Here is an 893,588-nt window from a genome sequence, read left to right on the forward strand (position 1 = left end):
CGCGGGCGAGGGTCAGCCGGCCGACCTCCTCGTCGGCGGAGGCGGCGCGGGACTTGAGCACGTTGACCTGACCGTGCAGCCGGGCCAGGCCCTCGCGGCGGTCGGCGGACGCGCGCTGGAGCGCCGCGATCCTGCGGTCCTCCTCGGCGGCGGCGTCCTCGGCGGTACGACGTGCGCTCACCGCCTCCTCGAGCGCCGTGCGGTGCGCCTCGACCTCGGCGGCGATCCGGCGCTCCTGCTCGCGGGCCTGCTCGGCCTCGGCCTCGAGCGCCTCGGGGTCGCGGCCGGTGCGCTCCTCGACCTCCGCGGTGCCGGCGGCGTTGCGGATCCGCTCCGCGGCCAGCGACTGGGTGCCGCGCAGCCGCTCCCGCAGCCCGGAGAGCGCGAACCACGTCTCCTGCGCCTGCGCGAGCGCGGGCAGGTCCTCGCGCAGCGCGGCCTCGAGCGCCGCCTCGTTGTCGCGCAGGGTGGCGATCTCGCCCTCGACCTGCTCGCGGCGGGCGACCAGGATCGACTCGTCGGCCATCTCCTGCTGGAGCGCGGTGCGCGCGACGACCAGGTCGTCGGCGAGCAGTCGGGCCCGCGCGTCGCGCACGTCGGCCTGCACGGTCGCGGCCCGGCGGGCCACCTCCGCCTGCCGGCCCAGCGGCTTGAGCTGGCGTCGGATCTCGACGAGCAGGTCGTTGAGGCGGGTCAGGTTGCCCTCGGTGGAGTCGAGCTTGCGGAGCGCCTTCTCCTTGCGCTTGCGGTGCTTGAGGACGCCGGCGGCCTCCTCGATGAAGCCGCGGCGGTCCTCGGGGGTGGCGTGCAGGATCGTGTCGAGCTGGCCCTGGCCGACGATGACGTGCATCTCGCGGCCGATGCCCGAGTCGCTCAGCAGCTCCTGGACGTCGAGCAGGCGGCACGGGTTGCCGTTGATGGCGTACTCCGACCCGCCGCTGCGGAACATCGTGCGGCTGATCGTGACCTCGGAGTACTCGATCGGCAGCGCCCCGTCGGAGTTGTCGATCGTCAGCACCACCTCGGCGCGGCCGAGCGGCGGCCGGCCCGACGTACCGGCGAAGATGACGTCCTCCATCTTGCCGCCGCGCAGCGACTTGGCGCCCTGCTCGCCCATGACCCAGGCGAGGGCGTCGACGACGTTGGACTTGCCGGAGCCGTTGGGACCCACGATGCACGTGATCCCCGGCTCGAGCTGGAGCGTCGTCGCTGACGCGAAGGACTTGAATCCCTTGAGGGTCAGGCTCTTCAGGTACAACGTGAGGCTCCCAGCATCAGTGCGGTCGTCGGACTGAGGACGAGGTCAGCATCTTCGCAGCAAGCCTTGGGGGAAGCTCAGCGGGCCACACGATACCGGGCCACTCCCCCGATCCGTGGAATCAGCGGTACTTGTCCGACACGGCGGCCGGACCGGCGACCAGCACCCGGATCCCGAACTCGAGGTCGTCGCCGTCGCCGGTCGGCAGGGTCAGGCGGGGGCGGGCGCGTCCGCCTCGTCGGCATGGGCGATGTGGACGAGCTGGCGCCAGATGAGCACGACGAAGAGCGCCGAGCCGACGAACGCGAACCAGAACGGCGCGGTCACGCCCCACTCCCGGGCGATCAGGCCGCCGACGCCGGAGCCGACGACCAGGCCGCCGAAGACGCCGACCAGGTTGACGCTGCCGACCCGGCCCTGCAGCTCGGCGGGGACGGCGCGCTGCCGGATCGTCAGCGAGGTGGTGCCCCAGATGAAGGCGTGCGCACCGAACACGAAGAAGATCGCGAACGCGACCCACTTCGAGGTCGTCAGCGCGAGCGAGAGCATCGTGCAGGTCTCGAAGACCAGGCCGACGCGCATGAGGTTCCCCAGGCTGACGCGCCGGGTCAGCCAGCCGTAGCCGAGCGTGCCGCAGATCCCGCCCACCGCGGAGATCGTGGTGAGCAGGCCGAAGCCGATCGGGCCGAGCCCCAGCCGCTGCGTCGCGTAGAGCACGAGCACCGACCACGCGGCGCCGAAGGTGATGTTGAAGACGAAGATCGTCAGCACCAGGGTGCGTACGGCGGCGTGGTGCAGCACCCACCGGAACGCCTCGGCCACATCGTGGCTGATCGTGGTGACGGTCCCCGACTCACGACCGTGCGGCGGCAGCGCGACCCGCAGGACCAGCACCGCACCGAGCGCGACGACGCTCGCCTGGGCCGCGAACGGCACCGCGTGGCCCGCGGCGAAGAGCGCCGCCCCGATCGGCGGGCCGGCGAGCTGGTTGACCGTGATGAAGCCGGTGGTCAGCCGCGCGTTCGCGATCGCGAGGTCGTCACGCGCAACCAGCATCGGCATCAGCGTCGCGGTCGTGTTGTCCGCGAAGACCTCGGCCGTGCCGAGCAGGAACATCGCCACGAGCACGAGCGTGATCGAGGCGAGGTCGGTGGCGATCGCCATCGTCAGCAGCACGAGGACGAGCGCGCGCAGCAGGTCGACGGTGACGATGATCAGCCGGCGGTCGAGGCGGTCGGCGAGCGCTCCGGCGTACAGCCCGAAGACCAGCGGCGGCAGCCACTGGAGCAGCGCCGCGAGCGCCACCAGGCCCGGGTCGTGGGTCAGCGACGCGACCAGCAGCGGCCCGGCGGCCGCCGCGATGCCGTCGCCGAGGTTGGACACCCACGACGACGCGATCAGCCACCGGAACCCGTGGCCGAGGCGCGCCGGCGCGACGATCTCGACCAGGCTGCTCACAAGGGAGCGAGGCTAGTCGCTCGAGGGCACGACGTGCGAACCGATTGACGCCCGGGTCAGGCGGGCTGCATCTCCTGCTCCTGCATCGAGACGGCCTCGATGTCGAGCAGGCGTGCGGCCTCGGCGGCCAGCTTGTCGTTCTCCTCGGTGAGGCGCAGGACCAGCGCCTCCAGCTCGCCCACGCGCGCGCGCAACCGAGCATTGTCGGTCACGAGTCGGGCGGGGGTCCGCAGGTCGCTGTTCATGTATCCGATCAGCGCCTTGGCCATAGAAGAGCCTTCCAGGGTGTGGCGGGGGTCCGCGGTGGCGGGCCGTCTTCAAGAGTCCCACCGCAGCGCCCGCGGGTCAATCCGGTGACGGCACCGTTCCTGCCGGCGGTGCCGTACGGCGCCGCCGCGGCGCCGGCTGGCAGACCGGGCAGAAGTAGGACGAGCGGTTCATGAACGCCACCCGGCGGATCGGGGTGCCGCACCGCTCGCACGGCTCGCCCTCGCGCCCGTAGGCGTGCAGGGAGCGGTCGAAGTAGCCGGACTCGCCGTTGACGTTGACGTAGAGCGCGTCGAACGACGTGCCGCCCTGGCCGAGCGCGGCCACCATGACGTCGCGGGCGTGGCCGAGCAGCGTGCGCACCTGTGCGGCGGTGAGCCGGTCCCCCGGTCGCTCGCCGTGGACCCGGGCGCGCCAGAGCGCCTCGTCGGCGTAGATGTTGCCGACCCCGGAGACCAGGGCCTGGTCCAGCAGCTGCCGCTTGACCCCCGAGCTGCGCTTGCGGACCTTGCGGACGAACGCGTCCTCGTCGAACTCGGGGTCGAGCGGGTCGCGGGCGATGTGCGCGATCTCGGGCGGCAGGTCGGCGCCACCCTCGGAGACCGAGAGTCCGCCGAACATCCGCTGGTCGACGAAGCGCATCTCGCGGCCCTCCGCGGCCCCGTCGAGGGTGAACCGGACCCGGAGGTGCCGCTCGTCGGGGGCGTCCGGCGGCTGCACGAGCACCTGCCCGCTCATGCCGAGGTGGCCGAGCAGCGCGTCGCCGTTGTCGAGCGGGAGCCAGAGGTACTTGCCCCGGCGGCGGGCCGCCTCGATCCGGCGGCCGGTGAGCGCGGCGGCGAACCCGGCCGGGCCGCGCAGGTCGCGCCGCACGGGACGCGGGTGGAGGACGTCGACGCGGGTGATCGTCGCGCCGACGACGTGCCGCTCGATGCCGGCACGGACGACCTCGACCTCCGGCAGCTCGGGCACGAGCGTCGGTCAGTCCCGGCGCGCGGCGTCGACCGCGGCCTCGACCGCGGCGCCGACCGCGACGTCGACGACGCCGAGCTCCGCGGCGATCTCGCCGTACGCCGTCTCGGCGGAGGCCTGCTCGGCCTCCTTCTTCGACCGGCCCACGCCGTTGCCGTAGAGCTTGTCGCCGACGCGCACCTGGGCGGTGAAGGTCTTCATGTGGTCGGGGCCCTCGTCCGCGATGACGTACTCGGGGACGCCGAGGCCGTGCTCGGCGGAGAGCTCCTGGAGGGAGGTCTTCCAGTCCAGCCCCGCGCCGAGCGCGGAGGCGGCGTCGATCACCGGGTCGAAGAGCCGGTGGACGACGGGGTCGGAGGCCGCGAAGCCGCCGCTGAGGTGCACGGCGCCGATGACGGCCTCGACGGTGTCGGAGAGGATCGAGGCCTTCTCGCGACCACCGGTGCTCTCCTCGCCGCGGCCGAGCTTGACGTGCTCGCCGACGCCGATGGCGCGGCCGACTTCGGCCAGCGCGCGGGCGTTGACGACCGCGGCACGCAGCTTGGCCAGCCGGCCCTCGGAGAGGGTCGGGTGGGCGCGGTAGAGCGTCTCGGTCACCACCACGCCGAGGACGGAGTCACCGAGGAACTCCAGCCGCTCGTTCGTGGGGAGGCCACCGTTCTCGTAGGCGAAGGAACGGTGCGTGAGCGCGCGCTCGAGCAGCTCGGGGTCCAGGTCGGGGTCCCCGAGCGCTGCTCGCAGCGCCGCGTAGTTGGTCAGCGGACCGGACCGGTCAGAGGACCTGACGACGGTCGGCGCGCGCGCCGTACTGACCGCACTCGCCGCACGCACGGTGCGGGAGGTGCTTGGCACCGCAGGCGGGGTTCGCGCAGGTCACCAGCTGGGGCGCCACGGCCTTCCAGGCCGAGCGACGGTGACGCGTGTTGCTGCGCGACATCTTCCGCTTCGGGACAGCCACTGTTATCTCCTCTACCAGGACCGGGGGATCCGGTCAGTCTCGGTCTTGCTCGTCGTGCTGGAGGGCCGTCAGCCCCGCCCATCGCGGGTCGATCGGCGCATCGTGCGCGTGGTCCGGGTCGTCCTTGAGCCGCGCCCCGCAGTCGGGGCACATCCCGGGACAGTCGTCCTCGCACAGCGGCTGGAACGGTAGTGCGAGCACCACCGCGTCCCGCAGCAGGGGCTCGAGGTCGACCAGGTCTCCCTTGAGCGTGCTGACCTCGTCGTCCTCCTCGGAGGGGTGGCGCTGGTCCTCGTAGACGAACAGCTCCTGGAGGTCGACCACCGACTCGTCGGAGATCTCGTCCAGGCACCGTGCGCACTCACCGACGAGCTCGACCGCAGCCGTGCCCGTCACCAGCACCCCCTCCATGACCGCTTCCAGCCGCAGGTCGAGCTCGACCTGCGAACCTTCCGGGACACGGAGGACTTCGATGCCCAGATCTGCCGGTGCTGGAACCGTCAGCGTCACCTGGTGCTGGGACCCCGGGCGGCGGCCGAGCTCGCGGGTGTCGAGCACGAGCGGCGCTCTCGGGTCCAGGCTGCTCAGGTTTCTACTTCCAGTTCCAGGCACAAACAGATCGACGTGAATCGTACCGGTCCGTCCCGGACACGGGCAAAAGCGGACTACCGCCGACCGGCGACCCGCTCGACCAGCCGGCCGTGGACGGTGTCCGGCACGAGCGCGGAGACGTCGCCGCCGAGGCTCGCGACCTCCTTGACCAGGCTCGACGAGACGTAGCCCCACGACGCGTGCGTGGTGAGGAACACGGTCTCCACGCCGGTCAGGTGGCTGTTCATCTGCGCCATCGGCAGCTCGTACTCGTAGTCGTTGCCGCCCCGCAGGCCCTTGACGATGGCCTGGGCGCCGATCTCGCGGCAGAAGTCCACGATGAGGCCCGTGAAGCCGCTCACGGTGACGTTGGGCAGGTCCGCGCACACCTCGCGCAGCATCTCCAGCCGCTCGTCGGGATCGAACAGCCGCGACTTCGAGGGGTTCGTGCCGGTCGCGACGACCAGCTCGTCGAAGATCGCGGCGGCCCGCCGGATGATGTCGAGGTGACCGTTGGTCACCGGGTCGAACGATCCGGGGCACACGGCGCGGGTCATGGCGTGGAAGATACCGCCTCGGCGTACCAGAGCGTGGTCTCGCCGTAGCGCTTGGCGCGGACGTCGGTGAACCCGTCGGGCCAGGTGGGCTCGGGGCTGCGCGCGGAGCGCTCGACGACCACGAGCGCGCCCGGCACCAGCCAGCCGTGGCCGGCCAGGGCGGCCAGGTCGTCGGCGAGGTCGTCCTCCCCCAGCGGGTAGGGCGGGTCGAGGAACGCGACGTCGTACGGCGCGCTCGGCGACTTGCGCAGCGTCGCGGCGACGCTCGCGGCGATGGCGTTGGCCTTCGGGAAGCCGATGGCGCGGGCGTTGTCGGCGATCAGCGCCGCGGTGCGCCGGTCGGACTCGACGAGCGTGACGACACCGGCGCCGCGGGACCAGGCCTCGAGGCCGACCGCGCCCGACCCGGCGTACAGGTCGAGGAAGCGGAGCCCGTGCAGCGAGCCGCACCACGACTCGACCGCCGAGAAGAGCGCCTCGCGCACCCGGTCGCTCGTGGGCCGCGTGGCCGCGCCCCGCGGGGTCGCGAGCCGTCGCCCGCCGGCCGCGCCGCCGATGATCCGCGTCATGACTTGTCCATGTACTCGGACCGGACGGACGCCTCGAGGTCGGCGACCTCGCGGGCCAGTTGCGGGGCGTCGCGGAGGTCGGCGTCGGCGTCCAGCAGCTCGCCGGCGGCCCGCCGGGCCTCCACGATCGTCTTCTCGTCGCGCAGCACGCGCAGATTGTGCAGCCCGGAGCGGTATCCCGACTGCGATTTGCCGAGAACGTCGCCCTCACGCCGCTGCTCGAGGTCGACGCGGCTGAGCTCGAAGCCGTCGGTGGTGGCCTGGACGGCGTCGAGCCGGTCGCGGGCGGGCGAGCCGGCCTCCGCCCGGGAGACCAGCAGGCAGAGGCCGGGGTGGCCGCCCCGGCCGACCCGGCCGCGGAGCTGGTGGAGCTGGGAGACGCCGAACCGGTCGGCGTCGAGCAGCACCATCGCGGTCGCGTTGGCGACGTCGACGCCGACCTCGATGACGGTCGTCGACACGAGCACGTCGATGTCACCGGCGGCGAACGCCCGCATCACCCGGTCCTTCTCGTCGGGCGGCAGCTTGCCGTGCAGGCGCTCGACCCGGAGCCCCGCGAGCGGCCCCTCGGCCAGCAGGGCCGCGACCTCCTCCACCGCCGAGAGCCCGCCGGCCGGCTGTCCGGGGGCGACCGTGTTGCCGTCCTCGTCGAGGTCGAGCTGGTCGGACTCCCCCTGCTCCTGCTCGTCGCCGGTGATCCGCGGGCACACGACGTAGGCCTGGTGGCCCTTCTCGACCTCCTCGCGCACCCGCTCCCAGACCCGGCCGAGCCAGCCGGGGTGCTCGGCCAGCGGCACGACGTTGGTCTGGATCGGCGCGCGGCCGGCCGGGAGCTCGGTGAGCGTCGAGGTCTCGAGGTCGCCGAAGACCGTCATCGCGACCGTCCGCGGGATCGGGGTCGCGGTCATCACCAGCACGTGCGGCGGGCTGCCGGCCTTGTCGGTGAGCGCCGCGCGCTGCTCGACGCCGAAGCGGTGCTGCTCGTCGACGACGACCAGCCCGAGGTCGGCGAAGATCACCTTCTCCTCGAGCAGCGCGTGGGTGCCGACGACGATCCCGGCCTCGCCGGTCGCCAGCCGCGACATCGGCTCGGTGCGCTGCGCCTTGGTCATCGAGCCGGTGAGCAGCTCGACGTTGGTGGCGTCGGCCGCGCCGCCGAGCATCCCGCCGGCGGCGAGGTCGCCGAGCATCGCGGTGATCGAGCGGTGGTGCTGCTGGGCGAGCACCTCGGTCGGCGCCAGCAGCGCCGCCTGGCCGCCCGAGTCGACGACGCGCAGCATCGCCCGGAGCGCCACCAGCGTCTTGCCGGAGCCGACCTCGCCCTGGAGCAGGCGGTTCATCGGATGCGGCTGGGCCAGGTCGGTCTCGACCTGCGCGCCGATCTCGCGCTGCCCGCCGGTGAGCTCGAAGGGCAGCCGCGCGTCGAACGCCTCGAGGAGCCCACCGCCGCCCGTGCGCGCCTGGGCACCGAGCGCGTGCACCGCACGGCGACGTCGCGCGAGCACGAGCTGGGTGACCAGGGCCTCCTCGAAGCGGAACCGCCGCTGCGCCCTGCTGATCTCGGAGTGGTCGTCGGGCGCGTGGATCCACTCCAGCGCCTGACGGGCGTCGAGCAGGTCGTACTCCTCGCACACCGCGGCAGGGATGAGGTCCGGCACCTCGTCGACCACGGTCAGCGCGAACGCGATCGCCTTCTGGATGTCCCACGAGTCGACGCCCTTGGTGAGCGGGTAGATCGGGTAGTAGGCGCGCAGCTTCTCCAGCGAGAGCTCGGCGAGGTCCTCGCCGCCGCTGCCGAAGAGCACCATCTGGGGGTTGGTGAGCTGCCAGTCGCCGCGGAAGCTGCCGACCTTGCCGAGGAAGATCCCCTGGCGGCCCTCGGCGAGCCGGTTGAGGTTCCACTCGGCGATCCGGTCGGACTGGGCGAAGAACGACATCCGCAGCACCGCGCCGTCGGCGTGCACCACGGTGTCGACGCGGTACGCCGGGCGGCCGGTGCGGCGGTCGGTGTAGGTGTTCTTCCTCGGCTTCCCGAGTCGGCCGGAGAACGTCAGCATCTCGCCGTCCTGCAGCTGGCCCAGCCGGGTGAGCTCGCCGGTCTTGATGTAGCGCCGCGGGAAGTGGTGCAGCAGGTCGCCGACCGTGCGCAGGCCGAGCCGCTCGACGATGCCGTCGCGCTTCTTCTTCTGGTCGCCGAGCACCGTGGCGACCGGGGAGTCGAGCGTGATCATCGAACGGCCTTCACTCAGCGGACATCAACAGCGGGTAGCGGGGCTGTCCTCCGTCGTACACCACGACGTCGACGGCGGGATGCTGGTCCTCGACGTATGCCGCGCATCGGGTAGCGAGGGAGCCGTCGGCGTCCTCCTCGCCCGCGACGATCGTGACCAGCTCGCCGCCACCGGCCAGCAGCCGGTCCAGCACCTCGGTGGCGACGGTGTAGAGGTCCTTCCCCACGACCGCGAAGTCGCCGGCGATCACGCCGAGCGCGTCGCCCGGCTCGCACGGGCCGGCCATCGTCATCGCCTGCCTGGCGGCCACGGTGACGGCGCCCTGGCGGGCGTGCCGCGCGGTGGCGGTCATCTCCAGCACGTCCTGGTCGAAGTTGCGGCCCGGCTCGTGGACGGCGACCGCCGCGAGTCCGGTGACCTGGGCGTGGGTCGGGATGACCGCGACCCGGATCGCGCCGGCGAGGTCGGCCTCCGCGGTGCGGGCAGCGATCTCGGCGGCTCGGACGGTGTCGGCGTCGTTGGGCAGCACGACGACCTCGGCGGCCCCGCACCCGACGATCGCCTCGTGGAGCTCGCCGGCCGACGCGCGCCGGCCCGGCCCGCCGAGCACGACGACGGCCTCCGCCTCCTCGAAGAGCGCGGCGAGGCCCGGACCCGCGGCCACCGCGACGACCCGACGGCCGGTGCGGCTCGGCGCCATCCGCGGCCCGGCCTCGGCGACCTGCTCCGCGAAGTGGGTGACGCGGACGCGGTGCGGCCGCCCCGCCTCGATGCCCGCCTCGATCGCGGCGCCGACGTCGTCCACGTGGACGTGGACGTTCCAGATGCCGTCGCCGCCGACGACCACGAGCGAGTCGCCGAGGGTGCCCAGCGCCGCACGCAGCGTGCCGATCGCGTCGTCCTCGGCGTCGAGCAGGTACATCACCTCGTACGCCGGCCCGTCGGGCGTCAGGTCGCCGGCCAGGTCGGGTTGCGGCACCGGGATGTGGCGCGAGCCGATCGGGCTGGTGACCGGCACCGGACGACGCCCGGTCAGCACGGTCTCCGCGGCGTCGAGGATCACGCTGACGCCGCGCCCGCCGGCGTCGATGACGCCGGCCTGGGCGAGGGCGGGCAGCTGCTCGGGGGTGTGGGCGAGCGCCTCCCGGGCGCCGGCCGCCGCCGCGACGAACACGTCCCGGGCGCGCGTGGTGCTCGGGTCGAGCGCCTCCGCCGCCTCGGCCGCGGCCCGGATCACGGTGAGCATGGTGCCCTCGACCGGCGTACCGACCGCGGCGTAGCTGGCATCGGCCGCGCACCGCACCGCCTGCGTCATCACCTGGGCGTTGCGCTCGTCGGGGCTCGCCTCGGCGACCCGGCGGGCGATCGCACCGAGCATCTCGCTGAGGATGACCCCGGAGTTGCCGCGGGCGCCGAGCAGCGCGCCGCGGGCGAACGCCCCGAGCGCGACCCCGACGTCGGCGTCCGGATCGGCTTCCGCGACCGCGCGGATCGCGTCGCGCCCGGCGGTCACCGTGAGGTACATGTTCGTGCCGGTGTCGCCGTCGGGCACCGGGTAGACGTTGAGCGCGTCGATCTCCTCGCGGGCCGCGGCGAGCGCGTCGGTGGCCAGGTCCACGAACCGCAGCACGACCTCGAGCGTGATGACGCCGCTGCGCGGAGTTTCCATCGCCGTCCTCGCTGTGCAGACTTCTCGGGGAGACTTCTCGGTGAGACCTGTCGTCGTGCGCCGGCGGTCCGCCGGGAGATGAGTGCCACAGGCTAGTGGCAGTCATCCGGATTTTCGCCTCGGCCGGGTGGTCCGATACTCTTGTGCGGTTGCCCGTCCGCGGGCCCTCGTTCTCAAGACCATCGATTCGTTCAGGAGTACCTCGTGGCTGCCGTCTGCGACATCTGCGCCAAGAAGCCGGGCTTCGGCAACAACCGGCCGTGGTCGCGCAAGATCACGAAGCGTCGCTTCGACCCCAACATCCAGCGCGTCCGTGCCAAGGTCAACGGCACCCCCAAGCGCCTCAACGTCTGCACCGGCTGCCTCAAGGCCGGCAAGGTCACCCGCTGACCTGACGCCTCGACAAGGCCCCGACCCTCGTGGTCGGGGCCTTTTCGCTTGTCCTGGGCCGGGCAGGACGCGACGAGTCGCGCTAGAAGTGCGTCCAGCCGGTGGGGCCCTCGTACTCAGCGCCGTCGACGGTGACGCCGGAGCCCTGGCCGACGGCACCGATGACCGACCAGCCCTCCGGCACGTCCGACACCGAGGCGTAGGTCGCGAGCAGCGCGTGGTCGTCTCCCCCGCCGAGGATGAACGAGATCGGCTCCGCGCCGAGCGCGGCACCGACCGCGTGCAGGGGCTCGGGCACGTCGAAGGCCGAGGTGTGCACGTCGACGGCGACCCCGGACGCCGCGGCGATGTGGCCGAGGTCGGCGAGCAGTCCGTCGGAGACGTCGATCATCGAGGTGGCACCCGCCTCGGCGGCGACCCGCCCGGCGTCGTACGGCGGCTCCGGGCGCCGGTAGGCCTCGACGAGTGCGCGGGGAGACCGGAAGCCGCGGCCGAGGACGGCGAGGCCTCCGGCGGCCCAGCCCTGCCTGCCGTGGAGCGCCAGGACGTCGCCCGGCCGGGCGCCCGAGCGCAGCACCGGTGCCTGCGTGCAGGCGCCGAGCACCGTCACCGCGATGACGATCTCGCTGGCGCGGGTGAGGTCGCCACCGACGACGCTCGCGCCGACGAGCGAGCACTCCTCCGCGAAGCCGCGGGCGAAGTCGAGCGCCCACTGCACCGGCAGGTCGGCGGGCGCCGCGAGACCCACGGTCAGCGAGTGCGCCCGGCCGCCCATCGCGTTGATGTCGGAGAGGTTCTGGGCGGCCGCGCGGTGCCCGACGTCCTCGGCGCTCGCCCAGTCGCGCCGGAAGTGGCGTCCCTCGACGACCAGGTCCGTCGAGACCACGACGTGGCCGTTGCGCACCCGCAGCACCGCCGCGTCGTCCCCGGGACCGACCAGCACCTGCTCGCCCTGGGGGAACAGGTCCACGAAGGCGGCGATCAGGCCGAACTCGCCCGCGTCGGCCAGCGTCGCGTCAGGTGGGTAGCCCATGGGGCCCATCCCACCAGATGACGGCACTGGTACCGCACGGTAGGTTGACCGACGACACACCGCCCGCTGCACAACCCGCTCAAACCAGGGAGAGCTCGATGGTCGTCCAGGCGTACATCCTGATCCAGACCGATGTCGGCAAGGCCGCCGAGGTGGCCAACGCGATCGCCCAGGTCAAGGGCGTCACCCTGGCCGAGGACGTCACCGGCCCCTACGACGTGATCGTCCGAGCCGAGGCCCGCAACGTCGACGAGCTCGGCAAGCTGGTGGTCTCCAAGGTCCAGAGCCTCGACGGCATCACCCGCACGCTGACCTGCCCGGTCGTCCACATCTGAGCGTGCACCCGGCGCACCGACGCCCCTGGACCCTCGTGGCCGGGGGCGTCGTCGTCTGTGCGCTCCTCAGCGCCTGCGGTCCGCCGACGATCGAGACCGGCGACCTGACGGACGCCGAGGACCGGGCCTGCCGCGACCTCGTGGCCGCGCTGCCCGCCTCTCTCGCCGGGCAGGACTCCGTCGAGGTCGAGGGCGACACCGAGCACGGCGCGGCCTGGGGCGACCCGCCGATCGTGCTCACCTGCGGCGTGGACGCGCTGGACATCAGCGACGCCCCTCCGTGCACGGTCGTCGACGGAGTCGGCTGGGTGGTCCCCGACGAGGGCGGGGACGAGACGGTGTTCACCGCGGACGGCTACCGCCCGCGGGTCCAGGTCGTCGTGCCGGACGACTACGCACCGGAGGCCGAGGCGCTGGTCGCGCTCGCGCCCCTGGTCGAGCGCTACACCGAGGTCGAGGACCGGTGCCTCTAGGGCGTCCTCGTCCTAGCGCAGCCCGATGTCGCGGGCGAGCGCGAGCCTGATCAGCCGGTCCACCAGCGCAGCGTAGTCGACCCCCGACGCCGCCCACATCCGTGGGTACATCGAGGTCGGCGTGAAGCCGGGCATCGTGTTGATCTCGTTGACCACGACCCGGCCGTCGGGCAGAACGAAGAAGTCGACGCGGGCCAGGCCCTCGCCGCCGACGGCCTCGAACGCCTGCACGGACATCTCCCGGATCTGCCCGGCGACCTCGTCCGGCAGGTCGGCCGGCACGTCGAGCTCGGTGTGCTCCTCGGGGAGGTACTTGGCCGCGAAGTCGTAGAACTCGTGCTCGCCGGAGATCCGGATCTCCGCCGGCACGCTGGTCTCGGGGGTGCCGTCGAGCGCCTGGAGCACGCCGCACTCGACCTCGCGAGCGCCTCCGGCGTACGCCTCGAGGAGGACCTTGGGGTCGTAGCGGAGCGCCTCGTCCATGGCGGCGTCGAGCTCGGACTCGTCGTGCACCTTCGAGATGCCGATGCTCGAGCCGCCCCGGGCGGGCTTCGCGAAGAGCGGGTAGCCGAGCGACGCGGCGCGCTCCCGCGCGGCCACCTGGTCGTGCTCCCACTGGCGGGCGGTGACGGTCACGGACGGCAGGACCGGCAGGCCGGCCGCGGCGAGCACGACCTTCATGTAGGACTTGTCCATGCTGACCGCCGAGGCCAGCACCCCGGCGCCGACGTAGCGCACGCCGGCCATCTCGAGCATGCCCTGGATGGTGCCGTCCTCGCCCCACGGGCCGTGGAGCACCGGGAACACGACGTCCACGTCGCCGAGGGTGCGCGGGGGCTCCGCGGGCTCGGTGACGACCAGGCCCGTCGACGCCGCCTCGGGGGCGAGCGTCACGCTCGCGCGGCTGCCGTCGACCTCGGGGAGCCCGTCGGGGCCCTGGATCCGCAGGCGGTCGGGGTCGCCGGACTCGAGGACCCAACGACCGTCGGTGGCGATGCCGATCGGCACGACGTCGTAGGCCGCCGAGTCGATCGCGGCCAGGACGCTGCCGGCCGTGACGCACGAGATCGCGTGCTCGCTCGACCGGCCTCCGAAGACGACGGCGACGCGGGGCTTGCGCCCAGGACTGGCGGGATCGTTGGACTCGTTCATCGCGACCGACCCTATCGGGCCTAACCTCTGGGGCATGAAGCCCGCCACCGTCGCCGTCACCGCCGGACGCCCGCCCCACGAGCCGGACCGGCCGCTCAGCGAGCCGATCACGATGGCGTCGACGTACGTCGCGACGGGCGGCCTCGAGTACGGCCGCTACGGCAACCCGACGTGGGCGGCGTTCGAGGCGGCGCTCGGCGCGCTGGAGGGCGGCCGGGCGCTGGCCTTCTCCTCCGGCATGGCGGCCGTGACGACGGTGCTCGACCTGGTCGGGCACGACGCGCTCGTCGTCGCGCCGGCGCACTCCTACACCGGCACCCTGCTCCAGCTCGCCGACCTCGAGAGCCGGGGCCGGCTGCGCACCAAGCTCGTCGACATCACCGACACCGAGGCGGTCGTCGCCGCGTGCGAGGACGCCGCGCTGGTGTGGTTCGAGTCGCCCACCAACCCGGCGCTCGAGCTCGCCGACATCCAGCGCATCGCCGAGGCGGCCCACGCTGCGGGCGCCTACGTCGTCGTCGACAACACCTTCGCCACTCCCCTGCGCCAGCAGCCGATCGCGCTCGGCGCCGACCTGGTCGTGCACTCGGCGACGAAGTACCTCGCGGGCCACAGCGACGTGCTGATGGGCGCGGTCGTGGCGGCCGACGACCAGCTCTACGCGGTGCTCAAGGGCCGGCGGGACCTGCTCGGCGCGACCCCGGGCACGTTCGAGGCCTGGCTGGCCCTGCGCGGGATCCGTACGCTGCACGTGCGACTCGACCGTGCGGAGGCCAACGCCCGCGTGCTGGTCGAGCGCCTGACCGGGCACCCCGCGCTCGAGGAGGTCCGCTACCCCGGCTTCGGCGGCATCATCTCCGCGGTGCTCGCCGGCGGCGAGGAGCCCGCCGACCGGCTGGTCCGGTCGACGTCGCTGTGGGTGCACGCGACGTCGCTGGGCGGCGTCGAGTCGACCTTCGAGCGACGCCGGCGCTGGAAGGCCGAGCCCGCGACCATCCCCGACGGGCTGGTGCGGTTGTCCGTCGGCATCGAGGACGTCGAGGACCTCTGGGCCGACCTCGAGCAGGCGCTCGCGGCCCTCTAGTCCGTCTCGGCCTTGGTGTCGCGGGCGATGAAGGCGTCCATCATCTCGGTGGCGGTCATCCGGCCGTCGACCACGGCGTCGACGTGGTGCGCGATCGGGGCGTCGACGCCGGTGCGCTGGGCCAGCGCGAGCAGCGACGAGCAGGACTTCGCGCCCTCGGCGACCTGCCGGGTCGAGGCGTAGATGTCCGCCGTGGTCATGCCCTGCCCGAGCTTCTCGCCGAACGTGCGGTTGCGCGACAGGGGCGAGGAGCAGGTCGCGACCAGGTCGCCGAGCCCGGCCAGGCCCATGAGCGTCAGCGGGTTGGCGCCCAGCGCCATCGCGAGGCGAGCGGTCTCGGCGAGGCCACGGGTGATGACCGACGCGGTGGTGTTGTCGCCGAAGCCGAGCCCGACGGCCATGCCCACCGAGAGCGCGACGACGTTCTTGTAGGCGCCGCCCAGCTCGCAGCCGAGCACGTCCACGCTCGTGTAGGGCCGGAACGCCGGCGAGTGCACCCGGGCCTGCAGCATCTTGGCGACGTCCTCGTCGGCGCAGGCGACCACGGAGGCGGCCGGCTCGCGGCGCGCGATCTCCTTGGCCAGGTTGGGGCCGCTGATGACGGCGATGCGCTCGGGACCCGCGTCGGTGATCTCGGCGATCACCTGGCTCATCCGCTCCAGGGTGCCGAGCTCGACGCCCTTCATCAGCGAGACGAACACCGCGCCGGGCTCGACGTACGGCGCCCACTCGGTGAGGTTGGCGCGCAGCGACTGCGACGGCGTGGCGAGCACGACGACGTCGGCGCCGTGCATCGCCTTCTCGACGTCATGGGTCGCCTGGACGGCCGGGGGCAGCTCGATGCCGGGGAGGTACTCGGAGTTCTCGCGCTGCGCGTTGACCGTCTGCGCGACCTCCTCGCGGCGGGCCCAGAGCGTCACGTCGTTGCCGGCGTCGGCGAGCACGATCGAGAACGCGGTGCCCCAGGACCCGGCGCCGAAGACGGCGACCTTGCTCATTCGGCGCCCTCCTGCGGCGTCTTGTTGGGGTTGCCCATCTGGCGCACGCCCGCCTTCTTCATGTCGAAGCGCTCGGCGGGCGCCACCTCGCCCCGGACCTCCTCGACCAGGCCGGTGATCACCGCCATGATCCGGTCGGTCGCCTCCTGGATGACCGCCAGGGTGCGCGGCTCCTTGGCCGCGATGTCGCTGAGGTCGATCGGCTCGCCGACCTTCATCCGGATCAGCTTGCGGGGAAAGAGGTCGGGCTTCTTCGCGTACGGCGCGAGCAGCTGCTGCGCGCCCCATTGGCCGACCGGGATCACCGGACAGCCGGTCTCGAGCGCGATGCGCGCCGCGCCGGACTTGCCGGTCATCGGCCAGCCGTCGGGGTCGCGGGTGATGGTGCCCTCGGGATAGACCACGACGCACTTCCCGTCGTGGACCGCCTGCACGGCGGCGTCGAACGCGCCGGCGGCGTTCTTGCTCATCCGCTCGACCGGGATCTGCCCGGCGGCCCGGAAGAAGGCGCCCAGCGCCTTGTTCTTGAACAGGCCGGACTTCGCGAGGTAGTGCGGCAGCCGGCCGTGGTCGTAGACCAGGTGGGCCGCCGTGAGCGGGTCGACGTGCGAGACGTGGTTGAGCACGATGATGCAGCCGCCGGTCGCCGGGATGTTCTGGCCGTCGATCCACTCGTGCTTCGTGGTCGACACCAGGGCCGCCCTCACGATGGGCTCGGCGAACACCCACGCCCAGCTGCGCTTCTCCTGCATCTTGCGAACGACCACCTGCGCAGGCTACTCGGTCCCGGACCTGACAAGATCGTCGCGATGTCCGTGTCCTCCGTCCTTCGCCAGTACGCCGTCCTGGTGCCCGTCAAGCCGCCGGCAGTCGGCAAGTCCCGGCTCGCCGGGCTCGACGCCCCGGCGCGCCGTGCGCTCGCCGAGGCGTTCGCGCAGGACACCGTGCTCGCCTGCCTGCGCGCCGAGCGGGTCGCCCAGGTGCTGGTCGTCACCGATGACGCCCGCTTCTCGCAGGTGCTCTCCTCCCTCGGCTGTGCGGCGATCCCCGACGGCGTCGCCGGCGACCTCAACGGCACCCTGCGGCAGGCAGCCGCGGAGGCGCACCGTCGCTGGCCGGACCTCGCCCCGGTGGCACTCTGCGCTGACCTGCCGGCGCTCCGGCCCGCCGACCTGGACCTGGTGCTCTCGGGTCTCCCCTCGGACCGCCCGAGCTTCGTCCCGGACGCGATCGGCATCGGCACGACGCTGTACGCCGCCCCGGCTGCCGCGTTCGACCCGCACTTCGGGCCCGGCTCGCGCGCCGCCCACATCGCGGCCGGCGCGCACGAGGTCAGCGACGCACCCGCGTCGGTGCGCCGCGACGTCGACGACCAGGACGACCTGGCCGACGCGAAGGACCTCGGGCTCGGTGCGAGCACCTCCGTCGCTGTGATCGCCACCGAGGGAGCATGACGAACGGGCCGCCACCCCGAGGGTGACGGCCCGTTCGACGGGTAGCGACGGCGAGCGTCAGGCCTTCTTGGCCGTCTTCTTCGCCGGAGCCTTCTTGGCGGGCGCCTTCTTGGCGGCCGTCTTCTTCGCCGGAGCCGCCTTCTTGGCGGTCACGGCCTTCTTGGCGGGGGCCTTCTTGGCGGGCGCCGTCTTCTTGGCGGGGGCCTTCTTGGCCGCCGCCTTCTTGGCCGGAGCCGCCTTCTTGGCCGGAGCCGTCTTCTTCGCCGGAGCCGCCTTCTTCGCGGCGGGCGCCTTCTTGGCGGGAGCGGCCTTCTTGGCCGGAGCCGTCTTCTTCGCCGGGGCCGCCTTCTTGGCGGCAGCAGCAGCCTTCTTCGCCGGACCCGCAGCTGCCTTCTTCGCGGCTGCCGGTGCGGACAGCGTCAGCTTCGGGAGCTTCTTGGCGCCCGAGACGACGTTCTTGAGGTCCGCGCCGGCGGTGAACTTCGGCACGGCGGTCTTCTTGGCCTTGATCCGCGCACCCGTCTGCGGGTTGCGCACCCACCGAGCCTCGCGGACCCGCTTCTCGAACGAGCCGAAGCCGGTGATCGCGACCTTCTCGCCCTTGGCGACCTCTCGCGTGATCGTGTCCAGAACGGCCTCGAGGGCGTGCGAAGCAGCCTTCTTGTTCCCCTCGAAACGAGTGGAGAGCGCCTCGACAAACTCTGACTTGTTCACTGTCTTCCCTTCCAATGAACGACTGTGGTCGAGCCCGTGCTCGACTTTCTTCAACGCACGCTAGGTAAACCGGGCGTTACTCACAATCACCCCACGGCGTTTCGCGGCGTGTTTTTGGCATCGTCGAATTGCGAGATCGGCTCAGCAGTGGGGATATCCGGCCCTTTGACGCGCCATTTCGCACTCCCCGACGAGCGTGCCCGAAATGCAACGATGCCGAGATTTCCCAACCAGGACAGGGAAATCTCGGCATCGGAGGCCGGTGGCGATCAGCTCGCCGGCAGCGTCGCCGCCTTCCAGGACGGCCGGTTCGCCTCGTAGGCGGCGATGTCGGCCTCGTGACCCAGGGTGATGCCGATGTCGTCCAGCCCCTCGAGCAGCCGCCAGCGCGTGTAGTCGTCGATGTCGAAGGAGTCCTCGATCGCATCCGGGCCATCGCCGGCGCGCACGGTGCGCGACTCGAGGTCGACGGTCACGGTCGCGCCCGGGTTCTCGTCGAGGTGGTCCCAGAGTCGCTGGACGACCTTCTCGTCGACCGTGCCGGCCAGCAGACCGGCCTTGCCGGAGTTGCCCCGGAAGATGTCGCCGAAGCGCGGCGACAGCACGGCCTTGAAGCCGTAGTTCTGCAGCGCCCACACCGCGTGCTCGCGCGACGACCCGGTGCCGAAGTTCGGGCCGGCGACCAGGACCGAGCCCTCGGCGTACACCGGGTTGTTGAGGACGAACGACGGGTCGTTGCGCCACGCGGCGAACAGGCCGTCCTCGAACCCGGTGCGCGTGACGCGCTTGAGGTACTCGGCCGGGATGATCTGGTCGGTGTCGACGTCGCTGCGGCGCAGCGGGACCCCGACACCGGTGTGCGTCGTGAACTTCTCCATGTCAGTTGCTCCCCACGGTCTGGAGGTCGGCGGGCGACGAGAGGGTGCCGCGGATCGCGGTCGCCGCGGCGACCGGCACCGAGACCAGGTGCGTGCGACCGCCCTTGCCCTGGCGGCCCTCGAAGTTGCGGTTGGACGTGGACGCGCTGCGCTCGCCCGGCGCGAGGGTGTCGGGGTTCATGCCCAGGCACATCGAGCAGCCCGCACCGCGCCACTCCGCCCCGGCCTCCTTGAAGACCAGGTCCAGGCCCTCGGCCTCGGCCTCGAGCCGGACCCGCGCCGAACCGGGCACGACGAGCATCCGGGTGCCGTCGGCGACCTTGTGGCCCTTGATGACGGCCGCGGCCTCGCGCAGGTCCTCGAGACGACCGTTGGTGCAGGAGCCGACGAAGACCGTGTCGACCCGGACCTCGCGCAGCGGCGTACCGGCCTCGAGGTCCATGTAGCGCAGCGCGTTCTCGGCGGCGACCTTGTCGGACGCGTCCTCGAAGTCCTCGGGAGACGGCACGGTGCCGCCCAGCGGCGCGCCCTGGCCGGGGTTGGTGCCCCACGTGACCCACGGCGTGATGTCGGCGGCGTCGACGACGACCTCCTTGTCGAAGACGGCGTCGTCGTCGGTGACCAGCGTCCGCCAGTGCGCGAGGGCCGCGTCCCACTCGGCGCCCTTCGGGGCCTCGGGCTTGTCCGCGAGGTAGGCGAAGGTGACCTCGTCCGGCGCGATCATGCCGGCCTTGGCACCCCACTCGATGCTCATGTTGCACACGGTCATCCGGGCCTCCATCGAGAGCTCGCGGATCGCCTGTCCGCGGTACTCGACGATGAAGCCCTGCCCACCGCCCGTGCCTTCCTGGGTGATCAGGTAGAGGATCAGGTCCTTGGCGGTGACGCCCTCGGGCAGCGAGCCGTTGACGGTGACGGCCATCGTCTTCGGCCGCGCCTGCGGCAGCGTCTGCGTGGCGAGGACGTGCTCGACCTCGGAGGTGCCGATGCCATGGGCGATCGCGCCGAACGCGCCGTGCGTCGACGTGTGGGAGTCGCCGCAGACGATCGTCATGCCCGGCTGCGTCAGACCGAGCTGCGGGCCGACGACGTGCACGATGCCCTGCTCGATGTCGCCGAGCGGGTGCAGCCGGACGCCGAACTCCTCGCAGTTCCTGCGCAGGGTCTCGACCTGCGTGCGCGAGACCGGGTCGGCGATCGGCTTGTCCCAGTCGAGGGTCGGGACGTTGTGGTCCTCGGTCGCGAGGGTCAGGTCGGGGCGCCGTACCTGGCGGCCGGCGAGGCGAAGGCCGTCGAAGGCCTGCGGCGAGGTCACCTCGTGGATGAGGTGGAGGTCGATGAAGAGGAGGTCCGGCTCCCCCTCGACCGAGCGCACGACGTGCTCGTCCCACACCTTCTCTGACAGGGTCTTGCCCATCGGACTACCTCTCCCTCACGCCTTCGCGAACTTCCTGCGATCTCACAAACCGTACCACTTGCATCCCAGGTTGTGAGACGGCAGTATTGCCATATGGACAACTCCAGCGGTGTCGGCGTTCTCGACAAGGCCGCTCTCGTGCTCACTGCCCTCGAGTCCGGTCCGGCCACCCTGGCCGGCCTGGTCGCGGGCACCGGACTGGCCCGACCGACCGCGCACCGGCTCGCGGTGGCGCTCGAGCACCACCGCCTGGTCGCACGAGACATGCAGGGTCGCTTCGTCCTCGGCCCGCGACTCGCGGAGCTGTCCGCCGCGGCCGGCGAGGACCGGCTGCTCGCCACTGCTGGCCCGGTCCTCGCGCGCCTGCGCGACATCACCGGCGAGTCCGCCCAGCTCTGGCGGCGCCAGGGCGACCACCGCGTCTGCGTGGCCGCCGCCGAGCGGCCGAGCGGGCTGCGCGACACGATCCCGGTCGGCTCCCAGCTCACCATGCGCGCCGGCTCCGCCGCCCAGGTGCTGCTGGCGTGGGAGGACCCGGAGCGGATGCACCGCGGCCTCCAGAACTCGGCCTTCTCGGCGGCCGCGCTGTCCGGCGTACGCCGCCGCGGCTGGGCACAGTCGGTCGGCGAGCGCGAGCAGGGCGTCGCCTCGGTGTCCGCCCCGGTCCGCTCCCCCGGCGGCAAGATCATCGCCGCCGTCTCCGTCTCCGGCCCGCTGGAGCGCCTCTCCCGTCAGCCCGGCCGCATGCACGCACCCGCCGTCCTCGCCGCCGCCGAGCGGCTCAGCGAGTCGCTGCGGAGGGCTGCGGCGGAGTAGCCCTTCGTCCGCCGGCGGCGGCGGCATACCCACAGACGAAGTGGTGGCTCCGAGGGCCCGGGAACGACCAGAACGTCTGTGGCTATCCCGATGATTCGGTCCGGACATCGTGTCGCGTACCCACAGACGAAGTGGTGGCTCCGAGGGCCTGGGACCGACCAGAACGTCTGTGGCTATCCCGGTGAGCGGTCCGGACACCTCGTCGCATACCCACAGACGAAGTGGTGATTCCGAACCCGCGGGAACGACCACAACGTCTGTGGCTATCCCGGTGAGCGATACCCACAGACGACGTGGTGGTCCCGAACCCCCGGGAACGACCGGAACGTCTGTGGGTATGCCGCCGGGTGGGGCAGCAGGCAGGGTCAGCCGATCCGGCCACACGCGAGCGCGGCCAGCATCAGGCACGAGATCGACTCGCTGTCGTGGATCTCGCCGGTGCGCACGAGCTCCATCACCTGCGGCCAGGGGGCGCTCAGCACCTCCGTGATGCCCTCCTCGTCCGGGCTGCCGCCACCTTGGTCTGCGAGGCCCCGGGCGAGGAACACCTCGGCGCGGGCGTCGGCCACGCCGTTGAGCGCGTAGACGTGCCCGAGGCGGGTCCACGTGCTCGCCGTGCGGCCGGTCTCCTCGCGGAGCTCGCGCTGCGCCGCCACGAGGAGGTCCTGCCCGTCCGAGCCGCCGGCCGGGACCTCGAGCGACATCCGGCCGATCGTGTAGCGGAAGAGCCGCACCAGCAGCACCTCGCCCGCGTCGGTCACCGGGACGACGAACACCGCGGGATGGCGCACCTCGGTCACGCCGTAGAGGCCGACGCTGCCGTCGGGGCGGGTGACGTCGTCCTCGCGCACCCGGATCCACGGGTTCTCGTAGACGGTGCGGGACCCGTGGGTCTGCCAGTCCCCCATCAGAAGAGGGCGTCCTGCTCCAGCTCGAGGAGCAGCTGCTTGCGCTCGAGGCCCCCGGCGTAGCCGGTGAGCGTGCCGTTGGCGCCGATGATCCGGTGACAGGGGATCACGATCGGGATCGGGTTGCGCCCGTTGGCGAGGCCGACGGCGCGGGACGCCGCGTTGGTGTGGCCGAGCCGGTGCGCGATCTCGCCGTACGACGCGGTCTCGCCCCAGCCGACCAGGAGGAGCTGGTCCCACACGCGGCGCTGGAAGTCGCTGCCCTCGGGCGCGAGGGGGAGGTCGAACTCCTTGAGGTCGCGGGCGAAGTACGCCGTCAGCTGACGCACGCACTCGACGAGCACCGGGTGGTCGTCCGCGCGGTCGCCGCGCACCCGACCGTCGTGGTCACGGAACGGCGAGAACTCGATCGCGGTGATCGCCCCGCTGTGCTCGACGATGCGCAGCTCGCCGACCGGCGAGTCCATCAGGGTCCACATGTCACTGCTCCTTCGGGTGCGTGTCGAGGGTAAGGCTCTGCCAGAGGTGCAGCTGGGCGTAGGAGCGCCACGGGCGCCACTCCTCGGCCAGCTGCGCGGCCGTGCCCGGGTCCCGGTCGAGACCGGCGAGCGCGTCGCGGATGCCGATGTCGGTCGGCAGGAACACGTCGGGGTGCCCCAGTGCCCGCAGCGCGATGTAGTCGGCGGTCCACGGGCCGATGCCGGGGATCGCCAGCAGCGCCCGGCGTACGTCGTCGCGGTCCGGGCCGCGGTCGAGCGCGATCGTGCCGTCGGCGAGCGCCGCGCACAGCGCGATCAGCGCGCGACCGCGGGATCGCGGCATCGGCAGGTCGATGGGGTCCAGCGCGGCGATCGTGGCCGCGTCCGGGAAGAGGTGGGTGAGGCCGTCGGCCGGGTGCGCCAGCGGTCGGCCGTGCGCGGCCACCAGCCGGGCCGCGACCGTGCGGGCACCCGCGACGCTGACCTGCTGGCCCAGCACCGCCCGCACCGCGATCTCGTGGCCGTCGACGTGGCCGGGCACGCGCAGCCCGGGCCGGGCGCGCACGAGCGGGCCGATCAGCGGGTCGCCCGCGAACGCATCGGCGACCGCCACCGGGTCGCAGTCGGCGTCCAGGAGCCGGCGGACCCGTTCGGTCGCCGCGCTCACGTCGCGCAGGTCCTCGAGCACGAACGTCGCGGTCGCGAACGCGGTGTGGTTGGGCTCCGTCTCGTCCGGCACCTCGAGCCGCACCGTGCCGGACCCGTGGGGCAGCGCCAGGGTCCGCGCGTACCAGCCGTCGCCGGCCGCCTCCACGCCCGGGATCGCCCGCAGCGCGAGGAACGCCAGCAGCTCGCGCCCGGCGTACGGCGTGCGCACGGCGAGGCGCATGGTGACGGTGCCGGTGGCGGGTCGCCCGCCCCGGCGGCCGCGCAGGTCGGTCGGCGAGGACGCGTAGACCTCGCGGATCGTGTCGTTGAACTGGCGCACGCTGGAGAAGCCCGCGGCGAACGCGATGTCGGCATAGGTCAGGTCGGTGGTCTCGATCAGCACGCGGGCGGTCTGCGCGCGGCGCGCGCGGGCCAGGGCGAGCGGACCGGCGCCGAGCTCGGCGGTGAGGATGCGGCCGAGGTGGCGCGACGTGTAGCCGACCCGGGCGGCCAGGCCGTCCACCCCCTCGCGGTCCACGACGCCGTCGGCGATCAGCCGCATCGCCCGACCGGCCGCGGTGGCGGCGACGTCCCAGTCGGGGCTGCCGGGCGTCGCGTCGGGGAGGCACCGCTTGCACGCGCGGTAGCCCGCGGCCTGCGCGGAGGCGGCGCTCGGGTGGAACGTGACGTTCTGGAAGGCGGGCGTGCGGGCCGGGCAGGACGGGCGGCAGTAGATGCCGGTGGTGCGGACGGCGGTGTAGAAGACTCCGTCGAAGCGCCGGTCGCGCGACTTCACGGCGCGGTAGCAGGACTCGGGGTCGAGCCGCGTCTCCAGCGGGATCGTCGTGGCCATGACCCCATCCTGCCTGCCGCCGCCGACCTGATCCGGCGGAAATCGGACACGGTCGTGAGCGAGGGCCGACCCCGCCGTCGCGCGGGACCGATAGGCTCCGCGGGATCGGGTGGATCTCGGGTGCGGGAGGGAGGATCCACGTGGGTGGAGCGAGCCGTCGTCACCGGCGCAGGGTGCTGCGCGTCATCGTGGTGGCCGAGCTCGTCATCGCCCTGCTCACCGGCGCCGGCGTGGTCTTCGCCTACAACCGCATCGACCGGCAGATCGACGCCGGCGCGCCGATCCCCCGCACGCCGGCGATGCAGCAGAAGGCCGAGGCGGCGGCGAAGCTGCCGACCGGCGGCTTCAACCTCCTCGTCATCGGCACCGACACGCGCGACTGCGACGGCTGCGACATCGACCGCCAGGGCGGCCTCGGCGGATCGGACCTCACGATGCTGCTGCACGTGGCCGACGGCCGCCGCTCGGCGTACGGGATCTCGATCCCGCGCGACACCCTGGTCGACCGGCCCGAGTGCGTGGACGAGGACGGCGTCACGCACCCGGCTGAGGCCGACGTCATGTGGAACGAGGCCTTCGCGGTCGCCGGCGCGGCGTGCACCGCGGCCCAGGTGCAGTCCCTCACCAGGATCCCGGTCGACCACTACATCGTGGTCGACTTCGGCGGCTTCAAGGACATGGTCGACGCCGTCGACGGCGTCGAGGTCTGCATCCCGGCGGACATCGACGACGCCGAGCACAACATCCACCTCGACGCCGGCACCCGCAAGCTCTACGGCAACGACGCACTCGCCTACGTCCGTCAGCGCACCTCGACGCCGAACGCCGACATCGGCCGCATGCGGCGCCAGCAGGCGTTCGCCGCGTCGATGCTGACCAAGGCGACCTCCGCCCGGATGCTCACCCGGCCCGACAAGCTGCTGTCCTTCGCGACCGCCCTCGCCGGCTCGATCCAGACCGACCCCGAGCTCGCGAGCGTCGCCGCGCTCGTCGACCTCGGCGGCTCGCTGCGGCAGACCGACCTCGAGAAGATCCGCTTCGTGACCGCACCGGTCTCGGACTTCCCGATCGGCGACCCCAACTGGGGCCGGCTGCAGCTGCTCCCCCAGGCCGAGCAGCTGTGGCAGAAGGTCATCGACGACGAGCCGCTCGGCGCGCTCGGCCGTGGCGCGATCAGCGGGCGCAAGCCAGCCGGGGCCCGCGAGGACGCCGCTGCCAACGGACTCTGCCCGTGACCGCGCGCTCCCAGCTCGATCGGCGCGCGGCGACCCCGCGGCGCGGCTGGTGAAGGTCGACGAGGCGCCCCCCATCGTCTTGTGGGATCCACCGAACGGATCGTGGCAGCGCGCCATGACAATGGCGGGATGACCACGACGATCCTGCGCGGTGGCCGCGTCATCGACCCTGCTGCCGGGACGGAGGTCGTCGCCGACGTCGTCGTGCGCGACGGTCGGGTCGCGGCGATCTCCGCCGTCCCGCTGCTCGAGGACGGCGCCACCGTCGTCGATGTCACCGGCCTCGTGGTCGGCCCGGGGTTCGTCGACCTGCACAGCCACGTGCACTCGATCGCCGGGCAACGGCTGCAGGCCTTCGACGGCGTCACCACCAACCTCGACCTCGAGGCCGGCCTGATGCCGATCGAGCGGGCCTACGCCGAGGCCGCGGCCGCCGGCCGCGTGCTCAACTACGGCTTCTCCGCGTCCTGGGCCGACGCGCGCGGCCAGGTGCTGTCCGGCGTCACGCCGACGGCCCGCTTCGACTCCTCGACCAACCTGCTCGGCGACCCGGAGTGGCAGCGCACGTCGACGCCCGCCGAGCTCGCGGCCTGGCTGGACCTGCTGGAGCGCGAGCTCGCCGGCGGGGCGCTCGGCATCGGGATCCTGATGGGCTACGCGCCGCGCTCGGACCCGAAGGAGTACGTCGAGGTCGCCCGCCTCGCCGCCGCCGCGGGCGCGCCGACGTTCACGCACGTGCGCGAGCTGGTCGAGGCCGACCCGACGACACCGATCGACGGCTCGGGCGAGGTGGCGCTCGCCGCCAAGGAGACCGGCGCCGCGATGCACCACTGCCACGTCAACAGCACGTCGCGCCGCCACGTCGACCGGGTGCTCGGCACCCTCGACGAGGCGCGCGCGGCCGGCTCGCGGGTCAGCGTCGAGGTCTACCCCTACGGCATGGGCAGCACGAGCATCGGCGCGTTCTTCCTGGCGCCCGAGCGTCTGGACGCGTGGGGCCTCACGGCCTCCAGCATCGTCATGCTCGGCAGCGGCGAGCGGATCGCCGACGTACGCCGGCTCGCGGAGCTCCGCGAGCAGGACCCCGGCGCGACGTGCGTGGTGGAGTTCCTCGACGAGCGGCAGGAGTCCGACCGGGAGATCCTGCGCCGGGCGCTCGCCTACCCCGACGCGATCGTCGCCAGTGATGCGATGCCCCTGGAGTGGCCGGACCGGCGCCACGACACCCGCGAGTGGCCGCTGCCGCCCGGCGCGTCCACCCACCCGAGGACGTCGGGCACGTTCGCGCGCAGCCTGCGCCTGATGGTGCTCGAGCACGGGCTCTGGAGCTGGGCCGAGGCGTTCCGGCGCTGCTCCTACCTGCCCGCCCGCGTGCTCGACGAGGTCGCGCCGGCCATGCGCGCCAAGGGGCTGCTGGCACCGGGCGCCGACGCCGACCTAGTCGTCATCGACCCAGCCACCCTCACCGACCACGCCACTGTCCACGACCCCACCCGCCCCTCGGGCGGCGTGCGACACCTCATGGTCGGCGGCACCTTCGTCATCCGCGACGGCGCCCTCGACCTCGACGCCTACCCGGGACGGGCCGTCCGCGGCGAGGTGCGCTGATCCCGCGGGGAACGCAGAAGGCCCGGAGCGAGAGCTCCGGGCCTTCTGTCTGGTACCCCGTACGGGATTCGAACCCGTGCTTCCGGCGTGAGAGGCCAGCGTCCTGGGCCGCTAGACGAACGGGGCATGTTTCAGTTGTTGACCAACCGGCGAAAGCCTAGCGTTTGCTGGGTTCTCGCACCAAATCGCCGCTCGTGAGCGGCGATCTCGCTGGGATACTAGGACTCGAACCTAGACTAACTGGACCAGAACCAGTCGTGCTGCCAATTACACCATATCCCACTGTTCTACCAGTGTTTCGGCCCCGCTGGACGAGCCAGCAGGACCGAGAAAGAACCTTACACGCGACCGTTCGAGGCGAGCAAAACGCCACCCCCGAAAGGGGTCTGCGTGGTGGAACGCACACCCAGCCGGCGAGCCGCCCACACCACCAGGCCGAGGTAGACGAGCGACTGGGTGAGCGTCACCGGGATCGACCACCAGCTGCCACCGGTGGGGTTCAGCGTGGAGGCCATGTCGCCGAACGCGATGGCGAGCCCGAAGGCCAGCCAGTTGTTGAGCACGTGCATCGCGATGCCCGCCTCCAGGCCGCCGGTGAGCACGACCGCGAGGCCGGCGACGACCCCGAACGCGAAGCGGTCGAGGAACACCGGCGCACTCTGGCCGCCGTGCGCGAGCGCGAAGAGCAGCGCCGGCACCAGGACGGCGATCCACGCCTTGCCGAACGCGCCCCCGAACGCCTGGGTGAGGTAGCCCCGGAAGGCGTACTCCTCCCCCGCCGCCTGCAACGGCGTGAGGAACGCCACGACGAGCAGGAAGTCGCGCATGGTCGTCGTGTACTCGTTGACCCCGCCACCGATCTCAGTGCCCTCGACGGTCTGCGGCACCATGGCCGACACCAGGAGCGTGGCGACCAGCGCGACCAGCGACAGCCCGAGGCAGGCGACCAGCCAGCCCCACCGGATCCGGGGACGCACCGAGGCGAGCCAGCCGGGCCGCAGGCCGTGCAGGTAGCGGTTGATCAGCCACGCCACCGGGATCGCCCCGGCGATCGCGAGGTTGAGGTAGGCGAGCGACACCGGCGTCGGGTCGTCGAGGTCGAGCAACCGCTGCGACGACTCGACCACGTCACGCCCGGTGACCGCGAAGCCGATCGCGAAGCCGAGCTGTACCAGCAGCGGCACCACGACGATGAACGCCGTGGCCAGCAGGACGACGCCCAGGAAGGGACGCCACCAGCCAGGGCGCCCGCCGCGGTGGATCCGGTGGTACGGCAGCCCGGCGTGGTCCTCCACGGTCAGCCGAGCGCGCTCTGGAGACGGGCCAGCGAGCGGTCGCGTCCGAGCAGCTCCATGGACTCGAAGAGCGGCGGCGAGACCCGGCGCCCGCTGATCGCCACCCGCACGGGCCCGAACGCGTTGCGCGGCTTGAGCCCCATCGCCTCGACGAGCTCGGCCTGCAGCGCCTCCTGGATCGCGGCGCTCGACCACTCGTCGAGGCCGGAGAGCCTCTCGAGCGCGCGACGTACGACGGCCCGCCCGTCGTCGTCGAGAAACTTCTCGGCGTCGGCGGGGTCGACGACGAAGTCGTCCTCGCTGACGAAGAGGAAGCCGAGCATGTCGACCGACTCGGTGAGCTTGTTGATCCGCTCGGCCACCAGCGGCATCGCCAGCTCGAGGAGCCGCGCGTCGGCGTCGGTGACCGGGTCGGAGACGACGCCCGCGGACTTCAGGTAGGGCAGGACCCGGTCGGTCATCTCGTCGAGCGAGAGCAGCCGCATGTGCGAGGCGTTGATCGCCTCCGCCTTCTTGATGTCGAAGCGCGCCGGGTTGGGGTTCACGTCGGCGATGTCGAACGCGGCGACCATCTCCTCCATCGAGAAGACGTCGCGGTCGGCCGCGATCGCCCAGCCCAGCAGGGCCAGGTAGTTGAGCAGGCCCTCGGGGAGGAAGCCCTGCTCGCGGTAGGCCAGCGCGTGCGCCTCGGGATCGCGCTTCGACAGCTTCTTGTTGCCCTCGCCCATGACGTAGGGCAGGTGCCCGAACTCGGGCGTCTGCTTGGCGATGCCGAGCTCGACGAGCGCGTCGTAGAGCGCGAGCTGGCGCGGGGTGCTCGACAGCAGGTCCTCGCCCCGCAGCACGTGGGTGATCTCCATGTAGGCGTCGTCGACGGGGTTGACCAGCGTGTAGAGCGGGTCCCCGTTGGCCCGGCACAGCGCGTAGTCGGGCACGAACCGGGTCTCGAACGTGACCTCGCCGCGCACCAGGTCGTGCCAGGTGATCGAGCCGTCGGGCATCCGGAAGCGCACGACGGGCTTGCGGCCCTCGGCCTCGAACGCCGCACGCTGCTCGGCGGAGAGCTCGCGGCAGAAGCCGTCGTACCCCATCACCTTGGAGCCGGAGTCCTTGCGGCGGGCGTCGACCTCCTCGTTGGTGCAGAAGCAGTCGTAGGTGTACGACGAGGCCGCGAGCCGCTCCAGCGCGTCGCGGTAGAGGTCGCCGCGCTCGCTCTGGAAGTAGGGCGCGTGCGGCCCGCCGACCTCGGGGCCCTCGTCCCAGTCGAGGCCGAGCCACCGCATCAGGTCGATGATGGCGTCGTAGGACTCCTGGGTGCTGCGCTCCCTGTCGGTGTCCTCGATGCGGAAGACGAACGTGCCGCCGTGGTGGCGGGCGAACGCCCAGTTGAAGAGCGCCGTGCGCACCAGGCCGACGTGCGGGGAGCCGGTCGGCGAAGGAGCCATGCGGACGCGGACGGTCATCGAGATGCCACCTTGTTCGTGAGGGTGCCGAGGCCGGCGATGGAGATCTCCACCTCGTCGCCGACCTCCATGGGACCGACACCCTCGGGGGTGCCGGTGAGGATGACGTCGCCGGGGAGCAGCGTCATGACGCTGGAGACGTGCGCGATCAGCGTCGGGATGTCGAAGATCAGGTCGCTGGTCGAGCCGTCCTGCTTGAGGTCGCCGTTGAGGTGCGTCTGCACCCGGCGGCCCTCGGCGAAGTCGTGGGGGTCGAGGTCGGTCTCGATCCAGGGGCCGAGCGGGCAGAACGAGTCGAAGCCCTTGGCGCGGGTGAACTGCACGTCGCTCTTCTGCAGGTCGCGCGCGGTCACGTCGTTGGCGATCGTGTAGCCGTGGATGACGTCGGTCGCCTGCTCCGGCGGCACGTCGCGGCAGATCCGGCCGATGACGACGGCGAGCTCGCCCTCGAAGTGGAGGTTCTGGGTCTGCGGCGGGTAGTAGATCGGGTCGCCAGGGCCGACGACGCTGGTGTTGGGCTTGAGGAACATCAACGGCTCGGTCGGCACGTCGTTGCCCATCTCGGCGGCGTGCGCGGCGTAGTTGCGGCCGATCCCGACCACCTTGCTGCGCGGCAGCACCGGCGCCAGCAGGCGCACGTCCTCGAGCCGGTGCTCCTGGTCGAGCAGCTTGACTCCGACGTAGAGCGGGTCGCCGGCCAGGGCGACGACGACGCTGTCGGGGTCGGGCTGGCCGAACTCGTCGAGCTCGCCCGTGACCACGCCGTACATGGGGTCCTCGCCGGTGGTGAATCTCGCGATGCGCACCCGCCGAGCCTATCCACCTACGCTTGACGCCCGTGGAGGAGATGGAGCGCGCTGCGTGGGAGGCGTGTGCTGACGCACACGCGGCCCGCATCGACGCCTACGTCGAGCCGCACCTCGCCCGGCGCGGGGCGCGGGTCAAGCACCCGGTGCACGACTTCCTCTTCACCTACTACTCGCAGCGGCCCGCCCAGCTGCGGCGCTGGCACCCCGGGTACGGCGTCCGGCTGGCCGACGCGCCGGCGTACGACGGGCTGAAGGGGTACGCCGACGGCGCGGTGACGACGACGTACGTCGCGTCGCAGCGGCCGCTGCTCGTCGCGCTGCTGCGGCTGCTGCGCGCGACCGCCTCGCGCCCGGCGAACTTCGGCTGCTTCGGCATGCACGAGTGGGCGATGGTCTACCGCCTGTCCGAGGAGGAGACCCGGCACGCGGACTGGCCGCTGCGGCTGGGGGCCGCGGGGACGGACGCGGTCGTCGAGTCGCACCGGATCGCGTGCTCCCACTTCGACGCGTTCCGCTTCTTCACCCCGGCCGCGGCGCCGCTCAACACGCTCGCGCCGTCGTCGTCCGACCGACCCGAGTTCGAGCAGCCGGGCTGCCTCCACGCCGGCATGGACCTCTACAAGCACGCCTTCCGGCTGACGCCGTTGATCTGCTCGGACCTGGTCGCCGACTGCTTCGAGCTCGCCCGCGACATCCGCGTGCTGGACATGCGCGCCGCGCCGTACGACCTGGCCTCGCTGGGATTCGACCCCATCGCGGTGGAGACCGCCGCCGGCAAGGCGGAGTACGCCGAGGCGCAGCGCGGCTTCGCCGAGCGCGGCGCCCCGCTGCGGGCCGCGCTGATCGGCGAGTGCGAGCGGCTGCTGGCGGTGGCCACGCCGCAGCCGGCTGCCGTCGCGGGACCTTCGCCTCTGCTGGCCGGCTCCGAGACGACCTAGCGTTGAGGACGTGGGGAGACCCGATCCGATGTGCCCGGTCCGTCTCGGTGACGCCTGCTCGCTGTGCGCGCCCGGCGCGAGCGGCCCCGAGAGCTGCCCCCTCGTCGCCGAGGTGATGCGCGACCCCGGGCTGCGCGAGCAGCTCGCGGAGATGCGGCGGGAGTCGCTCGCGGTGCGCTGACCCTCGATAATCCGGTGCATGACCTCCCGGCTCACCGAGATCAACGTCGACTGCGCCGACCCGGCTCGCCTGGCGAGCTTCTGGTGCGCGGTGCTCGGCTACGTCGTGCTGGACGCGACCGACGACCTCGTGGAGATCGGCCCGGCCGGCCGAGTGGACGCCGAGCTGCTGGACGGGGTGCGCCGCGGCCCGGTCGCGCCGTCGCTGTTCTTCGCCAGGGTGCCCGAGGGCAAGACCGTCAAGAACCGGCTGCACCTCGACCTCTCCCCGATCGACGGGACGCAGGCCGAGGAGGTCGCCCGCCTCGAGGCCCTCGGTGCGCGGCACGCCGACGTGGGCCAGGGTGACGTCAGCTGGGTCGTGATGGCGGACCCGGAGGGCAACGAGTTCTGCGTGCTGCGCAGCCTGGCGCCGGGCGAGTTCGCGCTAGCGTGACGCCCATGCGCCTGCTCGCGGCCCTGCTCGGGCTGGTCCTGGTCGGCACGCTGGCTCCGGCCGCGCACGCCGACCCGCGGTGGCACTTCTACACCGCCGACCGCACCCGCTACGAGTCGCCGTGGTTCGGCGGCGCGCACCGGATCATGATCCCGTTCGGCTGCACGAGCGCGCCCTACTACTCCCCCGACCCCCGGTGCCGCGGGGGCAACGGCTTCCACCACGGGCTCGATGTCGCGATGCCGTGCGGCACCCGGCTCTACGCCGCGCAGCCCTTCCGGGTCGTCTCCAGCGACAGCCTCGGGTCGGCGTACGGCGAGCACCCGCTGCTGCTGCGCAACGCCAGGCAGGGCTGGGACCTGGTGATCGGGCACACCCGCCGCGTCTACGTGCGTGAGGGCCAGTGGGTCCGGAGAGGCACCGTCTTCGCACGCGCCAGCGACAGCGGCGCCCCCGACGGCTGTCACCTGCACTTCGAGAAGCGGGCGGTCGGCGGTGGACTGTCCACCGCCACCTGGCCCCGCCCGCTGCTCGACCTCAGCCCGCGGCCTTCCTGACCAGCTCCTCGACCCGCGCGACGTCGCCGTCGGTCAGGGTGGTGATCGCGTACTCCGTCGGCCACATGGTGCCGTCGTCGAGCCGGGCACCGTCGTTGAAGCCGAGGTTGGAGTAGCGGTTGCCGAACTTGGCGGCCGGCTTGAAGAAGATGATCGCCTTGCCGTTGCGGCCGTAGGCCGGCATGCCGTACCAGGTCTTGGGGTCGAGGTCGGGCGCGACGGCGGTGACGATCGCGTGGATGCGCTCGGCGATCACCCGGTCGGCGTCCTCCATCTCCGCGATCTTGTCGAGCACGTTCTGGAGGTCGTCGGCCTTCTTGGCACCCTTCTTGCCCTCGGCCTTGAGCTCGGCGGCGCGCTCCTTCATGGCTGCGCGCTCGGCGTCGGTGAATCCGTTGGTGGTCTTCGTCGTGGTCATGCCACCACGCTAGGAAGCGACCGGGTCAGTGCGCTTCTCGATTCCTGACCAGTGCGCGGATCCCGTCGAGGACGATCGCCAGGCCGACGTGGAAGTCGGACTCGGCGCGCGGGGCGTCGTCGATGGCCCCCGCCGAGCCGGCCTGCAGGTGGGTCTGCTCGTCGACCGCGTGACCGAACACGTAGTGGAGGAGCGTGCGCGTGGCGGTCGGCACCAGGCCCGCGTCGAGATCTCCGTCGGCGAGCGCCGATGCGAGCTCGTCGTACGGCGTGGCGGCGCCGAGCCCGAAGGAGCGCACGGTCGCGACCAGCTCGGCGCCGTCGCGGTAGGCCAGCATCGCGTCGCGGAGCTCGGCGCCGATGGCGACCACGCGATCGTCCCAGGCCGCCGGCCGCGGGTCCCGGTGACCGCGACGCAGCACCTCGTCGGCCACGGCGGCGAGCAGCGCCTGCTTGTTGGGGAAGTGGTGGTAGAGCGCGCTGGGCTGCACGCCGAGCTCGGTGGCGAGCCGTCGCATCGTGAGGTCCGCCAGCCCGTAGCGGTCGAGCACGTCGAGCGCCCGCTCGACGACGTCGGCGCGATGGTTGCGCACGTCACACCCTCCCTACCGTCCGGTCACCGTTGACCCCTGCGGATCGGAACCCTAACCTGAACGCCGTTCAGTTCACCACCGCGAAGGACGACCCATGACCATGGCCGAGACGACTCCGACGACGACGGCGCGGCCGCGGCGCTCCGTCACCACCGACCTGGCGCTGATCGCCGGCTTCGCGGCGCTGATCTCGGCCTGCGCCTACATCGGCGCCATCCCCACCGGCGGCTCCGGCGTGCCGATCACGCTCCAGACGTTCGGCGTGATGCTCGCCGGGTGCGTGCTCGGGCCGGTCCGCGGCTTCCTCGCGGTCGGCCTCTACCTCCTGCTCGGCGCGATCGGGCTGCCGGTCTTCGCCGAGCACTCCTCCGGACTGGCCGTCTTCAACGGCCCCAGCGCGGGCTACCTGATCGCCTTCCCCTTCGCCGCCGCCCTGGCCGGATTCCTGGTCAAGTACGTCGCCGGCGAGAACCGCACCCGCGCCATCTGGGTCTTCTTCTGCTCGCTGGCCGGCAGCGTCCTCGTGATCCACCCGCTCGGGATCATCGGCATGAAGCTCTACTTCGACGTCACCTGGCACGAGGCCTTCACCTACGACACGCCCTTCTGGATCGGCGACATCCTCAAGACCACGTTGGTCGCGCTGGTCGCCGCCGAGGTCCACCGCGCGTTCCCGCAGCTCCTCGCGCGTCGCTGAGGTGCCGACGATCTCCTTCGAGGCCGCCGGGGTCAGCGTCGCTGCCCCCGGCGGTCCGCGCGTCGTGCTCGAGCCGACGACCGTGGAGCTGACCGAGCGGCGGATCGGCGTCATCGGCGCGAACGGCTCCGGCAAGTCGACGCTGGCCCGGCTCGTCAACGGGCTCGTCGAGGCGACCTCGGGGCGGGTCCTGGTCGACGGTGTCGACGTGGGCCGCCAGGGCGGCGCCGTACGACGCCGGGTCGGCTTCGTGTTCACCGACCCGGCGGCCCAGCTGGTGATGCCGACCTGCGTCGAGGACGTCGAGCTGTCGCTGCGCCGGCACGAGAAGAGCGCGGCACGGCGGCACGAGAAGGCGCTGGCCGTGCTGCAGCGCTACGGCCTCGGCGACCACGCCGACGTCAGCGTGCACGCTCTCTCGGGGGGCCAGAAGCAGCTGCTCGCGCTGGCCGGCGTGCTGGCGGTCGAGCCGGCCATCGTGGTCGCCGACGAGCCGACCACCCTGCTCGACCTCGCCAACACCCGCCGGGTCGCGGACCTGCTCTTCGGGCTCGAGCAGCAGCTGGTGCTGGTGACCCACGACCTCGACCTGGCCCGCCGCTGCGACCGCGTGCTGGTCGTCGAGGACGCCGCGGTGCGCTTCGACGGGCCGGCCGACGCCGCCGTCGAGCACTACCTCGCCACGGTGGCCGGCTGATGAGCAGCACCGGCCTCGTCGGGGTCTACCAGCCCGGCGACAGCCTGCTGCACCGGGCGCCGGTCGGCCTCAAGCTCGCCGGCCTGATGGCCTTCAGCCTCTCGATCGTCATGGTGCGCAGCATGCCGGCGTCGTGGGCCTTCCTCGCCGTGGCGCTGGTGCTCGGCCTGGTCGGCCGGATCCACCTGATCACCCTGGTGCGCGCGGCGCGGACGGTGCTGTTCTTCGCGGCGTTCGTCGGCGCGCTCCAGTGGCTGTGGTACGGGCGGGACAAGGCGATCGAGACGTTCGTCGACCTGGTCGCCCTGTCGCTCGCCGCGGTCGTCGTCTCGGCCACGACGCCGGTCAACGCGATGCTCGACGCGTTCATCCGCTGGATCACCCCGCTGCGCCGGGTGGGGGTGGACCCGGAGCGCGTCGCCCTGGCGTTCGGGCTCGCGATCCAGGCGCTCCCGGGCACCGTCGCGCTGGCCACCGAGACCCGCGACGCCGCCCGCGCTCGCGGCGTACGGCACCCGCGGGCGTTCCTCACGCCGTTCGTGATCCGGGTCGTCGCGCGCGCCCACGAGACCGGTGACGCGCTGCACGCGCGCGGCATCGGCGATGACTAGTCCGCTCGGAGGATCGACAGGCCCCCTCCACGGGCGGATGATCACCAGGTTGGAGACTCCGACGACGACCGAGGAGGGGCCGATGATCTGGGTGGCGTTGGGCGTGCTCGCGGTGGTCCTCGGCCTCTGCGCATGGGCGGACCGGTCCCGCAGGCGACGCGGTCTGATCGGTGGGATCAACCCGCGTGGTGCTCCGGCGATGGACACCGAGGCGTGGACCGCCAACGGCGGGATCGGGGCCGGCGACGGCGGCGGCGGGACCTGAGCGCCCGTCAGGCCGGATGCTCGGCCAGCCACGCGTCAGCGCGCCGCTTCGAGGCCTGGGCGAGCCAGGCGTCCTGCACCACCTCGGTGAGCTCGGACAGGCTGAGCTCGCCGACGCGGCTGCCGCGCAGGAGCACCGAGGGATGGCCGTCGAAGTGCGGGGTGGTGAAGAACGGCGTGCGCTCGTCCTGCAGCAGCGCCTCCTTCTCCTCCGGGGCGCACCAGAGCACGATCACGTCGTCGTAGCGCTCCCCCGTCTCCGGGTCGAACGCGTCGGGTCGCGGGGTGCGGAAGAAGACGAACGACTTGCCCCCGACCTGGTAGACCGGGTTCTGCGCACGCTGGCCGTGGACGACCGTCACGTGCGGCATCGCCAGGGCGAGCTCGTGGACGTCCTCCAGGCGGGCGGGCCGATCGGTCATCCGGAGTAGGGCACCTCGGCCTGCCAGTCCGCCTCGTCCTGGTGGGCCGCGGCCCAGATCGCGTCCGCGACCCGGTCGGGGGTGAACGGGCCCTGCTTGTCGAGCGTCCCGCGCACGGTCACCGAGACCGCACGGATCCCGTCGGGCGCCAGGGTCGCGTCCAGGCTGCGCACCAGGTTGCGGACGCCGGCCTTCTGCACGCCGAGCGACGCCGCGCGGTGCCACGGCTTGTCCGCGGCCATGCTGCCGGTGACCGTGACCCGCCCGCCTGCGGACAGGTACGGTCGCGCGGCCTGGACGGCGGTCAGAAGCGCGCCGACACCGAGGGCGACGTCCTCGAGGAGCTCCGCGACCGGGAGCTCGAGCGGGTCCTTCTCGCGGAACGCGCTGGGGTTGAAGTGCAGGACGTCGATCCGCCCGGTGTGGTCGCCGAAGCGCTGGATCGCCGCGGTCGCGGCCTCGACGTCGGTGACGTCGGTGACGGCGTGGCCGACATCGACGCCGAGCGCCTCGACCTGACCGGCGAGCTCGGTCAGCTGCGCCTCGTCGACGCCGAGCAGCGCCACGTCGTACCCCTCGCGCGCGAAGCGGCGTGCGACCGAGCCGCTCACGCCGGGTCCGGCGCCCACGACCGCGATGACCGGGCGACTCATGTCCTCACCCTAGCCAGTGGTCACCAGACCTCGCCCTCGCGCCAGTCGCAGACGATCGGGCCGTCGAAGTCGACCGGTCGCCTGGTCTGCACGTAGATGCTGTCCTCGTCGGGGGTCGGTCGGACGCCGTCCGGGCTCAGCACGCTGGCGGGGCCGCGCCACAGGATCCAGCCGCGGGACGAGTAGAGGGAGCGCCCGACGTCGGAGGCGCACAGGCCCATCACCTCGTAGCCGGGCGCCAGCGTCTCCAGCGCGGCCATGACGGTGTGGGCGTAGCCGCGACCGCGGTGGCCGGGATGGGTGGCCACCGACTCGATCCAGCCGCACCGCAGCCAGCGGCCGCCGATGCACAGCCGGCGCAGCACGACGGCACCGTGGGCGACGAGGACGTTGTCGTGGCGCACGAGCGCGTGCGTGCCGCCCAGCGCGTGCTGGAAGGTCGCGTCGTCGTAGTCGTCGAACGCCAGGCCGCAGAGGTCGCGCACGTCGGCGAGCCCGTGCGGGCCGAGGTGCGCGGTGTGGACGAGCGAGATCACCACCCGGGCGGTCTCCGGTCCTGCCAGGGCGAGGCCTCCTCGACCTGGGCGGCGAGAGCGAGCAGCAGCTCCTCCTCGGCCGGCCGGCCGGCCAGCATGACGCCGACCGGAAGGCCGTCGTCGGTCCAGTGCACCGGCAGCGAGACGGCCGGCATGCCGGTGACGTTCCACGCAGAGGTCCACGGCGTGAAGGCCTTCTGTGCCTCGAAGTCGCGCTCCGGGTGGTCGTCGTCCCGCATCGCCCCGACGGGCAGCGGCGGGGTGGCGAGCGTGGGGGTCAGCACGACGTCGTACGGCGCGAGCGCCGTCAGCGCGCCGGCCGCGAAGCGCCGCATCGCGCCGATCGCGAGGCCGAACTCAGGCCCGCTGACCGCGCGACCGCGCTCGGAGAGCCAGCGGGTCAGCGGGCGGAGCAGGTGCTCCCGGTCCGGCGGGACGGCCGACAGCGCGGTGAGCACCGCCCAGCAGGTCTCGAAGACCGGCACCGCCTCCGCCGGCAACGGCACCGCGACGTCCTCGACCTCGTGGCCGAGCGACTCCAGCAGGCGCGACGCGTCCTCCCAGGCCTGCACGCACGCGGGGTCGACGACGGTGTCGGTGATCACGGGTGCGATGAAGCGAGCGACCCGGAGCCGCCCCGGGTCGCGGTCGCAGGCCGACAGGAACGTCGCGGAGGGAGGTGGGGCCCAGGCAGGGTCTCCCACCCGGCGACCGGCGAGGACATCGAGCATCGCCGCCGCGTCCCGCACGGTCCGGGCGATCGGCCCAGCCGTCCCCAGACCCACCGGGTCGCCGTACATGGGGTGGCCGCTGATCCGCCCGCGGGTGGGCTTGAGGCCGACCAGCCCGCAGCAGGACGCGGGGATCCGGATCGAGCCACCGCCGTCGGACCCCTGCGCGAGCGGGACGAGCCCGGCCGAGACCGCTGCGGCCGCGCCGCCGGAGGACCCGCCGGCCGTGCGGGTCCGGTCCCACGGGGTCACCGCGGGCGGCGCGACGTCCGGCTCGGTGTAGCAGGGCGACCCGAACTCCGGCGTGTTCGTCTTGCCCAGGCTGACCAGGCCGGCGGCCTCCAGCGACAGCGTCACGTTGTCGGAGAGGTCGGGCACGAAGTCGGCGAAGGCCGCCGAGCCGAACGTGGTGCGCACCCCCGCCGTCAGGTTGAGGTCCTTGATCGCGGTCGGCACGCCCCACAGCGGCGACGGACCGGGGCCACCGGAGTCCAGGGCCGCCGCGCGCTCGCGGGCGAGGTCGGGCGTGAGCGTGACGAACGCGCCGACCGAGTCGAGTCGGTCGGCGCGTTCGAGGTAGTGCTCGGTGAGCTCGAGCGGCGAGACCTGGCGACGGCGCACCAGGTCGCCCTGCTCGAGAGCGGTCAGGTCATGGAGCTCGGCCACGACCCGACCGTAGTCCCCTCGGTGGGACCGGGACGGGACGGGCTCAGGCGGCGGGCGCGCTGGTGTCGTGCTCGGCGAGCAGGCGCACCGCGCCGCTGAGCCGGGCGAGGACGTCCGGGTCGGTGAGCACGTCGACCTCGAGGGCCGACTGCGAGACGGTCACGTCCTCGACGACGACGGCGCCGGCGATCCGGGCCGAGCGCGCGGCGTCCGCGTGCGCCCACTTGCCGCCGTACGGCGTGGGGGTGGCGCCGACGACGCCGAAGGGCTTCCCGACCATGGCGCCGGCGCCGTACGGCCGGGAGAGCCAGTCGATGGCGTTGTTGAGCACGGCCGGCATGGTGCCGTTGTACTCGGGCGTGACCGCGAGCACGCGGTCGGCCGCGGCGACCCGCTCGCGCAGCGCGACGGCGGAGGCCGGCACGCTGGCGGGGTTGTCGACGTCCTCGTTGTAGAAGGGGATCTGGTCGAGGCCCTCGACGATGTCGACGCGCACGCCGGCGGGCGCGAGGGAGGCGAGCCGCTCGGCGAGCCGGCGGTTGAGGGAGTCGGCGCGCAGGCTGCCGACCAGGACGGCGATGGTGGTGTCGGTCATGTGGACGAAACGGACTGCGGTCCGCTTTCTATTCCGAGGCGCCCCGTGGCGCGGGTCACTAGGGTGGCGCCGATGCCCGAGCCGATCGCCCTGCCCCTGGTCGGCGCTCCCCCGCCCGAGCGCCGCGATGCCGCGCGCAACCGCGAGCTCCTCCTCGACGCGGCCACGGCGTTGATCGAGCGCAGCGGCCCGCGAGGCGTGACGATGGACGCCGTCGCCCAGGCAGCGGGCGTCGGCAAGGGCACGGTCTTCCGTCGCTTCGAGTCCCGCGAGGGCCTGATGGCCGCCGTGCTCAACCACTCCGAGGCCGAGTGGCAGCTGCAGGTGATGTCCGGGCCTCCGCCGCTCGGGCCCGGCGCCGACCCGTGGGACCGGCTTCTGGCCTTCGGCCGCACCCGGCTGGAGACCACGCTCCTGCACGCCGAGCTGATCCGCGAGGCCGGCCGCACCGGCGCGCGGGCGGCCGGCGCCTACTCCTTCACCGTGACCCACGTCCGCTACCTGCTCACCGAGCTCGGCGTCCGGGGCGACCTGCCGATCCTGGCGACCGCCCTGCTCGCCCCGCTCGAGCTGCCGATCCTCGACCAGCAGGTCAACCTCGACGGGTTCCCCGTCGACCGGGTCCACGAGGGCTGGGTCGACCTGGCGCGGCGGATCGTGGGCCGCTAGGCCGCCTGCGACGATCCGGACGACCCAGCACCCCAGGCGACCACGACGGTGACCGGCTGCCCGGAGAAGTCGCCGGCGTAGTAGCCGTTGTGAGGGTGGGCGCGGCCGGTGTACGTCCCCGTCTCCTCCTCGATCACGAACGATCCGCCCATTGCTCCCACCTCCTCTGCCGGCCTGCTCGTCTGCTCGTCGGTCCTGGAGATGGAGACCGCCGGACCGTGGCGGAATCATCGGTCCGGGCGCAGGATCGGCACCATGTCCGAACTCCCACCAGCACCTCGGGTCCTCCAGATGCGGCTCGTCGTGCACACCGACGACTACGAGACCGCGCTCGCGTTCTACCGCGACGCGCTCGGTGCGCGCGAGGAGCTCACCGTGCACGGTGACGACGGCGCGAAGGTCACCATCCTCGACGTCGGGCGCGCCACGCTCGAGCTCTCCAATAGCGCGCAGGTCGACCTGATCGACCGGGTGGAGGTGGGCCGACCCGTGAGTCCTCGGCTCCGGGTCGCGTTCGAGGTCGCCGATGCGGCGACCGTGACCGACGAGCTCGTCGGGGCGGGCGCCGAGCTCATCGCGCCGCCGACCCGCACGCCCTGGGACTCCCTCAACTCCCGGCTGGGCGCGCCCGCGGGCCTGCAGCTGACGATCTTCGAGGAGCTGCGGTAGCGCTCAGCCCTCGTGCCGGCGCAGGCCGAAGGTGACCCCGTCGACGAGCGCGCCCCACGACGCCTCGATCACGTTGGCGCCGACGCCCACCGTGATCCACGAGGACTCCCCGTCGCTGGTCTCGATGAGCACCCGCGTGGTGGCGTCGGTGCCGTGGCCCTGGTCGAGGATGCGGACCTTGTAGTCGATCAGCTCGAGCTTCGCGACCTCGGGGTAGGCCTGCTCGATCGCCTGCCGCAGGGCGTGGTCGAGCGCGTTGACCGGGCCGTTGCCCTCACCGGTCTGCACGTAGCGCACACCGTCGGCGGTCAGCTTCACGGTGGCCTCGGACACGGCGTCGTCGCCGGGCCTGCTGTCGGTGATGACCCGCCAGGACTCGACGTCGAAGTACGTCGGCCGCTGCCCCTCGACCTCCTCGATCAGCAGAAGCTCGAAGGACGCGTCCGCGGCCTCGAAGGTGTAGCCCCGGCTCTCCAGCTCCTTGACCCGGTCGGTGATCCGGGTGACGAGCTCCCGGTCACCCGAGAGGTCGAACCCGAGCTCGCGACCCTTGAGCTCGATGGACGCGCGGCCGGCCATGTCGGAGACCAGCAGCCGCATGTCGTTGCCGACGCCGGCGGGGTCCATGTGCTGGTAGAGGTCGGGATCGACCTTGATCGCGCTCGCGTGCAGGCCGGCCTTGTGGGTGAACGCCGAGGCGCCGACGTAGGGCTGCCGCGAGGCCGGCGGGAAGTTCGTGACCTCTGCGACCGCGTGCGCGATCCGGGTGGCCTCACCGAGGAGGCCCTGCGGGAGCACCTGCTTGTCCAGCTTGAGCTCGAGGTTGGCGACGACCGCGACGAGGTCGGCGTTGCCGGTGCGCTCGCCGTACCCGTTGATCGTGCCCTGCACGTGGGTGGCACCGGCGTCGACGGCGGCCAGGGTGTTGGCGACCGCGCAGCCGGTGTCGTTGTGGCAGTGGATGCCGACCCGCACCTGGGCTGTCTCCCGCACGTCGTGGACGACCTCGGCGACCCAGCCGGGCAGCATCCCGCCGTTGGTGTCGCAGAGGGCGATCACCTCGGCCCCGGCGTCGTACGCCGTGCGCAGCACCTCGAGCGCGTAGTCGCGGTTGGCGCGGTAGCCGTCGAAGAAGTGCTCGGCGTCGAGGAAGACCGTCTGCCCCTCCTCACGCAGGTGGGTGACGGTGTCGCGCACCATCGCGAGGTTCTCCTCGAGGGTGGTGCGCAGCGCGAGCTCGACGTGCCGGTCGTGCGACTTCGCGACCAGCGTGACCACCGACGCGCCGCTGTCGCGCAGCGCGGCGACCAGCGGGTCGTCGGCGGCCTTCACCCCCGCCCGGCGGGTGGCGCCGAACGCCGCGAGCCTGGCGTTGCGCAGCGACAGCTCCTGCGTCGCGCGGCGGAAGAACTCGGTGTCCTTGGGGTTGGCGCCCGGCCAGCCGCCCTCGATGTAGCCGACGCCCAGGTCGTCGAGCTGCCGCGCGATCGACAGCTTGTCGGCGACGGAGAGGTTGAGACCCTCCTGCTGCGCGCCGTCGCGCAGTGTCGTGTCGTAGACGTGGAAGGCGCCGTGGAGGTCCATCGGTTCTCTCTCGTACGGGGGTGGGGGCTGGTCGAACAACAAAAAAACCTCTCGGGAACGAGAGGTCGGCGCGTCGGGCGGGGCTCGACGCGCTAGCGAATGATGATCTCCGAGGAGATGCGGCTCTGCATGGTGCTCATCTTGGCACGCGCAGCAGGGACGCCGCGAGCGTCTTGCTCAGCGGACGGTCGTCGTCGGGCGTCCAGGTCGCGCCGGTGACGTCGGCCCGCAGGGCGAGCGCGATGCCGGCGGCCATCAGGACGATCAGCGCGACCAGCCAGCGGCGTGGGTCGGCGGCGAGGGGGGTGACCGCCCAGCCGACGGGCCCCCGCACCCGGGAGCCGTCCGGGCCCCACCACAGCGCGCCGGCCAGCACCACGCCGCAGACGAAGAGGGCGAGCTCGACGCCGGTCGCGATCGCGTAGCAGACCAGGGCCGCCGCCGCGGCGAAGCCGGCCGCCCACAGCCCGAGCAGCACGGCGCCCGGGATGGACTGGATCAGGTGCCACGGGGAGGCGAGCAGCAGCTGCACGCCGTCGTACCAGCGACCGCCGCGGCACTGGCGGCGCCGGTCGTGCGCGGACGCCGCGAGCGAGGCGCTGCGCAGCAGCCAGGAGCCGACCAGCAGCACGGCCAGCGACAGCCACGGGAACGCGGCGCAGCCGAGGCCCGCGACCAGAGCCAGCAGCACCAGCAGGGCGCCGCGGCGCAGCCGCTCGGCGCCGGAGACCTTCGGCTCCGCCCAGGGCTGGTCCACGGTCACGCCCTCGGGCGGCAGGGCCAGCGTGTACGGCTCGGGGTGGTCGTGGCCGGGCCAGACGTCGGTCTCGTCGTCGGCGCCGGCCTGGGCGGCGAGCGCCAGGGGCACGGTGTAGGGATCGTGCTCCTCGTGGACCGGCGGCGGGACGACGACCGAGCCGCGGCGCGTCGTCGTCGGCCGCAGCCAGGCGAGGATCTGGTCGAGCGTCGGCCGGTGCCTCGGCTCCGGGTCGAGCGCCGCGGCGACGACACCGTGCAGCTCCTCGGGCAGCCCGTCGAGGTCGAACTGGCCGCGCCGGACCCGGTCCATGATCGCCATGGCGGGGCCGCGGCCGAACGGCGGGTGGCCGAGCCCGGCGTACGCGACCGTGGACGCCCACGAGTGCACGTCGGAGGCCGCCGTCGCGTCCTCGCCGTAGAGGATCTCCGGCGCGAGGTAGCCAGGCGTGCCGAGCAGCCAGCCCGTGTGGGTGAGCTTCGGGTCGTCGGCGACCCGCGCCAGCCCGAAGTCGATGAGGATCGGGGTGCGGCCCTCCATGAGCACGTTGGAGGGCTTCACGTCGCGGTGCAGCACGCCGACCGCGTGCACCGAGGCGATGCCCTCGGCGAGGCAGGCGGCGAGCCAGTAGAGGTCGTCCCCGGTGACCGGCCCCTCCTCGCGCACCAGGTCGTGCAGCGAGAGACCGGGGACGTAGCGGGTGGCGACGTAGGGGACGTCCGCCCACGGGTCGGCGTCGACGATCTCGGCGACCCACTGGCTGCGGATCCGGCTCAGCGAGCCGACCTCGCGCTCCAGGCGCTGGCGGGCCTCCTGGTCGCCGACGATGTGCGGTCGCAGCATCTTCAGCGCCACCCGCTGGCCGGCGTCCCCGCGGCGCGCGAGGTGCACGACCCCCATGCCGCCCTCACCGAGCTTGGCCAGCAGGGTGTAGCCGCCGACCGTCGGCTGCTCAGCCGGCGTGGAGGGGGACGTCGTCACGCGCCGAGGTTACCTGCGCGGAGCGGCTCTCCCGGCGACCCCCGCCGTACCGACGACTTCCCGCCGCGGACCGGAGGCCGGGTCAGGCCCAGGGGTCCTCACGGCGCCACACCGTGGGGAGGTGCACGCTGACACCCGAGGCCGCGGCCAGCTCGTCGAGGATCCGCATGCTGACGTCCAGGTCGTCTCCGAGGTAGGGCAGCGCTCGCAGCGGCCGGTCGAGCGGGCGGAAGAAGTCGTCCCAGTGGGTCAGCACGACCGTGCGCGCGCCGACGGCCTCGACGGTCTCGGCCCAGTACCTGCGGATGTAGTCCTCGCTCTGCACGCCGAGCTGGCCGACGCCGAGGTAGGCGACGTCCGCTCGGCGTCCCGCCAGCGCGCCCTCGACGTACCCGGCGCTGCCCTGGAGCAGCGCGCTGCGCCCGCTGGCGTGCGAGAGCAGGATCGACCAGGCCTCGCCGCACTTGTAGGCGCCGGCCCTCACCGGCGGCACGACCGGCTCGGTGATCACGCCGGGGAAGCGGTCCGGCGGGCAGTGGTGCGACTCGACCAGCGTCAGCGTGAACGCCCCGAGCTGCTGCGGCTCCCCCGGCGTCACCACCCGGACCCGGTCGGCCGGCAGCCCGTGCCCGCGGCCGACGTACGCCGTGGACTCGCCCCCCACGAGCACCGCGCCGGTCCGGTCCGCCACGACGGCCGAGTCCATCGCGTGGTCGTAGTGCGTGTGCACCGGGAGCACCGCCGCGAGCCGGTCGACGCCGGCCCGCGCGAGCGCGGCGTCGATGCGGCCCTGGTCGGGCGCGATCCTGCCGAGCACGACCTTGGCGAGCGACGGGCGGGAGAAGAACCCGTCCGTCATCAGCGCCGTCTCGCCGTCGTCGATCAGCAGGCTGGCGACGCCGAGGAACGTCACGCCCCACGGGCCGGTGGCCGCGGGCACGTCGAAGCGGTCGGCGTACCGCGTGATGTCGGGACGGCCCGGCTTGAGGCGCACCGCGTCAGACGATCTGGTGCATCCAGCCGAAGGTGTCCTCGGCGCGGCCGTACTGGATGTCGACGAGCGCCTGGCGGACCCGCGTCGTGAAGTCGGTGCTCGCGGGCGCCGGGACCGTGCCCTCGCGCGACCGGAGCTCGCCGACGGGGGTGACCACGGCGGCGGTGCCGCACGCGAAGATCTCGGTGATGCGACCGCTGGTGACGCCCTCGCGCCACTCGTCGATGGAGAACTTCCGCTCCTCGACCTGGTGCCCCAGCTTGCCGGCCAGCTCGATGATGCTCGACCGGGTGATGCCCTCGAGGATCGTGCCGGTCTCGGGGGTGACGATGTGCCCGTCGTCGAAGACGTAGTACATGTTCATGCCGCCGAGCTCCTCGACGTATCTGCCCTCCTGGCCGTCGAGGAAGACGACCTGGTCGCAGCCGTGGCCGATGGCCTCCTGCTGGGCGACGAGGGACGAGGCGTAGTTGCCGCCGGTCTTGGCCGCGCCCATGCCGCCGCGGCCGGCCCGGGTGTACTCCTCCGTCAGCCACAGGGTGACCGGCTTGAGGCCGCCCTTGAAGTAGGCACCCGCCGGGCTGGCGATCACCATGAACGTGACGTGCTGGGAGGGCCGCACCCCGAGGAACTTCTCGGAGGCGAACATGAACGGCCGCAGGTAGAGGCTCTTCTCCCCCGCCGGGTCCGGCACCCAGCGCTTGTCGACCGCGACGAGCGCGTCGACGGCCTGGATGAAGTCGTCGACCTCCAGCACCGGGAGCGCGAGCCGGTGGCTCGAGCGCACCATGCGCTGGGCGTTCTCCTCGGGCCGGAAGGACCAGATCGACCCGTCGTCGTGGCGGTAGGCCTTCATGCCCTCGAACGTCTCCTGCGCGTAGTGCAGGACGGCGGTCGCCGGGTCGAGCGTGAGCGGGCCGTAGGGCTCGATGCGGGCACCGTGCCAGCCGGAGTCCGGGGTCCACTCGACCGTGAACATGTGGTCGGTGAAGTGCAGGCCGAAGCCGGGGTTCGCGAGGATCTCGGCGAGGCGCTCGTCGGAGACCGCGGCGCTCGACGGGGTGATGCTGATCTCCATGGGGGACAACTTAGTAGGCCTTCCAGGTAAATGAGGATGGCCGGGCACACGAAGGTGTGCCCGGCCGTCGGTGGGGTTCGACGAGGGGCGGTCAGCCGGCTACTCGGGCGGCGATCGCGTCGCCGACCTCGGAGGTACGCCGTCCGCCCGTCGGACTGCTGCCCGCGGGGCGCTCGGCGATGTCGGCGATCGCCGCGGACTCGATCGCGGCGGCGGCGTCGGCGTACCCGAGGTGGTCGAGCAGCAGTGCCGCGGACAGGATCGCGGCGGTGGGGTCGGCCTTCTGCTGCCCGGCGATGTCCGGCGCGGAGCCGTGCACGGGCTCGAACATGGAGGGGGCCGTCCGGTCGGGGTTGACGTTGCCGGAGGCCGCCAGGCCGATGCCGCCGGTGATCGCGGCGGCGAGGTCGGTGATGATGTCGCCGAAGAGGTTGTCGGTGACGATCACGTCGAAGCGCGCGGGGTCGGTCGTCATGAAGATCGTCGCCGCGTCGATGTGCATGTAGTCGGTGGTCACGTCGGGGTGCTCCGCGGCGACGGACTGGAAGATCCGCCACCAGACCGAGCCCGCGTGCACGAGCACGTTGGTCTTGTGGACCAGCGTCAGCTTCTTGCGCGGGCGGCGCTGGGCGCGGGCGAAGGCGTCGCGGACGACCCGCTCGACGCCGAAGGCGGTGTTGACCGAGACCTCGGTGGCCACCTCGTGCGGCGTACCGACGCGCAGTGAGCCGCCGTTGCCGGTGTAGGGACCCTCGGTGCCCTCGCGGACCACGACGAAGTCGACCTCGCCCGGGTCGGCGAGCGGGCCGGGCACGCCGGGGAAGATCCGGGACGGGCGCAGGTTGACGTAGTGGTCGAGCTCGAAGCGCAGCCGGAGGAGCAGGCCGCGCTCGAGGATGCCCGGGGGCAGGTTCGGGTCGTTGGGCTTGCCGCCGACCGCACCGAGCAGGATCGCGTCGTGCTGGCGGATCTCGTCGAGCACGGAGTCCGGCAGCACCTCGCCGGTCGCGAGGTAGCGCTCGGCGCCGAGGTCGTAGCGGGTCTGCTCGAACTTCACTCCCGCCGGCGACGCGACCTCGAGGACCTTGACGGCCTCGGCGGTCACCTCCTGGCCGATGCCGTCGCCGGGGATGACGGCGAGCTTGATCGTGCCGTGGGACGTGGTCGCGTGCGGGTCGGTGCTCATGCGTCGGAGGCTAGTTGTCGTCGGGGCGCTGGCCGCCGTTGTCCCGCAGGTCGAGAGATGCCTGCAGCGCCGCGCTGACGTTCTCGTGGCTGCGGGGATTCTCCGGGTGGTGCTGAGCGGGACCCCAGTCGGGGTACATGTCGTACATCGCGGTGCTCTCTCTCGTGTCTTCGTTCTCGGATGAGGTGCCGGTCGGCTCCGGTACACCTGGAACGAAGATGATCCGCTCGAGAGAGCGATCGGCCTGCGGGTCACACAGGCTGAGGGAGAACCATCAGGGAGCGGGTCGCGCCGTGCTGCTGGGCGCTCGGTCGCCGCGGAGACATCTTCGATCCAGATGTGCCCGAACCAAATCGGGGGGAGAGACCGTCAACGCCGAACACCGCGGCGAGGTGGCCTCTCTAAGAAGCCCCGCCGCGGCAGTCAATAAGTACGTAGACGCTCCGCATGGTGTCGCTACCGTACGGTAGCGACGTCGCCCCGGACACCGGTTTTCCCGGACTGTTCGCGATGTGAGACAGCCGTCCCGCAATGAAAGACTCGAGGAATGAGTGCTCCCCCGGAACTTCCCGAGATCGTCAGCCGCGCGTTCGAGGTCTCCCGCAAGGCCGGGTACGTGTCGTTCTGCCGCAACGAGACCGGGCGGCTGCTGGCCGCGCTCGCCGCGACCCGCACCGGGACGATGGCCGAGTTCGGCACCGGCTGCGGGGTCGGCACGGCGTGGCTGCGGTCCGGCGTGCGCGGCGACGCGACGATCCTGACCGCGGAGCTGGACGCCAAGCTCGCCGACGCGGCGGCCGAGATCTTCGAGGACGACCCGCAGGTCGAGGTGCGCTCGGCGGACTGGTCGACGCTGCTCGACCAAGGCCCGTTCTCGTTGCTCTTCCTCGACTCCGGTGAGCCCACCGAGGTCGGCGTCGACCAGGTCGCCGACCTGGTCGAGCCGGGCGGCCTGGTCGTGCTCGACGACTTCGCGCCGTGCGAGATGTGGCCGCCGGTCACCTACGGCAGGGTCGACACCCTGCGCGAGCAGTGGCTCACCGACGAGCGGTTCACCGCCGTCGAGGTCATGGTCGCCCCCGACGCCTCGGTCGTCATCGCCACCAAGCGGTGAGGTCCGGCCCGCTCGACCGGCCGGACGCGCGGAAGTCGATCTAGGCTGCGCGGGTGACTCCCGAGGAGGTCGGCCGGTACGCCGAGTCGCTGCCGGGCGTGAAGCGCAAGGGCACCGAGTCGCGTCCGGCGTGGTACGTCCGCGACCGGCTGGTGGTCCGTCTCGACGACCCGCGGACGCTGGTCATCCGGGTGCCGCTGAACAAGCGGGAGGCGCTGCTCGAGCGGCACCCGGAGAGCTTTGGCGTGCCGCCGCGGATGGAGGCGCACCACAAGGTCGAGGCCTACCTCGACCACGCCCGCCGGGCCGCGGTCCGGGAGGCGATCGACCTCGCGTGGGAGATGCAGCGGCGCGACCCTCCGGGAGGATGAGCGCGGTCCTCAGGTCGCGCGGTCCGGCACCTGCGACCGAGGTGCGCCGGCGCGTCCCGCGCCTACGTTCCTGAGGTGCTGTCGATCCCCAGGACCCTCCCGCTGCTGCTCGCCGCCGTCGTCACCGCCGGCTGCGGCACCGTCACCCAGCAGGGGTCGAGCGACCCCGCGCGGCTGTCGGCCGGGCTGGTCGCCCCGAAGAACGTGCCCGGTGACCCGACCGACCACCAGCAGGCGACGATCCGGAAGCTCGACTCAGCGCTGCTCGACGCCCTCACGGCCGCGACGGCCGACGCGCGCGCCGACGGCGTGACGCTGGTCGTCAACAGCGGCTGGCGCAGCCGGGCCCACCAGCAGCGGCTCTTCGACGAGGCCGTGCGGACCTACGGCAGCGAGGAGGAGGCGCGCCGCTACGTCTCCACCCCCGAGGCGTCCGCGCACGTCACCGGCGACGCGCTCGACATCGGCCCGACCGAGGCCGCCGAGTGGCTGAGCCGCCACGGCGCGGCGTACGGCCTGTGCCAGGTGTTCGCGAACGAGGTCTGGCACTACGAGCTGGCCACCACCCCCGGCGGCGCGTGCCCCGCGATGCTGCCGGACAGCAGCTATCGCGGCTAGGCGTCGATCAGCTCGCCGGCTGCATCCGCTTGAGCAGCTCGGCCGCGTTGCGCAGCGACACGATGTCACCGATCAGCCGGTGCAGGTCGTTGTCGCACTCGCGCAGCTCCGGCTCCTCCGCGCCGCCGACGGCGCGCAGCCGGTGCTGGAGCGCCGCTGCGTGCGCAAGGGCCGCAGCAGCGGTCTGGTCCAAGAGTTCAGTGACGTCCACGGCGCTCCCCCCGACGGTCCGGCCGTCCGACGCGCTTGCTGCGACGTCGGCGGATCCAACGTAGACGCCCGGGGTCGAGGTCGGATCACCCTTTCGGACCATCTGTGCAGACCCCCATCGGGCTATGGCCAGGGGCTGGGTCAGCCCTCGGCGAGCCCGTTCTCCTCACCGCGGCCGGCCTCGGCGGCCAGCCCGTCGCCCTCCGCCTCCGCGTCGAGCCGCTCCTCCATCTCCGCGATCTCGCGGCGCTCGGGGTCGGCGTCCTGGTCGCGGTCGGGCTGCTGCTCGTCGTCCGTCTGGCTCATGGCGAGGGGGTACCCACCTGGAGCCGCGCGTCACTCAGATGTCGGTGGGCATCACGTTGGTGCCCGAGCGCATCCGCTCGCGGTAGGAGCCGGTCGGGAACTCCCGGTCGACCAGCTTCTCCATGAAGCCCCTCAGGGTGCGGGTTCCGTACGCCGGCGCGACGTGGTCGACGACCGACCAGTACTTCGCGGCCTCGAGGTAGAACACGACCGGCTTGAGCTGCTTCGTGAGCTTGCTGAGCCGCGTGAGCCGGGCGATCTTCTTGTCCCAGCTGGCCATCGTGACGACCTCCCAGCTCGGCTGCTTGTCGTTGAGCTCGAACATGAGCTCACCGGCGCCCTTGAGCGTGACGGTGTTGTCGGCGGTCCAGGGGCCGCCGACCGGGAGGACCCGGCCGATCGCGTCGTCGTCGAGGACCTGGTTGACGATGAACTCCGCGAGGTCCTCGCGCGCGATCGGGTTGACGACGTTCCACTCGCCGTGGTCGTAGATCCGGTAGGCGAGCCCGTTCTTGACGTCGCCGAACGCGACCGAGAGGTAGGGGAAGTACGCGGTCGGCCGGATGATCGTCCACGGCACGAAGCCGTGGTGCTGGCCGATGAGCTCGCCCTCGACCTGCATCTTGTAGACCTGCGGGATCAGCTCGGGACGGTAGACCCCGTAGTCGCTGATGTGGATGAACTGCTTGACGTCGTGGGCGACCGCCGCCTTGATGCCGTGGACGACGGCCTCGTGGTCGACCTGGCGGCAGTCCTCGGCGTCGTTGGGCTTGCGGCCGCTGAGGAGCGAGATCACGACGGCGGTGGGAGCGGCGACGACCGCGGCGGTCACGTCGGCGGCCCGGGTCGCGTCGCCGACGATCACCTCGGCGTCGGCGTACTCCGGCTCGTTCTTGATCTCTGCGCTGCGGGAGAGCACCGCCGGCCGGTAGCCGCGGCGGGCGAGCTCGGGCACGAGGGCCCGGCCGATGTAGCCGGTGCCGCCGAGCACGAGCACCCGCTCGCCGTTGCCGGTGCCCGTCGGGCCGGTGACGTAGGTCGTCGACTCGGTGCTCAGGATCCGGTCGAGCAGCTCGTGGCTGTGCTTCTGCGCCGCGGTGGCGTCGAGATTCGTGATCGTGCTGTAAGCCATGTGTAGATCATATACACGCTCACCGGTCGAGGGGCACGATCCAGGACGGCAGCCAGAGCTGGGTCAGCGGGCCGATGGCGAGCGCGTAGAGGACGGTGCCGAGGCCGAGCGTGCCGCCGAGCAGCAGGCCGAGGACGACGACCGCGACCTCGAGGCCGGTGCGCACCAGGCGCAGCGAGAGGCCGGTGCGCCGGGCGAGCCCGGTCATCAGGCCGTCGCGCGGGCCGCGGCCGAGCTGGGCGCCGATGTACATCGCGGTCGCGAGCCCGCACAGCGCGATGCCGCCGAGCATCATCGAGGCCCGCAGCCACAGCGCGTCCGGGTCGCCGAGGAGGGCGAGCGTCGCGTCGGCGGAGAAGCCGACGACCAGGGCGTTGGAGATCGTGCCGAGGCCGGGCTTCTCGCGCAGCGGGATCCAGAGGAGCAGCACGACGAAGCTCATGACCACGACCGCCTGCCCGATCGTGACCGGCAGGTGCCGGGTCAGCCCGGAGTGCAGGACGTCCCAGGGCGCCAGGCCGAGGTCGGCCCGGATCATCAGCGCGAGCGAGACGCCGTACGCCACGAGCCCGACGTAGAGCTGCGGGAGGCGGCGACCGAGCCGGCCGGCGCGCAGCTGGGCGATCGGGCCGAGGTCGCTGAGGCCGACCCGCGGGACGGCGGCGGTGGTGCTCATGGGGAGAGTCTGGCCGCCGATTGGCCTTCTCATAAATAGCCAATCGTGCCAAAGTGGCCTGCATGACCCGCACCATCAGTGCCGGCCGGGTGGCCACCCTGGTCGACGGCTTCGACCGCTCCCCGGCCTATGCCGGCCTCGCCGACGCGCTCACGCTGCTGATCGGCGACGGCCGCATCGGCGTGGGGGTGCGGCTGCCGAGCGAGCGCGAGCTCACCGACGCGCTCGCGGTCTCGCGGACCACGGTCACGCGGGCCTACGCCGCGCTGCGGGAGGCCGGGTACGCCGAGGCTCGTCAGGGCGCCGGCACGTTCACGCGGGTGCCGGGTGGTCGCTCGCGCGCCCACGACCGGGCGCTGCTCCCCCGCCCCGGCGACTCCGACGCCATCGACCTCAACTGCGCCGCGCCCTCCGCCCCGCCGGGCATCGCCCGCGCGTACGCCGACGCCGCGGGCGACCTGCCGGCGTACCTCGGCGGGCACGGCTACTTCCCCGCCGGCCTGCCGGAGCTGCAGGCGGCGATCGCCGCGTCGTACGACGCGCGCGGCCTGCCGACGTCGCCCGAGCAGGTCATGGTCACCCCCGGTGCGCTGACCGGGGCGGCCATCGTGGCGCAGGCCTTCACCGCGCCCGGCGACCGGGTGCTGGTCGAGTCGCCGACCTACCCCAACGCGACCGACGCGCTCCGGCACGCCGGCGCCCGGCTGGTGCCCTCGGTCGTCGACCCCGACGGGTGGGACCTCGACGCGGTCGGGGCCACGCTGCGACAGACCGCGCCCAAGCTGGCCTACCTGATCCCCGACTTCCAGAACCCCACCGGCCACCTGATGACCGACACGCAGCGCGAGCAGTACGCCGCGCACCTGCGCCGCACGCACACGGTCCCGATCGTCGACGAGGCCCACCAGGCGCTGGCCCTCGAGGGGCAGTCGATGCCGCGCCCCTTCGCCGCCTTCGCTCCGGACACCATCACGATCGGGTCGTCCAGCAAGGCGTTCTGGGGCGGGCTGCGCCTCGGCTGGATCCGCGCGCCACGGGCGCAGATGGAGCGGCTGACCCAGGCCCGGGTCTCCCTCGACCTCGGCGCGCCGGTCTTCGAGCAGCTGGTCCTCGCCCGCCTCCTCGGCGAGGCCGAGCCGATCCTCGCCGCCAACCGGGTGCGGCTGCGCGAGCAGCGCGACGCGCTCGCGGGCGCCGTGCGCGACCTCCTGCCGGAGTGGACCTTCCACCTGCCCACCGGAGGCCTCGCGCTGTGGTGCCGCCTGCCCGGCACGCTCGGCACCGCCGTCGTGGCCGAGGCCGAGCACCGCGGCGTGATCATCGCCCCCGGACCCGTGTTCGCCGCCGAGGGCGGTCTCGACTCCTTCGTCCGCATCCCCTGGACCCGCCCGGCCGACGAGCTCACGGAGGCGGTGCGACGGGTCGCCGCCGCGTGGTCCGTCGTCCGCGAGCGGCCGCCTGCGCCCGGCCGGGCCAGCCGGGTGATGGTGGCCTGACGCCCGGGCACCACCCGCCGAGCGGGTGAATGTCCGCTCCGGTGGGTACGTGAGACCAGGGGACGAGGGAGGGGCCGTGATGCCCGTTCGGAATGCTCCGCTGCCCGAAGCCGGCGCCGAGAGGCTGGTCCAGCACTGGAGCTGGCGACCTGACTGGACCCGGGAGCGCCGGAGCTGGTGGTGGTACGCCACGTTCGAGAGCGACCCCGAGGTCCAGGGCCTCGCGTCCGAGGCGCGCAGCGCCATCCGGGCCGACGCTCCCGTCGACGAGGTGCCCGCTCGGTGGCTGCACCTGACGCTCTCCGAGGTCGGCTACGCGGACACCGTCCCGCGACGGCTCGCGTACGAGTGCGCTCGGCGTGCCCACCATCGACTCGTCGACGTCCCGCCGATCGACCTCCAGGTCGGTCCCGTCGCCACGATGCCCGGCGCCGTCGTCCTCCCGGTCTCCGGCGCCGGTCTCGCCGACGTGCACGACGGCCTCGTCGCCGCGGTCCGGGAGACGCTGCCCGAGCAGCCCGAGGGGCGGCCGTTCGACCCGCACGTCAGCGTCGCGTACGTCGCCCGCGACTGCCGTCCGGGCGACGTCCTGGACGACGCGGGCTCGGACCGGTGCGCGCCGGGCCGGTCGCGCCTGACTCGGGTCAGCCTGGTCGAGGTGACCCGCGACCACGGTCACTACCGGTGGACCCCGCGATGCCAGGTGTCGCTGCGCGCGCCCTCGCGGCGGCACCTGCGCGCGGTGGCTGCGGGATGATGGCACCCGATCAGCTGGGGCCAGCGCTCGAGATCGACGCCCGCCTCACCGACATCGAGCGCGGCTTGGACCTGCTGCTCAACCTGACCCCGGTCAACGCGGCCGAGGCATGGGTGGACTTCGAGCGCAGCGACTTCGCGACCCCTCCGACGCTCCGGCTCCGGCCGCTGGAGTTCGAGCCGGACCTCGTGCGACGCGACCTCTACGACCTGGCGATCGAGGACGTGGCGGACCCGACGCTCCACACCCTCTTCAAGGCCAAGCGGGACGAGATAGCACGACAGATCACCGCCATGCAGGATCGCGACACCTCGCGGTTCGTGCACGGGTCGCTGCAGCTCTACGGAGGCGTCACCGAGCCGCTCGCCGCCGCTGCTCGTGAGCTGCTCGAGGTCATCCCGGTGCAGGCGCCCGCCACCTCGACCGTCACGGCCGGGGCGTTCGCGGAGGCCGCTCGTGAGGAGCTCGACCGCTACCGCGCGGTCTACCCGGACTTCGCGGCGGGCATCGAGGTGCGCGGCGACGTCTCGGAGCTGATGGTGTCCTTCGGCCGGCTGCTGATCCCCGAGTCCGCTGCGTTCCGGCTCGACCGCGTCGAGCCGTTGCTCCACCACGAGATCGGCACCCACGTCGTGACCTACCAGAACGGCGCGAAGCAGCCGCTGACGCTGCTGACGATCGGTCTGCCCGGCTACGACGAGACCCAGGAGGGCCTGGCGGTGCTCGCGGAGTACCTGACCGGCGGGCTCGATCCGCGGCGCCTCCGCGTGCTCGCCGCGAGAGTCGTCGCCATCGGCCAGATGCTCGACGGCGCCGGGTTCCTGGCGATCTTCGAGTCGCTGCGCACAGAGCACCAGATGCCGGCGCGGACCGCGTGGTCCATCGCCATCCGGGTGGTCGTCGCGGGCGGGTCGGTCAAGGACGCGATCTACCTCCGCGGGATCACGCACCTTCTCGACGCGCTCGCGGCGGGCGGCAGCCTCGACGCCCTCTTCGTCGGCAAGCTCGCGCTGGAGCACCTCCCGCTGGTGCAGGACCTGCTCGACCGGGAGGTGCTCAGACCACCGTGGGTGCGGCCCCGCTGGCTCGACGTACCCGGCGCCCAGGAGCGCCTCGACAAGCTGCGCGCGGGAGCGTCGGTCACGGACCTCTACGAAGGTGGTGCGTCGTGAGGATCGCGTTCCTCGTCAACGACGTCGACACCGAGGTCGACGAGTACACGACGACGCGGCTCGCGAGGGCGGCGGCCCAGGGCGGGCACGAGGTCTGGTACGTCGGGGTCGGCGACGTCGAGCTCGGGGAGAGCGACGGCCAGCTCCTGGCCCGCGCCCGGGCGGCGGAGCTCGGGCCGGACGACACGCTCGCGACCCTCATGGACCGCGTGAAGGGACGGGAGCCCCAACGCGTCGTCCTGGACGAGCTCGACGCCCTGTTCCTGCGCAACGAGTCGATCGACGACCTGCACGAGCGCCCCTGGGCGAGCCCCCTCGGCGTGGTCTTCGGCCAGATGCTCCAGGCGCGCGGGGTCACGGTCGTCAACGACCCGAGGTCCCTCCTGCGCGCCACCAGCAAGCTCTACCTCGAGGAGTTCCCCGGGCAGATCCGGCCCCGGTCATTGGTCACGCGCGACGCCGACGAGATCGAACGGTTCGTCGGCACGGTCGGCCCCTCCGTCGTCAAGCCGCTCTACGGCGCCAAGGGCCGCAACGTGTTCATGGTCCAGCACGACGGGGAGGCCAACCTCGCGCAGATCACCGAGGCGGTGCTGCAGGACGGGTACGCGATCGTCCAGGAGTTCGTCGAGGGCGGCGAGGACGGCGACGCCCGGATCTTCGTCCTCGACGGCGAGATCCTGGAGTGTGACGGCAAGCTCGCCGCCTTCCGTCGCGTCCCCGCCGGCAACGACGTACGGGCCAACATCAGCAAGGGCGGCCGCTCGGTCCCCCTCGAGGTCGGCGAGGTGGAGCGAGGGATCGTGGCGGCGATGCGCCCGAAGCTCCTGGCGGACGGCATGTTCTTCGTCGGCATCGACGTCATCGGCGACACGGTCGTGGAGATCAACGCGGAGAGCCCTGGCGGGATGCAGAGCATCGAGCGGCTCTACGACGTCGACGCCTGCCCGACGATCATCGATGCCGTCGAGCGTCGCACTCGGATGTCGACCGAGACCCCGCAGGCCACGCCGGTCGGGTGATGAGGCGTGAGCTCAGCGGACGGCGAAGCCCACCGAGGCCTGCGCGCCGTAGAAGTGGTTCGCCGCGGCGACCAGTCCGTCGCCGACGACCTTCTTCTTGCCCGCGGGGCCGGTGTAGGTGACCTGCTTCTTGGAGAAGTAGGCGTTGAGGTTGAACTCGCCGGCGATGCCGAGGCCGCACGCCTCGCCGTTGGTGACGACGTGGTAGGTCTCGTCGGCCGTCGGCCGCAGCGTCGCGTCGACCGCGACGGGCTCGCAGTCCCGGCCCGTCGGAAGCGTGCCGTCGAGCACCGTCGCCGTGAGCTCGAGCGTGCTGCCCAGCTCGCCGGACGTCGGACCCGAGATCGACATCGACCCCGCCGTCAGCGTCGGGGTCGCGTCGAACAGGCTCTTGTCAATGTTCGTCACGCCGTGTGCGTTCGCCGGCAGGGCGAGCACGGTGAGGGCGGCGACGAGGGTGCCGGTCAGACCTGCGGCGGTGGTGCGGATGTTCATGTCTGCTCCTGTGGCTGGTAGGTGGCCACAGCGTCGCCCGGCGGACTTGGGATCCGCTTGGACCTGACTTGAACGGCTGATCGGGACGTGGCTTCCGCGCTCACGTCGGTCCCACGCTCAGCGGTTGGCCTCGGCCCGACGCAGCAGGAGCGCCCGCTCGCTCTGGTTCCGGCTCCGCTCGGCCGCCTCGGTGAACGCCTCGCTCGCCTGCTCGTGCAGCCCGGCACGCTCCAGCAGGTCACCGCGGACGCTCGGGATGAGCGGCGAGTCACCGAGCGCGTCCGGGGAGATCGCGGACAGCACGGCGAGCCCCGCGTCCGGGCCGAACGCGCGGCCGTGGGCGACGGCCCGGTTGACCTCGACCACCGGACCGGGGGCGGCCCGGGCGAGGACGTCGTACAGCGCGGCGATGCGGCGCCAGTCGGTGTCCTCGGCACGCGCCGCGCGGGCGTGCTGGGCGGCGATCGAGGCCTGGAGGAAGTACTTGCCGACCGGCTGGCCGGCCGCCGCCAGTTGCTCGGCCTGCTGCAGCGCCGCCAGGCCACGGCGCAGGAGGAGCTGGTCCCAGCGCGTCCGGTCCTGCGCCTCCAGCAGGACCGGTACGCCGTGCTCGTCGAGCCGGGCGGGCATCCGCGACCCCTGGATCTCCAGCAGCGCCTGGAGTCCGAGCACCTCGGTCTCGTCGGGCGCGAGGACAGCGAGCATGCGCGCCAGCCGCATCGCCTCCTCGGCGAGGTCAGGACGCATCCAGTCCTCGCCCGCGGTGGCCGTGTAGCCCTCGTTGAAGATCAGGTAGATGACGGCCATGACGTCGTCGAGGCGGTCGGTCCGCTCCGGCCCCGTGGGCAGCTCGAACTCGGCGTGCGCCTCGGCGAGCGTCCGCTTCGCCCGCGAGATGCGCTGGGCCATCGTCGGCTCGGTCGCCAGGAAGCCGCGCGCGATCTCCGCGGTGCTGAGCCCGCCGACCAGGCGCAGCGTCAGCGCGGCCCGGGACTCGGGCGTCAGCGACGGGTGGCAGGAGAGGAAGATGAGTCGCAGGACGTCGTCCTCGATGTGGTCGACCTGGGCGTCGAGGTCCGGCATCTCCGCCTCCCCTCCCCCACCGGCGTGGTCGAGCTCCGCGACCTTGCGCCGCAGGGTGTCGGCGCGCCGGAAGTGGTCCACGGCGCGGCGCTTCGCGATGGTCATCAACCAGGCGGCCGGGTTGTCCGGCACGCCGGCGTCGGGCCACTGCTCGAGCGCGGCGACGAGCGCGTCCTGCGCGAGGTCCTCGGCGAGCTCGACGTCCCGGGTCATCCGGGTGAGGGCGCCGACGAGGCGGGCCGACTCGGCCCGCCACGCGGCGATGATGGCCCCGTTGGGGTCATCCGTCCTGGTCTCCGCCGGCACGACGCCAGCGTAGGGCCGGGCTCAGGCGCCCGGCGCCTCCGGGCCGGTCGAGATCTGGCGCAGGGTCGAGATCACGGTGACCTCGGGCCAGTACTTCGCGTGCAGCTCGGCGAACTCCCGCTGGTCGGCCACGGCCTCCTCGAGCGAGGGGTACTCCATGATCGCCCAGCCGCCGACGACCTCCTTGGCCTCGGCGTACGGCCCGTCGACGCGGCTGACCTCGCCCTCGCGAACGACGAAGTTCACGGCGTCCTCGGTGCCGTAGAGCCCGCCGCCGTCGAGGAAGACGCCCTTGGCGGCCTGCTCGCCGATGTAGGCGTCCATCGCGTCGAAGAGCTCCTGCGGGGGCGTGCCGACGCCCTCTTCCATCCTGACGAATCCCATGAAACGCGGCATCTCGATCACTCCTGGTTGGTTGCTGGGGAGGTGCTTCTCGCACGTACGTCGAACGACCGGCTCCTGCCTCGACATCGACTCGACAGTTTTCTCCGTCCCACCGCTCCCGGCGATGTATATATCCTCTATCTTCATGCCCGTGCCGTCCTCCAGGAGTCCCCGATGAGCGCCGTCCTCACCAAGGGCAGGAAGTTCGCCCTGGTCCTGCCCTCGACCAACACCTCGGTCGAGCGCGAGTTCCACCACCTGCGCCCGCAGGACTGCTCCTGGCACACCGGCCGGATCATGATCAAGGCCCCGGCGCTCGACTCCGCCAACGCCTTCCAGGCCTTCCGCGAGTGCCTCAACGACGCGCTGCCCAGCGCGCTCGAGGTCGTGATGACCTGTCAGCCCGACTACATCGTGATGGGCATGTCGGCGGAGACGTTCTGGGGCGGCGTGCAGGGCAACGCGGCGTTCGAGCAGGGTGTCCGCGAGATGACGGGCCTCGACGTGACGACCGGCGCGACCGCGGCCGGCGAGGCGCTCAAGGCGTTCGGCGCCCGGCGCATCGGCGTCGTCACGCCGTACCAGCCAGTCGGCGACGAGCAGGTGGTCGCCTACTTCACGGAGCTCGGGTACGACGTGGCCGCGATCCACGGCCTGTGCTCGGCGTCGGCGACCTCGATCGCCGACGAGACCCCCGAGACCCTGCGCGAGGCCTTCCTCGCCGTCGACGGACCGGACGTCGACGCACTCATCCAGTGCGGCACCAACCTCGAGTGCGTCGCGGTGGCGGCCGAGCTCGAGAAGGAGCTGGGCAAGCCGGTCATCGCGATCAACCTCGCGACCATGTGGCACGCCTTCCGCACCAACGGCATCGACGACAAGATCCCCGGCTACGGCTCACTGATGGAGATCCACTGATGTTCAACCACGTCGGCCACCTCACCCTCACGACGGGCACCAGCGACGGGCAGGTCGAGGCGATCCTGACCGCTCTGCTCGGCCTCCCGGGGCAGATCGACGGCCTGACCGAGGCCCAGGTCGTGCGCGACGCCGGCCTCACCGACGGCAACGCGACGCTGCGCTTCCACATGCGCTTCGAGTCCGAGGACGCCTGGCGCGCCTACGGCCAGCACCCGGCCCACGTCGCGGTGGTCAAGGAGCTCATCGTCCCGGCACTCGGGTCGAAGGCGTTCGTGCAGTACGACGACGCAGCGGTCCGCGCCTCCTCTGCCTGACCGCCCCGGTGCCGCCGGCCGAGCGCCCTGACTGCCGGCGCCCGGCGGTACGGTGCCAGCGTGCCCGAGACGACCGACCTCAACTTCGCGCTCATCCATGACTACATGCTGGAGCTCGGCGAGTTCTCGACGCCCGCGATCGTGGCCCGGCGCATCGGCTTCTCCCGCGTGACGGTCAAGAAGGCGTTCGTCCTCGGGGTCGAGCGCGGCTGGTACGTCACCCGCGACAGCGACAAGCACGTCGTCCCGCACACCGACCGCCCGGCCACCGAGTACAAAGCCGTCCCGCGCGGGACCTAAGGCCCGTGACGCCCGCCGGACTGCGCAGTAGCGTGAAGACGGAGGCCTCATGACAATCGAGCACGCGACCGCCCACCGGACCGACGCCTGGGAAGGCTTCCTGGGCGGGCCGTGGCAGAACGACATCGACGTGGCGGACTTCGTCCGCCGCAACCGCACGGCGTACGACGGCGACGCCTCCTTCCTGTCCGGGCCGACCGAGCGCACGACCGCGGTGTGGAGCGCCGTCAGCTCGCTCTTCCCCGAGGAGCGGGCGCGCGGCATCTACGACGTCGACCCCGCCACCCCGGCGGGCATCACGGCGTTCGCGCCCGGCTACATCGACCAGGACAAGGAGCTGATCGTCGGTCTCCAGACCGACGCCCCGCTCAAGCGCGCGATCATGCCCAACGGCGGTCTGCGGATGGTCGAGTCCGGGCTGGCGGCGTACGGCTACGAGGTCGACCCGGTGGTCCGCGAGATCTTCACGAAGCACCGCCGCACCCACAACGCCGGTGTCTTCGACGCCTACACCGACCAGATGCGGGCCGCTCGCAAGGCGGGCATCATCACCGGCCTGCCCGACGCCTACGGCCGCGGCCGGATCATCGGCGACTACCGCCGCGTGGCGCTCTACGGCGTCGACCGGCTGATCGCGGACAAGAAGCGGGACCGCGCGGCGCTCGACCTGGTGCCCTCGTCCGACGACGTGATCCGCGACCGCGAGGAGCTCGCCGAGCAGCTCCGCGCGCTGGGCGAGCTCAAGGAGATGGCGCAGTCCTACGGCTACGACCTCTCCGGGCCGGCGACCACGGCCCGCGAGGCCGTCCAGTGGCTCTACTTCGCCTACCTCGCGGCGACCAAGGAGCAGAACGGCGCCGCGATGTCGCTGGGGCGCACCTCGTCCTTCCTCGACGTCTACATCGACCGCGACCTGGCCGCCGGCACCCTCGACGAGTCCGCCGCCCAGGAGCTCGTCGACGACTTCGTGATCAAGCTGCGCATCGTGCGCTTCCTGCGCACGCCGGAGTACGACGCGCTCTTCTCAGGCGACCCGACCTGGGTCACCGAGTCGATCGGCGGCATGAGCGCCGACGGCGCCACGCTGGTCACCAAGAACAGCTTCCGCTTCCTCCAGACGCTCTACAACCTCGGCCCGGCGCCCGAGCCCAACCTCACGGTGCTCTGGTCGCCGGCCCTGCCCGAGGGCTTCAAGCGGTTCGCCGCCCAGGTCTCGCTCGACACCAGCGCGATCCAGTACGAGTCCGACGACCTGCTCCGCGGCAGCCTCGACGACGACACCGCGATCGCGTGCTGCGTCTCCGGGATGCGGGTCGGCAAGGACATGCAGTTCTTCGGCGCGCGGGTCAACCTGGCCAAGGCGCTGCTCTATGCGATCAACGGCGGACGCGACGAGATCAGCGGGGCGCAGGTCGCCCCGGCCACGGAGCCGATCACGGCCGACGTGCTCGACCACGACACCGTGGTGGCGGCGTACGAGCGCACCCTCGACTGGCTCGCCGCCCTCTACGTCGACACTCTCAACGTCATCCACTACATGCACGACAAGTACTCCTACGAGCGGCTCGAGATGGCGCTGCACGACTACCCCGTGCACCGCTTCATGGCGTGCGGCATCGCCGGCCTCTCGGTCGCGGCCGACAGCCTGTCGGCCATCAAGAACGCGACCGTGCGGGTGCAGCGCGACGAGACCGGCCTCGCCGTGGGGTACGACGTGGACGGCGAGTTCCCGACGTACGGCAACAACGACGACCGTGCCGACGACATCGCGGTCTGGCTGGTGGAGAGCTTCATGGAGCGGATCCGCCGCCAGCCGACCTACCGCAACGCCGAGCACAGCCAGTCGGTGCTGACGATCACCTCCAACGTCGTCTACGGCAAGCACACCGGCTCGACGCCCGACGGGCGCAAGGCCGGCGAGCCGTTCGCGCCGGGCGCGAACCCGATGAACGGCCGCGACCACCGCGGAGTCATCGCCTCGGCGCTGTCGGTGGCGAAGCTGCCCTACGACGCGGCGCGCGACGGCATCTCGCTGACCTCGACCATCACCCCGTCGGGGCTGGGCCGCCAGCGCGACGAGCAGATCGCCAACCTGGTCGGCGTGCTCGACGGCTACTTCGACGCGGGCGGCTTCCACATCAACGTCAACGTGCTGGACCGCGCGACGCTCGAGGACGCGATGGAGCACCCGGAGAGCTATCCGCAGCTGACCGTGCGGGTCTCCGGCTACGCGGTCAACTTCGTGAAGCTCACCCCCGAGCAGCAGCGCGACGTGATCTCCCGGACCTTCCACAAGTCGATGTAGGGTGCGGCGCCGATGACCGACGGCCTCGAGGCCTCCGTCCACTCCTGGGACCTCTCCACGGGCGTGGACGGGCCCGGGACCCGCTTCGTGCTGTTCCTCTCCGGCTGCCCGCTGCGCTGCCTCTACTGCCAGAACCCCGACACCTGGCACATGCGTGATGGCACCCGGCGCCGGCTGGAGGCGATCATGGAGGACGTCGCGCTCTACCGCCGCTTCCTCCAGGTCGCGCACGGAGGCGTGACGGCCAGCGGCGGCGAGCCGCTGCTGCAGTCGGAGTTCGTCACCGAGTTCTTCCGCGCCTGCCAGGAGTGGGACCTCAACACCGCGCTCGACACCTCCGGCAACCTCGGCATCCGGGCGCAGGAGGACCTGCTGTCGGTCACGGACCTGGTGCTGCTCGACATCAAGTCCTTCGACGCGCGCACCTACCGGAACCTCACCGGCAAGGACGTCGCCCCGACGCTCGCGTTCGCCGAGCGGCTCGCGTCGGTGGGTCAGCGGATGTGGATCCGCTTCGTGCTGGTCCCGGGCGTCACCGACGACCCGGGCAACGTCGCGGCCATCGCCCGGTTCGCGGCGGGTCTCGGACCGGCGGTCGAGCGGGTCGAGATCCTGCCGTTCCACCGGCTGGGCCAGCACAAGTACGACGCGCTCAGGATGCCCTTCCCGCTGGCCGACACCGAGCCTCCCGACGAAGAGCTGATCGAGCGCACCCGGAGCCTCTTCGCGGAGCAGCGCCTCCCGGTGCTGGTCGCCTGAGCCGTCGCACCTGACCTCTCGGTCGTGGATGCGGCGGATCGACGACCCGGGGGTCAGGTGCGTGGCGGCAACGCGGCGGCGAGTGCCAGCAGCCGGGCGCGCTCGTCGTCGGTGAGAGGTACGCCGAGCGCCGTCAGCCACTCGTCGAGCTCGCCGTCGCGCAGCGGGCGGTGCTCCGGGGTCTCCCCCGGCGTCCGGATCGTCAGCGTCTCGTGGGTGACGGTGACGTGCTGACCGTCGAGATGCTTGGCGACGGTCAGGCTGAAGGTGAAGTGCGACGCGGGGTGGGTGCTCGTGTAGTGGTGGCCCATCACGACGTCGACCGGCTTCACGGGCAGCTCGTCGGTGGTGTGCGCGACCTCCCAGCCCGACTCCCTCAGGCGACCCAGCACCCAGCCCTCGGCGTGCCGGGCGATGCGGTAGCGCCAGCCCGGCAGGTAGTCGTCCTCGGCGCCGTCGGCCAACGGGATCGGCCGCAGCAGGCTCATCCCGAACCCGGGGTCGCACAGCAGCCGCTGCCCGTCCAGCACGACCTCGACCACCATGTGGGTGCGGCCCTGCTGCTGACCGGTGGCGGGGTCGCCGACCCGGCCGAGGTGGCGGCGCACGTCGTACCCGAGGCGCTCGAGGGCCGCGGCGAAGACCGTGCTGTGCTCGAAGCAGTAGCCACCTCGCCCGCGGCCGACGAACTTGTCCTGCACGGCGTCGAGCGAGACGCCCGGGTGCTGGCCGAGCAGCACGTCGATGTTGTCGAACGTGAAGGCCTGCACGTGCGCCTCGTGCAGCTCGTCGAGCGCCGACCGGCCGGCCTCGCGCGCCGGCACGCCGATGCGTGCCAGGTAGCCCGCGAGGTCCAGCCGGTCGGTCTGCCAGTCCGTGGTCGACATGCGACCAGTCAGACCAGGTTGACGGCGCGCGCCGACGCGGCCGACATCGCCGCCTGGATGTCGTCGAGCGTCTCGGCGGGGATCGCGGTGTCGACGGAGAGGGCGACGAGCGCCTGGCCGCCCCGGGTCTGGCGGGAGACCTGCATGCCGGCGATGTTGACGCCGACCTCGCCGAGGATGCCGCCGACGGTGCCGACCATGCCGGGCCGGTCCTCGTAGGTGAAGAACGCGAGGTGCTCGGTGGGCTCGATGTCGACGTCGAACTCGTTGACCTCGACCAGCCGCTCGCGTTGCGCGATGCCGACCAGCGTGCCGCTCACGGAGACCTGCGAGCCGTCGGCGAGGGTGCCGCGGATCGTGATCAGGTTGCGGTGGTCGGGACTGTCGGGGTCGACCACGAGCCGCACCGCCATGCCGCGCTCGGCGGCGAAGAGCGGGGCGTTCACGTAGGAGACCTGCTGCTCGACGATGTCGGAGAAGATGCCCTTGAGGGCAGCGAGCTCCAGCACCTTGACGTCGTAGTCGGTGATCTCGCCGCGCACCTCGACGTCGACCTGCTGGGCGACCTCGCCGGCGAGGCCGGTGAAGACGCGACCGAGCTTCTCGGCGAGGGGGATGCCGGGGCGCACCTCCTCGGCGATCACCCCGCCCTGCACGTTGACCGCGTCGGGCACGAGCTCGCCGGAGAGGGCGAGGCGCACGGACTTCGCGACCGCGACGCCGGCCTTCTCCTGGGCCTCGTCGGTGGAGGCACCGAGGTGCGGGGTGGCGACGACGTTCTCGAGCTCGAAGAGCGGGCTCTCGGTGCAGGGCTCCTGCGCGAACACGTCGAGGCCGGCCGCCGCGACGCGGCCCTCCTTGAGGGCGGAGTAGAGGGCGCCCTCGTCGACGATCCCGCCGCGCGCGGCGTTGACGAGCACCAGCGACGGCTTCACCTTGTGCAGCTGCTCGGCACCGATGAGTCCGACGGTCTCGGCGGTCTTGGGCAGGTGCACCGACATGAAGTCCGCCTCGGCGAGCAGGGTGTCGAGGTCGACCAGCCGCACCCCCATCTGCGCGGCCCGGCCGGGCTGGACGTAGGGGTCGAAGGCGACGACCTTCATGCCGAAGGCGCTGAGCCGCTGGGCGACCAGCACGCCGATCCGGCCGAGGCCGACGATGCCGACGGTCTTCTCGTAGAGCTCCACGCCGGTGTAGCGCGACCGCTTCCACTCGCCGTTCTTGAGCGCGGCGTGGGCCGGCGAGACGTGGCGGGCCGCGGCGAGCATGAGCGCGACGGCGAGCTCGGCGGCGGAGACGATGTTGGAGGTCGGCGCGTTGACGACCATGACCCCGGCCTGGGTCGCGGCGCGCACGTCGACGTTGTCGAGACCGACGCCGGCCCTGGCGACGACCTTGAGCCGGCTGGCGGCGTCCAGCGCCTCGGCGTCCACCTTGGTGGCCGAGCGGACCAGCAGGGCGTCGGCGTCGACGATCGCGGCGAGCAGCGCCTCGCGATCGGCGCCGTCGCAGTGCCGGATCTCGAAGTCCGGGCCCAGCGCCTCGACAGTGGCGGGGCTCAGCTCTTCGGCGATGAGTACGACGGGCATGGTCACAGCGGCTGTCCTCGAGGGCCTCGACGGGTGCGGACGGCACGACACTGTGCTCGCTCGCGACTGTACCCGACCCTCGCCCGTAATCGACTGGCGTCCGCCACACGGCGTTGTCTACCCTCGTCGGGTCGCATCCCCGTCCGCAGGCAGGTTCTCTTGGAGCTCTGAGGTGTCCCTCGACCACCACCTCACTTCTGGAGCTCCCGCATGCCCGCAACCACCTCTGTCATCTCCGCGTCCGGCCTCGGCTTCGCCTGGCCCGACGGCTCCGAGGTCCTGAGCGATCTCGACCTCCTCGTCTCCCCCGGCCGCTCCGGACTCGTCGGCGTCAACGGCGCCGGCAAGTCCACGCTGCTCCGGCTGATCGCCGGTGCGCTCACGCCGACCGCGGGGCACCTCTCGGTCGCCGGCGAGGTCGGCTACCTGCCCCAGGACCTGGCGCTCGACGTCCGTGAGCCGGTCGAGGAGTTCCTCGGCGTCGGCGCCGTACGCCGCGCGATCCGGGCCGTCGAGTCCGGCGACGTCGACCCCGCGCACTTCGAGGTCATCGGCGACGACTGGGACGTCGAGGAGCGCGCCGTCGCCGAGCTCGGCAGGCTGGGACTCCCGGCCGACGTGCTCGACCGGCGGCTCGGCGAGGTCTCCGGCGGCGAGGCCACCCAGCTCGGGCTGGCCCGGCTCCTGCTCCGTCGCCCGGGCGTGCTGCTGCTCGACGAGCCCACCAACAACCTCGACGCCGACGCCCGCGAGCGTCTCTACGACGTCGTCGACGGGTGGAGCCGCTCGATGCTGGTCGTGAGCCACGACCGCGAGCTGCTCGAGCGGATGGACCGGATCGGCGACCTGCGCGCCGGCGGCGTGCGCTGGTACGGCGGCGGCTACTCGTCGTACGCCGCGCAGGTCCACGCCGAGCAGGCGGCGGCGGAGCAGGCGGTGACGGCGGCTCGCTCGGACCTGCGCCGCCAGCGCAACGACCGGGTGGAGGCCGAGCGGGTGCTCGCCCAGCGCCGGCGGACCGCCCAGAAGGCCGCTGCGACCAAGGGCCTGCCGAAGATCGTCATCGGCGCCAAGAAGCGCGCGGCCGAGGAGTCCGCGGCGAAGTACCGCCGCGTGCACGACGACCGGCTCGAGCAGGCGCGCGGGCGGCTCGACGAGGCCGAGTCGCGGCTGCGCGAGGACCGCGAGATCCGGGTCGACCTGCCCGGCACCGAGGTGCCGCGCGGTCGCGTGGTGCTGGAGGGTGAGATCCCCATCAGCGGCCCCGACCGCATCGGCGTCGTGGGACCCAACGGCTCCGGCAAGACCACGCTGCTGCACGCGCTGGTCGAGCAGGCGCGGGTGCCGGTGGCCCTGCTCCCGCAGCGGCTCGACCTCCTCGACGACGAGGACACGGTCTACGGCAACGTCGCTCGCCGCGCGCCGGGCGCGGACCCCAACACCGTGCGCGCTCGGCTGGCCCGCTTCCTCTTCCGCGGGGGATCGGCCGACAAGCGGGTCGGCGACCTGTCCGGCGGCGAGCGCTTCCGCGCCACGCTCGCCGCGCTGCTGCTGGCCGACCCTCCCCCGCAGCTGCTGCTGCTCGACGAGCCCACCAACAACCTCGACTTCGCGTCGTACGATGCGCTCGTGTCGGCGCTGGCGTCGTACCGCGGAGCCCTCGTCGTGGTCAGCCACGACCCCGCGTTCCTCGAGGACGTCGGCGTGGAGCGGGTCGTCGACCTGGGAGGGTGACCATGGCCGCAGGTGTCCGGCGCTGGGCGCCGTTCGCGCTGGTGCTCGTCGGGCCGGCCGCGGCGCTGCTCGTCACGCTCCTCCACCCGGGCCCGTCGGGGCACTGGAGCGGCCACCTCGCGGCCGCAGGTGGGTCGGTGGGCGTCGCCGTGGCCCTCGTGGTCGGGCTGTGCGTGGTCCGACCGCGGCTGCCGGCGGCCGCCCTCGCCTCGCTGGTGGTCGTGGGCGCCGGCCTGGCCCTGGAGGCCGTGGGCAACATCCGGGCCGCCAGGTCGCTGTGGGAGACGACCTACGACGACGCGGAGGCCGGGACCTACGGCCCGCTCTACGACGGCTACGAGTGGGGCCACACGGTCGCCGAGCGGGGCGACACGGTGGTCATCCTCGGGTCCCTGGCCTTCGCGGTGGCCCTCGGGCTGCACCGCCGGGTCGGCGTCCGGGTCGCCGTCGCCGGCGGCGTGCTCGCGTTCTGGCCACCGTGGGTCTACCCGGCGCTCGGGCCGGTGCTGCTGCTGGCTTGGGTGCACGCCCGGGCCCGCACCCACGACCGCGCCGCCGCACCTGACCCGCCGGTCGTCGTGCCGACCGAATGACGACCGACAGGTCAGGTGCGAGCGACCGGGTGAGGGCTCAGGCCTCGAACAGCGCCTGACCGACGTACTCCCCCGCGGCCGCGCCGGGCGGGGCGGCGAAGAGCGCCGAGCCCGTGACCTTGAGGTACTCCATGAGCGCGTCGGACTTGGCCATCGCGTTCTGGATCGGGATGAAGTGGGTGTCGGGGTCGCGCACGAACGCGATGAAGAACAGACCCGCGTCGAGCCCGCCGAGCGGGTTGGACCCGTCGACGAAGTTGTAGCCGCGGCGCAGCATGCGGGCGCCCTGGTGGAAGTCGGGGTGCACCACGCGCACGTGGGCGTCGACCGGGATCACCGGGCCCTCGCTGCCGGGCATCTCGAAGTCGGGCTCGCTGTGCTCCTGGCCGCCGGAGAGCGGCGCGCCGGATGCCTTGGTGCGCCCGACGAAGCCCTCCTGGTCGCCCAGCGGCTGGCGGTCCCAGGTCTCGATGTGCATGTTGATCCGCCGGGTCACGAGGTAGCTGCCCCCCGCGAGCCAGGCAGCCTTCGCGTCGTCCTCGGCGCCGACCCACACGTGCTTCTCGACCGCGGCGGGCTCCTCGGCCTTGACGTTGGCGGTGCCGTCCTTGAAGCCGAAGAGGTTGCGGGGCGTGGACTGCGACGTCGAGGTCGTCGACGTGCGGCCGAAGCCGAGCTGCGACCAGCGCACCGCGACCGTGCCGAAGCCGATCCGCGCCAGGTTGCGGATCGCGTGCACGGCGACCTGCGGGTCGTCCGCGCACGCCTGCACGCACAGGTCGCCGTAGGAGCGCTCGGGGTCCAGCATGTCGGCCGGGAAGTGCGGCAGCGTGCGGAGCGCGGCCGGCTGCCGGTCGGCGATGCCGAACCGGTCGCGGCCCTGCTCGTCGCGGAAGAGCGACGGCCCGAAGCCGAACGTGATCGTCAGCCCGCTGGCCGGCAGGCCGATCGCCTCGCCGGTGTCGTCGGGCGGCAGGTTCGACGCGCCCTCGGTCGGCCCGCCCTCGCCGGCGGGCAGGCCGCGGGTCATCCGGTCGGCCGCCTCGGTCCACGCCTGCAGCAGCGCGATCAGCTGCGCCCGCGAGCCGGTGGTGACGTCGAACGCCGCGAAGTGCAGGCGGTCCTGGGCGGGCGTGGTGATGCCGGCCTGGTGCTCGCCGCGGAACGAGAACGCGTCGGTACGGCGGGCCGGCGCGTCGCCCTCGGACGCGGTGGCCCGCCCGGCGACGAACGCACCGGCGGCGAGGCCGGCCGCCGCCGCCGTACCTCCCACGAGGCCGCGCCGGGACAGCCCACGCTTCTGGGTGGGCTGCTCGGGGGTCGGCGTCTCGGTCAGGACAGCACCGCCGCGGTGAGTCGGGACAGCGGCTCGGACAGCGCGTTGACGGCGTTCGACAGCGCCTGGATCTCGTCCTGCGACAGGTCGTCGTAGAACACGAACCCGGTGTCGGTCTTCTGCTCGTCGAGCAGCGCCTGCAGGGCCGCGAACCGCTCGGTCAGCGTCGCCGCCAGCTCGGGGTCCTTGGCCTCGACGATCGGCTGCACGCCCTCGTAGGCGACGCGGGCGCCGTCGACGTTGGCCTGGAAGTCCCACAGGTCGGTGTGCGACCAGATCTCCTCCTCACCGGTGACCTTGCCGGTGGCGACCTCCTCGAGGAGGCCGCGGGAGCCGTTGGCGATCTGGTCGACGGTGTAGGTGAGCTCCTGGACGCGGCCGTCGAGCGTCTCGGTGTTGGCCATCAGGTCGTCGGCGTACTCCGCGCGCTCGGCGGGCGTGAGCGCCTGGTAGCCGGTCGCCGGCGGCCAGAGGTCCTTCTCGATCCGGTGCCAGCCGGTCCACTCCTGGCCCTCCTCGAGGTCCGCCTCCCGGGCGTCCATCATCGGGTCCAGGTCGCCGAAGGACTCGGCGACGGTCTCGATCCGCTCCCAGTGCACCCGGGCCTCGGGGTAGAGCGCGCGGGCGGCGTCGTCGTCGCCGTCCTTGTAGAGCTGCACGAACTCCTCGGTCTTCGCGACCAGCTGGTCGGACTGGTCCTGCACGTAGGCCTGGTAGTTGGCGAGCGCCTGGTCGACGACCCCCTGGTCGTCGGCGGAGGCGCTGGGCGCGTCGTCGGACTCGCTCACGGTGAAGTCGGCGCGGATGCCGTCGCCCTTCATGCCGGGCTTGCAGGCGGTGACGTAGCTGCCGGCCGGCGCGTTGACGACGAGCTCGCGGGAGAGCTGGGGGCCGATGTTCTCGACCTCGCCGACGATCCGCAGGCCGTCCTCGCCGAGCAGGTAGAACTCGGTGACCTGGGAGCCGTCGTTCTTCACGTCGAAGGTCAGCGTGCCCGCCGGCGCCTCGACCGCCGAGAGCTCGCAGCCGTCGTCGGTCGAGGTGACCGACACCGCGCGGGTGTCACCGGTGTCCTCCCCGTCGGCACGGGTGTTCTCCGTGCACGCGGCGAGGAGCGGGGCGGCCACCAGGAGGGCGGCGGCGACGGTCTTGCGCATCAGGATCCTTCAGCTCACGGGGGTGGGGTGGGTCGCGGGCGCCGGTGCCGGCTTGCTGCGGCGGCGCGCGGAGAGGAGGAAGAGCGTCATCACGGGCACGACGTACAGCACCCAGACGACGGCCTCGAGCACCGTGGTCTGCGGGGAGAAGTTGAAGATGCCCTTGAGCAGGGTGGCGTACCAGCTGGTCGGGTCGACGGTGCCGGAGACGTCCCAGGCGAGGTTGTGGAGGCCCGGGAGGATGCCCGCCTCCTGCAGGTCGTGGACGCCGTAGGACAGGACGCCTCCGGCGACGAGGATCAGGAACGCGCCGGTCCAGGTGAAGAACTTGGCGAGGTTGATCCGGATCGCGCCGCGGTAGAGCAGCCACCCCAGCACGACCGCCGTCGCGATGCCGAGCGCGGCGCCGACGAGCGGCTGCCACGTGCCGGTGTCGTCGCGGACCGCCTCGGTGGCCGACCACAGGAACAGCGCGGTCTCCAGACCCTCCCGGCCGACGGCCAGGATCGCGACGAGGACGAGGGCGAACCACGGCCCGTCGGCGGCGTCGTCGATCCGGCCGCGCAGCTCGCCGCTCAGCGAGCGCGCCGCTCGGGCCATCCAGAAGATCATCCAGGTGACCAGGCCGACGGCGACGATCGACAGGATGCCGCCGATCGCCTCCTGCGCCTCGAAGGTGAGGCTGCGGGGGCCGTAGAAGAGGGCGAACCCGAACCCGAGGGAGACCGCGACCGCGATGCCCACCCCGACCCAGATCCGCGGCAGCAGGTCGCTGCGCTCGGTCTTGACCAGGTAGGCGACCAGGATGCTCACCACGAGGGCAGCCTCGAGGCCCTCGCGCAGCCCGATCAGGTAGTTCGCCAGCACGAACCGGGATGCTACGCCCCGACGGTTAGGTTTGCCTAACCAACGTCGCGGGACTCACAGGGTCAGATCGGGCAGCCGTCGGGACCGCACGCTCCCGCCTCCGACGCGGCGTCGCCACCGATCGTCTGGAGCACCGGGTGGGACTCCGTCCAGGCCTGCTGGAGCGCCTGGGCGAAGAGCTCCTTCGGCTGGGCGCCGGAGATGCCGTACTTCTCGTCGACCACGAAGAAGGGCACACCCGTCGCGCCGTACGCGCGGGCCTGGTCGATGTCGCGGGCCACCGCGTCGGCGTACTCGTCGCTCCCGAGCACCGCGCGGACGCGGGCCTCGTCGAGCCCGGCCGCGACGGCCGCCTCGGTGAGCACGTCGTGGTCGCCGACGTTGCGCGCCTGCTCGAAGTACGCCGAGAGCAGCGCCTCCTTCAGGTCCCGCTGGAGCGCCGGACCGCCGGTCTCGAGGGCGAGGTGCAGGAGGCGGTGGGCGTCGACGGTGTTGGTGTGCACGGTCTCGAAGAGCTTGAAGTCGAGCCCCTCGACCGCGGCCAGGTCGACCAGCTGCTGCTGCATCTGGCGCATCTCGGCCTCGCTGCGGCCGTACTTCCTGGCGATCACGCCGGTCGACAGCTCGTGGCCATGGACGGGTGCGCTCGGGTCCAGCTCGAAGGAGCGGTAGACGACCTCGACCTCGTCACGGTGCGGGAACTCGGCGAGCGCCGACTCCAGACGACGCTTCCCGACGAAGCACCACGGGCAGACGACGTCGCTCCAGATCTCGATCTTCACGGGGGCGCAACGCGCCCGAGGAGGCGATTGTTCCGACCCTCTCGACGCTACGTTTATATCGTATATAGTCACACGAAATCGGCTCGTGGGGAGGTTGCAGTGGGGATCGGGCACGGCGGCGCGCCGCTGAACATCGCCGGCGGCATCCGGGAGTTCGCGGTCGCGACCCCTCGGGCCACGGCGGTCATCGACGGCGACCGGACCCTGACCTTCGGCGCGCTCGGCGAGCGCTCCAGCCGGCTCGGCGCGCGGCTCCTCGAGCGCGGCCTGCGCACCGGAGAGCGGGTCGGGGTGCTCCTCGGCAACCGCCTGGAGTACCCCGAGATCGCGGCCGGCATCGCCAAGGCCGGGCTCGTCATGGTGCCGCTCAACCCGAGGCTGACGCCGGCCGAGAGCCGCTACATCCTCGAGCACTCCGGCGCCCGCGCGCTGGTGCTCGACGACGCGCTCGCCGCGGTGGCGGGCGACGTCGACGACCTCCGGCTCGTCGTCCTGTCGATCGGCGGCTCCCAGCTCGGTCCGGAGTACGAGGCCGAGCTGGCTCGGACCACGTCGCGGGACCCCGGGGTGCACGTCGCCGAGCAGGACCCCTTCTGCATCGCGTACACCTCCGGCACGACCGGGCGCCCCAAGGGCGTCGTCATCTCCCACCGCAGCCGCGCGCTCACCTTCTACCTCAGCGCGCTCGAGTGGGGCCTCGGCCCAGGGCGTACGTCGGCCGCCGTCGCGCCGATGTACCACGGCGCCGGGTTCGCGTTCGGCTACGCGCCGGTCTTCTGCGGCGGCACCGTCACGATGCTGCGGCACTGGGACCCGGAGGAGTTCCTCGCGCTGATGGCCCGCGACCGGGTGCAGTCGACGTTCCTGGTGCCGACGCACGCCCAGATGCTCCGCGGCCTCGGCGAGGGCGCGGTCGCCGGGCACGACCTGTCCGCGCTCGACACCCTGTACTTCAACGCCTCCGCGCTCCCCTGGCCGCTCAAGCAGTGGGTGATGCAGGAGTTCCCGGGCCGCGGCATCCACGAGCTCTACGGCTCGACCGAGGCCGGGATCATCACCAACCTGCGGCCGGTCGACCAGCTGACCAAGCCCGGCTCGGTCGGCCACGCCTGGTTCATGACCGAGCTGCGCGTCGTGGACGACGAGGGCAACCCCGTGGGTCCCGGCGAGCCGGGCGAGCTCTTCAGTCGCTCGCCCTTCCTCATGAACGGCTACCACGACAACTCCGAGGCTACGGCCGCCTGCACCACCGAGGACGGCTTCCTGTCCTGCGGCGACGTCGTGGTCCGCGACGACGACGGCTACGTGCACATCGTCGACCGCAAGAAGGACCTGATCATCTCCGGCGGCGTCAACGTCTACCCGCGCGAGATCGAGGACGTCCTGGCCACGCACGGCGCGGTCACCGAGTCCGCCGTCGTCGGCCTCCCACACGAGACGTGGGGCGAGGAGGTCGCGGCGTACGTCGTGCTCCGGGGCGGCGCCACCGCCTCCGTCGAGGAGCTCGAGACGCACTGCCGGACCGCTCTGGCCGGCTTCAAGGTGCCCCGCCGGTGGACGGTCGTCGACACCCTCCCCCGCAACGCCGCCGGCAAGGTCCTCAAGCGCGAGCTGCGCGACCGGGCCGTCACCACCCACCGATAGATCCGAGAGGAAACCCTGTGCGACCCCATGTGGAGCTGATCCAGGAAGACGACTACGTCTGGCACGGCGCCGAGCTGCCGGGCGGCGAGGGCCGGGCCAGCGAGCGCCGGCTCTCCGTCGACGAGGAGGACGGCTCCTCGTCGCTGCGCGTCGACTTCCACACCGACTGGGGCCGCGGCCCGGGCATCCACCACGCCGACACCGAGTACTACGTGCTCGAGGGCGAGATCGACTACGGCGGTCGCAGGATCGGCAAGGGTGGCTACGTCTACGCGCCGAAGGGCGTCCCGGCCGACTACCTCAAGGTCGCCGAGGGCACCAAGATGCTCCACTACCGCGAGTACGGCGACGCCGGCTTCGACGCCGTCGAGTCCGTGGCCGCGGCGAAGCGCTGGTCGGACGCCCGCGAAGAGATCGTCGTGATCGACTCCGAGGCGATGACGTGGGACGCGGTGCCGAACCCCGGCCCGATGCCCGGCCTGTTCATCAAGTACCTGCACGTCGACCCGGTCACCGGCTTCTACACCCGGCTCGTGCACGCCCAAGAGGGCTGGTCGGACCACCGCCTCGCGCACCACCCGTGCTACGAGGAGGCCTACACGACCCAGGGCCACATGGAGTACAACTTCGGCACCCTGGACCTGGGCACCTACTTCTTCCGCCCCGCGCGGGTGAAGCACGGCCATTTCACCACCATGGAGGGCGGCGCGACCTGGCTGCTGCGCTCCGACGGCGAGCTGAAGAACTGGTACACCCAGCGCGAGTGGGTCCGATGGGGCGGCGACGGCGTCAACTACACGCCCGACGGCCTCGACGAGGAGCCGCACGAGCCGGCCCGCTGGTCGTCGTCCACCCACGACCTCGCCACCCCGTGGCGGTCGGAGGAGGACATGAGGCAGATGAACGCCGCCTGGCAGTTCCAGATCGACCAGGGACAGCACAACTCCCCGGTCAAGCACCAGGGCCAGGGCGCGGACCCGTCGATCATCGCGATCATGAAGGCGATGGACGCCGCCAACCTGCAGGGCGGCCACGGTGACGGCCACTCGCACGACCACGACCACGACCACGGCCACGACCATGCGCACCACTCCCCCGAGCTGGACTGGGGCTGGTCGGGTCGCGACGTCGAGCACCGCGACGAGCGCACCGGCCCGCACGCCCACAACTGGGGCACCCGCGTCGACTGGAAGGACGGCGACCCGATCCCCGCCCCGATCATCTCGTCGCTGCCCGTCCGCAGCCGCTCGCGCGGCCGCTGGGACGGCGACGGCATGTGATGGAGGCGGTCCACGGGTTCAACGGGCACAGCCTCGCGGTCTTCCTGCACATCGTCCTGTTCGCCTACTGGCTGGGCGGGGACGTGGGGGTCTACTACGCGAGCCGCTACATCCTGAGGTCCGACCTCGGTCCGGAGGCACGGGCGGTGTCGACGAAGATCATGCACGGCGTGGACATCGCGCCTCGAGTCTCGCTGGTGCTGTTCCTTCCCAGCGGGATCACGCTGATGGCCGCCGGTCCGCTCGGCGACGCGTTCTTCGTCAAGGGCTGGCTGCTGGTCCTGGTCTGGGTGTGCGGCCTCGCCTGGCTGGCGGTGTCGCTGATCGACTACCGCGGCGGAGACACGCCGATCGCGGGGTTCTCGCAGAAGGCGGACCTGCTGGTGCGGTACGCGCTGTCCATCGGGCTGGTGGCGGTGGCGATCTACACGATGGTCGCGACCGATCCGTTCGGCGTCGACACCAACCCGAAGTGGCTGGGCGCCAAGGTCGCGGCGTACGGGCTGTGCATCTTCTGCGGGGTGATGATCCGCCGGCAGCTGGTGCCCTTCGGCCCGGCGTTCGGCAAGCTGGTGACCGCGGGGTCGACGCCCGAGGTCGAGAAGGCGATCCTCGGATCGATCCGGCGCTGCGAGCCCTGGGTCTACGGGATCTGGACCCTGGTGCTGGTCGCCGCGCTGCTGGGTGTGGTGAAGCCGGGCTCGACGGCGTTCTGACCGTCGTCCGGCGCTGCGGCGGGGAGGGTGACGGTGAACGCCGTCCCCTCGCCCAGCCGCGAGCGGACGTCGACGCGCCCGCCGTGCCGCTCGGCCACCGACGCCACGATCGCGAGCCCGAGGCCGGTGCCCGGCTCGCGGAGCGCGTCGGGGTTGCTGGTGCGGAAGAACGCCTGGAAGAGGCCGCGCTGGTCCACCTCGGAGATGCCGAGCCCGTCGTCCTCCACGAGCAGCGCCACGGTGTTGCCCCGTCGGGCGGCCTCGATCGAGATGCGGCCGCCGGGCAGCGTGTACTTCACGGCGTTGCTCACCAGGTTGCCGAGCAGCCGGTCGAGCTCGGTCGGGTCGCCGAGCACGACGATGTCGTCGCGCAGGTCGACGTCGAGCGTCAGGCCCTGGCCGCGGGCGGCCGACTCGACGAGCGCGACGACGTCGCGGACGACGGAGCGCAGGTCCACGGGCACCCGCTCGAGCGGGTGCTGCGGGTTGCTGACGCGGGCCAGCAGCAGCAGGTCGTCGACCACCCGAGCCATCCGGGTCGTCCCCCGCGTCATGGCCGCGTGGTAGCGGTCGGCGGTCGGTGAGAGGTCCAGGGTGCCGAGCATCTCGAGGTTGCCGGCGATCACGGTGAGCGGCGTACGCAGCTCGTGCGAGAGCGTCGCGATCAGCTGGCTGCGGTAGTCGTCGACCTGCTGCAGCTCGCGCACGAGCTTGCGCTCGCTCTCCAGGGCGCGGGCCGTCATCAGCGCAGCCCCGAGGTCGTGGCCGATCTCCAGGGCGGCGGTGCACTCGACCGCCGACCAGGGCGGGTCCCCCGCGAAGCGGGAGAGCGCCAGGAAGCCCACGCACTCGCTCCCCGCGCCGAGCGGCACCGCCAGCGCGTGCGTCACCTCGAGCGCGGCCAGCTCCCGATGCACCTCGTCAGGCAGCTCCGGCGACTCGCCGACGGTCAGGACGAGCGCACGCTGCTCGTTCCACAAGGTCGGCGCGAGGTCGTGCGCGAGGTCGACGAGCGAGCCGGAGAGCTCGAGCCGGTCGCCGCCGCCGGTGCGGGCGTAGCCGACTCCCGACTGGCCCAGCAGCTGGATCCAGGAGCCCCCGGCTCCGAAACCCTCAACGAGCGGCTGCCGCGTGTGCCGCAGCACCGCCGCCAGCGAGGCGTGGGCCGGCATCGAGGCGCTGCGGACCAGGCGTCGCGCGGCCTCGGCATGGGCGACCTGCTGCACCAGCGCCTCGCGCTCGTACGTCGTCAGGAGGGCGCGCTCGGCCTGCGCGGCGTACCGCTCCAGCAGGCGGCGCTGCCGGGTGTCCGGTCGCCGGCCGTCGGACGGGCGGTCGACCGAGAGGATGCCGACGACGGCGCCGTCGTCGTTGGTGAGCACGGCCAGGAGGCCGTCGGCCGGCCGCCACGCGTCGGCGTGGTCGGTCGGCACCTGCTCGACCTCGACCCAGCGCCCCTCGAGCCCGGCGATCGCCTCGGCCGTGACGAACCGCAGCCGCTCGCCCCAGGCCTCGGCCCGGCTGAGGATGGGCTCGATCACGGAGACCGGGTCGCTCTCCTCGACGTACTCGCGATGCTCCTCCGGACCGGTGTAGGCCAGCGTGACGAGCCGGTCGCCGATGACGACCGACAGCGCGGCCACCTCGAACCCGACCATCTCCGCCACCGACTCCACCATCAGCTGCAGCACGGCGCGCGCCGAGGAGTCCGACCAGGCCTGCTGGTCGGACGTGCTGGCTCCGTCTGGCACCACGGTCCGCAACCTATGTCATCGGGATTGGGATGCCGGACATATCGGCACCCCGTCGCGTGGGCTGAGGTGCGCGTGGAGAGACCTCGAGCTCGGGCTATGGCGGTGGCCTGTGGTTGGCCGCCTGCAGGCAGCAAAGCGGGCAGGGGCAGCTTCCACCGGCGGACGTCGAGCGGAGTTCTCGATCCACCAGGTGAATCAGAATCTCCGCCGGAACATCCGCGCGCCCGACCGCAGGTCGGCGTCCTCCCGACAGGCGCCGAACAAATGGCGCCCGGGAGGACGGCGACACTCACCCAGCAGAGCGACCCAGCCGCGCGCCCAGCAACCGGCCGAGGGTGAGGGCGGGCGTGAGCAGCATGCCGGAGCAGAAGCTGTTGCCGCAGGTGGCGCCGGCGCCGATGACCTCGCCGACGGCGTACAGGCCGGGGATGGTCGAGCCGGACACCGAGCGGACGGCGCAGGTGGCGTCGATGTCGAGGCCCTGGAAGGTGACGAGCGTGATCGCGTGGTTGCGGATCGCGTAGAAGGGTGGTGTGGCGATCGGCGAGGGCAGGTGGCGGCGGCCGTGCTCCGGGTCGGTCTGGGCGGAGACGAACGCGTTGTAGCGGGAGACGGTCGACACGAGACCGGGCGTGGAGATGCCGGCGAGGGCGGCGAGCTCGGCCAGGGTCGGGGCGGCGTGCACACCCGGGCGGGCGTTGGCCATCGCGCGGACCTCGTCGGGCTCGCGACCGACGACCATCGCGGCCGGGCCGACGGCGGCAGCGAGTGCGGCGTCGTCGAAGACGGTCCAGAACGTCTGGTCGGGGATGCCGACGAGCGCGCGCTCCTTGGCGTCGATGGAGGGCTCGTCCTCGGCGACCCAGCGGCGGCCGTCGCGGTCGACGTAGATCTCGACCGGTGGGCGCTCGGAGGTGAGGACCTGCCGGTCGGCCCAGTTCGCCCGCATCGGCGACGCCGGATCGGGGAGCCCTCCGAACGACGGGAGGTGGGTGCCGGCGCCCTGCAGCGCGGCGCCGACCGACTGGCCGAGCAGCAGCCCGTCACCCGTGGAGGTGCGGGCTGCGGCGGAGACCAGCGGGGCACCCTCGAGCTCGGCGAAGAGCTCGGGCTCCGCGCCGTACCCGCCCGTCGCGAGTACGACGGACGGCGCGCGGAGCTCGACCTCGGCCCCGTCGCGATAGACCTCGACCCCGACGACGACGCCCCCGTCGAGCACCAGGCCGGTGACCGGCGTCCGGGTCCACACCTCGACCGACGAGTCGTCCAGCGCCGACTCCAGGACCGCGAGGATCGAGGCGCCCTCGTCGGTGCCGTAGTAGGTGCGCGCGGTGCGGTAGGGCTCGTGGCCGTGCACGATGCGGGGCGTCTCGGCCGCGAACGCGAAGCCGCGCGCGGCCAGCCACTCGATCGTGTCCGGCGCGTGGGCGGCGACGAGCGCGATCAGGTCGTCGCGGGCAGTGCCGCGGCTGATCCGCCGGATGTCGTCGAGGTGGGCCTCGGGCGAGTCCTCGATCCCCCGCTCACGCTGCCGCGTCGTGCCGCCCGCGGCGAGGTGGCCGCCGCTCAGGTGCAGGGTGCCGCCGATCCGGTCGTCCTTCTCCACGACCAGCACCCGGGCGCCGAGCGAGGCGGCCTCCAGCGCGACGCTGAGGCCGGCCGGGCCGGCACCGACGACGAGGACGTCGTACTCCCACGACAGCACCTCTAGATCATATATGATCGCTGGCGATGTCCTCCTCCACCGCGAACCACGGCCCCCTCTCCGGCCTCCGGGTCGTCGATGCCTCGACGATCCTCGCCGGACCGCTGGCCTGCCAGATCCTCGGCGACTTCGGCGCCGAGGTGATCAAGGTCGAGCACCCGAAGGCCGGCGACGGGATGCGGGGCCACGGCCCGTCCGTCGACGGCACGCCGATCTGGTGGTCGGAGATCAGCCGCAACAAGCGCACGGTCGCGCTCAGCCTCTCCAGCCCGGAGGGCGCCGAGGTCCTCCGGCGCCTGGTCGCCACCGCCGACGTGCTGGTGGAGAACTTCCGCCCCGGCACCCTGGAGCGCTGGGGCCTCTCCCCCGAGCACCTCCTCGAGCTCAACCCGCGCCTGGTGGTCGCGCGCATCACCGGGTTCGGCCAGACCGGCCCGTACGCCGCGCGCGCGGGCTTCGGCACGCTCGCCGAGGCGATGAGCGGCTTCGCGCACCTCACCGGGCAGGCCGACGGCCCGCCGACGCTGCCGGCGTTCGGCCTCGCCGACTCCATCGCCGGCATCGCCGCGAGCTCGGCGATCTCGATGGCGCTCTACGAGCGTGAGCGCAGCGGCACGGGCCAGGTCATCGACCTCAGCCTGCTCGAGCCGATCATGGCCGCGGTCGGCCCCGGCCCGTCCGTCTACGGCCTCACCGGCCAGGTCGGCCAGCGGCACGGCAACCGCTCCACCAACAACAGCCCGCGCAACGCCTACGAGACCGAGGACGGCCACTGGGTCGCGATCTCGACCAGCGCCCAGGCGATCGCCGAGCGGGTGCTGACCCTGGTGGGGCACCCCGAGGTGATCGACGAGCCGTGGTTCGCGTCCGGGCACACCCGGGCACAGCACGCCGACCAGCTCGACGGGTACGTCGGCGACTGGATCGGCGAGCGCACCCGCGCCGAGGTGGTCGCGGCGTTCACCGAGGCCGGCGCCGCCGTCGCCCCCGTCTACAGCGCGCAGGACCTCGTCGAGGACGAGCACGTCCGGGCGACGCAGATGCTCACGCCGGTCGACGACCCGGCGCTCGGCGAGGTGCTGCAGCACAACGTGATGTGGCGGATGTCCGAGACCCCGGGCGGGATCCGCTTCCCCGGCCGCGCGATCGGCGCCGACACCGACGCGGTGCTCACGGAGCTCGGCCTCTCCCCCGACGACATCAGCAAGCTCCGCGAGGAGGAAGTGATCCGATGACCACCCAGGCCCTCCTCGACGCCGTCGCCGGCGGCGTCCGCGTCGTCGACCTCGGCCGCCGCCTGACGGTCGGGATGCCGCAGTCGCCCAACCACCCGGCGTACTGGCACGCCCACCCGCGCCGCCACGGCGACATGGTGCGCGCCGACGGCGGCTCGGCGGCCAACGACATGATCTCGATGGGCACCCACGTCGGCACCCACATCGACGCGCTCTCCCACGTCTCCCAGGACGGCCGGATGCACGACGGGCTCGGCATGGTCGAGCTCGGCGTCCACACGATCGAGCCCATGGTCCGGCGCGGCGTGCTGCTCGACGTGCCCGAGACGCTGGGGGTCGAGCGGCTCGAGGCCGGCCAGGAGGTCACCGTCGCCGACCTCGAGGCGACCCTGGAGAAGCAGAGCATCGCGATCGGCGCCGGCGACGTCGTGCTCGTCCGCTCGGGCTGGGGCCAGCACTTCGACGCCGGCGACGGGGACACCTTCCGCGGCCTGAGCACCGGCGTGCCCGGTGTCGGCGAGGCCGGCGCGACCTGGCTCGCGGCCCGGAGCGTGCACGCCGTCGGCGCCGACACCATCGCGTTCGAGCGGCTCGCCCCGGGCGCCGGCCACGGCCTGCTGCCCGCCCACCGGGTGCTGCTCGTGGAGCACGGCATCTACATCGTGGAGACGATGGCGCTGGAGGAGCTGGCCGCCGCCGGGATCCACGAGTTCGTCTTCGTGCTCTCGCCGCTGCCGCTCTTCGGCGCCACCGGCTCCCCCGTCCGCCCGCTCGCCGTGGTGGGCAGATGAGCACGCTCGCCGAGCAGCTCGGCGACTTCGCGACCGAGAGCGCGAAGAACGGCGTCCCCGACGACGTCGCCGCGTCGGTCCAGCAGCGGGTCCTCGACGTCCTCGGCCTGTGCGTCGCGGCCCACCGGCTGCCGACCAGCGCCGCCGCGGTCGCGCACGTGCTCGACCAGGGCGGTCACCAGCAGGCGACCGCCGTCGGCCTGACGACGAAGGTGACCGCCGCCCAGGCGGCCTTCGCCAACGGCGTGCTCGCCCACTCCCTCGACTACGACGACACCCACCTGCCGTCGGTGCTGCACCCGAGCGCCAGCGTCGTGCCGGCCGCGCTCGCCGCGGCCGAGCACGTCGGCGCCACCGGCGAGCAGGTCGTGCGCGCCATCGCGGTCGGGCTGGAGGTCGCCGTACGCCTCGGCATGGCGGGGTACGACGAGCAGCTCGGCAACTCGGTCTTCTTCGAGCACGGCCAGCACGCCACGTCGATCACCGGCGCGATGGGCTCCGCGGTCGCCGCGTCGCTGCTCTACGGCAGCGACCCCGTCCACGCGCTCGGCCTGACGGCCTCGATGGCGTCGGGCGTCATCGAGGCCAACCGCACCGGCGGCACCGTCAAGCGCCTGCACTGCGGCCTCGCGGCGCAGGCCGGCGTGACCGCCGCCCAGCTCGTGGGCCGCGGCTTCACCGGCCCGCCGACCGTGCTCGAGGGCCGCTTCGGCTTCTTCGAGGCGTGGCTGCACGGCCAGTTCTTCCCGACGGCCGTCACCGACGGCCTCGGCACCGCGTGGTCGGTACCCGGCATCTTCTTCAAGCCCTACCCGGCCAACCACTTCACCCACACCACGGTCGATGCCGGACGCGCCTTCCGCGAGCGCGGCGTCACGCCGGAGCAGGTCGCGTCGGTCGTCGTCGGCGTGGCCGGCGCGACCGCGCGCACGATCGGCGAGCCGATCGAGGTGAAGCGGGCGCCCGAGACCGGCTACCAGGCCCAGTTCTCGGGACCGTTCGCCTTCGCCGCCGGGCTGCTCGGCGGTGGCGGCCTCGGCACCGGCCTGGACGACTACACCGACGCGCTCGCCCAGGACGCGGGCCGTCGAGCCCTGATGGCGAAGGTCGCCGTCGTCGCCGATGCCGAGTGCGACGCGATCTATCCCTTCCAGTTCCCGGCGGTGGTCACCCTCACCACGACCGCGGGAGACGTGCTCGTCGAGAAGGTGCTGACCAACCGCGGCGGGCCCGCCCGGCCACTGAGCGACGACGAGCTCACCACCAAGTTCCGCGACAACGTCGCCGGCCGGCTCGACGACGCCGCCGCGGACGCCGTACGGCGGGCCGCTGCCGACCTGCGCCACGCCGCCGACGTCACCACCCTGCTGTCCCCGTTGAGCAAGGAGTTCCGCGCATGAGCGACCTCGACCTGATCATCACCAACGTCTCGGTCGTCGTGCCGGGAGAGGCAGAGCCGCAACCCCTGGACATCGGCGTGAAGGCCGGCCGCATCGCGCGGCTCGAGGCCGACCTCGACCCGGCCGTCGCCGAGCAGGTCGTCGACGCCGGCGGCAAGGTGGCGTTCCCGGGCGTCGTCGACGCCCACCAGCACTGGGGCATCTACAACCCGCTGTCCGAGGACGCGGTCAGCGAGAGCCGCGCGTCCGCCCAGGGCGGCGTGACGACGGCGCTGACCTACATGCGCACCGGGCAGTACTACCTCAACAAGGGCGGACCGTACGCCGAGTTCTTCCCCGAGGTGCTCGAGCTGACCGACGGCCGCGCGCACGTCGACTACGCCTTCCACCTCGCGCCGATGAGCCAGGGGCACATCGCGGAGATCCCGGACCTCGTCGCCGAGCACGGCGTCACGTCGTTCAAGATCTTCATGTTCTACGGCGGCCACGGCCTGCACGGCCGCAGCACCGACCAGAGCTCCTTCCTGATGACCCCCGAGGGCGAGCGCTACGACTACGCGCACTTCGAGTTCGTGATGCGCGGCGTCCAGGAGGCGCGCCAGAAGTTCCCGGAGATCGCCGACCAGATCTCGCTGTCGCTCCACTGCGAGACCGCCGAGATCATGACGGCGTACACGAAGCTCGTCGAGGAGGACGGCACGCTGACCGGGCTGCCGGCCTACTCCGCCTCGCGGCCCCCGCACTCCGAGGGCCTCGCCGTCACCATCGCGGCGTACCTCGCGCACGAGACCGAGCTGCCGACGATCAACCTGCTGCACCTCACCTCGCGCAAGGCCGTCGAGGCGGCGCTGCTGATGGCGGACGCGTTCCCGCACATCGACTTCCGGCGCGAGGTCACCGTCGGGCACCTGCTCGCCGACTGCGACACCGCGCACGGCGTCGGCGGCAAGGTGAACCCGCCGCTGCGGCCGCGCGAGGACGTCGAGGCGCTGTGGTCCTACCTCATCGACGGCAAGATCGACTGGGTCGTCTCCGACCACGCCTGCTGCAAGGAGGAGCTGAAGTTCGGCGAGCCCCAGGACGACGTGTTCCTGGCCAAGTCCGGCTTCGGCGGCGCGGAGTACCTCCTCGCCGGCATGGTCTCCGAGGGCTCGCGCCGCGGCGTCCCGCTGGGCCGGATCGCCGAGCTCACCGCGACCAACCCCGCGCGCCGCTACGGCCTCGGCGCCTCGAAGGGCTCGCTCGAGCTCGGCAAGGACGCCGACATCGCGCTCGTCGACACCACCGTCACCTGGACCGTGCGCGCCGAGGACTCCGAGTCGACCCAGGAGTACACGCCCTTCGAGGGCGCCGAGCTCACCGCGAAGGTCACGGACACGTTCGTCCGCGGCCACCGGGTGATGACCGACGGCGTGGTCGGCGGCGAGCCCGTCGGCCGCTACCTGCGCCGCCCGACTGCCTGACCGCCGTCAGCCAGTCCCCCGTGCGACGCGTCGCCGGTCGGCCCACTGCACACCGGCCGGCGGCGCGTCATCCAGCCTCGTCGTTCACCGTCGAGTGACGCGGTTTGGCCCTCAGAACCCCATCCTGGGGGCCAATCCACGTCACTCGACGGTCTCGACGACGAGGTGCACGATCTGGTGCGGCGAGGTCACCACGGCCGCGCAGGTCGCCCCGAACGGCGCCAGGTCGACCTCGACCGGCTCCGCGGCCGACGCGCCCGGATGGGCGAGGGCGCGACGGCGTACGGCGTCCAGGTCGGTCGTCGTGACCACGACGCCGACCAGCCCGCGCCGGTCGAGCCCGCCGCGGCCCAGCAGCGAGCCGCCCGCCGACGCGGGCAGGCCGTAGTCGACGAGGTTGAGGTAGGGCTGGTCGCGGGCCGGACCGACCGTCGACGACCGCACCCGCAGCCGCTCGGCGGAGCCGACCATGGCACTGAAGGACGGGTCGTCGAAGGAGTACTCGTAGACGACGTCCCAGCCGAGGACGTCCGCACAGAAGGCGAGCGACGGCGCCGCGTCGCCGAGGGGCAGCGAGATGCTGCACACCTCGCTCACGATCCGGTCGCGCACCTGCGCGAAGCCGGTGAAGAAGTCGCGTGGCCCGCTGAGCAGCGCGGTCACCGTGCCGTCCGGGCCGGCCAGGTGCGCCTCGCGGAATGAGCCCTCGGCCAGCTCGTAGGCCGCCTCCGACGCCTCGACCTCGTAGCCCAGGCCGCGGGCGTGCGCGACGGCGGCGTCGAGGTCGGGCGCATAGAAGTCGACGACCCGGAGCGCGTCGCGGTCGAGGCGGGTCGCCTCGTCGCGCACGGCATACGCCGGCGGCGGGTCGGTCCGCAGCACCAGGGCGCCGGCCCACACGCCCGGCGTCCGCAGCGCGACGACCTCACCACCGAGCGCCGAGGTGCGCCCGGCCTCGACCATGCCGAACACCGCGGCCAGCCGGGCGACGTGCTCGGCGAGGACCGAGGTCGAGAAGAGTGGTCCGAAGAGACGCGGCACGTATATATCATCGCATCATGACCGTCGTCGGCGCCGCCGTCCCGTCCATCGCGCTCGCCCGGGTCCCGGACGGCGCACCGCGGCCGGAGGACTTCGTACTCGTCGACCTGCCCCGCGAGGAGGTCGCCGACGGCCAGGTGCGGGTGCGCGTGCTCACGCTGTCGCTCGACCCCTACCAGCGCTCGACACTCGGTGGCCGCCACCTCGGGGACGCCCCGGTGGGGCCCGGCGGGCTGGTGCCGGGTCGCGCGGTCGGCGAGGTCGTCGAGTCGCGCTCCCCCGAGGTGGCGGTCGGGTCCACCGTGCTGGCCGAGACCGGCTGGCGGGCCGAGGCGGTGGTGCCGGCCACGGCCGTCGTCCCGGTCGTGGTGCCGCCCGGCGTCCCTCTCTCCGCCGCGCTCGGCGCCCTGGGCATGCCGGGCCTCACGGCGTACGCCGCCCACGAGCGGCACCTGCGGCCGCAGGCCGGCGCGACCGTCGTGGTCGGGGCGGGCACCGGCGGCGTGGGCGCGGTCGCCGGACAGCTGGCCCGGCTCGCCGGCGCTCGCGCGGTCGCCGTCGTCGGGTCCGAGGAGAAGGCGGCGATCGCCACCGATCGGCTCGGGTACGACGAGGCGGTGCTGCGCGGACCCGGCCTCGACGGCGCACTGGCCGAGGCCTGCCCGGACGGCATCGACGGCTACCTGCACCTCGGCGACCAGGCCACGCTCGACGTGGTGATGGAGCGGCTGGCCGTCGGCGCGCGGGTCTCGCTGTGCGGGCTGATGGACCAGTACAACGGCGCCGCCCCGACCCGGCTGCGCGCGGGAGCGGTGATGGCGGCCCGTGCCGAGGTCCACGGGATGGTCGTCCACGACCACCACGACCTGGCACTCGATCACGCGACCCGGGTCGCCGCCCTGCTCGCCTCGGGCGAGCTCGTGACGGTCGAGGACCGGTGCACCGGCCTGGCCGACGCACCTGCGGCGTTCGCCCGGCTGATGAGCGGGACGAACGTCGGCAAGGTGCTCGTCGACCTCTGACCTGGCTCCCCCGGGCTGCGCGCAGCACAGCGCCCCGGCCCTCCTGCCGGAGGACCGGGGCGCTGCTGCGTGATCAGGCGATCAGCAGACCGCGGCCTTGGCGGCCGCGGCGGCCGCGACCGCCGCCTTCGCCGACTTCAGCGCCTTGGCGGACTTGGCCGCCCTCGACTTCGCAGCCTTGAGCGCCTTCTTGGCCTTGGCGATCTTCGCCTTGTTCTTCGACTTCGCGGCCTTCTTGGCGGCAGCGGTGGCCTTCTTGACCGCCGCCTTCGCCTTCTTGTCCGCGGAGGTCGCCTTGGTCAGCGCCGCCGTGGCCGTGGCCAGGTCGGCCGTGGCCGGGGCACACGCCGGGTTGACGATGGTGACGGCCTGGGCGCCCGAGGTCGAGCCCGCGTAGGAGAGCGCATTGGTCGGCACGAAGGTCGCCGTGTAGCTGTGCGCACCGATCGCGACGTTCGCCAGGTCCAGCTTGGCCGCACCGGCGGCGAGCGTGACCTTTCCGAGGGAGGTCGCGCCGTCCTTGAACTCGACGGTGCCGGCCACGGCCGGGGTCACAGCCGCCGCGAGCTTGACCGCGTTGCCGGTCGCCGTCGCCGTCAGCGCCGTGGTGGTCGCCGCCGGGGCGGCCGTCGGCACGCAGTTGATGACGTTGTCAGCGCCCATCGCGGTGATCGTGATCGTCGCACCCGTGATGTCGATGGCGTCGGGAGCGAGGATCGACCCGGACCGCGTACCGGTCAGGGCCGGGAACGTGAACTGGGAGTTGCCGGGCTTCGGGGTCGCGTACGTCTCCGAGCCGGTCAGCGTCACCGGGGTCGAGGCAGCCGCCGCGGGCGCCGCGGCCGGCGTGGCGACGTTCGCCTGGAGGTCCACCTTCAACGTGGAGACGGTGACGAAGGCCGGCATGCCCGGCGCGAAGGTCCTCGCGAGGTTGCCGGCCAGCTTCGAGCCGTGGGCGTTCACGCTGAGCTCGGCGGGGTAGGCGATGCCGAAGTCCTGGAAGACGCAGGTCAGACCCTGGGTGTCGGTCACGGTCTTGGCCGGGATCGCGGTGCAGGTCATGTTCTGCGGGATGGGCGTGGCGGCCGGGTTGGTCTTCACCCACATCGTCACGGCGACCGTGCTGATGCTGAAGCTCCCGAGGTCGGCGGTCGCCGTGCGGGTGCCCGCGACGGTCGGCAGCGTGATCGGCGGGTTGCCGGTCCGCGTCGCCGCGTAGGTCGTGCTCCCGGTGAGGGAGACGGCGTCGCCGTCGACGGTCGCGTTGACGGTGGCGTCGGCGCCGACCACGGTGAGGAACGTCGGCATGCCGGTCGGCGGGATGTCACTGAGGGTCGCCGAGACGGCGGTGCCGTCGACGGTGAGCGCGACCTGGGCGGGGTACTGGATGGTGAAGGTGCTGAACGCACACGCCATCGGCACGGTCACCGTGTTGCTGGTGGGCGCGGCCTGAGCCGGCGCCATGGACGCGGGGGCTACGAGAGCTCCTGCCGCGACAGCGCCGGCGACCAGGCCGGAAAGCTTGCGAAAACGCATGAAGTTCCTCCTCGGACGGCCCCACCCCCAACGGTGTGGCCTGCATCTCATCGCGAGAATATACGATATGTATTCGACCACCAGAGATTTCGCGAAACCCACAGGGACACGTTCAGGTCTCGATCTCGTCATCGGCGGGTCAATGGAGCCGCTCGGCGCTCAGAGGCCGTAGCGGGCGAGCTTGTCCTCCTTGCCGCCCTTCATGAACTTCCTCATCATCCGGCCGGTGGTGAGCCAGGCGATCTCGTCGCCGTTCTTGGTCGAGGCGAGCATCCGGTCGACGAGGTACGGCGCGACGTCGTCCACGTGGTCGCTGAGGATGTTGACCATCTTGCGCTGACTCTGGACCGACTCGGGGCTGGTCGCGGCCTCGCGCAGCCAGCCGTCGGTGATGAGGATGCCCGGGCGGACCTGCCCGACGCGCACCGACGTGCCCTCGACCTCCTTGACCAGCGCCTTGGTGAACATGTCGAGGCCGCGCTTGGTCGAGGAGTAGACGCCCATGCCGGGGCGGACGGAGCCGTCGCTGCCGCCGCCGAGGACGTTGAAGACCTGGCCACCGCCTCCCGCGCTCATGCCGCGCACGGCGACCTGCGCGCCGTTGATCGTGCCGACCATGTTGGTCGACACCATCGTGGCGACCTCGTCGGGCGTCGTCTCGACGATGGTGCGCATCGTGTAGGCGACGCCGGCGTTGTTGATCCAGAGGTCGACCGAGCCGAGCTCGGCGACGCCGAGGTCCCAGAGCGCCTGCACCTCGGCCGCGTCGGAGACGTCGGCCGGTCGGCCGACGACGCGGGCACCGGCGGTCGCCGCGGGCTGGAGCCTCCCGACCGCCTCGTCGACGGCCTCGTGCGTGCGGCCCGAGACGACGACGTGGTGGCCGCGTGACAGCAGCTCGCGCGCGAGCGCGAAGCCGATGCCCTTGGTGCTGCCAGTGACGACTGCGTTGGTCATGCGTGTTCTCCTCGGATCTCAGCGGGCACGGGCGATGACGAGGCGGGCCTGGCGGATGACGGCCTCGTCGACGAAGTGGCCGTCGTCGTCGACGGCGACGCCGGCACCGGCGAACTCCCACCGGCCGATCAACCGCTGGGCGGCCTCGACCTCGTCGGTCGACGGCGTGAAGACCTCGTTGGCGATCGCGACCTGCGCCGGGTGGATGCAGGCGCGGCCGACGAAGCCGAGCCGCGCGAGCTCGACGGTCGAGGCGCGGAAGGCGTCCAGGTCGCGGAAGTTCGTGGACACCGGGGCGATCGGCGGCTTGATGCCGGAGGCGGCGGACGCGAACACGACGTGCGACCGGGAGTAGAGCAGCTCCCGCTCGTCGGGGCCTGCGGTGATGCCGACGTCGGCGCGCAGGTCGGCCTCGCCGATCTGCAGCCGCTGCACGCGCGGGGCGCGCGCCAGCTCGCCGGCCCGCAGCACGGCGCGCGCGCTCTCGAGCAGCGGTACGACGCCCGCGGTCGACCCGAGCGAGGCCAGCAGCCGGTCGAGGTCGAGCAGCTCGTCGACGGTCTCGGTCTTGGCGAGCATGAAGCCGGTCAACGCAGGCGCTCCCGCGACCGCGCGGACGTCGGCCTCACGGAGGGCGCCGGCGTTCACCCGGACCCAGACGCCGACGTTGTCCAGGACCGGCAGGTCGTGCAGCCAGACCCGGGCGATGTCTCGCGCCCGGTCCTTGTCGCGCGGGGCGACGGCGTCCTCGAGGTCGATGATGATCTCGTCGGCACCTCGCTCCAGGATCCGCTCGAGCTTGTCGTCGGCGTCGCCGGGCACGTAGAGCGCCGAGCGCGCCAGGAAGCTCCTCAGGTCAACCGACACGGGTCTCTCCCTTGATCAGCGACTTCGCGACGACCGTGCGAAGGATGTCGTTGGTGCCCTCACCGATGCTCATCAGGATCGAGTCGCGGTAGAGCCGCTCGACCTCGAACTCGGTGGAGTAGCCGTAGCCGCCGTGCACCTTCATCGAGTCGATGGCGGCCTGCAGCGCGACCTCCGAGCAGAAGATCTTGGCCATGCCCGTCGCCCCGTCCGCGCGCCCGTCGCGTACGGCGTCCGCGGCCCAGTAGGCCATCAACCGGGCGGCCTGCACCTGGGTGCCGAGCTCGCCGAGCTTGAGCTGGATCGCCTGGAAGTCCGCGATCGGCCTCCCGAAGGCCTTGCGCTGCTGGGCGTAGGCCAGCGCCTCGTCGTGGGCGCGCTGCGCGATGCCGACCGAGCGGGCCGCGATGTTGACCCGGCCCCACTCCAGCGCCGACAGCACCTGCTGCATGCCGCGGCCCTCGACGCCACCGACCAGCTGCGCGACCGGGACGCGGACGTCGGTCAGCGAGATCTCGCAGGACTCGGTGCCCTTGTAGCCGAGCTTCGGGATGTCCTTGGTGACCTCGTAGCCGGGGGTGTCCGCCTCGATCAGCAGCACGCTCATGCCCTTATGGGCGGGCGACGCCGACGGGTCGGTCTTGACGAGCACCGGCAGCGGGTCGGCGTACCGGGCGTTGGTGATCCACATCTTCGCGCCGTTGACGACGTAGCAGTCCGTGTCGGGGTCGAGCCGGGCCGTGGTGCGGATCCCCTGGAGGTCGGTGCCGGCGTCGGGCTCGGTGAGGCCGATGCCGGTGCGCCGCTCTCCGGTCGCCAGCTCGGGGAGGTAGCGGTCCTTCTGGTCCTGGGTGCCGTGCATCGCGATCAGGCGGCACGCCAGCGAGTGGCTGCCGAGGATGCCGGCGATGCCCATCCAGCCCCGGGCGATCTCCTCGAAGACCAGGGCGAAGGAGACCGGGTCGAGGTCGAGCCCGCCGTACTCCTCGGGGACCGTGATGCCGAAGAGCCCCATGTCCTTCATGCCGTCGACGATCTCGGTCGGGTAGCGGCCGGACTGCTCCCAGTCGCGCGCGACCGGGACGATCTCCTTGTCGACGAACGTGCGCAGCAGCGCCTTGAACTCGCGCTGGTCCTCGTCGAGCTCGAACCTCATGGTGTCTCCTCGTCCGGTCGTGCTGGTGTGAACACGGGCAGCGCGCGACCGTCGGGCAGGTCGACCCAGCCGACGGTCACGGCGTCGCCGATCGCCGGCTCGGCCATCAGCCGGGTCAGCAGGACCGGGCCCTCGGCGAGGCGCACCCGCGCGACGACGTACGGCGTCGCGACGTCGGGCCGCGGCGCGCGGTGGACCACGGTGTAGGTGTCGACGGTGGCGGCGCCGCTGGCCTCCACCAGCGTGAGCGCGTCGGTGCGGCCGCAGCCGGTGCAGACCGCGCGCGGCGGGTGCTGGCGGTGGCCGCAGCCGCACGTCTGCACCGTGAGCCGGTGCTCGCGGGTGGCGTCCCACCACTCGCCGGTCATCTCGTCGGCCGGTGGCACCTCGCCAGGCGTGAACCAGGTCATCGGGCCACCCCCAGCACGACGGTGGCGTGGGTGGAGAGGATGCCGCCGGTGCCGTGCGCGACCGCGACCTCGGCCCCGCGCACCTGCCGCCTGCCGCAGTCACCGCGCAGCTGTCGCACGGCCTCGACGAGCAGCAGCACGCCGTACTGGCCGGGATGGCAGTAGGACAGGCCGCCGCCGGTGGTGTTGAGCGGCAGTGCGCCGCCGGGCCGCGTGCGGCCGTCGGCGATGAGGTCCAGGGCCTCGCCGGGGCCGCAGAACCCGAGCCCCTCGAGCGACAGCGCGGCGGTGATCGTGAACGAGTCGTAGACCTCCACGACGTCGACGTCGGCGGCCGTGATGCCCGCGCGCCGGTAGGCGTCGGCCGCCGAGCCGGCGGCGCCGGGGACGGTCAGGTCGGGGACGGTCGTGAACGACGTGTGGGTGGTGCGCTCGCCGTAGCCGAGCACCTCGACGGGCGTACGACGCAGGTCGCGGGCGCGCTCGAGGGAGGTGAGGACCACCGCTCCCCCGCCGTCGGTGACCAGGCAGCAGTCGGCGACGGTCAGCGGGCTGGAGACCATCGGTGCGCCGACGACGTCGGCGGCCGTGATCCGGCCGGCGTCGTGGCGGAACGCCTCGGGGTTGAGCAGCGCCCACTCGCGGGCCGCGACCGCGACCTCGGCGAGCTGCTCGCGGGTGCCGCCGTAGCGGTGCAGGTAGGCCTGCGCGGCCATGCCGTAGTAGGACGCGGGGTAGAGCGGGTCGTAGGGCTCCTCGAACTGCGCCTCCGGCACCCACGCCTCGAAGACGCCCCCCAGCCGCCGGGTGCGCGCCGAGCGCTGGTTGGACGCGAACGAGATCACGACCACCGACGCCTGCCCGTCGCGGATCGCCTGGGCGGCACGGGCGACGAACATCTCGAAGGCGCTGCCGCCCGCGAACGTCGAGTCCGTCCAGGTGGGCACGATCCCGAAGTGGTCGGCGAGCTGGGTGGCGGAGAAGCGGGAGACGCCGGTCGTCGCGATGCCGTCGACGTCGGCGAGCGTCAGGCCCGCGTCCGAGAGCGCCCGGGTGACCGCCTGGGTCTGGAGACCCAGGGTCGAGAGGCCGGTCGACCCCAGGTCCGACTCGGCCGCCCCCACGATCGCGACACCGGTGCTCACGGGCGGCGCACCTCGGCGGCGGCGGGTGCCACGGCGACCCGGGCCCGCTCGCCCACGACCTCGACACCGCACTCGATCGAGACCAGGTCGCCGTCGGTGCCGACGACGCGACCGGTGCAGCGCACGGTCTCGCCGGCGTGGACGAGGCTCTTGAAGCGGAAGGACAGCGCGGTCAGCTCGGCGCCGGGGCCGGCCCAGTCGAGCACCATCTCGGCGAGCAGCGCGCCGAAGAGCTGGCCGTCGACGACCGGCGCCGGCAGGCCCCGCTCGGCCAGCCAGGCGCTGTCGTAGTGCAGGCGGTGCCAGTCCCAGGTGGCGCCGGCGTAGGCGACCATGTCGGGGAGCTCGATGGTCCGCTCGAGGGAGAGCCCGGTCATCGGGCGACCTCCACGTAGATGAGCGTCTCCTCGTTCTCGACCAGCAGGTCGCCGGCCTGGTTGGTGTAGGTCGCCAGCGACGTCACGACGACCATCCCGGCGCCCGAGCCCGTGGTGCGCTCGGCGACGTCGGTGACCGTCCACGTCGCGGTGACCACGTCGTCGGGCCGCACCGGCTGGTGGAAGCGGTAGGAGTTGCCGCCGCGGACCTCGCGGGTGCCCGGGATGTGGAGGTGCCAGCCGTGGCCGGCGTACCCGTTCTCGTCGCGCGGGAGGCCGGTGAACTGGTTGGTCTCGCACACCAGCGTCGGCGGCGCGACGTCGCCGGCGAGGTGGCGCGGGTCGTCGTCGCCGGTGGCCAGCGCGAAGTAGCGGATCGACGCGCGGCCGAGCGGCTCCGGAGCGGTGTAGGTGCGCGAGCGCCCCACCAGGGCACGCACCTCGTCGGTCAGGAGAGTCACACCAGCACCGCCGTCGGGAAGACCTCGAAGAGGAACTCCGGCCGCAGCAGACCCGCGCACCCGGCCACCGACGCCTTCGCCCGGGGGAAGAGGCCCTCGCGCACCGCGCCGATCGCCGGCCCGTCGCCGCCGGGGCAGATGTACTCGAGGACGTGCGCGAGCCGGTCGGGCGAGGCGCCGACCTCGTCGAGGACGAGCTGGATCGCGGCGTACGTCGCCTCGGCCTGCGCGACCGAGTCGTCGGGGTGGAGCGCCTCCTGGGTCTCCATGTCGAGCGCCGCGAAGCCGCTCATGTAGAGCGTGTCACCGGCGAGCACGCCCGGCATGTAGGTGAGCGTGTCGTAGCGCGACCAGCCGGGGTTGACGTTCTTCAGCGGCAGCCGCGAGGCGGTCACGTCCAGCGCGACCAGCTGCCCGGGCCGGTGCAGCCGCGACATCAGGATGCCGCCGGCGCCGGGGAAGACGCCGTCGCCACCCAGGCGCTCCTTGCGCTCGCGGTGCGTGCGCCGGTAGACGTCGCGGGTCTCGGGGGTGCTGTAGTCGAACGTCGTGACCGCGTTGGCGAGCGAGAGCCCGAGCGCGCCGAGCCGGCGGGCGGCCTCGTCGAGGCACCACGCGTACTGGCCCACGAAGTCGCCCTCGTGCACCACCTCGCCGCTCTCGTCGACCGGGATCACGGTCGGCAGCACGACCGCGCCCTCGCCGACCGGCGGGGCGCCGGTCTCGGCGCGGTACGGCGCGCCGCCGGGCAGCGACTCGACCACGACCGTGGTGACGTCGCCCTCGGCGGTGCGCAGCTCGTCGTAGCGCTCGAGGGCGTCGACGGCGATGTACTCGATCATGCATCTCTCCTGGCGAGGCGGTCGGCGACCGTGATCAGCGAGGGCAGGTCCAGCGCGTCGACCGCCGCCGCGAGCGCGGCCGCGGCGGCGGGGCCGCCGACGTTGCCGGCGAGCTTGGCGTCCAGGGCGGCGCCGGCGCTGCGGTCGACGTGGCCCGCGAGCGTGCGGCCGTCGGCGAGGGTGACGGCGACCCGGCTCGGCGCGTCCGCGGCGACCCGCGGGTCGGGCACCTCGGTCACCCGGACCCGGGCGGCGAGGGCGCGGACGGCGGGGCGGGCGAGCGACTCCGGCGCGTAGGTGTCCGCGGTGACCTCACCGTCGATGAGCAGCGCGGCCAGGCTCCACGGCAGCGAGAACTTCGCGTCGTACGCCGTGCGCGGGTCGGTCTTGTCGGGGGTGCAGACGATCGCGGCGCTGTCGGGGTGCACCTCGACGGCGACCTCGGCGATGGCGGCCGGGTCGACCGGGAGCACCTGGCGCCCCGCGTCGAGCGCGGCGTGCATGAGCTGGCAGGCCGGGTAGGGCTTGAGCGTGATGTGCGTCGTTTCCCAGCGCGCGCCGAGGTCCGCGGTCACGAGCGCCGGGTCGGCCCGGCCGCCGGCGAGGGCGGCGTAGAGGCCGCGCTCCCCCTCGAGCACGCTGGCCGGCCCGTCGGCACCGGCCGCCGCGAGCCGCGCGGCGAGGATGCCGGCGTGGGAGGCGAGGCCGGGGTGGAGCTGCTTGGTCGACGAGCCGGTCGCCAGGAACTCCAGCAGGCCGCCGGCGCTGCTGCCCGCGATGCCGAGCGCGTCGATCGTCGTGACCTCGTCCAGGCCCATGAGCCGGGCCGACACGAGTGCCGACGAGAACACGCCGCACGCCATGGTCGCGTGCACACCCCGGCCGTGGAACGCGTGCGGAGCGGCTCCGGCGATCCGGCAGACCGCCTCGAAGCCGACGACGGCCGCGACGAGCGCCTCGTCGGGCGCCGCCCCGACCTCCTCACCGACCGCCAGCAGCGCCGGGAGCACCACCGCGGTGGCGTGCACGAGGCCGCCGGCGTGGGTGTCGTCGAAGTCGAGAGCGTGCACGAGCGTCCCGGTCGCAAGCGCTGCGGCCGGTGCGCTGATCTTGAGGCCGCGACCGAGTAGCGTCGCCTGCGGCGGACCGCCGAGCCCGGCTGCCACGGACAGCGCGGGCTCGGCGGCGCCCCTCCGGGCCGCCGCCACAGCGGTCCCGAGCCCGTCCAGGACATGTCGCCGGGTTGCGGCGACGACCTCATCGGGCAGGCCGTCGCGGCGCAGGCCGAGAGCCCACGCCGCGAGGTCCGACGCCACGGTCACGGGAGCTCCCCGAAGGCGCCCTGCGCCGACAGGTGCGCGACCGTCGCGTCGTCGTACCCGAGCAGGCCTCCGAGCAGGCGGTCGGCGTCCTCGTGGCGCAGCGGCGCGCGGCGGTACGTCGGCGGCTCGGAGCCCACCCGCACCGGTGAGGCGACCTGGCGCACGGTGCCGTAGCGCGGGTGCTCGGTCTCGACGAGCAGGTTGCGGGCGATCGTGTGCGGCTCGGTCATCGCCTCGGCGACGTCGTTGATCTTCGCCGTCGGCACGGCCGCCGCCCGGAGCGGCTCGACCCACTCGGCCACCGTGCGGGTCGCGAAGATCCCCTCGAGCAGCGGCAGCAGGACGTCCCGGTTGCGGTCGCGGTCGGCGAAGGTCGCGAACCGCGGGTCCGCGGCCCACTCCGGCCGGTCGATGACGGCGGTCAGCCGCTGCCAGAACTTCTCCTTGGCGCAGCCGACGACCAGCCAGCCGTCCTTGGCCTCGAACGCCTGGAAGGGCACCAGCGACGGGTGCGCGGAGTGCCGGGTGCGCACCGGCTGGAAGCCGGCGTTGAGGTGCCAGGCGGCCGGATAGGTCAGCAGGCCCATCGCGGTGTCGTAGAGGCTGACGTCGCAGTCCATGCCCACGCCGTCGCGGCGGGCGGCGTGGATGCCGGCCAGCAACGAGATCGCAGCGACGAACCCGCCGCTGTAGTCGACCATCGACAGGCCCGACTTGGTCGGCGGCCCCTCCGGGTCACCGGTGAGGTCCATCCACCCCGCGAGCGCCTGGAGCACGTAGTCGTAGCCCGGCTCCTTCTGCCGCGGACCGGTCATGCCGAAGCCGGTCAGCGAGCAGCAGACGATCGCCGGGTTGAGGTGCTTGAGGTCGTCGTAGGTGATGCCGATCTTCGCCGGCACGTCGCCGCGCAGGTTGCTGTAGACAGCGTCGCTGACCGTGACCAGGTCCTCGAAGACCGCTCGCCCGGCCGGGGTGGCGAGGTCGAGGGAGAGGCTGGACTTGTTGCGGTTGAAGGTCTCGAAGAACAGCGAGTCCTCGCCCTCGGCGTACGGCGGGACGTAGCGGCCGACGTCGCCGCCGACCCGCGGGTCCTCGATCTTGATCACCTCGGCGCCGAGGTCGGCGAGGTGCACGCTGCCGAACGGCCCGGCGCCGTACTGCTCGACCGCGATGATGCGGACGTCCTCGAGCGGCCTCATCGCGCGCCTCCTGTGAGCTCGGCGATCATCGCGATGACCTCCTTCTGGGCCACCCGGATCTCCGCGGCCGAGAGGCCGTGGGTGGGCGGCGTGAGCTTGATGGTGTCGGCGACGCCGTCGTAGGCCGCGATCCGCTCTGCGACCTGGTCGCGGGTGCCGGAGAGCGTGAGCGCATCGACCATCGCGTCGGAGACGTGGCCGGCCAGCTCGCCCGCCGTGGCCCCGGAGAACGCGTCGATGACCTTCTGCTGGTCGGCGGCGAGCCCGTGGAAGTCGAAGAAGTCCGCGTAGGTGCGGACCGTCGCGTAGAAGCCGACCATGCCGGCGCTGCGACGGCGCGCGAGGGCCGGGTCGGCGTCGACCGAGCAGCACGACGAGGTGACGACCTCCACGTCGGCGCGGGTGCGCCCACCGCGTGCGATCCCGGCCTCGATCTCGGGCAGGATCCGCTCCCGCAGGAATGCGGGCGAGGTCAGCTCGTGCGAGATCCAGCCGTCGGCGATCTCGCCGGCCAGCCGGGTCAGCGCCGGGCCCATCGCGGCCAGGTGGATCGGGATGTCGGTGCGCAGCACCGGGTAGGGGCGCCGGTAGCCGCGGATCCGCATCGGCTCGCGCTCGCCGTCGAGGTCGATCGGCTCGCCGGTGGTGCAGCCGGCCCAGAAGGCGCGGATGTTGCGCACGGTCTCGCGCAGGTGGGTGACCGGCTTGTCCCAGTCGACGTGGTGCCAGTCCACATTGAGCTTCTGGACCCCGCTGCCCAGGCCGAGCACGAACCGGCCGCCGGCGATCTCGTCGAGGTCGAGCGCCTCGAGCGCCGTGACCATCGGGCTGCGCGGGAAGGCCAGGGCGATCGCGGTTCCGACCCGCGCCGTGCTGGTCGCCTGGGCGACCGCCGCGGCGCTGACCGGCGCGCTGCGGTGCAGCTCGGGCACCCAGACGGCGTCGGCGCCGGCGGCCTCGGCCGCGCGGGCGGCGTCGGCGAGCTCGCCGAGCGTCTCGCCCCAGGGACCGTAGGTGAGGCGGAGCATCAGTCCTCCAGCGACAGCGGCCGCTCGCCCTCGGGGAAGATCCCCTCGAGCTGCTCGGCGCCGTGCTTGTAGACGTAGAAGGTGCGCAGGAAGGAGCACACCTCCTTGCCGTCCTGGTTGAGGGTCCGGGTGCGCACGGTGACGATGCCGGCGTGCGGGCGCGAGGACGACTCGCGCTTCTCCAGCACGATCGACTCGCTGTAGAGCGTGTCGCCGGCGAACACCGGGTGGGTCATCTTGATGTCGTCCCAGCCCAGGTTGGCGAACGCGTTCTGGGTCAGGTCGGTGACGCTCTGCCCGACGGCGATCGCCACCGTCAGGGTGGAGACGACCAGGGGCTTCTGGAACTCCGACTTCGCGGCGTACTCCGCGTTGAAGTGCATCTGGTTGGTGTTCATGGTCAGCAGCGAGAACCAGGTGTTGTCCGCCTCGCTGACCGTGCGGCCGAGGGGATGCTGGTAGATGTCGCCGACGGTGAAGTCCTCGAAGAACCGTCCCTGCCAGCCGGGCTGCTTGCTCACGCCGTACCTCTCAGGTCTGCGGACGCCAGCAGCAGCTGGGCGACCGCCTCGGGCCTGGTCAGCGGGGCGTCGTGGCCGCCGTCGATCCAGGCGTAGGGGGTGCCGCGCTCGTCGAGGCGGCCCCGGGTGGTGCCGCACGGGTACGCCGGGGGCGTGTCCGTGCAGAAGGCGTAGGTCGTCGCGGCGTCCGGCTCGCCGGGCGAGGCGGGGTCCAGCGACGGGGCGAGCGGCACCGGGACGAGCCGCTGGTTCATCCAGGCGGCGGTCGCGGCGTCCAGGTCACCGGCGGGCTCGATCTGCCGGGGCGGGATCACGGTCTCGCGCGGCGGGAGCTGCGGCGGGGAGGCGCCGAGGTCGACCGCGCGCTCGCCGGGGTCGGGCACGGCGGCGTCGACGTACACGATCGCCCGGACGGGCCGCCGCAGCGCCACCTCGCGCACGACCACGCCGCCCTGGCTGTGACCGACGAGCACGACGTCGTCCCCGTCGGCGTACGGGAGCACCTCCTCGACCCACCGGTCGAGCGAGGCCGCGTCGCTGGAGAGTGTCGGCGCGTGCACGTCGTGGCCGGCGGCGCGCAGCAGCGGCGCCACCCGGTCCCAGGCCCAGCCGCCGCGGAACGCCCCGTGGACGAGGACGAACGTGCTCACGCGGAGTTCCCGGGCTCGTCGAGGACGACCTCGAGGTACTCGCGCGGGTAGGACTCGTAGGGCTGCAGGTGCTCGTACATCGCGACCAGGTGGTCCTGGTAGTCGGGGTGCTGGGTGCACTCCTCGTAGGACGCGACCGAGTCGAAGTAGCGCAGGTGCGTGAAGTGGGTCCGGTCCTCGACGCCGCGCACGAGCCGGCGGCCGCGGTAGCCCGGGTGGTCGCGGAAGAACCGGCCGAACTCCTCGGACAGCGCGACGTACGCCGCCGCGTGCTCCTCGCCCGGCTTGGTCCATGCCTGGCTCACCACCACGATCACGGCCGACTCCTTCCTGGAATGAATGACAACATAGATCATATATCCGTACCATGCAGGCATGACGAGCAGCACACAGACCAAGACCATCCACGAGTTCCTGGCGGACGCTCCGAACGTCGACCGCATGGAGCTCTGGACCGCACTCTGGGGCATCCTCAGCGAGGCCAAGGACAGGATCACCGCGGAGCTGGACGTGCAGCCGTACCCGTCCGGTGACGGCCTGGACTACTGGACGTCGGAGGACGGCGGCTACGAGGGATCGCTCAACCCCTACGTCGGCGACCCGGACAACGGCGTGGAGTGGCTCGTGCACTCCTGGATCGGCAACCGCAAGAACTCGATCCTCGACATGAACCTGCAGGTCTGGCTCGGTCCGCACATCGACGTGCCGCACCTCGTGCTCGTCTTCGGCACCGTGCCCAACGTCTTCCACTTCTCCGACGTGGTCCCGCGCCGCGACCCGATGGTCGACGTCGACTACCTCAACACCTACTTCGACCCGCAGAACGCGAAGTGGCTCGAGCTGCGCGGCGACGACCGGTTCGTCTGGTCGGTCAGCCACGGCACCTACATGCGCGCCTTCAACTCCCCCATCGCGAACTCCTACATGGCCACCTGCTCGGACGCCGAGGCCGTCGAGGTCTTCGGCGCGGCCGTCCGCGACCGGGTCGACACCTGGCTGCAGTGGGTCCGTGACGCCACGCCGGTCCCGGTCGAGGAGCGTGCCGCTCTCCGCGAGCGCGACCACCTCGTGCGCCGCTACGGCTACACGCTGGACCCGATGAACGAGCTGTCGAAGAGGTTCCTCGGCGCCGAGCGCGTCGACGAGCTCGTCGCGACCCGCGCCGGCCTCGACCAGATCGCCGCCCTGCAGGCCCGGGCATGAAGGTGCTCGTGATCGGTGCCGGCCTGGTCGGCACCGAGGTCGGCACCCGGCTGCGCGGACTCGGCCACGAGGTCGCCGGCACGACGACCACGCCCGGCAAGGTCGAGGCGCTGAGGGAGAGGCTGGACGAGGTGCTGGTGCTGCGCGGCAGCGACCGTGAGGCGGTGGCCGCCGCGATCGCCGGCCGCGACGCCGTCGTCATCGCCGCCGGGCCGTCGGCCCAGAAGGCGATGACGCCCGAGGACCGCGCCGCGTCGTACCGGGAGATCCTCGTCGACACGGCCGAGTCGGTCGTCGCGGCAGGAGGTGCGCCGTACCTCGTCGCGCTGTCGTCGCTGTCGGTCTACGGCGACGCTGCCGACCACCTCGACGAGGTCACCGAGGACTCCCCCGTGACCAGCTCGACGGACCCGAGCCCGACGATGTTCCTGGCGATGGAGCGGGTCTACCTGGACGAGGCGGGCGATCGCTCGTGCGTCTTCCGCTGCGGCGACATCTTCGGCGCCGACGACCCGCCGATCGAGGCCAAGGTGGGCATGGCTCACCAGTACCTCGGTGGCTCGGTGCCGTTCAGCGGCGAGGCGCTCTTCTACCGCCTGGCGGTCGAGGACGCAGCCGACGCGATCGTGCACGCGCTGGAGACCCGGATCACCGGGCTGCACAACCTGACCCACGCCGAGGTGCCGCCGACCAACGCGGCCCTCTTCGACGCGATCTCCGCCGCCGTCGGTCAGCCGGCGCTGACCTACCGCGACGAGATCGCGTCCCCGAAGCGGCCGATCTCGGTCGCGCGGCTCGCCGGCACCGGGTTCGTGGCACAGCGGTCGTACGACGCCGCCACCCTCTCCGCCGCGGGCTGAGCACACGGCGTCCGGCCCCCTCACGCACCCGCGCAGAACGGGACGTGAGGGGGCCGGTCGTCATGCGTGGCGCCCTGCGGACGTCAGGCCTTGGGTCGCACCGCCCCGGGCACGATCAGCAGCAGCGCGGCACCGAGCAGCGACAGCGCGATGGCCCACAGCGCGATCACGGGCAGGGCGTCGCCGCCACCGGTCTGCGGCAGCCCACCACCGCTGGTCCCGGACCCCGAGCCGGAGCCGGAGCCGGAGCCGGTCTCGTCGTCGACCGGCTCGGAGCCGACCTTCATCGCGCCCATCGCGACCGCGTCGGTCTGGCAGTCGGCGTCGATGGCCAGCGCGGCGAAGTTGAACGTGAACCCGGTGACCGACACGTCGACCTCGTCCCCGTCGACCGCGAGCTTGCCCGAGAGCGTCGGGACCTTCACCGGCGCCTTGGCCGCGGCAACCGCGTGGGTCGTGCCCTCGATGGTCGTCTTCTTCGTGGCCACCACCAGGTCGAGCGTCACGTCCATCTGGCCGTCGATCGGCACGGGCGAGATCCCGGGCAGGTCGGACATGGTGGCCGACACGGAGAGGTCGTCCTTGGCCTGGGCGCGGGAGCCCGAGACCGTGACCGTGGCCGGATACTCGAACTTCGTTCCCAGCGGGTTGAGCACGCAGGCGAACTCGACGTCGCCCTCGGCCGGCTCGCCCTTCGACGCGCCGCTCGTGGGGGACTTCGACGGCGACGTCGACGGCGAGGCAGACGCGGCGGCGGTCGGCGTAGCCGTAGCGCTCGCGGTCGTGGTCGGCGGCGGCACCGTCGGCGTCGCGCTCGGCGTCGCCGTCGGCAGCGTGCAGTCGGTGGAGATGCCAGAGACCGTCAGGTTGAGGCTGGTGAACACCGCGGCCAGCGAGGTGAACTCGAAGTCGAGCTTCCCCGTGAGGTCCGGGACCGGGACCGGCTGTTTCGCACCGGAGTTCGAGACCGGACCCGATCCGTTGAGCGTGGTGGTCACGCCCGCGGAGGTCAGCACGATCCTGGACGTGCCCGGGAAGTTCATCATCTTCACCGGCGCGATCCCCGGCATGTCGGAGACCTTCACGGTCACTGTGGCGCCCGCGGGACCGGTCGCCGAGAAGTCGACCTGCGCCCCCGGCCAGTCGAACGCGTTGCTGCTGGATCCGGGGATGGTCGTCACGCACTTGAGGTCGAGCGTGACCGCCGCCGCCGACGCGCTGCCGCTGAACGCAGCGACCGTGCCCAAGACGAGGCCGCAGACCGCCAGCACCGCCGCCAGTGGATGGCGGAGCCCCAGAGACAGACCGAGCTTCCTCATCAGGCGTGCTCCCGGCTGCGGCGACCCGGCACGAGCAGCACCAGGCCGACGCCGGCCGCGAGCAGGGCGCTGGCGCCGAGCAGCAGCACCGGCACCGAGTCACCGGCGCCGGTCTTCGGCAGCGACGTCGTCTCGGCCGACTCAGTCACCGTGCTCGACGGCTCCGCCGTCGCGGTCTCGCTCGGCTCGGCGGCCGCCGACCCGAAGGAGATCATGACCTCGTAGGTGTTGGCGTCGACCGTGGCCTGGTCCGTGGCGTTGGGGAGCGGCGCGGCCGCGATCATGCACTGCACCTTGGTGCAGTCGTGGGCGCCGAACTTCTCCTTCACGACGATCGTGAAGGACGACACGTTGCCCTTCGCATCCGCGTTGCGGAACGTCGCGCCGCCCGCCGTGTTGCAGTCGGCCGGGCCCTCGTAGCCCTCGACGCACTGGCCGATCGCGATGCTGGCCAGGTTGGGCTCGAAGCCCGACCCGGAGATCGTGATCCGCTGGCCGTCCGTCAGGTTGTCGCTCGCACTGACCTGGAGCGTGGGCGCCGCGAAGCTCGGGGGCGCCGTCACGACCACCACGAGCAGCGCGGCGACCGCGGCGAGGCCACGGGACAGCAGGGACACACTTCTCTTCACGTCGATCTCCTCCAGGTTGGTCATCGACTCGTCACGGGCTGGATGCGGGTCACCAGCTGTTCGGGGGCAGGCTCGGCCTCGGGTGTCGCCAGCCGAAGCCCCGAGCGGTGGATGGCGGCCTGGTCGGCGCCGAGGTACGACGTCACGACCGCGGGGTCGGTGCGCACCTCGTCGGGGGTACCGGTGGCGATGACGCGGCCGAGGTTCATCGCGATCATGCGGTCGGACAGCCGGGACAGCAGCGGCAGGTCGTGCTCGATGACGACCATCGTGGTGCCGAGCTCCTCCCGGATCGCGAGCAGCAGGTCACCGAGGGCGTCGCTCTCGCTCTGGGCGATCCCGGCGGACGGCTCGTCGAGCAGCAGCACCCGGGGCTCGAGCGTGAGCAGGCAGGCCAGCTCGACGACCCGCCGGGTGCCGGTCGACAGCTCGCCGACCGCGTGCCGGGCGTAGCGGGTGAGTCGCATGCGTTCGAGCACCTCGTCGGCGGCGTCTGCCTTGTCGCGCTCGGCCGAGCGGACCCCGAGGGCCGAGGTCCACAGCTGGGTGGGCTCCACGCGCTCCTGGGCGACCATGAGCGTCTCGTGCACGGTGAGCGTCGGGAAGAGCGCGGCGTCCTGGAAGGACCGCACCAGGCCCTCCCGGGCCCGCTGCTCGGGCGTGGCCGTGGTGATGTCGATGCCGTCGAAGACGATCCGCCCCCGGTCCGGCTTGGTGAAGCCGGCGACGATCTCGAAGCAGGTCGTCTTGCCGGCGCCGTTGGGGCCGATGACGCCGAGGATCTCGCCACGGCTGACCTCGAAGCCCACGTGGTCGACGGCCACGACACCGCCGAAACGACGCGAGACGCTGTCGACGGTGAGGATCGAGCCCTCCCGACCGGACTCCACGGCGACCCGTGGCACCAGGCCCGCGAGCCGCGGCCTCTCGTGCAGCGGCGACGACGTGTGGCCGGTCTCGTCGAGCACCACCCCGTGCCGCTCCCGCATCGGGTCGATGCCCGCGCGCCGAGCCAGACCGTCGTACAGCAGGTCGCGGCCGCGTGCGACGACGCCGCCGATGCCGTCCGGCAGGAAGATCACCACGAGCAGCCACACCACGGCGAGCGCGGCTTGGCCGACCATGCCCATGCCGGTGAAGGCCGGCAGGCCGACGAGCAGCAGCGCGCCCATCAGTGGACCGAGCGTGACGGTGAGACCGCCGACGACGGTGACCGCGACGACCTCGATGCTCGCGTCGGCAGGGAAGGAGTTGACGGTCAGCTGCGACTGGCCGTGACCGATCACGATGCCGCCGAGGCCCGCGAGCGCGCCGGACACGGCGTACAGCTGGATCATCCGCATCCGGTTGGGGACGGTGAAGGCCCGCGCCGCGTGCTCGTTGTCGCGCAGCGCCTGGATCATCCGGCCGAAGCCGCCGTGCCTCAGGTTGTTGGTCACCCATACGCCGATGCAGAGCATGAGCAGCGCGAAGAGGTAGTAGTCGACGGCGTACTCGACCGGGTAGCCGAACCACGTCGGCTTCGCCGGGGAGATGCCATCGCCGAGGAAGAGCTCCTGGCGCAGCAGCCAGGTCGAGGTCGCGAGCGCGAAGGCCAGCGTGGACACGGCCAGGGCGAGGCCCTTGAGCCTCATCGCCGGGATGCCGACGAGCGCGGAGGCCAGCGCCGCCGAGACCACGCCGCAGAGCAGGCCGAAGAGGAAGCTCTCGGTCGCCTCCGAGACGTGCACGGACGCCGCAGCGGCGATGCCGGCGTAGGCGAACTGCCCCAGCGACAGCTGGCCCGAGACACCGGTCAGGAGGCCGACGCTGAGCCCCACCAGCGTGTAGCCGGCGACCAGGGTGAGCACGGACGCGGTGTCGTTGCTGACGGTGTAGGCCAGGCCGACCGCGACGAGGATGCCGACGGCGACGGAGACGCGCGGCAGCCAGACGATGCTGCGCACCGTGCGGTACGACGCGGGCAGCGGCGGCAGCACGACCCGGCGCCAGCGGCCCTTGTCCTGGCCGGAGCGCCCGAGCTGCGGCTGCCGGAGCAGCGCGACGACGATGATCAGCGCGATCACGACGGTGACCAGGTCGCGGGTGTCGGGGTTGGAGAGCAGCAGCTGCTCGACGACGCCGATCCCAAGCGAGGCCGCGATCGCGATCGGGATCGACGTCATCCGGGCGATGACGGCGCCGGCGAGGCCCTTGAGCAGCAGATCGGGGCCGAGGCCCTCCATGCCGGCGCCGGCGGTCGTCGGGGTCACGAGGATCGCGGAGAACGCCGCGACGCCGCCGGCGATCGCCCAGGCCAGCGTGGCCATCCAGCGCGCAGGGATGCCCTCGAGCCTGGCGGTGTCCGGGTCGTCGGCCGCGGCGCGGATGGCGATGCCCATCCGGTGGTGCCGCAGGAACCAGCCGAGGCCGGCGAGCAGCACCGGCGCGAGCACGAGCATCGCGACGTACGGCGTGCCGATCGGCAGCGACTGGATCTCGAAGGTGGGCAGCAGCGTCGGCTCGGGGTAGGTGAAGCCGCTGACGCCGTCGCTGTTGATGACCATCGACATGACGATGATCAGCTGCGAGAGGCCGAGCGTCGCGATCATGCCGACGAGGCCGGGACGGCCCTCGAGGCGGCGCACGACGACGACCTCGACGAGGCCCGAGAGCAGCGCGGCCACCACGATGGCGACGACGAACGAGCCCCAGTAGGGCAGCCCCCAGTCGGCGACGAGGAGCGCGAGCATCGACGCGCCGAAGGCGCCGATCGAGCCGTGCGCGAAGTTCACGAACCGGCTGGAGCGGTAGACGAGCACCAGTCCGACGGCGAGCAGGCCGTAGGTCAGGCCGGTGAAGAGCCCGATGACCAGCCGGTCGATGCCGAAGTCGAAGCCGCTCATGCCTGCGCCCCCTCGGGGACGGCGTGACCGCCGAGCATCAGGGCGCGGACCCGCTCCGGGTCGGCGGCCAGCTCCGCCGCCGTGTCCTCCGCGATGATCTCGCCCTTCTCCATCATGTAGACGCGGTCGACGAGCGACAGCGCGACGTTGACCGACTGCTCGACGAGCAGCACCGCGCTCCCTCGCTCGTTGAGCCGCCGCACGAGCTCCATCAGTCCGCCGACGACGACCGGAGCGAGACCGAGGGAGAACTCGTCGATCACGAGCAGCTTCGGCTCGGCCACGATCGCCTTGGCCAGTGCGAGCATCTGTCGCTCGCCACCGGAGAGGTTCGAGGCGGGCTGGTCGCGGCGCGCGTGCAGCCGCGGGAAGACAGCGAGGGCGGCCTCGACGGCCTCCTTCGTCCACCTCCGGCTGCCGGAGGTGTAGCCGTGCATCGCGAGGTTCTCGGCCACGGTGAGCGACGGGAACGTCGCCTGGCCGACGACCTGGCACAGGCCCAGGTCCACGCGCTTGCGGGTCGGCATCCGGGTGACGTCGACACCCCCGAGGTGCACGGAGCCGTCGTCGGGGCGCAGCAGGCCGCCGATCACCTTGAGCAGCGTGCTCTTGCCGACGCCGTTGGGGCCGAGCAGGGCGACCTTCTCCCCCTGCTCGACCGTGAGGCCGGCGTCGAACAGCACCTGGACGGGGCCGTACGACGCGCGGATGCCGGCGCAGGACAGCGCCGCCGTGCCGTCACTCGTCATCGAAGGGCACCTCGGGTCCGTCGTAGACGAAGTTCCCGAGCGCCTCGTCGAACTTGAGCACGCGGTAGCCGCCGACGGCCGCGCGGCCGCCCCCGCCGAGGGCGTTGCCGGGGCCGGAGGCACTCTGGAAGTCGCCCCCGTCGCGGTCGACCACCTGCGCCCAGGCGGCCGCATTGAGGTCGCCGTCGATGCCGTCGGCGCCGAGCTTGAGCAGGCGGGCGGCGTCGCAGTAGGGCAGCGCCACGCGGGCCGACTCGCGGGACTCGAACTCGATGCCCGCGTCGGCGTAGATGCCGAGGCACTCGGTCTCGGCGTCGCCGGTCGGGAGATCGAGCTGCGAGTCCGGCACGTCCTGCGGCGGGTGGAAGCCGACACCGACCATCCCGTTCATCGTGTCCGCCGGGATCGTCTCCGGGTTGTTCACGAAGAACGACGGGTTGTCGAAGCTCGAGATCGCGTAGCGCGGCTTGAAGCCGTCCTGCGAGCCGGCGACGGTCGCGAAGACCGACGCCATCCGGGAGCCGCCCAGGAACATCACGCGGTCGATGTCCTTGCTGCGGAAGGTGATCGCGCCCTGCTCGAGTCCCATGAAGAGCGTGCCGGTGTCGGTGGTGTCGACCCACGAGACCTCCGGCTCGACACCGGCCTCGCGCAGGAGCGGCACGGCGAGGTTCTCGATGGTCTCGCGGTTGACCGGCGAGTCCGCGGCGACGACGCCGACGCCCTCCTCGCCCTCGAAGAAGCCCTGCTCGGCGAGCACCGTGACGTAGGAGCGCACGAACGCGCCGTACTCCGGGAAGCTGGCGGTCCAGAGGTAGGGCGACTGCTCCTCGAGGTAGTCGGTGCTCATCGCGTAGAGCGAGGCGTCGAGCACCAGCGTCTGCCGGTCGGTGTAGCAGGGCCGGGCGTTGGTCTGGTACTGCCCGGTCATGACGACCGCGAACGCCTGGTCGTCCTGGGTGATCTGGTTGCACAGCTGCTCCTCGGCAGCCGGTGAGTCGTTCTGCGCGTCGTAGAGGCGGAAGACGGCGTCCATCTGCTTGCCGCCGAGGCCGCCGTTGTCGTTGACCCAGTCCTCGAGGGCCTGGATCTGCGCCTTCTGGTCACCGACCGACGCGGTCTTGAAGCCGGTGAACTTCTTGACCTTGTCGAGGTCCACCGCGACGAAGACGACCTTGACCGTGTCGCCGGTGACGCCCGGACCGGGACCGGCCGCCGCCTGGGTGCCGAGGTCGCTCGCGGCGCCGGTGTTGCCGCCGGGCATCAAGGTGCCGCAGCCGGCGAGCGCGAGGGTGAGGCCCGCACCGACCGCTCCGACGCGCAGCAGCGCCGAGCGGTCCCGAGTCCATCTCCTCTGGCTGTGCACGGCTGCTGTCACTCCTTCGGTTGGCATCTCATAGACAATATACGATATTTCCTGTAGGTCAGGAGGCTCGGGGCGCGTTGTCCTCAGCCCGTTTGGACCACCAGGCCTCGGCGGCCGCCAGGTCGACGACCGCCTCGCCCGCCACGGGCTCGTCCGGAGCCCGGCCGGCGGCCGCGCCCCCGGGAGCGAGCAGCGGGAGCGGGTGCGGGACGACGGGCTTGGGACCGGCCCCGGACCGGTAGCGCCACCAGGCGTCGGCCGCCGAGAGGTCCACGACCGACTCGCCGCCCGGGAGGCCGAGTGCTGCGGCCCGCGCTCGGCGACGCAGGCCGAGCCGGTGCCGGACGCCGACCGCGAGGAGCGTCAACGCCAGCGCGTTGAGCGCGAAGAGCCCCCACGGGAAGGTCGTCCACTCGAGCGCAAACGCCCCGTTCTCGGTCTCGCCGACCTGGCCGACGACGTGGTAGGTCCCGAACGCCGCCATCGGAAGCGTGACCGGCACGGTGACGACGGCCTGCTCCCCCGGGTCCAGGACGCCGACCTCGGCGTCGACCACCTGCGGCTCGACGTCGTCGGAGCGGCCGACGGAGACGCGCACGAGGGGGTTGTCGACCGTCGCGTCCCCGAGGTTCTGCACGATGAAGACGAGGTCGCGCTTCGGCGCGCCGCCGAACAGCTCCGAGAGCGTGGCCTGCCCGTCGAGGCGGGCCTCGGAGACGGCCAGGTCCTCGACCACCTCCGGGTCGGCCGGGACGGGTACGGCGGGCTGGTCGACGGGGAGGTCCGGCGGCAGCGGGATGTCCTCGGGCGGGACGACCGGCGTCACCACGCCGCCCGGCGTCACGCCTCCGGCGCCGTCGTCGGTCGGGACCTCCTCACCGTCGTCGCTCGGGACCTCCTCGCCGTCGCCGTCGACCGGCGTCTCGCCGGCGTCCGGGTCGACCGCCCCGCCGATCGCGCCGGAGACGAGGTAGACGGCGCCGATGTGCGTCGAGGTGCGCGCCTGGTCGACGATCACCGACCTGGTCGCCCGGTCGGCCACCTCGTACGTCGCGGTGAAGGCGCCGGCCGCGTCGACCTGGACGCTCACCTGCGGATCCGCGGTCACCGCGCTCGAGCTGTCCGCGCCGGCGTACCCGCGGATCGTGACCGGTCGGGTCGGGTCCCAGCCGGTACCGGTCAGGGTGACGGACGTGGAGTCGACGCCGAGCTGCTCGGCCGCGACGACGCGCTGCGTGTCGAGCACCGTGAAGTCGGCGGAGGCGCTCGTCGGGGCGTCGCCGACGCGCAGGGTCGTGGTCGTGAGCGGCGCGTCCATCGGCACCGCGAAGCTGCCGCTGCCGCTGCCGTCGGGGGCGGTCGTGAGGCTTCCGACGGTCGTGCACGCGCTCGCAGCGTCGCAGAGCTCGACCGTGGCAGGGGCCGAGGACGCCAGCCCGGCCACCTGCACCGAGACGACGTCCACGGGTCGTGCCGCGTTGCGGACGGCCTGGTCGGCGATCCCGCTGACGGTCAAGGACGCGCCGGCGACGGTCGTCCACGACGCGCTGAGGTCGGTCGGCTCCGGCTCGGTCGCCGGGTTGCTGCCGCTGGGAACGCCGGAGTCCTGGCCGTTGCAGGCCACCCGCAGACCCGGCGCGTCGAAGTAGACGGCGTCCAGCCGGACGCCATGGGTACCCGCGGCGCCGACCGGCACCTGCTGGGTGGGCGCCACGAGGTTCGCGACGGGCTCACCACCGGCGACGGCGAACGGGACCGTGACCGGGCTCGCCAGCGGCGTCCCGTCCACGGAGAGCAGGAGGGACGCCGTGCCGGCGACGTCGACCGGCGCGAGCACCGGCCCCCCCACGATCGTGACCGTGACGGCGCGCGTGCCGCCGACGGCCGTCGCCCCCGCCGTCTCGAGCAGCACCCCGCCCGTCGCTGGGTCGACGGTCCAGGGCTCGAGCGCGGTCGAGAAGTCGTTGGCCGGCTCGGCGTCCAGCGGCGTACCGCTCGGGAGGTAGCTCCAGCACCCGCCGCTCGGCGTCACCGCTGCGGCGGCCGCCGCGGACTGGCCGACCAGGCCGACGCCGTACGCCGCCGCGGACCCCACGAGCAGCAGGGCGAGCGGCCCACGGAGCCGCGTGCTGCGCACCGCCAGCCTCATCGCACCCCTTTCGAACCTCACCCGCCCGACGTTCCGGCGATGATATATTCCCATTGTGCGAAATGGGTGGGGTTCGGCGACACGGCTCACGATCCGGGCGGTGGCCGAGCTGGCCATCACCGCCGGCGTCGTGCTGGCCGTCTTCGTCTTCTACCTGCTCGTGTGGACCAACCACCGCACCGAGGCGGCTCAGGCCGACCTCACCGAGGACTTCCGCGCCGCGCAGGAGACCGGCACGGAGGTCGAGGACCGCTTCGCGCCGCCGGACTCCGGCGAGGGCCTCGGCATCCTGCACATCCCGGAGCTCGGCGAGGACTGGAGCTGGGTCGTCGTCGAGGGGGTCGGCGACGCGGACCTGGCCCGCGGGCCCGGCCACTTCCCCGGCACCGCGATGCCCGGCAGCATCGGGAACTTCGCCGTGGCCGGCCACCGGGCCACCCACGGCGAGCCGTTCGCCCACCTCGACCGGCTCGGGGTCGGCGACGACGTGGTGGTCGAGACGGTGGACGGCTGGCTGACCTACGAGGTGACCTGGGTGCGAATCCTCTCCCCCAGCGCCACCGAGGTCCTCGAGCCGGTCGCCGGCCACCCGGGAGAGAAGGCGACCCAGCGCACGCTCACGCTGGTCACCTGCAACCCCCGATGGAGCTCCACGGAGCGGCTCGTCGTCGGCGCCTCGCTCGTCGAGCGCCGTCCGGCAGACGCCGGCCCGCCGGACGCCATCGCCTGAGCGGACCGGACACGCCACGACTCCCACCGCGACCGGGCGGTCGCGATGGGAGTCCCGGATGGCCGTCGGGCCGTCACGCCACCTCCTTCCACGGGTCGTGCTCGGCGAGGATCCGGTCGACGCGGGCCTGGTCGAGGCGGGCGAGGACGTGCTGGTCCTCGTGGGCGTCGCGGATGCACTTCGCGAGGCTGAAGGCGGAGGTCGTGAGGAAGACGGTGCCGAGGGCGAGGAAGGCCTTGGGCCACGGCTCGGCCGGCAGGTAGTAGATCGCGACGAGGATCGCGAAGAGGGCCAGGCCGAACGCGATGGCGGACTGGGCGTAGAAGGCGGCGGTGTTCTTGGCGTTGGGATTGTCCATGCGACGAGCCTCGCCCGGCGGCCCCCGGCGGCACATCCGCACGGATACTCAGATCCGGCGACTGCCGGTGCCAGACTGCCGCGTGTGAGCCCGTCCCCCGCCGCCGTCGCCGTCGAGGACCGGCTCTTCCGCGCCCTCGCGGTGCTGCGCCTCGTCGTCCTCGCGAACGTCGTCGTGCTGACCGTGGTCCGCTCCGGCGACGTCGAGCGGCCCGCGGCGGCCGCCGCCAGCCTGGCGGTGATGACGCTGTGGACCGGCTTCGCCATCTGGGCGTACGGCGAGGCGCGGCGGCGTACGCCGGCGCTGCTGGTCGCCGACCTGGCCCTGGCCGTGGCGCTGCTGCTCGCCACCCCGTGGGTGATGAGGGGCGATGCCGGGAGCCTGCCCGGGTTCTGGGTGATCGGGGCGCTCGTCGCCTGGGCCATCCACTACCGCTGGGTCGGCGGGCTGGTCGCGGGTGCGCTGCTGGCCGCGGCCGACCTGGCTCGGCAGGACGTCGACCGCTCCGACTACGGCAACGCGTTCCTGCTGGTGATCGGCGGCGCGATCCTCGGCTTCATGTGCCAGTCGCTCCAGGAGATGGCGACCGAGCGCGACCAGGCCGAGCGGGCGGCCGCGGTCGCAGCGGAGCGCGCGCGGCTCGCGCGGGCCGTCCACGACGGGGTGCTCCAGGTGCTGGCCCTCGTCCAGCGGCGGGGCCGCGAGCTGGGCGGCGAGGCCGCCGAGCTCGGACGGCTCGCCGGCGAGCAGGAGGGCGAGCTGCGCCGCCTCATCCGGGCCCAGGACGCGGTCGTCGCCGGCGCCGACGACACCGTCGACCTCGGGGCGGCGCTCGTCCAGCTCGAGAGCCGGCCCGGCGTCACCGTGTCGACCCCGGGGACCCCCGTGGAGCTCTCGGCCGGGACCGCGCGCGAGCTGGTCGCGGCCGCGCAGGCCTGCCTCGACAACGTGCACCGCCACGTCGGCGAGGACGCACCGGCGTGGGTGCTGCTGCAGGCGTTCCCGGACCGCGTCGAGGTCTCGGTGCGCGACGCCGGTCCGGGCATCCCTGCCGGCCGGCTCGACGCCGCGGCCGCCGACGGCCGGCTCGGCGTCGCGGAGTCGATCCGTGGCCGGGTCGCCGACCTCGGCGGCACCGCCGACCTTGTCACCGGCTCGTTCGGCACCGAGTGGGAGCTCGTCGTGCCGCGGCTAGGGTCCGGGGCATGAGCCTGCGCGTGATGGTCGTCGACGACCACCCCCTGTGGCGCGACGCCGTCGAGCGCGACCTCGCCGCGGCCGGGCTGGAGGTGGTGGCGGTGGCGGCCACCGGGCGCGAGGCGCTGGCCCGCTTTCCCGCCGCCCGCCCCGACGTCGTCGTCCTCGACCTCCAGATCCCGGAGCCCGACGGTGTCCAGGTGACCGCGGCGATCGCCCGCCTCGACCCGTCGGCCCGGGTGCTCATCCTGTCCGCGTCCGGCGAGCAGGCAGACGTGCTGGCAGCGGTGACGGCCGGGGCGACCGGCTACCTCGTGAAGTCCGCGTCGCGCGAGGAGCTGCTCGACGCCGTACGCCGCACCGCTGCGGGCGACGCCGTCTTCACCCCTGGCTTGGCCGGGCTGGTGCTCGGCGAGTTCCAGCGCCGGTCCGACGAGCCGGACCCGGGCGAGGCGCAGCTGACCGACCGCGAGACCGAGGTGCTCAAGCTGGTCGCCAAGGGCCTGTCCTACCGCCAGATCGCCGAGCGCCTGGTGCTGTCGCACCGCACCGTGCAGAACCACGTGCAGAACACCCTGCGCAAGCTGCAGATGCACAACCGGGTCGAGCTCACCCGCTACGCCCTCGAGCGCGGGCTGGACGACGACTCCTAGTCCCCCACGGTGATCCGGTCGAAGGGCAGCAGCGGCTCGACGGTCGGGAACACCCAGGCGAGCAGCACCCAGAGGACGACGGCGAGCAGGACGAGCGCCTCGGCCACCTTGAGCCAAACCGGCCCGGGCAGCAGGCGCCACAGAGCGGCGTACACGGAGGCCAGCGTAGGCGGCGGGTCCGTGGGTGGGAGGAGCAGTCCCCCCGCGCCGACAGGTGACGCGGGGGGACTGCCGTCTGGGGGCCGCCCGGCTAGTGCTGACGCCGGTACGGCGTGCGGGCGGTGAGCAGGGTGCCGGAGCCGATCAGAAGCAGGGCGCCGGCTGCGAGGCCGAGGAACGGGAGCAGGTCCCCCGCGCCCGTGTGCGGCAGGCTGCCCGACCCGCTGCCGGAGGCCGAGCCGGATCCGCTGCCGGAGCCGCTCCCGGAGCCGGAGCCGCTCGCGTCGTCGGGCTCGGTGCCGACTCGCATCGTGCCGATCGAGCTCTTCGCCGGCGCGGTGCAGTCCGCACCCACCGACAGGTCGGGGAACTCGAAGCTGAACGACGAGATCTCGATGTCCATCTCGTCCGCGTCGGAGGCCACCTCACCGGTGAGGGCGGGGACGGCTACTGGCGCCTTGACCGCCGCCGTCGCGTGGTCCTCCGCGGACAGGGTCGCCTTGGTGCCGTCGGCGACGATCCCGAGCTCCACCGTCATCTGACCGTCGATCGGCACCGGCGCGATGCCGGGCAGGTCGGACATCGTGGCCGTCAGCGACACCGGGTCGCCTTCGGCCGCCCGGTAGCCGCTGACCTTCACCTTGGCCGCGTAGTCGAACGGGGTCCCGAGACTGAGCGTGCAGTCGAAGTCGACGGAGCCGCTGGCGGCCTTGCCGCCCCCGCTCTCCGCCGACGCGGACGCCGTCGGAGACGGCTTCGTCGAGGTGGAGGCGGACGGCGTCTTCGACGGCGTCGCGGAGGCCGTGGGGCTCGCCGACGCGCTGGCCACCGGCGACGCGCTGGCCGACGACGACGGGCTCGGCGTCACGGGGTCGCCGGCCGCGGTGACCGTCGCGGTCACGTTCGTCGACACCGGGGCCGTGCGGGGGTTGTTGCCGGCGGCGGTGCCGCCGGTCTGCCCGTTGCAGTCGATCTTGATGGAGAACACCGACGCCAGGAAGGTGACGCCGTCGAACACCACGTCGTTCGCGCCGGCGATCGCCGGGAAGGTCGCCGTGACGTTGCCGGCCGGCACGCTCGACGCGCCCGCCACCGTGCCGAAGTCCTTGGTCCCGGTGACCGTCGTGCCGTTGACGTTGAACCGGTAGGTGCCGACCAGCGCCGCCGCCGGTCCGCCGTTCTTGGGTCCCTTGGTCCAGGCGAGCGTGATCGTCACCGTCTCGTTGGGATGCGGGTTGGTCGGGGTCAGCGTCAGCGTGTAGTCGGTCGCACCGTCCGCCCAGGCGGCGAGGCTGCTGGAGATGTTCGACGAGGCCGCGGGCGGCTTCGCCAGCGATCCGTCGTACCAGACCCAGCAGCCGCCGGACGGCGCGACGGCCGACGCAGGCGCAGCGAGGAGCAGCGCGCTCGACCCGCCGACCAGGAGCAACCCGAGCCCGAACGACACGACACCTGCGAGCCGACGGACAGTGGACGCCGTCATCTTCTTCATCGCTTCTCTTTTCCTCGGGAGGCGGAACGGGCGAACCAGGTGGTGGCGGCGTCGAGGTCGACGACCGCGGGAGCGGCTCCCCCGCCGACGGCGATCGCCTCGGGCACCGCCGCGGCGACGCCGCCCGCTCCGCGGCGCGCGAGCCAGCGGTCCGCGGCCGCGAGGTCGACGACGGCATCGGTCCCTGCGGGCGGGAACTCGCCGGCGATGCCGAGCAGGGCCGCCAGGTCGCGGGTCTCCAAGCGCCCCTTGACCCGGCCGAGCATCCGGGACCGGCCGGCGGCCTCCGGGCTGATCAGGAAGCCGCCGACGGCCTCGACGTACACGACGTCGGGCAGGGGGTACGGCGTGGCCTCCCACCGGTGTCGGGCCGACGCCTGGACGCTGCGGCGGCCGGCGGTCCGGCGCCGCCACAGCCCGGCGAGGACGAGCGCAAGCCCGACCACGTTGAGCGCGACCAGTGCCCAGGGATAGGTCGTGTACGTCGCGCTGAGCACCGGGCCGTCGCCGGTGGTGGTCGTGGCCGCCAGGTAGTAGGTGCCGAAGGCGCCGACGGGGAGCTTCGCGTCGACCGACACCTCGGCCGTCTGGAGCGGGTCGATGACGACCTCGGTGGTGGTCAGGCCGGTCGGCTCGACGTCCGGGCTCTTGCCGGCACCGATCAGGAGCGAGGGGTTCTCGGCCGCTTTGTTGCCCCGGTTGAGGAGCGTGACGACCAACTTGCCGTCCTGCGCGGCTCCGAAGAGCGGCGCGATGCCCGGGTCCGGCACGAACTGCACCCCGGAGACGACGACCTCGGCCTCCGGCTGCTCCGGCACCGGCGGGGTGCCGGTCGGGTGACCGGTCACGGTGAACGGCAGGTCGAGTGTCAGCGAGGGGCCGACGTACGACGTGATGCGCACGATGCACGGGCACGGTGCCGGCGGTGTCCCGACGATCATGTCGAGCCTCAGCCGGCCCTGGGCGTCGGCCGCACCCAGCTGCCCCGCGGACTGGTCGCACGCCGTCGACCCACCCACGCCGAGGTCCCCGCACACGACGCCCTGGACCTGGGTCAACGCCGGCCAGCCGACGCTCTCGACGGTGACCCTGCTCCCCGGGAGCCCCGTGCCCGGCGTCACGGAGCCAGTGAGCAGGAGGCTGCCGTCGTCGGCGACCGCGTCTCCCGCATGGAGGCCGAGGGCCGCGACCAGCAGGAGCGCCGCGAACCGGAGCAGCACCCTCACTGCGGCGTGGGAACCGTGATCACCGGTGCCTGCTCGGCCGCACGCATGCGACGTCGCATCACGGTGCGTCGGCGGTGGACGAGGAAGCCGGCCCCGATGAGGAGCAGGAGGCCGAGGCCGATCCCCGACCAGGGGGTCAGCCAGGTCGTGTCACTGTCCTTTGCTGTCGCACCCTCGGGAGAGGTCACCACGACCTCGGTCGTGAGCCGGTCGAACCACCGGATCCCCTCGACCTCGCTGGACAGGCTGACCTGCTGGCCGGGAAGGAGGTCGACGAGCGCGTCACCCTCCACGGTGTCGACCGCGTGGCCCGCACCCGACACGGTCACGGTCGCGGTGGGCGAGAGTCGGACGTTGCCGGTGTTCTCCACCGTGTACGTCACCATGCCCGTGCCGGACCCGGTCCACGGCATCGCGCCGCGGTCGGTCTCGAGATGCACGTCACTGACGGCGAGTCCGGGTGTCGTCGGTCCGGAGACCCGCAGGTAGAGCCGCGCACCGACCGCGCGCTGGATGCCGATGTCGACGCCGCGGGAGTCGTCGGTGCCTTCGATCGCGTTGTTCATCGCGACCAGCGCACCGACGTGGTCTCCGGGCGTGGCGTTCGTCGGCACCGTCAACGTGAACGGCACGTCGGCCTGGGTGCGCCCTGCGAGCTTGATCCGGCTGACCGGCAGGCGGATCCACGAGCCGACGTCGATCTGAGGCTCGTCCGCGCCCTTGAGCGCGAAGAACCCGTCCTGGGCGGTGTTGAAGCCGTCAGCGCCGTAGATGGTGAACGTGATCGGCTTGTTCGTCAGGTTCTGGATCCGCACGCTGTCCTTGAGCTTCGCACCCGGGTCAGCGTCGATGACGAAGTAGCTGCGCGGGGCCGTGCTCGAGGCGGCAGGCGGCGTCGGCGTCACGGCCCAGCTGCCGTTGTCGGTGGCGTGTGCGACCGGCGCGGTCCACAGCGTCAGCGCAGCCACCGCACCAGCGGCGAGCAACGCAGCGAGGAGCGGCCGGACGAGGCGCGACGTGAGGGTCATGCAGAGGTCTCCGAGTCTGGTTGGAGCTGTTGATCGTGACCCGAGACGTCCGGCCGGGCGCTGGGCGCCCGGCCGGACGGGTGGTGCATCCGGTTCAGGAACCGCTCACGAGAGCGTGAGCGTGATGGTCCCGACGTAGCTGCCGGCCTTCTGGTTGGCTCCGACGCTCAGCGACAGGGCGGCGTCGACCAGGGTGTCGCCACCGCTGGCCCCGTCGGCCCCCAGCGCCGTGGTGGCCACGGAGCAGACCGGCAACGCGGTCGTGGAGTTGGTGAAGGCACCGGCCGAGCCCGTCGTCACGGTGTCGTCGTTGTTCGTGGCCGACGGAGCGCAGTTCGGCGTCCACGACAGCTTGTCCGGCGTGATCGTCGCCGGGCCGGTCAGGCCCGAGAACTTGCCGGTCAGCGACCACCCGAGGGCACCGCCGCGGTAGTCCTTGACGGTGACCTGCCGGAGCGCACCGGTGACCGAGTGCGCCGTTCCGTCGAGCGTGAAGCCCGGCATCAGGATGGTGCCGGAGGCCTTCGACGCGGTCAGGTTGCCGGCCGTGATGTCGAGGTTCATGGTCTGCACGAGCGAGCAGCTGCCCGTCGTCGCGGAGCCGACCTTGGCGTTGCACGTGTCACCGGAGAAGGTGAACGGCGCGCTGGCGAAGACCGAGACCACCGGCGAGGCCGAGTGGAGCCGGCTGCCGCCGACGAACGCGGTGGTCGGGTCGACGACCGTGAACGTGCCGTGGATGTGACCGGTGCCGTCAGCGGTGACGTCGATCGTCGCGTCACCCGTGGGGCCCGGCGGGATCGGCGGCGGAGGCTTGTAGCCACCGACCGTGACGGTCTGGTTGGGGTCCCAGTTGTCTCCGTCGAAGGTGACGATGGTGCTTGCGCCGCCACCGCTGATGTTGGTGGTGAAGGTCGGGGCGGCCAGGACCTTGATCGGGGTCAGGCTGACGTCGCCCCCGAGCGTGACCTTGAGCGCGCGGTCGCCGGTCCCCGGGTTGGAGATCACGGTCAGCGAGCCCGAGCCGGTGCCGTCGCCGGCGACGGTGACGGAGCCCGGCGTGGCGTCGCAGGACGAGCCGGCCGTGTTGCAGAGCTCGACCGCCGCCGTGCCACCCGAGGTGAAGTTCGAGACGTTGAAGTTGATCGTGTCGCCCTTGCGCGCATAGCCGTTCACGACCTGGTTGGTGACCGAGCTGATCGTCGCCGTCGGGCCGGTGGCCGTGAACGACGTCGAGATGTTGGTGTCGAGCGGAGTGGTGGCCGGGTTCACGCCGCCACTGGGCGCGACCTTGATGCCCGTGCTCTGACCGTTGCACGCGACCCGGGTGGAGAAGGTCGGGATGTCGTAGTAGACCTTCCTCAGCTTGATCGTCTGGGTGCCGGCACTGGCGATGGCGTACGACCCGGTGATGGTGTCACCCGGGATCGGCGCCGATCCGCCGGCCGAGAACGGCTTGCTGATCGCCGGCAGGTTGGTGCCGTTGACGGAGAAGTAGTAGTACACGACGCCGCTGGCCGGCGGACCACCGTTGGTCGGGCCCTCGTTGAAGGTGAGCGAGAAGTTGCGGGTGCCGCCGACCGCGGCGGACCCGCTCGACGTCAGGACGTAGTCAGCCGGACCGGGGTTCGCCCACGGCGCCAGCGTCGACGACGTCTGGCTCGCCGGGAGGGTGTCCTCGATGTTGGCAGGCGTTGTCGGCGTGTAGACCCAGCAGCCGCCGGTCGGCGTCGTCGCCGACGCTGGCCCGGCTACCGCGACGAGCGCGCCACCGGTCGCGAGGGTGACGATTGCCGCCCCCGCCAAGAAACGATTCTTGAACCTCATCTACCCGTTTTCCCCTTTCGGGTATGGCCAGGTCGCGTGCGGCCGGGCCATGTGTGAGTTCGCAAGACCTGTCCCTGCGGTGCGCCCATCTGGGTGCGCAGTGACGGAAGATTCCGCCCGTAGATGAGATATTGTCAATGATATATTGTAAATTCCCTCAAAATTCGTCGGGTGTCTGGACGAGGTGCCGAATGGGGTTGGGCGCGGTAATTCGTGTGGCGACCCGGGTGGTCGCGGAGATCTTCCTGACCCTTGGCCTGCTCGTCGTGGCGTTTGTCGTCTACCTGCTCATCTGGAGTGACGTGCAGAGCGCCCACGCGCAGAGCCGGCTGCGGGCGACGTTCGAGGCCCAGGTCGAGCAGGCACACCGAGTCCACGCCGTCGGTCCTGGGGTCACCACGGTCGTAGCACCCGCGCCCGACACCGGCTCCGCCGTGGGCGTCATGACCATCCCCCGTCTCGGCGACGACTGGTCCTGGGTGATGGTCGAGGGGGTCGCCGACGCGGACCTCGCCAAGGGTCCGGGGCACTTCCCCGGCACCGCGATGCCCGGCCAGCCCGGCAACTTCGCGGTCGCCGGACACCGGGCCACCCACGGGGAGCCGTTCGCCCACCTCGACGGGCTGCGCAGGGGCGACGAGGTTGTCGTCGAGACCACGACGGACACCTACACCTACGTCGTGGACCGCAGCGAGATCGTCTCCCCCGACCTCGTCTCCGTCCTCGATCCCGTGCCCGGGCAGCCGGACGCCCGCCCGAAGCGCGCCCTGCTGACCCTCGTCACCTGCAACCCGCGCTGGGGCTCGAGCGAGCGGCTGATCGTCACCGGCCATCTCCGCGGCCGCGCGATCCTCGCCGAGGAGGACTGAGGATGTACCGCTTCGTCTGGCGACAGCTGCCCGGCCCCCTGCCGGTCCGGATCCTGCTGAGCCTCGCCCTCGGCGTCGCCGTGCTCGCGGCGCTCTACCTCGTGGTCTTCCCCGCCCTGGAGCCGATCCTCTCCGTCGAGGACATCACGCTCGGCCCGTGACGGCGCCGGGCCGGGGCGGCTCAGTGGTCGCGCAGGAGGCTCCCGTAGCCGTGGAGCCTCTCCTCGATGCCGTTGTCGCGCAGCGCCATCCACCAGGTGGCGGCGTTGATCGCGATGACCGGCTTGCCGAGCCACCGCTCGGCCTCGTCGGCGAGCTCGGTCATGCACAGGTTGGTGCCGCACTGCACGATCGCGTCGACCTCGGGCCCGTCGACCTCGATGATCGCCTCGCGCAGCGTCTGCTCCGACACGTGGGCGATGGAGACCGCCGAGGGGCAGCACAGGCCCTTGACCCTGCCGACCTCGAAGCCGAGCTCGGTGAAGAACCTGCGGACGTTGGCGTCGCCGATCGGGGTGTACGGCGTCACGACGCCGATCCTCCGCGCGCCGAAGAGCTTCAGCGCGCGCTCGCACGCCTCGGCACCGGTGGCCACGTCGAGGCCGCCCGAGAGCTCCTTGATCTGCGCCACGAACTGGCGGTTGCCCTCGACCCCGTCCCAGAACGTCTCGGCGCTCATGCCCATGACCATGTAGTCGGGCTGCATGGTCATGATCCCCTCGACGCAGTCGGCCATCGAGGCGCGGATCTGCTCGAGCAGCGCCTCCATGCCCTCGTCGTCGCCGATCCGGCCGTCGCGGATCAGGATCCGGCCGTAGTGCGAGGTGACGCCCGGGACCCGCATCATGTCGAACTCGGGCTGGACGATCGTGTTGGTGCTCGGGGCGATCACGCCGAACTTGCGGCGGTAGCCGAGACGATCGGTCACCGACGTGCTCCTGCGCTGATCGGGGTGGGGGCGTCGGCCGACGTCACCCGCTTGCGGATCCCGAGGGCGCCGAGCAGGAAGCAGAGCTGGACGAGGGAGTTGGTGGCCTGCTCCAGCCACTGCAGCTCCTCGGACTGGTGCGGTCGTGCGGCGAGCGGCGGCAGCACCAGCGTGCCGACGATGTAGACCGCGTAGAACACGACGCCCGCCGCGAACCCGTGGCGGCGCGACAGCCGGATCCCGAGGACACCGACGAAGACCGCGAAGACGGCGGCGACGATCAGCAGCGGCCAGGTGTCCCCCACCGCGAGCGCGGCGGCACCTCCGGCCACCGGTGCGACGAGGAACGGCCACCACGACGCCTGCCGCCCCCGCCAGACGCCGACCAGCGCGCAGGCGATGCCCGCGAACCCGAAGGCCAGGCACGGGAAGAGCAGGTGCTCGAGGACCGGGTAGTCGCGGCACGGCTCCGCGGCGACCAGGGTCTTCCACAGCGCCTTGCAGAAGCCCCCGAGGGTGACGAGGGCGCCGGCCAGCAGCGCGGGCACGCGGACGGCGGGCAGGGCGCGCCCGGCCGCCTGCCCGAGGACCACGGTCCCGGCGCCGGCCAGCAGCACCGGCACGAAGTCCTCGAGCGCCAGCGCGAGGCCGTACTCGGTGCACGGGTCGACGGCCATCAGGCCGTCGCCTCGGCGAAGATGTCGCGCTTCTTGAAGCCCGCGGTCGCGAACCGGCCGAACGCCTTCGACCTCGTCAGCCATGCCACCCGGGTGCCGGACCTCTGGGCCCCGAGGACCCCGTCGGCGAGGTAGGGGGTCACGGTCTCGACGCGGTCGCCGAGGATGTTGAAGATCTTGCGAGCCTGCTCGAAGGCCTCGGGCTGGCCGTCGTAGTCGTCCACGAGCAGGTCGGTGGCGACGATGCCCGGCGACACGAAGCCGACCTTGACGCTCGTGCCCCTGGTCTCCTTGACCAGGGACTCGGTCAGGTAGGTCACCGCACGCTTCGAGGCGCCGTAGGTCGCCATGCCGGGCTGCACCTGGCCGGTGGAGCCGAAGCCCTCCATGTTCCAGATCCAGCCGCCGGCGGGCTGCTGCTGCATCCCGGCCAGCGCGACCACGCACCCGTTGGTGGCGCCGAAGAGGTTGGTGGCGACCACGTCGGCCACGGTTCCCTCCGCGACCTCGGTCAGGGGACGGCGTGGCGCGGAGATGCCGGCGTTGTTGATCCAGACGTCGACCGCGCCGTACGTCGCGACGGCGTGGTCCCACAGCGCCTGCACGGACTCGCGCCGGGTGACGTCCGCAGGGACGCCGGTCACCCGCCCCGGCGCCGCGGCGCCGAGCTCGGCCGCCGCGTCGCGCACGCTCGTGTCCGACCTGCCGCAGATCACCACCCGGCAGCCGCGGGCGAGCATCTCCCTGGCCAGGCCGAGGCCGATGCCCCGGGTGCCGCCGGTGATGACGACGACCCTGCCGGACGCGGCGCTCACGCGGTCTCCCAGGTCAGCAGGCCGTGCACGAAGTGCGTGGTGGTGTCGCCGCGGAAGAGCTGCCACACGACGGCGAGCTCGCGGGTGTCGGCGTCGATGAGGACCTCGCGGCCCTTGATCTTCTCGACGCCACGGGCGTCGGGCCCGACCAGGTGCTGGCTGGTGAAGAGCGCGCGGCCGTACGACGTCGCGTTGCCGAAGACCTCGGGGCCCTCGTACTGGGTGCGAGCACCGTCGCGGACCCGCTCGAAGCCGTAGCTGCGGTCCAGCGCCCCGGTCCACGTGACCTGCTGGCGGGCCCGGCGCAGCGAGATCGGGTCGTGCTCGATGGTGACCTCGACGGTGCCCAGGTCGCTCTGGTCGGCGGCGTTGACGAAGAGGGTGCCGGTCCAGGCCCCCTTCTCCTTGGTCGGCAGCACCTGCGGCACCGAGCCGCGCCGCGTCTCCAGGTCGATCCAGTCGGTGACGAACTGCTGGGTCGCCGGGTTGGTCTCGCTGTCGAACGTGCGCTTGTAGATGCCGTTGAAGACCGCGCAGACCGCCCAGCCGTCGTGCAGGACCGAGGAGTAGACCTGGGTCTCGCCGTCGGGCAGCACCTGGTTCCAGGTGCGCAGGTCGGCCTGCCAGCCGGGCGAGTAGTAGTGCGCGTCTACGAACAGTCCGTAGGGCTGGCCGGTGCCGTAGAAGTCCGGGCCGCAGTAGACCCGGTTCTCGTCGGAGTCGACGATGCCGAAGTCGAACTGCGCACCGAGCTCGAAGCGGTTGCGGAGCGGGCCGCTGGCCTCCAGGCGGGTGTTCATCCAGTAGCGGGCGACACCGTCCTCGACCACGCTCGCGCGGTCGACCCGCTCGAAGCCGACGTGGTTGCCCTGGGCGTCGAAGAGGCCCGGGCGGCCGTGCCACTCCCCCTCGATGCGCTTCTGCCAGGTGCTGGTCTCCACGCCCTCGTCGACGGCGGTCATGCGTTCTCCCCCGGGATCGAGTTGTCGAGCAGCAGGCCGCGCACGGCCTCCATCTGCTCGATGCCGATGAGCTGCTCCACCTGGGCCCAGACCTTGTCGACGTCGGGGCTGAAGATGTTGGCGCGGTTGCGCTCGTCGCGCGCGGCCAGGTCGGTGTCCGCCACGTCGGCGGCGACCTCGGCCGGCACCCCGCCCTCGACGAGGGCGAACCAGTGCTCCAGGTAGGCCTTGACCGGCTCGTCGATCGAGCGGAACGCCTCCTCGTCGGCGCGGTGCACCAGCATCCAGGGAGACATCATCGCGAACTGGCGCGGGCCGATCGCGGTCTTGGTCAGGCCGGGGCGGCCGGTGACCTCCTCGAACGTCGTGTCCAGCGGCGTGTGCGCCCAGTCCAGGTAGGCCAGGTGGGTGCCGAGGTCGGCACGCGGGATCAGGTCGAGGTGGAAGGCGTAGGTGCCCTGGCCGAAGACCGAGTCCAACGTGAAGTGCGGGACCGGGACGCCGGCCGGTGCGAACGCGAACACCATGTGGCTGTCGAGGCCGATCTGCGGCACCGCGAGGCCGACGTAGACGGCCTTGGCGATCCGGTCGCCGTGGAAGACCCGCGCCTCGCCGACCTCGCCGAACGGGACGGAGGTGAGCTCGAGCAGCGGGCCGCCGTCGGCGCCGGTCACCTCGGTGAGACCCCCGCGCTCGACGATCGTGTCGAGGGTGCCGTGGCACAGGGCTCCGGACAGGCTGGTCATCGCTTGATCTCCTCGATCGTGGAGTCGGACGTGGACAGGGAGTCAGTGCGGGGCACGTCGCCGCGGGCCGTGCGATCGGCGGTCCCGCGCAGCAGCTCCTTGCTGCGGACCTCCTTGAAGTTCCATGCGCTCGCGAGCTCGGGGACCTCCTTGCGGACCGGCGACGGGATCACCCGCTGCTCGACGCGGGCCGGGCCCTCCCCGACGATCGTGTTGCCCTCGACGCTCCAGCCGGCCTCGATGAGCTCCTGGCGGCGACGGCGGTAGAGGACGGCGTTGTAGTCGCTCTTGACGTGGAGCTCGTCGGAGAGGTCGAACGGCAGCAGCTCGGGGCGGACGGTGTCGACGATCGCCTGGTCCTCGTAGAGCACCTTGAAGACGCGACGGCGGGCGTCGCGGTCGGCCCACTTGCCCTTGAAGAACGTGCGCAGCGCGACGAACTTGACCAGCGTGGTCTCCTCGTCGATCGGCACGTTGACGTCGAAGATCTTGAGCTGGCCCATCGGCGTGGTGACGTCGAGCAGGATCATGTTCGGCAGGTACCAGGTCGTGGAGACCGGCACCGGCGGACGCTGCTGGAGGTCCTTGGTCTTGTTGGGGTTGAGCATCCCCCAGATGCCCTTGGAGTTCGGCGGGTTGAGCACCACCGACACCTTGCAGTGCCACGGCGAGGTCTCGATCTCGAACTCCGGCACCTCCGGCTTCTCCTTGTTGCCGAACACACCGCCGTGCACGAACGGCGTGTGCGCGACGTCCACGCCGTTCTCGAGGATCCGCTCGTAGTTGGACTTCCAGAGGAACTCGCCGGTGACGGCGCGGTAGTTCTCGGTGTCGTCGATGTCGGACCAGTCCGGGATCGGCGGGCGCTCCTCCTCCGGGAGGTCGCCCATGTAGACCCAGACGAACATGTACTTCTCCTGCACCGGGTAGGAGTCGATCCGCGCCTTGCGCGGGATGCCCTTGTCCGGGTGCGCGGGGATCTTCTGCACCTCGCCGTTCGGCTTGTACTCCCAGCCGTGGTAGGGGCACACGATGCAGTCGCCCTTGATCTCGCCACTCGACAGCGCCGCGCCACGGTGCACGCAGAGGTCGGACATCGCGACGACCGAGTTGTCGCTGGTCTTGCGGTAGAGCACCAGCTGCTGGCCGAGGATCTTGACCTTCTTGGGCTTCCCCGCGACCACGTCATGACTGAATTCGACGGCGTACCAGAAGTTCTTGAACATGACTGTCTCCTAGCGACGACGGACGTCGGCGATCTCGGTCGGCGGGTGCTCGGCGATCTGCTCGAGCCGGGACTTGGCATCCGGGCGGTCCGTGAGGTGGGCCGTCAGGAAGGTGGCGACGAGGTCCCCGAGCACGGCCCGGAGCCGGTCGGGGTCGGCGTCGCTGGGGGTCTCGAGGAAGCCGCGCGCCGTCGAGGGGTCCTCGGGGTGCGCGGCCAGCAGGTGGCCGGCTCCGGCGAGGTGCACGAGCCACGACTCGGTGGTCTCCGGGAGCGCCTCGCTAAAGGTGCGGGTCACGGGGTCGTGCGCGGGCGAGCTCGGGTCCTCGCCGTAGCGGATGGCGCTGGCGGCGACGACGCCGTCGTCGGTGCCGGCGACCAGCAGGGTCGGGGCGTCGACGGCGGCGGGCAGCAGCGTGCTGGGCGGGTAGCCGAGCATCTGCGAGGCCATCGTGTGCGCGCCGTAGGTGACGATCGCGCGGACCTCCGGGAACCACACCGCCCGGGCCGACTGGAGCACGACCGTGCCGCCCGCCGAGTGCCCGAAGAGCGCGACCTTGTCGAGGTCGAGCAGCCCGGCGAGCTGGCCGGCCTCGTTCAGCGCGGCGACGGCGTCGAGCACCGGTCGCAGCGCCTGGGTCGTCGGCCGCTCGCCGTAGTGCTCGGGCCCGGCCGCGACCACGTCGACGCCCGGCGTCAGGCCGTACTCGCCGGCGAAGAGCTCACCGACCCAGTCGTAGCCGACGACGACGAACCCGGCCTCGACCAGCCGGAAGGCCAGCCAGCGGTAGGCCTCGGAGGCGCAGTTGACCCCGGAGACCAGCACCACGACCGGGTACGGCGCGCCCGCGGGGTCGGCCGCGAGACGACCGCTCATCCGCTCGACGTCGTCGCGTGCCGGCAGCGCCGGGTAGCGGACGGTGACGTGGGCGGTGTCGTAGGGCGCCAGCGCCCCGGGGATGCTGACCGCCGTGCGGAGGCTGCGGACCAGCACGCCCATCAGGCCCACTCGTGCGCGCGCGCGAGCTGGCGGTCGCCACCCCAGAGGGCGCGCACCAGCGTGTCGGTCAGGTCCTTGCCGAAGAACCGGTCGCCCATCTCGTTCGCGGGGTCGCGGTCGGCGATGTTGCGCCGGGTCGCCAGGTCGTCGGCGGCCAGCGCGGCCTGCTCCTCGACCGGCACCCGCTCCGCCTCGTCGACCCAGCGCAGCCAGCGGTCGAGGTGGTCGGTGGCGAGCTTGGTGACCACGTCGGTGGTGCGGCTGTCGGTCGGCGCTGTGTAGGCGTGCGCCATCGGCGACAGGCTCGCCCGGACGAAGCCGCTGCGGCTGACGAACGGGGCGAGGAAGTCGTTGTCCTGCTGGACCTGCTCCCACTCCGCGTTGAGCGGGCCGTAGTAGCGGTCGAAGGAGTCGGTGTCGGTGAGCAGGTTGGAGCGCGGCACGGAGTCGACGAAGATCCAGGCCTGCGGGAACGCGCCCAGCGCCAGGCCGAAGTGCGGCACCTTGACCTGCGGGCCGAGCCAGATCGTCAGGTGGATGTTGGCGAAGCCGAGCTTCGCGTTCTCCATGTAGGAGTGCACCATCCAGTCGATCTCCGGGCCGGCGTAGGCGCGGATCCGGCCCGTGGGGCCGCCGTTCAGCCCTCCGAAGCTCTCGAGCCGCTCGCTGGAGGCGTCCCGGGTGAGCTCGAACCGGTCGGCCACCCTGGCCTTGAGGCCGTCGACCAGCTCCATCCAGGTCCCGAAGATCTCCGAGATGTCCGTCGTCGGGGCCTCGTCGTAGAACTCCTGCACGGACTTCAGGGTCTGGCTCATCGGGCTCCTCGGAGGACTCGAACGGCGGGGTGTGCGATCAGACTATATATGATGTACATAACTTGCCATGGACGGATCTGCCCCCGATTCTGCGGCCTCGCGGCCGAGATTTCGCACAATCCGCAGAAGTCAGACCGAAAGTCCCGGCCGTCAGCCGGGGTACGCCGCCGCGCCCAGGCCCGCTCCCCCGGCCCGGAACGCTCCGGGCGCGTGGACCACGCACGGCTGGGTGTGCTCGAGCACGCCCTCGTCGCCGTACTCGCGGCCCCAGCCGGAGCGCTTGACCCCACCGAACGGCGCGCGCAGCGCCATCCCGGTGCGATTGTGGGTGTTGACGAACGTGAAGCCGGCGTCCAGCCGCGCGGCGACAGAGAACGCCCGCTCCTCGTCGGCCGACCAGACCGAGGCGGCCAGGCCGAGGTCGCCGGCGTTGGCCCGGGCGACCGCGTCGTCGACCGAGTCGTAGGCGAGCACCGGCAGGCTCGGTCCGAACTGCTCCTCGACCACCAGGCGGTCGCCGTCGGCCGCGCCGACGACGAGCGTGGGCCGCAGGTAGTAACCGCGGCCGAGGTCGGTCCCCTCGTCGACGTGGCCGAGCACGAACGCCTCGGCGCCACGTGCGGTCGCGGCGTCGACCAGCCCCTGCACCCGGACCGCGGAGTCGTGGGAGACGACCGGGCCGATCGTGACGCCGTCGCGCAGGGGGTCGCCGAGCCGGAGCACCCGGTCGGCCGCGGCGCGGTAGGCGTCGACGACCTCGTCATGCCGGCTGCGCGGCACCAGCAGCCGCTTGACCGCCATGCAGACCTGGCCGGAGGTCGCGAAGGTCGCCATCACCAGGCGGTCCATCGCGTCGGGCCCGAGGTCGGCGTCGTCGAGCAGGATCGCCGCGTCGTTGCCGCCGAGCTCCATCAGCGAGGGCGTCAGGCTCTGCCCGGCGAGCGCCGCGAGGGCCCGACCGGCCCGCTCGCCGCCGGTGAACGCGACCCGGTCGACGCCGGGGTGCCCGACCAGCGCCGTCGCGGCCCCGGCGTCGCCCTGCACGACCTGCACGAGGTGCTCCCCCACCGCGTCGCCCAGCAGCGCGACGACCCGGGCGATCGCGAACGGCGCCAGCGGCGAGGGCTTGACGACCACGGCGTTGCCGGAGACCAGGGCGGGGCCGAGCTTGAGCGCGGCGAGGATGATCGGGGCGTTCCACGGCGTCACGGCCGCGACGACGCCGTACGGCCGCCGTCGGACGACCAGGCGGCCGGCCTCGTCGTCGACGACCTCGTCGACCAGCAGCTGCTCGGCGCGGTCGGCCGACCAGCGCAGCACGGTGACGGCGAAGCCGAGCTCGCCGCGGCAGTCCGGCAGCACCTTGCCGGTCTCGCGGGCCATCAGCACCGCGAGGTCGTCGATCTCGGCGGCGACCCGGTCCGCGCCGGCGCGCACCGAGGCGCAGCGCTCGGCGAGGTCGGTCGCGGCCCAGGCCCGCTGAGCGGCGCGGGCCAGGACCACGGCGGTGTCGACGCCCGCGGCGTCCGTGGGCGCGACCGAGCCGACCAGCTCGTCGACGCGCGCGGGGTTCTCCCGCTCGATCATCGCTCCGCTCATCGGGGCCGGACACCGACCATGTCGACGACCTTGCCGCCACGCAGGGAGTTGATCATCGAGGTGTTGAGGAGGTGCCGGCGCATCCGCTCGCGGTCGGCGGCCAGCTCGCGCAGCTCGTCGTGGTAGGCCCTGATGGCCGCCGGGTCGTCCTGGCGCAGCTTCTCCCAGTTGTCGTGGGTGATCGTCTTGACGTAGGACAGCGCGACCTGCCGGCGCGCCTCACAGGCCTCGTCGAGCCGCTCGAGCGAGCCCGTGCCTCGGACCAGCTCGAGCAGCGCCGTGGTCTCGACGTACGCGTCGTGCAGCCCGCTGTTCATGCCCATGCCGCCGAGCGGGTTGTTGATGTGCGCGGCATCCCCCATCAGCAACAGCCGACCATTGCGAAAGGTGTCGGCCACCCGCTGGTGGACGCGGTAGAGCGTGGTGTGCAGGACGTCCCAGTCGCGGCCGAGGTCGGCGACGCCCCGCAGCCGCTCCTGCACGCGGGCCGGGTCGCTCTCGACCGCGTCCGGCGTGTCCGGGTCGGTCGGGAAGAGGATCCGCCAGTGCTCGGGGGTGCGCAGCAGCACCAGCCACTCGGTCGGGTCGAACACGTAGTTGACCGCCGAGATGCCCGGCAGGATCGACTCGAGGTCCTCGGTCGTCGAGGCGACCAGGAACCGCTCGGGGTAGGTCATCCCCTCGAAGGTGAACCCGGCGGTCTGCCGCACCTGGGAGTTCGCGCCGTCGGCGCCGAGCACCCAGTCGGCGGTGAACGTGTCGCCGGCCTCCGTCGTCACCGTCGCGCTGGCGCCGTCGGTCTCGGCGCGGACCACGCGCTGGCCGAAGTGGACCGTCACGTTGTCCAGGCCCTCGAGCACCTCGAGGATGATCGGGGTCAGCTTCGACTGCTCGAGCTGGACCCGGAACGGGAAGCGGGTGTCCTCGGAGAGCACGCCGAGGTCGAGGTCGGCGATCGGGCCGGTCCGGCGGTCGCGGTACTGGAACCCGGTCGACACCAGCCCGCGCTCCATCAGCGGCTCGAGGACGCCGAGGTCGTCGAGCATCTCCAGGCTCGGCGGGTGGAACGTCGACGCGCGGGACTCGCCGGCCAGCGAGTCGCCGGCCTCCAGGACCGTCACCCGGACGCCGCCGCGCGCCATCAGCAGCGCGGCGGTCATGCCGACGGGGCCGGCACCTGCAACAAGGACGTGCGTCATCGGGCGTCTCCTGCGGCGTACCGCTGCTCGAGGGTCAACAGGTCGGGCAGCCCGACCAGCGTGGTGAGGTCGTCCCAGCCGAGGCGGTCGACCGAGCCGGCGTCGCCGTCGGCCGCGATCGCGGCGTACACGGCCGCCTGGGCGCGGGCGGCGGCGAGCAGCGCCGAGACCGGGTGGATGACCACCCGGACCCCGAGCTCGCGCAGCGCTGCCTGGTCGAGCGGGGCCTCGTTGCCCGCGGCCTCGGACCGGTTGACGACGAGGGGCGGGCAGCTGCCGGCCGCTCGGGTGACCCCCTCGACCACCAGAGCCAGGTCCGGCAGGCCCGCCCCCTCGACGAACACGGCGTCGGCGCCCGCCTCGGCGAACGCGACGCAGCGCTCCGTCGCCGACGCGACGCCCTCGACGCCCAGGGCGTCGGTGCGTGCGACGACGACGACATCGGTCGCCCCGTCGTGGTGAGCCTCCACGGCCGCGCGCACCCGCGCGGCCGCCTCGGCGACGTCGACGACCTGCTTGCCGGCCAGGTGGCCGCAGCGCTTGGGGGCGACCTGGTCCTCCAGGTGCAGCCCCGCGATCCCGGCCGCGGCGTACGCCCGGGCGGTCGCCCGTGCCTGCAGCGCGTTGCCGTAGCCGGTGTCGGCGTCGGCGAGCAGCGGGAGCCCGTCGAGCGCCGGTACGACGGCCCGCGCGACCCGCGCGATGTCGGCCGCGTGGACGAAGCCGAGGTCGGGCAGACCGAGCTCGACCGCGGACGCGACCGCGCCGGACAGGTGCGCGCCCCGGATCCCGGCCCGCGCCGCGAGACGGGCGCTCACCGCGTCGTACACGCCCGGGAAGTGGACCAGGTCGGGGCCGGCCAGGATCGCTCTGAGCTGCTGAGCCGTCATCGGCCGTGCAGCGCCGTCATGCCCTCGACGCCGACGACGCGGGCGCCGGTGAAGGTGCGGATCGTCTCCACGGTGCCCTCCTCGCCCAGGCCGGAGAGGCCCCAGGCCGGGCGCGGCGTCATCAGGTGCAGGCTCATGATCGTCGAGCCGTTGACCTTCACCTCGCCGGCACGGACCTGGCGGGCCACCGCCATCGCCCGGTCGGTGTCGGTGCCGACGACATAGCCCTCGAGCCCGAACGGCGTGCCGTTGGCGAGCGCCACCGCCTCCGCCTCGGTCTCGTAGGTGTGCACGGTGGCGACCGGCCCGAACATCTCCTCCGTGGCCGCCTCGCCGGGCACGCCGGTGAGCAGTGTCGGAGCCAGGAAGCTGCCGTCGCCGTCCGGGACGGTGGTGCTGGCGTGCGCCGTGCCGCCGGCGGCCTCGCGGGTCGCGATCTCGTCGCGCAGCCGGGCCGCGTGCGCCGAGTGCACGATCGGACCGAGGTCGGTCTCGGGGTCGAGCGGGTCGCCGACGGTGAGCTTGCCCAGCCGGTCGAGCGCCAGCGCGAGCACCTCGTCGGCGATCGCGGCCGGGAGGATCAGCCGACCGAGTGCTCGGCACCACTGGCCGTTGAGGGTGGTCAGCAGGTCCGTCGCGGCCTGGGCGGCGGCCGCCGGATCGGCGTCGGGCATGACGACGAGCGGATTGTTGCCGCCGAGCTCGAGCTGGAGCGCAGTGAAGTCCTCGGCACACGCGGCCGCGACCGCGCGGCCGCCGAGGGCGCCGCCGGTGAACGAGACCGCGCGCACCCTCCGGTCGCGGACCAGCAGGCCACCGACATGGGGGCCGCCCTGCACCAGCTGGAACATGCCGGGATGGACGCCGGCCTCGGCGAGCACCCGGCCGACCACGCGGCCGAGCTCGGAGGTGCCGTACGGCGCGTACTCGCTCGGCTTGAGGATCGTCGGCGCGCCGGCCGCGAGCGCGCTCGCGACCTTGTGGGCGGCCATCGGCGCGGGCGCGTTCCACGGCACCAGGCACACGGCCGGGCCGAGCGGCAGGCGGTGCACCTCGACGGCGTTGCCGGCGTCGGAGGTCTGGTCGTCACGCAGCACGCCGGCGCGCAGCATGCCCGCGGCGAGGTGGAAGGCGCCGGGCACGATCACACCGACGATCGAGGTCTGCCGGACGGGCACGCCGGTCGCGAACGCCTCGAGCCCGGCGATCCGCGGCAGCTCGGCCTCGAGGGCGGTGCCGACGGCGTCGAGGATCTCTGCGCGGCGCTCGACGTCGAGGGTGAGCCACCCACCGTCGTCGTACGCCGCCTGCGCGGTGGTGAGCGCGCGCTCGACGTCGGTGTCGCTGGTCGCGGCGGCCGCGCCCAGCGAGGTGCCGCGGTAGGGGTCCTCCAGGACCAGGTCGAGGCGCTCGGTCGGCGCGCTCCACTCGCCGGCGACGAGCTGGCCCGCCTCGGGAAGCTCGATGTTGGTCACGTCGCTCCGCACTCCCTCGCCTACTTCTTGAAGCTGTCGGTGGTCGTGAGACCCGCCCAGCCCTCGTTCTCCACGATCATCTTCGCCAGGTCGAGCTTCCCGCGCTCGGCGGGGAACGCCTGGACCAGGCCCATCGAGGTGTCGCGGACGGCCCGCCCGATCGGGTTGCCCATCAGCGCACCGGACGTGCCACACATCTTGAGGGACGCGAGCGCCACCTCGTGAGCGTGCTCGCAGATCGCGCCCTTGGCGAGCTTCCAGCTCTGCACGACCTCGTTCTTGGGCAGGATCGGCGGGTCGCTGGCCTCCAGCTCGATCTGGCGGCGCAGCCAGAGGTGCGCCTCGGCCAGATGCTGCTCGCCGTCGCCGATGAGCACCTGGTGCATCGGGCTGGAGGCGATCGGCTTGCCGGTGTCGGCGAACGTCGCGGCCATCGTGCGGCCCATCGCGTAGTCCCAGACGCCCTGGGCGACGCCGGCGTAGATCGACGCGATCGCGATCTGGTTGCCGACCCAGGAGCCGCGCGACATCGACGTGGCCCGGGTGAAGGCGCCGGGGACGGCCAGGGACAGGTCGTCGGGGACGAAGCAGTCCTCGAGGACCAGGCCGTTGTTGTCGGAGGCGCGCATGCCAAGGCCGATCCAGGGCGCACGCGGGCGGGCGCCCTCGGAGTCGCGGGCGACCAGGAAGAGGGTCAGCGCGTCGAGGCCCTCGACGTCCTCGCGGCGGGCGGTGACCAGGTAGTAGTCGGCCGAGCCGGAGAGGCAGCCGAAGGACTTCTCGCCGTTGAGCAGCCAGCCGCCCTCGGTCCGGGTCGCGGTGGTGCGGATCAGCACGTTGGCGTTGGAGGCCTTGACCGCCTCGCTGGCGAAGTTGCCGATGGCCTTGCGCTCGGTGCCCATCAGGTGGAGCACCTTCTCGGCGAAGGCACGGACGACCGGCGCCTCCTCCTCGCCGTACAGCCCGGCGTCCAGCGCCGCCAGCGGCAGCAGGCCGCGCGAGGACGACGAGCAGTGGAAGAAGAAGGCGAGCGCGGTCGAGCCGCACGCCTTGCCGAGCGTGTACGTCGTGGCCGCGAGGTCGCGCAGCCCGCCGCCGAGTCCGCCGTACTCCTCCGGGACGACGAGGCCGAGCAGGCCCGCGTCGCCGAGCAGCTTGATGTGCCCCTCGGGCAGCGCACCGGCCTCGTCGGCCGACTCGGCCGCGGCGGCGATCGCCGGCAGCACGGACTCGACCCGCTCGGCACGCCCGCGCTCGGCGGGCGTGAGGTCCGGGAGGAGGTACTCCGCCGTGAGTTGACCGGTCATCCTGCTGCTCCTACGGGGTTGGTGGGGACGAGTGAGAGACGGAGGGCGTCGGCCGCCAGGCCGACCTGGGCCGCGTCGGCCGGGGTGTCGACGTCGAGCTCCCCGAGCAGCCGCACGAGGTCCTCGGTGGCGACGGCTCCGTCGAGGCCGGCGAGAGTGGTGTTGAAGTGGTGGACACCGCTCTTGAGGGCCGTGAGCGCCTTGACCAGACCGAGCCGGTCGCGGTCACCGAGCCGGGCGCGCAGCGGCACCGGCCGAGCCAGCCCGACGGCGTCCTGCAGCACGGCGCGCACCTGCAGCGGGGTGGCCGCGCCGAGGCTGTCGGACATCCCGATCTCGAGCACGCGCGCGGCGGAGAGCGCCACCACCGCGTTGAGCACGGCGTCGCCGTGCTCGATCGCGAACGCGTTGCGGACGATGACCGAGGCGCGGTCGGCCAGCCCGTCGATGACGGTCAGCACCTGGTCGACCGCGCCGGGCACGCTCGGGTCGACCGGCACCTCGACGACCTCGACACCGAGGCCGAGGGCCCACTCGGCCTGCTCGCGCGTGGCGACCAGCGCGCTCGACCGGTCGGGCAGCGACGCGACCACCGGCGCGCGGTCGTCCCGCGCCAGGTCCAGCACCCGGACGCGGACGCCGCTGGCCGCGAGGCCCTCCGCGACCGAGAGCACACCCTCCTCGGAGTGGCCGCGACCGCGCAACGCGGCCACGACTCCCCCGTCGGCGAGGGTCGCCACGTCGGGCAGCACGTCGGCGAACTGGCCCCAGCCTCGGGAGTGGAAGAGCAGCGGCGCCGTACGCCGCGCCGCGTGTCCGGCGAGGACCTCGCCGACGAAGATCGTGTGGTCGCCGCCCGGGTACTCGTGCACCACGCGGCAGTCGAGCCAGCCCAGGGCGGAGTCGAGCAGCGGCGTACCGGTCTCGGCCGTGGTCCAGGACTCGCCGGCGAACCGATCCTCGACGCCGGGCACCATGCCGGCGAAGACCCGGGCCACCTCGGCCTGGTCCTTGGCGAGCACGTTGACCCCGAAGACCCCGGCCGCCGAGATCAGGCCGTGGGAGTAGAGGCGGCGGTCGAGGCAGACCGAGACGAGCGGGGGGTCCAGGCTGACGCTCGAGAACGAGCTGGCGGTCATCCCGTGCCAGTCGCCGTCCACCAGCGTCGTCACCACGGTGACACCACTGGGCCACTGCGCCATGACGTCGCGAAACGTCGTGGGGTCGACCATGCACACCCTCCTCTCCGGTAGAGAATATACAATATCGGATAAGATCTTCGGGCAAGCCATTCCGCACAAATGGCGGGCGACGTGCCACGATTGGCCGCACGAACGAACCGAGCACGCAACGCCGCCGCTGCGGCTGACGAGGGAGAGAGCCCGCATGGTCCGCACGCGCACCGGAGCGCCCGTCCGCCCGATCGCCCACCTGTCACTGGTGGACCGGGTCACCGACGAGCTGCACCGCGCGATCCTCAACGGCGACATCCGGCCGGGGGCGGCGGTCTCGATCGTGGAGCTGTGCGAGCAGTTCGACGTCAGCCACATCCCGGTGCGCGAGGCGCTGCGCCGCCTGGAGAGCGAAGGGCTGGTCAGCCTGCGCCCCGGCCGCTCGGCGCTGGTCGCCTCGCTCAGCCCCGAGGACCTCTCCGGCATCTATCGGCTGCGCAAGCTGATCGAGGGTGACCTCACGCTGCGCGCGATGCAGAACCTGTCCGAGGAGCGCCTCGAGGCGGCGCAGGTCGCGCTGGACGAGTACGCCGACGTCGAGCGCGAGCCGGCCTCCCTCGCGGCGGCCCACCACGCCTTCCACTCCGCGCTCCTCGACGACGTGACCGGTGGCGCCGATCGCCGGGTGCTCGAGATCCTCTGGCACTCGGCCGACCGCTACCTGCATCTGCTCATGGACAACCTCGACAAGGCCCCCGAGACCACCGAGGCGCGGATCGACGAGCACCGCGCGCTCCTCGACCTCGCCCGGGCCGGCAAGGCTCAGGAGCTGCGCGACGCCTGGGTCGCCCACCTCGAGAGCAGCGAGACCGCGCTCATGGCCGCCCTCGAGCGCAGTCCGGAGAACCAGGCCGCCCAGGCCTGAGGTCCGTCGGCTCGCTGCCCGGCGCGGGGCGGGGCGGGGCGGCGGCGTTTCATCAAGGGATGAAGGCCGAGCCGCGCTTCCCGTGGCGAGCTCGCCGAGGGAAGCGCAGTTTGACCCTCATCCCTTGATGAAACGTCCCCACGCCGAGCCGCAGCTAGACCGACGCGACCGGCGCGACGAGGACCCCGGCGAGGTCCCACGGGCGGCCGTCGACGACGTCGGTGCCCTTGCTGACGAACCGATTGGTGGCGCAGGCCGGGCGGAGGGTGGCGACCTCGACCGGGCCGGTGGCGAGCACCGGGTCGGGGCGGCTGATGATGCCGCGGAACGGGCCGCGGCCCGGCGCCCACAGGGTGAAGTCGGTGGACAGCGGGTAGAGCGCTCCCCCGCCGTACGGCGTGCGCCGGCTGGCGACCGCGACGTTGACCCGGTTCTCGGCCGCGCGCTCGAGCAGCAGCGGGTCGAGGTCGGCCGCGGCCTGCACGGTGAACGGCACGGCGACGACGTCGACGTCCTGGAGCGCGGCGAGGCGGAACGTCTCGGGGTAGAGCGCGTCGTCGCCGACGACGAGCGCGAGCCGACCCCACGGGAGGTCGGCGACCTCGACACCCTTGCCCAGCTCGGTGGACCAGCCGTGACGCGCGCAGGCGTGCAGCTGCGTCTGGCGCAGCAGGACGCCGGCCGCGGAGAGCACGAGGCCGACGTGCTGGGCGCCGTCGGCGACCGAGGTGGCGACCACCGCTGAGGAACCGGCGAGCGCAGCGACGATCGCGTCCGGGTCGAGGCCGGTCAGCTCGGGCAGCACGACGAGCGCGGCGCCGGCGTCCAGCGCCGAGGCGAGCAGCCCGGCCACGTCGTCCCCGTCGGCCGGGCTCACGACCGCGGTCACCAGCTCCTCGGCACCGGCGGGACGCTGCCGCCCTCGCGGCGCCTCGAGGATCGGTCCGTAGAGGTCGGGGCGGCGCGAGGCCATCACGTCGGTGCCGTCGGGGCGGCGCTTGTCGTCGGCGGCCGCGACCTCGATGTCGGCCACGACCACCGCCTCGCCGGTGCGCGGCGCGATCGCGACGACGGTGCCGTCGGGCGCCACGATCTGCGCCTCGCCGGCGCCGTGCAGCATCTCCACGGGTACGCCGACGCGCTCGGCGACCGTGCCGATGCTCCGCTCGGGCACCAGCGGGCCGACCTTGTTGGCGGCGACCACCCAGACGCGGTTCTCCACGGCGCGCACGGGCACGTGCAGCGATGCCTCGTCGAGGGCGAAGGAGTTCAGGCTGTTGAGCAGGACCTGCGCGCCGGCGACGCCGAGCAGCCGCGGCGTCTCGTTGATGACGCCGTCCATGCAGGAGTAGAGGCCGACCCGGCCGAAGGGGACGTCGACGATCGGCGACGGCTCGACGGCGGGGTCGAGGTGGTCGCGCTCGCTGCCCATGAGCACCTGCTTGTCGGTGACCGCGAGGATCCCGCCCGCCGGCGAGAAGAGGATGTTGCTGCCGGTCGTCCGGCCGTCCTCGCGGGCCAGCGTGCAGTTGGCCATCAGGTGGATGCCGTGCTCGCGGGCCTTCGCGGCGAGCGCGGCCACGAACGCGCCGTCGAGGGTCTGCGCCATCCGCCGGGCGTGGTCGCGGTCGTCGTACCAGGAGACGTGGTTGCAGAACTCGGGCAGCACCACGACCTCGGCACCCTCGGCCACCGCCCGGTCGGTCATCCGGAGGCAGGTGGCGAGGTTCTCCTCGACGTCCTCCGTGACCGCGAACTGGACGGCGGCCACACGCACGATCGGCATCCACAACTCCCTATATATGATCTACGCTTCCCGCACAGCCTCGCACACGCGTCACCCGAACGATAGGAGCAGGCCGCATGTCGGAAGCCACCGAACCGGAGATCGCGGAGCAGATCGAGGTGGCGGCCTTCCCCGGCAGGCCCCCTGTCGCCATCGACCTGACGAAGGCCGCGCCGTTCGGCTGGTGGGCGGCGGCCGTCATCGCGCTGGTCGCCTTCATCGACCGCGTCGAGTACAACCTGGTGGCCGGCGCGCTGCCCGCGATCCAGGACCACTTCCACTTCAGCGACACCGTCGCCGGCGCCATCCCGACCGCCTCGGCGATCGCCGGCGTCATCCTGCTGCTCCCGGCGGGCCGGCTCGCCGACCGCGGACGGCGTACGTCGATCGTCGGGCTCGTGGTGCTGGTCTGGGCGCTCTGCTCGGTGCTGAGCGGCGTGGCGACGACGTTCGCGGTCTTCTTCGTCAGCCGGATCCTGCTCGGCGCCGCGGGCCAGCTCTACAACCCGCCGGCCTCCAGCCTGCTCGCCGACTACTACCCCGGCCAGGCGCGCGGCAAGGCCTTCGGCCTCGAGCGGGCGGGCTACTACATGGGCCTCCCGGTCGGCGTCGCGCTCGGCGGCGCGCTGGCGCAGGCGGTCGGCTGGCGGTCGGTGTTCTTCATCGTCGCCGTGCCGGGCCTGCTCGTCGCGCTGCTCGTCTTCACGCTGCGCGAGCCGGTGCGCGGCCTCGGCGACCGCATCGACCGCCTGCGCGGCACCACCGGCGACCTCGGGCACGAGGAGACGACGACGCTCACCGCCTCGATGCTCGGCGAGGCCAAGGAGGTGCTGCGGATCGGCTCCCTGCGGGGCGTGATCATCAGCCTCTCGATGCTCTACCTGGGCCTCGGCGGCCTCTTCTACTGGCTGCCGACCTTCCTCGAGCGCACCGAGGACCTCGAGTACGACGCGGCGGCCGGCCTCGCCGGCGGCGTCGGCGGCATGGGCATCGTCATCGGCATCATCCTCGGCAGCAGGATCGGCGACCGCCACCACGGCACCAGGTCGGCCTGGCGGCTGCGCACCGGCGTCGGCTTCCTCGCGCTCGGCGCGCTGGCCCTCACCGGCTGCGTGCTGCTCCCCGGCCTGCCGATCCGGCTGACGTTGGTCGCCCTGTCCTGCGTCGGGTTCGCCGGCGCGATCCCCAACCTCACCGCCGCGTCCGCCGACGTCGTCCCGGCCCGTCAGCGCGGCCTGGGCTTCGCGGTGCTGCAGTTCATCACCACGCTCGGCGGCGCGGCCGGCCCGCTGATGATCGGCCTGCTGTCGGACGCCGTCGGCTCCCTGCGCATCGCGCTGCTCGCGCTCATCCCGCCGCTGTTCATCGCGATCGTGGTGCTCCAGCGGACGACCAGGCACTACGACGAGGACGCCCGGCGCGCCGTGCTGTAGGGCGAGTCGTCGATCAGCCCCAGTGGTGGACGACCGCCCGGCCGGCGCGGGCGGGGACGACCTCGCCGGCGGGCACGTGCACCCAGTGGCTGTCCGAGGTCCACAGCACGTCGACGTCGACGGGGAACGTCTGCGCGGCGAGCTCGTCGTGCACGGCGACCGTGCCCACGAGGTCGGGGTGCGGGCCGCGCTGCTCGCCCGCGACGAGTGGCGAGAGGTACGCCGTACCCGCGTCGTCCGCCGCGCCGTCGGTCCAGCCGCCACCGGGGCCGGAGAACCACACGACCGCGCGGGTGTCGTCCTGGACCGAGGTCGCGGAGCGAGTCGCCCGCGGTTCGATGACGAGGTAGTCGTCGAGCCCCGCGGTCAGCCCGCTGATGCTCAGCGCGCCGCGGAGGACCACCATCTCCTCGCCGGCCGGCTGGTGGCCGACGGCGTCGCGCTGCCAGCCGGGCGGGAAGGCGACGAGCACCGTGCGGGTCTGCCGCTCGGCGTCGGCGCGCAGCATCACGAGCCGCGCCGGCTCGTCCGAGCCGGCGATGTGGTGCTCGATCCACGTGAGGTCGGCGGCGTCGAGGTCGACGAGGGTCATGAGCTCGCTCCTGTGAGGTGGTCGATGACGGCCTGCTCCGGCAGCACGTCGGCGTACTTGGCGTCGAGGTCGAGGAGGTTCTGGTCGTGGGTCGCGGCCTCGCGGTCGCCGCAGGCCTCGCGCGCCACGATCGGCCGGAAGCCGTGCTGCAGCGCGTCGAGCGCGGTCGCGCGCACGCAGCCGCTGGTCGAGAAGCCGAGCACGACGACGGTGTCGACGCGGTTGGCGTTGAGCGTCGCCGCCAGGCTGGTGCCGAAGAAGCCGGACGCGTACTGCTTGCTCACCACGACCTCGCCCGGCCGCGGGGCCGGCGCGACCGGGAAGGCGGCGTACGGCGAGCCCTCCTCGAACGCGCTCAGCCCCGGCACCTTGACCGCGAACCAGCCGGCGTCGGCGCCACCGGGCGCGAGCCGCACCGTGGTGAAGACGACCGGGTGCCCGCCCGCGCGAGCCGCCTCGACGACCCGCTCGGCGCTGGCCCGGGCTGCCTCGAAGCGGCCGCCCGCGTCGGTGAGCGGGCCGCCCTCCAGGTAGGCCAGGCAGACGTCCACGACGACGACAGCGGGCTTGGAGCCCCAACCGATCCGAGCACCGAAGCCGTCCATCAGATGATGCCCGCCTCGCTCAGCTCGGCGCGGCGCTCGGGCGAGAGACCGAGCAGCTCGCCGTAGACCTGGTCGTTGAACTGGCCCAGGTCGGCGCCGGTCCACCGGATCGAGCCGGGCGTCGCCGAGAGCTTCGGGACGACGTTCTGCATCTTCAGGGTCCCGAAGGTCTGGTCGGGGACCTGGACGATGGAGTCGCGTGCCTTGAAGTGGGGGTCCGCGAGCATGTCCGCGGCCTTGTAGATCCGCCCGGCCGGGACGCCGCCGGCGTCCATCAGGTCCAGGAGCTCTGCGGCGTCGATGGTGGCCGTCCACTCCGAGATCAGCTCGTCGAGGTGGGCCTGGTCCCTGCCGCGGCCGACGTGGGTGGAGTACGCGTGCCCCGGCTCGGACCACTCGGGGTGGCCCATCATCGCGAACAGTCGCGAGGAGACCGAGTCCTGGTTGGCCGCGATCAGGATGAGCTGGTCGTCCCGGGTGGGGTAGACGTTCGACGGCGCCACGTTGGGCAGGATCGCGCCCGTGCGCTCGCGCTGGTAGCCGGCCTGGTCCCACTCGGTCACCAGCGACTCCATCATCGCCAGCACGGACTCGTAGATCGAGGCGTCGACGACCTGGCCCTCGCCGGTGGCGTCGCGGTGGTGCAGCGCCGAGAGCGCCCCCACGGTGGCGTGCATCGCCGCGAGCGAGTCGCCGATCGAGATGCCGGCCCGCGACGGCTGGCGGTCGGGGTCGCCGAGGATGTAGCGCAGGCCGCCCATGGCCTCGCCGATCGAGCCGTAGCCGGCCCGCGCGGCGTAGGGGCCGGTCTGGCCGTAGCCGGTGACGCGGACCAGGATGATGCCGGGGTTGACCTCGCGCAGGCGCTCGTAGGAGAGGTTCCACTTCTCGAAGGTCCCGGCCCGGAAGTTCTCGACGATGACGTCGGACTTCGCGACCAGCTGGAGGAAGAGCTCCTGGCCCTCCTCCTCGCGCAGGTTGAGCGTGACCGTGCGCTTGTTGCGCCCGACCACCGGCCACCACAGCGAGGTGCCGTCGGTCCGCCCCCACTGCCGCATGGGGTCACCGGTGCCGGGCGCCTCGACCTTGATCACGTCGGCGCCTTGGTCGGCCATCAGCGTCGCCGCGAACGGCCCGGCCAGCAGCTGACCCGCCTCGATCACCCGGACTCCGGCCAGCGGCCCCGCACTCGTCATGGACGGGATCGTATATCAGATATATTCGCGTCATGGCGGACATCCAGATCGTCGAGGTCGCCCCTCGCGACGGGCTCCAGAACGAGCGGACGCTGGTCTCCACGGCCGACAAGGCGGCGCTGGTACGCCGCGCGCTCGACGCCGGCATCTCCCGCGTCGAGGTCACCGCGTTCGCCCACCCCGAGCGGGTGCCGCAGATGGCCGACGCGGAGGCGGTGATGGCCGAGGTGCGCGACGACCCGCGGCTGCGCTCGATCGGCCTGGTGCTCAACCGGCGCGGCCTGGACCGGGCCGTCGCGGCCGGCTGTCACGAGGCGACCGTGGTCGTCGTCGTGTCCGACGGGCTGGCGGTGAGGAACCAGGGCGCCGACACCGCCGCCCAGGTCGCCGCCTGGCAGGCGATGGCCGACGACGCGCGGGCAGCCGGGCTCGCGACCACCGTGATCCTGGCCGCCGCGTTCGGCTGCCCCTTCGACGGCGAGGTCTCCATCGACCGGGTGCTGGAGGTCGCCCGCGGCGTCCTCGACGGCGGCCCGGACGAGCTCGCGATCGCGGACACGATCGGCGTCGGCGTACCCGCCCAGGTGCGGTCGATCGTCGCCGGCCTCCGCACGCTGGACGCCGGGATCCCGCTCCGGGCGCACTTCCACAACACCCGCAACACCGGCTACGCCAACGCGCTGGCGGCGGTCGAGTCGGGCGTCACCGTGCTCGACGCATCCGCCGGCGGCATCGGGGGCTGCCCGTTCGCGCCCGGCGCGACCGGCAACATCGCCACCGAGGACCTCGGCTACCTGCTGTCCCGCTCGGGCGTCGAGACCGGCGTCGACCTGGCCTCGATCGCGGCCACCGGCACCTGGATCAGCGACCTGGTCGGCTACCCGCAGGCACCGGCCATGCTCGGCCGCGCGGGCGGGTTCCCGGGCTAGCGCTCGCAGCCGCGGGAGACCTCGGCGCGGCAGCGGTCCGCTCCGGACCCGCCGGCCGCCCGGTCGCGATCGAGGCCGCCGAGCAGGGTGTCGTCCCCGCCGCCGCCGACGAGCACGTCCCGGCCCGACCGGCCCAGCAGCCGGTTGGGGCCGGCGTCGCCGATCACCACGTCGTCGTACATCGAGGCCTTCACATTCTCGACGCCGTGCACGGTGACGCCGACCCGGCCGTAGCGGCCGTGCCCGGTGCGGAGGTCCAGCCGCAGGCCGCGGGTCGCCATCGAGAGACGGATCAGGTCGCCGCGGTCGGCACCGCCGTCGACCACGTCGTGGCAGCGCTGCGGGTCGCAGCGCCGGCCGTTCTGGACGTCGACGTTGAGGTAGTCGCTGCCGGCCCCGCCGAGGAGCCGCATGTCGGACGCGGGGTCGTCCTCGTCTCGGCTCGACCAGATGTTGTCGTTGCCGTCCTCGCCGAGCGCGGTGCCGGCCCCGTCGAGCCGCAGCTCGTCGGCCCCGGGACCGCCGCGCAGCGTGCCGTGCGCCTCGAGGTGGTCGTCGCCGTCCCCGCCGTCGGCCACGTCGGGCGCGGCACTCGCGTCGTACCGGCGCAGGTTGCCCATGAAGACGTCCCGGCCGGACGCACCGAGGAAGGTGTCCGGGCCCGGCGATCCGACGATGGAGCGGGGTCCGCTGAACGTGTCGTGCCCCTCGCCGTCGGCCGTCCCGGTCGGCACCGAGATCGTCACGCCGTCGGTGCCGCCGAAGACCAGGATCGAGTCGACGTCGCCGAGCACCTCGTCGTCACCCGGGCCGGGAACGAGCGTCACCCCGAACATGCTGGTGGCGTCGCGGAGCAGGTCGTCGCCGTCGTCGCCGTACGCGGTCCCGCCGACTCCCTCGATCAAGTCGTCGCCGGGCCCGCCGTGCACGACGGACAGCGCCCCGGCCCCGTAGCAGATGACGTCGTCGCCGCCCCTGCCGTCAACCAGGGCGGTGGCCACGCCCGTCGCGTCGATCACGTCCGGGCCGTCGGTGCCCTCGATCGGCACGTTGTTGGCCGTCACGGTGATCGTGACCGGCCGGCCCTGGCAGGTCTCCGCGGCGTACGACGGAGCGGCGGCGGCCAGGCCACCGGCGAGGAGCAGGAGCGCGGCCGAGCCCGCGGTGAGAAGCCTCATGGCCGACACAGCGTAGGGCGGGCACGCAGCGTTACCGACAATGCGCGATTCGGCGCAGCCTTCTCCTGATGCCAGGGGAAGGCTGCGCCGACGCGGCGTCGATCAGCGGGTGGCGGTGCCCTCGGTGTAGTCCGAGTCGTGGCTCTTCACCCAGGCCATCAGCTTGCGCAGCTCGCGACCGGTCTGCTCGATCGGGTGCGACTCGCCCTTCTTGCGCAGCTCGTTGAACTCCGGCGAGCCGTTGTCCATGTCGTCGATGAAGCGCTTGGCGAAGGAGCCGTTCTTGATGTCGGCGAGGACCGCCTCCATGTTGGCCTTCACGTCGGGGGTGATGACCCGCGGGCCGGAGACGTAGTCGCCGAACTCGGCGGTGTCGGAGACCGACCAGCGCTGCTTGGCGATGCCGCCCTCGTACATGAGGTCGACGATCAGCTTCAGCTCGTGCAGGCACTCGAAGTAGGCGACCTCGGGCTGGTAGCCGGCTTCGGTGAGGACCTCGAAGCCGTACATCACCAGCTGCGAGGCGCCGCCGCACAGGACGGCCTGCTCGCCGAAGAGGTCGGTCTCGGTCTCCTCGGTGAAGGTGGTCTTGATGCCGCCCGCACGCAGGCCGCCGATCGCCTTGGCGTAGGACAGCGCGAGCGGCCAGGCCTCGCCCGACTCGTCCTTCTCGACGGCGACGAGCACCGGGACGCCCCGGCCGTCGACGTACTCACGGCGCACCAGGTGGCCGGGCCCCTTGGGGGCGACCATGAAGACGTCGACGCCCTCGGGCGGGGTGATGAAGCCGAAGCGGATGTTGAAGCCGTGGCCGAAGACCAGGGTGTCGCCCGCGGCGAGCTGCGGCGCGATCTCCTCGGCGTAGAGCTTCCGCTGGTGCTGGTCGGGGGCGAGGATGACGATGACGTCGGCCTCCTCCGCGGCCTCGGCCGGCGTGACGACCCGCAGGCCCTCGGCCTCCGCCTTCGCGCGGCTCTTGGAGCCCGGCTGCAGGCCGACGCGCACGTCGACGCCCGAGTCGCGCAGGGACAGCGCGTGGGCGTGGCCCTGGCTGCCGTAGCCGATGACCGCGACGTTCTTGCCCTGGATCAGGGACAGGTCCGCGTCGTCGTCGTAGAACATCTCAGCCACGTTGGGCTTCTCCTTCTTGGTTGGGCTTGGTTGGTTGGTACGTCGTCAGCCCGCGGCAGGCGGGGCCGGAACGGAGACCGGGCGCAGGCTGCGCTCGGAGATGGAGCGGGAGCCGCGGCCGATCGCGACCATGCCGGACTGCACGAGCTCCCGGATGCCGAAGGGCTCCAGGACCCGCAGCAGGTCGCCGAGCTTGTCGGCGTTGCCGACGGCCTGGATCGTGATCGCGTCGGTGGCGACGTCGACGACCTTGGCCCGGAAGAGCTGGACGGCGTCGAGCACCTGGCCGCGCGTCTCGGCGTCGGCCTTGACCTTGACCAGCAGCAGCTCACGGTTGATCGCCGAGGTGCCGTCGAGCTCGACGATCTTGATGACCTCGATCAGCTTGTTGAGCTGCTTGGTCACCTGCTCGAGGGGGGACTCCTCCACGTTGACGACGATCGTCATCCGGGAGATCTCGGCGTGCTCGGTCGGGCCCACCGCGAGCGACTCGATGTTGTAGCCGCGGCGGCTGAAGAGGCCGGCGATCCGGGCCAGGACGCCGGGCTTGTTCTCGACGAGCACCGACAGCGTGTGCTTGGTGCCGGTCGCGGGCACGATGGCGGTCATGCTCAGAGCTCCACTTCTGCGTCGTCGTCGAACTTCGGCGCCAGGTCGCGCGCGTACTTGATGTCGTCGTTGCTGGTGCCGGCGGCGACCATCGGCCACACCATCGCGTCACGGTGCACCCGGAAGTCCACCACGACCGGGACGTCGTTGATCTCCATCGCCTTGCGGATCGTCGCGTCGACGTCGGCGGGGCTCTCGCAGGACAGGCCCACGCAGCCGTAGGCCTCGGCCAGCTTGACGAAGTCGGGGATCCGCTTGGAGTGCAGGTCGGTGTTGGAGTAGCGCTCGTTGTAGAACAGCGACTGCCACTGCCGCACCATGCCGAGCGACTCGTTGTTGATCACCGCGACCTTGATCGGGATGTCGTTGATCGCGCAGGTGGCGAGCTCCTGGTTGGTCATCTGGAAGCAGCCGTCGCCGTCGATCGCCCACACGGTCGTGTCCGGCCGGCCGACCTTGGCGCCCATCGCGGCGGGCACGGCGTAGCCCATCGTGCCGAGGCCGCCGGAGTTGATCCAGGAGTTCGGCCGCTCGTAGCCCACGAACTGCGCCGCCCACATCTGGTGCTGGCCCACGCCCGCGGCGTACACGGCGTCCGGGCCGGCGATCGCACCGAGCCGCTCGATGACGTACTGGGGTGCGAGGCTGCCGTCGGCCGGGCTGTCGTAGCCCAGCGGGTAGCGCTTCTTGATGCCGGTCAGGAAGGCGACCCACGCCTCGTAGTCACCGGTGTGGCCGGCGTCGCCCTCGGCGCGCAGCGTGGCGACGAGGTCACGGATCACCTCGCGGCAGTCGCCCACGATCGGGACGTCGACGACGCGGTTCTTGCCGATCTCCGCCGGGTCGATGTCGGCGTGGATGACCTTCGCGCCCGGCGCGAACGAGTCGAGGTTGCCGGTCACCCGGTCGTCGAAGCGGGCGCCGAGGCTGATGATCAGGTCGGACTTCTGCAGGCTCGCCACCGCGGCCACCGTGCCGTGCATGCCCGGCATGCCGAGGTGCTGCGGGTGGCTGTCGGGGAACGCGCCGCGCGCCATCAGCGTGGTGACGACCGGCATCCCGGTGAGCTCGGCCAGCTCGCGCAGGTCAGCGGCGGCGCCGGCGCGGATGCAGCCGCCACCGACGTAGAGCACCGGCCGGCGGGCGGCGAGGATGAGCCGCGAGGCCTCGCGGATCTGCTTGGCGTGCGGCCGGGTCACCGGGCGGTAGCCCGGCAGCGCGAGCTCGGAGGGCCAGGCGTAGGTCGTCATCGCCTGCAGCGCCGACTTCGCGACGTCGACGAGCACCGGGCCGGGGCGCCCGGTGGAGGCGATGTGGAACGCCTCGGCGATCGTGCGCGGGATGTCCGCCGGGTCGGTGACCAGGAAGTTGTGCTTGGTGATCGGCATCGTGATGCCGCGGATGTCGGCCTCCTGGAAGGCATCGGTGCCGATCGCGGCCGCGCCGACCTGGCCGGTCACGGCCACGATCGGGACCGAGTCCATGTGCGCGTCGGCCAGGGGGGTCACCAGGTTGGTGGCGCCCGGGCCGGAGGTCGCCATGCAGACGCCCACGCGTCCGGTCGCGGCGGCGTACCCCTGCGCGGCGTGGCCGGCACCCTGCTCGTGGCGCACCAGGATGTGCCGGATCGAGGAGTCCATGAGGGGGTCGTACGCCGGGAGGATGGCGCCGCCGGGGATCCCGAAGATCTCCGTCGTGCCTGCCGCCTCCAGCGACTTGATCAGGCTCTGGGCGCCTGTCACCTGCTCGCTCATCGTTCCTCGTCCTGTCCTGGTTCCCTGTGCCTGGCCAACAAAAAACCCCTCGGCCCGGCGGTGGGCGGCGAGGGGTGACGTGCGCGCGGAGTCGGTGTCGACTCAGCTCACACGTCGCGTGCGTACAAGGAGAAGGTCCATGCGCATGCGACCACGGTAGCGGCACCCGTCGTGCGCCCGCGACCGAGTCTGCCACGCGTCCCAGCATCTGGGACAGCGGTCTCACTCTCCGGCTGGTTCCCGCCCGTCGGCCGTGCAGACGCAGACCTTGTTGCCGTGTGCGTCCGCGAGCACCCAGTAGGCCGGCACCGCCTCCTCGCTCACCAGCGTGCCGCCGGCGGCGACCGCGGCCCGCACCCGCTCCTCGGCGACCTCGCGGGGCACCACGATGTCGAGGTGGAACCGCTGCTGCACCTCGCCCGTCGCACCGGGGGCCTCCTGGAACCACAGCGTGTTGTTGCGCCCGCCGCGGTCCATGATCTCGCTCGGCCACGCCGAGTCGTCGTAGCCGAGCACCGCGGCCCAGAACGGCTTGACCTCGGCGTAGGCCGGCACGTCGAGCGCCAGCTCGAGCGTGGAGACCTCGCGGGGGGCGGCCTCGACGCCGAGCTCGGCGGCGATCTCCGAAATCCGGCGCGCCAGCGCGATGTCGCGGCTGGTCACGCCGTGCACGTCGTGGCTCTGCAGGTCGACGTCGACCTGGGGGTAGGTGAGCACCACGTCGGGGTGGTGGTTGGCCTCCTCGGCCGCCTCGGTGATGCGGGTGACCAGCTCGAGGCCCTTGACGAAGCTGCGCGTCGAGAAGCGCGCATGCAGCTTCATCAGGAAGAACCGCCAGTCGTCGAGGCCCTCGGCCTGCACCTGCGGGTAGCGAAGCACGGTCTTGGAGTCGGTCACGGGAGCACCACCTGTCCGATCGGTCCGGGGTTGAAGGCGACTTCCCAGCGGTAGCCGTCGGGGTCGCCGAAGTAGCCGGTGTAGCCGCCCCACTCGCGCTCGACCGCCTCGCCGACCGGCTCGGCGCCCGCGGCCCGGGCCGTCGCGAGCACCGCGTCGACCTCCGCGCGCGTGGGGACGTTGTGGGCGAGGGTGATCGGGGCCAGGCCGGGCCCGCGCCGCACCTCGCCGACCTCGGCCTCGAAGTGCTCCTGCACCCAGAGGGAGAGCACGAGGTGCTCGCCGGCCTGGATCATCAGCACGTCGCCGGGGACGTCGAGCGACGCCGTCCAGCCGAGGCCGTCGAGGTAGAAACGCCGGGCCGCGTCGAGGTCGCGGACGGCGAGGGTGACGAAGCTGATCCGCTGGTCCACGCCCCCACCTTGGCACACCGCACCGACAGCGCCCAGGCCATGATCAGGGCGCGCGAGGAGGCACTCGGAGGCGAGTGAGCTGGCCGCCGGCCGCGTCGAAGTTGGCCGGGTCGAGCCAGCGCTCGTGCTCGGTCCGCACCGCCGGCCACTCCGCGTCGGTGACCGAGAACCAGTCGGTGTCCCGGTTGCGTCCCTTCGTCACCATGTGGTGGCGGAAGCGCCCCTCGTAGGTGAACCCGAGCCGCTCCGCAGCCCGTCGTGACGGCTCGTTGAGCGAGTCGCACTTCCACTCGAACCGCCGGTAGCCGAGCTCGTCGAAGGCGTGGCGCATCGTCAGGTGGACGGCCTCGGTCGCGGCCCGCGTGCGCTGCAGCGCGCGCGAGTAGAGGACGCCGGCGATCTCCACCTGGCCGTGGGCGGGCTCGATCCGCATGAGGGAGACGATCCCCTGCGCGGTCGACCCCACCGGGACGAGCACGAACGTCTCCACGCCCGGCGCAGCGAGGTGCTCCTCGACGTACGCCTCCATCGCGGGTACGTCGACGGGCGGGTCGGTCGGCCGGTAGGTCCACAGGGGCAGGTCGTCGGGCCCGCACAGCGCGGCGTGCAGGTCGGCGGCGTGCGCCACGGCGAGCGGCTCGAGCACGACGTACCGGCCCGCGAGCCGCACCGGGGACGGCCACGGGCGGGCGCTCCACGCCGGGACGACGTCGCCGACCTGCTGGCCGTGGGCGTTGGTCGCAGGCATGGCCGAAACCCTAGGACCCGGCGGCGGCGGAATCACCGGTGCACCGGTGATCCCGCCACTTCTCGGCCGTTGCAACCCCTGAGAAGTGACAGGAACGCCTGAGTCGTCGGGCCGAGGGGTAGCGTCGTCGGCGTGAGCGAACGCCCCGGCATCGACCCCGCCGCACCCCCGACCGGCACCGGCTGCCAGGAGTGCGAGGCGGCCGGCGGCTGGTGGGTCCACCTGCGCCGGTGCGCGCAGTGCGGCCACGTCGGCTGCTGCGATACCTCCCCGTCCCAGCACGCGACCGCGCACTGGCAGGCGACCGGGCACCCGGTGATCCGGACGTTCGAGCCGGGCGAGGACTGGTTCTGGGACTACACCACCGGGCAGGGCTTCCTCGGCCCGGCGCTCGCCGAGCCGCTCTGCCGGCCCGAGGACCAGACCGTGCCGGGGCCGGCCGATCGGGTGCCGGCCGACTGGCGCGACCACATCCACGACTAGAACGCTGCTCAGAGCTGGGACAGGCCGCCCTCGACCAGCACCCCGCCCGGCTGCTCCTGGTCGTCAGCGGTCGTGATCACCGGGCTCACCGGCGAGCACGCGAGCGTCGTGAGCTCGCAGGCCACGACCTGCTGGGCCCGCAGCACGTTGACGGGGTGTCGAGGGTCGATCCGCTCCGCGACGCCGAAGAACGTGTCCTCGTCGCTCCACCCGGCGAGCACGAAGTGTCGCCACGCGGCGTCGATCGGCCGCTGGTCGCCCGTCGCTGCGTCGTACACGACCGCAGGCGTGGGCCAGGTCCCGACGTCGAAGATCGTGCTCCGGTCCGGTGACAGCCGGCCCGTGCCGTACATCGAGGACTCGGCGAGCGCACGGTTGCGGCCTGTCCCCGCGATGGAGACGCGGTAGCCGTCAGGGAACAACGTCTCGTCCCACCCCTCGTAGACCTCGATGCCGTCGGCGTCCGGACGTGCCGGCTCTGTCGAGCCGTCGTCGAGGTGGATGGTGGTGCCGCCGAAGAAGAGGCGCTCGTCGCTCACCCCGTGCAGGAGCGGCATGATCTCGCCGTACAGGTCGGCCAGGTCGGCGCCGTCGTCCGGCTCCTCGTCGGGGGTGCGGTAGAGCTGCTCCCCCGTGCGCGTGTCGAACGCGGCCACCTGGAGGACGTGGGTGCCGTACTCGTCGGTGGGTCCCCGGGACTGGTCGACGGTCGCGAACACGGACCGGTCCGCGGACACTGCCAGGTTGCTCCAGCCGACGTCCTCGACCTTCTCGGTGTCGCCCTCCGCGCTGGTGAACATCAGCGTCTCGCCGCGCGACCAGTAGACCCCGGTGGCGCCGAGCACGAACTCGTCGACCCGGCGCCCGAGCTCGACCGTGCGCTCCCCCACGTGCAGCGTGCCGTCGTGGAGCCAGCCCGGCGCGGTGACGTCCCATTCGGTCGGCCCCACGGGCAGCGTGAAGGGCTCGTCCCGCGGCGCGCGCTCGGTGGACCCTCCACAACCGGTCACAGCGACGAGCGCGAGCACGCCGACGACGAATGCCCGGGTGCTCACTCGGCCGATGGTCGCACCGGGGTCACGGCGGCCCGAGGGTCGGGTTCGCGTCGCCGGCGGCACGGTCAGGCCAGCGTCTGGGCGATCCGGCGGGTGTCGCCGTCAGCGACCACGCGCGCGAGCGCGCCGTTGACCAGCGGCATGAAGGGCTGGGTGTGGCCGATGTCCATCTGCGCGATCACCGGCACGCCGAGGCCGCCGAGAGCCTCCTCGACCGCCTCGAGCTGGGTGAGGTCCGGCGCATCCGGCGCCGGCGTGCGGCCGACCAGCACCGCGTTGGCGTGATCGAACCAGCCGGACAACCGAAGTCCGTGGAGGATCCGGCACACGTCGTACGCGCCCTGCTCGGCGGCCTCGAGGTAGACGAGCAGACCGTCGTCCGCGTGCGCGCGGCCGAACGCCGGGACGTCGGCGTACGGCGTGCCGGCCAGCGGCGAGAGCACCTCCAGGCAGCCGCCGATGAGGCGACCGGACACGTCGACGTCGCCGCCGCCCAGCACGACCCAGTCGGTGTCGACGTCGAGCGCCATCTCGGTCGTGTCGGGCACCCGGAAGTCGCCCCAGCCGACGCGGGTGCGGCCCGGGCTGCGCTGGACGACCTCCCCGGTCGCGGCGAGGACGTCGGTCCAGTGCAGCAACCCCTCCGGTGGGGCGAGGGGCGTGTCCATGAGGTTCCACCCGTGCAGGGTCGCCCAACCCAGGCGCGTCGTCATCGGCACCAGCAGCGTGGAGATGTCGCTCCAGCCGACCAGCCACGTGGGCTCGGCGGCGGCCAGCCTGTCCCAGTCGAGGACCTCGAGCAGGTCGATCGCCAGCTCACCCCCGAACGGCGGGACCACCGCGGCCACGGTGGGGTCGCAGAGCAGTTCCACGAGCTCCGCCGCGCGTCGGTCGGCAGGGGCCGACCGCACCTGCTCACCGTCGAGGCACTCGCCGACGACCACCTCGAATCCGCGCCGGCGCAGCCACTCGAGCGCGAACTCGAAGCGAGGTCGACCCTGCACGTCGACGCCGCTGGACGGCGCGGTGACGCCGATCCGGTCGCCGGGACGCAGCGGAGCGGGGAAGCGCATGCCTCAGGCTGTCAGCCCGGCCAGGGCCGCGCGAACCATTTCCAGCCCGCGCTCGACCTCGGCGAAGGACGTCGACAGCGGCGACAGCCCGATCCGCAGGCCGCCGGGGTCGCGGTAGTCCGGGATCACGTCGCGCTCCCAGAGCACCGACGTGACCTCGCGCATCAGCGGGTGCTGCAGGGTGACGTGCCCGCCGCGCCGGGCCGGGTCGCGCGGCGAGGCGACCACGACGCCGGCGGGGGCCAGCAGCGAGTCCGCGACCTCGACCGCGTACGACGTGAGCGCGACCGACTTCTCCCGCACGGCCTCGATCCCGGCCTCGTCGATCAGCGCGACCATGTCCTGCAGGGCGAGCATCCCGACGATCGGGGGCGTCCCGGACTGGAAGCGCCGAATGCCCGGCGCCGGCACGTAGGACGGGCCCATCAGGAACGGGTCGACGGAGCCCAGCCAGCCCTGGATCGGCTGGGTGAGCTCGTCGAGGAGCGACGAGGCGACGTAGCAGAAGGCGGGCGCGCCGGGGCCGCCGTTGAGGTACTTGTAGGTGCAGCCGACCGCGAGGTCCACGCCCCACGCGTCCAGCGACGTGGGCACCGAGCCCGCCGAGTGGCACAGGTCCCAGAGGACGAGGGCGCCCGCCTCGTGGGCGATGCGGGTCAGCTCGGGCACGTCGGCCAGCCAGGCCGAGCGGTAGGCGACGTGGGAGAGCACCACCAGCGCGGTCTGCGGCCCGACCACCTCCGCCAGCTGCTCGGCGGTCACACCGGCGGTGACGTCGACGTCGATCCAGCGCAGCGTCAGACCGCACTCGCGGGCGACCCCGTCGGCGACGTAGCGGTCGGTCGGGAAGTTGTCGCGGTCGAGCACGATCTCGCTGCGACCGGGTCGCCCGGCGACGGCCGCGCGCATCAGCTTGTAGAGCAGCACGGTCGTCGAGTCCCCGATCGTCGCCTGCCCCGGCGCGGCGCCGAGCAGCACCCGGCCGAGGTCGTCGCCGATGCGCTGCGGCAGCTCCAGCCAGCGCTCGTCCCACCCGCGGATCAGCCGCCCGCCCCACTCCTCCTCGACGAACCCCGCCAGCCGCGGGCCGGTCGCCCTCAGCGGCCGGCCCAGCGAGTTGCCGTCGAAGTAGACGAGCGAGGTCTCGGCGCCGACGAAGCGGTCGCGGTACGACGCGAGCGGGTCGGTCGCGTCCAGGCGGTGGGTCACGGGCGCGGGGCCGTCATGTCACGCACCGACGCGTAGCGCTCGCGCACCTCCGGCGTGGGGTCCGCGCGCGTCTCGACCGCACCCGTGAGCTCCCACGCGGGCGGCTCGTCGCCGCCGGCGAGCACCCAGGCCGCCTGCCGGGCCGCGCCGCGCGCGACGTACTCCCCCGGCTCCGGCACCGTCACCGGCAGGCCGAGCACCGCGGACGCGATCTCGCGCACCGCCTCGGACCGCGCGGCCCCACCGATCAGGATGATCCGCTCCACCGGAGTGCCGAGCGCACGGACCGCGTCGACGGCGTCGGCGAGGCCGCAGATCATGCCCTCGACGGCCGCGCGGGCGAGGTGTGCCGGGGTGGCGGTCTCGAGCCGGAGCCCGTGGATCGCGCCGGTGGCGTCGGGCCTGTTGGGGGTGCGCTCGCCCTCGAGGTAGGGCACCAGCGCCATCCCGCCGGCGCCCGCCGGGGCGGCGAGCGCGAGCACCGAGAGCTCCGCGTGCGAGACGCCGAGCATCCGGGTGGCGGCGTCGAGCACGCGGGCGGCGTTGAGGGTGGCGACCAGCGGCAGGAAGCGGCCGGTCGCGTCGGCGAACCCGGCGACGGCGCCGCTGACGTCGCCCACCGGGTGGTCGGCCACGGCGCAGGCCACGCCCGAGGTGCCGATCGAGACCACGACGTCGCCCGCGACCGCGCCGAGGCCGAGCGCGGCGCCCGCGTTGTCGCCGGTGCCGGGGCCGAGGACGGCGCCCGCCGGCGTCGTCGGGCCGGCCTCCGACGGGCCGAGGACGCGCGGCAGGACCACGTCGTGGCCGAGGCCGAGCTCGAGCAGGTCGCGCCGGTACTCCCCCGTGGCCGGCGACCAGTAGCCGGTGCCGCTCGCGTCGCCGCGGTCGGTGACCAGGGTGTCGAGCGACGCCGCGCCCGACAGCTTCCACGTCAGCCAGTCGTGCGGCAGGCACACGGCCGCCGTACGCCGCGCGTTGTCGGGCTCGTGGTCGCGCAGCCAGCGCAGCTTGGTGACCGTGAACGACGCGACCGGCACCAGACCGACCGCGTCGACCCACGCCTGCGGGCCCCCGAGCTCGTCGATGAGGTCGAGCGCGGCCTGCGCGGAGCGGGTGTCGTTCCAGAGGAGGGCCGGTCGCACGACCTCGCCGTGCTCGTCGAGGCAGACCATGCCGTGCTGCTGCCCACCGACCGCGATCGCCTCGACGTCGTCGAGGCCGCCCGCCGCCGAGATGGCGGCCTGGAGCGCGTCCCACCAGTGGTCGGGGTGCACCTCGGTGCCCTCCGGGTGGGTCGCCGACCCGCTGCGCACCAGCGCGCCGGTCTCGGCGTCGCAGACCACGACCTTGCAGGACTGGGTGGAGGAATCGACTCCGGCTACGAGACGCACGTGCAGACACTAGTCAGTCTCTGCCAAGGTGTGCGCGTGCGCGCCGCTGCGGGTCTTCCGCTCCCCCTCTCCCATGGTCCCTACGCCGCCGAGGTCGTCACCGTCGGCGCCAACCTGCGCGCGCTGACGCGCGACGGCGTCGACCTGGTGGCGGGCACGCCGGCGGGCGAGATCTGCCAGAGCTTCCGGGGCGCGGTGATGGCGCCGTGGGCCAACCGCGTGGCCGACGGCACCTACGAGTTCGGCGGCCGGCAGCACGAGCTCGCGCTCACCGAGCCCGCCCGTCGCAACGCGCTGCACGGACTCGCGCACTGGGTCGACTGGACCGTCGTCGAGCACACCGCCGACCGGGCGCTGCTGCGCCACGAGCTGGTCGCGCAGCTGGGCTACCCGTGGCCGCTCGACCTCGAGGCCGACTACCGCCTCGGCGACGACGGCCTCACGGTCACGCTGCGCGCGACCAACGTCGGCGCCGAGCCTGCGCCGTACAGCACCGGCCTGCACCCCTACCTCACCGTCGGCCGCCGCCTCGACGACTGCGTTCTGACCCTGCCCGCCGGGACGTGGTGCCCGATGAGCGACCGCGGCCTGCCCTCGGCACCGCAGCCGGTCGAGGGCACGCCGTACGACTTCCGCGAGCCGCGGCCGCTCGGCGACCTGGTGCTCGACCACCCGTTCGGCGGGGTCGCGGACGGCGCCACCGCGACCCTGACCGACCCCGACACCGGCCGCTCGGTCTCGGTGACCGTGCACGGCGGGCTGCCGTGGCTCCACCTGTTCACCAGCGACCCCCTGCCGTGGGGGCAGCGCGAGGCGCTGGCGCTCGAGCCGACGACCGCGCCGCCGGACGCGTTCGGCTCCGGCATCGACCTGGTCGTGCTCGAGCCCGGCGTGCCGCACGAGGTGTCGTTCACGATCCACGGCACCAGCGGCGTCACTGGAAGCTGACGAACCGCACCTTCGGGCGAAGCGCGTGCACGGCGGGCGGCCCCATCCGGCGGACGTCCTCGTCGTAGAAGAGCTTGAAGCCCATCGTGAACTGCCGGGGCCTCGCCACTGCGTGGTAGGTCGCTCGCTTCTGGCCGCGGGTGCCGAAGCCGTCGACGTGCTGGACCATCGCGAGCCCCGGGCGCTCGGCGACCCGGTCGATACCGCGCACCATGTCGGTGCGGAACTGGTGCAGCACGAAGAGCTTCTCCGGCAGGCCGTCCTGCGCGGTGAGCGCCGACAGCCACGCCGAGGTCCGGTTGACCTCGGCGGCGCCGACCTGGCCGATCGTGCGCGCCGGCACCTGCCGCGGGCCCATGCGCCACTCCGGGTCGAGGGCGAGGCCGACCCACGGGTCGCGCAGCGCCCACTCCCACCGGCGCGCCACGTCGAGGAAGTCCGAGCGGCCCGGCTGGAGGTCGAGCAGCAGCAGCGCGCCGTTGCGGTGCGCCGCCCGGATGTAGTGCTCGACCTCCGTGCGCGGGATGTCGTGGCTGTAGTCGCCGTCCGGCCCCGGGCCGCCGTCCGCCACCGTGACGATCAGCTCGTAGACGTGCCCGAGCGGCTGGCCCGGCCGCCGGTACGGCGCGGCCGCGCGGTGCAGCCGGCGGTCCATCGTGTCGGGGTCGCCCTCACCGAGGACGCCCATCGCCGCCGTCTGTGCCGTGCCGTAGTAGGCGACGAGGAAGCGGTTGTCCGCGAAGACCCGGGTGCCGCCGCCGGGCAGCGCGACGGGGGCCGCCGCCGGGCTGGGCTCGGGATCCGGCTCGGCCGTCGGCGACGGACCGTCGGCGGGTGATCGCACCGCCGTCGCCCCGTCCTCGGCCGGCGGCTCCGAGTCGGCGTCGCCGACGCCCCAGGCGACGACGATCAGCCCGACCATCAGCAGGAGGACCAGGAAGAGCGCAGGCCCGCGGTTGTCGGGCTGACCAGGCACGGGCTAGCTGGTGATCGCGCCGTGTGCGGCGGACTGGACGACCTTGGCGTACTTGCCGAGGACGCCGCGGGTGTACTTCGGCGGCAGCGGCTCCCAGCCGACCTTCCGCTTCTCCCACTCCTGCTCGTCGGCGATCTCGACCTCGAGGCTGCGGTTCGCGACGTCGAGCGTGATCTGGTCGCCGTCGCGCAGGAACGCGATCGGGCCGGCGTCGACGGCCTCGGGCGCGATGTGGCCGACGCAGAGGCCGGTCGTACCGCCGGAGAAGCGGCCGTCGGTGATCAGCAGCACGTCCTTGCCCAGGCCCGCGCCCTTGATAGCGCCGGTGATCGCGAGCATCTCGCGCATGCCCGGGCCACCCTTGGGACCTTCGTAGCGGATGACCACGACGTCGCGGGGCTTGATCTCGCCGCGCTCGAGCGCGTCCATCGCCGCACGTTCGCCGTCGAAGACCCGCGCGGTGCCGGTGAAGACCGAGTCGTCGAAGCCGGCGGTCTTCACGACCGCGCCCTCCGGCGCCAGCGAGCCCTGGAGGATCGTGAGGCCACCGGTCTTGTGGATCGGCCGGTCGAGCTTGCGGATCACGTCGTCGTCGAGGCTCGGCGGAGCGAGCTCGGCGAGGTTCTCGGCCATCGTCTTGCCGGTGACCGTGAGGCAGTCGCCGTGCATGAGGCCGGCGTCGAGCAGCGCCTTCATCACGACCGGGATGCCGCCGATCTTGTCGACGTCGTTCATGACGTAGCGGCCGAACGGCTTGAGGTCGCCGAGGTGCGGGACCTTGTCGCCGACCCGGTTGAAGTCGTCGAGGGTGAGGTCGACGTCGGCCTCGCGGGCGATCGCGAGCAGGTGCAGGACGGCGTTGGTGGAGCCGCCCAGGGCCATGACGACGGCGATGGCGTTCTCGAACGCCTCCTTGGTCATGATCTGGCGCGCCGTGATGCCCCGGCGCAGCAAGCCGACCACGGCCTCGCCCGAGCGGTGCGCGAAGCCGTCGCGGCGGCGGTCGACCGCCGGCGGGGCGGCCGAGCCGGGCAGCGACATGCCGATCGCCTCGGCCACCGCGGCCATCGTGTTGGCGGTGTACATGCCGCCGCACGCGCCCTCACCCGGGCAGATCGCCCGCTCGATGCGGTCGACCTCCTCGCGGGTGATCTTGCCGGCCAGGCAGGCGCCGACCGCCTCGAAGGCGTCGATGATCGTGACGTCGTTGCCGTCGACCTGGCCCGGCATGATCGAGCCGGCGTAGAGGAAGACGCTGGAGAGGTCCAGGCGGGCCGCGGCCATCAGCATGCCCGGCAGCGACTTGTCGCAGCCGGCGAGGAGCACCGAGCCGTCCAGTCGCTCGGCCATCATCACGGTCTCGACCGAGTCGGCGATCACCTCGCGGGAGACCAGCGAGAAGTGCATGCCCTCGTGGCCCATCGCGATGCCGTCGGACACCGAGATCGTCCCGAACTCCAGCGGGTAGCCGCCAGCGGCGTGCACGCCGTTCTTGACGGCCTTGGCGAGCCGGTCGAGCGAGAGGTTGCAGGGGGTGATCTCGTTCCAGCTCGACGCGACGCCGATCTGGGGCTTGGCGAAGTCGTCGTCGCCCATGCCCACCGCCCGCAGCATCCCTCGCGCGGCGGCCCGCTCGAGGCCGTCGGTGACGTCGCGGGAGCGAGGCTTGATGTCGGGAGCGGGGCGAGACTCGGTCATGCCCCAAGCCTAGGGCGGCAGGCTCTAGCCTGGTGTCGTGACCGTGATCTGGGCCGACTACGACGCCGTGCTGTTCGACCTGGACGGGGTCGTGACACCGACCGCGATCGTCCACATGCGGGCCTGGTCGGAGATGTTCAACTCCTTCCTGGCCTCCTGGGACGGCGAGGGCGACACCGCGCCCTACACCGACGCCGACTACTACGCCCAGGTCGACGGCAAGCCGCGCTACGACGGCGTGCGCGACTTCCTCACCTCGCGCGGCATCCCGGCTCCCGAGGAGCGCGTCGTGGAGCTCGGCGACCGCAAGAACGACGCGTTCAACGTGGTGCTGGAGCGCGACGGCGTCGAGGCCTACCCCGGATCCGTGCTGCTGCTCGACCACCTGCGGGGTCTCGGCGTGCCGCTGGGCGTGGTCTCGTCGTCCGCCAACGCCCCGGCGGTGCTGCAGGCGGCCGGCCTGCTCGACCGGTTCCAGACGGTCGTCAGCGGCACCGTCGCCACCGAGCTCGGGCTGCCCGGCAAGCCGGCGCCGGACACGTTCGTGCACGGCGCCGAGGTGCTCGGCGCGGCGCCGGCGAAGGCGGTCGTGCTGGAAGATGCGGTGTCCGGCGTACGGGCGGGAGCGGCCGGGCACTTCGGCCTGGTGATCGGTGTGGACCGCGGAGCCGGCGTCGACCGGCTCACGGAGGCGGGCGCCGACGTCGTCGTGGCCGACCTCGCCGAGCTGGTCCCGGCCGAGGGAGCCGGCGCGTGAACCCGCAGCACGTCGGCGCCGACCCGATGGACCGCGGCCGGTTCCCGATCGACCCGTGGGCCCTCGTCGAGACCGGCTACCGCGCCCACGACCTCGGCGTGACCGAGACCCTCTTCGCCGTCGGCAACGGCTATCTCGGCATGCGCGGCACGCCCGAGGAGGGGCGGCCGGCGTACGCGCACGGCACGTTCGTCAACGGCTTCCACGAGACCTGGCCGATCCGGCACGCCGAGGCGGCGTTCGGGTTCGCACGCACCGGGCAGACGATCGTCAACGCGCCCGACACCACGACGCTCAAGCTCTACATCGACGACGAGCCGCTGACGTTCGGCACCGCCGACCTCGAGCACTACGAGCGCCGGCTGGACTTCCGTGACGGCGTCCTGCGCCGCCAGCTCATCTGGCGCACGCCGTCCGGCAAGCAGGTGCGGATCGACTCCACCCGCATGGTGTCGATGACCCAGCGGCACCTGGCGATCTACACCCTGGAGGTCGAGCTGCTCAGCGGCGACGCCCCCGTGGTGGTGTCGTCGCAGATCCTCAACCGGCAGGACGGCATCGACGAGTACCGCATGCCGACCACCGCCGCGGGCGAGCCGGTCGACCCCCGCAAGGCGGCCGCCTTCGGCGGCCGCGTGCTCGAGCCCCGGATGAGCAACGCCACCCGGGAGCGCATGCTCTTGGGTTACCAGTGCGCGCACTCCGGCATGACGATCGCCGTCGCCGCCGACCACTACCTCGAGACGACGGACGCCCACGAGGTCGTCCAGCGGGCGGACGACGACCAGGCCAAGATGGTGTTCCGGGTCGACGCGACCCAAGGCAACCCGGTGCGGCTCACGAAGGTCGTCAGCTACCACACCTCTCGCGGCGTCCCGGTCCGCGAGCTCGCCGACCGCTGCGACCGCACCCTCGACCGGGCCGCCCGGCACGGCCGCGACCACTACCTCGAGGACCAGCGCAGCTGGTACGCCGACTTCTGGGCCGCCGCCGACGTCGAGATCCCGGGCGAGCCTGCCCTCCAGCAGGCCGTGCGCTTCAACCTCTTCAGCCTCGCCCAGGCCAGCGCCCGCACCGACGGTCTCGGCGTCCCCGCCAAGGGCGTCACGGGCTCCGGCTACGAGGGGCACTTCTTCTGGGACACCGAGATCTACGTCATCCCGTTCCTGACCTACACGCAGCCGGCGGTCGCGCGCAACGTGCTGCACTTCCGGTCGGTGATGCTGCCGGCCGCGCGCGAGCGGGCGCGCGAGATGGCGCAGAGCGGCGCGATGTTCCCGTGGCGCACGATCAACGGCGAGGAGGCCTCGGCCTACTACGCCGCCGGCTCGGCCCAGGTGCACATCGACGCCGACATCGCCTACGCGCTGATGAAGTACGTGCTCGCGACCGGCGACCGCGGCTTCCTGGTCCGCGAGGGCATCGACATCCTCGTGGAGACCGCGCGGATGTGGGCCGACCTCGGGTTCTGGCGCACCGGCGGCGACGAGTCCTTCCACATCCACGGCGTCACCGGGCCCGACGAGTACACGACGGTGGTCAACAACAACCTCTTCACCAACGTGATGGCGCGCTACAACCTCGAGGTGGCCGCCGACGCCGTGGAGTGGATGCGCGACGAGCGGCCCGACGAGCACGTCCGCATGTCCACGCGCCTCGGCGTCGACCCGGACGAGGTCACCGAGTGGCGGCGCTGCGCCGAGGGCATGACGATCCCGTACGACGCCGGCCTCGGCATCCATCCGCAGGACGACTTCTTCCTCGACCGCGAGGTGTGGGACCTCTCGAAGACGCCCGAGGAGCTGCGGCCGCTGCTGCTGCACTACCACCCGCTGGTGATCTACCGGTTCCAGGTGCTCAAGCAGGCCGACGTCGTGCTCGCCCTCTTCCTCCAGGGCGACCGGTTCACCCCGGAGGAGAAGCGCGCGGACTTCGAGTACTACGACCCGATCACCACCGGCGACTCGACGCTGTCGGCGGTGGTGCAGTCGGTCGTCGCGGCGGAGGTGGGCTACCACGAGGCCGCGCTCGACTACTTCTACCAAGCGCTCTACGTCGACCTGATGAACCTGCACGGCAACACCGTCGACGGGCTGCACATCGCCTCGACGGGCGGCGTCTGGGGCGCGCTGGTCCAGGGCTTCGGAGGGATGCGCGACCACGGTGGCGCGCTGTCGTTCGACCCTCGATTGCCGGAGTCGTGGGAGGGGCTGCGGTTCCGCCTGTGCTGGCAGGGCTCGCGGGTGCTGGTCGAGATCTCCGAGGACCAGATCGAGCTCACCGTCGAGAGCGGCGAGCGCGACGTACCGCTCCTGGTGCGGGGACGGCCGTACGTCGTCTCGCCCGGCGAGCCGGTCGTCGTGCCGCTGCCCGACCAGGGCACCCGGATCGACGGACTGCTCGGCGACCACCCGGTCATCGGCGGCGTCCGCGCCGACGGCAGCACGATCACCGCGGGCGTGCCGGAGCCGATCCAGCCCCACGAGGACGCCGACCTCGGCGAGATGCCGTCCTACCTCCCCGAGGCGCCGGCGGCCGGCGCCTCGGCCTAGGGCTGGACCGCGGCCTGGAGCCGGGCGAGGCCCTTCTCGAAGTCCTTGCCGACCAGCTTGTCCATGTTCATGAAGCGTCCGACGAAGCCCCAGAAGCCCTTCTGCTCGCCGTCCATGCGCCACTCGACCGTCGTGCCCGCGTCGGTCGGGGTCAGCGTGAACCGGACGTCGTTGGTGGCCGAGAAGGGCTTGAGGAAGGCGAGCCGGACGTCGATGTGCTCCGGCTCCGACGCGGTGATCTCCATGCTCCCCTCGCCGGCCTTGCGATTGCCCTTCCAGGCGTAGCGGGCACCGACCCCTCGGTCGGGGCCGGAGTAGGTGCGCTGCAGATCGGGGTCCAGGTCCTCCCACGGCGACCAGACCCGCCACTGGTGGAAGTCGTTGACCAGCGCGTGCACGGTCGCTGGATCGGCAGGGACGACGGCGGTGCGGACGACGGTGTAGCCGGGCACTCAGATCGCCGCCGCGCGGACGACCATCACGTCCGGCAGGTCGGCGACGACCTGGTGCCAGTTCTCGCCCTCGTCGACAGAGCCCCAGACCGTGCCGTTGCGGCCGCCGAAGTAGAGGCCCGGTCGCTCGTGGGCGTCGGCGCACATCGCGTCGCGCATGACGGCGACGTAGAAGGCGTCCGGCAGACCGTCGCCGAGCTCCTCCCAGCTCTCGCCGGCGTCCCTCGAGCGCCAGACCCGGGCCTTCGCGGCGGGCGGGTAGCGCTTGTCTCCGCCGTTGAGCGGGAAGACGAACACGGTGTCGGGCTCGTTCGGGTGCACCACGATCGGGAAGCCGAAGTCGACCGGCAGGCCCTCGGCGATCGACGTCCAGGTGCCGCCGTGGTCGTCGGAGCGGTAGACGCCGCCGTGGTTCTGCAGGTAGAGGCGCTCCGGGCGCGCGGGGTGCCGGGTCACCTTGTGGACGCACTGCCCGAACTCGGGGTACTGCTGCCCCTCCGGCAGGAACTCCGCCCGGATGCCCTGATTGCGCGGCTCCCAGCTCCGGCCGCCGTCGCTGGTCTGGTAGACGCCGCCGGTGCTGAGCGCGGCCGTCACCGACTGCGGGTCGCTGGGGTGGGGCAGCACGGTGTGGAAGGCCTGACCGCCGAAGCCCGCGTTCCACTGGGGCCGGTGCGGGTGGTCCCACAGGGCCCGCTCCAGCTGGAAGGTCTCGCCGCGGTCGGTCGAGCGGAAGACCGCGCCCGGCTCGGTGCCGGCGTACACGACCCCGTCCTCGCAGCCGGGGACGAGCTGCCAGACCCGCTCCACCTTGGCGTCGGTGTCCTCGGGGAAGCGCACGGCGCCGTTGGGGGTCTCCTGCCAGCTCGCGCCGAGGTCGTCGGAGCGCCAGACCTGGGGGCCGAGCCAGCTCGACGACGCCCCGGCGAGGAGCCGCGGCGTGTCGCCGCGGGTGTCGACGAGGCAGGAGTAGACCTCCTCCATGTCGAAATGGGGTCCGGTGAACTCCCAGTCCACACGGGCCTCGTCGGACGTGCCGAGCCACAGGCCCTTGCGCGTGCCGACCATCAGAAGCGTCCGGTCTGCCATTGCACCCTCCGATCTGCTGAGCCCACTCTGCCGTCTAGATTGACCCGGTGGCCACCAGGAACTCATCGCGCCTGGTGATCTCACCCGTCTGGCTGGTGCTCGCCGGCATCCTCTCCGTGCAGTTCGGCGCCGGCATCGCGAAGTCGCTCTTCGACGAGGTCGCGCCGACGACGATCGTGTGGCTCCGGCTCGCGACCAGCGCGGTGGTGCTGGTGCTCGTCGCGCGGCCAGCCCTGCGTGGCAAGTCGCACTCGGACTGGCTGGTCGCGATCGCGCTCGGCGCGTCGCTCGGGGTCATGAACTGGGCGATCTACCAGTCGTTCCTCCGGATCCCGCTCGGCGTCGCGGTGACGCTGGAGTTCGTCGGTCCGCTCACGCTCGCGGTGGTGGGCTCCCGCCGGGCCCGGGACCTGGTGTGGGTGGCGCTGGCCGGTGCCGGCGTCGCCGTGCTCGGGCTCAGCGGCAGCGACGGCGCGCTGTCGGTCGTCGGGGTGCTGTTCGCGCTGCTCGCGGGCGCCTGCTGGGCGGCGTACATCCTGCTCAGCGCCCAGACCGGGCGCCGCTGGCCGGGGCTCGACGGGCTCGCCGTCGCCTCGGTGGTCGCGATGCTGCTGCTGACGCCGTCCGCGATCGGCACCGGCGGCTCGGACCTGCTCGACCCGCGGATCCTGTTGCTCGGCGCCGCCGTCGGGATGCTGTCGTCGGTGATCCCGTACAGCTGCGAGATGGTCGCCCTGCGCACGATCCGGCCGTCGGTCTTCTCGATCCTGATGAGCCTCGAACCCGCAGCCGCCGCGCTCGCCGGCATCCTCGTCCTCGACGAGTTCCTCACCGCCGAGCAGTGGGTCGCGATGGCCTTCATCATCGTCGCTTCCGTCGGCGCCACCCGCTCCACTCGTCAGGTCGCGCCCGCGCCGGACTGACTCGTCGAGTTGGGCCGCAATGACCCTCGAGTTGGGCCTGCGTCCCGGCTGAGCGCGACTTCGGCCCAACTGAAGCGCGATCTGGGCCCAACCCAACGGTGACCGGGGCCCAACTCGACGGCGCGGCGGAGTTCACGCAACCGTCACACGACGTTGACGACCGCGAAGCGACCGGCCCCTAGCGTGGGGCACACGTTGTCACTCGGGACACTCATGGGGAGCCACCAATGCACCTGCCACGCAACCGCCCGCCGCGCGTGCTCGGCCAGACGGTCGATGCCGTCAGGCGCTGGCCGGTCGAGTCCCAGCAGCGCTCCCGGCGCAACGCCATGATCGCCTCCACCGCCCTCGCACAACGGCGTGCCGAACTCGACGACGTCGAGGAGTTCCTGGCTGATCTCGGCCGGGTCCGGGTACCGGAGGTCGCAGCGCAGGCTGCGCACGGCTGAGTCTGCCGGACGATCGCCTCTCCCTGGTGGTCCGGCAGGCTCAGCCCCGGGTCGGGACCGTTGCGTAGGGTTCGCTCATGCGCCGCCTCGCGACCCTCGCCTGCCTCGCCGCACTGGCGACCGCGGCGCTCACCGCCTGCAGCGACGACGACCCGCAGGACCCGGACCAGCCCACGGTGACGGCGTCGCCTCAGACCGGTACGCCGAGCGCCAGCGAGTCCGCGCCGTCAGCGCCGAGCGAGAGCGCGACCGAGACCGGGCCGGGCGGGCCGCCGAAGGTCGTCGACACGATCGCGACGGGGCTGCAGACGCCATGGGGCATCGCGTTCCTGCCGAACGGCGACGCGGTCGTCACCGAGCGCGACACGACCCGGGTGCTGCTGCTCCAGGGCCCCGACCACCTGCGTCACGAGATCGGCACCATCGACGAGGCCGTCGGGCTCGGCACGCAGGGGGGCGAGGCCGGGCTGCTCGGCGTCGCGGTCTCCCCCGACTACGAGACCGACCACCTCCTCTACTTCTACGCGAGCACCGCGACCGACAACCGGATCCTCCGCGCTCGGTTGGCCGGCGGCACCCTCGGCCCGACCACCGTGATCTTCAAGGGCATCCCGCGCGGCCAGGTCCACGACGGCGGGCGACTGGTCTTCGGACCGGACGGCTTCCTCTACGCCTCGACCGGCGAGACCGGCAACGGCGAGCTCGCCCAGGACAAGAGCACGCCGGCCGGCAAGATCCTGCGGCTCACCCCCGACGGCGACCCCGCGCCGGGCAACCCGTTCGAGGACTCGCCGATCTGGTCCTACGGCCACCGCAACGTGCAGGGCCTGGCGTTCGACGACGACGGCCGGCTCTGGGCATCGGAGTTCGGCGCCAGCACCTACGACGAGCTCAACCTGATCGAGCCGGGCCGCAACTACGGCTGGCCGATCGTCGAAGGGCGTGGCGACCGCAAGGGCCTCACCAACCCGCAGATCGTGTGGGACACCGACTCGGCGTCGCCGTCCGGGCTCGCCTACCTCGATGGGCACCTCTGGCTGGCGTCGCTGCGGGGCGAGCGGCTCTGGCGCATCGACGTCGACGGCGACCGCGCGTCCGCCCCGGCTGACTTCTTCGTCGGCGCCTACGGGCGGATGCGCACCGTCGTGGTCGCACCCGACGGCAACCTGTGGCTGTCGACGAGCAACACCGACGGGCGTGGCACACCGCGGAAGGACGACGACCGCATCCTGGTCATCCGGCCCTGACGACGCCGGTGACAGTCGCTCGGCGGGCCGCCCGCCGCAGCGTGGTCAGCACGGCAGGTCCGAGCACCACGATCGCGACGGCGTTCGTGACGGCCCGGAAGGTGTCCCAGCCGCCCGTCGACGTCAGCAGCGTGTAGACGAGGAACGTCTGCAGGTTCTCCCACACGGGCGCGCCCGCGACGTAGGCCAGCGAGCCCTCGTGACCCGACACGGCGACGCCGGCGAGGAACGGCCAGCCCCAGAGGTTCATCAGCAGGCCGTAGAGGTACGCCGAGGCCGCGCCGTACGCCGCCAGCATCGCGATCTCGCGGCGCCCGGCGACCCGCCGCGGCAGCAGCCCGGCGCCCATGCCGACCCACGCCGCGCACATCATCTGGTACGGCAGCCAGGGCCCGACGCCGGCGGTGAACAGCGCGGAGGTGAAGAGGGACGTGCACCCGAGCACGAACCCGAAGCCGGGCCCGAACACCCGGCCGGCGAGGATCAGCAGGAAGAACGTCAGCTCGATGCCGGCACTGCCCGGCGAGACGCCGCGGAGGATCGCGGTCGCGGCGCTGAGCACGCCGAGCACCGCGAGGACCCGCGAGTCGAGGCCGCCCTCGTTGAGCTCCGCGAGCACGACGGCGATGACGACCGGCAGCAGCACGACGAAGAGGAACGGCGGGTCGACCCGGTCCCCCGCCGGCACCCGCAGCAGCAGTGGCCAGGTGAGCATGGCGAGCCCGGCGAGCGACGCGACCAGGAGGATCGCGCCGGAGCGCGGGGCGATGCGGACGGCCGGTGTGCTCACGACGCGCTCAACGCCTCGACGACCTCGTCGACGCGCAGCCACGGCGGGCCGAGCACCTTGGTGACCTGCGGGGCGAACGCCGGCGACTCCGCGACCACGCGGCGCACCGGTCCCGACGACACGACCTCGCCGTCCGCGAGCACGAGCACGTCGTCGGCGGCCTGCGCGACGAACTCGACGTCGTGGGTGGCGACCAGCACCGAGTGGCCGTCGTCGGCGAGGCCCCGCAGGATCCCGGCGAGGACGCGCTTCGCGGCGTAGTCGAGGCCGCGGGTCGGCTCGTCGAGCAGCAGCACCCGGGGTCGCGCCGCGAGCACCACCGAGAGCGCCAGCGCCAGTCGTTGGCCCTCCGAGAGGTCGCGTGGATGGTGCTCGGGGTCGATGTCGGGGACCAGGCGGTCCAGGATGCGGCGGGACTCGCCGGTGCCGCCGTCGGCGGCGGCGCACTCGTCGGCGACGGTCTCGAGGTAGAGGAGGTCGGCGGCGTTCTGAGGCACCATCCCGACCACGGCCCGCCGCTCGGTGGGGGTGAGCCGCGCCGGGTCCGCTCCCCGGACGTCGACCTGCCCGCCGGCGCGCTTGCCGCTGCCCTGGATCGCCCAGAGCAGCGAGGACTTGCCCGAGCCGTTGCGGCCCATCAACGCCGTGACCCGACCGGTCCCGAGCGTCAGGTCGACCTCGCGGACGGCGACGGTCTGGCCGTGCGCGACGGTCAGGCGGCGTACGGCGACCGCAGGCTCGACCGCGGGCGGCTCCGCTCCGTCGGGGGCGGGAAGCCGGTCGACCAGGCCGCGGGCGCGGCGGCGCGCGTCGCGCACGCTGAGCGGCAACGGGTCCCAGCCGGCCGCCCGGCCGAGCTCGACGATCGGCGGAGCCACCGGCGAGGTGACCAGCAGCTCGCCGGGCTCGCCGACGTGGACGCGGCCCGAGCCGGTGAGCAGGCACATGCGGTCCGCGAACGGGACCACCCGCTCCAGCCGGTGCTCGGCGAGCAGCACCGAGACACCGAGGTCGTGGACGAGGCGGGTGAGCGTGGCCAGCACGTCCTCGGCGGCCGTCGGGTCGAGCGCGGAGGTCGGCTCGTCGAGCACGAGCAGCCGGGGATGCATGGTGAGCACCGAGCCGATCGCGACCCGCTGCTGCTGACCGCCGGAGAGCGTGCGCAGGTCGCGGTGCCGCAGCCCCGCGATGCCGAGCAGGTCCAGCGTCTCCTCGACCCGGCGGCGCATCGTCTCCGGCGGCAGGCCGAGCTGCTCCATGCCGTAGGCGAGCTCCTCCTCGACCGTGTCGGCGACGAACCCGGCCGCGGGGTCCTGGCCGACGTACCCGATCACGTGCGCCCGCTCGCGCGGCGGCGTGCGCACGATGCTCGTGCCGTCGAGGAGCACGTCGCCCTCGAGGCTGCCGCCGCTGAACCGCGGCACCAGCCCGGTCACGACGCCGAGGAGCGTGGACTTGCCGACGCCGGTCGGACCGGACACCAGCACGAGCTCGCCCTCGTCGACGGTCAGGTCGACGCCGTCGAGCACCGTGGCCTCGTCGTAGCGGAACGTGATCCCGCGCAGCTCGATCACGCCGTCACCCCTACCAGTCGCGGGGGCGGCGTGGCCAGCGGTCCGAGCAGCGCGAGCACCGCCAGCAGCAGCGCGGCCCCGCTGACCGGCGGGAAGGCGTCGAGCGCCGGGTAGGCGACCTCGACCTGGTTGCGGCTGATCCACCACCCGGTGGCACCGACCGCGACACCCGAGGCGAGCACGGCGAGCTCGGGCCAGCGCCACGCGTCGGGTCGGTAGCGGCTGCGCTGCACCCGGCGGCCCGCGCTCAGCAGCCCGGCGACCGCGGCGGCGACGCCGATGCCGAGCATCGGCAGGGCCAGCACCCGGGGGGCGGTGCCGTCGAGCACGGCGTACGTGCCGACGCAGATGCCGCACAGGCCGAGCAGCATCAAGGTGCCGGTGACCCGGCGCTGCGCGGTCGTGGCGCCGGACGCCCGGCCGTAGCCGCGGGTGTCCATGCCGGCCGCCAGCGCGAGGGAGCGCTCGAGCGCGTCCTCCAGCACCGGCACGAGGAAGCGGCGCAGCCGGCCCACCCGGCTCGACTCCCCCGCCCGCAGGCTCTGCGCCGCGCGCACCCGGCGGGCGCTGTCGGCGAACTGCGGCAGGACCGTGATCGCGACGACCAGCGCGGTGCCGATCTCGTAGAGCGCCGGTGGCACCGACCGGAGCAGCCGCTTGGGGTTGGCCAGCGAGTTCGCGGCGCCGACGCAGATGACGATCGTCGCCAGCCGCAGCCCGTCGTAGAGCGCGAACAGCAGCGCCTCGGCGTACAAGGGCCCGAGCAGGGTGATGCCCGCGACCCACGACGGCAGCGGCACGGCCGGCAGGTCGAGCAGCACCCGGCCGCCGGTCCAGCCGCCGAAGAGGACCCAGAACACCACGCGCACGGCGATGATGACGCCGCCGAGCCAGAGGTAGAGCCGGAACGACCGGCCCCACGGCTGGTCCGACCGGCGCAGCGACACGACCAGCGCAGCCACGCCGACGAGCATCAGCAGGATGAGCGGGTTGGTGGTGAACGACGCGGCGGTGCACAGGCCCAGCGCCCACACCCACCAGGCGACGGGGTGCAGGTCACGGGGCAGGCGCGCCGCGCCGGTCACGGCGCGCTCGTCGTACGGCGACGCCGGACCACCGCCACCGCGGCGGCGCCGGTGAAGAGCAGCCCGATCAGCATCGGGGCCACCCAGGCCGGCAGCCCCTCGTCGTCGGACGCCGGATCGGCAGCGGCCGGCGTGCTCGGCGTCGACGGGCTCCCGGAGGGGGCCGCGACGGCCGAGGCGCTGTCCACGGGCGAGGACGACGGCGTCTGGGTGGGCTTCGGCTTCGGCTTGGGCTGCTTCTCCGGGGTCGGGCTGGCCGACTCGGTCGGCGGGGCGGTGGGGGTCGCCGACGGTGACGGGCTCGTGGTGGGGCTCTTCGTCGGCGTGGGCTTGGGCTTCGGCGTGGGGGTGGGCTTCGGCGCCGCGTGCGCGACGGCTCGGAACCCGGGCGGCACCGCCCGGGACCCGGTGCTCCAGGAGAAGGCGAGGTAGCCGCCGTCGGGGACGCGCAGTCCGCCCGCGTTGAGCGAGGAGTAGGTCCAGTCGCCGCCGTCCTCGTCGGTCCACCACAGGCTCCAGTACGCGTTGGCGGGCGGCGTGGCGACGCACGGGTCCTGCCCCGGGGTCGGCAGACCGGAGACCCGGCAGACGAAGTCCGGCTGCCGCTGCACGTAGGTCAGCGGGAAGCCGGCATCGCCGAAGAGCTCCGCGGCGTACCGGTCGCCGCCGTCGGGCAGGCAGACGCTCTGCACGCCGCCACCGAGCTGCTTGAAGTCGACGACCACGGTCACGCCCTCGGCCGAGCCGCAGCCCGCGGCCGCGGCCGGCGCGGACGGGACGCCGGCGTACGCCGCCGCGGCCAGGACGGCCGCGGCGACGACGCGAGTGAGGATCCGGCTCAGCACGCCGACTTCGACAGGTACTTCAGGGCAGGCGCGGCCTGGACCGTCGCCATCTGCCACTGGTACGCCGTGCCCTTGTCGATGCCGTGCTCCAGCCCGTCCTTCAGCGCCTTGCGGTTGTAGGCGATCGCGCCGTCGTGGCGCGCGAGCCGGGTGCCGCTGGCATCGGCCTGGACGACCTGGAGCCTCTGCAGCCAGCCGGCCGCCTCGGCGGCCGCGCCGCACAGGCCCGCCTGGCCCAGGGCGGTCGCGGCGAGTCCGGTGGAGTTGGCGTTGGCGCCCTTGGTGGACACGCCGCCACCGAAGCTGCCGTCGGCGCGCTGCTGCGCCTTCAGCCAACGCACGCCGTGCTTGATGGAGGCGCGCACCGTCCGGGTCGGCTTCTCGATCGCCTGCAGGCTGAGCACCGCCATCGCGGTCGCGTCCGGGTCGGCGACGGCGCCCGCGCGGGCACCGCCGTCGCAGCTCTGGTCGGCAGCGGCCGGGTCCGCGAAGTAGAGCCGGAAGTAGCCCTTGGCGCACTGCTGCTGGAGCAGGAAGGACGTCGCCTCGTCGGCCAGCGGCGACTTCGCGTTGCTGAGCGCCTGCGCGGCCAGTGCCTGCCCGATGACGTTGGCGTAGTCGTCGTAGTCGGACTTGTCGGAGATCCGACCTGCGGTCGCGCCCGTCGTGGCGACCCGACCTTCCAGGCGCGAGACGAGGTTCACGCCACCGAAGGCGCGCGGCTTGGCGCCGGTCTCCTGAGCGAGCACGATGGCCTTGGCCACCTGCCCGGCGTACACGTCGGTGCTGCCCTCGGCCCCGGCCGTCCAGTTCTCGACGTTGTGCGCGAGCGCGGTGCGGATCGCCTTCACCGTGCGCGGCTTCGCGCCGATCGCCGTCAGCGCGCGGGCGATGTCGGCGCTGAGGCTGTAGTCGTCGAACTTGTACTGCTTGTTGTAGACGAGGCCCTTGGTCGGCTGGTCGGCCAGCCACCCGGCGGCGTCGCCCTCGGGCGTGGCGGCCGACGCGGTGCCGGCGACGGTGGTGACGGTGAGCAGTCCGGCGCAGAGCACGGCGGACGCGCGGATGAGGCGCTTCATGGTTTCCTTCCCGCTGCGACAGCGGGCAGGCGCCGGGATCGGGATGAGCCCGGTGGCCACCCGCTGTGTTTCCTCGACAGCGTGTGATCAGGACGCGTCGTGACAGGTGCTCCGGCTCGCCACCGCTCCGTCGAGTCGGAACGTGGGCCTACGGTTGCGGGTCAGCGCCGGACTTGGACCGGCTTCCCCCACCACGGGCGTGCAGTTGTGTGTGCCCGGGCAGCATATCCCGCGCCCTCCGACCGCGAGTCGGCGCGTCTTGCTCGCCGTACGACCGCGAGTCGGCGCGTCTTGCTCACCTGGTGGGCAAGACGCGCCGAGTCGAGGGGCTCAGCCGGGCAAGACGCGCCGACTCGCGGCTACTGGAGCTTCTCGAGGATGAGCTCGCGCACCCGGCCGGCGTCGGCCTGGCCGCGCATCTCCTTCATCACCGCACCGATGAGCGCACCGGCGGCAGCCACCTTGCCGTCGCGGATCTTGTCGGCAACGTCGGGGTTGGCGGCGATCGCGTTGTCGACGGCGGTCGAGAGCGCGCCCTCGTCCGACACGATCGCCAGGCCACGGGCGGCGACGACCTCGTCGGGCGTGCCCTCGCCGGCGAACAGGCCGTCGAAGACCTGGCGGGCCAGCTTGTCGTTGAGGCTGCCCTCGTCGACGAGCGCCTGGACGCGCGCCACGTCGGCCGGGGTGACCGGCAGCGCGTCGACGAGCAGGCCCTGCTCGTTGGCGCGACGGGCGAGCTCGCCCAGCCACCACTTGCGCGCGGCCTGAGGTGAGGTGCCGGCGGCGATCGTCTGCTCGATGACGTTGAGGGCGCCGGCGCCGACGGTGTCGCGCATCTCCAGGTCGGAGAAGCCCCACTCGGCCTGCAGGCGGGCCCGGCGGGCGGTGGGGTTCTCGGGCAGCGTGCCGCGCAGCTCCTCGACCCACTCCCGGCTCGGCGCCACCGGCACCAGGTCGGGCTCGGGGAAGTAGCGGTAGTCCTCGGCGTCGGACTTCTCGCGGCCGCTGGTGGTGACGCCGGTGTCCTCGTGCCAGTGCCGGGTCTCCTGGAGGATCTTCTGCCCCGAGCCGAGCACCGCCGCGTGCCGCGACATCTCGTAGCGCACCGCGCGCTCGACCGAGCGCAGCGAGTTGACGTTCTTGGTCTCGGTGCGGGTGCCGAGTACGCCGGAGCCCTTCGGCGAGAGCGACAGGTTGACGTCGGCGCGGATCGAGCCCTGGTCCATGCGCGCGTCGGAGACGTCGAGCGCGACGATGAGGTCCCGCAGCTGTGCGACGTACGCGCGCGCGACCTCGGGCGCCTTCGCGCCGGTGCCCAGGATCGGCTTGGTGACGATCTCGATGAGCGGGATGCCGGCGCGGTTGTAGTCGACCAGCGAGTGGTCGGCGCCGTGGATGCGGCCGGTGGCGCCGCCGACGTGCAGCGACTTGCCGGTGTCCTCCTCCATGTGGGCGCGCTCGATCTCGACCCGGAAGGTCTCGCCGTCCACGTCGACGTCCATGTAGCCGTCGAAGCAGATCGGCTCGTCGTACTGGGACGTCTGGAAGTTCTTCGGCATGTCCGGGTAGAAGTAGTTCTTCCGCGCGAACCGGCACCACTCGGCGATGTCGCAGTTGAGCGCCAGGCCGATCCGGATGGCCGACTCGACGGCCTTGCGGTTGACGACCGGCATCGCGCCCGGCAGGCCCAGGCAGGTCGGGCAGACCTGGGTGTTGGGCGCGGCGCCGAACTCGGTCGGGCAGCCGCAGAACATCTTCGTGAGCGTGTTGAGCTCGACGTGGACCTCCAGGCCCATCGCCGGGTCGTACGACGCGAGCACGTCGTCGAATGCGATCAGGGTGTCGCTCATGCCGACGGTCCTTCCAGGGCGGGGGCCTTGTCGAGCAGCGGGGCGCCCCACTGCTTGAGCAGCGCGGCCTCGAGGGCGGCGCCGACCCGGTAGCAGCGGTCGTCGGCCAGCGCCGGGGCGAGGATCTGCACGCCGGCGGGCAGGCCGTCCTCGTCCGCGAGGCCGCTCGGCACCGAGATGCCGGGCACGCCCGCGAGGTTGGCGGGGATGGTCGCCAGGTCGTTGAGGTACATCGCGATCGGGTCGTCGAGCTTCTCGCCGAGCTTGAACGCCGTGGTGGGCGCGGTCGGCGAGACCAGCACGTCGGCCTTCTCGAACGCCGCCTCGAAGTCGCGCGCGATCAGCGTGCGCACCTTCTGGGCCTGGCCGTAGTAGGCGTCGTAGTAGCCACTCGACAGCGCGTAGGTCCCGAGGATGATGCGCCGCTTGACCTCGTCGCCGAAGCCGGCGTCACGCGTGGCCCGCATGACCTCCTCGGCGCTGGCGCCCTCCTCGGGCCAGACCCGCAGGCCGTAGCGCATCGCGTCGAACTTCGCGAGGTTGCTCGACGCCTCCGCCGGGAGGATCAGGTAGTAGGTCGCCAGCGCGTGCACGAACGACGGGCAGGACACCTCGACGACCTCGGCGCCGGCCGCGACCATCAGGTCGACTGACTCCTGGAAGCGGGTCATCACGCCCGGCTGCCAGCCGTCGCCCGCGAGCTCGGTGATGACGCCGATCCGGACGCCGGTCAGGTCGCCGTCGGCACCCTGCTTGGCGGCGTCGACCAACGGCGGGAGCGGCTGGTCGATGCTCGTGGAGTCCAGCGGGTCGTGGCCGCCGATCACCTCGTGCAGCAGCGCCGAGTCGAGCACGGTCCGGGTGACCGGGCCGACCTGGTCGAGGGAGTTGGCGAGCGCGACCAGGCCGTAGCGCGAGACCCCGCCGTACGTCGGCTTGTGGCCGACCGTGCCGGTGACGGCACCCGGCTGCCGGATCGAGCCGCCGGTGTCGGTGCCGAGCGCGAGCGGCGCCTCGAAGGCGGCCACGGCCGCGGCCGAGCCACCACCGGAGCCGCCGGGGATCCGGTCGAGGTCCCAGGGGTTGTGGGTGGCGCCGTACGCCGAGTGCTCGGTGGAGGAGCCCATCGCGAACTCGTCCATGTTGGTCTTGCCGAGGATCGGCAGCCCGGCCTCGCGGAGCCGGCGGACCACCGTGGCGTCGTACGGCGGCACCCAGCCCTCGAGGATCTTGGAGCCACAGGTGGTCGGCAGGCCGTTGGTGGCGAGCACGTCCTTCACGGCGATGGGGACGCCGTCGAGGACCGACAGCAGCGTGCCGGCGGCGCGGCGCGCGTCGGACTCGGCGGCCTGGGCGAGCGCGCCCTCGGCGTCGACGTGCAGGAAGGCGTGCACCGCGCCGTCGACGGCGGCGATGCGGTCGAGGTGGGCCTGGGTGATCTCGACCGAGGTGGTCTCACCGGCGGCCAGCGCGTCGGCCAGCTCGGCCGCGGTCTTGCGGGTCCAGTCGCTCATGCCTCCTCCCCCAGGATGCGCGGGACCGAGAAGCGCTGCTCCTCGACCTCGGGGGCGCCGGACAGCGCCTGCTCGGGCGTGAGGCCCGGCACCACCACGTCCTCGCGGAAGACGTTGGTGAGCGGCAGCGCGTGCGACGTCGGGGGCACGTCGTCGCCGGCCACGCCGCTGATCGAGGCGACCGACTCGAGGATCACCGACAGCTGGGGCGCGAGGTGGTCGAGCTCGGCATCGGAGAGGTCGATCCGGGCGAGGTTCGCCAGGTGCGCGACCTCGTCTCGGGTGATTTCAGGCATGGTGCTCATCCTAGGAGAGGTCGTCTTCGGTGTTTTCGCCGGTCGTGACCCGGCCGGTCCGGGCATGCGGCATCCTCTGCCGTGACCCGAGGAGGACCATGGCCCACCGCACGCTGCGCGTCGTGCTGATCGCCGGCGCCGTCGTTGTGCTGGTCACGGCCGCGCTGGTCGCCCTCACCGGCATCGGCTACCGCCACGTCTCGGCCGACCAGCGGGCCTACGAGGAGCGCGGCGCGTGGTACGCCGACGGCACGCTGCACGTCGGCCGGCACCAGCTCAGGTTGGACGGGCCGCCGACCAACCTGACCATCGCGTACACGTCGGAGGGCGCCGTGGTCTGGGACAGCGGCGATCACCTGGACGGCGACGTCCAGGACCCGACTCTCACGCTGGTCAGCCCCAGTGGAGAGACCCGCGAGGTGCGGGTGCCGGACCTGACCGAGGTCACCGGGGACGCGCTGGGCACGGACCCGTCGCTGCCCTACGTCGCGTACCTCAGGAGGAGCCGGGGCACGCAGGAGGTCGTGCTCCAGGACCTCCGCGACGGCAGCGAGCTGACCGTGGGCGAGCCGATCCCGAACCCCGGCGGCACGGGTGGGAGCAGCCATCTTGCCCTCTCCCCCGACCTCGTGACCTACCCGCACCCTGACCACTGGGGGGAGCTGCGGTGGCGCACCGGCCAAGTCTTCCCGTGGTCGGACCTCGGGGGCACCTCGCTGCCGTGGAGCACCGGCCGGACCGCGGTCATCGTCATCCCTGACGACGAGCGGGCCTGGAGGGTCGTCGACCGCCTCGACGGCGAGGTCCGGCTGACGGTCCCGATCGACCGGGCCGGCTACAGCACCTACGCCAGCCTGTCACCCGACGACCGTTGGTTCGCCGAGCCTCGCAACGACGGCCTGGTCGTCCACGACGTCGCCACGGGAGAGACGACCACCCTCGATGGGGTCGCCGGCGTCACGACCCTCGGATGGACGCCCGACGGTCACCTGATCCTGCGCGGTCAGGACGGCACGGTCAGGACCTGCGACCCCGAGGCCGGCCGGTGCGAGAGCACCCGGATCCGCACCCGAGGCGAGCTCGTCGCGCCGACCGGTGCCTACAGCGAGGCCTTCTAGCTCAGCCGAGCGCCGCCGGTCCGCCCTCGAGCAGCGACTTGAAGCCGGCCTCGTCGAGGATGCTCAGCCCGAGCTGCTCGGCCTTGTCGGCCTTGGAGCCCGCGTTGTCGCCGACGACGACGTAGTCGGTGTTCTTGGAGACCGACCCGGCCGCCTTGCCGCCGCGGGCCAGGATCGCCTCCTTGGCGGAGTCGCGGCTGAAGTCGACGAGCGACCCGGTCACGACGACCGTGAGCCCCTCGAGCGTGCGCGGCACCGACTCGTCGCGCACGTCCTCCATCGCCACCCCGGCCGCGGTCCACTTCTCGACGATCGCCTCGTGCCACGGCTCCTTGAACCACTCGATGACCGCCTCGGCGATCGTCGGGCCGACGCCCTCGGCCGCGGCGAGCTGCTCCTCGGTCGCGGCCCGGATCGCCGCCATCGAGCCGAACTCGGTCGCCAGCGCCCGCGCCGCGGTCGGGCCGACGTGCCGGATCGACAGGGCGACCAGCACCCGCCACAGCGGCACCTGCTTGGCCCGCGCGAGGTTGTCGAGCAGCCGCTGGCCGTTGGCGCTGAGCTGCGGCCCGTCCTCGCCCTTCTTGGGGGCGCGGGTGAAGAGGGGCGCCGCGAGCACCCGGTCGAGGGTCAGGTCGAAGACGTCGCCCTCGTTGGTGATCGCGCCCGCGTCGAGCAGCGCGGCGGCCGCCTCGTAGCCGAGGCCCTCGATGTCGAAGGCGTTGCGGCTCGCGACGAAGAACACCCGCTCACGCACCTGGCCCGGGCACTTCTCGTGGTTGGGGCAGCGCATGTCCTTGTCGCCCTCCTTCTGCTGCGCCAGCGGCGTCTCGCAGGAGGGGCAGACCGTGGGCGGGACCCACGGCTCCAGGCCCTCGGGCCGGAGCGCGAGCACGGGCCCGAGGATCTCGGGGATCACGTCGCCCGCCTTGCGCAGGATGACGGTGTCGCCGGGGTTGCCCGGCCGGACGTCCTTGCGCTCGACCTCGTGGAAGTTGTGCAGCGTGGCGTTCTCGACCGTCGAGCCCGCGACCCGGGTCGGCTCCATGACGCCGTACGGCGTGACGCGGCCGGTGCGCCCCACGTTGACCCGGATCTCGAGGAGCTTGGCGTTGACCTCCTCCGGCGGGTACTTGAACGCGATGGCCCACCGCGGCGCCCGGCTCGTCGAGCCGAGCCGGCGCTGCAGGGCGACGTCGTCGACCTTCACCACCACGCCGTCGATCTCGTAGGGGACGATCGTGTGCCGGTGCTCGCCGGCGTGCTCGATGTAGGCCTCGACCTCCTTGAGCGTCGCGACGACGCGCACCTGGTCGGAGATCGGCAGCCCCCACGCGCGCAGGGCCTCGTAGGCGTGCGACTGCGCCTGCGGCTCGAAGCCGCGGCGCTCCCCGATCCCGTGGCAGACCATGCCGAGGGCGCGGCTCGCGGTGACCCGGGGATCCTTCTGGCGCAGCGATCCGGCGGCGGAGTTGCGCGGGTTGGCGAACGGCGCCTTGCCGGCCTCGAGCAGCGAGTCGTTGAGCCGCTCGAACGCCTCGACCGGCAGGAACACCTCGCCACGCACCTCGATGAGGTCGGGCACCGGGAACTCCTCGGTCCCGGTGAGCCGGTCGGGCACCGCCTCGATCGTGCGCACGTTGGGCGTGACGTCCTCGCCGGTGGTGCCGTCGCCGCGGGTCAGTGCGCGGACCAGGCGGCCCTGTTCGTAGAGCAGGTTGATCGCCAAGCCGTCGACCTTGAGCTCGCAGAGCAGCGCCGGCTTCTCGACGCCGTCGCGGCCGAGGCGGGCGTACCAGGCCTGGAGCTCCTCGTAGGAGAACGCGTTGTCGAGGCTCTCCATCCGGCGCAGGTGGTCGACGGCGGTGAACTCAGTGGAGACCGCGCCGCCCACCTTCTGGCTCGGCGAGTCCGGTGTCCGCAGCTCCGGGTACTGCTCCTCGAGCGCCTCCAGGCGGCGCAGCCGCCGGTCGAAGTCCGCGTCGTCGAGCGTCGGATCGTCGAGCACGTAGTAGCGGTAGCGCGCGTCCTCGATCTCCTCGGCCAACTGTCGGTGCTCGTCCCTAGCCTCGGTGGGAGCGACGTCGACCTGCGGTTCGGAGGAGGTGCTCATGGCGGCATTCTGCCGCGCCCCACCGACAGCCGGCCGGGCGGCGTCGGGCCGGCCGGGAACAATTCCCGGATTTATCGGTTTGTCAGGAATGAAGCGACCGGCGTACCTTGTTGCCGATGAAACGAAACCGTTTCGTTTCATCCAGGTTAACGACGAGTGAACCCGCCGAAGGACGACCGATGACCCCCAGCAGCGAACGGCCCCGCATCGAGGGCGACCGCGAGCAGGAGATCCTCGTCGCCGCCCTCCAGGTGCTCGCTGACGTCGGCTACGACCGGCTCACGATGGATGCCGTCGCCGCGAAGGCGAAGGCGTCCAAGGCCACGCTCTACCGGCGCTGGACCAACAAGGTGAGCCTCGTCATCGAGGCGCTGCAGCACAGCAAGGCCCCCCACGACGTGCCGGACACCGGCTCGTTGCGCGAGGACCTGCGCCTCGCGTTCTGCGGTGTCGGCGGCCTCGCGGACCCCGAGTCGGTGGCGACGTTCTCCAGCGTGCTCACCGCCATCACCCGCGACGCCGAGTTCGCCGAGGCGTTCCGGCGCGACGTCATCGGCCCCAAGCTCGCGTTCTCCCAGGAGATCTGGCGGCGGGCCCGGGAGCGCGGCGAGCTGCGCGACGACGTCGACCTCAACCTCCTCGAGCCGGCGCTCGCCGGCATCGTCCTGCACCGCGTGTTCCTCATGGGCGAGACGCCCGACGCCGACGTGATCACCCGCGTGATCGACCAGATCATCCTGCCGGCCGCGACGCGCGGGCCGGCCAACCCCCACCACCCCGAATCCCACAAGGAAGCCGAGGCAACCCCATGACCGACGTGACGACCACACCGGCGGGAGCACCACCGGGCCGCAAGCAGCACCTGGGCTGGGCGCTCGTGCTCATCTCGGTGGCACAGCTGATGGTGGTGCTCGACGGCACCATCGTGAACATCGCCCTGCCCTTCATCCAGTCCGACCTCGACATCTCGCAGGACAACCTGCGCTGGGTCGTCACGGGCTACGCACTCGCCTTCGGCAGCCTGCTGCTGCTCGGCGGCCGCCTCGGTGACCTCTACGGCCGCCGCAAGATCTTCATGATCGGCCTGGTCGTCTTCGGCGTCGCCTCGCTGCTCGGCGGCCTCGCCACCAGCGAGGCCACCCTGCTCGCCGCCCGGGCCCTCCAGGGTCTCGGCGCCGCGCTCGCCTCCCCGGCCGCGCTCGCGCTGATCGCGACGACCTTCCCCGCCGGTCCGGCCCGCAACCGCGCCTTCGCCGTGTACGCCGCGATGTCCGGCGTCGGCGCGGCGGTCGGCCTGCTGCTCGGCGGCTGGCTGACCGGCCTCGACAGCGTGTTCGGCCTCGACGTCGAGGGCTGGCGGCTCACCCTGCTGATCAACACCCCGATCGGCATCGTGACCGCGCTGCTCGCGCCGCGCTTCCTCAACGAGTCCGAGTCGCACCCCGGTGAGCTCGACCTGCCCGGCGCGGTCACCGGCACCCTCGGCCTGCTCGGCCTGGTCTACGGCATCAGCCGCGCCGGCACCGACGGCTGGGGCGACACGTGGACCATCGCCAGCCTGGCGGTCGGCCTGCTGCTGCTCGCGACGTTCCTGCTCATCGAGAGCCGCGTCGCGCACCCGCTGCTGCCGACCCGGGTCTTCGCCAACCGCACCCGTGCGGCCAGCTACGTGGCGATGTTCTTCGCCCCGGCCGCGATGTTCGCGATGTTCTTCTACCTCAGCCAGTACATCCAGACCGTCATGGGCTACAGCTCGATCAAGGCGGGCGTCGCGTTCCTGCCGTTCTGCATCGGCCTGGTGGCGGCCGCCGGCATCTCGTCGAACCTCATCAACCGGATCGACCCGCGGATCCTCGCCGGCGTCGGCACCCTGATGGCCGCGGTCGCGCTCTTCGGCTTCTCGCGGATCCCGCACGACACGTCGCTGCCGATCGACAGCGTCTCGGCGGACTACTGGACCGACCTGTTCCCGTTCATCATGCTGATGGCGCTCGGCATGGGCGCGACGTTCGTCCCGCTGACGCTCACCGCGGTGCACCACCTGCGCGCCGAGGACTCCGGCATCGGCTCCGGCGTGCTCAACACCATGCAGCAGGTCGGCGGCGCGCTGGGCCTGTCCCTGCTCGCCACGGTCGCCACGCAGACCATGGACGACCTGGCGGCCAAGCTGGCCAAGGCCGCCGAGCAGGCCGGAGTGGCGGCCTCGGGGCCTATTCCGGACTCGGTCGTCCACCAGGTCTTCGCGGCCGGTGCGAGCGACGCGTTCCTGTTCGGTGCGGGCCTGATGCTGCTCGCCTCGCTGGTCACCTGGGTCTTCCTCAACGTGAAGCACGAGGAGCTGGCCACCGACGGCCCGGAGGGCATGCCCGTCCACGTCGGCTGACCCACACGCGAGTCGGCGCAGCCCGCCCTGGGATCCAGGGCAGACTGCGCCGACTCGGCGATTTCAGGCGGCGAGCGCGTCCTCGATCGCCTTGAGGAACGCCGGGATGTCGTCGGGGCTGCGGCTGGTGATCAGGTTGCCGTCGACGACGACCTCCTCGTCGGTCCAGGTGCCGCCCGCGTTGCGGACGTCGTCGGCGAGGGTCTCGTAGCTGGTGAGGCGCCGGCCGCGGGCCAGGCCCGACGAGACCAGCAGCCACGGGCCGTGGCAGATCACCGCGAGCGGCAGCTTGCGCTCCTGGACCTGGCGCACGAGGTCCTGCGCCTTCTCGTCGATGCGCAGGCGGTCGGCGTTGACCGTGCCGCCCGGCACGACGAGCGCGTCGATCGCGGCGACGTCCACGTCGTCGAGGGTGCCGTCGACCTCCACCTTCTGCGTGGGCTCGGTGTCGCCCTGCACCGCCTGCACCGGCTCGCCGCTGGTCGAGTAGACCTTGACGGTCGCACCCGCCTCACGGAGCCGGTCACGCGGCTCGAGCAGCTCGGGCTCCTCGACGAAGTCGCTGACGATGATGGCCACGGTCTTGCCACTGAGGTCGCTCATGTCGCGCCGGTACCCACCGGCCCCGCGAGGACACTCACCCCGCCAGATGCCCGGCGGCCTTCCCGAGCAGCCGCAGCGCCGTCTGCGCCCAGGCCGGCGTCGCGCCGGCCAGCCCGCACGACGGCGTCACGACCAGCCGCTCCCCCACCTCGGCCGGGTCGAGGCCGAGCATGTCGAGCCAGCGGAGCACCGACTCGGTGACCTGCGCGTCGGTCGGCACGGACGCGGGATCGGTGCCCGGCAGGACGCCCAGCGCGAGCGTCCCACCGGACTCGATCGCCTCGGCGAGGGCGTCGTGGTCCCCGGCGGACAGCGTCGCCAGGTCAGCGGACAGGCCGCGGGCGCCGGCCCGCCGCAGCAGCGCCCAGGGCACCCCGGCTGCGCAGCTGTGCACCCACGGCTCGGCCCCGGACGCCTCGATCGCGGCCAGCACCCACTCGAGCGCCTCCGAGGCCGCGGGCGCGTCGACGTTGCGGTGCCTGCCGAAGCCGGACGCCGTCGGCACTCGAGCGGCCACGACCGCGGGGAGCGCCGGCTCGTCGACCTGGACGATCAGCCGCTCCACCTCCGGCAGTCGGCGGCGTACGTCGGCGACGTGGTCGCGCAGCCCCTCCGCCAGCGCCTGGGCGAGCTCCCGCCGGGCGCCGTGGTCGGCGAGCACCTTGTCGCCGCGGGGCCGCTCGACGGTCGCCGCGAGGGTCCACGGACCGGCGACCTGGATCTTGAACGCGCCTCGGTAGCCCTGCGCCTGCTCCTCGAGCGCGTCGAGGTCCTGGGCGAGCAGGCTCCTCGCGCGCCGGTGGTCGACGCCACTGGAGTCGAAGCCGGTCAGCCGCCAGCCGGCGGGCTGGAGGTCCGCGCCGAGCTCGGCCACGATCGCGAGCGCGCGGCCGGTCATCGTGGCCGTCGCGCCGCGCCCCGGCACCTCCGGCAGGTGCGCCAGCCCCCATCGGTCCGGGGTGAGCTCGCCGAGCACCACCCGCAGCGCCTCGTCGTACGCCGGCTGGTCGTCGCCGGGCATCGACCCGACCCCGGTCGCGAGCGTCACGCGGGCACCCGCGCCGTCGCGCTGATCGTGGCGGAGCCGACGACCCGGGTGCCGTCGTAGATCACCGCGGCCTGGCCGGGCGCGATGCCGTAGGCCGGGTCGAGCAGCTCGATCTCGACCGACTCCCCCGCCACGGTGACGACCGCCCGGTGCTCGTCGCCGTGGGCGCGCAGCTGGACGGTCCCCTCGAGCCGCGAGGGCACGGTGCCGCACCAGCGCGGCTTGATGCCGGTCAGCCGGTCGACCGCCAGGCGCTCGCGCGGGCCGACGGTGACGGTGCCGGACACCGGCTCGATGTCGAGCACGAAGCGCGGCTTGCCGTCATCGGCCGGGACGCCGAGCCGGAGCCCGCGCCGCTGGCCGATCGTGAACGCGTAGGTGCCGCCGTGCGAGCCGACGACGGCGCCGGACTCGTCGACGATCGAGCCACCCTGGTTGGGCGCCCGGTCTCCGAGCTTCTCGCGCAGCCAGCCGGCGTTGTCGCCGTCGGCGACGAAGCAGATGTCGTGGCTGTCGGGCTTGTCGGCGACCAGCAGCCCGCGCTCGGCGGCCTCGGTGCGCACCGCCGACTTGGGTGAGTCACCCAGCGGGAAGAGCGAGTGCCGCAGCTGCTCCTGGTCGAGCACGCCGAGCACGTAGGACTGGTCCTTGCCGTGGTCGACGGCGCGGTGCATCTCCACCAGGCCGTCCGCGCCGGTGCGCAGCTGCGCGTAGTGCCCGGTCGCGACCGCGTCGAAGCCGAGCGCCAGCGCGCGGTCGAGCACCGCGGCGAACTTGATCTTCTCGTTGCAGCGCAGGCAGGGGTTCGGCGTCCGGCCGGCGGCGTACTCGTCCATGAAGTCCTCGACCACGTCCTCGTGGAAGCGGTCGGACAGGTCCCAGACGTAGAACGGGATGCCGATGACGTCGGCGGCCCGGCGGGCGTCGTTGGCGTCCTCGATCGTGCAGCACCCGCGCGCACCGGAGCGGTACGACGCGGGGTTGCGGGAGAGCGCCAGGTGGATGCCCGTGACGTCGTGGCCGGCCTCGACGGCACGGGCCGCGGCGACGGCGGAGTCGACGCCGCCGGACATGGCAGCGACGATCCTCATCGGCGTGCTGCCCTGGCCCGTTCGACGACCGGCCCGATCGCCTCGACCAGTGCGTCGACGTCGGCTCCGGTCGAGGTGTGGCCGAGCGAGAACCGCAGCGAGTGCCGGGCCTGGTCCTCGTCGCAGCCCATCGCGAGCAGCACGTGCGAGGGCTGCGGCACGCCGGCCGAGCAGGCGGAGCCGGTCGAGCACTCGATGCCCCGGGCGTCGAGCAGCATCAGCAGCGAGTCGCCCTCGCAGCCGGGGAAGCCGAGGTGTGCGTTGCCGGGCAACCGCTCGGTGGGGTGCCCGTGCAGGTGGGCGTCGGGCACGACCTCGATCACGCGCCGCACCAGGTCGTCACGCAGCCCGGCGACGCGGGCGGCGTGCTCCGCCTGGTGCTTGACGGCCAGCTCGACCGCGGCCGCGAACCCGGCGATCGCCGGCGTGTCGATGGTGCCGCTGCGGATGTCGCGCTCCTGGCCGCCGCCGTGCACCAGCGCGGTCACGCCGAGCTCGCGGCGTACGACGAGCGCGCCCACGCCGAACGGGCCGCCGACCTTGTGCCCGGTCAGCGTCAGCGAGTCGACGCCGCTGCGCGCGAACGCGACCGGCGTCGCCCCCACGGCCTGCACCGCGTCGGTGTGGACCGGGATGCCGTGCTCGCTGGCGATCGCGACGACCTCGTCGATCGGCTGGATCGTGCCGACCTCGTTGTTGGCCCACATGACCGTGACCAGCGCGACCGAGGCGGGGTCGCGCTCGATCGCCGCGCGCAGCGCATCGACGTCGAGCCGGGCCCGCTCGTCGACCGGCAGCAGCTCGACGGTCGCGCCCTCCGCCTCGGCCAGCCAGTGCAGGGGGTCGAGCACCGCGTGGTGCTCGATCGCGGTGCTGAGGATGCGGGTGCGGCGAGGGTCCTCGGCGCGGCGCGACCAGTAGACGCCCTTCACCGCGAGGTTGTCGGCCTCGGTGCCTCCGGAGGTGAAGACCACCTCGCCGGGGCGGCAGTCCAGGGCCTGCGCGATCGTCTCGCGGGACTCCTCGACGACCCGGCGCGCGTGTCGGCCCGAGGCGTGCAGCGAGCTCGGGTTGCCGACGTCGAGCAGGTGCGCGGTCATCGCCGCCACCGACGCCGGGACCATCGGGGTGGTCGCGGCGTGGTCGAGGTAGACCGTGGGGCGGGCGTCGGGTGCAGTCATCGCACCGACCAGCGTACGGCGCGCAGCGGCGAGCCGGTCATCGCGGGGCCACCTCGGCGACCAGCCCCTCGTGGTCGCTGCCGGGCAGGTCGACGGCGTGCTGGTCGAGCGCGGTCAGCCGGGGGCCGACCAGCACGTGGTCGATCTGGGCCAGCGGGATCCCGGGGATGCGACCCACTCGCATCGCGGGCCACGTCGGCTGCCAGCCCGCGTCCGCCAGCTCGCCCGCGTCCCGGTAGCCGGCGGCGGCCAGCCGACGCATCGGCGCGTGGTCGACCGTCGCGTTGAGGTCGCCGACCACGAGGTCCGGCTCGTGCGCGGCGACGCTCGCCGCCAGGGCGGCATGGTCGGCCCGCCAGACGTCCGGCTCGTTGGGCGCGAAGGCGTGGACGGCCGCGACGACCAGGCCGCCGGTCGTGAACAGCCACCCGTCCTGCAGCATCGGGACCCGCGAGACCTCGGAGATCGGCTCCCGGGAGAACGCCATCGTCGCGGTCCCGTCGCCATCCGGTGCCGGCTCGCCCGCGCGGTGCGGCAGCAGGTCGGCCAGGCCGGCGGCGTCCAGGCCGGCGACGCTCGTCTCGGTGACCTCGTTGACGACCAGCAGGTCGACGTCGCCGTCGCGCACGCCGTCGACCACCGCGGCCGGGTCGGCGTTGCCGAAGTAGAGGTTCGCGGTCATCACCACGGTCGGCTCGGTGCCGGCGGCCGGCGGGGGTGCCGCCCCGGACACCTGCGGCGCGTACCACCAGCCGTGCACCACCAGGCCCGCGATCGCGACGATCGCCACCGGCAACACCGCGGTGCGCCACCGACGCCGGCGGAGCAGCGCCGCGGCGGCGAGCACCAGCGCCCCGCCGTACAGCGGGAGACCGAAGGGCGTCAGGGCCACCAGCGCGATGCCGACGGAGCCCGACGGGTCGGTGAGCCGGGCGGCCGTCAGCGCCCACGCCGGCAGGACGAGGAGGACGACAGCGAGCCAGAAGACGACGGTCCGGGCGCGCACGACCTCAGAGCAGGACCAGGTCGTCGCGGTGCACGACCTCGCGCTCGTAGCCCTTGCCGAGCTCGCGCTCCAGGTCGCCCGACGACCGACCGAGCAGCTGCGGCAGCTCGTCGGCGTCGAAGTTCACCAGGCCGCGGGCCACCGGGGTGCCGTCCGGCCCGGCGAGGTCGACCGGCTCACCTGCGTGGAACGTGCCCTCGACGCCCGTGACACCGGCCGCGAGCAGCGATGCGCGGCGCTCCACGACGGCGCGCACGGCGCCGGCATCGAGCACCAGCGTGCCCTTCGGCTCGGTGGCGTGCGCGAGCCACAGCAGCCGCGTCGGGCGGCGCTTGCCGGTGGGGTGGAAGAGCGTGCCCACCCGCTCACCGGCCAGCGCCGCGGCCGCCCGGTCGGCGGCGGTCAGCACCACCGGGATCCCGGCGCCGGTGGCGATCCGCGCGGCGTCGACCTTGGTCTGCATGCCGCCGGTGCCGAGGCCCGCGACGCCGGTCCTGCCGATGCGCACGTCGGTGAGGTCGTCGACGGAGACGACCTCGGGCAGCAGGGCGCTCCCCGGATGCGAGGGGTTGGCGTCGTAGAGGCCGTCGACGTCGGAGAGCAGCACCAGGAGGTCGGCGTGCACCAGGTGGGCGACCAGGGCGGCGAGCCGGTCGTTGTCGCCGAACCTGATCTCGCTGGTCGCGACGGTGTCGTTCTCGTTGACGATCGGCAGCACGCCGAGCTCGAGCAGCTTGGCGAAGGTCTGGTGGGCGTTGCGGTAGTGCGAGCGCCGGGTGACGTCGTCGGCCGTCAGCAGCACCTGCCCGGCGATGACGCCGTGCCGGGCGAGCTCCTCGGTGTAGCGGTGCACCAGCAGCCCTTGGCCGACCGACGCGGCGGCCTGCTGGGCCGGCAGCGCCTTCGGCCGCTTCTTCAGCCCGAGCGGCGCCAGGCCGGCCGCGATCGCTCCGGAGGAGACCAGCACCACCTCGACGCCCGAGCTGCGGAGCTTCGCGAGCACGTCGACGAGGTCACGGACTCGATCGGGGTCGATCCCGCCGGCGGCCGTGGTCAAGGAGGAGGACCCGACCTTGACGACGATCCGCTTCGCCCCGGTCACCTCGGTGCGCACGCTCACTCCCCCGGGTCGTCTTCTCGCCAGTCGGGGTCGTCCGTGCCGCCGATCTCGTACGACGTGGGCCCGTAGGTCTCGGGCTTGTCCAGCCGGCGGGCCACGTCGGCACGGGTCTCGCCCTCGCCGCGGTCGTCCATCGCCTCGTCGATCGCCCGGCGGCGGCGGGCCGCGGGCCGGGACTCGTCGAAGCGCTGGTCCTCGCCGCGGCGACCGAGCATCTCGGCACCTGCGTCGATGCCGGGCTTGAAGTCGAAGACGACGGCATTGTCGGGGTGTCCGATGAGCACCGCGTCGCCCTCCTGGGCGCCGAGCTGGGCGAGCTTGGTCTCGACCCCGAGCCGGTTGAGGCGGTCGGCGAGGAAGCCCACGGCCTCCTCGTTGCTGAAGTCGGTCTGCCGCACCCAGCGCTCCGGCTTCTCGCCGCGCACCCGCCAGCCCTCGCCGGTGAGCTTCACGGTGAACGAGTCGCTCCCGTCGGCGGACGGCGGGCGCAGCACGATCCGCTTCGCCTCCACGACCGGCTTGGCCTCGCGCGCGGCCTCGACGATCTGGGCCATCGCGAAGGTCAGCTCGCGCAGCCCCTCGCCCGACGCCGCGGAGACCTGGAAGACCCGGAGCCCGCGCTCGCGGAGCTCGTCGACCACGAAGCCGGCGATGTCGCGGCCGTCGGGCACGTCGATCTTGTTGAGCGCCACGAGCCGCGGCCGGTCCTCGAGCCCGCCGTAGCGGCTCAGCTCGCGCTCGATGACGTCGAGGTCGTCGACCGGGTTGCGGCCCGGCTCGATGCTCGCGGTGTCGACGACGTGCACGAGGGCCGCGCAGCGCTCGATGTGCCGCAGGAAGTCGTGGCCGAGGCCCCGGCCCTCGCTGGCCCCCTCGATGAGGCCGGGCACGTCGGCGACGGTGTACGTCGTGTCACCGGCGCTCACCACGCCGAGGTTGGGCACCAGCGTGGTGAACGGGTAGTCGGCGATCTTGGGCCGGGCCCGGGAGATCGCGGCGATCAGGCTGGACTTGCCGGCGCTCGGGAAGCCGACCAGCCCGATGTCGGCGACGACCTTGAGCTCGAGCACGATCTCCAGCTCGTCGCCGGGCTCGCCGAGGAGCGCGAAGCCGGGCGCCTTGCGCTTGGACGAGGCCAGCGCGGCGTTGCCGAGCCCGCCGCGGCCGCCCTGCGCGACGACCAGCTCGGTCCCGGGGCCGACGAGGTCCGCGAGCACGTTGCCCTGCGGGTCGGTCACCAGGGTGCCGTCGGGCACCGGGAGCACGAGGTCCTTGCCGTGCGCGCCGTTGCGGTGGGCACCGGCGCCGTGGCCGCCGTGCTCGGCGCGCCGCTTGGGGCTGTGGTGGTAGTCGAGGAGCGTGGTCACGTCCGGGTCGACCCGGAGGATGACCGAGCCGCCGGGCCCACCGTTGCCGCCGTCAGGCCCGCCGAGCGGCTTGAACTTCTCGCGGTGGACGGAGGCGACGCCGTTGCCGCCGCGGCCGGCGCTGACGTGCAGCGCGACGCGGTCGACGAACGTCGGGAGTGCCATGGGTCCTACTCTCTCGGACTGGTGCCGAAATGACGAAGGGCGTCCCGATCTCGGGACGCCCTTCGAGTGTCTGCGGGGGTGAGCGTCAGGTCACTCGCCCGGGACGATGTTGACGACGCGACGACCACGGCGCGTGCCGAACTGCACCGCACCCGCGACCAGCGCGAACAGGGTGTCGTCGCCGCCGCGGCCGACGCCGCTGCCCGGGTGGAAGTGCGTGCCACGCTGGCGGACGATGATCTCGCCGGCGTTGACGGCCTGGCCGCCGTAGCGCTTGACGCCGAGGCGCTGGGAGTTGGAGTCGCGACCGTTCTTGGTGGACGCGGCGCCCTTCTTGTGTGCCATCTCTTCAGTCCTTCAGGGAGTCGTAGACGCGATCAGACGATCACGCGTTGATCGCGGTGACCTTGACCTGGGTGTACTTCTGACGGTGACCCTGGCGCTTCTTGTAACCGGTCTTGTTCTTGTACTTCTGGATGATGATCTTGGGGCCCTTGGTGGCGCCGAGGACCTCGACGGTCACGTTGGCCTTGCCGAGCTTCTTGGCGTCCGACGTGACGGTCTCACCGTCGACGACGAGCACGACCGGAAGGGTCACCGACTCGCCGACCTCGGTGGTGACCTTGTCGATCTCGATGACGTCGCCCACGGCAACCTTCTGCTGCTTGGCGCCAGCGCGCACGATCGCGTACACCGCGGTCTCCTTCGTCGGTCCTGTTGCTCTTGCTTGCACGTTCGGGGGTCTGGAGCGCCTGCTCACGCGGCGCCGCACAGAGAGGGCGTGCCTACGCACGCCGAAGATCAATACTACGGACCGGGGGGACGCACTGCCAAATCCGTCGCCCCGCGGCCCGCGGCGGGGTCACCGCTTGCGCGAGCCCTTCTTCTTGATCGGGACGTGCTCGACGTGCGGGTGGTCGTCCAGGCCCGGCTCGGAGACGGCCGTGCCCGGCTCCACCGACCCGTCGACCGGGGGCTGGCCGACCGAGCCGACGGCGCCCGGCGGCGGCGTCGCAGCCGGGGACTCCTCGGCGGCCGGCGGCCCGGCGGGACGGGTGGCCCGACGGCCGCGCGTGCGGGTGACGACCTTGGGCGGCTCGGGCGCCGCCGGCGGCTCCTCGACGACCGGCTCCTCGACGACCTGCTCGGCCTCCACGACCTGCTCGGCCTCCACGACCGGCTCCTCGACGACGGGCTCCTCGACGACGGGCTCCGCCGCGACCGGCTCGGCCTCGGGGGCCGCGGCCGGGCGGCTGGCCGAGCGGCGGCTGCGGCTGCGGGTGACCACCTTGGGCGCCTCGGGCGCCTCGGCGACCTCGGCCACGACCTCCGCCGCCTCGGCAGCGGGGGCCTCGACGGGCTCGGCCGGCGATGCGTCGGGTGCCTGCTCCTCGGCCTCGGCGCGAGCCTTGGCGGCGACGTCCTTCGGGCTGGGTGACTTCGGGGCCGAGGCGGCAGCGCCGTCGTCGTCCTGGCCGCGGCCACGACCGCGGCCACGGCGGCCGCCGCCGCTTCCGCGGCGGGCCTCGTCGTCGCCGCGCTTGGGCTCGACGGGCGCGTCGTGGATCACGATGCCCCGGCCCTGGCAGTGGTCGCAGTTCTCGCCGAACGCCTCGAGCAGGCCGGTCCCGATCCGCTTGCGGGTCATCTGGACCAGGCCGAGCGAGGTGACCTCGGCCACCTGGTGCCGGGTGCGGTCGCGGCCGAGGCACTCGACGAGCCGGCGCAGCACGAGGTCGCGGTTGGACTCGAGCACCATGTCGATGAAGTCGACGACGATGATGCCGCCGATGTCGCGCAGCCGGAGCTGGCGGACGATCTCCTCGGCCGCCTCCAGGTTGTTCTTGGTGACGGTCTCCTCGAGGTTGCCGCCGGAGCCGGTGAACTTGCCGGTGTTGACGTCGACGACGGTCATCGCCTCGGTGCGGTCGATGATCAGCGAGCCACCCGACGGCAGCCAGACCTTGCGGTCCAGGCCCTTCGAGATCTGCTCCTCGATGCGGTACTCCGCGAAGACGTCGGCCTTGCCGCCCTGGCCGTCGGCGCCCGGGTCGTAGCGCACCAGGCGATCCTCCAGGTCGGGCGCGACGTGCGCGACGTACCCCTGGACGGTGTCCCAGGCGTCGTCGCCCTGGATCACGAGCTTGGCGAAGTCCTCGGTGAAGAGGTCGCGGACGACCTTGAGCGTCAGGTCCGGCTCGCCGTAGAGCAGCTGGGGCGCGTTGCCGCGGGCCTTGGCCTCGATGTCCTCCCAGCGGGCCTTGAGCCGCTCCACGTCGCGGGTGAGCTCGTCCTCGCTGGCGCCCTCGGCAGCGGTGCGCACGATGACGCCCGCGGTGTCGGGGACGATCTCCTTGAGCAGCGCCTTGAGGCGGTTGCGCTCGGTGTCGGGGAGCTTGCGGGAGATGCCGCTGGTCGTGCCGTCCGGCACGTAGACCAGGAACCGGCCCGCGAGGCTGATCTGGCTGGTCAGGCGGGCGCCCTTGTGGCCGACGGGGTCCTTGGTGACCTGGACCAGCACGGTCTGGCCGGAGGACAGGACGTTCTCGATCTTGCGCGGCTGGCCGTCCTTGTGCCCCAGCCCGGACCAGTTGACCTCACCGGCGTAGAGGACCGCGTTGCGTCCCTTGCCGATGTCGATGAACGCCGCCTCCATGGAGGGCAGCACGTTCTGCACCCGGCCGAGGTAGACGTTGCCGATCAGCGAGGTCTGGGACTCGCGGGCGACGTAATGCTCGACGAGCACGCGGTCCTCGAGCACCGCGATCTGGGTGAGGTCGGGCCGCTGCCGGATGACCATGACCCGGTCGACCGCCTCGCGGCGGGCGAGGAACTCGGCCTCGCTGACGATCGGGGCCCGGCGCCGGCCGGCCTCGCGACCCTCGCGGCGCCGCTGCTTCTTGGCCTCGAGGCGGGTGGAGCCGGAGACGGCGGTGATCTCGTCCTCGACCGAGCGCTTGCTGCGCACCCGGGTGACGGTCTTCTCGGGGTCGTCGTTGGTGTCGCCGCCGTCCTCGCCGGCGCGGCGACGCCGGCGGCGGCGGCGCGACGAGGTGCTCTCGCCCTGGCCCTCCTCGGCGGCGGCCGACTCCTCGCCGGACTCCTCCTCGCCGGCGTCAGCGCTCTCGGCGCCCTCAGCGCTCTCGGCGCCGTCGGACGAGTCACCGGAGTCGCCCGGCTTGCGCCGGCGACGACCGCCGCGGCGGCGGCGACGGCGGCCCGAGCCGGAGCCCTCGGCTCCCTGCTCGTCGCCCTGCTCATCGCCCTGCTCATCGCCCTGCTCGTCTGCCTCGCCGTCGCTCTCGGCATCGTCCGCGACGGGCGTCTCGGCGGCGGCCTCGGCCACCGCGTCGTCGTCCTCGTCCGCGGTCTCCTCGACCCCGGCGGGCGCGGCCTTGGCCGCCGACTTCTTCGCGGCCGCCTTCTTGGCCGGCTTCTTCTTCGGCTTCTCGGCGGCCTCATCGGTCGCGGGCGGCTCGGTGCCCTCCGGGACGGCTTCGTCGGCGGCGGCCGCGGTCTTGCGCGTCCGGGTCGACTTCTTGGGCTTCTCGGGCGCCTGGAAGAGCACCGCGGCCGTGCTGGTCTCGGGGCTGGTCTCGGGGCTGCTCTCGGGGCTGGTCTCGGCCGCCGGGGCGACCGGGTCGCCGTGCGGGGGCTCGACCGCGTCCTCGGCCGGCTTCGCGGCGGTCTTCTTCGCCGCTGCCTTCTTGGCGGTGGTCTTCTTCGCCGCCGGCTTCTTCGCGGCGGCCTTCTTCGCGGGCGCCGCGGCCTCGGCGGCCGCGTCGACACCGAGGTCGAGCTGGTCGTCCGCGGCGGGGGCGGCCTTCTTGGCGGCCGCCTTCTTGGTCGTCGCCTTCTTGGCGGTGGTCTTCTTGGCCGCCGCCTTCTTCGCGGGGGCCGGCGCCTGAGAGGCGTCGGTCGCGGCGGCGTCGGTCTGGTCGGCTCCGGCCTGGAACTCGTCGGCCATGTGCTGCACTCCTAGCGCCCAGTCTGAGTGCCGGGCGGTCCGACGTGGCCACCCGAGTGTTCAGAGCGGTCACGCAAAGCCTTCGTGTGGCGGCGACATCGTCCGCGGTGTGCGTCACCGGGTGGTCCGCTCGTCACCTGCCGCGGTCGCAAGGCCGGGTCCTGGTGGGACCTCTCGACTGGTCGCTGTCACCGACCCGCCGGCCGCGTCGCGGTCTGGCGACGATCGAGCCTCCTGGCGTGCCGACCCGGGGGCCGGCGAAGACGTCGTCGGGTCGTCCCGGACGGGATGCCCGGTGCGACCACGGCGAGTATCGCACACGGCCGGTCGGGATCTTGCACTCTCAGGCGATGAGCGGGTCGCCGACCGTCCCGGTCGCCTCGTCCAGCGGCCCCTGCGCCAGCCGCGTGAGCAGTGGGGCGCCGTCGGGGCGCAGCCCGGCGACCGCGGCCAGCCCGGCCAGCACGTCGTCGGGTCGGACGGCGGGCTCGGCGTGCCGCAGCACCAGGTCGAGGCGGACGCCCTCGCCGTACGCCGTGGCGGCGGGCGCCGCGCTCAGCGCGAGCACGGCGGCGCGGCAGTCGAACCCCCGCAGGCCCTTCTTGGTCATCCGCTCGACCGGCACCGTGTCGGTGGCCAGGAACGTCGCCACCGCGGCGGCCGCGGCCTCGGGGGCGACGGCCAGGTCGATCGCCCAGCGGCTCGCCTGCAGCCGCTCCGCGAGCGCCCCGCCTGGCGACTCGACCACGTCGACGATGTCGAGCCCGTCGGGCAGGGCCTCCTCCAGCAGCGCCCGCACCGCGGCCGGGTCGACGACCTCGGCGAGACCGATCTCGAGGTACTCCGCCTCGCTCGCGGCTCCGGTGGGTGCGGCGCCGGCGTAGGAGATCCGGGGGTGCGGGTTGAAGCCGGACGAGTAGGCCATCGGCACCCGGGCCCGGAAGATCGCGCGCTCGAACGCCCGGCTGAAGTCGCGGTGGCTGGTGAAGCGGAGCCGGCCGCGCTTGGCGTAGCGGATCCGCAGCCGCTGGACCGGTGGGGCTTGCTGCTCGGGCTGGCTACGCACCGGTCAAGGTTACGGGGCGACCGCGGCCTTCATCGCAATCGAGGGGTAGACGGTGCTCACCCGGTGGCCCGCCAGCCAGCCGGTGAGCCGCGCCGCCTCGGCCTCCAGCGCCGTCCGTGCCTCGGTGCCGACGTCCTCGAGGAGGCCGAGCACGACGACCCCGTCGGGGTCCTGCGTCCAGCACCCGACGATGCGGCCGTCCCACCAGGCGGTGGTGCCGGCGTTGCCGTTGGTGTCGAAGAGCATCGGGCCGTGGTCTCCGAGGTAGAAGGCGCGCTCCTTCCAGCCCATGACGGTCGGGTCGAGCACCGGCAGCAGCGCCGGCCACGGAGCGACCTCGGGCGCCTCGTCGAGGTCGTCGCCCAACAGCCAGCCGGTGCCGCCCGCCTCGAGACCGACCTGGACCGCCCCGACGTCGGCGAGCGCGCTCCGGACGGCGGACTTGGTCGAACCGAGCCACCACACCAGGTCGGCCTCGGTGCCGGGGCCGAACGTGCGCAGCCAGCGGCGCACGAGCTCGGCGTACCCCTCACGCTCCTTCGCGGGCTCGGGCAGCTCACCGAGCCAGGTCTCCGCGAGCGTCCACTGCGGGCGGGCCGTGCGCCAGTGGCCGGCGTTGCGGCCGCGGACGATGCGCGCCTCGACGCCGAGCTGGGTGAGGACGCGGGGGGCCACGGAGACGTTGGCGGCGTACTTGCCCTTGCCGATGTCGAGGCGCCCGTCGAGCTCGGCCACCTCCGCGCGCAGCTGCTGGGCGGACAGCTCGGAGCCGTCGGCGAGCCGGGCGAGCGTCGCGGCGCACGCCGCCTCGAGCCAGGCCGCGCCGTCCGCGGCGATCCCGCCCTGCTCGATCTCCTTCACCAGCCGCGCGCGCAGCGCCGCCGCCACCCGGGCCGACGCACTCCCCCAGGCGGCCGGCAGCAGGTCGCGCGGGAAGACGAAGAGCGTGCGTCGCATCGCCAGCTGCTTGACCAGGCTGCGGTCGTCGTAGAGCGCCCGGTCGACGTCAGCGACGGTGATGCCCTCGACCCGTGCCCACAGCGAGAGGTAGACGCTGGGCGCCTCGGTCGCGTGCAGGACCGTCATCGCGGCGGTCGCGGCCTCCGGGGTCCCGGCCCGGTGGCCGGGCGCGAGCGCGTGCCGCACGGCCAGCCGTCGGCGGCGCTCGACGTCGGTCACCAGGCGCATGTCGCCATCCTGCCGGAGGCCGCCGACCACGCGCTTGAGAGCATGGGGCGGGTGAGCCCGAGCGCGCGCCGTACGACGGCCCTGGTCCTGGTCGGGATCGTCCTGCTCTCCCTCAACCTCCGCCCGGCCGCGGTCAGCATCGGACCGGTGCTCGAGGAGATCCGGGACGCGTACTCGATGAGCGGCCCGACGGCTGGGCTGCTGACGTCGCTGCCGGTGATCGCCTTCGCGGCGTTCGGCGCGCTCGCGCCGGCCGCGGCGCACCGCATCGGGCTGCACCGGGTCACCCTGCTCGCGCTCGTCGCCGTGATGCTCGGCCTCACCGGTCGCGCCCTGACCGGCAGCGAGACGCTGTTCCTGCTGCTGTCGATGCTCGCGCTGGCCGGCATGGCGATGGCCAACGTGCTGCTCCCCTCCCTGGTCAAGCTGCACTTCCCCGACCGGATCGGCATGGTCACGGCGATCTACACGACCGCGCTGTCGACCGGGCTGACCGCGGCCCTCGTCCTGACCGTACCGATCTCGGACAGCTTCGGCGGGTGGCGCTGGGGGCTGGGCACCTGGGCGCTGGTCGCCGCGGTCGCCGCGATCCCGTGGTTCGGGCTGGCCGCCCACGACCGCCACCTCGAGAGCACGCCGCGCACGGTCTCCTTCCGCGACGTCGCCCGCACCCGGCTCGGCCTGGCCATGGCGGGCTTCTTCGGGCTCCAGTCGCTGCAGGCGTACGCGATCTTCGGCTGGTTCGCCACGCTGTGGCGCGACAACGGGTACGACGCCACGACGGCCGGTGTGCTGGCCGGGGTGGTCGCCGGCACCGCGATCCCGCTCTCCCTGTGGCTGCCGAACGTGCTCGCGCGGTCGGCCGAGCCGTGGCGGGTGCTCGTCGCCGTGATCGCGACCTACCCGGTCGGCTACGTCGGGCTGATGCTCTCCCCGCACGACCTCGCGCTGCTGTGGGCGGTGCTCGTCGGCATCGGGACGGTGACCTTCCCGCTGATCCTGACCCTGATCGGCCTCCGCGCCCGCACCCCCGAGGGCACCGCCGCGCTGTCGGCCTTCACCCAGTCGACCGGCTACCTGATCGCCGCGGCCGGCCCGTTCGTCGTCGGCGTCGTGCACACCGCCACGAGCGGCTGGACCGTGCCGCTGGCGCTGATGCTCGTGCTCGCGATGCCGCTGTTCGCGCTCGCGGTCTACGTGAGCCGGCCGATCATGGTCGAGGACCAGCTCCAGCAGCGCGTCTCAGCCTGACTGGGATGCCGCGGCCTTCGCCTGCTCCAGGTCGGCGGCGAGGAGCGAGTGGCGCCGGTCGGCGAACGCAGCGAGATGCCCGAGACCGTAGGCGACGCCAGGGTGCTGGACCGCGAACCGGGTCAGCGCCGAGACGGGACCTCGGTGGAAGAGGTGGACGAACCCGCCGCTCACCACACCGTCGAAACCGAGGCGCTCGGCCAGGCCCTCGAGCCCGCGCCGGGTGTAGAACGTGATGTGCTGCCCGGACTCGAGGGTGTAGTACCACCACTCCGAAGGCTGCGGCGCCGGCTGCGGCAGCACCTGCGTCGTCGTGAGCAGCAGGTCGGTCGCATCGGCGACGGGACGCAGCGACTCGACGGGGTCGGTGAGGTGCTCGAGGACCTCGAAGGCGGTGACCAGGTCGAAGCGGCCGCCGTCCGGCCCGGCGACGTCGAAGCCGTCCGCGAAGACGTTCGACGCCATCGGGTCGGTGTGGGAGAAGTGGTAGCCCCGGTCCCGCATCAGGCGGGTCATGGTTCCGTAGCCCCCCGCCCAGTCGAGGAACGTGCCGCTCCTGAGCCGCCGGGTCCGGAGCACCGCCGCGGTGATGCTGCTGAGGATCTGACAGCGGTCCAGCAGCCCCACGTCGAGGCGGGCGATCGCGCTGCTGTAGGCCTCCTCCAGCCAGGTCACCTCGACCGCCTGCACGCCGCCGCACGTGTCGCACTGCTCGTACGACGCATCGACATGTCCGAGGACGACGTCGGTCGCGAACGGCGCAGTCGCCGATCCGCAGGCACGGCAGGGTTCCATCGACACATCCTTCGTCACCTCGACGACCGGGCCGTCCGGCCAGGTCCGGCCTAAGTACACCAGACGTGCTCGTCAGTGGACCTGGGCCGCGTGCCAGGCCACAGTGGCCGTCGTCTCGGACCGCTGGTAGGCGTCGTCGACGGGCGACGGTGAGCCGTTGAACCGGATCTCGAAGCGGTGCGACAGTCGGCTGCCGAGCGGCTGGACCGCGCCATTGGCGCTGATGCTCGTGCTCGCGATGCCGCTGTTCGCGCTCGCGGTCCACGTGAGTCGGCCGATCATGGTCGAGGACCAGCTGGCGCCGGTCACGGGGTCTGCACCGCGTCCCACACGTACGTCACCGTGAACGACGAGCCCTGGTAGGCGTTGTCGGCGGCCGCCGTCCCCGGCGGGAAGGTCACCTCGAACTCGTAGCCACGCTCCTCGCCGGGCGCCCAGGTGCCCAGGTCCGCGTCGAGGTCGGCGACGTGGCCGACGTACACCTCCTTGCCGCTGCCTGCCTCCACGACGCGGAGCGTCAGCCGCTGGGACAGCAGCCCGCCTCCAGGGCCCGGGTCGTCCTCGACGTCGTCGGCGACCAGCCGGAAGCTGCCCCTGGCGTCGCCCTCGTTGCGCACGGTCACCGCGCCGTCGACGTGGTCCCCGGGCACCAGGTCGTGGCCGCTCATGAACGCGGCGTTGTCCGCGCTGTTCACCTGGGTCATGCTCCCGGTCGTCACGACGTTCGTCGGGTTCGCCGACTCCGCACTGAACACCCCGAGGGTGAAGCTCACGCCCACCGCGACGGCGATCACCAGCAGCACGAGCACCAGCACTCCCGCCGTCACGTTCCGCCCCAGCCAGTGCAGCCGTTCGCTCACGGTCGCGTGCTCGCGCACCTCGGTCACGGCGGCGTCCCCCAGACGAGCTGCCCGTCGAGGTACGCGGTGATCCTCGGGTTCGGCTCGAACGTCGTGTTGGTCCCCCAGCTGTAGTCGTTGGTCTCGTCGAATTCGGAGTAGTTGGCCTTGTGGACCCGGATGTTGATCCCCCCGGTCGTGCCCTCGGCCGGCATGGTCCCACCGGTGAACTCGACCTCGAGGTAGGTGTCGGCCTTCGGCCTGGCCGGCGACACAGGCACGAAGCCGAGCCTGACCTTCTCGCAGCCGATCTGCGCGTAGTCGCAGAAGCCCAACAGCTCCTGGTCGACGGTGTCCTTGGTGAACCAGTACCGGATCGTGATCCGGCGCAGGTCGATCTCGACGTTCCCGACGTCGACGAGCTTGACGGTGGGGACGAGTGCGTTGTCCGTCGGGACGACTGCGCGGTTCTCGTACTGCACCTCGAAGTCCTCGGTCACGGTGGCCGCCGGCGGCTCGGTGCCCCAGACGAGCTGACCGCCGACGTACACGGTGACGCGCGCGTTGTCGGCGAACGACGACCGGTTGACGAAGCTCCAGTCGTCGGTCTGCGTCATGGGTACGCCGCCCTCGTCGAGCGCGGCGATCTCGTCCAGGGTCGCGGAACCACCCGCCGCCAGCGAACCCCCGTTGAACGCCACCTGGAGATAGTGGTCGGCGTTCTCCCGGGCCGCGTCGAGGTCGGTGATGGAGAGGGTGACCTGGGGGCAGCCGAAGGTGGCGTAGTAACAGGCCGGCACGAGCCGCTGGGCGCCGTCCGCGGTGAACCAGTAGCGCATCGTCACGGTGCCGAGGCTGGCTGCAGACGTGCCGCTGTTCACCAGCCGGAGGCCGAAGCGGAACCCGCTGGCGGTGGCACCCCCGTCGTTCGACCGGGACTGGGCGACGAGCGTGGCCGGAGGTGGCGGGTCGGCGGCGGTGAGGGTCTGGGGGTTCGACTCGCGCGCCGTGAACGCGGCGATCGCGATCCCGGTCCCGAAGCCGGTCAGCACCGCCGCGAGCACGACCGCGACGACCAGCACCCGCCTCACGGCACGACCTTCTGGTCGGTCTCGACCGTCTCGCGAGCGTGCTCCTCGCGGACGGCGTCGCCGGACACCCGCCAGAGGGTGACGACGATGTACACGATGAGCGCGACAGCGGGGATGCCGATCACCAGCAGCTGGACCCAGCCCACCTGGAGCGCCATGTAGACGTAGCCGACGTAGGGGATGTGGTGGGCCACCCGGCCCTGGTCCGGGCCGTCGAGCACCATCAGCCAGGGGTCCATGTCGGGGTTGTTGTCGCCCTGGGTGCGGAAGATCCGCTCGCCCGCGGCATCGGTCCCTTCGTCGGCGATGGCGATGCGCGCGATCCGGTGCGTCACCGGATCGGAGATGCCGTACTCCGGTGGTGGGACGAACGTGATGATGTCGCCGACCTCGAGGTCGTCGACGGGCACCACTTCGTCGTACACCACCGAGCCGACGGGCAGCGTCGGCTCCATCGAGCCGCTGACGATCACGTAGCGCTCGAAGCCGAGCAGGGTCGGGAGCACCATGATCGTCGCAAGCGCGAACGCCATGATCATGACTGCGGTCGTCAGCCGCGAGATGATCCGCCGCCGCCTGGTGGGAGCCGGCCCGTTCACGGCACCGACTCGATCTGCCAGTCGAACGTGAGGCTGGTGCTGGTCCCGGCCGCTGCTGCGCCGGTGCCCACGGGCCAGGTCAGCGTGATCCGATAGCTGCGCCGCTCCCCCGTGGCGAGCGTGCCCAGCGGCACCTGCGTGAGCCCGTCGAGAGGCCCGTCGTACGCCGGCTGTGCCTGGGCCGGGTCGGTCTGTTGAACCACGACGGTGAGCACCTTCGCCAGGGGCGACTGCCCGTCGACGCCGCGCGCGTCGAGCGTCAGCCGGCCGCTGTGACCGTTGTTCGTGACGGTCTGGGTCCCGCTCCTGCTGTCACCGGCCACCAGGCCGGACCCGTCGACGAGCTGTCCGGTCCGGGCCAGCGTGAGCCCCATGCCGGCAGCGGCGTACTCGTTCCCCGGAGAGCTCGACGTCGAGGAGAAGACCGCACCGGAGAACCCGACCACGGTGGTGACGACGAACGCCATCACCCCGCCGGCGATCAGGATCGCGAGCAGCTTCCGGTCGCGCAGCAGGGAACCGCTGGGCCCACCCACGACCAGCTCCGGGTCCGGATCCGCCGCTGCCATCCGGCCCTCAGGAGGTGCTCTGCGTGGCGTCCCAGGTGAAGTCGACGGTCGTCTGCGAGTCCTGGTACTCGTTCCCGGCCGTCTCGGCGAAGGTCACCGTGAACGTGAAGGTGTGCTTCGCGTCCGGCTGCCAGGTGCCCAGGTCGATCGTGCCGGCCGAGGCGAGCGGGCCGTTGTAGACCTCGGTCGCCCCGTCGGTGATGACCAGGTTGAGCACGCTCGAGAGGGGCGGGGTGGCGGGCGTGTCGACGAGGTCGGACGAGGCCAGCTGGAAGTCACCCGCGGCGTCCCCGACGTTGGTCACCTCGACGGTCCCGGTGGCCGCGTCGCCCGGGAGCATGTCGTCGACCGTGAGGATCGCGATGCCCTCCTTGGAGTTCTCGATCGCCATCGTGCCGGTGCCCACCATGTTGCCGGGGTTCGCCGACGAGCTGCTGAAGAGGCTGAAGGAGAACGTCACGACGATCGCCGCGATGACCATGGCGACCAGCGCCAGGATGAGCTTCTTCGAGTTCCGCCCCATCCAGGCGAGTCGCTCCTGGGTGGTCGGTTCCTGGGCTGCCGGCTCCTGGGCAGGCGTGGGCGTGGTGGACATGGGCGCTCCCTGGATCGTCAACTCCCCTGCTGCGACCGTAGGACGGGTTCCCGCCGGCACGTCTCCCCCGGATCGGGTGATCAGACGACGCTGAGCGGGAGCAGCTTCTGGCCGGTGGGGCCGATCTGGATCTCGGTGCCCATCTCGGGGCACACGCCGCAGTCGTAGCACGGGGTCCAGCGGCAGTCCTCGACCTCGATGTCGGCACCGTCGGCGGCCGCGAGCGCGTCCTCCCAGTCGGCCCACAGCCAGTCCTTGTCGAGACCGGAGTCGAGGTGGTCCCAGGGGAGCACCTCGTCGTGGTCGCGCTCCCGGGTGGTGAACCAGTCCAGGTCGACGCCGGTGCCGGCCAGCGCCTGCTCGGCGGCGCCGACCCAGCGGTCGTAGGAGAAGTGCTCGCTCCAGCCGTCGAACCGGCCGCCGTCGCGCCACACCGTCTCGATGATCCGGCCGACGCGGCGGTCGCCGCGGGAGAGCAGGCCCTCGACGATGCCGGGCTTGCCGTCGTGGTAGCGGAAGCCGATCGCGCGGCCGTACTTCTTGTCGTCGCGCACGGTGTCGCGCAGCTTCTTGAGCCGCTCGTCGGTCGTCTCGTGGTCGAGCTGCGCGGCCCACTGGAAGGGCGTGTGCGGCTTGGGCACGAAGCCGCCGATCGAGACGGTGCAGCGGATGTCGTTGCGCCCCGAGACCTCGCGGCCCTTGGCGATGACCTTCTTGGCCAGCTCGGCGACCTGGAGGACGTCCTCGTCGGTCTCGGTCGGCAGGCCCACCATGAAGTAGAGCTTCACCTGCCGCCACCCGTGGGAGTACGCCGTGGCGACCGTGCGGATGAGGTCCTCCTCGGTGACCATCTTGTTGATCACCTTGCGCATCCGCTCCGAGCCGCCCTCCGGAGCGAAGGTCAGGCCCGAGCGCCGACCGTTGCGGGAGAACTCGTTGGCCAGCGTGATGTTGAAGGCGTCGACCCGCGTCGAGGGCAGCGACAGCGACACGTTCGAGCCCTCGTAGCGGTCGGCCAGGCCCTTGGCGACGTCCCCGATCTCGGTGTGGTCGGCGCTGGAGAGCGAGAGCAGGCCGACCTCCTCGAAGCCGGACTTGCGGATGCCGTTCTCGACCATGTCGCCGATCGTCTTGATCGACCGCTCCCGCACCGGGCGGGTGATCATGCCGGCCTGGCAGAACCGGCAGCCGCGGGTGCAGCCGCGGAAGATCTCCACGGAGAACCGCTCGTGGACGGTCTCGGCGAGCGGCACGAGCGGCTTGGCCGGGTAGGGCCAGGCGTCGAGGTCCATCAGCGTGTGCTTGCGGACCCGGAACGGGATGCCCGGCCGGTTGGGGACGACTGCCTCGATGGTGCCGTCGGCGGCGTAGGTGACGTCGTAGAAGCGCGGCACGTAGATGTTGCCGCTGACCGCGAGGCGGCGCAGCACCTCGTCGCGGCCGCCGGGGCACCCCTCGGCCTTCCAGTCGCGGACAACCTCGGAGATCGCGAGCACGACCTCCTCGCCGTCGCCGAGCACGGCGGCGTCGAGGAAGTCGGCGATCGGCTCGGGGTTGAACGCCGCGTGCCCGCCGGCGAGGACGATGGGGTCCTCGTCGGTGCGGTCGGCGGAGTGGAGCGGGATGCCGGCGAGGTCGAGCGCGTTGAGCATGTTGGTGTAGCCGAGCTCGGTCGAGAAGCTCAGGCCGAAGACGTCGAACGCCTTGATCGGGCGGTGCGCGTCGACGGTGAACTGCGGGATGCCGGCCTCCCGCATGACCTGCTCCATGTCGGGCCACACCGCGTAGGTGCGCTCCGCGACGATCCAGTCCCGCTCGTTGAGCACTTCGTAGAGGATCTGCACGCCCTGGTTGGGCAGCCCGACCTCGTAGGCGTCGGGGTACATCAGCGCCCAGCGGACCGTCTCCCCCTCGGGAGCGCAGTCCCAGTCCTTGACGGTCGAGTTGAGCTCGCCGCCGACGTACTGGATCGGCTTCGAGACCGACGGGAGCCGGGGCTCGAGCATCGGGAAGACGCTCGCGGGCGCGGACATGCAACTACCTCGCAGAGATCGGGGAACGATCTAGGGTACGCCGCTGCGCAGCCCGCCGACGAACCGTCAGTCGCTGTCGGCGGCGAGCTGCTCCAGCGCCCGGCGCGCGACCACGAGCTCCTCCTCGGCCAGGGCGATCAGGTCCTCGAGCCCGCGGACGCCGTACCTGTTCGCGATGTGGTGCACGGCGTCGACGACCTCGGTCTCCGGCTCACGCTGCATCATGCGCCCATCCAACCACGGCGTCCCACTGGCCCCAGGGCGCTCAGGCGCAGCACGCCCCAGCGGTGGCGGCGGTCTTCCCCTCGAGCTCGGGCTGCGCGTCGGCGAGGACGACGTAGTTCTCCCAGCGCTGGCCGTCGGGACCGGTGACCCAGTGCTTGTCCTGGCGGGCGTAGCAGCACACGACGTCGCCCTCGACGTCCAGCGTCAGGCCGGCGGCCTCGAGACGGTCGGCCTCGGCCTGGACCTCCTCCATCGACGTCCGCTCGACGCCGACGTGGTTGAGCGTGCCGGTGGCCTCCGGGTTCTCGAAGAGCACCAGCTTGAGCGGCGGGTTCTCGACCGCGAAGTTGGCGTAGCCGGGGCGACGCTTGGCAGGTGGGGTGTCGAAGAGGGTGGCGTAGAAGTCGACGGCCGCGTCGATGTCGTGGACGTTCAGGGCCAGCTGGAGACGGGACATGGGGTCCTCCTCGGTTCGGTTGATCCATCGACGGATGTCGATGCGTTGCCTGAACTCTACGGAAGCATTGATGAAAGTCAATGGGTTTGGCAGAATGGTCGGCGTGAAGGAGCTCCCCCTGCTGGACCGGACCGACGCCGAGTGCTGCACCCCGCTGGCCCTCGAGCCGCTCCCGGACGCCGACGCCCACGTCCTGTCGGAGCGGTTCGCCGCCCTCGGCGACCCCGTGCGGCTGCGCCTGGTGTCGCTGCTCGCCAACGCCGAGGGGGGCGCGGTGTGCGTGTGCGACCTCACCGAGCCCGTGGGGCGCTCGCAGGGCACCGTGAGCCACCACCTCAAGGTGCTGTCCAACGCCGGGCTCGTCGTGAGCGAGAAGCGCGGACGCAACATGTGGTACTCGATCGTGCCGCCCGCGCTCGAGGCGCTCCGGGCCGCGCTCGTCACCCGGTGAACGCTCCCCTCCTCCTCCGCCGCGCCGTCGCCGAACTGGTCGGCACGGCCTTCCTGGTGGCTGCCGTCGTCGGGTCCGGCATCGCCGCCCAGCGGCTGTCGCCCGACGACGTCGGCCTGCAGCTGCTCGAGAACAGCCTCGCGACCGGCGCCGTCCTGGTCGCGCTGATCCTGGCGCTGCAGCCGGTGTCCGCGTCGTTCAACCCCGTCGTCACGCTCGTCGAGCGCGTGCTGGGCCGGGTCGACACGACCACCGCGGCCGCGCTCGTCGGCGCCCAGCTGGTCGGTGGGCTGGTCGGTGTCGTCGTCGCGAACCTGATGTTCGACCTCGACGCCGTCTCGGTCTCGACCCACGATCGCGGCGGCTCCGGGCAGCTGCTCGGCGAGGTCGTCGCCACGCTCGGCCTGGTGCTGGTGGTGTTCGGCGCCCTGCGCTCGCCGCGCATCGAGACCGTCGCGTTCGCGGTCGGCGGTTACATCGCCGCGGCGTACTGGTTCACGAGCTCGACGAGCTTCGCGAACCCGGCCGTGACCGTCGCCCGGATGCTCTCCGACACCTTCGCCGGGATCGCCCCGGCCTCGGTGCCGCCCTTCCTCGTCATGCAGGTCGTGGGCGCCGCCCTCGGGGCCGGTCTCGTCCTCCTCCTGCACGCCTCCCCCGCCCCCGTCCCCGTCGAGGAGAGCCGATGAGCAAGCCCACCGTGCTGTTCGTGTGCGTCCACAACGCCGGCCGCTCCCAGATGGCCGCCGGCTACCTCCAGCACCTGGCGGGCGACCGGGTCGACGTGCTCTCTGCCGGCTCTCAGCCGGCCGACCAGGTCAACCCCGCGGCCGTCGCCGCGATGGCAGAGGACGGCATCGACATCGCCGCCTCGACCCCGAAGCTGCTGAGCGACTCCGCCGTCGAGCGGGCCGACGTGGTCGTCACGATGGGCTGCGGCGACGAGTGCCCCTTCCACCCCGGCAAGCGCTACGAGGACTGGGACCTCGACGACCCCGCCGGCCAGGGCCTCGAGGCGGTGCGCCCGATCCGGGACGAGATCCGCCGCCGGGTCGAGGCCCTCGTCGCGGAGCTCGGCTCGTGAGCGCGCCCGTGGCCGTCGAGGCGTTGACCACGGCCCACTGGGCTGGGGTCGAGCGCATCTACGCCGAGGGCATCGCGACCGGCCACGCCACGTTCGAGGCCGAGCCCCCGACCTGGGCGCACTTCGACGCGGTCAAGCTGCCCGACCAGCGCCTGGTCGCGGTCGACGCCGACGCCCGGGTCCTGGGCTGGGCGGCTGCCTCGGCCGTCTCCGACCGGTGCGTCTACGCCGGTGTGGTCGAGCACTCCGTCTACGTCGCCCGCGCCGCCCAGGGCCACGGCGTCGGGCGCCTCCTGCTCGACGCCCTCATCGCCTCGACCGAGGCCGCGGGCATCTGGACCATCCAGTCCGGCGTCTTCCCCGAGAACGGCGCCAGCCTCGCCTTGCACCGCTCCGCCGGCTTCCGTGAGGTCGGCCTCCGCGAGCGCGTCGGCCGGATGAGCCACGGACCCCTCGCCGGGCAGTGGCGCGACGTCGTCCTCATCGAGCGCCGCAGCCCCGTCGTAGGCACGTGAGGCAGGTCACGGTGGCCTGCGGGTCCGCTGGGGTGGCCACCGACAGGCAGCAAAGCGGGTGAGGCTCGCGTTGGGTTGCGGTCGCCGCCCGGGTTTCTGACCCCCCTGCTTCGTCCCAGAAGTTCTTCCTGTGGATTGTCCACATCCTGGTCAACAGAGCCGTTCTGAGCCCCTCACTGTCGGTGGTCAGTGCTTGGATTTCTCTATGACAGCGATCGCCACCCCCAGAAACCGAGTGTCGGTGGCGACCGCCCATGTCCACCACGAGCTCGACGCCGTCGCCGGGGCGTCGGTGTGGTCGATGGACGAGTCCGAGACCGCCGCCACGCTCGTCGCATTGGATCGTGCCGAGGCCAAGCTGGCCGAGCTGAAGGCCCGCGTCGCGGCGCACGCCGACGACCTCCACCTCGGCCAGAACGTCGCGGCATCGTCGGCGGCGAACTGGCTGGCCCACCAGACGAAGCAGACCCGCGCCGAGGCCAACCGGACCGTGCGGCTGGGCCACGACCTCGAGGCGCACCCGCTCACCCGGTCCGCGCTCGCTGCCGGCCGGGTCTGTGTCGACCAGGCCCGCGTGATCGTCCAGGCCGTCGACCGGCTCCCCGCCGAGGTGCAGCCCCGGGCCGAGCAGCGCCTGCTCGCCGAAGCCCAGCATCACGACGCCAAGACGCTCCGGATCCTGGGCAAGCGGCTCCACGAGGTCATCGACCCCGACGCCGCCGACGCCCACGAAGCCGCCCTCCTGGAACGTGAGGAAGCTGCGGCGATCAAGGCCTGCCGCCTCACCCTGCATGATGACGGCCACGGCACCACCCACCTGCGCGGCCAGATCCCCACATTCCACGGCGCCGCACTGCGCAAGATGCTCGCCGCGCTCACCGCCCCCAAGCACCAACGGGCCCTGTCCGGCCCCGGCGCGGAGCAACCCCGCGGTCCGGAGGCGATGGGCCAGGCGTTCTGCGAGCTCATCTCCCGCTACCCGGTCACGCAGCTGCCCAAGCTGGGCGGCCTCAACGCCACCCTGGTCGTCACCATCACCGAGGACTCACTGATGGGACGGGTCGAGCAGGCCGGACTCCTGGACACCGGCGAACACATCTCCCCCGGCGCCGCCCGCCGGCTGCTCTGCGACGTCGGCGTTATCCCGGTCGTCCTCGGTGGTGACTCGATGCCCATCGACGTCGGCCGGGAGAGCCGCTTCCACCCGAAGTACCAGCGGGTCGCGATCACGGTCCGCGACCAGGGCTGCCGCGCCGACGGGTGCGACCGCAAGCTCGGTCTCCATACCCACCACCAGACCCGTTGGGCCGACGGAGGGAAGACGACCGTCGCTCAGGGCATCAGCCTGTGCTCCTGGCACCACAGCCGCATCCACGACACCGCCTACGAGGCCCGGATGCACCCCACCGGCAAGGTCACCTTCCACCGGCGGCCTTAGAGCGGAGATCTTGATCCACCCGATGAATCAGAATCTCCGTTCTAACCGCTGAGTGATCCGCGCGCCCGACCGCAGGTCGGCGTCCTCCCGATAGGCGCCAAATCGTCCGGAGGCGGTCGAGTCAAGGGCGGCGAAGCCGGCGAAGCGAACCCTTGACGCGGCCGCCGGAGGACGAACACTTGGCGCCCGGGAGGACGACGACAGCCACCCTAGAGACCAGGCTCCGCCTCCGCGCGCGCCGCGACGCTCGCCGAGGTCGCCCGCAGCTCCACCGGCGGGAGCAGCAGCAGGATCAGGAACGCGAGCACGCCGACACCGGCGGCCAGCTGGAACACCAGGTCCATCGACTCCGCGAAGCCCACCTTGAACGGGTGCGCGATGGCGGGGTGGAGCGTCTCGATGAACGAGGAGTCGTCCTGGATCTGGTGGATCATCGACGGGTCGAGACCGTGCCCGTCGGCGACCGCCTGCTGGAACTCCGGCGTCTGCGACTCGACCTTGATCGCGTCCTCGATGTTGCCGCCGACCGTGCTGAAGAGCACCGACAGGAAGATCGCGACGCCGAGCGTGCCACCGATCTGGCGGAAGAACGTCGCGGAGCTGGTGGCGACGCCGATCTCGGTCGGCGGCACCGAGCTCTGCACGATCAGCAGGATCGGCTGGAGGCAGTTGCCGAGACCGAGGCCGAGCACCAGCATCGACAGGCTCACCCAGATCATCGCGGTGTCCGCCGTGCACAACGAGAGCAGGAACAGCCCGACGACCATCAAGGCGGAGCCGACGACCGGGAACCAGCGGATGTGCCCGGTGCGGGAGATCACCTGGCCGGAGCCGATCGAGCCGGTCATCAGGCCGAGCACCATCGGCAGCATCAGCAGGCCGGCCTCGGTGGGCGAGGCGCCGTGCACGATCTGCATGTACTGCGGCAGCAGCATGATGCCGCCGAACATCGCCATGCCGACGATGACGCTCGCCGCGATCGTGACCGCGGCGGGCCGGATCCGGAAGATCCGCAGCGGGATCAGCGCCGCGTCGCCCATCGCCCGCTCGGCCAGCACGAACGCCAGCGCGCCGATCGCGCCGATCACGTAGCAGGCCACCGACCGGGGCGAGTCCCAGCCCCACTGCCTGCCCTGCTCGGCCACCGTCAGCAGCGGCACGAGGGAGACGACGAGCGCGATCGCGCCCCACCAGTCGATCCGCAGGTGCCGCGGGGTGTGGTGGATGTGGAGGGTGCGCGAGACGACCGCGAGCGCGGCGATGCCGATCGGCACGTTGACCAGGAAGACCCAGCGCCAGCCGTCGATGCCGAGGATCGTGTCCTGCCCGGCGAAGAAGCCGCCGATGAGCGGACCGAGCACGCTCGAGGTGCCGAACATCGCCATGAAGTAGCCGGTGTAGCGGGCACGCTCACGGGGCGACACGATGTCGCCGATGATCGCGAGCACGAGCGTGAAGAGGCCGCCGGCACCGAGGCCCTGGAAGGCCCGGAACGCCGCGAGCTGGTACATCGAGGTCGCGAACGAGCAGAGCGCCGAGCCGACGATGAAGACGGTGATCGCGAACATGAACAGCTTCTTGCGACCGTAGTTGTCGCCGAGCTTGCCGTAGATCGGCGTCGTGATCGTCGCGGTGATGAGGTACGACGTGGTCACCCACGCCTGCACCGACAGGCCGTTGAGGTCGTCGGCGATCGTGCGGATCGACGTGCTGACGATCGTCTGGTCCAGGGCGCCCAGGAACATGCCGAGCATGAGCCCGGACAGGATCGTGAGGACCTGGCGGTGGGTGTAGTCGCCGGACTGGTCAGCGGTGGCGGGCACCGCGCCCGGCTGCGGGTTCGCGCTCATCGGGCGTCAGCCTAAGGGTCGGCAGCTGGTGGCCGTGCCGAACCTTCGCCGCGAGGTAGCGGCCGTTGCTGGTGGAGAGGTGCGCGGCGGTCGGCAACCGCTGCGCGACGTCGATGCCGAGGGCAGTGAGCTGGGCGGCCTTGTCGGGGTTGTTGCTGAGCAGGGCCACCCGGTGCACCCCGAGGGCCAGGAGCATCTGCGCGGCGACGGTGTAGTCGCGCGCGTCCTCGGCGTACCCGAGCGCCCGGTTGGCCTCGTAGGTGTCGAGGCCCTCGTCCTGGAGCACGTAGGCGTCGAGCTTGGCGTAGAGCCCGATGCCGCGGCCCTCCTGGCGCAGGTAGAGCAGGTAGCCGCCCTCGGCCTCGATGCGGCGCACCGACTCGTGCAGCTGCGGGCCGCAGTCGCAGCGCTCGCTGCCCAGGACGTCGCCGGTGAGGCACTCGCTGTGCACCCGCACCAGGGGCACCGACCCGGGATCGCCCAGCCGGATCGCGAGGTGCTCGGCGCCGTCCGCGAGGCCGTCGAAGGTGTGGACCAGGGCGACGGTCGACCAGCCCTGGAGTCGGATCGGCAGGGTGAGCGAGGTCCGGAGCGTGCTCATGTCGCCTCCTCGAAGCGGTCGGACAGCGCGTAGCGCAGCAGCACGACCTCGCCGACGCGCCGGACGTCCGCCAGCCTCGCCGGGTGTCCGGGGCCGCAGGGGAAGGCGCCGTCGTCGACGAACCGGCGAGCGCGGGGGTCTCCGACGAAGAACGGCGCGACCACCAGGTGCAGCTCGTCAGCGAGGTCGCCCGCGAGGAACTGGGTGTGCAGGGTGCCGCCGCCCTCGACCATCAGCCGGCGTACGCCGCGGGCGTGCAGGTCCTCCACCAGCCGGCGCATCGTGACCTGGGCGCCGCCGTCGACGACCGTGGCGACCGCGCCGAGCCGGGCGCGGGCCGCAGCGGCCGTCGCGGTCGGGCAGTAGACGAGCTTCTCGGACTCCCCGGTCGTGAAGAACCGGCCGGCCGGATCCAGCGCGGCCCCGCAGGTGACGGTGACCTTGACCGGGGACGGCTTCAGCCCGCGCGCCACGCGCTCCTCCCGCCGCTCGGGGCAGCGCACCAGCAGCCGCGGGTTGTCCCGACGGACCGTGGTCGCCCCGACGAGGATCGCGTCGCAGCCGGCCCGCACCTCGTCGACGCGGTCCAGGTCGGCGTCGCCGGAGAGCACGAGCCGCTCCTCGCCCGCGCTGTCGAGGTAGCCGTCGAGGGACATCGCGCAGCTCAGCAGGGTGTAGGGGCGCTCAGGCACGGACCACTCCTCTCGTCCACAGCACCGCGCCGGGCAGCGTGGCGACCAGCGCGAGCACGCCGTAGAGGACGGCGACCGTGGCACCCTGCGCGGCGCCGAGGCCGGCGGCGGCGAACGCGGCCGCGGCGACGCCCTCGCGCGGGCCCCAGCCCGCGACGTTGAGGGGTACGGCGGCCGCCAGCATCACCAACAGCGCGAGCGGCAGCAGGGCACCGAGCGACGCGCCGGTGCCGGCGGCACGGGCCGCGACCAGGAAGACGACCACGTGCCCCGCGGCCGCGACCAAGGACGCGACGACGACGACCGGCCAGCGCACCAGGGCGGCCACGAGCCCGGCCGCGAGCAGCGCCGAGGCCCACGGTGCCGGCCCGAGCAGGAGCACGCCACCCGCGGCAACCGCCTGCACCGCCTGACCGCTCCCGCGGTCGGCGACCACCGGGAGGGTCCCGTGCCGGACGGCTCGGTGCACGTCGCCCACGACCCCGGTGGGGAGGGTCGCGTTGAGGAACTGTGAGCGGTAGTAGGCCGCCACGGCGTCGCGCAGCGGCACCTCGACGCCCAGCCGGTGGGCGAGCACCTGCCACCGCCACGCGCAGCAGACGGTGGTCACAGCGGTGATCGCCATGGCGGCGGCGAGCGCCGCGGGGCCGGCCGACCGGACGGCCTGGACGAACGGCTCCGGGCCGACCCACCACGCGACGGCCGCGAGGACGGCGGCCCCGCCGAGGACCCGCAGCCGCGGGCTCATCGCGCCGCCGCCAGCGCCTCGGCCACCAGGGCGGTCGTGCGGTCCCATCCGGTCAGCGCGTCCCGGCGCTCACGCGCGGCGTCGCGCAGCGCGGCGCGGTGCCCGGCGTCGGTGAGCCAGCGCCGGAGTGCGGCAGCCAGCGCGTCGGCGTCGTCGGGCGGGACCAGGACCCCACCGCCGCCGAGCGCCTCGCGCACCCCGCCGACGTCGCTGGCGACCACCGGCACGCCCCGCGCGAGCGCCTCCGTGACCACCATGCCGTAGGTCTCGGCGCGCGAGGCGAGCACGACGAGGTCGGCCTCGGCGTACGTCGCGTCGAGCTCCGCCCGGGGCAGCGGACCGGTCAACCGGACGACGGGGTCGAGACCGGACGCGAAGCCGGGCTCGATCGCGGTGGAGCCGACGCCGCGGCACGACCACGGCAGGTCGCCGAGCGTGCCGAGCGCGGCGGCCAGCACGTCGTAGCCCTTGAGCCGGGTGACGGCACCGACGCAGAGCAGCGCGGTCCCCGTCGGCGAGCCCGGGGTCAACGGCGCGGGGTCGACCCCGGGCTCGGCGACGACGACCCGGTCCGGGTCGAGCGCGTGCTGCTCGACGAGCAACGCGCGGGTCCAGCGGCTGGTGCACACGACCCCCGCTGCGGCGCGGAGCACGGCGCCCTCCCACTCCTCCGCGCGCGGCATGTGCACCAGCTCGACCAGCCGCACCCGAGCGGCCTCCTCGACCAGCTCCGGCCCCGCCAGCAGGCCGTCGACCAGGACCATCGCGCCGTCGGGAACGGTCGCCATGGAGGCGTGCTCGACGGCGCCGAGCCCGTCGATCACCCGGCGGTCGTAGACGTTGCCGCCGCTCGGCCGGGCCGGGTCGTCGACGCCCTCGGGACGCACCACGTGGACGGTCACAGCGACCTCTCGTAGCTCGCCCACGCGACGTGCGACTCGTGCAGGGTGACGACGAGCCGGGTCGCCGGCCCGAGTGCGGCGGCCCCGGCGGCGAGCCGGTCGGCGACGGTCCGGGCGAGCACCTCCGTGGTCGTGTTGGCGCCGGCCAGGTCGGGCTCGTCGTCGAGGTTGCGGTAGGTCAGCCCGCCCAGCACGCCGCGCAGCAGCTCGGTGGCGGCGCCGATGTCGAGCAGGATGCCGTCGGGCCCGAGCTCCGGGCCCGAGAACGCCGCGTCCACGACGTACGTCGCGCCGTGCAGCCGCTGCGCGGGTCCGAACACCTCGCCGCGCAGGCTGTGGGCGATCATCATGTGGTCGCGGACCGTCACGGTGTACACGGGTCCCCCTCGGCGTAGGTGACCGTGTGGCAGAGGCCGGCCAGCCGCCCGGCGGCGAGGGCGGCCATCACCTCGGGCAGGTCCTCGAACGGTGAGTCACCGGTGAGCAGCGCGTCGTACGCCGGGTCGCGCAGCAGCCGCAGCGCGATCGCGAGCCGGTCGGCGTGGGAGTGCCGGTGCCGGCGCGCGGCCGCCACGGCACCCACCTGGCTGGCCCGGACCGTCAGCCGCCGGGAGTGGAAGGAGGCGCCGAGCGCGAGGTGCACGCGCTGGTCGCCGTACCAGCTGAGGTCGAGCACGGTGCCCTCCGGCGCGAGCAGGTCGAGCGACCGCTGCAGCCCCGCGGCGGTCGCGCTCGTGTGCACGACCGCGTCCAGCCCGGTCGGGGCCATCGGCGGGTCGGCGAAGCCGACGCCCAGCTGCCGGGCGACGTCGGCCCGGTGGGGGTCGACGTCGACCAGCGTGACCTCGACCTCGGGGATCCGCGCGAGCAGGCGGGCGACGCTGCACCCGACCATGCCGGCGCCGACCACCGCGACCCGGTCACCGGGCAGCGGCCCGAGGTCCCACACGGCGTTGAGCGCCGTCTCGACGGTGCCGGCGAGCACCGCCCGGCGCGCGGGCACGCCGTCGGGGACCACGACGACGGCGTCGGCCGGCACGACGTACGCCGTCTGGTGCGGGTGGAGGCAGAAGACCGTGCGCCCCCGCAGCGCGGCCGGGCCCGCCTCCACCCGCCCGACGGAGAGGTAGCCGTACTTGACCGGGCCGGGGAAGGTGCCGGCCTGGAACGGAGCGCGCATCGCCTCGCGCTCCTCGGCGGGCACGCCGCCACGGTGGACCAGCAGCTCGGTCCCGCGGCTGATGCCCGAGTGGAGGGAGCGCACCAGCACCTCGCCGGGACCGGGCTCGGGCAGGTCCTCGACGCGCAGCTCGCCCGTGCCGGGCTCGCGCAGCCAGTAGGCCGTCGCGGTGCGCGTGCCGGTGAACCGGACCCGAGTCGGTGCCGTATGGCTGGTCACACCCCACACACGGAGGCGCGGTGGCTCGGGTTCAGCATCCGGCGAACGTGATCACCGGCGTGCGGCTGGCGCTGGCGATCGGGTTCGCGGTCGTCGGGCCCACCGGCACCGGTCTGACGCTGGTCGCCCTCGGGCTCGCGCTCGACTGGGTCGACGGCCAGGTCGCCCGTCGCACCGGCACCGCGAGCCGCTTCGGCGCCCGGTTCGACATGGAGACCGACGCCTTCCTCATCGCCGTGCTCAGCGGGTACGCCGCCGCGGCGTACGGCTGGTGGGTGCTGCTGATCGGCGCCGCGCGCTACCTGCTCTGGCTGGCGGAGCGGGTCGCGCCCTGGCTACGGCGCCCGGTGCCGCCGCGCTACTGGCGCAAGGTCGTCGCCGCGGTGCAGGGCATCGTGCTCGCGGTCGCGCTCTCCGGGCTGGTGCCGCGCGCGGTCGCGTCGGCCGCGTTGGTGGTCGCGCTCGCGCTGCTCGCGGAGTCCTTTGGCCGCGACGTGTGGTGGCTCTGGCGCTGCCGGACCGAGCCCGCCACGGCGTACCCCACCGGCGGTGGGCCGACCCTGGTGGCGATCGGCGTGGTCTGGGCGGCGCTGCTGCTGCCCGCGGGTCCGGCGGGGCTGCTGCGGGTGCCCGCCGAGGCGCTGGTGCTGGTGGGCGTCGCCCTGCTCCCCCGTGGCCGCCGGGTCGCCGCCGCGCTGCTCGGGGTGCTGCTCGCGGTGCTGGTCGTCGTGCACGCGATGGACCGCGGGTTCGAGACGTTCCTGGACCGGCCGTTCGACCCCGTCACCGACTGGCACTACCTCGGCCCGGGCGTCGACGTGCTCGGCGACTCGATCGGCGACCCGGCCGCCTGGGCGACGGCCGCGCTGGCCCTGGTCACCGTCGTCGCCCTCCTGGTCGCGCTGCCGCTGGCCACGGTCCGGGTGGCCGGGTCGCTGGCCCGGCACCGGCGCCCGGCGTACGCCCTCGGCGCCGCCTGCCTGGTCGCGCCCCTGCTCCCGCTGGGCTCGACGGCGGCCGGCGGGCTCGCCGTCGACGAGGTGCGACAGGTGCACACCGACCTCGCCGACCAGCGGGCCTTCGCCGCCGAGATCGACACCGACCCGTACGCCGGCGCGCCGCCCGACCTGCGCAGGCTGCGCGGCGCGGACGTGCTGGTGGTGTTCGTCGAGTCCTACGGCCGGGTGGCGCTCGACATGCCGGCGACGTCGGCGGCCGTCACCGACGGCACAAGTCGCCTGGACGCGTCGGGGTGGCACACCCGCAGCGCCTTCCTGACCTCACCGACGTTCGGGGCGGCGAGCTGGCTGGCGCACTCGACGCTCCAGTCCGGCCTGTGGGTCGACAGCCAGCGCCGCTACGACCAGCTGCTCGACGCGGACCGGACCACGCTCACGTCGGCGTTCGAGCGGGCCGGCTGGCGCACGGCGTTCGACGTGCCGGCGAACACCCGGGACTGGCCCGAGGGCCAGGCGTTCTACGGCTTCGACCGCCTCTACGACTCGCGCAACGTCGGCTACCGCGGTCCGGAGAGCGGCTACGCCAAGGTGCCCGACCAGTACACGCTCTCGACGTTCCAGGACCGCGAGCTCACCGGGTCCCCGGTCTTCGCCGAGATCGACCTGGTGTCGAGCCACCACCCGTGGACGCCACCACCGTCGCTGGTGCCCTGGGACGAGGTCGGCGACGGGACCCGGCTGCGGCCCCGTGCGGAGACCCTGGACGACGTCCGCGACAAGTACGACCGCAACATCGCCTACTCGCTGACCACGCTCGTGTCCTGGCTGGAGACGCAGCCCGACGACGACCTCGTGCTCCTCGTGCTCGGCGACCACCAGCCCCACTCCTACGTCACCGGGCCGCGACCCGGACACGACGTCCCGGTCACCGTGGTCGCGCGCGACCCGCGCGTGCTGCGGCGGATCGCCGGCTGGGGCTGGCGCCCCGGGCTGCGGCCGAGCGAGGACGGGCCGGTGTGGCGGATGGACGCCGTCCGGGACCGCTTCCTCGACGCCTTCTCGGGGTGAGGCGTCAGCCGGCGAGCTCGAACGCCGGCCGCCCGTCGGAGGTCTGGATCTCCACCGCGGCGATGTCGTCGCGGGCCAGGTAGGTCGCGCCGCTGACCTTCATCGTCTTGCCCGGCAGGCCGGTCCAGGTCGCCACCTGCTGGGTGTCGCCGTCCGTGGAGCGCACGACCAGGGCGTACGTCGGGGCCGAGCCGTCGTCCCCGTAGCCCGGCTCCTCGCCCTCACCGGCCCACCGGCAGACGACGTCGAGGCGGGTGCCCCAGGCGACGGAGGTGAGCGCGACGGTCGCGGCGTCGTCGCCACCGGGATGGACCGGGGTCATGTCCTGGGCCGGCGCGGTCGACGGGCCGCTGCTCGCCGGCGGCTCGGCGACCGGGGAGCCGCCGTCGTCGTCCACCACCGCGAACACCGTCACGGACGCGGCCGCGATCGCGGCCACGGCCGCCGCAGCGGCCAGCCCGACCACCCAGCGGCGCCGTCGCTCGGTGCGACGGGCGTGGTCCAGGAGTGCCGGCAGCAGCGTGTCGGGCAGCGGCTCCGCGGCCGGCGGGACCTCGACGTCGTCGACCGGCACCCGCGCCAGCAGACCCGGGAGACCGGCGATCTCGCGCACGGACCGCTCGCACTCGGCGCAGCCGGAGAGGTGGCGCTCGAACGCGAGCCGCTCGGCCGGGGGCAGGGCGCCCAGCACGTAGGCGGCGTCGTCGAACGCGAAGGGGCAGGGCGCGGTCATGCCACGACCCCCATCTCCTCGAGCACCAGGCGCAGGGCGCGCAGCGCGTAGTGGGTCCGCGACTTCACGGTGCCGGGCGGGATGCCGAGCCGTTCGGCCGCCTCGGCGACCGGCAGGCCGCGGTAGTAGCACTCCAGCAGCACCCCTCGGTGCTCGGCGGACAGCCTGGTCAGCGCCTCGGCGACCACCCACGACAGCAGCACCTGGTCGGTGCGGTCCGGCTCGCCGCGCCCGTCGGGCACGTCGGCCACGACGATCTCGCTCTGGTTGCGCTTCGTGCGCCAGTCGTCGATCACGATGTTGCGTGCCACCTTGAACAGCCAGGCCCGGACCGACCCCTGCGACTCGTCGAGCGCCGCCACGCTGCGCCAGGCGCGCAGCAGGGTCTCCTGCACCACGTCCTCCGCCCTGGCCCGGTCGTTGCCGGTCAGGCGCAGGCAGTAGCCCCAGAGCGCGGCTGCGTGCTCGTCGTGCAGCTGCTGCATCAGGGCCACCGGACCTTCGGCCATCACCACCTCCCACCACCGACACGGGCGGAGGTGCCCGGCGGTTCAGTGGTGTCGGCACCAGTGTGCCGTGACACCGGTCACCCCTCGTGGTGCTCCCGCGCGATCTCGGCGGCGACGTCGTTGAGCTTGGTGTTCGACTCGTGCGAGAAGCGCTGCAGCACCGCGAATGCCTGCTCGATGGTGAGCCCGTGGCGCTGCATGAGGATGCCCTGCGCCACGCCGATCTGGTGCCTGCTCCCGAGGGCGGCGCGCAGTCCGGCGATCACCTGCGCGGCGTCGAGCGCCTGCGCCGCGTGGGTCGCGAACAGCACCGCCAGGTCGTAGCCTGCTCGTCCCAGGCGTTGCGGCGGTGCGAGTAGAACGTGAGCGCCCTGAGCGTGTGCCGGCCGGCGGTCAGCTGCACCGACACCAGGGACCGGATGCCGATCTCGGAGGCCCGGATCCCCCACGTCGGCCAGCGCAGGTCGGACGCGACGTCGTTGCTGCGGCAGACCTCCGCCGTCGCGACGGTCTCGACGATCGGGCCCTGCGCGAGCTCGTACTGGAGCTCGTCGGCCGAGGTCGCGAGCGGAGAGGATGCGGCGACGGTCCGGAAGCCGGTGCGTCGGGAGCGCAGGGCGATGGAGGCGTGGTCGCAGGACTCGACCACCTCGACGGCGAGCTCGCAGGCGCGGGCGGTCGTGACCACCTCGTCCCGCTCCCCTGCGAGCTCTTCGGACACCTTGGCGAGCATCTGCGCGAGCTCGTCGTGCTGCATGGAAACCGGACTCCTGGCCTCGTGACCCAAGTCCCCGGCTGCTCGAGGTAGCACCAAAAATCGCTCACAGCGGGTGAAGATTCAAGCAGGCTCTCCGCATCTCACCCGTCGGTGCGAGTCAGGCGTACTTCTCCTCGAGCGCGTCGGTCAGCAGCGTCACCAGGGCCTCCAGCTGGACGTCGACCGACGTCTCGACCGACTCCCCGGCGCCGTCGAGCGCCCGGGCCGCCAGACCGGCCTTGCTGTCGATGAGCTCGGCGATCCGGGTGTCGATCGTCTGCGCCGCGATGATCCGCCACGCGGTGACCGGGAGCTCCTGGCCGATCCGGTGCACCCGGTCGATGGCCTGGGTCTGCTCGGCGTCCGTCCACGACAGCTCGGCGAGCACCAGGTTGGACGCGACCTGCAGGTTGATGCCGACACCGGCCGCGGTGAGCGAGCAGACGATGACCTCGACCTCCGGGTCCTCGACGAACGCCTTGATCTGCGCCTCGCGGTTCTTCGTGGTCTGGTCGCCGCGGATCGAGGAGTACTTGATGCCGCGCCGGGCGAAGGTCTGCTCGGCGGTGTCCATGACGTCGATGTGCTTGGCGAAGAAGACCACCTTGCCGACGCTGCGGGCCAGCTGCGCCGCGTAGTCGGCAGCGAGACCGGCCTTCGCCTGACCGATGTGCCGCATCATCGTGAAGACGTTCTCGCCACTGGAGCTGTCGGAGTCCTCGCGCTCCCAGCCCGCGACCTGGCGGACCAGCTGGTGGTCGATGCCCTCGACCACGCTGCCGGTCTTGCGGGTCGCCAGCGCGGTCTCGTAGCGCTCGACCAGGCGCCGCGCGAGCTCGCGCTCGGCGTCGCGGATCGAGCGGCCGAGGTCGTCGTCGAGCTCGACCGGCAGGTCGGCGACCCGGCGGGCCGGGATGTCGGCCGCCACGTCGACCTTGCGGCGCCGGACGATGCCCATGTCGACCACGGCCCGGCGCGCGGCCGGGTAGAAGCTGTGGTCGGCGGGGGTCAGCCCGGTCTCCTCGAGCGCGGCCATCAGCTCGGGCAGCGGCTTCTTGTCGTCGATCCAGCCGAGGAACTGCCAGATCGCCCGGAAGTCCTCGATGTCGTTGATCAGCGGCGTGCCGGTGAGCGCGACCATCAGCGGTCGTACCGTGCGCTCGCGGATGCGGTCGGCGAGGTGCAGCACGTGCTGCGAGCGCTGCGAGCTCTTGTTCTTGATGAAGTGCGCCTCGTCGACGACCATGCCGCGGAACCCGTGGTCGGCGATCCAGCCGACGTGCCGGTCGAGCACCTCGTAGTTGACGACCACGATGTCGGCGAACCCGTCGATGTCCTCGCCGTCGCCGTGGATCACCGTCACCGTGCGGTTGGGGGTCCACATGCTCGCCTCGCGGGCCCAGTTCATCTTGACGACGTTGGGGACGACGACGAGCAGCGGGAACGCCTCGACGGCCTGCGCGGCCAGGAGCGACTGGGCCGTCTTGCCGAGGCCGGGCTCGTCGGCGAGCAGGAACGTGCGGTGGCCCTGGCGGGCGGCCTCGACGAGCTGGGCCTGGTGCTTCATCAGCACGTGACCGCCGGGTGCCTGCAGCGACTCGGCCTCCGGCAGGGGCATGCAGGAGGTCGCACCGGCCACGGCGTACTCGAAGGACCGGAAGAGCGGGCCGAGCAGCTCCCACGTCGCCAGCCGGTGGGTCAGCTGCTTGCGCTGCACGGAGAAGTCGGGGGCGAGGAACGGGTTGGCGAGCTGGCGCGAGAGCACCGACTGGGGCACGACGCGGCGCTCGGCGCTGCCGTCGGCCTCGGGCGCCGCCTCCGGCTCGGGCTCCACCTCGGCCTCCAAGCCGGCTGCCGCGATCATCTCCTTGCGCAGCGCCTTGGCGGAGTCGGAGATCGTCGCGTTCTCGGCGAGCAGCGCGAAGAGCGACGGCTCCTGCGCGGCGGTCTTGGCGAGGATCGTCGCGATGCCGTCGAGCCGCTTGAGCTGCTCGTTGCGCTGGGCGTCGGTCATCTCCGTGTCCGACTTGACCCGGGCCCGCTCCTCGCGCGCCAGCAGGGCGACGACCTGGAACTTGCTGCGCAGGTTGGGGACGTTGGAGCGGCGCGCGACGGCGTTCTCGACCTCGCGCACGGCGCGGGCGAGGATCGGGATGATGCCGTCGTTGTCGAGCGGACGGCGTCGGCCGTTGCGCTGGCCGTTGCGCTGCGACGACCGGTTCGACGACGTACGGCGGCTCGCCGTCTGCTGCTGGCCCTGTCGAGCCAAGGACCCCTCCTCCGGAGTACGAACGCGCGTGCGGACAGATGGACCCGAAGGGCCCGGCTGCGGCGCGATCCGGTCGGCGTGCGCTGCGCACGAGACCGATGAACGTGGACCCGACGGGTCCGACGACGCCGCCATCGTAGCGCGGCATCCCCGCCGGGTGTGAGCCCGGGCGCAACTCAGCCCGGAAACTCAGATCGTGAAGTCAACACCCTGGGCGAGCGGCAGATTCCCGGAGAAGTTGATCGTGTTGGTCGCGCGGCGCATGTAGGCCCGCCACGCGTCCGAACCCGACTCCCGGCCGCCGCCGGTCTCCTTCTCCCCGCCGAAGGCGCCGCCGATCTCGGCGCCCGAGGTGCCGATGTTGACGTTGACGATGCCGCAGTCGGAGCCCTCCGCGGAGACGAAGAGCTCCGCCTCGACCAGGTCCTGGGTGAAGACGCTCGAGGAGAGGCCCTGCGGGACGGCGTTGTTGATCTCGATCGCGTGCTCGAACTCGTCGTAGGTCACCACGTAGAGCAGCGGCGCGAACGTCTCTCGCGCCACCACCGCGGTCTGCTCGGGCATCCGGACGATGGCCGGTCGGGCGTAGTAGGCGTCGGGAGCGAGGTCCTCGTGGGCGCGGCCGCCGCCGGCGACGACCTTGCCGCCGTCGCCCGTCGCGTCGGTGATGGCCGCCGCCATCGCGTCGTAGGCGCGCTTGTTGACGAGGGGGCCGACGAGCGTGCCCTCCTGCATCGGGTTGCCGATCGGCAGCCGCTCGTACGCCGCGGCGAGGCGGTCGGTGAGCTCGTCGGCGACGCTCGTGTGCGCGATGACCCGGCGCATGGTGGTGCAGCGCTGCCCCGCCGTACCAGCGGCGGCGAAGACGATGCCACGCACGGCCAGGTCGAGGTCGGCGCTGCCCGTGACGACCGCGGCGTTGTTGCCGCCGAGCTCGAGCAGGCTGCGGCCGAAGCGATCGGCGACGCGCGGGCCGACGGCGCGGCCCATGCGGGTCGAGCCGGTGGCGCTCAGCAGGGCGACGCCGGGGTGGTCGACGAGCGCCTCGCCGACCTCCGGGCCGCCGAGGACGACCTGCGAGAGGTGCTCGGGGGCGCCGTGCTCGGCGATCGCCTGGGCGAGGGTCGCCTGGCAGGCGAGCGCGGTGAGCGGGGTGAGCTCGGACGGCTTCCAGACGACCGGGTCGCCGCAGACGAGCGCGACCGCGGTGTTCCAGGACCAGACGGCGGCCGGGAAGTTGAAGGCCGAGATAACGCCGACCACACCGAGCGGGTGCCAGGTCTCCATGAGCCGGTGGCCGGGCCGCTCGGAGGGCATCGTGCGGCCGTAGAGCTGGCGCGACAGCCCGACCGCGAAGTCGCAGATGTCGATCATCTCCTGGATCTCGCCGCGCGCCTCGGAGGTGATCTTCCCGGCCTCGATGCTCACCAGCGTCGCGAGGTCGTCCTTGTGCTCGGCGAGCAGCTCGGCCCAGCGCTTCACCAGGGCCCCACGCGCCGGCGCCGGCACCCGCCGCCACTCCCGGAACGCCTCCTGCGCGCGACCGACCGCCTCGTCGACGTACGCCGCGTCGCGCCAGCCGATCGTCGTCACGCCCTGCCCGTTGACCGGCGAGGACGTGGGGACGTCGCCGGCGGACGCCGCCAGGTCCACCCCGCACCGGCGCGCGGTCTCCAGGGCGAGTGCGGACAGCTCGGACTGCGACGGGATCGAGGTCATGGTCGCCTTCCTACACGATCTCGGTCGGACGTGGTCCGCCGGGATAGCCAGCGACGAACCGGCTGCTCCCGCGGCCCCGGAACGACCACAACGTCTGTGGCTATCGCAGCGGAGCGGTCAGACGATGTTGCGCTCGGGGCGGACGCCGGCCGCGAAGCGGTCGACGGAGAGGCCGGAGACGTCGACGACGGGCGGGCGGCCGAGGACCAGGTCGCGCACGACCTCGCCGATCGCGGGTCCCATGAGGAACCCGTGGCCCGAGAAGCCGGTGGCGTAGAGGAAGCGCGAGACGCCCGCGGCCTCGCCCACCAGCGCGTTGTGGTCGGGGGTCATCTCGTAGAGGCCCGCCCATCCGGAGGCGATGCCGACGTCGGCGAGGGCCGGCACCCGGCGCTCGATCGCGGCGCCGAGCCGGGGCAGCCAGGCGTCGGTGCGGGCGAGCGAGAAGCCCGGCTGCTCGTCGGGGTCGGACATGCCGACCAGCAGGCCCGGCCCCTCCCTGTGGAAGTAGAGGCTGGTCGTGAAGTCGATCGTGAACGGCGTCGCCGGGTCGAGCCCGGGCGTCGGCTCGGTCGTCAGGATCTGCCGACGCAGCGGTACGACGGGCAGGTCGACGCCGGCCATCTCCCCCACGGCCGCCGACCACGCGCCGGCCGCGCACAACACGGTGTCCGTGAGCACCCGCCCGTGGTCGGTCAGGACCGCGCGGACCTCCCCACCGTCGACCTCGATCCCCGTCACCGCGCACCGGTTGACCACGCGCGCGCCGGCCCGCCGGGCGCCCGCCGCGTAGCCCAGGACGACGGCTTCGGGAGTGCAGTGCCCGTCGCCCGGCGACCAGGCGGCGGCGAGCAGCCCGTCGGTCGAGATCAGCGGCGACAGCGCCTGCGCCTCGCCGGGCGAGACCATCCGGCTGGGCACGCCGAGGGAGTTCTGCAGCGCCACGGCCGCCTCGAAGTCCGCGACGTCGCCGGGGTCGTCGAGGAGGAAGAGGTAGCCCGAGCGGTGCAGGTCGATCTCCTGGCCCGGCTCCTCGCCGAAGGTCTCGAAGGCGCGCAGGCTGCGCAGCCCGAGCTCGACGTTGACCGGGTCGGAGAACATCGCGCGCACGCCACCGGCCGCCTTGCACGTCGAGCCCGAGCCGAGGTCGTCGCGCTCCAGCAGCAGCACGTCCGGGACGCCCGCCCGCGCCAGGTGGTAGGCCGTGCTCAGGCCGATCACGCCGCCCCCGATGACGACGACGGACGCGCGGTCGGGCAGCTCAGCCACGGGCCAGCCCCAGCGCTGCGGCCACCACCTCGTCCTCCGAGACCAGCACCAGCCCAGCGGCCGGGCCCAGCGGCACGAACGAGTCGGCGGCCGCGACCCGGCCGATGCGGCCGGCGTACCCGCGCTCGACCAGCGCGGCGACGACGCCCTCGCCGACGCCGCCCGATCGCCGGGTCTCGTCGACGACGAGCACCCGCTCGAAGGACGAGGCGTACGCCGCGAGCTCGTCCACGGGCAGCGGCGCCAGCCAGCGCAGGTCGAGCACGGTCGACCGGATCCCCTCCTCCTCGAGGCGCCGCGCGGCGCGCAGCGACATCGGCACGCCGTTGCCGAACGTCACCACCAGCAGGCCCTCGCCGTCGCCGTGGGCACGCGGGCCGCGCGGCGGGCCACCGGAGAGGTAGTCCGCGGTCCAGAGGCCGTCTCCGGGCTCGTGCAGGTCCCGCGAGTGGTAGAGCGCGATCGGCTCCACCACGACGCACACCCGGCCCTCGAGCTCGGCGAGCTCGACGCACTCCATCAGCAACGGTCGTACGTCGGCCGGGTGGCTGGGCACGCAGAGCACGATCCCCGGGATGTCCCGCAGCACCGCCAGCGAGTTGTCGTTGTGGAAGTGGCCGCCGAAGCCCTTCTGGTAGCCCAGGCCCTGGACCCGCACGACCATCGGGTTGCGGTACTGCCCGTCGGAGAAGAACGCCAGCGACGCCGCCTCGCCGCGCAGCTGGTCCTCGGCGTTGTGCAGGTAGGCGAGGTACTGGATCTCCGGGATCGGCAGCAGCCCGGCCAGCGAGGCGCCCAGCGCGGTGCCGAGGATCGTCTGCTCGTCGAGCAGGGTGTCGAAGACCCGGCGCCCGCCGTACCGCTTCCGCAGCCCACGCGTCACGCCGTAGACGCCGCCCTTGACGGCGACGTCCTCGCCGAAGAGCACCGCGTGCGGCCGTGACTCCAGCACCTCGGATAGCGCGGCGTTGACCGCCTGCGCCAGCGTCAGCCCGTCGCTCGGCACGGGGTCGGCGGCCCGTCGGGGCGCGACCGCCACGGGGCTGGGCTGGGCGAGCGGGCGGACCACCTCCCCGCGGTTCTCGAGCCGCCGCTCGCCGATCACCGACTTCGCCTCGTGCATGACCATGGCGCGGATCCGCTCGTAGCGGTCGAGCACGTCCTCGGGCGTGGCGACCCCGGTCTCCACCAGGTGTGCCGCGGTCGCGAGCAGCGGGTCGCGCGCGTGGTCCCGGGCGATCTCCGTGGCGGTGCGGTAGCCGAGCTCGACGTCGGAGCCGGCGTGCCCCAGGTAACGCACGGTGTGCAGGTGCAGCAGCGCCGGCCGGCGCTGCTCGCGGACCAGGTCGACCGCCGCGCCGACATCGGCGAGCAGCGCGTCGGGTCGCGGGGACCCGGCCACGACGTACTCGAAGCCCGGCAGCCGCCGCAGCGTCGCCGCGACCCACCCGGCCGGCGTGCGGGTGCTGATGCCGATGCCGTTGTCCTCGACGACGACGAGCAGCGGCACGTCGAGCCCGCGATGGGTCAGGTACGCCGCGGCGTTGAGCGCACCCTGCGCCGTGGAGTGGTTGACCGACGCGTCACCCAGCGACGCGACGACGATCGCGTCGTCGGGCCAGCGCGGGGCGGGCACCACGTCGGCGAGGTTGCCCAGCGTGTAGGCCAGGCCGACCGCCCGCGGCAGGTGCGACGCGATCGTCGAGGTCTGCGGGACGATGTGGAGGTCGGGGTGGCCGAACACCTTGTGCCGGCCGCCGGAGATCGGGTCGGCGGCGGCGGCGCTCAGGCCGAGCAGCACGTCGCGCACCGGCGTCGTCGTCCCCACCCGGGCCGCGCGGGCGGCGTAGAACCCTCCCGAGCGGTAGTGCAGCAGCGCCGGGTCGTCGACGCGGGTCAGCAGGCCGACGGCCGCGTTGGCCTCGTGGCCGGCCGAGCCGATCGTGTAGAACCCCTCCCCCTGCGCCTGCAGCCACCGGGCGGCGAGGTCGAGGTGCCGGGACTGGGCCTGGGCGTCGAAGAGCGCGAGCACCCGGTCGCCGTCGGCCGCCGCACGGGTGCCCGGACGCAGCTGGCGGACCTGGGTGAGGAAGTGCTCGTCGATCGGCTCCCTGATCGCCCCCGTCATGGCCCCACTCTGGCATGCGTCAGCGGGACGAAGGTCCCGGCGCCCCGGGACCGAACGGACTGTCCGCCGCACCGGCGCGGGACGAGCGTGGAGGGGAGAGCAGAGGAGGGTCCCCATGAACGTCGAGCAGCTGTCCCAGGAGCAGGAGCCCCGGCTGGCCACCCTGGTGGCCTACGACTGCTGGAGCCTGCTGGGTCAGGCGGAGATCGCGCGGGTCGGCTGGCAGAGCGCTGCCGGCGTCGCGATCGTCCCCGTCAACTACGTCGTCGCGGACGGCGCCGTGTGGTTCCGCACCGACCCCTCGTCCGCCGTGGCCCGCGAGGCAGGCGGCACCCGGATCGTCGTCGAGGTCGACCACGTCGACGCCCGCGAGCACTCCGGCTGGAGCGTCGTGGTGAGCGGCACCGCCCAGCTCGTCGAGTTCCTCGACGTCCCCGACATGCTCGTCGACATGCGGATCTGGCCGGGCGGCGAGCACGCCCTGTTCGTCCGTGTGGACCCCGACGAGGTCACCGGCCGCCGGCTGTCCGCGGCCCCCGACGACCGGCCCTGACGCGGGGCCGGCGACCGAGAGGAGCCCTAGATGCTCGTGCAGGAGATCATGACCCCGAGGCCGATGACGGTGACACCGGGGACCCGGGTGAAGGTGGCGCTGCAGCGGTTGGCCGAGCACGGCATCACCGCGCTGCCGGTCGTCGACGCGCGCCGTCGGCTCCTCGGCATCATCAGCGAGGCCGACCTGATCCGCGAGTCGGTCGCGCGCGACCCGCGCGCACCCGAGGGAGCGGTCGTCGTCGAGAGCCTCTACCCCGCCCGCCTGGTCGAGGACGTCTACACCCGTCCCGCGGCGGCCGTGCGCGTCGACGACGACGTGGCGTCGGCGGTGGACCTGATGACGGTCACCGGGGCGAAGAGCCTGCCCGTGCTCGACGAGGACGGCACGCTGGTCGGCGTGCTGAGCCGCAGCGACGTCGTCCGCATGCTGGCCCGTGCCGACGACGTGATCGCGGCCGACGTGGACGACGTGCTGTCGCGGCTGGGCCATCCCGACTGGCTCATCGAGGTCGAGGACGGCGTCGTCGACGTGACCGGACCGGCGAACCTCGGTGAGGTGTCGCTCGCCCACATGGTGGCGCGCACCGTGCCCGGGGTGGTCCAGGTCCACGTCGAGTAGGCCGGACGAGCCGTCAGCCCGTGGGCACCTCGGTCACGAGGTGCCCACGGCTGACGGTCGGCTCGACCCAGTGGTGCGGCTCGGGCGCGGCGAGCAGCACCGGGCAGGTCGCCTCGCGGAGGACCGCGCGCGCCACCGGCCCCAGGTGGGAGCCGGTGGGCACGAGTGCGGTGTGCCGACCGAGCACGAGAAGCGTCGCGTCCCGCGCTGCCGCCAGCAGCGCCTCCCCGGGACGCTCGTCGCCGACCACGACGGAGACCCGCGGGTCGTCGGGCTGTACGTCGTACCGGCTCAGCGCCGCCCACATCACCGACGCCGACCGTTCGGCGGTGCCGGGGTCGGTGACGTGGGTGAGCGGCGCCGAGCCGGCGCCTGGGGGTCGCCAGCTGGTCGAGATCACGACCAGCTGGGCGGCGCGGTCGCGTGCCGCCCCGACCGCGGTGGCGAGGAGGCCGGCCGACCGGCCGGGCTCGTCGACGCCGACCACGACGGTGGCCGCCCGGTCCTCGGCCGCCCAGTCCTCGGGCACCGAGAGCACCGGCGCCCCGACCCGGCAGGCAGCGCCGACCGAGGCGGACCGCGCGTAGGGGTGGGCGTGGCTGCCGGGTCGCGGCCGGCCGACCACCACGACGGCGGCCTCGTGGCCGATCGCGGCCAGCGCCGGGACGGCCGCCATGGGGGCGACGGTCGCAGTGACCGGGACCCGGTCGCCGAGCCGGGCGGCGGCGTAGCCCGCGGCGCTGCGCAGGAGGCGGGATCCGGCCTCGTCGTCGGCCGGGGCGGCGTGGACGAGGTGCAGCACCGACCCGCGGCGCAGCGCCTCGTCAGCAGCCTGGTCGACGACAGCGGACCAACCGCGGTGTCCGAGCGCAGCGACGACAGGGGGCGGCATCTCGTTCATGCCTTCCACGCTGGGCCGCGCGGCACCGCGGTTCGTAGGGACCAAGGACCCCCGTCCAGGGGCCGCCCGTCCCGAGACGCCAGCAGGCGACGGGTCCACGGTGAAGTCATGACCACCTACGTCCGCGACTTCAGCCAGGGCAACAAGGACCAGAAGGACCTGCTGGGAGGCAAGGGCGCGAACCTGGCCGAGATGACCAACCTCGGCCTGCCGGTGCCGCCGGGGTTCACGATCACCACCGAGGCCTGCCGCGCCTTCCTCGTCGCCGGGCACGAGCCCGACGGCCTCGACGGCGAGGTCGATCGCCACCTGCGCGGGCTCGAGGACCGGATGGGCCGTCGCCTCGGCGATCCGGACGACCCGCTGCTGGTCTCGGTCCGGTCCGGTGCGAAGTTCTCGATGCCCGGGATGATGGAGACCGTCCTCGACGTGGGGCTCAACGACGCCTCGGTCGTCGGACTGGCGCGGCAGAGCGGCGACGCGCGCTTCGCCGCCGACTCCTACCGCCGGCTCCTGCAGATGTTCGGCACCACCGTCCTCGGCATCGACGGCGCGGCGTTCTCCGACCGGATGGACGCCGGCGACCTGCTCGACGTCGACGAGCTGCGCGACGTGATCGCGGACTTCAAGGAGACCATCCGCACCCACACGGGCGCGGACTTCCCGCAGGACCCGCGCGAGCAGCTGCGCCAGGCGATCCGGGCGGTCTTCGCCTCGTGGCACACCCCGCGGGCGACGCTCTACCGCCGCCACGAGCAGATCCCCGACGACCTCGGCACCGCCGTCAACGTGCAGGCGATGGTCTTCGGCAACCGCGGCACGGCCTCGGGCTCCGGCGTCTGCTTCACGCGGGACCCGGCCACCGGCGCGCCCGGCGCGTACGGCGACTACCTGCCCGACGCCCAGGGCGAGGACGTCGTCGCCGGCATCCGGAACACCCTGGCCCTCACCGACCTCGCCGCACTCCACCCGGCCTGCCACGCGCAGCTCCTGGCGGCGATGGCCCGGCTGGAGCGGCACTACCGCGACCTGTGCGACATCGAGTTCACGATCGAGGACGGTCGGCTCTGGCTGCTCCAGACCCGGATCGGGAAGCGCACGCCGGAGGCCGCCGTACGGGTCGCGGCCGACCTCGTCGACGAGGGGCTGATCGACCTCGACGAGGCGCTCGGCCGGGTCGGTGGCCAGCAGCTCGCGGCGCTGATGTTCCCGCGGTTCCTGCCCGACCCCGATCGGGTCGCCGCCGCGCGCGGGATGAGCGCGTCGCCGGGTGCTGCCGTGGGCCGGGCCGTCCTGGACTCCGCGACCGCGGTCGAGTGGGCCGCCCGCGGCGAGGACGTCGTCCTGGTCCGCAAGGAGACCACCCCCGACGACCTCCCGGGCATGGTCGCCGCCCGCGGCATCCTGACGAGCCGCGGCGGCAAGACGTCGCACGCCGCCGTCGTCGCGCGCGGCATGGGCCGCACCTGCGTCTGCGGCGCGGATGCGATCGAGATCGACGTCGACGCGCGCTGCTTCCGGGTCCGCGGCGGACCGGTCGTCCAGGAGGGCGACGTCATCTCCGTGGACGGCGGGACAGGCGAGGTGTTCCTCGGCTCCGTCGCCGTCGGCGAGTCGCTCGTCGCCCGCGGCCTGGCCGGCGGGCCGGTCGACGACCCGACCGCGCGCGCCGCGGCCCGCCTCCTCGGGCACGCCGACACCCGGCGCCGGCTGGCGGTGCGGGCGAACGCCGACACCCCCGACGACGCGCGCCTGGCCCGGGCGCTCGGCGCCCAGGGGATCGGGCTGTGCCGCACCGAGCACATGTTCCTCGGGGAGCGGCGTGCCCTCGTCGAGGCGCTGATCGTGGCGTCCGAGGCGTCCGACCGCGACGCTGCGCTCGCCCGGCTGCTGCCGCTGCAGCGTCAGGACTTCACCGAGATCCTGGCCGCGATGGACGGGCTGCCGGTGACGGTGCGGCTCATCGACCCGCCGCTGCACGAGTTCCTCCCCGACCTGACCGACCTGTCGGTGCAGGTCGCGCTGGAGGACGAGCGGCACGTGGCGGACGAGCGCGGCCACCTCCTGCTCGCCGCCGTACGCCGGCTGCACGAGACCAACCCGATGCTCGGCCTGCGCGGCGTCCGCCTCGGCATCGTGGTGCCGGGCCTGTTCGCGATGCAGGCCCGCGCGCTCGCCGAGGCGACGGCCGACCGGGTCGCCGCCGGCGGCGACCCGCGACCCGAGCTGATGGTGCCGCTGGTGGCGACCGAGCGCGAGCTGCTGCTCGTCCGGGAGCAGCTCGAGCAGGTCATCGGTGACGTCGAGCGCGAGCGCGGCGTCCGGCTGAGCATCCCGATCGGCACCATGATCGAGCTGCCGCGCGCGGCGGTGACCGCCGACCGCATCGCCCTCGCCGCGGACTTCTTCTCCTTCGGCACCAACGACCTCACCCAGACCACGTGGGGCTTCTCGCGCGACGACGTCGAGTCGGAGTTCGTCCAGGACTACCTCGACCAGGGCGTCGTCGCGACCTCGCCGTTCGAGTCGATCGACGTCGATGGCGTGGGCGAGCTCGTCCGCACCGGTGTCCGCCTCGGCCGGCAGGCCCGGCCAGGCCTGCACATGGGAGTCTGCGGCGAGCACGGCGGCGACCCGCAGTCGATCCACTTCTTCGACGACGTCGGCCTCGACTACGTCTCGTGCTCGCCCTACCGGGTCCCGGTGGCCCGCTGGGAGGCCGGCCGCTCGGCGCTGGGCTCGCAACGCCGTGCCGACGAGCTCGCGAGGACCTTCGCCTCTGACCATCCCGTCCTCGCAGGTGTGGACTGAAGACATGACCGAGACCAGCGTCCGGGCATCCCGGACCGGGACACCGCGCGCGGCTTGGGTGGCCGCCTGCGCGGGCGCGGAGGCGGTCGGTCTCGGCGCCGCGGCGGCGGCTGCCCGGCTCGGCGAGGGCCGTCCGGACGGGATCGCGCTCGCGCTCGTGATCGGCGGCGGTCTGGTCGAGGGCACGGCACTGGGAGGCCTTCAGGCCACCGTCCTCGGCCGAGCCTTCCCGCGCCTGCGGCGGCTCCGGTACGCCGCGGCCACGGTGCTCGTCGCCGGTCTCGGCTGGGCCGCGGCCTCCGCGCCGGGTGTCCTGAGCGGCGGTGCCGCCGACACCCCGCCGCTGGCGCTGGTGCTCCTGGGCGCGGCGGCCCTCGGGCTCGTCATGGGCGCCGTCCTCGGCGCGGTCCAGGCCCTCGCCCTGCGCGGTGCGGTCCGGCACCCGGGGCGCTGGGTCGGCGCCAACGCCGCCGCCTGGCCGCTCGCGATGACGCTGATCTTCGCCGGGGCGACCACGCCCGGTGCCGCGTGGTCCACGTGGTCCGTCGTGCTGCTCGGCGTCGTGACCGGCGCCGTCGCCGGCACCGGCCTCGGCCTGGTCACCGGCTGGTTCCTGCCCGCACTGGACGGCCCGCCCACGTCGGGCCGGATCGTCCTGGCCGCGCTGCGCACCCACCGCTTCCGCGGCCTGCACGCCTCGCTGGTCGGACTCGAGGTCGTCGGTCGGCACACCGGGCGGCGCTACCGCTTCCCGGTGCAGTACGCAGTCGCGCCCGGCGGCCTCGCCGTCGTCCCCGCCCACGCGGCGGCCAAGACCTGGTGGCGCAACGTCACCCCCGAGCCCACCCCGGTCGCCCTGCTCCGCGAAGGCGTCTGGGCCCCCGCCACCGCACGGCTGCTGGCGCCGGACGACCCGGCGTACCGCCCTGCCGTGGCGGCCTACAGCGAACGGTGGCCACACACCCCCGTTCCTCCGGACCAGCCGGTCGTGCTGGTCCGGATCGGCGCCGCCGCCTCGACGCGCGCCACATCCTGAGGAGGAGTCATGAAGGCAGCAGTCGTCACCAGCTTCACCGAACCCCTGGAGATCCAGGACCGCGCGGTCCCGACGCCGGGGCCGGGACAGGTACTGGTCCGCATCGAGGCCAGCGGCCTGTGCCACACCGACATCCACGCCGCGCACGGCGACTGGCCGGTCAAGCCCACGCCGCCGTTCGTGCCCGGCCACGAGGGCGTCGGCATCGTCGAGGCGCTCGGCGAGGGCGTCACCCAGCGCGCGGTCGGTGACCGCGTCGCGCTCCCCTGGCTCGGCCACGCGTGCGGCCACTGCGACCACTGCGTCGCCGGCTGGGAGACGCTGTGCGAGGAGCAGCAGAACACCGGCTACTCGATCGACGGCGGCTTCGCCGAGTACGCCGTCGCGGACGCGACCTACGTGGTGCCGGTGCCCGAGGGCGTCAGCCCCCGGGACGCGGCGCCGCTGACCTGCGCGGGCGTCACGACGTACAAGGCGATCAAGGTCGCGCACATCCGTCCCAGCGAGCGCGTCGCGGTCTTCGGCATCGGCGGCCTCGGCCACCTGGCCGTGCAGTACGCCCGCCTCGTCGGCGGCGTCGTCATCGCCGTCGACGTCGAGGACGACAAGCTCGAGCTCGCCGCCGAGCTCGGCGCCGACCACGTCGTCAACGCGCGCACGACCGACCCGGTCGCCGCGATCGAGGCGCTCGGCGGCGCCGACGTCGCGGTCGTCCTGGCCGTCATCCCGTCGGTCTTCGAGCAGGCCTTCGCTGCGCTGCGGCGCGGCGGCCGGCTCGTCTGCGTCGGCCTCCCGCCCGAGACCGACGGCCCGATGAGCCTGCCGATCTTCCCGACCGTGCTCAAGGGCATCTCGGTGATCGGCTCGATCGTCGGGACCCGCCAGGACCTCGCCGAGGTCTTCGAGCTGCACGCCCGCGGCCGCACCCGCGTCGTCGCCGAGACCCGCAAGCTCGACGAGGTCAACGGCGCGATCGACGACGTGCTCGGCGGCCGCGCACCCGCGCGGATCGTCTTCGAGTTCTGAGGGAGGCACGGCCATGTCCACCAGGTACGACGAGCGTCCGGTCGTCGTCGGGATCCACGACCACGACGTCGACGACGCGTTGAGGTACGCCGTGCAGGAGGCACGGCGCAACGGCTGCGGTCTGTGGGTGGCGCACTCCCACGACGCCGGCAGGTCGGTGGACGTGGCCGTGCTGGACCGGGCGGTCGCCCGGGCCGGCGAGCTGGCCGGACCGGACGTCCCGGTGACCGGCCGACACGTGGCCGGGGTGCCGGTCGAGTCCGTGCTGGTGGCCTTCCCCGAGGCGCGCACCGTGGTGCTGCGCCACCGGGACGTCCTGCACCTGCTCCGCACCCTGACCTCCGACGTCGCGGCCGCGATCCACACTCCGGTGGTGTGCGTGCCGCAGCACTGGGCCGCGGCCGAGCCGGACCGGCGGCCGGTCGCGGTGGGCGTGGAGCACCTGTCCACCGCCGGTCCGCTGGTGCGCGCCGCCGCCGAGGAGGCGTCCGGGCGCGGGGTGCCGCTGCGGGTGGTGCACGTCCGGAGCATCCGGGGCCAGGCAGACCCGATCCTCGAGAGTGAGGCACACGACGACCTCGACGAAGCCGTCGCCACGTGCGGCGCCACCGTCCCGGTGACCGTCGAGGTGGACCACGGCGAGGCGACCGAGACCCTGCTCGCGATCGCCCGCGAGTCGCAGCTGTTGGTGCTCGGGCGCAACGAGCCCCGCGCCGGCGTCGGGTGCCGGATGGGCCGGGCGGCCCGATCGCTGCTCCACGACAGCGCGGCGCCGCTCCTGGTCCTCCCGCCGCCGCAGCCAGTGGCGGTGCTGGCCTCGCGCTAGGAGTTCCAGCGCTGCAGCACGGGCTCCTCGCGCTCGAAGCCGAGCACCGACACGGTGGCGGTGTCGAGGCGGAAGTGCCGGCCGTCGGTCACCGGAAGCCCCAGCCAGCGGGCCGCGAGCCCACGCAGCGCGTGGCCGTGCCCGAACACCAGCGTGCGGCCGTCCGCGGCGCGCACCCGCTCGACCACCCGGTCGAGGCGGGCCTGCACCGCGGCGGCCGTCTCGCCGCCCGGCGTCGGGTGGGACCAGATCGTCCACCCCGGGTCGTGCTCCCGGATCTGCGCCGTCGTGACGCCCTCGTAGTCGCCGTAGGCCCACTCGACGAGGTCGTCGTCCACGTCGGCGCCGGCGAAGCCCGCGAGCTCCGCCGTACGCCGGGCGCGGGTCCGCGGGCTCGTGAGCACCTGGGCGAACTCGACGTCCGCCAGCCGGTCGGCGAGACCGCGCGCCACCTCCTCCCCCTCCGGCAGCAGGGGCAGGTCGGTGGTCGAGGTGTGCCGGCCGGCGACGCTCCACTCGGTGGCGCCGTGCCGGACCAGCCAGAGCTCGTCGTCGGTCACGCCCCCATTAGACCGGTCAGCGCCAGCCGAGGGCAGGGGCCAGGTGCTCGAGCACGGCCTCCAGCACGTGCGCGTTGTAGTCGACGCCGAGCTGGTTGGGCACGGTCAGCAGCAGCGTGTCCGCGGCCGCGATCGCCTCGTCCTCGGCGAGGTCCTTCACCAGCTGGTCGGGCTCCCCGGCGTAGGACTTGCCGAACCGCGCGATGCCGCCGTCGATGTGGCCGACCTGGTCCTGGCTGCGCGACTCGTGGCCGAAGTAGGCGCGGTCGAGGTCGCTGACGACCGGGAAGATGCTGCGGCTGACCGAGACCCGAGGCTCGCGCTGGTGGCCGGCGGCCTTCCAGGCATCGCGGAACCGTTGGATCTGCTCGGCCTGGAGCTGGTGGAAGGGGACGCCGGTGTCCTCGGTGAGGAGCGTCGAGCTCATCAGGTTCATGCCCTGCTCGGCGGTCCACTCGGCGGTCGCCCGGGTGCCCGCACCCCACCAGATCCGGTCGCGCAGGCCCTCGGCGTACGGCTCGATGCGCAGCAGGCCCGGCGGGTTGGGGAACATCGGGCGCGGGTTCGGCTGGGCGAACCCCGTGCCCTCGATGACGTCGAGGAAGACGCGGGTGTGGTCGCGCGCCATCTCGGCGTGGTCGGAGCCCTCGCCCGGCTCGTACCCGAAGTAGCGGAACCCGTCGATCACCTGCTCCGGTGACCCCCGGCTGATGCCGAGCTGGAGTCGACCCCCGGAGATCAGGTCGGCGGAGCCGGCGTCCTCGGCCATGTAGAGCGGGTTCTCGTAGCGCATGTCGATGACGCCCGTGCCGATCTCGATCCGCTCGGTGCGCGCGCCGACGGCGGCCAGCAGCGGGAACGGCGAGGCGAGCTGGCGAGCGAAGTGGTGCACCCGGAAGTAGGCGCCGTCGGCACCCAGCTCCTCGGCGGCCACCGCCAGGTCGATCGACTGCAGGAGGGCGTCGGCCGCCGTGCGCGTTTGGGACTGCGGCGACGGCGTCCAGTGGCCGAAGGACAGGAACCCGATCTTCTTCATGTCTCTCCCAACAACAAGTTGAAGCCTCAATCTTCCCGACGTGGCACGCTGTCCCCATGTCCGATGCGGGTACGCACACCATCGTCGTCGGCTACGTGCCGACTCCAGAAGGCCTCGCGGCCGTCGACTACGCCCTCTCCCATGCACAGGCGAGCGGCAAGGCGCGCATCGTGCTGGTCAACTCCGGCGCCCACGGCCGCGACTCCGATCCGAAGTTCGCCTCGGCGGAGGACCTCGACGCCCTCGCCTCGCGGTTCGCCGAGGCCGGGCTCGAGCACGAGATCCGGCAGACGCCGCAGGCGCTCAGCCCCGCCGAGGAGATCCTCGCCGCAGCCGATGACACCGACGCCGACCTCATCGTGATCGGGCTGCGCCGGCGCTCGCCGGTCGGCAAGCTCTTCCTGGGCAGCAGCTCCCAGCAGGTGATCCTCGACGCCGCCTGTCCCGTCGTCGCGGTGAAGCGGCCCGGCTAGAGCTCGAGCCGCTCGACCAGGAACTGCCGCCGCTCCAGGACGGCTGCCCCGCTGCCCAGGCGGTGGTCACGTCGGCGGTAGCTCACCGCCCGGGCCCGCGGTGCGGCCGCGGCGTACGCATGCGGGACCTCGGGCCTGACGTACTCGTCGTGCTGCGCCCACTGGAGCAGCAGGCGGTCCTGGCAGGCGGCCGCGCCGCGGAGCGGGTCGACGTCGTCGAAGCCGGCGGCGTAGCCGGCGTCGGGCTCGCCGTGCGGCCAGTAGGTGAGGAACCAGTGCTCCCAGCACACGTCGGGCGTGATCGCGACGACCGCCCGGGCGCCGAGGCCCTGGCCGGCGAGCGTGTACATGGCTCCGTAGTCGTGGCCGACGACGCCGACGCGGTCCGGATCGGCGTCGGCGGCCGAGGTCAGCGTCCGCAACGCGGCGGCCACGCGTTGCAGCTGGTCACCGACCGCGGCGTGGTCCGCGGCCGTGCCGTCGGGGTCTGCGTGCCAGGGGAAGTGCCCGTCGGGCAACAGGGAGACGCACCCGAGCGTCGCCATCTCGACCGCCTCGGCGAGGTACTGCGAGCGGTCGCTGCGCTCGTCGCCCAGCCAGTGCAGCCAGAGGACGGCGGCCCGGACCGCGGCCGGCTCGCCCGGCCGCACGACGTACGCCGGCCGGTCGTGCCCGGGCGGCGTCACCTCCTCGACGAGGACGGGCGGCGCGGCAGCATCAGGCATGCCGACGAGCATGCCGACATCACGGTATAACGTCAATAGCCGGTGACGATCGACAGGGTCCGCTCGCGCGCACGGACGTAGGCTGAGGTCGTGCACCGGATCTTCGGCACCAGCGTCGCCTCCGTCTACCCCCACTACGTGACGAAGGTGGAGAAGAAGGGGCGCACGAAGGACGAGCTCGACGAGGTCATCCGCTGGCTCACCGGGTTCGACGACGCCGAGCTCGAGAGGCACCTCGCCGACGAGACCACCTTCGCCGACTTCTTCGGCCAGGCGCACCTCAACCCCAGCGCCGCCCTCATCACCGGCTCCGTCTGCGGGGTCAAGGTCCAGGAGGTGGAGGACCCGCTCATGCGGCAGATCCGCTACCTCGACAAGCTCGTCGACGAGCTCGCGAAGGGCCGGCCCATGGAGAAGGTGCTCCGCGGCTGACCGCTCGAGCACCCGCGGCCGCAGGACCGTCCAGCTACGCGAGCCGCACCAGGGGCGGGGTCCCCCCACCGGGCACGGGTCCTGGCGCCAGGCGGCCGAGCGCGCCGAGATAGCGGCAGTTGGCACGGATCGTGGCTTGCGCGACGCGCCGACTCGCCGGGTCGAAGCCTTCGATCATCTCGGTGCGGGCACTGGCGATGGCACCTTCGGCATGGGCGATCAGGCTCTCGATGAGGCGTCGGTCGACCTCGGTCCCGCTCAGGGGAGGCAGATCGCTGACCGCGACGGCAGCGAGGTGCGAAGGCGTCGTCGGGTCGGCGTGGTCGAGGCCCTCGCGCCCGCCCCACCCCTTCAGCATCGAGGCGAGCTCGCCGATGACGTCCTCCTGCATGGCTCGCGCCCGGAGGGCGACGGCCCGCACGTCGGCGTCGTTGGCCCAGGTCGCCGCCAGGTCGCTCGCCGCGCGCGCGTCCCGCCCCGCGAACAGTGCCCGCCGGACGTAGCGAAGGTCGGCGTCGTTGAAGTCGCGCTGCTCTGCCGCGGGTGCGATCACCACATCACTCTCCTGCTCTGTCGATGACTGCCGGCGCAGTGGCCGACCTCGAACGCGTGGGGGACGCGACCAGACCCGACGTCCCGCTGGGTCGTCTCGCCGGCGGCACCGCCGACGGGAGGCTGACCAGCCTCTCCAGCTCCTGGACCACCCGGAACGGCGTCATGGTCGGGTCGGCGCGCAGGACGCCGAGGAGCCCGTCGACGGACTGGCCGACCGTGAAGCACTGGGCGGCCGCGTGCCGCTCCGCTGCAGAGACGCGATCCCGCGAGAGAGCATCGATGATCCCGAGCGCCAGGGCCTCGGAGTTGTCCGCCTCGACCAGCTGCAGGGCGCCGCACTGGGTCTCGGGCAGACCACCGTCGTCGGAGGCGACCACCCGGGCGCCCGCGTGCTGGGCCTCGATGGAGACGATGCCGAACGTCTCGTGCCAGTACTGCCCGTTCGACGGCATCACCACGACGTCGTGGTCGGCCATGAGTGCCGCCATCGATGCCGGAGTGCTCCGCGCCGCGACGAGGTCGACCCGCGGGTGCTGGCGGAGCATCGACTCGATGATGTGACCCTGCGGCTTGTCCGCGCCGGCGGTCGTGACCGTGAAGAACATGGAGGGGTCGTCGTCGATCAGGTCCGTGTGCAGCATCGAGAGGAACGTGTAGATCCCCTTCTCCGGGCTCAACCGCCCCGCGTAGAGCACCCGCCGTCGCCCCGGCGTCGGCACCGTCCGCGGCTGGCTGCCGAAGACCGGCTCGGCGAAGGGGTAGACCACGTGGACGGTCGCCACGTCCACGTCGAGGAACGACGCCCACAGCTGAGCGGCGTACGCGCTGGTCGCGATCAGGATCCGGTCCCGGGTCGCTTGCACCACCGCGTCCCGGCGGCTCACGCGCAGCGGCGGTGGGACGTGCAGGATCTGGTACGCCGTGCGCCGGGTCGCGACGTACGGCGCCTCGCTGACGAAGACGACCGTGTCATCCAGGTCGCCGACGTCGGCGAGATGGGCGATCGCGAGGAACGGGATGTCGACGAACTCGTCTCGGCCGTCGTCGAGGCCGACGCCGATCGTGATGATCCGCGCGTCGATCCCGCGCCGGTTCAGCTCCCGCACCTGGCCGACGGTGTAGTTCTCAGACCCGCCGGTGCCGGCCGGGAGTCGCTCGCCCGGAGACCAGACGAAGGAGATCACCGCGCACGGCCGAGGCGCGTGCCCGGCGACCGATGCTCATGGCGCGATGTCGTGCACTGTCGAGATCTCATCTCGATGCCGCCTCACGTTGCTGCTGGCACCAGGATCGCGTGGTGCCGTAGACCACGGCACGACGGTCCAGCACTGGCAGTCTTGCTCTCGACTGTAGCCCAGCGCCGCAACCGCAGCGCCGCAGGTAGACAGGCGGCGTACGGTGGACTCAACTGAACGGCGATGAGGACTCCATCCGGACCCCGTGCCGCGCGAGAGGCGGACGGCATGTCGGCGACCAAAATGGCTCTTCCGGTCCCCTGCCAGCCAGCGCATCCCCACCTCCGAGACATCGTCGCCCGAGTGGCGGTCAGCGTCGCGGTCGCCGTGGTCGCACCGGCGGTGCTGTTCGCGACGACGCTCGTGGTCGTCAGCCTCACCGCCGCCGTGGTGGTCGCGCTGGCCTGGATGACGAGCACCATGTGCTGGCGGAAGGCGACCAGGCGGCCCGTCTCGGGGCTGCTCGTGCTGGCCCTGGGGATCATGACGGTCAAGACCGCGTTCATGCTCGCCACGGGTAACGCGTTCATCTACTTCCTGCAACCGGTCGTGGTCGACCTCGTCGTCGCCACGGTCTTCCTCGGGTCGCTGTGGTCCGCCGTTCCGGTCGTGGCCCGCCTGGCTCCGGACTTCTACCCCGTCGACGCCAGCCTCGCTGCGCGACCTGGGGTCCGGAGCCTGTTCCGCGGGCTCACGCTCTTCTGGGGCATCGTCATCCTCGCGAAGGGCTCGCTGACGCTCGGCCTGCTGATGTCTCTCTCGACCGTCGACTTCGTGCTGATCAAGGGCAGTGCGATCCTCACGCTGACGCTGCTCGCGATCGTCACGACGGTCGCGTGGTCGGTGTCCGTGGCGCGCCGGGAGGGGCTGCTCCCGGTTGCCCGGTGAGCCCGAGGTCAGGAGTCGCCGCGCAGACCCTGCTTCTCCAGCCATTCCAGTGAGGCCGTGGCGACGTCCTTCCAGCCGCTGTCGATGACCAGCGAGTGACCACGGTCCTCGAACTCGAGCAGCTCGGTGACCGCCAGTGAGTCGCGGTACTGCTTGAGCGTCGACTTCGTGATCACCTCGGGCACGGTGTGGTCCTTGCCGCCCATGATCAGCAGCAGCGGGCCGCGGTCGTCGTTGTGCGTGTTGACCGCAGCGGGTGAGTGCAGGGAGAAGTTCGCCGCGGCGGCCTCGAACAGCGGCTTCCCGGGCGCCGGGATCGTCCAGGCCTCGTGCAGCTGGTCGGACTCCTCGGCGCTCACGGCGTTGCCGAAGCTGTAGCGGAACTGCTCCGGGGTGAGCGAGACGGCCTTGTGCTTGTTCGCCGGGTTCTTGAAGACCGGCAGGGTGGCCCGCAGCGACGACAGGGGCAGGGGCAGCACGCCCTTGATCTGGGCGGCGTCGATCGCGATGGCCGCGTCCGCGGCGTCCATGCCGAGCAGCTTCTCGGAGATCATGCCGCCGAAGGAGTGCCCGACCAGGATCGGCTTGCGATCCAGCCCCTCGAAGATCCGCAGGTAGTGCGCGACGACGTCGTCGATCCCCTTGTCGGCGATCGCGTCGGGGTTCTGCCGGGAGTCTTCGACCGTCTCCCCGTCCCCGGGCCAGCCCGGCGCGACAGCGGCGTAGCCGGCCTCGTGGAAGAGGTCGACCCAGGGCTGCCACGAGTTCGCGTGCAGCCAGAGGCCGTGGATGAAGACCACAGGGCGTCGGGTGTCGGTCATGGGATGCTCCTCCGTCTCGGGGTGGTACAGCGATCCTGGCGCGGACGACGTGCCGCGGGCTTCAGTCACGTGACTGTCCTTGTCGGCGCCCGCGCGCCGTCGACGACTCAGTCATCCGACGCAAGACGCGGACAGGTCGTCGCTCCTAGCGTCCTCGGCATGGATCTGCAGCTGGACGGACAGACAGTCGTCGTGACGGGCGCCGGCCGAGGCATCGGGCTGGCGACGGTGCGGGCGTTCGCCCGGGAGGGAGCACGCGTCGTCGCCGGGTCGCTGTCGACCACCGACGAGCTGGCCGCGCTCGCGGAGGACGGAGTGGAGGTCGTCGAGGTGGACCTCGCCACGGCCGACGGACCGGCGCGCCTCGTGGCTGCGGCCGGACCCGACCTGGCGGTCCTCGTCAACAACGTCGGCTTCGTGCACCCCCGTCCGGACGGGTTCGAGCGCGTGACCGACGCGATGTGGCAGCAGACCCTCGAGCTGGACCTCCTGGCGCACGTCCGTGCCCTGCGGGCTGCGCTGCCCGTCCTCGTCGCGCGAGGCGGCGGCAGCATCGTCACGATCGGCTCCGTCAACGCCGACCTGCCCGACCCGCTCGTCATCGACTACTCCGCCGCCAAGGCGGCGTTGGTGAACCTCACCAAGTCCGTCTCCAAGGAGTACGGCGCGCGCGGCGTCCGGGCCAACACGATCAACCCCGGCCCGGTCGCGACCGACCTCTGGCTCGGGTCGGGCGGTGTGGCGGACGTCGTCGGCACCGCCACCGGGCAGGACCCGGCCGCGGTCCAGGAGCAGGCGGCTGCGGCGATGGTGACGAACCGGTTCACGCGGCCCGAGGAGGTCGCCGACCTCGCCGTCGTCGTCGCGAGCGGACGCTGGCCCAACCTCACGGGGGCCGAGATCACCCTCGACGGCGGGCTCGTCCCGACGCTCTGACCAGCCCGGCGAACGGAGACCTCCCTGGACGAGGCCCGGCCTCAGTCGCGCGCGAGCGCGCCGGCGAGCTGGCTCCGGCTGGTGATCCCGAGCTTCGGGAAGATGCGGTAGAGATGCGAGCCGACCGTGCGGTGCGAGAGGAACAGTCGCTGGCCGATCTCGCGGTTCGACAGCCCCTGCGCCGCGAGCTCCGCGATCTGCGCCTCCTGCGCCGACAGGTCCTCCCGAGGGTCCGCCTCGGGATGCCACCCCGGCTCGCCCGCCGCGCGCAGCTCCTGGTCCGCCCGCGCCGCCCAGGTCGCGGCACCGAGGGCGGCGAACGTGCCGCGAGCGACCCGCAGGGGCTCCCGCGACTCGACGGCCCGGCGCTGGCGGCGCAGCCACGACCCCTGCGCGAGCTGCAGGCGGGCTCGGTGCCACGGATACGACCGGGCCGCACCGACGAGCGCGTCCGCGAACGCAGCCTCGGCCGACGCGTCGTCGGCCAGCACGGCGGCGGCGTACTCCAGGGCGATGGCGTGGCCGGACGCCGGCGTCGGGCCGGCCAGGCGCACCGACGCCTCGAGCAGCTCCCGCGCGTCGTCGCGCCGGCCCGTGCGGACGGCAGCGTCCGCGAGGTAGCCGACGGACCACAGCTGCTGCACCCGCTGGAACGCCGGGTCGTCGGCCACGAAGATGCGGCGCAGCTCGCCGTACGCCTGCTCCGGCCGGTCGGCCCCGAGCTCGCCGACGCCACGGGCCTGCTGCACACCCGCCAGCAGCGACGAGCTCGCGTTGGGCGTCCGTACGGCGGTGTGCTCGGCCTCGGCGAGGAGGGCGTGCCGAGGATCCCACCGGCCGGCCACGCCGTCGGCGACCGCGACGGCGACCCTCGCCGTGGCGGCCCAGACGGCCTGACCGGTCTCGTCGCCGAGCCGCACCGCCTCCTCTGCCGACCGGGCCGGCTCGAAGATGCCCAGGTTGACCTCGGTCCACGAACGGATGGCCAGGGCCTCGGCCAGCAGGCTCAGGCGACCCTGGGCGCGCAGCTCCTGGATGCCGAGCGTCAGGAACGTGTCCGCGCGCTCGAACTCCCCGACGCAGAACGCGGCGATGCCGAGCAGGCCGGCGAGCTCGGGTCGTCCGCCCGCGTCCGAGGGCCACTGCCCGAGCTGCACGATGACGGTGGGGCTGAGGTCGAAGGACTCGGCCAGCCCCATCGCGGCGAGGATCCTCGGGTCACCCGGCGGCACCGGCACCTCCCGCACGGCCCGGACGATCTCGCCCCGCACCTCGTGCCCCGGGTCGCGCCACCACACGCGGCGGGCGGCGCCGAAGAGCAGCTGCAGCGCGAGGTCGACGTCGTGGTCCGCGGTGGCGCGGCGCGCCAGACCGACCAGGCGGCTCACCTCGGTCGGCTCGCTCGACGAGCCGTCGTGGAAGGCCCCCTCGAGCCAGGTGAGCCGGGAGCGATCACGCACGCTGAGCTCGGTGCCGGCCACCCGTGCCTTGACCTCCTCCACCTGGTCGAAGCGGCCGAGCTCGAAGGCGAGCTCGGCCGAGCCCAGCAGTCGCGACGCCCGCGCCGCGGGATCGGGGCTCAGCGCGGCGGCGCGATCCAGCCACGCTGCCGCCGTGGCGACCGCGCCTCGACGCCGGGCGTCGGCGGCCGCTCGCTCGAGGTCCGCGGCGACCTCTTCGTCGCGCCCGTCGACGGCGGCGGCGCGGTGCCACATCGCGCGGTCCCGGTCGGCGGCCAGCACCTCGGCCAGCGCCGCGTGCGCCTGCCGCCGCCTCGACGCCGACATCGTCTGTCGCAGCGCGGATCCGATCAGCGGGCTGGCGATCAGGCAGCGGTCACCGGAGATCGTGAGCAGCCTCAGCGCCTGGGGCGCCGCCAGCGACTCGGCCCCGACCTCCGCGCCGTGGACGATCGTGGCGGCGGCGAGGACGTCGCCGATGCTGCTTCCGTCGTCGACCGCAGCCACGTCGACGATCGCGCGTCCCGCGTGGTCGAGCTCGCCGGCGCGCACCGCGAACGCGGTCTCGAGCCTGGTCGTCATCGGGAGGTCGCTGTCGAGGTCGGTCCAGGTCTGCCGTCCCGTCTCGAGCGCGGTCGCGAACTCGATCAGGGCCAGCGGACTGCCGCCGGCCTCGCGCACGACGCGCTGCTCCAGAGCCGGTGAGAGACGCGTCGACCTCGACCGCAGCAGCTCGGTCGAGGCCTCGACGTCGAGGCCGTCGAGCGCGACCCACGCGTCGGTCGACCGGTCGCCGAGCTCCGTGACCGGTGGGCGGGAGGTGCACACGACGGCGACCCGCTCGCCCTGCAGCCGGCGTACGACGAACCCGAGTGCGTCGACGGAGGGTCGGTCCATCTGATCGAGGTCGTCCAGGCAGACCAGGACCGGAGCGGCCACGGCGTGGTCGACGAGCAGCTCGAGCGTCGCCAGCGAGACGAAGAGCGGGGTGACGTCGTCCGCCTCACCCATCCCGAAGGCCGCGCGCAGCGCTCGGCCCTGCAGGCCCGGGAGCTGGTCGACCTTGTGCATCAACGGGCGCAGCAGCTGATGCAGCGACGCGAACGGGAGGTTCGCCTCCGCCGCGCTCCCCCGCGCGACGAGGACCGCGAAGCCGCGCGAGCGCGCCACGGCGGCGATGTCGTCCAGCAGCGCCGTCTTGCCCGCGCCCGGCTCGCCGACCAGGCCCGTCACCACCGGGCCGTCGCCGACCGCCTCGAGGCGTTGACGCAGGAGGCGGGTCTCGGTCTCCCGCCCCACGATGGGCCGACCGGCCGCCGTAGTCACGGGGCAAGCATCGTGGCGCGAGCGTCGGACCGTCCACACCTCGCGGTGGAGTCTCACCAGACGACCGCGCCGAGTCGACCCTCGACCCCGACCGCCCCGACCGCCCCGGTCGGCCTACGCCGTCGCGCCTGCCTCTCCTCGTGACAGCTCGGCTCGCCACCAGGCACCGCCCTCGATCCGCTCGACCCGTCGTAGGACGAGGTCGCCATCGGCGAACGCCTCCACCTCGGGACGACTCAGGGGCCATGGCGGGCCGGTCACCTCGACGCCCTCCTCCCGCGTGGTCGCCAGGACCAGCAGGGTGCCTCCCGGGGCCACCAGCCCGGCGATGTCGTGCGCAGCGACCGCGTGCTGCTCAGGCGGCATCGACTGCACGGTGAGGCTCTCCACCACCAGGTCGAACCTGCCGCGCCACGCGCGCGGAAGATCCAGGACGTCGGCGACGAGGTAGTCCACCTCGGTGGCCGGGTGGCTGCGCCGCGCCGCCTCGATCGCGGTCGGCGCGAAGTCGAATCCCGTGGTCCGGAACCCCAGCATCGCCAGGAACTCGGCGTCGGCCCCGTAGCCGCACCCCACCACCAGCGCCTCGCGGCCGCCCCCAGCCAGGCCTCGCGCCTCGGCCCACTCCACGAGCTGGGGACGAGGTGCGCCGTAGTCCCACGGCGGCTTGGCTCCGCCGGACTCCGCGCCCGCGTAGATCGCCTCGAACATGCCGGAGGGCTCGCTCGTCACGACTCGACACTACCGACGAGCCAGGTGGCACGACGCGACAATGGCGGCATGCCCTCTGCCGACGACACCGTCGCGTTCCGGCTCTGGCCCCCGCTCGCGATCGGCGCGCCCCTGCTCCTCGGCTGGTTGCTCACGGCCCGCTTCGGCGACCCGGTCGACCTCGGCCAGTGGCGGCTCCCCCTCGGCTGGGCACTGGTGCTGTTGTTCGTCGGGTGGAACAGCTGGGCGTTGTGGCTGTTCCACCGGCACGAGACCGGGCTGCTGCCGGGCCAGGCGACGACCACGATGATCGAGGAGGGTCCGTACCGGCTCTCCCGCAACCCCTTGTACGTCGGACTGCTCGCCCTCTACCTCGGGTTGGCGCTGCTCGCCCCGACCTGGTGGGGGCTGGTGCTGGTCCCGGTCGCCGTCCTGCTCCTCCTCTGGGGTGCGATCCGTCCCGAGGAGCGGTTCCTGCGGGAGCGGTTCGGTGCGCCGTACGACGACTACGCGCGGCGGGTGCGCCGCTGGCTCTGACACGGGGCCGTCGTCACGAGGCGGCGGTCTCTCGGGGGGCATGAGCGACGTCGGAGCGTGCCCGCTCCGGGAGCGACAGCGCGGTCGGGGCGGGCGATCGCACCACCTTCGCGACCGCAGCCGGTGCGAGCAGGGCCGACGGCGCCTCGACCAGGCCGGCCACGGCGAGGAAGCGCCGGGCGAGCACGGGGTCGTGCTCCGCGGCGGCCAGGAACCGAGCGACGTACCTGCCCATGAGCGCGCCGCGCCGGGTGCGCTTCCCGAGCGTCTCCGGGTAGGCGAGGTCGGCGCCGGTGGACAGCGCCCAGGCGGCACTCAGGGGCCGGGCGGCAGCGCGGTAGAACCGGCGAGGGAGCTCGGTGTCGGTCGTGGTCTCGAGGGCGGTCCGCAGCGCGACGCCTTGTTTGAGTGCGACGGTCATCCCGGTGCCGTAGATCGGGTTGAACGCGGCGATGGCGTCGCCGAACGCGAGCAGTCCGACGGGGAGCCGGCCGAGGCGCTCGTAGTGTCGCCAGTGGCTGGTCGGGTGGGCGTGCCGCGCGACGTCGTCCAGCGGCTCAGCGGCGGACAACGCCTCGGCCAGCCACGGAGGGGCCATCTGGTGCATCAACCGCATCCGCTCCTCGGGCTCGGTCGGCGGGCGCTCGCCCGCGCCGTACGACATGATCGAGAACGTCCACCGGTCCTGTTCGCAGGCGAATGCGCCGAAGCCGTGCCGACGTCCGGGCGCCCGGCCCTCGATGATCAGGTCCTGGGGGTAGGAATCGCGCGGCAGGCGGAAGGTCTGGCTGGCGTAGCCGATGTGCACGACGACCCGCTCCTCGTCGGGACGCGCGCACCCGAGCTGCTCGAGCCAGACCGGCATGCGGCTCCCCCGGCCGGTGGCGTCGACGACGAGGTCGGCGTCGATGGTGCGCTCCTTGGCGTCCCTGGTGGCCGCCGGAGCGACCCGGACTCCGGTCACGCGAGCGCGGTCTCCGTCGACGGTGGAGGTGACGCCGACGGCCTCGAGGCCCTCCGCCACGCGCACGCCGGAGAGACGGCGCACGCGTTCCCGGATCCGCCACTCCAGGTGCGGCCGGCTGACAGACAGCACGGGCGCGACCGGGAGCTCCGCCTGGTTCAGCAGCCGGCCGGCGAACCGGAGCGAGACCCGGCTGAGGTCCGCGATCTCGTGGGCGCCGTCCCCGGCGAGCTCGGCCCGCAGACCGGGGAAGAGCTCCTCGAGCAGCGGCAGCCCGCCCGCCTGCATGCCATGCACGTGGCGGCCCTGCGGGACCCCACGTCGACCGTGCCCGCCGCCCGGCATGACGTCGCGCTCGACGATCGTCACCTCGTCGAAGGTGTCGGCCAGCACCCGCGCCGCGACCAGCCCGCCGATACCTGCACCCAGCACCACCGCCCGGCTGCCGCGCCCCCGTCGCGTCTCTTCCATCGCGTCCTCCTCCTGTCCCCGTTGGCCCGTGCGGGCCGATCACGTGGGATCACGGTGGAGCCTCCCGGCCGCCAGGTCGTGGAGAAGGTCTGGAGATTGGCCGGAGACCGCCGCCCCAGCGGGGTTGTCGCCCTCGAGAGGCGGGTCGACACTGAGGAGGAGCAGGGAGGACGGGGTCTCGGTGTACCGGTTCGAGGACTGCGAGCTCGATCTCCGGCGCCGTGAGCTGCGCCGGGCCGGGGTGGCTGTGCATGTCGAGCCTCAGGTCTTCGACGTCCTGGCGCACCTCATCCGCCACCGGGACCGGGTGGTCACCAAGACCGAGCTCCTGGACGAGGTGTGGGGTGACCGCTTCGTCAGCGACGCCACCCTCACCAGCCGGCTCAAGGCGGCTCGCCAGGCGGTCGGCGACGACGGCCGCGGACAGCGTCTGATCGCGACGGTGCACGGCGTCGGCTATCGGTTCTGCGGCGACGTCGTCGGCGAGGAGGCGCATCCCGATGCCGGTGCGTCGCTGCCACCGGTGCGGCACCGGGACACGCAGGAGATCCGCTACTGCCACTCGCCGGACGGTGTCTCCATCGCCTACGCGACGTCCGGATCCGGACCGCCGTTGGTCAAGGCGGCCAACTGGCTGACCCATCTCGACATCGAGTGGCAGAGCCCGATCTGGGCGCACTGGATCGACGCGCTGTCGCACGGCCGGCGGCTGGTCCGGTACGACGAGCGCGGCTGTGGCCTGTCCGACTGGGAGGTCACGGACTTCAGCCTGGACGCGTGGGTCGAGGATCTCGAGCTCGTGGTCGACTCCGTGGGTCTGGAGCGCTTCCCGCTGATCGGACTCTCCCAGGGCGGTGCGGTCGCGATCGCGTACGCCGTGCGCCACCCTGACCGGGTGACCCGGCTCGTGCTCGTCGGCGCCTACGCGCGAGGGCGCATGCAGCGGGCGGCCACGGTGGAGGAGCGCGAGGAGGCGGACCTCGACCTGCGGGTCGCCCGCGTCGCCTGGCGCCGGGACGACCCGGCGTACCGACAGGTGTTCGCGGCGCAGTTCCTCCCGGACGCGCCGCGCGTGCTCTGGGAGGCGTTCAACCAGATGCAGCGGGCCACCACCTCCACCGACAACGTCGTCCACTTCCTGGATGCGTTCGCACATCTCGACGTCTCGGCGATAGCTCCGCAGGTCGCCTGCCCGACGCTGATCGCGCACGCCCGGCGCGACCAGCGGGTACCCGAGTCGCAGGCGCGGGAGCTCGCCGCTCTCATCCCCGCCAGCGTTCTGCACCTGGTGGACAGCGGCAACCACATCGTGCTGCACGACGACCCCGCGTGGCCGGACCTGGTCCGCCGGATCGACCACTTCCTGGTCGCTGGATGACGAGCTGCGATCAGTGCGAGCCGCCTCTTTTCAGGTGAAGCGCGACGTCCGGGACAGGTGTAGCGTCGAGAGCGCCGAGAGTCTCTCGCGACCCGCCAACCAAGGCGTCTCCGTTCCCGGTCGAACCATCAGAGCACCGGGACCGCGACATGGACGGGTCGGACTTCCACCTCTCCGTTCAGGTCGAGCCCCCGCATGCGCGCATCAAGCCCTCCGGGGAGTTCGACGCCTTCACCGCTCGTCAGTTGGCCGCGGAGGTCGACGACGCGCTCGCAGCCGGTTGCATCCACTTCCGCCTCGAGTTCTCCGACGTGACGTTCATCGACGCCGCCGGCGTGGGACAGCTCGTCCGTCTCTACAACCTCACCAACGCGGTCGACGGAACGCTTGCGGTCGACGCGCCGAGCACCTGCGTCCGACGATTGTGCACCCTGGTCCACGTCGAGAACCTGCTCGGCGTCGAGCCCGCCACGTGGCCGTGCACCTCCCGGCCGCGGGTCCCCGGCCGCGGTCACGTTTCGAGCCGGCCCCTGGTGCCGGACAGGAGCGCCGGCTGAGCGCCAAGGCGCCGTCTCCTGCCTCCTCATCGATGCGCGACGTCAGGCCGATGCGTCAGCGGTTCTGCGCGCTCGCCTGATCGCGAAGTAGGTGGCCGCGCCCACGCCGGCCCAGGGGGCGCAGACGATGAACGGATCCATCCAGTGGTGCTTGACGTCTGCGCGTCGGTGGCCGAGCCGCGATCTGAAGCGCACACCACGACGTCCCCACGGGCGCCTGCGTCGCCGCTGTCCGCGACGTGTTCGGGCGCGGTGGTCAGGCCAGAGCGGATGGCCTTGGGCTCAGCGGCCGGTCCCTGGGACGATGGAACGTTCTTGCCTCCTCGTGACGATTAGTCAGTGAGGGCCGACAAGGGCCGACAGGGATGGGACACGATCATGGTCGAATCCGCGGGGTCTGGCTGGGATGGTCCGGCTCCCGATGACGCCGGATTCCGCCAGTGGATGCTGGTTCGGTCCCCGGCACTGCGCCGAAAGGCGTACCTGCTGTGCGGGGACTGGTCCGCGGCTGACGACCTGGTGCAGGACGCACTCGTCGCGATGTACCCACGATGGTCGCGGATCGTGCGGGGCAGAAACGTGGACGCCTATGCCAACCGGGTGTTGGTCGGCAAGCACGTCGACGCCCGGCGCCGCCCGTGGCGCCGGGAACGGCCCGCCGACGGGGTCCCGGACGCGGTCGACTCCGCCAGCGAGCGCGCCATCGCAGCCGTGGACGAACGCGACGGGCCTCTCATGGCCGCGCTGGCCACACTCCCGGTCGGGCAACGCGCCGTCCTGGTCCTGAGGTTCACCGACGACCTCTCCATCGAGGAGATCGCCCACGTCATGGGCATTCCGGCAGGCACCGTGAAGAGCCGCCTCTCTCGTGGCACCGAGGCGCTGCGGGCCCATCTCGAGGTTGCCGGTCATCCCGTCGGAGGAACGGCACCAGCCGATCCCGCCCCGACGTTCGCTCCCGTCACGGAGGACCGGTCATGACCGCGGACCTGCACGAACTCTTCGATCGCGCGGGGAGGAACCCGCCCGTGGGTGCGTTGGACGCCGACGCGCTCCTGCGACAGGCCCGACGCTCCCGCAACCACCGCCGCGCCACCGGTGCGGTGGCCGCGATCGTGGCCGTGACCGTGGTGCTGGCGGTGGCGGTGGGCGTGGCGAGCCAACGACGTCTGTCCGCGGACCCCGGACCCGCCGATCCTCACCCCACGGTGGTGCAGGTGGTCGGGAGCCTGGGTCGCCTTGCGTATGGGATCGGCGCAGACATCTATGTGGCCGACGCCGACGGCAGGAACGCGGTCAAGATCGCGGACGGCGCGCCCAGCGAATACGGCGACTGTGGAGGCTACTGGGGCGAGGGACCCCTCTGGTCCCCCGACGGGCGGTACCTCGCCTACCGGGGTGACGGCGGGGAGGCCATCTCGGAAACGAACACCTGCGACCGGACGGTCAACATCAGCGACTCGACGGGCAACCCCGTTGCGTCGTTCCCCGGTGACGGGTGGGCCATCGCGTGGTCGCCCGACTCCACCCGGGTCGCCGTCTGGGACGACTTCTACGGGTCCGCGAAGCTCGAGATCTACGGGCTCGACGGGGTGCGCCAGGCGGTGCTCCCGATGCCGTCCGACTGGGCCATGCCAGGCGACGTCGACCCGGTGTGGTCACCCGACGGCACGTCGCTCCTCGTCCCCCTCGGCGTGGAGATCCCCGTCGACGGATCCACGCCGAAGCAGCTCCCCCCGGACGACCCCCGATCCCAATGGATGGCCACCAACTCGCCCAACGGCGCCGAGATCGCCTACATCTCCCCGGACGGGCTCTCCGTCGCTGCGGCGGACGGTTCCGACGCTCGCCTGCTGATCCCTGGCGTCCTCGACAAGGACTTCTCCTTGTCGCCCTATGGGCTCCAGTGGTCCCCCACGAACGATCGGATCGCCTTCGCGCGGGCGAGCGGAAGAGGCCAGACGTCCGAACTCGCCGTGCTCGACGTGACGAGCGGAAGCGTGAGGACGCTGGCCGACATGGGTCGGTCCGAAATGTTCCACTACATCGAGTTCTCACCCGAGGGTGACCAGATCCTGTTCTCGAGAACCGACGCCGCCCGTACGCCGTCACTCTGGAGCGTCCACGTCGACGGTGCCCCCGACCCCCACCGACTGGTTGCCGGGACCGGCTGGGGCGATTGGCAGACACTGACTCCGACACCGTGAGACACGGAGACGTTCCCTGACCAGCGACTGTCGACACGGGACTCTGCACGAGCGCCCGCCTCACCACACCGGGCGAAGCCGGGTCGGGAACGGCGCCACCAGCCTCGAGACTAGAACAGGGCTTGCGGATCCTGCTCGGTCAGCACGGCCCCCAGGCAGCGGCCACGAGCTCGCGCACGTCCTCGGCGCTCTCCGACCGGAGCGCCTGCTTGGCGACGACCTCGCACTGCTCCAGGTCGAGCTCGCGGACCCGAGCCTTCACGCCGGGTACGGCGTGCGGGCCGACGCTGAGCTCGCGGACGCCGAGGCCGACCAGCAAGGGCACGGCCGCCTCGTCGGAGGCGACCTCGCCACAGACGGCCACGTCGATCCGTCCCCGTGCAGCCTGGCAGACGTGGTCCACCAGCTGCAGGACAGCCGGGTCGAGCGCGTCGGAGAGTGCCGCGACGCCAGGGTTTCCCCGCTCGGCGGCGAGCGCGTACTGGGTCAGGTCGTTGGTGCCGATGCTGACGAAGTCGAGGAGCGGCAGGAACGACTCGATCTTCAGAGCCGCCGCCGGCACCTCGACCATCATCCCGACGCGCAGGTCCTCCGGGACGCCGTCCGGGCCGGCAGCGTCGGCCAGCAACGCGTGTGCCCTCCGCAGCTCGTCCACGGTCGACACCATCGGGAACATCACGCTCGTCGGAGCCCGCCGCGCGGTGCGGCAGACGGCGTCGAGCTGCTCGCGCAGGAGCGCCGGCCGGTCGAGCGCGAGCCGGATGCCGCGGACGCCCAGGAACGGGTTCTCCTCATCGGGAACCGGGAGGTAGGGCAAGGGCTTGTCCCCGCCGACGTCCAGGGTGCGCAGTGTGGCGCGCCGTCCACGGAGGGCCTCGGCGATCGCGAGGTAGTCCGCCTCCTGCTCGACAACGTCCGGCGGCGTCGCGCGGCCGAGGAAGAGGAACTCGGTGCGCACGAGTCCCGCCTCGTCAGCGCCCGCCGCGAAGGCGGACCGGGCGTCGGCGACCGACCCCAGGTTCGCGGCCACCGAGATGCGGGTGCCGTCGCGGGTGACGGCGGGCTCGCTGGCGGAGGCCAGGTCGCGGGCACGTCGTTCGGCCGCCGCCGTCGCGCGATGGCGGTAGTCCGCGACGAGCGCCGCGTCGGGTCCGACATGCACCTCACCGGCGCCGCCGTCGACGACGAGCAGCGTCCCCTCCGGCACGGCGAGCACGTCACGCCCGGCGGAGACGACCAGCGGGAGGCCGCGGGTCCGAGCCAGGATCGCTGCGTGCGAGGTCGTGCTGCCGGCGGCGAGCACGATCCCGCGGACCGCCGCGGTGTCGAGCCCTGCGGCCTGGGCAGGGGTCAGGTCCCGGGCGACCAGGATCCCCTCGGCGACCGGTTGCTGGGCCGCCGCGCCGGCGAGCACCCGGCGTACCTGGTCGCCGACCGCGCGGACGTCGGCCGCTCGCTCCCGGAGGTAGGTGTCGGGAAGCTCCGACCACTCGTGCTCGATCGCCCGGAGGCACACCGTCCACGCCGAGAAGGCACCGACGCCCGCGTTGATCTGCTGCCGCACGTCACCGAGCAGGGCCGTGTCCGCGAGCAGGGTGAGATGGGCGTCGAAGATGGCGGCCTCTGCCTCGCCGATCTCGCGCACGGTGAGCGCCCGCAGGTGCTCGATGTCGCGTCGGACCTCGGCGACCGCCTCGACCACACGCCGCCACTCGGCGGCGGGGTCGCTCACCTCGGAATCGTCCACGTCGAGGATCGGTGCCGCGAGCCGCCGGAGCGGTCCGATCGCGATGCCGGGGGACGCGGCCAACGGACCGGTGGTCCGGGGCGACGTCGCGGCGGCCTCGGCCGGAGCCGCGACGGTCGGCTCGTCGAAGTGGCGGGCGGCCAGCGCCAGCAGGTGCTCCACCGCCTCCTGGGCCTGCGGACCCCCGGCTCGGACCTCGACCTCGTGGCCCTGCTGGGCACCGAGGGTGGCGACCCGGCTGAGGCTCGCGGCCGGCACCGGCCCCGCGCCGGTCGTCAGGTTGGTGAGGGTCACGGTCGCGTCGAGCCCACCCACCTCGCTGACCAGGCGAGCCGCCGGCCGGGCATGCAGTCCGTGGTTGTTGGCGACCGTGAATCGACCCGTCACCTCCGGCCCGGTGGCGACCGACGGTTCGGCGGGTGCGCCCTCGTCCGGACCGGAGAGGTGGGCGGCCTTGCCGAGCAGCGCGTTGCGCGCCTCGGCCGCCACCTCGGCGCGGTTCGCACCTCCGGATGCGGCCACGGCGGCGACGACCAGTCCTTCGACGATCGGCGCGGACGACAGGGTCACCCGATCGCGGGCCGCTGGGTCGTCGAGGAGATCCAGGGCGAGCTCGGCACTGAGTACGGCGCTGCCCAGGTCCATCAGGACGACCACGCCGTCCGGCCCGTCGACCGACTCGATCGCCTTCTTCACCTGCACCGCGTCGGTGCCGAAGGTCGTCTCGTCGAGGCCGGCGGCCAGCTCGATGCGCACCTGCCGGCCGTGCAGCATCTCGGACGCGAGGGCGAGCGCGGCCCGCGCGAGCGGGCGGCTGTGGGAGACGACGACGATGCCGACGCCCTGACCGGATGTCATGGCGGCTTCCTCTCTCGAACCGTCAGCGCAGCGTGTCCGCGGCCGCTGCCACCAGCAGGGCGACGCTCGTCGCGCCCGGATCCTGGTGCCCGACGCTGCGCTCACCGAGATAGCTCGCCCGCCCCTTGCGGGCGAGCATCGGGGTCGTGGCGTCGCGCCCTTCGTCGGCCGCGGCACGGGCGCGCCCGAGGGCGTCCGCGAGGCCGAGCCCGTCCTTCAACCCGGCCTCGAAGGCATCCACCGCCGGCGCGAACGCGTCGTACATGGTCTTGTCCTCGGCCTGAGCCTTGCCCCGCGCGACCACGCCGTCGAGACCGGCCCGCAGGGCAGCGCCCAGCTGCTCGGCGGAGACCGACGGCACGTCTCCGAGGACGGTGCCCATCCGGAGGAAGAGGGTGCCGTAGAGCGGTCCGCTCGCACCGCCGACCGTGGAGACCAGGGTCATCCCGACCTTGGTGAGCATCGGTCCGGCTCCCGCCGGGCCCAGGTCGTCCAACGAGGCCACGGCGGCCGTCATCCCCCGGTCGAGGTTGGCCCCGTGGTCGGCGTCGCCGATCGCGGAGTCCAGCTCGGTCAGGTGGTCACGTTCCTGCGCGATGAGCTCGGCGAAGCGCCGTACCCACGCGTCGAGGGCCACCGTGGTCACGTCGTCGGTCATCGCGTCAGATCCCCCACCTCAGTGCCGGCGTCCTGACCGGAGCGTCCCAGAGCGAGAGCAGCTCGTCGTCGACCTTGAGCAGGGTGACCGACGAGCCGGCCATCTCCAGCGACGTGATGTAGGAGCCGACCAGCGGCCGGGCCACGCTCACGCCGTGCTTCGACAGGATCTTGCTGACTTCGTTGTACATCACGTAGAGCTCGATCAGGGGTGTGCCACCCAGTCCGTTGACGAACGCGATCACGGCGTCACCGGAGCCGAACGGCAGGTCGGACAGGATCGGCTCGAGGATCATCTCGGCGATCTCCTTGGCCGGCGCGAGGGGAACGCGCCGTCGACCCGGCTCACCGTGGATGCCCACGCCGACCTCCATCTCGTCCTCGCCGAGCTGGAAGGTCGGGCTGCCGGCCGCCGGGACGGTGCACGACGTCAGGGCGACGCCCATGCTGCGGCCCTGGGCGTTGACCTTGCGAGCCACGGCGGCGACCGCGTCGAGGTCGCGGCCCTCCTCGGCCGCGGCGCCGGCGATCTTCTCCAGCAGCACGGTGACGCCGACCCCGCGGCGCCCTGCGGTCCAGGTCGAGTCCTGGACGGCGACGTCGTCGTCGGTGACGACCGACACCACGTTCGCACCGGTCTCGGCAGCCGCGAGCTCGGCGGCCATCTCGAAGTTCATGACGTCGCCGGTGTAGTTCTTGACCACGTGGAGCACCCCGGCTCCACCGTCGACGAGCTTGGTGGCGGCGAGCATCTGGTCGGGGACCGGGGAGGTGAAGACCTCGCCGGCGCAGGCCGCGTCGAGCATCCCGAGTCCGACGAACCCGCCGTGCAGCGGTTCGTGCCCGGATCCCCCACCGGAGATGATCCCGACCTTGCCGGGCTTGGGCGCGTCGCCGCGGTAGACGACCTTGTTCGCGTGGTCCACACGGAGGTCCGGGTGGGCGGCCTCCACCCCGAGGAGGGCCTCGACCACGACATCGTTCGGGTCGTTGATGAGCTTCTTCATGGTGGTTCTCTTCTCGTGCTCTGCCGGGCCGGGTCGTCAGACCGTGGCCTGGGTCAGGGGTGCGTCTTCAGGATCGGCGAGGTCGACGCCGGGGGCAACGGCCGCCTTGTCGGCAGGCGTGTGGGCGATGAGGCCGTAGCAGAGCGCGGCGAGCGCGCCGGCGAGCAGCTCGGCGATGACGTAGACCGGCAGCTGCTCCCACTTCACCGTCCCGCCTGCGATCTGCTGGACGAGCATCGGGCCGACGGTGCGAGCGGGGTTGATCGAGGCGCCGGTGGCCGGCGCGACCGGGATGATCGCGGCGAACACGACGAAGCCGATCGCCAGGCCGGCGAAGCCCGCGGCAGCCTTGCGATAGATCACCCCGAAGATCGTGAACACCAGGATGAAGGTGCCCACGAACTCGGCGGTGAAGGCCTGGACCCAGCTGATCCCGTTGTACGACGCGACCCCGAGGCCGACGTCGCTCGCCTTCTGGCCGAGCACGCCGATGATGGCCGTGGCGCCGACGATCGCGCCCACGACCTGGGCGGCGATGTAGGCAGGCACCTGGGACCAGGGGAACTTGCCGGAGACGGCCAGCCCGAGCGTGACGGCCGGGTTGATGTGGTTGCCGCCGATGTGCCCGAACGCGTAGACCGTGGCGATCACGATCGTGCCGAAGGCCAGGGAGATCATGCCGAGGTCGGCCATGGTGAACGGTGCGTCGCCGTTCACGATCAGGGTGGCCGGCACCGAGCCGACGCCGATGAACACCAGGAACGCCGTGCCCAGGGCCTCGGCGGCCAGCTTCTGCACCGTAGTGGTCTCGTCGAGCATGTGTGCAGTCCTTTCGCGCTCGGATTTAGTCGAATACCATTCGATATAGTCGAACGATGCTCGGACCATACCGCTGTGATTCACGTCACCACAAGACCCTTCGGCATACTTTGTGTTCGTTCCCCCACCAGACCAGGAGGCCGCGCCCGTGATCCAGTCCGTCGACCGCGCGATCCGCGTGCTGACGGCGCTCCAGGGGGCGCGGCGCATGAGCCTGTCCGAGCTCTCGGCGCGCCTGGACCTGGCGCCGTCGACCACGCACGGCATCGTCCGCACGCTGGTCGAGCACGGGATGGTCGTCCAGGAGCGCGGGTCGAGCCGCTACCAGCTCGGGCCCGCGGTGCTGCGCCTGGGCAACGTCTACCTCGACACCCTCGAGCTCCGGTCCAAGGCGATCCCGTGGGCGGCGGACCTGGCGCAGCGGACCGGCCTCGCGGTGCGCACCGGCGTCCTGCTGATCGACGACGTCGTGATCATCCATCACGAGCCGCGGCCGGACGGCACCAGGCAGATGCCCGAGGTCGGCATCGTGATCCCGGCGCACGCGAGCGCCCTGGGCAAGGCGATGCTGGCGTTCCTGCCCGACGAGACCGAGCGCATCCTGAAGGAGGGCGAGCTCCGCAGCATGACCGGGGAGACCCTGACCTCCCCGGACGACGTACGTCGCCACCTCGATGAGGTGCGGGCGACCGGGATCGCGCGCGAGCAGGACGAGGCGGTCTTGGGCGAAGGCGCCGTCGCGTCCCCGGTCTTCGACTCGTGGGGCGACGTCGTGGGCGCGATCGGCGTCGTGATCTCCGGCCCGGAGGAGTCGGACCCGGGCGCCCGGGTCCGCGAGACCGCGCGTGCCCTCTCCCGCGAGCTCGGCGCCCAGGCCTGGCCGCCCCCGTCGCGCGGCTGAGCACGGCCCCGCCCCCGACTCACACCCCTTCCGCGACGTCCTCGGCGTGGTAGGCGGCGAGCAGCTCCTTCTCGCGCTCGTTCTTCGGGAACATCGTGAAGACGAGCACGCCGCCGACCAGCACGGCCACGGCGCCGGCCGTGTAGGCCCAGTCGTCACCGTCGAGGAACGACTGCTTCGCCGCGGCGGTGATCTGCTTCTCGTACTTCGGGTTCTGCTGGGCGAGGGCCTCAGCACTGGCGAAGGACTTCGTCAGCGCTGCCTCGGTGCTCTCGGACACCTTGCCCGGGTCGGAGGAGTCGCCGATCGCCGTGGCGAAGGCCGAGGCGTAGCCGGCGGCGAGGAGCGCCCCGAAGATCGACTGCATGATCGCGCCGCCCAGGTCGCGCTGCAGGTCGGCGGTGCCCGAGGCCATGCCCACGCGCTTGACCGGCACCGCCCCCGTCAGCGAGTGCGACGCCGGCGTACCGGCGAATCCGACGCCGGTGCCGACCAGGGCGTAGGCGAGCGCGACCTGCCAGTAGGCGCTGCCGTCGTCCCAGAGCAGCAGCATCGTCAGGAAGCCGAGCAGCACGAAGACGTAGCCCGTGAGCAGGGTGAAGCGGGCGCCGTGCGACTCGACGAGCTTGGCCGACCGCGGGGCGATCAGCACCATCATCAGCGCGGCCGGGATGATCGAGGCGCCGGCCTCGAGCGTCGAGTAGCCCTGCACGTTCTGCAGGAACTGCTGACCCACGAACATCGCGCCCATCAGCGAGCCGAAGACGATGATGCCCGCGAGGGCGGCGACCCAGAAGATCCGCCGGCCGGCGACCTCGAGGTCGTAGAGCGGGTTGGCGGCGCGACGCTGCCGCAGGAAGAAGCCCACCCCGGAGGCCAGCACGATCGCCGCCATGCCGACGAGCAGGGCGCCCGAGCCCGGCACCGCGGCGAAGTTGATGCCGACGACGAGGGCACCCACCAGCACCACCGAGAGCACGCCGCCGAGGTTGTCGACGGGCTCGGTGCCCTCGTTGACGTGGGCCGGCACGAAGAGGAGCGCCATCACCAGCGCGACCACGGCCAACGGGAGGGTGACGAGGAAGACCGAGCCCCACCAGAAGTGCTCGAGCAGGAAGCCCGACAGCAGGGGGCCGAGCGACGAGATCGCACCGCCGAGGGCCGACCAGAGCGCGATGGTCCTGGTGCGTGCCGGGTCCGACCACAACGCCGCGATCAGCGCCAGCGTGGTCGGATAGGCCATGCCGGCCGAGACGCCGCCGAAGATGCGCGCGATGATCAGCACCGTGTCGTTCGGCGCGTACGCCGCCAGCAGGCACGCCGGGATCGACAGCGCGATGCCGAGCACCAGCATCATCTTGCGTCCGTAGCGGTCCCCGATCGCGCCGAGGTAGAGGACCGACCCGGCGAGACCCAGCGAGTAGCCCACCGCGACCATGTTGAGCGAGGTCTGCGAGGAGTCGAAGGCCGCAGCGATCGACGGCAGCGCGACGTTGGCGACGGCCAGGTTCAGGTTCGCGACGGCGGCGCCCAGGATGAGCGCGGCGAGCACCAGGCCCGCCCGCTGCGGCGCGCCGGCCGGGGTGCCGGCGCTGGCGGGCGTCGGCTCAGACGACAAGCCCGGCCTCCTTCTCCGACGCCGACCAAGGGCGGAAGGACTCCGCCGAGGCCTGGTCCCAGGAAACCTGGAACTGCGACACGCGGCGCACGACGTGCTCGGGGCGGATGCCTGATCGACCGGCCACTATCGCAATATGGCCTCGGGGTGGTCCCCTGGCATCACACGGATTGGGTGAGGTTTCACCCGTTGGACCTGAGCCAGCTCGACCTGTCGCGGCTGCAGTTCGCCACGACGACGATCTACCACTTCCTGGTCGTGCCGATCACGATCGGGCTGAGCTGGCTGGTCGCCGCCCTGCTCCCCCGGTGGCAGGCCGCGTTCTCACCCTGAATGCGTGATGCGTTCCGCGTCTGCGGACGTTGCCATGGAGGGATGGTGTCGGGTGATGCACCAGGAGCGACAGGCGACCGTCCGTCACGCGAGGAGCGCGCGGCCGCGGGACGGGATGCGCGAGCACTGGTCCCGCGAAGGGTGCACGGGGAGTGGGAAGCGGGGCGAGATCGCACCGACCCGGTGCGCCTGCTCGAGGAGCAGGGGGCACGCCGGGTACCTGAGCTCGTTCCGCTCCGGTACGGGCGGATGCTGGACTCCCCGTTCGCGTTCTTCCGCGGCGCCGCCTACCTGATGGCCGCGGACCTCGCCGGTGCGCCCCGCACCGGTCTGAGGGTGCAGCTGTGTGGGGACGCGCACCTGTTGAACTTCGGGGTCTTCGCTGCGCCCGACCGTCGCCTCGTCTTCAGCCTCAACGACTTCGACGAGACGCTGCCCGGCCCGTTCGAGTGGGACGTCAAGCGACTGGTTGCCAGCTTCGCCGTCGCGGGACGGGATCGCGGCTTCGACGAGGCCGAGCGTCGAACCATCAACCTCGCCGTGGTGGCGTCGTACCGGAAAGCCATGCACCGTCTAGCCGCGATGGGCCGGCTCGACGTCTGGTACGCCCGCCTGGATCTCGATGACCTGGATGCACTCCTGAGCGAGCAGCTCGAGCCCGGCGACCTCAAGCGCTTCCACAAGAATGTCGCCAAGGCCCGCACGAAGGACAGCGTGAGAGCCTTCACCAAGCTGGTCGAGGTCGTCGACGGTCGTCCTCGGCTGATCAGCGACCCTCCGGTGATCGTGAGGCTCGAGGAGCTCTTGTCCGCCGCTCACCACCCGCACGTGGTGGGAGAGCTGCATGCCATCCTGCGCTCCTACCGCCGCACGCTGTCGGGCGATCGCCGTCACCTGCTGGAGGGCTTCCAGTACGCAGACGCCGCCCGGAAGGTGGTGGGGGTGGGCAGCGTCGGCACTCGCGCGTGGATCGTCTTGATGATCGGCAACGACGACGACGACCCGCTCTTCCTCCAAGCCAAGGAGGCCGAGGCCTCTGTGCTGGAGCCCTTCCTCGGCCGGAGCGCACACCCCACTCACGGGCAACGGGTCGTCGAGGGGCAGCGACTCATGCAGTCGGCCAGCGACATCATGCTGGGATGGGTGCGCCTGACCGGCGTCGACGGGATCGAGCGGGACTTCTACGTCCGCCAGCTGTGGGACGGCAAGGGATCCGCGGTCGTCTCGGCCATGAAGCCCGCCACGATGACCGCCTACGGTCGGCTGTGCGGTTGGACGCTGGCCCGAGCGCACGCACGCTCGGGCGACCCGGTCGCGATCGCCGGTTATCTCGGGTCAGGCGACCGGTTCGACCGAGCACTCGCTGCCTTCGCCGAGATCTACGCGGACCAGAACGAGCGCGACTACGCGGCGCTGCAGCGCGCGGTCGCCGCTGGACGCGTCACTGCCCTCGATGGCTAGCGCTCACCTGATGCCCCGGACTGAGCTGGGTGGGACTAGGCAACCGCCTCCGCGGAGGAGTAAGCAAGGAGGCAGCGGGCTCCGCGCGCCCGCAGGACGGAGGCACGAGATGGCCAGCGAAGCACCCGAGCACGGCAGCGTGCATGCCCAGCCGTACAACGACACGAGAGCCACCGTCGTCGCGCTCCTGGGTGCGATCCTCATCGACCTGGGCATCATCGCCCTCTTCGTGCTGATCACGTGGTTTGCCCACGCCACCAGCTGACTCACGATCACGTGACGTCGGGCCGGCGCCCGCGAGTCCAAGGGAGACGACGGACACCGCGTGATCAGCGCTTGCGCCGATCCCGAACGCAAGAGCCCGCGCGTCCCGACGGCCCGATGGGCTGTCGGCGATGACGGAAGACTCACGCGCAGCCCAGGTGCGGCATACGCCCCCGGTGTCAGGTCCAAGATGTTGACTCGAAGAGTCCTTCCCAGATCTCGAGGAGGTAGTTGAGAAGCCTGAATGCTGCGAGCAGGCCTCCGCCGACCAACGCCGCCGTGATCACGAGGCGCATCTCGTCCTCGGATCGGTCGGTCGCATCTGCCATCGCGCGCGCGACGCCGCCAACGACGCTGGTCAACGTCATATCCATGCGCATTTTCGGAACATACGCCGCCCGCCGGCTCGTGGGAAGGCATGAAAGTGGTTCATCCGGCCGGCTCATCGGTGACGTGTGAGACCTGCTCAAGCGGGCTGTGGGCGGGCTCGGGCATGCTCTCCTCCGGTAGCAAGGTCTTCTGGTCGAGCACGTACAGCAGCACGAACGCGGGCACGATCAGGACCGCGGCGAGGCCGGTGGCGACGAGCACGGCCGTCATGGTGCCGGTGGGTGCCGCCGCTGCCGAGACCGTCAGGGATTCGGGCAGCAGGTAGTCCCACTGCGCCACTCCCCAGGCGGCGACCAGGCTGGCCACCGCACCCACTGCGGCCAGCCGCGCACCGTGTCGGGTCCGGCGGGTGAGCAGCCCGAGGGCGGCCAGGCCACACACTGCCGAGAGGATCACCAGCGGGAGGGCACGCGAGGTGAGTCCGTCGAAGAGGTACTTCGCGTCGTTCGCCAGCACGAAGATCCCCACCAGCGCCACCAGGCCGGCGGCCGCGGCGGCACCGATCGCCCGGCGCCGGAAGTAGGCGACCATCGTCTCGTCGGACAGCCTGCGGGCGTCCGAGACGAGGAAGAAGGCGGCGAGGTACGCCGCCACGCACACGGCCAGCACGCCGCCGAGGACGGACGTCGGGTTGACCCAGCTCCCCCACGGGGCACCGGCCTTGCCCCCCGCAGGCACCCGCCCCGAGGCGATGGCACCGATGACGGCGCCGAAGCAGTAGGGCACCAGCACTGATGAGATGGCGAAGGCGGCGCCGAAGTTGCGGCGGTCCCGGGTGCGGAACACCGCCTTCCGGAACGCGAAGCTGGCACCGCGCAGCACGATGCCGAGCGCGGCAAGCGTCAGTGGGACGAACAGCGTCAAGGTGATCGACGCGTACGCCTCCGGGAAGCAGGTCCACAGCAGCACCCACACGAAGATCAGCCACACGTGGTTGGCTTCCCAGACGGGAGCGATGGCGTGGTCGATGACGTTGCGGGCCCGGCCGCCACGCTTGGTCCCGCCGGCCACGAGGTCCCAGAACCCGGCGCCGAAGTCGGCGCCGCCGAAGATCGCGTACGTCGTGATCGCGGCGAACAGCACGAGGGCAGCGGTGGTGTCCATCAGAGCGGCACCTTCTCGTCGCCTGCCTCGATCGGCTCGCTGGGCCCGTACGGCACGTCGACCTCGCCGGACTGGCCACCACGGAAGCGGCGGCTCATCTGCCGCATCACCAGGATCGTGGTGACGCCGAGCCCGAGGTAGAGGATCACCACGCCGATGAAGGTGATCCAGATGCCGGTGTTCGCGGTCGCGGCGTCCTCGACCTTCATCTTCTCGTAGACGATCCAGGGTTGGCGGCCGACCTCGCTCACGGTCCAGCCGGCCTCCATGGCGACCACGCCGAGCACGCCGGACGCGGCCGCGGCGCGGAGGAACCACTTGCTCCCGGGCATGCTTCGTCGGAAGATCCACGCCGCCCACCACCACAGGGTCAGCAGGAACAGGAGCGTGCCGACCCCGACCATCACGTCCCAGGCGAGGTGGGTGACGTTGACCTCGTGGTTGGTCGGACGGTCGGCGGCCGGCGTCTCGTCGAGGCCTTGGACGACCGTCGAGGTCCCATCGCTGGGGTCGGACAGGATCGAGGCGAGACCGGGAATCGGGATCCCCCCGGTCACCTCGCCCTCGGAGTTGAGGTGGCCGAGAAGCACCTCGGGTACGTCGTCGCTCGTCTTCGGGACCATCTCGATCGCAGCGAACTTGGTCGGCTGGTTGTCGTAGACCCAGCGGGCGAGCGTGTCGCCTACCGCCATCTGGACGGGCGTGGCGATCGCGGCGACGGTGAACGCGATGATGAAACCCATCCGGTGGTAATGGTCGGTACGCCCCTTCAGCATCCCGACGGCGTAGACCGACGCCACCATGAAGCCCCCGACGAGGTACGCCGCGACCACCATGTGCGCCGCCATCAACGGCATCGCGTCGTTGAAGATCACCCCCATCGGATCGACGTCGATCACCTTGCCGGACTTGTCGAGGGTGACACCCTGCGGAGAGTTCATCCAGGCGTTGGCAGCCACCACCGAGATGCTGCCGAAGATCCCCGCGACCGCGATCGGCACGCCGGTCCAGAAGTGCGCCCACGGCTTCAGCCGGCGCCACCCGAAGATGTAGATCGAGATGAAGACCGCCTCGGTGAAGAAGAAGATCCCCTCGAAGGCGAACGGCACACCGAACGCGGCGCCCCACTGCCCCATGAACTTCGGCCACAGCAGACCGAACTCGAAGGACAGCACGGTCCCGGTCACCGCCCCCACCGCGAAGGTGACGGCCATGTACTTCGACCACCGCTGCGCGAGCAGCATCGCGTCCGCATCCTGGTGCTTGATGCCCCGGTAGTTGGCGATCAGCGTCATCACCGACCACGACACCCCGAGCGGCACCAAGATGATGTGGAAGGCCAGGGTGAAGGCCATCTGGGACCGCGCCCACGGCACGGGATCCACGGAGAGGGCCACGCCCGTCACGACATTCGCCAGGACATCGATCGCCACCGGTCACACCTCGTCTGACGCGGGCGCGTCACCGGCATCGTCGTGGTGCTCGAACGCCGGGACCACGCCTGCGATGTCGCCTCCGCCGGCCTGGTCGAGGACCACCCGGCCGACCGTCTGGCGGATGGTGATGGTGCGTTCCGCGCGCCCACCGGCCGCGAACGTCCCGGTCCAGTGGAACATCGCCGCGAGCCGGTTCTTGAAACCGGTCAGGAAGGTGATGTGCACCAGCAGCCACATCAACCACCCCGGGAATCCCGACAGTCGGACCTTCTTGAAGCTGACGACGGCGTGGAAGCGGGAGATGGTGGCCATGCTGCCGAGGTCACGGTAGGTGAACTTCGCGGCTTCCTTGCCGCTCAGCCGGCGTTTGATCGTGTTGGCGGCATGGATCCCCGACTGCATGGCCACTTCGGCCACCCCGGGCAGACCGTCGAGCGCCATCATGTCTCCGATCGCGAAGACCTCGGGGTGGCCTGGGAGGGTGCAGTCGTCGAGGACGACGATGCGGCCCGCACGGTCGCACGTCGCCCCGCTGGCCTCGGCCAGCAGGCCCGCCAGTGGGGAGGCCTGGACGCCCGCGGCCCAGACCTTCGTCCGGGCGACGACTCGCTTGGTCGAACCGTCCGGGCCTCGCACCTCGACCCCGAACGGGTCCACATCCGTGACCACCGAACCGGTGCGGATCGTCACGCCCAGCCGGCGCAGCTCGCTGGCCGCCTTCTTGGAGAGTCGGTCGCCGAACGTCGCGAGAATCTCCTTGCCGCCGTCGATCAGCAGGACCCTGGCGTCGGCAGGATCGATGCGACGGAAGTTGCCCCTGAGCCCCGTGCGAGACAGCTCGGCGATCTGGCCGGCGATCTCGACCCCGGTCGGGCCGCCTCCGACGACCACGAAGGTGAGCCACGCGCGACGCGCCTCCGGGTCTTCCTCGTTCTCCGCCATCTCGAAGGCACCGAAGATCCTGCCGCGAAGCTCCAGGGCGTCGTCGATCGTCTTCATGCCGGGCGCGAACCGCGAGAACTCGTCGTGCCCGAAGTACGACTGAGCCGCTCCCGCTGCGACGATCAGGCTGTCGTACTCAAAGGTGCGCACCGTGTCGTCGGGGCGTCGGGCCGTCACCGTGCGTGCCTCGAGGTCGAACTCCTGGACCGTGGCCATCTCCACGGTCACGTTGGAGTGTCGCCGCAGGATGTCCCGGATCGGGGGCGCCACCTCCCCCGCCGACAGGATGCCCGTCGCGAGCTGGTACAGCAGCGGCTGGAAGAGGTGGTAGTTCCTGGCGTCGACGAGGGTGACGTCGACGGGTGCCCGCCGCAGGAACTTCGCCGCGAACAGCCCGCCGAAGCCGCCTCCGACGATGACAACCCGGTGAACCGCAGTGTCGGCCATCGCGAAGCGGTCTCAGCCGAGGCGTTGAGCCAGATGGTCGCCAACCCGTAGGGAGTTGGCGATGGCGGTCAGCGACGGGTTCACGGCTCCGATGCTGGGGAAGAAGCTGGTGTCGACGACGTAGAGGTTGTCGACGTCGTGGGCCTTGCAGTTCACGTCGAGTGCGCTCGAGGCGGGGTCGCGGCCGAACCTGACGGTCCCGGCCTGGTGGGCCGTCGCGCCGATGGGCATGCTCTTGTGCAGGTACAGGCTGCGGTCCAGCAGGTGGTGCTCGTGCATCCCCAGCTGGTCGAGCATGCCGTCGAGCTTGTGGCGCAGACGCTTGACCCCTTCGACGTTGTTCTGCTCGTTGATGCTGAGGTGGATCGCTCCGTCCCCGTCCACGGTGACCCGGTTGTCGGGCTGCGGCAGGTCCTCCCCACATAACCAGAAGTCGACGGCGTGGTGAGCCAGCACTTCAAAGGGCAGCTCCGGCGAGAGGCGTCCCGCCCATCGCGGCGCCTGGGCGTGGATCTCTTCGTCGTCGGACTTCCCGAGCATCTGGATCCCGCCGAGGGGGTAGCCCCAGTCGTCGGCGCCGAGGTACCAGTCGTTCATGGCCAGTGTCTTCTGGAACTTCGTGGGGTTGGGCTCCCGCGAGACGGCCATCAGGGCGATGTTGTTGTGCCGCATGTAGTGCCGGCCGACCACGCCCGAGCTGTTCGCCAGCCCGTCGGGATGGCGGTCGCTGCGAGACCTCAGCAGCAGGGCGGCGGAGTTCACCGCACCGCAGGCGACCACCACGATGTCACCGGTGAAGGTGGTGACCGACCCGTCGTCCATGGCTGTGACGACGCCGGTGACCGTGTGTCCGGACTCGTCGGTCTCGAGACGCTGCACGTGGGCGCCGGTCACGAGGGTGACGTTGCTCCGCGACAGGACGGGGTCGACGCAGATGACCTGGGAGTCCGACTTCGCGTCGATCACGCACGGGAAGCCGTCGAGGCGGTCGCAGCGGATGCAGGCGCTCGTGCGGGTCGGGTGACCCTCCTCGTCTTCGTCGAGGTTGACCCCGATCGGCAGGTGGAACGGGTGGAGTCCGAGCTTCTCCAGGTCGTCGCTCAGCTGCTGGATGCGTGGCTCGTGGGACACCGGCGGGTAGGCGTACTGCTTGCTCGCGTGACCTTCGGTCGGGTCCTCTCCGTGGTGGCCGTGCACGAGGTAGAGGTGCTCGGCTTCGGTGTAGTACGGCTCGAGCTCGTCGTAGGAGATGGGCCAGGCTGGGGAGATGCCGCCGTGGTGGCGCAGCTCGCCGAAGTCCTCCGGTCGCAGCCGGAACAGAGCGGCCCCGTAGAACTTGGTGTTGCCGCCGACGTAGTAGTTGACCTCGGGCTGGAAGTCACGGCCGTGCGCGTCGTACCAGACCTCCGGTGCGAGGTACTTCCCACGGACGAAGACGGCCTGGGTCGACCAGTTGTCGCGCTCTCTGGGCAGGAACGGCCCACGTTCGAGCCAGAGCACCTTCGCCCCACTCGTGGCGAGCCGGTGCCCGAGGGTCCCCCCTCCCGCACCGGTCCCGACGATCACGACGTCGTAGTGCTGGTCATCTGCCATGACGGACATCCCTCGTGTGACGGCAAACCCGAGGTTGCGGCCGCGAGGCGCCGGGGCGAGTGGTCGCTCTCCGACCATCCCGCTCCGACGCGCCCGCGTCAATCACCCAAAACGGAGGATGTTCGAGGTCGGCCGAAGTCGGAACATCCGCAGGGAGGCAGCGCCACGAGCCCGGTGTTGCCTCCGATCAAGGCCGGGTCCTGACCGGTGCGGACGACGGGCCAGGCGCCGCCCTCGATGCCGCACGGACGACCACCCCTGAGGAGAGTGACCATGTCACCGACCAAGAGCCTCGAGGAGCGTCCGGCCGACGTCCTCGTGGTCTTCGGGATCACTGGCGATCTGGCGAGAGTGATGACCTTCAGATCGTTGTACCGCCTAGAGGCCCGCGGCCTGTTGGACTGCCCGATCGTCGGCGTTGCCGTCGACGACTGGACGCAGGACCAGCTCGTCGAGCGCGCCCGCGAGTCGATCGAGGGGACGGGCGAGGTCATCGACCCCGGTGTCTTCACCCGGTTCACCGGCAGGCTGTCCTACGTGCACGGCGACTTCACCGACCCAGAGACCTACCAGCGGGTCGCCAGCGCGATCAGAGGCGCCCAGTGCCCGGTGTTCTACCTCGAGATACCGCCGTTCCTCTTCGGTCGCGTCGTGCACGGCCTGTCCGAGGCTGACCTGACCGGATCTGCTCGCGTGGTGGTCGAGAAGCCGTTCGGACACGACCAGACCTCCGCTGACGAACTGGCGGCCGAGCTGCACCAGTACATCGACGAGTCCCAGCTGTTCCGCATCGACCACTACCTCGGAAAGATGGGGATCGACGAGATCCTTCACCTGCGGTTCGCGAACACCATCCTCGAGCCTGTCTGGAACCGCAACTACGTCTCGAGCGTGCAGATCAACATGTCCGAGGACTTCGGCGTAGAGGACCGAGGCCACTTCTACGACCCCGTCGGCGCGCTGCGCGACGTCGTGGTCAACCATCTGATGCAGGTCGTCTCAGCGGCCGCGATGGAGGCACCGTCTCGTGGCGACCTGAAGACGATCAAGGACGCCCAGGTGTCCCTGTTCAACGCCGTCGTCGAGGCCGACCCGGCTCACTACGTGCGCGGCCAGTACGCCGGCTATCTCGACATCGACGGGGTCGCACCGGACTCCACCACCGAGACCTACGCCGCGATGCGACTCGAGATCGAGAACTGGCGCTGGTCGGGCGTCCCGTTCTTCATCCGGACCGGCAAGCGGCTCTCCGCGACGCAGACCGAGCTGCGACTCATCTTCAAACGCCCGCCCCCGTTGGGCTTCGGGGTCATGGGACCGCAGATCGAGACGAACCAGGTCGTCGTCAAGCTGGACCCGACGACGGGGATCAGGCTGATCCTGGACGCACGACGAACTGACATCTCGGCCATCGGGAGGATCGACCTGGACATGGAGTTCGCTGAGCAGGGCGGCGAGGGGGCCACGCCGTACGAGGTGCTCCTGCACGCTGCCCTCCGCGGCGACAGCACCCGGTTCACCCGGCAGGACGGGGTGGACGAGACCTGGCGGATCATGCAGCCACTGCTCGACGCGCCACCCCCGGTCCATCCCTACGACCCCGGCTCCTGGGGCCCAGCGGCAGCGGACCGGCTCACGGCAGAGCACGGCGGCTGGCACACCCCGTGGGTGGCGTCATGAACGACAGCCGTCCCCAGAGCGCAGCGGCACCCTCGCCGTTCCCGCCGATCGCGGACTACGCGTTCCTCTCCAACTGCCACACCGGCGCACTCATCGCGCCGGACGGCGGAATCGGCTGGCTCTGCCTGCCGAGCTTCGACTCGCCCAGCGTGTTCGGAACCCTGCTCGACCGCGAGGCAGGCTACTTCCGGTTCGGGCCATTCGGGATCAACCATCCCACGGCTCGCGTCTACGAACCCGGCTCGAACGTCCTCTCCACGACGTGGAAGACGCCGTCTGGCTGGATCCAGGTGCGCGACGCGCTGACCATGGGCCCACGCGAGTTCGAGGACCAGGTGACGCCCCACACCCGACCACCGGCGGACGACGACGCCGACCATCTCCTGGTCCGAACCGTCCGCTGCCTCGAGGGCACCGTCGAGATCGATCTCGTCTGCGAACCCATCTTCGACTACGGCCGGACACCGGCTGAGTGGACCCTGGTCGACGAGAGCAGACATGCCGCCGACGCCACCGGCGCGGGACAGACCATCCGGCTGCAGACCGACCTTGCCCTCGGCGTCGAGGGCAACCGAGCCCGGGCCCGGCACGTCCTGTCAGCCGACGAGGAGTGCTACTGCGCCCTTTCGTGGGCAGAAGGACTGGCCGCGCCGGCCGACGTCACCGAGGCCACCCGCCGCGTCGACGCCACCACGCGGTTCTGGCGTGCCTGGCTGGGACGTGCGCGGATGCCCGACCACCGCTGGCGCGACCCGATCCAGCGCTCGGCGCTGGCCATCAAGGGCCTCACCTACATGCCCACCGGAGCCACCGTCGCCGCACTGACCACCTCACTGCCCGAGACGCCCGGGGGCGAGCGGAACTGGGACTACCGCTACACCTGGATGCGCGACGCCACCTTCACCTTGCAGGCGCTGCACTATCTGAACCTGGACTGGGAGGCCGACGAGTTCATGCAGTTCGTCGCCGACCTCGAACCGACGGAGACCGGTGCCCTGCAGATCATGTACGGCATCGACGGGCGACGCGACCTGACCGAGTCCACCCGCGACGACCTGTCCGGCTACGCAGGTGCTCGACCCGTGCGGATCGGCAACGGGGCATTCGACCAGCGCCAGAACGACGTGTTCGGCGCCGTTCTGGACTCCATCCTCCTGCACACCCAACGCAGCCAACGCCTGCCCCGCCGGCTCTGGCCCATCGTCCAGACCCAGGCCCAGTGCGCGAGCGAGGTGTGGCGCGAGCCCGACCAGGGCATCTGGGAGGCCCGCGGCAAGCCCCAGCACTACGTCTCCTCCAAGCTGATGGGATGGGTCGCGCTGGACCGTGCCTCCAGGCTGGCTGAGATCCGCGGCGACTCGGACCTCGCCGGGACCTGGCGAGCGACGGCCGACGACATCAAGGCCGACATCCTGGCCCACGGGGTCGACGACCGCGGCGTCCTACGCCAGCACTACGAGACCGACGCGCTGGACGCCTCCACGCTGCTGGCAGCCATCTTCGGGTTCCTCCCACCCACGGACGAGCGGCTCCGCGCCTCGGTGCTGGCCATCGCCGACGAGCTGACCGAGCACGGGTTCGTGCTCCGCTACCGCACCGACGAGACCGATGACGGGCTGTCCGGGAAGGAGGGGACGTTCCTCATCTGCTCCTTCTGGCTGGTGTCCGCGCTGTCGATCATCGGTGAGCAGCAGCGGGCCCACGACCTGATGGAGCGGCTGCTGCGGATCGCCTCACCGCTCGGGCTCTTCGCCGAAGAGTTCGATGTCGATACCGGTCGTCACCTCGGGAACTTCCCCCAGGCGTTCTCCCACCTTGCCCTCATCGAGGCGGCCGCACGGATCATCGCCGCCGAGAGAATCGGCGAGCTCACGTGACTCCCCCGGATGAGCTCACGCCTGCCCATTGCCGGCCGGGGTGACAGCCGACGTCGCCGCGATGGTCGTCCTCGTCCAGAGCACCTCGGTCAAGTCCGACCCGGCGTTCCGGCCCGAGCGTGCCGACCGTCACCTCGGATGTGAACGGAGACGAAGGAATGCAGCTCCCACCTTCTGGTGAGCAGTACGGCATCGCGCGCGGGGGCTCGCAGGCGTTCATCACCCAAGTGGGAGCGACCCTGCGCAGCTACACCGTCGGCGGGCAGGACGTGCTCGACGGGTTCGGAGTCGGTGAGCGCGCCACCGACGGCCGTGGGCAAGTGCTCGCGCCCTGGCCCAACAGGCTGACCGACGGGCGCTACCAGTACGGCGGCCGCGCCTGTCAGGCGCCGCTGAACGAGGTCAGCCGGCACGACGCCATTCACGGACTGGTGCGCTGGCTCGACTGGACACCGGTCGAGCGCGATCCCGCCACGATCACCCTGGCCTGCGCGTTGCGCCCGCAACCCGGTTACGAGTGGCACCTCGACCTTCGGGTCACCTACGCGCTGGAGGACCGCGGGCTGACGGTGACCTTCGAGGCCGTCAATCTCGATCGCGAGCCGGCGCCGTTCGGAGTCGGGTTCCATCCCTACCTCACACTCGGCACGCCCTCGATCGACGGGCTTGAACTGACCATTCCCGCCTCCCGTGTGCTCGCCCCAAACCATTCGCGCCGAGGGCCGACGCCGACCGCGACAGCTGGGACTCTCGGTGACTTCCGGCAACCCCGCACCATCGGATCGGTCGAGCTGGACGCGGCGTTCGGTGACCTCGCCGTAGGACCCGACGGACATGCTGTGGCCCGGCTGAGCGACCCTGACAGCGAGCGGTCGGTCGAACTGTGGGTGGACAGCGCCTACCGCTACCTGATGGTCTACACCGGGGACCAGGTGGGTGAGCCCCGGCGACGGCGGACAGCCGTTGCCATCGAACCCATGACATGTCCACCCGACGCGTTCCGCACCGGCGTGGACCTCATCGAGCTGGAGCCGAGAAGCCCGTGGCAAGGCTCCTGGGGGCTGCGCTCGGTCGAGGCCGCGAAGCGCCAACCGACCGGGAGATCCAGCTAGCTCACCGGGCTGGCGGCCAGACGGGTGGGCGCGCCAGCATGGGCTCCAATTGCGCATCGGGCAGGGGGTGGTTGGCGTGGACCTGGAGACCGGACTGCGGGCTCTCTTGGTGGTCTCCGTCGTTTCCGCGGCGGCGCCGTTCGTGTGCGCGCTCCTCGCCAGATTTCGAGTCCCGCAGGTGGTCGTCCTCATCATCGGCGGCGTGCTCATCGGTCCGGAGGTCTTCGGGTTCGCGGAGCAGGACTCGATCGCGCTGGTAGCCAACGTCGGGTTGGGCTTCCTGTTCCTGCTCGCGGGTTACGAGCTCGAGCTCGAACACTTCCGGGAGCGGAGCGGGCGGCTCGCGACGGCTGGATGGCTGGTCAGCGCCGTCGTGTCGATCGCGGTCACCGGGCTGCTGGCCGCCAGCGGCTTCGTGCACGCCTTCGTCCCGGTCGCGTTGGCCCTGACGACGACCGCGCTGGGAACCTTGCTCCCGATCCTGCGCGACAACCACATGCTGGAGGGGCCACTCGGGCGCTTCATCATGCCCGCCGGCGCCGTCGGTGAGTTCTTCCCGATCGTCGGCATCGCCGTCTTCCTGGGGTCCAAGGGTCGCCTGTACGGCCTCCTGTCGCTCGTGGTGATGTGTGTCGTGGCGCTCGCACTCGCGTGGCTGCCGCGGCTCGCCCGACTCGACCGCGTCGGCGCGATCTCCCGGCAGCAGGAGCACGCGACGTCGCAGACCACGCTGCGGCTGACCGTCATGCTGCTGTTCGGACTGTTGGTGTTCGCCAGCGACTTCGGGCTCGACGTGGTGCTCGGAGCGTTCCTCGCCGGGGTGGTCCTGCGCCGCTGGGCGCCTGGTGACGTCGAGGCGCTGGAGGGGAAGCTCGACGCGGTTGGCTACGGGTTCTTCATCCCGGTGTTCTTCGTCTCTTCCGGAATGGGCCTGGACCTGGGTTCGATCGCCGAGGCGCCGGCTCGGCTGGTCGTGTTCTTCCTCCTGCTGCTGGCGGTGCGTGGGCTCCCGGCGCTTGTCCTCTACCGCCGCGACCTCGCCGCGCGCGAGCGGGTGCAGATGACGCTGCTGACCGCCACGTCTCTGCCCCTGCTGGTGGCGCTCTCGGAAGTGGGGTTGGCGAGTGGCGAGATGCTGCCCGAGAACGCTGCCGCCCTGGTCGGCGCGGGGGTTCTCTCGGTGATGGTCTTCCCCGGTCTCGCGGTCGCCCTCAACCGGCCCGCAGCCGCCCCGCGCCCGCCTGCGGCAAGCATCCTCCCCCCGCCCCAACCTGACCACTGAGAGACCGCGCCGGTGCGACGTACTCGACCACGGGACGGGTCCTAGGAGTGATCCTCTTCGGCCGGCGTGTCGACCCGGTCGAGCATCTCCGTCAGGTGTTGGCGCAGTTGATGCCGGTGGTCGCTCTCAACGCGCTGAAGGTGAGCGATCTCTGCGTCCGCGCGGTTGCGAAGCGCCGTTGTCTCGTCCCGCACCCGGTCTGCCTGAACACGGGCGTCGTTCATCGTCTGTCCGGCCGCGGCCCGCGCTGCGCTGATCACGCGATCGGCCTCCACGCCAGCGGCCCGCACGACCTCGGCGGCCTCGATGCGCGCAGACGCCACGATCGCGGCCGCTTCGTCCTCCGCCTCCGCCCGCCACTTCTCCACCTCACCAGCAGTCATCTCCAGCAAACGAGCCGCCGCCGAACTCTCCAACGCGTCATCCACACCGCCCTGCGATGCCGGACGACGAGTGCCGTCGACGGCGGAGTCGCTGGCAGCTCCTGAATCAGTGTCGCCGAACCTGCCGTATGCGTTGACGCTCATGACCCACTCCCGAGGTTGGCACGTACGCAATCCGTCGTGCAGCGATATCCGGTCCCACCAACAATGCCCTACTGCCGAACTGTCGGCAGTCCCCGGTCATCGACAGTTCGACTTCACGGCTACCGACGGTCCCCGAGCCGAGGCACTTACGCGGCAGTATGACGCGCCTTTGGATCGCACTCGCAGCGGCAGATCTGGATGTCTCGCCAGCCGTCCGTGGGACGTCATACGGACGGTGGAAGCGGACACACCGTCCGTATGACGTCCCGCGGCTTGCCTCCGCATCGCGGCCGAGCCGCGAGCCCGATGAGCGGCGCAAATGACGCTGACGGTCTCTGCCCAGCGGGTTGCACAGAGACGGCCTGATCGCCCTTGTTTCGGGGCGCCTGGAATAGCCAAAGATGACCATTCGCGGGACCCCGCAGGGTCACGTGCTCCCGCCTGCCAGGGTGGTTGTGACCCGGGTCGGAGGGCGACATGCTCAAACCGGGCACGTGCTGATCGCGTCCCATTGCGGGGGACGAGACCATGGCTACCAGTCGTTTCGACAAGGACATCGTCAAGGCAGTCCCGGTGCTCGTCGTCTTCTTCCTGCTGTTGAAGGCGTACGTCGTCGCGCGGTACTCGCTGACTACCGCCGGCGCGCTCGTGACTGCCGCGCCTTTGACGGTCGTCGTGGGGACGATCATGTCCTACCTGAACGTTGCGGTCCTGGTGCTCGCGGTCGCTTCCGGCGCCTGGTTGGTCCGATACGTGCGCGACGTCAGGCGGAAGGGGAGCCAGGCGGCCGATCCCACATCGGGTGAGGACATCGAGCCGCTGGCCGTCATCGTGCTGGCCACCTGTCTCCTGCTCCTCCCAGTGCCCTCCACCACCAACTTCACCGGTGCGTTCCTCAGATTCGTGCTGTACCTCGGCGCCGTGCTGATCATGGTGCTCGGCGCGTGGCTCATCGTCAGGGGGTCCGCGCGCCGGAGGAGCTCCGGATTCCTCGGCCACCTCGCCAGCAAGACCAGCTGGTTCATCGCGGTCGCCGCGGTACTCGTTGTCGCCCCGACGCTGCGGACGCCGTGGGTCCCCGCCGAAGTGCTGGTGTTGCGCGACGAGATCGCGATCCAGGACTCCCATCTGCAGGGCGGGAAGCTCGAGACGACCAAGTACCCGGTCGTCTTCGTCCTGGATGAGAACGAGGAATGGACCACTGTCCTCGACGTCGAGTCTCGCATCCTGCTTCGGCTACCGACGTCGAGCGTGGCCCATCGTCAGGTCTGCCACTACCGGGGCCAGCCACCGGGGACGGTGCCTCTTGCGGCGTGGCTCTTGGGGCATCGGTACCAGTCGCCCAACGGGACGTGCTCCACCCTCGTGCGCAAACATGCCGCCCGCCTCGACCCTCTGGTGGTGTCAGACGAAGAGTCGAGATGACGATGGCCTCGACCGCCGTCGATACCGAGATCGCGGTCCGGCTCGTGATTCTCTGCGTGTGACTGGCGATTCCGGTAGGACCGACGTCCGGCCAGACCCGGTCCAGGACCGCCAACAGCCTCCGCCCGGACGCCGGCGTGAGGTGGTTGTCGGGGCGCTCTCCTTACGGCTGCTCACTCGGGCTCGGGTGTGGCGGATTCGGCCATGTGATCCAGTCTCAAATGCTTTCAGGCTCGGAGGACCACATCCTCCGAGCCTGAACTTTGGGGCGGGGGGAGCCCGGTGATCTGCGCTCCCACAGTTGAATCTTGCCTCTCCCCTGCCCCACAACACGCATGCCAGGGCAGATGCCACCCGCTGCTCACGGCGGGATCGAAGCACATCGCACGGACAGCGCGGTGATCGACCGGATCTGCGGATGAGCGGTCGATCCGCAGGCCTGGGCACGTTCTGTTCTAGGGCGGCATCAGGCGTCGTCGAGACGTGGCTTGGCGCGCTCCCGGCAGAGGCTGCGGCTGCACCGAGCCCGCCGCCGAGCAAGTCCTCGTCGACGCCTGAGGTGACCGACCAGTTAGCAAGTGGCTGAACTGCACGAGGCGGGAATCCTCACCGATGAGGAGCGCTCGGCCAAGAAGGCCGACCTCGGTGTAGGACGTTGCCTTGACCTGCCGCGTCATTCCCGGTGCGGGGGCCGAGCGCCCGAGGGTCGAGCCACAGCCAGCGCCCTCGGTGAACATCGCCGCTTAGACCAAATCTCGTTGAGCGGCTGTGCCGCGCGTGCCGTTGGCCCCTGGTCAGAACCGCTCGTCGTGAATCAGCAGGCGTCGGAAGTCGCGCCGAATGTGCGCAGGACGTGCTCAAGCGTCGTGGCAAGGACCTCCTGTGTTACCTCGCGTGTGGCCTCGCCTCGCAACCAGCGCCGCGTTGCGGCGCGGTTCAGGCCGGTCCAGCACTCCAGCGCGTATCGCAGGCGTGGCGAGTCCTGGGCGATGTCGGAGTGGAAGGCCACGACCAGTGCGACGGCCCGTCGCATCAGGTCGGTCACGAAGCGACTGACGTCGGGTTCGGAGATGTCCTCACCGGGGGCGATGGTGCCGAGATAGATCGACCGGTTCGCCTCGGTCCAGTCCAGCCAGCGTGACACCGTGTCCGCCACCCGCGCGCGTGCGCTGCGCCCCTCGGGCTGCCGCAACTGTTCCTCGCGGACGGCGCCGAGGCGCCCGAGCAAGGCGATGTAGACGTCCTTGCGTCCACCGAAGTAGTGGTGCACCAACCCACGCGTAACGCCGGCCGAACTCGCGATGTCCTCGATCCTGACCGCGTCGTAGCCACGCTCGGCGAACAGTGCATTGGCTGCGTCGAGGATCTGTTCGCGCCGCTCCGCGGCTTCCAAACGGTTGTATCTCGGTGTCATGCACACCACACCACCAAGTTATTGGCAATCCGTCAAGAGGTTGTTAGCATTGTGTCAACAAGGGCGCCACGAACGAGACCACCGAGACCTTGTGACCCTTGACAATTACGCCGAGGGGCCACCACCACCCGTCGCGGGCTAGGCAGGGGTTGTCACAAATCCCCCACCAAACCGAGACATAGAAGGGAACCACCGTGAACGGCCAGACCACCCAGTACAAGCCCGGCGACATCGCCAACGGCCACGTCCTCACCGAGGCAGGCCAGTGGCTCCCGGTGGCTGGGCCTACGGCCCCGGCCGAGCCAAAGGCCAAGAAGCCGATCTACAAGCGGTGGTGGGCGATCGCTCTCGCCGCGATCATCGTCATCGGCGGCATCAGCTCGGCGACGGGCGGCAGTGACGAGCCCACGAAGGCGAAGGACGACACCGTGGCCGCTGCCGTCGAACATCCTAAGGACGAGGCTCCGGCCGAGGGGAAGGCCGAAGCCGTGCCGGAGCCGAAGCCGGAGTCGGAGCCTGAGATGACCGCGTCGCAGGAGAACGCGATCAAGTCCGCCGAGTCTTACCTCGACATGAGCGGCTTCTCGCGCCAGGGCCTGATCGACCAACTGTCGTCGCAGTACGGCGACGACTACCCGCGCGCGGATGCGATCTTCGCGGTGAACCACCTGGACGTGGACTGGAACGCCGAGGCCGTCGAGTCTGCCGAGTCCTACCTCGACATGAGCGGCTTCTCGCGCCAGGGCCTGATCGACCAACTGTCGTCGCAGTACGGGGACCAGTACACCGTCGCACAAGCCACCTACGCGGCCAACAAGGTCGGGCTCTAACACGACAGAACGAATCGCGGAGCTGACATCGCTCCCAGCAGCCCGTCCCGCTTCGGCGGGGCGGGCTGTTTGCGATACCCCGCGCGAATGGGTGCCCGCCCTTCGGAGCGCGCGCACCTCAAGCGAAGCCGAGGGCAGCATTTCGCCCGGATCTGCCGCGATGAGCGCATAGATGGTTGCGCACATGCGAAGGGCCCTCACAGTCAGACTGTGAGGGCCCTTCGGCTTCTGTAGCGGGGGGACCCGGGCGTGCACCGATCACGCCTTGGGGTGGCGGTCGTCCCCCGCGTGAATCCGGTGCTGCACCAGGTTGCTGCACCAGGTGCTGCACTCGATCTGGTATCGCTGCTGCTGCCATCAGGACACGAACTCTCGGCGGTTGCATTGGACTCAGGACCACCCTCCCCGAGGGTCGCACCTGTGCTTCGGACCGGCAAGAGTCGGCGAAACTTGAAGCCTGCGATCTACCGGATCTAATGGCTTTCCCGTTGCTGCTTCGGCAGTCTCGGGTCTGGTAGCGGCCGGCGGGTCAGCACTTACCGGATCGGCCCGTTGAGGTCTATCGGCAGACCGTGCGCCCGCTGGTCGTGAGGAGGCGAAACCGCTACTGGGATGTCGTGCCCCCACCGTGGTGAGCACTCGACCATTAGATCGCCGGCTGTCTCCTCCATGCTGCTGACCAGAACCCGGTCGAAGCGGGAAGGAGAGGCAAATGTTGTTCGTCGGGGATGACTGGGCCGAAGACCACCACGACGTCGAGGTCGTCGACGACCAGGGCAGCGTGCTGGCCCGCCGACGACTGCCCGAAGGTTTCGATGGCATCGCGGCCCTGCACGCACTGATCGCCACCCACCTGCCCGAGGAGTGGGCTGACCTGGAGCCCGGACGGGCCCAAGCCCTGGTCAAGGTCGGCATCGAGACCGACCGCGGCCCGTGGGTCGCAGCCCTGGTCGCGGCCGGCTACGAGGTCTTCGCGATCAACCCGCTGTCGGTGGCCCGCTACCGCGAGCGCCATTCCACTTCGGGCGCGAAGTCCGATGCCGCGGACGCGCACCTGCTGGCCGAGATCGTCCGGCTCGACCGGCACCACCACCGGCCGGTGGCAGGTGACTCCGAGGACGCCGAGGCGATCAAGCTGGTGGCCCGCACCCATCAGAGTCTCATCTGGGACCGCACCCGCCACCTGCTCCGGATGCGCGCGGCGCTGCGGGACTTCTTCCCCGCGGCCCTCGAGGCGTTCCCCGACCTGGACGCCCCCGACGTGCTCGAGCTGTTGGCCAAGGCAGCCGACCCGACCCGGGCCGCCCGGCTGACTCGCGGGCAGATCGCCGGAGCACTCAGACGCGCGCACCGGCGCGACGTCGAGGCCAAGGCCGACCGGATCCATCAGATTCTGCACGCCGAGCAGCTGCACCGCTCGGCCACCGTGGAGTCCGCCTACGCAGCGATCGTGACCGGACAGGTCGCGATCCTGCAGACACTCAACGCGCAGATCACCGAGCTGGGGGCGGTGGTGGCCGACCATTTTGGCCGGCACCCGGACGCTGAGATCTACGCCAGCCAACCCGGGCTCGGCGTCGTCCTCGGCGCCCGGGTCCTCGGCGAGTTCGGCGATGACCCGGACCGCTACGCCGACTCCAAAGCGCGGAAGAACTACGCCGGCACCTCCCCGATCACCAAGGCATCCGGCAACCGGAAGGTCGTGCTGGCCCGCTACGCCCGGAACCGACGGCTCGCCGACGCCCTGCAGCAATGGGCACTCGGCGCGATGCGAGGCTCACCTGGGGCACGCGCCTATTACCTGGCACTCCGCGACCGCGGCATCAACCATCACGCTGCCCTGCGCCAACTTGCCAACCGACTCGTCGGCATCCTCCACGGCTGCCTCAAGACCCGAACCAGCTACAACGAGCACACCGCCTGGGACCACCACATCCACACCGCTGCTTGACACCCACAGAACCTGGGATGTCTGCCGCGATCAGTGCGCGGATCTGCCGATGACAGTGCGATGGCTCCGCGATGAGTACTCACTCCGTGCGCCGGCCGCCGACCGATGCAGAGCGACTTTCGCGAGGTAAGGGTGGTTCAGTCAGATCACGGGCCGAGTGGCCTTGCCGTCAAGCCAGAGTGTCTGGGACTCGTCTCGGTGGCTGCTCGTCGAGCCGACGTGCTTGTCGCTGATGGTGGGGCCGTTCCTCAGAACGTGCCAGAACGCCATCGCGTGACCCCGCCCCAGCCCGTAATCCTCCTTCAGCCACGCGGCCACGTCGCCGGCCTTGGTGTTCGGGGCCTCAAACCCCTTGTCGCGGGCCTGTTCCAGCAACTGGCGTGGGGTCTGCCCGGTCTTGTCCTCGATGGTGTCGAGGTACGCCTGGAACGACAAGGGGGACTCCTTCCGAAGGGTGTCGCCTAATGCCACACCGCGTTGCGATAAGCTTGGCAGCAATCACCGTCTACCGCAACCAGCTGTTGCTTTTAGGCGCCGCTGCACTCAAGCCGACGGGGAACTCGATGACGGACGAAGCGATCCAGCGCCCAGGCGGGCGGACCGCGCGCGTCCGCACCGCTGTTCTCGCGGCCACCCTGCAAGAACTCGGCGAGCGGGGCTACGCCGGGATGAGCCTGGAGGGCGTTGCCCAGCGAGCTGGCGTCCACAAGACCACCGTTTACCGGCGGTGGGCGACGAAGGCGAACCTGCTGCTCGATGCCATCGCCACCCTTGCCGAGAGTGAGATCCCGGTCCCTGACACGGGCGACTTCGTGGAGGACATGCGCGCTTTTGCCCGCACCATCGCCGCCACGATCACCGGTCAGGACGGCGGCGCCGTAGTTCGCGGCCTGTTCCTCGGCGCCACCGAGTCCGCCGCAGTGCGTGACTTCCTCCACGGCTTCTGGGCCACCCGGTTCGCCCAGGTCCGCCCCCTGGTGCAGCGCGCGGTCGAACGGGGGGAGCTACCAGCCGACACCGACGCCGACGAGGTCATCAAGCATCTCGGCGCACCGCTGTACTACCGCCTGCTCGTCACCGCGGACGGCATCACCCTTGCGGACGCGGACCGTGCCGCCGACGCGGCCGTCGCGGCCGCCCGGGCCGGGGTGTTCGCCCGCCATCCACCGAGCCGGCCGAAGCGGTGAACGATGCAGCGCCCGCATTGACGCCGGGGCCCACCAGGACGAGCTCGAGCCGCCAGGTCACGCCCTGTGCGGTGGGGAGTTCCAGCCTCAGGTCGCTCGCGCGGTTCTCGTGGGTTGACGCCAGCACGACCATCGCGCCGACGCGAAGCCCGGCCACGTCGACCGCGACGATGCGCTTGGCGCCCTTGGTACGGCCGTAGGGTCCGCCGCGGTCGTGGAAGGTGGCTCCGCCGTTGGACGACCCGCGGGCGAGGTGCGTCGATGACCACCATTGAGGGGGTGGCGTCGGCGCGGCCGTCCGCATCGCGGGGCGCAGCGTGCAACACCGACGGCCCTCGCGCCCAGATGCCGTTGCGGGACCAGCGGCGAAACGGCGACCATACCCGGGTCCACGCTCCGAACGACTCGGGAAGGTGCAACGGTCTGGGTTGTCCACTCCGCGAGCGCCAGCTGACTAGGTGACCGTCGGCCATGTGCGGATCCTCGGGTCGCGACATATGCGTAGAAGGCGGTTTGTGAGTGCGTCCCTAACTCCCGGGCACCCAGATCAATACACTCATCTGCCGCCGTCCGGTCGGAGCCCGACCATGCCGCAGTCGGGCTCGCTGATCAGCGGAAGGCAACCGTCTCCAGCATCGTGTCGAATTCGGCGAACCGGTTCGCACGATCAGGTGCATCGCCGTTGAGCGAGAGGTAGAACACCGTCGGCGGCAGTCCCTCCGCGCCCTGGTCCACGACGGCCATCCGGACCGCGCGACCCGCAATAAGGGGCGCACAGCTTTCGGCCGGCAGTTCCGGGAACGCGCAGGAGACAGCCCCCGGTGCGTCACGCAGCACCTCGAACGCCATGACGGTGGCACGACGGCCGCCCACAGTGACGGTCGACCGGTCGTTGACCTCGGCGATGCCTGCGGGTCCCAGGGCGTCCAGGGCGGCCACATAGTCCGAGTACGACGGAAACTGAACGACCGAGCGCTGGCCACCCGGATAGAAGTAGCGCAGCGTCAGAAGTCGGAATTTCAGGTCGCCATCGGCCGGACAAGGCGACGCGCCGTCAAAGCCCGCGCAGTCCTGCTCCTGGAAACTCGCTGCGTACCCCTCCTGATCCGTGAGCGCGTGCCCGGTCCACGAGGGCAGTACGACGTGGAGCGGTGGCTGAACGAACGACGCCGCGTACCGGACACCGGAATCAGGCGTGTCGGGCTTGATCGGTCCTACTCCGTCGGTCCGTGACGCCTGCCGCGAGAACACGACGGCTGCCACCACGACGAGCGCCGCCGTTGCGCACACCGCAACTATCTGGGCCAGACGCCGGCGCGGCGCCGCTCGGTGGAGCTCCCGAAGGGCCATGTCGGTGTCGAAGGGTGTCGTCTGTCGCAGGTCGTGCCCGGCGCGGCGTGCGAGCTCGTCGATGTTCACGACGGGTCCCCCTTTCCCACGTCCAGCGAGGCGGCGAGCGCGGTGCGGGCCCGGTGCAGGTGGACCTTCACCGTCCCTTCGGCACAGGAAAGGACCTCGGCGATCTCCGCGACGGGCATGTCAAGCGCGTAGTGGAGCGCGACCGTCTGGGCCTGCCGGCGCGGCAGCCTCCGCACTTCCTCCCAGAATCTGGCGCTGTCCTCGGGAAGGTCGTCTGCCGCGAGCTCCGTGCGGGGCAGAATCCTGCCCAGCAGCTGGCGCTCCAAGGTGCGGCGCCGCGCCATCGACGTGGCCTTGTGTAGGCAGATCCCCCGCACGTAGCCCGCCGGCGACCGCAGGTCGGCGATGGTGTGCCAGCGGCGGTACGCGACCATCAACGCCTCCTGGGCGACGTCCTCGGCGAACGCTGACCCAACGAGGGCTCGGGCGAGCACGAGCAGACGGGGGAACTCGCGACGGTAGAAGGCGTCGAACGGCTCCGCGACGGGTCGCGGTGCAGGTCCGGCCCCGGTCCGGTCCGGTCCGTCGTCGAGGCCCGGCGACGTCGGTTCCGCCGGCGGCCTCACCATGGTCGACTCTTCACGGTCGCCTCTTCATATGGGGTAATCGCTTCGCGGCCGCCGTCGGGTTTACCGGGCTGTCGTGGATCTGACAGTGGCGCCGGCTCGATCGGACCGTCAAGGGTCGCACCGCGGGCTCGAACCGTCTTCGCCTCAGGTAAACCCGACGGCATCACCCAAGCGACCACAGGTCGTCAAGCACGCGCGCGTCTCCAACCCGTCGACCTGTGGAGGTCTTCATGACCAGCAGCACCCACTTCCCGTCCCGCTCGCGCCGACACGCGACCAGGTCCGTCGGCGTCGCCGGCGCCGCCATCCTCGTGTCCAGCCTGTTGGTCGCCTCCCCTCCAGCGGAGGCAGCGCCCCCGACTCTCACCGGCATCATCGTCTTCCAACGCGCAGACGAAGGCGATCAGTGGCAGTTGTGGGTCGCGAACGCCGACCTCAGCAACGAACGTCAGATCTCCGCTGGTCCCTACACGAGCGGCTTCGCCACCTGGAACTCCGACGGCAGCCGCATCGCGTTCGACTCCAACCGGTCCGACCCGGACCTCACTGACGACGTCAGCGTCAACGATGTCTTCACGATGAACCCCGACGGCAGCGACGTCGTGCAGGTGACCGACTCCGGCAGTTTCGCGGGAGACCCTGGCTGGTCGCCCGACGGGAAGTGGCTCACCTTCGAGTCCGACTTCAACGACTACTTCGGCAAGGCCGGCATCTGGGTCTCCCGATCGGACGGCAGCCACCTGCGCCGCATCACCGCACCCGCAGACGTCCACGACGGCTACTGGGACACCGCGCCCCAGTTCTCCCCCGACGGGAAGCGGCTCGTGTTCACGCGTGCGTTCTCCTTCGATGACGAGGGCAACATCGTCGACTCCGCGCTGTACGTGGTGAACGTCGACGGCACGCACGCGCGCGAGCTGACCGCGACCCGCGACCTGGTGCCCGGTGACGCCAACTGGTCACCCGACGGCAAGACGCTCACGTTCGAGACGAGCGGCTTCCCGGCCACGATCCGCGCCGACGGGAGCCAACTACGAGACCTGACACCCGAGCTCGCGGAAGGTTACGCCGTCGGCGCCGACCCGGTGTACTCCCCCGACGGCCGGCAGATCATGCTCCTCCACGCCGAGTTCACCAGCCCTACCGACGTCATCTCCAGCGGCCTGTCGGTCATGGGGAAGAACGGCAACAGGCTGCGCTACCTTCCCGGCGACCTGACGCAGGCAACCGAGGAGCACCAACCGGACTGGGTGCTCGCGCCAAGACTCGTCCCAGCCACCTCGAAGTCGGCGACGACCCGTTCCGCGTCGCCGCCAGCCCCGGCCCAAGAACACGCCGCGATCTACGCGCGGCGCCGATGACCGGCCCCAGCCGAGACCGTGCGCGAAGTTCCCGGACCTCTGCGACCGCACCCCGACGCCGTAGAGGTTCCCTCCCCAAAACCCAGGTGGGCACCGCGGCTCCCGGGCGTCGGCACACAGGTGCCTTCACCTGGGGTCAGGTGCGCGGGTGCGCCCGATCTCCTGTGGCAGCGGCACGCGCTCCCGTGCATCGGCCGCGGCCCGGGTAGCAGCCGGACCGCCGCAGTGCCCTGATCGGCGCGCAGCGCGCCCTCCGCCGCACGCCACCGGCAGTAGGCCGCGTCATGCGGCCGATCGACCTCGCCCACGCAGCCGCCGCTGCCACCCACGGTGCCAGCTCAGGTGCGACCTCCGATGGACAGCGGTTGAGTACCGCGGCCTTGATCGCGATCGGTAGCGACCGGAAGACCGCGAGCAGGAAGGGAGCAGCAGGGCGATCATGGCCAGCAGGAAGTACGGCAGTGGGTCGGAGATGCTCTGCGTCTGGTCTGCGTTTATCGAGGAGGGCTTCACGGCACGTTCGTGCTGGTCGCCGACCGTGCGACGACGGCGCGCTCGCCGCGGTCTCCGGTCTCCGGTCTCCAGGGCACGCTCGTCGCCGTCTCCTGGGGTGGCCACCGCCTCGGCGCCCTTGGCGACCACGGACGGCGACGCCGCGGGTCATCGCGCTGACCCCGACGACCAGCCCGCGGAAGACGTGACCGGCGACCTGCTGGAGCGACTCCGCTCCGACGTGATCCCGGAGGCGCTCGACGGGACGTCCGTGCACGTCGTCGTCGGCGGTATCACCGCCGCCGGACCACGAGCGCGGCCACCGGCCGCACTCCTGGTCCGTGTCAGACGACGACCTCCTCGAGACCGGTGCTGGCCCGAGGAGCCCGGGCCGTGGACGGCGACTCGACCTGCACTCCCCGGCCGTGCCCAGCGGCGGGTCACCAGCAGCAGGGCGCCGACCCATGCGGCAGCGACCAGCCAGGCTGCCAGCACGTCGGTGGCCCAGTGGTAGCCGAGGTACACCCGGCTGCCCCCCACGAGGAACGCCGCCACGGCTGCGCCGGCGACGGTCGCGAACCGGACACCGCGGCCGTTCAAGTGCGGCCACAGCAACCAGACCCCCAGCGAAAGGAACGCAGCCGTCATCAACGTGTGACCGGACGGGAAGGACGGCGTGGCTTCGGCCGCGCCGAGCCGGAACGCGGCTCCCGGCCGAGCACGGTCGACGATGCGCTTCACCCCCACGACGAGAGCTCCGGCACCGGCCATTCCGGCCGCGAGCACGACTGCCTCCCGGTACCAGCGACGTCCGGCCAGGACCACGAGCACCCCGGTCGTCAGGACCGCGACGCTCCCTTCGCTTCCGGCGAACGAGGCTGCGTTGGCGGCGTGGCTGAGGAACGACGTCCGGTGGCTGACCACGCCGGAGGTGATTGTCGGGTCGTAGGACGTCACGCTGTCGGCTTCGAGCACCGCATCGGAGAGTAGAACCACGCCGAGTGTCGCGATGGCGCACGCCGCTGCCGCCAGCCAGGGGCCGACCCGCACCTGGTGCGCTCGCAGCAACGAGACGATCGCTGGCAACAACGACAGGGCGACGATCCCGATCGTGATGACCTCGATGTGGTCGCGCAGCAAGGGGATCCCGCCGAGCAGATAGCCGGCCAGCAGCATCGTGGTGCACCACAGCGCCCCGCCTGCGATGTTATAGGCCAGGTAGGTCCGGTAGGGCATCTTGCCGGCGCCGGCAGCGACCGGCGTGAACGTGCGTGCGACCGGGACGAAGCGGGCGAGGACAACAGCTCGTGGGCCGTGGCGGTCGAAGAAGCTGCTCGCGCGATCGAGGTGCGCCGGGTTGAGCAGGCGTGATCGGGGCCGTGTCAGGACTCGGGGGCCGTACCGGCGCCCCACGGCGTACCCGACCTGGTCTCCGATGACGGCAGCGGCGCACACCAACGGGACCACCGCCCAGATCGGAACTCCGATGGTGCCGTGCGCGACCAGGAGCCCAGCGGTGAACAGGAGCGAGTCGCCTGGGAGGATGAACCCGGCCATGAGCCCGGTCTCGATGAACACGACAGCCATCACCAGCAGGACGGCCAAGGGGCCCAGCGAGGTGAGGAGGGCGTCGAGCGTGCCCGTCATGCGGGCTGCTCCTGCATGCGGCGGCTGGAGGCTCGGCCGTCGCGGACCCGCCACATCACGACGCGCCACAGCGCCTCGGCGGCGATGGCGGTGGACATCTTCGAGTGGCCGGCGCGGCGCTCCACGAAGGTGATGGGAACCTCGACGACGCGCATGTCTCGGCGTGCGGCCAGCCACGTCGTCTCGATCTGGAACGAGTAGCCGTCGGCGTGAGTGCCCTCCTCGACGAGCAGGGCGAGCGCTTCGCGTCGGTACGCTCGGAATCCGGCGGTGCAGTCGCGGACCGGAAGTCCGAGGACCAGGCGGACGTAGAGGTTCCCGCCACTCGAGATCATGCGGCGATGCCATGGCCAGTCGACGGTCCGGCCGCCGCGGACGTATCGGGAGCCGACGACGAGGTCTGCCCCCTGGAGCGCCGCGACCAAGCGTGGCACGGCGTCGGCGGGATGTGACCCGTCGGCGTCCATCTGTACGACGACGTCGTAGCCGTGTGTGCGGGCCCAGTTGAACCCGGCGCGGTAGGCCGCGCCGAGACCAGCCTTGCCCGGTCGGTTCAGCAGGTGCACTCGCGTGCCGAACTCCGGGTGCGCGCCGACGATCGTGGCGGTGCCGTCTGGGCTGGCGTCGTCGACCACAAGCACGTGGAAGTCGGTGAGCGACGTTTGAGCGAGGAGCCCGCGGAGGAGGTCGCTGATGGTGAGCGCCTCTTCGTAGGTGGGGACGACGATCAGGTTCACGCGGGCAACCGTCCCTCGCGGCGCCTGCACCCAACCTGAACGCCGAAGGAGCCGCGAGCTACCGGTGAACGAGTTCACGCGCCGCGTCGTGCCCGGCTCCGGAGCATCCGGGGACGATCGCGACCCGCCTACGACGATGATCGCGGTCGAGCAACGGCTCTGGCGACGGCGTCATGTGGCCACCCTGGAGCGAGGACTCTCCAGCGAACCTGAATGCAGCGGCGTGCAGGCGTCTGGGGGATCCGACCCGGCACTGGCTAGGTTCCACCGGTGTGAGTGGAAACGTGCTCTCCCTGGGATGGCCGCTGGCCGTCCTGCTCTCTGTCTTCACGATCGCCGCCGCCGCGGTTGTGAGATCCGCCGGTCTTGGGGACTGGCGCGCCCCGATCACCGCCGCGGCCCGCTGTGTCGTCCAGCTCGCGGCGGTCAGCCTGGTGATCGGGTACGTGCTGCGCTCGATGTGGTGGACCGTCGCGTTCGTCGGGTTCATGGTCCTGGTCGCCGCGGGCACGTCCGGGCGCCGCATCACCGGCTCTTTGGGCTGGAGGTCGACCTGGATGGTCCTTCCGATCCTGCTCGCCGTGTCGCCACCGATCGCGCTCGCCCTGATCGCCGGTGTGGTTCCGGTTGAGCCGATCGCGGTCCTTCCGACATCCGGGATCCTCGTCGGAGGCGCCATGACCGCGGCGACCCTGGCCGGGCGCCGGGTGATCGACGAGCTCGAGGCACATCGGGGAAGCTACGACGCCGCGCTGGCGCTCGGGTTCACCCGCCGACAGTCCGTCGGGATCGTCGCCCGCGGGCCGGCGGCTCTCGCGCTCGTACCGGGACAGGACCAGACCCGGACGGTCGGACTGGTCACGCTCCCCGGAGCGTTCGTCGGAGTGCTGCTCGCCGGGGCAAGCCCGGTCGAGGCGGGTGCCGCACAGGCGTTCATCCTCATCGCGCTCCTGATGGTCCAAGCAGTGGCGGCGGCCGTCACGATCGAGCTCATCGCCGCGGCGCAGGTCCGAGGGAAGTCCGCGCTGCCGGCCTGAGACAGGCGCGCTGGTCAGGAGACGCCTAGGCGTGATGTCGAGGGACGTTGTTGCGTGGTGCGTTCAGGTTGGTTGCAGGCAGGCCACGACATCGTGCCGCCATGACCCAGCAAGCAGCCACCGCCCGCATCGACGCACGGCAGATGCTCAACAAGGTCCCCGAGGTCACCATCTGGTTCTGGGTGATCAAGATCCTGTGCACGACTGTCGGAGAGAGCTTCGCCGACTGGATCAACATGACGCTCGGCGTCGGCCTCGTGAACACCGCAGTGCTGTTCACGGTGGTGTTCGGCGCCGTCCTCACAGTTCAGATGACCCTGCGGCAGTACGTCCCGGTCGCGTACTGGCTCACGGTGGTCGTCGTCAGCGTCACCGGCACCCTGTACACCGACATCCTCACCGACCAGCTGGGCGTGCCCCTGTGGATCAGCACCACGGTGTTCTCGCTGTTGCTGGCTGCGGTGTTCGCGATCTGGTACGCCCGCGAGCGCACCCTGTCGATCCACACGATCGTCACGGTTCCGCGCGAGGCGTTCTACTGGCTGGCCGTCCTTGTCACGTTCGCGCTCGGCACGGCTGCCGGCGACTGGACGCTCGAGCTGACCGGCTGGGGACCTGGGAAGTCTGTGCTTCTCCCGCTGGGCCTGATCGGCATCGTCACGATCGTGTGGCGCCTCGGCGCCAACGAGGTGCTCACCTTCTGGCTGGCGTACATCCTGACCAGGCCGCTCGGCGCGAACATCGGTGACTGGTTCGCCACGCCGAGCAGCGAGAAGGGCCTCGGGATCGGCACGTTCGTCACCAGCATCATCTTCCTGGGCGCCATCTTGGTGACCGTCGTGTACCTGTCGATCTCGAGGACCGACGTCATCGAGAACCGCGAGGCACGACCGACCGGGCAGTTCGTCCGGCCAGAGCGTCAGCGGGCACTGACCGCCGTGCTCGTGACCGTCGCACTCGGAACCGTCGGCCTGCTCGCGTGGGCAAACCAGCAGCCACACACCAGCTCGCTCGAGGCCGAGGGACCCGCGCCGAGCTGCTCCGGGTCGCCCGTCAACCAGGACCAGGCAACCCAGCGGGTCGCCTCGACGTTCCCTGCCGACTCGGTGCACAACTACCGCACCATCACCCAGGACACGCTCCAGCTGATCGACTCCGGCGACCAGTCCGGTGCCGCCAGCCGGGTCACCGACCTCGAGACCGCATGGGACGACGACCAGGCCTCGCTGCAGCAGATGGACTGCCAGACCTGGACCTACGTCGACCAGCAGATCGACCCCGTCCTGTCTGCAGTACGCGCCTCGAACCCGGACAAGGCGCACGAGGAGGCGGCGCTGAACGCGCTGCTGGCGACCCTCGGCTGACGGGTGGCCGCCGAGAGACATTCAGGCTGCGTGCAGGTGCCTTCGGCGAAGGTAGGACAGTGACGGCACAACGACCGCCCGTGGCCTGCCACCGGGCAGACGACCGCACCGGTCGAGCGATCCGTCCTCCGCTCGACCGGTGCGGTCCGGTCGGAGCCTGAGATGGAGCCGCGCCTGGTCGCCTACGTGTTGCCGGTCTTCAACGAGTCGGCCGGCATCGTCGCGTTCCACCACGAGCTGGTCGACGCGACGCGGTCGAGACCCGACCTCCGGTTCGAGTTCGTGTACGTCGACGACGGGAGCAGCGACACCTCCCTGTCCGAGCTGATCGGTCTCCGCCGGGCCGACGATCGGGTCACGGTCGTGTCTCTGTCTCGCAATCACGGCCATCAGGTCGCCGTCAGCGCCGGACTCGACCTGTGTGGCGCCGCGGACGCGGTCGTCGTCATGGACACCGATCTGCAAGACCCGCCAGCGGTGAGTCTCCGGATGCTCGTGACCTGGGAAGCCGGCGCCGACGTCGTGTACGCGCAGCGTCGAACCAGGCAGGACACCTGGTTCAAGCGGACGTCCGCATCGTCGTTCTACTGGCTGCTCGACCAGGTTTCCGAGGTCGAAATCCCGCGCCACGTCGGCGACTTCCGGCTCATGGACAGGCGGGTCGTGGCAGAGGTTGCCCGCTACCGCGAGCACGACAGGTTCCTGCGCGGAATCGTCGCCCAGGTCGGATTCCGTCAGGAGGCGATCCTGTACGACCGCGCCGCTCGCACCACCGGAACGTCCGGATACCCGATCCGCTCGATGCTGAAGCTCGCCGCCAGCGGATTGCTCGGCTTCTCCACGACGCCGCTGCGGCTGATCAGCCGCACGGGGATCGCGATCTCCCTGGTCAGTGTCGGACTCGCTGCGTACGTGTTCGGTGTTCGCGTCTTCGACCCCGACCAGGCTGTTCCGGGATGGGCGTTCCTCGGCGTCGGCATGTTCCTGCTCGGCGGGCTCCAGCTGGTGATGATGGGTGTGATCGGCAGCTATCTCGGTCGCGTCTACGTCGAGGCCCAGGACCGGCCCCTGTACGCGATCGCGTCGTGTGCGCGCGGCCGCGGCGGCCGCGGGGACAGCGCAGGGTCTCGGGTCGACGAGCTCAGCCTTCAGCCGCCAGGACGTCAGGACCCGTCAATTTCGTAGGGCCCGTCGCCGGGGCGGCTCCCTGGCTCAGGTCGTACATGACGTGCCCTCCGATCATGGTCGGCTCGAACTCGGACTGCACCCAGGCCTCGATCTGGGTGCCTGCGGGCCCGTACGTTCCGCCCGGGATGAACCAGTGCACCTGTCGGTCGCGGACCATGGCGCTGAACTGTTGGAGCGTCGGCGCTGGGTCGGTTCCCTTGTAGCCGCCGATGGCCAGCACGGGAGCGCCCGCCTTCAGCTGGTACGCGGCTGCGCCCTTGGCGCCCAGGGTCGCGGCTGCCCAGCGGTAGTCGTGCGAACCGGTCGCAAGAGCGGTAACGACCTCGTCCGAGATCGGTGCATATGCGCCGAAGATTCCGCCGTACGCGCTGGGCGCGACCAACTCCGTCGTGGTGGCGGCTCGGCCGGGTCCGGCCATCGGACCGGACCCGACATGGGGAGACCGGACCGTGGCCACCGAGAACAGGACCGGTCCGAGCAGCGTCGCGACTAGTGCGACGACAGCCAACGGCGCCGCGATGGGCCGCTCGGAGGTGCTTCGACCGACGACGAACGCTGCGCCGAGGCCGGCGGCGAGCACGACCGGGAACCACCATCGGAGCTCGTATCCGACGGCTGCGACGGTCGCGCCCGAGACAAGAGTCGTGAGCACGATGGTGGCGACGAGCAGTCGGCGCACGCGAACCTTGTCGCGGCGCTCCCACGCCAGCCACGACCCGACCGCGACGAGAGCAGAGATGGGGGGCGCGAGGATCACCGTGTAGTAGGAGTGGAAGATCCCTGCCATCAGCGCGAACGTCACGGAGACCACGCCGAGCCAGGTCGTCCACATGAACACGGCCGAGCGGATGGCGCCACCGTTCTCTCGGGGACGGCTCAGTCGCCACGCAGCGACGGCAAGGACGATGGCGGCGGGGAGGAGCCAGGTGATCTCCGCGCCGAGATCGACGCGACCGATGCGGGCGATGTTGGTCGCCCCGAGTCCTCCGGATGCTGAGGTGCTGCCGGTGCTCCCGGTGAGTCGGCCGAGGCCGTTGTAGCCGAGCGCGAGCTGGCGGACCGAGTTTGCCGGGGATCCGCCGATGAACGGCCGCGTGCCGATCGGCCACGCCTCGACGATCGCGACCCACCATCCGGCTGCTGCCAGCAGGGCGATGGCGCTCAGCGCGAGCCGGCCGACACGACGGGGGAAGGCTCCGCGCCCGTAGACGAAGTAGGTGAGCCACAGCGCCGGAAGCACCAGCCACGCCTCGAACATCTTGGTCAAGAACCCGAGGCCGGCGAGCGTCCCGGCAAGCACGAGCCACCCGCTGTCGTGGTGACCTTCGAGAGCGCGGATGGTGGCGTAGGCGGCACCGAGCAGGAGCATGGTCAGCATCGCGTCCGGGATGTTGTACCTGAACACCAGCACCGAGACCGGTGTGATCGCGAACAGCCCGCCGGCGAGCACAGCTACCGACGTCTGCCCTGTTGTCCGTCGGACCGTGGCGTAGAGCAGCCCCACGGACGCCACGCCCTCGACCGCCTGCGGCAGCAGAATGCTCCAGGGCGAGAGTCCGAACGCCCTTACCGACAGTCCCATCGGCCACAGCGCCAGCGGAGGCTTGTCGACCGTCAACCCGTTGGCCGCGTCGAGGGAGCCGAAGAACAGCGCCTTCCACGACACCGATCCCGCCTGCGCGGCAGCCGAGTAATAGACGTTCGCAAACCCGGACTCGTCGAGCTGCCAGGTGAACAGGAGTGCCGAGCCTGCCAGGAGCAGCATCAGCGGAGCCCGCTGTCGAAGACCATCAGGCATGGCCACACTCAGGCCTGGGTCGGAGAGAGGCGAAGACATCGTCGAGGAGGTCGCCTCCGACTTGACGCCCCCTCTCGCGGAACCACTCGCGCCCGATCACCCGGCGACGAACGGGCCGCGGGAGCCGGAGGATGAGTGCCAGCGTTCGGGCGCCGTCGTCACGTGCTCGGGTGGACTGGCTGGCGTGGGCTCGCAGTGACTCGCTCTTGTCAGACACGTAGTCCCGGACGTCCACGCGATGGGTGAGGTCGCCGCGGGCGGTGTAGGCGGTGCTGAGGTCGGGCAGTACGGGCATCGGGAGAACCCACGCGAGCGCTCGCAACACGTTGACTGCTCTCCAGATCAAGGCACGGTCGATGGTCGCCTCGAGCACGACCGGAGTGCCGGCGATCTCGGCCGCCATCGCGCCGACGCGGTGCACCTGGACGTGGTCGGGGTGGCCGTATCCGCCGTTCTCGTCGTAGGTGGTCAAGACGTCGGCACCCTCCTCGACCAGGAGCGCCGCGAGGTCGGCGGCCAGGGGTTCGGCGTCGAGCTGGCTGAACGGCACCGGTCCCCCAGGGTCGGCGGGGCCGCTGATCCCTTCACCGGAGGTCGGTACGGGCCAGCCGGTGTCGGGGTACCCCAGGACCTCGACGCGGGCGGCGCCGATCGCGGCCGCCGAGGCTTCGAGCTCGCGGATCCGACGGTCGCCAAGGTGGTCTCCGGTCCAGTCTGCTCGGGCGGCTCCCGCCTCTCCGGCTGTGGCGACGACGACGACGACGCGGTGCCCTTCGGCTGCTGCGCGGGCGAGCGTTCCGGCGGTCAGGAGGGCTTCGTCGTCGGGGTGAGCATGGAAGGACACGAGGGTGTACCGCGCCGGGCCGGGCTGGCTGGTCATTGCACTCGCTCCCGCCGCAGCAGCAGTAGTGCGAGGAGGAGGGCGCCGGCGAGCAGCCCGATCGGCCCCAGCTGCCCGATCCCGACCAGGACGAGCACGGTCAGCCCCCCGAGCAGGGGGTAGCGAGTGATGCCACGAGGGTCGCCGCTGTCGGCGGCGACGATGAACCCGGCCGCGACCCCCATCAGCGTCAGCAGCGTCAGAGGCAGCAGGTGGGATCGCAACACTGCGGCCAGCGCGAGCGTCGCTGCGAGGAGCATGGCACTCACTCGACGCACACAGCGTCCCGAGACCGGACCAGGACCGGGTAGATGGTGAGCTTGCCCAGGGCGACAGCGCCCGCGCCGATGGCGAGGCCGGCGATGTCGTCGAGCGCGAAGTGCCACCCCAGGTAGACAGTGGCGACGACGGTGCCGGCCAGATAGATCGAGAGCACGATCGTGGTCCGGCGCAGTCCGTAGTGGGCCGCCATCAGGGTCAGGACGGTCGTGATGGCGACGTGCAGGCTTGCGAACGCCGATACCTGCGCGAACGCGTCGTGCGCGGCGGGGTCTGCCAGCAGGTGGGCGCGCTGCGCGAGGTACCTCGCCTGGGTCTCGGTGACGATGCTCGTGGGCAGCCCGGCGAAGTCCTGCGGCCGATCCTCGAACGGGCCGAGCGACGGTATCGCGTAGTAGGAGGCGGTGCCGAGCACCCAGGCCCAGCACATCGCCGCCACTAGGACTGCGCCGTCACGAATCTCGTCCGCGAGTGCGACCGCCGCGACGAAAGAGACGGTCACGAGTGTCGGGAACGACTCGTAGATGACGATCAGGACCCAGGCGGCCAGGTTCTCGCCGAGCAGGTCGTGCAGGAGCACGGCCGGGGTGTGCCCGAAGAACAACCATCGGTCGATCGCCGTGAGGGTCGCATCGCGGGGTGCGTTGAGGACGTCCCAGCTCTTGAGGTTGTGGTAGCAGAAGTAGACCAGGTGGTAGCAGAGCAGCGCCGCTCCGGCCAGGGCCAGCCGACGTGCGTCCCACCGCCGGCGCACCGTGTCGAGCAGCGTGCGTGTGTTCCAGGTACGCCTCGGCGTCCGCGCGCCCGCGTCGACGATCACCAGCACCGAAAACACCACTGCGCTGATCACGATCTTCCCGGCCAGGTACTGGCCGCCTGGATCGCGGAGCGCGATGCCTACCTCGTAGGACCGCCACACGGTCACCGCGGCGAACCCGAGCACCAGCGCGATCAGGCGCAGCAACCATGGGGGCGTCGAGGTCACTGCCTGAGCGTGACCCACCCAACCTGAACGCGACCTGACTCCCCTGATGCTGACCGCCGGCGGGAGTCAGGTTGGGTTCAGGTTCGGTGCGTGAACCTGCGCACGTGACCGCTCTTCGCATCGACGACGCGCCAGGATCCGGGCTGGTCTCGTCTGCGGCGGACGTGGTCGTTCGCCGTGCGCCTCGGCCCGGGCGACGTTGGCCGGCTCGTCTGCGGTTCGCGGCGGGACTCGTGGCAGGCGCGGCGCTCACGTGCGTGGCGCTTCCCTCGGTGACCGGGGTCGCGTGGAATGACGTCGCGCCGGCCGCCACCGAGGTCCCGCCGGTGTGGCTGATAGCCCTCACCGCGCTGTGGTTCACGGGTCTTCTCGCGCACACGATCACTCTCACCGGCGCCCTGCCCGGGCTCACCCTCCGACGTGCGCTCGCCCTCAGCCTCACCGGCAGCGCCGTCGCGAACGTCCTCCCGTTGGGCGGCGCGGCCGGCATCGCGTTGAACTACCGGATGGCGCGCACGTGGGGACATTCGCCGGCGGCGATCGGCGCGTACACCGTGGTCACCAACATCTGGGACGTCGGCGTGAAGGTCCTGCTCCCGATCCTCGCACTGCCCGCCTTGCTGGTCGCCGCGTCGACCGTCGGTGCCACCGTTGCGAACGCCGTGATCGCCGGGGTCCTGGGTCTGGGTGTGCTCACCGCTCTCGGGGTCGCCACGCTGTCGTCGGCCGCGGCTGCACGACGGACGGGCAATCTCGTGGATCGCGTCTTCGGCAGGTGGCTTCGTGGCCGTTCGTGCCGGGCTGCGCTCCTTCGACTGCGGGAGGTCACCCACGCCGTCATCCGGACGCGGTGGCGACGTTTGAGTACCGGGATCGTGCTGTACACCGCGTTGCTGTTCGCGCTGCTGCTCGGCTGTCTGACGGCGTCCGGCGCCGGATCGAGCTTCACGGCGGTCCTCGCTGGTTTCACCGTCGAGCGGATCCTGACCCTGGCTGGCCTGACGCCCGGTGGCGCCGGGGTCGTGGAGGTCGGGTTGGCGACGACTCTCCTGGCCTTTCCTGGCGCTCCGGTCGGTATCGCTCTGGGTGTCCTTCTGTACCGGGCGCTCACGTTCGGCCTCGAGATCCCCGTCGGCGGTGTCGCGCTCGCGGCGTGGTTCTGGGCAGCCCGTGTCCGCGTGAAGAACCTGCCCAGTGGATCGGTTGCCTGATGCGAGTCCTCCATGTCACCGACTGCTACCGGCCTCGGGTCGGCGGCATCGAGATCCACGTCGGTGACCTGGTCGCACAGCAGCGCGCGTCGGGCGTCGATGCCCGGGTCATCACCCTGACCCCATCCGGAGGAAGCCCAGATCCGAGCTGGGTGTATCGCGCTGGGCGGCGATCCGGCCGACCGCCGTCCTCCCCGAGCCGCTCGCCGCTGGCCGCAGACGCAGAGCTCCGCCGCCTGCTCGAGTGGTGGCAGCCCGAGCAGGTGCACGTCCACGTGTCGGTGTTCTCACCGTTCGGGACCCTGGCCGCGCGAAGTGCCACGGGCGTCGGACTGCCGACTCTGCTCACGGTCCACTCGATGTGGAACGGTCTCGGACCGCTGCCCGCCGCGGCGCAGGTGATCCTCCAGCTGCGGCGCTGGCCGCTCCAGTGGTCGGCGGTGAGCGACGCCGCCGCGCGACCGCTGCGCAAGATGCTCGGGCCTGACGTCGAGGTCGCGGTCCTTCCGAACGCCGTCGACCCCGCGCTGTGGCAGCCCAGCGAGCGAGATCTGCCAGGCACGGACGTGAATGTGCCGACGCTGGTGTCGGTCATGCGGTTCACCCGCACGAAGCGAGCTGTTCCGCTGGCTCGGATGCTGCTCGCGCTGCGCGGTTCGGTTCCTGCTGGGGACGCGTTCCGGGCGGTCGTCATCGGTGACGGGCCTCAGCGCGAGGCGTTTGCGCGGTTCGTGGGTCACCACCGCATGGATGACTGGGTGGATCTACCTGGTCGCCTCGACCGTTCCGTGGTGCGTGAACACCTCGAGCGCTCGGACTGCTTCGTCGCACCGGGCGAGCTCGAGTCGTTCGGCCTCGCCGCGCTGGAAGCGCGGGCCGTCGGCCTCCCCGTCGTGGCGTCCGAACGATCCGGGGTGAGCGAGTTCATCGGCCACGGACGAGAAGGTCTGCTCGCGCGCGATGACCGTGCCATGGTTGCGGCGCTGGGCCGGATGGTCACCGACCGGCCCCTGCGTGAGGCGATCCGGGCGCACAACCGGCAGACGCCGATCTCGCACGACTGGCCGACAGCGCTGCGGCGGACCCAGATGCTCTACTCACGCTCCGCTGACCTCGCCGTCACGACTCGCCCGGTGCGCCCGACGAGCGCGACTGCCTAGCTCCGAGTCCGACGCGTCCCCGGGCGCCCTGTGGGCTATGCGCGTGGCAGGCGAACGATGAAGGCCGCCCCGGAATCGGGCTTCCCCACGATGATCTCGCCGCCGAGCGAGCGGGCCACCCGTTGGGCAATACCGAGGCCGAGGCCGGTGCCGCCGGTACTGGAGGTCCCGACCTCGAAGATCTGCTCACGAAGGTCGTTGGCGACACCCGGGCCGTCATCGTCGATAGCGATCTCGATGGCGTGCGGTAGGTCGGCGGCGCGCACGACGACACGAGAGCTGGCGTGCGCGACCGCGTTGTCGAGCACCGGCGCAACCGCGCGCAGAACCAGGTTCGGCGGGCCTCCGATCCGCGCCGTCGACGCGGCAGTGTCGTCGACGAGATCGAGCCGTGCCGGCACCGACTGACGAAGGGTCTCGACCAGGTCTGAGACCCGGCAGCTCGCGGATGCTCCCGCAGCCGCGGGATCGCGGGCGACGTCGACCAGGGTCGTGATCACCTCGGCCATCGCGCGTGCGGCCCGCGAGATCTCGACGAGCTCTGCGTGGGTCTGGTCGTCGGGCACACCTCGCATCAGCGCGAGGTCGGCCGATCCCTGGATTGCCGACAGCGGCGTACGCAGCTCGTGTGCCAGTTCGGAGGTGAGGCGTTGCTCGGAGCGGATCGCCATCGCGACCCGGTCGAGGAGGTGATCGAGCGTCTCGCCGAGCTGAGCGAGCTCGTCGCCGGCTGGGTCGAGGTCGAAACGCTGCGCCAGGTCGTGCTCGCTCCAGTCTGCGGCTCGCTCCGCCATCTGCGTGACCGGGGCGAGTGCCTGGGTGGTGACGCGTCGTGCGATGACGGCGGCGAGTCCGATCACGAGGAGCCCGATTGCGATGGTGGCGACCAGGGCGTACGTCTCCGACCGTTCGTACGGCGTCGTGTCCTGGCTGACCACGACCACACCTTGTTGACCTGCGGTGCTGGTGAACGGAAGTGCTCGTAGCCGGAGCTCCTCGTGGGCGGTGGCGTTCGTCGGCGACGTCACCGTCGCCAGGTCGTCCGCGGCGTCGCGTGCATCCTTTTCGATGGACCCGGCGACGAGGCGACCCTCCTCGTCGTAGACCCGGACGCCGGGATCGAGAGCATCGGCGGGCACCGTCACATGTGGCGATTTGGCGTCGGTGTTGGCATCGACGACCCGGACCACGGCAGCTCCCCGGTCGGTGAGCACGCGGTCGATGTCGCGCTGAGCGGTGTAGGCGAGAACGATCTGGACGCCGACGATGGCGATGAGCATGGCGGCCGTCACCAGCGCGACGGTCGAGGCCACGATCCGGCCACGGAAGGTGCTGGGGAGGAGTCGACGCAGGAAGTTCACCGAAGTGTCAGCCCTACTCCTCGGACCGTGCGAAGTTGCAGAGGAGAGCCGACCTCGGTGAGCTTGACGCGGATCCGGCGCACGTAGGAGTCGACGGTGTTCTCGCTGACCATGGCGCCGTCGGGCCAGGCGGCGGCAACGATTGCGCGGCGGCGCACGACCTCGCCCGGGCGGGAGGTGATGGCTGCGAGCATGCGGAACTCGGTCGGGGTCAACAGGACCTCTTTGTCATTGCAGACCAGGGCGTGCCGAGCTGGATCGAGCAGCAGGTCGGTCGATGCGTTGCCGGTGACGATGCGGCCGCGCTTGGCCAGCGCTTCGACCCGTGCGATGAGTTCCTTGACGTCGAACGGCTTGGGAAGGTAGTCGTCGGCCCCGGCGCTGAACCCCGCGAGTCGGTCGTGGACCGCGCCGAGCGCGGTGAGGAACAGCACCGGTGCGGGCTGTCCCGCCGACCGCAGGGCCTGGCAGACGTCTCGCCCGTCGGCGTCGGGCAGTCCGATGTCGAGAACGATGACATCGAGGCTGTCATCGGTCGTGAACAACTGGAGCGCCTCGCGACCGTCGTGTGCAGGGACGCCTACGTGGCCGGCGTGGTCGAGCGCGGCCAGGACGATGCGGCGGATCGCCGGGTCGTCTTCACACAGCCCGATGCGAGCCATTTCTGACCCCCTCTCGTGTCGAGGGTGCGCCGACAAACCTGCAAGGTACCTGACTGCTCAGCGCGCGTCGGGCGTTCAGGTCCGCTGCAGGTGGGTCGACGCACGGTGTGTCCATGACACCGCCGCTCGAGGTCGCTGACGTACGCCGGGCAGCGGTGCGCCGGTCATGAGCACGATCGAGCGGGTCCGGGCCGCCACAGCGTCGCCGGCGCCGGTTGCGGTCGGGATGACCGGCGCGGTGGTGGCTGCCGTGCTGGCGATAGCGGCGCGGCTCCCGTTCCTGACTGATCCGCTGGGGCCCGACGAGGGCGGGTTCCTCCTCGTGGCGTCCCAGTGGTCGCCCGGACGGTCGTTGTACGGGGACTATTTCGTGGACCGACCACCGGGGCTGATTGCCATCTACGACGTCGCGGGCCAGCTCGGCGGCGCGGTCCCGCTCCGCGTGCTGGGGGCTGGTGCGGTCGTTGTCGCCGTCCTGCTCGCGGGACGTCTCGGTCGAACGCCGCCTGCTGCCCTGTGTGCAGCCCTGCTCTCGACCCCACTGTTCGGCAGCATGGAGATCAACGGCGAGCTGCTCGCGGTCCCGTTCGTCCTTGCCTCGGCCGCCCTGGTTCTTCGTGCCTTCGGCAGCGGCAGTGGCACCGACCGGCACGCGGCCGCAGCAGGTGCGGGCGCGGCAGCGGCATCGGCGGCGGCGGCGCTGGTGAAGCAGAACATGATCGACGGCGTGGTGGTGGCCGTCGTCGTCCTGGTCGCCATGGCGATCGAGCGTCCGCTGAGGGAGGCGGCGCTCTGCGCAGCGGCGCTCGTGGCCGGCGCCGTCGCCGCGAGCGGTATCGCGCTGGCGTCCGCCGAGTCCCGCGGTACCAGCCCCCGGGCGCTGTGGGACGCGCTCGTCACGTTCCGGGCGCAGGCGGCCGCGGTCATCCATGCGTCGGCGCCCGCGACCACGTCCGAGCGACTCCACACGATGCTGTTGGCAGGCCTTGCCGCCGGCGTCCCTGCCGTCCTGGTGGCCGCGGCGTGCGGGCGACGGCGCCAGGGTGCGGATGGCGTTGTGCTCTGGGCTGCGATCGCAGCCTTGGCATGGGAGTCGGCGAGCGCATTGCTCGGCGGCAGCTACTGGCTGCACTACCTGATCGTGTTCGTCCCCGGACTGGTGCTGCTGGTGACAGCTGTCGAGGGACGGTGGGTGGCATACGCACTGCGATACGTCGCGTTCTCCGCAGCGGTCGCGGTCGTCGGCGCACTGCTACATCCGATCCACATGGATGCGGACGCCGCTGTTTCGGCGTACATCCGAGGTGCGTCCCGGCCGGGCGACACCATGGTCGTCGCCTTCGGCCACCCCAACATCGTGGCGGATGCTGGGCTGCAGAGTCCCTACGATAACCCGTGGAGCCTTCCGGTCCGCGTGAGGGACCCGCACCTCGACGGACTCGCAGCCGTCCTGCGGGGTTCGGCGGCGCCGCGGTGGGTCGTGGTCGACGGGAGGTCTCTGGCAACGTGGGGAGTCGATCCGGCTGCGGCTCAACACGTTCTCGACACCGAGTACCGGCTGGTGGATTCTGCCGGTGGCTGGCACGTGTTCGAGCACGAATGACCGCGGACTGGCCGTTCCCGCGGGGCTGTCCCCCACCACGAGGAGTGCAGGATGTCTCGCCCCTACCGTGTCGCTGCGGTTGCGGTCACGATCGCGACGACGGTGGCGCTGTCCAGCGGCTGTTCCTCGGCAAGGATTCCAGAGGGCAACCAGGGCGCCTCGCCACAGCCAGCGCGGGTGACAAAGCTGCTGGTGTTCGTCGTCGAGAATCACTCGCTCCGGCAGATGCGGTACGGAATGCCATGGCTCAGTCGACTGGCGACCAGGTACGGGTACGCGACCGGGTATCGCGCGATCACTCACCCCTCCCTGCCCAACTACCTGGGGATCGCGGGCGGGGATACTTTCGGTGTCACCGATGATGCGCCACCGTCGGCACACCCGATCAACGCGCCGAGTGTGTTCGGGTCTGCGGTGCGAGCCGGTCGCACCGCGACGATCTACGCGGAGGGGATGGACACGCGCTGCCAACGGGTCAACGGCGGGCGGTACGCGGTGCGTCACAACCCGTGGACGTACTTCCGCTCGGAGCGTCGGATGTGCCGGCGCCACGACATGCCGCTCACTGCGCTCAGCGGTGACGTCACTGCGGGCGACCTCCCGCAAGTCGGCATGGTCATCCCCGACGTCTGCAACGACGCCCACGACTGCTCGCTTGCTCGCGCCGACGAGTGGCTTCGGGATCAGGTGGGGAAGGCGTTGCGTGGACCGGACTTCACCTCGCGACACCTGGCCATAGTCGTCACGGCAGACGAGGACGACGGGTACCACGGGAACCGGGTTCTGACCGTGGTCGCTCATCCGCAGCTGCACCACGTGACTGTCCGCCGCCCGCTCAGCCACTACTCACTGTCGCGTTCGTATGCGGAGGTTGCGAACATCGAGCCACTGGCCCATGCGGCGGGCTCCCGGTCGCTACTGCGGGCGTTCGGCCTGCACTGACCGGCGGCCCCGGACCTACCTGGGCCCCGTCGCTGGATTGTGGAGGTGTGGGTTCACGGTGGTGAACGCTGCATCACTAGCCGCCGCCCGACCTGCGCCATCCCGGGCGACCTCCGCAGCATCGGACGGACAGGAAGCCCGGAAGGCTGCGGACGACCACGGACATCCGCGAGGTCAATCGGGGCAGCGAATACGGGCAATCGTGGCGGCAAGCTGAGCTGCTGGCCCGAATTGCAGCGTGAGCAGCGGGGACCCGGGCGTGCACCGATCGCGTCGTCTGGAGGTGGTCGTCCGCCGCGTGACTCCTGTCCCGCACCGGGTGCCGCACCGGGTGCTGCACTCGATCTGGACTGGACGTGGCTGCTGCCATAAAGACACAAACCCTGCGGGGTTTCGATGGGCTGAGAACTCCCTCTGACGCTCGCACCGATTGCTCTGCCCCGGCAGGTACGCGTTTCCCTTGCGGACACGGGCAAGTCAGCGGATGCCGACGCAACCGGGCCGGCATGCCACGGGCCATCGGCTGGGTCGTGTGCAGTCTGCCGGCCGCTCGACTGACGTTGCGCTCGGTGAGCAGGGCGTCACTCGACGGCGGCCGGCGATCGCCGTCGCCGTGGGACGCCCAGCCGATGCTCAGACAGCGTCGGCGGCGGAGAAACCGTAGGTGCGGGATCGTCCAGTCTCGACGGATGTCGACGTGACGATTGGAGGGCCGGGCGGGTAGGCGGGACCGCCTGGGTGGGCATCGTTCCACGCCTTCTTGATGGCGGCGATGCGCTCAAGCTCGTCGACGACGACTCCGACGTCCTCGTACCGGCTGAGAACGAACCCGAGCTGCGCCTCCGCGCCGCGAGCGTTGGCGATGGCGCCCGTGCCGAGGACGTGCTCGAACAGCCAGACGCGGTAAGGGTCGTCGATCCCATCGCCATCCCAGTCCACGTCGAACTCCAGGTCACTGCCAACCTCCTCGGGCGAGAGGTTGCCCGACAGCCGAGCGATGGCGTCGCAGCACGCGTCGAACACGACCTCAGCGAGGTCGAGCGTGCTCAAGCTGAGCCGCGCAACGTGGCGGCTCAGGTCTGCGAGGTCGGTGTCGCGGATCTGGACGGTTCGGCCGTCCGGGGTCATGACGTTCATGGGTGGCTTTGTCTCCTTCGAGCGGTTGGGTCGACGCCGGTCGCCGGCTGCCGTTGCCGGGCTTGTGATGCGAATGGTCCGGCCGGGGACCGGAGTGCAATACCGACCGCGACGGGAGGAGAGCACTGACGACGGCCGTGCGCTACGGCGGCGTGACGGCCGGCACGAGTCTCGAGGGCAGCGAGCGAGGGTTCGCCACATCCGGGGCCGATGATTCAGCTACGCGATCACTCCGTGAGGTAGTCGACGCGCCGTCGGGGCAATCGGATCCGAACCGGGCTGGTCGGTGGGTTGGGTCTCACTCGACCCGCCAGCCCACTCGCCGGCATGCGCCGAGTGCACACGTTCAGGGGCCAAGGAGTTGATGGCGTCGATCGTGTTCGGGGTCGGCATGGTTGCGGCAGTTCTTCGGAAGGTGCCGCTACCGGAGTGAAGCGTGGCGAGTAGGTGTGGTGTGCAGGAAGGACGGTCCTGAGTTCCGAGGTCGCCGCGACCTCGACCGTAGCGATCTCGATCGCACGCTCGAGGCGTTGCGAGGTCGCCGCCATCGATCGACCCCTTCCCCCCGTCTCCGACCTCCCTGCGCTCCCCGCCAGGCGTCCGAGCCGCCCCCGGGCACGAGCGGCTACGCCACAGCAAGAGCTGCATCCTGACCACGGCTGCGGTTGTGACTGCGCGCCACTTGCTACTGGGCACGGTCGGTTCAGAGACCACGGCAGATCCGCCGGGGGACCGTCAAGCACACGGCGCGAGACGAGTCGCGCGAGAGGAGACCACCACCATGTCCGAGCACAGCAACGAGTTCGAGAACCACTACCCGATCACCGAGGACGGCGCCACATTCGAGTACGACGCCACCTACTTCGAGAGCGACTGGGACGCCACCCAGGCGACCGACGAGCTCGTGGAGATCGCCCGCAACCACGGACTTGGTCCGCAGCACTTCGCCGCTGAGGTCGAGCACGGCTGCCGCACGATGGCAGAGTCCGTCGCAGCCAACACGTTCGACGGCGAAACCGCCGAGGAGCTCGCCGAGTACTGGGTCCTGGTTCGCGCAGACGCGTCCAGTCTTGCGGAGCAGATCAACAGCTACGGGCTGTCCGAGCAGTTCGCCTTCCTGTCGATCTACGCCAGAGCTGAGCTGGAGGACCTCGTTGGCTACTTCGTCAAGGAGGCTGAGAAGCGCGCGGCCTGAAGGCCGTCAGTCGGCCCGTCGTCGGGGAGCTGGCCTAACCGGCCAGGCCCCGGCAGGGCCGCGCCCGTTGCCGCAGCCGAGTGTTCGCTGCCGGGCTGTTCGACGCCTGGTTGTCATCACTCCCAGACCCTCAGTCGGTCCGTGTGCTCGCGGGTCAGGCCGACGCCCGGGTCGCACTGCAGGAGCAGCACGTCGTCGAGCGGCTCGATGGTCAACCAGCCCCGGTTGGATTGCCAGCCGTTGCTGAGCGCGTCGGTGTCGGACTCGCTGATCTCGTCGTCCAGCCACGCCAACCGTCGTATCCCATGCTCGCGGGCCCACTCGGCCACCATCGGCGTCTTCCGGCATAGACCGAACGGCACATCGAGCCACTGGGACGGGAACCACACCTGGCGCAGGTCACCGGGCAGGCCGAGCAGCGGCGCGATCACGTCGTTGGCGTTGCGCCAGGTCGTGCACCACACGATCTCGAAGCTCTCAGCGAGCTCCGCAATCAGGCCAGGGGTCTCGGGCGCGACGTGCAGACGGTAGGTGTAGCCGTCGTGCGATGTGGCGTCGTACGCGGCGAAGCCCCGGTCCCGGAGCTCGTCGACGCCCGCGCCGAACACGTTGACCACCCCGTCGACGTCGAGCAACAGGGGCACACGGTTGGTCATCACGGCATCCCTCCCGCATCCTCGGTCGCTGGAATGCTCATGATCCAGGAGGCCGCCGACAGCGGGATGGGTCACTCGAGCAGGTTCACCAGCGCAGTGAACGCTCCGAGGAGGTGGCGGTTGAAGCCGATCGGGCTGTTCAACCCATGCCCGCACGTGCAGAAGTAGCCGCCATGCCACTGATGGTCTTCGGCGACTTGCTCGGCTGCGGCGCGTACCAGCTCAGCGCCAGGACCAGCCGCCGTCGGTCGCGACTCCGCACGGGACGAGAAGCCGAGCCACTGAGGTCCCGCTCCCTGCGGATAGTGCCTCACAAGTCGACGGGCCCGCTCGCGCGTCGCGGATGGGACGCGCTTCTCCGCTCCGCTTGAGAGGTCAAGCAGGAACTGGAAGCCCTCCTCGAGACTTCGCGCCTCTTCATCCGGGGTGCTCATCGGATCCGCTCCGGGAGACCGTTCTCTTTCAGGCCCCGGCGTCCGGCGCCTGGCCGGCCGAGCCGGCTCCCAGTCCGCAGCAGCCGTCACAGCCGTGGACTCCGAACCACGCGTCCCCCTGCCGTTCCGCGAAGGCGCGGGCGTCAGGATCTGGGTGGCCCACGCCGTGAGCACAGATCCGCTCCATGACCTTGGTGTCGTCGCGCCAGTTCATCGGCCAGGTCCGCATGAGGTGGTCGGACGGGTTGTGGATGCAGCACGTCTGGCCAGCGCATCGGCCGCGGGGGTGCACGGCGAGGACATGTGGTCCCGGCTCCTGTACCCCAGCCATCCAGTCGCCGCGTGGTCCAGCGAGGCCAGCTCGTAGTCGCCGCGGTCCGACCGCGAGGTCTCATCCTCATCCATGTCTGCTTCCTTTCTCTGGGACGGTTGGCGTGAGCTCGTGCCGTCCCTCGTTGCCGTGTCGGAGGTCCCCGTTCCCGCCCTCGTCGGCGAGTCGATCAGCACCTGGGTGTGCGGTGTCTACGGTGAGTGCGCATGCGCGTGAGGTGTCTCGTTGCTGGGCTGATCGATGCGAAGGGTGTTGAACCCCTGGCTGCCCCGCGCCTACCGGAGGTAGTGGTGACCGGATCGCCCGCCGGCCTCGGGTTGGTGCTCGCTTCGGCTCGTCGACTACCCGCTCCGACCCTGCTCCCTTCGTTCACCCAGACAGTCACCCCGCATCCGGTTCGTCGATCAGCTCGGTCGTCCAGTTCGCTTCCTGGATCCGGGTCTCAAGTCCGCGGCGATCTCTGGCCAGCCGGTCTGCCTCGGCCCGCAGGTCGCCGACCTCAAGGTCGGTGATCCAGCGCAGCTCGGAACGCAACTGCCGCCCACTCATCCCGTACCGGCTGCGACCCTGGGCCGCGTCCGCGACCGCAGCGACCGCGGCACGCTCCGCGGCCAGCGCCTCCCGGTGGGCGAGCGCGTCGGTGATGGTGAACCCCGGGTCGAGCTCAGTTGCCGCGTTCGTGCGGTTCACCGCCCGCACGAAACGCTCGATCTCCCCCGCAACCGAGCGCGCCTGGGCCAGCAGCTCACCTGCATTTTCGGCTGGCTCCTCGCCCTCCTGATAGCGCGCACTCGACGTCGCACGCTCCTTGAGCTGCTCCAGCCGCTTCTGGGCATCCGCCCGCAGCGCCAATGCCTCGGCAAGCTTCATCGTTCTCATCTCCTCTCGCGGGCGGACGGCCACGGCCGCCCGACACCCTTTGGCTGGGGCCGCTTCGCCACACCCACGTCGGCCGCCGGTGGACGAAGGAGCCGTCGCGAGTTGTCGGCGGGTGTCGCTGCGCCCGATGAGCCCAGCCGACATCGGGAAGGCCAAGGGCAGTCGCTGACCTCCGGACCGGTCGCCCTTGGCTACCCCCATCACGACTCACGATCGATCGACGTGCCGGCACTCGCTCCGGACGCTTCGGCCCGGTCCAGCAACGTGGGCCGCAACCGTGGATGTGCAAGCGCGTTCACCGGAGTCATCTGGAGGACCGGGTCGACGGTCGTCCACCACCGCGCTACGCCCCAGGGTCGGCTCCGGCCGCGGAGCAACAGGTTGGCGTGAACGACGGTCGGGTGCAGCTCCGCGCCCAGGAACTGGAACGCAGGTACATCCCGACTGTGGTTCGCTGCCACCGCGATGACCAGGCCAGCGTCGATGAGCGTGGTCAATGCCGTCTTGTCGCCGGTAGTGCCGGTCAGGATGCGCTGGGCCTCGGCTTCGGAGAGCATGGGTAGCTCCCGCACACGATCCCGGGCACCCTTCCGAAGAACGTCAGATCTCGACGACCACCGGTCGGACAGGGGCGCCTCGCTGACTGGGACGATTCCTTCCCGTCCGAGGCTGAAGATCCGCACCATCTCCCGCGCAAGCGAGGTTTCCTGGTCGCTCGGCTCCCGGACTGGGTCCGACGGACTTCGTTGCTTGAGGCCGGTCCAGAGCATGTGCACACCTGTAGAGCCATTGGGGGCGAGGACGACAATCGGTCGGCGCGGGCGCTGCGAAAGCAGAGGCACGACCAGGAGCGCCAGCTGATGCGGCCCACGGACTTCGGTCGCGAGCACGTGACCGAGGGTGGAGCGCTTCCGGTGGTCCCCGCCGTTCCACTCCTCGAGGGTCATGACGATCATGTCCTTGACCGTGCCGATGCCGCGATCGCTGACAGTCGCGACCACTGGCCGGCGTTCGTGGTTGGGCGGGCAGGCACAAGCGAATATTCCCCGCGCGCGGGTTGCCCGCGGCAATACGTTCCCCGAGATTTCTGGCGCCCGAACCAGTTAGCGCCGCTAACCACGATTTAGTAGCCCAGGCGGTCAACCACGCTTGACAGCGCAAAGGCAACCACTGCGCGAGCTCATGAGCACCAGGCACTGCGCAGATCCCAAACAGGTCGCCTGCGCTCTGTCCGCCCATGCCGATTGGTTCCTTGATCGGACACGCCTCACCCCTGCCCCAGATGACACCTCAGGTGCGTGCGCCCAGCTACGCGAAGTGTCGAACGGCCGAAGCCAGGACCCGATCCATGCGCCGGCAAGTGCCAGTCGCCAGTGCACGGCCGACTGTTCAAGCATCCAACCTGTCGAGCGCTGGGAGTCGTCTAACGGTGCGACATCGCGCCGATCGGGCGAGGGTCAGTCCGCCCAGACTGACGCAGTCACATTGCGGGGTGGGTGCACGAGGCAGGACGTGCGACGGGATACCGTCGCGTGCCAGGCTTCCCGATTTGTGCTCCCGGGTTCTACCGAGGACGGGCGGTCATCGAGGCTTCTCGGCGACCAGCAGAAAGCGTCGCGTCATCAGGTCCGTGCTGTCTCTCATGTCGCGGAGCGCGGCTCGCAGAACCGAGGTCGGCATGCCTGCCTCTGCTGCCGCCTCGTCGGCGTGCTCGAGCAGGAAGTCGGCGAAGACCTGGCATCGCCGGAGCCAATCGTCCGTCTCGTCGTAACGGAGGACCGTCAGGCCGGCTTCTTCGGCCAGGGGCCGATGGTCGGGCACCTGCGGTGGCCTGTTCCTCGGTTGACCGTCGTAGTCCCACGACGTCATCGCCAGGCGCCCGCCTGGGCGCAGCACGCGGGCGAGCTCCGTGAACCCAGCCCGCTTGTCCGGTGTGAAGAGGAACGCGTCCACCGTCATCACGACATCGGCCGTCGCATCTCTCAACGGCGGGCTCTCGAAGCTGCCGACGGTGAATGCGGCCTGGACACCCAGCCGATCGGCCAGCCGGCGCGCGTGCGCCAGGGCCGGTTGAGCAAGGTCGACGCCGACCAACTTGGCGCCGGCCGTGCCTGCGACCCACAGGCCCGGACCGCCGCGGCCACAACCGAGGTCGATCAGTGTGTCGCCCGCCGCGACCTGCGCGGCGAACTCACGCAACTCGGTCCTGGAGACGAAGCTGTAGGTGTCCAAGCCCGCGGGGTACTCGTCGCCCAACGCCTCCATCGCGGCTTGCTGCTCCACCGACGACGGTGGGCGGCCGTACTCGCGCTCGAAGATCTGCTTCAGGTCAGGCAATGGCATCTCACTCTCCTCTGCCGGCTTGACCGCCCGGCATGTCAGCACCCGACGCGCCCCGACGTCCACAGGCGGAGTCGACATCCCGAAACATCCCACTCGGAGGAGCGAGCGTCTATCCGCCGCCTGACGGCGCCGATGACGACGTTGACCAGCCTGAAGCATGCAGAACCGCGTCTACCTCTGACAGCCGTGAGTGTCGCCAATCGCACAGAGGGCGGTGTCTTTTGTCCGGACCACGCCTCCCCGATGTGAGCGTGGACGTATTGATCAACGGGCCAAGGGCGACTGTCAGCGACCGGCTGCACCGAGCGTGGCCAGATGAACCCATGAACTGCGGCCTTGACCGCGTATCCAATCCCCGGCTGCTGACCTGCAGAATCGCCACCGTGCCTTCGCGGATGCGCCCGGCGACCGCAGCTTCGGGAATCTCGCGCGGCACGTCAGGGTGTCGCCTGATCGTGCAGCAGACCCCAGGAACGGCGGGCTTCCTCCAACCTCCCGATCGCAGTGGCGGGGTGGCACACAGACCCCTAAGGAAGGCGATACGAAGAACGGCGTTCCTCGCTAACGTCGAGGAATGAGCAAGCGTGCGCTGTTCAGCCTCTCCGCCGCGAACGACACCCTCGTGGTCGACACCGAGGGCGGTAAGTCCTCTGAGCTCACTAAGCTCGACTACCACAAGGACCCCGACTGGCTGATCATCCACCGCCTGGACGCCGACGACTGGATGAAGGTCTCCTTCCCGACCTCGAGCCCGAGTGACGACGCCCACGTCCGCGGCCAGTTTGACTCCCTCCGAGTCCCTCCCGGCCACTCGTACCAGGCCTGTATCGTCCCTTCGGACTTCGACGTGGACTCCAAGACGCCTCCGCACGAGTGGTATGTCAACTACGACGAGGGCGAGGCGCCGCCGGAGCTAGTCACCGTCATCGCGCTCCGCAAGCGGCCCGAGGAGAGGGACCTCTACCACGAGGGCGACTCCAACACCTATGGCACGTACCACGAGCGCGTGGCCACGACACACAAGCCCGTTCTCGCGCACCTCTCCATCGGGCCATGGAAGCCACGGGATATCGGCGACGCTCGCCGAGCGCTTCCGACTCCAGTCGTGACCCAGGCACGAGGTCCACAGACCGGATTCTCGTTCACGCTCGAGGGACTCCTACCTGGAACCGACTATTACACGCTCCTGCTGTTGGTCGACGAGTTCGGCAACTGGCAATACGTCGAGGACTCTGTGACGACGCTTTCGCGGAAGGTCGAAGCCACCGTGGATGCCCTGTTCGTCCTCGACGACGGTGACCTGCTGTCGAAAGGCGAGGCGTCCTGGGACTTCTATCTGCACACCGCGGGTGGACCGAGCACCAATAACCTCTCCTACAAGAACAGCAACATCGACTCCGGGCACTTCGCGCGGCCAGACCCGGCCGGAACCGTCACGCTAGGCCCGTACACACCGCTACCGGAGAAGCCGCGCGTCTTCTTCGGGGTCACCGGCTGGCAGTACAACTCCGGGTCGTTCCCGTCCTACGGCGACGACCTCGCCATTGGCGAGCGAGAGATTCCGTGCCCGACGGGCAAGCACGAGAAAGTACAGAACCGGAAGGCGCAGGTTCAGGTGCGCGATACCGTCGGCGGGTCCTATGAGTTCCGCGTGGACTACACGTACTCGATCAAGTACCAGTAGCACGGTGACCCGCCCGTCCCGGCCGGGGCGCGACGAACTCGCTCTCAGGTCAGGTAGCGGGAAGCGCCCTGGGTGTGCCAACTCGGACCGACGCGGTTCACCACAGTGCGGGATGCGAAGCGCTCCGACGCGGTGGTTGGCTGCCGGTATGGCTCGGACGGCCGCTCGGACTTCTGTCCGACGGCTGTCACTTTTCAAAAAAGGAAGAACAACTCATGTTGGTGTCGACCTTCCAAATAGGCAAGCAGTATCCAGGCCACCGGTTGCGCACCTACGAGTTGATGGTCGTCAACCTCGAACTTGTGCCCATCGAATTCGCGGTCATCGCCCGCGCAAACGTGCAGACGTTGATCACGGATCGACCGCCGCTCGTCCTCCTGAACTGGCTGCACCCCACTGGGACTCTGTATCCCGCAGAAGCGAAGGACGGGGAGGTGGTCGCCATCTCGACAGAAAGATTGGAACCCGGCGCAGCGAACATCGCACAACTGGAGTCAGTTGGGGACGTGTGGCACAGCGAACCGATCATCGGCTACGTCGAATTGCATGTCTTGCCCAGCCAAACCGGAGACGACCAATACCATCCGCCCCAAGTGGATCACGATGTGCGAGTACTCCTCAATGCCACAGAGCGGACCTACACAGCTCAATTGCCCTCGCCAGTCCCCGAGGAACAAGACCCGAAGCCGGACCTAACGATCGCCAGCGTCCCGCTGGCGGCGGGCCAGGCACTTCAGCAAATCCGACCCTGGTCGTCAAGCACCACGCGCGATCTGTTTCTGAAGAAGCTGCAGGACGACAGCGGCGACCGGTGATCAGTTGAACCGCCTCGGACCGGCTGGACGGACGCGAGAAGCCATGACACAGCCAAGCCGTCCCCCGCTAGCCTGCGTTCTGGAAGGTGCGTCTATCCGCCGCGAATGGGGCGACCAGCAGTACCAGGGAAAGCGCGGCATGCTCAGCGGATCGGTACTACCGGACGCCGAGGACGTCTCGGGCCACGATCTGCTTCATGATCTCGGTGGTGCCGCCGTAGATCGTCGTGACCCGGGTGTCCAGGTAGGCCCGGGCGATCGGGTACTCGAGCATGTAGCCGTAGCCCCCGAAGAGCTGCACGCACCGGTCGACGACGGTCTTGTGCATCTCGGTGGCCCACCACTTCGCCTGCGCTGCCTCGACCGCGGTCAGCTCACGGGCGTTGAGTCGCAGCACCGCTTGGTCGACGTACGCCTGCGTGACGTCGAGCGCCGTCACCATCTCGGCGATCGCGAACTGGGTGTGCTGGAAGTCCGCCACCGTGCGGCCGAACGCCGCTCGCTCGCGCACGTAGTCGACCGTCCACGCGAGCGCCGCGCGGGCGCCGGCGCAGGCGGTAACCGCGATGCCGATCCGCTCCAGCGGGAGGTGCACCATCAGCTGCCGCATGCCGTCGCCGACCTCGCTGAGCAGGTGGTCGTCGGTGAGCACGACGTCCGAGAAGGTGAGCTCCGCGGTGTCCTGCGCCTTGAGCCCGACCTTGTCGAGGTTGCGGCCGCGCTCGAAGCCCGGCATCCCGCGCTCGACCACGAAGAGGCTGAACGCCCGGCTGCCCGCCTCGGGTGACGGGTCCGTGCGAGCCACCACGACGACGAGGTCGCTGTTGATGCCGTTGGTGATGAACGTCTTCGCACCGTTGAGGATCCAGGCGTCGCCGTCTCGCCGGGCGGAGGTCCGGATGCCGCGCAGGTCCGATCCGGTGCCGGGCTCTGTCATCGCGATCGCGCCGATCAGCTCACCCGAGGTCAGCCCGGGCACCCACCGCGCCTCCTGCTCGGGGCCGGCCATGTCCACGACGTACGGCAGGGCGATGTCGGCGTGCACCGTCAGGCCCGAGGAGTACGACGTGGCGCCGACGCGTGCGCACTCCTCGATGACCACGCACCGGAAGGCGTAGTCGTCCTCGAGCCCGAGCCCCAGGAGGCCGGCCTCCCCCGCCGCCAGCCACGGGTCCCGCGGGATGATCCCGGCGGCGTCCCACTCCTCGCCGTACGGCACGACCGCACGGGCGAGAAGGCCCCGGACAGTGGCACGGAGGTCCTCGTGGTCGTCGTCGAAGAACGGGCGCCGGGCCCACAGGTCCCTGGTCATCGCCGTCAGACCCGCTCGACCAGGAGCGCGTTGGCGAGACCGCCCGCCTCGCACATCGTCTGCAGCCCGTAGCGGCCCCCGGTCGCCTCGAGGTGGTTGACCAACGTGGTGAGCAACCGGGTGCCGGAGGCGCCGAGCGGGTGGCCGAGCGCGATCGCGCCGCCACGTGGGTTGAGGCGCTCGGGGTCGGCGCGCAGCTCGGCGGCCCAGGCGAGGGGGACGCTGGCAAAGGCCTCGTTGACCTCGTAGGCGTCGACGTCGTCGATGGCGAGACCCGCGCGGTCGAGCACCTTGAGGGTCGCGGGGATCGGCGCGGTGAGCATCAGCCCCGGGTCGTCACCGGCGACGGAGAACGCGACCAGCCGGGCGCGCGGGCGGAGGCCGAGCCGCTCCGCGACCTCCTCCGCCATGACCAGGGCCGCCGAAGCGCCGTCGGTCAGCGGCGAGGAGTTGCCCGGCGTGATCCGCCAGTCCATCGCGGGGAAGCGCTCCTGCATCTCCGGCGTCGCGAATGCGGGCCGCAGCCCGGCGAGGCCCTCGACGGTCGTACCGGCCCGGACGGTCTCGTCGGCCGTCACCCCGCCGACCGACACGAGCTCGCCCGCGAACCCACCCGCCTCCGCCGTGGCCGCCGCGAGGCGGTGTGAGCGGGCGGCGTACGTGTCCAGGTCGTCGCGGGTCAAGCCCCATTTGTCGGCGACCAGCTCGGCGCACACGCCCTGGTGGAGCAGGCCCTCGGGGAAGCGGCGGGCGATCGCCGGTCCGTAGGGGTCCTCGCCCTGCACGGCCGCGAACATCGGCACCCGGCTCATCGACTCCACGCCGGCCGCCACTGCCACGTCGTACGCACCGGCGATCACGCCCTGGGCGGCGAAGTGCACGGCCTGCTGGCTGGAGCCGCACTGCCGGTCGACGGTCGTGGCGGGCACAGTGTCCGGCCAGCCCGCGGCGAGCACGCCCTGGCGGCCGATGTTGAGGGCCTGCTGGCCGACCTGGCCGACGCAGCCGACGATCACGTCGTCGACGAGGGCGGGGTCCAGGTCCTGACGCTCGACCAGTGCGGAGAGCGTGATGGCGAGCAGGTCGACCGGGTGCCGGTCGGCGAGGGCGCCACCGGGCTTGCCCTTCCCGGACGGGGTGCGGACCAGGTCGACGACGACGGCGTTGCGCATGAAATCTCCTCCCAGGGTGTTGCGCCACCCTAGTTAGCGATCGCTAAACTGTCCACGTGAGCACTCCCACCGTCCTGGACTCCTTCCGGCTCGACGAACGCGTCGTCGTGATCACCGGCGCCAGCTCCGGCCTCGGCGTCGGCTTCGCGCACGCCGTCGCCTCCGTGGGTGGGACGCTGGTGCTCGGCGCGCGGCGCGCCGAGCGCCTCGAGGAGGTGGCCGAGAAGCTCCGGGTGACCGGCGCGACCGTGCACGCCCGCGTCACCGACGTGACCGACCCCGCCGACTGCGACGCGCTCGCTGCGCTCGCGGTCGCCGAGCACGGCCGGGTCGACGTCCTGGTCAACAACGCGGGCGTCGGCGCCTCGGCGCCCGCACTGCGCGAGAGCACCGAGGACTTCCGCTCGGTCGTCGACGTCAACCTCAACGGCGCCTACTCGATGGCCCGCGCCTGCGCGCCGCACATGCCGCACGGCTCGTCGATCGTCAACATCGCCAGCGTCCACGGGCTCGTGGCGTCACGCTTCCCGCAGGCGCCGTACGCCGCCAGCAAGGCAGGCGTCATCGGGCTCACCCGCGACCTCGCCCAGCAGTGGTCGGGCCGCAAGGGCATCCGCGTCAACGCGCTGTGCCCGGGCTACTTCGCCAGCGAGATGACGGCGTACGGCGAGGACGCGCTGCGGGCGATGGTCGCCGAGCACAGCCTGCTCGGCCGCTTCGGCGAGCAGGCCGAGCTGGACTCCGCCCTGCTCTTCCTGGCCAGCCCCGCCTCGTCGTACGTCACCGGCACCACGCTGGTCGTCGACGGCGGGATGACCGCGATCTGACCGGGGCTCAGTCGGCCTGGAGCACCACGCCGTTGGCGGCCAGCTTGGCCCACTCGTCGTCGCCGACCCCGGCGAGCGTCGTCAGGACCTGGCGGGTGTCCCCGCCGAGCAGGGGGCCGGGCAGCGGTGCGCCCGGGTGGGTCCGGGAGAACTTCGGCACGATGCCGGTCGCGGGCACGGCGGTGCCGAACCGGTTGACCAGCTCGACGACCATGTCGCGCGCGGCGTACTGCGGGTCGGCGAGCATGTCAGCCGCGGTGTAGATCCGGCCTGCGGGCACCCCGTGCTCCTCCATCGCGGCCAGCAGCTCGTCGGCCGCCAGCGTGCGGGTCCAGTCGGCGATCATCCCGTCGATCTCGGCCATGTTGGCGCCGCGGGGCGCGTGCTCGGCGAAGCGCGGGTCGTCGGCCAGGTCGGGCCGGCCCATGGCGTCGCAGAGGCGACGGAAGACGGTGTCGGCGTTGGCCGCGATCAGCACCTCGGCGCCGTCGGAGGTCGGGTAGACGTTGGACGGTGAGACGCCCGGCAGCACCGACCCGGTGCGCCCGCGGGTGACACCCGCGATCGCGTGGTCGGCCATCGTCGACTCCATCAGGGCGGCGACGGCCTCGTAGATCGCGACGTCGACCTCCTGGCCGCGGCCGCTGGCGTGCCGCTCGTTGACCGCCGCGAGGGTGCCGATGACCGCGAACATCGCGGCGAGAGAGTCGCCGAGGCTGATGCCCGACCGCGTCGGCGGCAGCTCGGGGTTGCCGGTCGTGTGCCGGATCCCACCCATCGCCTCGCCGATGCTGCCGAACCCCGCGTCGTTGGCGCGCGGTCCGGTCTGCCCGAAGCCGGAGACGTGCACCATGATCAGCCGCGGGTTGAGCGCGCTGAGGGTCGCGTAGTCGAGGCCCCACGTGACGAGCGTGCCGGGCCGGAAGTTCTCGAGCACCACGTCCACCTCGGTCGCCAGGCGCCGGATCAGGTCGCGGCCCTCCTCCTGGCGCAGGTCGATCGCGACCGAGCGCTTGTTGCGCGCGATCGACGGCCACCACAGGCTCTCGCCGTCGACGTTGACGCCCCAGCGGCGCATCGGGTCGCCCGAGGTCGTGGTCTCCACCTTGAGCACCTCGGCGCCGTAGTCACCGAGCAGCTGACCGGCGAAGGGGCCGGCGATGAAGCTGCCGAGCTCGAGCACGCGCAGCCCGCCGAGCGGGCCGGTGGGGGTCGTGGTCACGCCGGAATTGTACACAATCTGGCGTGGACGTCGATCGATCTCACCGGCGCCGGTCGATCGTGCACCTAAGATGCACACAATCGACCGGCACCGAGACCGAAACGGAGCAGAGCCGTGGCCACCCGCAGAGGCACCACGCAGTCGGCGTACCAGCAGATCCGGCGGGCGATCGTCGAGGGCCGCTACAAGCCCGGGCAGCGCCTGGTGGAGCAGCGCATCGGGGAGGAGTTCGAGCTCTCCCGCACGCCGGTACGCGAGGCCCTGCGCCAGCTCGAGGCCGAGGGACTCGTCCACCACGAGGCCAACCGCGGCGCCGTCGTCCGCGGCGTCACGGTCGAGGAGGTCGCCGACCTCTACGACCTGCGGGCCCGGCTGGAGGGGTACGCCGCGGAGCTCGCTGCCCTGCGGATCGAGCCACCAGAGCTCGACCGACTCGATGCCGGCATCGTCGCCTTCGGCGCCGCTCTCGCCGCCACGTGGGACGACGAGCTCGAGCAGCTGCGCGCGATCGACGCCGCCAACCGCGAGGTGCACGGCGCGATCCTGACCGGGGCTCACCACGAGCGCCTCGCCCGGCTGCTGGAGCGCACGGTCGACGTGCCGCTGGTCTTCCAGGCGTTCCGGCAGTTCGACCGCGCGCAGACCGAGCGGTCACACCTCTTCCACCAGCTCATCCGCGACTCGATCGCCGCCGGCGACGGGCAGCGAGCCTCCTCGCTGATGTTCGAGCACATCATGCTCGGCCGCGATGTGCTGCTCGACCACCTGGCCAGGATCGACGCCGGGGTCGACGACCTCTTCTCGACCGGTCAGGCGGAGTAGGCCGGGAAGCCACCCGCCCGCGCCAGCTGCCCGGGCACGGTCTCGCCCAGCACGCCGCTCAACCACCGGGCGGTGCCGATCAACCGCTCGAGGTCGACGCCGGTCCCGACGCCACTGCGGTCGAGCAGGTAGACGAGGTCCTCGGTCGCGATGTTGCCGGTCGCGTCGGGCGCGAACGGGCAGCCGCCGATGCCACCGGTCGACGCGTCGAGCACGGTGACGCCGGCGTCGAGCGCGGCGACGGCGTTGGCGTAGCCGGTGTTCCGGGTGTTGTGGAAGTGGCAGCGCAGCACGGCGCCGGGCGCCGCGGCCGCGACGCCCCCGGCCAGCCGGGACACCTGGGCCGGAACGCCGACCCCGATCGTGTCGGCCAGCGCGATCTCGTCGACCCCGAAGGCGTGCACCTGGCGGGCCAGCTCGACCACGGTCGTCTCCGGCACCTCGCCCTCGAACGGGCAGCCGAAGGCGGTGGCCAGGGTGACCGACAGGCCGAGCCCGGCGGCCCGGGACTCCTCGGCCAGGTCCCCGACCACCTGCACGGAGTCGGCCACCGACATCCCCTGGTTGCGCCGGCTGAAGGTCTCCGAGGCGACGACGACGCAGTTGACCTCGTCGACCCCGGCCGCCAGGGCGCGGTCGAACCCGCGCCGGTTGAGCACCAGGCCGATGTAGGACACGTCGGCACGGCGCGGGACGCCGGCCATCACGGCCTCGGCGTCCGCCATCTGCGGCACCCGCTGCGGGTGCACGAAGCTGGTCGCCTCGATGCGCCGGAGGCCGGCGTCGATGCTCCGCGAGATCAGCTCGATCTTGTCCTCGGTGGACACGAGCACCTGCTCGTTCTGGAGCCCGTCGCGGGGCCCCACCTCGATGATCTCCACGGCTACCTCCTGGACTGTGGTGGCACCATCGTACGCACATTGCATACAATCTGATTCGTGTCGTCCACACTCGAGTCGCGGTTGCGCGACCTGCTCGCCTCCCGACTCGCCGACCCGACGCTGCGGATCGAGGACCTCAAGCGCGTCCCGGCCGGCGCGTCGCGGCACACGTGGTCGTTGACGATCGACGGCGACCGCGCGACCCGCCGCGACCTGATCCTGCGGATGGACGCGCCCGGCAGCATGTCCGACGCCATGGACCGCGAGACCGCGCTCATGGTCGCGGCCCGAGCGGCGGGCGTGCCCTCCCCCGAGGTGCTCACAGGGAGCATCGACGGCGCGGACCTCGGCGCGGCGTACGTCGTGATGAGCCTGGTCGAGGGCGAGACGATCCCACGCAGGATCCTGCGTGACCCGGCGTACGCCGAGGTGCGGCCGGTGCTCGCCGCGCAGTGCGGCCGCGCGCTGGCGCGGATCCACAGCATCGACCCCTCGGCCGTGCCCGGCCTGGAGGTCAGCGACGAGCTGGCCGCGTGGCGGGACGTGCTGGACGAGCACGGCCAGCCGCACCCGGCGTTCGAGCTCGCGATCCGCTGGCTCGAGGAGCACCGGCCGGAGCCGGTGACCCCGCGCGTGGTGCACGGCGACTTCCGCAACGGCAACCTCATCGTCGGCCCGGACGGCATCCGCGCGGTGCTCGACTGGGAGCTCGCCCACCTCGGCGACCCGTTGGAGGACCTGGGCTGGCTGTGCGTGCGGGCCTGGCGGTTCGGCGCGGAGCCGGTCGTCGGCGGCTTCGGCACGGTCGACGACCTGGTCGCGGCCTACGAGGCCGAGCGCGGCACGACCGTCGACCGCGAGGCGCTGCACTGGTGGCAGGTCCTCGGCACGCTCAAGTGGGGGATCATCTGCATCCACCAGGCCGACCGGCACCGCTCGGGCCAGACGCGCTCGGTCGAGCTGGCGACGATCGGCCGCCGGGTCGCGGAGAACGAGTGGGAGCTGCTTCAGCTGCTGCCCTGACCCGCCGCCCCGTCAGCGGAGCCCGAACTCCCAGCTGCCGCCGCGGCGGTACTCGCCGAGGATCCGCTTGCCGACGCTCTGGATGTGCACCTCGTCGGCGCCGTCGTAGAGCCGCGCGAAGCGGGCGGAGCGGTACATGTGGCTCAGCGGAGTGTCCTCGGTGACGCCGGCGGCCCCGTAGACCTGCACGGCTCGGTCGATCACGTTGTGCAGCATCTGAGCGCCGTAGACCTTGATCGCGCCGATCTCCACCCGGGCCTGGTCGCCGCGGTCGATCTGCTCGGCAGCCGCCAGGGTGAGCAGCCGGCTCGCTTGGATCTCGGTGTAGGAGTCGAAGACGTGCTTCTGCATCAGCTGCTTCTCGGCGAGCGGCTCGCCGAACGCGACCCGCTCGTTGAGCCGGGTGCACATCAGGTCGAAGGCGCGCTGCGCCTGGCCGAGCCACCGCATCGCGTGGAAGATCCGGCCGGGGCCTAGCCGCTCCTGCGCGATCAGGAAGCCCTTGCCCCGCTCGCCGAGCAGGTTCTCGGCGGGCACCCGCACGTCGTCGTACGCCACCTCGTAGTGGCCACCGTGGCCGCCGGACGGCAGGCCGAGCAGGGGCGTCTCGCGCACGAGCCGGTAGCCGGGGGTGTCGGTCGGGACGATGATCATGCTGAACGACGCGTGCGGGGCCGCGTCGGTCTCGGTGCGGCACATGACGGTCGTGTACGCCGCGCCCGCGGCGCCGGTCGTGAACCACTTCCGGCCGGTGATCACCCACTCGTCGCCGTCGAGCCGCGCGGTCGTCTGCAGGCCGGTCGGGTCGGAGCCGGCGACGTCGGGCTCGGTCATCGCGAAGCTCGGCGAGATCTCGCCGGCGACCAGCGGCCGCAGGTAGGCCTCGCGCCAGTGCGGGCTGGCGTGCCGGTCGAGCATGATGGAGTCCTGGAGCGTCCAGGTGCCCAGCGCCAGCTGGCCGAACTCGCTGCGCCCCTGCACCTCGTTGACGTAGACGTAGTCGAGGAAGGGCAGCCCGCCACCGCCGAGCTCGGCGGGGTGGCCGAGCGCCCACAGTCCCTCGGCCTTGGCGTCGCGCTGCAGCTCGGCGAGGAGGGCCGCGCCGTCGGGGCCGCGCAGCGTCTCCTCGTGCGGCTCGACGCGCTCGGTCATGAAGCGGTGGACCCGGTCGCGCAGCGGCCGGACGTGGTCGGGGACCTGGAACGTCACGACGTCTCCTCGAGGTGGCGGGGGTTGTCGACGCGGAGCTTGGCACGCACGCTCTCGGTGACCGCGTCCTTGATCTCGGTGTAGCGAGTGTCCTCGGCGCCGGACCGGATGACGGCGGCGAGCGCGGCGTCGTCGGCGTACCCGAGCTCGGCGAGCCGGGCGCGGTGCGCCGCGACGTCGGTGCCGCCGTGCTCGAGCTCGCGCTGCACGATGCGCAGCGCGTTGACGGCGACGCGGGTGTGGAAGCGGGTGCTGCCCTCGACCGCCTCGAGTACCTGGGTCTCCAGGAACTCGCAGACGGCGTCGAGCAGCTCCCCCGCCGCCGGTACGTCGTAGAGGTCGCCGCCGGTGCTCATCACCGCTCCGGGATGCTGATCGCCCGGCCGAGGTCGAGCGCGACCCGCTGACCGTCCGGGCCGTCGACCTCGACGATCTCCTCGGGGCGGTCGTCGAACTCCAGGCGCAGCGCCCGGCAGATCACGGCGTGCATGTCGTAGAGCGTGGTGACGTAGGTGAGCTCGAGGATCTCCTCGTCACTGAGGTGCTGGTGCAGCACCTCGAAGGTGCCGTCGTCGACACGACCTCCGCCGGTCACCAGGCTGTCGGTGTAGGACAGGACCGCCCGCTCGAGCGGGGAGAACAGGTCGGACGCTCCCCACGACGGCACGGCCGCGATCCGCTCCTCACTGACCTCGAGGGCGCGAAGAGCCTTGCAGTGCTGGGAGAACACGAACTGGCTGCCACGCAGCCAGCCCGCCCGCGTCTGGCCGAGCTCACGGAGCAGCGGGTCGAGCTTGCGGTCGGGGCTGCGGTAGAGGCCGAAGCCGCGCACGGCGTGCTCGAAGATGTCCGGCACGAGGGCGAAGACCGTCCACCAGTCGCCGGGTGTGCCGGTCGCCGTGCCGGGCTCGGCGACCGGGTCCCGGTCGCCGAAGAGCCGGTCGTACATCGAGAGGACGACCTCGGACTCGACCTCGTTGCGGGGGACCTGACGGAGACGGGGCATCGATTCTTCCTTCCCGGCGGCTGACGACGATGGTGGCAGATTACATGCAATCTCTGGAGCGGCGGCCTCTGGTTCGGGGGTGGGACGTTGCCTGCGGGCTCAAGAGTGATTAGATTGCACACAATCCAGTTCGCCGGGTGGCCCGGCCGCACCTGCAGGGAGTACCCGTGTCGTTCCGTGTCGTGACCACCGGCCTGAAGTTCAGCGAGGGGCCGGTCGCGCTCCCGAACGGCGACGTCCTCGTCGTCGAGATCCACCGCGGCACCCTGACGCGGGTCTCCCCCGACGGCACCCACACCATCGTCGCCGACGTCGGCGGCGGTCCGAACGGTGCGGCGATCGGCCCCGACGGCCGCGCCTACATCGCCAACTGCGGCGGCATGTACGCCTTCGAGGTCGCGGGCTATACGTTCGCCGGCGGCATCCCGGAGACCTACCAGGGCGGCTCGATCCAGGCGGTCGACCTCGAGACCGGCGAGGTCGAGACGCTCTACACCGAGTGCGACGGCCTGCAGCTGCGCGGGCCGAACGACATCGTGTTCGACGCCCACGGCGGCTTCTACTTCACCGACCATGGCAAGAGCGACGGCATCAGTGCCGACCGTGGCCGGATCTTCTACGGCAAGGCCGATGGCTCCTCGATCAGCCTGGTCGCCGCTGACATGAACCAGCCGAACGGCATCGGACTCTCACCCGACGGGTCCCGCCTCTACGTGAGCGAGACCTACACCGCCCGTGTCTGGTGGTGGAGCGTCACCGCTCCGGGCGAGATCGTCGGCGGCCAGACCCTGGCCGGCTCCGGTGGCGGCAACTTCCTCTACGCGTCCCCCCACATGCGCTACTTCGACTCCCTGGGGGTCGAGGCCAACGGCAACATCTGCGTCGCATCGATGGTGAACCCCGGGATCCTGGTGCTCTCGCCCGAGGGCGAGCTCGTCGAGTTCGTCAGCATCGACACCGACGCCGACCCGGGCATCACCAACATCTGCTGGGGCGGCCCGGACCTGAAGACGGCGTACGTCACGGCCGCGAGCACGGGCAAGCTGCTCGCGCTCGACTGGCCGCGCCCCGGCCTGAAGCTGGCGAACCAGGCGGTCGAGGTCAACGCCTGACGCGCGCCTCGCGGGCGCGCACGAGAGCGGTGAGCGTGGCGTTGACCGGAGCGGTGCGGCCGAACTTGGCGGCCTCGCGGGGCACGGCGCCGTTGATCACCCCGATCTCGCTGACCCGGCCGGCCTCGAGGTCGAGCAGTGCGGACGGCTTGGCCGCGGGCATCTGGGCGCCGAAGGCGCGCACGTGCTCGACGGGGTCGGGCACGTCGATGCGGATGCCCAGCGCCTGCGCGGTCTCCCACGCCTCGACGGCGGCGGCCCGGCTGACCGGGCCGACCTCCCGGTCGTCCATGACCTCGCCGACGGTGAGGCCGGTGAGGGCGCAGGGCGCGCTGTAGGCGACGTTGCAGATCAGCTTCTCCCACTGCATCGCGGCGATGTCGCAGACCGCGGCGGCGTCGAAGCCGCCGGCCCGCCACGCCTCCGCGACGGCCTCGACGGCCGCCGGGTCGAGCCCGTCGTACGACCCGAAGCGCAGCGCCTTCATCGCGTTGTGGTGGGCCTGGCCGGGTCCGCGGAGCGAGGCGCCGAAGCCGCTCGCGATGCCGACGGCCAGCCGGTCGCGACCGAGCTCGTCGGCGACGCCGTCAGCGGAGCCGAGGCCGTTCTGGATCGTGACCACCGTGGTGGTGTCGCCCACGAGCGGACGCGCCTGGGCGGCGGCGCCCCGGGCGTCTGAGGCCTTGACCGCCAGCACCACCAGGTCGACCGGTTCCTCAGGCGCCGACGTGAAAGCGCGCACCGACGCCCGGTGGTCGCCGTCGGGACCGGCGAGGCGCAGGCCGTCGGCGTTGATCGCGGCGACGTGGTCGCCCCAGGTGTCGGTCACGAGCACGTCGTGGCCGCCGAGCGCGAGGCGAGCGGCGTACACCGAGCCCATCGCGCCGCAGCCGACCACCGCGATGCGCATCAGGCCACCAGCCCGGCGATCTCGTCGGCGAGGCCTGGCTTGGCCTCGAGGCCGAAGCCGGGCGCCTGGCTCGGGTGGATGAGCCCGCCCTCGAGCTTGCAGTCCGGGCTGTAGCCGCCGAACGGCTCGAACACCCCGGGGTACGCCTCACAGCCACCGAGACCGAGGCCGGTGACGATGTGCAGGTTGATGAGGTGGCCGCCGTGCGGGTACGCCGCGGCTCGACCGACGCCGTGCTCCTCCATCAGCGCGATCATCCGCGCGTACTCGGTGAGGCCGTAGCTGAGGCCGGCGTCCATCTGGAAGACGTCGCGGTCGGGGCGAACGCCGCCGAAGAGCAGCAGGTTGCGCACGTCCTGCGTCGAGAAGAGGTTCTCGCCGGTGGCGATCGGGCCGGCGTAGGCCTCGGCGAGCCGGCGGTTGAGGTCGTAGTCGAGCGGGTCGCCCGCCTCCTCGTACCAGCGCAGGTCGAGCCCGTCCATGGCGCGCGCGTAGGCGAGCGCCTCGTCGCGGTCGAAGCGGCCGTTGGCGTCGACGGCGACGCCCGCGCCGCCGCCCATGACCTCGACGGCGGCCTCGAGCCGGGCCAGGTCATCGGCGAGCGGGAGGCCGCCGATCTTGATCTTGGTCGCGGCGTAGCCGATGTCGCGGTAGCCGGCGAGCTCGTCGCGCAGCTCGGCGATGCCCTTGCCGGGCGCGTAGTAGCCGCCGGCGGCGTACACGGGCACGCCGTCGTACGCCGGGGTGCGGCCGTGCGCCCGCGCGATCGTGACGTGGGCGGGCTCGTCGTGGTGCTTCGCGAGCAGGTCCCAGCAGGCGAGCTCGACGGCGCTCGCGGCGGCGGCGCGGTCGCCGTGGCCGCCGGGCTTCTCGCCCTGCATCATGCGGGCGAGCACGAGCGCCGGGTCGAGCAGGCCGTCGGCGCCGAGGAGCGAGTCGGGGTCGGCGTCGAGCACGCGCGGCACCATCCGGTCGCGGAGGATGCCGCTCTGCGCGTGCCGGCCGATCGAGTTGAACGCGATGCCGACGAGCGGGCGGCCGTCGCGCACGACGTCGGTCACGACCGCGACGAGGGAGACAGTGTGGCCCGCGAAGCTCACCACGGCGTTGGCGACGTCGCCGCTCAGCGGTACGGCGACCTCTCGGATCTCGACGATGCGCATGGCCACCCTTTTCGGCGTCTCCCGACTTAGCGTTCGCTAAGGGTAGACCATGTCTTCCGCGAGCGCGACGTACTGGGCGGCCAGCACCTCGGGGTCGGGCCGGCCGCCGTCGGCGTACCAGTCGGGGATCGAGATCGTCATCGTGACGATCGCCCGCGCGGTGACCCGGTCCGGGACCAGGTCGGGGTGGCCGGCCCCGCCGCGGCACTCGACCACCGCGTCCTCGAACATCTGTCGCACCCGGCGCCGCTCCTCGAGCATTTCCCCCGCGGCCGGCTCCTCGAGCGCGCGCGGCTCGTTGGTCGCCAGGTAGGCCCACGGCATCCGGCGGACGTGGAAGAGCACCAGGCTCGAGACCAGGTTGGTCAGGCGCTCCTGCGGCGTGGCGCCCTCGGCGTCGGCGGCCGCGCAGCGGGCCACCATCTCCCCCATCGCCAGCCGCATCAGCTTGACCAGCAGGTCCTGCTTGCTCGGCACGTGGTGGTAGAGGCCGGCCACGGTCATGCCGCAGCGTTCGGCGATCATCCGCATCGTCGAGCCGTGGTAGCCGCGCTCGACGAACAGCTCGAGGCCGGCGAGCGACACCTGGTCGACGGCGAGCTCGTCGTACTCGCGCCAGTGCGCGAAGTCCGGTACGGCGAACGCAGCGGGCTCCTGCTCGACCGTCACCTCCAGGGCCGCCGAGAGAGCGGCGATCCGCTCCGCCCCCGGCCGGCTCTTGCCGTGCTCGAACTCGCTCAGCGAGGACGGGCTCATGCCCACCTGCAGTGCGAGCTCGCGCAGGCCGAGCCCGCGCTCGACCCGGGCGGCCCGCATCCGGGACCCGAGAGGTGCGCTCTGCGCGCGTCGTCCTGTCACGGCGCACACGCTAACCCGGTCGAGCCGCGCGTGGGCGCCGCACGCCGCTCGATGTTCGGTGAGAACTTAGCGTGCGTTCGCTCTTGACCGAACGAACAGGCGTGACTACCGTCACGTCAGGCGACGACGCCGATGAACCTGAAAGGCGGCAGCACAATGGCGAACACCGAGTTCGAGATCCGCGGACTGTGCCACCTCGCGCTGGTGTGCGAGGACATGGAGCGCACCGTCGACTTCTACACGAACGTCTTGGGCATGGAGCTGAAGAAGACCATCGCCATGCCGGGTGGCGGACAGCACTTCTTCTTCGACATGGGCAACGACTCCTACCTCGCGTTCTTCTGGTTCCCCAACGCCCCGAAGAAGGCGCCGGGCATCGCGTCCGCCGAGTCGCTCCCCGGCCTCGGCGACATCGCCACCGCTCACGGATCGATGAACCACGTGGCGTTCACCGTGCCGCTCGAGAAGTTCGACGAGTACAAGGCACGCCTGGACGCCAAGGGTGTGCAGACCGGACCGGTCCTCAACCACGATGACAGCGAGCGCGGCGTCGCCGCCGAGATGCACGACGGCGTGTTCGTCCGCTCGATGTACTTCTTCGACCCGGACGGCGTGCTGCTCGAGTTCGCAGCCTGGACCCGCGAGCTCAACGAGGACGACGTCAACCTGGCCCCGGTCAATGCTGAGGGCGTGCCGTCGACCGCCGTCGGAGCGTGACGATGAGCGACGTCCTCGTCTTCGCCGAGGAGTTCTTCGACGCCGTCTCCCGCGGTGACATCGACGCGGTCAGCGCCTGCTACCGCGACGACGTGACCGTCTGGCACAACTACGACGACGTCGACCAGACCAAGGCCGAGAACCTCGCCACCCTGGGCAGCATCCCCGACCGCTACGACGAGTTCGGCTACACCGACGCCCGCACGGTCGGCCTCGACGACGGCTTCCTGCGCCAGCACGTCATCGTCGCCACCCGCGACGGCAAGACCGCCCACGTCCCCGCGATCCTGCGGGTCTACGTGGAGGACCGCGCGATCCACCGGATCGAGGAGTACTTCGACCGCGGTTCGCTCCTCGCCCAGCTCTCCTGACTCGGACCTCCGACTCACAGCATCCCGAGCCCGCCGACTACCCGTTTGTCGGCGGGCTCGGCGCATTTCGGCGTACCCACGGAATACTCCAGTCATGAACGCGCCGACGTCCGTCGACGGCGTCCTCTCGCGGCTGCGGGAGATCGACGCTGCACTGCCTGCCCACGACGGGGTCGCGGTGTTCAACCGCATGTACCTCACTGTCACCGAGCGGATCGCCCTCCTCATCGCCGACCCGGACCCGGACCAGAGGTGGTTCCGGGACGCGGAGACGATGGCCGCACTGGATGTCGGCTTCGCCAACCACTGGTTGGCGGCGCACGACGCGGACGCGGCGGGGCGCCGTGTCACTTCGGCGTGGAGGCCGCTGTTCGACGCACGTCGCGGCGGACGACTCCCCGTGCAGTACGCCGTGGCCGGCATGAACACGCACATCGAGCACGACCTGCCGATCGCCGTCGTCGACGTCTGCCGCACGCGCGGGCTCGAGCCTGACGACGTCCACGCCGACTACGAGGGTGTCAACAGGATCCTCGCCCAGGTCGAGTCCTCGATCCGGCGGTCTTTCCTGGATGCGGTCGGACGACACGTGGACGACCACGTCGGCCCGGTCGTCCACCTGATCAGCACCTGGAACATCGACAAGGCACGCGACCTCGCCTGGATCACCGCCGAGACGATCTGGGCGCTGCGCCGCACGCGGTTCCTGCGCGGTCGCTTCCTCGACGGCCTGGGGCACACCGTCGGCATGACCTCGCGGGCGCTGCTCATCCCCACCGACTGACTGGGTCGCCCAGGGCCCGAGACATCCGCGGGCAACTCGGGATCATGCTGACCAGCAGCACTACGCCCACTGGCGCGACCAGCGGTCGCCGCGTCCCTCCAGCGCCGAAAGGCGGCGCCGAGCTCGACGATGTGTGTACGTCGTCTGCACGCGACCGGCGACTGCAAGCAGCTGCGGACAGCACGCCCCGGCTCACGGGAAGTAGGAGTGCACCTCGTCGGCGACGGCGGCCAGGGCGGCGGCGATCTCGGCCCGGGTGGCGTCGTTCATCCGGTCCTGCGGCGAGGCGACGTTGAGCGCGTAGCGAGCGCCGCCGTACTCGCCGAGGGGGACGGAGACGGAGGCGACGCCGTCCTCGCTCTCGGCCTCGCTCGTGGCGTAGCCGCGCTGGCGGGCGTCGGCGACCTGCTTGAGCAGGACGGAGCGCTTGGTGACGGTGTTCGCGGTGACGCGGGCGAGCTTCTCGTCCGGGTAGAGGCGGCGGATCGCGTCGTCGTCGAGCATCGTCAGCAGCGCCTTGCCGGACGACGTGGAGTGGGCGGGCATCGACATGCCGAGGCGGGAGCCGACGCGGACGGCGCGCGGGCTCTCGACGGCGTCGACGAAGGAGACCGTGCTGCCGTCGAGGCGGCTGAGGTGGACGGTCTCGCCGAGGCCGGAGGAGAGGCGCTCGAGGTAGGGGTGGAGCCGGGCGCGGACGTCGACCTGGCGAAGCACCGAGAACGCGATCGTGGTCAGCGACGGTCCGGGCTCGTAGGCGCGAGAGCCCTCGGGCTGACGGACGAAGCCGCGGTAGAGCAGCATCGCCATCAGGCGGTGGGCGGTGGAGGTCGCGACGCCGAGGTACTCGCTGACGTCGGTCAGCCGGATGCTGCGCCGCTCCCCCAGGAGCAGCAGGATCCGCAGCGCGTTGTCGACCGACTCGATGGGGTACTGCGGCCGGTTCGCGTCATCCCCCGTGGTCACCGGGGAACTCTAGCGTCGAGATCGCCCAGCAAGTGGTCGACGGCGACGTGCGCGTGCACCCGCACGTTGTCGAGCAGCGACGCGTCGTCGGCGTAGAACGCCGGGTGGTGGTTGGGCGCGAGCCCGCGACCACCCTCGACCGGCAGCACCCGGTCACCGTCCATCCGCGTGTCCTGCACGCCATAGGTCAGGTAGAGCCCGCCGTAGGCGCTGACGAGCTCGGCCATGTCGTCGGAGCCCATCACCGGCTCGACGGGGACGACGCGCTCCGCGCCTACCGCCCGCTCGAGCGTCGGGCGGGCGGCGTCGAACCAGGCCTGCTCGTTGCGCACCGCCGGGATCTCGAAGTGGTAGTCCAGCTCCGCCGTGCAGCCGTACGCCGCCGCAGAGTGCTCGGCCAGCCGTTCGAACCCGGCCTTGAGCGCCGGCATGTCCTCCTGGCGGCTGCTGCGCATCGTTCCACTGAGGGTCACGCTCGCGCCGATGATGTTGCAGCGGCCGACGTCCTCGACGTGCCCGATCGAGACGGCCACCGGGCTGGCGGCCGGCACCTGCCGGTAGAGCTGGCTCGCACCGAGGATGACCTGCGCGGCCGCTGGCATCGGGTCGACGCCCAGCCACGGCGCAGCGCCATGCGTCTGCACGCCGCGGATGGTGACGTCGACGGCGCACGCCGCGGCGAACTGGTTGCCGACGTGGTAGCCGATCACGCCCTTGGGCAGGTAGACGACGTGCATCGCGAAGACCATCGTCGGCTCGACGCCGTCGAGCGCGCCCGCGTCGAGCATCGCCTTGGCGCCCGCGATCTCGCCGATCGGCGCGCCCTCCTCGGCGGGCTGGAAGAAGAACACGACCGTGCCCGGCAGCTTGTCCCGCACTCCCGCGAGCACCCGCGCTGTGGTGAGCACGGTCGCGACGTGGCAGTCGTGGCCGCAGGCGTGCGAGACCGGCCCCACGCCGTCCGCACCCTCCACCGGCAGGGCGTCCATGTCCGCGCGGAGCGCGATCACCCGCTCCCCCGGCAGCCCGCCCCGAAGCACCCCGACGACGCCGTGGCCGGAGATCCCGGTGCGCACCTCGTCGAGGCCGAGCTCACGCAGCTGTGCGGCGACGTACGCCGCCGTCTGCTCCTCGCGGTTGCTCAACTCCGGGTGTGCGTGCAGCCAGGCGCGGCTGGCGATCAGCCACTCCTCGTGCTCGGCGCACGCCTCGTCGACGAGCCGATGCAGCTCGCTCATGACGCCGCCCCGTACCACTCGCGCAGCGCGCCCTTGGTGACCTTGCCCGACGCGTTGCGGGGCAGCTCGGTGACGACCTCGAGCACCGTCGGCAGCTTGTAGCGGGCCAGGTGACCGGACGCCCACTCCCGCACGCCGTCCAGCTCCAGCTCCGCCCCGTCGCGGGGCACGACGACGGCGACAGGCGTCTCGCCCCAGCGTTCGTGCGGCCGGCCGATGACGCTGACCTCGGCGATGCCGGGGTGCCCGGCGAGGACGTTCTCGACCTCGGCACAGTAGATGTTCTCCCCGCCCGAGATGATCATGTCCTTCGCCCGGTCGACCACGTAGACGAAGCCCTCGTCGTCGACGCGCACCAGGTCCCCGGAGTGGAACCAGCCGCCGGCGAACGCCTCGGCCGTCGCCCCCGGGTTGCGCCAGTAGCCGAGCATCGTGCCGGGCCCGCGGTAGACGATCTCGCCGACCTCGCCGGCGGCGACGTCGACCATGTCGGGGCCGACGACGCGGGCCTGCACGGCGGGAACGGGCTTGCCGACCGACCCGAGCTTGCGCAGCGCGTCCTTGCCCTCGAGCACGCAGGTCACCGGGGACATCTCGGTCTGCCCGAAGAGCGCGACGTTCGACGAGCCGACGAACACCTCGGCCATCGTGCGCAGCAGCGTGTCCGTTGCCGGAGCAGCGCCCCAGCCGGTCACCCGCAGGTCGGCGAGGTCGCGCGGCGACCGCTCCTGCTCGTCGCAGAGCGCCTGCCACTGCGTCGGCACGAGGAAGACCGACGTCACGCGCTCGCGCGCCATCAGGTCGAGCACCTCGGCGGCGTCGAACGCACCGGTCGGGAGCACCGCGATCGTGGCGCCGACCATCAGCGCCGGCGCGACGCTGCCGATCGCGCCGATGTGGAAGAGCGGCGACGCGCAGAGGTTGACCTCGCCGTCGAGGCGGAACCCGAACGCCATCAGCAGGGTCGCGCTCTGCGACGCCAGGTTGCGGTGCGTGAGCACGGCACCCTTCGGCCGTCCGGTCGTGCCGGAGGTGTACATGATCAGCGCCGGCGAGTCCTCCGCAACGTCGACGTCGGGAGCCGGCTCGCCCACCTCCAGGAGCAGGCCGTCGTACGCCGGCCCGTCGAGGACAGTCACCGGGAGCGACGACTGCGCCGCCGCCTCGACGGCGACCTGCGCGGTGCCCTCGTCGACGAAGAGCAGTGCGGCACCGCAGTCCTCGAGCACGTAGGCGACCTCACCGGCGCTGAGCCGGAAGTTCAGCGGCACCGCGATCGCGTCGAGGCGGTTGACCGCCACCAGCAGCTCGACGTACTCCGGCCGGTTGCCCATCAGGATCGCGACCCGGTCGCCGGCGCCGACGCCCCGGCGCGCGAGCGCACCCGAGAGCGCGACGACGCGAGCCTGGAGCTCCGCCCAGGTCGTGGGCGCGCCGCGGAACGTCAGCGCAACCAGGTCGCCCCGCTCGACCGCATGCCGAGCGACCTGGTTGACCCAGTGCTGCCGGCGGGCCAGTGCGATCTGGTCGAGCGGGTCGGCCACGGTCACTCGCCGACGCCCGGGAACCGCGACGAGACCCATGCCGCGATCTCGTCGGCCACCTTGTCGCGCGCGCCGGCGGGCTCCAGGAAGTAGTGGTCGCCCGGCAGGTCGATGCGGGTCTTGTCGGTGCTCGCGATCGCGTCGTGGATCCGGTTCGCGTCGCTGGGGAAGACACCGGTGTCGCCGTCCGGGTTCACCACCAAGGCCGGCACTGTGACGTTGCCCAGGTGCGCCTCGCCACGGCACGGCGAGTCCTCGAGGCTCCACATGTTCAGCCAGTTGCGCAGCGTGGTCTGGCCACCGATGCCGTGCCCGCCCTTGTTCGCCGCCTCGGTCGGGCCGCGGTAGCACTGTCCTGCCGGCCGGTCGGTGGGCTCGATCGTCGGGTCGACCATCCGCGGGTCGGCCCACGTGCGCAGCACGCTGAAGGGCTGGTCGGCGTACCCGAGCGCGGTGATGCGCTCGAGCTCGGCGCGCGCCCAGCGGGTGATCCGGTGGTTCCGCTCGACCTGGGCGGCGCGGTAGCGCTCGAGGAACTCAGGTGAGTACGGCGGGCCGTTCTCCGGGTTGAAGAGGTCGAGGGAGGGGTCGGTCGAGGTGATGTCGTGCTCGTCGATCACCGAGGCGTCCAGCCAGTCGGTGAGCACGTCGGGCCGGCCCAGGTGCGCCGCCAGCGAGACGTAGCCGTCCGCGGGGACGAGGTCGAGGTCCGAGTCGACGGCGTGCGACTGGTAGAGCGCCATCAGCGAGCCGCCGCCGGAGTTGCCGAGCAGGATCACCTGGTCGACGCCGGCCTCCTCCTTCAGCCAGCGCACGCCGACGCCGATGTCTGTCAGCGCCTGGTCGAGGACGAAGTTCCACTCGTAGCCGCGGAACCGCGTGTTCCAACCGAGGAAGCCGACCCCGCGCTCGGCCATGAACTCGGCGAGGTAGTGCTCGGAGAAGTCGATCTGGTAGTGCGTGGCGATCATGGCGACGCGCGGACGGGTCCCGGCGGGCGTGTAGTAGATGCCCTGGGTCGGATAGCCGCCGGCCCCGGCGCGGTTGGCGCCCGGGGAGAGGCTGCTGACGAACTGCGTGTCGATGGTCGTCATGAGTTCACAGTCACCTCATCCAGCGTCTTGAACCTGGCGAACTTCTTCAGGTACGCGAACTGGTGCGCGATCCGGTCGTTGAACATGGGATCGACCAACCGGCCCTCGTCGTCGAAAGCCTGGAACGCGAAGTTGACCAGCACCTCCGGCGGCGGCACGACCATCGCCCGGCTGTACATGAACATCTGGCGCAGGTCGACCTGCGCCCGCGCGGTGCCGATCTTGCTGCCGGACGCACCCATCAGCGCGACCGGCTTGTCCATCAGCACGCAGTTGAAGAGCGGGAACGCGATCCAGTCGAGCATGTTCTTGAGCACGCCCGGGACCATGCCGTTGTACTCCGGCGTCGCGATCATCACGGCGTCCGCCGCGGCCACCTCGGCGCGCAGCTGCTGGACCACCGCCGGCTCGTTGCCGGTCAGGTCCTCGTTGAAGAAGGGGATCTCCGGCAGCAGGTCGCTGATGTGGACCTCGACGTCCTCCGGAGCGAGTGCCGCCGCCGCCTCCAGCAACTTGCGGTTCCACGAGTCCGCGCGCAGGCTCCCCGCGATCGCCCACACCTTCAAGCGTTCCTCACTCACAGCGCCCCTCCTAGGTATGCGTTGACAACAAGGGCGTCACCGGCCACCTCTGCCGGTGAGCCCAAAGCGATGCGCTGCCCGAAGTCGAGCGCGCAGACACGGTCAGAGATGCCCATGACCATGGACATGTCGTGCTCGACGAGCAGGATCGCGACGCGGAGCTCACGGTTGACCCGCTGGATCGTGGCCGCCATCTCGCCCGTCTCGTCGTGGTTCATGCCGGCCACCGGCTCGTCGAGCATGATGAGCCGCGGCTCAGCCGCGAGGACGCGCGCCAGCTCGACGCGCTTCTGCGTGCCGTGCGGCAGCGATCCCACGGGCGCGGCGAGCAGGTCGGTGATGTGCAGCAGCTCCGCGTAGTGCTCCACGGCGGCGGCGGCCTCGCGTTCCTCGCGGGCCGACCGACCGATCCGGATCATGCACCCGAGCGCCCCGGCCCGCATGAAGCCGTCCCGGGCCAGAAGCAGGTTCTCCTGGACCGTCATCGCCGGGAACACGTCGACGTTCTGGAAGGTCCGGGCGATCCCCTTGCGCGCGATCCGGTGCGGCTTCAGACCGATCAGCTGGTCGCCGGCGAACCGGATCGAACCCGACTGCGGCTTGTAGACCCCGGAGATGCAGTTGAAGAGCGACGACTTGCCGGCGCCGTTGGGACCGATCACCGAGAACAGCTCGCCCTCGCGCACCGAGAACGTGACACCGTCGATGGCTCTCACACCGGAGAAGCTCAGGGAGAGGTCCTCGACGTCGAGCAGGTTGGTGGTCTCAGGCATGGCTGCCGGCTCCTTCCGACGCGCTGACACCGAGGTAGAGGGCGGCGATCTCGTCGTCGTCGCGCAGGTCCGCGGCCGCGCCCGACCGAACGATCCTGCCGCTCTCCAGAACATAGCCGTGCTGGGCGATGGAGAGTGCCATGGCGGCGTTCTGCTCGACGAGGAGGATCGACGTCCCCTCATCGCGGATGTCGAGGATGATGTCCCGCACCGTCTCCACGATCTTCGGGGCCAGGCCCAGGCTCGGCTCGTCGAGCAGCAGAACCGTCGGCTGGGACATGAGCGCCCTGCCGATAGCGAGCATCTGCTGCTCGCCGCCGGAGAGGTAGCCGGCCTTGCGGTCCATCAGGTCGTGCAGGCGTGGAAGGTGGCTCAGCGCCCGTTCGAGAGCCTCGCGGGCCTGCGCCTTCCGGTACCGCCGGACGTGACCGCCCGCGGCGAGGTTCTCGGCGACAGTGAGGTCGGGAAAGACCTGGCGACCCTCGAGCGCCTGGGCCAGACCCCTCCGAACGCGAGCCGCCGGACGGTCGGACGTGACGTCGGAGCCGAGGAGCTCGACCCGACCGGAGGTGATGACGCCGCCGTGCACGTGGAGCAACCCGGAGACCGCACGCATCAGGGTGGACTTGCCGGCTCCGTTCGGTCCGAGCAGGGTCACGATCTCGCCACGGGGAACCATCAGGTCGATCCCGGTGAGGGCGGTCGCGGCGGCGCCGTACCGGACGCTCAGGTCGGTGACGGCGAGTGCGGGCTCGCTCATCGCGCACTCCTCTCGCGGCGCGTGCGCGCCCAGTGGAACGGTCGGCGGACAAGCGCGTTGAGCCCGCGGGGCTCGAAGAGCAGGACCAGCAGGATCGCGGCTCCGAACAGCATCTGCGAGAGCAGTGGCGCGGTCAGACCGCCGTCGACCTTGGCGTCCTGGGACACGAAGGGGACGTAGGTGGACAGCCAGTTCACGGCCTCGGGCATCGCCTTGTAGAAGAGCGCGCCCAGAAGAGCACCGGCGATCGTGCCGGCGCCGCCGATCACGGCCATCGCGATGAAGTCGATGGACAGCGTCAGGGACCACTGTGCCGGCGTCACGTAGCCCATGTAGGCCGCGAGCAGCGAGCCCGATACGCCAGCGAACGCCGACGAGATCGCGAACGCGGTCGTCTTGGTCCGGGTCACCGGGATGCCGACCACACCCGCGGCGAGGTCCTTGTCGCGCACGGCCATGAACGCCCGCCCGAGCCGGGACCGCTTGATGTTCCATGTCACCACCATGGCGACGAGCAGGACCGCGAACGCGAAGTACCACCAGGCCTGGAAGAGCGTCAGCACCTGGGTGTCACCGGACCAGTAGCCGTCGAGCAGGTCCTGCCCGTTGATCACGACCGGCGCCGCGACGCGCCCTCCGGAGCCGCCGGTCAGGTCCGTCCACACCTCCCACACGTAGGAGGCGATGAAGACCAGGCCGAGGGTCGCGACACCCAGGTAGTGGCCACGCATCCGGACGGCGATCGGGGCGAACAGGGCACCGCCGATCCCGGCGACGACCGCCGAGGCGGGGAGCCAGACCCAGAACGGCTGCCCGTGGTCGACGCCCAGCCAGGCTGCGGTGTAGGCACCGATCGGCATGAAGGCCGCGGTGGCGATCGACACCTGGCCGGCCAGGCCCATGACGATCTGGATCCCGAGCACGCCGACAGCAGCGATCAGCGCGAAGATCCCGACGCCCATCCACTGGTCGGAGCTCACGAGCAGCGGGACGGCCAGCATCAGCACGACCCAGGCCGCGACGGCCCAGGGACCCCGGCGTCGCTGTGACGGACGGCGGAAGCCGGGGGCGACCTCGGCGGTGGTCTCAGGAGTGGAGACGGTGGCTGTCATCGGTTCACACCCTTTCGATGCCGCGGCTGCCGAAGAGGCCGTACGGACGGAGCACGAGGACGACGAGCATGAGCACGTAGGGCAGCACCTCGTGCAGCCGACCGCCGCCGTAGTCGGTGAGGTATCCGGCGCCGAGCACCTGGATCAGGCCGACGACCAGGCCACCGACGACCGCGCCGACGAAGGAGTCGAGGCCACCGATGACGACGGCCGGGATCGCGGCGAGCGCGACCAGGCCGATCGTCGGCGACACGATGCGGGGGAACGAGGCCAGGAAGATGGATGCGACGACGGCGAGGGCAGCGGCGATCCCCCACGACAGCGCGAACATCCGGCCCACGTCGATCCCTTGCGCGGCGGCCGCCTCCTGGTGGCTCGCGGTGGCTCGGAGGGCCAAGCCGTAGGAGGTCCACCGGAAGAAGACGAGGAGTGCGAGCAGCACCAGGATCGACGTGCCGATGGTCGCGATGCCGCTGTAGGTCAGCACGACGTCGCCGATCTCGACGGTGCCGGATCCCACTGGACCGGCCGAGCCCTTGGTGCCGACACCCCAGACGACCAGCACCAGGGCGTGCACGATCACCGCAAGGGCGAGCGTGGCGAGGATCAGCGCCGTCGGCGACGCGGAGACGAGCCGGCGCAGGAGCAGCCTCTCTGCCACGAGCGCCAACGTCACCGTCACGACGACCGACCCGATGAACGCCATCCAGTAAGGCAGGTGCGGCATCAGCGCGACCACGACGTACGCCCCGACGGCGACGAACTCACCGTGGGCGAAGTTGAAGGTGTTCGAGCCCTTGGTCATGATCACGAACCCGAGGGCGATCAGGGCGTAGACCATGCCCAGGGCGACGCCCTGGAACCCGAGCTGCAAGAAGAGTGTCATCGATGCTCCCGTGACGAGGCCGGCTGCCTGGGCCGGGCGCGCGACGGGGGCCGCGCGCCCGGGCACAGGTCAGAAGCCGTTGGCCGCGCCCCACTCCTTCGCGGCGTCGCTGGCGTAGAAGTCGCCGACCGCCTCGAGTTCGCCCTGAGCACCGATCGTGTTCATCCGCGACGAGTAGCTCACGATCGAGTCGCCGTCACCGAGGTCCACCTCGGGCGTGATGCCCTGGTAGTCGACCTTCAGGTCCTCGAGTGCCGCGATGACACCCTCGCGAGTCAGGTCCTTGTTCTCGCAGGCCTGCTTCAGGGCGGCGACCGTGGCCTCACCGAAGAGCCAGCCACCGACCTGGAAGTTGCTCGGCTTGGCGTCGGGGGCGTACGTGGCCAGCGCGTCCTTCAGGGCGGCGATGCCCGGGACGTCGTCGGCCAGGGTGCCGTAGCCGCCGGAGACGTAGAAGTTGTTGAGCAGGCCCTTCAGCGGCTCCGCCAGACCCGCGAACCAGGATCCGGAGGAGGCGATCCACTGCGGCGAGTAGCCGAGCTGGGCGGACGTGCCGACGACGCCAGCGGTCTCGGCGGGGGCGGTGCCGAGCATCACGACGTCGGCTCCGGCCGCCTTGAGCTCCGAGACCTGGGCAGTGAAGTCCTGGTCGCCGAAGGCGTAGGTCGGCTTCGCCACGAGCTCGACGCCGGGCGTCGCCTCGGCAGCGGCAACGACCGCGTCCTGGTAAGGCTGGCCGACCTCGTCGCCCTCGGTGATGACGCCGAGCTTGAGGGGCTTCTCCTCGGTCGCGCCGGCCTGCTCTGCGGCCCAGACCACTCCGTTGGCGAGCTCGACCTCGAACGTCGGGAGCGGAACGTAGATGTTCTTCTCCTCCAGCGTCGCGGTGTTCATCGAGATGGCCAGGGCGGGCATGTTGTCCCGCTCCACGTTGGGCTTGATCGCGTTGATGCTGACCGAGCCGAGGACCTCGCCGATCATCAGCATGTCCTTGGCGTTGGCGCGGTAGGCCTGCGTCGTCTGCTGAGCGTCGTACTTGGTGTCCGCCTTGACGGGCACGATCTTGCGACCGCACACACCGCCCGCGGCGTTGACCTCGTCGAACTTCACCTCCATGCCGAGCGAGCCGGACGTCGCCGCCTCCGCGATCGGACCGGAGTAGTCGGTCAGGAGGCCGACGTTGATCTCCTTGTCGGTGACGCCGGGGCCCATCTTGACGCCGTCCGTGCCGTCCGAGCTGCTCTCTGCCGCACCGCCGCACGCGGAGAGCGTGAGGAGTGCACCGACCGCGAGGGTCGGGACCAACTTCCGAATCATCTGCTTGGTGTCCCTTCGGTTGTGACGTGACTCACTGGGCGGCCGTGGATGAATTGAACATGCGCTAAGTAGCAGAGTCAAGCCCTCCTTAGCGCCCGCTAAGTGCCGAAATCAGTTCGTTACCAAGTGCAAGACACCATTGGTTCCCGGTGTGCAGAAGTTCTTTCTGCCGAACAGGGTGGCCGTGGGACGGCAGGCGAGGGACGCGGCCGGACGCCGCAGGTCGTCCGGGAGGGGGGTGCAGCCAGCTCGTCAGAAGCGGGTGACGTCGATCCCGCCCGCCGCGAAGCGGCTGCGCATCGTGCGCTTGTCGAACTTGCCGACACTGGTCAGCGGCAGCTCGTCGAGGATCGCCCAGCGCTCCGGCACCCACCACTTCGGCAGCGTGTCCAGCAGCCGTCCGCGCAGCTCCTCGGCGGTCGTCGTCGCCCCCGGGCGGAGCACGACCAGGGCGCACGGGCGCTCATCCCAGCGGTCATCAGGCACGCCGATGACCGCCGCCTGCGCGACGTCGGGGTGCCGGGCGATCTCGAGCTCGAGCTGCACCGAGGAGATCCACTCGCCGCCAGACTTGATGACGTCCTTGGCACGGTCGGTGAGGTTGACGTAGCCGAGCTCGTCGAGGGTGCCGACGTCGCCGGTGCGCAGCCAACCGTCGCGGAACTTGTCCGGGGCGCCGGCGCGGAAGTAGGAGTCCGCGATCCACGGTCCGCGGAGCTCGAGCTCGCCGACGGTCTCGCCGTCGGCGGGCAGCTCCTCCCCCGTGTCGGGCTCCATCAGCCGGATCTCGACGCCCGCGACCACGCGGCCCTGCATGCCGGCCCGGTGTGACGTGGCGTCGGCGCGGTTGACGGTGACGAGGGGCGACGTCTCCGTCATGCCCCAGCCCTGCAGCGCGTCCACGCCGTACCGCGCGAGGCCGGCGCGCAGCGTCTCCGGGATCGGCGCGCCGCCGAGCACCACGCGGTTGAGCGAGTCGAGCCCGCGGCCCGGGTCCGCGTCGGCGTACGCGACGATCTCGTTCCACACGGTCGGGACGCCGTTGGAGTACGTCGGCCGGTAGCGCTGCACCGAGTCCACGACCGTGGCCGGGTCCACCCAGCGGTTGCTGAGGAGCAGGTCCGCCCCGGCCCAGAAGTTCGCGAACGGGTAACCCCACGCGTTCGCGTGGAACATCGGGACGAGGACATAGCAGCAGTCCTCGGAGCCGATCGCGATCGCGTTGGCCGTGCACGCCGAGAGCGCGTGGATCCAGATCGAGCGGTGGCTGTAGGCGACGCCCTTGGGGTCTCCGGTGGTGCCCGTCGTGTAGCAGAGCGTCGCGGCCGCGCGCTCGTCGAGCGTGGGCCACGCGAAGTCGGTGGCCCGGCCGGTCACGAGGTCGTCGTACCGGATGACGGTGCCCGGCCAGGCGCTGGCGTCACCCTCGCCGACGACGACGACCGCGCGCACCGTCGGCAGCCGGTCGGCCACCTCGAGCAGCTGCGGCAGGAACGAGCCGTCGATGAGCAGCACGTCGTCGGCCGCGTGGTTGACGGTGAAGGAGATCTGGTCGGGCGAGAGCCGCGGGTTGATCGTGTGCAGGAGCCCGCCGAGCGCAGGGACGGCGAAGTAGGCGTCGAGGTGCTCCTGGGTGTTCCAGAGCCACGACCCCACCACCGAGCCCGGGCCGACGCCGAGCTCCGCGAGCCCGTGGGCGAGCGCCGCCGCCCGGCCGGCGACGTCGCCGTAGAGCACCGGCTTCTCGACACCGACCGTGGTGACCGAGCGTCCCGCGTGCCATCGCGCGCCGTGGCGCAGGATGTTGGTGACGGTCAGCTCACCGTCCCCGATGTTGCCCGGGATGCTCGTGGTCATGCTCAGTCCTTTCGAGGCGTCGCCCCCAGCAGGGCGAGGCTGAGTCCGACGTAGCGGGTCGCGACGTCGGCGGGGGTCAGGGGTCCGGAGTCGACATACCAGCGCGGGATCGCCTGGAGCATGCCGAGCAGGGCGCGGGTCGCCTCGGCGGTGTCGTCGACGTGGAAGACGCCCGCCTCGACACCGCGGTCGATGACGGAGCGGGTGAGGAGCTCGTTGGCCTTGCGTACCTCGGCGTACGGCATGCGTGCGTCGGCGCTGAGGTAGCGGTACTCCGAGTCGAGCGCGGCCAGCCGCGCACGCACGGTGAGGTGCAGCGTGACCGACTCGACGAGGTTGGCCATCTGCTGCACCGGGTCGTCACCGGCATCGGCGATCGCGGCCTCACCGCGGACCTGGAGGTCGGCGATCGCGGCGCCGAGCACCGCGACGAGGATCGCCTCCTTGTTCTCGTGGTGGTAGTACAGGGCGGGCACCGTGACGCCGACGCGTGCGGCGATGTCGCGCACGGTCGTCCCGTGGAAGCCGTGCTCGTAGAAGGCCTCGCTCGAGTGGCGAAGGATGTCGGTCAGCTCGACCGGTTGGCAGTTTCGCCAGTCGATGGTCTCTGTCCCCGTCGTCGTCATGTGAGCGAGCGTACGCTAAGTGAGGCGGGCCAGCTCGTGACGCCAGGCCGTCTCGAGGTTGAGCGCGCCGCCCAGGTCGGGCAGCGCGGCGAGATCGTCGACGCTGATCGGCGCCAGCTCCCCACCGGCGGTCACGACGTCGAGGGAGAGGCGCGCCAGGGTCGCAACGGCCTGGGCGCGCAGCACCGCCTCGGCGACCGAGCAGCCGGTCGCGGTGAGCCCGTGACCGCGCATCACGACGACTGGCCGGTCGCCGAGCGCGTCGGCGACGGCGTCGCCGAGGTCGGCCGTCGAGACCAGGGCCGAGCGCGGGAAGACGGGCACGCCGCCGGCCGCGAGCACGGCCCCGGGGATGTCGTAGGCGCCGACGATCGGCAGGATCGGCAGCCCGGCCAGATCGGCGACGACCACGTCGCGCGGATGGGCGTGCACGACCACGTCGACGTCCGGCCGGCGGCGGAGCACGGCCGTGTGCAGCGGGAGCTCGAACGGCACGGCGTACCCGTCGAGCTCGCCGGGAGCACCGGCGGCGCCGTCGAGGTCGACGAGCCGGACGTCGTCGGCGGTGGTGTGGGCGAGCCCGCGCTCGCGGGAGCCGCGGCAGCGGACCAGCAGTCGGGTCCCGTCGACCCGCACGCTGATGTGGCCGAGGATCCCGGGCGCGAGGCCGCGGGCCGCGAGGACCCGGCAGCCGTCGGCGATCTCGCGACGGAGGTCGTCGACGCTCATGCCGCCCCTCCACGTGCGAGCGCGGCGCGCATCCGCACCGACTCCCGTGGCCAGTTGACGGTCACTCCTCCGGTGATCCGGCCCTCGGCGTCGTGCCACGTGGCCGCCAGTCGGAACGGCTCGGCCTCCTCGACGACCTCGGGAAGGCGGGCGACGTCGCGGTCGCCGACGAGCTGGATCTTCCAGTCGTACTGGTCGCTCCAGACGTACGCCGGCGGCGCGGGCGCGGCCGGCTCGTCCGGGTGCGCGATCGACCGGGCGACGCAGACGGCCTGGTCGACCGCGCTCGTCCAGTGCTCGACCCGGACGCCGGCCCAGCGAGCGGCGTCGCCGACGGCGTGGATGCCGGGCGCCCGCAGCGCCGCGCCGCGCTCGTCGCAGACGACGCCGTCGTCGACGAGCAGCCCGGACCCGGCGAGCCAGCCGACGTTGACCTCCGAGCCGATGCCGACGACGACGGCGTCCGCCGCGACGACGTCGCCGTCGGAGAGCAACACGCGGTAGCCGTCGCCGACCCTGACCAACGACGTCACCGTGCTGCCGAACCGGGTGTCGACGCCATGGCGCCGGTGCAGGGCCGCGAAGCGGCCGCCGAGCTCCGTGCCGACGACCCGGCCCATCGGCACCGGCTCCGGATCGACGAGCGTGACACCGACGCCGTGCCTGCGGGCGAGCGAGGCGACCTCCGCGCCGATGAATCCGGCCCCGATCACCAGCACCTGCTGGGATCTGGCGATCGCTTCCCGCAGCGCACGGGAGTCCGCGAGGGTGCGCAGCACGAGCACGCCCTCCACGTCGTACGGCGCCCGGCGCGGTGTGAGCCCGGTGGCGACGACGAGGTGGTCGAAGCTCAGCACGTTCCCGTCGTCGAGGGTGAGCCGGCGCCGGTCGGCGTCGAGCGCGACGGCCCGGCGCCGCAACACCAGCTCGATGCCGAGCGCCTCGGCCTCCTCGAGCGTGATCAGTGGGACGCAGGCGTCGGCATCGACACTGCCCTTGGAGAGCGGCGGCTTGTCGTAGGGCACCTCTGCCTCGGCCTCGACGACCCGCACCGGACCGTCGTACCCCTGCTCGCGCAGGGCGCGCGCGGTGCGGATGCCGGCGACCGAGCCGCCGACGACCACCACGCCGTCGGCGCCGCTCATGCGTCCTCGAGCCAGAGCGCCGAGACCGGGCAGCTGCGGGCGGCCGTCTCGACGCGGGTCCGCTCGGCCTCGTCGATCGTCGCCTGCAGCAGCACGACCACGCCGTCGTCGTCGATGTCGTAGACGTCGTCGGCGGCGACGACGCAGTTGGCGTAGCCCTGGCAGGCGGCCAGGTCGGCCTTGAGCACCGGCATGTTCTCCCTCGATCCCTCAGACCTTGATCCCCATGCCGCCGTCCGAGTGGATCGTGCGGCCGGAGATGCCCCGCGCCCGGTCGGACGCGAGGAAGACGTAGCTCCAGGCGTGGTCGGCCCCGGAGAGCGCCACGCCGAGCGGGTTGCGGGCGGCGAGCTCGGCCGCGCGGTCGGGCCCGTCGAGCCGCCGCTCGTCGAGCCCCAGGGTGCCCAGGCCGCGCAGGTCGGTGCCCAGCGTCCCGCCGGGCGCGACGCCGTTGACCCGCACGTGCGGCGCGAGCTCGTGGCCGAGCGTCGTGACCAGCCCGCGGACCGCGAACTTGGAGGCGACGTAGAGCGTGCCGCCGCGGCCGGGGTAGTACGCCGAGGTCGACTCGGTGAGCACGATGCTGCCGCGCGCGGCCCGCAGCGCCGGCGTCGCGGCCTTCACCGCGTGCAGGTGCGACTTCACGTTGGTCGCGAACATCTCCTCGAACGCCGCATCCAGGTCGTCGGGCTCGATCTCGGCGAGGGGCCGGTAGAAGTCGAAGATCCCGACGCAGCTGACCAGCACGTCGAGCCCGCCGTACGCCGCGACCGCGGCCGCGACCGCGCGCTCGTTGGCCTCGCGCGTAGTGGCGTCGCCCTCGACCACGACGACGTCATCGCGCTGGGCGGCCAGCGCCTGGCACTTCGCCGGGTCGAGCTCGAGGACCGCCACCCGGGCGCCCTCCTCGAGGAACGCGTCGACGACGCCGCGCCCGATGCCGGACCCGGCGCCCACGACCAGGGCGCGCTTGCCCTCGAGCCAGCCGGTCACGCCGGCCCCTCCGGGAAGAGCGGCGCGAACGGGTTGCCGACCATCGCCGAGAACGTCGCGACGTTCTGCCACGTCAGCGCCTCGAGCTCGAGCGGGTCGAGCGTGATCCACTGACCGCTCTTGGGTGACTCCACCAGCAGGCGTACGCCGTTGCGCGTCTGCACCTTGGCCACCCGGACCTCGGCGAACTCGTTGCCGACGACGAGCGGCTCGCCCTCGGCCTGGGCACGGAGCGTCTCGAGCTCGGAACCGGCGCGGGCCGCGGCCGCGGCGTCCTCGGCCTCGCCCTCCCACGAGAGCTTCACAGGAAGATTGCCAGGTTCTGGGTGCGGAGCACCGACTCGTCCACAGCGATGTGCCGGCGCGCGAGCAGCCAGGAGTCACCGGTGCGGCGCAGCAGGTCGGTGCGGCCGGCCGAGACCAGAGACGGCCCGCGGACGTCGCCGCGGCTGCGGAAGAGCAGCACCGCCGACTCGACGACCAGCTCGTCGTCCTCGTCCGTCGCGAAGGTGCGCACGTTGGAGAGGTGGTGGCGGATCCGCGACGGCGGGTCCTCGGTCCATGCGTGCTCGGTCTGGAAGCGCGCGACCCGGCGGCTCAGCGAGTACTTGTCCTCGTCGAAGTGCGCCATCCGCTTCGCGGTGTCGTAGCCCGTGCCGAGCGCCGTGGTGACCCGGATCGGCATGTAGTAGTGGATGTCCTCGGCCAGCAGGTCGAGCCAGGCGTCGTAGTCCTGGTGGTCGAGGACGTAGGCCTCCTCCACCAGCCAGCGGTGCGCGAGCAGGTGCCGGGCGTCGTCGAAGGCGAGCGACGGGCCGACCGCCTCGGTGGTCGCGGCGTCCTGCCCGAGCGGGGAGTCGGCCGAGCGGATCGGGAGGTACGCCGTCACGAGCACGCCTCCGCCCCGGACATGCCGACCACGGTCGGCGCGGTCTTCGGCGGGTCCTGCTCGAGGTGGTCGGCCCACTCGTTGAGCAGGGCACGCTGGTTGTACTCGCCGTACCCGACCCGGGCGACGCCGGGCCCTGCGAACTGCTCGGGCGTCAGGGGCTCGACGACCGGGGTGTCGTCCTGCAAGAGGCCCATCCGGCCGTTGAGCAGCAGGTTGCGCGCCATCGTGCCGGCAGCGGTGTTGGTGAGCGACACCCAGTTCTCGACATCGTCCTGCTCGAACATGCCGCTGCTGCCGAAGCACATGAGGTAAGCCTTGTAGGAGAGCTTCTTGAACTCCTCCGGCGCCTCCTTGTCGACCACGAACCACGAGAGCACCTCGGTCTCGTCGGCGCTGATCGGCTGCCACTGGCGCAGGGAGATGAACGGCAGCACCTCATCGGTGTCGGCGACCTTCGGCCAGTTGTGCACGAGGCTCAGGTTCGGGAAGACCGAAGCCGCGGAGATCATAAAGCCGTCGCGGCCGATGACGTCGAGCTGCTCCTGGGACCACTGCCCCTTCATCCGCTCGATCATCTCGTCGGGATAGCCCACGTAGCGCAGCCGCTCGTCGAGGTCGCCGGGCGGGAGCTTGTACGTCGTTCCGCCACCGCGACCGGCCCAGTAGGTGCAGCCGTCCTTGCGCTTCTCGGCCTTCGGCTCTCGGAAGAGGCCGATCTCCACGACGCTCGTGTGGGTCTGGGGCGTGTGGTACATGTCGCCGGCGAAGTTCTCGGCGCCGATCTTCCAGTTCGCGTGCACGCGCCAGCGCTGCGGGCCGAGCACCTCGACGCCGCTCGGGCTCTGCTTCGTGTAGTAGTCGAGGTAGAACGCGAAGTCGCCGAGGAACTCCAGCAGCGGCGGGGCGTCGGGGTCCATCGAGACGAAGATCAGACCGTTGTGGCTGGCCAGGCTCGGCGCGGGCACCAGCCGCTGGCCCTTGCGGGCGAAGCCCGCCTCCCCGCCGTAGGCCTCCTGGTGGAAGGGAAGGCCGACGATGCGGCCGTCGTTGCGGTAGGACCAGCCGTGGTAGGGGCAGCGGAAGTGCGAGGCGTTGCCCTGCTCGGCGCGGCAGACCTGCATGCCACGGTGCAGGCACATGTTGAACATCGCGTGGATCTCGCCGGCCTGGTCGCGGCTGACGATGAACGAGTTGTCCATCACTCGGCGGACGACGTAGTCGCCGACGTGCGGGATCTCGGACTCGTGGGCGACGAAGGTCCACGAGCGTGAGAACAGCCGTTCCTTCTCCGCCTCGAACACCTCGGCGTCGTTGTAGATGTGCGCCGGGAGCATGCCCCGGCGGACGTTGGCGAGGACGTCGGCTGCGTCGCGCATGGAACCTCTTCCCATTGATTCTGTCGTGCAGAACGATATTCTGCTTGACAGAAGACAAGCCGTCAATGCCCGCAGACCCCTGTGCCTGCGGGCGTCGACGGCGGGTCAGGCGGGGCGTCAATGCCCGCAGGCGCTTGTGCCTGCGGGCGTCGACGGCGGGTCAGGCGGGGCGCGGGATCGCGTCGAGCAGCACCCGCGTGTACGCGTGCTGCGGGGCGCTGAGCAGCTGGGCGGTCGAGCCGCGCTCGACCACCTCGCCGGACCTCATCACCAGCGCCTCGTCGCAGACGTAGCGGACGACGGCGAGGTCATGGCTGATGAAGAGCAGACCGACGCCGGTCAGCTCGCGGATGTCGGTGAGCAGGTTGAGCACCTGCGCCTGCACGGAGACGTCGAGCGCCGAGACGGCCTCGTCGAGCACCAGCACGGCCGGCCCGACGGCGAGCGCTCGGGCGATCGCGACGCGCTGCCGCTGCCCGCCGGAGAGGCGCCGCGGCAGGGTGCCGGCCTCGCGCTCACCGAGGCCGACCTGGCCGAGCAGGTCGAGCACCCGCCGCCGTCGGTCGGCGCCGGCCAGCTTCGTGTGGAGCTTGACGACCTGCTCGACCGCGGCGCCGACGGCGACGCGCGGGTCGAGGGAGAGGTAGGGGTCCTGGAAGACGATCTGGATGGCGCGGGCCCGCTCGAGGCGCTCGGAGCGGCCGCGGGGGCGCGAGGACAGCTCCTGGCCGCGGAAGACGATCCTGCCGCTGTCCGGCCGTTCCAGGCCGACGACCATCCGGGCGGTGGTGGTCTTGCCCGAGCCGGACTCTCCGACGATGCCGAGCGAGCCGCCCTCCTCCAGCCGGAAGCTCACCGCGGACGCTGCAGCCACCTCGTGGCCGTGGGCGCGGTAGGTCTTGCACAGGTCCTCGACCTCGAGCAGGGCGGTCACCCGGCCACCTCCGTCGTCTGGTTGAGCAGGCACCGGTCGGCGCGGTCGCCGTGCTCGACGAGCTCTGGACGCTGCGTGGTGCACAGCCCCTCCATGACGCGGTCGCAGCGCTCGGCGAAGGTGCACCCGAGCGGGTCGGCCAGCAGGCTCAGTGGCGTCCCCGCGATCGGGCGCAGCCGCTCCTGCACGACCTCGAGGCTCGGCGTGGAGGCGAGCAGGCCGGCCGTGTAGGGATGCTGCGGGGAGGCGAAGAGCTCCTTCGCGGACGCGTGCTCGACGACCTGGCCTGCGTACATGACGTGCACGCGGTCGCAGACGGAGGCCGCTAGGTCGAGGTCGTGGGTGATGAAGAGCATCCCCATGCCCTCGTCCTGCTGGAGCCTGGCGAGGATCGAGACGATCTCCTTCTGCGTCGTCACGTCGAGCGCCGTCGTGGGCTCGTCGCACAGCAGCAGCTTGGGCGACCCCATCAGCGCGCCCGCGATCATCACGCGCTGGAGCATGCCGCCGGACAGCTCGTGCGGGAACTGCTTCAGGTGCCGCTCCGGGTGCGGCAGGCCGACCGCCTCCAGCAGGTCGAGCGCACGCTTCCGGGCCGCCCGCACGTCCTCGCCGCGCTTGGCGAACCGGGCCGCCTCGGTGAGGTGGTCGCCGATCCGGCGCATCGGGTTGATGCCCGCCCGCGGGTCCTGGAAGACCATCGCGGCGGACTCCGAGCGGAGCCGCCGGAGCCGGTCGGCCGGCGCCGACAGCACGTCGGTGCCGTCCACGAGGACGCGGCCCTCGACCTGCGCACCGCGCGGAACGAGGCCGAGTGCGGTGCGGGCCGTCACGGACTTGCCGGAGCCGGACTCACCGACCAGGCCGACGACCTCACCCGCCGCGACCTCGAGGTCGACGCCGGCCAGGATCGGGCGGTTCGCGATGCCGGGGAGCCGTAGCCAGACGTCGGACATCTGGAGCAGTGGGGTGCTCATGCGTCCCTCCGGGCGATGCGGTCGCCGAGCTCCTCGCCCAGCACGTTGAACGCGATCACGGTGACGATGACCGCGACCGAGGGCACCACCGCAGTGAGCGGCTCGCCGAGCAGCACGGCCCCCCTGCTGTCGTTGATCATCGAGCCCCAGTCGGACGTCGGCGGCTGGACGCCGAGGCCGAGGAACGACATGGCCGCGAGGTCGAGCAGCGCGTAGCCGAACATCACCGTGGCCTGCGCCAGGATCAGCGGCGAGATGTTCGGCAGCACGCGACGCACGGCGACGTCGGTCGGGCTGAAGCCCTGCACGGTGTACGCAGCGACGTAGGGCCGCGAGCGGGACGCGATCACCAGGCCGCGCACCTGGCGGGCGATGAACGGCGTGTACGCGATCGACATCGCGACGATCGGCGCCACCAGGCCCTTGCCGAAGAGCGTGACGGCGAGGATGGCCAGCAGAAGAGCGGGAAACGCGAACATGATGTCGAGGACCCGGCTGATCACCGAGTCGAGCCGGCCGCCCCGCCAGCCGGCCACCAGGCCGACGAGGACGCCGAGCACGGTCGAGGCGGCGACGACTGCGAGCGGACCGACCAGGCTCGTGCGGGCGCCGTACACCAGACGGGAGAAGGTGTCCCGGCCGACCTGGTCGGTGCCGAGCAAGTGGTCGCCGCTCGGGCCGGCGAGGACGTTGCGGAGGTCTGTCGCCTCGGGGTCGTACGGCGCGATCAGCGGCGCGAAGACGGCCGCCAGCGCGAAGAGGACGAGCACGCCCGCCGACAGCCAGATGATCCAGTCGCCGCCGAAGGCACGCACCTTGGCGAAGCGCGCCCGCCCGACGACGGCGGTCGGTGCGAGAGCGGTCATCGGCCTGCCTCCCCGGCCAAGGTGCGCGGATCGATCAGCGGCTGCAGGAGGTCGACGAGGAGGTTCACCAGCACGAAGGCCCCCACCACGATGAGCGTGATCGCCTGGACCACGGGGAAGTCGGACTTGTCGACGGACTGGATCAGCAGCGAGCCGAGGCCGCTCAGCCCGAACGCGGACTCGACGATCGCGCTGCTGACCAGCAGCCCGGCGACGAGGATGCCGGAGACGGTCAGGATCGGGCCGAGCGCGTTGCGCAGCACGTGCCGCCGCACGACTGTGCTCCGCGGCACGCCTCGGCTGGTGGCGACCTCGACGTGCTCGCGGCCGAGCTCCTCCAGCATCGCCGAGCGCGTGACCCGGGAGACGAGTGCGACGAACGTCAGCGACAGCGCGACCGCCGGCAGGGTCAGGTGGTAGATGCGGTCCAGGAGGCCCTCTCCCCCGCCGAAGGTCGGGAACCAGCCGAGCCGCACGGCGAAGACCGAGATCAGCAGGATGGCGGCGACGAAGGAGGGCACGGCAGCGAGGAACGTCGTCATCACCAGCACCAAGCGATCGGCCGCGCGGCCGGCGTTGAGCGAGCCGACGATGCCCGCCGTCAGGCCGACCACCGTGATCAGGACCGCGGCCATCACCATCAGCGTCAGCGTCGTGCCGAGGCGGGCGCCGATGAGGGTCGTGACGTCGTCGCGGAACTGGAAGGACGTGCCGAAGTCGCCGTGCAGGACTCCGGACAGCCAGTGCAGGTACTGCACGAGGAAGGGATCGTCGAGGCCGTACTGCTCGCGCAGCGAGGCCATCGCCTCCGGCGACAGGGTGCGTCCCTGGGTCAGGAAGTCGGCCGGGTCGCCGGGCGCGGCGTAGAGCGACGCGAAGATGAGGAACGACGCCGCGAGCAGCGTGATCGCGACGCCGAGGACGCGGCGTCCGACGTACTTGAGGATGGTCACAGCGGGGGCCACCAGTCCTCTCCGGAGGCCAGGTCCAGCGTCCGCTCGAGCGCGGCGCCGAGGTGGAACACCGTGGCGTCGTCGTAGCTGCGACCGACCAGCTGCACGCCCGTGGGTACGCCGCAGGGCGCGAGGCCGGAGGGCACCGAGAGCACCGGGACGCGACCGATCACGTTGAAGGGCAAGGTCAGAATGACGTCAGGCCAGGCGTACGTCGCGTCTCCCACCGGGATCGGGGTCTCGCGGCCCGCCGCATCGGCCGGGATGGACGGTGCGCCGATCGTCGGGCACAGCAGGGCGTCGTACCGGGCGAGGACCTCACCGAGGGGCCGGTAGAGCTCGGTCTCGGCGACCAGGCCCTCGACGTACGACCCGGCGTCGCGGCCGGCCGCGGCGAACTCCAGGGTGTACGGCATCACCCGGTCGGCGTGCGGGCCGACGACCTCGTCGATGAACGGCCCCATCACTGCGCCGAAGTGCGCCCACGCGGTCGCCACGAGGTCCTCGCGCCGCCATGGCAGCGTGACCTCGTCGACCACGACGCCGGCCTGGCGCAGCGCGTCGGCGGCGGCGCGGGTGTTGGCCTCGACGGCCGGGTCGACCGGGTAGTCGCCGAGGTTGACGCAGAGCGCGACCTTCATGCCGGCGACGTCGCCGAGCTCGTCAGGCAGCACGTACGCCGGTCGCAGGGAGGCCTGGTCGCCCGGGTGCGGGCCGGCGAGCACGTTCTGGAGCAGTGCCACGTCGGCGACGGTACGACCCATCGGGCCGTCCGCGCAGTAGGTGTCCTGGTTGAAGGGCGCGAGGCCCGGGACCCGGCCGAACGGCGGCTTGAAGCCGACCACGCCGCAGAAGGACGCGGGGATCCGGATGGATCCGCCGATGTCGGAGCCGGTGGCGAGCGTCGTCATGCCAGCGGCCAGGACGGCGCCGGCACCACCGGACGACCCGCCCGGCGTCGCCTCGAGGTTCCAGGGGTTGCGGGTGATGCCCCACAGCCGGCTGTGCGTGAACGGCGCGCACGAGAACTCCGGCGTCGTCGACCGGCCGTGCACGACCGCGCCGGCGGCGTACACGCGCTCGACGACGGGGTGGGTGACGTCGGCGACCGTGCCCTGCTCGACCAGCGACCCCTCCTCGAGGCTGTGGCCCGCGATCGGCTGCTCCTCCTTGAGCACCAACGGGAGGCCCTCGAGCGGCCGGGGCGCGAGACCGGCGCCGGAGAACCGGCGCTCGGCCTCGCGCGCGGACACGTACGCCTCGTCGATCAGCTGCTCGGTGAGGGCGTTCACGTCCGCATCGACCTTCTCGATCCGCGCCACGACGGCATCGAGGAGCTCGACCGGCGAGAGGTCGCGCGCCGCGAACAGCGTGCGAGCCTCGGTCGCCGACAGGTGGTGCAGGTCGGTCACAGCGTCGGCCACCAGTCATCCGCGGTCGTGACGCCGAGCGACTTCTCCAGGGCGGCACCGAGGTGGAAGACCGTCGCGTCGTCGAACGTGCGACCGACGATCTGCACGCCGCTCGGCACGCCGGCAGGTCCGATGCCGGACGGGACGTTGAGCACCGGGCAGCGACCGTTGATGTTGAACGGCATCGTCAGCATGACGTCGTACATGCCGAAGTCCTCGCCGTTGACCGGGATCGGCGTGTCGATGGACGGCGTGTCCGCCGCGATCATCGCCGCACCGACGGTCGGCGCCAGGAGTGCGTCGTACTCCTGGAGGATCGCCGACAGCGGGAGGTAGAACTCCACCTCGCCGTAGAGTCCGGTGGTGTAGTCCCGCGGCACCTTGGCGTTCTCGATGAACTCCCGCGTGTAGGGATTGAGCACCGCGAGCGCCTCGGGCGGCAGCGTGTTCACGAACGAGCCCATGGCCAGGCTCATGTGCGCCCACGCGACCTCGAGGACCTGCGCCCGCGACCACGGCAGCTCGACCTCGTCGACGGTCACGCCGACCGCACGGAGGGCGTCCGCGGCGGCCCGGGTGTTGGCAGCGATGACGTCGTCGACCGGGTAGTCACCCAGGTTGAGACACAGCGCGACCTTCATCCCGGACACGTCACCGAGCTGGTCCGGCAGCCGGTACGCCGGCCGCAGGGACGCTGGGTCCATGAAGTGCGGACCCGCCAGAACGTCCTGGAGCAGCGCCACGTCGGCGACGCTGCGACCCAGGGGGCCGTCCGAGCAGTAGGCGTCGTAGTTGAAGGGCGGCAGCCCTGGGACGCGACCTGCCGGCGGCTTGAACCCGACGACACCACACTGCGCGGCCGGGATCCGGATCGAGCCTCCGATGTCCGAGCCCGTCGCCAGCGTGGTCAGGCCCGCTCCAAGCGCGGCACCCGCGCCGCCCGAGGAGCCACCGGACGTCGCGTCGAGGTTGAACGGGCTTCGTGTGACGCCCCACATCTCGCTGTGGGTGACCGTCATGATCGAGAACTCCGGCGTCGTCGTCCGACCGTGGACGACGGCACCGGCGGCCTGGACCCGCTCCACGACCGGGTGCGTGTACGGCGAGACCTGTCCCTTCATGAGGAAGGACCCGTTCTCGAGCGTCCTGCCCGCGATCGCCTGCTCCTCCTTCAGGAGGAGCGGGATGCCCTCGAGCGCCCGCGGCGCGGGGCCGGAGCCGGCGTACCGGATCTCGGCCTCGCGGGCGGCGTCGTACGCCTCGTCGAGCATCTGCTCGGTGAGTGCGTTGACGGCGCCGCCGACCTTCTCGGTCCGGGCGACGACGGCGTCGAGGAGCTCGACGGGTGACAGCTCGCGCGTGACGAAGAGGTCCTTCGCCGCGGTCGCGGTCAGGTGGTGCAGCTCCATCACTTGGCCCCGATCGTGGCGGCCCACGGGTAGTAGAGGTAGTTGATCGACGGGGAGACACCGGAGATCTTGTCGCCCATCCACACGCTGGCCGGCGAGCTGTAGATCGGGATCCACGGCAGCTCGTCCATGGTGATCTCGTCCATCGTGCGCAGCGAGTCGAGGCGGCTCGGGTCGTCGAGCGGCGTGGCGATCACCTTCGCGGCCGCGGCGTCGAATTCGGGGTTCGACCAGCCGCCGTAGTTGGCGAAGATGCCGGTGCGCAGCGCGCCGAAGTAGTCCATCGGGTCGGCCAGCGAGTTGTACCAGTAGGTCATGAAGAGGTCGTACTTCGCGCGCGCCTTCGGGTCGCCGAAGAGCAGGCCGTACTTGTCCGGCGAGACGGTCTCGATCTTGGGGTCGAGACCGATCGTCTTCGCAGCGTCGGCGACGGCGGTCGCGATGATGTCGGCCGCCTGGAACGCGGGCGTCGTCGCGATCGTGATCTGCTGGCCGTCGACCCCGGCCTCGGCGGCGAGCTTCTTGGCGGCCACCGGGTCGTAGTCGTACGTCGGCAGGTCGGCCTGGTTGGCCGTCACCTCGTCCGCGGACAGTCCACCCCAGGTCGACGCAGTGATCTGAGAGGTGGCGACCTCGCCGATCCCTTGCTCGGCAGCCTGGACGACGCCCTCGCGGTCGATCGCCATCAGCAGCGCCTGGCGCACCTTCGGGTCACCGAGCGGGCCGTCGAGCTTGTTGACGATCTCCGCGGCGGTAGCGGTGTTGAGTCCGTAGTAGAGCTTGCCCGGGCCGCCGTTCTCCAGCTGGGTGTACGCGTTCGCCGGCACCTGCCAGCCGCCGTCGACCTCGCCGGAGGTCCAGGCGTTGACGCGCGTGCTCGGGTCGGACAGGAAGACGAACTTCACCTCGTCGGCCTTGGCCTGGAGCTCGGGGTCCCAGTAGTCGGCGTACTTCTTCAGGGTGATGTTGTCGCCCGGGGTCCAGGACTCGAACGCGTAGGGACCGGTGCAGTTGACGCCGTTCGACGCGTTGCCGTAGTCGGCGCCCATCGTGGCGAGGGTCTTGGCGGACTCGACGGTGCCCGGCGTGATCGCCATGTACTGGTTGAACATCGAGTCCGGCTGCTTGAGCTTGACCGTGACCTGGTTGTCGCCGGTCTTCTCGATCGACTTCACGTTGGCGAAGATCTGCGTCCAGTAGGACCCGAACGCCGGGTTCAGGTGGAAGCTGAGCGACGCGACCACGTCGTCTGCGGTCAGTGGCGTGCCGTCGTGGAACGTCACGCCGGAGCGGATGGTGTAGACCCAGGTGGTCGGGTCCGGGTTCTCGTACTTCTCGGCGAGACCCGGCGACAGCGACAGGTCCGGGTTGAGCCGGAGCAGGCTCTCGCACATGTTCGACAGCACCGTGTTCGGCGGGTAGTCGTAGGCGTAGGGGAACGCGAGCGTGAACGGCTCGGCGTAGAGCGACCACGTGAACGAGTCGATGTCGCCGGACGGCGCCGGCGTCGTCGCCGTGAGCTCGTAGGCGGCCTCCGGCGTGCTGGACGAGTTGTCGCCGTCGTTGTCGCCCTCGGCGGTGCCGGAGCAGGCGGCGGCGGTCAGCGCGAGGGCGAGGACGCCCGCAGCGGTTGCTGCGGCGCGGCGGCGCCGAGCACGAGGTGCACTCATTTGTTCCTCCGGTGGTGGGTGTCGCTGTGCCAGAAAGGACTGGATCTACTGGTGGTGGTTCCGAGCGGTGTCGGCGCTGTAGACGAGCTCGCCTCCGACGTAGGTACGCGCGACGCTCGCCGAGGCGATCTCCTCGGCAGGCGCGGCGAAGGGGTCCCGGTCCAGCACGACCAGGTCGGCGTGGAACCCGGGGGCCAGGTGGCCGGTGACGTCCTCCTGGTGGTTCACGTAGGCCGAGCCGGCGGTGTACGCCGTCAGCGCCTGCGCGAGCGTGAGGGCGTTCTCGGGGAAGAACGCCGGGGCGGTGCTGCCGGGGAAGGAACGGTTGACCGCGACGTGGATGCCGTCGAGCGGGTCGGCGCTGCTCACCGACCAGTCACTCCCGGCCACCAGGTGCGCGCCCGCGTCCGCGAGCGCCTTGAAGGGGTACTGCCATGCGGCGCGGCGGTCGCCGAGGAACGGGATCGTCAGCTCGTCCATCTGCGGCTCGTGGCAGGCCCACAGGGGCTGCATGTTCGCCGCGGCGCCGAGCTCGGCGAACCGGGCGACGTCGTCGGGGTGCACGACCTGGAGGTGGGCCAGGTGGTGCCGGTTCTCGGACGGGCCGTTGGCCGCGCGGGCCGACGCCACGGCGTCCAGCGCCTCGCGGACCGCGCGGTCGCCGAGGGCGTGGAAGTGCACCGAGAAGCCCTCGGCGTCGAGGCGCGCGACGTACGTCCCGAGCGCCTCGGGGTCGACGAACGAGAGCCCGGCGTTGTCGGTCGCGCAGCCGCAGCCGTCGAGGTAGGGCTCGGTCATCGCGGCCGTGAAGTTCTCGGCGACGCCGTCCTGCATGATCTTGACGACGATCGGACGGAACCGGCCGGCCTTTCCAGAGGCACGGCGAGCCACGTGCTCGTCGACCTGCTCGATGCCGGTCTCGCGGTCCCACCACAGGGCGCCGACGACGCGCGCCTTGAGGTCTCCGGCCTCGGCCGCCTCGCGGTAGGCGTCGAGCAGGTCGGGGAAGCCGAAGACCTCGCCGACCGCGGCGTCCTGCCAGGCGGTGATGCCGAGTGAGAAGAGGTAGGCCTGCGCGGCGAGCAGACCCTGGTAGGCCTCGGCCGGGGTGGCGGGCGGTGTGTGAGGGATGACGAGCGACATCGCGCCCTCGTGCAGCGCGCCGCTCGGGTGGCCGTCGGCCTCGCGCTCGATGCGCCCGTCGACCGGATCGACGGTCTCGGCGTCGATGCCTGCAGCACGGAGCGCGGCCGAGTTGGCCCAGGCGCCGTGGCCGTCGCGGTTGGTGAGGTAGACCGGGCGGTCCGGCACGACCGCGTCGAGGGCCTGCCGGGTCGGGGTGCCGCCGGGGAAGAACTCCATCGACCAGCCGGCGCCGAGGATCCACGGCGCCTCCGGGTGGCTGGCGGCGTAGGCCGCGATCCGGTCCAGGCACTCCTGCGCGGACTCGGAGCCGTGGAGGTCGCAGCGGATCATGTTGATGCCCGCGAGCACCGGGTGGACGTGCGCGTCCTGGAAGCCGGGGAGGAGCAGCCCACCCGCGACGTCGACGACCTCGGCATCCGCGCCGACGGCGGCGCGGACCTCGCTCTCGCTGCCGACTGCCAGGATCCGACCGTCGCGGACCGCGAGCGCGCCGGGGACGGAGGTGTCCTGCCCGGCGGTGTAGAGCCGGGCGTTCAGGAACAGAGTGTCGACGCTCACAGGGTGGGATGCCTCTCACGACGGATTGCGCCGGAGCGTAGGCACTGAACAGCCGCTAAGTCAACGGTGTTGACATATTTGTTGACTACGTCGTTGACTTGCGCCTCCCCGGGTACGACGATCCGTCTGACAGGATCGGCTGCCCGACGCGACGAGGAGGAGCTGCATGGCTGCCAACGGCCGGACGCAGTCACGACGACGCGCCCAGCTGAGCCGCGACTCGATCCTGGAGGCCGCGTTGACCCTGACCGCCGAGGGCGAGCAGGTGACGTTCCGTGCGCTCGGCGGCGCCCTCGGTGCCGACCCGACGGCGGTCTACCGCCACTTCCGCGACAAGGACGAGCTGGTCCGCGCGGCGTACGACCGGATCATGGAGAAGGCGCGCGCGGAGGTCGACGAGTCGAGTTCCTGGCGCGAGCAGATCCGGCAGCTGGCCATCCTGTCCTGGGAGAACAGCGAGCAGCACCCGCACATCGCGGTCGATGCCCCGATCCTCACGACCGGTGGGCCCGGAGAGCTCGGGTGCATCGACCTGATGCTGGGCTGCCTGCGCGCCGCGGGGCTCGGCGACCGGGACGTCGTGCGCTTCTACGGCGTGATCGGCAGCTACATCCTCTCGATCTCGGCGAACATCTCCGCGCAGAAGCTCGCCGCCGCCGACCAGGGCACCGACATCAACACCGCCTGGCTCTACGACGTCAGCGGCATCGACGCGACGCGCTACCCGAACGTCGCCGCCAGCCGCTACGAGCTCGGCGAGCTGTCGAACGACGACGTGTACCTCACCGGCATCGACGTGCTGCTCGACGCCGTGGAGGCGGCCGCTCAGGCGGAGGCGCCGACCGTCGCCAGGGCGAGGCAGAGGTAGGGCTCCACGGTCTGCCCGGCTGTCGAGAAGCCGGCCCCCGACGCGGCTCCCGCGCGAGCGCGGTGGTCGATCCCGGCGGCGATGACGGCCACCTTGTAGTAGGCGAGGGCGAGGTGGAAGTCCCAGTCGGCGAGCGGCACTCCGCCCGCGCCCTCGTACGCTCCAGCGAGGCTCGCGGCGGACGGCAGGCGGTCGCTGGTCCACGCACTCGGGCCACCGACGATCAGGTCGAAGGTGGGGTGCCGGTAGGCGCACATCATCGCGACGTCGGCGACCGGGTCACCCAACGTCGACAGCTCCCAGTCGACCACCGCAGCCACTCGCCAGTCGCCCGCGCCGTCGCGAGCCAGGATCGTGTTGTCGATCCGGTAGTCGCCGTGCACGACGGAGGTCGCCCGCTGCTCGGGCACGGCCGCCTCAAGCCGCGACGCGACCTCCGCCGCCAGCGGGCCGAGCTCGCCCGCACCGACGGTCTCCCACTGCCGTGACCACCGACGCAGCTGGCGCTCGGCGTACCCGTCGGGACGACCGAAGCCCTCGAGACCGACCGCGACCGGGGACACCCGGTGCAGCGTGGCGAGCGTGCTCACCAGCGACGTGACGACGTCGCCCAGCTCGCGGTCGTCGAAACCGTCGAGCTGCGCCTGGGTCTGCACCGCGGTGCCGTCGACGAAGTCGACGACGGTGAACGGGATCCCGATCGCTGTCTCGTCCTCCACGAGCACGACCGGCGCGGCGACCGGCACGTCGGTGGCCGCCAGCGCCGCCGTCACCCGGAGCTCCCGGGCCACATCGTGCGCCGACGGTGTCCGGCCGACGCGGGGCGGGGTCCGCAGGATCCACCGCGACGCGCCGTCGGTGATCGCGTAGGTCAGGTTGGACCGGCCACTCGTGATGAGGGTCGCCTCCAGCTCGCCGGTCACCTGCCGCCCGGCGCCACCGATCGCAGCCGCGACGACGCGCAGGTCCTCCGACGACAGGTCCGGGCTCATCCGGCGAGCTCGCGGACCGCCCGCTTCGCGATCGACCAGCGGTGCACCTCCGACGGGCCGTCGTAGATGCGGAACGGGCGCAGCTCCCGCGCGATCTTGGCGACCGGGAGGTCCTGGGAGACCCCGAGCCCGCCGCACAGCTGGGTGGCGCGGTCGACGACCCGGTACAGCGCCTCGGCGGCGAACGTCTTGGCGATCGACGTCGCCTTCGACGCGCGCCCGCCGGCGTCCAGCTCGGCACATGCCTGCAGGAGGAGGGCTTGGGTGGCGGCGAGGTCTATCTCGTTGTCGGCGATCTGCTGCTGGGCCATCCCGAGGTCGCACAGCCGGGACCCGAACATCTGCCGCTCGGCGGCGTACCTGACCGCGGTCTCGTGCGCGCGGCGGGCCGCACCCGACCAGCGCATCACGTGCGTCATGCGTGCCGGGCCGAGCCGGACCTGCGCGTGCGCGAACCCGCGACCGACCTCACCGAGGACGTCCTCCTCCGGGACGAAGAGGTCGTCCAGCACGACCTCGCAGTGTCCGCCGATCATCGAGCGGTCCATCGTGTTGATGTGCCGCTCGACCCGGATCCCGGGCGCCGAGGCGGGCGCCAGGAACATCGTGGCGTCGGCGCCGGTCCGCGCCATGACGATGAAGAAGCCGGCACCGTCGGCGCCGGTGATGAAGTGCTTCCGGCCCGAGATGATCCAGCCCCCGTCACCCGGCACCGCTTGCGTGGTCAGGTTGCCGGGGTCGGAGCCGGCGCCGGGGGCAGGCTCCGTCATCGCGAACGCCGAGCGCAGCTCCCCGGCGACGAGCGGCCGGAGGTAGCGCTCCCGCTGCCCTCCGGACGCGACCTGGTCGAGCAGGTGGACGTTGCCCTCGTCGGGCGCGTTCGCGTTGATCGCCATCGCCCCGAACAGCGAGTAGCCCGCCGCCTCGAGCACCGGCGCGCGCTCGACCATCCCGAGCCCGAGGCCGCCGTACTCGACCGGCCCGTGGGGCGAGAGCAGGCCGGCGGCGCGCGCCTGGGCCTGGAGCTCCACGCGCAGCGCGTCGCCCCCTGCGGCCTCGACGTCTCCGTCGTGCTCGTCGTCGTGCGGGAGCACCAGCCGCTCCACGAAGTCGCGTGTCGCCGCTGCCAGATCCGTCGCTGTTGCCACCACTACCCCTTGCCTACTGAGCGTTCGCTCAGCACTGTGGCAGGATGCTCCCACCTGGTCAAGGCAGCAACGAGGAGAGCCCGTCCCATGCACCGGATCACCGTCCAGTACTTCGACCCCGCCGACCCCGGAGCCTTCGAGGCCGTTTACCGCGAGCGGCACGTGCCCCTCGTCAAGGCCCTCCCCGGCCTCGAGCGCTTCACCCTCAGCCTCCCCGGCGGGGGTGCGCCGTACCTCGTTGCGGAGCTCTGGTTCGCCGACAGCGACGCCATGGTGGCCGCGCGCAGCTCCGCCGAGATGGCGGCGGCCGGCGCCGACGCCGAGACGTACGAGGTCGGCCGGCGCGTCATCTTCGACGGAGCGGTCGAGGACGCGTGATCGGGAAGATGGGACCCGCCCCGGTCGTCACCACTTCCTGCGGACTGTGAGCGGTCGCATCCCCTGACCTGCGCACACGCCCCATTCGGACATTGAGGCGGCTGTCAGGGCGCCATCCGGTCCCAGGGGCGCAGCGTCCGCTGCAGGTGCACGACCGGGTGAGGTCGACACTGAGGTCCTTCTCGATGTAGTGGCCCTCGGTGACCGCGCTCGACCTGGCGACTACGGCTCGGGGGCAATCTATTCACCCGACGGCCGATCGACTACCTACCAGGCCGACCTCGACGGCGGCTGGATCTACAAGAGCGACAGCGACGTCAAGCACGTCGTCCGTCGGACTCACCCGCGGCCGGCGGGAGCAGACCGGCGCGCGCGAGCGCGCGCGCGACGGTGTCCACGAGCCCGTCCGCGTCGACGGTCGTGACCACGACCCCGTACGCCATGGCGACGCCGAGCAGCAGGTCCTCGGTGGTCAGCGATGCATCGACTCGCCCTGCGGCGATGGCGCGCTCGAGCGGCGCTGAGAGGAGCGCCTGCATCCGGGTGCCGCCGTCGTAGTCGGCGTGCTGCCGGCGCTGGTCGACGAACATCTCGATGAACGCGCGCTCGAAGATGGCGAGCTCGATGAGTCGCTGCCACATCTGGAGCACCGCGTCCGGCGAGTCGGCAGCCGCGAGCTCCTCGAACTCGTGCCAGTGCGACTCGAAGGCTGCGAAGGCCAGGTCCAGCCGGGAGGGGAAGTGGCGGTACAGGACGCCCTGACCGACGCCGGCACGCTGGGCGACGGCGCTCAGCGGGGCGTCGTACCCGCGCTCGCCGAAGACCTCTCTGGCCGCCGCGAGGATCGCGTCCCTGTTCTCGCGCGCCGCGGCCGGTCCACGGTTGGGCTTCGCGGGCACTCGGGGCACACTGATAGCGTAACCGGACACCATTGTCCGGTTACGCGTTGTCCGGTTCCGATTCCGATTCGATCGGGGATGCCATGGAGTTCGACACGACCTTTGACGTCGTGGTCGTCGGGACGGGCGCGGCGGCATTCGCCACCGCGCTCGGCGCGATCGACGAGGGCCTGTCGGTGTTGATGCTCGAGAGCACCGCGAAGTGGGGCGGCAACAGCTCCATGTCGGGGGGCGGGATGTGGCTCCCCGACAACCCCCTGATGAGGCGCGCCGGGGTCGGCGACTCGCGCGAAGCGGCACTGGCCTACATGGAGGCCACCATCGGCGAGGTCGGCCAGGCGTCCGGCGCGGCCCGCAAGGAGGCCTTCGTCGACGGGGTCGCGGACTTCGTCGAGACCGCCGAGAAGCACGGCATGCGCTTCGAGCGCTCCACCGACTACCCCGACTACTACCCCGAGCTTGCCGGCGGCAAGATCGGCCGCGCCATCGAGCACGCGATCTACGACCTGCGCCGCATCGGCGACTGGGCGAAGTCCATCCAGGTCGAGGTCGCCATGCCGATCAAGAACGACGACGTCTGGCTCCTCGGCCGCGCGTGGTCGACCCCGGCCGGGTTCCGCCGCGGCGCGTCCTTCGTGGGCCGCACCCTGGCCGAGGTCGCCCGAGGCCGCAAGCCCGCCGGCATCGGCGCCGCCCTGACCTCCTCCTTCCTCGAGGCCGTCGTGCTCAAGGGCGGCGCCGACCTGTGGCTCTCCTCGCCGCTCGAGGAGATCCTCGTCGAGGACGGGACGGCCGTCGGCGTACGCACGACGAAGGGTGGCCGCCCGTACTCCGTCGGCGCGCGCCGCGGCGTGATGCTCGCCGGTGGCGGCTTCGACCACAACAAGGCCTGGCGGCGCAAGCACCACGGCATCGACGGCGACCCCTCGGGCGCACCCGGCAATCTGGGCCGCCCGATCGAGCTCGCCGTCGAGGTGGGCGCGGCGACCGAGCTGCTCGATGACGCTTGGTGGGGCGCCTCGACCGCGCCCACGTCGGCCTCCGGGCCGACGTTCCTCGTCGGCGAGCGCTCGTTCCCCTACAGCATCATGGTCGACGCCGAGGGCGACCGGTTCGCCAACGAGTCGGAGTCCTACGTAGACCTGGGACACCACATGCTCGCGCACGACGCCGGCGGCACGTACTGGATGATCGCCGACCGCCGGCACGCGCGCCGCTACCTGCGCAGCTATGCGCTCGACCCCAAGGGCAGCAGGGCGATGAAGGCCGAGGGGGTCCTGCTCAGCGACGACACGATCGCCGGTCTCGCCACCCGGATCGGCATTGACCCGGCCCGCCTGGAGGCCACGGTCACGAGATTCAACGGGTTCGCCCGGGCGGGCGTCGACGGCGACTTCGGCCGCGGCAACTCGGCCTACGACCGCTACTACAGCGACCCGCTCGTGCACCCCAACCCCAACCTCGGCCCACTCGAGAAGGGCCCGTACACCGCCGTCAAGGTCGTGGTCGGCGACCTGGGCACCAAGGGTGGCGTCCTGACCGACCCCGACGGTCGCGCGCTGCGTGAGGACGGCACCGTGATCGAGGGTCTCTACTCCGCAGGCAACAACTCCGCCTCGGTCATGGGACGCACCTACCCGGGTCCCGGATCGACCCTGGGACCCGCGGTCGTCTTCGGCATGCGGGCCGCGCGCCACATGGCACGGAACAAGCCACGGAACAAGCAAGGAAAGAACTGACATGGAGCTGGAGAACAAGGTCATCGTCGTCACCGGCGGCGGCAACGGCATCGGTCGCGAGGTCGTCCTCGCGCTGCTGGCCCGCGGGAGCCGGGTCGCGGCCCTCGACCTGAGCGAGACCGGCCTCGCCGAGACTGCCGACCTCGCCGGCGCTGGCGACCGGCTGACCATCCACGTCGTGAACATCACCGACCGCCAAATCGTTCTGGCGCTGCCGGAGCAGATCGCCGCGGCCCACGGGCAGGTCGACGCTCTGATCAACGTCGCGGGCATCATCCACGACTTCAAGCCCGTCAACGACCTCGCCTTCGAGGACATCGAGCGGGTCATGAACGTGAACTTCTGGGGCACCGTCAACACCGTCAAGGCGTTCCTCCCCGGACTCCTCCAGCGGCCGGCCGCCGCGATCGTCAACGTCTCCTCCATGGGCGCCTACGGGCCGGTGCCCGGCCAGACCGCCTACGGCGCCTCCAAGGCAGCCGTGCGGCTCCTGACCGAGGGCCTCTACGCCGAGCTCATGGAGACCCGGGTCCAGGTGACGGTCGTCCACCCCGGCGGTATCGCGACCAGCATCACCGACAACTCCGGCGCCGCAATGCCCGAGGGCGTGGAGAACATGGACGACAAGCGCCGCACGGAGCTCGAGGCCAAGCTCACCAGCCCGCAGGAGGCGGCCCGCCAGATCATCGAGGCCGTCGAGAAGAATCGGCCCCGGGTGCGGATCGGCACCGACGCCAAGATGCTCGACCGGCTGATCCGACTGATGCCTAGCCGCGGGATCGGCATCATCAGGAAGAACATGGAGAAGATGCTCGGCTAGCACGGTGACGTCCGCAAACAGGGGTCCCGAACCCTCCAGGGCCCGCCCCCCGCGCGCCGGAGGACGCCAACGTGTCCGTTCAGCAGACACTGCCCAGAGAATCGCCGACGTTCCCCGCGGAGTGCCAGCCTCATTCCTCGTCGTCGGTGATGCGTCCGCCGACGAATCGGACCCAACCTTTCAGCTGCGCCGAGGGTGGACTGGTCATTGGAGAACCCGGGCGCCCTGGCGGACCTCAACGGTGTCGACGACGACTGCGACGGGACCGTGGGCCAGGGTCTCGAGCCTGCCCTGACGACTGCTGGACGCCGTCGAGCGATCCCCCGACCGAAGCGACGACCTGGTCACGGCATCGGAACCACTCAACCCGTGCACGTGAGAACTCCACACCTGGACGCTCCTTCCGGGCGCTGTCTACCTGAATAAGTGGTGACTCCCTCGTCACCGTGTTTCACCCGCGGCCAACGGGTGCAGGGTCGCCCACGCCAATCGCGGTGAACGAGCTTCACGTCTCCGCGCCCACTCTGCGTTCAGCAACCGCTGCACTTCGCCCAGAATGTCCTGGGGGAGGCATGGCGTGCCGTCCGACGAACTCCGCGTCGGACGTGCGCGCGTGGCCGAGGCTCTCGAGCAAGGGCACGCGTCCGCGCCCGATCGGGAGCGTCGAAGCACCTGCACAGCGTCGAGGTGCGTCCCTACGCCCCCGACCTCGTGAGTCTTCGGCACGAGTTCGGCTCGTCAACTCCTGAACCGGCACCGCGTTCCGAGCGATGGGCGGTGTGTGGGGACGCATTCACCGTCCGGGGCAAGGAGCTCCCTGGGAGATGCGCTGGGTTCGTAGCCCCGGGAGGGTCCTCAGCGCAGTCGGGTCTGGTACGTCACTCGCGTGTAGTCACTGACGTTGCCGGCTGCGTCGGTGGCCATCAGCCCGATGGCCACCGAGCTGCGGCGTCCGGTGAGCACGCCGGCGGTCGCGAAGTAGTCGCGGTCAAGCGTGACCGTCCACGATCCGCTGCTGTCTGCAGTCGCCGTGCGGCAGGCGTCGGAGGTCGCGTCATAAACGGTGACGATCGCGCCGGGGCTGGTGGTGCCGGTCAGCGTGACGGGGATCGAAGTCAGGGTCGAGCCGGGGGCGGGGCTGAGGACAACCGGCGTGGCCGGCGGCACCGAGTCGACCGTGATGGTCACGGAGTCCGTCACGGTCCCACCACCGGCGGACATGCTGGCGCTCAGGGTGTGCGTCCCGTCGGAGAGGAAGAAGTTGGTGCGCCACTGGCCGTCCAGGCACTGGCGGCGCTCGTTCTCGCCGCCGTCCACGGCGAGGACGACGTAGAGGTCGCCGACGCACGTGCCCTCGAAGGGGACGAAGGCCTGCTGGACGCTGCCGTCCCCGGGCGAGGTGATGCTCAGGCTCGTGTCGAGGAGCTCCACGGTGTGGACGATGCAGTCGCTGGCGATCGGGTTGCCCTGCCAGTCGGTCTTCTGCGCACAGATCTCGTGGGTGCGGTCCTCCCGACGAGCAAGAGGCCATCCATAAGTGGCTGCGTCGAGGATTCGTGTTCAAGGACGGCAAGCCGGTCGACCGACGTCAGCGGGATGCGGACGCCGAGCCGCCCGAGGCGTTGCCCGGGGACTGGCGGACCGACCCTCCATGGCGTCGAACCCCGCCGGAGCTCCAGAGGCTGCTCCGCCGGCGTTGGTGGATGCGACAGGTCCTGCTACCTCACCTGCTCGCATTCCTGATCGGCGGCGCGCTCTTCGTGCTTGCCGCCGCAGGGTGGTCCGGGTTCGCCGACCTGGGTCTCTGATCTGCACTTCGGAACTACAAGCGCCATCGACATCGCCCGTTCCGGAATCGAGTTGTATCTGTTCGCGATCGTTGTAAGCGCTCCGCGCTCTACACGGAACACACGAGCCTGGCGGTCGGCCATGCACGCCCACGCCGTCATCGGACCAATCCACCCATGGCTGCTACCACCTGCTCAATCCCTGATGAGTCGACCCCGATCCGCGTGTACGTGCCCGCCCTGAGCAACGCCGTCCGACGTGCCCTCGAGCACCGCGAGTTGGCCGACCTCGCTGCGGTTAGTCGGACTGTGAGCTATCCGCTCCTCAGCGAACAGGAAAACTCCCTGGAGGCCCAGCCCCGCTCAACCGAGCCAAGTGCGGCTGTTAGGACTGATCTCTGATGGGAACGATCGACACAAGTGTGTCGTCGTCTCCCGTCAGGGATCGACACCGGCGTGCGGCAGTGGTAGACCGAGTGGATGAAGGGTCGAGGGGCGACCTGACGGTGCTGGTCCATCCGGGCATTCGACCGGGGTCACTGGCGCTGGGCCTCCCCCGCACCAGCTCTACTGAGGCGAGGGTCGAGGCGTCTCAGGAGGGCCAGCTTGCGACCATCGCCGAACTGGCGTGTGCCGATGGTGTCATCAGCCGGGCCGAGGCCGACCTGTTGATTGAGATCGGCGCGAAGCCGTTGGACCCGGCGTCGGGAATTGGTGAGTACGGACGCGATCCTCAGACGGGTGCGCACTTTTCGAGATTGACCGTCGGCGGTCTCGCCATTCAGATGTACATGGGAACCGCGGCAGAACGAGATGAAGCCTTCGTCGCCGTTTACCAGCGCTACCTGACCGCGGCGCTCGCCCAGTCCGGTGCGCAGCGGTTGTACGCATCGGAGCCGAAGCGCCTGTGGCGGACCGTGAACGACGACGAGAACGTTCTCACCAAACAGATGCGAAAGGCGCGCGTGCGCGAGGTGGTGTTCGCGACCGAACGGGTCGACCTCACGTCAGAGGTCGGCTGGAACAGGCTCGCCGAGTTGCAGCAGAAGGCCGCTGAGGACCGCGACTTCCTTGTCCGCAAGCTCACCGAGAGTCGCGCCAGGCAGGAGGCTCAACGCGATCGCTGGGCGCGTCCACAGGCTCCCCCTCCCGGCTATCGGTTCGTGGGCAACCGACAGATCGAGGTCGATCTGGAGGTCCGGGAGGTTGCACTGCGGCACGTCCTGCCGGCCCTCGAAGAAGGGGTCGCGATTATGGAGGCTCGCCGGCTCCTGCGGGAGTTCCGCGTCGTGGGACCGAAGCGGAGCGGAACCGGCGCGTGGCGGGTCCTTGAACCGCACGAACCCTACCCGGACGGCTATCTGCCCGACGTTCGAGCATTCTGCCGTGGCATCGATGCCTGGATCTCAGGCGTTTTTGAGGCGAAGGAAAGCTGCCCGCTGAACGCGGAGGAGTACCTGCGGGAGACCGTCGTCCGGACTGGCGACGGTCGCGCCTACGTGATCACCAAGTTCCGGGTCGGCGCACTCGACCTCTCCCCCGCCGAGATCGACATGGCCCGCGCCGTTCAACGGCGGCTGGAGACGCCCCAGAAGATCAAGCCACGGATGCGGCGCTCGCCGTACTCAGGCATGACGTACCCCGGCGCGGACGGCCAGTGGCGCCTCCGGGCGTTTCGCGAGGAATCCGGCGAGCGTCGCTACGCGGTCCACGACCATGCCGGGAAGCGAGTCGGTGTGATCAACGCCGACTTCGAAACAACGCTCGCCGATCGAGTCGCTACAGCCGTGGCCGCCGGCGCATTGGCGTCGAGGGTTGACGCCCGAGCCGTCCCGTTGGAGTGGCGGCGGTGGCTGAGCGACGGTTCCCGCGACATCCAGACGCTGTCGGACGCGGTCGAGACCCTTCGAGAGCAGGTCGAGTACGCCGTCGAGCGGAGCACGAAGGCCGCAACCGCGACGCTGCGAGACAAGTACGGGAGGGAGGCCGACGCCTTGGGGGCGCGCCTCGACGCGCTCGAGCACAGGTTGAGCGAACTGCAGATCTCTGTGCCCAAGGAGGAGGACTGGCGGATCGAGTCAGACTTGGTGCCACGGGCATTGGCGACGCTGGCGCACGGCACCAGCCACGACGACCACACCTTCCCACCCCTGATTCAGACGCTGCTGCCGATCAGCGTGGTTCCAGATGCTCCCGGGCTGATGAGGATCAGCGCGGCGCTGCACGCCCCGACAAACCGCGGCATCGCCGCCTTCGAGCCCATCGTCGTCACGGTCCCCGACCTGAAGTCGCAGTACCTGGGGACACCCGGCGAAGTCGAAGGCCGAGCGCTCCGGGCTGCCTGCGACTGGCTCGAAGCCACCGAAGATGCAGATCTGCGTGACTTCGCCGGCCCTCTCGTCGAGACCGGTCGAGCAGCGCGCCACTGGATGACCAGTGCACTCGCTACGCACATGCCCAAGTCTGCGGCTTCTTGGATCATGCTGCACCCGGTCCACGCGTCTCGAACTGCCGTCGCCAGGGCCATCAGACAGCGCGTCTTCGCCGTCGGCACGACGCTCACGGACTTCGAGCGCCGGATCTGCGAGACCTACGTGGAGGGCAGCTTCGGCCGCATGCCGCAGCGGGGCTTTCTGATCGAGACCGCGGACGCGCGCGCGTTGGAGACGCTCGTGCTCGAACACAGCGGCACTGCGTCCACCATGGAGCTACGGAGTTCGTTGGAGCGACGGGGAGCCCGCCCGAACACGGCACGGCAGCGCGTCGACGAGGCGATCGGCCGCGGGGTGATCGACGTACACCGCGGTGAGGGTCGGGTTCGCTCTGTTTCCGTCAGGCAATGCGCCTGCGGAGGGGCCTTCACCCTCTACGTCGCCGCACCCGAGGTTGCGGCTGGACTCTTGTGCTCCGCGTGCCTCTCCGATCCCACCGGCATGCAGTTCCCCGCCCAGTACGCGGAGCTAACTGGTGACTGTACGCATCTCCTCGATGAACGTCGCGAAGACGTTGTCGAACGGCGCGCGGCCGTCCGCGGGGCGAGCTCCGGCCAAGCCGCACGTGCACGCGCACGCGTGTACGGCTTCGAGGTCGCTGACCAGGGCAGGCCGCCCAAGGCAATCACCGCCGAAGTCGTACGGCTCGACGGGTTGGTAGAGCGGCTGCTCGCCATCACCCACGGCCAAGGGGGCGCGGCACCGGAGCAACTCTCCGAAGCGTGGAGGCGAGCTGCGGACCAGGCACGCAGCCTCCCGCCTTCCTTGGACAGCTCCGATCTGGAACGTCTACTCAACTACGGAACCGCCGCGGACTGGCGCCGCCGAGCCCGGCTCGTCGGCTTGGACACACCCGCCCGAGGGACGATCTCCATGCCTCTCAGATTGGCGATCGTGATTGCCGAAGGCTCGCGCGCTGGTCTGGACGCTGCTCCCTAAGCTCGCGGCATCCCCGGGGCGGCACCCCGCATGCGCGCAGCCGGATCATGGGGCAACGGCGTCCCGGCGGACGTCTGCCGAGGTGCTGACGCTGGACCTACGCTGACGCGGCTTCGGGAAGTCGTCCCAGTACTCGGCGTAGCGGGACTCGGACACGGCCCGGAAGCTTGGTGAGCCACAGGGCCTCGTCCGTCATCGCTTTCCTCTCGACCGGCGACGCAACCCGAGGTCTGATCGATCCGTGTCGCTATCCCAGTGCACCGGGTTCGGTTTCCGTTCTGCCTGGTCAGGCTACGCGGCGTTGCACCGGGCAGTCGTCCGCCGTTTCCGGCGGCCCCGAGCCGCGGTGAGGTCGGCCCGATCGACCGAGCTCCTGGTGACGTAGGCGCGTTCGCCGGTGCCGGTGGGGAGGGCGGTCAGGAGCCCGGTCGTGACGAGGCGCCGGACGGTCTGGACGGGGACGCCGAGGCGGGCGGCGGCCTGGTCGTGGGTGTAGCCGTCGGCCTCGAGCCGGCGGCGCCGGGAGACCCAGGCGGTGAGGCCGGCACGGGTCTGCTCGGGCACCAGGGTGATGTTGCCCCGCCGCTCCAACGGGAGCCCGAGGCGGTGCGCGGCCTGGTGCAGGTTCGAGACGCCGTAGCCGAGCTCCTCGGCGAGCTCGGCCATCGTGGTGCCGGCGCTGAGGGCCGCGCGCAGCGCCTCGACGTCGGCGAGGGCGGCGCAGCGCTGGTCGGCGCGGCCGCCGGGCAGCGGCCGGCTGGGCAGGGTGCCGTCGCGCAGGTAGCGGCGGGCGGTGATGACGCTCAGGCCGAGGTAGGCGGCGACCTGTTCGGCGTCGAGCAGGTCGGTGCCGGCGTCGGCGGGGGTGATGAGCCAGCCCGCTTCGAGGAGCTGCGCGTCGATCTGGTCGGCGCGGGCGGCGAGGGCGGGCTGGTTGCCGGTGGTACACCGCACGGCGGTGGGCACGACCAGCCGGGCCGCGACCGACGGCGGGAGCTCGGCGTCGATGGCGCCCTGGAGGGCGTCGGCGACCTGCAGCAGCGGCGCCGCAGCGGGGTCGTCGAGCAGGTAGTGCCGGTGGTGCACGTCGGTGCCGGCGAGGTGCCCGAGGTGCCGCATCCGCACCCACGCGGGGAGGTCGGCGACCGCCATCTCGGTGCCGACGGCCTTGCGGAGGTCGTGCGGGATGGGGAGCTCGCAGCCGTCGACGAGATCGCTGGACACGTCGAGCCCGGCCCGCTCCGCGGCCGTGGCGAACCCTCGCCCGAAGCTGCCCTGGCCGGAGCCGGCGCCGGTGAGGTCGGGGATGAGCCGAGCATCCGGGTCGACCGCGCCGTCCGGGCCGGTGTGGAAGACCTCGATGACCAGCTGGATCAGCGCCATCAGCGCGACCGGGATCGGCACCAGCCGCACGGACTGGTCGGTCTTGGTCCGGCCGACCTCGTGCTTCTTGGTGATCGTCCCGTCGACGTCGCGGTCGAGGAACATGCGGCCGCCCTGTCGTGCCACGACCAGCAGTCCCCGGCCGGACCCGTCCGGAACGGGGTGGACGTCGCCGACGTGCAGACCAAATCCTTCGCTGATCCGCAGGCCGGTCGTGCGCAGCAGCCAGACGACGAACTGGTGGACGGCGTGCAGCTCGGCGGCCAGCGCGGCGGTCTCGGCGAGCGTGAGCGCGCGCTTCGGCGTCTTCCTGGGCCGCTGCGTCGTGGGAGTCGGGACGGTGTCCGGTCGCAGCAGCTGTGGCTGGTCGAGGACATGCCAGGCGTAGCCGAGGACGTCGTCCAGAAGCCGGCGGTGGTCGCGGAGCACGTCGGCGGCATAGCCGATCAGCTGACCACCCGCAGCGGGGTCCTGGCGCCGGTTCAGCGGCCCCCGGATGGTGCCGGCCCATTGGCACAGGATGTCGAGGTAACCGGCCCGGGTCAGGGTGCCGGGCGTCAGGTCCCGCTGCTCGAAGTAGCGGGCGAGGTGGTCGGCCTGGCGCCGCTGCTCGACTTCGCGGTCGGGGCCGGCCCGGCGACTCAGGGTGAACCGCTCGTGCAGGAGCGCCTCGGCAGCGGCGCGGAACGAGACCGTCCCCGCGCCGTCACCGGTGCTCTCGTGGGGCGTCCCCGAGGTCGGCGCCTCGGTGGTGTCACCGGCGGTCGCGGCGGTGCGCGCCGCGAGCCACTCGGGCTTGCGGAGGATCGGCCGGCCGGCCCGGCGGGCGGCGAGGGCGTCCTTGAGCCATGCCTCGGCGTGGTCGCGGCCGGGGAAGGTGGCGCGGGCCCGGCGGGTGCTGCCGGTGGCCTCGGGGAGGTCGGCGGACCAGCCGGTGGCGACGGGCCGGATGCGGCCGGTGAGCGGGCGTCCCATCTCAGGCCGCCTTTCCGGTCGCGGCGGCCAGCGGGTGGGCCGGGGAGGCGAGCTGGGTCTCCAGGAGGCGGCTCAGCAGGTCGCGGTGGGAGTCGCGGTGGAAGTCGCGGTCGGCGATGACCAGGGCGAGCTGCTGCTCGAGGCCGGCGACCTGCGCCTCGAGGGCGGCGGCCCGGACCGCGAGCTCCTGCCGGGCGGTGTCGGTGGCGTGCTGGAGCGCGGCGGCTTCGCGGCCGTGCTTCGCGGTCGCCACGGTCTCGGCCACGTCGACCAGTGCGTCGGCACCCAGCAGGCCGGCGGCGACCAGGTCGGTGACGGGGATGAGGAGGGTGCCGCGGTTGTCGCCGTCTCGCGTGAACGTGGCGAGCGTGCCGTCCTTGATCCGGCGCTTGATGGTGTCGACGCTGGCGCCCGTGGCCTGCGCGGCTTCGCTCTTGGTCAGGGCGGCGTCGGGCCGGTACCTCGGGGCGGGCTGCTGGGCGAGCTGCTGGGCGGGCTGCTGGGCGGGCTGCTGGGAGGGCTGGGTGGGGACGGACATCGGTGCTGCTCCTGCGTCGGTGTGATCGGACGCAGCAGACCGGTGCTCATGCGGACATGGGGGGCAATGTCGACCGCAACCGGGGGCAGACCGGGGGAAGGCGAACTCCCCCATGGTCGCCGGGAGCCGCTGAATCGGGGGCAGGGTCGAGGCTCGGAGTGCCCCCGGTTGCCCCGGGTCTGCCCCGGGTCGAGAGCGCGACGCCCGACTCGTGGCCGTCGGCACCGGGTGCAGGGTCGGGGCCGGTCGGGGGCAACCGGGGTGACCGGGGGCAACCGGGGGCACGCTGGACCCGATCCGGACCACAAACGCGCCACAAACCCCGTCCGGGAGCACGCCGCGGGGGCCGGAAGGGGCCGAAATGCGCAGGACCCCGGCCGGGGGCCGGGGTCCTGTCAGGCTGTCGCAGCCTTGATTTGTAGCGGGGGCAGGATTTGAACCTGCGACCTCTGGGTTATGAGCCCAGCGAGCTACCGAGCTGCTCCACCCCGCGTCGGTGATCCCAACCTTACAGACCGGGGTGGGGCGAGCCAAATCGGGGTCGGATCTCGGGCGCTACTCGGCCGTCGCGGACTCCGACGGGCTCGGGCTGGGCTCCTCGGTGGCGCCGCCGCCGGACGCTTCGGGGTCACGCTGCGCGGAGAGCGCGAGTGCCTCCTCGATCGCGTCCTGGGCGTCGTTGACGTGCTCCTGGTAGGCACCCAGGTCGCCCTCGGCGAGGGCGTCCTGAGCGGCGCTGTAGGCCTGGTTGGCCTCGCGCAGCAGGCGCTCGATCCGGACGTCGATGCTGCCGGTGCCGCCGCCGTCACCGCCACCACCGCCGCCGCCGCCGGGCTCGGTGGGCGTCTCGGAGCCACCACCGGTCTCGCCGACCAGCTGCCGGAGCGCGTCGTAGAGCGTCGGGCCGTAGCCGATGTCCCCGCCGAAGCTGACCAGGACGTAGCGCAGGATCGGGTAGCTCGACTCCGAGCCGGCCCGGCTGGCGTAGACCGGCTGGACGTACATCAGCCCGTCGTTGACCGGCAGGGTCAGCAGGTTGCCGAACCGCGGCTCGGCTCCGCTTCGGTTGAACTGCGCCAGCAGGTCCGCGATCTCGGGATCGGACTGGAACGTGTTGGCGACCTGTCCGGGCCCCTCGACCGGGTTGCCGGTGGTGGGCAGCTGGAGCACCCGGATCGCGCCGTAGTCCTCGCTGGTCGCGTCGGAGTCGACCGAGACGAACGAGGCCAGGTTGTTCTTCTGGTAGGGCACGTAGACCGAGGTGACTGAGAAGACCTCGGACGCGCTGTCGCCCGGGTTGTCGATGTAGAGCCGGTACGGCGGCTGGAAGGTGCCCCGCTCGTACGGGTCCTCGGGGACCTCCCAGCGGTTGTTGCCCTGGTAGAAGTCGCCCGGGTTCGTCACGTGGTAGCGCGCGTACTGGTAGCGCTGCACCTGGAAGAGGTCCTCGGGGTAGCGCAGGTGCTTCATCAGGTCATCGGAGATCTCCGACTTCGGCAGCACCGTGCCGGGGAACGCGTCCGACCACGCCTGCAGGATCGGGTCGCTCTCGTCCCAGGCATAGAGCTTGACCTCGCCGCTGTAGGCGTCCACCGTCGCCTTGACCGCGTTGCGCATGTAGTTGATCTCGTCCGTCGGCAGCGTCTGCAGGCCGGTGTCGACCTGCAGCGAGTCGTCGGTCATCTCGTCGAACGAGTCCTTCTCGGCGTTCGGGTAGCGGTCGGTCGTCGTGTACCCGTCGATGATCCACTGGATCCGCCCGCCGACGATGGCGGGGTACGGGTCGCTGTCGACGGTCAACCAGGGGGCGACCTCCTCGACCCGGTCGCGCGGGTTGCGGTTGAACAGGACCCGGCTGTCGTCGTTGACCCGCCCGGAGAGCACGAAGTTGGGCTCGCCGTACTTCACCGCGAACATCAGCTGGTTGAAGAGGCTGCCGACGGCGGCGTCGCCGGAACCGTCGTACGTCGTGGTCGTGTCGTCGCCCGCGTCCCCGCCCGTCGGCAGGTTGAGCTCGACGTCGCGGGCACTCTCGGAGGTCTTGCCGACGATGGAGTACTCCGGGCTCTCCTCGCCGTAGTAGATCCGGTCCTCGAACTCGCCCACCGACCGCGCGAGGCCGTCCTGGTCGCTGCCGAGGCCCTGGGCCCAGACGATGCCGGCGTCCTGGCTGCTGCTGTCGGACTCGGCGTTGGCGATCTGGGCGCTGTTGTCCTCCGGGCGCTGGTTGGCGTAGGCCGCGATCACGCCGTTGCCGTGGGTGTAGACGGTGTGCAGGTTGGACCAGTTGCGGTCGCTGGACGGGATGCCGTTCTGGTCCAGCTCGCGGACGCCGAGCACGAGCGCGCGGTCGTTGCCGGCGATCTCGTAGCGGTCGACGTCGAGCACGTCGGCGACGGAGTAGTAGGCGCGACCCTGCTGGTTCTGCTCGAACGCAGCGCGCACGAGCTGCGGGTCGACCAGCGGGATCGACGCGGTCTTCTCGTCGACCGTCTTGAGCGGCGCTCCCCCGCTGAGCACCGTCGAGGGACTGAACTCCTCGACCTCCACGTCGTTGATGTCGTACGCCGCGCGCGTGGCCTTGATGTTGGCCTCGATGTACGGCGCCTCCTTGTCCGCCTCGGAGGGCTTGACCTGGAACTGCTGCACGATGCCGGGCCAGATCAGGCCGAGCAGGATCGCCGAGACCGCGAGCAGCGCGAGCCCGACCGACGGCAGCAGCCAGGTGCGCCGCCAGATGTTGATGAAGAAGAGCACCGCGCAGATGATCGCGATGCCGAGCAGGATGTTCTTGGCCGGCAGCACCGCGTTGTGGCCGGTGTAGTTCATGCCGGTGATCCGCGGGCCGGACCGGGTGACGAGGTCGAAGCGGTCGAGCCAGTAGTCGGCGGCCTTGGCCAGCACGAACAGCCCGAGCAGCACGGAGAGCTGGACCTGCGCGGCGCCGGAGAGCCGGTCGCGCGAGGTCTGCAGCCGGATGCCGCCGTAGAGGTAGTGGACGACCGCGGCGGCGATCAGCGCCACCACGAGCACCGCCATCGTGAAGTCGACCAGGTAGTGCAGCCAGGGCAGCTCGAAGACGTAGAAGCCGATGTCCTTGCCGAACCAGCGGTCCTTCTCGCCGAAGGAGCCGCCGTGGCGCCACAGCAGGTAGGAGCGCCACTGGCCGATGGCCGAGCTGCCCGCGAACGCGCCGAGCACCACCGAGATGCCGACCAGCAGCCAGGTGCGGATCGGCGTGACGGCGTCGCGGTAGCGGTCCAGGCCGTTCTGCTCGGGCGAGCTGGGCCGGAAGAAGGGCCGGAACCGGAACGCGAGGTACATGTTGACCCCGACGACGATGCCCATCAGCGCGCCGAAGACGAGGAACAGCCCGGTCCGGGTCCAGAACATGATGCTGAAGACCTCGCCGTACCCGCCGCTCTTGAACCACAGCCGGTCGGTGTAGAGCCGCGCGAAGGTGGAGAGCCCGAGGAAGAGCAGCACCATCACCACCGCGGTGACGATCAACGCACGGGAGCGTCGCGAGCTGCGCGGCTGCATCGGCCGCTCCTCGTCGAACACCTCACTCATGGCGGGCCACTCCTGTCTTCACGCGTTCTCGTCGGGGTCGTCGTCGTGCAGCGTCGCGACCAGCAGCTCGAGCAGGCCGGGCACGAGGTCGCGCCCGCCCACGACCGACTGGTCGTCGTCGTGGGCGCGCAGCCGGAGCGCGCAGTACGTCGCGCCGGCACGGGTCGCACCCGCGACCATGCGCACCTCCTGCCGGTCCGGGTGCTCGCGCGCGAACTCCTCGGCCGCGGCCGGGTCCTCGGGGATCTGTCCGTCGACGTCGGTCGGCAGCACCAGCCGCTCGACGACCGCGGCGCAGCCGGCCACGCCGGGCGGCCAGCCGATCGACTGAAGGACCGTCTCGAGGAGCTGGTCGGGCGCGAGCTGGTCCTGCTCGACCGGGGTCAGCGACCCCTTGGCGGCCGACTGGTCGAGGCCCATCGCGGCGGCCAGCGCCGGCTCGTGCGCGACGAGCTCGGCGGTGTCGACCAGCGCGTAGAGCCGCGCCGGCTGGTCCCACCCGGCGCCGGCGTGGTGGCTCTCGATCTCCAGGACCGCGGCGGCCAGCGCCGGGTCGACGTCCTCGAAGCCCGGCAGCTCGGACTCGTCGTGCTCACTCATGCGGTCTCACTCATGCGGTCTCACTCATGCGGTCTCACTCATGCGGCATTGTCCCCACAGGTAGGCAGGTCGGCGTCGGGGTCCTTCACCCACGCCTCGATCGACTGGATCGCGCTGTGCGTCGTCGCGGCCTCGACGAGGCGCATGTCGCCGTTCTGCGCGCCCAGCGCCTCGTCGCAGTTGTCGGGCGGCACCAGGAAGAGCTGCGCGCCGTCCTCGCGGGCGCCCACGATCTTCTGCTGGATGCCGCCGATCGGACCGACGTTGCCGGAGGCGTCGATGGTGCCGGTCCCGGCCACGGCCTCGCCGCCGGTGAGCGAACCCGGCGTGAGCGTGTCGTAGATGCCGAGGCTGAACATCAGCCCGGCGCTCGGCCCGCCGATGGCCGGGTCGATGCCGATCGTCACGTCGACGGGGAAGTCGTCGGTCTGGGTGCCGAGCTGGATGCCGATCTGGGTGCGCCCGTCGACCTCGAGCGGCGTCACCGTCACCGAGCGGCGCTTGCCGTCGCGGCGTACGACGATCTCCAGCGGCCGCCCGGCCGGGGCGCCGGTCACGGCGGCGACCACGTCGTCGGTCGTCTCGACCTTCGTGCCGCCGACCTCGAGGATCACGTCGCCCGTCTTCAGCTCGCCCTCGGCGGGCGCGCCCTTCTCGACCCCGGCCACCACCGGGTCGGTCACGTCGTAGCCCAGCTCGGTCAGCGCCGCGGCGGTCGCCGCGTCCTGGGAGGAGGTCATCTCGGCCTGGCTCTCCTCCTTGTCCTGCTCGACGGTGCCCTGCTCGGGGTAGACCGCCTCGAAGGGGTAGACCGCGTCCGACGGGCTGATCCAGGCCGCCATCAGGTCGAAGACGGTGTTGTGCGCGTCGCGCTGGGAGACGTAGACGGTGGTCATCCGCAGCTGGCCGTCGTCCTCGTACGTCGGCTTCCCCTCGACGTCGATGATCGGCTCACCCTCGTCGTTGTCGCCGAGCACGTTGACCGTCAGCCCCGGCTTGTAGGTGACGTAGGGCAGCGACTCGAAGGCCGCGACGACCGCGAGGGCAAGCAGCAGCGGCACGGCCAGGATCCCGGCGAGGGTGCGCTGCGTCATGGCGCAAGACTGACAGACCGGCCCAACGCTCGGCGGTCGGGTCAGGACGCGCGTCGCGAGGGCCGGACGGCGATCCCCGTGCTGCGGTCCTGCTCGGGACGGGGGGCGGCGTACCCGGGCGCCGGGCGCGACCGCCGCTGGTCGGGCTCCAGGGCCCCCGCGAGCCGGCGGACGGCGACCTCGCGGTCGACCTCGCCCCGGCCGGCACGACCGGCCCAGGCGGCCCAGATCATGGCGACGACCGTCGCGACGGCGGCCGGCAGCAGCCAGAGCAGGATCTCCACACCCCGAGGGTACGGAGCGCGGCGCCCGCCGGCGCGGACGTGCTACGGCGTGCCGACCCACTCCTCGGTGCCGTCACCGAACCGCTGGTGCTTCCAGATCGGCACCTCCGCCTTGAGGGTGTCGATCAGGTCGCGCGACGCCGCGAACGAGTCGCCCCGGTGCGCCGAAGTAGTGGCGACCACGACCGCGATGTCGCCGATGCCGAGCGTGCCGACCCGGTGGACCGCGGCGACGCCGTGCACCTCGTGCGCGGCGGCGACCCGCTCGCACACGTCCCGCAGGCGGTCCAGCGCGGAGGGGTGGGCCGAGTAGTCGAGGCCGGTCACTCCCTTGCCGGCGTCGTGGTCACGCACCCGGCCAACGAAGAGCACCAGGCCACCGGAGGCGTCGTCGTCCAGGGCGGCGAGCACCTCGGCGACGTCGAGCGGGGTCACGCGCAGGTCCACGAGCCGTACGGCGGAGGTCACGGCCCGACCCTAGCCCGGCGGCGGGACGTGGTGGCGGCGCGTACCGTTGATGCCATGAACGACTCCCCGGGCGACGGCGGCGAGAACAACCCCTTCAAGGGCACGCCGTTCGAGCAGCTCTTCGGCGGCGCCGGCGGCGCCGGCATGCCGGACCTCTCCCAGTTCTTCAGCCAGCTCCAGTTCCTCATGCAGCCGCACGACGGCCCGCTGAACTGGGAGTTCGCGATCGACACCGCGCGCAAGACCGTCGCGCAGCAGCCCGACCCCTCCCCCACGCAGCGGCAGATCGACGCCGTGGCGGACGCCGTGCGGCTGGCCGACCACTGGCTCGACGAGACCACGGCGTTCCCGTCCGGCGTCACGTCCACCGCGGCCTGGAGCCGCGCGGAGTGGATCGTCGGCACGACCGACGTGTGGAAGGTCCTCGTCGAGCCGATCGCCGAGTCCTCGGTCCAGGCGCTCGGCGGGGCGCTGCCCGCGGAGGCGCAGGCGATGTCCGGCCCGCTGATGGGCATCCTCGGCAAGGCGATGAGCGGGATGCTGGCCTCGCAGGTCGGGTCGGGCCTCGGGACGCTCGCCGGCGAGGTGCTCAGCGTCTCCGACATCGGGCTGCCGCTCGCCGCACCCGGCAGGGCCGCGATCGTGCCCGCCAACCTCGCCGCGTTCGCGGCCGGCCTCGACGTCACCGAGGACGACGTGCTGCTCTACCTCGCGCTCCGCGAGGCCGCCCACCAGCGCCTGTTCGCCCACGTCCCGTGGCTGCGCGGGCACCTCATCGGCGCGGTCGCGGAGTACGCCCGCGGCATCGAGGTCAACGCCCAGGGCATGCAGCAGCGCATCGAGGAGCAGATGCGCGGCCTCGACCCGACCAACCCCGAGGCGATGCAGCAGCTGCTCGAGGGCGGCCTCTTCGACGTCGAGCGCTCCCCCGCCCAGGAGGCCGCGCTGCAACGGCTCGAGGTCACCCTCGCCCTCGTGGAGGGCTGGGTCGACGAGGTCGTCAGCCAGGCGACGGAGGAGCGAATGCCGGCGGCCGGCAAGCTCCAGGAGGCCTTCCGCCGCCGCCGCGCGGCCGGTGGCCCGGCCGAGGAGACCTTCGCGACGCTGGTCGGCCTCGAGCTGCGCCCGCGCCGGCTGCGCGACGCCTCCACGCTCTGGGGCTCGCTGCGCACCCGGCAGGGCACCGAGGCGCGCGACGGTGTCTGGATGCACCCCCACCTGCTGCCGTCTGCCGCGGACCTCGACGACCCGCTCGGCTTCCGCGAGGACGCCACCGCGCTGCCCAAGCTCAGCGACGAGGACTTCGACGCCGAGCTGCGCAAGCTCCTCGACGGCCCGGCCGAGACCGAGGAGTGACGCTCCACGCCGATGCGCTCGCCGTCCTCGACGGCTGGCGCGCGCCCGACGCCGAGCAGGAGCGGCTCCGGGTGCGGTACGTCGAGCACCTGCGCGCCCACCCGGACGGGATGACCCGGGACTGCCGGCCCGACCACATCACCGCCAGCACACTGGTGCTCAACGCGGACGGCGACGCCGTGCTCCTCACGCTGCACGCGAAGGCACGGGCCTGGTTCCAGCTCGGCGGGCACTGCGAGCCGGGCGATGCGACGCTCGCGGCGGCGGCGCTGCGCGAGGCCGTCGAGGAGTCGGGGATCCCGGGCCTCGAGCTCGACCCGGTGCCGGTGCAGCTCAGCGAGCACGCCGTACCGTTCTGCGGGCCGACCGGCGACGTGCACCACCTCGACGTCCGATTCCTGGCCGTCGCGCCGGAGGGTGCCGAGCACGCGGTCAGCGACGAGTCGCTCGACGTGCGCTGGTGGCCGGCAGCGGCGCTGCCCGAGCCGGAGCCGGACCTGGTGGCGCTCGTCGACCTCAGTCGACGTCGGGTTCGAGGTGGTCGCTCGGCGGCGGGTCCAGCCGCGCCGCCGTCGACCAGCCGATGAGGAAGCCCTTCGCGCGCTCGGCCTGCGGGTAGCGGTCCACCCAGCCCCAGAAGTTGGCATCGTGGCCGGGCTCGAGCAGGTGCGCGAGCTCGTGCACCAGGACGTAGTCGATCACCCAGGCGGGCATGCCCTGCAGCCGCGCCGACAGCCGGATGGTGCGGTCGCCGGGGGTACAGGATCCCCAGCGCGAGTTCTGGTTCTCGACCCAGCGCACCGACTCCGGTGCGGCGAGGCCGCCGAGGTAGCGGTCGTTGAGGTCGTGCGCGCGGCGCAGCAGGTCACCGTCGCTCGGCTTGCGCCGGCGCTCGGAGCGCTCGAGCCGGGCGAGCATGGTCTCGACCCACTCGGCCTCCTCCTTGCGCGAGAGCGAGGCGGGGATGAGCACCACCACCCGGTCTCCGTCGCGGTACGCCGAGACCGTGCGGCGCCGCCGCTTGGAACGGCGGACCTCCACCTCTGGCCGCTCCGTCCGCACGGCCGCCTCACGCCTCGCCATGGCTCGACGCTACCCGTTCGCCCAGGCCAGGAGCCGCTCCTGCGGCCAGGTGTTCACGATCCGTTCGGCGTCGATGCCGGCCTCCTCGGCGCGCTCGCAGCCGTAGACCTGGAAGTCGAGCTGGCCGGGCGCGTGGGCGTCGCTGTCGATGGAGAAGAGGCAGCCGATGTCGCGGGCCAGCTCCAGCAGCCGGGTCGGCGGGTCCCGCCGCTCGGGGCGGCTGTTGATCTCGACGGCGGTGTTGCTCTCCACGCACGCCTCGAACACCGCCCGCGCATCGAACCTCGACTCCGGGCGGGTGCCCCGGTTGCCGGTCACCATCCGGCCGGTGCAGTGCCCCAGCACGTTGGTGAACGGGTTGCGGACGGCGGCCACCATCCGCGTGGTCATGTCGGCGGCGTCCATCTTGAGCTTGGAGTGCACGCTGGCGACCCGGAGGTCGAGCCGCGCGAGCAGCGCGTCCTCCTGGTCGAGGGCGCCGTCGTCGAGGATGTCGACCTCGATGCCCTTGAGCAGCGTGAACTCGCCCCCGAGGTGCGCGTTGACGGCCTCGACGACGTCGAGCTGCCGCGCCAGCCGCTCGGGGCTCAGCCCCCGGGCGACGGTCAGCCGCGGCGAGTGGTCGGTGAGCACCAGGTAGTCGTGGCCGAGCTCGATCGCGGTGAACGCCATCTCCTCGATCGGCGAGCCGCCGTCGGACCAGTCGGAGTGGGAGTGCAGGTCGCCGCGCAGCGCCGCCCGCAGGTCGGCCCCGGCTCCGGTCAGCGGCCCGCCGTGCTCGCGCTCGAGCTCGGCCAGCCGGTCGGGCAGCTCACCGCGCGCGGCTGCGGAGATCACCTTGGCGGTGCTCGCCCCGACGCCCGGGATGTCGGTCAGCGTGCCGTCGGCGACCGCCGCCGCCACCTGCTCGGGCGGCAGCGGCAGGATCGCGGCCGCGGCCTTGCGGAAGGCCTTGACCTTGAAGGTGTCCTCCCGGCCGCGCTCGAGCAGGAACGCGATCCGGCGCAGCGCGGCGACCGGTCCCCCGTCGTACGGCTCCGACACGCCGGCCTCCTCGCGACTTCTCGCCGGATTTCTTTCGTCCACACCCGGTGGACCGCCATTGTTGCTGGTCACGGCCCGGTACGGCGTACCGGGCCGCCGGTCGTCCACAGCGCTGTCCCGGACCCGTCCACCGTCCGGGCGGATCCTCCACAACGTCATCCACAGGTTTGTCCACAGGCTGTGGCTCCGCCGCATTGACCGCGCCCCGCCGGGCTCCTAGCGTCCTACCCCAGACGAGGCCTCCGGGCCGTCGGCGGACGCTCGCAAGGGGAAGGCAAGCGTCCATCGGCGGACCGGGGGCCTCTCGTCACGTCAGCGCACGGTGCTCAGCGGCCGGCGAAGACCGGCGGCCGCTTCTCCTGCGCCGCGCGGATGCCCTCCTGCAGGTCCGCCGTGGCGAGCGTGATCGGCTGCGCCATCGCCTCCCACTGGATCGCGGCCTCGAAGTCGGCGTGCCCGCCGTCGGCGAGCGCGAGCTTGGTCAGCTTGCTGGGGATCGGGGCGGTCGCGGCGATCCCGGCGGCGGTGTCGAGCACCTCGTCGAGCAGCGCGGCCGGGTCGTGGACCCGGGAGACCAGGCCGAGGCGCAGGGCCTCGTCCGCGTCGACGACGCGGCCGGTGAGCAGCAGGTCGCGGGCGTGGGCGGGACCGACGACGTCGGGCAGCAGGTGGGTGGCGGCCATCCCGGGATGCATCCCGAGCTTCACGAACGGCACGCCCATCCGCGCGCCGGCCGCGGCGTACCTCAGGTCGCACGCGAGCGCGATGCACAGGCCCGCCCCGATGGCCGGGCCGTTGACCGCGGCGATCGTGGGCACCTCCAGCCGGCGGATCGAGAGCCAGGCCCGGTAGAACGCGATCATCCGGGTGCGCAGGTGGTCGACGGTCGCGTCGGGCTCGCTGGCGATCCAGGAGGTGTTGCCGCCCGAGCAGAACGCCGAGCCCTCGCCGGTCACGACCACGGCGCGCACGGTCGGGTCGGCGGCGAGCACGTCGACGGCCCGCACCCAGGAGGCGGTCATCTCGTCCGACATCGCGTTGCGCTGGTCGGGGTTGTCGAGGGTGAGCAGGGCGACCCCGTCGCGGGGGCGCTCGAGGCGCAGGTGGGTGAGCTCAGGCATGCGGACAACCTACTGATCCGCCTCCGGACGCGCCGTGACCAAATTCATCGGCCGGAGCGCGAAACGGTGTGCCTGCGCCACGCTCAGCCACGCGTGTCGTAGGGTCGGAGGCGGTCTGGCGGCACCCCGCCGGGCTCCGACGGGTCTTCCCCCTTCGCCCCGTCGCGACGACCGAAGAAATGATTAGGCAAGGAGGCCGTCATGGCGGAGACCTGGAGCGGCGAGTTCTACTGCGTGAAGTGCAAGGAGAAGCGCGAGGCCGAGGGCGAGATTCGCGTCAACGACAAGGGCACCAAGATGGCCAAGGCCGTCTGCCCCGTCTGCGGCACGAACCTCAACCGGATCCTCGGCAAGGCCTGACGCTCGCGTCAGCCCACGAGTTCCACGGCGGCGCCTTCCCGGTCTCGGGGAGGCGCCGCCGTCGTTCTCGGGCATCCCGTCGGCCCGGCCTGTGGATGACGCGCTGAGCGTCCGTCCCGGCGGGTAGACCACCGGCCATGAGCCTGCTGCGACCCGGACTCCACGTGCTGCGCCGCGACGACCGCCACCTCCAGGTCGGGCTGGACCCGCCGTGGCGGCTGGTGGTGCCGGACGAGCCCGACGTACGCCGGTTGCTGGCGGACCTCCAGGCCGGGGACGCTCCCTGCCCGGCGACCCCGGTGGGGCACCGCGTGCTGCGCGAGCTCGACGACGCCGGGATGCTGCGCCGGGCGGCGCCCCCACGCGGGCGGGTGCACGTGACCGGCCCGGACGTCGTCGCCGCGGAGGCGCGCCGGCTGCTGACCGCGGCCGGGGCGGGCGTGACCGCGGACCCCGGCGCCGCCGACGTCGCCCTCGTGCTCGCCGCCGGCGAGCCGGCCCGGGACCCGATCGACGACCACCTCCGCGCCGGCCGGCCGCACCTGGTCGTCACGGCCGGCGCCGGCGGCTACCGGGTCGGCCCGTTCGTGGTGCCCGGCACGACCGCGTGCCTGCGCTGCGTCGACGCGCACCTCGGCGAGCACGACCCGCGGCGGGCGGTGGTGGTCGAGCAGCTCGCCGGGCGGGTGGGGGGCCCGGAGGACCCGGCGCTGGCGACCGTGGCGACCGCGTGGGCGGCGCGCGACGTGCTGCGCTACCTGAGCGGCGAGCTGCCGACCTCGTGGTCGGCGACGCTCGACCTCGGGCCGGCGTGCGGCGCCGTACGACGCGACTGGGCGCGGCACCCCTACTGCGGTTGCTCCTGGGCACAGTGGGCCGGCCCGGGCTGAGCGGTCACCACCACTCGCTGTCGAGCTTGCCCTCCATCGCGCGCAGGTTGCTGCGCGAGCACTCGTCGCAGAAGGTGCGGCGCCGGCCGTTCTCGACCGCGACGGTCCAGGTCAGCGTCTTCGCCTCTTCGGTCTCCACCCGGCCGCAGAAGTCGCAGGTCGTCGACATGAGCCCAACCTAGCCCGGAACGCCGAGAGCCGGCTCCGACGCTGGTGCGTCGGAGCCGGCTCCCGGTGTCGGTCACCCGTGGTCGGGTGAGGTGATGGTCGGTTAGAGCGCGCGGGCGAGGGCCAGACGCGCCTGCTGTGCCGCCTGCTCGGCCTTGCGGCTGAGTCGACGGGCACGGGCCAGCCGGTACCCCAGCTGGAGCTGCTGCGCCTCTCCCAGGCGCATGGACATTTGCGCTCGGGCCAGTTCTTCGTGGAGAAGGTTCATGTCAGGAAGTCCGTTTCGGTTCGTGATGACGTTGGTGTTCATGGGTGTCGTTCTGCTTTCTGGCGCTGCTGGTCGCTCAGAGCGTCCGGGCGAGGGCGAGTCGGGCCTGCTGAGCGAGCTGCTCGGCGCGCCGGCTGGTGCGCTCGGCTCGGGCCAGACGGCGCCCCTGACGGCACTCGCGTGCCTCACCCAGGCGGGCGCTCACGTTCGCGCGGACCAGGTCCTCGTGGATCGGGTTCATCTCGGTGTCCTTTGACGTCGTTGTCGGTCGGAGTATGTGCGGGAGGTGGTGCGGGGACGGGTGGTGCAGGTGCTCAGGCGGCGACCTCGTTCTTGCGGGGCCGGCCGCGGGGGCGCTTGCGCGGAATCACCACGCCTTGCAGGAACAGCTGGCCGCCCCAGACGCCCCACGGCTCGCGCCGCTCGAGAGCGCCGTCGAGGCAGAGGTCCCGGACGGGGCAGCTCTGGCACAGGGCCTTGGCGAACTCCACGTCGCTGGGGGACTCGGCGAACCACAGCTCGGCGTTGTTGGTCCGGCAGGGCAGCAGCTCGTCGTCGACGCGGTCCGCCTCGTCGTGGAGCTGGCCGAGAGTCAGCTCGTAGCCTTCGGCAGTCCCATCGGGGCGGGTGAGCTCACTGATGGTCATGTCTTCACCTCCTTCTGACCTGATCGCTGTGGGTGACGCGTGGTCCGGGAAACAGAAAGGCCGCGGATCCCGGTTCGGGTTCCGCGGCCTGGAGGCTGCCGATGGCTGTTGTGTCTCAACAGGTCGGAGGTCTCCAGGCACTGGTCCCCGGGAAGTAGGCCTGGGCGAGGCCCATGCCGCCCTTGACGGCGCCCTGGGTGGCCGCTGCGCGATCGCGCACGACGGTCGTCGTGGCGAGGCGGGAGGAGGCCGGAACGGACGCGCCGAAGGCGTGGCCGGAAATGGGCATGCCGAAGCAGGACGGGGTCTGAGCCGTCATCCAGAGCTTGGTGCTGTTCACAGGGGCCACCTCCTTCGGTGATACGTGCGCCGGTCCTGCCAAAGACCGTGTTGCGCGGCGGTTAGTGAGAGGAAACTATCGGCTCGCGCGTGTAATGGGCAAACGATTTAGTGCCTATTTCCGAAATTTTTCTGCCAGACGCCTCGTGTCCACTCAACCGACCAGGGCGAGCACGTCGTCGCCGTACTTCTCGATCTTGGAGCGGCCGATCCCGCTGATCCGCAGCAGCGCGTCGGGGGTGCGCGGCTTGTGCTCGGCGATCAGCTGGAGCGTGGCGTCGGTGAAGACCACGAACGCCGGCACGCTCTCCTCCCCGGCCCGCTCCTTGCGCCACTCGCGCAGGCGCTCGAAGAGCGCCTCGTCGTAGGAGGCCGGGCAGTCCGCGCAGCGCCCGCGCTTCTTCTCGGCTCCGGTGGCCAGGGGCTTGCCGCACTCGCGGCAGCTCGCGACCCGCCGGTTGCGCGGCTGCTCGGCCGGCACGCGCGCGGTCTCGGGCAGCAGGGGGTCGAGGAACCGGGAGGGCTTGCGGGAGGCCCGACCGCCCGGGTTGCGGGCGAGCGACCACGAGAGCAGCAGCTCCTGGCGGGCGCGGGTCATGCCGACGTAGAGCAGCCGGCGCTCCTCCTCGATCGCGGCCGGGGTGTCGGCGTAGGTGATTGGCAGGGTGCCGTCCTGGAGGCCGCAGAGGAAGACGGTGTCCCACTCCAGGCCCTTGGCGGCGTGGAAGGTCGCGAGCGTGACCCCGTCGGCGACCGGCGCGTGCTGCTCGGCGGCGCGGCGGTCGAGCTCGTCGACGAACGCGTTGAGGTCGGCTCCCTCCCCCTTCGCGAACTCGGCGGCCTGGTCGACCAGCGCCTGCCAGGACTCCCACCGGTCGCGGGTCTGGCCGCGGGCCGTGGGCGCCTCGGGGTTCCAGCCCATCCCGGCCAGGATCGCCGCCACCTCGTCGACGATCGCCCCGGACGCCTCCCCGGACCGGGCGGCGCCCCGGATGCGGGTCACCGCCTCGCGGACCTCGGGGCGGTCGAAGAAGCGGGCCGCGCCGCGGACGACGTAGGGCAGCCCGCGGGCGGCGAGCGCCTCCTCGAACGCCTCGGACTGGGCGTTGATGCGGAACAGGACGGCGACCTGACCGAGCGCCTGTCCGCGCTCGCGCAGGCGGAGCACGTGGGCGGCGACCGCCTCGGCCTCGGCGACCTCGTCGGAGCGCGGCGTGTAGGAGACCTCCGGGCCCGACGGGCGCTGCGCGCGCAGCTGCACGCCGCCGCTGAGGGTGCCGGCGAGCAGCGTGTTGGCGGCCTCGACGACCTCGGGCGTCGAGCGGTAGTTGCGCACCAGCTCGATCGAGGCCGCGCCCGGGAAGCGGGCCGGGAACCGCTGGCGGAGGTAGCCGGCGTCGGCGCCGGCGAAGGAGTAGATGGTCTGGGCGGGGTCGCCGACGACGCAGATCTCGTCCCGGCCCCCGAGCCACAGCTCGAGCAGCGCCCACTGGATCGGCGAGACGTCCTGGAACTCGTCGACGACGAACCACTTGTACTGCCGGCGGACCTGGGCGGCGACCCGCTCGTCCTCCTCGAGCAGCCCGGCGGTCAGCAGCAGGACGTCCTCCATGTCCATGCGGCCCTGGCTGCGCTTGGTCTCCTCGTAGGCCGCGTAGATCCGGGCGACCGTCTCGTGGTCCTGCCCGGACACGGCGCGCCCACGGGAGCGGGCGAGGCGGGCGTAGTCGTCGGGGGTGACGTTGCTGACCTTGGCCCACTCGACCTCGGACGCGAGGTCGCGCAGCAGCGCCTGGTCGGCGTGTAGCCGCTGCCGGCGGGCCGCGGCGGCGAGCATGCCGATCTTGGACTCCGTGAGCGTCGGCAGCTCGGTGCCGTGCACCCTGGGCCAGAAGAACCGCAGTTGGCGCAGCGCGGCCGAGTGGAACGTGCGGGCCTGGACGCCGCCCGCGCCGAGGCCGCGCAGCCGCGACCGCATCTCGCCGGCGGCCCGGGTCGTGAAGGTCACCGCCAGCACCTCGGTCGGCGCGTAGACGCCGCTGGTCACGCCGTGCGCGATGCGGTGCGTGATCGCGCGGGTCTTGCCGGTGCCCGCTCCGGCCAGCACCCGCACCGGGCCGCGCAGCGCCTCGGCGACCTGGCGTTGCTCGGGGTCGAGGGCGGCGAGCAGGTCGGGCATCTGCGGGAACAACTCCTGGGCCGGGATGGTTGGATCCGGTGGACGATCCACACCCTAGACGCCGGAGGCGACAGTCCTGATGAGCGGTTCCTTCACCATGTACAGCACCCCGGCGTGCGGCTACTGCCACCGCCTGAAGAGCCAGCTCGACCGCGAGGGCATCGCGTTCGACGTCGTCGACATCGAGCAGCAGCCGGAGGCCGCGAAGCTGGTCGAGTCGGTCAACAACGGCAACCAGACCGTGCCCACGCTCGTCTACGCCGACGGCACCGCCCACACGAACCCATCGCTCGCACAGGTCAAGGCGAAGCTGGCCGAGCTGGCCGCCTGACGGCGGTCACCACTGGCCGGGCAGCGGCCCGCCGTACCAGTGCTCGACGAGTGAGCGGCTGATCGAGACGCCCTGCGGGAGCAGCAGCGTGCCGGCCTCGGCGAGCTCCCTCATCTCGGCGCGCGTGAACCAGCGCGCGTCCTCGAGCTCGTGGTCGTCGACCTCGATCGCGGTGCTGACCGCGCGGCCGACGAAGCCCAGCATCAGGCTGGCCGGGAGCGGCCACGGCTGGTTGCCGAAGTACTCGACGTCGCCGACCACGACCCCGGACTCCTCGCGCACCTCGCGGCGTACGGCGTCCTCGAGCGTCTCGCCGGGCTCGCAGAAGCCCGCGAGCGTCGAGTAGCGACCGGCCGGCCAGACGGCCTGCCGGCCGAGCAGGCACCGCTCGTCCTCGGCTCCGGGCTCGCCCGAGGTGACGATCATGATCACCGCGGGGTCGGTGCGCGGGAACTGGACGTGGCCGTTGGCGCAGGCCAGCTCGTGGCCCGCGGCGCGCGGGCTCAGCGGCCCTCCGCAGCGCGGGCAGAAGCGTGTGACGAACAGCCACTCCGCCAGGCCGAGCGCGTGGAACACCAGGGGCGCCCCCGCCAGCGCGTCGTCGGCGAGGAACGGCAGCAGGCCGCGCAGCGGGGTCCACTCCCCCTGCGCCGTCTTCGACACCTCGGCGTCCACGATGACCGCGAACCAGGCCCGGCCGTCGTGCTCGCCGAGCAGCACCCGGAGCCCCTCCGGGGCGTCGGCGGGTGCGACCCAGTCCAACCCGCCGTCCGCCGGCCGCACGCGGGTGCCCGACACGACCAGCACGCGGGTCTCCGGGTCGGACCACCGCTCCTCGAGCCACGCGTCGTCGGCGCGGCGCGCGCCGGCGCGGTCGTGGGGGTTCGCGGAGAGGCGCTCGTGCTGGTAGGTCACTCCCGGGAGGCTAGCCGTAGGCTCCTCACACGTGAGCACGCACATCGGCGCCCAGCCCGGCGACATCGCCCCCCTGGTCCTGCTGCCTGGCGACCCGCTGCGCGCGCGGTGGATCGCCGAGACGTTCCCCGAGGACGTCCGCTGCTACACCGAGGTGCGCGGCATGTACGGCTTCACCGGCACCTGGCGCGGCCACCGCGTCTCCGTCCAGGGCTCGGGCATGGGTCAGCCGTCGATGGCGATCTACGTCAACGAGCTCTTCGACGCCTACGACGTGCAGTCGATCGTGCGCGTCGGCTCCTGCGGCGCGATGAGCGAGAGGCTCGCCGTACGCGACATCGTCATCGCCTCGGGCGCCTGCACCGACTCCTCGATGAACCGGATCCGCTTCGAGGGGCTCGACTACGCCCCCGTCGCGGACTTCGGGCTGCTACGGGCGGCGCACGACGCGGCCACCGCCGCCGGGCTCGACGAGGCCGTGCACGTCGGGCTGATCTACAGCAGCGACTCCTTCTACCCCGCCCGCCCCGAGCTCGCCGCCCGGATGGTCGACTACGGCGTGCTCGCGGTCGAGATGGAGGCCAGCCAGCTCTACACGCTGGCCGCCAAGTACGACCGCCGCGCGCTGGCGATCTGCACCGTCAGCGACCACATCGTCACCGGCGAGGAGACCACCGCGCAGGAGCGCGAGCAGACCTTCGGCGCGATGGTCGAGATCGCGCTCACAGCGGGCACCGCGCAGGACTAACCCCCGCGGCCGGGGCGTTCACCGGAGGTGGAGATCCTCGACGCGGTGGTGATCGGAGCCGGCCAGGCCGGGCTGTCCGCGTCGTACCACCTGACGCGCCGCGGCATCTCGCACGTCGTGCTCGACGCCAACCCGGCCCCCGGCGGCGCCTGGCAGCACCGCTGGGACTCGCTGACCATGCACGACGTGCACGGCATCGCCGCCCTCCCGGACGCCGACTCCCCCACCGACGACGCCGGACGGGCCAACGTCGTGGTGCCGGCCTACTTCGGCTCCTACGAGCGCGACCACGGGCTGCCGGTGCTCCGGCCGGTGCGGGTCGACCGGGTCGAGTCGGTGGGCGACCTGCTGGTCGTGCGGGCCGGCGACCGGAGCTGGACGACGCGGACGATCGTGAACGCCACCGGCACCTGGACGCAGCCGCACGTGCCGCACTACCCCGGCATGGAGACCTTCCGCTGCGAGCAGCTGCACACGGTGGGGTACCCGGGCGCCGAGCACTTCCGCGACCGGCGGGTCGTGGTGGTCGGCGGCGGCGCCTCGGGCGTCCAGCTGCTCGGGGAGATCGCGCCGGTGGCCGCCGACACGCTCTGGGTGACGCGGCGCGAGCCGGTGTGGCGCACCGACGACTTCACCGCGGAGGCGGGCCGGTCGGCGGTGGCGCTGGTCGAGGACCGGGTACGCCGTGGCCTGCCGCCGGCCAGCGTCGTCAGCGTCACGGGGCTGGCCCTGCGCGAGCAGGAGCGGGCCGCGGAGCGGCTGGGCGCCTACCGGCGGCACCCGATGTTCACGAGGATCGAGCCCGACGGCGTGCGCCTCCAGGACGGAGCGCTCTGGCCGGCCGACGCGATCCTGTGGGCGACCGGGTTCCGACCGGCGATCGCGCACCTCGCTCCCCTGCACCTGCGCTCCGAGCACGGTGGCGTCCAGCTCGACCGGGCGGGCACGACCGCGGTCGCCGACCCGCGCGTGCAGCTGGTCGGCTACGGCCCGTCGGCGAGCACCATCGGCGCGAACCGGGCCGGTCGCACGGCGGCACGCGGCGTCGCCGCGTGGCTCGACCGGCGGGCGGACGGCCACAGCACCGGCGCCTAGCGTGCGGGCCGGCGCTCAGCCGCTGACCAGCGCCTCCAGCGCCTGACGCCCCGGCAGGTCCTCGGGCTCGACGACCTCGCCGGTGCGGACGTAGTAGAAGGCGACCCGCACCGACTCCACCGGCACGCCGTGCAGCTCGGCCCAGGCGAGGCGGTAGATGGCGAGCTGGAGCGGATCCGCCGTGGCCGACCGGTTGGTCTTCCAGTCGACGAGCAGGAACGTGCCGTCGCCCTCGAGGTAGACCGCGTCGATGCGCCCGCGCACGACCTGGCCGCCGAGCACCAGCGCGAACGGCGCCTCGACCTGGAAGGGCGTCCGGCTGCCGAACGGCCCGGACTCGAAGGTCGCGATCAGCTCCTTGAGGTCGGCGTCGTCGTCGATGCCGGCGTCGCCGCGGCCCGGGAGGTCGCCGTAGTCGAAGAGGTCCTGCTGCCCGAACCGCGCCTCGACCCAGGCGTGGAAGCGGACCCCGAAGCGGGCCGACGACGACGGCGGGCGCGGCATCGGCCGGGCCAGCTCCCGCGCGAACGCCGCGGCGTCGTCGCGCAGCCGCCCGAGCGCGGTCGCCGACAGGCTGCTCGGCAGCGGCACGGCGATCTCGGTGCTCCGGTCGGCCCGCGCCTCCTCGACCAGGCGGTCGAGCTCGGCGTCCCAGTCGGCCACCTGGGCGGCCTCGATCATGTCCAGCCCGACGTCCGCGGCACCGGGGTCGGCCTCGCGCACCCGCCGGGCCGCCTCGATGCGCAGCGCCGCCTCGCGGCCGGTGCCGGTCGGCGGCCACGGCCGGGACGGGTCGACCGCGTCGTAGGGGTTGGGGTCGCCCTTGACCGGCTTCTCCTGCCATCCCTCGAGCGGCTCTCCCCACGCGGCGAGCTGGTCGCGCACGACGACCTGGTAGTCCGACGGGCCGAACGGCGTGGCCCGCGGGCTCCACAGGTAGGAGGTGACCGCCAGGCGGTGCGCGGCCCGGGTGAACGCGACGTACCCCAGCCGGAGCTCCTCCTCCGCGTCGTGGTCGCGGGTCGCGGCGCGGTAGGCGTCGAGGGCGGCCTTGTCGTGGCCCGCCAGCTGCGGCAGGTCGTGGGCGTCGCCGCGCAGCGGCGCCGGGAGGATCGCGGGCGAGGAGGTCCACAGCGTGCGCGAGCGGTTGGACGGGAAGCGGGTCTCGCAGACGCCCACCAGGAACACCGCGTCCCACTCCAGGCCCTTGGACCGGTGCACGGTGAGCAGCTTGACCGAGTCGGCCTCGGTCGGCGTGGCGACGTCGAGGCCGTTGCCCTGGTCGTCCTCGGCAGTGAGGTAGGCGAGCAGCGCCGGGAGGGTCACGTCGCCGTCGACGGCCTGGAAGTCGGCGACCGCCTTGACGAACAGGTCGACGTTGTCGCGGCGGGCCGCAGCCGCCGGGCTGACGGCCGAGGCGAGCTCGACGTCGGTACCGCTGGTGTCGATGATGCGGCGCACGATGTCGAGCAGCGGCTCGCCGACGTAGGTGCGCAGGATCCGCAGCTCGCCGGACAGCAGCGCGAACCGCTCCAGCGCCTCGGGCGAGTAGGGGTGCTCCCCGGGGTCGGCGAGCGCGTCGTCGAGCGAGGGGATCTCGGCGGGGTCGATGCCGTCGGCGATCTCGAGGAGCTGGTCGGTGACCGACGCCGAGGCCGCCCCACGACCCTGCCGGCCGGCGATCTCGAACGCCCGGCGGCTGAGCAGCCGGAGGTCGCGCGGCCCGATCGCCCACCGCGGACCGGTGAGCAGGGTGAGCAGCGCGGCGTTGGCGGTGACGTCGTGCAGCAGGTGCAGGGTGGCCACGACCTCGGCGACCTCGGGCAGCCGGAGCAGCCCGGAGAGGCCGACGATCTCGACGGGGACGCCGGCTCCGGTGAGCGCGTCGAAGACGTCCTCGGCGTGGGCGTTGTCGCGGGTCAGGACGCCGATCTTGGCCCACGACCCGGTGTGCGCCTCCTTGACCGCGTCGACCAGCCACGCCAGCTCGTCGGCGTGGGTCGTGAAGACCCGGGTGCCGACCTCGCCCGGCTCCGCTCCCGGCTTGGGGACGAGCGGCTCGACCTGGGCGAACTTCTCGTAGAGCGGCGCTGCGAGCCGGTTGGCGACCTCGAGGATCCGCGCGTCGGAGCGGCGGTTGACCGTGAGCGGGTAGGTCGGCACCTCGCCGCCGTCGGCCGCGGGGAACGTCTCGGCGAAGCCGAGGATGTTGGAGACCGAGGCGCCGCGCCAGCCGTAGATCGCCTGGTTGGGGTCGCCGACGGCGGTCACCGCGTGCCCGTGGGCGAACAGGCGGGAGAGCATCACGGCCTGGGCGACCGAGGTGTCCTGGTACTCGTCGAGCAGCACGACCTTGAACCGGCCCCGCTCATGGGCGCCGACGTCGGGCTGCTCCGCGGCGAGCCGGGCGCCGAGCTCGATCTGGTCGGAGAAGTCCATCAGCCCGAGGTCGCGCTTGAGGCGGCGGTAGGAGTCGACGAGCCCGAGCAGCTCGGCGCGCCGGTCGATCGCGGAGATCGCCTTCTCGACGGCCTCGCGGTAGGTGACGCGGTTCTTGCCCGCGACCTCCTCGGCCAGCGCGCGCTCGAAGCCGGCGCGCGCCTCGGCGTCGAGCTCACGGACCCGGACGGGGCCGACGAGGTGCTCGCTCATCGCGCTGTCGAGGGCGAGGAGGTTCTGGATCACGGTGGCCGGGTGGTCGCTGAGGTGCCGGATGTCGCCGGTGAACCGGTCGACCGCCCGCGCGCCGAGCTGGTAGCGCGCCGCGTCGGTGATGACCCGGGTGTCGGGCTCGTGGCCGATGCGCAGGCCGTGGTCGGTGAGCAGGCTCGCGGCGTAGGCGTTGTAGGTCGCGACCGTCGGCTCCAGGACGTCCTCCGCGCCGGCATCCAGCAGAGCGTCCTCCGGCTCCTCCAGCGCCCCCGCTGCCTGGAGCGCGCCCCGGATCCGGGCGCGCAGCTCGCTGGCCGCCTTGGTCGTGAACGTCAGGCCCAGCACCTCCTCGGGACGGACCTGACCGGTGACCACGAGGTAGACGACGCGCGCGGCCATCAGCGTGGTCTTGCCGGAGCCGGCGCCCGCGATCACGACCGCCGGCGCGAGCGGGGCGGAGATCGCCGCCCACTGCTGGGCGCTCGGGGCGTAGGCGGTGCCCATCACCGCCTGCAGCTCCTCGGGGGTGCGGATCTGTCGGGGCGTCACTGGCTCGTCACCGACCCTGCGCTCTTGATCGGGCAGATGGGCACGAAGCCGCAGTCGCGGCAGTGCTGGCCGGCCACCGCCGGGAAGGACTCGGCGCGCAGCAGCGACGCGGTGTGGCGCAGCTGGTCGCGCAGCGCGGTGCGCCCGGGTCCGTCGTCGGGCTGCACGTCCTGGACCTGGACCACGGCGGCGTCGCCGCCGTCGACCAGGCCGAGCTGGATCAGCTCGGCCCCGCCGGCCGGGGCGTCGGGCGCGACCTCGGCGACGGCACCGTGGTCGACGGCGAGCTGGTAGAGGCCGAGCTGGAGGTGGCTCTCGACGGACTTGTTGCTGGGCTTGGTGCGGCCGGTCTTGAGGTCGACCACGACGACGTTGCCCTCGGCGTCGAGCTCGAGACGGTCGGCGTAGCCGGTGAGCCTCACGTGCTCGCCGTCGTCGAGGGTCACCACGGTCTCGAACTGCGCCTCGGTGCCGACCAGTCGGCGCGGGTTGCCGAGGTGCCACTGCAGGAACCGGGCGAGGGCGGCCCGGACCCGCTCGTGCTCGCGGGCCTTCGACCACGGGGTGCGGAAGTCGAGCCGGTCCCACACCGCGTCGACGTGCTCCATGAGGACGTCGACCGCGGGCTCGACCTCGCCCGTGGCGACCCGCTGGGCGAGCGCGTGGAGGAGCTCGCCGAGGTTGGCGGACTGGTGGGCGCGGGCGATGCCGCCGGCCTCGCGCTCGAGGAACCACTGGGTCGGGCAGACCATCATCGACTCGAGGACGCTCGCCGAGACCGGCACCGGCTGGTCGGGGTCGCGCACCGGCTGGACCGACCGGGTGGCCGCGCGGGTGCCCCACCAGGTGGACGGGTCGGCGCTCGGCACCAGCGGCCGGGTGCCGATGCTCTCGCCCGCGAGCCGCGCCAGCCGGCGGGCGGCGGCCGCGCGCAGCGTCTCGCTGGTCGCCGGGTCGGCCACGGTGCGGCGCAGCTCGCTCACCAGGCCGGCCATCGACAGCGGCCGCCGGGGCCGGCCGACGACCCGCTCGACGCCGACGCCCAGCTCCTCGAGGAACCGCGAGGGCTGCTCGCCGTCGTCCTCCGCCGACGCGACGGCGGTGACGACCAGCCGCTGCCGGGCGCGCGTGCAGGCGACGTAGAAGAGCCGGCGCTCCTCCATCAGCAGCTCGCGCGCGGAGACCGGCGGGACCACGCCGTGCTCGCCGATCCGGTCGGCCTGCAGCAGCGTCGAGCGGCGGCGCAGGTCGGGCCAGCCGTCCTGCTGCACGTGCGCGACGACGACCAGGCGCCACTCGAGGCCCTTGGAGCGGTGCGCGGTGAGCAGGCGTACGGCGGAGCCGCGGGCGCCCCGCTCGGCGAGCGTGTCGGCCGGGATCTGCTGCTGGACGAGGCTGGCGAGGAACGGGCGGACGCCGACGTGGTCGCGCTGCTCCTCCGAGCGCGCGGCGACGTCGAACAGCGCGCAGATCGAGTCGAGGTCCCGGTGCGCTCGTCGGGCCGCGCCGCCGCCGTGCTCGACGGAGCGGCGCAGCCGCGCCGGCCACGCGGTGCGCGACCACAGCGTCCACAGCAGCTGCTCGGCCGTGGCGCCCGCGTGCATCTCCGCGCGGGTGTCGAGCAGCAGCTGGGTGAGCGCCCGGGCCCGGCCGGCCTCGGGGCCGGCGAGCCCGTCGAGGAAGCCCGCCTCGACCACGGCCCGGCGCACCAGCTCCCGCGACGTTCGCGGTGGGCGGTCCTCGGTCTTGCTCTGCTCCTTGTCGCGGGCGCGCAGCAGCCTGGCCAGGCGGCGGACGTCGCCGGCGTCGAGGCCGCCGAGCGGACCGAGCAGCAGCGCCTCGACCCGTGCCGGGTCGAGGTGCTCGACGTGCTCGGGGTCGTCGTTGTCGAGGTTGACGACGGCGCGCAGCGCGTCGAGCAGCGGCAGCACCGCCGGGTCGCGCACCAGCGGCACCTCGTCGCTGGCGACCTCGACCGGCACGCCGGCTGCGCCCAGCGCCCGGCGCAGCGGCGGGATCGAGGTGCGGCCCGAGCGCACCAGCACGGCCATGTCGTGCCAGGGCACGCCGTCCTCGAGGTGGGCGCGGCGCAGCAGGTCGGCGAGGTGCTCGGCCTCGGCGCGCTCGGTGTCGAAGGTGCGCACCAGCACCCGACCCGGGTCGAGGCCGGGGGCCGACTCCGGGGCGAGGAACGCCTCCTTGGCGTCCTCGGGGATGCTGCCCGGCAGCGCCAGCCGGCCGGCGACGCGCTGGGACGCGACCAGCACCCGCGGGCCGAACCGGCGGGTGGTGCGCAGGGCGACCACCGCGGCCGCCGACCCGTCGGCGCGCGGGAACTCGGTCGGGAAGTCGAGGATGCCGCGCACCTCGGCGCCCCGGAAGCCGTAGATCGACTGGTGCGGGTCGCCGACGACGGTCAGGTCGCGGCCGTCGCCCGCCAGCGCGCGCAGCAGCGCGACCTGGCCGGGGTCGGTGTCCTGGTACTCGTCGACGAAGACGTGGGACAGGTGGGCCCGGAGCTCGTCGCGGTGGGCCTCCGCCTCGATCGTCGCGCGGCGGATCAGGTCGGCGTAGTCGGTGGCGCCCTGCGAGTCGAGGTTGGTGAGGTACTGGTCGAGGAACAGCCCGGCGGCGACGTACTCAGGCAGGCCCTCGGCCTCGCCGAGCAGCCGCAGCCCCTCGCCGTCGAGGCCCTTCTCGCGGGCCCGGGCGAGCACCGCGTGGACCTCGCGCGCGAAGCCGCGGGTGCCGAGGGCCCGGCTCAGCGACTCGGGCCAGGCCACGGACTCGGGGTGGTCGGTGAGCAGCTCGCGCAGCACGACGTCCTGCTCCGGCGCCGAGAGCAGCCGCAGCGGCGCCTCGTAGAGCTCCGCCGGTGCGTAGCGCCGGATCAGGCCGTAGGCGAAGGAGTGGAAGGTCGAGCTGAGCGTGGTCGACGTCGTGCGGCCGAGGCGTGCGGTGACGCGGTCGCGCAGCTGCTCGGCGGCCTTGCGGGAGAACGTCAGCGCGAGCACCTGGTCGGGCGTCGCGCCGCGCCGCTCGATGCGGTCGACGATCGCCTCGACGAGCGTGGTGGTCTTGCCGGTGCCCGGGCCGGCGAGCACGAGCAGCGGGCCGCCGGGGTGGTCGACGACGCGCTGCTGGTGCTCGTCGAGGGTCGGCACGGTGACGGCGCGGTCGGGACGGACGAGGTGGTACGTCGTCTCCGCGGTGGCCGTCATGTGGCCATTCGACCATCCGGCGCCGACAGCGCCCCACAATGGTCCCCGTGAGTCAGCGGACCGTGGCGATCCTGGCCTTCGACGACATGGAGGTGCTCGACTTCGCCGGACCCTACGAGGTCTTCAACGTGGCGGGCGAGCTCGGCGAGGGCAACCCGTTCTCGGTCCACTCGGTCGGCGTCACGGGCGACCCCGTCGCCGGCCGCGGCGGGTTCACCGTGCTCCCGACGTACGCGCTCGCGGACGCGCCGATTCCCGACCTCGTCGTGGTGCCGGGCGGCTCCGGCTCGCGGGCGCTGATGAAGGACGACCGGGTGCTCGACTGGGTCCGCGAGCGGGCGGCCGAGGTCGAGCTGCTGCTGTCGGTGTGCACCGGCGCACTGGTGCTCGGTGCCGCCGGACTGCTGGCGGGGCGGCCCGCCACCACCCACCACGACGCCTTCGACGAGCTCGCCGCGGTCTCGCCGACGACGAAGGTGATCCGCGGTCAGCGGTTCGTCCGCAGTAGCGAGAACATCCTGACCTCGGCCGGCGTCTCGGCCGGGGTCGACCTGGCCCTGCACGTCGTGCAGCTGCTCGCCGGGCAGGAGACGCGGGACCGGACGGTCACCGAGATGGAGTGGATGTGGCAGTCCTAGGCTGCCTCCATGGCTGACGGACCCCTCTCCGACCTGCTCGTGCTCGACCTGACCCGCGCGCTCGCCGGCCCGCACGCGGCGATGATGCTCGGCGACCTGGGCGCGCGGGTGATCAAGGTCGAGTCGCCCGCCGGCGACGACAGCCGCGGCTGGGGCCCGCCGTTCCTCGGCGAGGGCGAGGACCGCGAGTCGACGTACTTCATGTCGGCCAACCGCAACAAGGAGTCGCTGGTCCTCGACCTCAAGTCGGACGCCGACAAGGACGTGCTCGCGCGGCTGGTCGAGCGCGCGGACGTGCTGATGGAGAACTTCCGGACCGGCGTGCTGGACCGGCTCGGGTTCCCGGTGTCTCGGCTGCACGAGCTCAACCCGGGGCTGATCGTGCTGTCGATCACCGGGTTCGGCCACGACGGCCCGGAGGCGTCGCGCTCGGGCTACGACCAGATCGCGCAGGGCGAGGGCGGGCTCATGTCGATCACCGGCACCGAGCAGCCGACCAAGGTCGGGGTGCCGATCGCCGACCTGGTGGCCGGCATGTACGGCGCGTACGGCGTCCTCGCCGCCCTCCACGAGCGCACGTCCACCGGGCGGGGTCGCGTGGTGCGGACGTCGCTGCTCGCCGGCATGGTCGGCGTGCACGCCTACCAGGGCACCCGCTGGACGGTCGGCGGTGAGGTGCCGGGGCTGGCCGGCGACCACCACCCGTCGATCTCCCCCTACGGCATGTTCGCGACGGCGTCGGCGCCGATCCAGATCGCGTGCGGCTCGGAGAACCTCTGGCGCGCCCTGTGCGCGGCCCTCGGCTGGGACCCGGCGGAGCCGGGGTTCGCCACCAACGCGCTGCGCGTGGCCAACCGCCCGGCTCTGACCGAGCGGATGGAGGGTCTCTTCGCCGATCAGCCCGCGGAGCACTGGCTGGCGCTGCTGTCCGACGCCGGCGTGCCGTCGGGCAAGGTCCGCTCGATGGACGACGTCTACACCTGGGACCAGGCGCTCTCCCAGGGCCTGCTGCTCGAGGTCTCGCACGCCACGAAGGGCGACCTGAAGCTGCCGGGCTCGCCGATCCGGTTCGACGACAACCCCTACTCCGGTGGGCGGGAGACGCACCTCGCGCCGCCGACGCTGGGCCAGCACGACGAGTCCATCCGGGAGTGGCTCGACTCCTGAGACCGGGTCAGGGCGGGTCCTCCGACGGGGCCGGCGCGTGCGAGCGGTCGACGATGTCGAGCGAGGCGGCGGTCACGGCGTACCCGAAGGACCGGTAGGCCTCGAACTCCAGGTCGCCGAACTTCTGGCGTCCGGTCGAGGAGCGCGGGAAGTCCTTGTGCGTCAGCTGGAAGGACACGACGTCCGGCGGGAGGGTGTGCGACCAGTCGACGGACCCGCCGCCGGCTCCCTCCGATCCGGCAGGCGCCGTGCCGGGCACCTCGACCCGGACGGCCTTCACGACCACGACCTCCAGGCCGGACCCCTGGTAGACCCGCATCCACGGCGGCTGAGCACCCAGGTCCACGCGCCGCAGGTCGACGCCGAGGTCGGCCCGGACCACGCTGATCGCGTCGCCGACGGCCGACCACGCACCCGGCGGGTCGTTGCTGGCGTCGAGCACCAGGATGCGGCCGCCCGTGCGGTCCTCGACGCAGAAGCGGACCGCTTCGACCAGGCCGGTGTTGTCGAGGTGCCCGCCGTCGCTGAGGTAGACCCACCGCCGGTCCGCGGACGAGTTGCCCACCGCTTCCAGCGCCACCTGCGCGAGGCCGGGCTTGCGGGTCAGCCAGAAGGCGTCCGTCCAGCGGGCCCGGCGCTCGGGCGCGCTCTGCAGCGGGATGTCCGCCAGATCGGCAGGAGTGTGCATCGGGTTGGAGACCCACGTGCCGACGCGGATGTTGAAGAGCGCCAGCAGGAACCGGTACGGCGCCGTCTGGCTGCCGTAGCGGCCCATCAGCGGCGAGATCGCCGCGCCGCTGATCGCGACCGACGCCATGATCGAGACCCGGCCCGGGCCGGCGAACCGCTCGTAGTCGCGCATCGGCACGCAGACGTGCTGCCGCTCCTCGCGGTGCAGCGACAGCTCGCGGGCGCCGAAGACGACCGGGAACCCGCCGCGCATCGTGGGCGCCTCGTTGGGCGCCTGCGAGTTCAGGGTCGCGATCACGTGCAGCCGGGGATCCTGCTCCGCGGAGCTGCGGGCAGCGAGGTCCGAGTAGTTGTAGACGATGCCCGAGGGCAGCTGCGTGGCCCGCCCCGTGCCCTCGTCCACGGCCACCGCGAACGCGTCGGAGAGCCGCCCGCGGTAGAAGTTGTGCAGCGAGGTCGCGTTCGCGTCGAGGAGGTACGCGACCGCGCAGGCGCCGACGGTCAGGACCGCGGCCGTCATCGTGTAGAGCGGGTCGATGTAGATCATGAAGCGCAGGGTCCACAGCAGCATGAGGTAGACGACGACCCCGATCATGATGGCGAGCGGCAGCCAGGTCATCACCACGCGACGCATCCGGGCCGTCCACCGCTCCTCGACCGACGTCTCGGGGCTCGGCCCTCGACGCAGCAGGCCGAGCACGAAGAGCAGCACGGCGGTCAGCCCCGCGACCTGGCCCGGGATGCGCCGGGTCTCGGCGAGGTCGCGCGCGGCGTCGTCGTCCGCGGGCAGGAGCACGTCGTCGGCGACGTCGGCGGTGCCGTTCGACGCGACCGTCCGGGAGACCGTCGTCTCGACGCCGCAGGCGCCCGCGGTCACCTCCCGGGGCTCGTCCGGACTGACCCGGGCGAGCTCGCCGGCGACCACGGCGGCCCGGTTGAGCTGCTCGACCAGCGCCTGGGTGCACAGGGAGCGGGTCCCGAAGCCGACGCTGTCCAGCACCGACGCGGCGGTCGTGGTCGGCCGGTTGGACGTCGTGAGGTCGACGACGGCGACCGTCGCCGCGGGCAGACCGAGCACGAGCAGCAGCCAGCCCAGGCCGGCGAGGAACAGGACCCGGCGCAGCCGCGCCGACCAGTTCATCAGCCCGATGGCCGTGCTGTGCCGGACCGGGGCCACGGGCTGGCCCGCGGGTGCGTCGGCGGGATCGTCGTTCGCCGAGTCGAACGCCGAGGTGCTCCACCAGCTGACCAGCGTCAGCACGCAGATCAGGACCGCGCAGATCAACGAGAAGCCGAGCAGCATGAACCAGTTGCCGAGGTCCCAGCCCGGAGCGAGGTCGAGATCGGTACGCCGCCCCTGCGAGTTGCGGGTCAGCTCGACGACGCCGGTGATGAGGGCGAACTCCGCGCTCACCCAGGTCACCAGGCGCAGCAGCACGCCGATGATGATGATGTTGACCGCCGCCCCCATCAGCAGCGAGATCAGCCCGTCCTGCATCCGCCAGCGCGGCTCGAAGAGGTAGCGCGTGTGTCGCCGCAGCCGCTCCAGCTCCGGTGAGTCCAGACGGTAGGACTCGGTCCATTCGGTCGGGTCGGGACGGTTGCTGCCGTCGCTGCGGAACGCACGCCGCATGGCCAGCGCCGCGGCCGCATAGCTGCCGCCGCTGACCGCGAAGACGTGCGGCTCCGGGTCGGGCACGCCCTGCGTCTCCGCGCGCCGGCACGCCCGGTCCTGCACCGCCTGGTGGCCACCGAGCACGAACGCCGTGGCCCGGATGCCCCCGCCCGAGGCACCGATCGCGCGCAACGGCGGCACCTCTGCGGGGTCGGCAGGCTCCATCAGCTCGTAGACCGCCGAGGAGGTCTCGGCCGACCTGAGGACCCGCGGCGACGGGTCGTACCGGCGGATCCGCCACCACATCGCCAGCAGGCAGGCCAGGGCGAAGGCCTCGGCCGCGAGCGACACGACGACGACGTGTCCCCACCGGTCCAGGTCGTCCCACCACTCCGGTGCGTCGTCGGGCCCGGCCCAGCCGACGAGCACCGCGAGCGCGACGCCGCAGGCGACGACGAGCCGTCCGCCCCAGACCAGGATGAGCCGGAGATGGTGCCGTGGCTCCCCACGGCGGCCGACGGTGTGCTCGAGGGCGACCAGCACGGCGACGAGCTGCACCGAGACGACCAGCAGCACGATCGAGAGCAGCCCGCGCGCCCACGCGTCGACGTCGGCCGCCCTGGTGTTGTAGCGGCCGGCCGGCCAACGGTCGGCGCTGAACGCCAGCAGCGCCAGGAACAGGACCGGCCCGAGGAGCAGCAGCCCGCCGCGGATGGCCTTGCGCTGCTCGGCCCGGACCGCCGCCCTGGACCGCTCGGCGGCGAGCTCGGTCCCGGCGTCCTGGCCGGGCTGGATCCGGGCGCGGCCGCCCGCGGACGCCGGTGCGCTCTCGAAGCCCCCGGCCCGGTCGTCGATACCCGCCATCGTGATCTCCCGACCCGCGGGCGCCGACGCGGGAGGCGGCGGCGGCAGGGCCACCCCCACGATCCGCCGGAGTGAGCGCCAGGGCCATCACCCAGCCGGGGGATGGCGCTGGCAGATCGTGCGGGTCAGCCCAGGTCGACGATCGCGGCCACCGGGCCGCCGCCGTCGGGGCCCTGGTGGGCGGCCGAGACGGAGACGAAGACGGCGGGGTCGCCGGTGACGGCGGCCGTGACACCACCGACGGCCGCCTTGATCTGGCGGTGCCAGTGCACGTCGGAGTCGTCGAGCATCGCGTTGCGCCGGCCGCGGACCTGGCCATCCTGCGACGCCTCGCACTTGAGGAAGACGTTGACCAGGCGGCCGTCGAGGTCCGCGGTTCGCGGGCGCTCCGGCAGGTCCAGGCCCGCGGAGCGGATGGCCTCCCAGATGCCGTCCTGGTCGAGCGCGTCCTCCATCACCGCGTGGCCGATCCGGTAGCGGCCCCCGACGCCGGTGGCGTTGCCGACCACGACCACCTGGGCCTGGTCGAGCTCGACGCCGGACGAGCAGGAGGCCACCGAGGAGAAGAGCGAGCGGTCGTGCATGACGTCGTCGTCGGAGGGCATCTCGATCTCGCCGAGGGCGACCGCGATGCCGAGCGCGGTGCAGCCGTTGGACAGGTCCATCGACTCGTGGGTGTGCTCGGTCCACACGGTCTCGCCGCGCGACTTGGCGTCGCGGATCGTGTGGATCGTCAGCAGCGGGGTCTTGGTCTGCACGTAGTGCACGTCGGCCGGGTCGGTGATGCCGGCCCGCTCCATCGCGACCTTCACCGCGTCGGCGACCTTGGTGATCATCGGGGTGCGGCCGATGTCCTCGGGAGCGAGCCGCTCGCTCATCGCGAAGCCGACCGTCAGCCGCGGCTCGTCGCTCGGCTCCGCGTCGACGGTCGCGAAGATCGTCGCGTGCGGGCTGATCACGCCGTCGGTGCCACCCGACCACACGATCGGGACCTGCTTCACCGCCTCGGCGTCGGCGCCCTTGGCGACCAGCACCTCGCGGAACGCGCGGTCGGCGATGATCCGCGTGTAGTCGTTGACGCCGCCGTTGCCCTCGGTCTTGCCGATGATCGCGATGACGCGGGAGGCCTCCATGACGCCGTCGTCGATCAGCTTCGCGAGCTCGCTGGCGTCGGCGACCGAGTGGATCGGGACCTTGCGGACTTCGATGGCGCTGGGCATGGGGCTCCTTCGATGGGTGGCGGTCAGTTGGGTACGACGACGGTGCCGGCCGTGGCCCGGACGGCGTCGGAGATGTGGGCGAGGTCGGTGATGACGGACCGGTGGCCGCCCTGCTCGACGAACCGGCAGGCCGCGTCGACCTTGGGCCCCATCGAGCCGCTGGCGAAGTGCCCCTCCGCGGCGAGGTCGCGCATCTCGGCGGCCGTGACGACGCCGACGTCGCGCGCCTCCGGCGTACCCCACGAGAGCACGGCGTGCGGCACGTCGGTCGCGATGACGAGCACGTCGGCCGCGACGGTGCGAGCGAGCAGCGCGGCGCCGAGGTCCTTGTCGATGACGGCCTCGACCCCGTGCAGCGAGCCGTCGGTCCCCCGCACGGTCGGGATGCCGCCGCCGCCGTTGGCGACGACGACGAAGCCGGCGTCGACGAGCGCCCGGACGGCCGGGGCGTCGAGGATCTCGAGCGGCTCGGGCGAGGCGACCACGCGGCGCCAGCCCTTCTCGCCGCGGTCCTGCCAGGTCTCGCCGTGCTCGACGAGCACGGCGGCCTCGTCGGCGGGGAGGTAGCGGCCGATCGGCTTCGTCGGGTCGGTGAACCCGGCGTCGTCGGCGTCGACGAGCGTGCGGGTCACGAGCGCCGCCGTACGCCGGTCGACCCCGCGACCGGCGAGCTCGGCGTCCAAGGCGTTCATCAGGACGTTGCCGAGAGTCGCCTGGGTCTGCGCACCGCACCAGTCGAGCGGGACCGGAGGCACCACCGCTGCGGCGAGCTCGTTCTTGACCAGCAGGTTGCCGACCTGGGGTCCGTTGCCGTGGGTGATCACGACCTCGACGTCCTGCTCCAGCAGGTCGGCGACCGCAGCCATCGCGACCCCGGCCGCGGCGATCTGGTCCTCCGGGCGGGCCCGCCCGTCGGCGTTCGTCATGGCGTTGCCACCGAGCGCGAGCAGGACCCTCATGCCACGAACCTAGTGACCAGGCACCGGCGCGGCCCATGGCAGGAGTTGCCAAGCAATGGTCCCGAGGTTCCCGAACATGCACAACGCCGCTCAGCGACCGCCGGCCACCCGCAGGGTGGTGCCGGTGACGTAGGACGCCTCGTCGCTCATCAGCCAGGCGACCGCGTCGGCGACCTCGTGCGGCTCGCCCGCGCGGCCCAGCGGCACCAGCGGGCCGACCCGGTCCACGCGCCCGGGCTCACCCGCGTCGGCGTGGATGGTCGTCCGGATGATGCCCGGCGCCACCCCCACGACGCGGATGCCCTCGGCGGCGACCTCCTGGGCGAGCCCGACGGTCAGGGCGTCGACGCCGGCCTTGGCCGCGGCGTACTGGACGTACTCCCCCGGCGCCCCGAGCGTGGCCGCGCCGGAGCTGATGTTGACGAGCACGCCGCCGCGGCCGCCGTACGACGTGCCGAGGGCGCGCACCGCCCCGCGGGCGACCAGCAGCGCTGAGGTGAGGTTGAGGTCGACGGTCGCGGCGACGACGTCGGGAGGCGTCTCCGCGAGCGGCCCGATGTGCAGCGTGGCGCCGGCGTTGTTGACGACTCCAGTCAGCGGGCCCGCGGCGGCGAAGAGCCGGGCGACGCCGTCGGGGTCGGTGAGGTCGGCGCGGACGACGGCGCAGCGGACGCCGGCGTCCTCGACGGCGAGCCGCGTCTCCTCGGCGGCGGCGTCGTCGCGGGTGTAGCCGAGCACGAGGTCGTGGCCGGCCCGGGCCAGGCGCAGCGCGATCGCGGCGCCGATGCCGCGGGTGCCTCCGGTGACGAGCGTGGTGCTCATGGCGCCAGCTCGAAGTCGGCGAAGTCGAAGCCCGGCGAGACCAGGCAGCTGACCAGCGCGTCGCGCGAGTCCGGGAGGGTGCGTTGCCAGGTGCCGGCCGGCACGAGCACCTGCGGCGTCACCGCGTCGACGACCTCCTCGGTCGCCCGACCGGGGGTCTCGCCGCTGCCGCCGAGCTCGAGGGTGACCGCACCGGCGTGCGCGAGCCAGAGCTCGTCGGAGGCGACCCGGTGCCAGGCGGAGCACTCGCCCGCCGGCAGCAGGAAGTAGATGAGGGTCGCGGTCGGGCGGACCCGGCCGTCGTCGAGCGTGACGCTCACCGGGGACACCCACGTCTGGCGGTACCAGCCGCCCTCGGGGTGCGGCTCGAGGTCCAGCGCCTCCGCGAGCGGCGGCCGGCCGGTCATGCGTCCGCCCCGTGGAGCCGCGCGTGCAGCGCGCGCACCTCCGCCTCGAGCTCGGGAGCCGGTCCGTCGACCGGGATGCCGGGGGCGACGTCGTTGACCGCGAGGGGGCGCACCGGGCCGGGCGCGACGCCCCACTCACGCAGCCAGCCGACCAGCTGCGCGGTGGACACGGCGTACACGATCCGGCCCAGGCCGACCCACGCGTGCGCCGCGCTGCACATCGCGCAGTGCTCGCCCGAGGTGTAGACCGTGCAGGCGGCGCGCATCTCGGCCGGCAGGTGCTGGCCGGCCCACCGGGCGATGTCGAACTCGGGGTGCCGGGTCTGGTCGCCGTCCTTGACCCGGTTGCGGTCGGCGTAGAGCACCTCGCCGGCGCCCGAGACGAGCACGGAGCCGAAGGGCTCGTCGCCGTCGTCGAGGGCCTCGCGGGCCAGATCGACGCAGTGCCGGAGGTGTCGGAGGTCGGTGGCGGAGAGGCTCACGTGGCGAGTCTGGCAGGGCGGGGCGGTCTACGGCTCCTGCCCCGTGGACTCGCGGACCCAGCGCAGCAGCGCGACGGCCGCGAGCTGCGAGGAGACCTCCAGCTTGCGGAGCACGTTGCGGGCCTGGGTCCGCACGGTCGACGCGGCCACCTGGTCGATGCGGGCGATCTCGTCCACGGTGCGGCCCTGGCTCAGGTGCTCGAGGATCTCGCGCTCCCTCGGAGCGAGGCGGAGCAGCCGCTCGAAGCACTCCTCGAGCGCCTGGGCGCGCGCGGCCGCGGACCCGCCGGCGTCGCCGTCGTCGACGCCGTCGCCGTCGGGGACCACGCCCTGCGCCGCCAACGAGACGACCTCGACGAACCGCTCCAGGGACTCGTTGCGGCCCACCACCCACGCCGTCCCGGCGCGGCGCAGCAGGCGTCGGCGCACCGGGTCGTCCACGTGCCCGGTCAGACCGATCGTCGGGATGCCGGCACCGTTGACGGCCTCGATGAGGGCGAGGCGCTCCTGCAGGGGCCCCTCCGACTCCACGCCGACGACGACCGCTGCCGGTGGCGCGTCCCGCAGCTGCACCACGATCGAGCGTGACGGCTCGGCGACGTAGCGCGCGTGGTACTCCGCGGCCTCCAGCACGTGGCACAGCGCCTCGGCGAGCGCGACGTGGCGCTCCAGCACGAGCACCCGTGGCCGCCGAGCCGAGGCGTGCTGGTGCTGTGTCCCGGCGCGCGACGGCGCGCGCGCCTCGTCTCCGCTGGCCCCCACCAGTCCCCCTTCGGCCGGCGCCGAACCCCCGTACGACGCCGCATCCGGGCAGCTCGTGCCCGGACTGGGAACCAGTACACACGCCAGACCGCCGGAAAGTGGGCTATCCCCCAAAACTGGGTAAAGCCGTGACCGATCCTCAGGACGGGGGTTGGACCGGTCGATGGAAGGTCTATGACCATCACCGCCCCCTACAGAGGTCTCGGAGGTCCGGCCGAGATGACGCAAGCACGGGTTCGCGTCGCCACCGTCCACGACGAGTGCAGCCTCTCCCTGCAGCTCGCCCTCCTGGACGCCATCGACGGGGTCCTGCGCGACTTCGGCGTCGACCGGGCGTGGATCGACACCGCCACGACCAGCGGCATGGTGGTGCTCGCCGAGGGGCTGCCGCGGGACCCGGCGCCCGACTGCTGAGCGCCGCTACGCTCCGAGTACCGAGACCGAGCTCGGCACGGCGACCCAGGGAGGCCCGATGCAGACCGAGATCATGTACGGCCCGGCGTACTCGGCGGCGAAGGTCGTGCTCAGCGCCGGCGAGACCGTGCGCGCCGAGGCCGGCGCCATGCTCGCGATGTCACCCGGCATCGCGATGGAGACCTCGACCCAGGGTGGTCTGCTCAAGGGGCTGCGACGATCGGTCCTCGGCGGCGAGTCGTTCTTCATGAACACCTTCACCGCGCAGGCCGACGGCGCGGAGCTGTGGCTCGCGCCCGCGCTCGCCGGCGACGTGGTCGCCTGGCCGATCACCGGCACCCTCTTCGTGCAGTCCGGCTCGTTCCTCGCCTCGTCACAGGGCCTGGAGGTCGACTCGACGTGGGGCGGGTCCAAGACGTTCTTCTCGCGCGAGGGGCTCTTCATGCTCCGGATCAGCGGGCAGGGCGACGTCGTGCTCTCCAGCTACGGCGCGATCCACGCGATCGACCTCCAGCCGGGCCAGTCCTACACCGTCGACACCGGCCACATGGTCGCCTGGACCGAGGGCGTCAACTACGCGGTCCGCAAGGTCGGCAACTGGAAGTCGACGTTCTTCTCGGGTGAGGGCTTCGTGGTCGACGTGACCGGGCCGGGGCGGATCTACATCCAGACCCGCAGCCAGGACGCGTTCCTGGACTGGCTGATCCCCAACCTGCCGCAGAGCAACAACACCTAGGCCAGCAGCGCGCGCAGGGTGAGCGTCCCGGCCGGGAGCCCGTGCCGGTCGTAGTAGTCGAACATCGCCGTCAGCCACGGGTGCTCGCGCGGGTCCGGGCCGCGCTCCGCCGCGACGCCGGCCTCCTCGGCGAGCTCGCGCACGGTCGCGCGCCGCGAGGCGAGCTCGTACGTCGCGCCGTCGTGGCCGTCGGCGAGCAGCACGGTCGCGGCGGCGGCGCCGAGGTCGGCGAGGTCGAGGAAGCCGAAGGGCGCGTCCACGTCGTACGGGACCCGCACGGTGGCGGAGAGGTCGAGGTTCTGCAGGTAGACGCCGGGCTGGAGGATCGTCCAGGCCAGGCCGGAGCGGCGCACGAGGTCCTCGGAGACGGCCTTGCCGAGGTGGTGCGGCAGGTCGGGGAGGTAGGGCGAGGCGACCGAGTGGTAGACGACGCGACCGACGCCCGCGGCCGCGAGGGCGGCGAGGGCGTCGGCGACGTAGGTGGGTTCGTCGGGGTGCAGGTTGGGCGCGATCAGGTACGCCGCGGCGCACCCGGCGAGTGCGGAGGGCAGGTCGGCCTGGTCGGCGCGCCCGAGCGGGACCGCCTGCGCCGAGCGCTCGGTGAGCGCGGAGCAGACGGCCCGCCCGGTCTTGCCGTGGCCTCCGAGGACGGCGACACGGGTCACCGCACCAACCTAGACGCCGGCCGACCGGCCGTCAGGCCGTCACCGGGTGGGCTGCTCCTCGTCGAAGCGCGGGTCGGCGAGGAAGTACTGCGCCACCAGCCCGGGCCGCTTCTTCGGCTCGGGAGCCGGCGTCGGGACCATGCGGTTCTCGGCGGTGTCCCAGAAGCCGTCGACCGCGTGCATCACCCGCCGGGCGACGAGGCCGAGCAGGCCGGTGTGCGGGGTGTAGGGGTGGGGCCGGCTCGGGGCGGCGAGCTCGGCGGCGTACAGGCGCTGGGTCAGCAGGTCGATCTCGTCGTCGTCGAGGTTGTCGCTGAGCCGGTCGCCGAGCACCTCCTCGTGCCGGCGGTGGTCGGCCATCGCCGTCTCGACCTCGCCCCACACCTGCGGCCAGGAGTAGGACGTCTCGTAGACCGAGCCGAACTCGTGGGCCTTGACGTGCGCGAGCACCACCTCGAGATCCTTGCTCGAGCGGAGGTAGTCGTGGACGAGCGCGCCGCCGTCGGGCACCTTGCGGCGCGCGGGACGCAGCAGGACCGCATCCACGGCGTGCAGGTGCTTGCTGGCGCTCGACAGGAACCCGTCGATCCGGGCGTGGCCGTCGCGGGGCCGATCCCGCGAGACCGCCATCTCCCGAGCATCGGCGAGCCGGTCCGAGAGCCGGTCGTGGGTGTGCTGGATCGAGTTGCGAAGGACAGCGGTCGTGCCCATCGGCATCACCTTCTTCAGCGCCGTACCGCCATGGTGCGCCTGCCAGGTGTCGGGGACAAGGGCGCCCGATCGGGAGGCCGCCGACCTGCGGTCGGACACACGAGGCGCGGAACGGGGGACGTCGGGGTCCCGGCGGAGATTCTGATTCACCTGGTGGATCAAGATCTCCGGTCTAGCTGGGTCTGTCCCGTCTGGTCGGGATTGCGGTGGCGGGAGCGCGGACACCCACCAGTCGCCGGGTTGGTTGGCCGGTCCCAGTCGGACCCACCGGTCGAGCCAGGTGCGGCACGCGGGCGGCTGGACTGGTCGCCGGAGCGGAACCAGTGCGACCTACGTGGCGGCCGCGACGTCCACGCGCCCCGTCTCGCGGCTCACGTGCGACTCGACGTACCGGGTCGCTGCCGGAACGTCGCTGGCGTCGACTCGCAGGGTCATCCCATAGATGTCCGCGATCCACACGCTGCGCAATCTGAACCGCTCGCCGGCATCCCGAATCAGTCTCGTCTTGGCCTCGGTGACCTCGCCGTACTCGTCGACTCCCAGCTCGAAGCTTCCAGATCGCACAGTCACTGGACCCTCTGCTTCGCGATACCGGTCGGCCGCCGCGAAGACCTCGTCGTAGCCACTTGGGGCGGCGAGTCTGACCTCAACCGACTCAACCAACCTGTCTTCGTCGCCGAACCGGTACTTCGTGAGCTCGCGGCGGTAGACAGCGAGGGCCGCGTCCTCCTGGGCCTCGACCAGGTCGTCGACCGCCTGTTCCTCCACCTCCTCGACGCGGACACCCTGGCGCGTGGCAAGGACGGAAAGCCCGTGGAGACCCCGCAGAACGACCTCGACTGTCGAAACCACCTCGTCGTCGACGTCCTCGGAGTATGCCTCCAAGACGTCGAGGATCTCAGCTTCGGTCGAGTCGGACTCCATGACGACGCGCACGTCGATAGGAACTTGGATCAGGAACGGCAGGGTGTCCGGGGACTCCATCTGTGATGCACGTACGGTGACGACTCCCGGCTCGTTCTCGACTCGTGCCTCGGCTTCCGCGATCGATGTCGTCCCGCAACCGGACAGGACCGCCAGCGCCGCTGTCCCGGCGGCCACGCGGGTCAGGAGCCGCAGCGACATAGAGGCATCCTGGCAGCGGTTGGCGGGTCGCGCTGCCGAACGCGTCGCGACCCTTCACGAAGGCAGCGGCTCGATGAGGTGCATCCCGCGGCACGTGTGGACGCTCCCGAGAGGTCCCAGCCGGGATTCTGTTGGAGTACGCCGCGATGAGCATCAACGCGGTGCCCACCTCCAGTGCAGCGGCGAGGACCGAGGCGCCAGCGACGTTGCGCGACCCAGTGCCCTCCGTTCAGCTGCCGGCGATGGTGGTCGCACCCGCACCCACCGCTCGCGGGCCTCTCTCAGCCGCCGGCGGCCTGACGTCGCGCCCGGCGACGGAGCCGCCGGGCGCGGACCTCCGGGTCGAAGGTCTCGCCCTGGTGCCTGCCGAAGGAGAACCGCCCGGTCTTCTCGGTGTGCGGCTTCTCGACCACACCCCGCTCGAGGACGACGATGCTGTCGTAGAAGTGCATCGACTTCGTGGTCCGCGTGAACTCGTCGACCGCCAAGCGGTCGTCCCTCGAGTGCCAGGCGTTCAGCTGGTCGGTCAGCCCCTTGGCGTACACCATGAACGTGCCCGGCCGCTGGTAGCCGCCGCCGAACTTCGGCCAGTAGCTGGTGTGCAGGTCCTCGATGAGGAAGCACCCGTCGGGTGACATCCGCGGGTAGAGCTCCTCGAACGTCGCGATCTGCTGCTTCATCCTGTGGCCGCCGTCCTCGATGAGCACGTCGACCGGGCCGACCCGGTCGGCGATCGAGCGCAGGAACGTGCGGTCCTGCTGGTCGCCGATGAAGATCTCGGTGCCGGGTCCCCCGAGCTCGGCGCACCTCGGGTCGATGTCGACGCCGTAGATCCGCGCGTCGGCGCCGAAGTAGTCACGCCACATCTGCAGCGAGCCGCCGTGGCTGACACCGAACTCGAGGACCGTCACCGGCTTCCCGCGGAACCGCTCGAAGTGCCGGTGGTAGATCTCGAAGTAGTGCACCCACTTGTGGATCAGCCGGCCCTGGTTGGCGCGGAAGTACTGCTCGAGCGGGTTCGGGTCGGTCATGGCCCTCCCTCGGTGCGGGTCGTCAGCCTCCTGCGCAGCGTAGCGATGCCGCTCAGACCAGGTCGACCGCCGCGTACGCCGAGCCGTCGGCGGCGAGCGCGGCATAGCCCGGCCCGCGGTCGAAGAACGCCTCGCTCGGGGCCGGTCGGTCGGCGCGCTCGGCGGCCGTCGCGACCTCGTCGAAGGACAGCGAGTCGTCGTCGAGGGAGCCGGTCAGGACCACGCCGTACGACGCCAGCGCGGCCGCTGGCGACACCTTGCGCCACACGACGTCGCGGACGACGAGGGCGGGGTCGCGCTCGAGCGGGTTGCCCCATCCGCCACCACCGGTGGTGCGGATCCGGACCACCTCGCCGGCCTTGATCGGCTCGGCGTCGGCGAGGGCGTCGACCTCCCGCTCGGCCGGCCCGCCGGGGTCGATGGTGACCTGGAAGGGCTGGCCGGCCAGGCCGCCCTTGACGCCCCAGCAGGCCAGGATCGACCGGTCCGCGATCGACATGAAGTGACCGTCCTTGAGCATCCGGATGTGCTTCTCGTAGCCGAGGCCGCCGCGGAAGCGGCCCGCTCCCCCGCTGTCCACGGCCAGCGACAGCGACTCGACGCGGAACGGGAAGCGCGCCTCGGTGAACTCCGTGGGCAGGTTCCGCGAGTCGGGCACGACGTGGATGGTGTCCTCGCCGTCGGCGTAGTAGCGGCCGCCGGAGCCGCCGCCGAGCACCTCGCGCATGAGGTAGGGCCGACCCTCGAGGTCCTCGCCGTAGACCCCGGTGTAGCGGATCGTCTCCTGGTCGGCGGGCATCCGGCCGTCGACTGCCTTGGCGACGACGCCCGCGAGCACGCCGAGCAGCCGCAGGATCACGAACGTGCGGGCGTTGGTCGGCGCCGGGAACACCGGCGTGAGCAGGGTCCCGGGCTCGGGGAAGCGCATCTCGATGAGCGGCACGATGCCCTCGTTGACGTCGAGCTCGGCCATCCGCTCCGGGCTGTCGGCGAGGTTGCGCAGGATCGGCGCGAGCCACTTCTTGAGGAAGACGCCGTCGCTGTAGTCGCCGCAGTGGTTGATCGGCCCCTTCGCCTGCGGCGAGGTGCCGTCGAAGTCGAGGATCAGCCGCTCGCCGTCGGGATCGTCGGCCGCGGTGCGGGTCAGCGTGATCCGCTGCGTGTGCAGCATCGGCTCGTCGACGCCGTCGTGCTCGGCGTAGTCCTCCCACACCCAGGAGCCGACCGGGATCTGCGACAGGATCTCGCGGCGGTAGGTCTCGGTGGTGCGGCTGATGATCGCGTCGAAGCAGGACTCGACCGTCTCCACGCCGTACCGGTCGAAGAGCTCGCCGAGGCGACGCGCGCCCATCAGGCACGCGGAGCACTCGGCGTCGAGGTCGGCGGCCAGCGACTCCGGCATCCGGGAGTTGCGGGTCATGATCGCCAGGGCGGCCTTGTTGGGCACGCCGGCGTCCCACAGCCGGATCGGCGGGACCATCAGGCCCTCCTCGAAGACGCTGGTGGCGTTGGAGGGCATCGAGCCCGGCACCGCGCCGCCGATGTCGTCGTGGTGGCCGAAGGCCTGCACGAACGCGACCACCGTGCCCCCGCTGAAGACCGGGACCGTGACGCAGAGGTCCGGCAGGTGCCCGATGCCGCCCTCGGAGCGATAGACGTCGTTGTGGAAGAAGACGTCGCCCTCGCGCATCTCCTCGATCGGGAAGTCGCGGGCGACCGGGTGCACGAGCGCGGAGTACGAGCGGCCGGTCAGCTTGCGCAGCAACCGGTCGTGGATGCCGGCGCGGAAGTCGTGGGCGTCGCGGATCATCGGGCTGCGGCTGGTGCGGCCGATCGCGGTCTCGACCTCCATCTCGACGCTCGCCAGCGAGCCCTGGACGATCTCGACGAGCACCGGGTCGGCGCTGGCGCCGGCGTCGGCGGTCAGGTGGCCGAACGGGAACTGGGTCGGGGCGCGGCGGCTCATCGCTCGTCCTCCTGGACTCGGGTCACGATCAGGTTCAGGTACTCGTCCACGCGTACGCCGAAGCCGGGGTGGATCGGGACGGTCGAGCCGAACTCCTCGATGATGGCCGGACCGACGACGACCGTGCCGGGCCTGAGGTCGCTGCGCTGGTGGAGCGGCGTCGCGACGTACCCGACGGCAGCGTCGAAGCAGACCGGTCGCGTCGGCAGGTCGGGAAACGAGAAGGAGTCGACGAGCGGGTGCCTCCGGATCTCGGGCCGCTGGATCGGGCCGATGCCGGAGACCCGGAGGTTGACCCACTCGACCTGCTGGCTGGTGTCGCCGGAGAAGTCGTAGCCGTAGAGCGCCTTGTGCTCGGCGTGGAAGGCGTCGGCGACCGCGCGCGGGTCGAGCTCGCCGGCCGCGACCGGCACCCGGACCTCGAAGGCCTGGCCGAAGTAGCGCAGATCGGCGGTCCGGACGAACTGGTGCTCGGCCGGGTCGAAGCCCTCCTTGGCCAGCGCCTCGGCCGCCTGCGCGGTGAGGTCGTCGAAGATGCCCACGACCGCCGCGGCGTCGAGCCTGTCGGCGAGGGTGACGTGCGTGCGGACGTAGTCGTTCTTGACGTCGACGGTGAGCAGGCCGAACGCCGAGACGTTGCCGGGGTTGGGCGGGACCAGCACGGTCGGGATGCCGAGCACGTCCATGAGCCGGCAGAGCAGCAGCGAGCCGGAGCCGCCGAAGGTCGTCAGCGTGAAGTCGCGGACGTCGAGGCCGCGCTTGACGGTGACCTGGCGCAGCGCGTTGGCCTGGTTCCAGGCGGAGATCTCGAGGACGCCGGTCGCGCAGGCCTCCGGCGTCAGGCCGAGCTGCTTGGCGAGCGCCTCGATCCCGGCGCGCGCCGCGTCGACGTCGAGCGGGATCTCGCCGCCGAGCAGGTGCGGCGGGATGCGGCCGAGGACGACGTGCGCGTCGGTGATCGTGACCTCGGTGCCGCCCTTGCCGTAGCAGAGCGGGCCGGGGTCGGCGCCCGCCGACTGCGGACCGACCTTGAGCGTGCCCTCGGCGCTGAGCCAGGCGATCGAGCCGCCGCCCGCTCCGACGGTGACGACGTCGATCATCGGGATCTTCGAGGGGAAGGCGCCGACCGAGCCCTCGGTCGTCAGCGTCGGCTCGCCGTCGATGACGACCGAGACGTCGGTGGAGGTGCCGCCGCCGTCGCTCGTGAGGACCCTGTCGAACCCGGCGACCTTCGCGATCAGCGCCGCACCCAGGGCGCCCGCGGCCGGCCCCGACAGCACGGTGGTGATCGGCTGGTGGACGACCTCGTCGGCCGACAGCACGCCGCCGTTGGACTTCATCACGTAGAACGGGATCACGCGGTCGTCGTACGACGTCAGCCGCGCCTTGATGTTGTTGACGTAGGCCGAGAGCCGCGGCTTCACGGCCGCGTCGACGAGCGTCGTCATCGCGCGCTCGTACTCGCGGTACTCGCGCAGCACCTCGCTCGATAGCGACACGATCGCGTCGGGGTGCTCCTCGGCGAGGATCGCCCGCATCCGCTCCTCGTGCGCCGGGTTCGCGTAGGCGTGCAGGAAGCAGACCCCGAGCGTGGTGATGCCCTGCGCCTTGAACCAGCGGGCGGTCGCGCGAGCGCCGTCCTCGTCGAAGGGCCGCACCTCGTCGCCGTCGACGTCGAGGCGCCCCTCGACGCCCCTGACCCGGTCGCGCGGCACGATGCGGTCCGGCTTCACCCAGAAGTAGCTGTTGCCGTAGCCGTCGGGCACCGACTGGCGGGCGATCTCGAGCATCGCCTCGTAGCCGGTGTTGGTGATGAAGCCGAGCCGGTCGACCTTGCCCTCGAGCAGCTGGTTGGTGGCGACGGTGGTGCCGTGGCTCACGGCGTCGATGTCGGCGCCGGTCGCGCCCAGGAGGCGGAGCACCTTGTCGATCCCGGCAAGGAACCCGTCGGCCGGGTTGCTCGGCGTCGACGGGGTCTTGGTGGTGACCAGCTCCCCGGTGTCCGGGTCGTTGGCGACCACGTCGGTGAACGTGCCGCCGGTGTCGATGCCGATCCGGATCCGTCGCTGCCCTGGCATGACGACGATTCAACCGGGCACGAGACGTGCGGGCCACGGCAGAGGTTGCCGACACACCGGTGGTCCTCCGGCAACCTCTGCCAGCGGCACACTGGACCGATGCGGATCGTCATCGAGGGCCGTGACCTGCCGGGCCGCACGTTCGCGGCGTACGCCGACGTGCACGTCGCGCTCCAGGTCGGCTCGGAGCCGGTGGGCGCGGTGCCCGGCGACGCGTCGTCGGCGCGCTGGGAGACCGAGGTGCAGGCCGTCGACGGCGACCTGCGCGGGCCGGCGGTGCACGGGCGGCGCGGCGAGCGGTTCCTCTACCTGACGTGGGGCGCGCCCACCTCTGAGGGGTGGGACATGTTCCGGCGCGCGAAGCTGATGCTGGCCGACGCGCCCGTCGTCGCGGACGGCACGGTGGTGGCGACCGTGTCGCTCACCGACGAGCAGGGTGGCCCGCGGTGTGCCCGCGTCCGCCCGCCCGCCATCGAGTGGCGGGCCAGGCCCTAGGCGTCGAGCGCGCGCTCGTTGTAGACGCCCGCCTCCTCCTGACCGGTGAGGGCCTGGATGGCGCGCATGATCTCGTCGGTGATCTCGCGGCGCGCCTTGCCGGGCGGCACGCCGTCGTACCGGCCGGCGACCTCGATCGGCTCGCCGAACCGCACCGTCACCGGGACGATCCGCGGCAGCCGGGCACCGACGGGCTGGAGCTTCTCGGTGCCGGTGACCCCGACGGGGACGACCGGGCAGCCGGCGGTCAGGGCGAGGTGCGCGACACCGGTGCGGCCGCGGTAGAGCCGGCCGTCGCGGGAGCGGGTGCCCTCGGGGTAGAGCCCGAACGCCTCGCCCCGGCCGAGCACCTCGAGCGCGGTGTCGAGGCTGCCGAGTGCGGCCCTCGGGTCGTCGCGGTCGACGGGCAGCATGCCGATGCCCTCGAACCACAGCTTGCTGAGCCGGCCGCGCACGCCGGTGCCGTTGAAGTAGTCGGACTTGGCCAGGAAGGCGACCTTGCGCGGCGCCACGATCGGGATCACCAGCGAGTCGGCGAAGCTCAGGTGGTTGCTGGCGAGGATCACCGGGCCGGTGCGGGGCAGGTTCTCCAGACCCGTCACCGTGGGTCGCCAGATCGCCTTCGAGACCGGTGCCACGACCGTGTGCACCACCGTGTAGAGCTCCACCCCGCCAGTGTCGTGGTTACCGACGGGTCCTCCGAACCGAGGAGCCCCGGAAATAGGCGAAGGGCCCTCGGAAGTATGAGTTCCAAGGGCCCTTCAGTTGACCGGTACCGGTGACGCTCCCGATCGACTGCTCCTCGACTCCGGCCCCAGCGGACGCCGTCACCTCGCCGCTGCGACGCTTCCCCGGCAAGCCGGTTCCGCATCGTGTGGACCCTCATCTCCGAGCTGTCCCGCCTTCCCTTGCGGGAGGGCGTGGGAGAAGTTCTATGCCCTGCGTCACACGCCGCGCAAGACCTGGGGCGAACATTCCTTCGGTTCCACCGGAAATCGCCGGGTCATCCACAGAACGGGGGGCCGTTGTCCACAGAAATCGCTCAGATCCCCACAGCTGAGCGGCACTGCCACCCGGTGGTTGAAGCGGCGCCAGGGCGCCTTCCTCCACCACCGAAGCCCGGAAATGGGCGAAGGGCCCTTGCGAGTATGAGTCGCAAGGGCCCTTCAGTTGACCGGTAACGGTGACGCTTCCGGTCGACACACTCATCGACTCCGGTCCCAGCGGCCTCGTCACCCAGCCGCCGCGGCGGCCCTCCGGCAAGCCGGCGGACCTCCGTGTGGACCCTCGTCTCCGAGCTGTCCCGCTCCCCGTTGCCGGGGTGCGTGGGAGAAGTTCTATGTCCTGGCCGGGGCCGCGCGCAAGGGCTATGGCCAACAAACTCCTGGTTCCACGGAAACTCGCGGTCGGTCCACAGCTCGACGGCCCGCGGTCCACAACATCCGACCCACATCCACAGGTTGTCCCCAGACCCTGTGGAGAACTGGCGGTCGGCAACGGTGCGGCGCGGGCCACAGCCCACCCCACGTGACAAGCCCCCGCAGGCTTTGGTTAGGTTTGCCTTACCTAAGAGTCATCGCGACTCTCCCCAGATCCTCCCGAAGGAGCACCGACATGCGCGCACCGCGCCTGCTGGCCGCCGCCGCGGCGGCCACCGTCCTCGCCCTGTCCCTGACCGCGTGCGGCAGCGACTCCGACGAGGACGCGACGTCCGAGGGCTCGGACGCCCCGGCAGCGGCCGACGCCTTCCCCGTCACCATCGAGCACGTCTACGGCGAGACCACGATCGAGGAGAAGCCCGAGCGGGTCGCCACCGTCGCCTGGGCCAACCACGAGGTGCCCCTGGCGCTCGGCGTGGTGCCGGTCGGCATGAGCAAGGCGACCTGGGGCGACGACGACGGCGACGGCGTCCTCCCCTGGGTCGAGGACAAGCTCACCGAGCTCGGCGCCGAGACCCCGGTGCTCTTCGACGAGACCGAGGGCATCGACTTCGAGGCCGTCGCCGACACCCAGCCCGACGTGATCCTGGCGGCGTACTCCGGCATCACCCAGGAGGAGTACGACACCCTGAGCAAGATCGCGCCGGTCGTCGCCTTCCCCGAGATCGCGTGGGGCACGTCGGTGCAGGACATGGTCCTCATCGAGAGCAAGGCGCTCGGGCTCGCCGAGGAGGGTGAGCAGCTGGTCGCCGACCTCGACGCGCAGGTCGCGGAGTCGTACGCCGCGCACCCGGGCCTGGCCGGCAAGAGCGTGATGTTCAGCTACATCGACCCCAACGACCTCAGCCAGGTCGGCTTCTACACCACCCACGACACCCGCCCGGGCTTCATGGCGAGTGTCGGCATGGCGATGCCGAAGGTGGTCGAGGAGGCCTCGGCCGAGACCGAGGAGTTCTACGTGACGCGCAGCTCCGAGAACCCCGAGGACTTCGCCGACGTCGACCTCTTCGTCACCTACGGCGACACCGACGGCAAGCTGGTCGGCCAGATCCAGGGCGACCCGCTGCTCTCGAAGATCCCGGCGGTCGAGGCCGGCGCGATCGCCACCCTCGAGGACTCCAGCCCCCTCGCCGCGTCGGCGAACCCGTCGCCGCTCTCCATCCCGTGGGGCATCGACGAGTACTTCGACCTGCTCGAGGCGGCGGCAGCGAAGGCGTGACCACGACCCTCGTCCGCGCGTCGTCGCCGACCGCCGCCCGCCGGCGGTCGGCGACGACCCGTCTCACCTGGGTCCTGGTGGCCCTCGTCGCGCTCGCCGTCGCGTGCGTGGCATCGGTCGCACTCGGCGCCCGGATCGTCGGCTGGAGCGACGTCGTGCACGGGCTCACCGGCGGCGAGGACACGATCGGCCAGGCCGCAGTCGCCAAGCGGATCCCGCGCACGCTGCTCGCGATCCTGGTCGGTGCCGCGCTCGGCGTGGCCGGCGCGGTGATGCAGGGCGTCACCCGCAACCCGATCGCCGACCCGAGCATCCTCGGCATCACCTCGGGCGCCTCCCTGGCCGTCGTCAGCGGCATCACGATCCTCGGGCTGTCCGCCCCCACCTCCTACATCTGGGTGGCGATCGCGGGCGCCGCAGGGTCCGCGGCGTTCGTCTACGCGATCGGCTCCGTCGGGCGCGGCGGCGCGACGCCCCTCAAGCTGGCGCTCGCCGGCGCCGCGACGACCGCCGCCTTCAGCTCCCTGATCAGCGCGATCCTGCTCCCCCGCGTCGACGTCATGAACGTCTACTGGCACTGGCAGATCGGCGGCGTCGGCGGCGCGACGTACGCGCGGATCGCCCAGATGCTGCCGTTCCTGGTGGTCGGCGCGATCGTGTGCCTCGCGGCGGCGCGCGGCCTCAACGCCCTCGCCCTGGGCGACGACGTGGCGGCGGGCCTCGGCGAGCGGGTCGGCACGACCCGGCTGCTCGCCTTCGTCGGCGCGGTGACGCTGTGCGGCGCCGCGACCGCCGTCGCCGGCCCGATCGCGTTCGTCGGCCTGGTCGTGCCCCACGCGTGCCGGCTGCTCATCGGCATCGACCACCGGTGGCTGCTGCCGTTCGCCGCCATCACCGGCGCGACCCTCCTCACCGTGGCGGACGTCGTCGGCCGCGTGGTCGCGCGGCCCGAGGAGATCGACGTCGGCATCATCACCGCGTTCGTCGGCGCCCCGGTCTTCATCTACATCGTCCGTAGGCAGAAGGTGCGTGCCCTGTGACCACGGTTCTCGACCGGCCCGACGCCGTCGCCCGCGTCGTCCACGGCCGGCGCCGCCGGCGGGTCCGTCGTACGGCGGTCGTCGCCGTCCTGGCCGTCCTCGTGGTCGCCGTCTACGCGCTCAGCCTGATGGTGGGCAACACGTTCTACGGCCCCGGCGAGGTCTGGGACGTGGTCCGCGGCGAGACGGTCCCCGGGGCGTCGTTCACCGTCGGCGAGCTGCGGCTGCCGCGCGCGACGCTGGCCCTGCTGACCGGCGCGGCGTTCGGGCTCGGCGGCGTCACCTTCCAGACCATGCTCCGCAACCCGCTCGCGTCGCCGGACATCATCGGCATCAGCTCGGGCGCGAGCGCCGCCGCCGTCATCGGCATCGTGGTCTACGAGCTCGGCGCGACCGCCGTCTCCTTCGTCGCGATCCCAGCCGCGCTCGGCACCACGCTGCTGATCTACGTGCTCGCCTACAAGGACGGCATCGCGGGCACCCGGCTGATCCTCATCGGCATCGGCGTCGACGTGATGCTGCGGAGCGTGATCGCCTACGTGCTCATGCGCGCCGCGGTCTGGGACATCCAAGCCGCGATGCGCTGGCTCACCGGCAACCTCAACAACGCCTCGTGGGAGTCGGTCCGCCCGCTCGCGGTGGCGATGGTGCTCGCCGTCCCCGTGCTGCTGACCCAGGCCCGCAGCCTCTCCCTGCTCCAGCAGGGCGACGACTCCGCGACCGCGCTCGGCGTCCGGGTCGAGCGCACCCGGCTGGTCGCGATCCTGGCGGCCGTGGTGCTGATCGCGTTCGCGACGGCGGCGGCCGGCCCGATCGCGTTCGTGGCCTTCCTCGCCGGCCCGATCGCGGCCCGGGTCGTCGGCGGCGGTACGTCGCTGATGGTGCCCGCCGCGCTCGTCGGCGCCCTGCTCGTGCTGAGCGCCGACCTCGTGGGCCAGTTCGCGTTCGAGAACCGCTACCCCGTCGGCGTCATCACCGGTGCGCTCGGCGCGCCGTTCCTGCTCTACCTGCTCATCCGCACCAACCGGGCCGGAGGATCACTGTGACCGAGCACCACACCCTGCAGGCCGAGGACGTCACCCTTGCCTACGGCGACCGCGTCGTCGTCGACTCCTTCGACCTGGTCGTGCCGCCGGGCCGGATCACGGCCATCGTGGGCGCCAATGCCTGCGGCAAGTCGACGCTGCTGCGGGCGATGTCGCGCCTGCTCGAGCCGGTGGCCGGCCGGGTGGTCCTCGACGGCAAGGACCTGCACCGGCTGCCGACCAAGCAGGTGGCGCGCACGCTCGGCCTGCTCCCCCAGTCGCCGATCGCACCCGAGGGCATCGCGGTCGCCGACCTCGTCTCCCGGGGCCGCAACCCCCACCAGGGGATGCTCTCGCGCTGGACCGCCGAGGACGACGCGGCCGTCGCCGAGGCGCTGCGGATGACCGACACCCTCGAGCTCGCCGACCGGCCCGTGGACGAGCTCTCCGGCGGCCAGCGCCAGCGCACCTGGATCGCGATGGCGCTCGCCCAGCACACCGACATCCTGCTGCTCGACGAGCCGACGACGTTCCTCGACGTCAGCCACCAGGTCGACGTCCTCGACCTGCTCACCGACCTCAACCGCCAGCGGGGCACCACGATCGTGATGGTGCTGCACGACCTCAACCTCGCCGCCCGGTACGCCGACCACCTCATCGCCGTCCGCGCCGGCCGGCCGCACGCGGCCGGCGACCCGGCCGAGGTGCTCACCGCCGAGGTGGTGCGCGACGTCTTCGGGATGGACAGCAAGGTGATCCCGGACCCGGTCTCCGGCAAGCCGATGGTGCTGCCGATCGGACGGCACCACGCGCTCGCTCCCCTCAGCGCGGTCGACGGCTGAGGTCGAGGTAGCCGATCATCCTGTTCAGCAGGTCGCTCGCCCGGTGCAGGTCCGGCGATGCGCCCGACTGCTCCTCCTCCAGGAGGGTCAGCGCGCCGGGACGCCAGCCGGGACGGTAGTCGTCGGCCAGGCTCGCGGCCACCCGGCTCGCGTCGCGCACGACCTCCGGGTCCACGGACCACATGGCGTCGAAGCGGCGTCGCGCGCCCAGGGACTGGTCCTGCCCGGGTCGCTCGACCGCGACCAGGCACGCCCGCAGGTCGGTGGCGTCGCACACGACCGCCCACTCGCGGTTGAGCGCCGCGCCCTCGGGCACCGCGACCTCGATGGGCCGACCAGGCTCGACCTCGGCGTACGGGGTGGCGTGGTTCGCGAACACGACGGCGGCCCGGGCAGTCCGGGCCAGCTCGACCCAGCGCGCCCGTGAGGCGTCGAGGAACTCCGTGCGCTGGAAGCTGCCGAAGATCAGCGGCTCCTCGGCCCGGGCGCAGCACTCGTCCTCGATCGCATGGCTCAGCGCGACGAGGCTCGACTTCGACAGGACCTGCGAGGTGAGCGACGGGTGCCGGCGACGGAGCTCGGCATAGATCGACCGCGCGCGCGTCGACTCGGTGGAGATGCGCCGGACCGCGACCTCGAGCGCCAGGCCCGCGTCGCGGTGCCGCAGCACCTCGCGCACCCGGTCGACGTCCGACTCGGCGTACCGGCGGTGTCCGCCCGCCAGGCGCGCCGGCGTCGGGAAGCCGTAGCGCGCCTCCCAGCTGCGCAGCGTCGCGGCGGGCACGCCGGTCCGCTGGGCGAGGTCGCTGATGGTCAGCGGATGGCTGGGACCAGGACGAGTCATATATCCTCCGCACACTGCCTAGTTTTCTGCAGAAGTCTTGCATAGATTTGATCCGACCACGCCCGACTCGAGGGAGACCGACCGTGAGCTCACCCCATCCCGACGAGGCGCTGCTCCGGCTCCTCGACGACGGCCACGCCCGCGCGGTGGCGACCGGACCGGCGCAGGTCAGCCTCTGGACGGCGGTGCGGGTCGCCGCCGACGGCGGGAAGCGGTTCCGGCCGGCCCTGGTCGTGGCGGCCCACGACACGCTCGGTGGAGGTCGGCCGGAGGCCGCGGCCGAGGTCGCGGCCGCGGTCGAGCTGCTGCACACGGCGTTCGTCATCCACGATGACGTCATCGACGGTGACGACGTGCGCCGCGGCCGCCTGAACGTCAGCGGCACCTACTCCGCCCAGGCGATCGCAGACGGGGCCGCCGCCGACGACGCGGCGGGTCTCGGCCGGGCCGCCGGCATCCTGGCGGGCGACCTCGCGCTCGCCGCAGCGATCCGGGCCGTCGCCACCTGCGGCGCCCCGCCCGACGTCGTCCACCGCCTGCTCGACCTGTTCGACGACGCCCTGCACACCACCGCCTGCGGAGAGCTCGCCGACGTGCGCCACGCCCTGCACCCGGGCACCGCCGACCTGCAGGACAGCCTGCGGATGGAGGAGCAGAAGACCAGCATCTACTCCTTCGCGCTGCCGCTGCAGCTCGGCGCGGTGCTCGCCGATGCGGACGCGACCACCACGGCGCGCCTCGGCGACGCCGGGCGCCTCCTCGGGGCCGCCTTCCAGCTGCTCGACGACCTGCTCGGCGTGTTCGGGGACCCGGCCCTGACCGGCAAGAGCACCACGGGCGACCTGCGCACCCGCAAGCAGACCCCGCTCCTGGTGCACGCCTCCGCGACCCCGGAGTGGGCCGACCTCAGCGGGTACGTCGGCAGGGACCTCACCTCCGAGGAGCTGGTCGAGGCCCGCCGGCTCCTGACGGCCTGCGGCTCCCGCGCGTTCGTCGAGGAGATGATCGAGGCCCGCCTCGCCGAGGCCCGGGCGATCCTGGAGACGCTGGACGTGGCGGACGGGCTGCTGCCGGTCGTGGACGCCTGCGTCCCGGTGTCCGCGCCCGGCGACGAGGTGGCGGCGTGACGGCCCTGGTCGTGGGCCGGCGGGCCCGCACCCTCTACGACGAGGTCTCCGAGGCCAGCGCCGCGATCGTGATCCGCCGCTACTCCAGCTCCTTCGGGCTGGCGTCCCGGCTGCTCGCCAGGCCGGTGCGGACCGAGGTGTGCAACGTCTACGCTCTCGTGCGCGTCGCCGACGAGATCGTGGACAACCCGGACGTCACGCTCGAGCGCGATGCCCGCGATCGGATGCTGACCGCGCTGCAGGAGGACGTCCACCAGGCGCTGCGGACCGGCTACAGCGCCAACCTCGTCGTGCACGCCTTCGCCCGCACCGCCCGCGACTGCGGCATCGGGGCCGACCTGATCGACCCGTTCTTCGCGTCGATGCGCATGGACCTCGACGTGACGGTCCACTCCCGCGAGACCTTCGACCGGTACGTCTACGGCTCGGCCGAGGTCGTCGGGCTCATGTGCCTGCGAGTCTTCGTGGTCGAGCGGCAGGCCGGCGTGCGGGACCGCGACTACGAGCGGCTCGCCCCCGGGGCGCGGCGGCTCGGCGCCGCCTTCCAGAAGCTGAACTTCCTGCGCGACCTCGCCGAGGACCACGACACCCTCAGCCGTTCCTACTTCCCCGGGCTGCACGTCGACGGCCTCACCGACGAGGACCGCGACCGCATCCTCGACGACATCGACGCCGACCTCGACGCGGCCGCCGCGGTGATCCCCGGCCTGCCGCCGAGCAGCCGCCGGGCCGTGCTGGCCGCGCACGCCACCTTCGCCGAGCTCGCCGGGCGTCTCCGGGGCACCCCCGCCGCCGAGCTGCGGCGTACCCGGGTCCGGGTCCCCGACGCCGTGAAGCTGCGCCTCGCGGCCCGGGCGCTCTACGGAGGCCGTGCGTGACCGCCTTCCTCCGAGAGCCGGGCGCGTCCGCGCCGCCGTCCGGTCCCGACTCGCGCCGGGTCGTGGTGATCGGCGGCGGCATCGCCGGTCTGGCCACCGCCGCGCTGCTCGCGTCGCGCGGTCACAGCGTCGACGTCCTCGAGAAGAACGCGGCCCTCGGCGGCCGGGTGGGCAGCGTCGAGCGGCACGGGTTCCGCTTCGACACCGGCGCCTCGTGGTACCTCATGCCCGAGGTCTTCGAGCACTTCTTCGCGCTGCTCGGCACCTCGGTCGAGGCCGAGCTCGAGCTGACGACGCTCGACCCGAGCTACCGCGTGTTCTTCGAGGGGTACGACGAGCCGATCGACGTCCGGCCCGACCGCGCCCACAACCGCGCGCTCTTCGAGGCGCTGGAGCCGGGGGCGGGCCGGCGCTTCGACGACTACCTGCGCTCCGCGGACGAGACCTACGACATCGCCCTGCGCCGGTTCCTCTACACCAGCTTCGACTCCCCCTCGGCCCTGCTGACCCCCGACGTCGTACGCCGCGGCCCGCGGCTCGGCCGGCTGCTGACCCGCTCGCTCGAGCGCCACGTCGCCGGCCGGTTCACCGACCACCGGATCCGGCAGGTGCTCGGCTACCCGGCCGTGTTCCTCGGCTCCTCGCCGAGCCGGGCGCCGAGCATGTACCACCTGATGAGCCGCATGGACCTCGGCGACCGCGTGCTCTACCCGCAGGGCGGGTTCACCCGGCTCATCGAGGTCGTCGCCGCGCTCGCCGAGCGCCACGGCGCCCGCCTGCACACCGACGCGCCGGTGACCGGGATCCTCACCGACACCGGTGGCCGCCGGGCGCGCGTCACCGGGGTGACCGCGACCGTCGACGGGGCACCGCGGACCTTCGACGCCGACGTCGTGGTCGGCGCCGCGGACCTGCACCACGTCGAGACGGCGCTGCTCCCGGCCGGGCTGCAGACCCACCCCGAGCCGGCGTGGGCCGACCGCTCCCCCGGCCCCGGCGCGGTGCTCGCGATGCTGGGCGTCGAGGGACGCCTGCCCCAGCTGCCGCACCACTCACTGTTCTTCACCTCCGACTGGGGGCAGAACTTCGGCGACATCTTCGGCGCCGAGGCCCGAGTCCCCGACCCCGCGTCGGTCTACGTCTGCAAGCCGTCCGAGACCGACCCCACCGTCGCGCCGGAGGGCTGCGAGAACCTCTTCGTGCTGGTGCCGGTGCCCGCCGACGTCGAGATCGGCGGGGGCGGCGACGACGGGCAGGGGTCCGCGTTGGTGGAGCGGACCGCCGACGCCGCGATCGACCAGGTGGCGGCGTGGGCCGGGGTCCCCGACCTGCGCGACCGCATCCGGGTGCGGCACACCGTCGGCCCCGCGGACTTCGCCCGGCAGTACAACGCCTGGCGCGGCGGTGCGCTGGGTCTCGAGCACACGCTGCGCCAGAGCGCGTTCCTCCGCCCCGGCAACGCCTCGGCCAAGGTCGACGGCCTGCTCTACGCCGGTGCCAGTACGGTTCCCGGCGTGGGTCTGCCGATGTGCCTGATCAGTGCGGAGCTGGTGCTCAAGCGGCTCTCCGGCGACCGGTCGGCCGCACCGGTGCCCGGATGAGCGCCGAGCACTGGTCCTACGTCGGCATGCTGGTCTTCTGCCTCGTGGGCACGCTGCCGCTCGTGGTGGTGTTCCGGCTCCGCGTGCTGCACCAGCCGGTCCGGCTGCTGCTCACCGTGCTCGCCGCCGGGACGCCGTTCCTCCTCTGGGACCTCTACGCCACGGCGGCCGGGCACTGGTGGTTCGACGCGGACCAGACGCTCCCGGGGCGGCTGGCCGGGCTGCCGTGGGAGGAGGTCGCGTTCTTCGTGGTGATCCCGCTCGTGTCCGTGCTGACCTACGAGTCGGTCCGCGTGGTCCGTGCCCAGGGCGGCCTGCGCCGCACGGAGGCGCGATGACCTACACCGCGATCGCCGTGGTCGCCGTGCTGGCGGCCGTCGTGCTCGACCGTTGGGTCGCCCGCACCCGGCTGACGAGCACGCGGACGTGGTGGTCGGCGTACGGGATCATCGTGTTCTTCCAGCTCCTGACGAACGGCTGGCTGACCGGCCGTGGCATCGTCCGCTACGACCCGGACACGATCCTGGGCAGCGGCTCGATCACGTTCGTCGGCGACGGGCGGCTGCTCTTCGCCCCGGTCGAGGACCTGGCCTTCGGCTTCGCGCTGGTGCTGACCACCTGCGTGGTCTGGGTGCGCCTCGGAGCCCGAGCCGAGGAGCAGGCGTGAGGCCGACCGACATCGGCGTCCCGGGCCCGACCGCCCTGGACATGGCGCGAGCGTTCCGCTCGGTGCGAGCCGACCCGCTCACGTTCCTGGGCGAGGTCGCCGCGACGTACGGCGACCTCGTCGCCTTCCCGGTGCCCGGACCTCCGGCGCTCCTGCTCAACGACCCCGCCGACGTCCGGCGGGTGCTCCAGACCTCCGCGCGCAGCTGGGGCAAGCAGACGGTGCAGTACGCCGCACTCGCGCGCGTCACCGGGCCAGGACTGCTGGCCTCCTCGGAGCCGAGCTGGATCGAGCACCGCCGCCTGGCGGCGCCCGCGTTCCACCACCAGCGGCTCGACGCGGTCGCGGGCCAGGTGCGGGCCGCGGCCGACGCCGCGATCGCCGCCCGGCTCGGCCCGTCGTTCCACGGCGGCCTCGTCGACGTCGCGTCGCTCGTGCACCGGATCGGGCTCGACGCGGTCGGGCGGGCGCTGTTCTCGGCAGACCTCTCCGACCACGCCCAGCGGCTGCTCGACGCGACCAGCGACGCGGCGGGCCTGGTGGTGCGGCTCGGCCGGTCGGTGCTGCCGACGGCGTCCTGGGCGCCGACCCCCACCAACGTGCGGCTGCGCTCCACGCGGCGCCGCCTCGACGGCATCTCCGCCGACCTCGTCGACCAGCGCCGACGGCGCGGGGTGGCGTCGGACGCCGACGCCTACGGCGACGACCTGCTCGGCCTGCTGCTGGCCAGCGGCCTGAGCGACGCGGAGATCCGCGACGAGCTGGTGACCATGGTGATCGCCGGTCACGAGACCGTGGCGGCGGGGCTCGCCTGGACGCTGATGCTCCTGGCGGAGGACCAGGCTGCCCAGGACCGGGTGCGCGCCGAGGTCGCCGCGCACCCGGGACCGGTGTCCCTGCTCGGTCATCGCGAGACGATGCCGTGGACCCGAGCCGTGGTCGACGAGTCGCTGCGGCTCTTCCCGCCGGCCTGGGCACTGTCGCGGCGGGCTCTCGAGGCCGACGTCATCGGCGGCCGCGAGGTGCCGGCCGGCACGCTCGTCATCGTGAGCCCGTGGCTGGTGCACCGGCGCGCCGAGTCGTGGCCCGACCCGCTCGCCTTCCGGCCCGAGCGCTTCGTCGGCGCCGGCGGCGCGCCCCCGGCGTACCTGCCCTTCGGCCGGGGCCCGCGCCTGTGCATCGGCCGGGAGTTCGCGCTCGGCGAGATGGTGGTCGTGCTGAGCCGCCTGCTCGCGTCGTACCGCCTCGAGGTGCCCACGGGCTGGCGCCGACCGGCGGCGCAGGCGCAGGTGGCGGTGCACCCCGCCGGCGGCATGCCGCTGATCGTCCGCCCGCTGGCCGGAGGTGCGCATGGCTGACGTCGTGGTCGCCGCCCTCCTGCTGGTCGGGCTGGCCGCCGCAGCGTGGCTCACCCGCGACCTGCGGACCCTGCCGCGCACCGCGGCCCGCCGGCCCGACGCCGCGACGGTCTCGGTCGTGGTGCCGGCCCGCGACGAGGCGGCCACGCTCCCGGCACTGCTCGCGTCCCTCCAGCAGCTCTCGTTGCACGAGGTCGTGGTCGTCGACGACGACTCGCAGGACGCGACGGCCCAGGTGGCGCGCGCCGGCGGCGCGACCGTGCTGCCGGCCGGAGAGCCGCCGGGCGGGTGGACCGGCAAGGCCTGGGCCTGCCACGTCGGCGCCCGGGCGACCGACGGTGAGCTCCTGCTCTTCCTCGACGCCGACACCACCGTGACGCCGGACGCGCTCACCGGCCTGCTGGCGGTCCACGACGGGTACCCCGGGCTCGTGTCCGTCCAGCCGTTCCACGCCGTCGTCCGGCCCTACGAACAGCTGTCCTCCTACTTCAACGCGGTCTCGATCCTCGCCAGCGGTGTCTTCCGCCGGCACCCTCGCGGGCGGCCGATGGCCTTCGGACCCTGCCTGCTCACCTCCCGCGCGAGCTACGAGCGCGCCGGCGGGCACGCGGCGGTCCGGCACGAGGTCCTCGACGACGTCCGGCTGGCCGCGGCCTACGACCGGGCCGGGCTGCCGGTGCGGTGCGCGATCGGCGACAGGTCGGTGCGCATGCGCAGCTACCCGGGCGGGTTCCGGCAGCTCGCCGACGGGTGGACCAAGAACTTCGCGTCGGGCGCGTCGGCCGCGACACCGGTGCCGGCCCTGGGCGCGGTGGCCTGGGTCAGCGCCCACCATGCCGTCGCCGTGGGCACGTCGCTCGCCGTGGCCGGCGCGCTGACGGGGCGCGACCTCCCGACGGCCCACGGTCACCCCGCCCTCTGGGCGCTGGCGTGGGTGCTGGTGGCCTGCCAGCTGAGATCCGTGCTGCGTCGGCTCGGCTCCTTCCGCTGGTGGACCTGGGCGCTCTTCCCGGTCCCGCTGCTCGCCTTCGACCTCGTGTTCGCGCGGTCCCTGGTGCGGACCGTCGTGCGTCGGTCGGTCCGCTGGCGCGGCCGCGAGGTGCGGCTGGGCGACCGCGGCTCGGTCGAGGAGCGCGCCTGATGTTCCAGCTCCTGATGCCGCAGACCGCGACGATCATCGTCGACATCGCCGCGTGGGGCGCCTTCCACGCCCTGACGGGCTACGCCGCGCACCGGCTCGACGACAGCCGCCTCGAGCGCGACGGCTGGCTGCTGCGCCAGCGGGCGTTCGAGGACGGCGGTCGGTGGTACCGCCGGCGACTCCGCATCCACCGCTGGAAGGACCGGCTGCCGGAGGCGGGCGCGCTCTTCGCCGGCGGGATCAGCAAGCGCCGGCTCCCGGCGTACGACGCCGCTGGTCTGGCCGTGTTCGCCCGCGAGACGCGGCGCGCGGAGCTCTGCCACTGGTGGGCGATGGCGTGCGGTCCGCTCTTCGTCCTGTGGAACCCGCCGCTCGCCGCCGCGCTGCTCATCGCCTACGGCGTCGCGGTGAACCTGCCGTTCATCGCGATCCAGCGCTACAACCGGTTCCGCATCGACGCCCTGGCCGGACGGTTGGCGGCCCGATGACCTCGCGCACCGCGGACCCGGTCACCGAGCGCTCCGAGCACGGCCCGGTCGCCCAGCTGCTCATCGCCTGGGCGCCGTTGAGCGCGATCCTGGTCGCCTACGCCGTCGCCCAGTGGATCAGCGCCCCGCTCGCCGGCGGCCGTGAAGGCGACGTCAACCGGCTGGGGTTCGCGCTCCACGTCGCCGGGCCTGCGTCCGTCGACGAGGCGGTCTTCGGCGTGCTCCCCTCGGCGTGGCTGCAGGAGCGGCTCGTCGACGGCTCCACCCACTGGTACGACGCCGTCGCGGCTCTCGTCTACGCCACCCACTTCGTGTCGATCCCGCTCATCACGGCACTCGTGTGGTTCCGGATGCGCGACCGCTTCGCGGCGTGGTTGACCGCCGTCCTGACGTTCACGCTCGTGGGCGTGACGGTGTACGTCGCCTACCCCGCCGCGCCGCCGTGGCTCGCCTCCGACCGGGGCGCGGTCGCCGAGGTCGACCGGATCTCCCGCTTCGGGTGGCACTACCTGCAGCTCGACCCGATCGCCCGCGTCAGCGCGATCGGCCAGGGCGACAGCAACCCCGTGGCCGCGATGCCCTCGCTGCACGCGGGGGCGGCCCTGCTCGTCGCCGGCTTCCTGTGGCCGGCGGTCAACCGCTGGTGGCGGACCTCCCTGCTGGCCTACGTCGTCCTGATGGCCCTCGCGCTCGTCTACACCGGCGAGCACTACGTCGTCGACGTCGTCGCAGGATGGCTCACCGCCGGCATCGCCCTGGTCGCGGCTGCAGCCGCGCGCCGCCGTACCCCGACCGCAGCACCAGCCCACGTGGAGGAGATGACCTGATGGAGACCCAGGACCTGGTGGTGCTGCTCGACGACGACGGGCAGCCGGTCGGCACCGCGCCGCGCGCCGGGGTGCACACCGACAGCACACCGCTGCACCTCGCCTTCTCCTGCTACGTGCGTGACGCCGCCGGCCGCGTCCTCGTCACCCGCCGGGCGCTGGCGAAGCGGACCTGGCCCGGCGTCTGGACCAACTCGTTCTGCGGCCATCCCCGCCCCGCGGAGGAGATGGTGGACGCGATCCACCGCTATGCGGCCCACGAGCTCGGCACTGCCGTCCGAGACGTCGAGTGCGTGCTGCCGACCTTCCGCTACCGGGCCGTGGACGCCAGCGGCGTGGTCGAGAACGAGCTGTGCCCGGTGTTCGTCGCCACGCTGGACGGCGACCTGCAGCCCAACCCCGCCGAGGTCGCCGAGCACCAGTGGGTCGCCGCCGACGACGTCCTGGCCCTGGTGGCCACCGCACCGTGGGCCGTGAGCCCGTGGCTGGTCGCGCAGATCGAGGAGATCGGTCCCCACGACCGACTATTTCGCAAAGAATCGGCCAGCAATGCGCTCGATCGGCTCCGATGAGGGATGCTGGAGGGGATGAGTACTCCAGCACGGCCACGACGCCACCTGGCCACGAGCCCCTTCCAACCGGATCCCGAGCCGGTCATCGAGACGTTCGAGGTCGGCGACCTCGTGTCTCACGACGCCTACGGGATGGGCCGCGTGACCCACGTGGACGCCAACGCCGTCACGGTCGACTTCGGGTCTCAGACCCTGCGCATCGGCAGTCCGTACGCCAAGATGTCGCGGATCTGACGGGTCCTCAGCCGACGAAGATGCAGAACGGGTGCCCGGCGAGATCGCCGAGCACGTAGAGCGGCTCGTCCTCGTCGTCGGTGCGGTCCAGCAGGACCCGGGCGCCGAGCGTGAGAGCCCGGTCGCGGTGCCGCTCGAGCGCGGCGACGTCCGGCACGGTGAAGTCGAGGTGCAGCTGCATCGGGACGTCGTGCTCCGGCCAGGTCGTCGGCTCCAGCCGCTCGACCTCCTGGAAGGCCAGCACCCGGCGCCCGTCGTCGTCGACCAGCACCAGCCAGTCGGCGTCGTCCGGACCCTTGGCCGGCGGCTCGTCCCCCGGCCGGTACCGCAGGCCGAGCAGCTCGCGGTAGAACTCCGCGAGCCCGCGGACGTCGGTCGTGTCGAGCACGGTGTGCAGCAGGCGCGGGTAGTCGCTCATGGCCCGCCCTTACCCAGTCAGCCGACCGCCGACTCCACCGCGCTCGCCACGTCGAGCAGGAATCGGTCGCGGCCGTGCGCCGCGACCAGCTGGATTCCGACCGGCAGGCCGTCGGTGGTGTGCCCGAACGGCACCGAGATCGCGGGACAGCCGGTGACCGTGATCAGGTACGCCGCGCGCATCCAGTCGAGGTAGGTCTCCATCGGCCGGCCGTTGATCGACGCCGGGAACTCCTGGTCGGCGGGGAACGGCGGGACCTGCGAGACCGGCAGCACCAGCACGTCGTAGGACTCGAAGAACTCGCGCATCCGCTCCGACAGCGCCGTGCGCTGGGCGTAGGCCCGGGCGACGTCGGCGCCGGTGAGCCCCTCGCCGGCTCGGATGTTGTCGGCCAGCGACTGCTTGAAGGCGTCGGGGTGCTCGGCGAGCAGCCGGCCGAACCTGGCCTGGAAGTGCCAGGCGCGCAGGGTGCGGAACGTGTCGTCGGCCTCGGTCAGCACCGGGTGCGCATCGGCCACGTCGTCGAAGATCGAGGCGGCCGACGCCACGACCGCCGCCACCTCGTCGTCGACCTCGAAGGCCCCGCCGAGGTCGACCGACAGCGCCACGCGCAGCCCGGCGAGCGAGCCGTCGAGCGGTGGCGCGAACGCCGAGCCCGGGTCGCCGAGCGCCTGGGGGGCGCGCGGGTCGGGGCCGGCCAGCACGCTCAGCAGCAGCGCGAGGTCGCCGACGTTGCGCGCCATCGGGCCGCCGACGGACGTGGTCTCCCACTGGTTGTAGAGCGGCCACTCCGGCACCCGCCCGAGGCTCGGCCGGAGCCCGACCACCCCGCAGAACGACGCGGGGTTGCGCAGCGACCCGCCCATGTCCGAGCCGTCGGCGAGCGGCACCATGCCGCTGGCGAGGGCACAGGCCGCACCGCCGGACGACCCGCCCGCCGACCGGGTCGGGTCGACCGGGTTGAGGGTCGTGCCGAAGACCCGGTTGAACGTGTGGGACCCGGCCGCGAACTCCGGCACGTTCGTCTTGCCGATGGTGACCACGCCGGCCCGGCGTACCCGCTCGACGAGGAGGTCGTCGCGGTCGGGGACGTGGTCGGCGTAGAGCACCGAGCCGTACGTCGTACGCCAGCCCGCCACGGCGTGGGTGTCCTTGAACGCGAACGGCAGGCCGTGGAGCGGGCCGACCTCGGCCCCCGACGCGAGCGCCCGGTCGGCCTCGGCGGCACCCGCGCGGGCGCGCTCCTCGTCGAGCGACACGATCGCGTTGAGCTGCGGGTTGCGCTCCGCGATCCGGTCGAGGTGCAGGTCGAGCAGTTCGCGCGCGGAGATGTCCCTGCGGCGCACCGCCGCCGCCATCTCCCGCGCGGTCGACGCCACGGTCAGGTCGCTCACGGTCGGCGCCCCCCGGACATCTCAGGCTCTCCTGTCACTTCTCGGCCGTTGCAACGCCTGAGAAGTGACGGGATCACCGGTGCACCGGTGATCCCGCCGCCGCCCGCCACCCCCGATCACCGCCGCCCGAACAGCCGCCCAGCGACGACGCCGAGCACCACGAGACCGGCACCCACGGCGATCCCCTTGAGGAAGTCGTCGCGGGAGGAGGCGGCCGCGCGGGCGGGGGCGGTGTAGACCTGGCCACGCACCTCGGGGGCGGAGTCACCGACGACCGACAGCTGCGGGACGAGGCCGTCCGGGCCGGGCACGGCCCCGCTCGGGCCGCCCTGGCCGATCGCGTCGGCGACGTTGTCGAAGAACTCCCCGGCCATCCGCTTGGAGACGCTGGTGAGCATCCGCTGGCCGACCCCGCCGACCATGCCGCCGACGACGGCGTCGGCCTCGTAGTCGATCTTGGTGACACCGGCGTCGGCCTCGCCGAAGTAGACCTGCACGGTCGCGTCGATCGTGCCGGGCGCGCCGGCGCCGGTCAGCCGCATCACCAGCGACTCGTGCTCCTTGAGGTCCGACAGCGAGCACGAGCCCTGGTAGGTGCCCTTGATGGCGGCGACGCCCGCGGTGACGGTCATGTCGTAGGCGTTGTCGCCGGTCGGCACCAGGCGCTCGCACCCCGGGATCGTCGCGACGAGCACCCGCGGGTCGAGCAGCGACTCCCACACCATCTCGACGGGGTACTCGATGAGGTTGGAACCGATGATCTTCATGAGGTCTGCTCCTGGCCCTGGGATTCGCGGAGGTGGAAGAGCTCCGACGGCGAGATCGGCATCGCCCGGATCGTGAAGTCTGGCAGGCGCCCGCGCTCGGCGTCCTCGACCGCCGCGGCGAAGACAGCGGCCGACGGGATCACGCCCGCCTCGCCGGCGCCCTTGATGCCGAGGGGGTTCAGCGGCGACGGCGTCTCGAGGTGGTCGATGTCGATGCCGTCGGGCACCTCGGTGACGTAGGGCATCAGGAAGTCCATGAACGACGCGTTGAGCAGCTGCCCGGACTCGTCGTAGGCCATCCGCTCGTAGAGCGCCCCGCCGACGCCCTGCGCGACCCCGCCGTGGATCTGCCCCTCGACGATCATCGGGTTGATGAGGTGGCCGCAGTCGTGGACGACGGCGTACTTCAGGATCGTGATCTCGGCGGTCTCGGGGTCGGTCTCGACGATCACCGCGTGCATGCCGGAGGCGAACGTCGCGCGCTCCGGGGAGTAGAAGTCCTTGCCCTCCAGGCCCGGCTCGTCGTCCTCGGCCACCGGTGGCTTGCCCGGGTCGCCGATCGAGAACTGCGTGGCGGCCTTGGACTTCTCGTCGAAGGCGTAGCGAAGCGGGTTCGAGAGCACCGACACCGTGCCCAGGTCGATCGAGGTGCCCGGCGAGCCCTTGACCGACACGACGCCGTCGACGATCTGGAGGTCCTTCTCGTCCGCCTCGAGCGCCTCCGCGGCGATCCTGAGCACCTTCTCCTTGGCCCGCTTGGCCGCCAGGTGGATCGCTGAGCCGCTCATCACCGCGGCGCGGGACGCGAACGTGCCCACGGCGTACGGCATCCGGCGGGTGTCGCCCGTGACGACCTCGACGTCCTCGAAGGAGCACCCGAGCTCGTCGGCCACGAGCTGCGCGAACACCGTGGCGTGGCCCTGGCCCTGCGTGGTCAGGCCGGTCGCGACCTTGACCTTGCCGTTGGTCTCGATGTGCACGTGCGCGCCCTCGTAGGGGCCGACGCCGGTGCCCTCGACGTAGCAGGCCAGGCCGATCCCGACCTGCCGGCCCTCGGCGGCCATCTCGGCCCGGAACGCCGGGAACTCGTCCCAGCCGACCAGCGCCTTGGTCTTCTCGAGCATCGCCGGGTAGTCGCCGGAGTCGTACTCCAGCTCGCGGCCGTCCTGGAAGACCAGGCCCTGGTCGAAGGGGAACTCGTCGGGCTGGATGAAGTTCACCGCCCTGACCTCCGCCCGATCCTTGCCGAGGTAGTCCGCGATCGCGTCCATCGTCCGCTCCATCGCGTAGCAGCCCTGGGGGCGCCCGGCGCCGCGGTACGGCGTGACCATCACGGTGTTGGTGTAGAGCGACTCGAACCGCACCCGGTAGCTCTGCGGCTTGTAGGGGCCGAGCAGCTGGGTCGAGGTGATGATCGGGACGATCAGGCCGTAGGGGATGAACGCGCCGTGGTCGTGCCAGAACTCGACGTCGAGGCCGTGGAGGCGGCCGTCGTCGTCGAAGCCGACCTCGATGTGCTGCACCTGCCCGCGCTCGTGGGCCGAGGAGATGAAGTGCTCACGCCGGTCCTCGGTGAACTTCACCGTGCGGCCCAGGGCGCGGGCGGCCATCGGGACCAGCAGCTCCTCGGGCCAGGGGTGGTTGATCTTGACACCGAAGCCGCCGCCCACGTCGGGCGTGATCACGTCGACCTGGCCGAGGTCGAGCCCCATCTTCACCGCGACGGCGGCCCGGACGCCGGTCGAGCTCTGCGTGGAGGTCCACACCTGGAGCCGGTTGAGGTCGGGGTCCCAGCGGGCGACGGTGCCGCGGCCCTCCATCGGCATGCACGCGCTGCGCTCGACGGTGAGGTCGAGCGCGAGCCGGTGCGGCGCCGCGGCGATCGCCGCCGGGGCGTCGCCGACCGACTGCTCCATGCGGGCGGCGACGTTGCCGGGCACGTCGTCGTGCACGAGCACCGCAGCGGCCCGGGCCGCCTCGACGCCGACGACGGGAGGCAGGAGCTCGTAGTCGACCCGGATCCGGCCGACGGCGTCCTCCGCGACGTAGCGGTCGTCGGCGACCACGAACGCGATCGCCTCGCCGACGTAGTTGACCTCGTCCTTGGCCAGCGCGTGCTGGGTGCGGCCGTGGGTCAGCGACGGGTGCGGGATCAGCAGCGGCAGCGGCTCGGCCATCTGCGGCGTGCAGGACGCGAGGTCGTCGTAGGTGTAGACGGCGTGCACGCCCTCGACGTCGAGCACCTCGGAGACGTCGATGTCCAGGATCCGGGCGTGTGCGTGCGGCGAGCGCAGCACCGCGGCGTGCAGCACGTCCTGCTCGACGGCCACGTCGTCGACGTAGCGGCCGAGGCCGCGCAGGAAGCGCTGGTCCTCGACCCGCTGGACCGCCTGTCCCATCAGCTTGGTCGTCATGAGCCCAGCTCCGCGGCGCGCTCGACGGCCTTGACGATGTTCTGGTAGCCGGTGCACCGGCAGAGGTTGCCGGCGACCATCTCGCGCGCCTCCTCGTGCGTCGGGGTCGGGTTCTCGCGCAGCCCGGCGGTGATCGTGGTCAGGAAGCCCGGCGTGCAGAACCCGCACTGGAGGCCGTGGCACTCGGCGAACGCCTGCTGGACCGGGCCCAGCGAGCCGTCGGGGTTGGCGAGCCCCTCGACGGTGGTGACCTCGGCGCCCTCGGCCGAGACCGCGAACATCAGGCAGGAGCGCATCGGCGCCCCGTCGACCAGGACCGTGCAGGCGCCGCACACGCCGTGCTCGCAGCCGACGTGCGTGCCGGTCAGCCGCAGGTCGTGGCGCAGGGCGTCGGAGAGCAGCCGGCGCGCGGGCACCCGCAGCTCGTGCGTCGCGCCGTTGACCATGAGGCGTACGTCGTGCAACTCCTCGCTCACATGCCCTCCCGAGCCGATCGAACCACCCGCGTGGTGATCACCCGCACCAGCTGGGCGCGGTACGCCGCGGTGGCGTGGATGTCGTCCATGGGCTCCAGCTGCGCCAGCGCGGCCTCGCCGAGGTCCGCGTCGTCCACGCCCGACAGGTCGACGACGGTCGGCACGTCGGACACCGAGAGGTAGCCGACCTTCACGCTCTCGCCTTCGACGAGCGCGGCCGCGCCGACGAGCGCGTAGTCGCCGTGCCGGCGGGCGATCTCCTGGAACGCCACCCCGGCCCCCGTGGCCAGGCCGGGGAAGAACGCCGAGACCGCGATCTCGTCCGGCGCGAGCGACGACTCGAGCGGACCCAGGTAGAGCTCGGACGCGGGGATCGTGCGGCGTCCGGCCGGCCCCTCGACCTCGAGGGAGCCGCCGAGCAGCGTGAGCACGACCGGCATCTCGGCGGCGGCGTCGGCGTGGACGAGCGAGCCGACGGTGGTGCCGCGGTTGCGGATCGTGGCGTGCGCGACGTGCGCGAGCGCCTGGGTGACCAGGGGCTGCACCCGGCGTACGTCGTCGGAGGCCAGGACGGCGGCGTGCCGCGCGAGCGCACCCACTCTCACACCGGACGCGCCGCCGTCCTCGACCGTGATGGTGTCCAGGCCCGGGATCGCGTTGATGTCGACGAGCATCGCCGGAGCGGCGAGTCGCATCGACAGCAGCGGCACCAGGCTCTGGCCACCGGCCAGCACCTTGGCGTTCGGCTCGCCGGCCAGGGCTGCCACCGCTTCGGCGAGCGACCCCGGCCGGCGATAGACGAACGGTGCTGGCTTCACAGCGCCTTGGTCACCTCATCGGCTCCCAGGTGGCTGCCCGTGCGGTTGTGGCCCCGGTTGACCAGGTGGAAGAAGACGATCACCAGGATCGTGCCGAGGGCGATGCCGCCCAGCTCGAAGTCGTCGGTGATCTCCAGGGTCACGCCGCCGATGCCGGCGATCATGCCGCCGGCCAGGCCGACCAGGTTGACCGGGTTGCCGAAGTCGACGCCGTTCTCGACCCAGATCTTCGCGCCGACCAGGCCGATCATGCCGTAGAGCACGATCGTGATGCCGCCGAGCACCCCGCCCGGGGTGGCGTTGACGATCGCGCCGAACTTCGGGCAGAGGCCGAGGAGGATCGCCACGATCGCCGCGACGTAGTAGGCCGCCGTCGAGTAGACCCGGGTCGCACCCATGACGCCGATGTTCTCGGCGTACGTCGTGGTCGGCGAGCCGCCGAACGCGCTCGCGAGCGCCGTCGCCATGCCGTCCGCGGCGATCGCCCGGCCCATGTAGGGGTCCAGGTCGTCGCCGGTCATCTCCGCGACCGCCTTGACGTGACCGGTGTTCTCGGCGATCAGCGCGATGACGCCCGGGAGCACCAGGAGGATGAAGGTCATCGAGAACGACGGGCCGTGGACGACGTCCACGCCGTCGGCGAGGGTGCCGCTCGGGAACCCGATCCAGTCCGCCTTGCTGACGTTGTCCCACGCCCACATGCGGTCGTGGTCGGTCGCCTCGGCGCCCAGGGCGGGCACGATCGAGTTGATGGACCCGAAGATCGCGTCGAAGAGCCACGACACCAGGAAGCCGAACACCAGGGCGAGCAGCACCGCGATGCGGGCCCAGAAGCCCGGGAACAGCGTCGCTGCCACCACCATGAACGCCGCGGTGAGCAGCGCGACCCACTGGTCCTGCGGCCAGTAGATGCCCGCGACGACCGGAGCGAGGTTGAAGCCGATCAGCATGACGACCGCACCGGTGACGGCCGGCGGCAGCACCTTGTGGATCGCGCTCGAGCCCGCGAAGTGGACGAGGATGCCGACCGCCGCGAGCACGAGACCCGAGACCAGGATCGCGCCCGTGACGTCGGCGGAGTCGCCACCCTGCGCACGGATCGCCGCGACACCGGCGACGAAGGACGCGCTGGTCCCGAGGTAGCTCGGGACCATGTTCTTGACGACCAGCAGGAACAGGATCGTGCAGATACCGGAGAACATGATCGCGAGGTTGGGATCCAGCCCCATGACCAGCGGGAACACGAACGTGGCCCCGAACATCGCGACCACGTGCTGGGCACCGACGCCCACGGTCTTTCCCCATGGCAGGCGCTGGCGAGGACCGACGGCCTCGCCGGGCTTGGGATCGACGACATCCCACTTGAACATCGACATGACAGCACACCCTTTCGGTGTCAGGACAGGCCCGAGTCCTGCTCAACCTAGTGAGAGCCATGACACACCTACGACGGCGACAAATGCCGAAGGAACGCCGTGCCGACTGGCACGAGTTGCGGCGCGTCAGCCGGCGATCTCCAGCACCCGGAGTGCCACAGCGACGTCGAGGCGCAGGTGCGGGTCGGTGGACAGCGGACCGAGCAGCCGCTCCAGCTTGGAGACCCGGTAGCGCATCGTGTTGTAGTGGAAGAACTGCACCCTGGCGGCCTCGGCCACGTTGAAGTTCGTGTCCAGCAGCACCTGCAGGGTCTCGCGCAGGTCGGCGGCCTCCGTGGTGTGCTCGGCCAGCGGCCCGAGCACGTCCTCGACGAATGCCCGCAGCTCGCCCGCGCCCTCGGCCGTGTCGGGGATCAGCGCGATCAGCCGGTGCAGCCCGAGCTGGTCGAACGACGTCGTCGAGCCGCCGCCGCGGATCCGCCGGCCGACCTCGACCGCGCGCCGGGCCTGCGCGTACGCCGCCGGCAGGTCCTCCAGCGACTCGGCGACCCGGCTCACGCCGACCGAGAACGACCGGCGACCGCCGCCCTTGTCGCCGGCGACGGCCTGGACCACGCGGGCGACGAGGTCGCCGTCGGGCAGCAGCGCGACGACCTCGGAGGAGAAGTCGACGGTCGGGATGTCCGGTGCGACCGACGCCGCCACCATCCGCCAGGCCGCCGAGAACCGCTCCTGCCACTGGCGGCGCTGGGCGCTCGACGCGGGCTCGTCGGACGGATCGATCTCGGCGACGACCACGACGACCGGCCGGTCGAGGTCCCAGCCGAAGGTCGCGGCGTGCTCCGCGACGTACGCCGGGTCCACCGCGCGCCGCAGCAGCAGGTCGCGCAGGAAGTCGCCCTGGTACTTGTTCTCGACCGCGGTGATGGCCTCCTCGCGGGTGATGAGCAGGGCCGCGACCGCCGCCGCGCGCTCCAGCGCGTGCACGTCGTCGGAGGTCACCGCGCCGTCGGCGCGCACGCAGACCAGCCGCGCCAGGTCCGTGCCGCCGGCCGCCACGCGGCTGGCGTGCGCGACGACGCCGTCGATGCGCTCCACCCGGATCCGGCCGGTGGGGTCCACGAGGTCGTGCGCCGCCAGCACCTCCTCGACGTCCGGGGTGAAGGCCGCGGCCTGGACGCGCCCGTCGGTCGACGTGAAGGCCACGCCGACCTCGAGCACCCGGCTGAGCTCGGCGGCGATGCCGCCGAGGTCGCCGCCCTCGAGCACGATCTGCGTGAGGCCCGTGTGCAGCGCGTCCACGCGGGCCAGGGCCGCGCTGGCGAGCTCTTCGCGGTCACCGCTTGTCAACACTTGCACCCCTTCGCCGGTCGCGTTGGCACGACCTCACATCCCCAAACGGTAATCGCCCCGGCTAGCGTCGGTGGAGTGATCCCCGTCGGCGCTCCCCCGCGCGTGCAGTCGCTGCTGCGCACGGCGCCCGACGGGCCGCTGCCGGTCCTGCACCGGGGCCGCGACGCGGTCTACGTGGACGTGGCGGGCAGCTGCGTCGGGGTGGTCTCCCGCCGGGCGACCGCGGTCCCCTGCGCGCTGCGCACCGGCACCGACGCCGTCCCGCTGGCGCGCACCGCCCACCTCGACGCCGGGGTGCTGCACCTCGACGACGAGCCGCTGGCCGTCGGCCGGGTCGTCGACGTCTCCGTGCCCCGCCTGGCCACCACGTGGTCCCGGCCGGCGCCGCTGCCCGGGGTCGTCGCCGAGATGGTCGGCCGCGGAGACGGGCTGACGCCGTACGACGACGACGTGCTGTGCGGCTGGCTCGCGATCCACCGCGCGGCCGGGGTCGAGACCCCCGAGGCCGACGCCGCCGTCCGTGCCCACCTGGGCCGCACCACGCTCCTCTCCGCCACCCTGCTCGACTGCGCCATGCACGGCGAGGTGATCCCCGAGTTCGCCGCGTGGGTCGCCGACCCCTCGCGCGCCGACGCCCTCGTCGCGGTCGGCCACACCTCCGGACGCGGGTTGCTCGAGGGCGCCCGCTTCGCCCTCGACGCCCAGGAAGGCGCCGCATGACCACCCCGTCCCCCCATGGCCACGTCGAGCTGCGACCCGGCGCGTACGCCGACTCCGTGACGCTGCTCCAGGTCAGCCGGGTCGTGCAGGGGCTGCCCGGCGTGCTGGCGGCGCAGGTCGCGATGGCGACGCCGCTCAACGTCGAGGTGCTCGAGGGCATGGGCTTCGACGTGCCCGCCCAGGCCACCCCCAACGACCTGGTCGTCGCGCTGCGGGTCGAGGACGCCGACACGCTCGCCGGGGCGCTGGGCGGTGTCGACCAGGCGCTCCGCGACGCCAACCGCCGCGACAGCGGGCCGACCGAGCACGCGCCGCCGCGCACGACCGGCGCCGCGTTCCGCCGTACGCCCGAGGGCCTCGCGCTCGTCTCGGTGCCCGGTGCCAGCGCGTTCGTCGAGGCGATGGACGCGCTCGAGGCGGGCCGCGACGTGATGGTCTTCAGCGACAACGTGCCGGTCGACCAGGAGGTGGCGCTCAAGCAGTACGCCGCCGAGCGGGGCCTGCTGGTCATGGGGCCTGACTGCGGCACCGCCGTCGTCGGCGGCCTCGGCCTCGGCTTCGCCAACGTCGTCTCCCCCGGCCCGGTCGGCATCGTGGCGGCGTCCGGCACCGGCTGCCAGCAGGTGCTCGCGCTGCTCGACCACGCGGGCGTCGGGGTGACCTCGGCCCTCGGCGTCGGGGGCCGCGACCTGTCCGCCGACGTCGGCGGGCTCGCCACCCGCGAGGCGATGCGCCGCCTCGACGAGGACCCGACCGTCGAGCTGATCGTGCTGATCTCCAAGCCGCCGGCCGACGACGTGGCCGCCGCGATCCGGGCGTACGCCGGCACGCTGTCGACCCCGGTCGAGTACGCGCTGCTCGGCCCTGGCCAGCCCGACCTCACCGCCGCGACCGAGGCGGTGCTGCGCCGGCTCGGCCGCGAGGTGCCGCGGTGGCCGGTGGTCTCCACCCGCGCGCTGGAGCCGGGCAGCGGTGCCGTGCGCGGGCTCTTCGTGGGTGGCACGCTCGCCAGCGAGGCGAAGCTGATCGCCGACCGCCCGGGCAACACGTTCGTCGACTTCGGCGACGACGAGTACACGACCGGCCGGGCGCACCCGATGATCGACCCGTCGCTGCGGCTCGACCACCTCGCGCGGGCGGCGGCCGACCCGGAGACCGGCGTGCTGCTGCTCGACGTGGTGCTCGGCCACGGCGCCGAGCCGGACCCGGCCGCCGGCCTCGCGCCCGTGTTGGCCGGCATCGACAAGCCGGTCGTCGTCGCGGTCGTCGGCACCGCCGCCGACCCGCAGGGGCTCGCCCGCCAGGTCACGGCGCTCGCCGAGGCCGGCGCCGAGGTGCACCTGTCCAACGCCGCCGCCACCAGGCGCGCGCTCGAGCTCGTCGGAGGCCCCCAGTGACCGCCACGCCGTCCACCGTCGTCAACGTCGGCGCCGACCTCTTCGCCGACGCCGTCGAGGCCCAGGCGGTGCCCGCCGCCCGGGTCGACTGGCGGCCGCCGATGACCGGCACCGAGGACGACCTCGTCGCCGTCGCCGCCGACCCGCTGCGCCGGGAGGCCAACGAGCGCGCGCTGGCCGCGATGCTCGACGTCACGGCCACCCTCGTCGACGTCGCGCCGGCGTCAGAGGTGCTCGGCCTGCAACGCGGCGAGTTCCTGCACGCCGGGCCGCCAATCGGGTGGGAGCGCGCCTCCGGCCCGCTGCGCGGCGGGCTGATGGCCGGCGCCGCGCTCGAGGGACTCGTGGACGACCCCGAGGACGCCGTACCGCTCTTCGAGGCCGGCACGTCGGTCTCCCTCGAGCCGTGCCACCACCGCTCCGCCGTCGGTCCGATGGCCGGCGTCGTCACGCCGAGCATGTGGATGTTCGTGCTCGAGGACCAGGCGACCGGCCGGCGCACCTACTGCTCGCTCAACGAGGGCCTCGGCAAGGTGCTGCGGTACGGCGCCTACTCCCCCGACGTGCTCACCCGGCTGCGCTGGATGGGCGACGTGCTCGGTCCGCTGCTGCGGGCCGCCGTGCGGGGGGCGGACGACGTCGACGTCACCGGCATCCTCACCCAGATGCTGCAGATGGGCGACGAGGCGCACAACCGCAACCGGGCCGGCACGCTGATGCTGCTGCGCGACCTCTCCCCCGCGATGGTCACCTCGGGATTCGACGCGGCGGACGTGGCCCAGGCGCTCCGCTTCATCGGCGGCAACGACCACTTCTTCCTCAACCTCGCGATGCCCGCCTGCAAGCTCGCGCTCGACGCGGCGCGCGACATCGAGGGCTCGACGATGGTCGTCGCGATGGCCCGCAACGGCACCGACTTCGGCATCCAGGTCGCCGGCACCGGCGACGAGTGGTTCACCGGCCCGGCCCAGCTGGCCGACGGGCTCTACCTCGGCTCCTACGGCCCCGACGACGCCAACCCCGACATCGGCGACTCGGCGATCACCGAGACCGCCGGCATCGGCGGCTTCGCGATGGCGACGGCCCCGGCGATCGTGCGCTTCGTCGGCGGCTCGGTGCCCGACGCGCTGGCGACCACCCGGCGGATGCACGAGATCACGCTCGGCGAGAACCCGCGCTGGTCGGTGCCGGTGCTGGAGTTCCAGGGCACGCCCACGGGCATCGATGTCACCAAGGTGTGCCGCACCGGCATCCTGCCGCAGATCAACACCGGCATGGCCGGTCGCGTGGCCGGTGTCGGCCAGGTCGGCGCCGGGCTCGTCACGCCTCCCGCCGAGATCTTCCCGAAGGCGCTCGCCCGGCTCGCCGAGCTCAGCCGAGGTCGGGCGGACGCCAGAACGCCCGCTTGATGTCCACGTTGCCGTTGGGCCGCAGCGGGGTGCCCTCCTCGAGGTAGGCCTGGCGCGCCTCGCCCTGGTGGCTGGGCGGCAGCGAGCCGTCGGCCCGCACCACGCGCCACCACGGCACCGGAGCGCCGTGCCCGGCCATCACCGAGCCGACCAGCCGCGGGCCACCGCCGCCGGCGACGGCGCCGACGACCTCGGCGACCGCGCCGTACGTCGTGACGCGGCCGCGCGGGACCGCCTCGACGCACTGGAGCACCAGCTCGACGTACTGCTCGTGGTCCAGGCTCACCGGGGCTCCTTCGGCTCGGGCACGTCCATCGCGGCCGTGGCGCCCAGGATCGCCAGGCAGGCGGCCGCGAGGGCGACCACCCACACCCCGGGCTGCTCGGGCTCACCGCGCACCACCCGGGCGAGCAGCCAGGCGCCCGGCACGGTGAGCAGCACGAGCGCTCCGCGCCGCGCCCACAGCCGCAGGGTCGGCGCGTCAAGCGGCATCGCGCGGGGACCGTACGACGCGAGCAGCGCGGCCAGGTGCCCGACCGTCAGCGCGACGGCCGCCACCGCGACCGAGACCGGTATCCCGTCGCGCAGCGACAGCGTCCACCAGGCCAGCACCACCAGCCCGGCGCCGACCCCGACGGGTGAGTCGGGCGCGACGGCGGCCGCGCCGGCGAGCACGGCCACCAGCACGACCAGCCACCACGGCGGCCCGTGCCCCGCGGGACCGGTGGCGACCAGCGCGACGACGGGGCCGAGGAAGACCAGCGCGCGGAGCACGAGCTGGGAGCGCGGGGTCGAGTCGGGCGTCACCGGGACACCACCCGGGGCATCCGGGCCCGCCGGGCCAACCGGCGCAGCACGTCGTCGAGCGTGCCCGGGCCGTGCCACGGCACGACGGGGCAGCCCAGGCTGCCCAGGCGGTCGAGCACGACCGACCGCTCGATCAGCCGCATCCGCCAGGCCAGCGCAGCCACCTTCGGGTCCGCCCCCTCGGCGACCGCCGGCGCCGCCCCGGGCGGCAGGGTGTCGACCACCAGCACCGAGACGCCGCGCCGCACCAGTGTCGCGACGATCGTCCCGACCGACGGTGCGAGCATCGGCGAGAGGACGATGACGACCGCGCCCCCGGTCACGCCGAGCGTCAGCGTCTCGGCCTCGGGGAGCTCGCCGACCCGCAGGGTCGCCAGCCGGTCCCGGAGCCGGCGCAGGTGCCGCGCGCCCGCGCCGTACCCCACCTGCTCGGCGCCGCGGCCGACCACCCGGAGCGCCACCCGGTCACCGCGCCGCACGTGGTGCTCGGCGATCGCGGAGGCGGCCCGGACGGTGAGGTCCATGCTGCTGGCCGCGCCGGTGACGCCCTCGGACACCCCCTGGTCGGCGAGCGCGTCGACCACCAGCAGCACCCCGGTGTCCTCCTCCGCGCGGGTGCTGACGACGTGCAGGTCGCCGGTGCGCAGCGAGACCCGCCAGTTGATGCGGCGCAGCCGGTCTCCGGCCTGGAACGGCCGGATGTCGGCGAGCTCGGTGCCCGCTCCCGGGCGCTGCGAGCGGTTGGCGCCGACCAGCCCGAGCGGCTGCGGCGCCTCCGCTCGCGAGTCGTAGGGCGCGGTCGTCGGCAGCACCCGCAGCGGGTCGGCCGGCAGGTGGAGCGGGCCGCAGCGGAAGCCCGCCCACGGTGCGTAGAGCGCCACCTTCTCCTCCCCGGCCATCCGGATGCCCCACCGCTGCGCGCCGATCTCGACCACCGGCGGACCGTCGGCGCCGAGCAGGCGGCCGACCTGGCCGTGGCTGGGCCGCAGCGCGAGGTGCGGCGGCCGCGCGGCCGAGCGGGCGACGTACTCGACGTCCTCGACCCGGGTCAGGGTGAGCCGCGACGTGGTGCCCTGGCCCTCCGGCAGCGAGCGGTGGTCGAGGGCGGCGGCGACGGTCGGCGTCGTGCCCGGGCGGTGCACGAGCGCCACGGCCGCGAGCACGACGAAGGGCGCGGCGAGCACGACCAGCCCCGGCTCGCCGGCGACCAGCGCCAGGGCGAGACCGAGCGAGCCGAGCACGAGGGCCCGGCCCAGGGCCGCGGTCGGTCGCCAGCCGTTCATCGGTGGTGCGCGACCGTGGCGGGCGTCGGGACCTTCCCGAGGACGGCGTCGACGACCCGCCGTCCGCTCGCGTCGGTCATCCAGAGCTCGGGCCGGGTGGTGATCCGGTGCGCGAGCACGGAGCGGGCGACCGCCTTGACGTCCTCGGGCACGACGTAGTCGCGGCCGCGGAGCAGCGCGAACGCCCGCGCCGCCAGGACCAGGCCGAGCGACCCACGCGGCGAGGCACCGGTCAGCACGTCGGCGTGCTCGCGGGTCGCCACCGCGAGGTCGACGCAGTAGCGGCCCACGCTCTCGTCCACGGTGACGGTCTCGACGGCGGCCTGCATGGCGAGCAGCCCCCGCCCGTCGGTCACCTGCTCGAGCACGACGTCCTCCTGGCGGCGCTCCAGCCGCCGGGCGATCACGTCGAACTCCTGGCCGGCGGACGGGTAGCCGAAGCTCACCCGCAGCAGGAAGCGGTCCAGCTGCGCCTCGGGCAGCGGGAACGTGCCCTCGTACTCGATCGGGTTCGCGGTGGCCAGCACGTGGAACGGCGCGGGCAGCGGGAACGTCTCGCCCTCGACCGTCACCTGCCGCTCCTGCATCGCCTCGAGCAGCGCGGCCTGGGTCTTCGGGGGCGTGCGGTTGACCTCGTCGGCGAGCAGCAGGCCGGTGAAGAGCGGGCCGCGCCGGAACTCGAACTCGCCGCGTCGCTGGTCGTAGACGAACGACCCGGTGAGGTCGGCCGGCAGCAGGTCGGGGGTGAACTGGGCGCGGGTGAACTCGATCCCCAGTGCCTGGGCGAAGGACCGCGCCGCGAGCGTCTTGCCCAGTCCGGGGTAGTCCTCGAGCAGCACGTGGCCCTTGGCCAGCACGGCGGCGAGCACCTGCATCAGCGCGTCGCGCTTGCCGACGACGGCCTTCTCGACCTCGTCGAGCACGCGGGCGGCGAGCGCGGAGGCCTCGGCGACAGAGATCTGGTCGTTCACAGCTCCTCGATCCTGGTCAGGCAGCGGTCGATGTCGGCCGGCGAGAGCCGGCGGACGGGTCCGGTGAGCACCGCGGTGAGCTCGGGACCGAGCAGCTCCGCGGCGCGGGGGTCGTCACGGCGTACGCCGTGGCGCTGGTCGAGCACCTGGTCCGCGAGCACCCGGAGCCGCTCGCGCAGCGCGTGGTCGTCGGTGCGGCTGGCCAGGTGGGCGTCGATGATGCCGACGTACCCCGCGAGGCGGGCGTCGCCTCCCGCGCGCACCGACGGTCGCTCGGGCTCGAGGTCCCAGGCCGGCGCCGGGTCGGACAGCGCGTCCAGCGCGCCACCGAGCACCGCGATGCTCATCGCGACGAGCAGCGCGACCCGGAGCGGCTCCGGCCCGGCGCCGGTGAGCCGCAGCAGGACCTCGAGCAGCACGAAGAGCACGACCCCCGCCGCCGTCCGGCGCCACCAGCGGCTGCGCGTCATGCCGGGATGCCGATCGTGCGGTGGATCGCGTCGAGCGCGGCGACCGCCTCGGCCCGGTGCTCCTCGGTCAGCGCGTGCTCGGAGAAGCGGGCCTCGCGGTAGAGCGCGCCCAGCCGGGAGACGGCGGGCTGGTCGGCGTCGACGAGGTCCAGCACCCGCATCGTGTACTCCGAGGACGTCTCCCACGGCTGCCGGGCCAAGCCGGCGGCCTCGGCCTGGGTCTCGAACCGCTGCCAGCACGCGACCACCGCGTTGCCGGGCGACGCGGTGGCGAGCAGCAGGTCGCGCTGCGCAGCGGCGTCCGCCACCATCTCGCGGGCGACCGCTTCGGGCGGCGCGAGCACCGCGAACTCGTCGGCCTCCCGCTCCTCGGCCCGGTAGCGGCGGCGCTGCGTGGCCCGAGAGCTCGCCCAGCGGCCCGCGGGCAGAAGCACGTAGCGCAGCAGCAGGTAGGCGGCCGCCAGCATGACCGCGATCTGGAGCAGCAGCGCCACGAGGCGCACCCACTCGTGGGTCTCCGTCCCCGGCGGATTGGCGACCGGCACGTCGTCGCTGGTGGCCGTGACCGAGGCCGTGGGCTCCGCGCTCGGTGGGCCGGCCGGGTCGAAGCCCTCGCCGGTGAGCACGCCGTTGGGACCGCTGGTCGCCGCCCATGCCGTCAGCGCGACGACGAGCGCCGCGGCCGCTACGACGGCGGCGACCGCGACGCTCCCGGTGCGGCGCACTGTCATGCGCCGCAACCTACCGTCAGAGGACGGGGTCGAACGGCTCCGTGCCGTTGACGAGCTGCAGCCCGGCGATGCCGGAGTGCTGCTGGGCGTAGGCGAGCTCGTGGGCGAGGTCGCCGATGTTGTTCGAGGCCGGCAGCGGGGCCAGGCCGAGCGTGGAGAGCACGCCGATCGCCGTGCCGTCCGCGCTCAGGAACGCGGAGCCGGAGTCACCCGGCACGCCGGGGGTGACGGTGTAGAGCGGGTGCGACCAGCCGCCGTCGGCCGCGTCGTCGCCGAGGCTGATGCCGGTGTGCGGCGAGAGGGCGGTGATGCCGAAGCGGAGGCTGGAGTTGCCGTAGGTCCAGACGCGATCGCCGGCGGCGGTGCCGGCGGTGTCGATGCCGGTCGGGCCACCCCAGAACGGGATCGAAGGGTTGACCTTGCCGACGTCACCCGCGGCGACCTTCACGAGCGCGAGGTCGTTGTAGGCGCAGGTGTTGGCGTCGGTCTCGCCGACCTTGTCCATCGTGTCCCACGACGAGTAGGCGAGCGTGCCCGACCCGACCTGGGTGCCCTCGCTGACCAGGCTGCCGCCCTCGTTGAAGGTGACGGCGGTGCCGAGCGGGAGGGAGTCGACGTTGCAGCCGTTGGTGTCGGTCGCCTCGCCGGTGCCGGCGCAGTGGGCGGCGTACCCGACGTAGACGTTGGCGGCCGCGTCGGTGAAGACGAAGTTGCCGGTGCACTGGGCGCCCGCGGTGTACATCTGCGTGCCGGGGTGGATCTCGGCGGTGTCGGCCGGGGCCCACGTCGGCGCCGACTCGGCGGGCGTCGGGGAGACCACCATCAGCAGGGCGGCCATGATCGTGACGGTCACCGCCGCGAGGACGGAGGCAGGCTGGGATCGGGTCAGGCTCATGACCTGACAACGGCCCTCCACCGGCCGGGTTACGCGCCGGTGGAGGGCCGAGCGTCGGTCAGTACGTCGGCTGCGAGGGGTCGATCTGGTTGACCCAGGCGACCACGCCGCCCCCGACGTGCACCGCGTCGGCATAGCCGGCGCCCTTCACGATCGCCAGCGTCTCGGCCGAGCGGACCCCCGACTTGCAGTGCATGACGACCTGCTTGTCGCTGGGCAGCTTCTCCAGCGCGGAGCCGTTGAGGAACTCGCCCTTGGGGATGAGGATCGAGCCGGGGATCCGGTTGATCTCGAACTCGTTGGGCTCGCGGACGTCCACGAGGACGAAGTCGCGGGTGCCCTCCTCGCGCTCCTTGAGCATGTGCTCGAGCTGGACGACGGAGATCGTCGAGCCGGCGGCGGCCTCGGCGGCGTCGTCGGAGATCGCGCCGCAGAAGGTCTCGTAGTCGATCAGGCCGGTGACGGTGGGGTTGTCGCCGCACAGCGCGCAGTTGGGGTCCTTGCGGACGCGCAGCTTGCGGTACTCCATCTCCAGGGCGTCGTAGATCATCAGCTTGCCGACCAGCGGCTCGCCGATCCCGGTGAGCAGCTTGATCGCCTCGTTGACCTGGATCGACCCGATCGACGCGCAGAGCACGCCGAGCACGCCGCCCTCGGCGCAGCTCGGGACCATGCCCGGCGGCGGGGGCTCCGGGTAGAGGCAGCGGTAGCACGGCGCGTCGTCGGCGAGCGTCGGCGCGAAGACCGAGGCCTGGCCGTCGAAGCGGTAGATCGAGCCCCAGACGTAGGGGATCCCGAGGAAGTACGCCGCGTCGTTGACCATGTAGCGCGTCGCGAAGTTGTCGGTGCCGTCGACGATGAGGTCGTAGCCCCGGAACACGTCCATGACGTTGTCGTTGTCGAGTCGCTGCTCGTGGAGGATCACGTTGACGTAGGGGTTGGTCTCCGCGATCGACTCCTTGGCCGACTGCGCCTTCGACTTCCCGACGTCGGACTGGCCGTGGATGATCTGGCGCTGCAGGTTCGACTCGTCGACCTCGTCGAACTCCGCGATGCCGAGCGTGTGCACGCCCGCGGCGGCGAGGTAGAGCAGGGCGGGGCTGCCGAGGCCGCCTGCGCCGATGACCAGCACCTTGGCGTTCTTGAGCCGCTTCTGACCGGTCATGCCCACGTCCGGGATGATCAGGTGCCTGCTGTAGCGACGCACCTCGTCGATGGTCAGCTCGTCCGCGGGCTCCACGAGCGCGGGAAAGGACACGGCGTACTCCTGTCATGCCTGGTTGTGCCTGGTCTGTGGTCTCGTCCCTGCGAACAACGACCGGTCCTGCCATGTTCCCCCGCCGTCCGGAGCGCGGATCGCCGCGTCCCGTCATCCGGACGCGGGTGACCGGCGGGTAGTCTTCGCGGCGTGACGGCAGAGCAGTACGACGCACCGGTGCGACCTCGTGGCGCCCGGATGCCCCGGCGAGAGCGGCGCGCCCAGCTGATGGAGTCCGCGCTCGAGGTGTTCGTGGCCCAGGGCTACCACGCCGCGGCGATGGACGACATCGCCGAGCGGGCCGGTGTCTCCAAGCCCGTGCTCTACCAGCACTTCCCCGGCAAGCTCGACCTCTACCTCGCGCTGCTCGACCAGGCGTGCGACACGATCATCGCCAACTGCCGCGCCGCCCTCGACTCGACCAACGACAACAAGCAGCGGGTCGCCGCGACCATCGACGTCTTCTACGAGTACGTCGCGAGCGAGACCGGCGCCTTCCGCCTGGTGTTCGAGTCCGACCTGACCAACGAGCCGGCGGTGCGCGAGCACGTCGAGCGGGTCACCACCGAGTGCGCCGCCCTGATCGCCTTCGTGATCCACGACGACACCGGCCTGCCCGACGACGCCTCCCGGCTGCTCGCCGTCTCGCTCGTGGGAATGGCGCAGGTCAGCGCCCGGTTCTGGCTCTCGGACCCGGGCCAGATCAGCCGGCCCGACGCCACGGCGCTGGTCGCCGGCCTCGCGTGGCGCGGCATCCGCGGCTACCCCAAGACCGACGAGCACTGAGCTCGGCACTCGCCCACCCCACACGCAGCCCAGAAGCAGCATGACGAAGGAGGACCTCGTGGAGGTCAAGATCGGCGTCCAGAACGCCGCCCGTGAGCTGACCATCGACGTCGACGACGCCCCGGACACGGTCGAGAAGCAGATCGCCGACGCGGTCGCTGCCGACGGCGTGCTCACGCTCAAGGACATCAAGGGCCGCCGGTTGATCGTGCCGGTCGCCAAGCTGGCCTACGTCGAGCTCGGGCACGGCACCGCCGGCCAGGTCGGCTTCCGCTCCTAGGAGTCGAGCCCGAGCTCGGCCATCCGCTCGGCGTGCCGCTCGGTGATCCGGGTGAACATCCGGCCGATCGCGGCCAGGTCGAGGCCCGGCCGGTCGATCCCGCCGGCGAGCAGCGCCGTCAGGGAGTCGCGGTCGGCAGCGACCCGCTGGGCCTGGGTGAGCGCCTCCCCCATCAGCCGGCGTCCCCAGAGCGCGAGCCGGCCGCCCAGCCGCGGGTCGGCGGCGATCGCCGACCGCACCCGGTCGACGACGAACTCGGAGTGACCCGCCTCCTCGAGGGCGGCGACGATCAGGTCGCGGGTGCCGGCGTCCAGGTAGGCGGCGATCTCGCGGTAGAAGTCGTTGGCGAGCCCGTCGCCGACGTAGGCCTTGATCAGCCCCTCGTACCAGTCTGCGGGCGCCGTGTGCTCGTGGAAGCGGTCGATCGCGGCCTGGAAGGGCGCCATCGCAGCGAACGGGTCGGCGCCCAGCTCGGTCAGCCGGGCGTTCAGCTTCGCGAGGTGGCCGAACTCCGCGGTGGCCATCGACGCGATCGCGACCTTGTCCTCCAGGGTCGGCGCGAGCTTGGCATCCTCGACGAGCCGCTCGAAGGCGGAGATCTCGCCGTACGCGATCGCGCCGAGGAGGTCCACGACCGCCTCGCGGTACTGAGGGTCCTCGAAGGCGACTGGTGTGGATGCGGTCACGCTCGCACCCTACCGATACAGTGAACGGGTCAGAGGTCGCGCTCAACCTTCCTGGGCGGACCCGCGTATGTGCGCGGCAGGCGCTGTGAGCCCGCCGCACCGACGGCAGATCTCACGAAAGCGACAAAGACCATCACGACGTTCCGAGAGCTCGGGGTGCTCCCCGAGATTTGTGACGCGCTCGAGCGCGCCGGCATCACCACGCCCTTCGCCATCCAGGAGATGACCCTCTCCGTCGCGCTGCTGGGCACCGACCTCATCGGCCAGGCCCGCACCGGCACCGGCAAGACGCTCGCCTTCGGCATCCCGGTGCTGCAGCGCAGCGTCGCGCCGAAGGACCCCGACTACATCGAGATGCCGCAGGGCAAGCCCCAGGCGCTGATCGTCGCCCCGACCCGTGAGCTCGCGCTCCAGGTCTCCAGCGACCTCGCGCTCGCCAGCGCCGACCGTGGCCTGCGCGTCCTGACCGTCTACGGCGGCGTGGGCTACGACCAGCAGATCGACGCGCTCGCGTCCGGCGTCGACATCGTCGTCGGCACCCCCGGCCGGCTCATCGACCTGTGCAACCGCAAGGTCCTCGACATCTCCCACGTGCACGCGCTCGTGCTCGACGAGGCCGACGAGATGCTCGACCTCGGCTTCCTGCCCGACGTCGAGACCCTGCTGCGCAAGACCCCCGAGACCCGCCAGACGATGCTGTTCTCGGCGACCATGCCGTCGGCGATCGTCGCGCTCGCCCGCATGCACATGCGGCACCCGATGAACATCCGCGCCGAGTCGTCCTACGAGAACGCGACGGTCCCGGCGACCGCGCAGTTCATCTACCAGTGCCACGACCTCGACAAGCCCGAGATCATCGGCCGCATCCTGCAGGCCGAGGACGTCGAGAAGATCATCGTCTTCACGCGCACCAAGCGGCAGGCGCAGCGGGTCGCCGACGACCTCGTCGAGCGCGGCTTCAAGGCCAGCCCGCTCCACGGCGACATGGCGCAGGTCGCGCGCGAGAAGGCGCTGACCAAGTTCCGCGAGGACAAGATCCAGGTGCTCGTGGCGACCGACGTCGCCGCCCGCGGCATCGACGTCCGCGGCGTCTCGCACGTCATCAACTACACCTGCCCCGAGGACGACAAGACCTACGTCCACCGCATCGGCCGCACCGGCCGCGCGGGCGCCTCCGGCATCGCGATCACGATGGTCGACTGGGCCGACCTGCACCGCTGGAAGATGATCAACAAGGCCCTCGACCTGCCGTTCGACGCGCCGCTCGAGACCTACTCGAGCTCCGAGCACCTCTTCCACGACCAGGGCATCCCGCCGGGCACCAAGGGCCGGATCGTCGACCCCGCTCCGGTCGAGCGCAAGCCGCGTGACGACCGGGGCGACAAGGGCGAGCGGAGCAGCCGCGCGCCGCGCAACCGCGACCGGCAGCGCACCCGCACCCGCTCCGGCGAGTCGGTGGCTGCCGAGGGCGGCGACGCCGTCGCGGTGCCCGCGGCGAAGCAGGACGGCGAGACGTCCGACCGGCCGTCGGGCAGCCGCAGCCGCAACCGTCGTCGGCGCCGCCCGTCGGGCGACAAGCCGGCCGCTGCGGCCGAGTGACCCAGCGTCACCGCCTGGCCCCGGTCAGGCGGTGACGACGACCGCCGTGCCCTCGGGCGCGAAGTCCCACAGGGCGATCGCGTCCGACTCGTCCTGGCGGATGCACCCGTGCGACTGCGGCGTGCCCAGCTGCTCCTCGGACTGCAGCGGCACACCCTGCTTGGTCGGGATCGTGTGGAAGCCGATCGCCGCACCGGACGGGCCCTTCGTGAACCGGACGAAGTACTCCATCACCCCGGAGTCGTCGATGCCGACCGCCCAGCGCGACTTGCTGTAGACGTCGTAGGTCCCGGGCTGGAGGTTGTCGAGCACGCTGCCCGAGACGAGATACGTACGGCGTACCTCCTCCTCGTCGTCGACCAGCCAGACCCGCTGCGCTCCCTCGCTGAAGACCACCCGCTTGCCGGACCCGGACCCGGCCGGCAGCGCGGTCGGGTCGGCCGCCTCGCTCGGTGTCTCCACCGGGGTCGGAGAGGGCGTCGGGGTCGCCGACGGCGTCGTCGACTCCACGACCGTCCCGATGTCGGCCGCAGCCGGCGCGGGGTCGCCGCCGGACGGGAACGCGCCCATCGAGCCCAGCACCGCCACCAGCGTCACCGCGACCGACACGCCGAGGACCGCGAGCCGGCCGTAGCGAGGCCGGACGTCCGACGCGCGGTGCCTGCTCACGCCCGGCGCCCCGCTCGGGCGACCAGCGCGCCGGCCGCCTCCCGGTAGGCCTTGGCGCCCTTGCTGCTCCGGCTGGTGGCCAGGATCGAGCGGCCGGCCGCCGGAGCCTCGGCGAACTTGATCGTCTTCGGGATCGGCGGCTCGACGACGTCGAGGTCGTAGGTCTCGGCGATGGTCTCCAGCACCGCGCGGGCGTGGTTGGTGCGGCCGTCGTAGAGGGTGGGCAGCACCCCCCACACCTCGAGCCCGCGGTTGGTGAAGCGCCGCACGTCGTGGACCGTGTCGAGCAGCTGCCCGACGCCGCGGTGCGACAGCGTCTCGCACTGGAGCGGGATCAGCACGGCGTCGGCCGCGGTCAGCGCGGCGACCGTCATCACGCCGAGCGAGGGCGGGCAGTCGAGCAGCACCCAGTCGTAGGCGGTGCCGCCCTCGGCGAGGTCCTCGAGCACCGCGCGGAGCGCCTGCTCGCGGCCCGTGCGGGTGAGCAGCTCGGCCTCGGCGCGGGCCAGCTCGATCGTCGACGGCAGCAGGTCCACGCCGTCGTCGGTGGCGATGATGACCTCGGCCGCGGCGACGCCCTGCGTCAGCACCTGGTGGATCGAGACCTCGAGGTCCTCGGGGTCGATCCCGAGCGAGAACGTCAGGCAGGCCTGCGGATCGAGGTCCACGAGGAGCACCGAGTGGCCGAGCTCGGCGAGCGCGGCGCCGAGCGAGGCGACGGTGGTCGTCTTGGCGACGCCGCCCTTCTGGTTGGCGATCGCGAGCGTGGTGGTCATCGTGGCCCATCATGCCGGACCGGCGGGCGGCGATCGCGCAGGCTCTGCTTCACTGTCGACCATGTCGAAGACCGCTCTCGTCACGGGTCCCACCGCCGGCATCGGCCGCTCCTTCGCCCACCAGCTCGCCGCCCAGGGCTACGACCTGGTGCTGGTCGCCCGCGACGAGGCACGGCTGGAGTCCGAGGCGACCGAGCTGCGGGCGTCGTACGGCGTCGATGTCGAGGTGCTCCCCGCGGACCTGGTCGATCGCGAGCAGCTGGCGCGGGTCGAGGCGCGGCTGGCCGCGACCGAGCGCCCCGTCGACCTCCTCGTCAACAACGCCGGGTTCGGGCTGAAGAAGCGCTTCCTCGACAACACCGTCGACGAGGAGCAGGCGATGCTCGAGGTGCTGGTGACCGCGGTGATGCGGCTCAGCCACGCCGCTCTCGGCCAGATGTCGGAGCGCGGCGCCGGCGGGGTCATCAACGTCTCCAGCGTCGCGGCGTTCCTGCCGCGCGGCAGCTACAGCGCCGCGAAGGCGTGGGTGAACTCGTTCTCGGAGTGGGCGCACCACGAGTACGCCGAGCGCGGGGTCACCGTGACCTGCCTGTGCCCCGGCTTCACGAAGACCGAGTTCCACGAGCGGATGGAGGTCTCGCGCGGGTCCGCTCCGGACTTCATGTGGCTGGATGCCGACGACCTCGTCAAGACGGCGCTCAGGGACCACGCCAAGGGCAAGGCGTTCTCGATCCCGGGCGGTCAGTACAAGGTGATCACGACCGCGGTCCGCGTGGTGCCGACCGGGCTGCTCAGGCGGTTCCAGTCGCTCGGGCGGAAGTGAGCTCGAGCAGCCGCTCGTACTCCTCCGGCGCGGTGGTGTTGCAGCCGAGGTCGTGGTCGGTCTTGCCGGAGCCGTGGTAGTCGCTCGACCCGGTGACCACCAGCCCGAGGTTGCGCGCGATCGCGCGCAGCCGGTCGCGCGTGGTCGCGTCGTGGTCCTGGTGGTCGACCTCGATGCCGCTGAGGCCGAGGTCGCGCAGCTCGGCGAACGACGCCTCGTCCGGCCGGCCCAGACCGCCCCGGCCCCAGGGGTGCGCGACCACGCTGACGCCGCCGGCCTCCGCCACCGCGACGATCGCGTCGGCCAGGGGCGCGGCGTACCGGTCGACGTGGGCGGGCCGCCCCCAGCCGAGGTAGCGGTCGAACGCCGCCGTCCGGTCGGGCACGACCCCCAGCGTCACCAGGGCGTCGGCGACGTGCGGGCGGCCTGAGGCGGCGGCCCCCGGTGCGGCCCGTCGTACGTCGTCCTCGGTGATGTCGATGCCCAGGGCACGCAGCCGCGCGACCATCGTCGGGACGCGCGCCTGCCGGCCCTCCAGCACCCGCTCCAGCTCGGTGGCCAGCGGCGGGTGGGCGGGGTCGGGCGCGTAGGCCAGCAGGTGCACCCCGCGGCCGTGGTGCCGGGTGCTGATCTCCATGCCGCGCACCAGCTCGATGCCGAGCTCGTCGGCGGCCGCGCCGGCCTCGGCCCAGCCCGCGGCCGTGTCGTGGTCGGTGATCGCGAGGACGTCGAGCCCCGCCCGCACCGCGGCCTGCACCAGCTCGGCCGGGGTGTCGGTGCCGTCGCTGGCGCGTGAGTGCGTGTGCAGGTCGATGCGCATCGGGGGCCAGCCTAGTGGGCTCACCAGCCGGGCCGATGACCCCCGAACGGCAGCTCCACCAGCTGCGGGCCTGCCGCGGAGACGTCGCGCAGGATCCAGTCGTCGCGGAAGAGCAGCAGCGCGGACGCCGGCCGCAGCACGATCCACAGCCAGCGACCGGCGGCCTCCCCGGCCAGCACCGAGCGGTCGAACTCCCCGTCGTCGCTGCTCGTCGAGATGTCCCACAGGCTCACCTGCTGGCTGCCGATCCGCACCTTCGCCGACGGCTTCCGGTCGCTGATCTCGACGCCGGGGTCGGTGTAGCGGGTCCCGGCGCACCGCGCGCCCAGCCCGATGCCGGCCTCCTCGGCGACCACCAGGACGTCCACCGGCCCGTCGAGCTCGCTGGTGCCCGACGAGCACGTCAGCGACGCCGCCGTGCGCCCCGGACCGGCGGAGACGTTGGCGAAGTCGGTGATCGCCCACCCCGGGCTCAACGGCCACGGCACGTAGGTCGGGAACGACCCCGCCGCCAGCAGGTGCTCGGCGAACGCCTCGTAGGACACCTCGTCCGCACGCCACAGGCGCGGGGTGGCTCCGTGCTCGGGGCACGACCATCCGCCCTCCGCCTCCACCACCGGCGCCGAGCACCGCACACAGCCCGCCGTCAGCGACATGCGACCACGGTGCGGATCCGAGTGCCGCCCGTCAAGGGCCTGGGACCGACAGGCAGCGAAGCGGGAGCGGCGGGCCCGGGCAGACGCTGCTTCCCGGCTTCCGGCCGGCCGACGACCTGGAGCGGAGATCTTGATCTACCAGGTGGATCAGAATCTCCGTTGAAACACGTCACGCGCCCGACCGCAGGTCGGCTCCCGGCGCGGCTCCGAGCCGCGGCTCAGAACCCGACGCGCCGGCCGGCGGAGTCGCCCCGGACGACGGCGCCCTTCTCCTGGGCCGTCGCCCTCAGGTCCGCCTGGAAGGCCGACATCCGCTCCTGCAGCTCGGGCGAGGTGGCGGCGAGGATGCGGACGGCGAGCAGCCCGGCGTTGCGGGCGCCGCCGACGGCGACGGTGGCGACGGGGACGCCGGCCGGCATCTGCACGATGGAGAGCAGGGAGTCCATGCCGTCCAGGTACTTCAGCGGCACCGGGACGCCGATGACCGGCAGCGGGGTGACCGCCGCGAGCATGCCCGGCAGGTGGGCCGCTCCCCCGGCGCCGGCGATGATCACGGAGAGGCCGCGCGAGGCCGCGGAGCGCCCGTACTCCAGCATCTCCTCCGGCATCCGGTGCGCGGAGACGACGTCGGCCTCGTGGGCGATGTCGAACTCGGCCAGCGCCTCCGCGGCCAGCTTCATCACCGGCCAGTCGGAGTCGGACCCCATCACGATGCCCACGCGGGCGGACGTCTCAGCCATGACTACTCACTCTCGTTTCCCAGGTCGCCGCGGAACCACGCGGCGGCGTGCCGCGCCCGCTCGAGGCAGTCGTCGAGGTCGTCGCCGTACACGTTGACGTGCCCGACCTTGCGGCCGGGCCGCAGCTCCTTGCCGTAGAGGTGCACGCGCAGGTGCGGGTCGCGGGCGAGTGCGTGCGGGTAGCCGTCGTAGAGCCGGCCGACGGTGGCGTCCGGGCCGCCGAGGATGTTGACCATCACCGTCCAGCGGGCCCGCGGCGCGGGCGAGCCGAGCGGCAGGTCGAGGACGGCGCGCAGGTGGTTCTCGAACTGCGAGGTGACCGCGCCGTCCTGCGTCCAGTGCCCGGTGTTGTGCGGTCGCATCGCGAGCTCGTTGACGAGGATCCGGCCGTCGGTGGTCTCGAAGAGCTCCACCGCCAGCACACCCGTGACGTCGAGCGCGCCCGCGACCCGCAGCGCGATCTCCTGCGCCTGCCCCGCGAGCTCCGGCGCGAGGTCGGGCGCCGGGGCGATCACCTCGTGGCAGATGCCGTCCTTCTGGGTCGAGGCCACGACGGGGTACGACGCGGCCTGGCCGCTCGGCGAGCGGGCGACCAGGGCGGACAGCTCGCGCCGGAAGTCGACCAGCTCCTCGGCCAGGATCCGCACCCCCGTGCCGGCCGCGGCGGCGAACGCCTCGTCGCAGTCCGCCGCGGAGCGGGCGAACCAGACGCCCTTGCCGTCGTAGCCGCCGCGCGTCGTCTTGAGCACGCACGGGAAGCCGAAGGCCTCGACGTCCGCGGTCGAGGTGACGATCGCGTTGCGCGGGCACGGCACGCCGAGCTCGGCCAGCCGGGCGCGCATGACGCCCTTGTCCTGGGCGTGCACGAGCGCCTCCGGCCCGGGACGTACGGCGACGCCGTCGGCCTCGAGCGCGTGCAGGTGCTCGGTCGGCACGTGCTCGTGGTCGAACGTCACGACCGGGCAGCCGTTGGTGACGGAGCGCAGCGCGTCCAGCGAGCGGTAGTCGCCGACCGCGTGGTCGGGGATCACCTGCGCGGCGGAGACTCCCTGGGCCTCGGCGAGCAGCCGCAGCGGGATCCCGAGCGCGGCCGCGGGCTCGGCCATCATCCGGGCGAGCTGGCCGCCGCCGATCACGGCCAGGGTCGGTGCGAGCGCGGACACGCCCGAAACTCTAGGGGGTGCCCGTCAGCCGGGAACGCGGTGGTCCTGGGTCTCGAACCGCAGGCCCTGGCCCCGGACCGTCGTGATCAGGTGCGGGTGCCGGCTGTCGTCGCCGAGCTTGCGGCGCACCCAGCCCAGGTGCACGTCGATGGTCTTCGAGGAGGTCCAGAACGTCGTGTGCCACACCTCCCGCATCAGGTCGTCGCGGCTCACGATGTCGCCCGCGTGGACCATCAGGCAGTGGACGAGGTCGAACTCCTTGCGCGACAGGACGACCTCGTCGTCCCCGCGCCAGGTCCGGCGCGCGTCGGGATCGAGTCGGATCTCCTGGACCTCGATCATCTGCCCACGGTAGGAACCCGCACCCCGTCGTGGGGAGGAAATCGCGAAAAACTGGGGCGGCTACGCCCGGCGGACGGTCACCGGCTCGACCAGGCCGAACCCGCGCACCGGGCGGGCCGGCATCGGGCGCGTCTCGAACTCGTCCTCCGGCAGGAGCGCGGCGGTGGCCGCGTCGATGATGATCCGGTTGCGGCGGGCGACCGCGGTCAACCGGGCGGCGAGGTTGACCGGCGGTCCGAAGACGTCGCCGAGCCGGGTCACGACGGAGCCGCTCGCCAGCCCCAGCCGTACGTCGGGCATCCGCGGGTCGCGGCCGACCACGTTGATGATCCCCTCGGCGATCGCGTAGGCGCGGACCGGCTCGTCGCTGACGAAGAGCACCGAGTCCCCGATGCTCTTGATGACCCGGCCGTGCTGGGAGGCGACGACGTCGGAGCACCGCGACTCGAACAGCTCGACGAGGTCCCCGATCCGGTCCTCGGTGAGCCGGTTGGAGAGCTCGGTGAAGCTGACGATGTCGGCGAAGCCCACCGTGAGCTGCACGGTGGTGACGTCCTCCTCGTTGGCCCGCAGCGCCTCGACACGCGCGACGGCCGCCGCGAGGTGGCGGCGCCACACGTAGATCAGCAGGTCCTCGAAGGAGTCCTTGAACGAGTCGATCAGCCACAGCGCCGACCCGGTGCGGCCGTCGCCGCTGTCGGGATCGGCGGCGAGCTCGTCGACCCTGTTGACCAGCGTCGAGACCTCCCAGTCGGCGAGCCGGGCCATGGTCTGCCCGACCGCCCGGGTCAGTGTCATCGCCAGGTCGAAGTCGATGACGTCGGAGCGCACGGCGCCCACCAGCGTGGACAGCGCCTCGGCGTCGGCGTCGTTGAACGCCGCCTCCAGGCCGCGCTCGGGGAAGCCGAGCGCGCGCCACAGCCGGCGGGCCTCGTCGAGCGGCACGCCGGTGCGCTCGGCGACCTCCTGCGCGTTGAACACCGGGCCCTGCCCGAGGATCGCGCGCTCCAGGTCGGCTGCGTCGTTCGGTTCAGGTTCCCTCATGTCCGCCCGAGCGGTCGTGGATGTGCTGGAGCATCTCGTTGACCCGCCGCTGGGTCTCCTCGACCCGCGGGATGTCGTGGAGCCGGATCGTGCCGTGGGTGCTCGCGTCGGAGATCAGCAGCGTCCCGCAGCCGAGCATCCGGTCGATCGGCCCGAACTCGTAGGCGATGTCGCTGATCCGCGCCAGCGGCATGTCGTGGCCGCGACGGACGATCACGCCGTTCCGCGTGATGAGCCGACGGTCGGTGAAGGTGTAGGTCGCGGTCGCCCAGATGATCACCGGCCGCAGCACGAACCAGACGATGCCGACGAGGAGCACCGCCCAGATGACCCACTTGAAGGTCCGGTTGTCGAGCGTCACCTCGCTGTAGGTGCCGACCGCCAGGAGCACGACCAGGAGGATCAGCGGCCACAGCAGGGCCTTGACGTGGGTGCGTGTGTCGATGACGACCTGCTCGCCCTCGTTGAGCAGTCTCTTGGAGATGGCCACGGGTGGATCATGTCACCGATCGACCCCTAGGTGACGGAGCGCACGTGGACGACGTCCCCCGCGCCCACAGCGGTCTCTCCCGCCGCACCGGTGACGGTGAGCCGCCCCTGCCGGTCCACGCCGGTCGCCCGGCCGAGCAGCCGGTCACCCCCCGGCAGCTCGACGCGCACGTCGCGGCCGACGGTCACGCAGCCGGCGGCGTACGACGCGGCGAGGTGGTCGCGCGCCTCCGCGCCACCCGCCTGCCAGGCGTCGTAGGCCTCGACCAGCGCCTGCAGCAGCAGCGCGAGCACCGCGGTGCGGTCCGGCTCCGCACCCGCCTCGATCGCGAGCGAGGTCGCCGACGGCACCGGGAGCTCCTCGGCGGTCAGCGAGACGTTGAGGCCGACGCCGACCACCGCGGCCGGGCCGGCGGGCGTCTCGACCCGCTCGACGAGGATGCCCGCCACCTTCCGGTCGTCGATGAGCACGTCGTTGGGCCACTTCACGCCGGCGGCGTACCCGGCGCCGCGCAGCGCCCGCGCCACCACGTGGCCGGTGAGCAGCGGCAGCCACGGCCACTCGACCGCGGGGACCGTGGGCCGCAGGACGAGGGAGAAGGTCAGCGACGAGCGCGGCGGCGCCTGCCAGGTGCGGTCCAGCCGCCCCCGGCCGGCGGTCTGGTGCTCGGCGACGACGACCGTGCCCTCGGGGGCGCCAGCGCGTGCCCGGTCGCCGGCGACGGCGTTGGTCGAGGTCGCCTCCTCCAGCACCTCGACCGTCAGGACGGGGGCCAGCGCACCCAGTCGTGCGGCGTCGAGTGATGGGCGTCTCATGTCGTCAGCGGTCACGGGCACTAGATTGGCCCACGGTCCAGACCAGAGCCAGCGAGGAGCCAGATCACCGATGAGCGCGCAGCCCGGCGAGGGAACCGACATCCCGGCGGAGATCGACGTCCACACGACGGCGGGCAAGCTCGCCGACCTCGAGCGGCGCCTCGACGAGGCCGTGCACGCCGGCTCCGCCAAGGCGGTCGAGAAGCAGCACGCCAAGGGCCGCAAGACCGCCCGCGAGCGGATCGAGCTGCTCTTCGACGAGGGGTCGTTCGTGGAGCTCGACGAGCTCGCGCGGCACCGGTCGACGGCGTTCGGCCTCGAGAAGAACCGCCCGTACGGCGACGGCGTGGTGACCGGCTACGGCACCATCGACGGCCGGCAGGTCTGCGTGTTCTCCCAGGACTTCACGGTCTTCGGCGGCTCGCTGGGCGAGGTCTACGGCGAGAAGATCACCAAGGTCATGGATCTCGCGATCAAGACCGGCTGCCCGATCATCGGCATCAACGAGGGCGCCGGTGCCCGCATCCAGGAGGGCGTGGTCTCGCTCGGCCTCTACGGCGAGATCTTCCGCCGCAACGTGCACGCCTCCGGCGTGATCCCGCAGATCTCGATGATCATGGGCTCCTGCGCCGGCGGCCACGTCTACTCCCCCGCGGTCACCGACTTCACGGTCATGGTCGACGGCACCTCCAACATGTTCATCACCGGCCCCGACGTCATCAAGACCGTCACCGGCGAGGACGTCTCCATGGAGGACCTCGGCGGCGCGCGCACGCACAACACCAAGTCCGGCAACGCCCACTACATGGGCTCGGACGAGGAGGACGCGATCGAGTACGTCAAGGCGCTGCTGTCCTACCTGCCGCAGAACAACCTCGACGAGGCCCCGACCTACGACGAGGTCGCCGACACGGACTTCTCCGACCTGGACCGGACGCTCGACACGATCATCCCGGACTCCCCGAACCAGCCCTACGACATGCACGACGTCATCAAGGCGGTCGTGGACGACGAGGAGTTCCTCGAGGTCCAGGAGCTCTTCGCGCCCAACATCGTGGTCGGATTCGGCCGCGTCGAGGGTCACCCGGTCGGCGTGGTCGCCAACCAGCCGATGCAGTTCGCCGGCACCCTCGACATCGACGCCTCGGAGAAGGCCGCCCGCTTCGTGCGGTTCTGCGACGCCTTCAACATCCCGGTGCTGACCTTCGTCGACGTGCCCGGCTTCCTGCCCGGCACGGACCAGGAGTGGAACGGCATCATCCGCCGCGGCGCGAAGCTGATCTACGCCTACGCCGAGGCGACGGTCCCCCTCGTCACGATCATCACCCGCAAGGCCTACGGCGGCGCCTACGACGTCATGGGCTCCAAGCACCTCGGCGCCGACATCAACCTGGCGTGGCCCACCGCGCAGATCGCGGTCATGGGCGCCCAGGGCGCGGCCAACATCGTGCACCGCAAGACCCTGAAGAAGGTCGAGGAGGAGGGCGGCGACGTCGAGGCCAAGCGCGCCGAGCTGATCGACGACTACGAGACCACCCTCGCCAACCCCTACATCGCGGCCGAGCGCGGCTACGTCGACGCGGTCATCTCCCCGCACGAGACCCGCGTCGAGATCGTCCGCGCGCTGCGACTGCTCCGCTCCAAGCGGGAGACGCTGCCCGCCAAGAAGCACGGGAACATCCCGCTCTGATGTCCGGCACCGAGCAGCAGCCCGTCCTGCGCATCGTCAGCGGCGACGCGACGCCCGAGGAGGTCGCCGCGATCGTCGCCGTGCTCAGCGCGGTGGGCACGGGCGCGCCGGGGCCCGCGAAGCGCCCGGCGCCGGCGTGGTCGGCACCCCACCGCGCCGTAAGGCGCGCGCTCCCGCACGGCCCGGGCGGCTGGCGGGCCAGCAGCCTGCCCCGCTGAGTCCGCCGCGCCAGGTGGTCCAGGCCGACCCCCCACGCCATACTTAGGGAGATCTTGAGGTTCTCCCGACGGGGTCCTTGAGGTCGGGTGCCGACACTGGAAGCACCTGGGAGCGCCGCATGGGGCGGGGCTCCGTGCGAGGGGAGACACTCACGGTGAACGCCAACGAGACGGGATCGGCGGCCCCGCCCTACACCGCGCCCGGCGCCGAGGCCTACGTCCGCGTCTCCGACCCCGGTCTCTCCGACTACGAGGAGCAGTACCAGCACGAGGTCGAGGACCTCCCGACCTACCGGCCCACGGTCGGCTGCATCATCCCGGCCTACAACGAGGCCGAGACGATCGCCGGGGTCCTGGACTCGCTGTTGCAGCAGACCCGACTCCCGGACGTCATCCACGTCATCATCAACAACACCACCGACGACTCCGTCGAGATCGCCAGCCACTACGCCGGCCCGCACAAGCGGATGACGCCGACCGGCGAGCAGGAGACGGTGATCTACGTCCACGACATCGGCAAGAACCCCGACAAGAAGGTCGGCGCGCTCAACTACGGCTACTCCCTGGTCGAGACGATGGACTACCTGCTCGGCGTCGACGGGGACACGACCCCCGAGCCGGACGCGCTGCAGCACCTCGTCGACGAGATCTCCAGCGACGACCGGATCGGCGGCATCTCGGCGATCTACTCGATCGACGACAGCGCCCTCGACAGTTGGACGTCGAAGTTCCTCATCGCCGGCCAGCGCGCCCAGTTCTCGGCGTTCAACATGCAGAACCTGCTCAAGGGCCGCAACATGGCCGTGCTCGGCGGGCAGTTCTCGATCTTCTCCACCCAGGCGTTGCGCGACGTGCTGCGCGACAGCCACCAGCGCACCCCCTGGGTCAACGACAGCGAGGTCGAGGACTCCCTGCTCTCGCTCCAGATCAAGAGCGCCGGCTACCTCACGAAGATCAGCGCCCGGGCGCGCGCCCACGTCGGCGGCATGACCACGCTCCGCTCGCTGGACGCCCAGCAGGTGAAGTGGAACTTCGGCGCCATCGACCTGATGTGGCCCGGCCAGCGTGGCGACACCCGCGGCCAGCCGTTCCACCCGAACCTGCGGCTGCGCTGGTTCGAGCACATGTCGATGGTCATCAACATCGTCACCCGCACGATGTTCGTGCTGCTGCTCGCCGCGTCGCTGAGCATCCACGCGTTCGTGTTCAGCCCGTGGTGGCTGATCCCGCCGATCGCCGCGGTCTGGCTGAACTTCCGCGTGGCGAGGTCGATGGAGTTCGCCAACAAGCGGGACTACCTCTTCGCGGTGCTCGTCGTGCCGGCGGAGGCCTACATGGTCATCCGGATGGGCCACTTCATCCGGGCCTGGCTGAAGTTCTTCAGCCGCCAGCAGACCGACAACTGGGCGGCGCAGGCGAAGGCGGAGCGCGGCAAGGGCGTCGCGTGGCTCTACCCGTTCCTGGCCTTCGTCTTCATCTTTGTGGTCTGCGCCGCCATCTGGGTGCAGCTCCCGCTCGGCCTCCGCTCCGACATGCTCGCCGTCTGCTGGCCGATCCTCGGGGTGATCACCGTGCTCCAGACCGCCTGGATGGTCCTCAAGGCCATGCGCCGCTACCGCGGCTTCAAGGCATGACCGCCGCCCGCCCCCACCCGCAGGAGACCCGCATGCCCAGCACCCTCGCGCGCCGCCGGACCGGCGCCGCCGCCCTCGTGGCGGTCGCCGCGCTGCTCCTCAGCGGGTGCTCGGCGATCAACGACCTGACGGGCAACGACGACCCGAGCGAGGCTGCGTCCGCCTCGCCGACGGCGACCGAGACCCCCTACGAGTCGCAGTTCACGCGCGACGGCACCTTCCAGTCGCACATCAACATCGACAACATCGACTACGTCTACACGCTCTACCCGACCAAGTCGACGCCGCGCACCAACGAGTGGTACCCGAAGGGCGAGAAGTTCTTCTCGTTCACCTTCCAGGCCTACGACCTCGACCGCGAGCTGCGTGACCCCTTCAAGACCAAGCGGAAGGTCTGGCTCCAGCGGATCCGGGTCACCTCGAAGGTCATCCTCGAGGACGGCAGCACCAACACCGAGCGTCCCTACGAGCTCGACGCGGTCGCGAAGGAGATCACCTTCGACCCCGAGCCGCTCTCCAACAGGTACGGCATGCTCATCACCTCGCCCAAGGGCGCCTTCGAGCTGCGCAACCAGGCCATCCAGCCGACGTCGGAGGACACGAGGGGCATCGACCTGATCTTCTCCTCGACCGTCTACGCGGAGGACCGGGCCGGGTCGGACCGGTACACCAAGCACGTCATCAAGCAGCGGGTGCCGATCGCGATCTTCCCGAACGACCAGCCCACCGAGGCGCAGTCGATCCCGGTGAACGCCAACTGAGCCGACCGGCTCAGACGGCCTCGGCGAGCCGGTAGCCGACGCCGCGCACGGTCTCGATGTAGCGACCGGTGCCGGCGTCGTCGCCGAGCTTGCGGCGCAGGTTGGCGATGTGGACCTCGACGGAGCGCTTGTCGGCTTCGTTGACGAAGTAGGACGTGACGTACTGCTGCCCGCGCATGGTGAGCACCAGGTCGGCCTTGCTGCGCACCCGGCGGCCGGTGCTCATCAGCGAGGCGAGCAGGTCGAACTCGGTGCGGGTCAGGTCGACGGCGGCGCCACCGACCGTGACCACCCGGGTCTCGTGGTTGAGGGCGAGGTCGTTGAACCGCATCCACCCCGTCGCCGGGTCCGCGGCGACGCCGCCGTGCTGGGCGACCGCCGGCGCCGGCGGGTGCGGCTGCTGGGCGGGCTGCTGCACCGGCGGCTGGTACGGCTCGGGCGCGGGCTGCGGGACCTGCCACCCGGGCTGCTGCACCGGCGGCTGGTAGGGCTGCGGGCTCGGCGGCGCGGGCTGCGGCGCCTGCGGAGCGGACGCGGCGACGTCGCGGGCGGCCGTGGCGGCCCAGGACTCGCCGGCGGTGCTCGGCGGGGTCTCCTCGGCGTCGCCGTCCACCCAGCCGTGCGGCGTGTCCAGCCGGGTGCGCGGGCGGCGCAGCATCGAGTCGGCGCGGGCCCGCAGCTCGCGCGGGCGGAACGGCTTCACGAGGTAGTCGTCGGCGCCGGCCTCGAAGCCCTGCACCACGTCGATCTCGTCGGCCAGCGCCGTGATCATGATCAGGTAGGTGTTGCTGAACTCGCGAAGCCGCTTGGCGACCGCGAAGCCGTCCATGCCCGGCATGTTGACGTCGAGCGTGGTGAGCAGCGGGTTGTGCTTGCGCACCGCCTCGACGCCGTCCTGGCCGTTCTCGGTGACGACCGTCCGGAAGCCGGACTGCGTCAGCACGATGTCGATGAGGTCCCGCACATCGGGGTCGTCCTCGATGATGACCGCGACCCAGTCGGACCCCTGCTCCATGTGGCGCATGCTAACAACGTGCCCAACCGGGTCCGCGCCCCGCGACTCCCCGCCGCGCCGCAGGGGTGCTCTCGGGAGCGGTCCGTCTCACCATCCAGACGCCAGACCGAGCTCCAGCGCCCGGTCCGCCCAGAACTCGCCGGCGGGCGGGCCGCCGTTGCACGTCCCGTCGCTCTCGCCGGGTGGCTTCACCCAGACGAACGCGTCCTGGTGCGCCCCGACGCCGGACGTGGTCGGCTCGGTGCCGAACGCCCGGCCCGGCGGGTTGCACCAGTCCCCGGTCGAGCCGAAGCCGTTGCGGCCCGAGTCGATCACGTAGCTGGCGCCGCCCAGCAGGCCGCTGAGCGTCTCGGCGTACTGCTGCTCGTCCTCGTCGGTCTGGAAGTTCGAGACGTTGGTCGCGAAGCCGCGGACGTCCTCGACGCCGACCTCGCGCAGCAGCGGGGCGAGGTCGGCCGGCTCGACCCAGTTGGAGTGGCCGCCGTCGACGTACGTCGTGACGCCGGCGGCTGCGAAGGTGTCGACCGCGTCGGCGATCAGGGCGACCCGCTCGGACTTGGCGTCGCACTCGAGGGCCGACGCGAGCGCGTCCGGCTCGATGACCACGGTCGCGCCCGCGGCGCTGTCGCCGGCGACGATGCCGTCGGCGATCTCCTGGACCCACGGTCCGTACTCGTCGGCGCTCAGGCCACCCTCGGAGAACCCGCCGGTGCAGTCCCGGTCGGGGATCCCGTAGACCACGAACGTCGGCACCTGGTCGTCCTCGCCGGCGTCCTTCACCACGCCCGTGACGAACGACCCGACCTCGCCGGCGGAGTGCTCCTCGGGGGTCAGCCAGATGCCTTGGGGCACCGAGGCCAGGCGGGAGAAGACCCGCTTCTGGTCCTCGGTGCCCTCGTTGTCCGCGACGCCGGCCGCCTGGCTCGTCTTCGACTGCGGGTCGGCGTAGCCGGTGCGGTCGGCGTAGGGGTTGACCGCCTGGGCGTCCGCCGGGGCGGCCGGCTCGTCCTCACCGGAGCAGGCGGTCAGGCCGCCGAGCGCGATGGTCAGCAGGACCGCCAGGGTGGCGGGCGGTCGGCGGAGCAGCACGCCGTCATCATGCCCGACGCCCGGGAGCGAAGAGGCTCGCGACCGCCGCCACGAACACCGCGCCGGCGCCGGTCAGCAGCGCCGGACCGACCGCGCCGTCGTAGCCGGTCGGGGTGAGCTCTCCCCCGTTGCCCAGGAAGACCGCGACCAGGACGGCGATGCCGAGGGCCACGCCGAACTCCCGGATGGTGGAGTTCGCCGAGCTCGCGATCGCGAAGTCGTCGTCGGGCAGTCCGTCGAGCACCATCGTCGCGGCCGGGGCGAACGTCAGCCCCATGCCGACCCCGGCCATGAGCAGCGGCACGACGAAGGAGGCGTAGTCCGAGCCGTTCTCGGTGATCACCGCGAACCACACGAGCGCCGCGGTCTGCAGTGCCAGGCCGGTGAAGAGCAGGGCCCGGTAGCCCAGCCGGCCGACCAGGGCTCCGGCGATCGGCGCGACCACCATCGGCGCCGCGGTCCACGGCAGCGTGCGGACGCCCGCCTCGAGCGGGGTGTAGCCCTGGACGACCTGAAGGTACTGCGCCAGCAGGAAGACGGCGCCGAAGATGCCGAGCGTGAACGTCAGGTAGACGATGTTGGCGACCCGGAACTTGCGGGCCGCGAAGAGCCGCAGCGGGAGCACGGCGTAGGAGCGGCCGCGGGCCCAGAGCACGTACGCCGGGAGCAGCAGCATCGCGAGGACGAGCGGGCCGAGCACGACCGGGGCGGTCCAGCCCTCGTCGTTGCCCTTCACGATCCCCCAGATGCCGAGGAAGACCGCGCCGCCGAGCAGCAGCACGCCGACCGGGTCCAGCCGCTGCCAGGCGCCACGGGACTCGGGGATGGCGACCAGGACGAGCGGGAGGGCGACCACCGCGACCGGGACGTTCAGCCAGAAGATCGCCTGCCAGCTCACGCCCTCGACGACCGCACCGCCGATGACCGGGCCGAGCGCGACGCCGAGCCCGCTGACGCCACCCCAGATCCCGATCGCGAGCGCCCGCATGGTCGGCGGCACGGACGCGGCAAGCAGCGTGAGGGAGAGCGGCATGATCGCGGCCGCGCCGAGGCCCTGGAAGGCGCGGGCGGCGATCAGCGCCTCCGAGGACGTGCTCAGCGCCGAGGCGATCGAGGCCAGCGTGAAGACGGTGATGCCGACCAGCATCATCCGCCGCCGGCCGAGCCGGTCGCCGAGCGTCGCGGCCGGGAGCATGAACGTCGCGAAGGTGAGCGTGTAGGCGTTCATGAACCAGGACAGCTGGCCCACGGTCGAGCCGAGGTCGGCCTGGATCACCGGCAGCGCGCTGGTCATCACGAGGTTGTCGAGGGTGGCCATGAACATCGGGAGCGAGGCGGCCAGGACCGCGAGCCACACCGGTGCCCGGCGGGGTCGGGGAGCGGCCGCGACGGCGTCCGCGGAGCGGGGGACATCGAGAGTGGTCATCGGGACTCCAGAAGAAGGCATCGAATGATTACTAATGTGTCGACAGTAAGTAATCGACTGATAACATGTCAACCATGAATGCCGAGAAGGTCACCCGGATGTCCGCCGACGACCGCCGCGAGCTGATCCTCCAGGCGGCCACCCGCGCCTTCGCCCGGGGCGGCTACCACGGCACCAGCACCGACGCGGTCGCCAAGGAGGCGGGCGTTTCGCAGCCGTACGTCGTGCGCATGTTCGGCACCAAGCTGGACCTCTTCCTCGCCGTGTTCGAGCGGTCGACCGACCGGATCAAGACGGCCTTCGAGGAGGTGCTCGACGCTGGGCCGTTCGACCCGGGCAGCGAGGACGACAAGGCCCGGCTGGGCGCCGCGTACACCGAGCTGCTCCGCGACCGCGACTTCCTCCAGGTGCAGATGCACGGCTTCTCCTCCGGCGGCGTGCCGGAGATCGGCGCCGCCGCGCGGCGCTGCATGGGCGAGGTCTTCGCGACCGTCCGGCGCACGGGCTGGGACGACGACCAGTGCCTCCAGTTCGTGGCCTACGGGATGCTGCTCAACGTCATGCTGTCGATGGGCGCTCCCGAGCACCTCGACCCCGGCGACCCGCTGACCGCGCTGGCCACCTGCGCCTTCGGCGACTCTCTCGAACTGCTTGAATCGAGCGCGTGACCGCGCTCGTCCTCGCCTCCGCCTCCCCCGCCCGCCTGCAGACCCTGCGCAACGCGGGCATCGAGCCGACGGTGATCGTCTCCGGCGTGGACGAGTCGCAGCTCGACGGCCTGCCGCCGGCCGAGCTCGCGCTCCAGCTCGCGGAGCTCAAGTGCGCGGCGGTCGCCGCGCAGGACGGGCTGCCGGCCGGCGCGCTGGTGCTCGGCTGCGACTCGGTGCTCGACCTCGACGGGGTCGCCCTGGGCAAGCCGGACGACCACGCGGACGCCGTACGCCGTTGGCAGCGGATGCGTGGTCGGTCCGGGGTGCTGCGCACCGGCCACTGCCTGACCGACACCACGACCGGCCGGGTGGCGGCGGCCACCGCGTCGACGACCGTCCACTTCGCCGACCTGACCGACGACGAGGTCGCGGCCTACGTCGGCACCGGCGAGCCGCTCCACGTCGCGGGCGCCTTCACCGTCGACGGGCTCGGGGGCGCGTTCGTGACCGGCATCGACGGCGACCACCACAACGTGGTCGGCGTCAGCCTGCCGCTGCTCAGGGAGCTGGTCGCGGAGCTCGGTCACTCGTGGACGGAGCTGTGGGCTCCTCGCTGAGGTCCACGGGGTCGTCCAGCGGGTCGATGTCGAGGTCGGCGAGCTCGAAGACCTGCATCGGGTGCTGCTTGAGGTCCGCCAGGTGCACCGGGCGCCGGAACACCAGCCTCCGGAAGAGGTAGAACCGCGCGACCATGCCGAGGAAGAGCCCGATCACGTTGGCCGCGATGTTGTCGGAGTAGGGGTCGTCGAGGTCGAGGACGTGCCGGCTGATCCACAGGATCGCGATCGGGATCAGCATGGTGACCAGGTTGATCGCCACGAACATCAGGCGGCCACCGTCGGCCGTGCGCGGCGGGCGGTCCTTGAACACCCAGGTCCGGCTGCCCCGGTAGCTGACCGCCATGCCGACGAGGTTGGCGATGACGAACGCCAGGTAGGGCTGTCCGGACAGCGGGGCGTCCCACCCGGTGTGGAAGCCGTGCACCAGGAAGTTGAAGAGCAGGACGGCGACGAGCGTCGCCAGGCCGCCCACGGCGAGAAAGCGGTAGGCCTCGGTCCAGACCCGCTGCCACCGTCCCGCCATGGGGAGAAGGCTAGCTGCAGCCGGCGCTCAGCCCGGCAGCGACGGTCACTCGACCGGCAGCCCCAGCCCACGCGCGATCAGCATCCGCTGCACCTCGGAGGTGCCCTCGCCGATCTCGAGCACCTTGGCGTCGCGGTAGAAGCGCGCGACGGGGTACTCCTCCATGAAGCCGTAGCCGCCGAAGACCTGGGTGGCGATCCGGGTCGCGGTGACCGCGGACTCGGTGGCGTAGAGCTTGGCGACGGCGGCGGCCTGCTTGAAGTCCTTCACCGGCGCGCCGGCATCCTTCATGGCGGCGGCCTTGTAGGTGAGCAGCCGGCTGGCGTGCAGCATCACCTCGAGGTCGGCGATCTGGAACGCGACGCCCTGCTTGCGGCCGATCGGGCCGCCGAACGTCTGCCGGTCGCCGGCGTACTCCAGGCTCATGTCGAGGCAGGCCTGGATGCAGCCGACGGCGAGCGCCGCGATCGCGACCCGCCCGTCGTCGAGGGTGGCCAGGAACTGCGCGTAGCCGCGGCCGCGCTCACCGAGCAGGTTCGCCTCCGGCACCCGCACGTCCTCGAAGGAGAGCGGGTGCGTGTCCGACGCGTGCCAGCCGAGCTTGTCGTAGGGCTTCTCGGCGGTGAAGCCGGGCGTGCCGCTCGGCACGATGATCGTGCTGATCTCGGCCTTGCCGCCCTCGCGCTCGCCGGTGCGCGCGGTGACCGTCACCAGGCTGGTGATGTCGGAGCCGGAGTTGGTGATGAACTGCTTGGCGCCGTTGACGACCCACTCGCCGTTCTCCAGGACGGCCTTCGTCCTGGTCGCGCCGGCGTCGGAGCCCGCGCCGGGCTCGGTGAGGCCGAAGCCCGCGAGCGCGTCGCCCGCGACGAGGTCGGGCAGCCAGGTCTGCCGCTGCTCGTCGGTGCCGTAGGTGAGGATCGGGTTGATGCCGAGCCCGACGGCCGCCTCGAGCGTGATGCCCATCGACTGGTCGACGCGGCCGATCTCCTCGATCGCCACGCAGAGGCTGGTGAAGTCGCCGTCCTCGCCCGCGCCGCCGAACTCCTCCGGCGCGGTCAGCCCGAACAGGCCGAGCGCACCCATCTTGCGCACGACGTCGACCGGGAAGTGGTGGTCGCGGTCCCACTGCGCCGCGTGCGGCGCGATCTCGGCCTCCGCGAACTCGCGGACGCTGCGGCGGAACTCCTCGTGCTCACGGCTCAGCTCGTACGTCATGACCCGCACCTTAACCGGTTTGGTTAGCGTTTGTTAACCAGCGGTGCGACATGTGCCACAGCCCGCGCCAGACGTGCGGGCGATACCCTGCCCCGCGGAGATCCCTTCCTTTCCCAGACCTTCCCCACGCATGGAGCAGGAGTCGCAGGTGCCGGAGTCGAAGCCGTTGCAGAAGGTCCTCATCGCGAACCGCGGCGAGATCGCGGTGCGGGTGGTCCGGGCCTGCAAGGACGCCGGGATCGGCAGCGTCGCCTTGTACGCCGAGCCCGACCGCGACGCGGTCTTCGTGCGGCTGGCCGACGAGGCGCACTCGCTCGGTGGCGCGACCCCGGCGGACTCCTACCTCGACATCGCCAAGATCATCGCGGTGGCCGAGCGGTCCGGCGCCGACTCCGTGCACCCCGGCTACGGCTTCCTCGCCGAGAACGCCGACTTCGCCCAGGCCGTGATCGACGCCGGCCTCATCTGGATCGGGCCGCCCCCGGCGGCGATCGAGGCGCTCGGCGACAAGGCCAAGGCCAAGCACATCGCCGACAGGGCCAACGCCCCGCTGGCTCCCGGCACCAAGGACCCGGTCAAGGACGCCGACGAGGTCGTCGAGTTCGCGAAGGCCAACGGCCTCCCGGTTGCGATCAAGGCCGTCTTCGGCGGCGGCGGCCGCGGCCTCAAGGTCGCCCGCACGCTCGAGGAGATCCCCGACGCCTACGAGTCGGCGGTCCGCGAGGCGGTGACGGCGTTCGGCCGTGGCGAGTGCCTCGTCGAGAAGTTCCTCGACAAGCCGCGCCACGTCGAGACCCAGTGCCTGGCCGACCAGCACGGCAACGTCGTCGTGGTCTCCACCCGCGACTGCTCGCTCCAGCGCCGCAACCAGAAGCTGGTCGAGGAGGCGCCCGCGCCGTTCCTCACCGACGAGCAGCTCGGCGAGCTCTACGAGTCCTCCAAGCGGATCCTGAAGGAGGCCGGCTACTACGGCGCCGGCACCTGCGAGTTCCTGGTCGCCCAGGACGGCACGATCTCCTTCCTCGAGGTCAACACCCGCCTCCAGGTCGAGCATTGCGTGTCCGAGGAGGTCACCGGCATCGACCTGGTCCGCGAGATGTTCCGCATCGCGGCCGGCGAGGAGCTCGGCTACGACGACCCGGAGATCCGGGGCCACTCCATCGAGTTCCGCATCAACGCCGAGGACGGCGGCCGCAACTTCATGCCGGCCCCCGGCACTCTCTCGGCCTGGAGCCCGCCGAGCGGTCCCGGCGTCCGCGTCGACGGCGGCTACGAGAACGGCCAGACCATCCCGGGCTCGTTCGACTCCCTCATCGCGAAGCTGATCGTCACCGGCCGCGACCGCACCCAGGCGCTGGAGCGCTCGCGCCGGGCACTGGACGAGTTCGTCGTCGACGGCATGCCCACGGTCATCCCGTTCCACCAGGCGGTCGTCCGCGATCCCGCCTTCATCGGCGACGGCTCGACGTTCGACGTCTACACCCAGTGGATCGAGACCGAGTTCGACAACCAGATCCAGCCCTACGCCGGCGACTCGGCCGAGGCGGCGCACGCCGAGGAGCGTCAGGCCGTCGTCGTCGAGGTCGGCGGCAAGCGCGTCGAGGTCGTCATCCCGGCGGGTCTCGGTGGGCTGTCCGCGGGCGGTGCCGCGGCGGCGAAGAAGCCCAAGCGCGCGGCGGGCAAGAAGGCCGGCGCGGCCGCCAGCGGCGATGCGGTCACCAGTCCGATGCAGGGCACGATCGTCAAGGTCGTCGTCGAGGAGGGCCAGGAGGTCGCGGACGGCGACACCGTGGTGGTCATCGAGGCGATGAAGATGGAGCAGCCGCTCAAGGCCCACAAGGCCGGCACCGTGACGGGCCTCCAGGCCGAGGTCGGTCAGACCGTCGGCAACGGTGCCGTCATCTGCGAGATCAAGGACTGAGCCCCCGCTAGCCTCGGGTCATGCCCGAGCCCCGCCTGCGCGAGCCTGCCCAGCGGGTCAGCCCCCGGGCGCGCCTGATGTGGGCCACCTCGGCCGGGATCGGAGCGCTGGCGGTCGTCGCCGCCGCCGCCGTCGTCGGCCCGGTGACCGGGTGGCTGCCGGTCCCCGCCTGGGCTGTCGGCGTGCTCGCGGCCGTTGCGGCGGCGTACGTCGTCGTGGTGCCGCTCTGGCGCTACCGCGTGCACCGTTGGGAGGTCACCGCGACCGCCGTCTACACCCAGACCGGCTGGTGGGTCCGCGAGCGCCGGATCGCCCCGATGTCGCGGATCCAGACCGTCGACCACGCCGAGGGCGCCATCGCCCGGCTGTTCCGGCTCGCGACCGTCACGGTCACCACGGCCTCGGCCGCCGGTGCGCTCGAGATCGTGGGCCTCGATCGCGACGAGGCGCTCGCGCTGGTCGACCGGCTGACGGTGCAGGCCGACACCGTCCCCGGTGACGCCACGTGACCGAGCCCGACCAAGACGAGTGGCACCGGCTCGACCCGCGGATGCTGCTGGTGCACCCGGTCCGCGAGCTGGTCCGCTTCCTGCCGGCCCTGTTCGCGATCTTCGTGGCCGGCACGGCGGCCGGACGCACGGACTGGTGGCACGGCATCGGCATCGCGATCCCCGTCGGGCTCGGCGTGCTGCGCTACTTCACGACGTACTTCCGGCTCACCGCCGAGCGGATCGAGCTGCGGCGCGGGCTCCTCAACCGGCACCTGCTCTCCACGCCGCTCGACCGGGTCCGCACCGTCGACGTGACTGCCTCGCTCACCCACCGGGTGCTGGGCCTGAGCACCGTCCGGATCGGGACCGGCACCGCCTCCACGGACGACGACGACCGCCTCGACCTCGACGGCCTGCCGGTCGACCGCGCCCGTCGGCTGCGCGCGGAGCTGCTCGGGCTCGACCACGATGCGCAGGCCGCGGGCAGCGACCGCACCGTCGTCCGCTTCGATCCCGCGTGGGTCCGCTTCGCCCCGCTCACCACCAGCGGGCTGGTGCTGGCCGCGGGTGCGCTCGGCGTCGCCGCCCAGGCGATGAACAGCGTCGGTGGGTTCGAGCGGCTCGACGCCGAGGGCCTGGCCCGCAACGCGTCTGGATGGTCGGTCTGGATCGCAGTGCCGATCGGGCTGGTCCTGCTGCTGGCCGCGGTGTCCGCGCTCGCGATCGTCGGGTACGTCGTGACCAACTGGGGCTTCACCCTCTCCCACACCGGGCCGGCAGGCCGGGGCGCCTGGCACCTGCGCCGCGGCCTGCTCACCACCCGCGAGACGACCGTCGACGACGAGCGGGTCAGCGGGGTCAGCGTCGCGGAGCCGCTCGGGCTCCGGCTCGCCCGCGGCGCGCGGGTCTCCGCGATCGTGACCGGGCTGGACCGCAGCGACTCGGGCAGCTCCCTGCTGGCGCCGCCGTGCCCGCGGGCCGTCGTCCACGCCGTCGCGCTCGAGGTCCTCGGCACCGACGCCCCCCTCAGCGGGCCCTTGACGGCGCACGGGCCGCGCGCCGTACGCCGCCGCTACGTCCGTGCCGTCGGTCCGGCACTGGTGGTCGTCGCCGCCGCCGGTGCCCTGGTCGCCGTCGGCGACGTCTCGCGGTGGTGGCTGGCCGTCGCCCTGGTCGTGCCCGCCGCGCTCCTGCTCGCCCGGGACCGGGCGAGCGCGCTCGGGCACGCACTGACCGCCGGCCACGTGGTGGCCCGCTCCGGCAGCCTGGACCGGCGCCGGGAGGCCCTCGCGGTGCCGGGCGTCATCGGGTGGAACCTGCGCGCCACGTGGTTCCAGCGCCGCGCCGGGCTCACGACGCTGGTCGCGACCACGGCCGGCGGACGGCAGTCCGTGACCGTGCTCGACGTGCCCGACGAGGCAGCGGTGGCGGTCGCCCACGCCGCGCACGCCGACCTGGTCGGGCAGTTCCTCGTCTCGCCGGAGACCTCCACCACAGCAGGCTGAGCCAGCGACTTATACGGTGAGCGCCATGTTCTCCAAGGTGCTGGTGGCAAACCGTGGCGAGATCGCGATCCGCGCGTTCCGGGCGGCGTACGAGCTGGGCGCCCGCACGGTCGCCGTCTTCCCGCACGAGGACCGTTGGTCCGAGCACCGCCTGAAGGCCGACGAGGCCTACGAGATCGGCGAGCGCGGCCACCCGGTGCGGGCCTACCTCGACCCGGAGGCCATCGTCGCCGTCGCCCTGCGGGCCGGCGCGGACGCCGTCTACCCCGGCTACGGCTTCCTCTCGGAGAATCCGGCGCTGGCCGAGGCGTGCGCCAACGCGGGCATCACGTTCATCGGACCGACCTCCGACGTGCTGGAGCTGACCGGCAACAAGGCCCGCGCGATCGCCGCGGCCAAGGCCGCCGGCGTGCCGACGCTGGCGAGCGTGGCGCCGTCCACCGACGTCGACGCGCTGGTCGACGCGTCCGCCGAGCTGCCGTACCCGCTGTTCGTGAAGGCCGTCGCCGGCGGCGGTGGGCGCGGCATGCGCCGCGTCGACGAGCCCGCGCTGCTGCGCGAGGCGGTCGAGACCTGCATGCGCGAGGCCGAGGGTGCCTTCGGGGACCCGACGGTCTTCATCGAGCAGGCCGTGGTCGACCCGCGCCACATCGAGGTGCAGATCCTCGCCGACGGCGCGGGCAACGTCATCCATCTCTTCGAGCGCGACTGCTCGGTCCAGCGCCGGCACCAGAAGGTCGTCGAGATCGCGCCCGCCCCGAACCTCGACCCCGAGCTGCGGGACCGGATCTGCGCCGACGCCGTGCGCTTCGCGAAGGAGATCGGCTACCGCAACGCCGGCACGGTCGAGTTCCTGCTCGACCCGCACGGCAACTACGTCTTCATCGAGATGAACCCCCGCATCCAGGTCGAGCACACCGTGACCGAGGAGGTCACCGACGTCGACCTGGTCCAGTCCCAGATGCGGATCGCCTCCGGCGAGACCCTCGCGGACCTCGGGCTCTCCCAGGACGGCGTGCGGCTGCGCGGTGCCGCGCTCCAGTGCCGGATCACCACCGAGGACCCGGCCAACAACTTCCGCCCGGACACCGGCGTGATCACGACCTACCGCTCCCCCGGCGGCCCGGGCGTGCGCGTCGACGGCGGCACGACGTACACCGGCGCGGAGGTGTCCGCGCACTTCGACTCGATGCTCGCGAAGCTGACCTGCCGTGGCCGGACCTTCGACAAGGCGGTCGAGAAGGCGCAGCGCGCGGTCGCGGAGTTCCGCATCCGCGGCGTCTCCACCAACATCCCGTTCCTGCAGGCGGTGCTCGCCGACCCCGACTTCGCCGGCGGCCGGGTCACCACCTCGTTCATCGAGACGCACCCGCAGCTGCTGCAGGCCCGCGGCTCGGGCGACCGCGGCAGCAAGCTGATCACCTACCTCGCCGACGTCACGGTCAACCAGCCCTACGGCCCCGCGCCGGTCAGCATCGACCCGACGAGCAAGCTCCCGGCCGTCGCGCTGGACGTGCCGCCACCGGACGGCAGTCGGCAGCTGCTGCTCTCGGTCGGCCCCGAGGAGTTCGCGCGCCGGCTGCGCGCCCAGCGCGACGTGGCGGTCACCGACACGACGTTCCGCGACGCGCACCAGTCGCTGCTGGCGACCCGGGTCCGCACCCGCGACCTGCTGGCCGTCGCCGGCCACGTCGCCCGCACCACACCCGAGCTGTGGTCGCTCGAGTGCTGGGGCGGCGCGACGTACGACGTGGCTCTGCGGTTCCTCTCCGAGGACCCCTGGGAGCGGCTCGCCGCGCTGCGCCAGGCGGTGCCCAACATCTGCCTCCAGATGCTGCTGCGCGGCCGCAACACGGTCGGCTACACGCCGTACCCGACCGACGTGACCGTCGCCTTCGTCGAGGAGGCGGCCGCCACCGGCATCGACGTCTTCCGGGTCTTCGACGCCCTCAACGACGTCGAGCAGATGCGCCCGGCGATCGAGGCGGTGCGGTCCACCGGCACCGCCGTCGCCGAGGTGGCGCTCTGCTACACCGGCGACCTGTCGGACCCCGGGGAGCGGCTCTACACGCTCGACTACTACCTGCGCATGGCCCACCGGATCGTCGAGGCCGGCGCGCACGTGCTCGCGATCAAGGACATGGCCGGGCTGCTCCGGGCGCCCGCCGCACGCACGCTGGTGACCGCGCTGCGGGAGCGCTTCGACCTGCCGGTCCACCTGCACACCCACGACACCACCGGCGGCCAGCTCGCCACCCTGATGGCGGCGATCGACGCCGGGGTGGACGCCGTCGACGCGGCCACCTCGTCGATGGCCGGCACGACGTCGCAGCCACCGCTGTCGGCCCTGGTCTCGGCGACCGACCACAGCGACCGCGAGACCGGGCTGTCGCTGGCGGCGGTCAACGCCCTCGAGCCCTACTGGGAGGCGACCCGCCGGGTCTACGCACCCTTCGAGTCCGGGCTGCCCGCACCGACCGGCCGCGTCTACCGCCACGAGATCCCCGGCGGCCAGCTCTCCAACCTGCGCCAGCAGGCGATCGCGCTGGGCCTCGGCGAGAAGTTCGAGCAGATCGAGGACATGTACGCCGCGGCCAACGACATCCTCGGCAACATCCCCAAGGTCACGCCGTCGTCGAAGGTGATCGGCGACCTCGCCCTGCACCTGGTGGCCGTCGGGGCGGACCCGACCGAGTTCGCCGACAACCCCGGCCGGTTCGACATCCCCGACTCGGTGATCGGCTTCCTCAACGGCGAGCTCGGCGACCCGCCGGGCGGCTGGCCCGAGCCGTTCCGCACCAAGGCGCTCGAGGGCCGCACCCACAAGCCGCCGATGGAGTCGCTGACCGCCGAGCAGCAGGAGGGCCTGAACGGCGAGAGCGCCACCCGCCGCCGGACGCTCAACGAGCTGCTCTTCCCCGGCCCGACGCGCGAGTTCTCCGAGTCGCGGGCGACGTACGGCGACCTCTCGGTGCTGCCCACGCGGGAGTACCTCTACGGGTTGCGGCAGGGCGAGGAGCACGCGGTCGAGCTCGAGGAGGGCAAGACCCTGATCCTCGGCCTCCAGGCGATCAGCGACGCCGACGAGCGCGGCATCCGCACGGTCCTGGCCACGATCAACGGCCAGCTGCGCCCGATCAACGTGCGCGACCGCAGCATCGCCGCCGACGTCGCCGCCGCGGAGAAGGCCGACACCAGCCAGCCGGGCCACGTCGCCGCGCCGTTCCAGGGCGTCGTCACGGTCGTGGTCGAGAAGGGTGACGAGGTCGAGGCCGGTCAGACGGTCGCGACGATCGAGGCGATGAAGATGGAGGCCTCGATCACGGCCCCGGCGGCCGGCACGGTCGAGCGGATCGCCCTCTCCGGCACCCAGGCCGTCGACGGCGGCGACCTGGTGCTGGTGCTCAGCTAGTCCCCGATGACCGACCACCACGGCACGCCGGTCGTCACCGGCATCGTCACTGCGGTCGTCGGCTTCAGCAGCTCCTTCGTCGTGGTCCTGGCGGGGCTGGCGGCCGTCGGCGCGACCCCGGACCAGGCGGCGTCGGGCATCCTCGCGCTCTGCGTGACGCTGGCGCTCGGCATGCTGTGGCTCGCGCTGCGGCACCGGTCGCCCTTCGCCCTCGCCTGGTCGACGCCCGGCGCGGCGCTGCTGCTCTCGACCGGCGCGGCCACCGGCGGCTGGGCGGCAGCGGTCGGCGCGTTCGTGGTCGCCGGCGTGCTGATCCTGCTGACCGGGCTCGTCCCGGCGCTGGGCGACCTGATCGCCCGGATCCCGACCTCGCTCGCGCGGGCCATGCTCGCCGGGGTGCTGGTGCCGATCTGCCTGGAGCCGGTGATCGGCCTGGCCGACTCCCCGGCGTACGTCGGGCCCGTCGTGCTGGCCTGGCTGGTCATGCACCGCGTCTCGCGCCGCTGGGCGGTGCCGGTCTCGCTCGCCGTCGCCGTGGTCGTCGTGCTGGTCACGGCCGGCTCGTCGGTCGACACCGCCGACCTGGTGCCGTCGCTGACCTGGACCACGCCGCACTGGACGTTGCCCGCCGTCGTCAGCATCGGCATCCCGCTCTACATCGTCACGATGGCGTCGCAGAACGTCCCCGGCGTCGCGGTCACGGCCAGCTACGGCTACACCGTGCCGTGGCGGGAGGCCATGACGGTGACCGGGCTCGGCACGCTCGTCGGTGCGCCGTTCGGTGGCCATGCGATCAACCTGGCGGCGATCACGGCGGCGATGACCGCCGGGCCGATGGCGGGGCCGGACCGGGCCCGGCGCTGGGTCGCCTCGGCATCCGCGGCGGTGTGCTACCTGGTGCTCGCTCTCGGCTGCGCCGCGCTCGCCGCCCTGGTCGCCGCCGCGCCCGGTGGCGTCATGCAGGCGGCGGCCGGCCTCGCGCTGTTGGGCACCCTCGGCTCCTCGCTCGCCGGCGCGCTCGCGGACGAGCACGAGCGCGAGGCCGCGGCCGTGTGCTTCCTCGTGGCGGCGTCCGGGATCACCGTGCTCGGCGTGGGTGCGGCGTTCTGGGCGCTGGTCGCCGGGCTGGTGCTCCGCCCGCTGCTCGGGGCCTCCCGACGGGTCAGCTCGCCACGCTGAACGTCAGCCAGGTCGACCGGAGGCCCAGCGCCGAGCGGAGGGTGTCCCCGGACACGACGACCGTGCCGGCGGTGCCGGTGAGCGTCAGCGACCGCACGCGGCCACCCCACTCGCCGTTGCCGTCGCGGCTGGTGACCGCGATGCCGGTGAGGTCGCCGACCTTCGGCCACCGCTTCTCGATCGCGGTGTCGTCGAGCCGCACGGTCCAGGTGTGCACGGGGTTGCCGGTCCAGCCGTCGTAGGGGTCCTCGCGCGCGGACAGGTAGGGCGCCGACCCGGCGGCGCTCCAGCCACCGTTGCTGGACCCGAACTGGGTGAACGCCGGCCCGTCGCCCGTGGTCAGGACCTGGCCCCGCGTCGCCCGGATCGCCTCGTTGGCGGCCCAGTGCTCCGCGTCGTACCCGCCGTAGACCTGGCAGGAGGTGGTGTCGCAGATCTGGAAGACCGACGCCCGCGGGTGCGCCCGCTCGTACGCCGCGTAGGTGCGGGCCGCGACTGCTTGGGCGCGGACCGCCTCGGGGCTCCACGACGCCGGGATCTCCAGCGGTACGACCCCGCGGAGGTAGCTCTCGATGCCGAGCGCGTTGACGGTCACGGCCGCGCCGCTGCTGGTCACGGCCGTGCGCAGGCGGCCCCGGTAGGCGCGCTCGCCGGCGGGCGTGACCAGCGTGATCGGCTTGCCCCCGGCGAAGAACTCACCGCGTCCTGCCAGCGTGCCGAACGGGTGCCAGGTGTCGGTGAGGTAGGAGACGGCGCTGCCGGCGGCACCCACGTCGACGCGCCACTGGGTGGCTCCGTTGTCGGGGAGCGCGACGCGACCGGGGACCGCGCTGTCGCGCAGCGTGAGGCCCGGGCGGGCGCGGACGACCAGGTCGGCGGGCGTGGTGTCGGCGGTGATCTGCACGCGGATCCGGCCGCGGGTCGTGCCCCAGGTCGTCCCGGCGTAGTAGAACTCGGCGATCTGCTGGTAGGTCAGGCCCATCCGGGCGGCGCCCTCCGCGCCGTACTGCGACATCCCGTGGCCGTGCCCGTAGCCGTGGCCGGTGATCGTGATGCGCGCGCTCGCCGGCACCGTCCAGGTGTCCGGGGCGACGTCGGCGACGGCGCTGCCGGGCAGCGCGAGGACACCGGTCAGCAGGCCCGCGAGAGCGGGCGCGAACGCGCGATGCATGGGTGGCCTCTGGGGTCGTTGTGACGGATGGGGCGAAGGCAGCCCATCGCACCACGGGTCACATCGCTCCGCAATGTGAACCTGAGAACTACAGTTATGTAATTCTGAACAGCGTCGAGCGCAGGCCCAGCCAAGACCGGAACGTCTCGCCCGAGACGTCGTGCACGGCGCCGGTGCCGGTCACCCGGAGCTGGGTCACCCGGCCGCCGGCGTCCGTCGCCAGCACCTCGATCGACACGAGGTCGCCGGTGTCGGCCCAGTTGCGGGTGATGTCCGCGGCGGGGACCGTGACGCTCCACGGGTCGTCGGGGTGGCCGTGGTCGAACGGGTCAGGCCGGGCAGGCAGGTAGGGCACCGGCTGGCCGTGCACACTGCCGGCGACGGTGTAGCCACCGTTGCTGGACGAGAACTGGGTGAACGCGAGCCCGCCGCCGTAGGTCAGCACCTGCCGGCCGGTCGCCCGTACCGCCGCGTTGGACTGCGGGTGCTCGCCGTCGTAGCCGCTGTAGACCTGGCAGGCGTCGGTGTCGCAGGTGTCGTAGTAGTCGCTGCGGTGGTCGCGGCGCTCGTACGCCGCATAGGTGCGGGCCGCGACGGCCTGGGCGCGCACGGCCTGCGCCGGCCACTCCGCCGCCATCTCGTTGGGCACCAGCCCGCGCAGGTAGCCCTCGAGCGGGACGACGTTGACCGTGTCGCGGTGGGTGGCGCGCAGCGCACCGCGGTAGGCCGCGCGGCCGCCGGGGGTGACGAGGGTGATCGGGCCGCGCGCCGTGAACTGCGCGTCCGACCTCAGCGACTTCCAGCCGCGCCAGGCGCCGCGCGCCTTCCACTGGACCTTCGAGCCCGCCGCCGTGGGCACGATCCGCCAGCGCTGGACCTGCTTGCTCTTGACCGTGGCGGGCAGCCGGCGCTGTGCGCGCTTGCCGACCTGCTGGAGCTTCAGGCCCGGCATCGCCAGCACCTGCACGTCCTTGGTCGTGTCGGCGTCGAGCCGGACCCGGACCACGCCGCCGGTCCTCCCCCACGTCGTGCCGGGGTAGTAGGCCCGCAGGATCTGACGGTAGGTGTGTCCGGCGTTGGCGCGGTTGCGGGCGCCGTACTGCGACAGGCCGACGCCGTGCCCCCAGCCGGTGCCCGTGAACGTCACGGTCGCCGGGCCACGACGCTCGGGGCGCTCGGCGGCTGCGACGCCCACGGTGAGCGGGACGGCGAGGGCGAGAGCGATCAGGGGTGCGGCGGCGCGCCGGATCAGCATGCGGTGTCCTCCCGAGAGGGGTGCGGGCCAGCCAGGGTAGCGGAGGTCAGACGTGGTGCAGGCGCCGTGCGGCCTCGGCCAGGGACCCGCTCATCGAGGGGTAGACCGTGAACGCCTGCGCGAGCTGGTCGGCGGTCAGCGACTCGGCGACCGCGATGGAGACCGGGTGGATCAGCTCGCTGGCGCGGGGCCCGACCACGACGCCGCCGACCACGATGCCGGTGCCCGGGCGGCAGAGCAGCTTGACGAAGCCGTCGCGGACACCCTGCATCTTGGCGCGCGGGTTGCCGGAGAGCGGCAATGTGACGATCTCGGCCTGCATCTCCCCCGCGTCGACCGCCTGCTGCGACCAGCCGACGGTGGCGATCTCGGGCGCGGTGAAGACGTTGGAGGAGACCTTCTTGAGGTCGAGCGGGTGCACCGCGTCGCCGAGGAAGTGCCACATCGCGATCCGACCCTGCATGGCCGCGACGCTCGCGAGCATGAGGACGCCGGTGCAGTCGCCGGCGGCGTACACCCCGCGCGCGGACGTGCGGGAGACCCGGTCGACGTTGACGAAGCCGCCGTTCTTGGTGATCACGCCCGCCTCCTCGAGCCCGAGGCCCTCGGTGTTGGGCACCGAACCGAGCGCGAGGATGCAGTGCGAGCCCTGGACCGTGCGGCCGTCGGTGAGCGCAACGGTGACGACGTCGCCCTCGCGGGTCACCGACTCCATCCGCGACTTCGAGAGCACGTTCATCCCGCGGCGGGTGAGCACGTCCTCGAGCACCATGGCGGCGTCGGCGTCCTCGCCCGGCAGCACCCGGTCGCGGCTGGAGACCAGCGTGACCGGGATGCCGAGGTTGAGGTAGGCGCTGGCGAACTCCGCGCCGGTGACGCCGGAGCCGACGACGATCAGCTCGGTCGGCACCTCGGTGAGGTCGTAGACCTGCTCCCAGGTGAGGATCCGCTCGCCGTCCGGCTGCGCGGTCGGCAGCGTGCGGGGCGCAGCGCCGGTGGCCAGCAGGACAGCGTCGGCCTCGAGCGTCTGCTCGGTGCCGTCGGGCGCCGTCGCGACGACCCGACCCGGGCCGTCGAGGCGGCCGCGGCCCTTGACGAGCGTGACGCCGTCGCGGGTCAGCCGGCGCTCGATGTCCTCGGACTGGCTGGCGGCGAGCGCCTTCACCCGGTGGTTGACGCGGGCCAGGTCGACCCGGATCGAGGTCGCGGCGTCGCCCTCGGCGTCGTGGAACTGCACCCCGAGCTCGGCCGCACCGGAGAGCTCGCTCATCACCTCGGCGGTGGCGATCAGCGTCTTGCTCGGCACGCAGTCGGTGAGCACCGCGGAGCCGCCCACGCCGTCGGTGTCGACGATCGTGACCTCGGCGCCCAGCTGGGCGGCCACGTGGGCCGCCTCGTAGCCGCCGGGGCCGCCGCCGACGATGACGACGCGCTCGCTCATGCTCGCGCCCGTCACAGGTTGATCATGTGGCCGGCGATGCCCTCGACGGCCTCCTTCATCGCCTCCGACAGCGTCGGGTGGGCGAAGACGTTGCGGGCGACCTCGTCGGCGGTCAGGTCCCACTGCTGGGCCAGCGTCAGCGCCGGCAGCAGCTCGGTGACCTCGGGGCCGATCATGTGCGCGCCGACGATCTCGTTGTGCTCGGCGTCGGCGACGATCTTGACGAAGCCGACACCCTCGGCCATGCCGCGGGCCTTGCCGTTGGCCGAGAACGGGAACGTCGACACCTTCACGTCGTACCCCTTCTCCTTGGCCTGCGCCTCGGAGTAGCCGAACGACGCGATCTGCGGCTGGCAGAACGTCGCGCGCGGGATCATGTCGAAGTTGATCTCCATGGTCTCCGCGCCGCCGATCGTCTCGGCCGCGACGACGCCCATCGCCTCGGCGGTGTGGGCGAGCATCAGCTTCCCGGTCACGTCGCCGATCGCGAAGATGTGCGGCACGTTGGTGCGGCCGCGGGCGTCGACCTCGATCGCACCACGGTCGGAGACGGTGACGCCGGCGACGTCCAGGCCGTAGCCGTCGATGCGCGGCGCGAAGCCGAACGCCGCGAGCATCCGGTCGGCCTCGAGCACCTGGCTGTCGCCGCCGTTCGCGGGGCTGACGGTGACGCGGACGCCGCTGCCGGTGTCCTCGACCTGCTCGACCTTGGTGGAGAGCAGCACCTTCACGCCGAGCTTCTTGTAGTGCTTGAGCAGCTCCTTGGACACGTCGGCGTCCTCGGTCGGCACCATCCGGTCGAGGAACTCGACGATCGTCACGTCGACGCCGAAGTTGGTGAGCACGTAGGCGAACTCGACGCCGATCGCGCCGGAGCCGCCGATGATGATGCTCTTGGGCAGGCCGCTGTCGAGGATCTGCTCCTCGTAGGTCACGACGTTCTGGCTCTTGCTCATGCCCGGCAGCATCCGGACCTTCGCGCCGGTGGCGATGATGAGGTTGTCGAAGGTGTAGGACGACTTGTTGCCGTCCTTGTCGACCTCGATCGACGTGGCCGACTTGAGGGTGCCCCAGCCGTCGATCTCGGTGATCTTGTTCTTCTTCATCAGGTAGTGCACGCCCTTGGCGCTGGCCTCGGCGACGCCGCGGCTGCGCGCGTGGGTCTTGCCGAAGTCCATGGTCGCGTCGCCGCTGATCCCGAAGGTGTCCTTCTCCTTCGTGATGATGTGCGCGATCTCCGCGTTGCGGAGCAGTGCCTTGGACGGGATGCACCCGACGTTGAGGCAGACGCCTCCCCAGTACTTCTCCTCGACGACGGCGACCGTCTGGCCGAGCTGGGCTGCGCGGATCGCGGCGACGTACCCACCGGGGCCGGCACCGAGGACGAGGACGTTGAAGTGCGTGGTCACGGCTGCCAGCCTACTGACGTGGGGCGTGGCACCCTCAATTGGTGCTTTAGTCTTCCCGCGTGACGTTGTACGCCGCCTACGGGAGCAACATGGATCCCGCCCGGATGGGCGAGCGGTGCCCCCACTCCCCGCTGTCGACCACCGGCTGGGTGCAGGGCTGGCGGCTCACGTTCGGTGGCGAGGAGCACGGCTGGGACGGCGCCCTCTCGACGATCGTCGAGGACCCGATCGACCAGGTGTTCGTCGCGGTCTACGACGTCACCCGCGAGGACGAGTCGGCGCTCGACGGCTGGGAGGCCGCAGACTCCGGTCTCTACCGCAAGACCCGCGTCCGGGTCGCGACCCTCACCGGCTCGGTCGTCGCCTGGACCTACGTCCTCGACGCCTACGAGGGCGGGCTCCCGTCGGCGTCGTACCTCGGCGTGCTGGCCGACGCGGCCGAGGCCGCCGACGCCCCCGACGACTACGTCGCCGCCCTCCGGCAGCGCCCCTGCCGCTCGATCGAGCACTAGACGCAGACACTAGAGTCACGCGGGTGAGTCATGCAGCAGCCCCCGAGTCCCCCTACGAGCTCGCCGCCGACGCCGCCCTGCGGCTCGCCGAGCTGACCGGAGTCGAGCGCCACGACGTGGCGCTCGTGCTCGGCTCCGGCTGGCTCCCCGCGGTCGACGCACTCGGCGAGGCCACCGCGGAGATCAGCACCACCGACCTGCCGGGCTTCAGCGCCGCCGCGGTCGCGGGCCACTCCGGCAAGATCCGCTCGGTCCGGTCCGGTGACAAGCAGCTGCTGGTCTTCCTCAGCCGCACCCACTACTACGAGGGCAGGGGCGTCGCCGCCGTGGTCCACGGCGTGCGTACGGCGGCCCGCGCCGGCTGCCGCGCGATCGTGCTGACCAACGGGTGCGGAGGGCTGAAGCCGACCTGGACCCCGGGGACGCCGGTCCTGATCAGTGACCACATCAACCTCACCGGGCGGAGCCCGATCGTCGGTGCGAACTTCGTCGACCTCACCGACCTCTACAGCCTGCGCCTGCGCGACCTGTGCCGCGAGGTCGACCCGACGCTCGACGAGGGCGTCTACGCGCAGTTCCCCGGTCCCCACTACGAGACCCCTGCCGAGGTCCGGATGGCCGGTGTCCTCGGCGCCACCCTCGTCGGCATGAGCACCACGCTCGAGGCGATCGCGGCCCGCGAGGCCGGCATGGAGGTGCTCGGCATCAGCCTGGTCACCAACCTCGCCGCGGGCATCAGCGACCAGCCGCTCAACCACGAGGAGGTCCTCGATGCCGGCCGCGCGGCCGCGTCCAGGATGGGCAGCCTCCTCGGGCAGGTCGTCCCCCGCATCTGATGGCGATGCGAGCAGTCCGCGTGGTGCGGCACGGCGAGCCCACCACGGAGCCGACCCTGTCCGTGGCGATGCGCGAGGGCTCGCAGGCCGAGCACCGCGCCGCGGAGGACTCCGCGTTCATGTCCGAGCTGCTCGGTGGCCGCGTCGACGAGCGGGGGTACGCCGACTACCTGCTCCGGCTGCGCCGGGTCTACGCCGTCATGGAGGCCGTCGTCCGCGCCCACCACCACGAGCCCGCCGTGGCCGCGGTCCACGACGCCGCACTCGAGCGGCTCGCCGCGATCGACGCCGACCTCGACCACTGGTCGCCCGGGGTCGACCGCACCGTCGCCTCCCCCGCCACCGACGCCTACTGCGCCCGCCTGTGCACGGCCGCCGACGAGTGGCCGACCCTGCTCGTCGCCCACCACTACACGCGCTACCTCGGCGACCTCTCCGGCGGTCAGGCGATCGGCCGCATCCTCGACCGCACGTTCGACCTCGACGGGGCCGGCATCGCGTTCTACGACTTCCCGGAGGTCGGGAAGCCGAAGGTCTACAAGGACGGCTACCGCGCCCGCCTCGACGCGCTCGACCTCACCGCTGACGAGACGGCCCGCGTCGTCGAGGAGGTCCGCGGGGCCTTCCGCCTCAACCGCGCGCTCTTCGCCGAGCTGGGCGAGAACCTGGCGGCGTACGCGCGCTGAGGATCTGCGCAGCGGCGCGGTGGTCTGTGGTCACCGTGGGTGACGCGGGGACGGGATACGTGGTTGCGGTCGCTTGGCTCGTCGGAACGGTGGTGGCGGCCCGGGGCTCGGCTCGTGCGCCGCTGCGGCCCGGGTGCGGTGGTCACCGCCGAAAGAACACGACGGACATGACTGTGGCCCCACCAACCGAAGCGGGTGGGGTGAGGGTCAGCGGGTTCGTCGTCGGGTGAGGGTGCGGTCGACGTCGTAGACGTCGCCCGACGGGCTGGTCCACTCGAAGCGGGTGCGGGTGAGGCGTCGGTAGGTCCAGTGGCCGTGGGTCTTCATCCGGTGGTGCAGGCGACACAGGGGCGCCAGGTTCCAGGAGGTCGTCGCGCCGCCGGCACCGCTGGGATGCCAGGGTTCGATGTGGTCGAGGTCGCAGGCCCGGGCGGACCGGGCGCAGTGGGCGAACACGCAGGTGGGGTTGGTCAGGACCGCCTGCTCCCGCTGGGTGGCGGTGGGCGTGTAGGCGTCGGTGGTGAGCTCGGTGTCCAGGTCGAGGACCGGGCGGATGGTGACCTTGGTGGCGATGTGGCGGCACCAGTCGGTGAGCTGCTCGATCGTGACGTGGCCAGGCCCACGGGTGCCTTCGACGTCGATGATGCCGTGGCCCTCGGCCGGGGTGTGGTGGGCGTAGACCACCACCTCCGCCACGCCGGCACTCCCACTGCCGCCGGCGGCGAGGTGGCCGAGGGCCAGGGCGCGGCGATGGTCCAGGGACAGGTCGGGGTGCTCGGTGAGCAGGTGGTGCGAGCCGGCCTGGAGCGCCTGCTCGAGGGCGAGCGCGACCGGGTAGTCCAGGAGCCCGTCCACGGGCACGCGGCCGTTGTTGAGGTGCGCATCGCCCAACCGGACCTGGAAGAACTCGGTGGCGGCGGCATCGAGGCGGTCGAGCTCGGCCTTCTCGTCCTCGGTCTGGGCGCACGCGGTCTCCACGGCGCGCTCGATCTGGGCGTAGGAGCAGGAGTCCAGCACCGGTGCGAGGTGCCGGTCGACGTAGGCGGCGCCGGTCATCGGGAGGCGGTGGGTCTGCTCGGTGAGCCGGCGGACCTTCCACACCGGCACCTCACCGGCCATCACCCGCGCCCAGACCCGCGGCAGCCGGTGGCGGCACTCCAGCGCGGCACCGATCAGGTTCCGTCCCGCGGCCGTGGAGATGCCGACGGCGGCGGCGAACTCGGCGACCGCGAACTCGCTCATCCCGGGCGCGCCCTCCCCGGCCAGGGTCACTGGCTGGTCGCCGTACATCTCCACCACGCCTGTGTCCGTCACCACGGGGTCGGTGACCGGGGCGGGGTGCATCGCCGCCCAGGTGGCGGCCAGCTCGAACTTCCGCGCCGCCGCCAGCACCTCAACACGGGCGGCGTCGCGGGCAGCCGCCAGCACCGGATCGGCGAGTGCGGTGGTGGGGCGTCGGGCCATACCACATTCTACATCTATTCGATCATACGTTCTAGGAGTTGGTGAGATTCTTTTCGGGAACTTCGGCCCGCGCCCGCCGCACCCGCTTCGCTGCCTATCGGCCCGCGCCACAGCGGACCCGCAAGCCGAACAACAAGCGCTTGACCTGGAGCGCACTCCAAGGCCGACACTGTGGCGTGACCTACTCGATCGCCGAGGCCGCGGAGTCGACGGCCCTCACGCCCGACACGCTTCGCTACTACGAGCGGGACGGGCTGATGCTGCGCCCGGTGGGACGCTCGGCGACCGGGCACCGGCGCTACACCGACGCCGACCTGACCTGGATCACGCTGCTCAACTGCCTGCGTGGGACCGGCATGCCGATCCGCGACGTGCGCCGGTACGCCGAGCTGGTGCGCGCCGGGGACGGCACCGAGCAGGACCGGCTCGACCTCCTGCGCACCCACCGCCGTCACGTGCTCGCGCAGCTCGCCGAGGTCCAGGAGCACCTGGGCGCGATCGACCGCAAGATCGGGATCTACACCGAGAAGCTCGCCGGCCTTGACCTGGAGCGCACTCCAAGCGCTTGAGTGGAGGCATGACCCTTCACCAGCGCACGCTCGGCACCACGTCTCCGCTGACCGTCTCCGCCCTCGGCCTCGGCTGCATGGGCATGTCGGAGTTCTACGGGCGGGGCGACGAGGGCGAGGCGATCGCGACCATCCACCGCGCCCTCGACCTCGGCGTCACGTTCCTGGACACCGCGGACATGTACGGGCCCTTCACCAACGAGCAGCTCGTCGGCAAGGCGATCGCCGGCCGCCGCGACGACGTCCAGCTGGCCACCAAGTTCGGCAACGAGCGCAGCCCCGACGGCCGCCGGCTGGGCATCAACGGCCGGCCGGAGTACGTGCGCTCCGCGTGCGACGCGTCGCTGCAGCGCCTCGGCGTCGACCACATCGACCTCTACTACCAGCACCGCGTCGACAAGACGGTGCCGATCGAGGACACCGTCGGCGCGATGAAGGAGCTCGTGGAGGCCGGCAAGGTCCGGCACCTGGGCCTGTCCGAGGCGGCGCCCGAGACGATCCGGCGCGCCCACGCGGTGCACCCGATCACCGCCCTCCAGACCGAGTACTCGCTGTTCACCCGCGACCTCGAGGACGAGATCCTGCCGACGATCCGCGAGCTCGGCATCGGGCTGGTGCCCTACTCGCCGCTCGGCCGCGGCATCCTGACCGGCGCGCTCACGTCGGAGGACTCGCTCGACGAGGACGACTCGCGGCGCACGGCGTACTTCCCCCGCCTCAACGGCGAGGGCCTGCGCGCCAACCTCGCGCTCGTCGACGCGATCCGAGCGATCGCCGACGAGAAGGGCTGCACGCCGGGCCAGCTCGCGCTCGCCTGGGTGCTCGCCCAGGGCGACGACGTCGTCCCGATCCCGGGCACCAAGCGGGTGCGCTACCTCGAGGAGAACGTCGGCAGCGCCCAGGTCGAGCTCAGCGCAGAGGACCTCGCGGCGCTCGAGAAGGCGGTCCCGCGCGGCGCGGTCGTGGGCGAGCGCTACGGCGACATGTCGTCGATCGACAGCTGAGCCTGCAGCCCGTCGCGGCAGCCGCGCATCATCCGCTCGTGGTTCCACCGCAGCACCGGCCGGCCCAGGTACGACGCCGCGCCGAGCCAGCCTCGGCGCACCCGCACCTCCTGGGCGAAGTCGAGGCGGGTGCCGCCACCGGTCGAGGACAGCCCGAAGACGACCGAGCCGGCCAGGTCCCCGGACAGCTCCACCTCGAGCCGCTCCGGGGACCGGTCGACGGCGTGCAGCACCAGGTCGAGCGTGTACGGCAGCACCGAGCGGCACAGCACCCGGGCGTGGTCGGGCCCGAGCGAGGCGACCGCGACGACCTGCGGCCACCAGTCGGGGTAGCGCTCGAGATCGACGAGTGCCGCGTGCACGGCCGGCGGCGGGGCCGGCACCTCCCAGGCGGAGGAGAAGGCGAAGGTGGCGCTCACCCTCGTATCGTGCCCCCTATGAGCAACCTCCTCGCGGCCGCTCGGGCCTGGGCAGCAGAAGACCCCGACCCGCAGACGCGCGCCGAGCTCGAGGCCGTGATCGCCGACGTCGAGGCCGGGCGGGACGGCGCCGACCTGGCCGACCGCTTCGACGGCACCCTCGAGTTCGGGACGGCGGGGCTGCGCGGCGAGCTCGGGGCCGGCCCGAACCGGATGAACCGCGTGGTCGTCACCCGCGCCGCGGCCGGGCTGGCGACCTACCTGCGCGACACCGGGCACGCGGGCGGCAGCGTCGTCATCGGGTACGACGCGCGGCACAACTCCGACGTCTTCGCCCGCGACACCGCCGAGGTGATGACCGGCGCCGGCTTCACGGCGTACGTCCTCCCCCGCCCGCTCCCCACGCCGGTGCTGGCCTACGCCATCCGCGACCTCGGGTGCGCGGCCGGCGTGATGGTGACCGCGAGCCACAACCCGCCGCGCGACAACGGCTACAAGGTCTACCTCGGCGACGGCAGCCAGATCGTGCCGCCGGCCGACGCGGAGATCGCCTCCCGGATCGCGGCGGTCGGCCCGCTGGCCGACGTGCCCCGCGGCGACGCTGGCACCGTGCTCGGCGACGACCTGCTCGACCGCTACCTCGCCAGCGTGACCGCGCTGGTCGGTGACGGTCCGCGCGACCTGAGCACCGTCTACACCCCGCTGCACGGGGTCGGCGGCGACACCGTCGCCCGGGTGCTGGAGGCCGCGGGCTTCAGCGCGCCGGGCGTCGTCGAGCAGCAGCGCGAGCCGGACCCGGAGTTCCCGACCGTGGCCTTCCCCAACCCGGAGGAGGCCGGCGCGATGGACCTCGCGATGGCCCTCGCCGAGGAGCGCGGCGCCGACCTGGTGGTCGCCAACGACCCCGACGCCGACCGGTGCGCGGCCGCCGTCCCAGGCCCGCACGGGTGGCGGATGCTGCGTGGCGACGAGGTCGGCGCGCTGCTGGCGCACGCCCTGCTCCAGAAGGGCAAGCAGGGCACCTACGCGTGCAGCATCGTCTCCTCGAGCCTGCTCGGGAAGCTCGCGACCGCCGCCGGGCAGCCGTACGCCGAGACGCTGACCGGCTTCAAGTGGATCAGCCGGGTCGACGGCATCGCCTTCGGCTACGAGGAGGCGCTCGGCTACTGCGTCGACCCCGACCACGTCCGGGACAAGGACGGCGTCTCCGCGCTGCTCGTGCTCTGCGAGCTGGCCGCCACCGCCAAGGCCGAGGGCCGCACGCTCGTCGACGTGCTCGACGACATCGCGCTCGCGCACGGGCTGCACGCGACCGACCAGCTGTCGGTGCGGGTCACCGACCTCGGTGAGATCGCCGCCGCGATGGCGCGGCTGCGCGCCACTCCCCCGACCGAGCTGGGCGGGCTCGCGGTCGAGCGCGTCGACGACCTCGCGCAGGGCAGTGCCGAGCTGCCGCCGACCGACGGGCTGCGCTACCGGCTCGCCGAGGGTGCGCGGGTCATCGTCCGACCGAGCGGCACCGAGCCCAAGCTCAAGTGCTACCTCGAGGTCGTCGTGCCGGTGCGTCCCGAGGACGGCGTGGACGCCGCCCGCATCGCCGCTGCCGGCCGGCTCGACGCGATCCGCGACGGCATCAAGAAGGCCGCGGGGATCTAGTCAGCTCGCCAGCCAGACGATCCAGCCGAGGGCGAGAAGCGCGACGGCGGCGAGCTCCGGCCACGCCCAGGTACGGCGTACGGCGGCGGCCAGCGCCGCCTGCTCCGGCGAGCCCTGGCGCACGCCTGTGCGCTCCCGGGTGTCCTGGGCGAGGTGCCGGATCCGGGACTCGACGAAGGCCTGGGCCACGAGCGTCTCCTCGGGCCGGGGCAGGTCGTCGTTCGAGCGGCCTTTCAGCCGCCGCTTGGTGTTCTGGCGGGCGGTGTAGCCGATCGCGGGCGAGGTGTAGCGGTGCTCGCCGACCCGGATCGCGAGCACCTGGGTGACGATCACGCTGTCGATCGCGGCGAGCGGGATGCGCGTGGTGTGGAAGATGCCTCGCAGCACGAGCGCGCGGCCATCGGACCAGACCGCCGGGCGCAGGAGCACGGCCCAGATGAGGACGGCACCGAGCACGGAGAGGATGGCGACCCCCAACGGCCGGCCGGGGTCCCAGGCCAGCACGGACAGCACCAGGAAGACGCTGACCAGCACGAGTCCGAGCACCCCGCTGAAGCGGCCACTGGTCGCCGGGAAACGCTCGACGACGGCGTCGTGGTCCTGCTCAGGCATGGCGCACTCTCTGGGTTGTGGCGGCGGGCTCGGCCAACCCTATGCTGGGTCGGTGACCGCCACCTCCACCACTCCCGGCCAGGCGCAGGGCTCCGGCTTCGAGGACGTGACCCGAACGGACGCGTCGCTGCGGCGCTTCCTGCACGGCCTCCCCGGCGTCGACCAGGTCGGCGCCGAGTCCCGCGCCGCCGGGCTCGGCACCCGCTCCATCAAGACCAGTGCCAAGGCCTACGCGATCGACCTCGCGATCCGGATGGTCGACCTGACGACCCTGGAGGGCCAGGACACGCCTGGCAAGGTCCGCGCGCTCGCCGCCAAGGCGATGCGGCCCGACCCCGCCGACCCGACCTGCCCGCAGGTCGCCGCGGTGTGCGTCTACCCCGACATGGTCGCGACGGTGAAGGAGACCCTCGGCTCCTCCGGCGTCAAGGTCGCCGCTGTCGCCACGGCGTTCCCCAGCGGCCGCGCCGCGCTCGACATCAAGCTGGCCGACACCCGCGACGCCGTCGAGGCCGGCGCCGACGAGATCGACATGGTCATCGACCGGGGCGCCTTCCTCGCGGGCCGCTACCAGCAGGTCTTCGACGAGATCGTGGCGACCAAGGCCGCCTGCGCCCGCCCCGACGGGCACGACGCCCACCTCAAGGTGATCTTCGAGACCGGTGAGCTCCAGACCTACGACAACGTCCGCCGCGCGAGCTGGCTGGCGATGATGGCCGGCGCCGACTTCATCAAGACGTCCACCGGCAAGGTGCAGCCGGCCGCCACGCTGCCGGTCACGATGGTCATGCTCGAGGCGGTGCGCGACTTCCGGGACCAGACCGGCACGATGGTCGGCGTGAAGCCTGCGGGCGGCATCCGCACCTCGAAGGACGCCATCAAGTACCTCGTGATGGTCAACGAGGTCGTCGGCCAGGACTGGCTCGACCCCGACTGGTTCCGGTTCGGCGCCTCGACGCTCCTCAACGACCTGCTGATGCAGCGCACCAAGATGACGACCGGCCGCTACTCCGGCCCCGACTACTTCACGTTGGACTGATCCCATGGCCAAGACCACCAGCGCTGCGTTCGAGTACGCGCCCGCCCCCGAGTCGCGCAGCATCGTCGACATCAAGCCGTCCTACGGCCTCTTCGTCAACGGCGAGTTCGTCGACGGCCACGGCGCGGCCTTCAAGACCCTCAGCCCCGCCATCGAGGAGGTGCTCGCGGAGATCGCCGAGGCCGACCAGGCCGACGTGGACGCCGCGGTCAAGGCGGCCCGCAAGGCCTACGACAAGGTCTGGTCGAGGATGCCGGGCCGCGAGCGCGCCAAGTACCTCTACCGCATCGCGCGGATCATCCAGGAGCGGGCCCGCGAGCTCGCGGTCCTGGAGTCGCTCGACAACGGCAAGCCGATCAAGGAGTCCCGCGACGTCGACGTGCCGCTCGTCGCCGCGCACTTCTTCTACTACGCCGGCTGGGCCGACAAGCTGGAGTACGCCGGGCGCGGGGCCGACCCGCAGCCGTTGGGCGTCGCCGGTCAGGTGATCCCGTGGAACTTCCCGCTGCTCATGCTGGCGTGGAAGATCGCGCCGGCCCTCGCCTGCGGCAACACGGTCGTGCTGAAGCCGGCCGAGACCACGCCGCTGACCGCGCTGCTCTTCGCGGAGATCTGCCAGCAGGCGGACCTGCCGCCGGGCGTCGTCAACATCATCACCGGCGCCGGCGCCACCGGCCAGGCGCTCGTGAGCCACCCCGGCGTCGACAAGGTCGCCTTCACCGGGTCCACCGAGGTCGGCAAGGCCATCGCCCGGGCGGTCGCCGGCACCGACAAGCGGGTCACCCTCGAGCTCGGTGGCAAGGCCGCCAACATCGTCTTCGACGACGCCCCGATCGACCAGGCCGTCGAGGGCATCGTCGACGGCATCTTCTTCAACCAGGGCCACGTGTGCTGCGCAGGCTCCCGCCTCCTGGTGCAGGAGAGCGTGTTCGAGGAGCTCCTCGAGCGGCTCAAGCGCCGCATGTCGACGCTGCGCATGGGCGACCCGCTCGACAAGAACACCGACATCGGCGCGATCAACTCCGCCGAGCAGCTGCACCGGATCCGCGAGCTCTCGGAGGTCGGCGACGCCGAGGGCGCCGAGCGCTGGGCGGCCGCGTGCGACCTGCCGGCCAAGGGCTACTGGTTCCCGCCGACGATCTTCACCGGTGTCTCCCAGGCCCACCGGATCGCCCGCGAGGAGATCTTCGGCCCCGTGCTGTCGGTGCTCACCTTCCGCACGCCCGCCGAGGCCGTCGAGAAGGCCAACAACACGCCGTACGGCCTCTCGGCCGGCGTCTGGACCGACAAGGGCTCCCGGATCCTCTCGATGGCCGACAAGCTGCGCGCCGGCGTGGTGTGGGCCAACACGTTCAACAAGTTCGACCCCACCAGCCCCTTCGGCGGCTACAAGGAGTCGGGCTACGGCCGCGAGGGCGGCCGCCACGGTCTGGAGGGGTACCTCAAGTGAGCCGCATCGACGTCCGCAAGACCTACAAGCTCTACATCGGGGGCGCGTTCCCCCGCTCCGAGTCCGGGTACTCCTACGAGGTCCTCGACAGCAAGGGGAAGTTCGTGGCCAACGCCTCTCTCGCGTCCCGCAAGGACGCGCGCGACGCCGTCGGCGCCGCTCGCAAGGCGTTCGGCGGCTGGTCCGGCCGCACGGCGTACAACCGCGGCCAGATCCTCTACCGGATCGCCGAGATCATGGAGGACCGTCGCCCGCAGTTCGTGCAGGCGGTCGTGCAGTCCGAGGGGCTGAGCGCCGCCCGCGCCGACAAGGTCGTGGACGAGGCGATCGACCGCCTCGTCTGGTACGCCGGCTGGGCCGACAAGGTGACCCAGGTGCTGGGCAACACCAACCCCGTCGCCGGACCGTACTTCAACCTCTCCTCGCCCGAGCCCACCGGCGTCGTGGCCGTGCTCGCCCCCCAGGAGTCGTCACTGCTCGGCCTGGTCAGCGTGGTCGCTCCGGTCGTCGTCACCGGCAACACCGTCGTCGTGGTGTCCTCCTACGAGCGGCCGCTGCCGGCCGTGACGTTCGCCGAGGTCCTCGCGACCTCCGACGTGCCCGGTGGTGTCGTCAACGTCCTGACCGGCTCGGCCGCTACCGTCGCGCCCTGGCTGGCCGCACACATGGACGTCAACGCGATCGACCTGGTCGGCGTCGCCGGCGAGCCGGCCCTGGCGACCGACCTCGAGGTCGCGGCAGCGGACAACCTCAAGCGGGTCCGGCGCGCGCCCGCCGCGGAGCCGGACTGGTCGGCGGAGCCCGGGCTGGAGCCGATGACCGCCTTCCTGGAGACCAAGACGGTCTGGCACCCGATTGGCGTCTAAGGTCATCGTCCTTGCCGGCCCCTCGGGGGCCGGCAAGTCTCGTCTCGCCGAGCGGATCGGTCTCCCGGTGCTCCGTCTCGACGACTTCTACAAGAGCGGCGGCGACCCGACGCTGCCGCTCATCACGGACGGCGCGAACGCCGGGATCGTCGACTGGGACGACCCCGCGTCGTGGCTGCTCGAGGACGCGATGGCGGCGCTCGACGAGCTGTGCCGGACCGGCCGGGCGGACGTGCCGATCTACGAGATCGCCCAGAACGGGCGCTGCGGCTGGCAGACCCTCGACCTGGCGGGGCAGGAGCTCTTCATCGCCGAGGGGATCTTCGCCCAGGAGATCGTGTCCCACTGCGCTGAGGCCGGGCTGCTGGCGGCAGCGTACTGCGTGCGCCAGCACCCGATGGTGACCTTCTGGCGACGCCTGACCCGCGACCTGCGCGAGCACCGCAAGCCACCGATAGTGCTGGTCCGGCGCGGCCTCGCGCTGATGCGCGACCAGCGCCGGGTGGTCGCCAACGCGGTCGAGAAGGGCTGCACCCCGATGACCCCGGACCAGGCGTTCGCCGCCGCGGTGGCGCTTCGGTCATGATGGGACGATGACCACCTGGCCCCGGCAGCCCGATTCGCGGACCTGCGGTCCGTCCTGCGTGGTGGTGGCCGAGGGCCTGCCGGGTCCGTGGCCGGACTTCGACGCCCGGGTGCTGGCGATGCACCGCCGGCTCAACCGCGTCTGGCCCCGTGCTCTGGGCACGACCCCCTGGGCGATCGCCCGGAAGCTGGGCGGGCGCCGGGTGCGGCGCTACCGCACCGCGGAGGTGCTCGACGCCCTCCCCCGGCCCGTGCCGGTCTACCTCGGCAGCCGGTGGCTGCCCCGCCACGTCGTCCTCGTGCTGGACGAGCGTGACGGGGAGCCGGTGGCCTACGACCCCGCGCGCGGGGTGCTCGCGCCGATCGGCACGTCCGGCTGGAAGCACACCTGGTGGGCGATCCTGCCGGCGCCGAAGCGGGTCAGCTGAGGGCCTTGGCCTTGAGGGCCGCGAACTCCTCCTGCGTGATCGCGCCGGAGTCGAGCAGTCCCTTGGCGCGCGCGATCTCGTCGGCTGGGGAGGCTGTTCCGGCCGACACCTCGCGGATGTAGGCGTCGGTCTGCGCCTGGGCGGACTGCATCGCCGCGAGGTGGCGCTCGGCCATGCCCTGGCCGCGCGCGATCAGGTAGACCAGCGAGGTCAGCAAGGGGAGGAGGATCAGGAACAGGACCCAGACCGCCTTGATCCACCCGCTCACGTCCTTGTCGCGGAACAGGTCGGTGAGGATCTGGAACAGCACGACCAGGTAGGCCATGAGCAGGAAGAAGGAGATGGTGAACCAGAAGAAGTCCCAGAAGCTGTCCACAGCGTTCCTCTCTCGCGATCCGGCTCCGTGCGGGCGCCGGTGTCGTCGCGAGGCTAGCCGCGGGGCGCCTCGCGCTGGGTCACCTGTTCCGGGTGAGAGGGACGGACCAGGCGCTCGCCCAGCAACGGGCAGATGAGCACGGTCACCGCGCCGCCCGCGACCAGCACGGAGGCGTTGGTCGCCGACATGTGCTCGGCGTGCACGGCCACGGTCGTGACCGCGACGATGATCGGCAGGCCGGTCGCCGCGAAGAGCGCCAGCGCCGCGCTCTCGTGCGGGGGGAAGTCGCGGCGGGTGGCGAGCAGCACGCCGCCACCACGCACCAGCAGGATCAGGGCCACGAACGTCACCAGCGCGATCGGCTCCTCCGCGACCGCCTCCGGGTCGATCGCCATGCCCGAGGTGACGAAGAAGATCGGGATCAAGAGTCCGAAGGCCAACCCCTCGAGCTTGTGCTCCAGCGCCTCGTGGCCTTCGGGCAGGAGTCCGCGCAGCACGAACCCCGCCGCGAACGCGCCGAGCACGACGTCGAGCTCGAAGAGCTCGGCGACCGTGATCAGGGTGACCAGGAGCAGCACCACCAACCGCACCTGGATCTGCCGGGAGGTCTCCGCGCCCCGGCGGACCTCGCGCAGCAGGGCACCGCGGTGTCCGAGCCCGTTCGAGAAGCGGTGCAGCAGCACCGCGATCACGAAGAAGCCCGCGAGGACGAGCAGCGAGTCGACGACCCCTCGGGTGCCCATCAGCACCGCCATCGCCACGACCGGCCCGAGCTCGCCGTACGCGCCGTGGTTCATGAGCGTGCGGCCGAACCGGGTGCCGAGCAGCCCGGCGTCCTTGAGGATCGGCAGCAGCGCGCCGAGCGCGGTCGAGGTGAGCGCGATCGCGACGGCCACCTCGGCGTGCACGGCCTCGGTGAGCCCGACCAGGAAGACCAGCCCGAGCGCGGCGCCGAAGCAGCCGAGCCAGGTCAGCGCCGCACGCCGTCCGCCGGCCCCGACCAGCTCGTCGACCTCGATCTCGTAGCCGGCGAGCAGGAAGAGCAGCCCGAGCCCGAGCTCGCGCAGCATCGTCACGCCCTCGCCGGCCACCGCGAGGTCGAGGACGTTCGGCCCGATCAGGACGCCGAGCGCCAGCAGCAGCACGACCTCTGACACCCGGCCGCGCAGCACCAGGCCGGCGATGAGCGGGGCGATCACCGCGCAGAGCGTGATCCAGAAGATCGACTCCGCGGGGCCTGGCATCACGACGTCCAGACGACCAGCACCAGGACCAGCCAGGCCCCGGCGACGCCGAGCGCGACGACCGCCACCAGGCTGCCCAGCACGAACCAGGTGCGGCCAGCGCCCTCGGCGGAGCCGGCCGTGGCGGCGACGTCGACCCGCTCGGGGCGCTCGGGGTCGTAGGCGACCTCCAGCTCGTCGCCCACCCGCGGCGGCGGCCCGGGCACGTCGGTCAGCGTCTGCGCCTCGACGGCCTCGCCACCCCTGTCGGGGGTGAAGCGGACCCGCGGGAAGTAGCGCGTGTCGGGCTCCCCCCGCAGGCTGAGGTCCTTGGCCTCGATGGCGACGACCGTCGCCCGGGTCGGCACCGCCCGGCCGCGGAACTTCTCCGCGCTGCGCCGCGTCGACCGACCCTTGAGGAAGAGCAACGCGCCCACCACGAGGAGCAGCACTGCCGAGCCGAGCAGCAGGACCGTGGGGACGTAGTGGATCTTCACCCGCCGGCCTCGGTCAGCAGCGCGGCGTACGCCGGCTTGATCACGTCGTCGATGATCGCGAGCCGCTGGTCGAACGGCAGGAACGACGACTTCATCCCGTTGATCGTGAACCAGCGCAGGTCGTCGAGCCCGTAGCCGAACGCCTCGACCAGCGACCACATCTCGTGGGTCATCGAGGTCTTGCTCATCAGCCGGTTGTCCGTGTTGAGGGTGACCCGGAAGCGCAGCTTCTTCAGCAGCCCGATCGGGTGGTCGGCGATCGATGCGGCGGCGCCGGTCTGCACGTTGGACCAGGGGCACATCTCCAGAGGGATCCGCTTGTCGCGCACGTACGCCGCCAGCCGGCCGAGCTCGACCGAGCCGTCGTCGTGGACGGTGACGTCGTCGATGATGCGGACGCCGTGGCCCAGCCGGTCGGCACCGCACCACTGGATCGCCTGCCAGATCGAGGGCAGCCCGAACGCCTCGCCGGCGTGGATGGTGAAGTGGAAGTTCTCGCGCTGGAGGTACTCGAAGGCGTCGAGGTGCCGGGTGGGCGGGTAGCCGGCCTCGGCACCCGCGATGTCGAAGCCGGCAACGCCCCGGTCGCGCCACGCGACGGCGAGCTCGGCGATCTCCATCGAGCGGGCCTGGTGCCGCATCGCGGTCAGCAGCTGACGGACCACGATCCGGCCGCCCAACGCAGCGACACCCTCGTCGAAGCCCTCCTGGACCGCAGCCACGACCTCCTCCAGGGTCAGCCCGCTCTCGACGTGCTGCTCGGGGGCGTAGCGGATCTCGGCGTACACGACGCCGTCGGCGGCGAGGTCCTCCACGCACTCCCGGGCCACGCGGGTGAGCGCCGGGCCGGTCTGCATCACGCCGACCGTGTGGTCGAAGGTCTCGAGGTAGCGCACCAGTGAGCCGGAGTCGGCGGCCTCCGCGAACCATCGGCCGAGCGACTCGGCGGTCGGCTCCGCTCCGAGGTCGGGCAGCCGGTGCCCGCTGTCGGCGGCGAGCTCGAGGATCGTCTGGGGCCGCAGTCCGCCGTCGAGGTGGTCGTGCAGGAGCACCTTCGGGGCCCGTCGCACCTGGTCGAGGGTCGGGGTCATGTCGCGATCCTTCCAGATGGGTCGCTAGGTTCGGGTCATGCGCGTCTTCACGACTCTCGACGAGGTGTCCGCCGCCAGCGGTGATGAGCTCGGCACGTCCGAGTGGCTGAGCATCGAGCAGGACCGGGTCGACCGGTTCGCCGAGGCGACCGGCGATCACCAGTGGATCCACGTCGACGTCGAGAGGGCCGCCTCGGGGCCGTTCGGCGGCACCATCGCCCACGGCTACCTGACGCTCTCGCTGGTGCCCTTCCTCGGCAGCCAGGTCGTCCGGTTCGAGACCCCGGGCGCCAAGCTCAACTACGGCACCAACAAGGTCCGCTTCCCGCACCCGGTGCTCGTCGGCAAGCGGATCCGGGCGCACGTCGCGCTCGCCGACGTCGCCGACCTGCCCAGCGGCAAGCAGGCCACGATCCGCTACACGATCGAGATCGAGGGCGTCGACAAGCCCGCGTGCGTCGCCGAGACCGTGGTGCTGCTGCTTCCCTAGCCGACCCGGTCGATGAGGATCGGACCGGCCTCGAAGGAGGTGCCGGCCGGCTCGATGTCGTAGCCGCCCGCCAGCGAGTCCAGCGCCCGCTGGAAGCGGTGCTCGTCGTCGGTGAGCAGCGTGAGGAGCGGCGCGCCCTCGGTGACCGTGTCGCCCGGGCGGGCGTGCCACACGACGCCGGCCCCGGCCTGCACCGGGTCCTCCTTGCGCGCCCGGCCGGCGCCGAGCCGCCAGGCCGCCAGGCCGACCGCCATCGCGTCGAGCCGGGTCAGCACACCGGACGACGGCGCGGTCACGACGTGCGACTCGCGGGCGACCGGGAGCGCGGCGTCGGGGTCGCCGCCCTGGGCCCGGATCATCTGCTTCCAGACGTCCATCGCCGATCCGTCGGCGAGCTTGTCGGCGGGGTCGACGTCGCCGCGGCCGGCGCCGGCGAGCATCTCGCGGGCCAGCGCGAGCGTCAGCTCGACCACGTCGGCCGGACCCCCGCCGGCGAGCACGTCGACCGACTCCTGGACCTCGATCGCGTTGCCCGCCGTCAGCCCGAGCGGGGTCGACATGTCGGTGAGCAGCGCGACGGTGTGCACGCCGGCGTCCTGGCCGAGCGCGACCATGGTCTCCGCGAGCTCGCGGGCCGCGTCGAGGTGCTTCATGAACGCCCCGGTGCCGACCTTCACGTCGAGCACCAGCGCGCCGGTGCCCTCGGCGATCTTCTTCGACATGATCGACGACGCGATCAGCGGGATCGCCTCGACGGTGCCGGTCACGTCGCGCAGCGCGTAGAGCTTCTTGTCGGCCGGCGCCAGGCCGTCCCCCGCCGCGCAGATGACGGCGGCGACCGACTCGAGCTGGGCGAACATCTCCTCGTTGGACAGCAGCGCCCGCCAGCCCGGGATCGACTCGAGCTTGTCGAGCGTGCCTCCGGTGTGGCCGAGGCCGCGACCCGAGAGCTGCGGCACGGCGACGCCGCACGCCGCGACGAGCGGCGCGAGCGGCAGGGTGATCTTGTCGCCGACCCCACCGGTCGAGTGCTTGTCGGCGGTCGGGCGCGAGAGCGTCGAGAAGTCCATCCGCTCCCCCGACGCGATCATCGCGTTGGTCCAGCGGGCGACCTCGCGACGGTTCATGCCGTTGAGCAGGATCGCCATCGCCAGCGACGACATCTGCTCGTCGGCGACGGCACCGCGCGTGTAGGCGTCGATGACCCAGTCGATCTGGCTGTCACTGAGCTCGTGCTTGTCGCGCTTGGCCGAGATCACCTCGACGGCGTCGTGGGCGTCAGACATGGGTTCCTCTCACGGGCACGCTGCGGTAGCCCCGCAGCACGAAGGTCCCCCTGCTCTCCGGCTCGGCGGCCAGGGAGAGGTCGGGGAAGGTCTCGAACAGCGCGGGCAGCGACTCGCCGAGCTCCATGCGAGCCAGCGGCGCGCCCAGGCAGAAGTGCACCCCGACGCCGAAGGCGAGGTGCGGGTTGGGGGTGCGGTCGACCCGGAACTCGTCGGGCGACTCGAAGACCGCCGGGTCGCGGTTGGCCGCACCGAGCAGGGCGGCGATCTTCTGACCCTCCTCGACGACCACGCCGCCGACCGGCACGTCCTCCGTGGCGGTGCGCTCGAAGAGCTGGAGCGCGGAGTCGAACCGGAGCATCTCCTCGACGGTCGCGGCGACGTCCTCGCCCGGGCGCAGCCCCCGTTGCAGCATCGACACCAGGCCGTTGCCGAAGACGTTGACCGACGCCTCGTGACCGGCGTTGAGCAGCAGCACCACGGCGGCGACGACCTCGTCGTCGGAGAGCTCGGTGGCGACCAGGTCGGTGATCAGGTCGTCGGCCGGGGTCGCTCGGCGCTCGGCGGCCAGCTCGCGCGCCAGCGCCGCGAAGTCCGTCGCCGCGCGCACCGCGTCGTCGACGGTCTGCTGCGACGGCGCGACCTCGTACATCCGCACGATCGCCTGCGACCAGTCGCGCAGCTCGTGCGCGTAGGAGCGGGGTACGCCGAGGAGGTCGGCGATCACCAGGACGGGCAGCGGCTCGGCGTACCCCTCGATGACGTCGAAGCCGTCGGGGTCGACGTCCTCGAGCAGGGACGCGGCGAGCTCGCGCACCCGCGGGCGCAGCCGCTCGACGTGGCCGCGGGCGAACGCGGAGGCGACCGGGCGGCGCAGCCGGGTGTGCTCCGGCGGCTCGTTCTCCATCATCTGGTTGCGGTGCAGGAGGTTGAACGGCTCGAGGTGGTCGAGCGGCTCCTTGTCCCGCCACAGCCGGCCCAGCCGGCGGTCGCGCTGGACCTGGCCGACGCTGGCGTGGCTGAACGTGAGGTACATCCCCGACGGCTCGTGCCACGCGACGCCGCCGGTGTCCGCGTGCAGCTCCCGCTCCCGTGCGAAGTGCGGGTAGGGGTCGGCGACGACCGCCGGGTCGGTCAGGTCAAGCGAGGTCGTCGGGACCGAACGCATCGGGCAGCACCTCGTCCATCCTCTTGATCCCCGAGACGGTCCAGCACAGGAGGTTCGGACCGCCGTTCTCGTAGAGCAGCTGGCGGCAGCGGCCGCACGGCATGATCACCTCGCGGTCGCCGTTGACGCACACGAAGTGGGTCAGCCGTCCCCCGCCGGTGATGTGGAGCTGGCTGACCAGCCCGCACTCGGCGCAGAGCGCGACGCCGTACGCCGCGTTCTCGACGTTGCAGCCCGTCACCACGCGCCCGTCGTCGACGAGAGCGGCGGCGCCGACCGAGAAGTGCGAGTACGGCGCGTACGCGTGGGTCACCGCCTCCTCGGCGGCGGCCTTCAGCGCATCCCAGTCCACTAGCCTGCGCTGCCCTTGCGATAGATCTGCCCGTCGGCGGCCGGCATTCGCAGTCGTTGCGAGGCGAAGGCCAGCACCAGCAGGGTCGCGACGTACGGCGTCATGTTGACGAAGTCGCTCGGGACCTCGTCGAGCGCGAAGTAGAGCACGCCCAGGACGATCGCGACGACGCCGGTCAGCACGGCGGTGCGGTGCTGCTGCTGGCGGACCTGCCAGAACGCCGCCGCGAGGGCGAGGACCGCGAGACCGAGCAGGAGGGCGTGGACGGAGTCGCCGCCCTGCCGCAGGCCCAGCGTCTCGGTGTAGCCGAAGAGGCTGGAGCCGGCCAGCAGGCCGCCGGGCCGCCAGTTGCCGAAGATCATCGCCGCGAGACCGATGTAGCCGCGGCCGCCGGTCTGGCCGTCGCGGTAGTTGCTCGACGCGACCATCGCCAGGAACCCGCCGGCGAGACCGGCGAGACCGCCGGAGATCAGGACGGCGACGAACTTGTAGCGCAGCACGGCCACGCCCAGCGACTCGGCTGCCGCGGGGCTCTCACCGCAGGACCGCAGGCGCAGGCCGAACGGCGTGCGCCACAGCACCCACCAGGTCAGGACGAGCAGCAGCATCGCGATCACGACGAGCACCGACAGGTTCGTGACCATGGCCTGGAACACGGCGGCGAGCTCGGAGAGGAAGAAGATGTCCTTCTCCGCGACCTTGCCCAGGGCGTCGCCGAGTGGCTCGATCGTGATGCTCGGGACGTCGGGGATCTTCGGCGACTGCGTCTGACCGCCGCCCGGCAGCCCGACGAACGTCAGCGACGCGAGGTACTGCACCGCGCCGAGCGCGATGATGTTGATCGCGACGCCCGAGATGATGTGGTCGACGCCGAAGATGACGGTCGCGATCGCGTGCACGAGGCCGCCGACCGCACCCATCAGGATCGCGCCGGCGACGCCGGCCCAGGCGCCGTAGTGGTAGCCGAAGTAGCCGGCACCCCAGGTGCCCAGGATCATCATGCCCTCGAGGCCGATGTTGACGACGCCCGCGCGCTCCGACCACAGGCCGCCGAGGCCGGCGAGCATGATCGGGACGATGGCGACCAGGGTCGCGGCGACCGTGCCCCGCGACAGCAGGTCGTCGGCGCCGGTGACGGCCTCGAGGACCGACAGCGCGAGCAGGATGGCGAACAGCGCGGCGACGGGCCACCAGCGCGGCAGCGTCCGTCGGACCTGGGGGGCGGGCGGGCGCTCCGCGACGCCCGTGGTGGTGGCGGGGATGCTCATGCGGACACCTCCTCGGCCTTGGCGGTGCGCTCGGCGTTCAAGGCACGGGCCACCTCCCGCTGCTCGAGCCGCAGACCGTAGCGGCGGACGAGCTCGTAGGAGATGACGACGGTCAGGACGATCACGCCCTGCGTGATCGCGACGATCTGCGGCGATACGCCGACCAGGATCTGGAGCGGGTTGGACTGCTCGTCGAGGTAGGCGAAGAGGAGCGCGCCGAGGGCGATGCCGACCGGGTGGTTGCGGCCCAGGAGCGCGACCGCGATGCCGGCGAAGCCGAGCCCCGACTGGAAGGTGGAGCCGTAGGAGTGGGACTCGCCGAAGATGATCGGCAGGCCGACCAGTCCGGCGACGGCGCCGGAGATCATCATCGCGCCGAGCGTCATCCGCTTCACGTTGATGCCGCTGGCGATCGCGGCGGTCGACGACTGGCCGGTGGCGCGGAGGTCGAAGCCGAACCGGGTCCGGTTGAGCACGAACCAGAAGGCGACGCCGCAGAGGATCGCGATGACCACGAAGCCGTAGATCTCGAAGTCACCGAAGGGGATGCCGGGGATCCAGCTGCCCTCGGGGATCTCCTTGGTCGCGATCTGGTTGCTGCCCTCCTCCTTCACGGCCGCCTCGCGCAGGAGGTAGGCGACGAGGTAGGTGGCGATGAAGTTCAGCATGATCGTCGAGATGACCTCGCTGACGCCTCGGCTGGCCCGGAGCACGCCGGCGATGCCGGCCCAGACCGCACCGACGGCCATCGCGCAGATGATCGCGAACGCCGTGTTGAGGTAGCCCGGCAGCCACGCCTCACCGGCGACGACCGCGGCGGTGAAGGCGGCGACGCGGTACTGGCCGTCGACGCCGATGTTGAAGAGGTTCATCCGGAAGCCCACCGCGACCGCCAGTGCGGAGAGGTAGAGCGTGCAGGCGTTGTTGATGATGTTCGCCCAGTTGCGCTGCTCGGGCCACTTGAGGAGCTGGGCCCACACGTCGCCCACGGGGTCGCCCGCGGCGAGCAGCACCAGGCTGGTGATGGCGAACGCCGCCAGCAGCGCGAGCGCCGCTGAGGCCAGGCCGAGCCCCATCCTCGTCAGACGTGCCCTGGTCACTTGCCTTCCCCCGCTCCGGTCATGGCGGAGCCGAGCCGCTCAGGTGTCACGTCGTCCGGATCGAACGTGCCGACGAAGGATCCGCGCAGGATCACCTCGATCCGGTCCGACAGGCCGATCAGCTCGTCGAGGTCGGCGGAGATCAGCAGCACCGCCAGACCCCGGCGTCGCGCGTCCTTGATGTGCTGCCAGATCGCCGCCTGGGCGCCGACGTCGACGCCGCGGGTCGGGTGCGCGGCGATGAGCAGGGTCGGGTCGCTGCTCATCTCGCGGCCCACGATCAGCTTCTGCTGGTTGCCGCCCGACAGGGCGCGGGCGAGGACGTCGGGCCCCGGCGTGCGGACGTCGTACTCCTCGATGATGCGCTGGGTGTCGGCGCGCGCCGCGCCCTTGTCGATGAGGCCGTGCTTGACGCTCGGCGGTCGCGACTGGTGGCCGAGCATCCGGTTCTCCCAGAGCGGGGAGTCCAGGAGCAGCCCGTGGCGGTGCCGGTCCTCGGGGATGTAGCCGATGCCGTCCTCGCGGCGCTCGCGCGTGGTGCGTGCGGAGAAGTCGACGCCGTCGACCTCGACGAGACCCCTGGCGGTCGGCCGCATGCCCATGATCGACTCGACGAGCTCGGCCTGCCCGTTGCCCTCGACGCCGGCGATGCCCAGCACCTCGCCCCGGTGGATCTCGAAGGAGATCGAGTCGAGCAGCGGTCGCCCGTCGTCGCTGGGCAGCGACAGGTCGCGCACCCGCAGCAGCACCTGGTCGGTCACGGTGGACGCCTCGGTGCTCGGGGAGGGCAGCTCGGAGCCCACCATCAGCTCGGCGAGCTGACGGGCGGTCACGCCAGCGGTGTCCGTCACGGTCCGCACGGTCGTGCCCCGGCGGATGACGGTGATCTCGTCGGCGACGGAGAGCACCTCGTCGAGCTTGTGCGAGATGAAGATGACGCTGAGGCCCTCGGCCTTGAGCTCGCGCAGGTTGCCGAACAGCTCGTCGACCTCCTGGGGCACCAGGACGGCAGTCGGCTCGTCGAGGATGATGATCCGCGCCCCGCGGTAGAGGACCTTGAGGATCTCGACGCGCTGCCGGGCGCCGACGCCGAGCTCCTCGACCAGGCGGTCGGGCTGGATCCCGAGGCCGTAGGCGTCGGAGATCCGCTGGATCTCCGCGCGCGCCTTGCCGCCGATGCCGTGCAGGCCCTCCGCGCCGAGGACGACGTTCTCGAGCACGGTGAGGTTGTCGGCCAGCATGAAGTGCTGGAACACCATGCCGACGCCGACCTTGATCGCGTCGGACGGCGAGTGCAGGTTGACCTCGCTGCCGTTGACCTCGATGGTGCCCGAGTCCGGGGCCTGGACGCCGTACAGGATCTTCATCAGCGTCGACTTGCCGGCGCCGTTCTCACCGACGATCGCGTGGATCGTGCCCCGGCGCACGTCGATGTTGATGTCGTCGTTGGCGATGACGCCGGGAAACCTCTTGCCGATGCCCCGCAGTCGGACTGCGAGATCCGACGACGACGCAGCGGGCTCCGCGGTCGCGGGTGCGGTAGACACGATCGATGACCTCCTCGTCACGCTCGGGCGTGACGCTACCGGTTCGGGCTGGTGAGACGGAACGGGCCCGCGGGGCTTGCGCCCCGCGGACCCGTTGCCAGGTGCTGCGTGTTCAGCTGTCGATCACTTGGCGGGCTCGGTCGGAACCGTGATCTTGCCGTCGATGATCTGCTGCTTGTAGTCGTCCAGCTGGTCGGTGATGTCGTCGACGAAGCCACCGCTGGTGGAGTAGCCGACACCGTCGACCGAGAGGTCGTAGGTGTTGACACCGGTCGGGAAGGTCCCGCTGGAGACCTCCTTGAGGTAGTTGTAGACCGCGACGTTCACGTTCTTGAGCATCGAGGTCAGGATGACGTCCTTCACCGACGGGTCGGCGGTGTTGTACTGGTCGGAGTCGACACCGATCGCCCAGTTGCCCTCGCCGGCCTCGGAGGCCGCCTCGAAGACGCCACCACCGGAACCACCGGCAGCGTGGTAGACGACGTCCGCGCCGCCGTCGAACATGCCCTGCGCGGCGGTCTTGCCCTTGGCCGGGTCACCGAAGCCGGAGAAGTCCGGCGGCTGCGTGAGGTAGGTGACGTCGATCTTGATGTCGGGGTTGACGGCCTTGGCGCCCGCCTCGTAACCGGCCTGGAACTTGCCGATCAGCGGCACCTCGACGCCACCGACGAAGCCGATGTGGCCCGTCTTGCTCTTCAGCGCGGCGGCCGCGCCGACCAGGAACGAGCCCTGCTCCTCGGCGAACACCAGGCTGGCGACGTTCGCGGAGTCCGCGAGGCTCTGGTCGTCGATGATCGCGAAGTGGACGTCCGGGTACTCCTCGGAGACCTTGCCCACCGAGGAGGCGTAGGCGAAGCCCACGGCGATGATCGGGTCGTAGCCGGCGTCGGCGAAGGTGCGCAGGCGCTCCTCGCGGGCGCTCTCGGCCTCGCCGTCCTCGGCCTCGGACTCCTGGGTCTCGTCGGAGACGAGGCCCTCCTCCTTCGCCTGGTCGAGACCGGCGGCGGCGGAGTCGTTGAAGGACTGGTCGCCGCGACCGCCGACGTCGTAGGCCATGCCGACCTTGATGTCGGAGGTGGGGGCGGCCGAGCTCGTGTCGTCGCCGCCGGACTCCGGCTCGTTGCTGTCGTCACTGCCGCATGCCGTGAGGGCCAGGATGCCGGCCGCCAGGACTGCAGCAAACTTCGTGGTGCGCCGCAAGACGCCTCCTTCGGTGTGCTGGGACGCCCGTGAGCGGGCGCAGGAAATCAAGGCCGACCCTAGGGCCTCCGTGCGGCGGGAGGCCCCACATCACCAAGTTGTTATCGAGTCGATGCGGGGTGGACGGGGGATTCTCCAGCGGGAGGGCCCCAATTTCGTCAAAGAACGCCGTGGCACGCCACCGCGACCTGTGCCAGCACCCGGGCGCCGACCCCCACGGCCCGGTCGTCGACCCGCAGGTTGCCCTGGTGGAGGTCGTACGTCGGGCCTCCCGGCGTCCGCGTCCCGAGGCGACCCATGGCGCCCGGCACCCGGTCGAGGTACCAGCCGAAGTCCTCCCCGCCGAGGCTCTGCTGGGTCGAGACGTGGCCGGCCTTGCCGAGGACGCTCTCGACGGCGTCGGTGAGCAGCGAGATCGAGGCGGCGTCGTTGACGACCGGCGGCACGCCGCGCTGGTAGTCGACCTGGGCGTGCACGCCGTACGGCGCCACGACCTGCTCCACGAGGACCGGCACCAGCTTCTCGGCCTCCGACCAGGCGATGGCGTCGAGCATCCGGACCGTGCCGCCGATGCGGCCGGTCGCGGGGATCACGTTGTGCGCGGAGCCGGCGCGGACCAGGCCCCAGACCACGCTCACGCCGGCGCGGGGGTCGAGCCGTCGCGAGAGGATCGCGGGGAGCTCGGTGACGACCTTGGCGAGGGCGTAGGTGAGGTCCTCGGTCAGGTGCGGCCGTGACGTGTGCCCGCCGGACCCGGTGAGCGTGACGTCGAGGTGGTCGGCGGCGCCGGTGATCGGACCCTCGCGCAGACCCACCCGGCCCACGTCGAGGGTCGGGTCGCAGTGCAGCCCGAAGAGCCGGTCGACGCCCTCGAGCGCGCCGAGCTCGATGAGCGACAGCGCCCCGCCCGGCATGACCTCCTCGGCGGGCTGGAAGAGCAGCCGGACCCGGCCCTGCAGCAGACCCTGCTCGTGGACCCTGCCGAGCGCGATCGCGGCGCCGACGAGCGCGCTGGTGTGCACGTCGTGCCCGCAGGCATGGGTGACGCCCTCGACCGTGGACGACCACGGGTCGTCGGTCAGGTCGGGCACCGGCAGCGCGTCGAGGTCGGCGCGCAGCGCGACCACCGGCCCGGCGTCCCCGATCTCGGCGATCAGGCCGGTGCGGGGCAGCTCGGTGACCCGCCAGCCGGCCTGCTGCACCCGGGCGGAGACCAGCGCGGTGGTGCGCAGCTCGCGCCAGGACAGCTCGGGGTGGGCGTGCAGGTCGCGCCGAAGCGCGACCAGCTCGGGCTCGGCCGCGGTGACGACATCGTCGATCAGGTCAGCAGAGGACATCACGACGAGGTTAGTTCACCGGGCCGAGCCCGTGCGGCCCCGTTCAGCTACCGAAGCGGATGAGCTTCCCGCCCGGCTTCGCGGTCGGCGTGTCCGGGCTCGGCCCCACCAGCACGTCGACGGTCGCGTAGAGCCCGTCGGCGGTCCACTCGACCGCCGCCGGCAGGTTCGCCTTGGCGTAGGTCTTGACCTTGGTCGTCCCGTGCTTGATCCGCGAGATCTTGCCGCCGAACAGCTGCGAGACGTACATGTCGTCGTTGCCGGCGATCGCGATGCCGACCGGTCCGAAGAGCCCGCCGACGACCTGCTTGGTCTTGCCGGTCTTGATGTTGACCTTGTGGATCGCGCCCAGCGGGAACTGCTCGCCGAGGCCGCCGCCCTCGGTCGTGACGTACAGCCTCTTGTCCGAGCCCAGCGCCAGGTCGGTCGGCACCGACTCGCTGTAGTACGTCAGGCCGACCGCGCACTGGGGAACGCCCATCTCGGTCGCGTTGGGCGGGATCGGCACGGCCGCCGGCGGCAGCACCGCGACGGTCCGGATCTTGCCCTTCGGCGAGATCGCGAGGACGGCGTTCATGCCCGCGTCGGCGACGAAAACTGTGCCCTCGTCGACCTGCAGCGTCGCGTAGGGGTGCGAGTCCGGGATGCCCTGGTAGCTCGCCGGGCCGAGGTCCGCGGTGGGCCACTGGGCGGCGCACGCGTCGCTGATCCCGCGGACGCCGTAGGTGACCTTCTTGTCCGGGTTCTTCTTGTTCTCGAACGCGCGGATGTTCGCGAGCGTCTTGACCTTGCCCGACGGCGCGATCCACTTCACCCACGACTTCGACGGGTTGCCCTCGGCGTCGCTGGCGGTCTCGGTGAAGACGAGCTTGCCGTGGAAGACGGAGACGCCGCCGACCTCGTTGCCGCCCTTGGTCGCGTAGACGACCTTGGGCTTCTTGCCCTTCCGGATGCGGGTCAGCTTGCCGGTGAAGTTCTGGGTGACGTACGCCGTGCCGTCGTCGTCGATCGCGGCCGTGAGTGGCGACGTCAGGCCCTTCGCGAGCGTCTTCGGCTCCGGCGCGGCCGCCTGGCCGGCGGGCATGATCGCGGCCGCCGACGCGGCTAGGGCGAGGCTCGACGCGGCTGCGACGATCCGGGTTCTGCGCATGGTCCCTCCCTGGTGCGTTTGGTCAGACGCCCACCCTGGCCACATCCCGAGTGCCGGCGCAATGCCCCAATGGGGGGAGAAACGACTCGGGGACGATCACTCCTCGTCGTACGCCGCCAGTATGCGATCGGCCGCGAGCGGCGCCGGCAGCTCGCCGGTGAGCACGGCCTCGCGGACCTCGTCGCGCACCCGCCTGACCCCGGCGGAGTGGCGCAGCCGCTGGTCGAGCTCGTCGCGCACCAGCGCCCAGGTGAACTCCAGTTGCTGCTCCGCCCGCTTGGCGGCGATCCCGTCGGCACCCAGGTGCGCGCGGTGCTCGCCGACCCGGTGCCAGACGTCGTCGACGCCGGTGTCCTCGAGTGCCGAGCAGGTGACGACCGGAGGCGCCCACTCCGCGTGGCCCCGCACCAGCCGCAGCGCGCCGGCCAGGTCGCGCGCGGCGACCCGGGCCTCCTGCTGCCGGTCGCCGTCGGCCTTGTTGACCGCGATGACGTCGGCGAGCTCCAGGATGCCCTTCTTGATGCCCTGCAGCTGGTCGCCGGTGCGCGCGAGGGTGAGGAAGAGGAAGGTGTCGACCATGCCCGCGACGGTCACCTCGGACTGGCCGACGCCGACGGTCTCGACCAGCACGACGTCGTACGCCGCGGCCTCGAGGACCGCCATGGCCTGCACGGTCGCGCGGGCGACCCCGCCCAGCGTGCCCGCGCTCGGCGAGGGCCGCACGAACGCCTGCGGGTCGTTGGCGAGCCGCGCCATCCGGGTCTTGTCGCCGAGCACCGAGCCCCCGGTGCGCATGCTCGACGGGTCGACCGCGAGCACGCCGACCCGGTGGCCGGTGCCGGTGAGCCGGCTGCCGAGCGCCTCGATGAACGTCGACTTGCCGACGCCGGGCACGCCGGAGATGCCGACCCGGACCACCTCCTTCGGCGGGTCCGCCGCGAGCTCGGTCAGGAGCTCGCGCGCCTGGTCCCGGTGCCGGCGGCTGGTGGACTCGACGAGCGTGATCGCCTGCGAGACGGCAGCCCGCCGACCGGCGCGGATGCCCTCGAGGAGGGCGTCGACGTCGGGCATCAGTGGTCGAGCTGCTCCCGCAGCCGGGCCAGGAGGTCGAGCGCGGACTCGGCGATGACCGTGCCGGGCAGGAACACCGCGTCGGCGCCCATCTCCCGCAGCGTCGGCACGTCGTCGGGCGGGATCACGCCGCCGATGACGACCATGATGTCTGGCCGGCCCTGGTCGGCGAGCGCCTGCTTGAGCGCGGGCAGCAGGGTCAGGTGGCCGGCCGCCAGCGACGAGACGCCGACGATGTGCACGTCGGCGTCGACGGCCTGCTGGGCGACCTCCTCGGGCGTGGAGAAGAGCGGCCCCACGTCGACGTCGAAGCCCATGTCGGCGAAGGCGGTCACCACGACCTTCTGGCCGCGGTCGTGACCGTCCTGGCCCATCTTCGCGACGAGGATGCGGGGCCGGCGGCCCTCGGCCTCCTCGAACTCGGCGGTCGCGTCGAGCACCTGCTGGACGAGCGTGCCGCCCTCGCCGGCGCTGGACTCGTCGCGGTACACGCCGCTGATCGTACGGATCACGGCCTGGTGCCGGCCGTAGACCTTCTCGAGCGCCGCGGAGATCTCGCCGACGGTGGCCTTCGCGCGGGCGGCGTCGACCGCGAGCTCGAGGAGGTTGCCGCTGCTCGACTCGGCGGCGTTGGTGAGCGCCTCGAGCGTCCGGCGTACGTCGTCGTCGTGGCGCTCGGCGCGGAGCCGCTCGAGCTTCGCGAGCTGCTGGCGGTAGACGTCGTCGTTGTCGACCTTGAGCACGTCGAGCTTGTCCTCCGCGGCGAGGCGGAAGGTGTTGACGCCGATGACCTTCTGGGCGCCGGAGTCGATCCGGGCCTGGGTGCGGGCGGCGGCCTCCTCGATGCGCATCTTCGGGATGCCCTGCTCGATCGCGGCCGCCATGCCGCCCGCGCGCTCGGCCTCGAGGATGTGCGCCCACGCGCGCTCGGCGAGGTCGTGGGTGAGGCGCTCGACGTAGTAGCTGCCGGCCCACGGGTCGATCGTCCCGGTGGTGCCGCTCTCCTGCTGGAGCAGGAGCTGGGTGTTGCGGGCGATCCGCGCCGAGAAGTCGGTGGGCAGTGCGATCGCCTCGTCGAGGGCGTTGGTGTGCAGGCTCTGCGTGTGGCCCTGCGTCGCGGCCATCGCCTCGATCGCGGTGCGGCCGACGTTGTTGAAGACGTCCTGAGCGGTCAGCGACCAGCCGGAGGTCTGCGAGTGGGTCCGCAGGCTGAGCGACTTCGGGTTCTGCGGGTCGAACTGGCGCACCAGCCGCGACCACAGCGCCCGGGCCGCGCGCATCTTCGCGATCTCCATGAAGAAGTTCATGCCGATCGCCCAGAAGAAGGAGAGCCGCGGCGCGAACTGGTCGATGTCGAGGCCCGCGTCGAGGCCGGCGCGGATGTACTCGACGCCGTCGGCCAGCGTGTACGCGAGCTCCAGGTCGGCCGTCGCCCCGGCCTCCTGGATGTGGTAGCCGGAGATCGAGATCGAGTTGAAGCGCGGCATCCGCTCGGCGGTGAACTGGAAGATGTCGCTGATGATCCGCATGCTCGGGGCCGGCGGGTAGATGTAGGTGTTGCGGACCATGAACTCCTTGAGGATGTCGTTCTGGATGGTCCCCGCGAGCTGCTCCGGCTTCACCCCCTGCTCCTCGGCCGCTGCGATGTAGAGGGCCATGACCGGCAGCACCGCGCCGTTCATCGTCATCGACACCGACATCTGGTCCAGCGGGATGCCGTCGAACAGCGTGCGCGCGTCGTAGATCGAGTCGATCGCCACGCCGGCCATGCCGACGTCACCGCGCACCCGCGGGTGGTCGGAGTCGTAGCCGCGGTGGGTGGCCAGGTCGAACGCGACGCTCAGCCCCTTCTGGCCGGCGGCCAGGTTGCGGCGGTAGAAGGCGTTGGACTCCTCGGCGGTCGAGAAGCCGGCGTACTGCCGGATCGTCCACGGCTGGGTCGTGTACATCGTCGGGTAGGGCCCGCGCAGGAACGGGCTCAGGCCCGGCAGCGTGTCGAGCGCGTCGAGGCCCGCGAGGTCCTCGGGACCGTAGGTCGGCTTGATCTCGATGCCCTCGGGGGACATCCACGGCTCGCCGCTGAAGCTCTTCGGGACGGTCACGACAGCTTCTCCCTCGTGCGGGTCAGGAAGTCCAGCGCGTCGACGCCCAGGGCGCAGGAGTCGTCGGCCCAGTCGCGCGGCTGGCCGGCGACGATGACCCACTCGGCGCCGTCACGGCGGGCCTTCGCCGCAGCCTCGGCGCCCTGCTCGTCGTAGGCCGCGTCGGTGCCGGCGATGCACACGACCCGGTGGTCGCCGGCCTCCGTAGCGACGCTGATGCCGCCGGCCGCGAGGAGGTTGGTCGCGAACGTCGCGCGCGCGGTGTGCTGGGCGACCGTGCCGAGCGTGGCCAGGTGCACGGGCTGGGCGACGGGCTCGTCGCGCAGCGCCTCGAAGCTCGCGCCGTAACGGCGCACCGGGTCGCCGTCGCCCTCACGGACGGGCAGGGTCTCGCCGAGGTCGGGGAACTCGGTGAGGCCGGTGATCGGCCGCTTGCGGGTGGCGATCTGGCGCTCGCGCTCCTCGACCGTCGCCGAGATCTCGGCGTCGAGGTCGGCGCCGTCGTCGAGGCGGCCGAAGAGCTCCCACGCGGCGCGGGCGAGGTCGTCGGTGAGCTTCTCGACGGCGTACGCACCGCCCGCCGGGTCGGCCACCCGCGCGACGTGCGACTCGTCGATCAGCAGGTGGTTGGTGTTGCGGGCGACCCGGCGGCCGAAAGCGTCCGGGCGGCCGAGCGGTCCGTCGAAGGGCAGCACGGTCACGCTGTCCGCTCCCCCGACGCCCGCGGCGAAGGCCGCGATCGTGGTGCGGAGCATGTTCACCCAGGGGTCGTACTTGCTCATCATCGGCCGGCTGGTGACGGCGTGCTGCCGCATCTCGCCACTGCCGCCGCTCAGCTCGAGGACGCGGGCCCAGAGCCGGCGGGCCGCACGCAGCTTGGCGATCGTGGCGAACTGCTCGTCGGTGGCGGCGTAGCGGAACTCCACCAGCGCGGCCGCCTCGTCGACACCCAGACCCTGCTCCGTCAGGTGGCGCAGGTAGGAGGTGCCCGCTGCCACCGACCACGCGAGCTCCTGGACGTCGGAGGCGCCGCGGTCGTGGATCGCGCTGGCGTCGACCACGAAGGCGCGGACGCCCGCAGCCTGGGCCCGGTGCGCCACCTCGACGGTGGCGTCGGCCGCCGGGATGCCGAGGTTGGTGTCGGGGTGCAGCGCGCGGCCCTCGGCGTACTCCAGGAACGCGTCGGCGTCGCCGCGCTCCAGCACCACCGGCGCCAGGTCCAGCAGCACGTCCTTCAGGACCTGCTCGTAGTCGGTCGCCCCCGTGAGCCAGAGGCTGGTGACGCCGCCGGTGAGGTCGACGAGCGCCTCCTCGTTGGCGAGCCTCGCGTCCGTCGCGTCGATCTGCGCGCGGATGTCCCAGGCGCCCTGCCGGGCCGGGCGGCCGCTGGTCTCCAGGCCGTCGAGGTCGGCCTTCGTCCCCAGCGGGGTGACCTCGATCCCGTCGAGGGTCTTCCGGGTCAGCTTCTGCCACACCTGGCTGTCGGGGTCGTCTTCCCTCAGGCGCTTGCTCTTGCGCAGCACCGCGGCGGCCTGGGCCTCCCAGTCGGCCACCGTCCAGGCGTCCGACGGGTCCGCCAGGTCGAGCGAGCCCTGAGCAGGCTCGAGCTCCTCGGGCTCTGCCAGCCCACCCTCGACAGTCATGGTGCGAACGATAGGAGTGCGCCTCCCCTACTGCTACTGAGTGTGATGTTTTCCGCTCGGGGTCGTGGGTCGACCGTCGGCGACTGGCATCGGCCTGCGGGCGGTCTGGGGCGCGGACCGACAGGCAGCTACGGGACGAGGCGGGCGCGGGCCGGCGTCTGCTTGCTGGCCTTCCGATGGGTTCTAAGAAAAAGGGCCATCCATGGACTAGAACATATGATCGAATAGATGTAGAATGTGGTATGGCCCGACGCACCGCGACCCTCACCGATCCGGTGCTGGCGGCTGCCCGCGACGCCGCGCAGGCCGAAGTGATGGCGGCGGCGCGGAAGTTCGAGCTGGCCGCGACCTGGGCGGCGAGGCACCCGGCTCCGGTCACCGACCCGGTGGTCACCGACACGGGCGTGGTGGAGATGTACGGCGACCAGCCGGTCACCCTCGCCGGTGAGGGCGCGCCGGGGATGAGCGAGTTCGCGGTCGCGGAGTTCGCCGCCGCCATCGGGGTCTCCACCCGTGCCGGCCGGGACCTGATCGGTGCCGCGCTGGAGTGCCGCCACCGGCTGCCCCGGACCTGGGCGCGGGTGATGGCCGGTGAGGTGCCGGTATGGAAGGTCCGCCGGCTCACCGAGCAGACCCACCGCCTCCCGCTGCCCGGCGCCGCCTACGTCGACCGGCACCTCGCCCCGGTCCTGGAGCAGTGCTCGTTCGCGCAGATCGAACGCGCCGTCGAGACCGCGTGCGCACAGACCGAGGACGAGAAGGCCGAGCTCGACCGCCTCGACACCGCCGCCACCGAGTACGTCCAGATCCGCCTCGCGGACGCGCACCTCAACCACGGCCGCGTGCCCGTCGACGGGCTGCTGGACTACCCGGTCGCCCTCGCCCTCGAGCAGGCCCTCCAGGCCGGCTCCCATCACCTGCTGGCCGAGCACCCCGACCTGAGCCTGGACCAGCGCCGCGCCCTCGCGCTCGGCCACCTCGCCGCCGGCGGGAGTGAGAGTGCCGGTGTGGCGGAGGTGGTGATCTACACCCACCACACCCCGGCCGAGGGCCACGGCATCGTCGACGTCGAGAAGCTCGGCCACACCACCCTCGAGCAGCTCACCGACTGGTGCCGCCACCTCGCCACCCGCGTGACCATCCGCCCGGTCCTCGACCTGGACACCGATCTGACCACCAACGCCTACACGCCCACCGCCACGCAGCGCGAGCAGGCGGTCCTGACCAACCCCACCTGCGTGTTCGCCCACTGCGCCAGGTCCGCCCGCGGCTGCGACCTCGACCACATCGAACCCTTCGACGCCGGCGGCCTGACGACCTCCTGGAACTTGGCGCCCCTGTGTCGCCTGCATCATCGGATGAAGACCCACGGTCACTGGACCTACCGACGCCTCACCCGCACCCGCTTCGAGTGGACCAGCCCGTCGGGCGACGTCTACGACGTCGACCGCACCCTCACCAGACGACGAACCCGCTGACCAGCACCCCACCGGCCACGGCTGGTGGGGCATTCGTCGTGTTCTCTCGGCGGTGACCACCGCACCAGGGCCCCAGCGGCGCACGAGCCAAGCGACCGCAACCACGTATCCCGTCCCCGCGTCACCGACGGCGACCACAGACCACCCCGACGTCATCCCCAGGCAGCGCTGAGCGGCAGCGAGCGGGGGCTGACGAAGTGACGCGGGGTCCCGTCGACCGGGTCGGGGTACTCGAGCTCGCTCGCGAGGAGCTGCAGCGGGCGGGTGAAGTCGTCGACGTCGACGTGGAGGTCGACCGGGTAGAGCGGGTCGTCGACGATGGGGGCGCCGAGGTGACGCAGGTGGAGGCGCAGCTGGTGGGTGCGGCCGGTGCGCGGACTCAGGCGATAGACCGCGAGGTCGCCGCGACGCTCCTCGAGCTCGACGAGGGTCTCGGCGTTGACCGGGGCGTCCGGGACGACCCGGGCGCGGCCGGTGCCGGGGATCGCCGTGATGTGGTTGCGGACGATCGTGGGTGACTCGAGCTCGGCGCGGTAGGGCGCCAGCGCGCGATAGGTCTTGCGGACCGTGCCGTCGGCGAACATCGACTGGTAGGCGCCGCGCCGCTCCTTGCCGATCGCGCAGAGGACGAGTCCGGAGGTGACCCGGTCCAGCCGGTGCATCGGGGTCAGGTCCGGCAGGTCGAGCTCGGCGCGCAGCCGCACCACGAGGCTCTGCGTGACGTGCCGACCGCGGGGGACCGTCGAGAGGAACGCCGGCTTGTCGACGACCACGATCCGCTCGTCGCGGTGCACGACCGTCAGTGGCCCGGGGACGACGGGCTCCTCGCGCAGGTCGCGGTGGAACCACACGAACGTGTGCGGGCTGTAGGGATCGGCGTCGGCGACCGGCCGCGCATCGGCGTAGACGAACCGGTCCGTGGCCAGGAGCCGCTCGACGTCGACGCGGTGGTCCACGTGGTCGCGCAGCCACTCCCCCATCGTCCGCCACGGCTCCGGCCGCGCCGGGTCGCGGTGCGGGGTGCAGACCCACGCGGCGCTGAGCCCGTGCCGCAGCGGGAGCGGGGAACGGGGCGGCACACCCGGATCCTACGGACCGGGTGGGGCCGGGCCGGGTCTGGCGCTCAGACCTCGGTGCGGCCGTCGTTGTCCTTGTTGCGGATCCCGATCTTGTTGCCGAGCCAGACCAGCGGGTCGTACTTGCGGTCCACGACCCGCTCCTTCATCGGGATGATCGCGTTGTCGGTGATCTTGATGCCCTCGGGGCAGACCTCCGTGCAGCACTTGGTGATGTTGCACATGCCGAGGCCGGCGGCACCCTGAGCGAGCGCCCGGCGGTCGTGGGTGTCGAGCGGGTGCATGTCGAGCTCGGCGTACCGGAGGAAGAAGCGCGGGCCGGCGAACGCGGGCTTGTTGTCCTCGTGGTCGCGGACGACGTGGCAGGTGTTCTGGCACAGGAAGCACTCGATGCACTTGCGGAACTCCTGGCCCCGCTCGACGTCGATCTGCGCCATCCGGCGCTTGCCGTCGGCGTCGCGCGGGCCGAGCTCGGCGTACGGCAGCTCCTTGGCCTTCTCGTAGTTGTAGGAGACGTCCGTGACGAGGTCGCGGATGACCGGGAAGGTCCGCATCGGGGTCACCGTGATCGTCTCGGCGGGGTCGAAGTCCGAGAGCCGGGTCATGCACAGCAGCTTGGGACGGCCGTTGATCTCGGCCGAGCAGGAGCCGCACTTGCCGGCCTTGCAGTTCCACCGGATCGCGAGGTCGCCGGCCTGGGTGGCCTGGACCCGGTGCAGGGCATCGAGCACGACCTCGCCCTCGGAGACCTCCACCTCGTAGTCGCCGAGGTCGCCGCCGGACTGGTCGCCGCGCCAGATCCGCATCTTCAGCGTGTAGCCCATGTCGCGCTCTCCCTCTCAGTCGAACTCAGTCGAAGTACTTCTTGAGCTCGTCCGGCATCACCGGGAGCGGCTTCTCGGACAGTTCCACGCCGGTGCCGGCGGCGTCGAGGGTGACCACGAGGTTCTTCTTGCCCCACACCTCGTTGTCGGTCTGCGGGAAGTCGTCGCGGGTGTGTCCCCCGCGCGACTCCTCCCGGGCGAGGGCCGCCTTCGCGATCGCCTCGGAGACGATCAGCATGTTGCGCAGATCGATCGAGAGGTGCCAGCCGGGGTTGTACTGCCGGTGCCCCTCGACGACCATGCCCTTCGCCCGCTCCTTGAAGGCCTCGATCTCCACGAGCGACGACTCGAGCTCGGCGGCGGTGCGGATGATGCCGACCAGGTCGTTCATCGACTGCTGGAGGTCCTGCTGGATGGAGTAGGGGTTCTCCCCGCCCTCCACCTCGAACGGCGCCAGCGCGCTCGCCGACGCCGCCTTCACGTCGTCCTCGTCGACCGCCGGCCGGGCGGGCAGGCCCGCGGCGTACGCCGCCGCCGCCTCGCCGGCCCGCTTGCCGAAGACCAGGAGGTCGCCGAGCGAGTTGCCACCGAGCCGGTTGGAGCCGTGCATGCCGCCGGAGCACTCGCCCACGGCGTACAGCCCGGTGACCGCGCTCTCCTGCGTGTCCGCGTCGACCTCGACGCCGCCCATGACGTAGTGGCAGGTCGGCCCGATCTCCATCGGCTCGGCGGTGATGTCGACGTCGGCCAGCTCCTTGAACTGGTGGTACATCGACGGCAGCCGCTTGCGGATGAACTCCGGGGACCGCCGCGAAGCGATGTCGAGGAAGATGCCGCCGTGCGGTGACCCCCGTCCGGCCTTGATCTCGGAGTTGATCGCGCGGGCGACCTCGTCACGCGGCAGCAGCTCGGGTGGCCGGCGGTTGTTCTTCTTGTCCTCGTACCAGCGGTCCGCCTCCTCCTCGGTGTCGGCCGTCTCCGAGCGGAAGAACTCCGGGATGTAGTCGAACATGAAGCGCTTGCCCTCGGAGTTGCGCAGGATGCCGCCGTCGCCGCGCACCGACTCGGTGACCAGCAGCCCCTTCACCGAGGGCGGCCAGACCATGCCGGTCGGGTGGAACTGCACGAACTCCATGTTGATGAGCGCGGCACCCGCGCGGAGCGCGAGCGCGTGCCCGTCGCCGGTGTACTCCCACGAGTTCGAGGTGACCTTGAAGGACTTGCCGATGCCGCCGGTCGCGAGGATCACCGTCGGGGCCTCGAAGGTGATGAACCGGCCGGACTCCCGCCAGTAGCCGAAGGCGCCGGACACCCGGCCGTCGTCCTTCAGCACCTCGGTGATCGTGCACTCCATGAACACGTCGATGCCGAGCTGCACGGTGCGCTGCTGGAGCGTGCGGATCATCTCCAGTCCCGTGCGGTCGCCGACGTGCGCGAGCCGCGCGTACTTGTGGCCGCCGAAGTCGCGCTGCGAGATCAGCCCGTCCTCGGTGCGGTCGAAGAGCGCGCCCCAGTCCTCGAGCTCCTGCACCCGCTCGGGCGCCTCCTGGGCGTGCAGCTGAGCCATCCGCCAGTTGTTCAGCATCTTCCCGCCACGCATGGTGTCGCGGAAGTGCACCTCCCAGTTGTCCTCGGGCCACCGGTTGCCCATCGCGGCGGCGATGCCGCCCTCGGCCATCACCGTGTGCGCCTTGCCGAGCAGCGACTTGCAGACCACCGCGGTCCGAGCGCCCGCCTCGTGGGCGGCGATGGCCGCGCGCAGGCCGGCGCCGCCGGCACCGACCACGACCACGTCGTACTGGTGGCGCTCCATGCCGCCCTCGCTGGTGCCGGACATCTCGTTGCCGGTCATCGGGTGCCGGGTCGACTCAGTCATCTAGAAGAACCTCAGGTCGTCGATCGTGCCGGTCGCCAGCAGGTAGATGTAGAAGTCGGTCAGCGCGACCGAGAACAGGGAGTACCAGGCCCACCTGGCGTGCTGGCCGTTGAGCTTGGAGACCCAGCCCCAGAGCCGGTAGCGGACCGGGTGCTTGGAGAAGTGCCGGAGCCGGCCGCCCATGATGTGCCGGCAGGAGTGGCAGCCGAGGGTGTAGAGCCAGATGAACACGACGTTGACCAGCATGATCAGGGTGCCCAGACCCATGTGGATGCCGTCGGACTCACCCTCGGCCGGCCCGAACGCCAGCAGGACGTCGTAGGTGAGGATGCAGGCCACCACGACCGCGGCGTACCAGAACCAGCGGTGGACGTTCTGGGCGAGCAGCGGGAACCGGGTCTCCCCGGTGTACTTCCCGTGCGGCTCTGCGACCGCGCAGGCCGGCGGGGAGAGCCAGAACGCGCGGTAGTAGGCCTTGCGGTAGTAGTAGCAGGTCAGCCGGAAGCCGAGCGGGAAGACCAGGATGAGCAGCGCGGGCGAGAGCGGCCACCCGCCGAACGGCTGCCCGAAGTCGGAGGAGCCCGGCACGCACTCGTTGCTGAGGCACGGCGAGTAGAACGGCGACAGGTACGGCTCCGAGAAGTAGTTCTCGCCGGAGAAGGCCCGCCAGGTCGAGTAGACGATGAAGGCGACGAAGACCACGAACGTCGCCGTCGGGGCCAGCCACCATCGATCGGCGCGGAGCGTCTTCACGTCGATGCGGGCCCGGGTGGGCCCGTTCACGCCTGTCGTAGCCAATCGCCACCTCCGGTGGGTCGGGTGTGCCCCGCTGCGTGCTACGGCAGTTTGCACACTCCGGACCCAATGTGAAAGGGGCCACTCCGAAGTCGGAGAACCTGTTGCACTTCGCAGGTCACTCCTCGTAGACCGCGACCCAGTCCACCTTCACGACGTACGCCGCCTGGCCGGCGGCCGTGTCGAGGTCGCGCAGGTTCTCCTGGTTCCAGTCGCGGACCAGGTTGCTCAGCACCACCCGACCGGGGTTGTAGGCGCTCTGGTCCTGCACCGAGCCGACGAGGTTGCCGTCGACGTAGAAGTCGTAGCCGGAGGCGGTCCAGTGGACGGCGTACACGTGGTAGGCGTCCTCCGCGCTCTGGTAGCGCGGGCCGATGGGGAACTCCCGGCCCACGAGCGGGTCGGGGTAGCGGAACCGCTGCGGGCTGGACCGGAAGCTGCTGCCGTCGGCGTCCCAGTTGGCGGTGATGCTGTCACCCCACAGCGACGCACCGGTGTACTCGGCGATGTCGGTCTCCGCGCTGCCCCGGCCGTAGCCCTCCGCGCTCAGCCAGAACGCGCCGTAGCTGCCCTTGCCGCTCTGGAACTTCACCCGGGCGACGAACCAGCCCCGGGCCTGGGTGAAGGTCGTGCTCTGGACGTGGCCCTGGAGGACGTGCTGGAGCGGCCCGTTCTCCGGGTCGCCCTGGGTGCACGGCTCCGGGGCGTCGGGGTCGGGCAGCACCCCGAGCGCCAGCACCCCGCCCGCGACCTTCCGCGCTGCCGGGGACGCCTTGGCGCACATCGTGGTCGCGCCGGCGCCGTAGACGTCCTGGCCGGGGCGGTCGATCCAGTTCGCGGGGTCGAACGTGTCGAACTCGTCGAGGAACGTCGGCGTCCGGGCCGGCGTCCCGGCCAAGCCCCCCGCCAGGCTGGTCTGCTCGGCGACGCCGTGCCAGGCCGGAGCGACCGCCTTGTACTCCCCGCCCTCCCAGGCCCGGAAGTAGGCGTGGCCCTGCGCGTCGGTCTCGACGGACTCCCAGGGCTGCCACTGCTCCTGGCTCCCTGGTGGACGCTGGTAGACCTCGACCGGACGGCCCGCCCGGGCCGGCGACACCGTGACCACGCCGCGGGCCGCAGCGGCCGACATGGGCGCGGGGCGGGTGCCGGGGTCGATGAGCCGCGGCTGCACGAGCACGCCGACCGTCTGCGGGACCAGCTGCACCTCGCGGGGCTCGGACACGACGGGGTCGTCGAGCGCGCCGGGGTCGACGTACGTGCGGAACGTCGAGGTGCCCTCGACCTCGTCGAGCGTCAGCGCGGGGAACGAGTAGGTGCCGTGGTGCCGGGTGTCCGTGCTGCCCACCTCGACCCACTCCCCCGACTCCTTCTCCTGCCGCTGCAGGTGGACCGGCAAGCCGGTGAGCGAGGCGCCCTCGATGCTGGCCCGACCACGGATGCGGAACGGCTCCCCCGGCATGCGGGTCTCGGGCGCCCGCATCTGCACCCCCGTCCGGGTGGCCGCGGGTCCCGGCCCGGCGGGCGGCGCCTCGTCGCTCAGCACGGTCACGACGCTCACCATCGTCGCCGACGCGACGACGGCGGCTGCGGCCGCCACGACGATCCACGTGCGCATCAGTTCGGGAAGCCTTCCATCGATGTCCGCCGGTCATCTCCCATCTTGCAGACGCGGCGAAACGGGAGGGTCACCGGCCGGTAACGGGGTGTAAGTCACACTCACCCGGGCACCGAGGTCCGGTCGGCTGCGGGTAGCGTGGCCCTTTGTGGCAACGACGACCTTGGTGAGGGATGCGCGGGCGTCGCGCTCGACGATCACCCTCAAGCTCCTGATGGCTGCGAGCGGCCTCCTCTTCATCCTGTTCGTGCTCCTGCACATGTACGGGAACCTCAAGGCCTTCTCGGGCCACGACGCGTACAACGAGTACGCCGAGCACCTGCGGACCCTCGGGGAGCCGATGCTCCCCTTCGAGGGATTCCTGTGGATCCAGCGCACGACGCTGGTCGTGGCGCTGGTCGTGCACGTGTACGCCGCCGCGACGCTCTGGCGGCGGGCCCGCGGGGCGCGCACGCAGCGGTACGTGATGAAGAAGAACCTCGCGTCGTCGTTCTCCTCCCGCTGGATGCGCTGGGGTGGCCTGACCATCCTGCTGTTCCTGATCTGGCACCTCGTCCAGTTCAGCTTCGGCAAGGTCAACGTCGCCGGCGGCGAGACCAACGACCCCTACAACCTCCTGGTCGACACGTTCGAGACCTGGTGGATGACGCTGATCTACCTCGCGGCGATGTTCGCGCTCGGCATGCACCTGCACCACGGCACCTGGAGCGCCGCGCAGACCCTCGGCCTGACCAACAACGTTCGCGCCCGGCGCAACGCCAAGTCGCTCGGCTGGATCCTCGCCGTGGTGATCGCCGGCGGCTTCTCCCTCGTCCCGATCTGCGTCCTCGCGGGCGTCATCACCAAGTAAGGGCCTTTCATGACCGACATGCCCGACACCACGCTCACGGGCGACCCGTCCCACGACGCCCCCGCCGACCACGGTGACGACGCCGCCGGCTACTACACGCCGGGCGACCCGATCCGCGACACCAAGGCGCCCGAGGGCCCGATCGACGAGCGCTGGCAGACCCGCAAGTTCGAGGCGCGGCTGGTGAACCCGGCCAACCGCCGCAAGCTCGACATCATCATCGTCGGCACCGGCCTGGCCGGCGCCTCCGCCGCCGCCACCCTCGGCGAGGCCGGCTACAACGTGAAGTCCTTCTGCTACCAGGACTCCCCGCGTCGTGCGCACTCCATCGCCGCGCAGGGCGGCATCAACGCCGCGAAGAACTACAAGGAGGACGGCGACTCCGCGCACCGTCTCTTCTACGACACCGTCAAGGGTGGCGACTACCGCTCGCGCGAGTCGAACGTCTACCGCCTGGCCGAGGTCAGCACCAACATCATCGACCAGTGCGTGGCGCAGGGCGTCCCGTTCGCGCGTGAGTACGGCGGCCTGCTCGACAACCGCTCCTTCGGTGGCGTCCAGGTGTCCCGGACGTTCTACGCCCGCGGCCAGACGGGCCAGCAGCTGCTGATCGGCGCCTACCAGGCCATGGAGCGCCAGGTCGCGGCCGGCACGGTCGAGCAGTTCACCCGTCACGAGATGCTCGAGCTGATCGTCGTCGACGGCAAGGCCCGCGGCATCATCGCCCGCGACATGGTGACCGGCGAGATCCAGACCCACCTCGCCGACGTGGTCGTGCTGGCCAGCGGCGGCTACGGCAATGTCTTCTTCCTCTCCACCAACGCCATGGGCTCCAACGTCACCGCCGCGTGGCGCGCGCACCGCAAGGGCGCCTACATGGCCAACCCCTGCTACACGCAGATCCACCCGACGTGCATCCCGGTCACCGGCTCCCACCAGTCGAAGCTGACGCTGATGTCGGAGTCGCTGCGCAACGACGGCCGGATCTGGGTGCCGAAGAAGAAGTCGGACTGCGAGAAGGACCCGCGCGAGATCCCCGAGGAGGACCGCGACTACTACCTGGAGCGGATCTACCCGTCCTTCGGCAACCTGGTCCCCCGCGACATCGCCTCGCGCGCCGCGAAGAACGTGTGCGACGAGGGCCGCGGCGTCGGCCCGGAGGTCGACGGCGTGCGCCGCGGTGTCTACCTCGACTTCAGCTCCGCGATCGAGCGCCTGGGCCGCGACGGCATCGAGGAGAAGTACGACAACCTCTTCGACATGTACGCCCGGATCACCGGCGAGAACCCCTACGAGACGCCGATGCGGATCTACCCCGCGGTGCACTACGTGATGGGTGGCCTGTGGGTCGACTACGACCTCCAGTCGACGATCCCCGGCCTGTTCGTGACCGGCGAGGCCAACTTCTCCGACCACGGCGCCAACCGCCTCGGCGCCTCGGCGCTGATGCAGGGCCTGGCCGACGGCTACTTCGTCCTGCCGCACACCATCCGCGACTACCTCGCGGACGGCCCGTTCGAGAAGATCCAGGAGAGCCACCCCGCCGTCGTCGAGGCCAGGCAGGCCGTCGAGGAGCGGGTCACGCACTTCCTGTCCACCAACGGCACCCGCAGCGTCGACTCCTACCACCGCGAGCTCGGCAACATCATGTGGGAGTACTGCGGCATGGAGCGGACCGAGGACGGCCTGAAGAAGGCCATCGACCTCATCCGCACCCTCAAGGACGACTTCTGGCGCAACGTGAAGGTGCTCGGCACGGCCGACTCCCTCAACCAGTCGCTCGAGAAGGCCGGCCGCGTGGCCGACTTCATGGAGCTCGGCGAGCTCATGTGCATCGACGCCCTCAACCGGCGTGAGTCCTGCGGTGGCCACTTCCGTGGCGAGTCGCAGACCGAGGACGGCGAGGCGCTGCGCCACGACGACCAGTTCGCGTACGTCGCGGCCTGGGAGTTCGCGGGCGACGGCGAGCTGCCCGTCCTGCACAAGGAAGACCTCGTCTACACGGCCATCGAGATGAAGCAGCGGAGCTACAAGTGAAGGTCACCCTCAAGATCTGGCGCCAGCCGGACGCCGCGTCCAAGGGCGCGATGCACACCTACGAGCTGGACGGCGTCTCCTCCGACATGTCGTTCCTCGAGATGCTCGACGTGCTCAACGAGGACCTCATCGCCAAGGGCGAGGACCCGGTCGCGTTCGACTCCGACTGCCGCGAGGGCATCTGTGGCATGTGCGGCCTGATGATCAACGGCCAGGCGCACGGCCCGGAGGTCACCACCACCTGCCAGCTGCACATGCGGTCCTTCAAGGACGGCGACGAGATCGTCATCGAGCCGTGGCGCTCCGACGCGTTCCCCGTCATCAAGGACCTGGTCGTCGACCGCAGCGCCTTCGACCGGATCATCCAGGCCGGCGGCTACATCTCGGTCAACACCGGCTCGGCCCCCGAGGCGCACTCGGTCCCGGTCCCGCGCGACGACGCGATCCGCGCGTTCAACGTGGCGACCTGCATCGGCTGCGGCGCCTGCGTCGCCGCCTGCCCCAACGGCTCGGCGTCGCTCTTCATGGGTGCCAAGATCACCCACCTCGGCGAGCTGCCGCAGGGCCAGCCGGAGCGCGACACCCGCGTCGTCGGCATGGTCGCGCAGCACGACGCCGAGGGCTTCGGTGGCTGCACCAACATCGGTGAGTGCACGGCCGCGTGCCCCAAGGAGATCCCGCTCGACGTGATCTCCCGCCTCAACTGGGACCTGCACGCCGCCCTGCGGCACGGCCGCTGACCCTGCGGACGACGGACACCAGGCCGAGCATCAGCCCCGCGCCGGCGGCGAAGGGCCACGCCCACGGGTGCTCGGGCTCGGGGCGCACCGGAGGTGAAGGCGGCCCCTCGATCGGCGGCGGGGCGGGTGCGGGCCGCGCGGCCCGTGCGGCGGCCGACGTGTGCGCCCACGAGGCGGCGTACAGGACCACCTTCGAGAAGTAGTTGATCCACACCAGCACGACCAGGGCGATGCCGAAGGCCTGGAACGCCGGGCTGCCCTGGGTCAGCGAGATCAGCAGGCCCGAGATCTGCTTGAGCACCTCGAAGGCGAGCGCGCCCAGCAGCGCCCCGGACCACAGCGACCGGCGCGGCGTGTGCGGCCGGGCCAGCAGCACGAAGAGCGCGTAGAAGAGCGCCAGGCCGACGAGCACGCCGAGGAGGATCGCGAGCAGCCTCAGCAGCCAGCCGCGCTCCACGTCGAGATCGAGGCGGTCCAGGATCTGGGTCGAGAAGCCGCCGACCAGGCCGGCGACACCGACGCCGACGAGCAGGATCGCGCCGATCACGACCAGCATCACGAGGTCGCGGACCTTGCCGAGGACGAAGTTGAGGTGCTCGCGGACCGGCAGCTCGAAGACCACGACGAGCGCGGCCCGCATCGCGGAGACCCAGCCGAGCCCGGAGTAGAGCAGCACGATCGCGCCGACCAGCCCGACGGTGCCGGCGAACTTCTCGATGTCGTCGAGCGTCGCCTGCCCCTCCTGCGTCCCGAGCAGTCCGGGCATGATCGCGTCCAGCGCGTCGGCGAGCGCGTCCCGCGCTCCCTCGTAGACGCGGGCCACCAGCCCGACGACGAAGAACGCCAGCGCCAGGACCGGGAAGAACGACAGGAACGCGAAGTAGGTGACCGCGCCGGCCTGCTGCCCGGCCTTGACGGCGCTGTAGTGCTCCTGGGTGCGGACGGCGTGGTCGAGCAGCGGGCTGCGGCGCCGCACGGCAGCGATCCGTGCCGTCAGCGCCGGCACGTCAGCGCTCCGCGGGCCCCAGCGCGAACCGCCGGGTCGGCTGCCAGCCGATGGCGTCGTCGTGGACGTAGAGGTGGAACCCGGCGACGTCGAACTCGCACTCGAAGTCGGCGAGCTCGCCGAACGCCCGGTCGAGCAGCTCGTCGGGCAAGTGGTGGGCGATCGTGACGTGCGGGTGGTAGGGGTGCGCGAGGTCGACCGCGAGCGGGCCGCGGCGGATCCGGGACGCGAGCTGCTCGCACTGCGAGATGCCCTCGACCAGGGTCACGAACACCACCGGCGACACCGGCCGGAACGTGCCGGTGCCCCGCAGGTGGATGCGGTACGGCGCGACGTCGGCCGCGGCGTCGGCCAGGTGCTGGACGATCGTCGGGAGGTCCGCCTCGTCGACCTCCGTCGGCGGCACCAGCGTGACGTGGGTGGGGATCATCGCCGCGGTGGTGTCACCCACGGCGGTGCGGTAGTCCTGGAGCTCGGTCGCCCAGGGCTCCGGGATCGCGATCGCCACTCCGATGGTCGGCACGTCGAGCGACCCTACCCCTGGGCCGCGGCCGCGAAGCCGACCCGGTCGTAGACGTCGCGGAGCGTCGCGCGGGCGACCTCGCCGGCCTGGGCGGCGCCCCGCGCGAGCACGTCGGTGAGGTGGGTCCGGTCGTCGAGCAGCTCGAGGGTGCGCTCGCGGAACGGGGTCACGAACTCGACCACGACCTCGGCGAGCTCCTTCTTGAGGTCGCCGTAGCCGCGGCCGGCGTACTCGTCCACGAGGTCGGTGACCGGACGACCGGTGAGCGCGGAGTAGATCGTCAGCAGGTTGCTGATGCCCGGCTTCGCCTCGGGGTCGAAGCGGATCTCGGAGTCCGAGTCGGTGACGGCGGACCTGATCTTCTTCGCCGAGACCTTCGGGTCGTCGAGCATCTCGACGATGCCGGACGGCGAGGACGCCGACTTCGACATCTTCGAGGTCGGGTCCTGCAGGTCCGTGATCTTTGCGGTCGCCTTGAGGATGTAGGGCTCGGGCAGCCGGAAGGTCTTCTTGTAGCGGCTGTTGAAGCGCTGCGCGAGGTCGCGGGTGAGCTCGAGGTGCTGGCGCTGGTCCTCGCCGACCGGCACGAAGTGCGGCCGGTAGAGCAGGATGTCGGCCGCCTGGAGGATCGGATAGGTGAACAGCCCGACGCTGGCGGCGCCCTCACCGCCCTTGGCGGACTTGTCCTTGAACTGCGTCATCCGGCGCGCCTCGCCGAAGCCGGTCAGGCACTGGAGCACCCAGCCGAGCTGGGCGTGCTCGGGCACCTGGCTCTGCACGAAGATCGCGGACCGGTCGGGGTCCACCCCCATCGCGAGCAGCTGGGCCGCGGCGCGCAGCGTGCGGTCGCGGAGCACCTTCGGGTCCTGCTCGACCGTGATCGCGTGCAGGTCGGCGATGAAGAAGAAGGGCTGGTAGTCCTGCTGCAGGTCGACCCACTGCCGCAGCGCACCGAGGTAGTTGCCGAAGTGGAACGAGTCGGCCGTCGGCTGGATGCCGGAGAGCACCCGCGGCCGGGCGGTGGTGCCGCCGGACGCGGACACGGAGACCTCGGGGGCGGTCGTGGTGGACATGGCCGACATTCTCACCTATCCGGTTTGCGGCGCGGCCCACCGGGTTGGGAGGGTTCGGTCCATGCTGCACGTCACCGGGCCCGGCCGCGCGGAGGTCCGGTCCACCCCCGCCGGCTCCCCCGTCGACCCCGAGGCGCTCGGCGCCGCGCTCGACGCCGCGTTCGCCGACGGGGTGGGCGTGGTCGGCTGGTGGGTGCCGGTGGGCGACTGGGTCGCCCGGCGTACGGCGTGGCGCCTCGGCTTCGCCTACGGCGGCGTGCTCCGCGGCTGGGTCGACGGCGCCGACGCCTGGGCCTTCACGCTCGGTGCCGACGACCCCCGCGAACCGCGCACCCGGTGGCTGGACTGCCCGGTCATCGAGGGTGACGGCGTGCGGCTGCGCCCGCTGACGACCGCCGACGCGCCCCGGGTGGTCGAGGGCATCGGCGACCCCGACACCCAGTTCTGGCTGTCGTTCATGCCGCGGGACCCAGGGCCGGCCGAGGGGCTCGCCTACCTCGAGACCGCCCTCGTGCGCCTCGCCGACAACCACACCGTGACCTGGGGGTTCGCCGAGACCGGCGACGACCGGCTGCTGGGCGCCGTCGGCCTCTACCGCCTCGACACCGAGCCCGAGCTCGGCTACTGGACCCATCCCGACGCCCGCGGGCGCGGTCTCACGGTCCGGGCCGCCCGCCTGGCGCTCGGCCACGCCTTCGGGACGCTCGGGCTCTCGCACGTCGCGGCGTACGCCGCGGCCGGGAACGCCGCCTCGCTGGGCGTCCTGGAGGCCCTCGGCATGCGCCGGGTCGGCGTCCGCCGCCGCAGCGCCACGACCGGCGACGGCCGGGTCGCGGACCTCGTCGGCTACGACCTGCTGGCTGAGGAGCTCTCCGCGGGCTGATCCTCCGTGCGCCGGTGGATGGCGGCCGACCAGAGGAGCACGCCGATGCCCACCACCGAGAGCGCCGCACCGACCAGGGCCGGGGCGCGGTAGCCGTGGCCGGCCGCGATGACGACCCCGCCGAGCCAGGCGCCGAGGGCGTTGGCGAGGTTGAGCGAGGCGTGGTTCATGGCCGCACCGAGGGTCTGCGCCTCGCCCGAGACCGACATCAGCCGCAGCTGGAGGTTGACCACCAGCACCGAGCCGGTCGCGGTGACCAGGAAGATCGCGGGCAGCAGCGCCCACCCGAGCGGCGCGGTCGCCCAGACCAGCAGCATCACCAGGCCGGACGCGACGCCCGACCAGATCAGCGTGCGGAAGACGTCCCAGTCGGCCAGCCGACCGGCCAGCCAGGTGCCGGCGACCATGCCGACGCCGAACGCGGCGGTGAAGATCGGCACCGCGGACTCGGGCAGCCCGCCCACGTCGGTGACGGTCGGCGCGATGTAGGAGTAGACGGCGAACAGCCCGCCGAAGCCGACGGCGCCCGCGAGCAGCGTGAGCATCGCCTGGCCGTTGCGGAAGAACTGCAGCTCCCGGCGTCCGGTCGCGGACGAGTCGCCCGGGCAGGACGGCACGAAGAGCAGCACCATCAGCATGGTGGCGGCCGCGAGGGCGGCCGCCGCGACGTACGCCGCCCGCCAGCCGGCCTGCTGACCGAGCCAGGTCGCGGCGGGCACGCCGATCACGTTGGCGATCGAGAGGCCCAGCATCACGCTGGCCACCGCGCGGCCGCGGCGGCCGGGTGCCGCGAGGCTGGCCGCGACCAGCGAGGCGACGCCGAAGTAGGCGCCGTGCGGGAGGCCGTCGAGGAAGCGGGCGCCGAGCAGCACGCCGTAGCTGTCGGCGGTGGCGCTGAGCAGGTTGCAGGCGGCGTAGACGGCCATCAGCCCGATCAGCAGCGCCCGCCGGGGCAGCTTGGCACCGAAGACGGCGATGAGCGGCGCGCCCACCACCACGCCGAGGGCGTACGCCGAGATCAGGTGGCCCGCCTGCGGGATCGAGATGCCGACGCCGTCCGCGATCTGCGGGAGCAGCCCCATCGTGACGAACTCGGTGGTGCCGATGGCGAAGCCGCCGAGGCCCATCGCCAGCACCGCCAGCGTGTAGTGGCTGGCAGGTGTGGGCGGCGCATCCGTGCTGGTCGGCGCGGTCGTCGTCACGGGGCGGGCCCTTCCGGTCGTCGAGGATCGAGTCTGCAACCTCGCCGCCCTCGACACCTATTCCTTGACCGCTCAAGAAGGGCTCTCGGGTGCCGATGGGAGCAGGGTCACGTCCTTCGACCGTCAAGGAAGTCAGCACTGTGCGCGCGCTCCTGCACCACCTGTCCATCGGCCGCCGTCTCGCCTTCGTCTTCGCCGTCCTCTGCCTCCTCCTGCTGGTGGTGGCGGGCGCCGGCGTCAACGCCGGGCGCCAGTACCTCGAGCTCGGCGACCAGCAGCAGCGCCTCGCGGCGATGCGCGACGACGTCAAGGAGCTGCGCTTCCTCGACGGCGACGTGAGCGGCTGGCAGGGCTTCATCTACTCCGAGGCCACGGTCTCGACGCCGGCCGCCGCGGTCGAGCCGGACGCCGACAACATGTCCGGCCTCATCGAGTCGCGGGACAAGGTCTACAAGATCCTCGACGAGATCGACACGGGCGCCATGTCCGACGACGAGCTCGCCGACCTCGAGACCATGAAGCAGCAGTGGGACGACTTCTTCGCGGCGACCGACGCGTGGGCCGAGCAGCTGCGGACCGCGGCCGGCCCTGGTGACATGTACCAGGCGTTCAAGGTGCTCAACAGCGGCGACCTCGCGACGTCGTGGTCGGCGCTGCTCGAGACCACCGACGCGCTCGCGGCGTCCGTCGACGACCGCATGGCCGACCTCTACGAGCAGTCCGACGCGATCGCGCAGCGCTCGATGATCGTCATGGTCGTCGCGGTCGTCCTGGCCCTCGGCATCGCGATCGCCACCGGTGTCCTGGTGACCCGCTCGATCGTCGGCCCGCTGCGCCGCTGCGTCGCCGCGATCGACCGCGTCGCCGAGGGCGACCTCACCGCGTCCCCCGGCATCGACCAGCGCGACGAGGTGGGCCATCTCGCGAAGGCCTTCGACGCGACCATGTCCGCGCTCCGCGGCATCGTCTCCACGATGGCCCAGTCGGCCATGACGGTCGCGGCCGCCGCGGAGGAGATCACGGCCACCTCCGACACCATCTCGGCGTCGGCGGTGCAGACATCGGCCGAGGCGGAGGTCGTCAGCGCCGCAGCCGGCGCCGTCTCCCACAACGTGCAGACCGTCGCCGCCGGCTCCGAGCAGATGGGCGCCTCGATCCAGGAGATCGCCCGCAGCGCCCACGACGCGGCCGGGGTCGCGACCGAGGCCGTGCAGACCGCCGAGCAGACGGGCGTCACCATCGGCAAGCTCGGGACGTCCTCGCAGGAGATCGGCGACGTCGTCAAGGTCATCACCCAGATCGCGCAGCAGACCAACCTGCTCGCGCTCAACGCCACGATCGAGGCCGCCCGTGCCGGCGAGGCGGGCAAGGGGTTCGCGGTCGTCGCGCACGAGGTCAAGGAGCTCGCGCAGGAGACCGCCCGGGCCACCGAGGACATCGCCCAGCGGGTCGGCGCGATCCAGTCCGACGCGGCCGACGCGGTCGACGCGATCGGCCGGATCGGCACCGTCGTCGGGCGGATCAGCGACTCGCAGACCACGATCGCGGCCGCCGTCGAGGAGCAGACGCTGACGACGCAGGAGATGAACCGCAACGTCTCCGACGCCGCGTCCGGCTCGGGCGACATCGCGCAGACCGTCGGCCGGGTGGCCGACGCCTCGCGGGTCACCACCGAGGGCGTCCACCAGCTCCACGGCGCCGTCGCCGACCTCTCCCGGATGTCGGTCGACCTCCAGGGCCTGGTCGCGGCCTTCCGCTACGAGTGAGGCGCCGAGTCAGTCGACCCGCGTGACCTCGGACTGCACGGCGGCGACCTCGCCGCCGTCGTCCGGCAGGCACGGCTCCCCGGCGTACGCCGCCGGGGGGCTGTAGCTGCCACTGGCCTGGACGCGATCGCCGTCGCGACCGACGACGTTGTCGCCGCCGTCGTAGAGCGTCACGTGACCGGCCTCGTCGAGCTTGCCCCGGAAGCCTGCGGGCCAGACCGGCCAGAGCCGGCCCTCGGACCCCTGGAGGTAGACGCAGCGGTGGTCGTCGACGGCGATCACGCCGACGATCAGCGCGTCACCGGCGTCCTGCCCCGGGATCCACTCCGAGGTAGGCACCCGGATCGTCGTCGCCGTCGACTCCGAGCCGCGCGAGACCAGCGAGACGACGCCGAACGCCGCCGCGGCGATCAGCACCGGGATCACGACCGCGAGGACCATGCCCCGGCGCCCGAGCGCCGGCTTCTGGTCCCAGCGGCTGTAGCCGCTCACGTCAGGCGAGCGAGTCGAGCGCGGCGTTGAGCGTCGCGGACGGACGCATGACCGCGGTCGCCTTGGCGTCGTCGGGGCGGTAGTAGCCACCGATGTCGGCCGGGGAGCCCTGGACGGCGATCAGCTCGTCGACGATCTGCTGCTCCTGTGCGGCCAGCGTCTCGGCGAGCGGCTTGAAGGCGGCGGCCAGATCGGCGTCCTCGGTCTGCGCGGCCAGCTCCTGGGCCCAGTAGAGCGCCAGGTAGAAGTGCGAGCCGCGGTTGTCGATGCCCCCGAGGCGACGGGTCGGCGACTTGTCCTCGTTGAGGAACGTGCCGGTCGCCCGGTCGAGGGTGTCGGCGAGCACCGTGGCGGCCGGCGCACCGGCCTGCTCGGCGTACAGCTCCAGCGAGGGCACCAGCGCGAAGAACTCGCCCAGGCTGTCCCAGCGCAGGTAGTTCTCCTTGACCAGCTGCTGCACGTGCTTCGGCGCGGACCCTCCGGCGCCGGTCTCGAAGAGGCCGCCGCCGTTCATCAGCGGGACGACCGAGAGCATCTTGGCGGAGGTGCCGACCTCGAGGATCGGGAAGAGGTCGGTGTTGTAGTCGCGGAGCACGTTGCCGGTGACCGAGATCGTGTCCTCGCCCTTGCGGATCCGCTCCAGGGAGTACGTCGTGGCCGCGGCGGGCGCCATGATCTCGATGGTCAGGCCCTCGGTGTCGTGCTCGGGGAGGTACTCCTCGACCTTGGCGATCAGGTTGGCGTCGTGCGCCCGGGTCTCGTCGAGCCAGAACACCGCCGGGGCGCCGGTGGCCCGGGCGCGGGAGACGGCGAGCTTGACCCAGTCGCGGATGGGGGCGTCCTTGGTCTGGCAGGCGCGCCAGATGTCGCCCGGCTGCACGTCGTGGGCGATGAGCACCTCCCCGGCGGCGTTGAGGACCTGGATGGTGCCGGCCGACGGCGCCTCGAAGGTCTTGTCGTGCGAGCCGTACTCCTCGGCCGCCTGGGCCATCAGGCCGACGTTGGGCACCGAGCCCATCGTCGCCGGGTCGAGAGCGCCGTGGGTGCGGCAGTCGTCGATCGTGGCCTGGTAGACGCCGGCGTAGGAGGAGTCCGGGATCACCGCGAGGGTGTCGGCCTCCTTGCCGTCGGGGCCCCACATGTGGCCGCCGCCGCGGATCATCGCCGGCATCGAGGCGTCGATGATGACGTCGGAGGGGACGTGCAGGTTGGTGATGCCCTTGTCGGAGTCGACCATCGCCATCGCCGGACCGTCGGCGAGACCGGCCTCGACGGCGGCCTTGATCGCGTCGCCCTCGGGGAGGGCCGCGGCGGCGCTGAGGAGGCCACCGAGCCCGTCGTTCGGGGAGATGCCGGCGGCGGCGAGCTGCTCGCCGTACTGCTCGAAGAGGGTCGGGAAGAACGCCTGGACGACGTGGCCGAAGATGATCGGGTCCGAGACCTTCATCATCGTGGCCTTGAGGTGCACCGAGAACAGCACGTCCTCGGCCTTGGCGCGGGCGATCTGCTCGGTGAGGAAGCGGCGCAGCGCCGCGACGTCCATGAACGTGCCGTCAACGACCTCGCCCGCGAGCACCGTGATGCCGTCCTTGAGGACGGTCTCGGTGCCGTCGGCGCCGACGTGCTTGATGGTGAGGGTGTCGTCGCTCGGGATCACGACGGACTTCTCGTTGGAGCGGAAGTCGCGCTGGCCCATGGTGGCGACATTGGTCTTGGAGTCGGAGCTCCACGCGCCCATGCGGTGCGGGTGGGTCTTCGCGTAGTTCTTGACCGACGCGGGCGCGCGGCGGTCGGAGTTGCCCTCGCGCAGGACCGGGTTGACCGCGGAGCCCTTGACCTTGTCGTACTTGGCCCGGGCCTCCTTCTCCTCGTCGGTCGACGGGCTCTCGGGGTAGTCGGGGATCGCGTGGCCCTGCTCCTGGAGCTCCTTGATCGCGGCCTTCAGCTGCGGCACCGACGCGGACACGTTGGGGAGCTTGATGATGTTGGCCTCGGGCGTCTTCGCGAGCGCGCCCAGCTCGGCGAGGGCGTCGTCGACGATCCCGAACTGGGCCAGGATCCGGCCCGCGAGGGAGATGTCGCGGGTCTCGATCGCCACGCCGGCCTGCCCGGCGTACGCCTCGACGATCGGGAGGAAGGAGTACGTCGCCAGCAGGGGCGCCTCGTCGGTGTGCGTGTAGATGATCTTGGCCATGGCTCGGCAGCTCCTGGTGCTGGTGCTCGGTGAGTTCGGCGGGACGAAATTGCTTGACGTCAAGATACCTGACCCGTCCTGACCATCCACCCTTGCACCCGGGTTGGTGCCGGGCAACGGGGGTAGGACGGGTCTACAGTGCACGTGACGAGGGAGGGCTTCCATGACGGACTCGACGATCAGCGACACCGCGACCGACCCGACCATCCAGCAGAAGCTCGCCGCCGAGGTCATCGGCACGCTGGTGCTGGTCTTCTTCGGCTGCGGCTCGATCACCTACGCGTCCACCGCCGGCGCGACCTTCACCATCACCACCATCGGACTCACGTTCGGACTCGCGATCGTGGTGATGGTCTACGCCTTCGGCCGGATCTCCGGGGGGCACTTCAACCCCGCGGTGTCGGTCGGCGCCGCGCTCAGCGGGCGGATCTCCTGGCGCCAGGTCGGCCCCTACGTGCTCGCCCAGCTCGTCGGCGCCGTCGTCGGCGCCCTGCTGCTCTACGTGCTGATGCAAGGCTTCGAGACGTTCGATGCCGAGGGCAGCATGGGCCAGAACTCCTTCGGCGACGTCGGCTCCGGCTACGCGTGGTGGGCGGCGTTCCTGCTCGAGATGCTGATCACGTTCGTCTTCGTCACCGTGATCCTGGCGGTCACCGACACCCGCAACGAGCACCCCGCCCTGGCCCCGCTGGCGATCGGCCTCACGCTGGCCGCGATCCACTTCGTCGCGATCCCGGCCACCGGCACCTCGGCCAACCCGGCGCGGTCGATCGGACCGGCCCTCTTCGCCGGCCCCGACGCGATCAAGCAGCTGTGGCTCTTCATCCTGGCCCCGGTGCTGGGCGCGGCCATCGCCGGCCTCGCCTACCCGCTGATCTTCGGCCGGGTCGGCGACCCGGTGCCCGGCTCCGGCATCAGCTTCAGCCGCCCGCGCACCGCTGCGCAGGTGCCGGGCTACGCCGCCCCCGACCAGTACCAGCAGCAGTGGAGCCAGCCGGCCGCCGAGCCGATCGTGCAGGACGGGTGGCAGTGGGACCCGGTCGGCCAGCAGTGGCACCCCGTCGGCTCCACGCCCGAGCAGTGGCGCGCCCAGCAGGCGGCCGAGGCCGCGGCGACCGACCCCGGCGACCCCGACGACGGCGGCACCCGCATCCGTCCGCCGAGCTAGTCGGCCAGCGTCGCGTCGCTGAGCCGCGCGGTGCGGCCGAGGTCGTCCTCCTCGACCGGACCGAGCCCCTCGGCGACGTACAGCGTGCGCTTGCCCTGCGGGTCCAGGACGCTGGTCGTCTCGACGACGAGCAGGCCGTCGAACGTCCCGGCGGGGACGGTCACCGTGCCGTCCAGCGCGCGCACCGTGGCGACGTCCTCGGCGGTCCCCGGCGCGTACGCCGTGCGGTAGCCGTCGCCCACCCGCGGGTGCGCGGGCATCGCCAGCCCGGCCTGGGCGCCCTCCTCGCCGGCCCGCCACTCGCCGTCGCGGCCGAACCACCAGACGTTGCCGTCGGTGTCCTGGGCGTACCAGTCCGTGGCGACCACGCCGTCCGCGCGGCTGACCCGGGCGGTCGTGGCCACGCCGGAGACGACCGGGCCGGGCGCGACCGTCACGAGCAGGTCCGTGGCGTCGACCGCGCCGATGACCTGGTAGCTCCAGGTCGAGCCGGGCGGGAGCGGGAACCACGGGTTGTCGACGGCGTCGACGAAGTCGTCGGGGTCCGGGCTCGGGGTCGGGACCGTCAGTTCGTCGATGCCGGTGGGCGGGCTGGGGTCGGACGCCGTGCCGCAGCCGGTGACGGTGAGCACCATGGCGAGCGCCGCGAGCAGGGCTCGCGCGGTCCCCGGGCTCGGCATGGACCCCAGCATCGCAGGGCGGCCGAGCGCTGCTAGCGTCGGGAGGCGGAATCCACCACCGCGCGTTTCATGAGGAGTCGTCGTGAGCTCTACCCCGTTGAAGGTCGCCGTCACCGGCGCAGCCGGTCAGATCGGCTACAGCCTGCTCTTCCGCCTCGCCAGCGGCTCGCTGCTGGGCGACCGCCCGATCGAGCTGCGGCTCCTCGAGATCACCCCGGCGCTCAAGGCGCTCGAGGGCGTGGTCATGGAGCTCGACGACTGCGCGTTCCCGAACCTGGCGGGTGTGGAGATCGGCGACGACGCGGAGACGATCTTCGACGGCGTCAACCTCGCCCTGCTCGTCGGTGCGCGTCCGCGCGGCCCGGGCATGGAGCGCGGCGACCTGCTGTCCGCCAACGGCGCGATCTTCACCGCCCAGGGCAAGGCGCTCAACAAGGTCGCCGCCGACGACGTCCGCATCGGTGTCACCGGCAACCCGGCCAACACCAACGCGCTGATCGCGATGTCCAACGCGCCGGACATCCCGCAGGAGCGGTTCTCGGCGCTCACCCGCCTCGACCACAACCGCGCGATCTCGCAGCTCGCCGCCAAGACCGGCGCCGCGGTCACCGACATCAAGAAGATGACGATCTGGGGCAACCACTCGGCCACCCAGTACCCCGACGTCTTCCACGCCGAGATCGGCGGCCGCAACGCCGCCGAGGTGGTCGGCGACCAGGACTGGGTCGAGAACACCTTCATCCCGACCGTCGCCAAGCGCGGCGCCGCGATCATCGAGGCGCGCGGCTCGTCGTCCGCGGCCTCCGCCGCCTCGGCCACCGTCGACGCCGCGCGCGACTGGCTGCACGGCACGCCCGAGGGCGACTGGGTGTCGATGGCGGTCGTCTCCGACGGCTCCTACGGCGTCCCGGAGGGCCTGATCTCGTCCTTCCCGGTGACCACCAAGAACGGCGACTGGTCGATCGTGCAGGGCCTCGAGATCGACGACTTCTCGCGCGCCAGGATCGACGCGTCCACCGCCGAGCTCGCCGACGAGCGCGCTGCGGTCACGGAGCTGGGCCTCATCTGACGCGACTCGGCGCATCTTGCCCGTCTCCTTGTGGACAAAGCGGGCAAGATGCGCCGACTCGGCATCTACAGGGGCTGGTCCGGGATCGAGGCGGCGAGGAAGATCAGCGCGGCGCCCGTGCCGGCGAGCAGCACGCAGTCCCACCAGCGGCGGCGCACAGCGAGCATGCCGGCGTCCTTGGCGGGCAGCACCGCCCGCACGACGGCCGCGAACACCAGCGCGGAGCCGAACCAGCGGACGCCGGTGCGCCAGTTGCCCGACGCCACGACGCCGATCGCGATCGCGACGACCGCGAGCACCACCAGGTAGAACGCGCCGCCGATCGTGGACGGGTAGCGGCGGCCGTCCAGCTCGGCGGACTCCTGCGTGGGCTCGGCCGGGTCGAGGTCGTTGGCCGGGTCGTCGCTCGCGGACTCGGTCACGCGTGCTGCCGCTCAGCCGCCGCGACGATGTTGGACAGCAGCATGGCGCGGGTCATCGGGCCGACGCCGCCGGGGTTGGGCGAGACCCACCCGGCGACCTCCCACACCTCGGGCGCCACGTCGCCGGCGATCTTGCCGTCGACGCGCGACACACCGACGTCGAGCACCGCGGCACCGGGCTTGACCATGTCGGCGCTGATGATCCCGGGCACCCCGGCGGCGGCGACCACCACGTCGGCCTCGCGGACGTGCTTGGCCAGGTCGCGGGTGCCGGTGTGGCACAGGGTCACGGTGGAGTTCTCGCTCCGGCGGGTCAGCAGGAGGCCCATCGGCCGGCCGACGGTGATGCCGCGACCGACGACGACCACCTCGGCGCCGTTGAGCTCGACCCCGTGCCGGCGGAGCAGCTCGATGCAGCCGATCGGCGTGCACGGCAGCGGGCCGGCCTCACCGAGCACCAGCTTGCCGAGGTTGGTCGGGTGCAGGCCGTCGACGTCCTTGTCGGGCGCGACCCGGGAGAGCAGCCGGAACTCGTCGAGCCCGGTCGGCTGCTGCACCAGGAACCCCGTGCAGCCGGGGTCGTCGTTGAGCCGGTCGATCGCCGACTCGACCTCGGCCTGGGTCGCGGAGGCGGGGAGGTCGACCCGGATCGACTCGATGCCGATCTCGGCGCAGTCCTTGTGCTTGGCGCCGACGTACCACTGCGAGCCGGGGTCGTCGCCGACCAGGATCGTGCCCAGGCCGGGTACGACGCCGCGCTCGCGCAGCTTCGCCACGCGCTCGGTCAGCTCGGCCTTGATCGCGTTGAGCGTCGCGGTGCCGTCGAGCTTCTGTGCAGTCACGGGTGCATCCTGTCTGGTTCGGCGCGGGTCAGTGGAAGAAGTGCCGGGTGCCGGTGAAGTACATGGTGACGCCCGCGGCCTTGGCCGCCTCGACCGTCAGCTCGTCGCGCACCGAGCCGCCGGGCTGCACGATCGCCGTCACGCCGGCCTCGATGAGGATCTGCGGGCCGTCCTCGAACGGGAAGAAGGCGTCCGACGCGGCGACGGACCCCGCCGCCCGCTCCCCCGCGCGCTCGACCGCGAGCTTGCAGGAGTCGACCCGGTTGACCTGGCCCATGCCGACAGCGACGGAGGCGCCGTCCTTGGCGAGCAGGATCGCGTTGGACTTCACCGAGCGGCACGCCCGCCAGGCGAACGCGAGGTCGGCCAGCACCTCCGCTGACGCGGGCTCGCCGGCGGCCAGGGTCCAGGTGGTCGGGTCGTCGCCCTCGGCGTCGACGTAGTCGCGCTGCTGCATCAGCAGGCCACCGGAGATCGGCCGCATCTCGACCTCGCCGCGGCGCGCAGGCTCGCAGACCAGGATCCGGATGTTCTTCTTGCCCTGCAGCACCTCGACCGCGCCCTCGTCGTACCCGGGCGCGACGATCACCTCGGTGAAGACCTCGGCGACCTGCCGGGCCATCTCGACCGACACCGGGCGGTTGGTGGCGATCACGCCGCCGAACGCGGAGACCGGGTCGCACTCGTGCGCGCGGCGGTGCGCCTCGGCGACGTCGGCGCCGACCGCGATGCCGCACGGGTTCGCGTGCTTGATGATCGCGACCGCCGGCTCGTCGAAGTCGTACGCCGCGCGCCGGGCGGCGTCGGAGTCGAGGTAGTTGTTGTAGGACATCTCCTTGCCGTGCAGCTGCTCGGCCTGGGCGAGCCCGGTGCCGAACCCGTTGAGGTAGAGCGCGGCCGGCTGGTGCGGGTTCTCGCCGTAGCGGAGGACGCTGGACTTGTCCCAGGTGCCACCGACCCACGCCGGGAACTGCTCGCCGTCGCTGGTGTCGGTGAGCACGTTGCCCATCCACGACGCCACGGCCACGTCGTACGTCGCGGTGTGCACGAACGCCTCGGCGGCGAGCCGCTGCCGCTGCGCCAGGGTGAAGCCGCCCTCGGCGACCGCCTCGAGCACGGCGGGGTAGCTGGCGGGCGAGGTGACGATCGCGACCGAGGGGTGGTTCTTGGCGGCGGCTCGGACCATGGAGGGGCCGCCGATGTCGATCTGCTCGACGCACTCGTCCGGCGCCGCACCCGAGGTGACGGTCTGGACGAACGGGTAGAGGTTGGAGACGACGAGGTCGAAGGGCTCGACGCCCAGGTCGGCGAGCTGCGCGACGTGGCTCTCGAGGCGGCGGTCGGCGAGGATGCCGGCGTGCACGCGTGGGTGCAGGGTCTTGACCCGGCCGTCGAGGCACTCGGGGAAGCCCGTCAGGTCCTCGACCTTGGTCACCGGCAGGCCCAGCCCGGCGATCAGCGCCGCGGAGCCGCCGGTCGAGACCAGCTCGACGCCGGCGTCGTGAAGGGCCCGCACGAGGTCCTCGAGCCCGGTCTTGTCGTAGACGGAGACGAGCGCGCGCTTGATCGGGATGCGGTTGTCGGACACAGACACTCCTGCGTAGTGATGAGGTGGGGAGCACCCAGGCGGTCGATGCTCCCGGCGTCACTCCCTGGTGGTCCCCCACCTGCGCCAGTCGTGTGACCTCACTTTAGAGGATCGAGGCGGCCGATCCGGACCCGCCGTCCCTCGACCACGAAGCCCTCGCGGGCCAGCCGGCCGACCGAGTCGACCAGCATCGCCCGCTCGGCGACCTTGATCCGCTCGTGGAGCGTCTCGACCGTGTCGTCCTCGGCGACCGCCACGGCGGTCTGGGCGACGATCGGGCCCGTGTCGACGCCGGGATCGACCACGAAGAGGGTCGCCCCGGTGACCTTGACGCCGTACGCCAGCGCGTCGGCGGGTCCGTGCATGCCGGGGAACGACGGCGACAGCGCCGGGTGCGTGTTGAGCACCTTGCCGCCGTAGCGCGCGAGGAACGTGCTGCCGAGGAGCTTCATGAAGCCGGCGGACACGATGATGTCCGGGTCGTACGCCGCGCAGGCGCCGGCGAGCGCCGCGTCCCACTCCTCGCGGGTCTCGAACTCCTTCAGCCGCACCACGAACGTCGGGATCCCCGCCCGCTCCGCTCGGGCCAGACCTTCGATGCCGTCGCGGTCGGCGCCGACCGCCACCACCCGGGCTCCGTAGGCCGGGTCGGCGCAGGCGTCGAGCAGCGCCTGGAGGTTGGTGCCGGAGCCCGACACCAGGACGACGAGGGCGGCAGGCTCGGTGCGCGACACGCGCCGCAGTCTAGGCCGCGCGCCGCGCGGCGCGACGCTGCCACCAGGTCATCGCGAGGCCGCCGAGCAGGCCGCCGATGCCGAACGCCGTGACGGCGTGCACGAGCACGTCGCCCGCGTCCGCGCCCACGTCGCGCATCCGGCCGGGACCGACCGCTCCCCCGGCGACGCCGGTCAGGACCGCGAGCAGGATGCCGGCGAGCACGCCGCCGACGCAGCCACGCAGCGCACCCTCCTCCCAGCGCAGGGTGGGCGCACGGCGCTGGGCGAGCGCGGCGGCGACGGCCGCCACCAGGGGCGGCACCGCGACGGCGTACGCCGTCCACACCGGAGTCGGCCCCTCGCTCGGCAGCGCCGCCAGCAGCGGGAACGCCGGGACCGGGCCGAGCGAGACCAGGGCGGGCGACACCAGCGTGCCGGTGCCGACCACGAAGCCGGGGCCGAGCAGGTAGCTGCCGGTGAGGAGCGCGGCGTTGGGGAGCACGGCCGCGGTCACGAGTGCGTAGGCCGCGACGTCCCCGGCCCCGGTGTGCAGCTGCGACATCACGTTGACCGCGGCGTCCAGGTCCACGACGAGCGCCACGAGGAGCAGCCCGGTGGAGAGCACGAGGAAGGTCGCGAGGATCCGCAGCCCTCCGGCGAGCGCGGCTCGCAGCCACGCCGGCACCAGCTCGGCCCAGATCGCGAGCCGGCCGCTGCCGGTGGCGATCGCGGTCCAGCCGAAGGTCGCGCACATCACCAGCGACCAGAGCACGACGCGGGCGCCGGACGGCGCGGTCTCGGTCGTCCCGGCCACCCGGAGGGTGACGACGGCGACCACCAGGTAGCCGAGCGTGAACGCACCCGCGGCCTGGGGCACCGTCCAGTCGCGCTCGCCGTCGGCGATCCGGTCGGCGTCCGGGCCGTGGCCCGAGATCGCGTCGCCCACGCGGTGCCCGATCCGCCACAGCGCCCACGCGCAGAGCGCGGTCAGCCCCAGGGGCACGATCGCGACCGCGGTCCCCTCGACCACGACGCCCGAGCCGTGGGCCATCAACCACGCCAGCGCACCGATGCGGAGGCCGTCGCGGGGCGCCCCGTGGGCGCCCGCGTCGGCCAGGAACCAGCCGGCCACGCCCAGCGCGAGACACACGACCAGCAACGCGCCGGCGGCGACCGCCCCACCGAGCAACGCGGCCGGCACCAGCGGTGAGCGGTGACCCAGGTCACGCGCCGGCGGCGCGGTGGCGGGTCCGGGCAGCAGCGAGGTCATGGTCCGGCCATCATCGCCCGACGGGGGCGGCGGTTCGGGGCGCACACGCCGAATCGGCTCGGATGTGGCTCGCGCGTTACCGTGGGGTACGTCATGACGGAGCCCGACGAGTTCGACCAGTTCTACAAGGACGTCCGCATCCGCCTGCTGCTGCTGACGTACTGCCTCACTGGCGACCTCCCCGCATCCCGCTCGGCGGTCCGCGACGCGTTCGTCGTCGCGTGGCACCACTGGCGCAAGGTCTCGCGGCTCGACGATCCCGAGGCGTGGGTGCGCGAGCGCGCCTGCCGGCACGCCCAGCGCCGCCACACCGCGAAGCTGTGGCACCGCGAGAAGGGCCTCGACCCCGAGGTGAAGGCCACGCTCGACGCGCTCGGCACGCTGCCGGTCTCCCAGCGCCGGGTGCTGCTGCTCACCGCGCTGACCACCAGCTCGCTCACCGACCTCGCCCGCGAGGTCGGCCTCCCGCGCACCGAGGCCGAGCGGCAGCTCCAGGCGGCGTCCGCGGCGTTCGCGCTCGAGCGCGACGTCCCCACGACCAGCATCCGCTCCGTCCTCGACGACGTCGGCACGCACCTCGACGCGATCACCTGGCCGCGGGCGTCGATCGTGCGCCGCTCCGGCGCCGCGCGCCGGCGTACCCACACCGTCATCGGCGTCGCCTCGACCGTCGCCGTCCTCGTCGCCACCGGCACCCTCGTGACCGAGGGCGCCGGGGTGCGACCCACCCTCGACGGCGAGCGCGCCTCGGCCGGCCTGCCGTCGTCCGCGGTCCCGGTCGCGCTCCCCGAGGACGCCCTGCTCGGCACCGACACGCTCGACCGGCACGCGCCGGGCCCGACCTGGGCGGTCGCCACGACCAGCGACAACAGCGCCGGCGACGGCATCGTGATGCCCTGCCAGGACAGCCGGTACGCCGGGCGCCGCCAGCCCGACGCGGCGCTGGTGCGGGTCTTCGGCTCGGAGGCGACCCGCAAGCAGCCTGCTCCGCGCGTCGTCCAGGCGGTCCAGGCCGCCCCCACCGAGCTGGCCGCCAGGCGCTCCTACGACACCGCCGTCGACTGGTTCGCCGCCTGCGGCACCGAGCGCGCCCAGCTGGTCGGGACCTACGACGTGCCCGGCGTCGGCGACGCCGCCATGCTGTTCGAGCTGCACACCTTCGAGGAGCCCGAGCACACCCTGGTCGCCGGGGTGGCCCGCACGGGCCAGTTCACCACCGTGACCGCGAGCTCCACCGAGGGCGAGGACGGCCCCGGCCCGCGGTTCGTGGCCCGGGTGCTCGGCGAGGGCGTCGACAAGCTGTGCGAGCTGCCCGAGGGTGGCGCCTGCACCACCGACCCCACCCCGGTGCCGGCCGCACCCGTCCCCGTGGCCGCGATGCCGGGGATGCTCGCCGAGGTCGACCTGCCCCGGCCCCGAGGGGTGAAGCAGGCGTGGGTGGCCACCCCGCCCCAGCGGGCCGACACCAACGCGGCCGCCACCGTGTGCGACCAGGCGTCCTTCAAGGGCCGCGGCATCTCCAACAGCTTCACCCGCACGTTCGTCGTGCCGGAGGCCAACCTCCCGGCCGAGTTCGGCGTCACCGAGACCGTCGGCACGATGTCGCACAAGCGCGCCAAGGCGTTCGTCGAGGACGTGCGGCAACGGCTGGCCCGCTGCGAGGACAAGCAGATGGGCACGGACGTGACCAAGCTGCGCGACGTGAAGCGCGGGGACACCGAGCTCGCGGTGTGGAAGGTGACCACCGAGGTCACCGACGACCGGTCGATCAGCTTCCTCATGGGCATCGCCCGCGACGGCTCCGGCGTGGCGCAGGTCGGGTTCGTGCCCGTCAAGGGCGTCGACGTCTCCGAGGACGACTTCGCCCGCCTCACCCAACGGGCGCTGGCCCGCCTGGACGCCATGCCGGCGCCTCGCTGAGCCTGCGAAGAAAAATCCCGCTCGCGTGCAACCGTGGGCCTCGCCGGGGCGTATCCCCGTCGATCGGCACCACCGCTGGTCACGAGGCTGACGAGAAGAGACGGGACCAGAGTCGATGGACGAACGCGAGTTCGACGACTTCTACACCGCGTCGTTCCAGCGGATCACCGGCCAGGTCTACGCCATGATCGGCAACCGCGACGAGGCGCAGGAGTGCGTCCAGGAGGCGTTCGTGCGGGCCTGGGCGCACCGCAAGAAGCTGGAGAAGGCCGAGCACCCGGAAGCCTGGGTCCGCACCACGGCGTACCGGCTCGCGGTGAGCCGGTGGCGCCGCACGATGCGGGGCAAGCGCCCCACCGACCGGGCCGTCGGCCCGGCCACGGAGACGGCCGCGCCGAGCGAGGCGCACGTCGCCCTCGTGGCGGCGCTCAAGCAGCTGCCCGAGGCACAGCGGCAGGCGCTGGTGTTGCACCACATCGCCGATCTGCCCGTGCACGACGTCGCCCGCGAGGTCGGCGTCCCCGAAGGAACCATCAAGGCCCGGCTCAGCCGCGGCCGCGCCGCGCTCGCCGCGCTGCTCGCCGACGAGGAGGGACTGAGCCATGCCTGACCCGATGGACGAGCTCGAGCACTTCACCACCCCAGGACTGACCATGACCCCGCTCCCCGCCGCCGAGGTACGCCGCCGCGGCACCCGGATGCGCCGCCGCAACAACGCGCTCGCCACCCTCGGCGGCGTCGCCGCGGTCGCGATCATCGCCACCCCGATCGCTCTCGCGGCGACCGGCAGCGACTCCAGCCCGACGCCGGCACCACCGGTCGCGAGCCAGCCCGCCGGCGGGTGGAAGCAGCAGATCCCGGCCGACTTCGGTCTCGCCGACGGCTGGAATCCGGAGCTCGAGATCGGGCCGGATGACCGACCGATCACCGACGACATCTGCTCCACCCCGCTCGAGGGCGAGGGCGTCGACCGGCTCGCCGTCGGGTACGTCGAGCCGGGCACCGAGTCGAGCGGCAACCGCGCACTGACCCTGTACACCGACCAGGCCACGGCCACCGCGCAGGTCGACCAGATCCGCTCGGCGGTGGAGAGCTGCGCCCAGACCCACGAGGGCGACGTCGTCGTCCACGACTCCGAGCTCGGCACCGAGCAGTCGCTGGTGTTCACCGCACGCGTGCTGCTGGAGGACGGAACCCCCGGAGGGGGCTCGATCTATCAGGTCGGGCGCACCGGCAACGCGGTCTTCGTCGAGCAGGTCAACGGGTGGCCCGGCGACGACGGCAGCGCTCCCGGCGAGGTCGATCGCGTTCGCGAGCAGGCCGCGCCGGTCGTCGAGCAGATGTGCACGTTCTCGGTCGACGGCTGCGGCCTCGCTCAGCCGGACGCGTCCGAGGCCGTCGAGGAGCCCACCGGGCTCACCGGCGCGATCCCGGACACGTTCCCGCTGGAGGAGGGACTGCCGACCGATCCGCAGGGCGGCGTGGGCATCGAGGGCCCGAGCCACGACCTGGACCTCGCGCCGTACAACCTCGAGAACACCCTCCAGGCGTGCGGCATCGGCCCCCAGAACCTGCCCGAGCCTGTCGACACCCTCGATGCCGGCTACCGGTCCCCCGCGATGGGCATCCTCCGCCAACTGCGGACCTTCGAGTCCGCCGCCGACGCGGAGGCGTACGCCGAGGGCGTGATGGCCCCGTTCGCCGCCTGCCCGGAGGACGCTGACAACCGCGGCGTCAGCAAGGTCTACGAGGTGACCGGCGAGGACGCAGGCGATCAGGCATCCTCCGCGGTGATGCGCGTCGAGGTCGACGGCGAGCCGGGCATCGGCTTCCAGCTCGTGCAGGTCGTCCGCGTCGGCCAGGCGGTGCTCCAGACCCTGGTCGTCAACGACGGCGAGCAGCTCGAGCAGACCCCCGACGAGTTGCGCGCAACGTACCTCGAGGACAGCCAGTCGGTCATCGACGCGATGCGCTGAGCCCGAAATGCCAGTCGGCGCAGCCTTCCCAGGGGAAGACTGCGCCGACGCGGCGTTGGTGGCTCAGAGGCTCTGCAGGATCTCCCGCATGAGCGCGGCGGTCTCGGACGGCGTCTTGCCGACCTTGACGCCGACGGCCTCGAGGGCCTCCTTCTTCGCCTGGGCGGTGCCCGAGGAGCCGGAGACGATGGCGCCGGCGTGGCCCATGGTCTTGCCCTCGGGAGCCGTGAAGCCCGCGACGTAGCCGACGACCGGCTTCGTCACGTTGTCCTTGATGTACGCCGCGGCCCGCTCCTCGGCGTCGCCACCGATCTCGCCGATCATCACGATCGCCTTGGTCTCGGGGTCCGCCTCGAACGCCGCCAGGGCGTCGATGTGCGTGGTGCCGATGATCGGGTCACCACCGATGCCGATGGCGGTCGAGAAGCCGAAGTCCTTCAGCTCGTACATCATCTGGTAGGTCAGCGTGCCGGACTTCGACACCAGGCCGACCGGGCCCTTGCCCGCGATGGTGTGCGGGGTGATGCCGGCCAGCGACTCGCCGGGCGTGATGATGCCCGGGCAGTTCGGACCGATCATCCGGGTGCCCGCGTGGTTCTTGTCCGACTGCAGGTAGGACCAGACCTCGGCGGTGTCCTGCACCGGCACGCCCTCGGTGATGACCACGAGCAGGCCGATGCCGGCGTCGATGGCCTCGATGCAGGCGTCCTTGGTGAAGGCCGGCGGCACGAAGACGACCGACACGTCGGCGCCGGTCTCCTTCATGGCCTCCTCCACCGAGCCGAAGACCGGCTGGGTGGTGCCGGCGAGCTCGACGGTGGTGCCGGCCTTGCGGGCGTTGACGCCGCCGACGATGTTGCTGCCGGACTCGATCATCAGGGTGGTGTGCTTGGAGCCCATGCCACCGGTGATGCCCTGGACGATGATCTTGCTGTCCTTGTTGAGGTAGATGCTCATACTCTGCTCCCCGGCCTCAGGCGGCCGTGCCGTTGTGGGCAAGCTCGGCGGCCTTGTCGGCCGCGCCGTCCATCGTGTCGACCAGCGTCACCAGCGGGTGGTTCAGCTCCGCCAGGATCGCGCGACCGGCGTCGACGTTGTTGCCGTCGAGGCGGACGACGAGCGGCTTGGTCGCCTCGTCGCCCAGGATCTCCAGGGCGCCCTTGATGCCGTTGGCGACCTCGTCGCACGCGGTGATGCCGCCGAAGACGTTGACGAACACGCTCTTGACCTGCGGGTCGTGGAGGATCACGTCGAGGCCGTCGGCCATCACCTGCGCGTTGGCGCCGCCACCGATGTCGAGGAAGTTGGCGGGCTTCACGCCGCCGTGCGCCTCTCCGGCGTACGCCACCACGTCGAGGGTGGACATGACCAGGCCCGCGCCGTTGCCGATGATGCCGACCTGGCCGTCGAGCTTGACGTAGTTGAGGCCCTTGTCCTTGGCCTTCGCCTCGAGCGGGTCGGCCTCCTCCCGGATCTCGAACGCCGCGTGCTCGGGGTGCCGCACCTCGGACGCGTTCTCGTCGAGCGAGACCTTGCCGTCGAGCGCCTCGAGCTTGTCGCCGGCCAGCCGCGCGAGCGGGTTGACCTCGACGAGGGTGGCGTCCTCCTCGACGAAGACCTGGTAGAGCTTCTGGATCATCGTCACGGCCTGCTCGAAGACCGGCTCCGGGAACTTCGCCTCGGTGGCGATGGCCCGCGCCTTGGCCTCGTCGACGCCGGCTCCCGGGTCGATCGCGATCTGGCGGACGGCGTCGGGGTTGGTCTTGGCGACCTCCTCGATCTCCACGCCGCCCTCGACCGAGGCGATGCACAGGTACTGACGGTTCGCGCGGTCGAGGAGGAAGGAGAAGTAGTACTCCTCCTCCGGAGGGGTCGCCGGAGTCACCAGCACCCGGTTGACCGTGAGGCCCTTGATCTCCATGCCGAGGATGTTCGACGCGTGCTCGAACGCCTCGTCGGCGGTCTTCGCGAGCTTCACGCCGCCGGCCTTGCCACGACCGCCGGCCTTGACCTGCGCCTTGATCACGGTCACGCCGCCGAGCTGCTCCGCGGCGGCCTTGGCGGCGTCCGCGGTCTCGACGACGACGCCGAGCGTCGTGGTCACACCGTGCTTGGCGAAGAGCTCCTTCGCCTGGTACTCCATCAGATCCACTGATCCACCAAGTTCTCTTTGTCGGAGTGAGCGGGCGCGCCACACAGCCGCCGCATGCTCAGGGGTGTCCTCCGCACCTTAGACCTGAGCCCGCGGGTAGGACGAGGCCGGGCGGACGTGACGTGGGGCACGGCCTCCCGGGCCCGGATGGACCAGTTTGGGGAAATCGTCGCCGCCCCGGGCGGGACGACCCGCCCCGAGGTGTCAGGCCTCACCCGAACGGGTAGTGAAGACCGCTCAAGCCACGCGGCGAGGGTGCCGATGTGGATATCGGAGATGTTTCAGGCACCATTGTTCAGACGGAGGTCGTCCACAAATAGTGGGAGTCGCTTGCACGGCGTCGTGATCATTCCGTTATTGTCAGCACTCGCCGTCTGAACCCCGAGCAGCGGAGAAGCTAATTCATGGGTAACCACCGAGCAGATCGTCGCGGCCACGGCCGCCGTCGCTCGGACCTCTCGACCCCCGCTGCTCCGGCCTCCGCCGTGGGCAAGCGCCGCGCCGAGAAGCCGGCTCGACGTCCTGGTACCCGCGCTGCGGGCACCGCAACCCCCGTTCTCCGCGAGGACGAGGAGACCATCGTCCTGCCGGTGACGGCCGACGTGCCGGAGGCGCTGACCGAGCGCCCGGTCGTCTACCAAACCTCGCGGATCGGCGGCGTCCGCGCCGCCCACGCCCCGCGCACCCGCGCCTCCCAGCCGGGAGCGCGCCGCAGCTCCTCCCGCGCGCCGCTCTTCCGCGGCCTTCCCTCCGCGCCCGTCGTGCTCGGGCTGGCCGCCCTCGCGATCTCCGCGGGCGGCGCGGTCACCGCGGCCGGTGGGCTCGACGAGGACCAGGCCCCGCGCTTCACGCAGGCCAGCGCGCTCAGCGGCGCCAGCTCGGTCGCCCGGGTGAGCCTGCTCGACCGGACGACGGTCAGCCGGGACTCCCGCCGCGACAGCGCGTCGGACGACGAGAGCGCCGACCTCGTCGACAAGGCGGAGAAGGCTAGCGCGAAGCGCACCGCCGCCCTCGCCAAGTTCTCGGCGCAGGCCGACAAGCAGAACGAGAAGCTCCTGCTCAACCGGTGGACGCTGCCGGTCCAGGGCTACCACCTGACCGCCCGGTTCGGCGAGTACGGCCTCTGGAGCCACTACCACACCGGTCTCGACTTCGCCGCCGACCCGGGGACGCCGATCCACGCCGTCGCCAACGGCGTCGTCACCTCGGCCGGCTACGACGGCGCGTACGGCAACAAGACCGTCATCACGCTCGAGGACGGCACCGAGCTCTGGTTCTGCCACCAGACGACGATCGGGGTCTCCGTCGGCGACGAGGTCCACTCCGGCGACCTGATCGGCACCGTCGGGTCCACCGGCCACGTGACCGGCCCGCACCTGCACCTCGAGGTGCGCCCCGGCGCCGGCGACCCGGTCGACCCGTACGCCGCGCTCCTCGCGCACGGCGTGACGCCCTGATCTAGAGCTTCTCCACCGGCGCGTAGCGCAGCAGCAGCCGCTTGACGCCCTCGGAGCCGAAGTCGATCGAGGCGACGGCCTTGTCGGCGACGCCCTCGAGCGCCACGACCGTCCCCATGCCGAAGGCGTCGTGCAGGACCCGGTCGCCCGGCTCGAGGCTCGGGATCTCCCGAGCCGGCTTGGCCCGCGCAGCGGCGTCCGCGCGCACGGCGGCGGCCGAGAAGTTGCGGCGGCCGGCGGCGGTCGGCTCGCCGAAGCGCTGGCCGCCCGACAGGTCGGGACGGCTCCACCTGGTCTGGGCGGCCTCGGTGCGCCGCCAGTCGACCAGGTCGACGGGCAGCTCGTCGAGGAAGCGCGATCCGGGGTTGTGGGAGGGCGCGCCCCAGGCGGAGCGCACGACGGCGCGGGAGAGGTAGAGACGCTCGCGCGCGCGGGTGACGCCGACGTAGGCGAGCCGGCGCTCCTCCTCGAGCTCGGGCTGGTCGCCGAGCGCCCGGGCGTGCGGGAAGACGCCGTCCTCGAGGCCGGTGAGGAACACGACCGGGAACTCCAGGCCCTTGGCGGTGTGCAGGGTCATCAGCGTGACCACGCCGGAGTCGTCGGGGTCGTCGTCGGGGATCTGGTCGGTGTCGGCGACCAGCGCGACCCGCTCCAGGAAGTCGGAGAGCCCGGGGGCCACGGTCCCCGCCTCGACGTCGGCGGGGTCGGCCGACGGCCCGGCCTGCGGGTCGTCCGCGAACTCGCGGGCGACCGCCACGAGCTCGGCGAGGTTCTCCAGCCGGGTCTCGTCCTGCGGGTCGTCGCTCTCCTCCAGCCAGGTGAGGTAGCCCGAGCGGGCGAGCGTCGCCTCCAGGACCACATCGGGTCGCTCTCCCCCGTCGACCATGGACTGGAGCTCCTCCACCATGGCGACGAAGCCCTGGATCTGGGCCAGCGAGCGGGTCGCGAGCCCGGGAGCGTCCTGCGCGCGGCGCAGCGCCTCCCAGAACGTCGTCCGGTCGCGGTCGGCGAGCGCCTGCACGCAGGCGACCGCCCGGTCGCCGATCCCCCGCTTGGGCGTGTTGAGGATCCGCCGCAGCGAGACCTGGTCGGCCGGGTTGACCAGCATCCGCAGGTAGGCGAGCGCGTCGCGCACCTCGCGCCGCTCGTAGAAGCGGACGCCGCCGACCACCTTGTAGGGCATGCCGTGCCGGATGAACACCTCCTCGAACACCCGGGACTGCGCGTTGGTCCGGTAGAAGACGGCGACGTCGCCGGGCCGATAGGCCTTCGCGTCGGTGAGCGTGTCGATCTCGCCGGAGACGAACCGCGCCTCGTCGTGCTCGTCGTCGGCGACGTAGCCGACGATCCGCTCACCCTCCCCCGCGTCGGACCACAGCCGCTTCTCCTTGCGGCCCTTGTTGTGGCCGATCACCGAGTTGGCCGCGGTGAGGATCGTCTGGGTGGAGCGGTAGTTCTGCTCCAGCAGGATGGACGTGGCGTCGGGGAAGTCCTGCTCGAAGTCGAGGATGTTGCGGATGTTGGCGCCCCGGAAGGCGTAGATCGACTGGTCCGCGTCACCCACGACCATCAGCTCGGCCGGCTCGACCCGCTCCGCGTCGGGGTCGGTGTCCTCCGGCTGGTCGGCGCAGAGCTGGTGGATGAGTGCGTACTGCGCGTGGTTGGTGTCCTGGTACTCGTCGACGAGCACGTGCCGGAAGCGGCGCCGGTAGGTCTCGCGCACCTCGGGGAACTGCTCGAAGAGGTGGACGGTGAGCATGATGAGGTCGTCGAAGTCGAGCGCGTTGGCCTCGCGGAGGCGGCGCTGGTAGGTGGTGTACGCCGCGGCGTACGTCTCCTCGAGCTTGTTGTGGGTGTCGGCGGCGACGTCGTCGGCGTCGCGCAGCTCGTTCTTGTGGTTGGACACCCAGTGCAGCAGCGCGCCCGGCTGGTAGCGGCGCGGGTCGAGGTCGAGGTCGTTGCAGACCAGCGTCATCAGGCGCTTCTGGTCGGCGGCGTCGTAGATGGAGAAGTTGGACTTGTAGCCCAGCTTCTCGATCTCCTTGCGGAGGATGCGCACGCAGGCGGAGTGGAACGTCGAGACCCACATGATCCGGGCACGCTTGCCGACGAGGTCCTCGACGCGCTCCTTCATCTCGGCCGCGGCCTTGTTGGTGAAGGTGATCGCGAGGATCGAGCCGGGGTGGGCCCGGCGCTCCGAGATCAGCCAGGCGATCCGGCGGGTGAGCACCCGGGTCTTGCCCGAGCCGGCGCCGGCGACCACGAGCAGCGGCGTGCCCTCGTGGGTCACGGCGGCGCGCTGCGGGTCGTTGAGCCCGGCGAGCAGCTCCTCCCTGCTGGGGCCTCGGCGGGCGGGCAGGACGGGCTCGAGGCCGGGCAGCGGGATCGACGTGCTCATCTCGCGGCCCAGCCTACGTGCGCCCTCCCCCAGGGACGGCCCCGGTCAGAGTGCGATGACCACCGACAGCCCGCCGGGGCCGTAGCCGGCGATCTCCAGCTCGAGGTCCTCCCGGGCGGCCGGCTGCGTGGCGGTGTTGAACACCTGCGGCGGGAGCGGGTCGCTCGGCGCGTAGCTCATCGAGAGACGGAGGTGGACGTCCAGCGCGTCGCCGAGGGTGGCGGCCAGGACGTTGCAGATCTCCGAGGCGTTGTCGAAGAGGTTCGGCGCGAGCAGCTGGTTCTCGATCGAGTCGTCGGCCGCGCCCTTGGGCACGAGCGCGATCGCCGCGCCGCAGCGAGCCGCGAGCGCGAGGTCCATGACGGCGACGGCGCGCAGCCGGTGACCGTCGTCGACGTACGACGCGACGACGGGCTTCGGGATGCCGACGTCGACCGGCTTGCCACCCGCGACGGCGACGTCGCGACCGAGCAGCCCCTCGAACAGGTCCTTGACGGCCTTGCGATCAGGCAGCATCGCGATCAGCCCAGCATTCCGGAGAGCGCGTCCGAGAAGTGGTCGGACGTGAAGGGCTTGGCGATGAGGAACATCGCGCCGGCTGCCTTCGCGGTCTCGCGCATCTCCTCCGAGCCCTCGGAGGTGACGAAGCCGAACGGGACCTCGTTGCCGCCGCTGCGGAGGTCGCGGAGCAGCTCGATGCCGGTCTTGTTGGGCATGTTCCAGTCGGAGAGCACCAGGTCGGGGGCGTCGCTGGCCACCTTGTCGAGCGCCTCGGCACCGTCCGCGGCCTCCACGAAGTCGTGGTGCCCGAAGCCCGCCTGGCGCATGGTGCGCAGCACGATCTGTCGCATGACCTTGCTGTCATCTGCGATGAGGATCTTCATGGTTCTCGAGTTCTTTCCTTGTTCTAGCTCGACGTGGCCGGTCAGGCCGCGGCGTCGGGGACGACTTGGACGTACACGGGCGCGTCACGCCAGGAGACCACCATGCACTCACCCTGTGCGGGCGGCGCAGTGCAGGGAGCGACTCCCGGCAGACCGAGTGCGGACACGCCGTCGAGCGCGCCCTTCACGCTACCGCCGACGACGTTGAGGACCTCGCCCACGGCGTCGTGGACGTCGAGGTCCGGGAGCACCTCTTCGGGCCCGCAGCCGAGCATGGCGCCGGCGATCTGGGCCGCGACGTCGCGGTCACAGGTCAGCACCAGCCGACCGTTCCAGTCGCCGCGCAGCTCGATCTGGGCCTGCACGCCGCTGCCGAACTCGGCCGGCCGGTCCGCCGGCCACGGGTCGGCGCTGGCGAAGAGCATCGAGCCCCACACCTGCTCGATCGCGGCGAGCACGAGCGCGTTGTCGGGCGCAGTTCCGTTGGTCACGTCTGGTCCCCTACCGGTGTGGGGAGCAGCCCGAGCAGGTCGAGCTTCTCCAGCATGGCCTCACCCGTGAACGGCTTGATGAGGTATTCGTGGGCGCCGGCCGCAAGCGCTCGGACGATCTGGCTCTGCTCGCTCTCCGTGGTGACCATCATCAGGGTGGTCGCGCGCCACTGGGGCTGCTTGCGGACGTGGTTGATGAAGGTCAGGCCGTCCATCACCGGCATGTTCCAGTCGACGCAGGCGAGCTCCGGCGGAGTCTCCTGCGCCGCCAGGACGTCGAGGGCCTCCTGGCCGTCGCCGGCCTCCAGGACCTCGAAGCCCGCGTCCTCGAGGATGCGGGTGACGATCCGACGCATCGCTCGTGAGTCGTCGACTACCAGGGCACGCATGTGCGCTGTTCCTCTCTGATCCGGTACACCGACGACCTTCCGGCGGGTACCCGTTCCCAGGCGTCGTCGACGCCCATGGTCATTTCCGCCGCTCCGAGGAAGAGGTGGCCGTCCGGCGCCAGCACCTGGCGGACCCGCTGGAGCACCTCACGCTTGGTGGGCATGTCGAAGTAGATGAGCACGTTGCGCAGGAACACCACGTCGAACTGGCCCATCGGCGGGAACGGCCGGGTCAGGTTGAGGTGACGGAACTCCACACGTTCCCTGATCGACTGGTTGATCCGCCAGTTGAGGCCCTGGCGCTCGAAATGTCGCACCAGGGTCGTGGCCGGAAGGCCTCGGTTGACCTCGAGCTGGGAGTACTCCCCGCGCCGTCCCCGCTCGAGCATCTCCTCGGAGAGGTCGGTGGCGGTGACGTCGACGCGCCAGCCCGCGAGCGCCGGCGTGTCCATCGCGGTCATCACGATGCTGTACGGCTCCTGGCCGCTCGAGCACGCGGCGGCCCACACCCGCAGCTGCTTGCGCGGGCGGTTGCGGGCGAGCTCGGGGAAGATCGTCTCGCGCAGCGTCGTGTAGGGGTCGGTGTCGCGGAACCACGACGTCTCGTTCGTGGTCAGGGCCTCGACGACCTGCTTGAGCGCCGCCGGCGACCGGCGGGTCGACAGCTGGGCGACGTACGCGTCGACGTCGGGGTGGCCCGCCGCCCGCGCGAGCGGCACCAGGCGCGACTCGACGAGGTACTCCTTGCCCGGCTCGAGCACGATCGCGCTCTCGGCGCGGACGAGCTCACGGACGAAGGTGAAGGCCGAGGAGCTGATCGTCACCGGGCCACCGCCGTGCCGGCAGAGCTCGGGACGAGCCGGCGCACGATCTCCGGGGCGAGGTCACGCAGCGGCAGGACCCGCTCGGCGAGCCCCGCGGTCGCGACGGCGCCGGGCATCCCCCACACCACGGAGGTGGCCTGGTCCTGGGCGAGCACCGCGCCACCCTGGTCGACGATGGTGCGCGACCCGCGGGCGCCGTCGGAGCCCATGCCGGTGAGGACGACGCCGAGCACCGCACCGCCGACCGCACCGGTGGCGCTGCGGAAGAGCACGTCGACGGCCGGGCGGCAGAAGTTCTCGGGCGGGTCCTGCGTCAACCGGGTGACCAGGCGCTGGGAGTCGCCCACCACCTCGAGGTGGAAGTCGCCGGGCGCGATGCACACCGTGCCGGGCCGGAGCTCCTGGCCGTGCGCGGCCTCGGTGACCTCGACGTCGAGCTGGCGGTCCAACCGGGCCGCGAACTGCTTGGTGAACAGCGGCGGCATGTGCTGCACCACGGCGACCGGCACCGGGAGCGGCGGCAGGCCGGCGAGCAGGGTGCCGAGCGCCTCCGGACCACCGGTCGAGCACCCGATCACGAGGAGCCGGTAGCTCCCGGCGGGACGCGCGACCGGCGCGCGGAGCGGCACCGGCGCAGCCACCGGCGGCGGCACCGCACCCGCGGGGACCGGGTGGCCGCGGCGAGGCACCAGTGACTTGATCCGCGGGATCAGCGCCTCGCGGACCTGCTCCATGGAGCGGCCGACGCTGCCGACGTTCGCGGGCTTGGGCACGTAGTCCGACGCGCCGGCGGCGAGAGCGTCCAGGGTCGCCGCCGCGCCCCGCTCGGTCAGGGTGCTGAACATGATGACCGGGACTCGGCTGCCGGAGGCACGGAGCCGGCGCACCGTCTCGATGCCGTCGAGCTCAGGCATCTCGACGTCCATGGTCACGAGGTCTGGATCGAGCATCGCGATCTTCTGCAGGCCCGCTCGACCGTTCACGGCCGTGCCGACGACCTCGATGTCGGGATCCGCAGACAGCAGGTCAGAGACCAGCTTGCGGATCACCACCGAGTCATCGACGACAAGCACCCGGATCCGGGTCATGCACAACGTCCTCACATCAACGCCTACCCCCGCGGCAGGCGATGATCAGATCGGCTGCGACGCCGACTTCCTGAGCGCGCCCAGGTGACGAATGCGCATCAGTCGAGGTGGGGGTGCACGGCGCGCCAGGGCCGCAGGAGCACGGCCGCGTCCGCGGCGGGCAGCAGGTCGCTCACGGCCGACGCCTGGACGACACCGGCCCAGGCGTTCCACACGCCGTACGCCGCGTCGTGGGCGGTGAAGCCGCCGCGGTCGAAGGCGATGACGCCCGCGAGCTGGGCGTCGCAGGCGGTGCGCAGCCGCTCCGCCAGCGAGAGCGCCCAGGTCGCCTGATGCATCGCCGGTGCCCACTGCGCGGTGTGCACCCGGAGCTCGTCGACGACACGGCGCCAGGCCGACCGGGTCTGGTGGTCGCTGCCGGCGACCGAGGCGAGCCGGGCATCCACCTCGGGCAGCCCGACGGTGACCGTGCTGCCGTCGTCGGGCAGTGCCGCGCGGACGTACGGCGCGGCCATGGCCCGGCGCAGCTCGCCGGGCAGCTCCTCACGCAGGTAGGCGCTGGTGGCGGCGTCGACGAGCACGTCGGCGGCCAGCGCGGCCCCCGGGTCCTGGACCGCGACCGGACCGCTGGCCAGCCAGGTCCAGTCGAGGAGGTCGTGGCGCACGAAGCGGTCGAGGGCGTCCGCGTCGCCGAGCAGGCTGGTCTCGAGGCGGCGCAGCAGCGCGGTCTCCCCCGCGGCCGCCTCGTCGATCGCGGCACCGGCCAGCGGGAGCGCGTCGCGCATCGAGCTCGTCGATGCCGCGGCGTCGGCGCACGCCTGCCGCCACTGCTCGCGCGCCCCGGCGCCCGGGTGGCAGTCAGCGAGTCGCTCGACCTCGGCGGGTGAGGCCGCGATCGCGACCCGCAGCACCTCGGCCACCTGACTGCCGCCAGGCAGGCGGGCCAGGTCGAAGCCCAGAGCCGGCGCGCCGACCACCGAGTAGCCCATCGCCCGCTCCCTCGACGCGTCGACCCCGCCCGGAAGGTCCGGACGGGGTCGATCGTAGCCCGACCCCGACGAGCGGGACCCGGCCTTGCGTCTGCCTTGCTCAGGCCTTGAAGAAGCCCACGACGTCGCGGAGCTCGGTGGCCATGCGGGCCATCTCGTCGACCGCGCCCTGCGACTGCGCGAGGGCGGCCGTGGTGGACTGCGCCGCCGCCGATACCCCCGTGATGTTGGTGGCGATCTCGCCGGAGCCCGTCGAGGCCTCGGCGACGTTGCGGGACATCTCGTTGGTGGTCGCGGTCTGCTCCTCCACCGCCGAGGCGATGGTCAGCTGGTAGTCGTTGATCCGGGTGATGATCGTGGAGATCTGCTCGATCGCCTCGACCGCGCCGGTGGTGTCGGCCTGGATGGCCTCCACACGACGCGCGATGTCCTCGGTGGCCCGCGCGGTCTCCTGCGCGAGCTCCTTGACCTCGTTGGCGACGACCGCGAAGCCCTTGCCCGCCTCGCCGGCACGCGCCGCCTCGATGGTGGCGTTGAGCGCGAGGAGGTTGGTCTGCTCGGCGATCGAGGTGATCACCTTGACGACGTTGCCGATCTCCTGGCTCGACGTACCGAGCTTGGCGACCGAGACGTTGGTGGTCTCGACGATGCCGACGGCCTCCGAGGCGACGCGGGCGGCGTCGTTGGCCGACGCGGCGATCTCGCGGATCGACGCCCCCATCTGCTCGGCACCCGCGGCGACGGTCTGGACGTTGAGCGAGACCTCGTCGGCCGCACCGGCGACGACACCGGCTTGGACGGCGGTCTCCTCGGCACCCGCAGCGATCTGCTGCGAGGACGCCGACAGCTCCTCCGAGGCCGCCGCCACCGCGTCGGCCGAGCCGGTGACCGAGCCGATCAGCTCGCGGAACCGGTCGAGAGAGCGGTCCAGCGCAGCGCCCATGACGCCGACGTCGTCGCCGGAGTCCAGGTGGGCACGCTGGGTGAGATCGCCGTCGGCGAGGGCCTCCAGGACCTCGCGGACCCGGGTGACCCGCTTCGCCGTCGCCGTGGCGACCATCCAGCCGAGGAAGAGCGACAGGCCGATGCCGACCACGAGGAGCGCGATCGCGGTGATCTGGTTGGCGCGGTGGGCACCGCGGACGGCAGCGACGGCCTCCTCGGCCTCGCTGTTCTCCTGCGAGGTGAGCTTCTCCACCAGCTCGGTCATCTTCTCGGTGATCGGGGTGCCGGTGGAGGCGTTCTTGACCCACCACCACTCCGTCTCGCCGTCCATCGCCAGCGGGAGGAGGGTGTCCTGCTGCAACGCCATGTAGGCGTCGACGGCCTCCGACAGCTCGGCCGCGCGGGCCTTCTCGACCGCACCGGTGCCGGCGTAGGTCTTGGCCGCCTCCTGGTAGGCCGCGTAGTGCACGACGAGCTGGTCCTGCGCGGAGATCTTGTCGCCGTCCTGCAGCGCGAGGGCAGCGTTGCGCGCGTCGATCCGCATCCCGAGGATCGCCGTGTGCATGTCGGCGACGGCGCTCACGCCACGGACGTTGTTCGCGTAGAGCCCCTCGGCCTGGTGCACGGAGCCGCTCATCGACCACATGCCCATCACCCCGATCGCGACCGCGAACGCGGCGGTGAGGCCGACGCTGATCATGATCTTGGGCTTGACGTTGGTGTCGCGGAACCACCGGATCAGCACGTGGCTGGAGGCCCGGGTGCCGACGAACTCTTCAGTCATCAGTCGACCTTCTCTCGGCTGAAGCGGGACACCTCGCTGCGCAGCGTGCGGGCCATCGCGGCCAGCTCGTCGACGGCAGCACGGGTCTGGTTGACAGCGGTGGTGGTGGTCCCGGCGGCGGTCGCGACCCCGTTGATGTTGGTGGCGATCTGGCCGGAGCCGGTCGAGGCCTCGGCGACGTTGCGGGACATCTCGTTGGTGGTCGCGGTCTGCTCCTCCACCGCCGAGGCGATGGTCAGCTGGTAGTCGTTGATCCGGGTGATGATCGTGGAGATCTGCTCGATCGCCTCGACCGCACCGGTGGTGTCGGCCTGGATGGCCTCGGCCCGGCGGGCGATGTCCTCGGTGGCCCGCGCGGTCTCCTGCGCGAGCTCCTTGACCTCGTTGGCCACGACCGCGAAGCCCTTGCCCGCCTCCCCGGCACGCGCAGCCTCGATGGTCGCGTTGAGGGCCAGCAGGTTGGTCTGGCCTGCGATCGAGGTGATCACCTTGACCACGTTGCCGATCTCCTGGCTCGACGCGCCCAGCTTGGCGACCGAGACGTTGGTCGTCTCCACGATGCCGACGGCGTCCGAGGCGACGCGGGCGGCGTCGTTGGCCGACGCGGCGATCTCGCGGATCGAGGCCCCCATCTGCTCGGCACCAGCGGCGACGGTCTGCACGTTGCGCGAGACCTCGTCCGCCGCACCGGCGACCACGCCGGCCTGGACCGAGGTCTGCTCCGCGCCCGCGGCGATCTGCTGCGAGGACGCCGAGAGCTCCTCCGAGGCCGCCGCCACCGCGTCGGCCGAGCCGACCACCGAGCCGACGATGCCGTCGAACGCGCCGATCGACTGGTTGAGGGCCCGCTCGAGCTCACCGAGCTCGGCCGAGGACCGCTCCTCGACCCGCTGCGACAGGTCACCCTCGGCGAACGCCTTGAGGACGCTCACGGAGGACTCGAGCGGACGCGTGATCGAGCTCGAGATGCGCAGCGCACCGAAGGTCATCGCGGCCAGGCCGAGGATGCCGACCAGGATCGTCGACCACAGCACCTGGGTCACGAGCGCCTCGCGCTCGTCCTCGATGTCCGAGGCCGCGTCGTTCATCACGTCGACGGCCTCGGTCACCTGGGCACCGAGCTGGTCGCCCATGCTCTGGACCTGGCCGATGGACCCCCGAGCGCCCGACTGGTTGGTCTGCGCCATCTCGATGACGCTGCCCACCCGCTCGGCGTACGTGGTGAACGCCGCCCTGAACGCCTCGGTCTTCTGGGCGTCCAGCGCCACGGTGTCACCGAGGTCGAGGGCGACCAGCTGCTCCATCGTGCCCGCCAGGTCAGCCTGGTCGTCCTCGAACATGGTCGCGGCGGACGAGGGGTTGCCCAACGTCGCGGCCTGGTAGGCGTCGTTGCTCAGCTGCACGGAGGAGGCCTCCAGCTGGGTGATCAGCGCGACCGCGCGACCGAGCTTCGCCTGGTCATCGGCAGCACCGTCCAGCCGGACGATCCCGGAGAGGGCGAACCCGCCGACCGTGATCACAGTGACCGCGCTGATCAGCAGCATCAGGCGCAGGCGCCGACGCACGGTCCAGGTGAATCTCTTCAACATGAGCGACTACCTCTGTGGTGAGGCCGTTCGGGCAGGTGGCCCTCAGGCGCGAGTGAACCGAGCGATCTCCGAGCGCAGGGTCGCGGCCATGACGGCGAGCTCGTCGATGGCGGCACGGGTCTGGTTGACCGCGTTGGTGGTCGTGTCCGCAGCGGAGGCGACGCCGTTGATGTTGGTGGCGATCTCGCCCGAACCGGTCGAGGCCTCGGAGACGTTGCGGGACATCTCGTTGGTGGTCGCGGTCTGCTCCTCCACCGCCGAGGCGATGGTCAGCTGGTAGTCGTTGATGGTCGTGATGATCGTGGAGATCTGCTCGATCGCCTCGACCGCACCGGTGGTGTCGGCCTGGATGGCCTCCACACGACGCGCGATGTCCTCGGTGGCCCGCGCGGTCTCCTGGGCCAGCTCCTTGACCTCGTTGGCGACGACTGCGAAGCCCTTGCCCGCCTCGCCGGCACGCGCCGCCTCGATGGTGGCGTTGAGCGCGAGGAGGTTGGTCTGCTCGGCGATCGAGGTGATCACCTTGACCACGTTGCCGATCTCCTGCGAGGACGCACCGAGCTTGGCCACGGTCACGTTGGTGGTCTCGACGATGCCGACGGCCTCCGAGGCGACGCGGGCGGCGTCGTTGGCCGACGCGGCGATCTCCCGGATCGACGCCCCCATCTCCTCCGCACCGGCGGCGACGGTCTGCACGTTGCGCGAGACCTCGTCGGCCGCACCGGCGACCACCCCGGCCTGGACGGCCGTCTCCTGAGCACCGGACGCGATCTGCTGTGAGGACGCCGACAGCTCCTCCGAGGCCGCCGCCACCGCGTCAGCGGAGCCGGAGACGGTCCCGATGACGTTGTTGACCGACTCGATGCCCTGGTTGAGCAGCTGCTGCAGGAAGAGCAGCTCGCCCGACGCGGTCTCCGGGACCCGACGCGAGAGGTCGCCACCGGCGAAGTGGAAGAGAACCTCGCCGAGGGGGGTCAGCCCGCTCTGGAGGCTCTTGATGAGACCGCTGCAGGCGACGAGCACCACGAGGAAGCCGACCACGGAGGCGCCGACGACCGCGGCAGCGGAGGCACCCGACAGGGCGACCGCGTCGACAGCCACCAGGGCGAGCGCGCTCGCGACGATGATCTTCAGGAAGCTCTTCTTCACAGGGACAGTTCTCTCTTTGCGTTGGGGCGGGCGTCAGGCGCGCTGGAAGCGCGCGATCTCGGTGCGCAGGGTCGCGGCCATCTGAGCGAGCTCGTCGATGGCAGCACGGGTCTGGTTGACCGCCTGCGTGGTGGTGTCGGCGGCGGTCGCGACACCGTTGATGTTGGCGGCGATCTCGCCCGAACCGGTCGAGGCCTCGGCGACGTTGCGCGACATCTCGTTGGTCGTCGCGGTCTGCTCCTCCACCGCCGAGGCGATCGTCAGCTGGTAGTCGTTGATCGAGCCGATGATCGTGGAGATCTGCTCGATCGCCTCGACCGCGCCGGTGGTGTCGGCCTGGATGGCCTCCACACGACGCGCGATGTCCTCGGTGGCCCGCGCGGTCTCCTGCGCGAGCTCCTTGACCTCGTTGGCCACGACCGCGAAGCCCTTGCCCGCCTCCCCGGCACGCGCAGCCTCGATGGTCGCGTTGAGGGCCAGCAGGTTGGTCTGGCCTGCGATCGAGGTGATCACCTTGACCACGTTGCCGATCTCCTGGCTCGACGCGCCCAGCTTGGCGACCGAGACGTTGGTCGTCTCCACGATGCCGACGGCCTCCGAGGCGACGCGGGCGGCGTCGTTGGCCGACGCGGCGATCTCGCGGATCGACGCCCCCATCTGCTCCGCACCCGCCGCGACGGTCTGCACGTTGCGCGAGACCTCGTCCGCCGCACCGGCGACGACACCGGCTTGGACGGCGGTCTCCTCGGCACCCGCAGCGATCTGCTGCGAGGACGCCGACAGCTCCTCCGAGGCCGCGGCAACGGCCTCGGACGAGGACGAGACGGCGGTCACGATCGCCGACACCGACTCGATCGACGTGTTGAGAGCCTGCTCGAGGTCACCGAGCTCGGCGGTCGAGCTCTCCTCGACCCGCTGCGACAGGTCGCCACCGGCGAACCCGGTCAGGACGGCGACCGAGCGCTGGAGCGGACGGGTGATCGAGCGGGTGATCAGCCACGCGAGGGCTCCGAGCGCGACCAGGCCGAGCCCGAGCGCGAGCACCATGAGCAGCAACGACCGGGCCCGGTCACCGTCGGCGTCCTTCTGGATGGCGTCGGTCTCGGCCTCGATGCTCTCGACGGCGCCGGAGAGCATCTCGTCCATCGCGTCGTTCGCCGTCTGGACCGACTCGACGTCCGCCCGCGCGGCCTCCTGGTCCGCGACGGCCGCGTCCACGAAGTCGGCGATGGCCTGCTCGTAGCCGGTCCACGCGGCCTCGAACTCCTGCTCGTGCCCGCTGGCGATCGGGAGGTCGAGGGCCTTGAGCTCACCGATCAGCTCGGCCACGGTCGCGGAGTCGTCGACGACGTCCTGCGGGATGGTCGAGTTGTCGGTGTAGGCGACCGCCTTGAGCCCGTCGACCTTGAGCTCGCTCGAGCGGGTGTCGAGGGTGCGCATGATGGCCCGCGCATCCTCGTACCTCTCGATCTGGTCGGCCTGGTGATCCAGACTGTTGAAGCCCCACAGGGCGACACCAGCGACAACGGCCGCGCTGACGGCCCCGATGCCGGCGACGGCCGCGAGGCGGCGTCCCACGGTCCAGGTGAACGTGCTCTTCATTGGTTCCCCCCAGAGGATTTCGTCGGTCGGATGGGCGAGGTCAGGCCGCGACGGCGCGGTCGACGTCGAGGGCCAGCAGCAGGCGGTCATCGAGCTTGTAGGCACCGATGAGCAGCTCCCGCGAGGGGCCGGCGAGCGTGTCCGGCGGCTGCTCGAACTGCGCGTCGTCGACGTCGATGACGGCGCCGATCGAGTCGACGAGCAGCGCGATCGGCTCGCCGCCGACCCGGACGACGACCAGCATGTGCTCGTGGTCCTCCGCGCGGTCCGGCAGACCGAGCTGCGCACGCAGCTCGATCGCGCTCAGCACCTGGCCACGCAGGTTGATGAGACCGGAGACGCTGTCCGGAGCCAACGGGATCCGGGTCTGGGGCTGCCCGCGCAGCACTTCCTGCACGGCGTTGACGTCGACGCCGTACAGGCGCCCGTCGAGGGTGAAGGTCACCAGTCGGGTGCTCACATCGTCTCCTGGAGCTGAGCGTCGAGCCGGTCGGACGCGGTGTAGAAGGACGGGTCGGCCGAGAGGATCGCGGCACGCACGTCGAGCACCTCGACGATCCGGTCCCGGACCAGCGTCGAGCCGAGCACGCCGTGGTCGGCGACGTCGCCGTGGAACTCGGTCTCCTCGTCGATGATGTCGACGATCTCCTCCACGACGATCGCGGCACTGCGGTCACCGACCGAGTAGACGACCACGACGAGCTCGTCGCTCTCGCGCTCGCTGTACGACCCCAGGTAGTTGTCGAGGCGCACGACCGGCAGGATGCCGCCGCGGTACTGGATGACCTCGCGGTTGCCGATCCGCTCGACGACCGACTCGGTCAGGTTCTCGAGCCGCGTGACCGACGACAGCGGGATCGCCACCCGGCGCTCGCCGCCGATGCCGGCGACCAGCATCCGCAGGTGCTCGGTGACCGCAGCGCTCGCGTCGCTCTCGTCGCCATCGGTCTGCTCGACACCGTCGGTGTTGAGGACCCGGCGCGCCAGCGCCTGGACGTCGAGGATCAGCGCGACGCGGCCGTCGCCGAGGATCGTGGCGCCCGAGTAGGTGCCGAGCGCCTTCAGCTGCGAGCCGAGCGGCTTGACGACGATCTCCTCGGTGCTGAGCACGCGGTCGATCACCAGGCCGAACCGCTTGCCGTCCGCCTGGAGCACCGCGATCAGCACGTGGCCGTCGGAGCGGTCGGACTCGACGCCGAGGACGTCGGAGAGGTGGACGAGCGGCAGCAGGGCCCCGCGCAGGCGGTAGACGAGGGCGCCGTTGAGGTCCTCGATGGCGTTGCTGGCCCGGTCCGCGTCGAGCGACACGAGCTCGAGCAGGCTGACCTGCGGGATGGCGTAGCGGTCGCCCGCGCACTCGACGGTGAGGGCCGGGACGATCGCCAGCGTGAGCGGGATCCGCAGCCGGCAGGTGGTGCCCCGCCCGACGACGGACTCGACCTCGATCGTGCCGCCGATGCCCTCGATGTTGGTGCGGACCACGTCCATGCCGACACCGCGGCCGGAGACGTTGGTGACCGCGGCGGCGGTCGAGAAGCCGGGGACGAAGATCAGCTGGAGGATGTCGGCAGGCGACATCTGGGCGATCTGGGCCTGGGTGCGGATGCCACGCTCGAGCGCCTTCGCGGCGATCTTGTCGGAGTCGATCCCGGCGCCGTCGTCACTCACCTCGACGACCACCTGGCCGCCCTGGTGGTAGGCGCGCAGGGTGACCGTGCCCTCGCCCGGCTTGCCGGCGACCCGGCGGTCCTCCGGGCTCTCCAGACCGTGGTCGACGGCGTTGCGCACGAGGTGCGTGAGCGGGTCCTTGACGGCCTCGAGCAGCGAGCGGTCGAGCTCGGTCTCCTTGCCGACCTGGTTGAGCGTCACCTGCTTGCCGCAGCTGGCGCCGAGGTCGCGCACGACGCGCGGGAACTTGGACCAGAGGTTGTCGATGGGCTGCATGCGGGTCTTCATGACCCCCTCCTGCAGCTCGGTCGCGATCAGGTTGAGGCGCTGCGAGGAGCGGATCATCTCGACGTCCTCGGCCTCGCCGGCCTGGCGGACGATCTGGTTGCGGGTGAGCACGAGCTCCCCGACCAGGCGCATCAGGGTGTCGAGCAGCTCGACGTCGACACGGACGGAGGAGTCCGCGACGGTACGCCGGGTGGTGGTGTCCTCGTGTTCGACGGCCGGGTCGGCCTGCTCGACCACGGGCGCGGCCTCGGCCACGGGGGCCGCCTCCGCGACCGGAGCCGGTGCGGGCTCGCGGCCCTCCAGGACGTCGGTGATCTGAGCGACGATGCTGCTCACGTCCAGGTCACCCTCGGTGCCGGAGCGCTCGATGACGGACAGCAGGTCGCGGACGGTGTCGACCATGGCGAGCAGCACGTCGGTCGTCTGCGGGCTCATCGACATCTTGCCGTCGCGGAGCCGGGCGAGCAGGTTCTCGCCCACGTGGGTCACCGCTTCGAGCTTGCCGAAGGCGAGGAAGCCGCTGGTGCCCTTGATCGTGTGGATGGTCCGGAAGATGCTGCCGAGCAGGTCACGGGAGTCGGGCTCGCGCTCGAGCGCGACCAGGTCGCGGTCGAGCTGATCCAGGTTCTCGTGGCTCTCCACGAGGAACTCCTGGACGATCTCGTCGATCTCATCCACCGGCGTTGCCTCTCGTCGTTCTGTGGCGTACGACGGGCATATCGGCCCGGACGAGAACGACCTGAGTGAAGACCGTGACTTCGTTCACTCCGGGCCATGCCGGTGGAGCGGGGTCAGCCGTGCACGGAGCTCCAGAAGACCGCGACGCAGACGTTGGCGACGGTCAGCAGGAGCAGCAGCGCCCACAGGCCGTCGGCGATCCTCTCCTTGCGGAGGTTCGCCATCACCAGCACCAGGATCACCAGGCCGATCAGCGACTTGACCGCGATCTTCGCGTTGTCGACCGGGACGTCGTCCGCCTGGAGGACCCCGACGAGCGCGAGGCCCGCGACGAACGCCGTGCCGGCGCCGTCCCGCATCAGCGCGTTGACCCGCTTCTCGGGGTCCCGGGCCTGGACCAGGAGGCCGCCCAGGAGGGCGCCGAACCCCAGCAGGTGGAGGACGAGCAGGAGGTGCCGGAGGAGATCCATGCCGCGAGTCTAGGGAGGTCTAGAGGAGTCGGCGGTCCGAGGCCCACCGGGTCAGCTCGTGACGCGAGGAGAGCTGGAGCTTGCGCAGCACGCTCGACATGTGGGTCTCGACGGTCTTGATGGAGATGAACAGCTCCTTCGCGACCTCCTTGTAGGCGTAGCCGCGCGCGATCAGCCGCATCACCTCGCGCTCCCGCTCGGTGAGCCGGTCGAGGTCCTCGTCGACCGCGGCCACCTCGATCGAGCCGGAGAAGGCGTCGAGGACGAACCCCGCGAGCCGCGGCGAGAAGACGGCGTCGCCGTCGGAGACCCGGTCGATCGCCTGCACGAGCTCGGGCCCCGTGATCGTCTTGGTGACGTAGCCGCGGGCGCCGCCGCGGATCGTCCCGATGACGTCCTCGGCGGCGTCGGAGACGCTGAGCGCGAGGTAGCGGGTGTCGGGCGAGGCGGTGGCGGCCCGCCGCATCACCTCGGCGCCACCGCCACCGGGCAGGTGGACGTCGAGCAGCACGACGTCGGGCCGGTGCGCGGTGATCGCCGCGACCGCCTCGTCGACGTCGGCCGCCTCGGCCAGGATCCTGATGACCCCCCGACCCGCGGCCTCGAGCTCGGCGCGCACGCCGCGCCGGAACATCGCGTGGTCGTCGACGATGACGATGGAGACGGTCTTCGGCTCAGCCATGGTTCTCCTCCTGTCGAGGTCGGGGCAGGTGCAGCCGGACCTCGGTGCCCTCCCCCGGCGCCGAGCGGACCTCGCCCGTGCCCCCGTGCCGGACCATCCGGTCCACGATGCTGTGTCGTACGCCGTAGCGGTCGGCGTCGATCGTCGCCGGGTCGAACCCGCGGCCGCGGTCGCGGACGAAGACGTCGACCGCGCCGTCGCTGACCTCGGCGTAGACGTCGACCTTGCCGGTGCCGGCGTGCTTGGCCGCGTTGGTGACCGCCTCACCGGTCGCGTTGACGACCGGCCGCAGCAGCTCGTCCATGTCGCAGTCACCGACCGTGACGACGTCGACGCTCACGCCGTACTCGTCCTCGACGCGGGCGGCGGCGCCGCGCAGCGCGCTGCCGACCGTGCGCTCGTCGGTCGACTCGCCGGCGTAGAGCCAGGACCGCAGGTCGCGCTCCTGGGCCCGCGCGAGACGGGCGACGGTCGCCGGGTGCTCGGCGTTGCGCTGGATCAGCGCGAGCGTCTGGAGCACGGAGTCGTGGAGGTGCGCGGCGACGTCGGCGCGCTCCTGGGTGCGCACCCGCTCGGCGCGCTCGTCGGACAGGTCGGCCGCGAGGCGGTAGATCCACGGTCCGACCACGATGCCGATCCCGATCACGGCCAGCAGCGAGGCGGCGAGCACGTCGCGGGCGACCGACAGCGAGCCGGAGGTGATCGACCAGATGACGATCGCGATCACGATCAGGCCGACGCCGGCGCCGACCCGGGCGTAGGACGCCCAGCCCCCGTGGCCGAACACCACCCGCACCGGGTCGATCCGGCCGCTGCTGTCGAGCCAGCGCTCGCGCTGCGCCTCGTCGGCCTGGCGCCAGAGCAGGCCGACGCCGACGATCGCGATCAGCACCGGCCAGAACACCGCGCCGCGTCCCAGCACGGCCTCGAGCAGCAGCACGACGCCGAGGCCGAGGGCCGCCAGCGCGATGGCGGGGCCGACGTCGCCGAGCCGGCGGATCCGGCCGGGTCGGCGGCCACCCCGGGTGGCGCTCTCGATGCCCGGGGCACCGGTCTCGAAGTGGGCGTCGGTCGGCAGCAGCCACCACAGCCCGGCGTACATCAGGATGCCCATGCCGCCGAGGCAGGCGGTGAGCATGAAGCCGGCGCGCACCCACAGGACGGGCACGCCGAGGTGCTTCGCGAGCCCGGAGGCCACGCCGCCGAAGATCGGCGCCTGGGTGTCGCGCGCGGCACGGCGCCCGCCGAGCGGGACCGCGGTCTCGGCGGTGGTGTTGGTGCTGCTCATCGTGGCTCAATCGTCACACAGCGCGGCCCCCCTCACCATGAGGGCTGACCCCGGCCCGCCCCTGGTCCGGACGCCGCTACCCCGGGCCAGGACCAGGGGTCTCCCCGATGGTCCGGGGGTCGTCGGCGCGTCAGGCTTGGAGCATGACCACGACCCCGCCAGAAGCACCGCCGCCGCCTCCCCCTGCCGGTGACCCCGGCCCCCGCGTGACCGGAGACCAGGTCCGCGACCTCGGCCGGCTCCGGCGCTCCCGCACCGACCGCAAGGTCGCGGGTGTCGCGGGTGGCCTCGCCCGGCACCTCGACGTCGACCCGCTCATCCTGCGGGTGGCGTTCGTGGTGCTGGTGTTCTTCGGCGGCGCCGGGCTCATCCTGTACGGCGCCTGCTGGCTGCTCGTCCCCGAGGACGGCGCCGAGCGCGCGCCCTTCCACCTCGACGAGCGCACCCGCTCGATCGCGTTGATCATCGTCGGCGTGGTCGCCGCGCTGGCGCTGATCGGCGACTCGTGGGGTGCTTTCTGGTTCCCGTGGCCGGTCGCCATCGTCGCACTGGTCGCCCTCTGGCTGCTGACCCGCAACAACGACCGGCCGATGCAGGCGCCGCCCGCGCAGCCGTACCTGCCCACCGCCGTGCCCACCGCGCAGCCGGTGGCGCCGCACCCGCCCGCGCAACAGCCCTTCGTGCAGCAGCCGCCCCCGCCTCCGGTGTACTACCCGCCCGCAGCTCCCTACGTGCGGCCTCCCAACCCGCGCAAGCGCGGCCCGATCCTCTTCTGGTTCACGCTGGCGCTGATCGCCCTCGGTCTCGGCGTGCTCGGCGTCGTCGACCTGGCCGGTGCCGACGTCGCGACCTCGGCGTACCCCGCCCTCGCGGTCGGCACCTGCGGCCTGATGCTGCTGATCGGGGCGTTCTTCGGCCGCGCCGGTGGCCTCATCGCCCTCGGGCTGGTGTCCTCGATGGTGCTCGCCGGGACCACCGTCGCCGACACGTGGGAGGGCGACCGCGTCCGGGAGCGGCCCGCCTTCGCGGGTCTCGTCAAGGACCGCTACTGGCTGGACGCCGGCGAGCAGGTCATCGACCTGACGCGGGTCACCGACCTCGAGTCCCTCGACGGTCGCGACATCTCCATCGAGGGAGGCGTCGGCCGGATCGAGGTGATCCTGCCCGAGGACCTCGCCGCCACCGTGTCCGCCGACGTCGACGGCCCCGGCCACATCGACCTCTTCGGCGAGGAGCGCGGCGGGATCGACATCCACCACACCGCCTTCTCCGGGTCCGACGGCGACCCGGAGATCACCATCGACGCCCAGCTGGGCGTCGGCGAGATCGAGGTGAGCCACCAGTGAGCACCATGCCCCTGCAGACAGACCACCCGGAACGGCAGTCCGGCCGGCACCCGGTCAACGTCGGCCACCTCGTCATGGGCATCGCGTTCCTCGCGATGGTCGGCGTGTGGGCCCTGATCCAGGCCGATGTGGTGGGCGGGTCCGACGTCCGCTGGCTGCTGCCGGTCCCGTGGGTGCTGGCCGGGCTCGGCGGCCTGCTGGCCCTGGCGATCACCGGCAGCCGCAAGTGGACGACCCGCCAGACCGGCTGGGTCGCGACCCCTGACACCCCCGAGACCTCCGAGGAGACCCCCGATGAATGACCTCCGCATGAAGAACCTCGTCCGCCGCCGCGACGACCGCATGGTCGCCGGCGTCTGCTCCGGCGTGGCCGACTACCTCGGCCTCGACCCCACGCTCGTCCGGCTGCTCACCGTGGTCCTCGCGATCTTCAGCGTCGGCACCGCGGCGCTCGCCTACGTCGCCGCATGGATCCTCATGCCGGAGGTGTGAGCCTGCCGAGCCGCGATGGTGGTGTCGGGGTAGTCGGTGAACAGGCCGTCCACCCCGGCATCGAGGTAGGTCAGCGCCTCCTCGACGCCGCCGCGGAGGGTCCACACGTGGACCAGGAGCCCGGCCGCGTGGGCGTCGTCCACCACGGACGAGCCGCGCACCAGGGCCTTGTCGACCCCGACCGCGTCGGCCCACGTCGCGACGCGGCGCAGGCCGGTCGACGTCACGAGATCGACGCGGCCGGTCGCCGACACCAGCTGGACCAGCGGGAGCGCGGTGCGTGACCGGACCCGCTGGAGACTCTCGGGCTCGAAGGACTGGACGAACACCGGTGCGTCCGGCCCGACGTACCCGTGCCGCGACAGCGCGTCGACGAGCGGCTCCTCCAGCCCGAGGCCGAGCGCGGCGAAGTACGCCGGGTGCTTGGTCTCGGGGTAGACACCGATCGGGCGGCCCAGCCGCTCCGACTCCGCGGCCACCAGGCCGAGGACCTCGTCGAACGTCGGGACCTCGTAGAGCCCGTCGTAGCGACAGTTCTGGGGGCGGAGCTCGCGCAGCCGCTCGACCACCCGCAGCGTCTTGAGCTCCGCCACGGTGAAGTCCTCGACGAACCAGCCGGTCACCGGGACCCCGTCGAGCTCCTTCGTGGTCAGCCGATCCACCCACTCGGGGTGCTCGGCCACGTCGGTCGTGTGGGTCAGGTCCGCCTCGTGGCGGGCCACCAGCACGCCGTCCTTGGTCGAGACGAGGTCAGGCTCGACGTAGTCCGCGCCGAGCGCGATGCCGAGCCGGTAGGCGGCCAGCGTGTGCTCCGGGCGGTAGCCCGACGCTCCGCGGTGGGCGATGACGATCGGCTGTCGCGTCATGGCTCCAGCAGACCGGCCCCGGGTGTCCGGCCTCCGGGGCTGACGTGAACCGCTGGTGAAGGTGCGGCGTCCTCAGCGCGGGATCCAGAGCGAGAACTGCCGGGGCTTGCCGACCCAGTCGGTGAGGCCGGTCCGGGTGCCGTCGGTGCGCTTCCCCGACACGCCGACCGCCACGCGCACCGAGGACGGCGAGCCGAGCGCGGCCTGGGAGATGCGGACCCGGACCTGGTCGCGGTCGTAGTCGACGTGGAGTGCGTAGTCGCCCTGCTCGACCGCGTCGCCCCAGGTCGAGCGGTCGAAGCCGTCGGTGGCCCGCAGCATGAACCGGAACGACCGCGTGTAGCTCGCCGTGAGGACGAACTCCGGTCCGCGGTCGGACGGGTCGGTGTCGATGAAGACGGTGCCGCGCGAGCCGGTGGCCGGGACGGGCCGCAGCCCCTCGTGCTGGGTGGTGATCGTGAGGTTCTGCGGGCCGTTGACGACGGTGAGGGCGGTGACGTCGGAGCCGTGGAAGGTGTCGACGGGGTCGTCGACGCCGTACCGGTCGGCGTGTGCCGGCGCAGCGAGGGCCAGGGTGAGGGCGGCCGCGGCGACGGCGGCGAGCGAGGTGCGCATGCCTGGTGATACGCCGCGAAGGCCCAGAAGGTTGCCAAGATGACGCCATGACGACGCCGCGCCTCGGCAGCATCGAGACCGTCCCCGCCCTCGAGCGCCCCGACCTGCTCGCCGAGCCGGTACGGCGAGCCCTCGAGGGATGGCCGCACGCGGGGGAGATCGGGGTCTTCGAGATCGACCCCGCCATCGCCGACACGGCGGCGCTCAACGAGGCCTACGGCCTGCCTGCCGACACCGGTGCCAACTGCGTGCTCGTCGCCGGCGCCCGCGCGGGCGAGGAGCGGGTCGCGGCCTGCCTCGTGCGGGCCGACACCCGCGCCGACGTCAACAACGTGGTCCGCCGGCTCCTTGACGTCCGGAAGGCGTCGTTCCTGCCGGTGGATCGCGCGGTCGAGGAGTCGGGGATGGAGTACGGCGGCATCACGCCGGTCGGCCTGCCGGACGCGTGGCGGGTGCTGGTGGACAGCCGGGTGCTCGACGTCGAGACTGCGGTGATCGGTTCGGGGGTACGCCGATCGAAGCTGTTGATCCCCGGCGCGCTCGCGGCGGCGCTGCCCGGGGCTGAGGTGGTGGGAGGTTTGGCGTCATGAACGACGGACGCGACGAGTCGGCCGAGGAGCGCCTCGACCGGAAGTTCGAAGACCTGCTGCAGGAGCTGCGGGTCATGCAGACGGGCGCCCAGCTGACGGCCGGGTTCCTGCTGACCCTGCCCTTCCAGCAGAAGTTCCAGGAGCTCGACGACTTCCAGGTCGTCCTCTACCTCGGCCTGGTCCTGCTCGCGGCGCTGACCACCGCCCTCGTCATGGGCCCGGTGGCCATCCACCGCCACCTCTCGGGCGAGCACGTGAAGGAGCGCGTCGTCGAGTCCGCCCACCGGCTCGTCTACGGCGTGATCGCCTGCATATCCCTGCTCGTGACCGGCATGGTGCTGCTGATCTGGGACGTCGTCGCGGACCGCACCTGGGCCGCGATCGCGTCGGGCAGCATCGCGGTCGTGCTGCTGGTGCTGCTGGTGCTGCTCCCCCGGCGTCTGGACGACGGTGCGCTGTAGCGCCGCCGCCGCTCTCGTCGCGACAGCCCTGCTGCTGACCGCCTGCTCCGACGACGGCGGTACGACGGCCACGCCCGCGCCCAGCCCGTCGCGCTCGATCCGCACGCTGACGCCGCTCCCGGTGCCCGAGGAGCCGCCGCCCACCGGGAAGCTGCGCGCCGACATGCGGCAGTCGTCGCGGGACGCCGCGGCGGGCCGCATGGAGGTCTGGATCGACAACGACACCGCCGCCGAGATCACGCCGACGAAGATCGTCTACACCGACCCGCGCTTCCGCAGGACGCTGCCCGGCACCCGGCTCCGGCCGATCCCGTCGCAGTCCGAGCGCGGCTACCCGCTCTACCTCCCGAAGCAGCCGGCCTGCAGCCACCCGAAGGGCCGCGGCACCGTGACGGTCACCTACGGCGACACCACCAAGACCATCCGCGTCGAGGACTCGACCGACGTGGCGGGCCGCTACACCGGCGCCCGGTGCCTCGAGATCGCAATCGGCGAGGTGGCCGCGCTGTCCTGGGACGACGACGTGCCCAGCGACGGAGGCGAGGGCGACCCGGGCACGCTCACGCTCGTCGTCGACACGACGGGCAGGCCGGGACCGACCCTCACCATCGACACCGTGTCCGGCACGCCCGTGCTCTCCCCCGACGGCAGCGACGTGTGGCGCCCTGACGCGACGATCCGCGGCACCGACGCGCCGAGCCGGATCGACCTCCCCCTCAAGCCGACCCGGTGCGACGCGCATGCGTTCGCGGAGTCCGGCGGTGCGACGGCGTTCAAGATCGGGCTGCACCTGGGCGGCGAGCCCGGCCAGATCACGCTGCGGATGAGCGTCCCGGGCGCCAAGAACGCCATCGACTTCGCGCGCACCTCGTGCGGCATGCTGAAGACGATCGAGGACTGAGCCCCGGCGTACGGCGCGTGACGCCTGTCACCGCGAAAACGATTCGCTGACGAAGGGTCTCGCTGCCTACCGTGGCCCGGTGCACCAGCTCCCCCACGACGACCCCGGCACCGCCGAGCACGGGTCGGCCGGTCGGTTCCTGTGGTGGATGGCGGGACAGCAGTGGCGCACGCTCGCCGGCGGCATGTGCTTCGGCATCGTCTGGATGTGCGCGCAGGCCGTGATGCCCGCGGTCATCGGCCGGGCGATCGACCAGGGCGTCGCCGCGAAAGACAGCACCCGGCTCGTGGAGTGGGCGCTGGTGCTCCTGGGCATCGGCCTCGTCCAGGCGGCGGCCGGGATCATGCGACACCGCTTCGCGGTCACGAACTGGCTGATCGCCGCCTACCGCGTCGTCCAGCTCGTCACCCGCCAGTCCGTGCGCCTCGGCGGGACCCTGCCCCGCAAGGTGTCGACCGGCGAGGTCGTCGCAATCGGCACCAACGACCTCTCCCACATCGGCCAGGTCATGGACGTGTCGGCGCGCTTCGCCGGCGCGATCGTGTCGTTCTTCGTGGTCGCCGCGATCCTGCTGCAGACGTCGGTGACGCTCGGCCTCGTCGTGCTGCTCGGCGTCCCGCTCCTCATGCTCGGCGTCGCCCCGCTGCTCGGTCCGCTGCAGCGCCGCAGCGCGCACCAGCGGCACCTCATGGGCCGGCTCTCCAACACCGCCAGCGACATCGTCGGCGGCCTCCGGGTGCTGCGGGGCATCGGCGGCGAGCAGGTCTTCGCCGACCGCTACCGCCGCGAGTCGCAGACCACCCGCGCGGCCGGCGTGCGCGTCGCGCGGCTGCAGTCCGTGCTCGACGCGCTCCAGGTCTTCCTGCCCGGCCTCTTCGTCGTGGTCGTCGTCTGGATCGGGGCGAGGTACGCCGTGGCGGGCACGATCACGGCCGGCGAGCTGGTGGCGTTCTACGGCTACTCGGCGTTCCTGATGATCCCGCTGCGCACGGCGACCGAGTACGCCAACAAGGTCATCCGCGGCCGGGTCGCGGCGTCGCGCATCTGCCGCGTGCTCGAGCTCGAGCCCGAGGTGAGCGCCCCGGAGCACCCGGCGCCCTCGCCCCCCGTGGGGTCCGACCTGGTCGACACCCGCACCGGACTGGTCGTGAGGGCCGGGCTGCTGACCGCGATCGTCAGCGAGCAGCCCGACGACTCCGCTGAGCTCGCCGACCGGCTCGGCATGGCCGCGGCCGAGGTCGACGACGACGTCCGGCTCGGCGGCGTCCCGCTCCCCGCGCTCGACCCCGTCGAGGTGCGGGAGCGGATCGTCGTCTCCGACACCGGCTCGCTGTTCTTCTCCGGGCGGCTGGGCGACGGACTCGACCTCACCGGCCGCGGCGACGTGCGCCGCGCGCTGGAGACCGCGTCGGCCGGCGACATCCTCGATGCGCTCGACGCGGGGCTCGACACGCTGGTCGCCGAGCGCGGCCGCAGCTTCTCCGGCGGTCAGCGCCAGCGGCTGGTGCTGGCTCGCGCGCTCGCCCTCGACCCCGAGGTCCTGGTGCTCGTGGAGCCGACGTCGGCCGTCGACGCGCACACCGAGGCCCGGATCGCCGCGCGGCTGCGCGACCACCGCGCCGGCCGCACGACGGTCGTGACGTCGTCGAGCCCGCTGATGCTCGACGCCGCCGACACGGTCGCCTTCCTCGACGGCGGCCGGGTCGTCGCCGCCGGCGCCCACAGCGACCTGCTCGCCACGAGCGCGGCGTACCGCCGTGTGGTGACCCGGGAGTCCGAGCCGGACCTGGCCGTGAGCGAGGTGGCCCCGTGAACACCCACCTGCCGGTCGCCGACGGCCGCGCCGTCCGGAAGTACGTCGGCACGCTCGCCCGCCGGCACCCGACGATGCTCTACGGCGCGCTCGCGCTGCACGTCTCCGCGGCCCTCGCCGGGCTCGCCGCGCCACGCCTGCTCGGCGGCCTCGTCGAGTCGGTCGAGCAGGGGACCACCGCCCACCACGTCGACACGATCGTCGCGCTGCTCGCCGGCTTCCTGGTCGTGCAGACCGTGCTGACCCGCTTCGCGCGCTACCTCAGCCAGGTCCTCGGCGAGCAGGTGCTGGCCGAGCTCCGCGAGGACTTCGTCGACAACACGCTCGCGCTGCCGGTGGGCGTGGTCGAGGACGCCGGCTCCGGCGACCTGCTGACCCGCACCAGTCGCGACGTCGACCAGCTCGGCTGGTCGGTGCGGATGGCGCTGCCGGAGTGGACGATCGCGGTCATCACCGCGGTGGTCACCTTCGTCGCCGCGCTCAGCGTCGGCTGGTGGGTCGCGATCCCGTGCCTGCTGGGCGCACCGCCGCTGGTGATCGGGCTGCGCTGGTACCTCAAGCGCGCCAAGGACGGCTACCTGCGCGAGAGCGCGACGTACTCGCAGATCAACGCGACGCTCACCGAGACCGTCGAGGGCGCGCGCACCGTCGAGGCGCTCGGGCTCGGCCCGCGCCGGATCGCCGCGTCCGACGACGACATCGCGGCGTCGTACCGGGCGGAGCGCTACACGCTCTACCTGCGCACGGTGTTCTTCCCGAGCATGGAGACCAGCTACCTGATCCCCACCGTGCTCACGCTGCTCGTCGGCGGCTACCTCTACACGCAGGGCGAGGTCTCGTTGGGCGCCGTCACGACGGCGACGCTCTACGTGCAGATGCTCATCGACCCCGTCGACCGGATCGTCTCGATCCTCGACGAGCTGCAGCTCGGCGCCGCGTCGCTCGCGCGGCTGCTCGGCGTCGCCCAGGTGCCCGACGACCGCGAGGTGAGCGGCCGCGAGCCCGACGGCGAGCACCTCGAGGCCGAGGACGTGCGCTTCTCGTACGTCGAGGGCCGCGACGTGCTGCACGGCGTCGACCTCGACATCGGCGTCGGCGAGCGGATCGCGATGGTCGGCCCGTCGGGCGCGGGCAAGTCGACGCTGGGCCGGCTGCTGGCCGGCATCCACCCTCCGCGCACCGGCTCGGTGACCGTCGGCGGGGTGGGCCTGGTCGAGCTGCCGCTCGACGACCTGCGCGGCCACGTCGCGCTGGTCACCCAGGAGCACCACGTCTTCGTCGGCACGCTGCGCGAGAACCTCGTGCTCGCCCGTCCCGGCTCCTCCGACGACGAGGTCCGGGCGGCGCTCGACGCCGTCGACGCTCTCGACTGGGTCGACGCGCTGGACGACGGCCTCGACACCGAGGTGGGCTCCGGCGGCCGGGCGGTCACCGCGGCCCAGGCGCAGCAGCTCGCGCTCGCCCGGCTGGTGCTGGCCGATCCGCACACGCTGGTCCTCGACGAGGCGACCTCCCTCATCGACCCGCGCGCCGCCCGGCACCTGGAGCGGTCGCTCGCAGCCGTGCTCGAGGGCCGCACGGTGATCGCGATCGCGCACCGGCTCTTCTCCGCCCACGACGCCGACCGGGTGGCGGTCGTCGAGGACGGGCGGATCGCCGAGCTCGGCTCGCACGACGAGCTGGTCGCCGCCGGAGGCTCCTACGCCGCGCTCTGGGACAGCTGGCACGGACGGGGCTGAGCCGCGCGGCGCCCGTCGTCCGGCTCCCGTCGTTTCATCAAGGGATGAGGTTCGACCTGCGCTTCCCTTGCCGAATCCGGCCAGGTAGGCGCGGCTTCACCCTCATCCCTTGATGAAGCGACAAGCGACCGACGACCCACACCCGCCGGGAGGACAGGGCGTTGACCCCGCCCTGATTGTGACAGTTATGCTGTCACAATGAAGCTCTCGATGCCGTTGATGTACGACGGGAACCCCCGCCAGGCCGCCGACCAGATCATCGGGCTGGAGAAGGCGGGGCTCGACCTCGTGTGGGTGGCCGAGGCCTACGGCTTCGACTCCCCCACGCTGATGGGCTACCTCGCCGCCAAGACCGAGACGATCGAGATCGGCGCGGGCATCCTCAACGTCTTCTCGCGGACGCCGGGGGCGCTGCTGCAGACCGCGGCCGGCCTCGACAACGTGTCCGGTGGCCGCGCGGTCATCGGCCTCGGCGCCTCGGGCCCGCAGGTGATCGAGGGCTTCCACGGCCTGCCCTACGACAAGCCGCTCGGCCGCACCCGGGAGGTCATCGAGATCATCCGGATGGGCCTGCGCCGCGAGCCGCTGGTCCACGACGGCATCATCACGCTGCCCCTCCCGGCCGACCAGGGCCTCGGCCTCGGCAAGCCGCTCAAGATCCTCACCAAGGTCGAGCGCGCCGAGGTGCCGCTCTGGGTCGCGGCCCTCGGAGACAAGAACGTCGCGATGACCGCCGAGGTCGCCGACGGCTGGCTGCCGCACCTCTTCTACCCGGAGAAGGCGCAGGCGGTCTGGGGCGACGCGCTCGCCAAGGGCGCCGCGAAGCGCTCGGCCGACCTCGGCCCGCTCGACATCAGCGCCGGCGGCATGGTCGCGATCGGGGAGGGCCCGGAGACCAAGGCGCTGCTCGACCTCGTCCGCCCGATGTATGCGTTGTACGTCGGCGGCATGGGCGCCCGCGGCAAGAACTTCTACAACGACCTCGCCTGCCACTACGGCTACGAGGCGGAGGCCAAGCAGATCCAGGACCTCTACCTCGACGGCAAGAAGAAGGAGGCCGAGGCGCTGGTCCCGATGGAGTGGCTCGAGGCGGGCAACCTGGTCGGCCCCGAGTCCTACGTCAAGGAGCGCCTGGCCGCCTTCGCGGAGGCCGGGGTCACCACGCTGTCCGTCGCACCCGCGACCGCCGACCCGGCCGCGACCATCTCCCAGATCAAGGAGTGGGTCTCCTGATGCCCGAGCGTCCCAGCATCTACGAGCAGGAGCACGAGGACTTCCGCGCGAGCGTGCGGGCCTTCATGGAGAAGGAGGTCGTCCCGCACCACGAGCAGTGGGAGAAGGACGGCCAGGTCAGCCGCGAGGTGTGGCTGAAGGCCGGCGAGGCGGGGCTGCTCTGCTTCGACGTCGAGGAGGAGTACGGCGGCGCTGGGGTCAAGGACTTCCGCTACAACACGATCGTCGCCGAGGAGCTGGCGCGGGTCGGCGCGAGCGGCCCCGGCTTCCCGGTGCACAGCGACATCATCGTCCCCTACATCTCCCAGCTGGGGACCCCGGAGCAGAAGCAGCGCTGGCTGCCGGGCCTGGTGAGCGGTGAGCTGATCTCGGCGATCGCGATGACCGAGCCGGGTGCCGGCTCCGACCTGCAGGGTATCCGCACATCGGCGGTCGACAAGGGCGACCACTACGTGCTCAACGGCTCCAAGACCTTCATCAGCAACGGCATCCTGTCCGACCTGGTGATCGTGGTCTGCCGCACCGACCCGGACGCCGGCCACAAGGGCATCTCGCTGCTCGTCGTCGAGCGCGGCATGAAGGGCTTCGAGCGCGGCCGCAACCTCGACAAGGTCGGCATGAAGGCCCAGGACACCGCGGAGCTCTTCTTCGACAACGTCGAGGTGCCCAAGGCCAACCTGCTCGGCGAGGAGGGCTCCGGCTTCATCTCGCTGATGATGAACCTCGGCCAGGAGCGGATCTCGATCGCTGCGATGGCCGTCGCCGCCATCGAGAACGTGCTCGACTGGTCGCTGGCCTACGCCAAGGAGCGCACGGCGTTCGGCAAGCCGATCGGCTCCTTCCAACACAACCGCTTCGTGCTCGCCGAGATGGCCACCCACGCGCACGTCGCGCGCGTCTTCATCAACGACTGCATCCTCAAGCTCAACGCCGGGGAGGTCGACCCTGCGCTCGCCTCGATGGCGAAGTGGTGGACCACCGAGCTGCAGAAGCAGGTCACCGACGCGGGTCTCCAGCTCCACGGCGGCTACGGCTACATGATGGAGTACCCGATCGCGCGGGCGTTCACGGACGGCCGGATCCAGACGATCTACGGCGGCACGACCGAGATCCAGAAGGAGATCATCGGACGCTCGCTCGGCATCTGAGGGGTGGCTATGGTGTGACCCACGCCACGCCACCGCCATCCCGAGGAGCAGCCGATGTCCACCGACGTACTCGCCGAGCGCGCCCGCATCCAGGCCCTGGTCGAGGGGCGCACGCTCCCCGACGCACTCGCCGACACGGTCCGTGAGCACGGCGACCAGCCGGCGTACTCCGACAAGCACCACGCACCCGAGGGCGAGAGCTGGCGGACGCTCACCTGGAGCGAGACGAGCGAGCTGGCGCACGACGTCGCCGCTGCGCTGATCGAGATCGGCGTCCAGCCGGGCGACACGGTCGCCATCATGGCCAGCAACCGGATCGAGCACTACGTCGCCGACATCGCCGGCACGCTCGCGGCCGCGACCCCGATGTCGATCTACAACACGCTCTCCGCCGAGCAGGTCGCGTTCGTGGCGGGGCACGCCCGCCCGACCGTGGTCATCCTCGAGACCGCCGACCACCGGGCGCGGTGGGAGAAGGCGCTCGGCGAGGTCGACAGCGTCAAGCGGATCGTGATGATCGACGAGGACTGGGCCGACCTGGCGGCCGCGGGCGCGGCGTACCGGGCGGCGAACCCCGACGCAGTCGCCGGCCGCACCGCCCAGCTCACCCCGGACTCCCCCGCGACGATCCTCTACACCTCCGGCACGACGGGGAACCCCAAGGGCGTCGTGCTCACCCACCACAACGTGCTCTACGAAGCGATGTCCACGCAGGAGAGGGCCGGCCTGATGGACCCGCAGCGCTCGGTCAGCTATCTGCCGCTGGCGCACATCGCCGAGCGGGTGCTCGGCCTCTACGGGCCGCAGATCACCGGCAGCCACATGTACGCGATCGGCGACCCCGCGCAGCTGCTCGGAGCGCTCGGCGAGGTGCACCCCACGGCGTTCTTCGGCGTGCCGCGGGTGTGGGAGAAGATCAAGACGGGCCTGTCCGCCAAGCTCGCCGCCGATCCTGACGAGGCCAACCGCAAGCTGGTCGAGGACTCGATGGCCGCGGCGCTCGCGTGGGTCGAGGCCCAGGAGGTCGGCGGCACGATGACGCCGGAGATCGAGGCGGACTACCGCCAGGCCGACGAACAGATCCTCGGCTTCCTCAAGCTGCTGCTCGGCCTCGACCAGGTCACCTGGGCGGGGTCCGCCGCCGCGCCGATGCCGCTCGACGTCGCCAAGTTCATGGCTGGGCTCGGTCTCAAGGTCTACGACGTCTACGGCATGACCGAGACCTGTGGCGCCGTCACCGCCAACGGTCCGGGCGGGTTCAAGCTCGGCACCGTCGGCAGCGCCAACCCGGGCATGGAGGTCAAGCTCGGCGAGGACGGCGAGATCCTGGTGCGCGGTCCGGTCAACACCCCCGGCTACCACCTCCAGGAGGACGCCACCCGTGCCCTCATCGACGAGGACGGCTGGATCCACACCGGCGACATCGGCACCCTCGACGACGACGGGTTCTTCGCGGTCGTCGACCGCAAGAAGGAGCTGATCATCACCTCGGCTGGCAAGAACGTCGCGCCGTCGAACATCGAGAACTACCTCAAGGAGTCCCCGCTCATCGGGCACGCGATGGCGATCGGCGACGGCCGCCCGTACGTCGTCGCGATCCTCACCCTCGACGGCGAGATCGCCCCCGTGGTCGCGCAGTCGATGGGCATCGAGTTCACCGACCTCGCCGAGCTCGCCGAGAAGCCCGAGATCCGCGCACTCGTGCAGCAGGCGGTCGACGCCGCCAACGAGCGCCTCTCCCGCCCCGAGCAGGTGAAGTCGTTCGAGCTGCTCCCCGTCGAGTGGACCGCCGAGTCCGAGGAGCTGACCCCGACCCTCAAGCTCAAGCGGCGGGTCGTGAACACCAAGTACGCCGACGTGGTGGACCGCCTCTACGGCTGACCGCTGCTCGTACCGCACCGTCGCCGACCTGCGGGTTGGGCGCTGGGTTCTTCCGGGACGTTCGCGGTCAGTCCGGGGATCTTGATCCACCAGGTGAATCAGAAGCTCCGCTGAGACCTCCACGCGCCCCGACCGCAGGTCGGGGCAGACCCGGCAAGATCGACCTGTGACCCAAGCACCTGTCCCGCCCGGGCTCGTCGAAGCGTTCTGGGAGTACGAGCGCGCGCTGATGGACGACGACGTCGCGACCCTCGACCGGCTGTTCGCGCCGGGGCCGACGACGATCCGGGGCGACGCCGACGGGCTGCTGGTCGGGCACGACCAGATCAGCGCGTTCCGCGGCCGCCGCGGTGGGGCGCCGCGGCGGCGGATCGTGCAGACCCACGTGCAGACCGTCGATGACGACCACGCCCTCGTCGTCGCGGTCACCGAGCTCGAGCGCGGGGGCCGCGGCCAGCAGACCCAGCTGTGGCTGCGGACCGCCGACGGCTGGCGCGTCAGCGCCGCGCACGTCTCGACCCCCGCCCCGGCGCTGGACACACGAGTGTGGCGGGTGGTCGGCGACCCGCTCGTGCCGGCGACCGGCTCCGGCCCGCTCGACGGGGAGAGCGTCGCCGTCAAGGACGTGTACGCCGTGCGCGGGCAGCGCATCGGCGCCGGCAACCCGGCCTGGCTGGCGCAGGCGCGCGAGGAGCCGGTGACCGCGCGGGCGGTGGAGCTGCTGCTCGAGGCCGGGGCCGCCGTGCGCGGCATCGCGCGCACCGACGAGTTCGCGTGGTCGCTGGCCGGCACCAACGCGCACTACGGCGCCCCGCCCAACCCGAGGGCTCCCGGCCGGGTGCCGGGCGGCTCCTCCTCGGGGTCGGCGAGCGCGGTCTCGCTCGGCCACGCCAGCATCGGCCTCGGCACCGACACCGGCGGCTCGATCCGCGTCCCGGCGGCCTACCAGGGGCTCCACGGCATCCGGACCACCCACGACCTGGTGTCGTCGTACGCCGTGCTGCCGCTGGCCCGCACGTTCGACACCGTCGGCTGGCTCACCCGCGACGCCGGCCTGCTCCAACGGGTCGGCGAGGTGCTGCTGCCGCCGGGGCCGCGCAACCCGGCCGCCGAGCTGGTCAGCGTGCCGGGCCTGCTGGCCCTCGCCGAGCCCGACGTGGGCGAGACCGTCGACCGGTTCGCCGCCGAGCACGGCGCGATGCGCGAGTCGTGGGACCTGGCCGCGCTCCCGGCTTGGCTGCGCGCCTTCCAGACCGTCCAGGCCCGGGAGGCCTGGCAGGATCGGGGCGCCTGGCTGGCCCCGCGGCTCGACGAGCTCGGCACCGACGTCCGCGGCAGGTTCGAGGCCGCGGCGCAGGTCGACGAGGAGAGTGCCGACGCCGCACGCCGCGTGGTCGCCGAGGCCCGCAGCACGATCCGCGACCTGGTCGGCGACCGGGTCGTCGTGCTGCCCTCCGCCTCGTCGGTCGCACCCCTGCTCGGGACCGGCCTCCAGTCCGTGCGCGAGGCGACGCTGACGCTGACCTGCCTCGCCGGGCTGGCCGGCCTGCCCGCCGTCAGCGTGCCGGTGACGGCCCGCTCGGGCCTGCCGACCGGCGTCTGTCTCCTGGCCGGCGCCGGCCGCGACCGCGATCTCCTCCAGCTGGCCATTGACCTGGCCTGACCGGGCACGAGACCGTTGCACCTCTGAAACGACCGTTTCGCGTCGCGAGGGGAGGGTCCGTGCGGCTGGACGAGCTCAACGCGCTGCCGCCCGGGGAGGCCGACGCCGCCCTGCGCCCCTGCGTCGACATCGACTCGTGGGTGCGCGGCCTGGTCGACGCCCGGCCGTACGCCGACCGTGCCGACCTGCTCGCCCGCGCCGACGACCTCGCCCGGGACTGGACGCCGGCCGAGGTCGAGCAGGCACTGGCCGACCACCCGCGCATCGGGGAGCGACACGCCGGCAGCGGGGCGAGCGCTCAGATGTCCGGTCGCGAGCAGGCCGGCGTCGACCAGCACGACGCCGACGTGCAGCGGCGGCTGGCCGAGGGCAACGCCGCGTACGAGCAACGGTTCGACCGCATCTACCTGGTCCGCGCCGCGGGTCGCTCGGCGGCGGAGATCCTCGCGCTGCTCGAGGAGCGCCTCGGCAACGACCCGGACACCGAGCTCGCCGTCACCGCCGGTCAGCTGCGCGAGATCGCGCTGCTCCGCCTGGAAGGACTCGTCCCATGAGCACCCTCTCGACCCACGTCCTCGACACCACCGCCGGCGTCCCGGTGGTCGGCCTGCGCGTCCACCTCGGCAACGCCGCCGACCAGGCGATCGCCGAGGGCGTCACCGACGACGACGGCCGGGTGCGCTTCGACGCCGACCTGCCGGGCGGGCCGCACGTCCTCACCTTCGAGACCGGCTCCTGGTATGCCGAGCAGGGCCGCGAGACGTTCTTCCCCGTCGTGGGCGTCGCCTTCCGGATCGACCCCGCGCGGCCGCACCACCACGTGCCGCTGCTGCTCAGCCCGTTCGCCTACTCGACCTATCGAGGGAGCTGAGATGGCGCGCATCGTGCTCGGGCCCAACCAGTACGGCAAGGCCGAGGTGCGGCTGGTGCGGGTCGACCGCGGCAGCGACCGGCACACGATCGCCGACCTCAACATCACCACCCAGCTGCGCGGCGACTTCACCGCGTGCCACACCGAGGGCGACAACGGCCACGTCGTCCCCACGGACACCCAGAAGAACACCGTCTACGCGTTCGCCCGCGACGGCGTCGGTGCGCCGGAGGACTTCCTGCTCCGGCTGGCCCGTCACTTCACCTCCGCACACGCGTGGGTGACCGGCGCCCACCTCTCGGCGGAGCAGTACTCCTGGCAGCGGCTCGGCGACCACTCCTTCGCCCGCGCCGGCCGGGAGACCCGCACCGCGTCGGTCGAGGTGGACGGCGAGAGCGTCGTCGTCACGGCGGGCCTCAAGGACTGCACGGTCCTGAAGTCGACCGACTCCGAGTTCCACGGCTTCCCCCGCGACCGCTACACGACGCTGCCGGAGACGAGCGACCGGATCCTGGCCACCAACGTCACGGCCGCCTGGACCTACGGCCGCGACGGCCTCGACTACGACGCGACGTACGCCGGCGTCCGCGACCTGCTGCTCGAGACGTTCGCGGCCCACCACTCGCTCGCGCTGCAGCAGACGATCTTCGCCATGGGCGAGGCGGTGCTGGAGCGCTACGACGAGATCGAGTCCGTCAACCTGGCCTGCCCCAACAAGCACCACTTCCTCGTCGACCTCGAGCCCTTCGGGCTCGACAACCCCGGCGAGGTCTTCTTCGCCGCCGACCGGCCCTACGGGCTGATCCAGGCCACGGTCCTCCGGGAGCACGGGTGACCGCGGTCGACGCGGTGCGTGCCCAGCGGGTGCTCCTCGACGCGGAGCTCCGGCCGGCAACGCTCGTCCTGCGCGGCGGGCTGGTGCTCGCGGTCGAGGCGATCGACCACCCGGTCGCGGGCGAGGTGCTCGACGTCCCGGACACGGCGTACGTCGTGCCCGGCGTCGTCGACATCCACGTGCACGTCAACGAGCCGGGCCGCACCGAGTGGGAGGGCTTCGCGACCGCGACGAGGGCGGCCGCCCGCGGCGGGGTCACGACGCTCGTCGACATGCCGCTCAACTCGGTGCCGCCGACGACGACCGTCGACCACCTGCGCACCAAGCAGCGGGCGGCGGCCGGCCAGATGGCGGTCGACGTCGGCTTCTGGGGCGGCGCCGTGCCGGGCAACCTCGCCGACCTCGAGCCGCTGTGGGAGGCCGGCGTGCTCGGCTTCAAGTGCTTCCTCTCGCCGAGCGGGGTCGACGAGTTCCCGCCCCTCGACCCCGACCAGCTGCACGCGGCGCTGACCGAGGTCGCCCGGATCGGGGCGCTGATGGTCGTGCACGCGGAGGACGCTGCCGTGCTCGACGTGGCCCCGGTGCGACCCGGCCGCGCGTACGCCGACTTCCTGCACTCCCGGCCGGACGCTGCGGAGACCACGGCGATCCAACGCCTCGTCGACGGCTGTCGCGAGACCGGCGCCCGGGTGCACGTGCTGCACCTCTCCAGCGCCCGCGCGCTCGACGTGGTCGCCGACGCCAAGGCCGACGGGCTGCCGCTGACCGTCGAGACCTGCCCGCACTACCTGTGCTTCGCGGCGGAGTCGATCCCGGACGGCGCCGCGGAGTTCAAGTGCTGCCCGCCGATCCGCGACAGCGGCAACCGCGACCGCCTCTGGGAGGGCCTCCGGGCCGGCGTGATCGACATGGTGGTGAGCGACCACTCCCCCACCACGCCCGCCGAGAAGGGCCGCGGCGACGGCGACCTGCAGCAGGCGTGGGGCGGCATCAGCGGGCTGCAGGTCGGCTTCGCCGCGGTGGCGCACGAGGCCCGGCTGCGCGGCGTCGACCTCACCGACGTGAGCCGCTGGATGTCCCGGGCCACCAGCGACCTGGTCGGCCTGACGACCAAGGGGCGGATCGAGGTCGGCGCCGACGCGGACCTCGCGGTCTACGACCCGACGGTCGCGCTGGAGGTCGACGCCGGGCGACTCGAGCACCGGCACCCCATCTCGGCGTACGACGGGCTGAAGCTCGACGGCAGCGTCACCCACACCCTGGTGCGCGGACGGCTCGAGCCCGACCACGACTGGGGCCGTCAGCTGAGGAGGCCGCGATGACCAGCCAGGTGAACCCGCCGCCGCGGCTGCTGATGGGGCCCGGCCCGGTCACCGCCGACCCGCGGGTGCTGCGCGCGATGTCGGCCCATCTGGTCGGGCAGTTCGACCCGTGGATGACCGACACGATGACCGAGACGATGGGGCTCTACCGCGACGTGTTCCGCACCGCCAACGAGCAGACCTTCCTCGTCGACGGCACCTCCCGCGCCGGGATCGAGGCGGCCCTGGTCAGCCTGGTGGAGCCCGGCGACCGGGTGCTGGTGCCGGTGTTCGGGCGGTTCGGCCACCTGCTCACCGAGATCGCGGCGCGGTGCGGCGCCGAGGTGCACACGATCGAGGTGCCGTGGGGCGAGGTGTTCGCCCCCGAGGCGGTCGAGGACGCCGTACGCGCGGTGCGGCCGAAGGCGGTCGCCGTGGTGCAGGGAGACACCAGCACCACGATGTGCCAGCCGCTCGCCGACCTCGGGGAGATCTGCCGGCGGCACGACGCCCTGCTCTACTGCGACGCGACTGCCAGCCTCGGCGGCAACGACTTCGAGATGGACGCCTGGGGCCTCGACGTGGCGACCGCCGGGCTCCAGAAGTGCCTCGGCGGACCGTCCGGGTCGGCGCCGATCTCGATCGGTGACCGCGCCGTCGCGGTGATCGACGCCCGCAAGCACGTGGAGGCGGGCATCCGCTCCGACGACGACGAGGACCTCGGCGCCCGGATCGCCAGCAACTACCTCGACCTGGCGCAGGTCATGGACTACTGGGGTCCGCGGCGGCTCAACCACCACACCGAGGCGACCACGATGCTCTACGGCGCCCGCGAGTGCGCGCGGCTGCTGGTCGAGGAGGGGCTGGACGCGGCGGTGGCCCGGCACGCGCGGCACGGCCGGGCGATGCTCGAGGGCGTGCGCGGGCTGGGACTCGGTGTGTTCGGCGACGTCACGCACAAGATGCACAACGTCGTCGCCGTCGAGATCCCCGACGGCGTCGACGGCGACAAGGCACGCACCGCCCTCCTCGAGGACTTCGGCATCGAGATCGGGACGTCGTTCGGCCCCCTGCACGGGCGGGTCTGGCGGATCGGCACGATGGGCTACAACGCCCGCAAGGACGCCGTGCTGGTCACGCTCGCGGCGCTCGAGCAGGTGCTCCGCGGGTACGGCGTGCCGGTCACCGCCGGCGGTGGCGTGGGTGCCGCGCGCGAGGTGTACGCATGACCACGGCGAGCATCGTGCTGGACCGGTGCGCCGAGCTCGACCGGTTCACCGCCACGCCGCCGAGCCTCGAGCGGGTCTACCTCTCACCCGAGCACGCGTCCGCCAACGCGGTCACGGCCCGGTGGCTCGCCGAGGCGGGGCTGGAGCCGTGGCAGGACGCCGCCGGCAACCAGTGGGGGCGGCGCGAGGGTCCGTCCAGCGAGCGACCGGCGCTGGTGCTCGGCTCCCACCTCGACACCGTGCCCGACGCGGGCTCCTTCGACGGCATGCTCGGGGTGACGATGGCGATCGCGGTCGCCGAGCGCCTGCGCGACACGGCTCTGCCGTTCGCGCTGGAGGTCGTCGGCTTCAGCGACGAGGAGGGCACCCGGTTCGGCAAGGCGCTGCTCGGCAGCCAGGCGGTGGCCGGGACGTGGGAGCCCGAGTGGTGGGACCTGCGCGACCGCGACGGCGTCACGCTGCACCAGGCCTTCCGCGACTTCGGCCTGGACCCGCGCCGCGTCGGCGAGGCGGCCCGGCGGCGCGGCAGCATGCTCGGCTACCTGGAGGCGCACATCGAGCAGGGGCCGTGGCTGGAGGCCGAGGACCGCTCGCTGGGCTACGTGACGTCGATCGCCGGGGCCCGTCGCTTCCGCATCAGCGTGGTCGGGGAGGCACGGCACGCCGGCGGCACGCCGTACTCCCGACGGCGCGACGCGCTCGTCGGCGCCGCGGAGGCGATCACCCTCATCGAGCGCCGGGCGCGCGCGACCGGCGACCGCGGCTGCATCGCGACCGTGGGCCGGATCGAGGCGCAGCCCGGCGCGATCAACGTGATCCCGGGCCGCACCGACTTCAGCCTCGACCTGCGCGCCTCCACCGACGCCGAGCGCGACGACATGTGGGCCGTGCTGCGGCTGGAGATGGAGGAGCTGTGCGCGCGACGCGGGCTGCGGCTCGAGGTGCGCGAGACCCACCACGCCCCGGCGGTCGAGTGCGCGGCGTGGCTCCAGGAGGCGGTGCAGGCGGGCATCCGCAGCACCGGGGACGACGACCCGGTCGGGCTGTGGAGCCCGGCCGGACACGACGCGATGGCGATCGGGCTGACCACGGACGTCGGGATGCTCTTCCTGCGCTGCCACGACGGGATCAGCCACCACCCCGAGGAGGACGTGCGGGCGCTCGACGTCGCCGCGGGCCTCGACGCCCTCACGGCGGCCGTGCTCGAGGTCGCCGCCCGGTACGCCGACGGGAGGACCTCGTGAGCGAGCGCATCGAGTCGCGGATCGCCGCCCGCTACGACACCCTGTCGCCGCAGGAGCGCCGCGCCGCCGAGACGCTCCTGGAGAACCTCGACGACCTCGGGACCTACCGCTCCGCCGAGCTGGCCGACCTGGCCGGGGTCTCGAAGGCCACGATGAGCCGGCTCTTCCGCAGCCTCGGCTTCACCGGCTTCGACGAGGTGCGCGACCACCTGCGCGGACTGCGCACCTCCGGGGTGCCGGGACGTGTCGACGGGGTGCCGACGACCGCTGCCCACCTGGCCCACGAGCAGGACTCGCTGCGCCAGGCGCTCGAGAGCCCGGCGCTGCCCGAGGTGGTCGCGGCCGTCGCAGGCGCCCGCCGCGTGCTCGTGGTCGGCTGGCGCAACAGCCACCCGGTCGCGCTGCACCTGCGCCAGCAGCTGGCGCACGCACGCCCCGACGTGCGCCTCGGCCCGGTGCCCGGCCAGGTGCTCGGGGAGGAGCTCGCAGACCTCGAGGCCGGCGACGTGCTGCTGCTCGTCGGCTTCCGTCGGCGGCCGGCCGGGTTCGCCGCGACCCTCGCGGCCGCCACGGCCACCGGCGCGACCGTCGTGCTGATCGCCGACGAGACCGCGCGCGGGCACGCCGCCGCGGCGGCGTACTGGCTGGAGTGCCCGGTCTCCTCGACCCTCGCCTTCGACAGCCACGCCGCGGCGATGAGCCTGGTCAGCGTGCTCGCCGACGCCGTGCTGTCGGCGCTCGGGCGCAGCGCCCGCGACCGGGTCGCGGCGATCAGCGCCACCTATGCCCACCTGGCGGAGGTGGAGTAGTGGACCTCGTCTCGGTCACCGAGCTGCGCGCCGCGCGGGAGCGCGCCGACCTCGCCCTCGCGCCGGGCGAGACCGTGCTGGCCGGCGGCACCTGGCTCTTCTCCGAGCCCCAGCCCGTCACCGGGCTGGTCGACCTCACCACGCTCGGCTGGCCCGACTGGGAGGAGCTGCCCGGCACCCTGCGGATCGGCGCCACCTGCACGGTCGAGCGCGTCCTGCACGCGCCGTGGGGTCCGGCGGCCGGGCTGGTGCGGCAGTGCGCCGACGCGTTCCTGATGTCGGTGAAGGTCCAGCACGTCGCCACCGTCGGCGGCAACGTCTGCCTCGCCCTGCCCGCCGCCGCCGCGGTCTCGCTCGCGAGCGCGCTCGACGCCACGGCGCTCGTGTGGACCCCCGACGGCGGCGAGCGACGAGAGCCGGTCACCACCTTCGTCACCGGCGCCGGCACCACCACGCTGCGACCGGGCGAGGTGCTGCGGGCGATCGACGTCCCCGCCACCGCACTGACGCTGCCGCACGCCTTCCGCCGCGCCTCGCTCACCCGCCACGGCCGCTCCTCGGCCGTCGTCATCGGGTCCGGCGACCGCCTCGTCGTCACCGCCTCGACCACCCGGCCGGTCGTGCTCGACCGGCACGACCTCGAGACCGGGCTGGCGGCGATCGACTGCTGGTACGACGACCCGCACGGGCCGACCGACTGGCGCGCCCACGTCACCGGCGTGCTGGCCCGCGAGGTCGCCGCGGAGCTCGCGGCATGAGGGTCAACGGCAGGTCCGTCGACGCGAACCCGGGGCCGGGCCAGTGCCTGCGGACGTTCCTGCGCGAGGCGGGCCACCTCGAGGTCAAGAAGGGCTGCGACACCGGCGACTGCGGCGCCTGCTCGGTCCTGGTCGACGGCGCGCCCGTGCACTCCTGCCTCTACCCCGCCGCCCGCGGCGTCGGCCGCGAGGTGACCACGGTCGCCGGCCTCGGGGCCCCCGGCGACCTGCACCCGGTGCAGCAGGACTTCCTGGCGGCCGGCGGCTTCCAGTGCGGCTTCTGCACCGCGGGCTGGGTCGTGACCGCGGCCGGGGTCGGCCCGGTCGACGACGTCGAGCGCACGTTCAAGGGCAACCTGTGCCGCTGCACCGGCTACCGCTCGATCCGCGACGCCCTCGCCGGGAGCGGCAACACCACCGCCCAGGGCGGGTTCGGCGACTCCGTCCGCCCGCCGGCCGCCGAGCGGGTCGTCACCGGCACCGAGCCCTTCACGCTGGACCTCCCGGACACCGGGGTGCTGCACATGGCGCTGCTCCAGAGCCCGCACGCGCACGCGCGGATCACCCGCGTCGACGCCAGCCGCGCGGCCGCGGCGCCCGGCGTACGCCTCGTGCTCACGCACCACGACGTGCCCGAGGTGCTCTACTCCACCGGCCGCCACGAGAGCCGCCTCGACGACCCCGACGACACCCGGATGCTCGACGACGTGGTGCGCTTCCGCGGCCAGCGGGTCGCGGCGGTCGTCGCCGACTCCGTCGCCGAGGCGCAGCGCGCCGTCGCGCTCGTCGACGTCGAGTACGACGTGCTGCCCGCGGCCTTCGACCCGGAGACGGCGCGCCTGCCCGGCGCTCCCCTCCTGCACGGAGACAAGTCGGCCGAGGACTCGCGGATCGCCGATCCCGGCCGCAACGTCGTCGCTGCCACGCACGGCGAGGTCGGCGACGTGGAGGCCGGCCTGGCCGCCGCCGCCGCGACCGTCGCCGGCACCTGGTGGACCAGCCGGGTCACCCACGCCTCACTGGAGACCCACGGCGCGCGGGGCTGGCTCGACGAGGACGGCCGGCTGGTGGTGCGCACGAGCACCCAGGTGCCGTTCCTGGTGCGCGACGAGCTGGCGCACGTCCTCGGGCTGGCGCCGGACCGGGTGCGGGTGGTGGCCGCCCGCGTCGGCGGCGGCTTCGGCGGCAAGCAGGAGATGCTCGTCGAGGACCTCGTCGGCCTCGCGGTGCTGCGCCTCGGTCGCCCGGTGCAGCTGGAGCTGACCCGCGAGCAGCAGTTCACGCTGGCTCCCTGCCGCCACCCGATGCGCGTGTCCGTGACCGCGGGCGCCGACGCCGACGGCGTGCTCACCGCGCTCGCGGTCGACGTGCTCAGCGACACCGGCGCCTACGGCAACCACGCGGTCGGCGTGCTCTTCCACGGCTGCCACGAGTCGGTGGCGGTCTACCGCTGCCCCAACAAGCGGGTCGACGGCGAGGCGGTCTACACCAACCACGTGCCGTCGGGAGCGTTCCGGGGCTACGGCCTCGGGCAGGTGATCTTCGCGATCGAGTCGGCGCTCGACGAGCTGGCCCGCGAGCTGGGCCTGTCGCCCGTCGAGCTGCGCCGCCGCAACGTCGTCCGGCCCGGCGACCCGTTCGTGGTCAACGGCGCGCCGACGCCCGACCTCGACTACGGCAGCTACGGCCTCGACCAGTGCCTCGACCTGGTCGAGACCGCCCTGGCCCGCGGCGACGGCGAGCCGGCGCCCGAGGGCTGGGCGGTCGGCGAGGGCATGGCGGTCGCGATGATCGCGACCATCCCGCCGCGGGGCCACCACGCCACCGCCTCGGTGACGCTGCACGCCGACGGCACCGCGGAGGTCGCGGTGGGCAGCGCCGAGTTCGGCAACGGCTCCGCCACCGTGCACGTGCAGCTCGTCGCCGAGGAGCTCGGCATCGCCCCGGACGCGGTGCGGCTGCGCTCCTCCGACACCGACGCGACGGCGTACGACACCGGTGCCTACGGCTCGACCGGCTCGGTCGTCGCGGGCATGGCGGTCGCCGACGCGGCCCGTGCGGTCTGCGCCGCGGTGGGCGAGGGGGCGCCGCTGCCGGTCACCCGGTCGGCCGAGCACCACGGCACGCCGCGCTCGGTCGCGTTCAACGTGCACGGGGTGCGGGTGGCGGTCGACCGCCAGACCGGCGAGCTGCGGGTCCTGCGGTCGGTGCACGCCGTCGACGCCGGCGTCGTGATCAACCCCGAGCAGCTGCGCGGCCAGGTCGAGGGCGGCGTCGCGCAGGGCTACGGCAGCGCGCTCTACGAGGAGATGCTGGTGGGCGAGGGCGAGGTGCTCACCCGGTCGTTCCGGCACTACCGAGTGCCGCAGCTCGGCGACGTGCCGCCGACAGAGGTGCTCTTCGCCGACACCCACGACGCGCTGGGACCGCGCGGCGCGAAGTCGATGAGCGAGGCGCCGTACAACCCGGTGGCGCCGGCGGTCGCGAACGCCGTCCGCGACGCGCTCGGCGTCCGACCCCACGAGCTGCCGATGAGCCGCGACCGGCTCTGGCGGCTCGCCACCACCCACCCGGAGGAGCTCGCATGACCGACGACGCCCACTGGCTCGGCACGGCCGTCGACCTGGCGGTCGCGAACGTCGCGGACGGAGGCGGCCCGTTCGGAGCCGTCATCGTGCGCGACGGCGTGCTCCTGGGGAGCGGCCAGAACAGGGTGACCCGCGACCTGGACCCGACCGCCCACGCCGAGGTGCTCGCGATCCGCGCCGCCTGCGCCGCGATCGGCGACTTCGCGCTGGCCGGGTGCGTGCTCTACACCTCGTGCGAGCCCTGCCCGCTGTGCGTCGCGGCGTGCCTGTGGGCCCGCCTGGACCGCGTGGTCTTCGCGGCCGACCGGCACGACGCCGCCCGCGGCGGCTTCGACGACCACGCGTTCTACGAGCTCTTCGACCGCGACCGCAGCACCTGGCCGACGCTCGTCCACCCCGGGGAGCACGCCGGCTCGTTCGCGCCCTTCGAGGCGTGGCTGGCGAAGCCGGACCGGACGACGTACTAGACCGCGCGGGCCGCCGCCCGCCCGGCGACCCTGCCGGAGAAGAGGCAACCGCCGAGGAACGTGCCCTCGAGCGCGTTGTAGCCCATCATCCCGCCGCCGCCGAAGCCGTTGACCTCGCCCGCGGCGTACAGGCCCGGAAGCGGCTCACCGGAGGCCGTCAGGCAGCGGCCGTCGAGGTCGGTCTCGAGGCCGCCGAGCGTCTTGCGGGTGAGCACGTTGAGGCGTACGGCGATGAGCGGGCCGGCCTTCGGGTCCAGCAGCTTGTGCGGCGTGGCCACCCGGATCAGCTTGTCGCCGCGGTAGGTGCGGGCCCCGCGGATCGCGGTCACCTGGGCGTCCTTGGTGAACTCGTTGTCGATCTCACGGTCCCGCGCCTCGACGAGCGAGCGGAGCGACGGCTCCTCGATGCGGGGCGCGTCGTCGTCGGCGATCTCGTTCATGCCGCGCACGAGCTCGGTGAGGGTGTCGGCCACGACGAAGTCGGCACCGTGCTGCTTGAACGCCTCGACCGGGCCGGGGGCGCCGGACTTCACCCGCGAGAGCAGGAGCTTGACGTCCTTGCCGGTGAGGTCGGGGTTCTGCTCGGACCCGGAGAGCGCGAACTCCTTCTCGATGATCTTCTGCGTCAGCACGAACCACGAGTAGTCGTAGCCGGTGGTGCGCAGGTGCGCGAGCGTGCCGAGCGTGTCGAAGCCCGGGAAGTACGGCGCGGGCAGGCGCTTGCCGGTCGCGTCGAGCCAGAGCGAGGACGGGCCGGGGAGGATGCGGATGCCGTGGTTGTCCCAGATCGGGTCCCAGTTGCGGATGCCCTCGACGTAGTGCCACATGCGGTCGGGGTTGATGACGCGGGCGCCGGCGGCCTCGGTGATGCCGAGCATCCGGCCGTCCACGTGGGCCGGTACGCCGGCCACCATGGTCTTCGGCGGCGTCCCGAGCCGGGCGGGCCAGGTCTTGCGGACCAGGTCGTGGTTGCCGCCGATGCCACCGCTGGTGACGATCACGGCCTGCGCGCGCAGCTCGAACTCGCCGACCGCGACCCGGCTGCTGGCCTGCCCGCGCCGGATCGAGCTCGGCTCGAGCAGGGTGCCCCGGACGCCGACCACGGCGCCGCCCTCGACCACGAGGTCGTCGACCTGGTGGCGGAACCCGAACCGCAGGCGGCCCGCCGCCGCGTGCTCACGGCACCGCCGCTCGAAGGGCTCGACCACGCCGGGGCCGGTGCCCCACGTGATGTGGAAGCGCGGCACCGAGTTGCCGTGGCCCTCGGCCCGACCGTCGCCGCGCTCGGCCCAGCCGACGACCGGGAACGTGCGGTGGCCCATCTCGCGCAGCCAGGCGCGCTTCTCGCCGGCGGCGAAGTCGACGTACGCCTCCGCCCAGGCGCGCGGCCAGCGGTCCTCGTCGCGGTCGAACTGCGCGCTGCCGAGCCAGTCCTGCATCGCGAGGTCGCGGGAGTCCTTGATGCCCATCCGGCGCTGCTCGGGGCTGTCCACGAAGAAGAGCCCACCGAGGCTCCAGAACGCCTGGCCGCCCAGCGACTGCTCCGGCTCCTGGTCGAGCAGGACCACCGATCTGCCGGCGTCGGCGACTTCGGCCGCGGCGGTCAGGCCGGCCAGGCCGGCGCCGACGACGATGACGTCACAGGACTCGAGGCTCGTGTTCACGGGCGGATCATGACACGCGTCACATCTCGAGTGGGAGGCAGGTTACCCGTCGGTCACCACTTCCGCTGACCGGAAGGGCCGAGTGGGAGACGCCTGTCACAACGGACACCGTATGGGCGTCGTTCTCGGGAAAGGACCAGCCATGTCCAGCGCCACCTCCACCCAGCTGTCCGCACCACGCCGGACGCCGTCCGCCGACGGCCTGTGGCCGATCGCCCTCTGTTGGCTCGCCGTCGCGCTCGAGGGCTTCGACCTCGTCGTCATCGGCGCGGTGATCCCCACGCTCAGCCAGACCGGCGCCCTCGGGTTCACCGACGCCACGCTCACCACCGCGGCCACGATGGGCCTGGTCGGCGTCGGCATCGGCGCCGCCCTGATCGGCCCGGTCACCGACCGGCTCGGCCGACGACGGCCGCTGATCGCCTGCGTCGCCTGGTTCTCCGTGCTCACGATCCTGACGCCGATGGCACCGGGCGTCGACTCCTTCACCGCCCTGCGGCTGCTGGCGGGGCTGGGCCTCGGTGCCTGCCTGCCGGTCGCGCTCGCCTTCATGTCGGAGTATGCCGACGACCACCGCAACGGCACCGCGATGACCCGGGTGATGACCGGCTACCACGTGGGCGCCGTGCTCACCGCGCTGCTCGCGCTCGTCGTCATCGACGCCTGGGGCTGGGAGGCGATGTTCTACATCGGCGGCGTCGCCGGGCTGCTCACCCTGCCGGTCTTCTGGCTCAAGCTGCCCGAGTCCGCGGCGTACCTCTCCTCGCGGAGCGAGCACGCCGACCGGCCGCCGACCGCCAGGACGGCCGACGTGGTGCGCCGCCCCTACCTGCGCATCAGCATCGGCCTGTGGGTCGCCTCGTTCATGGGCCTGCTGCTCGTCTACGGGCTCAACACGTGGCTGCCGAAGCTCATGGGCGAGGCCGGCTACTCGATCGAGGCGGGTACGACGCTGCTGCTGGTGCTCAACCTCGGTGCGGTCACCGGGCTGCTGGTCGCCGGCCAGATCGCCGACACGCGCGGCAACAAGCCGACCGTGCTGGTCTGGTTCGCGGCGGCGGCCGTGTGCCTGGCGCTGCTGTCGATCAAGCTGCAGAGCACCGCGCTCGTCTACGCCGCGGTGCTGGTGACGGGCGTCTTCGTGTTCAGCGCCCAGGTGCTGGTCTACGCCTTCGTCGGCCACCTCTACCCCGACCACCTCAAGGGCACCGCGCTCGGCCTCTCGGCCGGCGTCGGCCGGGTCGGCGCCATCGTCGGACCGTCGATCACGGGCGCGCTCGTGACCGCCGGGATCGCCTACCCCTGGGGCTTCTACGTGTTCGCCGGCGCCGCGGTGCTGGCCGTCGGGGCGCTCGCGCTGGTGCCGGCGCACAGGCCGGCGGCCTGACGGGCCGTCGCGATCGCCGTGCGCAGGAGGTCGCGCAGCGCCGCGTCGGGCTCGGAGGACGCCGCGGCCAGGCCGCGGACCGCGCAGCGGGCCACCGTCGGCGCCGTGAACGCGCGGAACTGCCGGGGCGTGATCGAGCGGTCACCCGCGAAGTCGCGCGCCCACGCCGTCGCCAGCGGGACCCGCGCCAGGGCCGGTGGGATCTGCTCCGCACCGACGACGGCGCCGGGCCCGAGCCGCTGCACCATCTGCTCGCAGCGCAGCAGACCGGCCGCGAGTGCCCGTTGGAGCTCCTCCGGGACGTCGCCGATGGCCTGCGCCGCGACCGTCGCCGTCACGGCGACCTCGAACGCGAGGCCGTCGTCGCGCACGCCGACGACATCGGGGATGAGCACCGCGAGCTCGCTGCGGTGCTCGTCGGTGCTCGCGTCGTTGACCATCCGGGCCAGGTGGGCGAGCAGTGGGTGGGTGCACTTGGGGGCGTCGCTCCAGCGCTCGGCCGCGAGGACCGACGCCATCTCCATGAAGCACGCGCCCTTGCGGGGGCTGCGGTGCTTCCCCCGGCTGAGGACCGGCAAGCCGTCCGGTACGCCGTACGCCTTCACCTCTCCACGATGCGCCTGACCGGCGAGGGAGCGCAAGAGGCGATCAGCGGGTGATCGCCGGACTCGGCGCGCGGAGCGCGGCTCGCTGGGACGCGACGATCGCCGCCATCGCGGGCCGGGCGGCGTGCGCGAAGTAGGGGAAGCTGAGGAACCCGTGCGGCATCTGGTGGAAGTCCTCGACCCGGACGACGTTGCCGGCGTCGGCGAGCGCCTGCGCGTAGCGGATGCCGCTGTCGTGCAGCGGGTCGAGACCGGCGACCACGACGACCGCGGGAGGGAGGCGCGACAGGTCGGCTGCGTGGATCGGCGAGAGCCGGTAGTCGAGGCGGTCGGCGTCCTCGGTGAGGTAGTAGTCGCGGAAGACCTCGATGTCGTCGTTGCTGAGCACGATCCCGAGGACGTTGTCGAGGTACGACGCATCCTCCCGACCCGTCTCGCTCATGTCCGTCACGGGGTAGACCAAGGCCTGGTGGGCGATCGCGGGTCCGAGCTCGTCACGGGCCATGATCGAGACGACCGCCGCGAGGTTGCCGCCCGCGCTGTCGCCCATGACCCCGAGCCGCGCCGCGTCGGCGCCGAGCTCGGCCGCGTGGGCCGCCGTCCACAGGAGCGCGTCGTAGCAGTCCTCGACGGCTGCTGGGAACTTGTGCGCCGGGGCGAGCCGGTAGTCGACGGACACCACGACCGCGTCGACGTCGGCCGCGACGATGCTGCAGATCCAGTCGCACTGGCGGGCCGAGCCGAGCGCGAACCCGCCGCCGTGGAAGTTGACGACCACCGGCCGCGGCTCCCGCGACCAGGCCTGCGGGGTGTAGATCCGCACAGGGAGGTCGCCGTGCCTGGCCTGCAGGACGTCGGACCGGATCTCTACGCCCTTGCGCGGCCGGCCCAGGAAGAGCGTCGCCGGCCCGCCTTCGGGGATCGCGGTGACCTGAGCCCTCTGGAGCTGCTCCACCGACATTTTCGCTACGGACATCGAAGGAACGGACTTCATCAGCCGATCAAGGACGCGGACACCTGGGCGGATCGGGCTCCCCATGGGGTGGAGTCTAGTTATTGTCGCGTGGGGGACGTGGCTGGTGGTGGGGAAGCAACATGGACGCGAGTCGACGCTCGCACGTCGTGCGCATGCTCTGGGCTGTCGAGATCACGCTCCTCGCGCTGCACCTCGTCCACCCTGCGGGCACCGCAGGTGACCTCACCTACCAGCTCGGTGTCACGCTGCCCGCGGTCGTCGCCTGGGTCGGCGTCAACGGCGCCGCACCCGGCAGACGCGCCGTCCCTCTGCTCATCGCTCTCGGGCTCAGCCTCAGCGCGCTCGGTGACGCGCTCTGGCTCGTGTACTGGTGGGTGGGGCGCGAGCCGGACGTCTCCCTTGCCGACATCCCCTACCTGCTCAGCTACCTCGGCCTCGGGGGCGCGGTCCTCGTCCTGACCACCGTCCGTCGCTCCCCGCGCGTCCGCGTCGACGTGGACTCGCTGCTCGACGTCCTGACCGCGGTCGTCGTCAGCGTGCTGGTCATCTGGACGATCAGCGTCGACGCGATCGTCGCGGACGACTCCGCCGCACCGGTCACCCGTGTCGTGTCGGCTGCCTACCCGGTCCTGGACGCCGTGCTGCTCGCGCTGGTGCTCCGCGCGCTGTCGAACAGCCGCTCGCGAAACGCGCTCGGCGTGCCGTTCGCGCTCGGCGTCTCCTGCTGGCTGCTCGCCGACCTCGGCTACTACGTGCTGGCCGTGGAGGGCACGGTCTCGGCCGTGCTTGACCTCGGCTGGATGCTCGGCGCGATGCTGATGGCCACGGCCACCCTGCGCCCGCAGGCGCTCCCGGTACCGCAGGAGCACGCCGGACCCGACGACCAGCGCATGCACGCGAAGCTGGCCATCGCGATCCTCCCCCTGCTGGTGCCGGCCGCGGTGCGCGCGGTCGGGACGGCCACGGGTGTCGACGTGCCGGTCGCCTCGCTCGGACTCGCCACCGTCGCCCTGGTCGCGATCGCGTTCGCGCGCACGGCGCGGCTGCTGCGATCGGAGGCCCGGGCGCGGGTCGAGCTGGCCGCCGCGCGGGACGCCGCCCTCGCCGCCTCCCGCGCGAAGTCGGACTTCCTGGCCACGATGAGCCACGAGATCCGCACCCCGATGAACGGCGTCATCGGACTGACCGGCCTGCTGCTCGACACCGAGCTCGACCAGACGCAGCGCACGTACGCCGAGGGCGTGCGGACCGCAGGCGACGCGCTGCTGACCGTCATCAACGACATCCTCGACTTCTCGAAGATCGAGGCCGGCCACCTGGACCTGGAGACGATCGACTTCGAGCCGGCCCGCCTCGTGGACGAGGTCCTCGACCTGCTCGCCGAGCCCGCCCGCGAGAAGCACCTGGCCCTGGTCGCCCGATGCGCCCCCGGACTCCCCCACACCCTGCACGGCGACCCCGTGCGCCTCCGGCAGGTGCTGGTCAACCTGGTCGGCAACGCCGTGAAGTTCACCGAGCGCGGCGAGGTCACCGTCCGGGTCGACCTCGACGACCTCGGCGAGGGGACCGCCCGGGTGCGGTTCGAGGTCGCCGACACCGGCATCGGCATCGACCCCGCTCACCAGGCCCACCTCTTCGACCCCTTCTCCCAGGCCGACTCCTCCACGACCCGCCGCTTCGGCGGCACCGGGCTGGGTCTGGCGATCTCCCAGCAGCTGGTCACCGCCATGGGCGGCACGATCACGCTGGAGAGCGAGCTCGGACGTGGCAGCACCTTCCGGTTCGACGTGCCGATGGGCCCCGGCTCTCAGGCCGCGCCGCAGCGGGACGAGCACCCCGCGGCAGCACCGGAGCAGCAGGGCGCCGAGCCGAACGCCAGCCGCGGCCGGGTGCTGCTCGTCGAGGACGGCGAGATCAACCAGATCGTCGCGGAGGGCATCCTCGAGGCGCTCGGCTACCAGGTCGACCTCGTCGACGACGGCGCGGCCGGGCTGGCCGCGGTGACCGCGGGCCACTACGACGCCGTCTTCATGGACGTCCAGATGCCGGTCATGGACGGCTACGAGGCCACCCGCCAGATCCGTCGGCGGGAGGGCGGGCGCCGGCGCACCCCGATCATCGCCATGACGGCGGGCGCGGTGGCGGGCGACCGCGAGCGCTGCCTCGAGGCCGGCATGGACGACTACGTCTCCAAGCCCATCTCCCCCGCCGCCGTGGCGGCCGCCCTCGACCGGTGGGTCACAGCGCGCTGAGGCGACCTCCTCAGGATCGTCGAGCCGCGGCCGATCGGAGCGTCATGATCACGACGGACCCGGACGAGGGCTGGGTGCAGGCCTGGCTCGGCGACTTCCGCGACTGCCTCGACGGCGCGCACGGGGGTGCGTGGCGCTCGCGCGCCGAGCAGGAGCTGCGCGAGAGCAGCAGCGCCCTGTGCAGCGACCGTCAGCGCGCGGCCTCCTGGCGGCGTACCCGCGAGGACGTGCTCGGCACGTCTGCCGCCTGAACCCAGTAGCCTCCGGCCATGCCGTCCCGCACTCGCGCCGCGCGGTACGCCGCCCGCCGCAAGCGCCGGATGGCCGCGGTCGACCACGACCTGACCGACCACCAGTGGGCCGGGCTCGTCGCCGCCTGGGCCGGCTGCGCCTACTGCGGAGCAGCCGGCGGCGCACTCCAGAAGGACTGCATGCTGCCGATCTCCCGCGGCGGTCGCTACACGCTCGCCAACGTGGTGCCCGCCTGCGGGTCGTGCAACGCGAGCAAGTGCAACACCGAGCTCACGACCTGGATGCGGCGCAAGCGGCTCGACGAGGCGGCGTTCCTGGTCCGCCAGCTCGAGGTCCGGCGATCGGTCGAGGCCGCGCTCACCGGATGACGCGCAGCGTCGCCGTCGGCCACTACTCCTCGCTGTCGCCCTCGATGACGACGACCTCGAAGTGGTCGTCCAGGCGTACGTCGACGGTCGTGCCGTCGGGCTTGGTGACCTCGACCTCGTAGGTCGCGCCGTTCTCGTTGTCAGTCTCGACGCTGTTGGCGGTGCCGCCGCCGGTCGCCTCGAGTGCGGCCTTCGTCGCCGCGTCTGCCTGCTCCTGGGTGTACTGGTGGCTCGCGGGTCCGTCATCGCCGTTCGTCGCGACGGCGACGCCCCCTGCGGCGACAGCCGCGGCGATGGCGACGCCAGCGGCTCCGATCATCACGCTCTTGCGCATCGGCCTCTCCTTCGCTTCGTGTAGCCCCTACCCTGCTCCACGTCGGCTGAAGCCAACCTGAAGGCTGTGCGTCGGTCACCGATCAGTGCGCGTTCAGCCCGCCTTCAGCGCCAGGGTGGGACCGTTGAGCCGTGCGGATCCTGGTGGTGGAGGACGACAAGCAGCTCGCTGCGAGCCTGCGGCGCGGCCTCGAGGCCGAGGGGTACGCCGTCGACGTCGCGCTCGACGGCACCGAGGGCGAGTGGTTCGCGCTCGAGAACTCCTACGATGCGCTCGTCGTCGACGTGATGCTGCCCGGCCTGGCGGGAGATGCCCTGTGTGCGCGGCGTCGGGAGGCCGGTGACTGGACGCCGATCCTGATGCTCACGGCGCGGTCCGGCCCCGAGCAGGAGAGCCGGGCTCTCGATGCCGGCGCTGACGACTTCCTGTCCAAGCCCTTCTCCTTCATGGTCCTGACGGCCCGCCTGCGCGCCCTCGTGCGGCGCGGACGTCAGGAGCGACCAGCCGTCCTCCAGGTCGGCGACCTCCGCCTGGACCCGGCCACCCACCAGGCCTGGCGCGGAACGACCGAGATCGCCCTCACTCCCCGTCAGTTCTCCTTGCTCGAGTTCCTCATGCGACGCCCGGGCGAGGTGTTGCCGAAGTCCACGATCCTCGAGCACGTGTGGGACTTCGCGTACGACGGCCACCCGAACATCGTCGAGGTCTACATGCGCCAGCTCCGACAGCGCGTCGACGAGCCATTCGGCCGTCGGTCCCTCCAGACGGTCCGTCTGGTCGGCTACCGGCTGGCCGCCACCGACCCGGAGGAGTCATGACCCAGCGGCTGAGCCTGCGCACGAAGGCGACCGCGACCGGTACGGCGCTGTTCGCACTGGTCCTCGTCCTGGGTTCCGTCGTCCTCGTCTCGACGCTCGAGAGTCGGCTCATCGCCTCGTCTGACCAGCTGTCCCGCTCCCGGGTCGTCGACCTGCTCGACCTGGCCCGCACCGGCGATCTCCCGCCGGTGCTCACCAACCTCGACGACGACGGGATGGCACAAGTGGTCGGTTCGACCGGCGAGGTCATCGCGGCGTCACCGAACCTCGCGGGCCGAGGTCCGGTGACGGACCGTTCGGCAGGAACGGTGCCCACGGTGCGGACCTTCGAGGCACCCGACGACCAGGAGACCGAGACCTACCGGGTCTGGTCCGCCTCCGGGCAGAGCCCCGAGGGCATCGTTCACGTCTACGTCGGCAGCAGCCTGGAGTCCGTCGCGGAGGCGTCCTCGGCGCTGCGCCGGGCCCTGTGGATCGGCGTCCCCGTGGTGGTGGCCCTGCTCGGCACCGTGATCTGGCTGCTGCTCGGTCGCACCCTGGGTCGCCTCGACCGGATCCGCGCCGATGTCGACCGGATCTCGGCGGAGAACCTGCAGTCTCGCGTCGAGGGCGACGGCGTCGACGACGAGGTCGGTCGTCTCGCCGCCACCATGAACGCGATGCTCGGCCGGCTCGACCGATCCGCTCGGCAACAGCGTGACTTCGTCGCCGACGTGTCCCACGACCTGCAGAGCCCGCTCGCCGCTCAGCGCGTCGCCCTCGAGCTCGCGCTCCGCCCTGCCGGCGACGTGGACCGGGACCGCCTGCGGTCCGACGTACTCGGCCCGACGAGCGACATGGAGCGTCTGGTGCGCGACCTGCTGGTGCTCGCCGAGCTGGACGCCGACGCCGGCACCCAGCCCGCGGCCATCGATCTCGACGAGCTCGTCCTGGAGGAGGCGACCCGGGCGCGGGCCGGATCGACCGTCCGCATCGAGACCGGACAGGTATCGGGCGCGCCCGCCCGCGCCAATCCCGACGACGCTCGTCGCATCGTGCGGAACCTCCTCGACAACGCGGTCACCCACGCGGCGACCACCGTCCGCCTCGTGGTCGACGTCGACGACGACCAGGTGCGCCTCGACGTCATCGACGACGGTGCCGGCATCCCCGCCGACCACCGCGAGAAGGTCTTCGACCGGTTCTACCGGGCTGACGGGGCGCGCGCCCGCGGCTCCGGCAGCGGCCTCGGACTGGCCATCGCGCGCGGCTTGGCCGAGCGGAACGGCGGCCGCCTCGAGCTCCTGGAGAGCACGAGCGGGACCCACCTCCGGCTGCTGCTGCCCGTCCAGCCCGGGACGTGAACCCGACCTTTCGCGCACTCCGCGCTGCGGGTCTACACGTTGAAGCGGAACGACAACGGGGGTTTCGGTCGGTCGTTGTAATCTGTTGAAACAGCGCTCTGACCTGCAGGAATAGTGCGAGGACTTACTCCGGTAATCATCATTGGTTGGCATCGATTTCCGTGCCGGTGAGGGCAGATTGAGGGCAGAGCACTCCCTCGCGGCCGTTCACCACCTAGTTCACCACCCACGAAGACATCATCCCGACCGGGTGGGCATCCATCTGCAGAGGCTCCGGATACGCCGGCCAGACGTCGTGCGGCACGTCTCCGTCTCATGTTCCCCAGGCATGCCGCGGCAAGAGAGCGAGGTCTTGGACTGTCTTGTTTGCGCTGAGGGTCAGATGATTCCCGCCCGGACGGCCGTAACAACGGCATGGCGATTGTTGCGCGCACTGAGGAGGTTACGAAGCTGGCGCACCCCGCGGCGTATGCGAGAGGGAGACCCCCCTTCCGCGCGAGCGATCGAGGCGGCGGTCGCTCCCACGGCTAGAGCTTGCAGCAACATCAATTGACGACCAGTGCATGTGGGGGAATTGACAACTGCGGCGAGTGATCCGCGGGTGTTGCTGGGGTGTGCACGCCTGCCCTCGAACTTTCTTCTTAGCGACAATCCGTTGCGATTGCGGTCAGTGATTGCGGACGATGACGCCACGGTCCATCTGTCAGGGTTTGGTCGCGTGAGACCCTGCACCTCTACCCCGCGCTTCCGTGTCTACGGAGGCAACAGGGGGTCACACCCGCACGGCGTGACCCCCTGCTGTTAGCGGCTCGGACCCTCTCTCAGGCCGCCTTCCTCTTCAGCACCTTGACGGTGGTTCGGACGAGCACGTCGCCCGTGCGGTCCAGCACCCGCAGCACCGTCTTGCCGGAGAGGCTGGTGGGCACCCTGCGGCGGACGTCGAACTTCCCGTCCGTCACCTCCGCGGTGCCGAGCTTCTTGCCACCGAGGGTGATGCTCACCTTGCTCACCGGGAAGTCACGACCGCGGATCCGCAGCGTGGCGCCCGCCCGCACCTTGTCCTTGACCCGCACCTTCGGGGTCACCGGCGGCACCGTGGTGGGCGGCACCGTCGTCGGCGGGACCGTCGTCGGCGGCACCGTGGTAGGCGGCACCGTCGTCGGCGGGGGGGTGGTCGGCGGCGTGCTGGTGGGGATGACCGCCTCGGCGTAGGGCGTCAGGACGACGGGGCCGACGAGGCCGTAGCCGGCCGCCATGGCCCCGCTCTTCCTGATCCGGTTGACCGCGTTGCGCAGAGGCGTCGCGACCCGGACGGTCATGGTGTTGTCACCGGCCTTGAGCGTGTCGCCCAGGTCGATCCGTCGCAGGTCGGACTGGTCGAGCGCCGGCAACGGGGTGCCGTTCACCGTGATGCGCGCGGTGTCGGTGGCCGCGCCGAGCGAGAGGTAGGCGCCGTCGGCGCTGTCCCAGTCGGCCGGCAGCGTGACCGTCGTGGTGTAGGTACCCACCCCGGACTTGTCGGCCAGACCCGGCAGCGCGGACCAGGCCGGCAGCTTCCCGTCGGCTGCCGCGTCGACGTCGATGGGGCCCATCGCCGTCTTGACGGTGTGCGAGATCCCCGCGCGGCCTGTGGCGTCGGGACCGTAGGAGGCGACGTTGAGCGTCCAGTCACCGAGCGTGCGCTGGTCGGCGACTGCGTCGATGCTCGACGTGACGGTCGTTCCGTTGCTGAGTGTCGAGGTGACGTCACCAGCAGTCGTGGAACGAGCCAGCAGGGTTCCGTCCTCGTCGACGATCTTGTCGGCGTCCGTGTCGACGACGTGCACCGCTGCGGGAGCGCTGCCCGCGAGGTCGCGGTCGCTGACGGCGAGGAGCACGGCGTTGCGACGGTTCACGTTCATCGTGACCTCGACGGCGTCGCCCACCCGGTCGTACTCGGCGATCGGGGTGATGGTGCCGGACCACGGGTCGAGGGCGTACGGGACGCCGTCCCCGTGCAGGCGAACGGTCTCCGTCACGGCTGCTTCCGAGGGGTTGTGGAAGTAGTAGTAGTCCGTGTCGGGGGCCTGGCGTCGCACCGACAGCAGGCTTCCGGTCTCGGTCTTCTCGGCGGCGGCCGTCACGTCGAGCGCCTTGAGCGCGGCGGGCACGCCGCCCTCGTTGGCGACCACGACGACCTTCGCGTCCGAGTCGCCGATCAGGTCGTAGAGCTTGTTGACGTCGGCCTGGACCTGTGCGTCGTCGCCCGGCTTGAACCCGACAGCCGACACAGTCGGCGCGGTGGGCGACCCGATGATGACGACGGGGAAACCCTGCTGGGCGAGCTCGAGGACCTTGGCAGACGCCTGGGGACGGAACGTGGTCTGGCTGTTCAGCACGATCGCCCGGTAGCCCGAGCGGTCCGGGAAGAACACGCCGTCGCGCAGCTCGGAACCCGCGCTGTTGACGTTGCGGCTGCTGAGGTACTCGTAGGTGTAACCGGCCTTCGCCATCGCCGAGGACGTGGTGAACGGCGCGTTGAAGGTGTTGGTGTCCTCACGCAGGACCGCCACGTCGAAGCGCGGCTTGCCCTGGCGCAGGACGAGCCCGTAACGACCAAGGGCCTCGTTGACCGAGCGGTAGTCCTCCCACTGGGGCATGACCGGCCCGAAGTTCTCGGTGATGGACGTGCCGAAGCCGGACGCGCCGGGCCACCGCGAGCTGTTGCCGGAGTTCTCCGGCGACTCCAGGTAGGGCATGCCGTGGTAGATCATCCGCGTCGCCCCACCGGACAGAGCCTCGAAGGCTGCCGGGAGGTTGGCGACGTTCTGGCCGTTCGCGGTCGTGGACCATCCACCAGACCCCAGCGCGGCGCACTCGCAGGTGACCGCAGTGGTGCCGTTGAGGTGGGCTCCGACGGCGATCAGCTTGTGCTTCTCCGGGTCCCGGCCCATGTTGAGGGACTCGGTCTCGGGGATGTCGGTGAACGTGTTGGAGTAGGGCACGTCGATGCCGCCCGGGCGGGGATTAGCGTAGGACTGGAACCGCAGGACCATGTCGTTCTCGTGAGCCCAGGTACGCATCGGCTTGAGGTAGCGCTGCGTGTACAGGTCGTTCCACGTGTCCAGGTAGTCCTGGCGGATGCGAGCACCGGAGGGCAGGTCGAAGAAGCCTGCCTGGGTGCCGCTGACTGTCGCGTTGGCGATCGCCGGCAGGGCGGTGGAGATGTCGTAGCCGTTGAGCTGGCGGAACCGCTTGGCGAAGTCAGCCGTCCAGGTCTGGCCGTACGCCAGCTCGAGGGAGTCCTCGAAGAAGGCGGCCGGACGACCGGCGGCCTTCTGGGCTGCCAACGACTGCCGCGTCTGCGGGTCGTTGAGGATGTTGTTCTCCCAGTAGTCGGTGATGGCGCGGACGCCAGCCGCGCTCAGGTGGTCGGGGTCGTACGACGGGCCGACCATGGAGGCGTTGTAGTAGGCCGCGGCTGCGGAGGTGGAGTAGTAGCCGATCACCCACCACGGGTTGCCGTTGCCCACACCGAACGTGTAGTCGAGCGTGCCATCGAGACCGACACGATCGGTGACATCACGGATGGACGACGGGTCAAGGGTGCGGGTGCCGCCCGTGGCGGGGCAGTTGGCCGACGCACACTGCGCGACCAGCACGGAGACCACGTCGCGTCGCGCGACGTTGACCACCTCGGTGGTGGCGGCGCGATCCTGCGACAGGGGCGAGGCGATCTGGACACCGCTGCCGCGGCGGGTCACTGGAGTGCCGATCGGCGCTGCAGCCGACAGGGCGGGAGCGAAGGTGACACCGCGGCCGATGTTGCGGGCGGGCGAGCCGGACGCGTGGGCGGACGTCAGCGGTGCTGACAGTTGCACGCCCGTGCCGTTCACGCCTGCGGTGCCGTTGAAGATGCCGACCTCGGACGTCGGTCCGGTGATCGTCCGCAGCTCGCCGTCGACCGAGATCGTGTCGCCGACGTTGAACATGAACTGGCCGCTGTTGAAGTTCCCGGCCGGGGCGACCGCGGCGAGCTTCACTGTGCTGTCGCCGGCGGCGGCAGCGGCGACGAGGGTGGTCGCGGGCGCCGCGTGGGCGTTGCTGGAAGGCAGCACGTCGGTGATGGTGACGGTCTGCTCGCCGATGGTGAGCTGCTGGCCGACCTTCCAGCCGCGACCGAGGTTGTTGACCTTGACGTTGGTGGCGCCCGCAGCAGCCGGCGCAACGGTCTCGGCGCACAGCGACTGGGTGCCGACCCTGGTGACCACGACCTCCTCGGCGTTTGCGCCGGTCCCGACGGTCAGTCGGGCGCCTGGACCCATCGAGGCGGTGCTGGCGACCGCCAGGTTGCGACTGCCGGCAGCGGCCGGGAAGCAGAGCGTGGTGCGAGCGGTCAGTACGTTGTTGGGGCGACCTGCGTCGGTCGCGTACGGGTCCGCGGTGTCCGTGCGACCGGACTCCGGGAGTGCGCCCGAGAAGGTGCCGCCGGCGGGAACCTGGGTCTGGACGCTGATGAGCTTGCGTGCCACTGCGGGGTCGTTGATGTCGGAGAGCGTGGGAATCGACGGCCCCCATCCCGCGGCGTTGATCGCGTCGACCTGCAGGCCGTTGCGGTTGCCGAGCTGGAGTGCAGAACGCTGGACATCGGACCAGGCGGGGGTGCCCCAGCCCTTCTCAGCCAGGTACTCCTGGTTGAGCTTGTAGTTCAGGACGCCGTACTTCGGAGTCGTCGGGGTGACGTCCGCACCGAACGGCTGGAGCTCGACCCCGCCGCCACCGACGTTCTTCACGTCCTGCACCTGATCGGCGAGGGCGTCCGTCCTCACGTCGGCCATCGGGAGCCACCACCGGTACATCGGGCGGGTGGCCTGCGGCGGGTCGGCGAAGGTCGCCGTCGTGACGGCGGGTACGTCGGACCCGGAATCCGGGGCGGCGACCGGCGCCCCGGTGGCCGCCTGCTGAGGCGCCCAGGTGAGGCCGCCAACGGCCATGACGAGGATCGCCAGGCCGGGGACGGCGACACGACGCCGGCCTCGGGGTGGAGTCGTCCTCGCGGACGACCGGACTGAGAGACTCATGGTGCTCCTTCGCAGCGAGTCGCGCTGGCTGACAGCAGACGACAATCGACGCCGTGGGCGTTTCTTATGAAACGTTTCAGCGCTGGGTCGCTCCACGCTATGACGTCCGTCACATGGCCGGCAACGCTCGCCGCTCAGGTTGGCGACTTCTCGCCAACGGCGATCCAGGCGTCCTGCCCCCCGGGACGAGTCAGATGAGGCCGCGACGAGCGGCCCAGGCCACCGCCTGGATGGGCCGACTGACGCCGAGGGACGCGCAGATCTCGCTGAGCCGCCGGCTCGCAGTCCGGTGGCTGATGTGGAGACGGCGGGCCACCTCGTGCAGCGTCGCCCCGTCGGCGAGGCACGAGAGCAGGACGAGGTCGGTGTCCGCGACGGTGACACCAGGCGGCTGCACCTCGCCGAATCCGGGACTGCCAGCGGGACTGTTCACCAGAGAAGGAGCCAAGGACGCGACACCGTTCGACGACATCCGGCCCCTCCTCACTCCGCTCGGCCCACAGGACACCTGACCACGCGGGCGTGAGGCGTGGTTGAGCCGAAGATGAGCGTCGGATTAAGACGGATCCGGCGAGCGACCGGGTACTCGCAGCGTGGCCACGCATCCGCCTCCAGGTCGTGGAGCGAGGGCGGCATCGCCGCCATGGGACTCGGCGACGTCGGCGACGATCGCGAGCCCGAGCCCCCCGCCCGGCAGCGCCCGGGCGGTCGAGCTTCGCCAGAACCTGAGGAAGGCCTGCCGCGCCTCGGTCTCGGTGACACCACGTCCGCGATCTCGCACTGTGAGGACTCCTGCTCGCAGCTCGACCTCCACTCGCGTGCCTTGAGGTGAGAACTTGAGGGCGTTGTCGAGCAGGTTCACCACGGCGCGTTCGAGGGCGAGGTCATCACCCTCGACGACCCACGGTTCCGTCTCCACCTCGAGCTGGTGGTGACGGCTCCGGCGGGCGGCCCGGCGTGCAGCACGTTGAACCGTTTCGTCGAAGGGAACGGGATGATGGTCGACGCCTCGCTGGTGGCGGGCGGAGAGACCGACGAGGTCGTCGACGAGGTCCGAGAGCTCGATGGACTGTTCCTCGAGGTCCTTCAGCAGCACGTCCTCGTGCGCAGCTGGGAGTGGTCGCTCGTTGCGTCGGGATCGCCGGAGCAGGGCAACGTTGTTGCGGAGGCTCGAGAGGGGAGTGCGCAGCTCATGACCCGCGTCGGCGACGAGCTGGTGAAGTCTGTCTTGGGACTGCTTGAGCGATGCCAGCAGGGCGGCGACGGCGCGCTCCAGACGTGCCAGCTCGTCCTGGTCGCGGCGCCCGGGAATCGCCGGAGGATCGGGGAGGTCGGTCACACCAGCTGTTCCGGCCACGGCCGCCGCCTCGGCGTACTCGACGAAGCGGGTCACCGGACGCAGGCCGGCCCGGATCGCCCGGCCGGCCAGCAACCACGCAGCCAGACCGCCGAGCAGCGTGGCGCCGACCAGGCTCAGCGCCAGCGTTCGTCGCAGGTCGTACAGCGGGCTGAGGTCGCGGCCGACGACCAGGACGCTGCCGTCGGGAAATCGCTGGATGGCCACCCGCGCCGGTGCGCCGGACTCGAACACTCCGTCTCTCAACGTGAGGCGGCCTGGCTCGGTGTCGAGGTCGAGCACGTCCTCCGGCAAGCGGAGCGGCTCGCCCGTGGACGGGCACTGCGTGCCGTCTGCGCGAATGAGCTGCGAGCTGTAGAGCCCGAGGGACGGCAGGTCGGAGGAATCGTTGGCACACATGTCCTCCGGCGGGGGAAGGCGCAGCACCCCGTCCCGCGCGGCCGCCGGCGACGCCTGGAACGAGAGGTCCACCTCGTGGTCGATCGCGCGTACGACGATCGCGTATGCGACGGCGGAGGCTGTCGCCAGGCCGACGACGGCGGCGAACGCGGCCAGGAACGAGAGCCGCTGCCGCACCGACCATCTCTGCATCCAGCGGTGGGACGCGCTCGTCATGAGCCGGCGTCCTTCAGCACATAGCCCGCCCCTCGCACGGTGTGCACCAGCCGGGGCGCTCCGCCTGCCTCCGTCTTTCGACGCAGTGCGCTGATGAAGACCTCGAGGTTGTTGGACGCAGGCACGAAGTCGTACCCCCAGACGTTGCGCCAAAGCTGCTCGCGGGACAGGACCACGCGCGGATGGCGCATGAAGAAGCGCAACATCTGGAACTCCATGTGGGTCAGGTGCACGGGCCGTCCGCTACGGACCACGTCATGGGTGCGCGCGTCGAGCGTCAGGTCCCCCATCACGTAGACCTCGGCGTCCGTCGGGCTGGTCGAGCGCCGGACCAGTGCCCGCAGACGCGCCAGGAGCTCCTCGAGGTCGAACGGCTTGGGCAGGTAGTCGTCAGCGCCTGCGTCCAACCCCGCCACCCGGTCGCCCAAACCGTGACGAGCCGTGAGCAGAAGGACGGGCAGACCGTTGCCCTCGCGCCGCATCCGCCGGACGAGCTCGAGGCCCGACACCCCTGGCAGTCCCACGTCCACGACGGTGACGTCGAAGACGTCAGTTCGCAGCGCGTCCCAGGCGTCCTCGGCGCTCCTCGCGGCAGCTGCGCTGAAACCCTCGAACTCGAACGAGTGAAGCAGGCTCGCCGACAGTGCTGGGTCGTCTTCCACCACCAGAACGCGCATGGGCTGAGCATGGCACCAAGCTGGGCAAATAAGCCGAGAGTCTCGGCCTCGCCGATAAGCAGTCCGTTCGGCGACCCCGTAATGGTCCGCATCGACCGGACCGCCTGCTCCTCTGCACGTCGGAGCGCGGCCAAGCGACCATCTCCACACACCTCACCAAGTACTTCGCACCCCATGCACTGTCGGCCCGAGTTTCGGCGGACGAAAACCGGTGAGGGCTCGAGCGTGGCGCTGGCGCCGAGCGTCTGCTCATGTCCGAGGGAACCAACTTGTCCGATCGGCGCTCGGTCCACGTGCTTCTCCCCCCACCTGTCGACAAACGACGACGGCTAGCGCTGAGACACACCGGAGGAGCACCCGCCATGAAGCACGACACCGACAGTTCAGGACAGCAGACGCTCTGGGAAGAGACGCCCGAGCAACGGGCGACCACTGCCCGCCCGCGGCGTTCCGCAGGTCCGCACCGTGCGGCCGCTGAAGCTGGCGAGCTGTGGACGATCGAAGAGGTCGCCGACTACCTCGGCGTCCCGAAGCAGACCGTGTACTGCTGGCGCACCAGTGGTTACGGGCCTGCCGGTTTCCGCGTCGGCAAGCATCTGCGTTGGCGTGCCTCGACGGTGATCGCCTGGACGCTCGAGCTCGAGCGCCAGGGGTGAGCGACCCAGGCGACTCCGGGCGATCGTGCCCGCGATGCGGTGAGACCATCGTCGAAGTCATTCCAAGATTGCCGGGACGACCTCGGCGCTGGTGCTCGGCGAAGTGTCGCCGGTCAGCGTCCGAGGAGCGACGAGCCGCGGCGGCAGGAGCGATCGCCATTGAGTACGTCGAGGTCGAGATGTCCCTGGACGATCACGTGCGAGCGGTGCTGGCATCGCCTGCTGCTCGACTTCGCCGATCCTGGGGCAACCATCCAGTCCAGGCGAGCCGCTCGCTGGTCAACCTTCTGTCGGCGGCGCGCAAGGACTGCATCGACTGTGGCCGCGGAGTCCAAGTCCAAACCCGGAACCTCATCGATTCGGCCCTCGTTTCGAGCCCACTCAACGATCTGTGACCACGCCCAGACCCGCTTACCAGTCAGGTGAGGCTGCCGCGGTTGCGCCGGCGCGAGGCGGCCATGACGATCCCGACGCCGGAGGTCGTGCGGAGCATCCTCGAGTCATCCGAGCCGCGGTTCCGCGCCTTCGTCGGGCTGTGCGCGTTCGCCGGCCTACGACTCGGCGAGTCCGCCGCCCTGCAGATCGGGGACATCGACTTCCTGCGCCGCCAGGTGCACGTGCGCCGCCAGGTCCAGCGTCTCAACGGCTCGTTCGAGATCCGGCTGCCGAAGTACAACTCCGAACGCACCGTCCACGTGCCGGACGCGTTGCTGCAGATGCTGTCCGAGCACGTCGCGCTGGGTCTCCCCTATGACTGGCTCTTCGCCGAGGTGGAGGATGTGCCGCCGCACCAGAACACCATCGGCTACCGCTGGCGCACCACCCTCCAGCGGGCCGGGGTGACGGACGTCCGGCTGCACGACCTGCGCCACTTCTACGCCTCCGGACTGATCGCCTCTGGCTGTGACGTGGTCGCCGTCCAGCGCGCCCTAGGGCACGCCAAACCAACCACGACGCTCACCACGTACGCCCACCTGTGGCCGACAACCGAAGACCGCGTGAGGGACGCCGCGGCGCGCCTGGTCGCCGAAGTCGTTGCTTCTGGTGAGGGCACAGTGAGGGCAGAACAGGCCTGACGAGGCGCGAAACCGCCTCTGACCTGCGCAAACAGTGAACCGTCAGACGTTGAAGCGGAACTCCACCACGTCGCCGTCCTGCATGACGTAGTCCTTGCCCTCCATGCGGACCTTGCCGGCCTCCTTGGCCTTGGTCATCGAGCCCAGCTCGACGAGGTCGGCGAACGAGACGACCTCGGCCTTGATGAAGCCGCGCTGGAAGTCGGTGTGGATCACGCCGGCGGCCTCCGGGGCGGTGGCGCCCTGCGGGATTGTCCAGGCGCGGGTCTCCTTGGGGCCGGCGGTGAGGTAGGTCTGCAGGCCGAGGGTGTCGAAGCCGACCCGGGCCAGCACCTCGAGGCCGGGCTCGGTGACGCCCATCTCGGCGAGCATCTCGCGGGCCTCGTCGTCGTCGTCGAGCTCGACCAGCTCCGCCTCGAACTTGGCGTCGAGGAAGATCGCCTCGGACGGCGCGACGATCTCGCGCATCTTGTCCTTGAGGGCATCGTCGGCGAGCTCGTCGGCGTCGCAGTTGAAGACGTAGATGAAGGGCTTGGCGGTCAGCAGCGACAGCTCGCGGATCAGCGCCCGGTCGACCTTGGTCGCGATGATCGGCGTGCCGGCCTCGAGGTGGCCGAGCGCCTCCTTGGCGGCGTCGAGGCTGGCGACGAGCGACTTGTTGCCGCGGGCCTCCTTCTCCAGCCGCGGGATCGCCTTCTCGACCGTCTGCAGGTCGGCGAGGATCAGCTCGGTCTGGATGGTGGAGATGTCGTTGGCGGGGTTGACCTCGCCGTCGACGTGGGTGACGTCCTCGTCGCGGAAGACGCGGGTCACCTGGCAGATCGCGGCCGACTCGCGGATGTGGGCGAGGAACTTGTTGCCCAGGCCCTCCCCCTCGGACGCACCGCGGACGATGCCGGCGATGTCGACGAACTCGACCGTCGCGGGCAGGATCCGGGCCGAGCCGAAGAGCTCGGCGAGCTTCGGCAGCCGCTCGTCCGGGACGCCGACGACGCCGACGTTCGGCTCGATCGTGGCGAACGGGTAGTTCGCCGCGAGGACGTCGTTCTTGGTGAGCGCGTTGAAGAGGGTCGACTTGCCCGCGTTGGGGAGACCGACGATGCCGATGGTGAGTGCCACGGGCGGCGAGTCTACGGGCGTCGTACGACGGCCCCCCAATCAGCGGGCCGGGCGGATCGGCCCCCCGCCGGACGGCACCTCGTCGAGCACCTCGACCTCGTCGCCGACCCGGATCGTCGCGCCGGGCGTGTCGGGCACCAGGTTGACCCCGAACCACGTCGCGCCGTCCCAGCGCCGGATCTTGGCCAGCGACGCGATCGGCTCCTTCCCTCGGTCGGCCGTGTCGGGGTCGATCGTGGTGAGCACGCAGCGCGCGCAGCCCTTGACGGCGCGGAAGACGGCGTCGCCGATGCGGATGCGGCGCCAGTCGTCCTCGACCCAGGGGGCGACGCCGGCGACGACGACGTTGGGCCGGAAGCGGGTCATCGGCAGCGGCTCCCGCTCCGTCGGCGACGAGGCCAGCACGACGTCGTTGAGCGCGGCCAGCGACTCCTCGGTCGCCACCAGCAGCGGGTAGCCGTCGGCGAAGGACACCCGGTCGGTCGGCTCGCTGAACGCCGGGCTGGTCGTCCGCTTCCGCGGGTCGTCGAGGTGCACCAGCCGCGCGGGCAGCCCCGCGGCCTTGCTGAACCACGCGTCCGCCTCCGGCCCGGCGGCGGCCGCGGTGAGCCGGGAGCCCCAGATCGAGACCGGCACCTGGTCGGCCGGGTCCGGGGTGGGCACCACGAGCGGGGGCAGGTCGGGCGCGGTCAGCCGCAGCCCGTCGGCCGTGATCTCGGGGTCGACGAGCACGAGCCGGTTGGCCTCGCGGGCGGTGACGACCTCGCCGTCCTCGTCGACGATCATCCAGCGGCGGTCGCCGGCCAGGCCCCATGGCTCCACAACGACCGCCCCGAGGCTCTCGCCGCGGCAGGACTTCACCGGGAAGCGGTTGATCGCTGTCAGGTGCGCGGTCACGGGATCACGCTATTACCGGCTGCCGGGTCCAGGCGAACCGCAGCACCGTCAGCGAGAAGACCAGTGTCAGCGCCACGATCACCGCCTCGACGACCCCGCCACCTCCGGAGGTGAAGATGGCGTTCTCCACGTCGTAGAGCAGGTCCATGCCGAAGAGGTAGAGCCCGGCCGACCCCGCGCAGGTGAGCCAGAAGGTCGCCCGCTCGCTCCCCCGACGCAGCGTCAGGAACGCCAGCAGGCACGCGATGCCCAGCCAGAGGTCGGCGAGCGGGAAGGCGTTCTCGAACTCGTAGTAGGCGTCGGTGTGCTCGCTGGCCAGGACGTCCCGGTCGGCGAACCAGATCGTCCAGTAGGCGACGTCGATGGCGATCGCGATGCCGAGCATGGCGAGGATCAGTCTGCGCACGGAGCCAGTGTGGCCGCTGACTAGGGTTGCGCCCGTGCGCATCGCCACCTGGAACGTCAACTCCCTCCGCTCCCGCATCGATCGCGTCGAGGCGTTCCTGGACCGGCACGACGTCGACGTGCTCGCCGTCCAGGAGACCAAGGCGCGCGAGGAGCAGCTGCCGCTGATGGGCCTCCAGGCGCGCGGGTACGACGTCGCCGCGGCGGGCGTCAACCAGTGGAACGGCGTGGCGATCATCAGCCGGGTCGGGCTCGACGACGTCGTCGCCGGCTTCCCCGGCCAGCCGGGGTGGGGCGAGCCGGCCGAGCCCGAGTCGCGGGCGATCGGCGCCACGTGCGGCGGCGTACGCATCTGGTCGCTCTACGTGCCCAACGGTCGCAAGCCCGACGACCCGCACTACGTCTACAAGCTGGACTGGTACGCCCGGCTGCGCGCCGCGGCCCAGGACTGGCTCGACGGCGACACCGTGCTGGTCGGCGACTGGAACGTCTGCCCCACCGACGACGACGTCTTCGACGTCACGCAGTTCAAGAACTCGACGCACGTGACGCCGCCCGAGCGCGAGGCGTTCGCGGCGTTCCTCGAGGACGGGTGGACCGACACGGTGAAGGCCCACGACCCGGGCTACACCTACTGGGACTACTACCGGCAGCGCTTCGAGCGCAACCGGGGCCTGCGCATCGACTTCCTGCTCGGCTCGCCGTCGCTGGCCGGTCGGGTGACCGGTGCGTTCGTCGACCGCGACGAGCGCGACCCCGCCCAGGGCACCGGCTCGCCCTCCGACCATGCCCCCGTCGTCGTCGACCTGAGCGACTGACTCAGCGCCGGATGCGGTAGCGCACGTGGGTGGCGAGGGGTGAGTGCTCGGCGGCCACGATCTCGAGGCCGGGCGTGATCGTGCCGTCGAAGATCCGCTCGCCCGAGCCGAGGACGACGGGCGCGATCTCGAGCCAGAGCTCGTCCAGCTCGCCGGCCGCCAGCGCCTGCCGCACGGTCGACGCGCCGCCGGCGACGAGCACGTCGCCGTCGCCGACCGCGCGCGCCCGGGCGAGGGCGGCGTCGAAGCCGTCGGTCACGAAGTGGAAGGTCGTCCCACCGGCCATCTCGATCGGCTCGTGCTCGTGGTGGGTGAGCACGAAGACGGGAGCGTGGTACGGCGGGTCGTCTCCCCACCAGCCGCGCCACTCGCCGTCCCAGCTCTCCCACGGCCCGCGCACGGGGCCGTACATGTTGCGGCCCATGACATAGGCGTCGCGCGGCCGCGAGATGTCGTCGCGCCAGCGGACGTCGACCTCGGTGCGGTCGTCGGAGAACATCCAGTGATGCAGCTCCTCGCCGCCACGACCCAGCGGGTCCTCGAGGGTCTGCGCCGGCCCGGCCATGAAGCCGTCGGCCGACACCGTCACGTGCGCGGAGGTGGACGTCATGCCAGCTCCGACCCGCCGGGAGGTCCGGAGTCATCGGCCTCCCACGCACTGTCGGTGCTCGCCCCCATGCTGGCTGCATGGACACCCTGACGCTCTTCCTCACGCTCCTGGTCGGTCTCGGCCTCGGAGTGGTCGTCGGGCTGCTCTGGTCGCGCTCCCGCACGCCCTACACCGCCGGCCTGGTCGACCAGGCCGAGGTGATGCAGGGGCTCGACCGGCTCAGCGACCAGATGCACCACCTCGATCGCACCCGGGCCGCGTGGCAGGGCCAGTTCGACGCGCAGGTCGACCAGCTCCAGCGGGAGACCCGTTCGCTGTCGACCGCGCTGCGGCGCCCCCAGGTGCGGGGCCGGTGGGGCGAGCTGCACCTGCGCCGGGCCGTCGAGCTGGCCGGCCTGGTCGACCGGTGCGACTTCGCCGAGCAGGTGCGGCTCGACGACGGCGCCCGCCGCCCCGACCTCGTGGTCCGGCTCGTCGGCGGTCGCTGCGTCGTGGTCGACGCCAAGGTCCCGCTCGACGCCTACCTCGACGCGACCGAGACCGACGACTCCGCCGAGGGCGAGGCCCAGCACCGGCACCACCTGCTCCGGCACGCCGCTCAGCTGCGCAGCCACATCGACACCCTGGGCGCCAAGCAGTACTGGCGGTCCCTGCCCGAGAGCCCGGAGTTCGTCGTGCTGTTCGTCCCGGCCGAGTCGTTCCTGGCGGCGGGCCTGGAGGCGGACCCGACCCTGATCGAGTACGCCGCGGCGCGGCAGGTCGTGCTCGCGACGCCGACGACGCTGATCGCGCTGCTCCGCACCGTCGCCCACGGCTGGCAGCACGAGGCGCTGGCCGACCAGGCCCGCGAGGTGCACCAGCTCGGCCGCGAGCTGCACGACCGGCTGGCCACGATGACCGCGCACCTGACCCAGCTCGGCCGGTCGCTCAACGCCAGCGTGGGCCACTTCAACCAGGCCGTGGGGTCACTGGAGTCGCGGGTCCTGGTGTCGGCGCGCCGGTTCGGCGACCTCGCTGCGCCGGCCCAGGTCGAGTCCGCGGCCCGCTCGGTGGCCGGCGAGACCTCGGCAGGGCTCTACGCGGTCGACCGGCGCGGCGCCGATGACCCGGGGTCGGCGGACCCTAGCGTGGCACTGTGAGCCAGAGGACTCTCTGGGAGGAAGGGCACGAGTCCGGCCGCCAGGTGGCCGTGCTCGGGGTGGCGCTCGCCCTGACGTCGGCGGTCCTCGACCTGTGGCTCTTCGACAGCCTCACGATCTTCTTCGACATCTGCTTCGTGCTGCTCTGCGTCGCGACCGCCCTGCTGGTCCGACCGAAGGACTTCTTCACGGTCGGCGTGCTCCCCCCGCTCCTGATGGTCGTGGTGTTCACCCTGCTGGGTGCGACCCGGCCCGAGGCGGTCGCCGACGCCACCGACGGGGTCGTGCAGGTCGTGGTGGCCGGGCTGGGTCACCACGCCGGGGCCCTGGTGACCGGCTACCTGCTCTGCCTGGCGATCCTGGCGATCCGGCACCGGGTCCTGGGTCAGGCGGCGTCGAAGCGGCCGAGGTCTCCCGCGCCGACCCGGACGACCTCCGGGTAGCCCTCCGACCAGTCGACGACGGTGGTCGGCTCGGCGAGGGTCTCCCCCGCCTCGACCACGATGTCGACCTGGTGGTCGAGCTCCTCCTTGATCTCCCAGCCCTGGCTGCGCGGCTCGGTCTCGCCGGGCAGGATCAGCGTGCTGGTCAGCAGCGGCTCGTCGAGCTCGCCGAGCAGGCTCTGCACGAAGCGGTGGTCGGGGATCCGCACGCCGACCGTCTTCTTCTTGGGGTGCAGGAGCCGGCGCGGCACCTCCGGCGTACCGGGGAGGATGAACGTGTACGGGCCCGGGGTCGCGGCCTTGATCGCCCGGAACGCCGCGTTGCTGATCTGCACGAACTGCCCGAGCTGGGCGAAGTCCTTGCACATGAGCGTGAAGTGGTGCCGGTCGTCGAGGCCGCGGATCTGCAGGATCCGGTCACGGCCGTCGCGGTTGCCGATCCGGCAGCCGAGGGCGTAGCCCGAGTCGGTGGGGTAGGCGATCAGCTGGTCGTCGCGGAGGGCGGTGACGATCTGCGCGAGCAGCCGCGGCTGCGGGTTGTCCGGGTGGAGGTCGAGGAACCTGGCCATCGAGCGCTCAGACCCGGCCCGCGGCCTTGAGGTCGCGGCGCAGCTCCTTGGGGAGCGCGAAGATCAGCGACTCCTCGGCGCTGTGCACCGCCGTGGCGTCCGGGTAGCCCCGCTCGGCGAGGTAGGCGAGGACGCCGTCGACCAGCGCCTCCGGGACGCTCGCGCCCGAGGTGACCGAGACCGTCCGGACGCCCTCGAGCCAGGCCTCGTCGATCTCGGAGGCGTCGTCGACGCGGTACGAGGCCTTCGCCCCGGCCTCGAGCGCGACCTCGACCAGGCGCACGGAGTTGGAGGAGTTGCCGGAGCCGACCACGATCACGAGGTCGGTGCCGGCGGAGATCTCCTTGACCGCGAGCTGGCGGTTCTGCGTGGCGTAGCAGATGTCGTCGCTGGGCGGGTCGAGCAGCTCGGGGAAGCGGGCCCTGATGGCGGCCACGGTCTCGAGCGTCTCGTCGACCGAGAGCGTGGTCTGCGAGAGCCAGGCGACCCGCTTCGGGTCGCGCACCACGATGCCGGGCACGTCGGCCGGGCTCTGCACGAGCTGGATGTGGTCGGGCGCCTCCCCTGCGGTGCCCTCGACCTCCTCGTGGCCCTCGTGGCCGATCAGCAGGATGTCGTAGTCCTCGGCCGCGAAGCGCTTGGCCTCGTGGTGGACCTTGGTCACCAGCGGGCAGGTCGCGTCGATGGTCTTGAGCGTGCGCTCCTCGGCCTGGCGGTGCACCTCGGGCGAGACGCCGTGGGCGGAGAACACCACGGTCTCCCCAGCCGGCACCTCGTCGAGCTCCTCGACGAAGATCGCGCCGCGCGCCTCCAGGTCGGCGACCACGTGCTTGTTGTGCACGATCTGCTTGCGCACGTAGACCGGCGCGCCGTAGAGGTCGAGCGCCTTCTCGACGGTGATCACCGCCCGGTCGACACCGGCGCAGTAGCCCCGCGGCGCCGCCAGCAGGACGGCCTTCTCGGCCTCCTCCGGCGACAGGATCGGCGGCATGCCCATGTCGGTGCTCATGGCACTCAGTCTAGGGAGGTCGGCGCCATCCCCTAATCTCGCGCCCATGGCCCTGGAGACTTCGCTCGAGTCGCCCGCCCCGGTGCGGCAGATCGCCAACGCGATCGCCGGCTGGGTCGACCGGCTCGGAGCGGTGTGGGTCGAGGGGCAGGTCGCGCAGGTCAGCCGTCGCCCCGGCATGAACACCGTCTTCCTCACCCTGCGCGACGCGGTCGCCGACATCTCGGTCCCGGTCACCTGCTCGCGCACCCTGTTCGACGGCCTCAACCCGCCGCTGGTCGAGGGCGCGAGCATCGTGGTCCACGCGAAGCCGTCCTACTACGCCAACCGCGGCACGCTCTCCCTCTACGCCCGCGACATCAGGATGGTCGGGCTCGGCGAGCTCCTCGCCCGGCTCGAGCGCCGCCGGCAGCTGCTGGCGGCCGAAGGCCTCTTCGCGCAGGAGCTGAAGCGGCCGCTGCCCTTCCTGCCCGGCGCGGTCGGGCTGGTGACCGCGCCCAACAGCGCCGCCGAGCGCGACGTCGTGGACAACGCGCGACGCCGCTGGCCGGCCGTGCGCTTCGAGACGGCGTACGCCGCGATGCAGGGTCAGCGCTCGGCCGGCGAGGTGATCGAGGCGGTCGAGCGTCTCGACCGGCACCCGGACGTCGAGGTGATCGTGGTCGCGCGCGGCGGCGGGTCGGTCGAGGACCTGCTGCCGTTCTCCGACGAGGCGCTGATCCGGGCGGTCGCGAAGGTGCGCACGCCGGTGGTGTCCGCGATCGGCCACGAGCCCGACTCCCCGCTGCTCGACCTGGTCGCCGACGTGCGCGCCTCGACACCCACCGACGCAGCCAAGCTCGTCGTTCCCGACGTCATCGAGGAGCAGCGCAACGTGACCCGGGCGCGCGACCGGCTCCGCGGCGCGATCGCCGGCTGGCTGGCCCGCGAGCAGGCCGGCCTCGACGCGCTGCGCTCCCGGCCCGCGCTCGGCGACCCGCGCAGCCTGCTCGACGACCGCGTCGACGAGGTCGTGATGCTGCGCGACCGCGCCCGGCGCTGCCTGGGCCACGCGCTCGACCGGGCCGCCGACGACATCGGGCACCAGCGGGCCCGGGCGCGCGCGCTCTCGCCCCTGGCCACCTTGCAGCGCGGCTACGCCGTGCTCCAGGACGCCGACGGTCACGTGCTCACCTCCGTGGCCGACGTGACCTCGCAGCAGTCCATCAGCGTGCGGGTCGCCGACGGCCGCATCCACGCCACCACCACCAGCACCGAGATGATCGACAGGGAGATCGATGGCCGAGAAGAAGCCTGAGACGCCGTCCTACGAGCAGGCCCGCGAGGAGCTGGTCGAGGTCGTCCGCACGCTCGAGGCGGGCGGCACCACCCTCGAGGAGTCGCTGGCGTTGTGGGAGCGCGGCGAACAGCTCGCGACGATCTGCCAGGACTGGCTCGACGGTGCGCGGAAGCGGCTGGACGCCGCGATCGAGGCCGACGAGGAGTAGCCGAGCAGCTGCAACACTTCCCGGCCTCGACGCATCTGGACGGGTGTGATGACCGATCTGGCGGACCAGCAGGTGGGCGCTGTACGCCGCCCCGAGAGCTTCGAGGAGCTCGTCGCCGCGACCGGCGACCGGATGCTGCGCACCGCGGTCCTGCTGACCGGCGACCGGCACGCGGCCGAGGACCTCGTGCAGAGCACCTACGCCCAGGTGTTCGCACGCTGGCGGCTGGTGAGCCGTGCGGAGAACCCCGCGGCGTACACGCGCACCATCCTCACCCGCCTCTTCCTCTCCGACCGCCGCCGCAAGCGGGTGCCGGAGCTGCCGCTGCTCGACGGCGCGGACGGGCCGGCACCGCCCGGCGACCCGACGCTGCGTCTCTCGCTCGTCGAGGCACTCGTCACGCTGCCACCGCTGGACCGGGCCGTGCTGGTGCTCCGCTACTTCCACGACCTGCCGGTCGCCGAGGTCGCCGCCCAGACCGGACTCTCCTCCTCCGCCTGCCGCACCCGCGCGTCGCGCGCGCTGGCCCGGCTGCGCACCCACTTCCCCGACCTGGCCGACTGAAGGACCACCGATGCTGCTCCACGACTTCCTGGACGACGCCGTCGCCGACGTCCACGCCGACCTGCCCGCCCTCGTCACCGCCTCCCGCTCGCAGGGCCGCTCGATCCGCCGGCGCCGCCGTGCGCTCTCCGCCGTCGGCGCGGCCGCGGCGGTGACCCTGGTGGCCGCCATCGTGGTTGCGCTCGTCCCTGGCCCGGGCGGTCGGCAGGGCGAGGTCGCCGCCGACCTCACCAACCCGGTGCGGGTCGGCGCGCTGGGCGGGGAGACCGCCCCCGCGACGCCCGCGGGCGTCGTCTCGGCGCTCGCCGAGTCGGTCGACCGGGTCGCCGACGGCAAGTTCGGCCGGCTCCAGGGCGAGGTCGACGACTACGAAGCGCTGGCGGCGCTGCTCTTCGAGCCGGTCGGCGGCACCGGGCCGGCCGGACAGGTGATGATCAACCTCCAGCCTCTCGACGGCGTGGGCACCGCGCCGTACTCGTGCGAGGACGCGTGGTTCGAGGGCATCACCGACTGCGAGACCCACCGGCTGGAGAACGGCGACTCGCTGCGCACCTACTGGCAGCTCGACGACTCCGAGTTCGGGGTCGGGTCGCAGCGGATGGCGGTCGAGGTGCTCAGCCCGGCGCGCCACCTCCGGGTCGTGGTCAACGTGCTCAACACCAACCCCTGGGCCGCCGGCCAGCACCGCGCCGAGCCGGTGCTCGACCTCGAGCAGGCCACGGCGATCGCCACCCAGCCCTGGTGGGACGCGCGACGGCTGCCGGTCGAGTACGTCGCCGCCGGCAAGCGTCTGGACCTCTTCGAGGGCTAGGACGCGATCGGCTCGGTCGTCAGCGACTCCACGAAGGCACGCAGCTCGTCGGCGTCCCCGGAGCTGAAGACCAGCACGGTCTGGTCGTCGACCTCGGTGGTCCAGGCGTGGTCGTCGTCGGTGTCGTCCCAGCCGGTCCAGGTGCCGACCGGCGTGGTCAGGGTCTCGCCGCTCTCGGCCGCCTGCTCGCCGACGTAGGACTCGAGCAGGTCCCGCTCGGAGGCGTCCTCCTGGTGGATGCCTGCGGTGTGCCCGTCGTCGGTGGCGAACACCACGTCGAGCGCGGGACGCTCCCCGGCCCGGTACGACGCGTCCTTGACCGTCCAGCCGTCGGGCAGCTCGGGCGCGTAGACCGGCCGCATCCCGGCGTGCTGCACGCTGGCGACCAGGGCGGGGTAGTCGATCTCCGGGGGCTCGAACTCGGGGGTGTCGCGGAACGAGCCGCGGAAGACCACGATGCCGAGCACGACCAGGACGAGCACGATCATCGAGCCGACCAGCCCACCGAAGGACCGCTCGTAGCGCCCGGGGCGACCGGTCTCTGGGGCCTGACTCACGGGGACATCCTCACAGGTCGCGTACCCTCCCCGAGTGCCGGCCCTCGACCTCGTTCCCGTGGCCGCGCTCCTCGTGCTGCTGGTCGTCGCCTACCTGCACCCGCGCGGCCGCGTCGAGGCCGGCGCCGGCCTCGCAGCCGCGGCGGCGACGTTCGCGACCGGGATGCTGACCTGGTCGGAGGTCGCGGACACGCTCCGGCACCTCGGCCCGGTCGTGCTCTTCCTGGTCACGATCCTGGTCGTCGCCGACGTCTGTGGCCGCGCGGGGCTCTTCGCGGCCGCCGCCGCCCGGGTGCGCGACCTCGGGCGCGGCCGCCCGGTCCCGATCTTCACCGGGGTCTTCCTGCTGGCGGCACTCGTCACGGCGGTGCTCAGCCTCGACGCGACCGTCGTGCTGCTGACCCCGGTGGTCGTCGGGGCCGCGGTCGGCACGGGCACGTCGTACCGCCCCGGCGCGCACGCCTGCCTGCGGATGGCCAACTCGGCCTCGCTGCTGCTGCCGGTCTCCAACCTGACGAACCTGCTCGCGATGCCGCACCTCGACCTCACCTTCGGTGGCTTCGCCCTGGTCATGGCGCCGGTGCTCGCGGTCGTGCTCGTGGTCGAGTACGTCGGGCTGCGGCTGCTCTTCCGGCGCGACCTGGCCGCGGAGCCGGAGCCGCACGGACCGGTCGAGCACCCACCCCTCCCGGTCCTCCCGCTGGTCGTCGTCGGCCTGATGCTCGTCGGGTTCGGCGTCGGCTCGCCGCTGGGCGTCGAGCCGTTCTGGTGCTCGGCGGCCGCGGCGCTGGTCCTCGTCGCGTGGGCCCGCCGCCGCGGCCTGCTGACGGCCCGCGACGTCGTGGGCGCCGCGCACCCGGCGTTCGCGGTCTTCGTGCTCTGCCTGGGCGTCGTGGTGGAGGCGCTGGCGGTCGGGCCGCTCGGTGACTGGGTCGCCGACCGGATCCCCGACGGCTCGGGCTTCGTCGGGCTGCTCACGATCGCGCTGCTGGCGACGCTACTGGCCAACCTGCTCACGAACCTCTCCGCCACCCTGCTGCTCGTGCCGCTGCTGGCGCCGCTCGGCGACACCGCGGTCCTCGCCGCGCTGCTCGGTCTCAACATCGGGTCCGGGCTGAGCTACACCGGGTCGCTGGCCAACCTGCTGTGGCGGCGCGGGATGGTGCGGCTGGGACATCCGCCGTCGATGCGCGAGTTCCACCGGGTGTCGCTGCTCATCACCCCGGTCAGCCTGCTAGCCGCAGTTGCGGCACTTTTCCTGGTCTCTTGACCGCACCTGCGGCATGATCGGCGCGTGACCACGTACCGGATCGCGGAGGCCGCCGAGCTGCTCGGCGTCAGCGACGACACGCTGCGTCGCTGGGTCGAGGCCGGCCGCCTCGCCAGCAGCAGGCAGGACGGCCGCACGGTCGTGCCGGGGGTCGACCTCGCCGCCCTCGCCGAGTCGCTGGCCGAGCACCCTGACCGGGAGGCCACCCGCGCGGCGGCGGTCAGCGCCCGCAACCGGCTGGCCGGGATCGTCACGAAGGTCGTCAAGGACCGCGTGATGGCCCAGGTCGAGATGGTCTGCGGCCCCTACCGCATGGTCTCGCTGATGAGCACCGAGGCCGCCGAGGAGCTCGGCCTCGAGCCCGGCGTGCGGGCCATCGCGTCGGTGAAGTCCACCAACGTCGTCGTGGAGCGCCCATGAGGAGGCTCGCGCCGCTCCTGGCCCTCCTCGTCCTGCCACTGGCCGCCTGTGGCGACGACGGCCCGGACGGGACGGACGAGACGACGCTGACGGTGTACGCCGCGGCGTCGCTGACCTCGACGTTCGAGGAGACCGCCGATCGCTTCGAGGCCGGCCACGACGGCGTGACGGTCAAGCTCAGCTTCGGCGGCTCCTCGGACCTCGCTGCCCAGATCCAGGAGGGCGCGCCGGCCGACGTCTTCGCGTCGGCCGACACCGCGAACATGGACAAGCTCACCGCCGACGGCCTGGTCGACGGGGTGTCGGAGTTCGCCACGAACACGCTCGAGATCGCCACCCCGCCCGACAACCCGGCCGGCGTGAGCAGCTTCCAGGACCTGGGCAAGGCGGGCCTGCGGCTCGTGGTCTGCGCGCCCGAGGTGCCGTGCGGGGCCGCGACCCAGACGATGGCCGGGCAGCTCGGCGTCACGCTCGCGCCCGTGAGCGAGGAGCAGTCGGTCACCGACGTGCTCGGCAAGGTGACCTCCGGCGAGGCCGACGCCGGCGTCGTCTACGTGACCGACGTGACCAGCGCCGGCGACGCCGTGCACGGCGTCGCCTTCCCGGAGTCCGACCAGGTGGTCAACACCTACCCCATCGCGACGGTCGAGGGCGGCGAGCACGCCGCGCTCGCCCAGGAGTTCGCCGACCTGGTCACCGGCGCCGCGGGTCAGCAGATCCTGCAGGACGCCGGCTTCGGTCCACCGTGATGCCCCGCTGGCTCTCCCTGCCCGCGGCGCTGGGGGCGGCGTTCCTGGTGCTCCCGGTCATCGCGATCGTGGCGCGGGTCGACTGGGCGGACTTCGGCACCCTGATCACGTCCGAGGCGTCGCGGCAGGCACTGTGGCTGAGCCTGCGCACCTCCACGATCAGCACGCTCCTGTGCATCCTGCTCGGGACGCCGATGGCCATGGTCCTCGCGCGCACGTCGTTCCCGGGGCAGGGGGTGCTGCGCTCGCTCGTGCTCCTTCCCCTGGTGCTCCCGCCCGTGGTCGGCGGCCTCGCGCTGCTCTACACCTTCGGTCGGCGCGGGCTGCTCGGCGAGGAGCTCGAGGCGCTCGGCATCCACGTGGCGTTCTCGACGGCAGCGGTGGTGATGGCGCAGACGTTCGTGGCGATGCCGTTCCTCGTCGTCAGCCTCGAGGGTGCGCTGCGCACGGCGGGCCAGCGGTACGACGTGGTCGCGGCCTCGCTCGGCGCCGGCCCGACCACGGTCTTCCGCCGGGTCACGCTCCCTCTGGTGCTGCCGGGCCTGGTCTCGGGCGCGGTGCTCGCCTTCGCCCGCTCGCTCGGCGAGTTCGGCGCCACGATCACGTTCGCGGGCAGCCTGCAGGGCGTCACCCGGACGCTCCCGCTGGAGATCTACCAGCAGCGCGAGACCGACGTGGACGCCGCGGTCGCCCTCTCGCTGGTGCTGGTCGTGGTGGCCGTGATCGTCATCGGGTTCGCCCGCCAGGGCCGGAGCGTGCTGTGAGCCTGGAGGTCGAGGCGAGCGTCCCCGACCGGGACGTCGAGGTCGCCCTCGAGGTCGCCGAGGGCGAGACGCTGGCCGTCATCGGACCCAACGGCGCCGGCAAGTCCACGGTGCTGTCCGTGGTCGGCGGGCTGCTGCGGCCGGCCCGGGGCCACGTGCGGCTCGACGGCCGGGTGCTGACCGACGACCGGACCTTCGTGCCTCCCCACGGCCGCCGGGTGGCGCTGCTCGCCCAGGACCCGCTGCTCTTCCCGCACCTGAGCGTGCGCGACAACGTCGCGTTCGGACCGCGCAGCGGCGGCGCCGGCCGGCGTACCTCCCGCGAGGCAGCGCACCGCTGGCTGGCCGAGGTCGGCGTCGAGGAGCTCGCCGGCCGCCGCCCGCGCGAGGTGTCCGGCGGCGAGGGCCAGCGGGTCGCCCTCGCCCGGGCGCTGGCGGCGGAGCCGCGACTGCTGCTGCTCGACGAGCCGATGGCGGCGCTCGACGTCGCGGTGCAGCCGGCGCTGCGGCAGACCCTCAGGAGGGTGCTCGCCGGCCGGACCACCGTGCTCGTCACCCACGACGTGCTCGACGCGCTGCTGCTCGCCGACCGGGTCGTGGTGATGGAGGGCGGCCGGATCGTCGAGGCCGGACGGACCGCCGACGTGCTGGAGCGGCCGCGCAGCGCGTTCGCCGCCCGGATCGCCGGCCTCAACATGGTCCGCGGCCCCTGGCTCGACGGGGCGGTCTCCGGGATCCGCGGCATCGCGACCGGCCCCGCGCCCGGGGCCGGGGAGCCCGCCGTCGCGGTCTTCCGGCCCAGCGCCGTCGCCGTCTACCGGGAGGCGCCCGCGGGCAGCCCACGCAACAGCCTGCCGGTGACGATCACGGAGGTGGAGCCGCACGGCGACGCCGTCCGGGTGCGGGCCGACCACCTCGCCGCCGACGTCACGCCGCTGGCCGCCGCCGAGCTGGAGCTGGCCCCCGGGCTTCACGTTGTGTTCAGCGTCAAGGCGACCGAGGTCTCCGTCTACCGCATCTGACGCCCGATAGAGTGCGCCGCATGAGCGAGTCCGAGAGCCTGTCCGTCGCCCCGCAGTCGCCCGATCGGAACCTCGCCCTCGAGCTCGTCCGCGTCACCGAGGCCGCCGCGATGGCGGCCGGACGCTGGGTCGGTCGCGGCGACAAGAACGGCGCCGACGGCGTCGCGGTCAACGCGATGCGCGTGATGATCTCGACGATCGGCATGAACGGCACCGTGGTCATCGGCGAGGGCGAGAAGGACAACGCCCCGATGCTCTACAACGGCGAGCAGGTCGGCGACGGCACGGGTCCGGAGTGCGACGTGGCCGTCGACCCGATCGACGGCACCACGCTGACGGCGAAGGGCATGACCAACGCCGTCTCGGTGCTGGCGGTCTCGCCCCGCGGCTCGATGTACGACCCGTCCGCGGTCTTCTACATGGAGAAGCTCGTCACCGGACCGGAGGCGGCCGACGTCGTCGACATCCGGCTGCCGGTGGCCGAGAACATCCACCAGGTCGCCAAGGCCAAGGGCAAGAACGCGGCCGACGTGACGGTCGTCCTGCTCGACCGGCCCCGGCACGCGGGCCTGGTCGAGGAGATCCGGGCGACCGGCGCGATGATCAAGTTCATCACCGACGGGGACGTCGCCGGCTCCATCATGGCGGCCCGCCCCGAGACCGGCATCGACCTGCTGCTGGGCATCGGCGGCACCCCCGAGGGCATCATCACGGCGTGCGCGATGAAGGCGCTCGGCGGCACGATCCAGGGCCGGCTGTGGCCGCAGGACGACGACGAGCGGCAGAAGGCGATCGACGCCGGGCACGTCCTCGACCCCGACCACGTGCTGACCACCGACATGCTGGTGACCGGCGACGACTGCTTCTTCGTGGCCACCGGCATCACCGACGGCGAGCTGCTCCGGGGCGTGCGCTACCGCGCCGGCGGCGCGACCACGCACTCGCTGGTGATGCGCTCGCGCTCGGGCACGATCCGGTCGATCACCTCCGAGCACCAGCTGCAGAAGCTACGCGCTTTCGCCGCGATCGACTTCGACAGCTGAGCTGCTCGACGTCCGCAGCAGCCGGTCGCGGACGACGTCGACGACGCGCGGGTCCCACGCCATGCCGAGGTGCGAGGCGGTGACCTCGACCGCCTCGGCGACCGGGTCGATGCAGGCCCGCCAGTCGACGATGCCGTCGCGGCGGGAGTAGACGGCGGTGAAGCCGACGTCGGGGCGCAGCGCCTCGCGGGTCTCGGTGAAGCTCTGCCTCGCACACAGCCCGCGCACGCAGTCGGCCGCCATCAGCCCGGGCACCCCGGCCTGGCTGAGCCGGACCAGCACGTCGACGCTCGCGCTCAGCGAGCGGTGGTGCGCGCCCGGCGCCAACATCGGGCTGCCGAGCGTCACGATGTTGGAGACCAGGTCGGGCCGGCGAGCCGCGATGCCGCGGGCGAGCATGCCGCCCAGGCTGTGGCCGACGATCTGCACGCGCGAGCCGCGCCGGATCGCGATCGACTCCAGCCGGGACTCCAGCTGCGCCGCGGCATCCTGGGTGCAGCCCACGTTGGCGTGGATGTGCGAGCGGTAGGTGCGCAGCCCCTCGCTGCGCAGCACCCGCGCCATCAGCGCGAGGGTGCCGTCGCCGGCGAGGAAGCCCGGCACGAGCAGCACCGGATCGCCGCCCCGGGCGGTGCCGCGCACGGCGTACGGCGTGGCCCGGCGCGTGCGTCCGGCCCCCGCGGCCCGGACGGCGAACCGGCCGAGCTCCACGACCGCCGACCCCTCGCGCAGCACGGCGGCGACCCGGGGAGCGGCGAACCCCTCGGGGAGCAGGAACTCCGCGAGCGTCGAGGACGGCATGTGACCCACGTTACGTCTGTTACCCCGACGGGCGCGCGTGAATCCCCCAACCGGGACGGGCCGCTTCAGTTGTTTCCGGTTCAACTGGTTGACTGTCGCCGTGGGGAGTGCCGAGATCGTCGTCTCCGAGGAGCTGTTCGCGCCGGTGGGGCGCGGCATCGAGCTGTGCTACCAGACCTTCGGTGACCCCGACGACGAGCCGCTGCTGCTCGTGATGGGTCTCGGGGCGCCGATGACCTGGTGGAACCCCGACCTGTGCGCCGACCTGGCCCGGGCCGGGTTCTTCGTCGTGCGGTTCGACAACCGCGACACCGGACGCTCCACGGTGCTGGAGGGGCGGGTGTCGCGGGCGCTGCTGGTGCGCGCGTTCGCGGGCGCGAAGGTCCGCGCGCCGTACTCCATCGCGGACCTGGCCGAGGACGCGTGCGGGCTGCTCGACCACCTCGGGCTGGACTCGGCGCACGTCGTCGGGGCATCGATGGGCGGGATGATCGCGCAGAGCATGGTCGTCGCCCACCCGGAGCGGGTGCGGTCGCTGACCAGCATCATGTCGACCACGGGCAAGCGCAGCGTCGGCTGGCAGCACCCGTCGCTGCTGCCCGCGATGCTCGCGCGTCGCAAGGACGGCCGCGAGGCCTACGTGCGGGCCAGCGCGGCGTTCTGGACCTCGATCGGCTCACCCGACCACCCGGAGCCGCCCGAGGAGCTCGAGCAGCGGGCCGGCGACACCTACGACCGCGGCGTGCACGAGCAGGGCCTGCTGCGCCAGATGCTCGCGATCGTCACCCAGCCCAACCGCGGCGACCGCCTGCGCGCCGTCCGGGTGCCGGCCCTGGTCGTCCACGGGGCCGCGGACAAGATGGTGCACGTGTCGGGTGGCCGCGCCACCGCCGCGGCCATCCCAGGCGCCGAGCTGCTGGTGATCCCCGGCATGGGCCACGACCTGCCGCACGCCCTCTACCCGACGTTCGTCGAGGCGATCCGTCGCACGGCCGACCGCGCCTGAGAGCCGAGTCGGCGCAGCTTCCCCTGCCGCCAGCGGAAGACTGCGCCGACCCGGCGTGGATCAGTCGGAGAGGCGCTCGCCGGACTCCGTGTCGAACACGTGCACGTTGTGCGGGTCGGTCGTGACGTACATCGTCTCACCCTTCCGCGGGTGGTCGCGCCCGCTGACCCGGATCACGATGTTGTTCGGCGTGCCCTCGACACCGCTGGTGCCGTGGACGAACGCGTCGGCACCGAGGTCCTCGACCACCGTCACGCGGACCGGCAGACCGGCCTCGCTGTTGCCCACCACGCGCCACGCCTCGGGCCGGACGCCGACGGTGATGTCGCCCTGCATCTTCGCGGCCGCCGCCGGGTCGACCGGGACCAGGTAGTCGCCGATCTGCGCCTTGCCGTCCTGGGCGTGCGCCTCGAGCAGGTTCATCGCCGGGGAGCCGATGAAGCCGGCGACGAAGAGGTTGACCGGCCTGTCGTAGAGGCCGAGCGGGGTGTCGACCTGCTGGAGGTAGCCGTCCTTCATGACCGCCACCCGGTCGCCCATCGTCATCGCCTCGACCTGGTCGTGGGTGACGTAGACGGTGGTGACGCCGAGGTCGGCCTGGAGCTTGGCGATGTCGGTGCGGGTCTGCACCCGCATCTTGGCGTCGAGGTTCGACAGCGGCTCGTCCATGCAGAACACCTGCGGCTGGCGGACGATCGCGCGGCCCATCGCGACGCGCTGGCGCTGGCCGCCGGAGAGCGCCTTCGGCTTGCGGTCGAGGTACTCGGTCAGCCCGAGGATCCGGGCCGCCTCCTGGACGCGCTTGGTGCGCTCCTCGCTCGGCACCTTGGCCATCTTGAGCGCGAAGCCCATGTTGTCGGCGACCGACATGTGCGGGTAGAGCGCGTAGTTCTGGAACACCATCGCGATGTCCCGGTCCTTCGGCGGGACGGTGGTGATCTCCCGGTCGCCGATGTAGATCTTCCCCTTGTTGACCTCCTCGAGCCCCGCGAGCATCCGCAGGGTCGTGGACTTGCCGCAACCGGAGGGGCCGACGAGGACCATGAACTCGCCGTCGCCGATCTCCAGGGAGATCCCCGGGACGGCGGGCCGGTCGGCGCCGGGGTACCAGCGCTGGGCCTCTTCGAACGTGACTGTAGCCATGCTTCCAACTCCTTCACCGGCAGGTACGTGCCGGACGATCCGTCGTAAAGGTGAGCGGGCTCACAGTAGCGGGTACCCCCAGGTCCCACGCGAATCGCCTGGTTCGGGCGATACCCCGGGGCGACCCAGGAGGGCTAACGTGGCGAGCACCACAGGAAGGAGCACTTCCATGGAGGTACGCCGCACGATGGCCGCCGCCACGGCCGGCCTGGTCGCCTCGGGCCTGCTGGCTGCGTGCTCGGCCGACGCCGGGTCGGCCGACACCCTGTACTGGTACATCAACCCCGACAGCGGCGGCCAGGCGAAGGTCGCCGCCAACTGCAGCACCGACAAGTACAAGATCGAGACCCAGGTGCTGCCGCAGGACGCCAACGAGCAACGGATCCAGCTGGCCCGCCGGCTGGCCGCGCACGACTCGGGCATCGACATCATGAGCATCGACCCGCCCTTCACTGCCGAGTTCTCCAACGCCGGCTTCCTCGCCGAGCTGCCCGCGGACCTCCAGGACAGGCTGACCGAGCAGTCGTTCAAGGGCGCCACGGAGGCCGCCACCTGGGACGGCCAGATGGTCGTGGCGCCGTTCTGGTCCAACACCCAGGTGCTCTGGTTCCGCAAGTCGTTCGTCGAGAAGGCCGGCATCGACATGAGCCAGCCGGTCACCTGGGACCAGATCATCGACACGGCCGCGAAGAACGACGGCAAGGTGGCCGTCCAGGCGAACAAGTACGAGGGGTACGTCGTCTGGATCAACGCGCTGATCTCCGGTGCAGGCGGCGAGATCGCCACCGACACCGAGAAGGGTCTCGACATGAAGCTCGAGATCGACTCGCCGGCTGGCGAGAAGGCCGCGGCCATCATCGAGAAGCTCTCGCACTCCGCTGCGGCACCGGCCGACCTGTCGGTCGCCCAGGAGGGTCAGGCCGGCAGCACCTTCGGCGGCAAGCAGGGTGCCTTCATGGTCAACTGGACCTACATCTACAACAACTACGAGGCGACCGACCCGGGCTTCAACAAGGACATCGGCTACACCCGCTACCCGCAGTCGACCGAGGGGGAGGAGTCGCGGCCGCCGTACGGCGGGATCGGGCTCGGCGTCAGCTCCTACTCCAACCACGTCGACGAGGCGATGGAGGCCATCGAGTGCCTCACCAGCCCTGAGAACCAAGAGGTCAACGCCGAGATCACCGGCAACATGCCGGCCAGCGAGGCGGGCTACGCGGCAAACGACAACGCGCTGCAGAAGACCTACCCCGAGGACCTCCTGAAGCTCTTCCAGGAGAGCCTCGACGCGGCGGCGCCCCGCACCGTGACGCCGTACTGGAGCGACATCTCCGGCGGCATCCAGTCCACCTGGCATCCGTCCTCGGGCGTGAACTCGGACACGCCGGCGAAGTCGCAGACGTTCATCGACAACGTCCTCCACGGAAGGAGCCTGCTGTGAGTACCACCACCGCCACCGCGGCGGCGACGCCACCGGCGGGCAAGAAGCGGATCGTCATGACCGACCGGTCCAGGGCCGAGAACCGCCTCGGTCAGCGGCTCGTGCTGCCGGCGGTCATCGTGATGCTTGTCGTCACCGCGTGGCCGATGTTCCAGGCGCTCTACCTCTCGCTCTTCCGCTACCGGCTGACGTCGCCGGACGACAAGGAGTTCGTGGGCCTCAGCAACTACGGGACGGTGCTCACCGACCCGCTCTTCTGGCAGGACACGGTCAACACGGTGATCATCATGGTGGTCACCGTGGGCGTCGAGCTCGTCATCGGCTTCGTGTTCGCGCTGGTGATGCACCGGATCGTCTTCGCGCGCGGGGCGATCCGCACCTCGATCCTGATCCCCTACGGGATCATCACCGTGGTCTCGGCGTACGCCTGGCAGTTCGCGTTCAGCATCAACAACGGCTGGGTCAACAGCTGGTTCGACTTCCTGCCGTGGATCTCGTCGGAGACCAACTGGTTCGGCAGTCACTGGCCGGCGATGTTCGCGATCATGGTCTCCGAGATCTGGAAGACCACGCCGTTCATGTCGTTGCTGCTGCTCGCCGGCCTGTCCCAGGTCTCGGAGGACATGATCGAGGCCGCCGAGGTCGACGGCGCCACCTGGTGGCAGCGGCTGTGGAAGGTGATCATCCCCAACATGCGGGCGGCGATCATGGTCGCCGTGCTGTTCCGAGCGCTCGACGCGTTCCGGATCTTCGACAACATCTACGTGATGACGCGGGGCGCCGCGGACACCGAGTCCTCGTCCTTCCTCACCTACCGACAGGTGATCCAGCAGTTCCAGCTCGGGCTCGGCTCGGCGCTCTCGGTGCTGCTGTTCATCTCCGTGCTGCTGCTCGCGGCCCTGATCGTCAAACTCTTCAAGGTCGACCTGGCACAGGCGAGAGGGGAGGCGTGATGGCCGCCAAGAACCAGACCCGCAACAAGATCGGCACCTGGGTCGGCTTCATCTTCATCCTGGTCTGGTGCCTGTTGCCCGTCGTGTGGATCATGTCGCTCTCGCTGAAAGGCCCGGGCGAGACGGCGGCCGGCAGTGCGCAGTTCCTGCCGAAGAGTCCGACGCTCCAGAACTACCGCGACATCCTCGGCATCGGCACCGTCACGCCGGGTCAGGAGAACACCCACGCCGACTTCCTCGACGCGCTGCGCAACTCGTTCGGGATCGCGGCCATTGCGACGTTCCTGGCGGTGATCTTCGCGACCCTGGCGGCGTACGCCATCGCGCGGCTCGACTTCAAGGGCAAGCGCCTGGTGCTGTCCCTGGCGCTCGCGATCGCGATGTTCCCGGTGGTCGCCCTGGTCGGCCCGCTCTTCGACCTGTGGCGCACGCTCGGGCTGTTCAACACCTGGCCGGGCCTGATCATCCCCTACATGTCGTTCACGCTGCCACTGGCGATCTGGACGCTGTCGGCGTTCTTCCGCGAGATCCCGTGGGAGATGGAGCAGGCGGCCCAGGTCGACGGCGCGACGTCGTGGCAGGCCTTCCGCAAGGTCATCGTGCCCCTCGCCGCGCCGGGCGTCTTCACCGCCGCGATCCTGACCTTCTTCTTCGCGTGGAACGAGTTCGTGCTCGCGATCTCGCTGACGTCGACCACGGCCTCGCGCACGGTGCCGGCACAGCTGTCGTTCTTCGTCGGACCGGATCCGTTCAACCCGCCGTACGGACTGCTGGCCGCCGCCTCGGTGGTGGTCACCGTCCCCATCATCATCATCGTCCTGCTCTTCCAGCGAAAGATCGTCGCCGGGCTCACCTCCGGCGCCGTGAAGGGGTGACTCATGGCCGAGATCGACATGAAGAACATCGTCAAGAAGTACGGCGACGGCTTCCCGGCCGTCAACGACGTGAGCATCGACGTGCAGGACGGCGAGTTCATGATCCTGGTCGGCCCGTCCGGCTGCGGGAAGTCGACCCTGCTGCGGATGATCGTGGGTCTCGAGGACATCACGTCCGGTGAGATGGTGATCGGCGGCAAGGTCGTCAACGACCTCGCCCCGCGCGAGCGCAACCTGGCGATGGTGTTCCAGAACTACGCGCTCTACCCTCACCTCACCGTCTACGAGAACATCGCCTTCCCGCTCCGGCTGGCCAAGGCCTCCGACGCCGAGGTCGACGAGAAGGTGCGCGCGGCTGCGGCCACACTCGAGCTCGAGGAGCACCTCGAGCGCAAGCCCGGCAACCTCTCCGGCGGCCAGCGGCAGCGGGTCGCGATGGGGCGGGCGATCGTCCGTGAGGCCGACGCGTTCCTCTTCGACGAGCCGCTCTCCAACCTCGACGCGAAGCTGCGCGGCCAGATGCGCACCGAGATCGCGCGGCTGCAGAAGAAGCTCGGCATCACCACGGTCTACGTCACGCACGACCAGACCGAGGCGATGACGCTCGGCCACCGCGTCGCCGTGCTCAAGCGGGGCCTGCTCCAGCAGCTGGCCACGCCGCGGGAGCTCTACGAGCAGCCCGGCAACCTCTTCGTCGCCGGCTTCATCGGCTCGCCGCCGATGAACTTCCTGCCGGCGACCGTCGAGGGCACCTCGGTGAAGCTGCCGTTCGGCTCGGTCGAGATCCCGGCGGAGAAGGCGGAGAAGGCGGCGGGCAAGGGCCTGCTGATCGCGGGCATCCGGCCCGAGCACTTCGAGGACGCCGCGGTGAAGGAGGGAGCGAGCGGATCCGCGTCGACCTTCCGCGCTCCCGTCGACGTCGTGGAGTGGCTGGGCAACGAGACCTACGCCTACATCCCGTTCGAGGCGCCGCCCGAGGTGGAGCAGCAGCTGCGCCAGCTCGAGCGCGACCTCGACGGCGAGGTGCTGCACACGCAGCTCGTGGTGTCCCTCGACGGCAAGAGTCAGATCGCCGAGGGCGAGGAGGCCGAGATCTGGGTCGACGGCACGCAGATCCATCTCTTCGACCCGACCACCGGCGAGAACCTCACGGTGGACCGCGAGCGGGCCGGCCGCATCCCGGAGGGGGCGGAGACCGTCAGCGCCTCTTGAGGGCCTTGCGCTCGACCGCGACGCCGCCCCACACGGCGACGCCGCGGACCCGCACGGTCGGCGAGCCCGCATCGAGCTCGGCGGGCACCTTGTCGCCCGGACCGGAGTAGCCACCCATGATGCCGGTGCCCTCCATCACCACGTTGACGTGCGGACCGACGGTGATCTGCGCGCCGCCCATGAAGCAGTTGACGGTGATCACGACCTCCTGGGCGGCGAACTTCGCCTCCCGCAGGTCGAGGTCGGCGCCGCCCATCATCGCGAAGACCGACAGCCGTTCGGGCACGATCCACACGCCCTTGCGGTCGAACCCGCCGAGGATCGCCACGTGGCTCTCCGACTCCGGGCCGGGGACGACCGGTGACGCCTGGGCGCGGCTCACCTGGGCGGGCAGCGTCGCTGCTCCGGCGACCGGCAGGTCGAGGGTGATCGGCACCAGGTCGGCGTAGGTGCGCGCGGCGTACGTCGCCCCGAGGCGCTCCTCGAGCTCGTCGAGGTCCAGGCGTCCCTCGCCGGCGGCCTCGCGGAGGATCTCGGCGACCCGGTGCCGGTCGGCGTCCGAGATGCGCATCTGCGCGGGGTCCGGCTCGAGCTCTCCCACCATGCGGCCCAGCGTAGTGCGACGGATACCCTTGACGTTCGTGAGCGACGCCGAGTTCCTGTACTCCGACCTGCTGCCGACCGGCAAGGACGACACGCCCTACCGACTGATCACCACCGAGGGCGTCTCGACCTTCGAGGCCAACGGGCGGACCTTCCTCCAGGTGACGCCCGACGCGATCCAGCGGCTGACCGCCGAGGCGATGCACGACATCAGCCACTACCTGCGGCCGGCGCACCTCGCCCAGCTGCGCAAGATCATCGACGACCCCGAGGCGTCGGGCAACGACCGCTTCGTCGCGCTCGACCTGCTCAAGAACGTCAACATCTCCGCCGGCGGCGTGCTGCCGATGTGTCAGGACACCGGCACCGCGATCGTCATGGGCAAGAAGTCCGAGGGCGTGCTCACCGGCAGCGACGACGGCGAGGCGATCTCGCGCGGCGTGTACGACGCCTACACGAAGCTCAACCTGCGCTACTCGCAGCTCGCGCCGCTCACGACGTACGAGGAGAAGAACACCGGCACCAACCTGCCCGCCCAGATCGAGATCTACTCGACGCCGCAGACGTCCGGGAAGCCGGAGTACAAGTTCCTCTTCATGGCCAAGGGCGGCGGCTCGGCCAACAAGTCCTTCCTCTTCCAGGAGACCAAGGCGGTCCTCAACCCGCAGCGGCTGCTGGAGTTCCTCGACGAGAAGATCCGCTCGCTCGGCACCGCCGCCTGCCCGCCGTACCACCTGGCGGTCGTCATCGGCGGCACGTCGGCGGAGTTCGCGCTCAAGACCGCGAAGTACGCCTCCGCGCACTACCTCGACAACCTGCCGACCTCGGGCTCGATGTCGGCTCATGGCTTCCGCGACGTCGAGCTGGAGGAGGAGGTCTTCAAGCTGACCCAGTCCTTCGGGATCGGCGCGCAGTTCGGCGGCAAGTACTTCTGCCACGACGTCCGCGTCGTCCGGCTCCCCCGCCACGGCGCCTCGTGCCCCGTCGCGATCGCGGTGTCGTGCTCCGCGGACCGGCAGGCGCTCGGCAAGATCACGCCCGAGGGCGTCTTCCTCGAGCAGCTCGAGATGGACCCGGCGCACTACATGCCGTCGGCGGGTGTCGCCGAGGACATCGCCGGCGGCGAGGTCGTCTCCGTCGACCTCAACCGGCCGATGCCCGAGATCCTCGCGCAGCTCTCGCAGTACCCGGTCAAGACCCGGCTCTCGCTCACCGGCCCGCTGGTGGTGGCGCGGGACATCGCGCACGCCAAGATCAAGGAGCGGCTGGACGCCGGCGAGCCGATGCCGGCGTACCTGCGCGACCACCCGGTCTACTACGCCGGCCCGGCGAAGACCCCGGAGGGCATGGCGTCGGGGTCCTTCGGCCCGACCACCGCCGGCCGGATGGACTCCTACGTCGAGCAGTTCCAGGCCGCGGGCGGATCGATGGTGATGCTCGCGAAGGGCAACCGCTCCAAGCAGGTCACCGAGGCGTGCGGCAGCCACGGCGGCTTCTACCTCGGGTCGATCGGCGGCCCCGCCGCCCGCCTCGCCCAGGACTGCATCAAGAGCCAGGAGGTCATCGAGTACCCCGAGCTCGGCATGGAGGCGGTCTGGAAGATCGAGGTCGAGGACTTCCCCGCCTTCATCGTCGTCGACGACAAGGGCAACGACTTCTTCACCGACCCCTCCGGCACCGTCACCGTCCCGGTCTCCGGCCTCCGGGTGCGGTCCGCTCAGTAGCCTCCCCCCGCCGCGCCGCCGCCCCGGGACGTCATACGGACGGTGGAAGGGGACACACTCACGGTATGACGTCCCCGGGGAGGCGGCGGTGGCTCAGCCGGTCGTCTCGACGTCGTCCTTGTCGGGGTAGTGGTCGTGCTCCTTGGCGAGCGTGGGTGCCTCGGGCCCGGTGGGGCCCTCGTCGACCTTGCCGCTCTCGCCCTCGGGCTGCCCCGCGACGGAGTCCCCCGCCGAGATCTGCTGGCCGGGGGCGTTGAGGCTGCTCCGGTCGTCGGGGTCGGCCTTCAGGCCGCTGACCTCGGACACCTGGCCCTCGTCCTGCTTCTCGTCTGCCATGACGGGTCGGTACCCCGAACCTCGACGACGACTCGTCCGTCCGCCCGGATGACCTCAGGGTGGGTCGGGTAACACTGAACCCGTGGAGTACGTCGAGATCGCGCGGGCCGAGTCGGAGCGCGGGGAGCTGGTGCTCCGCGAGCGACGGCAGGACGGGTCGCCCGCGACCGTGGAGCTGCGGGCCAACGGGGTCTTCGTGATGGACACCCTCGAGACCAGCACCGAGCAGGCGCTCGCGGAGTCGGCGCTCGCCCAGGTCGCGGAGCCGCGTCATGTCGTGGTGGGCGGACTCGGCCTCGGGTTCACCATGCACGAGGTGCTCCGGGACAGTCGGGTCGAGAAGGTCGCGGTCGTCGAGATCGAGCAGGCGCTCGTCGACTGGATGCGCGACGGCACGATCCCGCACGGCCCCGCGATGCTGGCCGACGAGCGGGTCACGATCGTCGTGGCGGACGTGGCGGTCGCGCTGGCCGAGGCGAAGCCCGCGTCGTACGACCTCGTCCTGCTCGACGTCGACAACGGCCCGGACTACCTGGTGCACGACGTCAACGCGACGCTCTACGAGGACCCGTTCCTCCAGACCGCGCGCCGGGTGCTGCGGCCGGGCGGCGTGCTGGCGGTGTGGTCGGCCTCCGACTCCGCGGAGCTGGCCGACCGGATGCGGCGCGTCTTCGGCAACGCCCACGGCTACGCCCACGACGTGCTGCTCCAGGACCGCGACGAGAAGTACTGGCTGTTCGTCTCGCGGGTAACGTCCGAGGCATGAGCCAGGGAGACTTCCGGGTCGAGCACGACAGCATGGGCGAGGTCCGCGTGCCCGCCGACGCCCTGTGGCGGGCGCAGACGCAGCGAGCGGTGGAGAACTTCCCGATCAGCGGTACGCCGATCGAGCCCGCCCTCGTCCACGCGATCGGTCGGGTGAAGGCCGCTGCGGCCCGCGTCAACGGCGAGCTCGGCGTGCTCGACGCCGCCAGGTCCCAGGCGATCGAGGCCGCGGCCACCGAGGTCGTCGACGGCCGGCACGACGACGCGTTCCCGATCGACGTCTTCCAGACCGGCTCCGGCACCAGCTCCAACATGAACGCCAACGAGGTCATCGCCACGCTCGCCGGCCGCGCCGGCACCGATGTCCACCCCAACGACCACGTCAACGCCAGCCAGTCCAGCAACGACACGTTCCCGACCGCGATCCACGTCGCGGCCGCCCTCGCCGTCGTCGACGACCTGCTGCCGGCGCTCGACGTGCTGGCGAGCAGCCTCGAGCGCCGCGCCGAGGAGTACGCCGGCCTCGTGAAGTCCGGGCGCACCCACCTGATGGACGCGACGCCGGTGATGCTCGGCCAGGAGCTCGGCGGGTACGCCGCCACCGTCCGCTACGCCGCGGAGCGGCTCGAGTCGGTGCTCCCCCGGGTCCGCGAGCTCCCCCTGGGCGGCACCGCGGTGGGCACCGGCATCAACACCCCGCCGGGGTTCGCCCAGCGGGTGATCGCCGTGCTCGCCGAGACCACCGGGCAGCCGTTCACCGAGGCGCGCAACCACTTCGAGGCACAGGGCACCCGCGACTCGCTGGTCGAGCTCAGCGGCGTCCTCAAGACCTACGCCGTCGGACTCACCAAGATCTGCAACGACCTGCGCTGGATGTCCTCGGGGCCGACGACCGGGCTCGCCGAGATCCACCTGCCGGACCTCCAACCGGGGTCGAGCATCATGCCCGGCAAGGTCAACCCGGTCATCCCGGAGGCGACGCTGATGGTCTGCTTCCAGGTCGTCGGCAACGACGCCGCCGTGACGGCTGCCGGCGCGAGCGGCAGCTTCGAGCTCAACGTCGCGATGCCGGTCATCGCGCGCAACGTGCTGGAGTCGGTGCGGCTCCTGGCCGCGGTCTCGCGTCTCCTCGCCGAGCGCTGCGTCGACGGCATCACCGCCGACGCCGACAGGATGCGCCAGTACGCCGAGTCCTCGCCGTCGGTCGTCACCCCGCTCAACAAGCACATCGGCTACGAGGCCGCGGCCAAGGTCGCCAAGCGGGCGCTCGCCGACGGAGCGACGATCCGCGAGACCGTGATCGCGATGGGCTACGTCGAGCGCGGCGAGCTCACCGAGGCCGAGCTCGACGAGGCGCTCGACGTGGAGTCGATGACGCGGCCCTGACCGGGGGTCAGTACCAGCCGTGGCCCTCGGAGTGCGCCCACGCGCCGCACGGGCTGCCGTAGCGGTCCTGGATGTAGCCCAGCCCCCAGGTGATCTGGGTGACCGGGTTGGACTCCCAGTTGGGGCCGGCCGACGCCATCTTCGAGCCGGGGAGCGCCTGCGGGATGCCGTGCGCGCCAGAGGAGGAGTTGTGGGCGCTCGCGCTCCAGTTGCTCTCGCGGGTCCACAGCGAGTCGAGGCAGCCGAACTGGTCCGCACCGAAGCCGAACTGCGGCATCAACGCCCGCGCGATGTCGCGCGGGTCGCCGTCGCTGAGGTCCACCGAGGCCGTGCGGGCCGGACCGCTGTCGGCGGAGAGCACGCTGGCCTTCGAGGACTTGGCGGCCCGCCGTACGGCGGAGCGGGAGACCGTCTCGCGATCGAGGGTGCCGGCGACGGGGGCCGCCGCCCGCGGCTCGGACCGGGGGTCGATCGAGCCGTCGGCCTTCGCGACGCTGCCGCTGACGTGCTGGGCGGTCGGCGCCACCTGCGTGGGCGCGTCACCGAGGGAGCCGCCGGCGACCGCGATGCCGGTGACCGCAGCCGCGACCGAGCCCATCGCGAGCCCGTTGCGCACGGCCGGCGCCAGGGCACGGCGGGGCGAGGGCTCGGCGACGTGGCGGTGCTTGGGTACGTATTTCGCGCGCTTCGACAAGGGCTCGACTCGGGGTAGGCGACTCTGGGCTGTTCGCGACTCGCGACGCCAGAGCAGCGCCTAGATCACGAAACGATCACGGGCCACCATGCCTGACGAGTCGGGTGGTTGCAAACCGAACGACCGAGGTCGGTGGAACTCCGCAACCTCATTGGTCACAGGAGTCCCACCGACCTCAGAAGTGACTACAGCGTCACGTTCTCCAGCATCTCGGTGACCAGCGCCGCGATCGGCGACCGCTCGGAGCGGGTGAGCGTGACGTGCGCGAAGAGCGGGTGCCCCTTGAGCTTCTCCACCACCGCGACCACGCCGTCGTGCCGGCCGACCCGCAGGTTGTCGCGCTGGGCGACGTCGTGGGTGAGGACGACCTTGGAGTTGGCGCCGATCCGGGAGAGCACGGTGAGCAGCACGTTGCGCTCGAGCGACTGGGCCTCGTCGACGATCACGAACGCGTCGTGCAGCGACCGGCCCCGGATGTGGGTGAGCGGCAGGACCTCGAGCATGCCGCGGTCGAGCACCTCGTCGATGACGTCGCGGGTGGTGATCGCCCCCAGCGTGTCGAAGACGGCCTGCGCCCAGGGCGACATCTTCTCCGACTCCGAGCCGGGCAGGTAGCCGAGCTCCTGGCCGCCGACCGCGAAGAGGGGCCGGAACACGACGACCTTCTGGTGCTGGCGGCGCTCCATGACGGCCTCGAGGCCGGCGCAGAGCGCGAGCGCGGACTTGCCGGTGCCGGCCCGGCCGCCCAGCGAGACGATGCCGACGTCGGGGTCGAGCAGCATCTCCAGCGCGATCCGCTGCTCGGCGGACCGGCCGTGGATGCCGAAGGCCTCCCGGTCACCGCGCACCAGGTGGACCTGCTTGTCCGGCCCGACCCGGCCCAGCGCCGTACCGCGGTCGGAGAGCAGCACCAGGCCCTGGTGGCACGGCAGATCACGCGCGTCGGCGAGGTCGAGCACCCCGTCGTCGTAGAGCTCGTCGAGGTCGGCGGCGGCCACCTCGAGCTCGGCCATGCCGGAGTAGCCGGTGTCGGAGTCGCTGATCGCCTCGGCGCGGTACTCCTCGGCGTCCAGGCCGACGGCGGAGGCCTTGATCCGCAGCGGCAGGTCCTTGGAGACCAGCGTGACCGCGTGCCCCTCGTCGGCCAGGTTGCGGGCCACGGCGAGGATGCGGGTGTCGTTGTCACCCAGGCGGAATCCCGACGGCAGCGCCTCCGGATCGGTGTGGTTGAGCTCGACCCGGATGGTCCCGCCCTCGTCGCCGACCGGGATCGGCTCGTCGAGGCGCCCGTGGCTGACGCGCAGCTCGTCGAGCGTCCGGAGCGCCGTGCGGGCGAAGAAGCCCAGCTCGGGGTGGTGCCGCTTGCCCTCCAGCTCGGTGATGACCACGACCGGGAGCACGACCTCGTGCTCGGCGAACCGGCGCAGGGCGCCGGGGTCGGCCAGGAGCACGCTGGTGTCCAGGACGTAGGTCCGCACACCCGGCGCGGATTTCGCGCGCGCGGCGGCGGTGGAGGCGGAGCGCTGTGACTTCGGAGCCTGGGTCGGCACGATGACACCCCTTCACAGGCCGGGCGGGCACTCCGCGTCCGGCCGTCCTCTCACGCAGACGGACCGGAGCGGGCCCGAGCGCCGGAGTGCCGGCTCCCGTCAGCGCGCCAGCGAGGCGATCCCCGGTGGTGCGCTGTGCAGTCGTGAGTTCTCACGAACGGGCCTCCCGATACGAAGAGCTTCCCCACTCCTCGATACCCGCGAAAGTACGCCGCCATGCGGCGCGTTCCGGGACGACACGCCCGAACGCGAGGTGAACGCTGCGCTACGCCCCGTAGCGGCGCTCCCGGAGCGCGTACGCCCGGATCGCGCGCAGGAAGTCGATGCGCCGGAAGTCCGGCCAGTAGGCCTCGCAGAAGTAGAACTCCGACTTCGCGCTCTGCCACAGCAGGAAGCCGCCGAGGCGCTGCTCGCCCGAGGTGCGGATCACCAGGTCGGGGTCGGGCTGGCCCTTGGTGTAGAGGTGCTCGGCGATGTGCTCGACGTCGATGACCGTCGCGAGCTCCTCCATCGACATGCCCTTGGCCGACGCCTCCTGGAGCAGCGAGCGCACGGCGTCCGCGATCTCCCGGCGGCCGCCGTAGCCGACGGCGACGTTGACGAGCATCCCGTCGACGTCGCGGGTGGCCTCCTCGGCAGCTTTGAGACGCTGGGTGAGCGAGGTCGGCAGCAGGTCGAGGGCACCCACCGGGTGGATCCGCCAGCGCTGCTGGTCGGCGAGGGAGGCGACGGCCTCACCGATGATCTCCAGCAGGGGCGCGAGCTGCTCCTCCGGCCGGTTGAGGTTGTCCGTCGACAGCAGCCAGAGGGTGACGACCTCGATGCCGACCTCGTCGCACCAGCCCAGCAACGGCTCGATGTTGGCCGCCCCGGCCCGGTGCCCGTGCGCGGTGTCGCGGCCGACGGCCTTCGCCCAGCGCCGGTTGCCGTCGAGCATGACGCCGACGTGCTTGGGCACGTCGTCGGGCATGCGGCGCAGCATCCGGGCCTCGTACGCCGGGTAGAGCACCCCTCGCACGCCGCGCTTCCAGTCCACCACCCCCTGATGGTAGCGAGCGAGCGGCGTCACACGGCCGTTGCCGTGACGTGCACCTCCCGTGGCGTTTCCGTGACCCTTCGCCGGGTAGGTTCGGATGCATGAACCAGGCCATGCGAGCGGGACTCGACCACCTGCAGGACGCGGTGGCCGACCTCACGGCCGACATCAAGCCGCGGCTGCGCGGCTGGCTGCACCTCGCGACGGCGCCGCTGACGCTGGCGGCCGGCATCGTGCTGATCGCGCTCTCGCCGAACGCCGCCACGCGGACCGGCTCGGCGCTCTTCACCGGCTCGGCGCTCGTCCTGTTCACGGTGTCGGCGATCTACCACACCGGCACCTGGTCACCCCGGACGTGGGCGTTCCTGCGCCGCTTCGACCACGCCAACATCTTCGTGCTGATCGCCGGCTCCTACACGCCGTTCGCCCTCATCCTCCTCGACGGCACCCAGCAGGTCGTGCTCCTCGCGACGGTCTGGACGGGCGCGGTGCTCGGGGTCGGCTTCCGGGTCTTCTGGACCGACGCCCCGCGCTGGCTCTACGTGCCGCTCTACATCGCGCTCGGCTGGGCCGCGGTCTTCTTCATCCCCAGCTTCTTCGACGGCGCCACCCGCCTCGGGGTGGGCGTCGGCATCGCGACCTTCACGCTGATCGTGGTCGGCGGCGCGCTCTACACCTTCGGCGGGGTCGTCTACGGCTTCAAGCGCCCCAACCCGTGGCCGCGCTGGTTCGGCTTCCACGAGGTGTTCCACACCTTCACGATCCTGGCGTTCGTCGCCCACTACGTCGGCGTCTCGCTGGCGACGTACTCCCTGCGCTGACCGCGGCCGCCGAGGAGCGGGCTAGGCGACGAGCGTGACGGCCTCGGAGGGGGTCGGGAGGGGCGCGCGCCGGGCGACGACGCCGACCGCGGTGCCGGCGAGCGCGAACACGATCGCGAGGAACGCCCAGCCCGGCATGCCCCGGTCGACCGCCGTGGCCGTCACGAGGGCCGGCGCGAGCATCGACGCCACGGCGTACCCGGTCGCCGAGAGGCCCTGGTAGCGGCCCGCGCTGCGCGGGTCGGCGAGCTCGAACGCCAGGCCCCACGCGCCCGCCTCGCACCACACCTCGGCCCAGGAGCCCAGCAGCTCGGCGAGCACGAGGACCACGATCGCGACGACGACGCCGGCGCTCCCGGCCGCGCCGTACAGCAGGCACGCGGCGGCGAGCAGCAGGCTCCCGCGGCGCACGGTGCGGCCGGCGACCACGACGTCGTGGGTGCCGCGGGCGGCGCGGACCTGGAAGAGCGCGACGAAGACGGTGTTGACGACGAGCAGCACCGAGATCATCACCTCGGGCGCCTCGGTGCGGGTCGCGATCCAGAGGGGGACGCCGACGCTGGTCACGCCGAACTGCATGGCGATCACGGAGCTGAGCCCGACCGTCGTGACGTAGGTGCGGTCGCGCAGCGGCGACGGGCCGGGCACCCGGTCGGGCACGAGGTGCGCGTCCATCGCGACCCCGAAGCCGGCCACGCGTGCGCGCAGGCCGGCCAACGGCACGGTCGCGAGCGCGGCGAAGAGCCCGACGGCGACCATCGTGACCTGGTACGCCGTGGCCGTGCCGACCAGCAGCGCGAGCGCCGCGATCACGGTGCCGAGGCCGATGAACACGTTGGTGATCACCCGGAGCCGGGCCCGGATGCCGACCCGCTCGGCGCCGGTGAACCAGCGCGCCTGCACGGTCGCCTTCGCGGTGCCCTGCAGGCTGCGGCTGCCGACCGCGACGCAGGCGACCAACGTGAACGTCAGCGCGTCGTCGGCGAAGACGTAGGCGAGCAGCGCCAGGCCCTGCACGGCGTTCGCCCACAGCTGGAGGCGGTCGGCGCCGACCCGGTCGGCGGCGTACCCGCCGGCGAACGAGACGACCACGCCGACCGCGCCGGCGACCGTGAGACCGATGCCGACCGTCGTCGCCGCCAGGCCGATCACGCGGGTGAAGTAGAGCGCGCTGACGCTGTAGAAGAGGCCGGTCGAGAGCGAGGCCGTCATCGTCGCGATGGTCAGCGCGCGCTGCACCGGATCGGCGGGATGGAGGAGGCGGATCAGTCGGTCGAGCACGGGAACGTTCTCTCACGGCTCGGCGGACGCCCACCAACGATGTAGCGTTGTGCTTCATGGTCGGGTGGATCGAGTACGAGCTTGCCGGCGCCGACCTCGGCGAGGTGCGGTTCGCCCTCTCCCCGATGAACGAGCTGGCGCTGTCCCTGCGCACGTGGCGCGAGCCCGGCCGCTACCCGCTCCAGCTGCCGTGGCTGCAGCTCACCCAGGATGCCCGCGCCTCCCTGGACGGCGAGATGCTGCTGGCCCTCACCAACGACAACCTGTGGACCCCGGACTTCCTCACGCCGCGGCCGTGGTCGCCGCTCACCCGCTTCGACGACGAGCTCGCCGCCCTGGCGGCGACCCCGCTCGACGTCGTCCGCGACGACATCGCCGAGGTGCACCCCGACCCCGCGCTCCGGCCCGCCGCGCTCCAGGGGCGCCGCGACCGGGTGCTGCGCCGGATCACCAGCGCGCTCTCGGCGTACTGGACCGCCTGCTTCGAGCCCTGGTGGCCGCGGATGCGGGCGGTCCTGGAGGCGGACATCGTCTTCCGGGGCCGGACGATCGCCCGCGACGGCCTGGCCGCGATGTTCGCCGACCTCTCGCCCCGGATCCGGCTGGTCGACGGGGTCGTGCGCTGCGAGATGACCTCGAAGATCGGGTTCCGTCGCAGCACCGCCGGCGAGGGCCTCACCCTCGCGCCGACCCTCTTCACCCGCAACGCCACCGCCCCCATCTCCGCCGAGGAGGCGCCGCTGATCCTGTACGGCGCCCGCGGCGCCGGCACCCTCTGGGAGAGCGACCGCTCCCCGGCGCCGCACGCGCTCGCGGGCCTGATCGGCGAGCCGCGCGCACGGCTGCTCGCGGTCCTCGACTCCCCCGCGTCCTCCACCGAGCTCGCGATCCGCCTCGGCGTCACGACCAGCGCGGTCAACCAGCACCTGCGCGCGATGCGCGACGCCGGCCTGCTCTCCGCCGCCCGGCACGGTCGGTCGGTGCTCTACCTGCGGTCGGGGCTGGGCGACGAGCTGGTGCGGGTGGGCGCCTGACCGTCCGTCAGGCAGCGCGGAGGATCTCGTTGGTGAACCAGCTCCCGAGCCGTCCGCCGCGGTGCCGGCTGCGGACGACGATGCCGACACCGAGGTCGAGAGCGAGGTCGACCCCGTCCGGCAGCTCGCCAGCCTCCGCGCGCCAGTCGTCGCCGTGCTCGAGGCGCTGCGAGACCTCCGACCAGACGAGCGGGCAGCACGAGCACACCGGGTCGTAGCCGGGCACGGCGCGGGCGACGAAGGCGACGACCGGCCGACCGCAGAGCTCCTCGATGCGCACGTCGCTGAGCTCGACACCCTCGCCGAGCTCGTAGGGGTCGAGCATCGCCGACCACTCGTAGTTGGTGGCGTAGGGCTCCAGGGGGCGCACCGACCACGACGACGGCGGCGCGCCGCGCTCGTGGATGCGCCGGCCGTCCTCGAGCCGGATCCCGTCGAGCTCGCCGTGGCGCAGCGTGACCCGGAAGTCGAGGTGGCTCGAATGGTGGACGAGCTCGAGCTCGGACCAGCGCTCGGGAACCGACCGCGCCAGCAGGCGCACGTCCTCAGGTGTCACGGCGCGAGGCTACTGGAGACTCGGCGCCTAGACAGGCAAGTGTTCACTTGCCTGTCTAGGCGGTGTGGTCGACGTGTTCAAGGCGCTGTCCGACCCGACCCGGCGAGCGATCCTCGACGAGCTGACCCAACGGGACGGCCAGACGCTGTTCGAGCTGTGCGGTCGGCTGACCACCCGGCACGGGCTCAGCTCCTCGCGGCAGGCGATCTCGCAGCACCTGGAGGTCCTGGAGTCCGCCGGTCTCGTCACGTCCCGCCGCGAGGGCCGCTACAAGTTCCACCACATCGACCCAGAGCCGCTCCGGCCGATCCTGACCCGCTGGCTGGAGCCACCCACGACACGGAAGGACTGACATGAGGATCACCTTGACCAGCGTCCCGGTGGACGACCAGACCCGGGCCGAGCAGTTCTACACCGAGGTGCTCGGGTTCGCCGTACGCCACGACGTCCCGGTCGGCGAGCACCGGTGGCTGACCGTCGTCTCCCCGGACGACCCGGACGGCACCGAGCTCCTCCTCGAGCCGGCCGCGCACCCCGCCCTCGGGCCGTTCCGCGACGCCCTCGTCGCCGACGGCATCCCCTACACCCAGTTCACCGTCGACGACGTCGCCGCCGAGCACGAGCGCCTGGCGGCGCTCGGGGTCCGGTTCACCCAGGAGCCGACCGAGATGGGGCCGGTCACCACCGCGGTCTTCGACGACACCTGCGGCAACCTGATCCAGATCGTCACGCCGGCCCAGTAGCCGGCTCGATCAGCGGCGCTCGGCCAGGAAGGCCTCGAGCGTCTCGACGACGAGTCGGTGGTCGTCGCGCTGGGGCAGGCCCGAGACCGCGACGGTCCCGACACAACCGGTGCCGCGCACCAGGACGGGGAAGGCGCCGCCGTGGGCGGCGAAGTCCGACGGGTCCAGCCGCGCGTCCACGTCGAACGACTTGCCGTCGACCCGGAACTGCTCGCCCACGCGCAGCGAGGAGCGGCCGTAGCGGTCGACCACCGCGCTCTTGCGGCGGAGCCAGTCGTCGTTGTCGGCGGACGAGCCCGGGAGCGCGGCGTGGAACAGGCGCTGGCTGTTGCGACGGATCGAGATCGCGACCGGGAGCGCCGCCTCCAGCGCCGCCTCACGGAGGGCGCACCCGAGCGCCCAGGCGGTCTCCTCGTCGAACCGGTCGAAGACCAGCCGCGCCTCCTGCGCCGCCAGCTCGTCGAGCAGCTCCCGGTCGTTGTCGACCCGTTCCACGTGGTCCCCTCTCGTCGACGACGAAGCGTGCGTCAGTCTGCCCGGGACCGGGTGCGGGTGGTCAAGCCGGCGGACGCACCCGGTAGCGGAGGTGCAGCACCCGGTCGCCCTGGATGACGACGTACGGGTCCTCGAGCAGGTGCTGGCCTTCGATGGGGCCGAAGTACCGCTTGCCGCGGCCGAAGACGACCGGCACGACGTCCATCGCCACCTCGTCGACGAGTCCCAACGCGAGGGCCTGCCCGCCGACGTGGCCCGCGCACACGGCGACGACCCGGTCGCCGGCGCGGCGCTTCGCCTCCTCGACGGCAGCGGTCACGTCGTCGAAGAAGGGGACGTCGGCCTCCGGGTGCCAGCCGTCGGGCTTCGGGCGGCTCGACACCACGATCAGGTGGTCGCCCGCGGGCGGCTCGGCCTCCCAGCCGTTGGTGAGGTCGAAGAGGCGGCGCCCCTGGATGGTCGCGCCGATGCTGCCCCACATCGAGCGGACGTAGTCGACGGAGCGGCTGCTGATCCGGAACGGGTCGTGCCGCTCCTCCCCCGCCGTGCCGGTGATGGGCTGGTCGCCGTTGAAGTACCACTCGAAGAGCGGGCCCACGTCGTCGTGCTCGTCGGCGATGAAGCCGTCGACGGACACCACCGCGTGCGTGATCACCGTGGCCATGTCAGGACCCTCCCGTCGCGGGCTGGAAGTACCGCCAGTGGCCCTCGGTGACGACGTCGACCTCGCCGTCGACGACCCGGATCGCGGTGTCGTCGCAGATCGCGTACGCCGGAGCGCCGAGCTCGGCCGCCCACTTCTCCGCCGCCGCCATCGTGTTCTCGGACAGCGCGGGGTGGTCCACGTGCGGGAAGATCGAGAAGTCGACGACGCCGAGCGTGCGGTCGTCGTCCTCCGCGCGGTAGAGGAAGTCCGTGCCGATCCGCGGGGTCAGCACCATGCTGCCGGCGCTGAAGCCGACGTAGACCGTGCCCGTCAGTGACGGGAGGAGGTCCGCGAGCCCCGACTCCCGCATCCACCGCGCGAGGTAGGGCGCATCGCCGCCGTTGACCAGCAGGACGTCGGCCTCCTGCACCCAGGCGACCCAGCGGTCCCGGTCGATGCTGGGCAGCGCGGTGAGCTCGAGCACGCCGACCGACTTCCAGCCCAGCTCGGTCATCGGCTGCTCGGACCGGCCCGCGATGAACTGCCACGGACCGACCGGCGATCCGTGCGGGTTGCCGTAGCCGGCGGTCGGGATGCAGAGGGCGGTGGCGTCCTCGACCGGCTTGCCGAGCAGGTCGAGCAGTGCCTGGTGGATCGTCGGGTTCTTGATGCCTGCCGACGTGAGCAGCAGCCGCACGGCGCCTCCCTGGGTCGAGCTGGATGATGCGGTACGACGTACCGACCCGGGCCGATCGCCAGAGTCATCGCCAGAGTCATCGCCAGGGTCATCGCCAGGGTCATCGCCAGGGTCATCGCCGGACCCATCGTCAGTCGGCGTCGCCCCCGGCCAGCCGCATCGCCTCCAACGCGATCGGGGGCGGCGCGTGGAAGTCGAAGGCCTTGAACAGCACCGCGTGGCGGACGCCCATCCGCCGGCCGCTCAGCGCCGTGATGCCGGTGATCATCATCCGGGGCGGGGGGTGCCCGGGGATGCCGGCGAGGTACTGGCCGTGCGCCTCGAGCGACGCGATCCCGCGGTCGAGCGCCTCGCCGGTGACGTCGACGCCGTGCGTGGGCGCGTCGTCGCCGCCGACCAGCAGCCAGCGCGGCGACCACGGCTCGAGCCCCTCGTCGAGCAGCTCGGGGAAGACCCACCTGTTTCCGGCGTCGCGCAGCGCGTCGACCGCTGCCAGGCCCGCGACCCGGTGGTCGGCCTGGTTGAGGCCGGCCACGAACACGACGTCCCACGAGCCGACCACGACGGCGTCGGGCCGGTACCGCCGGATCGCCCGCGCGATGTCGCGGCGCAGCTCCAGCGAGTAGACGAGCACGCCGTCGGGATGGTCGAGGAACTCCACCTGCGACACCCCGACCGCCTCGGATGCCGCGATCTGCTCGCGCACCCGGAGCTCGGCCGTCTGCGCGGGCGGGCTGGCGTCCATCCCTGCCTCGCCGCGGGTCAGCAGCAGGTAGGCGACGTCGACGCCCCGGCTGGTCCACGCCGCGACCGCCGACGACGTGCCGTACTCCACGTCGTCGGGATGGGCCACGACGCAGAGGACGCGCGCGAACGCGTCGTCCGGGAACGGCGGCAGCAGGTCTTCGCTCATCTCGCGAGGCTAGCCTCGGCGAGGGTCAGCGCGACAGGTCGGAGCGGTGGTCAGTACTCACCCTTGACGACGAAGTAGGTGCCGCGGATGGTGCCGGCGAGCTTGGACTTCTGCCGCGCGAACTTGAACCGCTCGGCCAGCTCCTCGGGCACCTCCATGCCGTCGGAGAGCTTGAAGCCGACGGCGCGCTTGCCGCCCTCCTCCAGGGTGTACATGACGTTGATCGACAGTCCGGACTCGTAGAAGACGTAGGACCAGCGGATGCCGTCGACCTCGAACTCCGTCGCCTCCAACGCCGGCGACGCGATCACCAGGTCCCGCTCCTCCCGGAGGACGCGGTGGACGTGGTCGACGACGTCGTTCGCCTCGCTCGCCGGCTCGACCGTGAAGACGTGGTCGTACTTGTTCTTGAAGTAGCGGGCCTCGTTGGCCCGCAGTCCCGCCAGCGCCTCGGCGACCGGAGAGGACTCCAGCCCGACGGTGGACACGTTCACGAAGTCGACGACGTAGGACATGGCGCCACGCTAGCGCGATCGGGTACCCGATCCTCATGTACTTCGACTCGAAGCCCTGTGCCGTCTGCGGTTCCGAGGTCCGGCTGGAGCCCCACCGGCCACCGACGGACGCGGGCGAGGGCCCCGTCGGCCCCGCGGACGGCGTGGTCGGCACCGCGGACCCGACCGTCGACGACCGCATCTGCACGAACCCGGACTGCCCCACCCACCGGTCCGCCACGATGGACCCGTGACGAACCCCGAGACCGAGATCGCCCTGGCCGCCGCGACGGCAGGCGCGGACGTCGTACGCGCGGCGTACGGCGGCGCGGTGACCCGGCACGCGAAGGGCGGCCTCGACTTCGCGACCGACACCGACGTCGCCGCCGAGCGGGCGATCCTGGGCGTCATCGCCACCGCCCGCCCGGACGACGCGCGGGTGGGCGAGGAGTCCGGTGCGAGCGAGGGGACGACGGGCCGGACCTGGCTGGTCGACCCGCTGTGCGGCACCCTCAACTTCGCCGCCGAGACGCCCCTCGTGGCGGCCAACGTGGCACTGCGCGACGGAGCGGCCACACTCGCCGCGGCATCTGCCGACCCGGTGACCGGCGAGCTGTTCTGGGCGGACGCCTCCGGCGCGTTCTGCCGCCGTGGGGGCACCGATGCGCCGCTCCGCCCGTCGGCCTCATCACGGCTCGTCGACGTCAACTGCGACGGCCCCCTCGACCGTCCGTTCGTGGGCGGCCAGCTGGTCGCCGACCCGGCGTTCCGCGCCGCGTTCGGCCCGCGGGTGGTCTCCTCGACGATCGCGGTCGCCTGGGTCGCGGCCGGTCGCCGCGCGGGCTACGTCACCGACGGCCGGCTGGCCGACAGCGTGCACTTCGCGGCCGGCACCGGGATCTGCGAGGCCGCCGGTTGCGTCGTCACCGACCTCGCCGGCGCGCCGTGGCGCACCGGCCGCGGCTTGATCGCGGCGGCCGACGCCGAGACGCACGCGCAGCTGCTCGAGCTGGTCCGGCCCCACCTCGCGGCGTCGCCGGGCTGACTGGGTGTCCCGGGTGCGCGGGTGCGCGGGTCGCGGCCTCGAACTCGCTCTCACGTGGGTGTCGTATCGGCCCACCGCTGTTCGTAGCGTAGGTAGTGGCGGGCACCAGGTCCGCTCGACGAAGGGGAGCAGCGATGCCTCACTACCTCATCTACTTCAACCAGCAGTGGGTCGGCGACCACGACGAGGCGTGGTTCGAGAGCCGCGTCGACCCGTCCACCGCCGTCGTCAGAGACATGCAGGACCAAGGTGTCCTGGTGTACGCCGGCGGACTGGTCGAGGAGCTCGAGGAGGCGGCAAGCGCGGACGCCACGAGTGGCGAGCTGCTCGTCACCGACGGGCCCTTCGCGGAGACCAAGGAGTGGCTCGGTGGGCTGACCATCGTGGACGTGCCCGACGACCAGGCCGCTCGCATGTGGGCGGGGCGGGTGGCAGAGGGGTGCGGCTGGCCGCAGGAGGTACGCCGCTTCAAGGCCGGCTCGTTGCAGGCGCTCGCGGTCGGTGGGTGAGCGGACGCAACCGCACGTCATACGGACGGTGGAAGCGGACGCACTGTCCGTATGACGTCTCCCGCCGCGTCAGCGCTTCTTGCCGCGACCGTGCAGCAGCCCGAGGACCTGGGTGAACTGCTTCTCGGCCTTCTCGGTGCGGTCGAAGGTCGTGACGTTGACCATCGGCTTGAACCGCTGCCGCGCGATCGCCTTGGGGTAGGTGAACTCCCGGAGCCCGTCGGGGCCGTGGATGCGCCCGAAGCCGGACTCCCCGACGCCGCCGAAGGGCAGGCTCGGCACGCCGGCGAAGCTGATCACGCCGTTGACGGCCGACATCCCCGACCGGACCCGCGCTGCGATCGCCATGCCGTTGCGCTTGCTGAAGACCGTGTTGCCGAGGCCGTAGCGGGTCGCGTTGGTGAGCGCGATCGCCTCCTCCATGTCGCGCACCTTGGCGATCGTCATCGTCGGGCCGAAGGTCTCCTCCTGCACGGCGAGGGAGTCCTCGGGTACGTCGACCAGGATCGTCGGCTGGACGAACCGGTCGCCCACGGCGTCGGCGCCGCCGACCACCGCGCGGCCGCCGCGCGCGAGGGCGTCGTCGACGTGGCTGCGGATGAGGTCGAGCTGCTTGGGCATCGTGATCGGGCCGACCTTGCCGTCGGCGGAGGCCTCGAGCCCGCGCGCCTTGGCGGTGATCGTCGAGACGAACTCGTCGTACACCTTCTCGTGCACGTAGACGCGCTCGACGCCGATGCAGGTCTGGCCGGCGTTCGAGCAGGCGCCCCACAGCGCGGCGTCCGCGGCGGCGGTGACGTCGGCGTCCGCGTCGACGATCACCGAGTCCTTGCCGCCGGCCTCGATCACCACGGGCGTGAGGGTCTCGGCGCAGGCGGCCATCACCTTCTTGCCGGTCGCGGTCGAGCCGGTGAACGCGAGCTTGTCGACGCCGGAGCGGCAGAGCGCGTTGCCGGTCTCGCCGAGTCCGGTGACCAGCTGCAGCACCGGGCGGCCGACGACGTCCTGGAAGACCTGCACCAGCCACGCGCCGACACCGGGGGTGAACTCACTGGGCTTGAAGACCACCGCGTTGCCGGCCGCGAGCGCGTAGGCGATCGAGCCCATCGGCGTGAAGACCGGGTAGTTCCAGGGCCCGATGACGCCGACCACGCCGAGCGGCTTGTACTCGACGGTGGCGGCCTGGTTGACCATCAGCATCCCCGACGGCACCCGACGACGGCCGAGCACCTTCTTGGCGTGCCCGGCGGCCCAGGCGATGTGGTCGACCGCGAGCCCGGCCTCGAGCACGGCGTCGGGGACCGGCTTGCCCATCTCGCGATGGACGAGCTCGGCGAGCTCGGGCAGCCGCTGGGTGATGGCGGTCTTCCAGGCGTTGAGGTGCTCCTTGCGCTGCGCATAGCCCAGTGCGGACCACCACAGCGCCTCGTCCCGGGCGCGGGCGACGGCGGCGCGCACCTCGTCCTCGGTCTGGATCGGGTGGGTGCCGACCACGTCGCCCGTCGCGGGGTTGAGCGACTCGAACGTCTGCGGTCGCGCGATTGCCTCGGTCATGACGGTCACAGTAGTGCTGTCACGGTCAGCGCGACAGGGCAACCTCGAGGTCGGCGACCGAGGTCACCGGGCGCTCGCAGACGAGGTCGCGGCAGACGTACGCCGCGGGCCGTCCGTCGACCTCGGTCCGGCCCTCCAGCAGGGGCACGTCCGAGCGCGGGCCGTCGGCGACGACGACCACCGCACCGGGTGCCCGTCGGGCCTGCCGCTCGAGCGCGTCGCGCTCCGGACCGGGGCGGCCGACGACCGCGACCTCGACCGGTCCGCCGGCCATCGCCGCCGCGGCGGCGAGCGACCAGCCGGCGAAGCGCGGCGCCCGGTCCGCGAGCACCGCGACGGTCGCGAGCGCGGCCTCCGCCGCGTCGCGGTGCCGGCCCGAGCCGGTCAGGGCCGCGTAGGTCGACAGGGCGTGGACCATCGAGGAGAGGCCGGAGGGCGAGGCGTTGTCGGAGGGGTCGCGCGGCCGGGCGACCAGGGCCTCCGCGTCGTCCGCGGTGTCGTAGAAGCCGCCGTCGGGCGCCGCGAAGCGGGCCAGCGCCGTGTCGAGCAGGTGCCCGGCCCGCGACAGCCAGACGGCGTCCCCGGTGACCTGCACCAGGTCGAGGAAGCCGGCCGCGACGCAGCCGTGGTCCTCGAGCACCCCGGCCGGAGCGCCGACCACGCCGTCGCGCGACACCCGACGCAGCCGCCCGTCCACCACGTGCACGCGCCACAGCAGCTCTCCGGCCGCCAGCGCCTCGGTGACGCGCCCGGCCGCGCACAGGCCGCTGATCGCCAGGCCGTTCCAGGCCGCCACCACCTTGTCGTCCCGGGCCGGCCGCACCCGCTGCGCGCGGGCCGCCAGGAGCCGCCGGCGTACGTCGGCCAGCCGGGCCGAGCCCGGTCCCTCGGGGTCCTGCGGCAGCTGGAGCGTGGAGGCGCCGTGCTCGAACGTGCCGCCCTCGGTCACCTCCAGGACCTGTGCCGCCCAGGCGCCGTCGTCCGGGCCGAGCGCCTCGACGAGCTGCGCCGACGTCCAGGCGTAGAACTTGCCCTCGACGCCCTCGCTGTCGGCGTCCAGGGCGGAGGCGAAGCCACCCTCCGGCGTGCCCAGCTCGCGGACCATGAAGTCGGCTGTCTCGGCCGCGACCCGCTCCCCCAGCGGCCCGCCCCAGCGGGCGTAGACACCGAGCAGCTGCGCGTTGTCGTAGAGCATCTTCTCGAAGTGGGGCACGACCCACTCGCGGTCGACGGAGTAGCGCGCGAACCCGCCCCCGAGCTGGTCGTAGATGCCACCGCGGGCCATCGCCTCGAGCGTCGCGTCGGCCATCCGTCGGGCCTCCGTCCGGGCGCCGTCGCCCCCGGAGACGCGCAGGAGGTACTCCAGCACCATCGAGGGCGGGAACTTCGGCGCGCTCCCGAAGCCCGCCGCGCGCTGGTCGAACTCGCGCGCCAGCGTGACCACCGCGCGCTCCAGCAGCTCGGGCCACTCGTCGTCCGTCGTGCCCTGGATGCCACCCTGCGCCGACAGGTGCTCACGCAGTGTCGCGGCGACGCGCGCCACCTCGTCGCCGCGGTTGGTCCACGCGTCGGTGAGCGCCTGCAGCACCTGGGTGAACGACGGCTGCCCGTGCCGCGGCTGGTCGGGGAAGTAGGTGCCCGCGAAGAAGGGGCTGCCGTCGTGGTCGAGCACCACGGTCATCGGCCAGCCGCCGTGCCCGGTCATCGAGGTGGTCGCCTGCATGTACACGGCGTCGACGTCCGGACGCTCCTCCCGGTCGACCTTGACCGACACGAAGTGCTCGTTGAGGTACGCCGCCGTCGCGTGGTCCTCGAACGACTCGTGCGCCATCACGTGGCACCAGTGGCAGGCGGCGTACCCGACGCTCAGCAGCACCGGGACGTTGCGGCGCCGGGCCTCGGCGAAGGCGTCGGGTCCCCACTCCCACCAGTCGACCGGGTTGTCGGCGTGCTGGAGGAGGTAGGGCGACGTCGCGTCGGCCAGCCGATTGGCCACCGGGGAGCCCTCCTCGTCGCTGCTCACGTGATGATGAGTGCAGGGCGGACCGTGGCGTGCGTGCCCACTCGCATTCGTCCGTCCATGGTGTCAGACCGTGCCGTTGTGCCTCGCCCACACCGAGGCGCATCGAGTGCGTGACCGATCGCGCGGCGCGCTGTCCTGGGACCTCGGCGCCGAGCTGGCCGTCGTCGAGCTGCAGGGTGCTCGTGCACGGCATCGGATGAGTCGGCCACCCTGGCCAACGGATCGCGGAGACCCAGGAGCTAGCGACAGACAGGGATCAGCCCGAGCCTGGCTACTCGGGTGGGGCATTCGAGCTATTGACCGTGCCAAGCCACTGTGCCAGCGTCCCAATACGGAGCCTTCCGGATAGGCACCTGCTCGGGGGTGGTGATGGTCGAGCATCACTGTGGGCGGACCAGCGAGCACGGCAGCGAGCCAGAGGACGCACTCGTGCTCGCAGCCCAGGCCCGGTTGCACCCGGCCGTGCTCTCGGTGACGCTCGAGGTGTTGCATGCGATCGCGGAGGGGGTCCCGAGCAAGGTCGCACTGTGCCGGTGCCTCGCTCGCGCGACCGAGGCGGCCGTGGTGGCGCATGTCGAGCTGGATCCGACCGCGGGCACGATGAGCATCGTCTCGTGGCCTGGCCAGGCCGACCTGGTGCGGGCCCAACCCTTTCTGGACACCCTGCCGGCGGTCGTGCCCCACCTGATCGGGATGCTCTCGGTCGATCGCCACGCGCGCCGGCTGTCGGCGGAGTTCCACCAGCTGGGTTGGCAGGCGACCGTGGCGGCGATGCTGCTGGAGGACGTGCTCGGCTGCAGCGACGTCGCTGAGGTGCCCCTCGATGTCGGCGGGCCCGAGCTGCGCCTGGTCGTGCTCGGCAGCCGCGACCACTTGTGCGCACCCACGGTCCAGCTGCTCGACTGCCTGCGGGGTCCGCTGTCCGACCTGATCCGGATCGCCGCACCTGACGCCGCGGCGCCGGATCACCGCATCGCCCCGTCATCCGGCCTCACCCAACGCGAGATCGAGGTGCTGCGGCTGATGGCAGAGGGGCTCCTCGCCCGCACCATCGCGCTCCGCCTCCGGGTCTCCCCGCGGACAGTCCACAAGCATCTCGGGAACATCTACCGCAAGCTCGACGCCCACGACCGTCTCGTCGCCGTACGCCGCGCCGAGGGCCTCGGCCTGCTCGACCGCGCGACCGGTGACCGACCCGCGCTGGCCGACGGGCTCCTCACGCTGTGGTGGTAGTTCTACGCATAGCGACCCCCTGCACGGCACAAATAGCGTGACGTGGGCGCCGGTCGTCCGACCGGCATCCGCGCGGAGAACGTCTGCGCGGCCGGATCATCGGGGCCGGCGGACAGGTCGACCCCCGCGGGGAGGGTCGATGCTGCAGTTGACGTATCCCGGGGTCTACACCCAGGAGAAGAGCTCGGGGGTCCGCACCATATCCGGTGCCAGCACCTCGGTGGCCCACTTCATCGGGCCGACGCGGACCGGAATCGACAACCGGCCCGTGCGCTGCCTCAACTACGGGGACTTCGAGCGGCAGTTCGGAGGTCTGCACCCGCAGAGCTCGTTGTCCTACTCCGTCCTCCACTTCTTCGCGAACGGCGGGTCTGAGGCCTTCGTGACCAGACTCCCGGTCAGCGGGTCGGCGGCCGCGAGCTCGGTGGTCCCCGGCGCCGGTGCCGGCGCGACCGCGCTCACCGTGACCGCGTTGGGGACGGGCGCGACGGGCAATGGGATCTTCCTCGAGATCGACTCCTTCGACATCGGCGCCGATCCCTTCAGCGCGACCGCGGACACCAAGCGGTTCAACCTCACCGTCGTCGACTCCGTGACCGGGACCGTCGAGCGCTTCACCGACCTCACCACCGCCTCGGGCAACGCCAGGACCGCCGATTCCGTGGTCAACGACCCGGCGACGGGCTCCCGGCTGGTGAAGGTGGCGATGGCCCCGCGCGACGCGGCCGGCCCGGCCCCGACGGGCACGGTCTACAAGATCGGCGCCGGCCCGGCCACCGCCACCATCGCCGCCGATCTCAAGCTGGTGCTGACGATCACCCGGCGCCAGACGGACGGGACGGCGGACGCGGCCAACACCGTGACCGCCCTCGAGGTGGTCGCGCTGCCGAGCGGATCGCCGACACCGGCGAGCCCGCGTGAGCTCGTCGCCCGCGTGGTCGGCGCGATCAACCAGACGCTGCGCGCCACACCCGCCGAGTTCGGGAAGCTGGCCGGCGCGGAGGTGCAGGGCGAGCTGTTCGAGGGCGGCACACAGTTCCGGTTGTCGCTGACCCGTCCGACCGGCCCCGCGGGCACGGCACGCGTCCACGACGCCACCGTCACCTTCGCCGGCCCCGCGAGCGGGCCATCCTTGAGCGCCGCCTACAACATGGGGTCGGTCGCAACGCCGCACGTGTCCTCGGGCCCGTCGCGGATCCGGCTCGGCATGCCGATCGCCGGCCTGGTCACGACGGCCACCGCTGGTCTCGACGGCGCTGCGCACGGCCAGCCGTCCGACACGGTCTTCAAGAACGCCGTCACCGCCCTCGACGGGCCTGACCCGTTCTTCAACCTGCTGTGCCTCCCGGACCTCGTCCGGCCGTCGACGACCGATCCCGCAGTGGCGCAGCACAGCAACGTGGTGGCGGTGTACGCCGAGGCGGCGCGGGTGTGCGCCAAGAAGTTCGCCTTCCTCGTCGTCGACCCACCACCGCAAGTCAACGACGTGGGCTCTGCCGAGCAGTGGAAGACCATGCAACTGGGCTTCTCCTCCAGCCATGCAGGCGCCTGGTTCCCGCGCGTCCGGGTCGACGACCCGCTCCAGCCGGGCTCGATCATCAGCCACCCGCCTTCGGGGGCGATCGCTGGCGTGATCGCCCGGACCGACGCCCAGGTCGGCGTGTGGCAGGCACCGGCCGGGACCGAAGCGGTTCTGGCAGGCGTCTACGGACCCGCGGTGTCGATCTCCGACCCGGAGCACGGCCTGCTCAACCCCGTCGGGCTCAACGTGATCCGGCAGTTCCCGATCTACCAGACCGTCGCGTTCGGCTCACGCACCGTGGACGGGTCCAACGCCCTCGGCAGCGAGTGGAAGTACATCCCGGTGCGGCGCACCGCCGACTACATCCTCCGGTCCCTGTCCGAGGCTCTCCGGTGGGCCGTGCACAAGCCCAACGGGGAAGAGCTCTGGTCGCAGCTGCGCCTCAACTGCACCTCGTTCATGCAGGGCCTCTACCGCCAGGGGGCTTTCAAGGGAACCTCGGCCCGGCAGGCCTACTTCGTGGCTTGCGATGCGAGCACCACCACCCAGGTGGACATCGACGCCGGCGTGGTCAACATCGCCATCGGCTTCGCGCCGCTCAAGCCGGCTGAGTTCGTCGTCATCACGCTGCGCCAGATCGTGCAGCCGGCGGCCTGAGGAGGGCAGCAGACATGGCACAGTTCTCAGTCAACGCGCAGCGGTTGGACCCGTACAAGAACTTCAAGTTCCGCGTGAAGTGGGATGACCGCTACGTCGCCGGCGTGTCCAAGGTGTCGCTGCTCAAGCGCACGACCGAGGTCGTCAAGCACCGCTCCGGCGGGGACCCCTCGACGTCGTTCAAGTCGCCGGGCCGCACCGAGTACGACGCCATCACCCTCGAGGCCGGCGTCACCCAGGATCTGGAGTTCGTGAAGTGGGCCAACAAGGTCTGGAACTTCGGCTCTGGGCTCGGCGGCGAGGTGTCCCTCGCGGACTTCCGCAAGGACATCATCGTCGAGCTCCTCAACGAGGCGGGGCAGGTCGCCCTCTCCTACGCCGTCTTCCGGTGCTGGGTCTCGGAGTACCAGGCACTGCCTGACCTCGACGCCAACGCCAACGCGGTGGCCATCTCCAAGCTCAAGCTCGAGAACGAGGGCTGGGAGCGCGACTACGCCGTACTGGAGCCCGGCGAGCCCACCTTCGTCGAGCCCTGATCGCCATGATCGGGCCGACTGCTCCCGACCTGGTCCGCTGGTGGCCACCGCCGGCCACCGGCTCCGCGCACGAGCGTGTGATGAGCCTGCTCGTCGCGCTCGACGGGCCGGCCGCGGCACGGGTCACCCTGGGCACGCACCACCGCGAGCTGCTCGCGCTGCACCGCGACCTCCTGGGGACGACGCTCGAGGCCGTGGTCACCTGCCGGCACTGCGGCACCGACAGCGAGTTCCCGGTGCCGGCGGAGGCGGTGCTCGACCTGCCGGCACCCGTGCCGGGGAACGTGGTTGCGGTCGAGGTCGGTGGCGCACGCGAGACCTTCCGGTTGCCGACGGTCGAGGACCTGGACGCCACCCGCGGCCTGGCCTACGACGATGCCGTACGCCGCCTGGCTGTGCGCACCCACGTGGGCGGTGCGGCTCCGGCCCTCGACTCCGGGGACATCGCCCGGCTCACTGCCGCCTGGGACGAGGCCGACCCGGCAGGCGACGTCACCGTCGACGTCGACTGCGTGGGCTGCGGCGTCCCCCTGGCTGTCTCGGTCGACCCGGCCGAGTTCGTCGCCCGCGATCTCGACCGGTTCCTCGACCGCCTGGTGCGCGAGGTGCACGCGCTCGCGACCGCATACGGCTGGACCGAGGACGCGATCCTCGCCTTGCCCACCAGCCGGCGTCGTCGCTACCTGGAGCTCGTCGACACCCGGGCCGCGGCGAGATCCCTGACGGCGGTCTCGTCGTGACCGAGCACCCCGGCTATCTCGACGCGCTCGCCCGGGCCGCCGGCTGGGAGCGCCCGGCGGACGACCTGGCCGACGCCGCGCGACCGCGACCCCGGTCCCGCTTCGAGCCCGACGGGCCGCCGGACCTGGCCGGGGACGACGTCGCCTGGGCCGAGACCGCAGTCGAGGCCGACGCGTCGGGTCGGGCCGCCCAGCCGACACCTCCGAACACGCGACAGGCCGACTCGGAGCAGCCGAGCGAGGACGTGCCTCCGGTCGACCGCCCCGAGCTGCCGGCCACCACGGCCGAGCCGGCCGCCCCGCCCGTGGCGGCAGCTCCGCAGCGGGTCGCCGCGCAGCCCGCGACCGAGGAGGTGGCCGCACGCGAGCCCGCCCCGGCGCCGACGTACGTCGAACCGCCGAAGCCTTCCGGGCTGCCCACCGCACCAGTCCCGGACACCCGCGACCGCGCGCCCGCAGAGCCGGCCACGCCGTACCCCCAACCCGAGCCCGAGCCCGCCCGGGAGCCACGAGAGCCTCACCCGACGGCGACGGAAGCTGTGCCCGTGGACTGGTCCGACCGGGCCTCGCCGCACGAGCCTGGTCCGGCTCCCGAGCTCGCCCACGAAGCTCGTCTGGTCGCGCGGCCTGAGCAGGTGGTCGCCACCGAGGAGTCCGCGCCCGCCGAGCCCGAGGCCGACGGCGGTCCGACCGTCGTCGTCGAGATCGGTCGCATCGAGGTCAGACTGGCATCCGAGCCGGGCGCCGCCCCGCGGCCCGCAGCCATCCGCCCGCCGCCGGGCCCGTCGCTCGCCGACTACCTGCGCGACCGGTCGGCCGGCGAAGGACGACCGGCATGAGCGCCCGCTTCGCGATCCCGGCGACGACCTTCGTGCTGCGCGGGATCGTCCAGGAGCGGCTCAACCTGTCCTACCCGGCGACGCTGACGGCACCTGTGGTGTCGGTGGAGCCCCCGCCGCGCCCGTCGCCGACCAACGGCAATCCCGCGGGTGGCGGCGCCGCGCAGCCGGAGCCCGCCCGGCTCCACCTCTTCTGCCACCACGTCGCGCTCAACCCGGCGTGGCGCAACATGTACGAACCCCACGTCGACTCCGCCGGCAAGCGCATCGGTCCGTCCCCGCTGGCCGTCGACCTCCACTACCTCCTGGCCGCCACCGGACTCGACCTCGAGCGCGAGGTGCTCCTCGGTCTCGGGATCGCCGCGCTCAACCGGTTCGGCGTCGTGCCACGACCCAAGATCGCCGCGATACTGGGCGCTGTCGCGGTGCCGGGGACGCCGGCCAGGATCACCGACCTGATCCCCGACGAGCAGCTCCAGGATCCGCAGGAGCAGCCTCAGCAGATCACGATCAGCCAGCAACCGGTCGACCTGGACATGTCGACGCGGATCTGGTCGGCGTTCCAGTCACCACTGCGGCCCTCGGCGTACTTCCTGGTCACCACCGTGTTCCTCGAGGTCGACGAGACCCTGCCCGCGACGAAGGACGTGGACGACCTGAAGATCGGCGTCCGGCCCGACGTCAGCGGCGCGGATGCGGACCCGGCCGACGTGGTGACGACGTCATGACCACGACAGACCGACGCTCCTGCCTCGAGGTCAGCCGCGAGGCAGCCCTGGTCGCCCTGGCCGGCGCGCCCGACGCGTTCGCGGACTGGTGGCGCTGGTGGGAGGCGCAGGACGGCGACGCCTCGGTACGCCGCCTGGTCGCCGGCTTCGCCCTGTCCCGCCCCGAGGCAGAGTTGGTCGCGCTGCTGCTGGCCGCCGCCGCGAGCGAGCCGGTCGCCCGGGCGGTGTCCACGGCCGTCGACACCGAAGGTGGCGTCGGTGGGGCGGGGTTGCCGCTGTGGCTGGCCTGCCGCGTGGTGGCCGGGCTCGACGCCTCCGCCCTGGCGCGGTCTGCGCCGTTGCTGCGCCTCGGTCTGGTGGAGATCACCGAGGGGGCGCCCCGGATCGAGACCCGGATGCGCCTGGTCGACGCGCTGGTCGACCGGCTGCTCGGCGACCCCGTGCTCGACCCGGTGCTGACCGCGCGCATGCAGCTGCTGCCGGATGCGCCGCCGGGGATGCGCGAGCCCCAGCAGGGAGACCAGGACCTCGCGGCCGTCTCCACGGCGAGCCGACGCCTGGCCGAGGAGCTGTCCACTGCGCTCGGCACCCGAGGCCCTCTCGGCGTGCCGCCCCTGGTCCTGGCCCGTCGGTCCGGGACCGCGGAGCTCGGTCGCGCCCTCCGGACACTCGGGTTGCTGCCGTGGTCGCTGGCGGCCACCTCCCTGCCCGACGACCCCGACGAGATCGAGTCCCTGGCGCTGCGCTGGAGCCGGGAGGCGGCTCTCGACGCGATCGCGCTCGTTGTCCACGACGACGCGGTCGGGTCACGTCCTGCGCTCGGCAGCTTCCTGGACCGGGTGCTCGGGCACGTCGTCCTCACCGCACCCCAGGCGCCAGCGGAGCTGTCCCGCGGTGTCCATGTCCTGACCGAGCGGCCGGACGGCCCCGACGCGATGCTGCTGCGGTGGGCGCGGGAGCTCGGACCGGAGCGGACCCGTCGGGTCGGTCCGGCGCTCGGTCCGGTGGCAGCCCACTTCCGGCTCGACGAGCCGACGGTGGCCCGCACCGCGGCCACCGCCGGCCCGGCCATCGACGCGGCCGGAGACGACACCGAGATGGCGGCGGCGGCGCTCTGGCACGTCGCCGCGCGCGCCGTCACCCCCGTTCCCCGGCCCGGCATCCGGATCGTCGAGCCGGCGTACACGTGGGAGGACCTGGTCCTCCAGCCCGAGACCGAGGCCACGCTCCGTCGGGTCGAGGCACACGTGCGGTTCGCCGCCCGGGTCCTCGACGACTGGGGCTTCGCGGCGCGGCTCGGGGGGCGCGAGGGCTGGCGCGGACGCGGCGTTGCGGCACTCTTCGCAGGGCCGTCGGGCACCGGAAAGACGATGGCGGCGGAGGTGATCGCGGCTTCGCTCGACCTGCGGGTGATGTCGATCGACCTGAGCCAGGTGATCTCGAAGTTCGTGGGCGAGACCTCCAAGAACATCGCCGCGGCCTTCGACGAGGCCGAGCGCTCGGGCGCCGTGATGGTGTGGAACGAGGGCGACGCGGTGTGGGGCACCCGCGGCGGCGTGGGGAACGCCGTCGACCGGCACGTCAACGCCGAGGTCGGCGACCTCCTCCAGCGCATCGAGGAGTTCTCCGGGTTCACGCTCGTCACCACCAACCTGCGGCAGGCGATCGACCCGGCCTTCCTGCGCCGGTTCCGGTTCGTCGTCGACTTCCCGGTCCCGTCCGAGGCCGAGCGCCTGCGGCTGTGGCGCTCCGCCTTCCCCGCGGCCACCCCGGTCGAGCCGCTCGAGTGGGAGCGGCTGGCCGGCCTGCCGCTGACGGGCGGCTCGATCCGCAACGTCGCCCTCGGCGCGGCCTTCCTCGCCGCGTCGGCCGGGACGTCGGTGACCCGCACGATGATCGAGGCCGAGCTCGGCCAGGAGATGCGCAAGCAGGACCTGCCGATGCCGCGACTGACCTGGTCGGAACCGTCGTGACCGCCCCGCGCGAGCTGCGCGTCCAGGTGGGCACCCTGCGGGTGGTGGGTGGCTCGACCATCGAGGCCCGGCGCATCGCCGACGCCCTGCCGGTTGCGCTCGAACGCGCGCTCGCCGGCCGACGGGCCACCGCGCCCGGACCCGCGGACCTCGTGGCGGACGCCGTCGCCAGCCGGGTCCGCCGCGAGTCGAGCGACGCCTGGGCGGAGGTGGGCCCGTGAGGCAGCTGACCCAGGCGGTGCGCCCGGCCCCGGTGACCGCGAGGCCGGTGCCGCGTGCCACGGCGCGCCCGGTCTCGAAGGCGGCGGCTCCGGCCGCTCCGGCCTTCGTGACCCCACCGGTCGCCTCCGTCCTCGCGGAGGAGGGTCGCCCCCTGCCCGCGCCGGTGCGCTCGGAGATGGAGACGGCGCTCGGCCACGACCTCGGCTCGGTCCGCGTGCACGACGGCGCCGGCTCCGCGCGCGCAGCAGAGGAGGCCGACGCTCGCGCGTTCACGGTCGGCGACCACGTCGGCTTCGGCAGTGCCGGCTTCCACCCCGAGACGCCGGAGGGGCGCGGTCTCCTCGCCCACGAGCTGGTCCACGTCCTCCAGGGCGGCGCCTCCGACCACGCGCGCGCCGAGGCGGAGGCGGCCTCGGCCGTCGCGAGCCTCGCCCGCGGCGAGCGGCCCACGTTCACCCGTCACCGGGGGCGGGCCACCCTGCACCGCGCCCCCAACGACGCACCGGCGCCGCCATCCGTGCCGGCGCCGCCGCCCGCGTCGGCCCCGGGTGCGGCCGCCGCGCCCGCGATCACGCCCACGCAGCCCGCGCCTGCCGGGATCCCGGCGGTGCGCCTGCCGACGGGCCTGAACGTCGTCACCGACACCCCTCCGGGCATCGGCACCACCGAGCTGGTCGTCCAGGTCCCCCAGTTCTCGCTGCCCCTGGAGAAGGGCGCCGGGCCGTGGGTCCAGCAGGCCTACAACGATGCCGGGAACGGCGGCCGGCTGGTGTTCAGTCCTCTCATCGAGGGCGGCTCGGTCGCGGCGTACAAGGAGGGCACGGAGGACTACAAGTCCGTCTGGCTCAACAAGTTCGGGTTCACCAGCACCGCCGCGATGGCCAACGCCTTCACCTCCTCGACCGACCCCGCCGTCCGTGCCAGCCTGCAGGACCCGGCGGTCCGCGACACCGTCCACAAGCTGCGGACCAACCTGAGGGACGCCCACTGCGACATCGACCACATCGTCGAGAAGCAGATCGGCGGGACGTCGATCCCGTCCAACCTGCAGCTGCTCACCAGCAGCAAGAATCAAGCCTCCGGACGGCAGACCTACCAGTCGCTCGTCGCGCTCGTGAACGCGATCCGCGCATCCGACATGCGGGGCCCCAACGTGCGGAACCTGCAGATCCGCCTCCGTGCCGCCACCGTCCCGCAGGGCACCAGCGATCCCAGCTTCGTCATCGAGGACCACCTGCGCGCCGGGCGGGTTGTGGGCCGCGCCGACGTGCAGGCGCAGGCCGCTGGCAAGCCGGTCAGCCTCCGGGCCGGCGGCATGTCGGAGACCGCGCAGCTGCGCGACACCGGCGACACGACCCTCGACAGCATGAACCGGCGACTGGTCCCAGCGATGCGACTGACCACCTACCGACGAGGTGCCCAAGGCGCCAACAGCGCCCAGGACACCATCCTGGCCGAGCTCGACAGCCGGGCGATGCGGGCGAGCGGCTCGGGAGCGGGAGTGCGGCTCGTCGCCCGGCGCCCCGCGGCGTCGGCCGGTGACGGTCCGCCCGCCGCCACCCAGCCGCCTCAGGGCGCGGCGCCGGAGCCGACCGCAGCGCCGGCGGGCGAGACCCGCGAGCTGCGCCTGGAGGACCGCAACCAGCGGCTGAACTTCTTCTATCCCTACCTGAGCCCGGGCGAGCTCACCCAGCTCTCGCTCGATGAGCAGGGCAGCCTCAGCGGCACCGGCTTCATCCGACCGACGATCCCGATCTTCGAGCGGCTCAACGTCACCTTCAGCCGCGACACCCTCGCCCTGGTCGCCCCGCTCGACAAGGACAAGCTGCGATCGCCGTTCCCGGCCGGCTTCCGCTTCACCGGCGGCGAGCTCGCGTTGCAGCTCTCCCCCGAGCTCATCCCGCGCGGCAACCTGACGTTCTCGGTCGGCCCCGCCGCGCAACCGCTGATCAACGGGGCGCTCTCGGTGACGATGACCAGCGGCGTCCTGGTCGCCAGCGGCGACCTCACCCCTGCGCGGCCGATCCCCGGCATCAGCTCGGCCTCCGGCAATGTCACCTGGCGTTCGGACACCGGCTGGCAGGGGGCCATCCGGGCCACCTCGTCCTCGATCCCCAACACCACGGCCAACCTCGTGCTCGGGTTCCGCACCGAGGGCCAGCGGTTCGCGCCGTACGCGGAGGGAGGGCTGGTCAGCCGGGTGCGCAACGCCGAGCTCGGGCTCAACGCCTCGTGGCACGGCGGTCCCGTCAGCTATCGCGGCCACGCCGTGGTCGAGCGGCCCCTGCCCATGGTGGATCGGATCCGTCTCGACGGCAGCTACGGCGAGCGCGGGCTGCACCTGCACGGCAACGCGCCGATCCGCTGGCGCAACATCGACTCGAGCATCGACCTGAACTACGACCGGCGCCCGGACGAGGCCGAGGGCCGCTTCTCGGGAACCGCCACCTTCGCGATCCGCACGCCGAAGGCCGAGGGCAGCGCGACGCTGACCTACGACGACCAGGGCCGGTTCACCGGCCGCGGGATGGTCGCCTATCAGGTGACCCCCAACCTGCGACCCCAGCTCGGCATCGAGCTGACCGCCGACCGCCGCGTGAAGCTGACCGGCGAGGTGCGGCTCAACGACATCGAGCTGACGCGGCGGTGGCCCTCGGCCGAGGGCGGCCGCATCTCGATCATCAGCGGCCTCGGGGTGAAGTTCAGCATCCCTACGCCGGTGCCGGCTGTCACCGCGTACGGCGAGATCCGGGGCTCGCTCGGGCTCGGGTACGGCGTCGGGCCGGTGATGCTGCGCGGTGTCATCTTCACCGGCGAGCTCTACCCGTTCGAGGACGACCCGCAGGTCCGGGCCCGGCTCCGCGGCAGCTTCGTCGTCCCGGCCTACGCCGAGCTGTACGGCACGTTCGGCGCCTACATCGGGCTCGAGGTCGCGCTGGGTGCGGTGGGTGCCAAGGGCGGCGTCGAGATCACCCCCCGGCTCCGGATCAGTGCCGAGGGCGGGATCGCCGTGGACGCGGACTACGACTCGGGCGGCTTCAGCTTCGCCGCCGAGGCCTACGCGTCCGGGCAGCTGACCGCGGCGGCGACGGTCAACCTGGTGGCCGACCTGTACGCGGCGTACGGCCTCTTCTCGCACCGGTGGACGTACCAGGCGGCCTCGGTCAGCGCTCAGATCGGCCCGACCGTCCGCCTCACGATCGGCCGGATCGCGATGTCGAAGACCGGCGAGATGACCTGGCCCAGCCTGTCCCAGGTCCGGATGGAGCCACAGAACATCGACCCGCTCGCGGTGGTCCGCGACATGCTGCGCCGAGGGGAGGCCCGAGAGACATGACCACGTTCCCGCGATCTCCGCGCACGCTGCGCGGCGGCTTCATCGTGATGGACGCCGACGGCCTCGCCGTGCGACGGACCGTGCCGTTCCAGTACAACCCCGACACGCTCACCAGGTCGCTGGCACCCCGCGGCGCAACGGCCGACGCCGGTGACCGGCTCGAGCCGACCCGCCTGGTCGGGCCACCCGCGGAGACGATGAAGCTCGAGATCGCGCTCGATGCCACCGACCGGCTCGAGAAGCCGGCCCAGAACGCCGCGACCGCGGCCGAGGGCATCGCCGCCGACCTCGCCGAGCTGGAGACGATGGTGTCACCGGCCGTGGCCGACCTGGAGGCCGCGGAGGCCCTGACCAGCCGGGGGACCCTGGAGATCCTGCCGCTGCCCTCGCCGCTGCTGCTCCTGGTGCTCGGCGCCAATCGCGTGGTCCCGGTGCGAGTCACCGAGTTCGCGATCACCGAGGAGGCCTTCGACACCCGGCTCAACCCCGTGCTGGCCCGGGTCAGCCTGGGCCTGCGGGTGATGACCACGGACGACCTGCCGTTCGGTTCCAAGGGCGCTGCGCTCTACCTCACCGCGGCTCGGCGACGCGAACGACTCGCGGCCCGCCGCGGCGCCGGTGTCCAGGCCCTCGGACTGAGGGGGGCGCCATGAGCACGCCGTTCCCTCCGTCGAGCCGCTACGCGCAGGTTCCGGTACTGACCCGCACCCTGGCCGACGGGACCGTGGTCCGCTACCTCGCCCGGAGGGTGCTGCCGCCCGTCGAGCGCTTCCAGCCTCTGGAGATGGTCCGTCTCGACGGCACCGAGCGCCCCGACACCCTGGCTGCAGAGTCCTATGGCGACCCGCTGCTGTGGTGGCGGATCGTGGACGCCAGCGGCGAGGCAGACCCGCGCGACCTCACCGGGATCGAGGGCCGGCTGGTCCTGATCCCCCTGCCCCTGGAGATCACCGACGATGGCCGCGCTTAGCTCCGTGACGCTGTCGGTCCAGATCGGGCCGATCGCAGTCTCCGCCGCACCGACCGCGGTGGTCGACGCGCTCGACGGCGCCACGGTGACGCACGCGGTCGGAGCACGGTCCGGGTTCCAGCTCAGCCTGACCTACTCCAAGACCTCCCCGATCGCGCGGACCCTGCTGCCCTCGGGCTTCTTCGACCCGATGGTGCGGGTGATGCTGATCGCCACCGTGCGCGGCGTCTCGACCGTGCTGGCCGACGGCCCGATCAAGCGGCAGGACGTCACCGCGACGACCCGCCCCGGCCAGTACCGGCTGGTGCTCACCGGCGAGGACGTCTCCGGCTACATGGACCTCGTGGACCTCACCGGTCTGCCCTACCCGGCCATGCCGCCCTTCGCCCGGGTCGCCCTGATGCTCGCCAAGTACGCCGCATTCGGCGTCGTGCCCGTGACGATCCCCGCTCCGTTCGCGGCGACCGAGAACCCCGTCGAGGGCTACCACCACCAGCAGGGCACCGACCTGGAGTACGCGACCAAGCTCGCCCGCGAGGCCGGCTACGACTTCCACGTCTCCCCCGGGCCGGTACCCGGGGCGAACACGGCGTACTGGGGCCCGCCGATCCGGGTCGGCCTGGTGCAGCCGGCGCTGAGCATCGACCTCGACCACGCCTCGAACATCGACAGCATGAGCTTCTCGGCCGACGGCAATGCGGCCGTCCTGCCCTACGGCTTCGTCAAGGTCGCCGGCTTCTCGGTGCCGGTCCCGGTGCCGGACATCGGCGTCCTCAAGCCGCCGCTGTCGGCGCGCCCGCTCGTGCCCGCCAAGACCAAGCAGCTGGAGACCGAACGCATGAAGCTCCCCGACGTCCTGATGGGCCTGCTCGCCGGCCGTGGCGGCACCGACCCCGTGACCGCGACCGGCTCCATGGATCTCACCCGCTACGGCCGGCCGCTGTCGGCGCGCTCGCTGGTCGGCGTCCGCGGCGCCGGCAACGCCCACGACGGTGTGTGGTTCGTCAGGTCGGTCACGCACACCCTCGGTCGGGGCAAGTGGAAGCAGAACTTCCAGCTCTCCCGTGACGGCCTCGGCTCGCTCGTCTCGACGGTGACGCCATGACCGCGGGACCGGCCTTCTTCGGGAAGTACCGCGCGACGGTGCTCACCACGACCGATCCGATGGTCCAGGGGCGGATCATGGTCCAGCTGGCCGACCGCTACGGGCCGTTCCCGTCCACCTGGGCGCTGCCGGCCGTCCCGTTCGCCGGCAAGGGCATGAGCGGGGTCGTGGCCCTGCCCCAGGTCGGCAGCATGGTCTGGGTCGAGTTCGAGGCCGGCGACCCGGACTACCCGATCTGGAGCGGCGGCTTCTGGCCGGACGCCGCCGGTTTCCCCGTCCTCGCCCTGGCGGGAGCCACCCCGGTGGCGCCCAACATCCACTTCCAGACGACCACTGGGGTCTCGGTGACCTTGTCGGACCTGCCCGCCAAGCAGGTGCAGGTGATGACGCCGACCGGGGCCATGCTGGTGATCGGGGCCAGCGGGATCACGATCAGCAACGGTCAGGGCGCCTCGATCGTCATGTCCGGACCGTCCGTGATCATCAACGGCGGCGCGCTGGTCGTGACCTGAGACGAGACGACGATGCCCGGACCTGTCCTCCACGCCAGCGCCACCGTCAGCTGCCCGCACGGTGCGCCGCTCGCCATCGTGCCGTCAGCGCCCCGGGTGACGGTCACGGGACTGCCGGTGGCGGTGCTCACCGACCAGGGACCGGTCGCCGGGTGCCCGTTCACCGTCCCGGTGGGGGCCGCGACCAAGCCGCAGCCCTGCGTCAGCACGCGCTGGATGCTCGGCGCCACGCGCGTGACGTCCGGCGGGCAGCCGGTGCTGATCAACCCGGTCGGTGCTCTCTGCCTCTCGGCCGAGCAGATCCCCGGCGGTCCCCCGACGGTCTCCTCCAGCCAGACCCGCGTGGTGGCGACATGAGCCGACTCTCGTTCCCCTTCGGTCCTACCCCGCTCGGACGCTCGGCGGTGGTCGACTACGGCAGCGACGCCCATGTCCGGCAGCTCCTGGAGCTGCTGATCTTCACGGTGCCGGGCGAGCGCGTGATGCGTCCCGAGCTCGGGAGCCCGGTGCGGCAGATGGTCTTCGGGCCGCTGGGCGGCCCGACGTCGCTCGCTCTGGAGGCTGCGCTCCAGGCCACGGTGCAGCAGTGGCTCGGCCATGTGCTGACCCTCGTCGACCTGACCGTCACGGTGTTCGACGAGGACGCGGCGCTCGAGGTGTCGGTCACCTACGAGACCGTCCGCACCCGATCCACCGGCCAGGTGCGAGTCCGCAAGGACCTCACATGACCGGCCGCTATGTCTGCTGCGACGAGCGCCGCCGGGCCTTGCTGGCCGATCCCGCCGCCCCGGCCGGCATCTCCGGCATCGACTACCTGGAGGTCCAGCAGGGCAACCCGGTCTCGAACCCGACCGTGATCACGATCGTGCTGGTCAAGCCGCTCACGCTGCCGGCGGCCCAGCTCACGAGGGACAACATCCGGATCACCGGCGGCGTGCGCTTCCCCGCCCCACGGGTCGACACCGTGCAGGCCCTTCCCGGGGCGGGCACCGTGGCGTCGTACCAGGTGACGATCCCGGGCGGCCAGCAGACCGACTTCTCGGCGTACCGACTCGAGGTGGTCGCCGGGCCGGGACAGAGCAACCCGCCCGCGTTCCTGGACCCGCACCTGTCGTCGGTCGAGTTCAGCTTCAAGGTCGACTGCGGCAGCGAGCTCGACTGTGCCGAGCCGCCTCGACCGACCGGGGCCGGGCCGGTGGACGACCCCGAGTTCGACTACCTCGCGCGCGACTGGGAGGGCTTCCGGCGGCTGATGCTGGACCGGCTGGCGGTGCTGGTGCCGGGATTCCGCGAGGACGACGCCGTGGATCTGACCACGACCGTCATCGAGGCCCTGGCCTACCGGCTGGACCAGCAGAGCTATCGCCTCGACTGGACGACGACCGAGGCGTTCCTCGACACGGCCCGCAGTCGCACGTCCCTGGTGCGGCACGCCCGCCTGGTCGACTACGTGCCGGCCGAGGGCGCCAGCGCACGCACCTTCGTGAGCCTGGGCTTCCGGGCGTCAGCAGCGTTCCCGGACGGTCAGCTCCTGCCCGCGCACACTCCGGTCCTGCCGCGGCAGGCCGATCTGCCGACGGTGGTGACCGCGCCCGAGTACGCCACCTGGCTGCGCGCCACCCCTGACCTGCCGGTCGCGTTCGAGACGCTCGCGCCGATCGGCCTCTGGCAGTGGCGGTCCCGGATCGCCCTCCACACGTGGGGGGACGAGGAGTGCTCTGTGCCCCGTGGGGCGATCGGCCTCACGCTGGTGGACGACAGCGGGGGCGGTCCCGGCGCGCTCCGGCCGGGCGACCTGCTCCTGGTCGAGGAGATCGCCTCCCCCGAGACCGGTGAGGGGGCAGACGCGGACCCGCAGCACCGGTTCGTCGTCCGGCTCACCTCCGCGATCCCCACACACGATGTCCTCTTCCCCGCACTCTCGCTGGTCGAGGTGGGCTGGGACGAGGCCGACGCGCTGCCCTTCGACCTGGTCGTCTCGCGCCGCGTGCAGGGCCCGAGCGGGCCGCCGGTCCGGGTCGTCTGCGGGGCGGTCCGCGGCAACGTCGTCCTGGCCGAGCACGGAGTCACCCTCCCCCCGGTGACCTCGCTGGGCCTCACGCCCGCGAGCACGGCCGACCTGTCGCCGAGACTGGACCCGCCCGCGCCCGAGCCCGGCAGCCGCTGGGAGCCACGCGTCCGGGCGTCGGGCCCGCTGGCCCGGGTCTCGCCCCACGGCCCTGCCGACCTGCCTCGGCTCACCGCGACCGTCCTGCTGGCGGCGACCGGAGGGCCACCGGCGATCCGCCTGCGTGACGCCTTCTCCACCTGGACGGCCCGCACCGACCTGCTGGCGACCGGCGCGTTCGGCCGCGACTTCGTGGTCGAGACCGACGCCACCGGCGCGCCGACCCTCCGGTTCGGCGACGGGATCCACGGGCTCGGTCCGACGGTGCGGGCCCCACTCGGGGTGGAGGGCCGGTTCGGGTGCGGCACCGGCGGCAACCTGGGCGCCGGCGCGCTCGGCCACGTCGTCGTACCGGCCGCCCTCGGGCAGCTGCCCGTGCAGGACGTCACCAACCCCGTGCCCGGGCGCGGAGGTGCGGCGCCCGAGAGCGCTGCCGTCGTGCGGGCGGTCGCCCCGGAGGCCTTCCGTCACCCGCAGCGGGCCGTCACGGCCGACGACTACGCGGTCGCGGCGCGCGAGCACCCGGACGTGTCGAACGCGATGGCGGTCGCACGGTGGACCGGCGCCTGGCAGACGGTCGTCGTCCACGTCGACCGAGCAGGTGGACGCCCGGTCGACGCGGCGTTCCGGACGTCGCTGATGGCCCACCTCGAGGCCTACCGCCTGGCCGGGTTCGACGTGGCGGTGAAGGCGGCGAAGCTGGTCCCGCTCGACGTGGAGCTCTCGATCTGTGCGCTCCCGGGTGAGATCCGCGGCGTGGTCGGCCAGCGGGTCCGGGCGGCTCTCACACCGGTGGCTCCCGACGGCGGCTTCGGCTTCTTCCACCCCGACCGGTTCACCTTCGGCACACCGCTCTACCTGTCCGCCCTGATCGCCGCGGTGATGGCGGTGCCCGGAGTCCAGAGCGTCACGCCGGTCGTCTTCCAACGGTTCGCCCGGCTCTCGCAGGGCGAGCTCGGACTCGGCGTCATCAAGCCGGACGCCACCGAAGTGCTCGAGCTGCGGGATGACCCGAACTTCCCCGAGCGCGGGCGGCTGCGGATCACGATGGGAGGTGGCCGATGACCGGCGAGGCGGGATGCGGGTGCGGGACCGGTACGACGTGCGGCTGCGATGACACGGCACAGGCGGGCCGGCTGCCCGGCGACCCGGCGGCGTACGCGCACCGCGCGATCCTGGAGCGGATGCTCGACCACGTGGCACACGCCGAGGTCGGCGGGCATCGGCCGCTGCTCGGCTGGACCACGCGCGCGCTCGACGACCCGGGGATCGCCCTTCTCTCGGCGCAGGCCGGCGCCGCGCACGTGATCGCGTGGAACCTCCACCGCCAGCACGCCGACACGACGCTGACGCGCGGCGACGATGCCGAGGCCCTCCAGCTCCTCACTCGGCTCCTCGGCCACCGGAGGCGCCCGGCACTGGCCGCAACCACGATGCTGTCGTTCGCCGTCTCCGAGATCGAAGGCGCCCCCACCCGGGCCACCATCCCCGCGGGGACCAAGGTCAGCACGATCCCCGCGCCCGGAGAGAAGCCCCAGGTGTTCGAGACCGACGCGGACCTCGACGCCCGCCGGGCCTGGAACAGCCTCAGCCCGGTGCGTGCACCCCAACCCCAGACCGTCGCCGTCACCACGACGGCGCTGGTCGTCACGGGAGTCGGCCACGCCGTCCGTACCGGTGACCATCTCCTGGCCTGGCAGGGCCAGTCCGGCAGCCAGACGACCTGGGTGCTCTTCCGGGTCGCCGCCGTCACTACCGACGACGACGCGCAGGTCCCGACCTCGACCGTCACCGTGTCCGGGGGTCGCACGTGCGCCGCGGACAGCTACGTCACGTCCGGCGCCACCCAGGGGACGGTCATCCTGCTCGCCGACCGGGCCATGCCGTTCGGCGCGACTGCTCCCGACATCAGCTTCATGCCGGAGTCGGTACGGATCGCGAAGGGGGATTCGGCGACCGCTGCCGCTACGGCCTGGAAGGACTTCACTGTCTTCAAGGGCACGAAGCTCGACCTCGACACGGTCCACGCTGCTGCCGCCGCGGGTCGAGTCGCGCTCCTGGACGGCTCGAACTCCGTCCTGACCCGCATCACGGCGGCGGTCGACACCGCCCGCAGCGACTTCGGCCTGTCCGCTCGCTGCACGCGACTCAGTCTCGCGCAGACCAGCGCGGGCAGCGTCGACCCCAGCGCGTCGCCGCTGAAGGAGATGGACAGCGAGGTCCGGACCCTGTCCATCTACCTCGAGACCGGACGGCTCGCTCTCGTGGTGCCGCTGGCCGACCCGGAGCTGCCGGTGACCGGCGCCGCACCGGCCCAGCACCCCGCACTGCCGGCGACTGCGCAGGCGGATCGGTTGTACGTCCTCGGCACCCACGAGCTGCCGCCGGGGCGACGCGTGATCCTCAGCGGCGTCGACACCACGACCGGCGCGGTGGCGACGGAGCCGGCCGCGGTCGCGAAGGCGACGGCGGCGACCGCAGGTGGAGTGACCGCAACGTTGCTGCAGCTGGAGAGCACGCTGCAGCACAGGTTCCGCGCCTCGACCCTGTCGGTGCTGGCGAACTGCACGGTCGCCTCCCAGGCGGAGTCGGCGCCGCCGATCCCTGGAGCGTCCGGCGCCGAGCCGGGAGCCGAGATCCTCGGTTCCGGCGACCCCGGCGTCGGGCTGCCCCGGTACCCGCTCAGGCGTCCGCAGCTGGCCTACCTCCCGGCCGCCGGCCCCACCGGCTTCGCGCCCGCGATCCAGGTGCGCGTGGACGGCCGGGCGTTCGACCTCGTCGCCACGCTTCCAGGCGACAACCCGACGAGCCGCGACTTCCGGGTGCTGGCCCGGGGCGACGACGGCGCCGAGGTCCAGTTCGGCGGCCGGCTGCCCTCGGGGATCGGCAACGTCACCGCCCGGTATCGCACGGGCGGTGGAGCGGCCGGCAACCTCGACGCCGGACGGCTGGTGCAGTCCCTCACACCCGTGACCGGTGTCAGTTCCGTGACGAACCCCGTCCCGGCCGAGGGCGGGAGCGACGCGGAGACCGACTCGGAGATGCGCGAGACTGCGCCTCGGGCCATCCGCACGCTCGGGCGAGCCGTCGCCCTCAGCGACTTCGCGGCCTTCGCCGAGGGTTACCGCGGCGTCGGACGCGCCGACGTCGCCGAGTTGCGCCTCCACCGCGCCCGCACCATCGTCGTCACGATCGCGACGACGACCTTCGCGGCCCCGGCGGCCGGCTCCGACCTGATCACCGGTCTGAGCGACGCGATCCTTGCCGCTGCTCCCCCCGGCACCAAGGTGCTCGTCGCCGGCTTCGTCGACCTGGTCATGTCGGTCGGCGTTGCGTTCGCCCACGACCCCGCGCACCGGCGCCCGGACGTCGAGGATCGGGTGCGGGCCGCGCTCCTCGCGCGGTTCGGGGCCGCCGCCCGGCCGTTCGCGCGGGCCGTCCACCGCTCCGAGGTCCTGGCCTGCGTCCAGGACGTCGAAGGCGTCGTGGCCGCCCGCCTCGTCTCGTTCTCCGCCATCGGGGTCGTCGAGGACGCCCAGGGCCGCCTGCCCTGTCCCGGGCCCGAGGCGTCGAGCACCGGATTCGTGCCCGCGCGCCGCCTGTCGCTGGCCGCCGCCGGGATCCTTCCCTTCCAGGAGCTGACGCCATGAGCACCACGCCGGACGTGTCGCCGAGCCGGGTCGCAGCGGTCGGCGCGGAGCTGTACGCCCTCCTGCCCGCGCACGTGCGGCAGGTCGACCTGGCTGCCGGCAGCGCGCTCCAGGCCCTGCTGGAGGTGCTCGCCCGCTCCAGCACCGAGCTCGACGTCGAGCTCGAGGCCTACTACGACGCCTTGTTCGTCGAGACCGCCGACGCCGCCAACCTGCCCGGCGTGGCGGCGCTGGTCGCCGCGATCCCGCTGCAACCCATGCCACCAGGGGCCGCCCTCGACCAGCGGGCGTACGTCGCCAACACGGTCCGCTACCGACGCGGCAAGGGCACCGCGCGCGTCCTGGAGGCATTGGCGCGCGACGTGTCCGGCGACGGGGCGGCCGCCGTGGAGTACTTCCTCCGCGTCGCCCGTCTGCAGCACCTGCTCGACGTCCGGCCCGAGCGGCCGGCAACGGGATCGCTGGTCGACGGCGACACGCACGCCCACGCCGGCGGCTTCCAGGACCGGCTGCCACGGCTGCTCGATGTCCGGGACGTCGTGGCGACCCACAACCACCCGTCGGGGCGGTTCGGGATCCTCTCGGTCGGCGTGCACCTGATCCGCCCGGTGGTGCCGGTGTTCCCTGCCCCACCGGTCGGGACCGCCCTGCCGGCCAGTGACCTGTCGGGCGTGCCACAGGCTCACACCTGGCCGGTGTCCGGGGGCACGACCGGTCACTTCCAGCTGGCCGCCCAACCCGGCGCCCCGCTCCGCCTCTTCGCCCCGGACCGGGTCGCCGATGCCGCCGGGACGCGGCCGGAGGGCCGCGACCTCGCCGACCGGCTGCGCCGGCTGCCGCTGCACCGCGAGACCGACGAGCTGCGACGGGCGGCCGTCGAGGGGCGGGCGCCCCGGCTCACGGGTCGCCCGTGGTTCGACGAGAGCGGTCAGCCCTTCCGGGTCTTCGTACGGCGCGCCGGCGAGACGACCTTCGCCGCCGTACCGCCAGCGCAGCTGCGGATCGCCAACCTGGAGGCCAAGCCGCTGGCCCGACCGCCGGCCACCCTGCCGGTGGTCTGGTACCAGCCGGGCGCGACCCAGGCGACCCGCACGACCGACTCGGCTCCGATCACCTGCGCCGTCGACCCGGTCACCGGTCGCGTCGTCACCGCGCTGCCCCCCACGGGAGTCCCGGAGGTCACAGAGGTGCGGGTCGCCTATGCGACCGCCCACGGCCGTCCGATCGGAGCGGGCGCGCAGGAGCGTGGCGCCGCCGACCAGCCGTTCGAGATCCGCGACGACGGCCCGGTGACCGACCTGGTGTGGGTGGTCGACACGTCGCGGCCGACGGGCGGCTCGGCGCAGACCGCCCACCGGACCGTCTCCACGTTGGCCACTGCTCTCACCGAGGTCGCGGCCGCCGGCGCGAACCGCCGCAGCTTCGTCATCCTGGCCCGGTGCGACGTCGAGTCGGTGTCGGCGGCGGCCGGGACGCTCGACATCGAAGTGCCGCCGGAGTCCGAGGTGCATCTCGTGGCCGCGGAGTGGCGCGCTCCGGTGGCCGCGCCGGGCGTCCCGGGCGACCCCGCCCTCCGCGGCTTCGTCGTACGCCGGGAGCGGAGGTTCACCGTCCACGGCACGGTCCGGGTGCAGCGTGGGTCAGGACCGGCCACGGCCGAGGCGGGCCGGCTGGTGGTGGACGGCGTCGAGTTCACCGGCGGCATGAGGCTGGCGGTCCGCTCGGTCTCCGACCTCGACCTGCGGCACACCACCCTCCGGTCGCCGGGAGGGGCGGCCCTGACCGCGACCGGGCAGCTCACGGACGTGACGGTCAGGATCACGCACTCGCTGTGCGGGCCGATCCGCCTCGGCTCCACGGCCATCGAGGTGAGCGGCGACCTCACCCTGTGTGACTCGGTCGTGGCGGCCGACGGCGTCGCCGCCGGGGACACCTTGGCCGCACCCGGACTCGACTGCTGCCTGCGCAACGTCACCGTGCTCGGCACGTCGCAGCTCCGGGAGCTCACCGCCACCAATGTGCTGTTCGCCGCGCCGTTGACCGTCGCTCGTCGCCAGTCCGGCTGCGTGCGCTTCAGCTTCGTCCCCGACCTGTCGTCCGCACCCCGGCTCTACCGATGCCAGCCCCAGCTGGCGCTGGCAGCCGCTCGCCAGGCGAAGGGCGCGCCGCTGGGCGTCAGCGAGGCACAGCGGGTGCGGCTCTCCGTCGAGCCGGTCCTCCTGGATCGCTCACTCGACGAGCCGACGGTGGCGATGCTGCACGAACTCTGCCCGGACGCGATCCGGCGGGGCGGTGAGGACGAGGCCGAGATGGGGGCGTTCGCCGTCGCCGCCCACGGCATCGTCCGCGCCAACCTCGCGTCGCTCTTCGACGACTTCGTCCCGTCGGCACTCATGGCCGGAGTCATCGACGACACCCGCTCGAACGCTGTCGCACAACGGAGGAACACGCCATGACGATCCGCAACGACGCCACTCGTCAGACCATCCGCGCCACCGACCTTCGCACGGCCCGGGCGGTCGTACCCCGGCAGGGACAGGCACTGCTCGACACCGACCTCGACCAGCAAGCCCGGCACACTCTCACCCGCATCGAGGCCGAGACGGCCGACACCCTCGGCTCTCCGGGCCGGTTCGTCGTCCCGGCCGGCTCCACCGCGTTCGCGATCACGGTGGCTGCGACTCCGTCGGCCTGCAGTATCGGCGGCGGCCGTGGCTATCTCGGCGGCTGGCTGCTGGAGAACCCCTCCACGTGCACGCTCGGCGTCACCCAGCCGCACCCGCGGGCCGACGCCGCCGTGGCCGGTCCGGTCGCCATGGTCGTCAAGGCGCTGATCCGCCACGTCGACCCGGTCGAGGAGACGGCGTACGCCGACCCGGCGCTGGGTGACGCCCAGGCGGCGGGACGGTCCCTGGTCGACTGGCAGGTCTTCCCCTTCGCGCCGAGCGGTGCCTGGCCGTCGCCCAGCTGCGCCACGGTCACCGGACAGGCCGACTGGCAGCGCCTGGTCGCGCCGTCGACGGGCACCCTCGCCGTCGTACCTGACGCCGCGCCGCCCTCGACCGACCCGTGCAGCCTGGCGCCGGCCGGGGGCTACTCACGCAGCGACAACCTCTGCTTCCGCATCGAGGTCGACGGGGGCATCGCCCGCAACGACTTCCCGGACATCGACGGTCCGCGGTTCGGGCTGGCCGGACTACGGGTGAAGATGTCGCGCCGCAACGCGTCGCTGATGGTCCGCGTCAAGGGTGCCAGCGGAACCGAGGTCACCGTCGAGCCACCGGCGCTGGACCCGCACAACTGGTTCGCCACCGGCATGTACGCCGAGCTGGTCTCGGCGCACGACGACGTGGACCCTCGCGCGGCGGTCGCGAGCACGCGGATGTTCCAGGTGGCCACCGCGAGCGACAGCGTGGTGACCCTGGACTCGACCGCGGCCGCCATGCTCAGCGGTCTGACGGGCACCTGGTACCTCCGGCTCTGGGACACCTTCCCCGACGGGTCAGGGACGCAGACCGTCACGACCACGGCGGCAGCACCGGCCGTGTCGCAGGACATCGACCTCGGTGACGGCGTCAAGATTCGTCTGGGGGCCGGCAGCGGCGGGCCCGCGTCCACCACCTTCCGCCGGGGTGACCACTGGACGTTCGCCGGTCGCTCCGACGGCACCATCGACTGGCCGGCAGGCAGTCCGCAGGAGCTGCCGCACGGCCCCGACACGCGCTACGCCCCGCTCGCCGTGCTCAACGGCGCGAGCCCGTTCGAGGACTGCCGGATCCCCGCAGCATCCCTGACCGACCGCAGCCTGCTCTTCCGCGGTGGCGACGGCCAGGCCGTGATGGTCCCGCCCGGCGGTGGCTTCGTCGGCCTCCCCTCGCCGCTGCGGGTAGCGGTGATGCGTGGCCGGACGCCGGTCGCCGGGGCACGGCTCAGGTGGAGCACCCCCGCCGCGCCGGTGTCGCCGCCGTCCCAGATCAACGGTCAGCCCGTGTCCACCGCCGCCGTCGTGGAGGTGAACACCGGCACCGACGGGGTCTGCCAGGTCCAGTGGAGCATCGACAGCGCCACGTCGGCGTCCGCCCAGCGGGTCCAAGTCACGTTGCTCGACGGCACCGGCAACCCCGAGGGCGCGTCCCTGGTGTTCACCAGCCAGTTCTCGACCGCCGCCAACACCAGCTACCAGCCCGGCGCCTGCAAGGTGCTGAACAACTCGACGACCGTCCAGGAGGCGCTCGACGAGCTGTGCGCCAATCTGGGCCACGGACCGGAGGAGGAGCCCGAGACGCTCAGGATCACGTCGATCGTGCTGCTCGGCGATCGGACCGAGGACACGCTCCTGGAGAAGGAGCTCATCCTCAACGGCAAGGAGGTGGAGTACGACGCCTTCCTCGACAGCATCGTCATCGGGATCTCCGGCAACGCGCTCGAGTGCACCCCCGAGCCGTGGGACCCGATCGTCGAGGTGGAGCTCGACCTTCCCTATCCGACGACCGACCCGGACCGCTGGTACTGGGGCAACGCCAGCATGGACCCCGGCAGGGGCGGTGGCATCCGGGGATTCTTCGGTTTCCAGCGGATGCGCCTCGCCGGCGAGGTGTTCACGAAGGTGCGAGCACGCACCCCCCGTGACCGGGACATCGAGCGGCTCGACCGCGGCCTGACCTGGACGCCCGGCGGCTGGGCCCGGAGGTTCCTCGAGACGGCGCCCCAGCACCGGTTCGGCTACGCCCCTGCCGTACTCGTCGAGGAGATGAAGGAACTCGAGTGGGAGTTCGAGGAGGAGCCCAGGACTCTCTGCCGGCTCCGCGTCCGCTCGGCGCACGTCTGGGCCAAGGGAGAGCGGTCCGAGCGTGCCTGGCTGAACGCCGAGCACCTGGGGACCTCCGACGGACTCACCGCACGCGAGCTGCTGCTGGGCGAGCGTGACCCGCAACGGGCCGCCGACTTGGACATGTTCTTCTACCTGCGATTGCCGCGCGGGTGACCTGATGAACCGTCTCGGGGCGGCGGAGCCCCACGTCGTACGCCTGAGCCGAGCCGCGGGCCAGCTCTCCGATCGTGACCTGCACCCGGTCCCGAGGAGATCACGATGAGTTCCGCGAGTGGAGAGGGCGACCCGTACAGCGGGACGCCGGTGGACGACGGCTCTCCGCCAGAGCCGTTCTGGGTGAAGGCGGAGTGGCGGGAGGTCCTTCCGGACACGGTTCTCGCCCATCACGCGTTTCGGCTCAGCGGCAAGCAGAGCTGTGAGAGGAGGTGGAGGTACCAGCGCATCGCTCTACTCGCCGTCACCGCGTCGATCCCGGTGGTGGCCGCATCGGACGGACCCTTGGTCGTCCTCGCCGCCCTCGGCGCCATCGCCACGTTCCTTGCTGGTGTCGGCGACCTGTTCCATTGGCACGACAACTTCATTCGCGAGAACCGGTCGCTGATGCAGATCCAACGCGAGCTGGTCCTGTGGAAGACCGGGCGTCCGCCCTATCGATGCCTCAAGGTCGCGCCCGGTGACTCGACGCCAGACGACGCCGCGGAACTCCTGGTGAGGGTGGAGGACATCGTCCAGACCGAGGGAGAGGGTTGGGCGACCTCCGTCGCACGCGCTGACGACAAGCAGGCCGGCTGAGGGCGCCCGGCGTCCGCCTGGGCTCTCGTGTGACGGTCGAGACCCACGCAAACGCCCTGGGCGCCAGTTTGCTCGGGTCCCGGCCGCACCGAGCGTGTTGCGGAGATCCGGGACATCTTCGTGCGCACTGGGTCGTCACGGCCGCGTCGTACCCGCGACCCGGCGCTTCCTCCCCGATTGGGTATGGACGGACTTTCCTGCCACCACCGGAGCGGGCGCTACTGCAAACTGGCAACCCCCGCACCTTGGAGGGCCCGATTGCCGTACACCCTTGATAACCGCCTTGTGGTCGGGGTCGCCTCGAGTGCGTTGTTCGACCTCGCCGAGTCGGACCGCGTGTTGCGACGCGATGGCGAGCAGGCGTACCGGCGCTACCAGGAGGAGCACCTACAGGACCCGCTTCAGCCGGGAATCGCCTTCTCGTTCATCAGACGGCTCCTGTCGCTCAACGATCTCGCCGACGACGCCGACCACCTCGTCGAGGTGATCGTCATGTCGCGCAACGACCCAGATACGGGCCTACGCGTCATGGAGTCCATCGCGCACCACGGACTGCCCATCACCCGAGCGATCTTCATGCAAGGGCGTGCACCGTTCGCGTTCGTCCCCGCCTTGAACGTCTCGCTCTTCGTGTCCGCAGACGACGACATGGTCCGAAGCGCGAACCAACGGGGCTTGCCGGCCGGCCGTGCGCTCCCCTCGGCAACCGTCGACGACGATGATGAGCTCCGAATCGCCTTCGACTTCGACGGCATACTCGCCGACGACAGGTCCGAACAAGTCAAGCAGGAGAGCGGACTGCCAGAGCTCCACCACCATGGGACCGCTCATGCCGGGTCTGCCCATGACCCCGGGCCACTTCAACCCTTCTTGTTGAAGATCGCCAAGATCCAGGCGACCGAGCGCGAGCGCAAGCTGGCGGACCCCGACTACCGCATGCGCCTGCACATCGCACTCGTCACCGCGCGCCATGCTCCCTCCCACAAGCGAGCGATTCAGTCACTCAAGTCGTGGGGCGTCATGGTCAACGACGCCTTCTTCCTGGGCGGTATCGACAAAGGGGCCGTCATCAGTGTTCTGCGACCCCACATCTACTTCGACGACCGACAGGGTCACCTAGCGTCCACCTCGACCTCCGCCCCCGCGGTCCAGGTGCCGTTCGGCACGGTGAACGGGGCGCCAGAGCATCGGGAAGCAAACGGAGTTGCAGGCGTGGACGAGCGGGTGGTGGGCAGCGCGGGCGGTCGGCATCGTGCCCAGCTGGACGAGCGACCTTCCACCGCGAGTCACCCCGGCGCCGCCCGTTCTTGACGTCCATGCTGTCGCCGACGTCGAGCTGGCGGCTGGCGCTCAGGCGACCAGGGCGACGTCGTCCTGGTCGAGGCCGGCGAACAGCACGGACAGCGGACGGACGTGGGAGCAGTCGCAGCCGTGGCCGCAGAACTCGCAGAGGCCCACGTCGCAGGCCGAGCAGTACTCGCCCATGGGGCGCTCCTTGGTCAGACGAGGACGGGGGCGACGACGAGGCGGGGCTCGTCCTCGAGGGGGTACGCCGGCCCGGCGTGCGCGATGAAGTCGTCCGGGCTCGGGTAGAGCAGGTCCTCCTGGCCGGTGTCCGTCCATCGCACCCAGTACGGGGGACGCCCGTCGCTGTAGTCGCCGGAGATCACCACTGCGTCACGCGTGCCGTCCGCGTGCTGGTCGTGCACGTGGATCCGGTCACCCTTGAACGCGTACATCCTCGAGATCCTTCGCCTTTCCGTGGTTCGTGGCCGCGGGCGCGGTGCCCGTCGATCTGCTCACGTATCCACCCTGCTGGACCGGCGCTCGTGGCGGCAGGGGCGAACGGCGGTGGCCGTGGGACTTCAGTCCCGAGCCCCGACGTAGGTGCCCCGCCCCGTGGGCAGCGGCAGGTCGAGGGTGGTGACGATCCCCGGGCCGGCCGCGCGGACGTCGGGGATGGCGTTCACGATGCGGCCGCAGGCGGCGACGATCGCGGCGTGGTTGTGGTCGCCGTGCTCGCTGCTCGGCACGATGTCGACCACGTAGCTCGGCTCGCCGGTGATCTCGACCCGGTAGGCGCCGCCGCCGCTGGTCGGTCGCGCCCAGTCCGGGCGCAGGTCGTCGCGGGTGCGGGTGACGTGCTCGACGACGATCGCGGCGTGGCCGGCCACCATCCCGGTGATCGAGAACTTCAGGGCGGCGATCGTGCCCTGCTCGATCCGACCGGCCGCGATGTCGTAGGACTCCGGCGCCGGCTCGGCCTCCCAGTGCTCCACGACCTCGTCGACCTCGATGCCGAGTCCGGCGGCGATCATCCGGATCGCGGTGCCCCACGCGAAGCCGAGCACCCCCGGCAGGAACAGCAGCGGCGTCTCGCCGATCGGCCGGCCGAAGCCCATCAGGTCGAACATCACCTCCGCGCCGTCGTACGTCGCGTAGTCGGCGAGCTCGTAGCAGCGGACCTGCTCGATCCGCTGGCAGGTGCTGGCCAGCGCCAGCGGCAGCAGGTCGCTGGCGAACCCGGGGTCGACCCCGGTGACGTAGACGGTCGCACCACCCGCCCGCGCAGCGGCCTCGACCTTGCCGATCACCGTGTCGGGCAGGGTGCCCCAGGGGAACTGCAGCGTGCCGGGGGCGGACCCCACGACGTCGATGCCGGCCTCGAGCAGACGGCGCACGTCGCCGGTCGCCTCGACGGGACGGGTGTCACCCATCGCGCAGTAGACGACGCACTCCGGCGCGGCGGCGATCAGCTCGTCGAGGCTGCCGACGGCTCGCACACCGGTCACGGCGTCCAGCCCGGCCAGTTCGCCGGCGTCGGTGCCGACCTTGCCCGGGTCGGTCGTGCTGACCGCGACCAGCTCGAAGCGGTCGTCGGCGATCAGCTGGCGCAGCGTCAGCCGGCCGGCGTTGCCGGTGGCGACTTGGGCGACGCGAATGGTCATGTCCGTCTCATTTCTAGAACCTGTTCTAGCCGGTGCTATCTTGCCACGCATGGGACGCGTGGACGGCAAGGTCGCCCTGATCAGCGGCGGCGCCCGCAACATCGGCGGCGCGAGCGCCCGGATGCTGGTCGCGGAGGGGGCGCAGGTCGTCATCGGCGACGTGCTCGACGCGGAGGGTCAGGCGCTCGCCGACGAGCTGTGCCGGGTCTCGCGGGGCGACCACGCGCGCTACGTGCACCTCGACGTCACCTCCGAGGAGGACTGGGCGGCAGCGGTCGAGCTCACCACGTCGGCGTACGGCCGGCTCGACGTGCTCTTCAACAACGCCGGGATCTTCAACGGTGGCCAGCTCCAGCGCTACAAGCGCGAGCACTGGCAGCAGATGCTCGACGTCAACCTGACCGGTGCCTTCCTCGGCATGAAGGCCGCGGCGGACGCCATGATCGCGGCGGGCGGCGGCTCGATCATCAACACCTCCTCCATCGAGGGGCTGCGCGGCACCCCGTGGGCGCACGGGTACGTCGCGTCGAAGTGGGGACTGCGCGGGCTCACGAAGTCGGCCGCGATGGAGCTCGCCCCGCACGGGATCCGGGTGAACTCGCTCCACCCCGGACGCATCAGCACGCCGGCGACCGACCAGATGCCGGAGGACCTGATCCCGATCCCGCTCGGCCGCCCAGGTCGGGTCGAGGAGGTCGCGGCGTTCGTGCTCTTCCTCGCCAGCGACGAGGCCACGTTCACGACGGGCTCGGAGTTCACGATGGACGGCGGCACGGTCATGCACATCCCGACCAAGATCTGATGTCGCCGTCGCTCGACCCGGCGACGCCGGTCCTCGTCGGCGTCGGCCAGCACTCCGAGCGCATCGACGACCCCGGCTACGCCGGGCTGTCGGCCGCCGACCTGGCCGGGCGTGCCGCCGCGGCAGCGCTCGTCGACACCGGCGCGGACGCGGACGCCCTGGCCGCTGCCATCGACACCGTCGCCGGCGTCCGGCAGTTCGAGGTCTCGACCCCGATCGCGGAGGCGCCGCTGGGCCGCGCCGACAACTACCCGCGGGCGGTGGCCCGACGCATCGGTGCCGACCCGGGCCACGCGATGCTCGAGGTCGCCGGCGGCCAGGCGCCGCAGCAGCTGGTCACCGAGATGGCCGCCGCGATCGCCGCCGGCAGCCGGGAGGTCGTCCTGCTGGTGGGCTCCGAGGCGATCTCGACGACCCGCCACCTGGCCGAGCGCGACCCGAGGCCCGACTTCACCGAGACCGTCGGCGGCCAGCTCGAGGACCGGGGGCTCGGCCTGCGCGGCCTGGTCTCCTGGCAGACCGTCATCCACGGCCTGCTCGACGCGCCCGTGCAGTACGCGCTGTTCGAGAACGCGCGCCGGGCCCGCCTCGGCCTCTCCCGTGAGCAGTACGCCGCGGGCATGGGCGCGCTCTTCGCGCCGTTCACCGAGGTCGCTGCGGCCAACCCGCACGCGGCCGCACCGACCGTGCGCACCGCCGCCGAGCTGGTGACCCCCTCCGAGCGCAACCGGGCCATCGTCGATCCCTACCCGCGCTTCCTGGTCGCCCGCGACCAGGTCAACCAGGGCGCCGCGGTGCTGCTGACCTCCGTCGGCGCGGCCCGGCGGCTCGGCGTCCCCGAGGACCGCTGGGTCTTCCTGCACGGCCACGCCGACGTGCGCGAGCGCGACTTCTTCGAGCGCGCCGACCTCAGCCGCTACCCCGCGGCCGGGCTCGCCGTGCGCCACGCCCTCGAGGTCGCCGGGGCCGACCTCGCCGACGTCACCCACCTCGACCTCTACTCCTGCTTCCCGGTCGCGGTCACGTGCGTCCTCGACGAGCTCGGGCTCCCGCCCGACGACCCGCGCGGCCTGACGCTGACCGGCGGACTGCCGTTCTTCGGTGGCGCCGGCAACAACTACTCGATGCACGCGATCGCCGAGGCCGTGGCCCGGTGCCGCGCCGACCGCGACGCGCTCGCCCTGGTCGGCGCCAACGGCGGCATGATGTCGAAGTACTCCGTCGGCCTCTACTCCGCCCGACCCGTGGCATGGCGGCCGGACCGGAGCGCCGAGGTGCAGGCCGAGATCGCCTCGTGGCCGGCGCCGGCGCTCGACCCGCACCCCGAGGGCTGGGCGTCGATCGAGACCTGCACGGTGCGCTTCGGACGCGCCGGACGTCGTACGGCGATCGTGGTGGGTCGGCTCGAGGAGACCGGCGCCCGGTTCATGGCGAACGCCCTCGAGGACGACGACGAGATCCTGGACCTGCTCGAGGGCCCCGAGCCGCTCGGCCGGCGGATCTACGTGCGCGGCGGCACGGACCGGCACCGGGTCACCACGACCCGCGAGCGCATGGACGCGCTCCGCCCTGGCACCGGCCCGGTCGACTGGACCGAGGTCGACCAGCGAGCTGCCGAGTTCGAGTCCTCGCTCTGAGTCCCTGACACTCCTCGCGGGAGCCGGCCCTCAGTCGCGGGTGTCGTCGCCGGGCTCGGTCCGCTGCTCGGCCGACCGCTCGACCGGGGGCTCCACCGGCAGCGACACCGCGGGCTTCCTGTCGGACGGGTCGTAGAGGCCGGCCTCCTCGGCGGCGTCGACCTTGCGCAGCTGCTTGACCAGGCTCCAGCCGAGGAACGCGACCGCGAGGATCAGCCCGATGAAGATCCCGAACGCCAGCCATCCGGCCTTCACGTCCTCGGGCTCGGGCGTCCGGTCGGCGAAGGACACGACGGCGGTCAGGACGTGCGGGAGGGCGGTGAGCACCTGCATGCGGCCAGTCTCTCAGGCGGGGTCGGTGATGCCGGCGAAGAGGTCGTCCTCGGGGGTCCGGGTGGTGATGCGGCTCTCGACGAGCTCGAAGTCCTCGGTCGGCCAGACCTCGGTCTGGATCTCCCGCGGGATCGCGAACCAGAAGCCGTCCGGGTCGATCTGCGTGGCATGCGCCAGCAGCGCCTGGTCGCGGACCCCGAAGTAGTCGGCGCACGGGACCCGGGTGGTGATCCGGGCGTCCCACTCCGGCTCCGGCTTCCACTCCTTGAGCCGCTCGGCGTACGGCGACTCCAGGCCGTGCTCGAGCATCGCCTCGTGCAGCGCGGTCATCTTCGGCCGGTTGAACGAGTGGTGGTAGTAGAGCTTGGAGACCTCCCACGGCTCCCCCAGCTCCGGGTAGCGCTCCGGGTCGGCCGCGGCGTGGAACGCCTCCACGCTGATCTCGTGGCACTTGATGTGGTCGGGGTGCGGGTAGCCGCCGCGCTCGTCGTACGTCGTCATCACGTGCGGCCGGAACTCGCGGATCAGCCGCACGAGCGGTGCCGCGGCCTCCTCGAGCGGCACCAGCCCGAAGCAGCCCTCGGGCAGCGGCGGCTTCGGGTCGCCCTCCGGCCAGCCGGAGTCGACGAAGCCCAGCCAGTCCTGGCGGACGCCGAGGATGTCGCGCGCCCGCTCCATCTCCTGCCGCCGGATCTCGGTGATGTTCGCCAGGATCTCGGGGCGGTCCATCTTGGGGTTGAGGATCGACCCACGCTCGCCGCCGGTGCAGGTCGCGACGTGCACGTCGACGCCCTCGGCGACGTACTTCGCCGTGCTGGCCGCGCCCTTGCTCGACTCGTCGTCGGGGTGGGCATGAACGTGCATGAGCCGGTAGCCGGCGCGGGGGTGCTGCGTCACCCGGCAATCGTAGATGGGACGATGCCGCCGTGAGCCAGCCGACCGACCTCGCCGACCGGTACGGCGCGCCGTCGCCGTGGGGCCGGGGCGTCCTGATCGGGGTCGTCGTGGTGGTCGCGGCCGCCTTCCTGGGCTGGCTCGGCTGGACGATCTGGGAGCAGTCGACGCCCGACGCGCGGTCGGAGCTGGTGGGCTACGACGTGGTCGACGAGCACGCCGCGACCGCGACCGTCGACGTGCGGCTGCGGACCGGTGACGTGGTCGCGACCTGCCGCCTGCGCGCGTACGCCGAGGACCACTCGGTCGTCGGAGAGGCGACGTTCACCCCGGAGGACGGCCGCAACGAGGTCGACGTGCGCACCGAGCGGAGGGCGACGTCGGTCGAGCTCCTCGGCTGCACCACGCCGGACCAGCGCCGAGCCCGCTGATCAACGACCTGCGCCGTCCCGGTCCGGTTGTTACAGTGGACGTTCTGACGCACCCCCGCAGGGCCGTCGCGCAACGGTCCGCACGTTCGTGCACTGCCGTTTAGCGGCACACCGGCGGGGGCACCCCACGGAGACGGCGGAACGGTTCGTCGCACCTCGTAGCTAGCAGGAGTTACCCCATGACGCAGGCAGCAGAGCAGGGCAAGATCTGGCTCACCCAGGACGCCTTCGACAAGCTCACCCAGGAGCTCGAGGACCTCAAGGGTCCCCGGCGCCAGGAGGTCATCGCCCGCATCAGCGCCGCCCGCGACGAGGGTGACCTCAAGGAGAACGGCGGCTACCACGCCGCCCGCGAGGAGCAGGGCAAGCTCGAGGGCCGGATCCGTCAGCTCGAGGACATGCTGCTGCGCGCCGAGGTCGGCGAGACGCCGCCGGACGACGGGGTCGTCGAGCCCGGCATGAAGGTCACCTACAGGTTCGTCGGCGACGACGACGACGAGACCGAGACCTTCCTGCTCGGCGCCCGCGAGATGGAGGACGCCGCCGGCGGCCTCAAGGTCTACTCCCCCCAGTCGCCGCTCGGCGCCGCGATCATGGGCGCGACCAAGGGCGACACGGTCTCCTACGAGGCCCCCAACGGCAAGACCCTCGAGGTCGTCATCGTCGACGCGGTGCCGTTCACGGGCTGATCGGCTCCCGGGCTGATCACTCGTACACGCGGTAGCCGCGCTCGCGCAGCCGCGTGAGCACCTGCTCGGCGTGCGGCTCGCCGCGCGTCTCGAGCTGGAGGCGCACCTCGACCTCGTCGACGTGCAGCGTCGGCGAGATCCGCTCGTGCACGACCTCGATGACGTTGGCGCCGACCGCGCTGACCTCACCGAGGAGCTGCGCGAGGCCGCCGGGGACGTCGGGGATGCAGACCCGCAGGTTGAGGTAGCGCCCGGCCGCGGCCATGCCGTGCCGGATGACCTTGCCCAGCAGCAGCGGGTCGATGTTGCCGCCGGAGAGCACCACGACCGTGGGCGTCTCGAAGCGGGTGGGGTCGTCGAGCATCGCGGCCACGGCCGCGGCGCCGGCGGGCTCGACGAGCAGCTTGGCGCGCTCGAGCGTCGCGAGCACGGCCCGGGCGAGCCCGTCCTCCGAGACCGTGAGGATCTCGTCGACGTGGTCGCGCACCGCGGCGAACGTGATGTCGCCGGGCCGCCCGACCGCGATGCCGTCGGCCATCGTGCTCATCGACGGCAGCGCGACCGGCTCGCCCTTCGCCAGCGAGCCGGGGTACGCCGCGGCGCCCGCCGCCTGCACCCCGACCACCCGGACGTCCGGGCGCAGCGCCTTCACGGCGATCGCGATGCCGGCCAGCAGGCCGCCGCCGCCGGTCGGGACGAGCACGGTCTGCACCTCGGGGCACTGCTCGAGGATCTCGAGGCCCACGGTGCCCTGGCCGGCCACGACGTCGACGTGGTCGAAGGGGTGGATGAGCACCGCGCCCGTGCGCTCCGCGAACGCGTGCGCCTCGGCCAGCGCGTCCTCGAGGTAGCGGCCGTGGAACACCACGTCGGCGCCGTACCCGCGGGTGGCCTTCTCCTTCGGGATGGGCGCGCCCTCCGGCATGAAGACGGTGGCCGGGATGCCGAGCTGCTGCGCCGCGAGCGCGACGCCCTGCGCGTGGTTGCCGGCCGACGCCGCGACCACGCCGCGCGCCCGCTCCTCGGGGGAGAGCCGGGAGATCCGGATGAAGGCACCGCGGGCCTTGAACGAACCGGTCCGCTGGAGGTTCTCGCACTTCAGGGACACCGGTCCGCCGGTCAGCGTGGAGAGCCAGTGCGACTCCTCCATCGGTGTCAGGATCGACACCCCCGCCAGCTCCTCGCGGGCGGCCTCGATCTCGGCCAGCCCGACGGTCGCCTCACTCATCGTGCGACTCCTCCCGAGGCACCTCGACGGTCGACCCCATCTCCTCGTAGTCCTCGGCGAGCTCCTCGACGGGATCGTCGTCGCCGACGCTGGTGTTGGCGGCCAGGTGCTGCACGACGGCGTTGAGCGACGCCGCCAGGGGCACGGCGATCAGGGCGCCGGCGATGCCGGCGACGAGCACGCCGCAGCCGATGGCGACGATGACGCCGAGCGGGTGCAGCGAGACCCACCGACCCATCAGGAACGGCTGCAGGACGTGGCCCTCGAGCTGCTGCACGCCGATGACGACGGCGAGCATCAGCAGTGCGGTGACCGGTCCCTGGTCGACCAGCGCGACGAGCACCGCGACCGTGCCCGCGACCGTGGCGCCGACCATCGGCACGAACGCGCCGAGGAAGACCAGCACGCCGATGGCCAGCACGAACGGCACGCCGAGCACCGCCGCGCCGATCATGACGCCGGCCGCATCCGTGGCCGCGACGATCACCGTCGCCCGGACGAACTGGGTCAGCGAGATCCAGGCGACCCGGCCGGAGCTGTCGGCGTGCTCGCGGGCGGCGCGCGGGGCGATCCGCACCAGCCAGGCCCAGATCCGCTCGCCGTCGGCGAGGAAGAAGTAGGTCGAGAACAGCACGATGAAGAACCCGGCCAGGACGTGGCCGACGGCCGTGCCGACCTCGGTGATCGAGCTCAGGCCCACGCCCTCCTGGGTGCGGTCGGTGATCGCCTTCTGGATCCGGTCGATGTACTCGTTGATCTGCGAGTCGCTGGCGTTCAGCGGCCCGTTCTTGAGCCAGTCCTTGACCTCGTCGAGGCCCTGGACGGTCTGGTCCGCGAGGTCGGTCGCACCGTTGGCGACCTGCTGGCCGGCGAAGGTCAGCAGCGCGACGACGAAGGCGATGCCGGCGAGGACGACGAGCAGGGCGGCGAGCCCGCGCGGCATGACCCGGTCGAGGCCGTCGACGACGGGGATGACCAGCGCCGAGATCAGCAGCGCGACCGCGATCGGGATCGTGACCACGGCGAAGAACGCCACCAGCCAGAGCACGAGGTAGGCGGCGGCGGCGATCACCAGGAAGCGCCACGCCCAGGCGGCGGCGAGGTCGACGCCCCACGGCACCTCGGCGCGGCTGAAGTTCGACGGCCCGCCCACGACGGGGGACGGCTGGGCGCGACGCTCGTCGCGCCGCAGCGCCCACTGGTGGGCCAGCCGGGTGGCGATGCCCTCGTCGGTCTCCCCCACCGCGCCGTCGCCGGCGCGGTGCCGCAGGCCCGGCAGCGGGAGCCGGCGCCGATGAGCCTCCGCGCCCCCGTCCGGTGGGACGGCGGGCTCGGTCGGCTCGTCAGCGTCGTTGCTCACGGCGACAACGTACCCAACCGTCCCGCTAGGCCAGCGCCCGCTCCAGGTCCGCGATGAGGTCGTCGGCGGTCTCGATGCCCACGCTGAGCCGCACCAGGTCGGCGGGGACCTCCAGATCGGTGCCCGCGACGCTGGCGTGGGTCATCCGGCCCGGGTGCTCGATGAGCGACTCGACGCCGCCGAGCGACTCGCCCAGCGTGAACACCTCGGTGCGCTCGCAGACCTGGAGCGCGTGGGACTCACCGCCGGTCACCCGGAAGGAGACCATGCCGCCGAAGCGCTTCATCTGGCGCTGCGCGACCTCGTGCCCGGGGTGCGTCTCCAGGCCGGGGTAGATCACGTCGCCCACCTTCGGGTGGCTGGTGAGGAAGTCGACCACGCGCTCGGCGTTGTCGCAGTGGCGGTCCATCCGCACGGCCAGCGTCTTGAGCCCCCGCAGGGTCAGCCAGGAGTCGAACGGGCCGGCCACCGCGCCCATCGCGTTCTGGTGGAAGCCGACCTTCTCGGCGAGGTCGAGGTCCTTGACGACGAGCGCGCCGCCGACGACGTCGGAGTGCCCGCCGCAGTACTTCGTCGTCGAGTGCACGACGGCGTCCGCGCCGAGGGTCAGCGGCTGCTGGAGGTAGGGCGAGGCGAAGGTGTTGTCGACGACCAGCAGCGCGCCGGCGTCGTGGGCGATGCCGGCGAGCGCCGCGATGTCGCCGATGTTGAGCAGCGGGTTGGTCGGCGTCTCCACCCAGACCACCTTCGTCTGGCCGGGACGGATCGCCGCCGCCACCTTCTCGAGGTCGGAGACCGGGGCCGGGCTGTGCTCGAGCCCCCAGACCTTCTCGACCTTGTCGAAGAGCCGGAACGTGCCGCCGTACGCGTCGTCCGGGATCACCACGTGGTCCCCCGGCCGGCAGATGCTGCGGACCAGCGTGTCCTCGGCGGCCAGGCCGGAGGCGAACGCGAACCCGCGCTCCCCCTCCTCCAACGCCGCGATGTTGCCCTCCAGCGCCGTGCGGGTCGGGTTGGCCGAGCGGCTGTACTCGTAGCCGCCGCGCAGGCCGCCGACGCCGTCCTGCTTGTACGTGCTGGTCGCGTAGATCGGCGGGATGACCGCCCCGGTCGCCGCGTCCGGCTCGTACCCCGCGTGGATCGCACGCGTCTCGAAGCCGGACTTGTTGCGGTGCTGCTGCTCGCTCATCCCTCGAGGCTAGCGGCCGGGAACGTCCGGGCGCCCATCGGTGTTGGAGACTGTGCACGATCACTCCGAGAGAAGGAGACCCCTTGTTCCTCAGCCGCAAGAACCAGCTGGTCGCCCCCGACGAGGCCCTGGCGGGCCGCGACGGGCGACAGTTCGCGATCGCCGACAAGCACCGTGTCCTGGACGCACCGGTGGTGACCGACGAGGTCCCCGCCGGCTACGAGGTGGCGCTGTTCGGGCTCGGCTGCTTCTGGGGCGCCGAGGAGATCTATTGGCAGGTCCCGGGCGTCTGGTCGACCTCGGTCGGGTACGCCGGCGGCACGACGCCGAACCCGACCTACGAGGAGGTCTGCTCGGGCCTGACCAACCACACCGAGGCCGTGCGGATCGTGTTCGACCCGACGCGGGTGTCCTTCGCCGACCTGGTGAAGACGTTCTTCGAGGTCCACGACCCGACCCAGGGCTTCCGCCAGGGCAACGACGTCGGCACCCAGTACCGCTCCGCGATCTACTGGACCACGCCCGAGCAGGAGCAGGTGGCCCGCGACCTCACCAAGGTCTACGGCGACGAGCTGAAGCGCCGCCGCCTCGGCGACATCACGACCGAGATCCGGCCAGCCAGCGAGACGCCGTACTTCTACGCCGAGGACCACCACCAGCAGTACCTCGCGAAGAACCCGCACGGCTACCGCTGCCACGCCAACACCGGCGTGCGCTTCCCGGCCGACGCCTGACCGAGGCGTCGGTCCCGTCCCGTGGCAGCCAGCGACTTCCCGGTCATCACGCTCTGCGGCTCGATGCGGTTCCGTGACGAGTTCGCGCGCCTCGACGCCGAGCTGACGCTGGCTGGTCACGTCGTGCTGACCCCGACCGCCCTGGATCCGGCCACCGAGCTCGACGCGGAGGACCGCGCCCGGCTCGACCGGATCCACCTGCAGAGGATCGCGATGGCCGACGAGGTCCTCGTCGTCAACGTGGGCGACTACGTCGGGGACAGCACCCGTCGCGAGATCGAGTACGCACGGTCACGCGGGCTCGCCGTGAGCTTCTTGGAGCCCCACGACGAGTAGCGCGCGTCAGGGCAGCGTGACGAACTGCCCGAGGAAGGCCCGCGCCGACGCGGTGTCGAGGCGGTAGTCCACGTTGGTGGCCCGGCACACGGCGTCCCCCGTGATGGTGATCGCGGCGACGATGTCGGTCGTCCCCAGGAAGTTCGGACCTCCGGAGTCGCCGTAGCAGGTGCCTCCGTTGCCGGTGCTGGCGTTCATCGAGATCCGCAGCCAGGTCTTGTTGACGGAGTTCAGCTCGCCGCTGGCGACCATCCTGCGGTCGTCGTAGAGGTACTGGTGCCCGCCGGGCTCGTTGGTCACCTCGTAGGCGCCGTAGCCCACGGACGTGAAGCGCTGGGTGCTGGAGAGGTCGGAGAGCGACCCGGCGGCGGGCAGCCGCGCGGGAGTGATGCCCTTGACCGCCTTGTCGAGGACGACGACCGCGATGTCGTGGGCGTCGCTCTGGTTGCCGGGGTAGAGCGGGTCGGCGTGGAACGTGCCGGGGTAGGCGCGGTCGCCGGCCTCGTAGTCGCTGTCGAAGGTCACGGCCACCCGCTCTCCCACCGTGGCGCAGTGCGCGGCGGTGAGGAACACGGTCGGCGAGATCAGCGTGCCGGAGCAGTAGATCCAGGTGCCGTCGGAGTACTGGGTCGGTGACACCAGCCCACCCACCGCGGGATGCCCGGCGCCGTCGAAGGTGCCGTTGGTGATCGCCGACGCGGGCGAGCCGGTCAGAAGGCCCCCCGAGACGACGCTGACGATCATGAGCAGCGTGAGCAGGCAACGGCGCATGGCGACCCCCCAGGACAGCGGAACAGGACCCCCACCCTCTGTCGCTCGTCCGGGTAGGTCAAGGGGCCGGTGCGGCCTCGGGCGGGACCGGGCCCGCCCGAGGCCTTCCTGGCAACCCCCTACTTGCCACTCACCGAGAAGGCGTAGAGCGCCTGCCCGGGGAGCTCGAACCCGAGGTTGTAGCCGGTGCCCCAGTAGAGCGCTCCGTCGACGGCGGCCGCGCCGCTGTAGCAGAAGTCGCCCGAGGCGTGGTCCCACAGCTGGGTTCCGTCGCTGGCCTTCATGGCGTACATGTGGCCCGCCGTGTCACCGGAGCAGGCGTACACCACACCGGCCGCCACCGTCACCGCTCCGGAGGCCGTCGCTGCCGCCGGGTTGGCGCGGTTCCAGATCACCCGTCCGGTGGCCGCGTCGAGCGCGGCCCAGCCGCCGTAGTTGACCGTGGTGCCGTCGAGCAGCGTCCACGGCTTCCGGTCGGTGTTGGCCGAGGCCACGTAGATCCGGACGCCATCGGTGGCCGACCCCCACTGCAGGCCGCCGGCGAGGCCTCCGGGCGCCGCCTGCGTCTTCCAGACGACCGCACCGGTGTCGGGGTCGAGCGCCCAGAAGATGCCGGACTTCTGCCCCGCACCGACGAGCTCCCTGCCACCCGCCTTCCACAGCATCGGGGCCTGCGCGAAGTCGTAGTCGGGGCCGGCGTTCGTCGGGCACCCCTCGACCGGGTCGTCGTAGCCGGGGACGGGGATGCCGCAGGCGACGTTCCACGCGTCGACAGGCAGCGCCCGCGTGGACCACTTCACCGCGCCGGTGTTCATGTCGAGCGCGACGATGGCGTCGAACATGTCGTCGGCCGGCACGCAGGCCGCTCGCTGCGGATCGGACGTCGCGGCCGCGACACAGGCGGTCACCGCGTCAGGGATCGAGTAGTTGTTGCCTGTGGCGATGTAGACGGTCCCGCGCTTCGAGTCCACCGCTGGTGAGCTGCCCCACACGGCTGCACCCGTGTAGCCGGCCGGGGCCATGTAGGTCTTCCACTTCACGGCGCCGGTCGTCAGGTCGAGCGCCATGAAGAAGCCGCGGAAGGTCAGCGGGAAGCCGAACCGCGCGAGCAGCTCCTCGTTGGACGCGGCGCCGATGTAGACGGTGTTGCCGACGATGGTCGCCGACTGGGTGATGATCGGGTACCCGCCCGCGATCGTGGTCTTCCACAGCAGACCGCCGTTGCGCTTGTCGACGGCGTAGACCCAGCCGTCCGGGCTGAAGACCTTTCCGGCCTGGTCACCGAAGACCAGCGTGTTGCCTGAGACGGCCGGGGTGGCCCGCGAGTAGTCGCCGGGGGGTGCGCCGTAGTCGGCGCTCAGGTTCTTCTGCCAGATGGTCGCGTGCGTGGCGGCGTCGATGGCGTACAGGTTGCCCGCGTCGTCGGGGACGTAGACGACGCCGTTCACCACGGCCGGGGTCGCCGAGATGTTGCCGGCGGTCGGGACCTTCCACTTCACCGCCAGCTTCGGGGCACCACCGACGCCGATTGTGCTGTCGGCGCTCCTCGAGTTGCTGAGGTCGTGGCCGGCGTTCGGCCAGCTCCCCTGAGCAGCGAAGGCGGCGGATGCCGTGAACAGCACTCCCGTCGCCACCAGCGCACCTGCGGCCCCGGACAGACTCCTCCAACGCATTGGGAACTCCCTTGCTCGTAGCGGGTGTCCCCCTTGGACGAACATGGTGCGTGACCCGAGCTCTCGGTTCGGTCTACTCCCGGGCAGGGAACGGCGACAACCCCTGGCGGGCCCGCCGCCGAAAGATGACATGCCCGGGCGACTCCGCATGGGCTGTCTGGGTAGGCCTTTTGTGACTAGTCCCCTATCTGGAGCGTCAGGCACGTCTGATGACTCGGGCGGCAGAGCCCGGCGTACCCAATGGCCGGGCAACCAGCGGTTTGGAACAATCGAGACGTGACCGAGCTGCCCCGCAAGGCCGTGGCGCGGACGGCGAGGCTCGCCGCCCTGCCGATCGGGTACGCCGGCCGCAGCGCGCTGGGGCTCGGCAAGCGGATCGGCGGCAAGCCGGCCGAGGCCGTGATGAGCGAGATCCAGCAGCGCACCGCCGAGCAGCTCTTCCGCACCCTGGGCGAGCTCAAGGGCGGCGCGATGAAGTTCGGCCAGATGCTGTCGGTGATGGAGTCGGCGTTCCCCGAGGAGATGGCCGGTCCCTACCGGGAGCACCTGACGCTGCTCCAGGACGCTGCTCCCCCGATGCCGACGTCGACCGTGCGCGAGATCCTCGCCGCCGACCTCGGCGCGGACTGGCAGGAGCGGCTGGTCTGGCTCGACGGCGGACCGACCGCTGCGGCCTCCATCGGCCAGGTCCACCGCGGGCGGTGGGTCGACGGGCGCGACGTCGCGGTGAAGGTGCAGTACCCCGGGGCCGGGGACGCGCTGCGCTCGGACCTGAGGGCGATCGCTCGGGTGGCGAGGACCGCGGCGCCACTGGTGCCGGGGCTCGACCTGAAGCCGCTGGTCGAGGAGCTGCAGGCCCGGGCCGCCGATGAGCTCGACTACGCGCTGGAGGCGTCCGCGCAGCGCGCGTTCGCCGAGGCCTTCCGCGACGACCCGGCGATCGTGGTGCCCGACGTGGTCGCCGTCGGCCCGACGACGCTGGTCACCGAGTGGCTCGACTCGCCCGCCTCGCTTGCGTCGGTCATCGCGACCGGCTCGCAGGAGGATCGCGACCACTACGGCGAGCTCTTCGTGCGGTTCCTCTTCTCCGGGCCGGCGCGCACCGGGATGCTGCACGCCGACCCGCACCCCGGCAACTACCGCGTGCTGCCGGACGGGCGCCTCGGCGTGCTGGACTTCGGCGCGGTCGCCCGCCTGCCCGATCAGGGCCTGCCCGAGGCCATGGGCCGGCTGCTGCGGATCGCGGCCGAGGGAGACGAGGAGCGCTTCGTCGACGGGCTGCGCGACGAGGGGTTCATCAAGGAGCGGATCCAGGTCGACGCCGGGCAGGTGCTCGACTATCTCGCTCCGTTCGTGGAGCCGACGAAGGTCGAGCGGTTCCGCTTCAGCCGGGAGTGGATGCGCACCCAGTTCGCGCGGGTCAACGACCCGCGCAGCCAGGCGTACACCGTCGGGATGAAGCTCAACCTGCCCCCGTCGTACCTCCTCATCCACCGCACCTGGATCGCCGGCCTGGGCGTGCTGTGCCAGCTCGAGTGCGAGGCGCCGTTCCGGCAGATCCTCACCGAGTCGCTGCCGGGCTTCGCCGACTGACGAAAGCGGGTATTGCCGAGCGGTGCCGGCGGGAGCACGCTGGACGGATGCCACTCACTGACAGCGTGGCCTCCGTGATGCTGCCGACGCGGGACGCATCACGCGCCCAGGAGTTCTACGAACGACGTCTCGGGCTGCCCCTGCAGGGCACGAACGACGCCGCAGGCGAGACGGCCTTCCGCCTCGCCGGCGGCTCTCTGCTGGTGCTCCGGCTGCTGCCGGACGCGACGCCGGCCCCCAACACCGCGGTGAGCTTCGAGGTGTCCGACATCGCCGCCGCGATCGCCGACCTCGAGTCCCGGGGCGTGACCTTCGAGGACTACGACCAGCCCGACTTCACCACCGTCGACCACGTCTTCGACGACGGGTCCGTGAAGGCGGCCTGGTTCCTCGACCCCGACGGCAACATCCTCTGCGTCCATCAGCCGCACGGTGGTTGAGGTCCGGAGCTAGGACGCCGAGCCCCTGACGGTGGCTTGCGGGTCGACTCGGGTGGGCCGCCGACAGGCAGCAAAGCGGGTGAGGTGGGCTCGGGGTTGCGGTCGCCTCCCGGGCTTCCGCGCCGCCTGCTTCGTCCCGGAAATTGTGCCTGTGGATTGTCCACATACCGGGCAAACACTGGGTTTTGGGGACCTGACTGTCGGTGGTCGGTGCTTGGATTTGTCTATGACAGCGATCGCCACCCCGAGACACCGAGTGTCGGTGGCGACCGCCCATGTCCACCAAGAGCTCGACGCCGTCGCCGGGGCGTTGGTGTGGTCGATGGACGCGTCCGAGACCGCCCAGACCCTCACCGAGCTCTCCCGCGCCAAGGCCCAGATCGCCGAGCTCGAAGCCAGAGTCGCCGCCCATGCCGACGACCTCCACGTGGGCCAGGACGTGGCCGCCTCCAGCGCCGCGAACTGGCTGGCGCACCAGACCAAGCAGACCCGGACCGAGACCAACCGGACCGTGCGGCTCGGGCACGACCTCGAGCTGCACCCGCTCATGAGAGCGTCGCTCGCTGCCGGCCGGGTCTGCGTCGACCAGGCCCGCGTGATCATCCAGGCGGTCGACCGGCTCCCCGCCGACGTGCAACCCCGGGCCGAGCAGCACCTGCTCGCCGAAGCCGCGCATCACGACGCGAAGGCGCTGCGGGTCCTGGGCAAGCGGCTCTACGAGGTGATCGACCCCGACGCCGCCGACGCCGACGAGGCCGTTCTGCTGGCGCGTGAGGAGGCCGCGGCGATGAAGGCGTGCCGGCTCACCCTGCGCGACGACGGCCACGGGCAGACCCACGGCCGGTTCACCATCCCCACCTTCCACGGTGCCGCGCTCCGCAAGATGCTCGCCGCGCTCACCGCCCCCAAGCACCAACGCGCCGCCCACGGCGCGGGCGTGGACCGGCCGCCCTGCCCCGAAGCCATGGGGCAGGCGTTCTGCACGCTGATCGAGCGCTACCCGGTCACGCAGCTGCCCAAGCTGGGCGGCCTCAACGCCACCCTGGTCGTCACCATCACCGAAGACTCCCTGATGGGACGGGTGCAGCAGGCCGGCGTGCTCGACACCGGCGACCGCATCTCCCCCGGTATGGCGCGGCGGCTGCTGTGCGAGGCCGGCGTCATCCCGGTCGTCCTGGGCGGGGACTCGATGCCCATCGACGTCGGCCGGGAGCGGCGCTTCCACCCGAAGTACCACCGGGTCGCGATCCTCACCCGCGACCAGGGCTGCCGCGCCGAGGGCTGCGACCGCCGACTCGGCCTCCACACCCACCACGAGACCCGGTGGGCCGACGGAGGGACCACCACCGTCGATCAGGGCATCAGCCTGTGCTCCTGGCACCACGCCCGCATCCACGACAGCGCCTACGAGGCCCGGACGCAGCCCACAGGCAAGGTCACCTTCCACCGGCGGACGTAGACCGGAGATCTAGATCCACCAGGTGCATCAGAATCTCCGCTGGAACGCTCGCGCGCCCGACCGCAGGTCGGCGTCCTCCCGATAGGCGCCAACTCGTCCGGAGGCGGCCGGGTCAAGGGCGGCGGAGCCGCCGTAGGGAACCCTTGACGCGGTCGTCGGAGGACGAACAATGGCGCCCCGGGAGGACGACGACACCCACCAGGAGCACAGACGGTCAGTCCCCGACCGCCCCGTCGATCGACTCGCGGATCAGGTCGGCGTGGCCGTTGTGGCGGGCGTACTCCTCGATGAGGTGCAGCAGGATCCAGCGGAGGCTGAAGGGCTCGCCGGTCCGAGGTGATGTGATCACGGAGAGGTCGTCGAGCTCGGCGCCCGCGATGACCGTGTCGGCGTCGGCGACCATCTCGTCGTAGAGCGCCCAGACGCGCTCGGGGCCGTCGTCCGCGGCGGTGTGCCACTCCCAGTCCTGGTCCGCCTCCCAGTCGGCGGACCGCCACGGCTCGCTGAGGCCCTCGCCGGTGAACCGTTCGCGCAGCCAGGCGTTCTCGACGAGGCCGAGGTGCTTCACCATCCCGCCGAGCGTCATGTCCGATGGCGGGAGCGCGGTGGCGAGCTGCTCGGCGTCGAGGTCGCCGGCCTTCTGGCGCAGCGTGGCGCGCTGGTAGTCCAGGAAGGCCAGCAGCATCGTGCGCTCGTCGCCGTGGGTCGGTGGGTCGGTGCGGGTCATCGGGGCTTCCTCCGGGTGACGCAGTAGGTCGTGCCGACGGGGTCGCTGAGCACGACCCACCACTCGTGCCGGGCAACGACGCTGGCGCCGAGCGCGACGTGCCGCTCGACCTCGGCGTCGCGGTCGTCCGAGGAGAGGTCGAGGTGCGCGCTGACGGCACCGGTCTCGTCGTCGAGCCGCTGGATCAGCCACCGCAGCGGCTGGTCGTCCGGGACCTCGAGACGCGCGAACTCCCGGTCCACGTCGGGGTCGAACTCCCACCCGGTCAGGGCGCGCCAGAACTCCACCTCCACGTCGTACGCCGAGGGCGGGATGTCGAGGCACACCTGGTCGACCTGCGAGCGGCCGCCGGGCCAGCTGGCCGGAGCCGGCCGCCGGCTGCCGGGGTGCGGCACGAAGCAGAACACGAACCCGCCGGGCGAGCGCACCACGACGTAGCCGGCCTCGTGCCGGACCAGGACGTGCCCGCCCAGCTCGACGGCCGCCTCGGCGGCGTGGACGGGGTTGGCGACGTGCAGGTCGAGGTGGAGGCGGCCCGCACCCTCATCGAGGCCCTGCACCTTGAGGTAGCCGTCGCCGTCCAGCGGCACCAGCGTGGCGAACTCGCCGTCGTCGCCCCGCCGCGGGGACAGCTCGAAGCCGGTGACGCCACGCCAGAACTCGATGCCCCGCTCCAGGTCACCGGGGGGGAAGTCGAGGAACGCGGTGACCCAGGTCGGCGAGGTCGTCATGCGACCGCCTTGTGCAGCACGGCGCCGGTGGGGGTGACCCGCACGTCGTCGCCCTCCGCCACCGCGGTGCCGTCGACGAGCAGCGTCATGCCGCGGCTCTCGGTCGGCGGGAAGAGCAGCGTCACCGCCGGGTTGACGCCGACGTTGCGGAGCGAGCCGCGGCCGGGAGCGGGCACCAGCAGCGTGCCGTCCTCGGCGCTCGCCCGCACCGAGACCGCCTTCACCAGGCCGTCCTTCGCGGTCAGCAGGTAGCCGCGGTCGAACTCGCGCAGCCGGTCCGCGATCTCCGCCAGGTCCACCACGACACTCATGCGTCGAGGCTATCGACCCAGCGCTCGCCTGCCACCCTCGTTTCCGCCGCGCCCGAGGTCAGCTCCGCGACCAGCGCGGCGAGCCGCCCCTCCTGCTCCGGAGGTACGCCGAGGCGCAGCGTCACCAGGGCGCCGTGCTGCGCGTCGAGGACCGCGATGCCGCGGGCGCGCAGGTCGCTCTCGACCCGACCGGCGGCGGCGTGGTCGAGGTCGAGCAGGTGCTCCCGGACCAGCGAGCGGCGCAGCGTGCCGGCCTCGGCGAGCGCCTCCCGGACCGCATCGCCGTAGGCGCGCACCAGCCCACCGGCGCCGAGCAGGGTGCCGCCGAACCAGCGGGTCACGACCGCGACGACGTCGCTGACCCCGGATCCGGAGTGCCCGCGCAGCACCTCCAGCATCGGCGCGCCGGCCGTGCCCGCGGGCTCGCCGTCGTCCGAGGACCGCTCCACGTCCGGGTGAAGGCGGAAGGCCGAGCAGTGGTGCCGGGCGTCCCAGTGCTGCCGGCGCAGCGACTCCACGACCGCGCGGGCGGCCGCCTCGTCGTCGACGCGCCGCAGCGTGCACAGGAAGCGGGACCGCTTCACCTCGATCTCCGCCTCGGCGTCGCGGGCGACGGTCAGGTAGCTCACCACAGGCCGAACACCTGGCCGGACAGGGTGACGATGAACGCGGAGACGACGACGATGAAGAACAGCCGCACGAAGCGAGCGCCACGCGAGACGGCGGTGCGCGCCCCGACGTACCCCCCGATGACGTTGGCGACCGCCATGACCAGGGCGACGTGCCACACGACGGCGCCCTGCGATGCGAAGACGAGGATGGCCGCCAGGTTGGTCGCCCAGTTGGCGAGCCGCGCCTTCGCCGAGGCCTCGAGGAAGCTGTAGCCCATCAGGCCGACCAGCGTGAAGACGAAGAAGCTGCCGGTGCCCGGGCCGAGCGCACCGTCGTAGAAGCCGATCAGCAGCCCGGTGCCCATCGCCGCCGCCAGGTGCCGGTGGCCCGAGAAGCGCAGCGCGGTCTGCTCGCCGAGCTCGGGCTTGAGCAGCACGTAGGCGCCGACGACGATCAGCGCGACCAGCACGATCGGCTCGAACGCCTCCCGCGGGATCTGGCTGGCGACCGCGGCGCCGCACGCCGAGCCGACGAACGCGAGCGCCATCAGCGGCAGGAAGGTCCGCGGGTCCGGCTTGATCCGCCGGTAGTACGTCGCAGCGCTCACCGTGGTCCCGGAGATCGCGGCGATCTTGTTGGTCGCCAGGATCTGCACGGGCGCCGCGTTGGGCATGCCGAGCAGCAGCGCCGGCAGCTGGATCAGCCCGCCGCCCCCGACGACCGCGTCGACGAACCCGGCCGCCAGCGCGGCCAGCCCGAGCAGCGCGAGCACAGCGGTGTCATCCATCCCGGACATTCTCCAAGTCGGCTCCCAGTCGGCTTCAAGAAGCCCCCGTCAGAGTCCTCTCACCGAACCGAATCGGACCCCCACCGCACCAGACCGTCCGACACCCACGAACCGAGAGAGAGACCACCATGCACCGCCGTTGGCTGAGCCGGGCGCTGATCGCGCTGGCCGTCCCCGCCCTGATCCTGCCCGCCGCCGCGACCACCGCCACCGCGGCCGCCCCGGCGAAGGTCCCCACCATCGACGCCGTCGCCGGCATCTACCCCCACCTCGCCGGCGGCATCGCGAACGCGTCGTCCAGCAAGGTCATCGGCCCCGGCAAGAAGTGCAAGCCGGGCAAGGCGATCAAGGGTGCCAGCTCGACCTCCGCGTCCTACTCGCCGGACTACACGACCGCCGACCCGTCCGCCCTCATGCCGACCGGCGCGACCCCGATGGTCACCGTGACGGCGATGAAGTTCCCCAACGCCAAGGCTGCGATCGCCTACCTGCACGGCTACCAGGCCTCCACGAAGGACTGCCCCGGCGGCGGTGGCGGCACGGGTGGCGGCGGTGGCGGCAGCCTGCCGGACTGCAAGACCTCGATGAAGAAGATCAAGTTCACGCTCGGCGACGAGCGCTGGGGCTACCAGACGAAGGCCGACTGCCCGGAGACGTCGACGGTCATGAACATGCTGTTCGCGCGCAAGGGCAAGTTCATCGTCTACGCCAACGCCATGTCGATGGACGCCACCGCGCCCTCGATCCCGAGCTCGATCGACCTGACCAAGCTCGCGCTCAGCACCGTCGGCTGACGCCTCCCTCCCCCAGACCGGCCGCGTGCCGCACTGCCCCCGGGTGCGGCACGCGGTCGCTTCACGTCCGGCAGCACTGTCGGTGCTCACCACTACACAGGACCCATGAGCGAGACGTCGGTGGCCCTGGAGGCCGAGCGCTACCTGCAGGCCGTGGTCGAGGCGGAGCCCCAGGAGGGCGAGTGCCTGGTGTGCTTCGTCACCCGGATGGTGGAGGAGCACGGCTGCGACACCACCTACCTGTGGGCGCGGCGCTTCCGCGACCTGCGCTCACCCACCGCGACCGGCCTGGAGAAGCGCTACTGGGAGCGGCTGATCACCTGTGACTGCCTGATCGGGCACGCCCACCGGCTGGTGCAGGAGCTGATGGTCCGTGACGTCCACACCGACGAGCTCGAGCCTCCCCTGCACCAGCCGTCCTGCGCGGGGGTACGCCGGACCTCGACCCAGGCGTGCGCCAACTGGGAGCGGGTGCGCCGCGCCTGAGCCCCACCCGCACGGGGGTGGCCGGCCTTCTCGAGGCCCGCGTACTCTCGAAGGTGACCGAGGCTTCTCGTGAACCGCCGACCTGGCGACTCCGTCTCCGGCCGTAGCACTGCTCGCCCGGGAGAAACCGTGCCGTTCTCGTCAGTCATCCAGCTCCGTCCGCCGCATGCTCACCTCACCGTCAGCGGTGAGCTCGACATCCTCAGCTCGCGCTCCGTGCGCCGCGAGGTCGCCGGAGCGCTCGCCGACGGGACCACCGATTTCACCGTCGATGCGACTGACGTGACGTTCGTCGACGCCGCCGGTCTCGGCGCCTTCGTGCACCTGCGCAACGCCGCCATGGCGCGGCGCGGGCAGCTGCGCTTCGTGGGCGCCAGCGCGTCGTTCGTGTCGGTGTGCGGGATGGCCGGGCTGCACCGGGCCTTCGGCTTCGAGCCGCAGACGCCCGCCCACACCCTGAGCTGAGGCGCACGCCCAGCGCTCAGTCGCCCACCCAGAAGCCACGACCGCCGAACCAGTCGCCGTAGCCGCCCCCGCCCCACGGGCCGCCACGGCCGCGGGCGCCCAGGTAGCTGCCCACCACGGCGGCACCGAGGTCGTCGAGCTCGGGTGCCACGACCCGGCCGTCCACGCGCTCGGCCATCTGGTCGATGAACCGTCCCAGGCCCGGGTCGTCGCCCAGCCGGAAGAACGTCGTCTGCGCGCCGAGCCGGCCCGCGTTGTCGAGCTCGCGGACGGCGTAGGCGACCGTGAGCGGGTGCGGCGGGTAGGCGAAGTAGACATCGCCGTCGGGCTCGAGGTGCGAGGTCGGCTCGCCGTCGGTGACGATCAGCAGCACCGGCTGGGCGTTGGGGTGCTTGCGGAAGTGGCGGTTGGCGAGCAGCAGCGCGTGGTGCAGGTTGGTGCCCTTGTCCCACTTCGCGTCCAGCGCGGTGAGCTGCTCGATCTCCATGACCTCCGCGTGCCGGCCGAAGCCGATCAGCTGGAGGTCGTCGCCGCGGAAGCGGGACCGGATCAGCGTGTGCAGGGCGAGCGCGGTGCGCTTCATCGGCACCCAGCGGCCGTCCATCGCCATCGAGAACGACGTGTCGACCAGCAGCGCGACCGCCGCCTGGGTGCGGGCCTCGGTCTCCTGCACCTCGACGTCCTCGATCGACAGGCGCGGACCCGTGGGGTCGCCGGCCCGGCGGAGCACGCCGTTGAGCATCGTGCGCGGCACGTGCCACGGCTCGGTGTCCCCGAACTCCCACGCCCGGGTGGCGCCGGAGAGGTCGCCCGCCGCACCGGCCCGCTGGAGCTCGCGGTTGCCCTGGCGGCCCGACATCCGCTCCGCGACGTCGCGCAGCAGCGCCTTGCCGAGCTGGCGCATCGCCTTGGGCGAGAGCCGGTACTGCCCGTCGGACCCGCGCTGGAGGTAGCCCGAGTCGCGCAGCGCCTGCTCGAGCCGCTGGAGGGTCCGCGCGTCGACCGCGGCCTGGTCGCCGAGCTGCCGGGCGAGCCTGTCCAGGTCGAGGTCGTCCATCCGCGCCCCGCCGTAGGACTGCGAGAGCTGCTCGGCGAGCTGGTCGAGGTCGGCGAGGTCCTGGAAGACGCCGGTGCCGTCGCCGAGCCCGAGCCCCTCCTCGCCCGACATCTGCTCCGAGCCACCCCAGTCGAGGTCGGGGCGCAGCGCCTGGAGGTTGTCGTCGAGCCGGCCCAGCTGGTCCATCAGCGCCGGAGAGCCGAACGCCTGCGCGGAGAGCTCCATCAGCTCCTGGCGCTGCTCGGGTGACATCGAGTTGAGCATCCGCTGGGCTGCGGCCGAGCGCTGGGCGAGCGACTCGAGCAGCTCGTCGATGTTCTGCGGGTTCTCCGGGAAGAAGTCCCCGTGCTTGGCCATGAACTCGTCGAAGTCGTCCTGGGTGTCCTCGCCCAGCCGGTGCTTCTCGAGCAGCTCGTTGAGGTCGCCGAGCATCTCGTTGACCGCGGCGCGGTCCTCGTCGGTGGCGTTCTCCATCGCCTGCTTCATGCCGGCGAAGCGCTGGTCGAGCAGCTCGCGGCCGAGCAGGTCCTTGATCCGCTCGTAGTCCTCGCGGGCCTCGCGGCTCTGCCAGTCGTACGACGCGAGCTCGCTGACCGCGGCGGCGGTGCTGGGCGGGAGGTTCTCGAGCTGCATCTCGCGCAGCGCCCGGTCGCCGTCGTCCATCATCGCGTCGCGCGCGAGCTGCTTGCGCTCCTCGAGCACCGCCCGGTCCAGCAGCTCCTTGACCTCCTGGAGGGTGCCGTCGAGGTTGTGCCGCTGGGTGAGCTCACGACGGCGCTCCGCGACCCGGCGGGCGAGGTCGTCGAGGCCGCTCTGGTCCCGCCCACCGCGACGCAGGAACTCCCGCATCGCGCGCTCCGGCGAGTAGCCGGCCATCACGTCCTCGCCGATGGCGTCGAGCGCCTCGGCGAGGTCGACCGGCGGCGCGAGCGGGTCGCCGCCGTCGTACCGCTTGAACCGGGTCCTGTTCCTCATGGTCGCCTCACCCGTAGACGGTCTCCAGGCCGTCGGTGTCCTTGCCGATCTTGCGGGCGAGGTAGAGCCCCTCGAGCGCGAGCTCGATCGCACCGGCGCGCTGGCCGTCGTTGGTGGCGCCCAGGCGGTCGCACACCTCGTCGTAGAGCTCGGACTCGCCGAGCACCGGCAGGCCGGTGAGGAACTCGCGGGCGGTGACCCGCTCCCCGGTCGTGACCATCGCGCCCGACTCGATGGCGTCGACGAGCAGCGCGAAGTCGAGCCCGCGGAAGTGCTGGCGCACGGTCTCGGCGGTGGCGGTCCGGAGCAGGTGGGTGAGCACCTCGGTCTCGCGGCCCTCCTCGCCGGTCTCGAACTCGATCTTGCCGCCGAGCACGTCGACCGCGGTCTCGAGGTCGACCACCCGGGCGACCGGCTCCGCCTCGCCCTGCACCGTGGCCCGGTGCAGCGCGGCGGCGGCGATCGTCTCGGCGCCCGCGATCGAGAAGCGCGCGGAGACGCCCGAGCGCTGGTCGACCGACGAGGACTCGCGCAGGTTGCGGGTGAAGCGCGCCAGGATCTCGACGAGGTGGTCGGGCACGTCGGCGACCAGGTGCGCCTCCTGCCGGATGACGGCGACCTCGTCGTCGAGCTCGGTCGGGTAGTGCGTGCGGATCTCGGCCCCGAAGCGGTCCTTGAGCGGCGTGATGATCCGGCCGCGGTTGGTGTAGTCCTCGGGGTTGGCGCTGGCGACGACGAGCACGTCGAGGGGCAGCCGCAGGACGTAGCCGCGGATCTGGATGTCGCGCTCCTCCATCACGTTGAGCATCGCGACCTGGATGCGCTCGGCGAGGTCGGGCAGCTCGTTGATCGCGACGATCCCGCGGTGGCTGCGCGGGATCAGCCCGAAGTGGATGGTCTCGGGGTCACCGAGCGACCGGCCCTCCGCGACCTTCATCGGGTCCACGTCGCCGATCAGGTCCGCGACGCTGGTGTCGGGGGTCGCCAGCTTCTCGGCGTACCGCTCGTCGCGGTGCTGCCAGGAGATGCGCAGGTCGTCGCCGTAGGTGGCGGCCGCCTGCTGCGAGGTGACGGTGATCGGGTCGTAGGGATGCTCGCCGAGCTCGGAGCCGGAGATCACCGGCGTCCACTCGTCGAGCAGGCCGACCAGGGTGCGCAGCAGCCGGGTCTTGCCCTGGCCGCGCTCGCCGAGCAGCACCACGTCGTGGCCGGCGATGAGGGCCCGCTCGAGCTGCGGGATGACGGTGTCGTCGAAGCCGTGCAGGCCGGGCCACGGGTCGCGGCCCTCGCGCAGCGCGGCGAGCAGGTTGTCGCGGATCTCCTCGCGCAGGTGCTTCTGGACGTGGCCGGAGGCACGCAGCTCTCCGACCGTGCTGATGGAGGGAGCAGTCACGTCATCACGCTACTGCGGCCGCGCAACCGTAATCTTCGGTCATGGCCCTCCAGCAGCCCTGCCCGTGCGGCTCCGGCACGTCGTACGACGCCTGCTGCGGGCGCCTGCACCGGGGCGCGGCCCTCGCGCAGACCCCGGAGGAGCTGATGCGGTCGCGCTACGCGGCGTACGCCGTGGGAGACCTCGACCACGTGTTCCGCACCTGGCACCCGCGCACCCGGCCCGACGACCTCGCCGCCGACCCGGGCCTGACGTGGACCGGTCTCGAGATCCTCGGCGCGGGCGCGGACTGGGTGGAGTTCACGGCGTCCTTCGAGCGCAACGGAGTGCCCGGCCAGATGCACGAGCGCAGCAGCTTCGAGCAGCGCGGCGGCCGGTGGGTCTACGTCGACGGCGACCTCACGTGAGCCTCCTGGTCCGCGAGCGGCGGCCGGAGGACGTGCCGCTCCTCGCGCAGGCGCTGGCCGAGCAGCAGGCCGCGACCCAGTACCCCGTCCGCTGGCCGCTGCCGATCCCGGTCGAGGACTTCCTCGTGCGGCCCGGCGAGGAGCGAGCGTGGGTGGCAGAGGTCGAGGGCCGGGTCGTCGGGCACGTGGCGGTCCACACGCTGGGCGACGGGCTGCGCGGGCCGTTCCTCGATGCGCTCGGCACCGATGAACTCGCCGAGCTGGCCGTGCTCTTCGTCGCCGGCGACGTCGTCGGCACCGGGGTCGGCGGTCGGCTCCACGACACCGCTGTCGAGTGGATCCGGGCGTCGGGACGCCGGCCGGTGCTGGACGTCGTACCCGTCCACGCTCGCGCGGTCGCGGTCTACCGGCACCGCGGCTGGCAGGTCGTCGGCGAGGTGCAGCCGGTGTGGCTGGCCGAGGACTTCCCGACGCTGGTCCTGATGGCCCTCAGCGCCCGTCCGCCAGCGGCACGACCATGACGGGGCACTTCGCGTGCTCGACCACGATCTGCGCGACCGAGCCGTTCACCAGCGCGGAGAGCCGGCCGCCGCGGTGGGCGCCGAGGACGACGAGGTTCATCCGCTCCGAGGCGTGGATGAGCTCCTCGTCGACCAGCCCGGACGCCACGAGCAGCCGGGCGCGCACGTCGGGGTACTTCTCGGCGAGACCGCTCAGCGGCTCGGACGCCCGCAGCCGGAGCTCCTCCGCCGTCTCGTAGGCGGAGATGCCGCGTGGTCCGTGCAGGATCGTCAGCGGCAGGTCGTGCAGCGAGGCCTGCAGGTAGGCGTGCTCGACGGTCGCGAGCGACGAGGGACTGCCGTCGGCGCCGACGAGCACGCCGTGCCGCACGGCCCCGAGGTCGGTCGGCCGGACCACCACGACCGGGCAGGCCGCGTGCCGGATGACCGCCACGCCGACCGAGCCCAGCAGCAGGCTGGCGACCGGGCCGCGACCGCGGGAGCCGAGCACCAGCAGGTGGGCGTGCTCGGCGAGCTCGAGCAGCATCGTCCGGGGGTCCGCCGTCCAGGCGGCTTGGTGGACGACCAGGCCGGGCGCCTTGGCCGCGACGTGGTCACTGGCCCACTTGAGCATGCCGGCCGCGTCCTCGTGCAGTGCCGCGATGACGACCGGCGCGGTCGAGGTCATGGGGTCGGCCCAGACGTGGTGGAGCTCGTCGATCCCGTGCGCCAGCGTCAGCTGGCGGTGCTCACGAACGGCTTGCTCGATCGCCCAGTCGAGGGCACGCTCCGCGGACGGGGAGCCGTCCAGCCCCACCACGATCGTGCCCGGCGGGATGAGGTTCTTGGTCATACCTCACCTTCCGCCCGCGCACCCGCGCGGCCCAGCCCCGAACGCCCCAGGATCTCGGGACCAACGGCCCTCCACCGCCCGCTGCCGGGGGCGCAGCATGGTCGGAACACCGACCGAGGAGGCAGCCGTGCAGGAAGCCATCGAGCTCACACATGACCAGTGCGAGCGGCTGCTCCGAGCCGGCATCACCGGCCGGGTGGCCCTGTCCACCCCCGACGGCCCGCACATCGTGCCGGTCAACTACTCCGTGGTCGGCGAGGCGGTGGTGCTGCGCACCTCGCCGTACAGCCTGCTCGGCACCTACGGCCGGGGCGCCATGCTCGCCTTCGAGGTCGACGGCGTCGACCACGAGCGGTGGCGTGGGTGGAGCGTGGTGGCCAGGGGCCGTGCCTCTGCGGTCACCGACCCCGTCGAGCTGGAGCAGATCCACGAGACCTGGGAGCCTCGACCGTGGGCCGCCGGCGCCCGCCACCTGCACCTGCGGATCCCGTGGACGGAGCTCAGCGGCCGCCAGATCGGCGCGGGCTGGGACCCGCTGCAGCAGCTGCCGGTGCGCCGCGCCGTGTGAGCCGTTGCGGCAGACTGGCCGGGTGGACAGCGACGCCGCCCTTCCCGACTCCACCCGTACCCTCCTCGACGCGGTCGCGGCCATCTCCTCCGACCTCGACCTGCACAGCGTGCTCTCGCGGATCGTCGAGGCGGCGACCCGGCTGACCGAGGCCCGGTACGGCGCGCTCGGGGTGATCGGCGACCAGTCGGCGCTCGTCGAGTTCGTGACCACCGGCCTGTCCGCCGCGGAGCACGCGGCGATCGGCGAGCTGCCCCACGGGCGCGGAATCCTCGGGCTGCTCATCCGCCACCCGGTCCCGATCCGGCTCGACGACCTGACGCAGCACCCGGACGCGACCGGCTTCCCACCCAACCACCCGGCGATGAGCAGCTTCCTCGGCGTGCCCGTCCGCATCCGGGGCACCGTCTTCGGCAACCTCTACCTCACCGAGAAGGCCGGTGGGCAGTCGTTCACCGAGCAGGACGAGCTGCTGGTCGGGTCGCTCGCGACCACGGCGGGGTTCGTGATCGACAACGCCCGCGCCTACGGCCTCAGCGAGCGGCGGCGCCAGTGGCTGGAGGCCGCCGCCGAGCTCGACGAGGCCGTGCAGCCGCCGGTCGACCTCGCCGCGGCCCTGCAGGCGGTCGCCCGCACGGCGCAGACCGTCGGCAGTTCCGTGGCGGTGGCGGCGACGATCACCGGCGCGGACGGCCGGGCGCAGACCGCCACCGCCCCCGGCGACCGTGCCGCGCTCGACACCGCGATCGACCTCGTCGCCGTGCAGCCCCTGACCGAGCCGACCGAGCTGTCCGTGGGGGGCTACGACGCCTTCGCCGTCCCCTTGCGCACGCACCTCGTCGGCCGGGGCCTGCTGATCGCGTTCTACCCGCCCGGCAGCCGGCCGCTCGCGGTGGAGGAGCGCGAGCTGTTCGTGTCCTTCGGCGAGCACGCGGCGCTGTCGCTCGACCGCGCCCAGGGCATCGACGACCGGGCCGAGCTGGCCGTCACCTCCGACCGCGAGCGGATCGCGCGCGACCTGCACGACCTCGTGATCCAGCGCCTCTTCGCCACCGGCCTCCAGCTGCAGCGCGCCGAGACGCGCAGCGGCGACGTCGAGGTCACCGAGATCGTCCGGCAGGCCGTCGACGCGCTCGACGGCACCATCCGCGACATCCGCGGCACGATCTTCGAGCTCCAGCACCAGAGCAGCGGCACGTCGCTGCGCGCCGACCTGCGCAGGCTGGTCAAGGAGTACGCGCCGCTGCTGAAGTTCGCGCCGCACGTGCACACCTCGGGCCCCGTCGACACGGCCGTGCCGCCCGAGGTGCGCGACCAGCTGCTGCCCGTGCTCCGCGAGGCACTGTCCAACCTGGCCCGGCACGCCGCCGCCAACCACGCCGACGTCGAGGTCGTCATCGAGGACGGCGAGCTGCGGCTGACCGTCGACGACGACGGCGTCGGGATCGGCGAGGTCAGCCGCGAGAGCGGGCTGCGCAACGCGCGCCGGCGGGCCGAGGCACTGGGCGGTCGTCTCGAGCTGTCGCGGCGCGCCCCGCACGGCACGTCGTTCGTGTGGCGGGTGCCGCTAGCCCGCTGAGCCCGGGTCCCTGTCGAGCAGTCGGCTGGCGAGCACCGCGGCCTGGGTGCGCCGCTCGAGGCCGAGCTTGGCGAGGATGCTCGAGACGTAGTTCTTGACAGTCTTCTCGGCCAGGAACATCCGTTCGCCGATCTGTCGGTTGGTCAGCCCCTCCGCGATCAGCCCGAGCAGCTTGAGCTCCTGCTCGGTGAGCTCGGCGAGCTCGGGGGCGACGGTCGCGGCGGGGTGCCGCACCCGCTCGAGGACGGTCGCGGTCATCGCCGGGTCGATGAGCGAGTTGCCGGCCGCCACCTGACGCACCGCGTCGACGAGGTCGGACCCCCGGATCTGCTTGAGCACGTAGCCCGACGCCCCGGCCATGATCGCCGAGAAGAGCGCCTCGTCGTCGTCGTAGGAGGTGAGGATCAGCCCGTGGATGCTCGGGTCGACGGCCCTGACCGTGCGGCACACCTCGATGCCGGAGCCGTCGGGCAGCCGGGCGTCGAGCACGGCGACGTCGGGCCGCAGCGCCGGGATCCGGCTCGCCGCCTCGACCGCCGAACCGGAGTCGCCGACGACCTCGATGTCGTCGTGGCTCTCCAGCAGCGCGCGGAGCCCCTCGCGCACGACCTCGTGGTCGTCCAGCAGGTACACGCGAACGATCCCGTCGGTCATGCCCCTTTCCTATCAGGTGGGCGGCCCTGTGCACCCCGGGACGAAGGTCCTGTTCCGCTCCCGTCGTTCGACCCTGCCGGCCGCACGGGCGGCGGAGGAGCGTGGAGGCATCATGAAGGCACTGGTCGTCTACGAGTCCTTGTTCGGCAACACCGAGAAGATCGCCCGGGAAGTGGCCTCCGGGCTCGAGCGCAGCGGGGCTGACGTGACCGTCGCCCCGGTCGGCTCGGTCGACCCGGTCGACCTCGCGGCGTACGACGTCGTCGTCGCCGGCTCCCCCACCCATGCGTTCTCGATGCCCCGGTCGGTCACCCGTGCCGACGCCGTCCGGCACGGCGCCGACCGCGCCTGCGAGGGCCCCGGCCTCCGGGAGTGGATCGAGCACCTCGAGCCCCAGGTCGGCGCCCGGCCGACGTTCGCCGTGTTCGACACGCGCCGCGACGCGCGGTCCCGGCACCTGACCGGCTCGGCCGCCCGCTCCGCCACCCGCGCCCTGCGCCGCCGGCACCGGGCGCTCGCCGACGTGCCTGCCTCGTTCTACGTCGGCGGCACCTCCGGGCCGCTCCTGCCCGGCGAGGCCGTCCGTGCCCGCGCCTGGGGCAGCAGGCTCGCGGGCTGCGCGCGGACCCAGTGAGCGCCGCCGGGCTCAGCCGAGGCTGAGCACCCGGTCGACGCGGTCGAGCCCCGCCTCGGCGTGGGTGATCCACACGACCGAGCGCACACCGCCCGAGGAGAGCACCTCGGCGGCGAGGTCCTCGGCCGTCGCCCGGTCGAGGTGGGCGGCCGGCTCGTCGAGCACCAGCACCGACTGGTCGGCGAGCAGCGAGCGGGCGATCGCGATCCGGGCGCGCTCGCCGCCCGACACCTGCGCGTGCCCGTCACCGAGCCAGCTGTCCAGGCCGTCGGGCAGCGCGTCGAGCCACGGGCCGAGCGCCGCGGCGCGCAGCGCCGCCTCGACCTCGGCGTCGGTGGCCCCCGGGCGGGCGAGCCGGACGTTCTCACCGAGCGTGGTGGCGAACACGTGCGGGTCGTCGTCGACCAGCCCGACGGTCCGGCGTACGTCGTCGAGCGCCAGGTCCGGCAGCGCCGCGCCGCCCAGCGAGACCGTGCCGCGCACGGGGTCGGCGAAGCGCAGGAGAAGCGCGGCGAGGGTGCTCTTGCCCGACCCGGTCGGCCCGACCACGGCGACCCGCTCCCCGACGCCGAGGCCCAGCGAGAGGTCGCGGAGCACCTCGCGGCCGTCCCACGCGGCCGCCACCCCGTCGACGCTGACCGCGGACCCGGGGACCGGCACCGGCGCAGCCGGCGAGGTCACGACCGGTGCGCGCGAGGACAGCGCCTGCAGACGCGACTCCGCGGCCCGGGTCCGGCTGGCGAGCGCGCCGGCGTCGGCCAGCCCGGCGGCCACCTCGCCGAGCGCCAGTGGCAGCAGCACCAGCAGGGCCAGCATCGGACCGGACACCTCGCCGGGGAGCAGCCACGCTGCCGCGGCCACGCCGACGCCCGAGCCCAGCAGCACCAGTGCTCGGCCCGACGCCGCCCAGGTGGCGGCGGCTACGGTACGGCGGCCGAGCGCCTCGGCGAGATCGGTCACGCGGGCGACGGCTCGCTCCTCGGCCTGCCACATCGTCAGCTCGCCCGCGGCCTGCGTCGCCTCGACCACCGCCTCTGAGAGCTCGGCGCGGATCGCGACGGCGGAGGTCTCCGCGCGGGCGGCGCCGGCCCGCGCGAGCCCGAAGGCGACCGCGCCCAGGGCGCAGACGCCGAGCACGACCGGCGCCACGACCGGGGCCGCCACCAGCGCCACCAGCACCGCGAGGGATCCGCAGATCGCGAACCCACGCACCGGCATCCGGACCCGCAGCTCGCGGTCCACCACCGCGTCGACGTCGTCGACCACGGCCGCCAGCACGTCGCCTCGCCGCCTGCCGAGCGCACCCGGGACGAGCGGCACGACCGCGTCGTAGACCGCCACCCGGCGGTCGGCGAGCAGCCCGAGCGCGACGTCGTGGGACCGCAGCCGCTCGGCGTAGCGCAGCACCGGACGCGCGATGCCGAACGTGCGCACCGCGACGATCGCGACCAGCAGCGTCAGGATCGGCGGCTCGTACGACGCCTGCACGATGAGCCACCCCGCGGTCGCCGTCAGCGCCACCCCCGAGGCGGACGCGAGACCGCCGAGCACCGTCGGCAGTCCGAGCCCGTGGCGCCGCGGCGACGTCGGGTCGCCCGGTGGCACCGGCCGGGCTGCGACGGACACGGGTCGCGCGGGCACCACCGGCGCAGGAGCGGGCAGGGTGACCACGCGGTCCGCCAGCTCGGCCAGGGCCGGACGGTGGGCGACCACGACGACCGCGCTGCGCCGGCCGAGCTCGCGCACGGTCTCGGCGACCACCCGCTCGGTGTCGGGGTCGAGGTGGGCCGTCGGCTCGTCGAGCAGCACGTAGGGACGGTCGGCGAGGACCACCCGGGCCAGCGCGAGCCGGGCCCGCTCGCCGGCGGAGAGCGTGGTGCCGTCCTCGCCGAGCAGGGTGTCGGGCGCGACCGGCAGCGCGACCGCGCGGAGCGCCTCGACGATCGCGCGGTCGCTCGCCCCGGGCACCGCGAGGCGCAGGTTGTCGGCGACCGTGCCGCCCACGAAGACCGGCCGCTGCGGCAGCCACGCGATCGCGTCGCGGCCCGGTCCGCGCGCGGTGCCGGAGGTCGGCTCGAGCAGGCCCGCGAGCACCGCCAGCAGCGTGGACTTCCCGCAGCCGGACGGCCCGGTGACCGCCAGCACGCCCCGGTCCGGCACGGCGAGCGAGACGTCGTCGAGGGCGGGCACCACGCGGCCCGGGTGGACGACGGACACGTGGTCCACCCCGAGCGCGCCCGGCCGGCGCACCGGCGTCACGTGGTCGGCGTCGGCGAGCGCGCTCGCCGCCTCGAACGTCGCGACCCCCTCGGCGGCGGCGTGGAACTCCTGGCCCACCCGGCGCAGCGGCCAGTACGCCTCGGGGGCGAGCAGCAGCACGACCAGCGCGGTCTCGAGGTCGAGGTCACCGTGCGACAGGCGGATGCCGATCGTCACCGCCACCAGCGCGACCGAGAGCGTCGCCACGAGCTCGAGCACGGCCGAGGACGCGAACGCGATCCGCAGCGTCTCCAGGGTCCGGCGGCGGTAGCGGTCGGTGACCGCCCGGATCGTCGCCGACTGGGCCTCGGCCCGGCGGAACGCGACCAGCGTCGGCAGCCCCCGCACGACGTCGAGGAAGTGGCCCGACAGCGAGGCCAGCGCGCGCCACTGGGCCTGCGCGCGGTCGCGGGTCGCCAGGCCGACGAGGATGCCGAAGACCGGGACCAGCGGCAGCGTGACGAGCACGATCAGCGCGCTCATCGGGTCCTGGGTGGCGATCGCGACCAGGGTGACGCAGGGCAGCACGCCCGCGAGCACCAGCGCCGGCACGTAGCGGGTGAGGTAGGGCTCGGCGGCGCTCGCGCCGCGGGTCGCGAGGCTGGCCAGCTCGCCGGTCTGCCGGCCGGCGCCGCCGTCGCGGAGGATCGCGCGGACCACGCGGCGGCGTACGTCGGTGCCGACGACCGCGGCGGCGCGGGCGGCCATCGTGTCGCTGGTCCAGCCGACCAGGGACCTGGCGGCGAACACCGCGACGACCACCGCCGCCCAGGTGCCGACCGCGCCGTCGTCGAGGGCGGCCAGCACCAGCTCGGTCACCGCCCACGCCTGGCCGACCAGGAGCAGGCTGCCCACCGCGCCGGCCATCAGCACGACGGCAAGCTCGCGCCGCGCGGGTGCGAGCTGCTGCCGGACCCGGGGATCGGTGGGGCTCATGCCACCGCTTCCAGCTCCGCGTCGGGGATGTGGTGGTCGGCGATCCGCTTGCGGAAGATCCAGTAGGTCCACGCCTGGTAGCCGAGCACGATCGGGGTGAAGATCGCGGCCACGATCGTCATCACGGTGAGCGTGTAGTCGGTCGCCGAGGCGTTCGTGGTCGTCAGCGAGTAGGCCTCGTCGGTCGAGGACGGCATCACGTCGGGGAAGAGGCCGACGAAGAGGCCCGCGACCGCCAGGGCGATGCACGCGAACGTCCCGATGAAGGCCCATCCCTCGCGGCCGACCTGCGCCGTGGCGATGCCGGCGACCAGCGCCGCCGCGGCGAGCACGAAGAGGACGGCCGACCAGCCGTTGCCGGTCAGGAACTGCGCCCAGACCAGGAACGCGACCGCGGCGGCCGCGGCGGCCAGACCGCTGGTGACCGCGACGCCGCGGGCCCGGACGCGGATGTCGCCATCGGTCTTCAGCGCCAGGAACATCGCACCGTGGGTCAGGAAGAGCAGCAGCGTCACCACGCCACCGAGCAGCCCGAACGGGTTGAGCAGCGTGAAGAGCGTGCCGGTGAACTCCTTGTCCTCGTCGATCGGGACGCCGCGCACGATGTTGGCGAACGCCACGCCCCACAGGAAGGCGGGCACGTAGGAGCCGACGACGATCGCGCGGTCCCACCACGAGTGCCAGGACGCCTCGGGGCGCTGGTGCCGGTACTCGAACGCGAGGCCGCGGACGATCAGCGCGAGCAGGATCAGCAGCAAGGGCAGGTAGAAGCCGCTGAAGAGCGTGGCGTACCACTCGGGGAAGGCCGCGAACGTGGCGCCGCCGGCGGTGAGGACCCACACCTCGTTGCCGTCCCAGACGGGACCGATCGTGTTGATCATGATCCTGCGCTCGCGGTCGTTGCGCGCCAGCCAGGGCAGCAGCATGCCGACCCCGAAGTCGAAGCCCTCGAGGGTGAAGTAGCCGATCCAGAGGACGGCGATCAGGATGAACCAGACCGTGGTGAGATCCATGTCAGTCTCCCTCCTCAGTAGGCGAACGCCAGCGGGCGGTCTTCGTCGTCGTCGCTGCCTCGGAGCGTCGGGTCGGGCGGCTCCTGGAAGGGATCGGCGCCCTTCTTCACCACGCGGACGATCAGGCCGATCTCGACGACCGCGAGCACGCCGTACAGCAGCGTCAGGGAGAGGATCGAGATCCAGGCCTCGGTGTTGCTGACGCCCGGCGAGACCCCGTGCGGGGTGGTCATCAGGCTGAACACCACCCAGGGCTGACGGCCCATCTCGGTGAAGATCCAGCCGAACGAGCTGCCGAGGACCGTGACGATCGGCGTCGCGATCGCCATCCGGCCGAACCACTTCGAGGTCGGCGACCGGTCCTTGCGGGTGAGGAAGAGGATGAGCGCGGCGAAGCCCGCCGAGAGGAAGCCCATGCCCATCATGTAGCGGAACGTCCAGTAGGTCACCGGGATGTACGGCGTGTAGTCACCGGCCGGGTCGTAGGTCAGGGAGTCCGGGTCCTGTCCGTACTCCTCCTGGTACTCCGCGCTCAGGTCGTTGATGCCCTGCACCTCGCCGTCGAAGCTGCCGGTCGCGAGGAAGGACAGCAGGCACGGGATCGTGATCGAGAACTTCTCCTCGCTGCCGTCGGGCGTGCCGATCGTGAAGATCGAGAACGGCGCGCAGGAGTCCTCGGTCTCGTAGAGCGCCTCGGCCGCCGCCATCTTCATCGGCTGGACCTCGGTCATGATCTTGCCCTGGAAGTCGCCCGTGACCGCGACGCCGAGGCCGGCGACCAGGGTGATCCAGGCACCGAACCGGATCGCCCTGCGGTACATCGGGCGGTCCGCGTCGGGCGTCCGGCCACGGACGTAGAGCCAGGCCGCGATGCCGAGCACGAACGCCCCGGCGGTCATGTACGCCGCCAGCACGACGTGCGGGAACGTGACGAGCTGGACCTTGTTGAACATCACCGCTGCGAAGTCGGTGAGCTCAGCGCGGCCGGTGTCGGGGTTGAACTCGTAGCCGACCGGGTGCTGCATCCAGGAGTTCGCGGCCAGGATGAACCAGCCGCTCGCCAGCGTGCCGAGGTGGACGAGCCAGATGCAGCCGGCGTGCAGCCCGCGCGGCAGCTTGTCCCAGCCGAAGATCCACAGGCCGAGGAACGTCGACTCCAGGAAGAACGCCAGCAGCGCCTCGATTGCGAGCGGTGCGCCGAAGACGTCGCCGACGAAGCGGGAGTAGTCCGACCAGTTCATGCCGAACTGGAACTCCTGCACGATGCCGGTGACCACGCCGATCGCGAAGTTGATCAGCATCAGCTTGCCGAAGAACTTGGTCAGCCGCAGCCACTCCGGGTTCCGGGTGCGCAGCCACTGCGTCTCCATCACTGCGACCAGCGCGGTGATGCCGATCGTGATCGGGACGAACAGGAAGTGGTAGACGGTCGTGATGCCGAACTGCCACCGCGCGATGTCGAGGATGTCCATCTGCACTCCGATCCAGGTCGCTGTGACCGACGTGGAAGTGACCCTAGGGGCCACCCTGCCGCACCCGACCGGGCCGAGGGTCCCCCGGAATGGGCCAAAGGTCCCGAGCCGTGAGGCACAGTGGAGGCCATGGAGCTCGACGACCTCGCCCACGCCCAGGCCGCGGTCGGCTCGCTGCTGGCGGGCCTCGACGCCGACGCCTGGGCCCGCAGCACGCCCTGCGACGACTGGGACGTTGCCGGCGTGGCGCGCCACCTGGTCATCGGTGAGCGCGCGTTCGTGACCTCGCTCGGCGGCGCGGCCTACGACCTCGCGGCCATCCGCGACGAGGTGCTCGAGATCCCGACCGCCGACCTGCCCACGACGTACGCCGTCGGCGCGCGCGACCTCCACCTGGCGCTCGCGGCGGCCGACGTCGACGCGACGTTCCCGACCGGCCTCGGCCCGATGTCGGCGGTCGCCGTGACGCGGCTGCGGATGATCGAGGCGCTCGTCCACGGCTGGGACCTCGCCCGCGGCGCGGGGGCCACGCTGGACGTGGACGACGAGGTCGCCGAGCGCGCGATCCGCCACAGCCTGGCCCTGCTGGAGCGGCTGCCACCCGAGCGGAAGGTGTTCGGCGGCCCGCAGCCGGTCGCGGAGGACGCGTCCGCCGTCGACCGCCTGGTCGCGCTCCTGGGGCGGAGCGTCAGCGGCTGAGGATCACCGACGAGCCGTGGCCGAAGAGGCCCTGGTTGGCGGTGATGCCGACCCGCGCGCCCTCGACCTGACGGCCGGCGGCCTGGCCGCGCAGCTGCCAGGTCACCTCGCAGACCTGGGCGAGCGCCTGGGCCGGCACCGCCTCGCCGAAGCAGGCGAGGCCACCCGACGGGTTGACCGGGATCCGCCCGCCGATCGTGGTGTCGCCGGCGCGCAGCAGGGCCTCGGCCTCGCCGCGCTTGCAGAGCTGGAGGTCCTCCATCCAGTCCAGCTCGAGCGCGGTCGACAGGTCGTAGACCTCGGCCAGGCTCACGTCCGCGGGGTCGATGCCCGCCTCCTCGTACGCCGCCTGGCCGATCGACTCCTTGAAGGTCCGCTCCGGCGCGGGCACGGCGTTCGCCGAGTCCGTCGAGAGCAGCGGCATGTCGATGACCGTGTTGGGGAAGGTCGGCGTGACCGTGGAGATGGCGTTGATGCGCACGCCGCCGCCCAGGCCGTGCTTCTCGGCGTACGCCGTCGAGCACAGCACGATCGCCGCGGCGCCGTCGGAGGTGGCGCAGATGTCGAGCAGGTGCAGGGGGTCCGAGACCACGGCCGACGTCAGCACGTCCTCGACGCCGACCTCCTTGCGGTAGCGCGCGTGGGGGTTCGCGAGGCCGTGCCGCGCGTTCTTGACCTTCACGCGCGCGAAGTCCTCCTGCGTCGCCCCGTAGAGGTCCATGCGGCGGCGGGCGTAGAGCGCGAAGTATGCCGGGTTGGTCATCCCGAGCAGGCGGAAGCGCAGCCAGTCGGGGTCGTCCCAGCGCTCGCCCGCGTTGGGCGCCAGGAAGCCCTTGGGGGTGGTGTCGGCGCCGACGACCAACGCCACCTCCGACAGGCCGGCGAGGATCCGGGCGCGCGCGGTGTCGAGGGCCTGCGCTCCGGTCGCGCACGCGGCGTACGACGTGGCGACCTTGGCACCGTTCCAGCCCAGCGCCTGGGCGAAGGTCGCCCCGGCGACGTAGCCGGCGTAGCCGTTGCGCACGGTCTCGCCGCCGACGACCAGGTCGACGTCGCGCCAGTCGACGCCGGAGTCGGCCAGCGCCGCGCGGGCCGCGTGCACGCCGTACTCGACGAAGTTGCGGCCCCACTTGCCCCACGGGTGCATCCCCACCCCGGCCACGGCCACGTCGTGGTTGCTCACTGGTCGGCCTCCTCGCCCATCTCGACGACCGGCTTCCAGCGCCACACCGTGCGCTCCCCGGACTCGTCGGCGTAGAGGGTCTCGACGACCAGCTCTGCCTCGGCGCCGACCCGGAGGTCGGCGACGCCGTACCCCTCGGCCACCTGGCCGAGCACGACGAGACCCTCGGGCAGCTCCACCGCCGCCAGGGCGAACGGCTCGTAGGGATCGCTGCGGGGGACGTACGGCGGGGGCGGCTGGTACTGCGCGTCGGTGTAGGACCAGACCGTGCCGCGCCGCGAGAGCCGCGTCTCCGCGAACTCCTCGCCCGCGCACGCTGGGTTGCGGCAGAAGCCCGGCCCCGAGGCCTGGTGGAGGGGCGGGAAGAACACCGTCTCGCAGGTGGTGCACCGGGAGCCGACCAGCGCAGACTCGGGCCCGGTGGTGAACCACCCCTCGATCGCGGGTGTCGCGGTCATCCGCCCCTCCTGAGAACTAGAACGTGTTCTCACTATAGGGGAGGGCCGGCCCTCAGCCCCGCGCCAGGTAGCCCAGCAGGTCGTGACGGGTGACGACCCCGACCGGCTTGCCGTCCTCGTGCACCAGCAGCGCGTCGGCGCCCTCGAGCGCGGCGACGGCGTCCGAGGCGGGCTCGGTGGACCCGATCGAGGGCAGCGGGGCCGACATGTGCTGGCTGACGCTGTCGGTCAGCCGCGCCGTGCCGGTGAAGAGCAGGTCGAGGAGCGCGCGCTCGGAGACCGAGCCGACGACCTCCGCCGCGACGACCGGCGGCTCGGCCCGCACGACCGGCATCTGCGAGACGCCGTACTCCTGCAGGATCGTGACCGCCTCGGCGATCGTCTCGCCCGGGTGGGTGTGCACGAGGTCGGGCAGCCGACCGTCCTTGCCGCGCAGCACCTCGCCGACGTTGATGGCCGGCCGCTCGACGCCCTCGACCGGGAAGCCGTACTGGCCCAGCCAGTCGTCGTTGAAGACCTTCGTGAGGTAGCCGCGGCCGGAGTCGGGCAGCAGCACGACGATGACGGCGTCCTCGCCCTCGGGGGTGCCCTCGAGCTCGTGGGCGAGCTGGATGGCGGCGTGGGCGGCCATGCCGGACGAGCCGCCGACCAGCAGCGCCTCCTCGCGCGCGAGGCGGCGGGTCATCGCGAACGAGTCGCCGTCGGAGACCTCGATGATCCGGTCGGCGACGTCGCGGTCGTAGGCGTCGGGCCAGAAGTCCTCGCCGACGCCCTCGACGAGGTAGGGGCGGCCGGAGCCGCCGGAGTAGACCGAGCCGGCGGGGTCGGCGCCGACCACCTTGACGTCGGGGTTCTGCTCCTTGAGGTAGCGGCCGGTGCCGCTGATCGTGCCGCCGGTGCCGACACCCGCCACGAAGTGGGTGATCCGGCCCTCGGTCTGCGCCCAGATCTCGGGACCGGTGGTCTCGTAGTGCGACCGCGGGTTGTGCGGGTTGGAGTACTGGTCGGGCTTCCACGCGCCCGGCTGGGCGGCGAGCCGGTCGGAGACGTTGTAGTAGGAGTCGGGGTGCTCGGGCTCGACGGCGGTCGGGCAGACGACCACCTCGGCGCCGTACGCCTTGAGCACGTTGCGCTTGTCCTCGCTGACCTTGTCGGGGCACACGAAGATGCACTTGTAGCCCTTCGCCTGCGCGACCATCGCCAGCCCGACGCCGGTGTTGCCGGAGGTCGGCTCGACGATCGTGCCGCCCGGCTGGAGCTCGCCGGAGGCCTCGGCGGCCTCGATCATCCGGGTCGCGATGCGGTCCTTCACGGAGCCGCCGGGGTTGAGGTACTCCACCTTGGCGAGGACGATCGGTCCCTTCGCGCCGTCGAGGGAGCCTGTGGACTTCGAGAGCCTGAGCAGCGGGGTGTTGCCGATCAGGTCGAGGAGAGAGGTCACGTACTGCATCTGGCCAATCTAGAGGCGCTCCTCACATACATGGAAACCTCGGCGTACTCATCGGTACGGGTCCGTAGGGTGGGGCCTGTGGGGACTGCCGGTGCTGCGCGCAAGCTGGCCTCCGCCGCGGCGTACGGCGGCGGTGGCCTCTCGGTCCTCGGCGCCAGCCTGTACGGCGTGCTGCGTCTCGAGGCGCAGGCCGCGCGGCGCACGATCGGCAACGCCGAGGGCGCTCCCCCGGACCCCACCGGGTGGTACGGCCGGGGCCGCCCCGGACCCGCGATCAAGGTCGCGCTGCTCGGCGACTCGAGCGCGGCCGGCTACGGCGTGCACCGGGTCGAGGAGACGACGGGGGCGCTGCTCGCCAGCGGGCTGGCCGTGCGTGCCGACCGGCGGGTGCACCTGCGCGCCTTCGCCGTCGTCGGCGCCCGATCCTCGGACCTCGGCGGCCAGCTCGACCGGGCGCTGCCGACCGCGCCCGACGTCGCGATCATCCTGATCGGCGCCAACGACGTCACCCACCGGGTGCTGCCCGCGGCCTCCGTGCGGCACCTGTCCGACGCGGTCCGCCGGCTGCGCGAGGCAGGCGTGGCCGTGCTCGTCGGCACCTGCCCCGACCTCGGCACCGTCGAGCCGATCATGCCGCCGCTCAAGCAGGTGGCCCGGATCTGGTCGCGGCGGCTCGCCGCGGCGCAGACGATCGCGGTCCTCGAGGGGGGCGGCCGCACGGTCTCCCTCGGCTCGATCCTCGGACCCGAGTTCGCGGCCGCGCCGGCCCTGCTCTTCGGGCCCGACAGGTTCCACCCCTCGGCCGACGGCTACCGCTCGCTCGCGCAGGTGCTGCTGCCCTCGGCGCTGGCGGCGCTCGGGCTCGGCCCGGAGGACGAGCAGGAGCCCGAGACCTTCCGCGGCGAGGGCGTCATGGCGATCACCGACGCGGCGGTCCGGGCGGTCAACGTGCCCGGCACCGAGCTCGACGGCACCGAGGTCGGCGGCGCGCGGCGCGGCGTACGCGGCCTCTGGGTCGAGCTGCGGCACCGGCGGCGGCACCCGGACACCGACGGCGAGGCGCCCCAGGAGATGGAGCTCGACCACAGCGAGGGGTAGGCAAAACCCCACCACGGCCGGCGGTCCAGCACCATCGAGTCGGGGCTCGCGGCACGGGAGCGTCGTAGCCATGACCACACATCCCGCTCTCGAGGTCACCGGCCTCACCCGCACCTACGGCGACGGACCGAACGCCGTCCATGCCCTCGCCGGGGTCGACCTCGCCTTCGCCCCCGGCTCGTTCACCGCCGTGATGGGCCCGTCGGGCTCCGGCAAGTCGACCTTCCTCAACTGCGCCGCCGGGCTCGAGCGCCCGAGTGCCGGCCGGGTCCTCGTCGACGGCCGCGACGTCACCGAGGACGACGAGGACGCCCGCACCCGGCTGCGCCGCGAGCGCCTCGGCTTCGTCTTCCAGGGCTTCCACCTGCTCCCCTACCTGACCGCCGAGCAGAACGTCGGCCTCCCGCTCCGGCTCGCCGGCCGCCGGTCCGACCGGGCGCGGGTCCGCGGGCTGCTCGAGCGGGTCGGGCTCGCGGACCGCGCCCACCACCTGCCGACCGCGCTCTCCGGTGGCCAGCAGCAGCGGGTGGCGATCGCCCGCGCCCTGGTCACCGAGCCGGCCGTCCTGCTCGCCGACGAGCCCACGGGTGCGCTCGACACCATCACCGCGCACGAGGTCCTCGCGCTCCTGCGCGACTCCGTCGACACGCTCGGGCAGACGGTCGTCATGGTCACCCACGACCCCGTCGCGGCGGCGTACGCCGACACCGTGGTGTTCCTCGTCGACGGCCGGGTGGCGGGCCGGATGGACGGCCCGACCGCCGACGCCGTCGCCGGCCAGCTCGCCCACCTCGACCAGCTGACCCGGGTGGTGGCGTCGTGACCGGCCTGGCCTGGGCGTCACTGCGGCACCGCGTCACCGCGAACGCCTCGACGTTCGTCTCGGTGCTCCTCGGGGCCGCGCTGATCGGCGCGTTCGCGACGCTCGCACAGACCGGTGCGGGTGAGGTGTCCGCGGACGATGCCGAGACGCTGCGGATCATGGGCATCGTGGTCGGCGGCTGGGGCAGCGCCATCGTGCTCTTCTCGGTCGCCTCGACCCTCGGCATCACCGTCCGGCAGCGCGCCGAGGAGGTCGGCCTGCTGCGGGTCGTCGGTGCGACCCCGCGCCAGGTCCGGCGCCTGGTGCTCGCCGAGGCGGCCGTGGTCACCGGCGTCGCGGCCGTGCTCGGCGCGCTCGTCGCGTGGCCGGCGGGCTTCGTCCTGCTCGCGCTGCTGCGCAACGGCGGGATGGTCTCCGACACCGTCGAGTACGGCGGCGGCCCCGCCGCGTTGGCCGTCACGGTCGTGCTCGTGGTGCTGACCGGCCTGCTCGCCGCTGCGGTGACCGCACGGCGTACGACCGGCGGGCCGGCCACCCTCGCGATCGCCGAGGCCCGCTCCGGCGCCGGCCGGATGCGGTGGTGGCGGGTGCTGATCGGGCTGCTCCTCGTCGGGTACGGCGTCGCGATGGCGGTCGTCACGATCACGGTGACCGCCCACGACAGCGACCCCTACGCCGCGATGAGCACCAGCGGCTCGAGCAGCATCCTGGTGGGCATCGGGCTGGCGACGCTCTCTCCCCTGCTGCTGCGCTGGCTGTCGTCGGCGTGCGCGCCGGCTGTCGGCCGGACCGGTGTCGTCGGCTGGCTCGCGGCCTGGAACACCTCGCGGCGCCCCCACCTGCTCGGCGCCGTCCTGGCCCCGGTCATCGTGCTGACCGCGGGTGCCGCCGGGGTGCTGATGCTGGTCGGCATCGACCACCGCACGATCGGCGCCGGCCACCCCGAGGGCGACACGATCAACCTGCTCAACAACCTGGTCACCGGCATGATCGTGGTCTTCGCGGCCGTGGTGGTGGTCAACGCGTTCGCCGCCGTCGTCGCCGGGCGCCGGGCCGAGCTCCAGCGGCTCCGGCTGCTGGGCGCGACGCCGACCCAGGTCGAGCGGTCCGTGCTCGCCGAGGCCGGCATCGTCGCGGGGATCGGGGTGCTGCTCGGGCTCGTGGCTTCGCTGGCGACGGTGGTGCCGTTCGCGGTCGCCCGTGACGAGGGCGTGGTGCCCGACGGCCAGCTCTGGCTGCCGGTGCTGGTGGCCGTCGCGACGGTCGCCCTGACCCTGGTCGCGGCGCGCTCCGCCGTACGCCGGCTCGGTCCGCTGACCGGGGCGGTCCGGTGACAGACTTGGCCACCATGCTGCTCCGGCCGATCCGCTCCACGAGGCCGGCCCCGGTCGACGGGGCCGGCCTGGCCGAGCGACTGCGGCTGACCGCGGTCGCGCTGGGCTACGCGGTCGCGATGGCCCCGGCACTCGTGCTCGGGATCGCGTCGCTGCTCTGCATCCCACTCTCGCTGGTGCTGGTCGGGCTGGTGCTGGCGTTCGCGGTCGTGCCCGCGACCGCCGCGCTGACCGGCGTGCACCGCCGGGTGAGCGGACGGCTGCTCGGCGAGGAGATCCCGTCCGGCTACGCGGACACCGCCGGCACCAACCTCGTCACCCGGCCGCTGCGGTGGGTGACCGACAAGGCGCGGTGGCGCGACGTGGCGTTCCTGTGGTTCTCGGCGACCGGCGGCTTCGTGCTGTCGCTGCTGCCGGTCGCCCTGCTCACCGCGCCGGTCACCCACCTGGCCGGTGCGGTGATCGACGGCGGCGGCTGGTGGTGGCTGCTGGTCGCGCTCGACGGCCCGCTGCTCGTGGCGTGGTGGTGCGTGACGCCGGCGCTGGTGCGCGCCCGGGCGATGGCCGAGCGCGGCATCCTGGGGCACACCCGGGTCGAGCAGCTCTCGCGCCGCGTCTCGGAGGTGACCGCCTCGCGGGCCGAGACCCTGGACCACAACGCCGCCGAGGTGCGCCGCATCGAGCGCGACCTGCACGACGGCGCCCAGGCCCGGATCGCCGCCGTCGGGATGAACGTCGGGCTCGCCGAGAAGCTGATCGAGACCGATCCGGCGGCCGCCGCCGAGCTGCTGCGCGAGGCCCGCGAGACGACGGTCTCCGCACTCGAGGACCTGCGCTCCGTCGTCCGCGGCATCCACCCGCCGGCGCTGGCCGACCGGGGCCTCGCGGGCGGCATCGAGGCGCTGGCCCTCCCGCTCCCCCTGCCGGTCACCGTCGCGATCGACCTGCCCGGCGGCATCCCGCAGCCGGTCGAGTCCGCGGCCTACTTCGCCGTCGCCGAGTGCCTCACCAACACCGTCAAGCACGCCGGCGCCTCGCGGGCCTGGGTGGTCGGCAGCTACGACGACGGGGTGCTGCACCTCGAGGTCGGTGACGACGGCGACGGCGGTGCGGATGAGACCGGCGGCGGGCTCTCCGGCGTACGCCGGCGGCTGGAGGCGTTCGACGGCAGCCTGGAGGTCGCGAGCCCGGTCGGCGGGCCGACGATCGTGACGCTGGAGGTGCCGTGCGGGCGGTGATCGCCGAGGACCAGGCGCTCCTGCGGGTCGGGCTGACCCGGATCCTCGAGGCCAGCGGGTGCACGGTCGTGGAGGCGGTCGACAACGCGCCGTCGCTGACCCGGGCGCTGGCCTCGCCCGACGTCGACGTCGCCGTCGTCGACGTGCGGATGCCCCCGTCGTACTCCACCGAGGGCCTGGTCGCCGCGATCGCCGCCCGGCAGGCGCGGCCCGGCTTCCCGGTGCTGGTGCTGAGCCAGTACGTCGAGCCGCTGTACGCGCGCGAGCTGCTCGCCAGCGGCGAGGGGTCGGTCGGCTACCTGCTCAAGGACCGGGTCGCCGACGTCGACGGGTTCGTCGCCGCGGTGCGCCAGGTGGCTGCGGGCGGCACCGTGCTGGACCCGGAGGTCGTCGCGGGCCTGGTCTCCGGCCGCGAGCGCCCCCTCGAGCGCCTCACGCCGCGCGAGCGCGAGGTGCTGACGCTGATGGCCGAGGGCCGCTCCAACGCCGCGATCGCGGCGCGGATGTTCGTCACCGAGAAGGCGGTCGGCAAGCACACCAACGCGATCTTCACCAAGCTCGACCTGCCGCCCGCGCCCGACGACAACCGCCGGGTGCTGGCCGTGCTGGCCTGGCTCGACGGGGGCGGCTGAGACGACGAACGGGCCCCGGATCGCTCCGGGGCCCGTTCGTCGGTGCGGACGTCAGTCCTGGCTGAAGAACGCCAGGATGCGCAGCAGGTTGGTGTAGATCCAGACCAGGCTGACCGTCATCGCGAAGGCCGCGCGCCACGACTCCCGCTCGGGCAGGCGGTTGGCGATGCCCTGCTCGACGAAGTCGAAGTCCATGATCAGCATGAACACGCCGAGCGCCAGGCCGGCGAACGCGGTCAGCATGCCGAGGCTGCTGACGCCGAACAGGCCGAGCTCGGCACCGAACATGCTGAGCAGCAGCTCCATCAGGCTGAGCCCGATCATGCCGAAGACCGCCGCGATGACGAACATGCGGAACTTCGCGCCGACCTTGATGTTGAAGAACTTGTAGGCGGCGAGGGTGCCGGCGAACGCCGCGAAGGTGCCGAGCACGGCGCCCATCACGACCCCGTCGCCGAACTGGGCGTCGAAGAACTTCGAGAGGCCGCCGAGCGCCACGCCCTCGAGCGCGCAGAAGGCCAGCACGAGCGCCGGGCTGATGACGCGCTTGAACGAGTTGACCATCGACAGCACGAAGGCACCGAGCGAGCCGATCGTCATCAGCGCGATCAGGCCGCCGAGCTCGTCGTTGGTGGTGTTGACGTCGATGGCCGGGGTCATCGCCCAGGTCACGAAGGCCGCGGCGATGACGACCACCAGCGAGATCGCGGTCTTCTGGACGACCGAGTCGATCGTCATCAGGCCGCCGGTGGCGACCGGGGCCGGGGCCTGGCCGGGCTGGCCCGTGCCCCAGGTGGCGGGGTCGGTGTAACCCGTCTGACCGTAGCCCTGGTGGGCGCCGCCGTTGCCGGCGTAGGTCTGGTTGCCGTAGGCGTTGGAGGTGTTGAACTCCTCCGAACGTCGGAACACCGGGTTGTTGCTCTGCATGGTCTCTCCTCGAGGCCGGGGGGCGTCGTCGCTCTGACGGGTCGCCTGTGGAACCCAGTCTAGATGGGTTCACCCAGTGCAACGCGCCCCGTAGGCCGTTGGTTCCCGGTCGGCGGGGAAACCGGCAGCTCGCACCGCGCGGCGCATCCCGCGCACGGCGTACGACGGCCATGATCGGACCGTGGAGGACGTCGTCTTCGTCGCAGTCGTCGGTGCCCGCTTCCTGGTGCCGCTGCTGATCCCGTGGTTCCCGCTGCCCGCGATCATCGCCTGCCTGGTGCTGGACGCCGCCGACCAGACGATCTTCCAGGCGTTCGGCTACGACCCGCCGGGCTACCAGAACTACGACAAGGCGATGGACATCTTCTACCTGTCCATCGCCTACCTCGCCGCGATGCGCAACTGGGACAACCTCCGCGCGTTCGCGGTCGCGCGGTTCCTCTTCTACTACCGGCTGGTCGGCGCGTTCCTCTTCGAGATGACCCACGAGCGCTGGCTGTTGCTCGTCTTCCCGAACACGTTCGAGTACTTCTTCATCGCCTACGAGCTGTGGCGGACCCGGTGGCGCACGCGCCCGGTCACCGAGCGCGCGTGGATCCTCACCGCCGCCTTCATCTGGATCGTCATCAAGCTGCCGCAGGAGTACTGGCTGCACGTCGCCGAGCTCGACGTCACCGACACGCTCGAGGACTACTGGTGGGCGTGGCCGCTGCTCATCACGCTGCTGCTCGTGCTCGCGGGCATCCTGTGGTTCGTCGTCCGCCCGCGGCTGCCCGAGCCCGCGCACTCCTTCCGCCTCGCCGCCGACCCGCTGCCCGACGCCGTCGACACCAGCGCCTCGCTGGCCGCGCTGCGGATCCGCGGCGGCTGGGTGGTGTCCTGGATGACGCTCGAGAAGATCGTGCTGGTCGGGCTGGTCTCGGTGATCTACGGGCAGTTCCTGCCGACGGTCACCATGTCGACCGCCGAGCTCTTCGTGTCGATCGGCCTCCTGGTCGCGCTCAACGCCGCCATCACGCTCGCGTTCTCGCGGCGCAGCTGGACGCTCGAGTCCGCGGCGGGTGCCGTCGTCACCCGCATCCTGCTCAACGTGGTGCTCGTGCTGCTCTACGACGCCGCGTTCGGGCGCACCTCCGGCGGGTGGACGACGTTCTTCTTCCTCTGCCTGATCAGCCTGATCACGACGCTGCACGACCGCTACCAGCCCGTCTACGCGTTCCGACGGGCCGAGGACCGCAGCGCCGCCGCTACCGGTGCCGCGCCACCCCCGGCGCCAGCCTGAGGTCCTGCTGCACCGCCTCGTACGCCGGTCGCGGCTGGAGGTCGACGTCGTAGAGCGTCGCCGCCCCCTCACCCTCGAACCAGCCTGGGACCCAGGAGTAGGCGTCGCCCACGCCCCAGACGGTGAACGAGAGGCAGTCGGACACCGCCAGGCAGGCCTGCAGCATCTGCGAGTACTCGTAGGGCTGCGCGAACTTGGCCAGGGGGTTCGTGGGGTTCTGGTGGGCGGCGTCGTCGACGAACGTGCGCACGTCCGCCTCCGTGATCGCCACCTTCAGGCCCAGGTCGGCGTAGCGCTGCAGGTCGGCGCGCATCCGCTCCCCGGAGAAGTCGTACTGGGTGTCGAGATGGCCCTGGTCGCCGACCCCGTCGATCGGGACGCCGGCCCGCACCAGCCGCCGGACGAAGGCGTAGACCGCGTCGGCCTTGGCGTTGTCGCCGTCCTCGCCGGCGATGTTGAAGTCGTTGTAGAACAGCAGCGCCCGCGGGTCGGCCTGGTGCGCCCAGCGGAACGCGTCGGCGATCACGCCCTCGCCGAGGTGCTGGACCCAGAAGTTGTCGCCGTTGACGCCGCTGGGCAGCGGGTTGGGGTCCCAGGCGTTGGCGAAGAACTCGTTGGCGACGTCCCACTGCCACACCCTGCCCCGGAAGTGCGAGACCTCGGCCAGGATGTGCCGCTTCAGCACGGAGCGCAGCTCCGTGTCGCTGATGGTGCCGTTGCCGACGCCCTGGGTGAGCCACCCCGGCAGCTGGTTGTGCCACACGAGGGTGTGGCCGCGCACCCGCTGGTGGTTGGCCTGCGCGAAGGCCATGACCTGCTCGGCGGGCGCCCAGTCGTAGGCGCCCCGGGTGGGCTCGACGACCTCCCACTTCATCTCGTTCTCCGGGGTCACCGAGGAGAACTGCTCGGCCGCGATCCTCGCGTAGTCGGGGTCGTCGAGATGCCCCGGGGCGACGGCCACGCCGACCGCGAGGCCGACCCGGTCGCCCAGCGCTCGCAGGGAGTCCGGGGGCGCCCGGTGGCCGCCGTACGACGTGGAGGCGGAGGCCGTCGACGCGATGAGCACGGCGAGGGTCGTGGCGAGGACGAGCTTGCGGGCCAGGGGGCGGCCGGTGAGGGCATGACGGATCTGCATCGCGCGTCTCCCGAGATGGCAGCGGATGGATGGGTCCGGGTGCGCGGGACACGGTGGCACGCCGGTCCCGGCAGCATCGGTCGCGGGAGCGAGCAGGGTCAACGGTTCTGGTTATCGACAATTTTTCTACAGCGCTGACGTGCCCCCGCTGGGACTCGAACCCAGACTGCGCCGCTTTTAAGGCGGCTTCCTCTGCCGGTTGGGATACGGGGGCGGCGTGCTGCGGGACGTCATACGGACCGAGCAAGCGGACACACCGACCGTATGACGTCCGCGGGGTGCCGAGCGCGACTATAGGTAGGTCTGGCGCTGGTGGAGGGCGTGCGCGCCGGCGACGCGGTCGAGGAAGAGCAGGCCGGCGCAGTGGTCGATCTCGTGCTGCAGCGCCCGGGCCTCGAAGGCGTCGGTCGTGACCGTGACCTCGGCGCCGGTGAGGGGCACCCGGCCGCGGACGACGAGGCGGGTCGCGCGCTTCACGTCGCCGGTGAGGTCAGGGACGCTCATGCAGCCCTCGCGGGCGCGCTCGTTGCGGCTGGCCTCGACGACCTCGGCGTTGCAGAGCACGAAGGTGCCGTGGGAGGTGCGGGTCTTCGGGTGCGCGGAGACGTCGACGCAGAAGACCTGCGCGGCGACGCCGACCTGGGGTGCGGCGAGCCCGACGCAGCCGGGGCTGACCCGCATGGTGGCGACGAGGTCGGCGGCGAGCTGGACGACCTCGGGGGCGGTCGGGTCGACCGGCGGGGACGGCGTCGAGAGCACCCCGGCGGGCGCTCGGACGACGTCGAGCACGCTCCCGGTCACGCCGAGGTCGACGTGCAGAGGGTTCACAGGTCGTCGGCCTCCGCGCGGCGCAGCGTCGCGCCGACCCCGAGGCGCGCGGCGACGTCGTCGATCGCCGCGTCCAGCGCCGCGACGTCCACGTCCGAGGGCAGGTCGAGCTCGGCGACCAGCACGTAGAGGTCGCCGGTGAGCCGCGTGGTCAGGTCGGTGATGTTGCCGCCGACGGCGGCCACCTCGGCGACCACGGACGAGACGATCCCCGGGCGGTCGGCGCCGTGCACGGTGAGCAGCCACGGCGTGCCGGTGGACGCGACGGCCGGCTCCTCCGGGACCGCGAGCACGCTGATGCTCAGCGTCCCGTCGGAGGTGAGGCCGGACAGCGCGGCCTCGACGTCGGACGGCTCGGCCGGTCCGGCGCAGACCAGCGTCATCGCGAAGTGGCCGCGCAGCCGCGTCATCGAGGAGTCCTCGAGGTTGAGTCCGAGGTCGGCGAGCCGCGCCGTGGTCTCGGCGATGATGCCGGGTCGGTCGTGCCCGAGGACGGTGATGGCGAGCGAGGTCACCGCCTCATTGTCGCAGCGCTCAGCCGACCGCGCCGAGCGGCAGCCGCAGCGCGAACGTCGTGCCGCGGCCGACCTCGCTCTCGACGAGGAGCGTGCCGCCCATCAGGTCGACGAGCTGCCGGCAGATCGCGAGCCCCAGCCCGGTGCCGCCGTAGCGCCGGGTGATCGACGAGTCGCCCTGCCGGAACGGGTCGAAGACCTCGCGGACCTGCTCGGCGCTCATCCCGATGCCCGAGTCGCAGACCTCGACCTCGAGCACCAACCCGTCGGCCGTCGGCGTCGTCCGGGCCGCCAGCCGTATCTCGCCGGCCTCGGTGAACTTCACCGCGTTGTCGAGCAGGTTGGCCAGCACCTGGCCGATCCGGCCCGGGTCGCCGACGGCGCGGGCCACCAGGTCGCCGTACGCCGCCTCGACGAGCAGGCCGCGCGCCGTGCCCGCGGACCGCGCGGTCGCGAGCGTCTCGTCGAGCAGGTCCGCGACCGCGAACTCGACCGGCTCGAGCTCGAGCCCGCCGGCCTCGATCCGCGAGAAGTCGAGGATGTCGTCGACCAGGCGCAGCAGGCGCACGCCGGAGCGGTGCAGCACCGCGGTGAGCCGTCGTTGGCCGGGGTCGAGCTCGGTGTCCTCGAGCATCTCCGCAGCGCCGATGACCCCGGCGAGCGGGGTGCGGACCTCGTGGCTCATGGTCGCGAGGAAGAGCGACTTGGCGTGGTTCGCGTCCTCGGCCGCGGCGCGCGCCCGCTCGAGCTCACGCTGCATCCGCAGCCGCTCGGTGATGTCCTCGGCGATCCCGAAGATGCCGACGACCTCGTGGCCGACGATGATCGGCAGGCCGGTCAGGCTCAGGTCGACGAGCCGGCCGCTGCGCTGCCGGATCCGCGCCTGCACGTGCCGCGGGCGACGCGCGACGACGTCGTCGAAGTTCCGCGTGACGGGCGCCACCTGGTCCGGTGGCAGCAGGTCGGTGAACGGGATCCCGCGCAGCTCGTCCTCGGAGTAGCCGGACAGCCGCTCGGCGGCCTCGTTGGCGCTGGTGAACCGGCCGTCGAGGCTCAGCGAGAAGACGCCGTCCGGGTGGTCGTGGAAGAGCGCGTGGTAGCGCTCCGTGGTCTCCGTCAGCGCCCGGTCGAGCTCGGCGTGGCCGGAGACCTCGCGTCGCGCCTGCCGGTAGCGCAGCACGGAGTACGTCGTCGCCGCCAGGCCCGTGACCGCCGCGACCACCATCGCCGAGTCGCCCGGCGACCCCCAGCCACGCCGGAGCTCGCGGGCCGCGCTGAGGATCCTCACGGGACAGCGGTCCTGACACGCACCCCCGAGAACGATGCACGCATGGCCTCACCCTAGCGAGGCAAGGGTCCTCGCTCTGCACAGGAGGTCGTCGAGCATCGCTTCGGTGAGTCGTCCGGTGAAGGTGTTCTGCTGGCTGGGGTGGTAGCAGCCGAGCAGGGTGACCGCCCGGTCGCCGCCGTCGGCGCGGACGAGGCGTGCCTCGGCGCCGTGCCCGAAGCGGGGCTTGGGGCGCGCCGACCAGCCCAGGCCGGCGTATGTGCGCAGGGCCGCGTCCCAGCCGAAGCCGCCGAGCGCGATCACGACCTGCACGTGCTCCTGGAGCAGCGCGAGCTCGGCCTCGATCCAGGGCGCGCACGTGTCGCGCTCGGCCGTGGTGGGCTTGTTCTGCGGCGGCGCGCACCGGACGGTCGCGACCATGCGGGTGTCGACCAGCTCCTGCCCGTCGGCGGCGTGCACGCTGGTCGCCGTGCGTGCGAGTCCCACCCGGTGCAGGCTCGCGAACAGCCAGTCGCCGCTGCGGTCCCCGGTGAAGACGCGGCCGGTCCGGTTGGCGCCGTGCGCCGCCGGTGCGAGCCCGACCAGCAGGATCCGCGGCTCGCTCGCGCCCCAGCCCGGCGACGGGCGGCCCCAGTAGGGCTGGTCGGCGTACGCCGCCCGCTTCTGCACGGCGACGTCCTCGCGCCAGCCGACGAGCCGCGGGCAGGCCCGGCAGACCGACACCCGCGCGTCCAGCTCGGTCAGCGGCACCGACGGTGCCAGCCGGCGCACCTGCGCGGCGGTCCGGGCGACCGAGGTCTCGGCGGTCGCGGGGTCGCCCGGCCAGCCGGCGCCCGGCGGGACCGGCGAGTCGAAGAGCTCGCCGGTGGCCGGGTGCGGGAGGCGCTGGCTCACGATCCGTTGGGCCGGGCGATGGACCAGGCGATCCCGTCGAGGATGTCGGAGTCGGAGACCAGCAGCGACGCGGCCCCGGAGCGGCGCAGCACCTGCGCCAGGATCAGCACGCCGGCGTCGATGACGTCGGCGCGACCGGGATGCATCGACGGCAGCGCGCGCCGCTCGGCGACCGTCATGGCGACCAGCCGGTCGACGGTGGCGAACACCTCGTCGGCGGGCAGCACGGTCTGGTCGACGGCGTCGCGCGAGTACGCCGTGAGCCCGAGCGCGACCGCGGCGAGCTGCGTGACGGTGCCGGCGACGCCGACGACCGTGGCCGCGTGGGCGGGGTCGACCGGGCAGGCGTCGAGGTGGGCGTCGATGTCTGCCAGGCAGGCGGCGACCTCCGCCGCCGTGGGCGGGTCGGAGTGCAGGTGCCGCTCGTGCAGCCGCACCGAGCCGATGTCCATCGAGTCGGCGGCCTCGGGCGCCGAGCTGCCGAGGATCAGCTCGGTGGAGCCGCCGCCGATGTCGACGACCAGCACGGGCGCGGCCGGCGAGTCACGCAGGTTGCGCACCGCGCCGTCGAAGGAGAGTGCCGCCTCGACGTCGCCGCTGACGACCTCGGGCTCGACGCCGAGCCGCTCGCGCACCCCCGCCACGAAGGCCGCCGAGTTCGACGCGTCGCGGGTGGCCGACGTCGCCACGAAGCGGACCCGCTCCGGCGGGACGTCGTGGGACGCGATGAGCTCGGCGTACTCGTCGATCGCGGCGAACGCCCGCACCAGCGCCTCGTCGGCGATCCGGCCCGTCCGGTCGAGGTCCTGGCCGAGCCGGACCATCCTCATCTCGCGCACGTCGACGGCGGGCAGGTCGCCGATGAGCAGCTTGATCGTGTTGGTGCCGCAGTCGATGGCCGCCACCCGTCCCGTCACACGCACGGACCCGGCTCCCACCACTCGCCGAGCAGGTCGAGCACCTCGTCGCCCAGCGGGTTCACGCCGCGGCCCATCGCGAGCGACTGGCCGGCGAGGACGTGCAGGCACTTGACCCGATCGGGCATGCCACCGGCGGAGATGCCGTCGATCTCCTCGACCTGGCCGAGGGTCGCGCGGTAGTCGAGGTAGCGCTCGTGGGCCTCGCGGTAGGCCGCCGCCAGCTCGGGATCCTCCCCGAGGCGGTCCTGCATCTCCTTCATCAGCCCGGAGCCCTCGAGGGTGCCGATCCGCGACGCCGCCCGCGGGCAGGTGAGGTAGAACGTCGTCGGGAACGGCGTGCCGTTGGGCAGCCGCGGCTCGGTCGTCACCACGTCGGGGTTGCCGCACGGGCAGCGGTGCCCGATGTCGTGGATGGCCCGCGGCTCGCGGCCGAGCTGGGACTCGATGGCGGCGACGTCGGAGGGTTCGATCACGCCACGATCATCCCAGGCCTACTGCCGGTCTTTGATCTTGGTCGCCGGCGGCGGCTCCGCGACGGGCGGGTCGCCGGCGAGCTCGACCGACCGCCACGCCCGCGACCACCACGCCTTGGGCTGCTTCGGCGCGACGGTGCCGGGGTCGGTCAGGCTGGCGTCGCTGTCGAGAGGCTCGCCGTCCTCGCCGAGCACGACGTAGGCCGTCTCGCCCGGCATGACGTAGTTGAGGTCGCGCGCCTGCTGCTTGACGTAGGCGGGGTCCTCCCACCGCCGCTGCTCGCGCTCGAGGTCGTCGATCGCCGCCTGGCGCAGCGCGATCTTGCCCTTGAGGTCCTCGAGGTGCGAGCGCTGGTCGAGGTAGGCGCGCAGCGAGGACGCGTAGGAGATCGTCAGGAGCGAGATCACCAGCAGCAGCACGGCGGCGCGACCGGTGAACCGCGATCGGCGGGGCAGCGCGGCGGCCGCTGCCGATCCAGCGGCCGGTGCCGCCGGGCGCACGCTCGCGCGCCCGGCGGCGCCGGTCCTGCCGGGTCCGGGACGGCCGCCGGGGCGCTGACCGCGCGGCGGCGTACGGCGGGACTCGGAGGGCATGTCTCCTAGGGTCGCTCAGCCGGCGTAGCGCGGGAACGCCGACGCGCCGGAGTAGCGGGCGGCATCTCCGAGCTCGTCCTCGATCCGCAGCAGCTGGTTGTACTTCGCGACGCGGTCGGAGCGGGCCGGCGCACCGGTCTTGATCTGGCCGCAGTTGGTGGCCACGGCGAGGTCGGCGATCGTGGTGTCCTCGGTCTCGCCCGAGCGGTGGCTCATCATGCAGCGGTAGCCGTTGCGGTGCGCGAGCTCGACGGAGTCGAGGGTCTCGGTGAGCGTGCCGATCTGGTTGACCTTCACCAGCAGCGCGTTGGCCTGCCCGCCGGTGATGCCGCGCTGGAGACGCTCGACGTTGGTGACGAACAGGTCGTCGCCGACCAGCTGGGTCTGGGTGCCGAGCGCGTCGGTCATGGCCTTCCAGCCGTCCCAGTCGTCCTCGTCGAGCGGGTCCTCGATCGAGACGATCGGGTACGACGCGACGAGGTCGGCGTAGTAGGCGACCATCTCGTCGGTGGACTTGCCGGCGCCCTCGAAGACGTAGGAGCCGTCCTTGAAGAACTCCGAGGCCGCGACGTCCATCGCCAGCGCGATGTCCTTGCCCAGGGTCAGGCCGGCAGCCGAGACGGCCTCGCCGATCAGGTCGAGGGCGGCCCGGTTGCTGTCGAGGTTGGGGGCGAAGCCGCCCTCGTCGCCGAGGCCGGTCGACAGGCCCTTCTTCTTCAGCACGGACTTGAGCGCGTGGTAGACCTCCGCGCCGGTGCGCAGCGCCTCGCGGAAGGTCGGCGCGCCGATCGGCGCGATCATGAACTCCTGGACGTCGACGTTGGAGTCGGCGTGCGCGCCGCCGTTGAGGATGTTCATCATCGGCACCGGCAGCAGGTGGGCGTTGGGGCCGCCGACGTAGCGGTAGAGCGGCAGCCCGGCCGAGTCGGCGGCGGCCCGAGCGACGGCCAGCGAGACGCCCAGGATGGCGTTGGCGCCGAGGTTGGCCTTGTTGGGCGTGCCGTCGAGCTCGAGCATCGTCTGGTCGAGGAGCCGCTGGTCGTCGGCCGCGAGCCCCTCGATCGCCGGGGCGATCGTCTGGATCACGCCGTCGACGGCCTTGCCGACGCCCTTGCCGCCGTAGCGGTCGCCGCCGTCGCGCAGCTCGACCGCCTCGAAGGCGCCGGTGGACGCGCCGCTCGGCACCATGGCGCGCGCGAACGCGCCGTCGTCGAGGAGCACCTCGACCTCGACAGTGGGGTTGCCGCGCGAGTCGAGGATCTCGCGGGCTCCGACGGCTTCGATGGCTGCCACGTCATGCTCCTGGGTTGGGCTCGGGGAGGGGTCGTGCTCGGCTCCCCACCCTAGCCACACCGCCACCGGTGCCGCGCCCGCCCACCGACTGGCGTCCGGTCAGTCGGCGGCCGGGAACGTCACGCACATCGTGGTGCCCCCGGTGGCGTCGTTGCCGCGCACCCACGCGGTGCCGCCGTGCCGCTCGGCGACCCGCTTGACGATCGAGAGGCCGAGGCCGGTGCCGCGGTAGCCACCGTCGCGGTGCGCGCGGTGGAAGCTGTCGAAGACCCGTGACCGGTGCCCCTCGGGGATCCCGATGCCGTTGTCGCTGACCTCGATCAGCACCATCGACGCGTCGCCCTCGGCCCGGCGGCCGGTCACGGACACCTCCGGGACCACGCCCGGCGCGACGTACTTGACCGCGTTGCCGACCAGGTTGTCGAGCACCTGCCGCAGCAGCACCGGCTCCGCCCGCACGGCGGGTACGCCGGGGGCGACCGTGATGCGCGGCACGAGCCCGCTCTGCACCCGCGCGGCGTCGACCCGGGCGCGGACGATGTCCTCCACCACGGCGACGACGTCGACCCGGACCAGCTTGATCGCGAGGTCCCGCGCGGTCGTGTAGGCGAGCAGGTCGTTGATGAGGTGCTGCATCCGCTGCGCGGCGCGCTGGATGCGCTCGAGCTGCTCGACCTGCAGGTGCGGCGGCACGGACACCCCGTTGCGGGCCGGCTCGAGCAGCGCCTCCGACCAGCCCTCGACGACCGTCAGTGGGTTGAGCAGGTCGTGGGCGACGACGCCGGCGAACGACGCGAGCTCGTCGCGCTCGCGCCGGTCGGCGGTCACGTCGTGGAAGACCAGGACCGTGGACGGCGGGTCGGAGCCGATGATCGGCCGGGCCGTCACCTGGAGCATCCGGCCGTCGGGGACGGAGGGATTGCGCACGAGGAGGTCGAGGCCCTCGATCACCTCGCCGGACAGCGCGCGGGCGAGCAGCCCCTCCTCGCCGACCAGGCTGCGGCCGTCGAGGGCGGAGATCTCCTCCGGGTCGGGGGCGAGCCGGCCCTCGTCGTCGAGGCGAGGAGTGCCGACCAGCGTGGCCGCGGCCGGGTTGCGCAGCACCAGACGGCCGTCCTGGTCGAGCACGGTGACGCCGTCGGCCATGGAGTCGAGGATCGTGCGCATCGTGGTGGCCTGCGCGGCCGCGGCCTCCTCGGAGAGCGCCAGCCGCTGGTTGAGCAGCAGGGCCTCCCGGCGACCGACCGAGAGCACCAGGTTGATCACGACGACCAGTGCGATGTAGGTCTGGAAGGTCAGCTCGCGGCTGCCGATGTCGGCGATCTCGTCGAAGGGCCCGTGACCGAGGACGGTCAGGGCCGCGACCGCGCCGCTCACCGCCAGGGCATGGATGTCGGAGACCCACGACGTGAAGCGGGTGCCCGCCCAGACGCACGTCACGACGACGACGAAGGGCAGCGGCAGCCCGTCGGTCACCAGGAAGACCATCCAGACGAGTCCTGCCGTGCAGAGCGCGAGCAGGACGGCCTCGACCGTCCCTCCGGCACCCAGCCCACCGAGGCCGCGCTGTCCTCTCGGCGCCCGAGCCGTGTTGCGGGCCAGTAGCGACAACGGGAAGATCGCGAGCACCGCGGCCGCGTTGCGCAGCACCCAGGTCACCAGCCCGCCCCACTCCCCGTCGGCCTCGAAGAGGATCGACGTCGGCCCGATGAGCGAGGCCACCGTCGTCGAGAGGAACACCGCGGCCATCAGGTAGCCCAGGTCCCGCAGGCTCTGGACGCCGGGCGGCGGCTCCTCGCCGAAGCCCCACATGCTGGGGCACCAGCGGCTGATCAGCAGGCCGAAGAGCAGCACCTGGGCCAGGGTGCCGAGCGCGAGGCCGAGCGAGAGCGACGTCGAGACGCCGGTCAGGTCGTTGATCAGCCACGAGCACGCGAGGAGCACGACGCCGTCGACGATGAGCCACCGGTTCCAGCCGGTGACGGCGAACCATGCCGCGGCCACGCCCGCCGCCGGCCACAGGAGGGCCAGGCTGGCGCCGTCGAGGACCGTCAGGCGGCCCAGCACGGCTGCGAGCACGAAGTACGCCGCGAAGCCGGCCAGGTCGAGCACCCGCGCGCGGCTCACTCCTGGCGACCCCCGGTCCCGAGCGCGCGCCGAGCCGCTGCGCGCAGGTCGTCGGGCTGGAACGGCTTGGCGATCCGCTCCCGCCCCGTCTGGGCGATCCGGTCGATGATCTCGCCGGTCCACTGCACGGTGACGAAGACGGCCGCGACGTCCGGCCACACCTCCTCGAGCTCGGCCAGCAGGGCGACGCCGTCGACGTCCGGCAGCGCGTAGTCCATCAGCACGAGGTCGGGCAGGTAGCCGGGCTCGTCGGCACGCAGCCGTCGCAGCGTCGCGCCGTCGGGCACGCCGCGGATCTCGTGGCCGTCGCCGAGCATGCAGTGGGCGACCCAGTCACGTACGTCGGCGTCATCCTCGACGATCAGCACCCGGGCCACGATCGGCAACCCTAGCCGGTCACAGACGACGTCGTACGGCGTCGCGCAGCGCCTGCTCCGGGTCGACCCCGTCGGCCCGGGCCTCGGCGACGAGGGCCAGCAGCCGGTCGCCGAGGTCGGTGCCGTCCGGGTCGGCCGGCGTGCCGGCGCGGTGGAGCCGGTCGAGCACCTTGTCGGCGTAGAGCAGCGCGGGCAGCGTGTCGGGCAGCCCGTCGGTGACCGCGGCGCGCTGCTTCTCGGCGGCCTTGATCGACTCCCAGACCTCGTTGATCTCCTGCGGGGTGCCGCCCGCGACCCCTCCGAACACGTGGGGGTTGCGGCGGCGCATCTTCTCGATGATGTCGGCGGCGACGTCGTCGATCGTGAACTCGCCGGCCTCCTCGGCGATCACCGCGTGGAAGTAGACCTGGAGCAGCAGGTCGCCGAGCTCCTCGCGCAGGTGGGCGGCGTCGCCGGTGTCGATCGCCTCGAGGGTCTCGTGGGTCTCCTCGAGGAGGTAGCGGGCGAGCGAGCGGTGCGTCTGGCCGGCCTTCCACGCGCACTCGGCGCGCAGCCGGCGCATCACCTCGAGGAACTCGAGGAGCGACTCACCGGACGCCGTCATCTAGCCGCAGCGCTGGGTGGACGGCAGCCCGGCGGAGAAGGTCTGGTCGTCGGTCGACGTCGCTGCGCGGGCCTTCTCGCTGACCGGCCGGGAGATGTCGGTGTCGGTGCGCGTGACCTCGCCGCCCTCGAGCGCGATCCCGAAGCGGGGGTCGATACGCACGTCGTTGTCGTCGAGCCAGTCGTCGAAGGCGTCCGCTCCGGCCTCGGCTGCCGCGTCGTCGTCGGCGCCGAGCTGCTTGCCCACGGCGAGCTGGACGGCGAGCGCGTAGGGCCGGGCCAGGTTGACCGCGCGCACCGCCTCCTTCTGCGTGTCGGTGAGGTCGCTGAGGTTGGCCTCCAGGTCGTCGCGCGCCTGGTCGTAGGCCGCGTCCGCCGTGACCCCCTGGTCGGCGGCGAACTGCTCGCTGGCGGCGCGCAGGGCGAGCGAGCCGGCGACCTGGGAGCTGACCACGGAGTTGGCGACGGTCTGCCCGTCCTGGAGCTGCGTCTCGACGGCCGAGCAGTACGCCGCGGCGGTGTCGGCCACCTCCTCCAGGGTCACCGACTCCCCGGCCACCCGGGCGGCCACGCCACCGTTGAGCGCCGGCACGGAGCCGCACCCGGACAGGGTGACGGCGGCGGCCACGGCGAGGCCGGCGAGGCCGCGGAGTCGGGTCGAGGTCACGCGTGCTCCTACTTCTCGGGAACGGGGTCCAGGACGGCGTCGATCACCTGACGGGCCCATTCAAGCAGGGCGATGCCAGCGAGCGGCTGCCCCCCGATCCCCGGCGCCACCGGGCGGGGCACGAGCACGGTCCGGACCGGCGCCTTGACGATCGACTTCGGGTAGAGCCGGTTGAGCCGGACGACCCGCGACTCGGGCAGCTCGACGGGTGCGAAGCGCACGTTCCGGCCGGCGATCGTGACCTCACCGATGCCGGCCTGGCGGGCCCGCGCCCGGAAGCGGGCGACCAGCAGCAGCGAGACGACCTCGACGGGCGGCTCGCCGTAGCGGTCGAGCAGCTCCTCGTTGATGAGGTCGACGTCCTCGTCGGAGCGCACCTCGGCCAGGCGCCGGTACATCTCGAGCCGCAGCCGCTCGCTCGGGATGTAGCCGTGCGGCAGGTGGGCGTCGACCGGCAGCTCGATGCGGACCTCGTCGAGCTGGTCCTGGCCCTCGCCCTTGAACTCCTGGACGGCCTCGCCGACCAGCCGCACGTAGAGGTCGAAGCCGACGTCGGCGATGTGCCCGGACTGCTCGCCGCCGAGCAGGTTGCCGGCACCGCGGATCTCGAGGTCCTTCATCGCGATGGCCATGCCGCCGCCGAGGTCGGAGTGCTGCGCGAGCGTCGCGAGCCGCTCGTGCGCGGTCTCGGTCAGCGGCTTCTCCGAGGGGTAGAGGAAGTAGGCGTAGGCCCGCTCCCGCGACCGGCCGACGCGGCCGCGGAGCTGGTGGAGCTGCGAGAGGCCGAGCGCGTCGGAGCGCTCGATGATCATCGTGTTGGCGTTGGAGACGTCGAGGCCCGACTCGACGAGCGTCGTGCAGACGAGCACGTCGAAGCGCTTCTCCCAGAAGTCCAGCATCACCTGCTCGAGTTGCTTCTCGTTCATCTGGCCGTGCGCCGTCGCGACCCGCGCCTCGGGCACCAGCTCGCGGATCCGGGCCGCCGCCTTCTCGATCGAGCTGACCCGGTTGTGGATGTAGAAGACCTGACCCTCGCGCAGCAGCTCGCGGCGCACGGCGGCGATCACCTGACGGTCCTCGTAGCCGCCCACGTAGGTGAGCACCGGGTGCCGCTCCTCCGGCGGGGTGGTGATCGTGGACATCTCGCGGATGCCCGTGATCGACATCTCCAGCGTGCGCGGGATCGGCGTGGCGGACATGGAGAGCACGTCGACGCTGGTGCGGAGCCGCTTCATCTGCTCCTTGTGCTCGACGCCGAAGCGCTGCTCCTCGTCGACGATGATCAGCCCGAGGTCCTTCATCCGGATGTCGGGATTGAGCAGCCGGTGCGTGCCGACGACGATGTCGATCGAGCCGTCGGCCAGCCCGGCCACGACCTCGCGCGCCTCGGCGTCGCTCTGGAAGCGGGACAGGCCCTTGAGCACGACCGGGAAGCCGCTCATCCGCTCGGAGAACGTGCTGAGGTGCTGGGTCACCAGCAGCGTGGTCGGCACCAGGACCGCGACCTGCTTGCCGTCCTGCACGGCCTTGAACGCCGCGCGCACCGCGATCTCGGTCTTGCCGTAGCCGACGTCGCCGCAGACCAGGCGGTCCATCGGCACCGTGCGCATCATGTCGGCCTTGACCTCGTCGACCGTGCTGAGCTGGTCGGGGGTCTCCTGGAACGGGAACGCGTCCTCGAGCTCGCGCTGCCACGGGGTGTCCGGGCCGAACGCGAAGCCCTGCGTGGCCTGGCGCGCGGCGTACAGCTTGATGAGCTCGGCGGCGATCTCGCGCACCGCGCGGCGGGCCTTGGCCTTGCGCTTGGTCCAGTCCGCGCCACCGAGCCGGTCGAGGCTGGGCGCCTCGCCGCCGACGTACCGCGTGACCTGGTCGAGAGCGTCGGCCGGGACGTAGAGCCGGTCCGGCGGGCCACCACGCTTGCTCGCGCCGTACTCGAGGACGAGGTACTCGCGCACCGCTCCCCCGACCTCACGCTGCTTCATCTCGACGAAGCGGCCGACGCCGTGCTGCTCGTGGACGACGTAGTCGCCGGCGCGCAGCTCCAGCGGGTCGATCTGGCGCTTGCGGCGGGCCGGCATCCGGCGCATGTCGCGGGTCGAGGACTTCTGGCCGGACAGGTCCTCGCCGGTCAGCACGACCAACCGGTTGGCGTCGTCGACGAAGCCGTGGTCGGCGGCGCCGCAGGCGATCGTGACGACGTCGGCGCTGAGGTCGGTGGCCTCCTGGAGGTCCTCGGCGACCCGCGCCGGCACGTCGTGCTCGGCGAGCACCTCGCGCATCCGCTCGGCCGGTCCGTGGCCGGCGTGCAGGACCACGACCCGGTAGCCGTCGGCCCGCCAGCGCGCGATGTCGCCGACCGCCCGCTCCATCTCTCCGCGGTAGGCGTCGGCGGGCTTGGCGCCGAGCACGCGCGTCTCGTCGTCGGTGTCGAGCCCGAAGGGGCTGACGGTCCACCACGGCTTGCCCTGCGCGATCGCGTGGCTGCGGACGTCGCCGATCTCGCGGTAGGACGCCGCGCCCAGGTCGATGGGGGCCTGGCCACCACCGGCAGCCGCCGCCCAGCTCGCGCCGAGGAACTCCTCGCTCGTGGCGACCAGGTCGTGCGCCCGGGTGCGCGCCCGCTCCGGGTCGAGCACGAGCACGTGCGTGTCCGCGGGCATCAGGTCGACGAGCAGCTCCATGTCGTCGACGAGCACCGGCGCGAGGGACTCCATGCCCTCGACCGCGATGCCGGCCGCGATCTTGTCCGTCTGCTCGAGCAGCTGCGGGTGGGCCTGGCCGAGCGCGGCGGCCCGCTCGCGGACCTCGTCGGTGAGCAGCAGCTCGCGGCACGGCGGGGCCCAGAGCCGCTCGACCTTGTCGAGGGTGCGCTGGTCGGCGACGGAGAAGGACCGGATCTCCTCGACGTCGTCGCCCCAGAACTCCACCCGGAGCGGGTGCTCCTCGGTCGGCGGGAACACGTCGACGATGCCACCGCGGACCGCGAACTCGCCACGCTTCTCGACCAGGTCGACCCGCGAGTACGCCGCGTTCGCCAGGTTGCGCACGACCTCCTCGAGCGGGGCCGTGTCGCCGGGGACCAGCTCGACGGGCTCGAGGTCGCCGAGGCCCTTCACCTGCGGCTGCAGCACGGAGCGGACCGGAGCGACCACGACCTGCAGGGGGCCGTTGGACGCGTCGTCGCCGGGGTGCTGCAGCCGGCGCAGCACGGCCAGCCGGCGACCGACCGTGTCGCTGCGCGGGCTGAGCCGCTCGTGCGGCAGCGTCTCCCAGCTCGGGTAGTAGGCGACCCCGGCCGGGTCGACCAGGTCACCGAGAGCGGACACCAGGTCCTCGGCCTCCCGGGAGGTCGCCGTCACCGCGAGCACGGTGCGCCCCGCGCGCACCAGCCCGGCCACGACGTACGGGCGCATGGCCTCGGGCCCGGTGAGGTCGAGCGCGGGCACGCTCCCCCCGCGGGCGTCGGCGATCACCTCGTCGAGGATCGGATCGGCGAGGACGGCCTCGGCCAGTCCGGCAAGGTGCACGGTCACTCCCAGCAGTGGTGCGGACAACACGAGAGCCCCCGACCAGCGCGTGGCAGGGGGTGACGCAGCGAGTCTACGGGCGGTCTCCGACACGCCCGAGGCCGCGCTCCCGCGGGCGCGCTTACCCAATTTGAGGTATCGACCCATCCGGAGGTGCCGCCGTCCCGAATGTTGGGTACGGAGTTGAACGGGGGAAAGCGATGGGGTAACGGACAGTGAGACGCGGACGGGGGGCCGGGCGGCCCACATGGGTAGCGGGCCGGATCGTGCCCGCGCTGGCCGTCCTGGGCACCTACGTCGCCGTCGTCGCTGCCGTGCCGAGCAGCCCCTCGTGGCCCTGGGCGGCGACGACCGCGAGCCTGATGATCCTGCCCGCAGCGCTGTGTGCCTCGGTGTGCGCCTGGGTGGCCTGGCGGCTGTGCCCGCACCCGGCCACGGCCTGGTTCACCGCGGCGACCGCGATGATGGGGGTGCAGTGGCCGCTTCTGCTGCTCGATCCAGACGACGCCTACGACTCGATCGGCACGGTCTCGTCCTCCCTCGTCGTCGGCACCGCGATCCTGCTGCTGGTGTGGGTGGCGACCCGCTTCCAGCTCCGCGTCGCCCCGGTGCCTGTCGGGGTCGGACTGGGGATCCTGCTCCTGCTGATCCCCATCGCGTGGGCGAAGGCGCCCTTCGACGACGTGTGGCTCCCGTCGCGCTCCGTCAACGAGGTCCTCGGTGTCACCGCGCTCGTGGCCATCGGCGCGTTCGTCGCCGTGGCGGTCCTCCGCACCTCGACCCTCCCGGTCGGCGTCGGACGGCTCGCCGTCGCCGCCTTCCTCTGGAGCGCGTCGACGGCGCTTGGCGTCACCGACCTGGCCGCGCACCCCGCCTGGTCCCTGCTCGCCGTGGCCGTCGGGCTCGCCACCGCGATCCTGGTGATCAGCGTCAGCGTGGACCTCCTGCTGCTGGGCATGCGCGACAAGACGGAGACCGTGCGCGCGCTCGAGCGCGAGCTCCTTCAACTGCGCGACCAGACCCGCACCGACGTCGAGCACCTGCACGAGGTGAAGGGGACGATCGCGGGCATCGCCTCGGCCAGCGCGATGATCAGCAGCGAGCCGCGGCTCTCGGTCGAGGAGCGGGCGCGGCTGACCGAGATGCTGACCACGGAGAGCGCCCGCCTCAGCCGCATGTTCGACGACCAGCGGGCCGGGCAGATGGACCCGATGGCGGACATCGACCAGATCATCCGCCCGCTGGTGGTGGCGCGCCGGGTGCAGGGCCAGGACGTCGTCTGGTACGCCCCGACGGACCCGATCACCGTGCCGGCCGACCCGACGGCCGAGGTCGTCAACATCCTGCTGCACAACGCGGCCGAGCACGCCCCTGGCGCCCCGGTCTGGGTCTACACCCGCGACGGGGCGGACCCCGAGCGCACGGAGCTCGTCGTGGTGGACCTCGGACCCGGCATCCACGAGAGCCATCAGTCGCAGGTCTTCCAGTGGGGCTGGCGCGGATCCGGCTCCCGCGGACGCGGCGTGGGGCTGGCGATCGCCGCCGAGGCGGTCGTCGCCATGGGCGGGAAGCTCCGCCTCGAGCAGCGTCAGCGGCGCGGCACCTGCTTCGTCGTCGAGCTGCCCCCTCAGAGCCGGGTCCGCGGCGACCGTGCGCGCGCCGACGACGAGGCCGTCGACGTCTGAGGCTCGGGTGAGGGCTCAGCCCTTCGCGGTGCGCTCGGCGTACGCCGTGGCGGCCGAGTAGACCGAGTCGATGTAGGACTGGTCGTGGTTGTAGGAGAAGACGGCGTCCGCCCAGCCGGCGCCGGAGGTGAGGTCGTGACCGTCGGCGCAGAGGTAGCGGACCGCGGTGGCCGCGGCGTCGTCGATGTCGTTGGGATCGGCGGCGCCGTCACCGTCGCCGTCGGCGCCCCAGGTCTCCCAGGTCGAGGGGATGAACTGCATCGGGCCGACCGCGTGGTCCCAGGTCGGGTCGCCGTGCCAGGCCGTGCTCTCCGGCGTGGCCCGGATCGCGGCGAAGTCCGTGCCGTCCAGCGCCGGGCCGAGCACCGGCGTCGAGGAGTGGCCGTCGCCGGCGAGCGTCCGACCGCCGATCGTGCCGTGCTGGGACTCCACCCAGCCGATGCCGGCCAGCGTGGTCCAGCCGAGGTCGCAGTCGCGGGGCTTGCGGAGCTGGGCGTTGGCGTAGGCACGGAGCGCAGGAGCGGGGATGCCGGCCTTCGCGGCGTTCACCCGGACCCACGCCGGGTCGACCCGGGTCGGGGCAGACGGCTCGTCGCCGGGCTGCCGCTCCAGGGTGGTCTCGGGGCTCGGCGCCTCGACGTACTGCGGCTCGGCGAGCACGAGCGGCTGCGGTGCGAGCACGGTCTGCGAGAGGGCGTAGCCCAGCCCCGCGACGACCAGGAGCGCAGTGGCGAGCGCCGCGACCAGGCGGCCACGGTTCATCCGAAGCGGCCGTGCACGTAGTCGCTGGTGCACTGGTCCTGGGGGCGCTGGAGCATGGCCTCAGTATCGTTCAGCTCCCGTTCGACTGGCGCTCCAGCTCCGCCGGCGACCGCAGGATGCAGAACTCGTTGCCCTCCGGGTCGGCCAGCGTCACCCATCCCGTGCCGGGGCCGTGCTCGTCGCGGTGGTCCTCGACGTACGTCGCGCCGTGCGCGAGCAGCGTCTCCAGCTCGGCGTCCCGGCTGGCGGTGCGCGGTCGCAGGTCGAGGTGCACCCGGTTCTTGACCACCTTGTCGTCCGGCACCTCGATGAACAGCAACCGATGACCGGTCTCGGGGTCGCGGATCATGCACTCGACGTGTCCCGGCTCGTTGGGGTCGCCCTCGATGTCGACGTAGCCGAGCACCGGCTTCCACCACTCCGAGAGCTCGTAGGCGTTGTGGCAGTCGATGGCCGTGTGCGCGACGAAGGCAGTCATGCCGCCAGCCTCGCGGGCCCGACGAGCAGTCTCAAACGGATAAGTGGGAGCGGAGCCGCCGGGGGGTGCGCCCGGCGGCTCCGCTCCTTCCGCCGGGGGGTGCGCCCGGCGGGTCTGGGGAGGCGGCGGCGGTCAGCCGAACCGCCCGTTGACGTAGTCGTGGGTCCGCTGGTCCTGCGGGCTCTCGAAGATCGAGGCCGTGGGGCCGTGCTCGACGATCACGCCGGGGGTGCCGTGAGCGGCCAGGAAGAACGCGCACTGGTCCGAGACCCGGTGCGCCTGCTGCATGTTGTGGGTGACGATCACGATCGTGACGTCCGACGCGATGTGCTGGATCGTCTCCTCGACGACGCGCGTCGAGGTCGGGTCGAGCGCCGAGCAGGGCTCGTCCATCAGCAGCACCCGCGGCCGCACCGCCAGCGAGCGCGCGATGCACAGCCGTTGCTGCTGGCCGCCGGAGAGCGCCGACCCGGGCTGCTTGAGCCGGTCCCGCACCTCGAGCCACAGCCCGGCCCGGGTGAGGGACTCCTCGACGAGCGCGTCCTTCTCGGTCCTGCCCACCTTGGTGCCGGTGAGCTTGAGGCCGGCGAGGACGTTGTCGTAGATCGACATCGCCGGGAAGGGGTTGGGCTTCTGGAACACCATCCCGATCGCCTTGCGGGCGTCGGTGAGACGACGCTCGGGGTCGTAGATGTCCACGCCGTCCAGCAGCACCTCGCCGGCGAGCGAGGCGCCGGGCACCAGCTCGTGCATCCGGTTCAGGATCCGCAGGAAGGTCGACTTGCCGCAGCCGGAGGGCCCGATGAGGGCCGTGACCTTGCCCGCGGGGATCTCCAGGTCGACCCGGTCGAGCACCTTGCGCTGCCCGAACCACGCGGAGACCTTCGACGCCTCGAGGCTCGCGGTCGTCGACGGCAGCGCCACCGGGATCACGGCCGTGCTCGTCGCGGCCGCGCCGGCGTCGGCGACCGCCTCTGTCGCATGTGCACCCATCGCTCTCCTCCTCCGTTCAGGTCCGCGTGGTGCCGGCGCCGGGCACCGGCACCACGCGGCGCCGCATCACTTCGACGCGACCTTCGACTTCGCCGACGACGCCAGGTACCTGGCGTCGCCGGAGTAGGTGATGGTCACGGTCCAGCTGCCCTTGGCGAGCTTCGGGAGCTTGACCTTGGCGACCCCGGCCCTGACGGTCCCGTTCACCCGGACCGTCGTCTTGCCCTTCGTGATGACCAGCGAGACCTTGCCGGTCGCCTTCGCCAGCCCGGCCGGCGTCGCCACGGTGACCGTCGCGGCGCCGCCCTTCTTGGGCGTCGGCTTCGTCGTCACCTTCAGGACCGGCTTCCCCGGCTTCCGCTTGACGGCCGTGCCGGTGGTCGGGGCGGGCGTCGGCGTGGGGGTGCTCGTCGCCTGGGGCCCGCTCGTGCTCGGCCCGGACGTCGGGGTCGGGCTGGTCGTCGGCGTCGGGGACGCCGTCGGGGTCGCCGTCCCCGTCGGGGTCGCCGTCCCCGTCGGCCCACCGCCTCCGAGCACCGGCGCCGTGGTGATCGCCCAGGTGCTGCCGGTGATCTTGACGTACGCCGCGGCGTACTCGGTGCTCACGCCCTTGGTCTCGGAGCTGGTGCGCAGCCGCAGCTCGTAGACGTGCGCGAAGCTGGCGTCGGTCTCGTCGTTGGGCAGGACCTCCGCGACCTCGGCGAGCGTGTAGCCGCCGTTGCCGGTCCGCACGTAGGGCTTGCCGGCGAGCGACGCCGGGGCGGCGACGGCGCCTGCGCCGCTGAACTCGTCGGTGCCGGACACCTGGAGCCCCGGCCAGGCGCCCGGCGCCGTGTCGGACTGGGGCAGGTGGACGAACAGGGAGGCGAAGGCGTCGCCGGCGCGCACGGCGCCTCCCGCCGCGGCGAACGCGGCGAGCGGGTCACCGATGTTGCCGGACGAGACCTCGACCCCGGCGGCGTTGTAGAGCTTGAGGGCGATGGCGGTGTGGTCGGGGTCGGCCAGCGCGGCGTTGCCGCCGGTGTACCAGTCGTCGGCGCCCGCCCCCACGGCGACGCCGCCGGCAACGGTCACCGCGACGGCCAGGCCGGCCGCGGCGAGCATCGCCTTGTTCACTCTGATCTTCATGCGTGTGTTCTCCTCGGGAGGGTTCTGGGTGGCCGGGCGCCGGCCGGTCAGGGGACGGTCACGGACTCCGCGTCGGCACAGGACGCGCCGCCACCGCGCACCAGCTCCCAGCGGTCGCCGTCGACCCGGAGATCGGCGGTGTCGTAGGGCTGGTCGGTGAGCGTCCCGGCGTCGGGAGTGCCGAGGTAGAGCCGCAGCTGCACGTAGCCGTCCCAGTCCGCCGGGAAGGCGGTGGTGAAGTCACCGAGCGACCAGGCGTCCTCGGTGACCACGGCGCCGGGCTTCGTGGCGTCGGCCAGCACGGCGGCCGCCGTCAGCGGGGAGCCGCTGAACTCGCTCGCCGCGACGCCCTCGCGGGGCTGGTAGGCGAACAGCGTCGCGACCGCGCCCCGGGCGTCGTACGCCGGCGGCAGGCCCGTCTCACCGAGCACCACGTCGACGAACGGTCGCTCGTCGACGCGGCCCCCGGTCACGGGCGTCCCGTCCGCGGCGCACAGGGTCAGCAGTCCGGCCGACTCGGGGTCGTCGTACGGCGCCGTGGCGTCGTCGCCGCTGGCCCGCCAGAAGGCGAGCCCGGCCACGAGCACGGCACCGGCCACGAGAGCGACGACCACGGAGCGTCGGGTCCGGGCGAGCGTGACGGTCATCGTGCGGGTCTCCTGTCCGGTCCGTCGAGGTCAGTCGACGGGGATCTCGGCGTTGTTGGTGCCGAACACGTGGTAGTCGGGCTGCACGCCTGCGGCCTCCAGCAGCGCCTTGCCGGCCGGGGTGCGGACGAACGGGTCCGGACCGCCCGGGTTGTAGAAGAGCGCCTGGACCCAGTTGAGGGTGCTGCCGGGCTGCCACGGCGTCGTGGAGTTGAGGTCGCTCTCGCGGACGATCGCGTTGTAGGCGAAGTTGCCGCCGTACGGCGCGGTCGCCTGCAGCACGTCGTTGTTGCTGTCGCCGTCGAGGAGCTTGATGCCGGCGGCGCTGGCCGCGGTCCGGTGCCCAGGATCGGTGTTGTAGAGGTTGGTCTTGGGCGCCGCGAGCGTGCCGGCCGACTCCTTGGTCTGGGTGTAGTAGCCCGTGTTGAGGGTGCGGAAGCGACCACGCGGGAACGGCACGATCGCGTTGACCCGCTGCGCCGCCGGCAGGCTGGTGATCGCCGTCGGGTCGTTCTGCTGCACCTCGATGCGGTTCGCGTTCTGGCGCAGGTAGGAGCTGTCGATGCTCGTGGCACCGGGACCCGGGTTCTGCTTCTTCACGTTCGCCACGAAGGTGTTCCACATGCCCGCGTCGGTCGGCAGGATCAACGGGACGATGGTCTGGCTCGCCTCCGGCCCGGTGTAGTCCGGGGCCGCGGTGTTGAGCGGCTGGCCGGGGCCCTGGTAGCCGTCGATCTCGCCCCACGTGTGGATCTCGTTGTGGTAGATCCTGAGGATCTCCCCGGCCGGGATCGTCGCCGGCGCGTTGGTGTCGGTCGCGGTCGCGATCAGCTGCCGGTCGGTCGCCACCTGGACCCGGATCAGCTTGGTGCCCAGGTTGGCCTGGGCGAGGTTCTGGTGGTCGCTGTTGAGCGGGTCGGGGCTCCGGCCCACGTCGATCCAGCCGCCGATGCCGTTGTCGACCTTGTCGTTGATGATGGCGTCCCGGCCACCGCCACCGCCGCCGCTCGGCCGGACCACGAGCTTCTGGCCCGCCCGCAGCGAGATCGTCGGGTTGAGCAGCCGCAGGTCGCTCTGCTTGATGTACTTGGTCGCGAGCGCCTTGTCGGCGTCGCTCAGGGCGGCGTACTCGGCGTCGGTGATCGTCTCGCCGTTCTTGTCGACCCACACGCCCGTCTGCAGTCGCGGGTCGGTGAAGGCGCTGCGGCCCTGGGCGTCGCCCGAGGAGTCGAAGTTCACGAACCGCCACCGGTTGCCCGCCGTGTTGTAGCCGGGCAGCTGGCCGTAGCCGTCCGCGAGGAAGTTGAACGAGTTCTGGATGATGTCCGAGCCGGTCGACACCACGTCCTTCGGCTGCGGCGAGAAGTCCGCCTGGGCGGGAGCCAGCGACCACGTCAGGGCGCCGGCGGTCGTCAGGGCGACCGTGGCCACCCCCAGCGACCTACGTCGAACCACCATCGAACTGCCTTTCTCTAGTAACTAACCCGAGTTTGTTGATGTACGAAACATAGGGGTCCGAGAGCCGCTCCGCTGTCGAATCCGCAATCCGGATCCGAGCGTGTCGCGCCCGCTCTAGACGAGCCCCGGAAGCAGGCGTGTGCTGGTGGAGGAGACCAGCCACAGTGCGGCCAGCACGCACGGCGCACCGGCGATCCAGGCGGCGCGCCGCGACCACGAGAACCAGGCCCAGACGAAGCCGGCCAGGGCGGCCACCAGACCCTGGAGGCTCAGCGCGAGCAGCGCCAGGGTCGTGGGGTCCAGGCCGCCCGACATGCGGCGGGCCTGGGTGTCCACCGGCGCCGTCTGACCGGCGGGCACGGCGTCGTCGGCCAGCACGGCGTCGACGTAGACGCTGCTCCCCGCCTGGAGGCCGGCGAGGCCCGAGCCGCGCAGCGAGGTGAGCAGCGTGAGGCGCGACGACCCGTCCTCCAGCGGCGGCGGGACGGGGTCGCCGTCGGTGCGCACGCCGATGACGTCGTACACGAACCGACCCTGGCCCGTGGTCACCACGACCGGGTCGCCGGCGGACAGCTCGCCGACCCGGGCGAACGGCGCGCCGAAGCTGACCGACTTCCCGGCGATCACGCTGCTGCCCTGCTGGCCGGGCAGCACCCCGCCGAGCACGTGCCCCGGGCCGTCCTGGAGCTGCTCGGGGCGGGTGCCCTCGACGACCACCAGGTTCGAGATCCCTGCATCGGGGACGGACAGGAGCGCGACCGGCGTACCCGGCGCGACGGCGCCCGTGGGCGCCGTCGCCAGCGCCAGCTGGGTCCGGAACTGGTGGTAGAGCGAGCTCTGCGCGTGGGACTGCTCGAAGCCGCTGAGCACGACCATGTAGAGCACGAACCAGCCCACGAGGAACGCCGTGCCGAACAGGATGTGGGAGGACCCGACCCGGACCCGTCGCTGCTGGCCGCCCGGAGGCGGCGAGGCGTCCACGACGCCCCCGTGCAGCACGGTCGGCCCGGCCGCGCCCGCCCGCTCGTCGGTGGTGACGGCGCTCATCGACGCCACCTCCGCACCGTGCTCCGCCCGCGCCGAGCGAGGCCGCGGCCGGCCGGACCGGCCGACGCCACGCCGCGGCTGATCGGCTCGAACCAGCGGACCAGGGTGCCGGCGAGCGCACACCCGAGCGCAAGCAGCAGCAGCCCGGGCACGCCCAGCCGGCCGAACAGCGAGCTCTCCCCCGCGGTCAGCACGGTCGCGGCCTCCGTCGTCGGTGGCTCCGAGGGGCCCGACGAGGGCTTTGTCGGCTTGCCCCCGGCACTGGGCACGGTGCCCGTCGGCGGGACGACCGGTCCGCTGGCCGGCGCCGGGCTCGGCGTCCCGGTCGGCGACGGCTCGGCGGTCGGAGTCGCGGTGGGCGACGCGGTCGGCGCGGCGCTGGCGGTGGGCGAGGAGGTCGGCGTGGGGGTGGGAGTCGGCGTCGGGGACGCGGAGGTCGAGGCCGTGAAGTCGCACACCTCGCTCTCGTCGGGCGGCGTCGCCGTCAGCGACGGCACCGCCCCCGCCTGGGCGCGCACCGCTGCGATCGCCGACAGCACGTAGTCGCTCTGGGCGGCGAGACCGCTCGCGGCGGTGACGGGGAGGTAGCCCGCGGGCAGCTGCCCGTTGCTCGGACCCGACACCTGCCCCTCGGCGCGGGAGTAGCACAGCAGCTTGGCGAGCTTGGTGGCCGTGGCCTGGTCGAGCCCCCGCGTCGGGATGACGGCCGACACGGGCACGGCGCCGGGGTACGCGGCCCGACCGGCCGGCGTGCTGATCTTGGCGTCGTCGATCGCCCAGGTGCCGGCGCTCGGGGCCAGCAGCCCGGCTGCCGCCTGGAGGCCCGCGAGGTCCGGCTCGACGAAGGTGCGGCCGGCGACCGTGAAGGCACCGTCGATGTCCGACGCCGTCGTCTGCAGCGCGGCCGTCCGCAGGTTGTAGCGGCGCGCCGCCGAGAGCGACACGAGTCCGAGCACGAACCGGTAGCCGACGGTCTGCCGGCCCTGGGTGCGCAGCGGCAGCGTCGTCGGGTCGTAGCCGTCGAACCGGCAGATCGTCGAGACGGCCGAGCTGGCGAACTGCATGTCGAGCACGACGGTGCTGAGGCTGCCGGGCTGGTTGCCGATCAGCTGCATGAACGGCGTCGGGCTCTTCGCGTAGCAGGCGTTGCCGTCCTGGTAGGACTGCGGCGCGATCCAGGCGTCCCGGTTGGTCCAGTTGTCGACCGGCAGGGCGACCTTCAGGTAGTTGGCGTTGACGGTCATGCCCCACGGGTCGGGCGTGCCGTCGAGCCACGCCCGGGCCTCCGGGTCCGCGTTGATCCAGGACGTCAGCGCCCAGGTCAGGTCCGAGCTCGCCGAGGAGAGCTGGAGCGCGGCCGCCGCCTCGAGGTTCGAGCTCTGGGCCAGCCCGGGGTTGAGCGCCCGGAACTCGGGGTCGAGCGTGAGGTTGTACGGGTTGCCACCGATGCTCGGGTGGTTGTCGCGCACGACGGGGTCGGCGGCGTACGACGTGGTGAGGAGCTTGGCCACCAGCCGCGCGTTGAGGTTCAGGCGCTCTCGCCGTCGGTGGTTGGCGTCGTCGATGTTGAACGCGATCGCGAATCCGGTGAACGCGAGCGGCGCCTGCACCACCGGTCTGGAGTAGCCGGACGCCTTGGGCGCCGAGGTCAGCGCGGCGTCGATCTCACCGCTGTTGACCAGCGTGCGGGCGAGTGAGTCGGCCTGCTGGACGTGGGTGAAGGTGAACAGGCCGTCGGTCGTGCAGAACTTCGGCCGCCAGGAGGCCGTCAGCTCGTTGAGTGCCGTCGACCCCATGATCTCCAGCGGCGGCTCCTTGCTCACGGCATCGCAGACCGCACCCGTCTGCGCGAACCCGAGCGGCACGGTGATCCGGTTGCGCCAGTTCGACGGCGACCACCACAGGCTGCCCCGCACCGCCTGGTCCGTGGTCGTGCTCGACCGGGGCGCGCCCGGCGCGTAGGCGCCGGTGCGCCGGCAGGTCGCGTCGGCCGTGGTGAGCTGGCTGGTGCTCAGGGGCACGCCGGCCTTCGTGGTCTGCGGCGATCCCGCCGGCAGCCTGGTGCCCCACGCGTCGCAGCTCAGGCCGACGATGGGCACCGCGACCAGCGCGCAGTCGACCGCGGCCGAGCAGCCCAGCGACGCGTTCTCCGCGGCCGTCCAGACTGCGAAGTCGGTGGCGCCGGTGCCGTCGGCGCCGGTGATCCCGTAGGTCGTGTTGCTCGGCATGCCGCCGGACTCGGCGTCGTCGGACTCGGGCGCCTGGGGCGTGCAGCCGACGCCCGGGTCCGGGCCGCCGTAGTACGTCGTGCCGCCCGCCGCGCGGAACGGCAGCCACCGCGCCGTGAGCTGCTCGCCGATCGCCGAGCACGCAGGCGGAAGGGTCGCGGGACGCCCGACGACCGCGGCCCGGTCCTCGGGTGCGGCGTCGGCGTCGAACCGCCAGGCCGGCGTGTGCGATGCCGCCGGGAAGTAGCGCTCCGGCGAGGTCTGGGTCCAGCACGTCTCCGGCGTCAGCCGGGTCTGACCGTCCGGCACGCTGCCGGTGGTGTCGACGCCGCGGCACTGGAGCAGCACGAACGGGAACTCCTGGTTGCGGGCGTCGGACGACCTCGGGTCACCGACGACCCCTCCGGTCGGCACCGCGCCGGACCAGGCGACGTGGATCTCCTGGCGTCCGCGCAGCTCGGTCGTCTGGGCGACCTGGAGCTCGACCTCCTGGCGCACCACCTCAGCGGCGTTGCCGTCCCGGTCGTAGAAGACCCGGGTGGCCTGCACCGTGCGGGTCACCGCGCCGCCGTCGACGGCGCGGGCCGAGGACGTGAGCGCCGGTGCGACCACCGCCAGGCAGGACGCCAGCAGTGCGGCGGCGAAGAGCGTGTGGGCGACCTGGCGCCGCCGGCGCCCGGTCATCCACGTGCCTTGCGACGCGCCAGGTGGCTGACGGCCGTCGGCACCACGAGGGCGCCGAGGAACAGCCCCACGACGAGGGCGGTCAGCACGCCGGCCGGGCCGGCGGCGGAGTCCGCGGCCACGGTGGTCGCCACCACTGACGCCGGCGCCACGCCGCCGTCGGCGGACGTGCCGTCCGTGCTGCCCCCGGCGGCCGCGGGGTCGGCGCCGCCCGCGGGCGCGTCCGGGACCCCGTCGCCGTCGCTGTCGACCGTCGGCAGGTCGCTCGGCTCTGCGGTGCCGCCGGTGCCGGCGCCCCCGTCGCCGCCTCCGCCGGAGCCGCCGCCCGCGGCGCCGGACCCGCCGCCCGATCCCCCGCCGGGACCGCCGCCCCCGCTCCCGGCCTTGCCGCCCGAGCCGCCACCGGAGGCGGCGTCGGCCGGGATCTCCCCGTCGGAGCCCGGGTTCTCGTTGAAGGAGCCGACCGTCGCGCCGCACGGACCCTGGCCCGGCCGGTCGCAGTCGGCCGGGAACGGCGCGATCTCCGCCAGGTGGTTCTGCGACGGGTCGCCGGGCACGAAGGTCGGGTTGTGGCAGTCGTGGACGTCCTGGATGATCGACGCGTCGAACTCCACGCCGTCGTCGGCGAGCTTGAGCTTGTTGACCTGGGTGAAGCTCGCCTGCACCAGGTTGACCGGCAGCGGCGAGTAGCCGATCGGCCCGATCTCGGACTGGCCCTCGCAGATCGCGTGCTTGAGGAAGTCCACGATCGTCTGGCGCTTCGAGGTCGTCATCCGCGAGTCGTCGGACGCGGTCGGGATGATCGCGTACACGTAGGACGACAGCGGGTAGGTGCGCTTGTCCGGGTTGGTGTAGACGCGGTCGAGCTTCTGCGTCAGGTAGTTGGGGTCGTTGGGGTCGTCGTTGATCTCCGCCATCGTGAGCGCGACCGCGACGTTGTACTGCGTCGGCAGCGTGTAGTAGCCCGCGGCGTTGAGCACCTTCACGACCGGGAAGTCGGCCATCAGCGGGTAGGAGTACTCCTCCATCGCGATGGTGCCGTTGGCGCCGGCGCTCTTCACGTAGTTCATGACGCCGTCGGAGCCGGACTGCGCCTTCTGCGGGCCGCGGGTGTCGCCGCAGTTGAGCGGGAAGTAGTCGGTCGGTGCGTTCTTGCCGCCGTTGCACGCCGTCCAGAGGTCGGCGTGCTGGCTGACCATCCAGGTCGTGAACTGGTTCGTGACGCCGGCGCCGTCGGCGCGCACGACCGGGATGATGGGGATCGACGGGAGCGCCCGGCCGTTGTTGTCCGACGTGATCGCCGGGTCGTTCCAGTTGGTGATCTGGTTGGTGAAGATCTTGGCGATGGTGTCGCCGGAGAGCCGGATGTCGCGCACGAGCGCCCCGCCGACCTCGACGTGGTAGGGGAACGAGGTGCCGCCCGCCACGATCGGCAGGTAGGCGAACGAGCGGCCCAGCGGCGAGTCCGTCGCGCCCGTCGTCGGGTCCTTGCCGCGGTACGGCGAGTCCGTCACGCCGAAGTCGGTGGACTTGTTGGCGTAGTCCTTGCGCCCCTGGGCCGCGCCGTTGGCGGTGTAGACGACCCGCAGGCCCTTGGCGTCGACGTCGGCGACCCACTGGTTGACCGCGTTGGCCGCCCACGACGACCCCGAGCCCTGGATGAGGGCGTAGGAGACCGTCGCGCTCGCGGCGCCCGGCCCGGCGAGGACGGCCGTCTGCAGGGCGAGCAGGATCGCGACGAGCCGAAGGGCACGGGACCTGGTGAACGTCATCGAGAGCTCTTCCTTCCACCGGCCACCATCCGGGCCAGCACGAACAGGGTCAGGACCAGCGTCAGCAGGACGGCGGCCGCGGCGTACGCGCGCTCCTCCATCGCTGGGTTGCCGGACTGGATCGAGGCGTAGATGAACAGCGGGAGCGAGTTCATCGGGTCCCGGACCGGGTTGGCGTTGAAATACGTCGACGCCCCGGAGGTGAGCAGCACGGGTGCCGTCTCGCCGACCGCGCGCGCGACGCCGAGGATCAGCGCGGTCGCGAGACCGGGGCGCACGGTCGGCAGCACGACCTTCCAGACCGTCTGCCACTTGCCGGCGCCCAGTGCGTACGACGCCTCCCGCAGGCCGCCAGGCACGACGCCGAGCACGACGTAGCTCGCCCGGGCCATGATCGGCAGCGCCATCACCGCGAGCGCGAGCGCGGCGGCCAGCCCGCTCGCCGGCATCCCGAGCTGGACCAGGCACACGGAGTAGATGAAGAGGCCCGCGACGATCGACGGCAGGGCGGTCATCGCCTCGACCACCGTGCGCACGAGCTGGGAGCCGCGCCCTCCGACCTCGGACATGTAGACCGCGGTCGCCACGCCGAGCGGCATCGCGATCGACACCGCGATGACGACCTCGATCAGCGTGCCGACCATCGCGTGCAGGATGCCGCCCATCGTGAAGGGGTCGTCGGCACGCACCCCGGACATGTCCTGGGTGAAGAAGTTGAGGTTGGTCAGGGCGTCCAGGCCCCGGTAGACGGTCATCACCACGACGCTGAGCAGGGCGACGCCGACCAGCGTCGGCGCCGCGACGACGGCGGTCGTCACGATCCTGTCGACGACCACCGGGCGCGGCTGGGTCAGCGCGGTGAGCCCGGCGTAGAAGGCCACGAACACGGCGTACCAGAGCACGACGAACCCGACGGAGCCGTGGAAGGGGAAGACCTTCGTGTAGAAGACCCAGGTCGTGGCGACCGAGGCGGCCGCGGCACCGACCAGCGTGAGGACGTCCTCGCGGGTGCGACCGCCGGTGCGCCGGAGCTCCTCCTGCACCGGCGGCGGGCCCGGTGCGGCCGCGGCGTCGCGGACCGCGGCCCGCCGCTCCATCAGCTCGGTCACAGCTCGGTCCCCTTGCCGCTGCGGGAGCGCGCCACGATCCGCGCGGCCAGGCTGTTGACGACCAGCGTCATCACGAACAGCACGAAGCCGGCCGTCAGCAGGGCCGAGAGCTGGGAGGGCGACGCCTCCTTGAAGCTCGACGCGATCAGCGAGGAGATCGTCGAGGTGCCGGACTCGAGCACGTAGGGCTTGATCTCGAAGGCCTGCGAGATCACCATCACCACCGAGATGGTCTCGCCGAGCGCCCGGCCCAGCGCGAGCATCGTGCCGCCGACGATGCCGCTGCGCCCGAAGGGCAGCACGACCGTGCGCACCATCGCCCAGCGGGTGGCGCCGAGGGCGAGCGCGGCCTCCTTCTCCCCCGCCGGCGCCTCCATGAAGACCTCGCGCATCACCGAGCACGCCATCGGGAAGATCATCATCGTGACCGCGATGGCGGCGACGAACGCGGAGCCGGCGTACGACGGGTAGCCCGGCGCCTGGTTCCAGATCGGGTAGTCGACGTCGGTGCGCACGTGCAGCAGCGGGAACCAGCCGAAGTACTTGCTGATCCAGTGGGCCACCTCGGTGGCCGGCGGCTGCATCACGAAGAGCACCCAGAGGCCGAAGACGATGCCCGGCACCGCGGCCATCAGGTCGACGAGGCGGACCAGGGTCGGCCGCAGCCACGCCGGCGCCCAGTCGGAGATGAAGAGCGCAGTGAGCAGCGCCAGCGGCACCGCGATCAGGATGCCGATCAGGGCCACCTGGATGGTGCCGACCACGACCGCGGCGATGCCGATCCGGTCCTGGCTGGGCAGCCAGCGGAACTCGGTGAAGAACGACAGGCCGTAGTGGTCGAGGGTCGGCACAGACTGCGCGCCCAGGAACACGCCGATCGAGGAGACGATGACGAGGACGAGCAGCCCCACGCCCCGGGCGCTGTGCACGAAGACCTGGTCCTGGACCGAGTGCCGTGCGGTGATCTGCCGTGGTCGGTCTTCGTCAGGCCCCGGCACCTCCGACAGTGCCGGCGGTGCGAGCACCTCTCCTGACATGCGAAAAGTCCTTCTCGTCGATCGTCACCCGACCACGTCACGCGGTCCGATCTCACCCGTCCCGCGCGCCCTTGGGCGGGAATGTCGAGCAGATTAATGGATTTACACGCAGCACGACCTCAAACGCGGCCCAGGTGGCCCGGAGAGGCCCATCCGTCTAGACCAGTCGTCCACGCCGTCGCCCTCCCTCGTTGTGGGGATTCCATCGGCGGTTCCGAGCTGCGGCGCCGGTTCCAGCCATCCTTTCGGGATGGCGGATGTCGGCTCCTCGCCGACGCCACTCGACGCCCGGACCGGCTCGCGCACGGAAACCTGCCGAGCCGGATCCGGGACCACTCGCCCGTTCGGGGGACGAGCCGCCGACACCTCGCTCGGCTCGCCGTGGGGCGTCATCCGCGCCGGTCTGCTCCCCAACGTTGAGTAACTGGCTGCCGTCGCCCCCAGCCGGGCCGTCGGCCGTTCCAGAGTGACGGCGTCGGGCCTGATCGGCCCACCACCACAGGACGTACGGATCGTTGGGGGTTCAATGAAGGTCGCAGTCTTCGGCCTGGGATACGTCGGTACGGTCACCGCGGCTGGCCTCGCGCACAGCGGGCACACGGTCGTCGGCGTCGATGTCGACGCCACCAAGGTCGCCGCCATCAACGCCGGCGAGAGCCCGGTCGTCGAGCCCGGGATCGCGGAGCTGATGGAGTCCGCGGTGCAGGCGGGCCGCCTGCACGCCACCTCGTCGGCCGTCGAGGCGGTCGAGCACGCCGACCTGTCCCTCATCTGCGTCGGCACTCCGTCGGGCAGCCTCGGGAGCACCGACCTCTCGTACGTCGAGAAGGTCCTCGCCGAGATCAGGCACGCGATGAGCGTCGTCGCGCCCCCGGCGAGCGGGTTCCACGCCGTCGTCGTCCGGAGCACCGTGCCGCCCGGCACCGTCGACACGGTCGTCGCCCCGGCGTTCGCCGAAGCCGTGCCGGGCTGGGAGGTCGGCGCCGCGATGTGCCCCGAGTTCCTGCGCGAGGGCGTCAGCGTGAAGGACTTCTTCGCGCCGCCCTTCGTCGTCGTGGGCACCGCGGACGAGCGGGCTGCCGCGGCCGTGGCCGAGCTGTTCTCGTTCCTCGACATCGAGACCCGACACGTCGCCACCACGACGGCCGAGTCGCTCAAGTACGCCTGCAACGCCTTCCACGCCACCAAGGTCTCGTTCGCGAACGAGCTCTCCCGGGTGTTCCGCGGGTTCGGCGTCGACTCGCGCGAGGTCATGGAGATCTTCTGCGAGGACACGAAGCTGAACATCGCCCCGACCTACCTGCGCCCCGGGTTCGCCTACGGCGGCAGCTGCCTGCCGAAGGACCTGCGCGCGCTGCTGCAGATGGCTCGGGCGAACGGCGTCGACGCGCCGCTGCTCGACGGCACCGTGCTCACCAACGAGCTGATCATCCGCGACGTCGTCGAGCGGGTGATCGCCACGGGACTGCGGCACGTCGCGCTCCTCGGCCTCAGCTTCAAGGCCGACACCGACGACCTCCGGGAGAGCCCGAACGTCGAGCTGGCGGAGCGGCTCGTCGGCAAGGGCTTCGACGTCCGGGTCTACGACCCCATCGTGAACCCGGATCGACTCGTGGGCGCCAACCGCCGGCACGTGGAGACGCGGCTCCCGCACCTGAACCGGTTGCTCGCCTGCACGCCGGAAGCGGCGCTGGAGGGTGCGGAGGTCGTCCTCGTCTCCGCCAGCGGTGAGGGCATCACCGATGCGCTCCGCGCCGCCGCACCGGCGCACGTCATCGACCTGTGTGGCCGTCTCGACCACGAGGTGGAGGAGCTGCCCGGGTACAGCGGCGTGGGGTGGTGAGCCCCGTGCCGCGCGTCCTCATCATCGTCCAGAACCTCCCGGTCCCCTTCGACCGCCGGGTCTGGCTCGAGTGCCAGACGCTGCGCGACGCCGGCTACGACGTCACCGTGATCTGCCCTCGGGGCAAGGACACCGGCGCCTACCAGGTCGTCGACGGCGTGACCATCCACGGCTACCGGCCCTACGCTCCCGGCGGGAGCGCGCTCGGCTACGTGCTGGAGTACGCCTACTCCTTCCTCGCGACGGCCCGGCTGGCCAGGAAGGCGCGCCGCAGGGGTGGACGCTTCGACGTCGTCCAGGCCTGCAACCCGCCGGACATCTTCTGGCCGCTCGCCCGGTGGTTCCGGATGCGCGACGGGACGCGCTTCGTCTTCGACCACCACGACCTCTGCCCGGAGCTGTTCCGGTCGCGCTTCCCGCATGGCTCGCGGCTCGCGCTCCGTGGACTCGAGCTGCTGGAGCGGGCCACGTTCCGCACCGCCGACCGCGTGACGTCGACCAACGAGTCCTACCGGCAGGTCGCGATGCGGCGCGGCGGCAAGGCGCCCGACCGGGTCTCGGTCGTCCGCACGGGTCCGGACCCACGTGTCATGAAGGCGTCGGAGCCGGTCCCTGCGGAGCGGCGTGGACGCAAGCACCTCGTCGCCTACCTGGGTGTGATGGGTCCGCAGGACGGCGTCGACGTCGTGCTCGCGGCCGCCGACCACGTCGTGCACGCGCTGGGACGCGAGGACGTCTCGTTCACGCTGATGGGCGGCGGGGACTGCCACGCCGAGCTCGTGGCGGAACGCGACCGGCTCGGACTGCAGGACTACGTGGAGCTGCCGGGCCGGGTGCCCGACGCGTACGTCTCCGATGTCCTCTCCACCGCCGACGTCGGCCTCTCCCCCGATCCGCTCAACCCCCTCAACGACGTCTCCACGATGAACAAGACGATGGAGTACATGGCCTTCGGGCTGCCGGTCGTCGCCTTCGACCTCGTCGAGACGAGGGTCTCGGCCGGTGACGCGGCGGTGTACGCCGACCCCGAGTCGGGCCCGCGGGGGCTCGCGGGGCTCCTGCTGGACCTCCTCGACGACCAGGAGACGCGGACGCTCATGGGCAAGGTCGGCCGCGAGCGCGTCGAGGACCAGCTCGCCTGGGAGCACCAGGCCCCCTCGTACCTCGCGGTGTTCGACGAGCTCACCGGCCGCCGTGCGGTCGCATCGGACCAGCGACGAAAGGACACGTGATGAAGGTCGTTCTCTTCTGCGGCGGGCTCGGCATGCGGATGCGCGCCGACAACCAGTCCCTCCCCAAGCCGATGATGCCGATCGGCAGTCGGCCCGTGCTGTGGCACATCATGCGCTACTTCGCGCACTTCGGTCACACCGAGTTCATCCTCTGCCTCGGTCACGGCGCCAACGCCGTCAAGGACTACTTCCTGGACTACCGCGAGACCGCCTCGAACGACTTCGTCCTGACCAAGGGCGGGCAGCACGTCGACATGCTGAGCACCGACATCAGCGACTGGACGATCACGTTCATCGACACCGGCATGGACACCCCGATCGGTGAGCGTCTCCGTCGCGTGCGGCCCTACCTCGAGGGTGACGAGTACTTCCTCGCCAACTACGGGGACGTCCTCACCGACGCCCCGATGAACGACCTCATCGAGCAGTTCTGCGCCACCGATGCGGTCGCCCAGTTCATCTCGGTCAAGCCCGGCGACTCCTTCCACGTCGTCGAGACCGACGACGGCGGCCGCGTGAAGGACCTGGTCCCTGCGGGTGACCTGCCCTTCCGCATCAACGGCGGCTACTTCGTCCTGCGCCAGGGGATCTTCGACTACCTCGACGAGGGCGACGACCTGGTGATGGACGGCTGCGTGAAGGCGGCCAAGGACGGCAAGACCCGCGCCGTCGCCCACGACGGCTTCTGGGCGCCGATGGACACGCTCAAGGAGCGCACGCACCTCGAGGACCTCTACCGACGTGGCTGCAGCCCCTGGGCGCTGTGGCGCGACCAGCCCAACCCGGGCGGGGCCGCCATCATCCCGATCGACATGCCCAGCATCGCCTGAGCGGAGTCTCTGCCCCACCCAGCCGGACGGCGGTACCCGGGCCCGGCTGGAGGGTGCGGCGGCTACCCAGTCCGCGGGAGGTCGCCGGCGCGCGCCGGCGTCGCCGGCCCCCTGCTCGACGTGTCGGTCCCCCAGGACACCCGGGCGCCGGTGACGGAGCGCCAGCGCACGAGCGTCCGGTCCGCACCGACGAGCCCCAGGTACCACGCGGCGTCGATCGGGGTGACCCGACGGTGGAGGACCAGTCCCGCCAGTGCCCCGAGCCCCAGCCGGCCCTCCGGCAGCGCCACGCCCATCGCGTCCAGCTGCCGGTTGCCCTGGCGCACCCGGATGCGGCGCTGCAGGGTCGCGCCGAACGAGGCCGAGGGCCGTACGACGCTCCGGGCACCCGCAGGCACGACCTGCTCGCCAGGAGCGAAGCTCCGGTGGACGAAGCCGTCGTCGGAGATGACGTCCGGGAACGGCGCGATCCGCGCGTGCCCGGCCTCGTTGAGGCAGTAGACACCCGCGCCGGCGAGCCCGCGGCGCCCGGTCATCATCAGCTCGTGCACCTTGTGCAGGCGCCGCGCGGACGGCCGCACGCCTGCGAGCTCGTAGTGCGGGCGCGGCGACACCGCCAGCACGCCGGGCTGGGCCAGGGTGGCCACGAGCACGCGCACCGAGTCGATGGTGAGATCGACGTCGGCGTCCAGGTAGACGCGCGGGAAGGTGACCGCGGCCTCGTCGCCGAGCCGAAGCGCGTTCGCCTTGCCGGGCGTGGGCGTCACGATCACCCGAGCTCCGTGCCTGCGCGCCACGTCCGCCGTGGTGTCGGTGCACGCGTTCGCGACCACGACGACGTCGAGCTCACCCGGAGCGGCTCCAGCGGCGAGCGTGGCGAGGCATCGGTCGAGCACGGTCGCCTCGTTGTGGGCGGGGATCACCACGCTCGCGACGGGAAGGTCGACGGGGGTCACCCCCGCGGCTCCCCGGCTCGCGCGGCCTCCGAGACGATCCGCCGCACCAGCTCGCGCCGCTCGTCGAGGGCGAACGCCTCGGTGGACTGGATGGCCACGCCGACCTGGCCGGGGCGGAAGCCGTGCACGAAGTCCTCGAGCCCTGCCGGCGTGTGCAGGTCGTAGAACCAGCCGGCGTGCACGAGGTCCTCGGACGTGCGGTCGTGGCCGGACGCCTCGTCGAGGACCAGGTCGGCGAAGATGCCGTAGAGGATGTACTCGGAGAAGTCGCTCTGCCGGGCGACCTCCTTGTCCCACCGGCGGCCGGCGACCTCGGCCAGGCGCTGCTGCAGCAGCAGGATGTTCGAGCGGCGCCAGGTGATCAGGTTCCCGATGTAGTCGGATCCCAGGTAGCCGCGTTGCTCGAGCCCGAGGAGGCGCGCGCTCACCGAGTGCCAGCCGACGTGTGTCGGGAGGTCCGCGGTCGCACCTGGCAGGCGGTAGAGCCGCACGCACGGCCCGTTCGTCAACCGGTCGACGGTCAGCGGCGCGACCAGCACGATGTCGCTGTCGGCGAAGACGACGATCTCGCGGTCGGTGAAGGCCGGCGCCGACATCTTCACGATCTGCTGCACGATCCATCCGCGCACGATCCCGACCGGACTGGCCCAGATCTCCCTGATCCGCCGGTGGAACGGGCCCAGTCGCACGTGCCTCGGAGCCGGGAGCTTCACGTATCCGCGGGGCAGAACGTCCTCGACTGCGACGATCCGGCGGTGCTCCGCTGCCAGCGTCGCGAACATCGCGACGTCGCAGCGCGGGACGATCAACACGTGCTCCGCACCCGGCTCGAGGTAGGTGTCGACACTGCGGCACAGCTCGCGCGCGAGATCGAGGTCGTCACGGTAGCTGACCGTGACGAGAGAGATGTCGCCTGCGCTGAACGATCGCGGAGTGTGGCGACCACGAGGGGTTGCTTCCACGCCAGCGACACTAGGTCGGACGTCACCTCGGGGAGCGCGCCTCTCAGGGCAGATGCCGCAAATGGGTGACGGGCGCACCGGACCTCGCCCGCGCGCGCGGTCCACCGCGCGGGCTCGACCCGAATATTGGGCATCTACGAGCACGACTCCCGAGCCCGCCGCCAACCCGTCCGAGACTGGGTGCCTGAGGTGGCCGCGCCATGGTCACCCCACTCGCGAGGGTGAGACATCCGGGGGGCCGCATGACGGAAGCCGCTCTCCGTGGCGTGCACGGTGCCGACCCTGCGCCGGCGCCGGTCACCGCCCCCCGGCGGATCACGTCCCTCGACGGCTTGCGCGGCCTTGCGGCGCTGACCGTGGTCGTCTACCACATCACGCTGACCGATCCCGTCATCGGCCAGCGGTTGTACCAGGTGGACCAGGTCAGCGGCACCGGGTGGTTCGGCTACCTCATGACGTTCACCCCGCTGCACGTCGTCTGGGCCGGCAGTCAGGCCGTCCTCGTCTTCTTCGTGCTGAGTGGCTTCGTCCTCGCCCTCCCGTTCGCACGCCGCCGCGGCACGCGGAAGGAGGGCACCTGGCCGGCGTTCTACCGGAGCCGGATGGTGCGGCTCTACCTGCCGAGCATCGTCAGCCTGGTGCTGGCCTTCCTCCTGGCGCAGGCGATCAGGTACCACGCCGACCCGGGCCTGACCCCGTGGATCAACGAGCACGCCGGGAACGACGGCCCGGCCGACGTCGCCGTCGGCAGCTCCCTCATGACCGGCTTCGGGAGCCTCAACGGGTCCTTGTGGTCGCTGCGCTGGGAGGTGCTGTTCTCACTGACCCTGCCCCTGTTCCTGGCGGTCGCTGCCTGGCGGGTCAGGCTGTCCTGGCTGAAGGCCGGGCTCGTCCTGCTGGCCTGCGTCCTGTGGCCGATCGTCACCGGCGGCCTCTACGACCACGCCACCTACATGCTGATCTTCGCGTTCGGCGTCCTGATGGCCTACGAGCACGATCGGCTGGGCGTCCTGGCCGAGCGGATCTCCGGGCTGGGGTGGTCCGTCATCGTGTCCGCCGCGTGTGTGCTGCTCACCCTCCAGTGGATCCTGATGCCGTTCGGCGTCCTGCCTGGGTCGACCTTCGAGCGGGCCTGGATGTCGTACAACACCGTCGGCGCCGTCCTCCTGGTGTTCGCTGGGATCTTCTGCCCGCAGGTGCGCCGGTTGCTCGAGCGGAAGCCGATCCACGCGCTCGGGCTCGTCTCGTTCAGCCTCTACCTCGTGCAGGAGCCCGTCGTGCTGAGGTTCTCCCTCGCGACCGACGCCGGGCTGCCGCTCTGGCTGGCGATCCCGGTCGAGCTGGCGCTCGCCCTGGCAGTGGCGTTCGTCTTCTACCGGGTCGTCGAGCGTCCCGCCCACCGGCTCGCGCGCCGAGCAAGCGGTCGTACGGCCTCGGCCCGCCCCGTGCCCGAGACGTCCGGGGCAGCCGGGGCGGCCGCCTGACCGGGTGCCGTCAGTCGAACCGGACAGCAGCGCCCGTCTCGTGGACGACGTTGCCGGACCGTTCCTCGTCGGCGCAGCCGTCCGTGGGGCCGAAGGCGCCGACCGAGGGCGAGAACCTGGTCGAGAAGTGGTTGTCGATCACCCGGTAGGCGATGCCCGCGCCGGGGCGGTCGCAGTAGAGCGTGTACGCGCCGCCGGCGAGCAGGTTGGCCTCGATGAGGATGTTGGTGTCGCCACGCGGGTTCGAGATGATCGCGGAGGTCCCCAACGACCCGTCCGGGCCGACGCCGTAGATGGTGTTGTGGCGGATGGTGACGTTCTTCGCGCCCTCGACGAAACCGCCGCCCTCGAGGTGACCCGCCAGCTGGATGCCGTCGGCGTGTGCCTCGGAGCTGTTGTAGAGGTCGTGGATGTAGGAGTCCTCGACCGTGATGCTCTGGTTGACGTCGAGCCCGTTCTCGCAGCCGTGGATGTTCGCGCGGCGCACGGTCACGTTGGCCTCGCCGATGCCGTGACCGGGGTTGTCCCCGCAGTCGATCTCGACGTCCTCGAGCAGCAGGGGCGCGCCGGCGAAGCCGCCGTCGTCGACGGTGACCGCGGCATAGGTCGGCTTGCACGTGATCTTGGAGTTGCGGATCACGACACCGGGCGCGGTGACCTCGATGCAGCCGAGCGTCTTGCCGTCGATGACCGTGTTGGCACGCGAGATCGTCGAGCTCCCGGTGTAGGCGGTCAGCGTCGTCCCAGCAGGCACCCCGGTGTTGCTCGCGTTCGGGAATCCGGCAGGCGGAGCAGGCTGGGGGCCCGCCGCCCCGACGCCCGTCACCACGCGGAGCGTCTGGTACGCCGAGTGGGCCCGCCCCAGCCGCTTGGTGCCGAGGAAGGTCGCACGCACGCGGTAGACGCCCGTCTTGAGCTTCGGCAGCGCGATCGTCGCCTTGCCGGCCACGGCGCGGCCATGTGCCCGGCGCAACGTCGAGCCGCCCTTCGCGGTGACCCGGACTCGCCCGGTCAGGCGTTGCGCCTGGACGGACGGGAGCCGCAGCGAGACCCGGACGCGGGCCCGCTGCGTCGTCGTCACCCGGTCCTGCCGGAGCTCGAGCCGGACCTTCGGTGCCGGGAGGGCCCGCTCTCCGGCATGTGTTGCCCGCGACGTGCTCGCTGCCGCCGCGGAGGTTGCGCTCGGGGGCGAGCCAACCAGCGACATCGATGCCACCACCACCGCCACGAGGGCGAATCCCAGCCCGTTGCGGGCGCGCCAATCCACGTTCACTGCCTCAACCACCATGCCCGCTGTTACCTGAGCTCCTCATGCTAGTCGAGCCGGACCGGATCGCCCGTTTCGTGGATGACGTTGCCGGACCGGATCTCGTCCGCGCAGCCGTCCGACGGGCCGAACGCGCCGACCTTGGGCGAGAACCTGGTCGAGAAGTGGTTGTCGATCACGCGGTAGTTGATGCCGGCGCCCGGCCGGTCGCAGTAGAGCGTGTACGCCCCGCCCGCGAGGAGGTTGCGCTCGATGAGGATGTTGATGTCGTTGCGCGGGTTCGAGATGATCGCGGAGGTGCCCAGCGAGCCGTCCGCGCCGACGCCGTAGATGGTGTTGTGGCGGATCACGATGTTCGCCGAACCACTCACCCAGTCGGTGCCGACCAGGCGGAAGTTGGCGAACTGGATGCCGTCGGTGTGGGAGGCGGCGGTGTTGAACAGGTCGTGGATGTAGGAGTCCTCGACCGTGATGTTCTGGTTGACGTCGAGCCCGTTCTCGCAGCCGTGGATGTTCGCGCGGCGCACGGTCACGTTGGCCTCGCCGATGGCGTTCCCTCCGAAGTTCTGGCAGTCGATCTCGACGTCCTCGAGGAGCAGCGGCGCGCCACTGAAGCTCCCGTCGTCGACGGTGACGGCGGCGTAGTTGGGCTTGCAGGTGATCTTCGAGTTCCGGATCACCACGCCGGGTGCTGCGACCTCGATGCAACCGAGGATCTTCCCGTCGATGACCGTGCCGGCCTTGGTGATGGTCAAGCCGCCGGTGTACGCCGTCAGCGCGGTCCCCTGGGGGACACCGGTGTTGGACGCGTCCGGCCAGTCACGGCCGCCGGGGGTGGGGGTGGGCGTCGTCGGGTCCGGGTTCGTCGGCTCGTCGGTCGGCGTCGGTGTCGTCGGGGTCGTCGGGGTCGGCGTGTTCGGGTCCGGGGTCGTCGGGTCACCCGTGGGAGTCGTCGGGTCCGGGCCGGTGGGCTGGTCCGTCGGGGTCGTCGAGGTCGTCGGGTCGGGCGTGGAGGGCTCCTGTCCCGGGGTCGCCGTGACCGTGACCGTCGGCCCGGGCACCGTCACCGTGGCCGTCGGCTGGACCGGCTTCGGGACCGTGCACACCACGGTGATCTGCTGACCCGCGGTGGTGTCGGACACGGTCGGGTCGGCAGTGCAGTTGGCCGTGACCTCGCCGTTCCCGTCTGCGGCGACGGCGACGCCTCCCGCAACGAGTGCTGCGACAGCCGCCGCAGCGACAGCGGTGGCCAGTGCTTGCTTCATCAGGGGGCGCTCCTCGTTTGACCTTCAACCGTTCCCTGAAAGCCAATACCCCGAGCGGATGATCCACCACCCCAAAAACGCTGGACTTTCACCAGCCCCGCTTGCATCGCAGGAGGACTCATCACAATCGATGTGCCGCGGGTAGCCAACATTGGGGAGGCGCTCCGGATCCTCCGTCAGCCGGCCCGGCTGGGTGACGTGTCGAGTGGTCTGCCGACCGCGCGCTCGAGCTTGGCGACGGCCCGCCGTGCCCTGTTCCGGTGGCGGCGCCCGTACAGGCGCAGAACCTCGCCGTGAGCCCGTCGGCGCTGGGCGGCATCGAGGTCGGACCGACCGATCCAGTGCGACAGCTCCCGGCACTGCAGCAGGTCCATCGCGTGCCGGTGCCAGCTCGGCACGCCGAGGAGCCGGACGAGCTCCGGCACGTCGGTCTCGGACCGGCTGCGGCGGGCAAGCGTCGCCGGCACGTGTCCCCACGGACCCGCCAGCGCGAGCCGCGCTGCGAAGATCTCGTCCTCACGGAGGATGTTGCGGCGCGGCATGACCGCGACCTCCCGACGCATCATCGCGTACAAGGGATCCAGCAGTGCGAAGCCCGCGGTCATCAGCCGCAGCATCTCGGCGAACCGCTCCACCGGGTCGCTCGACGACAGCGCGGCGGGGTCGTAGCTGACCGGAGCGGTCTCGCCACCGTCGGCGTCCGTGTAGGCGATCTGGGTCGTCACGAGCACCCGGCGCTCGTCCTCGGCGAAGACCTGCAGGCACCGCGAGACGTAGTCGGGCTCGAGCGAGTCGTCGTCGCCCAGCCACCGCACGAAGCGACCACGACTGCTCTCCGCTGCGCCACGGAAGTTGTTGAGCAGGCCGACGTTCGTCGCGTGCCGTCGGTAGACCACACGGGGGTCCGCGGCCGCGTAGTGGCGGCACACCTCCTCGGTCCCGTCCGTCGACGCGTTGTCGCTGATCACGAGCTCGAGGTCGTCGTGGTCCTGGCGCAGCACGGACTCGATGGCCGGGGCGAGCGTGTCGGCCCCGTTGTAGACCGGCAGCGCGATCGAGACGGAGGCGCTCACGCCTTCACCGCCCGACGCGCCGCCACGACCGACCTCAGCTGCTCGCGGCACGCCGCTCGGCCCGACGCCGGCACCACCACCAGCAGGTAGACCACCCCGCCTGCCGTGCCGGCGACGGCCAGATCAGCGATCGGCGACTCGAGCGGGATCGCGAGCGCCGCCATCACACCGCCGGCCGCGACGCCGGCCAGGACCGGGCGCCCGATCTTGCGGAGCACGGGTCCCATCGGGACGCCGGCGCGGTGCAGCATCCAGGCAGCCACCGGGATGGCCACCGCGAAAGCGACGACCGCGTGTCCGAGGGCGGCGCCCTGCATGCCGCCGGCGTTGGCGCCCAGCCACAGCGCCGGGAGGAGCGCGAGGAGCCAGACCAGGTTGACCCAGATCGAGACCTGGGTGTTGCCGAGCCCGGTCTGGATGTCGAAGACCAGCGCCGTGAACATCCGCGCGACCATCACGAACGCCAGGAAGCGGAGCGCCTCGGCGGCGGGTGCCCAGTCGGCGCCGTACAGGACGTGGACGAGCGACGGGGAGAGCGCGACGAACCCGGCCGCGATCGGGGCCACGACCGCGATCATCATCGGCAGCGTGCGTTGCACCCCGACCGCAACGTCGTCCGTCTCCCCCTCCGCGAGCCTCGAGAAGGCAGGGATCGACACGTACCGCACGGCAGTGCCGACCAGACCCGGGACCCAGCTCGAGATGTTGAACGCCAGCAGGTAGTAGCCGAGGACCACCGTGCCGAGGACGTGCCCGACGATCACGGAGTCCGAGTAGAGCAGCACCGACTCGATGCCCAGGCCGACGGCCAGGGGAGCGCCGAAGGAGATGAGCCGACGCGCGATCTTGCGGTCGAAGCCGAGCCGGAAGGGCACCCGTGCCGTCCGCAGGACGAGGACGGTCACGACCAGCGCCTGGGCCAGCGTCCCCAGGACGAAGCTGTAGGCGCCGGCGCCTGCGAGGGCGAGCGACACGCTCAGCACGGCGCTGAACACGAAGCCGATCGCGATGACCTTCATCAGCAGGTCCTGCTGGAACCTGCGCTGGAGCACACCGACCGAGACGGCGGAGATGCCGTCGAGGACGATCGTGAGCGTCAGCAGGCGGATCAGGGGCGTCGCCTCTGGGCTGCCGGCGACGTCCGCCATCACCGGTGCGGCCATCCAGAACAGGGCGTACCACCCGAGGCTGAAGCCGATCGCGAGGGTCGTCGCGGTCGCTGCCATCTCCTCGACCCGTCCGCGCCACTGCACGGTGGCCGCGATCATCCCCATGTCGTTGACGTGGATCACGAAGGCGTTGGCAGCCAGCGCCACGGCGTACAGCCCGAAGTCGTGCGGCACGAGGATCCGGACCAGCACCAGGCTGATGGCGAAGGAGCCCGCCTTGAAGACCAGGTTGCCGATCAGCGCCCAGCCGAGGCCGCGCCCCGCTCGCTGCCCGATCGTGGAGACGTGGGACTCGGGTTGTGCCCCGTCGACCGGCCCGCTCGTCTCCGGAACCGTCACTGCGGACCCGCCCCGTTGCTGCTCGCTCACGACCGTCGCGCCTACCCGATCCGCTCGAGCCAGATCTCGCGCCACCAGCAGACGTACTGGCGGGGACAGTTGGCCGTGAAGGCCCCCTCGCAGACGATGTCCTCCAAGATGATGCACGGGTTCTTCATCGTGAGCATCCGCCCGGACCGCTCGTCGACGCACCGGGTGGCGCGAGCCTTCACCCGCGCGGTCCTGCCGCAGAACCTGGACATCTCCGCGTCGAACCCCATCCCGCGGTTGAGCAGGTTGCTGTCCAGCGTCGCCATGATCTCCTCACGCGACTTGATCCGGACCAGCTCGCCGGGCTGGAGATCGAGGATCTCGGTCGGCGTACGCCCGCTGCGGACCCCGCCCTCGAGGAAGCCCCAGTGCAGGCCGTCGCGGATCAGGAGGAAGTCGGGCAGCAGCTTCTTGCTGAGGTTCTGGTAGCGGTTGAAGACCGCGATCAGGAAGGCACTGAGCACCTGGAGCACGCCCGCGTTGCCGGACACGACGTCCTCGCGGTACTGACCCAGGTGCTTGAGCGGCAGCGCCTCGGGCGCCGCGCGCTGCATCTCCGTGCCCTGGCACGACCACCGGACCGCCCCGTCGTCGAACGGCTCCTTCTGGCTGTTGCGCACCAGCAGCGGCAGCAGCACGCGCTGCCCGGCGTCCGGTGTGGGCGTGACCGGGTCGTCGGCGGAGACGCGCTTGAGCCACTGCTCCTTCCAGTAGATCGAGCACGCGTTCTCGCACCCCCCGTGTGCCGACCCGTCACACCGTGACTCGGTCAGGTGCACCGCCTCGGACATCCGGCGCAGGCCGGTGTGGCCGATGTAGTCGCACAGCTTGTGCGCGACCTTGTGCACCGTCAGCCTGCGGCCGCAGAAGGCGAGCATCTCGGGCATGAAGGGCAGCCCGTCGAGCTCGCCGTTCTCGTCCAGGGTCGCGTGGATCTCCTCAGCGGAGCGCACCTCGACGAGCTCTCCGACCTTCAGCGCCAGCGCTCCCGGCGCCGCGGTGGCAGCAGGTGTCATCGATCGCTCCTCGATCTCGTGCCGTTCCCCGACAGGGCCGAATCCCGGTGCGGCCACCTGCACGCTAGGCAGCGCCCCGGCGACGCCGGGCCGCTCTCGCCGAGCCCTCCCCTAAATGAGGGACGGCGGCGGCGAAGGCGTGCCCCCCGGACCCCAGCGACCAGAGACTTCAGGAAAGGTTCCTGAGGGGAGAGCGGACCGGAGCATGGACTTCTGGATCACGATCGTCGGGCTCGTGCGACGCAAGGCGGTCATCATTCCCGCTGTGGTCGTCGCCGCCGTTCTCGGTGCGGCCGCCTACGTCAACACCCCGGTGAGCTACGTCTCGAGCAGCCTCATGGTGATGACGACGACGGAGTACGGCGGATCCGCGTCGCAGGATCCGTTGAACCCCACCCCCATGACCAACCCGATGCTGAACTTCAACGACAGCCTGCGCACCTCGGCGGCGATCCTGATCCAGGCCATGAACACCATGGACGCGGCGCAGCAGCTCGGCATCGACGCCGACACCCGCCTGGTGGTCAACGACGGTCGCACCAACCCCGACCTGCTCGGCCTGAACGGTCCCTTCCTCTACATCGTGGCGGAGAGCAGCTCTCCGGAGGAGGCGCAGCAGGTCGTCGTACAGGCCCAGCAGCTGATGCGGGACAAGCTGCTCAGCTGGCAGCGCGCCGTGAAGGCACCCGCGCGGACCTACGTCAGCATGGTCGACGTCGTGACGCCCACCGCACCGGCGGCCGACGGTGCGCGCGCCAAGAAGCTCGCCGGCGCAGCGGCGCTGGCCGGGTTCTTCCTGACCATCGGCATCGCCTATGTCGGAAGCCGCACCCGCCGTGGACGGCGCGCGACCGCCACCGCGACCGCCAGCGCCGAAGCCGGAGCGGACGACGCGCCGCCGCCCCGGCCGCGCAAACGGTCCCGCCGGCAGCGACGGCGTCGACCGGAGCCCGAGGCCGAGCACCCGCACCCCGACGCCGACGACTCGGACCGGCCGGCGCGGACGCCGGTGACCGCCGGGGCGAGGAAGCCGTGACCGATGGCTCCCCGCGCGACGGCTCCGTCCGAGGCCGAGCCGAGGAACCAGCAGGCGCTGCCGCGACGCCGACCAGGCGCCGGCGCCGCCGCCGGCGGCGTGTGCTCGCCGTCGTGGCTCTCCTGGTGCTCGTCATGTTCGGGGTGACGACGGCCCGGGTGTTCGTGTGGCCCGACCTGCGCCCGCTGCCTGGGCACGTCGACGCGATCGTCGAGCTGGGCGGACCGGGCGACCGGGACGCGGTCACGCTCGATCTCGCCGCGCAGCACCTCGCTCCGCTGGTCATCCAGTCGACGGTCGCCAGTGACGCCCTCTCCGACACGTGCCTCCCTCCCGTACCCGGTGTCGAGATCGGGTGCTTCCACCCAGCGCCGGACACCACCCGGGGGGAGGCGCGTTGGATCGGTGAGCAGGCGGCGGAGCACGGCTGGCACTCGATCATCATCGTCACGACCCCGGACCACGCCTGGCGAGCGCGGCTGCGGGTCCAGCGCTGCTTCCCCGGCGAGGTCTACGTCGCGACCAGCCCGCTCCCGCCGCTGGACTGGTTCCGGCAGATCCCCTACCAGTGGGGGGCGAGCGCCAAGGCGCTGCTCCTCCAGCGCGCGTGCTGAGGGGGAGGCGCGATGGACTTCTGGCGAACCGTTCTGGTGCTGTTCCGGCGCTGGTACATCACCGTGCCCGCCTTCCTCGGGTCACTGGCACTGGCCGTGCTGGCGGGCTCCGCCGTCCCCGCCACCTACCAGTCGGACTCCGTGGTCGTGCTGACGACACCGCTGACCGGCGGGACCGAGAGCCCGCTCGCGAAGTACCCGAACTCGCTGACGAACCCGATGCTGAACTTCGATCGCAGCCTCAGCCTCGCCGGCGCGATCCTGATCCAGCAGCTGAACAGCCCGGAGACCGCAACCGCCCTGGGCCTGACCCCGGGTGGCTCCGTGCACTACGAGGTGACCAACGGCAGCTCCAACCCCGAGCTGCTGGAGTCCGGCCCCTTCCTCTTCATCCACGCGACCGGCCCGACCCCGGAGGCGGCACGGAGGGTCACCGCGAGGCTGACCGAGATGGTGGGCGAGGTCCTCACCCAGCGTCAGGACGCGCTCAAGGCGCCGGCCGCCACGCACATCAACGTGCAGGTCGTGGTCCCCACGACCGCGGGCCACCTGCTCACCGACAATCCGATGCGGGCGACCGCCGCAGCGCTCGCCCTCGCCGGGATCGGGTGCCTCACAGCCGTCTACGGCTTCGACAGCCTGATGACGCACCGCAGGCGCCGCAGAGCCGCCCGACGTGAGGAACGCACCCCCCGCACCGCCGTCCGTCCGGCCACCGCGTCAGGCCGCGAAGTGATTGCGGCGCCGCCGACGCGAGAACCCGTCGAGGCCGGAGGATGACCGTCCTCGACGGTCGAGAGGCCGACGTGCCGCTGCGGGACGGGCCTCGTCCCGACCGGTTCCAGCGGGCGGACGCCACCACGATCGTCGCGATCTTCGTCGTGCTCCAGTTCGCGCTGCCGTCCAAGCTCGTCATGAACGGGCTCCCGCTGTCCCTGTCAGCGGCGTCCCTCGTCGCGCTCGGGCTGGGCGCCCTGTGGTTCTGCACGCAGCTGACGTCCACCCTCGGCGCGGCCAAGGGCCGCACGTTGGTCCGCACCGCGCTCTTCGGGTACGCGTGCGCGCTGATCATGTCCTACGGGAACTCGAGCCTCGCGTACCTGCCGCCCGACGAGCGCGCCAGCGGCGACCACGCCATGGTGGTCACCTTCGCGTTGATCTGCCTCGCCCTGGCCGTGTGCGACGGCGTCCGGAGCCGCGCTCGCCTGATCTTCCTCATCAAGGTCATGGTCGTGTGCGGGGCGTGGGTGGCGGTGGTCGGCATCCTCCAGTACCTCTTCGGCTTCGACCTCACGCTCCGCCTCCGACCGCCGGGCATGCACTTCACGGCCTACGACCCCGTCGTGCTGCAGCGCGCCGGCCGCCGGGTGTCGGGGACGACGGCACACCCGATCGAGTTCGGCGTCTTCTGCGCGATGATGCTGCCGCTGGCCGCCCATGTCGCGTTCCGCACCAGGCGCGAGGGGCGGCGCCCCGTGTTCTGGTGGGTCTGCACCAGCCTGATCGCGGTCGGCCTGATGTTCTCGGTGTCCCGGTCGGCCATCCTCGCGATCGCCTGCGCCGGCGTCGTGCTGCTCTGCGGCTGGCCGGCCCGCGTGCGGGCGCAGATGCTGACCGTCGGCATCTGCTTCCTGGTGTTCATCCAGATCCTCTCGCCGGGGCTGCTGCGGACCTTCTTCGACCTGTTCCGCAACGCCGGCAACGACCCCAGCGTGCAGTACCGCACGCACGACTACGCGACCGCCCGGGAGCTCATCTCCGAGCACCTGTGGCTGGGCAGGGGGATCGGCACCTGGTACGCCCCGAAGCACGAGATCTTCGACAACCAGTTCCTCCTGACGCTGGTCGACAGCGGCGTCGTCGGGCTGGTCGCGTCGTTGCTCGTCACGCTGGCCGCGATCTTCTCGGCCCTACGGGTGATCTGGATCTCCCACCACGAACGGGCCGCTGTGCCCACCGCGACCGACGACCAGGACCTCGCCATCGCCCTGACTGCGTCGCTGGCCGCGGTGCTCCCCACCTACGCGACCTTCGACTTCCATGGCTTCGCCACCGTGTCCTCCCTCTCGTACCTGCTCGTCGGCATCAGCGCTGCCCTGCTCCGGGCCGTCCGTGCCGACGCGGAGCGGGTCACGCCGGACCCGTACGCCGTGCAGTGACTCTCACCAGGATTGGGGACAGGCCCGGGGAAGGATCGGATCGGCCCTCGCGGGCTTCCTACGGTGGAGACATGTCCCAGAAGCCGGTCCTGCTGCCGATCGAGCGTGGTGACCTGGCGGCCGTCGGCGACTTCCTGAGCCGACACCTGAACCCTCGTCTCACCCCGGACCAGTGGGCGGCCTCGATCGTGCCGACGTGGGTGGTGGATTCACCGAACCACGGCTATCGCCTGGTGCTGGACGACGAGATCGTCGGCGTGCACCTGGCGTTCTACTCCCAGCGCCTCGTCGACGGCGTCGTCGAGGACTTCTGCAACCTGGGCGCCTGGTGCGTGCTGGAGCCGCACCGCAGCCATGGGATCCGGATGCTCCGGGCGCTGCTCGCCCAGCCGGGATACACCTTCACCGACCTCTCACCCAGCGGTGCGGTCGTCCCGCTCAACCAGCGGTTGCGATTCAGCTCGCTGGACACCGAGACGGTGCTCGTCCCCGCGCGCCCCCTCCCCTGGCCCCGTCGCACCAAGGTGATCCACGACCCCGCCGTCATCGAGTCCCGCCTCACGGGGATGGACAAGGTGATCTTCGACGACCACCGGGGAGCGACCGCCGCGCGGCACCTGCTCCTGCAGCGAGGCGACCGGGAGTGCTACGTGATCTTCCGACACGACCGGCGCAAGAACGTGCCCGCCTTCGCCTCGATCCTGCACGCGAGCGACCGCGAGCTGCTGTCCCAGTCGATGACCGAGCTGTCCCGGCACCTCCTCGTGCGCCACGGGGTCCTCTGCGTCCTCGGCGAGCTGCGCGTGATCGGTCCGCGGCCGTCGTTCAGCCTGCGCCTCAAGAGGCCGCGCCCCAAGATGTTCCGGAGCACGCGGGTCGGTGCCGATGCGATCGACTACCTCTACAGCGAGCTCACGTGCGTGGCGTGGTAGCCACCTGTCAGAGATCGGGACCCCGATGAAGATCCACCTGCACGACCTGCTCAGCGAGCAGGCCCACCGTCGCGGCGAGGCGCCCGCCCTCACCTTCCGCGAGACGACGCTCGGCTACGGCGCCGTGAACGACGCGTCCCGTGAGCTCGCCGGCGGGCTGCTCGACCTCGGCGTCGACCGCGGTGACCGCATCGGGATCTGGCTCGACAAGCGCATCGAGACGGTGGTCTCGATCTTCGCCTCCTCGATGGCCGGCGCGGTCTTCGTCCCGGTGAACCCGGTGCTCAAGCCGGACCAGGTGTCCTACATCCTCGACGACTGCGACGTGCGCGTGCTCGTCACCACCCGTCAGCGTTGGGCGCAGCTCAGGGTCCAGGCCGAGGAGCTGACGGCCCTGCGCGACGTCGTCCTCGTCGACGGTGCCGACGAGGACGACGAGCTCCAGGGCCGGGTCGTGCCGCACTCCTACGCCGGTCTCCAGGCGTCGGGTCGGGCGAGCCAGCGAGGGCTCCCCACGCACGGCGTCGACCTCGACATGGCCGCGATCCTCTACACCTCCGGGAGCACCGGGCGGCCGAAGGGTGTCGTGCTCAGCCACCGCAACCTGCTGGTGGGAGCCGAGTCCGTCAGCAGCTACCTCGACAACCGGCCCGACGACGTGATCCTGGCCGCCCTGCCGTTGAGCTTCGATGCCGGGCTCAGCCAGGTGACCACCGCGTTCGCGAGCGGCGCGCACGTCGTGCTCGTCAACTACCTGCTCGCCCGCGACGTCGTCCGTCTCTGCGCCAAGCACCAGGTCACCGGCCTGACCTGCGTCCCGCCCCTCTGGATCCAGCTTGTCGGTGAGACGTGGCCGGAGGAGGCGACCCGCAGCCTTCGCTACTTCGCGAACACCGGCGGCCGGATGCCCGCGAGCACCCTCGCCCGCCTCCGCGAGACGTTCCCGGAGGCCCGGCCGTTCCTGATGTACGGCCTGACCGAGGCGTTCCGGTCCACCTACCTCGACCCCGACGAGGTGGACCGCCGGCCCGACTCGATCGGCAGGTCGATCCCCAATGCAGAGGTGCTGGTGCTGAAGCCGGACGGCTCGCAGTGCGCCCCCGGGGAGGAGGGCGAGCTGGTCCATCGCGGGCCGCTGGTCGCACTCGGCTACTGGAACGATCCCGAGCGAACGGCCCAGCGCTTCAAGCCCTACCCGAGCCCGGCGCCGTCCTGGCGGGCGCCGGAGATCGCCGTCTGGTCGGGCGACACGGTGGTGTCGGACGAGGACGGCTTCCTGTACTTCGTCGGACGTTCGGACGACATGATCAAGACCTCCGGTTACCGAGTGAGCCCGACCGAGGTCGAGGAGGCGGCGTACAGCACGAGCCTGGTCAGGGACGCCGTCGCGCTCGGCGTCGAGGATCCCGTGCTCGGCCAACGGATCGTCCTCGTGGTCACGGCCGCCGCAGGCGCCGATCTCGACCCCTCGGCTCTCGACCGAGAGCTTCGCGCGCGCCTGCCACTCTTCATGGTGCCGTCGGACATCCGGGTCGTGGCCGAGGTGCCGCGCTCGCCGAACGGCAAGTTCGACCGCGTGCTGCTCCGCAAGGAGGTGGCGTCGTGAAGCCTGAGGAGCACGAGGCTCCGTTCGTGCGGAACGGCTCGCTCTGCGTGGGCGACGTGGAGCTGGGCCGGCTCTCCGAGCAGGTCGGGTCGACGCCCTTCTTCGCCTACGACCGCGCCAAGATCACCGCGCGGGTGGCGGCGGTCCGCTCCGCCCTCCCCGCCGACATCGACCTCGGGTTCGCGGTGAAGGCCAACCCGATGCCCGCGCTGGTCCAGCACCTCAGCCGGGAGGTGGACTGGCTGGACGTGGCGTCGGCCGGGGAGATGCAGGTCGCGCTCGACGCCGGGACGAGCCCGGCGCGGGTCAGCTTCGCCGGACCCGGCAAGACCGACGCCGAGCTCCGCCGCGCGGTCGCCGCAGGAGTGCTGATCGAGCTCGAGTCGGCGACCGAGGCCCGGCGTGCGGCCGCGGTCGGGGGCGTCCTCGGGATCCGGCCCCGCGTGGCCGTCCGCGTCAACCCGGACTTCACGGTCAAGGGCTCCGGCATGCGCATGGGCGGCGGTCCGCAGCAGTTCGGTGTGGACGTCGAGCAGGTGCCCGGACTGCTGGAGGAGCTGCGAGACCTGGACGTCGCGGTCGAGGGCTTCCACGTCTTCGCCGGGTCGCAGAACCTGCAGAGCGAGATCCTCGTGGACGCCCAGCGCCGGACCGTCGACCTCGTCCTCGAGCTCGCCGCGAAGTGGCCCGACGAGATCTCCTACCTCAACCTCGGGGGCGGGTTCGGCATCCCGTACTTCGAGCGCGACCGGCCGCTCGACCTGCGCGCGGTCGGCGACAACCTGCGGCGACTGGTGACCGAGGAGATCCGACCGGCCCACCCGACAGCCCGGGTGGTGATCGAGCTGGGGCGCTACCTGGTGGGCGAGGCGGGGATCTACGTCACCCGGGTCGTCGACCGCAAGACGTCACGCGACAAGACCTACCTCGTTGTCGACGGCGGGATGCATCACCAGCTCGCGGCCTCGGGCAACTTCGGCCAGGTGATCCGCCGCAACTACCCGATCGCCGTCGGCGAGCCCCGCCGGGGCGCAGAACGCGAGAGGGTGACGGTCGTCGGCAGCCTGTGCACGCCGCTCGACCTCCTCGGCGACGACGTCGACCTTCCCCACGCCGAGCCGGGCGACCTGATTGTGCTCTTCCAGGCCGGGGCCTACGGTCTGACCGCGAGCCCGACCCGGTTCCTGGGGCACCCCGAACCGGCCGAGATCGTGGTCTGATGCCCAGACCGAACACGGAGGAGAGCAAGAACGTGGACGCATCAACCGAGGCTCCGGTCAGCGACGTCGTCGACGTGCTCGTGCACGTGCTCGGGATCGAGGACCGGCGGGAGACCATCGACGCGGGCACCGCGTTGCTCGGGGAGCTGCCGGAGCTCGACTCGCTGGCGGTCGTCGAGCTGGCGGTCGCGCTCGAGGAGCGCTTCGACATCGTCATCGACGACGACGACTTCACCGGCGACGTGTTCGAGACCGTCGGCACCCTGGCGGCGTTCATCCACGAGAAGTCGCGCAACGCCTGACTGAGTGTGTCGCTCTTGCGGGACGAGCTTCGGCCGTCACCCGTCCGAGGCATGTCGTACGGCCGCTGGAGGGAATTGGTCGATCGAGCTCGCATGCTCGCCTCGGCTCAGGCGAGAACACCGTCGATGATCAAGAGGACGCCGAAGATCGCGAACAGTGCGGCGGCGCCGTACTTGATGACCTTCTCGGGAAGCTTCTTGCCGAGGACGGCGCCGACGACGATGGCGAGCGCGTCGGCGACGACCATGCCGAGGGTGCTGCCGACCCAGGTCCCGAACCAACCCTCCTGCGTGGCCAGGGTGATGGTGGCGAGCATGGTCTTGTCGCCGAGCTCGGCGAGGAAGAAAGCGACGCCGACCGCGAGGATGGCGGTGCCGGTTGCGCTGCGTGCCTTGCTCGCCTCGTCCTCGGTGAGCTCGTCGCCGCGCAGGGTCCATGCTGCGAAGGCCAGGAATGCGAGGCCGGCGACGATGCCGATCCAGTCCTGGTAGCCGGCGAACGCGTCGCCGATGAAGTAGCCGATGCCGACCGATGCCAAGTGGACGAGTGCAGTGGCGGCGGTGATGCCGATCAGCACGTCGCGGACTCGGTACCGGGCGGCGAAGGTCATCGCCATGAGCTGGCTCTTGTCGCCGAGCTCGGCCACGAAGATGACGGCGGTGCTCAGCAGGAGGGCGTACACGGGATCGGGTCCTCTCTCCGGCCTGACCGGAGGAGCGCTGCCCTGTTCGGGGAGGACCCTTCGACCAGGCGCAACAACACAGGGGGTGTGCGATTGGTCGAAAGTCTCGTCCGCCACCGAGCCGTCTGACGTGCGGTGGCCTGTCGCGCCGGGCCCAGAGGCCAGTGTGTCGACGCGACTGTTGGGGACTACTCCCTTTCGATTTCAACTATACCGGACGGGCGGTGTCGCCCAGCGTTGTGGGCTGGAACCCGTGGCACCGAGTCCTCCCCACGCGACCGGCCGGCTGCCGCGCACGGTCGTCAGTACGCGATGTGTCCAGGCGGGGTCGCGTCTTGCGTGAAGTCGACGACGCGTGTCTCCAGCTCGGCGGCCTCGACCATGGACCCGATGAGACTGGCGGGTCCGCCGACGCAGCGCCAGTCGTCGTCCCAGAGGGCCGACACGAGCCAACTCCGGTCGTCCGGGAAGAGGAGCTCGGGCAACGTTCGGCCCCAGTGACCGTCACGCAGAGACAGCGCTTCGTCGGAGCCAGCGTGGACGATCACGTACCTCCAGCCGGCGTAGAGGCCGACCTTGGGAGCATCGGGGAACGGGATCGGGTCCCCGCCCGTCTCCAGGTAGCCCAACCACCAACTCGACTCCGGGGAGTGCCGGCGCAGGAGCTCGACCAGCGTGCGGTCATGTGCGAGGCGACCGGCGTCATCATCAGGGATGACAACGGTCGCGTACGACGCGAAACCGGGTGGGATCGCGGCGCCGATGTTCAGACCTGTCGTCGTCGATTCCCGTATCCAAGCGACCACCTCGGCGTCACCGATCGCGTAGCTCATGCTCGCATGCTGCCCGACGCCAGCGACCCCGCGCTGAGCAACGGCTGCCCCGGATCTCGGCAGATCCGAGCGGATTGCGACATGTGAGTGCAAAGAAGATGACCGGTGCTCATTCGCTGCCGAGTGGCGTCAGGTCACCCCAGCCGTTCCAGTTGGCGTAGGGGACCAGCACGAGCGCCAGGATGATGAACGGGACGGCGAGGTCGAGTTCGCTGATCGCGGAGGACTGCCAGGTGTTCCCGTCAACCAGTCCGCCGACTCGGGCCACATCGTTGGACAGACCGTGCATCGCGATGGCCAGCAGGGTCGCTTGACCGGCGCGTGCCCAGAAGAAGGTGATCACCACCGACATCGCCACGATCTTGATCGTGAAGGCGCTGAGGTAGGCCAACCCGCCCCAAAAGCCGTAATCGAGGAAGGCGTCGTACTTGACTGGGAAGTGCCAGGTGGCCCACGCCAAGCCCACAATCAGGGAAGCGACCAGTGGTCCGCGGGTTCGGAGCAGGACTGGTAGCGCGAAGCCGCGCCAGCCGTTCTCCTCCAGGAGCGCACCGGCGTCGAGGAACATGGCCACGGGCAGCAGGGCGAGCATGCTCCATGAGAAGTGCCAGGTGAATTCGTGTGGCACGAAGGCTTGATGGAGCAGCCCGCTGATCACGTTGCACGCCGAGAAGACGACGACCACCGCGATCCAGATCCGGATGCCCCTGCGTGCTCCGACCTCCCTCGACCACGGACGGAATCTGCTGCCGACGGCGCGGAGCAGCCTGCGCCCTCCACGGATGCGAGCCACGGCGAACACGGCGAGGTCGGGCGCGGCTACCTGTGCGAGCGCCAGCGTGACCCCCAAGATGGCAGCGGGGTAGACGATCACGACGCGAACTGCCGTGAGGAGGTCGGAACTGAAGTCGATCCCCGCCTTGGACAGTCCCTTGTCGATGGCCGCATCCGCACCGGTCAGGAGGAAGGCGACGCCCAGAAGCACCTCCAGAGCGACCGCGATCAGCCAGAAGGTCAGCACCGGTCGCTGTGGCAGATCAACCTCGACTGAGTGTGCGGTGGCGTCTGGCGCGCCCAAGGCTCCCATGCCACCAACCTGGTTCAGCCGCCCGCGAGCGACCAATCGGGACCGCCCCTGAGAAACCCCTGACGCACCCCCACCTGCGCCCTCACATCGGCATGAGCGTGCGGTTACGGCCGAAGACGGACACACCCCGCGAGCGGCGCTCAGCCCAGCTGGGCGAGCGACGTGATCCGGCGGGACGGGAAGAGCAGCGCGCCCAGCGAGGCCCGCGCGGTCCGCTGGCCCGCGGCAGCCCGGATGGCCATGCCGAGGACGAGCGCCGCCGAGTACATTCGCCCCGCGACCGACCCGCGCCGCTGCTCGAACAGCACCACCCGGTTCACCGTCAGCAGCGCGGCGAGGCTCGGGTTGATGCCGGAGTCGCCGCCCCGGTGCTCGACCACCGCCGCCGGCTCGTACCAGGTCGACCAGCCGTGGTCGCCGGCGCGCAGCAGGTACTCGGTCTCCTCGCTGTAGAGCAGGAAGTCCTCGTTCCAGGGCCCCACGCTCTCGAGGAGCTGCCAGTCCATCAGCAGGGCCGCTCCTGTCGCCCAGGGCGTCACGCCCGCGCGGGCGTGCTGCTCCTCGGCGAACACCAGCTCGCCCACGTCGAGCCGGTCCGCGACCCGGCCACCCAGGACCGCCTCGACGACGACACCCCGGAGCGTGGGCACCCGGCGCAACGAGGGCTGCAGGGTCCCGTCGGGGTTGATCAGCCGCGGCGCCACGACCCCGCGGCCGGGCACGTGCAGCGCCCGGGCCAGCGTGGCGAGGGCGCCTGGCAGCAACCGGCAGTCCGGGTTCAGGACCATGACCGCCTCCGGCGGCCGGCCCCGTACCGCGTCGACGCCGGCGTTGACCCCGGCCGCGTACCCCGCGTTCTCGAGCAGCTGGACGACCGAGATCGGCAGGCCCGTGGTCGCCTTCGCCAGCTCGACCGAGGCGTCGGACGAGGCGTTGTCGACGACGACGACGTCGGTGAGATCGACGCCCTCGGCACCACCGTTGCGCAGCGAGTCGAGGCACGCTGGGAGGTCGGCGGCACTGTTGTAGGTGATGACGACGACGGCGACAGTGGGTGCCTGCACGGGAAGCTCCTACCAGTGCGACCGGGTCACGCGACAGTGGCGCCGGTGCGCCGCAGCATGTCGTCGAGCCGGCCCTCAGCCTTGAGCCGGTTGATCTGCTCGAGTCGCACGAAGGTGTGCTCGAAGGCTCCTGCCGTGAGGCCGTAGCGCTCCATGTCGGCGGCGAGCTGGTCGATGCCCGCGAGCACTGTCCACCTCGGCTGGAAGTCCGGGAGCAGCTGCCGGACCTTCCCGAAGTCGACGCGGTAGTCCCGCTTGTCGGCGGAGGCGCCCTCGGCAAAGCTGACGGGCGCGCCGGTGCGCGCCGCCACCGCGTTGGCGATCGTGCGGATCTGCACGACGTCCTCGTCGCGACCGACGTTGAACGCCTGGTCGTGGACGACGTCGCGGTCGGCGGACAGCACCGCCAGGAAGGCTCGTGAGATGTCCTCGGCGTGGACGAGCGGACGCCACGGCGAGCCATCGCTCTGGAGCCGCACCTCCCCGGCCGTCAGGGCCGCGCCGGTGAGGTTGTTGACCACGATGTCGGCTCGGAGCCGGGGGCTCGAGCCGTACGCCGTGGCGTTGCGGAGGTACGTCGGGCTGAAGCCGTCGTCGGCGAACTTGCCGATCAGCTGCTCGGCCATCACCTTGCTCTGGCCGTACGGCGTCACCGGGTTGAACTCGCTCTCCTCGGTGACCGCCTCGTCGCCCGCCGCACCGTACAGGCTGCACGACGACGAGAACACGTAGCGGCCCACCCCGGCCTCACGGGCGACCTCCGCCAGGTGCGCGGCACCGTGGGCGTTGACCGAGTAGGTGGCATCGGGGTTCAGGTGGCCGACCGGGTCGTTCGAGATGGCGGCCAGGTTGACGACGGCATCGAAGCCCGCCAGGTCCTCGGGCCGCTGCTCCCGGATGTCGCCGGTGCGCGACTCGTAGCCGCCGGGCTGCGGCCCGAAGTCGCAGGCGTCGTACCAGCCGGCATCGAGGCCGACGACGTCGTACCCGCTCGTCAGCAGCATCGGCACCAGCACCGTGCCGATGTAGCCGCGATCTCCCGCAACGAGGACACGCATGGGATGGACCTTCTTCCAGGTGGACAGCTCAGGGTGGGTGGTTCAGCTCGAGTAGATGGCGTACTGCAGGAGCTCCTCCGGCACGCCCTCGTCGTACGGAGCGACGACCTCGGCAGGGAGGCGTTCCATGTCGGCGACCCGCAGGTAGTCGCGCATGGTCGTGCCGGTGCAGTGCGAGTCGACGTTGACGGCGCCGCGGCCGGCCTCGACGTCGCCGCGGTGGACGACCCGGAAGTCGACGCTGATCCGGGTCCTGCCGGACGTGTTCGGCACCGATGAGTGCAGCTGCGCTCCGGAGAAGACCATCACGCCGCCGACGGGCGGGACGGGCCGGATCTGCGGGTCGAGGTCGATCGGCTCCTCGGGCTTGGGCTGGTCACGGGTGTCCTCCCCCACCTGCGAGGCGGCGATGGCCCGGCTGTCGCGGTTCCACGCGTAGTAGTTGTAGCGCTCGCTGCCGTTCGCGACGGCCCGGTCGAAGTACCGCGGGTGGAAGGCCACCACGTTGTCCGGCGTCACGTCGTAGATGGGCAGCCACCAGTTCAGCTGCATCATCGGCGCGGAGTACCACGTGTCCCGGTGCGGGTGGAAGGCGTAGGCGATGCCCGTGGTCAGGTAGTTGTCGGAGGTCGAGGTCCTCAGCCGGGGTACGTCGAAGTAGGTGAGCTCGGGGTCGGCACCGTGCTCCTCGAGGATGGCCCGCAGGTGCGTCTTCGACTCCGGGTGGTGGATGAACGCGGGCTTGAGGGCGCCGAGGACCTCGGCGTACTCGTTGACGTCCATGTCGTACTGGACGGTCTCCGGGTCGCGACCGCCGAAGGCGTCCTCGATCATCGCGCGCGTGAACGAGACGAACTCGCGGATGCTGGGCGAGTGCGTGTGCACGAAGATGTCGCCGGAGTAGAGCGCGTGGCGACGCTCGTCGTCGGTGCACGTCGGGTCGACGATCACACTGGTCACGGAAGCCTCCATCGGGCAGTTTCTGGCAGGGGTCCTCGACTCGTGATCAGACCTGACTCCCCGGACGGGCACGCTGGTTCCTCACCCGCTTACCTCACTTTGGGGAGTCGTGCGTGCCGTCGCGCGGAACGGTGCCGCGGACCGGGCCGAGGCGGGCCATACTTCGGCATCGTGGACCTCCAGCTGACGGGCAAGCGCGCCTTCGTGACCGGCGGCAGCCGGGGCATCGGTCTCGCCATCGCGCGCGGCCTGGCCCGGGAGGGCGCCGTGGTCTCGATCGGTGCCCGGAACCCCGACGGGCTGGCAGCGGCCGTCGACGGACTCGGCCAGGAGGGGTTGACGGTCCACCCGTACGTCGTGGACGTCCTGGACCAGGCCGGGCTCGCCGCGGTCGTGGCCCGGTCGGCCGAGGAGCGTGGCGGGCTCGACCTGGTCGTCACCAACGCCGGCGGCTCGCGCGGTGGCGGCCTGCAGACCTCCACCCCGGACGACTGGGCCCACACCCTCGACATCAACGTCGTGCACGCGGCCACCGCGATCAGAGCGGCAATCCCGTGGCTGGAGCGGTCCGGCCAGGGGGCGGCACTCGTGATCGGGTCCATCAGCGGCTGGAAGCCGCGGGCCAGCTCGTCGTACGCCGTCGCGAAGGCCGCCGAGATCCACCTCGCACCCACGCTCGCGGTCGAGCTGGCCCGCGAGCGGATCCGGGTGAACACGCTCAGTCCGGGCGCTGTCCTGTTCGAAGGCGGCCGGTGGGCAGCCACCCGGGCCAAGGACCCCGACGGCCACGACCGCTTCGTCGCCGACAACCTCCCCGGTGGCCGGCTCGTGACGCTCGAGGAGGTGGCCGACACGGCCTGCTTCCTGCTCAGCCCGCGCGCGTCCGGGATCAATGGCGCCCACATCGCCGTCGACGGCGCCCAGGACCGGCCCACCGACCGGCCCGTCTATCCCTGAGGCCCGTCGCATACACAATTCTGAGGAACCCGACCCGGAGCGCCACTCGGGGTGTGTCCCGTGCTCCATACCGTTTGGGCCAGGCCGCGCCGTGGGGGACGGTGCGAACGACCCGGACGGGAAACATGAGACTTCGCGTGGACGACATCACCTGGCGGGAGATCGACGGCGACCTCGTCATCCTCGACCTGCGCTCGTCGACCTACCTGACGGCCAACGCCAGCGCGACGGTGCTGATGCGGGAGCTTGCCGAGGACAGGACGTTGCAGCAGCTGATCGAGTCCCTGGCGGACGCCTACGACATCCCGCACCGGCGCGCCGAGGAGGACGTGCTGGCCTTCGTCGAGGACCTCGACGAACGCGGTCTGCTCGAGAGCGGGCGGCGCGACCGCCGCAAAGACCCCGTCGCCGCTTCCGGCGGCAGGTGACCCCCGAGCACTAAGGAGGTGAAGCGGTGCACGAACACTATGAGTCACCCAAGCTGACGCAGGTCGGATCGGTCCTGGGACTGACCCAAGGAGAAGGTTTCCTGGGCTCGGACGACAACTTCGTCTTCCACATCGGTCGGATCACGATCGACATCCCGTACGGCACGGCCTCGTGAAGCTCGGCGAGGACCGGGGGGCTCGGCAGGACTCCTGCCGTCCCCCCGGTCGTCGTCGAGCCCCGTCGCCTGCCGACCCGTTCCTGCGTCCCGACCCGATGGAGGTCGCGACGGGCTGGGTCTACGGCTCCGTCCCACCGACGCCGCTGCCGCGCGCCAGCGCGACCCCACGCGCCGCACTCGACGACGCCATCCGCCCGGCCCTCGTCGCCGGTCGCTGCTACGTCACGTTCTCCGGCGGGCGCGACTCCTCCGCCGTCCTGGCGGCCGCGACCGCACTGGCCCGCCGGGAGGGGCACGCGCTCCCGGTCCCGATCACCCGCGTCTACGGCGACCTCCCCGAGACCGACGAGTCGGACTGGCAGCGCGCCGTCATCGACCACCTCGGACTCACCGAGTGGATCCGCCTCGAGCTCGGCGGCGGCGAGTCCGACCTGCTCGGCCCGGTCGCTCGCGCCACGCTCGCGCAGCGCGGACTGCTGTGGCCGCCGGCCCTGCAGACGCACGGCGTCCTGTTCCAGCACCTCCGTGGCGGCTCCCTGCTGACCGGCGAAGGTGGCGACGCCGTGCTCGGCGCGCGCCGCGTCACCCCGCTCACGGGCCTCCTCCGCACCCGGCGCCCCGACCGCGCCCTGCTCAAGCACGCGGCGTACGCCGTCCTGCCGCGCCCGGGTCGCCGCCGGTTCGCTCGGCGAGCGTCGCAGGCCAGCCCGCAGCACCGCTGGCTGCGGCCCGCCGCGTTCGAGCAGCACGTGCGGCTCCTGTCCGCCGACATGGCCGCCGAGCCGCTCGACTACGGGGCGGCAACCCGGGCCATCCCCCGGCAGCGGGCCTTCGCCACCATCGTCCACAACCACACCGCGGCAGCCGCCGAGTACGGCGTCCGGGCATCCGATCCGTTGCTCGACCCGCGCTTCGTCGCGGCGCTCGCGCGCTTCGGCGGCCACACCGGCCTGCTCGGTCGCACGGCGACGATGCAGGCGCTGTTCTCCGACGTCCTCCCGGCGGCTGTCCTGGCGCGGACCACGAAGGCGTCGTTCAACCGGGCGCACGCCGGCGAGGCCACCCGCGAGTTCGCCCGGACATGGGACGGCAGCGGGGTCGACGAGGACCTGGTCGACCCCGAGCAGCTCCGCCGCGTCTGGCTCTCCGACCGGCCGACGATGGCAACCGGTGTCCTGCTGCACAGCGCCTGGCTCGCGAGCGAGAGGGCGGCCGTGTGATGCCCCGCGTACCCCGGGTCCGGTTGGCGGAGGTGCCGGCGCTCCTGGCGGCCGCCGCCGCGGCCGCGGTGGTCGAGGCCGGCCTGCGGGTCACCACCCTGCCTGGCCTGGCCCGGGCCCTGGGGGCGCCGCTCGCGGTCGGCCTGGAGTCCTACGTGAAGCCGGCCGGCGACGCTGCCCTCCCCGAGTGGGCGCAGGTCCGCGTGCGCGCCGCTCGCCGCGTCCTCCAGCACTGGCCCTTCGGCGACACCTGCCTGCGCCAGGCGCTGGTGACCGGCTGGCTGCTGCGCCGGCTCCGACCGTCGCTCCACCTCGGTGTCGCGAAGGTCGACGGCGAGGTGCGCGCCCATGCCTGGCTGCTCGTCGACGGGATGGCCGTCGACCCGCGGTTCGCGGTGTCGTCGTACCAACCCCTGGTGAGCGCTCGGACGGGACCGGCCGGATGAGCGCCCCCACGACCCGGATCTACGGGCTCACCATCCGATCCCAGGTCCCGCTGCACCAGGACCGACCCGCCCTCGCGGGGATGCCCGTCGACCTCGAGGTCCTGCTGGGGGAGCCCGCGGCGCCGGTGCGATCGACCCCGCCGGGCCGCCTGCTCCTCGACCTGAGCGGGAGTCGGCGCTACTACGCCGCGAGCGTCGACGCCGACGGGTTCCACCTCCGGTTCTTCGGCACGTGCGACGTCGACATCGACCCCGGCCTGGGTCGGGCCACCGTGCACCCGGTGCCGACCGCCGACCCGGACCTGGTGTCGGTGCTCGTGAGCGGGACGGTGCTGGCCTTCGTGCTGGCCATGCGCGGCGAGGCGGTGCTGCACGCGAGTGCCGTGCAGGTCGGCGACGCGGCCCTGGCCTTCGTCGGCGCCTCAGGCATGGGCAAGTCCACGATGGCGACGCTGCTGTGCGCGGCTGGCGCTCGACTGGTCACCGACGACGTGCTGAGGGTCGACACGACCGGGTCCGTGCCCCGGTGCTCCCTCGGAGCGACCGAGCTGCGACTTCGCAAGGGCGCCGAGGTCCTGGCCGGCCGGTTCTCGAGCACCGGCCCGACCCTGCGTACGACCGGCGACGGGCGCCGGGCCCTGGGTCCGTCAGCGTCGACGACCGAGGGCCTCCCGCTCGCCGGACTGGTCGTCCCGCTGCCCGACCACTCCCCCGATCGACGTGCCGTCGAGCTGACCCGGCTGGCACCCTCCGAGGCGCTGGTCCTGCTCGCCCAGTTCCCCCGGGTGCTCGGGTGGCAGGACGACCAGGTGCGCCGCAGCACGTTCCAGCAGCTCGCTGACGTCGTCGACCGGGTGCCGGTCCACCTCGCCCGGCTGCCCTGGGGGCCGCCGTTCGCGGACGACGTCGTCCCGTCCGTCCTGCGCGCGACCGGGCTGGGCTCGGACGGGCTCGTCGATCAGGGACTCGCGTCGTGACCGACCACCGTCACTGCTGCGCTGCCGGACGACGGGAGACCCGTTCCACCTCGGCGAACCAGGTCGCGACGTCCCTGCGTCCTGCCGGCCCGACGGCCGCCGCGGTGGGGGCCCGACGCGCCCTGTTCAACGCACCCAGGAAGGCGTTCCGCATCGCCGTCCATGCCGTCGCCGAGGCACTCGGCCGAGCCGCCCGCGCGACCAGTCGCGGCCAGGAGGCTTCGCGCCGCACCGCAGGGACCGGCAACACGGAGTCGACCGCCGCCATCAGCCTCCCGAAGTTGCGCGAGAGGCCGAGCCTTCGTCCCAGGTCAGACGGCACCGGCGTGCCCAGGACCCGTTCGGCCCGCCCGAGCACCAGCCAGACCTGGGGCCCCGCTCCCCACGACCGGGCCCGCCGGACGACCTCGTCCCAGTCGTCGACCCGGCGTGCCGCCTGGTCCACGTCCAGCAGGTGGAGCAGGCGCACCGCGCCCGAGAGCGCGGCGTGGTGGCACAGGTGCACCAGGGTGTCGACGGGGTCGAGCGTGCGCACCTCGACCGGTCCGACCATCAGCGGGACGCTGCGCTCGATCAGCTCGGAGGTGGGGGCGTTGAACCTGCCGCGGAGGGTCTCCGACAGCACCAGCGACCAGTGCAGGTCGACGACCGCTCCTCCGGCCCGGCCGAGCTCCAGCTCGCCGGCCACCTCGCCGTTGAGCAGGTCGTCGGAGGTCGCCAGGACGTGCCACCCCGAGTCGAGCAGGCGCTCCCCTGCGTGCCGCACGTCCGCCGGGGCGACCAGGACGTCGAGGTCGTTGTACGACCTGAGGCCCGCGACGGGGTGGAGCGACTCGGACAGGACCGGTCCCTTCACGACCAGCCACGGGGTGCCCGCGAGCGTGCTCGCGATGGCCGCCAAGGAGGCGGTGACCCGGACGTGCTGGTTCAGCGCGTGGTCCCGGTCCTCGCGGAGGAGCGCCGCGAGATCCGGTCGGGCATCTCGCAGCGCGACGTGCGCGAGCGGTGCGATGCGGTGGAAGCGCACCGCCCGGACCAGCTCGCCCCCGACGTCGACGGACCGGGGCAGGTCGGGGGCGCGGCCCCGGCACACGTCGACGCACGCTGCATCGACGGCACGACGAATGGTCCTGTCCACCACTGCGTCTCCACTGTCCTTCCCGACGGGATCGGCGAGCCACCGCCACGCTAGCCCAACCGGCCCCGACGGCGGACGGTCTCGGGAGAACGAGACCGGGCGAGCCGAGGGGCCGCGACGCGAGGGGGTGACCCGGTGAGCCGCGGGGTCGAGCCATCGGACCCGCTCGCGCTCCAGGTCGCCGCGCGGTCGGGCAGCCGGTCCGCGGGCCGGCTCGGCGCCCTCGTGCGCCGCAGCCTGTCCCTGGTCTGGGCCTCCGGACGGGGGATCCTCGTCGCGCTGATCGCCGTCCAGCTCCTGGCCGCTGCTGCCTTGGCGGCCCAGGTGGTCGCCGTCGAGCGGGTGCTGAACGGGGTCATCGACGCGGTCGACGGCACGGTGCTCGACTCGGCGCTGCTGCCGGTCATCGCCCTGGCGGCGTGCTCGGCGCTCGCGGCTGCGGCGTCCGCCGTCCAGGGCCAGCTCCAGCGGCTCCTCGGCGAGTCCGTCGCCCGCACGATGTGGGGGAAGGTGCTGGGCGTGGCCACCGGTGTCGGCCTCCGGCACTTCGAGTCGCCCGAGTTCTACAACCGCCTCAACCGGGTCCAGACCAACGCGCTGGTGCGGCCCTACCAGGTCACCCAGGGCCTGCTCTCCATGGGCAGCGCTCTCGCAGCGAGCGTGGCCCTCGGCATCACCCTGATCGCGATCTCCCCGCTGCTGCTGCCCCTGGTCGTGGTCGCCGGCGTCCCGCTCCTGCTCACCAGCGCCCGCGAGTCGCGCATCGAGTTCGACTTCTCGGTGCGCCAGACCCCGGCCGTCCGGCTCCGCAGCTACTTCGCCCTGCTGCAGAGCGGGCGCGACGAGGCCAAGGAGGTGCGTGCCTTCGGGCTCACCGACTGGCTCGCCGCCCGCTTCGACGCGTTGTACGGCGCGTACCTGCACGACCTGCGGGCCCATGTGCTGCGCCGGGGCGTGCTCAGCCTCATCGGTCAGCTGGGCTCGGCACTCGTGCTCGGGGCCACGCTGATCGCGCTCGTGGTGCTCATCGACCGCGGCGACATCGACGTCGCGGCCGCCGGTGCCGCGATCGTCGCCATCCGCCTCCTCGCGACCCAGGTGCAGGCGGTGTTCCGCGGCGCGCAGTCGGTCTTCGAGTCCGGGCTCTTCCTCGACGACCTCGAGCAGTTCCTCGCGCTCGGCGAGTCCGCGACCGACGACGCCGACGGTCCGGACGCGCCGGACGGGTTCGACGTGGTGCGGGTCGAGGACGTCCGGTTCCGCTACCCCGACGCCGACCGGGACGCGCTGTGCGGCGTCGACGTGGAGCTGCGCGCGGGCGAGGTGGTCGCCCTCGTCGGCGAGAACGGCTCGGGCAAGACGACACTGGCCAAGGTCCTGGCGGGGCTCTACGAGCCCGACGGCGGGCGAGTGACCTGGGACGCGCAGGACGTGGCCTCGTTCGGCGCTGCGAGCCTGCGCCGGCGCATCGCCGTGGTGTTCCAGGACTTCGTGCGCTACGCGCTGCCGGCGACCGACAACATCGCGCTCGGCCGCGTCGACGTCCCCGTCGAGCCCGCGCGGGTGCGGTCCGCGGCGGCGGCAGCCGGCGCCGAGGGCCTGCTCGACGCCCTCCCCAACGGCTTCGACACCGTGCTCTCCCGGCTGTTCGCAGGCGGCACCGACCTGTCGGGCGGCCAGTGGCAGCGGGTGGCGCTCGCGCGCTCGTTCTACCGGGACGCCCCACTCGTCATCCTCGACGAGCCGAGCTCCTCGCTCGACCCGCGCGCCGAGCACGACCTGTTCGCCACGCTCCGGGACTCGCTGCGCGGGCGCACCGCACTCTTCATCTCGCACCGGTTCTCGACCGTCCGGGGCGCGGACCGCATCTACGTGCTCCACGAGGGCCGGATCGCGGAGCAGGGCACGCACGACGAGCTCATGACCCGTGACGGGCGGTACGCCGAGCTGTTCCGGCTGCAGTCCGAGCTCCGGATCACCGGGGACGAGGCCGGCATCCCGGCGGCGCCGGACGGCTCGGCGTACCCAATGACGATGAAGGCGACGGCGTTCCCCCAGGTGGACGTGCCGGCCCCGGCAGAGTCCTCTCAGCAAGCGCACGATCCCGGAGGTTCGCAGCCGCGGCTCGGGTCCGTTCCAGCGCTGCACCACCGGAGGGAGACCTGGACTGATGATCGAGTGTGACACCGCCGTCGTGGGGGCCGGGCCCTACGGCCTGTCCGTCGCAGCGCACCTGCACGGGAGACGCGCCGACTTCCGGGTCTTCGGTCAACCGCTCGACACCTGGCGGACCGCGATGCCGCGCGGCATGTTCCTCAAGTCGGACGGCTTCGCCTCGAACCTGTCGGCACCGGAGCCGGGCGCGACGCTGGCCGACTACTGCCGCGAGCGCGGCCTGCCCTACCACCCCACGGACGAGCCTGTCCCGCTCGAGACCTTCATCTCCTACGGTCTCGACTTCCAGCAGCGCTACGTGCCCGATCTCGAGCAGCAGAACGTCACCTCGATCGCCCGCGACGGGCGAGGGTTCCGGTTGCGGCTCGACGATGGCGAGGAGTTCCGCGCCAAGCAGGCGGTCGTCGCCGCGGGCATCACCCACTTCGCCGCGATGCCCCACATCTTCGACGGGATCTCGCCGGAGCTGGTCACCCACTCCAGCGCCCACCACGACCTCTCCCGGTTCAAGGGGCAGCGGGTGACGGTGGTCGGTGCCGGCGCGTCCGCCGTAAACCTCGCCGTGTGGCTGGCTCGTGCCGGCGCGGAGAGCCGGCTGGTGGCGCGTCGCGACTCAGTGCACTTCTCGTCCCCGCCGACCGGGCGGAGCCGCACCTTGATCGAGAAGCTCCACCGGCCCGGCTCCGGGCTGGGGCCGGGGTGGCGGTCCCGGGCGAGCTGTGACGCCCCGGACCTGTTCCGGCTCGTGCCCGCGAAGTGGCGGCCCGAGATCGTGCGGCGCCACCTGGGCCCGAGCTCGGCCTGGCACCTCAAGGAGCCGTTCGAGTCCTCGGTCGAGGTGTTCACCGCGCGCTCGATCCAACGGGCAGTGGCGACCGACGACGGCGTGCGGCTGGTGCTGGCGAGCTCGCAGGACGAACCGACTCTGACGATCGAGTCCGACCACGTCATCTGCGCCACCGGCTACCAGGCGGACCTCAACCGGCTCAGCTTCCTCGACGACGAGCTGCGGACCGAGGTGCGGACGGTCGGACGGGCCCCGGTCCTCTCCCACCGCTTCGAGTCCTCGGCGCCCGGTCTGTACTTCCTCGGCCTCTCCGCCGCAGTGTCGTTCGGGCCGCTGATGCGATTCATGCACGGTGACGAGTTCGCCGCGCGCCGGATCACGCAGGACCTCCTCCGGTGTGCCGCCTGACCGTCGCCGAGCTGCGTCCGGGCAGTGACGGCACCCTCTTCCTCCTCGGCGGCGCCGGGGCATCGACCGAGGAGCTCGTGCCCCTCGTCGAGGGCCTGCCGGCCGGACCGAGGGTGGTCGCCCTCGCGCTGGCGGCGGACCCGGGCTCGGCCGACACGGTCGCCTCGATGGCAGCCGTCGCCGCGTCCGCCGTCGGTGCCGAGCAGCCGGAGGGTGCGCTCCGGCTGCTCGGCTACTCCTTCGGCGGCCTCCTCGCGCTGGAAGCCGCGGAGCTGCTCACCGCCGCGGGCCGGAGCGTGGCCTTCGTCGGCCTCGTCGACTCGTTCTTCGACCAGCGCCACTGGCCGACCGGCCTGTTCGCCCGCGCGACCGCCCGTCGGACGTGGGTGCACCTCCGCGACATCACCGGCCGACCACCGGTCCAGGCCCTGCGGGAGCTCTCGGCGCGGTCGGCGCGGCTGACCAGGAGGCTGCGCCGCCGACGCGGACCTGCACAGCCCGCCGTGGCGGCGCTCGCCACGCCCCAGGACCGCAACCTCGCCGTCATGGCCTTGTGGCAGCCGAGGGTCGTCGACCGGCCGGTCACGCTCTTCGCGGCGACCGAGGCGGACTTCGGCTGCGACCTGGCCGAGCTGTGGCGCCCCTGGCTCCCGCAGCTGGAGGTACGCCGCGTGTGGGGCAACCACCTCGACCTGACCCAGACCTCCGTCGGTGCGGCCCGGCTCGCCCGAGCCGTGAGCCGGGCCGTCGAGCCGACGTCCGGACACCTGACGGTGCTCGTCGCGAGCACGTTCCGGTGGCCCGGTGCGGCCCGGCTCGCAGCGGACCTGACCGAGGTCGGCTGCACGGTCGACGGCGTCGCTCCTCGGGGCAGCGCCCTGCACGTCGTCTCCGCGGTCCGGCGCAGCCATCCGCTCGGCCTCGTCGACCCCGTCGGGTCCCTCCGGTCGGCGATCGAGGCCTCCGAGCCGGACCTCGTCATCCCCTTCGACGACCGCACCCGGCAGGTCCTGGCGCGGATCCACGCGGAGTCCGACCCCACCACCGCGTCCGGCTCGCGCATGCGCGAGCTGCTCGAGCAGTCGCTCGGCTCCCCGGGCACGTTCGCCTCGGTCTACTCCCGCAACGGGCTGATGGAGCTCGCGCGCGACGCCGGCGTCCTCTGCCCGCCGACCGCAGCGGTCAACTCCGCGGCGGACATCGCCGCGTGGATGGGACGCAACCCCGGACCCGCGGTGCTCAAGACGGACGGGAGCTGGGGCGGCCGGGGCATGGCGATCCTGCGCACCGACGCCGAGGCCGGGGTCGCGTGGCGCGATCTGCACCGCCGTCCTTCCCTCGCGCGGGCGCTCAAGCGCCTCGTCGTCGAGCGTGACCCGTGGGCGCTGCGGGCGTGGGTCGCCGGCACCCGACCGACGGTCTCGATCCAGAGCTACATCGAGGGCCGGCCCGCCAACGCCGCGGTCGCCTGCCATCGCGGAACCGCACTGGGTGCCGTCCAGGCCGAGGTGGTCGAGAGTGACGGCCCCACCGGGCCCTCGACCGTGCTCCGGGTCGTCGACCACCCCGACATGGACTACGCGGTCAAGTCGATCGTCAGCCGGCTCGAGCTCTCCGGGCTGTGCGGGCTCGACTTCATCCTCGACGCGGACGGCCGCGCCCACCTGCTCGAGCTCAACCCACGCGCCACGCCCACGTCCCACCTCATCGGCGCAGACGGCGCCGACCCGCTCACGCTGCTCCGCGCGGTCCACGGGTACGACGAGCCGCCGGCGCGCACGGCGTCGTACCCCGGGGGCCTGGTGGCACTGTTCCCCCAGGAGCTGGTGCGCGACGCCGGCAGCCGCTACCTGCAGTGCGCGCACCACGACGTCCCGACCTACGCGCCCGACCTGGTGGCGGCCGCCTTGGCGAGGCCCCGCGGCCGGCGCCGGGGATCGACGCCGAGGATCGCCCCGGCAGTGGTGGAGGCCGAGGTGCCGTGAGGCGGGACGACTTCGAGCTGGCAGGCACGGTGGGTAGCGGGACGGACGCCCGGTGGGCGGTCAACCTCACCGTGCACGGGATCGGGCGGCCCGCTCGACCGCTGGATCCCGGTGAGGACGACACGTGGATCACGGTCGAGCAGCTCGACGGCCTGCTGGACGCCGCCGTGGGGCGTCCGGAGGTCACCATCACGTTCGACGACGGCAACCTGTCCGACCTCGAGATCGGGCTGCCCCGCCTCCAGGAGCGCGGCCTGAGGGCTCGGTTCTACGTCTGCGCCGGACTTCTGGGGCAGCCGGGCCGGCTCGACGCTGCGGACGTGCGCGAGCTCCACGCTGCCGGGATGGTCATCGGCTCCCACGGCTGGTCCCACCGGGACTGGCGGTCGCTGGACTGGAGCAGGGGCGAGGCGGCGGAGGTCCAGGAGGAGATGGTGCGGGCCCGGCGAGAGCTCGAGCGACTCACCGGTTCGGAGGTGTCCGAGATCGCCATCCCGTTCGGCTCCTACAACCGCCACGTCCTGCGCGCCCTGCGCCGGACCGGGGCGACGCGCGTCTACACGAGCGACGGCGGTTGGGCGCGCCGAGGTGCCTGGCTGCAGGCACGCACCAGCATCCGCAGCACCGACGGGCCGGACTGGCCCCAGCGCGTGATGATCGCCCGGCCCACGCTCGGCCGGCGGGTGCGCAACCGGGTGGCCGGCACGGCCAAGCGGCTCCGCGGGTGAGCGGGCTCCCCCATTCTCGGTAGGTCCGGCCCAAGCCGCTCGGTGACCGCCAGGCGGGCACCTAGCGTCGACCGTGACCGAGCACCGAGAACCAATCGAAACGGAAGGGGTCGGATGAACGCCCCGAAGTGCCGTCTCTGTGGAGACGACCTGACTCAGACCTTCGTCGACCTCGGCACGTCGCCGCCCTGCGAGAGCTACCTCGACGCCGACCAGCTGGACCGTGGCGAGACGTTCTACCCGCTCCACGTCCGGATCTGCTCGTCGTGCCTGCTGGTCCAGCTGCCGGCGTACCTCGCGGGTGAGGACATCTTCAGTCACTACGCGTACTTCTCGTCCTACTCCGAGTCGTGGGTCGCCCACGCGAAGCGGTACGTCGACGCAGCGGTCGCCAGGCTGGACCTCGATGAGACCTCGCTGGTGGTCGAGGTCGCCAGCAACGACGGCTACCTCCTGCAGCACGTCCGCGACCTGGGCATCCGCTGCCTGGGCATCGAGCCCGCGGCGAACATCGCCGAGGTCGCCCGCGCGAAGGGCATCGACACCGTCTGCGAGTTCCTCGGGGAGGCGACGGGCACCGAGGTCTCCGCCGCGCACGGGAAGGCCGACCTGGTCGCCGCCAACAACGTCTTCGCGCACGTGCCCGACATCGTGGACTTCGCTCGCGGCCTGCGCGCGCTGCTGAAGGACGACGGCACCCTGACCATCGAGATCCCGCACCTGCTGCGGCTGATCGAGGACCGGCTCTACGACACGATCTACCACGAGCACTACTCCTACCTCTCCCTGATCACGACGCAGCGGGTGCTGGCCGAGGCCGGCCTCACGGTGGTCGACGTCGAGGAGCTGACGACCCACGGCGGTTCGCTCCGCACCTGGTCGATGCCGACGGAGAGCGCTCCGGAGCCGAGCGCCAGGGTCGCCAAGGTCCTGGCCGACGAGCGCCGAGCCGGGCTGGACACCGTCGAGGGGCACGCGGGGTTCGCCCAGGTCGTCAGCGCGGCCCGCGACGACCTCGTGGACTTCCTCATCCAGGCTCGCCGCGAGGGCGCGACCGTGGCCGGGTACGGCGCACCCGGCAAGGGCAACACCCTCCTCAACCACGCCGGTGTGCGTGAGGACCTCCTCGCCTACACCGTCGACCGCAGCACCTTCAAGCAGGGCATGTTCCTGCCCGGCACGCACATCCCGATCCATGCGCCGGAGAAGCTCGCCGAGACCAAGCCGGACTACATCCTGATCCTTCCCTGGAACCTGCGCGAGGAGATCACCGCGCAGCTCGCGTACACGCGCGAGTGGGGGGCACGGCTGTTGGTCCCGCTGCCGAGGCTCGAGGTCTACTGACCGACCACCGCGCCCGTTGAGCCCGTCGACCACCCGTGGGGTCGGCGGGCTCAGCGCTCAGCAAGCGCCGTAGACGACCCACCGGTCGGCGAGCTGGGGCCAGCTGTCGCGCAGCTCATCAGCCAGGTCCGGCAGCATCAGCAGGATGCTCCCCGGGTCGGCTGCGACCATCGCGTCCGGGGCGACGACCGGGATGTCGGTGCCGGGCATCCTCCGCCCCTGCTTGGCAGGCGCCCCGTCGGCGATCCCCGCAACGACCCCGGGACGCAGCCCGGCCGCGGCGAGCACGGCGACGGCCCGGGACCCGGCGCCGTAGAGCCAGGCGCCTCCCGGCTGGCTCTCCGCCCATCGACGCAGCTGCTCGACATCCTGCTCGAGCGCCGCGCCCAAGGGGCCCATCGCGGTCGGGTCCAGGACGCCGAGGGCACGTTCTGCGCGCTCGAGCTCGTCGAGGGCGACGCCCTCCGCTGCGGGCCCGACGCCGCTGCGGGAGGCCAGCAGGAGGACCGAGCCGGTGTAGAGCGAGTAGCTGCGCGCCGCGTACACCGTCAGCCCGGCGTCGGCGAGGAGGCGCCGTGCTGCCGGGACGCTGTGGTAGGCGAAGTGGCCGTGGCGCAGCGCGTTCCACTCGCGACGTGCGAGCGTCGCGGCGTACGTCGGGAACTGCAGCAGCAGGATCCCGTCGTCGGTGAGTGCCTCGGCCCGGGCGCGCGCGGCCGCCGCCTGGTCGCGGTCGTGCATCAACCCGTAGACGTCGACGACCAGGCCGGCCCGGTCGCCGACGGCGGGCCGAAAGCCTCTGGCACGGAGCGCGTCGCCCCAGGAGCCGCCGTGCGGGCTGGCGAACTCGATGAACTCCCCCGGCTCGATCAGGCCGGCGGCCAGGAGCTCGTCGACGGCCTGGTGGGCCTGGTCGACGGCCGCGCGCGGCTCGAGCGCACGCGGCTCCTCCGGCGCCGGTCCGTCGTCCAGCAGCTGGGCCAGCCCGCAGCTCGCGCACCACCACATCGCGAGGGGGTGCCGAGGGTCCGGACCCGCGTCCGACGCGGACGGGAAGTGGTCAGCGGCCGGCTGCTCGCCGAGGTCGAGGACGACGCGGCCGCTCGTCGACCGACAGCCCCGACAGTGGTGCGGGTCAGCCGACGACATGACCCGCGCTCATCTCGCGCCACGACCCGGCGGACTCGTCCCGCGGGCTGAGGGTGTCCACCGGCAGCGGCCACGTGATGGCCAGGTCCGGGTCGTCGTACCGCACCGAGACGTCGTCGGTGGAGTCGTGGGGACGATCGATGCGGTAGCAGATGTCGGCGACCTCGCTCAGCACCTGGAACCCGTGCAGGAACCCGCGCGGGACGTAGAGCACGCAGTGCTGCTCGTCGTCGAGCGTGAAGCCCTGGTGCCGTCCGAAGGTCGGGGACTCGGGGCGAGCGTCGACGATGACGTCGAGGATGGCGCCGCGGGCGCATCGGACGAGCTTGGCCTCTCCGCCCCGCGCGCGGCCGTGGAGGCCGCGCAGGGTGCCCCGGCTCGATCGCGACTGCGAGTCCTGGACGAACGACGCCGGGTCCAGCCCGTGGGCCGCAGCGACCTCGGCGTCGAACGTGCGGGTGAAGAACCCTCGGGCGTCGCGGTGCGGCGACGGCCGGAACACCAGCACGTCGTGGAGCTCGGCGGTCTCGACACGCATGCTCTCAGACCTCCACGAGCGCCTTGGCGACCCAGAATCCCTCGGCGTACGGCTGGCGGCACTCCATGCCGCGCAGTCGCATCAGGCCGAGGAAGACCTCGTCGTCCCACCAGTCGTGGGGGTGCTGGCTCGGGAAGTGGCGATCCAGCAGCGCCACCTTGCGGCGGGCGTGCTCCGCGGTGAGCCCGACGTAGTGGGACGGAGCACCCATGTCGCCGTCCCACTTGGGGATCTCGTAGTGCATGACGAGCGCGTCCCGCCACACCGTCGTCACCATGACACCGAGCGTGCGATGGTCCTGGTGGGCGTCGTCGACGCGATGGGTGAGCACCAGCTGCGGCCGGCAGTGTCGGGCGAGGTCCTCGAGATGCTCCTTGGCCGCCTCCCAGTGGGTGGGCAGCCGACCGTCGGGCAGCGCGGCGAAGTGCGTCTTGACCCCCGGGAGGATCTCCTGGAGGGCACCCTCGGACTCGGCGATCCGGTCCGGGGAACCCGTCAGGACGGCGACGGTGAGGGTGACGTCGGGGCGCTCGGCGATCCGGAGCAGCGTCCCTCCGCACCCGATCTCGACGTCGTCGGGGTGCGCCCCCACGCAGAGGACGTCGAGCGGGCCATCGGGCAGTCTGAGCGGATCCATCGACCTGGATCCTTCCGGGCTGCGGCCCGACGCCCGGGCAGATGCCGGGCCACATACCGCATCTTGTGGAGGCCGTCGGGCTGCGCCGGGTCCGGCCGCCCGGTCGGGTCAGCCGACGCCGTGCTCGCGCACGAACGTCAGGATCCGCTCCGCGAGCTCCGGGCGGCAGACGATCAGGTCCGGCAGGTAGACGTCGTCCTGGTTGTAGACGAGCGGGGTGCCGTCGACGCGAGAGGTGAAGAGGCCGGCGGCACGGGCGACCGCGACCGGAGCGGCCGAGTCCCACTCGTACTGCCCTCCGGCGTGCACGTAGGCGTCGGTCAGGTCGCGCGCCACGGAGATCACCTTCACCCCGGCCGAGCCCATCGGCACCAGCTCGGCGTCCAGCTCCTCGGCGAGGGCGTGCACGAACGCCGGCGGTCGGCTGCGCGAGACGGCGATGCGCGGGCGCGGCGCGCTGCTCGGGGGCACGACCGGCGGGGTGCCGGTGTTGAAGGTCTCGCCCAGCGCGGGCTGGGCGACCGCGCCCGCGACGAGGTCGCCGTCCTGCCAGAGCGCGACGTGGACCGCCCAGTCGTCGCGGGGCACCTCGGAGAACTCGCGGGTGCCGTCCAGCGGGTCGATGATCCAGACCCGGCTGCTGGTGAGGCGGGCCTTGTCGTCCTTGCCCTCCTCCGAGAGCACGGCGTCGCCGGGACGGTGCTCGGCGACGAGCTCCATCAACAGCTCGTGGGCGGCCCGGTCGCCGGCGTCCTTGAGCTCGCGGCCCTCGAGACCCTCGCCCCGGACCTCGAGCAGCCGCTCCCCCGCGACCGTGGCGAGCCACGTGGCGAGCACGTGGTCGTCGGTGGCGGCGGCAGCGGGTGGAGTTCCGGGGGCGAACGTCATGCGGGCCACCCTATGAGTTGAACTTCTGCTGGGTGCGCTCGAGCCCCTCGAGCACGAGCGACTCGACGGCGTCGGCAGCCTTGTCGACCTGGAACGGCACGATCCTGCGCTCGGCCGACGAGTAGTCCGACAGCACGAAGTCCGCGACCTCCTGGCGACCCGGCGGGCGGCCGATGCCCACCCTGACCCGGTGGAAGTCGCCGGTGCCGAAGGACGAGCGCATCGACCGCAGCCCGTTGTGGCCGTTGTCGCCGCCGCCGAGCTTGACCCGCATGGTGTCGAACGGGATGTCGAGCTCGTCGTGGACGGCGATGACGCGCTCGGGCGGCACCTTGTAGAAGGTCGCGAGCTGCTTGACCGGGCCGCCGGACTCGTTCATGTACGACCGGCTCTTCGCGAGCACGACCCGCGGACCCGGCGCTCCGGGCGCGCCGAGGCGACCTTCGACGACCTCCGCGCGGCCGGACTTGTGGGCCCGGAAGGAGGAGCCCATGCGGGTCGCGAGCTCCTCGACGACGAGGTAGCCCACGTTGTGCCGGTGGCCGGCATAGGAAGGGCCGGGATTCCCCAGCCCGACCACCAACCACACGGGGGTAGCGGAGTCGGTCACGGAATCCCGGCCCTTCCTACGGAACAGCGTCATGCGACAGGGAGGAGGATCACTCCTCCGCGTCGGCCTCGCCCTCGGCGGCCTCGGCGGCCGGGGCCTCCTCGGCCGGGGCCTCGTGCTCGATGCCGGCCTCGGCCTCCGCCTCCTCCAGCTCGGCGTCCAGCGCCTCCTGCGAGATCTGCGCGGTGACGTTGACGATCAGCGTCTCCTCGTCGAGCAGGAGGGTGGAACCCTGGGGGAGCTTCAGGTCGGACGCGTGGATCTGGGTGCCGGCCTCGGCGCCCTCGATGTCGACCTCGACGAACTCGGGGATGTGGGTGGCCTCGGCCTCGAGCTGGATCGTGGCGGTCTCGGTGACGACCAGCGTCTCGCGGGCGGCCTCGCCGTTGAGGTGCACCGGCACCTCGACGGTGACCTTCTCGCCCTTGACGACGGCGACGAAGTCGACGTGCTCGATCACCCGACGGATCGGGTCGACCTGCACCTGCTTGGTCAGCGCCAGCTGGGGCTTGCCGTCGATCTCGAGCTCGAGCAGCGCGTTGGCGCCGCCGTGCTTGATCGCCATCATCGTGTCGTGGCCCGGCAGGGTCAGGTGGATCGGCTCGTTGCCGTGGCCGTAGACGACCGCCGGCACCTTGTCCTCACGGCGGATGCGGCGCGCAGCGCCCTTGCCGAACTCGCTGCGGACCTCGGCCTTGATCTTCTCGCTCATCGCGATGCTCTCCTCGTACGTGGTGCTGGCTGTGCATCTGTCTCGGGGCCGCGGCGCGCAGATCGCGGCGGCAGATCCCGGAGGTCCAGCCAGCCCTGTCGATCACGGAGCCCAGGTGTTCTGGGCGCTCCCTCGCCGAGGCAACTGCAACAGTCTAGGGCGGCCGCCACCCGACGCCTAAATCGTGGGCCGCCACCCAGTGCGTCGCGGTGGCGAGATGTCGGCGGCCGGCCCCCCAAACCGGCCGCCGTGTGCGTCAGCATCGGAGAGGCGAGCCGCCGCGGGAGCGGCTTCGACGACGGGGATACCCGATGTTGGGTAGGCGCGCTCGAGGCGGCGCGTCCCGACTATTGGGGAGCATGGCGGGCCGCATCCGTCAGCGGGCGGACCGTGGCGTGTCATGTGCACATGACACGGACGGAATCTCCCCGGATAGAGAGCTCGGCCGTCGTTGACGCCGACGCACGCATCGGGATCGGCACGACGATCCGGCATCTCGCACAGGTGCGCGAGCGGGCGGTCGTCGGGGAGGACTGCATCGTCGGCCGGGGCGCCTACATCGGGCCCGGCGTCGTGGTCGGCGACCGGTGCAAGATCCAGGACCACGCCCTGGTGTACGAGCCGGCCTTCCTGGAGAGCGGCTGCTTCGTCGGCCCCGCCGCGGTCCTGACCAACGACGTCTTCCCCCGCGCGGTGACCCCCGACCGGACCCCCAAGTCCACCGACGACGGGCAGGCCGTCGGCGTGCACGTCGGGGAGGGCGCGTCGATCGGCGCGCAGGCCGTGTGCGTGGCTCCCGTGACCATCGGTCGGTGGGCCATGGTGGCCGCCGGCTCCGTGGTCACCCGCGACGTCCCCGACTTCGCCCTGGTGGCAGGAGTCCCGGCCCGGAGGGTGCGGTGGGTCGGGCACGCAGGGGTGCCCCTCGAGTCCGCCGGTCGTGGCGGCTACCGCTGCCCGGCGACCGGCCGTCGCTACATCGAGTGGCACGGCCGCCTGGAGGAACAGGTCCAGGACGAGCTGTCCCAGGTCGCTGAGTTTTGATGATGACCGTCACATCGGCCACCACCGACACTGAGGTCGACGACCTCTTTGTGTCGCCTGTGCCGGCTCGCCAGTCGGCCATTTCGTCACGAGCCTGCGCGGGCGCTGTCCCCTCCCCCGAGATGGGCGACCGGCAGCCGTGGTGCCTCGACCCCATGCGTGGCACCGCGACGGAGTGGCCGGCTGGCAGCCTCGGCTCGGCACGCGGTCCGCGTCCCGAAGATGAGGTATTCGGCCACGGTGCTGGGCCACGCGGCCCCGCGGATTTCGCACGGTAGTCATCGTGACGACCCACGAGACCGACTTCCGAGCCAGCACCGCGCTTGACGGCACCCGGCTCGACGGTGCGACGTCACCGGACGGGTTGCTGCCGCACAGCGGGCGGGGGCCGCGTCGTCAGCGGATCCTGCTCATCGACGACCACCCGCTGTTCGTCGAGTCGCTCGACATCGCCCTGTCGCGGGCGGGCTACGACGTCCGCCAGGCGGAGGTGCCCGAGAGCCCCGGGCGGCTGGCGAGCCTGATGGCACAGGTCTCGCGCTCCCGGCCCGGCATCGTGCTGCTCGACCTGGACCTCGGCCAGTTCGGGGACGGCGCGCGCCTGATCCCGTCCCTCGTCCAGAGCGGCTGCGCCGTCGTCGTGGTGACGGCCGACCTCGACCAGGCGCGCTGGGGACGGTGCCTCGCCGAGGGCGCCAGGAAGGTCCTCAGCAAGGGGGCCAGGCTCAACGAGATCCTGGCCGTGCTGCGCCGCATCGACTCGGGCCTGCCGGTGCTGGCACCTGGCGAGCGCGAGGACCTGCTCCGGCACTGGCACGAGCGGCAGTTCCGCCACCAGCACATCCAGGCCCGGCTCGAGCTGCTGACGAACCGCGAGGCCGAGGTGCTCGGCAACCTCACGCTCGGGCGGACGGTACGAGAGATCGCGTCCCGCTCGTTCGTCTCCGAGGCCACCGTCCGCACCCAGGTGAAGTCGATCCTCGCCAAGCTGGAGGTCTCCTCGCAGCTGGCTGCCGTCGGCCTCGCCCATCAGGTCGACTGGCGCTCCCCCGTCGACTGAGCATCCGCCTCAGCCTCGTCCTGGGCCTCGTCCTGGGCCGACCACTCGATCGCGTGCAGCCGCGCGACAGCGGCCAGCTGCGACCGCACGCCCATCCTGCGCAGGATGGAGTGCACGTTCGACCGCACCGTGGTCTCGGCCAGCCCCAGCCGGGGCGCGATCTGGGCGACCTGCAACCCCTGGTGCAGCAGCGTGAGCACCTCGAGCTGACGTGGCGCGAGGCTGTCCAGCCGCTGCTGGAGGTATCCGTGCCGGGCCTGGAGCTCGTGCCAGGCCGCGATGTGCTCGAGCCTCGGCCCCGCCGGGTCGGCGCGGCCGGCGGCGAGCGCCCGGATCAGCGAGTCGGTCTCCGCAAGGGTCAGGTCACGGGATCGCACCGCCGACGCGCCCGCCGCCGCGAGGCCTCCCCACGCCGACCCCGGGCTGGCGCCCGTCAGCACGAGCCAGGGTCCCGACCAGCCGCGCATCAGCGCAGTGGCCGCCGCCAGTCTGAGGGACACGTCGACGTCGTACAGGAGGACGCCCACCTCGGCCGAGGCGCCGGCCGCCTGCTGGCGCAGCGGCGCGTGGCCGCCGCCAGGCCACCCGAGCACGGTGGTGCGGAACCCGCGGCTCCGCAGTGCGGCCGCCACCGCCTCGGCGATCAGCGGGAGGTCGGACCCGAGCAGCACGTTGACGACGGCCGGCTCGGCTTCCACACGGACAGGCGAACCGGCCGGCGTCTGGAGCGCGGGGACGGTCGGCGGCATCGTCGACCATCGTGGCGTTCCTCGCCGCTCCCGGTCCGTGCGGCGCCGGAATGTCCCCTGCTTTCGGCATGCCGCCGACCGGTCGTCGATGGGCAGAACAGGCAGCCCACTGACGGATTTGTGCCCGATCTCCACCCGTTGGAGGGTGATTTCGTCCCCAATCTGGGGGAGACATCATCGATTTCGATTGAAAATCCCTCGTTCTCGCCTCGATATTAGGGGACTGGACATCGCCCGGCGGATTGCCGTCGAGTCAGATCCGGCCGTGGGGGACGGACAGGTCCATGGGGTTCGACGGCGCTGCCGCGGGCCCCATAAGGGGGTGGGGCACCGTGGGAGAACGCGAGACGGTCCGCGCTGTCGTCATCGGCTGCGGCGCGGCGCTCGTACCGCTCGCCGCGCTGACGATCGGCGGTCCGGCGACGTCGGAGCGGGCGGCCGACATCTGCGTGCTCGCCTCCGCGGTCGCCGTGCTGTGCGCCGCTGTGCTCTTCTACATCGACTGGCACGTCGACGACGACCCGTCCATGGCCTGGCTGGTGACCGCCGCCGCGGCCTACTCCCTGCAGCAGGTCAACTGGTTCACGCTGCTGACCGACGGCCCGGACACCGCCGACAGCTCCGTGTGGGTCTACCTCTTCCAGATCGGGGTCATCTTCGGGCTCGGCTCCGTGCTGGTGCGCGGCGACCGGCTGCCGGTGCGCTGGGATCCGCTCGCCCTCGGCCTGCTGCTGGGGCTGGGGGTGATCGTCGCCCGCATCGGCGTGCTCGCGATCCCGTCCCCCGCGCCCTCGACGGCCGGGTACGTCGCCGTCCTCATCGGCCTGGGCGTCGTCAGCCTGTCGAACGTGGCCCGCCTACTGCTCTCCAGCGTGCTGACCCGGGAGCTCCGGCACCGACTCGCGCTCGCCTCGGCCCTCCTCGCCGTCGGCCAGGTCTCGGCCGCGACCGGGTCGCCCTACGCACTGCTCACCGTCAGCGCGATGGCCAACATCGTCGGCAGCACCCTGCTCGTGAGGACAGCGGTCACCGACGCCCGACGGGCCGTGGTCGCCGAGGCGTCTGCGCTCCGCACGCTGCGCGGCCGGCTGGAGACCGCGGACCACGACCTGCACACCGGCAAGGCGCGCTTGCACGAGTTCCGCGCGACCCTCGCCGGCATCAAGACTGCCACGGAGCTCCTCCAGCGGACCGAGATCGCCCCGTCCTACCGGGAGCACCTGCACCAGATGGCGGTCGCGGAGCTCCAGCGGCTCGACCGCCTGGTCAGCGACGCCTCGACCGGCCCGGTCGCGCTGATCGAGCTGGACGCCACGCTCCGCCCGATCGTCGTCCGGCACGAGGCCGCGGGTCTGGCGGTCTCGTGGCAGCCCAGCGGCCACGTCGTCATGGCACGGCCGGACGACGTGGCGGAGATCGTCGACGTGCTGCTGTCGAACGCCCACCGGCACGCCGCCGGCCACCCGGTCCGGGTCGGCGTCCGCGCAGCGGGCACCGCGGTCGAGCTGACCGTGTCCGACGACGGTCCGGGGGTCGACCCGGCGGTGCGGCCGTGGCTCTTCTCCTGGGGAGCCCACGGCCCCCAGTCGCCGGGCCAGGGGATCGGCCTCGCCGCTGCGCGGATGCTGGCCGAGCAGCTCGACGGGTGGCTCGACATCGCGCCCGACGCCGGGCGTGGCGCGCAGTTCGTCCTCTCCCTCCCGGCGCCCGTGGTGGCCGTCGCCGAGCCGCAGGACCTCGGGAGGTGACCGCCACGACGCCCCGCAGCAGGCTGAAGGTCCTCATCATCGAGGACCACGCGCTGTTCGCCGAGTCCCTCCAGCTGGCCCTCAACCTGGAGGGGTACGACGTCGAGTGCCTGCCGGTCAGCCAGGTCGGGGGCGCCCAGGGGGTGCTCGCGGCCGTCGCCCGGATCCGTCCGCGCATCGTGCTGCTCGACCTCGACCTCGGCGGCGTCGGCGACGGTGTCCGGCTGATCACGCCGATGGTGAAGGCCGGCATCGAGGTCGTCGTCGTGACGGCCTCCAGCGACCGGGCCCGGTGGGGCGAGTGCCTGCACTGGGGGGCCCGCAAGGTGCTGAGCAAGTCCCAGCAGCTCAACGAGATCCTCTCGACCGTGCGTCGCATCAACCAGGGCTTCCCGGTCATCGACCGCGAGGAGCGCGAGGCGCTCATCAACTACGGCCACGAGCAAGGCCTCGAGCGGGTGGCCCTGCAACGGCGGCTCGCGCTGCTGACCCCCCGCGAGGAGACCGTGCTGGGCGAGCTGATGCGGGGCCGGACGGTCCGTGACATCTCGACGAGCAGCTTCGTCTCCGAAGCCACGGTCCGCACCCAGGTGAAGGCGATCCTCGCCAAGCTCGAGGTCTCCTCCCAGCTCGCGGCGGTCGGTCTCGCCAACTCCGCGGGCTGGCATCCCAGCCGCGACTGACGATCGCCGCTCGGCCAGGTTGCCCGATTTCGGGCATGTGGTTTGCGCGCCCAGTTCCTAGGTTCTCAGGCAGGAGATCTGCACACCATCCGCTGGCCGGATGACCGGTAGCAGCAGGTCGTCCGCAGTGGGGGGGAACCGTGACTTCAGTGACGTCGGCGGCGCCGGGGCCGTACCGCGTGGATGAGAAGGCGCCGGCCGCTGCCGCCCGCCGCCCGTCCGCCGCGCCGCCGCGACACTCGTCCGCCGTCCTGGCGGCCGCGGACCTGGTGAGCGGCACAGCCACCCTCCTCGTCGTCCTCGTCGTCCAGGGGATCGCGCCCGATCCGGTGCCGCTGCTCCTGGCAGCGCTGGCCTGGTCCCTCACCCTGGGTGCCCTGGGTGCCTGGACGAGGACGCCGGGCTCCTCCGGGCTCCGCGCGGTGCTCCAGGCCGGGGTCGCCGTCGTCGTCGTCTCCTGGGTCACCGGCGGCGTGCTGGTCCCCGGCGCGACGCACGGGACCCAGGTCGAGATCGTCGCCGCGCTCGTGGTCGCGGCGATCGCCGTCCGCCTGGTCGTCGGCTCGCCGCGACTCCGGGTCGCGGTCGCCGGCGACCTCGCCGATGTCGCGTCGATCGTGGGCGAGCTGGAGCGCGACCGCCGTCGCCACTGGACCGTCGCCGCCGCGTGCGTCTCGCTCGACGAGTCCGCCGCCACGTCCGGCGCGATCGGCGCAGACCTGCGCACGATCCCGATGTGGCTCGGGACCGAGGAGCTGGTCGACGCGGCGCTGGCGAGCGGTGCCAACGCCGTCGTGGTCGCGCCCGGACGGGCGCTCGACCCCGCGGCTGTCCGCCGTACCTGCTGGGCCGCCCACGCAGCCGGGCTCGAGGTCTACGTCGGCACCGGGCTCCTCGACATGGTGCCCGCGCGGGTCCAGCACGTCTCCGCCGGCCTGCTCGGCCTGGCCCGGATCCGGCCGCGGACCGGACCGTCGACGACGCGCCTCGCGAAGGCCGCCACGGACCGGGCGATCGCCGCGCTGACGCTCTTCGCCCTGCTGCCCCTCATGCTGGTGATCGCCGTGGTGATCCGGTGGGACTCGCCGGGACCGGTGCTCTACTCGCAGCGCCGGGTCGGACGAGGCGGCAGCACCTTCACGATGTTCAAGTTCCGGACCATGCGGACCGACGCCGACCAGCGCCGGGTCGATCTCGCCCACCGCAACGACTGCGACGCGGTGCTGTTCAAGCTGCGGGAGGACCCGCGGATCACGCGCGTCGGCCGGATCCTGCGACGGTACTCGCTCGACGAGCTGCCCCAGCTGATCAACATCGTCCGCGGGGAGATGTCGCTCGTCGGTCCCCGGCCGGCCCTCCCCGCCGAGGTGGCGCAGTACGCGCCCGACCCTCGGCACCGGCTGGCCGTCCGGCCCGGGCTGACCGGTCTGTGGCAGGTCTCGGGCCGCTCGGACCTCAGCTGGGACGAGAGCGTCCGCCTGGACCTCCACTACGTCGACAACTGGTCGTGGGCCCTGGACCTGCGGATCCTCGCGCGGACCGTGGGCGCCGTGCTCGGGCACCGCGGTGCGTACTGACGAGCGGGCTGCCTAGACCACTCCGCGCGTGGACCCGGCTCCCCCGAGCCGCGACCCTTGACACCCGTGCAGTCGACGGGCTATCCCCGGGTAGGACGTACGGGAGGTCCCGGCTGGACCGCTGTCCGTCGGGGATCGTGCTTGCGGGGGGAGGAACGTCATGACGACACCGGCACCGACGACCGATCGGCGGCGCAAGCGGGTCGTCGTGGTGGGCCAGTTCACGATGGTGGTCGAGGCCGTCAGCCGCTCGTTGCCGGCCACCGTCCGCACCGCAACGGTCGCGCTCGACACCGCTCCCTCGACCAACGCGGCTCGCGACAGCGTGCTGCGCAGCAGCCCCGCCCTCGTCGTGCTGGTCGTCAGCCGCCTCGACAGGGTCTACGCACCGGACCTGGTCTCCGAGCTCGCGGGACGCGGGCAGCGGGTCGTGGTGATCGGTCAGGTCGGCGACGCCGGCGAGTCGAGGGAGCTCGCCGCGGCCGGAGCGATGGCGGTGCTGGACGGGGTCGGCGCCACGGAGCTGGTGCGCCTCGTCGCGCGGCTGACGGACCCCGAGGCGGGCACGGTCGGACGGACCCGCGTGGCCGTCGCGCCGCGCCGGGCACCGGACGCGGCGCTGACCGAGGAGCGGCGCGCCCTGCGCAGGCTCGCCCGACTGACCCCGGCCGAGGCCCGCACGCTCTGGCGGCTCATGCACGGCGACTCGGTCCTCGAGATCGCCGAGCGGCACGTCGTCTCGGTCGAGACGGTTCGCTCCCACATCCGGGCACTGCTCACCAAGCTCGACGCCAGCAGCCAGCTCGCGGCGGTCGCCCTCGCCTGGCGGGTCGGCTGGCAGTCCTCGCCGGCCGTCCGGGACGCCGCGTAGGCGATCGCCCGCGACGGGTCGACGTCAGGCGTGCCCGTCGAACATCGAGGTGACCGACCCGTCCTCGAATACCTCACGGATCGCCCGCGACACCAGCGGCGCGATCGACAGGCAGGTGAGCTTGTCGAACTCCTGGTCCGGGGAGAGCGGGAGCGTGTTGGTGACCACGACCTCGGTGGCCGGGCAGTTCTTGAGCCGGTCGACGGCAGGGTCGGAGAGGATCGCGTGCGTCGCGGCGATCACCACGCCGGCGGCACCGTCGGCCATCAGGGCGTCGGCGGCCTTCGCGATCGTGCCGCCGGTGTCGATCATGTCGTCGACCAGCACGCAGAGGCGGCCGGTGACGTCGCCGACGACGCGGTTGGCGACCGTCTCGTTGGGCCGGTCGGTGCGGCGGCTCTTGTGGATGAACGCCAGCGGGGCACCGCCGAGACGGGCCGACCACCGCTCCGCCACCTTGATCCGGCCCGCGTCGGGCGAGACCACGGCGAGCGGCTGGTTGCCGTACTTCTCCTTGATGTGGTCGGCGAGGATCGGCAGCGCCATCAGGTGGTCGACGGGGCCGTCGAAGAAGCCCTGGACCTGGTCGGCGTGCAGGTCCACGGTGATCAGCCGGTCGGCACCGGCGGTCTTGAACAGGTCGGCGACCAGGCGCGCGGAGATCGGCTCGCGACCGCGGTGCTTCTTGTCCTGCCGCGCGTAGCCGTAGAAGGGCATGACGACCGTGATCCGCTTGGCGCTCGCCCGCTTGAGGGCGTCGACCATGATCAGGTGCTCCATGATCCACTCGTTGATCGGAGCCGTGTGGCTCTGGATCACGAAGGCATCGCAACCGCGGACCGACTCCTCGTAGCGGACGTAGATCTCGGAGTTCGCGAACTCGTAGGCCGAGGTCGGCACCAGCGGGGTGCCGAGCAGCGCCGACACCTCCTCCGCGAGCACGGGGTGTGCCCGACCGCTGAAGACCATCAGGTTCTTCTCGGTGGTCTTCTTCATTCCGGTCACGGTGCGCTGCTCCTCGGTAGCCGGTGTCCCGATCAGGATTCTGCCACGTCCCCGTCGCCGGGCTCACCACCGGCCAGCGCCTGCTCGGCGGCCCGCGCCTGAGCGGTCCCGGGGCGCTTGGCCAGGGCCCAGCCCTCGATGTTGCGCTGCGGGCCGCTCGAGACCGCCAGGGCGCCCGGCGGCACGTCGCCGCGCACGACGGCGCCGGCTCCGGTCGCGGCGCCGTCGCCGATCTGGATCGGCGCGACGAAGGTGTTGTTCGAGGAGGTCCGGGCGTGCCGGCCGACCTTCGTGCGGTGCTTGGTGACGCCGTCGTAGTTGGCGAAGATCGTGCCGGCGCCGATGTTGGTGCCCTCGCCGATGTCCGCGTCACCGACGTAGGACAGGTGCGGCACCTTCGCGCCGTCGCCGATCGTCGCGTTCTTGGTCTCGACGAACCCGCCGATCTTGCCGCCGACCCCCAGCGTCGTGCCCGGGCGCAGGTAGGAGAACGGGCCGACGTTCGCCGACGCACCGATCACGGCCAGCTCGCCGTGGGTGCGGACGACGCGGGCGCCGACGCCGATCTCGCAGTCCTTGAGCGTGCTGTCCGGGCCGACCACGGCGTCCTCGCCGACGACGGTCGCACCCAGCAGCTGGACGCCGGGAAGGATCGTGGCGTCGTTGCCGATCACCACGTCGGCGTCGATCCAGGTCGTGGCCGGGTCCATCACAGTGACGCCCTCGCGCATCCACCCCTCGACGATCCGCCGGTTCAGCTCGGCGCCCATCCGCGCGAGCTGGACCCGGTCGTTGACGCCCTCGGTCTGGTCGACATCCGCGACCAGGTGGGCGCCGACGGTGAGGCCGTCCTCCCGCGCGATCGCGATCGCGTCGGTCAGGTAGAACTCGCCCTTGGAGTTGTCGTTGCCGATGCGCGGCAGCGCCGACAGCAGGAACTCGGCGTCGAAGGCCAGGATCCCGGAGTTGATCTCGGCGACCTCGCGCTGCTCCGGCGTCGCGTCCTTCTCCTCCACGATCGCCTCGACGTCGCCCTCGTGGTTGCGCAGCACCCGGCCATAGCCGAACGGGTCCGGCACGATGCCACTGAGGATGCTGACCGCACGCTGCGCCGCCTCGTGCTCGGCCGCGAAGTCGCGCAGCGTGTCGCCCTGGAGCAGCGGGGTGTCGCCGTACGCGACGAGCACGGTGCCGGAGATGTCGCCGGCGGCCTCGACGGCCACCCGGACGGCGTGCCCGGTGCCGTGCTGCTGCTCCTGGACCGCGAGCACGACGTCGGGGAAGCCCTCCCGGACGTGCGCGGTCACCTCCTCGCGCTGGTGCCCGACCACGACCACGACGCGCGCCGGCTCGACGGCGTACGCCGCGGTCAGCACGTGCCCGATCATGCTGCGCCCCGCGATCGGGTGCAGCACCTTCATGGTCTTGGACTTCATCCGGGTGCCGCCGCCGGCAGCCAGCACGATGACGGTCAGACCGGTCTCTTGTGCGCTCACGCTCCCCGGGTAGGAGTCGAACCTACGTCGCTAGTCCTGATTCAAAGTCAGGCGGGCCCTGCCGGCAGACCAACCGGGGAATGTCCCTCGGGACCCGGACAGCCTAGGGCCCGCGCGGCTCAGATGCTGGCTCGGTACTGCGCGAGCACCTCGCGGACGCGTTCCTCGTCACGGTCGGCGATCGGCACCAGCAGCTCGGCGACCACGTCGACGAGCTCGGCGATCCGGCGGTTGAGCTGACGGCACTCCTGGAGCTCCTCCTCCAGCGCCGCGATCCGGGCGTAGACCCCGACGGGGCGGCGGCGCAGTCGGCGGTAGCGGTCCTGGGCCAGCGCGAGCATGGGCGCAGTCATCGGGTCCTCCCTGGGACGGGTCGGGCCGTCCGGGTCCAGCGGACCCGCATCCGGCACACGGAAGGGTCGGCGACGCCGAGGACGTCGACGCCGGGCCGGACGCGCACCCGCTCGACGCGACCTCCGGCGGCCTCGATCTCGCGGCGCACCAGGTCCGGGTCGAGGCGGCGCACCAGCCCGGGCGGTCCGGGGTCCGGCACGCCGCGATCCGCGGTGGCACTGAACTCCAGGAACAGCTTGCCGCCACCGCGCAGCGCCATCCTGCTCAGCAGCCACAGCTGCGAGCGGGCGGTGTCGTCGAGGCAGCCGAGCAGGTGCCGGGCGTAGAGGTGGTGCGGGTCGCGGCTGAGCTCGGCGCCGGCGACCAGCACCGTGCGCAGCTCGTTGAGGGTGAGCGGGCGGACGTCGACGTGCAGCCGCCGGCGGGTGGCGTTGCGCAGCACCGAGCCCCGCGCGGCGCGCGAGAAGTCGTACGCTGCCACCGGCCGGCCACGCTTGGCGAACCACAACGCGTCCCGCCCGGTGCCGCACCCGAGATCGGCGACGGCGGCTCCCCGGGGCAGCTGCCGGTCCACCCACTTCGCGAAGTTCGAGCGCCGCTTGGTCGAGCCGCGACGGGCGCTGGCCTGGTGATGCTCGGTCCAGCGGCCCATGTCGGTGCGGAAGCCGCGCAGCCAGCCGTCGAGGCGGCGTACGCCGCGGACCGGGTCGGCGTACTTGAAGGAGGGATCCGGCACCCGCCAGCCAGGGCCGTAGACGAACGCGAGCATCGCCTCGGGGTCGGCCGGGGCCGGGAACTCGACGCCGTGCAGCGTGATGGTCGAGACCGGCAGGATCGCCGAGCGCGGCAGGGTGCCGCTGCGGTTTCCGAGCTGGTAGAAGGTCTCGCCGACCTCGAAGGCCACGAAGATGTCGATGTGGCACTGGCGGCCGTCGCTGAGCGGCAGCAGCAGCTTGATGTCGCCGCCGGACATCCGCAGCAGCGTCCAGCCGAGGCGCAGCATCGTGCGCTGGACCCGGTAGGACTCGGCGATGATGTCGGCGGGCGAGCTGTGCCTGCTGAGGTAGCAGACGTCGGTGTCGGAGTCGTGGCCGATCATCGCGCCGTCGCGGACCGCGCCGAGCAGCGCGCCGTAGTTGAGGTAGGCCTCGACGCCGCACTCGTCGCGCAGGTCGTCGAGCGCTCGGCGGGTGCCGGCGAGGATCTCGCCGCGCACGCCGTCGTCGGTGGCCTGGAACGCCCGGCACAGGTGCCCGACCTTGTCGATCGCCAGCGGGAGGCCCTGCGGGTCGACGACCTGCACCCGCTGGTCGGCCGAGCCGCCACCGAGCACGACCTCCTCGTCGGCGTACACGCGCTCGCCGGCGACGTCGGAGACGCGTACGCGCACGGCGCCGACGAGGAACCGGCGCAGCACCGCCGGCCACTCGACCCGGACGCCACCGCGCACGGCGTGGCCGTCACGGGCGGCGGTGAAGGCGAAGACGTAGCGACCGTCGAAGCTGACCACGAGCGGCTCGGTCGGCGCGCGGCGGAGCAGCAGGCCCGCGTCGGAGACGACGACCGCGGGATCGGCAGAGAGGGTGGTCATGACGCGGCGATCACCCGGCGCAACTGGCTGCTCGAGGTGTGCACGGTGTAGGGGAAGTAGCGGACCTCGGCCCCCACGGTGGCGATCCGGCGCTCGAGGGCCTCGCCCTTCGCGGTGCCACGCCAGTCGTCGCCCTTGAACACCACGTGGAAGCCGACCTCGTGCCAGGCGTCCAGCTTGTCGGTCGTCAGCTCGGCGTAGGTCGCGTCGACGATGCCGATCGCGTCGACGATCGCGATCCGCTCCTCCAGCGGCACGTAGGGCCGCACGCCCTTGACCTCCTCGCACACGTCGTCGGACACGACGCCGGCGACCAGCACGTCGCACAGCCCACGCGCCTGGCGCAGCGCGTTGAGGTGACCGATGTGGAACAGGTCGAAGACGCCGGGCACGTACCCCACCACCGGACCCATGCAACACTCTTTTCTCGTTTTCCAACTGTTTTACTGCACTTTAGCGCACCGCTTAGTCTCACGGCGTGGATCTCCCCGTGTCGCCGCCGGTCCAGCCGATGCTCGCGAAGTCGGTGAAGGGCATCCCCGACCCCGCGAAGCACGGCGGGCTGAGCTTCGAGCCCAAGTGGGACGGCTTCCGGTGCCTGGTCTTCAAGGACGGCGACGAGGTCGAGCTCGCCAGCCGCAACACCAAGCCGCTGACCCGCTACTTCCCCGAGGTCGTGGCCGCGATGCGCGAGCAGCTGCCCGAGCGCTGCGTGCTCGACGGGGAGATCTTCGTGGCACTCAGCACGTCAGGGGCGCCCAGGCTCGAGTTCGAGGTGCTGCAGGAGCGCATCCACCCGGCCGCCTCGCGCATCGAGATGCTCAGCGAGAAGACCCCGGCGTCGTACGTCGCCTTCGACCTGCTGGCGCTGGGCGACGAGTCGTACGCCGAGCGGCCGTTCGCGGAGCGGCGCGCGGCGCTCGAGCAGGCGCTGGCGGGACTGACCGGCCCGTGCTTCCTGACCCGGACCACGACCGACCCGGCCGAGGCCGAGGAGTGGTTCCACCAGTTCGAGGGCGCCGGGCTCGACGGCGTGGTCGCCAAGCCGCTGGGTGAGCCCTATCGACCGAACGCGCGCGCGATGCTCAAGATCAAGCACGAACGCACCGCCGACGTGGTGCTCGCCGGCTTCCGCGAGCACAAGACGAGCACGCCCGAGCGACCGCTGCTCGGCAGCATGCTGCTGGGGCTCTACGCGGACGGCGAGCTCCAGCACATCGGCGTCAGCGCAAGCTTCACCGAGAAGCGCCGCGCCGAGCTGTGGGAGGAGCTGCAGCCGCTCGTCGTCGACATCGCCGACCACCCGTGGGGGCGCTGGCAGGAGTTCCTGACCGCCAACCCCGACCGGGTGCCCGGGACCCAGAGCCGGTGGAGCCAGGGCAAGGACCTGTCGTTCACGCCGCTGCGGCCCGAGCGGGTGGTCGAGGTCGCCTACGACCACATGGAGGGACGCCGCTTCCGGCACACCGCGCAGTTCCGCCGCTGGCGCACCGACCGCGACCCGGAGTCGTGCGGCTACGAGCAGCTCGAGGAGCCGGTGAGCTACGACCTGACTAAGATCCTGAACGTGGACAAGGGAGGTCTGTGATGTCCGAGACCGGTGCTGAGGACTATGCCGTCGTGCTGCTCGTCGAGCAGGCGCTGACGCAGCAGGACGCGACCCAGGTGCACTCGCTGCACGAGGGGCTGGACGGGCCGGTGACCTATCACGTGCTGCTCCCGCTGGAGGACGCCGCGGCCCGGATCGAGTCGGCGATGGGGTCGCTCACGGCCGGCGACATGATGGCCTCGCCGTCGATGCCGATGAGCGAGGTGCAGCTCGACGCGGTCCGCAAGGACTGCCAGGACCGCTCGCACGCCGAGCTCGAGCAGACCCTCGAGCACCTGCGCGCCAGCGGCGCGGTCGCGATCGGCCAGGTCGTCGCCGACCCGCCGATCGACGCGCTCGCCGCGAAGGTGACCGAGGTCGACGGCCGCGAGGCGATCATCCTCACCCGGCCGCACGTCGTGGCCGAGTTCTTCCACCTCGACTGGACGTCGAAGGCGCGGCGGCGGCTCGGCGTACCGATCCTGCACCTGCTCGAGCACGAGAGCTTCGACGAGCAGGCCGAGCGCTACGGCGAAGAGGGCATCACCGGGCTCTGACGGAGCTCCCGGAAGGACAGCGCGTGCCAGCGGGGCCCGACCGGGGTGAGCTCCACCCGGCGCGGGTCCAGCCCGTCGTGCGGTGCGTCGCCGCGCACGATCGCCACCTCGAGACGTGACTCCGAGAGCCCCTCGGCGAGGCCCTCGCCCCACTCGACCACAGTGACCGCCTCGTCGAGCGACGCGTCGAGGTCGAGGTCGTCGAGCTCGTCGAGGCCACCGAGGCGGTAGGCGTCGACGTGCACCAGGGCGGGCCCGTCGACCAGCGACGGGTGCACCCGGGCGATCACGAACGTCGGCGAGGTGATGTCGCCGCGGACCCCCAGCCCGGCGCCCAGCCCCTGGGTGAAGGTCGTCTTGCCCGCGCCGAGCTCGCCGCTCAGGACCAGCAGGTCGCCGGGTGCCAGCTGGCCGGCGAGCGTGCGACCCAGCGCGCGCATCGCGTCGGCGTCCGGGACCTGGACGACGTGGGTGCGCAGCGGCCGGCGCAGCTCGACGTTCGGCGACGCGCGGCCGATCTCGCGGAAGCCCTGGCGCTCCCAGAACCGCACGGTGGCCGGGAGCTCCTCGCGGGCGACCACGGTGAGGTCGTGGGAGCCGTCGGCCGCCTCGACCGCCGCCTCGATGAGCGCGGCGGCGACGCCGTGGCCCTGGGCGTCGGGCAGCACCCCGAAGCGGCGCAGGTACGTCGTGGCGCCGACCCGGTCGAGGACCAGGGTCCCGACCGCCCGGCCGTCCACACTGGCGAGCAGGCCGCCGCCGGAGGCCAGCCGCATGCCGATCGTGTCCTCGGTCTCGGTGAGCGCGGCCGCCGGCGGGTCGAGCGGCGGGCGTGCCTCGAACGCCGCCCGGACGATCGCCAGCACCTCCGCGGCGCGCTCGGGCCCGACCCGCTCCACGACGACGCTCACTCCGCCTCCTCCAGCAGCCGGTCCAGCTCGGCGTTGACGTCGTCGCTGCGTTCGAGGATCACCATGTGGCCGGCGCCCTCGGCCTCGACCAGCCTGGCGCCGGCGATGCGCGAGGTGAGCTTGCGGCTGTGCCCGATCGAGGTGAGCTTGTCGTCGGTGCCGCAGATGACGACGGTCGGCACCTTCGCCAGCACGCCGACGGCGTCGAACTTGTCGAGAGCAGAGAAGCCCGGGAAGAACTCGGCGACCACCTCGAACGGCGTCTCCGAGAGCATCCGGTCGACGAAGGCGACATAGCTGCCGGGCACGTCGTCGCCGAAGGCGAGCTCGGCGGTCGCCACCAGCGCGACGTCCTTGCCGAGCCGGCGGATCCCGTCGACCGCGCGGTGGCTGCGGGCGAGCATCGAGACCCCGCGGTGGACGGCGCCGGAGCTCCCCCACGACGGCACCATTGGGAAGAGGATCCGGCTCGGGTCGAGACCACCGGCGGTGGTCGAGATCAGGGCGACCCCGACGACCCGGTCGCCGAAGAGCTCGGGGTGCAGCTCGGCGAGCGCGGCGATCGTCATGCCGCCCATCGAGTGCCCGACGAGCACGACCGGACCGGTCGGCGCGACGGCGTCCAGCACCGACAGCAGGTCGCGGCCGAGCTGGTCGATGGTCGCGTTCCCCATCGGCGAGCGGCCCGACCGGCCGTGCGAGCGCTGGTCGTAGAAGACCGCACGCGTCCGGCCACGGAGGTGCTCGCGCTGGAAGTGCCAGCAGTCCATCTCGAGCGCGTAGCCGTGGGAGAAGACGACCGTCACCTCCGACTGGGGCGACTCGGGCTCGTCGACCTCGACGTGCAGCGGCGTCCCGTCGTCCGCGACGACCGTGGTCGGCTCGGACCGCAGCGAGCCGAAGGCCGGGGCCTCGTCCCCGCCCCGACGCTGGATCCTGCGACGCTGCCGGGTCACGCCGACGCCCGCGCCGGCGGCGGCCAGACCGACGACGCCGACGGTGACCGCGCCGATCACCCGTCCACGGACGCTCACTGGTCGACGTACCTCCTGGTCGGGCGCCCGCCGATGCGGGTCACGATCTCGTAGGAGATGGTGCCGGCGGCCTCGGCCCAGTCCTGGGCGGTCGGCTCGCCGTGGGTGCCGGGCCCGAACAGCACGACCTCGGTGCCGGGCTCGGGGAGCTCGCCGTCGAGGTCGACGACGAACTGGTCCATGCAGACCCGGCCGCGCATCACCCGCTGCTTGCCCTCGACCAGCACGTGCGCTGCGTTGCTGGCGTGCCGAGGCACCCCGTCGCCGTACCCGAGCGGCACCAGGCCGACCGTGGTCGGGGTGTCGGCCACCCAGGTGTGTCCGTAGGAGACGCCGGCGCCGGCGGCGATCCGCTTGGCGGAGACGAGCGGGGCGCGGACGGTCATCGCCGGGACCAGGCCGAGGTCGGGGGTCTCGCCGGGTGCCGGGTCCAGGCCGTACGACGCGATGCCGAACCGGACCAGGTCGAACCGGCTGCTCGGCCGCAGGATGCCGGCGGCGGAGTTGGCGAGGTGGCGCACCTCGGGCTCGAGGCCCTCGGCGAGCTCGAGCGCGTGCCGGAACGCGTGCTCCTGCGCGTCGTTGGCGGGGTGGCCGGGCTCGTCGCTGGCGGCGAAGTGGGACCAGATGCCGGTGATCCGCCAGCTGCCGTCGGCCTCGCCGCGCCGGGCGCGGGCGACGACCTCGGGCCAGCTCTCGAGCGTCGCGCCGCCGCGGGAGAGGCCGGTGTCGACCTTGAGCTGCACGCGCGCCGGGCGACCGGTCGCGGCGATGGCGTCGAGCTCGGCGACCGTGTAGGCGGTGACGTCGATGTCGGCGTCGATCGCGGCGGCCCAGTCGTCCCCGGGCACCGTCAGCCAGCACAGGAGCCGGCCCCGGTCGCCGCTCGCCCGCAGCCGGAGCGCCTCGTCCACGGTGGCGACGCCGATCCACTCCGAGCCCGCCTCGCGGGCGGCGCGGGCGACCTCGACCATCCCGTGGCCGTAGCCGTCCGCCTTGACGACGGTCATCGACGCGACGCCGGTCAGCTCGCGCAGCGTGCGGACGTTGTGCCGGATCGACGCGAGATCGACGACGATCTCGGGGCTCATGCCTCCGATTCTCCCATCACCGGGTCGGCAGACCCCGCACGGCGTCCGGGATCGCGTGCGCGACGTCACTCGCGACGATCGGCCCACCGCCGCCGGCGAGCGTCGCGGCGGCGCCGTGCAGCCACGATCCGACCGAGGCGGCGTCGTGGGGGTCGAGGCCGGCCGCGAGCAGCGCGGCGACCAGGCCGCCGAGCACGTCGCCCGCGCCGGCGGTGGCCAGCCACGCGGTGCCGGTGGTGGTCGCGCGGACCGGGCGGCCCGCGGTGGCGACCAGGGTGTGGCGTCCCTTCAGCAGCACGGTGCAGCCGTACGTCGCGGCCGCCTGCTGCGCGTGGCGGAGCGGCGCCGCCTCGATCTCGGCGCGCGTCGCGCCCGTCATCGCCGCCAGCTCGCCCGCGTGCGGCGTCAGCACGGCCGGCGCCGGCAGCGGGCCGGTGACGTGGGCGAGCGCGTCGGCATCGACGACGACCGGGACGCCGTCCTCGAGCGCGGCCCGCAGCTCCTCGCCGGCGTGCTCTCCCCCGCCGGAGCCGACCAGCCACGCCTGCACCCGTCCCGCGCCCACCACCTCGGGGTGCACCTCGCGGACCCGGTCGGCCGCGGCGCCGACGTACCGGACCATCCCGACCAGTCCGCTGTTGGCGCCGGCGACGCTGAGCAGCGCGGCCCCCGGGTACTGATCGCTGCCGGCGCGGATGCCGACGACGCCGCGGGTGTACTTGTGCGCGTCCGGCGCCGGTCGCGGCAGCAGTGCGGCGACGTCCTCGGGCCGGAGCGCCTCGACGGCCGGCTCCGGGAGGTCCAGCCCGATGTCGACGAGGTGCACCACCCCGGCGTGGTGGCTGGCCGGGTCGACGAGGTGCGCGACCTTGAGGGTGCCGAACGTGACGGTCACGTCCGCGCTCACGTGCGGCCCGTCGAGCTCGCCGGTGTCGACGTCGACCCCGCTCGGGGTGTCCACCGCGACGACCGGCACGCCCGCGACCGTCCGGAGCGCCTGCGCCGCCGCGTCCTTCAGCCCCGGTCGGCCGCCGATCCCGACGATCCCGTCGACGACGACGTCAGGACGCCTCGGCTCCCCCGCGATCGAGCGCCCGCCCGCAGCACGGAGCGCGGCGACCCCACCCTCGTGGGCGCGGTCGGACAGCAGCCACGCCTCGACCTGCGCGCCCCGCCGGGCGAGCAGCGCGCCGGCGTACAGCGCGTCGCCGCCGTTGTCCCCCGACCCCACCAGGAGCAGCACCCGGCGCCCGTACGCCGAGCCGAGCAGGTCGATCACGGCGTAGGCCAGCCCGGCCGCGGCCCGCTGCATGAGCGTGCCCTCCGGCAGCCGCGCCAACAGCTCCGCCTCGGCCGCCCGCACCTGCTCGACCGTGTGCGCGCGCCTCATGCCGCCCACGCTAGCGGGGTCGTGTGCCTGAGCACGCGCGATGGCGCGTCGTCGGGCACACAACCCATCCCTGTGGATGGAGACCGGCGCCAAGGAAGGATGGGAGGGACCGTCGAGGCATGAACGACGTCCTTTCCCGGCTGATCGCCGACCAGGCCGGCATGGTCGCGCGTCGGCAGCTCCTGCACCACGGGGTGGACGCCGACCGCGTGCGCGACCAAGTCGCTGCGGGCCGGTGGGTGGAGCGCACGCCCCGGGTCGTCAGCGTCGTGACCGGGGAGCTCACCAGGGCTCAGCGCGAGTGGATGGCGGTGCTGCATGCCGGGCCGCGCAGCATGCTCGGCGGGCTGAGCGCCGCAGGTCGCCACGGGCTCTCCGGGTGGGAGCGACCTGCCGTCACGGTCTACGTCGACGACGAGTTGAGCTTCGAGCGGATCGAGGGCGTGCGCTCCTTCCGCAGCCGCAGGCCCTTCGAGCTCCTCCGCGACCCGCGGCCGGGGCTCCCGCTGTGCCGGCTCGAGCCGGCCACCCTCCTGGCAGCCGGCTACCAGATGAAGCCGAGGCCGGCACACGCCGTGCTCGCGGCCGTCGTACAGCAGCGACTGACCACTCCGGAACGTCTAACCATCTGGGTCGACCAGCTCCGTCCGCTCCGCTGGGCCAACCCGTTCCGACGCACGCTCGGCGACATCGCGGGCGGGGCGCACTCCGGCGCGGAGCTCGACGTCCGGCGGATGTGTCGCACGTTCGGGATGCCGATGCCAGACGCCCAGCGCGCGCGGACCGACAACACCGGCATGCGACGGTGGACCGACAGCGAGTGGCGGCTTCCTGACGGCCGAGTGCTCGTGCTCGAGGTCGATGGTGCCTTCCACCTCGACATCCTGCAGGCGATGGACGACCACCGCCGCACCCGACGCCTCACGACCTCGACCCGCACGGTGGTGCGCTGCACGGCCTACGAGGTGCGGTTCGAGGCGGCCGCCCTGGCGCGCGACCTCATCGCTCTCGGCGTACCAGGTCGTGTGCCTCAGGACGCGGCATAGCGCGTCCTCAGGCACACGACCTCGTCGGTCACCCCTCCAGCACCACCACGGCGGACGCGATGCCGGCGTCGTGGGAGAGGGAGACGTGCACGGAGGTGACGCCGAGCTCCTCGGCGCGCGCGAGGACGGAGCCGCGTATCTCCAGCAGGGGTCGGCCCGACGACTCGGAGACGATCTCGGCGTCCTGCCAGTGCAGGCCGGCGGGGGCGCCGAGGGCCTTGGCGAGCGCCTCCTTGGCCGCGAACCGCGCCGCCAGGGAGGCCAGCGGGCGGGAGGCCTCGGCAGGGGTGAAGAGCCGCGACGACAGGCCGGGGGTCCTGGTCAGCGACTCCCCGAACCGCTCGACGTCGACGACGTCGATGCCCACCCCGACGATCACCGGTGGCTCACTCGACGGTGACGGACTTGGCCAGGTTGCGCGGCTGGTCGACGTCGTGGCCCATCAGCGTCGCGAGCTGGCAGGCGAACAGCTGCAGGGGCACCACCGCCACCAGGGGCTGCAACAGCACCGGCACCCGCGGCAGCCGCACGATCTCGTCGGCGTACGGCGTGATGTGGTCGTCGCCGTCCTCGACCAGGCAGATCGTGCGCGCCCCGCGGGCGCGCACCTCCTGGATGCCGCTCACCATCTTGTCGCGCAGCTGGTCGCGACCGGCCGGGGGGACGACGCACAGGACCGGCAGCCCGGACTCGACCAGCGCGATCGGGCCGTGCTTGAGCTCGCCCGCGGCGAACCCCTCGGCGTGGATGTAGGCGAGCTCCTTGAGCTTCAGAGCGCCCTCGAGGGCGACCGGGTAGCCGGCGTGCCGCCCGAGGAAGAGCACCGAGCGCGTGTCCACGTGGGCCTCGGCCATGTCGTAGATCGACGCAGCGTCGTCGAGCACCCGCTGGATGTGGTCGGGCATCGCCTCGAGCTGGTGCATCACCTCGTCGATCTCGTCGCCGTAGCGCGTGCCCTTGACCTGCGCGAGGTAGAGCGCGAGCAGGTAGCAGGCGACCAGCTGGGTCAGGAAGCCCTTGGTGGAGGCGACGCCGATCTCGGGGCCGGCGTGGGTGTAGATGACGGCGTCGGACTCGCGTGGGATCGTCGAGCCGTTGGTGTTGCAGATGGCCAGCACCTTGGACCGCTGGGTGCGGGCGTGCCGGATCGCCTGCAGCGTGTCGGCGGTCTCGCCGGACTGGCTGATGGCGACCACGAGCGTCGAGTAGTCGAGGATCGGGTCGCGGTAGCGGAACTCCGAGGCCAGCTCCACCTCGACCGGCACGCGGGTCCAGTGCTCGATCGCGTACTTGGCGACCATGCCGGCGTAGAACGACGTGCCGCACGCGATGATGATGACCTTGTCGACGTCGCGGAGCTCCTGGTCGGAGAGCCGCATCTCGTCGAGGTGCAGGTGGCCCTCCGGCGTACGACGGCCGAGCAGCGAGTCCGCGACCGCGCGGGGCTGCTCGAAGATCTCCTTGCGCATGAACCAGTCGTGGCCGTCCTTCTCGGCGGCCGAGAGGTCCCAGTCGACGTGGTAGCGGCGGCAGTCGACCGGCGTGCCGTCGAAGTCGACGACCGAGACCCCGGCCCGGGTGATCGTGACGACCTGGTCCTGGCCGAGCTCCATCGCCTCGCGGGTGTGCTCGATGAACGCGGCGACGTCGGAGCCGAGGAAGTTCTCGCCCTCGCCGATGCCGACCACCAGCGGCGAGTTGCGCCGGGCGGCGACCACGCGGTCCGGGTCGTCGGCGTCGACGGCGACGAGCGTGAACGCGCCCTCGAGGCGGGCCACCAGCCGCAGCATGGCGTCGGTGAGGTCGTGGCCGGCGAGCACGTCGATCTCGAGCAGCTGCGCCGCGATCTCGGTGTCGGTCTCCGACTGCATCGTGGCGCCGGCCGCCTGGAGCTCGGTGCGCAGCTCGGCGAAGTTCTCGATGATCCCGTTGTGCACGAGCGCGACCCGCCCCTGCCCGCCGGTGTGCGGGTGGGCGTTGACGTCGTTGGGGGCGCCGTGGGTGGCCCAGCGGGTGTGCCCGATGCCGATCGTCGAGGACGGGAGCGGGCGGTCGGCGATCGCCTTCTCGAGGTTCGCGAGCTTGCCCGCGCGCTTCTCGGTCGCGACCGTTCCCCCGTCCACGAGCGCGATCCCGGCGGAGTCGTAGCCGCGGTACTCCAGGCGCCGCAGGCCCTCGATGACGACCGCTTCGGCCTGCTTGTCCCCGACGTACCCGACGATTCCGCACATGGGCCGGAAGTCTATCTGCGGGAGACCCGCGGACCCGCTTCGGCGGTCGGCTGCAACAATCACCGGCATGCCTTCCCAGGGCGGGCCCGGTGGCCCCACCGACGAGAGCGCACGCGAGTCATCCCCCTACATCGAGCTGGACCGCTCCGCGTGGGCGGCGCTGGCCCACGAGGTGGAGAACCCGCTCACCGCGGAGGAGATCCGCCGGCTGCGCGGCCTCGGGGACCAGCTCGACCTCGAGGAGGTGCAGCAGATCTACCTGCCGCTCTCCCGGCTGCTGAGCCTGTACGTCGAGTCCGCGGGCTCGCTGCACCGCCGCCAGGAGGAGTTCCTGCACCAGGCGCAGCCCCACCGCACGCCGTTCGTCATCGGCCTGGCCGGCTCGGTGGCGGTCGGGAAGTCGACCACCGCCCGCGTCCTCCAGCAGATGCTGGCGCACTGGCCGGAGCACCCCAACGTCGCGCTGGTGACCACCGACGGCTTCCTCTACCCCAACGCCGAGCTGGAGCGCCGCGGCCTGCTGCAGCGCAAGGGCTTCCCGGAGTCCTACGACCGCCGCGCCCTGCTGCGCTTCGTCGTCGACATCAAGTCCGGGCGCGACGAGGTCGAGGCGCCGGTCTACTCCCACCTCACCTACGACGTCGTGCCGGGCGAGAAGGTCGTGGTCAAGCGGCCCGACATCGTGATCGTCGAGGGTCTCAACGTCCTCCAGCCGGCCCGGGTCCGCGACGACGGCCGCACCGGCCTGACGCTGAGCGACTTCTTCGACTTCTCCGTCTACGTCGACGCCGGCACCGGGCACATCCGGGACTGGTACACCGAGCGGTTCCTGCGCCTGCGCGAGACCGCGTTCCAGGACCCCGACTCCTACTTCTCCAAGTACGGCGCCCTCTCCCGCGAGGAGGCCGTGGCCGAGTCGCAGCGCATCTGGGATGCGATCAACGGCCCGAACCTGTCGCAGAACATCCTGCCGACGAGGTCCCGCGCCACGCTGGTGCTGCGCAAGGACAAGGACCACTCGGTCCGCTACGTGCGGCTGCGCAAGCTCTGAGCAGCGCTCAGCCGATGTCGCGGCGCAGCGTCGTCCAGCGGCCGAGCGCGGCGAGCAGTCCCGCGTAGGCGAGCAGCACGACCAGCGCGGCGGGGCGGGAGAGCAGGTCGGCGGACTCGCCGCCGAGGGCGCCGAAGAAGCTCGCGCCCATCAGACCGTCGGCCGCGGCGCCGGGCAGGTACTTCGCGACCCCGTCGAGCGAGTCGAAGGCGCCGAGCGCGAGACGCGCGATCGGCTCGACGAACTGGGTGAACGCCAGGATCACCACGATCGCGGCCACCTGGTTGGTCAGCACGCTGCCGAACGCCGCCCCGATCACCGCCCACAGCGCGGTCACCACCACGCCGAGCAGGATCACCGCGACGACGTCGCCGTCGGTGAGGAAGGCGCCGTCGCCGCCGATCGCCAGGATCGGTGCGCCGACCGCGACCACGGCGACGGTGCCCACCAGACCGTAGAGCAGGCCGAGCGGCACGGTCGCGAGGAGCTTGGCGCCGAGGAAGACGCCGCGGCGCGGCTCCACCAGGAGCGACTGGGTGATCGTCTGGTGGCGGAACTCCGTGGTCATCGTCAGGCTGCCGATGACCAGCGGGAAGACGTAGCCGATCGCGTTGATCAGGCCGTAGACGGCGGCGGCGAGCTCCGGCCCGGTCAGCGCCGGCGCGGCCTCCTCGCCGGCGGTCACGAAGGACAGGGCCATCACGCCGGCGATGAAGGCGAGGTAGGCCGCGGCCGAGAGCAGCAGGATCCACCACATCCGCGTGGAGACCAGCTTGCGGTACTCCGCGACCAGCGCGGTCCTCACGACGCCTCCTCCGTCAGCCGCAGGAAGAGGTCCTCGAGACCGACGCCCCTGCTCGCGAGCTGGTGCAGCTCGATCCCCGCGGCGTACGCCGCCGCGCCGACGTCCGCGGCGAGGACCCCGGTGACCACCAGGCCCGCGCCGTCCGGACGGTGCGGCCAGCCGCGGCCGCCGACGAGCGCCGCGAGCGCGGCCGGGTCGGGCGACTCGACATAGGTCTCCGGCTCGGCGAGCTCGCTGAGCTCGGCCAGCGACGAGGCGTGCACGAGCCGTCCGCGGGCGATGATCACGACGTCGTCGACGGTGTGCTGCACCTCGGCGAGCAGGTGGCTGGAGACCAGCACGGTCCGGCCCTCGGCCGCGAACCCGCGCAGTAGCCCCCGCATCCAGCGGATCCCCTCGGGGTCCAGGCCGTTGGCGGGCTCGTCGAGCACGACCGCCGGCGGGTCGGCGAGCAGCGCGGTCGCGAGGGCGAGCCGCTGCCGCATGCCCGTCGAGTAGCCCCCGACGCGGCGCTCGGCGGCAGGGCCGAGTCCGACGAAGTCGATCAGCTCGCGGCACCGGGCGCGCCCGACGCCGGCCTGGCCGGCGTACACCTCGAGGTGCGCGAGGCCGGAGCGTCCGGGGTGGAAGCTGGACGCCTCCAGGGCCGCCCCGACCACGCTCGCCGGCACCGGGTGCTCGGCGTAGGGCCGGCCCCCGACGAGGGCGCGGCCCTGCGAGGGTGTCGTGAGCCCGAGCAGCATCCGCAGCGTCGTGGTCTTGCCGGCGCCGTTGGGTCCGAGGAAGCCGGTGACGGCGCCGGGACGCACGGCGAAGCTCAGCCCGTCGACCGCGCGCACGGCACCGAAGCTCTTGCCGAGGTCCTCGACGGCGAGGGTGGGGCCGCTCACGCGACGACCCTAGCGGCCGGCGGCTACAGGGCGAGCTGGCGCTTGACGACGTCGGCGAGTCGCTCGGCGACCGCCCGCGCCTCGTCCTCGGTGGCGGCCTCGACCATCACCCGGACCAGCGCCTCGGTGCCCGAGGGGCGCAGGAGCACGCGGCCGCCGTCTCCGAGGGCCGCCTCCTCCTCCGCGACCGCGGCGGCCACGATCGGGTCCTCGTCCGCCCGGGCCTTGTCGACGTCGGGGACGTTGAGCAGCACCTGCGGCAGCCGGGTCATGACCGACGCGAGCGACTGGAGGCTCTGCCCGGTCGCCGCCATCCGCGCCAGCACGTGCAGCGCGGTCAGGGTGCCGTCGCCGGTCGTGGCGTGCTCGCTCATGATCACGTGGCCGGACTGCTCACCGCCGAGGCCGTAGCCGGAGACCCGCATCGCCTCGAGGACGTAGCGGTCGCCGACCTTGGTCTGGCGCACCCCGATGCCGGCTCTCTTCATCGCCTGGACGAAGCCGAGGTTGCTCATCACGGTCGCGACGACGGTGTTCTTCGGCAGGTGGCCGGCCTCGGCCATGCCGATGGCGAGGATCGCCATGATCTGGTCGCCGTCGACGTCGTTGCCCTCGTGGTCGACCGCGAGGCAGCGGTCGGCGTCGCCGTCGAGCGCGAAGCCGGCGTCGGCACCGTGCTCGACGACCGCGGCACGCAGTGGACCGAGGTGGGTCGAGCCGACACCGTCGTTGATGTTGAGCCCGTCGGGGTCGGCGTTGATCGCGATCACCTCGGCGCCGGCGGCGCGCAGCGCCAACGGGCCGGCCGCGTACGCCGCGCCGTGGGCGCAGTCGAGCACGACCTTGAGGCCGCTCAGCGGCTGGGTGAGCGTGCTGACCAGGTGGTCGACGTACTCCTCGACGGGTGTCGCGTAGGGCGTGACGCGGCCGACCGCGCCACCGAGCGGGCGGTCCCACGGCTCGTCGAGGTGCTGCTCGATCTCCCGCTCGACGGCGTCGTCGAGCTTGAGCCCGCCGCGGGCGAGGAACTTGATGCCGTTGTCGGGCATCGGGTTGTGCGAGGCGCTGATGACGACGCCGAGGTCGGCGCCCAGCGCCTCGGTCATGTAGGCGACCGCCGGGGTCGGCAGCACGCGCAGCCGGAGCACGTCGACCCCGGCCGCGGCGAGACCCGCGACCACGGCGTGCTCGAGGAACTGTCCGGAGATGCGCGTGTCCCGACCGACCACGGCGAGCGGGCGATGGCCCTCGAACTCGCCCCGGTCGGCCAGGACACGGGCGGCAGCGGCGGAGAGGTCCAGGGCCAGCTCTGCGGTCAGCTGACCGTTCGCCAGGCCCCGGACCCCGTCCGTGCCGAAGATGCGCGGCATCTGCTCGATCGGCAGATCAGCGCTTGGAGTACTGCGGCGCCTTGCGGGCCTTCTTGAGACCAGCCTTCTTGCGCTCGATGACGCGGGCGTCACGGGTGAGCAGGCCGGCCTTCTTGAGCGTCGGGCGGTTGGCCTCGACGTCGATCGCGTTGAGGCAGCGGGCCACGCCGAGGCGCAGGGCGCCGGCCTGACCGGTGATGCCACCGCCGTGGATGCGGGCGATCACGTCGAAGCGGCCCTCCAGCTGGAGGTTCGCGAACGGCTCGTTCACGACCTGCTGGTGCAGCTTGTTCGGGAAGTAGGAGTCGAGCGTGCGACCGTTGATGGTCCACTCGCCGGTGCCCGGGACGATCCGGACGCGGGCCACGGCCTCCTTGCGGCGGCCGGTGGCCGCGGCGGGGGCGATGGTCGCCGGACGCTGGGGGGCGTCGGCGGACGGGGCGCTCTCCGAGCTGTAGGCGATGCCCTGCTCGTCGACCTCGTAGGTCTCCTCGACCTCGGTGCTGGTGTCAGCCACGATGTTCCTCACTCAGACTTTCTCGACAGACAGACGATTACTGGGAGATCTGCTTGATCTCGAACGGAGTGGCCTTCTGGGCCTGGTGCGGGTGGTTCGGCCCGGAGTAGACCTTCAGCTTCTTCAGCATCTGACGGCCGAGCTTGTTCTTCGGGAGCATGCCCCAGACGGCCTTCTCGATGGCCTTGCGGGCGTCCTTCTCGAGGACCTCGCCGATCGGGGTGGCCGAGAGGCCGCCCGGGTAGCCGGAGTGGCGGTAGGCCATCTTGGTGGTCTTCTTGGTGCCGGAGAGGGCGACCTTCTCCGCGTTGACGATGATGACGAAGTCACCGGTGTCGGCGTTGGGAGCGAAGATCGCCTTGTGCTTGCCGCGCAGGAGGTTGGCGGTCTGGGTGGCGAGGCGGCCGAGGACGATGTCGGTGGCGTCGATGACGAGCCACTCGCGCGTGATGTCGCCGGACTTCGGGCTGTACGTGCGCACGGAGGAACTTCCTTCGTTCGTAGGTCCCGCATGACCCGGTCGTCCTGCGGGTGGTGCTGCGACGCCGCCTGACGAACACTGCCCGGCTCCAGATCGTCCGGGTCTGCACCCTGCACTCCGTGAGGCGTGCGGGCGCGGCAGAAGGCGCGACTGACAAGACTACGGGGGCGGCGCGGACCGTGTCGAATTGCCGCCGGACGGCTCGGTCCCGGCGACCGGGTGACGACAACATCACAGTGTCGTCCGCGGACACCTGGTTGGTGTGGCGCCACGCCGCTCGACTAAGTTGAGCGGGTGACTGATTCTCTCACCGTCCGTGACAACCGCACCGGACAGGAGTACGAGGTCCCGATCACCGACGGCACCGTCAAGGCCGCCGACCTGGGCCAGATCAAGTCCGGGGACGACGCCCCCGGCCTCGCGGTCTACGACCCCGGGTTCGTGAACACCGCCTCGTGCCGCAGCTCCGTCACCTACATCGACGGGGAGAAGGGCATCCTCGAGTACCGCGGCTACCCGATCGAGCAGCTGGCCGAGAAGTCCAACTTCCTCGAGGTGGCCTACCTGCTCATCCACGGCGCGCTGCCGACCAAGGCCGAGTACGAGGCCTGGGTCCACGAGATCACCTACCACACGTTCGTGCACGAGAACGTGAAGTCCTTCATGCAGGGCTTCCGCTACGACGCGCACCCGATGGGCATGCTGATGGCCTCCGTCGGCGCGCTGTCGACGTTCTACCCCGACGCGCGCAACATCACCGACGCGGAGAACCGGCACATCCAGATGGTCCGGATGATCGCGAAGATGCCGACGCTGGGCGCCTGGTCCTTCCGGCACGCGCAGGGCAAGCCGTACGTCTACCCGGACAACGACCTGGGCTACACGGCCAACTTCCTCTCGATGCTCTTCAAGATGAGCGAGTCGAAGTTCGAGGCCGACGAGCGCCTGGTCAAGGCCCTCGACGTGCTCTTCATCCTGCACGCCGACCACGAGCAGAACTGCTCGACCAACGCGGTCCGCTCGGTCGGCTCCTCGCAGGTCGACCCCTACTCCGCGGTCGCCGCCGGCATCGGCGCGCTCTACGGCCCGCTGCACGGTGGTGCCAACGAGGCGGTGCTGCGGATGCTCAAGCGCATCGGCAGCAAGGAGAACATCCCGGCGTTCATCCAGGGCGTCAAGGACGGCAACGAGCGCCTGATGGGCTTCGGCCACCGGGTCTACAAGAACTACGACCCGCGCGCCAAGATCATCAAGAAGGCCTGCGACGACGTCTTCGAGGTGACCGGGGTCAACCCGCTGCTCGAGATCGCCCAGGAGCTGGAGAAGATCGCGCTCGAGGACGAGTACTTCGTCAAGCGCAAGCTCTACCCCAACGTGGACTTCTACTCCGGCCTGATCTACGAGGCGTTCCAGTTCCCGCCGGAGATGTTCACCGTCCTGTTCGCGATCGGCCGCACCCCGGGCTGGCTGGCCCAGTGGTCCGAGCTGGTCCAGGACAAGGAGCAGAAGATCGCCCGCCCGAAGCAGATCTACACCGGCGACCGGACGCTCGACTTCGTGCCCGCGTCGGAGCGCTGGGCCTGATCTTGGGCCGGACCCCTGCCGCGGTCGTCTTCGACCTCGGCAACGTCCTCATCGACTGGCAACCGGCCCTCGCCATCGCGACGGGGGTCGGTGCCGTTGAGGCGCAGCGCTTCCTCGAGGCCGAGGACTTCGACTTCATGGCGTGGAACCACCTCCAGGACAGCGGCCGGCCGTGGGCCGACGGCGTCGCAGAGCTACGGCGTACGCACCCGCACTGGGCCGCGCACGCCGACGCCTACCTGGCCCACTTCCCCGCCTCGCTCAGCGAGGTGCCCGGGACGGCCGAGGTCGTGCGCGACCTGCACGCGGCCGGGATCCCGATGGTCGGCCTGACCAACTGGTCGGACGAGCTCTACTACCCGTACGCCGCCGAGCGGTTCGAGGTGCTGCGGATGCTCGACGACGTCGTGGTCTCGGGCGAGGTCAAGGTCGCCAAGCCGGACCCGCGCGCCTACCTGATCGCCGCCGAGCGCAGCGGCCACCCGGTCGGGCGCCTGCTCTTCGTCGACGACCGGCAGGACAACGTCGACGCCGCCGTCGCGCTCGGCATGGACGGCGTGCTCTTCACCGACGCCGCCGCGCTGCGGGTGGCGCTGCGCGAGCGCGGCCTCCCGGTCTAGCGGAGCTCCAGCACGACCTTGCCGGCGCCCGTCGCCGCGTCCGCCGGCCCGCTCAGCGGTGCGGCCACGGCCAGCGCGCTCGCCGCCACGACCGCGATGACGAGTCCCGGCACGCGGATCCCACGCCACCTCAGCATGCTGCGTCCCACGACGCTCACCCCCAGTGAGCGATCCACCCCCCCGGTCGATCGCGTCAGTCAGCGTGACACGGGAGCGGGCGGCTCGGAGGGTAAATGCGGCAACTGCGCGGAGTCGGACGGCACCGCGGGCCGCACGGTCAGCCCGCGCACCTCGGCGGAGCGCAGCGCCAGCAGTGCCGACGCGCCCATGACGACGCCGACGACCACCAGCCACCGCTGCATCCCGACGGCCAGGGCGATCGGCCCGGTCAGCGCCAGACCGAGCGGCCTGGCGACGAACGACCCGACCATGTCGAACGAGTAGACGCGGGCGAGCTTGTCGGGGTCGACGTTCTGCTGGATCGCGAGGTCCCAGAAGACGTCGAAGACCTGGAGGCCGAACCCGTGCAGGAACGCGCCGAGCATCACCACCCAGAGGTGGTCGGAGAGCGCCATCGCCAGCGGGAACAGCGCGGTCAGGCTGAGCAGCACGGTGCCGACGTAGAGGCTGCGGCGCGGGCGCCAGCGCAGGCACACGAGGCCGCCGACCACGAAGCCGGCCATCAGGGTGCCCATCGCGAGGCCCCAGGCCGAGCGGCCGAACTCGTCGCCGATCACGATCGGGCCGAGCACGCCGCTCGCCCCGCCGTAGAAGAGGTGGTAGACGAGCGCCTGCCCGATCAGCAGCCACAGCCACTGGTGGGCGAGCACCTCCCGAGCGCCCTCGCGCAGGTCCGCGACGATCGAACCCCGCTCGCCCTCGGGCGTGGCCTGCTCGACGCGCAGCCGCGAGTAGCACAGCGCGGCGACGGCGTACGTCGCGGCGTCGACGCCGATCGCCCATCCGGAGCCGACCGTGGCCACGAGGAGCCCGCCGGCCACGAAGCCGACGGTGGCGGCCGAGGTCTGCAGCAGCGCCCGGACCGAGACCGCCGAGCCGAGGTGGTCCGGCGGGACGGTCAGCCGGGTCATCGCGCGCGAGGAGGGCTGGCTGAGCGCCGCGACGCACCCGTTGAGGGCGCCGACCACGCCGAGCAGCGGGATCGTGGCCCAGCCACCGATGAGCGTCACCGCCATCACGAGCTGGGTCACCGCGCTCGCCGCGGCGGACCCCTCCATCATCAGCTTGCGGGGCAGCCGGTCGCCGAGCACGCCGCCGAAGAGGGTGGTCACGACCTCGGCGAGCGCGAAGGCCGCGACGACCAGGCCGAGCTCGGTCGCCGAGCCGCCGAGGTCGAGCACGGCGAACGCCAGCGCCACCGGGGTGATCGCGTTGCCGAGCGCGCTGGTCGCCGTCCCGGTGACGAGCAGCCGGAAGTCGCGGTGGCGCAGCGAGGCGGGCAGGGGCACCCAGGAATAGTAATTCGCCAGCGAACTATTCGCCACCAAACGGCCGGTTAGCATCTGCGCATGGCCGACGAACCCGAGGACTGGGCCGACCGGCACGTCGCCCGCTGGCGCGACCACTGGCTCGACGTCGACTTCGACGACGAGGTCGAGGCGATCGTCGTCCGCATCGGCCGGCTCAAGCGGCACTTCGGCGACACCACGCACGAGGCGCTGGCGACCGTGGGTCTCCAGGACTTCGAGTACGACACCCTCCACCACCTGATGATCCGGGACACGCCCGGGCTGGCGAGCCCCTCGGCGCTCGCCGCGGACCTCGGCATCAGCAACGCCGGCATGACCGGCCGCCTGGATGCGCTCGAGAAGGCCGGCTGGATCCAGCGCCGGGCGTCCGCCGACGACCGGCGCCGGGTGCACGTGGAGGCCACCCGCAGCGGGATGGCCGTCTGGCGACGGGCGATGGACCTGCGCGGCGCTGCCGAGGAGGACGTGGTGCAGGTGCTCGACCCGGCCGAGCGGGCCAGCCTCGCCGCGCTGCTGAAGAAGCTGACGCTCGCCGTGGAGGCTCGCGAGACCGGCGGCCGGTGAGCGCCGAGCAGTTTTTTGCGGGCTGCCAGCGACGTCTCAGGAACGTCACAGGCGGGCTGGCAACAGTGGGGGCATGACCGACCAGCCGACGAACTCGCGGGGCAACGACCCCGTGCACCACCCGCTCCCGCTGGGCCCCCGTCCTGACGGACCGCCGCAGGCCCCGACGTACGCCGCGGCTCCCGTACCGCAGCACACGCACCCCCGACGCGCCGGCCTCGCCGTCGCCGTCGTGGCGACCGCGCTGGTCGTGGGCGCCGGAGCAGGCGTCGGCGGCGCGGCCGCGTGGAACACGCTCGAGGACGACGGCTCCTCGCCGTCGGCCTCCCCGGCCCGCACCTCGCAGGTCGTCGACACCCCGGACTCCCCCGGTGCCGACGGCTCGGTCGAGCAGGTCGCCGCGAAGGTGCTGCCGTCCGTCGTCAAGATCGCCGTCACCGGCCCCGACGGAGCCGGTTCGGGCTCGGGCATCATCCTGAGCGCCGACGGGGAGATCCTGACCAACAACCACGTCGTCGAGGTGGCCGGCGACAGCGGCACCCTGACCGTCTTCTTCAACGACGGCTCGACCGCACCGGCGAAGGTGCTGGGCACCGACCCGCTGACCGACACCGCGGTGATCAAGGCCGAGGGCGTCTCGGACCTCACCCCCGCGACCATCGGCAAGTCGGCCGACCTCAAGGTCGGCGAGGGCGTCGTCGCCATCGGCTCCCCGTTCGGGCTCGACTCCACGGTGACCAGCGGCATCGTCAGCGCGCTGAACCGCCCGGTCGAGGTCGGGTCGGACGGCCAGGGCAACAGCACGACCTACCCCGCCATCCAGACCGACGCCGCGATCAACCCCGGCAACAGCGGCGGTGCGCTCGTCGACATGGCCGGCAACGTCGTCGGCATCAACTCCTCGATCCGCACCGCCAGCAGCTCCACGGAGCAGGGCGGCTCGATCGGGCTCGGGTTCGCGATCCCGATCGACGAGGTCATGCCGATCGCCGACCAGATGCGCGACGGCGAGACCCCGACCCACGCCCGGCTCGGCATCACCGTCGGCGACGTCGCCAGCCAGGACGCCGCCGAGGCCGCGCAGGGCGCCAAGGTGGGCGAGGTCGCGGACGGCTCCACCGCCGCCGAGGCGGGCATCGCGGCCGGCGACGTGATCACGAAGGTCGACGACCACCTGATCACCGGCGCCGACTCCCTGGTCGCGACGATCCGCTCCTACCGCCCCGGCGACGAGGTCACCGTGACCTTCGTCCACCAGGGCAAGACCAATACCGCTCAGCTGAAGCTGGACTCGGACGCCGAGACCTCGCAGTCCTGAGCAACGACCCCCGCCTGGAGACCGCGACTCCGGGCGGGCTGGGTCTCGCCGGCCGGCACCCCGTCTCCGTCGGCCGGCGAGGCCCTTTCCTCATGCCCGCTTCTGGAACTCCCCGAGCCGTGCGACGGGGGTGAAGCCGAGCCGCTCGTTGACCTCGACCATCCGGGCGTTGACCTCGGCGTTGTAGGTCACCAGCGTCGTGACGTCCGGCCGCGCGTCCTGCAGCAGCCGCAGGTTCGCGACCTTGACCGCGATGCCCAGCCGGTGCCCGCGGGCGTCGGCGCGGACCAACGTCCCCCACTGGTAGGCGCGGCCGGGTTCGTGGATGGTGGTCGCGAGGTCCGTGTAGGCGACGACCTCGCCCGCCGGATCGAGGGCGACGGTGTTGTACTTGGTGCGCCCCTGCTTCTCGATCAACGCCTCGGTCTCCCGCACCAGCGCCGGGTCGGCCGCCTCCGGCTCGACCTCGAGGTCACCGGTCGGCGCCTCCGTCACCAACGACGAGACGAGGTGCGTCCAGCCCGCGAGGATCTCCTCCGGCACCGCCCCCACGAACGAGCGCAGGGTGAAGCCCTCGCTCGCGGCTGCCGCCTCCGCGGCCAGCGCGTCCAGCACCTCCGCGGCCACGGGGAGACGCAGCCGCCGCTTCACGTCGCCCAGGGCGAGCCCGTAGCCGTGCGCGGCCGCGAAGCCGGGCCCTGGCTCGCCTGTGCCGTCCGGGCCGGCGGCGTACGGCCAGGCGATCTCGCCGACCAGGATCGCGCGCCCGCGCTCGCGGGCGACCTGCTCGAGGCGCGCGAGCATGGCGGCGCCGTACCCGCGCCGGCGCGCCGCCGGAAGCGTGTGCACCGCGACCTCAGCGCGGTCGGGATTGTCACGGAGCGGGACCCGCAGGAAGCCGACCGTGACCACCCGGCCGTCGACGAGGCCCGACCAGCCCGCCTTGGCGTAGCGGTCGCTCGGGGTCTGGAGGAGGACACGGAGCTCCTCAAGCTGCCAGGGCGCCGCGACGCCGGGCCCGCAGGCGAGCTCGGCCTCCGCGTAGACCCGGTGCCAGGCGTCGAAGGCGGCCGCGTCGAAGGGGTCCAGCTCGACGATCTCGAGATCGCTCATCGGGTCCGCGCGACGCGGGTCTCGTCCCACACCGGCTCGTCGGACTCGTAGACGCTGCCGTCGGCGCCGTAGACGAGGAACCGGTCGAACCCACGCGCGAACCACCGGTCGTGCGTCACCGCGAGCACGGTGCCCTCGAACGCCGCGAGGCCGTCCTCCAGCGCCTCCGCCGACTGCACGTCGAGGTTGTCGGTGGGCTCGTCGAGCAGCAGCAGCGTCGCGCCCGAGAGCTCGAGCAGCAGGATCTGGAACCGCGCCTGCTGGCCACCGCTCAAGGACTCGAACCGCTGCTCGGCCTGGGCGCTGAGCTCGTAGCGGTCCAGCACCCGGCTCGCCTGCTCGCGGCCCATGCCGTCGCGGCGCTCGTCGCCGCGGTGCAGGATCTCCAGCAGCGTGCGGCCGATCAGCTCAGGGTGCTCGTGGGTCTGCACGAACCAGCCGGGTCGCACCCGGGCACCGAGCCGGGCCGTGCCGCGGTGCTGCACGGGCGCGATCTCGACGTCCCCGACCGGCTCGTGCTCCTTGTCGGGACGGGTGCCGCCGATCGCGAGCAGCCGGAGGAAGTGCGACTTGCCCGAGCCGTTGGACCCGAGGACGGCGACCCGCTCGCCGTACCAGACCTCGAGGTCGAAGGGCCGCATCAGGCCGGTCAGCTCCAGCTGCTCGCAGACGACCGCGCGCTTGCCCGTGCGGCCGCCCTGGAGCCGCATCGTCACCTGCTGCTCGCGCGGCTGCTCGGTCGGAGGGCCGGCCTCCTCGAACTTGCGGAGCCGGGTCTGCGCGGCCTGGTAGCGGCTGGCCATGTCGGAGTTGTACGCCGCCTTCTGCTTGTACATCAGCATCTGCGTGCGCAGCTTGGCGTGCTCCTCGTCCCAGCGCTTGCGCAGCTCCTCGAAGCGCGCGAACCGCTCCCGCCGCGCCTCGTGGTAGGACGCGAAGCCGCCCGGGTGCGTCCACACGAGGTTGCCGGCGCTGCCGAGCTCGACGGTCACGACCCGGGTGGCGGTGTTGTTGAGCAGCTCGCGGTCGTGGCTGATCATCAGCACCGTCTTGTCGGACTCCCGGATCCGCTCCTCGAGCCAGATCTTGCCCGGCACGTCGAGGTAGTTGTCGGGCTCGTCGAGCAGCAGCACCTCGTCGGGGCCGCGGAGCAGGTACTCCAGCACCAGCCGCTTCTGCTCGCCGCCCGAGAGGGTGCGCAGCTCGCGGTGCCGGGCGCGGTCGAAGGGCACCCCGAGGCCGGCCATCGTGCAGACGTCCCAGGTGACCTCGAGGTCGTAGCCGCCGGCGTCGGCGTACTCCGAGAGCGCCTCGGCGTAGCGCATCTGGGTCTTCTCGTCGTCGGTGTCCATCAGCGCGAGCTCGCTGGCGTCGACCGCCTCGGCCGCCGCGCGGACCCGGGCCGGGGCGACGCTGCGCAGCAGGTCGGCCACCGTCGGCTCGTCGCCGAGCCCGGCGCCGACCATCTGGCGCATGACGCCGAGGCCACCGGACCGGGTCACCACGCCGGCGTGCGGCGCCAGGTCGCCGGTGATGATCCGCAGCAGCGTCGTCTTGCCCGCGCCGTTGGCGCCGACCAGCGCCACCTTCGCGCCCTCGCCGACCCGGAACGAGACGTCGTCGAGCAGCACCCGCCCGTCCGGCAGCTCGTACCGCACCCCTGCCACGTCCACGTGTCCCACGTCGGAGGATTCTCCGTGATCGGCTCCGCCCGGTCACGTCGATTAGCGGGCGGGCCGGATCGGCAGGGGCTAGCGTGCGGCTGACCCGACCCAGGAGGCGCACCGATGACCACCCTTCGCCGTGCCGCGCTCGCCGGCCTCTCCCTCGCGCTCGTCGCGACCGTCGCACCCGTCGCGTCGGCGGCCGGGCCGCGCCCGGCGGCGCCCGGCGGCGACCACGTGCCGGCCGTCAAGCACCTCGGCCCGAAGAGCTTCACCAAGCGGGGGCCGTTCCGGGTCGGCGAGACCACCCTGGCGCTCCCGGGCAACAAGGCTCCCGTCGAGGTCTGGTACCCCGCGCGGCCCGCCGAGGTGGCCGGCAAGCCGGCGGCCGAGTACGACCTGGTCGACTGGCTCCCGCAGGCCGTCCAAGCGCTGCTGCCCGCCGGCGCCTCGGTCAGCTACCCGACGGGCGGCGTCCGCGGCGTGCCCGTCGCGCCCGGCCGGTTCCCGCTGGTCGTCTTCAGCCACGGCTACGCCGGGTTCCGCGACCAGTCGACGTTCCTGACCTCGTGGCTGGCCACCTGGGGCTTCGTGGTCGCCGCCCCCGACCACGCCAGCCGCGACCTGACCGCGGTGCTGGGCGGCGCCGACGGGTCGACCACCGACGTCGGCGACCTGCGCGCCACCATCACCTTGATGACCAAGGAGTCGGCCAGCCGCCGGAGCCGCTTCCACGACCACGTGGACACCACCCGCGTCGGTGCGCTGGGCCACTCCGCCGGCGGCGCCGCGGTCGTCGAGCTCGCGGCGGTCGACCGGCGGGTCTCGACGTACATCGCGATGGCCGGCGCCTCGACCGACAGGCTGCCTCGCGTCCCGGGCCTGATCCTCGCCGGCAACGCCGACGGGATCGTCTCGCTCGCCAAGCTCAAGACGGCGTACGCCGCCCTCCACGGGCCCAAGCGCCTGGTCGTGCTGGCCAAGGCCGGGCACCACGCGTTCAGCGACCTGTGCGAGGTCGGCGCCGGCCAGGGCGGGCTGCTGGAGGTGGCCGACATGCTCGGGTTCGAGGTGCCCGCACCGCTGCGTGGACTCGCCACCGACGGCTGCGAGCCGCCTGCGCTGTCGCCCACGACCTCGTGGCCGGCCGTCCGCCAGGCGACGGTCGCCCAGCTGCGCTACGTCTTCGGGTTCGACCGGACTCCTGCCGCCCTGTCGGGGCTGCGGGCGGCGTTCCCCGGGGTCGTGGCGTCGAGCGCTGTCGGTCGCTGACCCTAGAATCCCCGCATGACGCGGGGAGCGGAGGAGATCGAGGGTGCGCGCGTCGCGAGCACCCACCGACCGGCCCCCTACCCCCAGACCCGGCGCCCGGCACGCGCCGTCGCGATGGCGGCGTACACCGTCGCACTGGTGGCCTGGTCGCTGACCCTCGGCATCCCCAACGACACCATCCAGGTGTTCCTGTGGCTGTGGCTGGGGACCGTCGCCTGGAACATCGAGGCGACGCCCCGCTACCACCTCAGCTTCCTCAAGGACTGGTCGCTGCCGGTCCTCGGGCTGGTCATCTACTTCTACAGCCGCGGCCTGACCGACGAGCTCGGGCTGCCCGTGCACGTCTACATGCCCATCCACGTCGACGAGTGGCTCGGCGGCGGTGTCACGCCGACCGAGCGGCTGCAGGAGGCCTGGTGCGGGGACCCGTGCCTGAAGACCTCCGAGCCGCGGTGGTACGACCTGTTCTTCACCACCGTCTACGCGACCCACTTCCTCGCCGGCCTGACGATCGCCGCGGTGCTGTGGGTGCGCAACCGCGTCGAGTGGATCCGGTGGATGCGGCGCTACCTCACGATCAGCTTCGGCGCGCTCGTCATCTACATCCTCTACCCGATGGCGCCGCCGTGGATGGCCTCGGAGGAGGGCTGGCTGGGCGCGGACGTCACCCGGATCACCGCCCGCGGCTGGTCCGACCTGGGCCTGGCCCGGGTGGACCTGATCCTGCACGGCGTGGGCAACCCGGTCGCCGCGATGCCCTCGCTGCACGCCGGGATCACGTTCCTGATCGCGGGCTACGGCATCCAGCGGCTGCACACGCGGTGGCGGTGGGCCCTGGCGCTCTACCCGCTCGCGATGTGCACGACGCTCGTCTACTACGCCGAGCACTACGTGGTCGACGTGCTCGCTGGTGCGGCCCTAGCCGGCGTCGTGCTCCTCGGCTGCCAGCTCTGGGAGAACGGCCGGGACCGCGCCGCGGTGCCGCCTGCCTGACCAGGCCCGCAAGTTTCGCAAAATCCTGTTCGATTGTGCGAAACAGTGGCACGGTGTCCTCACTCGTCCCCCGAACGAAGGGCTCACCCGTGACCGACTCCGCACGCCGCCGTCCCCTCACGAGCCGGCGCAGCGCGGCCGTCGCCGTGCTCGCGACTGCCTGCGCGGCGACCGTTCCCCTCGTCGCCCTCGGCCAGGGCGCGGTCGACGCCGATGCACCCGCATTCCAGCGGGTGGACATCGACACCGGGATCGTCGGCGCCAGCTTCACCACGGTAGGCGAGGTGTTCGACGACGAGCAGGACATCGTGACCAGCGGGTACGGCCTCCTCGACGCGAACGGTCGCCCCGTCGGTGGCGGGACGCTCCAGGTCTACCGCCCCACCGGGCACCTGGGCAGCTGGACCACGATGCCGGTCTTCGGTGCCGACGCCGGCATCGTCTTCCCGAACGCGACCTCGATCGAGGACGTGGACGGCGACGGCGACGGCGACATCATCGTGCCGTCGGGCTACTTCTTCGGCACCGATCCGGCGCCCGGCACGCCCGCCATGCTCAGCACGACCGGCGCGATCACGTGGTGGGAGAACCGCGGCACCGGGACCCCCTTTGCGAAGCACGTCGTCGTCCAGGGGCAAGCGGGCTCCTACCACGGCGTGCAGCTCGCCGACCTGGACGGCGACGGCGTCAAGGACCTGATCAGCGTGAGCGAGGAGGCCAAAGCCGCTGGCGAGCTCACGGACGACGAGGTCACGACGCAGTTCTTCAAGGGGACAGGCTCCGGCACGTTCGCCGCTCCCGTGACTCTCGCCGCCGGCCTCGGCGGCAGCCAGCCGGTGATCCACGACGTCGACGGGGACGGCGACCTCGACATCGTGACCTCGCAGTACTTCCGCACGATCAACGACGTGACGACCTCGGCGGCGTACCTCTGGCTCGAGAACAAGCACTCGACCGGGGCGCTCAGCAGCGCCGACTTCACCCCCCACACGATCGCGAAGACCGCGGACGTCGGCATGGGCTTCCAGATCCGGCCGGTGCCCGGCTTCCGCGAGCCGGGCAAGGTCAGCTGGATCGGCACCAACCACGTCAACCGGTGCACGTTCAAGATCCTGCTGCCCGCCTTCGCGTGGCCGGAGCAGGTCATCGAGTTCACCCCCGGTGCCGACCTCACGGCGCCGTGGACCCGCACCACGCTCTCGGACCCGGCGACCGCGCCCGAACCCTGCCCGGCCGACTACAACAACCGCGCCAAGTACCTCGAGTGGAGCAACGCGATCACCTCGCGCTACGGCCCCGGCCAGGGCGCGCCCGGCGTGTTCGGGTACGGCGACCTGGACGGCGACCAAGACGTCGACCTGGCAGTGTCCGGCGACGGCGACCGTCGACTCTGGTGGGTGGAGAACAGGGGTGGTGCCGGCACCGCCCTGCACCAGCTCACCAACCCCGGCGAGTACTTCGGCCAGGCCGGCGGCGCCGCTGTCGTCGACCTGAACGGCAACGGCACGAGCGAGCTGATCTTCAGCTCGTTCGACACCAACACGCTGGCGGTCTGGAGCCGCGATCCGATCACCTACGCCCCGAAGCCCCCGGCGCCGACGGCCACGCCCACCGTGACGCCGAAGACCATCAAGAGCACCCTGGCTGTCACGCCTGCCAAGCGCTCGGCCAAGGCCGGGACGAAGGTGACCTTTCAGGTCCGGCTGAAGACAGCTCCGGGTGGCGCCGCCCGCACCGTCTCGGTGGTCTTCGACCCCACGACCAAGGGCAGGACGGTCAAGGTCGGCACGGTGAAGCTCAGGCCCGTCGGCTCCGCCGGTGTGCGGCGCGGCCGCGTCACCTTCGTCGTACGGAAGGCGGGCAAGGTCGTGGTGACCTACGCCGGCTCCACGGTGTCCCCGACGCTGAACGACACCAAGGCCATCGACGCCGCCCGGGTTCTCATCCGCCGCTGAGGTAGCGCTGGCCCACCTGCTGCGCGGCCCGGCGACGGGCCGCGTAGCGGGTGCCGAGCACCAGGTGCACGGCGATCCCCACGAACATCAGGATCGTGAGGTAGGTGTGCATCGGCTCGTTGTGGAGGTTGGTCTGGGAGACCCAGATCAGCACCCCGAGCGCGTAGCCGAAGTAGATGTGGAAGACCTTCAGGGTCCGTCGCGGGCGAACGAACCCGAAGACGTAGATCGACAGCGCCAGATGCGTGGTGTTGAGCCCGATCACCAGCGCGACCAGGACACCGGCCAGCAGCGACCGATCACCGGGCAGGTAGTGCACTGCCGTGGCGGCGACCATCACCGGCAGCAGGACCCAGCCCACGCGGCGGTTGAACGCTCCGGCGCGCTGGCGTCGGCGCAGGGCCGCGACCGACGGGTGCCGGGCGACGGTGGTCACGGCCGGCCCCGACTCAGGACCCGATGGTGTCGTCGCTGAGTGCCTCGACGGCCCGCTCGACCTGGCGCCAGATGGAGGTGACGGCCGCGACGGCGCTCTCCACGTCGGCGTCCTCGGCCGAGGCGAGGACTGCGGAGTGCAACGAGACCTGGAGCGCGAGGTACTCGATCGGGTCGAGGAGCCGCACCAGTCGCTGGAGTCGGGGCAGCAGCGCCTGGAAGGCACGGGACAGCTCCACACTGCCGCAGCGGTCGAGCAGCACCTCGCCATACCTGTCCGCCTCGGCGAAGGCGGTCACGAGGTCGCCGCTGCGGTAGGCGAGGTCGAAGTCGAGCGACACCCGGCGCAGCGTCGCGACGTCGCCCGGCACCAGGCGCGGCAGCGCCCAGCGGAGCACGTACTCCATGAGCAGGCCGCTGACCCGGAAGACGTCGGCGGCGTCGCGGCGGCTCAGCGGCGCCACCGTGGCGCCGCGGTTGCGCTGCACCACGACCAGGCCCTCGGACGCGAGCTGGGCGAACGCCTCTCGCAGCGGTGAGTTGGAGACGCCGAACCGCTGCATGACGACCTCGGTGCGCAGCGGCTCTCCCGGCGCGAGCCGGCCGCTGACGATGTCGTCGCGCAGAGCGGCGACGACGTTCTCGCGCAGCGCGCCGTGCTCGTGCGCGATGGTGCTCATGCCTACTCCTCGGTCTGCTTGGCCCAGAGGTTGATCCCGGCCTCGACTGCATCTTCGTCGATCGCACGCAGCTCTGCGTCGGAAAGCCGCGGGAACGTGAGGGAGTCGAGGTTGGTGTCGAGCTGCTCGACCGAGCTCGCGCCGATCACCGCGGAGGTGACCCGCGGGTCGCGCAGCGCCCACTGCAGCGCGAGCTGGGCGAGCTTCTGGCCGCGCGCCTGCGCGATCTCGTTGAGCGCGCGCACGTGCCGGAGCTTCGACTCCTCCAGGTGGTCCTCGCCGATGCTCGACCCCGACCGCGCCGCGCGCGAGTCGCCGGGCACGCCGTCGAGGTAGCGATCGGTGAGCAGCCCCTGAGCGAGCGGGCTGAACACGATGCAGCCCATGCCCTGCTGCTCGAGCTCGTCGAGGAGGTCCTCCTCGATCCAGCGGTTGAGCATGGAGTAGGACGGCTGGTGGATGAGCAGCGGGGTGCCCAGGTCGCGGGCGATCGCCGCCGCCTCGTTGGTCTTCGCGGCGGAGTAGGACGAGATGCCGGCGTACAGCGCCTTGCCCTGCCGAACCGCGTGGTCCAGCGCCATCATCGTCTCCTCGACCGGGGTGTCGGGGTCGAAGCGGTGGCTGTAGAAGATGTCGACGTAGTCGAGGCCCATCCGTCCCAGCGACTGGTCGAGCGAGGCGAGGACGTACTTCCGCGAGCCGCCGCCCTGCCCGTAGGGCCCCGGCCACATGTCGTAGCCCGCCTTGGTCGAGATGATCAGCTCGTCCCGGTAGGACGCGAAGTCGTCGCGCAGGTAGCGCCCGAAGTTCTCCTCGGCCCGGCCGTACGGCGGCCCGTAGTTGTTGGCCAGGTCGAAGTGCGTCACGCCGCGGTCGAACGCCCGCCGCAGGATCGCCCGCTGGGTCTCCTCCGACCGGTCGGTCCCGAAGTTCTGCCACAGGCCCAGCGAGATCACCGGCAGCTGCAATCCGCTGCGACCCGTGAAGCGGTACTGCATGCCGGTGGCGGCGGTGTCGTAGCGGTTCTCGGCCGCGTCGTACGTCATGAGGGGATCCTCCCATCCCGCCGCGGCAGCGGTGGTGGAGGAAGGCGCGCCAGCGCCTGTCTCGAAACCACCGCTCCTCTGAGAGCGGCCTGCGGGTTGTCTGGGGTCGCCGCCGCAAGGCAGCAAAGCGGGCCAGGTGGGGCGGCGGGTTGCGGTCGCCTCCCGGGCTTCCGGCCGCCTCCCTCGCCCTCACAAATTGTTCCTGTGGATTGTCCACATACCGGGCAAACACTGGGTCCTGGGGCCCTGACTGTCGGTGGTCAGTGTTTGGATTTGTCTATGACAGCGATCGCCACCCCTCACCACCGAGTGTCGGTGGCGACCGCCCGTGTCCACCAGGAGCTCGACGCCGTGGTCGGGGCGTCGGTGTGGTCGATGGACGCGGCCGAGACCGCCGCGACCCTTGTCGGCTTGGCGCGGGCGAGGGCGAGGCGCACGCCGACGACCTCCACGTGGGACAGGACGTCGCCGCATCGTCGGCGGCGAACTGGTTGGCCCACCAGACCAAGCAGACCCGCGCCGAGACCCACCGGACGGTGCGGCTCGGGCACGACCTCGAGCAGCACCCGCTCACTAGGGACGCGCTAGCTGCCGGCCGGGTCTGTGCCGACCAGGCCCGCGTCATCGTCCAGGCCGTCGACCGGCTCCCCGCCGACGTGCAGCCTCGCGCCGAGCAGCACCTGCTGGCCGAAGCCGCCCACCACGACGCCAAGACCCTGCGCATCCTGGGCAAGCGGCTCCACGAGGTCATCCACCCCGACGCCGCCGACGCCCACGAAGCCGCCCTGCTGGAACGTGAGGAGGCGGCGGCGATGCAGGCGTGCCGGCTCACCCTGCGCGACGACGGCCACGGCACCACCCACCTGCGTGGCCAGATCCCCACGTTCCACGGCGCCGCGCTGCGCAAGATGCTGGCCGCGATCACCGCCCCCAAGCACCAACGCGCCGTGTCCGGCGCGGAGCAGCTCCGCGGCCCGACGCGATGGGCCGGGCGCTCTGCACGCTGATCGAGCGCTACCCGGTCACGCAGCTGCCCAAGCTGGGCGGCCTCACCGCCACCCTGGTCGTCACCATCACCGAAGACTCCCTGATGGGACGGGTCGAGCAGGCCGGTCTCCTCGACACCGGCGACCGCATCTCCCCCGGCCAGGCGCGGCGACTGCTGTGCGAGGCCGGCGTCATCCCGGTCGTCCTGGGCGGTGACTCGATGCCGATCGACGTGGGCCGGGAGCGGCGCTTCCACCCGACGTACCAGCGCATCGCCATCACGGTCCGTGACCAGGGCTGCCGCGCCGAGGGCTGCGACCGCAAGCTCGGCCTCCACACCCACCACGAGACCCGGTGGGCCGACGGCGGGACCACCACCGTCGATCAAGGCATCAGCCTGTGCCCGTGGCACCACTCCCGCATCCACGACACCGCCTACGAGACCCAGATGCAGCCCACCGGCAAGGTCGCCTTCCACCGGCGGACGTAGAACGGAGATCTTGATCCACCAGGTGCATCAGAATCTCCGCTCAAGCACCTGCGCGCCCGACCGCAGGTCGGCGTCCTCCCGATAGGCGCCACGGCGCCGAGAGGACGACGACATCCAGCGCCGCTACTCCGCGACGCCCACCATCCGCAGCGCGAGCAGGCGGTAGTGCGCGGCCACCTCGTCGGGGGTCCAGCGGCCGCCGTCGCGGTACCAGCGGGCGACGTCGATGCCGAGGGAGAGGATCGCGAGGGCGGTCATCCGGGCGTCAGGGGTGGCGAAGGCGCCGGCGGCGACGCCCCGATCGATCACGTCGCGCACGACGACGTCGAACTCGTGCCGGACGGCGAGGATCTCGGCGTGGTGCTCCTCGCTCAGTGCCGCGAGCTCGTAGTTGATCACCCGCGCTCCGGTGTGGGCGACGGCGTGGTCGCGGACGAAGTCCTCGACGAGGTCGCCGAGCTGCTGCGCGGGGTCGTCGGAGCGGGCCACGGCGGCCCGGATCACCTCGAGCACGCGCTCGTGCCCGAGCCGGGAGAGCTCGAAGAGCAGCTCCTCCTTGGACCGGTGGTGCACGTAGAGCGCGGCCGGGCTCATCCCCGCGGCGGTCGAGATGTCGCGGGTCGTGGTGCCGTGGAAGCCGCGGGACGCGAACGCCTCGAGCGCCGCTTGGCCGAGCCGAGTACGGGCATCGGGCTCGAGGACCGGCTCGGGGGTGGACGCACTCACGAGACGCATGGTAAGCAAGCGCTTAGTCAGACCACAAGCACCAGGAGGAAGCGTGCAGGGACTCGCCGGCAAGGTGGCACTCGTGACGGGCGCGAGCCGTGGCATCGGGCTGGGCATCGCCCAGCGGCTCGTCGACGAGGGCGCCAAGGTCTGCCTGACCGCGCGGAAGCCGGAGGCGCTGGAGGAGGCGGTCGCCACCCTCGGCGGCCCCGACCACGCGATCGCCGTCGCGGGCAAGGCCGACGACCCGGAGCACCGCACGGACGCCGTACGCCGCACGATCGACGCGTTCGGCAGCCTCGACCTGCTCGTCAACAACGCCGGCATCAACCCGGTCCTCTCGATGCTCGTCGACATCGACCTCGGCGCCGCGCGCAAGATCGTCGAGGTCAACGCGCTCGGCGCCCTGGCCTGGGTGCAGGAGGCGCACCGCGCGTGGATGGGCGAGCACGGCGGCGCCGTCGTCAACATCTCGTCGGTCTCGGGCGTGAAGCCCGCCCCCGGCATCGCGATGTACGGCGCGTCCAAGGCGATGCTGATCAGCCTCACCGAGTCGCTCGCCGTCGAGCTCGGCCCGACGGTCCGGGTCAACGCGGTCGCTCCGGCGATCGTGAAGACCCAGTTCGCCGGCCCCCTCTTCGAGGGACGCGAGCAGGAGGTCGCGGACAGCTACCCGCTCAAGCGGCTCGGTGTCGTCGAGGACGTCGCCGGCGCGGTCGCCTACCTGCTCTCCGACGACGCTTCCTGGGTGACGGGCCAGACGATCACGCTCGACGGCGGCGTCACGCTGGCCGGCGGCCACTGATGGGAGCGCTCCACGACCAGGGCGTCATCGTCACCGGCGCCGGCCGCGGGATCGGCCGCGCGCTGGCGACCAGGGCGGCCCGGGAGGGCGCCCGCGTGGTCGTCAACGACCTGAACGCCGACAACGCCGCTGCCGTCGCCGCCGAGATCGGTGGCACTGCGATCGCCGGCGACGTCACCGCACCGGAGGTGCTGATCGACGCGGCCACCGAGGCTCTCGGCCGGGTGGACGTCTTCTTCGCCAACGCCGGCATCGATGGTGCCGGTGGTCACGACAGCCTCCAGACCCCTGACGACGTCTGGGACCGGGTAGTCAACGTCAACGTGATGGCCCACGTCCGCGCCGCCCGCGCCCTCGTGCCCCGCTGGCTCGAGGACGGCCGGGGCGGCCGGTTCGTCGTCACCGCCTCGGCCGCGGGCCTGCTGACGATGATCGGCAGCGCGCCGTACTCGGTCACCAAGCACGCCGCAGTCGGCTTCGCCGAGTGGCTCTCGGTCACGTACGGCGCGCGCGGGATCGACGTGCACGCGATCTGCCCGCAGGGCGTGAAGACCCAGATGCTCGAGGACGCGGGACCCTTGCAGGCGCTGCTCTCCCGCGACTCCGCGCTCGAGCCCGAGCAGGTCGCCGACGCCGCGTTCGCCGCGATCGAGGAGGGCCGGTTCCTGGTGCTGCCCCACGCCGAGGTCGCGGGCTACTACGCCGCGCGCGCCACCGACACCGAGCGGTGGCTGGCCGGCATGCGCCGGCTGCAGCAGAAGGTCGACGAGGCAGGGGCGCTGGGATGAGCGAGACCCCGGGCCTCGACCTGGCCGCCTTCCGCACCTGGTACGACGGGCAGCGCCCCGGCGAGATCGCCGGCGAGCTCAGCGGCCGCCTGATCGCCGGCGGCAGGTCCAACCTCACCTACGAGCTGAGCGACGGCACCTCCGCGTGGATCGTGCGCCGGCCACCGCTCGGCCACGTGCAGGCGACCGCGCACGACATGGGCCGCGAGTTCACCGTGATGTCGGCGCTCGCCGGGACCGACGTGCCCGTGCCTGCCACCTACGCCCACTGCGCCGACACCGAGGTGATCGGCGCACCGTTCTACGTGATGGAGCGGATCGAGGGCACTGCGTACCGCTCGGCCAGCCAGCTCGAGCCACTCGGGCCCGAGCGGACCGCCACGATCGCCGACCGGATGGTCGACGTCCTCGTGGCCCTCCACGCGGTCGACCCCGCCGCCGTCGGCCTGGCGGAGTTCGGCCGGCCGCAGGGGTTCCTCGAGCGCCAGGTGCGCCGGTGGGGCAAGCAGCTCGAGGGGTCGAAGACCACCGACCGGCCGAACGCCGACGAGCTGCACCGCCGTCTCACCGAGCGGGTGCCCGCCGACGACGACGCGTGGGCCGGGATCGTGCACGGCGACTACCGCCTCGACAACCTGCTCACGGGCTCCGACGACCACATCAAGGCGGTCGTGGACTGGGAGATGGCGACCCTCGGCGACGTCCGCACCGACCTGGCCCTGCTGCTCGTCTACGACCAGATCGCGGCGATCGCCGGAGGTGCGCTCGTCGCCGACGTGAGCCGGGCGCCCGGGTACCCGTCACCGCAGGCGCACCTCGACCGGTACGCCGCGACGAGCGGCCGCGACCTCGGCGACATGGGCTTCCACCTCGGGCTGGCGTTCTTCAAGCTCGCGGTGATCCTGGAGGGCATCCACTACCGGTTCCTCCAGGGTGCGACGGTCGGCGAGGGCTTCGACCGGATCGGCGCCGGCTTCGACCCCCTGATCAGTGCGGGCCTGGACGCCCTAGGAGAGGACTGACATGCACTTCGCCCACGACGAGCGCACGCTCGAGCTGATCGAGCAGCTCGAGGCCTTCATGGCCGAGCGGATCGTGCCCGCCGAGCCGGTGTTCCACCAGCAGCTCGGCGAGCTCGACGACCGGTGGGCGTGGAGCCAGGCGCCCGTCCTCAAGGAGCTCCAGGCCGAGGCCCGCGAGCGCGGGCTCTGGAACCTCTTCCTCCCCCAGGAGCACGCCGACTCCCCCGGCCTCACCAACCTCCAGTACGCGCCGCTCGCCGAGATCACGGGCCGCTCCGGGCACCTCGCACCGGCGGTGCTCAACTGCGCGGCTCCCGACACCGGCAACATGGAGGTGCTCTCGCTCTTCGGCACACCCGAGCAGAAGGAGCGCTGGCTGCAGCCGCTCCTCCGCGGTGAGATCCGCTCGGCGTTCGCGATGACCGAGCCCGACGTGGCCTCCTCCGACGCCACCAACATCGCGACCCGCATCGAGCGGGACGGCGACGAGTACGTCCTCAACGGCCGCAAGTGGTGGATCACCGGCGCGATGAACCCCAACGCCGAGATCCTCATCGTGATGGGCAAGACCGACCCGTCGGCGTCACGGCACCGCCAGCAGAGCATGATCCTGGTCCCGCGCGACACCCCGGGCCTCGAGGTGGTGCGCGGCATGGAGGTCTTCGGGTACGACGACCACGAGCACGGCGGCCACGCGGAGCTGCGGTTCACCGACCTGCGGGTCCCGGCGAGCAACCTGATCGGCGAGGAGGGCCACGGGTTCGCGATCGCCCAGGCCCGCCTCGGTCCTGGCCGCATCCACCACTGCATGCGCTCGATCGGCGTCGCCGAGGCGGCCATCGACCTGATGTGCCAGCGCGCGACCCAGCGGGTGGCGTTCGGCCGGCCGATCGCCCAGCAGGGCGTCGTCCGCGAGTGGATCGCCGAGTCGCGGGTGCGGATCGAGCAGCTCCGGCTGCTGGTGCTCAAGACCGCGTGGCTGATGGACACCGTCGGCAACCGCGGTGCGCACACCGAGATCCAGGCGATCAAGATCGCGACGCCCCAGACCGTGCAGTGGATCCTCGACAAGGCCATCCAGGTGCACGGCGCCGGCGGCCTCTCGCAGGACTTCCCGCTCGCCGCGGCGTACGCCGGCATCCGCACGCTGCGGTTCGCCGACGGGCCCGACGAGGTGCACAAGAACTCGCTCGCCAAGGCGGAGATCGCCCGGCACACGACGGAGGCGTAGTGGACGAGACCGAGCTGAGGCAGCGCGTCGAGACGCTCCTGGCGGAGCACCCGCCCGAGGCGACCGACCGGCTGGACTTCCTGCACGCGCGCTTCGACGCCGGGCTGGCCTGGGTGCACTTCCCCGAGGGCCTCGGCGGCCTCGGGCTGCCCCGCGGGATGCAGCCGCTCGTGGACAAGGCGCTCTACCGGGCCGGCGCTCCCGACAACGACCCCCGCAAGATCGGCATCGGGCTCGGCATGGCCGCGCCGACGATCCTGGCCTTCGGCACCGACGAGCAGAAGCAGCGCTACCTGCGCCCGCTGTGGTGCGGCGAGGAGGTGTGGTGCCAGCTCTTCTCCGAGCCCGGCGCCGGCTCCGACCTGGCCGGGCTCGCCACCCGCGCGGTGCTCGACGGCGACACGTGGATCGTCAACGGCCAGAAGGTGTGGACGTCCTCGGCACACCTCGCAGACCGCGCGATCCTGCTGGTCCGCACCGACCCCGACCAGCCCAAGCACGCCGGCCTGTCCTACTTCGTGCTGGACATGCACGACCCGGGCGTCGAGGTGCGGCCCCTGCGCCAGATCACCGGCGAGGCCGAGTTCAACGAGGTCTTCCTGACCGACGCCCGCATCCCCGACGGCGATCGCCTCGGCGACGTCGGCGCGGGCTGGCAGGTCGCCAACGCGACGCTCTCCAACGAGCGGGTCGCGATCGGCGGCGGCGCCTTCCCGCGTGAGTTCGGCATGGTCACGAGCGTCGCGAGGACCTGGCGCGAGCGCCCCGACCTCCGCACCCCGAGCACGCACGAACGGCTGCTGCGCGGTTGGATCGACACCGAGGTCGCCCGCATCACCGCGACCCGGCTGCGGCAGAAGATGGCCGCCGGCGTACCCGGGCCCGAGGGGTCGGCGATGAAGCTGTCCTTCGCCCGGATCAACCAGCAGCTCTCGGCGCTCGAGGTCGACCTGCTCGGCGACGACGGCCTGCGCTACGAGAGCTGGGAGATGCGCCGACCCACGCACGTCGACTTCTTCGGCAAGGACGCGGGCTACCGCTACCTGCGCGCGAAGGGCAACTCGATCGAGGGCGGCACCTCGGAGGTGCTGCGCAACGTGGTGTCGGAGCGGGTCCTCGGGCTGCCCAGCGAGCCCCGCGTCGACAAGGACGTCCCGTGGAAGGACCTACCCCGATGACGACTGCTCCCGCCGACGTCTCCCTCCTCGCCGACGACGTCGAGACCGACCTGCGGGCGTCGGTGCGCAAGGTCCTCGACAAGCACTGCACGCCCGAGGCGCTCAACGGCCTCTACGACGGCCGCGACGAGGTCACCGGCCCGCTGTGGTCGGCGTTCGTCGAGCTCGGCCTGCCGGGTCTGCTGGTGCCGGAGTCGCTGGGCGGCGCGGGCGCGTCCGCCCGCGAGGCCGCCGCCGTGCTGGAGGAGAGCGGCCGCGCCGCCGCGCCCTCGCCGTTCCTGACCTCCTCGGTCGTCGCGACCACCGTGCTGACCGCGCTCGGCGACACCGAGATCCTCCCGGCCCTGGCGGCCGGGGAGCAGACGGCCGCCCTGCTGGTGCGGCCGACCGCGCTGCGCCACGGCCCGGCTGCCCGCACGACGGTCGGCCTGCCCGCGGACGTGCTGCTGGTGCCCGAGGGCGACGCGCTCTACGCCGTCCGTGGCGCGCGCGTCACGCCGGTCTCGTCGCTCGACATGACCCGCCCGCTCGCCGAGGTGGACCTCACCGGCGCCGAGCGCACGCTGCTCGCCGAGGACGCCACGGCAGCCGTCGACGCGGGCCTCCTCATGGGTGCCGGGCTGCTGGCCAGCGAGCAGGTCGGCATCGCCCGCTGGGCGTTGGAGACGACGATCGCCTACCTCAAGGAGCGCCGGCAGTTCGGCCGGGTCGTCGGCGGCTTCCAGGCCCTCAAGCACCGGCTCGCGGACCTCTACGCCGAGGTCGAGCAGGCTGATGCCGCGGCCCGCTACGCCGCGGCCACGCTCGCGCTCGGTGACACCGACGCGCCCGTGGCGGTCGCGGTCGCCGGCTCCTTCTGCGGCGAGGCCGCGGTGCACGCCGCCGAGGAGGCCGTGCAGCTGCACGGCGGCATCGGCATGACCTGGGAGCACCCGGCCCACCTGCACCTCAAGCGGGCCAAGGCCGACGCGCTGCTGCTCGGCTCGCCCGAGGCGCACCGCGCCGCGCTCGCCGTACTCGTGGACCTGGAGGCCTGAGATGGATCTTTCGCTGAGCGACGAGCAGCAGGCGTTCCGCGACCTGGCGCGCGAGTTCCTCGACCGCGAGGCCGTGCCGCACCGCACCCAGTGGGACAGAGACGAGCAGGTCGACCTCGCGATCATCCCGAAGATGGCCGAGATCGGCTTCTTCGGACTCACGATCCCCGAGGAGTACGGCGGGCTCGGCGGCGACTACCTGACCTACGTGCTCGGGATGGAGGAGCTCGGCCGCGCCGACTCCGCGCTGCGCGGCATCGTGTCGGTGTCCAACGGGCTCTTCGGCAAGTCGGTGCTGGGCTTCGGCACCGAGGAGCAGAAGCAGGAGTGGCTGCCGCAGATCGCGAGCGGATCGGCGCTGGGGTGCTTCGGGCTGACGGAGCCCGACACCGGCTCCGACGCCGGCAACCTCACCTCGCGCGCCCGCCGCGACGGCGACTCCTACGTGCTCAACGGGCAGAAGCTCTTCATCACCAACGGCACCTGGGCCAAGGTGGCGCTGGTGTTCGCGCGCACGAGCGACGACGGCCCGCGCGGCGTCTCGGCGTTCCTCGTCCCGACGGACACGCCGGGCTTCGAGGCCCGCGAGGTCAAGGGCAAGCTCGGGTTGCGCGGCCAGGCCACGGCCGAGCTGTTCCTCTCCGACGTGCGCGTGCCCGCCTCGGCGCTGCTCGGCGAGGAGGGGCAGGGGTTCAAGATCGCGATGACCACGCTCGACAAGGGACGCGTCTCGGTGGCCGCCGGGTGCGTCGGCATCGTGCAGGGCTGCCTGGAGGAGTCGGTGGCCTACGCGACGACCCGCAAGCAGTTCGGCAAGCCGCTGGCGGGCTTCCAGCTCGTCCAGGAGCTGATCTCCGACATGTCGGTCGACGCCGACGCGGCGCGGCTCCTCGTGTGGCGCTGCGCGGACCTGATCGAGCGCGGGCTGCCGTTCCGCACCGAGGCGTCGAAGGCCAAGCTCTTCGCGTCGGAGGCCGCCGTCCGCGCCGCCAACAACGCGATCCAGGTCTACGGCGGCGCGGGGTACGTCGACGAGTACCCGGCCGAGAAGTACCTGCGCGACGCCCGCGTGATGACGCTCTACGAGGGCACCAGCCAGATCCAGAAGCTGCTCATCGGTCGCGCCGAGACCGGCGTCAACGCGTTCGTCTAGCCAAGGAGTCACCGCCCCCATGCCCCTCGACCCTCACCTGGCCGGACTGCTCGGGCTGATCGCCGCAGCCGGCCACCCGCCCATGTCGCAGCAGACGCCCGTCGAGGCCCGACGTGGCTTCCGGGCGCTGACCGTCGACCTGCGCGACCCGGCCTCGCTGCCCTCGGTCGCCTCCGTCGAGGACGTCGAGGTGCCCGGCGGCGACGGACCCCGTCCGGCGCGGATCTACCGCCCGCACGGCGACGGACCGCTGCCGACCGTCGTGATGTTCCACGGGGGCGGCTTCGTGATCGGCGACCTCGACACCCACGACCTGCTGGCCCGCACGATCGCGCGCGGCTGCGACGCCGTCGTCGTGTCCGTCGACTACCGTCTCGCCCCCGAGCACCCCTGGCCCGCCGGCATCGAGGACGCCATCGCCGCGACCCGCTGGGCCGCCTCCTCGCTCCCCTCCCTCGGCGGCTCCGACCTCGTGGCCGTGGCGGGAGACAGTGCGGGCGGCAACCTCGCCGCGGTCGCCGCCCAGACCCTGCGGGACGACGGTGTCGCGCTCGCCGGTCAGCTGCTGCTCTACCCGGTCACCGACCCCGGCGGCGACCACCCGTCGCACGCCGAGAACGGCACCGGCTACTTCCTCGACCTGGACACCATGGTCTGGTTCGACCACCAGTACGTCGGGCACCTCGCCGCCATCGACCGCACGGACCCGCGGCTGGCGCCGTACCACGGCGACCTCGCCGGTCTCGCCCCCACGGTGCTCGTCGTCGCCGAGTACGACCCGTTGCGCGACGACGGCCTCGCCTACGCGCGCGCCCTCGAGGCAGCGGGCGTCCGGGTCGAGGTGCGCACCTTCCCCGGCCTCATCCACGGGTTCGCCGACATGGGCCGGCACTCACCGGGCGCCCAGGCGGCCGTCGACGAGACGGTCGCGCTGTTCCGGAAGGTCCTGCACGGGTCCTAGCGGCCCCACGCCGGCTTCAGGTCGAGCAACGGCGTGCCGTCGAGGCAGTCGAGGCCGCGGACGAAGATGTTCGCGCCGTCGATGCGGTCCAGCGTGACGATCGAGGTGCCGATGGGGTTCGGTCGCAACGGCGAGCGCAGCGCGAACGTGCCCCGGAGCTCCCCCTCGTCGTTGCCCGGACGCTGCCGCACCAGGTCGCGACGGGAGAGGTGCAGCCAGTAGAGCACCTCGAGCCGCTCCAGAACCTCCATGCCCTCGACCGCCGCGACCCACGGTTCGAACACCTCGATCCGGAACGTCGGACCATCGGCGCTTCCCTGCCGCGGCGTCTCGGTGCGCGAGGTCCACGGGCTGTGGATGGTGCCGATGAACTCCAGGCCGGCATCGGCCGCCGCCGGTGGCGGGACGGCGACCTCGCCGTCCCGGAGCACGTCGTCGTGGTCCATGGCAGCCGAGTCTCCCACTTCTCCCAGCGTCGAGCCCGTGTGTTCGGCGCGGTCGTGGGTACTGCCCGGATCCCGGGGGACAAGAGACAACCGGGAGGGAACAGTGAGGAAGCTGTTCGGATCGACAGCGGGTCGCGGCGTCACGCTCGCGGCCGTGGCGGACGCTGCTGCCGTCGCCCCAGGTGCACCCCGACCGGCTCGTCCCGACGATCGTTGCGGCGTCCGGTGCCGGGAACCTGCCGACCCAGCTCCGCGGCGCGCTGCGCGGGGGGGCTGACCCAGGGCTGACCGGGCACGGGCTTCCTGGCGGGAGGGGACCCAGCGACCTGTGCCCGGTCTGCACGTTCTCGCGACCGGCAGGGGGCCGACAAAGGCGTCCGGGAGACACCCGGATCGAAGGAGGGAGACCGACATGAGCGACATGTGGGCATACCGAGACTCCACGTGGACCCAGGACCAGGACCTGGTCGGGTACGACGTGGAGGCGACCGACGGCTCGATCGGCAAGATCGACAAGGCGACGTACGAAGCGTCCGACGCCTACGTCGTCGTCGACACCGGCTTCTGGATCTTCGGCAAGAAGCGGCTGATCCCCGCCGGCGCGATCACCCGCGTGGATCACGACGACAAGGTCGCGCACGTGAGCATGACCAAGGACCAGATCAAGTCCGCGCCGGACTACGACAGCGACACCTGGGACGACACCGCGCGGACCCAGCACGGCGACTACTACGGCCCGTACGCCCGCTAGGCGCCACGACCAGGTCCCGGCCTGCCCCGGCGGCCGGGACCTGGTTCCCGCGCACCCCAGCAGCCCGCTGCCGGTCGGATAGCCTGCAGCCCCGAGCCGAGGGGGTTGCCATGGAATGGGTGCTCGTCGCGTTGGCCGTAGGCGGCTCGGGGTTGTTCGGTCGGCACTGGCAGCGCAGGCGCGCCCTCGCAGCAGAGTCGAGAGCAGAGCTCGAGGGCGTGCGCCGGCTGGCAGAGGAGGACGTCACGGTCCTCGGCGAGCAGCTGCGCCGGCTCGACGCCGAGGTCGCCGGGCGCCAGCTCGACGACGCCGCCCGGCTGGACTACCAGACGGCTCTCGACGCCTACGAGTCCGCCGGCCGCGCGGCGCCACGGATCAGCGGCCCCGACGAGATCAGCAAGGTCGTCGACACCCTCTCGGCGGGCCGCTACGCGCTGGCGTGCGTCCAGGCCCGGGTCGACGGGCGTCCGGTGCCGGAGCGGCGTGTCGCGTGCTTCTTCAATCCCCAGCACGGCCCGTCGACCGGAGACGTGATGTGGACGCCGCGCCGAGGTGGTGGCACCCGTCGCGTGCCGGCCTGCGCCCAGGACGCGGCGCGTGTGGCCGCGCACGAGGACCCCGAGGTCCGCACCGTCACGGTCCGCTCGCGGCAGGTCCCGTACTGGGAGGCGGGTGCTGCCTACCAGCCGTACGGAGAGGGGTACTTCGCGACCGCAGCCGTCATGACGTGGGCGTTCCAGGCGCCCAAGATCACCGCCTCCTGGTCCGACCCGGGCGGCAGCGGGCACGGCGGCGGCTTCGACGGCGTCGGCTTCGACGGCGGCGGCGGCGACGGGTCGTGACCTCGCCAGTCCCGATCGGCGTGCTCGGCCGATGTCGAGAACACGACCCCGGCTCCGTCCCAGCGTCGAACCGCCACAATGGCGGCACCGACCCTGAGGAGAGATCCACGATGGCGAAGTACCTGCTGCTCAAGCACTACCGCGGCGCGAAGCCGATCCCCTGTGAGCCGATGGACCAGTGGACCCCGGCCGAGATCGAGGCGCACATCGCGTTCATGGACCACGTGGCCGACCAGCTCCGCGAGCGCGGCGAGTTCGTCGACGCCCAGGCGCTGTCGCCGGAGGGCACGTTCGTCCGGTACGACGGGGAGGGCCGGCCGCCGGCGACCGATGGGCCGTTCGCGGAGACGAAGGACCTGATCGCCGGCTGGATGGTCATCGACGTCGAGTCCGTGGAGCGCGCGCACGAGGCGGCGGCGTTCCTGTCCTCGGCGCCCGGCCCCGGCGGCGAGCCGATCGGGGAGTGGATCGAGGTGCGCCCGTTCCTGGAGTACCCGCCGACCGTGACCGACTGAGCCCGTGGACGAGCTGGTCCGAGAGCTGGCGCCCCAGGTCCTCGGGGTCCTCGTCCGCCGCGGAGCCGACTTCGCGGCGGCCGAGGACGCCGTCCAGGAGGCGCTCGTCGAGGCGGTACGCCGGTGGCCGGACGACCCGCCGGACGACCCGAGGGCCTGGCTGATCACGGTCGCCTGGCGGAAGTTCCTCGACGCCAACCGGAGCGAGTCGGCGCGACGGACCCGGGAGGTGCGGGTCCATGAGGAGCCACCCGCCGGACCGGCCGAGGTGCGGGACGACACCCTGCTCCTGCTCTTCCTGTGCTGCCACCCGTCGTTGACGCCGGCGTCGGCCATCGCCCTCACCCTGCGGGCCGTCGGTGGCCTCACCACCGCCCAGATCGCCGCCGCCCACCTCGTGCCGGAGGCGACCATGGCGCAGCGGATCAGCCGCGCGAAGCGCACGGTCGCCCAGGCGGGCGTGGGCGAGCCGGGCGAGCTGAGCCGGGTGCTCAAGGTGCTCTACCTCGTCTTCAACGAGGGCTACACCGGCGACGTCGACCTGGCCGCCGAGGCGATCCGGCTGACCCGGATGCTGAGGCACGTCAGCGAGGAGCCGGAGGTCGCCGGCCTGCTGGCGCTGATGCTGCTGCACCACGCGCGACGGGCAGCGCGCTGGACCGACGAGGGTGCCCTCGTCCCGCTGGCCGACCAGGACCGCAGCCGCTGGGACACGACCCTGATCGCGGAGGGGGTCGAGATCCTGCAGGGCGCGCTGGCCTGCGACCGGCTCGGCGAGTACCAGGCCCAGGCCGCGATCGCGGCCCTGCACTGCGACGCCCGCACGGCCGAGGAGACCGACTGGACGCAGGTGCTCGAGTGGTACGACGAGCTGCTCGCGCTCACCGCCTCGCCGGTCGTCGCCCTCAACCGGGCCGTCGCCGTGGGCCAGGCCGACGGGCCGCTGGCCGGGCTGCGAGCGCTGGAGACCGTGCCGCCCGACGTACCCCGCCGCGTCGCCGTCGAGGCGTGGCTCCACGAGCGCGCCGGCGACATCGACGCGTCCGCGGTGCTCTACGCGCAGGCCGCGGCCGCGGCGAGCAGCACCGCCGAGCGCGACCACCTCACGCGTCAGGCCGCCCGTCTGCGACACGGCTCCTGAGCCCGGCGATGAGCGTCTCGACGCCGAACGACCAGACGTACTCGTAGTCCGCGACGTCCGTCGCCACCGACCGCACCAGCGGGAACGACTCGGGCGGCAGCTCGTCGAGATGGGTCTCGAGGATCGCTCCCCTCGCGACCATGCTGCGCTCCATGCCGATCATCAGCGCCAGGTACGACGCCGCCTTGACCGCCGCGAACGCGTCATTGGTGCTGAACCCGGCCTCGGCGAACGCGGCCAGCGCGACCTCGAACGAGGCGGCCGCCCGGGCGCCCTGCACCGGCCGCTGCCGCAGCGCGTGGAACGCCCCCGGGTGCGTCCCGGCCACGCCGGTGACGCCGTCGATGAACTGGCGGACCCAGTCGTCCCAGGCCACCGGGCCGGTCGGCAGCTTGGCCTCGTCGAGGAGCAGCTCCACGATGCCGTCCGTGACGGCCTCCCGGGTCGGGACGTGGTTGTAGAGCGAGGTGACGTGCACCCCCAGCGCGGCGGCGATCTTGCGCAGCGTGACGGCGTCGGGACCGTCCCGGTCGGCGAGTCGCACCGCAGTCTGCAGGATCCGCTCCCGCGTCAACGCCGGCATGGCCACCTCGCTCCTCTTGACAAACCTACAGCGTAGGTTAACGCTTACCTACACTGTAGGTACGCCCTAGGAGGAACCGTGTCTCTCACCCAGACCGAGCTCGAGAAGAAGCTCGCCGAGCTCATCGACCGCCACCACGTCCCTGGCGCCCAGCTCGCCGTCCTCGACGGCGACACGATCACGGAGGTCACGGCGGGTGTCCTGAGCATCCGCACCGGCTGCCCCGTCAGCACCGACGCGCTCTTCCTGCCGGGCTCGATCGGCAAGCTCTACACCGCCACGCTGGTGCTGATGCTCGCCGACGAGGGCCTGGTCGACCTCGACCAGCCCGTCAAGACCTACCTCCCCGACTTCGAGGTGCGGGACGCGCACGCCCGCGACAGCGTCACGGTGCGCGACCTGCTGCGCCACACGAGCGGCTTCGACGGGGACGTCTTCATCGACACCGGTCGCGGGGACGACGCGCTGCCGCGCTACCTGCAGGAGATCCGCGACCTTCCCCAGATCGCCGACCCCGGCACGATCTGGAGCTACAGCAACAGCGGCTACTCGATCCTCGGCCGGCTCGTGGAGGTCGTCGCCGACACGGTGTTCGAGACCGCGCTGCGCGAGCGGCTGCTCGAGCCACTCGGGCTGGAGCACTCCGTGGTCTTCCCCGAGGAGGTGATCGGCCACCCGCACGCGATGGGCCACGTGCCGAACCCCGAGGACCCGGGTTCCCTGATGGTCAGCCCGCAGTGGGGCCTCTTCCGCTCCTGCGGCCCGATGGGGGCGTCGCTGGTCGCCAGCGCCGGGGACGTGATCCGGTTCGCCCTGCTCCACCTCGACGGCGGCGTCGCCGCCGACGGCACGCGCCTGCTGTCCGCCGAGATCGTCGCGGCGGCCCAGCAGCCGCAGATCGACCTGGTCGACGACACCGTGCTCGGGGAGTCCTGGGGGCTGGGCTGGATCCTGGACCACTTCGGCGACGTCGCGGTGATCGGCCACGACGGCAACTCGCTGGGCCAGAACGCGTTCATGCGGGTCGCTCCCGCGCAGCGGTTCGGCTTCTGCCTGCAGACCAACGTCGAGAGCGCGCTGGCGATGTACCGCGAGCTCGCCGACTGGCTGTTCGAGGAGCGCCTCGGGGTCACGACCCGGCAGGACCCGGCGGCGCTGGACTCACCGGTCGTCGCCGACCCGAGCCGCTACGTCGGCACCTACCAGCGCGAGGGGCTGGTCTTCGAGATCGCCGAGGCCGAGGATGGTTCGCTCGTGGCGAGCGTCAGGGCCTCGCACGCCGCGGCCGAGATGCAGAACCTGCCGCCGATGGACGACCTCCCGCTGGTGCCCGTCGTGCGCGACGGCTCGTTCCTGCTGGAGCTGCCGATCGCCGACAGCGCGCTGCTGGCGGTGTTCTTCAACCCGGCCGACGCGTCCGCCGCGCCGACCTACCTCCACTTCGGCGGGCGAGCCCACCGGCGCGTCAGCTGACCAGCAGACCGGCCACCGCTGCCGGCTCCTCGACGTGCGCGTTGTGCCCGAGGCCCGGCAGCGTGACCGGATCGGCCACGAGGGCGCGCAGGTCAGCGTCCGACACCATCGGGTCGTGCTCGCCGCGCGCCAGCACCACCGGGCACCCGGCGTGCGCGACCAGCCGGGCCATGTCCGGCACCCCGACGCCGAACGTCGCCGGGTCCTGGGCGACCCGCCAGCCCTCGGCGGTCCGGACGACCCCCGCCCCCACGGCGGGGTCGTCCGGGTCGACGAGCCCGGTCAGGCCGGCCAGCCTGAGGTAGCGCGCGACCGCCTCGGCGCGGGTCGCCACGTGCGCCACGGGCCGCTCGGCCACCCGAGCGGCCGCCGCGACGTGCTCGACCGGCCAGACGACCTTGACCCCGAACGCGACGACCGCGCTCGCGACGTCCGCGAGCTCGAGGGCCACCACGCCGCCCATCGAGTGCCCTAGCACGACGACCTCCCGGCCCGGCGGCAGCAGGGCGCGAACGGCGGCCGCGTGCCGCGCGAACGTGTACGGCGGGTCCCAGTCGCTGCGCCCGTGCCCCGGCAGGTCGACGGCCAGCCAGCCGCCGGGCCAGGCGTCGGCGAGCACGCGCTCCACCCCGGCGTACACGTCGGCGGTGGCGCCCAGCCCCGGCAGCAGCACCAGCAGCGGCCCGGCCTCGGATCCCCCGTGGCGCGACCAGGTCGTCACGGCAAGCCGACGATCGCGGTGACGACGGTGCCCCCGACGGCGTTCACGCCGACGGCGAGCAGGAACGCCCACCCGCCGGTCAACCGCTTCTCGGGCCGGGCCGGTCGCAGCAGGCCGGTCGGCCCGCCGAGGACGAGGAACGCGATCAGCCCGAGCGGGAACGCCGCCCACACCAACCAGAACCACGCCCACCGGGTCGCCCGCCACGGCCGCGGCGTGGCGAGCAGGAGCACGAGGACGCCGAAGACGAGGACGACCGCGAGCTGCGAGACTCGCTGGGGCACCCGCCAGGACCCGACCTCGTCGTAGGGCCGCCACCCGTCGCGTTCGACCTCGAGACCCGGCCGGAGCTCGCGGAGCGAGTCGCTCACGGAGCCGACGAACACCGGGCCCTCCGGAGAGTTTCCCGCGTCGCGCCGCGAGGTCGCCTCGGTGACGGTGCTGACCCGCCACAGCCAGCCGTCGCGCCACACGAGGTCCACGGTCGCGGACCCGCGCCCCTCGCCGAGACCGCCGTGGACCGTCACGGCGTCCACCTCGCCGCGCTCGATCGCTGTCTGGAGCGCGACGTACGACGCCGGTCGCTGTCCGGCGAGCACCAGCGTCCCGGCGAGCACGAGCGCGACCGCCAGCAGCAGCCAGGCGACGGCGCGCCGCGCCACGTGCGCGACCCGAGCCCGGTCGGTGGTCGGCGTCTCGGCGGTCTCCGCGCTCACGCGCGCACCGTAGCGGGATCAGCGCCCCGCCGCGAGCAGCCCCGGCTGCCGCCGGGGATCGTCGAGTGACGCGGAACCGCCCCTGAACGGCCCGTCCACGGGCGCGTTCGCGTCACTCGACGGCAGATCAGGTCGCCGCGCGGGTCTCGAGCACCCGGAACCCCTTCGCACTGGCGAGCCGCTCGGTCGGCCAGCCCTGCTCGCCCAGCCAGCGCTGGAGGGAGTCGGCGCCCAGGTTCCTGCCCACCACCATCACCGCCCGCCCGCCAGGCGCGAGCCGGGGCAGCCAGGTGAGCAGCAGGTCGTGCAGCGCCTCCTTGCCGATCCGGATCGGCGGGTTGGACCAGATCTCGTCGAAGACCAGGTCGGTCGGCACCTGCTCGGGCCGGCACGCGACGAAGCGGCCGTGCACGCCCATCGCGCGGGCGTTCTCGTTCGCGAGCGCGATCGCGCGGTCGTTGACCTCGACCGCCGTGATGGTGGCGAGCGGCACCGCCGCCGCGATCGCCAGGCCGATCACGCCGTACCCGCAGCCGAGGTCGAGGAAGCGGCCCTGCACGGGCGGCTCGGTCTCCCGGAAGAGCACCGCGGTGGCGTGGTCGAGGTGGCCGCGGCTGAAGATGCCGGCGCCGCTCACCAGGGTCAGCTCGCGGCCCCACACCTCGCAGGTGAAGGTCTCCCGCTCGAAGGGCACCGACGGGTCGGCGGTGAAGTAGTGCTCGTCGCTCATCCGGTGATCTCCTCCGGCCGTCGGCGGGCCATCGTCTGGGCGGTCCTCGCCTCGAGCTCGTCGTCCGCCGGGTAGCCGACATCCTCGAGCGTGAGCCCGTGGGCGTGCACGACCGGGACCGAGGAGCTCCGCACGGCGGCGCGCAGGATCTCGTCCGCCCAGTCGACGGGCTTGCGGCCCTCCCCCACGGCGATCAGGCAGCCGACCAGCGACCGCACCATGCTGTGGCAGAAGGCGTCCGCGCGCACCGTGCCCACCAGCACGCCGGCCGCATCGCGCTCCCACGACAGCTCCTCGAGCGTGCGGATCGTCGTCGCGCCCTCGCGCGGCTTGCAGAACGACGCGAAGTCGTGGCGACCGACGAGCAGCACCGACGCTGCGTTCATCGCCCGCTCGTCGAGCGGCCGCGGCCACGCGAGCACGTGGCTGCGGGTGAGCGGGTCCAGCGCGGCCGCCCGGTCGGCGATCCGGTAGGCGTAGCGGCGCCACAAGGCGCCGAAGCGGGCGTCGAAGTACGGCGGCGCCTCCGTCGCAGACCGCACCCGCACGTCGAGCGGCAGGACGCCGTTGAGCCGGCGTACGAGGGGCTCCAGCTCGGGCACCTCGTCGAGGTCGACGTGCACCACCTGCCCGCGGGCGTGCACTCCCGCGTCGGTGCGGCCCGCGCAGACCACGTCGACGGTCGGCACGCGGAGCACGGTCGCCAGCGCGGCGCTCAGCTCACCCTGCACGGTGCGCAGCCCGGGCTGCGCGGCCCAGCCGTGGAAGGCCGTGCCGTCGTAGGAGAGGTCGAGGCGGAGGCGCACGAGAGGCAATCCTATTGCGCCGTTTCCTAGGCTGGATCCGTGACCGCCCCCGCCCTGGTCCTCATCGCGCCGGACCACCCCGACGAGATGCGCGCCGGACTCGCCCGCTACGAGGCGGAGTACGACGTCCGGCTCGCCCGCTCCTGCCACGACGCCCTCGACACCACTCACGCCATCGTCGCCGACGGCGGCACGGTGGCGATGTTCGTCAGCGAGTCCGTGCTGCCCGACGCGGACGTCCTGCACTGCTTCCACAAGCTCCGCGAGAAGGTGCCCACGGCACGTCGCGTGATCGCCGCGCACTGGGACCGGTTCCTGGCCGACGCCCCCGGCCTGCGCGCGGGGATGGCGAAGGGCAAGTACGACGCCTTCCTGCTGATGCCGCGCGGCACCCGCGACGAGGAGTTCCACAACGCGATCACCGACCTGCTCTCCGACTGGGGATCGACGGTCGCCGACCCGGAGGTCGTGGCGGTCAAGATCGTCTCGCCGGTCCGCGACGGACTCACGCTGGCGATCCGCGACTTCCTGGACCGGATGGGCATGCCCAGCCGGGTCTACGAGCCGGACTCCGACGGAGGTCGCTACGTCCTCGACCTGTGGGGCGGCGAGCCGGCGTACCCGCTCGTCTGCCGCGCCAACGGGCCGGTCGTCCACGCCACGTCGGTGCGCGACGTCGCGATCAACGTCTACGGCGCGCCGACCGAGCTCGACCTGGACCAGGTCGTCGACCTCGCGGTCGTGGGTGGCGGGCCGGCCGGCCTCGCGACGGCGGTGTACGCCGCGTCCGAGGGCCTGTCGACGGTGATCCTCGAGGCGGAGGCGATCGGCGGCCAGGCGGGCACCAGCTCGATGATCCGCAACTACCTCGGCTTCCCCCGCGGCATCTCCGGCATGCGCCTGGCCCAGCGCGCCCGCAACCAGGCGCTGCGCTTCGGCGCCCGCTTCTACACCGGCCAGGTCGTCGACGAGCTGCGGCCCGGGTCCGGCGGCGATCCGCACGTGCTGTGCACCGACTCCGGCGAGGTGCGCGCCCGCTCGGTGGTCATCGCCAGCGGCGTCGCCTACCGCAAGCTGCGGGTCGAGCCGGTCGAGGAGCTCGTGGGCTCCGGTGTCTACTACGGCGCGGCGATGACCGCGGCGCGGGAGATGGAGGGCCAGGACGTCTACGTCGTGGGCGGCGGCAACTCCGCCGGCCAGGCGGCGGTGCACCTGGCCAGGTTCGCCCGCTCCGTCACGATCCTGGTGCGCCGGCCCGACCTCGCCGAGACGATGTCGTCGTACCTGATCGGCGAGATCGAGTACAACCCGCGCATCAGCGTGCGCACCTGCTGCCAGGTCGTCGACGGGGGCGGCGACGGTCGCCTGGAGTGGCTCGGGCTGGAGGACGTCAACACCGGCCAGGTCGACCGCGTGCCGGCGTACGGGCTGTTCCTGCTGCTCGGGGCCGAGCCCCACTGCGACTGGCTCCCCGCGGGCGTCGCGAGGGACGACCGCGGCTTCGTGCTCACCGGGCGCGACGTCCCCCGGGACCGCTGGCTCGACGGGCTCCCGCCGGAGAACCTCGCGACGACGGTGCCGGGAATCTTCGCGGCCGGTGACGTGCGCGCGGGGTCGATGAAGCGGGTCGCGTCCGCGAGCGGCGAAGGCGCGTCGGTCGTGCCGCTCGTGCACGCCTACCTCTCCCCGGCGGCCGACTAGCCGTGGACGTCCACCCGCTCGACGCGTCGTCGTCCGTGCCGCCCTCCGAGCAGCTGCGGGCGCAGATCGCCTCGCGTGCCGCGTCCGGGGACCTCCCGGCGGGCACCCGGCTGCCGACGGTGCGCGCCCTCGCCGACGAGCTCGGCCTCGCGGTCAACACCGTCGCCAAGGCCTACCGCGCCCTGGAGGGCGCCGGCGTGGTCACCACCGACGGGCGCCGTGGGACGTTCGTCTCGGGCGCGAGCACGTCCGCGCGCGACGCCGCGGCGGCGTACGTCGCGACCGCGCGCCGTCTCGGGCTCACGCTCACCGAGGCGCGCCGCCTGGTGGACCAGTCCTGGACATGACGAGGGCCCGCCACCTGCACAGGTGACGGGCCCTCGGCGTGACTGCTGGGTGGTGCTACTCGCCGGCCTTGGTGAAACCGGCGGCGGCCGCAGACTCCTCGCTGTCGAACCAGACGTCGGCGACGGTCTGCTCGAACCACTGGCTGTCGGGCGTGTGGTACTTCTGCGAGTCCTCGTTGCCCTTGATCGGGAAGCCCTCGGGCGCCTTGCTGGCGTCCTCGAGCGGCACGCTGGACCCGGCGTACTTGCCGGACGTGCCACCCTCGGTCTCCTCGAAGACGTCGGTGTCGACGCCCTCGACCGCGACGACGGTCTCCTCGGAGGCCTCCTCGGCGGCGGTCTCCTCGGCCACGTCCTCGACGAGGACGTCCTCGGCGACGACCGGCTCGGCGACGGGCGCGGCGGCAGCCTTCTTCTTGGCCTTCGGGGCCGACGGCTTGTAGGCCTCGGTCACCAGCTCGATGACCGCCATGGGCGCGTTGTCACCCTTGCGCGGGCCGATCTTGGTGATCCGGGTGTAGCCACCCGGGCGCTCCGAGAAGGTCGGCGCGATCTCGGTGAAGAGGGTGTGCACGACCGACTTGTCGCGGATGGTCTTGAGGACCTCGCGACGGTTGTGCAGGTCGCCCTTCTTCGCCTTGGTGATCAGCTTCTCCGCGTGCGGACGCAGCGCGCGCGCCCGCGACTCGGTCGTGGTGATCCGGCCGTGCTCGAAGAGCTGGGTGGCCAGGTTCGCCAGGATCAGGCGCTGGTGGGACGGGCTACCGCCGAGGCGGGGACCCTTGGTGGGCTTGGGCATTGCTTCTCTCTTTTCTCTCCGGCCGTGTCAGGTACCGGGGTAGACCGCCCGCGGGTGCGGGCGGATTTCGGATCAGTACTGCTCGTCCTCGACGAACGCGTCGTCGTCGTCGTCGCCGTACGCAGCCAGGGCGGCGTGCGGGTCGAAGCCGGGCGCGCTGTCCTTGAGGGACAGACCCATCTCGACCAGCTTGGCCTTGACCTCGTCGATCGACTTCGCGCCGAAGTTGCGGATGTCGAGCAGGTCCTGCTCCGAGCGGCTGATGAGCTCACCCACGGTGTGGATGCCCTCGCGCTTGAGGCAGTTGTAGGAGCGGACGGTCAGCTGCAGGTCCTCGACCGGGAGGGCGAGGTCGGCAGCCAGCTGCTCGTCGACCGGCGACGGGCCGATGTCGATGCCCTCGGCCTCGACGTTGAGCTCGCGCGCCAGGCCGAAGAGCTCGACCAGGGTCTTGCCGGCCGAGGCGATCGCGTCGCGGGGACGGATCGACGGCTTGGTCTCGACGTCGATGACGAGCTTGTCGAAGTCGGTGCGCTGCTCGACACGGGTGGCCTCGACCTTGTAGGTCACCTTGAGGACGGGGCTGTAGATCGAGTCGACCGGCATCCGGCCGATCTCGTTGTCCGCGCCCTTGTTCTGGACGGCCGAGACGTAGCCGCGGCCGCGCTCGACGACCAGCTCCATCTCCAGCTTGCCCTTGTCGGACAGCGTGGCGATCTTCAGGTCGGGGTTGTGGACCTCGACGCCGGCCGGCGGCGCGATGTCGGCCGCGGTGACGTCACCGGCACCCGACTTGCGCAGGTACATGGTGACCGGCTCGTCGTGCTCCGAGGAGACGACGAGGCCCTTGAGGTTGAGGATGATCTCCGTGACGTCCTCGGTGACGCCCTCGATGGTCGAGAACTCGTGGAGAACGCTGTCGATCTTGATGCTCGTGACCGAGGCACCCGGGATGGAGCTGAGCAGGGTGCGACGCAGCGAGTTGCCGAGCGTGTAGCCGAAGCCCGGCTCCAGCGGCTCGATGACGAACCGCGAACGGAACTCGTCGACGGTCTCTTCCGACAGGGTGGGGCGCTGTGCGATGAGCACTTGTTCTTTCCTTTCCGGGCCCACCCGCTATTTGACGGGCCCGAACTTCAGGGTTGACGGAAGGTCTGGACGGCGCCGCGAGTCCTAGCGGTTCCCGCGGCGCCGACCATGGTCACTTCTTCGAGTAGAACTCGACGATGAGCTGCTCCTGGACCGGCAGGTCGATCTGGGCCCGGACCGGGAGCTGGTGGACGAGGATGCGCATCCGCGACGGGATGGCCTCGAGCCAAGCGGGGACGACGCGCTCGCCGTGGGTCTCGCGAGCCACGATGAACGGGGTCATCTCGAGGGACTTCTCGCGCACGTCGATCACGTCGTGGGCGGCAACCTGGTACGACGGGATGTCGACCTTCTTGCCGTTCACCTTGAAGTGGCCGTGCACGACCAGCTGGCGGGCGTGGCGACGGGTGCGGGCGAAGCCGGCACGGTAGACGACGTTGTCCAGGCGGCACTCGAGCAGCTGGAGCAGGTTGTCACCGGTCTTGCCGGAGCGGCGCGAAGCCTCGACGTAGTAGTTGTGGAACTGACGCTCCATCACGCCGTAGGTGAAGCGGGCCTTCTGCTTCTCCTGGAGCTGCGAGCGGTACTCGCTCTCCTTGATGCGGGCACGGCCGTGCTGGCCGGGCGGGTAGGGACGCTTCTCGAACGCAGCGTCGCCACCGACGAGGTCGACGCCGAGGCGGCGCGACTTTCGGGTCATGGGGCCGGTGTAACGGGCCATCTCTACAAGTCTCCTGTTCTCGGTCGCAGCGTCAGACGCGGCGGCGCTTCGGCGGGCGGCAGCCGTTGTGGGGCGTGGGCGTGACGTCCTGGATGGTGCCGACCTCGAGGCCGATCGCACCCAGGGAACGGATCGCGGTCTCGCGGCCCGAACCCGGGCCCTTGACGAAGACGTCGATCTTCTTCATGCCGTGCTCCATCGCGCGGCGGCCAGCGGCCTCCGCAGCCATCTGCGCAGCGAACGGGGTGGACTTGCGGGAACCCTTGAAACCGACGGTGCCGGCCGAGGCCCACGAGATCACCGCACCAGTCGGGTCGGTGATCGTGACGATCGTGTTGTTGAACGTGCTCTTGATGTGGGCTTCGCCCACGGCGACGTTCTTCTTCTCCTTGCGGCGCACCTTCTTGGCGCCGGCCGCGCTGCGGCTCTTGGGAGGCATGCAGTAACTCCTGAGGTCTGGTCTGGAAGCTCGTGTGTGACGAGGATCAGCGCGTCAGCGCTGGATCACTTCGCCTTCTTCTTGCCGGCAACCGTGCGCTTCGGACCCTTGCGGGTACGGGCGTTGGTCTTGGTGCGCTGTCCGCGGACCGGGAGGCCCTGGCGGTGACGGCGACCCTGGTAGCTGCCGATCTCGATCTTGCGACGGATGTCGGCCTGGACCTCGCGACGGAGGTCACCCTCGATCTTGAAGTTGGCTTCGATCTCGTCACGGAGCTTGACCAGCTCCTCGTCACCCAGCTGGTGGACGCGCAGGTCGGGGTTGACCCCGGTGGCGGCCAGGAGCTGCTGGGCGCGGGTACGGCCGATGCCGTAGATGTAGGTGAGTGCGACCTCGATGCGCTTGTCGCGCGGGAGGTCCACACCAACGAGGCGTGCCATGTGGCTTGTTCCTTCGGTTGTTCGCAGCGGTTTCGGTCGTGTCGCGTCCCGGCCTCGTGTGTCCGGGCTCCGGCCATCTGCTCCGGAGGTGACTTCGCTCGTCGTACGACGGGCTAGCGATCACGTTGTAGGTGTTCAGTTGTGTTCGAGCGGGTGTGAGCCCGCCGTGCGGTCGCCCGCTGAGCTTGAGCTCAGCCCTGGCGCTGCTTGTGGCGCGGGTTCTCGCAGATCACCATGACGCGGCCGTGGCGACGGATCACCTTGCACTTGTCACAGATGGGCTTGACGCTGGGCTTGACCTTCATCGGTCGTGTCCTTCGCTACTCGGCTGTCGATTACTTGTAGCGGTAGACGATCCGACCCCGGGTGAGGTCGTACGGCGAGAGCTCCACCACGACCCGGTCCTCGGGGAGGATCCGGATGTAGTGCTGACGCATCTTGCCGCTGATGTGGGCGAGAACCTTGTGCCCGTTGCTCAGCTCCACGCGGAACATCGCGTTCGGGAGGGCCTCCACGACGGTGCCCTCGATCTCGATCACGCCTTCTTTCTTCGGCATGTCCTCCACAATCTGTTGATCGGTTGTCTACCGTGGCCCGGGAACCTCCACCCCGGCGGGGCGGTGGACCTCGTGCAGCCGCTCGTGAACCTCATCCCGGGCACGCGAGCGAACCACTCGAAAGCGATTCGCGCGGGTTTCCGGACAGCCGCTAGGCACCACGAAGCAGACCCACGTTGGGCCGACACGCCAGTTTAGTCAAACCAGGGCGCAAAACACGAATCGCCCGGCGTGTGGCACCGGGCGGAGGGGCAGACGGGGGCGCGCACCCCGTCTCCGCAGCGATCATCGCACGTGGCCGGGCCAGATGCGCAGCCCTGACGTCTCCGCGGCGAGCGTCAGGCCTGACCGACCAGGAGCCGGAGCGTCTCCTCCCGGGCCGGGCTGCGGCCGGCATCGGTGCCGGTCCACGCGCCCGCGACCGGGTGCACCATCACCTCGTCGACGTCGTACGTCGCGGCGAGCTCCTCGATCCGCGCCCGAGCCGTCGCCGGCGAGCCGATCACCCACCGCTGCGCCATCGCGTCCATGAGGTCGAGGTGCGCGGACGGCAGCTCGACCTTCTCGGCCTCCTCGACCAGCCGCTGCGGGCGCAGCTCCTGCCCGGTCCGCAGTGCGAGCATCGCCTGCAGCTGCGGCAGCGCCAGTCGCCGGGCCTCGTCGTCGGACTCGGCGACCACCACGTTGACGGTCAGGAAGGTGCGCGGCTCGGGAGCCTCGGGCGAGGGGCGGAAGCCGTCCCGGTAGAGCGCGAGCGCCTCGGCCGTCCCGCTGCCGGAGAAGTGGTGCGCGAACACGTAGGGCAGCCCCTTCTCGGCGGCCAGCCGTGCCGAGTAGTCCGAGGAGCCGAGCAGCCAGACGGTGGGCACGCTGCCCGCGACCGGGGTCGCCTTCAGGGGGTAGGTGCGGCCCTGGATCCCGAGGCCGACCCCGTCGGGCTCCATCATGGCCAGCACGTTGTCGACGTACTCCGGGAACCGGTTGACCGCCTCGTCGCTCACGCCCCCGGCGCCGTGGCGGAGCGCGTACGACGTGACCGGGTCGCTGCCGGGCGCCCGGCCGATCCCGAGGTCGATGCGACCCGGGAAGGCCGCCTCGAGCAGCGCGAACTGCTCGGCGACCACCAGCGGCGCGTGGTTCGGCAGCATCACCCCGCCGGAGCCCACCCGGATCCGCGAGGTGCGGCCCGCCACCAGGCCGATGAGCACCGGCGGGTTGGTGGCGGCCACGGCCGGCATGTTGTGGTGCTCGGCCAGCCAGTAGCGCCGGTAGCCCAACCCGTCGGCGACCTCGGCGAGGGACAGCGTCGCCGCGACGGCGTCCGCGGAGGTCTGGTCGCTCCGGACCGGGACCAGGTCGAGCACCGACAGTGACAGGCCTCGTTCGCTCACCCCGGGTCAACCAGTCCCGCCGGGGTGGCTATTCCGAGATCGTGCGTTCCTCGATCTCCTCGTCGGTCATCTTGCGCGCCGCGAGCAGGCTCGCGACCCCGGTGACCAGCAGCGTGATCACGATGACGCCGAGGCTCATCAGGGCCGAGATCTCGGGCACGTGCACCGGCTCGCCGCCGTTGATGAACGGCACCTCGTTCTCGTGCAGCGCGTGCAGGACCAGCTTCACGCCGATGAAGGCCAGGATGAACGCCAGGCCGAGCGAGAGGTAGACCAGCTTCTTGAGCAGCCCACCGAGCAGGAAGTAGAGCTGCCGGAGGCCCATCAGCGCGAACACGTTCGCGGTGAAGACGAGGTAGGGCTCCTGCGTGATGCCGAAGATCGCGGGGATCGAGTCCAGCGCGAAGAGCAGGTCGGTGGTGCCGAGCGCGATGATCACGATCAGCATCGGGGAGACGAAGCGGACGCCGTTCTTGCGGTACCAGAGCTTGAGGCCGTGGTACTCGTCGCCGACGTTCATGTGCCGCTGGGCGAACCGCACCACGCGGTTCTCCTCCGGGTGCTCGTCCTCGTGGCTGCGGTAGCTCTTGACCAGGCCGTAGGCGGTGTAGACCAGGAAGGCGCCGAAGAGGTAGAAGATCCAGCTGAAGTTGTTGATCAGCTGGTAGCCCAGCGCGATGAAGATGCCGCGGAAGATCAGCGCCAGGATGATGCCGACCATCAGCGCCTCCTGCTGGTACTGCCGAGGCACCCGCAGCGCGGACATGATGATGATGAAGACGAACAGGTTGTCGATCGACAGCGAGTACTCGGTCAGCCAGCCCGTGTAGAACTGGATCCCCATGTCGTGGCCGTGGGACGCCCAGATCCAGGCGCCGAAGGCGATGGCCGCGCCGATGTAGACGCTGAGCGCGATCGCGCACTCCTTGAACGACGGCTCGTGCGGGTCGCGGGCGATGACGATCACGTCGAACAGCAGCACCGCGCAGGTGGCGACGATCGTGACGGTCCATTCAACTGTGGAGATCTCCACGGGCAGTGCTCCTGGCGTGAGGGGGCGCGAAGTCGTCAGGAGTCTCTTCCGCCGTCAGTGACGACCCACGGACCCGGAGCATGCTCGTGTTGACGAGACCGCGGCGAAGGAATACTCCCCCCTGCGGTGCCCATCCAAGCACATTCCTGTCAACGTCCCCCGAACGGGACGCCCAGCGCACCGAGCGCGGCCTCTCCGCCGTCGAGCGCCGTGAGCACCCAGGTGCCCTGGGGCGTGATCGTGAAGGTGTGCTCGAAGTGCGCGGCGCGGCTGCCGTCGGTGGTGACGACGGTCCAGTCGTCGGCGAGCACGTCGGTGTCCTTGGTGCCGGTGGTGATCATCGGCTCGACCGCGAGCGCGAGCCCCTCGACCAGGCGGGGCCCCTTGCCGGCACGCCCGTAGTTGGGGACGTCGGGCGGCTGGTGCATCTGCGAGCCGATGCCGTGGCCCGTGTAGTCCTCGACGATGCCGTAGCGGCCCTGGGCGCGCACGTACCGCTCGATCGCGTGCGAGATGTCGGTGACCCGGCCACCGAGGTGCGCGGCCGCGATGCCGCGCCACATCGACTCCTCAGTGACGCGAATCAGCTCGGTGAGGTCGTCGCTGACCGCGCCCACCGGCACCGTGACGGCGGCGTCGCCGTGCCAGCCGTCGACGATCGCACCGCAGTCGATCGAGACGACGTCGCCGTCGGCGAGCACCCGCTCACCGGGGATCCCGTGGACGACCTCGTCGTTGACCGAGGCGCAGATCGAGGCCGGGAAGCCGTGGTAGCCCAGGAACGACGGCGTCGCGCCGGACGACCGGATGTGGTCCTCGGCGATCCCGTCGAGCTCGGCCGTCGAGACGCCCGCGCGGACGTGCCCGCGCAGCAGCTCGAGGGTGCGGCCGACCACGAGACCGGCCTTGCGCATCCCGTCGATCTGCTCGGGCGTCTTGATCTCGACGCCTCGGTCCAGCAGGCCCATCGCTCAGGACTCCGGCAGGTCGTCCAGGGCGTCGAAGATGCGGGCGGTGACCTCGGCGACCTCGCCGAGGCCGTCGACCTCGTGGACGATGCCGCGGTCCTTGTAGACGGCGATCAGCGGCTCGGTCTGCTCGAGGTAGACCTCCTGGCGCCGCCGGATGACCTCTTCGGTGTCGTCGGCGCGACCCTCGACCTGCGCGCGCTGCAGCAGCCGCGCGACGATCTCGTCCTGGTCGACCGTGAGGCAGACGACCGCGTCGAGGCGGTGGCCGGTGAACTCGATCATCCCGTCGAGCTCCTCCACCTGCGCGAGCGTGCGCGGGTAGCCGTCGAGCAGGAAGCCGGTCTGGGCGTCGTCCTCGTCGATCCGGTTGCGGACCATCAGGTTGGTGACCTCGTCGGGGACGTACTCGCCGGCGTCCATGTAGCGCTTGGCCTTGACGCCGAGCTCGGTGCCCTCGGAGACGTTGGCCCGGAAGATGTCACCGGTGGAGATCGCCGGGATCTTGAAGTGCTCGGCGATGAACTTGGCCTGCGTGCCCTTGCCCGCACCCGGGGGGCCCATGATGATCAGCCTCATTTACCGCAGGAACCCTTCGTAGTTGCGCTGCTGGAGCTGGCTCTCGATCTGCTTCACCGTGTCCAGCGCGACGCCGACCATGATCAGGATGCTGGTGCCACCGAACGGGAAGTTCTGGTTGGCGCCGATCACGGCGAAGGCGATGAGCGGGAGCAGGGCGACCAGGCCGAGGTAGAGCGCGCCGGGCAGCGTGATGCGGGACAGGACGTAGGAGAGGTACTCCTCGGTCGGCTTGCCCGCCCGGATCCCGGGGATGAAGCCGCCGTACTTCTTCATGTTGTCCGCGACCTCCTGGGGGTTGAAGGTGATCGAGACGTAGAAGTACGTGAAGAAGACGATCAGCAGGAAGAACAGGATCATGTAGATCGGGTGGTCGCCGCGCACCAGGTGGGCGTTGACCCAGTCGAGCACCGCCGACTGCGAGTTCTGGTTGAACTGCACGAGCATCGCCGGCAGGTAGAGCAGCGACGAGGCGAAGATGACCGGGATGACACCGGCCTGGTTGACCTTCAACGGGATGTAGGTCGAGCTGCCGCCGAACATCTTGCGGCCGACCATCCGGCGTGCGTACTGCACGGGGATCCGGCGCTGCGCCTGCTCGACGAAGATGACCGCGGCGATGACGACCAGGCCGATCAGCAGCACGATGCCGAGCACCCAGTAGCCCTTGGACTGCTGCACGGCCCAGAGCGAGGCCGGGAATCCGGAGACGACCTGGGTGAAGATCAGCAGCGACATGCCGTTGCCGACGCCGCGCTCGGTGATGAGCTCGCCGAGCCACATGATGACGGCGGTGCCGGCGGTCATGGTGACGACCATGACCAGGAAGGTCATCGTGCTGTCGTTGTGGAGCAGCGGGTAGACCTCGGGGTCGCAGCCCTGGAGCAGGTTGCCCGAGCGGGCCAGCGCCACGATGCCCGTGGCCTGGAGGACCGCGAGGCCCAGCGTGAGGTAGCGCGTGTACTGGGTGATCTTGGTCTGACCGGACTGGCCCTCCTTCTTGAGGGCCTCGAGCCGGGGGATCACCACGACGAGCAGCTGCAGGATGATGCTCGCGGTGATGTACGGCATGATGCCGAGCGCGAAGATCGTCAGCTGCAGCAGCGCGCCGCCGGAGAACAGGTTCACCAGGTTGTAGAGCCCGGCGCTGTCCCCCTCCTGGGCGATGTTGACGCACTCCTGCACGTTCGCCACGTTCACGCCCGGGGTCGGGATCTGAGATCCGAGCCGGAAGATCGCGATGATCATGAGGACGAACAGCAGCTTGCGCCGCAGGTCCGGGGTCCGGAAAGCGTTCGCGAACGCGCTCAGCACGAGATCCTCTTTCTCCAAGCGTGAAGCGGCCCTCGCGACTCGCTCGCAAGGACCCGGGGAAGCCTAACAGGCGGTCCGGCGACCCCTGAATGCGCGGGGGGCGCGGCCGGTCCTGCGAGCTGCAGGACCGCCGCGCCCCTAACGCTGGTGGTCAACCGATCAGACGACCGTGGTCGTGCCGCCGGCCGCCTCGATCTTCTCCTTGGCCGAGCCGGAGAACGCGTTGGCGCTCACCTGGACGGCGACGGAGATGTCGCCCTGGCCGAGGACCTTGACCGGGTGGCCGTCACGAACGGCACCCTTGGCGACGAGCTCGTCGACGCCGATGGCCCCACCCTCGGGGAAGAGCTCGTTGATGCGGTCGAGGTTCACGACCTGGAACTCCACCTTGAACGGGTTCTTGAAGCCCTTGAGCTTCGGGAGCCGCATGTGGATCGGCATCTGGCCACCCTCGAAGGCGACCGGGACCTGGTAGCGAGCCTTGGTTCCCTTGGTACCACGGCCCGCGGTCTTGCCCTTGGAGCCCTCACCGCGACCGACACGGGTCTTGGCAGTCTTGGCGCCGGGGGCAGGACGCAGGTGGTGCAGCTTGAGCGTCATGTCACTCGACCTCCTCGACCGTCACCAGGTGACGGACGGTGTTGACCATGCCACGGATCTCCGGGCGGTCTTCCTTCACGACGACGTCGCCGATGCGCTTGAGACCGAGCGTGCGCAGGGTCTCGCGCTGGTTCGCCTTGATGCCGACGGTGCCGCGCTTCTGCTGGACCTTGAGCTGGGCCATCAGGAGGACACCTCCTCGGACACACCGGCCGGGACCTCGGCGCGCGCCTTGAGCAGCGCGGCCGGGGTGACCTGCTCGACGGTCAGGCCACGACGCGCGGCGACAGCCTCGGGCTGCTCGAGCATCTTGAGGGCCTCGACCGTCGCGTGGACGATGTTGATCTGGTTGGACGACCCGAGCGACTTGCTCAGGATGTCGTGGATGCCGGCGCACTCGAGCACCGCACGGACCGGACCACCGGCGATGACACCGGTACCGGGCGCGGCCGGACGCAGCATGACCACGCCGGCGGCCTTCTCGCCCTGGACCGGGTGCGGGATCGTGCCCTGGATGCGGGGGACGCGGAAGAAGTGCTTCTTCGCCTCCTCGACACCCTTGGCGATCGCTGCCGGGACTTCCTTGGCCTTGCCGTAGCCGACGCCGACGAGACCGTCACCGTCACCGACGACCACGAGGGCGGTGAAGCTGAAGCGACGACCACCCTTCACGACCTTGGCGACACGGTTGATCGCGACGACGCGCTCGATGTAGGCGGTCTTCTCCGCGCCCTGGCCACGACGGTCATCCCGTCCGCCACGGCGCTCGCCACCACGCTGTCCGCGCTGGGCTCCGCTCATGAGACTTTCCTCTTCTCTCTGTCTGTCTTCGCGATCAGAACGTCAGACCACCGGCGCGGGCGGCGTCCGCCAGCGCCGCGATGCGGCCGTGGTACTTGTTGCCGGCCCGGTCGAAGACGACGTCCGAGACGCCGGCCGACTTGGCCCGCTCCGCGACGAGCTCGCCGACCTTCTTGGCCTTGGCGGTCTTGTCACCCTCGAAGCCGCGCACGTCGGCCTCCATGGTGGACGCGTAGGCCAGGGTCTTGCCGACCAGGTCGTCGACGACCTGCACGGTGATGTGCTTCGTCGAACGGGTGACGACCAGGCGCGGACGCTCGGCGGTGCCGTGGACCTTCTTGCGGCCACGGACCTGACGGCGCAGGCGCGACTTGGTGCGCGCTGCGGTGTGCTTGTGGTTGGAGAGCGAGATCCCCATGGTCACTTACCAGCCTTTCCGACCTTGCGGCGGATGTGCTCACCCGCGTAGCGAACGCCCTTGCCCTTGTACGGCTCGGGCTTCCGCAGCTTGCGGATGTTGGCGGCAACCTCACCGACAAGCTGCTTGTCGATGCCCTGGACGCCGAGCTTGGTCGGGCCCTCCACCGTGAAGGTGATGCCCTCGGGGGCGTTGAACGTGATCGGGTGCGAGTACCCGAGCTGGAACTCCAGCTGCGTCGGGCCCTTCGCGAGGACGCGGTAGCCCACGCCCACGATCTCGAGCTTCTTCTCGTAGCCCTCGGTGACACCGACGACCATGTTGTTGACCAGGGTCCGGCTCAGCCCGTGGAGGGCCTTGCTCTGGCGCTCGTCGTCGGGGCGCTTGACGTCGAGGACGCCGTCGCCCTTCTCGATCGTGATCGGCGCCGCCAGGGTGTGGCTCAGGGTGCCCTTGGGGCCCTTCACCGTCACCAGGGGGCCGTCGATCGCGACGTCGACACTCGACGGGACCGCGATCGGAAGCTTGCCAATGCGCGACATGCTCTTCTACTCCTTCGCGTTTCTCGTCGTCACCAGACGTAGGCGAGGACTTCCCCACCCACGCCCTTCTGGTTCGCCTGGCGGTCGGTCAGCAGGCCCTGGCTCGTCGAGATGATCGCGACGCCCAGGCCGCCGAGCACCTTCGGGAGGCCCGTGTGCTTGGCGTAGACCCGCAGGCCCGGCTTGCTGATGCGGCGGACGCCCGCGATGGAGCGCTCGCGGTTGCGGCCGTACTTGAGCGTGATGGTCAGCGTCTTGCCGACCTCCCCCTCGGCCGGCTCCTTCACGTCGTAGGACGTGATGTAGCCCTCCTGCTGGAGGATCTCCGCGACGCCCTGCTTCAGCTTGCTGTACGGCATGGAAACCGCGTCGTGGTACGCCTGGTTGGCGTTGCGCAGACGGGTGAGCATGTCTGCGATCGGGTCAGTCATCGTCATGATGGGTTCTTTCTCGCCGTGGTTTCGCCCCGCACTCGGCGCGGGCGACCTTCAACGTGCTTGAGGTGATTACCAGGAGGACTTGGTGACGCCGGGCAGCTCGCCGCGGTGCGCCATCTCCCGCAGGCAGATGCGGCACAGGCCGAACTTGCGGTAGACGGCCTTGGGCCGGCCGCAGCGCTGGCAGCGGGTGTAGCCGCGCACCGCGAACTTGGGCTTGCGGGCCGCCTTGACCTTGAGAGCGGTCTTCGCCATGTCAGTTCTCCTTGAACGGGAAGCCGAGCTGCTTCAGCAGCGCGCGACCCTGCTCGTCGTTGGTGGCGGTGGTGACGATCGTGATGTCCATGCCGCGCGACCGGTCGATCCTGTCCTGGTCGATCTCGTGGAACATGACCTGCTCGGTGAGACCGAAGGTGTAGTTGCCACGGCCGTCGAACTGGTTGGGGTTGAGGCCGCGGAAGTCACGGATCCGGGGCAGCGCCAGCGACAGCAGGCGGTCCAGGAACTCCCACATCCGGTCGCCGCGCAGCGTGGTGTGCGCGCCGATCGGCATGCCCTCGCGCAGCTTGAACTGCGCGATCGACTTGCGGGCCTTGGTGACGAGCGGCTTCTGGCCGGTGATCGCGGTGAGGTCCTTGACCGCACCCTCGATCAGCTTCGAGTCGCGAGCCGCCTCGCCGACGCCCATGTTGACCACGATCTTGGTCAGGCCGGGCACCTGCATGACGTTGGCGATCTCGAACTCCGCCTGGAGGGCGGGCAGGATCTCCTCGCGGTAGCGGGTCTTCAGACGCGGGGTCACCGCAGTGGTGGTCTCGGTCATCAGATTTCCTTCCCGGTCTTGCGGGACACGCGGACGGAGCGCTCGGCCTGGTAGGTCGAGCCGTCCGGGCGGCGCTTGGTGACCTCGTCGCGGCGGAAGCCGACCCGGGTCACGCCGTCGCCGTCGACGAGCATCACGTTGGAGATGTGGATCGGCGCCTCGGCGGTGATGATGCCGCCGGTCTTGCCGTCGCGACCACCCTGGTTGATCACCTTGGTGTGCCGCTTGATCCGGTTGACGCCCTCGACGATCACCCGCTGCTCCTCACGGAGCACCTGGATGACCTTGCCCTCGGCACCCTTGTCCTTGCCGGCGATCACCTTGACGGTGTCGCCCTTCTTGATGTTCACGCTCTTGGCCATGGCTCAGAGCACCTCCGGCGCGAGCGAGATGATCTTCATGAACTTCTTCTCTCGCAGCTCGCGGCCCACGGGGCCGAAAATGCGGGTGCCTCGCGGCTCGCCGTCGCTCTTGAGGATGACGGCGGCGTTCTCGTCGAAGCGGATGTACGAACCGTCGGGACGACGACGCTCCTTGACGGTGCGCACGATCACGGCCTTGACGACGTCGCCCTTCTTGACGTTGCCACCGGGGATCGCGTCCTTCACGGTGGCGACGATGACGTCACCGATGCCGGCGTAGCGGCGACCCGAGCCGCCGAGAACACGGATGCAGAGGATCTCCTTCGCACCGGTGTTGTCGGCGACCTTGAGTCGCGACTCCTGCTGAATCATTGATTTCTCCTATGTCGTGCCGGTTCTCGACGCCTCGGGGGCGACGAGCCTGGCCGAACGGGTGATTACTTGGCGCGCTCGAGGATCTCGACGACGCGCCAGCGCTTGGTGGCGGACAGCGGGCGGGTCTCCATGAGGAGCACGCGGTCGCCGATGCCACAGTCGTTGTTCTCGTCGTGAGCCTTCAGCTTGCTCGTGCGGCGCATGACCTTGCCGTACAGCGCGTGCTTCACGCGGTCCTCGACGGACACGACGACGGTCTTGTCCATCTTGTCGCTGACGACCAGGCCCTCACGGGTCTTGCGGGCGTTCCGCTCTGCGGTCTGCTCGCTCATGCGTCACCATCCTCGTTGCTGTCCTGACCCGGGGTCGGCCGGATGCCGAGCTCGCGCTCGCGCACCACGGTGTAGATCCGGGCGATGTCCTTCTTGACCGTGCGGAGCCGGCCGTGGCTCTCCAGCTGGCCGGTGGCCGCCTGGAAGCGGAGGTTGAAGAGCTCCTCCTTGGCCTCGCGCAGCTTCGCCTCGAGGTCCACGGCGTTCAGCTCGTCGAGCTCGTGAGCCTTGGTCGCCATCAGAATTCACCTGCCTCACGGGAGACGAAGCGGCACTTCATCGGGAGCTTGTGCATCGCGCGGCGCATGGCCTCGCGAGCAACGTCCTCCGAAACACCAGAGAGTTCGAACATGACCCGACCCGGCTTCACGTTGGCGATCCACCACTCGGGCGAGCCCTTGCCGGAGCCCATGCGGGTCTCAGCGGGCTTCTTGGTCAGCGGGCGGTCCGGGTAGATGTTGATCCAGACCTTGCCGCCACGCTTGATGTGGCGGGTCATCGCGATACGGGCCGACTCGATCTGGCGGTTGGTCACGTAGTGACCCTCGACCGCCTGGATGCCGAAGTCGCCGAAGGCGAGACGGGTGCCACCCTTGGCCGCACCGGTCCGCTTGGGGTGGTGCTGCTTGCGGTGCTTGACACGACGGGGCATCAGCATGGGTCAGCCCTCCTGAGGGGTCTCGGCCGGGGCCGGAGCCTCGGCAGCGGGAGCCTCGGACGCGGGCGCCTCGGCGCCGCGGTCGCCGCGAGCCGGACGGTCACCGCGCGAGCCACGGCTCGGGCGGTCAGCGCCACGAGCGCCGCCACGGGCGCCGTCACGACCACCGCGACCGGGGACACCGGCGCGGGCAGCGGCCTGGGCCTGACGCTCGGCACGGGTGCCGGCGACCTCGCCCTTGTAGATCCAGACCTTCACGCCGATGCGGCCGAAGGTCGTGCGGGCCTCGTAGAAGCCGTAGTCGATGTCGGCACGGAGGGTGTGCAGCGGCACGCGACCCTCGCGGTAGAACTCGGTGCGCGACATCTCGGCGCCGTTGAGGCGGCCGGAGCACTGGATCCGGATGCCCTTGGCACCGGAGCGCATCGACGTCTGCATCGCCTTGCGCATGGCGCGACGGAACTGCACGCGGCCGGACAGCTGCTCGGCAACGCCCTGGGCGACCAGCTGCGCGTCGATCTCGGGGTTCTTGACCTCGAGGATGTTCAGCTGGACCTGCTTGCCGGTGAGCTTCTCGAGCTCGCCGCGGATGCGGTCGGCCTCGGCGCCACGGCGACCGATGACGATGCCCGGGCGGGCGGTGTGGATGTCCACCCGCACGCGGTCACGGGTGCGCTCGATCTCGACCTTGGCGATGCCGGCCCGCTCCATGCCCTTGGAGAGCAGCTTGCGGATGGCGACGTCCTCGCCGACGTACGACTTGTAGAGCTTGTCGGCGTACCAACGGCTCTTGTGGTCCGTCGAGATGCCCAGACGGAAACCGTTCGGGTTGATCTTCTGGCCCATCAGGCACTCTTCCTCTTCTTGGCGGTCGCCTTGTCAGCCGCAACGTCGGCCGGCTGGACGACGAGGGTGATGTGGCTGGTGCGCTTGTTGATCCGGGTGGCCCGGCCCTGCGCACGCGGACGCCAGCGCTTCATCGTGGGACCCTCGTCGACCTGCGCGACGCTGATGACCAGGTCGCCGGCGTCGAGGCCCTCGGTGGTCTCGGCGTTCGCGATGGCGCTGTTGAGCACCTTCAGGATGGTCTCGGAGGCGGCCTGCGGCGCGAACTGCAGCAGGGCCTGGGCCTCCGCGACGGGCAGACCGCGGACCATGTCGACGACACGGCGGGCCTTCATCGGGGTGATCCGCGTGTAGCGGGCGCTGGCGAACGCGCCCGGCTGGTCGCCGAGCAGCGACTCGCGGCGCGCGCTGACGCGCTGGCGGTCGGTGGTGCTCATCGACGGCGCCCCTTCCGGTCTTCCTTGACGTGCCCGCGGTAGGTGCGGGTGGGAGCGAACTCCCCGAGCTTGTGGCCGACCATCGCGTCGGTCACGAAGACCGGCACGTGCTTGCGACCGTCGTGCACGGCGATCGTGTGACCGATCATGTCCGGCACGATCATCGACCGGCGCGACCAGGTCTTGATGACGTTGTGGGTGCCCTTCTCGTTCTCCGCGTCCACCTTCTTCTGGAGGTGGTCGTCGATGAAGGGGCCCTTCTTCAGGCTGCGAGGCATCTCAGTTACTTCCTACCCTTGCCGGTCTTGCGACGGCGGATGATCTGCGAGTCGGAGGCCTTGCGCTTGCGCGTGCGGCCCTCGGGCTTGCCCCAGGGCGAGACCGGGTGGCGACCACCGGAGGTCTTGCCCTCACCACCACCGTGCGGGTGGTCGACCGGGTTCATGACGACACCACGGACGGTCGGGCGCTTGCCCTTCCAGCGCATGCGGCCGGCCTTGCCCCAGTTGATGTTCGACTGCTCGGCGTTGCCCACCTCGCCGACCGTGGCGCGGCAGCGCACGTCGACGAAGCGCATCTCGCCCGAGGGCATGCGCAGCGTGGCGCGGGAGCCCTCACGGGCGACCAGCTGGGCGCTGTTGCCGGCGGAGCGGGCGATCTTCGCGCCGCCACCCGGACGCAGCTCCACGCAGTGGATGGTGGTACCGACCGGGATGTTGCGCAGCGGCAGGTTGTTGCCGGGCTTGATGTCGGCGTTCGGGCCGGACTCCACGCGGGTGCCCTGCGACAGGTCCTTCGGCGCGATGATGTAGCGCTTCTCGCCGTCGGCGTAGTGCAGCAGCGCGATGCGCGCGGTGCGGTTGGGGTCGTACTCGATGTGAGCGACCTTGGCCGGCACGCCGTCCTTGTCGTAGCGACGGAAGTCGATGATGCGGTAGGCACGCTTGTGACCGCCACCCTGGTGCCGGGTGGTGATCCGGCCCTGGTTGTTGCGGCCGCCCTTCTTGGGCAGCGGACGCGTCAGCGACTTCTCCGGCGTGGTCCGGGTGATCTCGACGAAGTCGGAGACCGACGAGCCCCGGCGACCGGGGGTAGTCGGCTTGTACTTGCGGATAGCCATGTGTCTTCAGTCCTCGTTCCAGCGCCCGGTCAGGAGACCGGACCTCCGAAGATGTCGATGCGGTCGCCCTCGGCCAGGCTGACGATCGCGCGCTTGGTGTCCTTGCGCTTGCCGAGGCCGTTGCGCGTGCGGCGCGTCTTGCCCGGGCGGTTGATCGTGTTGACCGAGGTCACCTTGACGTTGAACACCTTCTCGACCGCGATCTTGATCTCGGTCTTGTTCGCGTCGGGGTGCACCAGGAAGGTGTACTTGTTCGCGTCGAGGAGCGAGTAGCTCTTCTCGGACACGACCGGCGCGAGCAGGATGTCGCGGTGGTCCTTGTGCAGGGTGCTCACTTGGCAGCCTCCTCAGCGGTCTTGGCGCGGCCGTTCACCAGGGCGTCGAACGCGCCCTTGGTGAAGACGACGTCGTCGGACGCCAGCACGTCGTAGGTGTTGAGCTGGTCGACCGCCACGATGTGCACCTGCGGCGCGTTGCGCAGCGAGAGCCAGGTGACGGAGTCGGTGCGCTCGAGCACGACGAGGAAGTTGCTGCGGTCCGAGATCGACGCCAGGGCGGCCAGGGCGGCCTTGGTCGACGGGGCCTCGGCGCTGATCAGCGACTCGACGACGTGGATGCGGTCGTTGCGGGCCCGGTCGGAGAGGGCACCGCGCAGGGCGGCGGCCTTCATCTTCTTGGGGGTCCGCTGGTCGTAGTCACGCGGCTTGGGACCGTGGACGATGCCACCGCCGGCGAACTGCGGCGCGCGGGTCGAGCCCTGGCGGGCGCGACCGGTGCCCTTCTGCTTGTAGGGCTTCTTGCCACCGCCGCGGACCTCGCCGCGACGCTTGGTCGAGTGCGTGCCCTGACGCGCAGCGGCCTGCTGGGCCACGACGACCTGGTGGATCAGCGGGATGTTGACCTCGACGTCGAAGATCTCGGCGGGAAGGTCGACCTTGGCCGCCTTGGGGGCGGAGGTCTTCTTCGCGGCGGTCTTCTTCGCGGCCGGCTTCTCAGTGGTAGCCATGCTCAGACCTCCTGCGTCTTCTTGGCGGCCGAGCGGAGGACCACGAGACCACCCTTGGGGCCGGGAACGGCGCCCTTGAGCAGGATCAGGCCCTTCTCCACGTCGACAGCGTGGACGGTGATGTTCTGGGTGGTGACGGTGTCGGAGCCCATCCGGCCGGCCATCCGCACACCCTTGAACACGCGACCCGGGGTGGCGCACGCGCCGATCGAGCCCGGCTTGCGGTGGTTGCGGTGGGCACCGTGCGACGCGGAGACACCGGAGAAGCCGTGACGCTTCATCGTGCCCGCGAAGCCCTTGCCCTTGCTGGTGCCGGTCACGTCGATCTCCTCGCCGGCGGCGAAGGTGTCGACGGGCAGCTCCTGGCCGACCGTGTAGTCGGTCGCGAGGGCGGTGCGGATCTCGACCAGGTGGCGGCGCGGGGTGGTGCCGGCCTTGGTGAACTGGCCGGCGAGCGGCTTGGTCACCTTGCGGCCGTCGATCTCGCCGTAGCCGACCTGGACGGCGTTGTAGCCGTCGGTGTCAGGCGTGCGGACGAGGGTCACCACGTTGGAGGCGGCGGCCACGACGGTCACCGGGACGACGCGGTTGTTCTCGTCCCAGACCTGGGTCATGCCGAGCTTCGTGCCCAGCAGGCCCTTCACATTGCGTTCGAAAGTCATGTCAGTACCGACCTCAGAGCTTGATCTCGATGTCGACGCCGGCAGGCAGGTCGAGGCGCATGAGCGAGTCGACGGTCTTCGGCGTGGGGTCGATGATGTCGATGAGGCGCTTGTGGGTGCGCATCTCGAAGTGCTCGCGGGAGTCCTTGTACTTGTGGGGCGAGCGGATGACGCAGTACACGTTCTTCTCGGTCGGCAGCGGCACCGGGCCGGCGACCTTGGCACCCGTGCGGGTGACCGTGTCCACGATCTTGCGCGCCGAGGTGTCGATCACCTCGTGGTCATAGGCCTTGAGCCTGATGCGGATCTTCTGTCCCGCCATAGGTCTCTCTCGTCCTTCTTGATCTCGTACCGCGTGCTTGTCCGGGGCGTCCTCGGGCTTGAGTCGGTCCCACCTGTGCTTCCCACCCCCTCCGCCGACCCCCGCGGTCGGGCGTGTCGCGTGGTTGAGACGCAACACAAGACCGGGGTCCTGCAGTTGGTTGTTGGTGGCGCCCGACGGTTCGTCAGGCAGATCGGGTCTCCAGGTTCGGTGCCGCCGCACGGCAGACCACTGAAGCGAATGTCTGGAGACGCGATTCAGAAGTCAAGATGTGCGACGCACCCCGGCAACCCACCGAAGCAACCGGACTATCTTGGCAGAGATCCCGCGGCAGGCCAAATCGGCCCGGACGGTCGGGTACTGTCCCCGCATGAACGACGAGAACGCGTTCTATTTCGGCTCCCACGAGCCGCTCCCGACCCTACCTGTCGCGGTCTGGGGAACCGGGAACATGGGGCGCGCGGCGATCCGCGCCGTCGACGCCCACCCCGGCCTGACGCTGGCCGCGGTCGTCGTCTCCTCCCCCGCCAAGGTGGGTCGGGACGCGGGCGAGCTCGCCGGGATCGACCGGCACCTCGGCGTACCGGCGACGACCGACGTCGAGGAGGCGCTGGCCGTGCTCGGCGGCCGGGGCGCCGTCGCCTACACGGCCTCCGGCGACCTGCGCCCGGACGCGGCGCTCGCCGATGTCGCCCGCTGCCTGCGGACCGGCGCGGTGGTGGTCACGCCCGCGCTCTACGCGCTCTACGACCCGCGCAACGCGCCCCCGGCCGTGACCGGGCCGCTGATGGAGGCCGCGAGGGCCGGCGCGAGCGCGCTCTTCGCGAGCGGCGTCGACCCCGGCTGGGGCAACGACGTGCTCCCCGCGCTGGTGAGCGGGCTGGCGGGGACCGTGGACGAGGTGCGCTGCCAGGAGATCTTCGACTACTCGACCTACGACCAGCCCGACGCGGTGCGGATGCTGGTGGGCATGGGCCAGCCGATGACCTACGACCCACCGATGGTGGCGCCCGGCGTGCCCACGACGGTGTGGGGCGGCCAGGTGCGGATGCTCGCCCGGGCGCTCGGCGTGGAGCTCGACGAGATCCGCGAGACCCTCGAGCGCCGCCCGCTGGAGGCAGAGGTCACCAACGCGATGGGCGCCTTCGCGGCGGGCACGCAGGGCGCGCTGCGCTTCGAGGTGCAGGGCGTCGTGGCCGGGGTGCCGCGGATCGTCGTCGAGCACATCACCCGGATCGACGCCGCCTGCGCCCCGGACTGGCCGACCCCGCCCGACGGCGGCGCCGGTGCGCACCGGGTAGTCGTCGCGGGACGCCCGCGGATCGAGGTCACCCTGGAGGCGACCGACGAGGGCGACAACCGCGCCGCCGGCGGCAACGCCACCGCCGCCAACCGCCTGGTCAACGCGATCCCGTGGTTGACCACCGCCGAGCCCGGCCTGTACGACGGGCTCGACGTCCCCCTCACCCCCGCGAGAGGCCGCGTCTCGCGGGCCGGAAGGAGCACTCCATGATCGTCGACATCCCGGAGGACAAGGACCCGCTCATGTACGTCTGGGGCGAGATGGTCCCCGGGATCGGCGTCGCCGCCTCGAAGTTCTCGATGGCGGTCTACGAGCACACGACGCTCGGGCTGCGCGAGTTCGAGGCGGCCCGGCTGCGGATCGCCCAGGTCAACGGCTGCCTCTTCTGCCAGGACTGGCGCACCGAGCGCGATGGCCAGAAGGTCGAGGAGACGTTCGCCGACGCAGTGGAGGGCTGGCGCACGACCCGCGACCTCGACGAGCGGACCCGGCTGGCCGCGGAGTACGCCGAGCGCTACGCCGTCGACCACCACGGCCTGGACGAGGGCTTCTGGACGCGGATGAAGGCCCACTACACCGACAAGGAGATCGTCGAGCTGTCGATGTGCCTCGGGTCGTGGCTGGCGTTCGGCCGGCTCAACCACGTGCTCGGACTGGACGCCGAGTGCGTGCTGCCGAGTCACGCGGTCGCGGGGCAGTCCTCCCGCTAGGTTGTGCCCATGTCGGGCAGCGAGTGGTACCCACCGCCGGGCCACCAGCCCGCAGGGCCACCACCACCACCGCCGGGGTGGACGCCGCCGCTGGAGCAGCGACCGGCCTGGGCACCGCCGCCGGGTGCGCCGGCGTACCCGGCCCCGGGGATGCTCGGCGCCGCCCACAAGCCGGGCGCGCTGCCGCTGCGACCGCTCGGCCTCGGCGACATCTACGACGCGGCGTTCAAGGTGATCCGCTTCAACCCCAAGGCGACGGTCGGCGCCGCGGTCCTCGTCGCCGCCGTCGCGATGGCGGTCCCGATGCTGGCGGCGGCGGCGGTCACCGCCGCGCTGGGCCTGACCCTCGGGGGCAACGCGGAGGTCTCGTCCTCGGACGACGCCGGGGTCCTGCTCGCGGTCGGGTCGATCCTGGTCGGCTCCGTGCTGCAGTACGTCGGCCTGGTGTTCGTCACGGGGATGATCTCCCACGTCGTGGCCGCGGCCGCGATCGGCCGCCGGCTCTCGCTCGGCGAGGCCTGGGCGGCGACCCGCGGCCGCCGGTGGCGGCTGATCGGCCTGACCGTCGTCATCGGCCTGATCTGGATGGTGACCATCGTCGCCCTCGTCGTGGTGTCGGTGCTCGTCGTGGTGCTGATCGACGTGACGGCGGTGTCGGTCGTCTACTTCGTGGTCATGGGCCCGACCGCCCTCGCGCTCTGCCTCTGGCTGTGGATCCGGGTCACCTACCTGGCGGTGCCGGCCCTGATGCTCGAGCGGATCGGCATCCTCGCCGCGCTGGGTCGTGGGTTCCGCCTCACCAGCAGGCAGTTCTGGCGCACGCTCGGGATCGCGCTGCTGACGCTCCTCGTCACCTCGATCGCCGCCCAGCTGCTGACCGTGCCCTTCTCGATCGCCGGCATGGTCGCCACGATCGGGATGGGCGACTCCGTCGCCGGGCTGCTCGTCTACCTGGGCGCCAACGCTCTCGGCACGGTCGCCTCGACCGCCTTCGTCGCCCCCTTCACCTCGGCCGTCACGTCGGTGCAGTACCTCGACCAGCGGATGCGCAAGGAGGCGTACGACGTCGAGCTGATGGCCCAGGCGGGGATCGCCTCCGCATGAGGCTGCCGCTGCTGCTCGTGGACCCGCCGCTCGACCCGAGCGGCGACGAGGCGCGCTCGGCGCTGCGGCGCGAGCTGCTGAAGCCGGAGTACCACGACACCGACGTGCTCGGCCGGGTGCTCGACTGGATCGACCATGCGCTCGACCAGACGGTCGACCGGGCGACGAGCGCGCCGCCGCTGTCCACGTTCGCCGCCATTGTCGCCTTCCTCCTGCTCGGCCTCGGGCTCGCGTGGCTGCTCTCCCGGGTGCGCCGCACGTCGCGGCTCGCCGGGGCCCGCGGGCCCGTGGTCGAGGACCGCACCGTCACGGCCGCCGAGCTGCGCGCCGCCGCCGAGCGCGCGCTCGCCGCGGGCCGTCACGGCGATGCCGTGGTGGAGGGCTTCCGCGCGCTGACCGTGCGGCAGGTCGAGCGCGGCTGGATCGACGACCGCCCCGGCGCCACCGCCCACGAGGTGGCGCTCTCCCTGGCCGCCGCGCACCCGGACCAGGAGCGCCGGGTGGCCGCCGCCGCCGGGCTCTTCGACGAGGTGCGCTACGGCGACCGGCCGGCCAACGGCGACCAGGCGGCCGAGGTGCTCGCGCTCGACGACGCGCTCGCGGGGGTCCGTCGATGACGGCGACCCTGGCGGGCCCGGTGCCCGAGGCCGGGCGACGGCGCCGGCCGGGGGCGGGGCTCGCCGTCGGCGTCGGGCTCCTGGCGGCGGTCGCCGTGGTGATCGTCCTCGGGGCCGACGACCGGCGCGAGGGCCACCTCGACCCGGCCAACCCCGGCCCGGACGGTGCCCAGGCGGTGGCTCGGGTGCTCGAGGACCAGGGCGTCGACCTGACCGTCGTACGCAGCGCCGAGGGGCTGGCCGACGCCGACCCCGATGACGCGACGACCGTCGTCGTGACCTCGACCTGGGCGCTCGGGGAGAGCACGCTCGGCGAGCTGCGCGGGTCCGGTGCGGGCCGCGTCGTGCTCGTCGAGCCCGGCCCCGGCCTGATGGACGCCCTCGGGCGGCCCGAGGACTCCCCGTCCTCGCTGACGCTCGACGACCCGGTCGAGGCCGGCTGCAGCGACCCGACGTACGACGGGCTCTCGCTGCTGGTCGACGACGCACTGGCCTACCCGGTCGACGGCTGCTTCCCCGCGACCGCGGGCGGCCACCTCCTCGCGCTCGCCGAGCCGGACCTGGTGCTGCTCGGCGCCGGCGGGGCGCTCAGCAATGACCAGGTGCTGCGCGCCGACAACGCGGCGCTCGCGCTGCGGCTGCTCGGCGGCTCGGAGCGGCTGGTCTGGTACGTCCCCTCCTTCGACGACGTCGACGCCGGAGAGGGCGTGAGCCTGGGCTCCCTGCTGCCGTCCTGGCTGCGCCCCGCGCTCTGGCTGACCGCCGTCGCCGCACTGGGGCTGCTGCTGTGGCGCGCGCGCCGGCTGGGGCCGCTGGCGGTCGAGCCGCTGCCCGTCACGGTGAAGGCGATCGAGACCACCCGTAGCCGCGGCCGGCTCTACCGCAAGGCCGGCGACCGGGCGCACGCCGCCGCCGTGCTGCGCGGCGCCGCGCGAGCCCGCGCGGCCAGCCGGCTCGGCACCGGGCACCCCGTCGACCCCGGGACCCTCGTCCAGGACGTCGCCCGGCACACCGGCCGCCCGGTGGCCGAGGTCGAGGCACTGCTCTCCCCGACCGCGCCCGCCCCGGCCACCGACCACGACCTGGTGGCGCTGGCCGACCAGCTCGCCGAGCTCGACAGAGAGGTACGCCGCCCATGACCGACTCCCCCACCCCCGGGACCGACCCGGAGACCAGCGACGGCGACGCGCGCGAGCGGCTGGCCGCCGTACGCGCGGAGGTGGCGAAGGCCGTCGTCGGCCAGGACGCCGCCGTCTCGGGGCTGCTGGTGGCACTGCTCTGCGGCGGCCACGTGCTGATGGAGGGGGTGCCCGGGGTCGCGAAGACCCTGCTGGTGCGCACCCTCGCCGGCGCGCTGTCCGTGGAGACCCGGCGGGTCCAGTTCACCCCGGACCTGATGCCCGGCGACATCACCGGCTCGATGGTCATCGACAGCCGACAGGGCGAGCTCAGCTTCCGCGAGGGCCCGATCTTCACGAACCTGCTGCTCGCCGACGAGATCAACCGGACGCCGCCGAAGACCCAGTCGGCGCTCCTGGAGGCCATGGAGGAGGGCCAGGTCTCGGTCGACGGCGTCTCGCGGCCGCTCCCGCGCCCGTTCCTGGTGGCCGCCACCCAGAACCCCGTCGAGTACGAGGGCACCTACCCGCTGCCGGAGGCACAGCTCGACCGCTTCCTGCTCAAGGTCGTGCTGCCGGTGCCCGACCGCACGGCCGAGCTGGAGATCCTGCGGCGGCACGCCGACGGCTTCGACCCGCGCGACGTGGCGGCCGCCGGGGTCACCCCGGTGGCCGGAGCCGCGGACGTCGCCGCAGGGCGGGCGGCCGTGGGCAGGGTCCAGGTCAGTCCGGAGGTGGCCGGCTACATCGTCGACATCGCCCGCGCGACGCGCGAGTCGCCGTCGCTCAGCCTGGGCGTCAGCCCCCGCGGCGCGACCGCCCTGCTGCGCTCGGCCCGGGCGTGGGCATGGCTGACCGGCCGCGACTTCGTCACCCCCGACGACGTCAAGGCCCTCGCCCACGCGACGCTCGTCCACCGGCTCGCGCTCCGTCCCGAGGCCGAGCTCGAGGGCGTCGACGTGGCGCAGGTGCTCGCCTCCGCCCTCGGCTCGGTGCCGGTCCCCCGCTAGCCCGAGGACAGGCCATGTGGATCTCCGGACGCGTCCCGCTGCTGCTCCTGCTGGGAGTGGTGGCCGTCGTGCTGCGCCCGGGGATGGGGACCGCGTGGCTCTGGGCGCTGGCGGTCGCCCTGCTCGTGGGCGTCGACGTCGCCCTGTCGCCGTCCCCTGGCCGCTTGACGATCGACCGGCCGCCGGTCGGACCGGTGCGGCTGGGTGAGCGCACCCAGACCTCGCTGCGCGTCGAGAACGCCGGCCGGCGCGGGCTGCGCGGCGTCGTACGGGACGCCTGGCAGCCGACGGCGGGCGCCGAGGACAACCGGCACCGGCTGAGTCTCGCGCCCGGCGAGCGCACGGTGCTGCGCACCGACCTGCGTCCGCGGCGGCGCGGCGACCTGCGCGCCGTCGGGGTGACCGTGCGGCTGCGCGGCCCGCTCGGCCTGGCCGGGCGGCAGCGCACGCGGGAGGTGGCGGGCGCGGTCCGGTCGCTGCCCCCCTTCGAGTCCCGCAAGCACCTGCCGAGCCGGCTCGCCCGGCTGCGCGACCTCGACGGCCGGGCCGCGGTGCGGGTGCGCGGCCAGGGCACGGAGTTCGACTCGCTGCGCGAGTACGTGCGCGGCGACGACGTCCGCTCGATCGACTGGCGGGCCAGCGCGCGCAGCCGCAACGTCGTCGTACGCACCTGGCAGCCGGAGCGGGACCGACGGGTCGTGCTGGTGCTCGACACGTCACGGACGTCGGCGGGCCGGGTCGACGACGTGCCGCGACTCGACTCCGCGATGGACGCCGCGCTGCTGCTGGCCGCCCTCGCGATGCGGGCCGGCGACCGCGTCGACTTCGTCGCCGGCGACCGGCGGGTGCGCAGCCGGCTGCGCTTCTCCGGCGACCGCGACATCGCGGCCCGGCTCCAGGACGCGATGGCCGGGCTCGACCCCGTCATCGCCGAGGCCGACTGGGGCGGCCTGGCCGGCGCGGTCACCGAGCTCGGCCGGCAGCGGGCGCTCGTGGTGCTGCTGACGCCGCTCGAGCCGGCGGCCGTCGAGGAGGGGCTGCTGCCCGCGCTCCCGGCCCTCACCCGGCACCACCGCGTCGTGGTCGCCTCGGTCCGCGACCCGGAGCTGGAGCGGCTCGCGACCGCGCGCGAGAGCCTCGACGACGTGTACGACGCAGCGGCTGCGGAGCAGGCCCTCGGCCGGCGGGCCCACACCGCCCGGCTGCTGCGCGCGCTCGGTGTCGACGTCGTCGACGCCGACGACCTGCCGCCGGCGCTGGCCGACCACTACCTGTCCCTCAAGGCCCGTGGGCTCCTCTGACCCGAGTCACGCCTGGGTCGCGACGCGGTCCTCGAGGAGGGCGGAGTCGAGGTCGCCGGTGTGGCCGCGGCGGTGGGCGTCGCGGCCGAGCACGAACACGTAGGCGAAGAACACGGCCTCGGCCAGGATGCCGATGCCGATCCGCGCCCAGGTGGGCAGGGGCGAGGGCGTCACGAACGCCTCGATCAGGCCGCTGACGAGGAGCACCACCACGAGGCCGAGCGCGACCGTGCCCGCCGTCCGGCCCTCGCGGGCCAGCGACTGGGCCCGGGTCAGCGGCCCCGGCTCGACCCACGACCAGAAGAGGTTGAGCGCGACGCCGGCGGCGACGAAGACGGCCGTCAGCTCGAGCAGGCCGTGCGGGAGGATCAGCCCGAAGAAGTGCGCACCGTGGTCGTGGCGGATCATGATCGAGCCGATGACCGCCAGGTTCGCGACGTTCTGGAAGAGCAGGTAGATCACCGGCAGGCCGAGCACGCCGAGCGCGAGGCAGAGGGCGGCCACCCACGCGTTGTTGACCCAGACCTGGGCGGCGAAGTGGCTGGCGGCGTACTCGCTGTAGTAGTCCTCGAAGTCGTGCTCGACGAGCTGCCGGACCTCGGTCTGCGAGAGCAGGCTCTGCTCGGCGGCGGGGTGGTCGAGCAGCCACCAGATCATCACCGCGGTGACGACGACGTTGGCGACGAGCGTGCCGATCCACCACCAGCGCAGCCGGTAGAGCGCCGCCGGGAACCGGTCGGTGAAGAACCGTCGCACGCCGCGCCAGGTGCTCGTGCGGGTGCCGGACGCCCGGCTGCGGGCGCGGGAGAGCAGCGAGGACAGGTAGGCGACGACGGTCGCATCCGGGGCGGAGGTGCGGACGACGGACAGGTGGGTGGCGACCTGCTGGTAGCGCTCGACCAGCTCGTCGGAGTCGGCTCCGGAGAGCTGCCTCCTGCGCGTGAGCTCCTCGAGCCGTCGCCACTCGCCCAGGTGGGCGGCGACGTAGGCGTCGAGGTCCATGACCGGCAGCCTAGAGCCCTACGCTGGGTCCGTGGCGACAGCCGAGTACGCGACGCTCACGACCGACGACCTCGTCACCGGGGAGGCCGTCGCCCTCGACCTGCCGCCCGCCGGGCTCGGGATCCGGATGGCGTCGGGGCTGCTCGACGTCGTCGTGACGTTGACCCTGCTGATCGGCCTCATGATCGGGCTGATCGTCGCGGCCGCCCGCACCGACGAGGCGCTGACGGCCGTCGCGAGCCTGGCGGCCGTCATCCTGGCGCTGCTCGTCTACCCGACGGCCATGGAGACCCTCACCCGCGGCCGCTCGCTCGGCAAGCTCGCGTTCGGGCTGCGCGCCGTGCGCGACGACGCCGGTCCGATCTCCTTCCAGCACGCCTTCGTCCGGGCGCTGGTCGGCGTGGTCGAGATCTACGTCTTCTTCGGCGGGCCGGCGTTCTTCGCGGCCCTGCTGAGCTCGCGCGGCAAGCGCCTCGGCGACTACGCGGCGGGCACCTACGTCGTGCGCGAGCGGGTCCGGCTCTCGCTGCCGCCCCCGGCGGCGATGCCGCCCCAGCTGGCCGGGTGGGCGGGGGGCGCCGACATGACCGCGCTGCCGACCGGGCTGGCGCTCGCCGTACGCCAGTTCCTGGGCCGGCTGCCGCAGCTCGACCCGGCGTCGCGGGCCACCATCGGGCACCGGCTCGCGACCGCCGTCAGCGAGCACGTGGCGCCGCCGCCGCCGGCGGGCACGCCGCCGGAGGCGTTCCTCGCCGCGGTGGTCGCCGCGCGCCGCGATCGGGACGCCGCGCGGCTCGCCCGGGAGGCCGAGCTGCGTCGCCGGCTGGCCGCCCGGAGCTGATCCGCACCCACCGGCAGGCACAGGTCTAGACCGCTGAACTCACGATCCGGTGGCCCGGACACGGTCTCCCGGGCGTTTCTCCGGCCCAGATCACGCTCGGCCGGACGGTCTGCGGCGGCTATCGGTGGTGCAGACCGCGGGTCACATCCCGGAAACAAACCCGCAGATGTTGCGGCGCTCACAGTGCCGATCTCGCTATCATCCGGCGGTGGGAGCGTTCCCATTGAAATGTGACCCACGTTACGGAACCGTTATCTGCTGTCCTTGACGGGCGAGCACGTAAACGTTTGCATCGTGGTCTGACGGAGCGGGTTACCAAGGCGCGCGGACCTACACGGACCTGCTGACAACCCAGAGAGGAATTCGCGAATGCGATCACGCAACACGCGTCGGGGAGCGGCAGCGGCTGCTGTTCTCCTGAGCGCAGGACTGGTCCTCGCCGGCTGTGGCGGCGACGACGACGAGGGCGGCTCGGCCGGCGGCACGTCCCCCGGTGAGGGCAAGGCCGAGTGCAAGGACCTGACTCAGTTCGGCGACCTCAGCGGCAAGGAGGTCAGCCTCTACACCTCGATCGTGGCTCCGGAGGACAAGCCCTACAAGGACTCCTTCAAGCTGTTCGAGGACTGCACCGG

At 72.1% G+C, this 893,588-nt stretch carries 890 protein-coding genes, 5 tRNA genes, 1 pseudogene and 2 riboswitches (2 of these 898 cut by a window edge); of the genes and pseudogenes, 357 read left to right on the plus strand and 539 right to left on the minus strand.

The genetic code is table 11. The features are described 5' to 3' along the window. The 11 genes from smc to HZF07_RS07165 all read right to left on the minus strand — a co-directional run. On the minus strand, positions 1-1,258 hold the beginning of the coding sequence (gene smc, locus HZF07_RS07115) for a chromosome segregation protein SMC (RefSeq protein WP_157340490.1). It extends 2,303 nt beyond the left edge of the window; 1,258 of the gene's 3,561 nt are visible here — the first part of the coding sequence; it begins with the start codon at positions 1,256-1,258; the stop codon falls past the left edge of the window. 210 nt (positions 1,259-1,468) lie between these two features. Next, entirely contained in the window at positions 1,469-2,716 is a 1,248-nt protein-coding gene (locus HZF07_RS07120) for an MFS transporter (protein ID WP_181644897.1), read from the minus strand. 56 nt (positions 2,717-2,772) lie between these two features. Next, on the minus strand, positions 2,773-2,985 hold the full coding sequence (locus HZF07_RS07125; protein ID WP_157340492.1) for a hypothetical protein: 213 nt from the start codon (positions 2,983-2,985) through the stop codon (positions 2,773-2,775). Between the two features lie 76 nt (positions 2,986-3,061). Continuing rightward, positions 3,062-3,955 carry a bifunctional DNA-formamidopyrimidine glycosylase/DNA-(apurinic or apyrimidinic site) lyase gene (gene mutM / locus HZF07_RS07130; protein ID WP_181644898.1) on the minus strand — a complete coding sequence of 298 codons (894 nt, stop codon included), beginning with the start codon at positions 3,953-3,955 and terminating at the stop codon, positions 3,062-3,064. Positions 3,956-3,964: 9 nt separating this feature from the next. Continuing rightward, positions 3,965-4,807 (minus strand): ribonuclease III, encoded by an 843-nt coding sequence (gene rnc / locus HZF07_RS07135; protein ID WP_181644899.1) that lies wholly within the window; start codon positions 4,805-4,807, stop codon positions 3,965-3,967. Continuing rightward, complete coding sequence (gene rpmF / locus HZF07_RS07140; protein WP_181644900.1) at positions 4,728-4,913, minus strand: 50S ribosomal protein L32; 186 nt, start codon at positions 4,911-4,913, stop codon at positions 4,728-4,730. The genes rnc and rpmF overlap by 80 nt, the downstream gene beginning before the upstream one ends. Before the next feature lie 33 nt (positions 4,914-4,946). Next, positions 4,947-5,471 carry a YceD family protein gene (locus tag HZF07_RS07145; RefSeq protein WP_309504632.1) on the minus strand — a complete coding sequence of 175 codons (525 nt, stop codon included), beginning with the start codon at positions 5,469-5,471 and terminating at the stop codon, positions 4,947-4,949. A 107-nt stretch (positions 5,472-5,578) separates the two neighbouring features. Then, positions 5,579-6,061, minus strand: a complete 483-nt coding sequence (gene coaD / locus HZF07_RS07150) for a pantetheine-phosphate adenylyltransferase (protein ID WP_157340494.1) — start codon at positions 6,059-6,061, stop codon at positions 5,579-5,581. Further along, positions 6,058-6,630, minus strand: coding sequence for a 16S rRNA (guanine(966)-N(2))-methyltransferase RsmD (rsmD, locus tag HZF07_RS07155; protein ID WP_157340496.1), 573 nt, complete (start codon positions 6,628-6,630; stop codon positions 6,058-6,060). Before rsmD ends, coaD begins: the two co-directional genes overlap by 4 nt. Further along, positions 6,627-8,861 (minus strand): ATP-dependent DNA helicase RecG, encoded by a 2,235-nt coding sequence (locus HZF07_RS07160; protein ID WP_157340497.1) that lies wholly within the window; start codon positions 8,859-8,861, stop codon positions 6,627-6,629. The genes rsmD and HZF07_RS07160 overlap by 4 nt, the downstream gene beginning before the upstream one ends. 10 nt (positions 8,862-8,871) lie before the next feature. Then, positions 8,872-10,530: a DAK2 domain-containing protein gene (locus HZF07_RS07165; RefSeq protein ID WP_157340499.1), complete on the minus strand. Its 1,659-nt coding sequence runs from the start codon at positions 10,528-10,530 to the stop codon at positions 8,872-8,874. A 204-nt stretch (positions 10,531-10,734) separates the two neighbouring features. On the opposite strand from HZF07_RS07165, the gene rpmB reads away from it, so the two are divergent. Then, complete coding sequence (rpmB, locus tag HZF07_RS07170) at positions 10,735-10,920, plus strand: 50S ribosomal protein L28 (protein ID WP_181644901.1); 186 nt, start codon at positions 10,735-10,737, stop codon at positions 10,918-10,920. Positions 10,921-11,002: 82 nt separating this feature from the next. Here the strand turns inward: rpmB and HZF07_RS07175 are convergent, their stop codons facing one another. Further along, a complete protein-coding gene (locus HZF07_RS07175) occupies positions 11,003-11,953 on the minus strand; it encodes a thiamine-phosphate kinase (RefSeq protein ID WP_157340503.1) in 951 nt (316 codons plus the stop codon). Between the two features lie 98 nt (positions 11,954-12,051). On the opposite strand from HZF07_RS07175, the gene HZF07_RS07180 reads away from it, so the two are divergent. After that, entirely contained in the window at positions 12,052-12,288 is a 237-nt protein-coding gene (locus HZF07_RS07180; RefSeq protein WP_157340505.1) for an Lrp/AsnC family transcriptional regulator, read from the plus strand. Positions 12,289-12,290: 2 nt separating this feature from the next. After that, positions 12,291-12,761 (plus strand): DUF3515 domain-containing protein, encoded by a 471-nt coding sequence (locus HZF07_RS07185; RefSeq protein ID WP_157340507.1) that lies wholly within the window; start codon positions 12,291-12,293, stop codon positions 12,759-12,761. A 12-nt stretch (positions 12,762-12,773) separates the two neighbouring features. On the opposite strand, the gene HZF07_RS07190 is transcribed toward HZF07_RS07185, so the two are convergent. Then, positions 12,774-13,913: a D-alanine--D-alanine ligase family protein gene (locus HZF07_RS07190; protein ID WP_157340509.1), complete on the minus strand. Its 1,140-nt coding sequence runs from the start codon at positions 13,911-13,913 to the stop codon at positions 12,774-12,776. Positions 13,914-13,947: 34 nt separating this feature from the next. On the opposite strand from HZF07_RS07190, the gene HZF07_RS07195 reads away from it, so the two are divergent. Further along, positions 13,948-14,997 (plus strand): trans-sulfuration enzyme family protein, encoded by a 1,050-nt coding sequence (locus HZF07_RS07195; RefSeq protein ID WP_157340511.1) that lies wholly within the window; start codon positions 13,948-13,950, stop codon positions 14,995-14,997. Here the strand turns inward: HZF07_RS07195 and HZF07_RS07200 are convergent. Together HZF07_RS07200 and HZF07_RS07205 are read right to left on the minus strand one after the other, a co-directional pair. After that, positions 14,994-15,995: an NAD(P)H-dependent glycerol-3-phosphate dehydrogenase gene (locus tag HZF07_RS07200; protein WP_157340513.1), complete on the minus strand. Its 1,002-nt coding sequence runs from the start codon at positions 15,993-15,995 to the stop codon at positions 14,994-14,996. The genes HZF07_RS07195 and HZF07_RS07200 overlap by 4 nt on opposite strands. Next, complete coding sequence (locus tag HZF07_RS07205) at positions 15,992-16,762, minus strand: lysophospholipid acyltransferase family protein (protein WP_309504636.1); 771 nt, start codon at positions 16,760-16,762, stop codon at positions 15,992-15,994. The genes HZF07_RS07200 and HZF07_RS07205 overlap by 4 nt, the downstream gene beginning before the upstream one ends. Before the next feature lie 42 nt (positions 16,763-16,804). On the opposite strand from HZF07_RS07205, the gene cofC reads away from it, so the two are divergent. Next, positions 16,805-17,449 carry a 2-phospho-L-lactate guanylyltransferase gene (cofC, locus tag HZF07_RS07210; protein WP_157340515.1) on the plus strand — a complete coding sequence of 215 codons (645 nt, stop codon included), beginning with the start codon at positions 16,805-16,807 and terminating at the stop codon, positions 17,447-17,449. Between the two features lie 57 nt (positions 17,450-17,506). Here cofC and HZF07_RS07215 read toward each other — a convergent pair whose 3' ends face one another. The 3 genes from HZF07_RS07215 to leuC all read right to left on the minus strand — a co-directional run bounded on the left by HZF07_RS07215 (position 17,507) and on the right by leuC (position 20,458). After that, entirely contained in the window at positions 17,507-18,163 is a 657-nt protein-coding gene (locus tag HZF07_RS07215; protein ID WP_181644902.1) for an HU family DNA-binding protein, read from the minus strand. Positions 18,164-18,432: 269 nt separating this feature from the next. Then, positions 18,433-19,041, minus strand: coding sequence for a 3-isopropylmalate dehydratase small subunit (gene leuD, locus HZF07_RS07220; RefSeq protein ID WP_157340519.1), 609 nt, complete (start codon positions 19,039-19,041; stop codon positions 18,433-18,435). A gap of 1 nt (position 19,042) precedes the next feature. After that, a complete protein-coding gene (leuC, locus tag HZF07_RS07225) occupies positions 19,043-20,458 on the minus strand; it encodes a 3-isopropylmalate dehydratase large subunit (RefSeq protein ID WP_157340521.1) in 1,416 nt (471 codons plus the stop codon). Positions 20,459-20,551: 93 nt separating this feature from the next. On the opposite strand from leuC, the gene HZF07_RS07230 reads away from it, so the two are divergent. Then, positions 20,552-21,274, plus strand: coding sequence for an IclR family transcriptional regulator (locus tag HZF07_RS07230; protein WP_157340523.1), 723 nt, complete (start codon positions 20,552-20,554; stop codon positions 21,272-21,274). A 365-nt stretch (positions 21,275-21,639) separates the two neighbouring features. Here the strand turns inward: HZF07_RS07230 and HZF07_RS07235 are convergent, their stop codons facing one another. From HZF07_RS07235 to HZF07_RS07245, 3 genes are read right to left on the minus strand one after another with little or no spacing between them, the layout of a single operon-like run. Continuing rightward, the gene (locus HZF07_RS07235; RefSeq protein ID WP_157340525.1) at positions 21,640-22,182 is read right to left on the minus strand and encodes an NUDIX domain-containing protein; all 543 of its coding nucleotides are present in this window, start codon (positions 22,180-22,182) and stop codon (positions 21,640-21,642) included. After that, positions 22,182-22,661 (minus strand): methylated-DNA--[protein]-cysteine S-methyltransferase, encoded by a 480-nt coding sequence (locus HZF07_RS07240; protein WP_157340527.1) that lies wholly within the window; start codon positions 22,659-22,661, stop codon positions 22,182-22,184. Before HZF07_RS07240 ends, HZF07_RS07235 begins: the two co-directional genes overlap by 1 nt. Position 22,662: 1 nt before the next feature. After that, a complete protein-coding gene (locus HZF07_RS07245; protein ID WP_157340529.1) occupies positions 22,663-24,162 on the minus strand; it encodes an AlkA N-terminal domain-containing protein in 1,500 nt (499 codons plus the stop codon). A gap of 140 nt (positions 24,163-24,302) precedes the next feature. Between HZF07_RS07245 and HZF07_RS07250 the strand changes: the two genes are divergently transcribed. Both HZF07_RS07250 and HZF07_RS07255 read left to right on the plus strand, forming a co-directional pair. After that, positions 24,303-25,397 carry an LCP family protein gene (locus HZF07_RS07250; RefSeq protein ID WP_157340531.1) on the plus strand — a complete coding sequence of 365 codons (1,095 nt, stop codon included), beginning with the start codon at positions 24,303-24,305 and terminating at the stop codon, positions 25,395-25,397. A 102-nt stretch (positions 25,398-25,499) separates the two neighbouring features. Then, positions 25,500-27,005 (plus strand): amidohydrolase family protein, encoded by a 1,506-nt coding sequence (locus tag HZF07_RS07255; protein ID WP_309504640.1) that lies wholly within the window; start codon positions 25,500-25,502, stop codon positions 27,003-27,005. 50 nt (positions 27,006-27,055) lie between these two features. On the opposite strand, the gene HZF07_RS07260 is transcribed toward HZF07_RS07255, so the two are convergent. The 5 genes from HZF07_RS07260 to HZF07_RS07280 form a co-directional block, all read right to left on the minus strand. Further along, a tRNA-Glu gene (locus HZF07_RS07260) sits at positions 27,056-27,131 on the minus strand. An 84-nt stretch (positions 27,132-27,215) separates the two neighbouring features. Further along, a tRNA-Gln gene (locus tag HZF07_RS07265) sits at positions 27,216-27,287 on the minus strand. 56 nt (positions 27,288-27,343) lie between these two features. Then, the gene (locus tag HZF07_RS07270) at positions 27,344-28,300 is read right to left on the minus strand and encodes a CPBP family intramembrane glutamic endopeptidase (RefSeq protein ID WP_309504641.1); all 957 of its coding nucleotides are present in this window, start codon (positions 28,298-28,300) and stop codon (positions 27,344-27,346) included. A gap of 2 nt (positions 28,301-28,302) precedes the next feature. Continuing rightward, positions 28,303-29,763 (minus strand): glutamate--tRNA ligase, encoded by a 1,461-nt coding sequence (gene gltX / locus HZF07_RS07275; RefSeq protein WP_157340535.1) that lies wholly within the window; start codon positions 29,761-29,763, stop codon positions 28,303-28,305. Beyond that, positions 29,760-30,569, minus strand: coding sequence for a fumarylacetoacetate hydrolase family protein (locus HZF07_RS07280; RefSeq protein WP_181644903.1), 810 nt, complete (start codon positions 30,567-30,569; stop codon positions 29,760-29,762). The genes gltX and HZF07_RS07280 overlap by 4 nt, the downstream gene beginning before the upstream one ends. Before the next feature lie 41 nt (positions 30,570-30,610). Between HZF07_RS07280 and HZF07_RS07285 the strand changes: the two genes are divergently transcribed. Genes HZF07_RS07285 through HZF07_RS07300 form a run of 4 tightly spaced genes read left to right on the plus strand, consistent with a single transcriptional unit; the run spans position 30,611 to position 32,683 of the window. Next, on the plus strand, positions 30,611-31,510 hold the full coding sequence (locus HZF07_RS07285; RefSeq protein WP_157344727.1) for a 3-methyladenine DNA glycosylase: 900 nt from the start codon (positions 30,611-30,613) through the stop codon (positions 31,508-31,510). A gap of 10 nt (positions 31,511-31,520) precedes the next feature. Continuing rightward, the gene (locus tag HZF07_RS07290; protein ID WP_157340537.1) at positions 31,521-31,691 is read left to right on the plus strand and encodes a DUF6767 domain-containing protein; all 171 of its coding nucleotides are present in this window, start codon (positions 31,521-31,523) and stop codon (positions 31,689-31,691) included. 18 nt (positions 31,692-31,709) lie between these two features. Beyond that, positions 31,710-32,126 carry a VOC family protein gene (locus HZF07_RS07295; protein ID WP_157340539.1) on the plus strand — a complete coding sequence of 139 codons (417 nt, stop codon included), beginning with the start codon at positions 31,710-31,712 and terminating at the stop codon, positions 32,124-32,126. 5 nt (positions 32,127-32,131) lie between these two features. After that, complete coding sequence (locus HZF07_RS07300) at positions 32,132-32,683, plus strand: M23 family metallopeptidase (RefSeq protein ID WP_157340541.1); 552 nt, start codon at positions 32,132-32,134, stop codon at positions 32,681-32,683. Here the strand turns inward: HZF07_RS07300 and HZF07_RS07305 are convergent. Together HZF07_RS07305 and HZF07_RS07310 are read right to left on the minus strand one after the other, a co-directional pair. Then, positions 32,664-33,101 (minus strand): iron chaperone, encoded by a 438-nt coding sequence (locus HZF07_RS07305; RefSeq protein WP_157340543.1) that lies wholly within the window; start codon positions 33,099-33,101, stop codon positions 32,664-32,666. The genes HZF07_RS07300 and HZF07_RS07305 overlap by 20 nt on opposite strands. A 25-nt stretch (positions 33,102-33,126) precedes the next feature. Next, positions 33,127-33,693, minus strand: a complete 567-nt coding sequence (locus HZF07_RS07310; protein WP_181644904.1) for a TetR/AcrR family transcriptional regulator C-terminal domain-containing protein — start codon at positions 33,691-33,693, stop codon at positions 33,127-33,129. A 94-nt stretch (positions 33,694-33,787) separates the two neighbouring features. Between HZF07_RS07310 and HZF07_RS07315 the strand changes: the two genes are divergently transcribed. Genes HZF07_RS07315 through HZF07_RS07330 form a run of 4 tightly spaced genes read left to right on the plus strand, consistent with a single transcriptional unit; the run spans position 33,788 to position 35,963 of the window. Next, positions 33,788-34,390 (plus strand): biotin transporter BioY, encoded by a 603-nt coding sequence (locus tag HZF07_RS07315; protein WP_157340546.1) that lies wholly within the window; start codon positions 33,788-33,790, stop codon positions 34,388-34,390. Position 34,391: 1 nt separating this feature from the next. Continuing rightward, positions 34,392-35,087, plus strand: a complete 696-nt coding sequence (locus HZF07_RS07320) for an energy-coupling factor ABC transporter ATP-binding protein (RefSeq protein ID WP_181644905.1) — start codon at positions 34,392-34,394, stop codon at positions 35,085-35,087. After that, a complete protein-coding gene (locus tag HZF07_RS07325) occupies positions 35,087-35,698 on the plus strand; it encodes an energy-coupling factor transporter transmembrane component T family protein (protein WP_157340548.1) in 612 nt (203 codons plus the stop codon). The genes HZF07_RS07320 and HZF07_RS07325 overlap by 1 nt, the downstream gene beginning before the upstream one ends. 49 nt (positions 35,699-35,747) lie before the next feature. Then, positions 35,748-35,963: a hypothetical protein gene (locus tag HZF07_RS07330; RefSeq protein WP_157340550.1), complete on the plus strand. Its 216-nt coding sequence runs from the start codon at positions 35,748-35,750 to the stop codon at positions 35,961-35,963. 7 nt (positions 35,964-35,970) lie between these two features. Here the strand turns inward: HZF07_RS07330 and HZF07_RS07335 are convergent, their stop codons facing one another. Genes HZF07_RS07335 through HZF07_RS07355 form a run of 5 tightly spaced genes read right to left on the minus strand, consistent with a single transcriptional unit; the run spans position 35,971 to position 39,565 of the window. Then, the gene (locus HZF07_RS07335; RefSeq protein ID WP_157340552.1) at positions 35,971-36,384 is read right to left on the minus strand and encodes an MmcQ/YjbR family DNA-binding protein; all 414 of its coding nucleotides are present in this window, start codon (positions 36,382-36,384) and stop codon (positions 35,971-35,973) included. Beyond that, positions 36,381-37,037: an SDR family oxidoreductase gene (locus HZF07_RS07340; protein ID WP_157340554.1), complete on the minus strand. Its 657-nt coding sequence runs from the start codon at positions 37,035-37,037 to the stop codon at positions 36,381-36,383. Before HZF07_RS07340 ends, HZF07_RS07335 begins: the two co-directional genes overlap by 4 nt. Before the next feature lie 20 nt (positions 37,038-37,057). Beyond that, positions 37,058-37,576, minus strand: coding sequence for a GNAT family N-acetyltransferase (locus tag HZF07_RS07345; RefSeq protein WP_157340556.1), 519 nt, complete (start codon positions 37,574-37,576; stop codon positions 37,058-37,060). Next, the gene (locus HZF07_RS07350) at positions 37,570-38,970 is read right to left on the minus strand and encodes an amidase (RefSeq protein ID WP_181644906.1); all 1,401 of its coding nucleotides are present in this window, start codon (positions 38,968-38,970) and stop codon (positions 37,570-37,572) included. The genes HZF07_RS07345 and HZF07_RS07350 overlap by 7 nt, the downstream gene beginning before the upstream one ends. A 43-nt stretch (positions 38,971-39,013) precedes the next feature. Next, positions 39,014-39,565 (minus strand): NAD(P)H-dependent oxidoreductase, encoded by a 552-nt coding sequence (locus HZF07_RS07355; protein ID WP_157340558.1) that lies wholly within the window; start codon positions 39,563-39,565, stop codon positions 39,014-39,016. A 72-nt stretch (positions 39,566-39,637) separates the two neighbouring features. Here HZF07_RS07355 and HZF07_RS07360 point away from each other — a divergent pair, with 72 nt between their 5' ends. After that, the gene (locus tag HZF07_RS07360; RefSeq protein ID WP_157340560.1) at positions 39,638-40,234 is read left to right on the plus strand and encodes a TetR/AcrR family transcriptional regulator; all 597 of its coding nucleotides are present in this window, start codon (positions 39,638-39,640) and stop codon (positions 40,232-40,234) included. Here HZF07_RS07360 and HZF07_RS07365 read toward each other — a convergent pair. Beyond that, entirely contained in the window at positions 40,231-40,386 is a 156-nt protein-coding gene (locus HZF07_RS07365) for a hypothetical protein (RefSeq protein ID WP_157340562.1), read from the minus strand. The genes HZF07_RS07360 and HZF07_RS07365 overlap by 4 nt on opposite strands. A 103-nt stretch (positions 40,387-40,489) precedes the next feature. Between HZF07_RS07365 and HZF07_RS07370 the strand changes: the two genes are divergently transcribed. Then, positions 40,490-40,903, plus strand: a complete 414-nt coding sequence (locus HZF07_RS07370; protein ID WP_157340564.1) for a VOC family protein — start codon at positions 40,490-40,492, stop codon at positions 40,901-40,903. Between the two features lie 3 nt (positions 40,904-40,906). On the opposite strand, the gene cimA is transcribed toward HZF07_RS07370, so the two are convergent. The 6 genes from cimA to HZF07_RS07400 all read right to left on the minus strand — a co-directional run bounded on the left by cimA (position 40,907) and on the right by HZF07_RS07400 (position 47,631). Next, positions 40,907-42,487 (minus strand): citramalate synthase, encoded by a 1,581-nt coding sequence (gene cimA, locus HZF07_RS07375; protein ID WP_157340566.1) that lies wholly within the window; start codon positions 42,485-42,487, stop codon positions 40,907-40,909. 136 nt (positions 42,488-42,623) lie between these two features. Next, positions 42,624-44,225, minus strand: a complete 1,602-nt coding sequence (locus HZF07_RS07380) for a serine/threonine-protein kinase (protein ID WP_157340568.1) — start codon at positions 44,223-44,225, stop codon at positions 42,624-42,626. A gap of 82 nt (positions 44,226-44,307) precedes the next feature. Further along, positions 44,308-45,219: an MBL fold metallo-hydrolase gene (locus tag HZF07_RS07385; protein ID WP_181644907.1), complete on the minus strand. Its 912-nt coding sequence runs from the start codon at positions 45,217-45,219 to the stop codon at positions 44,308-44,310. A gap of 4 nt (positions 45,220-45,223) precedes the next feature. Then, on the minus strand, positions 45,224-46,297 hold the full coding sequence (locus HZF07_RS07390; protein ID WP_157340570.1) for a branched-chain amino acid aminotransferase: 1,074 nt from the start codon (positions 46,295-46,297) through the stop codon (positions 45,224-45,226). Positions 46,298-46,388: 91 nt separating this feature from the next. After that, positions 46,389-47,483: a 3-isopropylmalate dehydrogenase gene (locus HZF07_RS07395; RefSeq protein ID WP_157340572.1), complete on the minus strand. Its 1,095-nt coding sequence runs from the start codon at positions 47,481-47,483 to the stop codon at positions 46,389-46,391. Positions 47,484-47,493: 10 nt separating this feature from the next. After that, complete coding sequence (locus HZF07_RS07400) at positions 47,494-47,631, minus strand: hypothetical protein (protein WP_157340574.1); 138 nt, start codon at positions 47,629-47,631, stop codon at positions 47,494-47,496. A 399-nt stretch (positions 47,632-48,030) separates the two neighbouring features. Here HZF07_RS07400 and HZF07_RS07405 point away from each other — a divergent pair, with 399 nt between their 5' ends. The 3 genes from HZF07_RS07405 to HZF07_RS07415 all read left to right on the plus strand — a co-directional run bounded on the left by HZF07_RS07405 (position 48,031) and on the right by HZF07_RS07415 (position 49,586). Next, positions 48,031-48,597 (plus strand): O-methyltransferase, encoded by a 567-nt coding sequence (locus HZF07_RS07405; protein ID WP_157340577.1) that lies wholly within the window; start codon positions 48,031-48,033, stop codon positions 48,595-48,597. A 53-nt stretch (positions 48,598-48,650) separates the two neighbouring features. Then, positions 48,651-48,968 carry an MmcQ/YjbR family DNA-binding protein gene (locus HZF07_RS07410; protein WP_181644908.1) on the plus strand — a complete coding sequence of 106 codons (318 nt, stop codon included), beginning with the start codon at positions 48,651-48,653 and terminating at the stop codon, positions 48,966-48,968. 75 nt (positions 48,969-49,043) lie between these two features. Continuing rightward, on the plus strand, positions 49,044-49,586 hold the full coding sequence (locus HZF07_RS07415) for a M15 family metallopeptidase (protein ID WP_181644909.1): 543 nt from the start codon (positions 49,044-49,046) through the stop codon (positions 49,584-49,586). Positions 49,587-49,593: 7 nt separating this feature from the next. Here HZF07_RS07415 and HZF07_RS07420 read toward each other — a convergent pair whose 3' ends face one another. The 4 genes from HZF07_RS07420 to yczE all read right to left on the minus strand — a co-directional run bounded on the left by HZF07_RS07420 (position 49,594) and on the right by yczE (position 51,910). Continuing rightward, a complete protein-coding gene (locus tag HZF07_RS07420) occupies positions 49,594-49,797 on the minus strand; it encodes a hypothetical protein (RefSeq protein WP_157340579.1) in 204 nt (67 codons plus the stop codon). Between the two features lie 140 nt (positions 49,798-49,937). Further along, positions 49,938-50,102: a hypothetical protein gene (locus HZF07_RS07425; protein WP_157340581.1), complete on the minus strand. Its 165-nt coding sequence runs from the start codon at positions 50,100-50,102 to the stop codon at positions 49,938-49,940. 34 nt (positions 50,103-50,136) lie between these two features. Beyond that, entirely contained in the window at positions 50,137-51,234 is a 1,098-nt protein-coding gene (locus tag HZF07_RS07430; protein ID WP_157340583.1) for an NAD(P)H-binding protein, read from the minus strand. Positions 51,235-51,253: 19 nt separating this feature from the next. After that, positions 51,254-51,910, minus strand: coding sequence for a membrane protein YczE (yczE, locus tag HZF07_RS07435; RefSeq protein WP_157340585.1), 657 nt, complete (start codon positions 51,908-51,910; stop codon positions 51,254-51,256). Positions 51,911-51,972: 62 nt separating this feature from the next. Between yczE and yczR the strand changes: the two genes are divergently transcribed. From yczR to HZF07_RS07455, 4 genes are all read left to right on the plus strand, one after another. Further along, complete coding sequence (gene yczR / locus HZF07_RS07440) at positions 51,973-53,406, plus strand: MocR-like transcription factor YczR (protein ID WP_157340587.1); 1,434 nt, start codon at positions 51,973-51,975, stop codon at positions 53,404-53,406. A gap of 79 nt (positions 53,407-53,485) precedes the next feature. Continuing rightward, positions 53,486-54,163, plus strand: a complete 678-nt coding sequence (locus HZF07_RS07445) for a 2'-5' RNA ligase family protein (RefSeq protein ID WP_157340589.1) — start codon at positions 53,486-53,488, stop codon at positions 54,161-54,163. Next, a complete protein-coding gene (locus HZF07_RS07450) occupies positions 54,160-55,335 on the plus strand; it encodes a flavohemoglobin expression-modulating QEGLA motif protein (RefSeq protein WP_157340591.1) in 1,176 nt (391 codons plus the stop codon). The genes HZF07_RS07445 and HZF07_RS07450 overlap by 4 nt, the downstream gene beginning before the upstream one ends. Then, positions 55,332-56,357 carry an ATP-grasp domain-containing protein gene (locus HZF07_RS07455; protein WP_181644911.1) on the plus strand — a complete coding sequence of 342 codons (1,026 nt, stop codon included), beginning with the start codon at positions 55,332-55,334 and terminating at the stop codon, positions 56,355-56,357. The genes HZF07_RS07450 and HZF07_RS07455 overlap by 4 nt, the downstream gene beginning before the upstream one ends. Positions 56,358-56,369: 12 nt before the next feature. Here the strand turns inward: HZF07_RS07455 and HZF07_RS07460 are convergent, their stop codons facing one another. The 3 genes from HZF07_RS07460 to HZF07_RS07470 form a co-directional block, all read right to left on the minus strand. After that, a complete protein-coding gene (locus tag HZF07_RS07460; RefSeq protein WP_157340593.1) occupies positions 56,370-56,852 on the minus strand; it encodes a hypothetical protein in 483 nt (160 codons plus the stop codon). A 117-nt stretch (positions 56,853-56,969) separates the two neighbouring features. Further along, positions 56,970-58,241: a sigma-70 family RNA polymerase sigma factor gene (locus HZF07_RS07465; protein WP_309504651.1), complete on the minus strand. Its 1,272-nt coding sequence runs from the start codon at positions 58,239-58,241 to the stop codon at positions 56,970-56,972. Positions 58,242-58,262: 21 nt separating this feature from the next. Further along, positions 58,263-58,610: a YciI family protein gene (locus HZF07_RS07470; RefSeq protein WP_232523024.1), complete on the minus strand. Its 348-nt coding sequence runs from the start codon at positions 58,608-58,610 to the stop codon at positions 58,263-58,265. A gap of 189 nt (positions 58,611-58,799) precedes the next feature. On the opposite strand from HZF07_RS07470, the gene HZF07_RS07475 reads away from it, so the two are divergent. From HZF07_RS07475 to pflA, 5 genes are read left to right on the plus strand one after another with little or no spacing between them, the layout of a single operon-like run. Further along, a complete protein-coding gene (locus HZF07_RS07475) occupies positions 58,800-59,543 on the plus strand; it encodes a maleate cis-trans isomerase family protein (protein ID WP_157340597.1) in 744 nt (247 codons plus the stop codon). Further along, positions 59,543-59,860 (plus strand): Dabb family protein, encoded by a 318-nt coding sequence (locus tag HZF07_RS07480; protein ID WP_157340599.1) that lies wholly within the window; start codon positions 59,543-59,545, stop codon positions 59,858-59,860. Before HZF07_RS07475 ends, HZF07_RS07480 begins: the two co-directional genes overlap by 1 nt. A gap of 60 nt (positions 59,861-59,920) precedes the next feature. Continuing rightward, positions 59,921-60,160, plus strand: coding sequence for a hypothetical protein (locus HZF07_RS07485; protein ID WP_157340601.1), 240 nt, complete (start codon positions 59,921-59,923; stop codon positions 60,158-60,160). Positions 60,161-60,209: 49 nt separating this feature from the next. Continuing rightward, positions 60,210-62,465 (plus strand): formate C-acetyltransferase, encoded by a 2,256-nt coding sequence (pflB, locus tag HZF07_RS07490; protein ID WP_157340603.1) that lies wholly within the window; start codon positions 60,210-60,212, stop codon positions 62,463-62,465. A 12-nt stretch (positions 62,466-62,477) separates the two neighbouring features. Continuing rightward, the gene (gene pflA, locus HZF07_RS07495) at positions 62,478-63,224 is read left to right on the plus strand and encodes a pyruvate formate-lyase-activating protein (RefSeq protein WP_157340605.1); all 747 of its coding nucleotides are present in this window, start codon (positions 62,478-62,480) and stop codon (positions 63,222-63,224) included. 53 nt (positions 63,225-63,277) lie between these two features. Here pflA and HZF07_RS07500 read toward each other — a convergent pair whose 3' ends face one another. After that, a complete protein-coding gene (locus HZF07_RS07500) occupies positions 63,278-64,111 on the minus strand; it encodes an arylamine N-acetyltransferase family protein (protein WP_157340607.1) in 834 nt (277 codons plus the stop codon). Positions 64,112-64,119: 8 nt separating this feature from the next. After that, positions 64,120-65,700 carry a phosphoglycerate dehydrogenase gene (gene serA, locus HZF07_RS07505; RefSeq protein ID WP_157344739.1) on the minus strand — a complete coding sequence of 527 codons (1,581 nt, stop codon included), beginning with the start codon at positions 65,698-65,700 and terminating at the stop codon, positions 64,120-64,122. 210 nt (positions 65,701-65,910) lie between these two features. Between serA and HZF07_RS07510 the strand changes: the two genes are divergently transcribed. Both HZF07_RS07510 and HZF07_RS07515 read left to right on the plus strand, forming a co-directional pair. Continuing rightward, a complete protein-coding gene (locus HZF07_RS07510; protein ID WP_157340609.1) occupies positions 65,911-67,434 on the plus strand; it encodes an ATP-binding cassette domain-containing protein in 1,524 nt (507 codons plus the stop codon). Positions 67,435-67,436: 2 nt separating this feature from the next. After that, positions 67,437-68,027: a hypothetical protein gene (locus tag HZF07_RS07515; protein ID WP_157340612.1), complete on the plus strand. Its 591-nt coding sequence runs from the start codon at positions 67,437-67,439 to the stop codon at positions 68,025-68,027. Positions 68,028-68,064: 37 nt separating this feature from the next. Here HZF07_RS07515 and efeB read toward each other — a convergent pair whose 3' ends face one another. The 4 genes from efeB to HZF07_RS07535 all read right to left on the minus strand — a co-directional run bounded on the left by efeB (position 68,065) and on the right by HZF07_RS07535 (position 72,169). Beyond that, a complete protein-coding gene (gene efeB / locus HZF07_RS07520; protein WP_157344740.1) occupies positions 68,065-69,363 on the minus strand; it encodes an iron uptake transporter deferrochelatase/peroxidase subunit in 1,299 nt (432 codons plus the stop codon). Then, entirely contained in the window at positions 69,360-70,520 is a 1,161-nt protein-coding gene (gene efeO / locus HZF07_RS07525) for an iron uptake system protein EfeO (protein WP_157340614.1), read from the minus strand. The genes efeB and efeO overlap by 4 nt, the downstream gene beginning before the upstream one ends. Positions 70,521-70,529: 9 nt before the next feature. Beyond that, positions 70,530-71,387 carry an iron uptake transporter permease EfeU gene (gene efeU / locus HZF07_RS07530; RefSeq protein WP_181644912.1) on the minus strand — a complete coding sequence of 286 codons (858 nt, stop codon included), beginning with the start codon at positions 71,385-71,387 and terminating at the stop codon, positions 70,530-70,532. A 62-nt stretch (positions 71,388-71,449) separates the two neighbouring features. Then, the gene (locus HZF07_RS07535) at positions 71,450-72,169 is read right to left on the minus strand and encodes a DsbA family oxidoreductase (RefSeq protein ID WP_181644913.1); all 720 of its coding nucleotides are present in this window, start codon (positions 72,167-72,169) and stop codon (positions 71,450-71,452) included. Between the two features lie 99 nt (positions 72,170-72,268). Here HZF07_RS07535 and HZF07_RS07540 point away from each other — a divergent pair, with 99 nt between their 5' ends. From HZF07_RS07540 to HZF07_RS07550, 3 genes are read left to right on the plus strand one after another with little or no spacing between them, the layout of a single operon-like run. Further along, the gene (locus HZF07_RS07540) at positions 72,269-73,813 is read left to right on the plus strand and encodes a class I adenylate-forming enzyme family protein (RefSeq protein ID WP_309504652.1); all 1,545 of its coding nucleotides are present in this window, start codon (positions 72,269-72,271) and stop codon (positions 73,811-73,813) included. Between the two features lie 17 nt (positions 73,814-73,830). Next, on the plus strand, positions 73,831-75,093 hold the full coding sequence (locus HZF07_RS07545) for a DUF4437 domain-containing protein (RefSeq protein ID WP_181644914.1): 1,263 nt from the start codon (positions 73,831-73,833) through the stop codon (positions 75,091-75,093). Continuing rightward, positions 75,093-75,809, plus strand: coding sequence for a hypothetical protein (locus HZF07_RS07550; RefSeq protein WP_157340618.1), 717 nt, complete (start codon positions 75,093-75,095; stop codon positions 75,807-75,809). Before HZF07_RS07545 ends, HZF07_RS07550 begins: the two co-directional genes overlap by 1 nt. On the opposite strand, the gene HZF07_RS24345 is transcribed toward HZF07_RS07550, so the two are convergent. Then, a complete protein-coding gene (locus HZF07_RS24345; RefSeq protein WP_157340620.1) occupies positions 75,737-77,563 on the minus strand; it encodes a sensor histidine kinase in 1,827 nt (608 codons plus the stop codon). The two genes, HZF07_RS07550 and HZF07_RS24345, sit on opposite strands and share 73 nt — an antisense overlap. A 289-nt stretch (positions 77,564-77,852) precedes the next feature. Next, positions 77,853-79,268, minus strand: a complete 1,416-nt coding sequence (locus HZF07_RS07560; protein ID WP_181644915.1) for an FAD-dependent oxidoreductase — start codon at positions 79,266-79,268, stop codon at positions 77,853-77,855. Between the two features lie 26 nt (positions 79,269-79,294). Here HZF07_RS07560 and HZF07_RS07565 point away from each other — a divergent pair, with 26 nt between their 5' ends. From HZF07_RS07565 to HZF07_RS07580, 4 genes are read left to right on the plus strand one after another with little or no spacing between them, the layout of a single operon-like run. Continuing rightward, positions 79,295-80,503 carry a CaiB/BaiF CoA transferase family protein gene (locus tag HZF07_RS07565; RefSeq protein ID WP_157340622.1) on the plus strand — a complete coding sequence of 403 codons (1,209 nt, stop codon included), beginning with the start codon at positions 79,295-79,297 and terminating at the stop codon, positions 80,501-80,503. Continuing rightward, positions 80,500-81,294 (plus strand): cyclase family protein, encoded by a 795-nt coding sequence (locus tag HZF07_RS07570; protein WP_157340624.1) that lies wholly within the window; start codon positions 80,500-80,502, stop codon positions 81,292-81,294. Before HZF07_RS07565 ends, HZF07_RS07570 begins: the two co-directional genes overlap by 4 nt. Then, complete coding sequence (locus HZF07_RS07575; RefSeq protein ID WP_157340626.1) at positions 81,291-82,694, plus strand: MmgE/PrpD family protein; 1,404 nt, start codon at positions 81,291-81,293, stop codon at positions 82,692-82,694. The genes HZF07_RS07570 and HZF07_RS07575 overlap by 4 nt, the downstream gene beginning before the upstream one ends. Then, positions 82,691-84,157, plus strand: coding sequence for a dihydroorotase (locus tag HZF07_RS07580; protein WP_157340628.1), 1,467 nt, complete (start codon positions 82,691-82,693; stop codon positions 84,155-84,157). Before HZF07_RS07575 ends, HZF07_RS07580 begins: the two co-directional genes overlap by 4 nt. Before the next feature lie 141 nt (positions 84,158-84,298). Here HZF07_RS07580 and HZF07_RS07585 read toward each other — a convergent pair whose 3' ends face one another. Continuing rightward, on the minus strand, positions 84,299-85,198 hold the full coding sequence (locus HZF07_RS07585) for a VOC family protein (protein WP_181644916.1): 900 nt from the start codon (positions 85,196-85,198) through the stop codon (positions 84,299-84,301). Positions 85,199-85,215: 17 nt separating this feature from the next. Between HZF07_RS07585 and HZF07_RS07590 the strand changes: the two genes are divergently transcribed. Then, positions 85,216-86,220: an MDR family NADP-dependent oxidoreductase gene (locus HZF07_RS07590; protein WP_181644917.1), complete on the plus strand. Its 1,005-nt coding sequence runs from the start codon at positions 85,216-85,218 to the stop codon at positions 86,218-86,220. Between the two features lie 81 nt (positions 86,221-86,301). Here the strand turns inward: HZF07_RS07590 and HZF07_RS07595 are convergent, their stop codons facing one another. The 15 genes from HZF07_RS07595 to HZF07_RS07665 form a co-directional block, all read right to left on the minus strand. After that, positions 86,302-87,684, minus strand: a complete 1,383-nt coding sequence (locus HZF07_RS07595) for an Ig-like domain repeat protein (protein ID WP_198346350.1) — start codon at positions 87,682-87,684, stop codon at positions 86,302-86,304. 231 nt (positions 87,685-87,915) lie between these two features. Beyond that, positions 87,916-88,713, minus strand: coding sequence for an SDR family oxidoreductase (locus HZF07_RS07600; protein ID WP_157340634.1), 798 nt, complete (start codon positions 88,711-88,713; stop codon positions 87,916-87,918). 18 nt (positions 88,714-88,731) lie between these two features. Beyond that, positions 88,732-89,580 (minus strand): HpcH/HpaI aldolase/citrate lyase family protein, encoded by an 849-nt coding sequence (locus tag HZF07_RS07605; protein ID WP_309504653.1) that lies wholly within the window; start codon positions 89,578-89,580, stop codon positions 88,732-88,734. Continuing rightward, a complete protein-coding gene (locus tag HZF07_RS07610) occupies positions 89,570-90,736 on the minus strand; it encodes an acyl-CoA dehydrogenase family protein (RefSeq protein WP_157340636.1) in 1,167 nt (388 codons plus the stop codon). Before HZF07_RS07610 ends, HZF07_RS07605 begins: the two co-directional genes overlap by 11 nt. Then, the gene (locus HZF07_RS07615) at positions 90,733-91,146 is read right to left on the minus strand and encodes a Zn-ribbon domain-containing OB-fold protein (RefSeq protein WP_157340638.1); all 414 of its coding nucleotides are present in this window, start codon (positions 91,144-91,146) and stop codon (positions 90,733-90,735) included. Before HZF07_RS07615 ends, HZF07_RS07610 begins: the two co-directional genes overlap by 4 nt. Next, the gene (locus tag HZF07_RS07620) at positions 91,143-92,291 is read right to left on the minus strand and encodes an acetyl-CoA acetyltransferase (RefSeq protein WP_181644918.1); all 1,149 of its coding nucleotides are present in this window, start codon (positions 92,289-92,291) and stop codon (positions 91,143-91,145) included. Before HZF07_RS07620 ends, HZF07_RS07615 begins: the two co-directional genes overlap by 4 nt. Beyond that, positions 92,288-92,668, minus strand: a complete 381-nt coding sequence (locus tag HZF07_RS07625; protein WP_157340640.1) for a MaoC/PaaZ C-terminal domain-containing protein — start codon at positions 92,666-92,668, stop codon at positions 92,288-92,290. The genes HZF07_RS07620 and HZF07_RS07625 overlap by 4 nt, the downstream gene beginning before the upstream one ends. Next, positions 92,665-93,129 (minus strand): FAS1-like dehydratase domain-containing protein, encoded by a 465-nt coding sequence (locus HZF07_RS07630; protein ID WP_181644919.1) that lies wholly within the window; start codon positions 93,127-93,129, stop codon positions 92,665-92,667. Before HZF07_RS07630 ends, HZF07_RS07625 begins: the two co-directional genes overlap by 4 nt. Continuing rightward, the gene (locus HZF07_RS07635; protein WP_157340642.1) at positions 93,126-93,971 is read right to left on the minus strand and encodes a RidA family protein; all 846 of its coding nucleotides are present in this window, start codon (positions 93,969-93,971) and stop codon (positions 93,126-93,128) included. Before HZF07_RS07635 ends, HZF07_RS07630 begins: the two co-directional genes overlap by 4 nt. After that, positions 93,968-95,293: an MmgE/PrpD family protein gene (locus HZF07_RS07640; protein ID WP_181644920.1), complete on the minus strand. Its 1,326-nt coding sequence runs from the start codon at positions 95,291-95,293 to the stop codon at positions 93,968-93,970. Before HZF07_RS07640 ends, HZF07_RS07635 begins: the two co-directional genes overlap by 4 nt. Beyond that, on the minus strand, positions 95,290-96,492 hold the full coding sequence (locus tag HZF07_RS07645) for a CaiB/BaiF CoA transferase family protein (protein ID WP_157340644.1): 1,203 nt from the start codon (positions 96,490-96,492) through the stop codon (positions 95,290-95,292). The genes HZF07_RS07640 and HZF07_RS07645 overlap by 4 nt, the downstream gene beginning before the upstream one ends. Next, a complete protein-coding gene (locus HZF07_RS07650; RefSeq protein ID WP_157340646.1) occupies positions 96,489-97,520 on the minus strand; it encodes an LLM class flavin-dependent oxidoreductase in 1,032 nt (343 codons plus the stop codon). Before HZF07_RS07650 ends, HZF07_RS07645 begins: the two co-directional genes overlap by 4 nt. Further along, the gene (locus HZF07_RS07655) at positions 97,520-98,041 is read right to left on the minus strand and encodes a MaoC family dehydratase (RefSeq protein ID WP_181644921.1); all 522 of its coding nucleotides are present in this window, start codon (positions 98,039-98,041) and stop codon (positions 97,520-97,522) included. Before HZF07_RS07655 ends, HZF07_RS07650 begins: the two co-directional genes overlap by 1 nt. Next, the gene (locus tag HZF07_RS07660; RefSeq protein ID WP_157340648.1) at positions 98,038-98,691 is read right to left on the minus strand and encodes an alpha/beta fold hydrolase; all 654 of its coding nucleotides are present in this window, start codon (positions 98,689-98,691) and stop codon (positions 98,038-98,040) included. Before HZF07_RS07660 ends, HZF07_RS07655 begins: the two co-directional genes overlap by 4 nt. Further along, positions 98,688-99,008: an antibiotic biosynthesis monooxygenase gene (locus tag HZF07_RS07665; RefSeq protein ID WP_157340650.1), complete on the minus strand. Its 321-nt coding sequence runs from the start codon at positions 99,006-99,008 to the stop codon at positions 98,688-98,690. Before HZF07_RS07665 ends, HZF07_RS07660 begins: the two co-directional genes overlap by 4 nt. Positions 99,009-99,066: 58 nt before the next feature. On the opposite strand from HZF07_RS07665, the gene HZF07_RS07670 reads away from it, so the two are divergent. Both HZF07_RS07670 and HZF07_RS07675 read left to right on the plus strand, forming a co-directional pair. Then, positions 99,067-99,894, plus strand: coding sequence for a hypothetical protein (locus tag HZF07_RS07670; protein WP_157340652.1), 828 nt, complete (start codon positions 99,067-99,069; stop codon positions 99,892-99,894). Next, positions 99,891-100,754: an NAD-dependent epimerase/dehydratase family protein gene (locus HZF07_RS07675; protein ID WP_157340654.1), complete on the plus strand. Its 864-nt coding sequence runs from the start codon at positions 99,891-99,893 to the stop codon at positions 100,752-100,754. The genes HZF07_RS07670 and HZF07_RS07675 overlap by 4 nt, the downstream gene beginning before the upstream one ends. Positions 100,755-100,837: 83 nt before the next feature. Here HZF07_RS07675 and HZF07_RS07680 read toward each other — a convergent pair whose 3' ends face one another. The 6 genes from HZF07_RS07680 to HZF07_RS07705 are packed head-to-tail and all read right to left on the minus strand — an operon-like array spanning position 100,838 to position 109,839. After that, positions 100,838-102,073, minus strand: coding sequence for a hypothetical protein (locus HZF07_RS07680; protein ID WP_157340656.1), 1,236 nt, complete (start codon positions 102,071-102,073; stop codon positions 100,838-100,840). After that, positions 102,073-102,726 carry a neocarzinostatin apoprotein domain-containing protein gene (locus tag HZF07_RS07685; RefSeq protein ID WP_157340658.1) on the minus strand — a complete coding sequence of 218 codons (654 nt, stop codon included), beginning with the start codon at positions 102,724-102,726 and terminating at the stop codon, positions 102,073-102,075. The genes HZF07_RS07680 and HZF07_RS07685 overlap by 1 nt, the downstream gene beginning before the upstream one ends. After that, the gene (locus HZF07_RS07690; RefSeq protein ID WP_157340660.1) at positions 102,723-105,587 is read right to left on the minus strand and encodes a branched-chain amino acid ABC transporter permease/ATP-binding protein; all 2,865 of its coding nucleotides are present in this window, start codon (positions 105,585-105,587) and stop codon (positions 102,723-102,725) included. Before HZF07_RS07690 ends, HZF07_RS07685 begins: the two co-directional genes overlap by 4 nt. Then, a complete protein-coding gene (locus HZF07_RS07695) occupies positions 105,584-106,336 on the minus strand; it encodes an ABC transporter ATP-binding protein (RefSeq protein ID WP_157340662.1) in 753 nt (250 codons plus the stop codon). Before HZF07_RS07695 ends, HZF07_RS07690 begins: the two co-directional genes overlap by 4 nt. Then, positions 106,326-107,729 (minus strand): hypothetical protein, encoded by a 1,404-nt coding sequence (locus HZF07_RS07700; protein ID WP_157340664.1) that lies wholly within the window; start codon positions 107,727-107,729, stop codon positions 106,326-106,328. The genes HZF07_RS07695 and HZF07_RS07700 overlap by 11 nt, the downstream gene beginning before the upstream one ends. Positions 107,730-107,760: 31 nt before the next feature. After that, a complete protein-coding gene (locus HZF07_RS07705) occupies positions 107,761-109,839 on the minus strand; it encodes a hypothetical protein (protein WP_181644922.1) in 2,079 nt (692 codons plus the stop codon). A 112-nt stretch (positions 109,840-109,951) separates the two neighbouring features. Here HZF07_RS07705 and HZF07_RS07710 point away from each other — a divergent pair, with 112 nt between their 5' ends. After that, positions 109,952-110,581, plus strand: a complete 630-nt coding sequence (locus HZF07_RS07710) for a class E sortase (RefSeq protein WP_157340669.1) — start codon at positions 109,952-109,954, stop codon at positions 110,579-110,581. A 73-nt stretch (positions 110,582-110,654) separates the two neighbouring features. Here the strand turns inward: HZF07_RS07710 and HZF07_RS07715 are convergent, their stop codons facing one another. Further along, positions 110,655-110,939, minus strand: coding sequence for a YiaA/YiaB family inner membrane protein (locus tag HZF07_RS07715; RefSeq protein WP_157340671.1), 285 nt, complete (start codon positions 110,937-110,939; stop codon positions 110,655-110,657). Between the two features lie 84 nt (positions 110,940-111,023). Between HZF07_RS07715 and macS the strand changes: the two genes are divergently transcribed. Both macS and HZF07_RS07725 read left to right on the plus strand, forming a co-directional pair. Next, complete coding sequence (macS, locus tag HZF07_RS07720; RefSeq protein ID WP_309504654.1) at positions 111,024-112,148, plus strand: MacS family sensor histidine kinase; 1,125 nt, start codon at positions 111,024-111,026, stop codon at positions 112,146-112,148. Continuing rightward, positions 112,145-112,789 carry a response regulator gene (locus HZF07_RS07725; RefSeq protein WP_157340673.1) on the plus strand — a complete coding sequence of 215 codons (645 nt, stop codon included), beginning with the start codon at positions 112,145-112,147 and terminating at the stop codon, positions 112,787-112,789. Before macS ends, HZF07_RS07725 begins: the two co-directional genes overlap by 4 nt. Here the strand turns inward: HZF07_RS07725 and HZF07_RS07730 are convergent. The 5 genes from HZF07_RS07730 to HZF07_RS07750 form a co-directional block, all read right to left on the minus strand. Next, on the minus strand, positions 112,786-112,944 hold the full coding sequence (locus HZF07_RS07730) for a hypothetical protein (RefSeq protein WP_157340674.1): 159 nt from the start codon (positions 112,942-112,944) through the stop codon (positions 112,786-112,788). The genes HZF07_RS07725 and HZF07_RS07730 overlap by 4 nt on opposite strands. 95 nt (positions 112,945-113,039) lie before the next feature. Further along, positions 113,040-114,440, minus strand: coding sequence for a hypothetical protein (locus tag HZF07_RS07735; RefSeq protein WP_157340676.1), 1,401 nt, complete (start codon positions 114,438-114,440; stop codon positions 113,040-113,042). Continuing rightward, positions 114,437-115,666, minus strand: a complete 1,230-nt coding sequence (locus HZF07_RS07740; protein ID WP_157340678.1) for a hypothetical protein — start codon at positions 115,664-115,666, stop codon at positions 114,437-114,439. Before HZF07_RS07740 ends, HZF07_RS07735 begins: the two co-directional genes overlap by 4 nt. Continuing rightward, positions 115,663-116,694 carry a WxL protein peptidoglycan domain-containing protein gene (locus HZF07_RS07745; RefSeq protein ID WP_157340681.1) on the minus strand — a complete coding sequence of 344 codons (1,032 nt, stop codon included), beginning with the start codon at positions 116,692-116,694 and terminating at the stop codon, positions 115,663-115,665. Before HZF07_RS07745 ends, HZF07_RS07740 begins: the two co-directional genes overlap by 4 nt. A gap of 105 nt (positions 116,695-116,799) precedes the next feature. Then, complete coding sequence (locus tag HZF07_RS07750; RefSeq protein ID WP_157340683.1) at positions 116,800-118,500, minus strand: hypothetical protein; 1,701 nt, start codon at positions 118,498-118,500, stop codon at positions 116,800-116,802. 236 nt (positions 118,501-118,736) lie between these two features. On the opposite strand from HZF07_RS07750, the gene HZF07_RS07755 reads away from it, so the two are divergent. Together HZF07_RS07755 and HZF07_RS07760 are read left to right on the plus strand one after the other, a co-directional pair. Beyond that, positions 118,737-119,390: a class E sortase gene (locus HZF07_RS07755; protein WP_157340684.1), complete on the plus strand. Its 654-nt coding sequence runs from the start codon at positions 118,737-118,739 to the stop codon at positions 119,388-119,390. Between the two features lie 2 nt (positions 119,391-119,392). Further along, on the plus strand, positions 119,393-119,551 hold the full coding sequence (locus tag HZF07_RS07760; protein WP_181644923.1) for a hypothetical protein: 159 nt from the start codon (positions 119,393-119,395) through the stop codon (positions 119,549-119,551). A gap of 20 nt (positions 119,552-119,571) precedes the next feature. Here HZF07_RS07760 and HZF07_RS07765 read toward each other — a convergent pair whose 3' ends face one another. The 14 genes from HZF07_RS07765 to HZF07_RS07830 form a co-directional block, all read right to left on the minus strand. Next, positions 119,572-120,318: a maleate cis-trans isomerase family protein gene (locus HZF07_RS07765; RefSeq protein ID WP_181644924.1), complete on the minus strand. Its 747-nt coding sequence runs from the start codon at positions 120,316-120,318 to the stop codon at positions 119,572-119,574. Continuing rightward, positions 120,315-120,995: a hypothetical protein gene (locus tag HZF07_RS07770; protein ID WP_157340687.1), complete on the minus strand. Its 681-nt coding sequence runs from the start codon at positions 120,993-120,995 to the stop codon at positions 120,315-120,317. The genes HZF07_RS07765 and HZF07_RS07770 overlap by 4 nt, the downstream gene beginning before the upstream one ends. Next, entirely contained in the window at positions 120,995-121,810 is an 816-nt protein-coding gene (locus HZF07_RS07775; RefSeq protein ID WP_181644925.1) for an SDR family NAD(P)-dependent oxidoreductase, read from the minus strand. The genes HZF07_RS07770 and HZF07_RS07775 overlap by 1 nt, the downstream gene beginning before the upstream one ends. Beyond that, positions 121,807-122,772: a calponin homology domain-containing protein gene (locus HZF07_RS07780; protein WP_157340689.1), complete on the minus strand. Its 966-nt coding sequence runs from the start codon at positions 122,770-122,772 to the stop codon at positions 121,807-121,809. Before HZF07_RS07780 ends, HZF07_RS07775 begins: the two co-directional genes overlap by 4 nt. Then, the gene (locus tag HZF07_RS07785; RefSeq protein ID WP_157340691.1) at positions 122,769-123,518 is read right to left on the minus strand and encodes a hypothetical protein; all 750 of its coding nucleotides are present in this window, start codon (positions 123,516-123,518) and stop codon (positions 122,769-122,771) included. The genes HZF07_RS07780 and HZF07_RS07785 overlap by 4 nt, the downstream gene beginning before the upstream one ends. Beyond that, on the minus strand, positions 123,515-124,744 hold the full coding sequence (locus HZF07_RS07790; RefSeq protein ID WP_157340693.1) for an aromatic ring-hydroxylating dioxygenase subunit alpha: 1,230 nt from the start codon (positions 124,742-124,744) through the stop codon (positions 123,515-123,517). The genes HZF07_RS07785 and HZF07_RS07790 overlap by 4 nt, the downstream gene beginning before the upstream one ends. A 9-nt stretch (positions 124,745-124,753) precedes the next feature. Continuing rightward, entirely contained in the window at positions 124,754-125,743 is a 990-nt protein-coding gene (locus HZF07_RS07795) for an alpha/beta hydrolase family protein (RefSeq protein ID WP_198346351.1), read from the minus strand. Continuing rightward, positions 125,743-126,558: an oxidoreductase gene (locus tag HZF07_RS07800; protein ID WP_157340695.1), complete on the minus strand. Its 816-nt coding sequence runs from the start codon at positions 126,556-126,558 to the stop codon at positions 125,743-125,745. The genes HZF07_RS07795 and HZF07_RS07800 overlap by 1 nt, the downstream gene beginning before the upstream one ends. Before the next feature lie 150 nt (positions 126,559-126,708). Then, a complete protein-coding gene (locus tag HZF07_RS07805) occupies positions 126,709-128,145 on the minus strand; it encodes an aldehyde dehydrogenase family protein (protein WP_198346352.1) in 1,437 nt (478 codons plus the stop codon). Positions 128,146-128,153: 8 nt separating this feature from the next. Beyond that, a complete protein-coding gene (locus tag HZF07_RS07810) occupies positions 128,154-129,356 on the minus strand; it encodes an FAD-dependent oxidoreductase (protein WP_157340699.1) in 1,203 nt (400 codons plus the stop codon). Next, positions 129,353-130,246 (minus strand): isocitrate lyase/PEP mutase family protein, encoded by an 894-nt coding sequence (locus HZF07_RS07815; protein ID WP_157340701.1) that lies wholly within the window; start codon positions 130,244-130,246, stop codon positions 129,353-129,355. The genes HZF07_RS07810 and HZF07_RS07815 overlap by 4 nt, the downstream gene beginning before the upstream one ends. Beyond that, positions 130,243-131,733, minus strand: coding sequence for an aldehyde dehydrogenase family protein (locus tag HZF07_RS07820; RefSeq protein ID WP_198346353.1), 1,491 nt, complete (start codon positions 131,731-131,733; stop codon positions 130,243-130,245). The genes HZF07_RS07815 and HZF07_RS07820 overlap by 4 nt, the downstream gene beginning before the upstream one ends. Before the next feature lie 8 nt (positions 131,734-131,741). Then, entirely contained in the window at positions 131,742-133,028 is a 1,287-nt protein-coding gene (locus tag HZF07_RS07825) for an acyl-CoA dehydrogenase family protein (RefSeq protein ID WP_157340703.1), read from the minus strand. Continuing rightward, positions 133,025-134,260, minus strand: coding sequence for a flavin reductase (locus HZF07_RS07830; RefSeq protein WP_181644926.1), 1,236 nt, complete (start codon positions 134,258-134,260; stop codon positions 133,025-133,027). Before HZF07_RS07830 ends, HZF07_RS07825 begins: the two co-directional genes overlap by 4 nt. A gap of 154 nt (positions 134,261-134,414) precedes the next feature. Here HZF07_RS07830 and HZF07_RS07835 point away from each other — a divergent pair, with 154 nt between their 5' ends. Beyond that, positions 134,415-135,125, plus strand: coding sequence for a GntR family transcriptional regulator (locus HZF07_RS07835; RefSeq protein ID WP_181644927.1), 711 nt, complete (start codon positions 134,415-134,417; stop codon positions 135,123-135,125). A 154-nt stretch (positions 135,126-135,279) separates the two neighbouring features. Here the strand turns inward: HZF07_RS07835 and HZF07_RS07840 are convergent, their stop codons facing one another. Then, a complete protein-coding gene (locus HZF07_RS07840; RefSeq protein ID WP_157340709.1) occupies positions 135,280-136,911 on the minus strand; it encodes a carbon-nitrogen hydrolase family protein in 1,632 nt (543 codons plus the stop codon). Between the two features lie 77 nt (positions 136,912-136,988). Between HZF07_RS07840 and HZF07_RS07845 the strand changes: the two genes are divergently transcribed. Then, complete coding sequence (locus HZF07_RS07845) at positions 136,989-138,344, plus strand: MFS transporter (protein ID WP_157340711.1); 1,356 nt, start codon at positions 136,989-136,991, stop codon at positions 138,342-138,344. A gap of 13 nt (positions 138,345-138,357) precedes the next feature. Here HZF07_RS07845 and HZF07_RS07850 read toward each other — a convergent pair whose 3' ends face one another. The 3 genes from HZF07_RS07850 to HZF07_RS07860 are packed head-to-tail and all read right to left on the minus strand — an operon-like array spanning position 138,358 to position 140,737. Next, positions 138,358-138,936, minus strand: a complete 579-nt coding sequence (locus HZF07_RS07850; protein WP_157340713.1) for a DUF4437 domain-containing protein — start codon at positions 138,934-138,936, stop codon at positions 138,358-138,360. Next, complete coding sequence (locus HZF07_RS07855) at positions 138,933-139,541, minus strand: isochorismatase family protein (protein ID WP_157340715.1); 609 nt, start codon at positions 139,539-139,541, stop codon at positions 138,933-138,935. Before HZF07_RS07855 ends, HZF07_RS07850 begins: the two co-directional genes overlap by 4 nt. Beyond that, entirely contained in the window at positions 139,541-140,737 is a 1,197-nt protein-coding gene (locus tag HZF07_RS07860; protein ID WP_157340717.1) for a CaiB/BaiF CoA transferase family protein, read from the minus strand. The genes HZF07_RS07855 and HZF07_RS07860 overlap by 1 nt, the downstream gene beginning before the upstream one ends. 32 nt (positions 140,738-140,769) lie before the next feature. Between HZF07_RS07860 and HZF07_RS07865 the strand changes: the two genes are divergently transcribed. Continuing rightward, the gene (locus HZF07_RS07865; RefSeq protein ID WP_157340719.1) at positions 140,770-141,666 is read left to right on the plus strand and encodes a hydroxymethylglutaryl-CoA lyase; all 897 of its coding nucleotides are present in this window, start codon (positions 140,770-140,772) and stop codon (positions 141,664-141,666) included. Here HZF07_RS07865 and HZF07_RS07870 read toward each other — a convergent pair. The 7 genes from HZF07_RS07870 to HZF07_RS07900 form a co-directional block, all read right to left on the minus strand. Then, positions 141,663-142,844 (minus strand): hypothetical protein, encoded by a 1,182-nt coding sequence (locus tag HZF07_RS07870; protein ID WP_157340721.1) that lies wholly within the window; start codon positions 142,842-142,844, stop codon positions 141,663-141,665. The genes HZF07_RS07865 and HZF07_RS07870 overlap by 4 nt on opposite strands. Before the next feature lie 102 nt (positions 142,845-142,946). Beyond that, positions 142,947-143,975 (minus strand): ketol-acid reductoisomerase, encoded by a 1,029-nt coding sequence (gene ilvC, locus HZF07_RS07875; RefSeq protein ID WP_309504655.1) that lies wholly within the window; start codon positions 143,973-143,975, stop codon positions 142,947-142,949. A 45-nt stretch (positions 143,976-144,020) separates the two neighbouring features. Further along, complete coding sequence (ilvN, locus tag HZF07_RS07880; protein ID WP_157340723.1) at positions 144,021-144,584, minus strand: acetolactate synthase small subunit; 564 nt, start codon at positions 144,582-144,584, stop codon at positions 144,021-144,023. A gap of 2 nt (positions 144,585-144,586) precedes the next feature. After that, positions 144,587-146,338, minus strand: a complete 1,752-nt coding sequence (locus HZF07_RS07885) for an acetolactate synthase large subunit (RefSeq protein WP_157340725.1) — start codon at positions 146,336-146,338, stop codon at positions 144,587-144,589. A 222-nt stretch (positions 146,339-146,560) separates the two neighbouring features. Then, positions 146,561-147,235: a 4a-hydroxytetrahydrobiopterin dehydratase gene (locus HZF07_RS07890; protein ID WP_181644928.1), complete on the minus strand. Its 675-nt coding sequence runs from the start codon at positions 147,233-147,235 to the stop codon at positions 146,561-146,563. After that, positions 147,232-147,648 (minus strand): VOC family protein, encoded by a 417-nt coding sequence (locus HZF07_RS07895; protein WP_181644929.1) that lies wholly within the window; start codon positions 147,646-147,648, stop codon positions 147,232-147,234. Before HZF07_RS07895 ends, HZF07_RS07890 begins: the two co-directional genes overlap by 4 nt. Before the next feature lie 43 nt (positions 147,649-147,691). Then, positions 147,692-148,396, minus strand: a complete 705-nt coding sequence (locus HZF07_RS07900; RefSeq protein WP_157340727.1) for a GNAT family N-acetyltransferase — start codon at positions 148,394-148,396, stop codon at positions 147,692-147,694. A gap of 132 nt (positions 148,397-148,528) precedes the next feature. On the opposite strand from HZF07_RS07900, the gene HZF07_RS07905 reads away from it, so the two are divergent. Further along, the gene (locus HZF07_RS07905; RefSeq protein WP_181644930.1) at positions 148,529-148,879 is read left to right on the plus strand and encodes a UBP-type zinc finger domain-containing protein; all 351 of its coding nucleotides are present in this window, start codon (positions 148,529-148,531) and stop codon (positions 148,877-148,879) included. Between the two features lie 8 nt (positions 148,880-148,887). Here the strand turns inward: HZF07_RS07905 and HZF07_RS07910 are convergent, their stop codons facing one another. The 4 genes from HZF07_RS07910 to xylB form a co-directional block, all read right to left on the minus strand. Further along, positions 148,888-149,934: a hypothetical protein gene (locus HZF07_RS07910; RefSeq protein WP_157340729.1), complete on the minus strand. Its 1,047-nt coding sequence runs from the start codon at positions 149,932-149,934 to the stop codon at positions 148,888-148,890. Between the two features lie 65 nt (positions 149,935-149,999). Beyond that, positions 150,000-151,007: a S66 family peptidase gene (locus HZF07_RS07915; protein ID WP_157340731.1), complete on the minus strand. Its 1,008-nt coding sequence runs from the start codon at positions 151,005-151,007 to the stop codon at positions 150,000-150,002. 3 nt (positions 151,008-151,010) lie between these two features. After that, a complete protein-coding gene (locus HZF07_RS07920; protein WP_181644931.1) occupies positions 151,011-152,216 on the minus strand; it encodes a kynureninase in 1,206 nt (401 codons plus the stop codon). Continuing rightward, positions 152,213-153,610 carry a xylulokinase gene (xylB, locus tag HZF07_RS07925; protein ID WP_181644932.1) on the minus strand — a complete coding sequence of 466 codons (1,398 nt, stop codon included), beginning with the start codon at positions 153,608-153,610 and terminating at the stop codon, positions 152,213-152,215. The genes HZF07_RS07920 and xylB overlap by 4 nt, the downstream gene beginning before the upstream one ends. A 36-nt stretch (positions 153,611-153,646) precedes the next feature. Here xylB and HZF07_RS07930 point away from each other — a divergent pair, with 36 nt between their 5' ends. Then, entirely contained in the window at positions 153,647-154,558 is a 912-nt protein-coding gene (locus HZF07_RS07930; protein ID WP_157340733.1) for an aldose 1-epimerase family protein, read from the plus strand. On the opposite strand, the gene HZF07_RS07935 is transcribed toward HZF07_RS07930, so the two are convergent. Together HZF07_RS07935 and ilvD are read right to left on the minus strand one after the other, a co-directional pair. Beyond that, positions 154,545-155,534, minus strand: a complete 990-nt coding sequence (locus tag HZF07_RS07935) for a hypothetical protein (RefSeq protein WP_157340735.1) — start codon at positions 155,532-155,534, stop codon at positions 154,545-154,547. The genes HZF07_RS07930 and HZF07_RS07935 overlap by 14 nt on opposite strands. 3 nt (positions 155,535-155,537) lie before the next feature. Further along, positions 155,538-157,232: a dihydroxy-acid dehydratase gene (gene ilvD, locus HZF07_RS07940; RefSeq protein WP_157340737.1), complete on the minus strand. Its 1,695-nt coding sequence runs from the start codon at positions 157,230-157,232 to the stop codon at positions 155,538-155,540. Positions 157,233-157,275: 43 nt separating this feature from the next. Between ilvD and HZF07_RS07945 the strand changes: the two genes are divergently transcribed. Both HZF07_RS07945 and HZF07_RS07950 read left to right on the plus strand, forming a co-directional pair. After that, the gene (locus HZF07_RS07945) at positions 157,276-157,989 is read left to right on the plus strand and encodes an HAD family hydrolase (protein ID WP_181645505.1); all 714 of its coding nucleotides are present in this window, start codon (positions 157,276-157,278) and stop codon (positions 157,987-157,989) included. 26 nt (positions 157,990-158,015) lie between these two features. Beyond that, positions 158,016-160,541 carry a glycoside hydrolase family 65 protein gene (locus tag HZF07_RS07950; RefSeq protein WP_157344781.1) on the plus strand — a complete coding sequence of 842 codons (2,526 nt, stop codon included), beginning with the start codon at positions 158,016-158,018 and terminating at the stop codon, positions 160,539-160,541. Here HZF07_RS07950 and HZF07_RS07955 read toward each other — a convergent pair. Together HZF07_RS07955 and HZF07_RS07960 are read right to left on the minus strand one after the other, a co-directional pair. Continuing rightward, on the minus strand, positions 160,538-160,993 hold the full coding sequence (locus HZF07_RS07955) for an SRPBCC family protein (protein ID WP_181644933.1): 456 nt from the start codon (positions 160,991-160,993) through the stop codon (positions 160,538-160,540). The genes HZF07_RS07950 and HZF07_RS07955 overlap by 4 nt on opposite strands. After that, on the minus strand, positions 160,994-162,082 hold the full coding sequence (locus HZF07_RS07960) for a WD40/YVTN/BNR-like repeat-containing protein (RefSeq protein WP_157340739.1): 1,089 nt from the start codon (positions 162,080-162,082) through the stop codon (positions 160,994-160,996). It lies immediately after the preceding gene. 47 nt (positions 162,083-162,129) lie between these two features. Here HZF07_RS07960 and HZF07_RS07965 point away from each other — a divergent pair, with 47 nt between their 5' ends. From HZF07_RS07965 to HZF07_RS07975, 3 genes are all read left to right on the plus strand, one after another. Continuing rightward, positions 162,130-163,005 carry an EamA family transporter gene (locus HZF07_RS07965; protein ID WP_181644934.1) on the plus strand — a complete coding sequence of 292 codons (876 nt, stop codon included), beginning with the start codon at positions 162,130-162,132 and terminating at the stop codon, positions 163,003-163,005. Positions 163,006-163,232: 227 nt separating this feature from the next. After that, complete coding sequence (locus tag HZF07_RS07970; protein WP_157340741.1) at positions 163,233-163,454, plus strand: hypothetical protein; 222 nt, start codon at positions 163,233-163,235, stop codon at positions 163,452-163,454. A 77-nt stretch (positions 163,455-163,531) separates the two neighbouring features. Then, positions 163,532-164,701 carry a PQQ-dependent sugar dehydrogenase gene (locus tag HZF07_RS07975; protein ID WP_157340743.1) on the plus strand — a complete coding sequence of 390 codons (1,170 nt, stop codon included), beginning with the start codon at positions 163,532-163,534 and terminating at the stop codon, positions 164,699-164,701. Here the strand turns inward: HZF07_RS07975 and HZF07_RS07980 are convergent. The 8 genes from HZF07_RS07980 to gatC form a co-directional block, all read right to left on the minus strand. Continuing rightward, positions 164,688-165,491: an ECF transporter S component gene (locus tag HZF07_RS07980; protein WP_181644935.1), complete on the minus strand. Its 804-nt coding sequence runs from the start codon at positions 165,489-165,491 to the stop codon at positions 164,688-164,690. The genes HZF07_RS07975 and HZF07_RS07980 overlap by 14 nt on opposite strands. Beyond that, positions 165,488-167,065, minus strand: a complete 1,578-nt coding sequence (locus HZF07_RS07985) for an ABC transporter ATP-binding protein (protein ID WP_181644936.1) — start codon at positions 167,063-167,065, stop codon at positions 165,488-165,490. Before HZF07_RS07985 ends, HZF07_RS07980 begins: the two co-directional genes overlap by 4 nt. After that, positions 167,062-168,150, minus strand: a complete 1,089-nt coding sequence (locus HZF07_RS07990) for an energy-coupling factor transporter transmembrane component T (RefSeq protein WP_181644937.1) — start codon at positions 168,148-168,150, stop codon at positions 167,062-167,064. The genes HZF07_RS07985 and HZF07_RS07990 overlap by 4 nt, the downstream gene beginning before the upstream one ends. Then, positions 168,147-168,995 (minus strand): hypothetical protein, encoded by an 849-nt coding sequence (locus HZF07_RS07995; RefSeq protein WP_157340745.1) that lies wholly within the window; start codon positions 168,993-168,995, stop codon positions 168,147-168,149. Before HZF07_RS07995 ends, HZF07_RS07990 begins: the two co-directional genes overlap by 4 nt. Then, positions 168,989-170,074, minus strand: coding sequence for a prenyltransferase/squalene oxidase repeat-containing protein (locus HZF07_RS08000; RefSeq protein WP_157340747.1), 1,086 nt, complete (start codon positions 170,072-170,074; stop codon positions 168,989-168,991). Before HZF07_RS08000 ends, HZF07_RS07995 begins: the two co-directional genes overlap by 7 nt. An 84-nt stretch (positions 170,075-170,158) precedes the next feature. Further along, positions 170,159-170,285: riboswitch (cobalamin riboswitch) on the minus strand. Between the two features lie 148 nt (positions 170,286-170,433). After that, entirely contained in the window at positions 170,434-171,927 is a 1,494-nt protein-coding gene (gene gatB, locus HZF07_RS08005; protein ID WP_157340749.1) for an Asp-tRNA(Asn)/Glu-tRNA(Gln) amidotransferase subunit GatB, read from the minus strand. Continuing rightward, positions 171,924-173,441 (minus strand): Asp-tRNA(Asn)/Glu-tRNA(Gln) amidotransferase subunit GatA, encoded by a 1,518-nt coding sequence (gatA, locus tag HZF07_RS08010; protein ID WP_157340751.1) that lies wholly within the window; start codon positions 173,439-173,441, stop codon positions 171,924-171,926. Before gatA ends, gatB begins: the two co-directional genes overlap by 4 nt. After that, entirely contained in the window at positions 173,438-173,737 is a 300-nt protein-coding gene (gene gatC, locus HZF07_RS08015) for an Asp-tRNA(Asn)/Glu-tRNA(Gln) amidotransferase subunit GatC (protein ID WP_157340753.1), read from the minus strand. The genes gatA and gatC overlap by 4 nt, the downstream gene beginning before the upstream one ends. Positions 173,738-173,835: 98 nt before the next feature. Here gatC and HZF07_RS08020 point away from each other — a divergent pair, with 98 nt between their 5' ends. After that, positions 173,836-174,855 (plus strand): WD40 repeat domain-containing protein, encoded by a 1,020-nt coding sequence (locus HZF07_RS08020; protein WP_157340755.1) that lies wholly within the window; start codon positions 173,836-173,838, stop codon positions 174,853-174,855. Position 174,856: 1 nt separating this feature from the next. Here the strand turns inward: HZF07_RS08020 and ligA are convergent, their stop codons facing one another. Beyond that, the gene (ligA, locus tag HZF07_RS08025; protein WP_157340757.1) at positions 174,857-176,968 is read right to left on the minus strand and encodes an NAD-dependent DNA ligase LigA; all 2,112 of its coding nucleotides are present in this window, start codon (positions 176,966-176,968) and stop codon (positions 174,857-174,859) included. Between the two features lie 179 nt (positions 176,969-177,147). Here ligA and HZF07_RS08030 point away from each other — a divergent pair, with 179 nt between their 5' ends. After that, a complete protein-coding gene (locus tag HZF07_RS08030) occupies positions 177,148-177,780 on the plus strand; it encodes a TetR/AcrR family transcriptional regulator (protein WP_157340759.1) in 633 nt (210 codons plus the stop codon). Next, positions 177,777-179,351, plus strand: a complete 1,575-nt coding sequence (locus HZF07_RS08035; protein ID WP_157340761.1) for an MFS transporter — start codon at positions 177,777-177,779, stop codon at positions 179,349-179,351. The genes HZF07_RS08030 and HZF07_RS08035 overlap by 4 nt, the downstream gene beginning before the upstream one ends. Positions 179,352-179,414: 63 nt before the next feature. Here the strand turns inward: HZF07_RS08035 and HZF07_RS08040 are convergent, their stop codons facing one another. The 12 genes from HZF07_RS08040 to HZF07_RS08095 all read right to left on the minus strand — a co-directional run bounded on the left by HZF07_RS08040 (position 179,415) and on the right by HZF07_RS08095 (position 193,153). Next, positions 179,415-179,954: a type 1 glutamine amidotransferase domain-containing protein gene (locus HZF07_RS08040; protein ID WP_157340763.1), complete on the minus strand. Its 540-nt coding sequence runs from the start codon at positions 179,952-179,954 to the stop codon at positions 179,415-179,417. A 34-nt stretch (positions 179,955-179,988) separates the two neighbouring features. After that, positions 179,989-181,002: a methionine synthase gene (locus tag HZF07_RS08045; protein ID WP_309504656.1), complete on the minus strand. Its 1,014-nt coding sequence runs from the start codon at positions 181,000-181,002 to the stop codon at positions 179,989-179,991. Beyond that, the gene (gene mnmA / locus HZF07_RS08050) at positions 180,999-182,093 is read right to left on the minus strand and encodes a tRNA 2-thiouridine(34) synthase MnmA (RefSeq protein WP_157340765.1); all 1,095 of its coding nucleotides are present in this window, start codon (positions 182,091-182,093) and stop codon (positions 180,999-181,001) included. The genes HZF07_RS08045 and mnmA overlap by 4 nt, the downstream gene beginning before the upstream one ends. Then, entirely contained in the window at positions 182,090-183,274 is a 1,185-nt protein-coding gene (locus tag HZF07_RS08055; protein ID WP_157340767.1) for a cysteine desulfurase family protein, read from the minus strand. Before HZF07_RS08055 ends, mnmA begins: the two co-directional genes overlap by 4 nt. A gap of 37 nt (positions 183,275-183,311) precedes the next feature. Further along, a complete protein-coding gene (locus HZF07_RS08060; RefSeq protein WP_157340769.1) occupies positions 183,312-184,280 on the minus strand; it encodes an endonuclease/exonuclease/phosphatase family protein in 969 nt (322 codons plus the stop codon). Positions 184,281-184,284: 4 nt separating this feature from the next. Further along, the gene (gene proB / locus HZF07_RS08065) at positions 184,285-185,400 is read right to left on the minus strand and encodes a glutamate 5-kinase (RefSeq protein WP_309504657.1); all 1,116 of its coding nucleotides are present in this window, start codon (positions 185,398-185,400) and stop codon (positions 184,285-184,287) included. Beyond that, a complete protein-coding gene (gene obgE / locus HZF07_RS08070) occupies positions 185,397-186,932 on the minus strand; it encodes a GTPase ObgE (protein ID WP_157340771.1) in 1,536 nt (511 codons plus the stop codon). The genes proB and obgE overlap by 4 nt, the downstream gene beginning before the upstream one ends. Positions 186,933-187,022: 90 nt before the next feature. After that, positions 187,023-187,277 (minus strand): 50S ribosomal protein L27, encoded by a 255-nt coding sequence (rpmA, locus tag HZF07_RS08075; RefSeq protein ID WP_157340773.1) that lies wholly within the window; start codon positions 187,275-187,277, stop codon positions 187,023-187,025. A 40-nt stretch (positions 187,278-187,317) separates the two neighbouring features. Then, positions 187,318-187,626, minus strand: a complete 309-nt coding sequence (gene rplU, locus HZF07_RS08080; RefSeq protein WP_181644938.1) for a 50S ribosomal protein L21 — start codon at positions 187,624-187,626, stop codon at positions 187,318-187,320. A gap of 168 nt (positions 187,627-187,794) precedes the next feature. Further along, on the minus strand, positions 187,795-190,899 hold the full coding sequence (locus tag HZF07_RS08085; protein ID WP_157340777.1) for an Rne/Rng family ribonuclease: 3,105 nt from the start codon (positions 190,897-190,899) through the stop codon (positions 187,795-187,797). A 343-nt stretch (positions 190,900-191,242) separates the two neighbouring features. Continuing rightward, positions 191,243-191,965, minus strand: a complete 723-nt coding sequence (locus tag HZF07_RS08090) for a TIGR03936 family radical SAM-associated protein (protein WP_181644939.1) — start codon at positions 191,963-191,965, stop codon at positions 191,243-191,245. Between the two features lie 9 nt (positions 191,966-191,974). Continuing rightward, complete coding sequence (locus tag HZF07_RS08095; RefSeq protein WP_157340779.1) at positions 191,975-193,153, minus strand: winged helix DNA-binding domain-containing protein; 1,179 nt, start codon at positions 193,151-193,153, stop codon at positions 191,975-191,977. Between the two features lie 51 nt (positions 193,154-193,204). On the opposite strand from HZF07_RS08095, the gene HZF07_RS08100 reads away from it, so the two are divergent. Next, complete coding sequence (locus HZF07_RS08100) at positions 193,205-194,404, plus strand: MFS transporter (RefSeq protein ID WP_309504658.1); 1,200 nt, start codon at positions 193,205-193,207, stop codon at positions 194,402-194,404. Here HZF07_RS08100 and HZF07_RS08105 read toward each other — a convergent pair. The 10 genes from HZF07_RS08105 to HZF07_RS08150 form a co-directional block, all read right to left on the minus strand. Continuing rightward, positions 194,396-195,199, minus strand: coding sequence for a class I SAM-dependent methyltransferase (locus HZF07_RS08105; protein ID WP_157340781.1), 804 nt, complete (start codon positions 195,197-195,199; stop codon positions 194,396-194,398). The two genes, HZF07_RS08100 and HZF07_RS08105, sit on opposite strands and share 9 nt — an antisense overlap. A gap of 72 nt (positions 195,200-195,271) precedes the next feature. Continuing rightward, positions 195,272-195,508, minus strand: a complete 237-nt coding sequence (locus tag HZF07_RS08110; RefSeq protein WP_157340783.1) for a hypothetical protein — start codon at positions 195,506-195,508, stop codon at positions 195,272-195,274. Beyond that, positions 195,505-196,086, minus strand: a complete 582-nt coding sequence (locus HZF07_RS08115) for a hypothetical protein (protein WP_157340785.1) — start codon at positions 196,084-196,086, stop codon at positions 195,505-195,507. Before HZF07_RS08115 ends, HZF07_RS08110 begins: the two co-directional genes overlap by 4 nt. Beyond that, on the minus strand, positions 196,083-197,129 hold the full coding sequence (locus tag HZF07_RS08120) for a cellulose binding domain-containing protein (protein ID WP_157340787.1): 1,047 nt from the start codon (positions 197,127-197,129) through the stop codon (positions 196,083-196,085). The genes HZF07_RS08115 and HZF07_RS08120 overlap by 4 nt, the downstream gene beginning before the upstream one ends. Further along, the gene (locus tag HZF07_RS08125) at positions 197,126-197,668 is read right to left on the minus strand and encodes a signal peptidase I (protein WP_258562688.1); all 543 of its coding nucleotides are present in this window, start codon (positions 197,666-197,668) and stop codon (positions 197,126-197,128) included. Before HZF07_RS08125 ends, HZF07_RS08120 begins: the two co-directional genes overlap by 4 nt. A 56-nt stretch (positions 197,669-197,724) precedes the next feature. Beyond that, positions 197,725-198,297, minus strand: a complete 573-nt coding sequence (locus HZF07_RS08130) for a hypothetical protein (RefSeq protein WP_157340791.1) — start codon at positions 198,295-198,297, stop codon at positions 197,725-197,727. A 7-nt stretch (positions 198,298-198,304) separates the two neighbouring features. Further along, a complete protein-coding gene (locus tag HZF07_RS08135) occupies positions 198,305-198,892 on the minus strand; it encodes a COG1361 family protein (protein WP_157340793.1) in 588 nt (195 codons plus the stop codon). Positions 198,893-198,972: 80 nt separating this feature from the next. Further along, positions 198,973-200,925 (minus strand): TIGR03960 family B12-binding radical SAM protein, encoded by a 1,953-nt coding sequence (locus tag HZF07_RS08140; RefSeq protein WP_157340795.1) that lies wholly within the window; start codon positions 200,923-200,925, stop codon positions 198,973-198,975. Positions 200,926-200,991: 66 nt separating this feature from the next. Next, positions 200,992-201,150, minus strand: coding sequence for a hypothetical protein (locus HZF07_RS08145; protein ID WP_157340797.1), 159 nt, complete (start codon positions 201,148-201,150; stop codon positions 200,992-200,994). Between the two features lie 40 nt (positions 201,151-201,190). Next, positions 201,191-201,607: an ArsI/CadI family heavy metal resistance metalloenzyme gene (locus tag HZF07_RS08150; RefSeq protein WP_157340799.1), complete on the minus strand. Its 417-nt coding sequence runs from the start codon at positions 201,605-201,607 to the stop codon at positions 201,191-201,193. Between the two features lie 103 nt (positions 201,608-201,710). Here HZF07_RS08150 and HZF07_RS08155 point away from each other — a divergent pair, with 103 nt between their 5' ends. The 5 genes from HZF07_RS08155 to HZF07_RS08175 all read left to right on the plus strand — a co-directional run bounded on the left by HZF07_RS08155 (position 201,711) and on the right by HZF07_RS08175 (position 205,095). Next, on the plus strand, positions 201,711-202,058 hold the full coding sequence (locus HZF07_RS08155; RefSeq protein WP_309504659.1) for an ArsR/SmtB family transcription factor: 348 nt from the start codon (positions 201,711-201,713) through the stop codon (positions 202,056-202,058). After that, on the plus strand, positions 202,055-202,747 hold the full coding sequence (locus HZF07_RS24350; RefSeq protein WP_181644940.1) for an aquaporin: 693 nt from the start codon (positions 202,055-202,057) through the stop codon (positions 202,745-202,747). Before HZF07_RS08155 ends, HZF07_RS24350 begins: the two co-directional genes overlap by 4 nt. Further along, positions 202,744-203,142, plus strand: a complete 399-nt coding sequence (locus HZF07_RS08165) for an arsenate reductase ArsC (protein WP_157340803.1) — start codon at positions 202,744-202,746, stop codon at positions 203,140-203,142. Before HZF07_RS24350 ends, HZF07_RS08165 begins: the two co-directional genes overlap by 4 nt. Next, positions 203,139-203,657 carry a GNAT family N-acetyltransferase gene (locus HZF07_RS08170; RefSeq protein WP_309504660.1) on the plus strand — a complete coding sequence of 173 codons (519 nt, stop codon included), beginning with the start codon at positions 203,139-203,141 and terminating at the stop codon, positions 203,655-203,657. Before HZF07_RS08165 ends, HZF07_RS08170 begins: the two co-directional genes overlap by 4 nt. Before the next feature lie 241 nt (positions 203,658-203,898). After that, a complete protein-coding gene (locus HZF07_RS08175) occupies positions 203,899-205,095 on the plus strand; it encodes an HNH endonuclease signature motif containing protein (RefSeq protein ID WP_309504661.1) in 1,197 nt (398 codons plus the stop codon). A 209-nt stretch (positions 205,096-205,304) separates the two neighbouring features. Here the strand turns inward: HZF07_RS08175 and HZF07_RS08180 are convergent, their stop codons facing one another. The 7 genes from HZF07_RS08180 to HZF07_RS08210 are packed head-to-tail and all read right to left on the minus strand — an operon-like array spanning position 205,305 to position 211,287. Further along, complete coding sequence (locus tag HZF07_RS08180) at positions 205,305-206,945, minus strand: MDR family MFS transporter (RefSeq protein WP_157340807.1); 1,641 nt, start codon at positions 206,943-206,945, stop codon at positions 205,305-205,307. Then, entirely contained in the window at positions 206,902-207,546 is a 645-nt protein-coding gene (locus HZF07_RS08185; RefSeq protein ID WP_157340808.1) for a GTP cyclohydrolase II, read from the minus strand. Before HZF07_RS08185 ends, HZF07_RS08180 begins: the two co-directional genes overlap by 44 nt. Beyond that, on the minus strand, positions 207,543-208,238 hold the full coding sequence (locus HZF07_RS08190; RefSeq protein ID WP_181644941.1) for a RibD family protein: 696 nt from the start codon (positions 208,236-208,238) through the stop codon (positions 207,543-207,545). Before HZF07_RS08190 ends, HZF07_RS08185 begins: the two co-directional genes overlap by 4 nt. Then, positions 208,231-208,986, minus strand: coding sequence for a lysylphosphatidylglycerol synthase domain-containing protein (locus HZF07_RS08195; protein WP_157340810.1), 756 nt, complete (start codon positions 208,984-208,986; stop codon positions 208,231-208,233). The genes HZF07_RS08190 and HZF07_RS08195 overlap by 8 nt, the downstream gene beginning before the upstream one ends. Beyond that, positions 208,983-209,888: a glycosyltransferase family 4 protein gene (locus HZF07_RS08200; protein WP_181644942.1), complete on the minus strand. Its 906-nt coding sequence runs from the start codon at positions 209,886-209,888 to the stop codon at positions 208,983-208,985. The genes HZF07_RS08195 and HZF07_RS08200 overlap by 4 nt, the downstream gene beginning before the upstream one ends. Beyond that, positions 209,885-210,265, minus strand: a complete 381-nt coding sequence (locus HZF07_RS08205; protein WP_181644943.1) for a 6-pyruvoyl trahydropterin synthase family protein — start codon at positions 210,263-210,265, stop codon at positions 209,885-209,887. The genes HZF07_RS08200 and HZF07_RS08205 overlap by 4 nt, the downstream gene beginning before the upstream one ends. After that, a complete protein-coding gene (locus HZF07_RS08210) occupies positions 210,253-211,287 on the minus strand; it encodes a zinc-dependent alcohol dehydrogenase (protein ID WP_181644944.1) in 1,035 nt (344 codons plus the stop codon). The genes HZF07_RS08205 and HZF07_RS08210 overlap by 13 nt, the downstream gene beginning before the upstream one ends. Before the next feature lie 47 nt (positions 211,288-211,334). Between HZF07_RS08210 and HZF07_RS08215 the strand changes: the two genes are divergently transcribed. Continuing rightward, positions 211,335-213,314, plus strand: a complete 1,980-nt coding sequence (locus HZF07_RS08215; protein WP_309504662.1) for a CDP-alcohol phosphatidyltransferase family protein — start codon at positions 211,335-211,337, stop codon at positions 213,312-213,314. A gap of 4 nt (positions 213,315-213,318) precedes the next feature. Here the strand turns inward: HZF07_RS08215 and HZF07_RS08220 are convergent, their stop codons facing one another. From HZF07_RS08220 to HZF07_RS08255, 8 genes are all read right to left on the minus strand, one after another. Next, on the minus strand, positions 213,319-214,047 hold the full coding sequence (locus HZF07_RS08220; protein ID WP_157340812.1) for an anti-sigma factor family protein: 729 nt from the start codon (positions 214,045-214,047) through the stop codon (positions 213,319-213,321). Next, positions 214,044-214,556: a sigma-70 family RNA polymerase sigma factor gene (locus tag HZF07_RS08225; RefSeq protein WP_157340815.1), complete on the minus strand. Its 513-nt coding sequence runs from the start codon at positions 214,554-214,556 to the stop codon at positions 214,044-214,046. The genes HZF07_RS08220 and HZF07_RS08225 overlap by 4 nt, the downstream gene beginning before the upstream one ends. A gap of 77 nt (positions 214,557-214,633) precedes the next feature. Beyond that, the gene (locus HZF07_RS08230) at positions 214,634-214,867 is read right to left on the minus strand and encodes an ANTAR domain-containing protein (protein WP_157340817.1); all 234 of its coding nucleotides are present in this window, start codon (positions 214,865-214,867) and stop codon (positions 214,634-214,636) included. Next, positions 214,819-215,313 carry a GAF domain-containing protein gene (locus tag HZF07_RS08235; protein ID WP_157340819.1) on the minus strand — a complete coding sequence of 165 codons (495 nt, stop codon included), beginning with the start codon at positions 215,311-215,313 and terminating at the stop codon, positions 214,819-214,821. The genes HZF07_RS08230 and HZF07_RS08235 overlap by 49 nt, the downstream gene beginning before the upstream one ends. Positions 215,314-215,431: 118 nt before the next feature. After that, positions 215,432-217,582: a DEAD/DEAH box helicase gene (locus tag HZF07_RS08240; RefSeq protein ID WP_232523027.1), complete on the minus strand. Its 2,151-nt coding sequence runs from the start codon at positions 217,580-217,582 to the stop codon at positions 215,432-215,434. A 189-nt stretch (positions 217,583-217,771) separates the two neighbouring features. After that, positions 217,772-219,301 (minus strand): L-piperidine-6-carboxylate dehydrogenase, encoded by a 1,530-nt coding sequence (gene amaB, locus HZF07_RS08245; RefSeq protein ID WP_157340822.1) that lies wholly within the window; start codon positions 219,299-219,301, stop codon positions 217,772-217,774. A gap of 117 nt (positions 219,302-219,418) precedes the next feature. Continuing rightward, entirely contained in the window at positions 219,419-220,570 is a 1,152-nt protein-coding gene (locus tag HZF07_RS08250) for an NAD(P)/FAD-dependent oxidoreductase (RefSeq protein ID WP_309504663.1), read from the minus strand. Next, on the minus strand, positions 220,563-222,698 hold the full coding sequence (locus tag HZF07_RS08255; RefSeq protein ID WP_157340824.1) for a thiamine pyrophosphate-dependent enzyme: 2,136 nt from the start codon (positions 222,696-222,698) through the stop codon (positions 220,563-220,565). The genes HZF07_RS08250 and HZF07_RS08255 overlap by 8 nt, the downstream gene beginning before the upstream one ends. Before the next feature lie 115 nt (positions 222,699-222,813). Here HZF07_RS08255 and HZF07_RS08260 point away from each other — a divergent pair, with 115 nt between their 5' ends. After that, positions 222,814-223,251: a pyridoxamine 5'-phosphate oxidase family protein gene (locus HZF07_RS08260; RefSeq protein ID WP_157340826.1), complete on the plus strand. Its 438-nt coding sequence runs from the start codon at positions 222,814-222,816 to the stop codon at positions 223,249-223,251. Positions 223,252-223,281: 30 nt separating this feature from the next. Then, entirely contained in the window at positions 223,282-223,872 is a 591-nt protein-coding gene (locus HZF07_RS08265) for a CBS domain-containing protein (RefSeq protein WP_157340828.1), read from the plus strand. A 13-nt stretch (positions 223,873-223,885) separates the two neighbouring features. Here HZF07_RS08265 and HZF07_RS08270 read toward each other — a convergent pair whose 3' ends face one another. Next, complete coding sequence (locus HZF07_RS08270; protein ID WP_157340830.1) at positions 223,886-224,773, minus strand: universal stress protein; 888 nt, start codon at positions 224,771-224,773, stop codon at positions 223,886-223,888. Positions 224,774-224,881: 108 nt separating this feature from the next. Here HZF07_RS08270 and ppdK point away from each other — a divergent pair, with 108 nt between their 5' ends. From ppdK to HZF07_RS08290, 4 genes are read left to right on the plus strand one after another with little or no spacing between them, the layout of a single operon-like run. Further along, positions 224,882-227,584 (plus strand): pyruvate, phosphate dikinase, encoded by a 2,703-nt coding sequence (gene ppdK, locus HZF07_RS08275; protein WP_157340832.1) that lies wholly within the window; start codon positions 224,882-224,884, stop codon positions 227,582-227,584. Between the two features lie 4 nt (positions 227,585-227,588). Further along, complete coding sequence (locus HZF07_RS08280) at positions 227,589-228,620, plus strand: PNPOx family protein (protein ID WP_157340834.1); 1,032 nt, start codon at positions 227,589-227,591, stop codon at positions 228,618-228,620. Between the two features lie 9 nt (positions 228,621-228,629). Continuing rightward, positions 228,630-229,646 carry an alcohol dehydrogenase AdhP gene (gene adhP / locus HZF07_RS08285; RefSeq protein WP_157340836.1) on the plus strand — a complete coding sequence of 339 codons (1,017 nt, stop codon included), beginning with the start codon at positions 228,630-228,632 and terminating at the stop codon, positions 229,644-229,646. A gap of 13 nt (positions 229,647-229,659) precedes the next feature. Next, entirely contained in the window at positions 229,660-230,472 is an 813-nt protein-coding gene (locus HZF07_RS08290) for a universal stress protein (protein ID WP_157340837.1), read from the plus strand. Here HZF07_RS08290 and HZF07_RS08295 read toward each other — a convergent pair. Further along, complete coding sequence (locus tag HZF07_RS08295; RefSeq protein ID WP_181644945.1) at positions 230,469-231,032, minus strand: histidine phosphatase family protein; 564 nt, start codon at positions 231,030-231,032, stop codon at positions 230,469-230,471. The genes HZF07_RS08290 and HZF07_RS08295 overlap by 4 nt on opposite strands. Before the next feature lie 16 nt (positions 231,033-231,048). Continuing rightward, positions 231,049-232,068, minus strand: a complete 1,020-nt coding sequence (locus tag HZF07_RS08300; protein ID WP_157340839.1) for an LLM class flavin-dependent oxidoreductase — start codon at positions 232,066-232,068, stop codon at positions 231,049-231,051. Positions 232,069-232,124: 56 nt separating this feature from the next. Here HZF07_RS08300 and HZF07_RS08305 point away from each other — a divergent pair, with 56 nt between their 5' ends. Beyond that, entirely contained in the window at positions 232,125-232,541 is a 417-nt protein-coding gene (locus tag HZF07_RS08305; protein WP_157340841.1) for a universal stress protein, read from the plus strand. Here HZF07_RS08305 and HZF07_RS08310 read toward each other — a convergent pair. Then, positions 232,538-233,266, minus strand: a complete 729-nt coding sequence (locus HZF07_RS08310; protein WP_157340843.1) for an alpha/beta hydrolase family protein — start codon at positions 233,264-233,266, stop codon at positions 232,538-232,540. The two genes, HZF07_RS08305 and HZF07_RS08310, sit on opposite strands and share 4 nt — an antisense overlap. Positions 233,267-233,356: 90 nt before the next feature. Between HZF07_RS08310 and HZF07_RS08315 the strand changes: the two genes are divergently transcribed. Further along, the gene (locus tag HZF07_RS08315) at positions 233,357-233,698 is read left to right on the plus strand and encodes a DUF2200 domain-containing protein (protein ID WP_181644946.1); all 342 of its coding nucleotides are present in this window, start codon (positions 233,357-233,359) and stop codon (positions 233,696-233,698) included. 34 nt (positions 233,699-233,732) lie between these two features. Here HZF07_RS08315 and HZF07_RS08320 read toward each other — a convergent pair whose 3' ends face one another. After that, positions 233,733-234,251 carry a DUF305 domain-containing protein gene (locus tag HZF07_RS08320; protein WP_157340845.1) on the minus strand — a complete coding sequence of 173 codons (519 nt, stop codon included), beginning with the start codon at positions 234,249-234,251 and terminating at the stop codon, positions 233,733-233,735. 4 nt (positions 234,252-234,255) lie between these two features. Continuing rightward, positions 234,256-235,359, minus strand: coding sequence for a glycosyltransferase family 4 protein (locus HZF07_RS08325; protein WP_157340847.1), 1,104 nt, complete (start codon positions 235,357-235,359; stop codon positions 234,256-234,258). Between the two features lie 432 nt (positions 235,360-235,791). On the opposite strand from HZF07_RS08325, the gene HZF07_RS08330 reads away from it, so the two are divergent. Further along, the gene (locus HZF07_RS08330; RefSeq protein WP_157340849.1) at positions 235,792-236,376 is read left to right on the plus strand and encodes a DUF3159 domain-containing protein; all 585 of its coding nucleotides are present in this window, start codon (positions 235,792-235,794) and stop codon (positions 236,374-236,376) included. 8 nt (positions 236,377-236,384) lie between these two features. On the opposite strand, the gene HZF07_RS08335 is transcribed toward HZF07_RS08330, so the two are convergent. Then, on the minus strand, positions 236,385-237,197 hold the full coding sequence (locus HZF07_RS08335; RefSeq protein ID WP_157340851.1) for an alpha/beta hydrolase: 813 nt from the start codon (positions 237,195-237,197) through the stop codon (positions 236,385-236,387). A gap of 159 nt (positions 237,198-237,356) precedes the next feature. Between HZF07_RS08335 and HZF07_RS08340 the strand changes: the two genes are divergently transcribed. Further along, positions 237,357-238,133 carry an SDR family NAD(P)-dependent oxidoreductase gene (locus HZF07_RS08340; RefSeq protein WP_157340852.1) on the plus strand — a complete coding sequence of 259 codons (777 nt, stop codon included), beginning with the start codon at positions 237,357-237,359 and terminating at the stop codon, positions 238,131-238,133. Positions 238,134-238,174: 41 nt separating this feature from the next. Here the strand turns inward: HZF07_RS08340 and HZF07_RS08345 are convergent, their stop codons facing one another. Together HZF07_RS08345 and HZF07_RS08350 are read right to left on the minus strand one after the other, a co-directional pair. Beyond that, positions 238,175-240,919 (minus strand): BREX system ATP-binding domain-containing protein, encoded by a 2,745-nt coding sequence (locus HZF07_RS08345; RefSeq protein WP_157340854.1) that lies wholly within the window; start codon positions 240,917-240,919, stop codon positions 238,175-238,177. A 114-nt stretch (positions 240,920-241,033) separates the two neighbouring features. Continuing rightward, positions 241,034-241,651, minus strand: a complete 618-nt coding sequence (locus tag HZF07_RS08350; RefSeq protein ID WP_198346355.1) for a class I SAM-dependent methyltransferase — start codon at positions 241,649-241,651, stop codon at positions 241,034-241,036. A 48-nt stretch (positions 241,652-241,699) separates the two neighbouring features. On the opposite strand from HZF07_RS08350, the gene HZF07_RS08355 reads away from it, so the two are divergent. Then, the gene (locus HZF07_RS08355; RefSeq protein ID WP_157340855.1) at positions 241,700-242,167 is read left to right on the plus strand and encodes a methyltransferase family protein; all 468 of its coding nucleotides are present in this window, start codon (positions 241,700-241,702) and stop codon (positions 242,165-242,167) included. Between the two features lie 13 nt (positions 242,168-242,180). On the opposite strand, the gene HZF07_RS08360 is transcribed toward HZF07_RS08355, so the two are convergent. Beyond that, complete coding sequence (locus HZF07_RS08360; protein ID WP_157340857.1) at positions 242,181-243,602, minus strand: FAD-dependent oxidoreductase; 1,422 nt, start codon at positions 243,600-243,602, stop codon at positions 242,181-242,183. 181 nt (positions 243,603-243,783) lie between these two features. On the opposite strand from HZF07_RS08360, the gene HZF07_RS08365 reads away from it, so the two are divergent. The 4 genes from HZF07_RS08365 to HZF07_RS08380 all read left to right on the plus strand — a co-directional run bounded on the left by HZF07_RS08365 (position 243,784) and on the right by HZF07_RS08380 (position 247,744). Then, on the plus strand, positions 243,784-244,980 hold the full coding sequence (locus tag HZF07_RS08365) for an alpha/beta fold hydrolase (protein WP_198346356.1): 1,197 nt from the start codon (positions 243,784-243,786) through the stop codon (positions 244,978-244,980). Positions 244,981-245,129: 149 nt separating this feature from the next. Next, positions 245,130-245,537 (plus strand): STAS domain-containing protein, encoded by a 408-nt coding sequence (locus tag HZF07_RS08370; RefSeq protein ID WP_157340861.1) that lies wholly within the window; start codon positions 245,130-245,132, stop codon positions 245,535-245,537. A gap of 339 nt (positions 245,538-245,876) precedes the next feature. Further along, complete coding sequence (locus tag HZF07_RS08375) at positions 245,877-246,518, plus strand: SigE family RNA polymerase sigma factor (RefSeq protein WP_198346357.1); 642 nt, start codon at positions 245,877-245,879, stop codon at positions 246,516-246,518. Then, positions 246,515-247,744, plus strand: coding sequence for a PD40 domain-containing protein (locus HZF07_RS08380; protein WP_157340863.1), 1,230 nt, complete (start codon positions 246,515-246,517; stop codon positions 247,742-247,744). The genes HZF07_RS08375 and HZF07_RS08380 overlap by 4 nt, the downstream gene beginning before the upstream one ends. 139 nt (positions 247,745-247,883) lie before the next feature. On the opposite strand, the gene ptsP is transcribed toward HZF07_RS08380, so the two are convergent. The 5 genes and pseudogenes from ptsP to HZF07_RS08400 all read right to left on the minus strand — a co-directional run bounded on the left by ptsP (position 247,884) and on the right by HZF07_RS08400 (position 252,832). After that, positions 247,884-249,878 (minus strand): phosphoenolpyruvate--protein phosphotransferase, encoded by a 1,995-nt coding sequence (gene ptsP / locus HZF07_RS08385; protein ID WP_309504900.1) that lies wholly within the window; start codon positions 249,876-249,878, stop codon positions 247,884-247,886. 51 nt (positions 249,879-249,929) lie between these two features. Then, a pseudogene (gene dhaM / locus HZF07_RS23735) lies at positions 249,930-250,349 on the minus strand (dihydroxyacetone kinase phosphoryl donor subunit DhaM); the annotation flags it as partial. A 22-nt stretch (positions 250,350-250,371) separates the two neighbouring features. Next, a complete protein-coding gene (dhaL, locus tag HZF07_RS08390; RefSeq protein WP_157340867.1) occupies positions 250,372-251,007 on the minus strand; it encodes a dihydroxyacetone kinase subunit DhaL in 636 nt (211 codons plus the stop codon). Between the two features lie 4 nt (positions 251,008-251,011). Continuing rightward, positions 251,012-252,013: a dihydroxyacetone kinase subunit DhaK gene (gene dhaK, locus HZF07_RS08395; RefSeq protein WP_157340869.1), complete on the minus strand. Its 1,002-nt coding sequence runs from the start codon at positions 252,011-252,013 to the stop codon at positions 251,012-251,014. Positions 252,014-252,049: 36 nt separating this feature from the next. Then, positions 252,050-252,832: an MIP/aquaporin family protein gene (locus HZF07_RS08400; protein WP_157340871.1), complete on the minus strand. Its 783-nt coding sequence runs from the start codon at positions 252,830-252,832 to the stop codon at positions 252,050-252,052. Positions 252,833-252,980: 148 nt separating this feature from the next. Here HZF07_RS08400 and HZF07_RS24355 point away from each other — a divergent pair, with 148 nt between their 5' ends. Then, positions 252,981-253,733, plus strand: a complete 753-nt coding sequence (locus HZF07_RS24355; RefSeq protein ID WP_181644948.1) for an IclR family transcriptional regulator — start codon at positions 252,981-252,983, stop codon at positions 253,731-253,733. A 19-nt stretch (positions 253,734-253,752) separates the two neighbouring features. Here HZF07_RS24355 and HZF07_RS08410 read toward each other — a convergent pair whose 3' ends face one another. Next, complete coding sequence (locus tag HZF07_RS08410) at positions 253,753-255,351, minus strand: MFS transporter (RefSeq protein WP_157340873.1); 1,599 nt, start codon at positions 255,349-255,351, stop codon at positions 253,753-253,755. A 189-nt stretch (positions 255,352-255,540) separates the two neighbouring features. Between HZF07_RS08410 and HZF07_RS08415 the strand changes: the two genes are divergently transcribed. From HZF07_RS08415 to HZF07_RS08425, 3 genes are all read left to right on the plus strand, one after another. Then, entirely contained in the window at positions 255,541-255,684 is a 144-nt protein-coding gene (locus HZF07_RS08415) for a cytochrome ubiquinol oxidase subunit I (protein WP_198346358.1), read from the plus strand. 42 nt (positions 255,685-255,726) lie between these two features. Continuing rightward, on the plus strand, positions 255,727-257,145 hold the full coding sequence (locus tag HZF07_RS08420) for a DUF2252 domain-containing protein (protein WP_157340875.1): 1,419 nt from the start codon (positions 255,727-255,729) through the stop codon (positions 257,143-257,145). A gap of 109 nt (positions 257,146-257,254) precedes the next feature. Then, positions 257,255-257,410 (plus strand): hypothetical protein, encoded by a 156-nt coding sequence (locus HZF07_RS08425; protein WP_157340876.1) that lies wholly within the window; start codon positions 257,255-257,257, stop codon positions 257,408-257,410. Positions 257,411-257,588: 178 nt separating this feature from the next. Here HZF07_RS08425 and HZF07_RS08430 read toward each other — a convergent pair whose 3' ends face one another. The 5 genes from HZF07_RS08430 to HZF07_RS08450 are packed head-to-tail and all read right to left on the minus strand — an operon-like array spanning position 257,589 to position 263,321. Further along, positions 257,589-257,789 (minus strand): hypothetical protein, encoded by a 201-nt coding sequence (locus HZF07_RS08430; RefSeq protein WP_157340878.1) that lies wholly within the window; start codon positions 257,787-257,789, stop codon positions 257,589-257,591. A 49-nt stretch (positions 257,790-257,838) separates the two neighbouring features. Next, positions 257,839-258,903 carry a cytochrome d ubiquinol oxidase subunit II gene (locus HZF07_RS08435; protein ID WP_157340880.1) on the minus strand — a complete coding sequence of 355 codons (1,065 nt, stop codon included), beginning with the start codon at positions 258,901-258,903 and terminating at the stop codon, positions 257,839-257,841. Continuing rightward, a complete protein-coding gene (locus HZF07_RS08440) occupies positions 258,903-260,336 on the minus strand; it encodes a cytochrome ubiquinol oxidase subunit I (RefSeq protein ID WP_198346359.1) in 1,434 nt (477 codons plus the stop codon). Before HZF07_RS08440 ends, HZF07_RS08435 begins: the two co-directional genes overlap by 1 nt. Positions 260,337-260,339: 3 nt before the next feature. Continuing rightward, the gene (locus HZF07_RS08445) at positions 260,340-261,728 is read right to left on the minus strand and encodes an NAD(P)/FAD-dependent oxidoreductase (protein WP_157340882.1); all 1,389 of its coding nucleotides are present in this window, start codon (positions 261,726-261,728) and stop codon (positions 260,340-260,342) included. A 12-nt stretch (positions 261,729-261,740) separates the two neighbouring features. Further along, a complete protein-coding gene (locus HZF07_RS08450) occupies positions 261,741-263,321 on the minus strand; it encodes a GMC oxidoreductase (protein ID WP_157340884.1) in 1,581 nt (526 codons plus the stop codon). 273 nt (positions 263,322-263,594) lie between these two features. On the opposite strand from HZF07_RS08450, the gene zwf reads away from it, so the two are divergent. The 4 genes from zwf (at position 263,595) to HZF07_RS08470 (ending at position 269,272) form a co-directional block, all read left to right on the plus strand. Further along, the gene (gene zwf, locus HZF07_RS08455) at positions 263,595-265,001 is read left to right on the plus strand and encodes a glucose-6-phosphate dehydrogenase (RefSeq protein WP_157340886.1); all 1,407 of its coding nucleotides are present in this window, start codon (positions 263,595-263,597) and stop codon (positions 264,999-265,001) included. Beyond that, positions 264,998-266,878: a glycoside hydrolase family 15 protein gene (locus HZF07_RS08460; RefSeq protein ID WP_157340888.1), complete on the plus strand. Its 1,881-nt coding sequence runs from the start codon at positions 264,998-265,000 to the stop codon at positions 266,876-266,878. The genes zwf and HZF07_RS08460 overlap by 4 nt, the downstream gene beginning before the upstream one ends. A gap of 119 nt (positions 266,879-266,997) precedes the next feature. Beyond that, a complete protein-coding gene (locus tag HZF07_RS08465) occupies positions 266,998-267,990 on the plus strand; it encodes an aldose 1-epimerase family protein (RefSeq protein ID WP_157340890.1) in 993 nt (330 codons plus the stop codon). Between the two features lie 76 nt (positions 267,991-268,066). After that, positions 268,067-269,272, plus strand: a complete 1,206-nt coding sequence (locus HZF07_RS08470; protein ID WP_198346360.1) for a cation:proton antiporter — start codon at positions 268,067-268,069, stop codon at positions 269,270-269,272. A 41-nt stretch (positions 269,273-269,313) separates the two neighbouring features. On the opposite strand, the gene HZF07_RS08475 is transcribed toward HZF07_RS08470, so the two are convergent. Further along, a complete protein-coding gene (locus HZF07_RS08475; RefSeq protein WP_157340893.1) occupies positions 269,314-269,799 on the minus strand; it encodes a hypothetical protein in 486 nt (161 codons plus the stop codon). Positions 269,800-270,327: 528 nt separating this feature from the next. On the opposite strand from HZF07_RS08475, the gene HZF07_RS08480 reads away from it, so the two are divergent. Then, a complete protein-coding gene (locus HZF07_RS08480; RefSeq protein WP_157340894.1) occupies positions 270,328-271,224 on the plus strand; it encodes a hypothetical protein in 897 nt (298 codons plus the stop codon). Between the two features lie 814 nt (positions 271,225-272,038). On the opposite strand, the gene HZF07_RS08485 is transcribed toward HZF07_RS08480, so the two are convergent. Further along, complete coding sequence (locus HZF07_RS08485) at positions 272,039-272,638, minus strand: TetR/AcrR family transcriptional regulator (RefSeq protein ID WP_157340896.1); 600 nt, start codon at positions 272,636-272,638, stop codon at positions 272,039-272,041. Between the two features lie 194 nt (positions 272,639-272,832). Here HZF07_RS08485 and HZF07_RS24360 point away from each other — a divergent pair, with 194 nt between their 5' ends. After that, complete coding sequence (locus HZF07_RS24360; protein ID WP_198346361.1) at positions 272,833-273,468, plus strand: Ltp family lipoprotein; 636 nt, start codon at positions 272,833-272,835, stop codon at positions 273,466-273,468. Positions 273,469-274,180: 712 nt separating this feature from the next. Further along, entirely contained in the window at positions 274,181-275,419 is a 1,239-nt protein-coding gene (locus HZF07_RS08495) for an IS110 family RNA-guided transposase (protein ID WP_157340898.1), read from the plus strand. Between the two features lie 141 nt (positions 275,420-275,560). On the opposite strand, the gene HZF07_RS08500 is transcribed toward HZF07_RS08495, so the two are convergent. Then, positions 275,561-275,854: a DUF4287 domain-containing protein gene (locus HZF07_RS08500; protein ID WP_157340899.1), complete on the minus strand. Its 294-nt coding sequence runs from the start codon at positions 275,852-275,854 to the stop codon at positions 275,561-275,563. Between the two features lie 53 nt (positions 275,855-275,907). Between HZF07_RS08500 and HZF07_RS08505 the strand changes: the two genes are divergently transcribed. After that, on the plus strand, positions 275,908-276,606 hold the full coding sequence (locus tag HZF07_RS08505) for a TetR/AcrR family transcriptional regulator (RefSeq protein ID WP_198346362.1): 699 nt from the start codon (positions 275,908-275,910) through the stop codon (positions 276,604-276,606). 609 nt (positions 276,607-277,215) lie between these two features. Here HZF07_RS08505 and HZF07_RS08510 read toward each other — a convergent pair. Both HZF07_RS08510 and HZF07_RS08515 read right to left on the minus strand, forming a co-directional pair. Further along, a complete protein-coding gene (locus tag HZF07_RS08510; RefSeq protein ID WP_157340903.1) occupies positions 277,216-278,025 on the minus strand; it encodes a hypothetical protein in 810 nt (269 codons plus the stop codon). Then, the gene (locus HZF07_RS08515; protein ID WP_157340905.1) at positions 278,022-278,594 is read right to left on the minus strand and encodes an RNA polymerase sigma factor; all 573 of its coding nucleotides are present in this window, start codon (positions 278,592-278,594) and stop codon (positions 278,022-278,024) included. Before HZF07_RS08515 ends, HZF07_RS08510 begins: the two co-directional genes overlap by 4 nt. A gap of 230 nt (positions 278,595-278,824) precedes the next feature. Between HZF07_RS08515 and HZF07_RS08520 the strand changes: the two genes are divergently transcribed. Continuing rightward, entirely contained in the window at positions 278,825-279,955 is a 1,131-nt protein-coding gene (locus HZF07_RS08520; RefSeq protein ID WP_157340907.1) for a TolB family protein, read from the plus strand. A 660-nt stretch (positions 279,956-280,615) separates the two neighbouring features. Here the strand turns inward: HZF07_RS08520 and HZF07_RS08525 are convergent. Both HZF07_RS08525 and HZF07_RS08530 read right to left on the minus strand, forming a co-directional pair. Continuing rightward, positions 280,616-282,094: a bifunctional DedA family/phosphatase PAP2 family protein gene (locus HZF07_RS08525; protein WP_157340909.1), complete on the minus strand. Its 1,479-nt coding sequence runs from the start codon at positions 282,092-282,094 to the stop codon at positions 280,616-280,618. Beyond that, positions 282,091-282,831, minus strand: a complete 741-nt coding sequence (locus HZF07_RS08530) for a polyprenol monophosphomannose synthase (protein ID WP_309504664.1) — start codon at positions 282,829-282,831, stop codon at positions 282,091-282,093. The genes HZF07_RS08525 and HZF07_RS08530 overlap by 4 nt, the downstream gene beginning before the upstream one ends. A gap of 272 nt (positions 282,832-283,103) precedes the next feature. Between HZF07_RS08530 and HZF07_RS08535 the strand changes: the two genes are divergently transcribed. The 3 genes from HZF07_RS08535 to HZF07_RS08545 all read left to right on the plus strand — a co-directional run bounded on the left by HZF07_RS08535 (position 283,104) and on the right by HZF07_RS08545 (position 286,417). After that, positions 283,104-283,868, plus strand: coding sequence for an ABC transporter permease (locus tag HZF07_RS08535; RefSeq protein WP_220131834.1), 765 nt, complete (start codon positions 283,104-283,106; stop codon positions 283,866-283,868). 101 nt (positions 283,869-283,969) lie between these two features. Then, positions 283,970-285,232, plus strand: coding sequence for a COG4705 family protein (locus tag HZF07_RS08540; protein ID WP_157340913.1), 1,263 nt, complete (start codon positions 283,970-283,972; stop codon positions 285,230-285,232). A 162-nt stretch (positions 285,233-285,394) separates the two neighbouring features. Continuing rightward, the gene (locus tag HZF07_RS08545) at positions 285,395-286,417 is read left to right on the plus strand and encodes a glycosyltransferase family 2 protein (RefSeq protein ID WP_157340915.1); all 1,023 of its coding nucleotides are present in this window, start codon (positions 285,395-285,397) and stop codon (positions 286,415-286,417) included. Here the strand turns inward: HZF07_RS08545 and HZF07_RS08550 are convergent. From HZF07_RS08550 to HZF07_RS08565, 4 genes are read right to left on the minus strand one after another with little or no spacing between them, the layout of a single operon-like run. Further along, positions 286,374-288,257, minus strand: coding sequence for a glycosyltransferase family 39 protein (locus tag HZF07_RS08550; protein ID WP_157340916.1), 1,884 nt, complete (start codon positions 288,255-288,257; stop codon positions 286,374-286,376). The genes HZF07_RS08545 and HZF07_RS08550 overlap by 44 nt on opposite strands. Beyond that, complete coding sequence (locus HZF07_RS08555) at positions 288,211-289,098, minus strand: PIG-L deacetylase family protein (protein WP_157340918.1); 888 nt, start codon at positions 289,096-289,098, stop codon at positions 288,211-288,213. Before HZF07_RS08555 ends, HZF07_RS08550 begins: the two co-directional genes overlap by 47 nt. Next, positions 289,095-289,358, minus strand: a complete 264-nt coding sequence (locus HZF07_RS08560) for a hypothetical protein (RefSeq protein WP_157340920.1) — start codon at positions 289,356-289,358, stop codon at positions 289,095-289,097. The genes HZF07_RS08555 and HZF07_RS08560 overlap by 4 nt, the downstream gene beginning before the upstream one ends. Positions 289,359-289,363: 5 nt before the next feature. Then, complete coding sequence (locus HZF07_RS08565) at positions 289,364-290,362, minus strand: phosphatase PAP2 family protein (protein ID WP_309504665.1); 999 nt, start codon at positions 290,360-290,362, stop codon at positions 289,364-289,366. Between the two features lie 233 nt (positions 290,363-290,595). On the opposite strand from HZF07_RS08565, the gene HZF07_RS08570 reads away from it, so the two are divergent. Together HZF07_RS08570 and HZF07_RS08575 are read left to right on the plus strand one after the other, a co-directional pair. Beyond that, on the plus strand, positions 290,596-291,573 hold the full coding sequence (locus HZF07_RS08570; RefSeq protein WP_309504666.1) for a lysylphosphatidylglycerol synthase domain-containing protein: 978 nt from the start codon (positions 290,596-290,598) through the stop codon (positions 291,571-291,573). Next, positions 291,516-292,733, plus strand: a complete 1,218-nt coding sequence (locus HZF07_RS08575; RefSeq protein WP_157340924.1) for a glycosyltransferase family 4 protein — start codon at positions 291,516-291,518, stop codon at positions 292,731-292,733. The genes HZF07_RS08570 and HZF07_RS08575 overlap by 58 nt, the downstream gene beginning before the upstream one ends. Before the next feature lie 35 nt (positions 292,734-292,768). Here the strand turns inward: HZF07_RS08575 and HZF07_RS08580 are convergent, their stop codons facing one another. Further along, the gene (locus tag HZF07_RS08580; protein WP_157340926.1) at positions 292,769-294,094 is read right to left on the minus strand and encodes a HAMP domain-containing sensor histidine kinase; all 1,326 of its coding nucleotides are present in this window, start codon (positions 294,092-294,094) and stop codon (positions 292,769-292,771) included. Continuing rightward, positions 294,091-294,756 (minus strand): response regulator transcription factor, encoded by a 666-nt coding sequence (locus HZF07_RS08585; protein WP_157340928.1) that lies wholly within the window; start codon positions 294,754-294,756, stop codon positions 294,091-294,093. Before HZF07_RS08585 ends, HZF07_RS08580 begins: the two co-directional genes overlap by 4 nt. 166 nt (positions 294,757-294,922) lie before the next feature. On the opposite strand from HZF07_RS08585, the gene HZF07_RS08590 reads away from it, so the two are divergent. Together HZF07_RS08590 and HZF07_RS08595 are read left to right on the plus strand one after the other, a co-directional pair. Further along, positions 294,923-296,359: a hypothetical protein gene (locus tag HZF07_RS08590; RefSeq protein ID WP_157340930.1), complete on the plus strand. Its 1,437-nt coding sequence runs from the start codon at positions 294,923-294,925 to the stop codon at positions 296,357-296,359. 51 nt (positions 296,360-296,410) lie between these two features. After that, positions 296,411-297,301 carry an alkaline phosphatase family protein gene (locus HZF07_RS08595; RefSeq protein WP_157340932.1) on the plus strand — a complete coding sequence of 297 codons (891 nt, stop codon included), beginning with the start codon at positions 296,411-296,413 and terminating at the stop codon, positions 297,299-297,301. Positions 297,302-297,934: 633 nt separating this feature from the next. Here the strand turns inward: HZF07_RS08595 and HZF07_RS08600 are convergent. After that, complete coding sequence (locus tag HZF07_RS08600) at positions 297,935-298,438, minus strand: hypothetical protein (protein ID WP_157340933.1); 504 nt, start codon at positions 298,436-298,438, stop codon at positions 297,935-297,937. 781 nt (positions 298,439-299,219) lie between these two features. Here HZF07_RS08600 and HZF07_RS08605 point away from each other — a divergent pair. Further along, positions 299,220-299,633 (plus strand): hypothetical protein, encoded by a 414-nt coding sequence (locus HZF07_RS08605; RefSeq protein ID WP_157340935.1) that lies wholly within the window; start codon positions 299,220-299,222, stop codon positions 299,631-299,633. Positions 299,634-299,749: 116 nt separating this feature from the next. Here HZF07_RS08605 and HZF07_RS08610 read toward each other — a convergent pair whose 3' ends face one another. The 5 genes from HZF07_RS08610 to HZF07_RS08630 all read right to left on the minus strand — a co-directional run bounded on the left by HZF07_RS08610 (position 299,750) and on the right by HZF07_RS08630 (position 304,276). Further along, the gene (locus HZF07_RS08610; protein ID WP_157340937.1) at positions 299,750-300,289 is read right to left on the minus strand and encodes an HAD domain-containing protein; all 540 of its coding nucleotides are present in this window, start codon (positions 300,287-300,289) and stop codon (positions 299,750-299,752) included. A 71-nt stretch (positions 300,290-300,360) separates the two neighbouring features. Continuing rightward, positions 300,361-300,723, minus strand: coding sequence for a BPSL0761 family protein (locus tag HZF07_RS08615; RefSeq protein ID WP_157340939.1), 363 nt, complete (start codon positions 300,721-300,723; stop codon positions 300,361-300,363). A 712-nt stretch (positions 300,724-301,435) separates the two neighbouring features. Beyond that, positions 301,436-301,924: a DIP1984 family protein gene (locus tag HZF07_RS08620; protein WP_157340941.1), complete on the minus strand. Its 489-nt coding sequence runs from the start codon at positions 301,922-301,924 to the stop codon at positions 301,436-301,438. 209 nt (positions 301,925-302,133) lie between these two features. Continuing rightward, a complete protein-coding gene (locus HZF07_RS08625) occupies positions 302,134-302,889 on the minus strand; it encodes a hypothetical protein (protein WP_157340942.1) in 756 nt (251 codons plus the stop codon). 625 nt (positions 302,890-303,514) lie between these two features. Beyond that, a complete protein-coding gene (locus HZF07_RS08630) occupies positions 303,515-304,276 on the minus strand; it encodes a class I SAM-dependent methyltransferase (RefSeq protein ID WP_198346364.1) in 762 nt (253 codons plus the stop codon). A 574-nt stretch (positions 304,277-304,850) separates the two neighbouring features. On the opposite strand from HZF07_RS08630, the gene HZF07_RS08635 reads away from it, so the two are divergent. Then, positions 304,851-305,960 carry a hypothetical protein gene (locus tag HZF07_RS08635; protein WP_157340944.1) on the plus strand — a complete coding sequence of 370 codons (1,110 nt, stop codon included), beginning with the start codon at positions 304,851-304,853 and terminating at the stop codon, positions 305,958-305,960. 215 nt (positions 305,961-306,175) lie between these two features. Next, entirely contained in the window at positions 306,176-306,775 is a 600-nt protein-coding gene (locus HZF07_RS08640; protein WP_157340946.1) for a hypothetical protein, read from the plus strand. Between the two features lie 157 nt (positions 306,776-306,932). Here the strand turns inward: HZF07_RS08640 and HZF07_RS08645 are convergent, their stop codons facing one another. Continuing rightward, on the minus strand, positions 306,933-308,087 hold the full coding sequence (locus HZF07_RS08645) for an acyl-CoA dehydrogenase family protein (RefSeq protein ID WP_157340947.1): 1,155 nt from the start codon (positions 308,085-308,087) through the stop codon (positions 306,933-306,935). A 5-nt stretch (positions 308,088-308,092) separates the two neighbouring features. Next, entirely contained in the window at positions 308,093-309,259 is a 1,167-nt protein-coding gene (locus tag HZF07_RS08650; RefSeq protein WP_157340948.1) for a thiolase family protein, read from the minus strand. 56 nt (positions 309,260-309,315) lie between these two features. Between HZF07_RS08650 and HZF07_RS08655 the strand changes: the two genes are divergently transcribed. Next, entirely contained in the window at positions 309,316-310,086 is a 771-nt protein-coding gene (locus HZF07_RS08655) for an SDR family NAD(P)-dependent oxidoreductase (RefSeq protein WP_181644950.1), read from the plus strand. 7 nt (positions 310,087-310,093) lie between these two features. On the opposite strand, the gene HZF07_RS08660 is transcribed toward HZF07_RS08655, so the two are convergent. Next, on the minus strand, positions 310,094-311,308 hold the full coding sequence (locus tag HZF07_RS08660) for a CaiB/BaiF CoA transferase family protein (protein ID WP_198346365.1): 1,215 nt from the start codon (positions 311,306-311,308) through the stop codon (positions 310,094-310,096). Between the two features lie 114 nt (positions 311,309-311,422). Between HZF07_RS08660 and HZF07_RS08665 the strand changes: the two genes are divergently transcribed. Then, the gene (locus HZF07_RS08665; RefSeq protein ID WP_157340950.1) at positions 311,423-312,130 is read left to right on the plus strand and encodes a GntR family transcriptional regulator; all 708 of its coding nucleotides are present in this window, start codon (positions 311,423-311,425) and stop codon (positions 312,128-312,130) included. Here HZF07_RS08665 and HZF07_RS08670 read toward each other — a convergent pair. Then, the gene (locus tag HZF07_RS08670; protein ID WP_198346366.1) at positions 312,118-313,011 is read right to left on the minus strand and encodes a hydroxymethylglutaryl-CoA lyase; all 894 of its coding nucleotides are present in this window, start codon (positions 313,009-313,011) and stop codon (positions 312,118-312,120) included. The genes HZF07_RS08665 and HZF07_RS08670 overlap by 13 nt on opposite strands. Before the next feature lie 57 nt (positions 313,012-313,068). On the opposite strand from HZF07_RS08670, the gene HZF07_RS08675 reads away from it, so the two are divergent. Next, positions 313,069-314,034 (plus strand): phosphotransferase family protein, encoded by a 966-nt coding sequence (locus HZF07_RS08675; RefSeq protein WP_181644951.1) that lies wholly within the window; start codon positions 313,069-313,071, stop codon positions 314,032-314,034. 12 nt (positions 314,035-314,046) lie between these two features. Here HZF07_RS08675 and HZF07_RS08680 read toward each other — a convergent pair whose 3' ends face one another. The 3 genes from HZF07_RS08680 to HZF07_RS08690 are packed head-to-tail and all read right to left on the minus strand — an operon-like array spanning position 314,047 to position 316,249. Then, positions 314,047-315,243, minus strand: coding sequence for an acyl-CoA dehydrogenase family protein (locus tag HZF07_RS08680; protein ID WP_181644952.1), 1,197 nt, complete (start codon positions 315,241-315,243; stop codon positions 314,047-314,049). After that, positions 315,240-315,599, minus strand: a complete 360-nt coding sequence (locus HZF07_RS08685; protein WP_157344839.1) for a DUF6285 domain-containing protein — start codon at positions 315,597-315,599, stop codon at positions 315,240-315,242. The genes HZF07_RS08680 and HZF07_RS08685 overlap by 4 nt, the downstream gene beginning before the upstream one ends. After that, a complete protein-coding gene (locus tag HZF07_RS08690; RefSeq protein WP_157340954.1) occupies positions 315,599-316,249 on the minus strand; it encodes a carboxymuconolactone decarboxylase family protein in 651 nt (216 codons plus the stop codon). The genes HZF07_RS08685 and HZF07_RS08690 overlap by 1 nt, the downstream gene beginning before the upstream one ends. A 167-nt stretch (positions 316,250-316,416) precedes the next feature. Between HZF07_RS08690 and HZF07_RS08695 the strand changes: the two genes are divergently transcribed. After that, a complete protein-coding gene (locus HZF07_RS08695) occupies positions 316,417-317,361 on the plus strand; it encodes an SMP-30/gluconolactonase/LRE family protein (RefSeq protein WP_181644953.1) in 945 nt (314 codons plus the stop codon). Here HZF07_RS08695 and HZF07_RS08700 read toward each other — a convergent pair. From HZF07_RS08700 to HZF07_RS08710, 3 genes are read right to left on the minus strand one after another with little or no spacing between them, the layout of a single operon-like run. Then, a complete protein-coding gene (locus HZF07_RS08700) occupies positions 317,351-318,271 on the minus strand; it encodes a ketopantoate reductase family protein (RefSeq protein WP_157340956.1) in 921 nt (306 codons plus the stop codon). The genes HZF07_RS08695 and HZF07_RS08700 overlap by 11 nt on opposite strands. Further along, complete coding sequence (locus HZF07_RS08705) at positions 318,271-319,434, minus strand: enolase C-terminal domain-like protein (RefSeq protein ID WP_157340958.1); 1,164 nt, start codon at positions 319,432-319,434, stop codon at positions 318,271-318,273. Before HZF07_RS08705 ends, HZF07_RS08700 begins: the two co-directional genes overlap by 1 nt. Before the next feature lie 36 nt (positions 319,435-319,470). Next, positions 319,471-320,292 (minus strand): TetR family transcriptional regulator, encoded by an 822-nt coding sequence (locus HZF07_RS08710; RefSeq protein ID WP_157340960.1) that lies wholly within the window; start codon positions 320,290-320,292, stop codon positions 319,471-319,473. Between the two features lie 156 nt (positions 320,293-320,448). Here HZF07_RS08710 and HZF07_RS08715 point away from each other — a divergent pair, with 156 nt between their 5' ends. The 3 genes from HZF07_RS08715 (at position 320,449) to HZF07_RS08725 (ending at position 322,164) form a co-directional block, all read left to right on the plus strand. Continuing rightward, entirely contained in the window at positions 320,449-321,009 is a 561-nt protein-coding gene (locus HZF07_RS08715) for a VOC family protein (protein WP_198346367.1), read from the plus strand. Between the two features lie 2 nt (positions 321,010-321,011). After that, entirely contained in the window at positions 321,012-321,380 is a 369-nt protein-coding gene (locus HZF07_RS08720) for a nuclear transport factor 2 family protein (RefSeq protein ID WP_157340964.1), read from the plus strand. 94 nt (positions 321,381-321,474) lie between these two features. Continuing rightward, positions 321,475-322,164 carry a DUF5995 family protein gene (locus HZF07_RS08725; protein ID WP_157340966.1) on the plus strand — a complete coding sequence of 230 codons (690 nt, stop codon included), beginning with the start codon at positions 321,475-321,477 and terminating at the stop codon, positions 322,162-322,164. A gap of 192 nt (positions 322,165-322,356) precedes the next feature. Here HZF07_RS08725 and HZF07_RS08730 read toward each other — a convergent pair whose 3' ends face one another. The 27 genes from HZF07_RS08730 to HZF07_RS08860 all read right to left on the minus strand — a co-directional run bounded on the left by HZF07_RS08730 (position 322,357) and on the right by HZF07_RS08860 (position 349,978). Further along, the gene (locus HZF07_RS08730) at positions 322,357-323,130 is read right to left on the minus strand and encodes an IclR family transcriptional regulator (protein WP_181644954.1); all 774 of its coding nucleotides are present in this window, start codon (positions 323,128-323,130) and stop codon (positions 322,357-322,359) included. Further along, on the minus strand, positions 323,127-324,368 hold the full coding sequence (locus tag HZF07_RS08735) for a M20 metallopeptidase family protein (RefSeq protein ID WP_157340968.1): 1,242 nt from the start codon (positions 324,366-324,368) through the stop codon (positions 323,127-323,129). Before HZF07_RS08735 ends, HZF07_RS08730 begins: the two co-directional genes overlap by 4 nt. Further along, positions 324,365-325,912: a long-chain-fatty-acid--CoA ligase gene (locus tag HZF07_RS08740; RefSeq protein WP_220131835.1), complete on the minus strand. Its 1,548-nt coding sequence runs from the start codon at positions 325,910-325,912 to the stop codon at positions 324,365-324,367. Before HZF07_RS08740 ends, HZF07_RS08735 begins: the two co-directional genes overlap by 4 nt. A 2-nt stretch (positions 325,913-325,914) precedes the next feature. Further along, positions 325,915-327,006, minus strand: coding sequence for an alpha/beta hydrolase (locus HZF07_RS08745; protein ID WP_157340972.1), 1,092 nt, complete (start codon positions 327,004-327,006; stop codon positions 325,915-325,917). Next, positions 327,003-327,587, minus strand: coding sequence for an NADPH-dependent FMN reductase (locus HZF07_RS08750; RefSeq protein ID WP_157340974.1), 585 nt, complete (start codon positions 327,585-327,587; stop codon positions 327,003-327,005). Before HZF07_RS08750 ends, HZF07_RS08745 begins: the two co-directional genes overlap by 4 nt. Beyond that, a complete protein-coding gene (locus tag HZF07_RS08755) occupies positions 327,584-328,360 on the minus strand; it encodes an ABC transporter ATP-binding protein (protein ID WP_157340976.1) in 777 nt (258 codons plus the stop codon). The genes HZF07_RS08750 and HZF07_RS08755 overlap by 4 nt, the downstream gene beginning before the upstream one ends. Beyond that, positions 328,353-329,120 (minus strand): ABC transporter ATP-binding protein, encoded by a 768-nt coding sequence (locus HZF07_RS08760; RefSeq protein WP_157340978.1) that lies wholly within the window; start codon positions 329,118-329,120, stop codon positions 328,353-328,355. The genes HZF07_RS08755 and HZF07_RS08760 overlap by 8 nt, the downstream gene beginning before the upstream one ends. After that, positions 329,117-330,232 carry a branched-chain amino acid ABC transporter permease gene (locus HZF07_RS08765; protein ID WP_157340980.1) on the minus strand — a complete coding sequence of 372 codons (1,116 nt, stop codon included), beginning with the start codon at positions 330,230-330,232 and terminating at the stop codon, positions 329,117-329,119. The genes HZF07_RS08760 and HZF07_RS08765 overlap by 4 nt, the downstream gene beginning before the upstream one ends. A 4-nt stretch (positions 330,233-330,236) precedes the next feature. After that, positions 330,237-331,118 carry a branched-chain amino acid ABC transporter permease gene (locus tag HZF07_RS08770; RefSeq protein ID WP_157340982.1) on the minus strand — a complete coding sequence of 294 codons (882 nt, stop codon included), beginning with the start codon at positions 331,116-331,118 and terminating at the stop codon, positions 330,237-330,239. Positions 331,119-331,187: 69 nt separating this feature from the next. Next, complete coding sequence (locus HZF07_RS08775) at positions 331,188-332,435, minus strand: ABC transporter substrate-binding protein (protein WP_157340984.1); 1,248 nt, start codon at positions 332,433-332,435, stop codon at positions 331,188-331,190. A gap of 252 nt (positions 332,436-332,687) precedes the next feature. Beyond that, positions 332,688-334,292, minus strand: a complete 1,605-nt coding sequence (locus HZF07_RS08780) for a long-chain fatty acid--CoA ligase (protein ID WP_157340986.1) — start codon at positions 334,290-334,292, stop codon at positions 332,688-332,690. A gap of 2 nt (positions 334,293-334,294) precedes the next feature. Beyond that, positions 334,295-334,918, minus strand: a complete 624-nt coding sequence (locus HZF07_RS08785) for a TetR/AcrR family transcriptional regulator (protein ID WP_157340988.1) — start codon at positions 334,916-334,918, stop codon at positions 334,295-334,297. 15 nt (positions 334,919-334,933) lie between these two features. After that, complete coding sequence (locus tag HZF07_RS08790; RefSeq protein ID WP_157340990.1) at positions 334,934-335,647, minus strand: class II aldolase/adducin family protein; 714 nt, start codon at positions 335,645-335,647, stop codon at positions 334,934-334,936. Then, positions 335,644-336,792 carry an NAD(P)/FAD-dependent oxidoreductase gene (locus HZF07_RS08795; protein ID WP_157340992.1) on the minus strand — a complete coding sequence of 383 codons (1,149 nt, stop codon included), beginning with the start codon at positions 336,790-336,792 and terminating at the stop codon, positions 335,644-335,646. The genes HZF07_RS08790 and HZF07_RS08795 overlap by 4 nt, the downstream gene beginning before the upstream one ends. Beyond that, the gene (locus HZF07_RS08800; protein ID WP_157340994.1) at positions 336,789-336,986 is read right to left on the minus strand and encodes a ferredoxin; all 198 of its coding nucleotides are present in this window, start codon (positions 336,984-336,986) and stop codon (positions 336,789-336,791) included. The genes HZF07_RS08795 and HZF07_RS08800 overlap by 4 nt, the downstream gene beginning before the upstream one ends. A 16-nt stretch (positions 336,987-337,002) precedes the next feature. After that, a complete protein-coding gene (hcaB, locus tag HZF07_RS08805; protein WP_181644955.1) occupies positions 337,003-337,785 on the minus strand; it encodes a 3-(cis-5,6-dihydroxycyclohexa-1,3-dien-1-yl)propanoate dehydrogenase in 783 nt (260 codons plus the stop codon). Beyond that, positions 337,782-338,090 carry a hypothetical protein gene (locus HZF07_RS24365; RefSeq protein ID WP_181644956.1) on the minus strand — a complete coding sequence of 103 codons (309 nt, stop codon included), beginning with the start codon at positions 338,088-338,090 and terminating at the stop codon, positions 337,782-337,784. Before HZF07_RS24365 ends, hcaB begins: the two co-directional genes overlap by 4 nt. Further along, complete coding sequence (locus HZF07_RS08815; RefSeq protein ID WP_181644957.1) at positions 338,087-338,674, minus strand: 3-phenylpropionate/cinnamic acid dioxygenase subunit beta; 588 nt, start codon at positions 338,672-338,674, stop codon at positions 338,087-338,089. Before HZF07_RS08815 ends, HZF07_RS24365 begins: the two co-directional genes overlap by 4 nt. Further along, on the minus strand, positions 338,671-340,053 hold the full coding sequence (locus HZF07_RS08820; protein ID WP_157340996.1) for an aromatic ring-hydroxylating dioxygenase subunit alpha: 1,383 nt from the start codon (positions 340,051-340,053) through the stop codon (positions 338,671-338,673). Before HZF07_RS08820 ends, HZF07_RS08815 begins: the two co-directional genes overlap by 4 nt. A 160-nt stretch (positions 340,054-340,213) precedes the next feature. Then, the gene (locus HZF07_RS08825; RefSeq protein ID WP_181644958.1) at positions 340,214-340,987 is read right to left on the minus strand and encodes an ABC transporter ATP-binding protein; all 774 of its coding nucleotides are present in this window, start codon (positions 340,985-340,987) and stop codon (positions 340,214-340,216) included. Further along, entirely contained in the window at positions 340,984-341,964 is a 981-nt protein-coding gene (locus HZF07_RS08830) for an ABC transporter ATP-binding protein (protein WP_157340998.1), read from the minus strand. Before HZF07_RS08830 ends, HZF07_RS08825 begins: the two co-directional genes overlap by 4 nt. Next, on the minus strand, positions 341,961-342,830 hold the full coding sequence (locus HZF07_RS08835; protein ID WP_157341000.1) for an ABC transporter permease: 870 nt from the start codon (positions 342,828-342,830) through the stop codon (positions 341,961-341,963). The genes HZF07_RS08830 and HZF07_RS08835 overlap by 4 nt, the downstream gene beginning before the upstream one ends. After that, a complete protein-coding gene (locus HZF07_RS08840) occupies positions 342,827-343,783 on the minus strand; it encodes an ABC transporter permease (RefSeq protein WP_198346368.1) in 957 nt (318 codons plus the stop codon). Before HZF07_RS08840 ends, HZF07_RS08835 begins: the two co-directional genes overlap by 4 nt. Further along, the gene (locus HZF07_RS08845; protein ID WP_198346369.1) at positions 343,780-345,207 is read right to left on the minus strand and encodes an amidase; all 1,428 of its coding nucleotides are present in this window, start codon (positions 345,205-345,207) and stop codon (positions 343,780-343,782) included. The genes HZF07_RS08840 and HZF07_RS08845 overlap by 4 nt, the downstream gene beginning before the upstream one ends. Continuing rightward, on the minus strand, positions 345,192-346,604 hold the full coding sequence (locus HZF07_RS08850; RefSeq protein ID WP_157341002.1) for an amidase: 1,413 nt from the start codon (positions 346,602-346,604) through the stop codon (positions 345,192-345,194). The genes HZF07_RS08845 and HZF07_RS08850 overlap by 16 nt, the downstream gene beginning before the upstream one ends. Further along, complete coding sequence (locus HZF07_RS08855; protein ID WP_157341004.1) at positions 346,604-348,274, minus strand: ABC transporter substrate-binding protein; 1,671 nt, start codon at positions 348,272-348,274, stop codon at positions 346,604-346,606. Before HZF07_RS08855 ends, HZF07_RS08850 begins: the two co-directional genes overlap by 1 nt. Before the next feature lie 45 nt (positions 348,275-348,319). Beyond that, positions 348,320-349,978 (minus strand): amidohydrolase, encoded by a 1,659-nt coding sequence (locus tag HZF07_RS08860; RefSeq protein WP_309504667.1) that lies wholly within the window; start codon positions 349,976-349,978, stop codon positions 348,320-348,322. Between the two features lie 166 nt (positions 349,979-350,144). Here HZF07_RS08860 and HZF07_RS08865 point away from each other — a divergent pair, with 166 nt between their 5' ends. Then, a complete protein-coding gene (locus HZF07_RS08865; protein ID WP_157341006.1) occupies positions 350,145-350,846 on the plus strand; it encodes a TetR/AcrR family transcriptional regulator in 702 nt (233 codons plus the stop codon). Here HZF07_RS08865 and HZF07_RS08870 read toward each other — a convergent pair. Continuing rightward, positions 350,804-351,838 (minus strand): phosphotransferase family protein, encoded by a 1,035-nt coding sequence (locus HZF07_RS08870; protein WP_157341008.1) that lies wholly within the window; start codon positions 351,836-351,838, stop codon positions 350,804-350,806. The two genes, HZF07_RS08865 and HZF07_RS08870, sit on opposite strands and share 43 nt — an antisense overlap. Beyond that, positions 351,835-352,986 carry an acyl-CoA dehydrogenase family protein gene (locus tag HZF07_RS08875; RefSeq protein WP_309504668.1) on the minus strand — a complete coding sequence of 384 codons (1,152 nt, stop codon included), beginning with the start codon at positions 352,984-352,986 and terminating at the stop codon, positions 351,835-351,837. The genes HZF07_RS08870 and HZF07_RS08875 overlap by 4 nt, the downstream gene beginning before the upstream one ends. An 87-nt stretch (positions 352,987-353,073) precedes the next feature. On the opposite strand from HZF07_RS08875, the gene HZF07_RS08880 reads away from it, so the two are divergent. After that, a complete protein-coding gene (locus HZF07_RS08880) occupies positions 353,074-353,364 on the plus strand; it encodes an EthD family reductase (RefSeq protein ID WP_157341010.1) in 291 nt (96 codons plus the stop codon). Positions 353,365-353,681: 317 nt separating this feature from the next. Here the strand turns inward: HZF07_RS08880 and HZF07_RS08885 are convergent, their stop codons facing one another. Then, the gene (locus HZF07_RS08885; protein ID WP_309504669.1) at positions 353,682-354,272 is read right to left on the minus strand and encodes a TetR/AcrR family transcriptional regulator; all 591 of its coding nucleotides are present in this window, start codon (positions 354,270-354,272) and stop codon (positions 353,682-353,684) included. 74 nt (positions 354,273-354,346) lie between these two features. Between HZF07_RS08885 and HZF07_RS08890 the strand changes: the two genes are divergently transcribed. Next, positions 354,347-356,002, plus strand: a complete 1,656-nt coding sequence (locus HZF07_RS08890; protein ID WP_157341013.1) for an FAD-binding protein — start codon at positions 354,347-354,349, stop codon at positions 356,000-356,002. Between the two features lies 1 nt (position 356,003). Beyond that, positions 356,004-356,822, plus strand: a complete 819-nt coding sequence (locus HZF07_RS08895; protein WP_157341015.1) for an SDR family NAD(P)-dependent oxidoreductase — start codon at positions 356,004-356,006, stop codon at positions 356,820-356,822. A gap of 855 nt (positions 356,823-357,677) precedes the next feature. On the opposite strand, the gene HZF07_RS24370 is transcribed toward HZF07_RS08895, so the two are convergent. Next, positions 357,678-358,253 (minus strand): Ig-like domain-containing protein, encoded by a 576-nt coding sequence (locus HZF07_RS24370; RefSeq protein ID WP_157341017.1) that lies wholly within the window; start codon positions 358,251-358,253, stop codon positions 357,678-357,680. Between the two features lie 125 nt (positions 358,254-358,378). Here HZF07_RS24370 and HZF07_RS08905 point away from each other — a divergent pair, with 125 nt between their 5' ends. Beyond that, on the plus strand, positions 358,379-358,630 hold the full coding sequence (locus tag HZF07_RS08905; protein WP_157341019.1) for a hypothetical protein: 252 nt from the start codon (positions 358,379-358,381) through the stop codon (positions 358,628-358,630). A 380-nt stretch (positions 358,631-359,010) separates the two neighbouring features. Continuing rightward, positions 359,011-362,040, plus strand: coding sequence for a hypothetical protein (locus HZF07_RS08910; RefSeq protein WP_157341021.1), 3,030 nt, complete (start codon positions 359,011-359,013; stop codon positions 362,038-362,040). A gap of 291 nt (positions 362,041-362,331) precedes the next feature. Here HZF07_RS08910 and HZF07_RS08915 read toward each other — a convergent pair whose 3' ends face one another. The 8 genes from HZF07_RS08915 to HZF07_RS08950 form a co-directional block, all read right to left on the minus strand. Then, entirely contained in the window at positions 362,332-364,398 is a 2,067-nt protein-coding gene (locus HZF07_RS08915; protein WP_157341023.1) for a tyrosine-type recombinase/integrase, read from the minus strand. 1 nt (position 364,399) lies between these two features. Beyond that, the gene (locus tag HZF07_RS08920) at positions 364,400-364,936 is read right to left on the minus strand and encodes a hypothetical protein (RefSeq protein WP_157341025.1); all 537 of its coding nucleotides are present in this window, start codon (positions 364,934-364,936) and stop codon (positions 364,400-364,402) included. 419 nt (positions 364,937-365,355) lie between these two features. Then, positions 365,356-365,429, minus strand: a tRNA-Met gene (locus HZF07_RS08925). 62 nt (positions 365,430-365,491) lie between these two features. Then, on the minus strand, positions 365,492-368,509 hold the full coding sequence (locus HZF07_RS08930; protein WP_157341027.1) for a UPF0182 family membrane protein: 3,018 nt from the start codon (positions 368,507-368,509) through the stop codon (positions 365,492-365,494). An 18-nt stretch (positions 368,510-368,527) separates the two neighbouring features. Next, entirely contained in the window at positions 368,528-369,109 is a 582-nt protein-coding gene (locus HZF07_RS08935) for a PPA1309 family protein (protein WP_198346370.1), read from the minus strand. A gap of 38 nt (positions 369,110-369,147) precedes the next feature. Then, a complete protein-coding gene (locus HZF07_RS08940) occupies positions 369,148-370,203 on the minus strand; it encodes a YlbL family protein (protein ID WP_157341029.1) in 1,056 nt (351 codons plus the stop codon). A gap of 41 nt (positions 370,204-370,244) precedes the next feature. Continuing rightward, a complete protein-coding gene (locus tag HZF07_RS08945) occupies positions 370,245-370,487 on the minus strand; it encodes a hypothetical protein (RefSeq protein ID WP_181644960.1) in 243 nt (80 codons plus the stop codon). A 42-nt stretch (positions 370,488-370,529) separates the two neighbouring features. Further along, positions 370,530-370,955 (minus strand): molybdenum cofactor biosynthesis protein MoaE, encoded by a 426-nt coding sequence (locus HZF07_RS08950; protein WP_181644961.1) that lies wholly within the window; start codon positions 370,953-370,955, stop codon positions 370,530-370,532. Between the two features lie 54 nt (positions 370,956-371,009). On the opposite strand from HZF07_RS08950, the gene HZF07_RS08955 reads away from it, so the two are divergent. Further along, entirely contained in the window at positions 371,010-372,311 is a 1,302-nt protein-coding gene (locus HZF07_RS08955; protein ID WP_157341031.1) for a zinc-dependent metalloprotease, read from the plus strand. Then, a complete protein-coding gene (locus HZF07_RS08960; RefSeq protein ID WP_181644962.1) occupies positions 372,308-372,898 on the plus strand; it encodes an NUDIX hydrolase in 591 nt (196 codons plus the stop codon). Before HZF07_RS08955 ends, HZF07_RS08960 begins: the two co-directional genes overlap by 4 nt. On the opposite strand, the gene HZF07_RS08965 is transcribed toward HZF07_RS08960, so the two are convergent. The 3 genes from HZF07_RS08965 to HZF07_RS08975 form a co-directional block, all read right to left on the minus strand. Then, entirely contained in the window at positions 372,828-373,394 is a 567-nt protein-coding gene (locus tag HZF07_RS08965) for a M48 metallopeptidase family protein (protein ID WP_157341033.1), read from the minus strand. The genes HZF07_RS08960 and HZF07_RS08965 overlap by 71 nt on opposite strands. 9 nt (positions 373,395-373,403) lie before the next feature. After that, positions 373,404-374,438 carry a PHP domain-containing protein gene (locus HZF07_RS08970; RefSeq protein WP_309504670.1) on the minus strand — a complete coding sequence of 345 codons (1,035 nt, stop codon included), beginning with the start codon at positions 374,436-374,438 and terminating at the stop codon, positions 373,404-373,406. Between the two features lie 326 nt (positions 374,439-374,764). Then, positions 374,765-375,559 carry an enoyl-CoA hydratase/isomerase family protein gene (locus tag HZF07_RS08975; RefSeq protein WP_157341036.1) on the minus strand — a complete coding sequence of 265 codons (795 nt, stop codon included), beginning with the start codon at positions 375,557-375,559 and terminating at the stop codon, positions 374,765-374,767. Positions 375,560-375,760: 201 nt separating this feature from the next. Between HZF07_RS08975 and HZF07_RS08980 the strand changes: the two genes are divergently transcribed. Beyond that, positions 375,761-375,919, plus strand: coding sequence for a DUF5679 domain-containing protein (locus tag HZF07_RS08980; protein WP_181644963.1), 159 nt, complete (start codon positions 375,761-375,763; stop codon positions 375,917-375,919). A 137-nt stretch (positions 375,920-376,056) separates the two neighbouring features. Then, positions 376,057-376,809, plus strand: a complete 753-nt coding sequence (locus tag HZF07_RS08985) for a hypothetical protein (RefSeq protein WP_157341038.1) — start codon at positions 376,057-376,059, stop codon at positions 376,807-376,809. 4 nt (positions 376,810-376,813) lie between these two features. Here the strand turns inward: HZF07_RS08985 and HZF07_RS08990 are convergent, their stop codons facing one another. From HZF07_RS08990 to HZF07_RS09015, 6 genes are all read right to left on the minus strand, one after another. Next, positions 376,814-376,978 (minus strand): hypothetical protein, encoded by a 165-nt coding sequence (locus tag HZF07_RS08990; RefSeq protein ID WP_181644964.1) that lies wholly within the window; start codon positions 376,976-376,978, stop codon positions 376,814-376,816. Between the two features lie 102 nt (positions 376,979-377,080). Next, the gene (locus tag HZF07_RS08995) at positions 377,081-377,287 is read right to left on the minus strand and encodes a hypothetical protein (protein ID WP_157341040.1); all 207 of its coding nucleotides are present in this window, start codon (positions 377,285-377,287) and stop codon (positions 377,081-377,083) included. Positions 377,288-377,321: 34 nt separating this feature from the next. After that, on the minus strand, positions 377,322-377,486 hold the full coding sequence (locus HZF07_RS09000; protein WP_181644965.1) for a hypothetical protein: 165 nt from the start codon (positions 377,484-377,486) through the stop codon (positions 377,322-377,324). A gap of 73 nt (positions 377,487-377,559) precedes the next feature. Then, positions 377,560-377,892 carry a WhiB family transcriptional regulator gene (locus tag HZF07_RS09005; protein ID WP_157341042.1) on the minus strand — a complete coding sequence of 111 codons (333 nt, stop codon included), beginning with the start codon at positions 377,890-377,892 and terminating at the stop codon, positions 377,560-377,562. A gap of 115 nt (positions 377,893-378,007) precedes the next feature. Next, positions 378,008-378,232, minus strand: coding sequence for a hypothetical protein (locus tag HZF07_RS09010; protein WP_157341044.1), 225 nt, complete (start codon positions 378,230-378,232; stop codon positions 378,008-378,010). Between the two features lie 153 nt (positions 378,233-378,385). Next, on the minus strand, positions 378,386-380,410 hold the full coding sequence (locus HZF07_RS09015; RefSeq protein WP_157341046.1) for an ATP-dependent helicase: 2,025 nt from the start codon (positions 380,408-380,410) through the stop codon (positions 378,386-378,388). Positions 380,411-380,489: 79 nt separating this feature from the next. Between HZF07_RS09015 and HZF07_RS09020 the strand changes: the two genes are divergently transcribed. Further along, entirely contained in the window at positions 380,490-380,741 is a 252-nt protein-coding gene (locus tag HZF07_RS09020) for a mycoredoxin (protein WP_157341048.1), read from the plus strand. 6 nt (positions 380,742-380,747) lie between these two features. Here HZF07_RS09020 and nudC read toward each other — a convergent pair whose 3' ends face one another. Further along, complete coding sequence (gene nudC / locus HZF07_RS09025; protein ID WP_309504671.1) at positions 380,748-381,656, minus strand: NAD(+) diphosphatase; 909 nt, start codon at positions 381,654-381,656, stop codon at positions 380,748-380,750. Positions 381,657-381,687: 31 nt separating this feature from the next. Here nudC and deoD point away from each other — a divergent pair, with 31 nt between their 5' ends. Both deoD and HZF07_RS09035 read left to right on the plus strand, forming a co-directional pair. Then, a complete protein-coding gene (gene deoD / locus HZF07_RS09030) occupies positions 381,688-382,404 on the plus strand; it encodes a purine-nucleoside phosphorylase (protein ID WP_181644966.1) in 717 nt (238 codons plus the stop codon). Positions 382,405-382,431: 27 nt separating this feature from the next. Next, entirely contained in the window at positions 382,432-383,499 is a 1,068-nt protein-coding gene (locus HZF07_RS09035) for an FAD-dependent oxidoreductase (RefSeq protein ID WP_181644967.1), read from the plus strand. A gap of 15 nt (positions 383,500-383,514) precedes the next feature. Here HZF07_RS09035 and HZF07_RS09040 read toward each other — a convergent pair whose 3' ends face one another. After that, complete coding sequence (locus HZF07_RS09040) at positions 383,515-386,700, minus strand: ATP-dependent DNA helicase (RefSeq protein ID WP_309504672.1); 3,186 nt, start codon at positions 386,698-386,700, stop codon at positions 383,515-383,517. Next, positions 386,697-389,921, minus strand: coding sequence for an ATP-dependent helicase (locus HZF07_RS09045; RefSeq protein WP_157341051.1), 3,225 nt, complete (start codon positions 389,919-389,921; stop codon positions 386,697-386,699). Before HZF07_RS09045 ends, HZF07_RS09040 begins: the two co-directional genes overlap by 4 nt. Positions 389,922-389,968: 47 nt before the next feature. Here HZF07_RS09045 and HZF07_RS09050 point away from each other — a divergent pair, with 47 nt between their 5' ends. Continuing rightward, positions 389,969-390,559: a DJ-1/PfpI family protein gene (locus HZF07_RS09050; RefSeq protein ID WP_309504673.1), complete on the plus strand. Its 591-nt coding sequence runs from the start codon at positions 389,969-389,971 to the stop codon at positions 390,557-390,559. 9 nt (positions 390,560-390,568) lie between these two features. Then, on the plus strand, positions 390,569-391,726 hold the full coding sequence (locus HZF07_RS09055) for a CaiB/BaiF CoA transferase family protein (RefSeq protein WP_157341055.1): 1,158 nt from the start codon (positions 390,569-390,571) through the stop codon (positions 391,724-391,726). A 7-nt stretch (positions 391,727-391,733) separates the two neighbouring features. On the opposite strand, the gene HZF07_RS09060 is transcribed toward HZF07_RS09055, so the two are convergent. From HZF07_RS09060 to HZF07_RS24375, 7 genes are all read right to left on the minus strand, one after another. Further along, positions 391,734-394,895 (minus strand): hypothetical protein, encoded by a 3,162-nt coding sequence (locus tag HZF07_RS09060; RefSeq protein ID WP_157341057.1) that lies wholly within the window; start codon positions 394,893-394,895, stop codon positions 391,734-391,736. A gap of 125 nt (positions 394,896-395,020) precedes the next feature. Then, positions 395,021-396,115: a barbiturase gene (gene bar / locus HZF07_RS09065; RefSeq protein ID WP_157341059.1), complete on the minus strand. Its 1,095-nt coding sequence runs from the start codon at positions 396,113-396,115 to the stop codon at positions 395,021-395,023. A gap of 23 nt (positions 396,116-396,138) precedes the next feature. After that, positions 396,139-397,074 carry a carbamate kinase gene (locus HZF07_RS09070; RefSeq protein ID WP_157341061.1) on the minus strand — a complete coding sequence of 312 codons (936 nt, stop codon included), beginning with the start codon at positions 397,072-397,074 and terminating at the stop codon, positions 396,139-396,141. 90 nt (positions 397,075-397,164) lie between these two features. Further along, on the minus strand, positions 397,165-397,896 hold the full coding sequence (locus HZF07_RS09075) for an SDR family oxidoreductase (RefSeq protein WP_157341062.1): 732 nt from the start codon (positions 397,894-397,896) through the stop codon (positions 397,165-397,167). Next, positions 397,893-398,303 carry a cupin domain-containing protein gene (locus HZF07_RS09080; RefSeq protein WP_157341064.1) on the minus strand — a complete coding sequence of 137 codons (411 nt, stop codon included), beginning with the start codon at positions 398,301-398,303 and terminating at the stop codon, positions 397,893-397,895. Before HZF07_RS09080 ends, HZF07_RS09075 begins: the two co-directional genes overlap by 4 nt. Then, on the minus strand, positions 398,300-398,785 hold the full coding sequence (locus HZF07_RS09085; RefSeq protein ID WP_181644968.1) for a nucleoside deaminase: 486 nt from the start codon (positions 398,783-398,785) through the stop codon (positions 398,300-398,302). Before HZF07_RS09085 ends, HZF07_RS09080 begins: the two co-directional genes overlap by 4 nt. A gap of 27 nt (positions 398,786-398,812) precedes the next feature. After that, positions 398,813-399,547, minus strand: coding sequence for a helix-turn-helix transcriptional regulator (locus HZF07_RS24375; RefSeq protein ID WP_157341066.1), 735 nt, complete (start codon positions 399,545-399,547; stop codon positions 398,813-398,815). A gap of 219 nt (positions 399,548-399,766) precedes the next feature. Here HZF07_RS24375 and HZF07_RS09095 point away from each other — a divergent pair, with 219 nt between their 5' ends. Both HZF07_RS09095 and HZF07_RS09100 read left to right on the plus strand, forming a co-directional pair. Beyond that, a complete protein-coding gene (locus HZF07_RS09095; RefSeq protein WP_157341068.1) occupies positions 399,767-399,961 on the plus strand; it encodes a hypothetical protein in 195 nt (64 codons plus the stop codon). A gap of 58 nt (positions 399,962-400,019) precedes the next feature. Further along, entirely contained in the window at positions 400,020-400,697 is a 678-nt protein-coding gene (locus tag HZF07_RS09100; RefSeq protein ID WP_157341070.1) for a TIGR00266 family protein, read from the plus strand. On the opposite strand, the gene HZF07_RS09105 is transcribed toward HZF07_RS09100, so the two are convergent. From HZF07_RS09105 to HZF07_RS09130, 6 genes are all read right to left on the minus strand, one after another. Then, positions 400,694-401,362, minus strand: a complete 669-nt coding sequence (locus tag HZF07_RS09105) for an SDR family oxidoreductase (protein ID WP_181644969.1) — start codon at positions 401,360-401,362, stop codon at positions 400,694-400,696. The genes HZF07_RS09100 and HZF07_RS09105 overlap by 4 nt on opposite strands. Positions 401,363-401,401: 39 nt before the next feature. Then, positions 401,402-402,073 carry a hypothetical protein gene (locus tag HZF07_RS09110; protein WP_157341072.1) on the minus strand — a complete coding sequence of 224 codons (672 nt, stop codon included), beginning with the start codon at positions 402,071-402,073 and terminating at the stop codon, positions 401,402-401,404. A gap of 330 nt (positions 402,074-402,403) precedes the next feature. Continuing rightward, complete coding sequence (locus tag HZF07_RS09115; protein ID WP_157341074.1) at positions 402,404-403,198, minus strand: hypothetical protein; 795 nt, start codon at positions 403,196-403,198, stop codon at positions 402,404-402,406. 281 nt (positions 403,199-403,479) lie between these two features. Then, positions 403,480-404,229 carry a class I SAM-dependent methyltransferase gene (locus tag HZF07_RS09120; RefSeq protein WP_157341076.1) on the minus strand — a complete coding sequence of 250 codons (750 nt, stop codon included), beginning with the start codon at positions 404,227-404,229 and terminating at the stop codon, positions 403,480-403,482. A gap of 52 nt (positions 404,230-404,281) precedes the next feature. Next, on the minus strand, positions 404,282-406,195 hold the full coding sequence (locus tag HZF07_RS09125; protein ID WP_157341078.1) for a hydantoinase B/oxoprolinase family protein: 1,914 nt from the start codon (positions 406,193-406,195) through the stop codon (positions 404,282-404,284). Next, entirely contained in the window at positions 406,192-408,273 is a 2,082-nt protein-coding gene (locus HZF07_RS09130) for a hydantoinase/oxoprolinase family protein (protein ID WP_157341080.1), read from the minus strand. Before HZF07_RS09130 ends, HZF07_RS09125 begins: the two co-directional genes overlap by 4 nt. A 99-nt stretch (positions 408,274-408,372) precedes the next feature. Between HZF07_RS09130 and HZF07_RS09135 the strand changes: the two genes are divergently transcribed. Next, on the plus strand, positions 408,373-408,768 hold the full coding sequence (locus tag HZF07_RS09135; RefSeq protein WP_157341082.1) for a DUF5990 family protein: 396 nt from the start codon (positions 408,373-408,375) through the stop codon (positions 408,766-408,768). Here HZF07_RS09135 and HZF07_RS09140 read toward each other — a convergent pair. Further along, a complete protein-coding gene (locus HZF07_RS09140) occupies positions 408,765-409,436 on the minus strand; it encodes a lysophospholipid acyltransferase family protein (protein ID WP_181644970.1) in 672 nt (223 codons plus the stop codon). The two genes, HZF07_RS09135 and HZF07_RS09140, sit on opposite strands and share 4 nt — an antisense overlap. 946 nt (positions 409,437-410,382) lie before the next feature. Here HZF07_RS09140 and HZF07_RS09145 point away from each other — a divergent pair. From HZF07_RS09145 to HZF07_RS09160, 4 genes are read left to right on the plus strand one after another with little or no spacing between them, the layout of a single operon-like run. Beyond that, positions 410,383-411,426, plus strand: a complete 1,044-nt coding sequence (locus HZF07_RS09145; protein WP_157341084.1) for an iron-siderophore ABC transporter substrate-binding protein — start codon at positions 410,383-410,385, stop codon at positions 411,424-411,426. Beyond that, entirely contained in the window at positions 411,423-412,466 is a 1,044-nt protein-coding gene (locus tag HZF07_RS09150; RefSeq protein ID WP_181644971.1) for a FecCD family ABC transporter permease, read from the plus strand. Before HZF07_RS09145 ends, HZF07_RS09150 begins: the two co-directional genes overlap by 4 nt. Beyond that, positions 412,463-413,512 carry a FecCD family ABC transporter permease gene (locus tag HZF07_RS09155; protein ID WP_181644972.1) on the plus strand — a complete coding sequence of 350 codons (1,050 nt, stop codon included), beginning with the start codon at positions 412,463-412,465 and terminating at the stop codon, positions 413,510-413,512. The genes HZF07_RS09150 and HZF07_RS09155 overlap by 4 nt, the downstream gene beginning before the upstream one ends. Further along, a complete protein-coding gene (locus HZF07_RS09160) occupies positions 413,509-414,333 on the plus strand; it encodes an ABC transporter ATP-binding protein (protein ID WP_181644973.1) in 825 nt (274 codons plus the stop codon). Before HZF07_RS09155 ends, HZF07_RS09160 begins: the two co-directional genes overlap by 4 nt. On the opposite strand, the gene HZF07_RS09165 is transcribed toward HZF07_RS09160, so the two are convergent. Then, a complete protein-coding gene (locus HZF07_RS09165) occupies positions 414,314-415,177 on the minus strand; it encodes a DICT sensory domain-containing protein (protein ID WP_157341086.1) in 864 nt (287 codons plus the stop codon). The two genes, HZF07_RS09160 and HZF07_RS09165, sit on opposite strands and share 20 nt — an antisense overlap. Before the next feature lie 83 nt (positions 415,178-415,260). Between HZF07_RS09165 and HZF07_RS09170 the strand changes: the two genes are divergently transcribed. Genes HZF07_RS09170 through HZF07_RS09220 form a run of 11 tightly spaced genes read left to right on the plus strand, consistent with a single transcriptional unit; the run spans position 415,261 to position 424,070 of the window. Further along, positions 415,261-416,304 carry a polyprenyl synthetase family protein gene (locus HZF07_RS09170; RefSeq protein WP_157341088.1) on the plus strand — a complete coding sequence of 348 codons (1,044 nt, stop codon included), beginning with the start codon at positions 415,261-415,263 and terminating at the stop codon, positions 416,302-416,304. After that, complete coding sequence (locus HZF07_RS09175) at positions 416,301-417,182, plus strand: phytoene/squalene synthase family protein (protein WP_198346371.1); 882 nt, start codon at positions 416,301-416,303, stop codon at positions 417,180-417,182. The genes HZF07_RS09170 and HZF07_RS09175 overlap by 4 nt, the downstream gene beginning before the upstream one ends. Further along, complete coding sequence (gene crtI / locus HZF07_RS09180) at positions 417,179-418,783, plus strand: phytoene desaturase family protein (RefSeq protein ID WP_181644974.1); 1,605 nt, start codon at positions 417,179-417,181, stop codon at positions 418,781-418,783. Before HZF07_RS09175 ends, crtI begins: the two co-directional genes overlap by 4 nt. Then, positions 418,780-419,121 (plus strand): lycopene cyclase domain-containing protein, encoded by a 342-nt coding sequence (locus HZF07_RS09185; protein ID WP_157341090.1) that lies wholly within the window; start codon positions 418,780-418,782, stop codon positions 419,119-419,121. Before crtI ends, HZF07_RS09185 begins: the two co-directional genes overlap by 4 nt. Further along, positions 419,118-419,450, plus strand: coding sequence for a lycopene cyclase domain-containing protein (locus tag HZF07_RS09190; protein ID WP_157341092.1), 333 nt, complete (start codon positions 419,118-419,120; stop codon positions 419,448-419,450). Before HZF07_RS09185 ends, HZF07_RS09190 begins: the two co-directional genes overlap by 4 nt. Continuing rightward, on the plus strand, positions 419,447-420,808 hold the full coding sequence (locus tag HZF07_RS09195) for a cytochrome P450 (protein ID WP_157341094.1): 1,362 nt from the start codon (positions 419,447-419,449) through the stop codon (positions 420,806-420,808). The genes HZF07_RS09190 and HZF07_RS09195 overlap by 4 nt, the downstream gene beginning before the upstream one ends. Next, positions 420,801-421,949, plus strand: coding sequence for a glycosyltransferase (locus HZF07_RS09200; RefSeq protein ID WP_157341096.1), 1,149 nt, complete (start codon positions 420,801-420,803; stop codon positions 421,947-421,949). Before HZF07_RS09195 ends, HZF07_RS09200 begins: the two co-directional genes overlap by 8 nt. Beyond that, the gene (locus HZF07_RS09205; RefSeq protein ID WP_157341098.1) at positions 421,949-422,437 is read left to right on the plus strand and encodes a glycosyl-4,4'-diaponeurosporenoate acyltransferase CrtO family protein; all 489 of its coding nucleotides are present in this window, start codon (positions 421,949-421,951) and stop codon (positions 422,435-422,437) included. Before HZF07_RS09200 ends, HZF07_RS09205 begins: the two co-directional genes overlap by 1 nt. After that, complete coding sequence (locus tag HZF07_RS09210) at positions 422,434-423,264, plus strand: phosphatase PAP2 family protein (protein WP_157341100.1); 831 nt, start codon at positions 422,434-422,436, stop codon at positions 423,262-423,264. The genes HZF07_RS09205 and HZF07_RS09210 overlap by 4 nt, the downstream gene beginning before the upstream one ends. Then, positions 423,264-423,836, plus strand: coding sequence for an isopentenyl-diphosphate Delta-isomerase (idi, locus tag HZF07_RS09215; protein ID WP_157341102.1), 573 nt, complete (start codon positions 423,264-423,266; stop codon positions 423,834-423,836). The genes HZF07_RS09210 and idi overlap by 1 nt, the downstream gene beginning before the upstream one ends. 15 nt (positions 423,837-423,851) lie before the next feature. Then, entirely contained in the window at positions 423,852-424,070 is a 219-nt protein-coding gene (locus HZF07_RS09220; protein WP_157341104.1) for a hypothetical protein, read from the plus strand. 7 nt (positions 424,071-424,077) lie between these two features. Here HZF07_RS09220 and HZF07_RS09225 read toward each other — a convergent pair whose 3' ends face one another. The 8 genes from HZF07_RS09225 to HZF07_RS09260 form a co-directional block, all read right to left on the minus strand. Further along, entirely contained in the window at positions 424,078-424,488 is a 411-nt protein-coding gene (locus tag HZF07_RS09225; protein ID WP_157341106.1) for a VOC family protein, read from the minus strand. A 17-nt stretch (positions 424,489-424,505) separates the two neighbouring features. Further along, the gene (locus HZF07_RS09230; protein WP_181644975.1) at positions 424,506-425,882 is read right to left on the minus strand and encodes an amidase; all 1,377 of its coding nucleotides are present in this window, start codon (positions 425,880-425,882) and stop codon (positions 424,506-424,508) included. A gap of 116 nt (positions 425,883-425,998) precedes the next feature. Next, the gene (locus HZF07_RS09235; RefSeq protein WP_157341109.1) at positions 425,999-426,649 is read right to left on the minus strand and encodes an SRPBCC family protein; all 651 of its coding nucleotides are present in this window, start codon (positions 426,647-426,649) and stop codon (positions 425,999-426,001) included. Further along, positions 426,646-429,063, minus strand: a complete 2,418-nt coding sequence (gene cutA, locus HZF07_RS09240; RefSeq protein WP_157341117.1) for an aerobic carbon-monoxide dehydrogenase large subunit — start codon at positions 429,061-429,063, stop codon at positions 426,646-426,648. Before cutA ends, HZF07_RS09235 begins: the two co-directional genes overlap by 4 nt. Continuing rightward, on the minus strand, positions 429,060-429,539 hold the full coding sequence (locus HZF07_RS09245) for a (2Fe-2S)-binding protein (RefSeq protein ID WP_309504674.1): 480 nt from the start codon (positions 429,537-429,539) through the stop codon (positions 429,060-429,062). The genes cutA and HZF07_RS09245 overlap by 4 nt, the downstream gene beginning before the upstream one ends. Continuing rightward, positions 429,536-430,357, minus strand: coding sequence for an FAD binding domain-containing protein (locus HZF07_RS09250; protein ID WP_181644976.1), 822 nt, complete (start codon positions 430,355-430,357; stop codon positions 429,536-429,538). The genes HZF07_RS09245 and HZF07_RS09250 overlap by 4 nt, the downstream gene beginning before the upstream one ends. Next, the gene (locus tag HZF07_RS09255) at positions 430,354-431,733 is read right to left on the minus strand and encodes a uracil-xanthine permease family protein (protein ID WP_198346372.1); all 1,380 of its coding nucleotides are present in this window, start codon (positions 431,731-431,733) and stop codon (positions 430,354-430,356) included. The genes HZF07_RS09250 and HZF07_RS09255 overlap by 4 nt, the downstream gene beginning before the upstream one ends. A gap of 126 nt (positions 431,734-431,859) precedes the next feature. Next, complete coding sequence (locus HZF07_RS09260; RefSeq protein WP_198346373.1) at positions 431,860-433,086, minus strand: PucR family transcriptional regulator; 1,227 nt, start codon at positions 433,084-433,086, stop codon at positions 431,860-431,862. Positions 433,087-433,161: 75 nt separating this feature from the next. On the opposite strand from HZF07_RS09260, the gene HZF07_RS24380 reads away from it, so the two are divergent. Genes HZF07_RS24380 through HZF07_RS24385 form a run of 3 tightly spaced genes read left to right on the plus strand, consistent with a single transcriptional unit; the run spans position 433,162 to position 436,612 of the window. Next, complete coding sequence (locus tag HZF07_RS24380) at positions 433,162-433,806, plus strand: oxamate carbamoyltransferase subunit AllH family protein (protein WP_157341119.1); 645 nt, start codon at positions 433,162-433,164, stop codon at positions 433,804-433,806. Then, positions 433,803-435,203: an FdrA family protein gene (locus HZF07_RS09270; protein ID WP_181644978.1), complete on the plus strand. Its 1,401-nt coding sequence runs from the start codon at positions 433,803-433,805 to the stop codon at positions 435,201-435,203. The genes HZF07_RS24380 and HZF07_RS09270 overlap by 4 nt, the downstream gene beginning before the upstream one ends. Continuing rightward, entirely contained in the window at positions 435,200-436,612 is a 1,413-nt protein-coding gene (locus HZF07_RS24385) for a YlbE family protein (RefSeq protein WP_181644979.1), read from the plus strand. Before HZF07_RS09270 ends, HZF07_RS24385 begins: the two co-directional genes overlap by 4 nt. Here HZF07_RS24385 and HZF07_RS09280 read toward each other — a convergent pair. The 8 genes from HZF07_RS09280 to moeZ are packed head-to-tail and all read right to left on the minus strand — an operon-like array spanning position 436,575 to position 443,027. Then, positions 436,575-436,898, minus strand: a complete 324-nt coding sequence (locus tag HZF07_RS09280; protein WP_309504675.1) for an MGMT family protein — start codon at positions 436,896-436,898, stop codon at positions 436,575-436,577. The two genes, HZF07_RS24385 and HZF07_RS09280, sit on opposite strands and share 38 nt — an antisense overlap. Then, on the minus strand, positions 436,895-437,419 hold the full coding sequence (locus HZF07_RS09285) for a hypothetical protein (RefSeq protein WP_157341120.1): 525 nt from the start codon (positions 437,417-437,419) through the stop codon (positions 436,895-436,897). The genes HZF07_RS09280 and HZF07_RS09285 overlap by 4 nt, the downstream gene beginning before the upstream one ends. Further along, positions 437,416-438,702, minus strand: coding sequence for a DUF58 domain-containing protein (locus HZF07_RS09290; protein WP_157341122.1), 1,287 nt, complete (start codon positions 438,700-438,702; stop codon positions 437,416-437,418). The genes HZF07_RS09285 and HZF07_RS09290 overlap by 4 nt, the downstream gene beginning before the upstream one ends. Further along, positions 438,699-439,673 carry an AAA family ATPase gene (locus HZF07_RS09295; RefSeq protein WP_181644980.1) on the minus strand — a complete coding sequence of 325 codons (975 nt, stop codon included), beginning with the start codon at positions 439,671-439,673 and terminating at the stop codon, positions 438,699-438,701. The genes HZF07_RS09290 and HZF07_RS09295 overlap by 4 nt, the downstream gene beginning before the upstream one ends. Next, a complete protein-coding gene (locus HZF07_RS09300) occupies positions 439,670-440,143 on the minus strand; it encodes a hypothetical protein (RefSeq protein WP_157341124.1) in 474 nt (157 codons plus the stop codon). Before HZF07_RS09300 ends, HZF07_RS09295 begins: the two co-directional genes overlap by 4 nt. Next, on the minus strand, positions 440,140-440,874 hold the full coding sequence (locus HZF07_RS09305; protein WP_157341126.1) for a DUF4129 domain-containing protein: 735 nt from the start codon (positions 440,872-440,874) through the stop codon (positions 440,140-440,142). Before HZF07_RS09305 ends, HZF07_RS09300 begins: the two co-directional genes overlap by 4 nt. A 16-nt stretch (positions 440,875-440,890) precedes the next feature. Then, a complete protein-coding gene (locus HZF07_RS09310; protein ID WP_157341128.1) occupies positions 440,891-441,769 on the minus strand; it encodes a hypothetical protein in 879 nt (292 codons plus the stop codon). Positions 441,770-441,827: 58 nt separating this feature from the next. Then, entirely contained in the window at positions 441,828-443,027 is a 1,200-nt protein-coding gene (gene moeZ / locus HZF07_RS09315) for an adenylyltransferase/sulfurtransferase MoeZ (protein ID WP_181644981.1), read from the minus strand. Between the two features lie 198 nt (positions 443,028-443,225). Between moeZ and HZF07_RS09320 the strand changes: the two genes are divergently transcribed. Together HZF07_RS09320 and HZF07_RS09325 are read left to right on the plus strand one after the other, a co-directional pair. After that, on the plus strand, positions 443,226-443,813 hold the full coding sequence (locus HZF07_RS09320; RefSeq protein WP_157344903.1) for a TetR/AcrR family transcriptional regulator: 588 nt from the start codon (positions 443,226-443,228) through the stop codon (positions 443,811-443,813). Between the two features lie 40 nt (positions 443,814-443,853). Next, entirely contained in the window at positions 443,854-444,093 is a 240-nt protein-coding gene (locus HZF07_RS09325; protein ID WP_157341130.1) for a DUF3107 domain-containing protein, read from the plus strand. Here the strand turns inward: HZF07_RS09325 and HZF07_RS09330 are convergent. Further along, complete coding sequence (locus HZF07_RS09330) at positions 444,090-444,779, minus strand: ferritin-like fold-containing protein (protein ID WP_181644982.1); 690 nt, start codon at positions 444,777-444,779, stop codon at positions 444,090-444,092. The genes HZF07_RS09325 and HZF07_RS09330 overlap by 4 nt on opposite strands. Positions 444,780-444,848: 69 nt before the next feature. On the opposite strand from HZF07_RS09330, the gene HZF07_RS09335 reads away from it, so the two are divergent. Further along, on the plus strand, positions 444,849-446,378 hold the full coding sequence (locus tag HZF07_RS09335) for a DEAD/DEAH box helicase (protein WP_396954804.1): 1,530 nt from the start codon (positions 444,849-444,851) through the stop codon (positions 446,376-446,378). Positions 446,379-446,402: 24 nt separating this feature from the next. Here the strand turns inward: HZF07_RS09335 and HZF07_RS09340 are convergent, their stop codons facing one another. Both HZF07_RS09340 and HZF07_RS09345 read right to left on the minus strand, forming a co-directional pair. Further along, a complete protein-coding gene (locus HZF07_RS09340; protein ID WP_157341132.1) occupies positions 446,403-447,047 on the minus strand; it encodes a L,D-transpeptidase in 645 nt (214 codons plus the stop codon). Then, a complete protein-coding gene (locus HZF07_RS09345) occupies positions 447,044-447,823 on the minus strand; it encodes a ParA family protein (protein ID WP_157341134.1) in 780 nt (259 codons plus the stop codon). The genes HZF07_RS09340 and HZF07_RS09345 overlap by 4 nt, the downstream gene beginning before the upstream one ends. A gap of 61 nt (positions 447,824-447,884) precedes the next feature. Here HZF07_RS09345 and HZF07_RS09350 point away from each other — a divergent pair, with 61 nt between their 5' ends. Then, on the plus strand, positions 447,885-448,646 hold the full coding sequence (locus HZF07_RS09350) for an SDR family NAD(P)-dependent oxidoreductase (RefSeq protein WP_157341136.1): 762 nt from the start codon (positions 447,885-447,887) through the stop codon (positions 448,644-448,646). Here the strand turns inward: HZF07_RS09350 and HZF07_RS09355 are convergent. The 8 genes from HZF07_RS09355 to HZF07_RS09390 all read right to left on the minus strand — a co-directional run bounded on the left by HZF07_RS09355 (position 448,615) and on the right by HZF07_RS09390 (position 454,716). Next, positions 448,615-449,466 (minus strand): PHP domain-containing protein, encoded by an 852-nt coding sequence (locus HZF07_RS09355; protein ID WP_157341138.1) that lies wholly within the window; start codon positions 449,464-449,466, stop codon positions 448,615-448,617. The two genes, HZF07_RS09350 and HZF07_RS09355, sit on opposite strands and share 32 nt — an antisense overlap. Before the next feature lie 20 nt (positions 449,467-449,486). Beyond that, positions 449,487-450,122, minus strand: coding sequence for a DUF6758 family protein (locus HZF07_RS09360; RefSeq protein WP_157341140.1), 636 nt, complete (start codon positions 450,120-450,122; stop codon positions 449,487-449,489). 218 nt (positions 450,123-450,340) lie between these two features. Then, positions 450,341-450,862 carry a 5-(carboxyamino)imidazole ribonucleotide mutase gene (purE, locus tag HZF07_RS09365; RefSeq protein WP_157341142.1) on the minus strand — a complete coding sequence of 174 codons (522 nt, stop codon included), beginning with the start codon at positions 450,860-450,862 and terminating at the stop codon, positions 450,341-450,343. A 2-nt stretch (positions 450,863-450,864) separates the two neighbouring features. Continuing rightward, positions 450,865-451,971, minus strand: coding sequence for a 5-(carboxyamino)imidazole ribonucleotide synthase (locus HZF07_RS09370; RefSeq protein WP_232523226.1), 1,107 nt, complete (start codon positions 451,969-451,971; stop codon positions 450,865-450,867). 78 nt (positions 451,972-452,049) lie between these two features. Continuing rightward, positions 452,050-452,367: a winged helix-turn-helix domain-containing protein gene (locus HZF07_RS09375; protein WP_157341144.1), complete on the minus strand. Its 318-nt coding sequence runs from the start codon at positions 452,365-452,367 to the stop codon at positions 452,050-452,052. A gap of 60 nt (positions 452,368-452,427) precedes the next feature. After that, entirely contained in the window at positions 452,428-453,411 is a 984-nt protein-coding gene (locus HZF07_RS09380; RefSeq protein WP_157341146.1) for an adenylate/guanylate cyclase domain-containing protein, read from the minus strand. Continuing rightward, complete coding sequence (locus HZF07_RS09385) at positions 453,398-453,901, minus strand: PH domain-containing protein (RefSeq protein WP_181644985.1); 504 nt, start codon at positions 453,899-453,901, stop codon at positions 453,398-453,400. Before HZF07_RS09385 ends, HZF07_RS09380 begins: the two co-directional genes overlap by 14 nt. 26 nt (positions 453,902-453,927) lie before the next feature. After that, positions 453,928-454,716, minus strand: coding sequence for a biotin--[acetyl-CoA-carboxylase] ligase (locus HZF07_RS09390; protein WP_157341148.1), 789 nt, complete (start codon positions 454,714-454,716; stop codon positions 453,928-453,930). A 70-nt stretch (positions 454,717-454,786) separates the two neighbouring features. On the opposite strand from HZF07_RS09390, the gene HZF07_RS09395 reads away from it, so the two are divergent. The 4 genes from HZF07_RS09395 (at position 454,787) to HZF07_RS09410 (ending at position 459,019) form a co-directional block, all read left to right on the plus strand. After that, positions 454,787-456,406 (plus strand): acyl-CoA carboxylase subunit beta, encoded by a 1,620-nt coding sequence (locus tag HZF07_RS09395; protein WP_157341150.1) that lies wholly within the window; start codon positions 454,787-454,789, stop codon positions 456,404-456,406. Continuing rightward, positions 456,406-456,624 carry an acyl-CoA carboxylase subunit epsilon gene (locus HZF07_RS09400; protein ID WP_157341152.1) on the plus strand — a complete coding sequence of 73 codons (219 nt, stop codon included), beginning with the start codon at positions 456,406-456,408 and terminating at the stop codon, positions 456,622-456,624. The genes HZF07_RS09395 and HZF07_RS09400 overlap by 1 nt, the downstream gene beginning before the upstream one ends. 155 nt (positions 456,625-456,779) lie before the next feature. Beyond that, positions 456,780-458,258, plus strand: coding sequence for a glycosyltransferase family 2 protein (locus tag HZF07_RS09405; RefSeq protein ID WP_309504676.1), 1,479 nt, complete (start codon positions 456,780-456,782; stop codon positions 458,256-458,258). Between the two features lie 32 nt (positions 458,259-458,290). Next, on the plus strand, positions 458,291-459,019 hold the full coding sequence (locus HZF07_RS09410) for a hypothetical protein (protein ID WP_157341156.1): 729 nt from the start codon (positions 458,291-458,293) through the stop codon (positions 459,017-459,019). Between the two features lie 10 nt (positions 459,020-459,029). On the opposite strand, the gene HZF07_RS09415 is transcribed toward HZF07_RS09410, so the two are convergent. The 3 genes from HZF07_RS09415 to HZF07_RS09425 all read right to left on the minus strand — a co-directional run bounded on the left by HZF07_RS09415 (position 459,030) and on the right by HZF07_RS09425 (position 462,549). Further along, on the minus strand, positions 459,030-460,034 hold the full coding sequence (locus HZF07_RS09415) for a response regulator transcription factor (RefSeq protein ID WP_157341158.1): 1,005 nt from the start codon (positions 460,032-460,034) through the stop codon (positions 459,030-459,032). 87 nt (positions 460,035-460,121) lie between these two features. After that, the gene (locus HZF07_RS09420) at positions 460,122-461,123 is read right to left on the minus strand and encodes a glycoside hydrolase family 6 protein (RefSeq protein WP_157341160.1); all 1,002 of its coding nucleotides are present in this window, start codon (positions 461,121-461,123) and stop codon (positions 460,122-460,124) included. Between the two features lie 7 nt (positions 461,124-461,130). Continuing rightward, a complete protein-coding gene (locus HZF07_RS09425) occupies positions 461,131-462,549 on the minus strand; it encodes a DHA2 family efflux MFS transporter permease subunit (RefSeq protein WP_157341162.1) in 1,419 nt (472 codons plus the stop codon). Positions 462,550-462,623: 74 nt separating this feature from the next. On the opposite strand from HZF07_RS09425, the gene HZF07_RS09430 reads away from it, so the two are divergent. Together HZF07_RS09430 and HZF07_RS09435 are read left to right on the plus strand one after the other, a co-directional pair. After that, positions 462,624-463,217 (plus strand): TetR/AcrR family transcriptional regulator, encoded by a 594-nt coding sequence (locus HZF07_RS09430; RefSeq protein ID WP_157341164.1) that lies wholly within the window; start codon positions 462,624-462,626, stop codon positions 463,215-463,217. Beyond that, positions 463,214-463,816, plus strand: a complete 603-nt coding sequence (locus tag HZF07_RS09435; RefSeq protein WP_181644986.1) for a Maf family protein — start codon at positions 463,214-463,216, stop codon at positions 463,814-463,816. Before HZF07_RS09430 ends, HZF07_RS09435 begins: the two co-directional genes overlap by 4 nt. Here HZF07_RS09435 and HZF07_RS09440 read toward each other — a convergent pair. Together HZF07_RS09440 and HZF07_RS09445 are read right to left on the minus strand one after the other, a co-directional pair. Continuing rightward, positions 463,758-464,342, minus strand: coding sequence for a GtrA family protein (locus HZF07_RS09440; RefSeq protein WP_157341166.1), 585 nt, complete (start codon positions 464,340-464,342; stop codon positions 463,758-463,760). The two genes, HZF07_RS09435 and HZF07_RS09440, sit on opposite strands and share 59 nt — an antisense overlap. 45 nt (positions 464,343-464,387) lie before the next feature. Next, on the minus strand, positions 464,388-465,560 hold the full coding sequence (locus HZF07_RS09445) for an acyl-CoA dehydrogenase family protein (protein WP_157341168.1): 1,173 nt from the start codon (positions 465,558-465,560) through the stop codon (positions 464,388-464,390). A 130-nt stretch (positions 465,561-465,690) separates the two neighbouring features. Between HZF07_RS09445 and HZF07_RS09450 the strand changes: the two genes are divergently transcribed. From HZF07_RS09450 to HZF07_RS09470, 5 genes are read left to right on the plus strand one after another with little or no spacing between them, the layout of a single operon-like run. Next, the gene (locus HZF07_RS09450) at positions 465,691-467,481 is read left to right on the plus strand and encodes an acetyl/propionyl/methylcrotonyl-CoA carboxylase subunit alpha (RefSeq protein WP_157341170.1); all 1,791 of its coding nucleotides are present in this window, start codon (positions 465,691-465,693) and stop codon (positions 467,479-467,481) included. Between the two features lie 20 nt (positions 467,482-467,501). After that, entirely contained in the window at positions 467,502-467,990 is a 489-nt protein-coding gene (locus HZF07_RS09455) for a PH domain-containing protein (RefSeq protein WP_157341172.1), read from the plus strand. Next, the gene (locus HZF07_RS09460; protein ID WP_157341174.1) at positions 467,987-469,477 is read left to right on the plus strand and encodes a PH domain-containing protein; all 1,491 of its coding nucleotides are present in this window, start codon (positions 467,987-467,989) and stop codon (positions 469,475-469,477) included. The genes HZF07_RS09455 and HZF07_RS09460 overlap by 4 nt, the downstream gene beginning before the upstream one ends. Positions 469,478-469,502: 25 nt before the next feature. Continuing rightward, entirely contained in the window at positions 469,503-472,889 is a 3,387-nt protein-coding gene (locus tag HZF07_RS09465; protein WP_157341176.1) for a pyruvate carboxylase, read from the plus strand. Between the two features lie 6 nt (positions 472,890-472,895). Continuing rightward, positions 472,896-474,068 carry a benzoate/H(+) symporter BenE family transporter gene (locus HZF07_RS09470; RefSeq protein ID WP_157341178.1) on the plus strand — a complete coding sequence of 391 codons (1,173 nt, stop codon included), beginning with the start codon at positions 472,896-472,898 and terminating at the stop codon, positions 474,066-474,068. On the opposite strand, the gene HZF07_RS09475 is transcribed toward HZF07_RS09470, so the two are convergent. From HZF07_RS09475 to lpdA, 4 genes are all read right to left on the minus strand, one after another. After that, positions 474,052-475,239 (minus strand): SpoIID/LytB domain-containing protein, encoded by a 1,188-nt coding sequence (locus HZF07_RS09475; RefSeq protein ID WP_157341180.1) that lies wholly within the window; start codon positions 475,237-475,239, stop codon positions 474,052-474,054. The genes HZF07_RS09470 and HZF07_RS09475 overlap by 17 nt on opposite strands. Positions 475,240-475,333: 94 nt before the next feature. After that, on the minus strand, positions 475,334-476,494 hold the full coding sequence (locus HZF07_RS09480) for a SpoIID/LytB domain-containing protein (protein WP_157341182.1): 1,161 nt from the start codon (positions 476,492-476,494) through the stop codon (positions 475,334-475,336). 46 nt (positions 476,495-476,540) lie between these two features. After that, on the minus strand, positions 476,541-477,935 hold the full coding sequence (locus tag HZF07_RS09485) for an NAD(P)H-quinone dehydrogenase (RefSeq protein WP_157341184.1): 1,395 nt from the start codon (positions 477,933-477,935) through the stop codon (positions 476,541-476,543). 11 nt (positions 477,936-477,946) lie between these two features. Next, positions 477,947-479,344, minus strand: a complete 1,398-nt coding sequence (gene lpdA / locus HZF07_RS09490; RefSeq protein WP_181644987.1) for a dihydrolipoyl dehydrogenase — start codon at positions 479,342-479,344, stop codon at positions 477,947-477,949. Between the two features lie 59 nt (positions 479,345-479,403). On the opposite strand from lpdA, the gene HZF07_RS09495 reads away from it, so the two are divergent. The 3 genes from HZF07_RS09495 to HZF07_RS09505 are packed head-to-tail and all read left to right on the plus strand — an operon-like array spanning position 479,404 to position 481,378. Continuing rightward, positions 479,404-479,856 (plus strand): gamma-glutamylcyclotransferase family protein, encoded by a 453-nt coding sequence (locus tag HZF07_RS09495; protein WP_181644988.1) that lies wholly within the window; start codon positions 479,404-479,406, stop codon positions 479,854-479,856. Between the two features lie 23 nt (positions 479,857-479,879). Next, a complete protein-coding gene (locus HZF07_RS09500; protein ID WP_181644989.1) occupies positions 479,880-480,692 on the plus strand; it encodes a purine-nucleoside phosphorylase in 813 nt (270 codons plus the stop codon). A gap of 5 nt (positions 480,693-480,697) precedes the next feature. Beyond that, positions 480,698-481,378 (plus strand): biliverdin-producing heme oxygenase, encoded by a 681-nt coding sequence (locus HZF07_RS09505; RefSeq protein WP_157341185.1) that lies wholly within the window; start codon positions 480,698-480,700, stop codon positions 481,376-481,378. 207 nt (positions 481,379-481,585) lie between these two features. Here the strand turns inward: HZF07_RS09505 and HZF07_RS09510 are convergent, their stop codons facing one another. Next, positions 481,586-482,842 carry an HNH endonuclease signature motif containing protein gene (locus tag HZF07_RS09510; RefSeq protein ID WP_157341187.1) on the minus strand — a complete coding sequence of 419 codons (1,257 nt, stop codon included), beginning with the start codon at positions 482,840-482,842 and terminating at the stop codon, positions 481,586-481,588. 176 nt (positions 482,843-483,018) lie between these two features. Between HZF07_RS09510 and HZF07_RS09515 the strand changes: the two genes are divergently transcribed. After that, a complete protein-coding gene (locus HZF07_RS09515) occupies positions 483,019-483,411 on the plus strand; it encodes a MerR family transcriptional regulator (RefSeq protein WP_181644990.1) in 393 nt (130 codons plus the stop codon). 8 nt (positions 483,412-483,419) lie between these two features. Next, complete coding sequence (locus HZF07_RS09520) at positions 483,420-484,415, plus strand: aldo/keto reductase (protein ID WP_157341191.1); 996 nt, start codon at positions 483,420-483,422, stop codon at positions 484,413-484,415. On the opposite strand, the gene HZF07_RS09525 is transcribed toward HZF07_RS09520, so the two are convergent. Then, entirely contained in the window at positions 484,385-484,834 is a 450-nt protein-coding gene (locus tag HZF07_RS09525; protein ID WP_181644991.1) for an SRPBCC family protein, read from the minus strand. The two genes, HZF07_RS09520 and HZF07_RS09525, sit on opposite strands and share 31 nt — an antisense overlap. A gap of 18 nt (positions 484,835-484,852) precedes the next feature. Between HZF07_RS09525 and HZF07_RS09530 the strand changes: the two genes are divergently transcribed. After that, entirely contained in the window at positions 484,853-486,490 is a 1,638-nt protein-coding gene (locus HZF07_RS09530; RefSeq protein ID WP_157341193.1) for a phospho-sugar mutase, read from the plus strand. On the opposite strand, the gene HZF07_RS09535 is transcribed toward HZF07_RS09530, so the two are convergent. Beyond that, the gene (locus HZF07_RS09535; protein WP_157341195.1) at positions 486,491-487,102 is read right to left on the minus strand and encodes a hypothetical protein; all 612 of its coding nucleotides are present in this window, start codon (positions 487,100-487,102) and stop codon (positions 486,491-486,493) included. A 52-nt stretch (positions 487,103-487,154) separates the two neighbouring features. Between HZF07_RS09535 and deoC the strand changes: the two genes are divergently transcribed. The 5 genes from deoC to HZF07_RS09560 are packed head-to-tail and all read left to right on the plus strand — an operon-like array spanning position 487,155 to position 491,470. After that, positions 487,155-488,141: a deoxyribose-phosphate aldolase gene (deoC, locus tag HZF07_RS09540; protein ID WP_309504677.1), complete on the plus strand. Its 987-nt coding sequence runs from the start codon at positions 487,155-487,157 to the stop codon at positions 488,139-488,141. A gap of 4 nt (positions 488,142-488,145) precedes the next feature. Next, positions 488,146-489,591 carry an aldehyde dehydrogenase family protein gene (locus HZF07_RS09545; protein ID WP_157341199.1) on the plus strand — a complete coding sequence of 482 codons (1,446 nt, stop codon included), beginning with the start codon at positions 488,146-488,148 and terminating at the stop codon, positions 489,589-489,591. After that, positions 489,588-490,457: an aldehyde dehydrogenase family protein gene (locus HZF07_RS09550; RefSeq protein ID WP_181644992.1), complete on the plus strand. Its 870-nt coding sequence runs from the start codon at positions 489,588-489,590 to the stop codon at positions 490,455-490,457. The genes HZF07_RS09545 and HZF07_RS09550 overlap by 4 nt, the downstream gene beginning before the upstream one ends. Continuing rightward, a complete protein-coding gene (locus HZF07_RS09555) occupies positions 490,447-491,043 on the plus strand; it encodes an ATP-binding protein (RefSeq protein WP_157341201.1) in 597 nt (198 codons plus the stop codon). The genes HZF07_RS09550 and HZF07_RS09555 overlap by 11 nt, the downstream gene beginning before the upstream one ends. A gap of 7 nt (positions 491,044-491,050) precedes the next feature. Further along, on the plus strand, positions 491,051-491,470 hold the full coding sequence (locus HZF07_RS09560; protein WP_157341202.1) for a hypothetical protein: 420 nt from the start codon (positions 491,051-491,053) through the stop codon (positions 491,468-491,470). Here the strand turns inward: HZF07_RS09560 and HZF07_RS09565 are convergent. From HZF07_RS09565 to HZF07_RS09580, 4 genes are read right to left on the minus strand one after another with little or no spacing between them, the layout of a single operon-like run. Continuing rightward, entirely contained in the window at positions 491,463-491,846 is a 384-nt protein-coding gene (locus tag HZF07_RS09565; RefSeq protein WP_309504678.1) for an SHOCT domain-containing protein, read from the minus strand. The genes HZF07_RS09560 and HZF07_RS09565 overlap by 8 nt on opposite strands. Before the next feature lie 53 nt (positions 491,847-491,899). Continuing rightward, positions 491,900-493,090 (minus strand): cation:proton antiporter, encoded by a 1,191-nt coding sequence (locus HZF07_RS09570; protein WP_157341204.1) that lies wholly within the window; start codon positions 493,088-493,090, stop codon positions 491,900-491,902. Continuing rightward, the gene (locus HZF07_RS09575) at positions 493,090-493,566 is read right to left on the minus strand and encodes a DUF3592 domain-containing protein (RefSeq protein WP_157341206.1); all 477 of its coding nucleotides are present in this window, start codon (positions 493,564-493,566) and stop codon (positions 493,090-493,092) included. The genes HZF07_RS09570 and HZF07_RS09575 overlap by 1 nt, the downstream gene beginning before the upstream one ends. Then, entirely contained in the window at positions 493,563-494,657 is a 1,095-nt protein-coding gene (locus HZF07_RS09580; RefSeq protein ID WP_157341208.1) for an adenosine deaminase, read from the minus strand. Before HZF07_RS09580 ends, HZF07_RS09575 begins: the two co-directional genes overlap by 4 nt. Positions 494,658-494,694: 37 nt before the next feature. Between HZF07_RS09580 and HZF07_RS09585 the strand changes: the two genes are divergently transcribed. After that, positions 494,695-495,147, plus strand: coding sequence for a MaoC family dehydratase (locus HZF07_RS09585; protein WP_157341210.1), 453 nt, complete (start codon positions 494,695-494,697; stop codon positions 495,145-495,147). On the opposite strand, the gene HZF07_RS09590 is transcribed toward HZF07_RS09585, so the two are convergent. The 12 genes from HZF07_RS09590 to HZF07_RS09640 form a co-directional block, all read right to left on the minus strand. Further along, the gene (locus HZF07_RS09590; protein ID WP_157341212.1) at positions 495,144-496,433 is read right to left on the minus strand and encodes a thymidine phosphorylase; all 1,290 of its coding nucleotides are present in this window, start codon (positions 496,431-496,433) and stop codon (positions 495,144-495,146) included. The genes HZF07_RS09585 and HZF07_RS09590 overlap by 4 nt on opposite strands. Beyond that, entirely contained in the window at positions 496,426-497,601 is a 1,176-nt protein-coding gene (locus tag HZF07_RS09595; protein WP_157341214.1) for a cytochrome P450, read from the minus strand. Before HZF07_RS09595 ends, HZF07_RS09590 begins: the two co-directional genes overlap by 8 nt. Next, a complete protein-coding gene (locus tag HZF07_RS24690) occupies positions 497,573-497,953 on the minus strand; it encodes a cytidine deaminase (protein ID WP_332836221.1) in 381 nt (126 codons plus the stop codon). The genes HZF07_RS09595 and HZF07_RS24690 overlap by 29 nt, the downstream gene beginning before the upstream one ends. Continuing rightward, positions 497,953-499,221, minus strand: a complete 1,269-nt coding sequence (locus HZF07_RS23490) for an ABC transporter permease (protein WP_157341216.1) — start codon at positions 499,219-499,221, stop codon at positions 497,953-497,955. The genes HZF07_RS24690 and HZF07_RS23490 overlap by 1 nt, the downstream gene beginning before the upstream one ends. After that, positions 499,218-500,321, minus strand: a complete 1,104-nt coding sequence (locus HZF07_RS09605; RefSeq protein ID WP_309504679.1) for an ABC transporter permease — start codon at positions 500,319-500,321, stop codon at positions 499,218-499,220. The genes HZF07_RS23490 and HZF07_RS09605 overlap by 4 nt, the downstream gene beginning before the upstream one ends. Further along, a complete protein-coding gene (locus HZF07_RS09610) occupies positions 500,318-501,868 on the minus strand; it encodes an ABC transporter ATP-binding protein (RefSeq protein ID WP_309504680.1) in 1,551 nt (516 codons plus the stop codon). The genes HZF07_RS09605 and HZF07_RS09610 overlap by 4 nt, the downstream gene beginning before the upstream one ends. A gap of 123 nt (positions 501,869-501,991) precedes the next feature. Next, positions 501,992-503,068 carry a BMP family lipoprotein gene (locus tag HZF07_RS09615; protein ID WP_157341218.1) on the minus strand — a complete coding sequence of 359 codons (1,077 nt, stop codon included), beginning with the start codon at positions 503,066-503,068 and terminating at the stop codon, positions 501,992-501,994. Between the two features lie 158 nt (positions 503,069-503,226). Further along, positions 503,227-504,405 (minus strand): amidohydrolase, encoded by a 1,179-nt coding sequence (locus HZF07_RS09620; protein WP_157341220.1) that lies wholly within the window; start codon positions 504,403-504,405, stop codon positions 503,227-503,229. Between the two features lie 43 nt (positions 504,406-504,448). Continuing rightward, the gene (locus HZF07_RS09625; RefSeq protein ID WP_157341222.1) at positions 504,449-505,555 is read right to left on the minus strand and encodes a ScyD/ScyE family protein; all 1,107 of its coding nucleotides are present in this window, start codon (positions 505,553-505,555) and stop codon (positions 504,449-504,451) included. 96 nt (positions 505,556-505,651) lie between these two features. Continuing rightward, positions 505,652-506,626, minus strand: a complete 975-nt coding sequence (gene meaB, locus HZF07_RS09630) for a methylmalonyl Co-A mutase-associated GTPase MeaB (protein ID WP_157341224.1) — start codon at positions 506,624-506,626, stop codon at positions 505,652-505,654. After that, positions 506,626-508,728, minus strand: coding sequence for a methylmalonyl-CoA mutase (gene scpA, locus HZF07_RS09635; protein WP_309504681.1), 2,103 nt, complete (start codon positions 508,726-508,728; stop codon positions 506,626-506,628). Before scpA ends, meaB begins: the two co-directional genes overlap by 1 nt. Next, the gene (locus tag HZF07_RS09640) at positions 508,725-510,371 is read right to left on the minus strand and encodes a methylmalonyl-CoA mutase family protein (RefSeq protein ID WP_157341226.1); all 1,647 of its coding nucleotides are present in this window, start codon (positions 510,369-510,371) and stop codon (positions 508,725-508,727) included. The genes scpA and HZF07_RS09640 overlap by 4 nt, the downstream gene beginning before the upstream one ends. Before the next feature lie 242 nt (positions 510,372-510,613). Between HZF07_RS09640 and HZF07_RS23790 the strand changes: the two genes are divergently transcribed. Next, on the plus strand, positions 510,614-511,849 hold the full coding sequence (locus HZF07_RS23790) for an HNH endonuclease signature motif containing protein (protein WP_181644994.1): 1,236 nt from the start codon (positions 510,614-510,616) through the stop codon (positions 511,847-511,849). Between the two features lie 152 nt (positions 511,850-512,001). Here HZF07_RS23790 and HZF07_RS09650 read toward each other — a convergent pair whose 3' ends face one another. The 5 genes from HZF07_RS09650 to HZF07_RS09670 form a co-directional block, all read right to left on the minus strand. Beyond that, entirely contained in the window at positions 512,002-512,829 is an 828-nt protein-coding gene (locus HZF07_RS09650) for a pseudouridine synthase (RefSeq protein ID WP_198346467.1), read from the minus strand. Positions 512,830-512,972: 143 nt separating this feature from the next. After that, entirely contained in the window at positions 512,973-513,749 is a 777-nt protein-coding gene (locus HZF07_RS09655) for a succinate dehydrogenase/fumarate reductase iron-sulfur subunit (protein WP_157341230.1), read from the minus strand. Between the two features lie 25 nt (positions 513,750-513,774). Next, complete coding sequence (locus HZF07_RS09660; protein WP_157341232.1) at positions 513,775-515,625, minus strand: fumarate reductase/succinate dehydrogenase flavoprotein subunit; 1,851 nt, start codon at positions 515,623-515,625, stop codon at positions 513,775-513,777. Further along, positions 515,626-516,408: a hypothetical protein gene (locus HZF07_RS09665; protein WP_309504682.1), complete on the minus strand. Its 783-nt coding sequence runs from the start codon at positions 516,406-516,408 to the stop codon at positions 515,626-515,628. 130 nt (positions 516,409-516,538) lie between these two features. Continuing rightward, entirely contained in the window at positions 516,539-518,035 is a 1,497-nt protein-coding gene (locus HZF07_RS09670) for a glycoside hydrolase family 16 protein (RefSeq protein WP_157341236.1), read from the minus strand. Between the two features lie 148 nt (positions 518,036-518,183). Here HZF07_RS09670 and HZF07_RS09675 point away from each other — a divergent pair, with 148 nt between their 5' ends. The 3 genes from HZF07_RS09675 to HZF07_RS09685 are packed head-to-tail and all read left to right on the plus strand — an operon-like array spanning position 518,184 to position 521,662. Further along, a complete protein-coding gene (locus HZF07_RS09675) occupies positions 518,184-518,885 on the plus strand; it encodes a succinate dehydrogenase cytochrome b subunit (RefSeq protein ID WP_181644996.1) in 702 nt (233 codons plus the stop codon). A gap of 18 nt (positions 518,886-518,903) precedes the next feature. Continuing rightward, entirely contained in the window at positions 518,904-520,922 is a 2,019-nt protein-coding gene (locus HZF07_RS09680; RefSeq protein WP_157344928.1) for a fumarate reductase/succinate dehydrogenase flavoprotein subunit, read from the plus strand. Further along, on the plus strand, positions 520,919-521,662 hold the full coding sequence (locus tag HZF07_RS09685) for a succinate dehydrogenase/fumarate reductase iron-sulfur subunit (RefSeq protein ID WP_181644997.1): 744 nt from the start codon (positions 520,919-520,921) through the stop codon (positions 521,660-521,662). Before HZF07_RS09680 ends, HZF07_RS09685 begins: the two co-directional genes overlap by 4 nt. On the opposite strand, the gene HZF07_RS09690 is transcribed toward HZF07_RS09685, so the two are convergent. The 3 genes from HZF07_RS09690 to trpS are packed head-to-tail and all read right to left on the minus strand — an operon-like array spanning position 521,622 to position 524,264. Further along, positions 521,622-522,668 (minus strand): YihY/virulence factor BrkB family protein, encoded by a 1,047-nt coding sequence (locus HZF07_RS09690; RefSeq protein WP_181644998.1) that lies wholly within the window; start codon positions 522,666-522,668, stop codon positions 521,622-521,624. The genes HZF07_RS09685 and HZF07_RS09690 overlap by 41 nt on opposite strands. 1 nt (position 522,669) lies before the next feature. Then, a complete protein-coding gene (locus HZF07_RS09695; protein WP_181644999.1) occupies positions 522,670-523,191 on the minus strand; it encodes a 2'-5' RNA ligase family protein in 522 nt (173 codons plus the stop codon). A gap of 11 nt (positions 523,192-523,202) precedes the next feature. Continuing rightward, positions 523,203-524,264: a tryptophan--tRNA ligase gene (trpS, locus tag HZF07_RS09700; protein ID WP_181645000.1), complete on the minus strand. Its 1,062-nt coding sequence runs from the start codon at positions 524,262-524,264 to the stop codon at positions 523,203-523,205. A gap of 61 nt (positions 524,265-524,325) precedes the next feature. On the opposite strand from trpS, the gene HZF07_RS09705 reads away from it, so the two are divergent. Further along, positions 524,326-525,147: a GNAT family N-acetyltransferase gene (locus tag HZF07_RS09705; protein WP_157341240.1), complete on the plus strand. Its 822-nt coding sequence runs from the start codon at positions 524,326-524,328 to the stop codon at positions 525,145-525,147. Here the strand turns inward: HZF07_RS09705 and HZF07_RS09710 are convergent. Continuing rightward, complete coding sequence (locus HZF07_RS09710; protein ID WP_309504683.1) at positions 525,111-526,349, minus strand: MFS transporter; 1,239 nt, start codon at positions 526,347-526,349, stop codon at positions 525,111-525,113. The genes HZF07_RS09705 and HZF07_RS09710 overlap by 37 nt on opposite strands. A 140-nt stretch (positions 526,350-526,489) precedes the next feature. Here HZF07_RS09710 and HZF07_RS09715 point away from each other — a divergent pair, with 140 nt between their 5' ends. Beyond that, positions 526,490-528,115, plus strand: a complete 1,626-nt coding sequence (locus tag HZF07_RS09715; RefSeq protein ID WP_309504684.1) for a methyl-accepting chemotaxis protein — start codon at positions 526,490-526,492, stop codon at positions 528,113-528,115. 9 nt (positions 528,116-528,124) lie between these two features. Here the strand turns inward: HZF07_RS09715 and HZF07_RS09720 are convergent, their stop codons facing one another. Next, a complete protein-coding gene (locus HZF07_RS09720; RefSeq protein WP_157341242.1) occupies positions 528,125-528,607 on the minus strand; it encodes a hypothetical protein in 483 nt (160 codons plus the stop codon). A 1-nt stretch (position 528,608) separates the two neighbouring features. After that, positions 528,609-530,801 carry an NADP-dependent isocitrate dehydrogenase gene (locus tag HZF07_RS09725; RefSeq protein WP_157341244.1) on the minus strand — a complete coding sequence of 731 codons (2,193 nt, stop codon included), beginning with the start codon at positions 530,799-530,801 and terminating at the stop codon, positions 528,609-528,611. A gap of 163 nt (positions 530,802-530,964) precedes the next feature. Here HZF07_RS09725 and HZF07_RS09730 point away from each other — a divergent pair, with 163 nt between their 5' ends. After that, positions 530,965-531,969, plus strand: a complete 1,005-nt coding sequence (locus HZF07_RS09730; RefSeq protein WP_157341246.1) for an MIP/aquaporin family protein — start codon at positions 530,965-530,967, stop codon at positions 531,967-531,969. Here the strand turns inward: HZF07_RS09730 and HZF07_RS09735 are convergent. Further along, entirely contained in the window at positions 531,966-532,649 is a 684-nt protein-coding gene (locus HZF07_RS09735) for a hypothetical protein (RefSeq protein ID WP_157341248.1), read from the minus strand. The genes HZF07_RS09730 and HZF07_RS09735 overlap by 4 nt on opposite strands. Before the next feature lie 82 nt (positions 532,650-532,731). Between HZF07_RS09735 and HZF07_RS09740 the strand changes: the two genes are divergently transcribed. Then, positions 532,732-533,718: a malate dehydrogenase gene (locus HZF07_RS09740; RefSeq protein ID WP_181645001.1), complete on the plus strand. Its 987-nt coding sequence runs from the start codon at positions 532,732-532,734 to the stop codon at positions 533,716-533,718. Between the two features lie 65 nt (positions 533,719-533,783). Here HZF07_RS09740 and HZF07_RS09745 read toward each other — a convergent pair whose 3' ends face one another. The 5 genes from HZF07_RS09745 to HZF07_RS09765 all read right to left on the minus strand — a co-directional run bounded on the left by HZF07_RS09745 (position 533,784) and on the right by HZF07_RS09765 (position 538,556). Continuing rightward, a complete protein-coding gene (locus HZF07_RS09745; RefSeq protein WP_157341250.1) occupies positions 533,784-534,140 on the minus strand; it encodes a DUF3017 domain-containing protein in 357 nt (118 codons plus the stop codon). After that, entirely contained in the window at positions 534,137-534,982 is an 846-nt protein-coding gene (locus tag HZF07_RS09750) for a bifunctional methylenetetrahydrofolate dehydrogenase/methenyltetrahydrofolate cyclohydrolase (RefSeq protein ID WP_181645002.1), read from the minus strand. The genes HZF07_RS09745 and HZF07_RS09750 overlap by 4 nt, the downstream gene beginning before the upstream one ends. A gap of 28 nt (positions 534,983-535,010) precedes the next feature. Next, positions 535,011-536,570: a bifunctional phosphoribosylaminoimidazolecarboxamide formyltransferase/IMP cyclohydrolase gene (gene purH / locus HZF07_RS09755; protein ID WP_181645003.1), complete on the minus strand. Its 1,560-nt coding sequence runs from the start codon at positions 536,568-536,570 to the stop codon at positions 535,011-535,013. A 25-nt stretch (positions 536,571-536,595) separates the two neighbouring features. Then, positions 536,596-536,672, minus strand: a riboswitch (ZMP/ZTP riboswitch). Continuing rightward, positions 536,669-537,304: a phosphoribosylglycinamide formyltransferase gene (gene purN / locus HZF07_RS09760; RefSeq protein ID WP_181645004.1), complete on the minus strand. Its 636-nt coding sequence runs from the start codon at positions 537,302-537,304 to the stop codon at positions 536,669-536,671. (Overlaps the previous riboswitch by 4 nt.) 10 nt (positions 537,305-537,314) lie before the next feature. Then, positions 537,315-538,556, minus strand: coding sequence for a cell division protein PerM (locus HZF07_RS09765; protein WP_157341252.1), 1,242 nt, complete (start codon positions 538,554-538,556; stop codon positions 537,315-537,317). A 93-nt stretch (positions 538,557-538,649) separates the two neighbouring features. Between HZF07_RS09765 and HZF07_RS09770 the strand changes: the two genes are divergently transcribed. From HZF07_RS09770 to HZF07_RS09780, 3 genes are all read left to right on the plus strand, one after another. Next, positions 538,650-540,476, plus strand: coding sequence for a hypothetical protein (locus tag HZF07_RS09770; RefSeq protein WP_157341254.1), 1,827 nt, complete (start codon positions 538,650-538,652; stop codon positions 540,474-540,476). Between the two features lie 115 nt (positions 540,477-540,591). Continuing rightward, a complete protein-coding gene (locus HZF07_RS09775) occupies positions 540,592-541,086 on the plus strand; it encodes a SigE family RNA polymerase sigma factor (protein ID WP_157341256.1) in 495 nt (164 codons plus the stop codon). Further along, entirely contained in the window at positions 541,079-542,452 is a 1,374-nt protein-coding gene (locus tag HZF07_RS09780) for a hypothetical protein (protein WP_157341257.1), read from the plus strand. Before HZF07_RS09775 ends, HZF07_RS09780 begins: the two co-directional genes overlap by 8 nt. 63 nt (positions 542,453-542,515) lie before the next feature. On the opposite strand, the gene sucD is transcribed toward HZF07_RS09780, so the two are convergent. Continuing rightward, a complete protein-coding gene (gene sucD / locus HZF07_RS09785) occupies positions 542,516-543,409 on the minus strand; it encodes a succinate--CoA ligase subunit alpha (protein ID WP_157341259.1) in 894 nt (297 codons plus the stop codon). Positions 543,410-543,425: 16 nt separating this feature from the next. Then, the gene (gene sucC, locus HZF07_RS09790; RefSeq protein WP_181645005.1) at positions 543,426-544,604 is read right to left on the minus strand and encodes an ADP-forming succinate--CoA ligase subunit beta; all 1,179 of its coding nucleotides are present in this window, start codon (positions 544,602-544,604) and stop codon (positions 543,426-543,428) included. Between the two features lie 404 nt (positions 544,605-545,008). Here sucC and HZF07_RS09795 point away from each other — a divergent pair, with 404 nt between their 5' ends. Continuing rightward, positions 545,009-546,061, plus strand: a complete 1,053-nt coding sequence (locus tag HZF07_RS09795) for a M23 family metallopeptidase (RefSeq protein ID WP_157341263.1) — start codon at positions 545,009-545,011, stop codon at positions 546,059-546,061. Position 546,062: 1 nt separating this feature from the next. Here HZF07_RS09795 and pcrA read toward each other — a convergent pair whose 3' ends face one another. The 17 genes from pcrA to HZF07_RS09880 all read right to left on the minus strand — a co-directional run bounded on the left by pcrA (position 546,063) and on the right by HZF07_RS09880 (position 564,267). After that, on the minus strand, positions 546,063-548,459 hold the full coding sequence (gene pcrA / locus HZF07_RS09800; protein WP_157341265.1) for a DNA helicase PcrA: 2,397 nt from the start codon (positions 548,457-548,459) through the stop codon (positions 546,063-546,065). Between the two features lie 45 nt (positions 548,460-548,504). After that, a complete protein-coding gene (locus HZF07_RS09805; protein ID WP_157341267.1) occupies positions 548,505-548,975 on the minus strand; it encodes a hypothetical protein in 471 nt (156 codons plus the stop codon). 5 nt (positions 548,976-548,980) lie between these two features. Further along, positions 548,981-549,343 (minus strand): response regulator, encoded by a 363-nt coding sequence (locus tag HZF07_RS09810; protein WP_157341269.1) that lies wholly within the window; start codon positions 549,341-549,343, stop codon positions 548,981-548,983. A 41-nt stretch (positions 549,344-549,384) separates the two neighbouring features. Further along, positions 549,385-549,834, minus strand: a complete 450-nt coding sequence (locus tag HZF07_RS09815) for a chemotaxis protein CheX (RefSeq protein WP_157341271.1) — start codon at positions 549,832-549,834, stop codon at positions 549,385-549,387. After that, a complete protein-coding gene (locus HZF07_RS09820) occupies positions 549,831-550,223 on the minus strand; it encodes a response regulator (protein WP_157341273.1) in 393 nt (130 codons plus the stop codon). Before HZF07_RS09820 ends, HZF07_RS09815 begins: the two co-directional genes overlap by 4 nt. Continuing rightward, complete coding sequence (locus tag HZF07_RS09825) at positions 550,208-551,047, minus strand: CheR family methyltransferase (protein ID WP_181645006.1); 840 nt, start codon at positions 551,045-551,047, stop codon at positions 550,208-550,210. Before HZF07_RS09825 ends, HZF07_RS09820 begins: the two co-directional genes overlap by 16 nt. Continuing rightward, positions 551,044-552,135: a protein-glutamate methylesterase/protein-glutamine glutaminase gene (locus tag HZF07_RS09830; RefSeq protein ID WP_157341275.1), complete on the minus strand. Its 1,092-nt coding sequence runs from the start codon at positions 552,133-552,135 to the stop codon at positions 551,044-551,046. Before HZF07_RS09830 ends, HZF07_RS09825 begins: the two co-directional genes overlap by 4 nt. 98 nt (positions 552,136-552,233) lie before the next feature. Beyond that, positions 552,234-553,124 carry a hypothetical protein gene (locus tag HZF07_RS09835; protein WP_157341277.1) on the minus strand — a complete coding sequence of 297 codons (891 nt, stop codon included), beginning with the start codon at positions 553,122-553,124 and terminating at the stop codon, positions 552,234-552,236. A 100-nt stretch (positions 553,125-553,224) separates the two neighbouring features. Continuing rightward, positions 553,225-554,853 carry a methyl-accepting chemotaxis protein gene (locus tag HZF07_RS09840; RefSeq protein WP_157341279.1) on the minus strand — a complete coding sequence of 543 codons (1,629 nt, stop codon included), beginning with the start codon at positions 554,851-554,853 and terminating at the stop codon, positions 553,225-553,227. After that, positions 554,853-556,442 carry a methyl-accepting chemotaxis protein gene (locus HZF07_RS09845; protein ID WP_157341282.1) on the minus strand — a complete coding sequence of 530 codons (1,590 nt, stop codon included), beginning with the start codon at positions 556,440-556,442 and terminating at the stop codon, positions 554,853-554,855. The genes HZF07_RS09840 and HZF07_RS09845 overlap by 1 nt, the downstream gene beginning before the upstream one ends. 42 nt (positions 556,443-556,484) lie before the next feature. Then, positions 556,485-557,591, minus strand: coding sequence for a methyl-accepting chemotaxis protein (locus HZF07_RS24390; RefSeq protein WP_309504685.1), 1,107 nt, complete (start codon positions 557,589-557,591; stop codon positions 556,485-556,487). A gap of 33 nt (positions 557,592-557,624) precedes the next feature. Next, the gene (locus HZF07_RS09855) at positions 557,625-559,193 is read right to left on the minus strand and encodes a methyl-accepting chemotaxis protein (RefSeq protein ID WP_157341284.1); all 1,569 of its coding nucleotides are present in this window, start codon (positions 559,191-559,193) and stop codon (positions 557,625-557,627) included. A gap of 40 nt (positions 559,194-559,233) precedes the next feature. Continuing rightward, positions 559,234-559,653: a chemotaxis protein CheW gene (locus tag HZF07_RS09860; protein ID WP_181645007.1), complete on the minus strand. Its 420-nt coding sequence runs from the start codon at positions 559,651-559,653 to the stop codon at positions 559,234-559,236. Next, complete coding sequence (locus HZF07_RS09865) at positions 559,650-561,827, minus strand: chemotaxis protein CheA (protein ID WP_181645008.1); 2,178 nt, start codon at positions 561,825-561,827, stop codon at positions 559,650-559,652. Before HZF07_RS09865 ends, HZF07_RS09860 begins: the two co-directional genes overlap by 4 nt. Positions 561,828-561,940: 113 nt before the next feature. After that, on the minus strand, positions 561,941-562,297 hold the full coding sequence (locus tag HZF07_RS09870; RefSeq protein WP_157341286.1) for a hypothetical protein: 357 nt from the start codon (positions 562,295-562,297) through the stop codon (positions 561,941-561,943). Positions 562,298-562,316: 19 nt separating this feature from the next. Then, positions 562,317-562,979, minus strand: a complete 663-nt coding sequence (locus HZF07_RS09875) for a response regulator (protein WP_157341288.1) — start codon at positions 562,977-562,979, stop codon at positions 562,317-562,319. After that, positions 562,972-564,267, minus strand: a complete 1,296-nt coding sequence (locus HZF07_RS09880; protein ID WP_157341290.1) for an ATP-binding protein — start codon at positions 564,265-564,267, stop codon at positions 562,972-562,974. Before HZF07_RS09880 ends, HZF07_RS09875 begins: the two co-directional genes overlap by 8 nt. Before the next feature lie 143 nt (positions 564,268-564,410). Here HZF07_RS09880 and HZF07_RS09885 point away from each other — a divergent pair, with 143 nt between their 5' ends. The 3 genes from HZF07_RS09885 to HZF07_RS09895 are packed head-to-tail and all read left to right on the plus strand — an operon-like array spanning position 564,411 to position 566,105. Then, entirely contained in the window at positions 564,411-565,613 is a 1,203-nt protein-coding gene (locus HZF07_RS09885) for a PspC domain-containing protein (RefSeq protein WP_181645009.1), read from the plus strand. Then, positions 565,610-565,915 (plus strand): hypothetical protein, encoded by a 306-nt coding sequence (locus tag HZF07_RS09890; protein WP_157341294.1) that lies wholly within the window; start codon positions 565,610-565,612, stop codon positions 565,913-565,915. Before HZF07_RS09885 ends, HZF07_RS09890 begins: the two co-directional genes overlap by 4 nt. Next, complete coding sequence (locus tag HZF07_RS09895; RefSeq protein WP_198346375.1) at positions 565,908-566,105, plus strand: PspC domain-containing protein; 198 nt, start codon at positions 565,908-565,910, stop codon at positions 566,103-566,105. The genes HZF07_RS09890 and HZF07_RS09895 overlap by 8 nt, the downstream gene beginning before the upstream one ends. On the opposite strand, the gene HZF07_RS09900 is transcribed toward HZF07_RS09895, so the two are convergent. Continuing rightward, the gene (locus tag HZF07_RS09900) at positions 566,069-566,971 is read right to left on the minus strand and encodes a glycerophosphodiester phosphodiesterase family protein (RefSeq protein WP_157341295.1); all 903 of its coding nucleotides are present in this window, start codon (positions 566,969-566,971) and stop codon (positions 566,069-566,071) included. The two genes, HZF07_RS09895 and HZF07_RS09900, sit on opposite strands and share 37 nt — an antisense overlap. 72 nt (positions 566,972-567,043) lie before the next feature. Continuing rightward, positions 567,044-567,586 carry a hypothetical protein gene (locus tag HZF07_RS09905; protein WP_157341297.1) on the minus strand — a complete coding sequence of 181 codons (543 nt, stop codon included), beginning with the start codon at positions 567,584-567,586 and terminating at the stop codon, positions 567,044-567,046. Positions 567,587-567,633: 47 nt separating this feature from the next. On the opposite strand from HZF07_RS09905, the gene HZF07_RS09910 reads away from it, so the two are divergent. The 19 genes from HZF07_RS09910 (at position 567,634) to HZF07_RS10000 (ending at position 589,117) form a co-directional block, all read left to right on the plus strand. Continuing rightward, complete coding sequence (locus HZF07_RS09910) at positions 567,634-568,176, plus strand: YbaK/EbsC family protein (protein WP_157341299.1); 543 nt, start codon at positions 567,634-567,636, stop codon at positions 568,174-568,176. Then, positions 568,173-568,637 (plus strand): DUF6328 family protein, encoded by a 465-nt coding sequence (locus HZF07_RS09915; RefSeq protein WP_157341301.1) that lies wholly within the window; start codon positions 568,173-568,175, stop codon positions 568,635-568,637. Before HZF07_RS09910 ends, HZF07_RS09915 begins: the two co-directional genes overlap by 4 nt. Beyond that, the gene (locus HZF07_RS09920) at positions 568,627-569,538 is read left to right on the plus strand and encodes a hypothetical protein (protein ID WP_157341303.1); all 912 of its coding nucleotides are present in this window, start codon (positions 568,627-568,629) and stop codon (positions 569,536-569,538) included. Before HZF07_RS09915 ends, HZF07_RS09920 begins: the two co-directional genes overlap by 11 nt. Before the next feature lie 79 nt (positions 569,539-569,617). Beyond that, the gene (locus HZF07_RS09925) at positions 569,618-571,351 is read left to right on the plus strand and encodes an ABC transporter ATP-binding protein (RefSeq protein WP_309504686.1); all 1,734 of its coding nucleotides are present in this window, start codon (positions 569,618-569,620) and stop codon (positions 571,349-571,351) included. Beyond that, positions 571,348-573,090, plus strand: a complete 1,743-nt coding sequence (locus HZF07_RS09930; RefSeq protein ID WP_181645010.1) for an ABC transporter ATP-binding protein — start codon at positions 571,348-571,350, stop codon at positions 573,088-573,090. Before HZF07_RS09925 ends, HZF07_RS09930 begins: the two co-directional genes overlap by 4 nt. Before the next feature lie 198 nt (positions 573,091-573,288). Continuing rightward, positions 573,289-574,323 (plus strand): LLM class F420-dependent oxidoreductase, encoded by a 1,035-nt coding sequence (locus HZF07_RS09935; RefSeq protein WP_157341305.1) that lies wholly within the window; start codon positions 573,289-573,291, stop codon positions 574,321-574,323. After that, positions 574,323-575,471 carry an acyl-CoA dehydrogenase family protein gene (locus HZF07_RS09940; RefSeq protein ID WP_157341307.1) on the plus strand — a complete coding sequence of 383 codons (1,149 nt, stop codon included), beginning with the start codon at positions 574,323-574,325 and terminating at the stop codon, positions 575,469-575,471. The genes HZF07_RS09935 and HZF07_RS09940 overlap by 1 nt, the downstream gene beginning before the upstream one ends. Positions 575,472-575,525: 54 nt before the next feature. After that, positions 575,526-577,352, plus strand: a complete 1,827-nt coding sequence (locus HZF07_RS09945) for an AMP-dependent synthetase/ligase (protein ID WP_157341309.1) — start codon at positions 575,526-575,528, stop codon at positions 577,350-577,352. Between the two features lie 166 nt (positions 577,353-577,518). Beyond that, positions 577,519-579,015 carry an AtzH-like domain-containing protein gene (locus tag HZF07_RS09950; protein ID WP_181645011.1) on the plus strand — a complete coding sequence of 499 codons (1,497 nt, stop codon included), beginning with the start codon at positions 577,519-577,521 and terminating at the stop codon, positions 579,013-579,015. A gap of 59 nt (positions 579,016-579,074) precedes the next feature. Next, the gene (gene uraD, locus HZF07_RS09955) at positions 579,075-579,569 is read left to right on the plus strand and encodes a 2-oxo-4-hydroxy-4-carboxy-5-ureidoimidazoline decarboxylase (protein ID WP_181645012.1); all 495 of its coding nucleotides are present in this window, start codon (positions 579,075-579,077) and stop codon (positions 579,567-579,569) included. Further along, positions 579,566-579,886 (plus strand): hydroxyisourate hydrolase, encoded by a 321-nt coding sequence (gene uraH, locus HZF07_RS09960; RefSeq protein ID WP_157341311.1) that lies wholly within the window; start codon positions 579,566-579,568, stop codon positions 579,884-579,886. The genes uraD and uraH overlap by 4 nt, the downstream gene beginning before the upstream one ends. Before the next feature lies 1 nt (position 579,887). Beyond that, positions 579,888-580,721: a factor-independent urate hydroxylase gene (pucL, locus tag HZF07_RS09965; RefSeq protein WP_157341313.1), complete on the plus strand. Its 834-nt coding sequence runs from the start codon at positions 579,888-579,890 to the stop codon at positions 580,719-580,721. After that, positions 580,718-582,043: an allantoinase AllB gene (allB, locus tag HZF07_RS09970; protein ID WP_181645013.1), complete on the plus strand. Its 1,326-nt coding sequence runs from the start codon at positions 580,718-580,720 to the stop codon at positions 582,041-582,043. Before pucL ends, allB begins: the two co-directional genes overlap by 4 nt. Then, positions 582,040-583,251 (plus strand): pyridoxal-phosphate-dependent aminotransferase family protein, encoded by a 1,212-nt coding sequence (locus HZF07_RS09975; RefSeq protein WP_198346376.1) that lies wholly within the window; start codon positions 582,040-582,042, stop codon positions 583,249-583,251. The genes allB and HZF07_RS09975 overlap by 4 nt, the downstream gene beginning before the upstream one ends. Then, positions 583,248-584,495: an allantoate amidohydrolase gene (locus HZF07_RS09980; RefSeq protein ID WP_157341315.1), complete on the plus strand. Its 1,248-nt coding sequence runs from the start codon at positions 583,248-583,250 to the stop codon at positions 584,493-584,495. Before HZF07_RS09975 ends, HZF07_RS09980 begins: the two co-directional genes overlap by 4 nt. After that, entirely contained in the window at positions 584,492-585,304 is an 813-nt protein-coding gene (locus tag HZF07_RS24395) for a MurR/RpiR family transcriptional regulator (RefSeq protein WP_181645014.1), read from the plus strand. The genes HZF07_RS09980 and HZF07_RS24395 overlap by 4 nt, the downstream gene beginning before the upstream one ends. Then, positions 585,304-586,062, plus strand: coding sequence for an FAD binding domain-containing protein (locus HZF07_RS09990; RefSeq protein ID WP_181645015.1), 759 nt, complete (start codon positions 585,304-585,306; stop codon positions 586,060-586,062). Before HZF07_RS24395 ends, HZF07_RS09990 begins: the two co-directional genes overlap by 1 nt. After that, positions 586,059-588,650: a molybdopterin-dependent oxidoreductase gene (locus tag HZF07_RS09995; protein WP_157341317.1), complete on the plus strand. Its 2,592-nt coding sequence runs from the start codon at positions 586,059-586,061 to the stop codon at positions 588,648-588,650. Before HZF07_RS09990 ends, HZF07_RS09995 begins: the two co-directional genes overlap by 4 nt. Further along, positions 588,647-589,117 (plus strand): nucleoside deaminase, encoded by a 471-nt coding sequence (locus HZF07_RS10000; RefSeq protein WP_157341319.1) that lies wholly within the window; start codon positions 588,647-588,649, stop codon positions 589,115-589,117. The genes HZF07_RS09995 and HZF07_RS10000 overlap by 4 nt, the downstream gene beginning before the upstream one ends. On the opposite strand, the gene HZF07_RS10005 is transcribed toward HZF07_RS10000, so the two are convergent. Continuing rightward, entirely contained in the window at positions 589,114-590,781 is a 1,668-nt protein-coding gene (locus HZF07_RS10005; protein ID WP_181645016.1) for an FAD-binding dehydrogenase, read from the minus strand. The genes HZF07_RS10000 and HZF07_RS10005 overlap by 4 nt on opposite strands. A 142-nt stretch (positions 590,782-590,923) precedes the next feature. On the opposite strand from HZF07_RS10005, the gene HZF07_RS10010 reads away from it, so the two are divergent. After that, positions 590,924-592,168 carry an MFS transporter gene (locus tag HZF07_RS10010; protein WP_157341321.1) on the plus strand — a complete coding sequence of 415 codons (1,245 nt, stop codon included), beginning with the start codon at positions 590,924-590,926 and terminating at the stop codon, positions 592,166-592,168. Here HZF07_RS10010 and HZF07_RS10015 read toward each other — a convergent pair. Continuing rightward, a complete protein-coding gene (locus HZF07_RS10015) occupies positions 592,093-592,773 on the minus strand; it encodes a hypothetical protein (protein ID WP_157341323.1) in 681 nt (226 codons plus the stop codon). The two genes, HZF07_RS10010 and HZF07_RS10015, sit on opposite strands and share 76 nt — an antisense overlap. 43 nt (positions 592,774-592,816) lie before the next feature. Beyond that, positions 592,817-593,728: an alpha/beta hydrolase gene (locus tag HZF07_RS10020; RefSeq protein WP_157341325.1), complete on the minus strand. Its 912-nt coding sequence runs from the start codon at positions 593,726-593,728 to the stop codon at positions 592,817-592,819. Positions 593,729-593,868: 140 nt separating this feature from the next. On the opposite strand from HZF07_RS10020, the gene HZF07_RS10025 reads away from it, so the two are divergent. From HZF07_RS10025 to HZF07_RS10035, 3 genes are read left to right on the plus strand one after another with little or no spacing between them, the layout of a single operon-like run. Further along, positions 593,869-596,001 carry a hybrid sensor histidine kinase/response regulator gene (locus HZF07_RS10025; RefSeq protein WP_157341327.1) on the plus strand — a complete coding sequence of 711 codons (2,133 nt, stop codon included), beginning with the start codon at positions 593,869-593,871 and terminating at the stop codon, positions 595,999-596,001. Between the two features lie 44 nt (positions 596,002-596,045). Then, positions 596,046-596,252: a hypothetical protein gene (locus tag HZF07_RS10030; protein WP_157341329.1), complete on the plus strand. Its 207-nt coding sequence runs from the start codon at positions 596,046-596,048 to the stop codon at positions 596,250-596,252. Positions 596,253-596,270: 18 nt separating this feature from the next. Continuing rightward, complete coding sequence (locus tag HZF07_RS10035; RefSeq protein ID WP_157341331.1) at positions 596,271-596,621, plus strand: HNH endonuclease; 351 nt, start codon at positions 596,271-596,273, stop codon at positions 596,619-596,621. 22 nt (positions 596,622-596,643) lie between these two features. Here HZF07_RS10035 and HZF07_RS10040 read toward each other — a convergent pair whose 3' ends face one another. Then, the gene (locus tag HZF07_RS10040; protein ID WP_157341333.1) at positions 596,644-596,955 is read right to left on the minus strand and encodes a PepSY domain-containing protein; all 312 of its coding nucleotides are present in this window, start codon (positions 596,953-596,955) and stop codon (positions 596,644-596,646) included. A 131-nt stretch (positions 596,956-597,086) separates the two neighbouring features. Between HZF07_RS10040 and HZF07_RS10045 the strand changes: the two genes are divergently transcribed. Together HZF07_RS10045 and HZF07_RS10050 are read left to right on the plus strand one after the other, a co-directional pair. Next, entirely contained in the window at positions 597,087-597,773 is a 687-nt protein-coding gene (locus tag HZF07_RS10045) for a response regulator transcription factor (protein ID WP_181645017.1), read from the plus strand. Continuing rightward, on the plus strand, positions 597,770-599,116 hold the full coding sequence (locus HZF07_RS10050; RefSeq protein ID WP_157341335.1) for a sensor histidine kinase: 1,347 nt from the start codon (positions 597,770-597,772) through the stop codon (positions 599,114-599,116). Before HZF07_RS10045 ends, HZF07_RS10050 begins: the two co-directional genes overlap by 4 nt. Positions 599,117-599,937: 821 nt before the next feature. Here the strand turns inward: HZF07_RS10050 and HZF07_RS10055 are convergent. The 4 genes from HZF07_RS10055 to HZF07_RS10070 all read right to left on the minus strand — a co-directional run bounded on the left by HZF07_RS10055 (position 599,938) and on the right by HZF07_RS10070 (position 606,825). Continuing rightward, entirely contained in the window at positions 599,938-604,089 is a 4,152-nt protein-coding gene (locus HZF07_RS10055; protein ID WP_181645018.1) for a glycosyl hydrolase, read from the minus strand. A 277-nt stretch (positions 604,090-604,366) separates the two neighbouring features. Next, positions 604,367-604,609, minus strand: coding sequence for a response regulator transcription factor (locus HZF07_RS10060; RefSeq protein ID WP_198346377.1), 243 nt, complete (start codon positions 604,607-604,609; stop codon positions 604,367-604,369). A gap of 123 nt (positions 604,610-604,732) precedes the next feature. Continuing rightward, on the minus strand, positions 604,733-606,148 hold the full coding sequence (locus HZF07_RS10065) for a sensor histidine kinase (RefSeq protein ID WP_157341340.1): 1,416 nt from the start codon (positions 606,146-606,148) through the stop codon (positions 604,733-604,735). Then, positions 606,145-606,825 carry a response regulator transcription factor gene (locus tag HZF07_RS10070; protein ID WP_157341342.1) on the minus strand — a complete coding sequence of 227 codons (681 nt, stop codon included), beginning with the start codon at positions 606,823-606,825 and terminating at the stop codon, positions 606,145-606,147. Before HZF07_RS10070 ends, HZF07_RS10065 begins: the two co-directional genes overlap by 4 nt. Positions 606,826-607,187: 362 nt before the next feature. On the opposite strand from HZF07_RS10070, the gene HZF07_RS10075 reads away from it, so the two are divergent. Together HZF07_RS10075 and HZF07_RS10080 are read left to right on the plus strand one after the other, a co-directional pair. Then, on the plus strand, positions 607,188-607,481 hold the full coding sequence (locus HZF07_RS10075) for a helix-turn-helix transcriptional regulator (protein ID WP_157341344.1): 294 nt from the start codon (positions 607,188-607,190) through the stop codon (positions 607,479-607,481). 458 nt (positions 607,482-607,939) lie between these two features. Beyond that, the gene (locus HZF07_RS10080; protein WP_157344964.1) at positions 607,940-608,557 is read left to right on the plus strand and encodes a site-specific integrase; all 618 of its coding nucleotides are present in this window, start codon (positions 607,940-607,942) and stop codon (positions 608,555-608,557) included. Between the two features lie 42 nt (positions 608,558-608,599). Here the strand turns inward: HZF07_RS10080 and ychF are convergent, their stop codons facing one another. Genes ychF through HZF07_RS10095 form a run of 3 tightly spaced genes read right to left on the minus strand, consistent with a single transcriptional unit; the run spans position 608,600 to position 610,979 of the window. Beyond that, on the minus strand, positions 608,600-609,676 hold the full coding sequence (gene ychF / locus HZF07_RS10085; protein ID WP_181645019.1) for a redox-regulated ATPase YchF: 1,077 nt from the start codon (positions 609,674-609,676) through the stop codon (positions 608,600-608,602). 39 nt (positions 609,677-609,715) lie between these two features. Continuing rightward, positions 609,716-610,573 carry an MOSC domain-containing protein gene (locus HZF07_RS10090; RefSeq protein WP_309504687.1) on the minus strand — a complete coding sequence of 286 codons (858 nt, stop codon included), beginning with the start codon at positions 610,571-610,573 and terminating at the stop codon, positions 609,716-609,718. A 4-nt stretch (positions 610,574-610,577) separates the two neighbouring features. Continuing rightward, positions 610,578-610,979 carry a hypothetical protein gene (locus tag HZF07_RS10095; protein ID WP_157341348.1) on the minus strand — a complete coding sequence of 134 codons (402 nt, stop codon included), beginning with the start codon at positions 610,977-610,979 and terminating at the stop codon, positions 610,578-610,580. A gap of 34 nt (positions 610,980-611,013) precedes the next feature. Here HZF07_RS10095 and HZF07_RS10100 point away from each other — a divergent pair, with 34 nt between their 5' ends. Beyond that, positions 611,014-611,796: an exodeoxyribonuclease III gene (locus HZF07_RS10100; protein ID WP_181645020.1), complete on the plus strand. Its 783-nt coding sequence runs from the start codon at positions 611,014-611,016 to the stop codon at positions 611,794-611,796. A gap of 1 nt (position 611,797) precedes the next feature. Here HZF07_RS10100 and HZF07_RS10105 read toward each other — a convergent pair whose 3' ends face one another. Further along, positions 611,798-612,406, minus strand: a complete 609-nt coding sequence (locus HZF07_RS10105) for a dihydrofolate reductase family protein (protein ID WP_157341352.1) — start codon at positions 612,404-612,406, stop codon at positions 611,798-611,800. Between the two features lie 77 nt (positions 612,407-612,483). On the opposite strand from HZF07_RS10105, the gene HZF07_RS10110 reads away from it, so the two are divergent. Together HZF07_RS10110 and HZF07_RS10115 are read left to right on the plus strand one after the other, a co-directional pair. Next, positions 612,484-613,545: a DNA recombination protein RmuC gene (locus tag HZF07_RS10110; RefSeq protein WP_157341354.1), complete on the plus strand. Its 1,062-nt coding sequence runs from the start codon at positions 612,484-612,486 to the stop codon at positions 613,543-613,545. Further along, a complete protein-coding gene (locus tag HZF07_RS10115; protein WP_181645021.1) occupies positions 613,542-613,988 on the plus strand; it encodes a DUF6542 domain-containing protein in 447 nt (148 codons plus the stop codon). The genes HZF07_RS10110 and HZF07_RS10115 overlap by 4 nt, the downstream gene beginning before the upstream one ends. Here HZF07_RS10115 and HZF07_RS10120 read toward each other — a convergent pair. Together HZF07_RS10120 and HZF07_RS10125 are read right to left on the minus strand one after the other, a co-directional pair. After that, positions 613,931-614,557, minus strand: coding sequence for an L-threonylcarbamoyladenylate synthase (locus HZF07_RS10120; protein WP_157341356.1), 627 nt, complete (start codon positions 614,555-614,557; stop codon positions 613,931-613,933). The genes HZF07_RS10115 and HZF07_RS10120 overlap by 58 nt on opposite strands. Positions 614,558-614,564: 7 nt before the next feature. Further along, positions 614,565-615,566, minus strand: coding sequence for a 4-hydroxy-3-methylbut-2-enyl diphosphate reductase (locus HZF07_RS10125; protein WP_157341358.1), 1,002 nt, complete (start codon positions 615,564-615,566; stop codon positions 614,565-614,567). Between the two features lie 46 nt (positions 615,567-615,612). Here HZF07_RS10125 and xseA point away from each other — a divergent pair, with 46 nt between their 5' ends. From xseA to HZF07_RS10145, 4 genes are read left to right on the plus strand one after another with little or no spacing between them, the layout of a single operon-like run. After that, on the plus strand, positions 615,613-616,863 hold the full coding sequence (gene xseA / locus HZF07_RS10130) for an exodeoxyribonuclease VII large subunit (protein ID WP_157341360.1): 1,251 nt from the start codon (positions 615,613-615,615) through the stop codon (positions 616,861-616,863). Beyond that, the gene (locus HZF07_RS10135; RefSeq protein ID WP_157341361.1) at positions 616,844-617,053 is read left to right on the plus strand and encodes an exodeoxyribonuclease VII small subunit; all 210 of its coding nucleotides are present in this window, start codon (positions 616,844-616,846) and stop codon (positions 617,051-617,053) included. Before xseA ends, HZF07_RS10135 begins: the two co-directional genes overlap by 20 nt. A 48-nt stretch (positions 617,054-617,101) precedes the next feature. Beyond that, positions 617,102-617,617, plus strand: a complete 516-nt coding sequence (locus HZF07_RS10140; RefSeq protein WP_157341363.1) for a SigE family RNA polymerase sigma factor — start codon at positions 617,102-617,104, stop codon at positions 617,615-617,617. 10 nt (positions 617,618-617,627) lie between these two features. After that, the gene (locus HZF07_RS10145) at positions 617,628-618,428 is read left to right on the plus strand and encodes a hypothetical protein (RefSeq protein ID WP_157341365.1); all 801 of its coding nucleotides are present in this window, start codon (positions 617,628-617,630) and stop codon (positions 618,426-618,428) included. On the opposite strand, the gene HZF07_RS10150 is transcribed toward HZF07_RS10145, so the two are convergent. Next, positions 618,425-618,985: a DUF4245 family protein gene (locus tag HZF07_RS10150; RefSeq protein ID WP_157341367.1), complete on the minus strand. Its 561-nt coding sequence runs from the start codon at positions 618,983-618,985 to the stop codon at positions 618,425-618,427. The genes HZF07_RS10145 and HZF07_RS10150 overlap by 4 nt on opposite strands. Positions 618,986-619,019: 34 nt before the next feature. Here HZF07_RS10150 and HZF07_RS10155 point away from each other — a divergent pair, with 34 nt between their 5' ends. The 6 genes from HZF07_RS10155 to glpX are packed head-to-tail and all read left to right on the plus strand — an operon-like array spanning position 619,020 to position 624,253. After that, positions 619,020-620,255, plus strand: coding sequence for an SLC13 family permease (locus HZF07_RS10155; RefSeq protein ID WP_157341369.1), 1,236 nt, complete (start codon positions 619,020-619,022; stop codon positions 620,253-620,255). A 24-nt stretch (positions 620,256-620,279) separates the two neighbouring features. Beyond that, the gene (locus tag HZF07_RS10160) at positions 620,280-620,675 is read left to right on the plus strand and encodes a TOBE domain-containing protein (protein ID WP_181645022.1); all 396 of its coding nucleotides are present in this window, start codon (positions 620,280-620,282) and stop codon (positions 620,673-620,675) included. Beyond that, positions 620,672-621,424: a molybdate ABC transporter substrate-binding protein gene (gene modA / locus HZF07_RS10165; RefSeq protein ID WP_157341371.1), complete on the plus strand. Its 753-nt coding sequence runs from the start codon at positions 620,672-620,674 to the stop codon at positions 621,422-621,424. Before HZF07_RS10160 ends, modA begins: the two co-directional genes overlap by 4 nt. Next, positions 621,424-622,188 carry an ABC transporter permease gene (locus HZF07_RS10170; RefSeq protein ID WP_157341373.1) on the plus strand — a complete coding sequence of 255 codons (765 nt, stop codon included), beginning with the start codon at positions 621,424-621,426 and terminating at the stop codon, positions 622,186-622,188. Before modA ends, HZF07_RS10170 begins: the two co-directional genes overlap by 1 nt. Beyond that, the gene (locus HZF07_RS10175; RefSeq protein WP_181645023.1) at positions 622,185-623,210 is read left to right on the plus strand and encodes a sulfate/molybdate ABC transporter ATP-binding protein; all 1,026 of its coding nucleotides are present in this window, start codon (positions 622,185-622,187) and stop codon (positions 623,208-623,210) included. The genes HZF07_RS10170 and HZF07_RS10175 overlap by 4 nt, the downstream gene beginning before the upstream one ends. Positions 623,211-623,230: 20 nt before the next feature. Further along, the gene (gene glpX / locus HZF07_RS10180) at positions 623,231-624,253 is read left to right on the plus strand and encodes a class II fructose-bisphosphatase (RefSeq protein WP_157341375.1); all 1,023 of its coding nucleotides are present in this window, start codon (positions 623,231-623,233) and stop codon (positions 624,251-624,253) included. Here glpX and HZF07_RS10185 read toward each other — a convergent pair. Then, positions 624,218-625,054, minus strand: coding sequence for an alpha/beta fold hydrolase (locus HZF07_RS10185; RefSeq protein ID WP_157341377.1), 837 nt, complete (start codon positions 625,052-625,054; stop codon positions 624,218-624,220). The genes glpX and HZF07_RS10185 overlap by 36 nt on opposite strands. Positions 625,055-625,154: 100 nt before the next feature. Between HZF07_RS10185 and HZF07_RS10190 the strand changes: the two genes are divergently transcribed. After that, a complete protein-coding gene (locus HZF07_RS10190; RefSeq protein WP_309504688.1) occupies positions 625,155-626,060 on the plus strand; it encodes an alpha/beta fold hydrolase in 906 nt (301 codons plus the stop codon). A 60-nt stretch (positions 626,061-626,120) separates the two neighbouring features. Here the strand turns inward: HZF07_RS10190 and HZF07_RS10195 are convergent, their stop codons facing one another. Next, entirely contained in the window at positions 626,121-627,203 is a 1,083-nt protein-coding gene (locus HZF07_RS10195; protein ID WP_157341381.1) for an ABC transporter ATP-binding protein, read from the minus strand. A gap of 169 nt (positions 627,204-627,372) precedes the next feature. On the opposite strand from HZF07_RS10195, the gene HZF07_RS10200 reads away from it, so the two are divergent. From HZF07_RS10200 to HZF07_RS10215, 4 genes are read left to right on the plus strand one after another with little or no spacing between them, the layout of a single operon-like run. After that, positions 627,373-628,644: an extracellular solute-binding protein gene (locus tag HZF07_RS10200; protein WP_157341383.1), complete on the plus strand. Its 1,272-nt coding sequence runs from the start codon at positions 627,373-627,375 to the stop codon at positions 628,642-628,644. Continuing rightward, positions 628,641-629,597 (plus strand): carbohydrate ABC transporter permease, encoded by a 957-nt coding sequence (locus tag HZF07_RS10205; RefSeq protein WP_309504689.1) that lies wholly within the window; start codon positions 628,641-628,643, stop codon positions 629,595-629,597. The genes HZF07_RS10200 and HZF07_RS10205 overlap by 4 nt, the downstream gene beginning before the upstream one ends. Then, the gene (locus HZF07_RS10210) at positions 629,597-630,472 is read left to right on the plus strand and encodes a carbohydrate ABC transporter permease (RefSeq protein ID WP_157341385.1); all 876 of its coding nucleotides are present in this window, start codon (positions 629,597-629,599) and stop codon (positions 630,470-630,472) included. Before HZF07_RS10205 ends, HZF07_RS10210 begins: the two co-directional genes overlap by 1 nt. Before the next feature lie 3 nt (positions 630,473-630,475). Next, positions 630,476-631,684 (plus strand): ABC transporter ATP-binding protein, encoded by a 1,209-nt coding sequence (locus tag HZF07_RS10215; protein WP_157341387.1) that lies wholly within the window; start codon positions 630,476-630,478, stop codon positions 631,682-631,684. Here the strand turns inward: HZF07_RS10215 and HZF07_RS10220 are convergent. Beyond that, positions 631,671-632,288, minus strand: coding sequence for a DUF1707 SHOCT-like domain-containing protein (locus tag HZF07_RS10220; RefSeq protein WP_157341389.1), 618 nt, complete (start codon positions 632,286-632,288; stop codon positions 631,671-631,673). The two genes, HZF07_RS10215 and HZF07_RS10220, sit on opposite strands and share 14 nt — an antisense overlap. Positions 632,289-632,325: 37 nt before the next feature. Here HZF07_RS10220 and HZF07_RS10225 point away from each other — a divergent pair, with 37 nt between their 5' ends. Further along, positions 632,326-634,011: a fumarate hydratase gene (locus HZF07_RS10225; protein WP_396954805.1), complete on the plus strand. Its 1,686-nt coding sequence runs from the start codon at positions 632,326-632,328 to the stop codon at positions 634,009-634,011. 93 nt (positions 634,012-634,104) lie between these two features. On the opposite strand, the gene HZF07_RS10230 is transcribed toward HZF07_RS10225, so the two are convergent. Then, positions 634,105-634,347, minus strand: coding sequence for a hypothetical protein (locus HZF07_RS10230; RefSeq protein ID WP_157341393.1), 243 nt, complete (start codon positions 634,345-634,347; stop codon positions 634,105-634,107). An 82-nt stretch (positions 634,348-634,429) separates the two neighbouring features. On the opposite strand from HZF07_RS10230, the gene HZF07_RS10235 reads away from it, so the two are divergent. Together HZF07_RS10235 and HZF07_RS10240 are read left to right on the plus strand one after the other, a co-directional pair. After that, the gene (locus HZF07_RS10235) at positions 634,430-635,113 is read left to right on the plus strand and encodes a spermidine synthase (RefSeq protein WP_181645024.1); all 684 of its coding nucleotides are present in this window, start codon (positions 634,430-634,432) and stop codon (positions 635,111-635,113) included. Then, positions 635,110-636,498, plus strand: a complete 1,389-nt coding sequence (locus HZF07_RS10240) for a class II fumarate hydratase (protein ID WP_157341396.1) — start codon at positions 635,110-635,112, stop codon at positions 636,496-636,498. The genes HZF07_RS10235 and HZF07_RS10240 overlap by 4 nt, the downstream gene beginning before the upstream one ends. A gap of 7 nt (positions 636,499-636,505) precedes the next feature. Here HZF07_RS10240 and HZF07_RS10245 read toward each other — a convergent pair whose 3' ends face one another. The 3 genes from HZF07_RS10245 to HZF07_RS10255 all read right to left on the minus strand — a co-directional run bounded on the left by HZF07_RS10245 (position 636,506) and on the right by HZF07_RS10255 (position 639,781). Beyond that, positions 636,506-637,192, minus strand: coding sequence for an aggregation-promoting factor C-terminal-like domain-containing protein (locus tag HZF07_RS10245; RefSeq protein ID WP_157341398.1), 687 nt, complete (start codon positions 637,190-637,192; stop codon positions 636,506-636,508). A 185-nt stretch (positions 637,193-637,377) separates the two neighbouring features. Next, positions 637,378-638,670 carry a PhoH family protein gene (locus HZF07_RS10250; RefSeq protein ID WP_309504903.1) on the minus strand — a complete coding sequence of 431 codons (1,293 nt, stop codon included), beginning with the start codon at positions 638,668-638,670 and terminating at the stop codon, positions 637,378-637,380. A gap of 337 nt (positions 638,671-639,007) precedes the next feature. Continuing rightward, positions 639,008-639,781, minus strand: coding sequence for an isoprenyl transferase (locus HZF07_RS10255; RefSeq protein ID WP_181645026.1), 774 nt, complete (start codon positions 639,779-639,781; stop codon positions 639,008-639,010). 98 nt (positions 639,782-639,879) lie between these two features. On the opposite strand from HZF07_RS10255, the gene trhA reads away from it, so the two are divergent. After that, on the plus strand, positions 639,880-640,599 hold the full coding sequence (trhA, locus tag HZF07_RS10260; RefSeq protein ID WP_157341400.1) for a PAQR family membrane homeostasis protein TrhA: 720 nt from the start codon (positions 639,880-639,882) through the stop codon (positions 640,597-640,599). A gap of 21 nt (positions 640,600-640,620) precedes the next feature. Here trhA and HZF07_RS10265 read toward each other — a convergent pair whose 3' ends face one another. Beyond that, on the minus strand, positions 640,621-641,880 hold the full coding sequence (locus HZF07_RS10265; RefSeq protein WP_181645027.1) for an MFS transporter: 1,260 nt from the start codon (positions 641,878-641,880) through the stop codon (positions 640,621-640,623). Between the two features lie 56 nt (positions 641,881-641,936). On the opposite strand from HZF07_RS10265, the gene HZF07_RS10270 reads away from it, so the two are divergent. Beyond that, the gene (locus HZF07_RS10270) at positions 641,937-642,914 is read left to right on the plus strand and encodes an ArsR/SmtB family transcription factor (RefSeq protein WP_157341402.1); all 978 of its coding nucleotides are present in this window, start codon (positions 641,937-641,939) and stop codon (positions 642,912-642,914) included. 7 nt (positions 642,915-642,921) lie between these two features. On the opposite strand, the gene HZF07_RS10275 is transcribed toward HZF07_RS10270, so the two are convergent. Further along, entirely contained in the window at positions 642,922-643,470 is a 549-nt protein-coding gene (locus HZF07_RS10275; RefSeq protein WP_157341404.1) for a hypothetical protein, read from the minus strand. Between the two features lie 64 nt (positions 643,471-643,534). On the opposite strand from HZF07_RS10275, the gene HZF07_RS10280 reads away from it, so the two are divergent. Next, a complete protein-coding gene (locus HZF07_RS10280) occupies positions 643,535-643,822 on the plus strand; it encodes an ArsR/SmtB family transcription factor (protein WP_181645028.1) in 288 nt (95 codons plus the stop codon). A 1-nt stretch (position 643,823) separates the two neighbouring features. Further along, the gene (locus HZF07_RS10285) at positions 643,824-644,213 is read left to right on the plus strand and encodes a VOC family protein (RefSeq protein WP_157341406.1); all 390 of its coding nucleotides are present in this window, start codon (positions 643,824-643,826) and stop codon (positions 644,211-644,213) included. Between the two features lie 9 nt (positions 644,214-644,222). Here the strand turns inward: HZF07_RS10285 and HZF07_RS10290 are convergent, their stop codons facing one another. The 5 genes from HZF07_RS10290 to HZF07_RS10310 form a co-directional block, all read right to left on the minus strand. After that, positions 644,223-644,708, minus strand: coding sequence for a heme-degrading domain-containing protein (locus tag HZF07_RS10290; protein WP_181645029.1), 486 nt, complete (start codon positions 644,706-644,708; stop codon positions 644,223-644,225). 61 nt (positions 644,709-644,769) lie between these two features. Beyond that, on the minus strand, positions 644,770-645,372 hold the full coding sequence (locus HZF07_RS10295; RefSeq protein ID WP_157341408.1) for a dihydrofolate reductase family protein: 603 nt from the start codon (positions 645,370-645,372) through the stop codon (positions 644,770-644,772). A 1-nt stretch (position 645,373) separates the two neighbouring features. Beyond that, on the minus strand, positions 645,374-646,051 hold the full coding sequence (locus HZF07_RS10300) for a Type 1 glutamine amidotransferase-like domain-containing protein (RefSeq protein WP_181645030.1): 678 nt from the start codon (positions 646,049-646,051) through the stop codon (positions 645,374-645,376). Positions 646,052-646,181: 130 nt separating this feature from the next. Beyond that, a complete protein-coding gene (locus HZF07_RS10305; RefSeq protein ID WP_157341410.1) occupies positions 646,182-646,964 on the minus strand; it encodes a PIG-L deacetylase family protein in 783 nt (260 codons plus the stop codon). Positions 646,965-647,014: 50 nt separating this feature from the next. Further along, positions 647,015-647,479 (minus strand): phage tail protein, encoded by a 465-nt coding sequence (locus HZF07_RS10310; protein WP_157341412.1) that lies wholly within the window; start codon positions 647,477-647,479, stop codon positions 647,015-647,017. Between the two features lie 35 nt (positions 647,480-647,514). On the opposite strand from HZF07_RS10310, the gene HZF07_RS10315 reads away from it, so the two are divergent. From HZF07_RS10315 to HZF07_RS10325, 3 genes are all read left to right on the plus strand, one after another. Further along, positions 647,515-647,712 carry a hypothetical protein gene (locus HZF07_RS10315; RefSeq protein ID WP_157341414.1) on the plus strand — a complete coding sequence of 66 codons (198 nt, stop codon included), beginning with the start codon at positions 647,515-647,517 and terminating at the stop codon, positions 647,710-647,712. Further along, positions 647,709-648,503 carry an inositol monophosphatase family protein gene (locus HZF07_RS10320; protein ID WP_181645031.1) on the plus strand — a complete coding sequence of 265 codons (795 nt, stop codon included), beginning with the start codon at positions 647,709-647,711 and terminating at the stop codon, positions 648,501-648,503. The genes HZF07_RS10315 and HZF07_RS10320 overlap by 4 nt, the downstream gene beginning before the upstream one ends. A gap of 134 nt (positions 648,504-648,637) precedes the next feature. Then, positions 648,638-649,012, plus strand: a complete 375-nt coding sequence (locus HZF07_RS10325; RefSeq protein WP_157341416.1) for a YciI family protein — start codon at positions 648,638-648,640, stop codon at positions 649,010-649,012. A 69-nt stretch (positions 649,013-649,081) separates the two neighbouring features. Here HZF07_RS10325 and HZF07_RS10330 read toward each other — a convergent pair whose 3' ends face one another. Both HZF07_RS10330 and HZF07_RS10335 read right to left on the minus strand, forming a co-directional pair. Continuing rightward, on the minus strand, positions 649,082-650,566 hold the full coding sequence (locus tag HZF07_RS10330; RefSeq protein ID WP_157341418.1) for an aldehyde dehydrogenase family protein: 1,485 nt from the start codon (positions 650,564-650,566) through the stop codon (positions 649,082-649,084). Positions 650,567-650,591: 25 nt separating this feature from the next. Next, positions 650,592-652,589, minus strand: a complete 1,998-nt coding sequence (locus HZF07_RS10335; protein WP_309504690.1) for a thioredoxin domain-containing protein — start codon at positions 652,587-652,589, stop codon at positions 650,592-650,594. 429 nt (positions 652,590-653,018) lie between these two features. Between HZF07_RS10335 and HZF07_RS24400 the strand changes: the two genes are divergently transcribed. From HZF07_RS24400 to HZF07_RS10440, 21 genes are all read left to right on the plus strand, one after another. After that, on the plus strand, positions 653,019-653,822 hold the full coding sequence (locus HZF07_RS24400; RefSeq protein ID WP_309504691.1) for a helix-turn-helix transcriptional regulator: 804 nt from the start codon (positions 653,019-653,021) through the stop codon (positions 653,820-653,822). 139 nt (positions 653,823-653,961) lie between these two features. After that, on the plus strand, positions 653,962-656,001 hold the full coding sequence (locus HZF07_RS10345; protein ID WP_157341420.1) for a phage tail sheath family protein: 2,040 nt from the start codon (positions 653,962-653,964) through the stop codon (positions 655,999-656,001). Between the two features lie 14 nt (positions 656,002-656,015). Then, the gene (locus HZF07_RS10350; protein WP_157341422.1) at positions 656,016-656,537 is read left to right on the plus strand and encodes a phage tail protein; all 522 of its coding nucleotides are present in this window, start codon (positions 656,016-656,018) and stop codon (positions 656,535-656,537) included. An 80-nt stretch (positions 656,538-656,617) separates the two neighbouring features. Further along, complete coding sequence (locus HZF07_RS10355; protein WP_157341424.1) at positions 656,618-657,277, plus strand: hypothetical protein; 660 nt, start codon at positions 656,618-656,620, stop codon at positions 657,275-657,277. Further along, the gene (locus HZF07_RS10360; RefSeq protein WP_157341426.1) at positions 657,274-658,116 is read left to right on the plus strand and encodes a hypothetical protein; all 843 of its coding nucleotides are present in this window, start codon (positions 657,274-657,276) and stop codon (positions 658,114-658,116) included. The genes HZF07_RS10355 and HZF07_RS10360 overlap by 4 nt, the downstream gene beginning before the upstream one ends. Further along, positions 658,113-658,844 carry a DUF4255 domain-containing protein gene (locus HZF07_RS10365; protein WP_157341428.1) on the plus strand — a complete coding sequence of 244 codons (732 nt, stop codon included), beginning with the start codon at positions 658,113-658,115 and terminating at the stop codon, positions 658,842-658,844. The genes HZF07_RS10360 and HZF07_RS10365 overlap by 4 nt, the downstream gene beginning before the upstream one ends. Beyond that, the gene (locus HZF07_RS10370) at positions 658,841-660,817 is read left to right on the plus strand and encodes an ATP-binding protein (protein ID WP_157341430.1); all 1,977 of its coding nucleotides are present in this window, start codon (positions 658,841-658,843) and stop codon (positions 660,815-660,817) included. The genes HZF07_RS10365 and HZF07_RS10370 overlap by 4 nt, the downstream gene beginning before the upstream one ends. Continuing rightward, positions 660,814-661,038, plus strand: coding sequence for a hypothetical protein (locus HZF07_RS10375; protein WP_157341432.1), 225 nt, complete (start codon positions 660,814-660,816; stop codon positions 661,036-661,038). Before HZF07_RS10370 ends, HZF07_RS10375 begins: the two co-directional genes overlap by 4 nt. After that, positions 661,035-664,376, plus strand: a complete 3,342-nt coding sequence (locus HZF07_RS10380; protein WP_157341434.1) for an eCIS core domain-containing protein — start codon at positions 661,035-661,037, stop codon at positions 664,374-664,376. Before HZF07_RS10375 ends, HZF07_RS10380 begins: the two co-directional genes overlap by 4 nt. Then, entirely contained in the window at positions 664,373-665,029 is a 657-nt protein-coding gene (locus HZF07_RS10385; protein WP_157341436.1) for a hypothetical protein, read from the plus strand. The genes HZF07_RS10380 and HZF07_RS10385 overlap by 4 nt, the downstream gene beginning before the upstream one ends. Then, positions 665,026-665,346 (plus strand): LysM domain-containing protein, encoded by a 321-nt coding sequence (locus HZF07_RS10390; RefSeq protein ID WP_157341438.1) that lies wholly within the window; start codon positions 665,026-665,028, stop codon positions 665,344-665,346. Before HZF07_RS10385 ends, HZF07_RS10390 begins: the two co-directional genes overlap by 4 nt. A 4-nt stretch (positions 665,347-665,350) precedes the next feature. Next, positions 665,351-666,451: a hypothetical protein gene (locus HZF07_RS10395; RefSeq protein ID WP_181645032.1), complete on the plus strand. Its 1,101-nt coding sequence runs from the start codon at positions 665,351-665,353 to the stop codon at positions 666,449-666,451. Next, positions 666,448-666,963, plus strand: a complete 516-nt coding sequence (locus tag HZF07_RS10400; protein ID WP_157341441.1) for a phage baseplate assembly protein V — start codon at positions 666,448-666,450, stop codon at positions 666,961-666,963. The genes HZF07_RS10395 and HZF07_RS10400 overlap by 4 nt, the downstream gene beginning before the upstream one ends. Before the next feature lie 12 nt (positions 666,964-666,975). Then, positions 666,976-667,320 carry a hypothetical protein gene (locus tag HZF07_RS10405; RefSeq protein ID WP_157341443.1) on the plus strand — a complete coding sequence of 115 codons (345 nt, stop codon included), beginning with the start codon at positions 666,976-666,978 and terminating at the stop codon, positions 667,318-667,320. Continuing rightward, on the plus strand, positions 667,317-667,691 hold the full coding sequence (locus HZF07_RS10410) for a GPW/gp25 family protein (protein ID WP_157341445.1): 375 nt from the start codon (positions 667,317-667,319) through the stop codon (positions 667,689-667,691). The genes HZF07_RS10405 and HZF07_RS10410 overlap by 4 nt, the downstream gene beginning before the upstream one ends. Further along, entirely contained in the window at positions 667,688-670,195 is a 2,508-nt protein-coding gene (locus HZF07_RS10415) for a baseplate J/gp47 family protein (protein WP_157341447.1), read from the plus strand. The genes HZF07_RS10410 and HZF07_RS10415 overlap by 4 nt, the downstream gene beginning before the upstream one ends. Next, positions 670,192-672,780 (plus strand): baseplate J/gp47 family protein, encoded by a 2,589-nt coding sequence (locus HZF07_RS10420; RefSeq protein ID WP_157341450.1) that lies wholly within the window; start codon positions 670,192-670,194, stop codon positions 672,778-672,780. The genes HZF07_RS10415 and HZF07_RS10420 overlap by 4 nt, the downstream gene beginning before the upstream one ends. Next, positions 672,777-675,236, plus strand: coding sequence for a hypothetical protein (locus tag HZF07_RS10425; protein WP_157341452.1), 2,460 nt, complete (start codon positions 672,777-672,779; stop codon positions 675,234-675,236). Before HZF07_RS10420 ends, HZF07_RS10425 begins: the two co-directional genes overlap by 4 nt. Next, positions 675,233-677,764: a hypothetical protein gene (locus HZF07_RS10430; protein ID WP_157341454.1), complete on the plus strand. Its 2,532-nt coding sequence runs from the start codon at positions 675,233-675,235 to the stop codon at positions 677,762-677,764. Before HZF07_RS10425 ends, HZF07_RS10430 begins: the two co-directional genes overlap by 4 nt. A gap of 105 nt (positions 677,765-677,869) precedes the next feature. After that, positions 677,870-678,403: a DUF4231 domain-containing protein gene (locus HZF07_RS10435; RefSeq protein ID WP_157341456.1), complete on the plus strand. Its 534-nt coding sequence runs from the start codon at positions 677,870-677,872 to the stop codon at positions 678,401-678,403. Between the two features lie 258 nt (positions 678,404-678,661). Next, complete coding sequence (locus tag HZF07_RS10440; protein WP_181645033.1) at positions 678,662-679,714, plus strand: 5'-nucleotidase; 1,053 nt, start codon at positions 678,662-678,664, stop codon at positions 679,712-679,714. A gap of 39 nt (positions 679,715-679,753) precedes the next feature. On the opposite strand, the gene HZF07_RS23820 is transcribed toward HZF07_RS10440, so the two are convergent. From HZF07_RS23820 to HZF07_RS10450, 3 genes are all read right to left on the minus strand, one after another. Continuing rightward, complete coding sequence (locus tag HZF07_RS23820; RefSeq protein WP_258562534.1) at positions 679,754-679,888, minus strand: hypothetical protein; 135 nt, start codon at positions 679,886-679,888, stop codon at positions 679,754-679,756. 14 nt (positions 679,889-679,902) lie between these two features. Beyond that, on the minus strand, positions 679,903-680,142 hold the full coding sequence (locus HZF07_RS10445; RefSeq protein WP_157341460.1) for a DUF1918 domain-containing protein: 240 nt from the start codon (positions 680,140-680,142) through the stop codon (positions 679,903-679,905). A gap of 126 nt (positions 680,143-680,268) precedes the next feature. Further along, positions 680,269-681,351 carry an NAD(P)H-dependent amine dehydrogenase family protein gene (locus HZF07_RS10450; RefSeq protein ID WP_157341462.1) on the minus strand — a complete coding sequence of 361 codons (1,083 nt, stop codon included), beginning with the start codon at positions 681,349-681,351 and terminating at the stop codon, positions 680,269-680,271. A gap of 49 nt (positions 681,352-681,400) precedes the next feature. Here HZF07_RS10450 and HZF07_RS10455 point away from each other — a divergent pair, with 49 nt between their 5' ends. Beyond that, positions 681,401-682,153, plus strand: a complete 753-nt coding sequence (locus HZF07_RS10455; protein ID WP_157341464.1) for an SDR family oxidoreductase — start codon at positions 681,401-681,403, stop codon at positions 682,151-682,153. Beyond that, entirely contained in the window at positions 682,153-683,790 is a 1,638-nt protein-coding gene (locus HZF07_RS10460; protein ID WP_157341466.1) for an acetyl-CoA acetyltransferase, read from the plus strand. The genes HZF07_RS10455 and HZF07_RS10460 overlap by 1 nt, the downstream gene beginning before the upstream one ends. 30 nt (positions 683,791-683,820) lie before the next feature. On the opposite strand, the gene HZF07_RS10465 is transcribed toward HZF07_RS10460, so the two are convergent. Together HZF07_RS10465 and mca are read right to left on the minus strand one after the other, a co-directional pair. Further along, positions 683,821-684,123: a hypothetical protein gene (locus HZF07_RS10465; RefSeq protein ID WP_157341468.1), complete on the minus strand. Its 303-nt coding sequence runs from the start codon at positions 684,121-684,123 to the stop codon at positions 683,821-683,823. Between the two features lie 12 nt (positions 684,124-684,135). After that, complete coding sequence (gene mca / locus HZF07_RS10470) at positions 684,136-684,987, minus strand: mycothiol conjugate amidase Mca (RefSeq protein ID WP_157344992.1); 852 nt, start codon at positions 684,985-684,987, stop codon at positions 684,136-684,138. Positions 684,988-685,049: 62 nt separating this feature from the next. On the opposite strand from mca, the gene HZF07_RS10475 reads away from it, so the two are divergent. Beyond that, positions 685,050-685,448, plus strand: coding sequence for a DUF4307 domain-containing protein (locus HZF07_RS10475; RefSeq protein WP_157341470.1), 399 nt, complete (start codon positions 685,050-685,052; stop codon positions 685,446-685,448). 179 nt (positions 685,449-685,627) lie between these two features. After that, complete coding sequence (gene greA, locus HZF07_RS10480; protein ID WP_157341472.1) at positions 685,628-686,137, plus strand: transcription elongation factor GreA; 510 nt, start codon at positions 685,628-685,630, stop codon at positions 686,135-686,137. 16 nt (positions 686,138-686,153) lie between these two features. Here the strand turns inward: greA and ilvA are convergent, their stop codons facing one another. The 3 genes from ilvA to HZF07_RS10495 are packed head-to-tail and all read right to left on the minus strand — an operon-like array spanning position 686,154 to position 689,914. Further along, complete coding sequence (gene ilvA, locus HZF07_RS10485) at positions 686,154-687,365, minus strand: threonine ammonia-lyase (RefSeq protein WP_157341473.1); 1,212 nt, start codon at positions 687,363-687,365, stop codon at positions 686,154-686,156. Beyond that, a complete protein-coding gene (locus HZF07_RS10490) occupies positions 687,358-688,725 on the minus strand; it encodes an AI-2E family transporter (RefSeq protein ID WP_181645034.1) in 1,368 nt (455 codons plus the stop codon). The genes ilvA and HZF07_RS10490 overlap by 8 nt, the downstream gene beginning before the upstream one ends. Before the next feature lie 25 nt (positions 688,726-688,750). Continuing rightward, on the minus strand, positions 688,751-689,914 hold the full coding sequence (locus tag HZF07_RS10495) for a cystathionine gamma-synthase (protein WP_157341475.1): 1,164 nt from the start codon (positions 689,912-689,914) through the stop codon (positions 688,751-688,753). A gap of 83 nt (positions 689,915-689,997) precedes the next feature. On the opposite strand from HZF07_RS10495, the gene msrA reads away from it, so the two are divergent. Further along, the gene (gene msrA / locus HZF07_RS10500) at positions 689,998-690,648 is read left to right on the plus strand and encodes a peptide-methionine (S)-S-oxide reductase MsrA (RefSeq protein ID WP_157341477.1); all 651 of its coding nucleotides are present in this window, start codon (positions 689,998-690,000) and stop codon (positions 690,646-690,648) included. A gap of 21 nt (positions 690,649-690,669) precedes the next feature. Next, complete coding sequence (locus tag HZF07_RS10505; protein WP_198346379.1) at positions 690,670-690,984, plus strand: TIR domain-containing protein; 315 nt, start codon at positions 690,670-690,672, stop codon at positions 690,982-690,984. Positions 690,985-690,990: 6 nt separating this feature from the next. Here the strand turns inward: HZF07_RS10505 and HZF07_RS10510 are convergent, their stop codons facing one another. Continuing rightward, a complete protein-coding gene (locus tag HZF07_RS10510; protein ID WP_198346380.1) occupies positions 690,991-691,755 on the minus strand; it encodes a trypsin-like serine protease in 765 nt (254 codons plus the stop codon). A 119-nt stretch (positions 691,756-691,874) separates the two neighbouring features. Next, complete coding sequence (locus HZF07_RS10515; RefSeq protein ID WP_181645035.1) at positions 691,875-693,389, minus strand: outer membrane protein assembly factor BamB family protein; 1,515 nt, start codon at positions 693,387-693,389, stop codon at positions 691,875-691,877. A gap of 315 nt (positions 693,390-693,704) precedes the next feature. Here HZF07_RS10515 and HZF07_RS10520 point away from each other — a divergent pair, with 315 nt between their 5' ends. The 3 genes from HZF07_RS10520 (at position 693,705) to HZF07_RS10530 (ending at position 696,920) form a co-directional block, all read left to right on the plus strand. Then, positions 693,705-695,021 (plus strand): ABC1 kinase family protein, encoded by a 1,317-nt coding sequence (locus tag HZF07_RS10520; protein WP_181645036.1) that lies wholly within the window; start codon positions 693,705-693,707, stop codon positions 695,019-695,021. A 47-nt stretch (positions 695,022-695,068) separates the two neighbouring features. After that, on the plus strand, positions 695,069-695,461 hold the full coding sequence (locus HZF07_RS10525; RefSeq protein WP_157341483.1) for a VOC family protein: 393 nt from the start codon (positions 695,069-695,071) through the stop codon (positions 695,459-695,461). A 262-nt stretch (positions 695,462-695,723) separates the two neighbouring features. Continuing rightward, complete coding sequence (locus HZF07_RS10530; RefSeq protein ID WP_309504692.1) at positions 695,724-696,920, plus strand: HNH endonuclease signature motif containing protein; 1,197 nt, start codon at positions 695,724-695,726, stop codon at positions 696,918-696,920. Positions 696,921-697,134: 214 nt separating this feature from the next. On the opposite strand, the gene HZF07_RS10535 is transcribed toward HZF07_RS10530, so the two are convergent. Genes HZF07_RS10535 through HZF07_RS10555 form a run of 5 tightly spaced genes read right to left on the minus strand, consistent with a single transcriptional unit; the run spans position 697,135 to position 700,088 of the window. Next, positions 697,135-697,647, minus strand: coding sequence for a DinB family protein (locus tag HZF07_RS10535; protein WP_157341488.1), 513 nt, complete (start codon positions 697,645-697,647; stop codon positions 697,135-697,137). Beyond that, the gene (locus HZF07_RS10540) at positions 697,644-698,378 is read right to left on the minus strand and encodes a VOC family protein (RefSeq protein ID WP_157341490.1); all 735 of its coding nucleotides are present in this window, start codon (positions 698,376-698,378) and stop codon (positions 697,644-697,646) included. Before HZF07_RS10540 ends, HZF07_RS10535 begins: the two co-directional genes overlap by 4 nt. After that, on the minus strand, positions 698,375-698,689 hold the full coding sequence (locus HZF07_RS10545) for a pyridoxamine 5'-phosphate oxidase family protein (protein WP_157341492.1): 315 nt from the start codon (positions 698,687-698,689) through the stop codon (positions 698,375-698,377). Before HZF07_RS10545 ends, HZF07_RS10540 begins: the two co-directional genes overlap by 4 nt. Then, entirely contained in the window at positions 698,686-699,318 is a 633-nt protein-coding gene (locus HZF07_RS10550; protein WP_309504693.1) for an IMPACT family protein, read from the minus strand. The genes HZF07_RS10545 and HZF07_RS10550 overlap by 4 nt, the downstream gene beginning before the upstream one ends. Then, a complete protein-coding gene (locus HZF07_RS10555) occupies positions 699,315-700,088 on the minus strand; it encodes a sulfite exporter TauE/SafE family protein (protein ID WP_157341494.1) in 774 nt (257 codons plus the stop codon). Before HZF07_RS10555 ends, HZF07_RS10550 begins: the two co-directional genes overlap by 4 nt. A 128-nt stretch (positions 700,089-700,216) precedes the next feature. Between HZF07_RS10555 and HZF07_RS10560 the strand changes: the two genes are divergently transcribed. From HZF07_RS10560 to HZF07_RS10570, 3 genes are all read left to right on the plus strand, one after another. After that, complete coding sequence (locus HZF07_RS10560; protein WP_157341496.1) at positions 700,217-700,882, plus strand: hypothetical protein; 666 nt, start codon at positions 700,217-700,219, stop codon at positions 700,880-700,882. Positions 700,883-700,987: 105 nt separating this feature from the next. Then, positions 700,988-701,368: a DUF2695 domain-containing protein gene (locus tag HZF07_RS10565; protein WP_157341498.1), complete on the plus strand. Its 381-nt coding sequence runs from the start codon at positions 700,988-700,990 to the stop codon at positions 701,366-701,368. A gap of 129 nt (positions 701,369-701,497) precedes the next feature. Further along, positions 701,498-701,833, plus strand: a complete 336-nt coding sequence (locus HZF07_RS10570; protein ID WP_157341500.1) for an STAS domain-containing protein — start codon at positions 701,498-701,500, stop codon at positions 701,831-701,833. A gap of 16 nt (positions 701,834-701,849) precedes the next feature. Here HZF07_RS10570 and HZF07_RS10575 read toward each other — a convergent pair whose 3' ends face one another. After that, positions 701,850-703,865 (minus strand): vWA domain-containing protein, encoded by a 2,016-nt coding sequence (locus HZF07_RS10575; RefSeq protein ID WP_157341501.1) that lies wholly within the window; start codon positions 703,863-703,865, stop codon positions 701,850-701,852. A 7-nt stretch (positions 703,866-703,872) separates the two neighbouring features. Further along, positions 703,873-705,258: a MoxR family ATPase gene (locus HZF07_RS10580; protein WP_181645038.1), complete on the minus strand. Its 1,386-nt coding sequence runs from the start codon at positions 705,256-705,258 to the stop codon at positions 703,873-703,875. Between the two features lie 41 nt (positions 705,259-705,299). On the opposite strand from HZF07_RS10580, the gene HZF07_RS10585 reads away from it, so the two are divergent. Next, positions 705,300-705,665, plus strand: coding sequence for a YchJ family protein (locus tag HZF07_RS10585; RefSeq protein WP_157341503.1), 366 nt, complete (start codon positions 705,300-705,302; stop codon positions 705,663-705,665). Then, the gene (locus tag HZF07_RS10590; RefSeq protein ID WP_198346381.1) at positions 705,662-706,186 is read left to right on the plus strand and encodes a GNAT family N-acetyltransferase; all 525 of its coding nucleotides are present in this window, start codon (positions 705,662-705,664) and stop codon (positions 706,184-706,186) included. The genes HZF07_RS10585 and HZF07_RS10590 overlap by 4 nt, the downstream gene beginning before the upstream one ends. Here HZF07_RS10590 and HZF07_RS10595 read toward each other — a convergent pair. Beyond that, positions 706,155-707,018 (minus strand): universal stress protein, encoded by an 864-nt coding sequence (locus tag HZF07_RS10595; RefSeq protein ID WP_157341504.1) that lies wholly within the window; start codon positions 707,016-707,018, stop codon positions 706,155-706,157. The two genes, HZF07_RS10590 and HZF07_RS10595, sit on opposite strands and share 32 nt — an antisense overlap. A 127-nt stretch (positions 707,019-707,145) precedes the next feature. Here HZF07_RS10595 and HZF07_RS10600 point away from each other — a divergent pair, with 127 nt between their 5' ends. Together HZF07_RS10600 and HZF07_RS10605 are read left to right on the plus strand one after the other, a co-directional pair. Beyond that, positions 707,146-707,586 (plus strand): pyridoxamine 5'-phosphate oxidase family protein, encoded by a 441-nt coding sequence (locus tag HZF07_RS10600; RefSeq protein WP_157341506.1) that lies wholly within the window; start codon positions 707,146-707,148, stop codon positions 707,584-707,586. A gap of 22 nt (positions 707,587-707,608) precedes the next feature. Continuing rightward, a complete protein-coding gene (locus HZF07_RS10605; protein WP_181645039.1) occupies positions 707,609-709,165 on the plus strand; it encodes a GAF domain-containing sensor histidine kinase in 1,557 nt (518 codons plus the stop codon). Here HZF07_RS10605 and HZF07_RS10610 read toward each other — a convergent pair. Next, positions 709,154-709,819: a response regulator gene (locus tag HZF07_RS10610; RefSeq protein WP_157341509.1), complete on the minus strand. Its 666-nt coding sequence runs from the start codon at positions 709,817-709,819 to the stop codon at positions 709,154-709,156. The genes HZF07_RS10605 and HZF07_RS10610 overlap by 12 nt on opposite strands. Before the next feature lie 112 nt (positions 709,820-709,931). On the opposite strand from HZF07_RS10610, the gene HZF07_RS10615 reads away from it, so the two are divergent. Next, a complete protein-coding gene (locus HZF07_RS10615) occupies positions 709,932-710,453 on the plus strand; it encodes a flavodoxin family protein (protein WP_157341511.1) in 522 nt (173 codons plus the stop codon). Between the two features lie 12 nt (positions 710,454-710,465). Here the strand turns inward: HZF07_RS10615 and cydD are convergent, their stop codons facing one another. From cydD to HZF07_RS10630, 3 genes are read right to left on the minus strand one after another with little or no spacing between them, the layout of a single operon-like run. Continuing rightward, positions 710,466-713,648 carry a thiol reductant ABC exporter subunit CydD gene (gene cydD / locus HZF07_RS10620; RefSeq protein WP_157341513.1) on the minus strand — a complete coding sequence of 1,061 codons (3,183 nt, stop codon included), beginning with the start codon at positions 713,646-713,648 and terminating at the stop codon, positions 710,466-710,468. After that, positions 713,645-714,661, minus strand: a complete 1,017-nt coding sequence (cydB, locus tag HZF07_RS10625) for a cytochrome d ubiquinol oxidase subunit II (protein ID WP_157341515.1) — start codon at positions 714,659-714,661, stop codon at positions 713,645-713,647. Before cydB ends, cydD begins: the two co-directional genes overlap by 4 nt. A 14-nt stretch (positions 714,662-714,675) precedes the next feature. Beyond that, positions 714,676-716,133, minus strand: coding sequence for a cytochrome ubiquinol oxidase subunit I (locus tag HZF07_RS10630; RefSeq protein ID WP_157341517.1), 1,458 nt, complete (start codon positions 716,131-716,133; stop codon positions 714,676-714,678). A 129-nt stretch (positions 716,134-716,262) separates the two neighbouring features. Between HZF07_RS10630 and HZF07_RS10635 the strand changes: the two genes are divergently transcribed. Next, entirely contained in the window at positions 716,263-716,832 is a 570-nt protein-coding gene (locus HZF07_RS10635; RefSeq protein WP_157341519.1) for a TIGR03086 family metal-binding protein, read from the plus strand. Here the strand turns inward: HZF07_RS10635 and HZF07_RS10640 are convergent. The 3 genes from HZF07_RS10640 to HZF07_RS10650 are packed head-to-tail and all read right to left on the minus strand — an operon-like array spanning position 716,822 to position 719,923. Next, positions 716,822-718,015, minus strand: a complete 1,194-nt coding sequence (locus HZF07_RS10640; RefSeq protein ID WP_181645040.1) for a lipid-transfer protein — start codon at positions 718,013-718,015, stop codon at positions 716,822-716,824. The two genes, HZF07_RS10635 and HZF07_RS10640, sit on opposite strands and share 11 nt — an antisense overlap. After that, complete coding sequence (locus HZF07_RS10645) at positions 718,012-718,473, minus strand: Zn-ribbon domain-containing OB-fold protein (protein ID WP_157341521.1); 462 nt, start codon at positions 718,471-718,473, stop codon at positions 718,012-718,014. The genes HZF07_RS10640 and HZF07_RS10645 overlap by 4 nt, the downstream gene beginning before the upstream one ends. Positions 718,474-718,525: 52 nt before the next feature. Continuing rightward, positions 718,526-719,923 (minus strand): cystathionine beta-synthase, encoded by a 1,398-nt coding sequence (locus tag HZF07_RS10650; RefSeq protein ID WP_157341523.1) that lies wholly within the window; start codon positions 719,921-719,923, stop codon positions 718,526-718,528. A gap of 78 nt (positions 719,924-720,001) precedes the next feature. Here HZF07_RS10650 and HZF07_RS10655 point away from each other — a divergent pair, with 78 nt between their 5' ends. From HZF07_RS10655 to HZF07_RS10675, 5 genes are all read left to right on the plus strand, one after another. Beyond that, positions 720,002-721,021, plus strand: coding sequence for an SGNH/GDSL hydrolase family protein (locus tag HZF07_RS10655; protein ID WP_181645041.1), 1,020 nt, complete (start codon positions 720,002-720,004; stop codon positions 721,019-721,021). A 70-nt stretch (positions 721,022-721,091) separates the two neighbouring features. Next, positions 721,092-721,844: an ABC transporter ATP-binding protein gene (locus HZF07_RS10660; protein WP_157341527.1), complete on the plus strand. Its 753-nt coding sequence runs from the start codon at positions 721,092-721,094 to the stop codon at positions 721,842-721,844. Continuing rightward, positions 721,841-723,178: an FtsX-like permease family protein gene (locus HZF07_RS10665; protein ID WP_181645042.1), complete on the plus strand. Its 1,338-nt coding sequence runs from the start codon at positions 721,841-721,843 to the stop codon at positions 723,176-723,178. The genes HZF07_RS10660 and HZF07_RS10665 overlap by 4 nt, the downstream gene beginning before the upstream one ends. Before the next feature lie 14 nt (positions 723,179-723,192). Further along, positions 723,193-724,416 (plus strand): sensor histidine kinase, encoded by a 1,224-nt coding sequence (locus HZF07_RS10670; protein ID WP_157341529.1) that lies wholly within the window; start codon positions 723,193-723,195, stop codon positions 724,414-724,416. Continuing rightward, the gene (locus HZF07_RS10675) at positions 724,404-725,048 is read left to right on the plus strand and encodes a response regulator transcription factor (RefSeq protein WP_181645043.1); all 645 of its coding nucleotides are present in this window, start codon (positions 724,404-724,406) and stop codon (positions 725,046-725,048) included. The genes HZF07_RS10670 and HZF07_RS10675 overlap by 13 nt, the downstream gene beginning before the upstream one ends. Before the next feature lie 51 nt (positions 725,049-725,099). Here the strand turns inward: HZF07_RS10675 and HZF07_RS10680 are convergent, their stop codons facing one another. Beyond that, complete coding sequence (locus tag HZF07_RS10680) at positions 725,100-725,975, minus strand: Bax inhibitor-1/YccA family protein (protein ID WP_157341531.1); 876 nt, start codon at positions 725,973-725,975, stop codon at positions 725,100-725,102. A 181-nt stretch (positions 725,976-726,156) separates the two neighbouring features. On the opposite strand from HZF07_RS10680, the gene HZF07_RS10685 reads away from it, so the two are divergent. After that, a complete protein-coding gene (locus HZF07_RS10685; RefSeq protein ID WP_181645044.1) occupies positions 726,157-727,257 on the plus strand; it encodes a hypothetical protein in 1,101 nt (366 codons plus the stop codon). Here HZF07_RS10685 and HZF07_RS10690 read toward each other — a convergent pair. The 15 genes from HZF07_RS10690 to mfd all read right to left on the minus strand — a co-directional run bounded on the left by HZF07_RS10690 (position 727,223) and on the right by mfd (position 742,501). Beyond that, positions 727,223-728,392 (minus strand): endo-1,4-beta-xylanase, encoded by a 1,170-nt coding sequence (locus HZF07_RS10690; protein WP_157341533.1) that lies wholly within the window; start codon positions 728,390-728,392, stop codon positions 727,223-727,225. The two genes, HZF07_RS10685 and HZF07_RS10690, sit on opposite strands and share 35 nt — an antisense overlap. A gap of 140 nt (positions 728,393-728,532) precedes the next feature. Continuing rightward, positions 728,533-728,606: transfer RNA gene (locus HZF07_RS10695), tRNA-Leu, on the minus strand. Between the two features lie 77 nt (positions 728,607-728,683). Beyond that, positions 728,684-729,220, minus strand: coding sequence for a peptide deformylase (locus HZF07_RS10700; RefSeq protein ID WP_181645045.1), 537 nt, complete (start codon positions 729,218-729,220; stop codon positions 728,684-728,686). After that, the gene (locus HZF07_RS24405; RefSeq protein ID WP_181645046.1) at positions 729,217-729,735 is read right to left on the minus strand and encodes a glycine cleavage system transcriptional repressor; all 519 of its coding nucleotides are present in this window, start codon (positions 729,733-729,735) and stop codon (positions 729,217-729,219) included. Before HZF07_RS24405 ends, HZF07_RS10700 begins: the two co-directional genes overlap by 4 nt. Positions 729,736-729,754: 19 nt before the next feature. Continuing rightward, positions 729,755-731,023, minus strand: a complete 1,269-nt coding sequence (locus HZF07_RS10710; protein ID WP_157341535.1) for a PAS domain-containing sensor histidine kinase — start codon at positions 731,021-731,023, stop codon at positions 729,755-729,757. A gap of 48 nt (positions 731,024-731,071) precedes the next feature. Beyond that, entirely contained in the window at positions 731,072-731,917 is an 846-nt protein-coding gene (locus HZF07_RS10715) for a uracil-DNA glycosylase (protein ID WP_181645047.1), read from the minus strand. Then, positions 731,914-732,840 (minus strand): Ppx/GppA phosphatase family protein, encoded by a 927-nt coding sequence (locus HZF07_RS10720; protein ID WP_309504694.1) that lies wholly within the window; start codon positions 732,838-732,840, stop codon positions 731,914-731,916. Before HZF07_RS10720 ends, HZF07_RS10715 begins: the two co-directional genes overlap by 4 nt. Then, the gene (locus tag HZF07_RS10725; protein WP_181645048.1) at positions 732,831-733,310 is read right to left on the minus strand and encodes a DUF501 domain-containing protein; all 480 of its coding nucleotides are present in this window, start codon (positions 733,308-733,310) and stop codon (positions 732,831-732,833) included. Before HZF07_RS10725 ends, HZF07_RS10720 begins: the two co-directional genes overlap by 10 nt. A gap of 18 nt (positions 733,311-733,328) precedes the next feature. Then, positions 733,329-733,904 carry an FtsB family cell division protein gene (locus HZF07_RS10730; RefSeq protein ID WP_157341537.1) on the minus strand — a complete coding sequence of 192 codons (576 nt, stop codon included), beginning with the start codon at positions 733,902-733,904 and terminating at the stop codon, positions 733,329-733,331. Positions 733,905-733,919: 15 nt separating this feature from the next. Continuing rightward, entirely contained in the window at positions 733,920-735,197 is a 1,278-nt protein-coding gene (gene eno, locus HZF07_RS10735) for a phosphopyruvate hydratase (RefSeq protein ID WP_181645049.1), read from the minus strand. Positions 735,198-735,296: 99 nt separating this feature from the next. Beyond that, positions 735,297-737,324, minus strand: coding sequence for an ATP-binding protein (locus tag HZF07_RS10740; RefSeq protein WP_157341539.1), 2,028 nt, complete (start codon positions 737,322-737,324; stop codon positions 735,297-735,299). Further along, positions 737,321-737,701 (minus strand): response regulator, encoded by a 381-nt coding sequence (locus HZF07_RS10745; protein WP_157341541.1) that lies wholly within the window; start codon positions 737,699-737,701, stop codon positions 737,321-737,323. Before HZF07_RS10745 ends, HZF07_RS10740 begins: the two co-directional genes overlap by 4 nt. A gap of 19 nt (positions 737,702-737,720) precedes the next feature. Then, the gene (locus HZF07_RS10750; protein ID WP_157341543.1) at positions 737,721-738,305 is read right to left on the minus strand and encodes a MazG family protein; all 585 of its coding nucleotides are present in this window, start codon (positions 738,303-738,305) and stop codon (positions 737,721-737,723) included. Next, a complete protein-coding gene (locus tag HZF07_RS10755) occupies positions 738,306-738,971 on the minus strand; it encodes a hypothetical protein (protein ID WP_157341545.1) in 666 nt (221 codons plus the stop codon). Positions 738,972-738,979: 8 nt separating this feature from the next. Beyond that, positions 738,980-742,501 (minus strand): transcription-repair coupling factor, encoded by a 3,522-nt coding sequence (gene mfd, locus HZF07_RS10760; RefSeq protein ID WP_181645050.1) that lies wholly within the window; start codon positions 742,499-742,501, stop codon positions 738,980-738,982. A gap of 266 nt (positions 742,502-742,767) precedes the next feature. Here mfd and HZF07_RS10765 point away from each other — a divergent pair, with 266 nt between their 5' ends. Further along, on the plus strand, positions 742,768-744,186 hold the full coding sequence (locus HZF07_RS10765) for a sensor histidine kinase (protein ID WP_157341549.1): 1,419 nt from the start codon (positions 742,768-742,770) through the stop codon (positions 744,184-744,186). 15 nt (positions 744,187-744,201) lie between these two features. On the opposite strand, the gene HZF07_RS10770 is transcribed toward HZF07_RS10765, so the two are convergent. From HZF07_RS10770 to pstC, 11 genes are all read right to left on the minus strand, one after another. Further along, entirely contained in the window at positions 744,202-744,948 is a 747-nt protein-coding gene (locus HZF07_RS10770; RefSeq protein ID WP_157341551.1) for a lytic murein transglycosylase, read from the minus strand. A 70-nt stretch (positions 744,949-745,018) separates the two neighbouring features. Then, positions 745,019-745,426 (minus strand): VOC family protein, encoded by a 408-nt coding sequence (locus HZF07_RS10775; RefSeq protein ID WP_157341553.1) that lies wholly within the window; start codon positions 745,424-745,426, stop codon positions 745,019-745,021. Between the two features lie 132 nt (positions 745,427-745,558). Then, positions 745,559-746,419, minus strand: coding sequence for a phosphate ABC transporter ATP-binding protein (locus HZF07_RS10780; protein WP_157341555.1), 861 nt, complete (start codon positions 746,417-746,419; stop codon positions 745,559-745,561). A gap of 66 nt (positions 746,420-746,485) precedes the next feature. Beyond that, a complete protein-coding gene (locus HZF07_RS10785; RefSeq protein WP_157341556.1) occupies positions 746,486-747,547 on the minus strand; it encodes an Ig-like domain-containing protein in 1,062 nt (353 codons plus the stop codon). A 47-nt stretch (positions 747,548-747,594) separates the two neighbouring features. Then, positions 747,595-748,194, minus strand: a complete 600-nt coding sequence (locus HZF07_RS10790; RefSeq protein ID WP_157341558.1) for a hypothetical protein — start codon at positions 748,192-748,194, stop codon at positions 747,595-747,597. 30 nt (positions 748,195-748,224) lie between these two features. After that, positions 748,225-749,625: a hypothetical protein gene (locus HZF07_RS10795; RefSeq protein ID WP_157341560.1), complete on the minus strand. Its 1,401-nt coding sequence runs from the start codon at positions 749,623-749,625 to the stop codon at positions 748,225-748,227. Positions 749,626-749,766: 141 nt separating this feature from the next. Beyond that, positions 749,767-750,699, minus strand: coding sequence for a class E sortase (locus tag HZF07_RS10800; protein ID WP_157341562.1), 933 nt, complete (start codon positions 750,697-750,699; stop codon positions 749,767-749,769). Next, positions 750,696-753,611, minus strand: coding sequence for a hypothetical protein (locus HZF07_RS10805; protein ID WP_157341564.1), 2,916 nt, complete (start codon positions 753,609-753,611; stop codon positions 750,696-750,698). The genes HZF07_RS10800 and HZF07_RS10805 overlap by 4 nt, the downstream gene beginning before the upstream one ends. Next, positions 753,608-755,383 (minus strand): substrate-binding domain-containing protein, encoded by a 1,776-nt coding sequence (locus HZF07_RS10810; RefSeq protein WP_198346382.1) that lies wholly within the window; start codon positions 755,381-755,383, stop codon positions 753,608-753,610. The genes HZF07_RS10805 and HZF07_RS10810 overlap by 4 nt, the downstream gene beginning before the upstream one ends. Next, positions 755,380-756,492: a phosphate ABC transporter permease PstA gene (gene pstA, locus HZF07_RS10815; protein WP_309504695.1), complete on the minus strand. Its 1,113-nt coding sequence runs from the start codon at positions 756,490-756,492 to the stop codon at positions 755,380-755,382. The genes HZF07_RS10810 and pstA overlap by 4 nt, the downstream gene beginning before the upstream one ends. After that, entirely contained in the window at positions 756,489-757,529 is a 1,041-nt protein-coding gene (gene pstC / locus HZF07_RS10820) for a phosphate ABC transporter permease subunit PstC (RefSeq protein WP_157341566.1), read from the minus strand. Before pstC ends, pstA begins: the two co-directional genes overlap by 4 nt. Before the next feature lie 526 nt (positions 757,530-758,055). Here pstC and HZF07_RS10825 point away from each other — a divergent pair. Genes HZF07_RS10825 through HZF07_RS10835 form a run of 3 tightly spaced genes read left to right on the plus strand, consistent with a single transcriptional unit; the run spans position 758,056 to position 761,434 of the window. Continuing rightward, positions 758,056-759,372, plus strand: a complete 1,317-nt coding sequence (locus HZF07_RS10825) for a UDP-glucose dehydrogenase family protein (RefSeq protein WP_157341568.1) — start codon at positions 758,056-758,058, stop codon at positions 759,370-759,372. A 5-nt stretch (positions 759,373-759,377) separates the two neighbouring features. Then, the gene (locus tag HZF07_RS24410; protein WP_220131837.1) at positions 759,378-760,604 is read left to right on the plus strand and encodes a glycosyltransferase family 4 protein; all 1,227 of its coding nucleotides are present in this window, start codon (positions 759,378-759,380) and stop codon (positions 760,602-760,604) included. Next, the gene (locus tag HZF07_RS10835) at positions 760,604-761,434 is read left to right on the plus strand and encodes a sugar phosphate nucleotidyltransferase (RefSeq protein WP_157341570.1); all 831 of its coding nucleotides are present in this window, start codon (positions 760,604-760,606) and stop codon (positions 761,432-761,434) included. The genes HZF07_RS24410 and HZF07_RS10835 overlap by 1 nt, the downstream gene beginning before the upstream one ends. 62 nt (positions 761,435-761,496) lie before the next feature. Here the strand turns inward: HZF07_RS10835 and HZF07_RS10840 are convergent, their stop codons facing one another. Together HZF07_RS10840 and HZF07_RS10845 are read right to left on the minus strand one after the other, a co-directional pair. Next, positions 761,497-762,390, minus strand: coding sequence for a glycosyltransferase family 2 protein (locus tag HZF07_RS10840; RefSeq protein ID WP_157341572.1), 894 nt, complete (start codon positions 762,388-762,390; stop codon positions 761,497-761,499). Continuing rightward, the gene (locus HZF07_RS10845; RefSeq protein WP_157341574.1) at positions 762,387-763,352 is read right to left on the minus strand and encodes a DUF6492 family protein; all 966 of its coding nucleotides are present in this window, start codon (positions 763,350-763,352) and stop codon (positions 762,387-762,389) included. The genes HZF07_RS10840 and HZF07_RS10845 overlap by 4 nt, the downstream gene beginning before the upstream one ends. A 242-nt stretch (positions 763,353-763,594) precedes the next feature. On the opposite strand from HZF07_RS10845, the gene HZF07_RS10850 reads away from it, so the two are divergent. Then, positions 763,595-764,836, plus strand: coding sequence for an acyltransferase family protein (locus tag HZF07_RS10850; protein WP_157341576.1), 1,242 nt, complete (start codon positions 763,595-763,597; stop codon positions 764,834-764,836). Positions 764,837-764,846: 10 nt separating this feature from the next. On the opposite strand, the gene HZF07_RS10855 is transcribed toward HZF07_RS10850, so the two are convergent. From HZF07_RS10855 to HZF07_RS10875, 5 genes are all read right to left on the minus strand, one after another. Next, entirely contained in the window at positions 764,847-766,103 is a 1,257-nt protein-coding gene (locus HZF07_RS10855) for a right-handed parallel beta-helix repeat-containing protein (RefSeq protein ID WP_157341578.1), read from the minus strand. 47 nt (positions 766,104-766,150) lie between these two features. After that, on the minus strand, positions 766,151-767,368 hold the full coding sequence (locus HZF07_RS10860; protein ID WP_157341580.1) for a hypothetical protein: 1,218 nt from the start codon (positions 767,366-767,368) through the stop codon (positions 766,151-766,153). A gap of 176 nt (positions 767,369-767,544) precedes the next feature. Continuing rightward, positions 767,545-768,441 (minus strand): glycosyltransferase family 2 protein, encoded by an 897-nt coding sequence (locus HZF07_RS10865; protein ID WP_157341582.1) that lies wholly within the window; start codon positions 768,439-768,441, stop codon positions 767,545-767,547. Next, complete coding sequence (locus tag HZF07_RS10870; protein ID WP_198346383.1) at positions 768,438-769,979, minus strand: oligosaccharide flippase family protein; 1,542 nt, start codon at positions 769,977-769,979, stop codon at positions 768,438-768,440. Before HZF07_RS10870 ends, HZF07_RS10865 begins: the two co-directional genes overlap by 4 nt. Before the next feature lie 11 nt (positions 769,980-769,990). Continuing rightward, the gene (locus tag HZF07_RS10875; protein WP_157341584.1) at positions 769,991-770,995 is read right to left on the minus strand and encodes a hypothetical protein; all 1,005 of its coding nucleotides are present in this window, start codon (positions 770,993-770,995) and stop codon (positions 769,991-769,993) included. 205 nt (positions 770,996-771,200) lie between these two features. Here HZF07_RS10875 and HZF07_RS10880 point away from each other — a divergent pair, with 205 nt between their 5' ends. The 8 genes from HZF07_RS10880 to HZF07_RS10915 all read left to right on the plus strand — a co-directional run bounded on the left by HZF07_RS10880 (position 771,201) and on the right by HZF07_RS10915 (position 778,864). Continuing rightward, complete coding sequence (locus tag HZF07_RS10880) at positions 771,201-772,031, plus strand: hypothetical protein (protein ID WP_157341586.1); 831 nt, start codon at positions 771,201-771,203, stop codon at positions 772,029-772,031. 113 nt (positions 772,032-772,144) lie between these two features. Then, positions 772,145-772,645 carry a YdcF family protein gene (locus HZF07_RS10885; protein WP_157341588.1) on the plus strand — a complete coding sequence of 167 codons (501 nt, stop codon included), beginning with the start codon at positions 772,145-772,147 and terminating at the stop codon, positions 772,643-772,645. Positions 772,646-772,657: 12 nt separating this feature from the next. Then, a complete protein-coding gene (locus HZF07_RS10890) occupies positions 772,658-773,425 on the plus strand; it encodes a hypothetical protein (protein ID WP_157341590.1) in 768 nt (255 codons plus the stop codon). Beyond that, positions 773,422-774,804, plus strand: coding sequence for an O-antigen ligase family protein (locus HZF07_RS10895; RefSeq protein ID WP_157341592.1), 1,383 nt, complete (start codon positions 773,422-773,424; stop codon positions 774,802-774,804). Before HZF07_RS10890 ends, HZF07_RS10895 begins: the two co-directional genes overlap by 4 nt. A gap of 71 nt (positions 774,805-774,875) precedes the next feature. After that, positions 774,876-775,736 carry a hypothetical protein gene (locus HZF07_RS10900; RefSeq protein WP_198346384.1) on the plus strand — a complete coding sequence of 287 codons (861 nt, stop codon included), beginning with the start codon at positions 774,876-774,878 and terminating at the stop codon, positions 775,734-775,736. A 25-nt stretch (positions 775,737-775,761) separates the two neighbouring features. Continuing rightward, positions 775,762-777,342, plus strand: coding sequence for an acyl-CoA ligase (AMP-forming), exosortase A system-associated (locus HZF07_RS10905; protein WP_157341594.1), 1,581 nt, complete (start codon positions 775,762-775,764; stop codon positions 777,340-777,342). After that, positions 777,339-778,562: a pyridoxal-dependent decarboxylase, exosortase A system-associated gene (locus HZF07_RS10910; protein ID WP_181645052.1), complete on the plus strand. Its 1,224-nt coding sequence runs from the start codon at positions 777,339-777,341 to the stop codon at positions 778,560-778,562. The genes HZF07_RS10905 and HZF07_RS10910 overlap by 4 nt, the downstream gene beginning before the upstream one ends. Further along, positions 778,562-778,864: a phosphopantetheine-binding protein gene (locus HZF07_RS10915; protein ID WP_157341596.1), complete on the plus strand. Its 303-nt coding sequence runs from the start codon at positions 778,562-778,564 to the stop codon at positions 778,862-778,864. The genes HZF07_RS10910 and HZF07_RS10915 overlap by 1 nt, the downstream gene beginning before the upstream one ends. A gap of 107 nt (positions 778,865-778,971) precedes the next feature. Here the strand turns inward: HZF07_RS10915 and HZF07_RS10920 are convergent, their stop codons facing one another. The 6 genes from HZF07_RS10920 to HZF07_RS10945 all read right to left on the minus strand — a co-directional run bounded on the left by HZF07_RS10920 (position 778,972) and on the right by HZF07_RS10945 (position 784,549). Continuing rightward, on the minus strand, positions 778,972-779,547 hold the full coding sequence (locus HZF07_RS10920; protein ID WP_181645053.1) for a TMEM165/GDT1 family protein: 576 nt from the start codon (positions 779,545-779,547) through the stop codon (positions 778,972-778,974). A 302-nt stretch (positions 779,548-779,849) separates the two neighbouring features. After that, the gene (locus HZF07_RS10925) at positions 779,850-780,380 is read right to left on the minus strand and encodes a hypothetical protein (protein ID WP_157341598.1); all 531 of its coding nucleotides are present in this window, start codon (positions 780,378-780,380) and stop codon (positions 779,850-779,852) included. A gap of 109 nt (positions 780,381-780,489) precedes the next feature. Then, entirely contained in the window at positions 780,490-781,467 is a 978-nt protein-coding gene (locus HZF07_RS10930) for a CPBP family intramembrane glutamic endopeptidase (protein WP_157341600.1), read from the minus strand. 140 nt (positions 781,468-781,607) lie between these two features. Next, positions 781,608-782,531: a glycosyltransferase family 2 protein gene (locus HZF07_RS10935; protein WP_181645054.1), complete on the minus strand. Its 924-nt coding sequence runs from the start codon at positions 782,529-782,531 to the stop codon at positions 781,608-781,610. A gap of 26 nt (positions 782,532-782,557) precedes the next feature. After that, the gene (locus HZF07_RS10940) at positions 782,558-783,589 is read right to left on the minus strand and encodes an NAD-dependent epimerase/dehydratase family protein (protein ID WP_157341602.1); all 1,032 of its coding nucleotides are present in this window, start codon (positions 783,587-783,589) and stop codon (positions 782,558-782,560) included. Between the two features lie 42 nt (positions 783,590-783,631). Continuing rightward, positions 783,632-784,549: a phytanoyl-CoA dioxygenase family protein gene (locus HZF07_RS10945; RefSeq protein ID WP_181645055.1), complete on the minus strand. Its 918-nt coding sequence runs from the start codon at positions 784,547-784,549 to the stop codon at positions 783,632-783,634. A 171-nt stretch (positions 784,550-784,720) separates the two neighbouring features. Here HZF07_RS10945 and HZF07_RS10950 point away from each other — a divergent pair, with 171 nt between their 5' ends. The 6 genes from HZF07_RS10950 (at position 784,721) to HZF07_RS10975 (ending at position 788,756) form a co-directional block, all read left to right on the plus strand. Further along, on the plus strand, positions 784,721-785,506 hold the full coding sequence (locus HZF07_RS10950) for an SDR family NAD(P)-dependent oxidoreductase (RefSeq protein ID WP_181645056.1): 786 nt from the start codon (positions 784,721-784,723) through the stop codon (positions 785,504-785,506). A gap of 137 nt (positions 785,507-785,643) precedes the next feature. After that, positions 785,644-785,934 (plus strand): PqqD family protein, encoded by a 291-nt coding sequence (locus HZF07_RS10955; RefSeq protein ID WP_309504696.1) that lies wholly within the window; start codon positions 785,644-785,646, stop codon positions 785,932-785,934. A gap of 26 nt (positions 785,935-785,960) precedes the next feature. Then, positions 785,961-786,110, plus strand: coding sequence for a hypothetical protein (locus tag HZF07_RS10960; protein ID WP_157341610.1), 150 nt, complete (start codon positions 785,961-785,963; stop codon positions 786,108-786,110). A gap of 98 nt (positions 786,111-786,208) precedes the next feature. Further along, on the plus strand, positions 786,209-787,333 hold the full coding sequence (locus HZF07_RS10965; RefSeq protein ID WP_157341612.1) for an asparagine synthase-related protein: 1,125 nt from the start codon (positions 786,209-786,211) through the stop codon (positions 787,331-787,333). Continuing rightward, positions 787,333-787,779: a lasso peptide biosynthesis B2 protein gene (locus HZF07_RS10970; RefSeq protein WP_157341614.1), complete on the plus strand. Its 447-nt coding sequence runs from the start codon at positions 787,333-787,335 to the stop codon at positions 787,777-787,779. Before HZF07_RS10965 ends, HZF07_RS10970 begins: the two co-directional genes overlap by 1 nt. Beyond that, positions 787,776-788,756, plus strand: coding sequence for a phosphoenolpyruvate carboxykinase (ATP) (locus tag HZF07_RS10975; protein WP_157341616.1), 981 nt, complete (start codon positions 787,776-787,778; stop codon positions 788,754-788,756). The genes HZF07_RS10970 and HZF07_RS10975 overlap by 4 nt, the downstream gene beginning before the upstream one ends. 10 nt (positions 788,757-788,766) lie before the next feature. On the opposite strand, the gene HZF07_RS24415 is transcribed toward HZF07_RS10975, so the two are convergent. Continuing rightward, positions 788,767-789,849 carry a nucleotidyltransferase domain-containing protein gene (locus HZF07_RS24415; protein WP_157341618.1) on the minus strand — a complete coding sequence of 361 codons (1,083 nt, stop codon included), beginning with the start codon at positions 789,847-789,849 and terminating at the stop codon, positions 788,767-788,769. Between the two features lie 180 nt (positions 789,850-790,029). Between HZF07_RS24415 and HZF07_RS24420 the strand changes: the two genes are divergently transcribed. From HZF07_RS24420 to HZF07_RS11005, 5 genes are all read left to right on the plus strand, one after another. Further along, positions 790,030-792,078, plus strand: coding sequence for an ABC transporter ATP-binding protein (locus tag HZF07_RS24420; RefSeq protein ID WP_181645057.1), 2,049 nt, complete (start codon positions 790,030-790,032; stop codon positions 792,076-792,078). Next, positions 792,065-793,264, plus strand: a complete 1,200-nt coding sequence (locus tag HZF07_RS10990) for an NAD(P)-binding domain-containing protein (RefSeq protein ID WP_157341619.1) — start codon at positions 792,065-792,067, stop codon at positions 793,262-793,264. Before HZF07_RS24420 ends, HZF07_RS10990 begins: the two co-directional genes overlap by 14 nt. After that, positions 793,252-795,249: a thioesterase domain-containing protein gene (locus tag HZF07_RS10995; protein WP_157341621.1), complete on the plus strand. Its 1,998-nt coding sequence runs from the start codon at positions 793,252-793,254 to the stop codon at positions 795,247-795,249. The genes HZF07_RS10990 and HZF07_RS10995 overlap by 13 nt, the downstream gene beginning before the upstream one ends. After that, positions 795,246-795,977: a polysaccharide deacetylase family protein gene (locus HZF07_RS11000; protein ID WP_220131838.1), complete on the plus strand. Its 732-nt coding sequence runs from the start codon at positions 795,246-795,248 to the stop codon at positions 795,975-795,977. The genes HZF07_RS10995 and HZF07_RS11000 overlap by 4 nt, the downstream gene beginning before the upstream one ends. Positions 795,978-796,091: 114 nt before the next feature. Continuing rightward, positions 796,092-797,321 carry a class I SAM-dependent methyltransferase gene (locus HZF07_RS11005; RefSeq protein WP_157341623.1) on the plus strand — a complete coding sequence of 410 codons (1,230 nt, stop codon included), beginning with the start codon at positions 796,092-796,094 and terminating at the stop codon, positions 797,319-797,321. Positions 797,322-797,378: 57 nt separating this feature from the next. Here the strand turns inward: HZF07_RS11005 and HZF07_RS11010 are convergent, their stop codons facing one another. From HZF07_RS11010 to HZF07_RS11035, 6 genes are all read right to left on the minus strand, one after another. Then, positions 797,379-798,470, minus strand: a complete 1,092-nt coding sequence (locus HZF07_RS11010; RefSeq protein ID WP_157341624.1) for a class I SAM-dependent methyltransferase — start codon at positions 798,468-798,470, stop codon at positions 797,379-797,381. Continuing rightward, entirely contained in the window at positions 798,457-799,008 is a 552-nt protein-coding gene (gene rfbC, locus HZF07_RS11015) for a dTDP-4-dehydrorhamnose 3,5-epimerase (RefSeq protein ID WP_157341626.1), read from the minus strand. The genes HZF07_RS11010 and rfbC overlap by 14 nt, the downstream gene beginning before the upstream one ends. A gap of 4 nt (positions 799,009-799,012) precedes the next feature. Continuing rightward, positions 799,013-799,645, minus strand: coding sequence for a PIG-L deacetylase family protein (locus HZF07_RS11020; protein ID WP_157341628.1), 633 nt, complete (start codon positions 799,643-799,645; stop codon positions 799,013-799,015). A 108-nt stretch (positions 799,646-799,753) separates the two neighbouring features. Further along, complete coding sequence (locus HZF07_RS11025) at positions 799,754-800,533, minus strand: 3'(2'),5'-bisphosphate nucleotidase CysQ (RefSeq protein WP_157341630.1); 780 nt, start codon at positions 800,531-800,533, stop codon at positions 799,754-799,756. Positions 800,534-800,543: 10 nt separating this feature from the next. Then, positions 800,544-801,176: an aminoacyl-tRNA hydrolase gene (pth, locus tag HZF07_RS11030; RefSeq protein ID WP_157341631.1), complete on the minus strand. Its 633-nt coding sequence runs from the start codon at positions 801,174-801,176 to the stop codon at positions 800,544-800,546. 16 nt (positions 801,177-801,192) lie between these two features. Beyond that, positions 801,193-801,855 (minus strand): 50S ribosomal protein L25/general stress protein Ctc, encoded by a 663-nt coding sequence (locus HZF07_RS11035; protein ID WP_157341633.1) that lies wholly within the window; start codon positions 801,853-801,855, stop codon positions 801,193-801,195. A gap of 408 nt (positions 801,856-802,263) precedes the next feature. On the opposite strand from HZF07_RS11035, the gene HZF07_RS11040 reads away from it, so the two are divergent. Together HZF07_RS11040 and HZF07_RS11045 are read left to right on the plus strand one after the other, a co-directional pair. After that, a complete protein-coding gene (locus HZF07_RS11040) occupies positions 802,264-802,899 on the plus strand; it encodes an acyltransferase (RefSeq protein WP_157341635.1) in 636 nt (211 codons plus the stop codon). A gap of 283 nt (positions 802,900-803,182) precedes the next feature. Then, on the plus strand, positions 803,183-803,959 hold the full coding sequence (locus tag HZF07_RS11045; protein WP_309504697.1) for a response regulator transcription factor: 777 nt from the start codon (positions 803,183-803,185) through the stop codon (positions 803,957-803,959). On the opposite strand, the gene HZF07_RS11050 is transcribed toward HZF07_RS11045, so the two are convergent. Further along, positions 803,929-804,657, minus strand: coding sequence for a helix-turn-helix transcriptional regulator (locus tag HZF07_RS11050; protein WP_157341637.1), 729 nt, complete (start codon positions 804,655-804,657; stop codon positions 803,929-803,931). The genes HZF07_RS11045 and HZF07_RS11050 overlap by 31 nt on opposite strands. Positions 804,658-805,040: 383 nt before the next feature. Here HZF07_RS11050 and HZF07_RS24425 point away from each other — a divergent pair, with 383 nt between their 5' ends. The 4 genes from HZF07_RS24425 (at position 805,041) to HZF07_RS11070 (ending at position 809,587) form a co-directional block, all read left to right on the plus strand. Beyond that, a complete protein-coding gene (locus tag HZF07_RS24425; RefSeq protein ID WP_157341639.1) occupies positions 805,041-806,456 on the plus strand; it encodes a sensor histidine kinase in 1,416 nt (471 codons plus the stop codon). After that, complete coding sequence (locus HZF07_RS11060) at positions 806,453-807,139, plus strand: response regulator transcription factor (protein WP_309504698.1); 687 nt, start codon at positions 806,453-806,455, stop codon at positions 807,137-807,139. The genes HZF07_RS24425 and HZF07_RS11060 overlap by 4 nt, the downstream gene beginning before the upstream one ends. A 140-nt stretch (positions 807,140-807,279) precedes the next feature. Further along, positions 807,280-808,716, plus strand: coding sequence for a sugar transferase (locus HZF07_RS11065; protein ID WP_181645058.1), 1,437 nt, complete (start codon positions 807,280-807,282; stop codon positions 808,714-808,716). A gap of 160 nt (positions 808,717-808,876) precedes the next feature. Beyond that, a complete protein-coding gene (locus tag HZF07_RS11070; RefSeq protein WP_157341640.1) occupies positions 808,877-809,587 on the plus strand; it encodes a helix-turn-helix transcriptional regulator in 711 nt (236 codons plus the stop codon). A 24-nt stretch (positions 809,588-809,611) separates the two neighbouring features. On the opposite strand, the gene HZF07_RS11075 is transcribed toward HZF07_RS11070, so the two are convergent. From HZF07_RS11075 to HZF07_RS11100, 6 genes are all read right to left on the minus strand, one after another. Continuing rightward, positions 809,612-810,592, minus strand: a complete 981-nt coding sequence (locus tag HZF07_RS11075; protein ID WP_434063453.1) for a ribose-phosphate diphosphokinase — start codon at positions 810,590-810,592, stop codon at positions 809,612-809,614. A 32-nt stretch (positions 810,593-810,624) separates the two neighbouring features. Beyond that, complete coding sequence (gene glmU, locus HZF07_RS11080; protein WP_181645059.1) at positions 810,625-812,088, minus strand: bifunctional UDP-N-acetylglucosamine diphosphorylase/glucosamine-1-phosphate N-acetyltransferase GlmU; 1,464 nt, start codon at positions 812,086-812,088, stop codon at positions 810,625-810,627. Between the two features lies 1 nt (position 812,089). Next, positions 812,090-812,168: transfer RNA gene (locus tag HZF07_RS11085), tRNA-Gln, on the minus strand. A gap of 39 nt (positions 812,169-812,207) precedes the next feature. Then, positions 812,208-812,441, minus strand: coding sequence for a DUF6752 domain-containing protein (locus HZF07_RS11090; RefSeq protein WP_232523036.1), 234 nt, complete (start codon positions 812,439-812,441; stop codon positions 812,208-812,210). After that, entirely contained in the window at positions 812,438-814,033 is a 1,596-nt protein-coding gene (locus HZF07_RS11095; RefSeq protein WP_157341644.1) for a class I SAM-dependent methyltransferase, read from the minus strand. Before HZF07_RS11095 ends, HZF07_RS11090 begins: the two co-directional genes overlap by 4 nt. After that, a complete protein-coding gene (locus HZF07_RS11100) occupies positions 814,030-814,446 on the minus strand; it encodes an adenylyltransferase/cytidyltransferase family protein (protein WP_157341646.1) in 417 nt (138 codons plus the stop codon). Before HZF07_RS11100 ends, HZF07_RS11095 begins: the two co-directional genes overlap by 4 nt. Positions 814,447-814,511: 65 nt before the next feature. Between HZF07_RS11100 and HZF07_RS11105 the strand changes: the two genes are divergently transcribed. Both HZF07_RS11105 and HZF07_RS11110 read left to right on the plus strand, forming a co-directional pair. Continuing rightward, complete coding sequence (locus HZF07_RS11105; RefSeq protein ID WP_181645060.1) at positions 814,512-815,621, plus strand: ATP-dependent DNA ligase; 1,110 nt, start codon at positions 814,512-814,514, stop codon at positions 815,619-815,621. After that, the gene (locus tag HZF07_RS11110) at positions 815,621-816,178 is read left to right on the plus strand and encodes a hypothetical protein (protein WP_157341648.1); all 558 of its coding nucleotides are present in this window, start codon (positions 815,621-815,623) and stop codon (positions 816,176-816,178) included. Before HZF07_RS11105 ends, HZF07_RS11110 begins: the two co-directional genes overlap by 1 nt. Here HZF07_RS11110 and tsaE read toward each other — a convergent pair. From tsaE to HZF07_RS11130, 4 genes are read right to left on the minus strand one after another with little or no spacing between them, the layout of a single operon-like run. Then, a complete protein-coding gene (tsaE, locus tag HZF07_RS11115; RefSeq protein ID WP_181645061.1) occupies positions 816,148-817,089 on the minus strand; it encodes a tRNA (adenosine(37)-N6)-threonylcarbamoyltransferase complex ATPase subunit type 1 TsaE in 942 nt (313 codons plus the stop codon). The two genes, HZF07_RS11110 and tsaE, sit on opposite strands and share 31 nt — an antisense overlap. After that, positions 817,086-818,123 (minus strand): alpha/beta fold hydrolase, encoded by a 1,038-nt coding sequence (locus HZF07_RS11120; RefSeq protein ID WP_181645062.1) that lies wholly within the window; start codon positions 818,121-818,123, stop codon positions 817,086-817,088. Before HZF07_RS11120 ends, tsaE begins: the two co-directional genes overlap by 4 nt. Continuing rightward, on the minus strand, positions 818,120-819,214 hold the full coding sequence (gene alr / locus HZF07_RS11125) for an alanine racemase (protein ID WP_157341650.1): 1,095 nt from the start codon (positions 819,212-819,214) through the stop codon (positions 818,120-818,122). Before alr ends, HZF07_RS11120 begins: the two co-directional genes overlap by 4 nt. 16 nt (positions 819,215-819,230) lie before the next feature. Beyond that, positions 819,231-820,604 (minus strand): NAD(P)H-hydrate epimerase, encoded by a 1,374-nt coding sequence (locus tag HZF07_RS11130; RefSeq protein ID WP_157341652.1) that lies wholly within the window; start codon positions 820,602-820,604, stop codon positions 819,231-819,233. A 119-nt stretch (positions 820,605-820,723) separates the two neighbouring features. Here HZF07_RS11130 and HZF07_RS11135 point away from each other — a divergent pair, with 119 nt between their 5' ends. Next, a complete protein-coding gene (locus HZF07_RS11135; protein WP_157341654.1) occupies positions 820,724-821,650 on the plus strand; it encodes a hypothetical protein in 927 nt (308 codons plus the stop codon). A gap of 28 nt (positions 821,651-821,678) precedes the next feature. Here the strand turns inward: HZF07_RS11135 and HZF07_RS11140 are convergent, their stop codons facing one another. Both HZF07_RS11140 and glmS read right to left on the minus strand, forming a co-directional pair. After that, positions 821,679-822,029, minus strand: a complete 351-nt coding sequence (locus HZF07_RS11140; protein WP_181645063.1) for a holo-ACP synthase — start codon at positions 822,027-822,029, stop codon at positions 821,679-821,681. A 7-nt stretch (positions 822,030-822,036) separates the two neighbouring features. After that, the gene (gene glmS, locus HZF07_RS11145) at positions 822,037-823,881 is read right to left on the minus strand and encodes a glutamine--fructose-6-phosphate transaminase (isomerizing) (RefSeq protein WP_157341656.1); all 1,845 of its coding nucleotides are present in this window, start codon (positions 823,879-823,881) and stop codon (positions 822,037-822,039) included. Between the two features lie 67 nt (positions 823,882-823,948). Between glmS and coaA the strand changes: the two genes are divergently transcribed. Further along, a complete protein-coding gene (gene coaA, locus HZF07_RS11150) occupies positions 823,949-824,932 on the plus strand; it encodes a type I pantothenate kinase (RefSeq protein ID WP_157341658.1) in 984 nt (327 codons plus the stop codon). A 7-nt stretch (positions 824,933-824,939) separates the two neighbouring features. Here coaA and HZF07_RS11155 read toward each other — a convergent pair whose 3' ends face one another. The 5 genes from HZF07_RS11155 to rplM are packed head-to-tail and all read right to left on the minus strand — an operon-like array spanning position 824,940 to position 828,995. Then, positions 824,940-825,737, minus strand: coding sequence for an ABC transporter permease (locus tag HZF07_RS11155; protein WP_181645064.1), 798 nt, complete (start codon positions 825,735-825,737; stop codon positions 824,940-824,942). Next, positions 825,734-826,627, minus strand: coding sequence for an ABC transporter ATP-binding protein (locus tag HZF07_RS11160; protein WP_181645065.1), 894 nt, complete (start codon positions 826,625-826,627; stop codon positions 825,734-825,736). The genes HZF07_RS11155 and HZF07_RS11160 overlap by 4 nt, the downstream gene beginning before the upstream one ends. A 23-nt stretch (positions 826,628-826,650) precedes the next feature. Beyond that, entirely contained in the window at positions 826,651-827,997 is a 1,347-nt protein-coding gene (glmM, locus tag HZF07_RS11165) for a phosphoglucosamine mutase (RefSeq protein WP_157341660.1), read from the minus strand. 16 nt (positions 827,998-828,013) lie between these two features. Beyond that, positions 828,014-828,514 carry a 30S ribosomal protein S9 gene (rpsI, locus tag HZF07_RS11170; protein ID WP_181645066.1) on the minus strand — a complete coding sequence of 167 codons (501 nt, stop codon included), beginning with the start codon at positions 828,512-828,514 and terminating at the stop codon, positions 828,014-828,016. Positions 828,515-828,551: 37 nt separating this feature from the next. Further along, positions 828,552-828,995, minus strand: a complete 444-nt coding sequence (gene rplM, locus HZF07_RS11175) for a 50S ribosomal protein L13 (protein WP_181645067.1) — start codon at positions 828,993-828,995, stop codon at positions 828,552-828,554. Positions 828,996-829,289: 294 nt separating this feature from the next. On the opposite strand from rplM, the gene HZF07_RS11180 reads away from it, so the two are divergent. Continuing rightward, complete coding sequence (locus tag HZF07_RS11180) at positions 829,290-830,579, plus strand: citrate synthase (RefSeq protein ID WP_181645068.1); 1,290 nt, start codon at positions 829,290-829,292, stop codon at positions 830,577-830,579. 2 nt (positions 830,580-830,581) lie between these two features. Continuing rightward, a complete protein-coding gene (locus HZF07_RS11185; RefSeq protein WP_232523037.1) occupies positions 830,582-831,199 on the plus strand; it encodes an HAD family hydrolase in 618 nt (205 codons plus the stop codon). A gap of 197 nt (positions 831,200-831,396) precedes the next feature. On the opposite strand, the gene HZF07_RS11190 is transcribed toward HZF07_RS11185, so the two are convergent. Next, positions 831,397-832,668, minus strand: coding sequence for an MFS transporter (locus HZF07_RS11190; protein WP_309504699.1), 1,272 nt, complete (start codon positions 832,666-832,668; stop codon positions 831,397-831,399). Between the two features lie 60 nt (positions 832,669-832,728). On the opposite strand from HZF07_RS11190, the gene HZF07_RS11195 reads away from it, so the two are divergent. Then, complete coding sequence (locus tag HZF07_RS11195) at positions 832,729-833,253, plus strand: MarR family winged helix-turn-helix transcriptional regulator (protein ID WP_157341664.1); 525 nt, start codon at positions 832,729-832,731, stop codon at positions 833,251-833,253. Between the two features lie 73 nt (positions 833,254-833,326). Continuing rightward, entirely contained in the window at positions 833,327-834,571 is a 1,245-nt protein-coding gene (locus HZF07_RS11200) for a S1C family serine protease (protein ID WP_157341665.1), read from the plus strand. Between the two features lie 90 nt (positions 834,572-834,661). On the opposite strand, the gene HZF07_RS11205 is transcribed toward HZF07_RS11200, so the two are convergent. Together HZF07_RS11205 and HZF07_RS11210 are read right to left on the minus strand one after the other, a co-directional pair. Beyond that, positions 834,662-835,684: a GNAT family N-acetyltransferase gene (locus HZF07_RS11205; protein WP_157341667.1), complete on the minus strand. Its 1,023-nt coding sequence runs from the start codon at positions 835,682-835,684 to the stop codon at positions 834,662-834,664. Then, positions 835,681-837,366 carry an ABC-F family ATP-binding cassette domain-containing protein gene (locus HZF07_RS11210; RefSeq protein WP_181645069.1) on the minus strand — a complete coding sequence of 562 codons (1,686 nt, stop codon included), beginning with the start codon at positions 837,364-837,366 and terminating at the stop codon, positions 835,681-835,683. The genes HZF07_RS11205 and HZF07_RS11210 overlap by 4 nt, the downstream gene beginning before the upstream one ends. Before the next feature lie 105 nt (positions 837,367-837,471). Between HZF07_RS11210 and HZF07_RS11215 the strand changes: the two genes are divergently transcribed. From HZF07_RS11215 to HZF07_RS11225, 3 genes are all read left to right on the plus strand, one after another. Further along, entirely contained in the window at positions 837,472-838,620 is a 1,149-nt protein-coding gene (locus tag HZF07_RS11215) for an alpha/beta hydrolase family protein (RefSeq protein ID WP_157341669.1), read from the plus strand. A 15-nt stretch (positions 838,621-838,635) separates the two neighbouring features. Then, positions 838,636-839,613 (plus strand): phosphatase PAP2 family protein, encoded by a 978-nt coding sequence (locus HZF07_RS11220; protein ID WP_157341671.1) that lies wholly within the window; start codon positions 838,636-838,638, stop codon positions 839,611-839,613. A gap of 89 nt (positions 839,614-839,702) precedes the next feature. Continuing rightward, positions 839,703-841,568, plus strand: coding sequence for an FG-GAP repeat domain-containing protein (locus HZF07_RS11225; protein ID WP_157341673.1), 1,866 nt, complete (start codon positions 839,703-839,705; stop codon positions 841,566-841,568). Here HZF07_RS11225 and HZF07_RS11230 read toward each other — a convergent pair. Genes HZF07_RS11230 through mgrA form a run of 3 tightly spaced genes read right to left on the minus strand, consistent with a single transcriptional unit; the run spans position 841,555 to position 843,729 of the window. Beyond that, entirely contained in the window at positions 841,555-842,004 is a 450-nt protein-coding gene (locus HZF07_RS11230; RefSeq protein ID WP_157341675.1) for a hypothetical protein, read from the minus strand. The two genes, HZF07_RS11225 and HZF07_RS11230, sit on opposite strands and share 14 nt — an antisense overlap. A 13-nt stretch (positions 842,005-842,017) precedes the next feature. Then, positions 842,018-842,683: a GntR family transcriptional regulator gene (locus tag HZF07_RS11235; protein WP_157341677.1), complete on the minus strand. Its 666-nt coding sequence runs from the start codon at positions 842,681-842,683 to the stop codon at positions 842,018-842,020. 2 nt (positions 842,684-842,685) lie between these two features. Further along, positions 842,686-843,729 carry an L-glyceraldehyde 3-phosphate reductase gene (mgrA, locus tag HZF07_RS11240; protein WP_157341679.1) on the minus strand — a complete coding sequence of 348 codons (1,044 nt, stop codon included), beginning with the start codon at positions 843,727-843,729 and terminating at the stop codon, positions 842,686-842,688. 452 nt (positions 843,730-844,181) lie between these two features. Here mgrA and HZF07_RS24695 point away from each other — a divergent pair, with 452 nt between their 5' ends. Next, positions 844,182-844,736, plus strand: coding sequence for a 13E12 repeat family protein (locus HZF07_RS24695; protein ID WP_396954807.1), 555 nt, complete (start codon positions 844,182-844,184; stop codon positions 844,734-844,736). Further along, positions 844,712-845,206, plus strand: a complete 495-nt coding sequence (locus tag HZF07_RS24700) for an HNH endonuclease signature motif containing protein (RefSeq protein WP_396954808.1) — start codon at positions 844,712-844,714, stop codon at positions 845,204-845,206. Before HZF07_RS24695 ends, HZF07_RS24700 begins: the two co-directional genes overlap by 25 nt. A gap of 123 nt (positions 845,207-845,329) precedes the next feature. Here the strand turns inward: HZF07_RS24700 and HZF07_RS11250 are convergent, their stop codons facing one another. Beyond that, positions 845,330-845,941: a TetR/AcrR family transcriptional regulator gene (locus HZF07_RS11250; protein WP_157341681.1), complete on the minus strand. Its 612-nt coding sequence runs from the start codon at positions 845,939-845,941 to the stop codon at positions 845,330-845,332. 43 nt (positions 845,942-845,984) lie between these two features. Here HZF07_RS11250 and HZF07_RS11255 point away from each other — a divergent pair, with 43 nt between their 5' ends. The 8 genes from HZF07_RS11255 to HZF07_RS11290 are packed head-to-tail and all read left to right on the plus strand — an operon-like array spanning position 845,985 to position 854,107. Further along, positions 845,985-846,737, plus strand: a complete 753-nt coding sequence (locus HZF07_RS11255; RefSeq protein ID WP_309504700.1) for an SDR family oxidoreductase — start codon at positions 845,985-845,987, stop codon at positions 846,735-846,737. Beyond that, complete coding sequence (locus tag HZF07_RS11260; RefSeq protein WP_157341685.1) at positions 846,737-847,525, plus strand: SDR family oxidoreductase; 789 nt, start codon at positions 846,737-846,739, stop codon at positions 847,523-847,525. Before HZF07_RS11255 ends, HZF07_RS11260 begins: the two co-directional genes overlap by 1 nt. Continuing rightward, positions 847,522-848,547 carry a phosphotransferase family protein gene (locus HZF07_RS11265; RefSeq protein ID WP_157341687.1) on the plus strand — a complete coding sequence of 342 codons (1,026 nt, stop codon included), beginning with the start codon at positions 847,522-847,524 and terminating at the stop codon, positions 848,545-848,547. Before HZF07_RS11260 ends, HZF07_RS11265 begins: the two co-directional genes overlap by 4 nt. A 1-nt stretch (position 848,548) precedes the next feature. Beyond that, positions 848,549-849,778 carry an acyl-CoA dehydrogenase family protein gene (locus tag HZF07_RS11270; protein WP_157341689.1) on the plus strand — a complete coding sequence of 410 codons (1,230 nt, stop codon included), beginning with the start codon at positions 848,549-848,551 and terminating at the stop codon, positions 849,776-849,778. Beyond that, positions 849,778-850,956, plus strand: a complete 1,179-nt coding sequence (locus HZF07_RS11275; RefSeq protein WP_181645070.1) for an acyl-CoA dehydrogenase family protein — start codon at positions 849,778-849,780, stop codon at positions 850,954-850,956. Before HZF07_RS11270 ends, HZF07_RS11275 begins: the two co-directional genes overlap by 1 nt. Continuing rightward, positions 850,953-851,993, plus strand: a complete 1,041-nt coding sequence (locus HZF07_RS11280; RefSeq protein WP_157341691.1) for an acyl-CoA dehydrogenase family protein — start codon at positions 850,953-850,955, stop codon at positions 851,991-851,993. Before HZF07_RS11275 ends, HZF07_RS11280 begins: the two co-directional genes overlap by 4 nt. Before the next feature lies 1 nt (position 851,994). After that, positions 851,995-853,146, plus strand: coding sequence for an acyl-CoA dehydrogenase family protein (locus HZF07_RS11285; RefSeq protein WP_157341693.1), 1,152 nt, complete (start codon positions 851,995-851,997; stop codon positions 853,144-853,146). A 19-nt stretch (positions 853,147-853,165) separates the two neighbouring features. Beyond that, entirely contained in the window at positions 853,166-854,107 is a 942-nt protein-coding gene (locus tag HZF07_RS11290) for an alpha/beta hydrolase (protein WP_157341695.1), read from the plus strand. On the opposite strand, the gene tsaA is transcribed toward HZF07_RS11290, so the two are convergent. After that, a complete protein-coding gene (gene tsaA / locus HZF07_RS11295) occupies positions 854,104-854,553 on the minus strand; it encodes a tRNA (N6-threonylcarbamoyladenosine(37)-N6)-methyltransferase TrmO (RefSeq protein ID WP_157341697.1) in 450 nt (149 codons plus the stop codon). The genes HZF07_RS11290 and tsaA overlap by 4 nt on opposite strands. A 412-nt stretch (positions 854,554-854,965) precedes the next feature. Between tsaA and HZF07_RS11300 the strand changes: the two genes are divergently transcribed. The 4 genes from HZF07_RS11300 (at position 854,966) to HZF07_RS11315 (ending at position 857,802) form a co-directional block, all read left to right on the plus strand. Then, the gene (locus HZF07_RS11300; protein WP_157341699.1) at positions 854,966-855,304 is read left to right on the plus strand and encodes a PRC-barrel domain-containing protein; all 339 of its coding nucleotides are present in this window, start codon (positions 854,966-854,968) and stop codon (positions 855,302-855,304) included. A 110-nt stretch (positions 855,305-855,414) separates the two neighbouring features. Further along, positions 855,415-856,146 (plus strand): hypothetical protein, encoded by a 732-nt coding sequence (locus HZF07_RS11305; protein WP_157341701.1) that lies wholly within the window; start codon positions 855,415-855,417, stop codon positions 856,144-856,146. Positions 856,147-856,256: 110 nt separating this feature from the next. Next, on the plus strand, positions 856,257-856,661 hold the full coding sequence (locus HZF07_RS11310; RefSeq protein ID WP_157341703.1) for a YciI family protein: 405 nt from the start codon (positions 856,257-856,259) through the stop codon (positions 856,659-856,661). Between the two features lie 4 nt (positions 856,662-856,665). Then, on the plus strand, positions 856,666-857,802 hold the full coding sequence (locus HZF07_RS11315) for an RNA polymerase sigma factor (protein ID WP_181645071.1): 1,137 nt from the start codon (positions 856,666-856,668) through the stop codon (positions 857,800-857,802). Here HZF07_RS11315 and HZF07_RS11320 read toward each other — a convergent pair. Next, positions 857,765-858,385 carry a TetR family transcriptional regulator gene (locus tag HZF07_RS11320; RefSeq protein WP_157341705.1) on the minus strand — a complete coding sequence of 207 codons (621 nt, stop codon included), beginning with the start codon at positions 858,383-858,385 and terminating at the stop codon, positions 857,765-857,767. The genes HZF07_RS11315 and HZF07_RS11320 overlap by 38 nt on opposite strands. Before the next feature lie 78 nt (positions 858,386-858,463). Between HZF07_RS11320 and HZF07_RS11325 the strand changes: the two genes are divergently transcribed. After that, entirely contained in the window at positions 858,464-859,858 is a 1,395-nt protein-coding gene (locus HZF07_RS11325) for a serine hydrolase domain-containing protein (protein ID WP_157341707.1), read from the plus strand. Here the strand turns inward: HZF07_RS11325 and HZF07_RS11330 are convergent. The 4 genes from HZF07_RS11330 to truA form a co-directional block, all read right to left on the minus strand. Next, entirely contained in the window at positions 859,851-860,579 is a 729-nt protein-coding gene (locus HZF07_RS11330) for an alpha/beta fold hydrolase (protein WP_181645072.1), read from the minus strand. The genes HZF07_RS11325 and HZF07_RS11330 overlap by 8 nt on opposite strands. Continuing rightward, entirely contained in the window at positions 860,576-861,295 is a 720-nt protein-coding gene (locus HZF07_RS11335; protein WP_157341709.1) for a hypothetical protein, read from the minus strand. The genes HZF07_RS11330 and HZF07_RS11335 overlap by 4 nt, the downstream gene beginning before the upstream one ends. 127 nt (positions 861,296-861,422) lie before the next feature. Continuing rightward, positions 861,423-862,025 carry a class I SAM-dependent methyltransferase gene (locus HZF07_RS11340; protein ID WP_157341711.1) on the minus strand — a complete coding sequence of 201 codons (603 nt, stop codon included), beginning with the start codon at positions 862,023-862,025 and terminating at the stop codon, positions 861,423-861,425. Next, complete coding sequence (gene truA, locus HZF07_RS11345) at positions 862,022-862,831, minus strand: tRNA pseudouridine(38-40) synthase TruA (protein ID WP_181645073.1); 810 nt, start codon at positions 862,829-862,831, stop codon at positions 862,022-862,024. Before truA ends, HZF07_RS11340 begins: the two co-directional genes overlap by 4 nt. A 39-nt stretch (positions 862,832-862,870) precedes the next feature. On the opposite strand from truA, the gene HZF07_RS11350 reads away from it, so the two are divergent. Next, positions 862,871-864,532 (plus strand): NAD(P)/FAD-dependent oxidoreductase, encoded by a 1,662-nt coding sequence (locus HZF07_RS11350; RefSeq protein ID WP_309504701.1) that lies wholly within the window; start codon positions 862,871-862,873, stop codon positions 864,530-864,532. A gap of 2 nt (positions 864,533-864,534) precedes the next feature. Next, positions 864,535-864,879, plus strand: coding sequence for a GntR family transcriptional regulator (locus HZF07_RS11355; RefSeq protein ID WP_181645074.1), 345 nt, complete (start codon positions 864,535-864,537; stop codon positions 864,877-864,879). A gap of 55 nt (positions 864,880-864,934) precedes the next feature. On the opposite strand, the gene rplQ is transcribed toward HZF07_RS11355, so the two are convergent. The 33 genes from rplQ to rpsJ form a co-directional block, all read right to left on the minus strand. Further along, the gene (rplQ, locus tag HZF07_RS23860) at positions 864,935-865,678 is read right to left on the minus strand and encodes a 50S ribosomal protein L17, sunset domain variant (protein WP_157341715.1); all 744 of its coding nucleotides are present in this window, start codon (positions 865,676-865,678) and stop codon (positions 864,935-864,937) included. A 72-nt stretch (positions 865,679-865,750) separates the two neighbouring features. After that, on the minus strand, positions 865,751-866,767 hold the full coding sequence (locus tag HZF07_RS11365; RefSeq protein ID WP_181645075.1) for a DNA-directed RNA polymerase subunit alpha: 1,017 nt from the start codon (positions 866,765-866,767) through the stop codon (positions 865,751-865,753). 112 nt (positions 866,768-866,879) lie between these two features. Continuing rightward, positions 866,880-867,488 carry a 30S ribosomal protein S4 gene (gene rpsD / locus HZF07_RS11370; RefSeq protein ID WP_157341717.1) on the minus strand — a complete coding sequence of 203 codons (609 nt, stop codon included), beginning with the start codon at positions 867,486-867,488 and terminating at the stop codon, positions 866,880-866,882. 31 nt (positions 867,489-867,519) lie between these two features. Continuing rightward, positions 867,520-867,927, minus strand: a complete 408-nt coding sequence (gene rpsK / locus HZF07_RS11375) for a 30S ribosomal protein S11 (protein WP_157341719.1) — start codon at positions 867,925-867,927, stop codon at positions 867,520-867,522. 65 nt (positions 867,928-867,992) lie between these two features. Then, complete coding sequence (rpsM, locus tag HZF07_RS11380; RefSeq protein ID WP_157341721.1) at positions 867,993-868,367, minus strand: 30S ribosomal protein S13; 375 nt, start codon at positions 868,365-868,367, stop codon at positions 867,993-867,995. A 191-nt stretch (positions 868,368-868,558) separates the two neighbouring features. Next, the gene (gene rpmJ, locus HZF07_RS11385; protein WP_011757308.1) at positions 868,559-868,672 is read right to left on the minus strand and encodes a 50S ribosomal protein L36; all 114 of its coding nucleotides are present in this window, start codon (positions 868,670-868,672) and stop codon (positions 868,559-868,561) included. Positions 868,673-868,702: 30 nt separating this feature from the next. Then, on the minus strand, positions 868,703-868,924 hold the full coding sequence (infA, locus tag HZF07_RS11390; RefSeq protein WP_011757309.1) for a translation initiation factor IF-1: 222 nt from the start codon (positions 868,922-868,924) through the stop codon (positions 868,703-868,705). Positions 868,925-869,262: 338 nt separating this feature from the next. Further along, the gene (locus tag HZF07_RS11395; RefSeq protein WP_309504702.1) at positions 869,263-870,315 is read right to left on the minus strand and encodes an LLM class flavin-dependent oxidoreductase; all 1,053 of its coding nucleotides are present in this window, start codon (positions 870,313-870,315) and stop codon (positions 869,263-869,265) included. Between the two features lie 28 nt (positions 870,316-870,343). Continuing rightward, positions 870,344-871,348 (minus strand): TerC family protein, encoded by a 1,005-nt coding sequence (locus HZF07_RS11400; RefSeq protein WP_181645076.1) that lies wholly within the window; start codon positions 871,346-871,348, stop codon positions 870,344-870,346. Between the two features lie 149 nt (positions 871,349-871,497). Next, positions 871,498-872,310, minus strand: coding sequence for a type I methionyl aminopeptidase (gene map / locus HZF07_RS11405; RefSeq protein WP_396954823.1), 813 nt, complete (start codon positions 872,308-872,310; stop codon positions 871,498-871,500). Between the two features lie 9 nt (positions 872,311-872,319). Beyond that, positions 872,320-872,895 carry an adenylate kinase gene (locus tag HZF07_RS11410; RefSeq protein WP_157341725.1) on the minus strand — a complete coding sequence of 192 codons (576 nt, stop codon included), beginning with the start codon at positions 872,893-872,895 and terminating at the stop codon, positions 872,320-872,322. Next, positions 872,896-874,209, minus strand: coding sequence for a preprotein translocase subunit SecY (gene secY / locus HZF07_RS11415; protein WP_181645077.1), 1,314 nt, complete (start codon positions 874,207-874,209; stop codon positions 872,896-872,898). It abuts the gene before it with no gap. A 159-nt stretch (positions 874,210-874,368) separates the two neighbouring features. Beyond that, positions 874,369-874,809: a 50S ribosomal protein L15 gene (rplO, locus tag HZF07_RS11420; RefSeq protein WP_157341730.1), complete on the minus strand. Its 441-nt coding sequence runs from the start codon at positions 874,807-874,809 to the stop codon at positions 874,369-874,371. 1 nt (position 874,810) lies between these two features. Further along, the gene (gene rpmD / locus HZF07_RS11425) at positions 874,811-874,993 is read right to left on the minus strand and encodes a 50S ribosomal protein L30 (RefSeq protein ID WP_028644811.1); all 183 of its coding nucleotides are present in this window, start codon (positions 874,991-874,993) and stop codon (positions 874,811-874,813) included. Then, the gene (gene rpsE, locus HZF07_RS11430) at positions 874,993-875,610 is read right to left on the minus strand and encodes a 30S ribosomal protein S5 (protein ID WP_157341732.1); all 618 of its coding nucleotides are present in this window, start codon (positions 875,608-875,610) and stop codon (positions 874,993-874,995) included. Before rpsE ends, rpmD begins: the two co-directional genes overlap by 1 nt. Before the next feature lie 34 nt (positions 875,611-875,644). After that, on the minus strand, positions 875,645-876,028 hold the full coding sequence (gene rplR / locus HZF07_RS11435; RefSeq protein WP_157345085.1) for a 50S ribosomal protein L18: 384 nt from the start codon (positions 876,026-876,028) through the stop codon (positions 875,645-875,647). Positions 876,029-876,030: 2 nt separating this feature from the next. Next, positions 876,031-876,570, minus strand: a complete 540-nt coding sequence (gene rplF, locus HZF07_RS11440) for a 50S ribosomal protein L6 (protein ID WP_157341734.1) — start codon at positions 876,568-876,570, stop codon at positions 876,031-876,033. 29 nt (positions 876,571-876,599) lie between these two features. Beyond that, positions 876,600-877,007 (minus strand): 30S ribosomal protein S8, encoded by a 408-nt coding sequence (gene rpsH, locus HZF07_RS11445; protein WP_157341736.1) that lies wholly within the window; start codon positions 877,005-877,007, stop codon positions 876,600-876,602. Positions 877,008-877,076: 69 nt separating this feature from the next. After that, entirely contained in the window at positions 877,077-877,262 is a 186-nt protein-coding gene (locus tag HZF07_RS11450; protein WP_011757321.1) for a type Z 30S ribosomal protein S14, read from the minus strand. Between the two features lies 1 nt (position 877,263). Continuing rightward, a complete protein-coding gene (rplE, locus tag HZF07_RS11455; RefSeq protein WP_157341737.1) occupies positions 877,264-877,830 on the minus strand; it encodes a 50S ribosomal protein L5 in 567 nt (188 codons plus the stop codon). Next, positions 877,830-878,192, minus strand: coding sequence for a 50S ribosomal protein L24 (gene rplX, locus HZF07_RS11460; RefSeq protein ID WP_157341739.1), 363 nt, complete (start codon positions 878,190-878,192; stop codon positions 877,830-877,832). Before rplX ends, rplE begins: the two co-directional genes overlap by 1 nt. A 3-nt stretch (positions 878,193-878,195) precedes the next feature. Further along, a complete protein-coding gene (gene rplN / locus HZF07_RS11465) occupies positions 878,196-878,564 on the minus strand; it encodes a 50S ribosomal protein L14 (RefSeq protein WP_157341741.1) in 369 nt (122 codons plus the stop codon). 65 nt (positions 878,565-878,629) lie between these two features. After that, on the minus strand, positions 878,630-878,899 hold the full coding sequence (rpsQ, locus tag HZF07_RS11470) for a 30S ribosomal protein S17 (RefSeq protein WP_157341743.1): 270 nt from the start codon (positions 878,897-878,899) through the stop codon (positions 878,630-878,632). Next, positions 878,896-879,138, minus strand: coding sequence for a 50S ribosomal protein L29 (gene rpmC / locus HZF07_RS11475; protein WP_157341745.1), 243 nt, complete (start codon positions 879,136-879,138; stop codon positions 878,896-878,898). The genes rpsQ and rpmC overlap by 4 nt, the downstream gene beginning before the upstream one ends. Further along, positions 879,138-879,557, minus strand: coding sequence for a 50S ribosomal protein L16 (gene rplP, locus HZF07_RS11480; RefSeq protein ID WP_157341747.1), 420 nt, complete (start codon positions 879,555-879,557; stop codon positions 879,138-879,140). The genes rpmC and rplP overlap by 1 nt, the downstream gene beginning before the upstream one ends. Before the next feature lie 3 nt (positions 879,558-879,560). Further along, a complete protein-coding gene (gene rpsC / locus HZF07_RS11485) occupies positions 879,561-880,403 on the minus strand; it encodes a 30S ribosomal protein S3 (protein ID WP_157341749.1) in 843 nt (280 codons plus the stop codon). Further along, on the minus strand, positions 880,403-880,840 hold the full coding sequence (rplV, locus tag HZF07_RS11490; RefSeq protein ID WP_157341751.1) for a 50S ribosomal protein L22: 438 nt from the start codon (positions 880,838-880,840) through the stop codon (positions 880,403-880,405). Before rplV ends, rpsC begins: the two co-directional genes overlap by 1 nt. After that, a complete protein-coding gene (rpsS, locus tag HZF07_RS11495) occupies positions 880,837-881,118 on the minus strand; it encodes a 30S ribosomal protein S19 (protein ID WP_157341753.1) in 282 nt (93 codons plus the stop codon). Before rpsS ends, rplV begins: the two co-directional genes overlap by 4 nt. Before the next feature lie 5 nt (positions 881,119-881,123). Continuing rightward, positions 881,124-881,960, minus strand: a complete 837-nt coding sequence (gene rplB, locus HZF07_RS11500; RefSeq protein ID WP_157341755.1) for a 50S ribosomal protein L2 — start codon at positions 881,958-881,960, stop codon at positions 881,124-881,126. Positions 881,961-881,989: 29 nt separating this feature from the next. Next, a complete protein-coding gene (gene rplW, locus HZF07_RS11505; RefSeq protein ID WP_181645078.1) occupies positions 881,990-882,295 on the minus strand; it encodes a 50S ribosomal protein L23 in 306 nt (101 codons plus the stop codon). After that, positions 882,292-882,966, minus strand: a complete 675-nt coding sequence (gene rplD, locus HZF07_RS11510) for a 50S ribosomal protein L4 (protein WP_157341757.1) — start codon at positions 882,964-882,966, stop codon at positions 882,292-882,294. The genes rplW and rplD overlap by 4 nt, the downstream gene beginning before the upstream one ends. Positions 882,967-882,968: 2 nt before the next feature. Next, positions 882,969-883,628 carry a 50S ribosomal protein L3 gene (gene rplC / locus HZF07_RS11515; RefSeq protein ID WP_157341759.1) on the minus strand — a complete coding sequence of 220 codons (660 nt, stop codon included), beginning with the start codon at positions 883,626-883,628 and terminating at the stop codon, positions 882,969-882,971. A gap of 13 nt (positions 883,629-883,641) precedes the next feature. After that, on the minus strand, positions 883,642-883,950 hold the full coding sequence (rpsJ, locus tag HZF07_RS11520; RefSeq protein WP_008360994.1) for a 30S ribosomal protein S10: 309 nt from the start codon (positions 883,948-883,950) through the stop codon (positions 883,642-883,644). A 370-nt stretch (positions 883,951-884,320) separates the two neighbouring features. Here rpsJ and HZF07_RS11525 point away from each other — a divergent pair, with 370 nt between their 5' ends. The 7 genes from HZF07_RS11525 to HZF07_RS11555 are packed head-to-tail and all read left to right on the plus strand — an operon-like array spanning position 884,321 to position 891,113. Next, positions 884,321-885,463 (plus strand): NAD(P)H-dependent amine dehydrogenase family protein, encoded by a 1,143-nt coding sequence (locus tag HZF07_RS11525; protein ID WP_157341761.1) that lies wholly within the window; start codon positions 884,321-884,323, stop codon positions 885,461-885,463. Further along, entirely contained in the window at positions 885,460-885,963 is a 504-nt protein-coding gene (locus HZF07_RS11530) for a carboxymuconolactone decarboxylase family protein (protein ID WP_157341763.1), read from the plus strand. Before HZF07_RS11525 ends, HZF07_RS11530 begins: the two co-directional genes overlap by 4 nt. Before the next feature lie 9 nt (positions 885,964-885,972). Next, the gene (locus HZF07_RS11535) at positions 885,973-887,067 is read left to right on the plus strand and encodes a hypothetical protein (protein ID WP_157341765.1); all 1,095 of its coding nucleotides are present in this window, start codon (positions 885,973-885,975) and stop codon (positions 887,065-887,067) included. After that, positions 887,064-887,684 carry a DUF4129 domain-containing protein gene (locus tag HZF07_RS11540; RefSeq protein ID WP_157341767.1) on the plus strand — a complete coding sequence of 207 codons (621 nt, stop codon included), beginning with the start codon at positions 887,064-887,066 and terminating at the stop codon, positions 887,682-887,684. Before HZF07_RS11535 ends, HZF07_RS11540 begins: the two co-directional genes overlap by 4 nt. Further along, positions 887,681-888,823, plus strand: coding sequence for a DUF4350 domain-containing protein (locus tag HZF07_RS11545; protein WP_157341769.1), 1,143 nt, complete (start codon positions 887,681-887,683; stop codon positions 888,821-888,823). The genes HZF07_RS11540 and HZF07_RS11545 overlap by 4 nt, the downstream gene beginning before the upstream one ends. Then, positions 888,820-889,812 carry an AAA family ATPase gene (locus tag HZF07_RS11550; protein ID WP_157341771.1) on the plus strand — a complete coding sequence of 331 codons (993 nt, stop codon included), beginning with the start codon at positions 888,820-888,822 and terminating at the stop codon, positions 889,810-889,812. The genes HZF07_RS11545 and HZF07_RS11550 overlap by 4 nt, the downstream gene beginning before the upstream one ends. 14 nt (positions 889,813-889,826) lie before the next feature. Continuing rightward, positions 889,827-891,113: a DUF58 domain-containing protein gene (locus HZF07_RS11555; RefSeq protein WP_157341773.1), complete on the plus strand. Its 1,287-nt coding sequence runs from the start codon at positions 889,827-889,829 to the stop codon at positions 891,111-891,113. A 6-nt stretch (positions 891,114-891,119) separates the two neighbouring features. Here the strand turns inward: HZF07_RS11555 and HZF07_RS11560 are convergent, their stop codons facing one another. Next, entirely contained in the window at positions 891,120-892,115 is a 996-nt protein-coding gene (locus HZF07_RS11560) for a stage II sporulation protein M (RefSeq protein WP_157341775.1), read from the minus strand. A 31-nt stretch (positions 892,116-892,146) separates the two neighbouring features. On the opposite strand from HZF07_RS11560, the gene HZF07_RS11565 reads away from it, so the two are divergent. Both HZF07_RS11565 and HZF07_RS11570 read left to right on the plus strand, forming a co-directional pair. Then, entirely contained in the window at positions 892,147-892,956 is an 810-nt protein-coding gene (locus HZF07_RS11565) for an RDD family protein (protein ID WP_181645079.1), read from the plus strand. A gap of 369 nt (positions 892,957-893,325) precedes the next feature. Next, a protein-coding gene (locus HZF07_RS11570) for an ABC transporter substrate-binding protein (protein WP_157341779.1) crosses the window boundary here: on the plus strand, positions 893,326-893,588 show its beginning. The gene runs 1,123 nt beyond the window's last position; only the first 263 of its 1,386 coding nucleotides appear in the window; the start codon lies at positions 893,326-893,328; its stop codon lies beyond the right edge, outside the window.

It is taken from the genome of Nocardioides agri, assembly GCF_013778305.1.
Taxonomy (GTDB): domain Bacteria; phylum Actinomycetota; class Actinomycetes; order Propionibacteriales; family Nocardioidaceae; genus Nocardioides; species Nocardioides agri.

Excerpts from the sequence above, each read along its gene's own strand:
- HZF07_RS07125 (WP_157340492.1), bottom strand. The coding sequence starts at position 2,985 with ATGGCCAAGGCGCTGATCGGATACATGAACAGCGACCTGCGGACCCCC.
- coaD (WP_157340494.1), bottom strand. The coding sequence starts at position 6,061 with ATGACCCGCGCCGTGTGCCCCGGATCGTTCGACCCGGTGACCAACGGT.
- rsmD (WP_157340496.1), bottom strand. The coding sequence starts at position 6,630 with ATGACGCGGATCATCGGCGGCGCGGCCGGCGGGCGACGGCTCGCGACC.
- HZF07_RS07160 (WP_157340497.1), bottom strand. The coding sequence starts at position 8,861 with ATGATCACGCTCGACTCCCCGGTCGCCACGGTGCTCGGCGACCAGAAG.
- HZF07_RS07165 (WP_157340499.1), bottom strand. The coding sequence starts at position 10,530 with ATGGAAACTCCGCGCAGCGGCGTCATCACGCTCGAGGTCGTGCTGCGG.
- HZF07_RS07175 (WP_157340503.1), bottom strand. The coding sequence starts at position 11,953 with ATGGGCTACCCACCTGACGCGACGCTGGCCGACGCGGGCGAGTTCGGC.
- HZF07_RS07180 (WP_157340505.1), top strand. The coding sequence starts at position 12,052 with ATGGTCGTCCAGGCGTACATCCTGATCCAGACCGATGTCGGCAAGGCC.
- HZF07_RS07190 (WP_157340509.1), bottom strand. The coding sequence starts at position 13,913 with ATGAACGAGTCCAACGATCCCGCCAGTCCTGGGCGCAAGCCCCGCGTC.
- HZF07_RS07195 (WP_157340511.1), top strand. The coding sequence starts at position 13,948 with ATGAAGCCCGCCACCGTCGCCGTCACCGCCGGACGCCCGCCCCACGAG.
- HZF07_RS07200 (WP_157340513.1), bottom strand. The coding sequence starts at position 15,995 with ATGAGCAAGGTCGCCGTCTTCGGCGCCGGGTCCTGGGGCACCGCGTTC.
- cofC (WP_157340515.1), top strand. The coding sequence starts at position 16,805 with ATGTCCGTGTCCTCCGTCCTTCGCCAGTACGCCGTCCTGGTGCCCGTC.
- leuD (WP_157340519.1), bottom strand. The coding sequence starts at position 19,041 with ATGGAGAAGTTCACGACGCACACCGGTGTCGGGGTCCCGCTGCGCCGC.
- leuC (WP_157340521.1), bottom strand. The coding sequence starts at position 20,458 with ATGGGCAAGACCCTGTCAGAGAAGGTGTGGGACGAGCACGTCGTGCGC.
- HZF07_RS07230 (WP_157340523.1), top strand. The coding sequence starts at position 20,552 with ATGGACAACTCCAGCGGTGTCGGCGTTCTCGACAAGGCCGCTCTCGTG.
- HZF07_RS07235 (WP_157340525.1), bottom strand. The coding sequence starts at position 22,182 with ATGGGGGACTGGCAGACCCACGGGTCCCGCACCGTCTACGAGAACCCG.
- HZF07_RS07240 (WP_157340527.1), bottom strand. The coding sequence starts at position 22,661 with ATGTGGACCCTGATGGACTCGCCGGTCGGCGAGCTGCGCATCGTCGAG.
- HZF07_RS07245 (WP_157340529.1), bottom strand. The coding sequence starts at position 24,162 with ATGGCCACGACGATCCCGCTGGAGACGCGGCTCGACCCCGAGTCCTGC.
- gltX (WP_157340535.1), bottom strand. The coding sequence starts at position 29,763 with ATGACCGTCCGCGTCCGCATGGCTCCTTCGCCGACCGGCTCCCCGCAC.
- HZF07_RS07285 (WP_157344727.1), top strand. The coding sequence starts at position 30,611 with ATGGAGCGCGCTGCGTGGGAGGCGTGTGCTGACGCACACGCGGCCCGC.
- HZF07_RS07295 (WP_157340539.1), top strand. The coding sequence starts at position 31,710 with ATGACCTCCCGGCTCACCGAGATCAACGTCGACTGCGCCGACCCGGCT.
- HZF07_RS07300 (WP_157340541.1), top strand. The coding sequence starts at position 32,132 with ATGCGCCTGCTCGCGGCCCTGCTCGGGCTGGTCCTGGTCGGCACGCTG.
- HZF07_RS07305 (WP_157340543.1), bottom strand. The coding sequence starts at position 33,101 with ATGACCACGACGAAGACCACCAACGGATTCACCGACGCCGAGCGCGCA.
- HZF07_RS07315 (WP_157340546.1), top strand. The coding sequence starts at position 33,788 with ATGACCATGGCCGAGACGACTCCGACGACGACGGCGCGGCCGCGGCGC.
- HZF07_RS07325 (WP_157340548.1), top strand. The coding sequence starts at position 35,087 with ATGAGCAGCACCGGCCTCGTCGGGGTCTACCAGCCCGGCGACAGCCTG.
- HZF07_RS07335 (WP_157340552.1), bottom strand. The coding sequence starts at position 36,384 with ATGACCGATCGGCCCGCCCGCCTGGAGGACGTCCACGAGCTCGCCCTG.
- HZF07_RS07340 (WP_157340554.1), bottom strand. The coding sequence starts at position 37,037 with ATGAGTCGCCCGGTCATCGCGGTCGTGGGCGCCGGACCCGGCGTGAGC.
- HZF07_RS07355 (WP_157340558.1), bottom strand. The coding sequence starts at position 39,565 with ATGACCGACACCACCATCGCCGTCCTGGTCGGCAGCCTGCGCGCCGAC.
- HZF07_RS07360 (WP_157340560.1), top strand. The coding sequence starts at position 39,638 with ATGCCCGAGCCGATCGCCCTGCCCCTGGTCGGCGCTCCCCCGCCCGAG.
- HZF07_RS07365 (WP_157340562.1), bottom strand. The coding sequence starts at position 40,386 with ATGGGCGGATCGTTCGTGATCGAGGAGGAGACGGGGACGTACACCGGC.
- HZF07_RS07370 (WP_157340564.1), top strand. The coding sequence starts at position 40,490 with ATGTCCGAACTCCCACCAGCACCTCGGGTCCTCCAGATGCGGCTCGTC.
- cimA (WP_157340566.1), bottom strand. The coding sequence starts at position 42,487 with ATGGACCTCCACGGCGCCTTCCACGTCTACGACACGACACTGCGCGAC.
- HZF07_RS07390 (WP_157340570.1), bottom strand. The coding sequence starts at position 46,297 with ATGGAGATCAGCATCACCCCGTCGAGCGCCGCGGTCTCCGACGAGCGC.
- HZF07_RS07395 (WP_157340572.1), bottom strand. The coding sequence starts at position 47,483 with ATGAGCACCGACCCGCACGCGACCACGTCCCACGGCACGATCAAGCTC.
- HZF07_RS07400 (WP_157340574.1), bottom strand. The coding sequence starts at position 47,631 with ATGTACGACATGTACCCCGACTGGGGTCCCGCTCAGCACCACCCGGAG.
- HZF07_RS07405 (WP_157340577.1), top strand. The coding sequence starts at position 48,031 with ATGAGTGCTCCCCCGGAACTTCCCGAGATCGTCAGCCGCGCGTTCGAG.
- HZF07_RS07425 (WP_157340581.1), bottom strand. The coding sequence starts at position 50,102 with ATGAGCCAGACGGACGACGAGCAGCAGCCCGACCGCGACCAGGACGCC.
- HZF07_RS07430 (WP_157340583.1), bottom strand. The coding sequence starts at position 51,234 with ATGGCTTACAGCACGATCACGAATCTCGACGCCACCGCGGCGCAGAAG.
- yczE (WP_157340585.1), bottom strand. The coding sequence starts at position 51,910 with ATGAGCACCACCGCCGCCGTCCCGCGGGTCGGCCTCAGCGACCTCGGC.
- yczR (WP_157340587.1), top strand. The coding sequence starts at position 51,973 with ATGACCCGCACCATCAGTGCCGGCCGGGTGGCCACCCTGGTCGACGGC.
- HZF07_RS07445 (WP_157340589.1), top strand. The coding sequence starts at position 53,486 with ATGCCCGTTCGGAATGCTCCGCTGCCCGAAGCCGGCGCCGAGAGGCTG.
- HZF07_RS07450 (WP_157340591.1), top strand. The coding sequence starts at position 54,160 with ATGATGGCACCCGATCAGCTGGGGCCAGCGCTCGAGATCGACGCCCGC.
- HZF07_RS07460 (WP_157340593.1), bottom strand. The coding sequence starts at position 56,852 with ATGAACATCCGCACCACCGCCGCAGGTCTGACCGGCACCCTCGTCGCC.
- HZF07_RS07470 (WP_232523024.1), bottom strand. The coding sequence starts at position 58,610 with ATGGAAGAGGGCGTCGGCACGCCCCCGCAGGAGCTCTTCGACGCGATG.
- HZF07_RS07475 (WP_157340597.1), top strand. The coding sequence starts at position 58,800 with ATGAGCGCCGTCCTCACCAAGGGCAGGAAGTTCGCCCTGGTCCTGCCC.
- HZF07_RS07480 (WP_157340599.1), top strand. The coding sequence starts at position 59,543 with ATGTTCAACCACGTCGGCCACCTCACCCTCACGACGGGCACCAGCGAC.
- pflB (WP_157340603.1), top strand. The coding sequence starts at position 60,210 with ATGACAATCGAGCACGCGACCGCCCACCGGACCGACGCCTGGGAAGGC.
- pflA (WP_157340605.1), top strand. The coding sequence starts at position 62,478 with ATGACCGACGGCCTCGAGGCCTCCGTCCACTCCTGGGACCTCTCCACG.
- HZF07_RS07500 (WP_157340607.1), bottom strand. The coding sequence starts at position 64,111 with ATGTCGACCACGGACTGGCAGACCGACCGGCTGGACCTCGCGGGCTAC.
- serA (WP_157344739.1), bottom strand. The coding sequence starts at position 65,700 with ATGCCCGTCGTACTCATCGCCGAAGAGCTGAGCCCCGCCACTGTCGAG.
- HZF07_RS07510 (WP_157340609.1), top strand. The coding sequence starts at position 65,911 with ATGCCCGCAACCACCTCTGTCATCTCCGCGTCCGGCCTCGGCTTCGCC.
- HZF07_RS07515 (WP_157340612.1), top strand. The coding sequence starts at position 67,437 with ATGGCCGCAGGTGTCCGGCGCTGGGCGCCGTTCGCGCTGGTGCTCGTC.
- efeO (WP_157340614.1), bottom strand. The coding sequence starts at position 70,520 with ATGCGCAAGACCGTCGCCGCCGCCCTCCTGGTGGCCGCCCCGCTCCTC.
- HZF07_RS07550 (WP_157340618.1), top strand. The coding sequence starts at position 75,093 with ATGGAGGCGGTCCACGGGTTCAACGGGCACAGCCTCGCGGTCTTCCTG.
- HZF07_RS07565 (WP_157340622.1), top strand. The coding sequence starts at position 79,295 with ATGTCCTCCTCCACCGCGAACCACGGCCCCCTCTCCGGCCTCCGGGTC.
- HZF07_RS07570 (WP_157340624.1), top strand. The coding sequence starts at position 80,500 with ATGACCACCCAGGCCCTCCTCGACGCCGTCGCCGGCGGCGTCCGCGTC.
- HZF07_RS07575 (WP_157340626.1), top strand. The coding sequence starts at position 81,291 with ATGAGCACGCTCGCCGAGCAGCTCGGCGACTTCGCGACCGAGAGCGCG.
- HZF07_RS07580 (WP_157340628.1), top strand. The coding sequence starts at position 82,691 with ATGAGCGACCTCGACCTGATCATCACCAACGTCTCGGTCGTCGTGCCG.
- HZF07_RS07590 (WP_181644917.1), top strand. The coding sequence starts at position 85,216 with ATGACCGTCGTCGGCGCCGCCGTCCCGTCCATCGCGCTCGCCCGGGTC.
- HZF07_RS07595 (WP_198346350.1), bottom strand. The coding sequence starts at position 87,684 with ATGGCGCCGGCTCAGGCCGCGCCCACCAGCAACACGGTGACCGTGCCG.
- HZF07_RS07600 (WP_157340634.1), bottom strand. The coding sequence starts at position 88,713 with ATGACCAACGCAGTCGTCACTGGCAGCACCAAGGGCATCGGCTTCGCG.
- HZF07_RS07610 (WP_157340636.1), bottom strand. The coding sequence starts at position 90,736 with ATGAGGTTCGAGCTCGACGAGGACCAGCGCGAGTTCAAGGCGCTGCTG.
- HZF07_RS07615 (WP_157340638.1), bottom strand. The coding sequence starts at position 91,146 with ATGACCTGGTTCACGCCTGGCGAGGTGCCACCGGCCGACGAGATGACC.
- HZF07_RS07625 (WP_157340640.1), bottom strand. The coding sequence starts at position 92,668 with ATGACCGGGCTCTCCCTCGAGCGGACCATCGAGCTCCCCGACATGGTC.
- HZF07_RS07635 (WP_157340642.1), bottom strand. The coding sequence starts at position 93,971 with ATGATCGAGTACATCGCCGTCGACGCCCTCGAGCGCTACGACGAGCTG.
- HZF07_RS07645 (WP_157340644.1), bottom strand. The coding sequence starts at position 96,492 with ATGAGGCCGCTCGAGGACGTCCGCATCATCGCGGTCGAGCAGTACGGC.
- HZF07_RS07650 (WP_157340646.1), bottom strand. The coding sequence starts at position 97,520 with ATGCTCCGCCTCACCTACGGTCCCTGGGGCGAGACGCTCGGCGAGCTC.
- HZF07_RS07670 (WP_157340652.1), top strand. The coding sequence starts at position 99,067 with ATGACGAGCAGCACACAGACCAAGACCATCCACGAGTTCCTGGCGGAC.
- HZF07_RS07675 (WP_157340654.1), top strand. The coding sequence starts at position 99,891 with ATGAAGGTGCTCGTGATCGGTGCCGGCCTGGTCGGCACCGAGGTCGGC.
- HZF07_RS07680 (WP_157340656.1), bottom strand. The coding sequence starts at position 102,073 with ATGAGGAAGCTCGGTCTGTCTCTGGGGCTCCGCCATCCACTGGCGGCG.
- HZF07_RS07685 (WP_157340658.1), bottom strand. The coding sequence starts at position 102,726 with ATGACCAACCTGGAGGAGATCGACGTGAAGAGAAGTGTGTCCCTGCTG.
- HZF07_RS07690 (WP_157340660.1), bottom strand. The coding sequence starts at position 105,587 with ATGAGCGGCTTCGACTTCGGCATCGACCGGCTGGTCATCGGGCTCTTC.
- HZF07_RS07695 (WP_157340662.1), bottom strand. The coding sequence starts at position 106,336 with ATGACGAGTGACGGCACGGCGGCGCTGTCCTGCGCCGGCATCCGCGCG.
- HZF07_RS07700 (WP_157340664.1), bottom strand. The coding sequence starts at position 107,729 with ATGCCAACCGAAGGAGTGACAGCAGCCGTGCACAGCCAGAGGAGATGG.
- HZF07_RS07715 (WP_157340671.1), bottom strand. The coding sequence starts at position 110,939 with ATGGACAATCCCAACGCCAAGAACACCGCCGCCTTCTACGCCCAGTCC.
- HZF07_RS07725 (WP_157340673.1), top strand. The coding sequence starts at position 112,145 with ATGAGCCTGCGCGTGATGGTCGTCGACGACCACCCCCTGTGGCGCGAC.
- HZF07_RS07735 (WP_157340676.1), bottom strand. The coding sequence starts at position 114,440 with ATGAAGAAGATGACGGCGTCCACTGTCCGTCGGCTCGCAGGTGTCGTG.
- HZF07_RS07745 (WP_157340681.1), bottom strand. The coding sequence starts at position 116,694 with ATGACCCTCACGTCGCGCCTCGTCCGGCCGCTCCTCGCTGCGTTGCTC.
- HZF07_RS07760 (WP_181644923.1), top strand. The coding sequence starts at position 119,393 with ATGTACCGCTTCGTCTGGCGACAGCTGCCCGGCCCCCTGCCGGTCCGG.
- HZF07_RS07770 (WP_157340687.1), bottom strand. The coding sequence starts at position 120,995 with ATGGCCGTCGACCCGTGCACCGAGTACGGCCTCGCGCTGGCGCTCGAG.
- HZF07_RS07780 (WP_157340689.1), bottom strand. The coding sequence starts at position 122,772 with ATGACCGCCGTCGACGAGGGCGTGGAGACCAGCACCTGGCAGAAGCGC.
- HZF07_RS07785 (WP_157340691.1), bottom strand. The coding sequence starts at position 123,518 with ATGACCAGCCTGTCCGGAGCCCTGTGCCACGGCACCCTCGACACGATC.
- HZF07_RS07790 (WP_157340693.1), bottom strand. The coding sequence starts at position 124,744 with ATGTTCAAGAACTTCTGGTACGCCGTCGAATTCAGTCATGACGTGGTC.
- HZF07_RS07795 (WP_198346351.1), bottom strand. The coding sequence starts at position 125,743 with ATGGGCGTGCTGGTCCGCAGCCTCCGCACGGCGGTCAGCATCCCCGGG.
- HZF07_RS07800 (WP_157340695.1), bottom strand. The coding sequence starts at position 126,558 with ATGAGCCAGACCCTGAAGTCCGTGCAGGAGTTCTACGACGAGGCCCCG.
- HZF07_RS07805 (WP_198346352.1), bottom strand. The coding sequence starts at position 128,145 with ATGATCGAGCGGGAGAACCCCGCGCGCGTCGACGAGCTGGTCGGCTCG.
- HZF07_RS07810 (WP_157340699.1), bottom strand. The coding sequence starts at position 129,356 with ATGACGCACGTCCTTGTTGCAGGTGCCGGCCCCGTCGGCATGACCGCC.
- HZF07_RS07815 (WP_157340701.1), bottom strand. The coding sequence starts at position 130,246 with ATGACGGCTCAGCAGCTCAGAGCGATCCTGGCCGGCCCCGACCTGGTC.
- HZF07_RS07825 (WP_157340703.1), bottom strand. The coding sequence starts at position 133,028 with ATGACCGGTCAACTCACGGCGGAGTACCTCCTCCCGGACCTCACGCCC.
- HZF07_RS07830 (WP_181644926.1), bottom strand. The coding sequence starts at position 134,260 with ATGGTCGACCCCACGACGTTTCGCGACGTCATGGCGCAGTGGCCCAGT.
- HZF07_RS07835 (WP_181644927.1), top strand. The coding sequence starts at position 134,415 with ATGGTCCGCACGCGCACCGGAGCGCCCGTCCGCCCGATCGCCCACCTG.
- HZF07_RS07840 (WP_157340709.1), bottom strand. The coding sequence starts at position 136,911 with ATGCCGATCGTGCGTGTGGCCGCCGTCCAGTTCGCGGTCACGGAGGAC.
- HZF07_RS07845 (WP_157340711.1), top strand. The coding sequence starts at position 136,989 with ATGTCGGAAGCCACCGAACCGGAGATCGCGGAGCAGATCGAGGTGGCG.
- HZF07_RS07850 (WP_157340713.1), bottom strand. The coding sequence starts at position 138,936 with ATGACCCTCGTCGACCTCGACGCCGCCGACCTCACGTGGATCGAGCAC.
- HZF07_RS07855 (WP_157340715.1), bottom strand. The coding sequence starts at position 139,541 with ATGGACGGCTTCGGTGCTCGGATCGGTTGGGGCTCCAAGCCCGCTGTC.
- HZF07_RS07860 (WP_157340717.1), bottom strand. The coding sequence starts at position 140,737 with ATGACGAGTGCGGGGCCGCTGGCCGGAGTCCGGGTGATCGAGGCGGGT.
- HZF07_RS07865 (WP_157340719.1), top strand. The coding sequence starts at position 140,770 with ATGGCGGACATCCAGATCGTCGAGGTCGCCCCTCGCGACGGGCTCCAG.
- HZF07_RS07870 (WP_157340721.1), bottom strand. The coding sequence starts at position 142,844 with ATGAGGCTTCTCACCGCGGGCTCGGCCGCGCTCCTGCTCCTCGCCGGT.
- ilvN (WP_157340723.1), bottom strand. The coding sequence starts at position 144,584 with ATGACCGCCATCGTGCCCGCGACCGGCACCAAGCACACGCTGTCGGTG.
- HZF07_RS07885 (WP_157340725.1), bottom strand. The coding sequence starts at position 146,338 with ATGAGCGAGCAGGTGACAGGCGCCCAGAGCCTGATCAAGTCGCTGGAG.
- HZF07_RS07900 (WP_157340727.1), bottom strand. The coding sequence starts at position 148,396 with ATGCCTGCGACCAACGCCCACGGCCAGCAGGTCGGCGACGTCGTCCCG.
- HZF07_RS07915 (WP_157340731.1), bottom strand. The coding sequence starts at position 151,007 with ATGCGCTTCCCCGCTCCGCTGCGTCCCGGCGACCGGATCGGCGTCACC.
- ilvD (WP_157340737.1), bottom strand. The coding sequence starts at position 157,232 with ATGACCGAGTCTCGCCCCGCTCCCGACATCAAGCCTCGCTCCCGCGAC.
- HZF07_RS07950 (WP_157344781.1), top strand. The coding sequence starts at position 158,016 with ATGGACCGCGGCCGGTTCCCGATCGACCCGTGGGCCCTCGTCGAGACC.
- HZF07_RS07960 (WP_157340739.1), bottom strand. The coding sequence starts at position 162,082 with ATGGCAGACCGGACGCTTCTGATGGTCGGCACGCGCAAGGGCCTGTGG.
- HZF07_RS07970 (WP_157340741.1), top strand. The coding sequence starts at position 163,233 with ATGCACCTGCCACGCAACCGCCCGCCGCGCGTGCTCGGCCAGACGGTC.
- HZF07_RS07975 (WP_157340743.1), top strand. The coding sequence starts at position 163,532 with ATGCGCCGCCTCGCGACCCTCGCCTGCCTCGCCGCACTGGCGACCGCG.
- HZF07_RS08000 (WP_157340747.1), bottom strand. The coding sequence starts at position 170,074 with ATGAAGCGCCTCATCCGCGCGTCCGCCGTGCTCTGCGCCGGACTGCTC.
- gatB (WP_157340749.1), bottom strand. The coding sequence starts at position 171,927 with ATGAGCGACACCCTGATCGCATTCGACGACGTGCTCGCGTCGTACGAC.
- gatA (WP_157340751.1), bottom strand. The coding sequence starts at position 173,441 with ATGAGCGACTGGACCCGCAAGACCGCGGCCGAGCTGGCCGACGCGCTG.
- gatC (WP_157340753.1), bottom strand. The coding sequence starts at position 173,737 with ATGCCTGAAATCACCCGAGACGAGGTCGCGCACCTGGCGAACCTCGCC.
- HZF07_RS08020 (WP_157340755.1), top strand. The coding sequence starts at position 173,836 with ATGGCCCACCGCACGCTGCGCGTCGTGCTGATCGCCGGCGCCGTCGTT.
- ligA (WP_157340757.1), bottom strand. The coding sequence starts at position 176,968 with ATGAGCACCTCCTCCGAACCGCAGGTCGACGTCGCTCCCACCGAGGCT.
- HZF07_RS08030 (WP_157340759.1), top strand. The coding sequence starts at position 177,148 with ATGACCCCCAGCAGCGAACGGCCCCGCATCGAGGGCGACCGCGAGCAG.
- HZF07_RS08035 (WP_157340761.1), top strand. The coding sequence starts at position 177,777 with ATGACCGACGTGACGACCACACCGGCGGGAGCACCACCGGGCCGCAAG.
- HZF07_RS08040 (WP_157340763.1), bottom strand. The coding sequence starts at position 179,954 with ATGAGCGACCTCAGTGGCAAGACCGTGGCCATCATCGTCAGCGACTTC.
- mnmA (WP_157340765.1), bottom strand. The coding sequence starts at position 182,093 with ATGAGGATCGTCGCTGCCATGTCCGGCGGCGTCGACTCCGCCGTCGCC.
- HZF07_RS08055 (WP_157340767.1), bottom strand. The coding sequence starts at position 183,274 with ATGACTGCACCCGACGCCCGCCCCACGGTCTACCTCGACCACGCCGCG.
- obgE (WP_157340771.1), bottom strand. The coding sequence starts at position 186,932 with ATGGCACTCCCGACGTTCGTCGACCGCGTCGCGCTGCACGTCAGCGCC.
- rpmA (WP_157340773.1), bottom strand. The coding sequence starts at position 187,277 with ATGGCACACAAGAAGGGCGCCGCGTCCACCAAGAACGGTCGCGACTCC.
- HZF07_RS08085 (WP_157340777.1), bottom strand. The coding sequence starts at position 190,899 with ATGGCCGACGAGTTCCAGGCCGGAGCCGACCAGACCGACGCCGCCGCG.
- HZF07_RS08095 (WP_157340779.1), bottom strand. The coding sequence starts at position 193,153 with ATGCGCCTGGTGACCGACGTCGAGCGCCGCCGACGGCTGGCCGTGCGG.
- HZF07_RS08105 (WP_157340781.1), bottom strand. The coding sequence starts at position 195,199 with ATGGAACCCTGCCGTGCCTGCGGATCGGCGACTGCGCCGTTCGCGACC.
- HZF07_RS08125 (WP_258562688.1), bottom strand. The coding sequence starts at position 197,668 with ATGATCATGGCGTTCGCGCTTGCGACGATCATGGTGCTCCCGACCCTG.
- HZF07_RS08130 (WP_157340791.1), bottom strand. The coding sequence starts at position 198,297 with ATGGCAGCGGCGGATCCGGACCCGGAGCTGGTCGTGGGTGGGCCCAGC.
- HZF07_RS08135 (WP_157340793.1), bottom strand. The coding sequence starts at position 198,892 with ATGTCCACCACGCCCACGCCTGCCCAGGAGCCGGCAGCCCAGGAACCG.
- HZF07_RS08140 (WP_157340795.1), bottom strand. The coding sequence starts at position 200,925 with ATGTCCGCGCCCGCGAGCGTCTTCCCGATGCTCGAGCCCCGGCTCCCG.
- HZF07_RS08145 (WP_157340797.1), bottom strand. The coding sequence starts at position 201,150 with ATGATGCAGCGTGAGCCGGAGACCGAGGTCGTCGACGCCGTGCACCAC.
- HZF07_RS08150 (WP_157340799.1), bottom strand. The coding sequence starts at position 201,607 with ATGTCCCGTCTCCAGCTGGCCCTGAACGTCCACGACATCGACGCGGCC.
- HZF07_RS08165 (WP_157340803.1), top strand. The coding sequence starts at position 202,744 with ATGAGCAAGCCCACCGTGCTGTTCGTGTGCGTCCACAACGCCGGCCGC.
- HZF07_RS08180 (WP_157340807.1), bottom strand. The coding sequence starts at position 206,945 with ATGAGCGCGAACCCGCAGCCGGGCGCGGTGCCCGCCACCGCTGACCAG.
- HZF07_RS08185 (WP_157340808.1), bottom strand. The coding sequence starts at position 207,546 with ATGAGCACGCTCCGGACCTCGCTCACCCTGCCGATCCGACTCCAGGGC.
- HZF07_RS08195 (WP_157340810.1), bottom strand. The coding sequence starts at position 208,986 with ATGAGCCCGCGGCTGCGGGTCCTCGGCGGGGCCGCCGTCCTCGCGGCC.
- HZF07_RS08220 (WP_157340812.1), bottom strand. The coding sequence starts at position 214,047 with ATGACCGCGCCCTGCCCCTTCGCGTTCGACGACGCCGCCTACGTGCTG.
- HZF07_RS08225 (WP_157340815.1), bottom strand. The coding sequence starts at position 214,556 with ATGGCCGAAGGTCCGGTGGCCCTGATGCAGCAGCTGCACGACGAGCAC.
- HZF07_RS08235 (WP_157340819.1), bottom strand. The coding sequence starts at position 215,313 with ATGCAGCACGACGAGCTCGCGCAGATGCTCGCCAAGGTGTCCGAAGAG.
- amaB (WP_157340822.1), bottom strand. The coding sequence starts at position 219,301 with ATGACCTCGATCCCGTCGCAGTCCGAGCTGTCCGCACTCGCCCTGGAG.
- HZF07_RS08255 (WP_157340824.1), bottom strand. The coding sequence starts at position 222,698 with ATGACGGGGGCGATCAGGGAGCCGATCGACGAGCACTTCCTCACCCAG.
- HZF07_RS08260 (WP_157340826.1), top strand. The coding sequence starts at position 222,814 with ATGAACGTCGAGCAGCTGTCCCAGGAGCAGGAGCCCCGGCTGGCCACC.
- HZF07_RS08265 (WP_157340828.1), top strand. The coding sequence starts at position 223,282 with ATGCTCGTGCAGGAGATCATGACCCCGAGGCCGATGACGGTGACACCG.
- HZF07_RS08270 (WP_157340830.1), bottom strand. The coding sequence starts at position 224,773 with ATGAACGAGATGCCGCCCCCTGTCGTCGCTGCGCTCGGACACCGCGGT.
- ppdK (WP_157340832.1), top strand. The coding sequence starts at position 224,882 with ATGACCACCTACGTCCGCGACTTCAGCCAGGGCAACAAGGACCAGAAG.
- HZF07_RS08280 (WP_157340834.1), top strand. The coding sequence starts at position 227,589 with ATGACCGAGACCAGCGTCCGGGCATCCCGGACCGGGACACCGCGCGCG.
- adhP (WP_157340836.1), top strand. The coding sequence starts at position 228,630 with ATGAAGGCAGCAGTCGTCACCAGCTTCACCGAACCCCTGGAGATCCAG.
- HZF07_RS08290 (WP_157340837.1), top strand. The coding sequence starts at position 229,660 with ATGTCCACCAGGTACGACGAGCGTCCGGTCGTCGTCGGGATCCACGAC.
- HZF07_RS08300 (WP_157340839.1), bottom strand. The coding sequence starts at position 232,068 with ATGAAGAAGATCGGGTTCCTGTCCTTCGGCCACTGGACGCCGTCGCCG.
- HZF07_RS08305 (WP_157340841.1), top strand. The coding sequence starts at position 232,125 with ATGTCCGATGCGGGTACGCACACCATCGTCGTCGGCTACGTGCCGACT.
- HZF07_RS08310 (WP_157340843.1), bottom strand. The coding sequence starts at position 233,266 with ATGCCTGATGCTGCCGCGCCGCCCGTCCTCGTCGAGGAGGTGACGCCG.
- HZF07_RS08335 (WP_157340851.1), bottom strand. The coding sequence starts at position 237,197 with ATGACCGACACCCGACGCCCTGTGGTCTTCATCCACGGCCTCTGGCTG.
- HZF07_RS08340 (WP_157340852.1), top strand. The coding sequence starts at position 237,357 with ATGGATCTGCAGCTGGACGGACAGACAGTCGTCGTGACGGGCGCCGGC.
- HZF07_RS08355 (WP_157340855.1), top strand. The coding sequence starts at position 241,700 with ATGCCCTCTGCCGACGACACCGTCGCGTTCCGGCTCTGGCCCCCGCTC.
- HZF07_RS08360 (WP_157340857.1), bottom strand. The coding sequence starts at position 243,602 with ATGGAAGAGACGCGACGGGGGCGCGGCAGCCGGGCGGTGGTGCTGGGT.
- HZF07_RS08370 (WP_157340861.1), top strand. The coding sequence starts at position 245,130 with ATGGACGGGTCGGACTTCCACCTCTCCGTTCAGGTCGAGCCCCCGCAT.
- HZF07_RS08380 (WP_157340863.1), top strand. The coding sequence starts at position 246,515 with ATGACCGCGGACCTGCACGAACTCTTCGATCGCGCGGGGAGGAACCCG.
- dhaL (WP_157340867.1), bottom strand. The coding sequence starts at position 251,007 with ATGACCGACGACGTGACCACGGTGGCCCTCGACGCGTGGGTACGGCGC.
- dhaK (WP_157340869.1), bottom strand. The coding sequence starts at position 252,013 with ATGAAGAAGCTCATCAACGACCCGAACGATGTCGTGGTCGAGGCCCTC.
- HZF07_RS08400 (WP_157340871.1), bottom strand. The coding sequence starts at position 252,832 with ATGCTCGACGAGACCACTACGGTGCAGAAGCTGGCCGCCGAGGCCCTG.
- HZF07_RS08420 (WP_157340875.1), top strand. The coding sequence starts at position 255,727 with ATGGTGTCGGGTGATGCACCAGGAGCGACAGGCGACCGTCCGTCACGC.
- HZF07_RS08425 (WP_157340876.1), top strand. The coding sequence starts at position 257,255 with ATGGCCAGCGAAGCACCCGAGCACGGCAGCGTGCATGCCCAGCCGTAC.
- HZF07_RS08430 (WP_157340878.1), bottom strand. The coding sequence starts at position 257,789 with ATGCGCATGGATATGACGTTGACCAGCGTCGTTGGCGGCGTCGCGCGC.
- HZF07_RS08435 (WP_157340880.1), bottom strand. The coding sequence starts at position 258,903 with ATGGACACCACCGCTGCCCTCGTGCTGTTCGCCGCGATCACGACGTAC.
- HZF07_RS08445 (WP_157340882.1), bottom strand. The coding sequence starts at position 261,728 with ATGGCCGACACTGCGGTTCACCGGGTTGTCATCGTCGGAGGCGGCTTC.
- HZF07_RS08450 (WP_157340884.1), bottom strand. The coding sequence starts at position 263,321 with ATGGCAGATGACCAGCACTACGACGTCGTGATCGTCGGGACCGGTGCG.
- zwf (WP_157340886.1), top strand. The coding sequence starts at position 263,595 with ATGTCACCGACCAAGAGCCTCGAGGAGCGTCCGGCCGACGTCCTCGTG.
- HZF07_RS08460 (WP_157340888.1), top strand. The coding sequence starts at position 264,998 with ATGAACGACAGCCGTCCCCAGAGCGCAGCGGCACCCTCGCCGTTCCCG.
- HZF07_RS08475 (WP_157340893.1), bottom strand. The coding sequence starts at position 269,799 with ATGAGCGTCAACGCATACGGCAGGTTCGGCGACACTGATTCAGGAGCT.
- HZF07_RS08480 (WP_157340894.1), top strand. The coding sequence starts at position 270,328 with ATGGCTACCAGTCGTTTCGACAAGGACATCGTCAAGGCAGTCCCGGTG.
- HZF07_RS08485 (WP_157340896.1), bottom strand. The coding sequence starts at position 272,638 with ATGACACCGAGATACAACCGTTTGGAAGCCGCGGAGCGGCGCGAACAG.
- HZF07_RS08495 (WP_157340898.1), top strand. The coding sequence starts at position 274,181 with ATGTTGTTCGTCGGGGATGACTGGGCCGAAGACCACCACGACGTCGAG.
- HZF07_RS08515 (WP_157340905.1), bottom strand. The coding sequence starts at position 278,594 with ATGGTGAGGCCGCCGGCGGAACCGACGTCGCCGGGCCTCGACGACGGA.
- HZF07_RS08520 (WP_157340907.1), top strand. The coding sequence starts at position 278,825 with ATGACCAGCAGCACCCACTTCCCGTCCCGCTCGCGCCGACACGCGACC.
- HZF07_RS08525 (WP_157340909.1), bottom strand. The coding sequence starts at position 282,094 with ATGACGGGCACGCTCGACGCCCTCCTCACCTCGCTGGGCCCCTTGGCC.
- HZF07_RS08540 (WP_157340913.1), top strand. The coding sequence starts at position 283,970 with ATGACCCAGCAAGCAGCCACCGCCCGCATCGACGCACGGCAGATGCTC.
- HZF07_RS08545 (WP_157340915.1), top strand. The coding sequence starts at position 285,395 with ATGGAGCCGCGCCTGGTCGCCTACGTGTTGCCGGTCTTCAACGAGTCG.
- HZF07_RS08550 (WP_157340916.1), bottom strand. The coding sequence starts at position 288,257 with ATGTCTTCGCCTCTCTCCGACCCAGGCCTGAGTGTGGCCATGCCTGAT.
- HZF07_RS08555 (WP_157340918.1), bottom strand. The coding sequence starts at position 289,098 with ATGACCAGCCAGCCCGGCCCGGCGCGGTACACCCTCGTGTCCTTCCAT.
- HZF07_RS08560 (WP_157340920.1), bottom strand. The coding sequence starts at position 289,358 with ATGCTCCTCGCAGCGACGCTCGCGCTGGCCGCAGTGTTGCGATCCCAC.
- HZF07_RS08585 (WP_157340928.1), bottom strand. The coding sequence starts at position 294,756 with ATGGCTCGCATCGGGCTGTGTGAAGACGACCCGGCGATCCGCCGCATC.
- HZF07_RS08590 (WP_157340930.1), top strand. The coding sequence starts at position 294,923 with ATGAGCACGATCGAGCGGGTCCGGGCCGCCACAGCGTCGCCGGCGCCG.
- HZF07_RS08595 (WP_157340932.1), top strand. The coding sequence starts at position 296,411 with ATGTCTCGCCCCTACCGTGTCGCTGCGGTTGCGGTCACGATCGCGACG.
- HZF07_RS08600 (WP_157340933.1), bottom strand. The coding sequence starts at position 298,438 with ATGAACGTCATGACCCCGGACGGCCGAACCGTCCAGATCCGCGACACC.
- HZF07_RS08605 (WP_157340935.1), top strand. The coding sequence starts at position 299,220 with ATGTCCGAGCACAGCAACGAGTTCGAGAACCACTACCCGATCACCGAG.
- HZF07_RS08610 (WP_157340937.1), bottom strand. The coding sequence starts at position 300,289 with ATGACCAACCGTGTGCCCCTGTTGCTCGACGTCGACGGGGTGGTCAAC.
- HZF07_RS08615 (WP_157340939.1), bottom strand. The coding sequence starts at position 300,723 with ATGAGCACCCCGGATGAAGAGGCGCGAAGTCTCGAGGAGGGCTTCCAG.
- HZF07_RS08620 (WP_157340941.1), bottom strand. The coding sequence starts at position 301,924 with ATGAAGCTTGCCGAGGCATTGGCGCTGCGGGCGGATGCCCAGAAGCGG.
- HZF07_RS08625 (WP_157340942.1), bottom strand. The coding sequence starts at position 302,889 with ATGATCGTCATGACCCTCGAGGAGTGGAACGGCGGGGACCACCGGAAG.
- HZF07_RS08630 (WP_198346364.1), bottom strand. The coding sequence starts at position 304,276 with ATGCCATTGCCTGACCTGAAGCAGATCTTCGAGCGCGAGTACGGCCGC.
- HZF07_RS08635 (WP_157340944.1), top strand. The coding sequence starts at position 304,851 with ATGAGCAAGCGTGCGCTGTTCAGCCTCTCCGCCGCGAACGACACCCTC.
- HZF07_RS08640 (WP_157340946.1), top strand. The coding sequence starts at position 306,176 with ATGTTGGTGTCGACCTTCCAAATAGGCAAGCAGTATCCAGGCCACCGG.
- HZF07_RS08645 (WP_157340947.1), bottom strand. The coding sequence starts at position 308,087 with ATGACCAGGGACCTGTGGGCCCGGCGCCCGTTCTTCGACGACGACCAC.
- HZF07_RS08650 (WP_157340948.1), bottom strand. The coding sequence starts at position 309,259 with ATGCGCAACGCCGTCGTCGTCGACCTGGTCCGCACCCCGTCCGGGAAG.
- HZF07_RS08685 (WP_157344839.1), bottom strand. The coding sequence starts at position 315,599 with ATGAGCACCGGCGGCGACCTCTACGACGTACCGGCGGCGGGGGAGCTG.
- HZF07_RS08690 (WP_157340954.1), bottom strand. The coding sequence starts at position 316,249 with ATGCCCCGTCTCCGTCAGGTCCCCCGCAACGAGGTCGAGTCCGAGGTC.
- HZF07_RS08700 (WP_157340956.1), bottom strand. The coding sequence starts at position 318,271 with ATGCGCATCGCGGTGGTCGGCTGCGGCGCGATGGGCTCGGTGTACGCC.
- HZF07_RS08705 (WP_157340958.1), bottom strand. The coding sequence starts at position 319,434 with ATGCGCATCGTCGAGATCCGAGAGGTCGCCGTACCGCTGAGCGGCGAC.
- HZF07_RS08715 (WP_198346367.1), top strand. The coding sequence starts at position 320,449 with ATGGCGAACACCGAGTTCGAGATCCGCGGACTGTGCCACCTCGCGCTG.
- HZF07_RS08720 (WP_157340964.1), top strand. The coding sequence starts at position 321,012 with ATGAGCGACGTCCTCGTCTTCGCCGAGGAGTTCTTCGACGCCGTCTCC.
- HZF07_RS08725 (WP_157340966.1), top strand. The coding sequence starts at position 321,475 with ATGAACGCGCCGACGTCCGTCGACGGCGTCCTCTCGCGGCTGCGGGAG.
- HZF07_RS08735 (WP_157340968.1), bottom strand. The coding sequence starts at position 324,368 with ATGAGCGAGCTGCATCGGCTCGTCGACGAGGCGTGCGCCGAGCACGAG.
- HZF07_RS08745 (WP_157340972.1), bottom strand. The coding sequence starts at position 327,006 with ATGACGACCATCGACACGCAGTTCGTCAGCAGCCTCTCCCCGGGCGCC.
- HZF07_RS08755 (WP_157340976.1), bottom strand. The coding sequence starts at position 328,360 with ATGCCTGAGACCACCAACCTGCTCGACGTCGAGGACCTCTCCCTGAGC.
- HZF07_RS08760 (WP_157340978.1), bottom strand. The coding sequence starts at position 329,120 with ATGAGCGAGCCCGCACTCGCCGTCACCGACCTGAGCGTCCGGTACGGC.
- HZF07_RS08765 (WP_157340980.1), bottom strand. The coding sequence starts at position 330,232 with ATGACAGCCACCGTCTCCACTCCTGAGACCACCGCCGAGGTCGCCCCC.
- HZF07_RS08770 (WP_157340982.1), bottom strand. The coding sequence starts at position 331,118 with ATGACACTCTTCTTGCAGCTCGGGTTCCAGGGCGTCGCCCTGGGCATG.
- HZF07_RS08775 (WP_157340984.1), bottom strand. The coding sequence starts at position 332,435 with ATGATTCGGAAGTTGGTCCCGACCCTCGCGGTCGGTGCACTCCTCACG.
- HZF07_RS08780 (WP_157340986.1), bottom strand. The coding sequence starts at position 334,292 with ATGACCACGAGCATCCCGGGCAACATCGGGGACGGTGAGCTGACCGTC.
- HZF07_RS08785 (WP_157340988.1), bottom strand. The coding sequence starts at position 334,918 with ATGACGACGACGGGGACAGAGACCATCGACTGGCGAAACTGCCAACCG.
- HZF07_RS08790 (WP_157340990.1), bottom strand. The coding sequence starts at position 335,647 with ATGAGCGTCGACGACCTCCGTCGCGAGATCGCCGACGGCTGCCGGGTC.
- HZF07_RS08795 (WP_157340992.1), bottom strand. The coding sequence starts at position 336,792 with ATGAGCGGCGCCGACGGCGTGGTGGTCGTCGGCGGCTCGGTCGCCGGC.
- HZF07_RS08800 (WP_157340994.1), bottom strand. The coding sequence starts at position 336,986 with ATGCCGGTGCTCAAGGCCGACCTGGCCGCCTGCCAGGGCTACGCCAAC.
- HZF07_RS08820 (WP_157340996.1), bottom strand. The coding sequence starts at position 340,053 with ATGCGCGACGCAGCCGACGTCCTCGCCAACGTCCGCCGGGGCATGCTC.
- HZF07_RS08830 (WP_157340998.1), bottom strand. The coding sequence starts at position 341,964 with ATGAGCACCCCACTGCTCCAGATGTCCGACGTCTGGCTACGGCTCCCC.
- HZF07_RS08835 (WP_157341000.1), bottom strand. The coding sequence starts at position 342,830 with ATGACCGCTCTCGCACCGACCGCCGTCGTCGGGCGGGCGCGCTTCGCC.
- HZF07_RS08850 (WP_157341002.1), bottom strand. The coding sequence starts at position 346,604 with ATGGAGCTGCACCACCTGACCGCGACCGCGGCGAAGGACCTCTTCGTC.
- HZF07_RS08855 (WP_157341004.1), bottom strand. The coding sequence starts at position 348,274 with ATGAGTGCACCTCGTGCTCGGCGCCGCCGCGCCGCAGCAACCGCTGCG.
- HZF07_RS08865 (WP_157341006.1), top strand. The coding sequence starts at position 350,145 with ATGGCTGCCAACGGCCGGACGCAGTCACGACGACGCGCCCAGCTGAGC.
- HZF07_RS08870 (WP_157341008.1), bottom strand. The coding sequence starts at position 351,838 with ATGAGCCCGGACCTGTCGTCGGAGGACCTGCGCGTCGTCGCGGCTGCG.
- HZF07_RS08880 (WP_157341010.1), top strand. The coding sequence starts at position 353,074 with ATGCACCGGATCACCGTCCAGTACTTCGACCCCGCCGACCCCGGAGCC.
- HZF07_RS08890 (WP_157341013.1), top strand. The coding sequence starts at position 354,347 with ATGGAGTTCGACACGACCTTTGACGTCGTGGTCGTCGGGACGGGCGCG.
- HZF07_RS08895 (WP_157341015.1), top strand. The coding sequence starts at position 356,004 with ATGGAGCTGGAGAACAAGGTCATCGTCGTCACCGGCGGCGGCAACGGC.
- HZF07_RS08910 (WP_157341021.1), top strand. The coding sequence starts at position 359,011 with ATGGGAACGATCGACACAAGTGTGTCGTCGTCTCCCGTCAGGGATCGA.
- HZF07_RS08915 (WP_157341023.1), bottom strand. The coding sequence starts at position 364,398 with ATGGGACGCCCGCTCACCGGCCGCATCCGGCCCGTCGCCACCGGCTGG.
- HZF07_RS08920 (WP_157341025.1), bottom strand. The coding sequence starts at position 364,936 with ATGTCCGTCCCCACCCAGCCCTCCCAGCAGCCCGCCCAGCAGCCCGCC.
- HZF07_RS08930 (WP_157341027.1), bottom strand. The coding sequence starts at position 368,509 with ATGAGTGAGGTGTTCGACGAGGAGCGGCCGATGCAGCCGCGCAGCTCG.
- HZF07_RS08935 (WP_198346370.1), bottom strand. The coding sequence starts at position 369,109 with ATGAGTGAGCACGACGAGTCCGAGCTGCCGGGCTTCGAGGACGTCGAC.
- HZF07_RS08940 (WP_157341029.1), bottom strand. The coding sequence starts at position 370,203 with ATGACGCAGCGCACCCTCGCCGGGATCCTGGCCGTGCCGCTGCTGCTT.
- HZF07_RS08955 (WP_157341031.1), top strand. The coding sequence starts at position 371,010 with ATGAACGACTCCCCGGGCGACGGCGGCGAGAACAACCCCTTCAAGGGC.
- HZF07_RS08965 (WP_157341033.1), bottom strand. The coding sequence starts at position 373,394 with ATGGCGAGGCGTGAGGCGGCCGTGCGGACGGAGCGGCCAGAGGTGGAG.
- HZF07_RS08975 (WP_157341036.1), bottom strand. The coding sequence starts at position 375,559 with ATGCCTGAGCTCACCCACCTGCGCCTCGAGCGCCCCCGCGACGGGGTC.
- HZF07_RS08980 (WP_181644963.1), top strand. The coding sequence starts at position 375,761 with ATGGCGGAGACCTGGAGCGGCGAGTTCTACTGCGTGAAGTGCAAGGAG.
- HZF07_RS08985 (WP_157341038.1), top strand. The coding sequence starts at position 376,057 with ATGAGCCTGCTGCGACCCGGACTCCACGTGCTGCGCCGCGACGACCGC.
- HZF07_RS08990 (WP_181644964.1), bottom strand. The coding sequence starts at position 376,978 with ATGTCGACGACCTGCGACTTCTGCGGCCGGGTGGAGACCGAAGAGGCG.
- HZF07_RS08995 (WP_157341040.1), bottom strand. The coding sequence starts at position 377,287 with ATGAACACCAACGTCATCACGAACCGAAACGGACTTCCTGACATGAAC.
- HZF07_RS09000 (WP_181644965.1), bottom strand. The coding sequence starts at position 377,486 with ATGAACCCGATCCACGAGGACCTGGTCCGCGCGAACGTGAGCGCCCGC.
- HZF07_RS09005 (WP_157341042.1), bottom strand. The coding sequence starts at position 377,892 with ATGACCATCAGTGAGCTCACCCGCCCCGATGGGACTGCCGAAGGCTAC.
- HZF07_RS09015 (WP_157341046.1), bottom strand. The coding sequence starts at position 380,410 with ATGCCCGACCTGCTCGCCGCCCTCGACCCCGAGCAACGCCAGGTCGCC.
- HZF07_RS09020 (WP_157341048.1), top strand. The coding sequence starts at position 380,490 with ATGAGCGGTTCCTTCACCATGTACAGCACCCCGGCGTGCGGCTACTGC.
- HZF07_RS09045 (WP_157341051.1), bottom strand. The coding sequence starts at position 389,921 with ATGACGGCCACCGCGGAGACGACGTACCACCTCGTCCGTCCCGACCGC.
- HZF07_RS09055 (WP_157341055.1), top strand. The coding sequence starts at position 390,569 with ATGGCTGACGGACCCCTCTCCGACCTGCTCGTGCTCGACCTGACCCGC.
- HZF07_RS09060 (WP_157341057.1), bottom strand. The coding sequence starts at position 394,895 with ATGGCGGGTATCGACGACCGGGCCGGGGGCTTCGAGAGCGCACCGGCG.
- bar (WP_157341059.1), bottom strand. The coding sequence starts at position 396,115 with ATGCCCAGCGCCATCGAAGTCCGCAAGGTCCCGATCCACTCGGTCGCC.
- HZF07_RS09070 (WP_157341061.1), bottom strand. The coding sequence starts at position 397,074 with ATGAGGGTCCTGCTCGCGCTCGGTGGCAACGCCATGACGAACGCCGAC.
- HZF07_RS09075 (WP_157341062.1), bottom strand. The coding sequence starts at position 397,896 with ATGAGCACCACGCTCGTCACCGGAGGCACCCGCGGCATCGGCGCCGCG.
- HZF07_RS09080 (WP_157341064.1), bottom strand. The coding sequence starts at position 398,303 with ATGACCGGCCGGCCGCCGCTCGCGGAGGCGCTGGACCTCGAGCCGCAC.
- HZF07_RS09095 (WP_157341068.1), top strand. The coding sequence starts at position 399,767 with ATGACGCAAGCACGGGTTCGCGTCGCCACCGTCCACGACGAGTGCAGC.
- HZF07_RS09100 (WP_157341070.1), top strand. The coding sequence starts at position 400,020 with ATGCAGACCGAGATCATGTACGGCCCGGCGTACTCGGCGGCGAAGGTC.
- HZF07_RS09110 (WP_157341072.1), bottom strand. The coding sequence starts at position 402,073 with ATGGGCACGACCGCTGTCCTTCGCAACTCGATCCAGCACACCCACGAC.
- HZF07_RS09115 (WP_157341074.1), bottom strand. The coding sequence starts at position 403,198 with ATGTCGCTGCGGCTCCTGACCCGCGTGGCCGCCGGGACAGCGGCGCTG.
- HZF07_RS09120 (WP_157341076.1), bottom strand. The coding sequence starts at position 404,229 with ATGACCGACCCGAACCCGCTCGAGCAGTACTTCCGCGCCAACCAGGGC.
- HZF07_RS09125 (WP_157341078.1), bottom strand. The coding sequence starts at position 406,195 with ATGAGCCGCCGCGCCCCGACCCAGTTCCCGTTCGGCCACCTGACCGCC.
- HZF07_RS09130 (WP_157341080.1), bottom strand. The coding sequence starts at position 408,273 with ATGCCAGGGCAGCGACGGATCCGGATCGGCATCGACACCGGCGGCACG.
- HZF07_RS09135 (WP_157341082.1), top strand. The coding sequence starts at position 408,373 with ATGCGGATCGTCATCGAGGGCCGTGACCTGCCGGGCCGCACGTTCGCG.
- HZF07_RS09145 (WP_157341084.1), top strand. The coding sequence starts at position 410,383 with ATGCGCGCACCGCGCCTGCTGGCCGCCGCCGCGGCGGCCACCGTCCTC.
- HZF07_RS09165 (WP_157341086.1), bottom strand. The coding sequence starts at position 415,177 with ATGACTCGTCCTGGTCCCAGCCATCCGCTGACCATCAGCGACCTCGCC.
- HZF07_RS09185 (WP_157341090.1), top strand. The coding sequence starts at position 418,780 with ATGAGCGCCGAGCACTGGTCCTACGTCGGCATGCTGGTCTTCTGCCTC.
- HZF07_RS09190 (WP_157341092.1), top strand. The coding sequence starts at position 419,118 with ATGACCTACACCGCGATCGCCGTGGTCGCCGTGCTGGCGGCCGTCGTG.
- HZF07_RS09200 (WP_157341096.1), top strand. The coding sequence starts at position 420,801 with ATGGCTGACGTCGTGGTCGCCGCCCTCCTGCTGGTCGGGCTGGCCGCC.
- HZF07_RS09205 (WP_157341098.1), top strand. The coding sequence starts at position 421,949 with ATGTTCCAGCTCCTGATGCCGCAGACCGCGACGATCATCGTCGACATC.
- HZF07_RS09210 (WP_157341100.1), top strand. The coding sequence starts at position 422,434 with ATGACCTCGCGCACCGCGGACCCGGTCACCGAGCGCTCCGAGCACGGC.
- idi (WP_157341102.1), top strand. The coding sequence starts at position 423,264 with ATGGAGACCCAGGACCTGGTGGTGCTGCTCGACGACGACGGGCAGCCG.
- HZF07_RS09220 (WP_157341104.1), top strand. The coding sequence starts at position 423,852 with ATGAGTACTCCAGCACGGCCACGACGCCACCTGGCCACGAGCCCCTTC.
- HZF07_RS09225 (WP_157341106.1), bottom strand. The coding sequence starts at position 424,488 with ATGAGCGACTACCCGCGCCTGCTGCACACCGTGCTCGACACGACCGAC.
- HZF07_RS09235 (WP_157341109.1), bottom strand. The coding sequence starts at position 426,649 with ATGAAGATCATCGGTTCCAACCTCATCGAGTACCCCGTCGAGATGGTG.
- cutA (WP_157341117.1), bottom strand. The coding sequence starts at position 429,063 with ATGACGACCAAGCTGATGGGACAGGCGGTCCAGCGGGTCGAGGACCAG.
- HZF07_RS09255 (WP_198346372.1), bottom strand. The coding sequence starts at position 431,733 with ATGTCGATGTTCAAGTGGGATGTCGTCGATCCCAAGCCCGGCGAGGCC.
- HZF07_RS09270 (WP_181644978.1), top strand. The coding sequence starts at position 433,803 with ATGACCACCCCGTCCCCCCATGGCCACGTCGAGCTGCGACCCGGCGCG.
- HZF07_RS09290 (WP_157341122.1), bottom strand. The coding sequence starts at position 438,702 with ATGAACGGCTGGCGACCGACCGCGGCCCTGGGCCGGGCCCTCGTGCTC.
- HZF07_RS09300 (WP_157341124.1), bottom strand. The coding sequence starts at position 440,143 with ATGACGCGCAGCCGCTGGTGGCGCCGGACGGCGGCGGGGGTCGTGCTC.
- HZF07_RS09305 (WP_157341126.1), bottom strand. The coding sequence starts at position 440,874 with ATGACAGTGCGCCGCACCGGGAGCGTCGCGGTCGCCGCCGTCGTAGCG.
- HZF07_RS09310 (WP_157341128.1), bottom strand. The coding sequence starts at position 441,769 with ATGAGCCTGACCCGATCCCAGCCTGCCTCCGTCCTCGCGGCGGTGACC.
- HZF07_RS09320 (WP_157344903.1), top strand. The coding sequence starts at position 443,226 with ATGCCCCGGCGAGAGCGGCGCGCCCAGCTGATGGAGTCCGCGCTCGAG.
- HZF07_RS09325 (WP_157341130.1), top strand. The coding sequence starts at position 443,854 with ATGACGAAGGAGGACCTCGTGGAGGTCAAGATCGGCGTCCAGAACGCC.
- HZF07_RS09345 (WP_157341134.1), bottom strand. The coding sequence starts at position 447,823 with ATGACCACCACGCTCGCGATCGCCAACCAGAAGGGCGGCGTCGCCAAG.
- HZF07_RS09350 (WP_157341136.1), top strand. The coding sequence starts at position 447,885 with ATGTCGAAGACCGCTCTCGTCACGGGTCCCACCGCCGGCATCGGCCGC.
- HZF07_RS09355 (WP_157341138.1), bottom strand. The coding sequence starts at position 449,466 with ATGCGCATCGACCTGCACACGCACTCACGCGCCAGCGACGGCACCGAC.
- HZF07_RS09360 (WP_157341140.1), bottom strand. The coding sequence starts at position 450,122 with ATGTCGCTGACGGCGGGCTGTGTGCGGTGCTCGGCGCCGGTGGTGGAG.
- purE (WP_157341142.1), bottom strand. The coding sequence starts at position 450,862 with ATGGCTGAGACGTCCGCCCGCGTGGGCATCGTGATGGGGTCCGACTCC.
- HZF07_RS09370 (WP_232523226.1), bottom strand. The coding sequence starts at position 451,971 with ATGATGGCCGAGCCCGCGGCCGCGCTCGGGATCCCGCTGCGGCTGCTC.
- HZF07_RS09375 (WP_157341144.1), bottom strand. The coding sequence starts at position 452,367 with ATGATCGAGGTCCAGGAGATCCGACTCGATCCCGACGCGCGCCGGACC.
- HZF07_RS09380 (WP_157341146.1), bottom strand. The coding sequence starts at position 453,411 with ATGAGGGAACCTGAACCGAACGACGCAGCCGACCTGGAGCGCGCGATC.
- HZF07_RS09390 (WP_157341148.1), bottom strand. The coding sequence starts at position 454,716 with ATGAGACGCCCATCACTCGACGCCGCACGACTGGGTGCGCTGGCCCCC.
- HZF07_RS09395 (WP_157341150.1), top strand. The coding sequence starts at position 454,787 with ATGAGCGCGCAGCCCGGCGAGGGAACCGACATCCCGGCGGAGATCGAC.
- HZF07_RS09400 (WP_157341152.1), top strand. The coding sequence starts at position 456,406 with ATGTCCGGCACCGAGCAGCAGCCCGTCCTGCGCATCGTCAGCGGCGAC.
- HZF07_RS09410 (WP_157341156.1), top strand. The coding sequence starts at position 458,291 with ATGCCCAGCACCCTCGCGCGCCGCCGGACCGGCGCCGCCGCCCTCGTG.
- HZF07_RS09415 (WP_157341158.1), bottom strand. The coding sequence starts at position 460,034 with ATGGAGCAGGGGTCCGACTGGGTCGCGGTCATCATCGAGGACGACCCC.
- HZF07_RS09425 (WP_157341162.1), bottom strand. The coding sequence starts at position 462,549 with ATGACCACTCTCGATGTCCCCCGCTCCGCGGACGCCGTCGCGGCCGCT.
- HZF07_RS09430 (WP_157341164.1), top strand. The coding sequence starts at position 462,624 with ATGAATGCCGAGAAGGTCACCCGGATGTCCGCCGACGACCGCCGCGAG.
- HZF07_RS09440 (WP_157341166.1), bottom strand. The coding sequence starts at position 464,342 with ATGGCGGGACGGTGGCAGCGGGTCTGGACCGAGGCCTACCGCTTTCTC.
- HZF07_RS09445 (WP_157341168.1), bottom strand. The coding sequence starts at position 465,560 with ATGACGTACGAGCTGAGCCGTGAGCACGAGGAGTTCCGCCGCAGCGTC.
- HZF07_RS09450 (WP_157341170.1), top strand. The coding sequence starts at position 465,691 with ATGGAGCAGGAGTCGCAGGTGCCGGAGTCGAAGCCGTTGCAGAAGGTC.
- HZF07_RS09455 (WP_157341172.1), top strand. The coding sequence starts at position 467,502 with ATGCCCGAGCCCCGCCTGCGCGAGCCTGCCCAGCGGGTCAGCCCCCGG.
- HZF07_RS09465 (WP_157341176.1), top strand. The coding sequence starts at position 469,503 with ATGTTCTCCAAGGTGCTGGTGGCAAACCGTGGCGAGATCGCGATCCGC.
- HZF07_RS09470 (WP_157341178.1), top strand. The coding sequence starts at position 472,896 with ATGACCGACCACCACGGCACGCCGGTCGTCACCGGCATCGTCACTGCG.
- HZF07_RS09475 (WP_157341180.1), bottom strand. The coding sequence starts at position 475,239 with ATGCATCGCGCGTTCGCGCCCGCTCTCGCGGGCCTGCTGACCGGTGTC.
- HZF07_RS09480 (WP_157341182.1), bottom strand. The coding sequence starts at position 476,494 with ATGCTGATCCGGCGCGCCGCCGCACCCCTGATCGCTCTCGCCCTCGCC.
- HZF07_RS09485 (WP_157341184.1), bottom strand. The coding sequence starts at position 477,935 with ATGAGCGAGCGCGTCGTCATCGTCGGCGGCGGCCCCGGCGGCTACGAG.
- HZF07_RS09505 (WP_157341185.1), top strand. The coding sequence starts at position 480,698 with ATGCGAGCAGTCCGCGTGGTGCGGCACGGCGAGCCCACCACGGAGCCG.
- HZF07_RS09510 (WP_157341187.1), bottom strand. The coding sequence starts at position 482,842 with ATGGCCCGACGCCCCACCACCGCACTCGCCGATCCGGTGCTGGCGGCT.
- HZF07_RS09520 (WP_157341191.1), top strand. The coding sequence starts at position 483,420 with ATGACCCTTCACCAGCGCACGCTCGGCACCACGTCTCCGCTGACCGTC.
- HZF07_RS09530 (WP_157341193.1), top strand. The coding sequence starts at position 484,853 with ATGAGCAACCTCCTCGCGGCCGCTCGGGCCTGGGCAGCAGAAGACCCC.
- HZF07_RS09535 (WP_157341195.1), bottom strand. The coding sequence starts at position 487,102 with ATGCCTGAGCAGGACCACGACGCCGTCGTCGAGCGTTTCCCGGCGACC.
- HZF07_RS09545 (WP_157341199.1), top strand. The coding sequence starts at position 488,146 with ATGGCCAAGACCACCAGCGCTGCGTTCGAGTACGCGCCCGCCCCCGAG.
- HZF07_RS09560 (WP_157341202.1), top strand. The coding sequence starts at position 491,051 with ATGACCACCTGGCCCCGGCAGCCCGATTCGCGGACCTGCGGTCCGTCC.
- HZF07_RS09570 (WP_157341204.1), bottom strand. The coding sequence starts at position 493,090 with ATGCCAGGCCCCGCGGAGTCGATCTTCTGGATCACGCTCTGCGCGGTG.
- HZF07_RS09580 (WP_157341208.1), bottom strand. The coding sequence starts at position 494,657 with ATGACCCCGACCCTCGACCAGGTGCGACGGGCCCCGAAGGTGCTCCTG.
- HZF07_RS09585 (WP_157341210.1), top strand. The coding sequence starts at position 494,695 with ATGCGCGTCTTCACGACTCTCGACGAGGTGTCCGCCGCCAGCGGTGAT.
- HZF07_RS09590 (WP_157341212.1), bottom strand. The coding sequence starts at position 496,433 with ATGTCTGACGCCCACGACGCCGTCGAGGTGATCTCGGCCAAGCGCGAC.
- HZF07_RS09595 (WP_157341214.1), bottom strand. The coding sequence starts at position 497,601 with ATGCGTTCGGTCCCGACGACCTCGCTTGACCTGACCGACCCGGCGGTC.
- HZF07_RS23490 (WP_157341216.1), bottom strand. The coding sequence starts at position 499,221 with ATGAGCATCCCCGCCACCACCACGGGCGTCGCGGAGCGCCCGCCCGCC.
- HZF07_RS09620 (WP_157341220.1), bottom strand. The coding sequence starts at position 504,405 with ATGTCCTCTGCTGACCTGATCGACGATGTCGTCACCGCGGCCGAGCCC.
- HZF07_RS09625 (WP_157341222.1), bottom strand. The coding sequence starts at position 505,555 with ATGCGCAGAACCCGGATCGTCGCAGCCGCGTCGAGCCTCGCCCTAGCC.
- meaB (WP_157341224.1), bottom strand. The coding sequence starts at position 506,626 with ATGCCCGACGTCGACGCCCTCCTCGAGGGCATCCGCGCCGGTCGGCGG.
- HZF07_RS09640 (WP_157341226.1), bottom strand. The coding sequence starts at position 510,371 with ATGACTGTCGAGGGTGGGCTGGCAGAGCCCGAGGAGCTCGAGCCTGCT.
- HZF07_RS23790 (WP_181644994.1), top strand. The coding sequence starts at position 510,614 with ATGGCCCGACGCACCGCGACCCTCACCGATCCGGTGCTGGCGGCTGCC.
- HZF07_RS09650 (WP_198346467.1), bottom strand. The coding sequence starts at position 512,829 with ATGGGGGAGTGGCTGCGCGACCACGTGGACCACCGCGTCGACGTCGAG.
- HZF07_RS09655 (WP_157341230.1), bottom strand. The coding sequence starts at position 513,749 with ATGGGCTACACGCTGAAGATGCGGATCTGGCGCGGCGACCAGTCCGGC.
- HZF07_RS09660 (WP_157341232.1), bottom strand. The coding sequence starts at position 515,625 with ATGACTGAGTCGACCCGGCACCCGATGACCGGCAACGAGATGTCCGGC.
- HZF07_RS09670 (WP_157341236.1), bottom strand. The coding sequence starts at position 518,035 with ATGCGCACGTGGATCGTCGTGGCGGCCGCAGCCGCCGTCGTCGCGTCG.
- HZF07_RS09680 (WP_157344928.1), top strand. The coding sequence starts at position 518,904 with ATGCCCGACACCACGCTCACGGGCGACCCGTCCCACGACGCCCCCGCC.
- trpS (WP_181645000.1), bottom strand. The coding sequence starts at position 524,264 with ATGTCCACCACGACCGCCCCCGAGGTCTCCGTGTCCGCGTCCGGCGGC.
- HZF07_RS09705 (WP_157341240.1), top strand. The coding sequence starts at position 524,326 with ATGCTGCACGTCACCGGGCCCGGCCGCGCGGAGGTCCGGTCCACCCCC.
- HZF07_RS09725 (WP_157341244.1), bottom strand. The coding sequence starts at position 530,801 with ATGGCCAAGATCATCTACACGCACACCGACGAGGCGCCCCTGCTGGCG.
- HZF07_RS09730 (WP_157341246.1), top strand. The coding sequence starts at position 530,965 with ATGACGGACTCGACGATCAGCGACACCGCGACCGACCCGACCATCCAG.
- HZF07_RS09735 (WP_157341248.1), bottom strand. The coding sequence starts at position 532,649 with ATGCCGAGCCCGGGGACCGCGCGAGCCCTGCTCGCGGCGCTCGCCATG.
- HZF07_RS09765 (WP_157341252.1), bottom strand. The coding sequence starts at position 538,556 with ATGACCTCGCTGCTGCCCGGACCCGCCACCGCGCCGCCGGCGCGTGAC.
- HZF07_RS09770 (WP_157341254.1), top strand. The coding sequence starts at position 538,650 with ATGACGGAGCCCGACGAGTTCGACCAGTTCTACAAGGACGTCCGCATC.
- HZF07_RS09775 (WP_157341256.1), top strand. The coding sequence starts at position 540,592 with ATGGACGAACGCGAGTTCGACGACTTCTACACCGCGTCGTTCCAGCGG.
- HZF07_RS09780 (WP_157341257.1), top strand. The coding sequence starts at position 541,079 with ATGCCTGACCCGATGGACGAGCTCGAGCACTTCACCACCCCAGGACTG.
- sucD (WP_157341259.1), bottom strand. The coding sequence starts at position 543,409 with ATGAGCATCTACCTCAACAAGGACAGCAAGATCATCGTCCAGGGCATC.
- HZF07_RS09795 (WP_157341263.1), top strand. The coding sequence starts at position 545,009 with ATGGGTAACCACCGAGCAGATCGTCGCGGCCACGGCCGCCGTCGCTCG.
- pcrA (WP_157341265.1), bottom strand. The coding sequence starts at position 548,459 with ATGAGCACGTCGATCCCGCTGCCCGGCCTCGAGCCCGTCCTGCCCGCC.
- HZF07_RS09805 (WP_157341267.1), bottom strand. The coding sequence starts at position 548,975 with ATGCTGCCTGATCGCAAGGCCGTCAAGGACCTGTTCGAGGGGCTGCTC.
- HZF07_RS09810 (WP_157341269.1), bottom strand. The coding sequence starts at position 549,343 with ATGAAGATCCTCATCGCAGATGACAGCAAGGTCATGCGACAGATCGTG.
- HZF07_RS09820 (WP_157341273.1), bottom strand. The coding sequence starts at position 550,223 with ATGCGTGCCCTGGTAGTCGACGACTCACGAGCGATGCGTCGGATCGTC.
- HZF07_RS09830 (WP_157341275.1), bottom strand. The coding sequence starts at position 552,135 with ATGACCCGGATCCGGGTGCTTGTCGTCGATGACTCGGTGGTGATCCGC.
- HZF07_RS09835 (WP_157341277.1), bottom strand. The coding sequence starts at position 553,124 with ATGGGCTACTCGGTGGTCGGCGCGCCGGCTCTGGGCTTCGACCTGGCC.
- HZF07_RS09840 (WP_157341279.1), bottom strand. The coding sequence starts at position 554,853 with ATGACTGAAGAGTTCGTCGGCACCCGGGCCTCCAGCCACGTGCTGATC.
- HZF07_RS09845 (WP_157341282.1), bottom strand. The coding sequence starts at position 556,442 with ATGTTGAAGAGATTCACCTGGACCGTGCGTCGGCGCCTGCGCCTGATG.
- HZF07_RS09855 (WP_157341284.1), bottom strand. The coding sequence starts at position 559,193 with ATGAAGAGCACGTTCACCTGGACCGTGGGACGCCGCCTCGCGGCCGTC.
- HZF07_RS09870 (WP_157341286.1), bottom strand. The coding sequence starts at position 562,297 with ATGGATCTCCTCCGGCACCTCCTGCTCGTCCTCCACCTGCTGGGGTTC.
- HZF07_RS09875 (WP_157341288.1), bottom strand. The coding sequence starts at position 562,979 with ATGGCTGAGCCGAAGACCGTCTCCATCGTCATCGTCGACGACCACGCG.
- HZF07_RS09880 (WP_157341290.1), bottom strand. The coding sequence starts at position 564,267 with ATGAGCAGCACCAACACCACCGCCGAGACCGCGGTCCCGCTCGGCGGG.
- HZF07_RS09885 (WP_181645009.1), top strand. The coding sequence starts at position 564,411 with ATGACCACGACCCCGCCAGAAGCACCGCCGCCGCCTCCCCCTGCCGGT.
- HZF07_RS09895 (WP_198346375.1), top strand. The coding sequence starts at position 565,908 with ATGAATGACCTCCGCATGAAGAACCTCGTCCGCCGCCGCGACGACCGC.
- HZF07_RS09900 (WP_157341295.1), bottom strand. The coding sequence starts at position 566,971 with ATGACGCGACAGCCGATCGTCATCGCCCACCGCGGAGCGTCGGGCTAC.
- HZF07_RS09905 (WP_157341297.1), bottom strand. The coding sequence starts at position 567,586 with ATGCGCACCTCGCTCGCCGCCGTCGCCGCGGCCGCCCTCACCCTGGCC.
- HZF07_RS09910 (WP_157341299.1), top strand. The coding sequence starts at position 567,634 with ATGACGACGCCGCGCCTCGGCAGCATCGAGACCGTCCCCGCCCTCGAG.
- HZF07_RS09915 (WP_157341301.1), top strand. The coding sequence starts at position 568,173 with ATGAACGACGGACGCGACGAGTCGGCCGAGGAGCGCCTCGACCGGAAG.
- HZF07_RS09935 (WP_157341305.1), top strand. The coding sequence starts at position 573,289 with ATGAAGCTCTCGATGCCGTTGATGTACGACGGGAACCCCCGCCAGGCC.
- HZF07_RS09940 (WP_157341307.1), top strand. The coding sequence starts at position 574,323 with ATGCCCGAGCGTCCCAGCATCTACGAGCAGGAGCACGAGGACTTCCGC.
- HZF07_RS09945 (WP_157341309.1), top strand. The coding sequence starts at position 575,526 with ATGTCCACCGACGTACTCGCCGAGCGCGCCCGCATCCAGGCCCTGGTC.
- uraH (WP_157341311.1), top strand. The coding sequence starts at position 579,566 with ATGAGCACCCTCTCGACCCACGTCCTCGACACCACCGCCGGCGTCCCG.
- pucL (WP_157341313.1), top strand. The coding sequence starts at position 579,888 with ATGGCGCGCATCGTGCTCGGGCCCAACCAGTACGGCAAGGCCGAGGTG.
- HZF07_RS09975 (WP_198346376.1), top strand. The coding sequence starts at position 582,040 with ATGACCAGCCAGGTGAACCCGCCGCCGCGGCTGCTGATGGGGCCCGGC.
- HZF07_RS09980 (WP_157341315.1), top strand. The coding sequence starts at position 583,248 with ATGACCACGGCGAGCATCGTGCTGGACCGGTGCGCCGAGCTCGACCGG.
- HZF07_RS09995 (WP_157341317.1), top strand. The coding sequence starts at position 586,059 with ATGAGGGTCAACGGCAGGTCCGTCGACGCGAACCCGGGGCCGGGCCAG.
- HZF07_RS10000 (WP_157341319.1), top strand. The coding sequence starts at position 588,647 with ATGACCGACGACGCCCACTGGCTCGGCACGGCCGTCGACCTGGCGGTC.
- HZF07_RS10010 (WP_157341321.1), top strand. The coding sequence starts at position 590,924 with ATGTCCAGCGCCACCTCCACCCAGCTGTCCGCACCACGCCGGACGCCG.
- HZF07_RS10025 (WP_157341327.1), top strand. The coding sequence starts at position 593,869 with ATGGACGCGAGTCGACGCTCGCACGTCGTGCGCATGCTCTGGGCTGTC.
- HZF07_RS10030 (WP_157341329.1), top strand. The coding sequence starts at position 596,046 with ATGATCACGACGGACCCGGACGAGGGCTGGGTGCAGGCCTGGCTCGGC.
- HZF07_RS10035 (WP_157341331.1), top strand. The coding sequence starts at position 596,271 with ATGCCGTCCCGCACTCGCGCCGCGCGGTACGCCGCCCGCCGCAAGCGC.
- HZF07_RS10040 (WP_157341333.1), bottom strand. The coding sequence starts at position 596,955 with ATGCGCAAGAGCGTGATGATCGGAGCCGCTGGCGTCGCCATCGCCGCG.
- HZF07_RS10050 (WP_157341335.1), top strand. The coding sequence starts at position 597,770 with ATGACCCAGCGGCTGAGCCTGCGCACGAAGGCGACCGCGACCGGTACG.
- HZF07_RS10055 (WP_181645018.1), bottom strand. The coding sequence starts at position 604,089 with ATGGCCGTTGGCGGCCTCACCTGGGCGCCTCAGCAGGCGGCCACCGGG.
- HZF07_RS10065 (WP_157341340.1), bottom strand. The coding sequence starts at position 606,148 with ATGACGAGCGCGTCCCACCGCTGGATGCAGAGATGGTCGGTGCGGCAG.
- HZF07_RS10070 (WP_157341342.1), bottom strand. The coding sequence starts at position 606,825 with ATGCGCGTTCTGGTGGTGGAAGACGACCCAGCACTGTCGGCGAGCCTG.
- HZF07_RS10075 (WP_157341344.1), top strand. The coding sequence starts at position 607,188 with ATGAAGCACGACACCGACAGTTCAGGACAGCAGACGCTCTGGGAAGAG.
- HZF07_RS10080 (WP_157344964.1), top strand. The coding sequence starts at position 607,940 with ATGACGATCCCGACGCCGGAGGTCGTGCGGAGCATCCTCGAGTCATCC.
- HZF07_RS10105 (WP_157341352.1), bottom strand. The coding sequence starts at position 612,406 with ATGACGTCCACCTCCGCGCACGTGACGGTGTCGGCCGACGGCTTCATG.
- HZF07_RS10110 (WP_157341354.1), top strand. The coding sequence starts at position 612,484 with ATGGACACCCTGACGCTCTTCCTCACGCTCCTGGTCGGTCTCGGCCTC.
- HZF07_RS10120 (WP_157341356.1), bottom strand. The coding sequence starts at position 614,557 with ATGGCCAGGTTCCTCGACCTCCACCCGGACAACCCGCAGCCGCGGCTG.
- HZF07_RS10125 (WP_157341358.1), bottom strand. The coding sequence starts at position 615,566 with ATGAGCACCGACATGGGCATGCCGCCGATCCTGTCGCCGGAGGAGGCC.
- xseA (WP_157341360.1), top strand. The coding sequence starts at position 615,613 with ATGGCCCTGGAGACTTCGCTCGAGTCGCCCGCCCCGGTGCGGCAGATC.
- HZF07_RS10135 (WP_157341361.1), top strand. The coding sequence starts at position 616,844 with ATGGCCGAGAAGAAGCCTGAGACGCCGTCCTACGAGCAGGCCCGCGAG.
- HZF07_RS10140 (WP_157341363.1), top strand. The coding sequence starts at position 617,102 with ATGACCGATCTGGCGGACCAGCAGGTGGGCGCTGTACGCCGCCCCGAG.
- HZF07_RS10145 (WP_157341365.1), top strand. The coding sequence starts at position 617,628 with ATGCTGCTCCACGACTTCCTGGACGACGCCGTCGCCGACGTCCACGCC.
- modA (WP_157341371.1), top strand. The coding sequence starts at position 620,672 with ATGAGGAGGCTCGCGCCGCTCCTGGCCCTCCTCGTCCTGCCACTGGCC.
- HZF07_RS10170 (WP_157341373.1), top strand. The coding sequence starts at position 621,424 with ATGCCCCGCTGGCTCTCCCTGCCCGCGGCGCTGGGGGCGGCGTTCCTG.
- glpX (WP_157341375.1), top strand. The coding sequence starts at position 623,231 with ATGAGCGAGTCCGAGAGCCTGTCCGTCGCCCCGCAGTCGCCCGATCGG.
- HZF07_RS10185 (WP_157341377.1), bottom strand. The coding sequence starts at position 625,054 with ATGCCGTCCTCGACGCTCGCGGAGTTCCTGCTCCCCGAGGGGTTCGCC.
- HZF07_RS10195 (WP_157341381.1), bottom strand. The coding sequence starts at position 627,203 with ATGGCTACAGTCACGTTCGAAGAGGCCCAGCGCTGGTACCCCGGCGCC.
- HZF07_RS10200 (WP_157341383.1), top strand. The coding sequence starts at position 627,373 with ATGGAGGTACGCCGCACGATGGCCGCCGCCACGGCCGGCCTGGTCGCC.
- HZF07_RS10210 (WP_157341385.1), top strand. The coding sequence starts at position 629,597 with ATGGCCGCCAAGAACCAGACCCGCAACAAGATCGGCACCTGGGTCGGC.
- HZF07_RS10215 (WP_157341387.1), top strand. The coding sequence starts at position 630,476 with ATGGCCGAGATCGACATGAAGAACATCGTCAAGAAGTACGGCGACGGC.
- HZF07_RS10220 (WP_157341389.1), bottom strand. The coding sequence starts at position 632,288 with ATGGTGGGAGAGCTCGAGCCGGACCCCGCGCAGATGCGCATCTCGGAC.
- HZF07_RS10230 (WP_157341393.1), bottom strand. The coding sequence starts at position 634,347 with ATGGCAGACGAGAAGCAGGACGAGGGCCAGGTGTCCGAGGTCAGCGGC.
- HZF07_RS10240 (WP_157341396.1), top strand. The coding sequence starts at position 635,110 with ATGAGCCAGGGAGACTTCCGGGTCGAGCACGACAGCATGGGCGAGGTC.
- trhA (WP_157341400.1), top strand. The coding sequence starts at position 639,880 with ATGAACCAGGCCATGCGAGCGGGACTCGACCACCTGCAGGACGCGGTG.
- HZF07_RS10270 (WP_157341402.1), top strand. The coding sequence starts at position 641,937 with ATGGTCGGGTGGATCGAGTACGAGCTTGCCGGCGCCGACCTCGGCGAG.
- HZF07_RS10285 (WP_157341406.1), top strand. The coding sequence starts at position 643,824 with ATGAGGATCACCTTGACCAGCGTCCCGGTGGACGACCAGACCCGGGCC.
- HZF07_RS10295 (WP_157341408.1), bottom strand. The coding sequence starts at position 645,372 with ATGGCCACGGTGATCACGCACGCGGTGGTGTCCGTCGACGGCTTCATC.
- HZF07_RS10305 (WP_157341410.1), bottom strand. The coding sequence starts at position 646,964 with ATGAGCGAAGACCTGCTGCCGCCGTTCCCGGACGACGCGTTCGCGCGC.
- HZF07_RS10310 (WP_157341412.1), bottom strand. The coding sequence starts at position 647,479 with ATGTCCTACGTCGTCGACTTCGTGAACGTGTCCACCGTCGGGCTGGAG.
- HZF07_RS10315 (WP_157341414.1), top strand. The coding sequence starts at position 647,515 with ATGTACTTCGACTCGAAGCCCTGTGCCGTCTGCGGTTCCGAGGTCCGG.
- HZF07_RS10325 (WP_157341416.1), top strand. The coding sequence starts at position 648,638 with ATGCCTCACTACCTCATCTACTTCAACCAGCAGTGGGTCGGCGACCAC.
- HZF07_RS10330 (WP_157341418.1), bottom strand. The coding sequence starts at position 650,566 with ATGACCGAGGCAATCGCGCGACCGCAGACGTTCGAGTCGCTCAACCCC.
- HZF07_RS10345 (WP_157341420.1), top strand. The coding sequence starts at position 653,962 with ATGCTGCAGTTGACGTATCCCGGGGTCTACACCCAGGAGAAGAGCTCG.
- HZF07_RS10350 (WP_157341422.1), top strand. The coding sequence starts at position 656,016 with ATGGCACAGTTCTCAGTCAACGCGCAGCGGTTGGACCCGTACAAGAAC.
- HZF07_RS10355 (WP_157341424.1), top strand. The coding sequence starts at position 656,618 with ATGAGCCTGCTCGTCGCGCTCGACGGGCCGGCCGCGGCACGGGTCACC.
- HZF07_RS10365 (WP_157341428.1), top strand. The coding sequence starts at position 658,113 with ATGAGCGCCCGCTTCGCGATCCCGGCGACGACCTTCGTGCTGCGCGGG.
- HZF07_RS10370 (WP_157341430.1), top strand. The coding sequence starts at position 658,841 with ATGACCACGACAGACCGACGCTCCTGCCTCGAGGTCAGCCGCGAGGCA.
- HZF07_RS10385 (WP_157341436.1), top strand. The coding sequence starts at position 664,373 with ATGACCACGTTCCCGCGATCTCCGCGCACGCTGCGCGGCGGCTTCATC.
- HZF07_RS10390 (WP_157341438.1), top strand. The coding sequence starts at position 665,026 with ATGAGCACGCCGTTCCCTCCGTCGAGCCGCTACGCGCAGGTTCCGGTA.
- HZF07_RS10400 (WP_157341441.1), top strand. The coding sequence starts at position 666,448 with ATGACCGCGGGACCGGCCTTCTTCGGGAAGTACCGCGCGACGGTGCTC.
- HZF07_RS10405 (WP_157341443.1), top strand. The coding sequence starts at position 666,976 with ATGCCCGGACCTGTCCTCCACGCCAGCGCCACCGTCAGCTGCCCGCAC.
- HZF07_RS10410 (WP_157341445.1), top strand. The coding sequence starts at position 667,317 with ATGAGCCGACTCTCGTTCCCCTTCGGTCCTACCCCGCTCGGACGCTCG.
- HZF07_RS10415 (WP_157341447.1), top strand. The coding sequence starts at position 667,688 with ATGACCGGCCGCTATGTCTGCTGCGACGAGCGCCGCCGGGCCTTGCTG.
- HZF07_RS10420 (WP_157341450.1), top strand. The coding sequence starts at position 670,192 with ATGACCGGCGAGGCGGGATGCGGGTGCGGGACCGGTACGACGTGCGGC.
- HZF07_RS10425 (WP_157341452.1), top strand. The coding sequence starts at position 672,777 with ATGAGCACCACGCCGGACGTGTCGCCGAGCCGGGTCGCAGCGGTCGGC.
- HZF07_RS10430 (WP_157341454.1), top strand. The coding sequence starts at position 675,233 with ATGACGATCCGCAACGACGCCACTCGTCAGACCATCCGCGCCACCGAC.
- HZF07_RS10435 (WP_157341456.1), top strand. The coding sequence starts at position 677,870 with ATGAGTTCCGCGAGTGGAGAGGGCGACCCGTACAGCGGGACGCCGGTG.
- HZF07_RS23820 (WP_258562534.1), bottom strand. The coding sequence starts at position 679,888 with ATGGGCGAGTACTGCTCGGCCTGCGACGTGGGCCTCTGCGAGTTCTGC.
- HZF07_RS10445 (WP_157341460.1), bottom strand. The coding sequence starts at position 680,142 with ATGTACGCGTTCAAGGGTGACCGGATCCACGTGCACGACCAGCACGCG.
- HZF07_RS10450 (WP_157341462.1), bottom strand. The coding sequence starts at position 681,351 with ATGACCATTCGCGTCGCCCAAGTCGCCACCGGCAACGCCGGCCGGCTG.
- HZF07_RS10455 (WP_157341464.1), top strand. The coding sequence starts at position 681,401 with ATGGGACGCGTGGACGGCAAGGTCGCCCTGATCAGCGGCGGCGCCCGC.
- HZF07_RS10460 (WP_157341466.1), top strand. The coding sequence starts at position 682,153 with ATGTCGCCGTCGCTCGACCCGGCGACGCCGGTCCTCGTCGGCGTCGGC.
- HZF07_RS10465 (WP_157341468.1), bottom strand. The coding sequence starts at position 684,123 with ATGCAGGTGCTCACCGCCCTCCCGCACGTCCTGACCGCCGTCGTGTCC.
- mca (WP_157344992.1), bottom strand. The coding sequence starts at position 684,987 with ATGCACGTTCATGCCCACCCCGACGACGAGTCGAGCAAGGGCGCGGCC.
- greA (WP_157341472.1), top strand. The coding sequence starts at position 685,628 with ATGACGCAGGCAGCAGAGCAGGGCAAGATCTGGCTCACCCAGGACGCC.
- ilvA (WP_157341473.1), bottom strand. The coding sequence starts at position 687,365 with ATGAGTGAGGCGACCGTCGGGCTGGCCGAGATCGAGGCCGCCCGCGAG.
- HZF07_RS10495 (WP_157341475.1), bottom strand. The coding sequence starts at position 689,914 with ATGAGCGAGCAGCAGCACCGCAACAAGTCCGGCTTCGAGACGCGTGCG.
- HZF07_RS10510 (WP_198346380.1), bottom strand. The coding sequence starts at position 691,755 with ATGCGCCGTTGCCTGCTCACGCTGCTCATGATCGTCAGCGTCGTCTCG.
- HZF07_RS10525 (WP_157341483.1), top strand. The coding sequence starts at position 695,069 with ATGCCACTCACTGACAGCGTGGCCTCCGTGATGCTGCCGACGCGGGAC.
- HZF07_RS10535 (WP_157341488.1), bottom strand. The coding sequence starts at position 697,647 with ATGACCCGCACCGACCCACCGACCCACGGCGACGAGCGCACGATGCTG.
- HZF07_RS10540 (WP_157341490.1), bottom strand. The coding sequence starts at position 698,378 with ATGACGACCTCGCCGACCTGGGTCACCGCGTTCCTCGACTTCCCCCCC.
- HZF07_RS10545 (WP_157341492.1), bottom strand. The coding sequence starts at position 698,689 with ATGAGTGTCGTGGTGGACCTGGCGGAGATCGCGGACCGGCTGCGCGAG.
- HZF07_RS10555 (WP_157341494.1), bottom strand. The coding sequence starts at position 700,088 with ATGGATGACACCGCTGTGCTCGCGCTGCTCGGGCTGGCCGCGCTGGCG.
- HZF07_RS10560 (WP_157341496.1), top strand. The coding sequence starts at position 700,217 with ATGCACCGCCGTTGGCTGAGCCGGGCGCTGATCGCGCTGGCCGTCCCC.
- HZF07_RS10565 (WP_157341498.1), top strand. The coding sequence starts at position 700,988 with ATGAGCGAGACGTCGGTGGCCCTGGAGGCCGAGCGCTACCTGCAGGCC.
- HZF07_RS10575 (WP_157341501.1), bottom strand. The coding sequence starts at position 703,865 with ATGAGGAACAGGACCCGGTTCAAGCGGTACGACGGCGGCGACCCGCTC.
- HZF07_RS10585 (WP_157341503.1), top strand. The coding sequence starts at position 705,300 with ATGGCCCTCCAGCAGCCCTGCCCGTGCGGCTCCGGCACGTCGTACGAC.
- HZF07_RS10595 (WP_157341504.1), bottom strand. The coding sequence starts at position 707,018 with ATGACCAAGAACCTCATCCCGCCGGGCACGATCGTGGTGGGGCTGGAC.
- HZF07_RS10610 (WP_157341509.1), bottom strand. The coding sequence starts at position 709,819 with ATGACCGACGGGATCGTTCGCGTGTACCTGCTGGACGACCACGAGGTC.
- HZF07_RS10615 (WP_157341511.1), top strand. The coding sequence starts at position 709,932 with ATGAAGGCACTGGTCGTCTACGAGTCCTTGTTCGGCAACACCGAGAAG.
- cydD (WP_157341513.1), bottom strand. The coding sequence starts at position 713,648 with ATGAGCCCCACCGATCCCCGGGTCCGGCAGCAGCTCGCACCCGCGCGG.
- cydB (WP_157341515.1), bottom strand. The coding sequence starts at position 714,661 with ATGGATCTCACCACGGTCTGGTTCATCCTGATCGCCGTCCTCTGGATC.
- HZF07_RS10630 (WP_157341517.1), bottom strand. The coding sequence starts at position 716,133 with ATGGACATCCTCGACATCGCGCGGTGGCAGTTCGGCATCACGACCGTC.
- HZF07_RS10635 (WP_157341519.1), top strand. The coding sequence starts at position 716,263 with ATGGAGCTCGACGACCTCGCCCACGCCCAGGCCGCGGTCGGCTCGCTG.
- HZF07_RS10645 (WP_157341521.1), bottom strand. The coding sequence starts at position 718,473 with ATGACCGCGACACCCGCGATCGAGGGGTGGTTCACCACCGGGCCCGAG.
- HZF07_RS10650 (WP_157341523.1), bottom strand. The coding sequence starts at position 719,923 with ATGCAGTACGTGACCTCTCTCCTCGACCTGATCGGCAACACCCCGCTG.
- HZF07_RS10660 (WP_157341527.1), top strand. The coding sequence starts at position 721,092 with ATGACCACACATCCCGCTCTCGAGGTCACCGGCCTCACCCGCACCTAC.
- HZF07_RS10670 (WP_157341529.1), top strand. The coding sequence starts at position 723,193 with ATGCTGCTCCGGCCGATCCGCTCCACGAGGCCGGCCCCGGTCGACGGG.
- HZF07_RS10680 (WP_157341531.1), bottom strand. The coding sequence starts at position 725,975 with ATGCAGAGCAACAACCCGGTGTTCCGACGTTCGGAGGAGTTCAACACC.
- HZF07_RS10690 (WP_157341533.1), bottom strand. The coding sequence starts at position 728,392 with ATGCAGATCCGTCATGCCCTCACCGGCCGCCCCCTGGCCCGCAAGCTC.
- HZF07_RS10730 (WP_157341537.1), bottom strand. The coding sequence starts at position 733,904 with ATGCCCTCCGAGTCCCGCCGTACGCCGCCGCGCGGTCAGCGCCCCGGC.
- HZF07_RS10750 (WP_157341543.1), bottom strand. The coding sequence starts at position 738,305 with ATGACGGCGTCCGGTGAGTCGCTCCTCGAGTTCCTCGAGGTGATGCGC.
- HZF07_RS10770 (WP_157341551.1), bottom strand. The coding sequence starts at position 744,948 with ATGAACCGTGGCCGCCTGGTCGCGGCGCTCGCCACTGCGCTCCTGGTC.
- HZF07_RS10775 (WP_157341553.1), bottom strand. The coding sequence starts at position 745,426 with ATGACTGCCTTCGTCGCGCACACGGCCATCGACTGCCACAACGCCTAC.
- HZF07_RS10780 (WP_157341555.1), bottom strand. The coding sequence starts at position 746,419 with ATGGGTGCACATGCGACAGAGGCGGTCGCCGACGCCGGCGCGGCCGCG.
- HZF07_RS10785 (WP_157341556.1), bottom strand. The coding sequence starts at position 747,547 with ATGAAGATCAGAGTGAACAAGGCGATGCTCGCCGCGGCCGGCCTGGCC.
- HZF07_RS10790 (WP_157341558.1), bottom strand. The coding sequence starts at position 748,194 with ATGACCGTCACGCTCGCCCGGACCCGACGCTCCGTGGTCGTCGCTCTC.
- HZF07_RS10800 (WP_157341562.1), bottom strand. The coding sequence starts at position 750,699 with ATGAGCGCCGTCACCACCGACGAGCGGGCGGGCGCGGCCGGGCCGACC.
- HZF07_RS10805 (WP_157341564.1), bottom strand. The coding sequence starts at position 753,611 with ATGACCGGGCGCCGGCGGCGCCAGGTCGCCCACACGCTCTTCGCCGCC.
- HZF07_RS10810 (WP_198346382.1), bottom strand. The coding sequence starts at position 755,383 with ATGACGTTCACCAGGTCCCGTGCCCTTCGGCTCGTCGCGATCCTGCTC.
- pstC (WP_157341566.1), bottom strand. The coding sequence starts at position 757,529 with ATGTCAGGAGAGGTGCTCGCACCGCCGGCACTGTCGGAGGTGCCGGGG.
- HZF07_RS10825 (WP_157341568.1), top strand. The coding sequence starts at position 758,056 with ATGAAGGTCGCAGTCTTCGGCCTGGGATACGTCGGTACGGTCACCGCG.
- HZF07_RS10835 (WP_157341570.1), top strand. The coding sequence starts at position 760,604 with ATGAAGGTCGTTCTCTTCTGCGGCGGGCTCGGCATGCGGATGCGCGCC.
- HZF07_RS10850 (WP_157341576.1), top strand. The coding sequence starts at position 763,595 with ATGACGGAAGCCGCTCTCCGTGGCGTGCACGGTGCCGACCCTGCGCCG.
- HZF07_RS10860 (WP_157341580.1), bottom strand. The coding sequence starts at position 767,368 with ATGAAGCAAGCACTGGCCACCGCTGTCGCTGCGGCGGCTGTCGCAGCA.
- HZF07_RS10875 (WP_157341584.1), bottom strand. The coding sequence starts at position 770,995 with ATGACACCTGCTGCCACCGCGGCGCCGGGAGCGCTGGCGCTGAAGGTC.
- HZF07_RS10880 (WP_157341586.1), top strand. The coding sequence starts at position 771,201 with ATGGACTTCTGGATCACGATCGTCGGGCTCGTGCGACGCAAGGCGGTC.
- HZF07_RS10890 (WP_157341590.1), top strand. The coding sequence starts at position 772,658 with ATGGACTTCTGGCGAACCGTTCTGGTGCTGTTCCGGCGCTGGTACATC.
- HZF07_RS10895 (WP_157341592.1), top strand. The coding sequence starts at position 773,422 with ATGACCGTCCTCGACGGTCGAGAGGCCGACGTGCCGCTGCGGGACGGG.
- HZF07_RS10900 (WP_198346384.1), top strand. The coding sequence starts at position 774,876 with ATGTCCCAGAAGCCGGTCCTGCTGCCGATCGAGCGTGGTGACCTGGCG.
- HZF07_RS10905 (WP_157341594.1), top strand. The coding sequence starts at position 775,762 with ATGAAGATCCACCTGCACGACCTGCTCAGCGAGCAGGCCCACCGTCGC.
- HZF07_RS10915 (WP_157341596.1), top strand. The coding sequence starts at position 778,562 with ATGCCCAGACCGAACACGGAGGAGAGCAAGAACGTGGACGCATCAACC.
- HZF07_RS10925 (WP_157341598.1), bottom strand. The coding sequence starts at position 780,380 with ATGAGCTACGCGATCGGTGACGCCGAGGTGGTCGCTTGGATACGGGAA.
- HZF07_RS10930 (WP_157341600.1), bottom strand. The coding sequence starts at position 781,467 with ATGGGAGCCTTGGGCGCGCCAGACGCCACCGCACACTCAGTCGAGGTT.
- HZF07_RS10940 (WP_157341602.1), bottom strand. The coding sequence starts at position 783,589 with ATGCGTGTCCTCGTTGCGGGAGATCGCGGCTACATCGGCACGGTGCTG.
- HZF07_RS10965 (WP_157341612.1), top strand. The coding sequence starts at position 786,209 with ATGGAGGTCGCGACGGGCTGGGTCTACGGCTCCGTCCCACCGACGCCG.
- HZF07_RS10970 (WP_157341614.1), top strand. The coding sequence starts at position 787,333 with ATGCCCCGCGTACCCCGGGTCCGGTTGGCGGAGGTGCCGGCGCTCCTG.
- HZF07_RS10975 (WP_157341616.1), top strand. The coding sequence starts at position 787,776 with ATGAGCGCCCCCACGACCCGGATCTACGGGCTCACCATCCGATCCCAG.
- HZF07_RS10990 (WP_157341619.1), top strand. The coding sequence starts at position 792,065 with ATGATCGAGTGTGACACCGCCGTCGTGGGGGCCGGGCCCTACGGCCTG.
- HZF07_RS11005 (WP_157341623.1), top strand. The coding sequence starts at position 796,092 with ATGAACGCCCCGAAGTGCCGTCTCTGTGGAGACGACCTGACTCAGACC.
- HZF07_RS11010 (WP_157341624.1), bottom strand. The coding sequence starts at position 798,470 with ATGTCGTCGGCTGACCCGCACCACTGTCGGGGCTGTCGGTCGACGAGC.
- rfbC (WP_157341626.1), bottom strand. The coding sequence starts at position 799,008 with ATGCGTGTCGAGACCGCCGAGCTCCACGACGTGCTGGTGTTCCGGCCG.
- HZF07_RS11020 (WP_157341628.1), bottom strand. The coding sequence starts at position 799,645 with ATGGATCCGCTCAGACTGCCCGATGGCCCGCTCGACGTCCTCTGCGTG.
- HZF07_RS11025 (WP_157341630.1), bottom strand. The coding sequence starts at position 800,533 with ATGACGTTCGCCCCCGGAACTCCACCCGCTGCCGCCGCCACCGACGAC.
- pth (WP_157341631.1), bottom strand. The coding sequence starts at position 801,176 with ATGACGCTGTTCCGTAGGAAGGGCCGGGATTCCGTGACCGACTCCGCT.
- HZF07_RS11035 (WP_157341633.1), bottom strand. The coding sequence starts at position 801,855 with ATGAGCGAGAAGATCAAGGCCGAGGTCCGCAGCGAGTTCGGCAAGGGC.
- HZF07_RS11040 (WP_157341635.1), top strand. The coding sequence starts at position 802,264 with ATGACACGGACGGAATCTCCCCGGATAGAGAGCTCGGCCGTCGTTGAC.
- HZF07_RS11070 (WP_157341640.1), top strand. The coding sequence starts at position 808,877 with ATGACGACACCGGCACCGACGACCGATCGGCGGCGCAAGCGGGTCGTC.
- HZF07_RS11090 (WP_232523036.1), bottom strand. The coding sequence starts at position 812,441 with ATGACTGCGCCCATGCTCGCGCTGGCCCAGGACCGCTACCGCCGACTG.
- HZF07_RS11095 (WP_157341644.1), bottom strand. The coding sequence starts at position 814,033 with ATGACCACCCTCTCTGCCGATCCCGCGGTCGTCGTCTCCGACGCGGGC.
- HZF07_RS11100 (WP_157341646.1), bottom strand. The coding sequence starts at position 814,446 with ATGGGTCCGGTGGTGGGGTACGTGCCCGGCGTCTTCGACCTGTTCCAC.
- HZF07_RS11110 (WP_157341648.1), top strand. The coding sequence starts at position 815,621 with ATGTCCGAGACCGGTGCTGAGGACTATGCCGTCGTGCTGCTCGTCGAG.
- alr (WP_157341650.1), bottom strand. The coding sequence starts at position 819,214 with ATGAGCCCCGAGATCGTCGTCGATCTCGCGTCGATCCGGCACAACGTC.
- HZF07_RS11130 (WP_157341652.1), bottom strand. The coding sequence starts at position 820,604 with ATGAGGCGCGCGCACACGGTCGAGCAGGTGCGGGCGGCCGAGGCGGAG.
- HZF07_RS11135 (WP_157341654.1), top strand. The coding sequence starts at position 820,724 with ATGAACGACGTCCTTTCCCGGCTGATCGCCGACCAGGCCGGCATGGTC.
- glmS (WP_157341656.1), bottom strand. The coding sequence starts at position 823,881 with ATGTGCGGAATCGTCGGGTACGTCGGGGACAAGCAGGCCGAAGCGGTC.
- coaA (WP_157341658.1), top strand. The coding sequence starts at position 823,949 with ATGCCTTCCCAGGGCGGGCCCGGTGGCCCCACCGACGAGAGCGCACGC.
- glmM (WP_157341660.1), bottom strand. The coding sequence starts at position 827,997 with ATGCCGCGCATCTTCGGCACGGACGGGGTCCGGGGCCTGGCGAACGGT.
- HZF07_RS11195 (WP_157341664.1), top strand. The coding sequence starts at position 832,729 with ATGGCCGACGAACCCGAGGACTGGGCCGACCGGCACGTCGCCCGCTGG.
- HZF07_RS11200 (WP_157341665.1), top strand. The coding sequence starts at position 833,327 with ATGACCGACCAGCCGACGAACTCGCGGGGCAACGACCCCGTGCACCAC.
- HZF07_RS11205 (WP_157341667.1), bottom strand. The coding sequence starts at position 835,684 with ATGAGCGATCTCGAGATCGTCGAGCTGGACCCCTTCGACGCGGCCGCC.
- HZF07_RS11215 (WP_157341669.1), top strand. The coding sequence starts at position 837,472 with ATGACCACCCTTCGCCGTGCCGCGCTCGCCGGCCTCTCCCTCGCGCTC.
- HZF07_RS11220 (WP_157341671.1), top strand. The coding sequence starts at position 838,636 with ATGACGCGGGGAGCGGAGGAGATCGAGGGTGCGCGCGTCGCGAGCACC.
- HZF07_RS11235 (WP_157341677.1), bottom strand. The coding sequence starts at position 842,683 with ATGAGCACCATCGCGCACGAGCACGGCGCGCTGCGCGAGAACGTCGTC.
- mgrA (WP_157341679.1), bottom strand. The coding sequence starts at position 843,729 with ATGACGTACGACGCGGCCGAGAACCGCTACGACACCGCCGCCACCGGC.
- HZF07_RS24700 (WP_396954808.1), top strand. The coding sequence starts at position 844,712 with ATGGGCCGGGCGCTCTGCACGCTGATCGAGCGCTACCCGGTCACGCAG.
- HZF07_RS11250 (WP_157341681.1), bottom strand. The coding sequence starts at position 845,941 with ATGCGTCTCGTGAGTGCGTCCACCCCCGAGCCGGTCCTCGAGCCCGAT.
- HZF07_RS11260 (WP_157341685.1), top strand. The coding sequence starts at position 846,737 with ATGGGAGCGCTCCACGACCAGGGCGTCATCGTCACCGGCGCCGGCCGC.
- HZF07_RS11265 (WP_157341687.1), top strand. The coding sequence starts at position 847,522 with ATGAGCGAGACCCCGGGCCTCGACCTGGCCGCCTTCCGCACCTGGTAC.
- HZF07_RS11270 (WP_157341689.1), top strand. The coding sequence starts at position 848,549 with ATGCACTTCGCCCACGACGAGCGCACGCTCGAGCTGATCGAGCAGCTC.
- HZF07_RS11280 (WP_157341691.1), top strand. The coding sequence starts at position 850,953 with ATGACGACTGCTCCCGCCGACGTCTCCCTCCTCGCCGACGACGTCGAG.
- HZF07_RS11285 (WP_157341693.1), top strand. The coding sequence starts at position 851,995 with ATGGATCTTTCGCTGAGCGACGAGCAGCAGGCGTTCCGCGACCTGGCG.
- HZF07_RS11290 (WP_157341695.1), top strand. The coding sequence starts at position 853,166 with ATGCCCCTCGACCCTCACCTGGCCGGACTGCTCGGGCTGATCGCCGCA.
- tsaA (WP_157341697.1), bottom strand. The coding sequence starts at position 854,553 with ATGGACCACGACGACGTGCTCCGGGACGGCGAGGTCGCCGTCCCGCCA.
- HZF07_RS11300 (WP_157341699.1), top strand. The coding sequence starts at position 854,966 with ATGAGCGACATGTGGGCATACCGAGACTCCACGTGGACCCAGGACCAG.
- HZF07_RS11305 (WP_157341701.1), top strand. The coding sequence starts at position 855,415 with ATGGAATGGGTGCTCGTCGCGTTGGCCGTAGGCGGCTCGGGGTTGTTC.
- HZF07_RS11310 (WP_157341703.1), top strand. The coding sequence starts at position 856,257 with ATGGCGAAGTACCTGCTGCTCAAGCACTACCGCGGCGCGAAGCCGATC.
- HZF07_RS11320 (WP_157341705.1), bottom strand. The coding sequence starts at position 858,385 with ATGCCGGCGTTGACGCGGGAGCGGATCCTGCAGACTGCGGTGCGACTC.
- HZF07_RS11340 (WP_157341711.1), bottom strand. The coding sequence starts at position 862,025 with ATGAGCGACGAGCACTACTTCACCGCCGACCCGTCGGTGCCCTTCGAG.
- rplQ (WP_157341715.1), bottom strand. The coding sequence starts at position 865,678 with ATGCCCAAGCCCACCAAGGGTCCCCGCCTCGGCGGTAGCCCGTCCCAC.
- rpsD (WP_157341717.1), bottom strand. The coding sequence starts at position 867,488 with ATGGCCCGTTACACCGGCCCCATGACCCGAAAGTCGCGCCGCCTCGGC.
- rpsK (WP_157341719.1), bottom strand. The coding sequence starts at position 867,927 with ATGCCTCCCAAGAGCCGCAGCGCGGCCGGCGCCAAGAAGGTGCGCCGC.
- rpsM (WP_157341721.1), bottom strand. The coding sequence starts at position 868,367 with ATGGCACGCCTCGTTGGTGTGGACCTCCCGCGCGACAAGCGCATCGAG.
- rpmJ (WP_011757308.1), bottom strand. The coding sequence starts at position 868,672 with ATGAAGGTCAAGCCCAGCGTCAAGCCCATCTGTGACAAGTGCAAGGTG.
- infA (WP_011757309.1), bottom strand. The coding sequence starts at position 868,924 with ATGCCGAAGAAAGAAGGCGTGATCGAGATCGAGGGCACCGTCGTGGAG.
- HZF07_RS11410 (WP_157341725.1), bottom strand. The coding sequence starts at position 872,895 with ATGAGGCTGATCATCATGGGCCCCCCGGGTGCGGGCAAGGGCACGCAG.
- rplO (WP_157341730.1), bottom strand. The coding sequence starts at position 874,809 with ATGACGCTCAAGCTGCACCACCTGCGTCCTGCCCCCGGCGCCAAGACT.
- rpmD (WP_028644811.1), bottom strand. The coding sequence starts at position 874,993 with ATGGCCCAGCTCAAGGTCCAGCAGAAGCGCGGCACCGTCGGCATCAAG.
- rpsE (WP_157341732.1), bottom strand. The coding sequence starts at position 875,610 with ATGAGCGGAGCCCAGCGCGGACAGCGTGGTGGCGAGCGCCGTGGCGGA.
- rplR (WP_157345085.1), bottom strand. The coding sequence starts at position 876,028 with ATGGGGATCTCGCTCTCCAACCACAAGCACACCGCAGCGCGCACCAAG.
- rplF (WP_157341734.1), bottom strand. The coding sequence starts at position 876,570 with ATGTCGCGCATTGGCAAGCTTCCGATCGCGGTCCCGTCGAGTGTCGAC.
- rpsH (WP_157341736.1), bottom strand. The coding sequence starts at position 877,007 with ATGACGATGACTGACCCGATCGCAGACATGCTCACCCGTCTGCGCAAC.
- HZF07_RS11450 (WP_011757321.1), bottom strand. The coding sequence starts at position 877,262 with ATGGCGAAGACCGCTCTCAAGGTCAAGGCGGCCCGCAAGCCCAAGTTC.
- rplE (WP_157341737.1), bottom strand. The coding sequence starts at position 877,830 with ATGACCGAGACCACCACTGCGGTGACCCCGCGTCTGAAGACCCGCTAC.
- rplX (WP_157341739.1), bottom strand. The coding sequence starts at position 878,192 with ATGGCCAAGAGCGTGAACATCAAGAAGGGCGACACCGTCAAGGTGATC.
- rplN (WP_157341741.1), bottom strand. The coding sequence starts at position 878,564 with ATGATTCAGCAGGAGTCGCGACTCAAGGTCGCCGACAACACCGGTGCG.
- rpsQ (WP_157341743.1), bottom strand. The coding sequence starts at position 878,899 with ATGAGCGAGCAGACCGCAGAGCGGAACGCCCGCAAGACCCGTGAGGGC.
- rpmC (WP_157341745.1), bottom strand. The coding sequence starts at position 879,138 with ATGGCGACCAAGGCTCACGAGCTCGACGAGCTGAACGCCGTGGACCTC.
- rplP (WP_157341747.1), bottom strand. The coding sequence starts at position 879,557 with ATGCTGATGCCCCGTCGTGTCAAGCACCGCAAGCAGCACCACCCCAAG.
- rpsC (WP_157341749.1), bottom strand. The coding sequence starts at position 880,403 with ATGGGCCAGAAGATCAACCCGAACGGTTTCCGTCTGGGCATCTCGACG.
- rplV (WP_157341751.1), bottom strand. The coding sequence starts at position 880,840 with ATGAGCACCACCGACCGCCAGCGCGTCAGCGCGCGCCGCGAGTCGCTG.
- rpsS (WP_157341753.1), bottom strand. The coding sequence starts at position 881,118 with ATGCCTCGCAGCCTGAAGAAGGGCCCCTTCATCGACGACCACCTCCAG.
- rplB (WP_157341755.1), bottom strand. The coding sequence starts at position 881,960 with ATGGCTATCCGCAAGTACAAGCCGACTACCCCCGGTCGCCGGGGCTCG.
- rplD (WP_157341757.1), bottom strand. The coding sequence starts at position 882,966 with ATGGCTACCACTGAGAAGCCGGCCGCGAAGAAGACCGCCGCGAAGAAG.
- rplC (WP_157341759.1), bottom strand. The coding sequence starts at position 883,628 with ATGACTTTCGAACGCAATGTGAAGGGCCTGCTGGGCACGAAGCTCGGC.
- rpsJ (WP_008360994.1), bottom strand. The coding sequence starts at position 883,950 with ATGGCGGGACAGAAGATCCGCATCAGGCTCAAGGCCTATGACCACGAG.
- HZF07_RS11525 (WP_157341761.1), top strand. The coding sequence starts at position 884,321 with ATGAACGACGAGAACGCGTTCTATTTCGGCTCCCACGAGCCGCTCCCG.
- HZF07_RS11530 (WP_157341763.1), top strand. The coding sequence starts at position 885,460 with ATGATCGTCGACATCCCGGAGGACAAGGACCCGCTCATGTACGTCTGG.
- HZF07_RS11535 (WP_157341765.1), top strand. The coding sequence starts at position 885,973 with ATGTCGGGCAGCGAGTGGTACCCACCGCCGGGCCACCAGCCCGCAGGG.
- HZF07_RS11540 (WP_157341767.1), top strand. The coding sequence starts at position 887,064 with ATGAGGCTGCCGCTGCTGCTCGTGGACCCGCCGCTCGACCCGAGCGGC.
- HZF07_RS11545 (WP_157341769.1), top strand. The coding sequence starts at position 887,681 with ATGACGGCGACCCTGGCGGGCCCGGTGCCCGAGGCCGGGCGACGGCGC.
- HZF07_RS11550 (WP_157341771.1), top strand. The coding sequence starts at position 888,820 with ATGACCGACTCCCCCACCCCCGGGACCGACCCGGAGACCAGCGACGGC.
- HZF07_RS11555 (WP_157341773.1), top strand. The coding sequence starts at position 889,827 with ATGTGGATCTCCGGACGCGTCCCGCTGCTGCTCCTGCTGGGAGTGGTG.
- HZF07_RS11560 (WP_157341775.1), bottom strand. The coding sequence starts at position 892,115 with ATGGACCTCGACGCCTACGTCGCCGCCCACCTGGGCGAGTGGCGACGG.